The organism is Promicromonospora noduliphila (genome assembly GCF_056951025.1).
On the sequence record NZ_CM167806.1, the window covers coordinates 3,253,787 to 4,171,428 of the forward strand.

Sequence of the window (917,642 nt, forward strand, 5' to 3'; positions counted from 1 at the left end):
GTGGCGTGGATGGCGCGGGCGACGGTGGCGACGGCGCCGTGGGTTCGGACGGGGAGTCCGACAGCGACAGCACAGACGGCGCGCCTGCCGGCGACGACCCTGCCGACGCGGACGGTGGGGCCGGTGACGGCGCGACCGGAGCAGACTCCGACGGGAGCGCGAGCGGCAACGGTGATCGGTCCGACGGTGCGGGCGACGACGGCGATCGGTCCGACGGTGCGGGCGACGACGGCGATCGGTCCGACGGCGTGAGCGGCGACGGCGGCGTGAGCGGCGACGGCGGCGTGAGCGGCGACGGCGAGCAAGGCGACGGCGAGCAAGGCGACGGCGAACAAGGTGGAGCTGATGGCGCCGACGGCCAGGGCGGCCCGAGCGAGGGCGATCAGGGTTCGGGCGACGGCGCCGCCGGCGACGGCACCACCAGCGACGGCGCCGTCGGCGACGGCGGCTCGGACGGCGCACGCTCCACCGACGGCGGCACCGATCCCGGGGACGGATCGCCGGACGACGGGGGCGAGGGCAGCGGTGCCGGCGAGGGCGGATCCGACAACGCGGATGACAACACGGATGCGGCAAACAGCATCGCCGAGACCGTGGAGAAGTGGCTCGCCGACCTCGGCCTCGCGGGAGAAACGTCCGGCGACGACGCCGCATCGGGCACGTCCGGCGAGGACGGCGGATCGGACGCCCCCGGGGACCCCGGATCGGATCCGGCCTCCGGAGGTGACCGGTCCGGCGAAGACACTGCGGGAGATCCGCCCGGTGGCAACGGAGCCGGCACGAGCGGCGGGACGAGCGGCAACGACGTCGGCGATGGAACCGACGGAACAGGCGGCGACAACGGAACCGACGGCAACGGCGACGGAACCGGCGGCGAAGGCCGGACCGCAGAAGGCGAAGGCACCACCGCCGCCGACGGCGCGCGGCCGGGCCTGGGCGCCGAGCTGATGAACTGGTTCGCCCGGCTCGGGATCGCCGGCATCCCCGCCTTCCTGCTGATCGTCTTCATCCTGTGGTTGTGGGAACGCTGGTCCCGCACGGAGGACGGCTGACCGCTGCCCCGGCCGAGGCAGAACTCGGGGCGGGAAACGGTCCCGGCCTACGGTGGGCCGGGACCGCGCCTACGGTGGGCCGGGACCACCGTTTCCGCTCGTACGAGAAAGACAGTGAGGCGACATATGCGCATCGACCTGACCGGCAGGACGGCACTGGTGACCGGTTCGACCCAGGGCATCGGCCGAGCGATCGCCGCGAAGCTCGCGGACGCGGGCGCCCGCGTCGCGATCAACGGGCGACGCGCCGACGGCGTGGCCGCGACGATCGAGGAGCTCCGGGCCCAGTCCGCGGACCGCGACCTGGTCCCTGCCACGGGCGATGTCAGCACCGCAGCGGGCGCCGCCGAGGTGCTCACGGCGACCGGCGACGTCGACGTGCTGGTCAACAGCCTGGGCATCTTCGGCAGCGTGCCGCCGCTCGAGATCGACGACGACGAGTGGCGCCGGTACTTCGAGGTCAATGTGCTCGCCGCCGTCCGCCTGATCCGGTCCACCCTGCCGGGCATGACGGCGCGCGGGTGGGGCCGCGTGCTCAACATCGCCAGCGACTCCGCGGTCGTCATCCCCGCCGAGATGATCCACTACGGCGTCTCGAAGACGGCGCTGCTCGGCGTCTCGCGGGGTTTCGCGAAGGAGACGGCGGGCACCGGCGTCACGGTGAACTCCGTGATCGCAGGCCCCACGCACACCGGCGGCGTCGAGAAGTTCGTCTACGAGCTGGTCGACCCGGCCCTGCCCTGGGACGAGGCGCAGCGCGAGTTCATGCTGCGGCACCGCCCGCAGTCGCTGCTCCAGCGGCTCATCGAGCCGGAGGAGATCGCGAACCTGGTCGCCTACCTCAGCTCGCCGCTCGCCTCGGCGACGACGGGCGCGGCCGTCCGGGTCGACGGCGGCTATGTGGACTCGATAGTCCCCTGACGTCGGCGAACGCCGGGCCGGCTCGTGGGGTCCGGCGCTGGTCCGGGCGGCGCTGGTCCGGCGGGATCCTGGCCTCGATCGGTCGCCAACCCGCCCGGCCAGGGCGCGCTCCGCGTCCAGATAGGCGTCGGGGCGCTCGTAGTGCACCAGGTGGCCCGAGGCAACCTGGACCAGCTCGGCACCGTCCGCGCCCCCGGAACCGAGCAGGCCGAGGGCGCGGTCGACGTCGTCCGAGTCCATGGCGGCCATCAGGATCCCGTCCTGGTAGGCGCTGCCCTGGACCTGCTCGAAGTAGTTGGTGTGGATCAGGGTGACCGGGACGTCGACGGCTTCCAGGCTCGCCTCGACGTCGAACCCCTCGTACCAGGTGTCCTCGACCCAGGCGGCGCCGATCGCCGGGTCGTAGTTCACGAGCCCCTCGAAGTAGACGCTGACCAGCGGGGGCAGGAAGAAGACGCGCAGCGGCTCGCCGGGGTGGTCGTCGATCCAGCGCAGCGAGTAGTCGACGATCGGCTGCTCCGCCGGGCCGAAGAAGGCGAAGTAGTCGCTGTGCTCGACGAAGTAGCGCTGGAACTCCGCCGGGGCGTTCGGGTCGCCGGAGTCGCCCGCGAGGTAGTCCTCGGCGATGGTCGGCAGGCCGCCGCCCGTGGTCTCCAGCAGGCGGGGCAGCTCCGACGAGAACAGCGGCGGGTCCTCCAGCAGCAGGCCCTCGACCAGCTCCGGCCGCGCCGCCGCGATCCACAGGGCCAGCAGCCCGCCCGAGGAGTGCCCCGAGACGATGGCCGGCTCGTCCAGCTCCTGCTCGACGAAGTCCGCCAGCAGGGTGCCGACCGCCACGTTGCTGTAGTCCGCGGCGGGCAGTCGGCCGGAGTCGCCGTGGCCCGGCACGTCGACGGCGAACACGTGGTGCCGTTCGGCCAGCTCGGGCAGCACCAGCGCGTGGTCCTCCCACTGCGAGCCCTGCCCGTGGATCAGCAGCAGCGGCGGGCCGTTGTCCGGGCCCTCGGCGTAGTTGAGCTCGTGGCCGTCCACCGTCGTCCGCTGCTCGGTGAACCCGGCCTCGTCGACCGCCGCGCGCTCGCGGTCCCGCGCCGTCGCGTTGTTCCAGAGGTAGGCCGCCACGGCCAGCACGGCCAGCGCCACCACCACACCGAGCACGATCAGCACGATTCGCAGCACCAGGCGCCGTCTGCGGCGGGGTGGCCGCTCCCCCGGGCCGCCCTCCGGCGCCGCCGTCGCCCGCTCCCCCTGCTCGGCCATGCTCGCCCCTGACGTCGCACCCTGGTCCATGGGTTCATCCTGGCCTGGACGACGGCACCTGGCCACGGAAACAGCCGCGCGCGTAACCTGGACCGATCGGTACAAACACCTCGACCCGTCCGAAGACCGCGGGCGAGACGCTGGCGCTCGCGGTCGGGGATCTCGCGCGCCGGATCGAGGAAGGCGTCCCCGCCGCGCTCGCCGACGAGCCCGACGCCGTGCACAGCCTGCGCACCTCGGTACGCCGCCTGCGCAACGTCCTGGCCGCCTTCCGCAGGCACCTCGACAAGGAGGCGACCGTCGAGCTGCGGACCCGGCTCAAGGAGTGGGGCGACGTGCTGGGGCAGGCCCGCGACCTGGGGGTCCGCGCCGAGCAGGCCGCGGCCAACGCAGAGACCGCCGGGCTGGACGACGAGGCCCGCTCCGCCCTGGTGGACCCCCTACGAGCCGCCCATGCGGACGCGCACGCCGAGGCGGTCCGCTGGACCAGGTCCAACCGGGGCCGGGCCGTCACCCGGCTGCTCGCGGCGTGGGCCGCCGATCCCCGGCTCGGCGACCGGGCCGCGCAGCCGGCGAAGAAGGCGGCGCGCCGGGCCGTGCGCCGTCAGGCCCGCCGCACCCTCGACGCCGTTCGCGACCTCGACGGCCTGGAGACGGCTCACGAGCTGCGGAAGGCTGCCCGGCGGCTGCGCCACACCTGCGACGCGGTCACGCGCGAGCCCGTCGGACTGCTGGGCCGGCGGACGAAGAAGCTCGGCTCGGCGGGTCACCGGATCCAGTCACTGCTCGGCGACCACCGCGACGCCATGCTGCTGGCCGACCACATCCGCGCGAACGCGCACGGTGCGCCGGAGTACGACGCCGTCGTCGCGCTCTGCCACGAACAGGCCCTCGCCGCCCTGGGGGACCTACCGGCCGCACTCGCGAAGCTGGAGTACCGGGCGCGGTCATAGATGCCTGGATGCCCCTGGTCGCGAGTTCGGTCCCCTGCTGCGCGCCGTCGTCTGCGAGCTCGGTCCCCTGCTGCGAGGCGTCGTCCAGTTCGGTCACCTGCGGTGCGCCGCCGTCCGCGAGTTCGGTCACCTGCTGCGAGGCGTCATCCAGTTCGGTCGGTTGCCTTGAGATCGGTCCATTAATGGACCGATCTCAAGGCAACCGACCGAACTCAAGGAAAATGACGGAGGCCTCAGCGCAAGTGACGGAACCCATGAGGTTCTCCCGCCGGGGCACCCGGCGTCAGGGCTGGCCCACCGCTGCGGCCAGCCGTTTCGCGAGTACCCCGACCGCCTCCCGGAGCTCCGGCCCGCCCTCAACGTGGAACGGGAACGGCACGCTCGCCAGCCACTCCTGCGCGTACATCGCCGGGTTCCGCGTGCTGCCCACCAGCACACACGCGGCGCCCGAGGACTCCGGCACCGACGCTTCGAGACCCGACGCTTCGAGACCCGACGCTTCGAGACCCGGCGCTTCGAGACCCGGCGCTTCGAGACCCGGCGTTTCGAGATCCACCGCTACAACACCTGCCGCCTCGCGCCCAGACGCCCCCGGACCCACCGCTTCGGGCCCCACCACCTCAGGCCCCACCGCCTCCAGCCGCCCCATTTCCGGCCGGATCCACGGCGCGACGTCGGCGAGCGGGGCGTGGAACACGACCCGCGTGGTGAACCGCCACCCCGTCCCCAGGTGCTCCTCCAGTGCCGCCACCGGGTCGAGGTCCGCGGGCGGCTCGAATCCGACGTCGGTGTGCTCGACGGCGAGGACCCGGTCCACCCGGTAGGTGCGGACGGCGTCGGCGCGGTGGGAGTGGCACAGCAGGTACCACCGCCCGTAGCGGACGACGACGGCCCACGGGTCCACCTCGGCGACCCACTCGCTGCCGGACTCGCCGCGGTAGGTGACCGCGACGCGCCGTCGGGCCGCGACGGCGGCGACGAGTTCGCTCGTGACCGCGGTGTCCGGGCGCGCGGCGTACCGGTCGGGGGCGGCGGACGCGTGCTCGCGGAGCGTGGCCGCCTGCCGGCCGACGTCCTCCGGCAGCGCCCGGATGACCTTGCCGAGGGCGGTGCTCACGAGGCCGTCGGCGTCAGGACGGCTGTCGAGCACGGCCATGACCAGGCCGAGCGCCTCGGTCTGGGTGAAGGTGACCGGCGGGAGGCGCGTCCCGCGGCCGAGGCGGTAGCCGCCGTGCGGGCCCCTGGTCGACGAGACGGGGATGTCCGCCTCGCGCAGGATCTCGACGTACCGCCGGGCCGCCCGTTCGGTGACCCCGAGCCGTGCGGCGAGCTCGTCCGCCGTCGTGCCCGGACGGGTCTGCAGGATCTCCAGGGTGCGCAGCGCGCGGGCGGTGGGGCTGATGTCGGAAGGCACGCCAGCAGGCTAGGCCGCGCGCGACGGTTCCGGAAGCGGAACGTCCGGAACGGGCGGCGCCAGCCCCCCGAACCGCCGCCCGACAGGCGAGTGGGCCGCCCTCCGCCCACGGTGGAAGGACCCGACGGAAGGAGAGGCTCGTGGCCAGCATCACGAAGTCGATCGACGTGGACGTCCCCGTGCGCACCGCCTACAACCAGTGGACGCAGTTCGAGCAGTTCCCCCAGTTCATGGAGGGCGTCGAGGAGATCCGCCAGCTCGACCCGACCCACACGCACTGGAAGACCCGGGTGGGCGGGGTCCAGCGGGAGTTCGACGCCGAGATCACCGAGCAGCACCCCGACGAGCGGGTCGCCTGGACCAGCCGTACCGGGCCCGACCAGGCCGGGGTCGTCACGTTCCACCGGCTCCAGGAGGACCGGACGCGCGTGACGGTGCAGCTCGAGTGGGCGCCGGGTGACGCGACCGAGAAGGTGGGCAGCGCCCTGAACTTCGACGACCGCCAGGTGCAGGGCGACCTCGACCGGTTCAAGGACTTCATCGAGTCCCGCGGCACCGAGACGGGCGCCTGGCGCGGCGCCGTCGGCTGACCCGCACCATGGGAAGGGCGTCGCCGTCGGTATCGCACGCCGACGGCGGCGTCCGCCCAGTCAACGCAGCACCCCTCGGTACAACGCCGACGGCGGTGTCCGCCCGCTCAGCGCAGCACCTCTCGCTACAACACGCCGACGGCGGCGTCCACGTCAGCCCGCGTCAGCGCACCACCTCGAAGATCTGCTTCTGGACGCCGTTGCGGTACGCCTCGTGCTCCACCAGCCGGAGCCGCTGGGCCGGCTTGTCGGCATCGCTGAACAGCGGCTTGCCCTGGCCCAGGATGACCGGGAAGACGAGCAGGTGGTAGGCATCGACGAGCCCGGCGTCCGCGAGCGCCCGGGTGAGGCTCACGCTGCCGTGCACCTGGATCTCGCCGCCGTCGCTCTCCTTGAGCTTCGCGACGTCGTCCAGCGAGCGCAGGATGGTGGTCTCGCCCCAGTTGTCGCTCAGGTCGTCGTCGGTGAGCGTGGTGGAGACGACGTACTTGGGCAGGGTGTTGTAGCGGGTGAACTCGTCCATGTCCGGCCAGACGGGGGCGAACATCTGGTAGCTCGCGCGGCCGAGCAGCAGCGCGCCGGCCTCCTCCTGCTCGCGGCCCTTGAGGTCGTACATCTCCGGCACGGCGGTGACCGTCTTGAAGGTCCACTCGGTGTTGTGCAGCTCGGGGTCGCCGCCGGTCGGGTCGACCTTGCCGTCGAGCGAGACGAAGTGGGTGGCGACGATGGTGCGCATGGGAGTTCTCCTTGTCGTGGTGGCCGCGTGGTGCGGCGTGCTACCGGGACAGACGAGGCGGCCGCGAAAAACTCATCGGGCCTCCGGAACCTGATCCGGAAGCAGAACGTCCGGAACCGGTCATAGCGTGGGGTGCAACGGCACTGGGCCGCACCTCACCACGGGAGAAGAGAATCATGGACATCCTGCTCATCGGCGGCCTCTGGCTCGACACCTCCGCCTGGGACGACGTCGTACCGGAGCTCGAGGCGCTCGACCACCGCGCCGTGCCCGTCGCCCTTCCGGGCCAGGGCGACGGGTCGACGTCGGCCACGCTGGACGACCAGGTGGCCGCTGTGGTCGCGGCCGTGGACGCCGCGCCAGAGAAGCCTCTGGTCGTGGGCCACTCCGCCGCCTGCACCCTGGCCTGGCTGGCCGCCGACGCGCGGCCCGAGCGCATCGCGGGGGTCGTCCTCGTCGGCGGTTTCCCCTGGGACGACGGCAAGCCTTACGCCGACCTGTTCCCGGTCACGGACGGCGTCATGCCGTTCCCGGGCTGGGACCCGTTCGAGGGCCCGGACTCGGCCGACCTTTCCGCGGCGGCCAAGGACGCGTTCGCGGCTGCCGCCGCGCCCGTGCCGGAGGGGGTCGCCAAGGCCGTGGTGCGGCTGACCGACGAGCGCCGGTTCGACGTCCCCGTCACGGTCGTGTGCCCCGAGTTCACGGCGGCCCAGGCGCGGGAGTGGATCGACGGCGGCGACGTGCCGGAGCTCGCCCGGGCCAAGCACGTCGACCTGGTCGACCTCGACTCGGGCCACTGGCCCATGTTCAGCAGGCCCGCCGAGCTCGCCCGGGCGCTGGCCGGGGCGAGCTCGGCGGGGTGACGGATCGCTGCGGGCAGTCCTAGCCGACCGTGAACCGGGCCGTGGCGATGCTCCCGTACCCGTCGTTCACCAGCAGGTGCACGTCGTACTCGCCGGCCGGCAGCGGCCAGGTGCTGCCCTCGGCCGACCCGTCGATCACCGACGTGCCGCTCGTCTGGCCCGAGACGTACCGCCAGCGGTAGGACGGCACGCTGCCCGGCGCGGTCCCGGCCGGGTAGACGCCGATCCAGTCGAGGTCGCCGCCCGGACCGCCGTCGAACGTCACCCGGATCGGGTCACCCGGGGCGTACGACGCGCGGTCCGTGGCGATGGTCGCCGGCTCGGGCTCCTCGATGTCGGGCAGCGGCGCCGCCTCGACCTGGAGCGTCGAGGCGACGGCGCGGTGGTCGGACGGCCAGGGGCTCACCTCGACGTCGGAGTGCGGCCCGCCGAAGTCGCCCGCCAGCGGGGACGACGGCGCCGGCTCACCGACCACGACGCTCGCCTCGGTCTCGGTGGCGCCCGCGGCGTAGACGAAGTCGATGCGGTCGTGCACCTCGTCGTCGGTCACGGTGCCAGCGGGGTAGCCGGGGGTCCAGGTGTAGCCGGGCACCGCGACGGGGTCGGGGTGGGTCTCGCGGTAGGTGTCGCGGAACCCGAGCTCGTCCAGGCGCTGCGAGACCGGCCAGCGCAGGGCCAGGTCGAACGGGCGCGGCGTGGCCGCCGCCGTCGCCGCGGTCCAGTCCAGGTGGGACGGCACGTTGAAGTCGCCGGTGAGGAGCACCGGGAAGCCGTCGCCCGCGAGGGCGCCGAGCGAGTCGAACCGGCTCGCCATCTGCGCCATGTGGATGCTGTTCTCGTTGGCCAGCACCCGGGCCGGCGTCGCGCCGTCGCGCAGGTCGTAGGGGCCGTACGGGTAGGCCTGCAGGTGGACGTTGCTCATCGCGAAGCCGCGGCCGGGGCTGGTCTCGACGTACACGTGGTCGGCCCCGGGCTCCGGCAGCAGCAGCGGGTACCGGCTGATGATCTGGAGCTGCTCGTTGACGTGGTCCCAGCCGAGCAGGTCGGCGATGCGCCGCAGGTTGCCGCCGGACTCCTGCACGCCGACGACGTCGGCCCCCGCCGCCTCGATCGCCGCGGGCACCTGGTTCAGGTCCACCTGGGTGCCGCCCACCCAGATGTTGAACGTCATGACCGTGACCTCGGTGGCCGCGACCGGGTCGGCCTCGCGCTCGGTGAGGAACGCGTCCAGGCCCGCCAGGTCGTCGGTGTTGATGTGGTCCACGCCGGCGTCGGCGAGCTCGGTCCACACGGCCTCGCGGGTCGCGCCCGGCTGGTCGGGCGTGGCCCAGAACCGGACGCGGTAGCCGGCGTCGTGCGCCTGGGCCACGAAGGCGTGCAGGCGGTCCCGCTCTGCGGCGGGCATCTCGCCGTCGCCCTGCCAGGTGAACAGCCTGGTCCAGTTGTCGCTGACCAGCGGCATCAGGTTCGCGGGGAGCCCGGAACCCAGGTCGCCGGAGCGACCGTCGTAGAACGCGTACCGCACCTTCTGCGCCCGCATGGTCTCCAGCGGGCGGTTGCCGCTGATGACGGCGGTCACGGCGCCGGGGCGCACGTGGCCGTAGGCGGCGCGCGCCATGATCCGCTGGTACTCCGCGAGCGCGCGGTGCACCGCGGCGTAGGTGGGCTCGCCGTCGGACTTGATGTCGATGAGGAGCTGCAGGCTGCCGTCCCAGCCGGGGTAGACGCTGCCGTCGTTGTGGCGCACCAGGCGGCGCAGCGGCTCCAGGTATAGGCTCTCCAGCGTGCGGTCCGGGTCGACGTCGGCCAGGTCGTGCGCCACGAGCAGCTCGCCGTCCACCAGCCACACGTCCGCCTCGACGCTGGTGAAGCCGTGGGACAGCGCGTCGCGGAGCGGACGCTCGTGCTCGTAGTCGTTGTGGGCGTGCGCGACGGCGTGCGGCTCGCCGAGGGCGGCACCGCCCCCGGGCGGTGTGGCCGACGACGGCGCAACCACCCCCGCGAACAGCGTCGCGACCGCGAGGGCCGCACCGACGATGGTTCTTGCGCGCATGACGTCTCCTTGAACCGGCGAACGAGTCAGCTCATGCAAGCGTCGGGCGCTGACGGGCGGGTGAACACGGGACGACGGCGGCCCGACGACGAGCCGAACCGCCGGGCCGAGCCGACGCGCGGAGCCCGCCCGAGGCCGTACCCAGCCCGGCCTGAACCGCCGTGCCGAACCCGGCCTGAACCGCCGTGCCGAACCCGGCGGAGGTCAGCGTGTACCGAACCCGGCCTGGACCGCTCGGTCAGGAACCGCCGGTCACGGCAGCGCCCGGTACACGCTGACCTCCGCCGCCTTCACCACGAACCGAGCCGTCACACCGGGCACCAGCCCGAGCTCGGCGACCGCCGCCGGGGTGATGTCGGCGTTGAGGCCGTCGGCCCGGACCCGGACCAGGTCGCCGTGGGGTTCGAGGGCCGAGATCCGCACCTCGAACGTGTTCCGCGGCGAACCCGGGACCGCGTCGAGGTACACCGCCACCGCGGACGGGCGGAAGATCGCCACCATGGCGGTCCCCTGCGCCGGCGCGGGATCGGGGTGGTGGCCGTGCACCACGAGACCGGCCGGCGTGCGGACGCCGTCGTCGGCCCAGGTGCCGGTGACCAGGTTGAGGCCCGCAATGCGGGCGGCGAACGGGCTGCGGGGGCGGGTCAGCACGTCGCGGGTCGGGCCGTGCTCGACGATGCGGCCGGCGTCGATCACGGCCACCTTGTCCGCGAGGAGGACGGCGTCGAGCAGGTCGTGGGTGGCGATGATCGCCGTGCGGTCCGCGAGGACGCCGCGCAGCGTCTCCCGCAGCGCGGGGGTGACGTGGACGTCGAGGGCGGCGAGCGGCTCGTCGAGCAGCACGAGCGCCGGGTCGGCCGCGAGCGCGCGGGCGACGGCGACGCGCTGCGCCTGCCCGCCGGACAGCTTGGCGGGCCGCCGGTCGGCGTAGGCGTCGAGGCCGACGCGGGCGAGCCAGGCGGTGGCGGTCTCGCGCGCGCGCCGTCGGGCGACGCCGCGGCTGCGCGGGCCGAACGCGACGTTCTCCAGCGCGCTGAGGTGCGGAAAGAGCCGCGGTTCCTGGGCGAGCAGCCCGACGTTGCGGCTGTGCGGCGGCACCCAGACGTGCGCCCGCCCCGCCGTCGTCTCGGTCAGGGTGCGGCCGTCGAGCGTGATCCGCGCGTCCGGCGGGCGGATCAGGCCGGCCGTGGTGGCCAGGAGCGTGGACTTGCCCGCGCCGTTGGGGCCGAGCAGGGCCAGCGTCTCGCCGTCGGCGACGTCGAGCTCGACCGAGAAGCCGCGCTCGGGCAGGTCGGCAAAGAAGGACAGGCTCACAGCGCGCCCCGCCCGCGCCGCGCGAACCCGATGACGACGACGGCCACGAGGACCAGGACGAGCGAGAGGGCGACCGCGGCGTCGGGGTCCGTCTCGCGCTGCAGGTAGATCTCCAGCGGCAGGGTCCTGGTGACCCCCTGGAGGCTGCCGGCGAAGGTGATGGTGGCGCCGAACTCGCCCAGCGCGCGGGCGAACGCGAGCACGGTCCCCGACCCGAGCGCCGGCAGGATCAGCGGGAGGGTGATCCGGAACAGCACCCGCGTCGGGTGGGCGCCCAGCGTGGCGGCCACCACCTCGTAGCGGTCGCCGGCCGTGCGCAGCGCACCCTCCAGGCTGATCACCAGGAACGGCAAGGCCACGAACGTCTGGGCCAGCACGACGGCGGTGGTGGAGAACGCGATCTGGAGGCCGGCCACCTCAAGGGTCTCGCCCAGCAGACCGCGCCGTCCGAACGTGTACAGCAGCGCGATACCGCCGACGACGGGCGGCAGCACCAGCGGCAGCAGCACGAGGGACCGGACCAGGCCCTGCCCGGGGAACCGCGTGCGGGCCAGCACCAGCGCCATGGGCACCCCGAGCACCAGGCAGAGCGCGGTGCTGGCGGCGGAGGTTCGCAGGCTCAGCGCGAACGCGGCGACCGAGGACTCGCTGGTGACCAGCGACCAGAAGTCGCCCCACTGGATCCGCGAGACCATCGCCGCCAGCGGGAGCAGCACCAGGACGGCTCCCGCCGTCGCGGGTACGTAGGCCCAGGCGGGGACGCCGCGCGCCTCGGTGCGTGCCTCTGTGCGTGCCATCAGCGGCCGGTCACGGCTCGGCGAAGCCCGCCTCGGCGAGCACCGACCGGCCCGCGGGGCTGAGCACCAGCTCGACGAACTCGCGCGCGAGGTCCGGCTCGGCGCCGTCCTGGAGCGTCGCGATCGGGTACGTGTTCACCGCGCTGCCCGACTCGGGGAACTCGATGCCCTCGACCTGCTCCCCCGCACCGATCACGTCGGTGACGTACACCAGGCCCGCGTCGGCCTCCCCGGTGACGACCTTGTTGAGCACGTCCGTGACGCTCTGCTCCTCGCTGACCGGTTCGAGGTCCAGCCCGGCGGCCTCCTCGACGCGCGCGGCCGCGGCACCGCAGGGCACCTCCGGGGCACAGGTCACCAGGTTGACGCCGTCGCCGGCCAGGTCGGCCAGCGTCGCGATGCCGGCGGGGTTGCCGGCCGGGACCGCTATCTCCAGGGTGTTGGCGGCGAAGTTCTGCGGGTCGCCCGACACCAGGCCGTCGGCCACCAGCTTGTCCATGTTCGCCGTGTCCGCCGAGGCGAACACGTCGGCGTCGGCACCCTGCTGGAGCTGGGCCACGAGGTCGGACGAGCCGGCGAAGCTGAACCGGACGTCGACGCCGTCGTGGTCGGCCTCGAACGTCTCGCCGAGCTCCTCGAAGGTCGACCGCAGCGACGCGGCCGCGAACACCGTGAGGGTGGTGGTGCCCTGCGCGACGCTGCCGCTGCTGCCGCAGGCCGCGAGGCCGGGCAGCAGGACCAGGCCGACGGCGGCGAGGGCCAGGGTGTGCTTCCTCATGCGCTCAGTCCCTCTCGTCGTTCTCGGTCTCGACCACCACGTGGGTCGACTTGATCGTCGCGACGGCGGCCGACCCGCGCTCCAGCCCGAGCTCGCGCACCGCCTCGCTGCTCATCAGCGAGACCACCCGGAACGGCCCGCACTGCAGCTCGACCTGCGCCATCACGGTGTCCATCCGGATGTCGGTGACCAGCCCCACGAGCCGGTTGCGGGCCGAGCTCATCAGGCCCTTGGGCGGGCTCGGCGGCGTCGCGTGCTCCCTGGCCACGAGGGCCACCTCGTAGCCGTCCACGACCTTGCGCCCGGCCTCGTCGGACGTCGCCCCGAGGAGCCCCCGGTCGATCCACCGCCGGACCGTGTCGTCGCTGACGCCCAGGTACCCCGCGGCGTCCCGGATCCTCATGTGCGGCATGTGAGCGAGCATAGCTCCGCAAACTCGGCGTGAACAGACGGGGGGACGCCGCAGACGCCGGTCACCCGCTCCCGCGAGTTGCCCGCGCAGACACGGCCGAACCAGCTCCAGGAGCGGGCGGTCAGCCGGTCGGAAACTGGACCACTCGCTGTTGTACGGCCTCGGTCCCCGGAACCGCGGGGTGGTCGAGCAGCTCGGCCAGGGTCGTGGTCGGGGCACTCGACCACGGGCCACGGAAGTCCGCATAGGGCGCCGTGAGTTGATGGGCGGCCGCCTCGGGCAGACCGAAGGTCGTGGTCAGGTGGGCGACGTACTCGTCATCGGGAACGGCGCGGAAGGGCACCCCCGCCAGTGCCGCGAGGTCGTCCCATCCGACCGCGCTCGCCTTCACTCTCCGTTCCAGGCGACGACGCCGGTATGGTGTGGAGGCCGATTTCGGAGGGGGCCGATGGCCGAAGTAGTCGGGCAATGGACCGGTCGGGAGATGAAGGCGCTGCGCCTCGCTCGCCGTCTGAGTCAACGCCAGTACGCCGCGCATCTGGGCTTGAGCGACGTCGCTCTGTCCAGCGCTGAGCGTAAGGGCGAGGCCATGGTGCTCCGAATGGAGACGCAGCAGATCCTGGACACCGACCTCGAGCAGGCGTCCGAGAGCGTCCGGGAGCGGTTCTGGCTGCTGCGCGATGGAAAGAAGGAAGCCGACCTGGCCGCCGCGTCAGCCATGCGCACCGCGTCGGCCCTTGCGGTCCCCAGCTGGCTCCTTCCCGATGAGTCAGGGACGGCGTATCTGAAGGAGTTTGTCGAGTCGGACTCTCGTGTCTTCGTGCTGTGCGGGCCTGCTGGCACAGGCAAGTCGACGCTGATCCGTGCAGCCGTCGATGCCTTGTCCGAGAACGCCGCCGTCCAGATCCACCCCGCAACGACGGCGGAGCCGACGTCCTTGGCGGCTGACATCCTGAGGTATGGCTCGGTCCCGGTCGGCACAGACCCGCTGCTCACGATCGAGAGTGCCGCGGAATCCCTGACGCGTCCCCTGGTTGTCGTGATCGACGGCATCAACACCGAGGACACGGTGCGAAGCGTCGGGCGGGCCGTGGATGCGATCCTCCGTCAAGCTGTGACGGCCGCCCTGCGATTCGTGCTGGTTGTCCGCACACCGCCAACGCCTGATCTCTCGGAGTTCCCGCTGCTGTCGGCGTCTGTGTTCCGGCCGATCTCCGGTGCCTCACACACCACGTCTGCCTGGAACCCCATCGACACCGCTCGCGCATGGGAGCAGGAACGCCCGGACGGGCTGCCGGCGTTCGCGGATCTGCCGTCGCAGCTCCGAGATCTGGTCCAGCTCCCGATGTTCATGAGCATGGTGCGCGACGGCGCGGTGGGCACGGCGGTCCAGGAGACCAGCCCCTACCTGCTGGTCGACCGGTGTGTTCGGGCGATCGTGACGCGGTCAGGGCTCGACGTCGATGAGACGTTGCGCGTCTTGGGTGACGCGGCCGTGGCCGACCTGAGTCGATACCTCCCCCTGCTCGCATCGTGGCATTCTCCAGCGACTGCGCCAGCGGACTTCGCCGTCCCTGCGGGGCTCGCCCAGCGCACCACCGGAGGGCGCGTCGAGTTCTCGCATGACCTGGTCCGTGAGTACTTCGCCGCAGCCCGGCTGGTGCAGGTGACCGCCAACCAAGGGCGTTCTCGCCTGATCGAGGTGATCAGCGGGCTGTCGCTGGCGGCTGATACGAGTGCAATCGCCGTCGGTCTGCACCGGTTCTTCGTCATGGCCGTGGACGAAGCGGACCCAGGCGCTCTGTCCGCTGTGGCGCTCGCACCCAGCCTGGTGGGTACGTCGGTGCTTGCTCGGTTGCTCGACGTCGCCGCAGACGGGATGCGGTTCACGACACTCGACGTGCTGCGTTCGTGTGCCAGGTCGTGTGATGGGAGCCCGGACTCCCTCCAGGTAGTACGGGCACTGCTGCGCCAGGCATCGCTTTCCGATGCGCTGGGCGTTGGCTGGTATCCATGGCTGTTCACGGTGCTGCACGACCATGGCTCACCCGTCTGGGACGATGTCGCTCAGCACGTCGAATCACTGCTCGACGGAAGCGGTGCTGCGCGGTTGGTTGAGGCTGCTGACTTGGCCACTCCCGAGGTGGCGGCGTTCCTGGCGCGTCATGTGAACCTCTTCATCACGCCAGCCGATCGCGCTGGGCTGGTCGATGCACTGCTGGAGCATCAGGACTGGCGTGTGCGTGCTGCCGTCGCGGCCGGACTTTCGCAGGTCTCTGCCACGTCTTCGGCAGTAGCACATGGTCTCCAGCTCCTGGTCGACGATCGCGACTACAAGGTCCGGGCGGCCGGGACGATTCTCCTCCGGACAGCACCGGAGGGCGCCGTGACCGGCGTCCTGCCAGTCCTTCTGGACGATGACGTCTGGTACGTGCGTGCCCGTGCCCTCGAACAGCTCGCACGGCGCGAGGTCGCAGCAAGCTTGGTTACCTCCGCGCTGGCGCGCTGCCGCTCCCAGGACGCGTGGAGCCATGCGCCTCGGTACGTGCGCGACCTGATGGACCGTCTGACTCTGCTGTGCGACGACCCCGCGCGGCTGGAGCTGACCACAGTGCCCCGTGCGGTCGTCCCCCTGCTGCGCGAGGTCCGCACGGGAGCGCTCGTCGTCGAGCCGGAGCGGGCCGGCCTACTGGCGGACCTCGCCGCTCGTTCAGGGACATGGCTGGCTTCTCGCGAAGGACAGGCCGTCGCCGCACAGGTCGAGTCCGGGGAGAGGCGGTCCGGGCTGACCACCAGCGAGACGTACCGTCGACTGCGCGGTAGCAGGCACCTTCAAGTCGCCCTTGACGTCGCTGACCTCGACCTTGCGGTCGCCGTCGCGCAGGCTGCGGCTGGTGCGGGAGCCGGGTTCATCGAGGTGGGCGACCCGCTCATCAAGGCGAATGGTGTCTTCGCTATCGAGACGATCAAGCGCGCCGTGCCTGACGCGCTGGTGGTCGCCGAGATGATGTCGTCCGACTGGGGGCGTGATCAGGTGGAGAACGCCGTCGAGTACGGTGCGGACGTGGTCCTCCTGATCGGACCGGCTACCCACGCGAGCGTGGCTGCGGCATGTGCGGCCGCCCGTCGCCTGGGTACATCCATTCTTCTGGACGCCCCTGCGGAGCGGCACTCGGCCGAGTGGGTACGTGACATGGCCAGGGCAGGTGTCGACGGACTCGTCGTTACTACGAACATCGATCTCGGGCCAGGTGGGCGTGAGCCGCTCCTGCGCGCGAAGCAGATCCGAACGTGGACACAGCTCCCCGTGGCCGTCTCCGGCGGGTTCACCGCCGCGGACCCGTCGGTGGTATCCAGCCGTGACTGGGATGTCCTGATCGCAGGCCGTGCGGTGACCGAGTCCGCCGATCCGCGCCGTGCCACCGCTGCCCTGACCAGCCTCATCTCTCAGACGACAGAAAGGAACCCATGAACATCGCCGTCTCCCCGCTGGCGGTTCCGATGATCGACGACGTGATCCACCTGATGGGCCTGGGCGAACCGTTCATCAGGGCGCGGACGGCCTCGGACTACTGGGCGTACGCCACGCTGTTCTCGTCGACCTGCCCGGTGGTGCATATCGAAGGGGAACTTGCCGGAGCCGTGATGGCTTTCCGCAGCCAGGACGACACCAGCCAGGTATATGTCCAGGACGTGATGGTCCACCCCGACCATCGGCGCCAAGGGGTCACGACGGCGCTGCTCGACTCGGTGGTGGCACAGGCACGCACGTGGGGCTGTGCGCGCTTGTGGCTCACTTCAGAACCGGACAACCGGGCGGCCGACGCCGCTTGGCGGTCACTCGGATGGACGAACGTACCGGGAGACCGTGTAGTCGACGGCGTCCAGGTGATCTCGGACTTCAAAGGTCCGGGCAAGGACCGAGCCGTCTACGAGCTGCTGCTGTCCTGAAACCCTGGCCGTCCCATCGTCACCGGAGTGTGTCAGCGTAGTCGTGCAGCATCGGAAGGAGCGGGTCGTCCGGCGTGCCCTGACGACGCCAAAGCTGTTCGACGGCGACAACCTGCTGGGCGTACCGTCCGCTTTCACCGCCGAGGACGTCGGCGAACCGCTCGCGGACCTCGGCAGCCAGGTCCGGCTGGAGCAGGCTGTGCACGAGAAGGGACGCGGCGTCGTAGCCGCCCGGGCCGCCACCCCAGCCTTCCCAGTCGAACATCACGAGGTCCGGACCCGCGAGGTTTGCCCAGTGCAGATCACCGTGGCACGTGATCCACGGGGAGGGAGCGGCCTGGTCGGGTCCGAAGTAGTCGGCCAGGAGTTGCTCGGCCCAGACCGGATCGATCGTGAAGCGCCTGGTGTTCACGCCTCCGACAACGTCGAGCATCCTGCGCAGCTCGGACCACCAAGACTCTGGAAGAGGACCGACGGCCAGGGGCCAGGGCGGCGCAGGCGTCGCACTGAGGGGCCTCGCGATGGTGTGCTCGAACATCTCGGCCGCGTAGCGCCAAGGGCCGTCCTCCCATTCATCTCGATGTAGCAGGCGGGGTCTGGGTACGTCGTTGGGGATCTGCTGTTCGGCTGCGACGTTTCCACGCCAGAACGTTCGCGAGATCTCGCCGGCACGCCCGCTGGCCAGCCGCAGCCAGGTGACGGTGGAGCCGAGGACGATCGGTCCGGAGAGAGTGCGTCCGCGCCATCCCCACAGCTGGTCGGTGGGCGACCCTGGACGTCCGCCGAGGCGGCGGGCGGCGAGGCCGAACGCTCTGAGCATCCGGTGCCGGGCGCGCGTGTCGGGCAGATTGAGGTCGGTCGAGGTGGTGCTCTGCGTCATGACGGTCATCCCAGAATGGCTCGACGAGCAACCATGGCCCACACGGCCTGCTGCTCGGTGGTGAATCCGGCGCGGTTCCAGCAGAAGACGATGGTGCGCGCCAGGATGGTCCGTAGACCCGTCTGGAGCGTGCCGCCGTCCACGAGACCGGCCAGGTGGCTTCCGGCGGCGTGCAGTCCTGCCGCCCAGACTTTCAAAGACGCGAAGCGGGCGTCGCTGCCCATAAGGGCTTCGAGATCGGTCGACAGCACGCGGTGGGCTTTCCCCACGAGTTCCGAGGCGTCCCGATCCATGAGCGTCGCTTCGGGACGTTGCGCCTGGACCCGGGTCCACACGTCGCCCTGCTCGTTCCATTCGAGCCCAGTAGCCCGCATCAGGTGGGCCAGCAGCATGAGAGAGGCAACTGGCCTACTGGGTACTTCCGTGTCGTGGGCGTCGAGGCTGGAGAACAACCCAGCCGAGTCAGCGGCATGGATGGCGTTGGCCGCGGTCAGTCCGGCGTGGCCACCGAACGCGGCGGTCTCCGGCTCGTAGATCGCTTCCCGCCATCGCCGGAGCGCTCCGTTGGCGGCCATCGTGTTCAGCACGTCTCGCAGGTTGGCGGGCATCTCGGGGGCGCTGGGCTGTAGGTACCGCAGGCGCCAATGCGGGTTCTTGCGGACGAACCACCACTGCTGCTGACGAAGTGCGGGCCACAGGTCCTGGTGGAACGTGCGCTCGGCATCGATGTAGTCGCTGAACTCCACGTCGATCTGCGCCCAGCCGTATGAATCGGGTTCGAGAGTGCTGAGGCCGGCGGCACGATAGCGGTCCGCGACCTTGATGAGACGCGCGGCGCTCATACCGGCGGTACGCGCGGCTGCGGCGACGTCTCCGTCGGCCAGGTAAGTCAGTACGGCCGTCTCGATGGTCTCGTTCTTTGTGTGGTTCATCCGGGTGCTCCCGTCAGGCCAACCCGAGGCAGGCGTCCCAGTCAGGGACGTCCGGGCGAGGCGGATGCTCCAGAACGAGCTGGACTCCAGGCTGGCCCTCCAGCAGCCCGGGCTGCCGCGAGGCGGGAGCACGGCGAAGACGGCTCGTCAGGTCCGCGAGGTACGGTTCGAACGAGTGCGCGTCGGTGGCATCAGCGGCGACGCGACGCACGACCTGGAGAATTCCCGCTGGCCCGTGACAGATCCCCGACCCTGTCAGCGCCTCGACCTGTGCGGCATTTCCGAGGCAAGCGGCCAGTGTCTGCTCGACACGGCTTTTGCGCTGTGCGTCTCCGGTCACGATTGCGGCGAGCTGTTGTGCGCGCACGATGCCGGGGGTGCCGTAGCACCAGGACGCTGCTCGCGGTCCCCGGTCCCGATCGCCCGACCATCGCGCCCATCCACCGTCGGGATGGCGATTGTCGTCCAGCCAGTCGAGGATTCGACCGATTGCGTCCAGATCTCCAGGTACACGGACGCCGCGTCGTATCGCGAGGGCGAGTACCGCCAGAGGGCCGGTGATGCCGTGGGTGAGGCCGGCATTTGCGTGCGGTCCCGGCTCCTGGGGCGCCGAGTGCTGGTGCCACACCCACCACCCGGGTCGCCTCACACCGTCATGGCCGCGGACGGGTTCGGTGAGCCGAACAAGGTAGGCCAGTAGCTCCTTGGCGGTGTCGAGGTCGGTTCGGCGGGCCAGGAGTAGAGCACCGATGCCCGACAACCCGTGCATCAGGTCGTACTCGGCGAACGCGGCGGGCTCTCGTGCGTCGATGCGTTGGTGTGCCACGGCGAGTCTGGACCGCACGTGTGCTGTCACGACGGCGTCCAGGTGAGTCATGGCGGGGCCCTTCCAGCCCGCGACGTGCAGGACGAAGGTCAGGGCTGGCGCCCCGAAGAAGATCCCCGCTCGTGGGCCGTCGACCAGTGGCATGGCTCCTCTTGCTGCTCGGCCCAAGGCTTCTGTTCGGTCGCTGGAGTCAGCGCGCACCGCCCACAGCAGCGCGCTGCCCAGGTCGCCGCGGGATAAGGACTGGCGGGCGAGGGATGGCGGGCCGGCCACGGCCGGAACGGGATCGCTGGTGGTCATGCGAATGCCGCCTCACGGTCGCCGGTCTGCTTGTGCCGAGATGTGTGTGACAGCGCGACGGTGCGCGCGGTTCGCAGGATCAGTGCTTCGCCGTCGGGATCGATGCCCAGTACGCGGTTGTGGTGCATATGCAGCAGCGCCCCCAGAACACCTGCCGGGTCCGTCTCGGCAGCAGCCAGGCGCGCGGCGTAGCGGTGCAAGGTGTCTCGTCGGTGCGCCCAGGCGGCGAGGACGCGCTGACCGGACGGTGTCTGGTTGAGGACGGCCTGTCCGGCTGGCTCGGCGAGGCGAACGGCCAGAGACTGCATGGCGCGCTCGGGATGGGCGCCTGTGTCGCGGCGAAGGTGTCGGACCAGCCAGTCCAGTCCCTGGCGTTCGCCGAGGAATGCACGAGCCAGGTCCACCATGCTCGCCACCGCCACGGCCACACGCCAGGCACTCGGGTCGATGCCGTCCACCTCGTCGTGACCGTGCGGGACCGATGCCGATTGCGCCAGGGCGGCCCGGGAATCAGCGGCGAAGAATGCCTCAGCGGCGTCCAGTGCCCTACCGGTGCCGTATCGCCCCAGCTCAGGCGTGTCGTCGTCCCAACGGATGCGGTTGATCAGGCCGTCGCGCCGAGCGCGAGCAGCCCACGATGCGACGTGCCGGGCGACGGCGCCGAAGTCGTCCGCGTTGCGTAGTCGCAGCCGGAGTCGCAGATGATCGGCTGGGTCCGTGTATCGGGTGAACCACCAGTCGTCGACTCCAGTGTCGCGTGCGAGCTCCGAGCGGAGTTCGTCGTCCAGGATCGCGGTGGCGAGCTCGCGGGGCGCGTAGATCTTGAGCAGACAGGTGCACGAAGCGCCCGGGTGGCGGACGCTCTCACGTCGAGTCACGACGGGGCCAGCGAACGGTTCCGGGGCAGTAGCCGGTAGTTGGGTAGAGGCGAACTCGACGGTGAGCTGGTGGGCATGCCCGATCCATCCGATGTCGTCGGTGCCGGGCGCCTCGGTAAGCGTCACGCGCCCATGTCGAGTGACCTCGTGTAGGAGCAGCGCACGGTGGCCGGGCTCGGTCAGGTCCAGACGAACGCGTTGGTCATACGCACCGAGGAAGACGCTGTCCGGGACATCCCAGAGGTCGAGCCACACGTCCAGGGCGTATTCCGGGGAGACGCCCCGGACCTCAAGGTCTGCGCGATCCAGACGCCACAGGGCCTCAGACAGGATCGCCCGACCAACGCGTACGGCGGGCAGGAACGGCAGGCTCGCGGCGCCGCCCCAGGAGAACGGCGTCATGACGGCCGTGTGCGCCCGGGGAAGCTCGCACACGAACCGCGCCATCGGGTGGGTGGCCGACACCGGTTCGAGGGCGTTCAGCACAAACGGCTCGACGCGCCGTCCGGTGGGAAGGTGGACGAGGAACATGCGGCTGGTAGTGGCTCCCACGGCCAGGTCGGCAAGACGGATCGTCGCCGCCGGGTTGTACTCGCCGACGGCTATGACGTCGGGCACGGCCTGGACGGAGCGCGCGACGTTCTGCGTACGCGAGCGCAGCGCCGGGCTGGAGACCTGAACCCGCACCCCTTGCTCGTCCAGCGTGGGCAGATCGGCCAGAGCCGCGATCCGCTGGGCACGCTCCGTGGGATCCAGCAGCGACAGAAAGCGACCCAGCGTGACCCCAGAGGCGACGGACAGCCCACCGCACACCACGCGGAAGTCGCCGTGGTCGACCGCCGCCGTCGACCGGGCATGGATCGAAACGTTCATCGCCACGCTCGACGGGACCTGTACCGGGTCCGCGACACTGAGGCGCTCAATGTCGGCACTGGTCAGGACGACCTCCCGCTGACGGGCTGCTGTGGCGCGCTGGACCAGCGCCAACAGGTACTCGTCCCGGCCAGTCAGGCTCCCCTCGGTCACCAGCGCCTCGAAACCGCGGTATCCGGCCGGCAGTCCAATTCCCGCGGCCGGGTCGGTGAGATCGGTGACCGGGACCAGTGTGCCGAGGCTGTAGGTCTCAAGGAAGCGCGTACGGTACTCGCGCCATGCAGAGGTGCCGTGCGGGTGCGGGGAGATTCGGGCCATGACCGCGAGCGCCTGCTCCAGCTCCCGACCGACCTTCGCCGAGACCGTGACCTGGGTGCCGGTCACCAGATCGGTCATCACGGCATCGCCCGGTCCGGCAGCGGCGACGGTGCGGACGTCTGTGTGGTGGTGTGCTACGAGGTGCCCGAGAGGGTCGCCGCCCGTTGTCGGTGGGCGCACGTCGGTGTGCAGGAAGCCTTCGCGAACCAGACCGACCACGGTGGTCAGGACGACGTCACGAGTCACGTCCGGGTACAGGTCTATGACGGCATCGAGGAGTGCGGCCGTTGCGGTGGGGATCCGAGATAGATCCAGGATCGCGGTCAAGGCGCCGGTGACGCGCAGCCGGACCTCTGCAGGGCCGTCACGACCCGGACGATGCGGCAGGACCAGCTCGTCACCATGTCGACGGATCGTCTCGTCGGCGACCACTACCGAGTGCAGGACCACCTCCGGATCGCTCTCCAGGTGTGTTGTCTGGCGGTCCAGCCAGAGCGCGTCTGCCCGGGTGCGGATCGCGGCAGCGGTCCGTGTGGCGGAGGTCGCATCGGCGAAACGTGCCGGGCCGATTCCGGCGAGCGTGCCGAAGGGCGTCGATCGCGTCATGGCCCGTAGGTGGTATCGGGCGACCGAGAGCGCAGTGCGCCGTACAGCGCGCGGGTCTGGCTCCCGACCTGGTTCCAAGAGCGTGGCCACCGCGTTTGCGAGGTCGGGGCTGGCGTTCCGAACTCCCTGGCGCAACCGCTCGCTTTCCCACGCTGACGCGAGCCAAGCCAGAGCTCTTGGCACGCCGGCATCTGGACCGGGAAACACGGGAGTGTCGTCGGAGACAGGCAGGACGGCCGTACGGATCAGGGCGTGGGGAAGATGGCGGTACACAGGTGGCTCCTTTCCGCGCCGGTGGAGGCCCGGTGCCGTGACGGTCTGATCGACGGCGTCACGGCACCGGGAGTCGGGTTCGGTCAGTTGCAGGTCGAGTTCGAGCAGGCGGACTCGCACGTGGACGTGCAGCCGTCGGTGGTGCCGCGCAGCAGGTTGCCGACGACGGAGGCCGACTTCACGGTGGTCACGTCGAGGTCGAACTCGCCGAAGCCCTGACGGGCGGTGCTGTTTCCGGGCATGGGTGTACCTCCGGTTGAGTGAATCGTGGTGGTTGTTCCTTGCTCCCTGGCCGTTCAGGGCCAGGTGATCGTGAGGCGGTTGTGTCGCCGTTCGACTGTCCGCGACGTCGATGAGCTCGTAGGGGCCGATGTGCTTGTCGGGGTGATGATCAGCCGGGGGCGATCGCTGCGGTGCGCGGTGTCCCATGCAGTGATCTGCTCGGCGTACCGGGCGGCGACCCGCTCGGCGTGGGGACCGTGCGCGACCACGCCGATCTCGAAGCGGTCCGGGAGGTCGGTCGGCCGTGTCTTGCGGTAGGCGAAGGAGTCGCCGTCGACCAAGGCCGGGATCCCCAGCGGGGACGCGGCCGCGACCAGGCCGGCGGCCTTCGCGCCCGGCTCGGCTGCCAGCAGGGGCATCGGGTCCAGTGCGGTGGTCAGCCACAGATCGAGGTACTCCATCGATTCCGAGCCACCGATCGTCACACCGGTCCATTGCTCGGCCCGCCAGTCGTGCAGCGCCTCGCGGAGCGCCTGGTTGTCGAACGCCTCGGGCCCGTCGACGCGGAGCCCGACTCCTTCGCCGGCATCATCGTGCAGCACGACGACATCGACCGCGCTGGCGCCCTCTCCCCGCATGGGTACGAACCCGCACACGTCCATCGAGCGACTTACCAATGACTCTCCGTCACGGACGAGCGCGACCGTACGAGTAAGCCCGCGTACTCGTACGGGCGCCACGATCACGCCGTCCGGCGTCAACTGCTCGCGCCAAGCCGGAGGGATGTCAGGCGTCTCGACGGTCACGACGATCCGGTCGTAGGGAGCGTGCTGGGCTACTCCGTGCTCGGCGTCACCGGTCACGACGACGACCTTGTCGTAACCCGCCGCGAGCAGGAACTGGTGCGCACGCTCGGTCACGTCCGGATCGATGTCGATGGTGACAACCGTCCCGTCCGCACCCACCAGCTCGGCAAGGTAGGCGGCGTTCACCCCGCCGCTGCCGATTTCTAGCACCCGCATCCCGGGGAGGATGTCCGCCTGCTCCAGTTGCATCGCCTGGACACGAGCCGCAGAGACCGAGCTGAGCCCGACCCCTTCTGCCGAACGCTTCGTGACGAGTGCCTTCTCCGGCGAGTACGCCCGCTCGGCGTCAGCGCCGGCCACCAGGTGGCGAGGCACGGTCCGAAGCGCGGCGATGACCGACGGCGTGCGCATGTCGCCGTGCTCGACCAGGTACTGCACCATCTGCTCGCGCAGACCAGCGGCCTTTTCCTCGGTGGTCACGCTGGATTGCTCTGTCATGGTGGCTCCCTATGGATCGGCGTCCTGCTTGATGCTGACGATCCTGCCTGGGGTGAGCACGATCGGGGAGATGACGGTGCCCAAGCGGTGCCCAAGTCATGCGAACCCCGACTTCCCGACGGCGCATCGCTCGGATCCACGGGGCGAGCAAACCTGCGTCCCGTCAGGCCGAAACCGGGGTGATGCTCATACGTTGAAAGTGGTGAGGAGAGGACTCTCTCCTCGCCTTCGTCGTACCCATCCCCCGTGAGAGCTACCCGCAGGTGTCCACCGTGCGGTGACGACTGCGCGCCGTCGGATCCATAGCGTTCGAGGTAGCCCGCGGCCCTCCGGCCGCGGCCTCTCACGAAGGAGTCATCGTGCGTCTGGTGTGGCAGCTCTTGGCAGTTCTGGCGGTCGCCTTTCTCGGCGGCCAGGGTCTCGCGGCGGTGCGGGACAACCCCTGGCTGGCGCTCGCCGTCGGCGTGGTGACGGCCGTGCTCGCCGGGTTCGTCTACCGGTGGGTGGTGCGGCGGACCGAGCGCCGCGCTCCGGTGGAGCTGGGCGCGCCGGGCGCCGGCGCCGGCCTCGGCTGGGGCACCCTGATCGGTGTCGCCCTGTTCGGCCTCGTCATCGTCATCCTCGCCTTTCTCGGCAGCTACACGGTGAGCGGCCTCGGCACGGTGACCGGCGCGGTGGGGCTGCTCGGCTTCATGGCAGCGGTCGCCGTCACCGAGGAGCTCATGTTCCGGGGCGTCCTGTTCCGGATCATCGAGGGATGGACCGGCACGTGGATCGCGCTGGCCGTGACCGGCATCCTGTTCGGCCTGGTGCACCTCCTGAACCCGCACGCGACCCTGTGGGGCGCCCTGGCGATCGCGATCGAGGCCGGCGGCCTGCTCACCGCCGCGTACGTCGCCACCCGCAAGCTGTGGGTACCGATCGGCCTGCACTTCGGCTGGAACATCGCGGGCAGCGCGATCTTCAGCACCGAAGTCTCGGGCAACGACACCCCGCAGGGCCTGCTGGACGCCAGCACGTCGGGTCCGACGCTGCTCACCGGCGGCGACTTCGGCCCGGAGGGCAGCCTGTACTCCATCGTGTTCTGCGCGGCGGCCGCCGGGGTGTACCTGTGGCTGGCCCACCGGCGCGGCCAGATCGTCCCGGCCCGGCGCTCCGCCCGGGCCGGCGCGCCCGCTAGGCTCCCCCGGTGACCGACCTGCGGCAGGTTCCGGACCGGTGGCGGCGCCGGGTTCCAGACTGGTGGCGGCGCCGGGTTCCGGACCGCTGGCGACGGCTCGACGTCGTGGTCCGGGACCTGCCCCTGGCGCTCGGGCTGGCCGGAGCGGCGTTCCTGCCGGTGCTGCGGGACTACGGCACGCAGCTCGGCGAGCTGCCCGCCCGCCCCTCCGACGGGTGGGCGGTGCTGGTGGTCGCCCTGCTGTGCCTCCCGCTCGCCGTCCGACGGCGGTGGCCCGCCGTGTGCATCGCCCTCGTGTCGCTCGGCTTCGCCGTCGGCCAGCTCCAAGCCTACCAGTCGTTCGCCGGCAACGCGCTGGGCATCGCGCTGGTGAGCACCGGCCTCCACCTGGACCGCCGACGGCGCGCCGTCGCCGTCGGCCTCACCGTGGCGTACGTGGCGCTGGCGCTCGCGCTCGACCGGCTCGGCTCGACCGAGGGGCCGGACGGGTTCGTGACGTTCTACCTGGCCCTGGTCCTCGCCTGGGGCATCGGTGCCTGGCTGCGCGCCGGCCGGGCCGCCGAGGCCGAGCAGCGCCGCCTCGTCGCCCAGGAGACCCGCACCGCCGAGCGCACCCGCATCGCCCGCGAGCTGCACGACGTCGTCACGCACCACGTCACGGCGATGGTCGTCCAGACGGAGGCGGCGAAGTATCTGACGGCGGCGCCCGACCGGCTCGGCCGGACCCTCGACGCGGTCACCGACACGGGACGGCGGGCCATCGCCGACCTGCGGCGCCTGCTCGACCTGCTCGACCCGGGTCACGACGGGGCCGCGCGGACGCCGTCCGCGGGTGGGCTGGGCGGTGGCGAGTTGGGCGAGTCTGAGGGCGGGTTGGGCGAGTCCGAGGGCGAGCTGCACGAATCCGGCGGCGGGCCGCACGAATCCGACGGTGGGCTGCGCGAGCTCGTCGAGCGGACCCGGCAGGCCGGGCAGCCGGTGGAGCTCACCGAGGACGGGACGGCGCCGGCACCGGCGAGCAGTGCCGAGCTCGTCGCGTACCGCGTGGTGCAGGAGGCCCTGACCAACGCGCTCAAGCACGCCTACGGCAGCCGTACGGTGGTGCGCGTCCGCCGTACCGAGAGGGAGACGATCGTGGAGGTCAGCACAACGGGAGCCGAGGCGGCCGACGCGAGTGTGGCCAAGGCGAACGCAGCAGGGACCGGTACGGCCGCGCCCGCCCCGGCCGTAACGGGCGCGGCCAGAACGGACGCCGCTAGAACTGGCGCGGACGACCCCACGCCGCGCTCCGCCGCGCCCGGCGGGAGCGGCCGCGGTCTGGCCGGGCTGCGCCAACGGGTCGACGCCCTGGGCGGCGAGTTCACCGCGGACCGGCGGGACGACGGCGGCTTCGTCGTCCGGGCGCGGATCCCGCAGGTACCCGCCCTTCCGGCGGGCCGGCCGTGAATGTACCCGTCCGGGTGCTGGTCTGCGACGACCAGGCGCTGATCCGCACCGGGTTCGCGACGATCATCGACGCCCAGCCCGACCTCGAGGTGGTGGGCGAGTGCGGGGACGGGCGCGCCGCCGTCGACCTCGCCCGCCGGCTGGAGCCGGACATCGTGCTGGTGGACGTGCGGATGCCGGTGCTCGACGGCATCGAGGCGACCCGCCTGCTGGCGGGGGCCGGAGTGACGCACCCCGTCAAGGTGCTCGTGGTGACGACGTTCAACCTGGACGAGTACGTCTACGAGGCGCTGCGCGCGGGGGCGAGCGGGTTCCTGCTCAAGGACGCCCCCGCCGCGCAGCTCCTCCAGGGCATCCGCACCGTCGCGAGCGGCGCCGCGCTCCTGGCCCCCGAGGTGACGCGGCAGCTCGTCGGCAGGTACGCCGCGCGCATCCGGCCTGCCCAGAGCGCGCCGGACGACGTGCTGACCCCGCGCGAGCTGGAGGTGCTGCGCCTCATCGCCGACGGGCTGTCCAACGGTGAGATCGCGGCAGCGCTGGTGATCAGCCAGGAGACCGTCAAGACCTACGTGTCGCGCATCCTGGCCAAGCTCGGCCTGCGCGACCGCGTGCAGGCGGTGGTCCACGCCTACCGCACGGGCCTGGTGACCTGACCGGGCGGCAGCTCCCTGCCGATCAGCCGGACGATCGCCGTCTCGGTCGCCGCCGCCATGTCCACCGAGCCGGGCTCCAGCAGCCACTGGAGCTGCAGCCCGTCCATCGTCGCGATGATCACCCGGGCGGCCGTCTCGGTGTCGACGTCGGCCGCCACCTCCCCCCGGCCCTGCGCCTCGTCGAGCGCCTCGACCACGAGGCCGCGCAGCCCCTGGTACCGCCCGCGGAACCAGGCCTGCGCGGGGTGCTTCGCCGTCACGCTCTCGGCCGCGAGCACCGTGTAGAGCCGCACGATCCCCTCGCGCTCGGCGTTGCGCCGCGTGGTCTCGACGAGGTGGCGCAGGAACGCCAGGCCGCGCGGACGCTCGCTGCCGAGCTCCTCGATGTCCGTCGAGTCGCGCAGGTCGAGCACACCGGTGAGCAGGCCGGCCTTCGACGAGAAGTAGTGCAGCACGCCGGCCTGAGTCAGCCCCACCCGGTCGGCGATCTCGGCCAGCGACGCGCTCTGGTAGCCGCGCTCCGCGAACGTCTCCATGGCGATCCGCAGGATCTCCGCCCGGCGCTCCGCGGGAGGGCGCCGCACCCTGGCCCCGCCGGCTTCTGGTGTCATCCGGCGATTCTACGGTCTCTCTACCTACCGAGTACTTGGTAAGTAGGAGTACGCTCCCTCCAAAACCCACCCACCAAGGGAGTCGCAATGACGCGCACCACCCGCACCGGGTCCGTCCGGACGGCGCTCGCCACGCTGAGCGTCCTGGCCGTCGGCGCCGCAGGGATCGGCCCGGCCGCCAGCTCGGCGGCCGCCGCCCCGACCAGCGCCCACGTCTGGGTCACCACCGCCGACGGCAGCCGCAAGCTCGCCGACGGCGGCGACCTGGCCTTCGACACCGGACCCCAGCCCGTCGACATCCGCGTGGACCCTGGCCAGGTGGCCCAGCGGTTCACCGGCGCCGGCGCATCGGTCACCGAGGCGTCGGCCTCGCTGATCAACGACCTGCCCGCCGCGACCCGGGACAGCCTGCTGCGGTCGCTGTTCTCGCGGTCCGGCGACGGCATCGGCCTCAACTACCTGCGCCAGCCGCTCGGCAGCACCGACTTCAACTCCGGCGGCTTCTACACCTACGAGGACACGCAGGGGCAGTTCAGCATCGCCCGCGACCAGCAGGAGATCCTGCCCGTCCTGCGGCAGGCCCTCGCCGTCAACCCGAACATCCGGTTCATGGGCAGCCCGTGGTCCCCGCCGGCCTGGATGAAGACCGGCGGCTCGCTGAACGGCGGCAGCCTGCGCACCGAGAACTACGACGAGTACGCCGACTACCTGGTGCGGGCCATCCAGGCCTACGCGCAGCAGGGCGTGACGCTCAGCGACCTCACGGTCCAGAACGAGCCGCTGTTCGCCACGAGCTACCCGTCCATGAGCATGTCGTCCGCCGAGCAGGCGGAGTTCTTCCGGGTGCTCGACGCGCGGCTGACCAGCGCCAGCCTGGGCACGCAGCTCTTCGCCTACGACCACAACTGGGACCGGCCCGACTACCCGCTCGACGTGTTCGCCCGCACGGCGGGCATCTCGCGCGTCGTCGGCGCAGCGTTCCACTGCTACGGCGGCTCCCCCGAGGCGCAGGCCCAGGTCGTGTCGGCGGGCAAGCGCGTCTACTTCACCGAGTGCTCGGGCACGGACAGCGACAACGCCGCATCAACCTTCGGCGACACGCTGGTCTGGCACGCCGAGAACCTCGTGGTGCGGAACATGCGCAACGGCGGCGAGACGGTCATCAACTGGAACCTCGCGCTCAACCAGAGCGGCGGGCCGCACCAGGGCCACTGCGGCACCCGCTGCAACGGCGTCGTCGAGATCGCGGGCGGCACGGTGACCCGCAACGCCGAGTACTACGTGCTGGGCCACGTCAGCAAGTTCGTCGACGCCGGAGCGCGCCGCATCGGCTCGACCAGCGAGGCCTCGGGCGGGCTGCAGAACGTCGTCTTCCAGAACCCGGACGGCACCCGCGTCGCGTTCGTCGTGAACGCGACGTCCGCCAGCCGCACGTTCTCGATCACCGACGAGGGCCGCTCACTGACCCACACGCTGCCCGGCCGCGCCGTCGCCACGTACCGGTGGGACCCGCAGTCCAGCACCACGCCGGCCGTGCCGGACCCGGCGGCCTGGTACCAGGTGGCGCCGTCGGCGAGCGGCAAGTGCCTCGACGCCGCCGACTGGGGCACGGCGGACGGCACCGCCCTGCAGCAGTGGACCTGCGGCGACGCCGCCCAGGCCAACCAGCGCTGGCGCTTCACGCCCACCACCGGCGGCTACTACCAGGTGGTCAACCAGCACGCCGGCAAGGTGTGGGACGTCGACGGCGGCGCGGGCGCCGTGGCCAACGGCACCCAGGTGCATCTCTGGACCTACGTGGGCGGCACCAACCAGCAGTGGCGGCCGACGGCGACGTCCGGCGGCTTCACCTTCACGGCCCGGCACAGCGGCTCGTGCCTGACCCTCGGCTCGGCCACCGGGTCGAACGGGACCCGGTTCACCCAGCAGCCGTGCACGGGTGGGGCCACCCAGGTCTTCCGGCTGACCCGCGTGGGCTGAGGCCGACTCACCCGAGTGGACTGAGGCCGGCTCACCCGAGTGGGTTGAGGCCGACTCACCCGAGTGGGTTGAGGCCGACTCACCCGAGTCGGCTGAGGTCGACTCACCCGCGTGAGCTGAGGCCACCGGTGCCTTGCGGTTCGCCCACCGAACCGCAAGGCACCCGTCGGTCCACCGACGCCGAACCGCAAGTTGCTCGCAGCCGCGGGCGCCGAACCGCAAGTTGCTCACGATGGCGGGCGCCGAACCGAAACGACACGCCGAATCCGAGGTCAGATTCGGCGTGTCGTTTCGGTTCGGCGCCCTGCTGTCAGTCAGGGGCACGGGCAACTTTCGGTTCGACCAGCCGACGAGCAGACAGTCGACGAGTCGACAAGTCGGCAGCCGACCAGTAGACAGTCGACCCAGCCCTCGACACGCCATGACTTCGCAGGTCCAAGAACTTGTTTTCGGGTGCCCGAACTTTTAGGGTCGTGAGTATGCCGAGCTCTCCGGGACCCGCCGCCGTCGCCCGTCTCACGCTCCCCGTCGCGCTGGTCGTCGGCATCCTCGCCGGGTGCTCGTCGTCCGGCATCGGCAGGGCGGACGACGACGGCCGGCCGGTCGTGCTGACGACGTTCACGGTGCTGGCCGACATCGCGCAGAACGTCGCGGGCGACCACCTGCGCGTCGAGTCGATCACCAAGGTCGGGGCGGAGATCCACGGCTACGAGCCGACGCCGGGCGACATCGCGAAGGCCTCGGAGGCGGACCTGATCCTCGACAACGGGCTGAACCTCGAGCTGTGGTTCCAGCAGTTCGTCGAGTCGGTGGACGTGCCGCACGTCGTCGTCTCGGACGGCGTCGAGCCGCTGGACATCGTGGAGGACGCGTACGCGGGCACGCCGAACCCGCACGCGTGGATGAGCCCGCTCAACGTGCAGGTCTACGTGGACAACATGGTCGCCGCGTTCAGCGACCTCGACCCGGAGCACGCCGCCGACTACCGGGCGAACGGCAAGGAGTACAAGGCGGAGCTGCAGGACGTCCAGGACGAGCTCGTCGAAGAGCTGTCCACGCTGCCCGAGAACCAGCGCGCGCTGGTGACCTGCGAGGGCGCCTTCTCCTACCTCGCGCGCGACGCCGGCCTCACCGAGCAGTACATCTGGGCGGTGAACGCGGAGCAGCAGGCGACCCCGCAGCAGATCGCTGCGACCATCGAGTTCGTCGAGGCCGACGACGTGCCGGCGGTGTTCTGCGAGTCGACGGTCTCGGACGACCCGATGCAGCAGGTCGTGGACGCCACCGGCGCCGAGTTCGGCGGCACCCTGTACGTCGACTCGCTGTCCGAGGCGGACGGGCCCGTGCCGACCTACCTCGACCTGATCCGGTACGACACCGGCACCATCATCGACGCGCTCACCGGGCAGGAGTCGTGACCACCATGCACCACACCACCATGAACCCGGCCGCCACCATCCAGGTCGACGACGTCCGGGTCCGCTACGGCGAGGTGCTCGCCCTCGACGGGGTGTCCCTGAGGGTGGCGCCCGGGCAGGTGACGGGCCTGATCGGCATGAACGGCTCGGGCAAGTCCACCCTGTTCAAGACGATCATGGGCATGGTCCGCCCCGACCGCGGCCGCGTCCTGCTCGACGGCGCCGAGCCGGCCCTCGCCCGCCGGCGCGGCGTGGTCGGGTACGTGCCGCAGAGCGAGGACGTCGACTGGGCCTTCCCCGTGTCGGTCCGCGATGTCGTCATGATGGGCCGCTACGGCCACCAGGGCCTGACCCGGCGCGCCCGACCCGCCGACCACGCCGCCGTCGACCAGGCGTTGGAACGTGTGGAGCTGACCGAGTATGCCGACCGGCAGATCGGGCAGCTCTCCGGCGGGCAGAAGAAGCGGGCCTTCGTGGCCCGCGGCATCGCCCAGGACGCGCGGATCCTCCTGCTGGACGAGCCGTTCGCCGGCGTCGACAAGCGCTCCGAGGCGACCATCGTCCGGCTGCTGCGCGAGCTCGCCGACGACGGTCGCACCGTGCTGGTCTCCACGCACGACCTGCACGCCCTCCCCCACCTCGCCGACGACGCCGTGCTGCTGCTGCGCCGGGTCCTGTTCCACGGCTCGGTGGCCGAGGCCCTCGACCCCCGCAACCTCGCCCTGGCCTTCGGCCTGGACGTGCTCGACGACGAGAAGATCGCATGAGCCCCCTCGACCTGGTCCTGGAGCCGCTGCAGTACGACTTCATGGTCCGCGCGCTGGCCACGACCGTCATCGCGGCGGTCGTGTGCGCGCTGCTGTCGTGCTGGCTCGTCCTGATCGGCTGGTCCCTCATGGGCGACGCCGTCTCCCACGCCGTGCTGCCGGGCGTGGTGCTCGCCTACGTGCTCGGCGCCCCGTTCGCACTCGGCGCGCTCGTGTTCGGGCTGCTCGCCGTCGCGCTGATCGGTGCGATCCGCGGCACCAGCCGCGTCAAGGAGGACGCCGCCATCGGCATCGTGTTCACCACGCTGTTCGCCCTCGGCCTGGTCCTCATCTCGGTCACGCCCAGCCAGACCGACCTCAACCACATCATCTTCGGCAACATCCTCGGCGTCTCCACCGCCGACCTGGTCCAGATCGGCATCCTCGCCCTCGTCGCGCTCGTCGTCCTGATCGTCAAGCGGCGCGACCTGACCCTCTACGCGTTCGACCCCACCCACGCCCACGCCATCGGCCTCAACCCGCGACTGCTCGGCACGCTGCTGCTCGGGCTGCTCGCCCTCACGGCGGTGGTCGCGCTGCAGGTGGTCGGCGTCGTGCTCGTGGTGGCGATGCTCATCATCCCCGGCGCCACGGCCCACCTGCTCACCGACCGGTTCGGGCGCATGCTGGTCATCGCCCCGCTCCTGTCCGCCACGAGCTCCGTGGTCGGCATCTACCTCAGCTACTGGATCGACGCGTCCTCCGGCGGGCTCGTCGTGGTGGTCCAGGGTGTCGTGTTCGCCCTGGTCTACCTGCTCAGCCCGCACCACGGCCTGCTCGGCAGGCGCCTGACGGCGCGCCGCCACCGGTCCGCCGCCGTCGACCTGCCGGACGGCGCCCGAACAGCAGGTTGAGCGTGTGTCACCACCGGCGTCGACGTGCCGGACGGCGCCGAACAGCAAGTTGAGCGTGTCACCACCGGCGTCGAACCGAACGTTACGCGTGCCGACCCCCGCCGAACCGAAGGTTAAGTCTCGGCCCAACCGTCGAACCGAAGGTCACGGGTCCATCCGAGGCCTGATCGACACGTAACTTGCGGCTCGGCAACGTCCGGCACACGTAACGTTCGGTTCGGCGCCGTCCGGCACACGTAACGTTCGGTTCGGCGCCGTCCGGCACACGTAACGTTCGGTTCGACACGTGGCTCATGGCTCACCCTGCGGCGCCCGGTCGGCCGGCCCGACCACGGTCCCGCGGGCGCGAACCTGCGCCGCGTCGGTGAAGACTGTGTCGGTGAAGACTGTGTCGGTGAAGACTGTGTAGACCACCGGTCGCTGACGTTTTCCCGTGCGAAAGGAGTCCGGCGTGGCGTGGACGCAGCTCGTCGTCGACCTCCTGGGCGTCTTCTTCTTCGCCGTCTCGGGCTCGCTGCTCGCCGTCCGACGGCGGTTCGACATCGTGGGCTCGCTCATGCTGGGCACCTGCGTGGGGCTGGGCGGCGGGATCCTGCGGGACGTGATCCTCGACGACGGCGTGCCGCACGCCTTCGGCTCGCCGGTTTACCTCGTCCCGCCCGTTGTCGCCGCAGTCGTCGTGTACTTCTTCGCGCACGTCGTGCAGCGCTTCCACGACGTGCTGCTCACGTTCGACGCCGCGGGGATGGCGCTGTTCTCGGTCACGGGCACGCTCATCTCGCTCGACGCCGGGATGAACCCGGCGGCGGCCGCGATCCTCGGCCTGATCACCGCGGTGGGCGGGGGCGTGATCCGCGACGTCGTCGCGAACGACGTGCCGCAGGTGTTCCGCGCGCGGGGCCTGTACGCCATCCCCGCGCTGCTCGGCGCCGCGCTGACCAGCCTTGCCGTCTGGGGAGACTGGCACAACCTCGCCACCGGCTCGGCGATCGCGGCGCTCGTCTTCGGCCTGCGGATGGTCTCCCTGCGCTACCGCTGGGACGCGCCACCCGCCGGCGGCCGCCGAGTGGACGAGTTCCGTGCTCCCGGACCGTCACAGCAGCCATGACCACGCGTCCCGACGGCGAACGATCGGCCGGCACGACCCGAACCGCAAGATGATGGTCGTTCCGCCGCTCGAACCGAGACTTGCGCGTGCATCGGGCGGCTTGACGACGTGCAGCCTTCGGTTCGGCGACCGGTCTGACGAGGAACTTGCGGTTCGGTCCGTCAGCGTGGTTTGCGGTGTCAGTGTGGTTTGCGGTGTCGGCCCGGCGAGCCCGCATCGGTGTGGTGCGGCGTCCGCTCCGTCCAGGTCCGCTCCGTCCAGGCGGGCCAGACGCGTTGGGCGTCGGTGATCCGGAGCCGGCCGCCCAGGTGCATCGCCCGCCACACGCCGCGGTAGCCGGGCAGGATCCCGGCGGCGATGATCACGTGGCCCACGATCACGGGGGTCACCGCGTAGGTGGACCACCGGTGCACCCAGGAGAACCAGACGAACGCGGGCCCTCCGCTGACCAGCACAAGGCCGACGCCGGAGACGACGAGGGCGAGGAGCGTGCCGACGAGCACCAGGTTCGCGATGCGCTGCCCCGGGTCGAACCGGCCCTCGTGCCGCCCGAACCGGCCCGTGAGCACCGCCGCCGGCCAGCGCCGGAACCACGCGCCGTCGCCCCGGTGGAACCGGACGGACTCGCGCCAGAAGGTGCGCCACCGCCGCCCGCCGACGACGACGGCCAGCACCGTCAGCCCGGCCAGGGCCCAGCCGGTGATGGTGTGCAGGTCGGTGTCCGACACGCCGAGGGCCCGCGCGACGACGCTGGGGCTGCCCTCGCGGCCCAGCAGGAGCCACCAACCGGTGGCCAGAAGCACGATGACAGTCGTGTAGACACCGGCGTGGAACCAGCGGACGGGGCGCCGGTTGCGCTCGACGGTCGCCGGTGCGGGCACCCGCCGCGGACGCGACGAGCCGCCGGGTACCGGTCTTCGACGCGGCTGGGACAGCCCGGCCGGCGCCGACGACGGCCCTGGTCGCGAGCCATCCGGGCCGGCGGCCGACGGATCCGCGGAGGGATCCGCAGAGGACGGATCGGCGGCCGACGGGTCACTGGGATCAGTAGGAGAACTCACCGTCGTCCTCGGTGTCGCCGCCCGTGCCGCCGGCGCCCACCGTCACCGTGACCTCGGTCTCCACGCCCGCCGGGGAGTGGTCGGCGTTGCGCAGCGACGCGTTGACCACGTGCTCGCCCTCCGGCAGGTCGGTGACCTCGACGCTCTCGCCCTCGACCACGAGGTACTCCGTGTCGTCGCCATCGAAGAACACGTGGACGTGGTGCGCGCCCGACTCGGTGGGCCCGAGCTCCTCGCTGGAGGACAGCTCCACGGTGAACGGCGTCTCGACCGTCCCGCCGTCCTCGGGCGCCGTGATCTCCAGCGTCATGCCGTCCGGCCCCGTGCCGCCCTCGCCGCCGCCTGCACCGCACCCCGCCGTCAGCAGGACGGCGAGCGCCGCCCCCGCGGCGAGCCTCGCTCCTCGTAGTCTGGACATGGTTCCTCCTCGTCCTGGCGGACGTCGACCGTCATCCTCGGCGGTCCGGCGGCCGTCCGCGTGGGTGGTTCGTCACAGGGCCTTACGTGGCGGGCGCCCGGACGGATCTCTCGGTTCCGCCCACGAACCTGGCTCGACGGCGAGATCCACGAGCGGCCCCCGCACGTAGGGAAGGACATGACGGCATCGGACGAAGCGCTCCTCGCCGGGATGGCCGCTGACGACCCGGACGCGGCGGCCGTGTTCGTGCGCCGTCATCAGGCGCGGGTCTACGGGCTCGCGCTCCTCGTGGTCGGCATCCCCGCCGTCGCAGAGGAGGTGGCGCAGGAGGCCTTCGTGCGCGCCTGGCGGCACGCCGCGAGCTTCGACCCGCGGCGCGGCCGGGCGGTGACGTGGCTCCTCGCGATCGCCCGGCACGCCGCCATCGACGTGCTCCGGGTGCGCCGCGACGTCCCCGTGGACCCGGTGGTCATGGTGGAGACCATCGTGGACCCCGACCGGCTCGCCGACCGGGTGGCGACGGGCACCACGGTGAACGCAGCGCTCGCGCACGTGCCTCGGGAGCAGGCGACGGCGGTCGTGCTCGCGGCGGTCTTCGGGCTCAGCGGCGCCGAGATCGCCGAGCGGACCGGCGTGCCCCTCGGCACGGCCAAGACGCGCATCCGGCTGGGCCTGCGGCACCTGCGCGACGAGCTGACCAGCAGGCGGGAGGTGGACACGCCATGACCGACGCCGACCGGTGCGCCGAGCTGCGCGACGCACTCACCGAGGTGGCGCTGGAGGTCGCCGACGGCACCACCCGCGGCGCCGTGATGGCACACCTCGCCACCTGCGACCGCTGCCGGGCGGAGCTGTCGGAGCTGTCCGCGGCGGCCGACGAGCTGCTGCTGCTCGTCCCGGAACGGGAGCCGTCCGCGGACTTCGAGGGGCGGGTGCTCGCGCGGCTCGGGCCGCCGCAGGGGGAACTAGCTCAGGAAGGATCCGCTGAGGAGGAGCTTGCTCGGGAGCGATCGACTCAGGCGGGACCCGCTCGGAAGGGACGGGCCCAGGAGGAACCGGCCCAGGAAGGACCCGCGCAAGACGGACCGCCCCAGGAAGCACCGCCGTCCGAGGCGCGCCGAGGGCGCCCCGCGGCGCTCCGCCGGCACCGGGTCAGGCGTGCCGTGCTCGCCGGCGTCGTCGGCGCGGGCCTGCTCGTCGCCGGGGCCGCCGTCGTCTGGACGGCCACGGCGCCCGACCGCGAGCTTGCCGCCTCCTACCGCACCACGCTCGGCATCGCGAACGGCAGCTACCTCGCCGCCATGGACCTCACCACGGGCACCGGCACGGGCGGCCCGGCGGGTGCCGGGCGGTCGGTCGGCACCGTCTTCGTCTACGAGGGCGACCCCACCTGGGGATACGTCGTGGTCCGCGACGCCGGCGCGGCCGCGCGCTACGACGTCGTGGTCACCGTCCAGGTCGACGGCGGTGACGACGACGCTGTCGACGCCGGGGCCTACACCGGCCCTGGCAGCAATCCCGGGGGCGATCCGGCGGGCGACCCCGCGACCGGCTCCACCGAGATCGCGCTGGGGTCGTGCGTCGTGTCGGCGGGCACGTGCACGGCGGGCGGCGTCCTCGACGTCGCGGCGCACGACGTCGTCTCCGTGCGATTGACCGCCCCGGACGGCGAGACATGGGCGACCGCCGTCCGCCAGCCGCCCGACCCGTAGCCCTCCGCCCTCACCCATCCAAACCGAACCGCAAGCTGGTCGTCACCCGATCCGCTCGAACCGAGACTTGCGTGCGCATCGGGCGGCCGGACGACGTGCAGCCTTCGGTTCGGCGGATCGGGTGACGACCAGCTTGCGGTTCGGCCGCTCTGCTGTCCGCGAACACAGGGCACAACCCGCGCCCCCGGAACGCTCCACTGACGTGGCCCTCGACACCTCACCGGACGACGGCACCGAACCGCTGCGTCCCGACGACACCGAAGCACTCGACGCCTACTCACGCGCCGTCGTGGCCGTGGCCGACGCGGTGCTGCCCAGCGTCGCGAGCGTGACCATCACGACCCGCAGGGGCCAGGGTTCCGGCAGCGCGAGCGTCATCACGGGCGACGGGTTCCTGCTCACCTCTGCGCACGTCGTGGCGGGCGCCGAGTTCGCAGACGCCGCGTTCACCGACGGCACGCGCGTACGCGCCGACGTCGTGGGCCGGGACCCGCTGTCCGACCTCGCCGTGCTGCACGCCCGGGCCGACGTGCCGGCGCCCGTGCCGCTCGGGGACGCCGCGCGGCTGCGGGTCGGCCAGCTCGTCGTGGCGCTGGGCAACCCGCTCGGGCTCGCCGGGAGCGTCACGGCGGGCATCGTCTCGGCGCTGGGGCGCTCGCTGCCCATGGGCAACGGCCGCGTGGTCGACGAGGTGGTGCAGACCGACGCGGCCCTCAACCCGGGCAACAGCGGCGGCGTCCTCGCCGACAGCACGGGGCGGATGGTCGGCGTGAACACCGCGGTGGCCGGCATCGGCGTCGGCCTCGCCGTGCCGATCAACTCCACCACGCGCGAGATCGTGACGACCCTCATGACCACGGGCCGCGTCCGCCGGGCGTGGCTCGGCATCGCCGGGGCGCAGGTGCCGCTGCCGCCCCGCCTCGCCGCCCGCCTCGGCACCCCCACCGGCCTGCAGATCGCGGACGTGACACCCGGCAGCCCCGCGGCCGAGGCCGGCCTGCTCGCGGGCGACATCGTGGTCGAGCTCGACGGCGAGCCCGTGGTCACCGTGACAGCGGTGCAGAAGGCCATGGTCGAGGGCGCGATCGGCCGCCGCATCGAGGTCACCGTGTGGCGGCACGGCGCGCTCGTCGACGCCGTCGCGTACCCGCGCGAGCTCGCCTAGTGTGAGGAGGGACGGCAGCGCCGTCCGGGCGTTGCCCCGAACCCAGGGAGTCCGCCATGTACGTACGCACCACAGAGGTCCGAGGAGATCCCGCCAGGATCGACGACGGGCTACGGATCGTTCGTGAGGAGATCTTCCCCGCGGTCACGGCGATGGACGGCTGTGCGGGGATGTCGATGCTGGTCGACCGGCAGACCGGCCGTTGCGTGGCCACGACATCGTGGCAGTCCGAGGACGCGATGCGAGCGAGCGGCGGTGCGGTGCGACCGCTGCGCGCCCGCGCGGAGGGCGCCCTGGGCAGCGGCAACGAGAGCGTCGTCCACGAGTGGGAGGTCGCCGTCGTCCACCGCGACCACGCGGCGCCCGACGGCGCGTTCGCCCGCCTCACCTGGCTGGGGGGCGACCGGAGCATGGTCGACCACGCGATAGACCTCTTCCGGATGGTGGTCCTGCCGCAGCTCCAGGAGCTGAGCGGGTTCTGCAGCGCGAGCCTGATGGTCGACAGGGACGCCGGCCGCGTCGTCGGCACGGCGGCCTTCGACAGCCGCGAGGCCGTCGAGGCGAGCCGCGAGATGGTGGCCGGCATGCGCGACCGGGTCGTCCGCGAGCTGGGCGCCACGGTCGACGACGTCGAGGAGATGGAGATCGCGTTCGCCCACCTCCACGTCCCCGAGATGGCCTGACGCCGACGTCACGCCGCCTGCCGACCGCGCCGTCGTGCGCCGGCTGGCCGGCCGCACGCCGCGGACCGTCACCGCCGCAGGCCGAGGTCCCGTAGCTCGAGGTCGGCCAGCCTGCGCACGACGGCGGGGTCGCCGTCCCGCCACGCACCCACCGGGTCGTCCGAGACCCTGGCCAGGGTCCGGAGCGGCTGGTTCGCGAGGGCGCGCAGAGCCAGCAGCTCCGGGGCCGACCCGGTGAGGTGCCGTGCGGCGCCCGCGCGCCGCACGAACCGGACGCGCGCCGGCACGTACAGCACGGCGAGCAGCAGCACCGGGATGAGGAACACGGCGATCCCGGCCGCCAGCGCGATGTCCTCGACCGTCTGGACCTGGGAGCGGCCCGCGGCGGCCAGACTCTCCGCCGCCTCCGCCGCGCCGCTGAAGGGCGCCGCGAGGTCGTCGCCGACGCCCGGGATCCCGCCGATCCTGCCCTCGACGTCGTGGAACCGGCCCGCCAGGTCGTCGCCGGCGTTCGCCGTCGCCCGCCCCGGGCCCGCCAGCTCCATGGTCGAGGCGTGGACCTGGCGGCCCACCGAGGCCCAGCCCGCGACCCAGCAGAGCAGCACCAGGTCGCCGAGCACCTGGCGCGCGCACCGGGCCGGTGCCGCCGCGTACAGCCTCATGGTCTGCCCCTCCGCTGGCCGTCGTCGACGCGTTGCACGCCGCACCGTATCGGACGTTGGCCCCTATCCGAGCCGATTAGACCGATATGTGGTTGCATACTCCCGACCTGTTCCTGGCACTGCGGAGGGATCCCCCATGACTGCCGACGACGAGCTGACCCGCACCTTCGTCGAGTTCGACTCCGACGGCGACGGCCGCATCACCGCCGAAGAGTTCCGCCTGGCCATGGGCACCCGCGGCGAGGAGGTCACCGACCTCGACCTGGAGCAGATCTTCGGCAAGGCGGACCACGACCAGGACGGCAAGATCGACCTGGCCGAGTTCACCGAGGCCTGGGACGCCTGAGCACCACCGACGCTTGAGCGCCGCCAGCGCCGAGCACCACCAACGCCGTCAGGCATCGCCGATGTGCGGGAGCTGATCGAGCCGCCGGAGGATCACGCCCTCCCGCAGCGCCCACGGGCAGACGTCAAGCTCGGTGAGGTCGAAGACGTCCAGGCAGGCCTCGGCGACGAGCGCGCCGGGGACGATCTGGTGGGCCCGGCTCGACGAGACGCCGGGCAGCCGCGCCAGGTCGTCGGGGGTCGTGCCGATCAGCTCGCCGATGCGCTCGCGCAGCGTGTCGAGCCGCAGCACCCTGCGCACCAGCGGTCCCTCGGACGACGGCGCGGCGCCGCAGATCCGCGCGAGCGACCGGAAGGTCTTCGACGTGGCGGCGGCACGGTCGGGCCGGCCGGTGCGCAGCAGGCTCCCGGCGTTCCGCGCGATCTCGGTGCGCAGGTCGCGGCGCAGGGCGCGCAGCGCCCCGGCGTCGGGCACGGTGCTGAAGTGCGCGCGGGCCAGGCGCGCGGCCCCGAGCGGGAGCGACCACGCGGCGTCGGGCGCCTCGTCGGCGCCGCCCGCGATCTCCAGGGAGCCGCCGCCGATGTCGAACACGGCCAGCCGGCCGGCCGACCAGCCGAACCACCGGCGCACCGCGAGGAACGTGAGCCGGGCCTCGTCCTCGCCGCTGAGCACCTCGAGCCGCACTCCCGTGCGCTCGTGCACGGCCCCGAGCACCGCCTCGGAGTTCACGGCGTCGCGCACGGCGGACGTCGCGAACCCCAGCATCTCCGCGCAGCCCCGGTCCTCGGCGATGTCCACGGCCTCCGCCGTGAACTTCACGAGCGCGTCCACACCGGCCTGGCTGACGGCGCCGTCGTCGTCCAGGTGCTCGGCGAGCCGCAGCGGCTGCTTGTGCGACGACGCGGGCAGCGGCGGCGCGCCGCCGTGGGCGTCGACCACCAGGAGGTGGCCCGTGTTGGAACCGATGTCGAGTACGCCCAGACGCATGGACCTGACGCTACCGGGGCCGGGCACCCTCGTGCGACGAACGCGCTGGTCGGTGACATCCCGGTGCGCACGTACGACCTGGGTATGACGGGCCGACGGCGCAGAACCAGCCCGGGGCAGGACGCGGGGCGACGGCGCCGGTCCGTAGCGTCTGCGGCATGGACAACACCGTGTATGCGCCCGGGTCGTCACCCGCTGTGCGCGCCCGTTCTCTGACGAAGGTTTATGGCAAGGGTGAGGCGGTGGTGCGGGCGTTGGACGGGGTGGATGTGGACTTCGAGCAGGGCCGGTTCACCGCGATCATGGGCCCGTCGGGCTCCGGGAAGTCGACGCTGATGCACCTGCTGGCCGGTCTCGACTCGGCCACGAGTGGGCAGGCGTTCCTGGGGGACACGCAGATCACCGGCCTGAACGACAAGGCCCTGACGTTGCTGCGCAGGGACCGGGTGGGGTTCGTGTTCCAGCAGTTCAACCTGCTGCCCATGTTCACCGCCGAGCAGAACATCACCCTGCCCGTCGAACTCGCCGGCGGCACCGTGGACCGGGCCTGGTTGGGCACCCTGGTCGACACCCTGGGCCTTTCCGGCCGGCTGACCCACCGTCCGGGGGAGCTGTCCGGGGGGCAGCAGCAGCGCGTCGCCATCGCGCGGGCGTTGATCGCACAACCGGATGTGGTGTTCGCGGACGAGCCGACCGGGAACCTGGACTCCCGCTCCGGCGCCGAAGTCCTGTCCTTCTTGCGCCGTTCGGTGCGGGAGCTGGGCCGCACCATCATCATGGTCACCCACGACCCGTCCGCGGCGGCGTATGCGGACCGGGTGGTGCTGATCGCCGACGGGCGCATCGCCGGCGACATCAGCGACCCCACCCCCGAGTCCGCCATGGCCGGCCTGGACGCCCTACGCACCCTCGAACCCGCCATCACCACCGGCCCCACCACCCGGACGGGTGCGTGATGGCCACCACCTTCCCCACCACCCGCCTCACCCTCGGCCAGATGCGCCGCAGTGTCGGGCGACTCACCGCCGCCGGCGTGGCGATCCTGATCAGCACCGCCTTCGTCACCGTGACGCTGCTCGCCGGCGGCGTCATCCAGGGCACCACCCACGACATGGTCGCCGCCCAGTACGCGCGCGCCGACGTCGTCGTGTCCACCGCCGACACGGCCGCCTCGTTCACGGCCGACGACATCGCGGCGGTCGGCGACGTCGCCGGCGTGAAGGCCGTCCAGCCCCTCACGAACTGGTTCGGCGACCTGCGCAACGGCGGCAAGGGCGGCTACCAGGCGTTCGCCCCGGTCCCGGAGGACCCGCGCCTCTCCCCGCTCGAGCTGACCGACGGCGCCTGGCCCACCGCGAGCGACGAGGTAGCGCTGACGTCGGAGGTCGCCGAGCGCCTCGGCGTCGGCCTCGACGACACCGTGACGCTCGCGCGCACCATCTACCCGGAGGGCTGGGCCGAGAGCCAGGCACCGGACCCGGCCGCGGAGCTCGGCGAGCCGCGAGAGGTCACCGAGCGGCTGACCGTGACCGGCCTCGCCGACGACCCGTACGGCGCCTACGCGTCCTACGGCGGCGCGGCCGCCGTGCCCGCCGCCACGCTCGACGAGTGGAACGCCGCCGAGCCCTTCACGAACCCGGTCTCCCAGCTGCTCGTCGCGCTCGACACCCCGCTGGACGGCGGCAGCGTCCCGTCCGCCTTCGCCGGAGCGCTCCAGACCGCTGCCGACGGGGTCGTCAGCGGCGTCTCCGTCCAGACCACCGACGAGGTGGCGGCACAGCAGACCGCCCAGCAGACCGGCGGCCAGGACCTCGTCTTCCTCGTGTTCGTCATGACGTTCGCCGCCATCGCGCTGCTCATCGCGGCCATGGTCATCACCAACACGTTCCAGGTGCTGGTGGCCCAGCGGACCCGAACCCTCGCCCTCCTGCGCTGCATCGGGGCGGGCACCGGACAGCTCTACCGCAGCGTGCTGCTGGAGGCGGCGATCCTCGGCGCCATCGCCTCGGTGGTCGGCATCGTCGCGGGTGCGCTGCTCGGCCAGGCCGCGCTGCTGGTGGCCCCGGCGTTCGACCTCGGCGTGCCGCTGCCGACCACGATCACGCCGACCTGGCAGTCCGTGGTGCTGCCGTTCGCCGTCGGCGTGGGCGTGACGGTCCTCGCCGCGCTCGCCCCCGCCCGCGCGGCGACCCGGGTGGCACCGCTCGCCGCGCTGCGCCCGGCCGACGCCCCCACGCTGCGCGCCCGCGCGGGCCGCGCCCGCCTCGTGATCTCGATCCTGTGCATCGTCGGCGGCTTCGCCGTGCTCGGCGTCGGCGTCGCCCTCGGGATGGCCGGCGCCCCGCAGTTCGGCCTCATCGCGGCCGTCGGCGGCGGCGCCCTCGCGTTCTTCGGCGTCGTGCTGAGCGCGGTGCTCTGGCTGCCGCGCGTCGCGGCGGCCCTGGGCGCCCTCGTGTCCCGCACGGGCCCGGCGGCCCGGCTCGCGGTGGCCAACACGCTGCGCAACCCGCGCCGGACGTCGGCCACCTCCACGGCGCTGCTCATCGGGGTCACCCTCGTCACCATGATGTCCACCGGCGCCGCGAGCGCCCGCATGTCGGCGGACAGCCGGCTCGACGAGACCTTCCCCTACGACGTGAGCGTCGCCGCGTCGTCGCCCGAGTACGTCGAGGGCCTGCGCGACGCCGTCGCCGACACCCCCGGCGTCGCGGCCACCGCCGTCGTGAACACCACCATGGTGACGCTCGGTGGCGTGGAAGGCATGGACATCAAGGCCGCCGACCCGCGCGCCCTCGTCACCGCGGCGAACGTGCCCGAGGAGGCGGAACGCCTCACCGAGGGCTCGATCCTGATGACCCAGGAGGCCGCCGAGTCGCTGTCCCTCGGCGCGGGCGACCGGACCACCGTCTCGGGTCCGGACGGCGAGGTCGACCTGACCGTCGTCATCACCACCGCCACCCCGCTCAACCGCACCATCACCTCGGCGGACCTGGCGCGCGTCAACGCCGGCGACACCGCCACCGAGATCTGGGCCCACATCTCGGGCGCGGAGGCCACGGACGTGCTCGCGGACGTCCAGGACACCGCAGCGGAGGTCGACGGCGACGCCTTCGTCACCGGCCCGGCCGCCCAGGCGGCGCAGTTCCGGCAGGTCGTGGACGTCATCCTCGGCATCGTGGTGGGCCTGCTGGCCGTCGCCGTCGTGATCGCCCTGATCGGCGTCACCAACACGCTGTCCCTCTCGGTCATCGAGCGGACCAGGGAGTCCGCGACCCTGCGGGCCATCGGCCTGAGCAAGGAGCAGCTCCGCGGCATGCTCGCCGTCGAGGGCATGCTCATCGCCGGCGTCGGCGCGATCCTCGGCATGCTGCTCGGGCTCGTGTTCGGCTGGGCCGGCGCGGCCACCGCCCTGTCCGTCATGGGCGACGTGCGGTACGCCGTCCCGTGGTCCGACCTGGCGGCGGTCCTCGTCGTCGCCCTGGTCGCGGGCCTCCTCGCGTCGGTGGTGCCGGCGCGGGCGGCCGTGCGGACGTCGCCGGTGGCGGCGCTCGGGGTGGAGTGACGGGGTTGGTCTGACGGCGGTCTGTCTGACGGCGGTCTGTCTGACGGCGGTCTGTCTGACGGCGGTCTGTCTGACGGCGGTTCGCCCGACGGCGGTTCGCCCGACGGCGGTCTGTCTGGCGGCGGTTCGTCGCTGACGACGGCGCCCGCGTGCGGCCTTGGCCGTGCGCGGGCGTTGTCGTTGTTGTTGTTGTGGTGTGGGGTGCTGTGCGGTGCGTGGTCCTGTGTCGGTGCGGCGTCGTCCTCGGTGCCGTGTCGTCGGCGCTGCGCCGGGTGGACCTCAGTCGTCGGGCATCGAGCGGCGCTCGCCGACGGCGCCGTCGGCGAGCGGGAAGGCGAGCGAGCCGGCGGCGACCCACCACTCCATCACGTCGTAGGCGAGCCGGCCCGCCACGACGGACGGGTCGCCGTCCGAGAGCCGTGCGGCCTCGTCGGGGTCGCAGGCGAAGATCGACATCCCGCGGTACGACGGGTCGCTCCGCGCGTCGAACGGCCCGTTCACGACGATCTTGCCCTGCCGCCTCAGGTCGGCGCGGTAGGCGAGGTGACGCGCCTGGAGCGCGTCGAGCTCGTCGTCGGTCAGCTCCGGCGCACCGGGCGGACGGCGCAGGACCACCACCGTGTAGACGTCGAACGCGTCGGGGACGTCGGGGTCCTGTGACATGCGATCCAGGCTACGCGCCGGGCGACGTCAGCGGGATCGTCTCGGCTCGTTGCAGTAAGGCCGCAATTCAAGACGCCACCGCGCCGGGGTACGACCGCAGGATGAGTCGCGCGCCTTCCGGCTGCGACCCCGGTCGGATGCGACGACGACGCAGGGCTGATGTGGCAGGACGTGCGGTGCGCCGAGGATTGTCGGGTGGACGACATCATCGTGCTGTACCTGTCTCCCCTGGAGCTCCTTGCCCTGCTGAGTGGTGTCGCGCTGGTGCTGGCACGCTGGCTTCCTCCCACGGTCCGCCCATCAGTCACGGTCCTGGCCGGGCTGGGCCTCGTGGTGGCCGTGATCGTGCTGAGCATGGTGGGGATCCGCTGGCAGATGCTGCCGGTGCTGGCGGGTGCCGCCGTCGCGCTGCCGTTCGCCGTCTCTCCCCTGGTCCGTCCTCTGGTTCGACGACGTGCCGGTCGGCCGGCGTGGCGAGCCCCATGGTGGCTGGCGTTGCCAGGGTCGGTCGCCTGCATCGGCCTGATCGCCACGGGCCCGGTGGCCGCGTGGGCCTTTCCGGTACCTGAGTTCCCCGAACCGACAGGCCACTTCGCGGTCGGCACCCGGGTGCTGCAGTGGACCGATCCGCACCGTCCCGAGACCGCTACCACCAGCTCGCGCGACCGGCGCACGGTCGTCGTCCAGCTCTGGTACCCCGCGCGCACGAGTCCGGCGGGCGCGCAGCATGCCCAGTATCTCGGACGCACCGAGCGCGAGGCGCGCATCGTCTCCGAAGCTCTCGCGCGCTACACGGGCCTGCCCGGCTTCCTGCTCGACGGCGTCCCGCGTGCCCACACCCACTCGGTCCTCAACGCTCCGGTGGCCGGCGACGGCGCTCGGTTCCCGGTCGTGCTGTTCTCTCCCGGGCTGGGCGGGGTCCGCACACAGAACACCGCGTGGGCGGAGGAGCTGGCCAGCAACGGCTACGTGGTCGCCGCCCTGGACCACCCGTACGATTCCGCCGCCGTCGTCCTCGCCGACGGCCGGACGATCACCACGAAGATCGCACCCACCGGCGACGACGAGGAGGACAACGAACGTGCTGCCGAGACGACGAGTGTTCGTGCCGCCGACCTCAGCTTCGCCCTCACTCAACTGGGCCGCCTTGACCGAGGTGAGATCACGGGCCCGCTGACCGGACGTCTGGATACCAGCCGGGCCGGGGTGACCGGCCACTCCCTGGGTGGTGCCGCCGCCCTGCAAGCGGCCCGCGAGGACCGCCGGTTCACGGCCGTCGTCAACCTGGACGGCTACCCTCGCGGCGAGCTGGGCCCCTTTCACCAGCCGGTACTCGCACTCACCCAAGCCATCAGCCCGGCAACCGACCCCCGCTACATACCTCGCCTCACCGAGGCCCTCGAGCTCAGTACCGCGACGAGCTACCGGCTCACCATCCCCGGCGCAGCACATCTCACGTTCATGGACTCACCCCTGTACCTGCCGCCCGTGGCTTCCCTGGTCGGCTCGCTGGGACGCGCGGAGAGCCCGCACGTCGTCGCAGCGGCCACGCTCGTCTTCCTGGACTCCACCCTGCGGCACCACCCCGGCGACCCGACCGACGTCCTGTCAGCCTACGGAGACCTCAGCGTCTACCGTCCAGGCGACGGCTACTGATCAGCGCCGCGCGCACGCCCGACCGAACGTCGGCTCTTCGGCAGCATGACACCAGCCTTGTGGAGATCCCACCTGTGTCGCGCGCAGGCGGGATCGCGGCGCCGGTGAGAAATGGCGCCAGCAGTCGTCTGAGCTGAGTACGGTCCGGTGAACGCGGGGCGCGCATCAAGGGAGAGCGACTAGATGAGACCACTTCGATACTCGATCAACGTGACGCTCGACGGCTGCTGCCATCACGAGGCAGGGCCTCCCCCGGACGAGGAGTCGATGCGCTACTGGGCCGCCGAGATGGAGCGAGCCGATGCCCTGCTGTTCGGCCGGGTGACCTACGAGATGATGGAGTCGGCATGGCGGCGGCCGGCCACGGGCCCGTGGCCCGACTGGATGAGTGAGTGGGAGATCCCATTCGCCGAGGCCATCGACCGGGCGAAGAAGTACGTCGTGTCGAGCACACTGAGCGGTGTCGACTGGAATGCCGAGCTGGTGCGAGACGACTTGGGACAAGCGGTTCAGCGGCTCAAGGAGGAGTCAGGCGAAGGCCTGTGGGTCGGTGGCGTGACGCTCCCCCTGGCGTTGGCAGATCTGGGCCTGATCGACGAGTACGAGTTCCTGGTGCAGCCGGTTATTGCCGGACACGGGCCGACGTTGCTCGCCGGTCTGCGCGAGCGCATCCGGCTCGAGCTCGTGGACCGCCGGGAGTTCCGGTCGGGGGCAGTCGCCCTGCGATACCGGCCCACGTGAGCTCCAGCTTGACGTGATTTGACCGGCGGGTGCTGCGGGCGATGGCCTGCACGTATATTGCCGCCTATTCCACCGAACTCTATCGGGCTGGTCTTCAGCGGCGGCAACAGCCCCACGACGGTGGCACGCTTCCCCCGAGGAGAAGCCGTCCACTACGGCGAGCACGCCCTGGACTTGGGCGTCCCAGGCGACGCGATCCCGCTGGAGCCGAACGCAGGCAACACCAGCAAGAACATCGCCCTCTCTCGCGACGTCCTAGCAGCAGGCATCGTCCCATCCTCGATCCTGCTCATCTCAAAGCCCTACATGGAGCGCCGGTCCTACGCCACAACCGTCCACGACCTGCACGTGGTGACCGAGCCGATCCCCGAGGCCACGCACGACTTCCACGTGGACCTGATCGTCACGCCCACCCAGACCATCCAATGCACCGAACCGAAACGACCCAGTGGAGGACCGTTGACCGATCCCATCTGGTGATCGCTCCCCCTGATCCTATAGTTATGGCCCGTCGGAGCCATGGGATAGAGCCGAGGAGCGGTGTGCTTCACCGCCCAGGCGTCGGCGCAAAACATCACCCGCTCCTTTAAGGGCGCCTGTCTGATTTGCCCGTTAGGTTAGCCGCAATTGTCGGCGCCCCGGGCGACGCCGTCGTAGAGCAACGGGAGGAAGTCATGGTGACAGGCAGACCCCCCGCCCTTTCGGTGGAGTCAAGAGGAAAACTCAGGATCGTACTGGCACTCCTCACCTCAGCAACGCTTGCGCTCGGAGCCTTGATAGGTGGGCCGTTGGCATCGGCCACGGAAGAAGGGCGCGCTGCCGAGCAGCCGGTAGCTTTCACGGTGAACCTGCCGGAGGGCTCTTTTGCCCCGGCGACCACAGAAGTCCTGGTGCACGCATGGCCGTCGTCTGAGTTCGACCAGCAGCTCGTCGACGGCGACAAGTTCGAGCTGCATGCCGTGGACGCAGTGACCTCGGTCAACGGAGGGGTGATCTCGGTACGTACATCGGTCGACACGATTCCCTCGGACTACGTGAGCACGACCGGCGCCGTCGACTTCGAGATCCAGGTCATCAATCGACCTGAGGGCCTGACGAGGATGACCGCACTCACCGCGCGCTCTGTGGCGACCGACCTCGGCGAGACCTGGATCGATGCAAGCTATACCGCCAAAGACCTGGCAGAGCTGGGTCCCTCTGTCGTGTCCACGCCCTCTGTCGATCTGGTCGAGGCTATCGAACCCTCTGACGAGTGTGAGGGCGTTGAGACCCCCACGGACGATTGCGTACCCGAGAGCTCTCTCGATGATGGTGACGCCGGCCAACTCGCCACGAGCTGCATCGTGTGGGGCAGGGAGGGCACGCTCGTCGGCTCAAGGAACTTCTGGGCGAGGGTTGCAGCGACCTACACTATAAAAGACGATCCCTACAACTCCACGGCTCGCATGGTCTATGAGAATTCGAGCGAGCATCACACAACTGGCGGTATCGCCACAACGGTTGGAGGTGTCAGTTATTCACGAACTGGCACCAAGACAATGACATCGCAATGGGCAAAAGAATTCCTGTGGAACAATGACTATCGATCCTACCGGATCGAGGTCAGGTACGGTCGATATGAAGTGCCGTACGTCCGACACGAAAGAGACCCCGATGGGCATTGCGGGCCGTGGGTCGAAGAGTACGGCACGGGCACGAGGGTGCGGCCACGATTTGAGACAGGCGGAACCAATTCTGTCAGCATCGACCGACCTAAGGCTTACACGATTTGCGCGGACCAAGATCCGGGACCTTGGCAGCGGACAACTTCGAGTGGAAACGCTTATGAGAATTACGGCGGAGTGATCATTAAGGACATGATTGGGATCAACCTCCAGTCAAAGAGCCAGTACGCGACCTTTAAGCGCCTGGACTATGACATCGGCGGAAATGGCAAGGCGCTGTGCGGGAGGGACGATTTTCCCGCACGCGCAGGAAAATTGATGCTGCGATACCAGGATTAGTTGGGCAAGTGTCCGGTAGAGGCGCAACTGGCGCCTCTACCGGACTGCGATGGTGTCCATTCTGTCTGAACGGCGGACCGTTGAAAAAATTGATTGCGACGTGGGTTTCTGGTTCGCTGTGCATCGCGTTGGGCCTCACGGGTTGTACGCCAGTGGTCCAGGAGATCGACGCGCACCCTGATGACTTGCAGCATCCGCTCTCGGTGTACCCGGGCTCTGGACTGAGCGGGCTGGCACGCCCGGACGGCGTTAGGGACGGCGAAGCATGGAGCGGCATGTTCGGCAGTTTTATGCCGTGCGTCGCCGAAGGTGACGGTCCGATCGAGATTACCGGCATTGACTGGTCGAGCACTCCGGATCTGGAGCCGTTGTCGGTCGACGTGTACGTCAGAACTTTCGTCGTCGGGGACGAGAACGCGATTGGCCAACTCTATGGAACACCGGAGCATCCGTCCCGCCGCAGGACTACCCCATTCGACGAAAAGTTCGTGAGCTTGTCGGTCGACAGGCCGTGCATCGAAGAAGGAAGCCCACTACCTAACGAGTCCATTGACGAGATCGTCTTCAGCGTGAAGGGAAAGTCCTCCGGAGCGCATATCGGAGACATCCAGTTCACATACGACACCCCGGACGGGAACGAGCACATCGTCCAGAACGACTGGGATTTCTATTTGTGCGGCCCAGCGGTACCAGAGGAGATCGGTTGCGGATGAGTCGCTGGTGATGCGGGTAGGGCTGTCCGCGGCGCTCCTATCGGCGGCGACCGGGCACCGCACCCGGTCGCCCCGCGGTGCGGGACCACCACACTCGGGCAGGTACGCACGGCCGCCGCGATCAGCGTCGCGGCGGTCTACCGATATCCGCACGAGACGTGTACCTGTTTCCTCATCGGCCACCGCGCCGGAGCGCACGGAGATACCGACGGCGGTAGACCCGCTGGGCAATCAGGATCAACGGAAACAGTCCACGCCATCGGCCCCGGCCCGCGTGTGTGAGAGAGCGCAGCGTCAGGCTCACATTCCCGTCGTCGTCCCGGTGGACGATGAACGCCTCCTCTCCTGAGACCGGGTGGCCCTCCAGAGTGCCGTAAGTAAGCGCGGCCCGGTGACGCGTTGCGATCGTCGCGACGATCTTGACCGGCTCCCGCACGTGGATGGGGCCTATTCGCGCGACGAGCCAGTAGCGCTCCCCTTGGCGTGCGGTACGTCCTGCTTCGAGCGGAGGGTCGACCGTGAACCCGCTGCGGGTCTTGATGCCCCAGGAGAGAACCGCCGACGACGCCGCGTTCCAGAGCTCGGTTCCAGAGCCCAGCCGGACGGTGTGCTCGTACGCGCGCCATCCGTCAGGAGGTGCCCACAGCTCAGCAGCGGGCGCCGTGCCTCCCACGACGCTGTAGCTCAGGGCCCGTCGTCCGAGGCGATCCATGCCGCACATCCTGCCGCACCGTGCGGAGATCACCGCGGTGGGAGAAGCCTTGGGTGAGGACAAGGAAGACCACAGTCAGGTGGTCATCGCGAGCTCTTCGGCCAGTTGCATGCAGCGCAGGCGGGCCGGAGAGAGGTCGAAGGGCATCTTTCCGATGGCTTCGAGTACGCCCGTGGACCTTTGCCCCCTGTCAGAGCTTTGACCGGCCTCGTCTTCATCAGCGGTAGCGGGGTGCTCGGCATCCCAGGAGTCGAAGAGCGCATCCTCGCTCTGCGCCAGGCCGGAATCCTCGATCACGGCGTCCAACGCCCTTTCGAAGGCGTGCCGCTCCGCGGCCACCCGAGCCACGCGGGGGTCATCGACGGCGACCGTGTCGTCGAGCTCCTCCTCGGCGGCGTCAACACGGTCGGATTCCTCCCGCAGACCCGGGTGGGTGGCCAGGGCGATGAACCGGGTGGCCCGGACGGCCGCGCCCAGCGGGCCGACGATCCGCTCCATGACCAGCAAGTCGTCCAGGTCCGCCTGGCGCAGGGAACCCTCCGGCAGGCTCCGGAGGCGGCCGGTGACGAAGTCGGAGAGCAGGCCCATCCTGCTGCCCTCGGTGCGCATGCGCTGCACGGCGGTCCGCTGCCGCCGCAGCTCCGCTTCCTGGGCGACGAGGGTTTCCTCCAGCCGTTCCAGCGTGCCCGCGATGCCGCGGTCGTCGTCGGCCTCGGCAGAAGCAGTGTTGGCGAAGGCGTCACGAATGTCGTCCAGGGCGATCCCGGCATCGGCCATCTTGCGGATCCACAGCAGCCGGATCATGTCGTCGTAGCCGTAGCGGCGGCGGTCGTCGCTGCCCCGCTCGGGCTCGGGGAGCAGGCCGATCTCGTGGTAGTGACGGATCGCCCGCGGTGTGGTGCCGACGAAGGCCGCCGCGTCACCGATCTTGACCTGACGCGGCGGGATGAAGGACGAATACATGGGGCAGAGCCTTCCTCGATGGGGCGGGATGTGAGTCCACCGCACCACATACCGCTACGGAAGATGCAACTCCGGGCCTACGCAATCGTGCTGGCGCAGCCCATCACCGTGTCCAGCGCGGTCTCGCCCTCGGTACGCCTCAGGTGAGCCTCGCCCCAGACCCTCCGCGCACCGACGACGATTCTCCCCACTCATCATGGAGCAGGAGAGGGACCCTCGTCGGTGCGCGGGCCCGCTGTTCAGAGTGACCTGGTCGCTGATGAACTCGTCCATCCGGTCGAACTGGTGGGCGTTGAGGGCCGCGATGTAGTTCTCGTAGAACTCGCGCAGATCGATGTCGGACATGGGCGTCCCGCCTCTCTGCTACCCGGGTGGGCAGCGTTCGGTTCTCGTGCGTGCGGCCTCGGTCGTATCGCCGTGGCCGTCACCTGCTCGCCAACGCCGGCCATCCGATTTCTGTTTCGGTCGGTACAGAATGCGGCAAGCCTCCCGCCTGACCGAGCGCGGGCTGCCCACCGAATTTTGTACCGTACGGAATAGAAATCTCCGGGCCCCAGTTCGGATGCACTGCAAGAGCCGCCACGGCACGTCGATTCAAGCCGGGTGCGGCGTGACACGCTCCAGTGCTTAGCCCCGGAACGGGGAGAGAGTAGGAACCACCATGTCCGAGTTCGAGGTGCGCGAGGTCTTCGAGCGCTACATCGAGGTGCTCAACGCTCACGACTTCGACCGCGTGGCCGAGTTCGTCCACGACGAGCTGGTCGAGAACGGCAAGCCGGTCAGCCGGGACCACATCATCGCCGAGCTCGAGGCACACGGGCAGTCGGTGCCGGACTTCACCTGGCGCGTCCAGGACGTCGCGATCGACGGGGACCGCGTTGCGGCCCGTCTGTACAACAAGGGCACCCACACCAAGGAATGGCTCGGCGTGGCACCGACCGGCGCCACGCTGGAGTTCGCCGAGTTCTCCTTCCACAAGATCCGCGACGGGCGCTTCTACGAGATGAACTACCTCATCGACGCCCAGGCGGTCCAGCGTCAGCTGGAGGGCTGACCTCCGAAGGCGCGGGGGCTTGCGCGGGCCACGCACAAGCCCCCGCCATCAGCTCGGACATCACTCGAAGGACCGAGACACCGCCAGAGCCAGCCCCTTCAGCAGCGCCGCACAAGCCTTTCGCGCTAAGGTCGGGTCGCCATGATGCCCGCCACCGCACTCGGCCACCGGCTGGAGCTCGCCCGGCAGCGTGCGTTCGTGGGCCGCGACGAGCAGCTCGCCGCCTTCCGCACGGCCATCACCAGCGACTCCGCCTCCACCGTGCTGTTCGTGCACGGTGCGGGCGGCACCGGCAAGACCACCCTCCTGCGCCGCTTCGCCGGCGAGGCCAAGAGCGCCGGACGCCGGGTGGTGCGCACGGGCCGCTTCGACCAGGCCACGTCCGCCGACCTGCTCGCGACGGACCTCTCAGACACCAAGACCCCACCCCCCTTGGTCCTGTTCATCGACGACTTCGACGACTGGTCCCCCGCCGAACCCTGGCTCCGCGAGGAGCTCCTCCCCACCCTCCCGCTCGGGACGGTGGTAGTCCTGGCCGGCCGCACCCCGCCCGCCCTGGAGTGGACCACCGACCCGGGCTGGCAGGAGCTCCTGAGCGTGCACGAGCTGCGCGACCTCTCCCCCGCCGAGGCCGGCCTGCTGCTCGACGACCGCTCCGTGCCCAGGGACCAGCACGCCCGGCTCCTCGCCATCACCGACGGCAACCCGCTCGCGCTGCGCGTCGCGATCGACACGCGGTGCGCCGGCGGTTCCGACGACGACGTGCGGCTCGCCGTCGCCCACGTCGTCCTGCAGCGGGTGGTCGGTGCGGTGCCCACGCCCGCGCACCGCAGGGCGCTCGAGCTGTGTGCAGCGACGGAGCTGACGACGGAGGGCACGCTGGCCGCCGTCGGCGATGCCACCGAGCTGTTCCGGTGGCTGGGGTCCCTGCCGTTCGTGGACGCGGGACCGCGCGGGCTGCGCCTGCGGTCCTTCGTGCGCCAGGCGGTCACGTTCGAGCAGCGGTGGCGCAACCCTGCCCCGGCCGAGGGCCATGCCCCGGAACCGCTGTCGGACGACGGTGCGGACGCACTCGCACGCGAGACCTTCGAGACGGCGGTCCGGGACGCCCTGCGCACCTGGCGGCGCCCCGACCTCCTGGCCACGAACCCGCTCACGCGCAGCCGGCTGGTGGCCGCGAGCGCCGGGCCCGACCCCGTCACCGCGCTGCGCGCCGTGGTGCAGGGCGCCCTCGACGAGCTGGGCGAGAACCCTCGCGAGGGCAAGGGGCACCGCGCCCTGGTGGCCACCTATCTTGGCGGCGCCCCCACGCAGGAGGCCGCCGCCGAGCGGCTGGGGCTACCGTTCAGTACCTACCGCCGGCACCTGGCACGGGGGCTGGCGGTGCTGGTGAGCCTGCTGTGGTGGCGGGAGGTCCGGGGCGCTCGGCCGGACTGACGTTCCGCTCGGCCGAGCCGAAGTGCGGCAGGTCGAACAGCCACGTGGCCCCCAGGTTGCGCAGCCAGGTGCTGAGCGTGAGGCACACGGTGACCAGCAGGGGCACCACCACGAACGGCAGCAGGACCGCGACCAGGAGCTGCGGGATGCTGCCGAGCTGGGAGAGCGGGCCCACCAGGACCGCCGTCAGCAGGGCGAGCAGCGGCATGTGCATGACGTAGATCGGGAGCGTCTGCTGGCCGAGCCGGGCCATCAGGGCGGCGCCCGAGCGCCAGCGTTCGAGCTGGACGGCGCCCGCGACGCCGACGGCGACGGCGAAGACGCAGACCGCCGGCCACACGCCGAACAGGTCCTGCGCGTCGAGCAGCCGCATCGCGACCATGAGCCCGAGGTAGGCCACCGCGCCGATCAGGAAGTACCGCATGGTGGCGGCCTTGGCCCAGCGCTCGATCAGCGGCCGGAGCCGCAGGCCGGCCAGGAAGAAGAACAGGTTCTGGTAGACCTGTCCGCGGTTGCCCGGCGCGTCCAGCAGGTCGGCCGACGCGATCGCCGAGAGCGCGAAGGCGGGCACGAGCACCGCCCAGGCCGGCAGGCGCCTGGTCAGCTTGGCCACGATGAAGTACAGGGCCAGCGCCATCAGGTACCACAGGTTGGTGGGCGTGATGGTGACCTGCTCCAGCACGTCCGGCGCGTTGCGAGCCGCCAGGGTGTCGAAGTCGGGGACCAGCGAGAGCACCAGGGTGTGCACCGTGAACCACACCAGGTACAGGTAGTAGAACTTCGCGATCCGGCTCCGCGCCGTGACCGACCAGGGGCGGCCGACGGCGGACAGCGCGAACATGCCGGAGATGGTGAAGAAGACCGGCATCCGCAGCGGCAGCAGGAAGTCGCCGAACAGGCCCCAGAGGCCGGGGATCGGCAGCGGCAGGTCCCAGTCGATCTTCAGGTGCAGCTTCATGATCACGTGCCACAGCACGACCAGCACGATCGACACACCCTTGGCGATGTCCGCCCACGCCGCGCGCGGCTTCGCCGGCTCGGCGGGCGCCTCCACCGGGTTGGCCACGGGCGGGCCCGCCGTCAGCACCGGGCCGGACCCCGCCGGTCCCGCCGTCGGACCGGAGCTGACTGCCGTACCCACCGCGGAGGCCGCCGCCGGCGGCCGCACCACCGGGATCGGGACGGTGTCCGCCTGGCTCCGGTCGCTCACGGCAGGGCCGCCGACACCGGGCCGCGCGCCCGCGCCGTCTCGATGAAGATGTCCAGCAGCTCCGGGTAGGACGTGCCCGCCGCCTGCCACATGCGCGGGAACTGCGACATGGACGTGAGGCCGGGGATCGTGTTGACCTCGTTGACGGTGGGGACCACCTTGCCCTCCACCTCGGGCAGGAAGAAGTCGACCCGGAGCAGCCCGGAGCAGCCCAGCTCCAGGAAGACGTCGAGCGCGATGACCGAGAGCTGCTCGGCGATCTGCGGGTCGAGCTCCGCCGGCACGACGAAGTTGGTGATGCCCGCCTCGTACTTGGCGTCGTAGTCGAACCAGCCGTGGTCCTCGCCGACCTTGATCTCCATGGGCGGGCTGGTCAGCAGGCGGCCGTCGGGGAACTCCAGCACGGCGATGTCGACCTCGCGGCCGGGGACCCCTGCCTCGACCAGCGTCTTGGTGTCGGCGGCGCGCGCGGTCTCCAGCGCGGCGGGAAGCTGCGCCCAGTCGTCCACGCGCGAGACCCCGACGCTCGACCCGCCCCGCGACGGCTTGACGAAGACGGGCAGGCCGAGCTGGTCCCTGTCGTGCTCGGAGAGCTCGTCGGCCGGCGTCCGCAGGACCACGCCGGGCGCGACCGGGATGCCCTTCGCGCCAAGGACCCGCTTGGTGAAGTCCTTGTCCATGCTGGTCGCGGAGGCCAGCGGGCCGCTGCCCATGTACGGGACGCCCGCGAGCTCGAGCAGGCTCTGGATCGTGCCGTCCTCGCCGTACGGCCCGTGCAGGATCGGCAGCACCACGTCGGCCCCGCGGATCGCCCCGAGACCGCTCGCAAGGCTCTCCAGCACGCTGTCGGCGGTCTCCGGCTCGGACGGCTCCGGCGTCAGCCCCCGCAGGACCGCGTCGTCCACGACGGGCGGCACGACGCCGGTGCCCACCACCCAGTGCCCGGTTCTCGTGATGCGGATCGGCAGCACGTCGTAGCGGTCACGGTCGAGGTGCTGCACCACGCTCGCCGCGGAACGGCAGGACACGTCGTGCTCGGTGTTGCGCCCGCCGAAGAGCACGACAACCCGGGATCTGGTGGGCATAGCTACACATCACTCCAAGTTCGGTCGCGACGACTCCCCGACACCGGTCGCACGCAACAGAGCGCGCCCGCACTCCGGGACCGGATCCTGGTGCAAGAAGCCGCTCGGTCTGAAGGCCGTCCGGTGCCCGGTTCTCCGTTCACCGGTCCGGCGCGTGGCCCCGTGCCGACGGCCACTCCTGTCCGGACGCACCGTAGACTACCGCCCGATGCAGCGTAGACGAGAGACCCTGGCGAGCGACATGAGCACCGAACGGCCTGGAGAGTGAGCAAGCGCCTCCGGAATCGTTCCCCCGTGCCCGTTACCACGTCCCGCCCGATGGCCACGATGGCGGAGGCGGTCGTCGACCTGGACGCCATCGCCCGCAACACCCGCGTCTTCGTCGACCGTGCGGGCACCGGGGTGATGGCGGTCGTGAAGGCGAACGGCTTCGGCCACGGCGCGGCCCCGGCCGCCCGCGCGGCGCTGGCAGGCGGCGCGAGCTGGCTGGGCGTGTCCAGCCCGGCCGAGGCGCTCGCCCTGCGCGCCGACGGCATCACGGCGCCGATCCTGATCTGGCTCTACCCGCCCACGGAGACCTTCGAGAAGGTGCTGCTGGAGGGCATCGACGTGTCGGTGAGCTCCGTCGAGGCGCTGGACACCCTCGCGGAGGCCGCGCGCAGCACCCTGCACGTGGCGAACGTGCACCTCAAGCTCGACACGGGCATGTCGAGGGGCGGCGCGCCGGCCGCGGAGTGGACGCAGCTCTTCGAGCACGCGAGCCGGCTGCACCACGCGGGCGCCCTGCGGGTGCGCGGCATCTGGTCCCACCTGGCGAACGCGGAGGAGCCGCAGACCCCGGGCGTCCAGGACCAGGTGGACGCCTTCGGCGAGGCCCGCCGCCAGGCCGCCGACGCCGGGCTCGACCCGGAGATCGTGCACCTCGCGAACTCGGCCGCCGCGCTGGAGATGCCGCAGACCCGGTTCGGCCTGCAGCGCGTGGGCATCGGCCTGTACGGCATCGACCCGCTGCCGGGCACCGACCACGGCCTGCGGCCCGCGATGACGGTGCGGGCCCAGGTGCTCCTCACCAAGCGCGTGCCTCCGGGCACCGGCGTCAACTACGGCCACGAGTACGTCACCGACCGCGAGACCACCCTCGCGCTGGTCCCCCTCGGCTTCGCCGACGGCGTCCCGCGCCAGGCGACCGGCCAGGCCGCCTTCCAGGTGCACGGCGTCCGCTGTCCCGTGGCGGGCCGCGTCGCGATGGACCAGCTCGTGCTCGACGTCGGCGACCTGCCGGTCCAGCCGGGCGACGTCGCCGTGATGTTCGGCCCCGGCGACGACGGCGAGCCGACGGCGCACGACTGGGCGCGGTGGGCCAATACCAATGCCAACGACATCCTGACCGGGATCGGGACCAGGGTGCAGCGCTGCTACGAGCCCGTCCGATGAGGGCGGCAGGCTTCGCGGCGGCCGGTGTGGTCGCCGCCGTCACCGCCTACGTGGTCGAGCGCCACTACCTCCAGGTCGCGTGGGTCATCGACGCGCCGCTGCCGGTCGTGTGGTGGGTGCTCGGCGCGGTCCTCGGCGTGCTCGGGCTGCCGCTGCTGCTCACCGCCCTGGGGCGCGAGGTCTGGCAGTGGGCCGCGGCCCTGCTCGACGGGCCCTGGTGGCGGCTGGTGGTGCGCTGGGTGCTGCCCCTGCTCGCCGCGCACGTGGTGTGGCTGGGCGTGACGCTCGTCGGGCTGCGCCGGTTCAACCCGGGGTTCACCGGGATCCCGGCCCGCGACGTCGCCGAGATCGTGCCCCTCGTGGTGCTGCCTCCGCCCGAGCTGTCGCTGCTCTGGTCGCTCGCGCTGCTGCCCGTGCTGGCCCGGCTCACCTGGCGGCTGCCCGCCGGCGTCGTCGTGGTGGTCCTGGCGGGGCTGACCCTGCTCAGCCCCGCGCCGACGTTCCTGGTCTTCCTGCTGGTCGGCCTGCGGCTGGGCCCGGCGGTCGACCGCCTGGCGCAGGAGTCCACCTGGCGCGACCTGCTGCCGCAGGGCGCCGTGGCCGTGGTGGGCGCCTCGGTGCTGGGCGTCCCGCGCTTCCCCGACGACCTGGCCACCGTGGTCGCGGGCCTCGCGGCGCTGCCGTTCGCCCTGACTCTGGTCGCGCGGCTCGGCGCCGGCCGGAGGAGGGCCCGCTGGGTGGACCTGGTGGGCACGGCGGCGATCGCCACGTACCTGCTGCAGATCCCGGTCACCGCGCTCGTGGACCGGGTGGTGCTGGCCCGGCTCGGGCACCTGGGGTCCGGCCCGCAGTACGCGGCTGCACTGGTCGAGCCGCTGGTGATCACGGCGGGCGTGGTCGCCTGCGGTGTGGTGGTCACGACGCTCGTGCTCCTGGTGGCCCGCCGCGGCCGGCCAGCTCCCCCGGCGCACGAGCGCACCGTGGAACCATCCCCCCTGCTCGCCGAGGTGGACCGATGAGCCGACAACCGACCGTCCCGAACGCGGCAGCGTTCCCGGCGTCCCGCACCCGGTTCCACGCGTCCCGCGCCCGGCGGGCGGCCGCCGCGCTGGTCGCGGCGGCCGGGCTCCTGGCCACCGCCGGGTGCGCCACGACACAGCCGAACGCGGAGGCTGCCACCCCGCCGCCCAAGATCACCCTGACGTTCGCCGGCGACGTGCACTTCGAGGACCGCGTGGCCGAGCTCCTGGACGACCCGGCCACCACGTTCGGCCCGGTCGCCGACGAGCTCGCCGACGGCGACCTCACGCTGGTCAACCTCGAGACGCCGATCACCTCGCGCGGCACGCCGGAGGTCAAGAACTACCTCTTCCGGGCGCCCGACGCCGCGGTACCCGCCCTGACGGCGGCCGGCATCGACGTCGTCAGCCTGGCGAACAACCACACCATGGACTACGGCCGGGTGGGGCTGGCCGACACCATCGCCGCGGCGGAGCGCGGCGGGCTCGGCACGGTGGGCGCCGGCGCCAACATCGACGCCGCGTTCACGCCGCTGCACCGCACCGTGAACGGCGTCGACGTCGCGATCCTCGCGTTCAGCCAGGTGGACGACCTGGCCGAGGAGTGGGCGGCGACCCCCGACGAGTCGGGTATGGCCATGGCCTTCGACACCGAGCGCGCTTACGCCGCCGTGCGGGCCGCCCGCGCCGACAGCGACCTCGTCGTGGTCCTGCCCCACTGGGGGGCGGAGAGCGACAGCTGCCCGACCGACCGCCAGGAGGAGTTCGCCGCCGGGCTGATCGACGCAGGGGCGGACATCATCGTGGGCGCGCACGCCCACGTGCTGCAGGGGGCCGGCACCATGGACGGCGCCTACGTGGCGTACGGCCTGGGGAACTTCCTCTGGTACAGCGAGGGGCTGCACGAGCCGTTCACCGCCCGGGCCGGCGTCCTGCGGCTCACGGTCCAGGGCCGGGAGGTGGTCGACTCCGAGCTCGTACCCACGGTGATGACCGACACAGGCCAGCCCGAGGTGCTCACCGGCTGGCAGGCGAGCCTGGCCCGGCACAACTTCGACGAGCTCCGCGCGTGCACCGACCTGGACCCCGTCCTGGGAGACGGGTAGCGCGCGCCCGCGCTTCCACCTCACCGACAATCCCTGTCACACAACCTCTGGTCAGGAGACCCATGACGTCCAGCCCGCGCACCGTCCCGTCGGAGCTGTCCTCGGGAGCCGCTGTGCCGCGCCTCGCGACGATGCCCCGCCCGGGCCACGACGACGGCGAGATCATCCTCCTCGCCGATCCCCGGGTCTCGGACATCCCGGTCGTGGACAGCGGCGAGCCGCTGGTCGAGCTCGACGAGACGTTCGGGCCGGCCCGCGCGCCGGTCCGTGCGGGGGTCGCGCAGCGGCTGCGCAGGGCGCAGGGTCTGCTGCCGGAGGGGCTGCGGCTGGACGTCGTCGAGGGCCACAGGGACCCGGTGGACCAGCAGCGCATCATCGACCGGTACTCCGCGGAGGTGTCCGCCGAGCGCCCCGGCATCGATCTGCACGAGCTCGAGGTGCTGACCAGCCGCTTCGTCGCCCCGGTCGCCGTCGCCCCGCACGTGGCGGGCGCGGCCGTCGACCTCACGCTGGCCGACGCCGACGGCCCCCTCGACATGGGTACCGCCATCGACGCCACGCCGGAGATGTCGGGCGGCCGCTGCTACTTCGACGCGCCGGACATCCCGCCCCGCGCCCGTGCGCTGCGCGACATCCTCTCCCACGCCCTCGGCTCGGCCGGCCTGGTCAACTACCCGACCGAGTGGTGGCACTGGTCCTACGGGGACCGCTACTGGGCGCTGGTGACGGGCGCGCCGGCGGCGGTCTACGGCCCGGCGGCGGGGGACGCCGCCGCGGCCGCTGCGTCCTGGAGCTAGCTGCGTCCTGAAGCCCGCCGTTGGCCGGAGGCCCGCCGTCAGCCGGGAGCCCGCCGTCAGCCGGGAGCCCGCCGTCAGCGGGGGTCTGCCGTCGGCCTGAGTCGGCCGGCCCGGCCCAGGAGGGTTCCGGAATGCCGCGACACGCGGCAGACTCGGGGGCAGTAGGCCCGACGGCGGGAGGCTCGACGATGGCGCTCGACGCGTCCACCGGTGCTGTGTCGGCGGCGCCCGAGCACGGTGCGGCGCCCGAGCGTGGCGCGCCCCCGGCCGACGGCGTCCAGCACGCCCCACGCTCGAAGGAGCTGCTCGCGCTCGTGCGCCGGCGGGGCCGCATCGAGGTCAGCGAGTCCGCGCGGATGCTGTCCGTCTCGCAGGAGACCGTGCGCCGTGAGCTGCGCAAGCTGGAGGCGCAGGGTCTGGTGCGGCGCAGCTACGGCGTCGCGTTCCCGGTCGAGACGAGCTCGTTCGAGACCGCGCTGGCGCAGCGGCTGCAGAGCTCCCCGGAGGAGAAGGCGCGGATCGCCGCCGAGGCCGCGCGGCGGCTGGGCGAGGCGCAGACGATCTTCGTCGACGAGGGCTTCCAGCCGCTGCTCGCCGCGCGTGCCCTGCCCGTGGACCGGGAGCTGACGATCGTCACGTCCTCGCTCCCCGTGGCGACCGAGCTGTCGGCCCGGCCGAACGTGCAGGTCATCGTGATCGGCGGGCGCGTGCGCGGCAAGACGCTCGGCGTGGTCGACGGCACGGCCGTGGACATGCTGCGCACCTACCGGCTCGACCTCGGGCTGATCGGCGCGAACGGCGTCACCGTCGAGGACGGCCTGACCACGCCCGACCCGGCGGTCGCGAGCGTGAAGGCCGCCGCCATCGAGGTGAGCCGGCGGCGGATCTTCATCGGGGCGCACCACAAGTTCGGCGTCACCAGCTTCGTGCGGTTCGCCGGGCTGGACGACTTCGAGGCCATGATCACCGGCACCCAGCTCGGCTCGGCCCGGGCCCGCGCCTTCCACGCGGCCGGGGCGGAGATCGTCCAGGTCTGACCGGCCGCCGTCCGACGGGCGACGTCGGGCGGGCGACGTCCGGCAGGCGACGTCCGGCAGGCGACGTCCGGCAGGCGACGTCGGCTGCCCTACGGCCGCCGAACCGCAACTCACGAGTGACCACGGCGGCCCAACCGAAGGTTACGGGTCATCGGGCGGCTCGGAGGACTCGTAACCTTCGGTTCGGGGTCGTCGGTGACACGTGACTTGCGGTTCGGCGTCGTCGGTGACAGGTGACTTGCGGTTCGGCCACGTCGACTGCCCTGCGGCTGCCGAACCGCAACTCACGAGTGACCACGGCGGCCCAACCGAAGGTTACGGGTCATCGGGCGGCTCGGAGGACTCGTAACCTTCGGTTCGGGGTCGTCGGTGACACGTGACTTGCGGTTCGGCGTCGTCGGTGACAGGTGACTTGCGGTTCGGCCACGTCGACTGCCCTGCGGCTGCCCAACCGCAACTCACGAGTGACCACGGCGGCCCAACCGAAGGTTACGGGTCATCGGGCGGCTCGGAGGACTCGTAACCTTCGGTTCGGGGTCGTCGGTGACACGTGACTTGCGGTTCGGCGTCGTCGGCGACACGTGACTTGCGGTTCGGCGACGTCGATGACACGCGGCTTGCGGTTCGGCACCGCCAACTGGAGTCGTGGGCGTCGGCCTTGCGTGACCGATCAGCCCGCCAGGCCGAGCAGTTCGTGCCCGGTTGAGGACCGGTCCGGGCGCCGTCGGCGGCGGCCGGGCGCAGCGCAAACCGGGCAGACCGGCCCCTGCTGCCAGCGGTGACGGTCCGCGGGCGGGGCGGCCGCGCCGGCCGCTCGACGTCCGACCGCGCCCGGCCTGTGGCATTCCACAGTCCCGGTGACCGTTTCGATGCGCGGTCATTGACCCCGTTTCCGGTCCGGCCCACCATGTGCGGATCCGTGTCCCACGACACGACGACGCCTCACGATGACGTGACGAGAAGGGTCGAAGCAATGATGCTGACGAGGACTGCACGCCGGCCGGCCGCGCCCGCCGCGCTGGCGCCCGCCGCGCTCGCGGCCGCGGCGCTGGCACTGGCGCTCACCGCCTGCGCAGGGGCGGGCGGCGGGGACGGCGACGCCGCCGCGGAGGACGGCGGGACGGTCGAGCTCACGCTCGCGACCGTCAACAACCCGCAGATGAAGGACATGGAGGAGCTGAAGTCCGCCTTCGAGGAGGAGCACCCGGACATCAGGGTCAACTTCGTCCAGATGGAGGAGAACGACCTGCGCGACGCCGTCACCAAGGACGTCGCCACCGACGGCGGCCAGTACGACATCGTCACGGTCGGCTCCTACGAGGTGCCGATCTGGGCGCAGAACGGCTGGCTCACCGACCTGACGGGCGGCCTGGAGGCCGACGCCGACTACGACGTCGACGACCTGTTCGAGCCGGTCAAGGACGCCCTCACGGTGGACGGCTCCCTCTACGCGGTCCCGTTCTACGGCGAGTCGTCCATGCTCATGTACAACAAGGAGCTGCTCGACGAGGCAGGGCTCACGGTGCCGGAGCACCCGACGTGGCAGGAGGTCGCCGACATTGCGCGGCAGGTCGACTCCGACGCCGTCGACGGCATCTGCCTGCGCGGCAAGCCCGGCTGGGGCGAGGTCCTGGCACCGCTGACCACCGTGGTGCAGACCTTCGGCGGGAGCTGGTACGACGACGAGTGGAACGCCCAGGTCGACTCCCCCGAGTTCGCCGAGGCCGTCCAGTTCTACGTTGACCTGGTCGAGGACGCCGGCGAGGCCGACCCGGTGTCCACCGGGTTCACCGAGTGCCTGAACAACGTGAGCCAGGGCCGGTCCGCGATGTGGGTGGACGCGACGGTCGCGGCGGGCCTGCTGGAGGACCCCGAGTCGTCGCAGGTCGCGGGCAAGATGGGCTACGCGCACGCGCCCGTCGTCGAGACCGAGGAGTCCGGCTGGCTGTGGTCCTGGAACCTCGCCATCCCCGAGACGACGCAGAACCGGGACGCGGCCGTCGAGTTCGTGAAGTGGGCGACGAGCAAGGAGTACCACCAGCTCGTCGGCACGGAGCTCGGCTGGAGCCGGGTACCCCCCGGCGCGCGGAACTCGACCTACGAGCTCCCCGAGTACCAGGAGGCCGGCGCGGCGTTCGCGCCGATCACGCGGGACATCATGCTCGCCGTGAACCCCGAGCAGCCCGGCGTCGCGCCGCAGCCGTGGACCGGCATCCAGTACGTCACCATCCCGGAGTTCCAGGACCTCGGGAACCGGGTCTCGCAGGACCTGGCCGACGTCTTCGCGGGACGCAGCGAGCTCGCCCCCGTGCTCGCTCGCGCCCAGGAGCTGGCCCAGGAAGCCGGCGACGCCCAGAAGTAGCCCGACCCGGGCGCGGGGAGCACGTTCCCCGCGCCCGGCCCGCCGTCGTGCGGGGACCCGCTAGCCCGTGCGGGAACCCCGCGAGCCCTGGAGGGCCAGATGACCGTTCTCATGACCGCCCCGACGCGGCGGGCCCGGCGGGCGGCGCCCGCGGGGCGATCGGCCCGCCGCCACCGGCTGGCGATCTCGCGCGCCCTGCTGTGGCCGGCCTTGACCGTCTCGATAGTCCTGACCCAGATCCCCTTCGTGGTGACGGTCTACTACTCCCTGCAGCGCTGGAACATGCTGCGCCCGGGCGACCGGGGGTTCACCGGCCTGGACAACTACGCCCACGTGCTGCGTGACGGGTCGTTCCTGACGTCGCTCGGGGCGACCGTCGCGGTCACGGGCACCTCGGTGGTCCTGTCCACGCTGCTCGGCCTGCTGTTCGCGGTGCTGCTCGACCGCAGGTTCCCCGGGCGCGGCGTGGCCAGGACGCTGATGATCACGCCGTTCCTCGTCATGCCCGCCGCCGCGGCCCTGGTGTGGAAGTGGTCGATCCTCGACGCGGCCACCGGCATGGCCAACTGGGGGCTCGGCCTGGTCGGCCTGCCGCCCGTCGCGTGGAACACCGAGGTGCCGATCGTCACGATCATCCTCGTGCTCACCTGGCAGTACACGCCGTTCGCCATGCTGATCCTGCTGGCCGGGCTGCAGGCGCAGGACCGGGACGTGCTGGAGGCCGCCGCCGTCGACGGCGCGGGCACGTTCCGCACGTTCAGTGCCATCACGCTGCCCCACCTGCGGCAGTACATCGAGATCGCGGTGCTGCTGGCCTCGATCATGCTGCTCCAGGTCTTCGACCCGATCGCCATCATGACCCGGGGCACCGGCGGCACCAAGACGCTCTCCTACCTGCTCTACGAGCGGGCGTTCATCGGCCTGGAGGTCGGCGAGGCCGCCGCGTACGGCGTGATGACGGTGCTCGTCACGATTGTCGTGGCCTCCGTGGCCCTGCGCACGCTCTTCAAGATCTTCTCGGCGGAAGGAATCGGACGATGACGTCCTCACGGCTTCGCGCCACCCTGGTGACCGCCGCCACCTGGGTGCTTGTGCTCGCCTTCTTCTTCCCCGTGGCGTGGATGGTGTTCACGGCCTTCAAGCCGGAGGGCCAGGCGGCCACGGTGCCGCCGACCTTCGCCCCCGACCTCACGCTCGACCGGTTCGACGCCGTCTTCGCCCGGGACATGCTGCCGTACCTGGTCAACTCGCTCAGCGCGAGCGTCGGGTCGACGCTCCTGGTGCTCGTGCTGGCGGTGCCCGCGGCCTACGCGCTGAGCATCCGGCCGGTGGTCAACGTGCGCGACGCGCTGTTCTTCTTCATCTCCACCCGGTTCATGCCGGTCGCCGCCTCGATCATCCCGGTCTACCTGCTGCTGCAGGCCGTGGGCGGGCTCGACAACGTCACGTGGCTGACCATCCTCTACGTGGGCCTGAACCTGCCGATCGCGGTGTGGATGATGCGGTCCTTCTTCGCCGACGTGCCGCGAGAGATCATCGAGGCGGCGCAGCTTGACGGGGCGCGGCTGGGCACGGAGATCTTCCGGGTGGTGCTGCCCATCGTCATGCCCGGCGTCGCGGCGGCCGGCCTCATCTGCTTCATCTTCGCGTGGAACGAGTTCTTCCTCGCGAACCTCCTGACCGCGCAGGTGGCGCGCACGACCCCGCCGTTCCTCACGAGCTTCGTGGACGGCCGCGGCCAGTTCCTCGCAGTGCTGTCCGCCGCGTCGACCATCGCCATCGTGCCGGTGGTGCTGGCCGGGTGGATCGCGCAGCGGCAGCTCGTCCGCGGCCTCGCGATGGGGGCGATCAGGTAGCCGGCCGTGGCGGGCGTCCGGAACGCCGGACGCGCCCCGGGCGCCCGCCCGCGCTCAGCACCTCAGGCACCCGCACGCGCTCAGAACACCGGCCGTCCGCCCGTCACGCCCAGCACCGTCCCGGACACGTACGACGCCGTGACCGGCGATGCCAGGAACACGAACGCCGGCGCGACCTCGGCGGGCTGGCCGGCGCGGCCGAGCGGCGTGCCCTTGCCGAACGACATGATCTTGTCCTCGGGCTGGGTGGCCGGCTGCAGCGGCGTCCACACCGGGCCGGGCGCCACGGCGTTCACGCGGATGCCGCGCGGTCCCAGCTCGGCGGCGAGGTTCACCGTGATGTTGTTGATCGCCGCCTTCGTGGCCGCGTAGTCGAGCAGGGCGCCCGACGGCTGATAGGCCTGGATCGACGAGTTGTTGATGATCGACCCGCCCTCGCCGAGGTGCGCAAGCGCGGACTGCGTCACCCAGAACAGGGCGTACAGGTTGGTCTTGAGCACCCGGTCGAGCTCCTCGGTCGTCACGTCCGCCACGGACTCGCGCCGCGCCATCTGGTAGCCGGCGTTGTTCACCAGCACGTCCAGGCCGCCCAGCTCGGCCGCCGCCCGGTGCGCGACCCCGCGTGCGGTCGCCTCGTCCCGCAGGTCCCCCGGGAGCAGCGCGCACTGACGTCCGGCGGCGTGCACCCACTCCGCCGTCGTCTTGGCGTCCTGTTCCTCCTCCGGCAGGTAGGACAGGGCGACGTCGGCGCCCTCGCGCGCGAACGCGATGGCCACCGCCCGCCCGATGCCGGAGTCGCCGCCGGTCACGAGGGTCTTGTAGCCGACGAGCTTCTCGCTGCCGACGTAGCTGGCCTCGCCGTGGTCGGGGGTCGGGACCATCCGGTCGGTGATCCCGGGCGGGTTCTGCTGCTGCGGTGGGAACGTCTCGTCCTGGCTCATGACGTCCTCCGGGCCCGCCGCGGACGACGGGTCAGCAGCGGGTCGTGACCGCGCGGCCGCTCCACCGGGTGCAGGTCCTCCAGGGCCTGGGTGAGAGCGCGCGCCGTGGTCTTCCCGCCGTCGGCCTGGAGCGAGCTCATCACCTGGTCGGCCGCCAGGCGCAGCGAGATGCCCGCCCGGCGTGCGGCGTCGACCAGGATGGTGGTGGCCGTCGCCTCGTCGGTGCCGCGCACCGCGATGATGATGCCCTTGACCTGCTCGATGGTGGCCTGGCTGACGAACGCGCGGTGCACGGCGCCGTCCGCCCGGCGGTCGAGGGCCTCCTTCTGGACCGGCGTGACGTCCACGACGTAGCCGACCAGCTCGGGCGTCTGGCTGCGGGGGCTCAGGGAACCCTGGCCCGTGACGACCACGGACCGGGTCCGGCCGGTCCGGTCGACGATCCGGTGCGCGCAGGCGAACGGCCGCCCGAGCCGCAGGGCCTCGCCGGCCGCGCGGACCACGCGGCTGCGGTCGTCGGGGTGCTTGCGGGAGCGGAGCGCCTCGAGCCCTGGCTCGACCTCGTTCTTCTTCCACCCGTGCATCGCGTACACCTCGTCCGACCACCACCAGGTCCCCGAGGTGAGCTCGACGCTGTATCTGCCGACGAGGAGGTTGGTCCCGAGGCCGAGGGTGCGGGCGAGGTCTCCCGCCGTGAACCCCAGCAGCGGTGCGGAGGCATCGTCTCCGGCGCCGTCGGTGAGCGTCGTCTTGGGCTGATCAAGAACTGACATGCGGACCTCCCAGATCCAACATGGACTGGGAGCCGATTCTTGACTCCGGACTACGAACTACATGGCGTAGGACTGCCCAGTATAAAGGAGTTCGGACGATTCGGACACCCCCGAGCGCAGAACGCACCGAGAACGGCCCACGCCGTCGCGCGGAGCGACGGCATGGGCCGCCTCTGCCCGGCCGGCGACGGCCGCCGGGCTCGCCCTCAGGTGTTGGGCTCGGCCGCGGAGATGTCCGCGAGCGCCGAGTCCGGGTCCAGGCTGACGGCCAGGTCGCCGATCGAGACGATGCCGACCACGACGTCGCCGTCGACGACGGGGACGCGGCGGACGGCGGCGTCCCGCATCACCTGTACCGCGGTGGCGACGGGGTCGCTCGGGCCGACGGCGACCAGGTGCTCGCTGGTGACCTCGCGTACCGGGGTGTCGGGGCCGTGCCCTGCGGCCAGGCCGCGGACGGCGAGGTCGCGGTCGGTGACCAGGCCGACCAGGGTCGAGCCTGCCTGGACGAGCACCGTCCCGACGTCCTGCGTGGACATCGCCTGGGCCGCTGTCTGGATGGAGTCACCCGCGTCGATCGCCGTCGGTGCGGGCGTCATGAACTCGGAGACGGTGTGGGAAGCCATACCGTCCTCCTCCCTCTCCTGACGTAGACGGCGGACTGCTTCACCGCATCTTCCAGCGTGCCGTGGCCGTGGCGCGCTCGCACCTGGGCCGGGCGCCTCATTCGGCCTGGATGCTGGTGGCGTGGTGCGGCATGCCGACCGGCTTGGACTCGCTGGACCCGCGCTGGCGCAGGAAGATCGAGAAGGTCACCATCGCGGCGACGGCGAGGAACTCGGACTGCCAGTTCTGCAGGGTGCGGTTCCAGAACTCGGGCGACCCCAGGTACTCCAGCCACGACTGCGGGGGCAGGTCGTGGCTGGCCCGCTCCTCGTTGGCCACGACGTTCCCGGCGAGGGACTGGGCGAGCCACGACAGGACGAAGCAGGCGCCCATCACCAGCAGGAGCGAGTTGGCGTAGACCCAGAGCCGGAAACCGCGGGCGCGCGCCCAGGACGGCGAGTCGGGCAGCGCGTGCTCGCCCACGAACTGCTCCTCGTCGGAGCCGACGCCCTCGTCGCCCGGCTTCTTGGACTCGGGCGAGCCGCGCTGGATGAGCCAGATCGTGGCGAAGATGAACATGAAGAACTGGAGGAACTCCGACTGCCAGTTCTCGGCGACGTCGACGACGAAGCTCGACGAGCTGATGTAGTCGAGGTACCCGATCGGCGCGTCGCCGTGCTGTACGAGCTGCTCGTTGTTGTCGGCGTGCCCGGCGAACGACTGCGCGACGAGCGTGAGGAGGAAGATGGCGAGGAAGACGAGGCTGAGCGCGTTGTCGCGAACCACCCTGCGCATGCTCACCGCCCCACCAGCGGTACGAGGATCATCAGGGCCAGGCCCGCGCCGATGAGCGAGACCAGCATCCAGAACACGGTCCCCGTGCCGCGCGGACCTCGGTCAGCCTTCGAGCCCATGCCCATCCCCCAGCGCCGTCGTCTCAGGATCCCGTCAGCACATGATGCCGCGTCGGTCACGGTCCCGCGCAGCGGCGCGCGGTCGGCGGTGACGGCGGCTTCCAGATGGGCAGTAGTGGTGACGGCGGACGGCGGGCGGCGGCGACCGACAGCGGAGGCGCCGGACAGCCGGCGACCGGGGAACTCCCAGGTACGCCGGATACCGTCGGTGCGACCCGGTCGGCCTCGGATGCGGGGTTGCACCGGACGCCGCCTCCCTCGACTTCTCTCCACCCCTTCCCCCGACCCCGGAGACGCGATATCACCGTGACCGCAAGAACCCTGGTCGCCGCCCTCGCGACCGTGCTGCTCCTGGCGGGCTGCGGCGCGGGCGCGGGGACGTGGTCGCCGCTGGGGCGCGACTACCCGCCCGCGCCCCGCCAGCACGTGCCCGAGTCCGCCGCTGACGACGCCGGCGCCGTGCCCATCGCCGAGCTGGCCCGCCCGGACTGGCTCCAGGACGCCGCCGAGCGCACCGAGATACCGGTGCGCGCGCTGGCGGCGTATGCCGGCGCGTCGCTCCGGGTGGCCCAGACCGAGCCCGGGTGCGGCCTCGGCTGGAACACGCTGGCGGGCATCGGCGCCGTCGAGTCGGTGCACGGCAGCTACAGCGGCGCGCGCACGGAGGCCGACGGCGTGGTGCGCCCGCCGATCATCGGCATCCCGCTGGACGGCAGCGAGGGTGTCATGGAGATCCTCGACACCGACGACGGCGAGCTCGACGGCGACGACCGGTGGGACCGCGCCGTCGGCCCGATGCAGTTCATCCCGGCCACCTGGGCGAACTACGCCCAGGACGGCAACCTCGACGGCCGGGCGGACCCGCACCAGATCGACGACGCGGCCCTGACCGCAGCCCTCTACCTGTGCCGGACCGGCGGCGACGTCACCACCGATGATGGCTGGACGGCCGCGCTGTCCGCCTACAACCGCTCCGTGTCCTACGCGTACCGGGTCGCCGACCTCGCCGAGTCGTACGCCGGGTAGCTCCGCGCCGCGGGCCGGCGCCCGCGATCATGGCGTACCTCCCCCGGACGGCGTGCCGCCGTCGAACTGCGCTCGGCCGTCCAACTCCGCGCCGTCGTCGAACTGCGCGTCGTCGTCGAACTGCGATCCGCCACCGAACTGCCCGCCTTCGCCGAACGGCCCGCCTCCGCCGAGCGAGCGGAGGACCGTGACGACGCCGTGCTCGTCGAGCGTCCCGGTGATCTCGTCCGCGACGTCGCAGACGGCCGCCGGCGCATGCCCCATCGCGACGCCGCGCGCGGCCCACGCGATCATCTCCAGGTCGTTGATCCCGTCGCCCACGGCGACGGTCCGGGTCGGGTCGGCGCCGAGCCGGCCGCGGATGCGCTCGAGCGCCGTCGCCTTGCTCAGGTGCCGCGGCGTGACGTCTATCCAGTCGGGCCCGGCGGGCGTCGGTGAGACGCCCAGCGCCCGCAACCGCCGCACGAGGGTCAGCACGCCGTCGCCCCGCAGGATGACGCGTGCGGCGGTGCCCTTCCGGAGGTCGTCGTCGGAGACCTGGCGCTGCTCGCCGTTCACCAGCCCGGGCTCGAAGGGCCGGTTGACCCGGTAGCCCCAGCCGATCTCCTCGACCCCCACCTGCACCGTGGGGATCGAGGCGCGGGCGAGGCGGACCACCGGCTCGACGTCGAACGCGTGCACCTCCTTGAGCCGGTACCCGGCGGGCTGGCCGCGGCCGACGTACGCCACGACCGCGCCGTTGGAGGCGACCACCCAGCCCTGGTCGATGCCGAGCTGCCGCGCGACCGGCAGGACGCCCACGAGGGACCGGCCGGACGCGAGCACCACGTGGTGCCCCGACCGCCGCACCTCCTGGACCGCCTCGACAGTCACGGCCGGTATCGTCGTCCGGTCGGTGCCCAGCAGCGTGCCATCGATGTCGAGCGCGACCAGAACCCTGGTCCTGGCGCTCGTTCCGGGAGAAGAAGCCGCCCCTCGCACGTCGGCGGTGGGCAGCGGTGCCGAACCTGTCGTGTCTGTCATGCCCCTCAGACGCGCGCCGGGCCGGGATGTCACGTCACTTCCGGATCGATTTTCGCCCGCTCGCCGACGGGCCACGTACCGGTAGCGGCGCCGGCCGACGGCCTCCCCGGTTGTCATTCGGCGAGCAGGTGTCTCAGGTAGGACTTGGGGTGGTTGAGGTACTGCCGCCAGTGCCCGACCAGTTCGAGGTCGTCCCAGGTGGTGTGCCGGATTCCGGCGTCGGACAGCTCCAGGATGTCCGCGCCCGGTGTGGAGGCCACGATCGGTGAGTGCGTGGCGCAGATGACCTGCGCACCCGTGTCCAGTGACGAGTGCAGGGCGGCGACGAGCTGCAGGCTCGCGGTGAACGACAGCGCCGCCTCGGGCTCGTCCAGCAGGTACAGGCCCGGCCTGCTGAACACCTCGCGGAACACCGCGAGATAGCCCTCGCCGTGGGACAGCGTGCGCAGATCCTCCTGCGGGTATCCCGGCACGATGATGTTGAACGACGAGACGAACTCCAGCAGGTCCAGCGCGGCCTCCGCACGCAGGAAGTAGGACTCCCGGCGGTTCCGGCTGGAGTGGAACCGTTGGCCCTGCACGGTCAGGTCGAACGTAATCTTGCTGGCCAGGGTGCCGGGTTCAGGGCGCCGGTCGGGCTTCCCGCGCCCGCCGCGCGGGTTGATACCCCACGCTTCGGCGACCGCTTCGACCAGGGTGGACTTGCCCGACCCGTTCTCCCCCACCAGGAACGTGAGCGGTTTCTTGAGCACCAGTCCGGCGTCGGCGACCTGGCGGACGGCGGGCACGGTGAAGGGCCACTCGTCCGCCTCATGGGGGTCGGTAGTGATGTTGATGCGTTCGATCAGCACCAGGTCAGCGTCCCAGGACCTGGTCGGCGAGGCGATGCAGTGGGCCAACCATGTCCGTGTAGTCGTCCTGTCGAGTGCGCGACAGCATCCTCGCCTCGGGTGGTTTGGCGCGTAGATGAGCGGCGTCAGGGATTGATGACGCCGTCGAGAACGTCGGTGTACTCAACCGGCCTTCCAGTCTGGTGTGCGTAGCTGATCTCCCGTCGTGTGGACTCCCCGATGTATCCACCTGGGTTCACCACCACGACGCGGTCGGCAAGGTCGATCTTCGCGAAGTGCAGGGCACCGAGCGCAGCCTTCTGCTTGTCGGTGATTTGCTCGCCAGTCTGCTCGAACACACCGGGCGCGACGACGATTGCCCCGGCGAGAGTCAGGTCACGATTCACCGCGCGGAACTCCTCAGCGAACCGAGTGGAGCCGCACAGGCACACAATCTGCGGGCGGGCTTCCATCACGGCTGCAGGATTGATCCGCTGACCATGGTGACAGCCACTTGATGCTTGGCGGCCAGCGGCTGGAACGCAAGAACGTCGTAACTCATGGGCGCACCGTAGCTTGTCACATACATTCGTTGGTCAGCTCGTGTCGTTCGCGGGTGGTTCCCCAAGGCTGGCGGAGGCTTGGGGCGCCCCGCGTGATGGCGGGGCACCCCCGGACTCGGCCCGGCTTGAACGGGCTGCCACCCTCTCGAATCGGGCGCGCTCATCCGGAGCCAGCGCGCCTTGGGCGAGGACCGGGTAAGTCTACTGGTGAGGTAGGCAACGGCGTCGGCCGTGAGTGAGCGGTACACATTGGGTACACATGACCACCGTCTGAGCCCATCTCCCGCAAGCCCTCGCCAACGCACTGCGACCCCCGGTAGAACCGCGAAGTTCCAACGTTCTCGCGGTGCCCCACCAATTCGGCGGACATCGCGAGACATAGCGGGACAGCCCTCGGGAGAACCGCCGCCTTCAGTACCACCGCCGTCCTCAGTGCCGCGGTGCGAGCTGGGCTCGGTCCCGGGGCCAGCCGTTCCCCGTGCTGCCGTTGGCTGCCCCCGCGTCCCAGGCGCGCGTGACGCCGAGCCGGCGCACCTCGGTGTCGGTCAGGGTCACCCCGTCGGGTCCGATCCACCGCTCGGGCCCGAAGTGGTCGTCGGTGGCGGCCTCCCAGCGGCGCATGAACGGGGTGCCGCTCTGGGTGATGACCACCGACCCGTACGTCGTGGGCAGCGGCTCGGCCGGCAGGTGGATGAGGGTGAAGGTACCGACGAGGTCGGACGCGCCGACGGTGGCGACGCTGTACCAGTTGCCGTCGACGTCCCGCTGGATGGCGTACCCACTGGCGTCGAGCACGATGGCGAGGTGCGGCAGGTCGGCGTCGCGCAGATCCTGGCTGGTCCGGTAGACGGTGCCGACCTGTGCTTCCTGGGTCATCGAGGGAGCTCCTTGACGTCGAGTCGGTGGCATCCACCCATCAAAGCGGATTTGTCAGGATTCGGCTGGCTTAGCGGTCCCCATTGCCCTCGCGGACGGTTCATTTGCCTCGCGGACGGTTCAGCGGACGGCCGCCATGGCGCGGTCCAGGATCGCGGGGAGCGCCTTCGGGTCGTCGCTCGCGGTCCATGCGGTGAGCGCCGCCTCCACGCAGCCGAGCGCCGCGCCGATCACCGCGTCGGCCCGCGGGTCGACGGCGTCCGCCGGGTCGGCGCCGAGGCGGCGGGCGATCTCGGGCCGGAGCAGCTCGTGCCAGCGGCCGTTCTTCTCCCGGTGCCGGGCGAGCAGCGTGGGCGTGGTCACCATCAGGCGGGTCAGGCGCCTGGTGCGCTCGTCGTCGGCCGCGTACTTCTCGATCAGCGGGTCGAGCGCCCTGCGCATGGCGGTCCAGGGCGTCTCGCCGTCCGGCCGGGCGGCTAGCGCCTCGCGCAGGACCTCGCCGGAGCCTGCCGTGTCGCCGAACAGCGCGTCCTCCTTCGAGGGGAAGTAGCGGAAGAAGGTGCTCCGGGAGATCTCGGCGGCCGCGCAGATGTCGTCCACCGTCGTCTGCTCGTAGCCCCGCTCCAGCATCAGGTCGCCGGCGATCGTGGCCACCTCGACACGCATCGCCTGGCGAGCGCGCGCCCGCGCACCCGTCACGTTGTTCGGACTCACCCTCGCACGGTACTACACACCACTCCTGGTACTGTGTCCCACGTTCGGCACCGAGTTCCCAGATGGGGCGAGCCAGGAGGAACAGATGAGCGAGAAGAAGACCGTCGTCGTCACCGGAGCGAGCGACGGCATCGGCGCGGCGGCGGCGCGGCGCCTGCACGCGAGCGGCCACACCGTCGTCGTGGTGGGCCGGTCGCCCGAGAAGACGAGCGCGGTCGCCGACGAGCTCGGCGTCACGGGCCACGTCGCCGACTTCACCCGGCTCGACGACGTCGAACGGCTGGCCGGCGAGCTCCGTACCGCCTACCCGCGCATCGACGTCCTGGCGAACAACGCCGGCGGGGTGTTCGGCGAGCGGACCACCACGGCGGACGGGTTCGAGAAGACCTTCCAGGTCAACCACCTCGCGCCGTTCCTTCTGACGCGCCTGCTCCTGGACGTCCTCGTCGCCTCGCGCGCGTCCGTGCTGCAGACCTCCAGCACCGTCCGGTTCGCCGGCACGATCGACCTGGACGACCTCGACCACGAGCGCAACTACGAGCCGGCGCGCGTCTACAGCGCCGCGAAGCTGGAGAACATCCTGTTCACCACCGAGCTCCACCGGCGCTACCACGCGGCGGGCCTCTCCACGGCGTCGTTCTACCCCGGCAACGTCCTGACGAACTTCGCCTCGGAGACCACCAACCCGGTCATGCGCGCCGTCCGCTTCCTCGGTACCCGGACGCCGCTCGGCCCCGTCCTGCTCTCCACCCCCGACCAGGGCGCCGACCAGATCGTGTGGCTCGCCGAAGGGGTCCCGGGGACCGACTGGCAGTCCGGCACCTACTACTACCGGCGCAAGGCCACCACGCCGCGCAACGCGCAGGCGCTCGACGCGGACCTCGCCCGCCGGTTCTGGGACCGCTCCGAACAGCTCCTCGCGGGCCGGCTGCCTGACCGCTCCGCCCGGTCCTAGGTCGCCTCCCGAGTTGCGCCGGACCGCTCCGGTGCCGACGGGGTCTTCATGCTTTCCTTCCGGTGGGTTGTCCCCTCACTGTTCACCGGCCCGCACGGGCCGCACAACGGCGATCCGGCCACGTTGAGCCTGGATCTGGCCAGCGGCCCGGCGGCCTATTCTTGGCCCGTGATGACGGCGGTCGTGCTGGCGCTCCCTGACGTGAACCCGTTCGATCTGGCCACGCCGCTGGAGGCCCTCGGCCGGGTGCGCCTGCCGGACGACCGCCCGGGATACCGGATGGTCGTCGCCGGCTCCGAGCCGTCGGTGCAGGCGGGCCAGGTGCGGCTTGCGGTCGACAGCGGGCTGGACGAGGTCGAGCGGGCCGACCTCGTCCTGGTACCCGGCCGAAACGACCCCTTCCGGCCGTCGCCGCCCGAGGTGCTGGCCGCCCTCCGGGCCGCAGCCGAGCGCGGGACCCAGGTCGCGTCGCTGTGCGTCGGGGCGTTCACGCTGGCCGAGACGGGGCTCCTCGACGGCAGGGACGCCACGACGCACTGGCGTGCGACGGACGAGCTCGCCCGCCGGTATCCCGCCGTCCGCGTGGACCCCGACGTGCTCTACACGGACAACGGGAGCGTCCTGACGTCGGCGGGCGCCGCGTCGGGCCTCGACCTGTGCCTGCACATCGTCCAGCGGGACTACGGCACGGCCGTCGCGGCGGACGCCGCCCGGCTCGCCGTCGCCCCGCTGCACCGGTCGGGCGGTCAGGCGCAGTACATCCTGCGCAACCGGCCCACCCTCCAGACCTCGACCCTGGAGCGTGTGCTCGCGTGGATCGAGGTCAACGCGCACGAGCACCTGACGCTGGCGGACATCGCCGCGGCCGCGCGGATGAGCGTGCGCACCCTGAGCCGCCGGTTCAACGACGAGACCGGGCAGAGCCCGATGCAGTGGGTGGCCGGGGTGCGCATCCGCCACGCGCAGGAGCTGCTCGAGACGACCGACCACACGGTGGAGCGGATCGCGAGCCGGGTCGGGTTCTCCACGGTGAGCAACTTCCGGTCCCAGTTCGGCCAGGTGCTCGGCGTCACCCCTGGCGCCTACCGGAGGGTGTTCCGCCGGCGCGGCGCGGAGAAGTGAGGACGCCCAGGTTCAGGGCTGCACGGCGCCGTCGCCGGTCAGCGACCAGCTCGCCAGCAGGCTCAGCGCCCGTGCCGACGGCGAGCCCGCCTCGGTCGAGTAGACGTACAGCGTCGTGTCGGCGTCGCCCGGGAGGGTCAGCGTCTCGTACTCGACGGTGAGGTCCCCGACGATCGGGTGGCGCAGCCGCTTGGAGCCGTACGTGCGCTGGTTGACCCGGTGCTCGTCCCACCACCTGCCGAACTCGGGGCTGGACTCCCGCAGCTCGGCGATCAGCTCGGCCGTCGCGCGGTCGGCCGGGTCGTTGCCCGCCTCCAGGCGCAGGTTCTCCACGGCGGTGCGAGCCTGCTCCTCCCAGTCGACGAACAGCTCCCGCGCGCTCTCGTCGAGGAGCATCCAGCGCGCGTAGTTGCGCTGCGCGGCGGGGAACCGCTCGAAGTCGGTGAAGAGCGCTTTGCCCAGGCGGTTCTGCGCGAGCACGTCGGTGCGGCGCCCGAGCACCAGCGCCGGCATGCCGTCGAGCGCGTCGAGCATCTGGTACAGGCCGGGCCGGACGCGCTGCACCGGCCGCGTACGCGGCAGCGGGGTCGTGGTGCCCAGCCCGATCAGGTCGGCGAGATGGGCGCGCCCCGCCTCGTCCAGGCCGAGCGCGCGTCCGACGGCGTCCACCACCGACGGGGACGGCACGATGCGCCGGCCCTGTTCGAGGCGTGCGTAGTAGTCGGTCGACACGCCGGCCAGGAACGCGACCTCCTCGCGGCGCAGGCCGGGTACCCGGCGCACCCGGCCGTCCGCCGGCAGGCCGGCTCGCGACGCGTCGCACTGGCTGCGGGCCCGGCGCAGGAAGTCCGCCAGCTCGGTGTTCTTCTTGTCCACCATGCCTCCATTGTGGCCACCCCCGTCCGGGCCCGCCGGGCGCAACCAGGACCTCCGAGTCCTAGTCAGTGCCGACCCAGGACGGAGGAGGCAAGCTATGGCGCCCCACGGCCGTCCTCCGGGCGGGAACGTTGAGGTACCGGCACGCCGTGTCGGCTCGACACTCCCAAGGAGACCATCATGACGTACCCCACCGACCGTCCCGCCACCTGGTTCGTCACCGGCGCTTCGCGCGGCCTCGGGCTCGAGCTCGTCCAGCAGCTCCTCGAGCGCGGCGACAACGTCGCTGCCACCACCCGCTCCGTCGAGCGGCTGACCGACGCCCTTGCCGGCACCGACACGACCCGCCTGCTCCCCCTGTCGGTCGACCTCGCCGACCAGGACCAGGTGACGCAGGCCGTCACGAGCACCAAGGAGCGCTTCGGCAGCCTCGACGTGGTCGTGAACAACGCCGGCTACGGCTACCTCGCCGCCGTCGAGGAGGTCTCGGACGCCGACGCACGCGCGATGTTCGACGTCCAGGTCTTCGGCGTCTGGAACGTGCTGCGCGCGGTGCTGCCGGGCTTCCGCGAGAACGGCAGCGGCCACATCATCAACGTGTCCTCCATCGTCGGGCTGCTCCCCTTCCCGGGCTGGAGCCTGTACGGCGCCGGCAAGTTCGCCCTCGAGGCGATCTCGGAGTCGCTGGCCGCCGAGGTCGCGGGCCACGGCATCAAGGTGAACACCATCGAGCCCGGCTACATGCGCACCGACTTCCTGCGCCCGGTCTCGCTCGGCCTTCCGACGTCGACCAGCGACGCCTACCCGGCCATCCGCGAGATGGTCGAGCAGCACCTGAACATGCCGGGCACCCAGCTCGGCGACCCGGCCAAGGCTGCCACGGCGATCATCACCGTCGCGACCACCGGTGACGCTCCGCTGCACCAGCTCCTCGGCTCGGACTCCCTGTCGCTGGGCGCCGCACGCGTCCAGGCGCTGACGGCGGACTTCGAGGCCGCGCGCGGCCTCGCCGTCACCACCGACATCCCCGCGGACGAGCCCGCCACGGTCTGAGCGGGTCCCGGCGGTCCGTTCCGTACGTCATCGGGTTCCGGCCTGGTCGGCAGACCAGGCCGGAACTCTGGCGTGCCAGTACGGAGCAGCGCCGTCGGGACAAACCGGACAGAAGAAATTCACCCACAGGTGGGCGCGCCGTCGGGTCGAAGTCGGCTGGGCGGGCAAGAATTCCCCTCGGTATTCCCAACCGAGAGGTAGGTCAGCGTGTCCGAGAAGAAAAGCATCGTGTCCGGCCTGGTCAGCATGCTCGTCATCCTGGCGACCATGGTCGGCTTCAGCGTCGCCAGCGTCTCCGTCGCCCCCGCGGCCGAGGCGACCGTCTACAGCTCGTGCACGCACAGCGGCTGCGCGGAGGCGTACTCCTCGAACTCCATCTGGAGGTCCATGGGCTACCCGAGCACGCGCGGCTGGTACGACTGGCCGAACGGCCAGTGCAACTTCGCGGGCGGCGTGCACCGCAACGCCGAGGGCCAGCTCCCCGCCGGCCACTCCTACCTCGAGTTCGACGTGACGCCGCGCGCCTGCGGTGCCGCACGCCAGTCCTACCGGCTCGTCCTGGACCGCACCACCGGCGTGGTCTACTTCTCGCCCAACCACTACGGCGACTTCTACCGGATGTGACCCGGTCCCGTGCGCCGCGTCCGGCCCTGGCAAAGGCCGGGTGCGGCGCACGGGTCCGGCCCGGAGCAGGACGGATAGCCTCGAACCATGACTCGTGACCTCCCCGTGCTCATCGTCGACGGGACGCGGTTCAGCGACCTCGACGGCTTCGCCCGCGAGTTCTCCCGGCTGCTGACCGGGTACACCTGGCGTGGAAACCTCGACGCCCTCGACGACGTGCTCCGCGGCGGGTACGGGACGCCGGCGGACGGCTGGGTGCTGCGGTGGGTCGACTCCGAGACGTCCCGGGCGGCCCTCGGCCACCCCGAGACGGCCCGGCGGCTGGAGCGGCTCCTGCCCACCGTCGACCCGTCCAACCGCGCGGCCTTCGCGGCGCGGCTCGACGACGCGCGCCGCGGCGAGGGCCCGACGCTGTTCGACGAGATCGTCGCCATCATCCGCGACCACGGCCCCGGCGGCCAGCAGTCGGCGGACGGCGTCCTCCTCGAGCTGAGCTGAGGCCGGACGGCGAGAGGACCAGGCGGCACGCCGTCAGCTCTCGCTGGAGGCCATCTCCTGGATCCCGATGGCGGCCAGGAGCTCAAGCTTGCTCCTGGCCTCCGCGTCGCGGGGCGTGTCCACCACGATGCGGAGGTCCGTGCCCTGCGTGGTGAGCACGTTGGACTCGACGGCGATGTCCCCCACGTCCGGGTGCACGACGATCTTCCGTGCGCCCTGATGGTCGCCCACCGACCGCAGCTCCCACAGCTCGCGGAACCTCGGGAGGCGGCCGAGCCGTGCGACCAGCGCCCGGACGTCGGAATCGTTCGGGTACCGGCTCGTGGTGGCGCGCAGGTCGGCCACCAGCGAAGCCTCGAACGCGTCCCGCTCGGCGGGGGTCTGCCGCAGACGGTTCTCGTGGTTCTCGAACTGGAAGAGCAGGGCGTTGCGCCCGTCGTCGCTCAGCCGGGACGGATCGCCGAAGGTCGCCGCGAACAGCGGGTTCCAGTGCAGAAGCTGCCAGCTCGCGTCGCACACCGCCACCGGGCTGCCGGTGAGCTGCTCGACGATCCGGTGCACGCTGGCGGGCACCAGCCGCGGGACCCGGTCCGGGTCGGCGGCGTGGCCTGCCAGGCGCAGCAGGTGGGCCTGCTCGTCGTCGGAGAGCTGCAGCGCGCGGGCGAGCGCCGAGCACACCTGCGCCGACGGCGTCGTCGCCCGGCCCTGCTCCAGCCGCACCACGTACTCGACGGAGATGCCGGCGAGCTGCGCCAGCTCGCTGCGCCGCAGGCCGGCGACCCGGCGCGGGGAATGGTGCGGCAGGCCCACGGCGCCCGGGGACAGCCGGTCGCGCCAGGCCCGCAGTGCGACGCCGAGCTCTTCCATGGGCACCATCCTCCTGCACCACGGTCACTGCGTCGTGGTACCGGCTGTACCAGGAAGAACCGTGGCTCCCCGGGGCACGGCGCCCGGCTCACGATCGAGCCATGGACATCTTCCTCACCGGCGGCAGCGGATTCGTCGGACAGCACATCATCAGCCGTTTGGTCGAGGGCGGGCACACGGTGCGGGCGCTGGCCCGTAGTGCGGAGTCGGCGCGGCGCGTGGAGCAGGCCGGGGCGAGCGCCGTCCTCGGCGACCTGGCCGACCTGCGCCGTCCGGACGACGGCGGACCCGCGGCGCGGACCGCGGACTGGCTGACCGCCCTGGACGGGTGCGACGGCGTGATCCACGCGGCGGCCCGCATGGCGTTCTGGGGGTCGGACGCCGGCTTCGAGCGCGACAACCACTGGCCCACCGTCGCCCTGTTCAGAGCCGCGGCCTCCGCCGGCGTCAAGCGGTTCGTGCTGATCAGCGCCGCCGCCGTGTCGACGGACCGGCGCGGCGAGCCGGCTCACGTCTCCGAGACGACACCGACAGGGCGCCCGATCATCGCCTACGGCAGGGTCAAGCTCGCGACCGAACGGGCCCTGGCCGACCTCGCGACGCCCGGCATGTCGCTGGTCATCCTGCGCCCGCCACTCGTCTGGGGCCCGGGGATGACCACGCTGACCGAGGCGGCCAAGGCGGCCGCCGCCGGGCGGTTCGCCTGGATCGACGGCGGGCGGCACGTCATCGACTTCGTCCACGTGGACAACCTGACCGCCGCCACGACCGCCGCACTGACCCGCGGCACCGACCGGGGCGTCTACTACGTGACCGACGGCTCCCCGATGCCGATCCGGGACCTCTTCACGCCGGTGCTCAGGATCGCGGGCGCCGACGTCAGCGGTGCGCGCAGCGTGCCGTCCGCCGTCGCCGCGCCGGTCGCCGCGACCCTGGAGGCGGTGTGGCGGCTGCTGCGCCGTCCCACCGCACCACCGCTCGACCGGTGGCTGGTCGCGTTCATGGGGCGCGACCGCAGCTATGACATCACCCGGGCGCGCGTCGACCTGGGCTACCGGCCCGGCGTGACGGTCGCCGCCGGCCTGGACGAGCTGCGGGCGGGCGCCCGGTAGGCGGCGCCGCGCCGGCCGCAGGTCATCCGGCGTCCGGCCTGGTCAGCAGGCCAGGCCGGACGCCGCCTGACCGTCAGACGTTGAACCCCAGCATCCGCAGCTGCTCCCTGCCGTCGTCCGTGATCTTCTCCGGACCCCACGGCGGCATCCAGACCCAGTTCACCCGGAACCCGTCCACGATGCCCTCGAGCGCTGTCGCGCTCTGGTCCTCGATCACGTCCGTCAGCGGGCAGGCCGCCGACGTGAGCGTCATGTCGATCGTCGCGTGGTTGTTCTGGTCCACCTGGATGCCGTAGATCAGGCCCAGGTCCACGACGTTGATGCCCAGCTCGGGGTCGATCACGTCGCGCATGGCCTCCTCGACGTCCACCACTGTGGTGGGCGACGGGCCGGCTCCCTGCGCGGAAGCAGCCTGGGCCTCGTCCTGGCCGACGTCGGTGCTCGCCTCGGTCATCGCTCTCTCCTCAGCTCGTGGCCAGCGCGCCGCTGCGCGCCAGCGAGTCCTTGAGCGCCGCCCAGCCGAGCAGCGCGCACTTGATCCGGGCGGGGTACTGCGACACGCCCGTGAAGGCGGTCGCGTCGCCGAGGGCGTCCTCCGCCTCGTCGTCGTCCAGGCCCTTGCCGCGGGACGACATCAGGTCGTGGAACAGGGCGTCGAGCCGGGCCACCTCGGCGAGGGACACGCCCTCGACCAGCGACGCCATGACGGACACGGACGCCTGCGAGATCGAGCACCCCTGCCCCTCCCAGGAGACGCCGCCCACCGCGCCGTCCGGCGTGACGTCGACCCGGAGGGTCACCTCGTCGCCGCACGTCGGGTTGACCTGGTGCGACTCGCCGGCGACGTGTCCGTCGGCCGCCGCGAAGTCGACGAGCCCCCGGCCCACCGGGTGCTTCGCGTGGTCCAGGATCACCTGCTGGTACATCTGCTCGAGCGTGCTCACGACGCTGCCTCTCTAGATCTTCCGAACAGTCTCGCCGAAGCTACGACCGAGAGATGATGAGTCTCTTGTTTCATGACTCACTCTGCTCCGAAGAACGCGCGGACCCCCGTCAACGCTTCCCGGAACGCGGCGACCTCTTCGACGGTGGTGTAGACCGACGCCGACGCGCGCGCCGTCGCCGCCACGCCGAACCGGCGGTGCAGCGGCTGCGCGCAGTGGTGGCCTACCCGCACGGCGATGCCCTTGTCGTCGAGCACCTGGCCGACGTCGTGCGCGTGTACGCCCTCGACCACGAACGAGACCACGGCGAGCCGGTCGGCGGTGTCGAGCGGGCCGATCACCCGGACGCCCGGGATGTCGGCGATCTTCAGCAGCTCGGCGGCGAGCTCGGACTCGTGCCGGGCGACGCCGGCCATGCCGAGCTCGCCGAGGTACTGCGCGGCACAGCCCATGCCCACGGCCTGGGCCACCATCTGGGTGCCGGCCTCGAAGCGCTGCGGCGGCGGCGCGTAGGTGGTCGCCTCCATGGTCACGACCTCGACCATGGACCCGCCGGTCACCGTCGGCGGCATGGCCTCCAGCAGCTCGCGCCGCCCGTACAGGGCGCCGACGCCGGTGGGGCCGAGCATCTTGTGCCCGCTGAACGCCGCGAAGTCGACGCCGAGCTCATGGAAGTTCACGGGCATGTTCGGGACGGACTGGCAGGCGTCGAGCACGGTGAGCGCCCCGACCCGGCGGGCCGCCGCCACGAGAGTGGCCACGGGCGCGATCGCGCCGGTCACGTTCGACACGTGCCCGAAGGCCAGCACCTTGGTGCGCTCGGTGACGATGGCGTCGAGGTCCGACAGGTCGAGCCTGCCGTCGTCGGCCACGGGGATCCAGCGCAGGACGGCGCCGGTGCGGGCGCACAGCTCCTGCCACGGGACGAGGTTGGCGTGGTGCTCCGCCTCGGTGACCACTATCTCGTCGCCCGGCGCGAGCCGGAACGGCGCGGCGGCCTCGCCCCCGCGGCCTAGGGTCGCGTTGGAGAAGGCGTAGGCCACCACGTTGATCGCGGCCGTGGCGCCGGGCTGCCAGACGATCTCGCCGTCGTCCGCGCCGACGAACGCGGCGACGGCCGCGCGCGCCTGCTCGAACGCCTCGGTGGCCTGCTCGGCGAGGTAGTGCGCACCGCGGTGGACGGCGGCGTTGCGCTGCTCGTAGAAGTCCACCTCGGTGTCCAGCACCACCTGGGGTTTCTGGGACGTCGCGGCCGAGTCCAGGTACACGAGGGGTTGACCGCCCCGCACCGTACGTTCGAGCAGCGGGAAGTCCGCGCGGACGGCGGCCAGCTCGGTCACCGAGAGCGAGCCGGTCTGCGCGGACGACGGCGCCGGAGCGCCCGGTCGCACGGTTGCGGTGGTGGTCATCATGTCCCCTCGAGGTGCCTCAGCGGTCGGTCAGGCCGTGGCCGTCGCGCTCGCGCCGATGTACTTGTCGTAACCCTCTTCCTCGAGGCGGTCGGCCAGCTCGGAGCCGCCCTCCTCCGCGATCTTGCCGTCCACGAAGACGTGCACGAAGTCGGGCTTGATGTAGCGCAGGATGCGCGTGTAGTGGGTGATGAGCAGGATGCCGACGTCGGTGTTCTGCTTGGCCCGGTTCACGCCCTCCGACACGATGCGCAGCGCGTCGACGTCGAGGCCGGAGTCGGTCTCGTCGAGGATCGCGAAGCGGGGCTTGAAGAGCTCCATCTGCAGGATCTCGTGGCGCTTCTTCTCGCCGCCGGAGAAGCCCTCGTTCACGGAGCGCTCGGCGAAGGCCGGGTCCATGCGCAGGTTCTCCATCGCGCCCTTGACCTCCTTGCCCCAGGTCCGCAGGGCGGGGGCCGTGCCGTCGATGGCGGTCTTGGCGGTGCGCAGGAAGTTCGCGACCGACACGCCGGAGACCTCGACGGGGTACTGCATGGCGAGGAACAGGCCGGCGCGGGCGCGCTGGTCGACGGTCATCTCCAGCAGGTCCTCGCCGTCGAGCGTGACGGTGCCGGAGGTGACGGTGTACTTGGGGTGGCCGGCGAGCGCCGAGGCCAGGGTGGACTTGCCCGAGCCGTTGGGGCCCATGATCGCGTGGGTCTCACCGCTGGCGATGGTCAGGTCGACACCGCGCAGGATCGGCTTGGGGCCTTCCTTGGTCTCGACGCTGACGTGCAGGTCGCGGATCTCGAGGGTGGGCATATCGGTTTACTCCAGGGTTGCGGAAAGTCAGGGGTTCAGGAGACGGGGACGGTCACGTCGATGTCGACGAGCACCTTGTCGCCGTCGATCGTCACGGGGTAGACGGGCACCGGGCGGATGGCCGGGAGCTGGACGGGCTGGCCGGTGCGCAGGTCGAACTGCGAGCCGTGCAGCCAGCACTCCACCAGGCAGCCCTCGATCTCGCCCTCGGACAGTGAGACCGCGCCGTGCGAGCAGACGTCGGAGATGGCGTGGAAGGTGCCGTCGGCGTCGCGCGCGACCGCTACCGGGACCGGGGCGCCGTCGGCGCCGTCGAGCTCCACGAGCATCGCCTCCTCCGGTGCCAGGTCGTCGGTCATGCAGGCAAGCTGTGCGGTCATGCGGCCGGTGCCCCGGTGATCACGCTCATGGACTTCTCCAGCTCGGCCTCGATGGAGGCCAGCAGGCGCTCCTCGACCGACGGGACGCCGATCTCGTGGATGAGCTCGGCGAAGAAGCCGCGCACGACCAGGCGCCGGGCCTCGATCTCGGGGATGCCGCGGGCCTGGAGGTAGAAGAGCTGCTCGTCGTCGAACCGGCCGGTGGCGCTGGCGTGGCCCGCGCCGGCGATCTCGCCGGTCTCGATCTCCAGGTTCGGCACCGAGTCGGCGCGCGCGCCGTCGGTGAGGACCAGGTTGCGGTTGAGCTCGTAGGTGTCGGTGTTCTCGGCGTTCGCGCGGATCAGCACGTCGCCCACCCAGACGGTGTGCGCGCCGGAGCCCTGGAGGGCGCCCTTGTAGGTCACGCGGGACTTGCAGTCCGGCACCGCGTGGTCCACGAAGAGGCGGTGCTCCTGGTGCTGGTCGGTGTCCGCGAAGTAGAGGCCCACCATCTCGACCTCACCGCCCTCTGCGGTGAACTCGGCGTCCGGCGTGATGCGCACGACGTCGCCGCCGAAGGTCACCACGACGTGCTTGAGCTTGGCGTCGCGGCCCAGGCGGGCGCGGTGTGATGAGGCGTGCACGGCGCCGTCGGCCCAGTCCTGGACGCTGACGACGGTGAGGTGCGCGCCGTCCTCGACCACGATCTCGACGGTCTCGGCCAGGGAGCCGACGCCGTTGTGGTCGATGACCACGACGGCCTCGGCGTGCCGCTCGGCGCGGACCAGCACGTGGGCGGCGGTCGCGTCGGTGGACACGCCCTCCAGCCGCACGGAGGTGACGTCGGAGGCCACGAGCTCCGCCGGGATGGTCACGATCGTGGCCTGCTCGAAGGCGTTCCACGCGGTGACGGCCGTCCGGTCGCCGGGCTTGCCCGCGGTGCCGAGGCGGGCGTCGTCGCGCCCGACGGTCTCGACGGTCACGCCGGGGGCCGCGGTCGCCTGGACCGTGACGCCCGAGGCGCCAAGGTCCGCCTGGAACAGCGGCTGGAGGCGGTCGGCCGGGGAGAAGCGCCACTCCTCCTCGCGGCCGTGCGGCACGGGGATGTCGTCAAGGGAGAAGGACGTGCGGCGCTCGGCTCGCGAGCCTTCCGGCTTGACGGCGCCGTGGGAGTGGGCATGGTCGGTGACGGCGCGCGAGTGGTCGGTCGTCATCTCAGTGGTAGCAGCGGTCATGTCAGCCGACGGACCCTTCCATCTGCAGCTCGATGAGGCGGTTGAGCTCGAGTGCGTACTCCATGGGCAGCTCGCGCGCGATGGGCTCGACGAACCCGCGCACGATCATGGCCATGGCCTCGGTCTCCTCCATGCCTCGGGACATGAGGTAGAACAGCTGGTCCTCGCTCACCCGCGAGACCGTGGCCTCGTGCCCCATGGACACGTCGTCCTCGCGGACGTCCACGTACGGGTAGGTGTCGCTGCGGGAGATCTGGTCCACCAGCAGCGCGTCGCAGAGGACGTTGGACGCGGAGTGGGAGGCGCCTTCCAGCACCTGCACCAGGCCGCGGTAGGACGTGCGGCCGCCGCCGCGCGCCACGGACTTGCTGACGATCGACGACGATGTGTTGGGCGCCGCGTGCACCATCTTGGCACCGGCGTCCTGGTGCTGGCCCTCGCCCGCGAAGGCGATGGACAGCGTCTCGCCGCGGGCGTGCTCGCCCAGCAGGTAGATCGCCGGGTACTTCATGGTGACCTTGGAGCCGATGTTGCCGTCGACCCACTCCATGGTGGCGCCCTCGGCCGCGGTGGCCCGCTTGGTGACCAGGTTGTACACGTTGTTCGACCAGTTCTGGATCGTCGTGTAGCGCACGCGGGCGTTCTTCTTGACGACGATCTCGACCACCGCGGAGTGCAGCGAGTCCGAGCTGTAGATCGGCGCCGTGCAGCCCTCGACGTAGTGCACGTACGAGCCCTCGTCGGCGATGATCAGCGTGCGCTCGAACTGGCCCATGTTCTCGGTGTTGATCCGGAAGTAGGCCTGCAGCGGGATCTCCACGTGCACGCCCGGCGGCACGTAGACGAACGAGCCGCCCGACCACACGGCCGAGTTCAGCGCGGCGAACTTGTTGTCGCCGGCCGGGATGACCGTGCCGAAGTACTCCTGGAACAGCTCCGGGTAGTCGCGCAGGCCCGTATCGGTGTCGACGAAGATGACGCCCTGCTCCTCCAGGTCCTCGCGGATCTGGTGGTAGACGACCTCGGACTCGTACTGGGCAGCGACACCCGCGACGAGGCGCTGCTTCTCGGCCTCCGGGATGCCGAGCTTGTCGTACGTGGCCTTGATGTCCTCGGGCAGCTCCTCCCACGAGGAGGCCTGCTTCTCCGTGGAGCGCACGAAGTACTTGATCTTGTCGAAGTCGATGCCCGACAGGTCGGAGCCCCAGCTCGGCATGGGCTTCTTGCCGAACAGGCGCAGCGCCTTGAGGCGCTGCTTGGTCATCCACTCGGGTTCGTTCTTCAGCGCCGAGATGTTGCGGACCACGTCCTCGTTCAGGCCACGCTGCGCGGCGGCGCCGGCCACGTCGCTGTCGTGCCATCCGTACTCGTACGCGCCGATGCTGGCGATGATCTCGTCGTCGGAGCGCTGCTCTGGCGCTTGCGTTTCTGCGCTCATCACTTTCCTTCGGTGGGGGTCGTCGCGGGGAAGGGTCTCGGGGCGCCGACGCCCGGCTGGGCGGTGGCGCTCACAGGGATGTTCGTGGTGCAGGCGTGTGCGCCGCCCGCGATGGTCGCGAGGCGCTGCACGTGGGAGCCCAGCAGCTCGCTGAACGCGCGGGCCTCCTGCTCGCACAGCTCGGGGAACTCCTCGGCCACGTGCTGGACCGGGCAGTGCCCCTGGCAGAGCTGGACGGCGGGGGCCACGACACCGGCCCCCGGCCCGGTCAGGGGCGTCGGCACGGGTCGCACGGAGGCGGCGTACCCGTCGGCCGACAGAAGCTGGACGAGCTGGGCGGCCCGGCCCTCGGCGTCGGCGGCGGTGAGGTGCGGCGCGTAGCTGCGGGCGACGGCGTCGAACCGGTCCTTGGCGAAGCCCGCCACGGCCTCGCTGCCGCCCGTCTGCTTGAGGAAGCGCAGCACCTGCCTGGCGATCTCCTGATAGCCGCCCGCCAGCTCGGACTGGCCGCCGCTCGTGACGACGTACCGCCGCGCGGGGCGCCCGCGCCGGGGGGTGCCCGACGGCGTGGCCTCGTGGACGGTGATCTTGCCGTCCTCCTCCAGGAGGGTCAGATGGCGGCGCACCGCCGGGGCGGTCAGCTCCAGGACGTCCGCGAGCGCGCCCGCCGTGACCGGGCCGCGGGAGGCGACGAGCTCGAGCACGCGCCGTCGCGTGGTGCCGTCGGTCTCGTGGCTCGCCGCGTGTCCCGCCGACGCCTGTACCGGTGCGCTCATCCCGTCACCTCCCTCGTGTCGTCCCAAGGCTCGTTCCGGGGCAGACTTTCACCCCGGTGTGCACGCCCTCACGGGCGCCGATGCTTTTGAGAACATCCTTGTTCCCTAATTCGAGATGCGCAAGGAAGGCGACCCTCAGTTTCGGTCGATCGCGACACATCTCACACGTGCGGTCCGCATCCTGGTCACCCCGTACGACGTCGGCCGCGCGCGCCGCCGCCTACGATTGTGCGGTGCCCTTGTCCGACGCGCCCGCCGTCGACGCCGCTCCGGCGGCCGCCGCGAGCGCCACCGCTGCTCACTCTGCCGGTGCCGGCTCTGCTGATGCCGGCCCTGCCGGTGCACGGTCCGCCGGTGCCGGCTCTGCGGGTGCCGGTCCTGCGAGTTCCGGCTCTGCCGGCGCCCAGTTTGCCGGTGCCCACTCTGCGGGTGCCGGCTCGGCCGGTGCCGCCGGCCCTGGGGTCGCCGTCGAGGTGCGCGGCCTCGTCAAACGCTACGACGGCCGCGCCGTCGTGGACGGCCTCGACCTGGTCGCCCGCCCGGGCGCCGTCACCGCCGTCCTCGGGCCCAACGGCGCGGGCAAGACGACCACCGTCGAGTGCTGCGAGGGCCTGCGCTCCCCCGACGGCGGCACCGTGCGCGTGCTGGGCCTCGACCCCGTCGCCGACGCCCGCGCCCTGCGCCCCCGCGTCGGCGTCATGCTGCAGGACGGCGGCCTGCCCACCGGGGTGCGCGCGCTGGAGCTGCTGCGCCACGTCGCCGCCATGTACGCGGCGCCGCGCCCCGTGGACGAGCTCGCCGAACGCCTCGGCCTGCACGGCTTCGCCCGCACCACCGTGCGCCGACTGTCAGGCGGGCAGCGGCAGCGCGTGGCGCTCGCCGCGGCGGTGGTCGGGCGGCCCGACGTCGTGTTCCTCGACGAGCCGAGCGCCGGCCTGGACCCGCAGAGCCGGCGCGCCGTCTGGGACCTGGTGCGCGAGCTACGCGCCGACGGTGTCGCCATCGTGCTGACCACCCACCTCATGGACGAGGCGGCCGACCTCGCCGACCACGTGCACATCGTGGACCACGGCCGGGTGATCGCATCCGGCAGCGTGCGCGAGCTGACGGACGGCGAGACGGGGCCGGGGACGGTGCGCATCGAGGCCGCGCCGGGGCTGGACCTGGCGGGGCTCCGTGAGGTGCTGCCGGGTGCCGGGTTGGGCGGCGGGGTCAAGGCCGGCGGTGCCGCGGGTGTCGCTTCGTCCTCCGGCAGCGGCATCGGGGCCGACGGCGGCGCGGCCGACGGCTCCCCCTGGACCGCCGCGGAGCCCGAGCCCGGTGTCTACACCCTCACCGGTCCGATCGACCCGGCCGCGATAGCCACCGTGACGGCGTGGCTCGCCGACCGCGGCGTGCTGGCCCGGTCGGTCACGACCGGCTGCCGCACCCTCGAGGACGTGTTCCTCGACCTCACGGGGAGGAACCTGCGATGAGCGCCGGCACCGCACGGAGCTCCGCCGGAACACGCAGCACCACGCCGGCCGGCCCGTCCGACCCGTCCGCCACGGCGCCGTCGGCCGAGACGATGCCGACCAAGACGGTGCGGGCCGCCGGTACAGGTGCCGCGCCCGTCGTCCGCCGGATCGTGGCCCAGGCCGTGTTCGAGACGCGGGCCATCCTGCGCAACGGCGAGCAGCTCCTCGTGACGATCGTGCTGCCGGTGCTGGTCCTGGTGGGTCTGGTGCGCACGTCGTTCATCGACCTCGACACGCAGGGCTACTCGCGGGTCGACTTCGTGACGCCGGGCGTGCTGGCCCTCGCCGTGATGTCGACGGCGTTCACGTCGCAGGCGATCGCCACCGCGTTCGACCGGCGCAACGGCGTGCTGCGGCTCATGGCCACCACGCCGCTGGGCCGCAGCGGACTGCTGGCGGGCAAGGTGCTCGGCGTGCTCGCCGTCGAGGTGGTGCAGGTGGTCGTCATCGCGGGCGTCGCGGTGGCCCTCGGGTGGCGGCCGGAGCTGGGCGCGCTGCCCGCCGCCGTCGGCGCCGGACTGCTGGGCACCGCCACGTTCACCGCGCTGGCGCTGCTCCTGGCCGGGACCCTGCGCGCGGAGGGTGTGCTCGCCGTGGCCAACCTGGTGCTCGTGCTGCTCACCGTAGGCGGCGGTGTGCTGCTGCCGGCCCAGCAGCTCGCGGGCCCGCTGGCGCATGCCGCGGTGCTGCTGCCGTCCGGCGCCTTGGGCGAGGCGATGCGCGGAGCCCTGCTGCACGGCGCCGTCCCGCCGTTCTCCGTGGTGATACTGCTGGGCTGGACGGCGGCACTCGGCGCAGGCGCGGCCCGCCTCTTCCGCTGGCACTGACCCCCTTCTTCCGCTGGCACTGCCCCCGGGCGAGCCATGCCCCTGAGACCCGCCCGGAACCGCCGAACCGCAAGCTGATCGCCCCGCCCATCCGCGCCGAACCGCAAGATAGTCGTCGCCACCGGCGCCGAACCGCAAGATGATCGTCGATCTGGCCGCTGATGGACTCGCGACCTTCGGTTCGGCAGCGGTGGTGACGATCAGCTTGCGGTTCGGCGGGGCGCCCGCTTCGTGACCGGCCCGTACGCGTTCGGGGAAACACCTACCTCGAATCCATAGTCGAACGGTATGACCAATTCGTAGGGTTGGCGGGTGAAATTTGCCCATTTAGGGTTCACTTCACCTACATTCCCCAGGGAGGCAGCGTGACTTCCACTCACAGCAACCGTCGCCGGCTGATCGTCGGCGCCGGTATCGCGATCGCCCTCGCGGCGGCTCCGGCCGCGGCCGCGGTGACGTCGTCGACGCCGGACGAGGCCCCGGCGCCCGTCGCCGGAGCGGTGATCGAGGACTCGTACATCGTGGTCCTCAAGGACACCGACGTCGCCAAGGCAGAGGTCAAGAGCACGGCAAGCAGCCTGGCGCAGAAGTACGGCGGCGAGGTGCGCCACTCGTACACCAACGCGGTGCGCGGGTTCTCGGCGTCCATGTCGGCGGGCGAGGCCAAGAAGCTCGCGGCCGACCCGTCGGTCGCGTACGTCGAGCAGAACCGCGTGATGACGGCGACGGACACGCAGTCGCCGGTCCCCTCCTGGGGCCTGGACCGCATCGACCAGGAGGGCCTGCCGCTCGACGACTCGTACACCTACGGGAACTCGGGCAGCGGCGTGACGGCGTACATCGTCGACACGGGCATCCTGACCACGCACGAGGACTTCGGCGGCCGCGCGGTCAGCGGCACCGACACCGTGGACGGCGACGACGACGCCACCGACTGCGCGGGCCACGGCACGCACGTCGCCGGCACCGTCGGCGGCGCGGCCCACGGCGTCGCCAAGGACGTCTCCCTCGTCGCGGTCCGCGTGCTGGACTGCGGCGGCTCGGGCAGCTACGACGGCGTGATCGCCGGCATCGACTGGGTGACCGCCGACCACCAGGCCGGCGAGCCTGCCGTGGCCAACATGTCGCTCGGCGGCGGCTTCTCGCAGGCCGTGAACGACGCCGTGTCCGCGGCGGTGGCCGACGGCGTGACCTTCGCCCTGGCCGCCGGCAACGACTACGCCGCCGACGCCTGCGACGGCTCGCCGGGCTCGACCCCGGAGGCGCTGACGGTCGGTGCCACCGAGGACGACGACGCCCGCGCCGCCTACTCGAACATCGGGAGCTGCGTGGACATCTTCGCGCCGGGCAGCGACATCACGTCGGCCTGGTACACCGGCGACACCGCCACCAACACCATCAGCGGTACCTCGATGGCCACGCCGCACGTCGCGGGCGCCGCGGCGCTCGTGCTCGGCGGCAACCCCGCCGCCACGCCGGCCGAGGTCGGCGACGCCCTGACGGGCGCCGCCGTGCCGGACGTCGTGACCGACCCGGGTGCCGGTTCGCCCAACCTGCTGCTGAACGTGAGCGGCCTCTGACGGTTCCCTCCCGCACCACGCAGGGGCCCCGGCATCGCGCCGGGGCCCCTGTGGCGTTCCTGACAGCTAGTCGGCAAAGAATCACAGGCGGTCCGGGCCCTGCGCGGGAGGCGGCGCCGCCGTCGGGCACTAGCGTGGACCCGTGACCGCAACCGCCGCCCCCACCTCCTGGTTCACCGCGCTCGCCGGCCGGGTCGACCGCTTCCGGCACTGGACCCGCGCCGTCCTGATCGCGAACCTGGTCGGCCAGATCGGCATCATCGGGACCGGCGGGGCCGTGCGCCTGACCGAGTCGGGCCTGGGCTGCTCCACCTGGCCGGAGTGCGAGCCGGGGCACTTCACCCCGCAGTTCCACGAGGCCACCACCCTGCACCCGTACATAGAGTTCGGGAACCGCACGCTCACGGGCGTGCTGTCGGTCATCGCCGTGCTGCTCGCGGTGGCGGTGTGCACCGACCTGAACCGGTCGCGGTCCTACCGCGCGCTCGGCCTGGTGCCGATCCTCGGCGTGCTGGCGCAGGCCGTGATCGGCGGCGTCGTCGTGCTGCTCGACCTGCACCCGGGCTGGGTGTCCCTGCACTTCGGCGTCTCGGGCGCCCTGGTGGCCGCGTCGCTGTACGTGCTGCACCGGCACGGCGAGGGCGACCAGCCGCCCACCCCCGTCGTCGGGCCGCGGGCGCGGAGCCTGGCCTGGACCCTGGCCGCGCTGACCGCCGTGGTGGTGGTGCTCGGCGTGCTCACCACGGGCGCCGGCCCGCACAGCGGCGACGCCGAGGTGGGCTACCGGTTCGCCATCGACCCGGCGCTGCTGACCAAGTGGCACGCCGCAGCGGTGTGGGTGTTCGTGGCTGCCCTGGTCGCGTACCTCTTCGTGGTGCGCGGCGGGCCGGGCCAGGCGCGACGGGCCGCACTGATCCTGCTCGGCATCACGCTGGCGCAGGGCGCCATCGGGTACGTGCAGTACTTCACCGACCTGCCGGAGCTGCTGGTGGGGCTGCACATGATCGGCGCGGCCCTGCTGATCGCGGGTACGACGCGGGTGGTGCTGACGACGCGCGTCCGCTGAGCGCGACGCACGTGCGGTGGGCGCGACGCGCCGACACCGGCACTCTCACCCTGGGGTCGGCGCGGCACGCGGCGTCGGCGCACCTGGGATCGGCGCGGCCCGTGAGGTCGGCAGTTGGCATCGAGATCGGTCCAGTGCTGGACCGATCTCGATGCCAACTGCCGACGTCAAGGCCAAAGTGCCGACGCCGTCGCGCCAAAGTGCCGACGCCGACGCGGCGAAGCGCCGACGAGGCCTCAGACCTCAGGCGTCCAGAGGTCCTCGCCGTTCGCCGGCGTCACGGCGCCTGCGCCCACGGGCACGGGCTCCGGCAGGTCGCCCAGCGCACGCTGCGCCACGGCACCCGACGAGAAGTTCGCGTAGCACTCGGGGCAGTACCAGTCCGGCGTCGGGACCGGGGTGTCGAAGCCGCCGTACACGACGTCCGGCTCGAACTTCATGGTGTCCGCCGCCTGGCCCCACACGATGCGCTTGGTGGCGCCCCGCTGACCGCACGAGGGGCACGCCGGGCGCATCTGCGCGCGCTGCGACAGCACCGAGTGCCCGTGCAGCAGTGCGTGGCACGGGCCGCACACCAGGAAGGTCTGCTGGATGAGCTCCGTGATGGGGCGCTCGCCGGTCTGGCCGGTGTGCGCGCCGTCGTCGTGCGGCCGCAGCTGCATGACGTCGACGAACCGCTCGCACGAGGCGCAGCGCTCCTCGCGGCGCAGGTCGGCGCCCGAGACCTGCTTGTGCCCCAGCAGGCGCAGCACATGCAGGTTGGGCGACAGCTCGTCGGTCTCGCAGTGGCCGGCGTCGAGCGTGCCGGTGGCGCCGTGCTTGTACTGGTGGGCGATGCCGTCGAGCACCAGGCGCGCGTGCTCCTGGGGCAGCCAGCCGGACGACCGCGCGTAGGCGGCGGCGCCGTTGAAGAGGTCGTCCCAGACCACTGGCTTGTCCGGGCCGAACACCTCGTCGCTGACCCAGTCCTCGCCCTGGGTGGTGCCCATGAGCTCGACCGCGGCGACGATGCCGGGCTCTGAGCCCACGACGGTGACGACGACGTCGCCGCGCTGCGGGCCGTCGGCGCCGCCGGGCAGACGGTGCTCGTGGCTCCGGCTCGCGATCGCTACCGCCTCGCCCAGCCAGTCCTCGGACCAGTTCAGGTAGACGGACGGGACGAGCCACGCCGGGAGGGACGAAACATTGGGAAGCATGTCGGGTTCGCTGGTCACGCGGGGAGGATAGCGCAGCCCGATGACGTCGTTATGACACCCGCGATCCGCGGACTTCCGGGCTTACCGGAACTCGACCACCACCTGGTCGTACCCCAACGGCGACAACATCGCCTCAAGGGTCTTCACCGTGTTCGCGCGGGCCCGTTCGGCCAGGTCCGAGTCCGCCGCTGCGTCCGAGATCTGCTCCTGGGCCACGGCCAGCGCCTCCTGGCGGGAGTCGGTGTCGGTGTCGAAGAAGTCGCCGACCCGGTCCACCAGGCCGCGGTCCTCCGTCAGCGCGCGGCTGGCGTCGAGGTCGATGCGCGGCTCGGCGAGCTCGGGCTCGGGCAGCGTCACCGCGACCGTCGTGCCGTCCGCCGAGATCTCGACAGCGTCCCCGTCCAGGCCGGTGAAGTCCACGTAGGCCTCGACCGAGCCGTTCACGACGAGCACCGTGCGCTCCCCCGCCAGCCAGCCCGGCACGTACTCGACGTCCCGCTCCAGGTCGACCAGCACCTCGTACTGCGCCTCGCCGGCCACGAACCGCGCCAGGTCCCGCATGCTGACCAGCACGGGCGTCTCGGACCGGTCGACCTCGCTCGTGGTGAACGGGTTCAGGCCCTCCAGGAACACCCGCCAGAAGGCGTCACGGAAGTCGTCGCGCAGCGCCGACAGCACCCCGGCCACCGCCCCGGCGGTCAGCGCCACACCGACGAGAAACCCGAGCACCCCCGCCAGCCAGGCAGGCATCCGCCGTCGTCGCGCGCCCGACGGCGAACCGGCGCGCCCACCCGCCGAACCCACCTGCTGGGTCTCCGCCCCGATCCCGGCCATGCCGCTCCCGTCCTGAAGACATATCCGACATGTCTCCCCAACCCCAAACGCTAGCGCCCTCACTGACACTCGCCCCCGCGCGTGGCCCGGCCCACGATCCGGATGGTCGGCAGAACGTCAGGTGATCGGTAGTCCGAGGTGCCGATCACCTGACAGTTTGCCGAACACAAACTGACCCACACCACACCCAGCGCGCTCAGCTCCTGCGGTACTCCCACGGGGAGTCCACCGGGCGCAACGTCTCCCAGTCCGACGCCCGGCCGATCGCCGCCGCGAGCACACCCGCGATCGTCGCCGCGTTGTGCAGCCGGCCCGCGAGCGCCAGCGCCGCGGCCTCCTCCAGCGGCACCGGCACCACGACCATGTCGGCCTCCTCGGCCTCACGGGTGTGCCGCTCGCCGTCGGGCACCGGGGCGAGGTCGCGGGCCAGGTAGACGCGCACCGCCTCGTTGCTGCCGCCCGGGGTGGGCAGCAGGTCGAGCAGCACGGCCCAGGAGCCGGCGGTCATGTCCGCCTCCTCCGCGAGCTCGCGGGCCGCGGCGACGTGCGGGTCCTCGCCGTCGAGGTCGAGCAGGCCGGCGGGCGCCTCCCAGAGGAACGCGCCGACCGGGTGCCGGTACTGGCGCAGGAGCAGCACGTCGCCGTCGTCGGTCAGCGCCACCACGACCACGGCGCCCGGGTGGTCGACGTACTCGCGGCGGACGATGCCGCCGGCCTCGCCGAGGTCGACCTCGTCGGAGACCATGTCGACGATGAAACCCTGGAACGGGACGTCCAGACGCCGCGCGGGGCGGGGGTCGATGACGTCCGTGATCTCAGTGCTCATCCCGCTTGCTTCTCGAGCGCCGCGGCGATCAGGCCGGCGAACAGCGGGTGCGCGCGGGTGGGGCGCGACTTGAACTCGGGGTGGGCCTGCGTGGCCACGAAGTACGGGTGGGTCTCGGCGGGCAGCTCGACGAACTCCACGAGCGACGAGTCGGGCGACGTGCCGGAGATCACCAGGCCGGCCTCCTCCAGCTCGCCGCGGTAGGAGTTGTTCACCTCGTACCGGTGCCGGTGCCGCTCGGAGACCTTCTCGCTGCCGTACGCCTTGGCCACCACCGAGCCGGCGGTGAGCAGCGCCTCGTACGCGCCGAGGCGCATCGTGCCGCCCAGGTCGCCCTCGCCCTCCACGATGGCCTTCTGCTCGGCCATCGTCGCCACCACGGGGTGGCTGCTGGCCGGGTGGAACTCGGTGGACGACGCGTCCGCCCAGCCCAGCACGTTGCGCGCGTACTCGATGACCATGGACTGCAGGCCGAGGCAGATGCCGAGGGTGGGCACCAGGTTCTCGCGCGACCAGCGCAGCGCCCCGACCTTGCCGTCGATGCCGCGCACGCCGAAGCCGCCGGGCACCAGCACCGCGTCGACGCCTTCGAGGGACGCCCGCGCGCCCTCCGGCGTCTTGCAGTCGTCGGCGGCGACCCAGCGGATCGCCACCTTCGCGTCGTTGGCGAAGCCGCCGGCGCGCAGCGCCTCGGTCACGGAGAGGTACGCGTCGGGCAGGTCGATGTACTTGCCGACCAGCGCGACCTCGACGTTGTGCTCGGGCTCGTGCACACGCTCCAGGAGCCGGCTCCAGCCCACCCAGTCGACGTCGTGGAAGGGCATGCCGAGGCGGCGCACCACGTACGCGTCGAGGCCCTCGGTGTGGATGACGCGCGGGATGTCGTAGATCGACGGCGCGTCGGCGCAGTTGATCACTGCCTCGTTGTCGACGTCGCACATGAGCGCGATCTTGCGCTTGATGCTCTCCGGCACCACGCGGTCCGAGCGCAGCACGATGGCGTCCGGCTGGATGCCGATCGAGCGCAGCGCGGCCACGGAGTGCTGCGTCGGCTTGGTCTTCAGCTCACCCGACGGGCCGATGTACGGCACGAGCGAGACGTGCAGGAAGAACACGTTGTCGCGGCCCAGCTCGTGCCGCACCTGGCGCGCGGACTCCAGGAACGGCTGCGACTCGATGTCGCCGACGGTGCCGCCGATCTCGGTGATGATCACGTCGACGTCGTCCGAGGCCTGCTCGCGCATCCGGAGCTTGATCTCGTCGGTGATGTGCGGGATGACCTGCACGGTGTCGCCCAGGTACTCGCCGCGGCGCTCCTTCGCGATGACCCGGGAGTACACCTGGCCGGTGGTCACGTTGGACGAGGCGGGCAGCTCGACGTCGAGGAACCGCTCGTAGTGGCCGATGTCCAGGTCGGTCTCCGCGCCGTCCTCGGTGACGAAGACCTCGCCGTGCTGGAACGGGTTCATGGTGCCGGGATCCACGTTGAGGTAGGGATCCAGCTTCTGCATGGTCACACTGAGGCCGCGCGAGCGAAGCAGGCGGCCGAGCGACGACGCCGTCAGCCCCTTGCCGAGCGAGGACGCCACGCCACCGGTGACGAAGATGTGCTTGGTCGGCGTGGTGGCGCCGGACCGCTGACGGGACTGGAGACTGCTTCGGTGTTCGACCACGGAACTCCATCCTATCCGAGGTACAGCGTGCCGGTGGTGTAACACCCGGCACACGCGCTCGCCATGTGGGGATTGTCGATCGGTTCCGATCGAGTGTGCCCCTGCTGCGGCCAACTCGCTCGGTAAGTCACCCGTCCCTGGAGAACTTCCTCCGCAGCGCGCCCAGCCGCGGCCCGACGGCGGCGCGCAGGTCGCGGTCGAGCAGCACCGCCACCCCGAGCGTGCCGAGCGCGGCCAGCAGGCCGAAGGCCAGCCCGAGGCCCAGGTCGGCGGCGAACGCGCCGCCGTCGAACGGCACCTCGTTCGACGCCGGGTCCGAGAACGAGAGGAACGAGGTCTCGATGAGGCCGAGCCGCCAGGGCACCCACAGCCCGGCGGCGGCGCCGACGGCGGCCGCCGCCACGAGCACGAGCAGCGCGCGCCAGACGCCGCCGAGCGCGGGCGGGCCGAGGTGCCTGCGCACGGCCAGGAGCAGCCCGAGCCCTGCCACGACCATCCCGGCCGTGCCCACGGCGCCGAGGGCCGCCATGACGTTCGTCCGCAGCGTGAGGTCCACGCAGGACGTCGCGGCGCAGCCTGGCCCCTGCGCCTGCCCGGCGAACAGCAGCGGCACCAGCGCCGCACCGAGCGCCGACACGCCCCAGCCGCTCGCGGTCGCGATGACGGCGGCCCGCCCGTGGTCGACGGCGTACAGCGCGCGCGACAGGTGCAGGATCAGCGCGAACCCGATGAGCCCCGGCGCCATCGCCATGAGCCCCGCGGCCAGGCCGGGGGCGTCGCCCAGCACGATGAGGTCGAAGACCCGCTCGACGAACGGGGCCGCCGCGACCAGCGCTGCCACGCCCAGCGCCGTCACGAGCAGCAGCGTGCGTGTGGTGCGGGCGACCAGGGCGCGCAGCTCGCCCAGCCGGCCGGCCGAGGCGTGCTCGGCGAAGTGCGGGAACGCGCTGGTCGCGATCGGGAACGCGAGCACCGCGTAGGGCAGCAGGTAGACCTGCTGGGCGTACAGGTAGACCGAGAGCGTGCCGTCCCCGCCGGCGGCGTTGGCCGCGCGCAGCGTGAGGAACACCGAGAGCTGCTGGGCCACCAGCGCGCCGACGCCCGCGAACGCCAGGCGCGCGGCCCGGGGCCCCTCCCCGGACGGGAACCGGAGCGTGGGCCGCAGCCGCAGGCCCGTGCGCCACACGGGCACCACGAGCGGCAGCGCCAGGAACAGGACGCCGACGGTGGTCCCCCACGCCAGCCACTGCAGCGCCTGGGCCGACAGGGCCGCGACGTCCCGCTGGTCGCCGTCGGCCAGGAGGGCGAAGACGCCGTAGACCACGATGACGACGAGGCTGGAGACCAGCGGCGCGAACGCGGGCCAGAAGAACCGCTTGTGCGCCTGCAGGATGCCGCCCAGCACGACGGCGAGCCCGTACAGCGGCACCTGGACGGCGAACACCCGCAGGAACGCCGTGGCGACGTCGACCTGTGCCGGGTCGTCGAGCCCGGTCAGGCCGATGATCGGGCGCGCGAGGAGGGCCGTCAGGCCGGCCAGCGGCACCAGGACCAGCATCGTCCAGCCCAGCAGGGCGGACGCGATGCGGGAGGCCTGCTCCTTCGAGGCGGTGGTGCCGTCGGCGGTGAAGGCGGCCCGGCTCAGCGGTCCGGCCAGCAGCGGCACGACGGCGCCCGCGAGCGCGCCGCCCGCCGCGACCTCGAACAGCAGGTTGGGGAGCTGGTTGGCGGAGTTGAAGACCGTGCCGACGCCGTCCGACCCGAGCCAGGCGCCCTGCGCGAGCCAGCGGCCGAAGCCGACCACCCGGCTGGCGAGCGTGACGACGGTGACGAGCAGCGCGGCGCTCGCCAGGCTTCCGAAGCGGCTCACGCGCCCGGGGAGGCCATGGGGTCGGAGGCGGGGGTCGAGCGCACTCCGCCTGCCGGGCCGGGGGTGGCCGGGCCTTCGTCGGTCGAGGCCGGGCCGGCCGAATCCGGGCCGGCCGAATCCGTGCCGGCCGAATCCGTGCCGGCCGCGGCCGCCGGGGACTCGGCCGGCCGCCGGCCGAGCATGTCGATCCTGTTGAGCCACTCGTTCTCGGCGATCACCTTGGAGAAGCTGACCTTCTCGGAGGCCAGCGTCAGCCCGACGACCCCGGCGAGGGCCGCGAGCCGCACCGCACGCGGCGCGCCGAACGCGATCTGGCTGCCCACGAGCGCGCCCAGCGCGTTGGCGCCGCCGTCGCCCAGCATGTCCTTCTCCCCCAGGTCGCCGGGCGCGGCAGCGGCGGCGGCACCGAGAACGGCGCCCGTGGCGCCGGCACTGCCGAGCGCGAACGGGAGGCTGGCCGCGGCGCCGGCCTTGAGCGCCCGGCCGGGGCGCAGGTCGAACAGGTTGAGCAGGTTCGCGGTGCCCGCGATGAGGGCGCCGTTGACGCCGACGTCGACCAGGCGCCCGAACGCGCTGCCGGTGCGCGGGGTGCCCGCCGCCGCGGCCACGAGCGCGGCACCGGAGATGCCGAGCACCTTGAGGCCGCCCGTCGTCAGGCGGCCCTCCTTGAGCGCGCCGAGGTGGCCGGCCAGGCCCTTGGTGCGCACGGAGGTGTCCTCGGCGAGGTCGTCGACCAGGCCGAAGCCGCCCGCCGCTGCGGTGGCGAACGCCGTGGCGCCGGGCGCCCTGCCGCCGCCGACCGCCGCACCGGCCACCAGGCCCGCGGCGACCGCCGGACCCTCCAGGAGGCTGATCGGCTCGCCGCGGTGGTTGGTCCGCGTCCATGTGCTGGCGCCGCCGAGGGCGCCGTGGGCGATCTCCTCGTCGAGCTTGCGGCGGGCGAACGCCGTCGCGACTCCGGCGACGATGCCCGCGACGATGAACCTGCCTGCACCCATGAGCTGCTACCCCTCGGTCTGTGTCGGTTCTTCGGGTCTGTGCTTCGAGTTCGTGCGTTTCGAGTTCGTGCGTTCGAGCTCTGCCTTCAGGGCCGGGCCTCGGTCAGGCGTCCCGGCCTCAGCCGACGGGCGGCAGCACCGTGGCGTCGTCCTCCAAGCCGTACTGCCCGACCGTGCCGGCCAGCCGCGCGGCCACCGCGAGCGGCACGTTGATGCGGCCCGTGAGCCGTTCGATGCCGCTCACCGTGGTGACCTCCGCGGCGATCTCGTCGTCGTCCCGGACCACCTGCACGGCGTCGCCGCGCTCCTCGGCCGGACCGGCGAGCACTGCGGCGCCGGAGACCTGCTGCGCCGCCTGCGCGACGACGGCCCACGCGTCGGTGGCCGGCTCCTCCGCCGGCTCCTCGGTGGCGCCGTCGACCGTCTCCTGTGCCTGCTCGGCCGGGCCGACCAGCAGCACGAGCGCCTGCGCCGCCTGCGTCTGCTCCTCGCCGGGCTCCACGAAGCCGAACCGTTCGAGCTGGTTCTCGAGGTCCATGGCCTGCGTGCTGCGGTCGGTGCCGCCGTCGTTCCCCGTGAGCGCGAGGGCCAGGGCCGCGCCGAGCACCCCGTTCGGGTCGTCGGCCTCGGGCGCTGCGGCGCCGAGGTTGGCGCGCAGCCCCTCGGCGACGGTCTCGCGCGAGGACTCCTCCTCCGGGTCGGTCCACGCCTCGGTGAGCACCGGCTCGGCCACGATCGTCGCGCCGGCGGTGTCGAGCTGGTTCAGCACGCCGTCGGTCACGTCCGCGTCCACCTCGCCGAGCTGGACGACGGCCACGCGGTTGCCCTGGAGCGAGCCGGGGACCAGCTCCATGCCGACCGCCGCGATGTAGCGTTCGTCGCCGTCCAGCGCGGTCTGCGTGGCGTCCAGCTCGGTGCGCAGGTCGCTGCGCTCGGCGCGCAGCGCGTCCACCTGCTCGGTCAGTGTCTCCCCGATCGCGCCCTGCAAGGGGCCCGCGCCGAGGATGATGCCGACGGCGAGGGCGAGGAACACGGAGATGAGCGAGACGAGGTGGTATCGGAAGTCGATCACGGTACGGAGAAGTCCTTAAAGCAGGTTCCGGGCGGTGAGCCCGGCATTGATGGGGGCGGCATGCGGTGCGCGGAGCGTGGTCCGCGCCGGTCAGCCGCCGAACAAGTTGCCGATCCAGGACACGACGTCGTCGAAGCGTGCCCCGAGCAGCCCGAAGAAGGTCTGGCCCGCCGACGTGGAGGCCAGCGCCGCCAGCACCGCCGCGACACCCGCGCCCGACAGCACCGTGAGCTGGGTGTTGGAGATCCGCGTACGGTACAGCCTGGACACGCCCTTGGCATCCACGAGCTTGCCGCCGACGCGCAGCCGCGTGAGGAACGTCGAGGCCATGCCCGCGCGGCCCTTGTCCAGGAACTCCACGAGCGTGGCGTGCGTGCCGACGGCGACGATGAGCTCCGCGCCCTTGTCGTCGGCCAGCAGCATCGTGATGTCCTCGCTGGTGCCGGTGGCGGGGAAGACGACAGGGTCGACGCCGAGCGCCTTCACGCGCTCCAGCCCCGGCGCCTTGCCGTCGCGGTAGGCGTGCACCACGATCTCGGCGCCGCAGGCCAGCGCGTGGTCGGACACGGAGTCCATGTCGCCGACGATCATGTCCGGCTGCCAGCCCGCGTCGATGATCGCGTCGGCGCCGCCGTCCACGCCGATCAGCACGGGCGAGTTCTCCCGGATGTAGGACCGCAGCAGCGCCAGGTCCTCGCGGTAGTGGTAGCCGCGCACGACGATCAGCACGTGGCGGCCCGCGATCGGCGTCCGGATGTCCGGCACGCCCACGCCGTCGAGCAGGAGGTCCCGCTCGCGCCGCAGGTACGTCATGGTGTTCTCGGCGAACCGCTCGATCTCCGCCGACAGCCCCTCTCGGGCCGCGACCATGCTCCTGGCCACGGTCTGCGGCGTCTGGAGCGTGCCCTTGGCCACGACGGCGCCGTCGACGACGACCTCGCCGCCCACGATCTCGACGTCGGCGTGCTCGTCGATCGCCATGACGGCGGGCCCCAGGTCGTCCACCAGGACGATCCCCGCGTCGACCAGGATGCTCGGCCCCGTGTTGGGGTACCGGCCCGACGTGGACCGGGCGGCGTTCAGCACCGCGACGGGCGCGGCCGAGACCAGGGCGTCGGCGGCGACGCGGTCGATGTCCACGTGGTCGATCACGGCGACGTCGCCGGGGTTGAGCACGGACGTGAGCTCCTTGGTGCGCGTCCCGATCTGGGCGGGGCCGTGCACCACGGTCTGCACGAGGGCCAGGTCGTGGTCGGCGGCACTGGTCGCCGCGCCCTTCTCGGCGCGTTTCTCGGGTCGGGAGATCAGCTTCATCCGGCCTATCGTCCCACGACCGAGGACTCCAGGAGCTCCAGGGCGTGGATACGGGCCGTCTCCGAGTCGTCCTGGCCCGACAGCATGCGCGCCAGCTCGCGGACCCGGGCGTCCGCGGTGACCTCGCGCACGCCCGTCACCGTGATCATCCCGTCGCCGCCGTCGCCCGAACCGGCCTCGCCGTCCGAGCTCTTGGTGACCACCAGGTGCGTGTCCGCGAACGCGGCCACCTGGGCCAGGTGCGTCACCACCACGACCTGCGTGCTGCGGCCGAGCTGCGCGAGCCTGCGGCCCACCTCGACGGCGGCCCGGCCGCCCACGCCCGCGTCGACCTCGTCGAAGACGAACGTGCTGCGCGGGGTGTCCGCCGCGCGCGCGGCCGCCGCACCGCCCGCGGTGGCCAGGGCGACCTCGAGCGCGAGCATCACGCGCGAGAGCTCACCGCCGGACGCACCCTTGCCGAGCGGCCGCTCGGGCGCACCCGGGTGCGGCACCAGCAGGAACGTGACCTGGTCGGCGCCGAACGGCCCCGGCTCGTCGAGCTGCTCGACGGTGACCACGAGGTGGGCGCCGCCCATCGCAAGGCCGTGCAGCTCGTTGGTCACCGCCTCGGCCAGCTCGGACGCGCCGCGGGTGCGCTCGGCAGTGAGCATGTCCGCCAGCCGCTCCAGCTCGCCGTCGAGCTCCGCCACGCGTTCGCGCATCGAGGTGAGGCGCTCGCCGCCGTCGTCCAGGTCGAGCAGGCGCAGGCCGGCGTCGCTGGCCCACTGCAGCACGTCGTCGATGGTCTCGCCGTAGGAGCGGGTCAGGGCGTTGAGCTCCGCCATGCGGTTGTGCGCGGTCTCCAGCCCCGCCGGGTCCGCCTGCAGGTCGTCCACGTAGGCGGCGACGTCGGTCGCGACGTCGGACAGCAGGTAGCCCACCTCGGCGAACCGCGTGGCGAGCGCGCCGAGCGCGGGATCGGAGTTGGCGGCGGAGTCCAGGGCGCGACGCGCCCGCTCCACCAGGGCCACCGCGTTCTCGCGCGCGCCGTCGGCGTCCTCGCCGGCCACCGCCTCGTGCGCCTCGGTGGCCGCAGCGCGCAGGGCCTCGGCGTTCGACAGCCGCTCGATCAGGGCCGCCAGCTCGACGTCCTCGCCCAACTGCGGGTCCACCCGCTCGATCTCCTCCAGGCCGATGCGCAGCAGCTCCACCTCGCGCGCCCGCTCGGCGCCGCGCGCCTCCAGGTCTGCGATCTCGGTCAGCAGCCCGCCGCGCTCGGCCCAGGCCGCGCGGTAGACGCCCAGCACCCGCTGGTGGGCTGGACCCACGAACGTGTCGAGGGCGTCGCGCTGCTTGGCCGCCGTGCGCAGCCGGAGCTGGTCGGCCTGGCCGTGCACAGTGAAGAGCTCCTCGGCGATCTCCGCGAGCACACCCTGCGGCACGGCCCGGCCGCCCAGGTGGGCGCGCGAGCGGCCGTCGGCGATGGTGCGCAGGATCACGACGGTGCCGTCGTCCTCCACCTCGCCGCCCGCGTCGGAGACCCGGCCCAGCACGGCGTCCCGGCCCGAGACGCGCACCCGGCCCTCCACCGCCGCCGACGCCGCCCCCGGGCGCACCGACTGCGGGTCCGCCTTGGCGCCCATGAGCAGGTTGAGGCCCGTGAGCACCATCGTCTTGCCCGCGCCGGTCTCGCCCGTGATGACGGTCAGGCCGTCGGACAGGGGCACCCGGGCCGAGCGGATGACGCCCAGGTTCTCGATAGCAATCTCCTCGAGCACCTGACTCCTCAATTCTCTGGTGTGGTCTCGGCCGTGTTCTCGACCGCGGCCTCCGGCCCGTGGCGGGCCGGTTCCGACACTGGGTCAGAAGGTACATCCTGCCCGGCCGGATATCCCGTCCCGACACGGTCCCGCCAGCCCGACACCGGAAGGTTGAACTTCGAGACGAGGCGGTCCGCGAACGGCGCGTTCGACAGGCGCGCGAGCCGCACGGTACCGCCCTGCCGCACGACGACGCGAGAGCCGCGGGGCAGCCGGATCTCCCGCCGCCCGTCGCAGGTCAGCACGCCCTCGACCGTCGACTGCGGCAGCACGTCGACCGTGTACCGCGAGCGCGGGCCGATCACCAGCGGCCGGGCGAACAGCGCGTGCGCCGACAGCGGCACCATCAGCACGGCGTCGACGTCGGGCCAGATCACCGGGCCGCCGCCCGAGAAGGCGTGCGCCGTCGATCCGGTGGCCGTCGACATCACCACGCCGTCGCAGCCGAACGACAGCAGCGGGCGGCCGTCCACGCCGATCGCCACCTCCAGCATGCGGTCGCGCGTGGCCTTCTCGACGGTGGCCTCGTTGAGCGCCCAGCCCACCACCGGCTCGGCGGTGCCGGGCAGGTGCACGGCCACGTCGACCGTCGCACGCTCCTCGACGTCGTAGTCGCGGGCCGCGAGCCGACGCACGGCGGCCCGCAGGTCCTCCCGCTCCGACTCCGCGAGGAAGCCCACGTGCCCCAGGTTCACGCCGAGCAGGGGCACGTCGGTACCGCGGGTCAGCTCCGCGGCGCGCAGGATGGTGCCGTCGCCGCCGAGCACCATGACGGCCTCGGCGTTGTGCACGCCCTCCGCGACGCGCTTGGCCGCCATGTGGTCGCCGAACTCCTCGGCCAGCGCGTCGTCGTGCAGCGTGTACTCGAAGCCCGCGGTCTTCAGCTCGCGCAGCGCCTCGGCGAGCGCCGCGACCGCCTGGGGGCGTCCGCCGTGGGTCACGATGAGCACGCGGCGGGTCATGGTTCCAGCTCCCCAGGCTCGCCGTCCTGCCGTCCACGTACGACGACGGCCGGCGGCTCGGGCGGGTGGCCGGGCCGGGCGGCGGCCTCGCCCTGGGCCGGGTCCCAGGCCACCGCGGTGGCGACGGCGTGGGCCAGCGCGGCGTCATGGACCTGGTCGCGGCGTTCGTCGCCGGTCCGGTCGCCGCGTTCGTCGCCGGTCCGGTCACGACGTTCGTCACGGATCCGGTCGCCGCGTCCGTCACGAATCCGGTCGCCGCGTCCGTCACGAATCCGGTCGCCGCGTTCGTCACGGGTCCAGTCGACGGCCGCCCCGGCCGGCGGGGAATCGCCGTCCGGCACGAGCCAGACGAAGAACTCCCGGTTCCCGCTCGGCCCCGGCAGTGGGCTCGGCACCACCGCCAGCACCCGCAGGCCCAGGCGTTCGGCCGCGCGCGCGACCGTCGTGACCGCCTCGGCGTGCAGCGCGGGATCGCGCACGACGCCGCCGCTGCCCAGGCGCTCGCGCCCGACCTCGAACTGCGGCTTGACCAGGAGCAGCGCCTGCGCCCCCGCACGCAGCACGCCCGCGACGGCGGGCAGCACCACGGTCAGGGAGATGAACGAGAGGTCGGCGACCACGAGGTCAGGGGACCGCGGGAGGTCACGCGGGGTCAGGTCGCGGACGTTGAAGCCCTCGACGACGGTCACCCGGTCGTCGGCGCGCAGCGCGGGGACGAGCTGGTCGTGCCCCACGTCGACGGCGACCACGTGGGCGGCGCCCCTGCGCAGCAGCACGTCCGTGAACCCGCCCGTCGACGCGCCCAGATCCGCGCAGAACGCACCCTCGACCGCCGGCCCGCCCGGCACGCGGGACAGCGCGTCCAGGGCGCCGGCCAGCTTCAGGGCGGCACGCGACGCGAACTCGTGCTCCGGGTCGTGGCCGGGAGCCACCGACACCTCCGCGCCGTCCGACACCGCCGACGACGGCTTGGCCACCGCCCGCCCGGCCACCGTGACCCGGCCGGACGCGACGAGCTCGGCGGCATGCCGCCGCGAACGGGCCAGCCCGCGGCGGACCAGCTCCGCGTCCACGCGCGTGCTCGCTGTCATGGTCACCACCGTCAGGCGTCACCGCTCAGGTGCGCCCGCAGAGCGTCGTGGACCGCCTCGAACCGGGCGACGTGCTCGGCGGGCGGCAGGTCGTCGAGCCCGTCGAGCGCATCGAGCGCGCGCCGGACACCCGCCTCCGGGTCTGCCGGGAGTCCCGTGGTCTCCTCGGTCTCGTAGAACTCGTCCATCGTGCGTCAACGCTCCACTGTGCTCGTCGTGCTCGTCTGCTACCCACCGCCCACGGTTCGCGGGCCGCCGGCCCGCTGCCACACACGGTACCCGCCGCCACCGACAGAACCCCGGAGAACCGGCGTGGTCCCTGCGCACCGGGCGGTGCCGGTGCGGGCCGTGCTCGGAATCTCGACGCCCCGGGCCCGCCCGGCGCCGGAAAGCCGCGGCTGCCGGAAGACATCCACGTCCACCACGTTGGTTGCTCCGCGTGAACAACGTCCACACGGAGCAACACGTGCCCGCGGCGTGCATGCTGCCCGGCCCTGGCAGTCCGGCTCCGGGCACACGGGGCGCCCAGCCCCGGCCGTCCGGCTCCCAGCACGCAGAGCGCCGAGAGATCAGACAGAGAGCTCCGGCACCGCGGCCGGATCCAGGGTCTCCCCCGCGTCCACCGCGGCCCAGGCGGCAGCGCACGCCGCGCGGACCAGGTCGATCCCCGCGCCGTCGAGCCGCAGCTCGCCGTCGGCCACCTGGGCCGCCGCGCCGCCGCACACGTACCAGCCGTCCGCGAGCACCGGCGCCGCGTGCGGCTCCAGCAGGGCACGCAGGTCCGCGCCGAGGAACGACGGGCGCTCCCCCGGCACGGCGAGCACGACGTCGCGCGCCGTCGAGACGCCCGTCAGCACGTGCAGGCCCGGGTACCCGCCGCCGCGCGCGCCGGCGAGGTCCGTGTCGAGCCGGTCCCCGATCACCAGCGGCCGGCTCGCCCGGGCTCGCTCGACCGCGAGCCGGTACATCGTGGGCGAGGGCTTGCCCGCGCTGTCGGGCACAACCCCCGTCGCCGACACGACGGCGCCCACCAGCGCGCCGTTCCCCGGCGCGAACCCGCGCGCCGTCGGGAGCGACAGGTCCAGGTTGCTCGCCACGTGCCACGCCCCCCGGCCGACGGCGTACGCGGCCTCCGCGAGCTGCGCCCAGCCCAGCTCGGGCGCGTAACCCTGGGCGACGGCGTCCGGCTCGTCGTCCGCCGACTCCACCACCGTGAAGCCTGCCGACCGCACCGCCGTCACCAGGCCCTTGCCGCCTACCACGAGCACCTTCGCGCCCGGGTCCAGCCGGGTCGTGAGCAGCGCGGCGCACGCCTGTGCGGCGGTCATCACCTCGTCCGCGTCCGTCGGGATGTCCAGGCCCGTGAGCTGGGCAGCGACCTCCTCCGGCTCGCGCGACGCGTTGTTGGTCACGAACAGCAGCCGCATCCCGCCCGACCGCGCCGCGGCCAGGCTCGCCGACGCATGCTCGATCGGCAGGTGCCCCTTGTACGCCACGCCGTCCAGGTCGACGAGCGCGAGATCGTGGGCCGCGGCGAGCGGGACGTCGCTCGCCAGCAGGCCGGCGCTCGCCGTCACGCCTTCTCCTGCCCGACGTCGGACCGGCCGGCCTCCGCGGTCACCTCGTCGGAGTCCGGGGCGCTCGGCTCGTCGACGGCGTCCGCCTCGGGCTCGTCGGGTGAGTCAGCAGAATCGGCGGAGTCCGCAGAGTCGGACGAGTCCGGCGAGTCGGCGGAGTCCGCTGAATCGCCGTCGTCCGCCTCGTCCGTTTCGTCGTCGGCATCCTCGGTGTCGTCCGCATACTCCACGTCGTCCGCGAACTCCTCCGGATGGTCGGCGGCGTACTCCGCCTCGGCCAGCGCGGCGTCCTCCTCAACGTCGAACACCGTGATGTCCTCGTCCGGAACGCCTCCGCCGATGGCGCGCTCGAGCGCCTCGCTGTCAACCGTCGCCAGGAGGGCGGCGGCCTCGTCGGCCCGGCCGGCGGCCTCGAGCGCCACGGCGCGCGCCTGCACCACCCGGAGCCCGAGGTCACCCTTGGCGTCCTCGGCGGCGATCTTGTCGAGCACGGCCAGGGCGGCGTCGTGCTCCCCCAGGTCCGAGCGGGCGCCGCTCGCCACGATGGCGAGCTCGATCCGCCCGGTCGCGTCGAGCGTCGCCGCCTCCTCCGACGCCGCGAGCGCCAGGGCGCGCTCGGGACGGCCGAGGCCGCGCTCGGCGTCGGCCATGATCGGCAGGTGCTCCGACGAGCCGTTCAGCCGGCGGACGGTGCGCAGTTCCCGCAGCGCCTCCGCGAAGCGGTTGGTGTGGTACGCGGCCAGGCCGGCGGCCTCGCGCACGATGTCGATGCGGCCGGCACCGCGCACCGCCGCCTGGGCGTGCTCGTAGGCGCGCTCCGGGTCGACGTCGAGCAGCCGGCCCGCCATCACCAGGTGCAGCCCGACGTACTCGGCGTGCTCCTTGCTCAGCCCCCGCAGGCGCGACCGCGCATCGCGGTCGAGCTGGCTGAACGTGACACCCTCGGCGATCTCCGGGTCCGGGCTCCGGGGGGCGCGGTCCTCATGCTCCTCGTGCCTGTCCTGACGCGGCCGGTCATCCCGGCCACCGAGCGGACGGCGGGACCGGTCACCCCGGTCCCCGAACGAACGGCGGGGACGATCTCCGCCGCGCTCGTCCCGGCGCGGACCGTCGTCCCGGCGAGCACCGTCATCGTGGCGCGGCCGGTCGTACTGGCGCGGCTGATCCTCCCGGCGCGACCGGTCGTCACGGTCACCGTACGGACGGCGGGGCCGGTCGCCGTCACGCCGGAACGGCCTGTCGCCGTCGTTGCGCCGAGGACGGTCGCTGCCACGGCCGTCTCGACGGGGACGGTCGGCGCCACGGTCGTCGAACGAACGGCGGGGCCGGTCATCCCGGTCGCCGAACGAACGGCGAGGCCGGTCGTCATCGCGCCGCGCGGGACGGTTCCCACCCCGGTCATCGAAGTCACGGTGCGAACGGTCGTCGCGGTCACCGAACGAGCGGCGGGGCCGGTCGTCGCGGTCACCGAACGAGCGACGCCGGTCGTCATCACGGCGGCGGAACGGCCGGTCACCCACCCGGTCGTCCCGGCGCTGCCGGTCCCCACCGCGATCGTCGTAGGACCGGCGGGGCCGGTCGTCATCACTGCGGGCCGGGCGGTTCCCACCGCGGTCGTCGAAGCTGCGCCGCGGACGGTCGTCACGGTCGCCGAAGGAGCGACGCGGACGGTCGCCCCGGTCATCGAACGAACGGCGCGCCTGATCGTCACGGTCGCCAAAAGAGCGGCCGGCCCGATCATCACGGTCACCGAACGAACGGCGGGGACCGTCGTCGTCACGACGCCCGGGGCGAACGCCCCGCTCCTCGTACGGCCGACGCGAGCGATCGCCCTCGTACGGCCGACCACCGCGCGCACCCCGGTCGTCCCGGCGCCCCCAGTCGTCGCGGCCGCCCCGGTCGTCCCGCTCCCCGTACGACCCGCGGGCCCGGTCGTCGTACCGACGTGAGCGATCGCCACCCCGGTCGTCGGAGAACCGACGCGGCCGGTCGTCCTCGCGCCGCGGTCCACCGCTACGGGCGCCGTCGTACCGACGACCCCGGTCACCACCGCGCTCGCCGCCTCGGTCGTCGCGACGCGGCCCGCGGCCCTCGCCGCGGCTGCCGCCCTTGCGCTCGCCGCTGCGGTCGCCCTCGCGGTCGTTCCCCTGGTCACGGGGCGTTTCGTTCACGGTGTTCCCTTCGATGACAGATGCCCGCACATTCTCCCACGCGAGCAGCCATCCCCAGGGATCGAGGACCTGTGACGTGCGCATCCACCACCACCGCCGCCCGCGACGCGGCGCCAACGAGTTCGGTCCCTTGCACACAACGAGCGACGAGTTCGGTCGCTTGCCTCGAGATCGGTCCATCGATGGACCGATCTCAACCCAACCGACCGAACTCAGCGATCTGCCGCCAGCAAGGGACCGAGCTCGCGACCCGCCGGCCCAGCCCCACCCCAGCAAGCCTCAACCCAAGAGAACCAACCCCACTACCCCAACAGCTCCCCCACCCCCACCCCCCGCAGCGACGCGTCCAGCACGAGCACCATGTGCGCCGTCGGCATCCGCCGCCCCTGCCGCTCCAGCGCGTCCGTGATCTGCAGCAGGCACCCCGGGTTGGACGTGACCAGCAGCTCCGCCCCGGTCGCCGCGACGTTCGCGGCCTTCCGGTCCCCCAGCTCCCGCGCGGGCTCGGGGTTGGTGAGGTTGTAGATGCCGGCCGACCCGCAGCACAGGTCGCCCTCGGCGATCTCCCTGACCACGAGCCCCGGGATCGTCGCGAGCACCGCGCGCGGCTGCACCCGCACCCCCTGCGCGTGCCGCAGGTGGCAGGCGTCGTGATAGGCGACCGTCAGCGGCAGCGGATGCCGCGGCGCGACGGGCTCCAGCTCCGCCAGCACCTCCGCGATGTCCCGCGTCCGGGCCGCAAAGGAGGCGGCCCGCTCCGCGTACTCCGGGTCGTCGGCCAGCAGGTCGGCGTAGTCCTTCATCGTGGACCCGCACCCCGCGGAGTTGGCCGCGATCCGCTCCACCCCGGCGTCGGAGAACGCGTCGATCAGCGCCCGCGCGTAGTCCAGCCCCTCGGCCTCGCGCCCCGCGTGGACGGAGAGCGCACCGCAGCACCCCTGGTCGGGCGGCACCACGACCTCGCAGCCCTCCGCCGCCAGCACCCGCGCCGTCGCGGCGTTGACCCCCGGGTAGAACTCCCGCTGCACGCAGCCGAGCAGCATCCCGACGGTCATCCGCTTCTCCCCGACGGCGGGCACGAGCGCCGGCACGGGCTCCCGGGCGGCCACCGGCGGCGCGATGGCCTCCATCGTCGCCAGCGTCGGCGAGAGCCGGGCCAGCACCGGCCGCACCAGCCTCGACAGCCCCGTGCGCTGGTAGAACGCGAGCAGCGGCCGCACCAGCCGCAGCCGCTCGGGCCGCGGGAACAGCGCGAAGATCGCCGACCGCAGCAGCCGCTGCCCGCGCGTCCGGTGCTGGGCGCCGCGCCGCTCGACCTGCTGCCGCGTCGCCTCCACGAGCTTGTCGTACTGCACGCCCGACGGGCACGCCGTCACGCACGCCATGCACCCGAGGCACGCGTCCACGTGCTGCACCAGCGACGGCGACATGGGCTCACCCTCGAGCCCCTCCTTCATGAGGTAGATCCGGCCCCGCGGGGAGTCCATCTCCTCGCCCCACAGCGAGTACGTCGGACACGCCGGCAGGCAGAACCCGCAGTGCACGCAGTCGTCCACCAGCTCGCGGGCGGGCGGGTGATGCCCGTCGAAGGCCCCCGCGCCGTCGAACGAGCCCAGCAGGTCCGGCTTCGCCTCCGTCATCAGATGCCTCCCACGAATCGGCCCGGCGCAAGATTGCGCCCGGGATCGAGCTGCCGCTTGATCGCGCGCATCAGGTCGAGCCCGCCCACGGGCCCCCACGCGTCCAGGGCCGCACGCACCTCGCGCGAGGCGCGCAGCACGGTCACGGTCCCGTCCCGCGGGCTGGGCGCAACACGCCGCAGGTGTCCGACGGCGGCCGCGGTCGCCTCGGGCGGCCCCGTCACCACGGCGTGCAGCACCCCGGCGGCGGTCCCCCGCAGCGCCACGCCGACGCCGTACCGCTGCTCGGCATCCCGCGCCCCCGCCAGCAGTCCGGCGACGCCGGTGAGCGTCGCCGTCGCCTTGGCAAGCGTCCCGGCCGACGACGTGCCGACTCCGCCGGCTCTGTCTGCCGCGTCATCAGCACTGCCCGCGCCGGCTGGACCCCGTCCGCGCACCGCGCCCGCCGAGGCCCCAGCCGGCGGCAGTCCGACGCTCGGCAGCGCCGCCCACCAGGCGGGTGCCTCGGCCTGCACCCGCCCGCCCACCAGCTCGGCCGCCGCGGCCGCCCGCTGCCCGACGGCGCCCGCCGAGCCCTCCAGCAGCACCGCCACCTCGGCGACGTCGCTGCCCGGCGGCCGGTCGAGCTCGACGGCGGCGGGCGCGAGCTGCGAGCCGACGACGTCCCGGGCGCGCGCCGCGACGTCGGCCAGCGGGCCGGTGGCGACGACGAACGCGCGGTCCGGCCGTACCGGGTGCAGCCGGAACGCGGCCCGCACCACCACGCCGAGCGTGCCGTAGGCACCGGTCAGCAGCTTGGCCAGGTCGTAACCGGCCACGTTCTTGACCACCTTGCCGCCCGAGGAGGCCACGGTGCCGTCGGCGAGCACCACGGTCGCGCCGAGCACGAGGTCGCGGATCCCGCCGCGCTGCAGCCGCCGCGGCCCGGACGATCCCGTCGACAGCGCGCCGCCCACGGTCGACCCGGCCCCGAGCCGGTCGGGCGGCAGGTCCACGACCAGCTCCTGCGCGGCGCCCCGCACCGCGCCCAGCAGGTCGGCCACGGGCAGCCCGGCCTCCGCCACGACCACCAGGTCGCCCGCGCCGTGCTCCACGAGCCGGTCCAGCCCGGTGGTGTCCAGGACCAGGTCCACGCGCTCGGGCGGCGCGCCCCAGTCCAGGGCCGTGCCGCCCCCGCGGGCCACGGTCACGAGCTCCTGGGCGGTGGCCTCGCGCAGCACGGCGGCCACGCCGTCCGCGGAGGCCGGCCGCGCGACGGCCGTCGCCGGCACCCCGTCGACGGCGTCCCCTGGTCCCGCCTCCCTGACCTCGCCGCCGTCCTGCTTCAGCGCGTCCGCGAGCCGTTGCAGGTCCGCCATCAGAAGATCTCCGCCACGCCGGACTCCGCCAGCGGGTGCGCGCCCTTGTGCCGCCCCGGCCGCTCCCCGCACAGCCGGGGCGTCGGGAACACCTTGCCCGGGTTGGCGATGCCCTCTGGGTCGAAGGCGCAGCGCACGGCCTGCATGGTGTCCAGGTCGTCGGGCGTGAACATGCGCGGCATGTGCTTGGCCTTGTCGGCGCCCACGCCGTGCTCACCCGTGATGGACCCGCCGTGCTCCAGGCACAGGTCCAGGATCCCGCCCGCCACCTCCTCCGCGCGGTCCACGGCACCCTCGACCGACCCGTCGAACAGCACGAGCGGGTGCAGGTTGCCGTCGCCGGCGTGGAACACGTTCGCCACCCGCACGCCCGCGCTGTCGCCGAGCTCGGCGATCCGCCGCAGCACGAGGGGCAGCGCCGTCCGCGGGATCACGCCGTCCTGCACGATGTAGTCCGGGCTGATCCGGCCCACCGCCGCGAACGCCGACTTGCGGCCCTTCCAGATCAGCGCCCGCTCGTCGTCGTCGGCCGCCACCCGCACCTCGAACGCGCCCGCCTGCTCGCACAGCCGCACGACGTCGTCGAACTCCCCGGCGACGTCCGGCGCCGGGCCGTCCAGCTCGACCACGAGCACCGCGCCCGCGCCGGCCGGGTAGTCGCAGTGCACGGCGGCCTCCGCCGCCTCGATCGACAGCGCGTCCATCATCTCGATCGCCGCGGGGATCACCCCTGCCGCGATGATCGCCGAGGTGGCGGCGCCGGCGTCGTCCATGGACCGGAAGGCGGCCAGGAGCGTGCGCACCTCCTGCGGCAGCCGGGTCAGGCGCACGGTGGCCGCGGTGACGACGCCGAGCGTGCCCTCGCTGCCCACGAGCGTGCCGAGCAGGTCGTACCCGGGCGCGTCCGGCGCCTTGCCGCCGATCTCGACCTGCTCACCGCCCGGCGTCACCAGGTCGAGGCCCGTGACGTGGTTGGTGGTGAAGCCGTACTTGAGGCAGTGCGCGCCGCCGGAGTTCTCGGCCACGTTCCCGCCGATCGAGCACACCGACTGGCTGGAGGGGTCCGGCGCGAAGTAGTACCCGTGGGGGCTGGTCGCGGCGGTGAGCTGCAGGTTGATCACCCCCGGGTCGACGACGGCGCGCTGGTTGGCGACGTCCGCCTCCCGGATGGCGCGCATCTGCGACATGACCACGAGCACACCTTCGGCGTGCGGCAGCGCGCCGCCCGACAGGCCGGTGCCCGACCCGCGCGCGACGAACGGCACTCCGTGCCGCGCGCAGGCGCGCACGGTCGCGGCGACGTCGCCCGCGTCCTGCGCCAGCACCACCACACCCGGGATCACGCGGTAGGCCGCCAGCCCGTCGCACTCGTAGGTACGACGGCGCTGGCGGTCGGTGATCACCCGGTCACCCCCGAGCTCCGCGACGAGCTCGGCGGTCACGGCCGCCAACGGCGCCCCGGCGTCCGGCAGCACGCCGTCCGACGGCGCGTCCGACGCGCTCCGCGTGCTCACGGGCATGGCAACCTCCTCGTTGCGGCCGGTCCTGTCGAGTGCTGGTCAGGCCATGCGTTCGTACGCCGGCAGGGTGAGGAAGTCCGCGTAGTCGTCCGCCACCGCCACCTCGAGGAACGTCTGCCTCGCCTCTGCGTAGTCTGCCGCGTCACCCGGCAGCTTGGCGATCTCCTCCTCGACGATCCGGTCGACCAGCTCGCGCGTGACCCGGTGGCCGGTGTCGGCGAGCGTGACGTCGTTGTGCAGCCACTGCCACACCTGCGACCGGGAGATCTCGGCGGTCGCGGCGTCCTCCATGAGGTTGAAGATCGCGACGGCGCCGAGCCCGCCGAGCCACGCCTTGAGATACTGGATGCCCACCGAGACGTTGTTCCGCAGGCCCGCCTCGGTGACGTCGCCTGGCGTGGCCGCGACGTCGAGGAGCTGCGCCGCGGTGACCCGCACCTCCTCGCGGGTGCGGTCGATCTGGTTGGGCTTGTCGCCCAGCACCGAGGTGAACACCTCCGTGCACAGCTCGACCATCCCGGGGTGCGCCACCCACGACCCGTCGAACCCGTCGTTCGCCTCGCGGGTCTTGTCGTCGCGGACCTTCGCGAACGCCGCAGCGTTGACCTCCTCGTCGCGGCTCGGGATGAATGCCGCCATGCCCCCGATCGCGTGCGCGCCCCTGGTGTGGCACGTCTTGACCAGCAGCTCGGTGTAGGCGCGCATGAACGGCACGGTCATGGTGACGGCGTTGCGGTCCGGCAGCATGAACTCCGTCCCGCGCGTCCGGAACGACTTGATCACCGAGAACATGAAGTCCCAGCGGCCCGCGTTCAGGCCCGAGCTGTGCTCCCGCAGCTCGTAGAGGATCTCCTCCATCTCGAACGCCGCCGGGTAGGTCTCGATGAGCACGGTGGCGCGGATGGTGCCCCGCGGGATGTCGAGAAACTCCTGGGCCAGCAGGAACGCGTCGTTCCAGAGCCGCGCCTCCAGGTGCGACTCCATCTTGGGCAGGTAGAAGTACGGCCCCTGGCCCTTCTCGATCTGCCGCAGCCCGGCGGTGGCGAGGTAGAGCGCGAAGTCCACCAGGCTGCCCGACGTCGGCCGGCCGTCCACCAGCACGTGCTTCTCCGGCAGGTGCCAGCCGCGCGGGCGCACGATGATCGTGGCCAGCTCCTCGTCCGGCTTGAGCGCGTAGTGCTTGCCGTTGTCGCCCGTGAAGTCGATGTTCCGGTTGATCGCGTCGAGCAGGTTGAGCTGTCCGCCCACCACGGCGCTCCACTGCGGCGTGTTCGCGTCCTCGTGGTCCGCGAGCCAGGCCTTCGCGCCCGAGTTCAGCGCGTTGATCGTCATCTTGCGGTCCGTTGGACCGGTGATCTCGCAGCGGCGGTCCTCGAGGCCGGGCGCCCAGGGGGCCACGCGCCACGTCGGGTCGTCGCGGATGTGCTGGGTCTCGGGCAGGAAGTCCAGCGTGCCGCCTGCCGCGAGGTCCTCGACCCGGCGCTGCCGGGCGTCGAGGAGCTCGAGCCGGCGGTCGTCCAGCTCGCGGTGGAGCGCGACGATCAGCTCGAGCGCCTGCGGGGTGAGCACCTCTTCCGCGCGCGGCGCGAGGTCGCCGGTGATGATGAGGCCGTCCGGAGTGTCCACGTGTCTTCCTTCGATCGAGCGGCTGGCGCCGTGGATAATTCCACGATACGGAAACCAAATACTTCTTAGCGAAAACACTAGGTCGCCAGCCGTGCCGGGTCAACGTGGCTGCCCGTGAGGGAGCGACGTCGCTCCCCCATGCGGGGTCAACGTCACTGCTCTGTGCGATGTCAACGCCGCTGCCCCGCACGAGGTCACGCAGCTACTCTGCGCTGGGCCCGCCGCGGTCCTCAGCCCTGGCCGCGCCGCGACGCTCAGCCTCCGGACAGCTCGGCGGCGATCTCCCGCGCCACCTCGTGCAGCACGGGCACGGCTCGCTCCCCGAACTCGAACGACACTCGCGCCGCCGGCCCCGACACGGACAGCGCCGTCGGCACGGGCGTCCCCGGCACCACGACGGCGAAGCACCGCACGCCGATCTCCTGCTCGCCGTCGTCGACGGCGTACCCGCGCTCGCGGATCTCGGCCAGCGCCGTCAGGAGTGCATCGAGGTCGGTGATCGTCCGGTCGGTCGCAGGGGCCAGGCCGGCCCGCGTCGCGACGTCGCGCACGGCCACGTCCGGCAGCTCGCCCAGGAGCGCCTTGCCCACCCCCGTGCTGTGCAGGTGCACGCGCCGCCCCACCTCGGTGAACATCCGCATCGAGTGCGACGACGACGCCTGCGCCACGTACACGGCCATCTCGCCGTCGAGCATCGCCAGGTTCGCCGTCTCCCCCAGCTCGCGTGCCACGCGCGCGAGGTGACGTCGGGCGCCGGCCCCGAGCTGGCGGCCGGCCGACTCGCCCAGGCGGATCATCCGGGCGCCGAGCGCGTAACGCCGCGAGGGCAGCCGCCGGGCGTAACCACGGGCGACCAGGGTGCGCATCAGCCGGTGGATCGTCGGCAGCGGCAGACCCGACTGCTCCGAGAGCTCGCTGAGGCCGGCATCACCGCCGATCTCGGCCAAGATCTCGAGCAGGTCGAGCGCCCGCTCGACAGACTGCACGCCAGGCTCTGCCATGTCGCTCTCCCCATCGGACCGCCGGAACTACCGGTTGACGGAAACACCATTCCACAGGGCGAAAAGGGCGTCGACAAGTCAGTTCGGTCGTGGCGTCAGTTCGGTCGTGGCGGCCCAGCGTTACCTGGCGGCCCGGCGTCAACTGTCGAACACCGACCAGCAGAGGTCGTTGCGCAGCCTCTGGTCGTCGAGGACGAGCTCGCGGATCGCCTCGGGAAGCTGATCGCGCTGCCACTGGCACTCGAGCCGCCGCGCGGTCTCACCCAGTTCCTCCGGCGCCGCCGCACGCGCCGCCTTGATGGCGTAGGCGGCCGCGCCGAGCTCGTGCGCGGCAACATGGGCGACGACCCCGGCCTGGCCGGCGGCGTACGCCGCATACCGCGCAGCCCCGCGAAGGTCTCTGGCCGCGGCCATCGCGCGGCCGCCGGCCGCGCGCGCCCGCATCATCGCCACCTCGCCGCGCACCCAAGCCCTGGCGTGCTCAATGGCCTCGCGCGGCCGAGAGTCCTCCGGCCGGACCGCCTCGAAGAGGCCGAGAACGTGCTCGGCACACGAGGCCGCCCACAGGGCGAGGAGATGATGATCGGCATCGGTAAGGGTCCCACCGCGGCGAATCGTCACGAGGCGCGGGTCCCGGACCTTCGAGAGGATCATGCCGGGCGCCCTTCCGCGATGCGCGCGGTCGTACTTCCGCGCGCATCGGCAGGCTTGTGCGGGTCGGCATCCTCGCGGACGTCGACACTCGTGCGCCGGTCGGCACGCTCGCGTCTGCCGGCGCCCTGACGCGTTTCGGCGCTCTCGTGCATGAAGGAACTCTTGCCCGTATCGACGTCGTCGCGTGCATCGGCGCGGCTCTCTGCGTCGTGCGCAGGCGGCCCGCCCGCATCTCGCAGCGAGCGGTCCAGGATGCTCATGAGCCGCGCGACCCGTGCCGTGCCGCCTGTCGCGGGCGGGTAGCGGCGGAGCACGTCGGTGAGCACCGGCGTCGCACGCTGCCGCGACCGCTCCAGCAGGGCGTCGGCGGACGCCGGGTCGCCGCCCGCCTGGAGCTCCCCGATGCGTGCGGCGCTCGCGGCAGCTCGCAGGATGTGACCTACCTGGCTGGCCTGGGCGATGGGATGCAGGTAGGCGGCGGACGCCGCGTCACCCGCGGACCGGGCAGCAAGTCGCGCGGCCTCGGGCGGCGCGGACCGGGCGGCGCGGTGCGCGTCGAGGGAAGCGATGCGCTGCCGTCTCGTCCGGTCGGCGCCGTTGATGAACGTCCACGCCGCGTCGATCGCCGCGCGAGGCCGCGGATCGTCGGGAACCGCCTGCTCGAAGACCGGCAGGACGTCCTCCGCGTGTCGAACCACGTATCGCGCCACGATGCGCAGCTCGTCCATCGTCAGGTCGAAGTCTCCGGACACGGTGCGCACGCTCTGGGCCATACCCCTGAATCGTATCCTTGAACGAACGATGGAGACTTCACGACTGATTCTCCGTCACTTGTGTCAGCAACCCTCAATCGGAGATCACGTGCGACCCGTCGACCTCGCCCGCCGGCACGGTCTCTCCACCCAGGCGGTCCGCAACTACGAGGACGCCGGCATCATCCCGCCCGCGCAGCGCAGCCGAACGGGGTACCGGGACTACACCGCCGCTCATGCCGCCGGCCTCGCGGCCTACCTGGCGCTCGTCACCGCCTTCGGCCACCCGACGAGCCGGCGCATCATGCGTGCCGTCACCAGCGGCGAGCTCGACGAGGCGCTGGAGCACATCGACGACGGGCATGCCCTCCTGGCCCGCGACCGCACCACGCTCCACACCGTCGAGGCGGCGCTCCCCCAGCTCGGGACCGCGAGCCCAGATGCGGCGCCCGACCCTCGGGTGTCGTACAGCGTCGGCGAGCTCGCGCGTCACCTCGGGCTCAACCCGGCCACGCTGCGCGCCTGGGAGCGCGCCGGCGTTCTCGTCCCGCGGCGGGATCCGCGCACGGGGCACCGTCAGTACCGCGCGCTTGACCTTCGTGACGCCGAACTGGCGCACCTGCTCCGGCGAGGAGGTCAGCCTCTTGCCACGATCGCGACCGTCCTCACGGAGCTCCGCGGCGCCGGCAACTTTGAGGCGCTGGCCAAGGCCTTGGACGAGTGGCGGCGCGACCTGAGGTCCCGCGGAATGGCCTACCTGCACGCCGCCGGCCGACTCTCCGCGTACATGGACGCCCTCGGCCAATCCCCGACGGCCTGGTAAGGGTGATGGTCTTTCGGGTGTATCACAAAAGCCGAAACACACGGGGTGGTCGGGGAGGGCTCTTCGTGGTGTGTGGGCAAAAGCCAAGGGAGCCTTCCCCGCCCCGGCCAGCGGCTGGGGTGGGGAAGGCTCCCTGTGGTGCGTGGGCATAAAAAAGGGGGGACGGGCCCCGGTGTGGGGCCCGTCCCTGGAATAGTGTTCGGCGGCGTCCTACTCTCCCACCCCGTCTCCAGGGCAGTACCATCGGCGCTGTGGGGCTGAGCTTCCGGGTTCGGAAAGGGACCGGGCGTTTCCCCCACGCTATGACCACCGTAACCTTGTCAAACCACCAGGCAACCCCCCGTCACAGTCGCACCTGGCACCGGTCGTGCTGGTGCTGGTGTGCACCCCCGGTGACCCTTGGAGGGGGTGTGGGGGTGGGGGTTGGTGCCCGTGGCCCGGGAACCGCATAGTGGACGCGACACACACTCGTCATGTTCTAAAAGAACACTCATCGTGCTCAGTGCTCAAGTGCTGTGTTGGGGTGTTGAAGTTGTTGGCAGGTTAGTACCGGTCAGCTCCACAAGTCGTTGGTCCTTGCTTCCACATCCGGCCTATCAACCCAGTCATCTCCTGGGCGCCTCCCACCCCCGAGGGGGTGTGGAAACCTCATCTTGAAGCAGGCTTCCCGCTTAGATGCTTTCAGCGGTTATCCCTTCCGAACGTAGCCAACCAGCCATGCTCCTGGCGGAACAACTGGCACACCAGAGGTTCGTCCGTCCCGGTCCTCTCGTACTAGGGACAGCCCTTCTCAAGTTTCCTGCGCGCGCAGCGGATAGGGACCGAACTGTCTCACGACGTTCTAAACCCAGCTCGCGTACCGCTTTAATGGGCGAACAGCCCAACCCTTGGGACCTACTCCAGCCCCAGGATGCGACGAGCCGACATCGAGGTGCCAAACCATGCCGTCGATATGGACTCTTGGGCAAGATCAGCCTGTTATCCCCGGGGTACCTTTTATCCGTTGAGCGACCACGCTTCCACAAGCCATGGCCGGATCACTAGTTCCGACTTTCGTCCCTGCTCGACCTGTCGGTCTCACAGTCAAGCTCCCTTGTGCACTTGCACTCGATACCTGATTGCCAACCAGGCTGAGGGAACCTTTGAGCGCCTCCGTTACATTTTAGGAGGCAACCGCCCCAGTTAAACTACCCACCAGGCACTGTCCCTGAACCAGATCATGGTCCGAGGTTAGACATCCGAAGCGATCAGAGTGGTATTTCAACAACGACTCCACCCGTGCTGGCGCCCGAGCTTCATAGTCTCCCACCTATCCTACACAAACCGCACCGAACACCAATACCAAGCTATAGTAAAGGTCCCGGGGTCTTTCCGTCCTGCTGCGCGTAACGAGCATCTTTACTCGTAGTGCAATTTCGCCGAGTTCGCGGTTGAGACAGCGGAGAAGTCGTTACGCCATTCGTGCAGGTCGGAACTTACCCGACAAGGAATTTCGCTACCTTAGGATGGTTATAGTTACCACCGCCGTTTACTGGGGCTTAAATTCTGAGCTTCACCCAAGGGTTGACTCGTCCTCTTAACCTTCCAGCACCGGGCAGGCGTCAGTCCGTATACATCGTCTTGCGACTTCGCACGGACCTGTGTTTTTAGTAAACAGTCGCTTCTCCCTGGTCTCTGCGGCCCACCCCGCCTTCACCCGCAAAAGGGGTTGGACGGTTCAGGCCCCCCTTCTCCCGAAGTTACGGGGGCATTTTGCCGAGTTCCTTAACCACGATTCGCTCGATCGCCTTAGTATTCTCTACCTGACCACCTGAGTCGGTTTAGGGTACGGGCGGCTAGTCCCTCGCGTCGAGGCTTTTCTAGGCAGCATAGGATCACCAGATTCCCGCTACTGCGGTCACTATCAGCTCTCACCCTGTATGACACCCGGATTTGCCTAGGTGTCGGGCTACGACCTTGGACGTGGACAACCATCGCCACGCCTGGCTACCTTCCTGCGTCACCCCTGTTAACACGCTTACCTACTACCGGATCAGGTCCCACGCCTCCCCAACGGTCCGGTCCGAAGACCAGTGTGCTGGTTTGGGGTGGTTAGTATCACCGGGCTCGGTATGGGCGGTACTTCGCCGGTAGGAGAATATCAACTCCTTGTCCATCGACTACGCCTGTCGGCCTCGCCTTAGGTCCCGACTTACCCAGGGCGGATGAACCTGGCCCTGGAACCCTTGGTCATTCGGCGGACGGGATTCACACCCGTCATTCGCTACTCATGCCTGCATTCTCACTCGCGTAGCCTCCACCACTAGGTCACCCTGCAGCTTCCCTGGCCACGCGACGCTCCCCTACCCACCCACACACCTGAACACACACCACAAGGGCGCATGCTGGGCTTGCGATCTAACGCAATGTGAGTGCCACGGCTTCGGCGGTGTGCTTGAGCCCCGCTACATTGTCGGCGCGGAATCACTTGACCAGTGAGCTATTACGCACTCTTTCAAGGGTGGCTGCTTCTAAGCCAACCTCCTGGTTGTCTGTGCAACTCCACATCCTTTCCCACTGAGCACACGCTTAGGGGCCTTAGCCGGTGATCTGGGCTGTTTCCCTCTCGACCACGGAGCTTATCCCCCGCAGTCTCACTGCCACGCTTACGACTTACCGGCATTCGGAGTTTGGCTGACGTCAGTAACCTGGTGAGGCCCATTAGCCATCCAGTAGCTCTACCTCCGGCAAGAAACACGCGACGCTGCACCTAAATGCATTTCGGGGAGAACCAGCTATCACGAAGTTTGATTGGCCTTTCACCCCTAACCACAGGTCATCCCCCAGGTTTTCAACCCTGGTGGGTTCGGTCCTCCACGCCGTCTTACCGGCGCTTCAACCTGCCCATGGCTAGATCACTTCGCTTCGGGTCTAGACCCGGCGACTATAGGCGCCCTGTTCGGACTCGCTTTCGCTACGGATACCCCACACGGGTTAACCTCGCCACCGAGCACTAACTCGCAGGCTCATTCTTCAAAAGGCACGCCATCACCCCCACACCCCAAAGGGCCGAGGCTCTGACGGATTGTAGGCACACGGTTTCAGGTACTATTTCACTCCCCTCCCGGGGTACTTTTCACCTTTCCCTCACGGTACTTGTCCGCTATCGGTCACTAGGTAGTATTTAGGCTTAGCAAGTGGTCTTGCCAGATTCACACGAGATTCCACGGGCCCCGTGCTACTTGGGATCCCCTCCACCAGGCCATGCCATTTCGTCTACGGGACTCCCACCCACTACGGTCCGGTATTCAACCCGGTTCGACTATGACACGACTTTCTCACTGGTCCCAGGACTGTCAGATCCTGGAAGAAGGTCCCACAACCCCGCACACGCAACCCCTGACAGGTATCACACGCGCACGGTTTGGCCTCATCCGCTTTCGCTCGCCACTACTCACGGAATATCTCTTCCTGCCGGTACTGAGATGTTTCACTTCCCGGCGTTCCCCCCACACGCCCTATACATTCAAGCGCGGGTAACCGAACATGACTTCGGCTGGGTTCCCCCATTCGGAGACCCTCGGATCACAGCTCGTCTGCCAACTCCCCGAGGATTATCGCAGGCTACAACGTCCTTCTTCGGCTCCTAGTGCCAAGGCATCCACCCTGTGCCCTCAAAAACTTCAACAACAACAAAACAATCACAGAAACCAAGACAACACACTCACCCGACAACCACACCCACAAGCCACCCCACACAAAAGCAGGACAACCCAAAAACAGGATGCAGTCACACCGGCGAGCGGTCTTGGAAACATTCAAAGATGCTCGCGTCCACTATACAGTTCTCAAGCAACGGACAAACCCACCAGGCATCCCGCACACACCAATCACCGGTCCAGCCGGCTGGTCTGCGTACGACCCAGTGACCCGTATCCTCCAGAAACACTCGACCACTCACACCCCCACCCACCCGTCCGAAGACCATGCGATCCGAAGACCAGGGAGAGCGGGACGCGAGGCGGCCGGTTGCCTCAGGACCCAACAGTGTGCTCAGCAAGCCCCGCCGGCGTCGACCCCCGTGTTCCAACCAGTGACAAGCACCGGCGTACTAGCGTGGGTCACCACCGAAGGTGACTCTTCGTCAATGTTCCACCCATGAGCAACCACCCCAGACACGCACGGCCTGGGCGCGGCCTCTGCCACCACCAGCCCATAAGGCTCGGTAGTGGAGACATGCTCCTTAGAAAGGAGGTGATCCAGCCGCACCTTCCGGTACGGCTACCTTGTTACGACTTAGTCCCAATCGCCAGTCCCACCTTCGACCACTCCCTCCCAAACGGGTTGGGCCGTGAGCTTCGGGTGTTACCAACTTTCGTGACTTGACGGGCGGTGTGTACAAGGCCCGGGAACGTATTCACCGCAGCGTTGCTGATCTGCGATTACTAGCGACTCCGACTTCACGGGGTCGAGTTGCAGACCCCGATCCGAACTGAGACCGGCTTTTTGGGATTCGCTCCACCTCACGGTATCGCAGCCCTCTGTACCGGCCATTGTAGCATGCGTGAAGCCCAAGACATAAGGGGCATGATGATTTGACGTCATCCCCACCTTCCTCCGAGTTGACCCCGGCAGTCTCCCATGAGTCCCCACCATCACGTGCTGGCAACATGAGACAAGGGTTGCGCTCGTTGCGGGACTTAACCCAACATCTCACGACACGAGCTGACGACAACCATGCACCACCTGTGTACGAGTGTCCAAAGAGAACCCCATCTCTGGGGCGTTCCCGTACATGTCAAGCCTTGGTAAGGTTCTTCGCGTTGCATCGAATTAATCCGCATGCTCCGCCGCTTGTGCGGGCCCCCGTCAATTCCTTTGAGTTTTAGCCTTGCGGCCGTACTCCCCAGGCGGGGCACTTAATGCGTTAGCTACGGCACAGAACCAGTGGAACTGGCCCCACACCTAGTGCCCAACGTTTACGGCATGGACTACCAGGGTATCTAATCCTGTTCGCTCCCCATGCTTTCGCTCCTCAGCGTCAGTAACTGCCCAGAGACCTGCCTTCGCCATCGGTGTTCCTCCTGATATCTGCGCATTCCACCGCTACACCAGGAATTCCAGTCTCCCCTACAGCACTCCAGTCTGCCCGTACCCGATGCAAGCCCACAGTTGAGCCATGAGATTTCACACCAGACGCGACAGACCGCCTACGAGCTCTTTACGCCCAATAATTCCGGACAACGCTTGCGCCCTACGTATTACCGCGGCTGCTGGCACGTAGTTAGCCGGCGCTTCTTCTGCAAGTACCCTCAACCCCAAAAAGAGGCCTTGTTCCCTGCTGAAAGAGGTTTACAACCCGAAGGCCGTCATCCCTCACGCGGCGTCGCTGCATCAGGCTTGCGCCCATTGTGCAATATTCCCCACTGCTGCCTCCCGTAGGAGTCTGGGCCGTGTCTCAGTCCCAGTGTGGCCGGTCGCCCTCTCAGGCCGGCTACCCGTCGACGCCTTGGTAGGCCATTACCCCACCAACAAGCTGATAGGCCGCGAGCCCATCCCCCACCGAAAAACTTTCCAATAACCCACCATGCGGCAGATACTGAATATCCGGTATTAGACCCCGTTTCCAAGGCTTATCCCGAAGTAGGGGGCAGGTTGCTCACGTGTTACTCACCCGTTCGCCACTAATCCACGGTGCAAGCACCGCTTCATCGTTCGACTTGCATGTGTTAAGCACGCCGCCAGCGTTCGTCCTGAGCCAGGATCAAACTCTCCGTAAAAGAGAAAAACACCCACACCCCACCCACAACAGGCAAAGGCACGAGCATTCAATGATACCGGCCAGACCAAACCAAAAACTAGCTGGTCCAAACCAAACAATCACGACCCCCACCAACACAACCCGCCAACCCCACCAAGGGCCAGCAGACCACGCTCGCAGAAGCCAACAAACAATTTGGCATTGACTATCAAGCACACTGTTGAGTTCTCAAACAACCGACACACACCGCCAGGACCACCATCCACCAGACGATGACCCCACCCGGGGTGGTTCCACCAATTTATCAGACCCTCTCGGACTTTTCCAAATCCCCGCCGGCCAGTAGGCCGGGCGAATTCTTCACGAATCCGAATGAATTCTGATGCCCATTTTCGCGAGCGTCAGAAGCATGAACTTCGACGATCTACGGAGGTGGGAACGCCTCCCGCTCGACGGCGACATCAGCCGCTTGATCCAGCTCGGAGAAAACCTCTGCAATTTACCTTACCATGCCTCCCAGCGCAACCATCCTGGTCAGGAGTGCTGCAGCGGGGTGCCGACTCGGCAAGCCCTCCCCGGTTCCAGAGCGCACGAGGCTACTGCTGGATCCAAGTTGGTTTCCGCCCCGGGCCGGCCAGTCGCGCTTCTCGCGCTTCCTGTCCGTGCTCCCTGCCGGGCGAACAGCAGGAACAGTACACAGCCACCGCGCACACGCCAAATCGGCCGGCCGACGGGCCCGTGAGCGGCGCGGGGACCGCGGCAGCGCTCCGCGGTGGCACGCTCGCCCGCGCGACGTTCCACGACGTCCGCACCGCTCACGAGAGGCGCCTCACGAGCGGCGCCGCGCGCCCTCACTCCACGGTGACCGACTTCGCGAGGTTCCGCGGCTTGTCCACGTCGTGCCCGAGCGTCAGTGCCGCGTGGTAGGCGAGCAACTGCAGCGGAACGGTGAGGAGCAGCGGGTCGAGCTCCCGCTCGTTGCGGGGCACGTCGATCCGCTCCGCCCGCAGCTCGCCCAGGTCCACGCCGGCGTGCGTGACGACCACGAGAGGGCCGCCGCGGGCGGCGATCTCGTGCAGGGCAGCCACGTTCCGGTCGGTCAGCTCGTCGTCGGGCACGATAGCGACCGTCGGCACCTCGGGCGAGATGAGCGCCAGCGGTCCGTGCTTCAGCTCCGACATCTGGTAGGCCTCGGCGTGCCGGTAGCTGATCTCCTTGAACTTCTGCGCACCCTCGCGCGCCACCGGGTAACCCCGGACGCGGCCGACGAAGAACAGGCTCTCGGCCGCCGCGAGCTTCTTCGCCGCCTGCGCGATCCGCTCCTCGCCGTCGAGCACCTCCTCGATCTGGGAGGGCAGCCGCTGCAGCCCGTCCACCAGCCGGCGCCCGTCGGCGACGGACAGGTCGCGCACGCGGCCTAGCTGGAGCGCCAGCAGTGCGAAGCACGCGTTCATCGTGGTGAGCGCCTTGGTGGAGGCGACGGCGATCTCCGGCCCCGCGTGCAGGTAGATCCCCCCGTCGCAGGCCCGGGCGATCGCGGAGCCGACGACGTTGACCAGCCCGATGACCCGGCCGCCCTTGCGCCGGACCTCCTCCACCGCCAGCAGCGTGTCGATCGTCTCGCCGGACTGGCTCACCGCGACGTACAGCGTGTCCGGCTCGATGACCGGGCTGCGGTAGCGGAACTCGCTCGCCGCCTCGGCGTCGGCGGGGATGCGGGCGAGCTCCTCGATGAGCGAGGCGCCCATCTGGCCAACGTAGTACGCGGAACCACAGCCGAGGATCTTGACCCGTCGGACGGCGCGCAGCTCGCGCGCGTCCATCTCCAGCCCGCCCAGGTGTGCCGTGGCGAACCGCTCGTCCAGCCGGCCGCGCAGCGCTCGCTCGACGCTGGCCGGCTGCTCGAGCATCTCGGTGTACATGCGGGGGCGGCCGTCGACCGCACCGTGCTCGTAGGCGCTCGGGTCGACGTCGACCTGGCGTGCGGCGGTCTGCGTACGCGTCAGGTCCCGGCGGAAGGTCGTGAAGCCCGATGCCGTGACGGTCGCCAGCTCGCCGTCGGCCAGGTGCGCGACCGTCGTCGTGTGGCGCACGAGCGCCGCCAGGTCGGAGGCGACGAACATCTCCTTCTCGCCGACGCCGACCAGCAGCGGGCTGCCGTTGCGCGCCACCACCACCCGGTCCGGGAAGTCGGCGTGCACGACGGCCAGCCCGTAGGTCCCCTCGACGGCGTCGAGGGCGTCGACGACCTTGCCCTCCAGCGTGTCGGCGTCGGACAGGGCGACCAGGTGGGCGAAGACCTCCGTGTCGGTGTCGCTCGTGAGCGGCACGCCCTGGTCGACGAGCCGGGCGCGCAGCGCGGCGGCGTTGTCGATGATGCCGTTGTGCACCACGGCCACCGCGCCGCTCGCGTCGGTGTGCGGGTGGGCGTTGACGTCGGTCGCCGGGCCGTGCGTGGCCCACCGGGTGTGGCCGATGCCCACGCGTCCGGGCATCCGCTTGGGCAGGACGTCGGCGAGGTCGCGGACCCGTCCGGCCCGTTTGGTCACCCGCACCTGCGAGCCGACGACGGCGACGCCCGCCGAGTCGTAGCCACGGTGCTCCAGCCGGCCGAGCGCCTCCACGAGCAGTGGGGCCGCATTCTGGCCGCCGACGTAACCGACGATTCCGCACATGATGTCGCTCCTTCGAAGTGGTGTAGGGACAGACGGATCCGCCCGCTCCATCAGCCGGCTCGGGCTCAGCCGTAGATCATCCGGCGGAGCTGCCGCTCGCTGAGCTGCGGCGCCGCGACGACCCGGTGCTCCAGCTCGGCGGCGATGCGCGCGAAGATCTCGGGGTTCTTCGCCCCGTGGGTCTTCAGCTCGGCGTGCCGCCGTCGGACGACGTCCTCCACCGGTGTGGCGTAGTAGGCGACGACGTCGCCGATCACGCGCGCCGCCTCGGCGGGCGTGAGCCCGGTGGTCGCTGCCACGTAGGCGACGAGATCGGAAGACGTCCTCATGACCGCGAGACTGGTCCATGACGATCACAAAGGGCAAATTCTTGCCCGGGATCGGGCAGGAATGCGCGCCGGGGCGCGGGACCGGCGCATCGGGCATGTCCGAGCATGCAAAGAAGGCGGCCGCCCGCTGGTCAGCGAGCGGCCGCCGTCACGCACCGGCGCGAGTGGTCAGCGGGAGGTCACTCCGACGTCGCGACCGCCAGCGTCTTCTTGCCGCGGCGCAGCACCGCGTGCTTCCCGTGGAGCAGGTCCTCGGGAGCGAGCGCCGCGTCGTCGGACGTGACCTTGACGTTGTTCACGTAGGCGCCGCCCTCCGCGATCGCGCGGCGCGCGGCGCCCTTCGACGCCACCAGCCCCGAACCGACCAGGAGGTCCGCGATCAGGTCGCCGGCCTTGGCCGTCACGCGCGGCAGCTCGGCGACGGCGCCCGCGAGCGTCCGCGCGTCGAGCTCGTCGAGCGAGCCGCGGCCGAACAGCGCCTGGCTCGCCGCGATGACCGCCTCGGTGGCGCTCGCGCCGTGCACCAGGGTGGTGACGTCACCCGCGAGCGCCTTCTGGCCCTCGCGGGCGAAGGGCCGCTCGGCCACCTCCCGCTCCAGCTCGGCGATCTCGTCGCGGGAGCGGAACGTGAACACCTTGAGGTAGTTCACGACGTCGGCGTCGGCCTGGTTGAGCCAGAACTGGTAGAAGGCGTACGGGCTGGTCATCTCCGGGTCGAGCCAGATGGACCCGCCCTCGGACTTGCCGAACTTGGTGCCGTCCGCCTTGGTGATCAGCGGTGTCGTGAGCGCGTGCGCGCTGACCCCCTCCGCCTTGCGGATCAGCTCGACGCCGGCCAGCAGGTTGCCCCACTGGTCGTTGCCGCCGAGCTGCAGGGTGATGCCGTGGCGCCGGTACAGCTCGCGGTAGTCCATGCCCTGCAGCACCTGGTAGCTGAACTCGGTGAAGCTGATGCCCTCCTCCGAGCTGAGCCGCCGGGCCACGATCTCCTTGGACAGCATGGTGCCCAGGCGGAAGTGCTTGCCGATGTCGCGCAGGAACTCGATGGCCGACATCGGGCCGGTCCAGTCCAGGTTGTTCACCATGCGCGCGGCGTTGTCGCCGTCGAAGGACAGGTGCGGCTCGATCTGCGCGCGGATGCGCTCCACCCAGCCGGCGACGATCTCGGGCGAGTTGAGTGTGCGCTCGCCCGAGTCGCGGGGGTCGCCGATGAGGCCCGTCGCGCCGCCGACCAGCAGGTACGGCCGGTGTCCGGCGTCCTGCAGCCGGCGCGCGGTGAGGATCTGGACCAGGTTGCCGATGTGCAGCGACGGCGCGGTGGGGTCGAATCCCACGTAATAGTCCACGGTTCCCTCGGACAGCGCAGAACGCAGCGCGGCCTCGTCGGTGGACTGTGCCACCAGGCCTCGCCATTGCAGCTCGTCGAGGATGTCGGTCACCGTGGTTGCTCCTTGATCGCATGCGGAAGCGGCCCGGATTGGCCGCGGGTCGGCCCACGTGGGCCACACGTCATAGTCTGCCCGAACCCAGGACCTCGGCTCGCCCGATGAGTTCCGGCGCGCCTCGTCGTCGGACACACCATGACCACCCTCACGACAGACCGGGCAGCGGCGGCCCGCGACCACCGTCACCCGGAATTCGCTACGCGCTCGCGGGCAGTGTCAGGCAGGATCGAACAGTGAACGACATCGACATGCCCCGCTGGAAGCGGAACGTCGCCCTCTTCCTGGCCGGGCAGACCATCTCCCTGTTCGGGTCGATGGTCGTCATGTACGCCGTCATGTGGCACCTGACCATCGAGACGCGGTCCGGTTCGGTGCTCATGCTGAGCATCGTGTTCGGCATGCTGCCGCAGGCGTTCGTGTCGATCTTCGGCGGCGTGTGGGCCGACCGGCATCACCGCAAGTTCCTGATCATGGGTTCCGACACCGTGATCGCCGTGGCCACGCTCGGGCTGGCGCTGCTCATGCTCAGCGGCGTCGACTCGCTCTGGGTCATCTACGCCGCGCTGGCCGTGCGGTCGGTGTTCGCGGGCATCCAGACCCCTGCGGTGAGCGCGATGATCCCGCAGATCGCCCCGACCGACCAGCTCATGCGCGTCAACGGGATGTTCCAGTCCATCCAGTCCGGGATGATGCTGCTGGCCCCCGCCCTGGCCGCGGTGATCTATGCGTCCTTCGACATCGTCACCGTGTTCTTCCTCGACGTGGTGACGGCCCTGATCGGCGTGGGGATGCTCGCGCTGGTCGCCGTGCCGCGGCTGGTCCGGTCGGACGACGGTCCGGTCAGCTACTTCGGCGACCTCGCGGCGGGGGTGCGGTACATCGGCTCGCACGCGCCGATCAAGTGGCTGATCGCGCTCTTCGCCCTGGTCATGTTCCTGGTCGGGGCGCCGAGCTATCTCACGCCGCTCATGGTCACCCGCACGTTCGGCGACGAGGTGTGGAAGCTGACCGCGAACGAGCTGTTCTGGGGTGCCGGCATGCTGCTGGGCGGCATCATCATGGCCTCCGTCGGACCGCGGATCACGCGCCGGGTGCGGCTCATGGTGGGGTCCGTGATCGTGACGGGTGTGCTGGTCGCGGGCCTTGGCGTGTCCACGAACATGTGGGTGTTCTTCACGCTGGGCCTGCTGATCGGCATCACGTTCGCCGCCCTCAACACCCCTGCGGTGACGATCATCCAGGAGCGCGTGGAGCCCGAGATGCAGGGCCGGGTGTTCGGCTTCGTCGGCATCGTCATGACGGTGGCGATGCCGCTGTCCATGGTCGTGTTCGGCCCGCTGGCCGACCAGTTCTCCGTGGAGTCGCTCCTGATCCTCGCGGGGGTGCTGCTGGTCGCGACGCTCGCCGTGATCCTCGCGGTCCCGGCGGCGCGGCGATCGCTCGCGCAGGTGGACGAGGCGCCGGCGACGGCGGACGACGCCGCTTCGGCGGAGACGGTCGGGGTCGGGGAGGCGTCGGAGGCGGCCGCACCATCCGAGGCGACGTCGTCGGAGCCGGCCGGTGAACCGGCCGAACCCGGACCGGCCTCGGAACCCGTACCGGCGGACTCCGAGCGGCGGTAGACCGCGAACCCCGCCCCGTCCCTTCCTTTCGAGACCGAGGTTTCTTGGCTTTCGGGGGGTCGAAAGCCAAGAAACCTCGGTCTCGAAGAGACGGGGCCGCATCCGGGCTCAGAACGGCACTAGGCGAAGCCGAACACCGGCCCGAACGCCACCACCACGATGGCCGCCCAGACCGCGTAGACCGGCAGGTACTGGGTCTGCCACCGCTCGATCGCGCCGAACGTGCGCTGTCCGCGGACGAAGCCGGTCGCGAGCCAGGCCGCCCAGCCGAGGTGCACCAGCAGCAGGAGGTTGAGCCCGAGCGCCGCGACCTTGTTGGCCGTGAACCCGAACTCGGCGATGCGGCTGAGCATCGCCGTCAGCGCCACCGCGTCCACCGCGAGCGCCGCGCCGAGCAGCACGAGCTGGAGCCAGTCGAAGATCCCGGGCGGGGCGAGCGGGTCGCGCGCCGAGATCGAGTACAGCAGCAGGAACAGGACCAGCACGAGGACCGCGTCCATGAGGATGAGCAGGTCGCGGTCCACCGAGGTGAGCGGCCCGTTCACGACCAGGACCACGAACATGGCCACGAGCATCACGATCGTCAGGGGCGTGAACACGCGGGTGAGCACCGGGGCGATGTTCTCGACGACGTTCTTCTTCGCCTCCACGAGCCAGGCGCCGACCATCAGCGCCCCCGGTATCGCGAACGGCAGGAGCCAGTCGGCCAGGAACGGCTCGAAGTCGACGCCGACCAGGCCGAGCACGCCGAACGTGAGGCCGATCAGCAGCCCGCCGCCGAGCTGGATCAGCGCGAGGTAGATGAGGAGCTCGCCGGTGAACCGGACGAAGTCCATGCGCCGCGCGCCGGACCGCCACGCGCCGCCCGCGTACACCACGCCGAGGAGCAGCCACAGCACCACTGGCGTGTGGGTCATCGCCAGGAGCAGGGTCATGCCCGGTTCGTCGTTGGGCCCCGACTCGAACGGGTAGAGGTTCACGACCAGCGCGAGCGCCGCGGTCACGGCGAGCAGGACCGCCGCGATACGCCAGGGCACGCGCCTCTTCCAGGCGAAGTACCCCGCGAGGAACGGCAGGACGGCGAAGACGCCGTTGCGCGCGAGCAGCAGCTCGTCGTCGCCCGCGGTGTCGAGCAGGATCTTGACCCAGATGCCCGCGGTGACGGCCAGCGCGAGCACGACGACCAGCTCGCGCCACCGGCCGCCCTCGCCCGGCTCCTCCGGGACCAGCACGAGCTGCTTCCACAGCCGCTCCGAGTGCTCCCGCGCGAACTCGCGGGACACCTCGTCGAGGTTGCCCATGCGCTTGACCGCGACGAGGAACGCCTCGTCGTCGTCGAGCCCGCTCGCGGTCAGGTCGCTGACCTGGCCGCGCAGGTGGTCCTCCATCTCGTCGACGTCGGCGGCCGAGATGGCCCGGCGGCGCTGGACGTAGCCGCGCCACTGGTCGAACTGCTCCTCCAGCGCGGCGTGCCCGGTCGCGGGGCCCGCCCCGCCGTCGGCGGTGTGCTCGCTCATCAGGCCCACCCTTCGGCGACGGCGGGGCCCGGCTGCACGTCCTGCCAGACCTGCTTCAGCGCCTCCGACACGACCGCCCACTGCTGCCGCCGCTCGGCGAGCGCCTCGCGGCCCGCACCGGTGATCGCGTAGTGCTTGCGGCGGCGTCCGACCTCGGACGTGCCCCACGTCGCCCCGACGTACCCGAGCCGTTCGAGCCGGTGGAGCAGGGGGTAGAGCATCCCGTCGGTCCACTGCATGCGGCCGCCGGAGAGCTCGTTGACGCGTTTGAGGATCGCGTAACCGTACGACTCGCCGTCGGCCAGGATGCCGAGGACGAGCGGCGTGGCCGACGCCGCGACCAGATCCTTGTCGATGTGCACCTGCACTCCTATGCCTAGTGCTGCTAGGGATCTTAACCCTAGCAGCACTAGGTATAGGTGCCCTAGGGCATCTGTGCAGGACCGGCGCAGGAACCCGGTCCGGGGGGAAGGAGTTATCGCGCTCTCGGCCGGACCGTCGCGGGGCGGTAGACCGACACGGTCGGCTCGTCGTCGAGCCAGAAGCGCCACGGGTACAGGTCGGCGCGGCCGCCGTCGCCGCTCACGCCCACGCGCGGCCCGGACAGCACGGTGCCCGACGGCGTCGTGGGCACCTCCAGCACCACCTCGCCCCGGGGATCGGTGACGTCGGCGCCGTCGTCGGACAGGTCCAGGCCGAGCGCCACCGTCAGGCGTGCCGGACCGCGGGCCAGGTCGCGGTCGGTGCGCACCACGCCGGAGGCGAGGCGCCGGGTCCGGGCGAGCGTCACGCCGTCCGGACCCGGTCCCGTCACCTCGCCGGCCCGCAGCAGGACCGCCGACGCCGTCCCCTGGGGCCCGCAGACCACGTTGGCGCAGTAGTGCAGCCCCAGGTGCCGGTAGACGTACAGGCGCCCCGGCTCGCCGAACATCGTCGCGTTGCGCCGGTTCAGGCCGCGGAACGCGTGGGAGCCGGGGTCGGTCGGCCCGTCGTACGCCTCGACCTCGGTGAGGCGCAGCGCCACGGCCCCCTCGGGCGTCCGCCGGGTCAGGACGGCGCCCAGCAGGTCGCGCGCGACGTCGACGACGGAGCGGTCGAAGAACTCGCGGTCCGGGACGATCATGGCCACCTCACTCGCCTCGCTCGTCGGATGTCCGCCGCGGGAACGCGATCCGGCATGGTTCTGGCGGCTTGAGCATGCCAGATCGCGTTCTCGCGGCGGACCTTCAGATGGGGGTGCCGACGCCGTTCAGGCGGAGGTCGGCGCGGGCGCGGGTGTCCTCCCGCGCGAAGTGTTCCGCCTCGTCGGCCATCCAGCGCAGCCAGTGGTCGCGCGCGTCCTCGCCGTCACGCGCCAGGCCGCGGCGCAGCCGCTCGGCGTCGTCCGCCTCCACCCAGATCCGGAACGCGCCCAGCGCGTCCACCTGGCGCGCGGCCGCGCCGCAGCCCTCCACCACCAGGTGGGCCGACGGCGGGACGTCGTGCCACTCGGCCCACGCGCCGTCGACCCAGTCGTAGCGCCGGTAGCGGACCGGCTCCCCCGCGGCCAGCGGGTCAAGGACCCAGCGGCGGAGGTTGACGGCGCCGCCGTCCGGGCCGCCCGCCCAGCCCTCGTAGAGGTCGTCCATGTGGATCACGGGGGCTTCCAGCGCGTCGCCGAGCTGGGCGGCCAGCGTCGTCTTGCCGGACCCCGCCGGCCCGTCGACGACGACGAGCCGCGCGTCGGCGACCCGAACCAGCTCGAGCACGTCCCCGAGCACCGCAGGCGATACGGTCATCCACCCTCCTGACATCGGTCTACCCAGCGATTGTGCCCGGAACCCGCTCCGGATCCGGGCACAATCGCTGGGTAGCGCGGAGCACTGGTGCGGCCCGGACACTCGCCCCGGACACCGACGACGCGAACGGTCGGCAGGGACGCGAACGGTCGGCGGGTCGGCTACTTCGGGTCCGCCCAGAAGCGGAACTCCGTCGAGCGTTCCTTGGCCGCCTCGATCTGTTCCGCCACGCGCGCCGGGGCGGTGCCGCCCACCGCGTCGCGCGAGGCCAGGGAGCCCTCGACCGAGAGCACGCCCCGCACCTCTGGCGTGAGGTGCTCCGAGATCTTGGCGAGGTCGTCGTCGGACAGGTCCCACAGCTCGATGCCGCGCGCCTCGCACTCCTGCACGCACGCGCCGGCCACCTCGTGCGCCACCCGGAACGGCACGCCCTGGCGCACGAGCCACTCCGCGATGTCGGTCGCCAGGGAGAAGCCCTGCGGGGCGAGCTCGGCCATCCGGTCGGTGTCGAAGACCATGGTGCGCACCATGCCGGTGAACGCGGGCAGCACCGTGGTGAGCGTCGCCACCTGGTCGAACACCGGCTCCTTGTCCTCCTGGAGGTCGCGGTTGTACGCGAGCGGGAGGCCCTTGAGGGTGGTGAGCAGGCCCGTGAGGTCGCCGATCACGCGCCCGGCCTTACCGCGGGCCAGCTCGGCGATGTCCGGGTTCTTCTTCTGCGGCATGATCGACGAGCCCGTGGACCACGCGTCGTCCAGGCGGACGAACCCGAACTCCTTGGTGTTCCAGAGGATGACCTCCTCCGCGATCCGCGACAGGTCCACCGCGATCATCGCGGCGACGAACGCGAACTCCGCGGCCACGTCGCGCGAGGCGGTGCCGTCTATCGAGTTCTCGACCGGGCCGCCCTCCAGGCCCAGGTCGGCGGCGACGGCCGCCGGGTCCAGGCCGAGCGACGAGCCCGCGAGCGCCCCCGAGCCGTAGGGCGACTTCGAGGCGCGCACGTCCCAGTCGAGGAACCGGTCGACGTCGCGCAGCAGCGGCCAGGCGTGGGCCAGCAGGTGGTGCGCCAGCAGGACGGGCTGGGCGTGCTGGAGGTGTGTACGCCCGGGCATGGGGGCGTTCCCTGCGGCGACGGCCTGGGTGATCAGCTCGTCCACGAGGTCGAGCACCTGCGTGCCGATCGTGCGCGCCTGGTCGCGCAGGTACAGCCGCACCAGCGTGGCGATCTGGTCGTTGCGGGACCGGCCCGCGCGCAGCTTGCCGCCCAGCTCGTCCCCGGCGCGCTCCAGCAGGCCGCGTTCGAGGGCGGTGTGCACGTCCTCGTCGTCGAGCACCGGGAGGAAGGCGCCCGAGGCGACGTCCTGCTCCAGCATGTCCAGCGCATCGATCATCCGGGCCAGCTCGGGCTCGGTGAGCAGGCCGGCAGCCGCCAGCACGCGGGCGTGCGCCTTCGAGCCTGCGATGTCGTAGGGCGCGAGGCGCCAGTCGAAGTGCGTCGACTGGGACAGCGCGGCGAGCTCGGGCGCTGGGCCGCCGGCGAAGCGGCCGCCCCAGAGAGCCACCTTCTCGCCCGACGGCGCCCCGACGGCGCCCGGCGTCCGGCCCGCGACGGCGTCCGACGTTGGTTTGCCGGACGGCGAACCGCCCGACGCCGAACCACCGGACGCCGGCCCGCCGGATGCCGGGCCGTTCGCGGGCAGGCCGCCGTCCGACGGCAAGCTCTCCCCCGGGCCCGGCCCGGCCCCCGCCGCGGAACCGTCCGGTGCCGACCCGTCCGGGGCCCCGCCGTCCTGCTCGCTCACAGCGCCCCCGCCTTCAGCTCCGCCGGGGCCCCGAGGTCCACGCCGTTGCCGAACCGCTCGTCGCGCGCGGCGGCGAGCTTGGCCGTGAGGCCGTAGATCTCGATGAAACCGCGGGCCTGCGACTGGTCGAACGCGTCGCCCTCGTCGTAGGTGGCGAGGTTGAAGTCGTACAGCGACTGCTCCGAGCGGCGCCCCGTCACGGTGGCCCGGCCGCCGTGCAGCACCATGCGGATGTCGCCGGACACGTACTTCTGGGTGTCGTCGACGAACACGTCCAGGGACTTCTTCAGGGGCGAGAACCACATGCCGTCGTAGACGAGCTCGCTCCAGCGCTGCTCCACCTGGCGCTTGAACCGGGCCTGCTCACGCTCCAGCGTCACGTTCTCCAGCTCCTGGTGCGCCGTGATGAGGGCTATCGCGCCGGGGGCCTCGTAGATCTCGCGGGACTTGATGCCTACCAGGCGGTCCTCGACGATGTCGATGCGGCCAACGCCCTGCGCGCCGGCGCGGCGGTTCATCTCCTGGATCGCCTGCAGCGGCGTGACGGCCACGCCGTCGATCGCCACGGGCACGCCCTGGTCGAAGGTGATGATCACCTCGTCGGCGACCGGCGGGAACGTCGGGTCGTCCGTGTAGGAGTAGACGTCCTTGGTGGGCTCGTTCCAGATGTCCTCGAGGAAGCCCGTCTCCACGGCGCGGCCCCACACGTTCTGGTCGATCGAGAACGGGTTGCTCTTGGTGGTCGCGATGGGGAGCTTGTTGCGCTCCGCGTACTCGATGGCCTTCTCGCGGGTCAGGGCCAGGTCGCGCACCGGGGCGATCGACTTCAGGTCGGGCGCGAGCGACGTGGTGGCCACCTCGAACCGCACTTGGTCGTTGCCCTTGCCCGTGCAGCCGTGCGCCACGGTGGAGGCGCCGAACTGGCGCGCCGCGCGCACCAGGTGCTTCACGATGACGGGTCGCGAGATGGCGGAGACCAGCGGGTAGCGGTCGAGGTACAGGCCGTTGGCCCGCAGCGCGGGCATGCAGTACTCGGCGGCGAACTCGTCGCGCGCGTCGGCGATGTACGCCTCGACGGCGCCGCAGTCCAGCGCGCGCTGGCGGATGACGTTCATGTCCTCGCCGCCCTGGCCGACGTCGACGGCCACGGCGACCACCTCGGCCCCGGTGGCCTCGGCGATCCAGCCGATGGCGACGGAGGTGTCCAGGCCGCCCGAGTAGGCGAGCACGACGCGTTCAGTCATGATTGACGATCTCTTTCCGGTGGTGGTGACAGGTGCGATTCTTGTGTGTTCTCAGGCGGTCAGCGCGAGGAAGCGGCCGGCCAGCGCCGCGCCGTCGGCGTCACGGGCGATGACCAGGATCGTGTCGTCCCCCGCGATGGTGCCGAGCATCCCCGGGAACACCGAGTGGTCGATCGCCGAGGCGAGCAGGTTGGCCGCGCCCGGCGGGGTGCGCAGCACCACGAGGTTGCCCGACGACTCCGCCGACACCAGCAGCTCCCTGGCCAGCCGGGCCAGCCGCGCGGACAGGTACTCCTCGCTCGCGTCCGACTGCGCGCTGCGGTCCCCGCCCTCGCCGGGCACCGCATAGACGAGCGTGCCGTCCGAGCCGCGCACCTTCTCGGCCTGCAGCTCGATCAGGTCGCGCGAGAGCGTGCCCTGCGTGACGCTCACACCGCCGGCCGCCAGGGCGTCGGCCAGCTCGGCCTGCGAGTGGATGGCGTTCCGGGCCACGATCTCGGTGATCCGGGCGTGCCGGGCCGCCTTCGTCGTCGCCGTCTGCTTGGTGACCATCAGCTCTGCTCCAACAGCCAGGCCAGCAGCGCCTTCTGCGCGTGCAGGCGGTTCTCGGCCTCGTCCCAGACCACGGACTGCGGCCCGTCGATGACCTCTGCGGTGATCTCCTTGCCGCGGTAGGCCGGCAGGCAGTGCAGCACCAGCGCGTCCTGGGCGGCCTTCGCGAGCAGGTCGGCGGAGAGCTGGAAGTCCTGGAACCGGCCGGCCCGCTCGTCTGCCTCTGCCTCGTCGCCCATCGACACCCACGTGTCGGTGGCCACGACGTCGGCACCCGACACGGCATCGGCGGCCGACGTCGTCACGGTCACCGAGCCGCCCGTCGCCGCGGCGCGCTCGCGCGCCCGGGCGACCACGGCGCCGTCGGGCAGAAAGCCCTCCGGGCCCGCGACGCGCACGTGCAGGCCAGCCGTGGCGCCGCCCAGCAGGTACGAGCTCGCCATGTTGTTCGCGGCGTCGCCCACGTAGGCGAACGTGGTGCCGGGCAGGGCGTCCAGGCCGCGGTGCTGCGCCACCGTGAGCAGGTCGGCGAGGATCTGGCACGGGTGGAACCGGTCGGTGAGCGCGTTGATCACGGGCACGCGCGAGACGGCGGCCATCTCCTCGATGCGCTCCTGGCCGAAGGTGCGCCACACGATCGAGGCAACCTGCCGGTCGAGCACGCGCGTGGTGTCCGCGATGGACTCGCGCACGCCGATCTTGGCGAGGTTGCCGTCCACGATCAGCGGGAAGCCGCCGAGCTCCGCGATGCCCGTGGCGAACGACACCTGCGTGCGCAGCGTGGGCTTGTCCGTGATGAAGGCGACGGCGCGCGGGCCGTCCAGCGGGCGCCGGGCGAAGCGGTCGGCACGCAGGGCCAGGCCGAGCTCCAGGACGGCCTTCTGCTCGGCCGGCGTCAGGTCGTCGTCGCGCAGGAAGTGGCGGGTCATGCGAGATCCTCCGTGGTCTCGACGGGCTCCAGCGAAGCGAAGAAGCGGGCGGCCTCCGTGGCCTGCTCCGCGGTCAGGATCAGGGGCGGGGCGAGCCGGATCGCGTCGGGCGCCACGGCGTTCACGATGAGCCCCGCGTCCAGCGCCGCCCTGGCCACCTGCGGCGCGACGGGCTCGTTCAGCACGACGGCGAGCAGCAGCCCGCGCCCGCGGACCTCCTTGACCAGCCGGCTGCCGCACAGCTCGATCTCCTGGCGCAGCAGCGCCCCGACCTCCCGCACGCTCGCCAGCAGGCCGTCGCGCTCGATCACGCCGATCGTCGCGAGCGCCGCCGCCGCGGCGACGGGGTTGCCGCCGAAGGTGCTGCCGTGCTGGCCGCGGCCCAGCAGGTGCGCGGCCTCGCCGTACGCGATCACCGCACCGACGGGGAAGCCGCCGCCGAGGCCCTTGGCGACTGCGACGACATCGGGCACGATGCCGCCGCCGATCTCAGGCTGCTGGTAGGCGAACCAGGAGCCGCACCGGCCCATGCCGGTCTGGACCTCGTCCAGGACGAGCAGCGCGCCGTGTGTCTTGGTCAGCCGGCGGGCGGCCGCGAGGTAGCCCGGCGGCAGCGGCCGCACGCCCGCCTCGCCCTGCACCGGCTCGACCACCAGCGCCGCGACCTCGCCGCGCTCGGCGACGGCCTGGGGCGTGAACGCGGCGTCCAGGGCCGCGAGGTCGCCGAACGGGAGGTGCTCGACGCCGCCCGGCAGCGGCTCGAACGGCTCCCGGTAGGCGGCCTTGGCGGTCAGCGCGAGCGCCCCCATGGACCGGCCGTGGAAGCCGCCCTCCAGGGCGAGCACCCGCGTGCGCGTCCCCACACCGGACGACGTCGCGACGCGGCGCGTCATCTTGAACGCCGCCTCGACCGCCTCCGTGCCGGAGTTGGTCAGGAACACGCGCGACCCGTCGGGCGCCTCGGCGGCCCGCAGCAGCGTCTCGGCCAGCGCGATCTGCGCCGGCGTGCCGAAGAAGTTCGAGACGTGCCCCAGCGTGCCGAGCTGGGCGCTGATCGCCGCCGTGAGCGTGGGGTGGGCGTGGCCCAGCGCGTTCACGGCGATGCCGGCGAGCAGGTCGAGGTAGCGCTTGCCGTCGGCGTCCCACACGTACGCGCCCTCGCCGCGCACCAGCACGCGCTGCGGCGGGCCGAACGTGTCCATGACAGCGCCCGTGTACCGCTCGGTCCAGGCGGCGACCGAGCCGCTCGTGGACAGGGCGGTGCCCTCTGCGGGAATCACCGTGCTCATGCCGTGACACCTTCCCTCGTGGTCGCGGCCGCCGCCGGGACCACCATCGTCCCGTTGCCCCGCGTGGTGAAGACCTCCAGCAGCACGCTGTGCGGCTGGCGGCCGTCGATGACCGTCGCGGCGGCCACCCCGCCCTCGACGGCGCGCAGGCACGCCTCCATCTTCGGCACCATCCCCGACTCCAGGCCAGGCAGGAGCTCCGACAGCTCGGGCGCCGTGATCCGCTCCACCAGCGAGCCGCGGTCCGGCCAGGCCGTGTAGAGCCCCTCGACGTCGGTCAGCACGATGAGCTTCTTGGCGCCCAGGGCCACCGCGAGCGCCGAGGCGGCGGTGTCCGCGTTCACGTTCAGCACCTGGGTCGGGTCGTCCTTGTCGGGCGCGATCGTGGAGACCACGGGGATGCGCCCGGCCTCCAGCAGGTCCTCGACGGCGCGCGGGTCCACCTGCACGACGTCGCCCACCAGGCCGACGTCCACGGGCTCGCCCTGGACGACCGCGTGCCGGCGCTCGGCGCCGAGCAGGCCGCCGTCCTCCCCGGACAGGCCGACGGCGACCGGGCCGTGCGCGTTGATCAGGCCCACCAGCTCGCGGCTGACCTGGCCGGTCAGGACCATCCGGACGACCTCCATCGCCTCGGGCGTGGTGACGCGCAGGCCACCCTTGAACTCCGAGGCGATGCCGAGCCGGTCGAGCATGGCGTTGATCTGCGGCCCCCCGCCGTGCACGACGACGGGGCGCAGCCCCACCTGCCGCAGGAACACCATGTCCTGGGCGAACGCGGCCTTGAGCGTGTCGTCGACCATGGCGTTGCCGCCGTACTTGACCACCACGAGCGCGCCGGAGAACTCCTGCAGCCAGGGCAGGGCCTCGATCAGCACCTCCGCCTTCTGGTCGGGGCGCAGCCCGTTGACGATGTCGCTGCTCATGAGCTGTACGCGCTGTTCTCGTGGAGGTAGGCGTGCGTCAGGTCGTTGGTCCAGAGCGTGACCTCGGCGTCGCCGGCATGCAGGTCGACGGTGATGGTCACGTCCCGTGCCGCCGCCATGTCGACCTTCTCGCGGGGCTCGTGGGCGCCGCCCGCCTGGCACACCATGACGCCGTTGACGCTCACGTCGAGCTCGGCCGGGTCGTAGGGCGCCACGTCCTCCGGCACCGTGCCGACCTGGGAGAGGATGCGGCCCCAGTTGGGGTCGTTGCCGAAGATCGCGGCCTTGACCAGGTTGGACCGGCTCACCGCACGAGCCACGGCGAGCGCCGCGTCCTCGGTGGTGGCGTTCGTGACGGTGATGGCGATGTCGTGGGAGGCACCCTCGGCGTCGGCCACGAGCTGGCGGGCCAGGTCGGCGCAGACCGCTGTGACGGCCTCGGTGAGCGCGTCCAGGCCCGGCGTGACGCCGGAGGCCCCCGAGGCCATGAGCACAACGGTGTCCGAGGTGGACATGGCGCCGTCGGAGTCGACACGGTCGAAGGTGACGCGCGTCGCGGCCCGCAGGGCGGCGTCGGCGTCCCCGGCCGGGACGACGGCGTCCGTGGTCACCACGCACAGCATGGTCGCCAGGGCGGGGGCCAGCATGCCTGCACCCTTGGCCATCCCGCCGACGGTGAAGGTGCCCGACGGCGTCTCGACGGTGCGCACAGCGGTCTTGGCGACGGTGTCGGTGGTCATGATGGCGGTGGCGGCGGCCTGGCCTCCGGCCTCGTCCGCCGTGAGGGCGCCGACCGCGACGGGGATGCCCGCCAGCAGCTTGTCGGCGGCGAGCCGCACGCCGATCAGGCCGGTCGAGCCCACCAGCACGTCGATGGCGCCGATCCCGAGCTCGCTCGCCACCTTCTCCGCCGTCGCGTGCGCGTCCTGGAACCCGCCCGGCCCGGTGCACACGTTGGCGCCGCCCGAGTTGAGCACGACGGCGCGCGCCACGCCGTCCTTCACGGCCTGCCGGGACCACATCACGGGCGCGCCGACCACGCGGTTGCTCGTGAACACCGCGGCGGCGGTGTACTCGGGGCCGTCGTTGACCACGAGGGCCAGGTCCGGGTTGCCGGACTCCTTGAGGCCGGCGGTGACGCCCGCGGCGCGGAACCCGCGCGCCGCGGTGACTCCCCCAGCCGGCGTCGCCGCCGTCGTTGCTCCATCGGTCACGGCGCGACTCCTTCGGTGATGAGGCCGGCGGTCTCCCGCAGGCCGAGGGCGAGGTTCATGGACTGGACGGCGGCGCCGGCGGTCCCCTTGACCAGGTTGTCGATGGCGGTAACCGTGACGACCCGGCGGGCGGCCTCGTCGACCGCGACCTGCACGCAGGCCGTGTTGGCGCCGAGCGTCATCGCGGTGCTGGGCCACTGGCCCTCCGGCAGCAGGTGCACGAACGGCTCGTCGGCGTAGGCGGCCTCCCACGCGGCACGGACCTGCTCTGGGTCGGCGCCCGCGGCCAGCGGCGCCGTCGCCGTGGCGAGGATGCCGCGCGCCATGGGCACAAGGGTGGGCGTGAAGCTGATGGTCACCTCGGGCGCGCCGGCGGCCCGCAGGTTCTGCCGGATCTCGGGGATGTGCCGGTGCGTGCCGCCCACGGCGTACGGCTGCGCGGAGCCGAGCGCCTCGCTCGCCAGGAGGTGCGGCTTGAGCGCCTTGCCCGCGCCGGAGTAGCCGTTGGCCAGCACGGCCACGATGTCGGTGGGCTCGACCATCCCGGCCGCGACGCCCGGCTGCAGGCCCAGCGTCACGGCGGTGACGTTGCAGCCCGGCACGGCGATGCGGCGCGTGCCGGCGAGCTTGTCGCGCTGGCGGGCGGCGGTCGCGACGTCGGCGCCGGGCGTCTCGGCGCAGATGAGCTCGGGCAGCCCGTACGGCCAGGTCCCGGCGTGCGTCGAACCGTAGAACTGCTCCCAGTCGCCCGCCGACTCCAGCCGGTGGTCGGCACCCAGGTCGACGACGAGGACGTCGTCCGGGAGCTGGGCCGCCACCTGGCCCGACGCGCCGTGCGGCAGGCCGAGCACGACGACGTCGTGCCCCCGCAGCGCATCCGGCGTGGTGGGCTCGAGGATGCGGTGGGCGAGGCCGCGCAGGTGCGGCTGGACCTCACCGAGGCTCGACCCCGCGCTCGCGTGCGCGGTGAGCGTGCCGATCTCGACGAACGGGTGCGCCGCGAGGAGACGCAGGACCTCCCCGCCCGCGTACCCGGACGCACCCGCGACGGCGACTCGGACGAGCTGGCTGCTGGACATATTCGGAACTATACATAGTTATGCAGCGGGGGCGAAACCCGCGTCCGTCAGTCCTGGTGCAGCGGCAGGTACATCACGTGCAGCCCCGTGTACCCGTGCGACGGCGAGCGGAACGCGCCAGGCACCGTGCCGACGATCTCGAACCCGAGCGCCTGCCACAGGTGCACGGCCGCCGCGTTGGACTCGACCACGGCGTTGAACTGGATGCCGCGGAACCCCTGCTCCCGGTGCCAGGCGATCACGTGCTCGCCCAGGGCGCGGCCCACCCCGCGCCCGCGGGCGGCGTCCGACACCATGAACGACGCCGTGCCCACGTGGGCGCCGTTCCCCGGGCGGTTGGGGCCCATCTTGGCGGTGCCGAGCACCTCGCCGTCCTCCTCGAGCACCACGGTGGCGCCCGGCGGCCGCTCGATCCAGTACGCGCGGGCGGTCGGCTCGTCGATGTCGACGGGGTACGTGTAGGTCTCGCCCGCGCGGCACACGGCCTCGATGATGGGCCAGACGGCGGGCCAGTCGGACTCGGCGAAGGGGCGGATGTCTCGGCTCACGCCGCACAAGCTACCCGCGACCGGGCGCGTGGTTAGGCTCGACCCATGCACGCAGTCGTAGCCCGTGAGGCGGGCGGTCCAGAGGTCCTGTCGTACACCGAGCTCCCCGACCCGACGCCGGGCCCGGGCCAGCTCCTGGTCCGCGTCGCGGCGGCGGGCGTGAACTTCGTCGACACCTACCGCCGCGGCGGCGTGTACCCGATGGAGTACCCGCACGTGGTGGGCGTCGAGGGCGCCGGAACGGTCGAGGCCCTCGGCGACGGCGTCGCCGGCTTCGCCGTCGGCGACCGTGTGGCCTGGCACGACGGACCCGGCTCGTACGCAGAGCTCGTGGCCGTTGACGCCACGGGGGCGGTGCACGTGCCCGACGGGCTCGACCTGACCGACGCCGCGGCGCTGCCCCTGCAGGGCATCACCGCGCACTACCTCGTGCGCTCCACCTTCGAGGTGCAGCCGGGCCACGACGTGCTGCTCCACGCCGGCGCCGGCGGCGTGGGCCTGCTGGCCACCCAGCTCGCCGTCGCGCGCGGCGGGCGGGTCCTGACCACGGTCTCGACGCCGGAGAAGGCCGCACTGTCCGCGGCGGCCGGCGCCGCGCACACCATCGACTACGCGGCCATGGCCGACCTCACCACCGAGCTGCCCGCGCTCGTCCGCGAGCTCACCGACGGCCACGGCGTGCACGTCGTGTACGACGGCGTCGGCCGGACCACCTTCGAGGCGTCCCTCGCCTCGCTGCGCCCCCGGGGGATGCTGGTCCTGTTCGGCGCTGCCTCCGGTCCGGTGCCGCCGTTCGACCCGCAGCGCCTCAACCGTGCCGGCTCCCTCTACCTCACGCGGCCGACGAGCGCGCACTACACGCTCACGCGCAGCGAGGTGGAGTGGCGCACGTCCGAGGTGTTCGGGTCCGCCCTGTCGGGGGACCTGGAGGTCCGCGTCGGCGCCACCTACACGCTGTCCGACGCCGAGGCGGCGCACCGGGCGCTGGAGGGGCGGGCGACCACCGGGAAGGTGCTGCTGGTGCCTTGAGGCGCAGGCGGGCGCGTCGAGTGTGGACGCCATGCACCACCTCCGGGCGGCACCTCCGGGCGGGTGCACTAGGGCGGTTGCACCAGGTCGGTCCGCTGCGCCGAGATCGGTCTATTGCCCTCAGGTCGGTCGGTTGCATCGAGATCGGTCCAGTGATGGACCGATCTCGATGCAACCGACCGAACTCACCGTGCGAACGAGGCAACCGACCGAGCTCGGCGAGTCCTCTCCGGCCCCAGGATCGGTCCAACGTTGGACCGGATACCCCGCCCGCCCATCACCGCTACCAACTGCCTCTTTACAGGGCGCGGCCGGATCGCGACAATTCACCCGTCGGGTCGGCTCTCGCTCGGAGGTTCAACGTGGTACTTCCCCGGTTCTCCCCGTTCAAGCTCGTCGCAGGGGCGGCAGCCGCCGCGGTCGCCGTCGGCGTCCTGACGACGATCCCCACAGCGGCGTCGGCGGACGACGCGGCCAAGGCCGCGGGCGGCGAGCTCTCCGCCCAGACGACCGTGCGCCCGAGCCTCGTGCTCGACCGCGACTTCCCCGACCCGGACGTGTCGAAGTTCGGGAACACCTACTACGCGTACGCCACGAACGAGGGCAAGAACCTGCCCTGGGCCACAGCGCCCGATCCGGACGGACCGTGGACCTACCAGTCCACGGACGCCCTGCCGAACCTCGGGGCCTGGGCCCAGGAGGGGCGCACCTGGGCGCCCGACGTGTCCCGGCGCGCCGACGGCCGCTACCTGCTCTACTACACGGCGTGGCACGCCGCGTCGGGGCGGCAGTGCATCGGCGCGGCCCTGGCCGACTCCCCCGGCGGCCCGTTCGCCCCCGTCGGCACGCAGCCGCTCGTGTGCCCGCTGGAGGCGGGCGGCGCCATCGACGCGTCGAGCTTCACCGACACGGACGGCACCCGTTACCTGGTCTGGAAGAACGACGGCAACGCCATCGGCGCCACCACCTGGATCCACGTGCAGCGCGTGGCGGCGGACGGCATCACGTTCCAGGGCGGCGCCACCCAGGTGCTGCGCAACGACCGCGAGGACGAGGCCGGCATCATCGAGGCGCCCGTCATCACCAAGGTCGGCAGCCAGTACGTGCTGTTCTACTCGGCCGGGCCCTACACGACCGACCGCTACGGCACCAGCTACGCGGTGTCGAACTCGATCACCGGCCCGTACACCAAGGCCTTCCGCTTCCTCATGACCACCGCCTCGCTCGACGGCGCGGTGAGCGGGCCCGGCGGCGCCGACGTGCTGCGTGACACGGGCGGCGACAAGATCGTCTTCCACGGTCACCGCCCCGCGGGCGGCCGCGGCATGTACGTGGCCGACCTCGGCTGGGCCAACGGCTACCCTGTGGTGCGCGGCAGCCGCGTCCGCTACGAGGCCGAGCGCGGCACCCTGAACAACTGCGTGGTGCGCGAGAACGCGGCGGGCGCGTCGGACGGCAAGGTCGCCGCCTACATCGACCACGCCGACAGCTGGGTCGACATCGGCGCGATCTACGTGCCCACGGGCGGGAACTACACGCTGCACGTCGGCTACGCGAACGGCTCGGTGGAGACGGCGACGCACACGGTCACGGTGAACGGGGCCGCCGCCGGCTCTATCAGCTACCCGATCACCGGCTGGGACAACTGGCGGCAGTCCAGCAAGGACATCACCCTCCAGGCCGGGTGGAACACCATCCGGCTGGGCAAGGGGACGGCGTTCGCGGAGCTCGACTACATCGAGGTGGCGTAGCGGGGGCGACCGAGGTGGCAGGGCCCGGCCCGGCGCGACCGGGCACGGCGCGACCGGGCGCGACACGGCCGGGCGCGACACGGCCGGGCGACAGCGGCCGCCCAGGTTGACGGTGCTCACGCCCCGGATAGGTTCGGGGCGTGAGCACCAGAGACCTGATCATCGACGCCGCCACCGACCTGCTCGACGAGGGCGGCGTCGCGGCCGTCACGCTGCGCGCCGTCGGCGACCGGGTCGGCCTGTCCCGTGCCGCGCCCTACAAGCACTTCATCGACAAGTCCGACCTCCTGGCGTCGGTGGCCGCCGTCGAGCTGGACCGGCTCGCCGGCGCGATGCGGACGGCGGCGGACCAGGCCGCCGACTCCGGGTACGCGGGCCGGGTCGAGGCCGCCGCCGTCGCCTACGTGCGGTGGGCGCGCAGCCGCCCTACGCGGTTCCGGCTGGTCTTCGGCGCCTGGGGCGCCGAGCCGCACGCGCAGCTCGGCGCTGCCGCCGACGCCACGTCGGAGTTCCTGTACGGCCTGGTCCGCGACGCGGTGGCCGACGGCGCGCTGTCCGGCGACGCCGACCGCATCGCCCCGCTGATCTGGTCGCTGGGCCACGGCGCCGTCGACCTGGACCTGGCCGGGCACCTGAGCAAGAAGCCGGGCGCGCCGTCGGCCGAGCAGCTCGTGGCCGACCTGGTGGACCTCGTGCGCGCGTAATGTATCTTGACGTCAAGATACTTGGCGGCAAGGAGTGGTGATGGCAGACTGGGATCCCGGCGCATACCTGCGGTACACCGACGAGCGGTCGCGTCCGTTCACCGAGCTGGTCGCGCGCGTGCCCGGGTCGCCCGCCACGATCGTCGACCTGGGCTGCGGGCCCGGGCACCTCACGGCCGTGCTCCGTGCCCGCTGGCCGGCGGCCCGCGTGACCGGGGTGGACGCCTCCCCCGCGATGATCGAGCAGGCGCGCGCCGCCGACCCGGCCACCGAGTACGTGCTCGCCGACCTCAGCACCGACGACCGCACGGCGGACCTGGTCATCAGCAACGCCGCGCTCCAGTGGGTGCCGGGGCACCGCGAGCTGCTGACCACGCTCGCCGACCGGGCGGCGCAGACGTTCGCCTTCCAGGTGCCGGGCAACCACGACGCACCCAGCCACGTCCTGCTGCGGGAGGTCGCCGCCCGGGAGCCGTACGCCGACGTCGTGGGGCCGGTCGAGCGGCGGGCCACCGCCGACCCTGCCGAGTACCTGGACCTGCTGGCCCGACCGGGCTGGACGGTGGACGCCTGGGAGACCACCTACACGCACCTGCTGCACGGCCCGGACCCGGTGCTGCGCTGGATCGCGGCCACGGGTGCCCAGCCCACGCTCCAGGCGCTGGAGGCCAAGGATCCCGCGCTGCGCGCGCGGTTCGAGGAGGAGCTCGGGGCGGCGCTGCGCGCGGCCTACCCCGAGCGCCCGTACGGCACGCCGCTGGCGTTCCGCCGGGTGTTCGCGGTGGCGACGCGGGCCTGAGCCCGCCTGCGTGCCCGGCCCGCCTGCACGCCCGGCCCGCCTGCACGCCCGGCCCGCCTGCACGCCCGGCCCGCCCAAGCCCGGCCCGCCTTGGCCGACGACGGCGTGGTCCCGGCCGGCCGGACTACGGACGCCGGAACCGTCGCCGCCTCAGCCCCGCTGTGTCACGCGAGCCCTCAACCCGGCGAGCTCGGTGTCGACGTACCGCCGCGTGCGGCCCATCAGCAGCCGGCCCAGCAGCCACGCCAGGCCGCCGGTCTGCGTGATCGCGAGCGTGACCCGGCTGCGGCCGTCCGGCAGCGGCTCGACGAGGTGCTCCGCCTGCGTGGTGATGCCGGGCGTCTCGCTGATCCAGGCGAAGTGCCGCGGCGGGTCCCACTCGTCGACCAGCCAGACCGCCAGCGGCAGCCTCGGCTGCTCGATCCGCACCTGCGTGCCGACGTCCGGCGGGTTGGGCCCGTCAATGATCTCCACCGACGTCATGGACGACGTCCAGTCGGGCATGTGCTCGACGTCGGACAGGACCGCCCATACCGCTTCGGGCGCGGCGTCGATCTCGGCGGAGGTGCTGTAGTTCGGCATCGGTGCTCCTGTCCTCGGGGTCGCCGCCGTCGGCCGGCGTCACCCATAGTCTCGACCCTGGGGCGCCCGTGGGAACCCGACCGACACGCGTCAGGCGCGCGGCGGCGTCGGCCAGGCCGGGCGGGTGAGGCCCTGCTCGAAGAAGAGGTACTCGTGCACCGACGAGATCTCGAACGCGCGCAGCATCCGCGCCCGCTCCTCTGGCGAGACCCAGCGCGCCGCGTCGTCGGCCAGGAGCTTGGCCTGGCGGGTCGACTCCTGGAAGCCCGCGTCGCCGTACGTGCCGATCCACGCGGCGTACGGATGGTCCGCCAGGCCGCCGGGCCGGCGTCCGGCCAGGTCCACGAGCACGTTCCCGATGTGCGCGTACAGCCAGAAGCAGGGCAGCAGCGCCGCGACCGTCTCCGCGTAGCTGCCCGACGCCGCGGCGTGCAGGTGGCCCGTGTACGCCGCCGTGACCGGCGACGGCTCGACGGCGGCGACGTCGTGCGGGTCGAGCCCGGCGTGCGCGCCCAGCCAGTCGCGGTGCAGCGCCGTCTCCACCTCCAGCGCCGTGACGGACGAGCGCGCGAGAAAACCCTGCGTGGCCGCGTCGGGCGCGGCCTGTGCCGCGCGGGCCAGGACCCGGGAGTACTCGCGCAGGTAGGCGGCGTCCTGGCCGAGGTAGAACGCGAAGGACTCGGCGGGCAGCGAGCCGTCGGCGAGCGCCCGGACGAACGGCATGCGCTCCACCGCCTCGCGCCAGGGGGCGATGTGTTCCCATGCCTCGGTTGTGAAGGGGCGGGGTGGGGCGCCGTCGGCGGGCGGGGCGCCGTCGGCGGGCGCGGTGGAGGTGGAAATGGGGACAGCAGAAGTCACGGTGGACATCCCTTCGCCAGCATGATCTGGATCAGGTTCGACGGGTGTGGTCTCAGCCCGGACAGGGCACCCCGTGTCACGTGCCGCCGAGGCTACCAGGCCGGGCCGCGGCGTCGGGCCGCCGTGTGTCGCGCCGTACGTCGTGTGTCGCGCCGTACGTCGTGTGCGTGACGACGTCGTGCGCGTGGCGACGTCGGTGCGCGTGGCGACGTCGGGACGTCGTGGCCCAGCGCCGTGGCACGACGGCGTGGAGCGCGGGCGTGGGTCGTAGGCTGCAAATATGACAGAGCGCCCGATTCGCATCGGTATCCAGATCCAGCCCGAGCACGCCGAGTACCGCGCCATCCGGGACGCGGTGCTCCGCGCCGAGGATGCCGGCGCGGACATCGTCTTCAACTGGGACCACTTCTTCCCGCTGCACGGCGATCTCGACGGCAAGCACTTCGAGTCCTGGACCATGCTCGGCGCCTGGGCCGAGCAGACCGAGCGTGTCGAGATCGGCACGCTGGTGACGGGCATCGGGTACCGCAACCCCGACCTGCTGGCCGACATGGCGCGAACCGTCGACCACATGTCCGGCGGGCGCCTCATCCTCGGCCTGGGCGCCGGCTGGTTCCGGCGCGACTACGACCGGTTCGGCTACGAGTTCGGCACCGCGGGGTCGCGCATCGCGAGCCTGGCCGACGCCGTGCCGCGCATCAAGGCCCGTCTCGCGGCGGGCAACCCGGCGCCCACACGCGAGATCCCGCTCTTGATCGGTGGCGGCGGGGTGCGCAAGACCCTGCGGATCGTGGCGGAGCACGCCGACATCTGGCACTCGTTCGGCGGCGCGTCGACCCTCACCAGGAAGTCCGCGATCCTCGACGAGCACGGCGCCGCCGTCGGCCGGGACACCGCCGCGCTGGTGGAGCGTTCGGCCGAGGCGAGCGGACCGCCCGCCGCGACGGGCGACGCCCTCGTGGCCGCCGGCGCCACGCTGTTCACGGTGGAGGTGAGCGGACCGGACTACGACCTGTCCACCGCGAAGGACTGGATCGCCTGGCGGGACGCCCGGGGCTGAGGCACCGACGGCCCGGCCCGCGGCCCGACGTCTGGTGTCCCGGGCCCGGCTTGTTCCGGGCCGGGCCTGTCCTCAGAGCTCCAGGACGGTCCTGATCCCGCCGGAGTCGCTCGCGAACGCCTCCACGGCGTCGTCGAGCGGCACCCGGCGGGTCACCAGGCGACCCAGCCAGCCGACGTCGGCCCGGGCCAGGATCTCCGCGGCGGAGCGGTAGTGCGCCAGGTTGGCGTTCACCGAGCCGATCACGGCGTCGTTCTCCAGCACGATCTCGCGGTTCAGCGCCCCGGCGTCGAACGAGATCCGGCGTCCGGCCGACGTGACGCCGGTCAGGCACGTGACGCCGTAGCTCCCGGTCGCGGACAGCGCGTCGAGCACGACCTGGCTCGCGCCGGTCGCCTCGATCACCACGTCCGGCTCGACGGCGCGGGCGACGTCGACGACGGGCCGCGTGTGGTACTCGGCCCCGAGCTCCGCGACGAGCTCGGGCTTCGGCCCGTCGGCGACCCGGTCCAGGACGTGCACCTGAAGGCCGCGCTGCACGCCGATCAGCGCGGCCAGCAGGCCGATCGGACCGGCCCCGGTCACCAGCGCCGTCCGCGGCTCGAACCAGGCCCGCCGTCCGACCAGCTCGACCTGCTCCCAGGCCTTGGCGACGACGGTGGCCGGCTCGAGCAGCACGCCCACCTCGGCGAGGGCCAGGTCGAGGCGGACGGCGTACTCGGTCTCGACGGTCCACCGCTCGGCGGCGAACCCGTCGATCGCCTTGATCCCGCGCTCCGTGTAGCGACCGTTGCGGCACATGTCGAACTGCCCGCGCGCGCAGGCCCCGCACGGTTCGGGGTCGGGGCGGCGCACGACGCCGACCACGAGGTCCCCCGGCACGAAGCCCGCGTCCTCCGGCGCCGAGCGCACGCGCCCGAGCGACTCGTGCCCCAGGACCAGCCGCTCGCGCCCCGGCGGGGCCCAGCCGTACTCACCGGCGGCGATCTCCCGGTCGGTGCCGCAGACGCCGACGGCCAGGCCGTCCACCAGGAGCTCGCCCGCCCCGGCAACGGGTTCCTCGACGTCGGTGACGGCGAGGGTGCCCGGGCTCCGCGGGACCACCGTGAGCGCGCGCATCAGGCGACCTCCTCCGTGGTGGACCGCACGGCGACCTGCTCGGCCACGTCCGTCTCCCCGTCGTGGGTGATCCCCTGCCCGAGGCGCAGCGCGCTGTTGACCAGGCCCAGGTGGCTGAACGCCTGCGGCGTGTTGCCGAGCTGGCGTCCCGTGTGCACGTCGTACTCCTCGCTCAGCAGCCCCAGGTCGCTGCGCAGCGCGAGCAGCCGCTCGAACAGCGCGACGGCCTCGTCCCTGCGCCCGACCCCGTGCAGCGCGTCGACCAGCCAGAAGCTGCAGACCAGGAACGTCGCCTGCCCGCCGGGCAGGCCGTCCACCCGGTCGTCCGCGTCGGTGTTGTAGCGCAGCAGCAGCCCGTCGCGGCCCAGCTCACGCTGCACGGCCTCCACGGTGCCCACCACGCGGGGGTCGTCCCAGGGCAGGAACCCGACCTGGCCGATCAGCAGCAGCGCGGCGTCGAGTCCCTCGGACCCGTAGAACTGGGTGAAGGTGTTCCGCTTCGCGTCGAAGCCGTGCTCGCACACGTCGGCGTGGATGCGGTCCCGCACCGCGCGCCACCGCTCGACGGGCTCGTCCTCCAGGCCGTGCTCCTCGACGGCGCGCACCGCCCGGTCGAACCCGACCCAGGCCATCACGCGCGAGTGCACGAAGGCGCGCCGGGGACCGCGGATCTCCCAGAGGCCGTTGTCGAGGTCGTCCCAGTGCTCTTCGAGGTGGTCCAGGAGGGCCTTCTGGAGCCGCCACGCGTCCGGGTCGGTCTCCAGGCCGGCCTCGCGCCCGAGGTGCAGCGCATCCAGCGTCTCGCCCCAGACGTCGAGCTGGAGCTGGTTGACCGCGCCGTTGCCGATCCGGACCGGTGCCGAGCCCTCGAACCCCGGCAGCCAGTCGATCGTGTACTCGGGCAGGCGGCGGCGCCCGTCGAGCCCGTACATGATCTGCAGGTCGGCGGGATCGCCCGCCACGGCGCGCAGGAGCCACGCCCGCCACGCGCGCGCCTCGTCGACGAACCCCGTGCCGACCATGGCCTGCAGCGTGAACCCCGCATCGCGCAGCCAGCAGTACCGGTAGTCCCAGTTGCGCGAGCCGCCGAGCTCCTCGGGGAGCGACGTCGTCGCGGCCGCCACGATGGCGCCGGTCGGGGCGTAGGTCAGCGCCTTGAGCGTGATCAGGGACCGGTGCACGGCGTCGGCCCACGGGCCGTCGTAGCTGGACCCGGCGAGCCACGACTGCCAGAACTCCTCGGTCTCGCGCAGCGCCGCCTCCGCCTCGACCGGGTCCTGCGTGGACAGGTGCGACGCGTGGTGGGCCAGGACGAAGGGCACGCGGTCCCCCGGACCCACGGTGAACTCAGCCCGCAGCACCGAGTCGTCAGGCCCGCCGTCGTCCGGCACGCCGCCGCGCGTCATCTCGAACGGCGCGTCGAAGCGTACGGAGTCCGGGCCGGCCACGGCCCGCAGGGCGTGCCCCTCGGGAGTGATCCAGGGCGTGATGTGCCCGTAGTCGAACCGGAGCCGCACCTCGGTGACCATCGGGACGTGCCCGCTGATGCCCTCGACGATCCGGACGACGTCGGCCTGGTCGCCCCGGGGCGGCATCAGGTCGGTCACCCGGACCTGGCCCTCTGGCAGGTCCCACTCGGTCTCCAGGATCAGGGTGCCCTCCCGGTAGCGACGCCGGGTGCACTCGCCGCCGGCCGCCGGTCCGAGGCGCCAGGACCCGTGCCGGTCGTCGCCCAGGAGGGCCGCGAAGCACGCCGGGGAGTCGAACCGGGGCAGGCACATCCAGTCGATCGCACCGTCGCGACCGATCAGGGCAGCAGTCTGGAGATCTCCGACAATTCCGTAATCTTCGATTCGGCGGGTCATCACCTCCACGGTAAGTTCGGTGCGCCCACCTCACCAGGCGACGGCGCTCAGCGCTTCGTGAAGGCGTCCGCCAGCGGGTCGCCGCTGCCGGCGGGCAGGATCCGCAGCCGGCGGGCGGTCGCACCGGCGCCCTGCTCCGCGACGGCGGCCGCCAGCGCCTTCAACGACTCGGGGGTGTCGTGGGTGACGCGCAGGAACCAGCCCGAGCAGGCGTCGAGCTCGCCGGCCGCTATCGCGTTCACGACGTCGGTCACCCGCTCGGCCGGGGTCCACTCCGTGCGGCCCTTGTGCAGCGTCATGCCCGTCGACATGTCGGTCTTCACGACCCCCGGTGCCAGCTCGAACACGCGGATCCCGTGCGCGAAGCCGTCGTCGTGCAGGTTGGCGCCCATCCGTACCAGGGCGGTCTTGCTCGCGTTGTAGGCCGAGCTGCCGCCGCGCATCTCGTGCGAGCTGGCTCCCGAGGCCAGGTCGACGACCCGGCCCCCGCCGCGGGCGATCATGCCCGGCAGCGCGTAGCGCAGGAACAGGAACGGCGCGCGGACGTTGGTCTCGAACACCGACCACCACTCGTCGGGATCGGCCTCCCACAGCGGATGCTCCGACTCCAGGGCACCCGCGTTGTTGACCAGCAGGTCGATCGACCCGAGCGTCTCCTCCGCCTGCCCGACGGCGGCGCGCACCGCCGCCGGGTCGGACACGTCGGCGGTGAGCACCACCGCCGTCGCCCCGGCCGCCCGGACCTCCGCGGCCACGGCCTCGAGCCGCGCCGTGTCCCGCGCGAGCAGGGCGACGTCCAGCCCCACCCGCGCGAGACCCAGCGCGATCTCCCGGCCGATGCCACGCGAGGCACCCGTCACGAGGGCCGTGCGGGCGGGCGCCACCTGGGCGGACGGATCAGCCACGCAGCACCGCGCCGACCTTGGTCGCCGCCGACTCCACCACGGCGTCGCGCACCGAACGGACCTCGTTCGCGGACAGGGTCCGGTCCGCGGCACGCAGGCGCAGCGAGTAGGCGAGCGACTTCTTGCCCGCACCCACCTGCTCCCCCGTGAAGATGTCGAACAGGGCGACGTCCTCCAGCAGCTCGCCGGCGCCCGCGACGATCGCGGAGCGGACCGCCTCGGCCGGCACGGCGTCGTCGACCACGAAGGCGAAGTCCTCCTTGGCCGCGGGGAACGCCGACACGGGCGTGGCTGCGGCGGGCTCGCCCGGCGCGGCGGCGACCAGGGCGCTCAGGTCCACCTCGAACGCCGCCGCCCGGGCCGGCAGTCCCAGGGACTCGACGACCTTCGGGTGCAGCTCGCCGGCGTGGCCCACGAGCGTCCCGTCCGTGAGCTCCAGGCGCGCGCAGCGGCCCGGGTGCCACGGCATGTGGTCGGGGTCGGCCGAGACGACGACATCGACCCCCGCCCGCTCGGCCACCAGGCGGGCCGCCGCGACCGCGTCCGCCCAGCCGGCGGCGCGGCCGGCGCCCCACCAGCCGGCGAGCTCGCGCTTGCCGGTCAGGACCCCGGCCACCCGGCGCGGCTGGTCGGGGACCGCCGCCTCGAGCGCGGCGAGCTGCTCGGCGGTGGGCCGCACGCCGCCAGGGAGGGCGGGCGCCGCCAGGGCGTCCGCCCCCGGCCGGGTGACGAGGCCGATCTCGTACACCGCGAGGTCGCTCAGCCCGCGCGACACGTTGCGCCGCACGGTGTCGAGCAGTGTGACCAGCAGGTTCGACCGCATCAGCGGCTTGTCGTCGGCCAGCGGGTTCACGAGCCGGAGCGAGCGGCGGCGCACGTCGTCGGCGGGCAGGCCGAGCGTGTCGTACTCGGCGGCCCCGACGAACGGGTAGCTGAGCGTCTCGACGAAGCCCGCCTCGGCGAGCGCGCGCGCGACGGAGCGGCGCGTGCGCTGCTCGGCCGTGAGCCCGCGGCCGCCCGGCGCGGCCGGGAGCACCGACGGCACCTGGTCGTAGCCCTGGATGCGCACGACCTCCTCGACCAGGTCGGCCGGCTCGGTCAGGTCGGGACGCCACGTCGGCGGGGTGACCGCGAGAACCCCCTCGCCGGCCGATGCGACGACGGCACCGATCTCCTCCAGCGTGCTGCGCACCTGCTCCGGGGTGTACTCGACGCCCGCGAGCCGGGTTGGCTCGGTGACCTTGAGCGCGATCGGCGCGGGCGCCGTCGGCTGGTAGAGGTCGCTCACCGCCGGGTCGGCGGTGCCGCCGCCGAGCTCGACCAGCAGGTCGACGACGCGCTGTGCCGCGACCGGGGGCAGGAGCGGGTCGACGCCGCGCTCGAACCGCTTGGCGGCCTCGCTCGGCAGCTTGTGCCGCCGCGCCGTCCGGGCCACGGTGATCTGGTCGAAGTGCGCCGCCTCGACGAGCACGTCCGTCGTGGTGTCGCTGACCTCCGACGAGGCTCCGCCCATCACGCCTGCCAGGCCCAGCACGCGGCTGCCCGCGCCGTCGGGCGAGTCGGTGATCAGGAGGTCCTCGGTGTCCAGCGCACGGTCGGCGTCGTCCAGTGTGGTGAGGCGCTCGCCGGCAGCGGCCCGCCGGACCACTATCGGGGCCGAGACCTTCGCGAGGTCGTAGGCGTGCAGCGGCTGCCCGAGGTCGAGCATCACGTAGTTCGTGACGTCGACCGCCAGGGAGATGGACCGCATCCCCGAACCCTCGAGGCGGTGCTTCATCCAAGCGGGGGTGGGGGCGGACGGGTCGACGCCCCGCACGATGCGCGTCACGAACCGGTCGCAGCCCACGACGCCGTTGATCGGCGCCTCGTCCCGCACCCGCACCTCGAACCCGTCGGCCGTCGGGGCGGGCTCGGTGCCCGTCGGCAGGCCGCGGTCGGTGAACTTGGCGCCGGTGGAGTGGGCGTACTCGCGCGCCACGCCGCGGTAGCTGAAGGCGTACCCGCGGTCGGGGGTCACGTTGATCTCCAGGACCTCCTCGCCCAGCCCCAGGAGCGCGATGGCGTCCTGGCCGGGCGTGAGGTCCTCCTCGGCGAACCCGTGGCGGGTCAGCACAAGGATGCCGTCGTGGTCCTCGCCGATCCCGAGCTCCCGGACCGAGCAGATCATGCCGTCGGACACGTGCCCGTAGGTCTTGCGGGCGGCGATGACGAACGGTCCCGGCAGCACGGTGCCGGGCAGCGAGACCACCACGTAGTCGCCCACGCCGAAGTTGTGCGCGCCGCAGACGATGCCGCGCGCGCCGTCGGCGTCGTTGTGCTCAGGGCCCACGTCGACGCGGCACCAGTTGATGGTCTTGCCGTTCTTCTGCGGCTCCGGTGTCTGCTCGAGCACGCAGCCCACCACGAGGGGGCCGGTGACGGCAGCCCCGTGGATCGCCTCCTCCTCCAGGCCCACCTTCACCAGGTCGGCCGCGAGCTGCTCGGCCGTGAGGTCGTCGGGCAGCTCGACGTGGTCCGCGAGCCAGTCCTTCACGATGAGGGGCACTTCAGATCTCCGTCCCGAACTGGGTGGAGAAGCGCACGTCGCCCTCCACGATGTCGTGCATGTCCGCGATCGAGTGGCGCAGCATGAGCGTGCGCTCGATGCCCATGCCGAACGCGAATCCCGTGTACTCGTCCGGGTCGACTCCCGCCGCACGCAGCACGTTCGGGTTGACCATGCCGCAGCCGCCCCACTCGATCCAGCCGGCGCCGCCCTTCTTCTGAGGGAACCACAGGTCCATCTCGGCGGACGGCTCGGTGAACGGGAAGAACGCCGGGCGCAGCCGGGTCCTGGCCTCCGGCCCGAACATCGCCCGCGCGAACGCGTCCAGCGTGCCCACCAGGTTCGCCATGGTCAGGCCCTTGTCCACCGCGATGCCCTCGACCTGGTGGAACACCGGGGTGTGGGTCTGGTCCAGCGCGTCGGTGCGGAACGTCTTGCCGGGGACCGCGACGTACAGGGGTACACCGCGCTCCAGCAGCGAGCGCGCCTGGACCGGCGACGTGTGCGTGCGCAGCACGAGGTTCGACTCGCCGCCGCCGTCACCGGCGACGTAGAAGGTGTCCTGCATCTGGCGCGCCGGGTGGTCGGGGCCGAAGTTCAGCGCGTCGAAGTTGAACCACTCGGCCTCGACCTCCGGGCCCTCGGCGATCTCCCAGCCGAGGCCGACGAAGAAGTCGGCGATGCGCTCCTGGATCAGCTCGACGGGGTGGCGGGCGCCCGTCGTCGTGCGGCGGACCGGAAGGGTGACGTCGACCGTCTCCTCCACCAGCACTCGCGCGTCGCGCTCTGCCTCCAGCTCGGCCTGGCGGGCGGCGATCGCCTGGTTGATCCGACCGCGCCGCGGGCCGACGAGCTTGCCTGCCCTCGCCTTGTCGGGGCCGGGCAGCGCGCCGATCCCCCGGTTGGCGAGGGCCAGGGTGCTGCGGTCCCCCGTGTGCTGGGTGCGGACGGCCTTCAGCGCGTCGAGGGTGCCGGCCTTCGCGATGTCGTCGAGGGCGGTCTTGACCGCGGCGTCGAGCGCCGCCTCGTCGAGCGGATCGATGGGTGCCTTCTCATCGGGCGTGGACATGCTTGCCTTCCTGGCGGATTCGGGAGCCGGCACGGTCCCCTGCCTGGGAACCCGGGTCGGCATCTGAAGTCTAGGTGCCCGCCAGGGCTCAGGACGCGTTGTCCACAGGGCAGCTCAGTGCCCGTGCGCAGCGCTCGCCGCACGGCCTGTGGCGGGCCGCATAAATCGACGGGTCAACGGCTGCATGGCGCCATCATTCCATGCGGCCGCGCGCCCCGGCAACGTGGTTCCCGGTCCGAGCGCCACGCGCTTGGCACACTTTTTATGGGTGTCAGTGAGCTGCGCTAGCGTGGCACACATGTTCGAAGCGAGCGTGGAGACGAACGAACGCGTTGGCCGGTACCCCCGGCCTCTTCCCTGGCGCGTCCGCGTGGCCCCGCGCTCGGAGCTTCGGGCAGCCATGTCTCCACGGTCGGGGCGGCCCTGGTCCCGGCCGTGGAGACGGCATCCCCGCGGGGAGCCGGCCGGCGCTCCGCCAGGCCGGGAAGGCGGGACCCTCGCCGCGGGCCGATCAGCCCTGCAAGGCCGATCAGCCCTCGGGGGCCGGTCAGCCCTCCAGGTCCCAGGTCTCCACGATCTCGTAGCGCGAACCGCCCTGCGGACCCTCTCCCGGATGCGACTCGACGAGCGCGAACGAGCTGGCGGTCCAGCTCGGCCCCGCGTACACGGACAGCGCCTGGGCGGCGGGCTCCAGCGCCGACCGCGGCTCGCCTCCGGCACGCTTGCCCCAGCGGTCCCGCCCGCGTGGCGGCTTCACCTGCCCGGCGCGCGCGTAGGCCACCGTCAGGTGCGCGCGGTGCGGCTTCACGTCGTCGGGCACCTCGCGCGGCGACGCCGCCAGGCAGTCGGTCGCCAGGCCCTTCAGCGCGTCCGTCCCGCCGTCGACGCCGATCCACAGCACGCGGGCGCCGAACGATCCGGCGCCCCGCAGCCGCAGGTCGATCGGCCCGTGCTTGCGGGCGACGTCCGACAGGTCGTCGCGCAGCTCGGGGATCGTTCCCTCGGGAAGGTCCGCGTAGAACGCGAGGGTGATGTGCAGGCTCTCGCGGGGAACCCACCGCGGAGAGGCCGGCACCCCGTCGATCGCAAGCCCGAGATGGTCAAGGACACGCTGGGGCGGCATGACTGCCGTGAACAACCGCACGTTCCGATGGTAGGCGGTCGGCCACGAGGGCCCCCAGCGTTTTCAACCCGTGAACGCGAACGCACTGACGCACGGTCGTACGGACCGGTGGTGGGGACAACCCCCTTGCGCACTCGTGGGGCAGCCCGCTGGAAGGCCTCCTGGCGCCGGCACCAGGCTGGTACCGAACCCAGGCGCGTCCCAGACCCGCCCACGTCAGGAGCAGCCATGACCCCCCAGGAACCGCATGCCCTCGGCCGCCGGACCTTTCTCCAGGCGACCGCCACCGCCGGAGCGGCCACGCTCGCCGGGATGACGGCGCCCGGCGCCGCGCACGCCACGGCCGCGCCGGCCGGACGGGGACACCGTCCCATCGACCAGCGCTCGATCGACGCGGTGACCGGCTCGATCGAACCCGACCTCGTCGCGCTGCGGCGCAGCATCCACGAGCACCCGGAGGTCGCGGGCGAGGAACGCCGCACCGCTGCCCTCGTGGCGGACCGGCTGCGCGACGCCGGCCTCGCGGTGGCGACCGGCGTCGGCGGGCACGGCGTGATCGGCGTGCTCCGTGGTGCACGCCCCGGCCGCACGGTCGCCTACCGCGCCGACCTGGACGCGGTGCCCGAGGGCGGCACGATCGGCGGATCCACCGGCGTCGGCCACCTGTGCGGGCACGACCTGCACACCACGGTCGGGGTGGGCGTCGCCGAGGTGCTGGCCACACTGCGGTCGCGGCTCAGCGGAACCGTCGCGTTCGTCTTCCAGCCGGCGGAGGAGAACCTCACCGGCGCGCAGGCCATGCTGGACGACGGCGTGCTACGCCGCACCGGCGCCCGGGAGATGCACGCTCTGCACTGCTCACCGGTGCCCGTCGGGACGCTCGCCGTCACGCCAGGGTTCGGCATGCCGGGCCTCGACCGCGGTACGGTCACGGTCACCGGCCCCGGTGCCGTCACCCGCGCGGAAGCACTCGCAGCGGACATCCTGCGGCTGGCCACGGTGGCACGGCGCAGACCCTGGAGGCCATGGAGCAGCTCATGGTGGATCTCGCGACGCCCGACGGGCCGCTGGCGCGGTTCGTCAACATCCAGCACGCGACGCCGCGGGTAGGCGAGGACGGCTCGGTCACCGTGGCGACGTCCTACCGGTGCTGGCCGGAGGAGCGTTATCACGAGGTCCGCGACAGCATCCGGACGATCGCGCTCCGGCACGGTGGCAGCACGGAGTTCCCCGGCGCTCCGTTCCCCGCCCTGGTCTGCCCGGAGCGCGACGGCGCCCGGCTCGAGCGCCACCTGCGGCGAGAGCTGGGGCACGAGCGGGTGATGCTGATGCACGCCGTGCCACCGTTCAACGGCGAGGACTACGCGCTGTTCGCCCAGCGGATTCCCGTCACGTACACGTTCCTTGGCGTCCGCACGCCCGGCGCGGCCATCACCACGGGCTTCCCGCACCACGTGGACTTCGACCCGGACGAACGTGCCATCAGCACCGGTGTGCGAGCGATGGCGGGCTGGCTCGCCGAGCGCGCGGGACACCGGTGAGACGGGAGCGCCAAGACGGTGAGACGCGTCAGGCCTTCCGGCGTCGGCAGCGGGTGAGGGCCCAGGCGACAACAGCGGCGATGCCGAGCAGGGCGAGCTGCCCGCCGATCACGTACCGCGTGACGTCGAGGGCAGGGACCCTGCGCACGCCGTCGGCGTCGATCACGAAGGCGCCGATCGGTCCGCCGCGGCGGCCGACCGGTCACCGCCACGCGTGGGTCACCGCTGCGCGCGCGAGCTCGCGTACAGGCAGACGGTCGCCGCCGTCGCCAGGTTGAGCGACTCGGCCTTGCCGCGGATCGGCACCCGTACGACGGCGTCCGCCAGGGCGCGGTCCTCCTCCGGCAGGCCCCAGGCCTCGTTGCCGAACACCCAGGCGGTCGGCCCGGCGAGGTCCGGCGAGGCGCCGCTCCCCGCTGCGTCGAGGAGGTCGTCCAGGTCGAGCGGTCCCGCGCCGTCCGCGGCGAGGACGTGACATCCCGCGGCGCGCAGCTCCGCCAGCGCGGCCTCGAGCGTGAGTCCGGTGACGACGGGCAGGTGGAACAGCGACCCGGCGGTCGAGCGCACGACCTTGGGGTTGTGCACGTCGACACTCTCCCCCGCCAGGACCACGAGGTCGGCACCGGCGGCGTCGGCGGCCCGGATCACCGTGCCCGCGTTCCCCGGGTCGCGGACCGCGGCGAGCACGGCGGCGAGCAGCGGCCGCCCGGCCCGCCGCGGGTCCCGCGCGGCGAGGGCCTCCGGCACCGAGGGCGCGGTGGACCGGACGACGGCGAGCACGCCCTGCGCGTCACCGCTCATCGCGTCGAGCACCTCTGGCGTGCCGAGGTGCAGGAACAGGCCGGCGGCGCGCGCGTCATCGACGATCTCGGCGTAGCGCGCGGCGGCCACCTGCGTCAGGTACACGTCACGGACCGACGACGCCGCGTGGCGCACCGCCTCCCGCACCCCCTGCGGCCCTTCCACCAGGTACAGCCCGTGCCGGGAGCGCGCCGAACGCCCGGCCAGTGCCCGCACCTGCTTGACACGGTCGGCTCGCGGGTTCGCGAGCGTCACGTCCAGCGGCGCGTGGGCCTCCGAGGAGGACACTGTCCGGGCGTCCGGTGAACTGCCCAAACCTCAGGCAGCGGCCGGGGCGTTGACGTCCGCCGGCAGCGCGTCCTTGGCGACCTGGACGAGGGCGTTGAACGCAGCCACGTCGTTGACCGCGAGCTCGGCGAGCATCCGGCGGTCGACCTCGATGCCAGCGGCCTTGAGGCCCTGGATCAGGCGGTTGTAGGTCAGACCCTGCGCGCGGGACGCAGCGTTGATGCGCTGGATCCACAGCTTGCGGAAGTCACCCTTCTTCGCCTTCCGGTCCCGGTATGCGTAGACGAGCGAGTGGGTGACCTGCTCCTTCGCCTTCCGGTAGAGGCGAGAGCGCTGGCCGCGGTAACCGGCGGCGCGCTCGAGGGTTGTACGGCGCTTCTTCTGGGCGTTGACCGCCCGCTTCACGCGTGCCACGTGAGACTCCTTGTACTTCGGGGCTGGAAGGGTTCCCGGCGGCGCCGGTCAGGCGCGCGCCGCAAGATCACTTACCGAGCAGCTTCTTGATCTTCTTGACGTCGGCCGGTGCGACGGCCTGGTCCATGGCCAGACGGCGCGTGCGGCGGCTCGACTTGTGCTCGAGGTAGTGGCGGGCGTTGGTCTGCTCGCGCATGACCTTGCCGCTACCCGTGACCCGGAACCGCTTCTTGGAGCCGGAGTGCGTCTTGTTCTTCGGCATGACTGCCGTCTCTCCTCATGTCGGTCGACCGCTGCTGGAGCGGCGACGTTTACCTGGGCCGGTACGCCGGCCCGGTGTCGTGGTGGTCTTGGGGACCGATGGCCTCAGCCGGCCTTGCGCGGCGCACGCGGCTTGGGCGCCGCGGGCTTCGGCGTCGGCTTGGGGGCCGGCGACGGCTTGGGCGCCGCCTTGGCGGCAGGCTTCGCAGCGGGCTTTGCCGCAGGCTTCGGCGCCGCCTTGGCAGCCGGCTTCGGCGCCGCCGCCTCAGCGGGGGCCTCTGGCTCGGGCGCCGTCTCCGCGACGGGCTCGGGGGCCGGCGTGGCCACGGGCGCCTCGACCTGCTCCTCGGCCGGCTCCGACTGCTCGGGCGCGTCCGCGGCACGGGCCTGGGCCTTGGCCTCCGACTTGGTCATCCGACCCGCGTTGACCTCGGCCGCGCGCTTGCGCTGCTCGACCTTGGCGTCCGCCTTCTTCTTGACCGGCCCGAGGACCATGGTCATGTTGCGGCCGTCCTGCTTCGGCATCGACTCGACGAAACCGAGGTCGACGACGTCCTCGGCCAGGCGCTCCAGCAGACGACGACCCATCTCCGGGCGCGACTGCTCGCGGCCACGGAACATGATCATGACCTTGACCTTGTCGCCTGCGGAGAGGAACCGCTCGACGTGGCCCTTCTTGGTGCCGTAGTCGTGCGGGTCGATCTTGAGACGGAAACGGATCTCCTTGAGGACCGTGTTCGCCTGGTTGCGCCGGGCCTCTCGCGCCTTCATGTCGGACTCGTACTTGAACTTGCCGAAGTCCATCAGCTTGGCGACGGGCGGACGGGCGTCCGGTGCGACCTCGACCAGGTCGAGGTCGGCGTCCTGGGCGAGCTTCAGGGCGACCGCCGTGGCAACCACGCCGACCTGCTCCCCGCCAGGGCCGATGAGTCGGACCTCGGGAACACGGATCCGGTCGTTGATGCGAGGCTCGGTGATGGTGATGCTCCTAGAAAGTCGTTGGTGGACCACCAGGAACGAGAAATGGCTCCCGCCCTGAACACAGGTGGAAGCCATCGCACGGAAGGGACGACAACAGATGCCGTGCCGTCCGACCGGGACCCGGACACTGTCGGTGCCTCTCCTACGATCAGCGGAGCGGCGCTCTGTCGTGACTCGGGTGGGATGGGATCCACTTGGTGTACCTGGCTTCGCAGTGTCAACTTCGAAGTGTCAACCACGGTGCCAGGTCGGTCGCAGACAAGATTAGCACGGCGCGGCCCCCGCCCCCAGCCCGGCGGGCTGTGACGTGCGACCACGACGTCGGCACCGCCCCGCCGCCCGACAGGCCCCGCCGTCCGGCCGCGGTGGCTCCGCCGTCAGACCACGCCGGAAACCACAACTGGAATGATTCCAGTTTAGGGTCTAGGGTCGTGGACATGACGCCGACCGCCCCCGCGGCCGCGACGCCGGAGGAACTGCTCCGTGGCGCCGGCCTGCGCGTGACCGCCCCTCGTGTGGCGGCGCTGCACGCGGTGGGCGAGAACCAGCACGCAACGGCCGACGCCGTCCTGAGCTCGGTCCGCGCGGAGCTCGGCACCGTGTCCGTGCAGGCGGTCTACGACGTGCTGCACGCGCTGACCGACGCGGGCCTCCTGCGCCGCATCGAGCCCGCCGGCCACCCGGCCCGCTACGAGCGCCGCACCGGCGACAACCACCACCACGTCGTCTGCCGCGTCTGCGGCGCCATCGGCGACGTGGACTGCACCGTCGGCCACGCGCCCTGCCTCACCCCGAGCGACGACCACGGGTTCGTGGTCGAGACCGCAGAGGTCACCTACTGGGGCCTGTGCCCGGACTGCCGTGCCCGCGACGTTGCGGCGGAGGCGTGACCGCCGTCGGACCGCCCCGCCACCATGCCGCCCACCGAGACCGCCCACCGAGATCGAAGAGACTTCCGGCCCCGCTGGAACCCGCAAGAACCCCCGCAAGCAGCAGAGGAAGGCAAGCCACGAGATGACTACTCCCTTCACCACCACGCAGACCGGCACGCCGGTCGTCAGCGACGCGCACTCGCTGACCGTCGGCGCCGACGGCGCAACGGTCCTCCACGACCGCTACCTGGTCGAGAAGCTCGCGCAGTTCAACCGCGAGCGCATCCCGGAGCGGATCGTGCACGCCAAGGGCGGTGGCGCCTTCGGTGAGTGGGAGATCACGGGCGACGTGTCGCAGTACACGCGCGCCGCGGCCTTCCAGCCGGGCGCGAAGGGCGAGGTGGCGCTGCGCTTCTCGTCCGTCGCGGGCGAGCTGGGCTCCCCCGACACCTGGCGCGACGTGCGCGGGTTCGCGCTGCGCTTCTACACGACCGAGGGCAACCTCGACATCGTCGGCAACAACACGCCGGTGTTCTTCATCCGCGACGCGATCAAGTTCCCCGACTTCATCCACTCGCAGAAGCGCCTGCCCTGGTCGGGTCTGCGCGACGCCGACATGCAGTGGGACTTCTGGACCCTGTCGCCGGAGTCGGCCCACCAGGTCACCTACCTCATGGGCGACCGGGGCCTGCCCGCCTCGTGGCGCGAGCTGAACGGCTACGGCTCGCACACCTACCTGTGGACCAACGCCGCCGGCGAGAAGTTCTGGGTCAAGTACCACTTCATCTCCCGCCAGGGCGTGAAGTACCTCAGCAACGACGAGGCCGCCAAGATCGCCGGTGCCGACGCCGACTACTACCGCCGCGACCTGTACGAGGCGATCGAGCGCGGCGACAACCCGGTCTGGGACATCAAGGTCCAGGTCATGCCGTACGACGACGCCAAGACCTACCGGTTCAACCCGTTCGACCTGACCAAGGTCTGGCCGCACGCGGACTACCCGCTGATCCACTTCGGCCACTTCACGCTGAACCGCAACCCGAAGAACCACTTCGCGGAGATCGAGCAGATCGCGCTCTCCCCGGCGAACCAGGTGCCCGGCACTGACATCTCGCCCGACAAGATGCTGATGGCCCGCGTGTTCTCCTACCCGGACGCGCACCGCTACCGCGTGGGCACCAACTACCAGTCGATCCCGGTGAACCAGCCGCACGCCGCGCCGGTGCACAACTACTCGCAGGACGGCGCGCAGCGCCACCACTTCAACGAGGTGGGCGTGCCGAACTACGCGCCCAACTCGTTCGGCGGCCCCGTGGCCGACCCGGCCCGTGGCCAGGACGGCGCCTGGGAGTCGGACGGCGAGCTCGTGCGCACGGCCGCCACGCTGCACAGCGAGGACAGCGACTTCGGCCAGCCCGGCACCCTCTACCGCGAGGTCTTCGACGACGGCGCCAAGGCCCGTCTGCTGGAGACCCTGACCGGTCAGGGGCAGGCCATCACCGTCGACGACATCCGCGAGCGCTTCTTCCAGTACTGGACGAACGTCGACGAGGAGCTGGGCGCCAAGCTGCGCGCGGCCGTCTCCGCCTGACGTCTCCGGACGCGACCGAGGCCGGGTTCCCGTGGCGGGAACCCGGCCTCGGCTGCGTCCGGGAACTGCATCAGGGATCTCCGCAGTTTCCGGGCGAGCTTCTTGCCCGACGGCGTCGGCGGCCGCTAGCGTCCTGGATGCGCTCTAAAGCGCTTTAGCGTGGACGGCGCCCACGAACCGCACAGAACAAGGGAGTCAACGATGTCTCGCTCGCTCAGACGACTCGGGGCCGCTCTCACGGCGGGCCTGCTGGCACTGACGGCAGCGGCCGGCCCGGCGACCTCGGCACCGAAGCACGACCCGGAGGCGGCACCGACCGAGGCCTCGCACCGCGTCATCGCCTTCTACCAGACGATCTACGAGACCGGCTCCGACGGCGTGCGCCGGTACGTCGACCCCAAGCCCCTGCTCGGTTCGGTCACCGACGTGAACGTCGGCGCGATCCACCTGAACGCCGACGCCTCCCTCACGGTCAACGACATCCCCGCCAGCCACCCCGAGCTCGGCGTGATGTGGGACGACCTTGCGACGATGCAGGACCAGGGCGTGACGGTCAGCGCGTTCGTCGGCGGCGCGGCGCCGGGCACCTACCGCTACCTGCGCGAGGACTTCGACCGGTTCTACCCGGTGCTGCGGGACTTCCTGCGCACCTACGGCCTGGACGGCGTGGACCTCGACATCGAGGAGACGTTCTCGCTCACGGACACGATCCATCTGGTCGACCGGCTGCGCGCCGACTTCGGTCCCGACTTCGTCATCACCCTCACGCCCGTCGCCACCGACATGGCCGGCCGGTCGAGCTTCTCCGGCGGCTTCTCCTACGCGGAGCTCGAGCGCCGGGCAGGCGACCGGATCAACTGGTACAACACCCAGTTCTACTGCGGCTGGGGCGACCTGCGGTCCACCACCGTCTACAACCAGATCCTCGCCAACGGGTTCACGCCCGGCCGCGTGGTGGCGGGCACGGTGACCAACCCGGCCAACTGCAGCGGGTACGTGGACTGGCCCACCTTCGACGCGACGGTCGGCTCGCTGGTGGACGCTCACCCGGACTTCGGCGGCGTCTTCGGCTGGGAGTACTTCAACTCCGTCGGGTACAACGGCGGCGGGCGCGCGAGCTGGTTCGCACATGCGGCCGACGTCGTCGGCTCCTGAGTCGCCAGGAGCCTGATCGCCGGCGCTTGTCGAGGTAGTTTGGTGGCCGCCCGGGAACAGTTGCTCCCGGGGGTGGGTAACGCTGTGTAGACAATGTCTACTGCAGCGTTACCCACCCCCGCGAGGACCTCTTCCCGGCGCCTTCCGGAGCGCTCGCGCACCGGGCAGCACACTGGCTCGGCGCCTAGCTCGCGAGCAGCTCGACCTGGGCGAGGACGCCCCCGTCGGCGAGCTCCAGCCGCAGCCCCGCCGACCCGGCCAGCGGCACCGGCTCGTCCAGGACGAACGGCCTCAGTTGGCCGGGCCACCGCCACTCCTGCCCTGAACGCTCGTCCAGCACCTTCCCCTCGTCCGTCACCAGGCGCCATGCCGACGGCGGCCGGACGTCCGACGGCGGCGGGACGTCGCCCCGATCCGCCGAGGAGGTCGACGTGGAGAACGAGGAGGTGAGCGTGTAGGCACGCAGCACGGCATCCTGCGCGCCCTCCCCCGCGAGCTGCCACCGCAGCGTCCCTGCGACCATGACCGATGTCGTCAGGTCGCCGTCCGTCAGGAGCGGCATCGGCTCGCCGGCACCGCCGTACCAGCGGCCACCCACTCGCCGCCACGGCCGGCCGGATGCGGCCACCGAGCCGGCACTACCGGTATCAGCGCCGCGGCCAGCAGTATCCGCAGCAGCGCCAGCACTAGCACCAGTGCTGGCGTTGCTCCGACCGTCCGGTGTCGGCACGCCCCAGCGTGTAGGTGTTCCGGACAGGGTGAACCGCAGGGTTGCTCCCCCGACGAGATCCTCGTGGTTCACGGACGGTGACGTGACCGCCCGTGCGGTGCCGTCGCCGTCGGACACGGAAAGACCCGCCACGTACGGGCGGCCGGCGGCGCCGGGGGCCTCGACCACGAGGTCGCCGTCGGGGCGATGTACCACGGCGCGCTCGAAGAGCGGCGCGGTGACGGCCCAGCGCGGAGAGCCGATCTCCAGCGGGTACAGGCCCAGCGCCGAGAGCACGTACCACGCCGACATCTCGCCGTTGTCCTCGTCGCCGTGGTAGCCCTGCCCGATCTCGCTGCCCGTCCACAGCCGCGTGAGGATCTCGCGGACGGTCTCCTGCATGCGGTCGGGCCGGCCCGCGAACAGCCACGCGTACGGGATGTGGTGCGACACCTGGTTGGACTGCCCGAGCTGGCCCATGCGCACGTCGCGCGCCTCGATCATCTCGTGGATCACGGACCCGTAGGTCCCCGGCTTGTCCGCCCGCTCCGGGGTGGCGAAGAACCGGTCCAGCAGGCGCGCCAGTCCCTCGGTACCGCCGTGCAGGGCGGCCAGGCCCGCGCCGTCGTGCACCGGGTGGAAGAGGAAGTTCCAGGCGTCGGACTCGGTGTAGTCACCGCCCCACTCGCCGGGGTCGAACGAGCCGGAACCGAATACCCTGTCCCGGCCCCGTCCCCGGAAGAACCGCGTCTGCGGGTCGAAGAGGTGCACGTAGCCGAGCGCGCTCTGCCGGAGGTAGGCGGCCTCGTCGCGCAGGGCGCGGCGACGCTCGTCCGGGGTCGCCGGCGCCTCCGCGAGCGCCTGCGCCATCCGCGCCAGCCCGGCGTCGTTGATGTAGCCCTCCAGGCTCCAGGACACCGACTCCTCGACGTCGCGCGGCACCCAGCCGTGGGTCAGCGCGAAGTCCTGGCCCTTGCGGCCCACGCCGGACCGGGTGGGCAGCGCCGTCGCGTTGCGCAGCCCGGCGTCGTAGGTGGCGAGCGGGTCGGGCAGCGGCACGCCGCGCAGGTAGAGATCGGCGAAGGCGACGTCGGACGACGTGCCGGTCATCAGGTCCGCGTAGCCCGGCGACGACCACCGGGCTACCCAGCCGCCCTCGCGGTACTGCTGCACGAACCCGTCCGCCAGCCGCGCGGCCTCCCGCGGGTACAGCAGCGCATAGGCCGGCCAGCACGTGCGGTAGGTGTCCCAGAAGCCGTGGTTCACGAACAGCTCGCCGGGCACGGCGGGCGCACCGTCGAGCACGGGCGAGGCGTGCACCGCCTCGCCGTCGGCCCCCACCTCGGTGTACGAGGACGGGTACAGGTTCAGCCGGTACAGGTTGGAGTACAGCGTGACCTGCTGCTCCTCGGTGGCACCCTCGACGTCGAGCACGCCGAGACGGTCCTCCCACTGCGCCCGGGCGGCGTCGGCCACCTCCTCGAACGACCCCGACACCTCCCGCTCCAGCGCGAGCCAGGCGAGGTCGTGGCTCAGGTACGACGTCGCCACGCGCACCTCGACCGTGCGGCCCGCCACGTCGTCGGGTACGGCCGCCGCGCCGGGTTCGGCGCCAGTTCGGGTCGCCGCGCCGGGTTCGACGGCGGCCGAGTCCAGCGCCACCGTCGCGTAGGTGGCATGGTCCCGCCCGCTGGCCCGGCCCGTGCGCAGCACCGGCCGCGAGATGCGGCCCACCACGTACATGCGGCTGCGGCCAACGGACAGCGCGCTGCCGTGGTCGCTCCAGCCGGTGAACGTCCCGTCGTCGTGCACCGTCACCTCGACCGGGGCGCCGTCCGCGCCCGCGTCGCTCACGGCGTCGATCAGCAGGTGGCCCGTCGTAGCGCCGGGCGGGAAGGTGAACCGGAGCACGCCGCCGTGGTCGGAGGCCGCGACGGCCACGCTCGCGCCGCCGTCCAGGTCGACCGAGTACAGGTGCGGCCGGGCCGTCTCGTCGTCGTGCGAGAACGCGATCGCGCGGGCCGCGAGGGCGGCGTCGGGGATCTCGTCGCCGCGCCCGTCAGGCCCGCCAGACACAGACCCAGCAGATCCGTCAGGCCCGCCAGACACAGACCCAGCAGATCCGTCAGGCCCGCCAGACACAGACCCAGCAGATCCGTCAGGCCCGCCAGACACAGACCCAGCAGATCCGTCAGGCCCGCCAAGCGCGGGCCCGCCAGACTCGTCGGACCCGCCAAGCCCAGGCCCGCCCGACCCAGACCCGGCGGGCCCGGCCGGGACCAGGTGGAACGCGAGCTGGTCGCGGTCCCCCATCCACGGGCTCGGCTCGTGCGAGATGCCGATGCCCTGCAGCCGCGGCCGGTTGTCCGGGCCGTTGTGCGCGGCCCACGAGTAGAGCCAGCGGTCCGACGACGCGTCGGTCAGCGGCACCCACATCGTGAAGCCGTTCGGCACGGCCGCGGCCGGCACCGTGTTTCCCCGGGAGTACGCGCCCGACGAGTGGGTGCCCCGCCGGGTGTCCACCAGATCGGTCCGCCAGGCACCACCATGCCCGGCGTCGTCGCGACCAGCCCCGCGGCCGACAACACCACGATCAGCGCCACCGCGACCGGCACCACCGCCGACGACACCCCGCACCGCACGCGGCCCCACGACCACCTCGTCGAGCCACACCTCGCAGCTCCCGCCGTCCGGCGGCGCGGTCACCAGGGCGGCCGCGCGCACGCGCCGCCCGGCCGCGGCCACGCCGGACAGGTCCACCCGGACCAGGTTCCAGTGGTCGGCCAGCAGGATCCGCGCGTCCCCCTGTCCGACGGCGGTGGCGGGCATGCCGTACTGGTCCCTGAGGCCCGGCGCGCTCTGCGACAGCCACGTGCCGTCGTCGAGCAGCAGGTCGACGGCCACGTAGGTGGAGCGGTAGGTGAGGTCGCCGTCGAGCACCGGCAGGAGGGCGTAGCGCAGCTCGATGCCCGCCTCGACCGGCACGTCCAGGCCGTCGAGGACCACCGTGCGCGCCGCGCCGTCGTGCCGCACCTGCCGCGCGTGCGCGCTGGTCAGCCCGACGCCGGGGCGCCCGGCCGGGGCGTACGCCGGGCCCGTCATGCCCGCGTCCGCCGGGACGTGCCCCGTCACGCCGCACCCGCCGGGACCGGGCCCGTGCTGCCGCGCACGGTCAGCTCGGGGGTCGGCGCGCCCACGACGTCGGGCACGGGCTCGCCGCGGACCAGCGAGAGCACGGTCGCCGCCACGAGCTCGCCGAGCTCGAACGTGTCGCGGGTCATCGCCGTGAGCGGCGGGTGCGCGAGGCGCACGAGCTCGGAGTCGTCGAAGGAGGCGACGGAGATGTCGCCGGGCACGCTGAGCCCGGCCCCGGCCAGTACGGTGACGCCGGCGAGCGCGGCGACGTCGGAGTCGTAGACGATGGCGGTGGGCCTTTCGTCGCGGGCGAGGAGCGCCCTGGTGGCTGCCGCGGCCTCGTCCTGCGAGAAGTCCGTCGGCACGGTGGTGATGCGCAGGCCGAGCCGGGGCCCGGCGTCGTGCAGGGCGGCGACCCGGCGCGCGGAGTGCACGTACGCGGGGATGCCGCCCACGTGCCCCACGTGCACGTGCCCCAGCGCGGCGAGGTGCTCGGCGAGCGCGGTCATGGCGGCGTGGTCGTCCGGGAACACCGCCGGCACGGGTCCTGGCACGCCGTCACCGCCGACCAGCACCGCGGGCAGGCCCATCCGCACCAGCTCGTCGGGGCGCGGGTCGTCCCGCTCCAGGTCGAGCACGACCACCCCGTCGGTGCGCCGCTCGGCCGCCCAGCGCCGGTAGACGTCGAGCTCGGCCGCCATGTCCTCGACGACGAGGAGCTGGAGGGCCACGAGGTCGGTCGACAGCCGGGCCTGCAGCCCCGAGACGAGCTGGGCGAAGAACGGCTCGACGCCCAGCGTCCGCGCCGGGCGCGCGACGACCAGGCCCACCGTGTCCGCCCGCCGTCCGCTGAGGGCGCGCGCGGCGACGTTGGGCCGCCACCCGAGCTCGGCGACGGCGGCCAGGATGCGGTCCCTGGTCTGCTCGCTGATGCCGGGGCGGTCGTTCAGCGCGAACGACACCGCCGTCGGCGAGACACCGGCGTGCGCCGCGATGTCGGCGATGGTGGGCCGTCGGCCCTGGCTCTGCGTCACCCCTTGATCGCTCCCTCGGAGACGCCGCGGAAGAAGTACCGCTGCAGCACCGCGAAGAACACGACGATGGGGATGAACGCGATCATGGTGCCCGCCGCCACGACCCGCGGGTTGTTCGTGAACGTGCCCGACAGGTACTCCAGGCCCACCGTGAGCGTGAAATGGTCCGGCGTGGTCAGGACGATGAGGGGCCACAGGAAGTCGTCCCATGCGCCGATGAACGAGAAGATCGCGATGACGGCGAGCATGCCCAGCACGTTGGGCAGGCCCACGTGCAGCAGGCGCTGCCACGCGTTCGCGCCGTCGACGATCGCCGCCTCGTCCAGCTCCTTGGGGATCGCCGCGAACGCCGTGCGCATCAGCAGCACGTTCAGCATGCCGATGGCGCCAGGCAGGGCGACGCCCACCAGGGTGTCGGCGAGCCCGAGCTGCCGGATCGTCAGGTACTGGGCCACGATCGTCGCCTCGCCCGGCAGGAGCAGGGTCAGCACGATCGCGCCGAGCACCAGCCGGACGCCGCGGAACCGCAGCCGGGCCAGGGCGTACCCGGCCATGGTGGCGCCAACGATGTTGCCGACCACCACGATCCCGGCCACCACGAGCGAGTTCCCGGCGAACCCGAGGATCGGGACGGCCTCGAACGCCCGCACGTAGTTGTCGAGCGTCGGCTCGCTCGGCAGGAAGCTCGGGCTGGCCGTATAGATCTCCTCGCCAGCGCCCTTCAGCGACGTGGAGAGCTGCCACAGGAACGGGCCGATCGTGATGAGCAGCACCAGGACCAGCAGCACGTAGCGCAGCACCACCTCGCGCGGCGACGGCGTCGCGAACCCGCGCGCCCCCGTGCGTGACGTGACCTCGCGTGAGGTGACCTCCCGTGACGTGACCTCCATCAGTCCCTCCCCCGGTTGATCCGCGCGATGACCAGCAGCGGGCCGAGCGTGATGACGAACAGCAGCAGGGACAGCGCGGAGGCGTACCCCAGGTTGCCGCTGAACCCGCGCGCGTACATCTGGATGAGCATGACCACGGAGACGTCGGCCCCTCCGATACCGCCCGTGCCGTTGGTCAGGATGTAGAGCTCAGCGAACACCCGCAGCGCCGACACCGTGATCATCACCGACACCAGCAGCATGGTGTTGCGCACGCCGGGGACGGTGACGGACCAGAACCGGCGCAGCGCGCCGGCCCCGTCGACGGCGGCGGCCTCGTGCAGCTCGCGCGGCACGCCGCCCAGCGCCGACAGGTAGATCACCATGTAGTAGCCCAGGCCCTTCCAGATGGTCAGGCTGATGGCGCTGAACAGGACCAGCCAGCGGTCGGTGAGGAACGGGACGGCCTCCGTGATGAACCCGAGCTGCAGCGCCATCGCGTTGATGATGCCGCGGTCGTCGAGCAGCCAGCCCCAGATGAGGGCGACCACGACGGCGGAGGCCACCACGGGCGTGTAGAAGGCAGTGCGGAAGAACGCGATGCCGGGCAGCTTCTTCTCGACCAGCACCGCGAGCCCCAGCGGCACGATCAGCAGGAACGGCACGCACACGAGCATGTAGACGATCGAGTTGACCAGCGCGGTGGCGAGCTGGGCGTCGCTCAGCATGCGCTCGAAGTTGGCGAACCCCACGAGCTCACCACCGGAGAGCACCCGCACGTTCGTGAAGGCGAGGAAGAACGCGTTCGCCGTCGGCCAGAGGTTGAACGCGAGCAGGAACACCACGGCCGGGGCCACGAGCAGCCACGGCGTGAACCAGGCGTGGGTCCGGACGGCGTGCGTGCGGGGCACGGGCTGCGGGGCGCCGGGCCGCAGGGCCCGGACCGCTCGGGTCCGGGCCCCACGGGCCGCCGTCACTGGTCGGCGAGCAGCTTGTTGCACTCTTCGACCGCTGCGTCGAGGGCTTCCTGCGAGGTCTTGTCACCGGCGATCGCCGCGGCGAACTGCTGGTTGATGATGGTGGTCATCGCCTCGTTGACCTCCACCGGCTGCAGCACCTGCGCGGTGGTCAGGTTGCTGAACGCTATCGCCTTGGCGTCGCCCTGCGGCGAGCCGTCGCTCTCGGCGAGCTCCGGGTTCTCCTGCGACGCCGAGGTGGACGGGAAGACGCCGGGCACCTCGGCGGCGAACGCCTCCTGGTTGGCGGCGTTCGTCACGAACTGGGCCAGCGCTATCGCCGTCGGCAGGTTCGCGGACTGGCTGGAGACCGACAGGCCCTGCACGTACAGCGGGGTGGCGCCCATGTACGGCGACGGCGTGATCTTGCCGTCCAGCGAGGGGTTGTTCTCCAGCACGCTGTCGATGAAGTTGCCGCCGCCCGTGGACCAGGCCACCTTGCCCTCGGTGAAGAGCTGGCTGTTGCCGAGGTAGGCGTCGGTGAGCACGTCGTCGGGCATGAGGCCGTCGGCGTACGCGTCGCGGTAGACGTCGAGCAGCGCGGCCGCCTCCGGCGTGTTGAACGTGAACTCGGTGCCGTCGTCGGACAGCACGGGCAGGCCCTCCGCAGCGAAGTCGCCGAGGCCGGGCTTGCGGCTCATCAGGTACTCGCCGGTCGCGTCCATCATCGTGCGCGCCTGCTCGACGAGCTCGTCGAGGCTGGTGGGCGGCGCCGCCGGGTCGAGGCCCGCGTCCTCGAACATCTCGGTGTTCCAGTAGTTCAGGTCCGTGGTGAGGTACCACGGGTAGCCGAACGTGCCCTCGACGCCCGCGTACCGGTACGCCTCCAGCGCGCCGGCCACGTAGGTGTCCGCCAGCGTGTCGTCCACCGTCGTGAGGTCGGTGACCATGCCCTCGCGCGCGAGCGAGAGCGCGAAGTCGGGCGGCAGGTTCGTGACGTCGGGCAGCTCACCCGCCGCCGCCTGGGAGAGCACCTTCTCGGAGTAGCCGTCACCCGGCTGGTCGAGCCAGGTCACCTCGGTGCCCGGGTACTCGCTCTCGAAGTCGTCGATGACGCCCTCGACGTACTCGGTGAAGTTGGGCTTGAGCGCCCACGTCTGGAGCGTGACCTCGCCGGTCACCTCGCCCGATGCGTCAGCACCGGTGTCGGTACCCGCGCCGCCCGCACCGTTGAGGGCGCAGCCGCCGAGGGCGGCCAGCACGGTCAGGGCGACCCCCGCAGCCCTGATCCTCCTGATCTTCATGACAGTTCCTTCCAGCAGATGCATCGTCGCGTCCTGGGGTACATGCCGTCGCTCCGCGCCGACTAAAGCGCTTTAGCACCGACAGCGTCCCGGCTGTACCCGGGTGCTGTCAAGAGCTGGCGCCGCGCGATCGGCAAAACGTCAGGTGGTCGGCAGAATGTCAGGTGATCGGCATTCCGAGCTGCCGATCACCTGACATTCTGCCGACCACACGGGAGGGCGCGGGGCCCGCCTCAGCGGCGCAGCGTGAAGCGGAGGGTGCGGACCTCGAACGGGGACAGCGTCACCTCGACGGTTCCGGCGCCGTCCTCGACGGTGAGCGGGGCTTCGGCCAGGTCGTCCTCGATGAGGCTCGCCTCGCGGGCCGCCGCGACCGGCGCCGCGACCGTGACGGTGCCCGACGCGCGGCGCCCGAGCGCCTCGTAGACCCGCACCACGAGGTCGCCCGACCGGTCGTCGGCGAGCTTGACGGCCGACAGCGTCACGCCGCCGGACACGCTGACCAGCGGCTCGACGCCGGCCGCGCCGCGCAGCTCGCGCGGGCGGGCGCCGAACGTCGCGCCTGCCCGGGTCGCCGCCGCCGTGTCCGCGCCCACGACCAGGCCGTACCGGTGCGTCTGGAGCCCCTGGTCGGTCTCGGGGTCGGGGAACCGCGGGGCCCGCAGCAGCGACAGCCGCACCGTGGTCGTCACCGCCGGCGACCCGGCCGCCGGCGCCACACCGGCGGCGGACACCTCGCGCGTCACGTCGTAGGCGTAGGACGAGTCGTTGACCAGGCCGACGCCGAAGCCCGGCTCCTCGGCCAGCACCCACCTGTGCATGGAGGTCTCGAACTTGGCGGCCTCCCAGCTCGTGTTGGTGTGCGTGACCCGCTTCTGGAAGCCGAACTGCGTCTCGGCGGCCACGTGCTCGGCCCGCACGTCGAGCGGGAAGGCGACCTTGAGGAACTTCTCGGCCTCGTGCCAGTCGGTCTCCAGCGCGACCTCGAGGGTCCGGCTGCCCGGCGCCAGGCTGAGCACCTGGTCGAGGCTGGAGGACGAGAACGTCCGGTGCACGCGCACCACTGCCACGCCGTCCTCCACGCCGGCCGTGACCTTCTCGGCCTCGCGCAGGTCGGTCACCGAGTTGCGGTAGAACCGGTCGACGTCCCAGGCGTCCCACTTGTTCGGGAAGTCCTGGTGGAGCTGCAGCACGTTCGCCTCGCGCCCCGGCGCCACCGCGTCCCGGCCGGTGGCCAGGTCGACCGCGGACGTCACGTGGCCCGCGCCGTCCAGCGTGATCCGGACCAGGTCGTTGGCCAGCACGTAGCCGCCGTCGGGCAGCTCGGTCAGGGTGCTGGGGGCCGCGGCCGGAGCGGACGCCGCGGCCACGCCCAGCGCGGGCACCCCGGCCTGGGCGAACACGGCGGGGTTCGCCCGGAGCGCCACGTCGCCCTCGCCCACCAGGGCCCGCAGCGAACGCTCGATGAGCACCTGCGCGCCCGCGGTGACCGCCGCATGCTGCGCGACGGCCTCGCGGTGCACCCAGGCGATCGACGTGCCGGGCAGGATGTCGTGGAACTGCAGCAGCAGCACCTGCTGCCACAGGGCGTCCAGCTCGTCGTACGGGTAGTCCGCCCCGGTCCGGGCCGACGCCGTCGCGGCCCACGCCTCGGCCTCGACCAGGAGCTGCTCGTTGCGGCGGTTGCCCTGCTTGGTCCGGTGCTGCGAGGTCAGGGTGGCGCGGTGCAGCTCCAGGTAGAGCTCGCCCACCCAGACAGCGCTGTCACCGTGCCGGGAGGCGAGCAGCTCCGCGCGGGCGCGCTCGAAGAACGCGTCCGGGTGCTCCCAGCGGACCTTCGCGCTGCCCTCCAGGTCGGCCAGGCGGCGGGCCTTGCCCGTCATCTCGCGCGTGGTGCCGCCACCGCCATCGCCCCAGCCCACCGGCGCGATCGAGCCGGTGGCGTGCCGCGCCTCGCGGAACTGGCGCGTCGCGCGGGCGAGCTCCTCGCCCGAGAGCTGCGAGTTGTAGGTGTCCATGGGCGGGAAGTGCGTCAGCACGCGCGAGCCGTCGATGCCCTCCCACCAGAACGTGTGGTGCGGGAACACGTTGACCTGGTTCCAGGAGATCTTCTGCGTGAAGAACCAGTCGAACCCCGCGCGGCGCACGAGCTGCGGCAGGGCCGGCGAGTAGCCGAACGAGTCCGGCAGCCAGACGCCGTGCGTGCGCAGGCCGAACTCGCGCTCGAAGAAGCGCTGCCCCTGGGAGAACTGGCGCACCAGCGCCTCGCCCGAGGGCATCACGGTGTCCGACTCGACCCACATGCCGCCCAGCGGCAGGAACCGGCCCTTGGCGACCGCCTCCTTGATCCGCACCCACACCTCGGGCCGGTGCTCCTTGACCCAGGCGTACTGCTGCGCCGACGACATGCCGTACACGAAGTCGTCGGTACGGTCGATCAGGTCCGCCATGGACGACGTCGTACGCGCCACCTTGCGGATCGTCTCCCGCACGGGCCACAGCCAGGCGGAGTCGATGTGCGCGTGCCCGACGGCGGAGATCTCGTGGGCGCTGGCCTCGGCGGGGCTGGCGAGCACGTCCGCGAGCGCCGCCCGCGCGGCCGCCGCCGTCTCGGGGATGCGCTGCAGGTCGAGCACGTCGAGGGCGTCGTCGAGGGCCTGCAGCACGCGCAGGCGGCGCGGCCCGGTGGGCAGCTCGGCCTGCAGCTCCAGGAGCACCTCCAGGTCGAGGGCGAGGTCGTGCACCTCGGCCTCGAAGATCGCCAGGTCCATGCGCCGGGTCGTGTACAGGGGGCGCGGGGACGCCGTCCTGGTGTCGCCCTCCTGGGTCACCAGGAAGGGGTGGTAGTCGAGCAGCACGGGGTTGGACGCCGCCTCCAGGAACAGCTCGACCCGTTCGCCGCCGGCCGCGGCGTCGGCCACGGGGACGTGCTGGTTGCGGGGGTTGAGGGACTTCACGGTGCTGCCGTCCGGCCGGTAGACCAGCGCCTCGCACTGGAAGCCGGCCATGTTGACGTCGAAGCCGAGGTCCACCACGGCCTCGACGGTCCGGCCCGCCCAGTCGGCCGGTACGGTGCCCGTCAGGCGGAACCAGGTGGTGCCCCAGGCGGGGCCCCAGGGCGTGCCCACCTCGTAGGGCTCCATCGCGAGGGCCAGGCCCTCCGCAGGGGGAACCGGCTCCCCCGGCAGGGCGTGCCACTCGACGTCGAGCGGCACCGACGTCCCGTGCACCGCCGGCCAGATCCGCTCGGTCAGCACCCGCCTCGCACGGCCGGTGGTGAGTGTGATGTCGTCGTGCATCGAAAGGGCCCTCCCCTGTGTCGCCGTTGAACGCACGCAGGCTACAGGGGGAGGTTGATGGACGCTCGCACCCCCGTGGGGATGAAATGATGTCCCCCATGAGCACCACCGACGAGACTCCCGCGGGCATCGATGCTCCAACAGGCGCTGACCAGGCAACACGCGATATCGCCGAGGTCGCGGCCGTCGAGGTCATCACCACCGCCGCCGTCCACCTGATGAGCGCCGCCGCCGTGAAGTGCGGCCTGGCCGAGGGGCCCGACGCCGAGGAGCTCACGGACCTCGACGAGGCCCGCAAGCTGATCACGGCGCTGGCCGCGCTCGTGGTCGCGAGCTCTCCCGACATCGGCAACGAGCACGCCCGCTCGCTGCGCGACGGCCTGCGCAGCCTGCAGCTCGCGTTCCGGGAGGCGTCGGTGATCCCCGACGCGCCGGGCGAGGGTCCGGGCGAGAAGTACACGGGTTCCGTCGTCTGATGACCGAGGCTCCTGTCGTGGCGGCCCCCGAGCCCGCGCGGGCCCCCGAGCCGCGTCGCGCGTCCCGCTGGCTGGCCATCCTCCTGGTCGCGACCATCGTGGTCGGCGCGTACCTGTGGCTCACCACCGTCCGCTGGCAGCAGAACGCCGCCGAGTGGGAGGCCAAGGCGCACGGCTACGCCGAGGAGGTGGCCTCGCTGCGGCTACAGCTCGACGGCGCCAACTCGGAGCTGCAGGCCGCCAGGGACCAGCTCTCCACGGCGACCGCGCGGATCACCGACCTCGCGAACGAGAAGGCGCAGCTCGGTGACGAGAACGTCGCCTCGCAGCAGTACCTCGACTACCAGACGCAGGTCAGCGCGGCGGCGGCCACGGTGGCCTCGGCGCTCGGGCAGTGCGTGTCGGGCCAGGAGCAGCTCGTGGGCTACCTGAAGGACGCCGACCAGTACGAGGCATCGGACCTGCGCCGGTACGAGCAGCAGGTCAACTCGCTGTGCGCGGACGCGGAGGACGCCAACGAGGCGCTGCAGAGGGAGCTGCGCCGGTGAGGCGTGGCCTGGGCGGCGCCCTGGCGGCTCTTGTGCTGACCGGGTCGCTGGGCGGCTGCGGGGTGCTCCCGCCACTGCCGGAGCCGGTACCGAGCGACATCGTGCCGTCGACGCCGGTCGACCTGTCGCCTGCCGCGGGCGGCGACTCGCTGAGCCCCGACGGGTTCGACGCCGTGGAGCGGATGGCGGTCCGCATCCGCAACGTGGGCTGCGAGGAGCTGTCGACGGGCTCGGGCTTCGCGATCGACGAGCACACGCTGATCACGAACAAGCACGTCGTCGCGGAGTCGCGGGAGCTGGAGGTCAGCACCTACGACGGGCGCGACATCACCGTCGGTGCCACGTCGACGGCGGGCCTCGCGGACCTCGCCGTCGTCCGGACCACCGACCCCCTGCCGTCGTACCCCGAGCTGGCGCAGGCCGACCCCGAGCCGGGCGACCCCGTCACCGTGGTGGGCTACCCGGAGGGCGGCGAGCTCACCGTGACGCAGGGCGAGGTCATCAACACCACGCGGGACCCGCTGAACGCGAACCTGGGCGAGGTGCTGCTCACCGACGCGCCCGTCGAGCCCGGCTCGTCCGGGTCGGCGGCGCTGGACGCCAAGGGGCGGGTGATCGGCGTCGTCTACGCCAAGACCGCCGAGGACAACAGCCTGCTCGTGCCGCTCTCCACGCTCCAGGACGTGCTGGCGGACGACACGGCGTTCACGCCGGCGAAGGGCTGCTGAGCGCGGTCCGGTTGCGCGGACTCGGTTGGGCCCGGCCCGGTCCCGCCGGCTCGACCGTCCGCTTCCAGCACGATGTTGCGCATGCTTTCCGGCCGAGACGCATGCACAACAGCGTGCTGGAAGCGGACCTCGCGGAGAGTTGGGCGGACCCGCGGAGAGGTGGCACACGCGAGCTCGTGGAGTGCTGGCTCGCGCGAGCTCAGCGCGCCGCGCCGATCCGCAGCTCCAGCGAGTCCACGCGCGCCGAGATCACCTCTGACGCCGCCAGCCGCGCGTTGACCTGGCCCAGCACGGTGTCGAGCCCGGCGCGGTCCAGGCCGGGGTCCAGCGCGAGCACCACCGCAACCTCCGCCGTGCGGCCCGGCTCGGCGTGCGCGCGGACCACGTGCTGCACCGGGGCGGCGGCGAGCGTGACCTCCGAGGCGACCTCCGGGTCCACGGCCAGCCCGTCCTCGTGCGGTACCAGCGCGGGCCGCCAGGGCTGCCCCTGCGCCAGCGCCCACACGGCGGGCCGCGGGACGAGCGCTGTCGCGGGCCCGGCCGGGTCCACCACGATCAGCGCCCAGTTCTCGTTCACGGCGGACAGGGCGGCGCGCGTCGCCTCGACCGGCACCGGCCGCGCGTCGGCCCGCCACTCCCGCATCGTCGCCACGGAGGTGAAGACCGGCAGGGCCCGGCGGCCGTCCGGCGCCTCCAGCGCCACGACGCCGGAGGACGCCTCCTTGTCCACGGCCAGCCCGTCCGGGTTCTGCTCGACGACGCCGGCCTCGGCCAGGACCGGCACGAGCACCCGGGTCTCGGCGAGCCGCGCGACGACGTCCCGCAGCGCGGTCGTGCCGGTCGTGTAACCCTCCAGCAGGCGCGTCAGCTCGGCGTCCGCCGAGCCGTCGTCGCCCGCGAACTGGCTGGTCGGCTGGATGGACTTCACTCGGCGGCCCCGTCACCCGCGCCGGCCCGGTCGCCCTCGCCCGCGGCGGCCGCGCCGCCCTCGCCCACGGCGGCCGCGCCGCCCTCGCCCACGGCGGCCGCGCCGCCCGGACGCCCCGCGACGTCGAGGGCGTCGGGGAGCGTGAACGCGCCCGCGTACAGCGCCTTGCCGACCACCGCGCCCTCGATGGTGCCGAGCGCGCGCAGGGCGCGCAGGTCGTCGAGCGAGGAGATGCCGCCGGAGGCGACGACGCGCGCGGGGGTGCGCGCGGCGACGTCGGACAGCAGGTCGAGGTTGGGGCCGCGCAGCGTGCCGTCCTTGGTCACGTCGGTGACCACATAGCGGGCGCAGCCGGCCTCGTCGAGGCGGCCGAGCACCTCCCAGAGGTCGCCGCCCTCCTTGGTCCAGCCGCGCGCGGCGAGCGTGGTGCCGCGCACGTCGAGGCCGACGGCGACGCGGTCGCCGTGCTCGCCGATGACCTTGGCGGTCCAGGCCGGGTCCTCCAGGGCGGCCGTGCCCAGGTTGACGCGCCGCGCGCCGGTGGCCAGGGCGCGCTCAAGGGACTCGTCGTCGCGGATGCCGCCCGACAGCTCGACCTGCACGTCCAGCTCGTTCACCACGCGCGCGAGCAGCTCGGCGTTGGAGCCGCGCCCGAAGGCCGCGTCCAGGTCCACGAGGTGGACCCACTCGGCGCCCCCGGACTGCCAGTCGAGGGCGGCCGTGAGCGGGTCGCCGTACGAGGTCTCCGAGCCGGCCTCGCCCTGGACGAGGCGGACGGCCTGGCCGTCGGCCACGTCGACGGCGGGCAGGAGCACGAGGCGGTCGGTCATGTCTCTCCAAGTTCTCTGTGTGTCTCTGGGGGCGGCGTTCGCCGCGCCGGTCCCGGTCGGGCGGACGCCCGGTGCCGGGCGGTGTCGCTAGCCGAGCGAGCGCACCCAGTTCTCCAGGAGCTGTGCGCCGGCGTCGCCCGACTTCTCGGGGTGGAACTGCGTGGCGGCCAGCGGCCCGTCCTCCACGGCCGCGACGAAGCGGCCGCCGTGGTCGGCCCAGGTGACCTTCGGGGGCCGGAACGCGCTGACGGCGTGCTCGTCGTGGCCCTTGGTGAAGGTCTGGACGGCGTAGGAGTGCACGAAGTAGAAGCGCTCGTCGGCGATCCCGTCGAAGAGCATCGAGCCGTCCGGCACCTCGACCGGTGACCAGCCCATGTGCGGCACGACGTCGGCCTGCAGCCGCTCGACGACGCCGGGCCACTCGCCGATGCCGTCGGTGCGCTGACCGTGCTCCACACCGGCGTCGAACATGACCTGCATGCCCACGCAGATGCCGAGGACCGGCCGGTTGCCGGCCAGCCGCCGGCCCACGACCTCGTGCCCGCGGACGGCCGTGAGCCCGGCCATGCACGCGGCGAACGCGCCGACGCCCGGCACGACGAGGCCGTCCGCGTCCTGCGCGGTGGCCCGGTCGGCGGTCAGCGTCACCTCTGCACCCACCCGCTCCAGGGACCGGACGGCGGAGCGGACGTTGCCGAAGCCGTAGTCGAGGACGACGACGCGCGCGCCCACGGTCAGGCCCCGCCCTTGCTGTCCGGCTCGCCCTTGCCCAGGCTCTTGCGGGCCTTGCGCGCGGCCGAGGTGAGCATGCGGACCGCCTTGAACCTGCTGATCGACGTCGAGCCGACCACACCCTCGGCGTCGGCCACCGTCGTGGCGCCGGTCAGCAGGTCGACCACGCTCTCGGGTGCGCCGCCCAGCACGAGGCCCGGCGCGAGCTCGTCGCCGCGCGCGCCGTCGGCGAACCGGACCGCCGTCATCTGCTCGCCCGTGCGCGTGACCAGGACGAGCGGGACGCCCCGCACGAGCTGGGAGATCGCGGCCGCCGCCCGCTCCGGCGCGTCGCCCGAGCGGTCCCGCAGCACACCGACGGCGCCGATCGGGGTGGGCACGGCGTCCAGGTCGAGCTGCGCGAGCGAGCTGGCCGCCGCGAGCGGCTCGGCGCCGGCGATCTGCGTGATGAGCGCCGCGAACTCGGGCTCCCCCGCGCCGGTGAGCGAGGACAGGTCGTCCGGGATCTCGAGGTCGCCGAGGTCGAAGTCGGGCAGGTCGTCGCCGGCCGGCGTGTTGTCGGGCCCGCTGTTCTCGGGCCCGCTGTTCTCGGGCCCGCTGTTCTCGGGCCCGCTGTTCTCAGGCCTGGTGCTGTCGGACATGGCTGCTAGAGCGCACCCTTCGTGGACGGGATGCCCTCGACGCGCGGGTCGAGGGCGACGGCGGCGCGCAGCGCACGCGCCAGCGCCTTGAACTGAGCTTCGACGATGTGGTGCGGGTCGCGCCCGGCGAGCACGCGCACGTGCAGGCAGATGCCCGCGTGGTGGGCGACCGACTCCAGCACGTGCCGGGTCAGCGACCCCGTGAAGTGGCCGCCGATGAGGTGGTACTCCTGGCCCGCCGGCTCGCCCTCGTGGACCAGGTAGGGCCGACCCGACACGTCGACGACCGCCTGGGCGAGCGCCTCGTCGAGCGGTACGAGCGCGTCGCCGAACCGGGAGATGCCCGCCTTGTCGCCGAGCGCCTGCCGCAGCGCCTCGCCGAGGCTGATGGCCACGTCCTCCACCGTGTGGTGGACGTCGATGTGCGTGTCGCCGGTGGCCTGCACCGTGAGGTCGATCAGCGAGTGCTTGCCGAGCGCGGTGAGCATGTGGTCGTAGAACGGCACGCTCGTGCTGATCTCGGTGCGCCCGGTGCCGTCGAGGTCGAGCTCGACCAGCACCTTCGACTCGGAGGTGGCGCGCTCCACGCGTGCTGTCCTGCTCATGCTCGTTCCTCTCCCGGCTCCCGCGCGGCCGCGGTTCCCGGCTCCCGCGCGGCCTCGGTTCCCGGCTCCTGTGCGACGCCGGTTCCCCGCTCCTGCAGCACCTCGGTGAGCGCCGCGCGGAACGCGGCCATCTCGGCGGACGTGCCGATCGACACCCGCAGCCAGCCGTCGGGCCCGGTCTCGCGGATCAGGACCCCGCGGTCGAGCAGCCCCTGCCAGACGGCGTGCCGGTCGCCGAACGTGCCGAACAGCACGAAGTTGGCGTCGGTGTCCGCGACGTCGAACGGGAGGCCGTCCGGGAGCCGCTGCTCGCGCAGCCACGCGACCGTCGCGTCCCGCTCGGCGCGCAGCGTGGCGACCTGCGCCATCAGCGACTCGCGGTGCCGCAGCGCGGCGCCGGCGGCGGCCTGCGTGATGGCGCTCAGGTGGTACGGCAGGCGCACGATCCGCAGCGCGTCCACGAAGGCGGTCGACGCGACCAGGTAGCCGAGCCGCGCGCCGGCCGCCGCGAACGCCTTGGACATGGTGCGCGTGACGGCCAGGTTCGGGTACCGCTCCAGCAGCGCCACCGCCGACGGCGTGCCGGGGCGCCGGAACTCCGCGTACGCCTCGTCGACCACGACGACCGGCCGCGCGCCGTCGATGTCGACGGTCAGCGCGGTCTCGCAGACCGCCTCGATGGTGGCCGTCGGCAGCGCCGTGCCGGTCGGGTTGTTGGGGCTGGCCAGCAAGATCACCGAGGGGCGCACCTCGCGGATCAGCCCGGCGGCGTGGGCCGGGTCGAGCGTGAAGTCGTCCTCCCGGCGGCCGACCACCCAGCCCGTGTGCGTGTCCCGCGCGTACTCCGGGTACATCGAGTAGGTGGGCGCGAACGACAGGGCCCTGCGGCCGGGGCCGCCGAACGCCTGCAGCACGTGCAGCATGACCTCGTTGGACCCGTTCGCCGCCCAGACGTCGAGGTGGTCGAGGCGGACGCCGGTCTCGAGCTGGAGGTAGTCGGCCAGATCCTGGCGCAGCACGGTGGCGTCGCGGTCCGGGTAGCGGTTCATCCCACGGGCGGCCCGCGCCACCTCCTGGGCGATCGTCGCGACCACGTCCTCGCCGGGCGGGTACGGGTTCTCGTTGACGTTCAGCAGCACCGGGACGTCGAGCTGCGGCGCACCGTAGGGCTCCTCGTCCGCCAGCTCGGGGCGCAGCGGCAGGCACACCGCGTGCGCCGGGGCGCTGCCCGGCGACCTGTGCTGCGTGCTGTGCTCGTCGACGGCGTGGGTCATCACCGGACCAGTCTACGAACCGCGCGGCGCCGGCCACGCGCGAGTCCGCCCACCGGGCGGGTGGGCCTGGTCACCCAGCGGGTGGGCTTGGCCACCGAGCGGGTGGGCCCGGTCACCGTACGCCCAGCACGAACGGGTAGACCGCCGCCGCACCGGCCTGGCGCAGCAGCCGGGCCGCGACCGTGAGGGTCCAGCCGGAGTCGGTGTAGTCGTCCACCAGCAGGACCGCCCGGCCGGGCAGCCCGCGCAGCGCGCCGTCCCCGAGCTGGAGCTGCAGGCGCCTGGCCACGCCCGCGAGCCGCATCGCCGAGTTCAGGTCGTGCCTGCCGGGCTGCTCCTGCCCCGCGGCCGGGCCGACGGCGCCGATCATCGGTACGCCAAGATACTTCGCCAGCCCGGTCGCCAGGTGGAACGACAGCTTGGGCCGGGTGACCGACCGGACCGCCACGACGGCCTCGACCACGAGCGGGCCGGGCTCGGCGGTGTGGGCGTCCCCGGCGCCCTCGAAGCCCTCGACGTCACCGGCCATGCCTTCGCCGGCCGCGCCCTCGCCGGAGGCGCCGGCCGCCACCGGCGGGCGCAGTGCGCCCCACTCGTCCAGCACCCGCGCGGCGGCCCGGCGCAGCGGCACCGGCAGCTCGCCGTCGGGCGCGCCGGGCGCCAGCAGGTCGCGCAGCGGACCCGACCAGCCGAGCCCGTCGAGGCGTGCGACGGCGCGCCCCGGCTCGGCCAACTCGTCCGCCGGGATCTTGCCCTTGAGGTCCAGGCCGATGGCGGCGAGCCCCGTCGGCCACATCTTGCGGGCCTCCACCTCGACGCCCGGGCGGTCCATCTCGGCCCGCGCTGCGGCCACCGCCTCGGCGTCGGGCGGCTCCGGCAGGTCCATGGCGCCGCACCGGTCGCAGCGCCCGCACGCCCAGCCCGGCGTCAGGTCCGGGTCGTCGAGCTGCGCCCGCAGGTACGCCATGCGGCAGCCCTGGGTGCCCACGTAGTCGACCATCGCCTGCTGCTCGGCGGCCCGCGTCGCGGCGACCCGCGCGTACCGCTCGGCGTCGTAGGTCCACGGCTGCCCCGTGGCCTCCCAGCCGCCGCGCACCCGCCGGACGGCGCCGTCCACGTCGAGCACCTTGAGCATGGTCTCCAGCCGCGACCGGCGCAGGTCCACCTGCGTCTCCAGGGCGGCGGTCGACATGGTGCCGCCGCCGGACAGCGCGTCGAGCGTGACCCGCACCTGCCCCTCGGCGGGGAACGCCTGCTCGCCGAACCAGTCCCAGATCGCCTTGTCCTCCACGCCGGGCAGCAGCACCACGAGCGCCTGGTCGACGCCGCGACCCGCGCGACCGACCTGCTGGTAGTACGCGATGGGCGAGGACGGCGCCCCGAGGTGCACCACGAACGCGAGGTCGGGCTTGTCGAAGCCCATCCCCAGCGCCGAGGTCGCGACCAGCGCCTTGACGTCGTTGTTCTTGAGGTCGGCCTCGAGCTGCTCGCGCTGCGCCGGCTCGGTCCGGCCGGTGTAGGCGGCGACCGCGAGGCCGTAGCCGCGAAGCTGCTCGGCGACCTGCTCGGCCGCCGACACGGTGAGGCAGTAGACGATGCCGGAGCCCTCGATGTCCTGCAGCGCCTCGGCCAGCCAGGCGACCCGGGTGGGCTGGTCGCCGAGCTCCAGCACCGCCAGGTGCAGCGACTCGCGGTCGAGCCCGCCGCGCAGCACGAGCACGTCCTCGCCGCCCGCGCCGTGGCCGTGCACGGCGAGCTGCTCGGCCACGTCCTGCGTGACGCGCTCGTTCGCCGTCGCCGTCGTGGCGAGCACGGGGATGCCGGCGGGCAGATCGGCCAGGAGGGTGCGGATGCGCCGGTAGTCGGGGCGGAAGTCGTGGCCCCAGTCGGAGATGCAGTGCGCCTCGTCGATGACCACCAGGCCGGCGTCGGCCGCCAGCCGCGGCAGCACCTCGTCCCGGAAGCCCGGGTTGTTCAGGCGTTCGGGCGAGCACAGCAGCACGTCCACCTCGCCTCGTGCGATCGCTGCGTGCACCTCGTCCCACTCGGTCATGTTGGCCGAGTTGATGGTCACCGCCCGGATGCCCGCGCGGGCCGCGGCCGCTATCTGGTCGCGCATGAGCGCCAGCAGCGGCGACACGATCACGGTCGGGCCGGCGCCCCTGGCCCGCAGCAGCTTCGTCGCCACGAAGTACACGGCCGACTTGCCCCAGCCGGTGCGCTGCACCACGAGCGCCCGGCGGTGGAAGGCCGCGAGCGCCTCGATGGCGGTCCACTGGTCGTCGCGCAGCGCCGCGTCGTCGCGACCCACCAGCTCGCGCAGCGCGGTCTCGGCCTCCGCGCGCAGGGAGGCGCCGGGCGAGGCGGCGGGGACCGGTCTGGCCGCCCGCTCGGGCACCGCGGCCGCCTCGCCGGCCGTGCCCCCCGCCCCTTCGTCCTGCCCGGCCGGAGGCGCCGCCACCGCCGTGGCCCCCTCGTCCAGCAGGCCGCGCAGCATCCGCAGCTTCGCCGCCTGCGCCTCGGGCGTGTTCCGCGCCGACGGCGGCAGCGCCGGCTCACCGACCTCGGTCAGGAACGCTGCGTCATCGGGCGGCTCCTCCATGGCGAAGGGAAGGTCTGCGAAGGGGTCCTTGGTCACGCCATCGATCCTAGGAGCACCCACCGACACCGCGAGCGGTTATCCACAGGCTCGCGCCGCGCACCGCCCTATGTCGCCTCCGGCTGTGTCGCCTCGGCACGCTCCGCCGCGACGCCGCCGTCGTCGGCCCCCGTGCCCGGAAGGACGGCCGGCGACGCCGCCAGCGACGCGAGGAGCCCGAGCCGCTCCCCGCTGGGCGACGCGGGGTCGGCGTGCAGCAGCACGAGCGTCTGCCGGTCGGTCCCCGAGATGACGAGCTTCTCCATGTCGAGCACCAGCTCACCGACCTGTGGGTGCAGCCACCGGGAGACGTGCGGTGCCCCCGCCCGCACGTCGTGCCGCGCCCACAGCGTGCGGAACCGCTCGGAGGAGAGCGACAGCTCGCCGACGAGCTGCTGCACGCGCTCGTCGTCGGCCTGGGTGCCGACGGCCTCGCGGAACCGGGCCACGAACGTCGCCGTCGCGCTCGTCCAGTCGGGGTGCAGCGCCCGCTCCGCCGGGTCGGTGAACACGTCGCGCAGCCGGTTGTGGCCCGCCTGCAGGTTCGGCGAGACGGCCCTGGCCAGGTCGTTCGCCGCGAGGATGTCGAAGTAGCGCCCCTCGACGAACGCCGGGGTGCCCACCCGCTCCAGCAGCCGCAGCGTCCCGGCGGGCACCGTCTCGCGCCGCGGGCGCCGACGGCGGCGCGGCGTGGGACCGGCGAGGCCGAGCAGGTAGCGCGTCGCCTCGTCGTCCAGGAGCAGCACGCGGGCGAGCGACTCCAGGACCTGCGTCGACGGGTTGTGGTCGCGGCCCTGCTCGAGCCGCAGGTAGTAGTCGGCGCTGATGCCGGCGAGCAGCGCGACCTCCTCGCGGCGCAGGCCGGCCACCCGGCGCACGCCGCCCTCGGGCAGGCCGACGTCCGCGGGCCGCACGAGCTCGCGGCGCGCGCGGAGGTAGTCGCCCAGCAGGGTCTCCCGGCTCACAACCACCACCGTAGGCCGCCGCGTGCGGCGGTGCCTGGCCCTGTCAGTCCCAGGGAGCGCGGGGTACTCCCAGGCTCCGGCCGCCCGGCGCAGGCTCGGAGCCATGACCACACAGACACTGCCCGGCGGGACCTACTCACTCGCCGGCGACCTCACCGTCACCCGGGTCGGCTACGGCGCCATGCAGCTCGCCGGCCCCCACGTCTTCGGCCCGCCCGCCGACCGCGAGGCGGCCGTCGCCGTCCTGCGCGAGGCCGTCGCGCTCGGCGTCACGCACATCGACACCGCCGACACCTACGGACCCCACGTCACCAACGAGATCATCCGCGAGGCCCTGCACCCGTACCCGGCCGGCCTGCACATCGCCACCAAGGTGGGCGCCGTGCGCGACGCCGACGGCGGCTGGCCGACCGCACGCGAGCCCGACCAGCTCCGCCGGCAGGTCGAGCAGAACCTCGAACGCCTCAGCCTCGACCGGCTCGACGTGGTGAACCTGCGCGTGGGCGGGTACGACTCCCCCGTGCCTGGCTCGCTCGCGCGGCCCTTCACCGCCCTCGCCGAGCTGCAGGCCGAGGGCCTGATCCGGCACCTCGGCGTCAGCACCGTCACGGCCGAGCAGGTGGCGGAGGCGCAGTCCATAGCGCCGGTCGTGTGCGTGCAGAACTTCTACAACATCGCGCACCGGCAGGACGACGCGCTGGTCGCCTCGCTCGCCGAGCAGGGCATCGCCTACGTGCCCTACTTCCCGCTCGGCGGCTTCTCGCCGCTGCAGTCCGCCGAGCTGACCGCGGTGGCAGACCGACTGGGGACCACCCCGGCGGCCGTGGCCCAGGCCTGGCTGCTGCAGCGCTCGCCGAACATCCTGCTGATCCCCGGCACGTCGTCGGTGGCGCACCTGCGCGAGAACGTGGCGGCCGCCGCCCTCCGGCTGCCCGACGACGAGGTCGCCGTGCTCGACGCGATCGGCGCCTGACGGCCCTGACCGGTGGTCACCCCGCAGGCCCCAGCCCGAGGGGTGACCACCGGCGCGGCTACCGGCCCTGCAGCGCCTTCACGTTGTCGCCGAAGGTCCAGCCGCGCGACCCGTCCCAGTTGATCGACCAGGTCATGAGCCCCTTGAGTGCCCCGTTGTACGAGCCGTACGCCTGGCTCACCAGCGACGGCGCCATGTAGCCGCCGCCGGCACCCTGCTGGGCGGGCAGGCCGGGCACCTGCTTCTCGTAGGGCACCCGGATGGTGGTGCCCTGGATGACGAGCCCGTCGTCGAGGCAGTCCGTCTGCGCCTGGAAGCCGGCCACGGTCCCGGCCGCGTACGAGTTGCCCGAGCAGTCGTACATCGACCCGTTGTAGTACTGCATGTTCAGCCACCACAAGCGCCCGTTGTCGGCGTACTTCTTGATGATCGGCAGGTAGGAGCCCCAGATCGAGCCGTAGGTGACGCTGCCGCCGGTCACGTAGGCGGTCTCGGGCGCCATCGTCAAGCCGAACCCGGCCGGCATCCCGGCGAGCACCCCGTCGATGATCCGGATCAGGTTGGCCTGCGACGTCGAGAGCTGCGTGATCGAGCCGCTGCCCGTCAGGCCGGTCTCGATGTCGATGTCGATCCCGTCGAAGTTGTACTCCCGCAGGATCGGCACGATCGTCGCGACGAACCGGTCCGCGACGGCCTGCGAGGACAGGTCGATCCCCGCGGTGGCGCCGCCGATCGACATCAGGATCGTCAGGCCGGCCTCCTTGGCGGCGCACATCTCCTCCGGCGTCGGCACCCGGACGCCGGAGTCCATGCCGTCCTCCCAGAGCACCGTGCCGTCCGACCGGATCACCGGGAACGCGAGCGTCGCCACGTTGTACCCGTGCTGGGTGATGCGCGAGTCCGTGATCGGGATCCAGCCCATCCCGGGGTGCACGCCGTTGCTCGCGCCGTCCCAGTTCTCCCAGTAGCCCTGCAGCACCTTGCCCGACGGGCGCGGCCGCTGGCCGCAGTCGGGCGGCGTCGGCTCAGGGTCGGGGGTCGGGTCCGTCGGGTCGGGCGTCGGGTCGGTGGGGTCCGGGTCCGGGTCGGTGGCGCACGCGCCGTCGTCGGACCAGAGGCTCGGGGTCGTGTCGGGCGTCCAGCCCGCGCCGACGTGCGCGGTGTGCCCCACGAGGGCGGTGTACCCGCGGCCGGCGTGCGTCACGTGGTCGCCCGCTGCGTACGTGCGGCCCTCGGCCCACGCGGAAGCCGTGCAGTCGGCGGCAGCGGCCTGCGCCGCCAGCCCGGTCTGCGCGGCGACGACCGGTACCGCCAGTCCGGTGACAAGCAGGGCGGCGACACCGGCCGCCAGGAACGAGGTACGCCGTCTCATGGCACTCCTTAGGGCCTTGGCATTTGTCAGGAACGCTAGCCAAATGCGCCGTCGCAGGGAATACGGGGAACCCACAACCCGGCGGCGGAACGCTGCCGGGCGCTGGCCCGGCCCCGACCTAGACTCGCCGGGTGATCCGACTCAACCCCGAGCAGCTCGTCTTCGTCACCGAGCGCCACCTCGCGACCCTCACCACCCTGCGCCCGGACGGCACGCCGCACGTGGTCCCGGTGGCCTTCACCTGGGACGCCGACGCCGGGGTCGCGCGGATCACCACCAACCGTGCGTCGTACAAGGCCCGCCACGCCGCCCCCGCCCCCGACGGCGCCGCCCCGCGCGCGGCCCTCTGCCAGGTCGCGGGCGGGCGGTGGATCACGCTGGAGGGCACCATCGCCGTCAGCGAGGACGACGCCGAGATCGCGGACGCCGTCGAGCGGTACGCGCGCCGCTACCGCCCGCTGGAGCCCAACCCGGCGCGCGTCGTGCTGCGGGTGACCGTCGACCGGGTCATGGCCTCGACCTATATGGCGTCCTGAGCCGGCCTGCTCGGGCGCGGCCTCGCGACGACGCGCCCACCACCCGATCCGGTCAGCCGACCTTGGCCGACTCCTCACCCGTCGGCACGGACACGCTCACCACGTCGCCGCGCACGAGCTGCCGGCCGCGACGGGTCTCGACCTCGCCGTTGACCCGCACCTCGCCGTCGGCGATGAGGTCGCGGGCCTGCGCGCCGTCCTCGGCGAGGTCGGCGAGCTTGAGGAACTGGCCCAGCCGGATGACGTCGTCGCGGATCGGGACCTCGGGCACGGCGGGCCCGGAATCGGATGCGGAGTTGGACACGACAGCATTGTCCCCCGGCCGCCGCCATAGACTGGCCGCGTGATCCAGCGCATCGACCTGCGCGGCCGGTCCCTCGGCCGCCGGGCACTCCTCGACGTCCTGCCCCGTGCCGAGGTCGGAGTGGACGAGGCGCTGCATGCGGTCGAGCCGCTGCTGCGCCAGGTCCGGGAGGGCGGCGCGGCCGCGCTGCGCGAGATCGCGCTGCGGTTCGACGGCGTGTCCCCCGAGCATCTGCGCGTGCCCGCCGAGGCCCTGACCACCGCCCTCGACAGCCTGACGCCGCTGGTGCGTGAGGGGCTGGAGGAGGCGATCCGCCGGGTCCGCCGGGTGCACGCCGACCAGGTCCCCACCGGCCACGTGACCGAGCTCGCGCCGGGCGCCGTCGTCCGCCAGCGGTGGATCCCCGTGCAGCGGGTCGGCCTGTACGCGCCGGGCGGGCTGGCGGTGTACCCGTCGTCGGTGGTGATGAACGTGGTCGCGGCGCAGGAGGCGGGCGTGCCCGGCCTCGCGGTGGCCTCCCCGCCGCAGAAGGACAACGGCGGCCTGCCGCACCCGACCATCCTGGCGGCGTGCGCCCTGCTCGGGGTGGACGAGGTGTACGCGGTGGGCGGCGCGCAGGCCGTCGCGATGTTCGCGTACGGCGCCGCGGGCAGCGAGCCCCAGGACGGCGAGACGCTGTGCGAGCCCGTCGACGTCATCACGGGTCCTGGCAACGTGTACGTCGCCGCCGCCAAGCGGCTGGTCCGGGGCGTCGTCGGGATCGATGCGGAGGCTGGGCCCACCGAGATCGCCGTCCTGGCCGACGGCACCGCCGACCCGGGCCACGTGGCCCTCGACCTCATCAGCCAGGCCGAGCACGACCCGATGGCGGCGTCCGTGCTGGTCACCGACTCGGTGGAGCTGGCGGCGGCCGTCGAGGCCCGGGTCCAGGACCTCGCCTCCGCCACCAAGCACGCGGTCCGCGTGGCGCGCGCTCTGGACGGCCCGCAGTCCGCGGTCGTCCTGGTGGACGACGTCGACGCCGGGCTCGCCGTGGTCAACGCCTACGGCGCGGAGCACCTGGAGATCCAGACGGCCGACGCCGAGGCGGTGGCCGCGCGCGTGCACAGCGCGGGTGCGATCTTCGTGGGGCCGTGGTCGCCGGTGTCGCTGGGCGACTACATGGCCGGCTCCAACCACGTGCTGCCCACGGGCGGGACCGCGCACTTCGCGAGCGGCCTGGGCGTGCACAGCTTTCTCAAGTCGGTGCAGCAGGTCGAGTACACGCGCGACGCCCTGGGCGAGCTTGCCGACCGCATCGTCGCGGTAGCGAACGACGAGGACCTCCCGGCCCACGGCGAGGCGGTCCGGGGCCGCTTCCATTGAGCCCCACACCCCCTTCGAGACCGAGGTTTCTTCGCTTTGAGGTCGTTCACAGCGAAGAAACCTCGGTCCCGAAGAGGATCTGCGGGCCCGGTCTCCGACGGGAGCCGCATCGCCGGTCACGGCCCACTGCCCCGGGTGAATCGCTCGCCGAACCATTGACACCGCTCGCGCCGTACGCGAGGAATGACGGACACGCACGCGCTCGTCCCATTGCTCGTCGCACCGAGGGAGCCGTAGATGTCACACCGGTCCAGAACGCCCCTGCTCGTCACGGCGGCCGTCACGGCACTAGCAGCGGCGTTCGCGCCGGCCGCCGTCGCGGTGACCCCCCTGGCCCCGGCCGCCGCGGACAAGGCCGACCCCCGAGACCTCATCGCCGAGGACCTCGTGCCGGCCGAGACCACCCCGCAGCCCGGCGTCGACCGCACGCCGGCCATGGAGAAGCTCGCCCTCGGCCGCGGCACGGCGGAGCGCACCTATCTGATCCGGCTGACCGACGCCGCCGTACCCACCTACGACGGCGGCGTCGCCGGACTGGACGCCACGACGCCGCGGGCCGGCCGGACGCTCGACCCGTCAGCTCCCCGGGTGCGCGAGTACACCGAGTTCCTGGAAGAAGAGCAGGACGACTTCGTCGCCCGCATGGAGCGCACGGTCGGGCACGACGTCGAGGTGCCGTTCACGTACCAGTTCGCCGTCAACGGCGTCACCGCCGTCCTGACGCCCGAGGAGGCCGTCCAGATCGCGCGGGACCCCGCCGTCGCGCACATCGCGCTCGACAAGGAGCACGAACTGCACACCGACGCGGGTCCGGTCTGGTCCAACGCGGACGCTCTGTGGAACGCCGTCGAGGACCTCGGCCTGCCTGAGGACTACCAGGGTGAGGGCGTGGTCATCGGCACCATCGACACCGGCATCCACCCGTCCAGCCCGTCGTTCGCCGAGACGGGCGACGACGGCTACACGCACACCAACCCGCTCGGCGCCGGCAACTACCTGGGCGCCTGCGACCCCGCGAACACCGACCAGTACGACCCGGACTTCCCGTGCAACGGCAAGCTCATCGGCGCGTACGGGTTCCTGAGCGCGACCGACCGGAGCGCCCTGGACGAGGACGGGCACGGCTCGCACACGGCCTCGACGTCGGGCGGCAACGTGGTCGACGACGTGACGCCCGCCGCCCCAGAGGGCACCAACCCGCCGACGTTCGACATCTCGGGCGTCGCCCCGCACGCGAACGTCATCAGCTACCGGGGCTGCTGCACCACCGCCGGCCTGACCGCCTCGATCGACCAGGCCATCGCCGACGGCGTCGACGTCATCAACTACTCGATCGGCTCGCCGTCGCCGTCGGACCTGTGGAACGACTTCGACTCGATCGGGTTCCTCAACGCGCGCGCCGCGGGCATCTTCGTGGCGACGTCGAACGGCAACGAGGGTCCCGGGTTCGCCACCACCGGTTCCCCGGCCGACGCCCCGTGGCTGACGTCGGTGGGCGCCTCGACGCACAACCGGCACGCTTTCAACACTCTCACGGGCCTGAGCAGCAGCGCGGGCGAGCTGCCCGACCTGACGGGCAAGGCCCTGACCGGACCGCTGCCCGCCACCGAGATCGTCTACGCGGGCGCGTTCGGCGACCCCATGTGCACCACGACGACGGGCCACGAGGCCGACTTCGGCGGCAAGATCGTGGTCTGCGACCGCGGGGTCAACGGCCGCGTCGAGAAGTCGGATAACGTCGCGGCGCAGGGCGCCGTCGGCTACGTGCTCGCGAACGACGAGGTCAACGGCAACTCCGTGCTCGGCGACGCGTTCGCCGTCCCCGGCGTGTTCCTCGGGTACGACGACGCGACGACCCTGAAGAACTGGCTCGCGGAGGGCACCGGCCACACCGCTGCCGTCACGGGCACCACGTTCACCGTGGACGACGCGCTCGGCGACACGCTGGCCAGCTTCTCCTCGCGCGGCCCGAACCGGGCGGTCGACACGATCGTGCCGTCCCTGACCGCGCCGGGCGTCGACATCCTCGCCGCGAACGGCGTGGCCGACGGCGCGTACGACCTCGTCCAGTACGGCATCATCTCGGGCACCTCGATGGCCAGCCCACACGTGGCCGGCGCCGGCGCCCTGCTCACGCAGGCCCGGCCGAGCTGGACCCCGGCCCAGCAGCAGTCGGCGCTCATGACCACCGCGCGCACCACCGTGCTCGACCACGACGGCACGCCCGCCACCCCGTACGAGCAGGGCAGCGGGCACATCGACGTCGGCGCCGCGGCGCAGGCGGGCCTGCTGTTCGACGAGTCCGCCGCGAACTACCTGGCCGCCGACCCGGAGGCGGGCGGCGACCCGACCACCCTCAACCTGCCGTCCTTCGCCGACGGCCAGTGCCTCGCCACGTGCTCGTGGGAGCGCACGGCGGTCGCCCCGGCGTCGGCCCCTGCCGAGGTGACGTGGACGGCGTCCGCGGTCGCGGACGACGGGCTCGCGCTGGACGTGGCGCTGTCGGCCGACACCGTGTCCCCGGGCGACTCGCTCGGCATCTCGGTGACCGCCGACGTGGCGGGCGCGCCCGAGGGCGAGACGCTGTTCGGGCGCATCACGCTCACCCCGAGCAACCCCGACGTGCCAGCGGTGACGCTGCCGGTCGCCGTCGTCCCGGCCGTGGCGGAACTGCCCGCCGAGGTCGACATCACGACCCGCCGGAACACCGGCTCGCAGGCCGTGACCGACATCAGGTCGATCGCCGTGGCCGACTTCACCGGCTCGGTGCGCGGCCTGGTCGAGGCGGACCTCCACGAGGGCTCCCTCAACCAGGACCCGACCAACACCGCGCCGTACGACGACCTGAGCCAGGTCGAGGTCACCACCATCGAGGTGGCCGACGGCGCGACGCGGCTCGTCGCCGAGATCACGCAGGCCGAGGCGTCGGACCTCGACCTGTACGTGGGCACCGGCGACACGCCGAGCGCGGCCACCGAGGTGTGCGCGTCGGCGACGGGATCCGCTGCCGAGTCCTGCGACATCCCCGACCCCGAGGCCGGCACCTGGTGGGTGCTGATCCAGAACTGGGGCGGGACCGCCGACCAGCCGGACGCGCACACGCTGGCGACCGCCGTCGTCCCGTCCGAGGACCTCGGCAACGCGGGCGTCGCCGGGCCGGACGGCGCCGTGCCCGTGGGCGAGCCGTACGACGTGCGCGTGCACTGGAACCTGCCCGACGCCGCCGAGGGCGACCTCTTCTTCGGCACCGCGGTGCTCGGCACCTCGCCGGATAACCCCCGCGACATCGGCGAGATCCCGGTCCGCCTGTCCCGCGTGGCCGACGACGTGACCAAGACGGCGTCGGTGGATACGGCCGCCATCGGCGACACCATCGGGTACGACCTCACCGTCCAGCCCAACGTGACGCCGGAGGACCTCACCTACACCGTCACCGACACGGTGCCCGACGGGCTCACCGTCGACCCCGAGTCGGTGACCGGCGGCGGTGTGGTCGACGGGCAGACCATCACGTGGGAGGTCGACCTGCCCACGCAGGTGGGTGCCGTGGGCTCCTACGAGGCCTCGACGCCCGCTGATGACCCGCAGTGCGCTGCGTGGGCCGGGTTCCTCGACCTGGGCTCGGTCGGCATCGGGTTCAGCCCGCTCGACGGCGACAGCGCGGCCGTCAACGCGTTCGCGAACATCGGGCCGTTCCCGCACTACGCGGACCAGTCGCCGAACCTCACCGTGTCCGACGACGGCCTGATCACCATCGCGGGCGGGTACGACGGCGAGCCGTGGACCCCGCAGACGCTGCCCGACGCCGCCGCGCCGAACGGCGTGATCGCGCCGCTCTGGTCCGACCTGCAGCTCTCGCTCGCGAACGACCGCGGCGTGCGGCTGGCCACCTCCGGCGGCCAGGTCGCCGTGGTCCAGTGGGACGACCCGTTCCCCTTCGGCGGTGACCCGGCCGACCTGTCCAACTCCGTGGGCACGTTCCAGGCCTGGATCTACAACACGGTGGCGGACGACCGGCCGGAGATCACGTTCGAGTACGGCGACCTGGGGGCGCTGCCGGAGGTCGCCACGATCGGGATCGAGAACCTGGCGGGCGCCGTCGGCACCACCGTGGTGAATGCGGGCGACCCGGCCACTGCGCTGACCGAGGGCGGCAGCATCTGCCTCGACTACGTGGCGCCGGACGTCGACCCGGTCACCCTGTCGTACGAGGTCACGGTCGATCCCGACGCGATCACCGGCACGTACACCAACTCCGCGGAGCACATCACGTCGAACGAGTTCGACGAGCCGGCCGTGGCGTCGGACGACGTGGCGGTGACGGGCCTGGCGCCGTGCGACGAGGTGCTCACGGGCCGGCAGAACGGCCGCATCTCGGTCACGGACGGCACGACCTGCCTGGACGGCGCCACCGTGGTGGGCCAGGTCACCGTGTCCGACGACGCGGGGCTGCGCGTGACCGACTCGCGGATCCTCGCGCTGGTGCGGGCCACGGGGGCGTCCGAGGTGCGCATCTGCGGCACGAGCATCACGGGCACGCTGACCGTGGCCCGGAGCTCGGGGGTCACGATCGGCGACCCGGCCGCGGACTGCGCGGGCAACCGCGTGACCGGCCCGGTCACCGTGACCGGGTCGGAGGGCCCGGTGATCGGCGGGAACCGGATCACCGGGGCGCTCACGTGCCTCCGCAACGACCCGCCGCCGGTGAACAACGGCTCGCCCAACACGGTCCGGGGGGCGCAGCTCGGCCAGTGCAGGGACCTGTGATGCACTGACCTCCCCGCACGTGTCAGGCCCTCAGGTCACTCGGGTGACATGAGGGCCTGACACGTAGAGGACCCCTGCTGGGCCGGGAACGGTTCGCGGACGGTTCAGAACCCGAACGTCAAGACGCGCGGCATCTCCGTGCCGTGCCGCCCCGCGTCGTGCACAGCGCGCAGCACCGCGAGCTCGTGCGGCACCACGGGCTCAGGCAGCGCGACGAACGGGAACCAGGCCAGGTCGGCGGCCTTCTCGGGCTCCTGGATCGACGGGGTGCCCGTCCAGCGGGTCGCCTCGAACATGAAGTCGACGCGCTGCTCGATCGCAGGCCCGCCCGGCTCACCGCGGTGCAGGACGGTCAACGGCCGGACGTCGGCGGACGCCACCGTGACGCCCAGCTCCTCGCGAGCCTCGCGGACCGCCGCGTCGACCACCGACTCGCCCTCCTCGACGTGCCCGGCCGCCGCACACGCCCAGAACCCGTCGCGATAGCCGGTCCCCTGGCGGAGCTGGAGCAGGACCTGGCCCTCCCGCCGGAGGAACAGGTACGCGGCGGGCACGAGCGAGAACCGTTCGTGGTCGCCCTCCCGGTACCGGTCGGTTCCGGCTGCTGCGGCCTCTCCCGCCGGTGCGGCGTCGGTCACGACAGGCAGCCCTGCCCGAGCAGCGCCTTGAGGTCCCCGAACAGAGCGGGTGACTTCTCGACTCGTAGCGTGTCAGCAGCCCGCACGATGGTCTTCTTGCCCGGCTCGGCCACGGCGATGTGCACCTCGGCCGATCCGGGGTGCGTCGCCAGCACCTCGCGCAGCCGGATCATGACCGGCTCGACGGCCCGGCTGTGGGGCACGGTCACGGCCAGCGGCGAGTCGGACCCGACCGTGATGTCCGGCAGGGCCACCTCCATGGCCTGCAGCGACATCGACTCGTCCCGTCGGCGTACCTTGCCACGCAGCACCACAACCTGGTCCTCGGCGAGCATCGTCGAGTACGCGAGGTAGGTCTCGCCGAAGAACATGACCTCGACGGCACCCTCCAGGTCCTCGACGGTCACGGCGGCCCAGGGGTTGCCGTTCTTGCTCATCTTGCGCTGCACCGAGGTGAGGAGGCCGGCCACGGTCACCACCGAGTTCTCCGGCCGGTGCTCGTCGGCGAGCAGCGAGGCGATCGAGGTGTCCGCCGCCCGCTGCAGCACGTGCTCCAGCCCGGACAGCGGGTGGTCGCTCACGTACAGGCCGAGCATCTCGCGCTCGAACTGCAGCTTCTGCTTCTTCTCCCAGTCCGGCAGGTCCGGTACCTCCACGGAGAAGCCCATGCCCACGCCGTCGTCGGCCGCGCCGCCGAAGTCGGCGAACAGGTCGAACTGGCCCTCGGCCTCCTTGCGCTTCACGCTGATCACGGAGTCGACGGCCTGCTCGTGGACCACGAGCAGCGACCGCCTCGTGTGGCCGAGCGAGTCGAAGGCGCCGGACTTGATGAGCGACTCGATGGTGCGCTTGTTGCAGACCGGCGCGGGAACCTTGTCGAGGAAGTCCTGGAACGACGTGAAGGCACCCTTGGTCTCGCGGGCCTCGACGATCGCGTCCACGACGTTGCGGCCGACGTTCCGCACGCCGGTCAGCCCGAAGCGGATGTCGCCCTTGACGGCCGTGAACTTGACGGCGGAGTCGTTGACGTCCGGCGGGAGCACCGTGATGCCCATGCGGCGGCACTCGTTGAGGTAGAGCGCCATCTTGTCCTTGTTGTCACCGACCGACTGGAGCAGCGCGGCCATGTACTCGGCCGGGTAGTTGGCCTTGAGGTACGCGGTCCAGTACGCGACGAGGCCGTAGCCGGCCGAGTGCGCCTTGTTGAAGGCGTACCCGGCGAACGGGACCAGGGTGTCCCAGACCGCCTTGATCGCGGCGGCGCTGTACCCCTTCTCCTTGGCGCCCTTCTCGAAGTTGACGTACTCCTTGGCCAGCACCTCCGGCTTCTTCTTGCCCATGGCGCGGCGCAGCAGGTCGGCCTGGCCGAGCGAGTAGCCGGCCATGATCTGGGCGGCGCGCTGCACCTGCTCCTGGTAGACGATCAGGCCGTAGGTCTCGTCCAGGATCTCCGCGAAGTCCTTGACGACCTCCGGGTGGATCGCGTCGATCTGCTGCTGACCGTTCTTGCGCAGCGCGTAGTTCGTGTGCGAGTTCATGCCCATCGGCCCCGGCCGGTACAGGGCGATGACGGCGGAGACGTCCTCGAAGTTGTCGGGCCGCATCTGCCTCAGCAGCGCACGCATGGCCCCGCCGTCGAGCTGGAACACGCCGAGCGTGTTGCCGCTGGCGAGCAGGTCGTAGGTGGCCTTGTCGTCGAGCGCGACCTTCTCGATGTCGACCGCGTCCTTGCCGTTCATCTCGATGTTCTCGAGCGCGTCGTCGAGGATCGTGAGGTTGCGCAGGCCCAGGAAGTCCATCTTGATCAGGCCGAGGCCCTCGGACGTCGGGTAGTCGAACTGCGTGATGATCGCGCCGTCCTGCGGGCGCTTCATGATCGGGATGATGTCGATCAGCGGGTCGCTCGACATGATGACGCCGGCCGCGTGCACACCCCACTGCCGCTTCAGGCCCTCGATACCGCGCGCCAGCTCGACGACGCGCTGCGCCTCGGGGTCGGCCTCGTGCACCTGGCGGAACTCCGCCGCCTCCGAGTACCGCTTGTCCTTCGGGTCGAAGATGCCGCCGAGGGAGATGTCCTTGCCCATGACGGCGGGCGGCATCGCCTTGGTGAGCTTCTCCCCCATCGCGTACGGCATGCCGAGCAGCCGCGCGGAGTCCTTCAGGGCCTGCTTGGCCTTGATGGTGCCGTAGGTGACGATCTGGGCCACGCGGTCGTCGCCGTACTTCTCCGTGACGTACCTGATGGCCTCACCGCGCCGGCGCTCGTCGAAGTCCACGTCGACGTCGGGCATGGAGACGCGCTCCGGGTTGAGGAAGCGCTCGAAGATGAGGCCGTGCTCCAGCGGGTCGAGCTCGGTGATGCCCATCAGGTAGGCCACCATCGACCCGGCGGCCGAACCGCGACCCGGCCCCACGCGGATGCCCTGGTCCTTCGACCAGTTGATGAAGTCCGCGACCACGAGGAAGTACCCCGGGAAGCCCATCTGGATGATGATCTCGACTTCCTTGTCGGCCCGCTCGCGCACCGCGTCCGAGTACCCGTTCGGGTACCGCCGCAGCAGGCCGGCCTCGACCTCCTTGACGAACCACGAGATCTCGTCCTCCCCCTCCGGGACGGGGAAGCGCGGCATGTAGTTGGCCGAGGTGTCGAACGAGACCTCGCACTGCTCGGCGATGAGCAGGGTGTTGTCGCAGGCCTCCGGCAGCTCCTTGAAGACCTTGCGCATCTCGGCGGCGGACTTCACGTAGTAGCCGGTGCCGTCGAACTTGAACCGGTTCGGGTCGTCCAGCGTTGAGCCCGAGTTGATGGCGAGCAGCGCCTCCTGGCTGGTCGCGTCCTCCTCGCGCACGTAGTGCAGGTCGTTGGTGGCCACCAGCTTCGCGCCGATCACCTTGGCCAGCTCCAGGAGCTCCTTGGTCACCCGGGTCTCGATGTCGAGCCCGTGGTCCATGAGCTCGACGTAGTAGTTCTCCTTGCCGAAGATCTCCTGCAGCTCGCCCGCCTGCCGGACCGCCTCGTCCCACTGGCCCAGCCGCAGCCGCGTCTGGATCTCGCCCGACGGGCAGCCGGTCGTCGCGATGAGGCCGTCGGAGTACCGCTCCAGCAGCTCCCGGTCCATGCGGGGCCACTTGCCCATCTGCCCCTCCAGGGAGGCCAGGGACGAGGCCCGGAACAGGTTGTGCATGCCGGTGTTGTTCTTGCTCAGCAGCGTCATGTGCGTGTACGCACCGCGCGCCGAGACGTCGTCGGCCTCCTGGCCCGCCTCGCCGTAGCGCACGCGCGTCTGGTCGAACCGGCTGGTACCCGGTGTGATGTAAGCCTCGACGCCGATGATCGGCTTGATCCCCGCCTTCTGCGCCTGCGCCCAGAACTCGTGCGCGCCGAACAGGTACCCGTGGTCGGTCGTGGCGATGGCGTGCTGCCCCTGCCTGCTGACCTCCTCCATGAGGTCGCCGATCCTGGCCGCGCCGTCCAGCATCGAGAACTCGGTGTGGACGTGGAGGTGGACGAAGTCGTCGCTCTTCGGAGCGGTGGCGGTGGGCATGGCGTGATCCTATGCCGCACCACTGACACTGCCCGGCAGATCCGACGGCGTTCCGCGTACCGCCGCACAGAGGCGGCCCGAGGCACGGAAGACCCCTACGTGTACGCGCCCCGCACCACGTCCAGCGCACCCGCCAGATCGGCCGGGTACTCCGACTCCACCTCGACCCAGCGGCCCGTGACCGGGTGCTCGAAACCCAGCCGGCGCGCGTGCAGCCACTGCCGCGTCAGCCCCACCTTCGAGGCCAGCACGGGGTCCGCGCCGTACGTGAGGTCCCCCACGAGCGGATGGCGCAGCGCCGCGAAGTGCACCCGGATCTGGTGGGTGCGCCCGGTCTCCAGGTGCACCTGGAGCAGCGACGCGGCAGGCAGCATCTCGAGCGTCTCGTAGTGCGTCACCGACGGCTTGCCGTCCGCCGTCACCGCGAACTTCCAGTCCGAGCTGGGGTGCCGGCCGATCGGCGCGTCGATGGTGCCCGTGGTCGGGTCCGGGTGGCCCTGGGCGAGCGCGTGGTAGACCTTGTCGACGGTGCGCTCCTTGAAGGCCCGCTTGAGGCCCGTGTAGGCACGCTCCGACTTCGCCACGACCATCAGGCCGGACGTGCCGACGTCGAGCCGGTGCACGATTCCCTGCCGCTCCGCCGCCCCCGACGTCGACACGCGGTAGCCCGCCGCGATCAGCGCTCCCACCACGGTCGGCCCGGTCCAGCCCGGCGACGGGTGCGCCGCCACGCCGACCGGCTTGTCGATCACGACCAGGTCGTCGTCGTCGTACACGATGCCCATGCCGGGCACCGGCTCCGCCACCACCTCGACGGCGGGCCGTTCCTCCGGCAGGTCCACCTCGAGCCAGCCGCCGGGTACCACCCGGTCCGACTTGCCCACCTCGCGCCCGTCGAGGCGCACCGCGCCCGCCTCGGCCAGCTCGGCCGCGCGCGTGCGCGACAGGCCGAGCATGCGTGCCAGCGCCGCGTCGACGCGGTCGCCCGCGAGCCCGTCCGGGACGGGCAGCGTCCGCAGCGCCATCAGGCGGAGTCGCCCTTGTCGCCGTCCGGCGCCGCGCCGTCCGCCGGACGCTCCTGGTCGGCGTGACGCCTGCCGTCCAGGCCGATCCCCCGCAGGGACAGCAGCCCGATCAGCACAGCGGCCCCGACGACGGCGATGTCCGCCACGTTGCCGACGAAGAAGCCCGCATAGTCGATGAAGTCCACGACATGCCCGCGCGCGAACCCGGGCTCCCGCAGCAGGCGGTCCACGAGGTTCCCGACGGCGCCGCCGAGCAGCAGGCCGAGCGCGACGGCCCAGCCGCGCGACCCGAGCCGCCCGATCGCCCGGATGATGAACACGACGACCACCGTGACGACGATGGTCAGGAGCCAGGTCATGCCGGACGCGATGGACAGCGCGGCGCCAGGGTTGTAGATGAGGCGAAGCTGCAGCAGTTCGCCCACGAGCGGAATCGGCTCACCGCCCACCGTCAGGGCGGACTCGGCCCACCACTTGGTGAGCTGGTCGGCGGCCAGGACGAGGGCAGCGAGCACGCCGGTCCAGACCACGAGCACGCGGCTGCCCGGGCGGGGCTCGGCCGCGGGACTCGTCTCGTCGTCGGCCACGGCGGAGGGTTCGGCAGGAGTAGACATCAGGCAAAGTCTCCCACGCCGCGGGCGGTGCGGGTGATCGTCAAGCAGCGAGGCCCTTTCCCGGAATTCGGGAAAGGGCCTCGCCCGTGCCTGTTCACCGCCGAATGTTCACCGCCGAATGCTCAGAGCGGCCGGCGGAATACGTCGGCCAGCGATGCCCGGACACATTTCCACCACTGTCACACACCGACGCCGCCGCCGAGCCCACCGAGAACGCCCAGGACGGCACTGAGGAGGCCCTGGACCAGGTCCGTCACCGTGGTGATCAGACCGTCGACCGGGAGACCCGGTACCGGAAGCTCAGGGACCGGAAGCTCGGGCACGGGCAGGTCCGGCACATCCACCGGAACGTCCGGGACATCCACCGGGACGTTCGGTGCGTCCACAGGAACGTCCGGCACGTCGACCGGGACGTCCGGCACGGCTCCGTCGACCGCGCCGTCGGTGGCGGGTGCGCTGATCGTCTCGGGAGCGTCGCCCTCGGACATCGCCATCGCACTTGCGCCGGATGCCCCGGCGACGACCAGACCGACAGACATGGCCACGGCCACCGCAGCGCGGCTCATGACACGGAATCCTCGGATCATTGTGTTTCCCCTCGAATAGCTCCGTTGAAACAATGGTGGAACACACATGTGTGATTCACCACGACGAGCATCAGATGGGATATTCACCCTGTCAATCGGAACATGACATCGCATACACGGAATGAAACAAGACATTCCAGGATCGATCTATGTGCCATCGCGCCAGGAACTCCCGTAACTCAGACATCACAGCGGTGATATACAGCGGGCGTTCAACCGGCGGGCGACCGACGGAAAGCAGACAGTACGGGCGACAAAAGCAACGAGGCCCTTTCCCGGGGATCCGGGAAAGGGCCTCGACCGGTGCGAAGCTATCGCCGTGTCACCGCACGGCGACAGCCGATGACGCAAGCGTCAGTTGCACGCCGCGTAGCGGGTCACGTTGGCCGTGTTGAACAGGTTCAGCGGGCCGTCCCAGTGCCACGGAGCGACACACCAGTTGTTGAGGATGTTGACCGAACCGTCGCCGCCGAGCTGCGTCTCGCCGTCGTTGCAGGCCTGGTAGTCGGTCAGGTTGCCGGTGCTACCGACGTTGCCCGGGCCCTCCCAGTACCAGGGAGCGATGCAGACGTCGTTCAGCGCGTTGAAGCTGCCGTCGCTCTCGATCTCGACGACGTCGCCAGCGGTCGCGATCTCCTCGGGGACCATCGCGCCGTCGACGCCCACCGGCACCTCGGAGGTGCCGTAGCCCTCGAGGACGTCCAGGACGCCGTCGGCGCCAACGACGCCCAGCGGGTTCGTGGTGCCGAGCACGTCGGCAGCGTCGGCAGCGCCCTTGGCGCCGTCGACCAGGTCCGTCGCACCCTCGGCAGAGGGTGCGCTGATCAGCTCGGGGGCGTCGCCCGCCGACATCACCATCGCGCTCGCACCCGTAGCCGCGCCGACGACCAGACCGGCCGACATGACCACGGCCGCCCCTGCACGGCAGGTTGCACGGAATCCTCGGATCATTGTGTTTCCCCCTCGAATAGCTCCGACTAAATAGCGATGAACCACACATGTGTGGTTCATCGCTACGAGCATCCGGTGAGAAATTCACCCTGTCAATCGGAACGTGACGGGGCACAACACGCGATGGCGGAATGAAATAAGACATTCCGGGATCGAACTGGCCGGCAATGCACCAGGAACACCCGCAACTAGGACATCACAGCGTTAATATCTCGGCGCGAGGTCCGCATGGCGTCGCTGCCGTGCCCTCTTGCTCAGGCTCCGCGACGCTCCTCGCGCGCCTTTGCCTCGACCGACAGCGTGGCCCGCGGGAAGGCCTGCAGCCGCGCCTTGCCGATCGGCAGGTCCGTGAGCTCGCACGTGGCGTAGGTGCCCTTGCGGATACGGTCAAGCGCGTGGTTCGTCTGGTCCAAGAGGTCGCGCATGTTGTTGACGAGCGTGAGCTCCTGCTCCCGCTCCAGGGCGCTCGACCCGTAGTCGGCCTGGTCGTCGCCCGCGCCGTCGCCCGAGTTCCGCAACAGGTCGGACAGCTCCCGGTCGGCCACGTGCAGCTCGCGCTCGAGCCGCTCCTTGTCCTCGAGGAGCAGTGCGGCCAGCTCCTCGGCCTCTCGCAGGGTCCAGGGTTCTTCACCGTCGCGGACGGGAAACTTCTTCACGTCACGTGTCAGGTTCGGGAACTCCTGCTTGATCGCGGCTCGCGTCGCAGTCGAGATCTTGGTCATGGGTTCCCCTTCGCGGTCGCCCCCGGTGGTCAAGTGCACGAAGCGTAAGCACAAGCGGCCGAACGCACAACGGGGCACGCCGGTGTGGCGTGCCCCAATCACGTACGTGTGGCGTGTCGCACACGGCGGCCGGCCGGTGAGGTGGGGACGTCCGGCCGCCGCGCTCGACTGGTGCGTGGCGTCAGATGCCCTGCGCCATCTCGGCCTGGCGGCCGGCCTGCTGGTTGTTGCGGGGCGGCAGCGCCGAACCACGCGCGTCCAGGTCACCCAGCAGGTTCTGCAGGAAGCTCTTCAGCCGCGTGCGGTAGTCGCGCTCGAACAGGCGCAGCTCGTCGATCTTGCGCTCCAGCAGCGAACGCTCCTGTTCGAGCTGGGAGAGCGTGCGGTGCGACGTCTCCTCGGCGTCGCGCACGATGCGCGCACCCTCGGTCTTGGCCTCCGAGATGAGCCGGTCGCCCTCCTCCTGCCCGGAGCGCACGTAGTCGTCGTGCAGCTTCTGGGCGAGCTGGAGCATCCCGGTCGCCGACTCGGGCTCAGGGCCGCCCTTGGGGCCGGCGGGGCCCGCCTGCATGACCGGCGCCGCGACCGGCGCGGCCTGCGCGCGAGCAGGAGCCGCTGCGTCGTTGCGCGACAGCTCGGCGATCCGCCGCTCGGCGGCCGCGACCTTCTGCCGGAGACCCTCGTTCTCCTCCTGGACGTTGGTCAGCGTCCGCACGACCTCGTCGAGGAAGTCGTCGACCTCCTCGACGTCGTAGCCCTCGCGGAACTTCGTCGCGGAGAACTTCTTGTTGAGGATGTCCTCTGCAGTAAGCAGTGCCATCGTGTCACCTCGAAAGTTAGAACGTTGGAAACGCAGGACTCGGACGTCGGCGGTGCCTGGCCGCGCGGCCTCGTCGAAGCCCACGGTAGCGGACGACATCGGCGCTGGACACCGGGAGCGCCCCCGGGCACGATTTCCTCACAGAGTGTGCCGCGTCACCTCAGGCCATATCCATGCCCAGGTCAATGATTCCGCGCGCCCGGCCGACCGACGTCGGACGGGCCCGCCGGGAACCGGCACAGATTCACCACGCGACTTCACCATGCGACCGGTGGCCCTAGAGCGCGCCGACCAGCGACGAGAGCAGCGAGACGCCGAAGAACAGGATGATGAACGCCAGGTCGAGCTGAACCTGACCGAGCCGCAGCGGCGGGATCAGGCGGCGCAGAAATCTCAGCGGCGGGTCGGTGACGGTGTAGATCGCCTCCGCGATCACGAGCAGCACGCCACGTGGTCGCCAGTCCCGCGCAAAGAACTGCACCCAGTCGAAGACGAGCCGTCCGATGAGGAACAGCAGGAAGAGCCACAGCAGGAAGCCGATGAAGTCCCAGATCACAAGGGACAACCTAACCTGTCCGGCCAAGGAATCACGTGAACTGCCAGTAACGGATCCGCACGGAGATGGACAGGGGTGAGGGGCAGCCGCCTCGGCGACCGCCCCTCACCCTTGCTCGTTCGGAGTGCTGTGCTCAGCTCTGGTTGTAGAAGCCACCACGTCCGTTGGGCTTCTCGGTGGACGCCTGCTCCTCTGCCGCGATCTCCACGTGCTCGGGAGAGAGCAGGAACACCTTGTTGGTGACCCGCTCGATCGAGCCGTGCAGGCCGAAGATCAGGCCCGCGGAGAAGTCGACCAGGCGCTTGGCGTCGGCGTCGTCCATGTCGGAGAGGTTCATGATGACGGGGGTCCCGGCGCGGAAGGCCTCGCCGATACTCCGTGCGTCGTTGTACGACCGCGGGTGCACCGTGGTGATGCGGCGCAGTTCCGAGGAGGACAGGGCCTCACGAGGCACACCGTCGCGGTGCAGCGGCGTGACCTGTGCGTGCCGGTGATCCTCCACGTTCTCCTCCAGGCCCTCGTCGTACTCGTCGAGGTACTCCTGCTCGCCCTGATCGTCGGCGAGGCCCAGATACAGCATGGTCTTGCGAAGCGCTCCGGCCATCGCTCACTCTCCGTTCGTCGCCTGCTGTGCGTCCTTCTGTCGGTGTCCAGCGGGCCCGTGCAACAGGTCCGACCTTGACCCCTGATCGAGGTCGCCTTGGTAAAACTAGCCCGGCGCCATCCGACCCGGAAGGGCGACACGCCGTGCCACGAACAACTTTGCCAAAGTTGTTCAGCGAACGCTCGCTAAAAACGACATCCGTGTGATTTTGCAGGTCAGCGGCGAATTATCGGCGTGTCGCAGGTTCCGCGAGCACCGGTGGAGACGCTCAGACGAGCGCGACGATGCCGGCCTGACGCCCGGTCGTGGTACCGGCGGCGCTCGCGCGACGGTGCGAGAAGAGGGCCGGATCCTCGAACGTGCAGCGGTCGACGCGCGTCGCCGCGACGCCGCGCGCGGCGAGCTGCGCGGCCACCCCCGCCGGCAGGTCGAGGCCCGGCGTGCCCGCACGGGTCGTCGTGAACGTCTCGGGGACGGCGGCGGCCACCTCCTCCCGCATCGCGGCGGGCACCTCGTAGCACCGCCCGCACACCGCCGGCCCGACGGCGGCGCGCACCCGCGCCGGGTCGGCACCGCGGGCGACCAGGGCGTCGAGGGCGCGGTGCACCACGCCGGCCACAACACCCTTGCGCCCGGCGTGCGCCACCCCGACCACCCGCGCCTCCGGGTCGGCCAGCAGCACCGGCACGCAGTCGGCGACCAGGACGCCGAGGCCCAGCCCGCGTTCGGCGGTGACGAGCGCGTCGCCCTCCCCCGCCGACGCCGGCGGCTCGTGCGCCGCCCACCGCGCACGCTCCGCCGGGCCGAGCACGAGCACGGTCGAGCCGTGCACCTGGGTGGCGAACGCCACGGGCGCGCCGAGCCGCTCGGCGGCGCGGGACCGGTTGACCGCCACCCGCGCGGCGGAGTCGGACACGTTCAGGCCCAGGTTCAGGCCGCCGCCGTCCGCGGTTGCCCAAGGGGCCGGCGAGACGCCGCCCGCGCCGGTCGTGAAGAAGGCGTGCACCCCGTCGCCGAGGTCGACGGGGTGCACGCCTTCGAGAGCCCGGGTGTCGCTCACGAGGGCGAGCGTACCGGGCGGAGAACTCCGGCGCGGATGGTTTCCGGGCCCGGGCCGGTCACTTCAGGAAGTCGGGGACGTCCAGGTCCTCCGGCGTCCGGCGCGGGTTCTCGTCGTACAGCGGCGGGACCTCCACGCGGTCGCCCTGCTCGCGCGGGACGTCCTGGCGGTTGAACGAGCCCTGCACCACGACGGCCGGCTCGTCCAGCGTGCGCGGCACGTCGTCCGAGCCCTCGTCGTCGATCACGCGGGGCAGCGTCGAGACCGGAGCGGGGTGCGGCGCCGGCGGGACCGACGGCGGCATCCCGTTCGTGCTGTGCGGCTCGGGTGCACGGCGAGCGGCGTCCGACATGTCGGGCAGCGGGACCGGCGCCGTCGCGGGGCTGCGCGTGGCGCCGGCGACCTGGCCGAGCGCGCGGTGGTCCTTGCGCTCCTTGGGCAGTCCGCCGTCGAAGCCCGCCGCGATGACGGTGACCCGCACCTCGTCGCCCAGCGCGTCGTCGATGACCGTACCGAAGATGATGTTCGCCTCCGGGTGTGCGGCCTCCTGCACCAGGCGCGCGGCCTCGTGCACCTCGAAGAGGCCGAGGTCGGAACCGCCCTGGATGGAGAGCAGCACACCGTGGGCGCCGTCGATCGACGCCTCCAGCAGCGGCGACGAGATCGCCAGCTCGGCGGCCTGCACCGCGCGGTCCTCGCCGCGCGCCGAGCCGATGCCCATGAGCGCGGAGCCCGCGCCCTGCATGACCGACTTCACGTCCGCGAAGTCCAGGTTGATCAGGCCGGGCGTGGTGATCAGGTCGGTGATGCCCTGGACGCCGGAGTGCAGCACCTGGTCGGCCGAGTGGAATGCCGCGATCGCGGACACGTTCCGGTCGGACATCGACAGCAGCCGGTCGTTCGGGATGACGATCAGCGTGTCGACCTCGTCGCGCAGGTTCTCGATGCCGCTCTCGGCCTGCACCGCGCGGCGGCGGCCCTCGAACGTGAACGGGCGCGTCACCACGCCGACGGTCAGCGCGCCGAGCGAGCGAGCGATCCGCGCCACGACCGGAGCGCCGCCCGTGCCGGTGCCGCCGCCCTCGCCCGCGGTGACGAAGACCATGTCGGCGCCGCGCAGGACGTCCTCGATCTCCTCCGCGTGGTCCTCCGCGGCCTTCTTGCCCACCTCGGGGTCCGCGCCGGCGCCGAGGCCGCGGGTGAGCTCGCGCCCGACGTCGAGCTTGACGTCGGCGTCCGACATGAGGAGCGCCTGCGCGTCCGTGTTGATCGCGATGAACTCGACGCCCTTGAGGCCGACCTCGATCATGCGGTTGACGGCGTTCACACCACCGCCGCCGATACCGACCACCTTGATCACTGCCAGGTAGTTCTGCGGAGTTGCCACGTCGTCGCCTTTCGATTCGGGTCCCGAGTCCCGACTCTCGGCCCCTTCAAACTCTCAGGTTGAGGTAGAGGGTTAGAGTTATGTCAGGTTGCTGCTGAGTTCGACGGTAGGTGTGCCGCCGAGGTGTGTCGACGACATCGTCGCGCGTGTCGCGCAACGATGCACGCGAGAAATCACACCGATGTTATTCCCTTTCGGTGGGTTACCGGCAGCGTCAGTGGGTCACCGGCAGCGCGGGCGACGACACGTCGATGGTCGTCGCCGAGGGCTCCGCGCGCAGCAGCGTCTGCGCGACCTTGGTCTTGAGCTGCACCTGCGCGCCGCTCCCCCACCGGATGACCCGCCCGTCGGACAGCGTGGTGCGCACGTCGTCCTGCGTCGCCGCGCTCACCGTCCGGATGTCGGCCGCCAGCCTCGGCGGCAGGGCGCCCAGCACCGCGAGGGCCGCGTCCATGGCGCGGTGGCCGGCGTCGGCGTCGGAGAGCGAGACCACGATCTCCGGCAGGCCGTCCGGCACCTCGTCCACCGTGCCGACGCGTACCCCGTCGGCATCCATCAGCGCGTGCACGCCGCCCGGCTGCGGCACCGCCGCCACCGGCTCGCGCGAGGTGAGGACCACCTCGAGCCCGTCCGGCCACACCCGCGTGATCCGCACGTCCTTGACGGCGTTCATCGCGAGGATCTCCCCGCGCAGGCCCACCGTGTCGAGGCGCGGCAGCGGTACGCCCGCCTGGTCCGTCACGGCCTCGCGCACCTGTCCGACGTCGATGGTGGTGCCCTGCCCCGTCACGCGCACCTGCCGCGGGTCGAGCCCGAACAGCGGCGAGAAGAACGCCACCCACACGAGCCCCGCGACGACCAGTGCCACCGCCACCGACCAGCCGATCCGGCGCCACAGGCGGTAGCGGGCCATCGCGGTGCGCTCGGCGAGACGGTCGGCGAGCTGGTCGGAGACCACGCCGTCACGAAGGCCCGGCGTCGCCCGGTCGGGCTCGGGGCCGCGCGCCGGGAGCTGCGTCGCCGCCGGCCGGGGCGGCGCGGCCGGCACCTCCGCCGGATGCCGCCGGGCCGCCGGCCGGCCGGCCGGCGTCTGCCGGCCGGCCTCGGGCTCCCGAACCGCTCTCTCGTCCTGAACCGAACCCTGCTGAACCGAACCGTCCGGTGCCGAGCCGTGCGGGGCCGAACCCTGGTCCGCCGGGCGCGGCCGTGCCGTGCCCGCTGCGCGAGGGCGCGCGGGCGGGCGCATCAGTCCTCGCCCAGCCCCGGGGCAGCGGAGCCCGTCGCCACGCGGCCCGCCAGGCGCGCCAGGACGGCGGGCCCGAGCTGGGTCACGTCACCGGCGCCCACCGTGAGCACCACGTCGCCCGGCCGGGCGAGGTCGGCGATCGCGTGGGCCGCGTCCAGGCGATCCGGCACCGCGTAGGCGGCGCCGTGCCCGGTCATGAGGTCCACGATCGTGTGGGGCGTGACCGACGGGTCCAGCTCCTCGCGCGCCCCGTAGATGTCCGTGACCACCACCTCGTCCGCCGCGGACAGCTCCTGGGCGAACCGGTCGGCGAAGATCCGCGTGCGCGAGTACAGGTGCGGCTGGAACAGCACGAGCACCCGTCCGCCGTCGGCGATCTCGCGGGCCGCCGTCACGACGGCCCGGATCTCGGTGGGGTGGTGCGCGTAGTCGTCGACCACGCGCACGCCGTCGGCGATGCCCTTCTCCTCGAAGCGGCGGCCCGTGCCGACGAACGCCTCGACACCGGCGACCGCCTGCTCGGGCGGCACGCCCAGCAGCACCGACACGATCACGGCGGCGGTCGCGTTGAGCACGTTGTGCTTGCCGGGGACCGACAGGCGCATCGGGATGCCCGGCACGTTGCCCGAGACGCCCGCGCCGTCGGCCACCTGCTCGTTGGTGCCGAGGATGTCGCCGCGCAGCACCGCCGTCGTGCCCTCCGCCGTGGTGGAGATGTCCGTGACGCGCACGCGCGCGGTGTCGTTGGTGCCGTAGGTGATGACGTGGCCGCCCGTGGCGCAGATCGTGGCGCCGACGGACAGCGAGCCCTCGTCGTCGGCGCACGCGACGAGCCAGCCCTCGGGCACCAGGCGGCGGGCGAAGCGGATGAACGCCCCGTTGAACGCCTCGGGCGTGCCGTAGTGGTCCAGGTGGTCCGCCTCGACGTTGGTCACCACCGCGATGGTGGGCGTGTAGTTGAGGAACGAGCCGTCGGACTCGTCGGCCTCCGCCACGAGCACGTCGGACGTGCCGAGGTGGCCGCCCGGCATCGAACCGTTCGCTGTGCGCACGGTGCTGCCGATCGCGTACGACGGGTCCAGGCCCGCCTCGCGGAGCACGGTGGCGACCATCGCCGACGTCGTCGTCTTGCCGTGCGCGCCCGCGACGGCGACGCCGCGCGAGCCGTCCATCAGGGCGGCCAGCGCCTGCGAGCGGTGCAGCACGGTGAGGCGGCGCGCCCGGGCGGCGGCGAGCTCGGGGTTGTCCTCGTGCACGGCACTGGAGATCACCACCGTGTCCACACCCGTCAGGTGGGCCGGGTCGTGGCCGACCCACACCCGGACGCCCTCGGCCCGGAGCGCCTCGAGGGCCTCCGACTCCGCCGCGTCGGAGCCCTGCACCGACACGCCACGCCCGGCGAGCAGGCGGGCGACGACGGACATGCCCGCCCCGCCGATGCCGATCATGTGGACGCGGCCGAGCCTCGCGACCTGGTCCGCCATCTGATCCGTGACCGTGGTGCTCATGAGCTGACCTCCGTGGTGTCGGTACCTGCTGACCGTACGGCTTCCTCGACGAGATCGACGACACGTGCCGCGCCGTCACCGGTGCCGGCGGACCGCGCCGCCTTCGCCATGACACCTAGCCGCTCGCGGTCCGCGAGCAGCGTGGGAACGTTGGTGGACACCCAGGCGGGCGTCAGGTCCGCGTCGTCCACCAGGAGGCCGCCACCGGCCTCCACCAGCGGGGTCGCGTTGAGCCGCTGCTCGCCGTTGCCGATGGGCAGCGGCACGTAGACGGCAGGGATGCCGAGGGCGGCGTGCTCGGCCACCGAGCCCGCGCCGGACCGGCAGACGACGAGGTCGGCAACGGCGTAGGCGAGCTCCATCTGCTCCAGGTACTCGCGGACCTGGTAGCGGCTCTGGTCGAGGGCCGCCACCGCCTCGCGGACCTCGTCGCCCTTGCCCTTGCCGGTCAGGTGCAGCACCTGCGCGCCGGCCGCGAGCACCTGCGCGGCGGCGCCCGACACGGCGCGGTTCAGGCTCAGCGCGCCCGAGGAGCCGCCGGTGACCACGAGGGTCGGCAGCGCGGGGTCGAGGCCCAGCTCGGCGGCGGCCCTGGCGCGCACGCCCGCTGCGTCGGCCTCGCGCGCCTGCACGAGGCCGGCGATGGCCTGGCGCAGGGGAAGGCCGGTGAGGACGCCGCCGCGCAGCGGCGTCCCGGGGAAGGTGAGGCCCACGCGGGCCGCCCACCGCGCGCCCAGCCGGTTGGCCAGGCCGGGACGGGCGTTCTGCTCGTGGATCACGATCGGCACGCCCCTGCGCCGGGCCGCGAGATAGGCGGGGGTCGCGACGTAGCCGCCGAACCCGATCACCGCCTGCGCGCCGATCTCGTCGATCGCGTCCTCCGCTGCCTTCACCGCCGAGGCCAGCCTGCCCGGCAGCCGCAGCAGCTCGGGGCTGGGGCGGCGTGGCATCGGCACCCGGGGGATCGGGCGCAGCTCGTAACCGCGGGCCGGCACCAGCTCGGCCTCCAGGCCGGTCGTGGTGCCGAGCGCGAGCACGCGCGCGCCGGGCTGGCGGCGCCGCACCTCGTCAGCCACCGCGAGCAGGGGGTTCACGTGGCCGGCGGTGCCGCCCCCGGCGAGCACCACCGACACAACTGCTGAGCTCATCATCACCTTCTCGTCGTCGCCCGGACTGTCCAGGCGAATCGATCCCGGGCGGCCCGCTGTGCAGGATCTCGTCACAGAGGGAACCACCGTGCACATTTCTACCGTCTCCGGACCGCACCGCCCAGCACAGCCAGTGACTTGCGCACGACGCTACCGCGTGCAGCGAGGGCCTTGGCAGCCCCGGGCTCGGTCCGGGCGAACGAGATGACCATGCCGAGCGCGGCCATCGTGGTGATCAGCGCTGAGCCGCCGGCCGAGACCAGCGGCAGCGGCACGCCGATCACCGGCAGCACCCCGATCACCACGCCGATGTTCACGAACGCCTGGCCCACGATCCAGCAGCCGACGGCGGCGGTGGTCACCTTGACGAACGGGTCGTCGTGCCGCTGGATCACCCGGCTCATCGCGAGCCCCAGCACGGCGAACAGCGCCAGCACCAGCACCGTGCCGAGCAGGCCGAGCTCCTCGCCGATGACGGCGAAGATGAAGTCGTTGTGCGCCTCGGGCAGGTAGTTCCACTTCTCGCGGCTCCCGCCCAGGCCAACGCCCCACAGCCCGCCGGTGCCCAGCCCGAACAGGCCGTGCAGGGACTGGTAGCACTCCGAGGCCTCGTCGCACTCGGCGCCGTAGGTCGCGATGATGCGCCGCAGCCGGTCCCCGGAGGACTGCTGCACGATGAACACGTACCCCACGACGAACGCGGCGAGCGCGCCGCCCAGGCTCATCAGGGACAGCGGCACGCCCGCCACGAAGAACGCGCCGGCCACCAGCAGGCCCATCACGAGCGCCGTGCCGAGGTCGCCCCCGCCGAGCACCAGGCCGAGGATCACCACCGCGCCGGGGACCGCGGGCACGATCGCGTGCGACCAGCTCCCCAGCAGTGCCTGCTTGCGGCCCAGCACGGTGCCGAGCCAGACGGCGAGCGCGAGCTTTGCCAGCTCCGACGGCTGGAACGTGAACGGGCCCAGCACGAGCCAGTTCTGCTGGCCGTTCCTGACCTCGCCCAGGAAGATCACCGCGATGAGCAGCAGGATCACGACGCCGAGCGCCGGCAGCGCGAGCCGTTTGTACCAGCGGACCGGCAGGTGCGCCGCGACGACGAGCACGGGCAGGCCCATGAGCGCGTACTGCGCCTGGACCAGGAACGCCGCGTACGGCGACTGCCCCTCGGCGATCGACGTCACCGTCGAGCTGGACAGCACCATGATCAGGCCGATCACGGTGAGCAGGCCGGTGGTGCCCACCAGGAGGTAGTAGCTGGTCACCGTCGAGTTCCACTGGCCGAGCCACGGGCGCTCCGGGGCACGACGGCGGCTCGTGCTCGTGGTGGCCATCCCTCCTCCTCCCGCGGCCGGCGGACGGTGCCGGGCCGCTGCTGCGCCGGGCCGGTACCGCTCGGTGGTGCTATCGCTCGGTGAGCTCGCGCACCACGTGCACGAACTCGTCGCCGCGGTGGGCGTACGAGACGAACTGGTCCTGCGACGCGCCCGCCGGTGCCAGCAGCACGGTGTCCCCCGGCTGAGCCAGGTCCCGTGCCGCCTCGACCGCCCGGCGCATCACCGTCCCAGTGTCGCCGGGATCGATCACCACAACCGGGATCTGCGGCGCGTGTCGGGCGAGCGTGTCGGCCAGCGGCTTCGGATCGGCCCCGATCACGACCGCGGCACGCATACGGTCCGCGCGGGACGACACGAGCTCGTCGAACGTGGCGCCCTTGGGCAGGCCGCCCGCTATCCACACCACGGTGCCGTGGGCGAAGCCGGCCAGCGAGGCAGCGGCGGAGTGGGCGTTCGTCGCCTTGGAGTCGTTGACGTACGTGACGCCGTCGGCCTCCGCGATGCGCTGGATGCGGTGGTCGCTGGGGCCGAAGGACCGCAGGCCGTCGCGGACGGCGGCCGCGGGCACGCCGTGCGCGCGGGCGAGGGCGGCGGCGGCGAGGGCGTCCGCCACGATGTGCGTCGGCACGACGCCGGCGTGGTCGCCGAGCTGCTTCAGGTCGGCCAGGGTGCCGAGCTCCGCCGCGCTCTTGCGGCGGTCGGGGTCGTCGGGGGCCGCGTGGAAGGCGCGGTCCACCAGGACGTCGTCGACCAGGCCCAGGTCGCCGGGGCTCGGGGTGCCGACCACGAAGCCGACGGCGCGTGCGCCCTCGACGACGTCGGCCTCGCGCACCAGCTCCTCGGTCCTCGGGTCCGCGACGTTGTAGACGCACGCCACCTGGACCCGCTCGTAGATCCGGCCCTTGTCGCGCGCGTACGCCTCGATCGAGCCGTGCCAGTCGAGGTGGTCGGCCGAGACGTTGAGGACCGCGCCCGCCTGCAGCGACATCGTGTGGGTGAAGTGGAGCTGGAAGCTGGACAGCTCCACCGCCACGACGTCGAGCGCCGGGTCGAGGGCCGCCTCGACCAGGGACCGGCCGACGTTCCCGACGGCCGCGGTGCGCAGGCCCGCCGCGCGCAGGATCGCCACCAGCATCTCGACGGTGGTCGTCTTGCCGTTGGACCCGGTGATGCCGAGCCACGGGGCGGGTCCGTCGGCGCCGAGGCGGTCGACCCGCAGGCGCCACGCGAGCTCGACCTCACTCCACACGGGCACGCCCGCCGCGAGCGCCGCCGCGACGAGGGGGTGGTGCGGCGCGAAGCCCGGCGAGGCCACGAGCAGGTCGGCCCGGGCCAGCACGGCGGCGGCGCCGTCGGCGTCGAGCCCGCCGTGGTCGGCGTCGTCGGCCTTGTCGTCGACCGTGACCAGGGACGCGACGCGCGGCGCCAGCACGCGCTGGAGCGACCGTCCGGTCACGCCGAGGCCGGCGAGGACGACGCGGGCCTCGGCCAGGGGAACGCCCGGCTCGACCACGCCGTGCGCGTCGCCGAGCGGGCCGGGGCCGGGCGCCTCGGTCACGAGACCACCCATTCGGCGTAGAAGATGCCCATGCCGATGCCGGCGAACAGGCCGGCGATGAGCCAGAACCGGATCACGATGGTGACCTCGCCCCAGCCCGAGAGCTCGAAGTGGTGGTGCAGCGGCGCCATCTTGAACACGCGCCTGCGGGTCATCTTGAAGAAGCCGATCTGGATCACGTCGGACAGCACGATGATGACGAACAGGCCGCCGATGATCGCGGCGAGGATCTCGGTGCGGGACAGGATGGACAGGCCGGCCAGCGCGCCGCCGAGGGCGAGCGAGCCCGTGTCGCCCATGAAGATCTTGGCGGGGTTGGCGTTCCACCACAGGAAGCCGACGCAGGCGCCGGTGACGGCGGCGGCGACGATGGCGAGGTCCTGCGGGTCGCGTACCTCGTAGCAGCGTGGTCCGGCCGTGGCGAGGAACTGGCACGACTGGTTGAGCTGCCAGATGCTGACCAGCACGTACGCACCGAACGTGATGATGGAGACGCCGGTGGCCAGGCCGTCCAGGCCGTCGGTCAGGTTGACCGCGTTGGACCAGGCGGCCACCAGCAGGTTGGCCCAGATCACGAAGAGGATCAGGCCCACGGTGGCGCCGAAGAACGCCAGGTCGAGGTCGGTGTCGCGCAGGAACGAGATCTTGGTCGACGCCGGGGTGCGGGAGTTCCCGTTCGGGAACTGCAGCGCGAGCACCGCGAACGAGATGCCGACGAAGCCCTGGCCGATCAGCTTGGCGCGCGGGGTCAGGCCGAGCGAGCGCTGCTTGCGGATCTTGGTGAAGTCGTCGAGGAAGCCGACCAGGCCGAGGCCCGCCATGAGGTAGAGCGCGAGCAGCGCCGACACGCTCGGCAGCCGCTGCGACACGAGCATGGAGGCCGCGACGCCGACCATGGTCGCTCCGATGATGACGACGCCGCCCATCTGGGGCGTACCGCGCTTGGTGAAGTGCCCGGTGGGGCCGTCCTGGCGGACGAACTGTCCGTAGTTCTTGTGGACAAGGAACCGGATGAAGACCGGTGTGCCCAGGAGGGCCACTAGCAGCGCCACGGCGGCGCTGACCAGGATCGCGATCACTTGTTGTTGTCCTTAGCGGTATCGACCAGCGACAGGTGGTCCCCGAGCTCCCACAGCCCGGAGAGGAGCGACGACTTCACGAGCACGACGTCGCCGGGCTCCAGCGACTCGTCGAGCAGGGCCTTGGCGGCGTCCAGGTCGGGCACGAAGACCGACTCCGACCCCCAGGACCCCTCCTGCATGGCGCCCTCGTGAATGTGGTAGGCGCCCTGGCCCACCACGACGAGCTGCTTGATGTTGAGCCGTACCGCGAGGCGGCCGATCTCGTCGTGCGCGGCCCGCGCGCGGTCGCCGAGCTCGCGCATCTCGCCGAGCACGGCGACCGACCGGCGGGTCCGGCCGGCCAGCACCGCGAGCGTGCGCAGGGCTGCCTTCATCGAGTCAGGGTTCGCGTTGTACGCGTCGTCGACGACGGTGACGCCGTCGGGCCGCTCGGTGACGGCCATCCGGTGCGGGCTGCGGGGCGTGGCGGCCGAGAGCCGCGCCGCGACGTCGGGCAGGGACACCCCGAGGCGCAGCGCCGCCGTCGCGGCCGCCAGGGCGTTGCTCACGTGGTGCGGCCCGACGAGCTGGAGGGCGACCTGCGCGCGCTCCTCGCCGCTGGCGCCGGTCGGACCCGCCGCGTCGGCGCCGGCCCGACGGTCCGCGCCGTCGTCGGCTGCGGTGGTGCCCGCGACGCGGAGCGTGAAGCTCGCCCGGCCGGCGCCGTCGACGGAGACGTCCTCGGCGCGGACGTCGGCGGACGGGATGGTGCCGAAGGTCCGCACCGTGGTGCCGGGAGCCGCCTGGCCCGCCATGGCCGCCACGCGCGGGTCGTCGGCGTTGAGCACCACCGAGCCGCCGTCCACGACGCCGGAGACCATCTCGGCCTTGGTCTTGGCGATCGCCTCGACGCTGCCGAAGAACTCGACGTGCGCGACGCCGACCGCGAGCACGATGCCGACGTCGGGCGGCGCGATGCGGGTGAGGTAGGCGATGTTGCCCACCCGGTCCGCGCCCATCTCCAGCACCAGGTAGCGCGTCGCGGCGGTGACCCGCAGGACTGTGAGCGGCAGGCCGATCTCGTTGTTGAACGAGCCCTTCGGGACGATGATCGCGTGGTCGCCGCCCGCGCCTGAGGAGTGAGCTTGCGAGCCCCGCAAAGCCGCGGAACCAGCTCGGGTCTCGGGGGTGAGGAGCTGGCCGAGCAGGTCCTTCGTGGTGGTCTTGCCGACCGAGCCGGTCACGGCGACGATCTGCAGGTCGCCGGACGCGCCGCCGCCCGCAGCGCCGGCCCCGCCGGAGCCGGCCCCGCCGCGGACCGTCGCCAGGACGTGCCGCGCGAGCTCGCCCAGGGCCGCCTGGGTGTCGTCCACCACGACGGTGGGCAGGCCGTCGAGCTCACGGGTCGCCAGCACCAGCGCGGCGCCCGCCCGGACGGCGGCGGCCGCGAAGTCGTGCCCGTCCACCCGCTCGCCCGGCAGCGCCACGAACAGCGCGCCAGGACCCGCCTGCCGCGAGTCGACGATCACCGCCCCCGTGACCCGCGCATCCGGGTCGGCGTGCAGCCGCCCGCCGGTGGCTGCGGCGACCTGCGCCGCAGTCAGCTCGATCATGCCTGTGTCGTCCTCTCCTGGGTGGAGTCGTGCGTGGGGTCCTGCGTCGTGCTCTGCCCGGCGTGCCGGTCCGCGAGGGCGGCGCGCGCCTCGACGCGGTCGTCGAGCACGTGGTCCACCCCGGCGATCTCCTGGATCGTCTCGTGCCCGCGACCCGCCACCAGCACGGTGTCGTCCGGGCCGGCCGCGAGGATCGCCGCGCGGATGGCGTCCGCGCGCGGGGCCACCTCGTGGACCCCCACCGTACGCGAGCCGCCGCCGTCGGCCGCCTCTGCGCCGCCCGGCGCGCCGCCAGAGCTGGCGCCACCGGGGCCAGGGGTGCCGACAAGGCCGGTGCCCGCGAGCACCTCCGCGCGTACCTTCGCCGGGTCCTCGTCGTGGGGGTCGTCGTCGGTCACGTAGACGACGTCGGCGCCGCGCACGGCGGCGGCGCCCATGAACGGCCGCTTGCCGGGGTCGCGGTCGCCCGTCGCGCCGAACACCACGGCGAGGCGGCCGGCCGTCGTCGGGCGCAGAGCAGCCATGGCCAGCTCCAGCGCCTCCGTGTTGTGCGCGAAGTCCACCACCACGCGCGGGGCGGTGGCGAGCACCTCCATGCGGCCGGGGACGACGGCGCTCAGGCCGTCGGCCGCCGCGAGCGCCTCGGTCACGTCGCGGATGTCCGAGCCGCCCTCCAGCACCATGGCCACGGCGAGCGCCGCGTTGGCCACGTTGTAGCCGCCCGGCAGGGACGTCGTGGTCCGCAGCGTGCGCCCGTCGCGGTGGGTCAGGGTGAAGGCGGAGCCGGTGCCGGACGGCGCGACGTCGGTCACCGTCCAGTCCGCGTCCCTGCCCGCGAGCGTGGTGAGGGTCGCGACCGGGATCTGGGCCTCGGCCGCCATGCGCTCGCCCCAGGCGTCGTCGACCGTGACGACGCCGCGGCGCGCGCGGGCGGGCGTGAACAGGTCGGCCTTGGTGGCGAAGTAGGACTCGAAGTCGCCGTGGAAGTCGAGGTGGTCCTGGGTCAGGTTGGTGAACCCGGCCACGCCGAACACGATGCCGTCCACGCGGTGCTGCGCCAGGGCGTGCGAGGAGACCTCCATGGCGAGGGTGCGCACGTCGTCCTCGCGCATGGCGGCGAGCAGCGCCTGGAGGTCGGCGGCCTCCGGCGTGGTCAGGACGCTCGGGAGCACGCGGTCGCCCGAGCGCGTCTCGACGGTGCCGACCAGGCCGCCCTTCCAGCCCAGCGCCCGCAGCAGGTGGTCGAGCTGGTAGGTGGTGGTGGTCTTCCCGTTGGTGCCGGTGACACCGAAGGTCATCAGGTCGTCGGCTGGGTTGCCCAGCACCCAGGCGGCGACCTGGCCGAGGATCGCGCGGGGATCGTCGGCCACGAGGACGGGCACCGCGGTGTCGCCCGCCACCTCGGCCCCGCGCGCGTCGGTGAGGATCGCGGACGCCCCGCGCGCGACGGCGTCGGCGGCGAACTGCGCGCCGTGCGCGCGGGCGCCGGGCAGGGCCACGAACAGGTCCCCCTCCCGCGCCACCCGGTTGTCCGAGGCCACGCAGGTGACCGCAGCCTCCGCGGGATGACCTGGGGCGATGGTGAGGCCGAACGCGACGGCGAGGTCCGAGACCTGGCGCGCTGCGGTGGCCGCCGGACGGATCCGGTCGAACGGGGATGTCACGGAGAAGAACCTACCGTCTCGCAGGGGTGGGTCCGGCCTCGTCTGTGGGTCTGGCGTGGTGGGTTTGGGAGAGACTCCGGACGCGAGTGTGTTGCGGTGCGGAGCGAGGGCGCTTTGCCTCGCGAGTGTGTGTTGCGGTGAGTAGACGTTGTCTACTCACCGCAACAGGCGCCCGAGAGGATTGTTCACCCGCCAGTCCGCCCGACCCCGGCGGCCCGCCCCGGAGCTCGCTCTACCGCCCCACCAGGTCCGGCAGCTTCGCGCCGGCCGCCGCCGCGGAGGTGTGCAGGTGGCACGCCACGAGCCGCCCCTCCTCGGCCTGCGCCGTCCGCCCCAGCACCGGCAGCTCGGTGCGGCAGACATCCATGACGTGCGGGCACCGCGGCGCGAACGGACACCCCGGGGCACGCTGAGACAGGTCCGGCGGCGCGCCGGGGATCCCGGTGAGCTCCCGCCGCGGGCCGTGCAGCGGGGGGAACGACCCGAGCAGCCCCGCCGAGTACGGGTGCCGCGGGTGGGTGTACACGTCCCGGGCCGACGCCGTCTCCACGATCTCCCCGGCGTACATGACGGCTATCCGGTCGGCGACCTCGACCAGCAGGGACACGTCGTGCGTGATGAGCACCACGGAGAAGCCCAGCCGCTCGCGCAGCTCCATCACCTGCTCCAGGATCTGGCGCTGCATCACGACGTCGAGCGCCGTGGTCGGCTCGTCCATGATGAGCACCTGCGGCTCCAGGGCGAGCGCCATGGCGATCATGACGCGCTGCCGCATGCCCCCGGAGAGCTGGTGCGGGTAGGACCGCAGCCGGTCGGCCGAGATGCCGACCAGCCGCAGCAGCTCCGCGGCCCGCTCACGGGCCTCCGCGCGCCGCATCCCCGGCCGGTGCGCCAGGATGCCGTCAACGAGCTGCCGCTCGACCCGGTACACCGGGTTGAGCGAGCTCATGGCGCCCTGGAACACGATGGCGATGTCGCGCCAGCGGGTCGCGCGCAGGTCGGCGTCGGACAGGGCCAGCAGGTCCGCCCGCTGCCCGTCGCGGCCCGTGAGCCACACCTCGCCGCCCGTGATGAGGCCGGGCGGCGCGAGCAGCCGCGTCGCCGCGTAGGCCAGCGTCGACTTGCCGCAGCCCGACTCCCCGGCCAGGCCCAGCACCTCACCGCGGCGCAGCGTGAGCGAGACCTCGCGCAGCACGTGCGTCGGGTCGTCGCCGAACCCGTAGTCGACGCTCAGGTTCCGGATGTCGAGGACCGGGTCGGCCGGTGTCCGGGGCGCGGCCGCCGACGTCGCCGTGCCGGTCTGGGTGCTCATGTCCGTGCCTCCCGTACCACCGGGGTGAACCCGACGCGCGGCCGGATGCCCCGGCGGCGCAGCGACCGCGCGTGCAGGCCGGTGGACCGCAGGCGGGGGTTGACTATCTCGTCGATACCGAAGTTGACCAGGGTCAGCGCCATGCCGAGCAGCGCGATGCACGCCCCGGCCGGCACGAACCACCACCACGCGCCGCGCTGCAGCGCGAGGTTGTTCTGCGCCCAGAACAGGATGGTGCCCCAGTTCCACTCGCTGACCGGCGTGATGCCGATGAACGACAGGGTGACCTGGGACAGCACCGCGAACGTCACGGTGCCCACGAACCCGGAGGCGATGACCGCCGTCAGGTTGGGCAGCACCTCCGCGAGCACGAGCCGCCACGTGCGCTCCCCGTTGGCCCGGGCCGCCTCCACGAAGTCGCGCTTGCGCAGCGACAGCGTCTGGGCGCGCATCACGCGCGCGCCCCAGGCCCAGCCGGTGGCGCCGATGACCAGCGCGACGGTGAGCCCGCCCGCGGACGGGAGCTGCGTGGCGATCAGGATGATCAGCGGGAGCTGCGGGATGACCAGGAACATGTTCGACAGCGCGGACAGCGACTCGTCGCCCACGCCGCCGACGAATCCGGCCGTCACGCCGATCAGCACGCCGACGACGGTGGCGCTCACGCCCGCGACCAGGCCGACCACGAGCACGCCGCGCGTGCCCACCACGAGCTGGGACAGGATGTCGCGCCCCGTGTGGTCGGTGCCCAGCCAGTGCGCGGCGGACGGCGGGCTGAGCAGCGCGTCGCTCACCTGGTTGGGGTCGTACGGCGAGATCCACGGGCCGAGCAGCGCGAGCAGCGTGAAGAAGCCGAGGATGGCCAGGCCCGTGAGCACCTTGCCGTTGCGCAGGAACAGCAGCCGGTTGTTCATCGGTCCTCCGTCCGGGTGCGGGGGTCGAGCAGGGCGTAGGCGAGGTCGGCCACCATGTTCGCCACCAGGACGGACAGGGTGATGACCAGGAAGCAGCCCTGCATCAGCGGGTAGTCGTGGGTCGAGACCGCCTGGTAGAGCGTGTACCCGATGCCCTGGTAGGAGAAGACCATCTCCATGATCAGCGTGCCGCCCACCACGAACCCGAGGGACAGGGCGAAGCTGGAGACCTGGGGTAGCACGGCGTTCCGGGCCGCGTACCCGAGCATGACGTCGCGCTCCGGCAGGCCCTTGGCGTGCGCGACGGTGACGTAGTCCTCCGAGGAGACCGTCACCATCATGTTGCGCATCCCGAGCACCCAGCCCGCCACGGACGACAGCACCACCGTGAGGGCGGGCAGGAACCCGTAGTAGACCACCGAGCCGATGAACTCGCCGGTGAACGCGGGCACCAGGCCGCGGTCGTAGCTGCCGCTGGACGGGAACCAGCCCAGGCCCACCGACAGCACCGCGATGGTGATCAGGCCGAGCCAGAAGTAGGGCACGGCCTGGAAGAACGTCGCCACGGGCAGCAGCCCGTCCGCCCACGTCCCGCGGCGCCAGCCGAGGAACGTGCCGATGAGCGAGCCGATCACGAACGCGATGACCGTGGCGACGCCGACCAGCCCCACCGTCCACGGCAGCGACTGGTTCACGATCTCGGACACGGGCGTCGGGAAGTGCGTGAACGACAGGCCCAGGTCGCCCCGGAAGAGCAGGCCCCAGTAGTCGACGTACTGCTGCCACAGGCTCGTGTCCTGGTCCAGCCCGAACAGCACCCGCAGCGAGTGCTCGGCGTTGCTGTCGATGCGGCCCTGCATCCGGCCCAGCAGGGCCGTCACGGGGTCGCCGGGCAGCATGCGCGGGATGAAGAAGTTGATGGTGATGGCGGCCCACGCCGTCAGCGCGTAGAACGCGACCCTGCGCAGCAGGAACCTCATGCGGCCACCTCCCCGTCCGGCGCACCCGGTCCGACGCCGGACGACGTGCCCCCGGCCGGGACCGACGGCCGGTCGGCACGCTCGCTGTACCCCCAGCACGCCGCCGACCGCCCGGGCGCCACCTCGAACAGCTCCGGCGTCTCGCGCCGGCACAGGTCGCTGGCGTACGGGCAGCGCGGGGCGAACCGGCACCCGGGCGGCGGGTCCACGAGGCTCGGCGGCTCGCCGCCGGTCCCCTGCTCCCGCGCGGCCGCGGCGCCGGCGCCCGCGAGGTCGTCCGGGTCGGGCGCCGAGGCCACGAGCAGGCGCGTGTACGGGTGCAGCGGCTCCTGCGTCACGGACTCGCTGTCGCCGGTCTCCATGACCTGCCCCGCGTACAGCACCGTGGTCCGGTCGGCGAAGTACCGCGCCGAGGCGATGTCGTGCGTGATGTACAGGACGGCGATGCCGAGCCGGTCGCGCAGGTCCGCCAGGAGGTTGAGGATGCCGAGCCGGATCGACACGTCGAGCATCGAGACGGGCTCGTCCGCGAGCAGCACCTCGGGCTGCGCGGCGAGCGCCCGCGCGATGGCGATGCGCTGCCGCTGCCCGCCGGACAGCTCGTGCGGGTACTTGTCGACGTACCGCGCGGCGGGCGTGAGGTGCACGCGCTCCAGCAGCTCGGTCAGGGCCGCCTCCAGCTCCGCGCCCCGCAGCCTGCCGCCCGTGGACTGCTTCCGGTGCAGCCGCAGCGCCCTGGTCAGCGTGTACCGCACAGGGTACACGGGGTTCAGCGACGCGAACGGGTCCTGGAAGATCATCTGCACGCGGCGCACGTACGCACGGAACGCGCGCCGGCCGTGCACGATGCTGTCGTGTCCGTCCAGCAGCACCTGCCCGCCCGTGAGCGGGATGAGCCGGGCCAGCAGCCGGGCGACGGTGGACTTGCCGGACCCCGACTCCCCCACCACGGCCAGCACCTGGCCGCGGTGGAGCTCGAGGTCCACGCCGTCCACCGCGTGGATCGCCCGGGCGGGCGGGCGGCCGCTGAGACGACGCCCGCCCGCTCGGAAGTGCTTGGTGAGGCCGCGCGCGGCCAGCACCGGTGTGCTCGTGCTCATCAGCCGTCCGCTGGCTCGAGGTTCATCAGGATCTGCGCGGCCTGCACGCCCGTGGGCTGCGGCTGGTTGTACGGGTCCTCCTCGGACGGCCAGCCCACGTAGTTCAGCGTGGAGTACTGCGCGGTGGCCGGGCGGGTCCAGATGGCGATGCCCGGCACCTCCTCGACGAACACCCGCTGGATCGTCTCCATCGCCGCGGTGCGGGTGGCGTCGTCGGGCGCGGCGGCGTAGTCGGCGAGCGCCTGCGTGGCGTCGTCGTTCTGGAACCGGCCGAAGTTCCAGGTGGCCGGCTCGCCGAGCTCCTTGTACTGGGCGCCGTCCATGATGTCGGCGTACATGTCCCAGGGGGTCGCGCCGCCGTCGGTCCAGTGCAGGGTGGCCTGGAAGTCGCCGCCGGGGATGATGTCGGCGAACCAGCCGTCCTGGTTGACGGGGTTGACGGTGGCGGTGGCGCCGAGCTCGGCGGCCGCGTTCTTGATGAGGTCGAGCGCGGTCAGGTAGTCGTTCCAGCCGGCCGGGTTGACCAGCTCGAAGGTGACCTCCTCGCCGTCGGGGTCCATGAGGGTCTCGCCCTCCCAGGTGTACCCGGCGTCCTCCAGCAGGGCGCGAGCGCCCTCGACGTCGACCTCGAACTCCTGGCCCGCGTACTGGTCCGAGAGGAACTCCTCGCCGGCGGGCAGCGGCAGGCCGGTGACGCTGGTCAGCGGCGGGTTGACGCCGGAGGTGGCGACGTCGACGAGCTCCTGGCGGTCGATCACCATGTTGAGCGCCTGCCGGAACGCCCGGTCGTCGAACGGCTTGGTCTCGTTGTTCAGGTAGAGCACGTCGATGCCGAGGCCGCCCGCCGCGTACTGGTGGTAGTGCTCGGGGTCCTGGGCGATGTAGACGTTCTCGAAGTCGGCGATGAAGGTCCAGCCCCACTGCGCCTCACCCGTGGTCAGGGCGGTGGTCAGGGCGTTGTTGTCGTTGTACGACGAGTACCGGATCTCGGGCACGGCCGGCTCGCCGCCCCAGTAGTCGTCGCGGGCCACGACCGTGGCGGCCTGCGGCGTCCACGACTCCAGCGTGTACGGGCCGGTGCCCACCGGGTTCAGGTTCGTGTCGGTGGTCGGGTCCTCGACGTCGGCCCAGATGTGCTCCGGCACCATGACCAGGTCGTACAGCTTGGACTGGTTCACGAACTGCCCGGCGGTGAACGTCACGGTGACGGTGCTGCCGTCGGTCTCGATGGTGTCGTAGGGCAGGGCCGCGGCGTTGAGGGCGTCGAAGTCCTTGCGGAGCTGGATCGAGAACGCGACGTCGTCGGCCGTGAACTCCTCGCCGTCCGACCAGGTGACGCCCTCGCGTGGCGTGATGACCGCCTCCGTGAAGTCCTCGTTCCACTCGACGCTCTCGGCGAGCCAGGGCTCCGGCTCCTCCGAGGGCCGGGCCTGGTTGCGCATCATCAGCGGCTCGTAGATCGTGAACGCGTAGCCGAGCGAGAGCGCGGACGAGCCGGTGGCGAACGGGCTGTGGTTCTCGGTCTGGACGCCGTTCGGCATGCCGACGGTCAGGGTCTCCCCGCCGCCCGCCTCGGTAGTGGTCGTGCCACCACCACCGCCGCTGCAGGCCGTGGCCAGCAGCGCGATCGTCGCAGCGGCCGCGGCAGCGGCGACGTGCTTGTGAATCCTCACGTTGTGCCTCCTTGCACTCCTCCCGCTGGCGCGGGACGGATGGATGTGATCACTCGGTTCCGGCACCCAGGTCGTCCCCTGGCCGGACTGTCAGCTCGTTGGTCAGTCGCAGGTCCGCCACGGACCTGCCGGTACGCAGCCGGTAGGTGCCCGGCGGCGTGGTCCACCCCTTGGCCTGCGGGTCCCAGACCTGCAGCGCCCGGGTGGAGACGGGGACGCGGACCGTCGCGCTGCCCATGGCGGGCACGTCCGCCACCGCGAAGCCGCCCAGCCAGCGCACGGGCCGGCTCGGGCCGCCGTCCGGCGCCTCGACGTAGACCTGGACCACCTCGCGCCCCGCGCGGGGGCCGGTGTTCCGGACGGTCGCGTACACGGTGAGGGTCGACGGCGCGTCGTGCGCCTCGCCCCTGGCGAGGACGGCGTCCTCGTACTCCCAGGTGGTCCAGCCCAGGCCGTGCCCGAAGGGTGCGGCGGGCACGGGGGCGACGGGCGCCGAAGCGTCCGGCGCGGCGGCATCCGGGGCAACGCCGTCAGGGGCGGCGTCAGGGGCGGCGGCGTCAGGGGCGGCGGCGTCAGGGGCGGCGGCGTCCGCGGCGACGGCCAGCCGCCGCTCCCAGGCCCGGTAGCCGACGTCGGTCCCCTCCGCGTAGTCGACGACGCCGTCCACCGGCCGCGCGTGCGGCACCGGCACGTCTTCGAGACGGGCGGGCAGGGTCCAGGGCAGGCGCCCGGACGGCTCGGTGACGCCGGTCAGCACGTCGGCGAGCGCCGTGCCCGCCTCCTGGCCGGGCAGCCAGCCCCACAGCACGGTGGGCACGTCCTGCAGCCAGGGCAGCAGCACGGGCGCCCCCGCGTTGACGACGACGACGGTACGCGGGTTGGCCGCCGCGACACGGCGCACGAGCTCGTCCTGGTTGCCGGGCAGGTCCAGGTCGGGCCGGTCGTACCCCTCGGACTCGACCTCCGCCGTCGTGCCGACCAGCACCACGGCGACGTCGGCGGCCGCAGCGGCCTCGACCGCGCGGGTCAGCTCGTCCTGCGCCGACGGGCCGGGCAGCCGGTGCACCAGGGCCCCGCGCACGAAGTGCCCGTAGCCCACGGCATGCACCACCTGGAGCGTCGCGTCGACGACGGCGGTGCCGCTCGCCGGGGCGAGCGCAGCGATCGGGTGGTTGTGCCCGGAGGACAGCACGATGTCCTCGTGCACGCGCGTGCTGCCCTTGGCGACCTCCGCGCCGTCGATGCTCACCCGGTGGATGCCGACGGTGCCGACGCCCAGCTCGTGCGTGCCGGGCTCCTCCAGCCGCACGCGCGCCCGCAGGCGGACGGCGTCGGCGTCGGGCCGCACGTCCTGCAGCCAGCCGGTCCACTCCCGGGCCGTGTACTCGTCCAGCGTGGAGCCGTCGGCGGCCAGGTAGGTGACCCGCAGGCCGGGCTCGCCGGTGACGGGGTCGGTGCACCGGTCGACGTCCAGCTCGGGCGGGTTGTGCAGGGCGCGGGCGCCGGCGAGCAGCGTGACCCGCGACCCCTCCGGCAGCGCGGCGCGCAGCTCGTCCGCGGGGTAGGTGAGGCGGTCGGGGTGCACGAACGACGAGCCCCCGCCCTGGAAGAACGGCTCGACCGCGGCGGGCCCGAGCAGCGCGACGTGCAGCGGCGGCGCCGCATCGGGCACGAGCGGCACCAGGCCGGCGTCGTCCTTCAGCACGACGACGGAGCGGGCGGCGAGCTCGCGCAGGAACCGGGCCGAGGCCTCGGGCGTGGTCGCCGGGTCCCGTTCCGTCGTGGGCGCGACCGTCGCGGGCGCGCCGTTCGGGCCTGCGGCGCCGTTGGTGCGTCCCGCGCCACTGGTGACGCCGGCGCGGTTGGTCCCGGTGCGGTTGGTGGCGCCGACGCCGTTGGTGACGCCAGCGCCGTTGGTGACGCCAGCGCCGTTGGTGACCCCGGCGCCGCCCGTGGCCCCGGTTCCGCCCGCGGCGAGGCCCTGCGCCCCGTCGTCGCCGGGCGGCGTGAGCCGGCCCGTGCGGCGGGCGAGCCGCAGCAGGCGCAGCACCTTGTCGTCCAGCTCCTCCTCCGCGACCTCGCCCGAGCGGACGGCGTCGAGCAGGCCGTCGCCCCACGCGCCGTCGGGTCCGGGCATCTGCAGGTCGAGGCCGCCGCGGACGGCGGGTGCCACCGACTGCGTGGCCACCCAGTCGCTGACGAACAGGCCGTCGTAGCCCCACTCCCCCTTGAGCAGGTCGACCACCAGCGGCCGGTGCTCCAGGAGCGGGGCGGACACGCCGCCGACGTCGGCGCCGTTGTAGGCGCCCATGACCGACCAGGGGCCGACCTCGCGCACCAGGCGCTCGAACGGCGCCAGGTAGGCCTCGCGCAGCGTGCGCTCGTCGAGGCGGGCGCGGTACCGCGTGCGCTCGGTCTCGGAGTCGTTGGCGACGTAGTGCTTGACGCACATCCCGACGCCCCGCTCCTGGGCGGCGCCCACGAGCGCCACCGCGATCTCTGCGGTCAGGTGCGGGTCCTCGGAGTAGCACTCGAAGTGCCGGCCGCCCACCGGCGTGCGCTGCAGGTTCACCTGCGGGGCCAGCACGACGTCGACGCCGTGCCGCCGGGCCTCCGCCGCGAACAGCGCCCCCGAACGCGCCGCCAGGTCCAGGTCCCACGTGGCGGCCAGCGCGGACGGCGCGGGGAACATCGCCGACGTCCCGCCGTCCGGGCCGCGCACGCCCACGGGGCCGTCGGACATCACCACCGGCTCGAGCCCGAGGCGCGGCACGGCCGTGGTCGCCCACATGGAGGCGCCCACGACGAGCGACACCTTCTCCTCGGCGGTGAGCTCGTCGAGGAGGCGGAGCAGCTCCGGCTCCGTCGTGATGGTCTGCGATGACAAGTGGTTCTCCGTTCAGCGTCGGACGGCTGCCCGCATTCAACCACACTTACTTACTGGTAAGTAAGCCCGTTCACCCGTATCGTAAGGGCATGTCAGATACGACCGAGCAGGTAGCCCCGAAGGCCAAGCGCCCCACCCGCGCCCAGCGGCGGGAGGAGATCCTCGCGGCGGCCACGCGCGTGTTCGGGTCGAAGGGCTACCACCAGGGCTCGCTCGTGGACGTCGCGGCCCAGGTGGGCATCACGCACGCCGGGGTGCTGCACCACTTCGGCAGCAAGGACAAGCTGCTGTGGGAGGTGCTGGAGTACCGCGACCGCGTGGACGTGCAGCACCTCGAGGGCAAGCACATCCCCGGCGGCATCGACCTGTTCCGCCACCTGGTCACCACCGCGCGCCTGAACGCCCAGCGGCGCGGCATCGTGCAGGCCTACGCGGTGCTCACCGGCGAGTCGGTGACCGACGGCCACCCGGCCTCCACCTGGGTGGCGGAGCGGTTCACGGTGCTGCGCGGCGAGATCTCGCAGGCGGTGCGCGAGCTGGCCGCCGAGCGCGCCGTCACCCTGCCGGAGGGCGAGCCGGAGCGGGCCGCGGCCGCGGTGATCGCCGTCATGGACGGCCTGCAGCTCCAGTGGCTGCTCGACCCGAAGGCGGTCGACCTCGCCTCGGCCACCGGGTTCGCCATCGAGTCCATCCTGACGGCCACGCTGGGCAGCACCGTGCGGATCACGGACCACTGACCGGCGCGGGCCTCACCACTCGGTCGCCAGGCGGCGGCCGGCGCTCTCGCTCGGCGGCACGTCCATCTTCTGCAGCGTGAACCCCATGACGTCGCTGAACACCGGGGCGGCGACGTCGCCGCCGAAGATCGAGCTGCTCGGGCTCTTGAGGAAGATCGCGACGGTGTACCGGGGGTCGTCGGCCGGCGCGACGCCGATGAACGACGCCATGTACGTCCACCCGTTGCCCGCGGGCATCTGCGCGGTACCGGTCTTGCCCGCCACCCGGTAGCCCGGCACCGTGGCGTTGACGCCCGTACCGCCCTCCTCCGTGACGGTCTCCATCATCTCCACGAGCGTGTCGGCGGTCCGCGCCGAGATCACCCGCTCGCCGGACTGGCGCTCGGCCGGAGTGGTGGTGCCGTCCGGGCTGGTCGAGCCCTCGAAGAGCGTGGGGGTCATCCGCACGCCGCCGTTCGCCACCGTCGAGAACACGCTGGTGGCCTGCATGGCGTTGACCGAGAGGCCCTGGCCGAACAGCACCGTGTACTGCGTGCGGCCGTCCCAGTCCGCCACGTCGTCCGGCGGCATGATGCCCACCGACTCGCCCGGCAGGCCGAGGCCCGTCGGCTGCCCGAACCCGAACTTCTGCAGGTACTCCTGGCGGGTCTGCACCGGGATCTTCTCCCCGACCTGCACCGTGCCCGTGTTCGACGAGTGCGCCAGCACGCCGGTCAGCGTGAGGTGCTGCACCGGGTGGTCGTGCGAGTCGTGGAACGTCTGCCCGTTCGGCGTCGTGAAGGTGTCCGGCACGACGAACCGGCTGTTCGGGGTCCAGTACCCGCCCTCGAGCGCCGCGGCCATGGTGATCACCTTGCCCGTGGAGCCCGGGTCGAAGACGGTCTTCACCGCGCGCGACCCGCCGGCGACGGCCGCCGTCGACCGGTCGTTGGGGTCGACGGCGCCCGAGTCGGCGAGCGCGACGATCTCGCCCGTGCGCACGTCCTGCACGATCGCCATGCCGTACTCCGCACCCGACGTGCGCACCGCCTCGTCGATCGCGTCCTGCGACTTCCACTGGACGTCGTGCACCAGGGTGAGCTGGACGTCGTCGCCCGGGACCGCCGGCACCGACTCCTGGCCCGCGGCCGGGATGCGCAGGCCGTCGAGGCTGCGCTCGTAGGTGTCCGAGCCCGCTGTGCCCGCCAGCAGGTCGTCGTACGCCGCCTCGATGCCGCCCTGCCCGGTCTGCTGGTCGTCCACGAACCCCACGAGCGAGCCCGCTACCGTGCCCGACGGGTAGGTGCGCCGCGAGGTGAGGTCGGTCCGGATGTACGCCCGGATCTCCAGGTCGGCGATGGCGCGCTGCACCTGCGGCACCACATTCTTGGCGAGCACCCGGTAGCGCGACTCGCCCACGAGCTTGGCCGCGAGCTCGTTCTTGGGCACGTCGAGGATCGGCGCGAGGAGCTGGGCGATGCCCAGCGCGCCGTCCTCCACCCGCCTGCCGTCGGCGTCCACGCGCCCCGTGCCGCGGAAGTCCTCGATCGCCACCGGGTCGGCCACCACCGTGTACCGGTCCACCGAGGTGGCGAGCACCACCCCGTTGGTGTCCGTGATGTCGCCCCGGTGCGCCGGTGTCACGGCGGTGGCCGTGCGCGCCGCCTCGGCCTTCGCCGCGAGGCTCGGCCCCTCGATGAGCTGCACGTGGACCAGCCGCACCAGGAACACGAGCACGACGACGGCCGCGAGGCCGACCAGCCAGCGCTGGCGCACCTCCGGGCGGCCCGGCCGCGGCGGCAGCGGCCGGGCCACCCTGGACCGGGCCGGACGCGGCTGCGCGGCGGCCTTCCGGACGCCGTCGGGTGCCTGAAGGCCCAGCCGCGTGCTGGTCGCGCGGGGCTGGGCCTTCTTCGGTTGTGTCTTGTTCGGCTGGGCCTTGTTCGCCTGAGTCTTGTTCGCCTGAGCCTTCGTCTGCCGGCCGTTCCTCGACGGGCTCCCGCCCGACCGAGGCTGCGCCAGGGGCGGGGTGCCGCCCTGCTTGCGCTGCGACGTCCCCGCCCTCTCGGGCCTGCCCTGGCCCCGCGCGGGCTGGGACCTGCCCCGGCCCTGCGCGGGCTGAGCCTTTCCCCGGTCCCGCGTGGGCTCGGTCTTTCCCCGACCCCGCGCAGGCTGGGCCCGCGTGGGCTGGGCGTCACGCGGTTGCGCGGACGCTTGCGCGGAACGGGAGCCGGCAGCGCGCCCCGACGGGGTGCGCTGCCGGCCCGAATCCGACGTCGGCCGGGTCACTGGTCCGTCCCCTTCACCACCTTGCCGGTGCGGATGCTCACCATGGTCGGGTTCTCCGCCGGCACCATGCCGAGGCTGCGGGCCTTGTCCGGCAGCTCGGTCTGGGCAGCGCTCAGGTCCTCCTGGAGACCCTGCACGTCCTGGGCGGTCTGGGCGACCTCCCCCTGGAGCTGCGACATCTCGTAGGAACCCCGGGCGAGCGTGGTGTTCAGCACCAGCACCGCCACGAGGGAGCCGATCATCAGGGTGGCGCACAGCACGAGGAAGGGCACGCGGCTCTTGGCGTGCAGCGGCGCGCGGACGACGTCCAGGCGGCGGCCGCGCTGGGCGGCACCCCCCGGGATGGCGGTCAGCGGTGCCCTGCGGGGGCGGGGCTGCTCGACCGGACGGACGGCGCGGGCCGTCGCGGCGGTGGTGGCACTCATCGGCGGTCCTCCTTCGCTGTGTGGTGCGGGGTGGTGCGGTTCAACAGGTGCTCGGGCGTTGGACGCAGGCGCCGTGCGGCACGCAGCCGCACCGACGCCGAGCGCGGGTTGCGCTCCAGCTCGGCGGCGTCGGCCTCCTCGGCGCCCCGGGTGAGCGCCTCGAGGTAGGGCCGGTGGGTCTCCGGCTCGACGGGCAGGCCCGGCGGCGCGGACGACGTCGTGCCCTGCGCTATCGCGCGCTTGACGATCCGGTCCTCCAGCGACTGGTACGACTCCACGACGATCCGGCCGCCCACCGCGAGCGCCTCGATCGCGGCGGGCACGGCGCGCTCCAGCACCTCGAGCTCGCCGTTCACCTCGATCCGGAGCGCCTGGAACGTGCGCTTGGCCGGGTGGCCGCCCGTCTTGCGGGTCGCGGCGGGGATGGTCGCGCGCAGCAGGTCGACCAGCTCGCCGCTGCGGTCCCACGCCCGCTCGGCCCGACGCCGGACGACGGCACGCGCGATCTTGGCCGCGAACCGCTCCTCGCCGTACTCCCGCAGGATCCGCGCGAGGTCGCGCTCGTCGTACGTGTTGAGCACGGCGGCCGCCGTCAGCCCCTGCGTGGAGTCCATGCGCATGTCGAGCGGCGCGTCCTGCGCGTAGGCGAAGCCGCGCTCGGCCTCGTCGAGCTGCAGCGAGGACACCCCGAGGTCCATGAGCACGCCCTGCACGGCGCCGCCGGCGTGCGCGTCGACCACCTCGGTGATCTCGTCGTACACCGCGTGCACCGGCGTGAACCGGTCGCCGAACCGGGTCAGGCGGGCGCCCGCGAGGGCGAGCGCCTGCGGGTCCCTGTCGATGCCGATCACCCGGGCCGTCGGCACCTGCTCCAGGACGGCCTCGGTGTGGCCGCCCATGCCGAGCGTGCAGTCCACCAGGACCGAGCCGGGCTCGGCGAGCGCGGGGGCGAGCAGGTCGACGCAGCGCTGGAGCAGCACCGGCAGGTGGCGGTCGGCGGCGTCGCTGCTGGTGTCAGGACGGTTGTCGGTCGCGTTCATCGGTGCCTCCCTTCCTGCGTCGTGCCCTGCTGGTCCTGCCTGGTACCGGGTGCACCACCCGGTACTGCGCGGCCCGCCGGGGCCAGCCTGCTCCGCCGGGCGGGGTCGTCCGGCCAGGTCTCCCTCCGCATGGTTCCGGCGGCGGGGAAGTCCGTCGGATCCTGCGGGAGGAGGCCTGGCCGTACGGCCACCTGCTCGCCGGTCCTGCTCGTCTGTCTAGAAGCTCGTCGGTCTAGAAGCTCAGACCCGGGATGATCTCCTCGGCCTGGTCGATGTAGTCGGGCTCCGTCTGTTCCTGGTAGGTGGCCCAGGCCTGCGCGTCCCACACCTCCACGCGGGTGCCGACCCCGATCACGACCACCTCGCGGTCCAGGCCGGCGTACTCGCGCAGGTGTGTCGGGATGGAGACCCGGCCCTGCTTGTCCGGTACTTCGTCGCTCGCTCCCGCCAGGAAGTTTCGCGTGTAGTCCCGTGCTGCCTTGCTCGTCACCGGCGCCTGCCGGATCTGCGTGTAGATCTGCTGAAACTCGTCCATCGGGAGAAGGAAGAGGCACCGCTCCTGGCCTTTGGTCATCACCAGACCGCTGGCCAGCCGGCCCCGGAACTTGGCGGGAAGGATCAGGCGTCCCTTCTCGTCGAGCTTCGGGGTGTACGTGCCGAGAAGCAGGCCCAGACCCGCGAAACCTTCCGCCATCGCAGTCATGGGCCGGCACCTCCTCTCGCTCCCGCACACTCCACGCTACTCCACTTTCCACCACCACACTCGGAAAAACCACGGGGAGAACTACCCAGCGGGCATCAATGCGCAGGTCAAAGAGGTAAAGACGAGGTGGAGGGAATTCGTGTCCGGCGTGGCGTGGAATGTCGGAGTAGTCCGCAGCGTGCGCCTACATGCCACGCCCTCCCCCGGCCCGGCAGCACACCGATCCGGTGGGGCGAAAGAAGTTCTCGGATCTGTGAAGACCACGTGATGCACACAACAGGGTGCTTTACATCTCTACTACGCTGGACCAACCGGGCGAGCGTCAGCCGCCCCGGCTTACGATCGACGCGTCCACGCGACAGAACTCGGCCTGGTCACCCGGCCCTGATGGAGGTCTCCCCCTGTGCACACGGAACCCGCCACGCCCGGCCTCGCGGAACCTCGTCTCGGCGGCGGGGCGGCCCCGCAGGCGGCGCCAGGACCAGGCGCACTCGACGAGCTGGTGGAGACCATGGCGCGCGTCCGCGGAGCCGTCGAGTCCGTCGTGACGGGCCGGCCGGGGCTGGCCGACATCACGCTCGCCGTCCTGCTGGCCGAGGGTCACCTGCTCGTCGAGGACGTCCCCGGGGTCGGCAAGACGACGCTGGCCAAGGCGGTCGCCCGCAGCATCGACTGTCACGTGGGCCGTATCCAGTTCACGCCCGACCTCCTGCCGAGCGACCTCACCGGCGTCAACATCTTCCGCACCGGCAGCCACGAGTTCGAGTTCCGGCCAGGTCCGGTGTTCAGCAACATCGTGATCGGCGACGAGATCAACCGCGCCTCCCCCAAGACGCAGTCCGCCCTGCTGGAGTGCATGGAGGAGGGCCAGGCGACCGTCGACGGCACCACCCACCAGCTTCCCCGGCCGTTCCTCGTGGTCGCCACGCAGAACCCGGTGGAGATGGAGGGCACCTACCCGCTGCCCGAGGCGCAGCGGGACCGGTTCATGGCCCGCATCACCGTCGGCTACCCCGACACAGAGGCCGAGATGCTCATGCTCGACCGGCAGGAGGCCAGCACGCCGCTGGCGCACCTGCAGGCCGTCACCGACGGGCACTCGATGGTGCGGTTCGCGCAGCTCGTGCGGTCGCTGTACGCGTCGCCGTCGGTCAAGCGGTACGTGGTGGGGCTGGTCGCCGCCACGCGCGAGCACCCGGGCCTGCGGCTCGGCGCCTCGCCCCGCGCGTCGCTCCAGCTCCTGCGGGCCGCCAAGGCGATGGCGGCCATGGCGGGCCGCGACCACGTGCTGCCCGACGACATCCAGCGGCTCGCGCGCCCCGTGCTGGCCCACCGCCTCATCCTGACCACAGAGGCCCGGCTGAGCGGCGTCACGCCGGAGACGCTCGTGGACGAGATCGTGCAGCGCACGCCGGTGCCGGCCCTCGAGCCCGCCGACCGGCGTCCGTTCTGAGCGACCGGAGCGGCAGGCGCATGAGGTGGCGTGACACGCTCGCACGGATCAGCCGGGTCCGGCTGACCCCTCGTGGCATCGGGGCCGCCTGCGTGGGCGGCGTGCTGATCCCCCTCGGGCTGGTGCTGGCCCTGCCCGACCTCGTCGGGCTCGGCGCGGCCGCCCTAATCGCCGTGGCGGTGGCCTGGGTGGTCATCGGCACCCAGCGGCTCGAGTCCGGGCGCGGCGCCCTGCACGTGACCCGTGCCGTCGCCCCCAACCCCGTGGTACGCGACCGGACGGCGGACGTGAGCCTCCTGGTCGCCGCGCACCAGGCCACGGGCGCGGCCTACGAGCGGCTGTCCCGGCTGCGCCTGTCCGAGCAGGCGGCGCACGAGCTCGCTGGGCACCAGGGGATCCGGGCCCGGGTCTCGGCCCGCGCGGACCGGATCTCCGTGCACTACTCGCTCACCCCGACGCGCCGCGGCCGGTGGTCGCTCGGCCCGCTGCTGACCACCCGGACCGACGTGTTCGGCCTGGTCCGCGCCACCCAGCCCCTCGGCAGCGCGACCCACGTGCCCGTGTGGCCGCGCACGGTAGAGCTCGCCGTGCGCAACCGCTCAGTGGGCGACGTCGACCACTCCGCCACAGGTGCGCGCCTCCAGTCCACCGACGACTCCGTGCTGCGCGAGTACGTCGCGGGCGACGACCCGCGCCGCGTGCACTGGGCGAGCGCTGCCCGGCGGGGCCAGCTCATGGTCCGGGCCGACGAGAGCGCCGGCGTGCGCCCCGTGACCGTCGTGCTCGACCGCTCGCTGCTGCCCCACTGGCAGGAGTCCGGCAGCCCGCGCCGCCCCGCTGCGGTCGACGACGGCGAGTGGGCGGTCGAGCTCGCGGCCTCCATCGCCACCTCGTTCCTCGACGCGGGCCACCCGGCGCGGCTGGTGCCCACGAGCGTCGCCCCGAGCGTCGAGAGCGTGCGGTTCGCGATCACGCGGGCCAGCCGCCCCGCCCTGCTCGACGCCTGCGTGGACATCCGCGGGCACCGCGGCGCCACGGAGGGGCAGCACGCGACGAGCACCACCGCGCGTGCGCTCCGGCTCGCCAGGACCCCTGGTGAGGTCGTCGTGGCGGTGCTGGGCCCGCAGGGGCCCGAGGCGCGCCACGACCTCGCCGCGCTGAGCACCGAGGGCACGTGCTGGGCGCTCCTGGTCGCCCCGCGGGGCGCCGGGTTCCAGCACGAGCTGGACCAGACGGCCGCCGAGCTGCGCGAGTCCGGCTGGCACGTCAGCGTGTCCGAGGCCCGCACCGACCCGGAGCGCGCCTGGTCCCTGCTCGCGGAGCGTGCGCCGTGATCCCCGCCCACCGCGGACCGCTGGTCCGCACCGTCGCGTCGAGCGTCCTCGTCGCCATCGCCGTCATCGCGTCCATGTACGCGCTCACCCAGGTCATCGACCCGGGGCCCTGGCTGGCGACCGGCACGTGGGGCGTCCTCCTGGTGTCGGCCACCTCGTGCGTCGTGCGGTACCTGCTGCTGCGCAGCGCGGTCGACCGCGCGGCCACCCGCCGCGCCGCGGGTCAGGGCGCGAGCGCCGACCGGGCCGCCGACCGTGCGGCGGGCACCGCCTCGTTCGTCGCGACGGCCGCCGGCCTCCTTGTCGCCTTCTGGTTCGTCCTGGCCCAGTACGGCGGGCCCGGCCAGCGGTTCGAGCCGTTCGTGGGGCCGGACTCCCTCGAACAGGTCCTCGAACGGTTCCGCCAGGCCACCGAGACCATGAGCACGCAGGTCGCGCCCGTGGGTCCCGGGGCGGCCATCAGCATGGTCGCCGTGGGCGGCACGCTGCTGGTGCTGCTCGTCGTGGACTCGCTCGCGGGCGCCCGGATGCCCGGCTTCGCCGGTGTACCGCTGCTGCTCCTGTGGACACCGCCGCTCACGCTCGTGGGCGAGGTGCAGTGGCCGGTCTTCGTCATCAGCGTCACGGCGATGCTCCTGCTGCTCACCGTCGACCCCGTGGGCGTGACGCCGGGCCGGCACAGCGAGTCCGACTCCGCGGCGGTCCGCCGCGCCCAGCGGTTCCGGTCCGGGATCACGGCTCTGACGTCCGTCGCCGTGGCCACCGCGTCGCTCGGCGTCGCGACCGGCATGGCCGCGCTGCCCGCGCTGGCCGGGTCCTGGAGCCAGCTCATCTCCACGCCGTCCGACACCGTCGAGCTGTCCTCCGAGCTCGACATGCGCCAGCCCCTGAGCGCGCGCTCCGCCAGCACCGTCCTCACGTACACCATGGCCGACGGCGACCCGAGCGGCCCCCTGCGCGTCATGACCCTCACCGCGTTCGACGGCGTCCAGACCCACCGGGCGGTGCCGGACGGCGGACTGGCGGAGTTCGACGCGACCACGATCCTTGCGCCCCCCGGCGAGGGGGCGGTCGGCGAGGGCCGCCGGATGGACCTGCGGATCGGACAGCTCAACGGTGCCGAGCTGCCGCTGCCGCTCGAGCCCCGCTCCGTCGACGTCTACGGCGACGGCGAGTGGGCCTACGACGCGCTCCGCGACGAGGTGCGCAGCAGCGCGGGCACCCAGACCGGGGCGCCGTACTCCGTCGAGATCATCGACCGCCGGCTCACCCCCGAGCTGCTGCGCGCCGCCCCCACGTCCGGGGACCCGCGGTCGGCCGGCTACACCGAGGTGCCGGAGACCGAGCACCGGGACGAGATCGCCGCCTACGCCCAGGAGGTGGCCGGCGACGCGCCCACCCGGTTCGACGCCGCCGTCGCCCTGCAGAACCACCTGCGGTCGGGCGACGGGTTCGTGTACAACCCGGACGCCGACTACCGGGGCTCGTCCGACACCGTCTGGGACTTCCTGCAGAACAAGGAGGGGTACTGCACGCAGTACGCCCTCTCGATGATGGTCATGGCCCGCAGCCTCGACATCCCCGCCCGGATCGGCGTGGGCTGGCTGCCCGGCCGGCCCGACGGCAACGGCGGCTTCCGGGTCACCGGCCAGGACTCGCACGCCTGGCCCGAGATCTACTTCCCGTCCGTCGGGTGGGTCCGGTTCGAGCCGACGCCGCAGGTCCAGACCGGCCCGCTGCCCTCGTACGCGAACCCGGGCACCGCCAGCGCGCCCACCGCGTCGCCCACGCCGACCCGGGCCCCCGAGGTGCCGACGCAGCAGCCGACCCGGGCCGAGCAGACCGATCCGGCCGAGACCGCCGAGGCGTCGTCCGCCGGCGAGGTGTCCGACCGGACCCTGCCCGGCTGGGCCTGGGTGGTCGCGGTGGTCGTCGCCCTCGCCGTGCTCGGCGGAGCCGCCTGGCTGCTGCTGCGCCGCCGCGCCGAGGCCGAGGTGCTCGACCCCGAACGCGCGTGGACCCGTGTCCTCGCGCTGCTCGCCGAGCAGGACGTGCAGCTCGCCCCGTCCGTGACCCTGCGCCGCGCCCCGGCGGTCATCGCGGACGAGGTGCGCAGCCGCACCGGCACACCCCTGTCCGACGATCTCGCCGAGCGCCTCACCGCCCTGGCCGACGCCGCGGAGGACGAACGGTACGCCCGCGTGTCGACGCCGCCGACGGTCGCCGAGCTGGAGGAGCTCACCACCACGGTGACCGCCGAGCTGACCGCGGTGCTGTCGCGCAAGGCCTGACCGTTCCGTCGGGAGCGCAAGGCGGCTTCGGCGGGCGCGAAGGGCCCGATCGCTGCGGCGCGTACACACGGCGCACTTCGGCAGGTGCGCGGCCTGACCGCCTCGGTGTCGGGGCTGGCGCGAAGACGGGAGCCGGGCCCCTGCTGGGGCCCGGCTCCCGTCATGTCGCTGTGTCAGTCACTCACCTGTGTGTGCCTGTCACGCACGTGTTCCGGTGGTCCGCGGACGGACCACCGGGGATCGGACGGCCGCTAACGGCCGTCCTGGTTGCGCCGGTTCTCCCAGCGCTCCTCGAGACGGGCGAGGAAGCCGCCGGAGCGGCCGCCGCCCTGCCGCTTGCGGGGCTTGCGTGCTCCCCCGTGCGGCGCCTGGACCGTGCCGTCCTCCCCGACGACGCCGACCGGACCATCCTGCTGCTTCTTGCGTGGCCCGAGGAACGCGAAGACCACCCCCGCGAACATCAATACGAAACCGATGACCCCGAGCCAGGTACGCGACGTTGCCGCACCGACGACAAGAAGAAGCAGACCGACGACGACGCCGGCTCCGGACAGAACGTAACGGAGCGCGTTACCACGGCCAGTGGACTGAAGCGTGTTTGCCAGCCGCGGGTCGTCTGACGTCAGAGCACGCTCCATCTGCTCCAGCACCCGCTGCTCGTACTCGGACAGAGGCATCGAGACCCCCGGATCTCGCAAAGGAACAGTGTCCCTTCCAGGATAGGACGACCCGGCCGTCGTTGGTAGTCGACATCCCGGGCATACAGCGACTATAGGGGCAGATCAGTAGTGATGCGTGCCGTTCTTGTGGTGCATGCCCAGGTCGATCGCCGTTTTTCCGAACTTCTCCCGCACCGCGTCGAGCGCCAGCTCCGCCTCCCGCTGTGCTCCGTGGCGCGGATCGACCGCTTCTTCGAGCGTCGGCTGCCGCACCGACCCGTCCCGGCGCTGGAGATTTTCACCCCGCACCCCGACCAGGCGCACCGGGAGGCCGCCCAGGTCGACGGCCGCAACCAGCTCGCGCGCAACGAGGTAGATCTCCCGCGCGGTATCCGTCGGCCCGTCGAGCGTGCGCGACCGGGTGAAGGTCGCGAAGTCGCTGGACCGCACCTTCACCGACACCGTCCGCGCCAGCACTCCCTGGTGCCGCAGCCGGGCCGCCACCCGGTCGGACAGCTCCAGCACCCGCCGGCTGACCGCCGCCGTGTCGTCCTGGTCGGTGTCGAAGGTGGTCTCGGCGCCGATGCTGTGCTCGCGGCGCTCCGGCACCACGGGACGCGGGTCACGCCCCCAGGCGAGGTCGTGCAGGTGTGCGCCGCTGACCCGGCCGACCGCCGCCTGCAGGCTGGGCAGGTCGGTGTGCGCCAGCTCGGCGACGGTGGTGATCCCCCACGCGGCGAGGGCCTTCTCCGTCTTCTCCCCCACGCCCCACAGGGCGCCGACGGGCAGCGTGTGCAGGAAGTCCACGGTGGACGCGGCGGGCACGAGCATCAGCCCGTCCGGCTTGGCATGGGTGGAGGCCAGCTTGGCCACGAACTTGTTCCGCGCGATGCCGACCGACGCCGTCACGCCGTGCTCGGCCTCGATCCGGCGGCGCAGCTCGGCCCCGATCGCGCTGGGCGGGCCCAGCCGGCGCCGGGCGCCGCTCACGTCCAGGAACGCCTCGTCCACGCTGATCTGCTCCACGAGCGGCGTGACCTCATGGAGCAGGCCCATCACCGCACGCGACACGTCGCGGTACAGGTTGTGGTCGGGCCGCACCACGGTGGCCTGCGGGCACAGCAGCCGAGCCCGCGTCATCGGCATGGCGGACCGGACGCCGAAGGCGCGGGCCTCGTAGGTGGCCGCCAGCACCACACCGCGCTCCTGGCCGCCCACGATGACCGGCAGGCCCCGTAGCTCCGGCCGCCGGGCCAGCTCACAGGACGCGAAGAACGCGTCCATGTCCAGGTGCAGCACCGAGCAGCCGGACTCCTCCGAGCCCCAGTCACGTCTTGCCGCCGCTGACCGCGGCCCCTTGCTCACGAACGTGCTCCAGTTCTTGCCGCTCTTGTCACGACGCCTCGGGTACCAGGGTCAGGCGCTGGGTCGAGAACCCCGCCTGCGGGTCGACGAGCATGGCCACCTCGTCCCGGAAGTCCTCGGCGCAGGCCAGCAGCTCGTCCGCCCGCGCGGGCTCGACCTGCTCCGGGCGACCGGCGTCGACGGCCGCCCGCAGGGGCGCGCCGGACGCGAAGTAGCCGGACCAGGCCGCGAGGTCGGGCTCGGCGTGCGCGAGCATGTCCCACACCGTCCGCGCGCCGGAACGCGCCGACGGACGCCCGCGCAGCGCCACGACCGCCGCGGCCGAGCGGATCGCGGCGAGGTGCGCGTGCACGAACCGGTCCCCCGGGTCGGCCGAACGCGCCGCCTCCGCCAGCTCGGCGTCCGCCTTGCGGAGCAGGGCGCTGACGCCCGGCGGGACGACGCGCGGCGCGAGCATGCGTGCCGAGACCACGTCCCGCCCGCCCTGAGACTGCATGGTGCCCATCTCGAACCTCCGATCGAACCCCTTGTGCGACACTATCGAACATACGTTCTATCCTGTCAAGCGCTCCGTCGGCCCGGGAGACACTGTCCTCATGGCCCGCCGTTCCGCCCGACGCCGCCCATCATCCTCCGCACCACTGACACTCCCCGCCGAGCTGCCCGTCGGCCCCGTGCCGATCAGCACGGGCACGGCGGAGGTGGTCCGGGACCCCGACTTCCCCCAGAGGGTGACGCTGCACGTCAACGGCGTGCCGAGCTCGAGCCTCGACCTCGCGGACCCCGGTTTCCTCGACTTCGAGTACATGCAGCAGATGGCCGCCTTCGTGGCCCTCCTGCCGCCCGGGCCGCTGCGCGTGCTGCACCTCGGCGCGGCCGGCAGTGCGTTCGCCCGGCACGTGGAGCACGAGCGGCCCGGCTCACGCCAGCTCGGCGTCGACCTCGACCCCCGCCTCCTCGAGCTCGTCCGCGAGTGGTTCGCGCTGCCGCGCGCACCCCTGCTGCGCCTGCGCGCCGACGACGCGGGGCGGGCCCTCGCCGGGGCGCGGGACGGCTCCTACGACGTGGTGGTCCGGGACGTCTTCGCGGGCGACCGCACGCCGGCGCACCTGGTCGGCACCGGGTTCGCCGCCGAGGCGCACCGCGTGCTCCGCCCCGGCGGGATGCTCCTGGTCAACTGTGCCGACCGGCCGCCGCTGACCACCGCGCGCCGGGAGATGGCGAGCCTCGCCGAGGTCTTCGGCCCCGACGCCGCGGCGCAGGGCCGGCTCGCCGCCGTCGCCGAGCCCGCGATCCTCAAGGGGCGGCGCTACGGCAACCTGGTCCTCGCCGCCGTCCGCGAGGTGCCGGACGACCCACCACAGGACGACCACCGGGACGACATCTCGGAGGGCGCCCACGAGGAGGCTCAGGAGGCCGCCCGGGGCACCGCACAGGCCGCCCAGGGCGCCGCACAGGGCGTCCGGAGCGCCGCACAGGCCGCCGTCCGGACGCGCACCGACGTCGAGCCGCTGGACCTGCGTGACCCCCGCCTGGGGCGCGCCCTGCGGACCCTCGCGGTACCCGCCACCCTCCTCGCGGGCGAGGACGCCGCGTCGTTCGCGGGCACGGCCGCACCCTTGGCGACCGCTCCGCGGCCATAGGCTCCATCGGTGCCCCGCTGACCGATCGGTGCCCCGCTGACCCGCGTCGACCCGCAGGCTGCCTGTGATCAGGCAGCACGAGTCGCCGTCGAACCGCAAGTTGGTCACGAACGACGACGCCGAGCCGAAGGAAACACGTCACCAGGCGCCAGTATCGACACACCGCTTGCGGTTCGGCGCCCTATCCGGCGAGCAACCTGCGGTTCGGCGCCGGGTCAGACCGGCAACCTGCGGTTCGGGCGTCGAGGCACAGGGACAGCAAGGCCCAGGGACGAAGAAGGGCCGCCCTCCCGAAGGAGGGCGGCCCTTCTCACGAGCTACCTCAGAGCGGGACTACAGCTTCCGCCTGCGGGCCCTTGGGACCCTGCGTGATCTCGAACTCGACCCGCTGGGCCTCCTCGAGCGACCGGTACCCGTTGGACTGGATCGCGGAGTAGTGCACGAAGACGTCGGCGCCGCCGCCGTCCTGGGCGATGAACCCGTACCCCTTCTCCGCGTTGAACCACTTCACAGAACCCTGCGCCATGCTGTCCTTCGACCTTCCGTCCGGGATCCGGCGGCGAGCCCGTTGCCCGCCCCCGTGCCGCAATGCTTTCCCCGCTTGCTCACGACACGGCGGACGTGGCCTTGGTACGTCACTGCAACGTGCGCCAGTGTGGCACGGACCACTCAGATGTGCCACGGAACACGCACATTTCTGCCGCAGGTATGACACACCGGGCCGCAGGGGCGCTGATCAGGCCCTCCGCGTCTCCGGCTCAGGCGCTGACCTCGGGCGACAAGCCTGTGCTCCGGGCGCACCACCCCATTCCTCGGGCCCGCACCCTGCGCCGCACCTCCGGCTCAGTCGCCGTTCTTCAGTCGCCGTTCTGCTGGGCGAGGAACCGCTCGAACTCCGCCCCGAGCTCGTCCGCGCTCGGGATCGGGGTCGTCTCGGCGAGCAGGCTCGGGCGGCCGATCGAGCGCGCGAAGGCGTCGTACTGCTCCTCCAGCGCCTTCACCACGGCCGCGATCTCCGCCGACTCCGCCACCTGCTTCTCCACCTCGATCTTGGCGTCGGTGGCGGCCTCCTCGAGGGCGGGGATCGCCAGGTCGAGGCCCGTGGCCCGCTCCGTGTGCTGCAGCGCGACGACCGTGGCCGGCGGGTACTGCGACTGCGCCAGGTAGTGCGGCACGTGGACGGTGAAGCCGAGCGCGTCGTGGCCCGCCTCGCCCAGCCGGTACTCGAAGAGCGCCGACAGGGAGCCAGGGACCTTCACGCTGCCGAACCACGACGTGTAGTCGTCGACGAGGCCCGGCCGCGTCGCGTGCGCCGTCAGCGACAGCGGGCGGGTGTGCGGCAGCCCCATCGGGATGCCCTGGAGGCCCACCACGAGGCTCACGCCGAACCGTTCGACCAGCTCGATCAGCCCGGCCACGACACGCTCCCACTGCAGGTCGGGCTCGGCACCGTGCAGCAGCAGGAAGCCGGTGCCCTCCGCGTCGGTCAGGTGGTCGATCGCGAGGTAGGGCGCCTGGTAGTCGGCCCAGCGGTCGGAGTCGAAGATCATGGTCGCTCGCTTGGAGCGGTAGTCGAGGAGCTGGTCGACGTCGAACGTCACCAGGCGCTCGACGCGGAACTCGTCGACGAGGTGCTCGACGGCCAGCTCGCCCGCGCTGCCCGCGTCCACGAACCCGCGGACGGCGTGCAGCAGGACGGGGCCGTCTGCGCTGCCGGGCACGCTGCGACCCAGCGTGCGCGCGACCGCTGCCTCGTCGACGTCGTAGATGCCCTGGGGGTCAAGCACGTGCGCTCCCTCACTCGTCGGAGTACTTCGGACCACCCCGTACGACAGGGTGTCTGCTCAGGTCCAACGCCTCAGCGGGCGGGTGTCTTCCCATTACGCTCTCAGCGTCACGAGCGCCGTCGGCGGGCGACCACGGGCGCCGACGGCGGAGGTCGACAGCCACCCAGTCACCGGCCCGGCAAGCGCACCACCGAGACGAAGAACTCGTCGATCTGCCGGACCACGTCGATGAACTGGTCGAAGTCCACCGGTTTGGTGACGTACGCGTTCGCGTGCAGCGAGTAGGAGCCCACGACATCCTCCTGGGCGTCCGACGTCGTGAGGACCACCACCGGGATGTGCCGCAGCATGGGGTCGCCCTTCGCGACCGCGAGCACCTCCATACCGTCCATCTTGGGCAGGTTGAGGTCGAGCAGCACCAGGTCCGGCGTCGGCACCTTCGCGTACTGGCCCTGCTTGCGCAGGAACTCGAGCGCGCTCACGCCGTCGCCGACCACCGACACGTTGTTCGGGACGCGGTGGTCCTCGAACGCCTCGCGCGTCATCAGGACGTCGCCAGGGTCGTCCTCCACCAGGAGGATCTCCATCACCTTCTGACCGCTCACGTTGACCACCCGGCCCGTACCTGTCCCCTTGAGTCGGCAGCGGAGAGCCCCGTCGTCGCGGCCCGCCGTCGGCCCTGGTCAGGCCGCCTCATACGAGCGTAGTCGACTGCGCGCGTTCGGTCGAAAGCCGCCCCCCGCCCGGCTGCCCCTGGCGGCGGGCCAGGGTGAACCGGACGATGGTGCCGCCGGTCGCCGACGGCTCGATCCAGATGCGGCCCTTGTGGTACTCGACGATCCGTTTCACCAGCGAGAGGCCGATGCCGGTCCCCGCGTACTGCTCGCGCGAGTGCAGCCGCTGGAAGATGACGAACACCCGCTCGGCGTACTGCGGGTCGATGCCGATCCCGTTGTCCACCACCGAGATCTCCCAGTGCGCCCGCATGCTGCGCACCTCGATCTGCACGACGGGTGCGCGGTCAGGGTCGCGGAACTTCAGCGAGTTGCCGACCAGGTTCACGAAGAGCTGCTGCAGCAGGGCGCGCTCGCCGTGCACGATCGGCATCGGGTCGTGCATGATCTCCGCGCCCGTCTCCCGTATCCGCTCGGACAGCTCGGACAGCGCGGCCGTCAGCACGCTCTCCAGCTCCACGTCCTCGCGCGGCACGCCCGTTCGGCCCACCCGGGAGAAGCTCAGCAGGTCCTGGATGAGCCGCTGCATGCGCTTGGCCCCGTCCACGGCGAACTCGATGTACTGGTCGGCGCGGTCGTCGAGCGACCCGCCGTACCGTTTCTGCAGGAGCTGGGTGAAGCTCGCGACCTTGCGCAGGGGCTCCTGCAGGTCGTGCGACGCCACGTAGGCGAACTGCTCCAGGTCGCGGTTGGACCGCTCCAGCTCGCGGGTCTTCTCGCTGAGCAGACCGTGCGCGTTCTCGACCTCCTGGTGCGAGAGCCGGATCTCCTCCACCTGGTGCACGAGCTCGCGGCGCATGGTCTCCACGTGCATCGCGAGCAGCGCGACCTCGCCCGTGCCGGCGGGCCGGATCTCGCGCCCGAGCACGCCGCTGCTCACCACCCGCACGGCGGCCGTCAGCTCGGTCAGCGGCCGGATCACCCAGGACTCCAGGGCGAGCCACATCATCGCCCCCATGAGCACCACGACCAGCACGAGCGTCGCCACCGCTCCCAGCAGGAGCTGCTCCCAGACCGCCCGGGTGTCCACTATCTCGTCGCGCTGCGCGCTCAGCTCGGCCAGGTAGGTCAGGACGGCGGTGTGCGCACGCTCGTACAGCAGGTCGCCCTCCGCGGACGGCGGGGCCGTCCCGAGCAGCTCCATGCGGCAGGCGATCTGCCCGGCGGGCGCCGCCTCGACCGCGGCCACGACCGGCTCGGCGTACTCGACGAACCACGCCTCGGTCAGCCGCGCCGCCTCCTCGTAGGCCAGCGCCACCTCGCCGTCGGCGGCGAGCTCGCGCCGTTCGACGTCGGCCAGCAGCGTGATGCGGCCGCTCGATCCGACGGCCCGCGTCCAGGGTTCCAGCGCTGCGTCGTCGCACGTCGCGCGGTACGCGCGCAGCGAGGCCTCGGCGTCGGCGAGCGCGAGCGACGCCCGCTCCCCGTCGATCAGCGCCCGGTAGTACGGGCCGTCGGCGCGCGCGTCGAGGCTGCGGGACTGGACGAGGGCAAGCACCGCGACGACCAGCGCGATCAGGAGCATGGCCGCCACGGCGCCGAGCAGCCGGGCGAGCCGGCGACGCATCGAGACGCCGGTGAACCGGTGCTCGTCACGCGCGAGCGTCATGCCCGCGACCATTCGACCGAGTCGGCGAGCGTCGAGCTCCGTTCCGCCGGACCCGTGGCGCCTGCCCCGGCCCAGCCGACGAAGAGCAGCGCCGCGTCGTCGACCAGCGGACCGCCGTGCAGCTCGCGGACCCGGCGCAGCACCCGGGTCACCACCTCGTCGGTGCCCCGGTCCATCTCGCGCTCCACGACGCTGCGCAGGCCGTGCGCGCCGAGCCGCGGCATGCGCCCGTGCGCGCTGGGCGGGAGCACCGGCGTGCCGTCCTCGGGGTCGGCGCCGACGGCCGCCTCGACGAGCCCGTCCGTGTAGAGCACCGCCGTCCACACCTCGGGCAGCGGCACGCGGTGGGCGATCCAGCTTCCCTCGACGGGGATGCCGAGCGCGCGGCCCCGGTGCTTCGACGGCAGCTCCTCGCAGCGGTGAGTGACCAGCACCGCCGCGTCCGCAGCGGCCTGCGGCACCACGAGCAGCGGCGGGAGGTGCCCGGCGAGGTACACGTCCATCCGCCGGCGGTCGGGCGAGATCACCGCCTGGCAGATCGTGACGAACACCTCCGGGCGGCCGCGCTCCGCCAGGAGCACCCGCTCCAGCAGCGGCAGCACGTCGTCGGCCGGGGTGTCGGCCAGCACGAGGGTGCGCCACGCCGTCCGCATCGCGGCGCCCAGCGCCGCCTCGTCGGGGCCGTGCCCCGCGACGTCGCCGATCACCGTGACGAGGGTGCCGTCCGGCCGCTCGACCGTGTCGAAGAAGTCGCCCCCGAGCAGGCCGTTGCCGCCCGGCAGGTAGCCCACCCGCACGGACACACGCTCGTCGGTGACCAGCTCCTTGGGCAGCAGCGCGCGCTCCAGCCGCGTGGTCTCGGCCGCGCGCACCTCGCTGCGGAACAGGGCGATCTGCTGGGCGGCCGACCGCCGCCGTAGCGTGGCGTACCGCAGGCAGCGGGCCAGCCCGTCGCCGTCGACGGAGCCCTTGACCAGGTAGTCGTCGGCCCCGTTGGCGACGGCGGCCGCGCCGAGGTCGTGCGCCGTGTTCCCTGTCAGCACGACGACGGCCGGCTGCACCGGCAGCACGTCGATGCCGTCGATCACGCGCCGCAGGGCGTCCAGCCCTTCGGCGTCGGGCAGGCCCAGGTCGAGCAGCAGGCAGTCCACGGCGACCATCGACAGCACGCCGAGGGCCTCGTCGACGGACCGGGCGCGGTGCAGGTCGGCGCGCAGGTCGGCCTCCACGTCGGCGTCGGCGAGCAGCTCGCTCACGAGGAAGGCGTCGGCGTCGTCGTCCTCGACGAGGAGCACCGAGATGGGGCCGTCGATCCAGGACGGGCGCACACCGGGTTCGGACCCTCTTCCGGGCCCCGCAGTACCTGCCCCGCCCAGTGCCATGGCGGCGATCCTATCCAGCGAGATGACACCGTGTCAGCGGACAGGCCGACGGGTGCGCGATAATGGTCGGCCGGTTGTTGGCACACCGGTTCTTTCTCGCTCGTGGAACACGGAGGTAGGGCGTGACGGGAATCGCGGGCGAGCTCGCCCACGAGCAGGCAGTCGTCGACACGATGTACGTCCGCTTGGACACCCTGCGCGGCACCACCGCGAACCGGCTGCGGGACGTCCGCCTGGCGGGCGCGACGGGCACGCCGCAGAACCGCAGCGAGCGCGACGCCTTCGCCACGCTCTACGAGGACCGCGCGGCCCAGCTCGACGCCGTGGAGGACCGGCTGGTCTTCGGCCGCCTCGACCTCTCGGACGGGTCCGCCGACGGCACCGTCACCCGTTACGTCGGGCGCATCGGCCTGACCGACGCCGAGCACCGCTCGATGCTGACCGACTGGCGCGCCCCGGCCGCAGAGGCGTTCTACCGGGCCACCGCGCTGCACCCCGGCGAGGTGCGGCGCCGGCGCCACCTGGTGACCAAGGGCCGCTCGGTCACGGGTCTGGAGGACGAGGTCCTGGACCTCGACGCAGAGATCGACGCGGACGCGCTGTCGGGCGAGGGCGCACTGCTGGCGGCGATGGCCCAGGGCCGCACCGGCCGGATGACCGACATCGTCGCGACCATCCAGGCCGAGCAGGACCGGATCATCCGCTCGGACCTGACCGGCGCGCTCGTGGTCCAGGGCGGCCCCGGCACCGGCAAGACGGCGGTCGCGCTGCACCGCGCCGCCTATCTCCTGTACGCGCACCGGCGCCTGCTGGAGCGCTCCGGCGTGCTCGTCGTGGGCCCGTCCAGCGCGTTCCTGCGGTACATCGACCAGGTGCTCCCGTCGCTCGGCGAGACCGGCGTCGTCTCGACGACCATCGGCGACCTCATCCCGGGAGTGCGGGCGACCGCCGTCGACGAGGGGCAGGTGGCCCGGCTCAAGGGCCTGCTCCTGTGGCGCAAGATCGTGCGGCGGGCCGTGCGCGCGCGGGAGCGCGTGCCGCAGCAGGAGGTCCCGGTGCGGGTCGAGGGGCACGACTTCGTGATCCGGCCCCGCGACGTCGGCTCGGCCATCGCCCGCGCGCGCCGCACGCACAAGCCGCACAACCTGGCGCGCGCCGGGTTCGTGCGCGACATGCTCGACCGCCTGACGGACCAGTACCGCGACTTCACGGGCGCACCCTTGTCGGCGGAGGACCGCGCGGCGGTGTTCGAGGACCTGCGCTCCGACCGCGACGTGCGCGTGGCGCTCAACCTCGCGTGGCTGCCGATCACGCCGGAGAAGCTGGTCTCCGACCTGTTCACCAAGCCGCACCGGCTGGCGGAGGCCGCGCCGGAGCTGAGCGAGCGCGAGCGGCGCCTGCTGCTCCGCGAGCCGGGCGCGCCGTGGACGGAGTCCGACGTACCGATCCTCGACGAGGCGTACGAGCTGCTCGGCGAGGACGACTCCGTGGCGCGGGCCGAGGCGCGCAGCCGCGAGGCCGAGCGCGCCCGCGAGGTGGAGTACGCGCGCGGCGTCCTGTCCGCGACGGGCGCGGGCGGCGGCCTGGTCGACGCCGAGACGCTCGCCTCCCGGTTCGCCGCGACCGGCCCGTCCCTGACGACGGCGGAGCGCGCAGCGGGCGACCGCACCTGGACCTACGGCCACGTGGTCGTCGACGAGGCGCAGGAGCTCTCCCCGATGGCCTGGCGGGCCCTGGTGCGCCGGGTCCCCACCCGGTCGATGACGATCGTCGGCGACGTCGCCCAGACGTCGTCGGCCGGCGGCGCGCGGAGCTGGGACCGCATGCTCACGCCGCTCCTGCGCGACGGGTGGCGGCTCGCCGAGCTCACCGTCTCCTACCGCACGCCGGCCACCGTCGCCGACACCGCCCAGCGGGTCGCGCGCGCGGCCGGGCTGCCCGTCTCGGACCTGCGGGCGGCGCGCGACGCCGAGGGCTCCCTCGGCGTCGTCGGCGCCCCGGCGGGCCCGGACGGCCTGCCCGAGGACGGCGCGGTGGTCGCCGAGGCGCTCGGCCTCGTCAAGGAGTTCGTGGGGCCCGACGCCGGGCGTGTGGCCGTCGTCGCGCCGTCGGACGGCGTGGGGCGGCTGGCCGACGCCGTGGCCGGGGCGCTGGCCTCCGCCGTCGGCGTGGAGGAGGCCGCCCGCCTGGCGGCCCAGCGCCCGGAGGACGCGCAGGTGACCGTGCTCGCGCCGCGCGAGACCAAGGGTCTGGAGTTCGACGCCGTGGTGCTGGTCGAGCCGGCCGCGATCGCCGAGGGGCCGGGCGGGACGAGCGACCTGTACGTCGCGATGACGCGGCCAACGCAGCGGCTGGTCGTGCTGCACGCCCGGGACCTGCCCGCAGGGTTCTGACGCCCGGCCGGCCGCGGCCCGCCGTCGTCCTTGCCCCGCGTGGCGCCGCCGTCGCGCCTGCCCGCGCCACGCCGCCGTCCCGCGCGCCCCGCCGTCGTCCCAGCAGGCGGGACGGCGCCCCGGTGCGTTTGTTGCTTCCGGTTCGCCTGGCGCACCATGGGTCCGTGCAGCGAGCCCTCCTCCTCGAGAACGTCCACCCCACCTCCGTCCCGATCCTCGAGTCGGCCGGGTACGAGGTCGACTACCGCAAGGGAGCGCTCGACGAGGACGAGCTGATCGCCGCGCTGGACGGCGTCCACCTGCTGGGCATCCGGTCCAAGACCGAGGTGACGTCCCGCGTGCTGCACGCCTCGCCCGACCTGGTCGGCGTGGGCGCCTTCAGCATCGGCACCAACCAGATCAACCTGACGGCCGCCGCGGCGCGTGGCGTGGCCGTGTTCAACGCGCCGTTCTCGAACACGCGCTCGGTGGTCGAGCTGGCCCTGGCGGAGATCATCTCGCTGACGCGCCGCATGACGGAGCGCGACCGGTCCCTGCACGCCGGCGTGTGGGACAAGTCGGCGGAGGGCTCGCACGAGGTGCGCGGCCGCACCCTCGGCATCGTCGGCTACGGCAACATCGGCTCGCAGCTCTCCGTGCTCGCCGAGAACCTCGGCATGTCCGTCGTCTTCTACGACACCGCCGAGAAGCTCGCGCTCGGCAACGCGCGCCGCGCCGACACGCTCGACGAGGTGCTGGAGACCGCCGACATCGTGACGCTGCACGTGGACGGGCGCTCGGGGAACGCCGGCCTGTTCGGGGAGAAGCAGTTCGGCCGCATGAAGCAGGGCGCCATCTTCCTCAACCTGTGCCGCGGCTTCGTGGTCGACGTCGACTCGCTGGCCGAGCACATCCGGTCCGGCCACCTCTCGGGCGCCGCCGTCGACGTCTTCCCGCAGGAGCCCAAGAAGCGCGGCGACGCCTTCGAGTCGGTGCTGCGCGGCCTGCCCAACGTGATCCTCACGCCGCACGTGGGCGGCTCCACCGAGGAGGCACAGGAGGCGATCGGCCGGTTCGTGGCCAAGAAGCTGAGCGACTACGTGACGACCGGCTCGACGATGCTCAGCGTCAACCTGCCCAACCTCCAGCTCGAGCACACGGGTGTGGGGCGTATCGCGCTGCTGCACCGCAACGTGCCGGGCGTGCTGGCAACGGTGAACCAGATCTTCGCCGACCACGGCGCCAACATCGAGGGCCAGATGCTCGCCACGCGCGGCGACATCGGCTACGTGGTCACCGACATCTCGGACGTGACCGAACGGGGCGCGTCCAAGAAGCTCCAGGCCCTGGACAGCACCATCCGGCTGCGGATCCGCGACGCGTTCGACCGGCCGGAGTTCCCGCCGGGACCCGCCGCGCGCTGAGCCGGGACCCGCCGCGCGGCAAGCCGCCGCGGGTCCCGGCCGGATCAGCTCAGGACCGACGCAGGGATCTTGTAGGCCGCGAAGGCGTCGGCCACCCGCGACTCGTCCAGGCCGTAGCGTTCGAGCGAGTACACGTGCGGCGTGTGGCCTCTCCGGTCGACGGCGGCCGCGAGGTTCGCGTCGTCGGCCTCGCCCCAGACCAGGTCGAGGCGCTCGAACAGGCCGCGCATCACCGTCTCGGGGTCCGCGAGCAGGTCGTCGTAGACGACGTCGAGCACGGCGTCGTCGTCGAGCTGCTCGCGCAGCGCCGTAGCACGCTCGACGCCGGAGGCGGAGATCCCGAGCCACTCCCGGCCGATCCGCTCCAGGTCGATGCGGCCCGGCTTGATGTTCATCGTGTGCGTCGCCTCGGCCATGGAGCAGCCGGACGCGACGGCGGCCGCGGGGTCGCGGTGCGTCCAGACGAACCGCGCGCCCGGGAAGGCGCGTAGGATCTCCGGCGTCCGCCACAGGTCCATCGGGTGCTTGAGGACCCAGCGCTCCGGCGCCTCGCCGGCCGCCATGATCTGCAGGGCGTCGCGCAGGAACCGGAAGTCGTCGGTGAGGTCGGCGTCCGCCACGTACTCCAGGTAGCGCGGCGCGGGACCCCACGTCGCGTACATCTCGGTGTGGGCACGCAGCATGAAGTCCTCCTCCTCGCTGTCGGCGACCAGCGGGTGCAGGTGCGCCCACGCGGGGCTGAGCTTCGCCACCGTCGCGAACCGCTTGCGGGCCTGCGCGATGAGCCGCTCGCGCTCGGCCGCCGGACGCGGGAGGCCCAGGTTGGTCATCTCCCACAGCTTGGGGCCGCGGTTGCCGGGGTGCCGGGCGATCAGGTTGTACGTCAGCGTGGTCCCGGTACGCGGCAGCCCGACGACGAAGACCGGCGCGTGCACGGGCTCGTCGCGCACCTCGGGGTGGCTCGCCTGGATGTCGCGCACGATCACGCGGTTGCGCAGCCGCTCGCGGATCTGGTCCTGGGTGCTCATCCAGCCGAAGGCGCTCAGGTCGGGGTTGGCCGCGTGGTCGCCGAGGAGCAGGCGGAGGCCGTCGAGCGCGGCGAGGTCGTCGGCGCCGAGCTGGACGCGCCCACGCTGCGCCTCCCGGAGCAGGCGGTCGAAGACGGCGTCGGGATCCTTACGGGTGCGCAGGCCGGGGGCCAGCAGCACGTTGAGAAGTCGGAGCAGGGGTGTGGCCTGGGCCATACGGCACATCCTGCCGATCCCGCCGGACGGCGACAAGGCACGGGACGCGCCGGCCCGGATCGTGACCTGACCGTTGGCGGATCCGGAGCCCTCGTCCGTTAACATGCCGAGCGGGGCCTACTTGTCACCCGGGCGGGCACAGGTTGCCGACGAGAGGGGAATCGTGACCACACCGCTGTCGTCGGACCCGCTGGTGAAGCTCCGTGACGTGACCGAACGCACCCTGCTCGTGGAGACGACGGCGGCCGCCGACGCGAACGCGGTCTACGAGCGGCTGCGGGACCGGTGGGGCTCGGTCGCACCGGTGGACCTGGAGCCGGGGGTGCCGGCCTGGCTGGTGCTCGGGCACTCGGAGGCCGTCGGCGTGCTGCGCGACGACCGCACCTTCATCAAGGACCCGTCGATCTGGCGCGGGCACTCCGAGAACCTGCTCGGCCCGCAGTCGGCGCTCCACCTCGTGCTCCCGCGCGCGCCCAAGCCCACCCTCGCCGACGCCGACGGCGCCAAGCACGCGCGCCTGCGGCCACCCGTCGACGACGCCCTCGACCAGATCGACGAGGCGCGCGCCGGGGCGATCACCCGCCGGCTGTGCGGGATGCTCATCGACCGGTTCGAGGACCGCGGGCGCGCCGACCTGGTCGCCGAGTACGCCGCCGTCGTCCCGTTCCTCGTGCTGTCGGAGCTCGACGGGCTGGAACCGGGGCAGGCACAGCGGCTGCAGGAGATCACGCGCGCCGTCTTCGAGGCGGGCGCGGACGCGCGCGCCCTGGCCGCCGAGCTGTTCGAGATCGTGAGCGGGCACATCGCCCACAGCAGGGAGCACGGCACCCGGGACATCGCGGGCGTGCTGGCGCGGCACGAGAACTTCCACGACGACCGCGAGCGCGCGCAGACGCTCACCGCCATCACCCTGGCGGCGAACGAGTCCCTGCTCGCCTGGGTGGCCCAGACCCTCGTGCTGATCCTGAGCGACCAGCGGTTCTCCGGGCGCGTCTCCGGCGGCCGGCTGCACATCGACGACGCACTCGACGAGGTGCTGTGGCGCTCCACGACCAACCCCAACCTCATGCCGAGGTTCGCCGTGCGCGACGTCGCGATGGGCGACAAGCTGATCGAGCGCGGGGAGGCCGTCGTGGTCGCGGTGCACGCCGCCAACCACGACCCGCTGGTCCAGTCCACCGACCCGTGGGAGACCGTGGGCAACCGCGCCTACCTGTCCTTCGGCGCGGGGGCGCACCGGTGCCCTGCGCCGCGGCTCGGGCGCGTCATCGCGCGCATCGCCGTGGCGGAGCTGCTGCAGCGCCTGCAGGTGACGCTCGTCGGCGACCCGGACGAGGTCGAGTGGGCCACCAGCCCGTGGATGCGGTTCCCGGCCCGGCTGCCGGTCACGTTCCCCTCCCCACGGGAGGCGCCCCGGCCGGTCGCGTGGCCGCCCGAGGCGGCGCCGTTCACCTAGCCGGGCCGACGGCGGACGGGCGGCTCGCTCACCGACCCGCGGCGGGTCGACGGGACCACAAAGGCCGCCGACCTGGTCGTGCACCAGGTCGGCGGCCTCCTGTGCGTCGGCGTCAGCCGGACTTGCGGCGGAACATCTTCTGAGCCGCGGGAAGTCGCTGAGACCGCTCGCGAGGCGCGTGTCCGAGTCCGTACCACCCACCCTGGTCGGCGGTCAGAACGGCTTGATTCTGCCGTTCCTGGACTGTGTGACCCAGCGTCCCATGAGGTGGCGATGGTGGGCAACCGTGGGCGTCAGTGGGTGCTGCGACCGTGTCACGTTGCGTGTCAGGCTGCCCGGAGGCGGGCAACTGTGTCACGAAGTGTGTCAGCCAGGTGTCCGCGCGGACATATCAAGCCCCCGGGTTTGATGGTCTTGCCTGCGGCGCCCTGTTCCCCTCCTTCGACGGATGTGACGTCGATGTGTCAGGAAGTGATGTCCTCGTCATCTGTGTCGTGAACCGTTCGATGATCGTGGGGTGAGCAGGCCGCCGACCAGTTCGTGGAGTGTGGCAGTCAGCCGGTCGGTATCGCCGCGCCGGACTAGATGGACCACGAGGTCGCTGTGCAGGGCGCCGAGGAGAATGTGGGCGAGGAGTTCGACGTCCAACTCGGGACGAGACTGCGCGATCAGGCTGCTGACATGGCGGTGCCAGTATTGGTAGACGTCACCTGCCTGGCGTTCCTCGTCAGCAGCCTCTTCGTATGCCGCGATCAGCGCGACATTGCGTGTGGCGAGGTCGATGACGGCGTCAAGGAACGCGAGTAGCCGGTCCGTGGCGGGCGCCCCGGGCCCGAGCGGGGGTGGCCCGTCCTCGATCGCCTCGGTGAGCTTGCGCACCCGGTCTTCCATCAGCGCGCGCATCAGGCCGGAGCGGCTGCCGAACCGGTGGAAGACGGTGGCCTTGCCGACGCCTGCGGCCTGGGCGACCTGTTCCAGTGAGACGCGGTCGGGTCCGCTCTCGACGAGCAGTCGTTCGGCCGCGCGCAGGATGGCCACCCGGTTGCGGGCGGCGTCAGCGCGTTCCCGCCTCGGCTCCGGCATGCATCCCTCCCTGGACAACTGAACCGTCGGTCCATACAGTAGCTTCCGGTTAACTGAACTGGTGGTTCACTTAGGAGGTCGGTTGTGACAACCATGCGCGCTGTCGTGATGCACGGGACCGGCGGGCCCGAAGTCCTCGTGCCGGACCGCATTCCTGTGCCGGTTCCTGGGCCGGGGCAGGCGCTGCTGCGGATCGAGGCTGCCGCCGTCAGCGCCGGCGAGACGATGATGCGGTCCGGCGCCATCCCGATGCCGTTCCCGTTCCCGCTGGTGCTCGGCGCCGAGGCAGCCGGCGTGATCGAGGAGGTCGGCGAGGGGGTCGACCCAGCGCTCAAGGACAGCCGCGTCGTGGCCATCACCGGTGGCCGGGGCTCGTACGCCGAGTACGCCGCCGTGGACGCCGGGATGGTGACAGCCGTGCCCGACGGGCTGCCCGCCACCGACGCTGTCGCGATGGCCGCATCAGGCGCGATGGCCTTCGGCCTGACACGGAAGGCTGGCCTGCGTGGCGGAGAGACCGTGTTGGTCGAGGGCGGCTCGGGCAAGATCGGCGGCTACCTCGTGCCGCGCGCCGGCGAGCTTGGCGCTGGACGGGTCATCGCCACGGCCGGCACGGCGGCCGGTCGGGATCGGGTGCGCACCCTCGGCGCGCAGCTGGTCGTCGACCACTCCGACCCGGACTGGCCGGACCGGCTGGCCGAAGAGTTGGCCGGGGCCACCGTCGATGTCGTGTTCGACATGGTCGGTGGCGCAGTCGCCGGACGGCTGCTCGATGTTCTGACGCCGAGCACGGGACGCATGCTGCTGTACGGCACGCTCGGCGGTGAGCCGGCCGTGATCGACTCGACGAAGATCCGCGAACGCGGCCTGCTGGTCGTCGGCTGTGGTGGTCCGGGCTGGGCTGCGGACATCTTCGGCGTCGACTATCCGCAGTTCCTCGCGGCAGCCGGACGCGGCGACGTGGGACGCCCGGTGATCGACGCCGTCCTCCCGCTCGTCGATGCCGCCGAGGCTCACCGCCGCCTGGAGGCGGGGCGGACGTCCGGCCGGATACTTCTCGTTCCGTGAGGTGAACGATCCTGCGAGATCCGCACGTACGCCGCCGCCAAGCGGCACGCGGTGGAATGCATGTTCAACCGGCTCGAACGCTGGCAGGCCGTGGCCACCCGGTTCGACAAGCTCCAGGTCCGCTACGAGGCCACCGTGACCGTCGCGGTGATCGACGACTGGGCCCGGGCGCTCGTGAGGGCCGCCTGAGGGCTGGCATCCTGGGGCGCGTGACGTTCTACGTCGACGCCGAGGGCGGCGCCTACCTCCACGACCCCACGCGCGGCGACCTGATCGGCCTGGTCCAAGGCCCTGGGCCGCGGCGGCAACACGTTCATCGTCGTTCACCCGACATCGACGACGCCGACTGGTTCTTCTCAATCTCCAAGAACGTCGGCACGTTCGGCGGCCACGAGCTGCACCGCTACTACCCCAAGACCGCTAAAGACACCAAGACCACCCAGCAGCCCCGAACGCCATAGCTGACGAGGTCCTCGACTGGATCGGCCGACGCTGACCCCAATCTCAAACACGCCCTAGGGACGCCTGCGGTCAGAATAGTCTTCGCGTCGTCTGCGACAGACCTGCGACATCCGCGCAGCGTCCGGACTGGGCCCCGGGAGCGTGGGGTCCATGGAACTCGTGCGCGGTGGACGGACAGGGCAGGTCGGTGGGTTTTCCCCGGTTCGTCATCGCTGCCGCGGTGCCAGTGGCAGCCCGGTTGCAGGTCGGCCATGGTCGGGCGCGAGGCGGCCGATCAGCAGCGCCAGCCGCTGGTCGTGGGCCTGCGCGGGCAGACGAGCGCTGCGTTCGAGCACGGTCAGGCCGTGCAGGCTCGCCCAGAAGGTCTCGGCGAGGAGGCCGGGGTCGTCGGTCCCAGCCAGCGGTTGGACGGCCTGGAGCAGCTCGCCGAACCCGTCGCGCAGAGCGGCCGGCGCGTCGGGGCTGGCGAACGGCAGGTCGACGGCGTGGGTGAACATGGCATCGTAGAGCGCCGGGCGCCGCTGGGCGAATTCCGTGTAGGCCGCCGCGACCGCGGCCAGAGCCTCGACCGCGCCCCGGGCCGCGGTCCGTGCGGTGCACAGCTCGTTCGCCAGCTCCTCGAAGCCCTGGGCCGCGACGGCGGTCATGATGGCGCTCTTGCCCTTGAAGTGGCTGTACAGGACGGGCTGGCTGTACTCGATCTCGGCCGCGAGCCGCCGGGTCGTGACCGCCTCCCAGCCCTCCGCCTCCGCCAGCTCCCGCGCGGCCCTGACGATCAGCTCCTCGCGCTGCGCCCGCTCGCGCTCACGGCGCGCCCCCGTCGTCATACCCGGATCCTAGCGCCGCTAGGGAATCTGCTCCCGCTCTGCTAGCGTTGCTAAATCATCTATCAGTGCTAGCAAGGAGGTGCGGGATGACTGTCGTCGCGTACGCCCTGGCCGTGGTCCTCAACCTGTTCATCCTCTTCATCGGGGTGCGGTTCCTGCTCCGGCCGTATCCCGCAGCCGCCGGCTACGGCGTCCCCGCGACCCAGGACCGGGCCTACCTCGAGATCAAGGGCCTGCGAGACGCCACCTTCGGCATCGTGGGATTGGTGCTGCTCGTGTTCGCTGGCGCCCGCGCCGAGGCCTGGTTCATGCTTGCCGTCGCACTTGCGCCGCTGGGTGACACCCTGATCGTCCTGCGCCACGGCGGAAGCAAGGCCGTCGCGTTCGGGATCCACCTCGCCACGGCCGTCGTCGTCCTGATCAGCGCGGGCCTGCTGTTCGCCGTCTGAACGGGCCAGGGGCTCGGGTGGATGGCCGCCTGACGGGCGCATCCTGAGCCTGTTGAGCAATTCAGGTGCTCACTCCGTCACGACGGGCTCGTGGCGGGCGGCGGCTCACGTGTTGCCACGGGCTGCTTCCGCCTCGGCCGCTGTGGCGAGGCGTTCGATCCAGTCCTGGTGGTAGTCGTACACCGCGCCCGGGCGTTTGCGGCCGATCTCCTCCAGGAAGAACTCGCCCTGCTGTGTTTCCTCGGTCAGCACGTGGCTTCCGGTGCTGGTCGGGGTGATGACCCACCCGTGGTAGGCCGTCGAGCCGGTCTCGTCGCCATCGACCGATGTGCGCCAGGAGAGCCGGTGAAACGGTTCGAACTCGGTCACCACGCAGCGCATGGTGAATCCGACGGTGAACCGGCTGTACTCGCTGCCGAGCTCGAGCCAGGGTGTGCCGGTGGTGATCTTGATCTGGTTCTCCGGCGGGAAGTAGGTGAACCAGTTCTCGGCGTCGACCAGCAGCTTCCAGACGGTCTCTGGTGGCGCGTTGACGTCGATGTCGTTCAGGCCGTAGATGGCCGAGATCCGCGGGTGGAACTCGTCGGGCCAGTTGACCTTGTCATACATGGGCGACTCCCTATTCATGAGCTGGCGGATTTCATGGGCTAGCGGATGGTGTGGGTGGTCGCGGGTGCCCCGCCCTGACCGAAGGCGGGGCACCCGCGCGACCAGGGGTCACCGCAGGAAGGTGCGCAGCATCTGGGTCAGCTCGTGGGGCCGCTCCTCGGTCACCCAGTGGCCGGCACCGTGCAGCACCCTCGTGTCGACGTCGGTCGCGTACTGCTTGAGCTGCGTGCCGATGTACGTGCCCAGCGACTTCTCCCCGCCGATCGCCAGGATCGGCATGGGCAGCGGCCCGCGGGCCTGCAGCTCCGCGTTCTGCTGGACGTCGACGTGCAGCGTCCGGTACATCTTCAGCCACGCGTCCCAGCGCCCGGGCTCCCGGAGGTACCGCGCGTAGAACTCGTAGTCGGCCGGGGTGAAGGCCGATTCGTCCCCCAGGAACTGGCCGATGAAGCCTTCGACGAGCTCACGCTCGCTCCCTTCCACGAGGCTCTCGGAGATCTCCTGCTGGAAGAACCCGTAGTGCCAGATCGACGGGCCGCCGTCGGCGTTCAGGGCCGGGTAGCCGTAGATGGACTCGTCGGGGATCGGGCCCTCCATGAGGGCCATGCGCTCCACCTCGGACGGCCACAGGGCGGCGTACGGGTAGGCGACCCAGGCCCCGATGTCGTGCGCGACGATCTGGATCCCGTCGTTCAGGCCGAGCTGGGTGAGCAGCGCGTGCACGTCCTTGGCCATCTGGATGGTGTCGTAGCCGTCCTTCGGGACGCCGGAGTCCCCGGTTCCCCGCAGGTCGACCGCGATCACCGTGTGGTCCTCGGCCAGCGGGCCGAGCTGGTCCCTCCACTCGGCCCAGGTCTGCGGGAAGCCGTGCAGCAGCACGATCGGTGACCCGCTCCCACCGCGCAGGTAGTGCATCCGGAACCCGTTGACCCGCGCGTGGTGGGAGCTGTAGCCGGCCGGCGGCCGAGCCTCGCGATCCTGCTGCGGCCGAGCCTCGCCCTGCGAAGCGACCGACGCCGCGACGGTCTGGGCGGACGCCGGCGGCGAGCCCTGTTCCGGCCCGGCACCGGGCAGCGTGCCGGCCAGCGCGCCGGGTAGTAGCAGCGCCGTCGTCGCAACGATCGCCGCCACGGCTCCACCGACGCCGAGTGCTCGCATCCTCATAATGTCTCCGTCCTCACTGTTCCTGGACCGATCAACTTATGGATCGATCGAGCCATAAGTGCAACACAGGTCGGCCGGGCGTGACAAGTGCTTGTGAGAAATTTCTGGACCACTTAGCCTAGAAGTCCGGAGAGGAGGCCAGATGCCACGCACGGGACGGCCGAGGGCGTTCGACCGGGAGGCCGCGCTGCAGACAGCGCTACGGCTGTTCTGGGAGCACGGCTACGACGCGACGGGACTCGCCCTGCTGCGCGCCGAGCTGGGCATCTCCTCAGCCAGCTTCTACGCCGCCTTCGGTTCCAAAGAAGCCCTGTTCGACGAGGTCGTCCAGACCTACGCGGGATCCTTCGGCCGCGTCACCGACGCCGTGGGCGAGGAGTCACTGCCCCCGAGGGAGGCGGTCGAGCGCGTGCTACGCGCCTCCGCGCGCATGCAGACCGAGCCCAGCCACCCCTCGGGTTGCCTGATGGTGCTGGCCGCGGCCGTCGGCTCCACCGACCACGCGGCCGTCCGCGCGCTGCTGGCCGACCACCGCGCCGTGGTGCGGCGCAACGTCACAGCCTGCGTGCGGCGCGCCGTCGCGGCCGGCGAGCTCTCCCCCACGACCGACCCGGACGCCATGTCCGCCGTGTTCACGGGATTCCTGTGGGGGCTCTCGCACGAGAGCCGCGACGGCACCGCCCTAGAGATCCTGGAAGCGGCTATCACCGAGCTGATGCGGGTCTGGGACACCGCCCGCGTACCCGACACCGCTGGTGTTCGGGTGGCCGCATCGGTCTCGTAGGAGACAGCTCCGCCCAACCCCGGTCGTCGTCGGCGTGGTCGGATCCGTCCGACGTGCTCTGTCACTAGGCCAGCCTTTCGATCACCATCGCCATGCCCATGCCGCCGCCGACGCACATCGACTCGACGCCGAACTGCTTGTCGTGCTGCTGGAGCGCGTTGATCAGGCTGCTGGTGATACGGGCGCCGGTCATACCGAACGGGTGGCCCAGTGCGATGGCACCACCGTTGACGTTCAGGCGGTCGATGTCGATACCGAGCTGTTGGGCCGAGCCCAGCGCCTGCACGGCGAAGGCCTCGTTGATCTCGAAGAGGTCGATGTCGCCCAGTGCGAGCCCGGCGTTCGTGAGCGCGGCGGGGATCGCCTCGACAGGGCCCAGGCCCATGATCTCGGGCGAGAGGCCGGTGACCGACGTCGACACGATGCGGGCCAGCGGGGTAATGCCGAGCTCCTTGGCCTTGACATCGCTCATCACGACGAGCGCGGCGGCGCCGTCGTTGAGCGGGCAGGCGTTCGCGGCGGTCACGGTGCCGTCGGGGCGGAAGACCGGCTGGAGCTGGCTCACCGCCTCGTACGTCACGCCGGGCCGTGGGCTGTCGTCCGCCGCGACGATGGTGCCGTCCGGCAGTGTCAGCGGGGTGATGTCGCGCTGCCAGAAGCCGTCCGCTATCGCCTTCTCGGCGAGGTTCTGGCTGCGGACGGCGAACTCGTCTTGCTCGCGCCGGCTCATGCCGAGGACCTGCTGGACGTTCTCGGCCGTCTGCCCCATCGCGATGTAGACATCCGGCAGCTCGCCGCGCTCGCGTGGGTCTTGCCACGCGCCTCCGCCCCCTGCGGCCCGATCCGCGGTGCGTTCGATCGCGTCGCCGAAGCGCGGGTTGGCCAGGTCCTGCCCCTCGATCTGGTCGGACGTGCCCTTGTCGAACCGGCTGATGGCCTCGACGCCGGCGGAGATGTAGGCGTCGCCCTCGCCGGCCTTGATCGCGTGGAACGCCATCCGCGTGGTCTGCAGCGACGACGAGCAGTACCTCGTGATCGTGGTCCCGGGCAGGTGGTCGTAACCGAGGAGGACGGCGACGTTCCGGCCCATGTTCTGCCCCTGCTCCCCACCAGGGAGCCCGCAGCCGAGCATGAGGTCGGTGATCTGCGCGGGGTCGAGCTGCGGGACCTTCGCCAGCGCGGCGCGGACCATCTGGACGGTCATCTCGTCGGCGCGCATCTGGCGGAGCGAGCCTTTGCCGGCGCGCCCGATCGGGGAGCGGGCTGTGGAGACGATGACGGCTTCGGGCATGGGTTGTTCCTTCCCTGGACTGCACTGTCGGGATGAGGTGGTGCTCAGGATCCGCTCGACCGGTGCTCGCGCTCAGAACGCGAGGACGACGTCGATGTCTCCCCTGGTCATGGCTCCAGGACTCCCGCTTCGAGCAGGTCGTCCGTCGTCCGGCGGATGTGTCGTTCGAGGGCTTCGACGGCGCGCGGGTCACGAGCCGTCGCGAGCTCCATGAGCTCACGGTGCTCCCCCGCGATGTCGCGCTGGGTGAGTTTCGCGCTGGGTCCCGACAGCTGCCGGTACAGCTCTGCGCCGTCGCGCAGCGAGTTCGTCAGCGCCAGCATCCGGTGATTCGTGCATGCCGACACCAGGGCGATGTGGAACCCGGCGTGCGCGTCACTCCAGTCCTGCGTGGTTCCCGGTTCGCCGTCCTGCGAGAACGGGGCGCGCTCGAGCACGTGGTGCGTGGACACGACGGCGGCCTCCCACTGCACGTCCCCGTGCTCGATCGAGCGGCGCAGCGCCTCCCCTTCGAGCATGACGCGAAGATCCGTGATCGCCACGAGGTCGGAGCGGGAGATGTCCACGACGCGGAATCCCTGGTTCGGGGTGAGCTCGGCCAGGTTGTGCTCCGCGAGCCGCCCGAGCGCCTCGCGGATGACCGACTGGCTCGCGTCGTACCTCGCCGCCAGCGCGGCGAGCCGCAGCGGCTCCCCCGGAGCGAGCTCACCGCGCAGGATCGCCGACCTCAGGACGTTGTGCATCTGCGCGGCCCGCGTCACCGGCTTCGTCTGTGTCACGGTGGCAACATATCACGACATTCACGCGAGAGCGATGGATTTTCGAGAATCCATCGGATAATCGCTAATCCTTGGTCGTGCCTGGTCGGCTCAGGCTCCGTTCAGCCATCGCAGCTCGCGTTCGTAGAAGGCGGCGACCTCGTCCGGGCGGTCGTCGCCCAGCAGGTCGTCCAGGACGGTGTACCCGCGGCCGGCCAGGAACCATGCCAGCAGCCGGTACGGCGTCCGGTACGGCGCCAATGCGGCGGGGTCGACGTGCACGGACTGACCCGGCGTCGCGGCGACGAGCTGGTCGCGCTCGTAGATCGAGTCGAGGCGGAGCAGCCGCCACTCGCCGTCGCGCCGCTCGGCCCGGTACTGGAGGCGGAGGTAGGAGCTGAGGACGGCTTCGACGCCGTCGACCGTCATCGGCGCCTCGATCACCGTCGGCAGCTCGGCGATCGCCCGGTCCTGAACGGCGTGCACGATCACGGGCGAGAGCCGGTGTGTGGACACGCTGCCGTGCTCGTTCATCACCTGCGACGCGTCCACGTTGTCGTAGGCGCTGCCGTCGAACCAGCTCAGGTGCATCTCGGCGTCGGGCCAGTACTGGGCGCGCATCTGGTCCCACCACCTGCGGTCGCGGCCCTGGCGTTCGTGCAGCACCAGTTGGGTGACCGCCTCGACCTCGCTCGTCGTCATGACTCAGCCCTCCCGTGATCAGCCTCATCGGTGTCCATAGCAGGCACAACGTATCAGAGAACGTCCATGATTTTCGAAAATCTATTGCATCATCGCTAATCGTCTGCCAGGCTCGGACTACTCGACGACGAGGACCCCAAGGAGGTGGCCCCGTGACCACGGACCACAGTCAGTACTTCCGGACTCCCCGGCCGCGCCCGATCCGGCCGCCCCGGCTGCATCACGCGACGTTCATGACGATGGACGTGGACGCGATGGTGTCGTTCTACGAGCTCGTCGCGGGCCTTCAGCCGGTCTACTACGCCGAGCACGCCGCATGGCTCACGAACGACGAGGCGAACCACCGGATCGCCCTGCTGCGCCTGCCGGGTGTGCACCCGCCGGTCGACAAGCCGAACAGCGCGGGGCTGCACCACACCGCGTTCGAGTACGACACGTTCGAGGCGTGGATCGACAACTACGTGCGCCTGCGGGACGCCGGCCTCATGCCGACGGTCTGCCTGGACCACGGGATGACGATGTCGATGTACTACCAGGACCCGGACGGGAACGGCGTGGAGATCCAGGTCGACATGTTCGGCGACTGGGCCGTGTCGAAGGAGTGGATGTGGGCCTCACAGGAGTTCAGCGAGGACCAGATCGGACCGCAGTTCGACCCCGAGCTCGTGGTCGAGGCGTACCGGTCGGGTGCGACCAGCGCCGAGGTGCACGCCCGCGCCCGCAACGGTGAGCTCGCCCCCGAACGGCCCCGGCCGGTGCTGACGTTCGACGACCCCTGGCCCGCCCGGATCCAGTCGGACCCGTCGCTCGCCGACGGCGTCCCCGTGCCAACCGGATCGGAGGCCTGAACCGCCATGCGCATCGCGAACCTCGCCCGGCGAGCCACGCTGATCACGGACGGCCCCGACGGCACGACCGCCGTCGACATCGCCATCGCGAGCGGCGGACGCTTCGGCCCCTCGCCGCGGGAGGTGTTCGAGCAGTGGGATGCCTTCATGGCCTGGGCCGAGGACGCCGACCTGAGCGGCGGCACGACCTTCGACCCCGCGGACCTCGGCGCACCCGTCCCAGACCCCCGGCAGATCTTCGCGATCGGGCTCAACTACCGCGACCACGCCGACGAGGCGAACCTCGCCCACCCCGAGAACCTCGTCGTGTTCACGAAGTTCGCCTCCGCCCTGGCCGGCCCGAACGTAACCGTCGAGCTGCCCAGCGACAGCGTGGACTACGAGACCGAGCTCGTCGTCGTCATCGGCCGCGAGACGCACCGGGCCGACGTCGAGACGGCGGCAGCGGCGGTCGCGGGCTACGCCGTCGGGCAGGACTACAGCGAGCGGGCCGTCCAACTCCGCGGCCCCGTGCCGCAGTTCAGCCTCGGCAAGTCCTTCCCCAACTTCGCGCCGTTCGGCCCCGCCGTGGTGACGGGCGACGAGCTGGGCGACCCCGGCGCCCTACGGATCACGGCCGTCCTGGAAGGGCCGGGCGCGGGAGTGGCGAAGAGCCTCACGCTCCAGGACGGCACTACTGCCGACCTCATCTTCCCGGTCGACCGCATCGTCTCCGACCTCTCGCAGGTCGTGACGCTGCACCCGGGCGACGTGATCTTCACGGGCACGCCGGCGGGCGTGGGCCAGCCCCGCGGCATCTTCCTGCGGCCCGGCGACGCACTCACCAGCGCGATCGACGGGATCGGCACGATGACGAACAGGTTCGTCGCCCGATGAGCGGCATCGCGGTCCACGGCGAGACGGTCCTGTGGGAGCCGGGAGCCGACGCGGCGGACGGCCCCATGGGCCGGTTCCTGGCCGCGTCGGCGCGGGCGCGCGGCATCGAACTGCCAGACTACCGGTCGGCGCTGGCGTGGTCGACCGACGACCTCGCCGGGTTCTGGGACACGGTTCGCCGCTGGTTCGACCTGGTCGGCGACTGGAGCGGACCAGTGCTGGCCGACAAGTGGATGCCTGGGGCGAGGTGGTACCCGCAGGCGCGGGTCAACTACGCCGAGAACATCCTGCGCCACGCGCTCGGCGAGGGCGCCTCGCGCACGGCCGTCGTCGACCTCGACGAGCGCGGCCACCGGCGCGAGCTGTCGTGGCACGAGCTCGACGAGCAGGTCGCCGCCGCGGCGGGGTACCTCCGCCGGCTCGGCGTCGGCCGCGGCGACCGCGTCGCGGCGGTGCTGCCGAACGCGCCCGAGGCGATCGTCTCGCTCCTGGCGACCGCGAGCGTCGGCGCGACCTGGAGCGTCTGCTCGCCCGACCTGTCGGCGCCGGCCGCCCTCGCGCGGCTCGGCCAGCTCGACCCGAAGGTGCTCATCGGGTCCCTCGGCTACTGGTACGGCGGTAGGTGGTTCGACCGTCGCGACCACCTGGACGAGCTCGTCGCCCGCCTGCCCTCGCTGGAGCACGTCGTCGAGGTCGGCGAGGACCCGACGCGTACACCGTTCGCGGACCTCGTCGCCGAACCCGCGCCGGCCCACTTCGAGCGCCTGCCGTTCGACCACCCGCTGTGGGTACTGTTCACCTCGGGGACCACCGGCTCCCCCAAGGGCATCGTGCATGGGCACGGCGGCATGGCGCTGGAGGCCGTCAAGGCGTGGGGCCTGCACTTCGAGCTGACGCCCGACGACCGCTACTACGTCGCGGCCAGCACCTCGTGGATGGTGTGGAACACGCTCCTGGCCGGCCTCATGACCGGGGCATCCGTCGTGACGTACACGGGCTCGCCCACCTTCCCCCGGGTCGACCAGCAGTTCGAGCTCGTCGCCGACGCTGGGGCGACGATGTTCGGCACGAGCGCCGCGTATCTCCGCAAGGTCCAGGAGTCCGGCCGCCGCCCGGGCGAGGAGCACGACCTGTCCACGCTGCGGGTCGTGATGTCCACGGGCTCGACGCTGGCCGACGCCACGTCCCTGTGGCTGCACGACCAGGTCGGCCCCCAGGTACGGCTGGCCGACACCAGCGGCGGCACCGACGTCTGCTCGGCGTTCGTCGGCGGCAACCCCCTGGAGCCGGTCTACCTGGGCCGCATGCAGGGCGCGTTCCTCGGCGTCGCGCTGGACGTGTTCGACCAGAGCGGGAGTCCCGTACGCGACGCGGTCGGCGAGCTCGTCATCACCCGCCCGATGCCGGCGATGCCGGTGTCCTTCTGGAACGATCCGGACGGAGACCGCTACCGCGCCGCGTACTTCGAGGCCTACCCCGGCGTCTGGACGCACGGGGACTGGATCACGCTGGGCACCGACGGCACCTGCGAGATCCTGGGGCGCTCCGACGCGACCCTCAACCGGCACGGCGTGCGGCTCGGCTCCTCGGAGATCTACGACGCCGTGCAGCGCGTGCCCGGCGTGCGCGACAGTCTCGTGATCGGCGTAGACCTGCCCGACGGCGGGTACTGGCTGCCCCTGTTCGTCGAGCTCGACGACGAGCACGTGCTCGACGACGCGCTGCGCGCGCGGATCACGACGGCCATCCGCACGCACGCCTCACCGCGCCACGTGCCGGACGAGATCGTCGCCGCGCCCGCCATTCCGGTGACCCACACGGGCAAGAAGGTGGAGGTGCCGGTCAAACGCCTCTTCGCCGGTGGAGACCCGGCCACCCTCGACCGCGGCGCCCTGGCCGACCCGGAGGCCGTCGACTGGTACGTGGACCGCGCACGCGCGTTCCGGACGGCACACGAGAAGGCGAGGACGTCATGAGCACGACCGAGGCGAAGGTGTTCGTCGTGACCGGCGGGCTCGGCGGGATCGGCAGCGCGACCGCGCGCCTGCTGGCCGAGGCGGGGGCGCACGTGGTCGTGACGGACGTAGTCGAGACGGGCGGGAACGCGTTCGCCGCCGAGCTGTCGGCCGGCGGGCGCGAGGCGCTCTTCGTCCCGGCCGACCTCACCGACGAGGCAGCGGTCCGTGCACTCGTCGAGGGGACCGTCGAGCACTTCGGACGGCTGGACGGCGCGTTCAACAACGCGGGTGTGTCGCAGCACGGTGCGGCGCTGGTCGACCTGACCTCGGACGAGTTCGTCCGGGTGATGCGCATCAACGTGCTGGGAACCTTCCACTGCCTGAAGCACCAGCTCCGCGTGATGACGGCCGGGGGCTCCATCGTCAACACCTCGTCCGCGCTCGGCGTGATGGCGCTGCCGAACAGGGCCGAGTACATCGCCTCGAAGCACGCCGTGTGCGGGCTGACCCGCGCCGCGGCGGTCGAGGGCGGGCCCGCCGGCATCCGGGTCAACGCCCTGCTTCCCGGATCGATCCGTACGCCGATGGCCGAGGCCGTCTTCGGGTCGACGGAGTCGGCCGCCTACCTCGAGCGGGCGGCCGGCCTCCACCTGCTGGGCCGTCCGGGCGAGCCGGTGGAGATCGCGCAGGCGGCTCGATGGCTGCTGTCCGACGAGTCGTCGTTCCTTACCGGCGCGCTCATCCCGGTGGAGGGCGGCCTGACCGCGGGACGAAACGTGAACTGAAGCACCTGGGAGCTCTCCCCCGCCGTCCGCGGCGCCCGGGTGCTCCCGACGAACCACATGAACGATCCGGCGACCCGCCGGAAGAACTGAGCAAAGGAGCTTGGTGGGATGGTTGACCACACCAGCGGCCCGCCCCGGCGGCCGGCCGCGACCAGACGCAGGACACCGCCGAGACCGGCCCTGGCCCGGTCCGCGGCCGGCGTGGCGGCGGTCGCCCTGGCGGCGGCGATGCTGACCGGGTGCGGCCCACAGGCCGCGACCGACCCGTCCCCGGACGGCGCGCTGTCGCTGAGTGTCGGCGTCCGCAACCTCCAGGCGTCCGCGGCACCGCTGTACTGGGCCGAGGCCGAGGGCTACTTCGACGACGCGGGCCTGGAGCTCGACCTGGTCGTGGGCGAGGCCGCCCACACCTCCCAGCTCGTCGCCGGACAGACCGACCTCTACTGGGGCGGGGCGCAGGGCGGCCTGTTCGGGATCATCAACTCCGGCAAACCCGTGCACACCATCTACGGCATCGACGCGGGCGCGAGCGGCTACGTCGTGGCCTCGAACGAGGCGGTTCAGACACCGGCCGACTGCACCACCGTCACCACCGCACCGGCTGGCACGGTGATGCACGCCTACACGAGACAGTTGGAGCGGGTCTACGGCGTCCGGTGGGAGCTCACACAGCTCACCACCGTGCCCGCCGTCCTGGCCAACGTCGTGGCGGGCCGTACCGACTGCGCGGTCGGGAACATCGCCTACTACCAGAAGGCGGTTGACGACGGCACGCTGCGGGTCGTCCTGGACCCGGGCGACGAGTCGACGCTGCCGCCCGCGTGGCCCAGCCCCGGGGTGGAGGACGTCGTCGGCGGCCTCCCGGAGACGCTCGAACGCAACCGGCCCGCCGTGGAGCGTCTCCTGCGGGCCTACGACGCCGCGCTCGAGGACTTCATGGCCGCGGACACGCGCGAGATCGCCCAGACTCTCGTCGACTCCGACCCCGGCTGGGCCGCCGCCGGCTCGGTCGAGGTGATCTCGACGTCGCTGGAACAGTTCCGGCAGTTCCTCAGCCCGGACGACGGCTTCGTCTCCGAGGACACCTGGTCGAGCACCGTCGGGTTCTTCCAGGACGGCGGCCTGGACTTCCTCGGCACCGATCCGAGCCGGTTCGACTACTCGAACACGGTCGACATGTCCTACCTCAAGTCGGCGATCGGACGACCATGACCCACATCTCGCAGTCAGCGGCAACACTCCACCAGGACGACGCCGCCGACACACACGACACACCACGCGCCGCGGGCGCCGCGATCGAGTTCCGGGGCGTCGGCTACCGGTACCCCGGAGGCGTCGAGGCCATCAAAGACCTCGATCTCAGCGTCCGCCCCGGAGAGAGCATCGGCATCGTCGGGCCCAGCGGGTGCGGCAAGAGCACCGTGCTGAGCCTCATCGCGGGGCTCCGCCAGGCACAGACCGGCGACGTGCGCGTGGTCCCGGACGACTCCGGCCGGCACCTGCTGAGCATGGTCTTCCAGAAGGACACCGTGCTGCCCTGGCTGACCGTGGAGCAGAACGTGCGACTGCACTACTCCCTCAGCCGGAAGCAGTCGCGACGGCGCGGCCGAGCGCTGTCCCGGGCAGCGGTCGACCAGCGGATCCGCGAGCTGATCGCGATGGTCCATCTCGACGGCTTCGAACGCGCCTACCCCTACCAGCTCTCGGGCGGGATGCGCCGCCGCGTGGCCGTGCTCACCAGTGTCGCGGCCTTCCCGCAGGTCCTCCTCCTGGACGAGCCGTTCTCGGCGATCGACGAGCCGAGCAGGGTCGCGATCCACCAGGACGTGTTCAAGATCGTCCGGGAATTCGGGATCACCACGGTCCTGGTGACCCACGACCTCGCCGAGGCCGCCAGCATGTGCAACCGCGTCTACATCATGGGGCCCCGGCCCACCACGGTGTTCAGCGCGCACGACGTGCCGTTCGGCCGCGAGCGGGACATGACCACGCTCCGGGAGAGCAACGAGTTCCTCACCCTGTACAGCCGGCTGTGGCGCGACCTGCGCCTGCAGATCAGTGCTCAGGCGAACACGAACCCCGCGGGCGCCCGAAGCGAAGGAGCGGTGTGATGGCGGCGAACGTGTCGACGGAACCGGCCTCGCGCCGAACACGGCGCGGCACCGGCCAAGGGCGCGGCACGGAGACGACAGGGCCGCGGGTGAACACGAGGTCGCGAGCGGTCGTCGTCGGGGCCCAGGTCCTGGTGGCCCTCGTGGCGCTGCTCGCATGGCAGTACATCCCGCAGATCGGCGGGCTGTCGAGGTGGAGGTTCCTGGACCCCTACTTCATCGGCTCACCGGAACAGGTCTTCGGCGACCTGGTCGACCTGCTGACCGGTCGCGACGGGGTGCCGTCGGTCTGGCAGTTCCTCGGGCCGACGTTCCTGGCCTCGATCCTCGGACTGGCCGCGGCCATGGTGTGCGGAGGACTGCTGGGCCTCGTGCTGGGCAGCTTCCAGTTCGTGGGCGCCGTGTTCCGGCCCTTCGTCGTCGCGCTGAACGCCGTGCCCAGGGTCGCCCTGATCCCGATCGTCGTCGTGCTCTTCGGCACCGGAATGGTCAGCTCGATAGCCATCGCGTTCATGGTCGTGTTCTTCGTGGCCCTGTTCAACGCCTACGAGGGCGCCCGGACCGTCGAGACCCACGTCCGGCAGAACGCCCAGCTCCTCGGCGCGTCCGGCTGGGACATCATGTGGCGCGTCCGCTTCCCCTACGCGCTGGCCTGGACCCTGTCCAGCCTGCCCGTCGGCGTCAGCTTCGCCATCGTCTCGGTCGTCACCGGAGAGATCCTGACCGGCTCGACCGGCATGGGGCTGCTGATCACCACGGCAACCAACGCCGCCGACAGCAACATGACGTTCGCCGTGATCATCGTCCTGTCCATCTGCGCACTGCTGCTGCTGTGGGTGGCCGAGGAGTTCAAGCGCCGGATCCTGCACTGGTGGATCCAGACCGACTGACTACGGCCCGCGCGGCACGCGGCAATGCCGCGCGGGTCGCGAACGACCGATCGACCCGACGACAGGCGGACCCAGAATGGCTGGCATTGCCCAGATCGCGATGTGCACGACCGACCTACCACGCACCATCCGGACCTATGCCGAGGTGCTGGGCTTCGAGAACGGCGGCGGCCGGCCCCGCTGGGGACAGCACGCTGCGCGAGTGCAGGGCCTGCCGACCGGCGACGACACCTACTGCATGATGTGGTGGCTCGTCGGGCGGCAGGGCTTCGTCCAGATCGAGCTCTTCCACCACACAAGCCCGCACCAGCGGCCGCGGCCCACCGACTGGAGTCCGGCCGACCTCGGCTGGACCCGGCTCGGCGTCACCGTCCCCGATCTGGACCTCACCCTGCGCCGCCTGCGACGCGCCGGTCTGCCCACCCTCACCGACCCGGTCGTGGTGAACGGGCTGCGCCGCGTCTGCTTCCGCGAACCGGGGGCCGACGTCGTCGTCGAGCTCATGGAGGAGGCGCCCTCACCCGACGTCGACCCGGTCCGCGCGCCCCGTCCGGCGGTGGCGTACGTCACCGTGTCCGTCACCGACCTCCAGGCCGCACGCACGTACCTGACGGACGCCTTCGGCTGGCGCGAGACGGCACCGATCCACCTGCCCGAACACGAGGCCCTGTGGGGGCTGGCCGGGGCACGCCGGACCTCCGCCGTGCTCCAAGCCGGCGACGTCCTCCTCGAGGTGGTCCAGTACGAGACGCCCGTTCCGCGGCCGGCACCCGCCGGCTCGCTACTCAGTGACCAGGGGATCATGAACGTCGCCCTCGGGTACCGGGATCGTGGGGCGCTGCTGCGAGACCTCGCTACCGCACGGTCCTGGGGAGCCACCGCGACGACGGATCCGCCCGACGTCGCAGGCGGCCTCTACCTGCGCATCGTGGACCAGCTCTCCCTCGAGCTGCTGCTCGTGCCATCGGCGCTCGACGGCGCCTACGGCTTCGAACCGCAGGAGCTCGTCCCGGGGTCCGCCTATGCCGTGGTCCGAACGAGCGAGTACGACGACGTGCCGGACGGCGGGCGCGCGAGGTGACGCACGGGCGATGCGGGTCACCCGCAGGCACCCGGCGCACGTGACCATGGACCGCGCGCGCTCGCACCGGGTTGTGCCGGTCGTCCTGACAGCCGTCTTCGTGGTGCCCGTCGGCGCCACCGGATCCGCGCTCGCGCTGCCACGCATCGCCGACGACCTCGGCGCCGACCCGGTGGGCCTGCAGTGGGTGATCAACGCCTTCAACGTCGCGCTCGCCATCTTCATGCTGCTCGCGGGCCTGTCCGCCGATCGACTCGGTTATCGCCTGACGTTCACCGTCGGTCTGGTGGTCACGCTCGTGTCGTGCGCGCTGGGCAGCCTCGCGCCGACCCTGCTGGTCCTGAATGCCGCGCGGTTCCTGGCCGGCGCCGGCGGCGCGGCCGTCATCGCCGGCGGGGCGGTGATGCTGTCGGCGGTCTTTCCGAGCGGGCCGGGACGCACGCGTGTCTTCGCGCTGCTGGGCTCGACGGTCGGCCTCGGCTTCGCCCTCGGCCCGAGCGTGGCGGGGATTCTCGTCCTCGGCACGGGGTGGCGTGGCGTGTACGCCGTCCTCGCCCTCGTCGCGCTCGGCGCCGTCGCTGCGATTCCGCTGTTCCCCAAAGCTGACCTGACGCGACGCGAACAGCCGCGCCTGCCGCGCCGCGAACACCGGGGACCCGCCTTCTCCGTGGTTGGTAACCGCCGGTTCCTCGCGCTCTCGCTCGCGCCGCTGGCACCGGCCGTGGGCTACGTCACGCTGCTGAGCTACCTGCCGGTGGCGTTGTCCGCCATGTTCGGCATGACCGCCGCCGAGGCGGCTCTCCTCATGTTGCCGATGACGATTCCGGTGCTCGTCGCACCGATGATCGCGGGCCGTCTGGTGCTTCGGGCGCGCCGGATCACCCCGATGGCGCTCATCTACTGCTCCTTCGCGGCGCTTGCCCTCGGCGACCTTGGACTGCTGCTCCTGTATCCCGGGAACGCGCTCGGCTGGGTGATCGGGCCCATGATCCTCGCCGGCATCGGCTACGGGCTCCCGATCGGGCTCGTCGACGCGGAAGCGATCGCGTCGGTGCCCGAGGGCATGAGCGGCGCGGCGGTCGGCCTGCTCAACTTCATCCGCTCGGGAGGCGCTGCGGTCGCCGTCGGCCTCTACGGGGTCGGTATCACCGCACTGCTGCAGCTCTCCCTGCCCGCCGAGACCGCGGCCCAGGTCGCCGCGGGCACACCCGGGCACGCCGCGGCCTACACCGCGGCCCTGCACTCGATGCTGATCGCCGCGGCCAGCGTCACCGCCGTGCTCGGTCTTCTCGTCGCCCGGCTTCACCGAACCCCCGGCAACGGGAGTGTCTGACCGCGCAGCGCGGCCGGTCGGCGGCCGCTAGCCAGCCTCCTGATCGGCGAGGCTCGCCCAGACGCCGGCCAGAGCTCTGAGCTGTTCGTCGTCCAGCCTGCCGAGAAAGAGGCGCTGGATGTCGGCGTGCTGCCGCTTCCACGCCGCGCGCAGCAGCGAGCGCCCCGCTCGCGTGAGCGCTATCTCGTACCCGCGACCGTCGGTGGGCACACGGCGGCGCTCGACCAGACCGCGGCGCTCCAGCCGGTCCGCGAGCCGGGAGAACCCCCCGGTCGACATCATCCGCAGCTCGGCCAGCTCGGTCAGCCGCATCCCGCCCCGTCCGGCCTCCCCCAGCAGCCCGAGCACGCTGTACTCGGCCATGCTGACGCCGAGCGGCGCCAGGTCGGCCTCGATCTCGCGCCAGATGCGCTCGTGGGCGATCAGGAAGCCACGCCACGCCTCGTCCTCAAGCTCGGTGAGCCGTTCGGTTGCCATGGACAAAACCTAGTCCACGCAGGGCTCGCCGGACGGAATAGTTGCTTGCGCAGGAAGGTTGTTGCGAGTGCGGCCACAGTTCGTGGCACCACCGAGAGGACGTAGCGATGGCATTCGAGATCGGCATCATGACCTTCGGCGAGGTCACCCAGGACCCGGTCAGCGGCACCACCCGCACCCCGCATCAGCGCGTCCGGGAGACGATCGAGCTGGCGCGGGTCGCCGACGAGGTCGGCCTGGACGTCTTCGGCATGGGCGAGCACCACCGCACGGACTTCGTCGGCTCCGCGCCGACCATCCTGCTGGCGGCAGCGGCCGAGGCGACGCAGCAGATCAGGCTCGCCAGCGCCGTCACCGTGCTGGGCTCGGAGGATCCGGTGCGCGTCTGGGAGCAGTTCGCCACCATCGACCTCCTCTCCGCGGGGCGTGCGGAGATCATCGCGGGCCGGGGTTCCTACACCGAGTCGTTCCCGCTGTTCGGGTACGACCTCGCGGACTACTCCGAGCTCTTCCGCGAGAAGCTCGACCTGCTGCTCCGCATCCGGGAGAGGAACCCGATCACCTGGACCGGAAGACTCCGCCCTCCCCTCGTGAACGCGGACGTCGCTCCTCGGGCGTACGGGGACACCATCCCGATCTGGGTCGGCGTCGGCGGCTCGCCCGCGTCGGCGGTGAGCACGGGCGCGCTCGGCCTGCCGCTCGCGCTCGCCATCCTGTTCGGCCCGATGGACCTGCACCGCGAGTCGATCGAGCTCTACCGCGCGGCAGCCGAGCAGGCCGGGCACGACCCGTCGGCCCTGCCCGTGAGCATCAGCGTCGGCGGTCACGTGGGCAGCAGCGCGCAACAGGCGCGCGACACCATGTACCCCTACTTCGCCAGGTTCATGATGGAGCACAACCACCAGCGCGGCCGCGGGATGCTGCTGCCACGCGACGCCTTCGAGGCCGGATCCTCCCCCGCCGGCAGCTACATCGTCGGCGACCCGGAGGAGGTCACCGACAAGATCCTCCGCTTCCGCGAGCTGTACGGCCTGACCCGCATCATCATCCAGATGGGCGCGGGCAGCATGCCGCAGCGCGAGCTCCTGGCCGCCGTCGAACGCCTCGGCACCGAGGTCGCCCCAGCCGTCCACAAGGAACTTGGCGACCTGGCATCCGACGACGAGGAGCTCGGCGATGTCTGAGCCCGCGCCGCTCCGTGTGGTCGTCGTCAACGGAAGCCCCAGCGAGCGGTCCAAGACCATGGCCCTGGCCGACGTCGCCGTCCGCACGCTGGAGCGGATGATGCTCCTCGAGGCGCGCCGCGTCGATGTCTACCGCCTCGGCGCCGGCTTCACCGGCGCCGTCGACCGCGAGAGCGTCACCCCCGAGGTCGACGACGAGCTCCGCGCCGCCGAGGAGGCCGACCTGCTCATCGCCGCGACCCCGGTCTTCCGCGGCTCCTACACCGGGCTGTTCAAGCACTTCTTCGACCTGGTCGAGCAGTACGCCCTCGCCAACAAGCCGGTGCTCCTGCTCGCGACCGGCGGCGGCGACCACCACGCGCTCGCCCTCGACCACGCGCTACGGCCGCTCTTCGCGTTCTTCCAGGCCCTGACTCTGCCCGTCGCCATCTACGCCTCCTCCGGCGACTTCGACGGCACCACCCTCCTCAACCCACGCGTCTACAGCCGCATCCAGACCGCCCTCGACGACGCAGCACCTTTGTTACGGCATCGGACGACCGCTGCTTGATCCCGCACGCCGCCGCAGAAACGACGATGCGGAGAACCACGCACGCTACGTACCCAGTACCGGGCGGAACCGACCCATCCGGCAGCCGGTAGCGATCGGCGGTGACTCCAGAGTCCGCGCGACGGAGATGTTGGTTTCCCCTAGCCCCGCACCGACAACCCGTTCTTCGCCGACCTGGAACGGGCCGTGGCCCGCTGCCAATCCCGATCCGGCCGACATCACAACCGCCGTGGCGGCGGCCCTGGTGGACAACACTCACCTCTGGCGGTACGACACACGCAACAGCCCCGAATCTTCCACCCCTACGCGCACAGGCCACGGCCATCGCGACAGCGCTCGGCGGGGACGCCCGATTCGTCGAGCAGACCCACGAACAGGCCCGTCGACGCCTTCCGGGTCGACGCCTTCTGGTGGGCATCGGCGCCGTGGCCCGTGGCACGGCAGTGAACCCTGTTATCTCGTGTGCGTCAGGTGGTGCGGCGGGCTATCGCCTCGAACACGTGCCAGTGTTTCGTGCCGCGCGTGGTCCGGTCCTCGCGGTCCTTCTCCGCCAGGTCGACGACGTCGAGCCCCTCCAGCAGGCGCTCGACGTCGGCGCGGCTGTGGAACGTGAGGCGTCCCGGGGCGATCGACGGGTCGGCGGCCCACGCATCGTTCGGGCCGAACAGTGTGACAGCGAGGTAGCCGCCAGGGACGAGCGCGTCGCGCACTGCCGTCCAGACCCGGTCGAAGTCCGCCGCGGGGACGAACGGCAGGGTGTACGAGGCATGAATCAGTTCCGCGTCCGGTAGCGGCAAGGCATCCTGCACAAAGGAGGGACGGTGGACCAGGGCGGGTCGATCGGCGTCGGGCACGGCGGTCAGGGCGGAGTCGGCGGCGGGCTCGATCGCCGTGACGTGCCAGCCCGCCGTCAGCATCGCCGCGACCTCGATGCCGGCCCCGGCACCGAGGTCGACGGCGGTCCGGCCGTCTCCTGGCCCGGCCAGCGCCAGGGCGCGTCGGCACAGCGGTCGCACGGGCCGGGTGCCCTGGATGGCGTTGTACGCGTTCCAGTGCGCGAGATCAAAGCGCAGTGGGTGGTCGTTCATCAATCCGCCCGCCTCAAGGAACCTGTGCTGCTACTGGATCCGAGCGCTGAGGCTCACGAGCACGTCGTCCGCCGAGGGCATGCTCGCGATCTCCTTCTCTATGGCCTGTGCGTTCTGCCGGTAGCTGGGGTCAGCGAGCACCTCCGCGATGCCGGCGCCGACGTCCGCGAACGATGTGAGCACCATCGCCGCGCCGGCGCGCCCGGCCCGTTCGGCGTTGCTCGGCTGGTCTGCGCCTTGGGGCACCAGGACCATGGGGATGCCGCGGGCGAGGGCAGCCAGTACTGTTCCGGCGCCGCCGACGGAGAGGACGACATCTGTGTCCCGGAGCAGTGATCCCAAGGGCTCGAACCCTACGTACCGCACCCCGTCGTCATCGGGGACCGCAGCGCCTCCCCCGACCGTCGCGACGACGTCAAGCGCCTCCCTGTCGAGCTGAGCGAGGGCACCACGCAGCAGGTCCGGGTGGTTGAAGACCGTGCCGAAGGTCACCAGGACGCGCGGGCGCCCGTCGCGTGGTCGCGCGGGCGACTCGACGCCGGGACGCGTGTGCGGCTCGGGGCGTAGCGCCAGGCGCGAGGCACGCACGGCAGGGTCCGGGCCTTGCAGCGTTTCGGGGCATCGGTCGAGGTAGACCAGTGCGGGCTCCCGGACGAGTCCGCGGTCGGCATAGTGTCGGGCGGTGGCGGACTCCATGGCCGCCGCCTGCTGCGGGAGCAGCCCCACGCTGACGCCGTGCTGGCACCACGGGACCCCGATCGCGGTCGCGACCAGTGGTCCGACGCCGTCGAAGTCGTCCGCGATAATGACGTCCGGGCCCCAGGCCCGGGCAGTGTCGAGAGACTCCTCGATGGCAAGCTCGACGCGCACGTCACCGAACATGTATGCCTCCAGATCGACCGATATCTCGCCGGCCAGAGGGTTGCGACCGGTGCGGCGTTCGACGTCGGCGACGAACTCCGGCCCGCTGGGTCCTGCGGGAAGGTGGTGGACGCCTGGCAGCTCCTGGGCGATCGGGTCGGCCAGGCCGCCGTTCGTCAGCAGCGCGACCTCGTGGCCCTGGGCACGTGCGGCGCGGGCCAGGGCGGCGAACGGTAGGACGTGCCCGAGGGCGGGCACGGCGGAGAACAGGATTCTCACGGGTCTGTTTCCTTTCGATGTTTCCGCGGCCAGGTCGGCCGGTGGTCTTCCAGGCAGGTCAGTCAGCGGACGTCGGCCACTGTTCGGTTCGCGGCGACAGCCCGTGCCATGAGCTGGGAGTCGGCCAGCGTCGAGGGGTGGCGCAGCATGTACGAGACGTCGTTGAACGCCCGCGTGACGGTCCCGTCCACGAGGGTGGCCGCCGTGAGCTGTTCCATGGCCCACCTCTGCTGTCGTACGTCCTGGCCCGGGTCCGTACCGTTCTGCGCGTCGAGGCGAGCGGCGTCGCCCCCGGCCGATACGGTCCAGGCCGCGTCCACGACCACGTCCTGCAGGCGGAAGAACTCCTGGGCGGCCGCGTCGAGATCCGGGCGACCGCCCAGGTAGGCGGCCAGACACGAGGCGTGGAGTGCTGCGGAGGTCATGCCCTGGCCGTAGATCGGGTTGAACGAGGCCACCGCGTCCCCCACGCTGACCAGACGCGCGGGGAAGCGACCGGCTTCGGCGAAGTGGCGCCGTCGGCTGTCGGCCTGGTGGTAGGACTCGACCTCGCCGAGGGCGGCGCCGGTGGTGGCCCTGGCGAAGACCGGGGGCAGCACGGCGCAGGCCGCGCGGAACTCGGCGATCGTCCGGCCGGGACGGCTGTCGCCGTATCCCATCAGCAGGACGATCCACCGCATCCCCTCGATCGGCTGCGCCGCCGCGACAGACACCCCGCCCGACGGATACCCCGGCGTGAAGAGCGCCAGCCCTCCGTGAGACGTCAGATCGTCGAGCGCGACCGGGCGCTCGAAGAGAGCTGTCGCGTAGTTGATGGACGTTTCCAGCCGCTCGAGCTTCGGCTGGTCGTAGCCGCTCTCCTTGAGCCAGCTCGACAACCTGCTCGAGCGGCCCATGGCATCGACGACGAAGTCCGCGTCCAGCTCGCGTGCGCCGCCTGCAGCCTGGTCCGCGACGTAGCGGACGCCGCTGACGGCATCGCCGTGATATCGCAGGCCGGTCGCCCGCCCGCGAAGGACGGTCACGTTGGACCGGGACGTGACCCGGTCCCGGATCAGGGACTCCAGCAGCGGGCGCCCGATGGCGAGTAGGCGGCGGCCCTCGCCGTCCGGCGCCTGCGGCACACCGTTGATGGTGGTGGCTCCCTCGTCGGGCACGAACGACGCGCCCCGATCCTGCGCTTCCTTCGTCACCCCAGGAATCCACCGCTCCACCCACTGCTGGCCCGCAGGGAGCAGCGTGTGCACCTGCCGGCCCTGGGGCACGCCCGGACGTGATCCGGCCTCCGCGAAGAGGTCGTCCGGCTCGATGAGGATGACCTGGCGCGCATACTCGGAGAGCACCCGAGCCGCCAGAAGCCCCGCGACTCCACCACCGATCACGCACGCGGTGTCGAGCAGCGCGGGCGTCCTGCCGGGCGGGGAAGCCTGGACGAGACGTTCGAACAGCGAGGTCGTGGGGTCGGGCATCAGGCTTCTCCGTAGTGGTAGAGGTGACCACCGGCGATCGTGCGCACGGCGTCGAGGATGGATACGAGCGCATCGCGGCAGTCGGTGCTCATCCGTTCGGCGTACCGCCGTTCCCGGGCCAACCCGGTGTCGGCGTCGACCACGACCAGAGCTGAAGCGCAGGTACAAAGGGCTAGGCCGTCGCCACCTCGGCCGGGGCGAAAACGGGTGTGGTGTCGATGACGATCCGCCAGTCGGCGACCACATCGCCCTTCCAGCGCAGGATGTCCACGCACGGAACCGTCACGATGGTTCCGTCGAGCCGCGTGTAGTCGACCTCGATATACGCGACAGTCACGTCGGGTTCCGGGTTCCACAGGTCCTGCACGCGGTGCCGGACACCACCGATCGTCGACCAGAGCTGCGTGCAGGCTGCGCGAACCGCGTCGTACCCCGTAGCTGCCGGTGCGTTGCCGAAGGTGAGGACGATGTCGTTGCTAAGCCCGGCGAGGACGCCCTCGGCATCCTGCGCGTCGAACGCGGCGAAGGTGTCGTCAAGGGTGCGTGCCATGATGTTTCTCCTTGTCAGGTGGGTGGGCTGGGCCGTTGCCGCTATGGCTCGTGGGCCCGGTGATCAGGCCAGTGCCTCGTCCAGCAGCCGGATCGACTTGGCCAGCTCTTCGGCAGACCGGACCGGCAGATGGGACATGGCCGGAGGGTGCGTGACCGCCGACCAGTCGTACGTCTGGGTGACCTCGGTGCGGTCGGCATCGACGGGTGTGAGGCGCCAGACGAAGCGCTGACCGAGCGGCCCCTCGCCTGGAGCACCGGGAGCCCACCCGATGGCCCGGTCCGCCTCGAACACCACCACGCGGTTCTCGGTGACGTAGTTGCCGAACATGTCGTTGTGCATGGCCATCGTGAACCGGTCGCCGACCGCCTTCAGAGGCCCGGTGGTCGTCGCATGCTGGATCGTCCCGCTCGCGTCGATCTCGTGGTGCCTAGGGGGCTCTGCGAGCAGCGCGAACACCCGCGCAGCCGGCGCGGCGACGATCCCGGACACGGTGATCATGGTCTCGCCGTCGTGGCTCACGGGGTCCAGGTAGAACCGCGCCCAGTCGATCCGGTCACCGGCCGTGGTTACGATGACCGGACCACGAAGCAGCGCCGTTCGCCCATCCGGCCGGGTGCCGCGCATCTCCCACTCCGACCAGATCTCCACGCCGTCCTCAGCACGGCGCAGGACCTGGGCCTGCAGGTCGGGCAGCCTCGCGAAGATCTGGGCCCAGTTCTCCTGGACCTGGGAGCTTCCGACAAAGCCCTCGTGCGGTCGCAACGGTCGCTCCGAGACGAAACCCGTCGTGAAGCACCCGGCAACCCGCCCGGGATCGTGTGAGTTGATGGCAGAACACAGGGCGTCCAGGACGCTCTCCGACATAGTGCTTGTCCTCTCCTGACCTGCGCCGCGCGGTCTCTGTTGGGCCGCGAGCCAGGTCGCGCACGGCCACCACCACTTTGGACATTCCGGGCTGCGCAGACCAGGCACGGCGGACCCACAGCGCACCCACAACGAGCTCCGCGCGAGAGTTCCGGGTAACCGTCCGGCCCTCGTCGGATCAGACCCCGGCGCGGCGGCGCAGCTCTCCGGCCCAGCCGACGACGTCCGCCAGTGCCGCGGCCCGGCCGAGCTGGCACGCACGCTCGAAGTCCGCGGCGCCGAGCCCGGTGCGGACGGCCGCCGCGGCGGCACGCACATCAGAGCTCGTCGCTATCTCCACGGCGGCCCGCTCCGCGGCATAGGAGGTCGCGGCGCCGATCAACCGCGCGGCGAGCGCGTGCTCCCCCAGCCCGGCGGCAGTGGTGGCGAGAGGAACCAGGACATACGTCACGGACCAGGCGTTGCCGGAGCAGGCCGCGAGTTCGGTCGCCTCCTGGAGCAGTGCAATCGCCCTGGTCGAAGGGCCGTGCCGGCTTGCTCTGATTCCACAGATCGTGAGCACGGTCGCGAGCTCCAGAGCGTTGCCGTTCTGTCGGGCCACCATCTCGGCCTCGCGATGCAATCTGTCGGCCGCGGCGGTGTCGTTCGAGCGCTCCGCGAGCTGGCCCCGCACCGCGAGCCGGTAGCTGCTCCACCACGAGGTGCCCGCCGCGGTGTTCTCCGCCTCGGCCACGTCCAGCAGCTCCTCGGACAGACCGCGGTCAGACGCGAGGAAATAGGCATGTGTCATGGCGAGCGTGGCCGCCTCCGCCGCTAGGTCGCGGGCGCCGGCACGCCGCGCACAGGCCATAGCCTCGCACGCCAGATCGCGGGCCACCCGGCGATCGACCCCGTGCTGCAACGCGGAACAGGCGATCAGCAGTCGGGCGCGGCCAAGGTCGTCCATCGGCCGGGACCTGAGCTGCGCCGTCCACTCCCGCCCCAGTTGCGCGTAGCCCCGGACGACGAGGAACTGCCAAACCAGCCAGACCAGCTCCACGGCGTCCTCATAGCGTTCGCCGTCGAGCAGCACGGAGAAGGCGAGCCGAAGGTTCCCGACGTCCGCCTCGAGCTGGCGTAGCGCCGACACGTGGCCCGGGCCGCGCAGCTGACCGACCAGCTCACGGCCCTGTTCGAGCATAGCCAGCGCCAGGCCCGACTGCGCGCGGGAGCGGTCCGCGGGGGTCAGCCGGGCAGCCGCGTCCCGGCGGATCGGCTCCAGGATGCGGAACCGCGGGACCCCCTCGACCTCTGGTGCCCGGGCCACCATGGAGTGCTCCAGCAGCTCGCCCAGCGCGGGCAGCACGACGTCGGGATCGTCTGCCCCGACCTGCTGCGCGGCGCTCAGTGAGAAGGTGCCGGTACACACCGACAGACGGGCCAGCACCGTTCGTGTCGGGGCGGTGAGCAGGTCGTGGCTCCACGCGATCGTCGCCGACATGCTCAGCTGGCGGGACGGCAGGTCTCGCGCGGCCGGGACGGGCAGCGAATCCAGGCGCGCGAGCAGGGCGGCCGGGCCGTACAGCGCCGCGGCCGACGCGGCGAGCTCCACTGCGAGCGGCAGACCGTCGGCGTGCTCCACGAGGGCGGCCAGCAACCCGGTACTCGCCTCGTCGTCGAGCACCAGCCCGTCGGCACCAGCCCGGTCCACGAACAGGTCCTTCGCCGCGGACGGCGTCAGCGGGGCGACACGCACCTCCTGCTCGATCCGCAGCCGCAGCCGCGCCCGGCTGGTACCGAGCACGACAAGCTCTGGACAGGACCCGACCAGGACGGCGAGCTGGGCGGCGCTGGACAGCACATGCTCGAGGTTGTCCAGGACCAGCAGCATGCGGCGACCGGCGATGGCCGCGGCCAGCGACTCGGCAGTCTCCTCGACGTTCGACTCGGGCAGGCCGAGTACGTTCGCGATGGTCGGCAGGACGTCCTTCGGCTCGGTGATGTCGGCCAGCTCAACGACCACGACGCCGCCCGGAAACCGGTCGCGGACCCGGTCCGCGACCGCGCGCGCAAGCGTCGTCTTGCCGACGCCGCCCGGCCCGGTCAACGTCACGATCCGCCGATGCGGCGCCTCCAGCGCGGCGGCGACGGCCGCCTCTTCCTCATCCCGGCCGATAAGCGGGAGGCCTGGAACCGCGACGGTCCGACCGCGCGGCACGGACGCGGCCGAGCCGACGTCCTGTGTGCTGCGGATCAGCTCGTCGCGTTGTGCGTCATCCAGACCGAGCGCCTCGGCGAGCGCGCGCACGGTATGCGGGTGCGGCCGCCGCCGTTCACCGCGTTCCAGGAGACCCACCGCCTTCGCCGTCAGCCCAGCCCGGTCGGCGAGCTCAGCCTGCGTCAGGCTCCGAGCAGTTCGGAACTGCCGTAACACGGCTCCGAAATGCATCCAGGGACTCCTCCCGTGGTCGCACCGCTCCTTCAGCGGAACCGGCGATCGTCCCCAGGAACACTAACCTGAGGAACACAACCCGTCCGTCAAACCCTGATCCGGCCGGCAACACCAGACCAGCAGGGTTCAGTGCCGTTGCCGTGGGCCGGCCCGAGCCCGCCTCAGGTGGTGATGTCGAGGCCGTAGCCGATCGCCGCGAGCAGCCGGTCGCGAGAGTCGAGAACGTCCTGGCGCAACCGTGTGAAGTCGTCCATGACGAGCTTTCCCGCCCACTTGCGTGGCCTGCCGGCGACGAACACCGCAACCACGCTGCGCGTGTCGGCACCCAGGACCACGGTCGCCACCGCGTTGTTGAGCGGAAGGTTGTTGGGCTCGCCCGCATCGATGAGGACCAGGTCGGCCTCCTTGCCCGGGGAGATCGACCCCGCCCGATCCCATACGCCGTTCGCCTTCGCCCCCGACGCCGTCGCGAACTCGAGCACGTCACGCACTGCAATCGGGGCCGGGGCGTTCTCGTCACCGTGGAAGCGCCGGTTGCCGGCCTGCATCCGCTGGACGTTCAGCGCCACCCGCATCTGCGTGAACATGTCCGACGACAGCGAGCACTCGACATCGATACTGAAGGCCGGGCGTAACCCGGCGTCCAGCGCCTTCTGAATGGGCGAGATCGACTCAAAGATCCCGAGCTGCTGATCCGAGGTGACGGCCAGCGCAACCTGGCCTCCGGTGTCGGCGATGACCTTCCACGCAGCGTCACCGAGCGTGCCGCCGTGGATCCACGTCAGGTCCGGGCCGAGCACGCCCTCCTCCCCCAACCGTTGGATGTGCGCGGCCGCGCCGGGCCCCTGCGCACCGTCCACAGAGATCCCGAGGCCGAGGTCGCGCGCCTGGCGGATCCTCTCGCCCGACAGCAGGCCATCGCCTTCGAGTGTCGGCAGGGCCTGGGGCATCAGACCGATCCGCATGGTCACCAGCGCGTCGTCCGAGGGGAAGTGCTCGCCCCGCACCCGCGCCAGATCCGTCAGCCAGCTCCCGTCCCAGTCTCCGCCCAGCGGCGGCGCGGAGGCGAACACGCCGCGCGCACCGGACTCCTTCCACGCCGCCACAGCGGCATCGGAGTACTCGGGGGACCGAATGTTGTGGCTGAAGTCGAGCACGCTGGTCACGCCGGTATCGATCGCGCCGACAGCGGCAAGCTTCGTGCCCAGGTAGATGTCCTCGGGTCGATACGCGGGACCGAGGCGCCGGTGCGCCAGCGCGAAGTACTCCATGATTTCCACATCGGCCCAGAGCCGGCGCACCTGGGTCTGCCAGCTGTGCCGGTGAGCGTCGACCATCCCCGGGATCACCACGTGGTCCGATGCGTCGACGACGATGGCCCGATATCGGGCTGCGGTCTCGCTCAGGTCCACCCCCACCGCCTCGATCTTCGGCCCGCGAATCAGGATGTCCCCGGCGGCGAGATCCCCCACCGCCGGATCCATGCTGATGATCGCAGCACCATGAATGAGCACCGGTCGTTCAGGGTCGGAAAGCAGCTCGTCGAGCTTCGGAGTCCCCCGGGACACGACGTATGAACTTGCGATAGCGCTCGTCCTTTCCTGATCCGCACGCCGCGTGGCGTCGATGGTGCCGCGGGGCCGGGTCACGCGCCCACGGCCACCATTTTGGACATTCCGAGCTGGGCGCACCAGGAACGACGAACCCACACTCAGGGAACAATCACCCGAGGACCAGACCGGTGGCTCCTACGCGATCGGCTGCTTCTTACGACACGACGTGTCGACGGGTCCGACGGAACGCCCCGACTGCCTGGACTGCCCACCATGTCGCGACGTACAGCAGCAGCACGACGATCAGCGCGGCTCCGGCACCGGTCGCGCTGGTGGAGAGCGCGCCCTCGATCACGTACCGGACCGCCAGCCCGTCGGCGTCCCAGGACGGAACGGTGTTGGCGACCGCGCCGACGACGGCCACGCCGACCACGACCCCAAGCAGCCGTCGCGCGCGGCCCCGGCCTGCGATACCACGCCCAGGATCGTCGGGCAGGAGGCGGGAACGACGCCGCCACAGGTACACCGCGATGAGCACCAGCCCTCCGACCGTGCTCACGTGCTGCAGCGCCCTGGCCCAGGTGAGGTCGCCGATCAGTACGGAGCTCAGGAAGGGGACGCGCAGCACGGCCCAGCCATCGCCATGCGTGAAGGAGTCCCAGACCAGGTGGGTGGCGATGCCGATCACCACGGACAGCAGCAGCCAGCCTGCACGGCCGATGCGGGCGCTCGCGCTGCTCGGCGATGTCGTCCGAGGCGGGACGGCGTCGGACAGGAGGGACGCCACCGGAGGACGGGCGACCCAGTAGAGCCCGCAAAGCGCCAGCGCGTACGGCAGGCTCACGGTGAACGCTCCGACCAGGCCGTGGGACGTCGTGGCGTTCATGAACGGCTCGTACCAGGACTGCGCGGTCACAGGGATCGGCGTGCTGCGCGCGTAGTACGGCAGGTCCGGCGCGACGGCCCCGGCGACCAGCGCGACGGCGCTGAACGGGTGCCGCAGCAGCGGCAGCACCGCGGCGGGGTGCGAGAGAGTAAACGGCATGCATCGCCCTTCAAGGCTCGTACGGATCTACTCGTACGGATCTACTGGCCAGACCTCAGCCGACGTCGTGCGGGGCCGTTCCTGGGCGGCTGCCCTACACATCGTCGTACCCCATCGTCACGGACAGCCGGGGAGCCACCGGGGCCCTCTGAGCGTTTCCCATCGTCCCGCTCTGGGCTGCGCGTGCCAGCCACAACGGAACCACATCTGGGGAACACCCTCGGCGAGCAGGTGGCGGACGGCGCCAGGCGTGCGGTGCGGCGGTGAAGTGATCTCGACCATCGCCAGAGGGCTGCGGGTAGAGGACTGTCACGCGGTGGCGATCGCGATCATCCGATCGAGGATGCGGGACCCGAGCGAGCGACCCGGTTCGGCCTGGCTCAGGACCGGGTCGAAGGCGCCGCTGGCGAGGCCGGCCAGGGCACTGGCCATCAGGGCGAGGCGGAGCCGTAGTTCTGCCCTGTCCGCGTGGGGCATCGCTCGCGCCAGCCCGTCGATCATGCGGGCGCTCGGCTCGCTCGCGGCTCTCCGGATCTGCACGTCGACGGTGGTGGACGGCGCGGCGAACGTCCGCCCCAGGATCCGGCCGAGGTACTGGTCCTCGTCGGCGCGTGCGATCGCCACCTCGATGAGAGGGCGGCTCCACGCCTCCACCCATTCGGCCGCCGTCGGCGGGTCATTCCGCTGCTCGAGCAGGCCGAGGGCCGCCAGCTGGGCATCCGCGACGCGCCGGGTCGCGGCGTCGACCACGTCGACGACCAGGGCCTCGCGGGAGCCGAAGTGGTACTTCACGGCCGCCACGTTCGCCCCTGCGGCATCACTCACCGCGCGCAGGGTGAGTCCGGACTCGCCGTGCTCGGCCAGCAGCCTCGTCGCCGCCCCGAGGAGGCTGGCGCGGGTCTGCGCGCCCGCCCTGCGGCGGCCGTCGGTCGTGTCTGCTTGCGGCGCCATGACCTCCATCCAAGCACGCGGAATGCGCCGCGTCGGGATGCCACGCCGAGAAGTTCAAACACTTGCTTGATATTTCGCCACACCCGCCGTACGTTTATCAAACAAGCGATTGAATAGTCCTGCGAAGGGTGCATCCATGAGCAACATCGTCGAGGCGTCGGCGAACACGGGCGACTGGCCTCCGAACGGGTTCCGCGCCATGCGCACGAAGGTCAACGGCGTCTCGCTCGCCGCGGCCGTCGGCGGCGCCGGACCGACCATTGTGCTCCTGCACGGGTGGCCGCAGACCGGCCGTGCGTGGCGACACGTGATGCCGGCTCTCGCGCGGCGTCACACCGTCGTGGTGCCCGACCTGCGCGGCACCGGCGCGAGCGAGCTCGCCGTCGGCGGCTACCGCAAGACGAACCAGGCGGAGGATCTCCGCCAGCTCCTGACACACCTGGGACTGAGTGGCCCGTCCACCGTCGTAGGCCACGACATCGGCGCGATGGTTGCGTTCGCCTGGGCGGCCAAGCATCCGGACGACGTCGGCGAGCTGGTCATTCTGGACGCGATCCTGCCGGGCTTCGGTCTCGAGGAAGCCATGGACGTCGCCCGCGGTGGGATGTGGCACTTCGGCTTCTTCGGTGCACCGTTCCCCACGCCCGAGATGCTGCTCGACGGGCACGAGCTCGAGTTCGTGCGCAGCACCTTCCAGATGATGAGCTCGCCCGGCACCTTCACCGAGGACGACCTGACGTACTACGCGCACGCCTACTCGGGACGCGACCGGCTCCGCGGAGGCTTCGAGCACTACCGCACGCTCCTGGACGACGGGCGGGAGAACCGTGAGCTGCTGCGCTCCCCGCTGCCGATGCCTGTCCTCGTCGTCGCCGCAGGTGCCGGGCGACCCGAGGCAGACCCGAGCGGACCGCTCCGCGAGGTGGCGAGCGATCTGCGCGGGGCACGGGCCCCGAGCGGCCACTTCATCGCCGAAGAAGCACCCGACTGGCTCGTCAGCCAGCTGGACCACGAGGCCTAGGCCATGCTCACCATCAGCGCTCACACGAGAGGAACCACCATGTCCGCCTACGTCGTCTTCACCCTCGAAGAGATGATCGACCCCGACGCGATGCAGGAATACGCGACCAACATCGACCCCATCGTGAAGTCGTTCGGCGGCACGTACCTCGTCGCCCGCGGTACCACGACGACTCTCGAGGGAAGCTGGGACCCTGGGGTCATGGCTCTGATCGAGTTCCCGTCCACACAGCGCATGCTGGACTTCTATGAGTCCGAGATGTACCGGCCGTGGCGCGACCTGCGCCATCGCTCCGCGAAGACGTCGATCGTCATTGCGGAGGGCTGAGCGGCAGACCAGCCGCGGCACCGTCTCCATGGCACTGCAAGTCCACCGGGCTCGCGCACGCTCCGGACCTCGATCTGGGCCGCGTCACGAATCCCGAGAACGACTTGGCGTACTCCTCGGGCTGCCCTGACCCACCCGCCAGGTCATGCATCAGAACGAGTACCTCTCCCCCCGGCCGTAGGCCGGGGGAAGTCGAGCTCCCGCCACTCGTCGTCGCTGGGTGCGTAGAAACGCAGACGCTGCTCCCAGGGATCCGAACGACTGTGGCACGTCTCCGCCCGGATCACGAGCAGCGCAGCCAGGGCCAGCGTGGCCAAATCGGCCCCGAACCGGAACCGCTCACACCGCACCCACTCAGACTGTCCTTCGCCGTCCGGCCGATCCGCTGACACCCCTCCAAGGCGCGAACCCAACCGGCCCCGAACCCGTCCCGGCCAGGTCCGGGCCGACAAGGCCTACTCCTCCCGCGCGATCCGCGCCATCTGCGCAACCGCGGGATCGTCGCGGACATCCCCGAACCAGCCGACCAGGCCAGGCATCGCAAACGATGAGGCTCCCACGGTGGCCCCCTGCCCCTGGACACCGTCGACCACCACGGCCGTCCTTCTTCGCCCTGCTGCAGAAGAACGTCCTGGACCGGCGCCGCTGGACCACCCGCGAACAGCTGCGCATCGCGATCGTGACCTGGATCGAACGGACCTACCACCAACACCGACACCAGGCACGCCTGGGACGTTTGACCCGATCGAGTACGAAGCCACCCTGACCACTCAGGTCGCACTCGCCGCCTGACAAATCCCTGTCACCTATCCGTACAGCAGTCCCGCTGACGCGAGCCGCCAGCTAAAGGGTGTCCGCGCCTTGGTCAAATGCAGCCCTGTGTCGTTCGACTTCGGGGAGGTGGTCGGCGGTCCAAGCGCGCAGGATCGAGAAGGGCTCCTCAAGCGTGCGACCCAGCGGCGTGATCCGGTACTCCACCGCAATAGGGCTTTGCGTCAGTACCCGGCGCTCGACGAGCCCGTTACGTTCCAACCGTCGCAGTGCCTGCGTCAGCGATTTCTGAGTGACCCCATCGAGCTCTCTCTTGAGCTCGTTGAAGCGTCGCGGCTGCTGGCACAACGCGACCAGCAGCAGTTGACCCCACTTGTCCAGCAACTGATCCAGGAGCTCGCGCTGCGTGCCGACGATGGTCTCGTGACCGGCCCGGTCTTCGCGGATACCAGGTTTCGTTGAAGTGCCTGACATGTACCCGGTATACCAGAGATACCTTCAGCTCAAAGGAGTCTCATGACCGAACAGTCCCTGCCCAGCCTCAATGTCAAGCGCCAGGACGGAGTGCTATGGGTCTCGATTGATGTTCCGCCCGTCAACCTGATGACGGCGCAGCTCATGCTTGACCTGGACGCCGTCGCTGCATCGGCCGAGAATGATCCCGATCTGCACGTCATCGTAGTCCAGAGCGCCAATCCGGAGTTCTTCCTGGCACACGGCGACCTGTCATTCGTGGAGGACCCCGCGACCTACGGCGCCCTCCCGATCGCGCAGGAGACGCTTGTCGGGACGGGCCCGATGATGCGGCTTCATGAACGCTGGCGACGTCTGCCTCAGACCACCATCGCCAAGGTCGCGGGACTCACCCGCGGCGGTGGATCCGAGCTGGTCTCAAGCCTGGATCTGCGATTCGCGGCCCTCGAGACTGCGGCGTTCGGCCAGTTCGAGACACTGACCGGCATCGTCCCTGGAGCCGGTGCAACTGCCCACCTACCCCGCCTCGTGGGTCGCGCTCGCGCTCTCGAGATCGTGCTGACAGGCGGGCTCGTCGACGCGGCGACCGCCGAGCGGTGGGGATGGGTGAACCGAGCTCTGCCCGCCGCAGAACTCGACGAATATGTGGAGTGGGTCGCACTGACGATCGCGACTCTGCCCGACGGTGTCCGCGCCGCGGCTACGGAAGCAATCGACGCGGCCGACGGCACGCTCGAGGACGCACTGCGCGCGGAAGACCGCCTGCTCGGCGAAACGTTCACCTCCGCGTCTGGAGAGCTTGCCCGGGCAGCACTCGCGGCCGGGGTTCACACGCGCGAGGTGGAGTTGAAGATCGAAGAGGTGCTGCGCGCGAACCTCGTCCGACATTCGTAACGAGTCGCCCTGCACGAGTGGGGTGCAGAAGTTGTTCATACGGTCCGTCTGGTAGTACGGGTCGAATGACCGTACGGGCCGCCTCGAAGCCGCCCGCAGCTGACGGCCCGGCATCCTCGACGCCCAGTCGGCACGACCACCTTCGATAGTCCGCTCAAACTGCGGCCGAAAGACCTTGGGCCGGGAAACCACTGGGGACGCACCATTTCGGGTGTGTTCCCAGTGGCTTTGTACTCACAGAAGGACGGGTTGATCGAACTCGGTCAGACGCCGCTGGTGCCCCTGCGAACGCACGTCGGATCGCGAGGCCCACGACTGGTGCACCGTGGACGCCGGCCGCCACGCGCGGCTCGACGACCCGGCGATGCGTGCCGCCTGCTGGACACCGGCCGGTAGCCCTGTGGCCAGCGGCCCGTCAGGATCCGGCGTGTCGAAAGGAATGTGCGTCAGGAGGATCGCTGGGGTCGTACCCAGCACGTACGCGATCGCAACGAGGTCGTCGTCGGCGATTGGGCGGTCCCGGTTCTCCATGTCCGCGATGGCATCGGCAGACAGCAGATGGCCGGACATCTGGAGCACGTAGGCCAGCTCTTCCCGGGTGAGCTCCCGCAACTGCCGTTAGTGGGGCCGGGTCGGTCTGCTGCACGGCGATGGTGTGCTCACCCTGGCCCAGTGACGTGGCGGGTGTGAACGTCCAGTTGCCGTTCTCGTCCACGACAGCGGTACCAGCGGGCTCACCGTCGATGATGGTGACGGTCGAACCAGGCTCGCCGGTTCCGCTGATCGTGGGTGTGTTGTCGGTGGTCGTGGAGCCGGGCGTGGGTGAGGTGACCACGGGCGTGGCCGGTGGTGTGGTGTCGACGGTGATCACGATCGGCGGATCGACGGGATCCGACACGGTTCCGTCGGCGTCGGTCTGGGTGGCGGTGATCTCGCGGTCGCCGTCAGGCAGCGGTGTAGTCGGCGTGAACGACCACGTGCCGTCGTCGCCCACCACCGCCTCCCCCACGGGTTCGCCGTCGACGATGATCGTGACCGTCGCTCCGGGCTCGCCGGTGCCCTCGATCGTCGGGGTGCTGTCGTTGGTCAGGTCGCCGTCGGTCGGTGATGTGATGGCCGACGTCGCGTTGTCCGTGTTCTCCGACGGCGAGCAGCCCAGACCGATCGAGGTAGCGCGCGGTGGGTGAATCCGCCCGGGGCCGCCCCACCTCTGGCGCGATGGCTGGCGACGTCTCACCGCGCTGAGCCGGCCTGTCCTCCACGCTCGGCTCCTGACAGAGGCAGCACGGCCCCTCTTCGGCAGGGCCTGACCGGACCGACGACCAACGGAGCGCTCGGTGGTGCGGCCGGGGTCTACACCACACCACCGATCAGGATCTTTCTACGCCTTCAGGGCGAGGCCGCTGATCACTTCGACCTTGTCGGCCGGTGTCTCGGGGTTCTGCGTGCCGAGCTGTCCTTCTTCGACGGTGATCCGTGCCCGCAGCAGGCCGTTGTCGTCGCGCCACTGCTCGTAGGTTCCCCAGCCGGCGCCGTGCGACCAGAAGGACGTGAAGCGCTCGCTACGTGGGTTGAAGCGAACACGACCGTTGGGCAGGTCAGCGTTGAAGCCGCTGTAGGCCGGCAGCAGCGCCCAGCTGGCGAGCGACCGGGTGTAGTGGTGACCAGCCTCGTTCTCGCTCCAGGGGTTGCGCCTGGTGCCGTCGTGACGCGCGCGCACGTCTTCGACGATGGGCCGTGCGAGGTCCTCCAGCCCTTCGTAGACGAGGCTGGCGGCGACCTGGTAGGCGACACCGGTCCAGACCTCGTCGCTGTAGGCGAAGGGGAAGCGTGGACGGCCGCCGTTCGGCCAGCTGCACAGGACCAGACCGGGTTCATCGTTCAGCGCATAGACCCGCTGGACGGTGGGCACCGAGCGCAGCTGGTCACGCTGGTTGTGGCGGACGATCGCCTCGAGCGCGGACCGCACCCGGTCGGCTGGCAGGATGTGCCCGAGACCGGCGGCGTGCGCCATGAACTGGCCGAGCAGCTGGTCTGAATGGCATCCCTGGCCGAACTGGTAGCGGTGAGCATCCACGTCAGCCAGGTCTTGCACGTAGTACTCGCCGTTCCAGAGGCGTTCGTCCAGGTTGGTCGCTGCCTGCTGGGCGAGGGCCGTGTACCGCTGGGCGGTGTGCTCGTCGCCGACGTCGTGTGCCATCTGAGCGGTGGCTCGGAGTGCGGCGACCATGAGGGTGCCCATCATGCCGTTGGGCCCGTAGAACTCGATGTCGTAGGTGTTGCTCTGCTGCGCGTCCGGGATCAGGTCGCCGTCGGTGTCCCATGCGACCAGTGCGTACTCCATGGCTCGCCGCACACCGGGCCAGATCCGGTGGAGGTACTGGGTGTCACCGGTGAGGCGCCATTCTCTGTTCGCGCGGATGATGGCGCCCAGCTGTCCGTCGGCGGCCGGCACCATCTGCCACCGTTCCTCCCCCAGACTCTGCCTCGATCGGAACGGGAGGGCACCGGTCTCGTCGACCTCGAGGACGAACTCGAGTTCTCGCATGGTCTGTTCCAGGCGGGGGAACAGGTAGGCCAGACCCTGGGCGTAGTTCCACACGTGGTTGACGTTGCCCAGCCCGCATCCGACGTGGTCACGGATCCCCTCCCAGCCGTAGAAATTGCCGTCCTCGAGCCAGAAGCAGGTGTGGCTGCGGATGACGGTGATGTTGCTGGCCACGGCTTCCAGCACGGCGTCCGGGATGGTCGAGGAGTACAGCGCGCGGGTGAAGGTGCTGGTTCGCTGTTCCAGCTCGCTGCGACGGGTGAGCAGGTCGGTCAGTGCTGCCCATGCGTCCTCGTACACCGTGGCGTAGTGGTTGCGGATCAGGGGATACTCACCGGCTGCGTAGCGTTCGAGGTCGGCGTCGACCTCGACCCATCCCTTGGGCCGGTTGGGGACGTGCCATGCGAACGCGAACTCGAACGTGTGCGTGGTCCCCGGGGCGCTGGTGGCAGGGACGGCGATCGATCCGATCTTCTCGCGAAGGCGCAAGTAGCTGAAGTCGTAGAAGTTGTCGAGCTCGGACCCGGTCGCCTCGACCGAGTGGAACAGGTCCAAGGCACCGTCGTCGACGAAGTCGTCCCAGAGGTCTTGTGCGTTGTCGGTCCATTGTCCCTGCAGCCATTCGGGACGGTAGGTGGCGTTGGGCGAGGTCGTTGCGAACGCCATCGTGCCGTACTGCTCTGAGCCGGGGTCGTCGTCTGACGTGAAGTACAGCCCGGTCAGATGGTCGTCGTCGCGCAAAGCGTTGTGCGGGTTGCCGGTGAGCTTGAGGTTGCCGAACACGTCGTAACCGGCGAAGCCGAGGGCGTTGGTGAGCGAGCCGACCACTGAGATCGACAGTTCCTCGTCGGTCAGGTTGGTGACGTGGTAGCGGACGATGGCACCGGGGATTCCTGAGGCCAGCTCGTCACCGGGCACGAACGGGGTGAACGCCTCCATCACCACGCTCACCGGCATGTCGTCGGAGGTGAGTTCCACATAGACGTATGGGTACAGGGACCACATGCGCGAGGTGCGGAAGCGCGGCAGGCCGGCCAGCTCGCCGTTGAAGTATCCGTGCGACTTGGAGTGGGCTCCGGTGATCTCCGCTTCGAGGACTGCGGTGTGGACTTCTCCGACGGGGTTCTGGGTGCGGACGGCGAAGAACGTGAAGGGCATGTAGTTGCCCTTGCCAGGCCAGTTGAAGATCTCCCAGTCGCGGAACTCACCCCGCGCGCCGACGGAGACGTTGCCGGTTCCGATTCCTCCGAGCAGGAATGCCGCTTCGGTCGCTGACTCGTCGTACGTGCGCACCCGTGAGGCGAGGCCGCCCCAGGTCTGGTCGAAATCCGTCATGGTTGCTCCTTTGCTGGTGGTCAGATTGCTGGTGGTCAGTTGTTGATGCCCCGGCGCGTGTCCGGGCGCGGCGGGGTAGGCCGACGGGCCATCGGCCGGTGGCTGAGTGGGCAGTTGGAGTTACTCGTTGAGGCCTGAGCGGACGAAGCCCTGGACGATCCAGCGCTGTCCTGCCAGGAAAGCGATCAGAACGGGGACGATCGCCACGGTGACGGCCGCCATGACCAGGGTGCTGCCCTGGCCGAAGGGCGGGCGTAGGGCTTGGATCCCGACCGGCAGGGTCATGGTGTCGACAGAGTTGAGGAACACGAGCGGTGAGAAGTAGTCGTTCCAGGAGAGGATGAACACGATCAGCGTCAGCGAGGCGATCGCGGGCTTGGCCAGTGGCAGCGCGATCGTGAAGAACGACCTGATCGGCCCAGAACCATCGATGGCCGCCGCCTCCAGCAGTGCGGTCGGCGTGCCGCGGAAGAACTGGCGCATCATGAAGATGCCGAAGGCGCCTTGGATGCCTGGGGCAAATGCCCCGACCAGTGCCGGCACGACGAGCGCCCACAGGGAGTTCATCAGGCCGAGCTGCTGCATGATCCAGTACAGGGGCACGATCATGACCTGTACCGGCACCATCAGCGAGATCAGCAACAGCGCGAACAACGGTTCCCGGAAGCGGAACTCGAACTTCGCGAACGCGTAGCCGGCCAGGCAACTGGTGGCGACGATGCCGAGCGTCGACAGGCTTGAGACCACCAGAGAGTTCTGCAGGAACGAGAACACCGGGTATTGCCGGGAGGCCAGGGCTGTGTAGTTCGTCCAGTCGAACGTAGTCGGCAGCCACTGGGGCGGCACGGTCACCGACTCGCTGATCGGCCGCAGCGAGGTCGACACCATGAACAGGAACGGCAGCAGCATCAGCACGCCACCGATCGCGAGTGCGAGGGTGGGGAGGTGCCTGGTGAGTCGTCGTGTCGGAGCGGTGGTCGGCCTATTCATAGTGGACCCACCTGCGGGATGCGCGGAACTGGATCAGGGTGACTAGCCCGACGATGACCAGGAGGCTGACGGAGATCGCGGACGCGTAGCCGAAGTCGAAGGACTTGAAGGCTGTCTCGTAGATGTACATGACGACGCTGCGACTGGCGTCGCCGGGTCCGCCGCCGGTGAGGACGATGATGGATTCGAAGACCTTCAGTGCCCCGATGAGGTAGAGCGTGGTGACGAAGAACAGTTGGGGTGACAGCAGCGGGATGGTGATGGAGAAGAACTGTCTGACAGGGCCGGCGCCGTCGAGGTTGGCGGCCTCGTAGTAGACCTCGGGGATGGCTTGGAGGCCTGCCAGGAGGATGAGCATCGCCAGGCCGACGTTCTTCCAGACGTCAAGGATCACGATGGAAGGGATGGCCCACTGAGGGCTGGACAGCCAGGGCACGGGTTCCAGGCCGACCTGGCCGAGGTAGTAGTTGAAGACGCCATAGTCGGTCTGGAAGAAGAACTGCCACACGATGGCCATGAAAACCAGGCCGACCAGGGCGGGGAAGAAGTAAGCCGACCGGATCAGGGTGCGCAGTGTGGAGTTCATCGTGCGGTTCAGCGCTACCGCGAGCAGCAGGGCCAGGCCGACGTTCATCGGGACGGCGAGCAGGGTGAAGATTGCCGTGTTGGTGTAGACCTGGATGAGCCGGCCGTCGGTGAGCAGCCGTCCGTAGTTGTCCAGGCCGTTCAGGGTCGGGGTGTTGAACAGGCTGTAGGTGGTGAAGCTGTAGTAGACAGTCATCAGCAGCGGGGCAAGGACGAAGACCGTGAACCCGGTGACCGCAGGGGAAACAAAGAGTATGGCGGGCCATCGGTGGGATCGCTGGACGGGTGATCGGGGCCCTGGTCGTCGTGACCGCAGCGATACGGAGGTGCTCATCGGATCGCGGCCTCGATCTCTTCTTGCGCCGCCTTCAAGCCCTCGGTGGGCTCTACGTGGCCTGTGATGATCTGCTGCAGGTGTCGCATCGAGGTCGACTCGAGCGTGTCGAAGTAGGGCGGGGCCGGTACGGGCCGCGCTTGGCCGATCTGCTGCTCCAGGAACGCCAAGGCGTCGTCGGCCGCGGAGTCGCCGGTCGGGGTCGCGGAACCCGGGTAAACGGGAATCTGCTGTCCGATGTCGGAGATCGCGGTCACGGTCTGGATGTCGGTGAGGGTCTGGATCGCGTCCCAGGCCAGTTCCTTGTCTGGGGCGGACTGGCTGATCGCCCACCCGGAGGTGCCGATCACTGTGGTGTGCGATTCGTTCTTGGGCCACGGCAGCGGCACGTAGGAGTCGAAGCCAGCATCGCTCCACGTCGGGATGGGCCAGCGTCCTGCGCCGACCATCGCGAACTTGCCGGCCGCGAACTGGGAGTACACGTCCACACTGGTGGGGTCCGGTGCGGCTCCGTCAGCGACCAGGTCCCGCACGAACGTGACCGCCTCTACGACCGCTGGGTCGGTGAGGTTCGGTTGACCGTCGTCGGTAACGACGGAGGTGTCGTTGCTGAAAAACCATGGCTGCAGCTGGAAGAAGCCCCACGGCAGCCCGAAGCCAGTCACGCCGTCGCCAGTCAGGGCGAGGGCCGCGGCGCGAAACTCCTGCCACGTCCAATCCTCGTCCGGCAGGGGGACGCCCTTGGCCTCGAAGATCTCCGGGTTGATGTAGATGACCATGGTCTGCCAGCCGTTAGGGATCTCGTAGAGCTCGCCGTCGACGGTGAACGCGTCGAGGAGCTCCGGCGGCACCTTGGCGGTCTGCTCGTCGAGTTTCTCCTGGCCGACAACCTCGTTGAGTGGTGCCAGCAGCCCCTGCTCGTGGGACAGCCGGGTGCCCTCGATCGCCATGTTCAGCAGGTCGGGCGAGTTGCCCGACGCTACCTGTGTCGCGAGCTTGGAGACGTAGTCGCCCCATGACGTGACCGGCACCACGCTGTTGTTGACAGTAACCTCGGGGTTGGCCTCGCGCAGACGGTCGAACGCCGCGTCGTAGACCGCTGCCTCCTCGGCGCTGCCCCAGTTGTAGACGTTCAGCTCGTGAGGGTCGGATCCCCCGTTCGCGGCACATGCCGACAGGGCTGCCGCCATCGCCACCGCGGCCGTGATCGCGGCGTAGCGACGGCTTGGTGGGACCGGCTTTCGGTTCTGCGTCATTGCATTCTCCTAGCGCCTCGATGAGGGATGTGTGGATTCACTGCTCCGCGGAGTGGGCCCCGCAGGAGCGACGGATTCGGACGTCCGGCGCGACGCGGACCACGGTCACCGGTCGTTCTGGCTCCTCGATCCGAGAAAACAGCAGCGATGCCGCCGTCTGGCCGATCTCCTGGGTCGGTTGCGCAGCAACCGTGACCGGTGTCGCGAACAATGCGAACCCGGGCATGTCGTCAAAGCCGACGACGGCAACGTCATCAGGGACCACAGTCCCGGCCTCTTGCAGGGCGGTCATGACGCTGGTGAGCATGATCGCGTTCGCACACAGGAAGGCCGTCGGGCGTGACCCGTCAGGCATCCGGAGCGACAGTGCGTGCTGACCGACCGTCTCGAGCGTGTGGTCCACGCCGACCGTGTCCTGCAACCCGCCCTCGTCCACCACGAGCACCGCACCGGGAACCTCGGCGACCCGCCGCCGCAGGGCCTCGACACGCTCACGGCTGGAGGTGGCCGTGGTGGTGCCCATGATCGCGGCAATGTGTCGATGGCCGTGCGCGAGAAGGTCCTCGAGCAGCGCGGTTGCCGCCGCCTCGTTGTCCAGGAGTACGCCGTCGCAGGTCTCCTCGTGCACTACCCGGTCGAGGGTCACCACCGGGATCGCCGCGTCGACGAGGGCCCGCAAGTTGGTCGGATCCTCGATGGACGGGGAGACGATGACACCAGCAACCCTCTCCTCGATCATCAGGTCGAAGTAGAACCTCTCCCGGTCCAGATCCTCGTCCGTGTTGCAGATCAGCACTGCGTAGCCGCGCTCGGCGGCAGCCTTCTCGATCACCCGCGCCACCGCCGCGAAGAACGGGTATTCCACGTCGGACACGATCAGACCGATCGCATCGGCCCGCTGCCGCCGCAGGGTCCTGGCCGCCCGGTTACCGCGGTAACCAAGCTCCTTGACCGCCGCAAGGACCCTCTTGCGACGCACCTCGCTGACCGCAGGCCCACCAGAGAGCACACGCGACACCGTCGCAGTGGAGACCTGCGCGATACGTGCGATCTCTTCGTAAGTCATCATCGACCCATCCTGTAATGGATTACATCTGTCCCTGATGTAATGGATTGCATCGATCCTGACCGTTCATGTGACGCAGAGTCAATAGATCGAGAGAATGTAACGAGATTACATTTTCGGGGTCCGGCCAATCACCCGCACATTGACCGTTTCTCACTCTTTATCCGCAGGTCGGCGAGGACCTTGAGCACGGGCTCTTCGTGGCCAGCGACGCCAGACCGGACGCACTGCCCGGACCCGTCGTGACACACGAGCCAAGCTCGTCCGGCATGCGCGAGTGCGCGTGTCGGCCTAGATGCCCCCGCACGGGCCGGCGCGCAGGCGGGGGCGGTGCGGCCCGCGCGGGCGATGCTGTGGCACCCTCCGGTGAGGCTTGGGCCGGGTGATCGGCGCTCATCCTGAGCCGGTCACCCGACCGGAGCCGTGTCCCCTGCGATGCGAGCAGTCGTCTCGTCGTCTCGGGTGAGGAGCCGACTGGTTCTACGGCACCCGCGACGGCGCTCCCTCACGCCGATGTCTCGATCAGGATCGGAGCAAGGCCTCACCACCCCAGGGGCGCAATGTCACGTTCTCGAAGGATGCTTCCGTGCCGTCGGCGAACAGCCCGTAGTGACCTCGCGGCCGGTGGTACATGCGTGCGCTCAGGGCGATCTTGTCGTCGAGGTAGACCACCACCGCCGATCGGTCCACGAGGATCCGGAACTGTACCGGTCGTCCTATCTGCACCGGCAGTGGCCGGTCCAGCTCGGGGAAGTGGTCCACGTACCAGCTGCGGTGACCGCCCACCTTGCCGAACTGCGCGAGCCGGAGGTCGGGGTTAATGCGCAGGAAGTACCCGCCGTTCGCGTCGCTGTCGATGTCAAGGAGCACGCCGGCGGTACCTCCTGGGCGGTGGAAGGTCAGCCAACCTTCGATCAGTGCGCTGTCGGGCAGCCGGCCGGCGAGGGCTGTCGTGCGCGAGTACGGGCTGCTGGCCCCGATCATGGCGTCGGTGGTGGTCCAGTGGCGATCAGCCCGATCCAGAGTCGCCGGCTGCGGGGGATCGTAGGCGTCCAGCAGGGACTGGGGCGCGCGCACGGCCAGGGTACCGTCGGGACGCTGGTGGATCTCGTGGACGGTCAGGGCGCCGCCCCACTGCCACTCGCCGTCGTCGCGATCGTCGACCTTGGTGGGGTTCCATCCGAACAGCAGGCGCGGAGCGCTGCCGTCGGTAGGCCCGGCGGACTTGGCGGCGTAGAAGGCGCGGTTGTCGAACTGGTTGTCGCTCGGGGTCTGCCACGGCCCGTCCGGGTTCCGGCTCATCACGTACCGGGTGACGGTGTGCGTGGTGTACTCGGAGAAGGCCAGGTAGTACCAGTCCCCGATCTGGAAGAAGTCGGGGCATTCATGGCCGTGGTAGCGGCCGGGTGCGTAGTCGCGCACGTGGGTCCAGGTCGACAGGTCGTCGCTCTCCAGTACCGCTGTGCAGCCGCGGGTGGTGGGTTCGCCGACGCGGGTGCGGGCGGCGACGAGCATGGTCGCCTTGCCGGTCACCGGGTGGCGGTAGACGAAGGGGTCGCGCCAGTCGTGTCGCTCGTGCAGTGTCTCGTCTGCGTACCACACGTCCTCAGGATGCTTGGTCCAGTGGTCGAGGTCTGTGCTGGTCGCGTGCAGGAGGGCTTGCTCGCGTTGCCTGTCGTTGCGGAAGTAGGGGTTGATGCCGGTGTAGAAGATGTGGTGCAGCCCGTTGTCGTCGGTGAAGACCGATCCGGTGGCGGGCCCGAGGTCCTGTTCGTGGTCGCCGCCCTTGGACAGCGCCTCCCCGTGGTCCTCGAAGGTCACGCCGTCGGTGGTGGAGATGTGGTGCCAGGGTGCGCCGGCGCCGTAGGTGTCCTCGTCGCGGTAGTTGCGCAGGAAGTACACGTGGTAGCGGCCCTCGTAGTAGTAGGGGATGCAGTCGCCGATCACGCCGGGGGCAGGCTTGTAGAAGGTCTTCATGGGTCGGTGCTCGTTTCGCGTCAGGCCGATGGACGGCTCGGTCAGGGCTTGGCGGGAGGGCTTAGCGTGAGTAGGGATCGGCGGCGTCGCGCAGACCGTCGCCGACGAGGTTGAAGAGCACGACGGCCAGCACCAGCGCGACAGCGGGGGTCAGCAGCCACGGGTAGTTGGCCACGACGGTCACGTCCTGGGCCTGCTGGAGCAGGGTTCCCCAGCTCACGTCCGGTGGGGAGATACCCAGGCCGAGGAAGCTCAGGGTGGTCTCGCCCAGGATCATCCCGGGGATCGCGAGGGTCACGTGCACGATCAGGAAGCTGGTCACACCGGGCAGCAGGTGGCGTCGGATGATCGAGGCGTGGCCAGCCGAGGAGATCCGGGCGGCGGTCACGTAGTCCTCCTCCCGCAGGGAGATGAGTTTTCCGCGGACCACGCGGGCCAGGTTGGTCCAGCCGACCAGGGACAGGATGACGGTGATGGCCAGGTAGGTCTGGATCCCGCCCCAGTCGCGTGGGATGGCTGCGGACAATGCCATCCAGAGGGGGATGAGCGGGATGCTGATGATGAAGTCGATGGTGCGTTGCACGATCGCGTCGATGCGTCCGCCGAAGTAGCCGGAGATGCCGCCCAGGGTGACCCCGAGCACGAAGCTGATGGCGACGCCGGCCAGCCCGACCAGCAGTGAGACCCGCGAGGCGTGCACGAGCCGGGAGAAGACGTCGCGTCCGAGCTGGTCGGTGCCGAGCAGTACGACGGGTTCCCCGCTCTCGGTCCCGAAGAGCCGGTGGTGCACCGGAATGACGCCGGCGAGCCGGTACTCGTCGACGGGTGCGAAGAGTCGCACGGGGTGTCGCTCGGCGTTGTCGGGAATCGAGGTTTCGTACTCGAACGTCACGGGATCGAGCACTGTCTGTGACTCGTACACGAACGGCAGGTGCCAGGCGCCGTCCCGGTCGACGACACGTACGAGGGACGGGGCGGCGAACTGCTTGTCGGGCAGCTGCTCGAGCTTGCCGTAGGGGGCGACGAACTCGGCCGCCCCGGCCACGAGGTACAGCCCGATCAGCAGGACGACTGCGATCGGGGCCAGGCGGTGCTGACGGAAGCGGTGCCAGACCAGACGGCCCTGGGAGGCGTCGCGCAACTGCTCCTGCTGTCGCCGGCGACGGGCCGAACGGGACAGTTCGCGGCGCAGCAGCTGTCTGCCCCGGTCATGGACGTAGTGCTGGCCGTCGGGCCGGTTCTGCGGGTCAGCGTGGTGCGTGGTGGCTGTACCCATGGGGTCACCTTCCGTGCTACTCATAGCGGATCCGGGGGTCGAGAGCGGCGAGCAGAACGTCGGAGGCGAGGGTCCCGATCACCGTCAGCGCGCTCAGGATCATCACGAGCGCCCCGGTCAGGTACATGTCCTGCGACAGGATCGACTCCAGCAGGACGGGTCCCACGGTCGGGATGTTCAGCACCTTGGAGACCACGACCTCTCCCCCGACCACCGCGGGCAGCATCCAGCCCAGGGTGCTGATGAGGGGGTTGAGCGCGATGCGGACCGGGTACTTCAGGATCAGCCGCCACTCGGGCATGCCCTTGGCGCGAGCGGTGGTGACGTAGTGCTTCTTGAGCTCGTCCAGCAGCGACGAACGCAGCACGCGCACTACCCCGGCGGCGTTGGTCACCGCCAGCACCACCAGCGGCAGCCAGATGTTCTTCATCAGGTCGGCGAACTTCGCCAGGGACCACGGCTCGCCCCGGAACTCAGGTGAGTACAAGCCGGTGATGAGGAATCCGGTGTGGTCGAACACGAGGTACATCGACACCAGGGCGAGCAGGAAGGCCGGTACCGCGACACCGACAAAGCTGAGAAAGGTGAACAGGTGGTCCCAGAACGAGTACTTGCGCAGCGCCGAGTAGATGCCGACGGGCAGGGCGATCATCCATGTCAGCATGATCGAGGCCAGCGCCAGGGCGATCGTGCGCGGGACGCGTTCGGCCAGGATCTGCGCGACCGGCCGGTCGTACAGGAACGAGTTGCCGAAGTCGCCGGTCAGCAGGTTGCGCATCCACAGCCAGTACTGGCCCAGCCACGACCGGTCCAGGCCGTATCGTGCCCGCAGCGCCTCCTCCTGGGCGGCGTTGACGGTGCCGCCCTGGTTCTGCAGGTTGCGGACGTAGGTGTCTACGAAGTCGCCCGGCGGCAGCTGGATGATGACGAACGCGACCACGGAGATGATCAGGAGGAACGGGCCGAGCAGGAGCAGTCGTCGGATGACGAACTGGGTCATCGCTCAGGGCCTCCTTTCTGCTGCCGGTTTCCTGCTGTCGGCCGGGCGCTGGTGTGGGCGGGTGCTCATTGGTCGAACCACATGCCTTCGGCGTTGATGTAGACGTCCAGCTCGACCGGTGACCCCTCGTTCGGGACGTTGCGCAGGTCCTGGTCGACGACGGTCGGTGTCACCTTGCTGCCGGCGGTGGGGATGAAGGCGTAGTTGTCCCGCAGCCAGTCCTGCAGCTGGCCGTAGAGCCGCTGTCCGTCCTCGGACTCTGGTGGGAAGGCCTTGCGGGCGGTGTACAGGTCGTAGAAGCGCTGCATCGTCTGGTCGGGCTTGCGGCCTTCCCGCCCGTCGGTGGAGAAGTACTGCCAGGTGGCCGGCGACCACGGGCCTTTGCTGGCCGGGGTGAAGTCCTCCGAGATGCCCGAGGCCCAGCCCTGCCCGTCGTTCCAGGTGAGGCTGGCCTGGATCTCGTTTGCCGCCTTGCGCTGGTCGAACAGGGTGCCTTCGACCGGCTCCAGGTCGGCGTTGAGCCCGACCTCGGCCAGCTGCTCCTTGAGCAGCTCCGCCACCGGGACGAAGTCGGCCGCACCGGAGGCGTAGGTGATGCGTAGGGTGAACGGGCTGCCGTCCGGGAAGGTGCGAAGCCCGTCGGCTCCCGCCTGCATGCCCAGCTCGTCCAGGAGCTCGGCCGCCAGCTCGGGGTCGTGCTGCTGGTAGGCCGGGTCCAGGTCGTCGAAGAGCCCGTAGTACACCGACTCGTTGATCGCGTCGGTGTCGAGCGCCGCGGCGACCGCCTGGGAGAACCGGTAGTCAGGGTCAGACATCAGGGCCTGCCACTGGCTGCCCTGGTCGGTCCACTGGAAGTCTCTGTTCAGGAAGAGCTGGATCGGGTTGTTGAACGAGCCTGTGGTGAAGACGCGCAGGTCGGAGCGCTCGGCGTTCTGGGTGTAGACCGACATCTTGTTCAGCGAAGCCTCGCTGCCCGAGGCGATGGAGACCTGACCGGCGAGGATCGCGTTGGTCTGGGCGTCGGTGTCGACGACGATGTTGTTGACGATCCGGTCGATGTAGGGCAGCTGATGGCCGGAGGCGTCGACGTGCCAGAAGTACGGGTTGCGTTCGAAGACGCGGCGGCTCTCGGTGCTCTCGGTCAGGACCCAGGCGTTCAGCACCGGCATCCCTAACGCCCGGTCCTCCCCTACGTCCCAGTGCGTGACGTCCATGTAGTTGATCAGGTCGACCCAGTCCGAGCGGCCGTTGTCGGAGACCAGCTGGTCGAGCTCGTCCGCGTCCGCGTACTTGGCGTGGAACTGCTTGAGGTAGTGGGCCGGCTTGAACAGGTCGTTGTAGTACGGGATCCAGGAGTTGAGGTCCGCGACGAACTGGCCGTACGGCCGGGAGAACGTCAGCTCGAACGTCAAGTCGTCGACCACCGTCAGCTGTGCCGGGCCGAGGTTGGCGTCACCGTTGGTGTACAGCGCAGTGGGCCATGGCCGCTGGACGTCGGGGTCCTGGTAGAGGTCCTCGAACGTGAAGCGCACGTCCTCGGTCGTGACCGGTTCGCCGTCCGACCAACGCAGACCCTCGCGGATCGTGAAGGTGTAGGTGGTGTAGTTGTCATTGTGCTCGAACGAGGACACGATGTTCGGGGCGCTGGCATCGGTCGACTGACCGGGCGAGCGCAGGATGGTGGCACCGCCGGCGATGTTGACGAAACCGGTCGCCCCCAGGGCGGCGAACTGCATCTCGCCGCCGTAGCGTCCGTCCTGCCAATCCATGTGCTCGGCCTCCAGCAGGGTTCCCTCCCCGACCTCGAACGGCTCCCGGGGAAGGCGCTCGTCGATCGGCGGCAGTGCACCTGAGGCGACGTCCTCAGCCAGTGCGGGCGGCTCCAGGTAGCCGCGTGCGGACAACTTCCCCTCATGCGCCCCGCCCGCACCTGCCGGATCCGGCTGCCCGCCCGTGAGCGCGAGCCCGATCCCACCTGCTACCACCACCGCCGTCACCGCGGCCGCGCCGATCACCAAGCGCCTCTTCGTACGTCTGCGCATCACCATCGCCGGAGCTCCTTTGCCTGCCAGATGGGTGTCATCGCGGCACCGGACGACCTCGTCCCGGTGCAGCCTCCCGACGCCCAGCGCGCCGGTTAGACGATTTAACGAGATGAAGTCCTACCCGTACCGCCGAGGACGTGTCAAGTGAGACCCAGGTCACATTTCTCGCGAGCGAGCATGAACACTGCCTGCCGAAGAAGCCGCTGACCTGCGTCAACGTGGTATTAACCGTCCCGCTCATGAGGCGGATGAAGATCGCCCGCCATGCTTGACTCGACTGCACGGCGACTGTTAAACCATTTAACGACCAAGGGAGGTAGCGTGCGGCAACAGGAGCCCACGAAGCGAGTGACGATGGCGCAGGTCGCCCGACTGGCCGGTGTCTCGCCGGCCACGGTGTCGTTCGTGGTCAACGACGACCCCAAGGCGCAGAAGATCACCCCAGCCACCCGCGAACGAGTGCGCGAGGCGGTACGGGTACTGGGGTACCGGCCCAACCATGCCGCGCGCGGCCTGCGTACGCGCCGGACACACACCCTGGCGTTCATCACCGACCAGGTCTCCACGACACCATTCGTGAACTCCACCGCGCGTGGCGCGATGGAGCACGCCTGGAAGCACGACCAGCTCGTCACCATCATGGCCACCGGAAGCGACCCCGAACGAGAAGCCGCCTCGGTGGAGATGGTCCTGAGCCGGCAGTTCGACGGCGTCATCTACACCGTCGACTACACCCGCGAGGTCACGGTCCCACCGGACTTGCGCGACGTACCCACCGTTCTGCTGAACTGCTACTCCGACGATGGGCTCACCACGGTGCTTCCGGCCGAACGCGAGGGCGCCCGCACCGCCGTCGACGTCCTGATCGACGCCGGCCACCGACGCATCGCGTTCATCAACGGACTGGCCAGCACCTACGCCGCCAAGGAACGGCGCCTCGGATACCGGCAGGCCCTGCGCGAGGCCGGCATCGCCTACGACCGCACCCTGGTACGCAACGGCGACTACCAGACCGACAGCGGTTTCCGGCACGCGCGCGACCTGCTCCAGCTGCCCGAGCCGCCCACGGCGATCTTCTGTGGCAGCGACCGCATGGCAGTCGGGGCGTACTACGCCGCGTTCCAGCTGGGCCTGTCCATCCCGCAGGACGTCTCGGTCATGGGGTTCGACAACCAGATCGAGTTGGTCCAGTACGCCCCGCCGCCCATGACCACCGTGCAGCTGCCCCACTACGAGATGGGCGCCCGCGCCGCCCAGCTGCTGCTCGAGGCACACGAGGAGGACCGCGGTCGCGTGCACGAGGTCGCCGCCCCACCCGTGCTGCGTGACTCGGTGGGCCCGCCGCGGCCCTGAGACCCCGGCCCCCGTTCGTACTCAGACAAGGAAGCCTGATGAACCTGCTCGACGTGAAGGACCTGCGAACGTACTTCTTCGTGGATGACGGAGTGGTCAAGGCTGTCGACGGAGTCGACCTGACGATCGGCGAGAACGAGACCGTCGGCGTCATCGGGGAGTCCGGCTGCGGGAAGTCGACCATGGCCCACTCACTTCTGCGCCTCGTGGTCCAGCCCGGCGAGCTCGTGGACGGCACCGCGTTGCTCCGCCGCAAGGACGGCACCCAGGTCGACATCCTGTCGCTGGAGCCGCGCTCACAGCAGCTGCGCGAGATCCGCGGCGGCGAGGTGGCCATGGTGTTCCAGGAACCGATGTCCAGCTTCTCGCCCGTGCACACCATCGGATCGCAGATCGCCGAGATGATCGAAGAACACGCCACCACCGAGCTGGACGAGGACGAGGTCCGCGACCGTGTCGTCGGCCTGATGCGGCGGGTCGGGATCTCCAACCCCGAGCAGCGCTACGACCAGTACCCGTACGAGTTCTCCGGTGGGATGCGTCAGCGCGCCATGATCGCGATGGCGCTGGCCTGCGGTCCCAGCCTCCTGCTCGCCGACGAGCCCACCACAGCCCTGGACGTCACGATCCAGGCCCAGATCCTGCAGCTGCTGCATGACCTGCAGACCGACGAACAGATGTCGATCCTGTACATCACGCACAACCTGGGCGTGGTCGCCGAGCACGTCGACCGCGTCTACGTCATGTACCTGGGCCGTGTCGTGGAGACCGCACCCACCGCTGAGCTGTTCGCCAACCCGCGCCACCCTTACACCCGCAAGCTGCTGCGCTCCGTGCCCCGTCCCGGGCACCCGGTCGAGCGCCTGGAGGTCATCGATGGATCGGTCCCGGTCCCGATCGGCATGTCTCCGCAGTGCGGCTTCGCCAGCCGGTGCCCCAGCTTCATACCCGGTACGTGCGACGCCGCAGCACCGGCCCTGACCGCCATCGACACGGAGCACCAGGTGCGGTGCTTCCTGTACTCCGACCAGACCGACCGCGAGAACGAGTGGGCCCATGTCTGAGCACATCGACCACCCCGACGACGACCGCACCGTCCTGACGGTCGACGCGGTGAGCAAAGACTTCCCCGTCCGGCAGGGCATGTGGGGCAGGTCGCGCGAGTCCGTGCACGCCGTCGACACGGTGAGCCTGCAGGTCCAGCGCGCAGAGACCCTCGCGGTGGTCGGCGAGTCCGGATCGGGCAAGACCACCCTCGGACGGGTGATCGTTCGGGCCATCGAACCCAGCAGCGGCTCGGTGCACATCCGCGACGAGCACGACCGCATGGTCGACATCACCGCAGCAACCCCCCAGCAGCTCAAGGCAGTACGACGCAACTTCCACATGATCTTCCAAGACCCCTACTCGTCGCTGAACCCGCGGATGACGGTCGAGGAGATCGTCAGCGAGCCGCTGGTCAACAACTTCGGCATGCAGCGCGCACAGGCGCGCGAACGAGTAGTCGAGACGCTCGAGCTGGTCGGTCTCGGCGCCCCGCACCTGCACCGGTACTCCAACGCCTTCAGCGGAGGCCAGCGTCAGCGCATCGGGATCGCCCGGTCGCTGGTGAGCCAGCCCCGGCTGGTGGTCTGCGACGAGGCCGTCTCGGCACTGGACGTCTCCATCCAGGCACAGATCCTCAACCTGCTCAAAGACCTGCAACGCGACCTCGACCTGTCCTACGTGTTCATCTCGCACGACCTGGCCGTGGTCGAGCACCTCGCCCACCGCGTCGCCGTGATGTACGTCGGACAAGTGGTCGAGGTCGGCAACACCACCGACCTGTTCAGCAGGCCCTGCCACCCCTACACCGAAGCGCTCCTGTCCTCGGCCCCGATCCCGGCCGCCGAGCGCACCCGGCCCAAGATCGTGCTCCGCGGAGAGGTCGCGAACCCCGCCGACCCGCCCACCGGCTGCTACTTCCATCCCCGCTGCCCCTACGCAACCGACCGCTGCGCCGTGGAGAAGCCGATCCTGCGCCCGATACCAGGCACCGGGCAGATGGCCGCATGCCACTACGCCGAGCAGCTCGACCTGGCCGCCCCGACTGCCACGCCCGGACTCGCGTCGTAAACCGTCAGCCTCACCCGACCCGCGCAATCACAGGCCCGGACCCCGGGGCCGCGCGTTCGGCACGTATCCGCAACCTTCCCCCGACCCGTGCTCGCCTGCACCTCCTCACGGCCCGTTGCGCCGTCTCCACAACCGGGCGCTGGACGGGCCGATGAGGCACCGCAACCGCACGAGCCCGGCCTTCCATGGCACCTACCCGCCCCCGACCAGCACACAACGGTAGGCGCCCCCGAAGAGCCCGTCGGCTCCGCCAGACCAACGCCCAAGGAGACAAGTGACCGCCACGCACCTGCCGCGCACCACCGACCATGCCGGAGCAGATCACCTACGTCCCGTTGCGCACTTCACGGCGCACGACACATGGCTCAACGACCCCAACGGCCTGCTGTACCACGAGGGCACCTGGCACCTGTTCTTCCAGAACAACCCCTACGGCAGCACGTGGGGCAACATGTCCTGGGGCCACGCCACCTCCACAGACCTGATTACGTGGCAGCACCACCCCGTGGCGATCCCCGCCACGGCAACAGAACAGGCCTACTCCGGCAGCGCAGTCCTCGACGCCGCGAACACCACCGGCTTCGCAGACCCTGGCCAGGCTCCGCTGGTCGCCATCTACACCAGCCTCTACACCGGCGACCATCCCCGTGCCGGCATCCAAGCACAGTCCCTGGCCTACAGCCTCGACGACGGACAGACCTGGCAACACTACGAGCACAACCCCGTGCTCGACATCGGGTCGACAGAGTTCCGTGACCCCAAGGTCTTCTGGTACGGCGGAGCAGAGGGCCACTGGGTCATGGTGGCCGTCGAGGCCACCAAGCATCAGGTCGCGATCTACACCTCGCCCAACCTCGTCGACTGGACCTTCGCCTCCCGCTTCGGCCCGGCCGGATCCACCGGCGGCGTCTGGGAGTGTCCCGACCTGTTCGAACTGCCAGTCCGCGACACCGGCGAACGCCGCTGGGTCATGATCGTCAGCCTCAACCCGGGCGGCATCGCCGGCGGCTCCGGCACCCAGTATTTCGTCGGGCACTTCGACGGACGAACCTTCACCACCGCGACCACGATGGCCCGGGCGCCTCGGACGGACGCCTGCCAGAACCATCGCGACGACGCGGCCAAGGACAGGTCCACGGTGGGTGACCGGGTTGACTGGCTCGACTTCGGCCGCGACTACTACGCCGCCGTCTCCTTCACCAACGCACCCGATGACCGGCGCATCATGATCGGCTGGGCGTCCAACTGGGACTACGCAAACACAACACCGACGGCGCCATGGCGCTCGGCGATGTCCCTGGCCCGCGAGGTCGACCTAGTCCGATGGCCCGACGGCCGACTCCGCATCAGCCAGCGCCCCATCCTTCCAGAACACGATGTCCCAGGGCTGGTGGTCCACGACATCGTCGTACCCACGGGCCGTGGACAGCGCACCCAGGTCGAGCTGTCGACGCAGGACCGCAGCGACACCGTCCGGCTAGTGCTCGACGGTGACGCCCAGACCCTCGCCTGCGATCGAACGGACTCTGGCGATGTCATGTTCCACCCCGAGTTCCCCTCCGTGGATACCGCGCCCCTGCCTGATCAAGCGCACACACGACTGCAGATCGTGATCGATGCGTGCGTCCTCGAGGTCTACGCAGCCGACGGGCGCGTCACCCTCACCCAACTAGTCTTCCCCGGGTCACCGCTCAGCCAACTGACCCAGAAGGCCCTGTAGCGATGAAACCTCGGGGAGTGGGCGCGGGGTTCAGTCCGGCTTCCGCCTCAGCCCCGGCGAGTCCGTAGCGTCGGTGCCTAGGACGTGGGTCTGCTGGTGCCGTCGAGCGCGGGCAGGCCCGGACGCTGCCCGTTTCCGCCCATGGTGCCTGGCACGCCGTGCGGCGGTCCGCTCCGGGACATGGTCGACCCGCCACGCCCCTGACCAGCAAAGGCCTGCACGCCCTTTGACCGACGGCGCTAGCCGCCGGACCAAAGGGAGTGCTCGGCGGACCACGTCCTGGCAGTGCAGATGGGCCAGCGCGGTGCGGCCGATCAGGTGGCGGGCGTGCCTGCGTCGCGCGCTGTGATGTCCGCCAAGCGTGGCGGGTTGGCGCCCGCACGGCTGACAGTGATCGCGGCAGCCGTGGTCGCGAAGTCGACGATCTCGGCGACCTGCGCCTCGGTCACCGTGTGCAGATCAGCACGCTGTTCGGCTCCCAGCAGGTCGTGACGGTGCAGAGCGGTCAGCAGGCCGCTCATGTAGGAGTCCCCAGCCCCCACGGTGTCGACGACGTTGACCTGCGGGGCCTGAACCTCGACGCGGCGGCCGCCCGGTCGGACCGCGGTCGACCCTCGTCCGCCGTGGGTCACGACGACCAGGGCGCATCCATGGTGACGGACCCATCCGGACGCGACGTCGAGCGGATCAGTGCCGGGGTGGAGCCAGCTGAGGTCTTCCTCGCTGACCTTGACCACGTCCGCGAGCGCGACAAGTACTTCCACCTGGGACCGGACCGCGGCCGGCTGGCCCATGATCGATGGGCGCAGGTTGGGATCATAGGTGATCGTCGCCCTCTGGCGCGCCTCGTGCAGCAGGGCAGGCAGGGCGTCCGCCGGCCGCGTGTCCGCGACCGCGGCGATCGATCCCGTGTGGACGGCCTGCACGTCGTGCGGGAGGGTTGTGGCCGCCAGCTGCCATTCGAGGTCGAACTCGTAGGTCGCCGAGCCGGTCGTGTCCAGGCGTGCCAGGGCGGTCGGAGTCCGTACGGCGCCCAGCGACTCGGGCAGCACGCTCACGCCGGAGGCCGCCAGGTGGTCCAGGACGGTTCTGCCGCGCGGGTCGTCGGCCAGCCAGGTCAGCAGGTCTGCCGTGATGCCCAGCCGTGCCAGGCCCAGGGCGACGTTCGCGGGACTGCCTCCGGGCACCTCGGTGCGCCTGCCGTCGCTGTCTTGGACGATGTCGACCAGCGCCTCGCCCACCACCAGGAACGTGCTCATCAGTTCTCACCCTTCGGTCGTGTCCCGGGCAGGGCGACCGGGACGTTGATGTCGTCGACGCTCAGGTGGCCGAACCCGCCGGTCGCCTCGTCCACGATCTCGATGTAGAACTCCTCACCGGTGTCCGGTAGGACGCGCCAACGGCGGGGCCGTGCGGAAGCTGACGTTCTCATCGCGTCTCCTTCGATGCCTGGAGCTGCCAGACGTCGACCTGGGAAAAGCGCGTCTGGCCGCCTTCCGAGTACAGCCGCAGGCCGGTGCTCGCCGCCGCGCCGCCGCTGCCGCGGCTCGTCGGGTAGATCCGGTTCGAGAACGCCGCGGAGTCGTTGATGAACACGTCGATCACCGAGTGGTCGATGAAGACGTGGAACTTCTCGGGCTTGCCGAAGGCGGCCTCGTCGTAGGCGCCGCGCAGCAGCACGGCCTCCTCGTTCTGGAAGTTGCGGCTGGAGCGGGTCTTGTCGATGACGATGTCACCGCCGTCGTAGTAGATCCGTGTGATCTCCGCGCCGTCGGGCGAAGCGCCGAGGCACAGGCCGTACCGCGTGCCGGTCGCGGCCGGGTCGATCTGGGCGATGATCTCCACCTGGTTGCCGGACGCGGCGAGGCTGCGCTCCCCGGTGACGACAACGTTCGTCTCGGTCTGCGGTGCGCCCGCGCGTAGCGTCGTGAGCTGGGCGAGGGCGCGCTGGCCGAGGGTCTGGCCGTCGGCGAGCAGGCGCCACTCGCGCGGGACGCTGAACGTGTGCGCCCAGCCGAGGTCGAGCTGCATCTGCGAGCTGGAGCGCTCGTCCACGATGCCGATCGCCACGGGGTTGCCGTCCGGGCCGCGTGCCACGGTCGGCGAGAGGTGGCCGTGGATCACGTCCAGGGGCCTGGGTCGCGCGTAGTCCGGGGTGAACTGGCTACCGTTCCACGTTCCCGTCCAGTAGACCGACCGCGTGTACGGCTCGGCGAGCTTGGACACGGACCTGCCGATCGGGCTGACGACCAGCACGTACTTGTCCCGCCCGGCGTGGACGCCGATCTTCTCGAAGACCGGCATCTCCCAGATCGCCGAGTCGATGTCCATCGACGCGAACGGGATGGTGGAGAACGGGCTCCCCCCTCGCGTCCACTGCCCCTGGATGTCCTGCGCCGTGTAGTGCTCCAGGGCCCCACCGGCATCGGTCGCGGCGCCGATGATCATGTGCCAGGTCCCGCCCTCCTGCCAGAGGTACGGGTCACGGAAGTCGGCGACGTGCGCGGGAGCGTTCTTGTCGATGAGGCCGGCGTTCGCCTTGGTCCAGCTCACGAGGTCGGGGTCGGTGCTGGAGGCGCGCGCGATGCCCGGGTCGAAGGGGCCGCCGAAGTTCACCGTGGTGAAGAACGCGTGGGCCGTGCCGTTCACCGACACGACGTCACCGGACCAGATCCCCTTGGATCCCTGGGCCGTCAGGCCGTCCCCGGCGATCGCTCCCAGGCTCGCCTCGCGGTCGTTCGGCTCCGGGTGCAGGGCGTCGGGCAGGTCGGTCCAGTGCACCAGGTCCATGCTGGTCATGTGGCCCCAGTGCATCTGCCACTTGAACGGGCCGTTGGGCGTGCGCTGATAGAACATGTGGTACTTGCAGTCGTGCTTGACCAGGCCGTGCGGCTCGTTGGTCCAGTTGGCGGGCGGCATCGCGTGGTACCGCGGCCGCAAGATGTCGTCCGCGAACCGCAGGTCCGTGACCTGGAGGGCGACGTCGTGGGCTGGGCTGGCGCCGGCGATCCCGGCGGTGTACTCGGCCGTGAACGTCTCGGCGCCGCGCGCGACGTCGTAGATCCGGGTGTCGTCGTAGGCCGCGTTGAGCGCGTTGATGAGGAACACACCGGTCGTGACATCCTCGCTGGCCTTGCCGACCACCAGCGGCGCGCCGGCGGCCTGCTCGAACCGGGTCCCGGCCGGGATGGCGACCCGGGCCACCTTCGGCCCGGTGACGTCGTCCAGGTGCAGCCGCAGCTCTCCGGCGGCGCCGTCGACGACGGCGGCGATGTGCACCCACTCGTACAGCGGGAACAGCCACGGCGCCTTGACCGTGCGCCACTGCCCGCCGACGTGCGCCGTGAACCACCACTCGCCGTAGGTGTTGATGGCGATGTCGAAGCCCGCGTCGGCGGAGCGCTGGTGGATGATCGACGACGGGGTCAGGCCGTCGTACGGCTGCTCGCTGTCCGACGGGTAGCTCTCGAGCGCGATCCACGTCTGGACCGTCATCTGCGAGGTGAGCGGCGTGGTGAACTTTCCCGTCGCCCACGTCGAGAAGCCGTCGGTGCGGAACGCGTTGCCGTGTACGCCCGGGACGCGCTCGGCCGGGTTGTTGGTGACGTGGACGTCGAACGTGCCCCGGCTGACCTCGTCGAGGATCGTGGTCGAGCCGTTCGGCTGGTCGTAGGACAGGCGCAGGACCGGGTCGCCGGTCGCGGCCGCCGCGCGCCGGAAGAGCGCGCCCGTCGCGATCACCGCCGCGGAGACCGCGGCGCCCTGCAGGAAGGTCCGCCGGCCGAGCTGCGGGCGCGCGGATGAGAGGATTCTCATTGCATCTCCTTTGATGTCCGTCATGAGAGGGATGTAGATGGAGGGCCCGGCGGCCGGCCCGGCATGGCCGGCCGCCGGTATGTCACGCGAGGTGGTCGAAACGACCGTCGCTCACGTGAAGTCGCCCGTCGTGTGCCCACCCGACAGGAAGCGGGTCCCACAGCGAACCGACGAAGGTGCCGGTGTCGTCGACGTGGTGGAACGCGAACAGCCACCAGGCCCCGTCGCGGTCCTGGACGAGCCGGCCGGCGTAGAGGCTCTCGTCGGTGAGGCGGTATGCCTTCTCGATGTCGTAGGGGCCCGTCGCCGAGTCGGCCGGGACCGCCCACACCCCGCCACGCTCACCGGCGCGCCGCCGGTCCTCGCTCAGCTCGCCGTGCAGGCAGCTGAAGACGAGCACGCCGCGCCCGTCGATCGTGGCGATCTGCGGTACCTCGAGCTGTCCGAACCCGGCGCCCGGGTTGGACAGGGGTGGGCGCACCGTCCAGTCCCGCAGGTCCGGCGACGTGGCGTGCCCGATGACGCCGCGACCGTCCGCATCGCCCTGGTTGGCGCGCGCGGTGAGCAGCATGTGCCAGCCGTCGCCCTCGGGGTCGGCGAAGACCCACGGGTCGCGCCATGCCTCGTCGAACCAGGCCACGCCGTCGTACTTCTCGTACCAGGTCGCGTCCGCCTCGACCAACGCCTCGGTGGAGGCCTTCTCCCACGTGTACAGGTCGTCGGACGCCGCGACGCCCACGCGCTGCACCAGCCCGCCGTCGGCGCGCGAGGTCCCGGTGTAGAACATGCGCCAGGTGCCGTCCGGTGTGCGCACGACCGACCCGGTCCACGTCGTGTAGTCGTCGAAGGCCGGGGACTCGGAGGCGATCAGGGCGTCGGAGACCTCCCGCCAGTCGCGCAGGTCGTCGGAGACCGCGTGGCCGACGGCGACGTTGAAGTGCCGGCGGTTCGGGTCGCCCAGCGCGCGCGAGGCCTTGAGGTAGAAGACGTGGTACTCGCGGCCGTCGTCGACGAACCACATGTCCCAGGTCCAGACGTCAGAAAGAATGTAAGGCATCAGCCTTTTACCCCCGAAGATGCAATGGAATTGATGAAAGACCGCTGGAACGCCAGGAACAGCGCGACCACCGGAATCGTGATCAGCGACGAATAGGCCATCACCTGGCCCCACGAGATATTCATCTGGAAGAAGTACTGCAGGCCGATCATCACCGGCCGCAGCTCCTCGCTCTGGACCACCATGAGTGGCCACAGGTAGGAGTTCCACGCGGGAAGGAAGGTGAGGATCGCGACGGTCGCAACCGCCGGCCCGGACAGCGGCATGACGACCTTGCGGTAGATCGCGAACCAGCCCGCGCCGTCCATGCGCGCGGCCTCGTCCAGCTCGCGCGGGATCGAGTCGAAGTACTGGTAGAAGAGGTAGACGGAGAACGCGTTAGCGATGAACGGGATGATCTGCACCTGGTAGGTGTCCAGCCAGCCCTGCTTGAACGCCAGGGAGAATCCGTCGGCCTCCAGCGAGGGCAGCTTGTTGACCCACCACAGCAGCGGCAGGGCGAGCGTCTCGAACGGGACGATCAGGGTGGCCAGGATCAGGCTCAGGACGACGCCCCGCCCACGCCACCGCAGCCGCGCCAGGGCGAACGCGGCCATGCTGTTGACCAGAATGCCGAGCGCGACGGTCACGCCCGAGATGACGACCGAGTTCAGGATGAACTGGCCGAACGGGACGCGGTCGAACACGCCGACGTAGTTGTCCAGGGACACGTCGCCGAGGGGCAGGAACGCACGCCACGAGCCGAGGTCGGCGAAGATCTGCAGGTCGGGTTTGAGCGAGGAGACCAGCATGAAGAGGATCGGGAACGCGAAGAACACGACCAGTACCGACCTCAGCACGGTGACGAGCACCGAGCGCCGTCGTGTTCCGTTCGCCTTTCGTCCCGACGCACGGGTGGTGGTGGCCGGTGTGGTGGACAGGGCGGACATGGTGGTCATCCCCTCTCGCGGGTCAGGAACCGCTGGATCAGAGACACGGCCAGGACCATCGCGAAGAACACGAGCGAGATCGCGGAGGCGTACCCGGTCTGCAGCTGCTGGTAGCCGCTGCGCACGGCGTGGTAGACGACGGTCGTGGTGCTGTCCAGGGGCCCGCCCTGGGTCATGACGTTGATCTGCGTGAACAACGAGAACGCGGCGATCGTGATGGTCACGAGGATGAACGTCCGTGTCTGCAGCAGGCCGGGCCAGGTGACGTAGCGGAACTGGTGCCAGGTCCCAGCGCCGTCCAGCTCCGAGGCCTCGTACAGCTCGGCGGGGATCGTCTGCAGGCCCGAGAGCCAGATGATCATCGTGAAGCCGACCCCCTGCCACACGGACATGAGCATGATCGCCGGCATGGCCCAGGTCGGGTCGTTCAGCCAGTCGATGCCGGTGAACCGGCCGAACGTGACCGTCTCCAGGAACCTGTTGATCAGGCCGTCCGGCTGGTACATGAACCGCCAGAGCAGGGAGACGACGACCATCGACGTGACCACGGGCAGGAAGTAGACGGTCCGGAAGAACTGGGTGCCCCGGACCTTCGCGTTCACCAGGACCGCCAGGACCAGGGCGAGCCCGGCCTGGACCGGGACCACCACGACGGCGAAGTAGAACGTGTTGCGTACCGATGCCCAGAAGACGGGGTCGGTCAGCAGCAGTGCGAAGTTGTCCAGTCCGATGAGCTCCGGCGGGCGCGGTGAGATCAGCCGCGCGTTGGTGAACGCCAGGGCGAACGCCAGGACGATCGGCACGATCAGGAACAGCAGGAACAGGGCGAGTGCCGGGCTGATCATCCAGGCAGCGGTCCTCGCCTCGCCCTGCCGGCCGCGCGACCGCTGTCGGCTACGAGTACGGCGGGACGTGGTGACCGAGGCGGCCGATGGAGCGGCCGTCGGCGGGCTCTGGTGGGAGATGGCCATGAGGTGACTTCCTTCATGCGGGGCGCGCGGCTGCGGGTACGACGAGGCGGACCCGCAGCCGCTTGCCTTGGGGATGGTCCTGACGGGTCAGGTCAGGACGTGTACCCGCCGTTCTGCTTGATGTCGCGGTCGATGTCGGCAACCGCCTTGTCGAGGATCGACTGAGGGTCTCCACCCGCGAGGATGTCGCTGGTCGCCTTCTGGAAGACCGAGGAGATGAACGGGTAGGCAGGCGTCTCGGGGCGGACGACGGCGAACTGGTCGGCCATCTCGAGGTAGATCCGGTTCTCCCCGCCCTCGGCGTAGGCCGGGATCTCCGCGGCGGCGTCGAGGGTGGCAGGGATCAGACCGACGGCGTTGCCGTACTCCACGAAGTACTTCGTCTCGTGGGCGAACTCCAGGTACTCCCTGGCCCCGTCGGCCTCCTCGCAGCCCTCGGCCAGTGCCCACTGCCACGAACCGGCACCGATCTTCGGGCCGGTGCCCAGGTCCGGCGGCGGCAGGACCACGGCGTCGTCGAACGCTTCCTTGACCGTGCTGTCGGCCCAGTTACCGGTGTACAGCAGGCCGCTCTTGCCGTTGACGAAGTCGGCGGTCGAGTCCTCACCGGAGGTCTGGGCCATGTAGCCGTCCTCGACCAGGCCGCGGAACCATTGCGCCCACTCGAGGGCCTTGGGCCCGTTGAGCGCACCCTCGGCGCTCTGGAAGTCCGACCGGTCGATCAGGTCGCCCCCGAAGCTCTGCAGCTGCGGGGAGTAGCCGTAGGGGATCCACTCCCCCGTGCCCCCGGTGCCCATGTCCAGGGCGTAGTCGTACTTCTTGAGGCCGTCGATCTTGGCCAGCGCGTCCATGAACTCGTCCTTGGTCCATGGCTCCTCGAGGGTCGGCACGCGCACGCCGGCGTCGTCGAGGATCGACTGGCGGCTGTACATCGCCAGGGCCACGTCGAAGTACCCGTAGGCGTACACCTCGCCGTCGACCCTGCCCAGGGTGCCCTCGAGCTGGCCCTCGAACGTGTCCTCGGGCAGGCCCATCGGCTGGATGTAGCCGGCCCAGGCCCAGTTGGCGACGTTGGGACCGTCGACGTCGACGATGCACGGCAGGTTGTCCGACGAGGCGGCGGCTACGACGGCGTCGTTGTACGCGTCCTGCGGGAAGTCCTGGACCTCGACGACGTACTCGTCCTGGCTGGCGTTGAAGTCCTCGACGATCGAGTTGACGACGTCCAGCTCGGCGTCGTTGCCACCGGCGTGGGTCCACAGGCTGATCGTTGCGGGTCCGCCGGAGGCGTTCCCGCCGGTCCCCGAGCTGCACGCGGCTAGGCCCGCGACAGCCAGTACGGATAGGCTTACCGCGACGATGCGGCGGTTTCTGCGAGACAAGGTGCCCTCCAGGTCACTTGTTCATGTGGATCGTTGATGCTGCACCGTCGGATCCGGCGTTGGCCCGCCGGTCCGAAGGTTCGCGCCGCCCCCCTGGGTCCTGGACCCAGAGGGGTGGCGCAACCGAGTCCCGGTGGATCACCGGGCCTCGAAGTCGTGCGGTCGGGGCAGGCTTCGTCACGTGCGACTCCGCTTCGATACGGTCGAAGAGCTGCTCGGCCGCCCAGACGCCCATGTCGTAGTGCGGCAGCTCGATCGTGGTCAGTCCCGGGAAGATGCCGTCCGCGACGAACTCCTGGTTGTCGAAGCCCACGATGGACAGGTCCTGCGGTATGAGCAGGCCCAGCTCCGTCGCCGCACGGTAGACGCCCATGGCCAGGCGGTCGTTGAAGCAGAAGATGCCGGTCGGCCGTCGTGCCTCGTCGCGCAGGAGCTGCCTGGCCGCGGCGTAGCCGCCGGCCGGGTCGGTCTCCGCGGTGACGACCTGCAGGTCGTCAGGGCCGAGCCCCGCCTGCGCCGCACGCCGCCGGAAACCCTCCTCGCGGCCGAAGGTCGCGGGGATCTCGTCGACGTCGTTGATGAACGCCAGCCGGCGGTGCCCCGCGGCGAGCAGCACCTCCGCCGCGTCCTGCCCGCCGGCGATCTCGTCGGGCACGACCCACGGCACTCCCGGTGCGGTGCACGAGGCGTTGATCAGGACGGTCGGCACGGAGGAGAGCTGCGGCGGCAGCTCGACCTCGCGGTGGTACATCGCGGCGTAGAGGATCCCGTCGACCTGACGGCGCAGCAGCTCCTCGATCTCCCGGTTCTCGACCTCGCGCTGGTAGCCGGTCGAGACCACGAAGACGACGGCGTCCCTGGACAGCGCGACGTCCTGGGCGCCCAGGATCATCTTGCCCGCGAACGGGGTCGTCGCGATCTCGTCGCCGACCAGGCCGATCGTGTTCGACCTCTGGGTGCGCAGGCTCCGTGCCAGCACGTTGGGCGCGTAGCCCAGTCGTGCGGCCGCGTCCTTGACACGCGCCCGGGTGTCGGGATGAACCCGCTTGCCCGGCACGTCGTTCAGGACGTGGGACACGGTGGTGATCGACACGCCTGCCTCGGCGGCGACCTGCTTGATCGTGACTCGTCGTTGCGCCATCGGTTGCCCAATCGTTTTGCGGCTTCCAACAGTGCCCGCCCGGAGTGGGTTCGTCAAGTCGTCCTAACGAGCGGAACGGATCGTTACTGCGCCGTGACGAGACCGCCCCGACGGACTGGACCCGATCGGCTCACCGCCGTGCGAAGTCAGCCGCTGACGCCGCTCGGGACATCGTGCACGGGAGGCTCTGGTCCGTCCGTCACCGACGTGCGGTGGACCAGCGGGCAGTCCAGGCGGTGGGCGACGTACTCACTGGTTCCTGAGATCTGACGAACGAGCTGTTCCACCGCCCAGGCGCCCATCTCGTAGTGGGGCAGCGACACGGTCGTCAGCCCTGGGTGGAGTCCGCTGGCGATGGGCTCCTGGTTGTCGAAGCCGATCACGGAGACGTCCTCCGGCACGCGCAGCCCGCGGTCGGCGATGGCCCGGTAGACCCCCATCGCCATCCGGTCGTTGTAGCAGAAGACCGCAGTGGGCAGCTCACGGCGGTCGAGCAGGCGAGAGGCGGCTCGGAACCCGCCACCGGCCTCGCCCTCCCCCTCCGCGATCAGCCGCTCGTCCACGACCAGACCGTGCGCCTGGAGCGCTGCTCGATACCCTTCCTGCCGCCCCCGGTTCGCAGGCACGTCCTCGGCGCTGGCGACATGCGCGATCCTGCGGTGGCCGGCTGCGATGAGCGCCTCGACGGCTGCGTAGGCGCCCCCGCGTTCGTCCGGCTCGACGGAGGAGACGCGGTGGGCTCGGTCACGGGCGCCGATGAGAACGGACGGCACCGTGCGGAGCTCCTCCGGCGGCGTGACGAGGTCGTGGAAGACGGTGGCGTAGATGATGCCATCGACCTGACGGTCGAGCAGTGCGACGACATCATCGCGCCGTTCGTCGGCGTCCGCCTGCAGGGCGGAGTTGATGATGGCGAGCGTCAGATGGTGCTTGCTCGCCATCTCCTGTGCGCCGAGGATGATGCGCCCGGCGTGCGGGGTCGTGGCGATCTCCTCGGTCAGCAGGCCGATCATGCCCGAGCGCTGTGTCCGCAGGCTGCGCGCGATCCGGTTGGGCCGGTAGCCCATCCTGGCCACCACGTCGAGGATGCGCTGCCGGGTCTGCGCGTTGACGCGGGTGTGCGGCGTCTGGTTGAGCACGTGCGAGACGGTCGTGACCGACACGCCCGCCTCGGCCGCGACGTCCTTGAGCCGCACTCTCTTGCTCACCGCGTCTGCTCCTCGCCTCTGGTGTTGCTCGCCGTCGCTCGTGGTGTCTGGTGAATCTACGGCACGACGCCGGCCCATCGCTCCGAGGCCGGCAGGCGGCCGGTGGCAGGCCGGCACCTCGTCTGCTACGCCCCCACTGTCGGTGTGGCGCGGAACGCGTTGGAGGCCTTGTCCATGATGACCTGGGAGTCGCTGCCTGAGTCCAGGATCGTGTTCCCCGTCGACCGGGCGTCGACCTGGACGGTCGTGACGTCGAGCCGGTCGGCGGCCTTCGTCAGCAGGGCATCGACCTGGGCCGTGAAGGACGAGTCGCTCGAGCTCGGCCGGATGTCCGTCGCGACCGTGTGGTTGCTGGAGACGTAGTTTCCGCCTCCCTCCACGAGCCGGATGATGACCGGCGCGGCGCCGGGCGGCCGGACGCTCCGTGCATCGACGTTCGCGGAGAAGTGGTTGGCGATGACCGAGTTGTTGCTTCCGCTGATCCGCAGGAGCCCGTGGAGGTCGTCGAGCCCGTTGTCGATCCCCAGGAACGGCGTCCACGGCTCGTGGTCGCGCAGGAGATGGTTCGACGCCACGAGGTTCTCCGCGCAGCTCTCCGCCAGGACGACCATCCCGGGGTAGAAGGAGTGCAGGCGGTTGTTGGTGACGCTCGAACGTGTGACGCCCTCCAGATGGATGCTGCTCGCGCCCCGCGGAAAGACGTTGTTCGCGGTGATCAGCAGGCCGCCGTGGTTCTCCGCCATGATCGAGTGGCCCTTGTAGCCTGCCCCTACCAGGTTGTCGGTGACCTTCGACGCCTGCCCCCAGCCGCGCAGCTCGATACAGCTCCCGCACTCGGCGATGAAGTTGTCGTGAACCGAGAGCGCGTCGGCATTGTAGATCGTCAGGCCGTGCTCGAGGTAGACAAGGCCCATCCCGGTGATGCGGAACGAGTCGTTCGCGCTGGCGACATAGATTCCGGTCTTGCCGTTGACGTAGCCGTTCTCCGGGTTCCCTCCGGCATCATCGGCGGTGAAGTGCAGGCCGTCGATGCAGAAGTTGGCGAACTCGACCGAGCTGATCCGAGGGTCTCCGGCGCGCGCGACGTAGAACGCGGCGCCCGCCGGCTCCTCGGCGCCGGCGTCGGCGGGTATGTCGACCAGCACACGGCTTCCTCCCGGCCACAGCTCGTGCAGGTCCGCCCACTCTGCCTCGGGCACGTTGAACCGGATGCTGGACGACGTGAACCCGTGTCCGGAGCCCTCGATCCTGAGGTAGCTGATGTCGATGACGACCTGTGTGCGCAGGTGGTAGTCCCCTGGTGGGATGTAGATCACCGCGCCGGGCTTTCCGCCCGAGCCCTCGTCAGTACTCTTCTGCCTGCTCTTGATGTCGGCGATGATGGCATTGATCACCGCGCCGACGTCCTCGTACGGATCCCCCGCGGGCCACTGTGTGACGTCGTAGTAGTTGCTCACTATGTTTGACCTCGTGTTTCTGCTGTCTGCTGTCGTTGCTCAGCCCTTGACGGCGCCGAGCGTGAGCCCTGCGACGATGTGCCGCTGGAGGATGAGGGTCAGCACGATGACCGGGACCGAGTACAGGGCCGCCAGCGCCGTCATCGGGCCCCAGTCCAGGCCGAACTGTGTCTGGAAGTTCGCGATGACGATGGGTGTGGTCTGGGCCCTGACGGATGTCAGGAGGATCGCGAAGAGGAACTCGTTCCAGGAGGCCAGGAACGCAAAGATCGCGGTGACCGCGACTCCGCCCGAGACGATCGGTAGGACGACGCTCCACAGCGCCCGCAGACGTCCGGCGCCGTCCACCTTGGCGGCTTCTTCGAGCTCGAAGGGAACGGCCTCGAAGAAGCTGGCCATGAGCAGGATGCACAGCGGCAGGGAGATCGTCGTGTGCGCGATCGCCAGGCCGGTGGGGGTGTCGGTCAGGTGCAGGCCGGCGAGCATCGACATCAGGGGCACGCCGACCGCCACGGGCGGCACCATGCGGGTCACCAGCGCGGCCACGCTGACCAGGCGTCCGGCCCGGGTGCGGAACCTGGTGATCCCGTACGCGGCGGGCACCGCGAGGACGAGGGACAGCAGTGTGCTGATCGCGGCGGTCGAGATGCTGTTGATGAACGACGCCACGACACCGGTGCGGTCCAGGGCGGAAACGTAGTTCTCGATCGTCCACTGCGACGGCAGGATGCGCGGTGGGACCGCCAGCGTCTCGAACGGGGTCTTGAACGACGTCAGCAGCAGGTAGACGAACGGGAAGCCGTAGAGCACCACGGTGCCGGCGAGCAGGACCCACAGCAGGCGGCGGGTGGCGGGACGGCGTGCGGTCAGGCCGGTCATGACTGAGCTCCAGGTCGCCAGATGAACCAGACCGCGATGCCGGCGACCAGCAGCATGGCGAGCAGGTACAGGGTGCCCATCGCGCTGGCCTGACCCGGTTCGCCGAAGCGCACCATGGTCTGGTAGACGAGCAGGCTGAGGGTCTGCGAGGCGTTCTGGGGACCGCCACCGGTCTGGATCAGGATGATGTCGAACGCCTTGGCGGCGTCTATACCCCGCACGATCAGCGCCACGGCGATGACCGGCCGCAGCAGGGGCACGATGATCCGCGTCAGGAGCGTCCCGAATCGTGCGCCGTCGAGCCGGGCCGCCTCCAGCAGGTCACCCGGCACGTTCTGCAGGCCGGCGAAGAGGACCAGCGTCATGAACGAGGTGGTCAGCCAGATGTCGGGGATGGCGACCGCCCACAGCACGATGCCGGGGTCGGACAGCCATCCGATGTCGGAGGGCGAGTCCAGGAGCCCTGCCCGGAAGAGCAGCTGGTTGACGATGCCGGAGTTGTCGATGAGCAGGAAGCGCCACAGCAGACCGGCCACGACCGGGGCGATCATCAACGGGTACAGGAAGATCGTGCGGAAGACCGACGAGCGTTGGCCCAGTGCGGTGAAGAGCAGCGCGACGGCGAACCCTAGGACGAACTCGAAGGTGACGACGATCGCGGTGTAGGCCAGCGTGCGCCACGCAGCGCCGCGGAACGTCGCGCTCGACAGGATCTCGGCGTAGTTGTCGAGCCCGATGAAGTGCCGTGTCGCTCCGGCGATCGGCGAGATGTCGTAGAAGCTGTCGAAGACCAGCCGCACCAGCGGCCAGGCTACGAAGACGGCGAGGAAGAGCGCAGCGGGCGCCATGAGCAGTGCTGCGTAGCGGCGATCTGTGAGTCGCACGGCGAGACCTTTCGTGAACAGGGGTCGGACGGTGAGAGCCGCTGGCTCGGCGGCGCGCGGCAGCGCCGCCGAGCCGGCCGGGTCTCAGCCGACGATGTCCTCGATCTGGGACTTGGCCTGGTCGAGCAGAGCCTGGGTGTCCGCGCCGTCCGTCGTGGCCTCCTGCAGCATCGGGACCAGGACGCTGTCGACGATCTCCTGCCATTGCTCGGTTGCCGGTCGCGGAGCCGTGCCCGGCGCGTCGAGTGCCTCGATCAGTGCGGTGAGGTGTTCCTTGCCGTCCTGCTGCGCGCCCGATTTTAGTGCCGGGACCGTGGCCGCGAGCCCCAACGAGGTGTCGATCCCCAGCTCGTTGTGGTCGAAGGCGAACTGGACGAACTCCTTGGCCAGGTCCTGCTTGTCGGTCGCGGTGGGCACGGACAGGTACCAGGCGCCGGGGACGGCTGCCGCTCCTCCGGGGCCCGCAGGCATCGTCGTGACGCCCACGTTTCCTGCGACCGGGGAGTCCTCGGGCACCTGGGCGTAGGCGTGGGCCCAGAACCGGGTCATCGCGGTTCGCCCCTGGTAGAACAGGTTCTGCGCCTCGGCCCAGTCGACCTGCGAGGCACCTTCCGGGGCGGAGCCGGCCTTCAGGGGCGCGACGTAGGCGTCCAGGGCACGCTTGTGGTCGGCGTCGTCGATGATGACGTTGCCTTCGTCGTCGAGCACCACGTTCTGGGCACCTGCCTGCAGCACGAGCGCCAGCCACTCGGTCTCGACCGCGCCCTTGACGTCGGTCCCGTACAGGTCGGCGGCGCCGTCGTCGTCGGTGTCCTGGGTGAAGAAGGCGGCGATGTCCAGGTACTCGTCCCAGGTCGTGGGCGGAGCCAGCTCGTAGCCGTGCTCCTCCTGGAAGGCCTCCTGCTGCGCCGGGTCGGAGAACAGGTCCTGGCGGTAGAGCAGCACCTCGGCGTTGGTCCACGCCGGCATCCCGACGAACCGGTCCTCGACCTGCGCCTCCTGCACCAGGGAGGGGAACAGGTCGTCCTGCACCTGAGGGGTGAACAGGTCGTCCAGCGGTGACAGGCCGGGGGCGAACGCGTCCAGCCAGATCGAGTCCAGCGCCGCCACGTCGAAGCTCACGTTCCCCGACGACATCTCGCTGGAGACGCGGTCGTACAGGCCCTCATAGGGCAGCTCGACGAACGTCACCTTCGTCCCGGTCTCTTCCTCGAAGGCCTGGGCGACCGGTTCGAGCTCGGCCTTCCCTCCCCCCTCGGCCAGGATGGTGAGGCCATCACCCCCGGCCGACGGTTCCTGGCTCGTTCCTCCGGCGCCGCACGCACTCAGTCCGAGGACGAGGCCGAGCGCCAGGCCCGGGATCGTCCTGCGGGCCACCCTGTGCGTGTGCCGCTGCATCTTGTTCTGTGGCGTCATCATTGCCTGACTCCTTCGTCATGGTCGTCGGGCTTGCCAAATCGTTCTGCCCAACCGATTTGGCTGAAAGTACTGGCTCAGTTTCGGTGCTGTCAAGGGTTGTCTGCCCGTGCTGGAGGCGTCGACCGGCGCAGTGGTCTTCATGCGGGCACGTCGGCGCAGGGTGCGCCGACGGCGGTTCGGACGCCGTCCTAGAGCGGTCGCCGGTCCTGCACGGCCGGCAGCTCGGGGTACGGCGCGTGCGGTGTGTTCTGGTACCAGTAGGCCGTGGTGCAGATGTCGTCGGCGCGTTCGAACAGGTCGGTGCCGTCGTGACCGATCTGCTGCAGGGTGACGCGAAGGTCCTGGGCGAAGCGGATCGGGTCGGGCAGGTGCCACCGGTACAGGCCGTGGGTGGTGGGCATCGAGGTGGCGTAGGGCGCGCGCCGGGTCGTGTCGTGGGTGCCGCGGTGCGGGTAGCCGAAGTAGGGGGCGCTGAAGGTGTGCACCTCGGGTTCGCGCTCGTTGGTGAGCTCGTCCTGGAAGGCCCAGGCGCCGCCGGCGTAGTCCTCCAGGCCGGTGCCGCAAATGGTGGGCAGGTCGTGGTCGCCGTCGACGTAGAACTTCACCTCGCCCTCGCCCCACCAGAACCTGCCCAGTGCGGTGAGGGCGACGTAGGTCCCGATGTAGGTGCCGGCGCCTTGGATGCCGTCCACGATGACGTGGTCGGTGCCCTTGTGCGGCGGGAGGGTGCGTCGCCATTGCGCGTGCAGGTAGCCGACGTCCGGGGCGAGGTCGTCGCCCTCGGTGTAGTCGATCTGGAAGAAGACGGCTTCGATGTCGCCGGGGTGCTGGCTCTCCAGGGTCAGGCGCGCGCCGCGTCGGAACGGCATGACCAGGTAGCTGTTCATGCCGCCGGTGGGTGCCACGACGATCGGCAGTGACTGCAGGGTCGTGCGGGTGGCGAACCCGTTGAGGAAGAAGTCGCCGAGCGGGACCTCGATCGACGGCCTCGTCTCGCCGTCCCAGTAGGCGCGCAGCACGAGGTCGCGCAGTACGAACGGCCCGGCCGGGGTCGTGTCGGGCACGGTGATCCAGATGTGTCGGATGACGCCTGGCCCCGTGATGTCGGCCAAGGTCAGGATCTCGCCGGCAGGCAGGGGCAGGTAGGCGCGTCCCTTGCGTCCGGGGCCCAGGACCGAGGCCGCCGCGCCTCCGGAGCCTTTGGCTCCGGTGGGGTTCTCGGCGGTGATGGCGCGGCTGCGTACCGTGGAGGCGCGCAGATAGGCGGGTAGTTCTGACATGACTGGCCTTTCCGAAAGAGTGTTGTCGCCACCTCAGGCGGAGGCGCGCATGACGGCGGGGCATTCAACCGTCTCGAGATGCCCGGGAGCATCGGCCTCGATCTTCGCCAGCAGGGCCCGCACGCCCCGGACGCCGATCTCGTAGTGCGGCAGGGCGATGGTGGTGAGCTTGGGGCGCAGGTGGGCGGCGATGACCTCTTGGTCGTCGAAGCCGACCACGGCCAGGTCGCCGGGGATGGAGAGCCCGAGCTCCTTGGCGGCGTCGTACAGGCCCATGGCGGCACGGTCGTTGTAGCAGAACACGGCGCTGGGCCTGTCTTCGCCGTCCAGGAGCTTGCGCCCGGCGAGGTACCCGGCCTCCTGGAAGCCACCGACGTCGTCCGGGTAGATCGGGATGACGAGACCGTCGTCGAAGGGAACGCCGTGCGCCGTGAGCGCGGCCTGGTAGCCGGTGAGCCGGCCCGTGGTGGACGGGGCCTCCTCGGTGGAGTTGATGAAGGCGATCCGCCGGTGCCCCCTGTCCAGAAGGAGCTCGGTCGCCAGCCGGCCGCCCTGCACCTCGTCGGGCACGATCGAGGTCGCCCCGGGGGCGGGTGAGTAGCAGTTCACGAAGACGCTCGGCAGCGCGGCCAGCAGCGGCGGCGCCTGGACCTGACGGTGGTACCAGGTCGAGAACAGGACGCCGACCGCCTGGTGGTCGATCATCATTCGGATCGCGTCCTCGGTCGCCCCCGGCACCAGGTCGGTGTCGGCGACCAGCAGGACGTAACCGCGGCGCCAGGCCTCCTCCTGGGCGCCACGCAGGATCTGGCCGGCGAACGGGCGGGTGGCGATGGCGTCGGCGACCATGCCGATGAACCGGGACTGCCCGCTGACCAGGCTCTTGGCGGCCGCGTTGGGCCGGTACCCCAGCTCGGCGACCGCATCGAGCACACGCACGCGGGTCTGCTCACCGATCCGGTCGCGCTTCTTGTTGTTGATGACCAGCGAGACGGTGGCGACGGACACCCCGGCGCGTTCGGCGACGTCCCGCATGGTCACGACAGCGGGCTTGGCCGGGCTCGGCCGGGGGGACGTGTCGCTCGGTTCGGTCATCGCTTGTCCGTCGCTCCGCTCGGAAGAACTGTCCTCGGAAGAAGTCTCGCTGTGCCGCCCTGTCATCCCTTGTTCGCCCCGGCCTCGATGCCGTAGATCATGGCGCGGTTCAGGACGAGGAACACCAGCAGCAGCGGCGTGATCGTGACACACACCGCGGCGAACGTCGCGGTCCAGTCGACGTTACCCATCGCGCCGATGTAGTTCTGCAGGCCGAGCGGGATGGTCTTCAGTCCGTCGCTGAGGACGAACGTGTTGCCGAAGATGAAGTCGTTCCAGATGAAGATGCTGTTGACCAGCACGACCGTGACGATCGTGTTCGTAGACAGCGGCAGCGTGATGGTCCAGAAGATCCGGTACGGCCCGGCGCCGTCCAGGCTGGCGGCCTCGTAGGTCTCGCGGGGGATGTACTCGAAGAACGAGCTGAACAGGTAGACCGACAGCGGGAACGCGAACCCGGCCAGCGGGATGATCATCGACAGGTGGGTGTCCAGCAGCCCGATGGAGGCGTAGTCGATGAACAGCGGCACCAGCGCGATCTGCACGGGCACGATGATGCCCAGCATGAAGATGCCCCGCACGACCCTGCTGCCCCGGAACCCGAGCACCTGCAGGGCGTAGGCCGCCATCATCCCGAACACGACGATGACGGCGCTGGCGCCGAGGGTCACGATCAGGCTGTTGACGATGTTCAGTCCGAGGTTGCCGACGCCGAATGCGCGCTCGTAGTTGTCGAAGGTGATGGTGCTGGGCAGCGCGAACGGGTTGCCGGTGACGAAGTCGTTCTCGGTGCGCAGGCTGGTCAGGAACAGCCACACCAGGGGGTAGACCTGCACGATCACGACGGCCGTGACGATCACGGCCGTCGCGATGCGGTACGGGTGGACCTTCTTGTGTCGACGCACCAGGGTGCGGGGCGGCGTGGTGGGCGGGGCGGCGAGCGCGGTCATGCGTCTGCCTTCCTTCGGGACAGGCCGTAGATCAGGGCGACGGCCACGAGGCACTCCACGACGATGAACACGGCGATCGCGCTGGCGTAGCCGTAGTCGGTGCCGGTGAACGCGGTCTTGTACATGTAGGTGGTCAGCAGCTCGGACGACTGGCCCGGGCCGCCGTTGGTCAGCAGGAACGGGATGTCGAACCCGCGCAGCGTGTAGGTCGCCGCCATGACGACGGTCGTGATCCAGACCGGCCGGATGAACGGAAACCGGATCTTCGTGAAGATCGTCCACCGGGAGGCGCCGTCCAGCTTCGCGGCCTCCTCCAGCTCCTGCGGGACGGCGATGAGGGCGGCGTACAGGATGACCATGTACAGACCCATGAACCGCCAGCCCTCCGGCACCGACACCGCGGCCAGGGCCGTGTTGACGTCCGAGAGCCAGGGCCGAGACAGGTCGTGCAGGCCCAGACCGTCCAGGATCTGGTTGAGCAGTCCTTCCGGGTTCTCGGAGTAGATCCGCTGGAACAGGAACGAGATCGCGACGGTCGAGATAACCGCCGGCAGCAGGTAGAGGGTCTTGACCAGCTCGCGGCCGCGGTTCAGTGCGGTGAGCAGGTTGGCGACCAGGAGCGCGCCGCCGAGCTGGAGCACCAGGCAGATGACGAGGTAGACGAGGCTGTTGCGGAACACCGTCCAGAAGACGTCGTCGCCGGCGAACATGCGCGTGTAGTTGTCCAGGCCGGCGAACTGCATGTCGCTGATCCCGTCCCAGTGGAAGAAGCTCAGGAAAAGTGACTGCAGGATCGGGAACAGGACCGCGACCCCGTAGACGAGCAGCGGTGGCACGAGGAAGACCAGCACGGCGATGCGTGATCGGTGGGGAAGCATGCTGTGGCTTTCCGGGGCGGGATCCTTCTTCGGGTCCCGCCCCTTGGGATCGAGAGGTCAGCCGTCGGAGGCCGGGGCGTTCTGCTTGACGGTCGAGTCGACCGTCTCGGTGAACTCCTGCGGCGTGGTGTTGCCCTGCAGCAGCAGGACCAGCTCCTGCTGCAGGCGGCTGTTCGAGGTCGGGTCGAGCTGGGTGTCCCAGGGCATCGCCAGGTTCGTCCCAAGATCGTCGGCGGCGTCCAGCGCCTTCTGGTACAGCGGGGTGGCGTCGTCCGGGATCGTCGTGGAGACGTCGGTCGTGGGTGACAGTGCGCCAGTGGCGGCGTACCGGGCCGGGTACTCGGTCAGCGTGAACTTCAGGAAGTCGCGCACCAGCGGGTCGTACGTCCTGGCATTGACGGCCATGCCGATACCCGAGCTGACGACGTACTCGTTGTCCGCGGTCACGGCGTCGTCCACCGTCGGGAGCGTGAAGAAGTCGACGTCGTCACGCACCGACGCGTCGAGCTTGTCGGTGGCGAGGTTGGCCAGCTCCCACGTGCCGATGTTGTACATCGCCGCCTGCCCGGAGGTGAACAGCGCCTGCGCGTCCGCGTAACCGGTCGAGGAGAAGCCGTCGTCGAAGCAGCCGGCGTCCGCCAGCGCGGTGAGCCAGTCGACGGTCCTCTGGCCGATGTCGTCGCCGAGCGAGGCCTTCGCCGTCTTGAGGTCCTGGATGTACTCGGGCCCTGCCAGGCGGAACGGGTAGTAGGCGATGTACCGCTCCAGCGGCCACTGGTCCTGGCCGTCCAGCGCGATCGGCGTGATGCCCGCCTCACGGAGGTCGGTGCACATGCGCGGGATGTCGTCCAGCGTCGCGGGGACCTTCACCCCCGCCTCGTCGAACAGGGCCTTGTTGTACCAGAAGAACTCGAGCTGGAACTCGAACGGGATCATGTGGAGCGACCCGTCGTCGAACCGCTGGTAGTTCAGCGCGTTCTCGCGGTAGCTGTCGTACAGGCCGAGGTCCTTCAGGAGGGCCTCGGCGTCGATCATCTGACCGCGGTCGGCGAGCTTCTGCGCGAACGGGGTGGCGTCCGTGTCGAACAGCTCGGGCAGCTTGTTGGCCGCGGCGAGGGTCTCGTACTTCTGGATGTAGGAGGGCCGGTCGGGTGTGGTGATGAGCTCCAGGGAGAACCCGGGGTGGTCCTGAGCGTACTCGTCCGCGAGCTCCTTGATGATGGAGATGGTCGCCCCGTCCGCGGGTCGTGACAGCAGCCACGAGATCGGTCGAGGGGTGATCTCGCCGTCCGGGTCGACGTCGCCGGGGTCGGTGCCGGTCGGCGCGGAGGAGCACGCGCTGAGCAGGCTCGCTAGCACGGCGGCCGCGGCGAGCACGGTATGGAATCGCTTCATCGGTCTTCCACTTCTGTGTGATGGTGACTTGCTGGGCTCAGGTGGTGATGGTCAGGTTCGAGAACGTCGCCGCCCCCTCCCCCGCGAACAGTCCGAAGCCGCCCTCGCTCCGGTCGTAGATGCGTGCGCTGAGTGCGACCTCGCGGTCGACGTTCGCGACGAGGACGGATCCGTCCACGACGAGGTCGATCACGTGCCGTCCCGGTCGCAGGTCGCAGGGGCGTTCCAGCTCCAGGGCGAACGGAACGTCGCCGGAGATCTGCCACTGCATGTCGCCGGTGGTCCTGCGTGGCCACCGGTCGAGCACGAGGCGTGAGCGCTGCGGCTCCAGCCGCAGGACGTAGGCCTCGTCCCCGTCGGCGCTCGCACGGATGAGCAGCCCGCACTCACGCGTGCCCTCCGTGATGTCCACGGTGACCGTGGCCGCGAAGGAGCCGGGAAGCGGCGTGCCGTCGACCGCGGCGGCGTACCCGTCCGGGAGTGCGTCCAGGCGCAGACCCTCACGGGTCCCCGCAGCCGCCAACGGGTTGGGCCGACCGACGTCCGTCGCGGAGACCTGTTCGGTGAAACGGTCGAGCACCTCGGCGGGGATCGCGAAGCCGAGGGTGCCGTCGGGGTTCTGGCGGCACTCCAGGACCGACATGCTGCCGGCCCACTGGTACGCGCCGTCGTCGGCGGACCCGTCCTTGGTCGCGATCCACCCGCAGAAGAAGCGGCGCCCGTCGCGCTCGACGCTCTTGGCGGCGTAGAACGCGCGCCCGTCGACGGTGTCCTTGTCGGGCACCAGCCAGGGCCCGTCCGGCGAGGTGGACATCCGGTAGCGGGTGACGAAGCCTTCGGAGAACTCGGAGTACACCAGGTACCACCAGTCGCCGATCTGGAACACGTCCGGGCACTCGTGAGTGACGTACCGGCGCGGGTCCCAGAAGGGTTCGGTCGCCCGCCAGGTCACCAGGTCGTCCGAGAGCAACTGCGCGACCACGCCACGGCGCCGCGCAGGACCGTCGGTGTGCCGGGCGGCCAGGAGCATGCGCCAGGGCTGGTCCTCGGACACCCGGAACACGAACGGGTCACGCCAGTCCCCCGGCTCGTACCCGTCAGGTGCGCCGAAGGTCCACTGCGGGTGCTTGGTCCAGGTCGTCATCTCGTCGTCACTGGTGGCGTGCATGACCACCTGGAGCGGTGTCACCCCGTCCGGACCGAGCCGGCGCGGGTTGTGCCCCGTGTAGAACAGGTGGAACCGCTCGCCGTCCTGGACGACCGACCCGGTGTACGCGTTGAAATCGGCCTCGTCCGGACCGCCATGCGGCAGCGCCACGCCCCGGTCGTCGAACTCGACGAAGTCCTTCGTGGTGACCAGGCTCCACGCGGTCCCCGGCTTCGGGTCGCCGCGCTGTTCGCGCAGGTAGAACAACCAGAACTGACCGTCGTGATGGAACGGGATCACGTCACCGACCCACCCGTCCGACGGCTGGAAGAACACGGAAGACGACACTGGCCACTCCGGCTACTCGCTGTTTAAACGCTTGAACACCCCGACCATACGTCAACAGCGACCAGTGTTCAAGCGTTTGATCAGCAGGGCTCCGGAGTATCGCCCGGGCGCCTTCCACGAGCCATGACCGGATGACATCGGTGCACACCGCTTCGCTTAGCACGTGCAAGACTGGCGCCATGGCGACGAAGGCGAGCAGCAGCGCCCAGGATGTGACCGGGGAGAAGGCGCCCGGCCGGCTGCCGACCATGAAGGACATCGCCGACCACGTGGGCGTGTCCCGTCAGCTCGTGTCGCTGGTGATGCGAGGCGTCCCGGGGCCTAGTGAGGAGTCGCGGGAACGGATCCTCGAGGCCGCGCGCCAGCTCGGGTACCGGCCGAACGCGTCGGCGCGGCTGCTGCGCCAGAACCGCACCCGGCTGATCGGAGCGACGTTCGAGATGCGCCACCCGTTCCAGGTGCGGTTCATGGAGCGGCTGTTCGTCCGGGCCGCGGAGAAGGGGTTCGGGCTGGCACTGGAGCCGACCACCGTCGAGCGGCCGACGGACGCTGTGGTCGCCCAGCTCATGGAGGAACGCGTGGAGGCGCTGGTCGCCTTCAACCCCGACCCGAGGTCGAGCAACCTGGCGGACGTGAGCGAGCTCCTGCCCGTCGTCTGGCTCGGCGAATGGGTACAGGATCCTTGCGTGGACAACGTGCACGTCGACGAGATCGCGGGCCTGCGCCTGGCGGTCGAGCACCTCGTGGAGCTGGGGCACCGCGACATCGTGTACGTCGGTGAGCTCGACGCCACGCTGAGCCGGGACCGCGCGGCCGCCTACCGCGCCGCGATGACCGGGGCCGGCCTGGAGAGCCGGATCGACGTGCTCGCCAGCGGGTTCTCCGAGGAGGACGGAGCCGCCGCCGCCCGACAGCTCGTGGCCCGCGACCGGCGTCCGACAGCGGTGGTGTGTTGCGGCGACCAGTGCGCCGTTGGCGTGCTGGCGGTGTTCGCCAGGTCCGGTGTCCGGGTGCCCGAGGACGTCTCCGTCGTCGGCTTCGATGACAGCTACGTGGCGTCGCTGTCCTACCACCGGCTGACGACGGTCCATCAGGACGTCGAGGCGACCGTCGAGGCGACGCTCGACGCGGTGCTCGCCCGCCTCGAGGGCGACGACGGGCCCCGGCGCGTCGTCGCGACGCCGACGCGGCTCGTCGTCCGCGATTCGACGGGACCGGCGCGCACCGAGCCGTGAGGACCGATCGGTCGCCACGGCCCGGCCCGCGAGGTCCCCGGCCCCTCAGCGCACCCCGCGGATGGGGATGACGACCACGGCGCCGACGGCAGCCACGATCCCTGCGCCCCACAGCAGGGCCGGATAGTTGTCGGCGCCGCCGCCCAGCCCGAGCAGCATCAGCCCCAGCGCGGGGGCGAGGGACTGCGGCAGGGAGTTGGCGGTGTTGATGACGCCGAGGTCCTTGCCGGGCTTGTCCGGGTCGGGCAGGACGTCGACCACGAGCGCTGTGTCGACGGCGGTGTAGATGCCGAATGCCAGGCCCATGACCACCTCGGCGAGGTAGAAGCCTCCGATGGTGTCGGCGAAGGCGAGCATCACCAGGCCCACACCGAACACGAGGGTCGAGCCGCCGACGAAGACCTTGCGGCGGTGCAGCCGGTCCGAGAGCCAGCCAGAGACGGCGGTGCCGACCATGAGCGCGATCGTGTAGAAGAGCACGCCGTTGGCGACTGCGGGGACGGCATCCTCCGCCGGCAGGCCGAGGTGGTCTTGCATGTAGAGCAGCCGGTAGGTCGTGAACAGCATCGAGGCGAGGATGATCAGGAAGCGTGACCACCACGCGAGGCCGAAGTCGCGGTGCCGGACCGGGTTGGTCCAGAAGGTTCCGATGATCCCCGCAAGGGAGAACCGCCGCGGCGGGATGTCCGGGACCTGGTCCGGGGCGACGAGCACGTAGACGACGATGCTGACCACGCCGACGAGGCCAGGGATGACGAACAGGGCCGGCAGGTTCTCCACGAGCAGCACCGCGCCGTAGGTGCCGGCGAGGATCGACACGTTCTGCGCGAGCGCGAAGATGCTCGACGCGCGTCCCCGCTGGGCCTCGGGTACGTTGTCGGCGAAGCTCGCGATCAGCGAGGCCGAGACGGCGTTGGACGCGAGCTGGCAGACCAGCCAGGCGATGGTCAGCATCGGCACGTCCGGGCTCGCCGCCACCCAGGCCAGGCCGCCCAGGAGCGCCACGATGCCGCCGAGGAGCCAGGGCTTGCGCCGTCCCCAGCGGCTCCGTGTGGCGTCGCTGAGCGCCCCGAAGACCGGGTTGCCGACGAGCGCGCCGATAGCCCCGATGGGCAGCACGGTGCCGATCACCGATGCGGGGTCGTCCGGGCTCAGCTCCTGCGCCTTGAGCTGCATGCTGACGAACACCGGCGACAGGATCGCGACGAAGACGCCGAACTGGGCGAGCCCCAGCGCGGCGAGGTAGCCGTTGCGGACCGGGCGGGTCGGCACGGGGCCGTGGGACGGGGGTGCAGGCAGTCTCGTCGACATCGACGCCTCCTTGAGTCGTTGTACGCGGCGCGCAGGAACCGGGTCAACGGTGACTCGATTTGTCTCGTGCTAACCTGTGCGTCGAGCTCACCTTAGCTCGTGCTAACTGGTTTCCACAACGACGTCGATCTGGAGTGCCACATGCTTCCCTCGCACCTCCCCGAGCCCGAGCTCTACCTCCCCAGCACCGGGGAGCCCGCGCTGCGGTGGGGCGTCGTCGGCCCCGGCTGGATCGCCGGCGAGTTCGCGAAGGCCGTCCACGCCCACACCGAGCAGCGGATCGTCGCGGTCTCCTCGCGCTCGGCGGAGCGGGCAGCGGCGTTCGCCGCCGAGCACGGCATCGAGCTCGCGCTCGACTCCGTCGAACAGCTCGTAGCTCACCCGCGGGTCGAGGTCGTCTACGTCGCGACCCCGCAGAGCGAGCACCTCTCGGTCGGGCTGGCGGCGATCGCGGCGGGCAAGCACGTGCTGATCGAGAAGCCGATCGCCCTGAACGCCACTGAGGCGCTGAAGCTGGCCGACGCGGCGCGGTCGGCCGGCGTGCTCCTGATGGAGGCGATGTGGAGCCGCTACCTGCCGCAGGCGTCGGTGATCCGCAGGCTGCTCGCCGACGGCGTGCTCGGCGAGATCCGGACGGTGCTCGCCGACCACGGGCAGGCGATCACCCCCGATCCGGAGCACCGTCTGTACCGGCCCGAGCTCGGTGGCGGGGCCCTGCTGGACCTGGGCGTCTACCCGGTACAGCTCGCCTCGATGGTGCTCGGCGCCCCGGAGCGCGTGACCGCCGTCGGCGGCATGACCGAGACGGGCGTGGACGCGTACTCGACCCTCGTGCTCAGCCACTACGGGGGCGCCCAGGCGACGCTGCACTCCTCGATCTTGGCCCGCACGCCGACGACGGCCGCGATCGCCGGCTCCGAGGCGACGATCGCCATCGCCGGCAGCTTCTACATACCGACGTCGTTCACGCTGTCGGGCACCGATCACTTCGGACCCACCCTCACCTGGGACGACCCGACCGACCTGAAGCTGTTCGACGGGCTCTCGTGGGAGGCCACCGCCCTGGCGCGGTTCGTCGAGGAGGGCCGCACCGAGTCCCCCGTGCACCCGCTGGACGAGACGGTGTCGATCCTCGCCACCATCGACCGGGCACGCGCCCAGATCGCCGCGTCATGACGACCGCCACCCAGGCCGCCGACCGCGCCGCCCCCGACACCGCCACCGCCGCCGAAGAGAGGACCGCCATGACCGACGTCATCACCGAGCTGGAGCGCCAGGAGCGGGACCTCGTCCTCGACTCGTTCGACCACGCGGACGCATGGCGCCTCGGCTCGCGCATCACAGCGATCGCGCAGGACGCCGGCCACGCCGTGGGCATCGACATCCGGCGCCCCGGATTGGTCCTGTTCCGCGCCGCCCTGCCCGGCATCACCCCCGACCAGGACACGTGGATCGCCCGCAAGGCCGCGGTCGTGCTGCGGATGGAGAACAGCAGCGCCCTTGTCGACGCCAGGCTGACGGCGGCCGGCGTCGACCCCGCCGCCGTCGGGTGGCTCGGCCCGGACTACGCCGTGACCGGCGGCTCGTTCCCGATCCGGGTTCGCGGCGTCGGCGTCGTGGCCGCCGCCACCGCCTCGGGCCTGTCCTCCCAGGAGGACCACGACCTCATCGTCGAAGGGCTACGCGCCCACCTCGCCGAACGCCGTGCCGAAGGAGCGACCCGATGACCAAGGAGATCCCGGCTCGTACGCTGCGGAGCGGGCAACGTGCGCGTATCCGGGTCTGGGATCGCGCCACGGGAACCGTCCGTGACGTGCACGAGTCCCGCGAATGGCTCTACGAGGCGCCGAACTGGACCGCGGACGGCCGCCTGGTCGTCAACGCCGACGGGCTCCTGTGGACCCTGCCCGCCGACGGGTCTGCGGCGCCGACGGCCATCGCGGCCGACGGGCTGCCCGACGTCAACAACGACCACGTCCTGTCCCCCGACGGCCGCACGGTCTTCGCGTCCGCCAACGACTGGCACATCTGGGCGGTCCCACTGGCCGGCGGCGCGGCACACCGGGTGACCGAGGACGACGGCGGGATGCACTTCCTGCACGGCGTCAGCCCCGGCGGCACGCTGCTCGGTTACATCCGGCTGGAGCCGGAGGGCGACAACTGGTGGGCGTCGGCCACGATCCACACCGTCCGCATCGACGGCTCCGACGACATCGCGGTCACGACCGACCCTGGCCCCGCCGACGGGTGTGAGTGGACGCCTGACGGCGAGTGGATCGTCTTCAACACCGAGCAGTTCTCCGACAAGCCCGGCCACGCGCAGCTCGCCCGCGTCCGGCCTGACGGGTCCCGGCTGGAGCAGCTCACCTTCGACGAGCGGGTCAACTGGTTCCCGCACGTGGCACCGACCGGCGACGTCGTCGTTTATCTCAGCTACCCGCCCGGCACGACCGGGCACCCTGCGGACCGGCCCGTGGAGCTCCGCCTCGTCTCCGTCGACGACTGGCAGCGCCCGACGACGCTCGTCGCCCTCGACGGCGGGCAGGGCACCATCAACGTGCCGAGCTGGTCGCCGGACGGATCGGCGTTCGCGTTCGTCGACTACCCCGTCGACGCGGCCCAGGGCGGGGCAGCAGCGGCCGACGAAGGAGCGGAGGCCGATGCCTGACCTCGACACCTTCGACGACGCCGGCTACGTCCCGCTGTTCGACGGCTCCACGCTCGACGGCTGGCACCCCGCGCCGCGCGTCTACGGGACCCTCTACCCTGGCGGCCCGCACGTCCACGACGTGCTCGCGGAACGCGGGATGACGCCTCCCGTCGAGCCGGAGCGGCACCCCGCCGTCTGGACGGTCGAGGACGGCGCCGTCGTCGGGCGCCAGGGGACCCCCGGCTACGGCGGCTACCTGGTGAGCGACCGCGCATTCGGCGACTTCGAGCTCGCCCTGGAGGCCAGGCCCGACTGGCCCGCCGACACCGGGATCATGGTGCGCCGCCGCCGCGAGAGCTGGGAGGGCTTCCAGGTGCTGCTCGACCATCGCGAGTCCGGCGGCATCGGCGGGTTCTTCGGCAACGGGCTGGCCAGCTTCTCCGCCGTACCGTTCGCCGTGCGGTCCCTCCGTGACGCGGACGGCACCGTCGTCGGCCTCCAGGCCGACGACGCCACCACCAGCGCCGAACCCGTCACCCCGGAGAAAATCGGGCGCCTCAGCCACGCGGCCGACATCGCCGACTTCCTCCAGGTCTGGCGCTGGGCCGACTGGAACGAGATCCGGGTCCGGGTCGTCGGCGCCCTCCCCGTGATCACCACCTGGGTCAACGGCCTCAAGATCGCCGAGCTCGACACGGCGACCCTCGACTCCCCCGACTACGACCCCGACGCAGTTCTAGGACTCCTCGGGACGCGCGGGCACATCGCACTCGAGGTGCACGACAACGACGCGATGTTCGGCGAGGCCCGCTGGGGCAACGGTGCCGCGTGCCGGTGGCGGAACATCCGCATCAAGGAGACAGCTAGGCCGATGCGTAAGTGGAGGTGAGCACGAGCCCGGCGAGCTCCGCGAGGCGCTGGGAGGTCGGTGAGCTCCAGGTAAGGTGCTGGGCTAGTTGTACCGTGGGTCGGGACGACCAGGTCACGTTCTCATGCCCGCCGTCCGACGAGATCGATGGCGAGATCGAGGTGCCCGACGAGCTCCGAGCCCCGTGCCGGCTGAGTGAACACGAGCAGACCCCTGCCCTTGGCGATCTTGGGAGCGGGATGTCCCGGGCTCGGGGAAGGGCTCGGGACGGACCGTCTCCGGGATCAGGCGCGCTCCGTGCACCGGCCGCACCCTTGGTGCCGATCGTGTGGAAGGTCGCGTGATGGGTGATCCGTAGCTGACGTGTGAGCCGTCGGTCAGGCGTTATCGGTCTCGCGCTCCTGGTATTCGCGTGGTGAGAGTCCGTGGAAGCGGGTGAAGGCGGCGCTGAACGTCGAAAGGTGGGCGTACCCGACCCGGCGGGCGACGGTGGTGGGTCTCGCGCCGCCGGCGAGCAGATCGCGGGCGATGCCCATACGGGCAGCGTAGCGCCAGCGAGCGAACGTCATGTCCGTCTCGTCGCGGAAGGTCCGGTGGACCTCGGCGGGGACGTCGAACACACGCGATCCGCCGGACGCGCCGATGCGGTGCAGATAAGCCACCGCGGCCACACGCGCACGCGGGTCGGTGGGCATCGGCACCGGTAAAGCTCGCTGCGCGGCGACCTGTTCGGAAAACAGATCGAGAATGTGCCGGGGATCATAGGCATCCGGACGCAGGATGGAGCGGGCACTGAGGGAGCAGAACATGAGGTAGTCGTCCCACGCGGGCGAGAACCGCACCTGCAGCGGCTCGGTCAGCCGAGGGTCACCGGTGCCGGCATTGCCGAGTGGCAGCGAGATGGAGTTCTCACGGAGACCGGTGACGTGCTCCACACCGGCCGGAATCCATGTCGCGACACCACGTTCCCGCTCGTAACGGTGATCGCCGATGTCCAGGTAGCCGCTGCCGCGATACATCCAGCTGAGCACATGCATATCGTTGGTGTGCGGTGGCGTGCGGGCAGCGGGCAGCATGTCCGGCGCGGTGGGGTCGTCGCCGCTCCGCACCATGCGCGCCAGGTCGGCGGCCTGACGCGCCGCGGTGACTCTCCCCGTTAGGTCACCAGTGCCGGAGCCACCCGTGCCGGGGCGGATGGACAGCTCCCGACCGAACTCGTACGGAGTCAGCCCGAACTGCTGCCTAAACGCGCGGGTGAAGCCGTTGCGGCTGGCGAAGCCCACCCGCGCGGCGACGTGGTCGACGTCATACCCCGCCGCCAAGAACTCGACGGCCGCGGTCAGTCGACAGTGCAGCCGCCATTGCTCGAACGTGAGCCCGGTGTCGGAACGGAAGCCGCGGCGCAGCGTGCGTGGACTGGAAAGCACCCGGGTCGCCCATTGCTGGACGGTGAGGTCCAGCGCAGGGTCACGGATCAACTCCTCGGCCACCACTCTGGCTCCATGGGCTTTCGGCAGCGTGGGCGGCGTGAGCAACGCCGAGGGCGCAGCGTTCCCGCTTCGCGCGGGTGCCGACGGGCGCGAGCCGGGACGGCACAAAAGGTCGGTGATCGCATCCTGGGAGTATCCGCGGCCGCTCAGCGGCGTGACCTGAAGGTTGAAGTGCTGGATCAGCCAGTCCTGCCAGCCGTCGGGGACCTCGAACCGCGTCGGTTCCGACAACGACACGGCACCGCGATGGGGCCACAGCGGGAAGGCGACAGTGCCCGGCTCGGTGACGATCGCGCGGTGCTTCCACCCGTCCTCGGGAATCCAGACACCTTCCCCGGCGGTGAGGTGGAAAGCCACAGCGTCATCGATGTGCACGTGCGCTGTGCCAGTGCGGACCCAGATCAGCAGCGGGCGACGAGGATGTCCTGTCGAATCGGCCCGTGCTGCCGGAATCGGCGGCGGGTCGCTCGGGCCGGCGGAGAACGAGGACAACTGCACCACATCCTAACCAGGCGGCAGTTTGCGCACACCAATCGAAGTGAGGGTTGCCTAACCTTAGCAGTGGCCCTCTTGCCGAAGGTGGCGCGTGGCTCTACACCCTCGAACGAGCAGAAAGGGGCTGCCCTCAGCATGCCCAAGACCTCCCGCCAGTTCACCGTGCACCCACTGACCCTGCGGGATGTCGAGGTCGTTCGGGTGGTAGACCTGACGCCAGGAATGCGGCGCGTGACCCTGTCCGGTGCGCAACTGCGCGCGTTCACCTCGACGAACGGCCTACCACAGCCGGCGTTCGACTCCCCCGGATTCGACGACAGCATCCGTCTGGTGTTCCGCTACCCCGGCCAAGCCGAGCCGGTGCTTCCGGTGCAGAAGGAGAGGGGCGTGGACCTGCCGAAGGATCCGAGGCCCCTCTCGAAGGTCTATACCGTGCGCCGCTGGGACCCCGCGACAGGCGAGCTGGACGTCGATTTCGTCAGGCACGGCATCGGCGTCGGCACCACCTGGGCATACCGTGCCCAGCCCGGCGATCGCATCCACCTCTACGGCCCGGGCGCATCGCGCGCGCTCCCGCACGACGCGGACTGGCTTCTGGTCGCCGGTGACGACACCGCCGTCCCGGCCATCGCCCGCCTGCTCGACGAACTGCCCGACGATGCACGGGCAAAGGTATTCGTCGAAGTCGCCGAGGAATCCCACCGGCTGAAACTACGGTCGCTGCCACATGTCGAGGTCACCTGGGTGGTGCGCGACGGCGACGAGGCGGGCACGACCACCCTCCTCCGGGACGCGGTCAGGAACGGCCCTTGGTGGGACGGTCGACCGTTCGCATGGCTCGCCGGCGAGCACACCGCCGTGCGAGACCTGCGCCGCCATCTGGTCGAGGACCGGGGAGTGCCGAAGGAGGACATCGAGTTCACCGGGTACTGGCGGCGAGGCGAGGTTGTCACCCTGGCAACCGACGAAGCGGTGCCCGACCCCGAGAAGTCGGTCACCCCGTTCGAGAAGCTCCATGACCTGACGGAGCTGATCCGTCCGATCGCGATCCGCACCGCCGTCGGGCTGGGCGTCCCCGACCTGATCTCTCGTGGCGTCACCGGGGTCACGGACCTGGCCGGCAGGACCGAGAGCGACGAGCGGGCGCTGGGCAAGCTGCTGCGCTACCTGCACACCGTTGACATCTTGACCGAGACGAAACCGGGCCACTACGGCCTGACGCCGGTGGGCGAGGTGCTGACCGTCGAGTTCGTCGCGGACGCTCTGCACCCGGCCGGGGTGGCGGGCCGCGAGATGCTCGGCATCTACGGGCTCACCGAGTCGATCCGCACCGGCCGGCCCTCCTACTCCTCGGTCACGGGGCAGACCTTTGCCGACGTGCGCGCCGAACAGGACTACGAGGACCGCTACCTGGAGCGCCTGGCAAGGTTCCAGCCCGCGCTGGCGGAGCCGATCGCCAAGTCCGATCTGCTCGCCGGAACCCAGCACCTGGTGATCCACTCCGGTGGCGCCGGCGCCCAGGCCCGCGAGTTCGTCGCCGCCCATCCCGACCTGCGGATCACGATCTGCGCGCTACCGGCACAAGCGGACTGGCTGCGTCGCGACCTGCCCGCCACCATCCCCGACGACCAGCAGCGAGCCCGGGTCACGGTGGTCGAGCAGTCGATCTTCGAGCCCAGCCCCGCGGCGGACACGGTGTTTATCAGCCGCGCGCTCAAGGCCCTGCCCGACGCCGACGCCGTCCACGCCCTTCGCCGAGCGTCAGAGAACTTGCTCCCCGACGGCCGGGTGCTCCTGATCGAGCAGCTCTTCGACGTCGACGACCTGGACGAGCACGACGGCGAAGCGGACCTGATCGCCCTGACCGGTCACGGCTCCGGCCTGCGCACTGCTGCCGAGCTAGACGCCGTCATCACCCGAGCCGGACTCGTTCGCAACGCGACGCACACCGTCGGCTGGGACACCACCGTCTACGAACTAGCACGCCTCGATTCCCATTGACACCCTCCCCCGAACCAAGAAGAAGAGAACGCCCATGACCATGACCCCTCCGAGACGACGCGCTGCCGCCCTGACCGCCGCCGTGGTGAGTACTGCACTCGTCCTCACCGCTTGCGGCAACGAGAACGACAGCGACAACACCGGCGACAAGACTGCCGAGACCCGCAGCGTCAAGGCCGACAACGGCACGATCGAGATTCCCGCCGACCCGCAGCGAATCGTCACGATCGGCAACACAACTCTTCCGCTCATCGATATGGGTGGCGATCCAGTGGGCGTCACCGAGGTGAGTGCCTCCGAACTTGGCCTCATTCCCCAAGAACAGAAAACAACCTACGAGGCAGCCACGAACCTCGGCTCCAGCGGTGACCGGGTCGACATGGAGAAGCTCGCCAGCCTGGAGCCGGACCTTATTCTGGCCCAGCTCCCCGACAGCGAGTTCGAGCAGATCGAGAAGCAGCTGGAATCGATCGCTCCGACGGCCTTCTGGGGGCTCGACACCGAGTGGAAAGCCCTCGCCGACGGACTCGCCGAGGCCGGCAACGTGACAGACGCTCTGAGCCAGCAGAAGGCGGAGTTCGAGGAGCACCTTGCCGAGATCCAAGAGAAGTACCGCGAGACCATCGACAACACATCGTTCGTCAACGTCGACCGCTGGCCGAACTCCGACCCCGGGACGTTCTCCATCGCGGACTTCGGTTGCGTCGAGATCGCCCAGGACGACATCGGCATGGACTTCCCCAAGGCGGCCGACGGCGAAGACCCCTTGGGCTGGACGTCCTTGCCGTTCGAGCAGATCGCGGAGCTGTCCAAGTACGACGTGATCACCTACCCCGTCGACGCCGAGGGCCACCCGACCGAGCCCTTCGCGCCCGTGGTCGAAACCAACACCTGGAAGGCGCTACCTGCCGTGAGGACGGGCCGCGCGCTCGGACTCTTCTGCCCCGGCAACAACGCCTACAGGCCTGTCCTGCAGTACTTGGACTCGCTCGACAGCGCACTGGCGACCCTCCCCACCAAGGAGTGACAGCCCTCGACCTGCGGCAAGGTCCGGGCACCGTGACGGTGCCCGGACCGCGTCGTCGTCTGCTCGGCCTCGTCGTCGCGCTGGTGGTGCTGCTGGGCCTGCTGGTGCTGAGCGTGATGATCGGGTCGACGGTCATCGCCCCCGCCGTGGTGTGGGATGCCCTGGTCCACTCTTCGGCCGACATCGACGAGTTCGCCATCCGCGACTACCGGCTGCCGCGCACGATAGTGGGTCTGGTCGTCGGCGTCGCCCTCGGCCTGTCGGGCGCGTTGATCCAGGCACTCACCCGCAACCCCTTGGCCGATCCGGGCGTTCTCGGCGTCCACGCCGGTGCGTCCTTCGCGGTGACGGTCGCCGTGGGCCTGCTCGGAGTCCGCGACGTCCAGGGCTACATGTGGTTCGCGTTCGCGGGTGCGCTGGTCGTCACGCTCATGGTGCTCGCCCTCGGGTCGACGCGGCAAGGCTCCTCCCCGGTGGTCATGGTGCTCGCCGGGGTCTGCGTCGGCGCGGTCCTCGGGGGCGCCAGGGAGGCGCTCCAACTGACCAACCCGGACGCCTTCGACGCGATGCGATCCTGGAACGCCGGCTCGATCGCGGGCCGCCCGCTCGACGTGGTGTGGCCGATCCTGCCGTTCCTCGCGGTAGCACTCGTTCTGGCGTTCGTGGTGGCCAGCCCGCTCAATGCGATGGCTTTGGGTGACGAGCTGGCGGTTGCCCAGGGTGTCCGCCTGGTACCCACTCGCGTCCTGGCGATCATCGCGCTCACCCTGCTCGCCGGGGGTGCGACGGGCATCGCCGGACCGATCGTGTTCGTCGGTCTCATGGTTCCGCACGTGGCCCGCTGGATCGTCGGTCCGCACCAGAGGTGGATCTTCGCCTACAGCATCCTTCTCGCCCCGAGCCTGGTGCTGCTCTCCGACGTCATCGGGCGGGTCGTGCTGCGGCCCAGTGAGATCCCCGTAGGTGTCGTCACTTCCTTCGTCGGTGCCCCCGTTCTCATCGCGCTGGCGCGGCGCAAGAAGGCGAGCGGACTGTGAGCGCGCACAGTGGACTCGATACGCACACCAGTGCCGCACGGATCGCTCGGCCGACGCGCACCGGCCGGGTGGACTTCGGGCGGCAGGTGCTGGTGCTGCGGCGCTGGAGGATCGCGGTACGGCTCGAGCGGCGCTCGGTCGTCGTCTGTGCGGTGCTCGCGGTCGCGGTCGTCGGCCTGGCGGTGCTCGCGCTGATGACCGGCTCGTACCAGCTCAGCCCCGGACAGGTGGTCTCCGCACTGACCGGCGGGGAGATCGGGCTGGTGCACGACATCGTGGTCGAGTGGCGACTGCCCCGGGCGGCCGCAGCGCTGGTGTTCGGTGCCGCGCTGGGGGTCAGCGGGGCGGTCTTCCAGTCACTGTTGCGCAACCCGCTGGCAGACCCCGGAATCATCGGGTTCTCCCAGGGCTCGTACACCGGCGCACTGATCGTCATCCTGCTCGTCAACGGCACCTACGTGCAACTGGTCGGCGGGGCCCTGGTCGGCGGCATGGCCACTGCGATCGCCGTGTACCTGCTCGCCTACCGGCGAGGCGTGCAGGGTTTCCGGCTGGTCACCGTCGGCATCGGCATCTCGGCGATGCTCGGCTCACTCAACACCTGGCTGATCCTCAAAGCCGATCTCGATCAAGCCCTGTCCGCCGCGACGTGGGGCGCCGGCTCACTCAACGGCGTGTCCTGGAACCAGGTCATGATGGGCGGCATCTGCATCGCTGTGCTCCTGCTGCTGGCCGCGATGCTGAGCCGGCCCATGCGGCAGATGGAACTGGGGGACGACGCGGCCGCCGCGCAAGGGGTGCGGATCTCACCGGTTCGGCTGGGCCTGATCGTGGTGGGGGTGGCGCTGACGGCGGCGGTCACCGCCGCGTCGGGGCCGATCGTGTTCATCTCCCTGGTCGCACCGCAGATCGGACGCCGGCTCGCCCGCACCGCCGGGATCACCCTCGCACCCGCCGCCTTCGTCGGCGCACTGCTGTGCCTGGCGGCGGATTACATCGCCCAGCACATCGCGCCGACCCCCCTGCCGGTCGGCATCATCACCGTCGTGCTCGGCGGCGGCTACCTCGGCTGGCTGCTGTTCACCGAAGCCAGGAGACGCCTATGAACACTCACACCAGCACCACCAACGATCTGGCGGCACGCATGTCCACGCCGTCCCCCAGCGGCTCACGACTCCACGTGGAGTCGGCGACGATCGGCTACGACAAACGGATCATCTCCGAACAGCTCTCGGTGGCTATCCCCGACGAGTCGTTCACCGTGATCGTGGGTCCGAACGCGTGCGGCAAGTCCACCCTGCTGCGCGGCCTGTCCCGACTGCTCAAACCGTCGGGCGGGCAGGTCGTCCTCGATGGCGCCGACATCAGCTCTTTCAAGACCAAGGAGGTGGCGCGGCGGGTCGGGCTCTTGCCGCAGGCCTCGATCGCCCCCGACGGCATCACCGTGGCTGACCTCGTGGCGCGAGGTCGATACCCGCATCAGGGGTTCATCCGGCAGTGGACCGGGGCCGACGAGCAGGCCGTACTCAGGGCGATGGACCAGACTGCGGTCACCGACCTGTCCGGCCGCTTGGTGGACGAGCTGTCGGGGGGTCAGCGACAGCGGGTGTGGGTGGCGATGGCGCTCGCGCAGCACGCCAGCATCATGCTGCTGGACGAGCCGACCACCTTCCTTGACATTGCCCACCAGATCGAGCTGATGGAGCTGTTCACCGACCTGCACCACGTCGGCCACACCCTGGTCGCCGTGCTGCACGACCTGAACCATGCCGCCCGCTACGGCACCCATCTGATCGCGATGAAAGACGGTCAGGTCGTCGCCGAAGGCGCCCCCGATCAGATCGTCACGGCCGAGTTGGTCGAGGAGGTATTCGGTCTGCGCTGTCTGGTGGTGCCCGATCCCGTGGCCGGCACGCCGCAGGTCGTACCGCTGGGCCGTGACCGCGGTGACGGACGCGTACGGGAGGGCTGTTGAGACGCGCCGATGGTGGGGACAAAATGGGCCAGGACCGGCCGCTCTGAGCGACTCGAGTCAGGCCGGCAACGTACGAGTGCGATCTATCCGAGCGCAAGCGTCAATGGGCACAACGCGCGTGTCACCAACCGTGTCATGCGGTAGTCGGACAAGAACACAACATCGTGTGGTGGCTTCTCAGATCTGGTTCGTTCCGCCGCCGACGTACAGCGACGCTCAGCCCCTCTGTGCGATCGCACCGACTCTGGCGATGTCGTGTTCCACCCGGAGATCCCCTCCCTAGGTTCCGCGTCGTTTCCTGATGAGCCGCTTACACGACTTCAGGTCGTCGTCGACGGATGCGTCCTCGAGGTCTGCGCAACGCGCGGGCGCGTCGCTCGGCAGCTCGTCTTCCCGGTTCGCTGCTCGGCCAGCTGGGCCAGAAGGCCTGCAACGATAATCCGTGCGTGGGGCCGTGACGTTCGGCCTGCAACTGTCGTTACGAGCCGCTAAACGGCGTCGACACGTCCGGGATGCGGCGAGCGCGGCTCGCGGCGTCAGCGTGCACACGCACTGGGCGTTGTATACGTTTATTCGCACCATGGCGTTTATTCGCACCATGGACGGGAGACCGAACCAGGCAGGCGTCGAACGTCCACCACCGCATGCTCTGCTCCACGTCTCTTGTCGAGGCTACCTACGTCGCGGTGGTTGAGGATGGACAGTCTGTCGTGGCAGGGCACCCAGATATAGGGCGATACATCATTGCTGAGAGTATCCGGCTCGTCCGCGGCCATCGCTGGCCGCCTTGGTTCTACGGCAGCACGTCCTAAGCGAAAGGAAGCTGACATGGATGTCACGAAGATGCCCCGACTGGCGATCGGCAGCGCGAAGCACCTGCCGGAGGCGACACATGAATACCCGTTCGCGCCCGAGTGTCAGATCTTCAAAGCCGAGGCCAAGATCCTCACTGCTCTCGCGACCGAGGTTCCCAGCGAGCCGGTCGCGATGATGAGGTGTGACCTCGCCGACAGCAACTCTGCGGCAGAGCGAGGCCATCGCCCCGGGTTTCCACACCAACAAGCAGCGCTGAACCACCATTCACAGCAGCCCGTGGTTAACCTCAGCCAGGTGGTCGGTCCGGAAACTCACGGACAGCTCGCACGATCTCTCCGTCTACGGCCTTCCGGAGTGTCGTCGGTCGGTGGATCCCGACCCGAGGCAGCGGGAGTTCTGACATGCCGCTGACCGGCCCGGCACTGCAGCGTATCGCCGCGGAGGTGGCGAACCGGCTACCGGGCGTAACCAGAGGGAGGCCGTTTAGCCCGACGCTCGATGTCTACAAGGCGCAGGGCAAGGTGTTCCTGATCGTGACGGACGAGGAGGCACACCGGGCTGTGACGGTCAAGGCCGAGCCCGTCCGCGGTGATGCGCTGCGCCGCGAGCACCGCACCATCACGCCGGGGCACTACCTGGACAAGCGCCACTGGATCACCATCGAGGCTGGCGCGGGCATCACGGCGGCGCTTGTCCGTGACCTCGTCGAGGACTCCTACGACCTGGTCACGCCCCATTCGTGAACGGCGGTCGAAAGCGTAAGTACGGCGACCGTGGAACCCGTCACGGCCAGGCCGTACCACCTTTCACTACCCGATCCTGGTCACCGAAGGCGAACTGCACCATGCTGCCGAATACGCCAGGCTGCTCGGTACGCGCCCTCAGCCGCGCGACACAAGACGGCACCGGAAAGGGTGCGTGCAAGGCCATCCACGATGACCTGACCCCGGCCGCTTTCCCGGCCCACGACTAGGCCTCGGTCGGTGCGGCCCAGGTCGGTACGAGCTGAGCCGCCGCCCACCAAACGCTGCACCTCACCAGCTCTCACGCGGTGAGCACCTCCCGCAGGTACCGACCGGTCACGCTGTCCGAACTGTCAGCGACCTGCTCGGGGGTGCCGGTAGCGATGATGCGTCCACCGTGCGCGCCGCCACCCGGGCCGAGGTCGAGCACGAAGTCGGCGTTTGCAATCATGTCGAGGTCGTGCTCGATGAAGACAACCGTGGCCCCGCGGTCAATCAGCCGCTGCAGCACACCGAGCAGGACGCGGACGTCGAGGGGGTGCAGGCCGACGCTGGGCTCGTCCAGGACGAACAGCGCGTCGTGCTGGTCGCGGTCGAGCTCCGTGGCGAGTTTGAGTCGCTGTGCCTCACCGCCGGACAGCGCAGGGGTGGCCTCGCCCAGGGTGAGGTATCCCAGGCCCAGGTCGATGAGGGTCTGCAGCCGGGACCGGACCTTTTTCAGGTCGCCGACGTGCTCGATCGCCTCGATGACCGTGCGGGCGAGCAGCTCGGGCAGCGCTAGCCCGTCTTCCTGCCTGCCTGCGCGCGGGATCCTGCGGATCGCTCCCGCCTCCGGGGCGTACCGGGAGCCTTCGCAGACGGGGCAGAGGATGTCGACGTCGGGCAGGAACTGCACGTCGAGCTCGATCTGCCCGGTGCCGTCGCAGGTGGGGCACCGCAGGCTGCCGGTGTTGTACGAGAAGTCGCCCGCTCTCAGGCCGCGTTCCTTGGCCGTGGGTGTCGCGGCGTAGGCCCGGCGCAGGTCGTCGAGAACGCCGCTGTAGGTAGCCACCGTAGACCGCACGTTGATGCCGATCGGTGAGGAATCGACGACGTTGACGCGTTCGATTCCGTGCGTGTCGATCGCCCGGACATGTTCCGGCTGCGGCTGCCCGGAGGCGTGTGCCCTCACCCCTGGGACCAGGCTTTCCAGGACGACTGTGGTCTTGCCGGAGCCGGAGGCGCCGGTGACCGGGGTGAGACGTCCGCGGGGGATGCTCAGATCCAGCGCGTGAACGGTGTGCAGCGGCGCGGTCTTCAGGTGGATACGCCCCACCTTGAACACGTCCTCTGCTTTTGACCTCGGGCGAACCAAGACCTCCTCGTCACCGGTGAGAAACCCTGCGATCAGTGACCCAGCGTTGCTTCCCAGGCTGTGCGGTGCGCCTTCGGCGATGATCCGGCCGCCCGCCCGACCAGAGCCGGGCCCGATCTCGATGAGCCAGTCGGCCTGTCGCAGGACCTGGACGTCGTGGTCGACGACGACCACGGAGTTACCATCGGCCAGCAAACTACGGATAACGCCGAGGAGGCCGTCGACGTTTGTCGGGTGCAGCCCGATCGACGGCTCGTCCAAGACGTACAGCACGCCGGTGGTCCGGTTGCGCACCGCCCTGGACAGCGCGACCCGCTGGCGTTCCCCGGTGGACAGTGTGGACGACGTTCGGTCCAGGGTGAGGTATCCGAGACCGAGCTCGATGAGCCGCTGAGCGGTCGCGACCATCTGGGACACGATGCTCTGCGCCATGGGCACCATCGGCTTCGGGACGGTCCCGGGGACCGACTGCACCCACGTGGTGACCTCATCGAGGGTCTTAGCGGTGGCCTCGGCCAGGTCGATGCCGTCAACGAGGCTTGAGCGGGCCTGCTCGTTCAGGCGGGTGCCGCCGCAGTCCGGGCAGGTGTGCACCGTGAAGAACCGGTCGACACGATCGAGTCCGCTCTTCGTCTTGGCGTTCTTCAACGCCTCTTCGACCGCCTGGCGAGCATTGCGGTAGCTCGCGTTGAGCTCGAAGAGCTTGCCGTTCTTTGCGGGATACAGGATGACGCGCTTGACGGGTGCCCCCTCGAAGACGATTCGTCGTTCTTCCTCCGTCAACTCGGAGAACGGCACGTCGATGCGCACACCCAGCTCGGCAACCACCTTCGGTACCGCCGCCAGACCGAATATTGACCACGGCGCGACCGCACCGTCGTCGATGCTCCGTGAGGGATCGGGCACCAGGGCAGCCTCGTCGATCTCGCGCACCGATCCTGTGCCAGCACAGCGAGGGCACGCGCCCTCGCTGTTGAACGCGTACGACTCCGCGCTCGGTGGCCCGAACATCACCCCACACTCGGGGCAGGTCAGGAGGAGGTCCAGAGCGACGTCCATGGTCGGCTCTAGGCGGTGTCCATTTGGGCACCTGTGATGCCCAAGCCGTGAGAAGAGCAGGCGGAGGCTGTTGAGGAGCTCGGTCGACGTTCCGAACGTACTGCGTATCCCGGGAACCGCAGGCCGCTGCCGCAGCGCGAGCGCCGCCGGCACATGTTCGACACTCTCCACGGCCGCGTGCGTTGCCTGATCAAGGCGGCGCCGGGTGTACGTGGACAGCGCCTCAAGGTACCGCCGCGACCCTTCGGCATACAGCACACCGAGTGCGAGCGAGGACTTGCCGGACCCGGAGACGCCGGCGATGGCCACGAGCCTGCCCAGGGGGATCGCGACATCGACGTCCTTGAGATTGTGCACACGCGCCCCACGCACCGTGATGGCGTCCGGTTCGTCAGCCCGAGCGGATCTCTTGGTTCCGTTCGTTGGTCCAGTCACCAACTTGTCCTTCCCGCACTCGGCCGACCGTGCGCACGGTGAGTGGCCGCGCCACGCGCCTCCATCTTCAGCCGGTATCCAGCCCTTGGCACCCGGAACCGCGGACACGTCCTAGTCAGTTCGGGACAACCTGGCGCCGCCCACCGGCGCAGGAGGCGCGCACGGCGATCACGACGCTTCCCCCGACACGAAGATCACTTCCTGCGGCTGACCGACGAAGCCAGCAGTAATCTCGTAGGTCCTGTCGTGGAAGTTCGCACGAAGGGACGTGCGCTCGTCGGCACGCTGCCACGTCAGCAGCAGCTCACCTTCTACGTCAGTATCGGCAACCGTCAGGTCCCCGTCGAACGCTCCGCACCCGTTTCGGAAGCGCAGCACGTCGAGAAACCGCGCGACATGCGGGTCAGCCACCCGCTGGCGGACCTCGTCCATGGTGAAGTCATGGCGGTTGATGCTCCGCGGATCGCCCGACGCCTTCAGGGCCTCGACATCGTTCTCACCGAAGAGCGCGCCGACGTAGTACACCTGAGGGATGCCGGGGGCATAGAGCTGGACCAGACGAGCGAGCAGGTAGGCGTCGTCGTCCTCGTCCAACGCCGAGTAGTAGCTCGACATCAGCTGGTACTGCCTAACCTTCTCGGTTCCCCTGTGGATCACCCCCGCGGGCGCCCGCACGTACTGCCGGCTATCCGCGATCTTCGCGTTGACTCGCTCGGACACCAGATCGATCTCAGCATCGCTCAGCAGGCCGACCACGTCGACGACCCCGATGCCGTCATGAGTGTCGAGCGTGGTGAACTGTTTGCGAGGGCATGTCTCCATCCAGTGCGCGAGCCGGTCGGTCCGGCCTGTGAAAAGGGCGTGCAGCGTCAGCATCGGCAACGCGAAGTCATAGACCCAGTGCCCGCGCTCGGCCATCTTGAGCTGGACCTGGTAGTTCTCATGAATCTCCGGCAGCGTCTGGACACCACGCTCCAACAGCGGCCTCATCCCGATTTCCAGCACGTCCCATACCTCCGGCTCGACGAAGAAGCAGCTAGTACCGGGCCGCTTGGACGCGTACGCGAAGGCGTCGAAGCGCACGAGCGGAACCACGTCCGCGATGCGGCCGAGGTTACGGGCGAAGTATTCCTGCGTCGCAGTGGCCCATGGGTCAACGTCGACTTGCTCCTCAAAGAAGGTGTTCCAGAGCTTGACGACTGTGCCGTCCGCGCGGGTGAACTCGAGAAAGGGCCCGTTCGACTTGCGCCGGTAGAGAGCGCTCATTTCGGCTTCGGTCGGCTCTCCGCCGGGCCAGAACTCGTCCCAGTGGATGAACATGTCGCGGTACGGCGACGCGTCGCCATTCTGCATGTAGTCAAGGAACTCTCGCGATCGGATGGACACGTGGTTGATCATGAAGTCGGCCATCAGGTAATACTTCTCGCTCAGGCGCCGCACGTCGTCCCAGGTGCCGAACCGTGGATCGACAGTGTCGTAGTTGATCACGGCGAACCCTCGGTCTCCAGAGGACGGGTAGAACGGGAGAATGTGCAATCCCCCGAACGCTCCGGCCAGATCAGTGTCGAGGACGGTCTCGAGCGCCGTGAGGTTACCGCCGAGGCTGTCGGCATAGGTGATGAGCATTGCCTCGTTCGAGATCTTCTTCATGATGCGAGAGTCCCTTGCTGTCTGTTCCGCTTGGGCAGCGTGAATGTAAGGAAGACGGCTAGGCCCGCGGCGACCGGGATGATCATGAGGAGGAACATGATCGAGTACCCGTCGCTGCCGTCCGAGCCTGCCGTATGGAATGACGACGCGATCGCCCCGGCCACGACGGGCATGATCAGGTACGCGAGATCGACGCCCATGTAGTTCGTGCTCCCCGCGACTCCACGACGTTCCTTCGTGACGGCCATGAGGGACAGGCTCTGGACGGCGGGCTGGCAAACTCCGTACCCAAGGGCCGAGACCACTCCCGCCACGATGAACGCGGGCAGTGACCGGGCGTGGGCGATCAGGAGGAACGCCACCCCGAACAGCACGATCGCGGGGGTGATGACGCTGGCCAGCCCATGCCGGTCCGCGATCTTCCCTGCGATAGGTCGCGCTACCAGCATCGTGACCGCGTATGCGGTGAAGAACAGTCCGATGTCTGCGACACCCCGCGACTCCCCGAACAGAACCACAAACGAGTTCACCGCGGAGAACGCGCCCGCGAGGAAGAAGATGACTACTGCCGGCACAAGCGCTTCGGGAGCCACGACACGCCGCCAGGAGAACCGCATGCGGCCTGTCTCCTGAGGCGGAGGGCTCGAGACCGTGAACGCCAGCCCGAGCGCCAGGAGCATCGTCCCGGCACTGGTGAAGAACGTCGCGCGATAGCCAACGGCGTCGACCAGGGCGAGACCGACCGACGGCCCGAGCGCCATCGCGATCGCCTGCCCGAGTGAGAAGACACCAATGCCTGATGCCATCTTGCTCTCGGGGAGGCTTTCACTCGCCAGTGCCAGCGCGACTGGCGCGAGTAGCCCCATCCCGACTCCGTGCAGGAGCCGGCCGACGATGACCACCTCGATACTGTCGGCGACCCCGTAGCAGACGAACGCCAGCAAGATGACAGCGGTCGTCACCACCAGCAGGCTGCTGTTGCGGAACTTGAACGTCGCAGGTCCCACCACGGGCCGCGCAGCCAGCGCGGTCACGGCGAAGGCACCGGTGACGAGCCCGACTACAACAGCCGTGGCGCCGAGGGCCTCTGCGAACTTCGGTACGACGGCGATCATCATGTACTGCCCCATGTTGATCACCAAGTTGACGAGCAGCACGAAGACGAAGCCACGCGACCAGATGCTCGGACCGGAACGTGCCCGCGGGCGGCGTGCCTGCTTGTCCGTCGACCTGCGCTTTGGCACTGACTCGGCGATCTCTTCCTTCTGACCGTCCGCCGGCGCGGTCACTGCTGGTTCTCCGTCCTGAGCAGGTCTTCGATGAGGTGCGCCATGTTCTTGGAGAGGATTGCGTGGTGGTCGGTGACATAGAGGACACCCTCACATCTCGAAGCGCGCAGGCCCATGACGAAGACGCAGAACCACTCCAAAGAGATGGACAAGTGCCCGTCTCGCGTGACCGCCTCACTCTCCATCGAACGCACTCGGCCGTCGATGACGCATGCCACCAGGCCACGAGCAAACTCAAGCGTCCTGCCGTCGGCCAGAGTCAGCAGGGCCCACGTGTGGTTCTCGTCGGTCTCGAACGTGGCATCGAACGTGCGGGCGAGGAACTCGAGCGGCACGTAGACGTACTCGGCCCGGACCTCCGCGTCCCCGCCCAGTCCGTGGTACTTCAGCGTGCGCCAGGTGAACACCGTCGCCCCAACCTCGACCACGGTGTTGCGAACCCAAGCCCGATCGCATCCATCAGCGACGGCGACCGCGAATGTGTCGCCCTCGCGCGGGGCCAGAGGATCGGTCGTCTCGATCCGGCCGTCCGGTCCGCGACGCACCCCGGAGAACAGGTGCTCCCAGACCAGCTCGGCGTCGTCAAGCGTCTGCCCGTGGTCGCGGCCCTGTACATCACGTACCACGACGTCGGCGTGTTCACCGTCGTAGAAGGCGAAGTTGTCGTGCCCGCGCACAGCGATGCGAGGCGGCGCGCTGACACCGTTGATTGCCAACCAGTAGTCACGGTTACCGCGCACGACCTCGCGGTCGGTACCCCCGGTAAACGGCGGCACCGTGTCCAGCTCCAGCGTGCCGAGCCAGACGGGCACCGGGCCGCCATCGTTCACCGGCGCGCCGTGATTGTCATACAGCACGCCCAGAGCGGTCGGGCCGCCTGAACCAGCGACACCGGCAAGCAGATGGCCGAAGTGCCGGGCGAACTGGTCGGACATCACGTTGCCCATCGACATGCCCTGGATGTAGATGCGCGCCGCATCGACGGCATAGTCCTCACGGACCTTGTCGATCAACGCGCGGAGCAGTCGGATGTCCCGGTACTTCTCGATCGTCTCCGGCGGAGGGAGCAAGTAGATGCCGCTGGGGTTCGGAGTAGTGGCTGCCTCGACGAACTCGTCCGCGACCTCGAGCGTCCACAGCCGGCGGCTGCTGGCATCCGGGAAGAGCACGATGAAGCCCTCACGCTCCGCGATCAGGGTCCAGGAACTGTAGACGGCCTGTCCCCACCCGGTCATGAGTCCGCCATGCATGGACACGACGAGCGGCGCAGGGTGCGAGGAGTCGTACGACTCGGGCACGTAGAGGTACCACGTGTCGTCCTGCTCGTCGACGATCGAGCCGCGGTGCTCCTGCAGACGCGTCGGATACGGCTGGGAGTTGTTGCCGTTCTCGTTGACCACCCAGTCCGAGTTCTTCAGGGTCTCCGGCAGATAGTCGCGGTTCTCGTCATCCGGCAAACCGGCGCGAAGCATTCGTGTGTGAGTCATCGTCCTGCGCTTCCTCGTTGAGATCGGTCGGTCACTCGGCGCACGAGCTAGGAGGGGCTGGTCTCTTGCGCCGGGAGCCCGAAGAATTCGAGCGCGTGCTGGATCGCCAGGTCCCAGAACCGCCACTCGTGCCGAAACCCCTCGCCGGTCCAGAACTGGGCCTCGAGGCCGATCTCCTCGGCATGCGCCCGGAACGTCGTGAACCACTGGTAGCCCGGGTCGTCGCTTGTCCCGCAGGCGAACAGCAGTCGCGGGAGTCGTCCGGTTCCCGCGAGCTGGTCCAGGATGTCCCACGTGTTCTCCTCGGAGGCGAGGAACGCCTCGAGCCCTCCGGCGTTGGCCACCATGCCGCGCAAACGCGACATCATCAGGTCGGTGCCGGTGCGGATCTGTTCCTCGGTGAGCGCCTTGACGTCCATCGGGGCAGCGGACAGCACGGCCGCTGCGGCGAACTTCTCAGGATGGTTTACGGCGAACTTCAGCGCTCCGCGCCCACCCATGGACAACCCCGCGATGAAGTTGTCCTGACGCGCGCCCGAGACGGGGAGCCAGTTGTGCACCAGGGGCATGAGCTCTTCGGTGAGAAAGTCGTAGGCGTCGTACCCCAGCGAGAAGCTGGGCCAGTTCGAGTAATTGCTGTTCAGTGCGCTGGGCATCACGACAGCCAGGCCTTTCTCCGCTGCGTACAGCTCGATGTTGGTCTTGCGGACCCAGTCTGTGTGGTCTCCGAAGGTGCCGTGCAGCAACCACAGCACCGGGAAGCGACTCTCGCTGGAGTAGAACTCGCGAGGGGTGCGGTCTCCGCTCCTGTCCGGGAGGACCACGGTCACTGTCTGATTGGATCGCAGGTAACGGCTCTCGAACGTCATGGTCATGAGCGACATAGGCCAACATCTCCTCGACTGGCACGGCTTCGTGTGGTTGTGGGCACCCTGCACCGCTCATCGCGGCGGACCCGCTCGGCTATGGCTACCCCTTGCTGCTCTCGCGATGCTAGCAATGCTAAAGTTCAGCCAGGGTCTGATGCAGACAGGGAAGGCAGGAGCGCATGGAACGACGTAAGCAGGTACGCCTCAAGGACGTTGCGGATCGCGCACGGGTCTCGGCGACAACCGCATCCGTAGTCCTCAGCGGCCGGGCTGAGGAGTTCCGCATCGCCCCCGATACACGAGACCACGTCCTGGCCACGGCTTCCGATCTGGGGTATGTGCCGTCAGGTTCACGGCGCCGGTCGGCACGCGCTTCCACGCCGGCGCTGTGGTCAATCTTCGCTCCGAGCGACTTCGAGTCCGGACCGATCAGCCAGTTCCTTCGTGGGACGCAGGCGTACGTGGACGAGAGGAAACTGCAGGTCGACTGCGTCGTCTTCCCGTTCGAGCGAGGCCGGCTGGAGGAGAAGCAGCAATGGATCTCCCCGGCGTTCACGCGCGGTGCGCTCATGCTCGGTCTGACCGACGACGACGTCGCCTTCATTAACAGCACGAGCTTCGACGTTCCGGTTGTCCTATACAACAGGGTCGCGAAGGGATGCGCCTCGGTGCTGGTCGAGGATTATAGCGCCGGCCAGCAGGTGATGCGACAATTCCGCAGCCGGGGCCTAGAGCACTTCGCTGTCGTCGCCCCTGCACACGCCGGCCGGTCGACGAGCATGCGGTCAATCGGGTTCATGGATGAGTTGCGGCGGCATCTTGGCGACGATGCAGCAGCACAGCAGGTTCTCGCCGATCCAGGCGACCTGGACCAGTTCGCGCTCGCACTGGACAGCCTCCAGCTGGCTGGTCAACGAACCGGGATTTTCGTGCTCAATGACCAGTTGATCGGCGCGGTCCTGAACTGGGTGCGCGGAAGGGGCCTGACGGCACCGGATGACGTCGAGCTGGTCTCGTATGGTGACAGCCCGATCAACTCGCTCCTGCGGCCGACCGTCTCCAGCGTCTTCGTTCCCGCGGACAAGATGAGTCTCGAGTGCGCCAAGACCCTGCACCAAGCCATCACCCATCCCGAGGCGATGACGGACGTAAGCAGGACCTTTGAGGCTCACCTGGTCTTCCGCGAGACTTCGCCGGAGCCTGCCGGCTGACCGGATCTCGAACCGCTGCAGCCGGTGCGCCCGTGCGCGGGTACGCACCGGCTGCGGCGTCCGTAAGACGCCAGCTCGGAAACTGTCGATGCGCCTCAGCGCACGCCCTTGATCCGATACACGAGCAGTCCGCCTACGAAGGCAACGATGGCCGCGACCGCGAACCACGTGGCATAGCCCGCTCCGAACAGCGAGTTGCCGAGCGGGATCACGACCACGCCGGCGAAGAAGGGCGAGAGCGACACAGGCAGCAGGTTCGCGATGTTCAGGACCCCGAGGTCCTTGGCGACGTCCTCAGGGTTGGGCAGCACCTCGATGCACAACGCCATGTCGACTGCGAGGAACAGTCCACCACCCATACCGATGAGCGCTTCACCGACGAGCAGAGCGATCAGTCCACCCGAGATGCCAAGAGCCGGCGCGACAGCGAAGAGCATCACACCGGCCGAGGTGATCACAGCACCGGTCGTGACAAACACTCGGCGCTTACCGACGCGGTCGCTCAGCGCCCCGCCGATGAAGGCGAACGACACGTTGAAGACCGTCATTATGATCGTGGCCCATAGGTTGAACTCCAGCTGATCCGCGGTATCGGTCATGCCAAACTCGGTCGCCAGGTACAGCGGCATGTACGTGACGATCGAGGCGTATCCGAAAACGAACATCGCCTTTGTAAGCCAGGCCCAACCGAGGTCCCGGTACTTGACCGGGTTGAAGACAAAGGCCGCGAAGAACTGCTTGACGCTGAACGGCCCGGGAGCGAGCTTGAGGATGCGGTCCTTGAGCGTGATGGCAAAGACGAGTCCGGCGACCAGGCCCACCACCGCAGGAATGCCCATGCGCATCAGGTCGTTGGGCAGCGCCGCCAGCCCGAAGGCACCTAGGACGATGCCGATCGGCCCGGTCGCTCCTACAAGACCAGATACACGGCCGCGGCGGCCCTCGGGCACCTGGTCCGCGATCGTCGCGGTGAGTCCCGCCTGGAACACGTTGGTGAACAGCTGTGCGCCCGACCACCCGATGATGATGACGAGGATCGAGGGCGCGAGCGGAATGAGCAGCAGCGACAGGAACGTCCCGATCGCTCCGGTGATGATCCACGGCTTACGCATCCCGAACCGCGATGTCGTACGGTCGGACAGCCGCCCGACGAGCGGCTGGGTGATGATCGCGAAGACTCCACCGATTCCGGTGACGATACCGAGCTGGGTGCCCGCCTGCTCGAGCGGCACGAGCGACTGGATCTTCACGGCCATCCCGCCCAGCCCAGGCGCGAACGTCGCCAGGAACATGCCGATCGAGGCGAGGAAGTACTTGGTGCGGTAGCCGCGCGGCTCACGTACCGGACCGAGGAGCGCAGGCTGCTCCGCGGAGTCGGTCGACGACGCCGCGCGCCCGACTACCGGCGCATCAGGGGTTGGAACACTCATCAGTGGACTCCTTTGTCTACAGCACGCTCGTGCGATGAAGGCCCGGAAGCGCTGCGCCCGACCTGATTCGAGACGCTAACACGGCTAAAGATCAGCACCGGAAGTCTGCTGGCAGCTGGGTTTCATTTCGCCCACGCAACGCGGACAGGGGTGCAACTCGTCCGGGTGGGAGTGCGAGCGTGCCACCACAGGGACCTCTTCCCCGCCGAGCTCGACCCACCCGCCGACGGACGCCCCGGGAGAGATCCTCGCGGTGGTGAGCGATCTCCGCTAAAAGACACAGGAGCGACGACCGACACAGCACCGCCGCGCCGGTGGCCGGAAGAGCTCGCGCAGTCGGGCCGTTTCGGCGTGATCGTCACCCCTCGTTCTGAGCACGGGGGAGCCCCAAGGCCCGGACCACATGGGCCAGGCCTTGGGAGGTTGCGGTACCAGTGCGCGGCTCTCTGCGCCCGGACTCGGTCAGACCACCGCCTTGAGAGCGGACGCATTCTCAACCGCCCAGGTGCGGAAGCTCTTCAGGGCCGGGTTGAGGTCGCGGATCTGGTCCAGGTCGCGCGCTGCGGTGAACTGCTGGTCGAAGTCGCCGTAGTACTGGAACATGTTGGCGATCTCCTCGGCGGCGGGGATCTCGAGCCCGCGGAAGACGTCGTATGGCACTGCCTGGTACCTGACAGGCTCACCGATCACCTCGCCGAGGATCTCGGCATACTGGGAGCCGGTGAGGTGGTCCCCGGCCAGCCCGATCGTGTGGCCGACGTGCTGCTCACCCTCGTTGAGGATCGCGTGGGCGGTTCGGCCGATGTCGTCGACGTCGACACCCGCCAGGAGCTTGCCGTCCTCAAACGGGAGGGTCAGTGTGAGTGTGCCGTCCTCGGCCCGCTTCGGGCCCATGGACTGCACGAAGCCCTGGTAGAAGAACGTCGTGTTCAGGAACGTCGTGGGCACGCCCGCATCGCCGAACAGCTTGTTGCCCTCACCCTTGGCGTCGAAGTGCGGCACGTTGTACTTTCCCTGGAGCACCGGCATGCGCTCGTCCTCCAGGGGCAGGAGTGAGCGGGTGTCCTCGAGTGTGGACCAGACCACATGCTGCAGTCCGGCAGCCTGGGCGGCAGCAGCGAGGTTCGCGATCTCCTGCGTCTCCTGCTCTGCGGACCCGTGCGCCCAGAAGTTCGTGACGAGGAACGCTCCATAGGCGCCGTCGAACGCAGCCTCGACGGTGCTCCTGTCGTTGAAGTCTGCCTTGACGACTTGCGCTCCCTGGTCAGCCAGTGTCTGTGCGGCGGCGGAGTCGGGCCGACGGGTCAGCGCACGCACGGCGAAAGGGCTGTCCGGGTCGGAGAGGATCGCCTTTACCGCGCCCCCGCCCTGCGCTCCGGTTGCACCCGCAATGGCGATGATCTTCTTGTCATTCATCTGGATCTCCTTCGTGTGACGAGCGGAGCGACATTCGCACCTGCTCTGGACAGTGCTTCTATCGATGGATCGGCCGCGTCTCCCCCGCTCGTGGCAGGACCCGCCGGCGTGCAGCCCAGCTCACGGCGGTCAAGACCGCAGCAGCGTTTGACTGATCGTTCGGTGGGGATGCTCGCGCGATGAGGAGCTGGTTCAGCGGCCGCCTGCGGCGAGGCGCATCAGGTCGGTGTCGAAGTCGACGTCGTCGGCCGTGCGGTCGGCTCTGGTGGCGTTGCCGTCGAACTGGTGCTGGTAGCCGCGCCAGGCGGCGTCCGTGATCGTGTTGCTCACGCCGGCGCGCACAAGCTGGGCCAGTTCGATCGCAGCCCGGTCGATTCGTTTCCCGAGGGCCGGGTCAGCCCAGTCCTCGGGTGCCGCGAAGAGCGACGTCGGGACCGGGATCGCGCGCAGGAACGCGAACAAGGGGCGCAGATGGTCGTCGACCACCATCGCGTGTCGCGCGGTGCCGGCGGTGGCGGCAAGGATGACGGGCTTGGCGACGATGAGGTCGTTGTCGAGTACGTCGACAAATGACTTGAACAGTCCACTGACGCCCGCTTTGTAGACCGGTGTGGAGACGATCAGGGCGTCCGCGGCCGCGACCTGCCGCATCGCGCCCTGCACGGTGTCGACGTCCGCGGCGGAGATGAGCTTGCGGGCGATGTCCTGTGCGATCGGAGCGAGGTCGATGATCGAAGCGTCGATCTCCTGCCCCGTCTCGCGGATCCGGTCGAGCGATGCCTGCGCGGCCCGCTCTGCGAGCATCCGAGTCGTGGACGGGTCGCTTACCCCCGCGTTGACCACGACCAACTGTGCCGGCGCAGTGGTCCTATCAGCGTGCTGCTGGGTCATCGTCATACCCCGAGCGGGAACCGCGCCGCAACGCTCGGGTCGCTGTCCTGATAAGGGGACGTGCCCGACAGGTTGTCCCCGCGGTTCGGGTTCGGGCGCGGCTGGCGCGGCTCCGCGTCGCCGTACTTCGCTGCGACCAGCGTGGCGTGCGTGGGCGCGTCCGGCACTCCGGGCGCCTTGCGTGACTCCAGCTCGCGCCGGAGCACCGGCACAACCTCGGTCGCGAGCAGCTCCACCTGCTCCAACGCCATCTCCAGCGGGATCGACAGTCCGTCGACGGCCCACATCTGGCGTTGGTAATCACCAAATCCCTCGCGGAAGGTGAGGGTCTTGTCGATGACCTCTTGGGGGCTGCCTACGCTCAGCGGTGTGGACTCCGCGAAGTCCTCCAGGCGAGAGCCTCGGAACACCGGGTAGTTCTCGAAGTAGGGGCGGAACCGGTCGTAGGCGTCCTGGGAACGCCTGGCGATGAAAGCTTGGCCACCGAGCCCGACGACGGCGTGCTCTGCCTTGCCGTGACCGTAGTGCTCGAACCGCTGCCGGTAGAAGTCGACAAGCGGCTTGAAGTGGAAGTTGGGCGCGAGGATGTGGTTGGCGAAGTATCCATTGCCGTAGTAGGCGGCCTGCTCCGCGATCTCCGGTGTGCGGATCGCGCCGTGCCACACGAACGGTGGTACATCGTCCAGTGGCCGCGGAGTCGCGGTGAAGCCCTGCAGCGCCGTACGGAACTTCCCCTCCCAGTTCACGACGTCCTCGCGCCAGAGGCGGTGCAGCAGGTTGTAGTTCTCCAGCGCCAGCTCGACGCCGTCCCGGATGTCCTTGCCGAACCACGGATACACCGGGACCGTGTTCCCGCGGCCCAGCATGAGGTCCAGCCGGCCCCGAGCGAGGTGCTGCACGAAGGCGTAGTCCTCGGCGATCTTCACCGGGTCATTGGTGGTGATCAGTGTGACCGCGGTGGACAGGATGATGTTCTCCGTCAGCGCTGCGACGTGGGCGAGCATCGCCGGCGGCGAGGAGGCCGCGAATGGCGGGTTGTGATGCTCGCCGAACGCGAACACGTCCAGGCCGAGTTCATCGGCACGCTGCGCGATCTTCACGATGTTGGTGATGCGCTCGTGTTCTGACTGGGTATGACCGGTCATCGGGTCAGGGGCGATGTCCCCGACGGTGAAGATGCCGAACTGCATAGCAACGATCCTTTCGCGGAGGTCTGTGCGAAGGTCGGCCGTGCGGGTGCATGTCATGCCGGGGCGCGCGGTGTCCCTTGTACGAACCCGGGTCTAGGGCACCGGGTCGAGTTCGAGATGTCGGCGCAGCGTGGCAGTCAGGTCGTCGACCTGCGCCAGCTGTGCCGGGGAGAGCGCATCGATGAAGAGCTCGTGCACGGCGCGCAGATGGTGCACCGAGCCGTGTCTGAACGACTCCGCACCTGCGTCGGTCAGGTGCACCTCGACGCCGTGGATGTCGTCGGCGCAGGTGGCTCGGCGGACTAGCCCACGCTTCTCCATTCGTCCCAGGTGATGCGAGAGTCGGCTGCGCTGCCAGCCGATCAGCTCCGCGAGCTCCGACGAGCGCAAGGTCTTCTCGGTCGCCTCGCTGAGCGCGAGCAGCACCTGATAGTCGCCGGACGACAGGGACGACTCGCTCTGAAGCCGCGTCGCCAGGCGGGTGCGCAGCACTTCGCCGGTCTCGATGTAGTCGCGCCAGATACGAAGTTCCTCCCGCGTGGGCATTGCGCGGGGCTTGTCCTGTGTCATGGCACCTCCTGGGGATTGACACGTCAACTCTAACGGCACAGGATTGACACGTCAATTCCAATCGGCCGACAGTCAGTCAGCAGGCCTTACAGAAGGGTCGTGACCACGATGGAGATCCACGCGCGGAGCATCGAGCTGGGACTAGATTCCTTCGGTGAGGTCGCTTCCGACGGCGATCGCGTGTTGAGCGATGCCGAGACGCTGCGTCTGATCGTCGAGGAGGCACAGTTGGCTGAGTCGGTCGGGCTGGACGTGTTCAGCGTCGGTGAGCACTACCGGGAGGGGCAGGTTGACTCGGCGACCCCGGTGCTGCTGGCCGCCGCGGCCCAGGCAACCTCGACGATCCGTCTCGGGACTTCCGTCACCGTGCTGTCCACGCAGGACCCGGTGCGGCTGTACCAGGAGTTCGCAACTGTCGACGGGATCTCCGCGGGGCGCGCCCAGCTCGTGCTGGGGCGTGCGTCCGCCGTCGACTCGTTTCCTCTGTTCGGCTACGACCTCACCGAGTACGAGGAGCTGTTCGAGGAGAAGCCCGACCTGTTCGTCCGCCTGATGCGCGAGGACCGCGTCACCTGGTCGGGCAAGTACCGATCGGCGCTTGATGATGTGCGTCTGCACCCGCGGATGCCAGACGGCGGCATCCCGGCGTGGGTCGGCATCGGCGGTAGCCCCGGCTCCGTCATCCGTGCTGCCCGCTACGGGCTGCCGCTCATGATGGCCGTCATCGGCGGCCGGCCCGAGCGATTCGCCGGCCACGCCGAGCTCTATCTACGCGCGCTGTCCCAGTTCGGTCACGCCGAGCTGCCCATCGCCCAGCACTCGCTCGGACTCATCGCCGACACCGACGAGGAAGCCAGGGAGCTCTACTGGCGCTACTGGGAGCCAGTGGTAACCCAGCTCAGCAAGGAGCGCGGCTTCTACCCGCCCACCATCGCGCGGTACAGCGCAGAGGTCGGCACCGGGGCGCTCTATATCGGATCAGCCGAGACCGTCGCGCAAAAGATCGCGTTCATCGCTCGTGCCAACCACCTGTCCCGCTTCGACCTGAAGTACGACCTGCTGCACCTACCCGTCCAGGCGCGCGAACGCAGTATCCGGCTCTTCGGGCAGCAGGTCGCACCACGCGTCCGTGAGCTGCTCGCTGCGCACACCGACGACTGGCAGCTCACCGGCCGGACCCCGGCCCAGATCACGAAGGACGGCAAGGCCGTCCACGCGTGAGCAAGGCACGCAAGGCCCGCCCGACGACGAACTGCTTGGAGCGGAGGTCGCGCTCAGGTGTCAACAGACGGGGGCGTGCTCGACGTCGACCCAAGCAGGAGCCTGGACCATTCCGGGCACCGGGCTGCCGCGTACCACGCGCCGACAACAACGGCCGGACAGTGGCTGCTCGGCCGCGGCCTTGCGGGCCTCGGAACCCACCTGTGTCCGCGCACCATGCGCGGTCCTCGCGGTCGCCCATCGGTCCTCACGCCACGCGCGGACGATGCCCGCGTGTGGCGCGCACCAGAGACCCGGCAGGGTACACACCCACTCCACGCCCCTACGAGCGCTGGAGATCATCGCGCAAGGTGTAGCCCTTGGTCGAAGAGTCCGTCAGGGTCGACCTGGCCGGCGATGTGTCGCAGCCGCTCGCCGGTCTTTGCGGGCCAGGCGAGTTCCGCCGCGGCGGGGCGGATGTCTGACGAGTATGCCCCGTATGCGCCGGTGCCGAGTCGACGGATCGGCGCAAAGGACTCGTCCTCCGCGGCTGTTCCATGCTGATGCACCCATGTTGCGACGAGCGCCTCCTGGTGCCGGCCGGCCCACGCCGTCGCGTCCGAGGGAACATCCGCGGCAGCGCCGCCGAACGAGCGCAGTTCGGCCAGCGCTGTGGTGCGATGCGCCAGGGACTCGGCGACCGCTCGCCCGAGCTCGGCATCGGCGCGGTCTACCAGGACATCGCGCAAGCGGATCTGCTGCTGCCCGGTGTGCGGGTGGCGCGTGGTGGGCAGCACCTGCGGGTAGGAGGCCACGAAGGCGTTGTGCCCCCGCAGCGGGGCTAGTTCGGTAGCGCCTTGAATCACCGATTCAGCTTTGGACCTGTTGGCGCCCTCCCACATGTTCATGGCTTGCACCGAGACATGATCGCCCCCCTCAGACTGCAGGAAGAGGAAGCTGGTCATCTCCCGGGGGGCGTCGCGGATCCAGTCCCCCCAAGCTTCGACGAATCCAGGAAGGTCGCTCGTCGAGTACTGCGCCATCTGGTGGATGACTGACGCGTCCCCCGCAGGTGAACCGATCTTCACCGCTTGGAAGAGGAACTCCGTCGCGATGCCCACCTGCGAACCACCACCGCGCACGGCCCAGAACAGGTCAGGCTCGTTGTCCGCGTCCACCCAGCGGGCCGTGCCGTCCGCGGTGATCAGCCGCGCACCGCGCATCCGGTCAATCGTCAGGCCGCGGGAGCGCACGAAGTACCCGAAACCACCTGATGTCGCCAGGCCTCCGACACCGGTGTCTCCGACATTGCCGCTGGTGAGCACCAAGTCATGCGGCGCCAGTACCCTCGCGACGTCGCCCCAGTTCGCACCGGCCTGTACGCGCACCATGCCCTCGACCGGGTCGATCAGCTCGATGCGGCTCATACGAGAGACATCCAGGACGATACCGCCGTCGTTGACGGAAGAGGCAGTCATCCCATGCCCGCCACTGCGGAATGAGAACGGAACGCCCAAGCCCGTCGCTGCGCGGACGGAGGCGGCGTACCGGACGGTACTCGAGACATCGTCATCCGATCCCGCCATCACGACGAGATGCGGGCTTCCCACTCGCAGATAGTTTGATCGGACGCGGTTGTATGCCGGGTCGCCGGCGAAGACTGCCCGGGCGGTGAGGGCGTCGGGAAGCCCCGGCCACCTCACACCTATGTCGTCGCGGCTCGCCGCCGCCCCTGCGCTCAACGCCCGCCCCTTTCGGCGCGGGCATCAGCCACGACCTCGCGTACACGGGCGGCGATCTTGCCGAACCGGCGCAGATCGTCCGGGTCGTCGCTGGGGAGGATGAACACGCTCATCCCGTGCTCCAGCGCGATCGAGGCGAGCTGCTCGACCCATTCCTCTGTTGTGCTGGGCCGGAAGCCAGGACCTGGTGCCAGGTTGTACATGCGGCGGATGTCGGCGGGCTGACGGCCCGCCATGATCGCCGCTTGATCGAGCACAGCGTTGGGCTCGGCTAGCTGCGCCGGCGGGTAGTACGGGCTCGAGATTGACCAGCCGTCGCCGAGCCGGCCTGTCAGGCGAAGCATGCGCGGCTTGATGGCCCCGACCCAGATGCCGATGTCGTGCGCCGGCGCCGGGCCAGGCCGTGCCCCAGCTATGTGATAGTGCTTGCCGTCAAACTGGATTCCGCGGCGAGGGGCATCCCAGACCTGGCGGATGATGCCGATCCCCTCTTCGAGCGCCTCCACGCTCTCTCCGGCCGTGAGCGACGGGCCACCCGCTGCGACGACGGGCTCCATGAACCCGCCCGCCCCGATCCCCAGCTCAACCCGACCATGAGTCAAGATGTCGAGCGACGCGACGAGCTTCGCGAGCACGAATGGCGGACGCAAAGGCAGGTTGGCCACGTTCGTCGTCACCTTGATGCGCTGCGTGCGTGCAGCGATCACCGACAACAGCGTCCACGCATCGAGGAACGCCGGCTGATACGGATGATCCTGCACGGTCACCATGTCGAGCCCGACCTCCTCGGCCAGCCGCGACAAGGCGATCAGGTTGTCCGCCTGGGTCGCCGTCGGCATGAAGAACGTACCGAACTCCAGCTCATGCCCGTAATCAGTCATGTTCCCTCTTCCATCAGTCGACCGCACAGCGCTACTACTTGCCGCCGACTATACGCGCCACGAACTATCCGTGGCACGTAATACAGGTAGCATGGGATCAGCGGACCAGTAGGTGAGACGGGAGAGATGACTTGAGCGAAGCAGGACTTCTCGTGCGTCTGTCCTTCATGGTCCAGCGAATCTACGGTGAGGCCAGCAGGGAGTGCGGCCTCACCGCGACGCAGAGCCAACTGCTCTGCGTCCTCGCGGCAGGCCCGGCAGGCATGGCGGAGCTGTCAGCCGTGCTCGGGCTCGAGCGCTCCAGCCTCACCGGCCTGGTGGACCGGGCCGAACGCCGAGGGCTTGCGGCTCGCCGCCCCGACCCGACCGATCGACGGGCAATCCAGGTCTCGCTCACGCCCCATGGCGAGGAAGCAATCGCACGCTTCTATCGCGAAGCTACCGCGCGACTCGACGCGCTCCTCGCAGAACTGCCCAGCCTGCAGCGCAAGAGCATGAAGGAGGCGTTGGCCGCCCTCACTGCGGACGCGCCGGCTGTATTCGCCGACTGAGGAGTCGATCCCAGGCAGCCTGGTGCCCACCTCTGGACTGCCATCCCGACATGCGCCAGGAATGGGCCGTCCCCCGTTGATCAGTGCCGAGGTGGTGGAGCACTGATCACACTCCATCACCTCGACGGGAGCCATGTCATTCGCTGCGCGAGCCGGTCCATGAACGAGAGCGTGAGATCGTTCCCTGTCGCGCGACCACCAGCGTGTGGAACGTCGGCGCTGCTCTCGGCGACGCCAAGCGGGCCCGCTTCGCGGTCACCACGGTGTCTTGTCGTACAAGATCTCTCCCGTCAGTTCCGTCGGGATCGGCACGCCATTACGGGACACCGCGTGCGCGCCGCGCGCGTTGTGCCTTCGGATCAGGGATCGGCGACGCCTCGATCAGCCGGTGTGTGTACTCGTGCGTCGGGGACGAGATGACCTGCTCGGCGTCGCCTCGTTCGACGATGGCTCCGCTGCGCACCACCACGATCTCGTCGCTGACGTGCCGTACGACGTCCAGGTCATGGGTGATGAACAGGTAGGACACTCCCGTCTGCTCCTGGATGTCGAGCAAGAGGTCGAGAACGCGTGCCTGTGTCGAGAGGTCAAGGGCGCTTACGGCCTCGTCGCACACCACGAGCTTCGGCCGGCGGGCCACGGCTCGGGCGATGGCGATGCGCTGCCTCTGACCACCCGAGAACTCGCGAGGCAGGCGATGGATGCTGTCGCTCGGCAGCCCCACGGTGTCGAGCAGCCCCACGATCCGGCGACGCGCATCGGCGGTCGACATCCCCTCGATCAGGAGCGGTTCCATCAGGATCGACTCGATCGTCAGCGAAGGGTTGAGCGACGAGAAGGGGTCCTGGAACACGACCTGCAGGTCGGCGCTCAACGCGCGCCGATCGCGTGCGCGAGGGTCGGTCACGTCAACTCCGTCGAACATGATTCGCCCAGAGGCGATCGGCGCGAGCCCAAGTACGGCGCGCCCGAGGGTCGACTTGCCCGAGCCGGACTCGCCGACGACACCGAGGGTCGTGCCGGCCTTGATAGTGATCGACATCTCGGAGACAGCCACGAAGGGGGGCTTGCGCCAGCCCTTCGCCGGGTACTCGACGCGTACTCGGTCGACTTCAAGGAGCGGCGGCTGACTTGCGCCGGTGGTCGTCGACGGGGAGGGGGTCGCTGCGATCATGACATGCTCCTCTGATTCGGGATGCCGGTCGTGGCGGCGCCGGCGTCAATGGAGCGTGGGCGCCGGGCACGTGGAGCGACCCCGGTGAGGGTCGAGCCGAGCAGTTCGCGGGTGTAGGGATGTTGCGGCGCGTCGAAGAGAGTGAAGACGTCGGCGGTCTCGACGACCGATCCGTCCTTCATGACCGCGACCCGGTCGCAGATGTCCGCCACGACACCCAGGTTGTGGGTGACGAGCACGAGGGCGAAGTCGCGTTCGCGCTGCAAGGTGCGCAACAGCTCGAGCACTTCCGCCTGGACAGTCACGTCGAGGGCCGTGGTCGGCTCGTCGGCGATGATGAACTCCGGGTCGCAGGAGATGGCGATTGCGATCAGGACGCGTTGAGCCATCCCGCCGGAGATCTCGTGCGGGTACGACGCGAGAGTGCGCGCCGGATCTGTGATCTGCACCTGACGCAGCAGTTCCGTGGCGCGCGTCAGAGCTGCGCGGCGCGATACCCCGGTATGTACCCGTATCGTCTCGACTATCTGCGACCCGACCGTGAAGGCGGGATCGAGGTTGCTCATGGGATCCTGCGGCACGTACGCGATGCGGTTGGCACGGATCGCGTCGAGTTGCCGCTCCGAGAGCGAGAGCAGGTCGACCTCACCGAGGGTGAGCCGGCCGGCGTGACGCAGCGCCTCCGGGGGGAGCAGACCGAGCACGGCGAAAGCCGTCTGCGACTTGCCCGACCCGGACTCGCCCACGATGCCCAGGCACTCGCCACGGTCGACGGTGAATGACACACCCTTGACCACCTCGCGGTAGCCGTGGGACCCCACCGGATACTCGACCCGCAGACCGTCGACGGTGAGGCGGCCGGCTTCGATGGTCACAGGTGTGGCGTCATGCTCAACACTCGCCGCATGCGCCATCCTTCTGGCGCGAGCGGCGAGGCGTGACGCGCGTCCAGGCCTCCGCCGGTCCGTGGAGCGGTTCAGCACGTCGGATGTGGCGGAGCCCAGCAGCGCGAGCGCGGCGACGGTGATGCCGATGGCCAGTCCGGGCCACAGCGTCAGCTGGGGAGCGGCGACGTTGTTCCGGTATGCGTCGTTGACCATCGATCCCCAGCTCGGGATCAATGGGTTGCCGAGGCCGAGGAACTCCAGCCCGGACTGCACGATGATCGCAACGCCCGCGGTGAGCGCAGCCTGGATGAGGATAGGGGTCGCGACGACGGCGAGTACATGGCGGAACACGATGCGTGTCGAACCGAGTCCCGAGACGACGGCGGCGTCGATGTAGAGCTCGGACCGCACGGCGACGACGGTCGATCGTGCGAGGCGGAAGAAGGACGGAGCGAGAAGCACACCCAGCGCGACCATGGTCGGAGGCATCGCCGTCCCAAAGACGGAGACCACCACGAGAAGCGCGACGATTCCGGGAACCGCGAGCAGCAGGTCGGCGATCCAACTGGCCACGTCATCGACACCGCCGCGACGGTAGCCGGCTATCAGTCCTGCCGGCACACCGAGCATGATCGCAGTAACGCTCGCGATCAGTCCGGCCAGGAGGCTGACCTGCGCTCCCCAGAGCAGGCGCGACAGGACGTCACGTCCCGCGCCGTCGCCGCCCAACGGGTACTCGGCGCTCGGGGGTGCCAGCACGAGCGACAGATCGGCTGTGGTGGGATCGTGCGGGGCGATGACCGGAGCGAGCACAGCGAACCCCACGATCAGCAGCAGCACGCTGCTTGAGACGATGGCGATCGAGTTGCGCCCGAGCGCACGGAGAATGTTGTGGTCGGCCTGTGTGACGGCCGGGTCGACTATCGTGCTCATTTCTGGCGCACCTTCGGGTTGAGCAGGCCTTGGAGGAGATCTATCAGTAGGTTCACGACGACGACGATGACGACCGTGACGAGCACGACACCCATCACGACGGGAACGTCGCCTACATTCGTCGCGGCCACGGCCAGAGCGCCGATACCCGGAAGAGCGAAGATGCTCTCGACGATCACGGCCCCGCCCAACATGCCGATGAACTGCAGGGAGAGCACAGTAAGAGCGGCGGGGGCCGCGTTGCGCAGCGTGTGCTTGAGCACGATTCGCCCACGACCGAGTCCGCGGCTGCGCAGCGCGCGGACGAAGTCGCGACGCTCGACGTCGATGACGGAGTTGCGCACCTGCTGCGCGATACTCGCCGTGACGCCAGCCGCCAGCGCGATCACGGGTAGCGTGATCGAGGAGACCCATGCGGCGAGGGAGACCGAGGGGGCGGTATAGCCGATCGCGGGGAACCAGCCGAGCTGTACCGCGAAGGTTGTCGACAGGAGAACCGCGAACCAGAACGCTGGCAGGGCGAAGCCGATGATGACGATCATCTGCAGAACGCTGTCGACCCATCCGCGCCAGCGTGCAGCGAGGGTGCCCATGACTGTTCCCACGGCGGCGGCGATCAGCGTGGCGACCAGGGTGATGCTCAGCGTCACCGGCACACGGGTGAGCAGCGCCGACGAGACGGACTGGCGATTCGTCCAGGAGGTGCCGAGATCACCTCGGAGCGCTCCGAACGCCCAGTCGAAGAACTGCACCACCACGGGCCGGTCGAGCCCCAGCTCGACGCGCCGGGCGGCGATCTGCTCGGACGTCGCCGACGAACCCAGCAAGTTGGCGACGGGGTCGCTGCCTGTGCCGTAGAGCATCAGGAATGTGATCGTCGCGACGACAGAGACAAGGACGATCGCGGAGACAAGCTTCCGCGTGGTGTACCAGATCATCGTGTTCTCCAGGGTGCGGTGCGCGGCGGCGATCGCCGTGCACCACACCTTTCGGTAGGTCAGGCCGCGGGCGCGTACAGGCTCAGCGGCGGCACGATGTTTCCTGGCAGCTGCGTCACTTCGATTGACGGAGCATGGATGTAGATGCGGTCGGTCACGAACCACGGTGCGAACCACGCCTGGTCGACGAGGTACGTGTTGAGCTCCTGGTACAAGGGTCCGGCCTCTTCGGGCGTCGCCACGCGGATCCGCGCGACCAGGTCGTCGACCACCGGATCGGTCGAGTTCTGCCAGTTGCCCGCACCGTTGGGAGCCACCTCGTCGCGGATGTTGCTCCACGGGTCGAGGAACATCGACCAGCTGAACTGGTGTGCGCCAAAGTCGGGAATACGGGCGAGCATGTTGGTGGTGGGGATGCTCTCATACTCCACCGTGATGCCCACGTCGGCGAGTTGCTGCTGGACGACGGCGTCGAACGCGGCCGACCAGTCGGAGGACGGCATGGGCAGAGTGAATCCCTCGGGGTAGCCCGCCTCGGCGAGCAGCGCACGCGCCTTCTCGGGATCGTAGGGGTACGCGTCGTCCAGATCGGCCGAGTAGGCGACCGTGGCCGGATTGAAGATCTGCGTCGTCACCTGCCCATAGCCGAGCTGAATACTGTCGAGGATCGCCTGGCGGTCGAACGCGAAGTTGATCGCTTGACGCACGCGCACGTCGGCGAGCTCGGGTACCACAGCACCAGTGCGGTCGGTAAGGAACAGTCCGGTCCAGTCGACCGGGTTCTCCTGCACGACGAGGCCCTCGGACTCGGCTTCTTCCACCCACCCGGGAATGCCCGTCGCGGCGTCGACGGCACCTGACTGCAGTGCGGCCAGACGAGCGCGGTCGTCGGTGAGCGGCTTGATGGAAAGCGCGTCGAACGGATAGGCATCGGCCTGCCAGTAGTCGGCGTTGCGTACGAACTCGTACGAGCTCCCGGTGGTGGACGCGGTGAGGTCGAGCGTGTACGGCCCCGAGCCGACCGGCTCGGTCGCCAACGTGCCGGCCTCGATCGCAGCTGGGCTGGCCATGAAGCCGCCGTTCTCGGCGAGACTTCCCTCGAGGCCGGGATCCGGCTGCGCAAGCTTGAGATCCACCGAGAACTCGTCGACGGCGACGACCTCGTCGACCGATGCAAGCTGCCCCGAGGCGAACCCGCTGCCGGCTTTCATCGACTCGACGTTGGCAACGACCGCTTCGGCGTTGAAAGGCGTGCCGTCGGTAAAGGTCACGTCATCGCGCAAGTCCAGGCTCAGGACGGTTCGGCCCTCGTTCCAGCTCCAGTCGGTGGCGAGGTCGGCGACGATCTCACCGTCCGCATCGAGCTGCAGGAGGCTGTCGTAAAGGGGCTGAAGGTACTGCAGGTAGTGCCCCGCGCCAACATCGGCGGGGTTCCATGACGTCACGTCGACCTGAGCACCGATCGACAGTCGGCTGGTGTCGGCGCCGCCGCTGGAGTCATCGGCGGCACAGCCGACGAGTGCGACGCCGGTGGCCGCGATCAGCGACATGGTGAGAAAGATCTTGGCTCGCATGGTGCCTCTTGCTTGTCGAAGGATCGGGATGGTCGAGCGAATCGGTGCCAGGGCGGCACACTGTGTGGCTCGACCAAACTACCTACAAGTCGGTCGGTTTAAGAAGAGGCACTGCGAGAAGTTACGGTCACGAAACGTGCCGGAAATGCCGTAGCAAGGAGGGCCGTGGCCCGGGACGCGGTATGTCAGACGACGAGCGAGCGCTTGAACTGGTCGACCCATGCCGCGAACAGGGCGGGATAGTCGAAGTCCTCGGGCGCGTGCAGCCACTGGTTCTGCAATCCCTCGACCATCGCGACGACGTGATACGCAGTGACGGTGGGATCGAGGTCGGCAGGCACCTCGCCCACCAGGATGCTGCGGCGGAAGCCGTCCTCGACCAGCTGGCGAGCCGTGCGGTAGTGGGCGGCAGAGAGCGCCTGGCCGGGATGGTTCCCAGGCGCGGACTCTGCGGCGATCAGGTGGGTGAACTGGACGAAGTCGTACCGGCCGACGTTGATGCGCGCCATGGCGAGGAACGCATCCATGACCTCGAACCCGGTCGCGTTCTCGGGAATGAGCCTCTCGAACAGGGCGAGATCTTCGCGCTCACGCTCCTCTATCACAGCGACGAACAGATCGTCCTTGCTCGCGAAGTGGTGCAGGAGACCCGGCATCGACAACCCGGACGCCTTGGCGATCTCGTTCAGCGACGCACCGCGGTAGCCGCGCTCCGAGAAAGCGGCCTGGGCCACCGCGAGGATGCGCGATCTCGCCGCGCGCCCCCGAGGAGAAGAGCGTCGGCGCAACGGGCCGTCGATGCTGGCTACACCCGTCGATCGGTCGTTCGGCATGATCTCTTCTCAGTACAGGTCGTCGCGGACATGGTTATAGTACGGATCACACGTGTGGCGCGTGACGGCTTCGGCCGCGAGCGAATCGATCCCCCATGCATCACTTGGAGAGATCGTGTCCCACCGTACCCCTTCCGCTCCCCCACGCCTCGGCAGCGAGACGACACGCACGCACCCGGTGCCCCCCACCCGCGGCGAGTTCCTCTGGGGTGCTGCTACTTCCGGCCACCAGGTCGAGGGCAACAACGTCTCCAGCGACTGGTGGCAGCTCGAACACTCGGGAAGCACTGTGCTCGTCGAGCCCAGCATCGACGCTTCCGATCATCTCAGTCGTTGGCCCCACGACCTCGATCTGCTGAGCGGTCTCGGTCTGAACGCGTATCGATTCAGCCTGGAGTGGAGCCGAATCGAACCTGAACGGGGTCACACGTCCCACGCTGCCGTCGACCACTACCGCCGCGTGGTCGAGGGATGCCTCGAGCGCGGGCTGTCGCCCGTCGTCACCCTCCAGCACGTGACGCTGCCGGCGTGGTTCCGACGCGATGGCGGCTGGGACCAGCGCGACGGCGTCGAGCTCTTCGCGCGGTTCACCGAGACGGCGCTGCCGATCCTCGAGGGCGTCGACTGGGTATGCACGATCAACGAGCCCAACCTCCAGCCACTCATGACGAGGCTGCACGCAGGCGACCAGCGCGCCCTCAATGCGTGGCACGGCGGACCAGTGCCCGACGCTACCGACAACGAGATCGAACGACTCATCGACGCTCACCGCGCTGCCCGCGATGTCGTGCGCTCGGGCACGGGAGCTCTCGCAGGATGGTCTGTGGCCGTATCGCCCCTGCACACCGACGAGGCCGGCCGCGAGGCGGCCGAGCACTGGGCGGAAGCGCACGAAGGGGTCTTCCTGCGCGCTGCTCGCGAGGACGACTTCATCGGGCTGCAGACTTACACCCGCGCCCGGTTCGACGCGTCCGGCGCAGTCACGCCTGGCGGCGGCGACCGGATGACGCAGATCTGGGAGTTCTACCCCGAGGCGCTCGGCGAGGCTGTGCGGGCGGTCGCCGATGTCGTGGGCTCGGTGCCCATCCTCGTGACCGAGAACGGGGTGCCGACGGCCGACGACGCGGAGCGAATCGAGTACCTGCAGCGCGCCCTCGCCTCACTCGACGAGGTGCGGACCGCAGGGTACGACGTGCGCGGCTACCTGCACTGGTCGGCTTTCGACAACTACGAGTGGGCGTTGGGCTACGCGCCGACCTTCGGTCTCATCGCCGTCGATCCCGTCACGTTCGAACGTCATGTCAAGCCGAGCGCCGAGTGGCTCGGCGCGTACGCGTGCGAGCGCATGGCTGCGGCGAGGACGTCGTGAGCACGCGGCTCGGCGTCGGAATCGTCGGGTGTGGTCAGGTCACTCAAACGGTGCACCTGCCCGCACTGGCGGCGCTGTCCGACCTGTACGACGTCGTCGGAGTGTGGGATGTCGACGCCGCCACGGCCGAAGCCGTCGCAGCCCGCTCGGGCGCGCGGGTGCTCGAGACATTCGAGGCCCTGCTCACATCGCCCGAGATAGACATCATCGTCATCGCGAGCCCTGACCGATTTCACGCCGACCAGGTGATCGCCGCGTGCGTGGCTGGCAAGCGTGGCGTGCTCTGCGAGAAACCGCTGGCGACCTCGCCAGCCGAAGCTGAGGCCATCTCGACGGTCGCAGAGCGCACGGGCGTGCCGATCCTGGTGGGCGCGATGCACGCGTTCGATCCAGGGTGGACCGCGATGCGCAACGAGATGGCAGAAATCCCCGGGTTCGCGCACACCGTGCGCGTCTCGGCGATGCTGCCGCCGAACTCCCGCTTCACCGACATCACCACCGAGGCGCTGCCGACATCACCCGCTACCCCCGCGCCCGCCGGCGACGTCGACGCTGAGACGCTCCTGCGCTGGGGGATCCTCGGTCTCGCCGTGCACGACATCCCTCTCGTGCGCACGTTCGTGCCTGACTGGCGCGACGCCCGCGTGGTCTTCGCCCGCGCACTTGCTCCGTTCGGCTACGAGATCGTCCTTGTGGCCGGTGAACGACGGGTCGAGCTGCACGCCTCCGCGACCGAGAACTGGCATCCGGACTGGACGTTGACGGCGATCGGCGACGACGCGGCTGTCGAGATCTCGTTCGCACCGTCATTTGTCAGTTCGGGTTCGGCAGTCGGCACGCACATGACGCCCGGATCGTCGGTCTCGTTCGGTCCCTACCCCGAGAACGGCTACCTGGCGGAGTGGCTGCACCTTCACCGCGTCGTCGAGGCGGGAGCGAGGATCGCGGTCGACCAGCCACTCGACGATGCCCGGTTCACGGCACTCGTCGCCGAGCAGGCGACCGACTGGCTGCGAGCCGAGGAAGGACTCTCATGAACCAACGACTGATCGTCGCGACGCCGCAGGCGGCGGCGGACGCAAGGCTGCGGGAAGCGGTCGCCTCGCTGCCGGAGACGCTCACCGTCGGCCCGGCGGCGCTCGCCGAGGTCGCGGCCGTCGATGGTTCCGCCGGATGGCCGACGCGTATCAAGGATGCCGCCGCCCGATCCCGTGGCGCAATGCTCTTCGAACCCGTGCCGGCCGACGCGGAGCCTCTCCTCGATTCCGAAAGCACGGTGGCGGTGCGGTGGCGGTACGGTTCGGATGCGGTACTCGCTCGTCTCGCCGACGAGATCGCCGCGCTCGGTCGCGGCCGCCCAGTCGAGTGCCGGGTCGAGGCAGAGCCGGACAGCGATCCGGAGAGTGTGTTCGTGAGCCAGATCGCGCTGGTGTCCCGCGTTCTGCGCGAGCAGCCGCTCGCCGTGCGCGTGCTGCACCGATCGCGTCGTGGCTACCACGCGGTGGTGACCTTTCCCGGGACATCCGCCCACCTGGACACAGCAATCACGGCCGCGTCCGCTCCGCAGGCACGCCTACGTCTGATCGACGACGGCTCCTCGGTCAACGCCGTCCTGCCCAGCGGATCCCACCCTCGTCCCGATGTGATCACAGTTCTCACGACCGACGGCGCGAAACGCCTACCCACGTCGTGGGAGAGCCGCGATCGCGCTGCGTGGCGACGACTGGCCGGCGCCCTCGGTTCGGGTGAGCGCCTCGACGACCTGTCCCTGCTGTGTGCGATCTCCCGCGTGATCCGCACCGACGAGAGGAGCGGAGTCCTATGACCGGTACCGGGCCCGTAGGAGTCGGCGTCATCGGCGCGGGCATGATCAGCGAGCAGTACCTGCACAACCTCTCTCGCTACCCCGACGTCGCTCTACGGTTCGTCGCCGACCGCAACCCCGATCGTGCGCGCTCGCAGGCGGACCGCCACGGTGTCACCCGCTCGGGGAGCGTCCACGATCTGCTCGCCGACCCGCACGTCGAGATCGTCGTCAACCTGACGCGGCCGGCGAGTCATGCGGAGGTGAGCGGCGCGGCCCTCGCCGCAGGCAAGCATGTGTGGAGCGAGAAACCGATCGGCGTGAGCCGCTCCGAGGCGACCTCGCTCGCCGCCTCCGCTCGCGAGGCGGGCCTGCTGCTCGGCGTCGCACCCGACACGCTCCTCGGGCCTGGCCTGCAGCACGCCGTACACGATGCACGGTCCGGTCGGCTCGGCTCGCTGCTGTATGCCGTTGCGGCCATACAACATCCCGGCACGGAGTTCTGGCATCCCAACCCCGACTTCCTCTACGCCGCCGGCGGCGGACCCGTGCTCGATTCAGGCCCGTACTACCTTTCAGCCCTGTGCTACGTGTTCGGCACGGTGGCGCGAGTGACCGCCGTGGGCGGACGAGCGTTCGACTCGCGCTCTGTGCGGCTGGGCGGTCGTCGTGGCGAGGTCTTCCCCGTCGAGACCACGACGAACGTGGGTGCGCTGATCCAGTTCACCTCCGGTGCCTATGCGATGTGCCATTTCAGCTTCGACTCGCCGCTGATCCGCCTCGGCAAGCTCGAGGTGACCGGTACCAGTGGCGTGCTGCAGCTGACCGATCCCAATGAGTTCGGAGGCCGACTGCGGCTGATCGGCGCCGAAGATCAGCACGGCGTGGTGAGCGAGGCCGATCCCGAGCCGTTCGGCCGCGGCGTAGGCGTGGTCGACATGGCCCGCACGATCCGCTCCGGTGGGCACATCGTTGCCGGCACCGGCCTCGCGCTCCACACGCTGGACGTGCTCCTCGCCATGGACGCCGCGGTCGCTTCGGCGCAGCCGGTTCCGGTGACTTCGACGCTCGACGAGGTCCCGCTGCTGCCCGCAGGCTGGGACCCCCTCGAACGGACGATCGCATAATGACGGATCTCACCACCGAGACGCTCCAGGCACGCCGGCTTGCACCAGGTCAGCGGTGTCGCGTGATGGTCGCTTTCATCGACGGTCGACCGCCCGAGCTCGTCCACGAGACCAGGGAAACGCTCCTCGAAGCGCCGAACTGGACAGACGACGACTCGCTGCTCCTCAACGGAGACGGCGTCATGTGGCGGCTCGACCTTGAGACCGCAGAACTCACGCGGGTGCCTTTCCACAGCATCCCACCGGTCAACAACGATCACGTCCTCGCCCCATCGGGTGACACCGTCTTCATGTCGGCGATGGACGGGCACATCTACGCCGGCCCCATCGCCGGCGGCACGGTGCGTCGTGTGACGACCGACGAGGTGCCAGGTCGATGGCACTTCCTCCACGGCGTGAGTCCCGACGGCGGGCAGTTGGCCTACGTCGCGTTCGAAGGAGCCTTTCACGGTGCTCACACTGCGAACATCCATCTCCTGGATCTCGCCGATGGGAGGGATCGGCCGATCACCATTGGCGACCGGCACGCCGACGGCTGCGAGTACTCGCTCGACGGTGGGTGGATCCTCTTCAATACCGAGGCATTCTCCGAGCGACCCGGCCACGCACAGCTCGCACGGGTGCGCACGGACGGCACGGGCCTCGAGCAGCTGACGTTCGATGAGCGGGTGAACTGGTTTCCCCATGTCGGCCCCGACGGGCGGCACCTGGTGTACCTGAGCTACCCGCCGGGGACAGAAGGGCACCCGCCCGACCTGACGGTCGAGCTGCGGCTGGTGCGGGACGGTGCGTTCAACGACCCCGCGACCGTCGCCACCCTCTCCGGCGGCCAGGGCACCATCAACGTGCCCAGCTGGTCGCCCGATGGCACCCGGTTCGCCTATGTGGAGTATCCCCATGCGCGCTGAGGCCGACGTCGACGAACGATACCCCGACATTCTGACGGACGACGGTTTCCGTCCCCTCTTCGACGGTTCATCGCTCGCGGGATGGCAGGCCATTCCCCGTGTCTACGGCGACGTGTACCCCGGGGGCCCGTCGCTGGCGGCTGCGCTCGCGGCCGAGGGCTTCGCACCTCCGCCCCACCCCGAACGCCACCCCGCCCGGTGGAGCGTCGAGAACGGGGTGCTCGTGGGCCAGCAGGGCACGCCGGGGTATGGCGGATACCTCGTCACGGACCAGGCCTTCGGCGACTTCGACCTGGCACTCGAGATCAAGCCCGACTGGCCCGCCGACACGGGCGTGGTCCTGCGCCAGCACCATTCGGGTTGGGCCGGGTTTCAGGTGCTGGTCGATCATCGTCCCTCCGGGGGCATCGGCGGCTTCTTCGGCAACGGCCTGGCCAGCTTCGCAGCCCTCGCGTTCGCGGTCGACGCGAAGCGCGACGCCGGCGGTCGGGCGGTCGGACTCGTACTGGACGACCCGCGCACGAGCGTCGAGCCCGTGACCGCGGCGAAAAGGCGGCTACTGCGCCGCGCCGCGACCGGCGAGGAGTTCCTGCGTCGGTGGCGATGGGCCGACTGGAACGAGCTGCGGGTGCGCTGCGTCGGCGGCGCGTTGCCGGTGCTGTCCACCTGGATCAACGGACTACTCGTCGCCGAGCTGGAGACCGCGACGATCGACGTGCCGGGGTACCGGCCCGCTGATGTGGCCGCCCACCTCGGAGTCGCAGGCCGGATCGCTCTCGAGGTGCATGACAACGACGCGAAGTTCGGGGAGGCGCGGTGGGGTGCCCACGCGCAATGCCGTTGGCGCGGCATTCGCATTCGCGAACACGACCTAGGAGAAAACCACCGATGACGTCTCGGATCGCAGTGTCGAGCTTCAGCTTCTACCGCCTACTGGGCCCGCTGCGCCTCGAGCGCCGCAACGCGGCCGGGGAGGTCGAACCGATGGTGGTACCCATGCCCCAAGAGATGACTCTCGTGGAGCTGTTCGAAGGTGTGCGTACACGTCTGGGCATTGACTCCGTCGAAGTCTGCCAGGTGCAGATCGGGGATCGCTCTGCCGAGGCGATCGGCGCTCTACGCGCTCAGCTCGACAGGCTCGACATGACCGTGCGCACCGTGCCGATCGACATCGGTGAGCTCTCCTGCGCCGACCCGGTACGCGTGCGCGACGACGTCGAGCGCATCACCGGATGGTTCGACGTAGCGAAGCAGCTGGGCGCGCGCTTCGTGCGCGTCAAACCCGGATCACCCGACGACGACGCACAGGATGGTCTCCTGACCGCGCTCGACGTACTCGCCGACCGTGCCGACGAGCGTGGGCTGCGGCTGCTCGTCGAGAACCACGGGGACCGCAGTTCCGACCCCGACTTCCTCCTGGGGCTTCGCGACGAGGTCGGCGCCGACCGCCTCGGCATCCTGCTCGACCTGGGCAACTTCGAGCCGCTCATCGAGATCGCCCTCGCGCGCTTTCTCGGTCACGAGATCGACGACGTCGAAGTGGATACGTCCACGCTCTACGACCGCATCGCGCGTCTGGCGCCCGCCGCGACGCTCGTCCACGCCAAAGCGCTCGACCCTGCGCGCGACGGGACCGCGCTGATCGACATGGACCGCTCGCTGCAGCTCGTGGCCCGGTCAGGCTTCGACGGTCCCGTCTCCATCGAGTGGGAAGGATCGCACGGCGATCCCTGGGCCCACATCGGCGAGATGGCGACATCTATACACCGCGCTTTCCCCGCTTCCACGTCCCTCTGACCATCTGTCTGCCATCACCCCGAAAGGACACACCGCAATGTATACGATCGCCTTCTTCACTCGACGAGTGCCCGGCATGTCGCACGAACAGTTCCTGGAGCACTACCGCACCACCCACTTCGCGCTGGCGTCCAAGATGCCGGGGCTGGTCTCCTACATGCAGTCCGAGCTCCTGCACGGCGACGAGGCCTGGTCCGGCGGCGACAGCTTCGAGGAGTACGACGCCTTCTCTCTGTACGTCTACGAGAGCAAGGAGGCGGCAGACGCCGCCTATGCCTCTGCCGAGGGCGTGCTGGTCGACGAGGACACCCCGAAGTTCATGGAGTGGGCCAGCATCCGGGCCGGGTCCGCTCAGGTCATCCAGCGCTTCGACGCTACTGAGCCGATCAGGCCAGTAGTCCGATGAGCAACCTCGAGCGACACACGACGCTGCGTCTCATCTGGCCCCAGTGGCAGGGCGCAGGCGTCGGGAGCGTTGCCCCGCTTGCTTCGGAGTTCCCGCTTCCCGTCGCGCGCCGCGGCTACGCCGTCGGTGCAGCTGTGCTCGGGGCCGTCCTCCCGCCCAGCAGCGGTCCGGTCGCCCATGTTCCGGTCGCGATGGACGACACCGGTCTCGAACTACGCGACGGCATCGAGGCGAAGAACATCGTGGCGCAGCAGCTCGGCGCGGCCCTCGACGTGATCGATGAGCACACTCCTGAGCGACTGCTCACACTTGGTGGCGAGTGCTCCGTGAGCGTCGCGCCCTTCTCCTATCTGGCGTCGCGTTACCAGGACGATCTCGCGATCATCTGGATCGACTCGCATCCCGATGTCGGCACACCGCAGAGTGCGTATCCCGGCTATCACGCAATGGCCGTCTCGACACTCACGGGCGCCGGCGACGGCGAGATCGTCTCGCAACTGCCCGGCACCGTACCGCCGTCGCGGGTCGCGCTCGTCGGTCTCCATGCCTGGGAGGACGACGACTATCCACGGATCGCCGAGTGGGGCATCGCCTCGTTCGCCCCCGACGACCTGCGGCGATCGTCGACCGCGCTGCTCGAGTGGCTACGGTCCACAGGGTGCTCGCGTGTCGCCATCCACTTCGACGTCGACGCCATCGACAGCGAGGAGATCGTCCTCGGGCTTGGCAAGGAGCCCCACGGGCTCACCAGCTCGCAGGTGCGGCGCATCGTCGCGGACCTGGATGAAGCCGCGGATGTAGTGGGCCTCACCATCGCGGAGTTCTTTCCGCGTCAGGTGATGCACTTCCAGAGCACGGTGGCCGGGTTCCCGCTCATCTGAGGCCTCCGAGGCGGCGGCGAGATCCCTCCCGCCGCCTCGGTGCGTAGAGGATCCGCCAGCAAGCGCCTCATCGAAGGCGCGTGCCGCGGTAGGTGGACCCGATCGCCCGCGCCGCAACGAAGCATCCACGGGTCGCGGTAGATCGGCAGAGTTTGGGGCTGTGACGTGGGCATGGACCGACGAGTATCCAATGTCCGTGCCTAGACACGTTGCAGGAGGGCATCCGAAGCGGTGAGGAGGCGGTTGATGTGGGCCTGGTCGAGTCCACGGGACGGCAGGATCGGCTGAGCTCGGTTGTTGAACATGAGCCCGGTGCGCCCCTCCAGCTCCGGGGCGAACAGGACCGGTAGGATTCTTTCGGCGTAGGACTGTGGAGACTGTGTCAGGGCTCCGACGAGTGCTTCGACCAGCCGGTAGAGGATGCTGCGCCGGTTGAGGTAGTTGGCTCGGATGTCGGTCTGGATGAGGCCGGGGTTCAGGCCGAAGTACGCCGGGCCGGGTAGCCGATCGGCCCCGGCAAGAACGAGCGCCTCGTTGCCGGCGACGGTGTTCATGTGCGCGTGACCGGATCGGTAGGACGCCTCGGAGTTGAGGTCGTCGGGATTGCCGCGAGCGCCCGTACCGGGAGCGCCCATGACGAACACGCGGGGCTGCGGCGCGCCCTTGGGGTGAGCTGTCCCGAGCCTCGGGCTGAGACCTCGGAGGACGGCGTATCGACTCAGGTAGCTGACCGCCAGGTCGCGCTCGATGCCTTCGCCGGTTTCTTCCCTGGTCCTGGCCGCGGTGATTCCCAGCGTGAGCACGACGACGTCGTAGCTCTCGGCGGGTAGCTCGCGGCCGAGGCGGTCGGCCTGGCGCATCGACGACAGGTCCGCCTTGACGAACGTCAGCCGGGGTTGGGGATCGTCGCGGAAGGTTCGCCCGACGACGGTGACCTCGGCGCCACGTGCCAGTGCCTGCTGCGCGATGGTCCGTCCGAGGCCGTTCGTCCCGCCGATCACGGCCAGCCGCTTGCCGAACAGGTCGAGTCGCCCAACGGGCGTCGGGTGCAGGACCACGCTTCGGTCCGGTGTTCCGTTCAGCCCCATGGCCACCGTTACCTCCCATGTGACGTTGATGACTGACCAATATGACCAGCTCGGTCAGTTAGACTAGCACGCAGGGCGAGTGGATCACCGACGTGAAGGAGTGCTCATGACGACGAACGCAGGCCAGCGAGGTCGTGCTCTGGTGGTCGGGCTCGGGGTCGCGGGCATTGCCACCGCGCTGCGACTACGGCAGGTGGGTTGGGAGCCCGTGCTAGTGGAGCGGGCGCCCGCGCGCCGCTCGAACGGGTACTTCATCCTGCTGTTCGGTGCCGGCGTCGCCTCGACGCGACGGCTGGGCGTGCTGGATGCGATCGGCGACCGCGGTCATCCGCGGCTGGTCACCCATGAGGTGAACCGGGCCGGGCGCCGCCACCCTGGCATGAGCCCGGTCAACATCCCCAACCTGGTCACCAAGCCCCGGCACCTGCTGCGCGGCGACGTGGAACAGGGACTGTTCGCGGCGCTGCCTGCCGATGTGGAGATCCGCTACTCCACCGTGCCCACCCACGTGACCCAGGACGAGGGCACCGACTCACCTGTCGAGGTCACGCTGCAGGACACCGCCTCGGGCGCCGTCGTCACCGAGCGCTTCGACCTGGTCGTGGGTGCCGACGGGCTACGTTCGACGGTGCGCGAGCTCGTCTTCGGACCGCACGAGAAGTACCTGCATTCACTGAACTACATGATCGGCGCCACCGCGCTCGACGCTCCGGTCGAGGGCTTCGGCCTGCACGAGGGCCTGGTGCTGGCCGAGCCCGGGCGCTCGGCCTGGACGTTCCCGTTCGCCGACCACGCACCGAGCCTGCTGTTCTCCTACCGCACCCGCGACATCGACGCCGAGTTCACCCGCCCGGCGATCGAGTCCATCCGAGCCGCCTTCGGCCCCAAGCCGCCCGGCCAACTGCTGGAGAACCTGTTCACCCGGTTCGAGCAGGCACCGGAGTACCTGTTCGACTCCGTACATCAGGTCAAGATGCCAAGCTGGCACCGCGGCCGGGTCGTCCTGGTCGGCGACGCCGCCTGGTGCGTGACCCTGTACGCCGGCATGGGCGCCTCCAGTGCCATCGCCGGTGGCGAGTTGCTCGGCACCATGCTGCGGCACCACCCCGACGACCTGCAGGGAGCGCTGCGGGCGTGGGAAGCCCAGCTGCGCCCGTTCATCCACACCGAACAGAGCAGTGCCATGATCATGCGTAGGCTTTTCACGCCGGGCGACCGCAGGGAGCGGCTCACGCGCACCGCTATGATCCGCCTCATGCGCACACCGGTCCTCGGCCCGGCCATGGGCCGGATCATGCCCGGCCCGGACACGCGGAACAAGGACCTCGACATCGCCGCGGCATGAGCACCACAACACGTACGGAAGAGGACGACTTCGGTGAGCCAGCTGATCGAGCACCGCTCGCGTAAAGCCGCCCGCATCCTGGACAGCGCCCACGAACTGGTGCTCGACCACGGTGTGCACAAGGTCACTGTCAGCGAGATCGCCCAAGCAGCCGGGGTAGCCAAGGGCACCGTCTACCTGTACTGGCCGGCCAAGGAAGACCTCATCCTCGGGCTGTACGCCCGCGAACTGCTGGCCTTCCTGGACGAGATCATCGACCGCGTCACCGCCGACCCCACCGCTGTGCTGCCGCGCCACTTGGCCCCACTGCTGGTCCGCACGGGGCAGCATTTTCCACTGACCCGCCGCCTCAACAGCGGCGCCGCCGACGCACTGCGGCTGATCTCCCAGCATGCCAGCGACCGTGACCTGTTCGCCCGCACCACACCCACCGCCCTGGGCGAGACCGTCCTGCCGATCTTCCACCACCACGGCCTGATCCGCCAAGACCGGCCGCTGTCCGCCCAGACCTATACCGTGCACGCCGTGCTGACCGGATTCGGCATCGCCGCCTCCGACCCGGCCACCCAGGCATTTGGTGTCGACGACCCACAAACCCTCCTCGCCGACACCATGACCCTGCTGCTAGAGCCGCCCGACGCACCCGGGCCGCAAGCCGTCGCCGCAGCCGCTGAACAGTTCACCGCCATACTCCGCCAAACCCGCGACGCCGTGCTCGACCTCATCAGCCGCAGCCAAACCACCCACAGGTAACCGCACACTCCGCCCAGGACTGCTGCACGGAGAGCCAGGAGCTCTTCGGTGTCACGGACATGAGGTTGACGGCGTAGTAGGTGCGACAGCATTGCCAGGCACGCCTTGGCGTTCTACGGCATGCGGCTCGACGGAGCGGCAAGCCGCTGCCGGACGACGGCAAGGTGACGCTACTGGAGAAGCAGGCCGGGGTGATCGTTAGCTGACTGGACCACACGTTGAACGAGAACGAGCAGTCCGGTCAGTACTTCACCGGCGCGTGCGGGCTCTGCGACGTGCCCGGGGTTGAGCGTGGAGACCAAGAACGACCTCTGATGACAGGTGGGTGAGGCAAGCGCCCGCGCTGCCTCACCACGCACGGGCAACCACAGCCGTGGACCGTGCGCTTCCGCCTACGGCTGCCAGCCGAGCAGCACTTCCTGGGCGGCAAGCGCCCCCGCTCCCACGACTGCGGCGCGGCTCCCCAGCACGCCAGCCCGCGCCTTCACCCTGGGGATCATATCGAGCGGGATGCTCCGCTCGATGCCCTCCCGTATGCCGGTGACCACCGGGACGACGGCAGCCCCCAAGGAGCCGTCGACCACGATGACGTCCGGCTCCAGCAGCACGACGACGTCCGCGAGGCGCCGGCCCAGCACGCGACCGAACTGCTCCAAGGCGTGCACGACGACCGCCTCCCCTGCCTTGGCCGCATCAAGGAGCTGCTCCTGGGTGTAGTCACGCACCAGCGCCCGCGAGACGTCGCGGCGCACGAGCTCGAGGCTGGCCACCTGCCACAGACAGCCCCGACCGCCGCAGTAGCAAAGATCGGAACTCTCGCTGACTCGCAGGTGCCCGATCTCGCCTACCCGCCCCGACCTTCCCCGTCTAAGCGCGCCGTTGAGCACGAGCCCGGCCCCCGTGCCATACGTCAGGCTGAGGTGCATGACCACCTGCTCGCCCGCCCCAGCCCCGAAGACAGCCTCCCCCAGCGCCGCGAGATTGGCGTCGTTCTCGGCGATCGTGCGGACGCCCAGGTGCTCCGAGACGTGCTCCCAGAGGTAGGCCTCACCCCAACGCAATAACCGGTCAGGCAGCTCCTCACCTGCTCGACCGGCTGTCACGGCGTACGGCGACGGGCCCGGTAGCCCGGCGACCGCGTACGAGAGCTCTGCGCGGTCGACGCGGGCCTCGGCAAGCGCACGGTCAAGCAGCGCGAGCGCGCGCTCCGAAGGGTTCCAGCTGGGCACACGGGGGTCTCCGTCCCAGGGCTCAGCGTCTCGGACGTAGGACAGGACGGAGCCGGAGAGGTCCACCACCCCCGCCACCAGGCCATGTGCCCATGGCAGCAGGACGGTGACAGGACCATGCGGTGTCACGAGCCCTACTTGACGAGCTGGGCGCCCCCGCCCGAGCTGGGGCGCTGCGCTCTCATCGAGGACTCCAGCCCGGAGCAACCTGGACACGACTCCCACGACCGTGGTGCGCGGCAGGGCAGCGGCGGCGGCCAGCCCGGTCAGGGTCAGCCGCTTGCCGCCCACCAGCTGTGCCAGTACCCGGCCCTCAGCCTCGGTCTGCGTCCCTGTCTCCACGACTTCTCCTTCTCTCCCTCGACTAATTCTACGATACCGTCAAATATGGGCGCAGTTACATTACCTGCCATTTGGTCAGCTTCGGGACCGCAGCCTCCTGCTTAATGACGCACTTGTCGTAAACAAATCGAAACCGCAATGCGTCTCGGCACTATTGACGAGGCCCAGGGAGGCCCGTACGTTGCAGCCGCAGGCAGTGATGGTGCCTCGTTCGGGTGACCGAGGTGCGAGCGATGTGGCTCGCACCGCACGTCACCGTGTCTGGTCTCGACTCGTCTGCTCCTGACCGGAGGAGCAGCGCCATTCGGCATACGAGCCGTGCCTCGATCAACGACGCGGCCACCTACTGACGACCTGTGGGCGGCGCGGTGCTGTCGCGCTGCGTCCGTCGACGTGCCCAATGAAGGGAAGGACGGCATGAACCGACACAAGAGATGGCGAGGAACGGCTGCGATCGTGGGCCTCGCCGCAAGCGTGCTCGTTGCCGGGGGCTCGTTCGCCCCGGTCAGCGCCGCACCAGAGGTAGCGGCACAGGCGCCTGCTGGTGTTGACGTATCCGCCAAGATCGACATGAGTGCTGGCTTCGCCACGGACGGCGCCTCCGTCGTCACCCCGAACGCCCGCTTCCAGGTGCTCAGCGACGACCTCGTGCGCCTGGAGTACTCCCCCGAGGGTGCGTTCCTGGACCAGCCCACGTTCAACGTGCTGAACCGCAAGTTCGAGGTGCCCGAGTACACAGTGCAGCGCCAGGGCAGCTGGGTCAGCATCCGAACCAGCAAGGTCGAACTCCGGTACCGGCTCGGGTCCGGGCCGTTCTCCACCGACAACACGCGCCTGACACTGCTCACCTCCACCTCAGGCAAACCCAAGGAGATCGCGCCTGCGTGGATGGGCGTGTGCACCTTCGGGCAGGTCTGCCAGTCCGGTTCAGCGACGCTGAGCGGCGGCGCGGAGCTGCGCGGGAACTACAAGGAATATGAGAGCCCCTCCGGAGTCATCGCCGGCTTCACGACACCCGGGGCAGAGGCCACTTGGCAGGTCCTCGGCAGCCCCGCCGTCGCGAAGTCGAAGCTCCGGGTCCGCTACGCCAACGACGGGACGTCAGCCCGCACCGTGACCCTGCTCGTCAACGGCGAACCGCACGAGCTGAAGCTGGCCTCGACCGGCGGCCTCAACCAGTGGAAGTCCGACCTGACCCGCGCCCGGCTGAAGGCCGGCACCAACGAGATTAGCGTGCGCTGCGCCGACGGGGACGACTGCAACGTCAGCATCGACCACATCGCCGTCTCCGAGCCCGGCAAGCAGGCGCTCCCGGTCGAGTCCGAGGACCCGCTCGGTGGCTACATCCGGTCCTTCGACTCAGCCAACGGTACGTTCAGCGGAACTGCCGAGTGCCCTCCCGAGGAGCCCCTCGGGGTCAACTGCGACGCCAACCAGCCGCGCAAGCAGCAGGGCGTGCTGAACCGCGACGGCTGGTACCTGCTCGACGACAGCCGCTCCGACGTGTGGACCCAGGACGGGTGGATCGAGCCGCGGCCCGCCGGTGACATCCAGGACGGGTACCTCTTCGGCTATGGCACCGACTACAAGTCCGCACTGGGCGACCTCGCCGGGCTGATTGGTCCCGCACCACTGCTGCCGACCTACGCCTTCGGCAACTGGTACTCCCGCCTGAACCAGTACACCGCCGAACAGTACAAGAACGAGCTCTTGCCCGCCTTCAAGGAGAACGGCGTCTCCCTCGATGCCCTCGTGATCGACACCCTGTTCAAGAGCCCGAACGGCTGGAACGGCTGGAACTGGAACAACCGGTACTTCCCGGACCCCGGAGCATTCATGACGTGGGCCAAGGAAAGCGGCCTCAAGGTCACCGGCAACATCCACCCCAGCATCGCCCGCAACGACCCCAAGTACCCCGAGACCGAGGCCATCGCCGACGGGCCGCTCGAGCAGTCCCTCTGCATCGGTCAGGCCATCGAGCCCTCGACGCCCTGTGGCGTCTTCGACTGGAGCGACCGGGCGCAGGCCGAGGCGTACATGAACCTGCACCAGGACTTCGAGGACGACGGCTTCGACTTCTGGTGGCTCGACTGGTGCTGTGACGCCAGCTACTCCTCGTCCACGGGCGCGACCCCGGACGGGCTGGTCAACCACGTCTACGCCCAGTCCGAGCGCAACGACGGGGAGCGCGGCTTCGTGCTGTCCCGCATCGGCGGCTCCTACGAGCGCACCCAGCCCATCGGCCAGACAGGCTGGGCCGGCCGTTACATCACCGGACCCTGGGCGGACCGCCGGTCTGCGGTCCACTTCACCGGCGACACCGTCGCCACTTGGGACACCCTGGCCTACCAGGCGCACCTCACCCAGGACGAAGCCGCCATCGGCATGCCCTACGTCAGCCACGACATCGGCAGCTTCGGCGGTTCGCCCGGCGCCGGCGGCGTGGTCCCCAACGACCTGTACCTGCGGTGGATGCAGCTCGGGGCCTTCCAGCCGATCTTGCGCCTGCACAGCACAAGCGGCGCCCGCCTGCCCTGGCAGTACGACCAGCCGACCCGCAAGGTGGGCAACACCTTCATGCGTCTGCGCGAGCAGCTCGTGCCCTACCTCTACACCCTGGCCGAGGACGCCACCAAGAGCGGCCTGCCCATGACCCGACCGCTGTACCTCGAGTACCCTGGCCAGGCCAAGGCCTACAAGTTCCAGGACCAGTACCTGCTGGGCACCGACGTTCTCGTGGCGCCTATCACCACTCCCGGCGAGGCCGCCAAGCGCGACGTCTGGTTCCCGCCGGGTACCTGGACCGACTGGTTCACCGGCACGACCTACCATGGCCCCAAGACCGTGAGCATCGAGACCCCGCTGGACCGCATGCCGGTCTTCGTCAAGGCCGGCGGCGTCGTGCCGCTTCAACCCAACGACGGTCACGCGGGCGACGCCAACACCGCACCGCTCACCCTGCGGGTCTTCCCTGGCGACTCCGGAGAGTTCAGCCTCTACCAGGACGCCGGCGACGGCCTCGGCTACCAGAAGGGCGAGTTCGCACGCACGTCGATCTCCACCAAGGGCGCCGCCAGCGCCAACCGCTCGCGGGTGACGATCGGTGCCGCTGTCGGCAACTTCAGCGGGCAGCAGCAGACGCGCCAGTTCACCGTCCAGATGGAGAACCTCACGCGACCAACAGAGCTGCAGGTCAACGGCCAGACACTGCCGAGCACAGGCTGGAGCTACGACGAGGCAAAGCGCAGCGTCACGGTCACACTGTCGGTGCGGCATGACAGCGGCGCCGTAATCACCCAGATCGGCGGCAAGGTCCTCCGACCGCGCGCATGATGCTGTGCTGCTGCAATGCCAGCACACGCAACGTATAGCACCAACCCGGGCTCCCGGTCACCGACGTCAACCGGACGCCGGCGACCGGGAGTCCGGCTCTATGCCGGCGCGCCCACGCCTGCAACGGTCAGCAGGTGGTAGAGGAGAACCCGCAGCAGTGGCGGCGTCGAGATCCGACACGAGGTCACGGTGCATCAGCTCCTGTGGAGCCTGAGCTCAAGAGCCACGTCGGCAAGAAGAACCCCAGACCGCGCGCTCGACGGCGAGAGGTCGAAGCAGCGATCACGGCGTATGAAGCCGCGATGAGCAAGGACTGATCGAGCCTCCCGTCGCGCACATGGTGCGCGAGGAGGTAGTGGTCAGGGCAAGCGTCGGAAGGTGGTTCAGATTTACACCCTCGTAATGGCGCGCCCATCTCGATGAAACCGGCGGGAGCGATCTTGTACTACAAGACGCCGTGAAGGACGCATCTCAATGCGCCAGATCGGCCATCAGGTGTACAAGATGGAGATCCCGTGGTTCTGGACTGGATCACCCGCGCCGGCGAACGCCCTCGCGACTTCGTTGGCTACGCTGACGCGCCGCCCGAATTTCAGTGGCCAGGTGACGCTCGGGTAGCGGTCAACTTCGCGATCAACTTCGAAGAGGGCACGGAGCGCAGTCCGCTCTTGGGTGATGGCGCGCGCGACTCGCGCACATGGGTGCGCTCCCCGTTGCCCGAGAGCGAGCGCGACCTCATGCAGGAGGGCGAGTATGAGTACGGCACGCGTGCCGGGATCTGGCGCCTGCTGCGTACATTCGGTGAGCACGACGCGCCGTTCAGCGTGTTCGTGTCGTCCGAGTCGCTGGCCGTCCACCCGCACATCGCCCGAGCGTTCGCGGCAGCCGACTGTGACATGGTTTCGCACGGGTCGCGCTCGATCAGTGTCCTCGGGCGTGATGAGGCCGGTGAGCGCGCGGACTTGCGTCACAGTGTCGACCAGACCTTCGCGCTGACTGGCAAGCGCATTCTTGGCGCATTTCCCCGCCCTCCGATCACGGAGCGCACCCGGCGAGTGCTGGCGGAAGAAGGGTTCCTCTACGACTCCGCTACCGCGAACGACGACATCCCGCACTACGCGGACGTCGCGGGGCGCCCAATGCTCGTGCTTCCTTACGCAGTCGACACCAACGACGCCCGTTTCTGGGGCGGCCAGACCGGCCCTGGTTTCACCGGGAGTACCGACTTCTTCGACTATCTCCGGGATGCCTTCGACGTCCTGTACGCCGAAAGCGCGCATACGGGTCGCATGATGTCGGTCGGCCTGCACGCTCGGATCATGCGCCCGGGTAGGGCCGCTTCACTGACGCGCTTCCTGGAGTACCTCCGGGGCTTCGACGACGTGTGGATCGCGCCGCGCAACGACATCGCGATCGCCTTCGCGGAACGGTTCGCTCCGCCGAACGCATGGAACTGGCCGCTCAGCTCCTCCTGACCTATCCGTTCCCACGCGACCCGAACCATGCAACCCGATATCAGAAAGGCTTGATATGACTTCCTTCACCACTCGTGGCCGCTCTGCCGCGCTCGGCGCGACGGCTGCCACGGCCATGCTCCTAGCCGGCTGCGGCGCAACTGGCGCCGCCTCGGACTCGTCCACCGACGGGGAGGTCACCCTCGTGGTTGCCAACTCCCAATGGGTCGACGCCTTGCGCGGCGAGAACCTCTGGAACGCCGTGAAAACGTTCGAGGAGTCCCACCCCGACATCACCCTTGAGCAGGAAGCGATCCCGTCGGCCGAGATCGACGCGCGGCTCACGACCGAGTTCGGCGCAGGGCAGGGCCCTGACGTCGCGATCATGCAGGAGGGCCTGTTCTACACCCTGCAGGACGCCGGGTTCCTGGCACCGATCGACGATGCCCTGGAGGGTGTGGAGGGCCTGAACGCGACCAATGACGCCGGTGTCGTCGACGGCGACCGGTACGGGCTGGCCTGGCAGCGCGCGGTCTACGCGCTCATCTACAACACCGATCTCGTCGGGGCGGACGCCGTTCCCACGACCCCCGAAGAACTGATCGCCGACGCACAGACCGTCGCGGACACAGGTGCGATCGGGTTTACCGGCCGCACGAGCATCACCGACTTCGGTGGCTGGTTCATGGACTTCCAGAACTGGGTGTACGGGTCGGGCGGCTCGTGGTCGGACGGCAAGAACCTCACGATCGACACCCCGGAGAACCTGGCCGCCATCGAAGCGTTCAAGGCGCTGTACGACGCGTCTCTCATCCCGGCAGGAGAGGACATGCCGACTCAGCGCACCCGCTTCAAGGAGGGGACGGTGGGCTACTCGATCGACAACTCCGGCGGCACGCTCAACATTGCGAGCGGCGGAACGATCCCGTCTACCTCTGTCGGCGCCGCGCCGCTTCCGTTCGAGAACCCTGGCGCGTACCAGCAGCTCTTCGTGGGAGTAAGCGCGACGACCGAGCAGGCGGAGGCTGCTCAAGAGTTCGTCACCTGGCTCGCGGGGGAAGAAGGCCAGTCGGCGCTGCGCGAGGCGTCCGGACCCGACACGCTTGCCACCGATGTGCCCCTGCTCGACGAGTTCGTCGAGGAGAACCCGTGGGCGCCGATCTTCGCCGAGCTCGCGCCCGAGGCCCGCAGCACGCTCATCGACGGGTACGAGGTCCAGACCCCGCAGATCATGCGCGTCGTCATGGAGGCGGTCGAGCGCGTGCTGACCGGCGGGGCAAACCCTGCCGAGGAGCTCGCCGCGGCCCAGGACACGATCGACCAGCAGTTCGGCTCGTAGCTAGAGGGCCGGACGATGACCACGATGGCGAACCTCCCCGCGGGGCGATCGTCCCGCGGCCGGGCGAAGCCCTATCTGATCCTGCTGCTTCCGATGCTGTACCTGGGAGCCGTTGTGTTCTACCCGCTGGGACGCGAAATCTGGATCAGCTTCACCAACGCCAACATCGCCAGTCCCAACGGCGGTGAGTTCATCGGGATCCAGAACTACCTCGAGGTCTTCTCCTCACCGCAGCTTCTGAGCTCCGTACGGGTCACCGCTGTCTACACGGTGGCGACGGTCGCAACCGCCATCATGCTCGGGGTCGTCTCTGCGCTCGCGGTGGACCGGCCGTTTCCGGGCCGGGCGTTCGCCCGGGCCGTCCTCCTGTTCGGCTGGGCCGTGCCCAACGTTGCGGCCGCGCTGGTCTGGTCGTGGATGTACAACCAGAACTCCGGGGTGCTCAACGGGATGCTCACCGGCATGGGCGCACCGGGCGTGGCGTGGCTCACCAGCACCGACCTCGCACTCTGGTCGGTCACTCTGACGACCGTGTGGCAGGTCGCCCCGTTCGTCATGCTCATCACCCTGGCGGCTTTGCAGGGTGTCCCGCCCGAGCTGCGCGAAGCGGCCCGGATCGACGGTGCCGACTCGCTGAACGTGTTCCGCACCGCGACGTTCCCGCACATCCGGCCCGCGATCGCCCTGGCCGCTCTCCTGGCTACGGTCTGGACCATCCGCCGGTTCGAGATCATCTACCTGCTCACCGGCGGCGGTCCGCTGGGTTCCACCAGCACGCTGGTTATCCAGCTTCGACGCGAGGCGTTCGAGAACTACGACCTGGGCGCCGCGGCGACCTACGGCGTGGTCGGTCTCGTGCTGTCCCTGTTCGTCACGGCCGTCTACTACCTCGTCGAGGGACGCGGAAAGGACCGGACCACGTCATGAGAGCCACCGTCATCGTCACCGGGGCGTTTCGCGCCTTCGTGATCCTCATCCTGGTCGCCTGCGCTGGATTCCCCGTGTACTGGATGCTGAACACGGCGCTGAGCACCGATAGGCAGCTGTACAGCACCGGCCAGGTTTTCTGGCTGCAGCTGCAGAACCTGCCCGCGCTCTTTGCCCGGATTACCGAGGTGCCCCTGCTGGCGTGGGCGGGAAACTCCCTGTTCGTCGCCGTCGGCACGACCGTGATCAGTCTCCTGCTCGGGTGCCTGGCCGGCTACGCGCTGAGTCGGTTCCAGTTCCGTGGCAAAAGCGTGGTCGCCTTCGGACTGTTCGTCACACAGGTACTGCCAGAAGCCCTCATCCTGGTGCCGCTCTACTCCTTGTTCATCTCGCTCGGCCTGCTCAACAACCTCTGGGGCCTCGTGCTCGCGAACGCCGGCTTTGCGCTCCCAGTGGCCACCTTCGTCCTGAAGGGCGCGATGGACGCCATTCCACGCGACATCGAGGAGTCCGCAGCGATCGACGGAGCACCGCGAATGAGCACCCTGACGATGATCATCCTGCCCCTGGTGATGCCGAGCATCGCGGCCGCTGCTGTCGTCTCGTTCTTTTCGGGATGGAACGAGTTCCTCTTCGCGAACACCTTCCTGCTGGACCGGACCTTGTGGCCCGCCTCGGTGGGCCTGGCGTCGTTCGTCGGGCAGTACGACACCCCGTTGCCGGCCGTGATGGCGTCGGCGCTGCTGTTCAGCGTGCCGGCCATCGTCTTTTTCCTCATCGTCCAACGCAAGATGGTCTCCGGCCTGACGGCCGGGGCCGTGAAGGGATAGCTATGCCCGACCTCGCATTCCGGTCCGTCTCCAAGGTCTACGGCGACAACCGTGTCGTGACAGCGGTCGACGCCGATGTGCCCGACGGCGAGTTTCTCGTGCTGTTGGGCCCGTCGGGCTGCGGCAAGTCGACCCTGCTGCGGATGATCGCCGGCCTGAGCGACATCACCGAGGGCTCGCTGCTCATCGACGGGCAGCGGGCAAACGACTGGGACGTACGCCGCCGGGGCGTGGCCTTCGTCTTTCAGTCCTACGCCCTGTACCCGCACATGACCGTGCGCGACAACATCGCCTTTCCGCTCGTGATGGATCACTTCAAGAAGTACCACCACCTCCCGATCCTGAACGCGATCATGCGACGGGTCCTCAGCCGTAGTCCCGAGGTTGTCGAGAAGGTGTCGACCATTGCCGAGCAGCTGGAGCTCACCGCGCTGCTGAACCGCAAGCCCGCCCAGCTGTCCGGGGGGCAGCGCCAGCGCGTCGCACTTGGCCGTGCACTGGTGCGAGACCCCTCGCTGTACTTGCTCGACGAGCCCCTCTCCAACCTCGATGCGAAGCTGCGCACGCAGATGCGCTCGGAGATCACGGCACTGCACCGCGCGGTCAGGAAGACCTTCGTCTACGTCACACACGACCAGGTAGAGGCCATGACCATGGCCACCAGAATCATCGTGCTCCGTGACGGCGTCGTGCAGCAGGCCGGCACACCGGACGAGGTGTATGCACACCCGACCAACACGTTCGTGGCCGGGTTTGTCGGCTCACCGCCGATGAACCTGATCCCGGTCACCGTCGACGGCCCGGGCACGGTGACTGCAGAGGGGGCGAGTTGGATGCTCGAGCGGCCGTACACGGAAGGGCCGGTCATGCTTGGCATCCGGCCTGAGCGCATCTCGCTCGCGACCAACGACTCCCTCGACATCCCGGCAACGGTCGTGACGGTCGAGAGGCTCGGCGGCGAGACGCTCTTCGGTTGCCACCTCGGACACAGCCCGCGCGAAGGGACATCGCTCGTTCCGCACGACCTGGTGCGGGTCCGGGTCCCCGAGAACCTCGCGCTCGAGCCCGGCACACGCTGCACGCTCGGGTTCGGTGCCGCCGACATCTCTTGGTTCGACCACGAGACGGGCAAGCGACTCGCCAATGCCCCCGCAGCCGTCTGATCCCTTCCCCTCGAATCTGGAGCAGCACACATGCAGAACTTCCACGTCGCCGCCACCGGGCACAGCCTCAACTACCTCCCTGAATACGTCGCGCACCGCCGAGGCTTCTTCGAGGCACAGGGGCTGGACGTCACCGTGTCCGTGCCCAAGCCATGGGACCTCGTCCTCGCCGAACTGCGCGACGGCACGGCCGCGGCCGCTCTGGGCGGGGTATGGGTACCGAGCATGTACCGCGACCGGGTCCGTCAGTACACAGTCTTCGCACAAGTTGCCAACCGCGCCCCGCTCGCCCTGATCGGCCGCGCCAGCTCACCCGAACCCTTCTCGTTCGGGCAACTGAAGGGGTCCACCGTCCTGATGAAGGGCAGCAACGGCGCGAGCGTCGGCCTGTTCCTGAAGACCCTCCTACGCGAGAGCGGCATCGACCCACGTGACGTCGACTACGTTCAGGACCTCGATGGCCTCATGCTCGGCGAGCTGTTCGTGGGCGGAATGGGGGACTACCTGCTGGTCGACAACCTCAGCGCGCGAGCCTTGTCGACCCGGCACGAACAGGTGCGCGTGGTGTTCGAGAGTGTCCGCGAAGGCGGTGACATCCCGTGGAGCGTGTATTACCGCGAGACCGCGACCATCACACCCGAGGCGCTCGACGCACAGGAGAGGTTCTGCTTCGCGCTGCACCAGGGCATGAACTGGATCCAGGAACGCGACGCCGAAGAGTTCCGCGACGACCTCGCCGAGCTCTTCCCGAGCGTTCCCACCGATGTAGCCGTCGACCTCGCCAACGTCTTCCGGAACCATCGGATGTGGACGGACCCGACGGTCGATCGCGCCGGCTACGAACGCTGGCAGGCCGGCATCACCGCAGGATTTCTCATCCCCGAACCATTGCCGTACGAAAGTCTTGTCGATGACGGACCCGCGTCCGCCGCGGCGGTGCGTCTGGGCACCGCGTGATGCGCATTCTCGTCGTTAACTGCAACACGAACCGGGCGATGACCGCTGCGATTGGCCAGGTTGCGCGCCTCGCTGCGCGTCCGGGCACCGAGATCATGCCCGTGACACCCGACTTCGGACCCGAATCGGCCGAGGGATACTACGAGAGCTTCATCTCGGCGGCTTCGATGCTCGCCGCTGTCGAAGACGTCGGGGAGGCGTTCGATGCCATCATCGTTGCAGGATTCGGCGAGCACGGCCGGGAGGGCATGCGTCAACGCTGGGACGTCCCCGTGGTCGACATCACCGAAGCCGGCCCTATGCTGGCCAACCTCGTCTCGCACCGGTACGGCATCGTGACCACCCTGCGCAGCACGGTTCCCGGAATCTGGGACAGCCTCACCACCGCTGGGCTGCACACCCGATGCGTCGATGTCCGCGCGTCAGACGTCCCCGTTTCGTCCATCCACGACGACCCGGGCCACGTCGCTGACACCCTCGAGAAGGAAGCACGGCTCCTTCTCAGCCAGGGCGCCGACGCGGTGGTTCTCGGATGCGCAGGCTTCGCGGGGCTGGCCACAGAGTTGTCGACCCGGCTCGGTGCTCCTGTCATCGACGGCGTTGACGCCGCGGTGCGTCTGTCCGAGACGCTCGTTCATGCACGGCTGACGACCAGCAAGGTCGGCGCCTACCGCTCACCGAATAGTGCGAAACAATGGCGTGGATGGCCAGTCCACGCGACCACGTCCGCGCCAACGGCCGGGGAAGGCGCAACATGAGTGCTCTCGAGCAAGGTTTCGACGGCTCCGCCCGCGTCAATGTGCTGTCTGAGGATGATGCGAACGTACCGCGGGGCGCGCTCCCGCAGTGGATCTACTCCCGCATCCGCCACAACATCATCACCGGCGTGTACCCCGCTTGCATGCGACTCAACGAACAGCGCCTTGCCGAGGCGCTGAAGGTTTCGCGCGTTCCGCTGCGCGAGTCCTTCCATCGGCTCGAACGCGACGGCTTCATCGAGCAACAACCTCGCCGCAGCGCTGTCGTGACAGGTTGGGACGCGAAGCGGGTGAACGATCTCTTCGACACTCGGATCGGGATCGAGGTCGAGGCCGTGCAGGCTGCTACACGGCGCATTTCACGAGACGGTTCGACGCGGGAGCTGGAACTGATGATCGCGCATTCCCGTGATGCGCTGCAGAGAGGAGATCCGCTTGGCGTCGCCGAGAGCAGCGCCGAGTTCCACAAGTTGGTGGTCGCTGCGACCGGGAACGATCTCATGGTCTCGTTCATGGACCAGCTCGCGCAGCGAATGATATGGCTCTTCTACCTGACGTCTGCTCGTGACTCTGAGCAGGCGTGCGCCGAGCACCGCGAGCTCATCGAGGTCATGGCCTCAGGAAACGTCGGGCTGGCGCGTTCGATCGCTCATGCGCACATCGAGAGAGGCCGGGCACCGAGCTTGGCCGCACTCGACCTCCCGGTGCGCGAGCGCTGACGTCAACCGATCCAGCGACCACCCTCGCCTGGGCTGTGTACCGGTGGGGCATGGCACCTCGCATGTACATCAGCTATCCGGGCCGGCGACGCTCTGCTCGCTGATGCCAGTCGAGGTGATGGGGTGTGTCCCGCAGACTTTCGACGAACTGCTCGCGGCTGGGTCGAATCCAGGCCGCGGACGCACTCCGTCGCCGTGGTCGCCGACGACGTGAATCGCCCCGGCGTGTCCGGAGACTGGATTCCTTGGAAGGATGACAGTCATGGCACGTCCCTCGAAGTATCCGCCGGAGCTGCGTGAGCGAGCGGTGCGGATGGTTGCGGAGGTAGCTCCGCAGTACGGCACGGAGTACGAGGCGATCCGGCAGGTCGCGGCCAAGCTCGGGATCGGTTCGCCCGAGACGTTGCGGTTGTGGGTGCGGCGCACGCAGGTCGATGCGGGTGACCGGCCCGGCGTGACCAGTGAGGAGCACGCCGAGATCAAGCGCCTCAAGCGGGAGAACGCCGAGCTGCGGCGGGCGAACGAGATCCTGAAGTCGGCTTCGGCTTTCTTCGCGGCGGAGCTCGACCGCCCCTCGGGCAGGTAGTGGAGTTCGTCGAGGCGAACAAGGACCGCACCGATGGTGGTCTGCGGTGGGGGATCGAGCCGATCTTGGCCGTGCTGGGTGAGCACGGGATCAAGGTCGCCCCGTCCACGTATTACGAGGCCCGCGGCCGGGCGCCGTCCAAACGGCAGGCGGCCGACCAGGAGTGGAAGCGGGTCATCGCCGCGGAGTGGGGCAAACGCAAGGTCCTGGGAGCCAGGAAGCTGTGGTTGCGGCTGCGTCGGGCCGGGCATGACATCGCTCGGTGCACCGTGGAACGGCTGATGCGGGAGCTGGGCATCGCCGGCGTGGTGCGCGGCCGCCCGGTGCGCACCACCACGCCGGGTGCCAGGGCGGTCCGGGCTGAGGATCTGGTCGATCGGCGGTTCTTCTCGACCGGTCCGGACGAGCTGTGGGTCGCGGACTTCACCTATGTCCCGACCTGGTCGGGCATGGTCTACGTCGCGTTCGTCTTTGACGTCTACTCCCGCCGGATTCTGGGCTGGCGGGCCGCTACCTCGATGCGGACCGACCTGGTTCTGGACTGCCTCGAGATGGCGTTGTGGACCCGCCGCACCGAGGGCGTCACCGACCTGACCGGGCTGGTGCACCACACCGACGCGGGTTCCCAGTACACCTCGATCGCGTTCACCGACCGGCTCATGGACCAGGGCATCGATCCCTCGGTCGGGTCGGTCGGCGACGCGTACGACAACGCGTTGGCCGAGTCTCAGATCGGTTTGTACAAGACCGAGCTGATCCACCCAGGTGGCCCGTGGCGCGGTCGCGATGATGTTGAGATCGCGACCCTGGAATGGGTGCACTGGTTCAACCACGAACGCACCCACGGCTCGATCGACGACCTCACCCCGGTCGAGGTCGAACAGTTCTACTACAGTCACCAACAGCGGCTCACCGAAGCCGCCTGACCCACAAAACAGAGTCTCCGGACTCGCCGGGGCGATTCATCTGGCGCACGCAGCCCTGCCCCTTGATGGGAACCATCGTGGCCTCGATGGTGACCGTGGGAGCGCCGTCCTTGGGGTCAAGGTCGACTTTGCCCCACTGCAGTGCGAGGGCCTCGCCGATCCTGGCACCGGTGCCGAGCAGGAGGTCGACCACGACAGCCAGGTTTCTGCTGGGGTCCGGTCCGGGGCGGTCCTTACCGGCCTTGACCCACTCGCGGACCGCCACGCGCAGGCGGTGCACGTCGGTCGCGGTCATGGCTCGAGGCACTGGGGCCTTCAGCTCCGGGGCGATCGTCCTGCGCATCGGGTTGTCGCGAATCGCGTCGTGGATAACTGCCCGGTCCAGCACCATGTTGAGGATGCTTCGAATCCGGACAGCGGTGGTTGCCATGTCGTTCTCGCCCGGCTTGCCGCGAGCGACCACGGAGTCGATGAGGCGCTGGCACAGGGCTGGTGTCAACTCGTTGAGGCGTCGGTCGCCCAGAACCGGCACCGCGTACCGGTCGAGCTGATATTCATACTTGTCGATCGTCTGCGTCCTCATAGGAGGCCGTGGCCACGTGGAGCGCACGCGCATCTCCGTGATCCACTGACGGCACGCGAGTCCGACCTTGGAGTCCGGCTTGAGCTCGTCCGAGCCACGTCCGGCCTTGAGGAGCTCGGCGACGGCAGCCTGCACCTTGAGGCGCGCCTTGTCCTCTTTGGTTGCGTTTCGAGAGACAGGCACAATCTCTCCGGTCAAGAGCTTGAGCCTGGTTCTTGCCCGCCACGTCTTGGGGCCGGTCTGCTTGACAGAGATGCTGCCGTGCTCGCCGGGCTTGAGTTCAGTCCTGCCCATGGCTCACCACCCCGATCCGGTGGTGCGGTGCTCTGGCGGGACCCCGTCGTCGCCGCGCTCGGGGTCTGCGACGCGCGTCTTGAGCCAGGCGCGCACGTCCGCGTCAGCGAACAGCAGGTGGCGCCCAATCTTGTAGGCACGGGGTCCGTGGCCGTGCTTCCGCCACGTATAGACCGTTGCGGGCGTCGTGCGGAGAAACGCGCACAGTTCGTCGAGGGTCCACATCGGCGTGCGGTCCTCGGGCTTGCTGTACGGGTCGGTCATGTATCTGAGGTGTGTTGTCGGGGCCGACAACATCGCGTGTCCGTAGGCGCTGACGGTCGCCCCTGGGCGCTCGAACTGTGTCATGAACCGTGTCATCACGGGTCGCCTCTTCCTTCTCTAGGCGCCTCGCGAGAACGGCAAAGGCCGCCGACCAGGTCGGATACCTGGTCGACGGCCTCGGTCGAGGAGTCTCAGCCGCTCTTGCGGCGGAACATCTTCTGCACAGGGCCGGTCGTCTCCGAGCCGTGCACCGCACCGGTGTTCACACCACCCGCGGCGGTCCGGCGCCGCGCGGCGTTCTTGCGGTCCAGGGCCTCCTTGAACCGGGCCTTCGCGTCCATGCTCGGCGCGGTCGGGGCCGTGGGCTCCTCAGCGCCCTGAGCCTCGGACTCCTGTGCACTGGGCTTCTCGTCCGTCACACCGATCACCTCCTCCTGTTCGGGGGTCCCTCGATCGGGTCCGCAGTCCGCCCCAGCCTGCACTACGGCACGCCTGGGTGCCAACGCATTTCGCAGCTCCGCCGTGGCAGCGGTCAGGCCTGCGCGGCGGCCCGCTCTGCGCGCTCCGCACGCAGGGAGGTGATGGCGCTCTCGAAGTCCTCGAGCGAGTCGAAGGACTGGTAGACGCTCGCGAACCGGAGGTAGGCCACCTCGTCGAGCTCGCGCAGCGGGCCGAGGATCGCCAGGCCCACCTCGTACGCGTCGATCTCCGCGCTGCCGTTGCTCCGCAGGGTCTCCTCGACGCGCTGGGCCAGGAGCGCCAGGTCGTCCTCGCTCACGGGGCGGCCCTGGCAGGCCTTGCGCACGCCCGCGGCGACCTTGTCGCGGCTGAAGGGCTCGGTCGCGCCGGAGCGCTTGACCACCGAGAGGCTCGCCGTCTCCACGGTCGTGAACCGCCGGTTGCAGTTCGGGCACTGCCGTCGACGCCGGATCGACAGACCGTCGTCGGCGGTTCGCGAGTCCACTACGCGCGAGTCGGGGTGACGACAGAACGGGCAGTGCATGCTCACTCCTGCGTGGTCGACCACCGACCGGAGGCATCCGGTCGCGCCCCGACCGTAAGCGGGCAAACCACCCCCATGCAACATCGCCGCAACATTTGACGGCGATTCGTGGTCCCTGGTCACTCCTCGGGGAGCAGGAGGAGCTCTCCGACCCGGAGCGTGCCCGACGACATCTCGTTCAGCTCCTGCAGCCGCTCGACCGCGTGCCGCACGTCCTCGCCCGGCTTCGCCACCTGCTGCGCGAAGCCCCAGAGGGTCTCCCCCGGCTGCACGGCGTGCACCCGGACCTCCGTCGGTTCGCCAGGGGAGCTCGCGACCGCGGTGGCCCCCCACGTCGCCATCGGCGCGACCAGGAGCATCGCCAGCAGCACCAGCACCACGCGGCCACGCCGGGTGAGCCGCAGGCCCGCCAGGCCGAGCCGGTCGGCGAGCGTCCGCTGTCCGCCGTGCGGGTAGACAGGGGCGACGGCCCGCCGGGGCGCCAGGCGCGGGTACAACGGGATCGCGGGCGGTCCGGACGCCGGAGCGACGGCCGGTCCGGACGCCGACGCGTAGGCCTGTCTGTGGGTCGGGGTGTACTGCCGCAGCGGGATCACGTCCCCCATGGCCCCTCCTCCGAGAGTGTCTGGAACTCATACACGCGTTCGTCGAACGCCCGTACCATTGTGTAGCACGGGACACCGACGATGTCGAGACTCGCTCGAACATTCGTTTGAGCGGAGCGGGTTTGTGACCTAGAGTGGGTTACGCACAGGAGAACATTTGTCGGAATGGGAGGGGCACGGGCATGACGGGACGGGACGGGACCAGCGACACGAGAGCCGTCGACACGGCACTCTCCGGGGTCGCCACGCTGGACGCGCCGGACGACGGGGCGGTCGCCGACGTACACACGATCTCGCCGGCAGACCGCCTCACCGAGCGGCAGCGCCTTGTGCTGGACACGATCCGGCAGTCGTTCGAGACGCGGGGCTACCCGCCGTCGATGCGGGAGATCGGCGAGGCCGTCGGGCTGGCCAGCCCGTCGAGCGTCAAGCACCAGCTCCAGATGCTGGAGAAGAAGGGCTTCCTGCGCCGCGACCCGAACCGGCCGCGCGCCATGGAGCTCGTGGAGCCGCTGGCCGACCAGGTCGACAAGCCGACGCGCGGCGAGATCCACTGGCCCGAGCCGCGGCGCAGCGGCCAGGTCCACTGGGGTAGCTCCGTGCCCGACGACGCCGGCACCCCGCCGCCGTCGTACGTGCCGCTGGTGGGCCGGATCGCGGCCGGTGGGCCCATCCTGGCCGAGCAGGTCGTCGAGGACGTCTTCCCGCTCCCCCGCCAGCTCGTCGGCGACGGCGAGCTGTTCCTGCTCAAGGTCGCCGGTGACTCGATGGTCGACGCCGCGATCTGCGACGGCGACTGGGTGGTCGTGCGGCGCCAGAACGTGGCCGAGCAGGGCGAGATCGTCGCGGCCATGATCGAGGGCGAGGCGACGGTCAAGACCTTCAAGCAGACCGACGGGCACACCTGGCTGCTGCCGCAGAACGCCGCCTACGAGCCCATCCCGGGCGACGAGGCGCAGGTGCTCGGCCGCGTCGTCGCGGTGCTGCGGTCGCTGTAGGTTCTGCTGCCCGGGCGGTTCCTCCGCAGGTCAGGTCTCCGCAAGTCAGGTGTGGAAGACTGCGGGCGAGGAGCTGCCCGGGACGGGGCGGTCAGCACAGGAGGTCTTGGAACGTGACTGAGGTCTGGAGCGAGATCCTGGCCGCCGTGGGCGGTGCGGTCGTGGCAGCGGTGGCGATCGCCATCCTGAACCGGCTGTCGCCCTTCCAGGCGGTGGTCGCGAGCACCGTCATCGGGTTCGGGCTCGTGGCGCTCGGCTGGGTGCTCGATGTCAACGAGCTGGTGATCGCCGCCGTGGCGGTGGTGGCCACCGGCCTCCTCGGCGCGCTGTACATCGCCCTGCGGCCCCGCGGCGGGGCGGGCACCGGCGCGGGCGGCTCGCCGGACCCTGCCGGTAGCTGAGCCGGTAGCTGACCGGCCCCACCACTGCCCGACCAGCCCGTCACTGCCTGACCGGCCCGCCACCGGCGTCCGGCCGCGTCACTGGTACCCGCGGATCTCCTTGAACGCGGCGCTCATCGACGTACGGTCCGCGTCGAAGACGCGGCCGCCGGTGAGCTCGGCGATGCCGTCCACCGCCTCCTGGGCGGCACGCTCGTCGCCGAGCATCACCACGAACGTCGGGATGCCCGTGGTGCCGTAGCCCGCCGACCGGAACTCGGTGCTGAAGTCCTTCAGCGACGCGGGCGGCTCGTTGTTCTCGCCGTCGGTGAGCAGCACTATCGACTGGTAGTAGCCCTCCTCGCCGGCCTGCTGCGCCACCTCGTACGCCCGCAGCAGGCTCTGGTACACGGCGGTACTCCGGCCGTCGGCCGGGAGCGAGCTCACGTACTCGCTGAGCGACCCGAGCTCGGCCGGGTCCGCGTCCGGGTCGTGCAGGTCGAAGGTCTCCGGATCCCCGGGCTCGGAAGCGTACGGGATGACCGTGATCCGCTCACCCTCGCGGAACCGCGTGAAGTCGTCGGCCATGGTGCCGCCGCTGCTCGTCAGGTCGCCGAACGACTGCTTGAGCTGCGCGATCCGCTCGCCCTCCATCGACCGCGAGGTGTCGAGCACGTACACCGTGTGGGCCGGCTGGCGGTAGTCGCGCAGGTAGTTGTCGATCAGGCCCTCAGCGGTGTTCAGGTCACCCGGCAGGGGCACGGCCAGGGGGTCCAGCGCCGACACGGCCTCGTTCGCGAGGACCGTGCTGTCGGAGAACGGGCGCCGGTACGTGGCCGCCGTCAGCTCCTCCTGCGTCTCGTCCTCCCGGAGCCATGCGACCACGCGGTCGTACGCCGCGCGGTCCTGGGCGTTCAGGAGGGTCAGCGGGTAGTCCGCGTAGACGGTCTGCTCGGGGTAGACCGGCACCAGGTCCGGGATCCGGTCCGACTCCCGCAGCGCCACGACCTCGGACTCGTAGTTGACGATGGCGTCGGCCTCGTCCTGGCTGTCCGCGAACTCGGCGCTCAGCCAGCCGGAGCTGCCCGCGGTCTTCACCAGGCCCGAGAACAGGTCGGATACCCGCGCGTCGTCGACGTCCTCGAGGTTGAGCTCGTCGCCGTTGGCGTCGAACGCCGCAGCTACCCCGACGAGCGCGGAGAAGCCCGAGTTCGAGGCCGCCGGGTTGGTCATGAAGAACGACAGCGAGCCGTCGGCGGCCCGGTCGGCGATCTCGCTCCACGGCACGGTCTCGGTGCTCGTCCAGCCGAGCTCCTGGGCAGTGGCTGCCTTCACCCCGAGGACGACGGGCGAGCGCATGGTCTCGCCGCTGGTCGCCACCCACGCGCTCTCCGCACCCTGGTCCAGCGCGGTCTTCTCGTCCCAGAGCAGCTCCATGTAGTGGTTGGACGAGAACCAGGCCAGGTCGCAGCTCGCCGTCGCGGCGTCCTCCGCGCTGCTCGTGGCGCAGAGCGGCGCTCCGTTCACTATCGCCTCGGCGCCCTCGAGCGTGCCCACCGGGGTCGGGATGAGCGTCACTCCGGTCTCGTCGCGCAGCTCGTCCATCAGGGTGTCGTTCCCGAGCACGTCCATGAGCTCGGAGCCGGCCAGGACCGTGAGCGTCACGGGCGGCTGCTCGTTGATCGCCTGCGCGGCGGTGATCGCGAACCCGCCGAAGGCGAGCACCAGCACCGTACCTATGGCTACCTTGATCGTCCGCTGTCGCCGCTGCTCACGCGGTTGCTGCTGCTGTTGCGCCACTCCACGGATGCTCGCACGGAGGCGATGTTCGCCGCTGCACCGTCGGTGATATTCCAGGACATTTCATGAAACGTTCATCCTGGCCGCCGTCAGAACCCGAGCCGCCGCTGCACCGCCCGCACGCTCTCGGCGGAGGCGCGCAGCCCGGCCAGCTCGTCGGCGGACAGCGGGACGCGCACGTTCACGGTGACGCCGCGGCGGTCCACCAGCGAGGGCACGGACAGGCACACGTCGCTGATGCCGTGGTAGTCGTCCAGCAGCGACGACACCGGCATGATCCGGCGCTCGTCCTTGAGCACCGCCTCGATGATCCGGGTGGCGGCCAGGCCCACGGCGTAGTTGGTGGCGCCCTTGCCCTCGATGATCCGGTAGGCCGAGTCGACCACCTCACGGTGCACCTCGGCGCGCACCTCGGCGTCGAGCGGCCGCGCGTCGCCCACCGGCTCCCAGTCGAGCAGCGGCACGCCGCCGATCGACGCGGAGCTCCACAGCGCGATCTCCGAGTCGCCGTGCTCGCCGGCGATGTACGCGTGCACGTTCCCGACGGCCACTCCGCAGCGCTCGCCGAGCACGACGCGCAGCCTCGACGAGTCCAGCACCGTGCCGCTGCCGAAGACCCGCTCGCGCGGCAGGCCCGAGATCTTGAGCGCCGCGTAGGTCACCACGTCCACCGGGTTGGTCACCATCACGTACGTCGCGTCCGGCGCGGCGTCGACCAGGCCGGGCAGGATCGTCCGCATCAGCCCGACCGTCGCCTCGGCCAGGTCGGTCCTGGTCTGGCCCGGCCGCTGCTTGGCGCCCGCCGTCACCACCACGACGTCGGCGTCCGCGCAGACCGCCACGTCGTCCGAGCCCACGACCTCCGCCTGGGGCGTGAACATCAGGCCGTGCCGCAGGTCGAGCACCTCGGCCTCGACCTTGGCCCGGTTCACGTCCAGGAGCGCGATCGTGCGGGCCGAGCCGCGCGCGAGCGCGGCGTAGGCGAGCGTCGACCCGACGGCGCCAGCGCCCACCACTGCCACCTTCGAGGTGCGGGCCACTGACGACGATCCGGCGGGCGCTGTCACGAGCCCAGGCTATGTGTCGAGCCTGGCGAGCGCAGCACGCACCAGCGCGGGATCCGTGGTGGGCCAGAACCCGGGCATCGAGCGCGTGAGGAACGACGCGTAGCGCGCGGTCGCGAGGCGAGGGTCCAGCACCGCGACCACGCCGCGGTCCTCCGTGCTCCGTACGAGACGTCCGGCGCCCTGCGCGAGCAGCAGCGCCGCGTGCTGCGCCGACACCGCCATGAACCCGTTGCCGCCCGCCTGCTCGACGGCGCGGGCGCGCGCCGCCTTGACCGGGTCGTCCGGTCGCGGGAACGGGATCCGGTCGATGAGCACGAGCTGGCACGACGGCCCCGGCACGTCGACGCCCTGCCACAGCGACAAGGTGCCGAACAGGCAGGTGGCCGGGTCCTCGGCGAACTCGCGGACCAGCGTGGGGAGCTGGTCGTCGCCCTGCGCCAGGATCGGGAGGTCCAGCCGCTCCCGCATCGCCTCGGCCGCCGCGTTCGCCGCGCGCCGGGAGGAGAACAGCCCGAGCGTGCGGCCGCCCGCCGCGGTGATCAGCTCGGCGATCTCGTCGAGCTGCGCCTCCGTCGTCGGCTCGCGGCCGGGGGCCGGCAGGTGCCGGGCGACGTACAGGATGCCCTGGCGCGGGTAGTCGAACGGGCTGCCCGCGTCGAGGCCCGCCCACGGCGGGGCGTCCTCACCTTTCAGGCCGAGCGTGCCGGCGACAGCGTCGAACGTGCCGCCGAGCGCCAGCGTGGCCGACGTGAACACGCCGGTCGCCTCGCCGAGCAGGTGGGTGCGGATCAGGCCCGCCACGTGCAGCGGCGCGGCGTGCAGGCGCGTGACGTTGTCACCGAACCCACCCCAGCCGTTGTCCGGGCGCGAGCACCACAGCACGTCGGCGGTCGTGTCCTGCGACGCCATCCGCTCGGCCGTCTCGAAGAGCTGGAGCATGGCACCCTGCGCCATCTTCAGGCCCGGGTCGGGCTGGCCGGCGTCCTTGCCCTTGGCGCCGTTCGCGTCCGGCTTGAGCGTGCTCAGCACCTCGCGCGCGGCGTCCCGCACCGCGCCGACCGCCGTCCGCAGCCCGTCCGGCAGGCCGTCGGGGAACCGCTCGGCGGGCGCGGTGACCAGCAGCGTCCCGAGATCCTGCGCCGCCTTGTCGAGCGCATCGGTGTTCGTGCCGGCGTGCCGGCGGGCCAGCCGCGCGGCGTTCTCCACCGACGCCATGGACAGGTCCACCGTGGCCGACGACGTCACGCGGTCGGTGAGCTCGTGCGCCTCGTCCACCACGACGACGTCGTGCTCGGGCAGGACGCCCGGGCTGCCGGTGGCCGCGATGCCGAGCATCGCGTGGTTGGTGACCACGACGTCGGCGTCGCGCGCGGCGGCGCGTGCCTTGTCCGGGAAGCACTCGGCGAGCATGGGGCACTTGCCACCCAGGCACTCCAGCGCCGTCACCGACACCTGCCGCCACGCCCGCTCCGGGACGCCGGGTACCAGGTCGTCCCGGTCGCCCGAGTCCGTCTCGCTCGCCCACTCGTGCAGGCGCCGGACGTGGTCGGCGAGCGAGGCGCCGTCCTCCCTGCGCCGGCTGCGGGCGCCGCCGCCCGTGCCTCCGGCGCCGCCCGTGTCCTCCGCCCGGGGGTGGTCCTCGCCGCCGGGCAGGTCGAAGAGCGTCGGCTCGTCCGCGGGGTAGCCGCCGCCGATCTTGTGCACGCACAGGTAGTTGTGCCAGCCCTTGAGCAGCGCGATGCGCGGCTCGCGCGGCAGCAGCGGCGCCACGGCCTTGGCCACGAGCGGCAGGTCACGGGTGATGACCTGCCGCTGCAGCGCGAGCGTCGCCGTCGAGACGATGACCTTGTTCCCCGCCGCCACGGCGTGCCGGACCGCCGGCACCAGGTAGCCGAGCGACTTGCCCGTGCCCGTGCCCGCCTGGACCAGCAGGTGCTCGCCCTTCTCGATCGCCTCTCCCACCGCCACCGCCATGCGGTGCTGGCCCGCTCTGCGCCCGCCGCCGAGCTCCCCCACCGCCAGGTCGAGGAGCTTCTCGACCTCGGGGATCTCGGTGTCGGCGGTGCTGTCGGTGGGTGCGTCGGGAAGGCTGGTCACGCACTCGATCCTAGGCCGGACCCCCGACATCCACCCCGGTCTCGTCCACAGGTCCGGCCGCCCGCCGAACCGCAACCTGCGCGTGCTCCCGAACAGCTCTCGGCGCCGAACCGCAACCTGAAAGTCAGTTCGAACGCCGAACCGAGAGCTACGAGTCAACATCCGGCCTGATGGACTCCTAGCTTTCGGTTCGGCGCCTCCCTCCTCACTACCCCTTCACCGCACCACCGAGCCCGGCTCCCCGCAGGAACAGGCGCTGGAACGCGAGGAACAGCGCGATGGGCAGCACCGTCGAGATCGCGAGCGCCGCGAGGAACACGTCGAGCTCCAGGTAGGGCGCGATGGCGGGCAGGCGGACGGACAGCGGCTGGTGCACCGGGTCCGGCAGCACGAGCAGCGGCCAGAGGTAGTCCTTCCACGCGGCGATGACGGCGAACACGGAGACGACGCCCAGGATGGGCTTGGACATCGGCAGCACGATGCTCCACAGCAGCCGGAAGGGTCCGGCGCCGTCGACCCGGGCGGCCTCGAAGACCTCGCGCGGGAGGCCGTCGAAGAACCGTTTGACCAGCAGCACGTTGAACGCGCTCGCGCCCATCGGCAGCCAGACCGCCCAGAAGGTGTTGAGCAGGCTGAGGTGCAGGACCGGCACGTCGAGGATGGTCAGGTACAGCGGCACGAGCAGCACGACGGACGGCACGAAGAGCGTGGCCAGGACGAGGCCGAGGATCACGTTCCCGTACCGCGGCCGGAGCACGGACAGCACGTAGCCGCCCGTGGTGGCGACCAGGAGCTGGAAGAACCAGGCGCCCGCCGCGACGATCACGGTGTTGACGAAGTAGTGGTCGATCTCGGCGCGGGTCCAGGCGGTGGCGAGGTTGGCCCAGTCGACCCCGCTGGGGAACAGGCCCAGCGGCTCGCGCAGCGTGTCCTGCGTGGGGGTGACGGCGGCCTTGGCGAGCCAGAGGATCGGCCCGAGCCCGACGACGACCAGGGCGACCAGCAGGCCGCCCTGCAGCACGGCGAGGGTGCCCCGGACGGCGGGCCGGCGCCGGTCGTGGGACGAGACGATGCCGCGTTCGGTGGTGGAGGAGGCCATCAGGTACTCCAGGGTCTGGTCACGCGGAAGTAGATCGCCGACAGCACGGCCAGCACTCCCGCGAGCATGAGGCTCAGGGCGGTGGCGGCGCCGTAGTTGCCGCCGAGGCTGCTGCCGAACGCGTAGTCGTAGATCAGCATGAGGATCGTGAGGGTCGCGTTGTTGGGGCCGCCGCCGGTGAACAGGAACGGCTCCAGGAACACCTGCGACGTGCCGATGACCTGCAGGATCAGGGTGATGAAGAGGACGCCGCGCAGCTGCGGCAGCGTGACGTGCCAGATCTTGCGCCACACGCCGGCGCCGTCCACCTCCGCCGCCTCGTACAGCTCGGTCTGCACCCCGACGAGCGCGGCGAGGTAGATGATGACCGTCCCGCCCGCGGCCGCCCAGGTCGCCTCCAGCACGAGGGACGGCATGGCGGTGGTGGCGTCCTGGAGCCACGGGTAGGGCCCGAGGCCCACCCAGCCGGCGATGGTGTTGAACACACCGGTGTCCGAGGCGTCGTAGAAGAACTTCCAGAGCAGCACGGCCACGACGGGCGGCACGACGACGGGCAGGTAGGCCAGCGCGGAGAACAGGCCGCGCATCCGCCGCACCTCGCTCATCAGGACGGCGGCCGCCAGCGGCACCGGGTAGCCGAAGACGAGCGCCAGCAGCGCGAACCAGAGCGTGTTGGCGACGGCGGTGCCCAGCAGCGGGTCCTGCAGTACGTAGACGAAGTTGTCGAGCCCCACGAACTCGGGCACGGAGACCAGGTTGGTCTCCTGGACGCTCATGACGAGCGCGCGTCCGATGGGGAACCAGGAGAACACCCCGAACACCACGATCATCGGCAGGGCGATGACCAGGGTGCTCAGGCCGCCGTCCCGCAGCCAGTCCCGGGGCGTGCGGCGGACACGCCGGCGGGGACCGGACGACGACGGCCGCTGGGCCGCCGCCGTCCGGAGCGGGCTGGACAGGGTGGTCATCGGTTGCGGTCGAGGATGGCCTGGACCTGGGTCTGCGCGTCGGCCAGGAGGGCGTCGATGTCGGCGTTCTCGTCGGTCAGCACGGCCTGGACCACCGGGTCGAGCGCCGCGTAGACGTCCTGGGTGGCGATGGCGGGCTCCGGGACGACGGGCTGATCGAACATCTGGTCGGTCATCGGCGCGAAGTTCTCCAGCGGCACGTTGACCAGGTCCTTGATCCAGCTCTGCTGCTCCTCGTACGTCGCGCGGTCGAAGATCGGCAGGGCGGGCGCCCCGACGGGCTGGTCGGTCTCGGCGGCGACCTCTGCCTCCGCCACGGCGGCCTCCTGGTCGGTCAGCTTGGAGATGTAGTAGAAGTCGATCCACTTCACCGCCGCGGCCTGCTCGGCCTCCGACGCCGTCGAGCTCACCGCGGCGAGCGTGCCGCCGCCGAGCGTGCCGGCGTCGTCGCCCTCCAGCGGCAGCACCGTGACCCCGTACTCGTCGGGGTTCATCTGGTTCTGGGTGAACAGGTTGGGGTAGTTGGCGCCGCCCGAGACGTACATGCCGATCTTGCCCGCCGCGAAGTCCTGGTTGATGGTGCTCCAGTCGTACAGGAAGGACGACCCCATGGAGTTGTCCGCCCAGCGCATCTCGCGCAGCATCTCCAGGGCCGCGACCGTGGCCTCGTTGTCGACGGTGGCCGTGGCCCCGTCGCCCTCGCCCTCGATCATCCGGCCGCCGAGCGCGTAGGTCTCGGTGGTCAGGATCCAGCCGCCGGTGTTGCTCTGCGTCATGTGGGCATAGCCGGCCTGGCCGGTCTCGTCGGCGATGGTCTTGGCCGCCGCGCGCACCTCGTCCCAGGTCGTGGGCGGGTTGTCGGGGTCGAGGCCCGCCTCCTCGAAGAGCCGGCGGTTGTAGTGGAGGCCCTGGTTGTAGGCGGCGATCGGGACGGCCCACATGGCGCCGTCGGCGGCCTGGCCCGCGGCCGCGATGGTGGGGTTGAACTGGTCCGCGTAGGGCAGCTCGGCCACCAGGTCGCTGACGTCGGCGATCTGCTCCTGCTCGATGAGGGCGCGGCCGTCGGTGAACGGGATGGGGAAGACGTCGGGCAGCGTGCCGCCCGCCAGCTCCGCCGCGAACGTCGTGCCGGACCAGGTGAACTCCTTGGTCTCCACCTGGATGTCCGGGTTGGCCTCCTCGAACTGCGCGATGCGCTCGTCGAAGGCGTCGACGGCGGCCTGTTCGAGGCCCGCGTCGATGGAGACCTCGATGGTCACGGGCCCGGTGGGCTCGTCGGACGCCTCCGACGACGAGCCGCAGGCCGTCACCGTTCCGGCGAGCGACAGGGCGCCCACCAGGGCGAACGCCGCGCGCTTCTGTGCTGACTTCATTGTCACTCCTTGGTCGTGTACCGCCGGCGCGGCACGTCTGGGGCAAAGCTGGGCAGGCAGTGGGATCAGGACGGCCACGCGAGCCAGACGGCGACGTCCGGCCCGACGGCGCCGTCGGCGGGGCCGCTCGCCAGGAGCACCGTGGCCCCGGCGGGCAGGGGGACGGGGGCCGTCCCGAGGTTGACGACGCAGGCGAAGCCCGCGCCGCGGGTGAAGGCGAGGACGTCGTCCGGGGCGGCCTCGCCCGGTCCGGTGACGCCGTCGGCGCCCACGCCGAGGTCGAGCCACCTGAGCTCTTCCGTGTGCAGCGCGGGCAGGTCGCGGCGCAGGTGCAGCGCCCGGCGGTAGAGGCTCAGCATCGAGCCGGGGTCGCCGTCCTGCGCCTCGACCGAGTAGCCGGGCCAGGAGGCGGGCTGGGGCAGCCAGGGCTCGGCTCCGCCGTCGGGCCCGAAGCCGAGGCTGGTGCCCGTGCGCGTCCACGGGAGGGGCACCCGGCAGCCGTCGCGGCCCGGGTCGACGCCCTCGGACCGGAAGTGCATCGGGTCCTGGATCAGCTCGCGCGGCACGTCCGCCTCGGGCAGGCCGAGCTCGTCGCCCTGGTAGACGTACAGGGCGCCCGGCAGCGCGGCGACCAGCAGCGCGGCGGCCCGCGCCCGGCGCGTCCCGAGCTCCAGGTCGGACGGCGTGCCGAACCGCTTGGCGGCGAAGTCGAACGACGAGTCCTCGCGGCCGTACCGGGTCACCGGCCGGGTGACGTCGTGGTTGGAGAGCACCCACGTGGCCGGCGCGCCGACGGGGGCGTGCGCCTCTAGCGTGGTCCGGATCGACTCGCGCAGCTCCTTGGCGTCCCACGGGCGGGCCATGAAGTCGAAGTTGAAGGCCGTGTGCATCTCGTCCGGGCGCAGGTACCGGGCGAACCGCTCGTGGTCTGCGAGCCACACCTCGCCCACCAGCACGCGCGGCTCGGCGTAGGAGTCGGCGACCCGGCGCCAGCCGCGGTAGATGTCGTGGATCTCGTCGCGGTCCAGGTGCGGGTGCTCCCCCGCGCCCGCGGCGGCCGGGACCTCCGGCAGCTCGGGGTCCTTGACGATGAGCGCCGCCGAGTCGATCCGGATGCCGGCGGCCCCGCGGTCGAACCAGAACCGCAGCACGTCCTCGTGCTCTTGCCGGACGTCGGGGTGGTTCCAGTTGAGGTCGGGCTGCTCGGGGGTGAACAGGTGCAGGTACCACTGGCCGGGCGCGCCGTCCGGAGTGGTGGTGCGGGTCCAGGTGTCGCCCTGGAAGCTCGACACCCAGCGCGTGGGCATCTGCGCCCCGCCAGGACCCTTGCCGTCGTGGAACCAGAACCGCTCGCGCTCCGGCGAGCCGGGGCCGGCCGCGAGCGCGGCGCGGAACCACTCGTGCTCCGAGGAGATGTGGTTGGGCACGACGTCGACGATCGTCCGGATGCCCAGCCCGCCCGCCTCGGCGATCAGCGCCTCGGCGTCGGCCAGCGTGCCGAACGCCGGGTCGATCTGGCGGTAGTCCCGCACGTCGTAGCCGCCGTCCGCCAGGGGCGAGGCGTACCAGGGCGTGTACCAGATCGCGTCGACGCCGAGGTCGCGCAGGTAGCCCAGCCGCGAGCGGACGCCGGCGAGGTCACCCGTGCCGTCGCCGTTCCCGTCCGCGAAGCTGCGCGGGTAGATCTGGTAGATCACGGCGCTGCGCCACCAGTCGGGCGCGGCGGGGTGCAGTCCCTGTGCCATCTCGGACGTCGTCGTCATGTCGTGAACCGTAAGTCACTCGACAACAAGACTGCAAGAACTCGACAAGAAGTTTATCGATTCGCGACAACCTTGGTTGCCGCGGTCGAGCCGCGGACCACCAGCTCGGGCTCGAAGAGCAACTCGTCGCGCGGCACGTCGCTCCCGGCGATGAGCGCGGCGAGCAGGTCGACGGCGGCGCGCCCCATCGGCTCGATCGGCTGCCGCACCGTGGTCAGGGCCGGGTCGGTGGAGTTCATCAGCGCCGAGTCGTCGAAGCCGACCACCGACACGTCCGCCGGGCACGACAGCCCGGCCCGGCGCACCGCCCGGATCGCGCCGAGGGCGAGCGGGTCGCTGGCGCAGACGATCGCCGTAGCGCCGCCGTCGATGAGCCGGTTGGCCGCCGCCTGGCCGCTCTCCAGGGAGTACTGCGAGTGCACCACGAGCTCGGCGCGGAGCGGCAGGTCGTGCCGCTTCGCGAACCGCCGAGCCGCGGCGAGCTTGCGCTCGGACGGCACGTGGTCGGCGGGGCCGAGCAGCAGGCCGATCCGCTCGTGGCCCAGGGACGTGACGTGGCCCATGGCCTGCTCGACCGCCACGAGGTCGTCGCAGGCGACGCTCGGGAAGCCGAGGTCCTCGATGGCGGCGTTCATGAGCACGACGGGCAGCCCGAGGTCCTCCAGCCGCCGGTAGTGCGCGTGGTCGGCGTCCCGCTCGGCGTAGAAGCCGCCCGCGAAGATCACGCCGGAGACCTGCTGCTGCAGCAGCAGGTCGATGTACTCGGCCTCGGTGACGCCGCCGGCCGTGCGCGTGCACAGGACGGGGGTGAACCCCTGCTGCGCCAGCGCGCCGCCGATCACCTCGGCGAACGCGGGAAAGATCGGGTTGACGAGCTCCGGCAGCACCAGGCCGACCAGCTTGCCGCGGCTGCCGCGCAGCTTGGTGGGCCGCTCGTAGCCCAGCACGTCGAGGGCCGTGAGCACGGCGTCCCTCGTGCCCTGGGACACCCCGGGCTTGCCGTTGAGCACGCGACTGACCGTCGCCTCGCTCACCCCTACCTTCTTGGCCACGTCCGCCAGTCGTCTCGACATGACGACGATCCTAGTCGCGGACAGCGCAAACCGCTTGCAGGACTTGCAGGGTCCCGCAAGCGGCTTGCGTATCGGCGCCAGGCCACACGACGCGTCTGACGCTCAGGTGGCCTGAGCACCAGACGGGTGGGTACGGGTCCGGTCAGGACGCGACGGCGACCTGCCGCAGCTCGGTCGCGAGCTGCTCGTCCACGCGGCCGCGCAGGTGCGTGCCCGCCGCGACGTGCTCGGTGAGCTCGATGTCGCCGTGCTCGTGCACGCGGTGTACCAGGTCGCCCCGGTCGTAGGGGACCACGAGGTCGATCTGGATGCCCGGCCGCGGCAGGTCCGCCGCGATCCGGGCGCGGAGCTCGGCGATGCCCTCGCCGGAGTGCGCCGAAACGACGGCGGTGTGCCGCTCGCGCCGCTGGATCCGGCCCACGACCGTCGGGTCGGCGACGTCGGCCTTGTTCAGCACCACGATCTCGTGCACGTCCTCGAACGCCGGGATCTCGGACAGCACCTCGCGCACCGCGGCGATCTGCCCCTCCGGGTCCGGGTGGGACGCATCGACCACGTGCAGCAGGATGTCGGCGTCGCCGACCTCCTCCAGGGTGGACCGGAACGCCTCGACGAGCTGGTGCGGCAGGTGCCGCACAAAGCCGACGGTGTCGGTCAGCGTGTAGACGCGGCCATCGTCGGTCCTGGTGCGCCGCACCGTCGGGTCGAGCGTCGCGAACAGCGCGTTCTCGACGAGCACACCCGCGCCGGTCAGCGCGTTCAGCAGCGACGACTTGCCCGCGTTGGTGTAGCCCGCGATCGCGACCGCCGGGACCGCGTTCCGCTTGCGGCTCAGCCGCTTGGTCTCGCGGGCCGGCTTCATCGCGGCGATCTCACGCCGCAGCTTGGCCATCCGGTTGCGGATGCGGCGCCGGTCCAGCTCGATCTTCGTCTCACCGGGACCGCGCGAGCCCATGCCGGCGCCCGCGCCGCCCACCTGGCCACCGGCCTGGCGGGACATCGACTCGCCCCAGCCGCGCAGGCGCGGCAGCAGGTACTCGAGCTGCGCGAGCTCGACCTGCGCCTTGCCCTCACGGGACTTGGCGTGCTGCGCGAAGATGTCGAGGATCAGGGCCGTCCGGTCGATGACCTTGACCTTCACCACGTCCTCCAGCGCGCGGCGCTGGGACGGGGCGAGCTCGCCGTCGACGATCACGGTGTCGGCGCCTGACGCGAGGACCACCTGCGCGAGCTCCTGGGCCTTGCCGGACCCCAGGTAGGTGCCCGGGTCCGGCTTCTGCCGACGCTGCAGCAGGCCGTCCAGCACCTGGGAGCCGGCTGTCTCGGCCAGCGCGGCCAGCTCGCGCAGCGAGATCTCCGCGTCACGGGCCGCCTGCTCACCACCCGAGTACAGGCCGACGAGCACCACCTTCTCCAGCCGGAGCTGCCGGTACTCGACCTCCGTGACGTCCTCGAGCTCCGTCGAGAGGCCGGCCACGCGGCGCAGCGCGGTGCGCTCCTCAAGGTCGAACTGGTCGCCGTCGGCTTCCGTGTGCACGGTGCCGCCGTCGGCACGCGCTGTCCCCGCCCGAGCGAGAACCCGTGCCACGACATCGTTCGCGATCGCCTGGGCGTCTGCCTGGGCCGCGCGGAGTTCGGGCGTCTCCTCTGCGGGGAGCTCGGGCTCTGTCGGGGTGTGGGTCATGTACTACCTAACTCTCGGTTGTTCTTGCCTTGGTACAACAAGGATCCCACGGCCGAAAGTCCCACGGCTATGTGTTTCCCGCAGCGCGTAGCGCGTCTTGCCCAGCGCGAGGCGCGACTGCCCGCAAGCGCGAGACGTGTCTGCCGCAGGCCGGCAGCGTGCCTGCTGTAAGCGCGAAGCGTGCCTGCCGTAACGCGGAGCACGCCCGCCCCGAACGCGAGGCTGTCAGAAGTCCAGCCGCATGACGCGGCGCCGCTTCGTCGGCCGGCTGACCTCCGTGAGCCCCGCCGCCGCGAACGGGCCTGGCGTGCCGACGTTGACCTCACCCCAGGTGATCTGCTGCCCGGGGTCCGGCACGATCGGGTACCCCTCGACCGCCTCGGCACCCCGCTCCCGCGCATGCTCGACGGCGGCCGCCGCCAGCTCGTACATCAGGCCCCGCTTGCGCATCCCCGCGCGGACGGCGAAGCACGTGATCGCCCAGACGCCGGCGTCGTCCTTGTCCTCGTGCCGGCCAGCCCACGGGACCTGGCTGCCGCGGTAGCGGACGAACTCGGTGCGGGGTGCCACCGCCACCCAGCCGGCCGGCTCGGCGTCGACGTAGCCGATCAGCGCGCCCGACGTCGGCGCGCCACCCCCGCCACCTACCGCGCCGCCCTCGCCGTCACTGCCTGTCGCGGCGTCACCGCCCGTCGGGGCATCGCCGCCCGGCCCTGCCTCGCCGTCCGGTCCCGCGTCGAGCTGCTCCCGCAGGTGGTGGGCGCGCTCCTCGACGGGCATGTACCACCAGGCCCGGTCCCCGAGCCGGATGCGCTGGCACTGGCAGTGGTGGGCGCCGCCGCGTGTGCCGAACACGGCCTGCACGTCGTCCCACCGGTCCGCCGTGGCCGGTACGATCTCCATCCCCGCAGGCTGGCACCGGTCACGACGGCGGGCAAGCGCCTACGATCGTGCGGTGCCCACCGACCACTACTTCACCGCGCAGCCCGCCTCGGACGACGAGCGCCGCACCCGCACGGTCCGGCTCGCCGGCCGGGAGCTGGAGGTCGAGGTCGCCGCGGGCGTCTTCTCCCCCGGCGGCGTGGACAAGGGCACGGCGGTGCTGCTGAACGAGGTGCCCGCACCGCCGCCGTCGGGCGACCTGCTCGACCTGGGGTGCGGCTGGGGGCCCATCGCGCTGAGCCTGGCGCTGGAGGCGCCGCACGCGACGGTGTGGGCTGTCGACGTCAACGAGCGGGCCCTCGACCTGGTGCGACGCAACGCCGAGCGGCTGGGCCTCGAGAACGTCCGCGCGGCCCTGCCCGACGAGGTGCCCGGCGACCTCAGGTTCGACGTGTGCTGGTCCAACCCACCGATCCGGGTGGGCAAGCAGGCGCTGCACGAGCTCCTGACCCGCTGGCTGCCCCGCCTGGCCGACGGCGCACAGGCGTGGCTGGTGGTGCAGAAGAACCTGGGCTCCGACTCACTCGCGCGCTGGATCACCGACGAGCTCGGGCTGGCTGTCGCGCGGGAGGCATCGTCCAAGGGGTTCCGGGTCCTACGGGTCGCGGGCTGACGCCGGGCGCCGCGCGCCGGCACTGAGGGCTCGCCTGCTGGAGCGCCTGCCGGTCGCGGGGACTGGAGTGCCCGCCTGCCTCGGGGAGAATTCCCTCGCGGGGGCGTGTTGCTGTGAGTAGACGATGACTACGCACGGCAACGGATCTGCTCGGGGGAACTTTCCCCGGAGCGCGTCACGGTCCACTCAGCGGACCCTCGCTCACTGCTGGAGTGCCCGCCTGTCTCGGGGAAAGGTCTCTCGCGGGAGCGTGTTGCCGTGAGTAGACGATGACTACGCACAGCAACGGACCTGCTCGGGAGAACTTTCCCCGGAGCGCGTCACGGCCCGCTCAGCGGACCGTTCGTTCGTTCAGCGGACCGCTCGCTCAGCGGACCGCGCCGGTGGGCAACCCGACCTGCCCGGAGTAGACCAGCTCGGCCGGCCCCGCGAGCTCGACGTTGCCGCCCGGCAGCACGCGGACCCGCACCTCGCCGCCCGGCACCTCGACGATCCAGGTGTCGGGGGCGCCGTCGCCGGACGCCCCGCCCTGCCAGGTCCGCACCGCGAGCGCCGCGGCGCAGGCGCCCGTGCCGCACGACGGCGTCTCGCCCACCCCGCGCTCGTGCACGCGCATGCGCAGGCGGCCCACGACGGCGCCGTCCGGCCCCTCCTCCTCGCCGAGCGGCACGACGAGCTCGACGTTGGTGCCGTGCGGCGGCAGGGGTGCCACCTCGGGGGCGTGGAACAGCTCGAGCGACGCCAGCTCGTCGAGGCTCGCGAGGGCGACGACGGTGTGCGGGTTGCCGAGGTCGACGCTCAGGGCCGGGCGGGGCGCCGACCAGCCGCGGACGGCGACGGCGGCGTCGTACCCGTCGGCGGCGGCGGTCTCGCCGCCGGGCAGGAACCAGGGCCCCACGTCGACGGCGTACCAGCCGCCGGGCTCCTTGGTCACGCGCTTGACGCCGGCCCGGGTGCCGAGGCTGAGCGGGCCGGCGGACAGGTCGGCCAACCCCTCGCGCTCGGCGAACGCGGCGAAGACGCGCACGCCGTTGCCGCACATCTCGGCGACGGAGCCGTCGGCGTTGCGGTAGTCCATGAACCACTCGGCGGTCGGGTCGGTGGCCAGGGCGTCCTGGGCGGTCGGCTCGCCCGCGCGGGCGAGCGCGGCGGTCGGCGCGAGCCGGATCACGCCGTCGCCCCCGATCCCGGCCCGGCGGTCGGCGAGCCGGCGCACGTCGTCCGGACCGAGGTCGAGGACGCCCTCCGGGTCCGCGATCAGCACGAAGTCGTTCTGCGTGCCGTGTCCCTTCGTGAAGGCGAGGGTGCCGGGCGTCGGGGCCGACGGCGTTGGGCTGGTCGCGGGCTGCGTCATGACCCCAGGCTACGGCGCACGGGCTCCGGCCCCGCAACGGGCAGGGTCCCGGTGTCGGCGGCCGCGACGACCGCGAGGGCCTCGTCGAGCAGGTGGGGCGATGCGGCGTCGAGCCAGTGCACGCGCGGGTCGCGTCCGAACCAGCCCATCTGCTTTCGGGCCAGGCGCCGGGTGTTCGCCGTGACGGCCTCCCGGGCCTCGGCCTCCGTGAGCTCACCGCGCCACCAGGCGAGCACCTCCGCATAGCCGACGGCGCGGGCCGCCGTGACGCCGAGACCCGGCCCCGTGCCGCCCTGCTCCGGGCCGGCCAGCGCACGCACCTCGTCCACGAGACCCGCCGCCCACATCCGGTCCACCCGCCCGGCGACCCGCGCGTCCAGCACCTCGCGCGAGCAGTCCAGCCCGATCTGCACCGCCGGGCGCACGTACTCCTGACGCGGCAGGTTGGCCGTGTACGGGCGGCCGGTGAGCTCGATGACCTCCAGCGCGCGCACGATGCGGCGCGTGTTGTGCGGGCCGATGCTCGCGGCGGCCTGCGGGTCCAGCCGCTCCAGCTCGGCGTGCAGCGCGCGCCGCCCCTCGGCCTCCGCCCGCGCCTCCAGCCGGGCGCGGACCTCCGCGTCCGTGCCCGGGAAGTCCATGTCGTCGAGCAGCGCCCGCACGTACAGCCCGGACCCGCCCACGACGACGGCGCGTGCGCCGCGCCCGGCGATCGCGTCCAGGTCGGCGCGGGCCGACTCCTGGTAGCGCGCCACGGAGGCGTCCTCCATCGGGTCCAGCACGTCGAGCTGGTGGTGCGCGATCCCGCGCCGCTCGGCCGGCGGCACCTTGGCCGTGCCGACGTCCATGCCGCGGTAGAGCTGGTAGGCGTCGGCGTTGACGATCTCCGCCGCGGGCCGGCCTGCGTCCGAGGTCGTGCGGGCGTCCGCGGTCGTGCGGGCGGCGCCAGGGAGACTGCGGGGCGGAGCGCCGGCGCCCCCGGCCGCGGAACCGGCGCCGAGCACCTCGGCCAGGTCGAGCGCGAGGTCCGACTTCCCGGTGGCGGTGGGCCCCACGACGGCGACGACGATCACCCGGCCACTGTACGGGCCGGCGTCGCCGACAACCGTGTACGGGCCGCCGCCGTCGGCAACCGGCTAGCAACAGGACCTCACGACAGGACGGTCACCCGATACTCCGGCGGCAGATGGTCCTGCGACTGTCCGAAGACCCGCACGTCCGCGGCCCAGGCCCCCGCACCCGCCGCGTCCAGCGCCGCCCTGACCCCCGGCGTCAGCGCGTCCGGGCCGCTGTCCAGCCCGCCGGGCGCTCCCCCGCCCGCCACGACCAGGCCCTCGGCGCGCCGCAGCAGGTCCACCGACTCGCCGTCCGGCACGGCCGGGTCGAGCGGCACCTCCAGCGTCTCGACGTCGGCGGCCCGCGCACCCAGCACGTCCGCGAGCGCCAGCAGCGCCACCGAGGCGCCGGTACCGGCGGCCGGGAGGTCGCCGTCCGCTCGTCCGGCGCGACTGCCTGGGCCTACCGGAAGACGGCGCGCCGGGTCTGCCGGGGCTGGTTGCGCCGAACCTGCCCAGATGTCGGGCAGCCACCGGTCGCCGATGCCCGAGCCCGACAGCGACGGGCGCATCAGGCCCCGCCGCAGCGCCGGGCCGTGCGCAAGGACCAGCGGCAGGCGCCCGCCGGCCGTGAGCTCGGCCAGCGCGGCCGCCACGGCGCGGCGCACGTCGGCGAGCGGATCGGCCCGCAGGCCGGGGGTAAGCCCCGCGATGAGCAGCGGTGTAGCGGGCAGGATCACGGCGCGCACGGTCCACGAAACTAACACCAGGCGCCGCCGCACGCCGTTCCGAGCCCAATCCACTCCTTTCACCCGAAGGGCACAGCGCTGGAAGGGGTCTGGCGGGTACTGTGGGCTGGTGAGGTTCTTCGGGTCACGACGCCGGAACACGGCGGGCGACGGCGACCGTGCGGCCACCAGCCCGCAGCAGCCCGAGCCCAGAGAACTCAACAAGGAGCTCGACGACGACGAGCTGCGGGCACAGGTCGAGGGCGTGCTGCTCCGCGAGCTGACGGGCGGCCTCGACGACCCCTCCTCCGTACCCGAGCCCCTCACCCGTGACCGGGTGGTCGAATGGCTGGGCGAGAACGGGTTCAGCTACTTCGTGGACTCCGAGGGCGACGTCGGCGGGCTGTGGCACGGCTGGCTGTTCTACTTCCTCATGGTCGGCGAGAGCTCCGAGGTGCTCCAGGTGCGCGGGCAGTGGCACCGGGACCTCACGATCGAGCGGCTCGAGCAGATCCTCGAGATCTGCAACGAGTGGAACGCCGAGCGCATCTGGCCCAAGACGTACGTCCGCGTGCGCGACAACGGAGCGGTGCTCGTTTACACCGAGGTCACGGTCGACCTCGAGCACGGTGTCACGGAGGACCAGCTCGACCAGCTCCTGCAGTGCGGGCTGACCACCGGGTCGATGTTCTTCGAGCACCTCGACGAGACGTTCCCCGACCCGTTACGGTCCGCCCCATGAGCCCGGCCCGCAGCGGAGGCGGCGCGGGCCGCTGGCTCGCGCGACTGCTCAACCCGCGGCCACCGGCGGCGCGGCGCACCTCCGGCGCCCAGAACCGCACGACGCTGACGAACGTGGAGGTCGACAAGCCCCGTCCGCTGAGCACGCAGCGCGTCGGTGACGACCTGTCCCGCCGCGGCTACCGGTTCCGCATCGACGACGACGGCGACGTCACCGGCACCTGGGACGGCAACCGGTTCTGGTTCCTGCTGCTCGGCGAGCACGACGAGATCCTGCAGGTGCGCGGCCGCTGGGCCGGTGCGCTGCCGGTCGGCGCGCGCCTGGCCGTGCTGCAGGCCGCGAACGACTGGAACCGCGAGCGCATCTGGCCCAAGGTCTACACCCGCGAGGAGGGTGCGGGGCTCGCCCTGTACGCCGAGGTGTCGGTGGACTTCGAGCACGGCGCCACCGAGGAGCAGCTCGCCCAGACCGTGTCGTGCGGTCTGGTCACCGCGAGCCAGTTCTTCTCGACGGTCGCCTCGCTGGCGCCGCCGCCGGAGATCGGCCCGGCCGACCCGGACGACGCCGCCAGGTAGGACCAGGCCCGGCGGTCCGCTTCGAGCACGGCGTTGCGCATGCTCCTGGGCCCGGAAGCATGCGCAAAACCGTGCTGGAGGCGGACCTCCCGACGGAGGCGATCCGCCGTCGGTGGTCTTAGCTCGTGCGCAGGGTCGGCAGGCCCAGCGAGACCGGGCCCGACGGCGCCGGCGTGCCGTGCGCGTGCTCGTCCTCTCCCCTGCTGAGCCGCGCCTTCTCCCGCGCGGCCCAGGCGTCGCCCGAGCGGGTGCGGCGCACCGCCAGGGGCGTACCGTCCGCGTGGTCCGCGATCAGGTGGTGCGGCGCGGCCTTCGTCACGGTCACGGTCACCATGTCGCCCGGCCGCGGCAGTCCTTCCGGTACGACGTCGGACAGGCGCGGGTCGGCCAGGCTCGTCGGCGCCTGCGTGAGGTCGACGTCGGTGAGGTGCGCGCCCGAGCCGGCCGGGGCGCCGTCGGCCGGGCTGCCGGAGCCGGCGCCGGCGGGCAGGCCGAAGTGGACCAGGCGGTTGTCCGCGGCGCGGCCGGACAGGCGGTGCCGCGCGCCGTCCTTGCGGCCGGAGCCCTCGGCGACGAGCACCTCGATCGTGCGCCCGACCTGCTTGTCGGCCTCCTGCGCGCCGATCCGCTCCTGCAGGGCGAGCAGGCGCTCGAACCGCTCCTGCACGACCTCCTTGGGAAGCTGGTCGGCCATGGTCGCGGCGGGCGTGCCCGGGCGGGGCGAGTACTGGAAGACGAACGCCGAGCTGAACCGGGACGCCTCGACCACGCGCATGGTCTCGGCGAAGTCCTCCTCGGTCTCGCCAGGGAAGCCGACGATGATGTCGGTGGTGATCGCGGCGTCGGGCATCGCGGCGCGGACCCGGTCCAGGATGCCGAGGAACTTCTCCGAGCGGTACGAGCGGCGCATGGCGCGCAGGATCCGGTCGGAACCGGACTGCAGCGGCATGTGGAGCTGCGGCATCACGTTGGGGGTCTCGGCCATGGCGGCGATGACGTCGTCGGTGAACGCGGCCGGGTGCGGGGACGTGAACCGCACGCGCTCCAGACCCTCGATCCGCCCGCACGCGCGCAGCAGCTTGGCGAACGCGCCGCGGTCGCCGAACTCGACGCCGTAGCTGTTCACGTTCTGCCCCAGCAGCGTCACCTCGATGGCGCCGGCGGCCACGAGCGCCTCGACCTCGGCCAGGATCTCGCCCGGACGGCGGTCGCGCTCCTTGCCGCGCAGGTGCGGCACTATGCAGAAGGTGCAGGTGTTGTTGCAGCCCACCGAGATGCTCACCCAGCCGGCGTAGACGGACTCGCGCTTTGTCGGCAGCGTGGACGGGAAGACCTGCAAGGACTCGGCGATCTCCACCTGCGCCGCCTCGTTGTGCCGAGCGCGCTCCAGCAGCACCGGCAGGGCGTCCAGGTTGTGCGTGCCGAACACGACGTCGACCCACGGCGCCTTCGCGACGATGTCGCCACGGTCCTTCTGCGCCAGGCACCCGCCGACCGCGATCTGCATGCCCGGCCGCGCCGCCTTGATGCTCGCGAGCTGGCCCAGGTTGCCGTACAGCCTCGTCGCCGCGTTCTCGCGCACGGCGCACGTGTTGATGACCACGACGTCGGCGGCGTTGGCTGCCTCGTCCTGGCTGGACGCGCGCGTGTAGCCGGCCTGTTCGAGCATGCCGGCCATGTGCTCGGAGTCGTGCACGTTCATCTGGCAGCCGAGGGTGCGCACCACGTACGTGCGCTGCCGCGGCTCGGGAACGTCGTCGACGGCGGACGCTGCGCCGTCGGGCAGGGCTGGGGGGAGGGCGGTCGTGGACATCGCGTCGATCTTACGACCCCGGTCGCGCCGCGCCGAACCGCCGGTCCCGGGGGCATAGCGGGCATCTGTTACCGAAACGTTGTGCTCGGATGACCCGTCGACTTGGTCCTCGAAACATCCGATCGTTAGGTTCAAGGGATGGACCAGAGCACCTCGACCACCGGCCAACCGGCGGCCGACGACATCGCGGACGCTCCGACGTCGGACCGCGCCCTCGGGGCGCCCCTCGTCGAGCTGAAGCGGGTGAACAAGCACTTCGGCGCGCTGCACGTGCTGCAGAACATCGACCTCACCGTCCGCAAGGGCGAGGTGCTGGTCGTGATCGGCCCGTCCGGTTCCGGCAAGTCGACGCTGTGCCGGGCGATCAACCGCCTGGAGACCATCGACGACGGCACCATCACCGTGGACGGCAAGGAGCTGCCCGAGGAGGGCAAGGCCCTGGCGAAGCTGCGCGCCGAGGTCGGCATGGTCTTCCAGTCGTTCAACCTGTTCGCGCACAAGACCGTGCTCGACAACGTGACCCTCGGTCCGCGCAAGGTCCGCGGCATGAGCAAGAAGGCGGCGGAGGAGCAGGCGCGTGCCCTGCTCGACCGCGTGGGGGTCGGCAACCAGGCGGGCAAGATGCCCGCCCAGCTCTCGGGCGGTCAGCAGCAGCGCGTGGCGATCGCCCGCGCGCTGGCGATGCAGCCCAAGGTGATGCTCTTCGACGAGCCGACGTCGGCCCTCGACCCGGAGATGGTCAACGAGGTGCTGGACGCCATGGTCGCGCTCGCCCAGGAGGGCATGACGATGATCGTCGTCACCCACGAGATGGGCTTCGCCCGCAAGGCCGCGGACCGCGTGGTCTTCATGGCGGACGGGCAGATCGTCGAGGAGGCTCATCCCGAGGAGTTCTTCACCGCGCCCAAGAGCGAGCGGGCCCGGGACTTCCTGTCCAAGATCCTGACCCACTGACCTTTCACCGACCGATCCCCTACCCCCGGGGTCCGACCGGGCCCCACTACCGAAGGGCAATCATGCGCAAGCACACCATGGGCCTCCTGGCGATGGCGGCGGCCTCCACTCTCGCGCTCTCGGCCTGTGCCGGCGGCGAGGTCGGCGAGCCGACCGGCGAGGACACCGCCACCGGTGGTGGCGAGACCATCCGCATCGGCATCAAGTACGACCAGCCAGGCCTGGGCCTCCAGGAGGGCGACACGTTCACGGGCTTCGACACCGACGTCGCCCGCTACGTGGCCGACAAGCTCGGCTACTCCGAGGACCAGATCGAGTTCGTCGAGACCATCTCGGCCAACCGTGAGACGGCGCTGCAGAACGGCGACGTGGACATGATCTTCGCGACGTACTCGATCACCGACGAGCGCAAGCAGCTCATCAGCTTCGCCGGCCCGTACTTCGTCGCCGGCCAGGACCTGCTGGTCTCGGTCGACAACACCGACATCACCGGCCCGGAGGACCTGGAGGGCAAGAACCTCTGCTCGGTCACCGGGTCCACGTCGGCGGAGAACATCAAGACGGAGTACGCCGAGGGCGTGCAGCTCGTCGAGCGCCCCGGCTACGCCGAGTGCGCCACCGCCCTCGCCTCCGGCGCGGTCGACGCCGTCACGACGGACGACATCATCCTCGCCGGCCTGGCCGCGACCGAGGAGAACGCCGGCAAGTTCAAGGTCGTCGGTGCGCCCTTCTCCGAGGAGCGCTACGGCGTCGGCCTGCCGCAGGACTCCGACCTGTGCGAGGACATCAACGCCGCGATCACCGAGATGATCGAGGACGGCACCTGGGAGGAGCTGGTGACCTCCAACACCGAGGGCACCGGCTACACCCCCAACGCCGACCTCAACCCGCCGACGCCGGACGCCTGCGCGTGACCTGCTGACCGCCCTCTGATCCAGCGTGCCCGACGCCGGACCGCCCGCCCCGTGCGGGCGCCGATCCGGCGTCGGGCACTCGGGCGTCGTCGGCCCGTGCCGCGACGCCCCCGACCATCCCTCCTGAAAGGTGACCGTGGACGACTTCCTCGCCGGGTTCGCCGAGCTCTTCGAGCAGTACGACGTCCTTGGCGCGTTCTGGGTCAACATCCAGCTCACGTTCTGGGCCGCGCTGCTCTCCCTGCTTCTCGGCACCGTGCTCGCGCTGATGCGCATCTCACCGATCGCATCGCTCCAGTGGGCCGGCACCGCCTACGTGACCATCTTCCGGAACACGCCGCTGACGATCATCCTCACGTTCATGTACCTGGTCGTGTTCTCGCAGCTCGGACTCTCGCTGTCCAGCGAGCTGGCGACCACGTTCTTCTGGTTCGCGGTCATCGGCCTGGCCGTCTACCACGCGGCGTTCGTCTGCGAGGCCATCCGCTCCGGCGTGAACACCGTGCCGGTGGGGCAGGCGGAGGCCGCGCGCGCGATCGGGCTGTCGTTCCTGCCCGCCGCGCGCATGGTGATCTTCCCGCAGGCGTTCCGCGGGGCCATCGCGCCGCTCGGCAACACGCTCATCGCGCTGCTGAAGAACTCGACGGTCGCCGCGGCCGCCTCCGTCGCGACCGAGACGTCGTCGCTGATGCGGACCATGATCGAGTTCCGGCCGGACCTCATGGTGGCGATCTTCCTGGTGTTCGCGATCGGCTACGTGATCCTGGTGATCCCGATCGGCCTGACCACCACCTGGCTGTCCGAGCGACTGGCGGTGAAGCGATGAGCGCGTCCGTGCTGTTCGACACGCCGGGGCCCCGCGCCCGGGCCTTCTCGACCGTCGGCAACATCATCGCGGCCCTTGCGCTGCTCGCCGGCCTCGCCTGGGTGGTCGCCGTCCTGGCCGAGAAGGGCCAGTTCGCGGCGTCGCTCTGGGAGAACGCCGTGTCCGCTGAGGCGTGGCAGTTCTACTACCTGCCCGGCCTGCAGAACACGCTGCGCTCGGCGCTGTTCGCCACGGTGGGCGCCGTCGTGTTCGGCATCGTGTTCGGTGTCGGACGGCTGTCGCGCAACCGCGTGGTCCGGTGGCTCTCGGGCGTGATCGTGGAGTTCTTCCGCGCGGTGCCCGTGCTGCTGATGATGATCTTCTTCTACATGTTCTTCTCGGCGCAGGCCCAGTGGATCACCGACCGGCCGTTCACCGCGGTGGTGGTGGCGCTGATCCTGTACAACGGCTCCGTCATCGCCGAGCTGGTCCGGGCCGGGGTCGGGAACCTGCCGAAGGGACAGGGCGAGGCCGGGCTGGCGGTCGGGCTGACTCCGGGACAGACGCTCCGCTCGATCCAGCTCCCGCAGGCCCTGGTCGCCATGCTGCCCGCGATGGTGTCGCAGCTCGTGGTGGTGCTGAAGGACTCGGCGCTCGGCCAGTTCATCCTGTACCCAGAGCTCCTGCGGTCGGCCCAGATCCTCTCGTCGCGAGAGCAGAACCCGCTGCAGGCGCTCGTGATCGTGGCGATCGTGTTCATCCTGATCAACTGGCTGCTCACGGTCGTGGCGCACCGGCTGGCGAGGCTGCTGTCCAGCCGGACCGCTGGGGCGACCGTCGAGGGTGTCGGCATCGGCAACCCGGCCGTCGCCGGGGCGGCTGCGGGGGGACCGGGTGCTGGCGCTGCTGCCGGTGCCGGCGATGCCGGCGGGGATGGTCCCGGCTGACGTACTCGGCTCTTAGAGGACAGGTGAGGGGTGCCCAAGCACGTGTGCTTGGGCACCCCTCGTGGTTGCCTGGTACGGACGCGATCGCCTCGGGTGTTTTTACCGCCCAGACGACGGCCCGCCTCGGTGGCGCGACGACCTAGCCCGCTGGAAGGTGCGTGGCCGACAGCGTGTCCGCCTGAGGGCCGACAACCCGTCCCGCTGGATGCTGAGCGCCGGATGGAGGGCCGGTACGTCCGCAGGCCGGCTCAGTCGATACCGACGCCCAACAGGTCGTCGGTCTCCTCACCCTCCGCGGCGAGCGCATCGCGGACCAGCTCGAACGCCAGGCCGGGCGCGTAGCCCTTCCGCGCGAGCGAGCCGACGGCGCGGCGCACGCGCACCTGCCGGTCGAGGCCGCGCGTGCGGGTGACGAGCTTGGCGGCCACCCTCGCGCCGGCGGCCCGCTCGTCGTCGGGGTCGAGCTGGTCCAGCGCGCCGGTGGCCGTGTCCTCGTCGATGCCCCGCCGGCGCAGCTCGGCGGCGATGCCGCGGCGGGCCAGCCCGCGCTCGGCGTGCCGGGTGCGGACGATGGTCTCCGCGTAGGTCGCGTCGTCCACCAGCCCCACCTCGTCGAACCGGTCGAGCACCTGCCGGACGACGTCCTCGGGGTACCCCTTGCGGGCCAGCGACTGCTCCAGCTCGCGGCGGGACCGCTGCGCGGCCGTCAGGATCCGCAGGACCACCTCGCGGGCCTTCTCGACGGCCTCGTCCCGGCTGATCTCGCCGGCCTCCAGGCGCTCCGCGACGGTCCGCCGGGGTGCCCGGCCCGCGTCGGCGCGGCCTCCACGACCGGTCGCTCGGCCGCCCGATCGACCTCCTGTCCGAGCGGTCGGATGGCCCCGACGCTTCCCCACGCCGGGACCACCCGCTGGATCACCGTACTGCACGTCAGAACGGTGCCTTCTCGGCGGCCGCCTCCGCCTTGGCAGCGGTCTTGGCCGCTGTCGACTTGGTGGTCCGCGAACGCGTGGCGGCCGACTTGGTGGCCTTCGCCGTGGTCGTCGTCCGAGCGGACGAGCTCGCCGCCGCGACGGTGCCGGCGGCCGGTGCCGTCTCGGTGACCGCGGCGGGCGCCGGCGCCGGGGTGACCACGGCCTCGTCCGCCGGGGCGTCGACCTTCGGTCCGACGCCCAGCTTCTCCTTGACGCGCTTCTCGATGTCGTTGGCGAGGTCGGGGTTGTCGCGCAGGAAGGCCCGCGCGTTCTCCTTGCCCTGACCGAGCTGGTCGCCCTCGTAGGTGAACCACGAGCCGGACTTGCGCACCAGGCCGTGCTCGACGCCCATGTCGATGAGGCCGCCCTCGCGGGAGATGCCGACGCCGTACAGGATGTCGAACTCCGCCTGCTTGAACGGCGGGGCCATCTTGTTCTTGACGACCTTCACCCGGGTACGGTTGCCGACCGCGTCCGTGCCCTCCTTGAGGGTCTCGATGCGGCGGATGTCGAGGCGGACCGACGCGTAGAACTTCAGCGCCTTGCCGCCCGTCGTGGTCTCGGGCGAGCCGAAGAAGACGCCGATCTTCTCGCGAAGCTGGTTGATGAAGATCGCGGTGGTCCCGGACGCGCTGAGCGCACCCGTGATCTTGCGCAGGGCCTGCGACATGAGCCGGGCCTGCAGACCCACGTGGCTGTCGCCCATCTCGCCCTCGATCTCGGCCTTGGGCGTCAGCGCGGCGACCGAGTCGACCACGATGATGTCGAGCGCGCCGGAGCGGATCAGCATGTCCGTGATCTCCAGCGCCTGCTCGCCGGTGTCCGGCTGCGAGACCAGGAGGGCGTCGGTGTCGACGCCGAGCTTCTTGGCGTACTCGGGGTCCAGCGCGTGCTCCGCGTCGATGAACGCCGCGATGCCGCCCTGGCGCTGGGCGTTGGCCACCGCGTGCAGCGCGATGGTCGTCTTGCCGGAGGACTCCGGGCCGTACACCTCGACGATGCGCCCACGGGGCAGGCCGCCGATACCGAGGGCCACGTCGAGAGCGATCGAGCCGGTGGGGACCACCTCGATGGGGGCACGGGTCTCGTCGCCGAGGCGCATGACCGAACCCTTGCCAAAGTTACGGTCGATCTGGGCGAGGGCCGCTTCGAGGGCCTTCTCGCGATCTGCTGGTGCGGGCATGTGCAACAACCTTCGTCTTCGGGGCGCTCTGTGCGCCGGCGTGGATGGCTCTGTACGTCGTTGCCGACGGTACGCGGAGCCACTGACACGGACGCCTTCTCCGGCCGCCGCCTGTGGACGACGTTCCGAAATCCGTGCCTGTGGTCGAAGTCTAGCCGAACGCCTGTTCGAGGCAAGAAGGACACACCGGCGTGTCGCGGGACATCTCGCCGGGCTCAGCGGCGCGGCGGAGCCTGCCGGTACTTGTCCTTGCCCCAGCGCTCGGCGTCGGGCACGTCCAGCGCGTCGCACAGCGCGTGCCACACGTCGCGCGGCTCGTCGCCCTCGTCCAGGGCCACCGCCGGGGTACGCCCGTCGAGCGCGGGCAGCACCTGCTCGCGCGCCAGGGTGCGCCCGTAGGCCGGACCGAACACCTCGTCGACCAGCTGCCAGAAGTCCCGTTCGCGCACCGCTCAAGCCTACGTCTCCCGCGGCGGGCCCCTGACGTCCCCCGGCCCGTGTCAGTGGTCGGGGACAGAATGGGGGGCATGCCAGAGCCCGACGACCCGCTCTCCCGGTTCGGACCCGCCACCCGCACGTGGTTCACCGGGGCGTTCGCCCAGCCCACCGCCGCACAGGCCGGCGCATGGGACGCCGTCGCGCGCGACCAGCACGCCCTCGTGGTCGCGCCGACCGGTTCGGGCAAGACGCTCGCGGCGTTCCTCTGGTCGATCGACCGGATCATGTCGGCTCCCCCGCCGCAGGAGCGGGCCGAGCGCTGCCGCGTGCTGTACGTGTCGCCCCTCAAGGCCCTCGCCGCCGACGTCCAGCGCAACCTGCGCTCCCCGCTGACGGGGATCCGGCAAGCGGCGGCCAGGGACGGCATCGAGGTCCCCGACGTCACCGTCGGCATGCGCACGGGTGACACGCCCGCCAGTGAGCGGCGCTCGTTCGCCACCCGCCCGCCCGACATCCTGGTCACCACGCCGGAGTCGCTCTTCCTCATCCTCACGTCGTCGGCCCGCGCCGGGCTCGCCGGCGTCGAGACCGTCGTGCTCGACGAGATCCACGCCGTCGCGGGCACCAAGCGCGGCGCTCACCTGGCCCTCAGCCTGGAGCGGCTCGACGCCCTGCTCGACCGGCGGGCGCAGCGCATCGGCCTGTCCGCCACGGTGCGCCCGGTCGAGGCGGTCGCCCGGTTCCTGGGTGGCGGGCACGACGGCCCGGCGGCGCGCGAGGTCGTCGTCGTCCAGCCGCCGTCGCACAAGGAGTGGGCCATCGACGTCGTCGTGCCCGTGCCCGACCTCGCCGACCTCGGCAGCGCGCCGACCCCCGACCTGCCCGAGTCCGACCGGCAGGCAGGCGCCGCTTCCGGCGGCATCGACGGCGGTACCGGCGACGACGAGATCGACCTCTCGGGCGAGGCGACCCGGCCGCTGCGCAAGGCCTCGGTCTGGCCGCACGTCGAGGAGCGGGTGGTCGACCTGGTGGCCGACCACACCTCGACCATCGTGTTCACCAACAACCGGCGGGGCGCCGAGCGGCTGACCGCCCGGATGAACGAGGTATGGGCGCAGCGGCAGGGGCTCGACGTCGCCGACCCCGCCAGCACCTGGGCCGCGCTCGTACCCGGCCAGTCGGGCACCGCTGCGGGCTTCCCCCGGCCGGCGCCCGGGGAACGGGGGCTGCCAGAGGCCGTGCCTGGCCAGGGCGAGACCGTCCTGGCGCGCGCCCACCACGGGTCGATGAGCCGCGCGGAACGCACCCGCACCGAGACGGAGCTCAAGGAGGGCCGGCTGCCCGCCGTGGTGGCCACGTCGTCCCTCGAGCTGGGCATCGACATGGGCGCGGTGGACCTCGTGGTGCAGGTCGGGGCGCCGCCGTCGGTCGCGAGCGGCCTGCAGCGCATCGGCCGCGCCGGGCACCAGGTGGGCGCGGTGTCCAAGGGCGTGGTCTTCCCGATGTTCCGCGGCGACCTCGTGCCGGCGACCGTCATCGCCCAGCGCATGCGCGCCGGCGCCATCGAGCACCTGCACGTGCCGGCGAACCCGCTCGACGTCCTGGCGCAGCAGGTGGTCGCGATGCTCGCCGTGGACGACTGGGACGAGGCAGACCTGCTCGCCCTCGTCCGCCGTGCCGCGCCGTTCACGCACCTCGGCGACGCCACGTGGCGCGCGGTGCTCGACATGCTGGCCGGCCGTTACCCCAGCGAGGACTTCGCGGAGCTGCGCGCCCGCATCACCTGGGACCGCGCCACGGGCATGCTGCGCGGCCGGCCCGGCGCGCTGCGCCTCGCCGCCACGAGCGGCGGCACCATCCCGGACAAGGGCGCCTACGGCGTCTTCCTCGCCACCGAGGCGCCCGACGGGAACGCGCTGGCCGACAGCCCGTCCGGCGGTGGGGGCCGTGCCCGGGGCGGCAAGCGCGTCGGCGAGCTGGACGAGGAGATGGTCTACGAGTCCAGGGTGGGCGACACGTTCACGCTGGGGTCGAGCACGTGGCGCATCGAGGAGATCACGACCGACCGGGTGCTGGTCACCCCCGCGCCCGGCCTGCCGGGACGCCTGCCCTTCTGGAAGGGCGACGCCCCCGGCCGGCCGGCCGAGCTCGGCCGCGCAGTGGGTGCGTTCGTCCGGGAGGCCGACGCCGCCCTCGCCGCCGACCCCGACACGGGACGCAAGCACCTGCATGCCGCCGGGCTCGACGACTGGGCCGCCGACAACCTCGCCGCCTACCTCACCGAGCAGCGGCTGGGCACCGGACGCGTGCCCGACGACCGGACGGTGGTGGTGGAACGGTTCCGGGACGAGCTCGGCGACTGGCGCGTGGTGATCCACTCGCCGCTCGGCGCACGCGTGCACGCGCCGTGGGCCCTGGTGATCTCGGCCCGGCTGCGGGCACGCTTCGGCCTGGACGTGGCCGCCATGCACTCGGACGACGGGATCGTGCTGCGGCTGCCCGACTCCGGCGGCGGCTGGGACGGCGACCCGTGGGACGTGGGCGCCGCCCTGGCCGAGGACGGCGACGGCGAGCCGCACACCCCGCACGTGCCCGGCCGGGTCACGCTCGAGGACCTGCTCCTGGACCCGGACGAGGTGCTCGGCGCGGTCCGCGACGAGCTCGGGTCGTCGGTGATGTTCGCCGCGCGGTTCCGCGAGGCGGCGGCCCGTGCCCTCCTGCTGCCCCGGCGCCGGCCCGACCGGCGGCAGCCGCTGTGGCAGCAGCGACAGCGCTCCGCCCAGCTCCTCGAGGTGGCCAGCCAGTTCCCGGACTTCCCGATCGTCCTGGAGGCGGCCCGCGAGTGCCTGCAGGACGACTTCGACGTCGCGGCGCTGGCCGACCTCATGCGCGAGATCGCCGCCGGCGGCGTCCGGGTCGTCGAGGTCACCACACCGACACCCTCGCCGTTCGCACAGTCGCTCCTGTTCGGCTACACGGCCCAGTTCCTGTACGACGGCGACGCGCCGCTGGCCGAGCGCCGCGCGGCCGCCCTGTCGCTCGACCCCGAGCTGCTCGCTGAGCTCCTCGGGGAGCAGGGTTCCGCCGACCTGGCGGACCTGCTCGACCCGGGCGCCGTCGAGCGCACGGAGGCGGAGCTGGCCGGGCTTGCACCCGACCGGCAGGCGCGCGACGCCGAGGGCCTGTGGGACCTGCTCCGGCGGACGGGGCCGCACCCGCTCGACGCCCTGGAGGTGCGCACCCGCGAGGAGGCCCGCCACGCCGTCGCCCACTGGCTCGACGACCTGGAGTCGAGCCGCCGGGTCATCCGCGTCCGGTTCGCCGGCGAGGAGCAGTGGGCCGTCGCCGAGGACGCGGGCCGGCTGCGCGACGCGCTCGGCGTGGCGCTGCCCGTCGGCATCCCCGAGACGTTCACCGAGCCGGTCCCGGACCCGCTCGGCGACCTGCTGCGCCGGCACGCCCGCACGCATGGGCCGTTCGGCGCGGCGACGGCTGCCCAGCGGTTCGGCCTCGGCGTGGCCGTCGTCGCGCACGGCCTGTCCCGGCTGGAGGCGGACGGCGCGCTCGCCCGCGGGCGGCTGCGACCGGGCGCGCTCGGCGGCACCGGCGACGAGTGGTGCGACCCGGGCGTGCTGCGCCTGCTGCGACGGCGTTCGCTGGCGGTCCTGCGGGCCGAGGTGGAGCCCGTGGAGCAGGAGGCGCTCGGCGCCTTCCTCCCGCGCTGGCAGAACGTCTCCACCGGGCTGCTGCGCGGTGCCGACGGGCTGGTGCAGGCCATCGAGCAGCTCGCGGGCGCTGCGGTCCCGGCGTCGGCCCTGGAGACCCTCGTGCTGCCCGCGCGAGTGGCCGACTACTCGCCCGCACTGCTCGACGAGCTGACCGTCGCCGGCGAGGTGCTGTGGGCCGGGCACTCCCGCCTGCCCGGGTCGGGCGGCGGGGACGGGCTGGTCTCGCTCCACCTGGCCGACGGCGCCCCGCTCACCCTGCCCACGCTCGAACCGGTCGAGGAGGAGGGTCCGCTCGACTCGGACCTGCACCGCGCCGTGCTGGACCTGCTCACCGGGTCGGGCGGCTTCTTCCTGCCCCGGGTCGCCGAGCTCACGGCCGCCGAGCCGGAGGCGGTGCTCGAAGTGCTCTGGGACCTCGTCTGGGCCGGGCAGGTGACCAACGACGGGCTGGGTGCCCTGCGCGAACGGGTCAGCGGGGCGGGCGCCCACCGTGCGCCCCGCACCGCCGCGCGGGCCCGGCCGGTCCGGCGGTCACGGTTCGCCGTGTCCCCGGGGCGGCCCGCCTCCGCCCTCCGGGCGGGCCCCTCCGTCCTGGGCGGCGGCGGTCGCTGGGCGGCCCTGCCGATGCGCGAGGCCGATCCCACGCTGCGTGCCCACGCCCTGACCCAGGTGCTCCTCGAACGGCACGGCGTGCTCACCCGGTCCGCCGCAGCGGCCGAGGGCGTCGGGGCCGGCTACCGCGACGTGTACCGCGTCCTGTCCGGCCTGGAGGAACGAGGCGCGGCGCGGCGCGGGTACTTCGTGGAGCACCTGGGCGGTTCGCAGTTCGCGCTGCCCGGCGCCGTGGACCGGCTCCGGGTGGACGCCCAGGACCGCACGCGGATCGTCGAGGCGGAGCTGGAGGCCGCGGAGCGGACCGCCGCGGCGGCCACCACGGCCGGTGGCACCGGCGTCGTCGTGCTCGCCGCGATGGATCCCGCCAACCCGTACGGCGCTGCCCTCGCCTGGCCGGCGGGTCCCGCCTCGGACGGCGGGCCGGGCGGCACACCGAGTCGCGTATCCGACGGCGTGTCCGGCGCTGTACCGGGCATGAGATCCGACACCGCACCGGCCGGCACAGCCGGTGCCGCGCCCGGCAAGACGTCCAGCACCGCACCCGGCGGCCCACCGGGCGGCGCACTGGGGCTCGGCACGGTGAGCGAGCGACCCACCGCTGGGCCGACGTCGGACAACCCGCCTGACGGCAGGCACGTGACACCACACCGCCCAGGCCGCAAGGCCGGAGCCGTCGTGGTGCTCACCCACGGCGACCTGGCCCTGTTCGTCGAGCGGGGCGGGCGCACCGTCCTGTCGTTCACGCAGAGTCCCGCGCGGCTCTCGGCGGCGGCCGCCGCGCTGGCCCGGACCGTCCGCGAGGGCAGGCTCGGGCGGCTCGTGGTCCAGCGGATAGACGGCCTGCCCGCCCTGGAGGCGGCACGCCACCATCCGGTGGCGCGCGCGCTCGTGGAGGCGGGCTTCGCGGTCACCCCGCGGGGTCTGCGGATCTCGATCCGCTGAGCACCGGCGCCGGCCCTCCGGCACCGACGACAACGACAGCGTCAGCCTCGCCATCGGCACCGACGGCCCCAACGACATCAATAGCGTCGGCGCCACCACCGGCGCCACCACCGGTGTCGACAACACCGACAGCACCGACATCACCACCGCCACGGGCCACCCCGGCCCGCACAATGGGCCCCTCATGATCGATGGTCGCCGCCAGCAGGAACAGGTACCCGATCATCATCACGAACCCCACCCGCTCGATGAGGCCGAAGGCGACCACCCCCGAGCCGGCGGCGACCAGCGACAGGTGCACCACGAGGAACACCGCCACCACGACGCCGAGCGCGCGGGCCGCCGTCCGCAGGGCCCGCGGGAACGCGGACCGCTGGCGAGGGATCGACCGTTCGAGGCTCAGGCCCACCACCGGCAGCACGCAGAACGCCGCGGCGGCGCTGACCCGGTGGACGACCGCCGACAGCGTCGCGGCCGTGCCCGGCGGAACCGTCGGGAACGCGCCGACCAGGACCATCGCCACCGCGAAGACGATCATGGCGAGCGCGGGCACCGGCCCGACCGCCAGGCCGGTGCGGTACATCCGGACCATGAGGATCAGGCCGAGCACGGCGAGCGTCACGCCGCCCGCGACGATGAGCTCGCCGCCGCCGGGCACGAACGCGTACCAGCTGATCGGGTCGAGCAGCGGGTCCACGGCGGACGCGCCCACCACGTGCGCCGCGATCATGGGCACCAGGGCCACGGCACCGAGCCTGGCTACGGTCCTGGTACTGCGCGGGTCGGCGGGGGCGGTCGGCGAGTCAGGGTCTCTCCCCAGGTCAGCGGCTACGACGGTCATTGGACAAGGGTCGTCGAGCGGCCGCCCGAAAGCCATCGGGTCTACCCCCGGGCGCACCCCCGAATCTGACTGGGGGCAACCCCTGAGCCGTTGCCGCGTGCCGCGAGGGCCGGCCGGCACCCGCACCACTTCCCCTGGGTGATATGCCCGTTGCGCACGGTTCCCGGATCGACGCTCCCACTACGCTGAACTCCACGACGAGGGGAGCATTCGTGCCAGAGGGCGATGTACTGCGCCTCACCGCCGAGCGCCTCACGGCAGCGCTGCGCGGCCTGCCGCTCGTCCGCGCGGAGCTGCGCTGGCCCAGCGCCGGGGCGGCGAACCTGATCGGCGCCACCGCGCTCGAGACCCGCGCGTACGGCAAGCACCTGTTCACCCGCCTCGACGACGGCCGCACCCTGCACACGCACCTGCGCATGGAAGGCCTCTGGAAGGTCCACCGCACGGGCTCCCGCGACGCGTCGGCCCGGCACCCCGCCATCCGCGCCGTGCTCGCGACGGACGCCTGGACCGCCACCGGCTGGCACCTCGGGATGCTCGACCTGCTGCGCACGCACGACGAGCACCGTGTGCTCAGCGGCCTGGGCCCCGACGTGCTCGGTGCCGACTTCCCCACCACCGGCCTGCCCGACGGCGCCGCGCGCCTCGTCAGGGAGCCGGGGCGCCCGCTGTGCGCGGCGCTGCTGGACCAGCGCACGGTCGCGGGCCTCGGCACCATCTGGATGGCCGAGTCGCTGTTCGCCCGACGCCTGTGGCCGTGGACGCCGGCCGGCTCGCTGTCCCTTCGCGAGCGCGACGACCTGCTCCGCACGGCCCGCCGGCTGATGGAGCGCAGCGTCGCCGTCGGCCGTGCCCGCGGCATGGGCGCCGTCGAGCTGCACGTGCACGGGCGGGCCGGGCGGCCGTGCCACCGGTGCGGCACTCCGATCAGCGTCGGCTCGGCGAACGAGAAGCCCTACGAGCGCCCCGTGTTCTGGTGCACGTCGTGCCAGGCCCCCGAGCCGGGCTAGGACTGCGGCAAAGACAGGCCGAGGGCGGGACAGCCGCTGCTGTCCCGCCCTCGCTCCGTCAGGCCGCTGCCCCTTCGGGCTGCGGGTCTACCTCAGGCCAAGCACTCAGCCGACCGGCGCCAGGTCCGACTGATCGACCTCCCGCCGCGCCGCGGTCCGGTCGCCTCCCCTGGCCAGCAGCCCGGCGACGAAGTCCGCCGGGATCGTGTCGGGGATCTGGAATCCTTCGGCGACCGCCACGCGGTCGCTCACTTCACGCAGCACCAAGGACAGCGGCACGTCGAGCGCCTCGCAGATGGAGCCGAGCAGCTCGGACGACGCCTCCTTCTGACCGCGCTCCACCTCACTGAGGTAACCCAGCGACACTCGTGCCGCCGACGACACCTCGCGCAGGGTGCGCCCCTGACGCTGCCGCGTATCGCGCAGCACGTCTCCGATTTCTCGCCGTAGTACGACCATCTCGCGCCCCCTCTCAGTGCCTGTCCCTGACCTCACGCCCTGCCCCACCTGGACCGGACGCACCTTGCGTGTCGTGCGTCCTCCGTGAACGGGGTTCGTTCTACCGTACCCCGCCCCCGAAGGGTTCTTACGCCGGCCCCGGGTGGTCGGCCTGTTCGTGATCACACCGGGACCAACGCTGCTGATATGAGCCTTGTTCCCGAAGTGCGTTCGCGTCAAGCCCTGTGCAAGATTAAGCCAAGAAGTTTCACTTGTCTGTAACTTCAGGAAACATCGTAGGGTCAGCGTCGTCTTTTTCACCCAACGGCTCGCTGACGAGCAGCAACGCCAGCTCCAGCACCCCACGGGCGGCTTCGCCCCTCACCTGGGACCGATCGCCGTCGAGGTCCAGCCGGTGCACCTCGGACGCTACCGGGGTGCTCACTGCGACGAATACCACACCCGGCTCTTGACCATCCTGCGGTTCCGGCCCGGCGACACCAGTCGTGGCGAGGCCCACAGCGGCACCCGTCGCCGCGCGCACGCCGGCCGCCATCTGCGCGGCCACCGCCTCGTCGACGGCGCCGCGTTCGGCGAGCAGCTCGGCGTCCACGCCGAGCAGGCCCGCCTTCAGGTCGGTCGCGTACGCGACGATGCCGCCGCGCAGCACCTTGGACGCGCCGGGGACCGACACGAGCGCGGCCGTGACGAGCCCGCCGGTGAGCGACTCGGCCACCCCGATGGTCCACCCCCGCGCCGCCGCAGCGGCCAGCAGGCGGGACGCCGTCATGCGCTCGACGCCTCGGCCCGCGCGTCCCGGCGGATCTTCCAGCCCTGGTACACGTACTCGATCCCCGTCACGACCGTCAGGACGAACGCCGCCATCAGCACGACCCAGGCGATCACCGTGAGCCACTCGAGGCCCTCGCGCGGCAGGAGGAACAGCGGGATCGCCACGGTCTGCAGCACGGTCTTGAGCTTGCCGCCCCGCGACGCCGGCATCACCTCGTACTTGAGCATGCCCATGCGCATGAACGTGATGCCGAGCTCACGCACCAGGATCACCACCGGGATCCACCACGGCAGCTCGCCGAGCGGGACCCAGAGCAGGATCAGCGCGGTGCCGACGAGCAGCTTGTCCGCTATCGGGTCCAGCAGCTTGCCCAGGTCGGTGATGAGGCCGCGCGACCGGGCGAGGTAGCCGTCCACACGGTCGGACACGGCGGCGGCCACGAAGATCGCCGTGGCCACGAGACGCCACATGGTGTCGTCACCGCCCTCGGCGAGGAGCGCCCAGGCGAAGAAGGGGACCATCACGATGCGGATCATCGTCACGACGTTCGCGATGTTCCACGGTGACGGTGCATCGTTGGCCATGGCTCAAGCCTAACGGCGGTTCACCCGCACCCGGACCGCCCGGCACGGCATGCCGGTTCGCCGCCACGGCCGACCGGCCATACGATCCCGACGTGACCACTGCCCGCGCCCTGCGGCTCCTCGCGTCCGCGGCGCTGTCCTGCGCTCTCGTCACCGCCACGGCGGGCTGCACGCTCAACCCCTCCCCGGCCCCTGCGGCAACCCCCAGCAGCTCCGGCGCGGCGAGCCCGACCGCGGCGCCGCCCGGCGACGCCGCCCCCGACCCGCTGGAGCAGGACGCCGAGTTCACGCTGCTGGCCGGCGGCGACGTCCTGCCCCATGAACCGCTCAACGACTCGGCGACCGGACCCGACGGTATCGACTACTCGCCGCTGCTGGCGGGCATCGATCCCTGGGTCGCCGGCGCGGATCTCGCCCTGTGCCACCTCGAGGTCCCGATCGCGCCGCCGGGTGTGCCGCCGTCGGGCTACCCGGTGTTCCGCGCGCCCCGAGAGGTCGTCCGCGACCTGGACGAACAGGGCTGGGACGGCTGCTCGACGGCGTCCAACCACGCGGCCGACGCCGGCTACGACGGCCTCGCGGCGGCCCTGGACGCGCTCGACCGGGCCGGGATGGGCCATGTCGGGACCGCGCGCGACCGACGCGAGTCGCTCAGGCCCCAGTACTACGAGCTGCGCCGGAGCGGCCGGACCGTCACGGTCGCCCACCTGGCGGCGACCTACGGGCTGAACGGGTACACCCCGCCCCGTGGCGACTGGTCGATCGACCTCATCGACACCGAGCGGATCGTGCGGCAGGCCAGGGCGGCCAGGGCGGCAGGCGCGGACCTCGTGGTGGTGAGCCTGCACGACGGCTACGAGTACGTCACGGAGCCCACCCCGCACCAGCGGGACACGACCGAGGCCCTGGCCCGCTCCCGGCAGGTCGACCTCGTGATCGGCCACCACGCCCACGTCCCGCAGCCGCTCGCCCGCCTGCGCGGCGGCCCGGCGGGCAGCGGGATGTGGGTGGCCTACGGCCTGGGCAACCTCATCTCCAACCAGGGCCCGGACTGCTGCGTCCTGCCGACCACCGTCGGGCTCATGCTGGTCGCGGACATCAAGCAGGCGCCCGGCGGCCCCACCCGGGTCACGGGCGTCCGCTGGGCGGCGACCACCGTCGACCTGGCGGCCGGGCACCGGCTGCGCAGCACGCGCCACGCGCTCGCCCACCCGGGGGACGGGCAGCTCAGCGTCGCCGAGCTGCAGGAGCGCCTCCGGATCGCACAGGACAGCGCCGGGAACGCCGCGCGCGAGCAGGGCATGCCGCCCCGGCCCACGGGCGAGCCGCCCCGCGTGGTCCCGCGGAGCTGAGCGCAGCGCGACCGGAGAGCCCGGCGGAGGCACCGGCCGGGCGTCGACGGCGCCACCCCGCGCGCCACGAGTCGACGGCGGCGCCGCACCGCCGTCGGCACATCGCCGCCGTCACGCATCCGGCGTCGGTCAGCGCACCGCCTCGGCGTCGTCGTGGTAGTCCGTGGCGACCGGCGGCAGGTGGCCGTCCGTTCCCTCGCCGTACCGGTCGTCGGCCGGGTACGCCGCGCCTGACCCGCCGTCGTCGGACGCGTCGTCATCCGCCGCCTGGTCGAAGACGCGGGCGGGCTGCTCGCCGCGGATGAGCGCGAGCGCCGAGGGCAGGTCGTCGGCGGACACGAGCACGTCGCGCGCCTTGGAGCCCTCCGACGGCCCCACGATCTCGCGGGACTCCAGGAGGTCCATGAGCCGCCCCGCCTTGGCGAAGCCCACGCGCAGCTTACGCTGCAGCATCGACGTGGACCCGAACTGCGTGGTGACCACGAGCTCCGTGGCCTGCAGCAGCAGGTCGAGGTCGTCGCCGATGTCCTCGTCCACCTGCTTCTTGGCCGCAGCGGGCGCCGCGACGTCCTCCCGGTACACCGGCTTGAGCTGAGCCTTCACGTGCTCGACGACCTGGTGCACCTCGGACTCGGTGACCCACGCGCCCTGGACGCGCATCGGCTTGGCCGCGCCCATCGGCAGGAACAGGGCGTCGCCCTGGCCGATGAGCTTCTCCGCACCGGGCTGGTCCAGGACCACGCGCGAGTCGGCGAGAGAGGACGTCGCGAACGCGAGCCGCGAGGGCACGTTCGCCTTGATCAGGCCGGTCACGACGTCGACGGACGGGCGCTGCGTGGCCAGCACGAGGTGGATGCCCGCGGCGCGCGCGAGCTGCGTGATGCGCTGGATCGAGGCCTCGACGTCGCGCGGGGCGACCATCATGAGGTCGGCGAGCTCGTCGACCACCACGAGCAGGTACGGGTACGGCGCGATCTTGCGCTCCGAACCTTGCAGCGGCTTGACCTTGCCGGCCCGCACGGCGCTGTTGAAGTCGTCGATGTGCTTGTAGCCGAACGTCGCCAGGTCGTCGTACCGCGCGTCCATCTCGCGCACCACCCAGTCGAGGGCCTCTGCGGCCTTCTTCGGGCTGGTGATGATCGGCGTGATGAGGTGCGGGATGCCCTCGTAGATCGTAAGCTCCACGCGCTTGGGGTCCACCAGGATGAGACGCACCTGCTCGGGCGTCGAGCGCATCAGGATCGAGGTGATCATCGAGTTGATGAAGCTCGACTTACCGGCGCCCGTGGCACCCGCCACCAGGATGTGCGGCATCTTGGCGAGGTTGGCCACCACGTAACCGCCCTCGACGTCCTTGCCAACGCCCATCACCATCGGGTGCTCGGTGCGGCGCGCGGCGCCCGAGCGCAGCACATCGCCCAGCACTACGGTCTCGCGGTCGGTGTTGGGGATCTCGATACCGATCGCGGACTTGCCCGGGATGGGCGACAGGATGCGCACGTCGGCGCTGGCCACCGCGTAGGCGATGTTGTTGGACAGCGACGTGATGCGCTCGACCTTCGTCTTGGCGCCCACCTCGACCTCGTAGCGGGTCACCGTCGGGCCGCGGCTGAAGCCCGTGACCTTCGCGTCGACGCCGAACTGCTCGAACACGCCGGTCAGCGACTCGACCACCCGGTCGTTGGCGGCGGACCGCGCCTTGTGCGGCGGGCCCTGCACGAGCAGCTCCTCGTCGGGCAGCAGGTAGACCGTGTCGCCCTCCAGCATGGGCTGCACGCCCCGCGGCATCGGCTCGCCCGGCCGCGGCGGCTTGGGCCCGTCCTCCTTGGCCGACGCCGGCTCGCCGTCCGGCCCGAGGACGCCCGGGCCGATGGCGGGTGCCCCGGTGACCTTGCCCGCGGACTCACTGGTGGGGATGCGCTGGGTGGTGAGCTTGCCGGCCTTGGCGGCGCGCGCGGCAGCCTCCACCTCCGCCGCCTTCTCGAAGGCCTCGTCGCCCACGAACCCGCCCAGGCGCTCCTTCTCTGCGGCGATCTCCTGCTTGGTCCGGCGCCTGCGGCGCTTGGTGGCGACCGGCGAGCCGTCGTGCGCGGAGACCCCCTCGGCCAGCGCGAGGCCGTCCTCGGTCGTGGCGTCCGGCTCGCGGTGGTTGCCGGTGAGCCGGTCGTACACCCCGCGCAGGCGCGCGGGGATCCGGTGCACGGGCGTCGCCGTGACGATGAGGACGCCGAAGAACCCGGCCAGCACGTACAGCGGGATCGCGAACCACTGGGTCAGGCCGGTGACGACGGGGGTGGCGAAGAGGAAGCCGATCACGCCTCCGGCGTCCTGCACGGGGGTGAAGCCGTCGGCGGGCGAGGGCAGGTCGGCGCTGATGTGCACGAGGGAGCAGGTGGCGACCACCAGGAAGCTGAGCCCGATCGCCACCCGGCCGTTCTGCTGGGCCCGCTCGGGATGGCGCATGATGCGGAACGCGAGCCAGATCAACAGCACCGGCAGCGCCACGCCCGCGATGCCGAACGTGCCGGCGACCACCGCGTGCACGCCGTCGCCGAACGGGCCGTCGATGCCCCACCACTCGCGCGCGGCGACGATCACCGCAGCGGCGAGGAGTGCGAAGCCGACGCCGTCGCGCCGGTGGTCCGGTTCCAGTTCCTGCCCTCCCTGCTGCTCCGCGCTCTGCGCGCCCCCTTCGGACGTGTCCGGCGCCGCCCGCGTCCCGGCCCGGGCCGCGCCGCCGACGGCGTGCGCCATGCCCATCCACAGCCCGCGGACCGCGCGGACCGGCCACGGCGGGCGGGACGGTGCCGACGCAGCCGTCGGCGCCGGGCGAGCGTTCCCCCGGCGCTGAGTCGATCGCTTCGACGCTGCGGCCTTGGGCCTGGCGCTCTTCGCGCCCTGCCCGGAGCCCTTCCCGGAACCTCGCCGGGCCGACGTGCGGGTCGCCATGATGTCGCCACCGTATCCGGCGACGACGGCCCGGCCCAAGACCTCTCGCGGTGTGTCCTGGACCGGGCCGTCGTCCGGTTTGCCGAATTCCTGGCCGGGGCGGGGCGCCCGATTGCCGACTTCACGGCCGTAGCCGGCGGCCGGCCGGGCGGAACGCATGCTCCGGCCGGAGCGGAACGCATGCTCCGGCCGGATCAGGCCGTGAGCAGCCCGATCGCCAGCATCACCACGCCGGCACCAAGGGCCACGGCGCCGGCCGGGATCAGCACGACCGCGCGGTTCGGGGTGGTGCGCCCCTCCCCCATCGCGGAGAAGAAGAACCCTGCGGGCATGAGGATCGCCGCCCACAGCACCCCGGTGGCGGCGAGCCAGTGTGCGAACCCGGTCAGGTTCGTCGTCTCCGTCAGCAGCACGCTGAGCAGGCCGAGGATCACCAGCACGCCCGCGTGGGCATGGCCCGCCCGGAAGAAGCTCTTCTGCAGGTCGGTCGTCACCAGCCGGCCGCCGAAGACCCGGAGCAGGAAGAACCCGCCCGACTCGATCCCGACGACGGTCAGCAGCACTATGCCCGCTGTGATGCGGGCCGGGTCCGAGAGTTCGAGCACGACGTCCTCCTGTGCGGCTTGGTCACCCGTTGTTTCATAACAGTGTTATCAAACAACGTTCGCAAACTCCCGTCAAGCCTCTTAGACTCACCGCATGGCACGACCGAGACTGCACGACGACGCTCTGCGCACCCGGCTCTTCGAGGTCACCTCCCGCGTGATCTCGTCCGACGGCGACGGCGCCGTCACGGTGCGGAAGGTCGCCGCGGCGGCGGGGACCAGCGCGTCGGCGGTCTACGCGCTCTTCGGCTCGCGGGAGGCACTGATCGAGGCGGTCAGCAGCGAGGGGTTCCGGCGGTTCGCCGAGCACCTCGCCGCGGCCGGCCGCAGCGCCGACCCGATGGCGGACCTGCGCGCCCTCGGCGTCGCCTACCGGGCGTTCGCCCTGGCGGACCCGCACTTCTACCGCGTCATGTTCTACCGCGGCGTGACACCGGCGGACGGCGACCCGGCGTCGTCGGTCGACAGCCCGACCTTCCGCGTGCTGCACGACGCCGTGGCCCGGGTGCTCGACGGCGCGCCGCCCGAGCACGTGCTGAGCGCCGCGATCGGGCTGTGGGGGCTGGTGCACGGGCTGGTGTCGCTCGAGCTCGCCGGGCTGCTGCCGGGCGACGAGAGCGCGCGCGAGGCCGCGTTCGCCCAGGCCGGGCGGACGGTCGCGGCGGCGCTGCTCAGCCGCTGACGGCGGCCCGCCGTCGTCAGGCGCGCCAGGCCTCGACCTCGGCCAGGTAGCCGGAAACCCGCTCCGGAGGCAGGAACGACCCCGTGAACGACGCCGCCGCGAGCGCCGCCCGCTGGTCCCTGGTGAGGCCGAAGGCCGCCGTGACGGCGTCGTCGACGTCGTCGACGTACGCGCCGAAGTACGGCGGGTCGTCGGAGTTGATGCTCACGAGCATGCCCGCCTCGACCATCGTGGGCAGCGGGTGCTCCGCGAGGGTCGGGACCGCGCGCAGCCGCGCGTTCGAGACGGGGCAGACGGTGAACGGGACCCGCTCGGCCACGACGCGCGCGACGAGATCGGCGTCCTGGACCACGGCGATGCCGTGGTCGATCCGCTCGGCGTGCAGCAGGTCGAGCGCCTCGCGCACGTTCGAGGCGGGGCCTTCCTCGCCCGCGTGCGCGGTGCGGCGCAGCCCCGCCGCCTCGGCTCGCGCGAACACGCCGGCGAACGGGCCGGCGGGGTAGCCGATCTCCGCCGAGTCCAGTCCCACGCCCACGATCGGTGCCCGCATGGCGAGGAGCCGCTCCAGGACGTCGAGCGCGTCCGCGCTGTCCCTGTCGCGGTGGAAGGCCGCGATGAGGAGGGTCGAGATGCCGAGCTCGGTCTCGCTGCGCTCCAGGACGCCGGCGATGCCGCCCACCACGGCGTCGAGCGGCACGTCGCGCGCGAGGTGCGCCTGCGGGTCGAAGCTGATCTCCGCGTGCCGCACGCCCGCCCGGGCCGCCCGCGCCAGGTAGGCGCGGGTCAGGTCGGCGAAGTCGGCCTCGGTGCGCAGCACCGCCATGTTCGCGGTGTACAGGTCGAGGAACGACTGGAGGTCCTCGAACTCGTAGGCGGCCCGCAGGCTCGCGGGGTCGGGGTACGGCAGCCGGACGCCGTTGCGGGCCGCCAGCTCGAACGCGAGGTCCGGTTCCAGCGTGCCCTCGATGTGCACGTGCAGCTCGGCCCGGGGCGGGCGCTCCGTCCGGGGGCGCTCGGTCCGGGGGTCTTCGGTCCGGGACGGGGGCGACGACGGCGGGAGAGCGGTCATGGGTGCAGGCTACTTTGCTGGGGAGTGTCGGACAGCGCCGCTAGCATCGCGCCCACGATGACGACGCAAGAGACCTCGGCGGTTTCGCCGCACACGTTCCAGGTCGACCTCCGCGGGCTGGTCGACCTGTTGTCCCAGCACCTGTACGCCAGCCCGCGCGTCTACGTGCGCGAGCTGCTCCAGAACGGTGTCGACGCGATCACCGCGCGGCGCGCTATCGACCCGGCGGCCCCCGGCACGGTGCGCCTGCACGCCACGGGCACTGCGCTGCGGATCACCGACTCCGGCATCGGCCTGAGCGAGCCAGAGGTGCACCAGCTCCTGGCCACGATCGGGCGCAGCTCCAAGCGGGACGGCCTCCAGGAGGCGCGCAAGGAGTTCCTCGGGCAGTTCGGTATCGGCCTGCTGGCCTGCTTCGTCGTGGCGGAGACCATCCGGGTGGTGAGCCGGTCGGCGCGCACGCCCGACGCGCTGCCCGTCGAGTGGGTCGCCCGCGGCGACGGTTCCTACACGGTCCGCACCCTGGAGCTGTCCGAGCACCCGGAGCCGGGGACGACCGTCCACCTCGCGGCCCGCCGCGGCAGCGAGCAGTGGTTCGAGGCGTCCACCGTGGCCGACCTGGCCGCCGACTTCGGGGCGCTCCTGCCCTACGACGTCCGCGTGGGCGACGAGCGGGTCACCGGGCAGCGGCCGCCGTGGGAGGCCGAGCACACGAGCCCGACCGCGCGGACCACCGCCCTGTCCGCATACTGCCAGGACGCGTTCGGCTTCGCACCGCTCGACTCGATCGAGCTCGACCTGCCGCTGGTCGGCATCCGCGGCGTCGCCTACGTGCTGCCCGGCGTCGTCAGCCCGGCGCAGCGCGGCGGGCACCGCGTGCACCTCAAGGGCATGCTGCTCACCGACCGGGCCGAGACCCTGCTGCCCGACTGGGCGTTCTTCGTGCGGTGCGTGCTGGACACCGACTCCCTGCGGCCGACGGCGAGCCGCGAGCAGCTCTACGAGGACGAGACGCTCGCGGCGGTCCGCGAGGCGCTCGGCGACCGCGTCCGGGGCTGGCTCGCACAGCTCGCGGCCACCTCGCCGGAGCGCCTGCGGCGCTTCCTGGCCGTCCACCACCTGGGCGTCAAGGCCCTCGCCCTGCACGACGACGAGGTGCTGCGCACCATGCTGCCCTGGTTGCCGTTCGAGACGTCCGAGGGTGAGCTCACGCTGGACGACCTCGCCCGGCGGCACCGGATCGTGCACTTCACGCGCACGGTCGACGAGTTCCGGCAGGTCTCGGCCATCGCCGCGGCGCAGGGCCTGGCCGTGGTCAACGGCGGGTACACGTACGACGCGGCGCTGGTCGAGGCGCTGCCGCAGGTCCGGCCGGAGGTGACCGTCGAGGAGCTCGACGCGTCCGTCGTGACCGCGCACCTCGACCACGTAGACCCGGCGGCCGAGCTCGCGCTCGCGCCGCTCCTTGCCACCGCCCGGGCCCGGCTCGACCCGCTGGACTGCGACGTCGCCGTGCGCGCGTTCCATCCGGCGTCGCTGGCCGCACTCCACCTGGACGACCGGTCCGCCCGGCACGAGCGCGCCCGGGCCGATGCCGAGAGCCAGGCCGACGACCTCTGGGCCGGCATCCTCGGCTCCCTGCGCGACGAGGCGCCCCGCGCCCGGCTCGTGCTGAACCACCTCAACCCGCTGGTCCGGCGCATCGCCGGGCTGCCGGACGCCGACCTGGTGGGGGTCGCCGTCGAGGCCCTGTACGGGCAGTCGCTGCTCCAGGCCCGGCGGCCGCTGCGGCCGGTGGACCAGGCCCTCGTGAACCGCGCGTTCGGCGAGCTGCTGGAATGGGCGGCGCCCACCCTGCCCGCCGCCCCCGACCAGCACGACGACCTCCGGGAGACCGACCGATGACCGAGATCACGGACCTCGCAACGCTCCGGGGTGCCATCTGGGAGAACAGCCAGCGTCCCTACGGCACGTCGAAGGCTGCGGTAGCGGAGAACATCCTCGACCGGGCGGCGCAGCTCGGGCCGGAGGCCGAGATCCCTGCGCTCTTCCACCTGATCAGCGCCTACGAGTTCAGCGCGGACCGGCACAAGCTGCTCGTCCCGTTCGCCCGGGCGCTGCGGCTGTGGGACGAGGACCCGAGCGTCTTCGACCCGGCGAGCACCCGCTCGCTGTTCTGGGACTTCAAGTGGGTGACGACGGGCATGCTCGACCTGCCCCAGGTGCCCCTGACGGCCATCGAGAACTGGCTCGGCGAGATGGACCGCCGCTACCGGCTGGCCGGACACACCGAGCGGGCCGTGCGGATGTCGGAGTTCTACATCGCCGACCACCTGGGCGACACCGAGCGGGCGCACCGGGCGTTCGAGGGCTGGCTGGCCGCCGAACGCGGCGAGCTGGCGGACTGCCACGCCTGCGAGACCGCAGGCCAGAGCGGGTTCTACGCCGACAGCGGCGACGACGCGAAGGCCGTCGAGCACTGGGCACCGGTCCTCGATGGCAGGCTGCGGTGCACGGAGGAGCCGCACCGTGCGCTGGCGCGGTCCCTCCTCCCCCTGGTCCGGCTGGGCCGGCTGGACGAGGCACGGGCGAACCACCTGCGCGGCTACCCCATGGTCAAGGGCTCGGAGAGCATGATGGCCTCGGTGGCCAAGCACATCGAGTTCTGCGCGCTGACGGGCAACGAGGCGCGCGGGCTCGAGCTCCTCGCCGACACTCCCGCCTACTTCCAGGCCGACGGCGAGCCAGAGCCCCACATGGGCTTCTACGCGGTGACCGCGCTCCTCATGGACCGGCTGGTCGCCCGCGGCCGCGGCGATCTCCGGGTCACCGGCCCCGCCGGGCGCGCGTGGACCGCCGCCGACCTCGCGGGACACGCCCGGGCCGAGGCCCTCGCTCTGGCCGGGCGATTCGACGCGCGCAACGGCACGACGGCGGTGAGCCAGCGGGTGCTGGCACGCCTGGACGCCGAGCCGCTGCTGGACCGCCTCCCGCTGGGGCTGCGCGCGGTGCTGCCGGGTGCTGTGCCTGACAGCGCGGTGCTGCCGGGTACCGCGCCCGCCGCCGAGCCTGGCGAGACCGTGTTGCCCGCCGACGTCCGGGAGGCCGTCGACAGGTACCACCGCGCCAAGGAGGCCGAGGACCCGGCTGGCATGCGGTCGGCGATGGCGGAGGCGATCGACCGAGCCGGCGACGCGGCGCCCTCCGGCTGGCGCGCGGCCGCCCACCTCCGGCTCGCCGAGCTGCTGGCCGCCGCCGACGACGCGCCCGGAGCCGTGCACCACGCGCTCGAGGCCGTGGCGTGGTCCGACCTGGTGGACCGGGCCTCCGCCGTCGTGCCGCGGATCCGGCTGGGCGGGTACCTCATGGCGGGCGACCGGCTGGCCGAGGCGGCGCCGGTGCTGGAGCAGGCCCTTGCCGATGTCGACCCGGCGCCAGAGGCCCACGGCGAGGGTGCTCTGGTGCAGGTGCGCTGGTGGCTCGGCGACTGCGCGATGGCACGCCAGGAGCCCGCAGAGGCGGCACGGCACTGGCTGGCCGCCGCGCAGGTCGCGCAGCACTGGTCCGAGCAGGCCGACCACGCGATGCTCGCCAACCTCGCGGCGGAGGCGCTGGACCGCGCGGGCGAGAGCTTGTCGGCGGAGCTGGCGTACGAGCGGGCGGCGGACCTGTGGGCCGAGATTGGCCAGGCGGCACGCCAGATCCGCGCTACCAGGGCGTGGGCGTGGGCCGTCCGGGACCGCGACGTCGCCGAGGCGGGCCGCATCATGACCGGCGCCACCCGCGCGTGCGAGGCGGCGCTGGCCGACACGACCGACCCCGACGAGCTCGCGGAGCTGCGGCCGGAGCTGCCCGAGACGCTCGCCCAGCACGCCAGGATCATCACCGACGAGGACGCGGAGACCTCACGCTTCCGCGGCCGCTACGACGGAGCCCTGGAGGAGGCCGGCGCCCTGGCGGACCGCGCCGAGTCCCTCCTGCGGGAGTCCGACGACGTCGCACGCTGGTGCAACACCGCCCTCCTGGCCGCCGAGCTGGCGATCGAGGCGGGCGGCACGGCCCGCGGGCTGGAGCTGGTCGCGGCCGTGGAGGCGAGGATCGACGGCGACGACGAGCTGGGCCGCTTCCGCGGTCACGCCGGCTGGATCCGCGACCAGGTCACCGCCTGACAGGTCACGGGCCGGGCTGGTCACGGCCCGACGGGTCACGGCCCGACCGGTCGCCGCTCGGCCGCTCAGCGCCGCGCCACGTCCGGGTGCGGTACCACGCGGTACAGCCGGAGCGACGCGAGGAGCAGCCAGACGAAGCCGACCACCACGGTCAGCCACAGCCCGGCCATGCCGGCGGGGCCCAGGGCGACACCGCCGAGGAAGCCCACGAGGATCACCGCGCCCGCCACCCGCGACCAGACCGCGTGGCTCCGTTCGCCCTGCCGGGCGAGCCACCCGCCGAGCAGGAACGCCGCGACCGCCACCGAGACGAACCCGACACCGCCGAACGCGAGGTGCAGGATGCCCGAGAGCCCCGGCGTCGTCGCGCCGTCCTGGCCGGGCGGGAAGCCGGGCATCGGGTCGGGCGGGAAGATCGCGCTCGCGATCATCGCCAGGCCGTAGATGCCGACCGACATCCCCGTGCCGCGCGCGCCCGCGCGGGTCAGGCCGACGCCCGCGACCACGACCATCAGGCCGCTCACGCCGAGGTTGGTCGTCTGCATCCAGCCGCCCTCGCCCAGCATGAGCGCGCTGAGCGGATGCTGCGTGAAGTCGAACCCCTCGCGGGTCAGCGCCAGGATCAGCCCGACCACCAGGTAGAACGGTCCGGCGACCACACCCCAGCCCAGCATCGACCGCGTCACCGCCGCAGCCGTGTCGAACTCCGTCTCCTGCGACATCCCATCCTCCAGAGCCGTCCGCCGGCCCGGTGCCGGCGCCCTACCCGGTAGACGACCAGCGCCCGAGAACTCAGCGCCCGGAAACCAGCCGACGAGCCCGGGTCTGCCGTGGTCAGTATGTCGCGGACGCGGCGGCGGCGATACGTCCTCAGGCCTCGACCACCACCGGCACGATCATCGGCTTGCGCCGCAGCCGGGTGGCCACGTACCGACCGATCGTGCGCCGCATGATCTGCTGGAGCTGGTGCGTGTCGGTGGCCCCGCCGGCGATCGCGTTCTCCAGCGCCGCGGTGACCTCCGGCATCACGGTGTCGAACACCGAGGCGTCCTCGGCCATGCCGCGCGCCAGGATCTGCGGGGGCGCGAGCACCTTGCCCGTCGCGGTGTCGATCACCGCGAAGACGGACACGAAGCCCTCCTCGCCCAGGATCACGCGGTCCTTGAGCTCTGCGTCGGTGATCTCGCCGACCGACGAGCCGTCGACGTAGACGTACCCACAGGGCACGGCGCCGACCACCGAGGCCTTGCCGTCCACGAGGTCCACCACGACGCCGTCCTCGGCGAGCACCACGCGGTCGGCCGGCACGCCGGTGCGGACCGCGAGCGCCCCGTTGGCCACGAGGTGGCGCACCTCGCCGTGCACGGGCATGACGTTCTTGGGCTTGAGGATGTTGTAGCAGTACATGAGCTCGCCGGCCGAGGCGTGCCCCGACACGTGCACCTTGGCGTTGCCGCCGTGCACCACGCGCGCGCCGAGGCGGGTGAGCCCGTTGATGATGCGGAACACGGCGTTCTCGTTGCCCGGGATGAGCGACGACGCCAGGATCACGGTGTCGCCGTACTCGACCTGCACCTTGTGGTCGCCGTTGGCCATGCGTGAGAGCGCCGCCATCGGCTCGCCCTGCGAACCGGTGGACATGTAGACGATCTGGTCGTCGGGCACGTCGTCGGCCTTCTTCAGGTCGATCAGCACGCCGGGCGGCACGTCGAGGTAGCCGAGGTCGGCGGCGATGCCCATGTTGCGCACCATGGAGCGCCCCACGAGGGCGACGCGCCGCCCGTGCGCGTGCGCGGCGTTCAGCACCTGCTGCACGCGGTGCACGTGCGAGGAGAACGACGCGACGATGATCCGCTTGTCCGCGTGCGCGAACACGTTGTCCAGCACGGGGCCGATCTCGGCCTCCGGCGTCACGAACCCGGGGACCTCGGCGTTGGTGGAGTCCACCATGAAGAGGTCGACGCCCTTCTCACCGAGGCGCGCGAAGGCGCGCAGGTCGGTGATGCGGCCGTCCAGCGGGAGCTGGTCCATCTTGAAGTCGCCGGTGTGCAGCACGGTGCCCGCTGCGGTGGTCACGGCGACGGCGAGCGCGTCCGGGATGGAGTGGTTGACCGCGACGAACTCGCAGTCGAACACGCCGAGCTGCTCGCGCTGCCCCTCGCGCACCTCGAGGGTGTAGGGCTTGATGCGGTGCTCCTTGAGCTTCGCCTCGATGAACGCCAGCGTCAGGCGCGACCCGACCAGCGGGATGTCCGCCCGCAGGCGCAGCAGGTACGGCACGGCGCCGATGTGGTCCTCGTGGCCGTGCGTCAGCACGATCGCCTCGACGTCGTCGAGGCGGTCCTTGATGTAGTCGAAGTCCGGCAGGATCAGGTCCACGCCGGGCTGGTTGTCCTCGGGGAACAGCACGCCGCAGTCGATGACCAGCAGCTTTCCGGCATGTTCCAGGACCGCCATGTTGCGTCCCACCTCGCCGAGGCCGCCGAGGGCGACCACCCGCAGGCCGCCTTCGGGCAGCGCGGGGGGCAGGGACAGTTCAGGGTGAGGATGACTCACGTGGCCTCCAAGGCCTCGTTCCAACAGAAAAGTCTCAGTGCCCGACGGCGGAGCTCGCCTTCGCGAGCTCGCTCACCTCGGGCAGGTGTGCGGTGTCGTCGTCGCGCAGCAGGCCGGCCTCAGCCAGCGTCGCGCGCAGGGCGGCGACCTCGTCGTCCGTGGCGGCGACGTTCGGCAGGCGCAGGAAGCGGTTGTCCGTGACGCCGAGGAGCTCAAGCGCCGCCTTGACCATGACGGCCTGGGCGCCCGCGCCGTTCATCGCGTCGATGACGCCCGTCGTGGTGCGGAAGACCTCGATGGCTCCGGCGAGGTCGCCGGCGTCGAACCGGCGGACCGTCTCGGCGAAGTGCGCGCCGACGAGGTGAGCCGACACCGACACGATACCCGCACCGCCGACGCTCAGGAACGGCAGCAGCAGGCCGTCGTCGCCGGAGTACCAGGCCAGGCCCGTGCTCGCGGCGAGCTTGCCGCCGCTGTAGACGTCGCCGGTCGCGTCCTTGTTGGCGACGATCCGGTCGTGCTGCGCGAGGCGTGCGAACGTCTCGGGGGCGATGCGCACCCCGGCGCGCCCCGGGATGTCGTACAGCATCACGGGCAGGTCCGTCGCGTCCGCGACGGCCGTGAAGTGCTGGTACAGGCCCTCCTGGGTGGGCCGCGAGTAGTACGGGGAGACGACGAGCAGGCCGTCCGCGCCGGCTCCCGCGGCCTGTTCGGCCATGCGGATCGCGTGCACGGTGTCGTTCGAGCCGGCTCCGGCCACGACGGCGGCGCGGTCACCGACGGCCTCGACGACCGCCGCGACAAGCTCTTCCTTCTCCGGGGTGTGCGTGACCGGCGACTCGCCGGTGGTGCCGGACAGGACGAGGCCGTCGTTGCCGTCGTCGACCAGCTTCTTCGCCAGCTTCACCGCTGCCTTCAGGTCCACGACGCCGTCGGGCGTCATCGGGGTGACCATCGCGGTCAGGACCGCGCCGAACGGGCGCGCGGAGTCAGCGGGGAGAACCATAGGCATACCGTACCGTTTACGACCCGATCACCGGACGTGAGCCCGGCGACCCGCCGCGCGCCCCGACGCGCCGTCCGCAGCCGTCCGCCGGCCCCCGCCCCAGGTCAGCGCTCGACCAGGACGCCGTCCTCGTCCGCGTACACCAGCGCGCCCGGCCGGAACACGACGCCGCCGATCTCGACGGCCTCGTCCACCACGCCCGCACCCGCCTTGGACGACTTGCGCGGGTTGGTGCCCAGCGCCTTCACGCCGAGCCGCAGCCCGCCGATCGCCACCGAGTCGCGGATCGCGCCGTGGATGATCGCGCCCGCCCAGCCGTTCTCGACCGCCGCGGCGGCGATCAGGTCGCCCATCAGGGCGCTGCGCAGCGAGCCGCCGCCGTCGACCACCAGGACCGCGCCGTCGCCAGGGGTCTGCGTCACCGCCTTGACCAGACCGTTGTCCTCGTGGCACCGCACCGTGCGCACCGGCCCCGAGAAGGCGCGGACCCCGCCGAAGTCGCGGAGCTGCACGGGGAGCGAGGCCAGCGCCTCGCCGTGCTCGTCGTACAGGTCGGCCGTCGCGGTCATAGTGATCCCCCGTCTCGTTGGCGTGCGCCAGACGATACTCGGTCCCCGTACCGGGCCGCCGCGCGCCTGAGGACGCTTTCGCGCCTGTGGACAAGGCCCATCCGGTTGCGTGGGGATGGATACTCGGACTATGACGGCGACGATGCTCTCCCCCGCCCTCGTGGCACACCTTCCCACCGGCATCCTCGTCGGCGGGCACTGGGGCCCCGCCGCGGGCGGCGCCACGTTCGAGGTGACTGACCCGGCCACCGCCGAGGCGATCTTCGACGTCTCCGACGCCACCCCCGCCGACGCCGTGCGCGCGCTCGACGCGGCGCACGCCGCCGCCCCCGCCTGGCGCGCCGTGCCGCCCCGCGAGCGCTCCGAGCTGCTGCGCGCCGTCTTCGAGCGCATCGTCGCCCGCGCCGACGACGTGGCGGCCCTCATCACCGCCGAGGCCGGCAAGCCGCTGGCCGAGGCGCGCGCCGAGGTGGTCTACGGCGCCGAGTTCCTGCGCTGGTTCGCCGAGCAGACGGTGCGCGCCGACGGCCTGGTGCGCACGGCGCCGTCGGGCGGCAACAAGCAGTACGTGAGCCGCCGGCCCGTGGGACCGTCCCTGCTGATCACGCCGTGGAACTTTCCCATCGCGATGGCGACCCGCAAGATCGCCCCCGCGCTCGGCGCGGGGTGCACGGTGGTGATCAAGCCGTCGGAGCTCACGCCGATGACCACCCTGCTGGTCGCCGAGATCATCCGCTCGGAGGCCGAGTCCCGCGGCCTGCCGACGGGCATCGTCAACGTGGTCCCCACCACGCAGGCGGGCCCGGTCACCGGGCCGCTGTTCGACGACCCCCGGCTGCGCAAGGTCTCGTTCACCGGCTCCACCCGGGTGGGCCAGGTCCTGCTCACGCAGGCCTCGAAGAACGTGCTGCGCAGCTCGATGGAGCTGGGCGGCAACGCGCCGTTCGTCGTCTTCGAGGACGCCGACCTCGACGCCGCCGTCCAGGGCGCGCTCATCGCGAAGCTGCGCAACTCCGGCCAGTCGTGCGTGGCCGCCAACCGCTTCCTGGTGCACGACGCCGTCGCGCGCACCTTCGCGGAGAAGTTCGCCGCCGCGGTGGGCGAGCTGGTGACGGCGCCCGGCACGCAGCCGGGTGCCCAGGTGGGCCCGCTCATCAACGAGGCGGCGGTCGAGAAGGTGTCCGGCCTCGTGGACGACGCCGTCGCACACGGCGCGCAGGTGCTCACCGGCGGCTCGCGCCTGGACGGGCCCGGCCACTTCTTCGAGCCGACCGTGCTCACCGGGGTCGACGGCGACGCGCGGGTCGTCACGGAGGAGATCTTCGGCCCGGTCGCGCCCATCGTCGCCTTCGGCTCCGACGACGAGGCGTACGAGCTGGCCAACGGCACCCCGTTCGGCCTGGCCGCCTACGCGTACACGACGTCGCTCGCCCGGGCCCAGCGCGCCATGGACGAGATCGAGGCCGGGATGATCGGCATCAACCGCGGTCTGGTCTCCGATGCGAGCGCGCCGTTCGGCGGCGTCAAGGCCTCTGGCCTGGGGCGCGAGGGCGCCGAGGCCGGCATGGAGGAGTACCAGGAGACGGTGTACGTGGCGCTGTAGCTGGGCGGCGGACGCGGGGTCTGATGCACGCTGGGGACGCCGGTCCCGTGCGTTGCGGGCCCGGTTCGGGCGCCGTGTCCGGTCCGCGGGCGGGCGCCCGGTCGGTGGCCGCGACCCCGTAGCCTCGGACCGTGAAGGTCCTCCCCACCGATCCGGCGGCGCGGGCCGCCGTCCGCCAGGGTGTGAGCGTGTCCGTGGCGACCGGGCTGTACGGCGTCTCGTTCGGGGCGCTCTCGGTGGCCGCAGGCGTCGGTCTGGGCCCGACGATGGCGCTGAGCCTGCTCATGTTCTCGGGCGGCTCGCAGTTCGCCCTCGTCGGGGTGGTCGGCGCCGCCGGCACCCCGCTCGCCGCCATCGCCACAGCCACCCTGCTCGGCCTGCGCAACACCCTGTACGGCGCGGTGGTCTCGCCGCTGCTCCAGGTCCGCGGGTGGCGCCGGCTCGCCGCGGCGCAGGTCACCATCGACGAGTCGACGGCGGTCGCCGTCGCCCAGCCCGATCCCGCCGCGTCCCGTGTCGGGTTCTGGGTCACGGGGATCGGCGTCTTCGTGCTGTGGAACACGTTCGTGCTGCTGGGCGCGCTCGCGGGCGACGCGCTCGGCGACCCGCGCGCCTGGGGCCTGGACGCCGCGGCGGCCGCTGCGTTCCTCGCCCTCGTCTGGCCCCGGCTCGCACCCCGCCGCGCCCAGCTCGTGGCGGGGCTCGCCGTCGCGGCGACGGCCGCGCTGATCCCGTTCGTGCCGCCGGGCATCCCGGTGCTCGCGGCGGCGGCCGTCGCGATCGTCGTCGGCCTGGTCGCGCCGACGTCGTCCGGTGCCGCGGAGGACGAGGCCGCGCCCCCGGACCGGGACGATGCCGCGCCAAGGTCGTCCGGTCCCGCGGACGGGGACGACGCCCCGAAAGACGATGACGGCGGCGTGGACGACGGGGACGACGCCCCGGAAGGGTCCGGGCACGAGGCCGAGAGGGAATCCGTCCGATGACCACCGCCGCGCTCTGGACCACCGTGCTGGTCGCCTCGCTGGCCTGCTACGCGCTCAAGCTCGCCGGCCACCTCATCCCACGGTCGTGGCTCGCGTCCGAGCGCGTCTCGCGCGTCACCGCGCTCGTCACCGTGGCGCTGCTCGTCTCGCTCGTGGTGGTGCAGGGCTTCGCCGACGGCCGCACGCTGACCGTCGACGCGCGGGTGCCCGCCCTCGCCGTCGCCGCGCTCGCGCTCGCGCTGCGCGCCCCGTTCATCCTCGTCGTGGTGCTGGCGGCCGGCACGGCCGCGGGCCTGCGCGCGCTCGGCTGGGGCTGACGGCAGACCACTGCGCTCGACTTGGCCCTCGGCCCGCTGCGGTTAGGGTGGCGGTGTGGCTTTGTTTCGCGAGACCGCCGACGTGTCCGTCCGCCCCGCCGTCCCCGGTGACGAGTCGGCGGTGACCGACGTCCAGGTCGCCGCGTGGCGCGCGACCGGGGTGCTGGGCGAGGGCGTCATCGACGCGCTCGACGTCCCCACCATGCGGGAGCGCTGGTCGTCGGCGATCAGCTCGCCGCCGGGGCCGGGCTTCGGCGTGCTGGTCGCGCTCGACGGGCCGCGCATCGTCGGGTTCGCCGCCGTCGCCCCCGGGCAGGTGCTGTCGCTCGAGGTCCTGCCCGGCTCGCAACGCGGCGGGCACGGGTCGCGCCTCCTGGCGGCCGCCGTCGACCGCCTGCGCGCCGACGGTTCCGACACCGTCACCACCTGGGCCCTCGTGGACGACACGGCCCGAGCCGCGTTCCTCGAGGCCAGCGGGCTCGGCAAGGACGGCCGCACCCGCACGCTCGCGACGGGGGTACGCGAGATCGTCGAGCACCGCTGGTCGGCCCAGATCTGAGCCTGGCACGGCCAGGTCCGCCGCCTCCGACACGCAGGCGCTGTCAGGACCAGCGCGGCGCCGGCCGGACGCCGGGTTCAGCCGGTGAAACTCCAGGTTTCACGCCCGTGTGACAGTCCCGTGACACGGCCTTGCGACCATCGGCGTCATGGGGATCCGCACGGAGTACTTCGCCGCACCCACCGACGAGGTGGCAGCGACGGCGCTCCACACGCCTGGCGGGCCGTCCGCGCCCGACCAGAGCACCGACCTGCCGCGCTTCGACGCCGTGGCGGTGCCGTCCGTCGACCCGTTCGTCATGCTCGGCGGGCTCGCGGGCGTGCTCTCCGGCCGGCCGTACGGTGAGGTCACCGCGCACCCGCGGCACGGGACGCTCGTGTGCAGCGGGGGCGACGAGGGACCGTGGGTCGTGACGGTCTCGCAGACCCTCGCCGACGACCTCGCCTCGGCCGGCCCCACCCGGCTGGCGCGGGCGGCGCGCGAGTGGTCCGGCACCGCGACGCCGTCGGCTCCCCCGCAGAACCTCGCGGCGGCCCTGCTGCCGCTCGCGGCCCTCGCCGCCCGCGCGGCCGACGCCGGGCACGGGCTGTACTGCTGGACCAGCCTCACCGACTGAGCCGGAGGGTGCCGCGGGTTCAGCGGGCCGGCGAGCACCGGCTGGCCCTCAGGCACCGCGTCGGCGCCGAGGGTCGGAGGAAAGAGTTCCTCCCCAGGGTGGGTTGCTGTCCGTAGACACGGTCTACGGACAGCAACCCACCCTGGGGAGGAACTTGTCTTCCGGGACCCGCCGCCCGTCGACCCCGACCCCACCGCGGAGATGGTTCACTTGCCCGGTGACACGCGCCCGTAACCCGCTCTGGCGGACCCTTGTCGAGCTCCGCGGCAACCCTCGCGCCTGCGTGTGGACCGAGCCGCTGTGGGGCCTGTCCATGGCCCTGGTCCTGCCCTACGCCTCGGTGTTCATGCTGGCGCTGGGCCTGCACGACGCGCAGATCGGGTTCCTCGCGACCGTCGGGATGGTCTCCCAGGTCGCCTTCGGGCTGGCCGGCGGGATCATCACCGACCGGCTCGGGCGGCGCGCGACGACTGCATGGTTCGACGTGATCGCCTGGGTGATCCCGTGCCTGCTGTGGGCGTTCGCGGAGAACTTCTGGTTCTTCCTCGCCGCGTCGCTGGTGAACGGCGCCCTGCAGGTCACGCAGAACTCGTGGGACTGCCTCATGGTCGAGGACGCCGAGCGCGGCCAGATCACCCGGATCTACTCGCTGGTCAAGGTCGCGGCCGACTGCTCGGCGCTGTTCGCGCCGCTGGCCGCCGTCCTGGTGGCCCAGCTCGGCCTGGAGCCAGCGGTCCGCATCCTCTACATCAATGCGGCGGTCGTCATGACGGCGAAGATCGTCTGGCTCTACCTGTGGTCGAGGGAGACCCGGCAGGGCCGAGTCCGCATGGCCGCCACCCGCGGGCAGAGCGTGTGGCGCCTCCTGGCCGGGTACCGCGGGGCGCTCGGGCTGCTGCTGCGCTCGCGCGGGTCGCTCCTCGCGCTGGCCGTGGCAGCGCTGACCGCGGCGGTCACGCTCGTCAACGGCACGTTCTGGCAGGTGGTGGCCAGCCAGCACCTGCACGTACCGGATGCGCTGCTGCCCTTCTTCCCGATGGTCCGCTCGGTGCTGTCGGTGGTCTTCTTCTTCACGCTCATCCCGCTCCTGACCACCGCCGTCGACCTGAGGCGCGCCACGCTGTGGGGGTTCGGGATCCACCTCGCCGGCCAGGTCACGCTGGTCGCCATCCCCGCGTCCGACGGCGCCGCGACGCCGTCCACGTACGCGTTCCTGGGCCTGTGCCTGCTGCTGGACAGCTTCGGCGCGGGCATGCTGTTCATGCTCTCGGAGTCGCTCGTCGCGCTGCACGTGGACGAGGCCGAGCGCTCGCGCGTGATGGCGATCCAGCGCACGTGCATCATGCTCGCCGCCGCGCCGTTCGGCTGGATCTCCGGCTGGCTGTCCGGGATCGACCGCACCTACCCGTTCATGCTCACCTCTGTGCTGCTCGTCGTCGGCTTCGTGCTGGCGACGGTGCGCTGGGTGCCGACGCACCCGGACGTGGACGCCATGCTGACGTCCGACCCGGCCTGACCCGATGCCCCCCGGTGCGGGCGCCGGTCAGTCCAGGAACGTCACCTCGACCAGCCGGGTCCGGCGCACCCAGTCCTCCAGGTCCACCGGCTGGGCCAGCTGGCCGGGGTTGGCGGGCTGGTTCAGGTCGGCGACGATCTCGGACAGCACCGCGCGCCGCTCCGGCTCCTCGGTGACCGGCCGCGCCGTGGCACGCAGGTCCGCCCGCACGCCGTGCTTGACGTGGAAGGTGAAGGCCGGCTCGGCCACCAGGTTGACGTACCAGCTCGGCCGGTCGACCGTACCGCTGCACAGGTAGGTGCGCCCGGCCACGTGGTAGAAGAAGATCTCGATCCGGCGGGGCAGGCCGGTGCGCCGGCCCGTCGTGGTGATGTCGACGGTCCGCTGCCGGCTCGAGGCGGCCGGGGTGATCTCGATGGCCCGTCGCACGGCGTCGTCCATCACGCGGCCTCGCTCTCGTTCCTGACGCCGGTGACGACGACCGTCTTGTTCTCGAATCGCTGCACAGGTGAGGCCTTTCGCTAGTTGTGAGTCCCTTGACTCACCTCTCGCTCAGAGTATGCGCGGCGTAGAGGTGAGTCAAGCGACTCACCTCACAGCCTGAGGCATGATGGGCCCATGGCGACCGGCACCGGCACGTACCACCAGCAGCTCGCGGAGCAGAAGCGCGCGGCGATCATCGCCGCCGCCACCAGCCTGTTCCTGGCGGGCGGCTACGCCGGCACGTCGCTGGCCCGGGTGGCCGAGGCCGCGGAGGTGTCCAAGGCCACGCTGTTCAAGCAGTTCCCCACCAAGGCGAGCCTGTTCGAGGCGATGGTCAAGGAGCACTGGAACCCGGACGACGACGAGCTCCCCGAGCCGGCGTCCGGCGACCTCGCCGCCGGGCTGGCCGAGTACGGGCGCCGGTACGCCGCCCTGATGTCCCGGCCGGAGATGGTGGGCCTGTACCGCATCGTCATCGCCGAGATGCCGCGCTTCCCTGGGCTCGCCGAGACCCACTTCGACGTCGGCAAGATGCCGTTCTTCGACGCGGTGCGGCGGTATCTCGCCGCCGAGCACGACGCCGGGTCCGCACGCGTCGAGGACCCGGTGGTCGCCACCACCCAGTTCATGGGGATGATCTCGAGCTTCACGTTCTGGCCCCGCCTCACCGTGGTCGGCTGGAACCCCACCGACGCCGAGACGGCCCGCGCCGTCGACGACGCCGTCGCCACGATGGTCGCGCGCTACGGCGTCCGCTAGCCCCCGCGAGAGAGCCAGGCGGCGCCCATAGCCGCGGGGGGCGATCAGCCGGACCGGACGGTGAGACGCCGAGCCTGACGCGTCGGACGCCGGCCGCCGAGGTGCCGGCGCACCTCCCGGTGAGCCGCCCGCCGCGGCGGCACAGGGTGCTCCTGCAGTGGGTGCCGGGTAAGCCGAACCGGGTTCGGCCGGGGCGGGAACCCGCGAACCGGACGACGCCGAACAACGGAACCCGGTGCCGCCGCGGAACGGTACGCCGCCCGGACCGCGCCGGCGGCGATCGTGACCAGGACGACCGCCCCGCCCGCGACCAGGGCGCCGCGCACGCCCATCAGCTCCATCAGGAGGCCGAGCAGCGGCGGGCCCGCCAGGCCCCACGCCGTGCTCGCGCTGCGCCAGACCCCCAGCACCCGGCCGCGCATGGCGGCCGGCGGGTCGGTCTGGAGCACCGTCGCGCCCGCGGTGTCCGAGAGCGACTCCACCACGGCCAGGGGCGCGACGACGACCAGCAGCAGGGCGAACGTCGGCGACAGCCCGGCGAACACCTGGAGCAGCGCCCCTGTCGCGGCGAGCAGGGCCACCAGCCGCACGGTCGGACGGCGGAGCCGGTCGGCGAGGAACGCGCCGACGATGCCGCCGACGGCCAGCACCGCGGCCACGGCGGCGAAGTCCTGCGTCGTGCCGGCGAGGGCACCCGTGACGAGCACGGCGAGGGTCAGCGAGTAGTTGCGCCCGAAGAGCGTGCTCACCGCGGTGACGGCCAGGAGCGTGACGAGGCGGGGGCGGCTGCAGAAGTACCGGACGCCGTCGAGCGAACCCGCTCGCGGCCCGGCCGGCTCCGTGGGCTCGGGCGGGATCGCCGCCGGGACGGGTTCCACCGCCTCCAACGGCCGGCCGTCGCCCGCGTGCCGCGGGTACGGCCGGAGGAACGGCACGAGCGCGGCGACCGCCACGAACGAGAGACCGTTGGCCAGGTAGGCGGCGGCAGGCCCGGTGAGCGCGACGACGCCGCCCGCGGCGCCGACGCCCGCCAGCCGGCCCACGCTGTGGGTCACGGAGCCGAGGCCGATCGCGGAGGGCACGTCGCCGGGCGCGACGAGGTCGTTGCCCAGCAGCGAGGTTGCCGGACCGTCCACGGCCGCCACGAGACCGGTGACCGCAGAGAGCGCCAGCAGGAGCGGCAGGCTGAGGGCGTCGAGCCCGACGAGCAGCGCGGTCGCCAGCGCGATGGCGCCGAGCGCCGCCTGGCTCGCTGCGACCACCGCCTTGCGGGGCCACCGGTCCACGACGGCGCCGCCGGCGACGCCGAAGAGCAGGCCCGGGGCGGCCTGGACGGCCAGCGAGAGCCCTGTCGCGGCCGGGGAGTCGGTGACCTCCAGGACCAGCAAGTTCTGGACGGTCATCTGCATCCAGGTCCCGGCGCTGGAGACCAGGTTGGCGCCGGTCCACCAGCGCATAGCGGGGTGGCGCAGGGCCCGCCACGGCGAACGTCCGGAGTCGTTCCTGGCGGCGCGCGCGGCGGGTGTCTCGGCGGGCAGGGAGTCGGCGGGTACGGAGTCAATGCTCGACGCACGCGGGCGCGCGCGGAGAAAGGCAGGGGGAAGCACGGGAACTCTCGGTCAGGGGGACACCGCTCAGCCGGCATCGCTGACCGCGGCGGCGACAATTCAAACAACCGGCTCGGGGTGCGCTCCACCCCGTTGGCCCGATCGTGAGCAAGGTCGCAGGTGCCTTCCGATCCGGCGACGCCAAGCCCGCACGTCTTGCCCGACGCCGCAGCTCGCGTACGACGCCGCAGGCCCCGCTCGATGCTGCAAGCGCCACGCAAGGCCGCAAGGCGCAGGACTCAGACCGCAGGACTCAGACCGCAGGACTCACGCCGCAGGACTCAGGCCGCCGACGCCCGCCTGGCGCGGTAGAGGCCCGCCGCCTTGCGCAGCGCCTCGCGCGCCCGGCGGCGGTCGCCCGCCGCGTCGTACGCGAACGCGAGGTGGTACCAGGCGCGCCAGTCCTCGGGAGCGGCCTCGACCGCCGCCCGGCGCGGTTCGAACGCCTCGTCCGCCGCTGCCCGGTCGATGCGCCCGCCCGGCGACCGCGGCAGGTCGTCCACCGGGAGGTTCCCCTCGGCGAACAGCGTGTCCGCCATCCGCTGCACGGTCGCCGCCAGCCAGTACTCGCGCGCGATCAGCCCGATGACCAGCAGCGGGATGACCAGCACGCCGATGCCGATCGCGATCAGCACCGGCTCGCCGGTGCCCACCATCGAGACGCCGCGGCCCGCGATCTGCACCACGTACAGCACGAGCAGCACGGTCACGGCGACGGCTCCCGCCAGTCCCCTGGGCAGCTTCCAGCGCGACGACGGCCGCCCGCCCGCGCGACCGAGCTCCGGCCCGCTCACGACAGGTCCAGCACGTGCTCGAGGCCCACGGTCAGCCCGGGACGGGACACCACGGAGCGGATCGCGAGCAGCACGCCCGGCATGAACGAGGCCCGGTCGAACGAGTCCTGCCGGATCACGAGCTGCTCCCCCTCGTTGCCGAACAGGATCTCCTCGTGCGCCACCAGCCCGCGCAGCCGCACGGCATGCACACGCACGCCGTCGACGTCGGCCCCGCGCGCCTCCCAGCCCGCCTCAGTCGCGTCGGGCGACGGCCCGAGCCCCGCCTCGGCGCGCGCCCTGGCGATCGCCGCCGCGGTGTGCCGGGCGGTGCCCGACGGCGCGTCCACCTTCTTCGGGTGGTGCAGCTCGACGACCTCCGCGGACTCGAAGTAGCGGGCGGCCTTCGCCGCGAACGTCATGGCCAGCACCGCCGACAGCCCGAAGTTGGGGGCGATGAGCACACCGAGCGAGCCGGTACTGCCCGTGCCGCGGGGCGAGAGCTCGGCGAGATGCGCCGAGACGCGGCCGCGCGCGGCGTCGTCCCAGCCCGTTGTACCGACCACGGCGTGCACGCCGGCGTCGAGCACCGCGTGCACGTTGGCCTCGGTGACGGCGGGGACCGTGAAGTCCACGGCGACGTCGGCGCCCGCGAGCGTCTCGGCGTCGACGGTGTCGGCCCGGCCGAGCCGGGCGACCAGCCGCAGGCCGTCGGCAGCCTCGACCGCCGCGCAGGCCTGCGTGCCCATCCGCCCGCTCGCGCCGAGCACGGCCACCTTGATGTCACTCACGATCTCCACCCCAGTTCCCCGCGGAGTGCCGGGCAGTCGCCCTTCCGGAAGGGCGGCTGCCCGGCACTCCGCGGTGCGGTTCAGTTGTCGAACGGGCCCACACGGACCACGGACCGCGGGCGGGCGGCCAGGTCGCGGGCCAGGTCCTGCACGTCGGCGGCCGTGACCGCCTGGATGCGCTCCAGCGACTCGGCCAGCGACAGCAGCTCGCCGTACACGAGCTCGGCCTTGCCCAGCCGGCTCATCCGCGACCCGGAGTCCTCCAGCCCGAGCACCGTACCGCCGCAGAGCTGGCCGACGGACCGCTTCAGCTCGGCCTCGGTGATGCCGTCGTTCGCGAGCTTCTCGAGCTCCTCGACCAGCAGGTCGGTGACCTGGTCTGCCTTGGCGGCCGCGCAGCCCGCGTACAGGCCGAACGTGCCGAGCCCGCCGTGCGCGGACGCGAACGAGTACGTCGAGTACGCCAGGCCCCGCTTCTCGCGGATCTCCTGGAACAGCCGGGACGACATGCCGCCGCCCAGCACCGCGTTCAGCACGGACAGCGCGAAGCGCCGGTCGTCCGTGGCCGAGATGCCGGTCGAGCCCACGATGATGTTGGCCTGCTCGACCGCGCGCGTCACGGTCCGCTCGGCGCCCGCCTCGGGCACCCCCGCCCGGTCCTCGACATCGGCCCTGCGGTCGCGCGGCGCGGTCGCGGCGTCGAGGTCCCATCCGCCGTCGGCCAGGGCCTGGGAGACCTGCTGCACGAGCCGGTCGTGGTCGATGCCGCCCGCCGCCGTGACGACGAGCGTCTCCGGCTGGTAGTTCCAGCGGTAGTGGTCCCAGACGGCGTCGCGCGGTACGGCCCTGATCGTCTCGGGCGTGCCGCCGATGGGGCGGCCCAGCGCATGGTCCCCGAGCACGACGGCGGAGAACTGCTCGTGCACGACGTCGGTCGGGTCGTCGTCGTTCATGGCGAGCTCTTCGAGGATGACGCCGCGCTCGGTCTCCAGCTCGTCGGTGTCCAGGCGCGCGGAGGTGACCATGTCGGCGATGACGTCGACCGCCATGGGCAGGTCGGAGTCCAGCACGCGCGCGTAGTAGCAGGTGTGCTCCTTGCCGGTGGCCGCGTTCGCCTCACCGCCGACGGCGTCGAACGCCTCGGCGATGTCCATCGCCGTCCGCCGGGTGGTGCCCTTGAAGAGCAGGTGCTCCAGGAAGTGCGTCGAGCCGAAGTGGCCGTCGGTCTCGTCCCGCGAGCCGACGCCGATCCACGCGCCCACCGTCGCCGAACGCTGGCCCGGCATGTGCTCGGTGAGCACGCGGACGCCGCCGGGCAGGACGGAGCGACGGATCGTCGCCCCGTCCTGCCCGGCGGTCAGCTCGGCACCGGGCTCGCCCGCGGGGACGAGCGGCAGGTGCCACGTCATGTCACGCGTCCGCGGGTGCGGGGGTCTCGGTCTCGGCGGCCGGCTCGGCGTCGCCGGCGCCGGCCGACTCCTCCTCGTCGGTGACGGCGACCAGCGACAGCTTGCCGCGCGGGTCGATCTCGCCGATCTCGACCTGGACCTTCTGGCCGATCGACAGGACGTCGTCGACGTTCTCGACGCGCTTGCCGCCCACGAGCTTGCGGATCTGGCTGATGTGCAGCAGACCGTCCTTGCCCGGGGACAGCGAGATGAACGCGCCGAACGACGTCGTCTTGACGACGGTGCCGACGAACCGCTCGCCCACCTCGGGGACGTGCGGGTTGGCGATCGCGTTGATCGCCGCGCGGGCGGCCTCGGCCGAGGGGCCGTCGGTGGCGCCGATGTACACGGTGCCGTCGTCCTCGATGGAGATGTCCGCGCCCGTCTCCTCCTGGATCTGGTTGATCATCTTGCCCTTGGGCCCGATGACCTCGCCGATCTTGTCGACCGGGACCTTCACCGTGATGACGCGCGGGGCGTTCGGGGACATCTCGTCCGGCACGTCGATCGCCTCGGCGAGCACCTCGAGGATCGTCAGGCGCGCGTCGCGCGCCTGGCCCAGGGCGGCCGCGAGGACCGACGCCGGGATGCCGTCGAGCTTGGTGTCGAGCTGGATGGCGGTGACGAACTCCTTGGTGCCTGCGACCTTGAAGTCCATGTCGCCGAACGCGTCCTCGGCGCCCAGGATGTCCGTCATCGCGGCGTAGCGGGTCTCGCCGTCCACCGTGTCGGACACGAGGCCCATCGCGATGCCGGCGACCGGCGCGCGCAGCGGCACACCGGCGTTGAGCAGCGACAGCGTGCTCGCGCACACCGAGCCCATCGAGGTCGAGCCGTTGGAGCCGAGGGCCTCGGACACCTGGCGGATCGCGTACGGGAACTCCTCGCGGCTCGGCAGCACCGGCACCAGGGCGCGCTCGGCGAGCGCGCCGTGGCCGATCTCGCGGCGCTTCGGGCTGCCCACGCGGCCCGTCTCACCGGTCGAGTACGGCGGGAAGTTGTAGTTGTGCATGTAGCGCTTGCGCGTCTCCGGACCGAGCGAGTCGATCTGCTGCTCCATGCGGAGCATGTTCAGCGTGGTGACGCCCAGGATCTGGGTCTCGCCGCGCTCGAAGATCGCCGAGCCGTGCACGCGGGGCAGCACCTCGACCTCGGCCGAGAGGGTGCGGATGTCCGCGAGCCCACGGCCGTCGATGCGGATGCCCTCGGTCAGCACACGCTGGCGCACGAGCTTCTTCTGCAGCGAGCGGAAGGCCGCCGACAGCTCCTTCTCGCGGCCCTCGAACTGTGCGTCGAGCTGCGCGTGCAGGCTGTCCTTGATCTCGTCGAGCGTGTTCTCGCGCTGCTGCTTGTCCGCGATGGTCAGCGCGTCGCGCGTCGCGGCGGTGCCAGCGGCCTCGACGGCGGCGTAGGCGTCGTCCTCGTAGTCCGGGAAGAGCGGGAACTCCTGCGTCTCCTTGGCGGACTGGGCGGCGAGCTGTGCCTGCGCGTCGCACAGGGCCTTGATGAACGGCTTGGCCGCCTCGATGCCCTCGGCGACGACCTCCTCGGTCGGCGCCGCGACGCCGTCGTTCTTGATGAGCGTCCACGCGTCGTCGGTGGCCTCGGCCTCGATCATGGCGATCGCGACGTCGTTGCCCACGACGCGGCCGGCCACGACCATGTCGAAGACCGCGCGCTCCTTGTCGGAGTACTTCGGGAACGCGACCCACTGGCCGTCGACCAGCGCGATGCGCACCGCGCCGACCGGGCCGTCGAACGGCAGGCCGGAGATCTGGGTCGACGCCGACGCGGCGTTGATCGCCAGCGTGTCGTACGCGTCGTCCGGGTGGATCGCCATGACGGTGATGACCACCTGGACCTCGTTGCGCAGGCCCTTGACGAACAGCGGGCGCAGCGGGCGGTCGATCAGGCGGCAGGCCAGGATCGCCTCGGTCGACGGGCGGCCCTCACGGCGGAAGAACGAGCCGGGAATACGGCCCGCTGCGTACATCCGCTCCTCGACGTCCACCGTCAGCGGGAAGAAGTCGAACTGGTCCTTGGGGTGCTTGCCGGCTGCCGTGGTCGACAGCAGCATGGTCTCGCCGTCGAGGTACGCGGCGACGGAGCCGGCTGCCTGCTTGGCGAGGCGCCCGGTCTCGAACCGGACGGTACGGGTGCCGAAGCGGCCGTTGTCGATGACGGCCTCGGCGAACTGGATCTCGGGACCCTCCACGGGTGCCCTCCTTGTTCTCTCGGTGTGTTCTCTTGGAACGCCCCCGCACCCGACGGTCATCGATCGAGGCCCACCGAGCCGCCGCCCGTGAGAGCGGGGGCTCGGGAAGCCACTACCGAGGACCGGACGAGGTCGCGGCGGCGTTGTTCGAGCTGACGCTGTTGAGTTGTTGTACTACAGCATCTCACCAGACCAGCCCGGCCCCCGCGACGGGGGCCGGGCTGGTCTTGGTGTCATGGTCAGCGGCGCAGGCCGAGCTTGTCGACGAGCGCGCGGTAGCGCTCGATGTCGATCCCCTTGAGGTAGCCCTGGAGACGACGGCGCTGGCCCACGAGGAGCAGCAGACCACGACGGCTGTGGTGGTCGTGCTTGTGCTCCTTGAGGTGCTCGGTGAGGTCCTTGATGCGCTGCGTGAGGAGCGCGATCTGCACCTCCGGCGAACCCGTGTCGCCCGGCTTGGTCCCGTACTCGGAAATGATCTGCTGCTTGGTGGCAGTGTCGAGCGGCATGGCTCTCCTTCGGTGTTGTTGCGCGGTGCTCCGGGACTGATTCACCGGGCGCTCTGGGTCCGCGGCCGTTCTAACGGCGATCCAACATTACCAGTGCTGGACGCCGCTGCCCGACGGCGCAGGTGAGACCTCCCGCACTCGGCGGGTGACGGGCGCGGGCTCGCCCTCGACGTTGGCCCGGCCTGATGCGGGTCCAGATCGGCTCCGGAGAAAGATGCCTCGCGGGGAGGGGTTGCGGAGAGTGAACATTGTGCACTCTCCGTAACCCCTCCCCGCGAGGCGCTTCTCCCCGAACCTCTATGCCCCGTCGTGACCCGCGTATCCCGTGCCGACGCGGCGGAAGACCGGCGCACCGGTGGCGTCCCGGTCGATCGGGGATACCCCCGCGAACGCCAGGAGGTCCGAGATCGTGGTGATGAGGCGCCGGTCCTCGAAGCGCACCCCGTACGCCGGCGTCCAGTCACGGCCCGGCCGACGCAGGTACGACTCGTCGTCCAGGCGCAGCAGGTAGACGAACGTCTCCACCAGGATGCGGCTGCCCACCTCGCCGAGGAAGTTGCCGTTGCCCTGGACCTCCGCCTCCTTGAGCACGTAGTACCACAGCGGCGTGCCGTCCAGGTCGTCGAGTGCCGCCACCACCTCGGGCGCCGCGTTCTGCCGGAGCTGCTCCGGGGTGAGCGGGCGGACCCGCAGCTCCTCGGCCACGGCCTCGCCCGTCGGGATCGCCAGCATGTAGCCCCGCAGCAGGTTGCGCTGCGCGAGCTGCTTGAGCAGCGCCTTGACGGGCTCAGGGGCCGAGTTGCCCTCGTTGAGCAGGTCGCCGAGACCGTCCGCCAGGAACGGGTCGATCTTGCGGGCCATGCGGAACGTCAGGGGGTCGCCCTTGTCGGTCAGCCGTGGCCACTCGACGGGCCAGTTCGACGGCAGGGCCGGGAACGGGCTGGCGGGGTCGGGCGACAGGCCGCCGTTGCCCGTGAACTGGAAGAGCTGGCGCAGCGTCGCCACGCCGCCCGGACCGTTGCCCGTGAAGTTGACGTTGAAGTCGTACGCGCCGCGCACCATCGAGTGCCCGAACCGGAACGCCGCCACCGCGAACTCCAGCGGCATCGCCACGCGGCGGGCGGGCCGGAACAGCGACGGCCCGGTGGCCAGCACCGAGTCGAGCACGCCTGGCTTGGTGAGGGTGCGCAGGTAGTCGTTCACCACGAGCCACTGGTAGTGGAACCGGACGAGCTGCTGCGCGCGGTCGAACAGCTCCCGCTCGGTCGTCGCGGCCCACGGCTCGTGGTCCGCCACCCAGTCCACGACGGCGTTGTGGAACCGGATCATCGCCACGTGGAACTGCGCCACCACGAGGTTCTCGTCGTTGCGGCTGTCCGGGATCAGCGGCACGCGCTCGCTACCCGGCTCGGCGCTGCGCGGCAGGTCGCGCTGCGGGTCGTCGCCGGGCGCCACGAGCTGGAACCCGGGGATCGGCTCGGTCGAGACCCGGCCGAGCCGCAGCTTCGCCGAGCCGGGCACGTAGGCGGCCTCGCTCCGGGTGGTCCCGCGGTCCTTCTCGCCCTCGAACCGCGGGCCCGAGCCGTACAGGCTGTCGAGGTCGAGCAGCGGGACCCGCCCGTTGTGCAGGCTGCGCCGGACGACTCCCGGCGCGAAGGTGCGGAACGGGTCGCTGACGACGTCGCCGAGGGCCTGGTCGCCGCCCGGCCCGGTGCCGTCGTCGGGGCCGTTGGTGTTGAGCGTGATGTCGTGGTCGATGAACTGACCCCAGTAGGTGTAGATCGACGGGACCGTCGAGTCGCGCGACGGCACCGGCGGCGCGCCCGGCGCCGGCGGCCCGGCGGGCGGCTCGATCATCCCGGCGCCGAGCCGCAGGAGGGCGTCCCTGGTCGCGTCGAGGTGCTCACCGTCGGGCAGGTGGGACTGCGGGTAGCGCGCGGCCAGGCCGCGCAGCAGGTAGTCGAACGACGTCGTCGCGTCGAACCGGTGCTCGCGCAGGTCGCGGCGCACAGCCGCCTCCGTGCGCGGCATGAGCGTCGCGGTGCTCTCGCGGGGGTCGGCCAGGTCGTCGGCGTCAGCGGGGACGAAGACGCCGCCGTGCCCGATCCGCCGGACCGTGCGGCCGGCCGGCGTCTGCGCCAGGTCGACGGCCTCGTGCGGGGTGCGGTTGGGGTCGCCCTGTGCGGGCGCCTGGGTGGTCTGGACCATGGGTGTGTCTCCTTCGCTGGGGTGAAGGCCCTCCACCAGTGAAGGACGGCCGGCCCCGGGAACCGTGACCCGTTCGGCCCGGCCGGTTCACCTCCGGCCGACAATTCACCCAGCCGCTCGCCGGCCCACCGGTCCCGCCCCGCCGCGCCCGCCGGCTCAGCGGCCCAGCGACCTGCCTCCCGACCCGCTGGCCCGCTCGCTCGCGCGCCCGCCGGACCGCCCCACCGCGCCCCGCTACGGCCGCAAGATCTTCCGGGTGCGCGCCACGTCGTCGTTCATCTGGGTGATGAGCGGCTCCATGCCGTCGAACCGGAGCGTCGGCCGCAGGTGGGCCACGAACTCCAGCGCCACCGTCTGGTCGTACAGGTCGAGGTCGGTGCGGTCGAGCACGTACGCCTCGACGCGGCGCTCCACGCCGTCGAACGTGGGGTTGGTGCCCACGGAGATGGCGGCGGGCAGGATCTCCTCCTGCCCCAGCCCGGCGCCGGACACCGCCGCGCGGTCGCGCTCGGGGCCGGCGAGGCTGGCGCACGTCGCCGCCGTGCCGCGGCGCAGCCAGCCCGCGTAGACGCCGTCGGCCGGGACGAGCCCGGTGATGTCGCCCAGGTTGGCGGTGGGGAAGCCCAGCTCGCGGCCCCGCGCATCGCCGTGCACGACGGTGCCGCGCACGAGGTGCGGGCGGCCGAGCACGTCGGCGGCCTGGCCGACGTCACCCTCGGCGAGCAGCGCGCGCACCACCGTCGACGACCACCGCTGGTGCCCCTCGCCCTCTGGCGGCGCGGAGTCCCCCACGTCCTCGATGGCGACGACCTCGAACCCGTGCTGCCCGCCGAGCTCGACCATGGTGGCCAGCGTGCCGGCGTTCTGCTTGCCGAACCGCACGTCGTGGCCCACGACCACGGTGCGCGCGCCCAGGCCGTCCACGAGGTAGCGGGCGACGAACTCCTCCGGCGTCTGGGCCGCGAAGTCGAGCGTGTAGCGCACCAGCAGGATCGCGTCGAGGCCGGTGCGCTCCATGAGCGCCAGCCGGTCCTCCAGCCCCGTGATCAGCTCGGGGGCCGACTCGGGCCGGTGGACCGCCGACGGGTGCGGATGGAACGTCACGGCGACGGCGCTGGCCGCGTCGCTCCGGGCGAGCCGGAGGATGCGGTCGAGCACCGCCTGGTGGCCGCGGTGTACGCCGTCGAAGTTGCCGATCGTCACCACTGATGGCCCGAATCCCGGGGGAACCTGTTCCAGGTCCGTCCACAGCTGCACGCGGGTCGCTCCTCATGAATCGGGTGGCGCAGGTGCGACGGCCGCTCACGACCGTCCCGCACCGATCGTCAAGCCTAGCCGGAGCCCGGGGGTGCCTCGTGGACTGTGCGGCAGGAGTCGCCCGGGCGTCTGCACGCAGGAGCCGCCAGGCGGCGGCACGGCAGAAGCCGCCGGGCGTCAGTGCGGCAGGAGCTGCCGGGCGGCGTCCAGGTAGGCCCGCGGATCGAAGCCGTCCAGCATGGCCGACTGGACGATGAACCCCTGGCCCAGGCCCAGGAGCACGGGCAGCACCCGCGCCACCGCCACGTCGACACCGTCGGGCGCACGGTCCGGATCCGCTTCGTACCAGCGTCGCACGGTGTCCTGGAAGGTCTCCCTGAGCGCGCCGACGGCGGTGTTCACGACTTTCCGCACCTCCGGGTCCACCGTGGACTCACCCCAGAGCTGGACCAGGAGCCGGAGGTCGAACCCCTCGTGCATCAGGCCGGTGAGCATGATGTCCAGCACCTGGCCAGGGGACGGCGGGTCCCCGACGGCCGCTGCCGCGACCAGGTCAGCGGTGCGGCGGGCCATCATGTACCGGGCCGCCGCCTTGAACAGCTCGCTCTTGCCCTCGAAGTGCCCGTAGATCGCCCCGGCCGACAGTCCCGTCTCGGCGATGATGTCCGCCATCGAGGTGTGCTGGTAACCCTTGGTGGCGAACGCCCGCTGGGCCGCCTCGAGGATCTCCGTGCGGCGGGCGACGCGACGCGCCTCGCTGATCTTCGGCACCGGCCACCCTCCCGTCGTCGGGCCCAGGGTCGATGCCCGGGGCGATTGACAAGCATACGGTCGCGGGACCATCGTGGGCCATAAAGAACGAGCGTTCGTTTTTTTATCGAGAGAGAGCATCCCATGTCCCAGGACGCGCCAGCGCCGCACACCCCGGCGGGCCGCGTGATCGGCACCGCCGTCGCACTCACCCTCGTCCTCACCGTCATCGTGCTCGCGTTCTCGTGGCCGTCGGTCACGTCCGAGCCCAAGGACCTGCCCGTCGCCGTCGTCGGGTCCGACGACGCCGTCGCCACCCTCCGCGACACGCTCGCCGAGCAGCAGCCCGGCGCGGTCGACCTGGTCGAGCTGGACGACCGGGAGGCCGCCGTCACGGCGATCGAGACCCGCGAGGTCTACGGCGGTGTGGTGCTGGGCGACGTCGCGGCGGGCGAGGCACCGGAGATCCTCACGGCCTCGGCGGCGAGCGGGGTCACCCACCAGCTCATGACGCAGCTCGGCACGCAGATGCAGCAGGGCATCCAGGAGCAGGCCAACGCAGCGACGGCGGAGGCGCTCGCCGCCGCGCAGGCCCGGGCCGTCGAGGCGGTCGAGACCGCGGTCCGCGAGGCGCTCGAGGCGGCGGCCCGGGGCGAGCAACCCCAGGCGCCGCCGTCGGGCGAGGCCGAGGCCCCGGAGATCCCCGAGGTCCCGCGGGTGACGGTCACCGACGTGGTCCCGCTGTCCGCCGACGACCCGCGCGGGACCGGCTTCACCGCAGCCCTCTTCCCGATCCTGCTGGGCGGCATGATCGGCGGCATCGGCATCTCGCTCGCCGTGTCCGGCGCGCTGCGGCGGGTGCTCGCCGTGATCGTCTACTCGGTGGTCGGCGGCGCGATTCTCGAGGGGATCCTGCACTTCTGGTTCGGCTCGATCCAGGGCGACTGGCTCCTGGAGTCGGCGGCCCTGACCCTGGCGATCGCCGCGATCGCCGCCCCCATCACCGGGTTCGTCGCGGTGCTGGGCCGGCCGGGCATCGCGCTCGGGCCGGTGCTCATGATGCTGGTCGGCAACCCGATCTCCGGCGCTGCGATGCCGAGCGAGTTCCTGCCGTGGTACTGGGGCGAGATCGGCCAGTGGCTGCCGCCGGGCGCGAGCGCGACCCTGCTGCGCGACGTCTCCTACTTCCCCGACGCCGACGCGTCCCAGGCGTGGCTGACGCTGGGCATCTGGGCCGCCGCTGGGGTGCTGCTGTCGCTCGTGGGCCACGCCCGGGCGACGGGGGCGGCGCGGCCCGCTGCACAGCCGACCTCCGTGCAGACTGTCTCGGCCTGAGGGCCCCTGACGCGAGCACGCCGGCTCAGGTAGCCGGCGCGAGCACCAGCACCGGCCGGGCGAGGTTCTCGCCCCGCCGCCGGGTGTCCTCCAGCAGCGCCACCAGCGCGCCCGACGGCGACAGGGCCGCCACGACGTCGGAGCGCCCCGACGGCTCGACCCACTGGCCGTAGCCCAGCGCGCGCACCTCCACCTCGTCGAGCTCGCGGACCGGGAAGGTGCCGCGGGCGGCGTCGGCCAGCGGGAGCGTCGCGAGCGTGCCGTCGGCGTCCGCCTGCGCCTCCAGCTCCTCCAGCGTGCGGGCACCGGCCAGGTCGTAGCCGCCCACACGGGTGCGGCGCAACGCCGTCAGGTGGCCGCCCGTGCCGAGCGCGGCGCCGAGGTCGCGCGCCAGGGCGCGCACGTAGGTCCCGGACGACACGGTGACGCGCACGTCGACGTCGACCACCGGCACGTCGCGCGTGGGCCCGTCGCCCGGCTCCGCGGCGCTCGGCGCCAGGCCGGGCACGGCGGCGGAATCGTCGTCGACGGGATTTCGGCGAGCGGAACCGCCGTCCGCGGGAACCAGGCCGGCCGCGTGAGCCTCACCACGGTTCTCGGGAGCCTCGACGTAGACGTCAGCAAGATCGCCGTCAGGCACCGCCGTCGTCCCCGGGCGGACGTCCAGGACGTCGAACCGGGACACCGTGACCGGCCGCGCCTGGAGCGCGACCTCCTCCCCCGCGCGGACGCGCGCGTAGGCGCGCCTGCCGTCCACCTTGATCGCGGACACCGACGTCGGCACCTGCAGGATCTCGCCCGTGAGCCCGGCGATCGCGGCGTCGAGCGCCGCCCGGTCCACCCGGCCGACGGCGTCCGCCTCGGCCACCGCGACGACCCCGCCCTCTGCGTCGTCCGTGGTGGTGGCCACGCCCAGCCGGATGGTGGCGTCGTAGTCCTTGTCGGCGCCCACCACGTAGGTGAGCAGGCGGGTCGCCTTCCCGATCCCGAGCACCAGCACGCCGGTCGCCATCGGGTCCAGCGTCCCGGCGTGGCCCACCTTGCGCGTCCCCGCCAGCCTGCGCATCCGCCCGACGACGTCGTGGCTGGTCCAGCCCTGCGGCTTGTCGACGACGACGAACCCGTCGGCGGCCGTCGGGCGGCGTACGGGTACGTCAGGGCTGGGGGAAATCATGGGTACCAGTATCTCGCGGCTCCGGCGTCCTGCGCGGTGCACGACGGCGTCACGGGTGTGCGGCAGCGTCACGGCACCGTTGTCCGGCGCGCGAACGGCGCCGGAACGCACGCCGCGCGAACGGTGGCGGAACGCACGCCGCGCGGACGCCGACGCACCGCCGTGCCGACGCGGTGCCCGGAGGTCACTCCGCCTCGTCGTCCTCGCGCGGCTTCTTGTACGGGTCCTCATCGCCCGCGTACCGGGCCCCGGCGCGCAGCGCCTCCAGCTCGGCGTCCCGCCTGCGGGCCTCGACCAGCGCGGCGTCGAGGTGGGCGGCCGCCTCGGGCACGGAGTCGAGGTGGAACTCGATGGTGGGGGTCAGGCGGACACCGGTCTGCTTGCCCACCTCCGAGCGGATCATGCCGGTGGCGCTCTTCAGCGCCGCCGCGGTGCCCGTCCGGTCCTCGTCCGAGCCGTAGACCGTGTAGAACACCGAGGCGTTCTGCAGGTCACCGGTCACCCGGACGTCCGTGACCGTCACGAAGCCGAGCCGCGGGTCCTTGATCCGCGTGTCGATCATCTGCGCGACGATCACCTTGATGCGGTCGGCGAGCTTGCGGGCCCGCGGGTTGTCGACCATCTTTCTTCCTTTCCGAGGTCACCGAGCCGGAGCCCGGTGCACCCGTCAGCGGCTCGCGTACGAGCCGGACGGACGGGTCACTCGGGGTGACCTGTCCGTCCGACCCGCCTCAGCGGGCCTGACACGTGCACCGGGCTCCGGCACGGCGAGAAACGTCAGTCGCGCGGCTTCTCGCGCATCTCGAACGTCTCGATGACGTCGCCCTCGGTGACGTCGTTGAACGACCCGAGACCGATACCGCACTCGAAGCCCTCGCGGACCTCGGTGACGTCGTCCTTCTCGCGACGCAGCGACTCGATGGTGAGGTTGTCGCCGATGACCGTGCCGTTGCGCAGCACGCGCGCCTTCGTGTTGCGGCGGATACTGCCCGAACGGACCACCGAACCGGCGATGTTGCCGAACTTCGAGGAGCGGAAGACCTGGCGGATCTCCGCGGTCCCGAGCTGGACCTCCTCGTACTCCGGCTTGAGCATGCCCTTGAGGGCCGCCTCGACGTCCTCGATCGCCTGGTAGATGACCGAGTAGAACTTGACGTCGACGCCCTCGCGCTCCGCCAGCTCCTCGACGCGCTCGCCGTACTTCACGTTGAAGCCGATGATCACGGCGCTGTCGACGGTCGCGAGGTTGACGTCGTTCTGCGTGATGGCACCCACACCGCGGTGGATGACACGCAGCTGCACCTCCTCGCCCACGTCGATCTTGAGCAGCGCGTCCTCCAGCGCCTCGACGGCACCGGACACGTCGCCCTTGAGGATGAGGTTGAGGCTCTCGACCTTGCCCTTCTTGAGCTCGGAGTCGAAGTCCTCGAGGCTGATCCGCTTGCGGCGCTTGGCCAGCGTCGCGGCGCGCTCCGCCGCCTCACGCTTCTCGGCGATCTGGCGGGCGGTGCGGTCGTCCGGCGCCACGAGGAACGTGTCGCCGGCGCTCGGGACGCTCGTCAGGCCCAGCACCTGGACGGGGCGGGCGGGCAGCGCCGCCTCGACCGAGTTGCCGTGCTCGTCGAACATCGCGCGGACGCGGCCGTGGGCCGTGCCCGCGACGATCGCGTCGCCGACGTGCAGCGTGCCGGACTGGACCAGCACCGTGGCCACGGAACCGCGGCCCTTGTCGAGGTTGGCCTCGATGGCCACGCCGCGCGCGTCCTTGGACGGGTTCGCGCGCAGGTCCAGAGCCGCGTCGGCGGTCAGCAGGACGGCCTCGATGAGGTCGTCGATTCCGATGCCCGGCTTCGCCGCGACGTCGACGAACATCGTGTCGCCGCCGTACTCCTCCGCCACCAGGTTGTACTCGGTGAGCTGCTGACGCACCTTCGCCGGGTTGGCACCCTCGACGTCGATCTTGTTGACGGCGACCACGATCGGCACACCCGCGGCCTGCGCGTGGTTCACGGCCTCGACCGTCTGCGGCATCACGCCGTCGTCGGCCGCGACCACGAGGATCGCGATGTCCGTGACCTGCGCACCACGGGCACGCATGGCGGTGAACGCCTCGTGACCCGGGGTGTCGATGAACGTGATGGCACGCTCGACGCCCTCGTGCTCGTGCGTGATCTGGTAGGCACCGATGTGCTGGGTGATGCCGCCGTGCTCGCCGGCCACCACGTCCGACTTGCGGATGGCGTCCAGGAGCTTGGTCTTACCGTGGTCGACGTGACCCATGACGGTCACGACCGGCGGACGGGCGACCAGGTCGTCGTCGGACTCCCCTGCCTCCTCGGCCTCCAGGTCGATGTCGAACGACCCGAGCAGCTCGCGGTCCTCCTCCTCGGCCGAGACCATCTCGATCACGTAGCCGAGCTCCGCGGCCAGCGTGCCGAACGTGTCCTCGTCGAGGGACTGCGTGGCCGTGGCCATCTCGCCCAGGTGGAACAGCACGGTGACGAGCGACGCGGGGTTCGCGTCGATCTTGTCCGCGAAGTCGTTCAGCGACGCGCCGTGGCGCAGCCGGACGACGGTGCTGCCGTTGCCGCGGGGAACCTGCACGCCGCCGAGCGACGGGGCCTGCATGGCCTCGAACTCCTGGCGCTTCGCCCGGCGCGACTTGCGGCCGCGGACCGGCTTGCCGCCGGCGCGCCCGAAGGCGCCCTGCGTGGCGCCACGACCGCCGGCACCGCGACGCGGGCCGCCGCCGAAGCCGCCGCCACCGCCGCCGGGACCGGGACGGCCCGGAGCACCGGCACCGGCGCCGCCCGGACCGGGGCGGCCACCGCCGCCGGGGCGACCACGGCCGCCACCCGGGGCCGGGCGGTCGCCCGGACGCGGCATGGAGGTCTTGCCCGGCATCATGCCGGGGTTCGGGCGCGGGCCACCGCCACCGCTGCCGCCGGGACGGGGCGCGGAGGGACGGGGACCACCCGGGCGAGGACCGCCCGAGCGCTCGGCGGTGGGCTCGCCACGGTCGGGGCGCTGCCCCGGTCGGGGCATGCCCTGGCTCGTCGCGAACGGGTTGTTGCCCGGGCGCGGGTTGCCGCCACCCGGACGATCGCTGCCGCCAGGGGCCGGGCGACCGCGCCCACCACCGGGACGGGGCATGCCCTGGCTCGTCGCGAACGGGTTGTTGCCCGGGCGCGGGTTACCGCCGCCGGGTCGGGCGCCACGGCCGGCGTCGCGCCCGGGGCGCGCGCCCGACGGCGTCGCGCTCGGCCGCGGTGCGCCTGGCTTGGGCGCGGCGGCCGGCTTCGGCGCGCCGGGCTTGGGCGCGGTGCTCGGCTTAGCCGACGCCGCGGGCGCGGCGGATGCCGCGGGGGTCTCCTCCGGCGCGGGGGCCGGTGCCGCCGGGGCAGGGCTCGGCGCCGGGGCGGGCGCGGCCTCTGCCTCGGTCCTGCTGGGTGCCGGTGCCGGGGCCGGCGTGGGAGCCGGGGCGGCCGGCTTCCTGGCCGCGGGCTTCGCGGCCGGCTTAGGTGCGCTCTTCGCGGGGGACTTCGCCGCTGCGCCCTTGTCGGACGGGCCGGCAGCGCCACCGACCGGGAACTTGTCGCGCATACGCCGCACGACGGGCGGCTCGAGCGTCGACGACGCCGAGCGAACGTACTCGCCTGCCGACTTCAGCTCGGCCAGCAGGGTCTTGCTCTCCACTCCGAGCTCCTTGGCGAGCTCGTAGACGCGGACCTTTGCCACAACTCTCCTGTCTTGGTCCGTCCCAAGACAGGGAGGACCACCATTAGTACTGAGTACTCATCGCTGGGGACTCATCGGGTGCCCATCGGCTTCTGACCCGCTTCCTTGTCGACGAATCGCTGAGTTCGGCCGGGCGCTCGGTCGCGCCCGGTCGGGACGGTCTTGCGGTCACCACTCTCACCGGCCGAGGTGTGCTCGTACCTCACCGAGGTCGAGAGGCCCGTCCGCACGCAGTGCGCGTGGGACGGCCCTGCGACGCTCGGCGAGCTCCAGGCACCGCGGCTCCGGGTGAACCCAGGCGCCGCGACCCGGCAGACTGGCACGGACATCGACGATGACCCGCCGTGGCTCGGCCACGCCGTCGTCATGCACCGGGTCCAGCACCAGACGCAGGAGTGCAGACCGCTGGTCGCGCTCCCGGCATCCGACGCACGTGCGCACGGGACCCAAGACGGGCTGTGCCGGATCGGGTACGAGGCAGGTCGAAAGACGGGCGCGTGGCCCAGACTCGGACAGTCTACCGCGCCGACCCACCGGGCGTTACCGGCCGCCGGGCGCGTCGGCAGCCGCGCCACCTGCACCGGCGTCCGCCGCCTCGTCCGACCGGATGTCGATGCGCCACCCCGTCAGCTTCGCGGCGAGACGGGCGTTCTGCCCCTCCTTGCCGATCGCGAGCGAGAGCTGGTAGTCGGGTACGACCGCCCGCGCGGCCCGCGCGTCGGCGTCGACCACTGTGACTGACGACACACGGGCGGGCGACAGGGCGCTCGCCACGAAGGCGGCCGGGTCGTCGCTGTGGTCGACGATGTCGATCTTCTCGCCGTGCAGCTCGGCCATCACGGCGCGCACCCGGGCGCCCATCGGGCCGATGCACGCGCCCTTGGCATTGAGCCCGGCCACGCGGGACCGGACGGCCATCTTGGTGCGGTGCCCCGCCTCGCGGGCGATGGCGGTGATCTCCACCGAGCCGTCAGCGATCTCCGGGACCTCGAGCTCGAAGAGCTTGCGCACCAGGTTCGGGTGCGTACGGCTCAACGTGATCTGGGGGCCCTTCATTCCGCGGCTCACCTCGACCACGTACGCGCGCAGCCGCTCGCCGTGCACGTACTCCTCCGTCGGCACCTGCTCGTGCGGCGGGAGCACGGCCTCTGTGCCGCCCACGTCCACCAGCACGACGCGCGGGTCGCGGCCCTGCTGGATGACGCCGGCCAGCACCTCGCCCTCCTTGCCGCGGAAGGTGCCGAGCACCTGGTCGTCCTCGGCGTCGCGCAGCCGCTGCACGATCACCTGGCGGGCCGTCGCGGTGGCGATCCGGCCGAAGTCCTGCGGCGTGTGGTCGAACTCAGGCCCCAGCTCGACGACGGGACGCGCCTCCGGGTCGTCCGGGTCCGCCGGTACGGGCAGCTCCTCGCGTGCCCAGACCGTGACGTGGCCCGTCGACCGGTCCACCTCGACGCGCGCCCGGTGATAGGCGTCGGGGGTGCGGTGGTAGGCCGAGAGGAGAGCCTGCTCGATGGCCGCGACGAGGACGTCCAGGCTGAGATCTCTCTCGCGCTCCAGCATCCGCAGGGTGGTCATGTCGATGTCCATGTCAGCCTTCCTCGTTGCGGCCGCGGTGACCCTCGGTCGCGTCGTCCGAACCAGCACCGTCCGAGTCGTCGTCGGTGTCTTCACCTGCACTCTCGCCCAGTTCCGCGCCCTCGGCATCCTGGACGTCCTCCAGTCGTCTGAGCTCGACCTCGATCTTGCCCTTGACGATGTCACCCAGCGGGATCCGCCGGTCGCCGCCGAGCACGACGACGTCGCCGTCGGCGTCGGGCAGGACGTCGGTGACCCGGCCCTCCGCGCGGCTGCCGTCGGTCAGCTTCAGCGTGACGAGGCGGGTCCGGGCGCGCTTGAAGTGCCGCAGCTCGGTCAGCGGCCGCGCGGTGCCAGGCGTCGAGATCTCCAGCGTGTACGCACCGGGCACGACGTCGTCCTTGTCGAGCGCTGCGGAGATGGCGCGCGACGCGTCGCCGAGGGCGTCGGAGTCCAGGCTGCCGACCGCGTCGTCCGGCAGGTCGATGGTGATCCGTACCACCGACTTGCTGCCTGCGCGGGTGGTGGTCACGTCCTCCAGGTAGAGCCCTGCGGCCTCGACCACCGGACCCACCACCCCGCGGACCGCGTCCGCCTGCTGTGTCATCGACTGCCTCCCGTCGGCTCCCCCACGTGCGGGGCACGGTTCGAGCCGGAACGGTTCGACCGATGTGCTGTTGTTGTCCTGGTCAAGCCTAACGAAGCGCCGGACCTCGGCATTTCGCGATGTGCGTGGTGTCGTGCGTGGGGCCCGTGACCCGACCGCAACCGGCCGGGCGCGAGCCGGGCACGAGCAGGGCCGAGGAACATGGCATCATCGGCCACGATGAACCACTTCGGCCGCGAGGCCAGCACCCGCCGCCGGTCAGGACTGACCGCGCTCGCTCTGGCCTGCGCGGTCATTCTCTCAGGCTGCGGCGTGCGGCTCGAGACGCCGCCGCCCACCGAGCCGATCCCGGACGCGGCGGAGGTCGTGCGGCGCACCGCCGTCGCCGATGCGCTGCTCGTGGCCGAGCAGGCGGAGGCGGCCGCGGGAGCCGACGGAGTCCGGGCCGACGTCGTCGCGGAGCTCACCACGATCGCCAACGTCGCGACCGTGCAGGTGCAGCAGCTCGGCGGCGAGTACGACTCCGGCCTGGACGACCTCGTGTCGGAGCCGCCGGACGCCTCGCCCTCGGCGAGCACTCCCGAGCACACGCCCCGCGCCGTCGTCACGTCGCTGCGCGACGCAGCCACGCGCACCAGGGCGGCCGCCGACCAGGCCGAGTCCGGGCCGCTGGGCCGGCTGCTCGCCTCGATCTCGGCGTCGCAGACGCAGCACGCCAGGAGCCTCGCGCAGCTCACCGGCGCCCAGGGTCCGGCGCTCCCCTCGACCCGGATCCCCGAGCCCAGCGAGCCCGGCGAGGAGCCGAGCGACGGCGAGGAGTCCTCGGCCACCCCTGCCTCCACCGGGACGGAGCAGGCCGCCGTGCCCACCGGCCTGTCGGCCGAGGACCTGAACGCCCTGATCCTGGCCGAGGACACAGCGGGCTACGCGCTCGAGGTACGCGCGGCACAGGCCGACGGCGACGTCCGCGCCCGGGCGTACGAGCGCGCGCTGGTGCACCGGCAGCGGGCCCAGGCCTGGGCGCTCGTGGCCGGGATCGACGGCACCGGCCAGGACCCACGCCGCGTCGCGTACGCGGTGCCCGGGCCGGAGCTGACGACGACCGCTCTCGCCCGCGACCTCGAGACCGACCTGGCGCAGAACTACGCGACGCTGGTGGGCGTCGCCGAGGCGGGCACCCGCGCCATCCTGGTCGCGCTCCTGACCGAGACCACCCTGGCCGCCGCGCAGTGGGGCGCTCCGGCGGTGCCCTTCCCGGGGCTGCCGGAGCAGGCCTGACCGGTCCTGACCGGCCTGTCCGGCCCGGCGCTCCGCTGCTCGACGCGGTCGGACTCCGCTACCCGGCGAGCAGGGCCTCGACCCGCCCGGCCACCACGCCCGCGATGTCGGCGACGGGGAACTGCTCCGCCTCGCCCGCGCGCGGCCGCACCTCGACCACGCCGTCGGCCAGGCCCTTGCCCACCACGACGACGAGCGGCGCGCCGAGCAGCTCGGCGTCCTTGAACTTCACGCCCGGCGAGACCTTGGGCCGGTCGTCGTAGAGCACCTCGACGCCGCGGGCGGCGAGGTCGTCGGCGATGGTGGCGGCGGCGTCGAACACCTCCGCCTCCTTGCCGGTGGCGACCAGGTGCACGTGCACGGGGGCGATCGTGGCGGGCCAGGCCAGGCCGCGCTCGTCGTGGTTGGCCTCGGCGAGCGCTGCGAGCGCCCGCGTGACGCCGACGCCGTAGGAGCCCATGGTGACGACGGCCTGCTTGCCGTTCTCGTCGAGCACCGACAGGCCCAGCGCCTCTGCGTACTTGCGGCCGAGCTGGAAGATGTGGCCCATCTCGATGCCGCGGGCGAGCTCCAGCGGGCCGGAGCCGTCGGGCGCGGGGTCGCCGGGCCGTACCTCTGCGGCCTCGACGGTGCCGTCCGCGGTGAAGTCGCGGCCGGCCACGAGGTCGAACACGTGCTTGCCCGGCTCGTTGGCGCCGGTGATCCACCGGGTGCCGGACACCACGCGGGGGTCCAGCAGGTAGCGGATCGCGGGGACCTTCTCGCCGTCGGCGCCCTCGACCTGCTCGCCCTGGGGGCCGAGGGCCTGCGGGCCGATGTAGCCCTTGACGAGCTGGGGGAACTTCTTGAAGTCCTCCTCGGTCGCGGCCTCGGGCTCGGCGGGGCTGAGCGCCGCCTCGATGCGCTTGAGGTCGACCTCGCGGTCGCCGGGCACGCCGACGACGAGCAGCTCGCGGGTCCCGTCGGGCTGCACGAGGGCGAGCACCACGTTCTTCAGGGTGTCGGCGGCCGTCCAGGGCCGGTCGGGGCGGGGGAACTTCTCGTTCGCGACGGCCACGAGGGTGTCGATGGTCGGGGTGTCCGGCGTGTCCTCGACGTGGGCCGCGGGGGCGTCGTCGTACGGGATCGCCTCGGGGACGGGCGTGACCACCGCCTCGACGTTGGCGGCGTAGCCGCCGGGCGAGCGGACGAACGTGTCCTCGCCGATCAGGGACGGGCTCAGGAATTCCTCCGAGCGGGAGCCGCCCATGGCGCCCGACATGGCGGACACGATCACGTAGTCCAGGCCGAGGCGCGTGAAGATCTTCTCGTACGCCTCGCGGTGCTTCTGGTAGCTGACCTCAAGATCCTCGTCCTTGACGTCGAACGAGTACGCGTCCTTCATGATGAACTCGCGCCCGCGGATCAGGCCGGCGCGGGGGCGCGCCTCGTCGCGGTACTTGGTCTGGATCTGGAAGAGGATCAGCGGCAGGTCCTTGTACGACGAGTACAGGTCCTTGACCAGGAGCGCGAACATCTCCTCGTGCGTGGGCGCGAGGAGGTAGTCGGCCTCCTTGCGGTCCTTGAGCCGGAAGATGTTGGGGCCGTACTCCTCCCACCGCCCGGTGGCCTCGTAGGGCTCCCGCGGCAGCAGCGCCGGGAAGTGCACCTCCTGACCGCCGATGGCGACCATCTCCTCGCGGACGATCGCCTCGATCTTGGCCAGCACCCGCAGGCCCAGCGGCAGCCACGAGTAGATGCCCGGTGCGGCGCGGCGGATGTACCCGGCCCGCACGAGGAGCTTGTGGCTGGCGACCTCGGCCTCGGCCGGGTCCTCGCGCAGGGTACGGACGAAGAGGGACGACATGCGCAGCACGTCGCCCTGAGTGAGGCGTGCGGAAGACATGGGGCACAGCCTATCCGCGCGGGCGGCAGCGGTTCGCCCGGAATTCGTGATGCCCGGCGGCGGATCGCGGGCTCCGTCTCCCTGGCGACGCCGAACCGCAGGTGACGTGTCCCTGGCGACGCCGAACCGCAAGGTAGGTGTCCCTGGCGGCGCCGAACCGCACGTTACGTGTACCCCACGGCGCCGAACCGCGAGGTAGGTGTCCATCCCGGCACGGATGCACAGGCAACCTGCGGCTCGGCGGACGGACGGACGAGGAAGTTTCGGTTCGGCGCCGCCCGGCACCGCTCCGTCGACCAGCAGGTCGACCAGCAGTCGACCAGCAGGTTGCGGGCGGGCCACGCCCGGCAGGTCTTGCCCGGCCCCGCGAAGTCTCGGAGGATGAGGCCATGCCAGAGCTGCCCGAGGTCGCCGCGCTCGCCGACTTCCTGCGCGCGCGGACCGTCGGTCATGCGGTCGCCGGGGTGGAGGTCGGCTCGATCGCCGCGCTCAAGACGTTCGACCCGCCGGTCGAGGCGCTCGCCGGCGGCACCGTGACGGGCGTGGCCCGCCACGGCAAGTGGCTGGACCTCGCGGTCGCCCCCGCCGCCGCCACGTCCGGCACCGCCACGTCCGGCACCGCCACGTCCGGCGGCGCGGCCTCCCGCAAGGCACCGGCCGACGGCGCCCCGCTGCACCTGGTCTTCCACCTCTCGCGGGGCGGCTGGGTGCGCTGGTCGGACGCGCTGTCCACCAAACCGGTCCGGCCGTCGCTCGGCGGTTCCAGCAGGGGCGCGATCCTCGCGCTGCGCGTGCGGCTCGACGACGGCTCGGGGTTCGACCTGACCGAGGCGGGCACCCGCAAGCGGCTCGCCGTGCACGTGGTGCGCGACCCGGCCGAGGTGGAGATGATCGCGTCCCTCGGCGTGGAGCCGCTCGCCCCCGAGTTCACCACCGAGGTGCTGGCCGGCCTGCTGTCCGCGAAGAACCAGCAGGTCAAGGGCCTGCTGCGGGACCAGCGCGCCATCGCGGGCATCGGCAACGCCTACAGCGACGAGATCCTGCTCGTGGGCCGGTTCAGCCCGTACAAGCTGACCGGGTCGTTCACGCCGGAGGAGACCGCCCGGCTGCACACGGCCATCGGTGCCGTGCTCGCGGAGGCGATCACGGCGGCGTCGGGCAAGCCGGCCAAGGAGCTCAAGGACGCCAAGCGGGCCGGGATGCGGGTGCACGGCCGCACGGGCCTGCCGTGCCCGGGGTGGAACGGGACGCCGTGCGGCGACACGGTGCACGAGGTGTCCTTCGCCGACCGGTCCCTGCAGTACTGCCCCACGTGCCAGACCGGCGGCAAGCCCCTGGCGGACCGCCGGATGTCCAAGCTCCTGCGATGAGCAGCCTGCGATGAGCAGCCCGCGATGAGCACCGTCCTCTTCTGGCGCCGGACCGACGTAGAGGGCCTGGAACGCCTGGAGCTGACGACCGGACCCGACGGGGTGACGGCGTCCGGGACCGTGGTCTGCGCCGAGGACGGCGGCTTCCGGCTCGACCACAGGTGGTCGCTCGACGCGGACTGGCGCGCGCTGCGGGTCGACGTCGAGGTGTGGGGACCGCATTCCCACGGTGTCCTGTGCCTGGACCGTTCCGGGGACGGCTGGCTGGTCGACGGCGAGCAGCGCCCCGACCTGGACGGCGCACAGGAACCCGACCTGTCGGTCACGCCCTTCTGCAACAGCCTGCCGATCCGGCGGATGCGCTCAGGGACGAGCCTGACCCTGGACACGGCGTTCATCGACGGGCCGGCGCTCACGGTCGCCCGGTCGAGCCAGCGCTACGACCCGGTCGAGCCCGGGCGGGTGCGCTACGTGGACCTGGGGCTGTCCCGAGGTTTCGAGGCGGACCTGACGGTCGACGACGCGGGCCTGGTCGTGCGCTACGAGCATCTGTTCGAGCGGGTGGAGCCGTCGCCCTGACGCCGGGAGCCCAGCCCGGTCCCGGGACAGAGTCCCGGTCCCAGAACAACAGCACGGCCCCAGAACAACAGCACGGTCCTAGAACAGCACCGTCGCGAACGTGCCCACCTGCTCGAAGCCCACCCGCCGGTAGGCGGCGACGGCCCGCTCGTTGTAGGCGTTGACGTACAGCGACACCGTCGGGGCTATCGCCGCGCGTGTCGCGGCGACCACCGCGGCCATGCCGGACTCCGACCAGCCGCGGCCGCGGAACGCCGGCTCGACCCAGACGCCCTGCACCTGGGCGACCCCGCCGGCCACCGCGCCGAGCTCGGCCTTGAAGGCCACGGCGGGCCGGCCGCCGCCGTCGGGCACGAGGCGCACGAACGAGCGGCCCTCCGCGATGAGGGACCGCACGCGCTCCGCGTAGGCGGAGCCGCCCGAGGCGACCGGCGAGTAGCCGACCTCCTCGGTGAACATGCGCACGCAGGCCGGGAGCACGAGGTCGAACTCGGCGAGCACCGAGCGCCGGACGGCGGGCTCCGCCGGCACCAGGGGCGCCGTGCCGATGGCCATGGACGGCTGGTCGGCCCGCACCTCGCGGGCCGGGGGCCAGAACGGCGAGAGCTGCTCCCAGAGGGCGAGCGCCGCCCACTGCTCCCCCACGATCGACGACGACCGCCGCCCGTGCACCCGGGCCACGGCCGCGAAGGCGGTGATCGCCTCGGCGCGCCGGTCGGGATCGGTGAGCGGGATGACCGGGACCACGTTGGCGCCCGACCAGCACACCGCCTCGAGCGGCCCGACGGCGGGGAAGCCCCACGCCTGGCCCGATGCGGCGCCGAAACCCGAGCGGGCGGCGATCTCCAGCCGCGCGGTGGCGAGCACCGAGGCCACCGGGTCGACGGCGCAGACGGCGAGCGCCTGGGCCAGGTCCGCCCGCGTCAGCACGCGGGCGCCGCTCTCATCGCGGCGGCGGCGCGCCAGTATGTCCCGTTCGCCCGGTTCTAGCGGCCCGCTGGAGCGCGCTCCGGCCGGAACCGGGGTGCGCCAACGAGCCATGCCTTGCTCCGTTCGGGTCAGACACTTCAGTATCGCCCGAGCCTACGACTCCACCCCGGGCGAGCGCCGCACGTCGCGGCGGCCCTCCCCCGGTGCCTTACCTCAGGCTCAGCCGACCGAGACGACCGGCGAACCGGCCTGTGCTTCATTCTCCGGCGAAGGCATCTCATCCGCGATCCGCATCGCTTCCTCGATGAGCGTCTCGACGATCATTGCCTCGGGGACGGTCTTGATGACCTCGCCCTTGACGAAGATCTGGCCCTTGCCGTTGCCGGACGCTACACCCAGATCGGCCTCGCGCGCCTCGCCGGGGCCGTTCACGACGCAGCCCATGACGGCGACGCGCAGCGGGACGGTCATGCCCTCCAGCCCGGCGGTGACCTTCTCGGCCAGCGTGTACACGTCCACCTGGGCGCGGCCGCAGGACGGGCAGGAGACGATCTCCAGCTTGCGGGGCCGCAGGTTGAGGGCCTGCAGGATCTGGTTGCCGACCTTGACCTCCTCCACCGGCGGGGCCGACAGGGAGACGCGGATCGTGTCGCCGATGCCCTTGCTCAGCAGGGCGCCGAACGCGGTGGCCGACTTGATGGTGCCCTGGAACGCGGGGCCCGCCTCGGTGACGCCGAGGTGCAGCGGCCAGTCGCCGCGCTCGGAGAGCAGCTCGTAGGCGCGCACCATGACGACCGGGTCGTTGTGCTTGACCGAGATCTTGAAGTCGTGGAAGTCGTGCTCCTCGAAGAGGCTCGCCTCCCACACCGCGGACTCCACCAGGGCCTCCGGAGTGGGCTTGCCGTACTTCTCCAGCAGGCGCTTGTCGAGCGAGCCCGCGTTGACGCCGATCCGGAGCGAGACGCCGGCGTCCTTCGCGGCCTGGGCGATCTGCTTGACCTGGTCGTCGAACTTGCGGATGTTGCCGGGGTTGACGCGGACGGCGGCGCAGCCGGCGTCGATCGCGGCGAAGACGTACTTCGGCTGGAAGTGGATGTCCGCGATCACGGGGATCTGGGACTTCTTGGCGATGATCGGCAGCGCCTCGGCGTCGTCGGCGCTCGGGACGGCGACGCGGACGATGTCGCAGCCGGCCGTCGTGAGCTCCGCGATCTGCTGGAGGGTCGCGTTGATGTCGGTGGTGGGCGTTGTGGTCATGGACTGCACGCTGATGGGTGCGTCACCGCCGACCTCCACCTTGCCGACCCGGATCTTGCGGGTCTTGCGACGGGGGGCCAGAACCGGAGGAGGTGCTGCGGGCATGCCGAGGCTGATTGCGCTCACGGGTTCAGTATCCACTCTTCGGAAGGGGCAAACCGCACATCGTGTGCGGCGTCACGTGATCCGCACCGGATCCACCAGGTCCGCCACGATGAGGATGCCGCCCACACCGAGCAGGATCAGGAAGACCACGTAGGCCACCGGCGTCATGCGCGCGACGTCGGCCGGGCCGGGCAGCACCGCCGCCCCGCGGATCCGGGCGAGCGTGCGCTTGCCGCCCTCGTAGAGGGCGTTGACCATGTGCCCGCCGTCGAGCGGCAGGAGCGGGATCATGTTGAAGACGAACAGGGCGATGTTGAGGCTCGCGAGCAGGCTCAGGTAGATCATCACCCGGTCGAGGATCGCCTCGTCCAGCGCCATGATCTCGCCGCTGATCCGGGCGACGCCCACCACGGACTGCACGGAGTCCTGCGAGCGCTCTTCCGCGGTGAAGGCCTGGGTGGCGGCGTCGGCCACGCGGACGGGGAGCGTCGCGACCATGGTCGCCGTCTGCCACGTCATGTTGGCCACCTCGGGCAGGACGCGGGACAGCGGCTGCTGCTCGCGGACCTGGAGCGGCGAGAAGCCGACGAAACCGCCCTGCTCGACGAGCGGCTCGCCGTCGGCCCCGAGGATCGCGGCGCCCTGCTCGTCCACGACCGGACGCTCGGTGACGGCGGGCGTGACCTCGAGCGTGACGCGTTCGCCGTCGCGCAGCACCACCACCTCGGACTCGCGCCCGGCGGACTCGTTGATCAGGCCGACGAGCTGCTGCCAGCCGGTCACCTCGGTACCGCCGAAGGCGACGACCTCGTCGCCCGGCTCCAGGCCGGCCGCCGCGGCGGGGGCAGGCGGCTGCCCCTCGCAGTCGGCCCCGGTCGCCGTGGAGGTGACCGAGGCGGGCACGCACTCGGAGAGCTGGGCGACGGTGGTGGAGACGGCGGGCAGGCCGTAGCCGACCAGGATGATGCCCATGAGGACCGTGGCGATCACGAGGTTCATGAACGGCCCGCCGAACATCACGATGAGCTTCTTGGGCGCCGACAGGTTGTAGAAGGCGCGGTGCTCCTCGCCCGGGCGCACCTCGGCGACGGAGGCATCGCGCGCGTCGGCGACGAGCTCGTTCCAGAAGCCGGTGCCGCGCCGGGTGCCCGGCGGGGCCGGCGGCATCATGCCGACGAGGCGCACGAACCCGCCCAGCGGGATCGCCTTGATGCCGTACTCGGTCTCACCCCTGGTCCGCGACCAGACGGTCGGGCCGAAGCCCACCATGTACTGGCTCACGCGCACCCCGAACCGCTTGGCGGGGACCATGTGCCCGAGCTCGTGCAGACCGACGGAGACGAGGACGCCCACCAGGAGGACGAGCACACCAACGATGTGCGGAACGATGCTCACGGACCGAGACTACGGCACCCCTCCGACACCCCGGAAGGCGACGCGGGCCCTCCCGCGCCCCCGCACCCGACCTTCACGCGGGAGCTGGGTCGTTGGTGATTCGTTGAAACATCGGTTACTGATCATTAACCTGGCGACATGTCTGTTTCGTCCGTCCCGGCGTTCCGGGAGCTGCACGCGCACGGCCCCGCGTTCCTCGCGGAGAGCCTCACCTCGCTGTTCCAGACCGAGGCCTGGCCCGGCGTGGACGGCAACTCCGGAGTCGCCAGGCAGCTCCGCGAGATCGGCGTGGACGTCAACGCGATCTGGGCGGCCTCCCGCTGGAACATGGGCGACGACGGCGAGGCGCCCAACCGCCGCCACCCCGTACCCGGCGACCCGCGCGGCCCGCAGACCGCCGCCGCGCTTAAGGCCGTCGCCGGACAGCCGCGCGCGGCCGCCCTGCTCGGCGTGTACCTGTGGTCGCAGGCCGGCGACGCGCTGCAGTACACGTTCCGGCACGGCCGCATCATCGTGCCGCTGCGCGCCTTCGTCGAGGCCTGGGCCACGTGCCGCGACAGCGCCCCCGACGACGTCTGCCGGGCCGAGGGCGACGCCGTCGCCGTGCTGCTGCGCACGCTCATCACCCAGATGCACACCTCGGCCGCCCGCAGCGCGGGCGACCTGTCCCGCCTCGCCGACGCCGCGCGCCTGGCCGGCGAGCGGTGCGCCGAGCTGCTCCAGGCCGCGCGCGCCATCCCCGACCCGACCTCCCCGTTCCGCCGCGTGCTTGTGCCGCAGGCCGTGACCCGCATCCGGTACTTCCGCGCGCTGGCCGAGGCCGCGCTGGCCGCCTCCGATGCAATGGCCGGCGACCCGGCGCGGCTCGAGCCGGCGCTCGAAGGCCTGCGCGCGGCGGAGACGGACCGGCACCTCAACTACATCCTGGCCAGCGAGCTGCGCTCCTACCGGATGCACCTGGCCGAGCTGCACCGCAACCTCGACGCGACCTGGCTCACGCTCGACCGGGTCAGGACGATCTACGTCTACCCGTTCGGGCTGCGCGACGTCAGCCCGGCCGCGGCGGTGGCTGCCATCCGGCGCCTCGCCCACCGCGACGAGCGCCCGGAGCTGCTCGGCGTCGAGGCCTTCGCGGTGCGCGGGCGCCTCAAGATGGACGACGTCTGGGCCAGCGTCGACCGGGCGGCGCGCCCGTACGGCGGGGTGTCGCTGTCCATGCCGAACGTGCGCCTGGAGCAGCCCGACGGGACGTTCATCGAGGAGCTGTCCTGCGACGTGCGGCTCACCGAGTTCGGCAACCACTACGTGCGGTTCCGCTACTCGGCGCGGGACCAGTCGCCCCAGCAGGTGCGCGACGCCCGGTTCCGCCTGTCCAACCTGCACGCCGACATCCGGGTGCGGTGGATAGCGCCCGACGGCACGCCCGTCGACGTCGACCCGGGTGGCGCGCTGCCGCCCGAGCGGCTCTTCGACCTCGCCGACCTGCTCCAGCGCGCGACGGCCGACCTGGTCCGGCAGGGCACGGAGATCGCCCAGGGCCGCGCCCACGTGGTCACCACGGTCTACGAGGCGAGCAGGGGGCGCGGGCCCGCCGCGCCCGCGGAGCGGCGCACGCCGGTCACCATGGGGGACGAGCTGCTGGCCGCGTTCGGCTCCCAGGTGCTGCTGCACCCGGTCTCGTACGGCACGGCGACGCTGTGCGACTGGACCCTGCGCCAGCGCAACCCGGTGCTGCTGGAGGGCGTGCGGCACCTGGGCGACGTCGTGGCGGTGGCCACCAACTCCACCACCGTCGCGCTGGTCGGCACCGCGCACTTCAAGATCTCCCAGTACGGCTCGCTCGCCGAGTTCGTGGCCAGCCTCAACGGCATGTTCAGCGCCTGGAACGCCACCCTCGCCGACCACCTGCGGATCGTCGCGACGCTGCTCGCCGACCACGACGTGAGCAACGGCGACGACCTCGCCGACCGCAAGGAGCGGCTCACGCGCGAGCAGCTCCGCCTGCACGAGTTCGCCTCGGAGGTCCGCACCACGCTGACCACCATCACCTCGCCCACGTTCCTCGCCTCGGCGCTGGAGTCGCGGATGCTGAACCAGCTCCTGCAGGCCTCGCACTTCGAGCAGCAGGCCGCCGTGGTCACTGAGCGGCTGCGCGAGCTGCTCCAGGAGCCCATCGCCGCCCGGCTCGCCGCCCTCGAACGCCTGCACGGCGACCGGGAGCGCGCGGCCGAGGTGAAACGCGAGCGCTCCCGGCGCCGGCTGATGGACGGCACGCTGTCGGCCATCACGGTGTTCGCCGGCGTCTACGCCCTGATCGGCACCGTCCAGGTGGCCATGGACGCCACGCTGATCAACGGCGTCCAGGCGGTCGCCGCCACGGCTCTGGTCACCGTGGGTGCCCTGGTGACGGGGTGGACCGTCTTCAACTGGACCCGTAGGCACTGACCCCACGGGTCGGGGCGTGCGGGTCACCCGGGCAACCCGCACGCCCCGACCCGCCGCCCCCTACGCCTGGAGCAGCCGCTCGCTCAGCTCCCACAGCCGCTGCGCCGACTCCGGGTCGATCGAGTGCGACACCACGTCCCCCGGGACCGAGTCCGCGGTGAGGGGCACGTCGTCGTCGTTGAGCTGCGAGATGTCGCTGTTGTGCAGGTAGACGCCGCCGAGGCCGTCGAGCAGCGGGCTGGTGGCGCCGAACACGATGGTGGCGGCCCCCTGCGCCTCGGTCTTCTTCCCGTTCTCCGGGTCGATGATCGGCAGGCCCGCCTCGTCGATCAGCCCCTGGGCGCGCTGCGACTCCACGCCCACCGAGCTGTTGAACGACGTGGTGGCGATGACGCCGGGGTGGGCGGCGAACGCGCGGATCTTCTCGTCGGCCCACCGCCGGTCCAGCTCGACCGCGAACAGCACGTTCGCCGTCTTCGACTGGGCGTAGGCGAGGCCGGGGTCGTAGCCGCCGTGGGTGAAGTTCGGGTCGTCCCACAGGATGTCCGACATCCGCTGGGCCCCCGACGTCGTGCACACCACCCGGGCGCCGCCGGCCGCCCGCAGCGCGGGGTGCAGGCCGAGGGTGAGCTGGAAGTGGCCGAGGTGGTTGGTCGAGAACTGGGCCTCGTAGCCGCGCGCGTCGCGCACGATCTCGGCGGGCGCCGGGTAGCCGGCGTTGTTGATCAGGATGTGCAGCGGACGGCCGGTCGCGAGGTAGCTCGCGACGAAGGCGTCGATCGACGCCGGGTCCATGAGGTCGAGCTGGGCGACCTCCACCCGCTCGATCCCGGCGACCGCCGCCGCCGCTCGCTCGGTGTCCCGCGAGCCGACGGTCACCGACGCGCCGGCCCGGCTCAGCGCACGCGTCGCCACGAGGCCGAGCCCGGAGTGGCCGGCGGTGATGACGACGTTCTTGCCGGTCAGGTCGATGCCCGCGAGCACGTCGTCGACCGTGGAGGCCGCGGTGAACCCGGTTCCGATGGGCTGCTGCTTGTGTGTCATGACAGGTCCTTGTCCGTCTGGGTGGTGCGAGGCGGCGCCGTCAGGGCGCCTGGTGCGAGGCGGCGCCGTCAGGGCGCCTGGTGCGACGCGGCGCGGTCGGCGCGCCTGGTGTGGGGCAGCGCGGTCACGCCGCCGCGCGCTCGTCCGCGGGCCGACGGCGCAGCGCCGCCTGGTAGATCGCGGGCGGGTCGTAGGCCATGTCGAGGCGGCCGACGTCGGTGCCGGGCGGCACGATGGCGTCGATCCGGTCGAGGACGTCGTCGGTCAGGGTCACCTCGGCGCCGGCGAGCGCGCTGTCGAGGTGCTCCATGGTGCGCGGGCCGATGATCGCGGAGGTGACGCCCGGGTGGGCGATGGCGAACGCCATGGCGAGGTGGTTCAGCGGCATCCCCGCGTCCTGGGCGACGGGGATGAGCTGCTCGACCACGTCGAGGCGGCGCTCGTCGCGCAGGTGCTCGAAGCCGTACCGCGCCCGGTGGGTGTCGGCGTCCTGGCCCTTGCGGTACCGGCCCGTGAGCAGCCCGCCGGCCAGCGGGCTCCACACCAGGGCGCCCATGCCGTACTGCTGGACGGCCGGCAGCACGTCGCGCTCGATCCCGCGGTTCAGGATCGAGTACGGGGGCTGCTCGGTACGGAAGCGCTCCAGACCGCGCCGCTCGGCGACCCACTGCGCCTGGACGATGTCGACGGCGGGCGTCGAGGACGATCCGATGGCCCGCACCTTGCCCGAGTTGATCAGGTAGGTCAGGGCGGCGAGCGTGTCCTCGACGTCCGTGTCCGGGTCGGGCCGGTGGACCTGGTACAGGTCGATGTAGTCGGTGCCCAGGCGGCGCAGCGAGTTCTCGACCTCCGCGATGATCCAGCGGCGGGAGTTCCCGCGCCGGTTGGGGTCGTCGCCCATGGGCAGGTTGACCTTGGTGGCCAGCACGACATCGTCGCGCCGCCCCTTGAGCGCCTTGCCCACGATCTCCTCGGACTCACCGTGCGAGTAGGCGTCGGCCGTGTCGATGAAGTTGATGCCCGCGTCGAGGGCCTTGTGGATGATCTTGATCGATTCCTCGTGGTCGGGGTTGCCGATCGCGCCGAACATCATCGCGCCCAGCGCGTAGGGGCTGACCCTGATCCCGGTCCTACCGAGTGTGCGGTACTGCATGGCTCCTCCTGGGGTCGAGGTCTGGTCGGCGCCCGCGCTATGCCGTACTCTGGAACTAAGCGGAACGCTCTTCCAGAACTATATGGAAAGCCGTTCCGGATAGCAAGGGATGGAGTGACGTGACCCAGAACACAGCGCAGCGCCCGCTGCGCGCCGACGCGCAGCGCAACATCGACGCGCTGCTCGACGCCGCGAAGGCCACCTTCGGCACGTCGGGCGTCGACGCTCCCGCGAAGGAGATCGCCGACCTGGCCGGCGTCGGCGTCGGCACCCTGTACCGGCACTTCCCCAAGCGCTCCGACCTGGTCAAGGCCGTGTTCCAGAACGAGGTGGACGCCTGCGCCGACGCAGCCCCCGTCCTGGCGGGGAAGCACGAGCCGGTGGTGGCCCTGGAGAAGTGGCTGCAGCGGTACACCGAGTTCCTCGTCACCAAGCGCGGGCTCGCCTCGGCCCTGCACTCGGGCGACCCGGCGTTCGACGCCCTGCCGGGCTACTTCATCGGGCGGCTCGGCCCCGCCGTCGGTGCGCTGCTCGACGCGGCGGTCGACGCCGGTGAGATCCGCGCCGTCGCCAGCCCCAAGGACCTCCTGTACGCCGTGTCCAAGCTGTCCCTGCCCATGGACGACGAGGAGCCGGAGCACGGCCGGCGCATGGTCGACCTGCTCGTGGACGGGCTGCAGTGCGGGGCGGAGCCGGCCCAGCCCGGCCCACGAGGAGCCTGACGGCCGCCCGGAGACGGTTTCGAACACCGCCGCCGTCGGCCTATGGTGGTGCCCATTGGCGCGGGGCGCCGGGCGATGGCCCGGCTGAGACGTACCCGTGGAACCTGATCTAGGTAGTGCTAGCGAAGGGAACGCCTCATGGGTTCAGCCTTGCCCGACGCCGTCGCGTCGGTCGTCACAGCGGTGCGCAGCACCTCACCCCTTGTGCACTGCGTGACCAACGTCGTGGTCACCAACTTCACCGCGAACCTGCTGCTCGCGGCGGGTGCGGCGCCCGCCATGGTCGCCGACCCCGAGGAGGCGCCCGTCATGGCGGGCGCAGCGGGCGGCCTCCTGATCAACCTCGGCACGGTCGAGGGCGGCCAGGCCGACGGCATGCGGGCCGCCGTCGACGGCGCCACCGCGGCGGGCGTGCCGTGGGTGCTCGACCCGGTAGCCATCGGCGCGCTACCGCTGCGCACCCGGCTCGCCGCCGAGCTCCTGGCGCGCGGCCCCGCCGTCGTGCGCGGCAACGCCTCCGAGATCCAGGCCCTCGCCGGCGGCGCCGGCGGCCGCGGCGTGGACTCCCTCGACACGCCGGACGGCGTACGGGGCGTCGCGCTCGGCCTCGCCCGGTCGTCCGGCGCGGTGATCGCCGTCAGCGGCGCGACCGACCTGGTGACCGACGGCGAACGGGTGGTCCGCGTCCAGGCGGGCACGTCGCTGATGACGCGGGTCACCGGGGTCGGCTGCGCGCTCGGCGCCCTGGTGGCGGCCTGTGCGGCCGTGACCGAGGACCGCCTGCTCGCCGCCACCGCCGCGACGGCGTGGCTCTGCGTCGCCGCCGACCTCACGAACTCGCCCGCGCCGGGCAGCTTCGCCGTGGAGCTGATCGACCGGGTCTTCGACGTCGACCCGGACGCGGTGGGGTACGGCGGTGGTGTCACCGTCGAGTCGGCCGCTGGCGAGGGCGCCGGGACTGCCGGGCTTGCCGCTGGCGAGGTCTCGGACAGGGCCGCTGCCGAGGTGGCCGGCGACGGCGCGCACGAGTCCGCGCGGGCCGACGCATGAACGCCCGGCCCCGCCTCGACCCGTCCGTCTACCTCGTCACCGACACCGCGCAGTGCGGCGGCCCGGCGGGCGTCGTCGCGACCGTCGACGCCGCGGTCGCCGGCGGCGTGACCGCCGTCCAGCTCCGCGACCCGGGGGCGACCACACGCGAGCTGGTGGACCTCGGGCACGCCCTGGTCACCCTGCTGCGCCCGCTCGGGGTGCCGCTCGTCGTCAACGACCGGGTGGACGTGGCGCTCGTCATCGACGCCGACGGCGCCCACGTGGGCCAGAACGACCTGGACCCCGTCTCCGCGCGGCGGCTGCTCGGCCCGGGACGGCACCTCGGGCTCAGCGTGAGCACGCCCGAGGAGGCGCGCGCGACGGCCGACCTCCCGCCGGGCACGGTCGACCTGCTCGGCGTCGGGCCGGTGCGGCCCACCCTGTCCAAGACCGACGCGCGCCCGGCGATCGGCTTCGCGCGGCTCGCCGTCGTCGCGGCTGCGACGCCCCTGCCGTGCGTGGCGATCGGCGGGCTGCGCGCCGCCGACGTCCCGGCCGTGCACGACGCCGGCGCGGTCGGCAGCGCCGTCGTCTCCGCGGTGTGCGGCAGGCCGGACCCGGCGGCGTCCGCGCGGGAGATCGCACGTGCCTGGGACGCGGTACGGGCGGGCGGCCGCACGCGTGGTGACCACGCCGGTATGCGGTCCGGCGTGACGGCAGGACCGGCCTCGTGAGCGGTGTCCGCCCGAGCGGCCACCCGGTAGTCGCGCTGACGATCGCCGGCTCGGACCCGTCCGGCGGTGCGGGCATCCAGGCCGACCTGAAGACCTTCGCCGCGCTCGGCGGCTACGGGTGCGCGGTGCTCACCGGCCTGACCGCGCAGTCGACGACCGGCGTGACGCGCGTGCTGCCGGTGCCCGCCGACATGGTGACCGCGCAGCTCGAGACGCTGTTCGCCGACGTCGCGGTGGACGCCGTGAAGATCGGCATGACGACGGACGCCGAGATCGCCCGCGCGATAGCGGCCGCCCTGCGCGAGCTGCGGTCCGCCGGGCGCGCGCCGTTCGTGGTGCTGGACCCGGTGATGGTCGCGACCTCGGGCGACCGTCTCCTCGCGCCCGACGCCGAGGCGGTGCTGCGCGACGAGCTGGTGCCGCTGGCCGACCTCGTCACGCCGAACCTGCCCGAGGCCGCCGTCCTGCTCGGCACGGAGCTTGCACGGGACGACGGCGAGGCGGCCGACCAGGCCCGCGCGCTGCGGTCCCTCGGTGCGCGGTTCGTGCTGGTCAAGGGCGGGCACCTGGGGTCGGCCGAGTCGGTCGACCACCTCGCGGGCCCGGGCCTCGGGCCGGAACCCGGCGCGGTCACCGGTGCGCGAGCCGGGACGGCCACCGGTACGACTGCCGGGCCGGAACTCCGGTCGGTCACGGGCACGGCCATGGTGCCGGACGGCGTCGTCGCCCTGGCCGCCCCTCGGATTCCCACCCGGAACACCCACGGCACCGGCTGCACGCTCAGCTCGGCGTGCGCCGTCCTGCGGCCCCTGCACGACGGGTGGGAACCCGCCGTCCGCGCCGCCAAGGACTACCTGACCGAGACGCTCCGCGCGGCGGACGCCCTGGTGATCGGCGGCACCGGCACAGCAGGCGGCCCGTGGCACGGCCACGGGCCCGTCGACCACGGCTTCGCCGCCCGCTCGGTACGCCGCTGAGGCACCCCGCGCTGAGCGACTCCCTTTCGAGACCGAGGATCAAGCCGGTCAGGCGGTCTTGAGGATCTCCGCTGCCCGGGCGCGGGCCCAGGCGTCGGCCTCCAGCACACCCTCGACCGACGCCGCGTCGCCTGCCTCCCCGTCGGCGTGCGCCTCCACGACGGCCGACACGGTGTCGACGATGTCGAGGAACCCGATGCTGCCGTCGTGGAACGCGTCCACGCACACCTCGTTCGCCGCGTTGTAGACCGCCGGGTACGTGCCGCCGGCCTCGCCCACCTGACGGGCCAGGCGGACGGCGGGGAAGGCGTCGTCGTCGAGGGGTGCGAACTCCCAGGTGGCGGCCTGCGTCCAGTCGATGCCGACGTCGACGTCCGGCAAGCGGTCCGGCCAGGACAGGCCGAGCGCGATCGGCACGAGCATCCGCGGCGGGCCGGCCTGCGCGATGGTGGAGCCGTCGGCGAACTCGACCATCGAGTGGATCATCTGCTGGGGGTGCACCACGACGTCGATGGCGCTGAACGGCACGTCGAAGAGCAGGTGCGCTTCGATGACCTCCAGCCCCTTGTTCACCAGGGTCGCGGAGTTCGTGGTGATCACGCGCCCCATCGAGAAGTTGGGGTGCCGCAGCGCCTGGGCCGGTGTCACGTCGCGGAGCTCGTCCCGGGTACGCCCCCGGAACGGCCCGCCGCTCGCGGTCACCACCAGCTTGCGGACCTCGGACGGCGCGCCGGAGCGCAGCGCCTGCGCGATGGCCGAGTGCTCGGAGTCCACGGGGACGATCTGGCCCTCGCGCCGCACGGCCGCCTTGACCAGGGCGCCGCCCACCACCAGCGACTCCTTGTTGGCGAGCGCCAGCGTGGAGCCCGCCTCCAGCGCCGCGAGGGTGGGGCGCAGGCCCACCGATCCGGTGATGCCGTTGAGCACCACCTCGCTCCCCCGGCCGGCCAGCTCGGTCGCGGCGTCGGGTCCGGCGAGCACCTCGACGCCGTCGGCCCCCGCCTCGCGGAGCAGGGTGGTCAGCGCGGGCCGCGCCGCGCCGTCGGCCACGGCGACGGCGCGGACGCCGAGCGTGGTCGCCTGCCGGGCGAGCAGCGGCAGGTCCGCCCCGCCTGCGGACAGCGCGTCCACGCGGAAGCGGTCGGGGTTGCGCCCGATGACGTCGATGGCCTGCGTGCCGATGGAACCGGTGGAGCCCAGAAGGGTGACGCTTCGCATGGGCCCATCCTGTCAGCCCGCGCCGCCCTGTCCGGTCGCGGTCCGGTCGCGGTCCGGTCGCACTGTCGAGCCCGCCCGCCCTCGGCAGGCGGACGGGCTCAGGAGCTCACGCCTCCAGGCGCTTGGCCTCGTTCTCGGCCTCGTCGGCCTCGTCGTCGCGGCCCTCCTTGCGCAGCACGCCCGTGAGCGAGCGCAGCGACGCGGCGGCGTCGGACTTGGCGAGGTCGGACGACGTCCCGCGCAGCTTGGCCCACAGGCTCATCGCCTCCTCGGCGACCTCGAGCACCTGACCGCGCTCCTTGCCGCCGATCGCCGACGTCGTGAACGTCTCCAGCGCGTGCTCCAGGGCGGCCCGCTGCTTGCCCGGGTCGTCGTCGTCGAGGCTGTGGAAGAGGCCGACGGCCTCGCCCACGAGCGTGGAGGTCGACTTGTCCTGGCCCTTGGCGGAGGCCTGGCTGCCGAACGACAGCAGCGCGACGGCCAGCCGCGACACCGTGCTGCCCGCCTCGCCGGGCAGCTTGTCCGCACCTGACACCACCAGCTCGTGCAGCCGGGCCGCCGTGCGCGTCTCAAGGTTCTCCGCGCGCTCCGGCTCCTCGTCCTGCGCCGGCTTCTCGTCCTGTACCGGGCTCACGACCTGCTCCGGGCTCGCGTCGCGCTCGACGACGGCCGCCGCCTGCGGCGTCGCCCCGGGCGCCGCCTCCCCTGTCGCGGTGCCCTGCGCCGCCTGTGCCTGCTCCGGCAGTCCGTCCGTGCTCACTGGTGCCTCCTGTTCATGGTGCGACGAAACTACCAGAACGGGTGTTCCGTCCGGTATGTATAGGTCTCCCCATGGCGGCGCTTTGCTCGCGGCCGCAGGCCCGACCTGCTGAGATGTACCCATGCCGACCACAGCCCTCACCAGGGGACCCGTCCAGGCCGCCGAGCGCTCACCGGCGCCCGACCTCGCCCGCGGCTTCATGCTCCTGCTGATCGCGATCGCGAACACGCCCTTCTACCTGTGGGGTCGCGAGATAAGCCCCAGCTCCTCGCACCCGGTCGACGGGACGACGGTCGACAAGGTGGCCGACTTCCTGATCATCGTCCTTGTGGACCTGCGGACCTACCCCATGTTCGCGTTCCTGTTCGGCTACGGGATGATGCAGCTCTACAACCGCCAGGTGTCCTCGGGAACCGCGGAGGCCGCCGCCCGGCGGCTCCTGCAGAAGCGCAACGTCCTGCTGCTCGTGTTCGGGTTCGTGCACGCGGCGCTGCTCTGGATGGGCGACGTGCTCGGCGCGTACGGCCTGGCCGGCCTGCTCATGGTGTGGCTCTTCTTCGAGGCCAAGGACCGCACGCTCATCGTGTGGACCTGGGTGCTCGGCGGCGCGCTGACGGTCGCCACGGTGTTCGCCGTGATCGGCGCGGTCTTCACCGCGCAGCTCCCGGCGGACTCGCCAGAGGCCCAGGCGATCGCCGCCGGCTTCGCCCCGTCGGACGCCGCGATGTCGACGACGTCGTACCTCGCCTCCATCGGCGAGCGGCTGGCGTTCTGGACGCTCGGCACGGTCGCGCAGGGCGTGCTCATGCTCGTGGTCCCGATGATGCTCCTGCTGGCGTTCTGGGCCGGGCGCCGCCGCATCCTGGAGAACCCGGGCGAGCACCTGCCGCTGCTGCGCCGGGTGGCGGTGGTCGGCATCACGATCGGCTGGCTGGGCCCGCTGCCGTCCGCGCTCGACCACGTCGGCGCCATCGCCGTGCCCGACCACGCCGCCTGGGTGTTCTACCCCGTGCAGATCCTGACCGGCTTCTTCGGCGGCCTCGGCTACGTCGCACTGTTCGCCCTGCTGGGCCACCGGGTAGCGCTGCGCCGCACCGGCGCCCCGTCGACCAACCTGTTCACCACGGACGGGCCGTTCGCCGGCGCGGTGCAGGCGGTCGGCAAGCGGTCGCTGACCTCCTACCTGCTGCAGTCGGTGCTGTGCGCGCCGGTCCTGGCCGCCTGGGGGCTCGGGCTCGGCCAGCACCTCAGCTCGTGGAGCATGCTGCTGTACGCCGTCGCCGTCTGGGCGGCCACCGTGGCGTTCGCCGTCTGGCAGGAGCGCACGGGCCGCCGCGGGCCGGCCGAGGTGGCGCTGCGCCGGCTGGTCTACGGCCCGCGGGTGCCGAAGCCGGCGCGGGCATAGGGCTCGGGCGCGGGCCGGCCCGGCTCAGGGGAACGAGGGCCGGCCCGGCTCAGGCGGGGAACGAGTCGACGGCGTCGTCCTCGCCGTCGCCGTCCGTGTCCACGGAGATCGTCCGCGTCCCGCCGGCGGTCTCCACGACGACGTCGGGCCGCCCGTCGCCGTCGGTGTCGTGCAGCTCGACGTCGGCCACGCCGTCGGCGTCGTAGTCCTCGAACTGGGCGTCCACCGCGCCGTCGCCGTCGGTGTCGAGGAGCTCGACGTCCGTGATGCCGTCGCCGTCGAGGTCGTACTTGCCGGGCTGGTCGGCCAGGAACTCGGACACGTGGTTCTCCTTGCTCGTCGCTGCGCGGCACCGCCGCCGGATGCCTTCCCCGATCATGCACCATGCCGCGCCGCGGGCGGCCGCGTTCCGCCGAACGGGGCGTCCTTCGCCGGCCGGAGGCACGCCGGGCGCCACGGCGGAGCTGTCCGGCGTGCGGGGTAGTTCTCACCATGGCGGTGAAGGTGACATGACCGTAGGTTCACGACATGTTGACTCACGGACGCAAGACACGACACCGTGCCGCGCTCCTGGCGGCTACCACCACCGCACTCCTCACCTCCGGGTTCGCGGCGAACGCCGCGGTCGCGAACGCACCCCGACCGGAGGTCGCACCGGCGTCGGCCGCCGGCGCGTGGTCGCTCGACCTCGACACCCTCACCAGCGACGACGTCGGCGTGCGCCACGCAGCGGGCACCCTCCGGCTCGACGGCGGCGCGGCGGGCGGCCTCGGCTCGTCCACCCGCGCCGACCGCGGTGGCCCCTCCACCAGCGCCGACGGCGGTGTCCCCTCCCCCGCACCCGAGGAGGCGTCCGGTCAGCTCGTGGCCGAGCCGGTGGTCCTCGACGCGGCCGCGGGCGTCGTCCGCGCCGACGTCGATGCGGTGACCCCCGCCGGTACGTCCGTGCTCGTCGACGTCCGCGGGCGGCTCGCCGGCCAGGGCCCAGACTCCTGGACCGAGTGGGTCCCGGCCGGCTCGCCGCTCCCGGCGTCGGCCACGACGGTCCAGGCGCGCGTGACGCTGCTCGGCGACAGCGCCGCCGGCCCGGCCGTGCGGGAGGTGACGCTCACGCCGCAGGCGCCCCGGTCCCGGTCGCTCCAGGAGGCGGAGGCCCAGCCGCTCGCGGGTGAGCGGACCTACCGCATCTACGCGACCCGCGAGGGCCTGGTGGGCGGGACCACGGCGAACGGGCACGTCATCACGACGCGCGACCACTTCGTCGCCCTGCCGTCGCGGCGCGGGCTGTCGGCGAACAACTCGGGCAGCTACTCGGTGCGGGTCTGCGCCCCGAGCACCGGCCGCTGCGCGTACGCGCCCGTGTGGGACGTCGGCCCGTGGAACACCACCGACGACTACTGGAACCCCGCGGGGACCCGCCAGTCCTGGACCGACCTGCCGCAGGGCAAGCCGGAGGCGCAGGCCGCCTACCAGGACGGCTACAACGGCGGGCTGGACGGGTTCGGCCGCCGGGTGCTCAACCCGGCGGGGATCGACCTCGCGGACGGCACGTTCTGGGACGGCGTCGGGCTGACCGACAACGCCTGGACCGACGTCACCTACCTGTGGACGGGGACCGGCCCCCGGGGCATCGTCCGGACGAGCGGCGGGCCGCTCACGGTCCGCTCGGGGCCCGGGACCAACACCGCCGCCGTGGGGCTCGCGGGCAACTACGCGAACGTCGTGATCGAGTGCACGGCCACGGGTACCACCGTGACCGGGACCTACGGCACCAGCAACATCTGGGACCGGATCGGGCGGAACAACTGGGTGGCGGACGCCTACGTCAACACGGGTTCGGACGAGCCGGTGGCGCCGGCCTGCTGACCGCTCTTTCCCCGTGTCGGGCGTGCGGGCCGCCTTGGCGGTCTGCACGCCCGACACGTCGGGTCGCTGCGTCTTTTACGCCGGGTCTGGCGCGCAGGGTCACGTACGCCCGGTCCCGCGCGCTCGTCACGCGCGCTCGTCACGCCCGCTCGTCGAGCCTGCTCGGTCACGCGCCCGGTCACGCCCGCCCGGTCACCCGCGCCGGAGCGTCAGGGCCAGGCCTGCCGCCGCCGCGCCGACGACCACGGCCGCCAGCAGCGGCAGAGCGGAGACCCCCGACCGTGCCACGACGGCGGACGCCAGCGCGGCCCCGACGGCGATACCGCCGTTGAACAGCACGGGGATCAGCGCGCCGGCGAACGAGCGCCGCGCGGGTCCGGCCAGCCGCAGGATCAGGGTCTGCGCGAAGGGTGGCATGCCGCCCGACACGACGCCCCAGGCCGCGACCACGGCGATCCCGACCGCCGGAGCGACGTCGACGACGCCGAGGCCCAGGACGGTGAGTGCCGTCGCGGCCACGCTCACCACGAGGGCGGGGCCGCTGCGGTCGCCGAGCCGGCCGGCCAGCGCTACCCCGACGGCCGAGGCCAGCCCGAACACGAGCAGCAGGGTGCTCATCCCGCCCGGCAGGGCCTGCGCGGGCGCCTCCACCAGGCGCGTGATGTACGTGTAGGCGCCGTAGTGGCCGACGAGGACCAGGGCGACGAGCGCGGTCACCGCGAGCAGGCGTGGCATGCTCCGCCCGGCGGCGGCGCCTCCGGTACCGGGCACGGCGGCGGCCGCCGCCGCTCCATCACGGCCCGCCGCTTCCGCGGGCGCGCTGTCGGACCCGGCCGCGCGGGCGACGACCAGCCGGACCGCGGCCGCGCTCAGCAGCGCCAGGGCGGCGAGGGCCCAGAAGGCGGCCCGCCAGCCGGCGGCGTCGGCCACGAGGCGGGCCAGCGGTGTGCCGACCACCATCCCGAGGGTGGCCCCGCCCAGCACCACGGCGATCGCACGGCCGAGCAGGCGGTCGGGGACCAGGTCGGCGACGTGCGCGTTCGTCGTCGCCCACAGCAGGCCGACGGCGGCGGCGCCGAGGACCCGGGCGCCGACGGCGACCTGGAACGTCGGGGCGAGGGCCGTGAGCGCCGACGAGACCGCGAGGACGGCGAGCCCGCCGGCGATGACGGCGCGCCGGTCCCACCGCCGCGTCAGGCGGACGAGCGGGAAGCTCAGCACCACCACGACGCCCGCCCACATCGAGACGAGCAGGCCGGTGCTCGACTCGGCGACGCCGAGGCCGGTGCTCATCGGTTCGAGCACCGCGGTGGGCAGCATCTCCGCGGTGACCATGAAGAGCGTCCCGGCGCCGAGCACGAGCAGCGAGGGCCAGGGCAGGACGGCGGCGGGGTGGGCGATGGGAAGGTCGGCCGAGGGCGGGTCGGGGACCACTCGGGCGGCTGGTTCAGTGGCTGTTGTCTCCATGCCGACCACGCTAAAGTTTGACACTGATGTCAATGTCAAGGTCCCGCCCGGGACCCGGTTCGGAGGTGTGCCATGCGGATCGGTGAGCTCGCCGAGCGCACGGGTGTGAACACCCGGCTCATCCGGTACTACGAGCAGCAGGACCTGCTCGAGGCGGACCGCGCGCCCAACGGCTACCGCACGTACACCGAGGCGCACGTCGAGCGGGTGTCGCGCGTGGCGGGCCTGGTCCAGGCGGGCATCCCGACCCGGCTGGTCAAGATCCTCCTCGACACCGAGGACGCCGCCGCACGCGCCGAGCCCACCTGCCCGCGCGAGGTCGCGGAACAGCTCGCGACGGAGCTGGTGGGCGTGCAGGCACGCATCGACTGCCTCACCAAGAGCCGGGACGCGATCCGCAGCTTTCTGACGGCGACCCGGCACGAGGTGCTGCTGCGCGAGGAACGGGAGCCCGCTGCCGCCGTCTGACCCTGCGGCCGCCGGCTGACCTGCCGAATCCTTGCCGAGGGGTCACTCCACCCCGAGCAGGACCTCCACCGCACGGCTCAGGAACGCGTCCACCGAGGCCTCGTCGTACGCCTCGGGGCCGCGGGCCCGGCCGAACGTGGCCGAGCGGATGTCGCCGGCAGTCAGCGGCTCCTGACGGTCGAAGTAGCCGATGAGCCGGTCGCACAGGTCGTCGACGTCGTCCTTGTCGTAGCCCTGCGAGCCGCGGTCGGCGGGGGCGAACTTCTCGCCGTCGGGCCGGCCGAGACGGGGGTAGAGCGAGCGGGCGCGCTCGGCGAGCGCGTTCATCCACGCCTGCTGCCCGTGCGCCGCCGCGTACTCCGCACGCTGCCGGGCGATGAACGCCGCCTCGAGCCGGTCGAGCGCCGCGTCGACCTCGTGGGTGTTGTACCCGCCGCGGGTCAGGTCGAAGGTCGACGCCTGGATGTCGGCGCTCGTCAGGCGCTCAGCAGTGCGTCCTTCGTAGGCCTGCCTCGCATGCTCGAAGAACTCGTCGACCTCGTCCTTGTCGTACCCGGTGCGCATCCTGGGAACGCTGTTGAACATCCCACTCACTCGTCGTCCTCCTCCGCCGCAAGCTGTCCGCAGGCCCCGTCGATGTCGCTCCCGCGGGTGTCCCGGATCGTGGTCGGGATTCCGTGACCGCGCAATCGTGCCACAAACTCGTCCTCCACCTCACGGTCGCTCGCGGTCCAGATGGAGCCGGGCGTCGGGTTGAGGGGGATCGGGTTCACGTGCACCCAGCCGCGGCCCCGCGCGTTGAGCTTCTCGCCCAGGAGGTCGGCGCGCCACGCGTGGTCGTTCATGTCCTTGATCAGGGCGTACTCGATGGAGACGCGGCGGCCGGTCACCTCGAAGTAGTTCCGTGCGGCGTCCAGCGCCTCGTCCACGCTCCAGCGCGTGTTGATCGGCACCAGCTCGGAGCGCAGGTCGTCGTCGGGCGCGTGCAGCGACAGGGCGAGCGTCACCGGGATGCCCTCCTTGGTGAGCTTCTGCATGGCCGGGACCAGACCCACGGTAGAGACGGTGATGTTGCGGGCCGACATGCCGAAGCCCTCCGGCTGCGGTGCCACCAGCGTCCGCACCGTCTCGATCACGGCCTTGTAGTTGGCCAGCGGCTCGCCCATGCCCATGAACACCAGGTTGTTCAGCCGGGTCGGCCCGCCGGGGATCTCGCCGTCGGCCAGCGAGCGGAACGCGGCGCGGACCTGCTCCAGGATCTCCGCCGTGGACAGGTTGCGGGTCAGGCCGAGCTGGCCCGTGGCGCAGAACGGGCAGGCCATGCCGCAGCCGGCCTGGCTGGAGACGCACAGCGTGGTGCGCTGCGGGTAGCGCATGAGCACCGACTCGACCTTGGCGTCGTCGAACAGGTGCCAGAGCGTCTTGACCGTCGTGCCGCCGTCGGCCTCCAGCCTGCGCGTGGGCCGGATCAGCTCGGGGAACATCGTGGCAGCGAGGGCCTCGCGCGACTTCGCGGGAAGGTCCGTCATCTGCGCGGCGTCGCTCGTGTAGTGCGTGAAGTAGTGCGTGGCGAGCTGCTTGGCCCGGAACGCCGGCTCCCCGGCCTCGGCCACCGACGCCACCCGCTCCTGCGGCGTGAGGTCGGCGAAGTGCTTGGGCGCCTTGCCGCGGCGCCGCGGCGCCATCTGCAGCGGGATGGCGGGGGTCTCGTCCGACGGCCGGACGATCGGCTGGGCGAGGGGAGTTTTCATCAGGCAACCACCGAGAGCACGAGATAGACGAAGGGCGCCGTGATCAGCAAGGAGTCGAGCCGGTCCAGCACGCCCCCGTGCCCCGGGAGCAATGAGCCCATGTCCTTCAATTCTAGGTCACGCTTGAGGAGCGACTCGGCGAGATCGCCGATCGTCGCCGTGATGGCGGTCATGACGCCGAGCGCCACGCCGAGCAGTGGGCTCTCGCCCAGCCCGTACACCGCTCCGAGCACGCCGATGACCGTGGCCAGCACTATCGACCCGGCCAGGCCCTCCCACGACTTCTTGGGGCTCACGGTCGGCGCCAGCGGGTGGCGGCCCAGCATGACCCCAGCGATGTAGCCGCCGGTGTCGTTGGCGACCGCCAGGAGGATGAACAGCACCACGCGGATCTCGCCGTCGGGCTGCGACAGCATGAGGACCACGAAGCCGGCCAGGAACGGCAGGTACGCGGCCGCGAAGACGGCGGCGGCCGAGTCGCGCACGGCGCCGAGGCCGGAGCCGTCGAGCGCCCGCCACACCACCGTGGCGGCCACCGTCAGCACGAACGCGACGAACAGCGCCTCCGGACCGCCCCGGTACGCGGAGACGAGCATGCCGGCGGTCCCCACGAACAGCGGGAACATCGGCAACCGCAGCGCGCGGCGGGCGAACGCCTGCCGCAGCTCCCAGAGCCCCGCCCACATCAGGACGGTCGCGAACAGGACGAACGGCTCCGGCCGCCAGTACAGCGACGCGCCGACGAGACCGAGCAGACCCACGCCGACGAGGATCGCGGCGGGCAGGTTGCGGCCCGCGCGCGACTCTTTCGGGACCGGGGCGGACTCGGGGCTCACGGCGATGTGCGCATTGTCTCGCTCTGTTCTGTCTCGGGGCGGTGCGGACATCAGACCTCGAGCAGCTCGCTCTCCTTGCTGGAGAGCAGCTGGTCGATGATGTCGACGTGGCTCTTGGTGAGCTTGTCCAGCTCCTTCTCGGCGCGGGAGACCTCGTCCTCGCCGGCCTCACCGTCCTTGACGATGCGGTCCAGCTCCTCCTTGGCCTTGCGCCGGACGTTGCGCACCGAGACGCGCGACTCCTCGGCCTTCGACTTGGCGAGCTTCACGTAGTCGCGACGGCGCTCCTCGGTGAGGGCGGGCAGCACGACGCGCACGACGTTGCCGTCGGTGGCCGGGTTCACGCCCAGGTCCGAGTCGCGCAGCGCCTTCTCGACGGCGGGCAGCGAGCTCTTGTCGAACGGGGCGACCAGCACCGTGCGCGCGTCCGGGATGTTGAACGACGCGAGCTGCTGCAGCGGCGTGGGCGCGCCGTAGTAGTCGACGGTGATCTTGCTGAACATCCCCGCGTTGGCACGACCGGTGCGGATACCCGCGAAGTCCTCCTTGGCGACCTCGATCGCCTTCTCCATCTTGTCCTCGGCTTCGAGGAGGGTCTCGTCGATCACCACTGCTCCTTCATTCGTCTACGGGTGGTGCCGGGGCCACTCTACGGACACTTCGCCCGGCTATCGAAAGGATCGCGCGTTTCCCCGGCGAGCCGGGCGGCGCTGGTCGGTGCTTGCTGGTCCAGGCTGGTCAGTGCTGGTCAGTGCTGGTCGGCGCGGAGCCGCGCGGACCGCGCGCGTCAGCGTGCGGTGATCAGCGTGCCGATGGGCTCGCCGGCCAGCGCGCGGGTGACATTGCCCTCGCCCTCCATACCGAAGACTCGCATCTGGACGTCGTTGTCGCGGCACATGGCCAGCGCCGTGTCGTCCATGACGCCAAGCCGGTTGACGAGGGCGTCGGTGTAGGTCAGGTGGTCGAGCTTCTTGGCGTCGGGGTTGCGGCGGGGGTCGGAGTCGTACACGCCGTCGACCCCGTTCTTGCCCATGACCACCTGCTCGCAGTGCGTCTCCAGCGCGCGCTGCACGGAGACGGTGTCGGTGGAGAAGTACGGCATGCCGGCGCCCGCGCCGAAGATGACGACGCGGCCCTTCTCCATGTGCCGGATCGCGCGCAGCGGGATGTACGGCTCGGCGACCTGGCCCATCGTGATGGCGGTCTGCACGCGGGTCTTCACGCCGGCCTGCTCCAGGAAGTCCTGCAGGGCCAGGCAGTTCATCACCGTGCCGAGCATGCCCATGTAGTCGGCACGCGCGCGGTCCATCCCGGCGACGCTCAGCTCGGCGCCGCGGAAGAAGTTCCCGCCGCCGACCACGATCGCGACCTGGATGCCGTCGCGGACGGCGACGCCGATCTCCTTCGCGATGCGCCGGACCACGTCGGCGTCGAGCCCCACGCTGCCGCCGCCGAACGCCTCGCCCGACAGCTTGAGGAGAACACGCCGGGCCGGCTTGCCCTCGATGTCCACCGCGTACTCCTGGGTCGCCTCGTCACTCACTGATCCGTCACCCTTCGATCGTCGCTGCCGGGACACTGGCCCTCCCGGAATACTGCCCGACTCGCGGGCAACCCACCTCTGCGCCGCGAGCAGGGCGTCCGGGCCGACCTCGAGACCCCTGGTGCGAGGTGGAGCCCGCCGGGCTCTACACCGCACCGAAAGTATCGAAGTCTCACCGCGCCCCGGGCGGAGCGCGGCGTGTGCGGACCGTCCCGTCGGACGGGGCCGGCCCACGTACGCGTCGGCCCGGCCCGCGCCGAAGCGCGGACCGGGCCGACCGAGCTGCGTCAGGAACCGACGCGGAACCGCACGAACGCGGTCAGGGAGCCGTTCGCGGCGGCGACGTGCTTGCCCACCGTGACCTTCGGGTCCTTGGCCAGCGGCTGGTCGATCAGGACGACCTCCTTGAAGAAGCCGTTCAGGCGGCCCTCGACGATCTTGGGCAGCGCGGCCTCCGGCTTGCCCTCGTTCTTCGAGGTCTCCAGAGCGATCTCGCGCTCCTTCTCGACGACGTCCGCCGGGACGTCCTCACGCGTGAGGTACTTCGGGGCCATCGCCGCGACGTGCTGCGCGACGTCCTTGGCGACCGCCGCACCGGCCTCGTCGGTGACGACGAGCACGCCGATCGACGGCGGCAGGTCCTTGGCCGTCTTGTGCAGGTAGGTCGTGACCTTGGGGCCCTCGACGCGCGCGACGCGGCGCAGGGCCAGCTTCTCGCCCAGGGTGGCGCCCTGCGCGGCGATGAGGTCGGCGACGGTGCCCTCGGCGGCGGGAGCCGCGGCGGCCGCGACCTCGTCGGTGGCGCCGGCAGCGGCGGTGGCCTCGAGGACGGCGTCGGCCAGCGCGATGAACTTCTCGTTCTTAACGACGAAGTCCGTCTCCGCGTTGAGCTCGATCATGGTCGCGACCTGGCCGGCCGCGGTGTCCTCGACCTTGACGGCGACGAGGCCCTCCGACGTGGCGTTGCCCTCGCGCTTGGCGGCGCGGGCCAGGCCCTTGGTGCGGATGATCTCGATGGCCTTCTCGGCGTTGCCGTCGGCCTCGTCCAGGGCCTTCTTGACGTCGAGCATGCCGGCGCCGGTCCGCTCGCGCAGCGCCTTGATGTCAGCGGCGGTGTAGTTCGCCATTGTTCTGGTCCTCCGTGCAGTCGTGTTGTTCGGGGGAGGTCATGCGACCTGAGGAGCGGTGCGCCGGCCGGGCCCGGTTCCGCGAGCCCGGCCGGCGCGGCGGGTCACTTCTCGGTCTCGCCCTCGGCGGTCTCGGCGGCCTCAGCAGCCTCCGCGGCCTCGACGACGTCGGCGGGGGTCGCCGGAGCGGCGGCGTCGGCCGCGTCAGCGGCAGCCTCCGCGACGGTGCCCTCGGCGGCCGGGGCGTCGACGGTGCCCTCGGCGGTCTCGCCGGCCAGGAGCTCGCGCTCCCACTCGGCCAGCGGCTCGGCCTCCGTGGTCGCCTCGGCACCGGTCTTGCCGCCCGAGTGGCGCTGCATGAGGCCCTCGGCGGCGGCGTCCGCGATCACGCGGGTGAGCAGCGTGACGGAGCGGATCGCGTCGTCGTTGCCCGGGATCGCGTAGTCGACCATGTCGGGGTCGCAGTTGGTGTCGAGGATCGCGACGACGGGGATGCCCAGCTTGCGGGCCTCGTCCACCGCGAGGTGCTCCTTGTTCGTGTCGACGATCCACACGGCCGAGGGGACCTTGGCCATGTCACGGATGCCGCCGAGCGTGCGCGCGAGCTTGTCCTTCTCGCGGCGCAGGACCAGGAGCTCCTTCTTCGTGAGGCCCGAGGAGGCCACGTCGTCGAAGTCGATCTCCTCGAGCTCCTTGAGGCGCTGGAGGCGCTTGTGCACCGTGGTGAAGTTGGTGAGCATGCCGCCCAGCCAGCGGTGGTTCACGTACGGCATCCCGACGCGGGCGGCCTGCTCGGCCACCGGCTCCTGGGCCTGCTTCTTGGTGCCGACGAACAGGATCGAGCCGCCGTGGGCGACCGTCTCCTTGACGAAGTCGTAGGCGCTGTCGATGAAGTGCAGCGACTGCTGGAGGTCGACGATGTAGATGCCGTTGCGCTCCGTGAAGATGAAGCGCTTCATCTTCGGGTTCCAACGGCGGGTCTGGTGTCCGAAGTGGACACCGCTCTCGAGGAGCTGGCGCATGGACACGACGGCCATGACACGTCCTTTCGGTGCGGTCCGAGATCCACTCGGTGGTCCGCACGCATTTCTGGGCGGCCCAGGTAGCACCTCGGGCCGCGGTCGGGTTGGGCTGGCACCCTCGTTGTGGTGCCCCTGGCGCCACGCCGTGCCCGACGCCGACCCTGGGGCCGGACCGCTGCCGGACGCGACATGTTGTGACGCGCGATGTCGACCGAGCGTTCTCCCTGCCAGCCACGCTGTCGGTGAACCGTGGGTCCGCCGCGCGCCTGTCCGGCGGGAGCGCATGCCGGTCGCGGGTCGAAGTCTACCCGACCGGTCCCGCGGCGAGGACCTCCGGGGCGGGGGTGGGTTGTGACGTCGCGCTCCTTGTGCGGGGCAGGTCTGTGCTGGGTCGTGGGGGTGGACGACGGCGTCGTGGAGGGTGGCCGCAACGCGTCGCGGGCGGGCATCGTGGGGTGGTCGTGCGCGTGATGGAGTGGGGCGCGCCCTGTCCGGGGGACGGCGACCGCCGTCGGAGTCGGCGTGCCTGTCGCGGGGTGGTCGCGCACCCTGTCGTGGGGCTCGTCACTGCGCGGGAACGACCCTCCCGGCGGGAGCAGTAGGCGCCGAACGCGACCACAGGGAGGGCTTTCGCCCACTTGTGCACAGGCGGGTGGCCGACGCCGGACGGCGCCGCGTGCGCAGGGTGATGCTCGTGGCATGAAGACGCTTCCGTCCCGCTCCCCTGCTGGAGCCGTCAGTCCTGGGCCTGGTCGAGCCGTCCCCTGGATCTCCGGTCAGGCCGTCCCCCGGATCCCCGGTCGGGGCGCCCGACGGATCCGCACGGTGGTCCTGACCGCGCTGCTCACCGTCACGCTCGTCGCTCTGGCGGCGGCCGTTCCTCCGCTGTCCGCGACCGCGCTGCGTTCGGGGCCGGACGTCGCCGTCCAGGTAGGAGGCGACGGCCGGGCAGGGGACGGTAACCGCCTGAGAGCTGGCGACCGTTTGGGGGCGGAAGATCGGTTGGGGATGGACGACCGGCAGGCCTCCGGCGACGCCGCCGTCCGACCCATCTCGGACATCGCTGCCAGGTCCGCCCGGACGGGAGCACCTTGGGCTGATCCCCCGGCGACGGGTTACGTGCCGCCGGTCGCCGGGGTGGACCCACCGTCGGGCGTGGAACGCCGGTTCGACCCGCCCGAGGAGGAGTGGGGCGCGGGACATCGCGGCGTGGACCTGACAGCACCGGTGGGCACACCGGTGCTGTCACCCGGTCCGGGTGTCGTGACCTTCGTCGGACAGATCGCCCGGCGCGGCGTCGTGGTGGTCACCCACCTGGACGGCCTGCGCACGAGCCTGGAGCCGGTAGCGGCGTCGGTCCCGGTCGGAGCAGCGGTCGCGGCGGGCACGGCGATCGGCGTCGTCGAGGGCCCGGGCGGGGGTCACGGCCAGCATGGAGGCGACGGCCAGCATGGAGGCGACGGCGCGACGCCGAACCACTGCGCGCCCCGGTCCTGCGTGCACTGGGGCGTGCGACGGGGCGAGCGCTACCTCGACCCGCTGTCCCTGCTGGACCGCCCCCGGATCGTCCTGCTACCCGACCACTGAACCGGCACCACCGGCGCGACGCCATCAACGACCGCGAGCGCTTCAACGACCGTCTGCCGCACGGCGTCGAACCGAAAGTTACTCGTCCAGGAGGCGCCGATCCGCAAGATGTGTGTCGATCAGACCCTCGATCGACGAGCGACCTTCGGTTCGGCGACCTTCTGGACACGCAACTCTCGGTTCGGCGACCCTCCGGACACGCAACTCTCGGTTCGGCGTCGCTATGGCTTAGCTACCTTCGATTCGGCAGTCTCGGCCGCCCCGTGACCTGCGGTTCGGCGACCAACAGCTCGTCCGGCCGGGCTCAGGCGCGCGGGAACGCCTGGGCGTAGACGGTGCGCAGCCGCTCGGCGTCCACGTGGGTGTAGCGCTGGGTGGTCGCGAGGTTCGCGTGGCCCAGCACCTCCTGCACGGCACGCAGGTCGGAGCCGCCCTGCAGCAGATGCGTCGCGGCGGAGTGCCGTAGTGCGTGGGGCGCGACGTCGTCGACGCCCGCCTGGGCCGCGAGACGGTGCACGGCCTCGCGTACCTGGCGCTGGCCCCAGCGTCCGCCGCGCTCGCCCACGAGCAGGGCGTCGCCGGTCGTGGCCGTCGCGAGCGCGGGGCGGCCATGGGCCAGCCACGCCTCCACGGCGCGCGCCGCCGGGATGCCGAACGGCACCACCCGCTCCTTGCCGCCCTTGCCGAGCACCCGGACGAGCCGGTCTCGCGCGTCCACGTGCCCGACGTCGACCGACACCAGCTCGCCCACGCGGATCCCTGCGCCGTACAGCAGCTCGGCGGCGACCCAGGACCGCAGGGCCGCCGGCCGCGTCTCCTCGTCGGCGGCCTCGGCCGCTGCCCGGGCGCCGTCGAGCAGGCGGCCGGCCGCGTCGACGTCGAGCACGGTCGGCAGGGTGCGCGGCACCTTGGGGCTCGCGAGGCGGGCCGACGGATCGACGGGCACGAGCCCCGACCGGTGCGCCCAGCGCAGGAACGCGCGTGCGGAGGCGCCCCTGCGGGCGAGTGTGGACCGCGCGAGCCCCCGCTCCGACTGGGACGCGAGCCACCCGCGCAGCAGCGTCAGGTCGATCGCGTCGAGACTCGTGCTGCCGTGGCGCATCGCGTAGCGGAGGAGGTCGGTCACGTCCGCGACGTAGGCGCGTCGAGTGTGGGCGGAGTGCCCGCGCTGCGCGTGGAGGTAGCCGGCGAACCGGGACACGGAGTCGGACATCTGCTCGGGCAGCCGAGGCAAGCCGGACAGGTCGGTAAGGTCCACGTTTGCCAGTGTGCCGCTCGCCCGCCGCGGGGTGAAGAAGGCGCGCCGCTCAGCGCCTGCGCCATCCCCCGTCCTTCTGCTCAGCCAGGCCCATCAGCTCCAGCAGCCCGAGCGCACCCGTCACGTCGGCGAGCGCGAGCCCCGCCGCGCGCGCGATCGAGCGTTCGTGCGCCGGGCTGCGCACGGGCAGGGCGTCGAGGACGGCCCGGCCGGCGTCGTCGAGGTCGTCGCCCGCTCGAGTCTCGCCGCGGCGTTCCGGCACCGTCTCGCCCACTACCCCCACCAGCTCGGCCGCCTCCGCGGCGTCGGTGACGCACACCGCGGCGCCGCGACGCAGCAGCTCGTGGCAGCCGGCGGAGGCCATCGACGTGACCGGCCCCGGCACCGCGCCCAGCGGGCGCAGCAGCGAGACCGCGTGGTTGGCCGTGGACAACGCGCCGGAACGCAGCGCGGCCTCCACCACGATTGTCCCCGCCGACAGCGCGGCGATGAGCCGGTTGCGCTTGAGGAACCGCTGCTTGCCCGGCACCGACCCGGGCGGCACCTCGCTCACCACCGCGCCACTCTCGATGGTCCGCCGCAGCAGGTCGATGTTGCTGGCGGGGTACAGCCGGTCGACACCGCCCGCCAGGAAGGCCAGGGTCGGCGATCCCGACGCCAGTGCGCCCCGGTGCGCCTCCGCGTCGACGCCGTTGGCGCCGCCGGAGACGACCGTGAACCCTCGGTCGGCCAAGCCACAGGCGAGGGTCCGCGTCACCCGGATGCCGTAGTCGGTGCAGGCGCGCGAACCCACGAGTGACACCGAGCGTGTCGCCAGCCGGGCCAGGTCGGGGTCGCCGCGCACCCACAGCGACAGGGGCGCCGTGGCACCGAGGTCCGCGAGCGCCGTCGGCCATCGGGGATCGTCCGGTGTCAGGAACGTGCCGCCGTACCGGGCGAGCACCGCGAGCTCACCTTCCGGGTCGAGGCGGTCGAGCCGGGGCGCCCAGCGCCGCACGGCGGCGACGACCAGCTCGGCCGCGCGGGCCCCGGGCGGCGCTGGTCCTTCTGCGGCGGGCCCGAGCACGCGGCCCGGCGCGTCAGTCCGGCCCGACCGGTCCCGTGCCACGTCCGCGGCGGCACTCCTCACGACGTCCGTAGCGGACCCCGGCACGTCGGCAACGGACCCCCGGACCGCGCCGGCATCCGAGCCCGCCTCCACGGCCCCACCCCCGCCGATCCGCCGAAGCCCCTCGCCAGCCCGCTCAGGCTCCCGAGCAGCGTCCACCAGCCAGTCCAGCGCCCCGCACGGCCCGAGGTGCTCCACCAGCGCACCGGCCACCGGGTCACCGGGTTCGGCGATCCGGCTCCACGCGGCCCGCGCCAGCACCGGGTCCTGCACGTCGAACCTCAGGCCGGCGCGCGGCGGCTCGAAGAGTCGTTCAGCCATGCCTGCCTCCCGTGCGCAGCAGCAGTGCGTTCCCGACGTCGGACACGGTGGGTGCGTCGCGGCCCGCGAGGTCGGCGACGGTCCAGGCGATCCGCAGCACTCGGTCCACGCCGCGCAGGCTGAGCGTTCCCTCGGTCATCGCCCGCTCGATCGGGGAGAGCAGGCCGGGGTGGGGCTTGAGCAGGTCGCGTAGGAACCACCCCGGCATCTCCGCATTGGTGGACCAGGGCGTGTCGGCCAGCCGGGCCCGCGCCGCCTCGCGCGCGGCGAGCACGCGGGCCGCCACCGCCGCCGTCGGCTCCGATGCGCCCTCCATCCGCTCGACGCGGTCGACCGGATGCACCTCGACCTGCACGTCGACCCGGTCCAGCAGCGGCCCGGACAGCCGCGCGAAGTACCGGCGGCGCACCGTGGGCGAGCACGTGCAGTCCAGCCCCTTGCCGATCGCGAGCCCGCACGGGCACGGGTTGGCGGCCAGCACGAGCTGGAACCGGGCTGGATAGCGCGCCGCACCGCCCGACCGGTGCAGCACCAGCTCGCCCTGCTCCAGCGGCTGGCGCAGCGTGTCCAGCACGTCGGCCCGGAACTCCGGGGCTTCATCCAAGAACAGGATTCCGCGATGTGCCCGCGACACCGCGCCCGGGCGCGGGATGCCGGACCCACCGCCGACCACCGCGGCCTGGGTCGCGGTGTGGTGCGGGTCCTCGAACGGGGGCCTGCGGATCAGTCCCCCACCCGGGTCGAACGTGCCCGCCACCGAGTGCACGGCGGTGACCTCGACGGCCTCCCGGTCGGTGAGGTCGGGCAGGATGCCCGGCAGGCGGGAGGCCAGCATGGTCTTGCCCGCACCCGGCGGGCCGACGAGCAGCAGGTGGTGGCCACCGGCGGCCGCCACCTCCAGCGCCGTGCGCGGACGGTCCTGCCCCAGGACGTCGGCCAGGTCGCCCGGGAGACGGGCGGGCAGCGCCGAGCGCGTCGGCCGCACGGCCACCACCTCGCGCACCAGCTCGGAAGGCCCGCCGTGCAGCGCGACCACCTCGGCCAGGCTCGCCGCGCCCACGACCCGGGCGCCCGGCACCAGCCGTGCCTCGTCGAGATCCCCCGCCGCCACCACGACGTCGGGAAACCCCGCGTCCACGGCCGCTGCGACAGCCGGCAGCACCCCGCGCACGGGCTGGACGCGCCCGTCCAGCCCGAGCTCACCCAGGTGCACCACCCGGTCCAGGCCCTCCCGGCGCAGCCCGGGCGACGTCGGCCCCTCGGCCCCCGCGAGGATCGCCACGGCGATCGCCAGGTCGTAGGCGCTGCCGTGCTTGCGCAGCGAGGCGGGCGACAGGTTCACGGTGATCTTCCGCACGGGCCACGGGAGCCCGGTGGAGGTCACGGCCGCGCGCACCCGGTCGCGTGACTCGCTCAGCGCGGTGTCCGGCAGCCCCACGAGGCTGAACCCCGGGACCGACGCCGCCAGGTGCGCCTGCACCTCCACCACGTGCCCCTGCATACCGACGAGCGACACCGCCCGTGTGGTCGCTATCCCCATCAGGCCACCGCCTCGATGTGCTCGACGACGGCGCTCCCCCGCGGCTGGAGCGTCACCGCCACCACGTCGATGCGGATCGCACCGAAGTGCGTGCGCAGGTCGGACAGCACCGCCACCGGGCTCCCCGGCGCCATCTCCTCGGCCAGCCGCGCCGCGGCGAGGCGGTCCCGCAGCACGGTGAGCCACTGCCCAGTCAGCCGCTTGATCCGGGCCACCTTGCGCGGCGTGACCGCCTCCGCCGGATGCCCGTACCCCTGGCCCGACCGGGTCTTGACCTCGACCACCACGAGCACGTCGCCATCCAGCGCGACGATGTCGAGCTCGCCGTCCTTGCCGCGCCAGTTGGTGTCGAGCACCTGCCAGCCGCGCGCCTCCACGTGCCGCAGCGCCACCCGTTCGCCGTACCGGCCCACGCCGTCCTTCTTCGCCATCGCGTCCACCTCCGTGACCAGCCTTGGTCATGGAAGGGCCGTCCGACGGCGGCGCGGACTCACCTGTGCACAGAACGACGATCCACAAGCACGAGGTCGCGCGAGAACCCTTGGGATCTCGTCAAGAGGGTCTGTCCGACCTGAAAACCGGTTTTCACCGGACAGCGGCGCGCACGGGTGCCGAGCGCCCCCGCGGCGTCAGAGTGCCAGCTCGGCCTTCGCCAGCTCCTCGACGTTCACGTCCTTGAACGTCACCACGCGCACCGACTTCACGAAGCGCGCCGACCGGTAGACGTCCCACACCCACGCGTCGCCGAGCCGCAGCTCGAAGTACACCTCGCCCGCGGCGGACCGCACCTGGAGGTCCACCTGGTTGGCCAGGTAGAACCGGCGTTCGGTCTCCACCACATAGGAGAACAGGCCCACCACGTCGCGGTACTCGCGATAGAGCGCGAGCTCCATCTCCGTCTCGTAGTTCTCGAGGTCTTCGGCGCTCACGACCCCATCATCCCACCGACGCGGCAGTTCCGGGCAGGTTCCAGGACCGGCGGTGATGCGGCGTCGGCCCGTGCAGGCCGAGGGCGTCCATGTGCGCCTTCGCGCTGTAGCCCTTGTTCTGGTCCCACGCGTACTCGGGGTGCCGCTGCGCCAGCTCAACCAGGATCGCGTCACGCTCCACCTTGGCCAGCACACTGGCCGCGGCGACCGACGTGCAGGTCATGTCGGCCTTGATCAGGGTGCGCACCGCCGGAGCGGGCACGCCGTCGTCCAGCGCGGCGTCCGCCGCCGCGAACAGGTCGAGGGCGGGGGTGGAGAGCCAGTCGTGCTTGCCGTCCAGCACGACGACGTCGACGTCGCCGCACACCAGCCGCACCTGCGCGAGCGCGCGCCGTCCGGCCAGCCGCAGGGCCGCGATGATCCCGTGCTCGTCGATCTCGGCCGGCCCCGCGTGCCCGACGCCCCAGGCCACCGCCCAGCGCCGCACGGCGGGCGCGATGGCCTCACGCGCGTTCGGCGTCAGCAGCTTCGAGTCGGCGACGCCCTTCGGCCCCGTGCGCGTGGTGGCGTCGACCACCACGACACCCACGCTGACCGGACCCGCGAGGGCCCCACGCCCCACCTCGTCCATGCCCGCCACGAGCCGGGCCCCGGACGCGAGGAGCGCTCGTTCCTGTCGCAGCGTGGGCACCTTGCGCACCGCCTACTGCCCCGCGGGTGCCACGTCGGGAACCGCGGAGAAGACGTCGTCCGGGCGGTTGTGCCACTCCAGCCGGTCCAGCGGCCACACGGTGACGAACGCGGTGCCCACGACGTTCTCGATGGGCACGAACCCGCCGCCCGGCTTGCCCCGGTTGTAGCGCGAGTCCTGCGAGTTCTGGCGGTTGTCGCCCATGACCCAGAGCATGTCCTCCGGCACGGTGACCTCGAACGGGTCCTGGCTCGGGATCGACCCGGGCTTGATGTACGTCTCGTCGATCGGCGTGCCGTTCACCGACACGCGCCCCTCGGCGTCGCAGCACACGACCTTGTCGCCGGGCAGCCCGATCAGCCGCTTGATGAGGTGGTCGCCGGTGTCCTGGGGCAGCAGGCCCACCGTGGTCAGGAACGTCACCATCGCGTCGCCCACGGGACCGCGCTCCGGCGGCACGTACGGCGGCAGCCAGTCGCCCGGGTCCACGAAGACGACGATGTCCCCGCGCTCCAGGTCGAACGGGCCGGGTGTCAGGCGCGACGCCATGACGCGGTCACCCTCGGTCAGCGTGTCCTCCATGGACGCGCTCGGGATGTAGAACGGCTGGACCAGGAACGTCTTGATGAGCCACGACAGCACCAGCGCGCTCACCACGATGATCGCGATCTCCTTGAACATCGCGAGCAGCCCCGACTGCTGCTTTCGCGGCTCCCGACCGTGCGCGGCCCCGCCCCGACGATGCGCCCCGCTGCTTCCCCACGGATCCACTGCGCTCAACGGCGTCCCATCGATAGGGGTGGGCGGCGCCACCCGGTCGAAACTCGTCACGAGGGTAACTCTGTCACCTCTGCGGGCCCGCTGCGAAATGGTCCGGCGGGCGAGCACGCACCCCGCCGAATATCCGCACAGACCTGCGCAGGTACGACGTCGGCCGCCGCCCTCCCCTGGGAGGGCGGCGGCCGACGTCAACGCGCTTTGGGCGCCTCAGCTCTCGCGCTTCTCGCGGATCTTCGCCTTCTTGCCGCGCAGCTCACGCAGGTAGTACAGCTTGGCGCGCCGCACGTCACCGCGGGTGACGAGCTCGATCGACTCGATGGTCGGCGCGTGCAGCGGGAACTTGCGCTCCACGCCCACACCGAAGCTGACCTTGCGGACCGCGAACGTCTCGCCGATCCCGCCACCGTGGCGGGAGATCACGACACCCTGGAACGCCTGGACACGCGAGCGGTTGCCCTCGACGACCTTGACGTTGACCTTGACGGTGTCACCGGCACGGAACTCCGGGATGTCGGACCGCAGCGAGGCTGCGTCGACCATGTCGAGCTTCTGCATCGTTCTCTCCGGGCCTGCCACAGGTCAGGCGCGAATCTCGTGGGCCCTGCCCCGGCCTGCTGGCCGTCAGGGTCCCGGAAGGGTGAGGATGGCGGTGCGGCTTGACCCGGTCGGGGGCGGTTGCCCGCCCCGGTCGTCCCCTGTGGCAGAGACCTGACCGGCGATGCACCGAGGAGTAATTCTGCCACAGAAACGTGGTGTGGCTCCACGAACGTGGTGTAGATCCACGAACGTGGTGTCAAACACATACATGTAGATCGGGGCTCCGACGGGTGCGATGTCGGCGCGCAGCCTCAGACCTGCGTCAACCCGCCCGCGTCCGGGCCGGGCACCCACCCGAGCTCAGCGAGCACCGCGAGGTCGTGCTTGTCCAGCCCCGCGACGGGGAGCGCGGCGATCATGTCCGGCCGCCGGCGCGCCGTCCGCTCGAGCGCGCGGTCCCTGCGCCAGCGCTCGATCTTCGCGTGGTGCCCCGACAGCAGCACCTCCGGGATCTCCAGTCCCGCCCACGACGGCGGCTTGGTGTACACCGGGTACTCCAGCAGGCCGGCCGCCCCGTGCGACTCCTCGACCAGCGAGTCCGGGTTGCCGACCATGCCGGGGATCAGCCGCGCGACGGCCTCGATCATGACCAGCGAGGCGACCTCCCCGCCGTTGAGCACGTAGTCGCCGATCGACAGCTCGTGCACCGCGACGCCGGCGGACCGGTAGTGCTCGGCCACGCGCGCGTCGATGCCCTCGTAGCGCCCGCACGCGAACACGAGCTGCTCGGCCGACGCCAGCAGCTCGGCATGCCGCTGCGTGAACACCTCGCCCGACGGCGTCGGGACGATCAGGTGCACGTCCGCCGCGCCGGCACGCGGCGCCGTACCCGCGTCCGGCGTCGGGCCTGCGTCCGGCGCCATGCCCGCATCCGACGCCGTACCCGCGTCCGACGCCGTACTCGCATCCGGCGCCGCGCCGATCCCCAGCACCTCGTCGAGCGCAAGACCCCAGATGTCCGGCCGCATGACCATGCCGGCTCCCCCGCCGAACGGGGTGTCGTCCACCGTGCGGTGCCGGTCGGCGGTCCAGTCGCGCAGGTCGTGCACGTGCAGGTCGAGCAGCCCGCGCTGCCGCGCCTTGCCCACGAGCGACAGGTCGAGCACGGACAGGTAGTCCGGGAAGATCGAGACGACGTCGACGCGCACGTCAGCCCTCTTCCCGGTCGACGACGGCGGCGTCGGCGTCGCGGGCGAGCAGGCCGCCGGGCGGGGTCAGCACCACGCGGCCGCCCGCTACGTCGACCACCGGGACGATCGCCAGGACGAACGGGACCAGCGTGCGCGCCGTCCCGCCGTCGGGCAGCGTCTCCTCGATCAGCAGCGACTCGTGCGCGGGCTGGTACTCGAGGGTGACGACCTTGCCGACCACCGTGCCGTCGGCGAGCTCGACCCGCAGGCCCTCCAGCTCGTGCGGGTACCAGGCGTCCTCCTCATCGGAGGCGTCCACCTCGACGACGAGCTCGGCCCCGCGCAGCTCCTCGGCCGCGTTCCGGTCCGGCACCTCGGCGAACGTGACCAGCCACCGACCCTGGTGCTCGCGCGCGTGCGTCACCGTCAGCGGCCCGAGCCCGGCCGGCACGGTCTCGACCTGCGCACCGATCGCGAGCCGCGTCTCCGGGTCGTCCGTGCGCAGGTCGAGGGCCACCTCGCCCCTGAGCCCGTGCGCCTTGGTGACCCGGGCCACGGTGAGCTGCATGTCTCTCCCTCAAAGATGAAGCAATGGGCGAGGCCCGGTCCGCGCCGGACCGGGCCTCGTCGTCGTGCTGGGTGGGCGAGCGCTCAGCGCCGGTCGACGTCCACGACGTCGACTCGCACCGGGCCCTCGGTGGCCAGCGCACCGATCACGGTGCGCAGGGCGCGCGCCGTGCGACCGCCGCGGCCGATGACCCGGCCGAGGTCGTCGGGGTGCACGCGGACCTCGAGCAGGTCACCGCGGCGCAGCGTCTTCGCGGAGACCCGGACGTCGTCCGGGTTGTCCACGATGCCGCGCACCAGGTGCTCGAGGGCCTCCGAGAGCATCAGGCCTCGTCGCCCTCGGCCGACTCGGCCGGAGCCTCGGCGGCGGCAGCGGCGGCCTTCTCGGCGGCCTTGGCCTTGGCCTTCTCGGCGTCGGCGTTCACGGCCTCGATGGCGGCAGCCGTGTCGGCCTTCTCGCCCTTGACCTTCAGGGTGCCCTCGGCACCCGGCAGGCCCTTGAACTTCTGCCAGTCACCGGTCACCTTGAGCAGAGCGGCGACCTGCTCGGTCGGCTGCGCGCCGACGCCGAGCCAGTACTGCGCGCGCTCCGACTTGATCTCGATGAGCGACGGCTCCTCGGTCGGGTGGTACTTGCCGATCTCCTCGATCACGCGACCGTCGCGCTTGGTGCGCGAGTCGGCGACGACGACACGGTAGTACGGGGCCCGGATCTTGCCGAGGCGCTTGAGACGAATCTTGACGGCCACGAAGTGGTCTCTCCTGGTTCTGAATGGGATGGTCCGAGCACCGCGACGTGGGGTGAAGCGGTGGGTGGGACCGGGACACGGCCTGACCGGCTGAGAGGGGTCCGGGCGCGCCGAGTACCTGCACATTGTGCCAGACGGCGAGAGGGCCCACCAACCGCGCGTAGGTCACACGCACCCGGGCGTCAGGCGCACGTCGGAGAAGGCACGCAGGCCGCAGATCGGGTCAGCGCGCCGTCGGGTAGATCACGCCGCGCAGGATGACGGCGGTGGGGTGCCGCAGCACCTCGATGTCCTCGCGCGGGTCCGCCGGGTAGACCACGAGGTCGGCGCTGGACCCCTCGACGACCGCCCCGAAGCCCAGGTAGTCGCGGGCCCGCCAGGACGCCATCGCCACCACCTCCGACGCCGGGAGGCCCGCGGCGACCAGCTCCGCGCACTCGTCGGCGATGCGGCCGTGCGAGATGGTCCCGCCGGCGTCCGTGCCGACCAGGAGCCGCACGCCCGCCTCGTGCAGGTCGCGGACCTGCTGGTACCGGCGCGCGTACATGGCGCGCATCCGCTCGGCGTACACGGGGTACTTGCCGTCGGCCTGGGCCGCGATGGCGTCGAACTGCCCCACCTGCAGCAGCGTGGGCGTGACGGCGATGCCGCGCTCGGCGGCCGCCTCCATGTGGGCCGCCGTCATGCCGGTGCCGTGCTCGATGCAGTCCACTCCTGCTGCGAGCAGCCCGTCGATGGTCTCGGTGGCGAAGGCGTGCACCGTCACGCGCGCCGCCTCGGCATGCGCCACGGCGACCGCCTCGGCGAGCAGGTCGTCGGGCCACAGGGGGCGCAGGTCGCCGTCGGCGCCGAGCGTGCGGTCGATCCAGTCGCCCACGAGCTTGACCCAGCCGTCGCCGCGCCGCGCCTGCGTGCGCACGGCCTCCGGCAGCAGCTCGGGCGACTCCAGCTCCAGCCCGTAGTTGCGCAGGTAGCGCTTGGGGCGCGCCAGGTGCGAGCCCGACCGCAGCAGGTGCGGCAGGTCGCCGCGCTGGTGCACCCACGCGGTGTCCAGCGGTGAGCCGGCGTCGCGGATCAGCAGCACGCCGGCGTCCCGGTCCGCGACCGCCTGCTTCTCGGCCTCGTCGACGGGCACGGCGCCGTCGGCGGCGAGCCCGATGTGACAGTGCACGTCGACCAGGCCCGGCACCGCCCAGCCCTCCAGCACCTGCATGTTGGAACCCTGCGCCGACGGCCGGGTCAGGCTCACCCGGCCACCGCGGACCCAGATCTCGTCGGCCTCGCGGTCGTCACCCAGCAGGATGCGCCCGCGGATCGCCGCGGTCGGACCTTCCAGCGCAGACATCCGGCTCCTTTGCTCTCCCCGACTCACACTGTGGACTCACCCGGCCCCGGCACCCACACCGGCCCCGTCACCCGAACCACCACTGGCGGGCCTCACCGGCCCAGGAACTTCTCCAGGCCCGGCGGCAGCTCGATGCTGCTCAGGTCGGGTGCCTCGTCCTTCTTCTGGGGAGCGACGCCGAAGGACGATCCGGCGGGCGCGGCGGGCCGGGCGGCGGGGCCGCCGCCGAGGGCGCGCTGCATCGCTTCCTTCTCCTGCTGCGCGCGCTTGGCCGGGTTCCCGGACTTGCCCTTCTTGCCCTTCTTGGGCGGCTGCGTCTTGCCGCGCGACTTCTTGCCCATGCCCATCCCGGGGCCGCCGGGCATCGCGGGCATCCCGCCGGGGCCCAGGCCGCCGCCCTTGGACATCTGCCGCATCATCTTCTGCGCGTTCTCGAACCGCTCCAGGAGCTGGTTGATGGCCGTCGTCGTGGTGCCGGAACCCTTGGCGATGCGGGCGCGCCGCGAGCCGTTGATGATCTTCGGGTTGTCGCGCTCGGCCGGCGTCATCGAGTGGATGATCGCCTCGATGCGGCCCACCTCGCGCTCGTCGAACTGGTCGAGCTGGTCGCGCATCTGGGCCATGCCCGGCAGCATGCCGAGCATCTTCTTCATCGAGCCCATGTTCTTGAGCTGCTGCATCTGCACCAGGAAGTCCGCGAGCGTGAAGTCCTGCCCGCTGGCGAGCTTGCCCGCCATCTTCTCGGCCTGCTCGGCGTCGAACGCCTTCTCGGCCTGCTCGATCAGGGTGAGCACGTCACCCATGTCGAGGATGCGGCTGGCCATGCGGTCGGGGTGGAAGACCTCGAAGTCAGTCAGCTTCTCGCCCGTGGACGCGAACATGATGGGCCGGCCGGTCACCTTGGCGACCGAGAGAGCGGCACCACCGCGGGCGTCACCGTCCAGCTTGGAGAGCACCACGCCGGTGAAGTCGACGCCGTCGGCGAACGCCTTGGCGGTGTTCACCGCGTCCTGGCCGATCATCGCGTCGATGACGAACAGGACCTCGTCCGGGCTGACGGCGGCGCGGATGTCCGCGGCCTGCTTCATCAGCACCTCGTCGATGCCGAGGCGGCCGGCGGTGTCCACGATCACGACGTCGTGCTGGCGCTCCCTGGCGAACGCGACGCCGTCGCGGGCGACGCCCACCGGGTCGCCGATGAGGGGCGCGTCGGCCGCGGGGTCGTCCGCCTCCGAGGTGTTGCCCGGGTGCGGCGCGAACACCGGCACGCCGGCGCGCTCGGCGACCACGGAGAGCTGGGTCACAGCGTTGGGCCGCTGGAGGTCGGCGGCGACCAGCACCGGTGTGTGGCCCTGGCCCTTCAGCGCGAGCGCGAGCTTCCCGGCCAGCGTGGTCTTACCTGCACCCTGCAGACCCGCGAGCATGATCACGGTGGGCGGCGTCTTGGCCAGCGTGAGCGGGCGCGTGGCCCCGCCGAGGATGTCGACGAGCTCCTCGTTGACGATCTTGACGACCTGCTGGGCCGGGTTCAGCGCGCCGGAGACCTCCGACGACAGCGCGCGCTCGCGCACCGCCGCGGTGAACTCGCGCACCACGGGCACCGCGACGTCGGCATCGAGGAGGGCGCGGCGGATCTCCCGCACGGTCGCGTCGATGTCCGCCTCGGAGAGACGGCCCCGCGTGCGCAGGTTCTTGAACGTCGAGGTAAGCCGGTCGGACAGGGAATTGAACACGGACACAGCCTAATCGACGGCGTGCCACACAATCGGACCGGACCGCGGGGCACCGCCCTTCTCGGGCGCCCAGCTGTCAGGCCGCGGGTGCGGTCCGGGAAGAGCCGACCATTCACCGCCGGCCCGGACCACTTCCGAAGCGCGCCCGGGTCATCCGGCCAGCACGACGCGCGCCCGCTCCGTGAGCCCGTCCACGAGCCGAGCCCGCCATTCCGTCCAGTGCTTCGGCCCCAGCGACGTGGTGTCCGCCTCGGTCAGGGCGCGCAGTACGTCGAGCAGGTCGCGGCGGTGGTCCACGGCCTCCAGCAGGGTCGTCACCGTTTCCGGGTCGTCGGGATCGGCCCGTGTGGCCAGGTCCGCGAGCGTCAGGTGGTGCCGCACGAGCCGCGTGACGTCGTCGACCACCTGGGGCGCGAAGCCCGCGCGGGTCAGGATGCCCGGCACCAGCCGGGCGCCCTCCACCGAGTGGTCGGCCGCGCCACGCACCTTGCCGATGTCGTGCAGGAGCGCCGCGAGCAGCAGGAGGTCGCCGGGCGCCACTCCCGCACGCTGTCCGGCGCTGGGCGCGAGCTCCGGCAGCCGACGCCGCAGCCGAGCGGCCACCGCCGCCGTCTCGACGAGGTGCCGGTCCACGGTGTGCCGGTGGATGGCCGCGCGCTGCGGCCGGTTGCGCACGTCCGCCCACTCCGGGAACCAGGAGGTGACCACCCCGGCGAGGTCCAGCGCCTCCCAGACCGGGATCTGCGCCGGACCCGCGGCGAGCAGCGCGAGCAGGTGCTCGCGCGCGGCCGGCGGCCAGGGTTCGGGCAGGGGCGGGCTCTGCGCGAGGCTCCGGATGGTCACGGGCGACAGCACCAGCCCGGTCCGCGCGGCGGTCGCGGCCGCCCGCAGGGGCAGCAGCGGGTCCGACGCCGGCCGCGTCCCGACGCCGAGCACCAGCTCGCCGTCGTGCTCGACCAGGCCGTCGCCCACCGACCGCAGGCGCGGCGGCGTCCGCCGTCCGCGCACGAGGAGGGGCTTGCCCACACCCACCGGGCGGGACAGCGCCTGCCGGGCGCGGCGGATCGTCATGTCGAGCGCGTAGGAGATCTCCCGGCCCGCCTCGGCGAGGCTCGCCAGCAGCTCGTCGCCGTCGTCGTACCCGGTCCGCTCGGCGACATCCTCGAGGTCGGCCAGCAGCAGGCGGCTGGTGCGCCGCCGGGTGACCACCTGCAGCGTGTCGCGCACGTCGAGCAGGTGCGTGTAGGCGGTGTCGACGGCGCCGTGCGGGCGGTCGGTGAGCCAGGTGGCGGCCAGCGCGGAGAGCAGGACGGCGTCCCGCATGCCGCCGCGCGCCTCCTTGAGGTCGGGCTCGATGAGATAGGCGAGCTCGCCGGCGCGCTGCGCGCGGTCGCGCGTGGACGAGATGAGCTCCGGCAGGCGCCGTCGCGCCGCGGCGCGCCAGTCCGTCAGCACGGCCGACGCCGCCCGGTGCACGACGACGGCGTCGCCGGCCACCGCCCGTACGGCGAGCCAGCCGATCACCGCGGGGAGGTCGCTGGCCGCCACCTGTCGCGACTGGCTCAGGGACCGCACCGCGTGGTCGATGTCCACGCCCGAGTCCCACAGCGGGTACCAGAGGCGCTCGGCCACCTGCCGCAGCTCGTCGGCCGAGTGGGTGCGGCCGTCGTGCACGAGCACGAGGTCGAGGTCGCTCAGCGGGCCGAGCTCGCCCCGGCCGAGGCTGCCGACGGCCGCGAGCGCGATGCCCGACGGGTCGACGTCCTTCGTGGCCTCGGCGAACAGGTCGCCGAGGCGTTCGGTGACCCGCTGCCCGACGGCGGACCGCCGGGCGAGGCCCGAGCGGCCGGGGCCGGTGAGATCGGTGGCGATGGTGAGGAGCTCGTCGCGGAGGCCCCGCACCCCGGCGGCGGGGTACGGGGCCTCCGTCTGCTCCCTGGTGCCGTCGGGCACCGGGTCACGTGTCATGCGTCGTCGAGTACTCCGGGATCAGAGCGCGGCGTCGCCGTGCTCGCCGGTGCGCACGCGGGCCACGTCGTCGACCGACACGACCCACACCTTGCCGTCACCGATCTTGCCGGTCTGGGCGGCGCCGATGATCGCGTCGGTCACCGCCGTGACGTCCTCGTCCGTGACGAGCACCTCGACGCGGACCTTCGGCACCAGGTCGACGGTGTACTCGGCACCGCGGTAGACCTCGGTGTGTCCCTTCTGCCGGCCGTAGCCGCTGGCCTCGCTCACGGTCATCCCGCGAACCCCGGCACCCTCCAACGCCGTCTTCACGTCATCGAGCCGGTGCGGCTGGATGACACCCGTGACGAGCTTCATGCGCGTATCTCCTTAGCGTTCGGTTGCTGCACCGTGGTCACGGTCAGCGCACCTCGGTGATGGTAGAGCCCGAGTTCTCGTAGGCGGTCTCTCCGTGGACGGCCAGGTCGATACCGCTGACCTCCGCCTCCTCCGAGATGCGCCAGCCCAGGGTGGCCTTGAGGGCGTACGCGATGACCGAGGTGACGACGAAGCTGAACACGACGGCGATGAGCGCGGCGACGATCTGGGTGCCGAGCTGCGTGAAGCCGCCGCCGTAGAACAGGCCGTCGAGGGCGCCCTCCGGGTACCAGGTGCCGTAGGACGCGACGGCGTCCTCGCCGCCAGTCGCGAAGAAGCCGAGCAGCACCGTGCCGACGAGGCCACCGACCAGGTGCACGCCGACCACGTCGAGCGAGTCGTCGTAGCCGAACCGGTACTTCAGGCCGACCGCCAGGGCGCAGAGGATGCCGGCGACCAGGCCGATCGCGATCGAGCCGTACGTGTCGACGGCGGCGGCCGCCGGGGTGATGGCGACCAGGCCGGCCACGACACCGGACGCCGCACCGAGCGTGGTGGGCGCACCGTCGCGGATCTTCTCCGTGGCCATCCAGGCGAGCATCGCGACGCCGGTCGCGACAAGGGTGTTCAGCCAGGCGCGGCCCGCGGTGCCGTCGGCGGCGAACTCGGAGCCGGCGTTGAAGCCGAACCAGCCGAACCACAGGAGCGCGGCGCCGAGCATGACGAACGGCAGGTTGTGCGGACGCATGGCCTCGGTGCCGAAGCCCTTGCGCTTGCCGATGATCAGCGCGAGCGCCAGGCCCGCCGCACCGGCGTTGATGTGCACCACGGTGCCGCCGGCGAAGTCGATCGGGGTGGACAGGGCCGTGGCGATCGGGCCTTCGAGGCCGAGCAGGCCGCCGCCCCACACCATGTGCGCGACGGGGCTGTAGACCAGCGTCACCCACAGGGCGGCGAAGACGAGCCAGGTGCCGAACTTCACGCGGTCCGCGATGGCCCCGGAGATGAGGGCGACCGTGATGATCGCGAACGTGGCCTGGAAGGCCGCTGCGACCGTCGCCGGGACGCCCACGGAGGCCATGAGCGAGTCGGCGTCGGCGATCGCGAGGCCGAAGTAGTCGGCCGGGTTGCCGATGATGCCACCGAGGTCGGTGCCGAAGGTCAGCGAGTAGCCGTAGAGCACCCAGATCAGACCGGCGACGCCGATCGAGCTGAAGCTCATCATCATCATGTTGAGAACGCTCTTCCCACGCACCATGCCGCCGTAGAAGAACGCCAGGCCCGGCGTCATCAGCAGCACGAGCGAGGAGGCGGTGATCATCCAGGCAGTGTTTCCACTGTCCAGTTCGAATTCCATCGGTTGCCTCTCTCCCCGGACCGGTCCTTGGTGACTCGGCCCACGGCGACAACCGTTCCGGCAAGCCGTTACACCTGACCTGCACCGAGGTTACGGATACGTGACGCAGGCGAGGAGCATGTAAACGTCCTATTTCACGACCAGAATGTTCTCACATATTGGACGAGCGGCCTCATTCATCGCTGAAATGCGCCCGCGCCTTTCACCCGAGAATTCCGTCCACAAAATCGCCGACGTCGAACGGCGCCAGGTCGTCCGGGCCCTCGCCCAGGCCGACGAGCTTGACCGGCACGCCGAGCTCGCGCTGCACCTGCACCACGATCCCGCCCTTGGCGGTCCCGTCGAGCTTGGTCAGCACGATGCCCGTGACGCCGGCCACCTCCGCGAAGACCCGGGCCTGCGAGAGCCCGTTCTGGCCGGTGGTGGCGTCCAGCACCAGCAGCACCTCGCTCGGCGCGGCGACCTTGCTGGACACGCGCACGATCTTGCCGAGCTCGTCCATGAGGCCCGCCTTGTTCTGCAGGCGCCCGGCGGTGTCCACGAGCACGACGTCGGTCTTGTCGTCCCGTCCGCGCGCCACCGCCTCGAAAGCCACCGACGCCGGGTCGGCGCCCTCGCGGTCCGAGCGCACCGTCGGCACGCCCACGCGGTTGCCCCAGGTGGTGAGCTGGTCCGCCGCGGCGGCCCGGAAGGTGTCGGCGGCGCCGAGCACCACACTGCGGCCGTCCGCCACCAGGACCCGGGCGAGCTTGCCGACCGTCGTCGTCTTGCCCGTGCCGTTCACGCCGACCACGAGCACCACTGCGGGCAGGTGCGTGCCGTCCTCCGCGGCGGTCGGCGCGGTCCTCAGCGTCCGGTCCAGCTCCGGCTGCAGGAGCGTCACGAGCTCGGAGCGCAGCAGGTCGCGCACCGCGGCGGGCTCGCGCACGCCCAGCACGCGGACCCTGGTGCGCAGGGCGTCCAGGAGCTCCGTGGTGGGGCCCGCCCCGACGTCCGCGAGGAGCAGCTCCTCCTCGATCTCGTCCCAGTCGTCCTCCGTGAGCGCGTCCCGCGACAGGACGGACAGCAGCCGGGCGCCCAGGGGCGAGCCGGACCGGGCGAGGCGGTCGCGCAGCCGCACCAGGCGGCCGGCGGTGGGGGCCGGCTGTTCGACGGCGGGGCGGGCGGGGGCTTCGGCCTCTGCCGGGGCCTGAGCTTCTGCCGGTCCCGGGCGAGCGGTCTCGACGGTCCCGGTTGCCGAGCCGGGCTCGGTAATTGTGCCGGGCTCCGTCGTCGTACCGGGCTCGGCCGTCGTGCCGGGTTCGACGGTCGTCGTCGCGCCGCCCTGACCCCCGGTACGCCTCCGGCGTCGGGCGGCGAGGACGCCTACAACGCCGCCACCTCCCGCGAGGACGGCGACGGCGGAGATGATGATCTCGATCCAGGGAAGCTCGTTCACGCCCCAGATTCTTTCATCTCACGGAGAGCCCATGCTCCGTCGGCCGGGCGCCCCTCCCCCGCCGTCGGCCGAACCGCAGGACACCGATCCTCCACCGGCGCCGAACCGCAAGATACGGCCCGACGCGGCTCCCGAACCGAAGGTTCCTGGTCCCCGCCGGCGCCGATGAGTAACCTGCGGTTCGACGGCCACCCTGACGAGTAACCTGCGGCTCGGCGGCAGGGCCGGTGCGTAACTTGCGGTTCGGCGCCCGGCCTCACGACTAACTTGCGGTTCGGCACCGGGTAGACGTCGGTCAGCTCGCGGCCTGGGCCGGGCCTTCCTCCGCGGCGGGCGGCTCCGGCGCGATGTTCTGCACGGGGCGCACCGGCCGCACCGCCCGGAGCTGGCCCGGAACACGGTTGGCCGGCCGCAGCGGCACCGTGCCGAGCGGCACGTGCAGCCGCTTCTGCGCCTGGTCACGGGCCCGGTTCAGCACGTCGGTCAGCTCCTCGGCGTCGACGTAGCCGGGCTTGGACTCGATGGTCGCCGCGAAGAACTCGGACATCCCCATGTCCACGGGCGAGGTGTCCGGCTTGGCCACGCGCGGCTTGCCGACCCACACGGACGGGGCACCTACGGCGTGGGTGGCGACGGCGGACGCGCCGTGCCGGCGGCCCTCCGCACGCCGCTTGGCGGCGCCGCGGCGACGCGAGAGGCCGGACCGGAGCCACTCGAGGAACGAGAAGTCCTCGCCCTCCTTGCTCGACGGCGCGTCCATCTGGCTGGCGACGACAAAGACACCGACCGCCAGGACCAGACACACCACGAGCAAGATGACCGACCACCACATAGGGCTATTGTGTCGCGTCTTGTCCGCTCACGCCGCGCAAGAGCGCACGACACGCCGCACGACACGCGCGTGTTCAGCGGGAGAAATCGCTCACACCTGGCGGTTCCCGGCTCGGTCCGGGAAATTTCACCCGCTCGGCCTTCGCCAGCCGGGCCTCCTGCTCCTCGCGCACGTACGGGACCGTCCGTCCTGCCGATCGTCGACGAGCCGGCCGCAGACTGCTCCTCGCGCACGTACGGGCACGTACGGGACCATCCGAGTCTGCGATTCCGCTCCAGTCCCGTAACCTCGGCCTTGGCCCGCACCCGGCGCCGCGCCCCCGGCCCCGCCCGAGCCAGCGCCCCCGGCCCATCCCGCCCGAGCCCGCGGTTCCGCCCAGGCCGCACGCCTCGGCCCGCACCCCGCACCGCTCCCCCGGCTCAGGCGGTCACCGCCTCCCGGTCGCCCATGCGCTGGCTGATCAGCGTCGTGACGCCGTCGCCCCGCATCGTCACGCCGTACAGGGCGTCCGCCACCTCCATCGTGCGCTTCTGGTGCGTGATGACGATGAGCTGGCTGTCCTTCTGCAGCTCCTTGAAGATCTCGATGAGGCGCCCGAGGTTCACGTCGTCGAGCGCCGCCTCGACCTCGTCCATGATGTAGAACGGGCTGGGCCGCGCCTTGAAGATCGACACGAGGAACGCCACGGCCGCCAGCGAGCGCTCGCCGCCCGACAGCAGCGACAGACGCTTGACCTTCTTGCCCGCCGGACGCGCCTCGACCTCGATACCGGTCGTGAGCAGGTCCTCCGGGTCCGTGAGCGTCAGCTTGCCCTCGCCGCCCGGGAACAGCCGGGGGAAGATCTCCAGGAACTTCGCGGCCGTGTCCTGGAACGCCTCCGCGAACACCTGCTGCACGCGCTCGTCGATGTCGTCGACGATCTGCAGCAGGTCCTCGCGCGACTTCTTCAGGTCCGCGAGCTGGTCGGTGAGGAACTGGTGCCGCTCCTCCAGGGCCGCGAACTCCTCCAGCGCGAGCGGGTTCACGGCGCCGATCCGCGACAGGGCCCGCTCGGCCTTCGCCAGCCGGGCCTCCTGCTCCTCGCGCACGTACGGGACCATCCGGTCCGGCTTCGGCACTGCCGGGGCGGCGTCCTCCTCGGGGACGGCCTCCTCCTCGGCAGGGACGTCGCCCGGCTCGGCCCCGGCGGCCGCGACGATGACGGCGGTGGCCGCGGGGTCGTCGGGCCGAAGCCCCGCCTCGTGCAGGGCGCGCGTCCGCGCGATCAACGCGTCCTCGCGCGCCGCAGCGCCGCGCGGCAACGCCGGATCACCCTCGTAGCGGATCGGGTTGCCCTCGTCGTCGCGCTCCACCACCGCGCGCCGCTTACGCCCGCGCACCGCCACGTCGCCCTCGTACACCGGGACCATCTGGTGCGGGCCGAACTCCTCCATGAGCACGTCCGGGTCGGTACCCAGCTCCTCGACGGCCCGCGTCTGGAGCTGCTCCAGGCGCAGCGCCTGCTGCGCGCGGGCCACCTCGTCGCGGTGCGCGACGTCGGTGAGCTCGCGCAGCTCGGCCGTGAGCCGCTCGACGCTCCCCCGCACGGCGAGGAGCTGCTCCGAGCCGGCGGCGCGGGCCTCCTCCGCCGCCGCCTTGTCGGCCACCGCCCGGTCCACGGACCGCCCGATCGCCTCCAGCGCCACCGCGACGGCCTGCTGCACGAGCACCGCACGCTCCGAGTCCCGGCGCCGCGCCTCCTCGCGCTCCGCGGCCCTGGCCCGGGCCTCGCGCTCCTGCTCGGCCGCGGCGGCCAGCGCCTGCGCCCGGCCCGACACCGCGCGCGCCCGCTCCTCGGCCGTCCGCAGCGCCAGCCGGGCCTCGGTCTCGCGCGCCCGGGCGGCGGTCGCGGCCTCGGCGGCCGCGTCGCGCTCCGCCTGCACCTCGTCGATCGAGCCCTCGCCGTCGTCGGGCTCCTCCTCGGCGATCGCCATGCGCTCGACCAGCGCCTCGAGCTCGAGCTCGTCCTCCGCACGGCGCGTCTGCGCCTGCTCCAGCGCCGCGCGGTGCCGGTCGGCCTCGGCCCGGGCCGCCCGTGCGGCCGCGCCCAGCGAGCCGAGCTGTTCCGCCGCCGCCGCACGTGCGGCGTCCGCCTCCCCGAGCCGGGCGAGCGTCTCGTCGTACCGCTCCTGCGCCGCGGCGCGCTCGGCCCGCGCGCGCTCCAGGTGCGCCGACCCGTCGGCCTCCCGGGCCGCCGCCTCGTCGCGGGCGGCCTTCGCCTCGTCGAGTGCCGACTGCAGGTGCAGCACGCTCGGCGCGGCCGCCGAGCCGCCCCAGGCCCGCGTGGCGCCCAGCAGGTCGCCGGCCCGCGTCACGGCGACCACCGGCTGCGTGCGCACCAGGGCGCGGGCTCGCGCCAGGTCGTCCACGACGACGACGTCGCGCAGGATGGTCAGCAGCGCCGCCGACGCGGGCCCCGCCACCTGGACGACGTCGGTGGCCCAGCGCGCACCCGCCGGGAGGTCGACCGGGGGGCGGGCCGCCGTCGCGCCCGAGCCGTCCGCCGCCGTCGGACCGGAGCCGACGACCAGGCTGGCGCGGCCGGCGTCCTCGTCGCGGAGCAGCCGCAGCGCGTCGACGGCCTCGTCGACGCCGGCCACGGCCACGGCGTCCGCCACGGGGCCGAGCGCCGCCGCCACCGCGTCCTCGAAACCCGCCTCGATGCCCAGCAGCGCCGCCACCGAACCGAGGACACCCGACTGGTCGGCGGCCAGGAGCGCGCCCGCGCCGTCCTTGCGGTCGAGGCTCAGCTCCAGCGCCTCGACCTTCGCCGCTGCGGCGCTGCGGTCCCGCTCCGCGGTGGTCACCTGCTCCTGGAGGTGCCGCACCTCGGCCTTCGCCAGCTCGAGCACCTCGGACGCCGCCTCGTGCGCGACGTCGAGCCCCTCCTCGCCGCCGTCGACCCCGCCGATCTCCGCCTCGAGCGCCGTGAGCTCGCGCGAGGACTCCTCGACGCGCTGCTCGGCCTCCAGGAGGGCGTCGCGCAGGCGGTCCAGCTCCGACTGCGCGGCCTCGACGCGGCTGCGGCGCGCGGCGACCTGGCCGGCCAGCCGGGCGAGGCCCTCGCGGCGGTCCGCGGCGGCGCGCAGCAGCGCGGCGTGGGAACGCTCGGCGGCCTGCGCGGCCGCCTCCGCCTCGGTCCGGACGTCGACGGCGGACTCGACCGTCTCGCGCGCGATGGCCACCTCGGCGGCCAGCTCCTCCTCGCTCGCGCGGGCGCGGGCGGCCTGGGCCTCCAGGTCGTCGGGGTCCTGGCCCTGGTGGGCCGGCTCGGCGGTGCCCAGCAGGCGGGCCCGCTCCCCCGCGAGCGACTGCAGGCTGCGCAGGCGCTCCCGCGTCTGCGACAGCGCGAACACGGTGTCGCTCGCCTGGCTGACCTGCTGCGACTCCGCCGACATCGCGGCCTCCAGCCGGGCCAGCGTCCCGCGCGCCTCGGCCAGCGCCTCCTCGGTCTCGGCCTGCCGCTGCCGCAGGGACCGCTCGTCCGCGCGCTCCTGCTCGAGCTGGGCGGTGAGCTGGGCCAGGTCGTCGGCGAGCAGGCGCGACTTCGCGTCGCGCAGGTCGCGCTGCACCGTCTGTGCCTTGCGGGCCGCCTCGGCCTGCCGGCCCAGCGGGCCGAGCTGGCGCCGCAGCTCGGCGGTCAGGTCGCCCAGGCGCGCGAGGTTGCCCTGCATCGCGTCGAGCTTGCGCAGCGCCTTCTCCTTGCGCTTGCGGTGCTTGAGGACGCCGGCGGCCTCCTCGATGAAGCCGCGCCGCTCCTCGGGCGTCGCGCGCAGGACGGCGTCGAGCTGCCCCTGCCCCACCACGACGTGCATCTCGCGGCCGATGCCGGAGTCGCTCAGGAGCTCCTGGATGTCCAGCAGGCGGCAGGCGTTGCCGTTGATCGCGTACTCGGAACCGCCGCTGCGGAACAGCGTGCGGGAGATCGTGACCTCTGTGTAGTCGATCGGCAGTGCGCCGTCGGTGTTGTCGATGGTCAGGGACACCTCGGCGCGGCCGAGCGGGGCGCGGCCGGCCGTGCCCGCGAAGATGACGTCGTCCATCTTGCCGCCGCGCAGCGACTTGGCACCTTGCTCGCCCATGACCCAGGCCAGGGCGTCGACCACGTTGGACTTGCCGGAGCCGTTGGGGCCCACCACGCAGGTGATGCCCGGCTCCAGCTCGAGGGTGGTCGCCGACGCGAAGGACTTGAAGCCCCGGAGCGTGAGCGTCTTGAGGTGCACTCGGTGAGCCTAACTGTGGATACGGGTTGAACGTCGGACATACGGCGGGTGTACGCCGAAGCAGAGCGTCCGTCCGGGACGCGCGGGATTACCCCGGGCGTTCTGGACGGACGCTCTGTTTCGGCGGTCTGGCAGGTCGAAGGCGGTGCCTACCTGCGGGTTTCGCTCAGCCCAGCTCGGGGAACCAGAGCGCGATCTCGCGCGCGGCGGACTCGGTCGAGTCGGAGCCGTGCACCAGGTTCTGCTGCACCTTCGTGCCCCAGTCGCGGCCCAGGTCGCCACGGATCGTGCCGGGGGCCGCGTCGGTCGGGTTGGTGGCGCCCGCCAGGGAGCGGAAGCCGGGGATGACGCCCTCGCCCTCGGCCACGACGGCCAGGACCGGGCCCGACATCATGAACTCGACGAGCGGCGCGTAGAACGGCTTGCCCTGGTGCTCGGCGTAGTGCGCGGCGAGCAGCTCCGGGGTGGCGTTCGTGAGCTGCACGGCGCGCAGCGTGTAGCCCTTGGCCTCGATGCGGCGCAGGATCTCGCCGGACAGGCCGCGGCGGACGCCGTCCGGCTTGACCAGGACGAGGGTGCGCTCGGCCACCGGCTGCGTCGAGGCCTCCGTGGGCAGGGTCTTCTCTGCGACGTCGGTCATGGCACAACCTTATCCGGGCCGGAAGCACCAGGAGGACGCGGCGCCTGCCCACACCCCGAAACGTGTCGGACGCTCAGGTCACTCCGACCTGAGCGTCCGACGTACGAGGAGAGTCAGCCGACGTTCGGGGCCGTCTCCGGGTGGGCGGCGTCGTACTCCGCCCGTTCGCGGTCCACGCGCGCGCCGAGGCGCAGCGCGTAGAACCACAGCACCACGAAGATCCCGCCGACCAGGTACATCATCGGCACGAGCAGGCCCATGGCGAGCACGGGCACCTGGGCCACCGTGCCCGCCGCGCGGCCGGCGGCGGAGCTCTGGACCCGGGACAGGACCACGAGCACCAGGACGAGCACACCGCCGAGCACCCAGATCGCCGTCCCCGACTCGATGCGCAGCGGGCCGCGCCCGAAGTCGGAGTCGCGCAGGGCCCACACCGCCATGGTCGCGAACAGCACCACGAACACCTCCAGGAGCAGCGTGGTGGAGGTGAACTGCACCAGCGCGGACTTCCTGGGCCTGATGCGGTCGCCGGGGGTGGGTCGGTCCTTGCTCACCGGCTCAGGATATCCGTCTCCTTGGGGTCGACGGCGTCCTCCACCGTGTCGGGCACGGCGTCCTCCACCGCGTCCGGCACGACGTCGGCCGCGGGCTGCTCGCCGTCCGCCATGACCGCCTCGCCGCGGGCCACCATCCCTGCCTCGTTGGAGAGCTTGACCTCCTTGAGGAACAGGGCCAGCACCAGGCCGACGACGACCAGCGGCACGAGGTACCAGAACGCCGGCGCGAGGGCGTCGGCGAACGCGTCGACCACGCCGGAGCGCAGGGGCTCGGGGAGCTGCTCCACGAGCGCCGGCGTGAGCCCGGAGCCGCCGTCCGCCGGGGCGGCCCCCTGCGGGAGGCCGGCGAAGACGCCCTCAAGGTTGTCCGTGAGGCGCGAGGTGAACACCGTGGTGAACGCGGCGGTGCCCACGGCAGCGCCGATCTCGCGGAAGAAGTTGTTCGACGACGTGGCGGTGCCCAGCTCGTGCGGGTCAACGGAGTTCTGCACCGCGAGCACGATGGTCTGCATGACCAGGCCCATGCCGGCGCCGAGCACGAAGATCATCGCGCCGAACAGCCACAGGGACATGTCGCCCTCGAGGCGCGTCAGCCAGATCATGCCCGCGATCGTGATCGCGAGGCCCGCCACGGGGAACATCTTGTAGCGGCCGGTCCGGGAGATCGCGAAGCCGGACAGGATCGAGGTCAGCATGAGGCCGGCCATCAGCGGGAGCATGAGCAGGCCGGACTCGGTGACGCCCGCGCCGGTCGACATCTGCAGGAACGTCGGCAGCATCGCCATGGCGGAGAACATGCCCATGCCGAGCACCAGGCCGATGAGGGTGGTGATGGTGAACGTCGGGTTCTTGAACAGCCGCAGCGGGATGAGCGGCTCCGACACCCGGTTCTCGATGAGCACGAACAGGCCGACCATGACCACGGTGCCCAGCAGCAGGCCGAGCAGCGTCGGGTCGGACCAGTCGTAGCCGTCGTTGCCGAGCGACTCCCAGCTCGTCAGCAGCACGATGCCGGTGGTGCCCAGCGCCATGGTGAGGATGCCGCCCCAGTCGGTGGGCCGGCCCGAGCGGTGCGAGGGCAGCTTGAGGGCGAAGTAGGCGATGAACCACGCGGCGATGCCGATGGGCACGTTGATCCAGAACGTCCAGCGCCAGCCGGGGCCGTCGGTGAGCCACCCGCCCAGCAGCGGCCCGGCGACGGCGGAGATGCCGAACAGGGCGCCCATGGGGCCCATGTACTTACCGCGGTCGGACGCCGGGATGATGTCGGCGATGATCGCCTGCGCCAGGATCATCAGACCGCCGCCGCCGAGGCCCTGCACGGCGCGCCACGCCACGAGGGACTCGAACGACTGCGCCATGCCGCCCCCGAACGACGCGACGACGAACAGGCCGACCGCAACGAGGAACGGCCAGCGCCGCCCGTAGAGGTCGCCGAACTTGCCGTACAGGGGCATCGCTATCGCGATCGCGAGGATGTAGCCGGTGATGACCCAGCCCTGGTGCTCCACGCCGTTCAGCTCGCCCACGATGGTGGGCATCGCGGTGCCGACGATGGTCTGGTCGAGGGAGGACAGGAACATCGAGGCCATCAGGGCCCCGAAGATCAGCCAGATCGTGCGCTGGTTGAGGACTACCAGCGGCTTGTCCGGCGCCGTGGTGACGGCGTGGCTCATGAAGGTGCCTTTCTGGGGATCAGGTGCGTGCGGTCGTGCGGGTCGTGCGGCAGGGCGGAGCTCAGGACTCAAGGTCGCGGGAGACGACGTCGATGAGCTGCGCGACGGCGCCGGGCAGGTGGTCGGCCGGGTTGCCGGTGTAGCCGGCGTGCTCCCAGGCGACCGTCGCGGTGCGGATGAGGAGCATGACGAGCATCATCAGCAGCTCGGTGTCGGTGGTGAACGGTGTGGTCTCGCGGCGGGCCTCGAGGAGCTCGAGGAGCCGGCTCTTGTGCCGGTCCATCCAGACCATGTGGCGCTGCAGCAGGCGCGGCTCGTGCCTGGCGAGGTCCATCGCCCGCATCACGCGGTCGTGCCCCTCGCCGTGCAGCGTGAGGAGCGACGCGACCAGGGCCTGGAGGTCGGTCAGCAGCCGGCCCGTCGGGCCGCCGCCGACGAACGTCCGCACGACGTCCTCCGGAAGACCGGTGTCCTCCGCGCCGATGACCGCGTCGTCCTTGGACTGGAAGTAGTTGAAGAAGGTGCGCGCGGAGACGCCGGCCTCCGCGCTGATCATCTCGACCGTCACCGCGTCGAGGCCGTGCTCGGCGACCAGCGCCTGGGCCGCGTCGATCAGCGCCCCGCGGCGCGCGCGCTTCTTGCGCTCGCGCAGTCCCTGCTCGGCGGCCGTTCCCTCCAGCGCGGCCGCGAGCTCGCTCAGGTCCGGGCGCGCCCCGGCGTCCTGGCGCGGCTCAGCGCCGGGACGCGGTTCGGCGTCCGCGGGCGCGAGGGTGCCGCGCGGGGTGGTGGGGGCCATGCGTCAATTCTTGCACCCCGCGCAAAATTTCATCAACTGCAAAAAATGAGACCGCGGTCACACCTCGCCGAAGCCCGAGTCGATCATCTCCACGACGGTCGCCACCGCCTCCACCGCGCCGTCCCCCGTGGCCGCCACGCGCAGCTCGCGCCCCTGCGTGGCGCCGAGCGCCATGAGCTGCAGCACGCTGGAGGCGTCGACGCCGTCGATCGTCACGGACGCCCCCAGCTCGGCCACCTTGCGCGACACCAGGGCCGCCGGCCGCGCGTGCAGGCCGAGCGGGTTGCGGACGGTCACGGTGCGCGAGCTCTCGGAATCCGCCACGGAGTCCGCCGCCGACGTCGTCCCGCTCGCCTCGGGCGACTGCGCCGCCTCGATCGCGGCGAACATCCGCACCGACGCGTTGGCCGACTCCAGGACGGCGGCCAGGTCCGCCCCGCCGTGCGCCGTCACGGCCGCGGCGACGGCGCCCTCGACGAACGGCGCGCGGGCCAGCACCACCCGGCCGGCGAGGGAGTCGTCGAGCTCCAGCGCCGCCTCGACGGTGAGCACCGAGGAGCCGAGGTCCCCGAGGACGACTATGCCGCCGCCTGGGGTGATGCCCGCGGGGGTAGCGCTCGCGGGTGCGGCGCTGCCGTCCGCGGCCGCGTCGTCCAGAGCCGCCAGGACCTCGGCGAGGTTCTTCTGGATCGCGTCGAGCGAGGTGCCCAGCCCGCCGTCCGGCCCGCCGCCGACGCCGCGGACCAGGACGTCCGGCGCCATCTGGCTCGCGAGCTGCGCCGCCCCGCTGGCCAGCTCGGCGGAGTGCGAGACCAGGACGAGCGCCACCCGCGCCGTCATGCCGCGCCGCGCGGGTCGGCGGGCGTGGGTCCGGACAGGGCTGCGGCCATGGCCGCGCCGAGGACCAGCGCAGTGGACCGCGCGCCCGGGTCCTCGTGTCCCGCGCTCCGTTCGCCGAGATACGAGGCCCGGCCCTTGGTCGCGACCATCGGGATCGTGGCGGTCGACGCCTTGTCCGCCGCGTCGGCCGCCGCCCGCAGGACGTCCACCTCGGAGCCGCCGTCGCCCGCAGCGGCCTCGGCCGCGTCGACCGCCGCCTGCCAGGCGTCGACCATGGTCTTCTCCCCCACCGTCGCCTTGCCGCGCGAGGCCACGCCTTCGAGCGCGGCCTCCAGCACGGCGACGACGGCGGGCGGGTCGATCCTCGGGCGGCCGGACACCTTGGCCGCCCGCAGGTACGCCGTGCCGTACAGCGGGCCGGAGGCGCCGCCCACCGTGGACATCAGCGTCGTGGCCACGAGCTTGAGCACGTCGCCGATGGTGCGCTCGTTGGCGGGCTCGGCCGCCGCGTCGTCGAGCCGGGCGACCACCGCCTGGAAGCCGCGGTGCAGGTTCTCGCCGTGGTCGCCGTCGCCGATCTGCCGGTCGAGCTCGGTGAGCTCGTCCTTCGCGTCCGCGACCGCGTCCGCCGTGCGGCGGACCCATCGCTCCGCCCAGTCCGCGTCCAGCGCCATGTCTTGAACCTTTCCTGTCTCACCACCGGAGTGCCGCAGTGCTCACCGGCGCGTCCCAGAGGGCCTCCAGCTCGTCGTCCAGCCGCAGGACGGTGACCGATGCCCCCTGCATCTCGAGGGACGTCACGTAGTTGCCCACCAGCGACCGGGAGACCGTCACGCCGCGCTCCTCGAGAAGGCGCCGCGCTCGACCATAGACCACGTAGAGCTCGGACAGCGGGGTCCCGCCCATACCGTTGACGAACAGCAACACTCGCTCGCCGCCGGCCAGGCCGAGGTCCTCGGCGACGGGCGTCAGGAGCAGCTCGGTGACCTCGTCGGCCCCGGCGGCGGGCACGCGGTGGCGGCCGGGCTCGCCGTGGATCCCGATCCCCACCTCGATCTCGGTCTCGGCCAGGTCGAAGCTGGGCCGGCCCACGTGCGGCACCACCGGCGCCGCCAGCGCCACGCCCATGGACCGCACGTTCGCGACGACGCGCTCCGCGACGGCGGTCACCCCGGCGAGATCGGCACCGCGGGCGGCGGCGGCCCCGGCGATCTTCTCGACGGCGAGCGTCCCGGCCACCCCGCGCCGGCCCGCCGTGTAGAGCGAGTCCTCGACGGCGACGTCGTCGTTCACGAGTACCGAGGCGACCTCGATGTCCTCGGCCTCGGCGAGCTCCACCGCGGTCTCGAAGTTGAGCACGTCGCCCGTGTAGTTCTTGACGATCGTGAGCACGCCCGCTCCGCCGTCGGCGGCCTGGATGGCGGGCAGGATCTGGTCGGGCGTCGGGGACGTGAACACGGCACCGGGGACGGCGGCGTCGAGCATGCCGTCGCCAACGAAGCCGGCGTGCAGCGGCTCGTGCCCCGACCCGCCGCCGCTGACCAGCCCCACCTTGCCGGTGACCGCACCCCCGATCCGGCTGACGAAGACGGGCGCCGGACTGACCTGGATCAGGTCGGCGTGCGCGAGCGCGAAGCCGGCCAGGGAGTCGGTGACGGCATCGGCGGGATCGTTCAGCAGCTTCTTCACTTCCGGCCTCCTCGCGGGGCTGTGCGGCCCGGCGACGGCGCCGGGCCCGCACACGAGTCCCATGGGGTTCATGTAACACCACGGGATCGACGGGAGTACAGCGCTGGGCCCGGCGGGTGTCGGACCTGTGGGTTGCTCGGGTGGCCTGGGCGTCTGACGGTGCTCAGGCGCGGCCGACCAGGATGCGGGTGTCGGCCACCGTGACCACGGAGCCGGTGACCAGGACTGCGGTACCGATCCCGCTGCCGACCGTGTCGTCGGCCTCGGCGAGGTCGGTGGCCACCTGCAGGGCCTCGTCCAGGCGGTCGGCGACGTACACGCGGTCCTCCCCGAAGATCTCCCGCGCCACCTCCGCCAGATCCTCCGGGTCCGCCGAACGCTCGCTGCTGCTGCGGGTCAGCACCACCTCCGCCACCGCCGGCTCGAGAACCGCCAGCAGGCCTTCGGCGTCCTTGTCCGCCATGAGACCGACCACGGCCACGACGTGGCGCAGGTTGAACGACTCCTCCAGCGCATCCACGAGCGCCTCAGCGCCCGCCGGGTTGTGCGCGGCATCGACGAGCACGGTGGGACTAGACCGGACCAGCTCCAGGCGGCCCGGCACCTCGACGTCGGCGAACGCCGCCTCCACGATCTCCGCGCCGAGCGCGCGGCCGCCACTGATCAGGGCTTCTGTGGCCGCGAGCGCCAGCAGCGCGTTGTGCGCCTGGTGCGCCCCGTGCAGGGGCAGGAAGATCTCGGTGTAAACGCCTGCGGGCGTCCGCAGGTCGATGAGCTGCCCGCCGACGGCGATGCGCCGGTCGGCGACTGCGAGGTCGACGCCCTCGCGGATGAGGTGGGCGCCGGTCTCCGCGACGCGTTCCAGGATCGGCTCGAGGGCGGACTCGGTCTGCTCCGCGATGACGACGCTTGCGCCGTCCTTGATGATGCCCGCCTTCTCGGTCGCGATCTCCGTGATGGTGGAACCGAGCCACCGCTCGTGGTCGATGGCGACCGGCGTGATGACGGCGACGTCGCCGTGGACCACGTTCGTGGAGTCCCACCGGCCTCCCATGCCGACCTCGACGACCGCGACGTCGACGGGCGCGTCCGCGAACGCGGCGTAGGCCATGACGGTGAGCACCTCGAAGAAGCTGAGGCGAGGGCCGCCCTGCTCCTGGGACTCGCGGTCCGCGACGCCGATGTACGGGGCGACGTCCTCGAACACCTCGACGAAGCGTTCGGGGGTGATCGGTTCACCGTCGATGGCGATGCGCTCGGTCACGCTCGTCAGGTGCGGAGAGGTGAAGCGGCCCGTGCGCAGCCCGTGCTCGCGCACGAGGCGCTCGATCATGCGGGACGTCGACGACTTGCCGTTGGTGCCGGTGATGTGGATCGTGCGGAACGCCTTGTGCGGGTCACCGAGAAGCTCGAGAACCCGCTCGACGCGGGCCATGGTGGGGTCGATGTCGTGCTCGGGCGCGCGGGACAGGATCTCCTTGTAGACCGTGTCGAGCGCTGCCTGGATCTGCGGGTCCACGGTCTCGGCGCCGCGACTCGTGCCGCGCCGGTTCTTCCGCATGTTCTTCTGGGAGTCGTCCACCCTCAGAGGATAGGTTCCGCCCGGGCTCGGGGCCGCAACAGGTGCCCTATCCTGCGAGGACGCCCGACGGACCGCGCGCGAGGAGAAGCTGTGCCCGACCCTGGTTCTTCCGATCAGCGCCGGCGCATCGACGGCGCTGCCGCACTCTCCCGGCTCCCGTCGTCGATCCCCGTCGTGGTCGTGCCGGACCACATCCTGACCGCCACGAGCGGCCCCGTCCCGGTCGAGGTCCGGCACGACGAGCGCGGGACGACGGCGTGGGCCTGGGCCGAGCGGGCATGGGGTGACGTGCCTGTCGCCTCACGGCGCGTCGAGCCGGAGGGGCCGCCGACCTTCTGGCTGAGCCGACTCGCTGTCGAACGCCTCGGTATGAGCACAGGGACCAGCGAGGAGATGGGCACAGTCTCGCTCGCGATTCCCGACTCGGAAACGCTCACGCCGGTCCTCCCGCTCGTCCACGACATTCCCGGAAATGGCGAGGTCCAGGTCCCCCATAATGCTGCAGCAGGTCCTGGCCCTCAGATCATGGTGCGCAACGGGGTGGCCGCATGGGTCACGCTCGTACCGCGCGGCCATGTGCGTCCTGGAACCTTCCGCATCTCCAACCACTTGCGAGCGGTCACTGGGCCGGTGCCCGATGCACCCGCCGACCCGGATGCCGTGTTCTTCCGCACGGTCTCCAGCGAACCTGACCGTGCCCGGAGTCGGCGCACGGTCGCTGTGGTCCGCGCGCGCCTCCGATCCGCTGCCGAACGCCTCTTGCGCTGGTTCTTCCTCGCTCCCGAACAGTCGATGCGTGTTGCACCCGCTCATCCCGACGACGAGCACCAGCACGTCGTGGCCCTGCATGACGTCGCGCTGTCGCGGTTGGGCGTCCGCTCGGGTGACAACGTCATCCTCCGCTGGGGCACGACCGAGGTCGAGGTGGCCGCCGTGACTGACCACGACCCCGGTGGATCCGAGCCGGTGGACGGCAGGCCCGACCCGACGAAGCCCCTGCTGGCGCATGGCATGCCCGCGCACCTGGCGGTACGGGCCCCCACAGCCCTGCGGCACATGATGGACCTACCGGCCGCCTCCGTCATCACCGTCCGCCGCAGCACGCGGTCGGTGCTGGCCCGGAACCTCAACAGCCTGGTCATTCCCGTCGCCTCGCTCGCGCTCGCGGGCGCTGCCCTCAACGATCCGAACTGGGCCCTGCTCACCTGCGGAGCGATCGCGACCGCCGTCCTCGGGCTGAGCCGGCTCCGGATGAGCAACAGCCGAGCGGTGCGGCTCAAGGACTGAGTGGCCAGCTTTCCCGACACGAAGGACGTCGAGGCGTGCTTCGCCGAGCTCCGAGGCTTCGAGCGAGTCATCGCCTCGGGAGCTGACGACTACCTGGGATTCACCAGGGCCGAGGCATTGCGGGCACGGTACTGGACGCGCGCGCCGCACTAGCTCAGGGTGTGGCGACCGCGCGGGCGGAGGGCGGTGGGTGCCTGATGATCCGGACCCAGTCGTACGTGGGGATCGCGCTGGATGTCCTGGGCGCGGAGACCGAGAGGGCGTTCACGCCGCCGTCGGCCTGACTTTCATGACCACACCGCGACGAGGTTGACCGCTGGGCGACCGGGCGCAGGCCGACTTCAGAACGACGTCGGCCAGTAACCCGCGACGACGTCGTCGCGGCACTCAAGGAGGTGAGGAACGCGCGAATACCGCTCTACCCAGTGCCGTGCAGAAGGACCGACGCCTTCAAGAATGTCGAGCATCAGAGCATGGTCAACCGCGAGATCTCGCGCAAATACCGGCTCATGGTGAGCGACTCGATTCCGCAGCATGCGCAGTCGTTCCAGCGTTGCGTGCACATCGCGCCGAGTAGTTGACACACCTGGGAGCGCGTTCTTCAAGCCTGCCTCCCACAGTCGCTGGTGGTACCTGTTCGCGAGAAGCCCGACCCAGAATCCGAACGTCAACTCCGCGACGACATGTCCAGGAGTCGCGGCCGAGCCCTGGGCCCGAGCGACGGACCTTCGTGCGGCCTCAATCTTGCGCTGCTCAAGCGTGTGCAGCACGATCACGGACCACCAGTCTTCGCGTCCAGCGATCTTTGCCAACTGAGCATGCAGAGCGTTGCGAAGCGCGACCTCGAGGACATGGAAACCACCCCAGAACGCGGCCGACACCGCGATGTTCCACATATACAGACGCGTCGCGTCGGCATGCTCGCCACCAACGCGCATCAGATAGGGGCGATGCCGTTCCGCGCCGAGCAGGTCCCGGAGTGCTGAGTCCGTCAATAGCGTCACGAGTCGCGTCCTCTTCCGAGACCTTGGTAGGCTGATGGGGTACGCCCCGGACGACACCATTCATGGTGGCCGCGCCGGGGCAATTCCATTCTCACCTAGAGCACCGACGTATGCAGGGCGAGCCTCATCGTCCGACCACATACCCGTGTTGCGGCATTTCACCCGGTGAAGAACGATGACAGCGCGGCGTCAGACGTGATGCGCGCGGTCCGTCGAGGGGGAACGAGAGCATGGGACGAAAGAGCACTGTGCAGCGCGCGATCGTCGTCGGTGCCACGGCACTGACCGCGGCGCTCTGCGTACCGGCAGCGGCGAACGACGCGTCCGTCGGCCAGCGGGAGGCATCGGCGGCCACGCAGTCCGCCGTCGACCATGCGGCAGGAGCGGCGACGGCGCTCGCCGGAGCGCCCGGCTACGCCGGCGTCGCCGTCGACTACGACGCCGCACAGGTGACCGTCTCCTGGAAGGGCGACGCGCCGGCGTCGGTCAGCGCGCTGGAAGGGAAGGTTCCGGACGGCGTGACCGTCGACGTCGAACGGACGGCGCTGAGCGAGGCCGACCTGCACGCCGCGAGCACCCGGCTCCTGGACAGCCAGCGCGCGACGCACGGCGCGGACGCCGTCGTCGCCGCGTTCCCGACCGAGGACTACGCGGGGCTGGTGGTCGAGGTCAGCCGGAGCTCGGCGCTGGCCCACGAGGCAGGCGCGACCGCCCACACCTCCGCGCTGGCCCAGCGCCTGGAACAGGCCGCCGGCGTCCCGGTGCAGATCGAGCTGGTCGACGACGGCGTCCAGCCCACCGCCGTCAGCCGCCGCGACGACGACGCGCCCTGGCACGCCGGCGGGGCGATGGCCACGAGCAGCGGCTCGGACTACTGCACAACCGGCTTCTCGATCGTCACGGCCGCCGGGAACCACAAGCTCGTCAGCGCCGCGCACTGCAACGCGGGAGTCGGCTCGCTGGTCCGCGACGGCGTCGGCCAGCGGCTGGGCACGGTCACCAACCGCGCGCTGGGCATCGACGCGGAGCTCATCGACCCGGCCGGCAGCCCGGAGACGGCGAGCGCGGTCTTCGGCGGACCGTGGAACGCGTCCAGCGTCAACTCGCGCTACCGGTTCCCCGTCGCGGCGGTGCAGCAGCCCGCCGTCGGACAGAACATCTGCTCCTCCGGGGCGGTCACGGGCGAGCACTGCGGGGCCAAGATCCGCGCCACCGACGTCGCGTGGAGCTGCGGCAACAGGACCTGCCACGGGTTCAGGGCAAGCCGGGACGACGGCGGCGTCGTGGTGGGCGGCGGCGACAGCGGCGGCCCGATGTACATCGTCATCGACGGCCAGGCGTACGCCCGCGGGATGATCGACGGCGGCTCGAACCGCCGTAGCTGCGGGAGCACCTCGGTGACCACCCAGTGCTTCTCGTACGTCTACGGCATCCCGATGGTGGACATCCTGAACCAGTGGAACGCCCGCATCGACAGCTGAGCCCCGACATCGACAGCCGAACCCCGGCCGGCTGCCCACCCGGCTGCGCTCTCTGCCAGCCCGGCTCTTGCTCACCCGGCTCGGATCTCTCCTCCTCTGCCCGCCTGGCTCGGCCCCCTCCTCTTTGAGACCGAGGTTTCTTCGCTTTGAGGCCCGTCAAAGCGAAGAAACCTCGGTCTCAAAAGGGAGGAAGGGGCGACGGGCCAACCCGGCAATCCGGACCAGCCGAACCGGCGTCAGGCCTTGGCCACCGACACCGCCCGCTCGGCCCCGTCTGCCCCGGCAGTCACGGTCAGCGACGTCGCCAGCGTCTCGCGCGTCACCAGCTCGCGGTGTTCCTCGACGGCGGCGACCCACTCGGCTGGGACCGTCAGGTCGAGCGCGATCCGGTCGGCCACCTGCAGGCCGGCGGCCTTGCGCGCGTCCTGCACGTCGCGGACGACGTCGCGGGCGTAGCCCTCGGCGCGCAGGGCGTCGTCGAGCTGCAGGTCAAGCACCACGAAGCCGCCGCCGACCAGCACACTCGCCGCGGTCGCCGGGCCCGCCTCGGCACCGACAGCGCCAGCAGCACCAGATCCAGCGGCATCAGCGGCACCACCAGCACCAGCACCACCGCCAGCTCCAGCAGCGCCACCAGCCCCGGCCTCCACCACCGTAGTCAGCTCGTACTCGCTCTCCAGCAGCTCGACGTCGCCGCCGTCCGTCGCGACCACCACCGCACCGGACGGGCTCTTGGACCAGGCGCCCGACTTCGCCGCCTTGATCACGGCCTGCACGCCACGCCCCAGCCGCGGCCCGGCGGCCCGCGCGTTCACCGCGAGCCGCTCCGTCACGCCGTACGACGCCGCCACCTCGGGCGAGAACGCCACCAGCTCGACCGACTTCACGTTCAGCTCCGTCTCCAGCAGCCCGGTGAACGGCGCGACGCCGTCCGGATCCGCGACCGCCACGACGAGCGAGCGCAGCGGCTGCCGCACGCGCAGCTTGTTCGCCTTGCGCAGCGCCAGCGTCTGCGACACCACGGCCCGCGCGGACTCGACGGCGGCGACCAGCGCGTCGTCGGCCAAGAGCACGTCGGCCTCCGCACCGCGCACAGCCGCACCCTCGGACGCTGCGGCGCCCTCGCGCGCTGCCGAACCCTCGGAGACGCTGACCGACGGCCAGTCCGCGAGGTGCACCGAACGGCCCCCCGTCAGACCGCGCCAGACCTCCTCCGTGAGCAGCGGGGCCAGCGGCGCCATCACGCGCGTGAGCGTCTCCAGCGCGGTGTGCAAGGTGTCGAAAGCGGAGGCGTCCTCCGCCCAGAACCGGTCGCGCTGCGTGCGCACGTACCAGTTGGTCAGGGCGTCCAGGTACTGGCGCACCGACTCGCACGCGCCCGCGATGTCGTACCCGTCGAGCTGCTCGGTCACCTCGGCGACCAGCCCGCGCGTGCGCGCCAGCAGGTAGCGGTCCATCACGGGCAGCCCGGCCACGCGCTCCGCCGTCAACGGCTGCGCCGCGTAGCCCGCGCCGTCCGAGGCCGCGTTGGCGTACAGGGTGAAGAAGTAGTACGTGCTCCACAGCGGCAGCAGCACCTGGCGGACGGCGTCGCGGATGCCCTCCTCGGTGACCACGAGGTTGCCGCCGCGCAGGATCGGCGAGGCCATGAGGAACCAGCGCATGGCGTCGGACCCGTCGCGGTCGAAAACCTCGTTGACGTCCGGGTAGTTCTTCAGCGACTTGCTCATCTTGCGGCCGTCGGAGCCCAGCACGATGCCGTGCGACACGGCCGTCTCGAACGCCGGCCGGTCGAACAGGGCTGTGGCCAGCACGTGCAGCGTGTAGAACCAGCCGCGCGTCTGCCCGATGTACTCGACGATGAAGTCGCCCGGGTAGTGGTGCTCGAACCAGTCGGCGTTCTCGAACGGGTAGTGCACCTGCGCGTAGGGCATGGAGCCGGAGTCGAACCAGACGTCCAGCACGTCCTCGACCCTGCGCATGGTGGAGGCGCCGGACGGGTCGTCCGGGTTCGGCCGGGTCAGCTCGTCGACGAACGGCCGGTGCAGGTCCGGGTTGCCGTCCTTGTCGCGCGGCAGGCGCCCGAAGTCGCGCTCCAGCTCCGCGAACGACCCGTACACGTCCACGCGCGGGTAGGCCGGGTTGTCGCTCTTCCACACCGGCACGGGCGAGCCCCAGAACCGGTTGCGCGTGATCGACCAGTCGCGCGCGTTCTCCAGCCACTTGCCGAACTGGCCCTGCTTGATGTGGTCCGGCACCCACGTGATCTGCTCGTTCAGCTCGACCATGCGGTCCTTGAACTTCGTCACCTCGACGAACCACGAGGACACGCCCATGTAGATCAGCGGCTGCCGGCAGCGCCAGCAGTGCGGGTAGGAGTGCGCGTACTGCTCACGCCGCAGCAGCACGGTGCCCGACGTCGTCCGCCCCGCCTCGTCGTCCGACGCACCGCGGGTGCGGGCCTTGAGGTGGTCGATGATCGACGCGTTCGCGTCGAAGACCTGCAGCCCCGCGTACTCCTCGACGGGGTAGGTGAAGCGCCCGTCGGCGCCGACCGGGATGACCGGCTCGACGCCCTCGCGGTCGCTGACCTGCTTGTCCTCCTCACCGAAGGCGCCGGCGTTGTGCACGAGGCCGGTGCCGTCGGTAGTGGTGACGAAGTCGGCCTCGACCACGCGGTGCGCACCGGTGTGGCCCGCGAAGTAGCCGAACGGCGGCTCGTAGGCCGCGCCCACCAGGTCGCTCCCCGTGAGCCGCCCGACGACGTTCGGCGCCTCGGCGCCCTCGTCCGTCAGCTCGCGCGCGTACGCGTCCAGTCGCGCCTCCGCCAGCACGTACCTTTGCGGCGTGCCGGTGAACGACGACTCGACGACCACGTAGTCGACGTCCGGCCCGACCATGACCAGCAGGTTGGACGGCAGGGTCCAGGGCGTGGTGGTCCAGATGAGCAGGTGGTCGCCCGCGCGGAGCACCTCGGCGCCGTCCGGCACCCGGGTCACGGCGAAGCCGACCGTGACCGCCGGGTCCTGCCGCTGCTGGTACACGTCGTCGTCCATGCGCAGCTCGTGGTTGCTCAGCGGCGTCTGGTCGTTCCAGCAGTAGGGCAGCACGCGGAAGCCCTCGTAGATGAGGCCCTTGTCGTACAGCGACTTGAAGGCCCAGCTCACGCTCTCCATGAACGTCGGGTTCAGGGTCTTGTAGTCGTTGTCGAAGTCCACCCAGCGGGCCTGGCGCGTCACGTAGGTGCGCCACTCGTCGGTGTACTTGAGCACGCTGGAGCGGCACGCCTCGTTGAACTTGTCGATGCCGATCTCGACGATCTCGTCCTTGGTCTTGATGCCGAGCTGGCTCATCGCCTCCAGCTCCGCCGGCAGGCCGTGCGTGTCCCAGCCGAACCTTCTCTCGACCCGGCGACCGCGCATCGTCTGGTAGCGCGGCACGACGTCCTTCGCGTACCCGGTCAGCAGGTGGCCGTAGTGCGGCAGGCCGTTGGCGAACGGCGGGCCGTCGTAGAAGACGAACTCGTTGCTGCCGTTCTCGCCGGCCGGGCGGGCCTCGACCGAGGCGCGGAAGGTGTCGTCCTTCTCCCAGTAGTCGAGGATGTCCCGCTCGACGGCGGGCAGGCTGGGCGACGCGGGTACGGGGTTGGCGGCGTCGCTGGGGCGGTGCAGCGGATAGGCCATGTCGGGTGGCTCCTGGCGGTTCAGCGGTTCGGCAGCAGGTGGACGTCTGTGGTGCTTCTGCTGCGAGGACGCCGCACCTGGGTGCGCCGCGGTACCACCCCGCTTGACGCCCGCCTGCGGCGAGCGCCCGCTCGTTGACGGCTGTGACGGGCCTACCCGTCCGGTTCTACTGAGGCTCCCGCTGCCCGACGGCGGTGGGGGTACCTGTTCTTCCGGAGGCTCACCGGTGATGGCCGGGTCGATGCCTGTGGGGCAATCGTACCGGGCGCGGGCAACCGGAAAGATCCGCCGGGCGCTGTGCCGTGTGCGATGTGCACTCCCGCGTGCAACCTCGGCGCACCCCTGTGCGTCCTGGGGACATGAACGCAATCAGCCAAGCGATCGGCCCGCCCGCCGGGACCTCCGCCGGCGCCTCCTGGCAGGCTGGGCCCGTGCCGGACACCGACCGCGGAACCCTGGCGGAGCCCGAGTTCTCCGTGGTCCGCACCGGCCTGTCCGCCGAGGAGCAGTTCCGGCTCTTCGCCGTCGAGAGCACCGCAGCACTGCACCGGATCGCCTACCTGCTGTGCGGCGACGACCACCGCGCGCACGACCTGACCCAGATCGCGCTGGAGCGCACCTACCGGCACTGGTCCCGGGTCAAGGACCGCAACCCGTTCGCGTACGCCCGGCGCGTGCTGGCCACCGCCCGCATCGACGGGTGGCGGCGCACCCGCCGCGAGGTGCTGCAGCCGCCGGAGGACGTCGTCGTCGCGCACGAGGCGGCGAGCGCCGGCGCGGACAGCCAGGCCCAGGTTGCTGAACGCGAGCGGCTGGTGCGCGCGCTGCGGCGGCTCGGGCCGAGCCAGCGCCGCGTGGTCGTGCTGCGCCACCTGCTCGACCGGTCGGAGGCCGACGTCGCCGCGGAGCTCGGCGTCAGCGTCGGCAACGTGAAGTCCCAAGGCGCACGCGGCCTCGCCCGCCTGCGCGAGCTGCTCTCGGAAGGACAGGACGCATGACCAGCAAGCACACCCCCACCGAGCCGGTCGACGAGACCTGGCTGGCGCACCTGCGCGAGGTCACCACCGGCGTCACGCCGCCGACGCCGGCCGATCCGCACTCCATGTCCCGCGCGGCGATCCGGCGCACACGGACGCGCCGCGCGGTGCTCGTGACCGGTGGCGGCGTGACGGCGGCGGCCGCAGTGGCGGTGACGGCGTTCGCCCTCGGCGGCCCGATGACGGCCGGTGGGCTGCTGCCCGGCGGGTCGACGTCGGCACCGGTGACGGCGTCGGCGTCGGCGAACCCGGCGCAGGAGGAGATGCGGGCCACCGCGGAGGAGCTGCGGGCCAAGGCGCTGGAGGAGGCGGCGGCCGAGGCGCCCGCTGGGTGGCACGTGCACGAGCTGGAGGGCCTCGTCTACGCGCTGCCACCCGAGATCGTGACGAGCGGCCCGGTCCAGGACGAGCCCGGCGAGACCTCCGACATGTGGCACGGCGCGGAGGACCCGGACGCCCCGCCGTTCATCCGGATCGCCTACGTCACGCCCGACTACGAGTTCTACGACACGAAGGCCGGCGGCCTGACCCAGACGCCGGGCCGCGAGGCGACGCCGTTCGAGCTGTCCGGGGCGACCGTGGCGACCGTCGAGGACGGGAGCAGCGAGAAGCTGCGCGAGATCATGGCCATGCCCGCCGGCGACGGGGCGCCCGAGCCGGTCCGGATCCTCGTCCACCGCGCCGACGGTCCGGGCAGGTACATCGTCACGATGACCCTGCCCGAGGGGAACGCCGAGCTCGTCGAGAAGTTCCTGGACTCGCTGACCCTCAGCTGACGCCCGCCGTCGACCAAGCCCGTGACGGATGACCATGCACTTGCTGCCAGAACCGACCCCGATCTGGCAGCAAGTGCATGGTCATTTTCGCGCCTGTGGATGAGAAAGATGGTCAAACAGCATCATCGCTTCTAATTGATGGCGTGCCGAAGAAGATGTCCGTCCCGCCGAGACTGCTACGCCGGGCTCGCGACCAGGGTGGCCTCGTATCGGCCGAGCAGTGCGACGCCGTCGGCGTCGGTGCGTCAAAGCGACGCAACCTCGTCGCGCGTGGCACGTGGCGACGCGTCACGCGGGGCGTCTTCGACACAGGGGTCGTCCAGGAAGGGCTGCACCCGTACGACGCGAACCGGCTGCGGTCCGCCTGGACGGCGCTGCTGGCCAACCGGCACGCGATCGCGGTCGGCGCATGCGCCCTGGTACTGCACGGAGTCAGGGGTCTACCACGTCAGATCGTCCCCGAGGCGACCTTCCCGAGGGGCATCGCGCGCAAGTCACGGGACGGGATCATCTTCCGGCAGTACGCGACCGGGCTGGAGACCGTCGAGATCCGCGGCCGCAAGGTAGTGGTGGTGGAACGAGCACTGATCCAGGCGCTGCCGACGCTGACCCGCGACCAGGCGGTCGCCTGCCTGGACAGCGCATTGAACCAGGGCCTGATCCGAGCCGACGACCTGGCGAGGATCGGAGGTCAGCTCATGAACCGTAAGGGATCGCTGAAGGTGATCTCGTGGCTGCCGCTGGCCGACGGACGAGCAGAGTCGCCACCCGAGAGCCACGCACGGCTGCGCTGCCACGACGCCGGCATCGCACCTGACGACCTTCAGCGCGACTTCTTCGACGCACGAGGGCGGTTCCTCGGCCGGGCCGACCTGGCCTGGTACCTGGGCGACAATCGCTGGCTGATCGTCGAGATCGACTCGCAGCAGTTCCACGGGTCGGAACGCCAGGTCCGACAGGATGCGACCCGACAGAACGACCTGGCCGGCGAGGGGCAGAACATCATCATGCGGTTCTTCCCCGGCCATGTCACCGGCGGCCACTTCACCGGCGAGGTCGCCCAGATCCTGCGCCGGGAAGGCTGGCTGCCAGGTTGGGAGCTCCCACCACGGCAGTCTCGCCGCCGTCGGCCAAGCCGGTGATGGATGACCATGCACTTGCTGCCAGACCGGGGTCGGTTCTGGCAGCAAGTGCATGGTCATCCGCCGTGCAGGCCGTGGTCAGACGGCGCCCGGGCGGGCCGGCTCGACGGACGTGTCCGGCTCGGCGGACGGCGTCGCGCCCTCGGGGCCGGCCGGACCGGTCTCCGGCGCCTCGCGGTAGCGGCGGCTCAGCAGCCGGTAGTACTTGCTCGACAGCGCGTACCCCGTCAGCAGCACGCCGAGCACCGCGATGAGGACGAAGACGAGCGCGATCCCCCGCGCGTCGCCCGTGCCGAACCAGTCGCCGATCCAGCGGGCGCCCGTGCCGCCGTCGCGCATGAACGGGATGAAGAAGAACTGGGTGAGCGGGCTGATCAGGAACGCCGTCAGCGGGGAGGCCGCCTGCTCGACCGACTGCGCGAACCCGAAGACGCGGCCCTGCCGCTCGTACGGGACCACCTTCTGCAGCACGGTCTGCTCAGAGGCCTCGACGTAGGGCATGGCCAGCATGTACGCCGCCAGCCCCGTCACGAGCCAGACCACCGAGTCCCGCATCGGGAAGAGGATGGTGACCACCCACAGGCCGAGGTTCACCAGCAGGATGGTGCGCACCGGGTTGGAGCCGAGGCCCGTGCGGGCGATGAGCAGGCCGGCCACGATCATCAGGGCGCTCAGCGCGCCCCAGACGAAGCCCCAGGCCTGCACCGACATCATCGACAGCCCGTAGGCGTCCATCAGCGCCATGAACGCGCCGCCCAGCAGGTTGTTCATCGCGGTGAACGCGATGAGCGCCCACATCCCCGGGATGCTGCCGACCACCTTCATGGTCCCCCGGAGGTCCACCTTGCGCGGCTCCCCCTCGGCCGCTGCGTGGGACAGGGACTCGGGGACCCGGACGAACTGCAGGTGCACGAGGGCCGCCACCAGGACCGCGATGGCGAGGACCAGGCAGGTGCGCATCCCGTCGAAGGCCACGAGCAGGCCGCTGATCACCGACGTCACGAGGAACGAGATGCCGAGCACCGTGCCCACCAGGCCGTTCGCGCGGTCGCGAAGGGTGTCGTCGAAGAGCGCCGTGACCACCGTGGGGAGCGCGATCGACCGCAGGTTGCCCGCGATCACGCCGCACATCAGCAGCACGATGAGCACCCAGAGCTGGACGCTGGCCGGGTCCGTCCACGTCTCGGCCGGCGTGACGAGGTACATGACCAGGCTGGTCGCGTAGAAGACGAGCGATGCGACGGCCGAGAGCTGCATCACCGCCTTCTTGCGGTGGTGGTCCACGAGGCTGCCGAACCACACGCCCGTGCTGACCATCGCGACCAGGAACAGGCCGGCGATCACGCCGGTGGCGAAGACCGACCGGGTCTCCAGGAACACGAAGAACGTGATGGCGAACCACACCGTGAAGTTGATGACGCCCACGAACAGGACGTTCACCAGCAACTGGGCGAACGTCCGCACGTTCGGGTCGGAGAGGCGCAACCGCGGCGCCGCGTCGGTCTGCTGTTCGTCGTTGCTCATGGGGACAACTCCAGTACCTCAACAATGGTTGAGGTCAAGGGCGGGACTCTACTTCATCGTTCTCCTGTTCGACGACGAGAGCCACCCGAAGTCATCGGTCCCGCGAGATCAGCCGACGCTCACGGTGATGGTGTGCCAGCCCGTTGCACCGTCGGGGGCCGGTGGGGCCTCCTCCTCGGTCTGGACCAGGCCGTCGGCGTCCGTCGCCCGCACCGCCAGCGTGTGCTCGCCCGCCTCCAGGTCGATCGACGCCCGCCACTGCCGCCAGGTGTCCGGGCCCACCGTCTCGGCGAGCTCGGCGGCGACCCAGTCGCCGTCGTCGGCGCGGACCTCCACGGCACCGATGCCGGTGTGCTGCGCCCAGGCCACGCCGGCCACCGTCACGGCGCCCGGCGCCACCGAGCCGCGCGGGACGTCGATGCGCGACTGGACCTTGACGGGCCCCAGCGCCGACCAGCCGCGCGGGGTCCAGTAGCCCTGGTCGGCTTCGAACGTGGTGACCTCGAGCGACGTCACCCACTTGGTGGCCGACACGTACCCGTACAGGCCGGGCACCACGAGCCGCGCGGGGAAGCCGTGCTCCACGGGGAGCGGCTCGCCGTTCATCCCGATCGCGAGCAGGCTGTCCCGGTCCGGGTCCTGCAGCACCTCCAGCGGGGTGCCCGCTGTGAAGCCGTCGTCGCTCCGCGAGAGCACCATGTCCGCGCCCGCCTGCGGCCTGGCGCGCTCGAGCAGGGCGCGGATCGGGTAGCCCAGCCACAGGGCGTTGCCGATGAGGTCGCCGCCCACGGTGTTGCTCACGCAGGCCAGCGTCACGTGGTGTTCCTCGAGCGGCAGCGCGAGCAGCTCGTCCCATGTGAGGGTGAACGGCTCGTCCACCAGGCCGTGCACCTCCAGCGACCAGTCCTGCGGGTCGAGCTGGGGCACGCGGAGCGCGGTGTCGATGCGGTAGAACTCCGGGTTCGGTGTGATGTACGGGGTCAGGCCGTCGAGCTGCAGGTCGGCCGACTCCGGCACCGGCGGCGCCGCGGTGCGTGGGGTAGGCAGGCGGAGCGTCTCGCGCACCGCGCTCACCGCCGCCGATCCCGCCGAGATCACCCGCGATCCCGCGAGCGCCAGCACCGCCACGCCCGCCGCGATCCCGCTGACTACGAGGAACCCGCGCCGGTCCACCGTGCCGCCGTCGCCCCGAGCCCCAGCCCGCAGGTCCGGCACCGGCCGCAGCCGCGCCACTGCCGCGCGCAGCAGGATCATCGCGCCGGCGATGCCGACGATGCTCGGCAGCGCCCACAGCGGCGTAGCGTCCGGACGCAGGGCCGCGACGATCGCCCCGACCACGCCCACCGCCGCGATGAGCAGCGCGCCCGACGGCGGGCGGCGCAGCTCGAGCCAGCCCGCCAGCGCGGCCCCTGCCGCCAGCACCACGCCCATCGACCCGAGCAGCACCGCCTTGTCGTTGGTGCCGAACCACTGCACGGCGAAGTCCTTGAGCCACGGCGGCACGACGTCGATGACGGCGGCGCCGCCCGCGAAAAGGGTGCTCGCGCCGGGCGCGACGACGGCGGCGACGAGCTCGGCGACGGCGAGCCCCGCGGCACCGGCGAGGACGCCGGCCAGGATGGCCCGGCCGGTGTCGTGGGGGGCGCGGTCGGCCCGCGGGCTCGCCGGACTCTCTGTTGCCTGGGTCATACGCCCAGCCTGGCACGCGTATCGGGGCAGGCGGTGCCCTGGCGACGGGCTGTCACCACCTCGTAAGAAGCCTCGGGCCGGGACCGCCCCCGGGTCGGTCTGCCCCGCCGGCACCCCGGTTCATGGCGCCGTCGCGAGGCGGCGCGTCACGGCCCCGCCGTCAGGACGACGAGGCCGACGCCGCGCTCCTCCGGCGCGAGGACCGCGTCGGAGCCGAGCAGTACCCGGTACTCCCCGTCGAACACGTCGGCCCTGGTGCCGATCAGGCTCACGACCTCGCCGTCCCTGCGGAGCACGATCAGGTTGGCGGACGAGACGTAGCGTTCGCCCTTCAGCCCGGTCTCACCGACGACGTCCTCGATCGCCTGTACCGGCTCGCCCTCGGCGAAGAGCGCCGCCTCGTCCCACGGGATGTCGACCACCTCGCTCACCGGCACGGTCGTGCCGTCCTGGGCGACGCGCAGGACCGCCTCGTTCACGGTGTCGTCGAACGTCAGATCAGGCATGTCTCCTCCGAGGATCGAACAGCTCGTCAGGGCGCCGGCCAGCACGGTAGCGAGCACGGCGGCGGCAGTCCGCGAGGGCCTCATGACTCCGCGTCCGCATCGTTGAAGTGGGGGTCCTTGCCGTCGGCCGGCTCGTCGTTGGCCGCGTTGCCGGTGTCTCCCGGCGCGATCTGGTCGGAGTACACGAGCGACTCGCCGTCCGGCCCCACAACGACCATCTCCCCGTTCCGTACCGCCTGCTCCACAAGACCGGCGAGTTCCTCGGGGCTCGCGTCCGGGTTCTCGGCGGCGATCCGCCGGCCCACCTCGTTGTTGTACAGGTCCATGGCCTCGCGCGTCGCCGGGTTTCCCGGGAGCTGTTCGTGCGCGGTGCCGTAGTCCTCCGCCCACTCCCCGCCGAAGCGAGAGGCCATCAGGGCGTTCCAGTAGGCGTGCCGGAACGCGTCGTTCTGGTCGTCGTTGCGGTCGTCCGACGGGAACCGTTCGTCGGCCGCCGCGAACGCCTCGTCGTGGATGTCGTTGAAGGCGCTCTTCTCGCCCAGCGACAGGTCGTCCAGCATCTGGCCTTCGCGTTCGGTGATGTCTTTCGGGTCGGTGGCCATGCTCAACGGCCACCCCGGCTCCCACTGGATCATCTTCGCATCGGAGACCTGGTACTCCTCCAGGATCTCGCCGGTCGGCCTCCGGTCCTCGAGCGGCACCGGACCCGGCTCCGGGGTGTCCCCGTCGGGCTCGCCGTCCGACCCGGACCCCGAACCCGACCCGGAGCCGTCATCCCCGGTGAGGAACGCAAGGGGGCCTCCGGTCGAGTCGGAACCCGTGCTGCCCGAACCATTCCCGTAGGCCAAGCCCGCGCTGCCGAGCTCAGAGCTGGTCCCCTCCTGCGCGTCCGCGTTGCGCAGGGCGGCCCGGCCGGCGGTCCGCAGCCCCTGTGCCGCGGCCTGCATCCCGGGGAGATGGAGGGTGGTCCACTCCTCCTCGAACATCCCGCCCGACGGTCCGAACCAGGGGACGCCGACGACCAGCTTTCCGATGACGCCGATCTGGCCCTCCAGCGTCTCCGCGTTCTGCTCCAGCGTCTCGCCGAGCCTCCGGAGCGCCTCGATGTCCGACCCGTACATCATGTCAGCGCCCCCTCCGCCGGGTTTCTCCTCCCTCGAAGATACGGTGCGGAACAGGCCCTGACCATGGGTAATACTCCCCATCGTCAAGGAGCCGTCCCAGGGACGGAGCCTGCCCGGCGGCGCCCGACGTCAGACCCCGGTGCCCCGCACGATCTTCGAGTTGTGCGCCTGCGCGCGCGGCCGGACCGTCACCAGGTCGATGTTCACGTGGTCCGGGCGGGACAGGGTCCAGGCGATGGTGTCGGCGATGTCGTCGGCCACCAGGGGCGTGTAGCCCGCGTAGACCGCGGCCGCCTTCTCGGCGTCGCCGCCGAACCGGACCAGCGAGAACTCCTCGGTCGCCACGGCGCCCGGAGCCACCTCGATGACCCGCACCGGCTCGCCCGCGATCTCCCAGCGCAGCGTCTGGGACAGCATGTGCTCGGCATGCTTGGCGCCCGTGTACCCGGCGCCGCCCTCGTAGGCGCCCTGTGCGGCGGTCGAGGTCACGTTCACGACGTCGGCAACGCCCTTGGCGGCCCCCGCCGCCCGCAGCAGGGGCAGCACGGCCTTGGTCACGCGCAGCGTGCCGAGCACGTTGATCTCGTACATCCGGCGCCAGCCGTCGACGTCGGCGTCCTCCACGCGGTCCAGGCCGAGCGCGCCGCCCGCGTTGTTCACGACGGTGTCGAGCCCGCCGGTCGCGGCCAGGTGGTCGGCGAGGGCCGCGACGGCGAGGTCGTCGGTCAGGTCCACGGCGTAGACCTCGCAGCCGGTCTCCGCCGCGAGCGCCTCCAGCCGGTCCGCGCGGCGTGCGGCGGCCACGACGTCCCAGCCGTCGGCTCGCAGCCGGCGCACGGTCGCCGCACCGATGCCCGACGACGCCCCGGTCACCAGGGCGCGGCGGGCCGGCCTGGTCGTGGGGCCGGTTCCGGCGGCGGGAGCGGCCTCGGGCACCGGCCCGCTCGCCGGGCCGGTGGTGGTCTCAGGGGCGGTGCTGTCGCTCATGGCGGCACTGTAACCGCTCACCCGCCGCCCGCCGTCGGCTCGATGGGGCGGGGCTCGAAGCCCAGCCCGATGACGTCGACGCCCTCCTCCGCGAGGTTGGCCCGCGCCGCGCGGGCGTACTCGTCCGTGACGGACGAGGCAGGCGGCGCCTGCGTCAGGAGCGTCTCCCCCGCCGGGTTCCGGGTGGTCAGCGCGGCCTCCACCGTGCGGTCCCACGCGCGGTGGTCGACGGCGCCGATGCCGCGGCTGGACGGCCAGATCAGCCGGTTCACCTCGTTGGTCTGCCAGTACTGGTGCGAGGTGCCCAGCACGGAACCGGAGGCGGACGCCGCTGCCGTGACGATCGCCGTGGCGTGCTCCGGGTGGTCGCGCACGTAGGTCCAGCCCTTGAGCGATGCCGTGAGGAACGCGACGGTGGTGTCCGCGTAGGCGGGGTCGCTCTCGAGGCGGGCGGTGTCGGCCCAGACCGCGTCCTGCAGCAGGGCCGTGCCGGTGCGGTTCCAGTCGATGGTCTCCAGCTCGTCCCGCTGGTACAGGTCGCCCGTCTCGGGGTTGACGGTCTCGAGGAGCTGGGCCATCCCGTCGTAGGTGGTCGCCTGCGCGGCGTCGACGTCGCCGGCCACGAAGGCGCCCAGGTCGGAGGCCTGCCGGACCAGCTCGACGTCGCGCGCGACGTCGACCCCCGCCGCCTGCAACCCCGCGAACAGCTCCCACTCGTTGCCGTCGCCCCAGACGCCGACCTTCTTGCCGGCCAGGTCGGCGGGCGCGTCGATGCCCTGGCCCATGGCCGAGACCTGCACGGTGCCCGACCGCTCGAACACCTGCGCCACGTTCGTCACGCGGGCGCCCTGCTCGATCGAACCGAGGGCGCGCGGCACCGGAAAGACGGCGTAGTCGGCCCCGCCCCGGGCCAGGACCTCGACCGGCACGGTGGTGCTGCCCGCCTCCTGGAGCGTGACGTCGAGGCCCTGGTCGGCGTAGTAGCCGAGCTCCTCGGCCACAAGGTAGCCGGCGAACTGCGCCTGCTTGACCCAGGAGAGCTGCAACGTCACGGGGGTCAGGTCCTCGCCGTCGGCTCCGGTGCCGGACGCCGGGCCGATCCCGGCGCAGCCGGCCACGGCCAGGGCGACGGCGGCGCCGAGCGCCACCCGGCGGGTGGCGCTCCTTCCGGCGCGCACCGGCCTGACGCCACCCGCTTCGGTGCGTCGCGCTGCACCATGCGCTGCTCCAGCGCGCGCGGCCCCAACGCTCCCTGCCCTGGCACGCCCCGCTGCACCATCAACGGCTCCGGCGCGCGCCGCCCCGCCACGCCCTGCCCCGGCGCGCCCTGCCCCGCGCACTATGCCGCCGCCGCGGAGTCGGGCGCCGCCGCCGCCTGCGGCCGGGCCGTGACGAACGGGAGGTCGAGCACGCTGTCGGCCTCCCGGGCCGCGGGCTGCTCGGCGAACGCCGCCCGGAACAGGAGCCGAGTCTCCGGCAGCTTCTCGAGCTGGTCGACCAGCAAATGGAACGCGAGGCCCACGACCATGGCGCCCAGCACGTACGCCCAGGCGAGGCCGTGGTGGCTCGACGCGGCGGCCGAGGTGATGGCGGTGCCGAGCCCGGTCGCCGGACCGCCGAAGCACTCGGCGACCAGCGCCGACACCACGGCGAGCGGCGCGGCGACCCGCAGCCCGACGAAGAAGAACGGCAGCGCCCCCGGCAGGAGCACGGTGCGCGTGGCCTGCCACGGTGTCGCCGCGTAGGACCGCAGGAGGTCGCGGTGCACGGGCTCCACGGTCCGCAGCCCGCGCAGCGTGTTCAGGTAGACGGGCACCAGGACGGCGACCGCGGCGACCGCCACGCGCGCCACCTCGGAGTCCGTGCCGTACATCGCGTAGGCGACGGGCGCGAGGCTCACGACGGGTATCGCCGCCGCGGCGGTGACCACCGGCGACGACAGGTCGTCGATCAGGTGGCTGGCCGTGGTGAGGGCGGCGCCGAGCAGCGCGACGGTGACGCCCACCAGCAGGCCCAGCAGCGCGTTGCGGGCCGTGGACAGGGCCGCCGGCACCACGGCGTCCGCGTTGGCGAAGAGCTCGGCCACGATCTCCGTCGGCCGCGGCACCACGTACGGGTCGACACCGCCGAGCGTCGTCGCCGTCTGCCAGATGAGGACGACGACCAGCCACACCGCTATCGGTCCGCCGACCAGGACCGTGCGGTCCGGCAGCTCCTCGAGCCAGCGGCGCAGGTCCCGCACCAGGTCCAGCGCACCGGACACGAGTCCTTCCGGCCGCCGCTCCCGCCAGACCGCCGCCCGCCAGCCGACGTCGCGGCTGACGTCCCACCGCTCGTCGCGGATCACGTGCTGCCGACCCCGGTACCGCCAGGGCGTGACGGTGGCGTCCCACCGCTCGTTCGGCACCACGCGCTGCCCGCCCCGGTACCGCCAGGGCGTCACGGCGATGTCCCACCGCTGGTCGCCCACCACGCGCTGCGCGCCCCGATAGCGCCAGGGGGTTACGGCGGCGTCCCACCGCGCGTTCGGCGCCAGGTTCAGCGGACCCCGGTACCGCCACGGAGTCGCAGCCGCATCCCAGCGCTCGTTCGGCACCAGGTTCAGCGGGCCCCGGTACCGCCAGGGTGTCGCAGCGGCGTCCCAGCGCTCGTTCCGCAGCAGGTCCAGCCGGCCGCGGTAGCGCCACGGCGTTACCGCGGCATCCCACCGCTCATCCCGGACCACGTCCACCGGGCGCCGGTAGCGCCACGGGGTCACAGCAGCGTCCCACCGCTGGTCCCGCACCACATCGAGCCGGCCCCGGTACCGCCACGGCGTCGCCGCAACGTCCCACCGCTGATCGCGCGCCACGTCCACCAGGCGCCGGTAGCGCCACGGCGTCGCGGCAGCGTCCCACCGCTCGTTCCGCACCAGGTTCAGCCGGCCCACAGAGCGCCACGGCGTCATGGCACCACCCCCTTGCTCGCTCGGTCCTCAGGTCGTCGGTCGTCGGTCCTCAGGTCGGTGCGGCCGCTCGGCCGGAGGAGTTCAGCGCCTCCCGGACCGCGGACGTCAGCTCGACGAACGCCGCGTCCGCCCGCAGCGCGTCGCCGCTCTGGGCGCGGTCCGCCGGATCACCGAGGCCCACCTCGACCGTGTCGACCACGCGGCCCGGCCGCGCCGAGAGCACCACCACCCGGTCCGAGAGGTACACGGCCTCCTGGATGGAGTGCGTCACGAACACCACCGCCACCCCCGTCGCCGCGCGGAGGTTCAGCAGCTCCGTCTGCATGCGCTCGCGCGTCAGCTCGTCGAGCGCGCCGAAGGGCTCGTCCATCAGCAGCAGCCGCGGGCTGCGGGCCAGCGCCCGGGCGATCGCCACCCGCTGCTGCATCCCGCCCGAGAGCTGGTGCGGGCGGTGCCCCGCGAAGTCGGCCAGACCCACGAACGCCAGCAGGCTCTGCGCCCGCGCCCGCCGGATGGCGGCCGGCTCGCCGTGGAGCTGCAGGGGCAGCTCGACGTTCGCCCGCACCGAGCGCCACGGCAGCAGGCCCGCCTCCTGGAACACGATCCCGTAGTCCTGGTCGGCCCGGGCCTGGGCGGGCGTCTTGCCGAACACGGTCACGCTGCCGGACGTCGGGGTGTCCAGGTCCGCGATCAGCCGCAGCAGCGTCGACTTGCCGCAGCCCGACGGCCCGATGAGGGACACCAGCTCGCCCTCACCGGCCGTCAGGTCGACGCCGGCCAGCGCGGACGTCGATCCGGCGTCGGCCGGGAACTCGCGGGTGGCGCCCCGTACCTCGACCGCTGGGGTCCGCGGGGCCGGACCCGCACCCGGGGCCACGCCGGCACCCGCGCCCGGCGTCACGTCCGAACCCGCACCCGGCACCACATCCGGACCGGAACCCGGCACCACATCCGGCCCCGCACCCAACGCCGCGTCCAGCCCAGCACCCGACCCCGCGTCCGGGCTCACCGCGCCTCCCCCGGCCGGTAGCGCCGCAGCCCGATCCCGGCCACCGCGAGGACCAGCGTCGCCGCGAGCCCCGCGAGCGCCGCGCCGAGCAGCGGCGACCACTGGCGGGCGGGGTCGGCGGCGGCCGACGCCCCGAAGTCCACGATCAGCCGCCCCAGGCCGCCCGCCAGGCCCGTGTAGACCTCGGCGACCACGGTCCCCGCGACGGCGTTCGCCGCCGCCAGGCGCAGCGCGGGCAGCAGGTACGGGACCGACGCCGGGAGCCGCAGCCGCCAGAACCCGGACCACCAGCCGACGCCGAACGACCGGAAGAGGTCCACGTACAGGCCACCCCGGTCGTGGTCGGGTGCGGTGAACCCGCGCAGCGCGCCGATCGACACGGGGAAGAACGCGAGGTAGGCCGCGACGGCCACCACCGGCACCCAGGGCTGCCCGCCGGCCGAGTCCGGCCGCGCGACCAGCGGCACGACGGCGACCAGCGGCACCACCTGGCTCAGCACCACCCACGGCAGCAGCACCGCGCGCGCCCGGGCCAGGCGCGTCATGACCAGGGCCAGCAGCAGCCCGAACAGCACGCCGCACACCCAGCCCGCCGTCGCCACCCCGAGGGAGAACCCGGCGCCGCGCAGCGTCACGAGCCACAGCGGCGGCGCGCCGGCCGCGGTGCTGACCGGTTCGGCCGCACGGGCCGCCAGGTCCCACAGGTGCGGCATCGCGGCGTCGGTGGTGCGCGGCAGGATCCGCACGCCGCCCACGACGAGCCCGTCGTCGGGCGCGACCGCCTTGTAGCCCTCCCAGCCGAAGCCGAGCAGCAGCACGCCGGCGGCGCCCGCCATCGCGCGCCCTAGCACCGAGACACCTCACGCATGGATCGCCCCCCAGATTTCACCCGCCCGATTCATACCAGTTGTGGCGAAGTGAGCACAGTGGGTCGCGGTGCTTCGTGGCCCAGTTGTGATCTGCGGGCGGACGACGCGGCCGCCGTCGGCCGTGGACGACCGCCGGTGTATCGTGGCGGCGGGTCCGGGGCCCTGCTTGGCCCCTGGACGCGGCTCTCGCTGTGAGCCGCTTCCCGCTCGGACGCGAGATGGCGCGTCGCTGGTCAGCCCACGGCCGCCAGGCCGTGGAACGTTCGTCGACCCCGGAGCCATCCCGTGAATCCCCGCCGTGTCCGTCCTGCCCCTGCCCTCGCGGTGTCCGCCGTCGCGGCGCTCACCCTCGCCGCCTGCTCAGCCCCCGCCACCGGTGAGCCGGACGCCGACGGCGCGACGCCGCCGTCGGGCAGCTTTCCCGTCACGCTCGACAACTGCGGCTTCGAGACGACGGTCGAGGCGCCGCCCGAGCGGGTGGTGACGATCAAGTCGTCCACCACCGAGATGCTGCTCGCGCTCGGCCTGGGCGACCGCATCGTCGGGTCGGCGTTCCTCGACGGCCCGGTGCCCGACTCCCTGGAGACCGTGCCCGCCGTCGAGGAGCCGTTCGCCGCAGAGGCGCCCGGTGCCGAGGCGACCCTCGAGCTGGAGCCCGACCTGGTCTACGCCGGATGGGAGTCCAACCTGACGGCGGAGACCGCGGGCGACCGCGAGACCCTCGCCGGCCTCGGCGTCGCGACGTACGTCTCCCCCGCCGCCTGCAAGGCGGAGGGCTACATGCCCGACCCGCTCACCTTCGACGGCGTGTTCGCCGAGATCGAGGAGGTGGGCACGCTGTTCGACGCCGAGGAGGCCGCGTCGGCACTCGTCGCGGAGCAGCGCGCGGCGCTCGACGCCATCGAGCCCGACGAGCGCGGCCTGACGGCGCTGTGGTGGTCCTCTGGCGAGGGCACCCCGTACGTGGGCGCCGGCATCGGCGCGCCCCAGATGATCATGGCGGCGGCCGGGCTGACCAACGTCGCCGCCGACGTCCACGACACCTGGACCTCGCTGGGCTGGGAGAGCATCGTCGAGGCGGACCCCGACGTCATCGTGCTCGTCGACGCCGCGTGGAACACCGCGGACTCGAAGATCGCGACCCTGGAGCAGACGCCGGCCACCCGCGAGCTGACGGCGGTCAAGGAGGAGCGTTACGTCGTGGTGCCGTTCCCGGCGACCGAGGCGGGCGTGCGGAACGTCGATGCCGTGGCCTCGGTGGTGGACCAGCTCGCCGACCTCGACCTGTGAGCCGGTCCGTGCGCGGGGCGGGCTCGTCCCGGGCCTGGCTCACCCTGGCCGCCGCGGCGCTCGTGCTGGTGGCGAGCGTCGGCGTGGCGGTGACGATCGGGCCCGCGGACCTCGCCCTGACCGAGGTGGGCCGGTCCGTGGCGACGCATCTCGGGCTCGGCGGGCCGCTCGGCCTCGAACCGCTGTCCGCGCTGCGCGACGGCATGGTGTGGCAGCTCCGGATGCCCCGCATCCTCACGGCTGCCGCCGTCGGCGCGGGCCTCGCGGTGTGCGGTGCGGTGATGCAGTCGCTCACGCGCAACCCGCTCGCCGACCCGTACCTGCTGGGGCTGTCGTCGGGCGCCTCGCTCGGCGCTGTGCTGGTGCTGCTGGTCGGCGTCCCGCTGCTGCTGCCGGTCGCGGCGTTCGCCGGCGCGGTCGGGGCCCTCGCCCTGGCGCTCACCCTCGCGGGCGCGCTCGGCGCGGTCACGCCCACCCGCACGGTGCTGGCGGGGCTCGCGATCAGCCAGCTCTGCGCGGCGGCCGTGTCGTTCGTGATCTTCTGGTCGGCCACGGGCGACGCGTTCCGCGAGGTGCTGTCGTGGCTCATGGGCTCGGTCGCGTCGGCGACGTGGACGTCGGTGGCGATCACCGGCGGTGCCGTCCTGGTGCTGGGCACGCTGCTCGCGCTGACCGGCTCCGTGCTCGACGCGTTCACGTTCGGGGACACGGCCGCCGCGGCCCTCGGCGTCCCCGTGGCCAGGGCCCGGTGGGTCCTCCTGATCGGCGTCGCTCTGCTGACCGGCGCGCTCGTGTCGCAGAGCGGGTCCATCGGGTTCGTCGGGCTGATCCTGCCGCACGCCGTGCGGCTGCTCACCGGGGCGCGGCACCGGCTCCTGCTGCCGTTGTCGGCGCTGGCCGGGGCATCGTTCCTGATCTGGGCCGACACCCTGGCCCGCACCGTGTTCGAGCCGCGCGAGCTGCCGGTGGGGATCGTCACGGCCGCGATCGGCGCGCCCGTGTTCGCGGTCCTGCTGTGGCGCGGGAGGGGGCGGGCATGAGCGACGACGTGGGCGTGGACGGCGTGGGCCCGGATGGCGTGGGCCCGGATGGCGTGGGCCCGGACAACCTGGGCTTGGCCGCGCACGGCATCTCCTGGAGCATCGACGGCAGGCTCATCCTGGACGACGTCGGAGTGCTCGCCCCCGCCGACGCCGTCACCGGCCTGCTCGGCCCGAACGGCTCGGGCAAGTCCACGCTGCTGCGCGTCCTGGCCGGGGCGCAGGCGGCGGGGCGCCCCGTCTCGCCGTCGGCTCCCGGGCCGGACGCGCCCGCCGTACCGACGGGGCCCACCGGATCGGCCGGGCCTAGCGAACCGACCGGGCTGGCCGCGCCACCCGGACCCGCCGCGCCCTCCGGACAACCGAGCACAACGTTCGCCGGCGCCGACCTGGCCGCGATGTCCCGTCGCGGTCGCGCCCGCGTGCTCGCCCTCGTGGAGCAGGACGCCACGACCGACCTGCCGCTGTCGGTGCTGGACGCCGTCCTGCTGGGCCGCATCCCGCACCGTTCGCTGCTGGCGGGCGACTCGCAGGCGGACCGGGCCACCGCGCTCGCCGCCCTGGACACCGCCGGCGCCAAGGACCTCGCCGACCGCGAGGTCGGCACCCTCTCGGGCGGCGAGCGGCAGCGCGTCCACCTGGCCCGCGCGCTGGCGCAGCAGCCCCGCCTGCTCCTGCTCGACGAGCCGACCAACCACCTGGACATCGCCGCCCAGCTCCACGCCATGCGGGTGCTGCGCGACCTGGCGGCCGACGGGGTGACCGTCGTCGCCGCCCTGCACGACCTCAACCTCGCCGCCGCGACCTGCGACCACCTGGTCCTGCTCGACCACGGCCGGATCGTCGCGGCGGGACCGGTCGCCGACGTCCTGGTCCCGGCCGTGCTGGAGCCGGTCTACGGGGTGCGCGTCGACGTACTGCGGCACCCGCGCACAGGGCGTCCGGTGCTCTCCTTCGAGCGCGGCTGACCCCCTGGACGACGGCGCCGTCCGGCCCCGGGCTGACGGATGCGCGCGCCTGGACGATGATGGGAGCCATGGCCGCTCCAGAGTTCGTCGTCCAGGCAGGCAAGCTCGTCAACCCGTGGGTGCTCCGCGTCGCAGGGCGCGTCCCACCGTTCGTGGTGCTGCACCACGTGGGACGCAGGTCCGGCACGGAGTACCGCACCCCGGTGGTCGCGTTCGCGGCCCGGCCCGAGCAGGAGATCGTGGCCGTGCTGCCGCTGCCGTGGGGCTCGGGCACGGACTGGGCCCGCAACACCATGAGCGCGGGAACCGTGCGGCTGACCCGTGGCGGCACCGACTTCGTGGTGAAGGACGTGCGGGTCGTCCCGGCGCACGAGGCCCGCGAGTGGCTCGGGTCGGTGCCCTCGACGGCGCTGGCGGGTGCCGGCATCGAGGAGTGCCTGGTCGGCACCCTGCACCCGGCCTGACGGTCGCCGGACGGCGCAGGTGTTCCCCGCCGTCGCCGTCCTCCCCGGACGCCGAGCCGCCGTCCCGCCGGGCGTCGTCCGCCCTCCGGACGCGGGAGTATGTTTCGCGTCGTGATCTTGCGCACAGCCACGCTGTCCGACGCCGCCGCGGTCGCCCGGGTGCACCACACCACCTGGGTGACCACCTACGGGGCGATCCTCCCGCCCGAGTTCTGGGCCACGGCAACGCTCGAACGCCGCACCGCCACGTGGGAGCGCTGGCTGTCCAACGGCGCCGAGCCCACGGTCGCCGAGGTGGACGGCGAGGTGATCGGCATCGCGATGGCGGGCGACGCCGTCGAGCAGGACGACGTGCTGCCGGTCCGCGACCGGCAGCTCTACCTCCTCTACGTCCTGGCGGCGTACCACGGGACGGGCGTCGGGCAGGCGCTGCTGGACGCCGTCGTGCCGCCGGGGACCGCCGCCCAGCTCTGGGTCGCCGAGGACAACCCGCGGGCCCGCCGCTTCTACGAGCGCAACGGGTTCGTCATGGAGGGCGCCCGGGTGGTCGACACGAGCACCGCTGACCTCGCAGAGGTCCGGATGGTCAGGTAGTCGGGTTACCGTTCCCCTCATGTCTGACTTCCATATCCGCGCCTCGACCCCGGACGACGCCGTGGGCATCGCCGCGGTGCACTGGACCACCCGGCGCGCGGTGTACGGCGAGCTCCTTCCGCCTGACCACTGGGACACCGAGACGCTCGGCACCCGCACGGAGGGCTGGATGCGGATCCTCGCCGCCGGCAACAAGGCCCTGGTGGCCGAGGTGGGCGACAAGATCGTCGGCTTCGCGATGAAGAACCCGTCGGGCCCGCACCTGGGCCAGCCGCCGGCCCGGCCCGTCGAGCTGCACGAGCTGTACGTCGACCCGGGCTACCACGGCACCAACGTGGGCCACGCCCTGCTGGAGAACGCCCTCCCGCCGGGCACGCCCGCCCAGCTCTGGACGTTCGCGTCCAACCCGCGGGCGCGCAAGTTCTTCCAGCGCGCCGGCTTCCTCCCCGACGGCGTGACGGCGACCGACCCCGACACGGACGTCCTGGAGGTTCGACTGGTCCGCTGAGCCGCCGAACCGCAAGCTAACCGTCACCACCGCCGCCGAACCGCAAGGCACATGTCCATCGGTGCCTGGATCGACCAGGATCTTTCGATTCGACAGCGGGAGGGCAGCTAACTTTCGGTTCGACCGCCGGCGGGAGGGGCGACCAACTTGCGGTTCGGCGCCGAACCGCAGTGAACGTGTCGATCGGATGCCCAACCGCAAGTTGGCCGTCAGGTCGGGCGCCGAACCGCAAGTTGCTCGTCAATGGGGTCGCCGAACCGAAGGCTGCCCGTCGTCAAGCCGTCCGATCCGTACACAACCTTCGGTTCGGGCGCCACGTAGGGCCGTAGCTTGCGGTTCGGCGCCGGTGGAGGATCGGTGTCCTGCGGATGGGCGCCAAAGCGCTCGATCGGCCGGGTCCGGGCGTGCCACGATTCCGGCATGACGGGACACAGCGTCGAGCTTTTCGACGATCCGAGCGCCTTCCTCGCCGTCGCCGGCGACCTGCTGGCCGCCGAGCCAGTGGTCTCGAGCGTCGTCGCGTCGGTGACGCACCAGGCCGTGCGGACGTTCGCGCGGGGCGGGGCGCGTCCGGAGCACCCGATGTGGTGGGCGGCCGTGCGGGACGCCGACGGCGCCGTCGTCGCGGCGGGGATGCGCACGATGCCGAGCCCGCCGCACACGGTGTGGGTCCCTGCGATGCCGGAGGACGCGGCGCGGCTGTTCGCCCGAGCGGCCCTCGACCGCACCGCTCGGACGAACGAGGCGCCCCTGACCTCGGCCAACGGCTCGGGGCCCGCCGTCAGGGCCTTCACGGACGAGGTGCTGCGGACCACCGGCGGCACGGTGCACGAGGGCCGGCCGGACCGCCTCTGGGAGGCGACGCGCATCGCGCGACCGGACCCGGCGCCGTCGGGCCGCGCCCGCCTCGCGACGCTCGACGACCTCGACCTGGTCACCGCGTGGTTCGACGTGTTCCACACGGACGCCGACGCCCAGGCGGGCCGCACCACCGACACGAACGCGGACACGGACACGATCGCCGAGCCGCAGCGGGTCGCCGGCGCCGAGCGCTGGATCGAGGAGGGCGGCGTCTGGCTGTGGGACGTCGACGGCGAGGCGGTGCACCTGACCGCCCACCGGCCGCCGTCGTTCGGCGTGGTTCGGATCGGCCCCGTGTACACGCCGGCCGAGCACCGCGGGCGCGGGTACGCGCGGGCGCTGGTCGCCGAGGTGGCCCAGCGCGTGCTCGACGCCGGCCACCGGGTCTGCCTCTACACCGACCGGGACAACCCGGTGTCCAACCACGTGTACGCGGCGATCGGCTTCGAGCCGGTCCTCGACCAGGTGCACCTCGTCGTCGACCGCGCCGCGGCGCGCGTGCCGGCGGCCACGACCGAGGAGAGCTGATGGGACGCAGGGCGATCATCTTCCACGGCACCAACGCCGAGCCCGAGTGGATCTGGTACCCGTGGCTCGCCGCCCGGCTCCGGGCACGCGGGTACGACGTCGAGACGCCGCACCACCCGGGGACCAACGTCGAGCCGATCGCGACGTTCCTGCCCACGGTGCTCGCGGCGCACACGTTCACCGAGGACACGGTGCTGGTGGGGCACTCGGGCGGGGCCGCGCTGCTGCTGGCGCTCCTGGAGCACCTCGACGTCACGGTGGCGCAGGTGGTGCTCGTCGCGGGCTACTCGACGCTGCCGAACGACGGCCCCGAACCCGTGCTGCAGGACACCTACGACTGGGACGCGATCCGGTCGCACGCCAGGGAGCTGGTCTTTCTGAACTCCGTGACCGACGAGTTCGGCTGCGACGCCGACCAGGGCCGGGCCATGTTCGACCGCCTCGGCGGGACACTCGTGGTGCGCGACGACGGGCACTTCACCTCGGACACCCTCGAGCTGGTGGACCGGCTGATCCCCTGAGCGGCTGCCCGGACACGGATCACGCTGCCCACGGCGTGACAGACGGTTTCGCCTGCGCGAAGTCGTCCGGCAATCGCACCGTCCGGCCGATTGCGGCACCGCCGCCCCGGCGGATATGCTGACCGAACGTTTGGTCAGTAATAACGAGACGGGGCATCATGGGCGATGCGTTTCCGACCGGCCGCGCCGGGCTGGGCCAGGCGATGACCGCGGGGCGCGCATGAGCGAGCTCCGCGTCGACCGGCGCGCCGACCGCATCGAGGCGGTGCTCGACCACCCGTCGACCCGCAACGCGATCACGCGCGCCATGGTCGACGAGCTGCACGCCCTCTGCGCGGAGCTCGAGGCCGAGCCGCGGATCCTCGTGCTCGCCGGCTCCCCCGACGCCTTCGCCTCGGGCGCCGACATCGCCGAGCTGCGCGAACGGACGGCGGCGGACGCCCTCGCCGGCATCAACTCCCGGCTCTTCGACCGGATCGCGCGGCTCCCGATGCCCGTCATCGCGGCGGTCGACGGCTGGACGCTCGGCGGCGGCGCCGAGCTCGCCTACGCCGCCGACCTCCGGATCGCCGGCGAGGGCCTACGGATCGGCAACCCCGAGACCGGCCTCGGCATCATCGCCGCCGCCGGGGCGACCTGGCGGCTGCCCGCGATCGTCGGGGACGCCCTGGCCCGCGAGCTGCTGCTCACGGGCCGGGTCCTGGACGCCCAGGAGGCGCTGGCGGCCGGCCTCGTCTCCCGGGTCGTGCCGTCGGCCGAACTGCTCACCACCGCGCACGATCTGGCGGACCGGATCGCGCGCAACGACCCCCTGGCCACACGGCTCACCAAGGCGGTGCTCGCCGCGCCGCCGTCCGCGCACCCGGCGATCGACGACCAGACGCAGGCCCTGCTGTTCGAGTCCCCGGAGAAGCGGCGGCGCATGACCGAGTTCCTGACCCGGAAGCAGAAGTCATGACCGGCGCTCCCGAACGGGTCGGCGTACTGGGCGGCGGCCGCATGGGCACCGGGATCGCCCACGCCTTCCTCCTGGCCGGCGCCGACGTCGTCGTCGTCGACCAGCCCGACGCGCTCGCGCAGGCCGCGGCGGGAATCCGGGCCGCGATCGCCCGCAGCGTCGCCAAGGGCACGACGTCGATGGCCGACGACGAGCTCGCCGCCGCGCTCACGGTCACCGCCGACCGCGGGCTCCTCGCGGACCGCGAGCTGGTCGTCGAGGCCGTGCCCGAGAGCCCGGAGCTCAAGCGCACGGTGCTCGCCGCGGTCGAGGCGGTCGTCGCCGACGGCGCGGTCCTCGCGAGCAACACCTCGTCGCTCTCGATCGACGGGCTCGCCGCGAGCCTCGTCCGGCCCGCGGACTTCCTCGGCCTGCACTTCTTCAACCCCGTTCCCACCTCGGCCCTCGTCGAGGTGGTGACAGGCGCGGCGACGGCCGACGCCGTCGTCGAGCGGGCCCAGGGCTGGGTGAGCGCGCTCGGCAAGACCGCCGTGACCGTACGCGACTCCCCCGGCTTCGCGTCGTCGCGCCTCGGCGTCGCGCTCGCCCTGGAGGCGATCCGCATGCTGGAGGACGGCGTCGCGAGCGCGCAGGACATCGACGCGGCGATGGTGCTGGGCTACCGGCACGCAACCGGACCGCTGCGCACCACCGACGTCGTCGGCCTCGACGTGCGCCTGGGGATCGCCGAGTACCTCCACGAGAAGCTGGGCGACCGCTTCGCCCCGCCCGCGCTGTTGCGCGAGATGGTGGCGGAGGGACGGCTCGGGCCAAGTCCGGCGCGGGCTTCTTCGACTGGACCGAGCAGTGAACCGTCAACCCCAAGGAGCAGTTCGATGGCGATGATCCTGCCCAGTTTCCTCCGCGACGAGTGGTGGTCCCCGGCGGACGACGCCGGTGCGACCCTCGTGCGCGACGCGTCGACCGGCGAGGCGGTCGCCCACGTGAGCACCGCGGGGATCGACCTCGCGGGCGCGCTGGAGCACGCGCGCACGGTGGGACAGCGGTCGCTCGGCGCGCTGACGTTCCACCAGCGAGCTCTCCTCCTCAAGCAGCTCGCCCTCACCCTGACCGAGCGCAAGGACGAGCTCTACGCCCTGTCGGCGCGGACGGGCGCGACCAAGGCCGACTCCTGGATCGACATCGACGGCGGCATCGGCGTGCTGTTCAGCTACGGGTCGAAGGGCCGCAGGGAGCTGCCCAACGCGACCGTGTACGTGGACGGGCCCACGGAGATCCTGTCCAAGGACGGCAGCTTCCTCGGCCGCCACGTCTACACCCGCCTGCCCGGCGTCGCGGTGCAGATCAACGCGTTCAACTTCCCGGTGTGGGGGTGGCTGGAGAAGTTCGCGCCCGCCTTCCTGGCCGGCCTGCCCACCGTGGTCAAGCCCGCGACCCCGACCGGCTACCTCACCGAGGCGGCCGTGCGCATCCTCGTCGAGTCGGGCCTGCTCCCTGCCGGGTCGCTCTCGCTCGTCTCCGGGAGCGTCCCCAGCCTCATGGACGAGCTCCGCCTCGGGGACCTGGTCGCCTTCACCGGGTCGGCGTCCACCGCCGACCGGCTGCGGTCGCACGCCGTCGTGCAGACCGGCGGCGTGCGGTTCACGAGCGAGACCGACTCCGTCAACGCCTCCGTCCTCGGACCCGACGCGACCGCCGATACCCCCGAGTTCCAGGCCTTCGTGCGCCAGCTCGTCACCGAGATGACGGCCAAGGCCGGGCAGAAGTGCACGGCGATCCGGCGTGCGGTCGTGCCGGCGGCGCTCGCCGCCGACGTCGTCGCCGCCGTCGAGGCGCGGATCGCGGACAAGACGGTGCTGGGCGACCCGCGCGCGGACGGCGTCACCATGGGGCCGCTCGCCTCGCTCGACCAGCGCGACGAGGTGCTGCGCCAGGTTGCAAAGCTGAAGGCGGCCGGCGGTGAGATCGTGTGCGGGTCCACGGACGCCCCGGCCGTGCTGCGCGCCGACGGGTCGCAGGGGGTCGCCGCCGACGGCGCCTTCGTGGCGCCGATCCTGCTGCGCTTCCCGGCGGACGCGCCCGAGGCGGTGCACGAGATCGAGGCGTTCGGCCCCGTCTCCTCGCTCATCACGTACGACACCGTGCAGGAGGCCGCCGACCTGGTGGCACGCGGCGGGGGCTCGCTCGTCACGAGCGTCGCCACGCACGACCCGCGGTTCGCCGTCGCGCTCGTGGAGCGGGCCGCCGCGTACAACGGCCGGATCCTCCTGCTCGACCGCGACGACGCCCGCAGCTCGACGGGCCACGGCTCGCCCCTGCCCGGGCTCGTGCACGGCGGACCGGGCCGCGCGGGCGGCGGCGAGGAACTCGGCGGGATCCGCGCGGTGCTGCACCACATGCAGCGCACGGCGGTGCAGGGCTCGCCCGACATGCTCACCGCGCTCACGGGCGTCTGGCACCCGGGCGCACGCACCGTGGCGGACGGCGTGCACCCGTTCCGCAAGAGCCTCGCCGAGCTGCGGGTCGGTGACCAGGTGGTGTCCGACAGCCGCGAGGTGACGCTCGACGACATCGAGACGTTCGCGCGGTTCACCGGGGACACGTTCTACGCCCACATGGACGAGGCCGCCGCCGCGGCCAACCCGTTCTTCCCCGGCCGGGTGGCCCACGGCTACCTGCTCGTCTCGTGGGCCGCCGGGCTGTTCGTGGACCCCGACCCCGGACCCGTGCTGGCGAACTACGGGCTGGAGAACCTCCGCTTCCTCACGCCGGTCTCGCCGGGCGACCGGATCCGCGTCGAGCTCACCGCCAAGCAGATCACGCCGCGCGAGACCGACGACTACGGCGAGGTGCGCTGGGATGCGGTGCTCAAGAACCAGGACGACGAGACGACCGCCACCTACGACGTGCTCACGCTGGTCGCGAAGGAACGCGCGGCCTGAGCGTGGGTCGTCTTGGCGCGGGTCGCCCGAGCGCGTGGCCGGTCGAGCGGGAGCCAGCGTCGAGCGGGAGGGCCGCCCAGCGCACGGCCGGTCGAGCAAGAGGCCGTCCGAGCGCGGAGCAGGCCCAGGCTCAGCGCGCCGTGCGGAGGCCGTCGAACGCGACGGCGAGCAGATCGGCCGCGAGCCGGTCGGCGGCCTCGGCGCCCTCCGGCCGGTACCACTCGGCGATGGAGTTCACCATCCCGAAGAGCAGCCGCTCGGCCACGCCCGCGGCGATGTCGCTGCGGATCGACCCGTCGCGCTGCGCCTCGACGACCAGCTCAGTCACGGCCTTGTCGAACTTCCGGCGGCGCGCCAGCGCGGCGCGCTCGACCTCGGAGTTCCCCCGCAGCCGCAGGAGCAGGGTCACCGAGGGCAGCTCCCGCACGAGCACGTGCACGGCTCCCCTGAGCAGGAAGGAGAGGCGTGCGGCGGCGTCGCCCTGGCCGCGCGACTCGTCGAGGACGCCCTCCAGGCCGTCGAGCGCCCGGCCCAGCGCGAGCTCCAGGAGCTGCTCCTTCGACGAGACGTGGTGGTAGATCGCGGCCTTGGACAGCCCCAGGCGCTCGGCGAGCATGCCCATCGACGTCGCCTCGTAGCCATGCTCGTTGAAGACCGCCACCGCGACCTCGAGAATCGCCTGCTGGTCGTAGCCGGGCCGACCCCGCCGGGTCTCGGTCTTGTCCGCCATCGGGCTCAGTCTGGCACGGCGGCCGCCCGCCGGACGCAGGGGTACCGCGCTCTGGTCCACCGGGATATACTAACCGAACGATCGGTAAGTCAGCCGAGGAGGACGCTGATGACCGCCCTTGCCGAGCCGGGCCCCACCGAGCGCTCGCCCGACGACGTCGCGGGCCAGGACCGCTTCGACGAGCTGATCGCCGCCGACTCGCGGATCGAGCCACGGGACTGGATGCCGGAGCGGTACCGCAAGACCCTCGTGCGGCAGATCTCGCAGCACGCGCACTCCGAGATCATCGGCATGCAGCCGGAGGCGAACTGGATCACGCGGGCGCCCAGCCTCAAGCGCAAGGCGATCCTCATGGCGAAGGTCCAGGACGAGGCGGGGCACGGGCTTTACCTCTACTCGGCGGCGCAGACCCTCGGCACGCCCCGCGACGAGATGTTCCAGGCGCTCGTCGACGGCACGGCGAAGTACTCCTCCATCTTCAACTACCCGGCCCTCACCTGGGCCGACATGGGGGCCATCGGCTGGCTGGTCGACGGCGCCGCCATCTGCAACCAGGTCCCGCTGTGCCGCGCGTCGTACGGCCCCTACGGGCGCGCGATGGTACGGATCTGCAAGGAGGAGTCGTTCCACCAGCGCCAGGGCTTCGAGGTCCTGCTCGAGCTCATGAACGGCACGCCGCGGCAGCGGGCCATGGCGCAGGACGCGGTGGACCGCTGGTACGCGCCGAGCCTCATGATGTTCGGCCCGCCGGACGCCGAGAGCACCAACTCTCAGCAGTCGATGGCCTGGAACATCAAGCGGTTCAGCAACGACGAGCTGCGCCAGCGCTTCGTCGACATGCTCGTGCCGCAGGCCGAGTTCCTCGGCGTGTCCCTGCCCGACCCCGACCTGCGGTGGAACGAGGAGCGCGGGCACTACGACTACGGGCAGCTCGACTGGGACGAGTTCCGCGAGGTGCTCGCGGGCCGCGGCCCCTGCAACACCCAGCGCATGGCCCACCGCCGTCGGGCGCACGAGGAGGGCGCGTGGGTACGGGAGGCCGCAGCGGCCTACGCGCACCGGCAGGCCCGGCAGGACGGCGCCGCATGAGCGCGCCCGGCGCCGCCGACGACCGCGAGACCTGGCCCCTCTGGGAGGTGTTCGTCCGGTCGAAGCGCGGCCTGTCCCACGTGCACGCGGGGTCGCTGCACGCACCCGACGCGACGATGGCGCTCCAGAACGCGCGCGACCTGTACACCCGCCGCAACGAGGGCGAGTCCATCTGGGTGGTGCCTGCCGAGCTCATCACGACGTCGGACCCGGACGCCAAGGGCAGGTACTTCGAGTCACCGGCGGGCAAGAACTACCGCCACGCCGTCTACTACACGAGGTCCGAGGGGGTGAAGCACCTGTGAGCGGGCCGGCGGACGCGCTCGGGGGCGACGCCGACGGCGTCACCCTCGGCCTCGGCGAGGACGACCCGCACGGCGACGTCGTCGTGGACCGGGTGACGCTGGCCGGCGAGATCGTGGCGCGCCGCGGGGCGGTGGCGACCGACGACATCGCCGAGTACGCCCTGTGGCTGGGCGACGACGCCCTGATCCTCGCCCAGCAGCTCGGCTGGTGGATCTCGCGCGCGCCCGAGCTCGAGGAGGACGTGGCGCTGGCCAACATCGCACTCGACCTCCTGGGCCACGCGCGGTCCCTCCTGGCCTACGCGGGGACGGCGACCGGCCGCACCGAGGACGACCTCGCCTACTGGCGGGGCGAGCGCGAGTTCCGCTCCAGCCAGCTCGCCGAGCAGCCCAACGGCGACTACGCCCACACGCTCGTGCGGCAGCTCGCAGCGGCGGTCTACATGGCAGAGCTCTACGCGCGGCTCCAGGACTCCCGCGACGAGACCCTCGCGGCGATAGCGGCCAAGGCGGTCAAGGAGGTCGAGTACCACCGCGAGCACACGATCGAGTGGTTCCGGCGCCTGGCGCTCGGCACGCAGGAGTCGCGCCGCCGGCTCGACGCAGCGCTCGGGCACGTGTGGCCGTACGCCGGCGACCTGTTCCGTGACGAGCCGCTCGTCGACCGGCTCGACGGCGTCGCCGTCCGGCCGTCGGAGCTGCGGCCCGCGTTCGACCAGACCATGGATGCGCTGGCCGCGGAGACCGGCGTGCACCTCCCGCCGTCCGACACCGCACGCGGCGGAGGACGGCGCGGCTGGCACACCGAGCACCTCGGGTATCTCCTGGCCGAGATGCAGGTGCTCGCCCGCGAGCACCCAGGGGCCACCTGGTGACGCCCATGGCCGACGCCGTCCGCAGGAGCGCCCGGGAGATCGCCGCCACGGTGGTCGACCCGGAGATCCCCGTGCTGACCATCGAGGACCTCGGCATCCTGCGCGGGGTCGCCGAGCGCGGCGACCGGGTCGAGGTGACGATCACGCCGACGTACTCGGGCTGCCCCGCCGTGGACGCCATCCGCGCCGACCTGGTCCGGGAGCTGCGGCAGGCGGGCTACGCCGACGTCGACGTGCGGACCGTGCTCTCCCCCGCCTGGACCACGGACTGGCTGACCGAGGCCGGCCGGCAAAAGCTCGCACGGTACGGCATCGCGCCGCCGACGGGCCGGCGCGCGGCCGGGCCCGTCCGGCTCATCCTCGCGCCGCGCTGCCCGCGGTGCGGCTCCGCCGACACCCGCGAGGTCTCGCGCTTCGGCTCGACCTCGTGCAAGGCACTCTACGAGTGCCGTGCGTGCGCCGAGCCGTTCGACTACTTCAAGGTCCTGTGATGACGACGACGGCGGCCCGCAAGCGCGCACGTTTCCACACGCTGGAGGTGAGCGGGGTCAGACGGCTGACCGCCGACAGCATCGAGGTCACCCTCGCGGTGCCGGACGACCTGCGCGACGACTACGACTACGCCCCCGGCCAGCACGTGGCGCTCCGGACCGACCGCGCGACGCCCGGCTCCGAGCTGCGCCGCAGCTACTCGATCTGCCAGGAGCCGCGTCCGGGCGAGCTGCGGGTCGCGATCAAGCGCGACGTCGGTGGCGTGTTCTCGGCCTGGGCCAACGACCACCTCGCGCCGGGGATGCGGCTGGACGTGATGAGCCCGCAGGGCACGTTCACGACGGACCTCGCGACGGCGGAGGGCAAGCACTTCGCCGCGATCGCGGCGGGCTCGGGCATCACCCCGCTGATGGCGCTCGTGCGGACGATCCTCGGCGGGACCGACCACGCGCGGTTCAGCCTCGTCTACGCCAACCGCACGTCGCTCGACGTGATGTTCCTCGACGAGCTCGCCGACCTGAAGGACCGGTACCCGCACCGGCTGGCGCTCCACCACGTGCTCTCGCGCGAGGAACGCGTCTCGAGGCTGCTCTCGGGCCGGATCGACGCCGACAGGCTGGAGGGCATCCTCGCCGACCTCGTGCCGCCGTCGACCGTCGACGAGTGGTTCCTCTGCGGCCCGCTCGACCTGGTGGAAACCTGCCGCCGGCGGCTCGATGCCGCCGGCGTGGACTCGCGGCACGTGCGCTTCGAGCTGTTCACGACCGGGCGCCCGGCGCCCTCCCCCGCCGCCCGCCCGCCGCGGGCCGACGCCGTCCCGAGCGCCGACGCCGCGACCGTCGCGTTCACACTGGACGGCCGGACCTCGACCGTGGTGATACCGGAGCCCGCCGTCGAGAGCATCCTCAACGCGGCGCTCCGAGTGCGGCCCGACGTCCCGTACGCCTGCACCGGCGGGGTGTGCGGCACCTGCCGGGCCAAGCTCACGACCGGCTCGGTGCGGATGACGGAGAACTACGCCCTGGAGGCCGACGAGATCGAGGCGGGCTACGTGCTGACCTGCCAGTCGCACCCGACCAGCGCCGACGTGACCGTCGACTACGACACCTGACCATCCCGCCCAGCCGGCACCACCGCCCGCCGCACCGCCCGACGAAGGAGTCCCGATGCCACGTCTCGAGATCGACGGCGACCTCGCCGTCGTCACGCTCAACCGCCCGGACAAGCTCAACGCGCTCGACGAGGAGGCGATCGCGCAACTCGACAAGGCCTACCGCGAGGCGGAGGCGGCCGGCGTCCGCGCGCTCGTGCTGCGCGGCGAGGGGCGCGCGTTCTGCGCCGGCCGCGACATCTCGCGCGTCGATCCCGCACAGGACGACGTGCTCGGATACCTCGACGGCCTGGTGCAGCCGCTCCTGGAGCGCATGAGCCGCTTCCCCGCGCCCACCTTCGCAGCGGCCCAGGGCGCGGCCCTCGGCGTCGGCCTGGGCCTGCTCATCGCCTCCGACGTCGTCTACGTCGCCGACACGGCGAAGGTCGGCTCACCCTTCGCCAACCTGGGCGCGACGCTCGACTCGGGCGGTCACGCGCTGTTCGTCGAGCGGCTCGGCGCGCACCGCACCCTCGACCTGATCTTCACGGGACGGCTGATGTCCGGCACCGAGGCCGTGACGGCGGGGCTGTTCAGCCGCGTCTTCCCGGCGGACGAGCTGGAGGCGGCCACGATGGAGGCGGCCCGGCGTGCGTCGTCGGGCGCGACCCTGGCCTTCCGGGCGAGCAAGGAGCTCGTGGCGAACCTGCGCGACAAGCGCCTCGGGCTCTGGGCGAGCATGGCCGAGGAGAACCGGGCCCAGGCGGAGCTGTGCGCGACGTCCGACTACCGGGAGGGGTTCGCCGCGTTCCAGGGCAAGCGGCCGCCGGAGTTCACGGGGCGGGCCTGACGGCGGCGCTACGATCGCGCTGGCACCTGTCGGCGGGCCGGTGCGGGCCTGCCCGCGTGTCAGAGCGACGGCGGCGGGACCGCGAGTAGTGTCGCCGTCGTGGACGACACCGGACTGGTCGGCGCGCAGCAGACCCTCAGCCCTGTCCTCAAGGCCAAAGCGCTGGACAACCGGCTGCCGGAGCCGATCCTCGGCGACCGGTACGCCGAGCAGGTGATGCGCCGCCTCGACCCGGACTACGACAGCGGGCGGTTCGGCACCAGCCAGCTCGGCCTGGTCGCCGTCGTGCGGACCAAGGCGCACGACGACTGGGCCCGCGCCTATCTCGCCGAGCACCCCGACGCGGTGGTGCTGCACCTGGGCTGCGGCCTCGACGCCCGGGTGTACCGCATCGACCCGCCCGCCACCGTCGGCTGGTACGACCTGGACTATCCCTCGGTCATCGAGCTGCGCCGGCAGCTCCTGCCGCCGCGCGAGCACTGCACGCTGATCGGCTCCAGCGTCACCGACCTGACCTGGCTGGACCGCATTCCCCGCGGCCGGCCGGTGCTGATGGTCGCGGAGGGGCTGGTGCCGTACCTGACCGAGACCGACGTCCGGCGGCTGCTGACGGGTGTGGTCGACGCCTTTCCGAGCGGCCAGCTCCAGCTCGACACGGTGTCGGTCTTCGCGTGGCGCACCTCCAGGTGGGACCCCACGCTGCGCAGGTACGACGCCGAGTTCCACTGCGGCTTCGACGACCCGGCGGCGCTGGCCGACTGGCACCCGCGGCTGGAGTACGTCGACGAGGCGCCGATGTACGACTCGCCGGTGCTCATGGCCAAGGCACCCGCGAACGTGCGGCGGACGATGCGCCTCCTGAACCTGCTCCCGGGCATGAAACGGTCCACCCGGATCGTGCGGTTCCGGTTCTGAGCTCCTCGGCCGCGCGGCGGACGCCGTCGGCGATGCGACCGGTGACGCGATCGTTGGTGCGACCGCTCATGCGTCGACCGGGTCGCGGCCGGCGAGCCAACAGGCTCCTTTGGTCAGAACCCCCAAGGTGCGTTCCGGAGTACAGCGAACACCTCATCGGGCAAGATGGAGGCATGGCTACCGAGCTCTGGATCACCGGCGACCCCGAGACCGACCGGCTGCTGAGCGACGATCCGTTCGCGCTGCTGGTCGGCATGCTGCTCGACCAGAACATCCGCTAACCATGAACAGGCCGTAGGAAGGTGGAGAGCATGTCGTTCCAGGTCACAGGCCTGCCAGAGGCCGACAAGGTACTCGACGAGCACCCGTTCGCGGTCCTGTCCGCGATGATGCTCGACCAGCAGTACGCAATGGAACACGCCTTCCGCGGACCCTGGAAGGTGCTGACCCGGTTCGGCACCCTTGACCCCGCAGCGATCGCCGAGGCCGATCCGGACGAGTTCGTGGCGATGGCGACCACTCCCCCGGCGATCCACCGGTACGGCCGCGCCATGGCGGCCCGGTTCCAGGAGCTGGCCCGAGTCGTGGTCGACGAGTACGACGGCGACGCCTCCCGGATCTGGACCGAGGTCACCAGCGGGGCTGACCTGCTCAAGCGGGTCAAAGCACTGCCCGGGTTCGGCGAGCAGAAGGCGAAGATCTTCGTCGCCCTCCTGGCGAAGCAACTCGACGTGCGACCCGACGGCTGGGAGAAAGCCGCCGGCGACTACGCCCTGGACGGCTACCGGTCCGTCGCCGACGTCACCAGCCCCGAAACGCTCCAGAAAGTCCGCGACTTCAAGAAGGCCAAGAAGGCAGCCGCCAAGGCTGCCGGCTAGAACATCTCCACGATCTTGATCGCGTCCCGTGAGGTCTGTGACGAGGCTCGTACCTGGCCGACGACGGGTCAGGTCCTCTCGTGTCGGGCGATGCGTCAGACCTTGATGCCGAACAGCGTCTCGGCATTGCGGAACGCGATCTTCTCCTTGTCCGCACGCGGGAGATCGACTGCCCGGAACCAGTCGGTCCCTTCCTTGATGCTCGCGAAGGGGTAGTCGGTCGCGAACATCACTCGGTCCACACTGATGTACTTCAGCAGGAGATGCAGCAGGTCATCCTGGAAGAACGCGCTCGTCGTGAACCAGAAGTTGTCCTGGAAGTACTGCTCGAAGGGCTTCTCGAGCGAGTTCTCGGTCGGCTCGCCCATGTCGTTGGCGATCCGCTCGTAGTAGAACGGAAGACCTTCGCCCATGTGGCCGATGATGATCTTCAGCCGGGGGAACCTGTCGAAGACTCCGTACGCGATCATCCGGATGCACTGGGTCAGCACCTCCTGGTGCCAGCCGTATCCAGACCCGCTGAAGATGTAGTCCTGGAACTCTTGCGTGTACTCCGAGCGTGTCGTGCTGTAGTAGATCTTGAAGACCTCGTCGGCCGGGTACCCGGGATGCAGGTAGATCGGCACGTCGAGAGCTTCGGCACGCGCCAGCACGGGCTCGAAGTCGGGATGATCGAGGTACTTCTTCGTGATGTGCCCGTTGGTCAGCGCGCCCAGGAAGCCGTCTTCCCGCACCGAGCGTTCCAGCTCGTCCGCCGCCGCCTCCGGGCTCTGCAACGGCAAGGTGGCGAAAGCCTGGAAGCGGCCCGGATAGCTGGCCATCGGCCCGTCGACAAGCTGCCGGTTGAGCCGATAGGCAAGGTCGACCCCCTGCTGCCCAGGGACATTTTGTGCGGACGGCGTGTGCGCCGAGAGGATCTGAACGTCGAGTCCCCCCTCGTCCATGTCGCCGATGCGGCGCCCGCCCAGATCCGAGAGACCGATCTCCTCGAGGAAGTCGATGTGATCCTGGTTGATGGAGTTCAGCTTCAGCAGCGCAGGAGTCGAAAAGGTCTCCTCCGTGCCGATGAACTTCAGGTCCTGGTCGCGAAGCGAGATGTCTTCCTTGGTGAGCGAGACTCCCCGCTCCTCCGTGCCGTCGCCACGTCCCGTGAGTGCCGCCGCGGACAATCCGGCGCCGGCGACAAGCCCGGCCGCGCCGGCGAGAAAACCGCGGCGCCCGAGCAGCGTCCGCCGTCGATCGTGTTCGATCGGTCCCATATCGGTATGTGCTCCTTGGTTGCGTTGCGCGGAACAGGCTGGGGAATCCGTCCTCAAGGTGCCGGCGGCTCCGTGCGGATCACGTTCCCAGGTCCGCCCGCCCCGGTCGTCGGCCCACGGAAGACACCTCGCCGTACTCCGCGCGGAGTACGGGGAGGTGGTTCAAGCTCGCCGGGCGGGTCAACGCGTTGCGTTGCGTCAGGGGAGTCCGGCTTCGTAGGCGGCGATGACGAGATGGACGCGGTCGCGGGCGCCCAGCTTCGCGAGGATGCGGGCCACGTGCGTCTTGGCGGTCAGGGGGCTGACGACCAGCTCGTCCGCGATCTCCTGGTTGCTCCGGCCGCCGGCGACCAGCCTGAGCACCTCCCGTTCGCGCGCTGTCAGGCTGGCCAGCCGCTCGGGTGCCGGCGCCTCCGGGCGACTCAGCGCACGGGTGATGACCGCCTTGGTCGCGCCGGGTGACAGCAGCGACTCGCCCGCGGCGACGGTGCGGATGGCGCTCAGCAGGGCGTCGGGGCGGGTGTCCTTGGGCAGGAACCCGCATGCCCCCGCGCGAAGGCCGCGCAGTACGTTCGTATCTGTCTCGAACGTGGTCAGGATGAGAACCCTGCTGCCGCTCGATGCGTCGTCGGCGAAGATCTGCCGGGTCGCTTCGATACCGTCGGTGCTCGGCATCCTGATGTCCATCAGCACGACGTCAGGTCGCAGGTCCTTGGCCAGCGTCACCGCCTCCTCGCCGGTGCCCGCCTCCCCGACGACCTCCATGTCGTCGGCCGAGTTCACCAGCAGTGCGAAGGCAGCACGCACCAGGGCCTGGTCCTCCGCGAGCAGGACCCGGATCACGTCGGAACCCGCCAGACCTCCGGCAAGGGCAGGCTGGCCCGGACCTCGAAACCTCCGGACTCGCCCGGGCCGGCGGACAGCTCGCCACCGACGGCCTGTGCTCGCCCTGTCATCCCGGCGATCCCGAAGCCGCCCGGGGTCACGATCGAGCTCGGTCGTGCGGGCCCGTGATCGACGACCGTGATCCGCAGCCGGTGGCCGTCCTGGTCGAGCCGGACGGTCGCCTGCTTGGCCATGGAATGTCGGACGACATTGGTGAGCGCCTCCTGGATGATCCGATAGGCCACGACCGACACCGTCGAAGGCAGCTCGTCCGGCAGCCCGGCAGCCTCCAGGTCGACCCGGACACCGGCGGCCTCCGCCATCTCCACCAGGCGCTGCAGCTCGCCCAGGTGGGGCGCCGGCTCGGTCGGCTCGGTCCCGCCGCCATGGAGTACGTCCAGCACGGCGCGCAGCTCACGGAGCGTGGCCCCACTGGTGTCCGACAGGTCGTGCAGCGTGCCGGACAGCTCCCGCAGGGACGAATCCCCACGGTCCGGCAGCTGGTCGATCAGGTGCGCGGCGACGGACGCCTGGACGTTCGCGACGGCGAGACCGTGCGCCAGGACGTCGTGCAGCTCAGCAGCGATCAGGACCCGCTCCTCGGCGACCCGCCGTTCCACCTCGTTGGCACGCTCCCGCTCCAGCCGCGCGGCGACGACGGCTCTCCAGCTCTCCCGGAAGCGGACCGCCAACCCGGCGAAGAAGGCCATGAACAGCCAGCCGACGCCGAGGAGAACATCGCCGAGCGCCCCCGACGTCTCGTCCGCAAGGACAGGCACGGTCACCGCGGCCACCGCCACCAGGGCGGCGACGGGCCGCCGCCGCGGGTCGCTGTAGCGAGCCGCCGCGAACGCAGCGACAAGGGAGGCCGGCATCGTGGCCTCATGGGGATAGTCGAGGAGGTGGTACGGCACCGAGACCGCGACGACGGCGAGGACGACGAGGATCGGCCGGCGCCGACGGGCCAGCAACGGCACCGACGTAGCGCCCAGGAGCACGATCGCCCACAGATCCACGCTGCGCTCGCCGTCGAAGTCCACCACCTGGAGCGTGAGCGCGGCGACGACGCCGAGCACGAACGACCCTGCCGCCAGCAGGAGATCGGCTGCTGGCGGACGGAGCACCGTCATCGTTCACCCAGGGACATCGACCCGGTCCTGGAACACGAACGCCACCTGCTCACGGCGCAGACGCGAACGCGCCCGGTCGCCGAGGCCCGCCACGTCACGGCCGACCAGCACCACGCTGCTCTCATCGGGCTCATCCAGCCCCGCTGCGCAGTGCATCAGCGTGGTCTTGCCCGACCCGGACGGGCCCATGATCGCGGTGAACGCCGCCGGCGCGAAGTCCACCGAGACCTCCCGCAGCCCCAGGACACGAGCAGCCCCAGCACCGTAGTGCTTCGTCACCGCACGGACCTGGACCGGGGCATCGACGTCGCTCATGCCAGCGACCGTAGGCCGCTGGACGCCCGACCCGGATCCGGCGATCTCCCGAGTTCCACCCGGAACCGACCCCGGACCAGGTCAGGGTCGTGCCCTCCGAGAGCCGGGGGGGAACACCGGCCGGTCAGGAGACCTCGGTGGCCCTCGGCCCGGCCCCCGCACCACGTCTGCCGGCCCCACGACGACCTCGGGATCCGTGCCCGGCAGGTGCAGGGTGCGCCATTGCTGGACTCACCTGCACCGGCAAGGCACTACCGGATCACCCTCGCCCGTCGTCTACGCCCCCGGCAGCTCGCGCCGGACCACCTTCCCCGTCGGGTTGCGGGGCAGCGCGTCGAGAAAGTGCACGTCGCGCGGCAGCGAGAAGCGCGGGAGCTGGTCCCTGAGCCGGTCGACGAGGGCGTCGGCGCCCAGGGCGGCGCCGTCGTGCAGCACGACGTACGCGGCGAAGCGGTGGCCGAACGCCTCGTCGGGCACGCCGACCACCGCGGCGTCCGCGACCTCCGGCATAGCGGTGATGGCCTCCTCGACGGGGCGGGGGAAGACGTTCTCGCCGCCCGAGACGATCATGTCGTCGGCCCGGCCCACGACGTAGAGGCGGCCCTCGGCGTCCAGGCGGCCGCGGTCGCCGGTGGCCATCAGGTCGCCGAACATCGGCTGGCCCGCGCCGTTGGTGTATCCCTCGAAGTGCATGCCGTTGCCGACGCAGATCTGGCCGACCTCGCCCTGCGGCACCGGACGGCCGGCGTCGTCCAGGATGCCGATGCGGGTGCCGAGCGGCGGGCGGCCCGCCGTCGTCGGCTCGGCGGCGAGGTCCGCCGGGGTGGAGATGGAGGCCCACGAGGCCTCGGTGGAGCCGTACAGGCCGTAGAGGACAGGGCCGAACTCGGCCAGGAACTGCGTGATCCGGTCGGCCAGCATGGCCGAGCCGGAGTAGGCGACGACGCGCAGGGAGGACGTGTCGTACCTGGCCTTCACCTCGTCCGGCAGGTCGAGGATGCGCTGCAGCATGACCGGCACCGCGATCAGGGCGGTCACCTTCTGCTCCGCGATGGTCCGCAGGGTCTGCTCCGGGTCGAAGCGGCGCTGGAGCGCCAGCTCGGCATGCAGGGCCATGCCGAGCTGCAGGGCGGCCAGCCCCCAGGTGTGAAAGATCGGCGTGGTGATCAGCATCCGGTCGCCCGTGCGCAGCGGGATGACCGACAGCAAGGACGCCGCCTCGCTGAGGCCGTGCGGCTGCGGGCGGCGGGCGCCCTTGGGGGTGCTCGTGGTGCCCGACGTCATGACGACGGTCCGGCCGGGCTTCTCGGGGATCGGCGCCGGCGCCGGGTCGCCGTCGGCCACGAGGGCGGCGAGGCCGGTGGCGCCGTCCTCCGCCCAGGTCGAGAAGACGCGCAGGTCCGCGGGCAGGTCGAGGCCCTGGTCCAGGAACTCCTGGTCGGCGAGGAAGAGCGCCGGACGCTGCTCGGCGACGATCGCCGACACCTGGGCGGGCGACAGGCCGGAGTTGAGCAGCAGCGTGGTCGCGCCGAGCTTGGCCAGCGCCACCATGGCCTCGATCAGGCCGCCGTGGTTGCGGCACATCACGGCGACGGGGGTTCCGACGCCGACGCCGAGGCCCGCGAGGGCGTTGGCCAGGCGGTTGGTCCGGTCGTCGAGCTCGCGGAAGGTCGAGCCGCGCTGCTCGTCGAGAAAGGCCGTCTGCTGCGGGGCGCGGACGGCGCTGGCCCGGTAGCCGCCCGCGATCGACGGGCCCCACCGCAGGAGCTGCCAGATCGCCCCGAGGTCCCGGTCCACGCGCAGGCCCGGCGCCAGCACACCCGACCTGACGAGGTGGAAGCCCTGGTTGAACAGGTTCTCCTTGCGGTCGACCTGCACGAGGCCGCCAGGTCGCACCTCCGCCGCACCGGTAGTCGTCAGCACGCTGCCCCCCTTGGCTCGGCTCGCTATTGCAGTCGCATTCAACTAGGGATCGCGTGGGTGAGGCAAGCCCTGGTGGTCGGCCCGACGTCGGACGTTCCGACGTCGGGCCCACCACCCGGACGGTCAGGGGCCGGCTCAGCCTGCGGCTGCAAACCTGTGCCGGCCCAGCCTGCGCCGACACAACCCGCGCCGGCTCAGCCCGTGCTGATTCAGGCCGTGCTGATTCAGGCCTGGAACAGGTCAGCCGGTGACCGCGAGCCCCGACGACGAGTCGGTCGGCACGGGCCCCGGCTTACCGGGCACGGTCGGCACGGGGGACGGCTCGGCGGGCGCGTCCGAGGGCTCGTCGGGAGCCGGAGCCGGCGCCGGCTTCCCGGAGTCCGTCGGTTCGGGCGCGGGCTCGCCAGGGACGGTCGGCACGGGCGACGGGTCCTTGGTGGCGTCGGGCGCAGGCGCGGTGTCACGGGGCGCCTCGCTGGGCGCCTTCGGCCCGGGCGACACCTCCGCGGGAACCGGCGGCACGGCCGACGACTCCTCGGGGACCGCCGCGCTGGCCTGCGTGCACGCCGTGGCGACCAGCGCGACGACGAGAGCGCTCCCGGCCGCGGCGACGCCGCGTCCGGCCGCGCCCCACCGGGGACGACGACGGGACGGGCTGGTGCTCGAAGGGACTGGAGTGTTCGATGGGTTGAGAGTCACATCGCGGTCAGTGTGCGCGGCGGAGCGCGTGATGACAGCCCTCGGGATGTGACGTGCTCCACACCGGCCGGGTGTCATGCCGAGGCCGCTGCCGGACACCGAACGTCTCGCAGGCCCACACCCAGCCCACCACCTCCCCCTGGAGACCGCCCTGTCAGCCCACACCGAGTCACGTGACCTCGCCCCGGGCCCGCTCACGCCGGACCAGACCGAGTCGCTGTTCGCCGACCACGCGCGCGCCGTGCACCGGTACGCCCGCACCCGGCTGGGCCCGTCGTCGGCGGAGGACGTCGTGGCGGAGGTGTTCGCGATCGCCTGGCGCAAGGGTGAGGTCCCCGACGACCCGCGCGCCTGGCTGCTGGCTATCGCCCGCCGGGTGCTGGCCAACCAGGTCCGGGCCGACCGGCGGCGCACGGCCCTCGCGGAGCGCGCGCTGAACCACCCGACCACACCCGGCGCCGACGACGTGCGCCTCGTCGACGAGCTCGACCTGCTGCACCGGGCGCTCGCGCTGCTGCGGCCCGCCGACCGCGAGGTGGTCGAGCTGCTCGCCGCGGCAGAGCTGAGCACGGCGGAGGTCGCCCGCGTGCTCGGCTGCAGCACCGCGTCGGCCGCCACGCGCGTCTACCGCGCCCGACGTCGGCTGCGCGCCGCCTACCGCACCGTGACCGAAGGTCAGGAGACCTGAGATGAGAAAGACCACAGACGCCCTGACCCGCGCACGGCAGGCCCTGAGCCAGGTCGACGGCGAGCTCGACCTGGCCCGCACACGTTCGGAGGCGCTGGCCCGAGCCCGGTCGGTTCCGGTCACGTTCGACGCCGACGACACCGACGACACCGCGGTGCCCGGGGTCGAGATCCTCCGGCACGGGCAGCGGCCCGAGCTCCCCCGCCGTCGGACCAGGATCTGGGCGCTGGCCGCGGCGCTGGCGCTGCTCGGCGGCGCCGGGGCGGGGGCCGCCGCCCTGTGGCCCGAGCCGGGTCAGACCATGCCGGGCGCGCCCGCGTCGCGCTTTCCCGAGCCCGACGAGCCCACCACCGCCCCGGAGACCACGCCGACGTCCGAGCCGCGCGAGTGCGTGTCGGCGAAGCCGGTCCCCACGCCGAAGAGCCCGGGCTCGCCGAGCCCGGGCTCCGCGCAGACGGACGGCTGCGACACGGTCCCCTCGCCGTCCCTGGCACCCGACGTCCCGGGACGTCCCACGGACTCAGCTACCCGCTGACTTCGACGGCTCGGCTCGGTGCGGCTCCGGCCCAGGCGGGGCGCTGAGGCGGGCAGCGTTATCGCTTGCCGACTTTCTCGACCTTCACCTGGGTGCCGGCCAAGAGGAGGTCCAGATCGGCGTCGTCGGCCGTGAGCACGACCACCGGTCCGCGAAGGGTCAGCGCCGTGGCAGCCACCACAGCGTCAACGGTCATGTCGCGAGCCTTGCGACGCGATGATGCCGCGCCCGCTCGCAGCCGACCAGCGTCGTAGCCGATCTCCTCGGTGACCTCCTCCACCCGAACGGCCTTGGCGACACGCCGTACCCGCGCATCGCGTGCGGTGCCATCAGTGACCTCGGTGAGAGTGAGCGCCGATGCGTGCAGTGTCGAGTCCGTGCGCCGGGCCACTGTCGCCCAGGCTTGCATCTGCCGCCCGTCGCCCGCCAGGGCGGAGAGAGCTTCGGAGTCCAGCAGGATCGAGTGGGGGCCGACGATCACCGCGCGAGCCTGGCCATGATCGCCGCAACTTCGTCCTCGTCGACCGCGCCATGCTCCGCCTCCATGCTCTGCAGCACGTCGTCGAGGGCGTCCCGCTCGAGCTGGCGTGCAACCGCTCCGGCGACGTACGCCGAGAAGCCGCGCGACCCGGCCCGGGCACGAACGCCATCGGAGGTGGACACGGGCATGGAGACGGAGTGCTTCTCGACACCGGCGGCAGCAGACATGCGCCAATCTTACTTGAAGTAGGAATGGCGTGCCACCCGACTTGGGTGCCGATCACCGCCGCAGGTACGCCGTGGCCAGCACCGACACGGTGACCTGCGCGGGCAGGTCACCGTCGTCGGACAGCTCGGCCTCCGTGACGTGGCGGGCGCTCGGCGTCATCAGCACCAGGTCGAGCGCCTCCCGCCGGGTCAGCGACATCGCGTACTCGACGCGCTCGGTGCGCACGGCCACGAAGTACGGGTCCAGCGCGTCGTGCAGGCGCCGCTCCTTGTCCGGGTCGACGGCGACCATCTGCGGCACCTGACGGCGCAGCTCCGCCAGGTGTCCGCCGAAGGGTCGGACCACCACCAGCACACCGCCCGGCCGCAGCACCCGGTGGAACTCGGCCGGGTTGCGCGGGGCGAACACGTCCAGCACCACGTCGACCCGTTCGGACTGGATCGGGAACGGCCGGAACACGTCCCAGGTCGCTGCGGCGGCCCGCTCGTGCGCCTTGGCCGCGGTGCGCAGCGCATGCGCCGAGGTGTCCAGGCCCAGGCCGACGGCGCCAGGCAGCGCGTCGAGCACCCCGGCCAGGTAGTAGCCGGTACCGCAGCCGACGTCGACCACGGTCGCCGGCCGCTCCCCCGCGCCGGAGCGCTCGGCGCCAGCACCGGAGGGCTCGGCCTCCGTGCCGGAGGGCTCGGCCTCCGTGCCGGAAAGCTTGGCCTCCGAGGCGAGGTCGGCGACGGCCGCACGGATCGGCGCGTACCGCCCGGCCGCGAGGAAGTCCCGCCGCGCCCGCGCCATCGGGCCGTCGTCCCCGCTGGTCGCCCGCGTCCCGGTCAGCAGGCTGACGTACCCGTGGCGGGCGACGTCGAAGCTGTGGCGGCGCGGGCAGCGCAGCGACCCGGCAGCGGGCGCCAGCCCCGCGCCGCACGACGGGCAGCGCAGCAGCGGGAGGATCGGGTCGAGAGCGGCGGGCGGCAGTCCGGTGGCGGGCACGTGGTCGATTGTCCCCGACCGCCTCGGCCGGCGAAGCCGCCCGCCGTCGTCATGCCGTCGTCATGCCGTCGGGGCGAGCTCGGGCAGCGTCAGGGCCGAGTGCGCCGCCCGCGGTTCCGACTCCGGCATGGCCACGAGGCCGCGCAGCATGGCGTTGCGCCGCTCCAGGGCCTCGGCCGTGGTGGGGAAGAGGGTGGCCCCGCCGTCGTCGACCAGTGCCTGGTTCAGAGTGACGAACTCGCGGGTGTCCCGCTCGTAGGCGGCGAAGGCCTTGATGTGGTCGCCGTGCGTGGCCAGGGAGTGGGCGAGCATGTAGGAGCCGACCAGCGCGAGGCTGGATCCCTGACCGGTCAGGAACGACGGCGCGTACGCGGCGTCGCCCGCGAGCGCCACCCGGCCGTTCGACCAGCTCGGCATGCGGATCTGGCTGACGACGTCGAAGAACAGGTCGTCGGCGTCGCGCATGGCGTCGACGAGGCGCGGGACCTCCCAGCCGGCACCGGCGAACGTCCGGGCGACCAGGTCGCCCCAGGCCGCGGGGTCCCGCAGCACGGCGAGCGGCGGCCGTTCCGGCTGGTGGAAGTTCAGGAACGCGTACAGGTCCCGGCCGTCGCCGGCGGCGTAGAGCGCCGCCGCCCTGCCCGGGGTGTTCCACATCGTCAGCTCGCGGGCGAGCCCGGCCGGGTTGGCCACGGTGAAGACGGCGACGCAGTAGCCCAGGTAGCGGTCGAACTGCTCCTCGGGCCCGAACGCGAGCTGCCGGGTGCGCGAATGGATCCCGTCGGCGCCGAGCACCAGGTCGAACGTCCGCTGCGTGCCGCTGCGGAAGGTCACGTCCACGCCGTGGGCGGACTGGTCGAGGGTGTCGATCCAGTCCTCGAACAGGACCTCCACGTCGTCCCGGACCGCCGCGTAGAGGATCGCGGTCAGGTCCCCGCGACGCACCTCCAGGTCCCGGCCCTCGACACTCCCGGCGACCGCACCGGCATCGAGCGACGCGACCTCGCCGCCGTCGGCCTCCAGGAACGTGAAGCGGGGCGAGGCGAGGTGTGCGTCCTGCAGCCGCGGCAGGATCCCCATCCGCCGGGCCACCTCGATCGCGGTGCCGCGCAGGTCGATCGGGTACCCCCCGCCCCGCGGGCCGCTCGCCCGCTCCACGACGGTGACCGCGAAACCGTGCCGGTGCAGCCAGTACGCCAGGGTGGGGCCGGCGATGCTGGCTCCGGAGATCAGCACGGTGCGCGACGGTCGGACGCTCGTGCCTGTCGAAAGATCGATGGATGTCATGCCCGGATTCCCTTCTTCATGTACCGCACGACGAGGAGTGACAGCGCCGCGACCAGGCCCGCGACGACGAAGCCCGTGACGAAGGCCGACTCGGCCGGCAGGCCGGACGCCGGGGAGACGCCGGCGGCGAGGATCGAGCCGGCGACCTGGGCGCCCACGGCGGCGCCGATCACCCGGGTCACCACGAGCAGGCTGGTGGCGATGCCCGTGTCCTTGGCGTCGACGGCGGTGGCGGTGCTGGCCAGCAGGGCCGTGGTGGCGAGGCCGCCGGCAAAGGCGGTCAGCACCTTTGCGAGGGCGACCTGCCAGGCCTCCGTGTGCGCCACCGCGAGTGCGATCAGGGTGAGCGCCGTGACGACGGCGCCGCCGATGACCACCGGACGGGCGCCGTAGCGCCGCACCGCGAACCCGCCGACGGCCCCTGCCACCACCCCGGCGATGGTGCCGGGCAGGATGAGCAGCCCGATGTCGGTGGTGCCGGCCCCGAAGCCGTAGCCGTCGCCCGCCACGTCGAACAGCTTGGGGATGAGGACGAGCAGCATCCCGGTGGTGGCGGCGATGGCGACGGTGAGCACGCTCGCGCTCCACATGGCGGGTGCGGCCAGCATGCGCAGGTCGACCATCGGCGAGACGGCCCGGCGTTCGACCGCCACCCAGGCCGCGGCGAGCGCGGCCACGACGAGGACGGCGCCGGCGACTGCCAGCGGACCCATGCCGCCACCGGTCACCACCACGAGCCCGAGCATGAGCGCGAGCAGCGTGGCGCTCAGGAGCAGCACGCCGAGCCAGTCGATCCTGGTCTCGGTCCGCTCGGGCGGGTCGTCCGGCATCAGCCGGAACACCATCAGCGTCGCCGCGATGATCACGGTCGTCGGCACCGCGAAGATCCAGTGCCAGGACAGCCCTTCGGCCAGTGGCCCTGCGACGAGTGTCCCGACGATGCCTCCCGCCGTGAACAGCGCGCTCACGACGCCGATCGCCACCTGGGTCTGCCCCTGCGGGAGGTGCTTGCGCACCAGGATGAACGAGAGCGGCAGCGCGCCGATCATCGCGCCCTGCAGCACCTGGCCGACCAGCAGCACGGGCAGGACCGGCGCAAGGCTCGAGAAGAGCCCGCCGGCCGATACCAGGGCCATCAGCGCCAGCAGGACCCGCTTGCCGCCGTAGCGGTCGCCGAGCTTGCCCGCGATCGGGGCGACGACGGCCCCGGTGACGAACACCGTGTTGGTGATCAGCGCACCTTCGGCCGGGCCGATGCCCAGCTCGCGCTCCAGCAGCGGGCGCGCGGGGTCGACCACCGTCTGCAGGGTGCCGAGGGCGAGGGCGAGGGTGCCGAGTGCGGCGATCGCCGGCCGCCCGAGGCGTGCCGGAGGAACCAGGACTTCGGACATAGATGTCTCTCCACGGTTGAGGTTTTGGCGTGAGCGCGCACCCGGTCGGGGGTGCCGTACGTACGTCGAGCGACCTCTTCGGAGACTACACTACACCGTGCAGTGTTGCTCGGATAGGATCTGTCTATGCCGACGACGAAGACGCTCCGCGAAGGGTCCGCGACCAAGCGGACCGCCATCCTTTCCGCGGCCCGTGAGCTGTTCCTCACCGACGGCTTCGACCGGACGAGCGTCGACGCGGTCGCCGCACGGGCGGGGGTGTCCAAGCGGACGGTCTACGACTACTTCGGCGACAAGCAGACGCTGCTGCGGGCGGCGATCGACGCCGTCGACCAGACGCTGCTCGCGACCATCCGGCGCACCCTCGACGACACGCTCACCGGCCTCACCGAACCCGCCGAGCTGGAGCCCGCGTTGGTCGGGTTCGCCATGCAGATCGCGACGGAGATGCTCGACTCGACGGAATACACCACCTTGCGGCGGCTGGTCGGAACCGGGTCGGACCATGTGCAGCACCCCGACGAGCGCGCCCTGACCAACGCGCCGGAGGAGTCGATCGGCGAACGGCTCGCGGCCCTCGCGGGCGCCGGGCTGCTCGACGTCCCGGACCCCCGGCTCGCCGCCGACCACCTCATCGCGCTGACGTTCGGCGTCGCGCTGAGCAGGATCGGCTCGGCGAACGCGGTGGAGGACCCCCGCGTCGAGCCCCTCGTCGTCGAGGGGGTCCGGGCGTTCCTCAGGGCCTACCGCGCGGGGTGACGGCGCGGCGGCATCCGGCCCGGTTCGGAATCTGGCTCGGGCCGGAGCCCGGCCCGGGTCTGGCTCCCGCCCGGGTCAGACGGTCGGGCTCCGGCAGACCGGGTTCAGAGCAGCGCGACCGCAGCGAGCGCCGTCGCGACCGCGCTCGCGAGCGTGCGCACGTGGTTCCACGCGGTCCAGGGGCGCCAGTAGGCGCGCCACTCGGCGGCCTTGTCGTGGGCCGCCAGCAGGCGGTTGTTGAGGGGCACGTTCAGGGCCATCGTCACGCCGAAGGTGCCAACGAGGTAGACCGCGGCGGCGGCGAGGATCCAGGCGCCGCCCGCGCGCCCGTCGACGAGGCCCCAGATGCCCGTACCGGCCGGGACGAGGAGCGCGCCGAAGAAGACGCTCATGAACGCGGGGAGCAGGGCGGTCTCGTTGATGCCGGTCATCGCGGCGCCGGCGGCGTCGTCGGTAGCGCGTGCGAGGCCGCTCATGATGAACGACGAGAACGCGAAGAACACGCCCGCCGCGAGGCCGAGCAGCACGACCGATGCCACGGCGAAGATCGTCCAGACCATCCGAGCCTCCAGGTCAGCGCACCAGTGCGGTGGACTCCAGCCACTCTTGCACGAACTGGTCGCGATGCAAGAGGCATCGGATAACGGATCGGGCACACCGGACAGGTTCGAGCCCCGGAGTGTCGGTGTGCCGTGGAACACTTCGAGACATGCTCGAACTTGCCACCGGAAGCGGGCTCGCCTTGTCGGCGGGTCTCAACGCATGGATCCCGCTCATCTTTCTCGGCGTGCTCTCACGCTTCACGGACCTCGTGACGCTGCCGAGCGGCTGGGCGTGGCTGGAGAACGGCTGGGTCCTGGCGATCCTGACCGTGCTCCTGGTGCTCGAGTTCGTCGCGGACAAGATCCCGGTGCTCGACTCCGTCAACGACGTGGTGCAGACCGTCATCCGCCCGACGGCGGGCGGTATCGCGTTCGGCGCCGGCTCCATGTCGGAGACGACGACGGTCACCGACCCGAGCGCTTTCGTGCAGTCCGGCCAGTGGATCCCGATCGTGTCCGGCGTCATCCTCGCCCTGGCGACCCATGCCGCGAAGGCCGGCGGGCGCGTGGTGGCCAACAGCGTGTCCGGCGGCACGGCGGCGCCGGTGGTGAGCGTCGCGGAGGACGCGACGAGCATCGGCGTCTCGTTCCTGTCCGTGCTGGCCCCGCTCGCGATCATCCCGGTGCTGATCCTGTTCGTGATCGGTGTGGTCCTGCTGATCCGAAGCCTGGTGAAGCATCGCCGCGCCCGCGCGGCGGGGCACGGTGGCGAGGATGCCTACTACGTCTGAGCTGCGCGACGTCCAGCGCGCCCGGCTCACCTCGGTGGGCCTGGGCAGCTTGCGCACGCCCGGCGCCGACGGCGGTCCTGGGGCCGACGGCGGCAGCGGGCTCGGCGCGGACGGCGGCGGCGGGCTCGGCGCGGACGGCGGCGGCGGGCTCGGCGCGGACGGCGGCGGTGTGCTCGGGGCTGGCAGCGATGTGCCAGGGGTTGTCGCCCGGCTGGGTGCCGTCCAGGCGCAGGAGCTGCACTCCTCCGCCTGGGGCGTGGCGCAGCGCCTGAGCACGCCGCCGACGCTCGCCGAGGTGCAGGCGGCGCTCGCCGACGGGACGGTGCTTCGCACGCACATCCTGCGTCCGACCTGGCACTACGTGGTACCGGACGACCTGGCGCCGCTCATGACGGCCACGGCACCGCGCGTCCGCCGGCTGATGCTCTCGACGGAGCGGTCCCAGGGCTTCGACCACTCGCTGCTCCCCCGCCGGCACGCGGTGCTCGCCGAGGCGCTGGCGGACGGCCCGCTCACCCGCAAGGAGATCGGGGCCGCGCTGGCGGAGGCCGAGGGCGCGCCGCTGGACACCTGGCACCTGGGCCAGGTCATGATGCACGCGGAGCTCGACCTGCTCGTGGCGAGCGGTCGGATGGCGGGCAAGCAGGCCACCTACCGGCTCCTGCCGGAGCAGAAGTCCTGGGCCGAGGACGAGGCCCGCCTCCACCTGGCCCGCGCCTACGTGCGCGGGCACGGCCCGTGCCGTGCGGAGGACGTCGCCTGGTGGGGCTCGCTCACCAAGGCCGCCGCCCGCTCCGCGGTGGCCGACGCCGGGCTCACCCGCCACGAGCTCGCCGGCCTGACCCTCTGGACCGACGGCGACCTGCCCGAGGCCGCGCCGGAGGGCACCGCCCGCCTGCTCTCGGTCTACGACGAGTTCTTCTGCCACGACTTCAAGAGCTGGCCCCCGCTCACCCGGGACGGGACGCCCAGCCGCTGGCTTTTCACCGGCCTCGTGACCGTGGACGGGATGATCGCGGGCGGCTGGTCGCGGGTCCTCAAGACCCAGAGCGTGGAGATCACCGTCGAGCTCGCCGAGGAGCCGAACCGCAAGGTGTGGGCAGCCATCGAGGCCGAGGCCGCGCGCTACGGGGTGTTCTGCGGGCTTGAGCCCGTCCTGACCCGCGGCCCCGTGGGCAAGGGCACGATCGGCTGACGCTCAGGTCAGGGGTGGCGCGGGGCCAGGAGCAGTCGGCAGACTCCGCATATGACTCGCATCGCCGTCGAAGGCCAGGCCAAGCGCACGCATCCCGCGGAGCGCGGCACCGTCAACCTGCACGTCGCGTTCTCCGGCACCCTGCGCAACGACGTCGTCGAGCAGGTGGCCAGGACCCACTCGATCCTCGTGGACCAGGCCAAGGCGCACGTCGCGTCGGGTGCCGCGGAGCGGTGGGACTCGGCGTCCGTGCACTCGTACGTCTACGACGACCGGGTGAAGAGCTCCGAGAAGGGCGGCAAGCAGCGGATCCGGCGGTTCCGCGCCTCGGCGCGGCTGTCGGTCACGTTCAGCGACTTCGAGGCGCTGTCGACCTGGCTGGCGGACATCATGGACGTGGACGGCGTGGAGATCGACTGGGTCTCCTGGACCCTGACCGACGAGACGCGCAAGTCGCTCCAGGCCGCGGCCCGGGTCGAGGCCGCGGAGGAGACCGCGGTGCGCGCGCAGTCGTACGCGGACGCCCTGGGCCTCGGCCCGGTGGCACCGGTCGCGATCTACGAGGCCGGCCTGCGCGGCGGGGGCAACGGCGGCGGCAACACCCCGATGTACGCCATGCGCGCCGGCGCCATGGCCGAGTCCGGCGGTGGCCCGCACGTCGAGCTGCAGCCGCGGGACATCGACGTCGAGATCACCCTGTCCGCCGACTACGAGACGGGCCCCACCGCCGAGGGCTGAGGGCGCCCAGCTTTCGACGCATCTCGGCGAGGCGCCAGCCCCGCGACTCGTCGAGAAGCCTGCGCACACCCTCATCGAAGGTCGTCTCACCACCGGCAGTCTCGACCGCAAGATCGCGATGCCGCGTGTCCCGCCAACGCTTAACGCCGTCCATCCGCATCCTCCTTTTAGACCCAAAGAGCATCCCAGGGATCGTGCGGCTCCGCTGTCTTTGTAGTCCTTTGTTGCGTATACGCAACAGCTTCTGCCGAAGTTGCCCAGCGTCACCGACCATCCCGCCGGGCAGAATGGCAGGGTGCGCCTCGATGTCGATGCCTGCCGGGTTCGGTTTGCCGCCGCCAGGCATGCCTACCTCGGCACCGCCGACGCCGACGGCGTGCCGCACCTCGTGCCCGTGACGTTCGCCCTGGTCAGTGCGGCAGAGGGCAGCCGGGCCGAGGGCGGGGCCGGGCAAGAGGGCCGGGACGAGATCGTCGTCGCCGTCGACCACAAGCCGAAGACCACACGCGACCTCAAGCGCCTGCGCAACATCGCGGAGAACCCACGCGTCGCCCTGCTCGTGGACCGGTACGACGACGACTGGACGCACCTCTGGTGGGTGCGGGCCGACGGCGTCGCCGCGGTGGAAGTCGCCGCCCTGGAGCAGGATCGCGGCAATCAGGACGGTGACATGCAGAACCGCGAGAAGCAGGACGGTGACGCACAAGACGGCAGCGAGCAGGACCGTGAGGCCCGCGCGGCGGCGCTCGATGCGCTTGCCGCGCGGTACCCGCAGTACCGCCAGCGCCGGCCGGACGGCCCGCTGATCAGGGTGCACGTGACCCGGTGGTCGGGCTGGGCGCACGGGTAGCCCCTGGGCACGGGTAGTCCCCGGTCAGACGCGCCGCCGCTCCTCTTCAAGACCGAGGTTTCTCACCTTTGAGCGGCGCCAAGGCGAAGAAACCTCGGTCTCGAAGAGGAGGAGCTCGACAGGGAGGACCCGGTGGCCGGCTCCTCGAAGCGCACGAGGTCACCCTGCGCCGCGCGCGTAAGGAGCCGGTAAGCAGGCCGTAAGGGTTGTTCACCCGGGCGCGCGCCTAGCGTCGTCGGCATGAGAACACTGCGCCGCGGCGCCTCCGCCGCTATTGCCCTGACCTGCGCCCTTACCCTCGCTGCGTGCGGCTCGGCGGAGCCGACCGGCGGCGACGAGACGATGTCCGAGGACACCATGTCGGAGAGCCCCATGGACGAGGAGTCGCCCATGGACGAGGAGTCCCCGATGGACGACGACATGGCCGAGGACGACATGATGTCCGACGCCCTCGACTTCACCGCCACCACCGCGAGCGGCGACACCTTCGAGGGCGCCGACCTCGCGGGCAGCCCCGCCGTCATCCTCTTCTGGTCCGACATGTGCGACACCTGCGCCGACACGGCCGCCGCCCTCGCCGACGTCGAGGGTGACGTCACGCTGCTCTCGGTCGCCGGCGAGGACAGCGACCCCATGGACGACCCGCTCGCCTCCGTCGAGGGCGTCACCCAGCTCGAGGACGGCATGGGCGACCTCGCCTCCCACTTCGGCGTGATGGCCGACGGCGACGTCGTGCTGATCGACGACCACGGTGAGGTCACGCACCACGGCCCGATGGACCCGATGGAGCTCCCGGACGAGGTTGCCTCGCTCACGATGTGACTCCCGACGACGTGACTCCCCGCTCGGGGTGTCGGAGGTGCGGGCCTGCAGCTCCGACACGCCGAGCCGAGGCTCACCTGGGCCGCTTCGGCGTCGGGACTAGGCCGCGTCGGCGTCCGGACCCTCCGAGCGCAGCCGCGGCTCGGTCCGGTTCTTCGGCCTGACCCCGGACTTGTCGCGGTAGAAGGCGCGGATCATGTCCATGTCGGCGCCGACGTCGCCGGTGAGCTCGATGCTCGGCCCCAGGCCGGCGACCCGGGTGACACTGTCGACGTAGCCGAGCGTCACGGGCAGGCCGGCCTTCAGCGCGATGCGGTAGAACCCCGACTTCCAGTAGCCGGACCCGGTGCCCCGCGTGCCCTCCGGCGTCACGACCAGGTGGAACTCCTCGCCCCGCCCGACGGCCGCCAGGATCTCGTCCACGACGCCGGCCGGGTCCTTCCGGTCGACCGGGATGCCGCCGAGGGACCGCATGATGCCGGCCATCGGTCCGGTGAACCACGAGTCCTTGATGAGGAACCGGATCTTGAGGTCCAGGTCGAACGCGATGGCCAGCATGAGGAAGAAGTCCGTGTTGGACGTGTGCGGCGCGCCGACGAACACGGTGGGCCGGGTCGGGGCGGGCTCCGAACGAAGTCGGTAGCCGGTGGCGGCCCAGATCAGTCGTGCGGCGGCCCGGCGGATGGTGCGTGACATCGTCGACCTCGAGTCGAAGGCGGAGCGGGTGGGGTTTCGGCGAAGGATCGCAGAAGCTCAATTCTGGCAGACCCTCCGGACGTCTAACGCCCGGCCCGGCCGCCCGGTGCCCGCCGGAGCAGCGGGCGCACGCTGTTCGCCGCCAGGCGCAGCACGCCGCGCGACCCCGCCGACTGCTCGTCGAACAGCATCAGCGCCACGTGCGCCATCGCGCGCTCGTCGGCCGCGACGGCGCGCGTGGCGACGCCCGCCCAGGCCTTGGAGCGCATGAGCTGCTGGGCCAGGTAGCACTCCCGGTAGTGCCGCCCGAACCGGCGCCGGTGCGCCTGCTCGAAACCGGCGAGCGCGTCCGGGAGCCCAGCGCCCCACCAGGTCTCCCCCGCCCGGCCCAGCGCGCCGAGGTGCTCCGCGAGCTGCACCCCCGCCGCCATGCCGTAGAAGATGCCCTCGCCGCTCAGCGGGTTGATCGTCGCCGCGGCGTCGCCGAGCAGCACGGCGGCGTGCCCCTCCGCCGTCATGGGCGTGCGGGCCGCTGCGTGCGGGAGCTGGTGCGTGGCGATGCGGTCAAGGCCCGACACCGAGAAGCCGCGCCGCTTCAGATCCTCGACGTACAGGTCGAACAGGTCGCGCAGCGTGCGGCCGTGCCGCGCCGTCTGCCGCTTGAGATGGGTCACCGGAAGGCCGACGCCGAGGTTCGCGCCGTCGTCCGGCAGGGGGAAGACCCAGCCGTAGACCGGGAGGAGCTGTTCCAGGAAGTCGAACCGCAGCGTGTCGCTGACGGGCTTGTCGGGGTGGGTGACCGTGCCGTACGCGCGCATCGCGATATAGGTCTGCCGCATCGACGGGCGCTCGACGCCCATGGCGCGCCGCACGGTCGAGTACGCGCCGTCCGCGCCGACGACGAGATCGAACGTGGCCTCGCCGTCGGACAGGGTGACCCGGGCGCCGCCGCTCCCCCGGCCGCCGCCGTCCGCGCCGTCCTCCCCGCCGCCGACGCCGTCGTCCCCGCTGCCGCCGGTCCCACGACCGACGGCCGGCGTCATGCCCTCGAACGACACGCCTTCGCGGACCTCGACCCCGGCGTCGCGCGCGGCGCCCAGCAGCAGGTCGTCCAGCACGAGCCGCGGCGCGACGTACCCGGCGAGGTCACGACCCTCCATGATCGGGCCGCGCGCGAACGCCTCGACCCCGCCCGGGCCGCTGATCGCCACCGACATCGGCATGTGGAACGGCTCCAGCAGCCCCGACAGTCCGAGCCCGTCCAGCACCCTGCGCGCGCCGGGGCCCAGGCCGTCGCCGCAGGTCTTGTCGCGAGGGAACGTCGCCTTGTCGACCAGGGTCACGTGGGCGTCCGGCACCTCGCGCCGCAGCGCGATCGCCGTGGCGGCACCCGTGGGGCCGCCGCCCACGACGAGGATCCGGGGTGCGTTGTCGCTGGTCACGCCGTCGACACTAGACCGGCTGCCCTGCGCCCGCCAAAGCGGGCGACGCCATCAGCGCCGGGGCCTGCGGTCGGGCGTCACGTCCTCGGCGGTGCCGGGGATCGTCTTGCCGTGCGGCGCGTCCCCCGGCCTGCTGCTGCCCGACGCCGGGTCTCCCGCCGCACCGCCGGGTGCGTCCCCTGCCGTGCCGGGCGCGGCGCGGTGCTTCCGGAACCGCTGGACCGCGCGGTACAGGGTGACGCCAGCGACGATGATCGCTATCGCGTCGTCGCCGAGGCCGAGCGGCCCCAGCACGCCTTCCGACAGGAGGTCGATCGGGCTGGCCACGTACCCGGCGCCCGCGACGAACGTGAGGATCTCCTGCCAGGTGAACTTCCTGGGATCCTTGCCCCGCTTGTTTTCCTCGCGCATGCCCGGAACGTAACGGAGAACCGCGCGACTCGCCAGGGTTGTCCCGGAAGCCCGGTTCGCCAGTTTCACACGTCGATCGGACGGCGGTCCTCCACGAGCCGCGACGTGTACCCGGCCGCCACGAGCCGGTCGAAGGCGTCGACGACGTCCTCGGGCACGTCCTCCTCGTGGGAGATGAAGCCGAGCTCCGCGTACAGCGTGAGGCGCTGCGTCTCGCCGACGAGCATGTCGACCACCCGGTCGGCGTCGCCGATGGACCGCAGGTATGCGTCGAGCTCCAGCGGGCGCGAGACGCACAGCACGTCGACGTCCGGCCAGACCACCTGGCACGTCGCGAACGCGCGTCGCTGCTGGTAGGGGTGCGAGACGAGCATCAGGGAGGACGGCTCGATCTGGTGCTCGGCCAGCACCTTGCGGCTGTACTCGAGGTTCTCGCTCGTGTTGGTGGCGGCGGGCTCGACGAGCACGGCGTCGGCCGGGACGCCCCGCGCGATCGCGTGGTCGCGGTATCCGAACGCCTCACCCTCCGGGAACGCGTCGACGGTGGTGGGCGCGTTCGCCCCGGTGAAGACGATCTGCCGGAACAGCCCTTCGAGGTAGAGGTCGGCGGTGTAGTCGGCGACGCCAAGGTCGTGACCGCCCAGGCCGATGCAGACGTCGACCGGTCGCGGCTCGTGCTGCAGGTCGTGGAACGCCCACAGTGTCTCTACGTCCTCCCGCACTGCCGCGGGGATCATGACGTTCGGCATATGACGACCATATTGCTCGGAGGAATGAGGGGCACAACCTGAGTGTGGGGCACTGCCCGAATTCCATGGGAATTGGGTGCAATGTCACAGACATCGGGACGGCGCCACGAACGCCGTCCCGCAGTGCTCTCGCGCCCCCCACGCTGACATCCCATGCGCAGACAAGGTAGCGGACGCCGATGAACCGCCCTAGCGCTCGCGATCCTCGTCGTCCTCTCCCTCGGTGGTGGCCACCTGGACCACGTCGTCCTCGAGCTTGCCCGAGAACAGGTCGTAGTACTGCAGGTGGAGGTGGTAGCCCGCGCCCAGCGCGATGCGCCGGATCATCCCGAGCGTCGGCTCGATCTGTCCGGACTCGATGCGGCTGATCGTCGACGTGGGCACGCCCGCGAGCACTGCCAGCGAGCTCATGCTGAGCTGACGCTCGGCTCTGATCCTGACAATGATCTGGGCTGCGGTCGTGAGCAAGGTGCCCTCCCGTCGACGCTCGGCCATCACGACGTGCCATGACGCACGACAGGGCTCGCCGGAAGATGGAGATCTGTTTTCCGGCAAGCCCTGTGAGACCTGACTCTATACGTCTATGGCCGTCGCGGCTCAGTGACAAGAGCATGTGTCGCCATGTTTTCCCCGGGGGTGCCGTACCGACACGTTGGCCTACTACTCTCAGCCCCCATGGGTACCGCAAGCTCACCGGGTGACGCTGCCGTGCCGCGGCAGGCCACCGGCAACGGCTCTGGTCGCCGGGGCCAGGCGGCGCGGGCCGTGCGCGCCCTCCTCCAGGAGCACCCGGCGTGGGTGCTGCTGCGGTCGAGGAACGCGGCGGCCGCCGTCGTGCTGCTCGACCGCAACTTCGGGACGTCGCGCCGCCGGCTGCCCGTCGAGCAGCTCGCGATGCGGATCGACGACGACGTGCCCGAGCTGCGCCGCGTCGGGTTCGAGCTGCCCTACTCCGGCTACTTCTACGTCTCCGAGTGGATCGACGAGGGCGTGCTCGTGCGCCGCCGCGCCCCGCAGGCGGCCGGCGAGCCCGGCGCGGAGACCGTCGAGCTGTCCGACGGCGCCCTGGTCGCCATCCGCTTCGTCTCCCGGCTGAGCAGGCCGCACCCGGCGGTGACGCCGTCGCGCCTCGGCGCGGTGCTCGACGGCCTGCACCGGCTCGCCGACGAGGCAGACCCCGACCCGGAGGCCCGCCTCGCGGCCCTGCTGGAGCAGCGCGCGGCCCTCGACGCCCGGATCGAGCGCGCGCGCCGCGGCGACGACGCGCCCCTGCCGCCGGACGTCGCCGTCGAGCGCGCCCGCGAGGTGCTGGCCCTCGCCGGCGACATCCCGGCCGACCTGGCCCGGGTGCGCACCGAGCTGGAACGGACCGACCGCGAGCTGCGGCGCCGGCTCCTGGAGTCCGACGGCTCGCGCGACACGTTCCTCGACGACATCTACCGCGGCGTCGACCACCTGGCCGAGTCCGAGGCGGGGCGGGGCCTCGTCGCGTTCCGCGAGCTGCTGCGGCAGGCGGAGCACCTGGCGCAGGACGACGTCGGCCGGGTGCTCGACACCGTCCACCTGGCCCCCGGCGAGGCCTCGGCGCTGCGCCGCCTCCTGCCCACGCTGCAGGACGCCGCCGACGAGCTCACCGACACCATGGCCGTCCTGCGCCGCGCGCTGCAACGTATGGTGCGGTCGGGCGAGCTCCCCGCCGAGCGCGCGCTGCGGCGCCTGATCGGCGAGGCGCAGGACGCAGCCCTCGCCGCGGCGCCCGACGTCGCACCGGGGACCGAGATGCGCCTGACCCTGCCGCTCGGCACGGTGGCGCCTCGGTCCGTGGGCGGCCTGGCGCCGCACAACCCGGGCGGGGAGGACGCCGAGGCGCCGGCCGCCGCGCCCGCCCTGCCCCCGCGGGCCGTCTCGCTCAAGGCGCTGCGCGCCATGGCCCGCGACTCCGAGATCGACGTGGACGAGCTGCGCGGGCACGTGAACGACGTCGTCGACCGTGCCGGCCGCGCGACCGTCGGCTCGGTGCTCGCCGCACATCCGGCCACCCAGGGCGCCGCGAGCGTCGTCGGTCTGCTCACGCTCGCCGAGCAGCACGGCACGCCCACCGGCGACCGCGAGGACGTGAGCTGGCGTTCCTCGCGCGGCGTCACGCGGCGGGCCGTACTTCCCCAGCACCAGTTCGAGGAGCGTGTCCCGTGACAGAACCCGACGCGACAGGGCCCAGCCGCGCAGACCTCAGCACCGCCCGCCCCGGGCGGCCGGCCGGCAGCGGTGCGCCGTCCGCCGGGAGTGCGCCGTCCGCGCCGTCGGGCCAGGGGAGCACGGCGGGCGGCGGGGCCGGCGGCGACGTCGGCACCCACCTCTGGCCGGGCGACCACGGCACGGTGCCTGCCCCCGCGCGCCTCGCGCTGGCCCGGCTCGTACGCGGCCCGTATCTCGCGGCCGAGGCGGACCCGGACACCTGGCGCGCGCTCCTGGCCCACGAGGACGTGGTTCGCGAGCGCCTCGCCGACCTGTACCTGGACCTGGTGGTCGACGCCGACGCGCAGGTCGCCTTCGTGCGCGACGTGCCGGCACCCGACGCGCCGCAGGTGGTGCGCGAGGTGGCCCTGACCTTCCTGGACACGGCCCTGCTGCTGCACCTGCGCGGCCTGCTGCTCGACTCGACGGACGGGCGGGTGGCGGTCAGCCGCGACGAGGCGGCGGACCACCTGGCCGTGTACCGGCGGCGCGGCGGTGGTTCGCCCATGGACTTCTCCCGGCAGCTGGACGCGACGTGGGCGCGCCTGATCGAGTCGGGCATGCTGGAACCGCTCAGCGGGGACCGGTGCACGGTCTCCCCCGTGCTGCGGACGGTGTTCGGGGCGGACCAGGTCGCGGCGCTGAGCGCCGAGTACGCCCGACTGGCGAAGGAGAGCGCATGATGTCACCCCACTCGATCGACCGCTGCGCTCACGACCGCGCGGAGGCCCCGAGATGACGGCCCCCCACCCCGGGCAGTGGCGCCTCGCGCGCGTCGAGCTGGTCAACTGGGGCACGTTCTCCGGGCACCACGTGGTGCCGGTGCCGCGCGAGGGGTTCCTCCTCACCGGCCACTCCGGCTCGGGCAAGTCGTCGCTGGTCGACGCCGTCGCCGCGGTCCTGACACCGCCGGAGCACCTGCGGTTCAACGTCGCGGCGGCCGGGACGGGCGCCACCGAGCGGGAGGCGGGCGACCGCGACGTCGTCTCGTACGTGCGCGGCGCGTGGCGGCACCGCACCGACGAGAGCACGGGCGAGGTCGTGGCCGACCACCTGCGCCAGGGCGCCACCTGGTCGGGCGTGCTGCTGCAGTACTCGAACGGCACCGAGGCCGACGACGGCACCGTGACCCTGGTGCGGCTGTTCCACCTCACGCGGGGCTCGTCGGCGCCGGCGACGCTGCACGTCGTGGTGCCGGGCGAGGTGGGCCTGCTGGACTTCGAGCGGTACGTGCGGTCGGGGCCCGACGCCGCCGGCGTGACCGCGGCCTGGCCCGACGCGACGGTCAGCGAGCGGCACGGGCCGTTCGCCGCCGCGTTCACCCAGGCCCTCGGCATCAGCTCCGAGCAGGCGCTGGTGCTGCTGCACCGCACCCAGTCGGCGAAGAACCTGGGCAGCCTGGACGACTTGTTCCGCGGGCACATGCTGGACGAGCCGGGCACGTTCGAGCTGGCGGCGCAGGCGGTCGAGCAGTTCGCGGACGTCGCGCGCGCCTACGCCGACATCGAGGCGTCCCGCCGGCAGATCGAGCACCTGAGCCGGCTCTCCGCCCTGACCAAGTCCTACGACGAGGGGTCGGCGGCCGGTGTGCGCGCGGCGACGCTGCGCGGGTCGCTGGAGACGTTCAAGGACGCGTGGAAGCTCGACCTCGCCCACGGGGCGCTGGCCGAGGCGCGCGCGGCCGAGGAGCGGGCGCAGCACCACCGCAAGGCCGCCGACACCGAGGTCGACGTCGCGGCGAACACGCACCAGCAGGCCGTGAACGTACTGGGCGCGCGCGGCGGGCAGGCGCTGGCCACACAGGCCGACCGCCTGCAGCGGGCCGGCGAGATCGCCGCCCTCGTCCGCACGCGGCGCGGTGAGCTCGCCACCGACCTCCAGTCCGTCGGCATGAACATGCCCGAGACGTTCGGGGAGTTCGCGGCGCTCAAGGAGAAGGCCCGGTGGGAGCTCGGCGGCGGCAAGGCGCCGGCCACGGGCGCGGTGCCGACGCTGACCGGTGCCCTGCCCGCCGTCTCGACCGGGCAGACGGCCGCCGTCGCGACCGGGCAGGTCCCCTCTGTCGCCACGGGCGCGCTGCCCTCGGTCGCCACGGGTTCGGTGGCCACGGGTTCGGTGGCCACGGTCGGCAGGTCGCGTGCGCCCGAGTCGCTCGACGGGAACATCCGGGAGGCGCTGGCGGCGCGCTCCGCCGTCGGGCAGCGGCACGAGGCCGTCGCCGGGCGGATCCAGGCCGTGCGCCAGACCCGGACGAACGTGCCCGCCGCGCTGGCCACCGCCCGCAAGGCGGTGGCGGAGGCCGCCGGGCTCGACGTGTCCATGCTGCCGTTCGCGGCCGAGCTGCTGCGCGTCCGGGAGGAGGACGCCGAGTGGCGCCCCGCGATCGAGGAGATCCTGCGCCCGCTGGCCACGCTCGTGCTGGTGTCGCCGGCGCACCGGGCCGCCGTCGCCGGGGCCGTCGAGGCCGGGCCTGGCCTGCGCTACCGCGTGGTCGGCGTGCGCAACGACGCGCCACGGTCCACGGACTCCGCCTCGCTCGTGCACAAGGTCGAGGTCAAGGACGGCCCGATGTCGGGCTGGCTGCACCGCCGGTTGTCCGAGCGGTACGACTACCTGTGCGTCGACGAGCCGGCCGGGCTCGACCGGCACGAGCGCGCCGTCACGCGCGAGGGCCTGGTCAAGCACGGGCCGGAGGAGATCGAGCAGCCGGTGCTGCCCGGCGTCGAGGACTGGATGCTCGGCTGGGACGCCGACGACCGCCTCGACCAGCTCCTGGAGATCGCGCGCGAGACGCAGGGCCGCCTCGCCGCCGCCGACGAGGCGGTGGCCGACGCCGTCGCCGAGCAGCGCGAGGCCGTGCGCCGCCAGCTCACGCTGCGGCACGTGGCCCGGCGCGAGTGGCGCGAGGTCGACATCGACACCGCGGAGGCCGACCTGACCGACGCGCAGGCGTCGTTCGACCGGCTGCTGGACGGCACGATGGACCTGCTGCAGGCATCTCAGGACGTCGCGGCGGCCGAGACCCGCCTCGACCAGGCCCGCGCGGCCGCCGCCGAGGCGGCCGACACGCTCGCCGAGGCCCGCGCGCACCGCCGTTCCCTGGAGCGCGTGGTCGCGGAGCTCGGGGACGCCCCCACCACCGCGATCCCGCTCGCGCACCGCCAGGAGCTGGAGAAGCGGTACGCCGCCGTCCGCAGCACGGTGACGCACGAGGTGATCGACGACGTCTCCCTGGCCGTGTCCCGCACGCTGGACGCCGAGCGCGAGGCCGGGCTGCGCACGTCGGCCGCCGCAGAGCGGGAGATCGTCGGGCTGCTGTCCGAGTTCCGGCGCCGCTGGCCCGCCATCACGCGCGACCTCACGGCCCAGGTCGGCGACCGGTCGCGGTACCTGGAGGTGCTGGAGCGCATCCGCACGTCCCGCCTCCCGGAGCAGGAGGCGCGGTTCTCCGACCTGCTCACCGACCAGGCGCGGCGCGCCCTGCGCAAGCTCGCGGCCGAGATCCGGCAGGCGCCAGCGGCCATCCGCGAGCGGATCGTCGGGGTCAACACGTCGCTGCGCCGCTCCCCGTTCGACACCGACCGGTTCCTGGAGATCCGCGTCAAGGAGCGCCGGCCCGCCGCCGTCGAGGAGTTCCTCGAGACGCTCGACGCGCTCACCGGCGACACCGAGCCGGAGTACGAGGTGCTGGAACGGCTGGTGCGCCGGCTCGGGTCCACCGACCCAGCCGACCGGGCCTGGCGCGCCCTGTGCCTGGACACCCGGCGGCACGTGCACTTCACCGGTGTGGAGGTCACCGCGGGCGGCATCGCGCTGGCCGTGCACGACTCCTCCGCCGGCCTGTCGGGCGGTCAGCGCCAGAAGCTCGTCGTGTTCTGCCTGGCCGCAGCCCTGCGGTACCAGCTTGCCGGGGCGTCCGACTCGGCGACGCCCGCCTACGGCTCGATCCTCCTGGACGAGGCCTTCGACAAGGCCGACACCGCCTTCACCCGCACCGCCATGGACACGTTCGCGGCGTTCGGGTTCCACATGATCCTGGCGACGCCGCTCAAGCTCCTGCAGACCCTCGAGGACTACGTGGGCGGCATCGGCCTGGCGACCTGCCGGGAGATGCGGGAGTCGCGCGTGGACGTGGTGCTCCTGGAGTCGCCGCTGCCTGATGTTGTTCCGGTGCCTTCTGCTACGCGTGGTGGGGGTGCGGGCGGCGCGGGTGCAAGCAGCGCGGGTACGGGCGGCGCGGGTACGGGCGGCGGTGCGGGCAACGGTGGCGCGAGCGGCGGTGGCGCGAGCGGCGGTGGCGCGAGCGGCGGTGGCGCGGGCGGCGGTGGTGCTGCGCCGGAACCCGCCGCGCGGACGGCGGCGCCCGCCGGTGGACGGCCGGCCGGTTCTGGTTCTGCGGCGGCATCAGCCCCCACACCGCAGGCCTCCCCGACGCCGGCTCCTGTGACGCCGGCCTCCTCGACGCCGACCTCCGCCACGCCGACCTCCGCGACGTCAGGCCCGGCGCCGTCGACCCCCGCATCGTCAGTGCCAGCGACGCCGACCTCCGCGTCGTCAGTCGCCGCGCCGTCGGTTCCTGCGACGCCGGCTCCGGCCTCCTCCGTCCCGACGCCCCCGGTTCCCACGCCTCCGGCGTCGGCGCCGACGGCCCCCGCGTCGAAGCCCTCCGCCGCTCCCGCGGCTCAGGGCGACTCCAGCGCCGCCACCCCGCCCCGCGGGATCCCGGCGACACCGCCTCCCCCGCCACCCGCACCCGAGCAGGACCAGTCGTCAGGCGACGACGAGGGCAGCACCCCCGAACCGGACTGGACCGTGACCGTGACGCCCAAGCAGACGGCCGGTCCGGCGTCGGACGGCGCGCCAGGCGACGGCGCCACGGGGAACGATGCTGCGAGGAACGGCGCCGCGCAGGACGGCGCGACGGCGCAGGACGGCGCCAACCCTGTCGCACGCATGACGTCGCGCCGGCCGACGCTGTAATCAACGCCAGCGCGACAGCAAACGGTGGCGCCAACTGCCGCATCGTGTTCGACGCGCTGACGGCACAGCCACGCCGGGAAAGACCTTCTCCCGGGCTCGTGTTGCTGAGGGTCGACAACGTCTACTCCCAGCAACACGAGCCCGCGAGGCAGTTGTTCTCCGGACCGGCAAGCCGACCGTCGGCAACGTCGCCTCAGGAACGGTCGTCGACGGGCCGTCGCTGTTCCGCCCGGCCGTCCGCCAGTCCGCGGGCGTAGGCCTCGGCCGACCCCTCGCGGAACAGGTCGTCGGCGCTGCCGCGCACGAGGACACGGGCGCCCGGACCGTCGTCGTCGGTCACGTGCCTGCCCATGCCGCGCACGACTGCGACGGCTCGCCCGCTCGCCTTGCCGCGCACCAGCTCCGAGGCGGCGGCGATCTCGTCGACGACGGCGGTCACCGTCACGTTGAGCGGGCGCCCGTGGGTGTCCGTCGCGCCGCGCAGGTCGTCGGTCGGGGTGATCCCCGCGCAGCCGATCGCGATGTCGACCAGGGCGTCGCGCCAGGGCCGGCCGGCCGTGTCGGTGACGACGACGCCGATCCGCCGCACGCCCAGCCGCTGGCTGAGCGCGGCGCGGATCGTGCGGGCCGAGACGTCCGGGTCCACGGGGAGCAGCAGGACGGTGCCCTCGGGGGTATTGCTCGCGTCGACGCCCGCCGCTGCCATCACCAGGCCGAGCTTGTTCTCCACGATGCGCAGCGGCGGCAGTCCCGGCCGTTCCCGCCGGGCGACCACCCGGACCGTCTCGTCGGTGATGGCCTGCTCCCGGTCGTCGGCGGCCACCACGCGCCCCTCCGCCTTGGACACGATCTTCGAGGTCACGACCACGACGTCGCCGTCGCGCGGCCGGTCCTGCTCCTCCTGGCCGGCCAGGAGGTCGGCGATCAGCTCGCCGAGGTCGTCGCCGGGGGTGATCTCGGGCAGCCCGTCGGGGGCCCAGACGCTCAGTCGTTCCACCGCACCATCCTCACACCGCCGTTCACCGCACGAGCTTCGGGAGCACCTCGCGGCCGAACGTCTCGATCCACTCGCGCTGGTTGCGCCCCACGTTGTGCAGGTAGATCCGGTCGAAGCCCAGGTCAACGTACCGCTGGATCGACGCCCGGTGCTCGTCCGGGTCGGCGGAGATCAGCATGCGGCCCTCGAAGTCCTCCGGCCGCACCATCCGGGCGAGCTGCGCGAAGTCGTGCGGCGAGCGGATGTCGGACCGCGGGAACCGCATCCCGCCCACCGGCCACTCAGTCAGGGCGTTGGCGACCGCCTCGTCGTGCGTGGGTGCCCACGAGAGATGGAGCTGCAGCGCCTTCGGCATCTTCCCCGGGTCACGGCCGGACTCGCGGGCGCCGTCGGCGAACCTGGTCAGCAGGGCCGACATCCGGTCCAGCGGCGCGGCCTGCGTGATCAGCCCGTCCGCCGTCCGCCCGGCGCGGCGGGCGGTGACCGGACCCGCCGTCGCGACCAGGATCTCGGGCGCCGCCTCCGGCATGGTCCAGAGCCGCGTCGACTCGAGCCGGAAGTAGGTGCCTGCGTGCTTCACGTCGCGCCCGGCCAGGGAGGCGGCGAAGAGCTTCCTGATGATCTCGACCGCCTCGAACATGCGGTTGATCCGCTCGGGCGCCTCCGGCCAGTAGCCGCCCACCACGTGCTCGTTGAGCGCCTCGCCCGAGCCGACGCCGAGCCAGTGCCTACCGGGGTTCATCGCCGCGAGGGTCGCCGACGCCTGGGCCACCACCGCCGGGTGCCACCGGAACGTCGGCGCCGTCACGGGCCCCAGGTCGCCCGTGGTGTGCTCGGCCGCGGCCGCGAGCACGTTCCACACGAAGCCCGCCTGGCCCTGCTGGGGGGTCCACGGCTGGTAGTGGTCGGCGGCCATGACGCCGGAGAAGCCGTGCGCCTCCGCGTGCGCCGCCAGCTCCACCGCCGCGCGGGGCGCGAACTGTTCGAGCATCGCGGCATAGCCGATCGTCACCACGCGGAACAGCCTAAGGCCCTGACAGGTGGCGAGGGTCAGAGCCGCCCGTGGTCCCGGAGCATGACCAGCGCGCCGAGGGTGACGATGCCGCGCCACTCCACGGCCTGCCCCGGCGACCAGTGCAGGAAGTCGAAGTCCCAGCCGCCGTCGTCGAGCTGCTCCTGTTCGAGCCGGTCCAGCTCCGCCGAGATCTGCGCCTCGGTGAACAGCGCCCGGCTCGGCACCCCCGGCCGGGTGGACAGATGCAGGGGCGTGAGCTTCTCGTCGTCCTGCCCGCCCTCGATGGGGATGGTTCCGTCCTCGCGCAGAGCCGGCCGCAGCCGCTCGATGGCGGCCGCCGCACGGTCCGGCTCGGGCACGGCGTCGAGGAAGTGAACGGCGAACTCGAGCGCGTACCCGCTCAGTGGGTCTTCCCCCTCGACCTGCCGCCAGCACCACGCCGTCGCCGCGTCGAGCCAGGGATGGTTCAGCCCCAGCTCCCACAGGTGGCCGGCGATCCCGTAGGTGAGCAGCCCGCTGTCGCTCGGCTCCGCCATCCACGGCGCGGCCGGGTAGCCGGCCCCCGAGGGCAGCACGTGCGGCACCCGCCCGTCGGGCAGCGCGACGGAGGCCAACCAGTCCGCGGTCTCGGTGGCCAGCACCGCGACCGACGGGTCGGCCGCCGTGCCCAGCTCGGCCAGCACCTCGAGCGCGGACATCGCGCTCGAGACCTGGCTGTCGGGCCCGCGCAGGTCGGGTTCCAGCGCGTGACCCCACCCGCCGTCGTCGTTCCGGTAAGGACGCAGGGCGTCCAGGACACGTCCGCTCGATCCGCCGTCGAACAGCGCCGCGAGGCGGTGCCGCTCCAGCAGGCGGGCGTCGTCGTAGATGAACCGCCGGGCGGCTCCGATGTCGATGCTTCTGGTGTCTGTGCTCTGTGTTGTGTTCATGGCTTCGACGCTATGCGGCCGTCAGGGCGGCGTCTTCCAGGAATCGGACGGGTGTGAGCCCGGTCAGGCGACGCACCTCGTCGGACATGTGAGCCTGGCTCGCGTACCCGGCCGCCACGGCACGCTCGGCGAGCGACACGAACGGCACGGCCCCGCCCGCGGACAGGCCGATCAGCCGCCGCAGCCGGGCGACGCGCCCCAGCATCTTCGGCCCGTAGCCGACGGCGTCCACGGTGCGACGGTGCAGGTGCCGCTCGCTCACGCCCAGGTCCTCGGCGACGCCGGAGATCCGCGCCCCGGGCACGCCGAGCCGTCGCGCGGCCGCGGCGACGAGCCCGTCGCGCTCCGCCTTGCGGTGCAGCACGGTGCGTGCGAGGAGATCCAGCCGCCCCGCCGGGTCCGCCGCGCTGAGCGCGTCGGCGAGCGCCGGGCCGACGTCGGGCCACACCTCGGCGAGAGGTACTCGCTGGTCCCGCACCTCCGACGCCGGTATGCCCAGGACGGCGCCCGCCGCACCGGGTCGCAGGCGGATGCCGCTGGTGCGCGACGCCTCCGGTGCGCTGCTTGCCCCGGCGACGACCGGGCCGGTGTCCGCGCCGACGATCACCAGCTCACCGTCGAGCCGGACCAGGTCGACGCAGCCGTCCGGGATGATCCGCTGCTCGTGGCCCGGCAACACCTCGTGCTCCCACAGGCACGCCACCACCGGCAGCAGGCCGGTCGGCGGCGCGAGCTCGCGGTAGGTGGTCACGAGGACCACGCTACGCGGCCCCTCTGACACACGCGGGCCGTCGCCCAAGAGGCCACGAAGGCATCGGTGCCCGTGCCGGTCGAGTGTCAGAGGTCGGTGGCAGAGTCGAGCCATGCCCCACGTCCCGGCTCGACCGAGCCGCAGAAGCCGCTCGCTCGGCACGCAGCGCCACGTCTCGTGGCGCCGCCGTGCCCTGCGGGTCGCCGCGGTCGCGGTCCCTGCCGCCCTCCTCGCCGCTGCCGCCTCGTCGTACGCGGCAGTGGTGACCGGCCGGATGGCCGCCGACCCGGCGCAGGACACGCTGGTACTGCTCGCCACGGTGAGCGGCGCCGTCGTCGTGCTGGACGCCGTGACGTGGCTCGTGGTGCAGCGCGCAACGGCCCGCGCGGAGGCCACGCTCCGGGCCGATCTCGCCGCCGCTGCCCTCGGCCAGCCCTTGCCCGCGCTCGAGGAGCAGGCGGTGGGCGAGCTCCTGGACCGTGTCGACGGCGACCCCGCCCGGCTCACCCGCGCGATCAGCGGTATCGGCATCACGCTGGGTCAGGCGGCGATCAGCCTGGTGGTCGGCTGGGTGGCCGCCGGCCTGGTGTGGTGGCCGGCCTGGGTGGCGTTCCCGCTGGTGGCGGCCGCGGTGCTCGTGTTCGCACGCCGGTCGGCGCGGCCCCTGCGTGACCTGAGCCGGCGTAGTGCCGAGGCGGGCTCCGACCACATGGCGCAGTTCGAGGAGGCGGTGGCGGCCCGGGACGACCTGCGCACCGCCCAGGGTCAGCGGTACGCACTGCGCCGGTACGCCGAGCTGGCGGCGCGACAGATCCGGCTCAGGGAGGAGTGGTCGGCTGCGTTCTCCCGCGTGCGGCTCCGCACGGAGCTGCCGCTGGACGCCCTGGTGGGCGCCGTTCTCGTCGGCGGGGTGTGGGCCGTGACGGGCGGCGCGCTGGACGTCGCACGGCTGGTCACGCTGTGGCTGCTCGTCACGGGGTTCGTCGGACGGGTGGACGTCCTGGGCCGCCTCCTGCCGCGCGTGGAGGAGGCGATCGGCACGTTCCAGCGGGTCCGCGACCTGCTCGCGGCACCCCAGGAGCCCAGTGGTGGCACGCCGTTCCCCGACCGGTCCGCCGGGGTCGACGTCGAGCTGCGCGACCTGACGTTCACCTACGACGGCGGCTTCACGCTAGGCCCGCTGTCGCTGACCATCCCCGCCGGCAGCACGTGTGCCCTGGTGGGGCGGACGGGATCGGGCAAGACGACGCTCACCAAGATGCTGTCGCGAGCGGTCGAGCCGCCCGCGGGAAGCGTCTTCGTGGCGGGCCGGGACATCACAGGGCTGGACGTGCACGAGCTCCGCCTGCGGGTGGGGGTCGTCGGGCAGCGCACCGAGATCCTCGCCGCGACGCTCGCCGACAACATCACGCTCTGGGCGCCGGTCCCGGCGGAACGAGTCGAGCGCGCGGTGGAGGCGCTGGGCCTGCGGGCCTGGGTAGCGTCCCTGCCGGACGGCCTGGACACCCGTCTGGGTCCCGACGGCGTGGCTCTGTCGGCCGGCGAGGAGCAGCTCGTCGCCTTCGCGCGGCTGCTGGTGCGCGACGTCGAGGTGGTGGTCCTCGACGAGGCGACGGCCCGCATGGATCCGGCGACGGCGGAGCGGGTCACGCTGGCCGCACGGGCCCTCCTGGCCGGGCGGACGGCGATCGTCGTGGCGCACCGGCTGCCGACCGCGCGGCATGCCGACACCGTGGCCGTGCTCGACGGCGGCCGCCTCGTCGAGCACGGGCCCTGGGACCGTCTGGCGGCGTCGGACGGTCACTTCGCGCGGCTCGTCGCCGCGGCGGGGCTCGTCGCCGACGTGGGCCCGGGAACTGCGGACGCTGTGCCGGTGGGAGGGGTGGCCGGTGGCACGCAGACACCTGGTCCGGCCGGTCTCGGCGGGCCGAACTTGACCGATGCCGCTGGGCCGGGCCTGGCCGCGCGGACCGCCCGCACGGGCGCCAGGCGGCCGGCAACGAACGCCGACGCCCCGCGCCGTCGTTCGATGGTGCGTGCCGTGTGGAGCACGCTGCGCGCCCGACCGGCCGGCCTGCTGCTGCCGGCCGTCGTGTGGGAGGTCACGGACTACCTGACCTCGACCGGTCTGGTGGTCGGGTGGCTCTGGGCGCTGCTCGTGGTGAACCTGCAGAGCGGTGCGCAGCCCTGGCTGCTGGCGTGCGCCATCCTGGCGGCCGTGGTGGCGAACACGCTGCTGCCGCTCACGGTCCGGCTGGCCAGCACGCGCTGGTGGGCCGACTCGCGCCTGCGGCTGCACCTCAGCGTCCTGCGCGGGCAGACGGCGCAGCGCCGCACGGTGCGCGACGCTCCGGGCGAGATCGCCGCACGGGCGCAGGAGGACTACCGGCTCACCGGCCACACCCAGGCCTGGCGCGAGCTGGTCACGGCGCCGATCACGCTCGCACTCCTCGTGCTGCTGAGCGAGAGCCTGCTGGCCGGCGCGGTCGGTCTGGGCATGGCCGCCGTGATGTTCGCCGTCCAGGTCCTGGGCAGCCGCTCGGTCGCGGCGGCCGCCCGGCAGGCGGGCGACGCCGCCGCGGACCTGGGCCGCCTGCTCGGGTCGGCCCTCGACGCCGTGCGTACCGTCAAGCTCGCCGCAGCGACCGGCGGCGTCCTCGCCCAGGTCGCCCGCGTGGACGGACGCCGGGTCCAGGCCTCGCTGCGTGAGGAGCAGACGAACTTCCTGGTAGGTCTCACGCCCTCCGTGCTGAGCCGGGCCGCGACGGTCCTCGCCTGGACGCTGCACCTGAACGGCACGTGGTCACTGGCCACGACGCTCCTGGTCAGCACGTCGATCGGCACGTTCAGCTGGATCGGGTACGGGCTGGGCGACCTCGTCACGAGCGCGGTGTCCGCGCGGCGCTGGGTCGACGTCGCCTCCCGGTACGCGGGCACCGATCGCCTCGCCGACGTGCCCGACGACGTCGACCTCTTCGCCGGCACCGCGATCCCATCTGCAACGGCCAACGCCGACGAGCGAGCCACGTCGAACGGGCCGACTACGCCGCACGGGCGGACCACCTCAAACGGCCGAGCCACGCCCGACACCCGGACCGCGTCGGATAACCCGACCACGCCCGACAGCCAGACCACCCTGGGCACAGAAGCCTCGCCGGACACCCGTAGCGGCGCCGCCGCGCAGGCGCGCACCGACCTCCCAGGCGGCCTGCGCGAGCTGCGGCTGGAGGGCGTCAGCGCGACGCACGACGACGGCACCGTCGGTGTCGCCGGCGTGGACCTCACGGTGCGGCGCGGCGAGCTGGTGCTGGTGGTCGGGCGGGTGGGCTCGGGCAAGTCGTCCCTGCTCGCCGCCCTCTCGGGCCTCGTCGACCTCGACGGGCGGCTCACCTGGAACGGCACCGACGTCACCGACCCGGAGACGTTCCTGCGCCCACCCCGCGTCGCCCACGTCGCCCAGGTGCCGCACGTCGTGTCCGGAACCGTCGCGGACAACGTCCGCCTCGACCACGAGCGACCCGTCACCGGCCCGCTCGGGTCGGCGGGCCTGGAGCGCGACGTCGCCGAGGCGGGCGGGGCCGGCACGCTCGTGGGCCACAGGGGCCTGCGGCTCTCGGGTGGCCAGGTGCAGCGGCTCGGCCTGGCCCGGGCGCTGGCCACCGGCTCCGACCTGCTCCTCGTCGACGACGTCTCCTCGGCCCTCGACGCCGTGACGGAGGCGGAGGTGTGGACGGGCCTGCGGGCCGCCGGCACCACGGTGCTCGGCACGACGTCGCGCGCGGCCACCCTCGCGGCGGCCGACCGGGTGGTGGTGCTCGACGGCGGGCGGGTGGCCGCCGTCGGACACTGGCAGGACCTGGAGCCGCACTGGTCCCACCTCGCCGGGTGACCCGGCCGGCGTCGTCCGCGGGCGGGCGAAGCGCGAGACCTACCGCCCGGAGCGGGCGGCCACCATGGGCAGTCCTCCCCCTCCCCGGGCCGAGACAGCGCGCGAGGCCGCTGATAGCGTCGGCGCCCGACAGCGGGCAGTGGCCCGCCACCCGCCAAGGAGTCCTCGTGCGTGCATCCCGGACCGTCCCCGCCGCCCTGACCGCCGCGTTCGTCGCGGCGGCCCTGTCCGCCTGCACGCCGGACGGCCCCACGGAACCGGCCCCGCCGCTCGGCGAGGCCCTCGCCGCGTACACGGACCTGCGCGACGACGCCATGACCGCGCTCGAGCAGGCGGACGGGCCGGACCTCACGTGGGCGGAGTCGGTCGCCCCCTACCCGTCGATCGCCGAGCAGGACGACGGCGGCTGCGTCCTGTTCGTCACGAACGCCGACGGGACCGGCACCATCGACGACGCCGAGGCCGTGCTCACCTCGCTCGCTGCATCGCTCGACCCGGTGCTCGAGGAGCACGGCATGGGGCCGATGTCCGGGGTGCAGCACACCGAGCACGGCGGCCAGATCTGGACCGAGGCCGTCGCCGCCACGGGCTGGTCCGTCGCGCTGAGGGGCGGCGGGCAGTCGTCGGCGGAGCAGCCGGACGCCCTCGTGGAGCTGTCCATCAACGGCCCGGTCGCCACGGACACGTGCGACGACGCCGCTCTGCAGGAAGCGCTCGCCGAGGTCGGCTGATCCGCACCCGCACGACCCGGCGTCCTGTGGATAACGTGCACTTCGGCTTGCTCGGATCTGGAACACTGGTGGGCATGAGCATTCCCGCCTCCTCCGGGCCGACGGACCCGGCCGCGACCACACCCGCCCATGACTCCCCAGCCGCCACGGTAGGCGGCGCCGACGTCATACGCGCGGTGGTCAAGGAGGTACCGGACAAGGTCAGCACGGACGGTCTCGAGGCCAAGTTCGACGAGCGGTGGACGGCGGAGCGGACCTTCGCGTTCGACCGCACCAAGACCCGCGACGAGATCTACTCGATCGACACGCCTCCGCCGACCGCCTCGGGCTCCCTGCACGTGGGGCACGTGTTCAGCTACACGCACACCGACATCCTGGCCCGGTTCAAGCGCATGCGCGGCCTCGAGGTCTTCTACCCCATGGGCTGGGACGACAACGGCCTGCCGACCGAGCGCCGTGTCCAGAACTACTACGGCGTGCGCGTCGACCTGTCGCTGCCCTACGACCCGGACTTCACGCCGCCGTTCGAGGGCACGGGCAAGAGCGTCAAGGCCGCCGACCAGGTCCCGGTCAGCCGCCGCAACTTCGTCGAGCTGTGCGAGCGTCTGACGGCCGAGGACGAGAAGCAGTTCGAGGAGCTCTGGCGCCGGCTCGGAATCTCCGTGGACTGGGCGCAGACGTACCAGACCATCGGGGACAGCTCGCGCGCCACGGCGCAGCGTGCGTTCGTGCGCAACCTGCAGCGCGGCGAGGCCTACCAGGCCGAGGCGCCGGGTCTGTGGGACGTCACGTTCCAGACCGCCGTGGCCCAGGCCGAGCTGGAGGCCCGCGACTACCCCGGCCACTTCCACAAGGTCGCCTTCCACCAGGCCGACGGCGAGCCCGTCTACATCGAGACCACGCGGCCGGAGCTCATCCCGGCGGTCGTCGCGCTGATCGCCCACCCGGACGACGAGCGCTACCAGCACCTGTTCGGCACGACGGTGACCTCGCCCCTGTTCGGCGTCGAGGTCCCCGTGCTCGCCCATCACCTGGCCGAGCCGGACAAGGGTGCGGGCATCGCGATGTGCTGCACCTTCGGTGACCTCACCGACGTGCAGTGGTGGCGCGAGCTGCAGCTCCCGACGCGCTCGATCATCAACCGCGACGGGCGCATCACGCGCGAGGTGCCGGAGTGGCTCGCGGGCGGCCCCGGCGTCGAGCTGTTCGAGGCTGAGGTCGCGGGCAAGACGACCTTCACCGCCCGCAAGGCGATCGTCGACGCCCTGGCCGCGTCGGGCGACATGCCGACCGAGCCGGTGCCCACCCAGCGCAAGGCCAACTTCTTCGAGAAGGGCGACAAGCCGCTCGAGATCGTGACCTCGCGCCAGTGGTACATCCGCAACGGCGGGCGCGACCAGGACCTCCGTGAGGAGCTGCTGGCCCGCGGCAAGGAGCTGGACTTCCACCCCGACTTCATGCGGGTGCGGTACCAGAACTGGGTCAACGGCCTCAACGGCGACTGGCTGGTGAGCCGCCAGCGGTTCTTCGGCGTCGCGATCCCGCTGTGGTACCCGGTCAGCGCGAACGGCGAGGTCGACTACGACCACCCGATCGTGCCGGCAGAGGACTCGCTCCCGGTTGACCCGACGTCGCAGGCGCCCGCCGGCTACACCGAGGACCAGCGCGGCCAGGCCGGCGGGTTCGTCGGCGACGCCGACGTCATGGACACCTGGGCCACCTCGTCCCTGACCCCGCAGATCGTCAGCGGCTGGGAGACCGACCAGGACCTCTTCGACCGCGTGTACCCGATGGACCTGCGCCCGCAGGGTCAGGACATCATCCGTACCTGGCTGTTCTCCACCGTGGTGCGCTCGCACCTGGAGAACAAGGTGCTGCCCTGGAAGAACGCGACCATCAGCGGCTGGATCCTCGACCCGGACCGCAAGAAGATGTCGAAGTCCAAGGGCAACGTCGTCACGCCGATGGACCTGCTCGTGGAGCACGGTTCCGACGCGGTGCGGTACTGGGCGGCCTCGGCCCGCCTGGGCACGGACGCGGCGTTCGAGGTGGGCCAGATGAAGATCGGGCGCCGCCTGGCGATCAAGGTGCTCAACGCCTCGAAGTTCGCGCTGTCGTTCGGTGGCGGCGCGGGCAGCGAGATCGCCCTCGACCCGGCGGCCGTCACGGTGTCGCTGGACAAGTCGATGCTCGCGGGCCTGGGGGACGTCGTCGAGCAGGCGACCACCGCGCTCGACGCCTACGACCACACCCGTGCGCTGGAGGTCACCGAGACGTTCTTCTGGACGTTCTGCGACGACTACCTCGAGCTCGTCAAGGACCGCGCCTACGGCGCGGGTGCCGACTCGGCGGACATCTCCCCGGAGACGACGTCGGCCCGCACCGCCCTGGCGATCGCGCTCGACACCATGCTGCGCCTCCTGGCTCCCTACCTGCCGTTCGCCACGGAGGAGGTCTGGTCCTGGTGGCGCGAGGGTTCCGTGCACCGCGCGCCCTGGCCCGTCGCGGGGCCGCTGCGGGTGGCCGGCGGCAGCGCCGACCCGGCCGACCTCACGGCGGCCGGGCACGCCCTCGCCGCGCTGCGCAAGGTGAAGTCCGAGGCCAAGGCATCGATGCGCACGCCGATCCTCGCCGCGGCACTGGCCGTGCCCGCCGGTTCGCTGGCCGCGGTCGAGTCCGCCGTCGAGGACGTCAAGGCCGCCGGCCGCGTCACCGGCCCGCTCGATCTCGTGACCGCTGCCGGCGGCCAGGGCGACCCGGCCGTCCAGGGCGGCATGGTCGTGACGTCGAGCGAGCTGGGCGAGGCTCCGGCACGCAACAAGGGCTGACCCACCCGGGCGCGCTGTCCAGCGGGGCGGTTCGCGAGCAGGGCGGTTTGCGAGCAGGGCGGTTTGCGAGCGGAGCGGTTCGCGAGCGGAGCGGTTCGCGAGCAGAGCGGTTTGGCGGGGCAGGACCGAACTGCTCGCGAGTGAGCGAGGCAGAACTTTTTCCGAGAAGGTGAGACAGAAGCGGGGGCCGGAGCGCTGATCAGCGCTCCGGCCCCCGCTTCTGTCTCACCACAGTTCCGCTCGGTCCGGACAGTTCCGCTCGGTCCGGTTGCCCGTGCCGTCGAGCCCGACCGGCCGAGCCTGACCGGCCGAGCCTGACCGGTCGAGTCGAGTCGGTCGAGTCCGTCGGTCGAGTCCCGACCGAGCCTCACCGAACGATCCGCTCGGTCGAGACGGCCAGGTCAGTTGAGCATCAGCACCACGGCATCGCCGGCCTCGGCTGCCGCACCGTAGAACGCGGTGAGCTCCCCATAAGCCTCCGCCAGACGCTCGGGATCGGTCTCCGCCGCGTGCTCGGCCGGGTCCGGGCAGACCTCCTCGTCGCACACGTGGACGGTGAGCGGCGCCAGGGCGTCGAACGACGTGCCCACCAGGAAGGCCGCCGCCTTCTCCACCTCCTCCGGGCCCAGGTAGCGCACCGGCTTGATCCCGTCGGTCGAGGTCAGCTCCGCGCCACCCTGCACAGGGTCGACGGGCATCCCCCCGTGCACCAGCAGGGCCGTGTGGAGCGGGCCCCAGACCGTGCCGATGCTGAAGTACCTCGCCTCCCGCGGCGGGAGGTCCATCTGCACCCACTCGCCCGCGAGCTCGTCGATGTGCTCCAGCGCCCAGGTCAGATCTGTACGTGCTCTGTCGAAGTCGTCGGCCGTAATCCGCGCGTACTCACAATGAATCATCCCCATGGCCCGAGACCGTACCGATAATGCGTTTCCGTGGGTATGGGCAAACCGGACACATTCGAGCGCAACAATTTCTCATACGCGGTAAAACGGAAATTCCAGCCCAAGAGAAGCCCGTTCTGGGCGCCTTTAGACCCCTACAGTCGGCCGAGAATTCACACCGAATTCACGTGGGCAGATCAATGCAGCCGTCGGTCGTCGCCGGACATGCTCGCGAGGGCCTCGGTGGGTGTGCCGTCGTCGCGCCAGCGCAGGGTTGCGGCCACGCCGTCCATGAGCTCGACCGAGCCCTCGGGCGCGAACGTCAGGCCGGCGTCCTGCCCCACCGCGGCGCGCACGAGCGCGACCGTCGCGGGCAGCTCCTCCAGGCGGTCGGTCACGCCGATCGCCTCGAGGTCGGACCGGCTCGCCGCGATGTGCATCGGGTCCGGACCGATCCAGAGCGTGCGCCCGTTCACCGGGCCGGCGCTCGCGCCGTACTCCTCTGCCAGCACGAGCTCCTTGACCTGCCCGCGCGCGAGCACGGCCACGACGTCGTCCACCGACGTGACGGCGTTGGACTCACGGCCGAGCTCCTGCCGCAGCTCCGCGAGCACCCGCTCGCGCCGTCGCTCACGGTAGGAGTCGAGCGCCTCCGCGACGCGCTCGGCGAACGCGCCCTCGTGCACGCCCGCTCCGCGTCCGCCGCCGGGCACCTCGACCACCTTCTCCGCGACCGTCGCCGTCAGCGCGGCCCGCACGAGCGACACCGCCCGTTTGTCCCCGGTGAGCAGGACCAGCTCTGCCCTGGTCTCGATCGCCTGGCGCTCGATCTCGGCCGCCACGGCGGCGGCGTTGCGTTCCCACGAGTCCTCGGCGCGCGACTCGATGCGCGCCCGCTTGACCCCCGTGGACCCCGTCTTCGCGATCTCGTCGTGCGGCGCCTCGAACGTGCTGTGCGTCTTGCCGCCCGGCCCCGCGCGGAGGAAGTCCGCGCCCTGCCGGTCCACGGCCACCTTGAGCAGCTCCACCGACTCGTCGGCGGCCAGCGCGGCCTGCAGCAGCGCGGGCACCCGTGCCCAGGAGCTCACCGTCGTGGTGGGCGGGTTGTTCACCACCCGGTCCACCAGCACACCCGTGCCGTCGGCGATGACGACCCGGCCGTGCGGCCCCGGGACCCTCGTGGGCCGTAGCACCGCCTCTTCGATCGCGTCCAGCACGGCCGCCGGGGCCTTCTGCTGCGCCAGCTCCCTGCGCGCCGCGTTCCAGCGGCCGCCGACGTCACGGTCGGCTGCCTGCTCGGACGGCGTCGCGTCCAGGTAGAGGGTGGCAAAGGGGCCGGGGTGGCCGAGGAGGGGTTTGAGCCAGTCGATCTTCATGCGCACCTCCACGTCTCCCGCCGAGGTCGAGGTGACGCCCTGCCGCATGACCTCGCCCCGGCGTTCCCTCCAGGAAACGACGAATCTCGGGCAGACGCCACCCCTGTGCCGGAATTACCCGTGACCTGTACCGGACACACTTTCCGGCCGCCTCTACGACTCGTCCCGGGCGGGCAAATCTGCACCATGCATCGGTCACCTTCAAGCGTAGGTGTCGACCTCCGGCAGGTTCTCGCCCTTGTGCTGCGCGGCGATCAGCTCGTGGTGGCGGATCACCTCGCTGACGATGAACTGGCGGAACTGCACGGCGAACTCCGGGTCGAGACCGGCCTCCTCCGCGATGCTCGTGAGCCGGGCGATCTGCTCCTGGTCGCGCGCCGGGTCCGCGGGCGGCAGGCCGCCGACGGCCTTGAGCTCCCCGACCCTGCGCGTCATCTTGAACCGCTCGGCCAGCAGGTGCACCAGGGCCGCGTCGATGTTGTCGATGCTCCCGCGGAGCCGGAGGATCTCGGAGGGCACCGGAGCGCCGGTCGGTTCGTTGTCAGACACAGGTAGAGGCTAACCGTCCGACGCCGCCGCCCGCGAAGCCGTTCGGACCCTCGACGCCGATCGGCTACAGTCTGCCGAGCAGGCACGCAACTTGGTGAAGGCCCGGAACAGGGGCTTCGCCTCTTCAGCTTCAAAGGGGGAGCAGCACATGACACTCGCCACGTCGCCGGCCTTGGTGGAGGTGCCTGAGGGCACCAGCATCAACACGATCCTCACGGATCGCGTGGCCCGCTCCGGGGACGAGGCGCTCATCGAGCGGCGTGACACCCCCGACGGCCCGTGGATCACGGTGTCGGCGCGCCAGTTCGAGGACGAGGCCCTCGCCGTCGCCCGCGGCCTCGTGGCTCGCGGCATCGGCGTGGGCGACCGGGTCGCCATCATGTCGCGCACCCGGTACGAGTGGACGCTGCTCGACTTCGCGATCTGGGCCGCCGGCGCCGTCGCCGTGCCGGTCTACGAGACCTCGTCGCCCGAGCAGGTCCAGTGGATCCTGTCCGACGCCGACGTCCGGCTCGTCGTCGCCGAGTCCGCCGCGCACGCCGAGACGATCACGCAGGTACGCCCGAGTCTGCCCACGCTGGAGGACATCCTCCTCATCGACGACGGCGCCATCCTGGAGCTGCGCAAGGCCGGCACCAACCTGTCCGCAGGCGTCGTGGTCGGACGGCGCGACGCCGTCCGGCGCGACGACCTGGCGACCATCATCTACACCTCGGGCTCCACCGGCCGGCCCAAGGGTGTCGAGCTCACGCACGGCAACTTCGTGCACCTGGCGATGAACTCCGCCGTCGGCATCCCGGAGCTGCTGCACGCCGAGAACGCGCGCACGCTCCTGTTCCTGCCGCTGGCGCACGTGTTCGCGCGATTCGTCGAGGTCGCGACGATCGCGGGCCAGGCCGTGCTGGGCCACGCCCCGGACATCAAGAACCTCGTCGCCGACCTCGGCTCGTTCCGCCCGACCTATCTCCTGGCGGTCCCCCGCGTGTTCGAGAAGGTGTACAACAGCGCGGAGCAGCGGGCGGCGTCCGGCCTCAAGGCGAGGATCTTCGCCTGGGCGGCCCAGGTCGCCGAGGACTACTCGCGGGCCCTGGACACGCCGTCCGGCCCGGGGAGCGCGCTCCGGGCGCGGCACGCGGTCGCCGACCGGCTGGTCTTCAGCAAGCTCAAGGCCACCATGGGCGGCCAGCTCAAGTGGGCCGTCTCCGGCGGCGCGCCGCTGGGCGAGCGGCTCGGCCACTTCTTCCGCGGCGCGTGCGTGACCATCCTCGAGGGCTACGGCCTCACCGAGACCACCGCGCCGACGTCGGTCAACCGGCCCGGCCAGATCGTGATGGGCTCGGTGGGCCCCGCCTTCTTCGGCACGGACATCGCCATCGCCGACGACGGCGAGGTGCTGCTGCGCGGCCCGCACATCTTCCGGGGCTACCGCAACCAGCCCGAGCTGACCGCCGAGGCGTTCGTCGACGGCTGGTTCCGGACCGGTGACCTCGGCCGGCTCGACGAGCACGACCACCTGCACATCACGGGCCGCAAGAAGGAGATCATCGTGACCGCCGGCGGCAAGAACGTCGCCCCGGCCGTGCTCGAGGACCGCATGCGCGCCCACCCGATCGTGAGCCAGGTCGTCGTGGTCGGCGACCAGCGCCCGTTCATCGGCGCCCTGGTCACGCTCGACGCCGAGATGCTGCCGGGCTGGTGTGCCGCGAACGGCCTGCCCGCCCTGTCGGTGGCCGAGGCCCGCGTGCACCCGAAGGTGCTGGCCGAGCTCGACAAGGTGGTAGCACAGGCGAACGAGGCGGTCTCCAAGGCCGAGTCGATCCGCAAGATCACGGTGCTCGACCTCGACTTCACCGAGGCGAACGGCTACCTCACGCCGTCCATCAAGGTGAAGCGGTCCAAGGTGCTCGCCGACTTCGCGGGCACCATCGACGCGCTGTACAACGCGCCGGTGCAGCACACCCACCCGGCCGCCCACACCCACTGACACCCTCGCCCGCCCCCGCCGCGGTGGTGGCGGGGCACCGAATGTGCGCTTCTACCCAGTGATCTGGCCCAGAACTCGCGTGAGTTCTGGGCCAGATCACTGGGTAGAAGCGCACTCCCTGACCCGCGCACTCCGCGGGGTCGGGTTTTCAGGCGCTCTTCTCGCGCGGCTGGCGGCCCCGGACCGGGCTCTTGCGCGGCACCACCGTCGGGTTCACGTTGTCCAGCACGACGGAGCGGGTGATGACCACGCGCTCGACGTCGTCCCGGCTCGGCACGTCGAACATGACCTGCTGGAGCACCTCTTCGAGGATCGCCCGCAGGCCGCGCGCGCCGGTGCCCCGCAGCAGGGCCTGCTCGGCGATGGCCTCGACGGCCGCGTCGTCGAACTCGAGCTCCACGCCGTCGATCTCGAACATCCGCTTGTACTGCTTCACCAGGGCGTTCTTCGGCTCGGTGAGGATCCGCACGAGCGCGTCGCGGTCGAGCGACGAGACGGAGGCGATGACGGGCAGGCGGCCGATGAACTCGGGGATAAGGCCGTACTTCTGCAGGTCCTCGGGCCGCACCTCGGCGAACAGGTCCTCGTCCCCGATCGACTCCATCGGGGCGCTGAAGCCGATGCCCCGCTTGCGGGCCCGGGCGGCGACGATGTCATCCAGCCCTGCGAACGCGCCGGCCACGATGAACAGCACGTTCGTCGTGTCGATCTGGATGAACTCCTGGTGCGGGTGCTTGCGCCCGCCCTGCGGCGGCACGGACGCCGTCGTGCCCTCGATGATCTTCAGGAGCGCCTGCTGCACGCCCTCACCCGACACGTCGCGCGTGATCGACGGGTTCTCGGCCTTGCGGGCCACCTTGTCGACCTCGTCGATGTAGATGATGCCGGTCTCGGCCTTCTTGACGTCGTAGTCGGCGGCCTGGATGAGCTTGAGCAGGATGTTCTCGACGTCCTCGCCCACGTAGCCCGCCTCGGTGAGGGCTGTCGCGTCGGCGATGGCGAACGGCACGTTGAGCATCTTGGCGAGCGTCTGCGCCAGGTAGGTCTTCCCGGTGCCCGTCGGGCCGATGAGCAGGATGTTCGACTTGGCGATCTCGACAGCGTCCTGGTCGTCGGGACTGATCGACCGTCCCGCCTCGCCCGCCTGGATCCGCTTGTAGTGGTTGTAGACGGCGACGGCCAGGGCGCGCTTGGCGGGGTCCTGGCCGATGATGTACTGCTCGAGGAAGTCGAAGATCTCGCGCGGCTTGGGCAGCTCCGTCAGGCCGAGCTCCGCAGCCTCACCGAGCTCTTCCTCGATGATCTCGTTGCACAGCTCGATGCACTCGTCGCAGATGTACACGCCTGGCCCGGCGATCAGCTTCTTCACCTGCTTCTGCGACTTGCCGCAGAAGTTGCACTTCAGCAGTTCCGCGCCGTCACCGATTCGCGCCACTACCTGTCTCCTCGCCTTGTGCACCCTCGCGGAGTCCCGTCCGGGCCGACCGGCCCAGCGGATCCGCGACGTCGAGCGGTCTCAGATCCATTCCACACCACCAGTGGCCGGTTGTCAGCCGGGCGACCCGGCGGGTCGCCTGACCGATTTTCACCACATCATGACAATTTTGTCAGGTTCTGTGCAGCGCGTCTCACAATGCCCGACGCCGGGGCTGGTCGTCCACCGGTATTGGTGGCACGCCCCGGCGTCGGGAACCTGCGGCCTCGACGGACTCGACCGAAGTGGTCAGTTCGTGACGACCGCCACGGGCTTGCGCGACTCGAGCACCTCGTCGACCAGGCCGTAGTCCTTGGCCTGGGCGGCGGTGAGGATCTTGTCGCGCTCGATGTCCTCCCGGACCTCCTCGATCGTCTTGCCGCTGTGCGTCGAGAGCGTCAGCTCGAGCCACTCGCGCATGCGGATGAGCTCGTTGGCGTGGATCTCGATGTCGGAGGCCTGCGCGTAGCCGCCGCCCTCCATCGCGGGCTGGTGGATCAGCACGCGGGAGTTCGGCAGCGCGAGGCGCTTGCCCGGCTGGCCCGCCGCCAGCAGGACGGCCGCGGCCGACGCCGCCTGGCCCAGGCACACGGTCTGGATCTGCGGCTTGATGAACTGCATGGTGTCGTACAGCGCAGTCATGGCGGTGAACGAGCCACCCGGCGAGTTGATGTACATCATCACGTCGCGGTCCGGGTCCTGGGTCTCCAGGACCAGGAGCTGGGCCATGACGTCGTCCGCGGACGCGTCGTCGACCTGGACGCCCAGGAAGATGATGCGGTCCTCGAACAGCTTGGTGTACGGATCCTGGCGCTTGAAGCCGTACGCGGTGCGCTCCTCGAACTGCGGGAGCACGTAGCGGGCGGACGGCATGGCGCCGGCGGTGGCAAAGGGCATCCCCGCACCCGAACGGACGCCGGCGAGGCGCTCCGCGGCTGCGACGAACTGGGCTTCAGGACTCACGGTGGTCTCCTCTGAAAAAGATCTGGATGCTTTCGGGGCGGTCAGCTCGTCATGCCGCCGCCGCCGGAGACCGACGCGGCGCTCTCCACGACGTGGTCGATGAAGCCGTACTCCAGCGCCTCAGGGGCCGTGAACCAGTTGTCGCGGTCGTTGTCCTTGATGATCGTCTCGAGCGGCTGCCCGGTCTGCTCTGCCGTGAGCTCGGCGAGCACCTTCTTCATGTGCATGATGAGCTGCGCGTTGATGCGCACGTCGGTGGCCGTGCCGCCGATGCCGCCCGACGGCTGGTGCATCATCACGCGGGCGTGGGGCGTGGCGTACCGCTTGCCCTTGGCGCCCGACGACAGCAGGAACTGGCCCATCGAGGCCGCCATGCCCATCGCGACGGTGGCGACGTCCGGCTTGACCCACTGCATGGTGTCGTAGATCGCCATGCCCGCCGTGATGGAACCACCCGGCGAGTTGATGTACAGCCAGATGTCCTTGTCGGGGTCCTCGGCCGCGAGAAGCATCATCTGCGCGCTGATCGCGTTGGCGTTCTCGTCGCGCACCTCCGACCCCAGCCAGATGATGCGCTCCTTGAGCAGCCGGTTGTAGATGGAGTCGTTGAGCCCGAAGCCAGCACCCTCCGTCCGCGCTACCGGCCCAGCATCCATCCGCAGCAGATCGTTCACGTCCATCTCCTCGGTTCTGACTCTCGCTGTTGGACCAGCCTCTGGCCCACGTCCATCGACGTCGTGTCGCTTGACCCTAACGTGCCTCTGCCCGCCGGAACTCCTGATTCGGCGGCCGTTTCGCCTACAGCGCACCGGTGCTGCCCACGGCGAAGTCAGGGCCAACGCGGACGGCGGTCCGCACCCTCGTGCGCGAGGTGCGGACCGCCGTCGGACGTCGTGCCTCGGCCTGCTCGGGCCGGTGGATCAGGCCTTGGCGGGCTCCGACGCCTCGGCCTCCGCGCCGGCGGCGGCCTGGGCCTGCGCCATGGCGTCGTTGAGCGCGGCCTGGGCCTCGTCGGCCTCCTCCGAGCCGATGAACTCGCTCAGGTCGACGACGTTGCCGTCGGAGTCCTTGACCTCGATCTGGCGCAGCGCGACAGCGAGGGCCTTCGACCGGGCGACCTCGCCGACCATGGCGGGGATCTGGCCGCCCTGCTCCAGCGTCTTGATGAACTCGCTCGGCTCCATGCCGTACTGCTGGGAGGCGCTCACCAGGTACTCGACGAGCTCGCTCTGGCTCACCTGCACGTTGAGCTTCTCGGCGAGGGTGTCGAGCAGGATCTGGTTCTTGATGGCCTTGGTCGCATCCTCCGTGACCTCGGCGCGGTGCTCGTCATCCTCCAGGCGGCTCTCGGACTCGAGGTGGCGGTGCACCTCGGCCTCCACGACGCCGTTCGGCACGGGGACCTCGACGGTCTCCAGGAGCTTCTCCATGAGCGCGTCCCTGGCGGTGACGGCCTGGTTGGAGGTCTTGATGCCGGCGACCTGGGTCCGCAGGTCGTCCTTGAGCTCCTCGATGGTGTCGAACTCGGAGGCGAGCTGGGCGAAGTCGTCGTCCACCTCAGGCAGGTCGCGCTGCTTGACCGAGGTGGCGGTCACGGTGACCGTCGCCTCCTCGCCCTCGTGGTCGCCGCCGGCGAGCGGCGCCTTGAACGTGGTGGTCTCGTCGGCGGACAGGCCGGTCAGGGCCTCGTCGAGGCCCTCCAGCATGTTGCCGGAGCCGATCTGGTACGAGACGCCCGACACGGAGTCGACCTCCTCGTCGCCGATGACGGCCTTGAGGTCGATGACCACGTAGTCGCCCTCGACGGCCGGGCGGTCGACGCCCACGAGGGTGCCGAAGCGCTCGCGCAGGGCCTCCATCCGCTCCGCGACGTCCTCGTCGGTGACGGTAGTGGACTCGACGGTGAGGTCGACCTCGGAGAGCTCAGGGAGCTCGATCTCGGGACGGACCTCGACCTCGGCCGTGAACTTGAGCTGGCCCTCGCCCGCCTTGGCCGGGACCTCGGTCACGTCGACCTCCGGCTGCGCGAGCGGGCGCAGGTCGGTCTCGCCGAGCGCGTCACGGTAGAACCCGGAGAGCCCGTCGTTCACGGCGTGCTCGATCACGGCACCCCAGCCGACCCGCTGGTCGATGATGCGCGGCGGGACCTTGCCCTTGCGGAAGCCCGGGATGTTCACCTGCTCCGCGATGTGCTCGTAGGCGTGATCGATGCTCGGCTTGAGCTCGTCGTAGTCCACCTCGACGGTCAGCTTGACCTTGGTGGGCTCCAAGGTCTCGACGGCGCTCTTCACTTCGATGGTCTCCAGAATGTCGGGGGTGCGCACACGCCGGCGTACTGCGTCCCGGGGTGGCGCGGGGATGCTCAACTCAGTTGCGGCTGCTCGCTGACAGCGACGTGCGGCAGGCGCACGGGCAACCCGTCCATGGTACGCCCCGCGACCTCAGGCGCCGAATGCAAGGGACCGGCCCGCCGCGCCGTCCGCCGACTGCCCGCCGCACCGCCCGCCGACTGCCCGCCGCGCCGTCCGCCGACTGCCCGCCGCACCGCCCGCCGACTGGCCGCCGCGCCGTCCGCCGGCGGCCCCCGGCGCTGCCCGCCCCACCGCCCGCCGGCGGCCGTCAGCGGCCCATGCCCGCCGTGAGGCCCGCGACGATCTGCCGTGTCGCGAGGAGGAACAGCACCACCAGGGGCAGCGTCGCGATGACCAGCCCGGCGAACAGCGTGGACCACGACGTCTGGTACTCCCCGAAGAAGGTGGTCAGGCCCACCGGCAGCGTGTACTGGGCCCGGTCGCGCACGAGGATGAGCGGGTAGAAGAAGTCGTTCCAGATCGGCACGAAGCGGAACACCACCACGGTGGCGACGGCGGGCCGCACGAGCGGCAGCATGACGGACCAGAACGTGCGCAGCGGGCCGGCGCCGTCGATCCGGGCGGCGTCCTCCAGCTCCACCGGGAGCTGGCGCAGGAACGTGGCCAGCACGAACACCGAGAACGGGATCGAGACCGCCGCGTAGACCAGGATCAGGCCGGTCCGGGTCGAGGCCAGCCCGATCATGTCGAGCAGGTAGAAGATCGGCACGATCATCAGGAACACGGGCATCATCAGGCCCGAGACGAAGACCTGCTCGATCACGGCCATGAGCCGGGAGCGCGAGCGGGCCAGCGCGTAGGCCGCGAGCAGCGACACCGCCGTCGACAGGGCGACCGACGCCACGGTGACCAGCACCGAGTTGAGGAAGTAGGTCGAGAACGACGCCTCGACCCAGGCCTCGCGGTAGGCGTCGAACGACGGGCTCTGCGGCAGGCCGAGCGGGTCGGCCACGAGCTCCTGGTCGGACCGGAACGAGTTCCACACCATGATCAGCAGGGGCAGCAGCGCGACGGCCGCGTACCCCCACAGCACGGTGTTCACCAGGGCCCGCCGCGCCCCGCGCCGCCCGCCCGCGCCCGGCCGCCGTCCCGCCGCCGTCCGCTCACCCGCCGGCCGGGCGCCCGCCGGCCGGACGACGTCGGTGCGCCTCACGTCAGTCTCCGCTCCACGCGCCGGAACCACTGCGTGAACAGCACCGACACGCCGACGATCACGACGAACAGCACGATCGCCACCGCCGACGAGACGCCTATCGCGTTGGAGGCACCCGAGTGGAAGGCGGTCCGGTAGAAGAGGAGCGACATGACGTCGGTGGCGCCCGCCGGGCTGCCGGTGGAGCCGCCCAGGGCGTACGGGATCGGGAACGCCTCCATGGAGAAGATGAACGTCAGCACGCTCACGGTGCCGATCACCGGCAGCAGCATGGGCAGGGTGACGTGCCAGAACCGCTGGCGGGCGCTCGCGCCGTCGAGCATGGCGGCCTCCTCCATCGCCGGGTCGAGCGATCCGAGGGCCGCGCCGTAGATCAGGAGCGGGAACCCGACCCACTGCCAGGCCGTCACCAGCACGACGACCCACAGGGCGGTGTCCGGGTCGCCCAGCCAGGGCTGGGCCACCGCCTCCAGGCCGACGGCGCGCAGCGCGGCGTTCACCGGGCCGAACAGCGGCGAGAGCAGCAGCGACCACAGGTAGCCGACCACCAGCGGCGACACCAGGTACGGCATGGTGTACAGCACCTGGAACAGGCGGCGCAGCCGGTCGCGCCGGTGCAGCGCGTACGCCAGCAGCAGGCCCACCGAGTTCTGCACCACCATCGCCCCGGCGAACAGGAGCGCGTTGTGCCCGAACGCGCGCGGGAGCTGGCTGCGGTACGGCTCGGTGGAGAAGAGCGCGACGAAGTTGTCCAGCCCCACGAACGCCTCCTGCGCGGTGCCGCGCCACGAGAAGAGCGAGTAGGTCAGCGCCGTCGCCATCGGGTAGAGCACGAAGACGGCGAACAGCGCCGCGGCGGGCAGCAGGAAGAGCAGTGCGACGGGCGTGGGCAGCGCCGCTGTCCGACGGCGGCTCACTCGCCCGGCGTCCACCAGGCCGACAGGCCGTCCTGGATGTGCTGCGCGGCGCCCTCGGCGTCGGTGTCGCCGAGGAAGAGCTGCTGGCCCGCCTCGCCCATCAGGTCGGTGCCGACCGGGTCGCCGTAGCGGTAGTCCACCAGCAGCAGGTACGGCGACGGGTTCTCCTGGTACAGGTCCCACATCTCCTGCTGGAGCGGGTCGGAGTACTCGACGCCGGGAATCGGCGAGAACTGCTTGAGCTCGTCGGCCACGAGCTGCCCGAACTCGGGCGTGGCCAGCCAGTTCAGCAGGGTCTCCGCCTCCTGCGGGTGCTCGGTCGCCGCGGACAGGCCCCAGCTCCCGTCGGCGTACCCGGCGCTGACCGGGTGGTCGAGGGCCGAGCCGGGCGGCGGGGGCACCTGGAACACGCCCAGGTCGAGGTCCGGGTTGGCGTCCTGGAAGAACGCCTGCTCGTAGGAGCCGCCCGCGAACATCGCGGCCTGCTCGGACGTGAACAGCACCTGCGCGTCGGTGTACGGCACGCCGGTCACGTCGTCCGGCATGTACTTCTGCAGGTCCTTGAGCGTCTGGATCGAGTCGACGTACGCCGGGTCGGTGAAGTCGGTGTCGCCGTCGCGCAGGGCCTGCTGGAAGTCGGCGCCGCCGTACTGGGCGGAGGTCAGGGCGTCGTGCACCGTCGGCACGAACCACACGTCGCGCGCGCCGACGGCGAGCGGCGTCACGTCGTTCTCCAGGAGCGTCTCGTTGATCGCGAGGAAGTCGTCCCAGGTCTCCGGCTCCTCCAGGCCGTTCTCCTCGAAGATCGCCGTGTTGTAGTAGACCTGGATGGTCTGGGTGGCCAGCGGCACGCCGTAGACGGCGCCGTCCTCCCGGCCGCGCGAGCCGTCGAGAATGGCTTCGTCGAAGTCGGCGAGGGCCGGGACCAGGTCGTCCAGCGGCTCCAGGTTGCCGCCCTCGACGAGCGGCTGGAGCAGGCCGTAGGAGCGCACCTGCGCGATGTCCGGCCCGTCGGAGCCGGTCAGGCCGGTGCGCAGGATCTGGTCGTACTCGGTGTTGAGGTGGGCCTGGAAGTTCACCGTGATGCACGGGTTGGCCTCTTCGAAGACGTCGAAGATCCGCTCGTAGGTCTTCACGTCCTCGGTGCGCCAGGACCACACGTCGAGTGCGACGGCCTCGCCGTCACACCCCTCCCCCGCGGCAGCCCCCGGCTCCGGGCTGTCCGACGACGGCGCGCAGGCCCCGAGCGTCAGTGCCACGAGGGCGGTGGTCGCTACGGCGAGGGTCGTTCGGCGGCTCATGCGCCGGACGCTTCCGTCCCGAGGTCGAGGTGTCAAGCATTTCGGCCGAATCGATACGTCGTGTCCTGGTACGGAGACGGCGACCGGCTGCCGTCAGCGGCCTCGGGCCACGCTCCGGGCGATCCGGCGGGCGTCGGCCGCCATCTCCAGGAACATGCCGCTGATCGGGTTGGTGTAGCCCGTGAAGTAGAGGCCGGGCGTGGCCGGGCGGCCACGCGTCGCCAGGGGCTTGCCGCGCTCACCGAGCACGCCCAGGTGGCCGACCAGCGGCTCCAGCGCGCGGCGGTACCCGGTCGCGGCGAGCACGACGTCGGGGGCGAGGCGGGCGCCGTCGGCCAGGACCACCTCGCCGCCGTCGAACCGCTCGATCCCTGCGACCACCTCGACGGTGCCGGCCTGGACGGCGGCCACCAGGCCGACGTCCTGCACGGGAATGGCGCCCTGGGTGACCCGGGTGGCCAGGCCCACCTCGGGGACCGGCAGCCCGAGGCGGGCCAGGTCCGGGAAGCTGGCCCTGCGGACGGGGACGGAGAGGGCGTCGACCAGGGCGGTCGGCAGGTGGCGCACCAGCACGCCCGTGTACTGCGCTGCCCACGGCCCCTGGTTGCGCCGCACGATGTGCGGCGGCGTGCGGACGGCGAGGCGCACGCTCGCGGCGCTGCCCTCGGCGAGGTCCTGCGCGATCTCCGCTCCGGTGTTGCCGACGCCCACCACGAGCACGTGCTTGCCCGCATACGGGGTGGGGTTGCGGTACCGGCTCGCGTGCACGATCTCGCCTGGGAACTCGTCGTGGCCGGGCCAGTCCGGCAAGTGCGGGGTGTGGTTGTAGCCCGTGGCGACGACGACGGCGTGGGCGGTGCGGGGGTCGGGCGAGCTGGTGCCGTTGGCGGTGGTGAGGGTCCAGACGCCGTCCGACCGGTCGAGGCGCGTGACCTCCACGCCGTGCTCGATCCGCAGCTCGTGGTGCGCGGCGTACGCCTCGAGGTAGCGGACGACGTCGTCGCGCGCGACCCAGCGCCCGTACTCGCGCGGGATGGGGAGGCCGGGCAGCTTGGAGAGGCCGCGGGTGGTGTGCAGGTGCAAGCGGTCGTAGTGGTTGCGCCAGGCGTTGCCGACGTGCTCGGACTTCTCCAGCACGGTGACGTCGAGCCCCTTGCCCTGGAGGGTGGCGGCGACGGCGAGCCCGGCGGGCCCGGCCCCGACGACATACACGGTGAACACCATGGCGGGAGCGTAGACCCGAGGTCCGCCTCGACCATGGGATCAGGCCTGGTTTTCGCCCGCTTGCCATGCCGGATGCCGTTCTCGCGGCGGACCTTTCGTGGCCCCGGGGCGCTCACGGCAGCGGGGGGCCGAACAGGAGAGCGTGGTCGCGGTACGTGAGCTCGGCGGTGGTGGTCTCGACGATCGTCGCGAGCAGGTCGGTGGTCGCCGTCGTCTCGTGGATCTCGCCCGGCTCCCAGACGGCGGCCTGGCCGGGCTGGATCGGCCAGCGCTCGTCGGCCGCGCCGTCCACGCCCTTCGAGGTGACCACGCCCTCGCCCGCGAGGACGGCGAAGACCTGGAGCAGCGTCGCCGGGTGCTCGCCCAGGACGCCGCCCGCGACGATCCGGGCGATGTGCACGGTGGTGCGCTCGGCGCCCGGCACCTGGGGCAGGAAGTCCATGTCGACGCCGGCGCTGCCGAACCGCGAGATCTCCCGAGCCGGGAGCTGGATGATGCGCATCGGGCCATGCTCTCGCAACCGCCGCGGGTGGCATCAGCGGCGGGCGCCGGGCTGCGCGGGCACGGGACCAGGCCCGTGCCCGCGCGGCACGGTGCTAGAACGCGTCCGGGGTGCGGATCCGGTCGCGGATCCAGGCGCCCGCCTCCTTGAGGCGGCCGGTCCCGAAGTCGCCGCCGGAGCACGTGCCCTCGGTGAAGACGGCGCCCGAGCGGTGGTCGTCGGAGTAGTTCCAGTTGACCCAGCTGATCTTCTTCGACGCCGCCAGGTCCAGGTACCGCTGCGCCATGGCGAAGTCGTTGGCGTCCTCGCCCGCGTAGTTCTGCGTGCCGAACTCCGTGATGAACATGGGGATCCGGTCCGCGGCGCGGGACAGCGCGTCCAGGTACTCCTGCCCGTGCGACGCGGCGTAGAAGTGGAACGTGTACATCACGTTCGAGGCGTTGACCGGGTTGTTCACCACCTCGGACTCGTTCGCGCCGTCCGAGACGCCCAGCGAGGACCAGGCGCGGGTGCCCAGCAGTACGACGGCGTCCGGGTCCTGCGCGCGGATCACCGGCACGATCTGCTCGTGGTAGCCCTTGATGGTCTGCCACGACACCCCGTTCGGCTCGTTCGCAACCTCGTAGATGATGTTGTTCTTGTCGCTGTTCCGCTGGGCGATCGCGGTGAAGAACGTCCTGGCGCGGTCCAGGTTCACGTTCGGGTCGCCCGGGTCGAGCATGTGCCAGTCGACGATCGCGTAGAGGCCGCGCGCCGTGAGCATGTCGATGTACTGGTTGACCAGCGCGGTGAACCGCTGCGGGTCGGTCTCGTAGCCGCCCTCCTGCACGTACGTCGAGATGCGCATGACGTCGGCGTTCCAGTCGTACGCGAGGGTGTCGAGCGAGGCGTTCGTGACGCACTGCGAATACCACTGGGTGCCGTGCGTACTCATGCCGCGGAGCTGGATCTGCGTGCCCTGCTCGTTGCACAGCCGGACGCCGCACACGCGCAGCTGACCGTTGGCCTCGACGGGGGTGACGGCGTCCGGCTCGGACTCGGACCTCGGCGTCGTCGCGCTCTGCTCCGGTGCGGACCCGGACTGCGGCGCGGTCGCGGTCCGCGCCGGTGCGGAGCCGGTGACGACGGCCGTGGCCGGCAGCAGGGGAACGAGGGCCGTTCCGAGTGCCAACATCGCAGCCGTGGCAGCTGCGACGACGATCGGTGCGCGGCGGGAGACCATATGAGACCACCTCGGTTGTGGACGGAGCCGTAGCCGGCCGGCTGCTCTGCCGACCCGCCGGTTGCAAGGAAGCTAGCAAGATCCGCAGCCGGGTGAAATGGGGGATTCCCACACGTCGTGGAGCCGGCCCGGGCTCTGGTTCCCTTCTCTTTGAGACCGAGGTTTGTTGGCTTTGATGGGGTTTAAAGCCAACAAACCTCGGTCTCAAAGAGAAGCGGTGCACGGCGTCGGTCGGGTTCGGGAAACATCCGGGGCCCGGGCAGGGGGCTGTTCGGGCTATGCCGGGTCGGCGAGGCCGTTCTGGTAGGCCCAGACCACCGTCTGCAGCCGGTCGCGGGTGCCCACCTTGGCCATGGCGCGGCCGAGGTGCGACTTCACGGTGCTCGTCTCCACGACGAGCTCCCGCGCGATCTCGGCGTTCGACAGCCCCCTGGCGAGGTGCCGCACGATCTCGGCCTCCCGGGCGGTGAGCTGCGCCACGGCGTCCGACGCGTGCTGCGGCGGCGCCTTGCGGCGGGCGAACTCGGTGATCACCCGGCGGGTCACCGCCTGGTCGATGAGGCCCTGCCCGTCGGCGAGCCGGCGGACGGCGTCGATCAGCTCCTCGGGCTCGCAGTCCTTGAGGATGAACCCGCTCGCGCCGGCCTCCAGCGCCCCGAACACGTACTCGTCGAGGTCGAACGTGGTCACGACCAGCACCGCCGGCGTCGTGCTCGAAGAACCCGGCGGGCCGCCGGCAGACACGATCTCCCGGGTCGCGGCGAGGCCGTCGCCGCCCGGCATGCGCACGTCCATGCAGACGACGTCGGGGTGGTGCTGGCGGGCGAGCTCCACCGCCGTCGGACCGTCGGCGGCCTCCGCGACCACCTCGATGTCCTCGGCCTGTTCGAGGAGGAACCGGAACCCCGCCCGGACCACCGCCTGGTCGTCGACGAGCATGACCCTGATCATCACTGTCCCCCTTCGCTCGGCACGCCCGCCGTGCCGGGTCGCCCGCCAGGCCCCGCCGAAGCCGGCGTCCCGCCGGCCTCATGGTGCAGCGGGAGCGTGAGCAGCACGCGCCACCCGCCGGACGGCGTGGCGCCCGCCGTGAGCGTCGCCCCGACCAGGTGCGCCCGCTCCCGCATGCCGATCAGACCCATCCCCTGCCGCCCCGAGTCCGCACGCCCCGAGTCCCGACGCGCCGAGTCCGCGGCGGCGCCACCCACGGCGCGCTCGTTGACCACGTCGAGGGACACCTCCCGCTCCCCGAACCGGACGGCGATCCGCACGGGCGCACCCGGCGCGTGCTGGCGGGCGTTCGAGAGCGACTCCTGGGCCACCCGGTAGAAGGCCGCGTCGGCGATAGGGGCGAGCTCGCGCGGCGTGCCCTCGCGGACCAGGTCGACGCCGTCGCCGAGGCCGCGCGCCGTCCGGACGAGCCCGTCCAGCGCGCCGAGCCCCGGCGGCGGGGCGTCGTGCCCGTCGTCGTCCACGCTCGGGCGTTCCCGCAGCACGCCGACGATGAGGCGGAGGCTGTCGAGCGTCTCCTTGCCCTGCGCCCTGATCCAGGCCGTGCCGGCCTTGGCGGCCTGCGGGTCGCTGTCGATCTGCCGCTCGACGGCGGCGGCCTGCACCACCAGGCCGGACAGGTGGTGCGCCGCGACGTCGTGCAGCTCGCGCGCCATGCGCGACCGCTCGGCGAAGATCGCGGCCTGGGTGGTCGCCGCCTGCGTCCGCACGAGCTCGGCCGCCCGCAGGCGGAGCAGCTCGAGGTAGCGCCGCCGGGTCGCCACGGCGCCGCCCACCAGCACGCTGGCCACGTAGGTCACGAGACCCGCCAGCAGGTGGAGGCCGGCCGGGACCAGGGGGTTGACGCCGGCGACGAGGCTCACGACCACCGCCGTGGCCGGTGCGGCCGGCACCGCCGCTGCCGTGATCGCGAGGGCGCGACGGGCCGGCAGCAGCGTGCCGACCGTGTAGGCGGCGACGAACTGGGGTATCCCACCGACCGACAGCTCGGGCGGAGAGACCGCGACGACGACCACCTGGCACGCGACGACCAGGCCGAGGCAGAGGACCGGGCGGACCCGGCGCAGGACGAGCGGCAGCGCCGCGACGCACGAGGCGACCACCAGCACCACACCCTGCGCCGGGCCGACCACCAGGCCCTCCCTCTCCAGCACGGCGCCGAAGAGCGCGACCATCAGGCCGGCCGTCACGAGCAGGACGAGCCCCGCCAGCAGGCCGTCCCGCGCCAGCGGCGTGGTCAGGCCGAGCCGGTCGAGCAGCGCGTCGAGCCGGCCGGCGCGCTGCGGGACGGGGACGTCGCCGAGCGCCGCGGAGCCGTCCGTCGGCCCGCCCTGCGTGGGGCCGCCCGTGGTCGGCCCGTCCGTCGTCGGCATGGCTCAGTACGATACCGACGGCGCCAGCAGGCGGAGCGCGAAGGCGAGCCACGCGACCCCGGCGAGGGCGAGCACCACGAGCACCGTGCCCGCTATGCGAGCCCAGCCGTGCCGGTGCCGGACGGCGCCGACCACCTGCACCACCGCCGGGACCAGGCCGAGCACGCCGATCCCCTGGACCACCTGGAGCTGTCGCAGGGAGGCCACCGGGACGTCCTGCAGGTTCATCACCGTCAGCACGGTGATGGTCCAGCCGGCCAGGGCGAACACGGTGGCGACCACCGCGATCTTCGTGAGGATGCGGGACACGCGTCCGGTGCCCTCGGGCAGGGCGAGCCTCCGGACCCGGCGGCGGATCGCGCCGACCGGCCAGGCGACGGCGGTCACCAGCAGGATCAGGGCGGAGACCCCGAGCACCGGGAGCACGACCGCCGGGGCGCGCTCCGGCTGGACCGGCAGCATCGCGAAGGCCCCCTCGAACGAGATTGCCTCGACCCGGTTGTCCGCGACCCGCATCGCGATGGTCCGCTGGCCGCCGACCTCACGCCAGACCCAGGGCGCGATCTCCTCGTACAGGGCCGGTGAGACCGAGAGCGGGCCGGGGGTGATCAGCAGGCGGCCGTCCGCGCGGGCCGTGAGCTGGGTGGTGCTGAAGGTGTCGAGCGCGGCGAGGAACGTGCTCTGCATGCCGCGCGACGACACGTAGGTGCCCTCGGCGATCGCCGCGTGCTCCTTGGCGGTCGCCTCGGTGGTGGCCGGCGCCGCGCCGCCGTCCGTGGTGCCCGCCGCGCCGCCGCCGTCCGTGGTGGCCGCCGGGGTGCCCGTCCCGGCGGCGCCGGCGACGTCGGCCGTGCCGGCCGGGAAGTACCGGTCGCTGAAGCCGTGCAGCACGGAGTCGCGCAGCGCGAGGCTGACGTAGCCGTTCGCGCCGGTGCTGTTGAGCGAGACGAAGATCCCGGTGCGCTCCTCCGGGTAGAGCTGCAGGTGCGAGTGGAAGTACTGGGTGTCGCCGCCGTGGCCGACGATCCGGTGGCCGTTGCGGCTCTCGTCGAAGAAGCCGAGCGTCATCCGGGGGCTCGCGGCGAGGTTGCCCAGCGAGCTCTCGTCCAGCGCTGGGGCCTGCATGAGGTCGAGCGTCTCGGGTTCGAGGATCGAGCCGGTGCCCGGCTCGCCGAGCTGGGCCAGCATGAAGCGCGCCATGTCGGGCGCCGACGCGGTGAGGGCCCCGGCGGGCGGCGTCCCGACGATCTCGAACTGCCCGGGGGCCGCTGCGGACGACGGGTACCCCTGCGACATCCGGTCGCGCAGCTCGGCCGGCAGCGGCTGCTCGAAGGTCGACGACGTCATCCCGGCGGGCGCGAGGATGTTCCGCTGGACGTACCCCTCGAACGGCACACCGCTGACCCGCTCGACGATGTAGCCGGCGAGCGCGTTGCCGTAGTTCGAGTACGCGGGCACGGTGCCGGGCTCGTAGACCTGCTCCGGCGGGTCCTCGGCCAGGGCGTCGCGGAGGACCACCGGCTGGTCGCCGAACCCGATGAGGCCGGCGATCCGCTCCTCGAACCCGGCGGTGTGGGTGAGCAGGTGCCGGAGCGTGATCGGCCCGTCGAACCTGCGTGGGACGTCGAAGTCGAGGTACTCCGCGATGTCCGTGTCCAGGTCGACGTCGCCGCGCTCGACGAGCTGCATGACGGCGGTGGCCGTGAACAGCTTGGACACCGAGCCCGGGCGGAACAGCGTGCGCTCGGGGTCGACCGGCACGGCCTCGCCGCCCGTCGTGCCCGTGTCGGCGTAGCCGTAGCCGCGGGTGGTGACGATCTCGCCGTCGTCCACCACGGTGACGACGGCGCCCGCGATGCCAGCGCTCTCCAGCGCGGCCGGCAGCAGGCCGTCGAGCCAGGCGTCGACGTCCTGCGCGGTCAGGGGGTGCTCGCCGGCCGGGGCGGAGATCCGCGGGGGCGGGGCGGGGTCCTCGGCGGTCGACGCCGGAGTGGTCGCGGTGCCGGATGCGGCGGCGGTCGCCCCGGTCGATGTGGGGGCGGCGGCGGTCGGCGTCGCAGGTGCCGCCGTCGCCGTCCGCGCCGTGGCGGAGGCCGCGGTCGCCGTCGTCCGCACCGTGGCGGACGCCGGTGCGCCGGCCGCGACGGTGACGGCAAGGATCCCCAGTGCGGCGAGGCCGGCGGCGACTCGTCGGGCACGGTGCGCCGGGCGGCCGTGCAGCGGGTGGTCGCGCAGCGGGCGGCCGCTCAGCGGGTCGCCGCCGGGCCGCTCGGTGGGCGTGTGGTCAGTGGACGGGAACATCGTCGCGCTCCTCGCGCTCGGCAGGTGTTCGGGCTGCTCCGGAGCCTTTTCTCCGGACGGGACCAGCCTGTCGGGATCCCCTTTTCACCACATCGCCCGCAGGCAGGCACTTGGCTTACGACCTTTGGCGGAGCCGCCTACGACCGAGGTGGACCATGCGCTCGCTGCGGGAACGCGGGCCGCATCTCGCAGCAGGCGCATGGTCAACCGCGGAGGATCGCTAGGCTCCTGCCCGTGACGACGTCGGAGATCGTGTCGATCGTGTCCGTGGCGCTCCCGACGATGGGCGCCGTCCTGTCCGCGATCGCCTCGTTCGTGGGCGTGCTGCCCGGCGGCGAGCGCCGGCTGCAGCGCCTGGTGGCCATCCACAAGGACATGCCGGACGGCGAGGGCAGGGCGGCCCTCGAGGACGCGATGAACCGCCTGGCCGTCGATGCCGCGCGCCGGGCCGTCCCGCCCGGCGGCAAGCGGCGGCGGGCGCGCCGCAAGCTGGACGCGGGAAAGCTGATCGGGGTCATCTTCGTGGTCCTGGTCGGTGGCGGCGTGGCCGGGGGCCTGTTCCAGCTCGGGGCGCTGGCTCAGGCGCTGCCCTTCCTGCAGTGGCTGCTGTGGATCGTCGCCGCCGCGGTGACGCTGTTCACGACGCTCCTGGTGACGGTCGGCGGTATGACCGACGTCTTCCAGGACGAGGACAAGGGCGACGGCGCGGACAACGGCGGGAAGGCGAAGGCCGGGCCCGCGGACGAGGGCGGGCAGGCCACGGCCGACTCCTCGGACGCGGGCGCCGATTCCAGGGACGCGGACAAGGTCGAGCCCGCCTGACCACGCGAACCGTCGGCGCCGCCGGCCGGCGCTGATCCGCCACGGCCAGGGTGTGGCCTGGATCACACACTGCCCTGTCACATCGGCGGCGGCTGAGGAGTCATGCCTTCGTCCGCTGCGGCACGCAGCGCCACTCCCCCTGTGGAGCGCCACTCCCCCTGTGGAAGGAACGTCATGACCTCAGCAGTCGACACCCTGCGCCGCGACTTCGGCGGCGACATCATCGAACCGGGCGGGGCCGAGTACGAGTCGGCCGGCCGCTCGCTCCTGGTCGCGGGCAGCCCGGCCTACGTCCTGCGCCCCACGACCGTCGGCGACGTGCGCGCCGCCGTCAGCTTCGCCGCCGCCTCCGGGCTCGCGCTGTCCGTACGCGGCGGCGGCCACAGCTTCCCGGGCTTCGGCACCAACGACGGCGGCGTCGTGATCGACCTGAGCAAGCTCGCCGACGTCGAGGTGGTCGACGGCGACCGCCACCTCGTCCGGATCGGCGGCGGCGCCACCTGGGGCAAGGTGGCGAACGCGCTGGCCCCGCACGGCCTGGCGATCTCCTCCGGTGACACGAAGAGCGTCGGCGTCGGCGGGCTGACGCTGAGCGGCGGCATCGGCTGGAAGGTGCGCAAGTACGGCCTGGCCCTGGACAGCCTGGTCGCGGCGGAGGTCGTCACCGCCGACGGCGGGGTGGTCACCGCGAGCGCGGACGAGCACCCGGAGCTGTTCTGGGCGGTCCGCGGTGGCGGCGGCAACCTGGGCGTCGTGACAGCCTTCGAGTTCGTCGCGCACCCCACGACGGAGGTCTTCTTCGGCAAGGTGACCTTCCCGGCGTCGGAGGCGGTGACCGTCCTCCAGGGCTGGGCCGACCACCTCCGCACCGCCCCGGAGGAGCTCACCTCGGTCGCCACCCTGGCCAACCCGCTCGCGGGCGGCCCGGACGCGCCCGTGGAGATCCACGTCGCGTTCGACGGCGACGACGCCGGCCTCGCGGCGCGGGCGATCGACCCGATCCGCCGGCTCGGCACCGTCGTCGCCGACGACGTCGCGCTGAAACCCTACGCGGACGTCCTCGTCGAGGGCGCCGCCCCGCCGCCCGGCATCGAGCTGCTCGCCCACAGCGGCTTCGTGCGCCGCGAGTCGGTGCCGGAGGCGCTGAAGACCCTCGCCGAGGTCGGGACGGCGCAGGGGTCGCCGCTGATCTCCGTCCGCGCCGTCGGCGGGGCGGTGTCCCGGGTGGCCGGCGACGCCACCGCCTACGCGCACCGCGCGGCGGAGCTGATGGTCGCGACCGTCACCGGCGGGCCGAAGCCCGTCGTCGAGGCCGCCCGCCCCCGGCTGGCAGCGATCTGGGCGAAGCTCGCCCCGCACGTCGACGGCGCCTACGCGAACTTCCTCGCATCCGCCACCGAGGAGGACGTCGCCGCCGTCTATCCGTCCCCGACGTACGAGCGGCTGGCCGCGGTCAAGCGGCAGTACGACCCGGACAACCTGTTCCGCCTCAACCACAACGTCCGGCCCGCCTAGACCCGGTCCGGTGCGCCCTGGGCGGGCCCGAGCCGGGCGCCTGGGCGGGCCCGAGCCGGGCGCCGAACCGCAGGTTGCGCGTGCTCCCGGTCGCCGAACCGCAACGACATGCCGGCACACGACGAGCCGGCCGGCGTGTCGTTGCGGTTCGGCGACCGCGACGCTGCGGCGGGCCCTTATATCAGACCGGATAATTCGGTCAATAGCCGCGCCCCTCCACAGCACGCTCCGTAACGGGATTGTGACTTTCTGGCCCTTCCGGGTTACGGTCGGTCCCGCTCGCGGGAAAGTCCGTGGGTACTCGAGGCGGACGCCGAGCCCTGCCACCGCCCGAGATCTGCACTGACCAGATGGCAGGGACGGGGGAACCAGGTAAGTGGGCACCATCGGTGTCCTTGGGGTGAAGCCGCACAGGTTAGGACCGCGGCCGGGTCATTCTCCGATCCGAATCCGACAGCTCACCTCGTAGGCGTCGGGAGAAAGCCGAACGTGACTACTCGCACGCCCGGGCGCCATCGTGCTGCCCGTAGACCCATCACGCCCCTGACCCCGTTCACCCGCGCCGCCGCGCGCGGCATCTCCACGACGGCCCGCCGGAGCGCGGTCGTCGCGGCCGGCTCGGGACTGATCGTCTCCCTGCTCGCGGGGCCCGCCAGCGCCGCTCCGGCGGCCGCGGCCCCGGCGACCGAGCCGGACACCACGACGGCGGAGCTCGACGCCGTGACGCTCGACGCGGTGAAGGACGCCGCACGGGAGGTGACCACCGCGAAGCTGACCACGGCGAAGGCGGACACGGCGCCGGCCGTGAAGGTCACCGCCAAGAGCAAGTTCACCCTGGAGACCGGGACGATCAAGGTGACGCCGGCACCCGAGCCGGAGCCCGAGCCCGAGCCGGTCGTCGAGGAGGTCGTCGAGCCCGCCGAGGAGGAGGTCACGGCCACCGCCGTCGCCGAGGAGCCCGCGGTGGAGGAGGCCGCCCCTGCGGCTACCTCCGGCTCGGCGATCGTCGACATCGCCATGCAGTACCTCGGCGTGCCGTACCTCTGGGCCGGCTCGACCCCCGCCGGGTTCGACTGCTCCGGGTTCACCTCGTACGTGTACGCCCAGGTCGGCATCAGCCTGCCGCACAGCTCCGCGGAGCAGCGCTACGCGGGCACCGTCGTCTCCGCGGCCGAGGCACAGCCCGGCGACCTCATCTGGACGCCCGGCCACGTCGCCATCTACGCGGGCGACGGCATGCAGGTCGAGGCCCCGGTCCCCGGCGAGACCGTCCGCTACACCTCGATCTGGCAGTCCAGCCCGACGTTCATCCGCGTCGGCTGAGTCCGCCGGCCCCGCTGAGACCGAAGGGCCCGCACCATCCGGTGCGGGCCCTTTGCCGTCCCCCCGGACCTGACTGTGGTCAGGGACGAACGTGGCGCACCTCTCATCCCCGTGTCAGTGGCGAGTGGCAGGATCACCCGTATGAGCTCAGCCACGAGCATCGAGACCAATGCCCTGAACACCATCGACGAGAGCGAGCGCCGCGGGTCGCCGCGCGAGCTGTTCTGGCCGTGGTTCGCGGCCAACGTCTCGGTGCTCGGGCTGGGCTACGGCTCCTACCTGCTCGGGTTCGGGGTGTCGTTCTGGCAGGCCGTGGTGGTCGGGATCGTCGGCATCGTGGTGTCGTTCCTGTTCTGCGGGTTCATCTCGCTGGCGGGCAGGCGCGGCTCGGCGCCCACCATGGTGCTGTCCAGGGCCGCCTTCGGCGTCCAGGGCAACCGGCTGCCGTCGCTGCTGTCGTGGGTCCTCACCGTGGGCTGGGAGACGGTGCTCGTGGCGCTGGCCACGCTCGCGACCTCCACGGTGCTCGGCGCCCTCGGCTGGGGCGGCGGCACGGCGACCAAGGTCGTCGCCCTCGTGGTCGTGGCGGGCATCGTCGTGGCGGCGGGCGTCTTCGGGTTCGGCCTGGTGATGCGGCTGCAGGTGGTGATAACGGTGCTGACGGCGGTGCTCACCCTCGTCTACATCGTCCTGGTGGCCGACCACGTCGACTGGGGGACGGTCGCCGCGATCCCTGCGGGCGGCGGGCCGCAGGTGATCGGCGGGCTCGTGTTCATGATGACCGGGTTCGGCCTGGGCTGGGTCAACATGGCCGCCGACTACTCGCGCTACCTCCCCCGGACCGCCTCGGGCCCGCGGATCGTCGGCTGGACCACCTTCGGCGCCTCGCTGGCCCCCGTGGTCCTGCTCGTGTTCGGTCTGCTGCTCGCTGGCTCCGATCCCGTGCTGAACGAGGCGATCGGCGCCGACCCGATCGGCGCCCTGTCCACCATCCTGCCCACCTGGTTCCTCATCCCGTTCGTGGTGGTGGCCCTGGCGGGGCTGATCGGCGGCGCCGCCCTCGACATCTACTCCTCGGGGCTCGCCCTGCTGTCCCTCGGGCTGCCCGCGCCGCGCTGGCTCGCCGCCGCCATCGACGGCGCGCTCATGATCCTCGGCGCGGTCTACGTGGTGTTCGTCGCCGACTCGTTCATCGGCCCCTTCCAGGGCTTCCTCATCACGCTGGGCGTGCCGGTCGCCGCGTGGTGCGGCGTCCTGCTGGCCGACATCCTGCTGCGCCGCCGCGACTACACCGACGCCGACCTGTACTCCGCCTCCGGCCGGTACGGGTCCGTGAGCTGGAGCGCCGTGCTGCTGGTCCTGGCCGGCACCGCCGTCGGCTGGGGGCTGGTGACCAACACCTACGCGCCGTGGCTGCAGTGGCAGGGCTACCTCCTTGGCCCGCTCGGCGGAGCCGACGGCGACTGGGCGGGCGCCAACCTCGGCGTGCTCGTCTCCCTGGTCATCGGGTTCGCCGGCACGCTCCTGCTGAGCGCCGGCGCCGTACGCCGCCAGGAGGCGCGATGACCGGCGGCGGAGCAGGGACGGGCCAGGCGGCGGAGACCAGCGGCCGAGCGGAGGCCGGCGGCTCGGCGGAGACCAGCGACGGAGCGGAGACCGGCGACGCGGCGGAGACCAGCGACGGAGCGGAGACCGGCGACGCGGCGAAGACCAGCGACGGAGCGGAGACCGCCGTCGTGCCGCCGGGGCCGGACGCCGCCCTGGTGGTGATCGACATGCAGAACGTCTTCGCGCATCCGCCCAGCCCGTGGGCGTCGCCCGACTACCCGGCCGCGCTCGCCGGGACCCGGCGCCTGCTCCCCGCTTTTGCCGGCCGCACCGTGCTCACCCGCTACATCGCCCCCACCGTGCCCGACGGCGCCTGGCGCGCCTACTTCGACCAGTGGCCGTTCGCGCTCGTGGCGCAGGACGACCCGCTGTACGAGCTCGCCGGCCTGGCCGACGTCGCGCAGGCCGGGGCGCCCGTGGTGACGCGCACGACGTTCGGCAAGTGGGGTCCGGAGCTGGAGGCCGCGACGCGCGAGGCCGGCGAGCTGGTGCTCGCGGGCGTGGCCACCGACTGCTGCGTGATCTCGACGGCGCTCGCCGCGGCCGACGCAGGCCGCCGGGTGCTGGTGGTCGCCGACGCCTGCGCGGGCTCGACCGCCGAGAACCACGAGCGCGCCCTGGAGATCATGCGGCTCTACGCGCCGCTGATCGAGGTGACGACCGTGGACGACCTCCTCGCCCCGCCAGCACCCCTCGACTCGGAGGAGACCAGCCCAGGGAACATCAGCCCCGAGGGCTGACGCCCAGCGCGTGCCGGTGGAGCCGGCGGAGCTGCCGCGGGTCGACGCCCGCCTGCTCCGCCACGGACGCGACGGTCGCGCCGTCGTGCGCGAGCAGGCGGCGCACCCGCTCGGCCCGGACCGCCGTCACGTACTGGTGCGGGGTCACGCCGACGGCACGCGCGAAGGCCCGCAGAAAGTGGTACGGACTGAGGTGCACGAGGGCCGCCAGCTCAGCGAGCGGGTGCGGGTCGAAGGGCGCGCCGTGCACCCGGTCCGTCACCGCGAGCACCCGGGCGCGCTCCAGCACGCCGGGCACCTCGCGGCGCCCGGCGCCGTGGGCCGACGTCGCGAGGTGCGCCAGCACCAGGCTCACCAGCTCCTCGGCGGCCTCGGCCGTCACGCCGTCGGTCAGCAGCGACCGGCGCACCCTCGCGGACGCGGCCCACACGACCGGGTCGTGCCCCACGGTGCGGTAGGACTCGTGGGCCTCCCACGAGATCTCGTGCTCGGCCGCCGCACTCGCGAGCGCGGCGGCGCTCGGGACGATCTCCACGCTCTCGGTCGGCTCGCGGGTACGGAGCCAGGCCAGCGGCCGGGCGCCGTTGACGCCGACCGTCCCGGGCCGCAGGTCCAGCAGCCGGGCCGGCTCGTCGCCGTGCCGCACCACGGCGTCGGCATGCCCGGTGAACGTGACGCCGACGGCGAACGGGGCGCTCGCGCTGGTAAATCCATCCGCCTCGTGCGCGGGCAGGACGGCGTGCACGAGCCGCCCGGCGGGGTGCTCCGCCGTCCGGACCCGCGCTTGCCCGGTCACGGCCGCGCAACCGGGTCCAGGTCCGTCGACCGCGAGACCTCTGCCCACTCCGCGAGCTCGGCGCCCAGCCGCTCCAGCCGCGCCGCGATCCCGTCGTGCGCGTCGGCACCGAGCACCAGCCGCGTCGGCGCCGCGTCGCCGGTGACGACGGCGTGGATCGCCGCTGCCGCCTTCACCGGGTCGCCCGGCTGGGTGCCACCACCGGTGGCGACATACTGCCTGGTGGGGCCCACCGTCTCGGCGTACTCCGGCAGCTCGGCGGACACGAGCGCCGCCGACCGGTCGAAGAGTCCGGTCCGGAACGCGCCCGGCTCCACCACGACGAAGCGCACGCCGGGCACCTCGTCGACCAGCGTCTCGGTGAGGCCCTCCAGCGCGAACTTGGTCGCGCAGTAGACCCCGAACCCCGGCATCGTCACCTGGCCGCCCACCGACGACATCTGCACCACCGTGCCACCACCCTGGCGGCGGAAGTACGGCAGGACGGCGCGGGTCAGCGCGGCCGGGCCGAAGAAGTGGAGCTCGAAGAGCTGCCGCAGCTCGTCCTCCGTGGTCTCCTCCAGGGCGCCGACCTGCGTCCGGCCGGCGTTGTTCACGAGCACGTCGATCCGCCCGTTGGCGGCGACCACGTCCCGCACCAGCGCGTCGGCCGCGTCGAAGGACGCCGACCGCGACACGTCGAGGGTGAGCGGGACGAAGCGGTCCCCGTAGGCGTCGGCGAGCGCGCGCAGCCGGTCGGCCGACCGCGACGTGCCGACCACGGTGTCACCGCCGTCGAGGGCGGCGCGGGCGATCGCCTCGCCGAACCCCGAGCTGGCACCCGTCACGACCCACACGCGCGACATCGGCATGGTTGCTCCTCCCTGGTACGACCCGTGCTCTACGAGTACCCCTGGAGCCTAGGCATCCGGAAAGCCCGTGGACGAGGACGGAAGTTGCGGTTCCGTCGCCCCCGCAGCCGCCCTGGTCCGGCCGCGCACCCGCACGGGCCAAGACGCGCGATGATGTCCTCGCCCAGCCGACGGACAACCGACCCGCCACCGGCCAACCAGACCGAAGGAGCCAGACGTGACAGTGACCAGGATCCGCGCGCGCTGGGAGCACCACGACGAGCGGTTCGCCCCGGTGCGCGGGGACACCTTCGCCGAGGTGCTCTTCGACGAGGGGAGCTGGCTCGAAGGACCCGCCTACTCGCCGGCCTGGCGCACCCTGTTGTTCAGCGACATCCCGAACGACCGGGTCCTCGCCTGGGACGAGGCGACCGGCGGCGTCGGCGTCTGGCGCAGCCCCGGCGGCCACGCCAACGGCCGCACCGTCGACCGCGCCGGCCGCATGCTCCAGTGCGAGCACGGCACGCGGTCAGTGACCCGCACGGAGCCGGACGGCACCGTCACCGTGCTCGCCGACCGCTGGCAGGGCAGACGCTTCAACAGCCCCAACGACCTGGTCGAGCGCAGCGACGGCAGCGTGTGGTTCACCGACCCGAGCTACGGCATCCAGAGCGACTACGAGGGCTACCACGCCGTCCCCGAGACCGACGGCTGCCACGTCTACCGCTGGGACCCCGACGGTTCGGTCACCCGCGTCGCCGACGACTTCGCCGCCCCCAACGGCCTGGCCTTCTCCGCCGACGAGCGCACGCTCTACATCACCGACAGCGAGCGCGGCCACCTCCGCCGCTTCGACGTCGGCCCGGACGCGACCCTCACCGGCGGCGAGGTGCTCGCCACCTGCGACGCCGGCGCCTTCGACGGCGTGCGGGTCGACGACGCCGGCCGCCTCTGGGCCGCCGCCCACGACGGCCTGCACTGCCTGGACCCCGACGGGACGCTGCTCGGCAAGCTCCTGCTGCCCGAGGTGTGCTCGAACCTGACGTTCGGCGGGCCGAAGCGGAACACCCTGTTCGTCACGGCCACGAACCTGCTGCTCTCGATCCGGCTCAGCGCGACCGGACTCCGCTAGGAGCTGGGGCCGATGGGACGTGGCGCCGAGCTTCTGGTGCGGCGTCCTGGTGGCGCCGGTGTTCGCGCTGGGAGCCGTCGCGCTCGGCGGCTGACCCACCGGCGCTCGGCGGCCGACCCACCGAGAACAGCTCAGCCCTCCGGCGCCACCGCCGTCGGCGTCCCGCCCGTGATCCGGACCAGCTCGTCGAACGTGGTCGGGAACACGGTCTTGGCGTGGCCTGCTGCAGCCCAGACCTCGGCGTGCGCGGCGAGCGCCGTATCGACGTAGGTGGGCACCGGCGCCGGGTGTCCTACGGGCGCGACGCCCCCGATGACCTGGCCCGTCGCCTCCTTGACCTGCTCCTTCGACGCCCGGGTGATGGACGCTCCCACCCGCTCCCCCAGCCAGGCGGTGTCCACGCGGTGGGCACCGGAGGTCAGGACGAGCGTGGGCTCGCCGTCGAACAGGAAGACGAGCGAGTTCGCGATCTGGCCCACGGCGATGCCGAGATGCTCGGCGGCCAGCGCGGCCGTCGTCGCGGCGTCGTCCAGCCAGCGGACCTGGGCGGCGACGCCGGCCTCGGCGAGTGCGGCGGTGACCTTCTCGACGGCGGGATGGGTCGGTGCGGGGACGTGGTTCGACATCCGACGATCCTAGGCAACGGCTGACGTTCGTCGGAACGTATTAGTCCGCTTCCACCACGCGATGAGGCCTGGAGAACGCGCGAGAAACAGGCCCAATCGCGTGCTGGAAGCGGACTTCGAGGAACCGACCGGGTACGGGCGCCGGGGACGTTGGTCCTGAGCACGCCCGACAACAGCACGCTCGACAACACCACGCCCGACAACAGCGCGGTCCACGGCACCCGGTCTACAACGCCGCCGCAGCCGACCGCGCCACCGTCACCGCCGCCTCGCACAGCGTGTCCTGGTCGCTCTCCCCCGTGAGGTGCACCCGCAGCAGCTCGCTCACGGGCCCGTCGCCCTCGGGGCTGGCCCCCTCCCGGGCGACGACGTCGACCAGGCACCCGTCTCCCCAGGCGTCGCCGCGCTCGTAGGCCGGGTACCCGGACAGCGAGAGCTCCGTGCTCTCCCCCGGCGCGTACCCCTCGTCCCGCTGGAACAGGATCCGCAGGTAGCGGCCCTCGTCGCCGTCCCAGTTGCAGTCCCACTCGGCGAACTCGCGCTGCGGGCTCACCAGGTCGTCGATGTCGAGGGCCGTGCGCAGGGCGTCGTCCGAGGGCAGGTCGCACGTGCCGGCCGCGATGACCGAGCCCGGCAGTGGGAGCGCCGTCCGCACCGGGAGGTCGTCCGCCCTGACCAGGGCGACCGCCCGGTCCGCCACGGACCCGGCCATCCCGCACAGGTCGGCGCCGGAGCCCTCCACCGAGCTCGCCTCGAACGACAGCGTGTACCGGTCGCCCGCGCCGAAGACGACATCACGGGAGCACTCCCCGTCGCCGTCGGACGAGTAGAGCGTCACGCCGCCACCCCGGTCCGCGCCGCTGCCGTCCGGGTCCTCGTCGGTGAACATCGTGAGCTCCACCTCGCTGAGCCGCGAACCGTCCGAGACCGTCACGGTGCACATCTGGAAGACGTCGCGGTCGCTGTCGGTCCGCGGGGTGCCGAACCGGTCGAGCGCCCCGCCGCCCAGCAGCTTGCAGGGGTCCCAGGACGCCTCGCGGGCGGCGTCGGGCGACTTGTCCGGGAACCGGATCGGCGCCGCGGCCACGGCCGGCTCCCGCCCGCCACCGCCGTACGACCCGCCGCCGTCCGACCCGCCGCCGTCCGACCCGCCGGCGCTCCCAGCGGGCGTCGGCGTCGGCGTGGGCTCGGGCCGGGTCTCCTCCGGAGCCGCGACCACCGGCTTGCTCTGCGGCCTCGCCTTCGGCCCCGCCTCGGTGCCGGCCCGGCTGGGGCCGGTCGCGCCGGCCTCGGCGCCAGCCGCCTGCTCCGGTCCGCCCGCACCGGGCCCGAACGCGTTCCACGAGTACAGCGCCCCGGCGACGACGAGCACGGCCACGCAGGCCGCGGTGACCAGCGCCCGCGCCCGCCGTCGGCCCGGCCCACGTGGGGGACGGAACGGCCCGTTCCCCGCCGCGATGCTCCGCAGCTCGTCGCGCACGGCCTCGAGCTCCGGCCGCTGGCGCGGGTTCTTGTCGAGCATGCGCAGCAGCACGCCCGCCATCGCGCCCGCGCGGCGTGGCGGGCGGACGTCGTCGCGCTCGGTCCGGGCGAAGAGCTGCGCATCGCTGCCCTCCCCGAACGGCGTGGTGCCCTCCAGTGCCCGGTACAACGTGGCACCGAGCCCGAACACGTCCGCGGGACGGCGGTACTGGGTGTCCGGGACGAGCATCTCGGGCGCCAGGTACCCGGGCGTGCCGGTGACCCGGGCCCCGCTGGTCATCGTGGCCGCGTCCGCCACGCTGTGTGCGATACCGAAGTCGATCAGCGTGGCCACGCCGTCCGCCACCAGCACGTTCGACGGCGTGACGTCGCGGTGCAGCAGGTCCTGCGCGTGGACGGCGGCCAGCCCGTCGGCGACCTGCGCACCGTAGGTGGCGGCCTCCTCGACGGTGATCCGCCCGAGCCGGCCCAGCGGCTCGCCCGCCACGTACCCCATGACGATCCAGTGATCGTCACCGTCGGCGACGACGTCGTGCACCGCCACCACGTGCGTGTGCCGCACCCGCGCGAGCTTCTCCGCCTCCTCCAGGGCGCGCCGCGCGCCGTCGTCCTCGTGGCGCACCCGCTTGAGCGCGACCCGCAGGGTGCTCACGGTGAGGCTCGTGGCCTCCCAGACCTCGCCCTGACCGCCGGAGCCGAGCTGCTGCACCAGCCGGTAGCGGCCGGCGATCTCGTCGCCTGCGCTGACCCTGCCCACCAGTCGCTCGCCCCTCGCACCATCCGGTCCCGGCTCGTCCGCGAGCGATGGTATTGCACCTTTTGTCCTGACGCAGCGTCAGTGGGCGAGGCCCGCGGACGGGTCAGCGCCGCGGGTCGAGCGTGGTCGCCCAGAGCGACCGGCCGGCCTGGTCACGCAGGTCGACGCGGAGCTGTCCGGTCGCGCCGTCGATGTTGACCTCGCCGAAGTGCTGGAAGCCCTCCAGCGGCGAGGTGTTGGCGCGCGGCGGGGAGCTGACGAACGCCTGCTGCGGCCCGAACGTCGGGTCGAGCGCGTTCGGGCCGAACGCGCCGGCGTGCAGCGGTCCGGAGACGAACTCCCAGAACGGGTCGAAGCCCTCGAACGCGGCCCGCTCGGGCGAGTAGTGGATCGCCGCGGAGTAGTGCACGTCGGCGGTGAGCCAGACCGTGTTGCGCACCCGGCGCCGCTTGAGCTCCTGCAGCACCCACGCGAGCTCCGCCTCGCGGCCGTTCGGCACGCCGGGCAGACCGTTGGCGACGGCCTCGATCCTGTCGCCGTCCGGCACCACGATGCCGACGGGCATGTCCGAGGCGACGACCTTCCACGTCGCGCGGGAACGGTCCAGCGACTCGACCAGCCAGCGCGCCTGGCGCGCGCCGAGGATCCGCTCCGGCGTGGTGCCGGTCGAGTTCGGGTCGCGGTAGCTGCGCATGTCGATCACGAAGACGTCGAGCAGCGGGCCATGGGACACCTTGCGGTACACGCGGCCGTCGACGGCGTCCTGCCGGCGCACCGGCTGCCACTCGTGGAACGCCCGGAACCCCCGCGCGGCCAGGACGTCGGCGCGCTGCTCTGTGTAGCGGTCGTCGTCCAGGATCTCGCCCGGGTACCAGTTGTTCGTGACCTCGTGGTCGTCCCACTGCACGAGCTGAGGGACCTGCGCGGCGAACCGCCGGACGTTCTCGTCGAGCAGGTTGTAGGCGAACTGCCCGCGGTACTCGGCCAGCGTCTCGGCCACCTTGGACTTCTCCGGGGTGACGAGGTTGCGCCACACCCGGCCGTCGGGCAGCGTCACCGACTCCTGGAGGGGGCCGTCCGCGTACACGGTGTCGCCGCTGTGCAGAAAGAAGTCGGGGTTGCGCGCGGCCATCGCGTCGTAGATCGTCATGCCACCGATGTCGGGGTTGATGCCCCAGCCCTGACCGACGACGTCGCCCGACCAGACGAACCGCACGTCGTCGCGGTCCCGCGGCACGGTGCGGAAGCGCCCGGTCAGCGCCGCGCTGTCGGCCCGGCCCTCCAGGTCCTGCGCGACGACGCGGTAGTGCACCTCCTGGCCCGCGGGCAGGCCGGTCAGGCGCAGCTCGCCGGTGCCGTCCGTCTCCGGCGTCAGCAGCGGGCCAGGGATCCGCACCGCGTGCCGGAAGCCGGGGTCGCGGGAGATCTCGACGAACATCCGCGACGGCCGGTCGGCGCGCGTCCATACCACGGCGCCGTCGGCGCGCGGGTCGCCGAGCTGTACGCCGTGGGTCAGCACGGGGCGGGCTGCCTTGACAAAGGCAGGCGCGGCGGAGGCCCGCGCGGCGAAGGACGGCGCGGCCGGCAGCAGCAGTCCGGCGGCGACCACTCCGGTGGCGCCCAGCAGGGTACGGCGGTCGAGCTCGGGCTCAGGGGTCATATGTCCGTTTCTAGTCCGGCCAGGAGACAGCCGGGTGGCCGCGCTCCGAAGCGCGGGTGAAGTGGCGGTGGCGAGGGCCGCCGCGCTCCCGGCCGGGTGTGTGCACCGGGTAGACAGGAATCTGGTGCAACGTTTACCCTCCGGTGCAGGCCTCCGCACCGACCCGCTCCGGCCCAGACCCACTCAGGCAAGGCCCCACCCCAAGGAGGGCGCAATGACGCGTCACGTTCCACCGCGCACCCTGTTCGCCGCCGCGCTCGCGCTGGCGCTCGCCGCCCCGATCGTGCCCGGCGCGGCGGCGCTCGCGGACCCCGCGACGTCCCGCGGCACCACGAGCGTTTCGTCGGACGACGGCGGAGCTGCCAGCACTGCGTCGGACGACGACGGCGCGGCCGGCACTGTGCCGGACCACGACGGCACGGCGAGCGCCTCGCGGGACGAGAGCGGCGCCGCGGCCGCACCGCCGTCCGGCACCACGTACCGCAACCCGATCACCGAACCGTTCGCCGACACCTACGCCGACCCCGCGGTGATCCGCGGCAAGGACGGCTGGTGGTACCTGTACGCCACGAGTGACCCGCTCGTCGAGGGCGGGCCGTTCGGGAACATGCACGTGGCCCGGTCGCGCGACCTCGCGTCGTGGGAGTACGTGGACACCATCTTCGACGACGAGAACCGGCCGGCCTGGGCCGCGAGCGCCTCGTTCTTCTGGGCGCCCGACATCCGCTACGTCGACGGCCGGTACGTCATGTACTACACGGTCACCGACACCGCGGCGAACCCGGACCCGTGGGACTACACGATCGGCGTGGCCACGGCGCCCACGCCCACCGGGCCGTGGACCGACTCGGGCGGGCCGGTCCTCGACCCGCGCCCCGCGCCCGGCGGCGGGTACCTCAACACCATCGACCCGGCGCTGTTCACCGACGACGACGGCTCGCGCTACCTCTACTTCGGCGGCTTCAACGGCGGCATCTGGGTCACGCGGCTGGACGAGACCGGCACGCGCGCGGTGGGTGAGCCCACGCGGGTGACCGTGGGCGACCGGTACGAGGGCGCGTTCGTGGTCAAGCGCGACGGCTGGTACTACTTCATGGGCTCGTCGGCCAACTGCTGCGCCGGCCCCGTGACCGGGTACAGCGTGTACGCGGGGCGGTCGCGGTCGCCGCTGGGCCCGTTCACCGACCACGAGGGCGTCGGCCTGAACGAGTCGCGCGTGGGCGGCACGCAGGTGGTGGCGCAGAACGGCAACCGGTGGAATGGGGGTGGGGCACCACGCGGTGCTCACGGACGCCTCCGGGCAGGACTGGATGCTCTACCACGGCATCGACCGGGACGACGCGTGGCTCAGCGAGCCGGGCGGCGTGAACCGGCGGCCCACCCTGATGGACCGGCTGGACTGGATCGACGGGTGGCCCGTGGTCAACGCGGGCGCGGGCCCGAGCGAGGGAGCGCAGCCCGCGCCGGCGGCGGCGAGCGAGCTGGGCATCGTGAGCGGCGACCCGGCCTCGGGGTCCGGGCTGCGGCGCGTGACCGGCACGCTCGCCCGGGGCTCCGACGGCTCGGGCGATGCGGGGGCGGTCGCGCGGCTGGTCCCGGACCGGCGCGGCGCCGCCGTCGTACGGACCGCGCCCGCGCCGCGCGACGTGCGTCTCGAGGCGGACGTGCGGCTGCCCGACGACGACGGGTCGTTCACGGCGACGGTGGGCGGCACCGGCCCGGCCGCGGTGTCGGTGCGGCTGGATGCCGAGGCGCGCGAGCTCGTCGTCGAGCAGGGGCGTAGGCAGCGGCGGGCGGTGCTGCCTGCGAACGCCGACCTGACCTCGTGGCACGTGCTGACCGTCGAGGCGGCCGGCGGTGTGCTGACCGCCCGGCTGTCGTCGAGCGGCCTGGGCGACGTGGACGCCGAGGTGCGGTTCGAGCCGCGCGGCCCGCTGCCCCGCCGGGCTCCCGTGTACCTCGCGGCCGACGGCGCGGAGGCGCAGCTCGACAACCTGACCGTCGTGACGGCGCACGACCCGGTGACCCGGCGCGTGGCCGAGCCGCAGGCGGGCGGCGTCACGTTCGCCGAGGAGTTCGACGGCGCACTGGACCCGGGCTGGCGCTGGCTGCACTCGCCCGCGGAGGTCCGGGTGGCCGACGGCGCGCTGTCGTGGCCGCTGACCGGCCACGACCTGGTGGGCGGCGCCAACGACGCGCCGGCGCTGCTGCGCGACGCACCGGAGGGTGACTACGTGCTGGAGACCACCCTCACGCTGCCCCTCGGCCAGGACACCGTGCGCAACTACCAGCAGGCAGGCCTGCTGGTGCACGCGGGCGACGACGACTTCCTGCGGCTCGGGACGGTCTCGATCTGGCAGACCCGCCAGGTGGAGTTCGGCAAGGAGCTCACGGCCGACGGCCGCACCTGGTTCGGCGGCCACGTCTCCGGGCCGGTCGCCGACACGATGCACCTGCGCCTGTTCCACACGCTCGACCCGGCCACGGGTGAGCACCGGTACCAGGCGGCCAGCTCGCGCGACGGCCGCACGTGGCGGTTCGGCGCCACCTGGACGCTCCCTGCCGACACGGACCCGGCGGTCGGCATCTACGCGGGCGGCGGCGCGTCCCCCGCGGTGACGGCGCTGTTCGACGACGTGGTGCTGCGCGAGCTGGGCTAGACCCCTCTGCCGGGCGCTTGAGGTCGGCCGGCTGCTGTGATGGGCGGCGGCCAGTTCGGTCGTTTGCTCGGTAGGCGCGGCCAATTCGGTCGGTTGCCCCGAGATCGGTCCATCGATGGACCGATCTCGGGGCAACCGACCGACCTCAGCGATCTGGCGGGGCAAGGGACCGAACTCGAGCCCTTGGTCAGGTCACCACGAGGCGGGTGTTACGCGGGGCCGCACAGGGCCCGGCCGCCCGTCAGAGGGCTATCGGGATCCGCGTCGTCAGGAGGCCGACGTCGGTCAGGAACCGCTCCAGCGCGATCGTCGCCACGCCCGTCGCCACCGAGTTGCTGCGGACCGTCGACACCTCGACGCGCACGTCGTCGGCGGACCGGCCGGGTACCTGGTCGACCAGCCGGGCGCGGGTCGCCGGCAGCAGGTGCTCGCCGAGCGCCCACGTGGTCCAGCCGGTGAGCGTGACCAGCTCGGGGTTGACGACCGCCACGAGGTCCGCGAGCGCCGACCCGAGGTAGTAGGCGGTGCGCTCGATGGTCCGCTGGACGGCGGGGTCGGCGTCGGACCGTTCGGCGGCCTCGGCGAGCGCGCTGATGAAGTCGCGCTGCATGGTGAGGTCGGCCAGCGGGTGGCCGGGCTCGATCTCGCGGAGGGTCTGCTGGATGCCGGGCGCGCCGACGTAGGCCTCGACGCAGCCGCGGCGCCCGCAGCGGCACTCCCGGCCGTCGAGGACGAGGAGCGAGTGGCCCCACTCCCCCGCGGAGTTGGTGGCGCCGCGCAGTACCCGGCCTTCGAGCACGATCCCCGCGCCGACGCCGGTGCCGAGGTTGATGGTGACCATGCTGGAGCAGTACCGGCCGCGGCCGAGCCACAGCTCGGCGGTCGCGATGACCTTGAGCGGGTTGTCGACGATGAGCGGCAGGCCCACGCGCTCGCGCAGGTGCTCCAGCTCGACCTTGTGCCAGTTCCAGTGCGGCACGACCACCGAGACGCCCGACGCCCCCTGGACCAGCCCGGGCAGGGCGACGCCGACGCCGAGCACGTCGGCGCGCGTGCCGCCGCCCTGCTCGACGACCTTGTCGAGGGCCCGGCCGATCGCCTCGACGACGCTCGCCGGGTCGAGCACGTGCTCGTCCCGCGTCTCCTCGACGGACGCGACCTGGTTGAGCGCGGTGTCGAACAGGACGGCGCGCACGTAGGTCTCTGCCACGTCGACGCCGACCACCCGCCCGCGGGCGGCGTTCATCGTGAGCGTGGCGGTGGGCCTGCCGACCCGGCCGGCGGTCAGCTTGGTCTCGGCGACAATGCCCTCGGTGAGGAGCTCACCCACGACGGTGGCCACCGTCGCCGCGCTGAGTCCCGTCGACCCGGCGATCTCGTTCCGCGTGGTCTCCCCGGCGGCGAGCACGGCGTGCAGGACGTCCAGCCGGGACTCGCTGCGGATGTCGCGCGACGTCCTCCTGGGGACAGCCATGTTCACTCCCGACCGTTCATTCCTGGACCGTGGCGGCTCGCACGTGGCCCAGCAGCGGGGACTGACCACCTCGCGTCGCACGGACCAGGAACCGGACGGTCCCAGTATTCCACCCGGCCGGCAGCCAGAGCCGGCCGCCGTCACCACCGGTGAACCGCGGACGGGCCGGGTCGTCGAGCCAGACGCGGCCGAGCAGCTCGCCGCCCGCGAAGGCGCTGACGCGCACCTGCCGCCCCTCGAACCGCAGGGAGAGCCCGCCCGCTGGAACCTCGGCGTCGAACCAGTGCTCGTCGCCGGGGGCCAGGTCCAGCGGAAGGTTCACCCGCTCGCCCGGCGCGGCGGTGGCCGCGAGCGCCAGGAGGGCCTCGTCGGGCTGCGGCTCGACGTCCCAGCCGCGCACCGGCTCCAGCCGGAGCAGCTCGGCGCGCAGCCGGGCCCCGGGGCGGTGGGGCACGGTGACGGCGACGTCAGCGCCCTGGCCGGGCGCAAGGTGCACCCACGGCTCCTCCTGCGTGACGACGTGCGCGACGCCGTCGACGACCACGCTCACCGGGCCCGCCACCCCGTCGAGGCGCAGCGCGTGGTGCGACCGACCGTCCACGGGCAGGGCGCGCCGGTAGGTGACGAGGCTGCCGGCCCGCGTGCTGCTCCAGCCCGCCAGCATGCGCAGGGGCGCGGCGCCGCCGGACCAGGTGCCCTCGCCCGTCACCTCCCACAGCGCCGACACCTCGGTCCGCCCGACGACGGACCACACCCGCCCGAGCCCACGTAGTGATCCCATCCGCAGAGCCGGCAGCCGCACGTCGTCGAAGTTGGAGTGGCCCCAGGTCTCGACGGTGGCCTCGAGCCGGCGGGCTCCCGCGACCGGCACCAGGGCCGTAGCGCCGAACCACGCGAGGGTGGGCCGGACGTCGTCGTCGAGGGTCAGGTCCACGATGTCCGCGGCGCCTTCCAGCAGCAGCTCGGTCAGCCCTTCGACGTCGGCACGGTAGTGCGTGCGGCCGCGGTAGACGCCGCACTCCTCCGACGACGGCGGCAGCTCGTGCCTGGTCGTGGCGCCCGTCCGGGTGCCGAGGTCGAGACGAACCGCCGTCTCGACCACAACGGGTTGGGCACTGTCCGACGGCGCGGTGGGTGGGGCACCGACGTCGTCGGGGTGCAGCACGAGGACGTCCCACACCGCGTCCCCCGCCGCGAGCGTCGCCCGGACCGGGGAGCCGGGGGCGGGTGCGGCGAGCTCGGCGGCGGCGACGGCGGCGGCCGACGGCGGGGCGGGGCGTGCTCCGGCGGGCTCCCCTGCACGGCTTGATCCGCCGTACTCCGCCGCCGGGTGCCCGGAACCGGACGCTTCGAGGACGAGCGCGCTGGCGGCCCGGGCCGACAGCACGAGGCCGTCCGGCCCGGCGCCGACCAGGTCGGCCGTGGCGAGGCGGAGCGTGCCGGGCAGCCCGTAGGACCGCAGGGGCAGGTCGCGCAGGACGAGGAGGCACGACGCCGGGGGCACCGGGAGCGTCACCTGGGCAGAAGGGTCTCCGTCCCCGGCCGCGGGTCCGCCGCTGTCCACAGGCGCGACCCCGGCGGCGTCCCCAAGCGCGGCCCAGTCGCCGTCGCCGTCCCCGGCCACAGACATCGGAGCAGGCGCAGGCAAGGTGACCCTCCCCGGCTCCCCGCTGAGGTTCGGGACCGCGAGCAGCGAGCCGCCGCCGTCGAGCAGGAGCCGCGAGGGCGACGCGCTCGTGGCGACGTCCGCGACGTACGCACCGGGCGCCGGCTCGGTAGAGGCGCGGGCGAGCGCCGGGCCGAGCGTCCGCAGGACCGCGGACAGGACGCGCGCCTCCGCGTGCTCGGGGCGGGCCGCGCCGACCGGGTCGAGGTAGCCGCCGAAGTCGTAGTCGTGCGCCATGAAGCCGCCGGGGTCGCCCCAGTTGCCGACCGACGGCGTCCAGCCGAAGTCGTACCCGGAGGCCTGGAGGTACGGCGCGGCGACCTTGGCCCCGCTCGCGACCAGCCGCCGGAGCGTGGCGTGCGACCGGTTCGTCTCGGTGACGAGCAGCGGCAGGCCGCGCTCGGCGACGAGGTCGGTGTACCGGCGCACCTCCGGCTCGACGAAGGCCGAGCGGTCGTCCGGGTAGAAGTTGGCGGCGGGCGCCACGCCGTCGACGTCGCCCGTTGCGCCGGTCAGGTCGCCCTGCCCCGCGCACGCCACGAGCGGCACGCTCACCCCGTGCGCCAGGGCGAGGTCGCGGAGCCGGCCGACGTACCCGGCGCGGTCGGCGCAGTCGAAGAAGTCGAGCTCGTTCTCTAGCTGCACGGCGACGACGGCGCCGCCGCGGCCGTGCTCGCGCGCGGCGAGCAGCGGCATGATCCGGTCGAACCAGGCCTGCACATGGGCGAGGTAGCGGGGCTCGTTCTGCCGGAGCCGCAGCCCTTCTTCGAGGGTGAGCCAGGCGGGCAGGGCGCCGCCGTCCCACTCCGAGCAGATGTACGGGCCCGGGCGGGCGATCACCCCGAGACCCGCGGCGTGCGCGAGGTCGAGGAACGCCGCGACGTCGCGCCTTCCGGCGAAGTCCCACCGGCCGGGGGCGATCTCGTGGAAGTTCCACGGGACGTAGACGTCGACGAGGTCGTAGCCCGACGCCCGCACGGCCTCAAGGCGGGCGGCCCACGACTCGCGCGGGATGCGGAAGTAGAACAGGGAGGCGCACAGGCGCACCTGCTCGCCGCCGTCGAGCACGAGCCCCGAGGGGCCGAGGGTGACGGCGGTCGTGGTGGTCCCGGTCAAGGTGTACCTGCGCTTTCTACGGGAGCGTTCGTCTGGGGTGCGATGTACCTGCCGAAGACGCCGGTGAACACGAACGCGTTCACGAACGCCGTCCCCGCGAAGCCGATGAGGAGCCAGAGCAGGCCGTACGCCGTCGCCGCCGGGTAGAAGACCGTGACGACCACGGGCAGCCCCGTGACCGCGAGCACGGTCAGCGATGCGAACAGGTGCCGGAGCGACATCAGGCGCGCGTTGCGCAGCACCTGCTGCAGGGTGCCCTCGAACTTCGCCAGGTAGGGGAACGCGTACAGCGCGGCCAGCACCACCCGGAAGCCGACCAGGTAGCAGACCGCCTGCAGCAGCAGCTCGACGACGGCGGGGACGTCCAGGATCTCCAGGGCGACGTACCAGGCCACGAGCACCGCCGCCAGGGACGCCACGGCCAGCCCCAGCAGGGTGCCCTGCCGGAAGTTCGCGCGGAACGACCGGAGGTAGTCGCCCGTGACCGACTCGGAGTCGTTCGTCACGAGCTTCATCGCCACGTAGCTGAGGGCGGTCAGCGATGCCCCCAGCGTGACCACCGGGAGCGACGTCACCACGAACACGAGGTTGAGGATCATCAGGTCCGCGACCTTGGTCAGGAACCGCTGGAGCGGTGAGTCCGCGTCGAAGATGCTGCTCACGGGTCGCCTTGTCTCTCGGGTTGTCTCGCTCAGGCGGGCCGTGCGGGCCCGGCGTTGCGCACGGGCCCGCACGGCACCACAAGCCGAACTGGAACTAGTTCAGGCCGCGCTCGGCCGCCCAGGCGTCGAGGTCGGACTGGATCGAGGCCCTGGCGTCCTCGTACCCCGCGTCCGCCAGCTTCTGCCGCATCTCGTCGATGGCGGCGGCCGGGTCGTCGAACTTGCCGTACTGGAGCTGCGGGATGTACTCGGAGAGCACACCGCCCATGGCCGCCAGCGTCGGGTCGATGGTGTCCTTGTTCACCACGAGCGTCGAGTACTCGTAGTCCTTGGCCACCGCGTCGAGCTCGTCGTAGATCTCCTGCTTGTTCGGCGCGTCCGTGACCCGGTCCGGCTCGAACTCGTCCATGCGGCCGGCCCAGAAGTTCGCGCCGAGGGCGTCGGTGGACGAGTCGTACCCGTCGGGGTAGCCGAGCTCGCCGTCGTCCGTCATGACGTAGTCGGTGCCCTCGATGCCGAAGTTGAGCAGCTTGTAGGCCTCCTCGTCGTTCCGCACGATGTCGTAGACCTCGAGCGCCTTCTCGGGGTTCTGCGAGGTGGCGCTCACGGCCATGGCACCGTGCGTGAGGATGTCCCGGAAGAAGTTCCCGTTCTCCTGGCCCCAGTAGAAGAACCTCGGGTCGGACCCGGGCTGCTTCTTGGTCATGTTGTCGACGATCGTGCCGACGAACGTCTGCGTGTGGTGCTGGTCCGCTCCGGACAGGCCCGCGTAGAACTGCTCGCGCGTGTCGCCGTCGTAGTTCAGCGCGTCCTCGCGCCAGACGCCGATCTCGTTCCACTCCTTCGCCAGCTCCGCCGCCTCCAGGAGCTCGTCGCCCTCCATGTACCAGGAGGTCACCGTGTAGGGGTCCGACTCGGTGGTCTGGAACGGGAAGTAGATGCCCGCCGAGATCTGCTGGAGGGTCTGGCCGTCGGTGTGCCCCTGGAGGTACCCGGTCAGCGCGGCGTCGTTGGCGCCGGCGATATCCCACGGGTAGGCGTCCGGCTTGTTCTCCTTGACCCACTCGAAGTAGGTGGTGAAGTCCTCGAACCGCGTGATCGTGCCGTCCTCGAAGCCCGCCTCCGTGGCCCAGTCGCCGCGGTAGAAGAACCCGTGGTTGGTCCACTGCGTGAAGTTGTCCTCCGGGATGAAGTAGATCTGCCCGTCGTCCAGCTTCGTCAGGTCCCAGTGCCCGTCGGCGTCGACCTGCTCCCAGGTCCTTGGCGCGTGCTCCTGGAGCATCTCCTCCGACAGCGGCAGGAAGGCGCCCTTCTCGGCGTTCTCCCAGGCGAAGAGCCAGTCCGTCGCGGTGGTGATGAGGTCGACGTTGTCGTCGCCGGAGAGGAGCTGGACGTTGTACTGGGTCTGCCAGTCGGCCCACTCCACGTAGAACAGGTCAAGGGTGGCGTTCGCCTCCGCCGCCAGCTTCTCGTTGAGCTGCTCCAGCATCGCCTCGAGGCGGCCGTTGGTGGGCTTGTCGCCGAGCACGAGCATCGTGATCTCGGTCGGCTCCCCCGACTCCTCACCGCCCTGGCCGCAGCCCACCAGGGCCGTCATGCTCATGGCCAGTGCGAGGGCCGCGGCCCCGGTCCTGGCGAGAGATCTTCTCATCGTTGAGACTCCCTTGTTTCGTGTGGTTCTTTGTTCCGTTGGTGCGTGGAGGCGGGTTCTTCCGCCCGGGGCCGGGCGACCGTCAGCCCTTCACCGCCCCCACCGTGATGCCGCTGACGAAGTACTTCTGGACGAACGGGTAGACCAGCACGATCGGCCCCGTCGCCACGACGGCGCTGGCCATCTTGAGGGTGTTGCTCGGGAGGTCGGTGATGCTCACGTTCGACCCGGCCACCGAGTTCCGCAGCGCGTTGGCGGTGTTGATGATGTTGTACAGGTGGTACTGGAGCGGTTTGAACTCCACGGTGCTGCCCAGGTACAGAGAGGACAGGTACCACTCGTTCCAGTAGCCCAGCGCCAGGAAAAGACCGATCGTGGCGAGCGCGGGCTTCATCATCGGCAGCACGAGCTGGAGAAAGATCCGGAAGTCGCCGGCGCCGTCCACCTTTCCGGACTCGACGATCTCGTACGGCACCGACCGCACGAAGTTCTTCATCAGGATGATGAGCCACGGGGTCATCAGGAGCTGGAGAAAGACCGCCAGATAGCTCCCGCGCAGCTCGAGATAGCGCGAGACCCAGATGAAGGTGGGCGCGAGACCCGCCGAGAAGAGCGTGGTGAAGTAGATGAAGAACGAGATGCCGTTCCGGAACGGGAAGTCCTTGCGCTGCAGCGCATATCCGGTCATGGCGATGATGAACAGCCCGAGCGCCGTGCCCGTGACCGTCATGGTGATCGTCACGACGTAGGAGCCGATGATCTGCTGGGGCGCCTGGAAGATGTACTCGTAGGCGGCGAACGTGAACTCCTTGGGCAGCAGCCCGAACCCGTCCCGCATGATCGCTGACTCGCTGGACAGCGACGCGGAGACGATGAAGACGAAGGGCAGCGCGCAGAAGGCGGCGAACAGCGTGACGCCGAGGTAGGAGATCCCGCGCAGCACGAGGTCGTCCCTGCCGACCTTCACCTTGCGCGCCTTGGGCGCCTTGGGCGGTCGCTTCGTCGCGACGACGGCGGTCATCTCGTACCCTCCCGGTCAGAACAGCGCATAGTCCTCGTTGATCCTTCGCACGACGTAGTTGCACGTCATGACCAGGGCGAAGCCGAAGAGGGACTGGTACAGCCCCACCGCCGTGGACGACGTGAAGTTGTTCTGGGAGATGATCATCCGGTAGACCGACGTCTCGATGATGTCGGTCGTCTCGAAGAGCGCCGCATTGTTCCCGACCAGGTTCCAGAACAGGCCGAAGTTGCCCGCCATGATCCCGCCCAGCGCGAACAGGAAGAGGATGATGAAGGTCGGCTTGAGGCTCGGCAGAATGATGTAGCGGATGCGCTGCCAGGCCGATGCCCCGTCGATGGCGGCCGCCTCGAACAGCGAGTTGTCGATGCCCATGATCGCGGCGAAGTAGACGATGGACCCGTAGCCGGTGCTCTGCCAGAGATGGAAGAGAATGATGATGATCGGCCAGAGGCCGGCCATGCTGTAGATCTTGATCGGGTCCCCGCCGGTCTGCTCGATCAGCGAGTTGACCACGCCGGTGTCGTAGTTCAGCAGGTTGAACGCGATGACGCCCACCAGGACCACCGAGATGAAGTACGGCAGGAACATCGCGGCCTGGCTGATCTTCTTGAAGTACTTGGACCTGATCTCGTTCAGCATGACGGCGAGCGCCACCTGAAGGATGTTTCCCAGGACGATGAACGCCACGTTGTAGAGGATGGTGTTCTTGGTGAGCAGCCAGAGCTGCCCGGACTGGATGAGGAACTCGAAGTTCCGCAGGCCCACGAAGGGACTGCCGAAGATCCCGTCCCGGTAGTTGAAGTTCGTGAACGCGATCCAGACCCCTGGCAGCGGCGCGTAGCTGAAGACGAGGAAGAACACGATCGCCGGAAGGCACATGAGGAGCAGGGTCCTGTTGCGGCTGATCCTTCTCAGCAGCGAGTTCCGACGCTCGGTGGGCACGGACGGCACGACCTCGTGCCGCTCGACGCTCGCCTGCACGACCACGGCAAGCCACCGCCTCTCTGCGGTCAGGCGCCGAGCCTCGTTGCTGGCGCCCAGGTTGTCTCGCGGCTAAATCTAACCATCGATGAAATCCGCGCAAGGGGCCTGGAGTCACGAAACGGTCACGATGTTAGCGTTAACGCCGCCCGCCGGAGCTCCGGGCTAGACGTCGCCGGAGCCCGGGCTAGACGTCCAGGAGGTGCGAGTGAACCGGAGTGGAAGGAATGTCGGAATAGCGGCGACACACACCGTGTCGCCCCGACCAAGGAGGTTGGAGATGCCGACCTGGCTCATCCTCATCATCGTCGGTGTGGCCCTGGTGATCCTGGGAGTGGCGACCGAGATCGGTCAGTTCCTCATCTGGATCGGCGTGGCCGTGCTGGTGGTCAGCCTCATCCTCGGGCTCGCCCGCCGTAGCCGGGTGTAGCTTCCACGGGCTCCAGGAGCGGTGCCGGCCGTCCGGGCGGAGACGGTCGGCACCGCACACCGCCACCGACGGCCCGTGCCGGTTCCGTCAGTCCCCCGACGAGGACCGGCGCGGGTCGTCAGCGACAGGTCCCGCTTCGTACCCGCCGGACCAGCCGCGCACGTGGTGGACGACGGCGGCCTTCGGGTACGCGCCGCCGGGCGGGCCGATCTCGAACAGGTCGACCATGAGGAACAAGGGGTAGCGCGGGCTCTGCGGGATCCGGCGCAGAACCCTGCCCTGGCAGCCGATGACGGTCTGCCCCTCGCCCCAGACCGCGGTCCAGGTGTGCGGCGTCGCCGCGTCGAACGGCAGCTCGACCTCGCGCATGTCCGTCGTCAGCCGTGGGTCGTGGTGCGCCTTGATGCCCGCTCGCGCCGTGGTGGTGGGGCCGATCGCCGACGCGTCGATCTCGAAGACGCAGACCTCGCCGGAGGCCTGCTCGTCCTGGTGCTCGGTGCCGACCAGCCAGGCGGCGAGCATGCATCCCGGGTCCCTGGTCGCGCTCACGGTGAGGTCGACGCGGCCGGAGCTGGGCGCCCAGAGCAGGCGCAGCGGCATCGGGGTGCGGACCAGCAGCCCGTCGGTCCGGTGCCGGTGGGTGCCGCGATGCGACTCGGCCGCGCCCGAGAAGGTGCCGGTCTGCAGGTTGGACACGCGCAGCGGTGCGTCCTCGGGGCGCCAGTCCGGCTGGTCGGCCTCGATGAGCAGCTCCAGCCCGCGCGCCGTCGTCCGGTAGCGCGCCGCGGACCGCTCGGGCGTGGTCCAGTGCGGCAGGTAGTGCGGCACCCAGAGCGCGGGGTCCGGGCCCGTGGCGAAGTCGTCCTCGACGTCGGGCGCACGGTCGGGCGCGGTCGGAAGCTCCTCGGCCATCGGGTCCACGCGCCCATTCTTCCGCGTTTTCTTCGCCGACGACGGCGTGCTGCGCGGGCCGGTCCCGACGGGCGCCGCACCGGCGGCGCCTCAGAAGGTGGTGGTCAGGCCGCCGTCGACCGCGAGGGTCTGACCCGTGATGAACTCGGCCGCCGGCCCCGCCAGGAACACGACCGCGCCGACGATCTCGTGCGGCCTGCCCCACCGGCCCAGGCTCGTGCGGCGGCCGAGCCACTGGCTCCACTCGGGATCCTTGGCGAGCGCGGCGTTCGTCTCGGTGGCGAACGTGCCGGGCGCGACGGCGTTCACGGTGATCCCGTGCGCGCCCAGCTCGACGGACAGCGCGCGGGTCAGACCCTCGACCGCCGCCTTGGCCACGGGATAGCCCACGTCGCCACGACGGCCCAGCTGGCCGATCACCGAGGAGACGTTGACGATCGAGCCTTGTGCCCCGCGCTCGATGAGCCCCGCCGCGACTCGCCGGCTCAGCGCGTAGGCCGACACGACGTGCACCTGCAGCAGGCGGTCGAGGGCGTCCGGCGTGATCTCGCCCAGGCCGCGACGGTCCCGGTGCCCGACGTTGTTGACCAGCAGGTCCACGGGCGGGTGCTCCGCAAGGGCGGAGTCCACCTGGTCCTGGTCCGTGACGTCGAAGCAGGCGGCGTGCACGTCCAGGCCCTCCGCGCGCAGCCCGGCCACGGCGGCGTCCAGGGCGTGGGGTTCGCGGCCGTTCATCACCACCCGCGCACCGGCGAGCGCCAGGCCCCGCGCGATCTCGTAGCCCAGCCCCCGGACCGAACCGGTCACGAGCGCCGACCGGCCGCCCAGCCCGTACATCGCCGTCAGCCCGCTGGTCTCCTGCTGCGACACGTCCTGCGACACGTCAACCTCCACTGAAACACTCGGTTCAGTCGTTGTGAGAAGGGTAGCTCATTCGGCAGGCACAACCGGTAGCGCGCGCTCGCGAGGGGGGCCGACGCCGCGGTGGAAAATCGAACGACAGGGCTCGTCACCCCGGCATACGTTGCCTCGTGCCGCGCTGATGTCACGCATGAGCGCGGCGGAGGCGTTCGGCCGCCTGCGCCCGCAGCGCATCGCCACCCGCAGAGGCGCCACCGCACAGTGCCATCTCCCGGGCGTTGTACGCAGCCATCCACAGGCTGGCCGCCCATGCGACCTGGACCTCCACGGCTGTGAACGAGCGCCCTCTGATGTCTTGATAGGCCACCAGGAACGCCTCCGAGCTTTCCATCGGCGCGAGCGTTGGCGGCCCGGAGCTGGCGAACGACCCGCTCGCCGCCCCCACGAGCGCCGCCTCCGGCTGCCACGCCAGGCTGTCCCAGTCGTGCACCGCCCACACCTGCCGTCCCTGCCACCGCAGGTTCTGCGCCTCGAAGTCGGCGTGGCCGAGTACACACGGCAAGTCGGCGGCCAGCAGCCGTTGTCGGGCCCGGCTGGCCGTCTCGACGATGTGCTCGGACACGACACCTTGGTCTCGACTGTCGAGGAAGTCGATCGCCGGCCACGGCTCAGAATCGGTGTGGTCCCAACGCACCCACGGCGGATTCGGCAGCGGCGGCGCGACGCGCAGGTTGGAGAGCTCGGCCATCAGCCGGGCGAACACCGCCGCGCTGCGCACGGCTATGTCCGGCGAGTCGCCGTGCAGCACGTCGCCGCCGGGCCGGAACTCCTCGGCGTGCACCGCCAGTGCGCCGACACCGGCCACCGGCGTGAGCGGCCGGGCACACGGAAACGCGCGCTCAGCCAGCCAGCCCTGCGCCGCGACACACGACGCCGCCCGGCCGTCGTCGGCACGCGCTTTGACGACGACGTCCCTGCCACCGGCCAACCGCAGGCCGAACACCGTCGAGACCTGCTGCGACCGGAACAGCACGCCGGTGGGTTCAGCGCCGAGTTGGTCAAGACACCAAGCCGACAACCAGTCGGGCAGCTCGTCCAGCGGCACACCGTGGACTATGCCACAGGCACCGAACGCACCGGAGGCGCGTTCGTCCGCCGCCGCGAGCTCCCGGTGGGCGGCGGCCCCTGGCGCCGACGATCAGAGCACCGGCACGCCGACGGTCAGAACGGCCAGAACACCGGCACGACCACAACAGTCACGGCCAGGCTCCACAGCAGCACGACCAGCCCGAGTCGCCAGAAGTCCCCGAACCGGTAGCCGCCCGGGCCGTAGACCATCAGGCTGACTCCGTTGGCGAACGGCGTCATGAAGGACGCGCTCGCCCCCATGGCCACGGCCATCACCATCGGCAGCGCCCCCACACCGAGCTCGGCGGCGGTCGCCAGGCCGATCGGCGTCATCACAAGGGCCGTCGAGGTGTTGGAGATGAACTGGCTCACCAGGGCACTCACCAGGAACACGCCCGCCAGCACGGCGTAGGGCCCGCCCGCGCCGAGCGCGCCGACGACCCACTCACCGATCAGCGCGGCCGCTCCGGACTGCCCCATGGCGATGGCCGGCGGGATCATCGCTCCGATCAGGACGGCGGTGTTCCAGTCCACGCCCCGGTAGAGCTGCGGCAGGGACACCACCCCGGCGACCACCATGAGCGTCACGCAGATCACCGCGGCGACCGCGGCGGGGACCACGTCGAACGCGAGCAGGACGATCAGCAGGCCGAGGATCGCCAAGGCCGCCGGGGCACCCTGGCCGAGCGGCACCGTCTGCCGCTTGACGACCTCCGGTGAGTCGACCACGAGCACCTGGGGGTCGGCGAGGTAGCTGTCGAGCGCCTGCCACGTGCCACGCAGCAGCAGGTGGTCGCCCGGCCGGAGGGCGACGGGCTCGGCGAGCAGGTCGTTGCCGCCGCGCTGCACCGCCAGCACCAGGAGGCCGCCGTCGTCGGTGGTCATGCCGGGGAAGACCTCCCGGCCGACCATCGCGGACCGCTGCGGGATCACCACCTCGGCGAGACCGGAGCTCCGGCCGAGCAGCACGTCGGCCACGGGGCCGACGTCATCGCCCTCGCGGATCGCGAGGTGCAGGTCCCGAGCGGCGCGACCGACCTCCGGGGCATCGCCCCGGACCAGGACGAGGTCGCCTTCCCGCAGGGCACGCCGGACCGGGGTGGCGCCGTCCGCATCAACGACGGCGATGACCGCCAGCCCCGGGTAGTGCCCGAGGTCCACAGTGCTCGGTGGGGCGCCCACCAGCGGGGACGACTCACGCACCCGCAAGTGGTGCACACCCTCCTGGAGCCCGTACTCCTCGACGAGCGTCTGTGCGTGCGCGCTGAGGTCCGCGGGGATGGTCGCGCTGCGGCGCTCGGGCAGCAGGCGCCGGCCCAGCAGCACGACGATCGCGACGGCGCCGACGAGCTGCGGCAGGCCCACCAGCGACCACTCGAAGAACCCGATCTCGCCAGCGCCCGACTCGCTCGCCTGCTCGGCGGCGATCACGTTGACCGGGGTGCCCAGCAAGGTGAGCTTCGCGCCGCCGAGGCACGCGAGGGCCAGCGGGAACATCAGCAGGGACGGCGCGGTGCCGGTCCGCAGGGCCACGATCACGACGACCGGCAGCATCGCGGCCACCGCGCCGTTCATCCCGATGAGGCCGCTGAACACCGCCGCCACGGCCATGATCGCGACCAGCCGTCCGGCCTCGCTCGCACCGGTGCGACGCATGAGGAGCTGCCCGGCCCACGCGCCGACGCCGGCGTTCTCCAGCGCCACCGCGATCCCGAGCAGCGCCGCGATGAGGATCACCACGGGGTCGCCGAACCCGCCAAGCATCTCGGGCGCGGTGATCACCCCCGTGGCGAACAGGACGAGGGACGTCAGCACCGCGACGGCCGCGGCCGGGATGCGGTTCCAGACGAAGAGCACCATCGCCAGGACGATGGCGCCCAGCGTCACGGCGATGTCCGCGGTCACGTCAGTACCCCAGGGCCGCGCCGTCGCCCCGCGGGTCCGCCCCTCCCTCGTAGCACCCCCGGTCCCGGTCGACGCGGATGGCCTGGGCGTGACCCATGTTGTCGTTCCAGTCGGTGACCATCTGCACGGGCTGCCCGCGGCGCTTGAGCTCGCGCGCCGTCTCGTCGGAGATGCGCCCCTCCAGCGACAGGTTGCGCGACGGCGTGCCCCACGTGCGGCCCATCAGCCAGCGCGGCGCCTCGACGGCCTGCTGCACGTCGTACCCGAAGTCGAGCATGCGCGTGACGAGCGCCGCCTGGGACTGCGGCTGTCCCTCGCCGCCCATCGAGCCGACGGCGAGGTAGGGCTCGCCGTTGCGCATCAGGAGGGCGGGCGCCAGCGTGTGGAACGTGCGCTTGCCGGGCTGCAGGTGGTTGGGGTGGTCCTCGTCCAGCGTGAAGAAGGCCCCCCGGTTCTGCAGGATGATCCCCGTCCCGGGGGCGACGACGGCGCTGCCGAAATCGTGGTAGATCGACTGGATGAGCGAGACCACGAGGCCGTCGGCGTCTGCTGCGGTGAAGTAGCACGTGTCGCCGTCGGGCACGAGCCGCTCGTGGTGGCGCGGGTACGGGATGCCCGCTGGCACGGCGGAGATGTCGAGCGCCCGCACGGGGTCGATGAGGACCCGTCGCTCGTCGGCGTACGCCCGGCTGATCATCCGGTCCAAGGGGATGTCGACGAACCGGGAGTCGGTCAGCCACTCGTCGCGGTCGGCGAAGGCGACCTTCACCACCTCGGCCAGGTGGTGGTAGTAGTCGGCGGTCCCCTCCCCCCAGGCCGCGACGTCGTAGCCGTCGAGCAGGTTGAAGATCTGCAGCGCCGTGAAGCCCTGGGTGCTCGGTGGCATCTCGTACACGTCGTAGCCGCGGTAGGTCGTCGAGATCGGCTCCACCCACTCGGCGTGGTAGGCGCGGAGGTCGTCCGGCGTCAGCGGCGAGCCCTGCGGCCCGAGCGAGGCGAGCCGGTCGGCGAGACTGCCCTCGTAGAAGCCGGCGCGCGCCCCGTCCCGAGCGAGCTCCTCGAACGAGCCGGCGAGGTCGCGCTGCACCAGCCTGTCACCCTCGCGCGGCACACGCCCGCCGGGCAGGTAGACGGCGGCGGTCTCGGGCGCCCGGGCGAGGACCTGCTCGTCCTGCGCCGTCCAGTCGGCGAGCGACCGGCCGACCGGCGCACCGTCGCGGGCGTAGCCGATGGCGGCCTCGAACAGCAGATCCCACGGCAGCCGGCCGTACCGCTCGTGGGCGAGCCACCAGCCGTCGACCGCGCCGGGCACGGTCAGCGCGCCGAGCGCGCCCCGAGTGGGGATCGCGTCGTGGAGGTCGCGCGACCGGTAGAAGTCGAGGGTCGCGCCCTGGGCCGCGGGCCCGCACGCGTCGATGGCCTCGACGCGCCCCGTGGCCGGGCCGGCGATCAGCCAGAAGCCGTCGCCGCCCAGCCCTGCCATGTGCGGGTACACCACGCAGAGCACGGCGTTGGCCGCGACGGCGGCGTCGACGGCGCTGCCGCCCCGCCGCAGCGCGTCGAGCCCGGCGGCGCTGGCCAGGTAGTGCGGTGTAGAGACGACGCCGCTCGGGGCACGGCATGGCGGCCGGCCGGTCCTCGGTCCGTCGGGGTGGCTCATGAGCGGCTCCTTCGGTGGCGTTACGAGGTGCGGTCGTCGAACTCCATGCCGGCGTCGCGCGGCGCGTCCGCCGAGTGGTCGAGGTAGCGCGTCCAGACCGGGAGGAGCCCGGCGACGACGAACGTCCCGAAGCCGGCCCACCAGACGGACGCGACCCCTCGGGTCGCGCCCACGCTGATGGTCACGCAGGCGGCGACGAAGAGGACCATCGCCACGGTCTCGATCGTGAGCTTCTTGTCCACGGGGAGCTCCCTCGGGTCGGCGGGGTTCGGTCAGGTGAGGAGCACGAGGGCGATCGTGCCGAGGCCCGTGAGAACCGCGACGACGAGCGTCCACCAGACCGTCAGGCGCAGCACGGCGCCCTCCTGGCCCTTGATGCCCGCGATGCTCGTGCCGAGCACGATGTTGGCGGGGGCGACCGCGTTGCCGTACGCGCTGCCCGCCGCCTGCGCCGCGATGACCGGCTCGGTGCTCAGGCCGTGCAGCCGCGCGACGTCGCTCTGCACGCCGCCGAACAGCACGTTGGAGGCGGTGCTGCTGGACGTCATGAACGCGCCCAGCGCACCGATGAGGCTGGAGACGAACGCGTACACGAGCGGCGGGGAGACCGCCGCGAGGCCGAAGGCGATCGTCAGGGACTGGCCGCTGTGGTCGAGCACGCGGCTGGTCACCAGGAACGCGATCACGGGCACGGAGGCCGGGACGGCGTCGACGAGCAGCGCCGTCCCGATGTGCTCGGGTGCCTGCCGCTGCGCCCAGGCCTGGTAGTAGCCGCGCGCCCGGTACAGGATCCAGACGACGAGCGCCGTGACCAGCAGCATCGTGCCGGGGTGCGTGAGCACGGTGACGGGGGCATAGCTGTCCGTCGCGGCGTTCGCCACCCCGAGCCCCGTGCTCACCTCCGGGAACGGCAGGCCCACCTGCCACGACCGCAGCAGGTCGTTGAGCGGCGGGATCAGCAACGCGCTCAGGGTGACGACGGGTAGCACGACGTACGGCACCGCCGACCAGAGCAGGCCCATGACCGGCCGCTCACGGTCCTCGTGCGCGTGCTCGGACCGCTCGGCCATGGCGGGCCGCACCGCGATGCCCGTGATCGGCTCGCCGTACCGGCGCCAGCGCGACAGCGGGTACAGGGCCACCAGGGCGACCGCCGCGGCGAGGAACGTGGACAGCTCGGGGCTGAACAGCGTCGCCATCATCTGGCCCACCCCGAGGATCGTCCCGAGGATCAGCACGACCGGCCACGCGTGGCGGACGGCGGCCCAGCGACCGTAGAGCCACACGACGAAGAACCCGCCGCCGTAGGCAGAGATCAGGATCAGCAGCCCGGACTGGAACGCCGCCCGCACCACGTCGTCGAGGTCGGCCACCTGGACGGTGGCGAGCCAGCCGACGCCGAGCGTGCCGAAGAACCGGGCCCACGCGTGCGCGAGCACGCCCATGGCCACGGCGTACACCGGCTTGACCCCCACGGCCATGAGCAGCGGCACCACGACGGCGACCGGCGCGCCGAACCCCGCGATGCCCTGCAGGAAGGACGAGAACACCCACGACAGGGCCAGGATGATGAACAGCTCGTTGCGGCTGAACCGGGAGATCCCGCGCCGCAGCGCGTCGTAGGCACCGGCCTGCTTGGTGACCTGGTAGAGCAGCAACGCCGGCCAGATCACGTACAGGATGAAGATCGCGTCCCACACACCCTTGGCCGAGGCGACGGCCAGGGTGCTCCAGGGCGTCTCGAACGCGAGCAGGGCCACGAGGACGGCGATGAACATCGCAACCGGCGCCGCCTCGGGAGCGCGCCAGCGCAGGGGGACCAGGAGCACCAGCAGCGCGACGATCGGCAGCACGGCCAGCGCCCAGTGCAGCAGGTCGACCGGTAGCTGCGCGTCCATGGGCTCCCCTGCGGTCTCGGCGGCGAGGCACGACCAGACCGAAGTTAACCCGGCGCCTCACCACCGTCATTCGCGCGCGGCGGGCATTTCACAGCACGAAAGAATGCGGCTCGACCCCGCCTGGCTCATCACCTGATTCCGGATAAGTTCGGGAGCGGAGTCTCCGACCTCCGTCCGTGCTCGTCAGTGGCCTGTGCGTCGCCGGGCCACGCGGATGAGGACGGCTCCCACCGTGGTGGCGAGCAGGGCGGCGAGGAGGATCCACCCGAGCTGGGGCCCGGTCACGGCCAGCCCGGGGACCGGTCCGGGCAGGTCGTCGCCCGCCTGGTCGCCCGGCGGGGCCGGCGGGCCCGGCGGCGCGGGGCTCGGCGTGGGGCCCGGCGACGGCGGCTCGGGGGCCGGCGGCACGCCGGTCAGCTCGATCAGCGCGGCATCGGGGTCGTTCGACGGCTCGGTGTCATCCACGTCCTGGGTGACCACGCCCGGCACCTCGATGAGGTCGCCCGGTGCTCCCTCGACCGTCCCGGAGAGCGTGTAGCGCACCTCCTCACCCACGGCGAGGGTCCCGACCCGGCAGGTCAGTTCGCCGTCCGCAAGGCCGCAGACCGGGTCGGCGGCCAGCAGCCGGACGCCGGACGGCGACGGCACCACCAGGCGGGTCTCCTGGGTCTCCAGGACGCCGCCGACCTCGGTGTAGGCGGCCGGGACCTCGAAGGTCGCGACCACACCACTCGCGGGGGCCGGGCCGTTGTTGCGCACCGTCGCCGCCAGGCCGACGGTGTCGCCGGAGCGGGCCTCCTGGCGCGGCGGCGTGAGCTCGAGGGCGACGTCGGTGCTCCGGTCGGCCGGCACCGTGGCCGTCGACGGCGGCGAGGTCACCGTCTCACCCTCCAGCGGACCCTCCGGACCGTCCGGGTCTGGGGAGACCGCCGATGCCGTGGCCTGGTTCACCACCGTTCCCGCCTCGACGTCCTCGTGCGTGACCGTGTACGTCGCGGTGCACTCGACCGTGTCCCCGGCGGCGAGCTCCTGGTCCGGGCAGTCCACCGCGACGCCGGCGGCGGCCAGCCTCGGGTCGTCCACCGTGACCTGCTCCAGCACGGACGACCCGGTGTTCGTGACGGCAAAGGTGTAGACGACGTTCTCGCCCGCATCGGCGACGTCGTCCCCGTCGGCGTCGTCCAGGCGCGCCGTCTTGTCCAGGGCGAGGCCCGGTGGCGCGGCGGCCGGGTCGCACGCCTCGGCCTCGTTGTCGGCCGCCTCCGGGTCGAGCGAGCCCGACCCGACCAGCGCCGCGTTGCACACCTCGGTGCCCTCCGCGTCGGCCGGGACCCCGAACGTGACGAGCGCGGAGGCGGAGTCACCCACGTCGAGCGAGCCCACCGGGCACTTCACGACCACCACGTCGTCCGTGACCTCGGGGGCCGGGCAGTCGTCACCGTCCTCGTCGGTGGCGGAGACGAACGTCATGCCGTCGGGCACGGTGTCGGAGATGACCACGTTGTCGGCGACCGAGGGCCCGTCGTTGGTCGCCGTGATCACCCAGGTCGCCGGGCGGCCCGCCTGCAGCGGGTCCGGTGCCACGAGCTCCTTGGTGATGCGGGTGTCCGACACATGCTGAACGACGACGGACTGGCTCGTCTCGTTGTCCTCGAGCGTGGTCTCGGGGGTGTCGGACCGGATCACGGAGGTGCCGGTGTACGTCCCCGTCGGGGTGTCGCCGGGCACGTGCATGACCACGACGTTGGTTGCTGCGCCGCCGGGCTCCCACTGGGCGCCGGGTGTCACGGGTTCACAGTGCAGCACGTACCGGAAGTCCTCCCACGGCGTCGCGGCCGGGTCGGCCGGCGGGGTGCGGTTCCAGGTGCAGTCGTTGAACGGCACGTCCACGCTGACCGGGACGAAGCCCGGCGGGAACGTCGTGTCGCCGTTCGTGCCCACGGCCGTCGACGGGCCGTTGTTGACCGCGAACCCGGTGAACGTGACCTCCTGCCCCGCCGCCGGCGTGGTGGTGCTCACCGACGACGAGACCGCCAGGTTGGTCAGGCGCCCGAGGGTCACGTCCGCCGTCGCCGTGTTGTTGCTGTCGTCGCCCTCGTTGGCCAGAGAGCCGATGGTCGCGGTGTTGGTGAAGGTGCCCGGGTCCTGGGTGGCGTCGGTCGTGGCCACGACGTGGATGGACGCGGTCGCACCCGCCGCCAGCACGCCGATCCGGCAGGCGATCTCATCGCCGGGACCATCGGGCACCCGCGGTACCGCCTGGGTCTCGTCCACGGGCGTGGTCTGCGGCGGCTCGCACTGCGACCGAGCCTGGTCGAGCGTGAAGCCGACGGGCAGGGAGTCGGTGACCACCGCGTGCTCGACGCCGGACGGGCCAGCATTGATCACCGTCAGCGTGTAACCGGCCGCGCCGCCGGCGATGACGTCGGGTGTGTCGGGCGTCTTGACGATCTGCAGGTCGGCGATCTCCACGACGTCGACGGCGGCCGTGGCGCTGACCGAGTCGGCGCCGTCCGCCAGGGGGGTGTCCGTGGTGACGACTGCGGTGTTCTCGACCTGCTCGGCGAACTCGTCGCCGCCGTTCAGGTCGTTCGCGTCGGGGTCGAGCACGCCGTGCACCGTGATGACCGCCGGCCGGGGCGGCACGCCGCCGGCGAAACCCGCCACGGTGCCCAGGTCGCACGTGACCACGCTGCGCCCGTCGGCGGCGGACAGGTCGCAGGTGCCGTGCCCGGTGTCGGCCTGCTGGGCGGTGAAGCCGAGCGGCAGGGTGTCGGTGACCACCACGCCGCGGGCGTCCGCCAGGCCCGTGCCCGGGGTGTCGGCGTCGGTCACCTCAACGGAGACCTGGTAGGTGAACTCGCCGCCGGCCACGAAGGACGGGTGCGGGTCGGCCGGCTCGTCCGGGTTCGGCACCGTGCGGAGGGCCGACTTGGTGACCGTCAGGTCGGTGACGGCGTCGGTGACCTCGAACTCTGCGGCGGTCCGGTTGTTCTCACGAGCCTCGGTGGTGTCGGGCTCAGGCGTCGTCGTGGAGACCTGCACCGCGCCCTCGTAGGTGCCCGGCTCGGCGTAGCCCGTCACGGTGAACTCGCACGTGTAGGTCGCCTCGGCCCCTGGTGCCAGGTCGCCCAGCGGGCAGACCAGCTCCGTGTCGACCACCGAGCACCCGCCCGGCAGGTCGCCTGGCTGGAGCGGGTCGGCCAGCCAGGCGTCGAGCACGTCGATGTTCATGCGCAGCTCGGTCTGCCGCGCGGTGGACGGCCCGTTGTTCCCGACGTCGAACGTGAACGTCCACGTCGAGCCCGGGCCGGTCGTGCCGGGGTCCGCCGGGGCGATCGCGAGCGCCGCGACGAACGGGTCGGCCAGGGCCACGACGGTGCTGCTCGCGCGAGCGGTGTTGTTCGCGAGGTTGGTGTCCGGGTTGCTCTCCATGTTCGCGGTCTCGACGGACGCGGTGTTGGTGAGCGTGGTCCCGGCCGGGACGTCTGCGTCGACGCCGAAAGTGATCTCGACGGTCGCGGCGGTTCCGGCGGCGAGGTCCTGCGTGAGCTGGCAGGTGAGGTCCTGGCCCGAGACGGTGCAGGCGACGTCCTGGCCGCCGCCGGAGGTGACGCGCGCGCTGTCGAACGTCACACCGTCCGGGAGCGTGTCACGGATGACCGGGCGCAGCGCGGCGATGTTCTCGGTGACGTCGTCGGGGTCGTTCGTGTTGGTGACCTGGAGCGTGTAGACGGGGCGCTCTGCTGCGGGCACGGTGCCGGCGGTGACCGTCGCGGGGGCCGCCTTGGTCAGGGCGAGGTCCACGAAGGGGTCGCCGGCCAGGGTCCAGGTCGCCGAGTCGTTGTCGGGGTTGGTGTCGCCCTCCGCGGTAACCGTCGCGGTCTGCGTGACCGGGTCACCGATCTCGGCCAGGTTGACCACGGCGAGCATGTCGACCTCGATGGTCTGGCGCTCCCCCGGGGCGATCGGTGTGCTGAGGGTGCAGGTGAGCTCATCGTGCTCCGGATCGCCGGTGGGCTCCGGACCGGTGCAGCCTCCACCGCCGGTGGGAGTGGCGGAGAGGAACTCCAGGGCCGTGGGAACCAGGTCGGTGACGACCACGCCTGTCGCGGTGGAGGGACCGCTGTTGGTCACGGTGATCACGTAGTCCACCGGCCGTGTGTCGGGCGGATCCATCCCGGGCAGCGTCGTCCGGTTGGCGGTCTTGGCGACCGCCAGGTCGTACTCCGTCGTGACGGCGGTATCCGCCGCTGCGGTGTTGTTGCCGGTGTCTGGGTCCTCGGTGTCAGCGGTCGCCGCCGCCTCGTTGTGCAGGGTTCCTGTGGCCGCCGGGTCCACCGTGCCGGTGATCGTCACCGTGACGGTGCCGCCTGCCTCGCCCGCGCCGTTCGCCAGGAGGGTGCCCGCATCGCAGGCCACGTCGCGCCCGGTCACGGTGCAGGTGCCACGCGACGGCTGGGCGGCCAGCGGCGTCACTCCTGCGGGCACCGCGTCGGTGAGGACCACGCCGGCGGCGTCGGAGGGGCCGAAGTTTGTGGCCGTGACGGTCCAGGCGATCTGCCGCCCGGCCACGACGTCGGCCGGGCCGGTCTTGGTCACCCGCACGTCGGCCTGCGGCTCGGCCGCCGTGACGACGGCGGTGTCCTGGTTGTCCGACGGGTCGGGGTCGGGCGTGTCGGAGGAGACCCGCGTCGTGTTCACCACGTCCGTGCCCGCGGCGAGCCCGCCCGCGAGCACGCCGGTCACGGTCACGATGGCGCTCTCCCCGGCGGGCAGCAGCGCCATGGCGCACCGCACGCTGCGCCCGACGGGACGCAGGCAGGTGGGGTTCTGTCCCCCGGTCACCGTGATCGTGGCGTTCGTGATCTGGGCCAGGCCGGCGACAGCGAAGGCGTCGTCGATGCGGGTGTTCACGGCGTCGGAGGCGCCGTTGTTGGTGACGGTGATGGTCCACGTCACCTCGTCGCCGGGCACGCCGGTCTGCTGTGCGGGCGTCTTGGCGATCGAGAGGTCGGCCCGGCGCACCAGCGTGACGGTGTCGCCCGCGACGTTGTTGGACGGCACCGGGTCGGACGTCGTGGTGCTCACCGACGCGACGTTGGTCAGCGTCGTGGCCGTCGAGCCCGATGATGTGGTCCCGCGCAGCGTGACCGGTACCGTCGCGCCGTCGGGCAGGTCGCCGAGTGTGCACGTCACGGTGCCGCCGCTCACGTCGCACGAGCCCTGGGGCGTCGTGGCCGTGACTCCGGCCCAGCCGTCGGGGACGGAGTCGGTCACGGTCACGTCCGACGCCGTGCTCGGACCGTCGTTGCGCACGGTCAGCGTCGCCGACACGGCCGACCCGACCGCCGCCGGGTCCGGGGTCAGCTCCTTGGTGATCGCGACGTCGGCCAGGTCCTGGACCGTCACGACGGCGGGGTTGGTCGTGTACTCCGCCGCCGTGCCCGTGGTCTGGGTCCGGTAGTCCAGCGTCGCCAGGTTGGTCACGGTGGTGCCCGCGGCCGCGTCGTCGAGCGTGACCTGGAACGAGTAGCCCGCCCGGGAGGTGCCGTCGTCGGTGCAGCCGGTACCCGAGCACGCCATACGTCCGCCGGTGGTGGCGGTCGCTCCACCGCCGAGCCGCATCCGAACCGTGCGACCGTCGACCTCGCCCACGTCGTCACCCGCGGCGTCGGTCACGGGTGTGGACGTGCCTGTCGGCCCGACCAGCCGCAGCGACCCCGGCACGTAGGTCGTGTCCGGCGGCAGCACGTCCTCCGAGACGACCCCGACGGCGGGGTCCTGTCCCGTGTTGGCATAGTTCAGCGTGTACTGCAGGGTGTCGCCCGGCCGTGCCGGGTCGTTCCCGCTGAGGTTGGTGACCGACTTGGACGACGCGGTGAAGTCCGGCGCGTACAGGTTGATCGCCATCCCCAGCACGCCCGGGTAGTACTGGTCGCCGTTGCTGCTGAACCGGAAGGCCGCGCTCGTCGCGCCGTTCGGGATCGCGCCGGAGGCGCCCAGGTTCTTGATGTCGAACCCGAGCATGTTGCGGTCCGCGGGGGTGCGTGTGGTCACTATCGCGTTGTTCCGCGTGTTCACGCTGGCGAAGAAGTTCGAGCCGGGCGAGACAGCGGTGGCGAGCTGCGTGTTGTTCAGCCGGGTGTAGTCACCGGTCTGCGCGAGGTCGCCCTCGTAGGCGACCATCGAGAGCTGTGCGTCGACAGTGCCGAACGGCGGCGCCTGAAAGCCGGACACCGAGATGGTCTGCGGGCTCTGCAGCGTCACGAGGTCGAAGCCGTCGAAGACCGTCAGGTTGCGCAGCGGCAGCCCAGGGGCCGTGTAGACCACCGTCATCGCCCACCCCGCGTACCGGTCCTGGCCGGTCGCCGCGACCACGTCCGCGCCCCAGTAGTCACCGTTGCCCGCCGCGCGCACGGTGCCGGTGACGTCCGCGAACCGCTGGTAGGCGCGGTAGGAGCCCGTGTTCGGCCCGAACTGGTCCCGCGCGGCCGTGCTCGCCGTCACCGTGCGGTAGGCGCCGTCGCCGGGCGCCCGGAACGAGATCTCGTCGTAGTCACCCGACCCGGACTGGCCGCCCGAGCCCGCGTCCAGCCGGGCACCCCAGTAGAGCCCCGCCCACAGCACCGTGGCGCCGTCCGGCAGGCTCAGGCGGGACGCGCTGGAGCGGCGGGTGGCCGGGTCGGAATCGGCATCCAGGTTCGTCATGACGAACCCGTTGTTGTCGTACGTGCCGCCGTTCCTCGCGTCCGCGCAGTTTCGCGCGCTCGCCTGGCAGGTCAGCAGGTTGTTGCCCAGCGAGACGATCGCACCGTTCCCGTTCGCCGAGAACTTCGGGGTGAACGGAACCCTGTTCGCGGCATATCCGGGCTCCGCGGGAACCGCGACGAACAGCGACACGAGCAGCGCTGTCAGCATCCCGACCACGAGAGCCCGCACCTGCACGAGCTTCGGCGACCCTGGCGCTGCCATTCCACTGACCTTTCTCGGGTGAAATCGTCGCAAGCGCGATCAATGTAACGCCGGGATGACGACGCTCGCGTGACCGCACCGGACCTTATGGGACCAAGCGGGCGACCATTGTTTTCGCACCATGAAAAGAGAGACGCCATGAAATAAGAGAAAGGGCACCGGCGGCAGACGAGACATACGCTCGTGGTGGCCATGTCGTCGATGGAAAAGGGAATCCGGGTTGCGCGCCCGGGATCACCATGGACCTTCAGCTTCTTCGATCGCTGTACGACGCCGGTGCCCTCGTCGCGTCGGTGTACCTCGACACGACCCGGACGGACCCTCAGGCAGACAAGCGGATCGAGCTGGGCTGGAAAGCGGCCCGCCGGACCCTGGCCGAACAGGGCATGGACGAGGAGACCCTCGCGGCGCTGGACGGCGTGGTCGGAGGGGCACGGGAGATTCCGGGGCCACAGGGCGAGGCCGTGTTCGCCTCCGGCGGGCAGGTACTCGGTGTCCACACCATGTCGCAGCCGCCGCGCGCCGAGGGGGCGGTCGTCCTGCCCGTCCCGGATCCGCTGCAGCTCGCGATCGACCGTGACCACCAGCTCCCGTACGTGGTCGTGGCGGTCGACCGCACCGGCGCGGACGTCGACGCGTACCCGGCGGCAGCGCACGAGCCGTCGTTCCAGCGGAGCTTCAGCGGCAGCACGTTGCACATCACTCGGGTCCGGGCCGGCGGCCCGGCACACGCCAAGTATCACCAGCGGAGCGTGAACCTGTGGAGCGAGAACACCGCACAGGCCGCCGACGACGTCAGGAACGCGGCCGACGAGGTCGGCGCGGCGGTGGTGCTCGTCGCAGGGGACCCCAAGGCCGTCGGCCTGCTGCGGGAGCACCTGACCAGCCGCCCACCGACCGGGCGGCTGATCTCCGTCGAGGGCGGCAGGGCCGACGACTCCGCCCTCGCGGGGCTGCGGGCGAGCGTGGACGCCGCCATGCACGACGCGATGGAGGCCAGCCACCACGAGGTGCTGGAGCGGCTGGACGCGGAACTGGCCGGCGGGCAGGCTCTTGAGGGGCTCCCTGCCGTCCTGGACGCCCTGTCCGAGGGCCGGGTGGAGACCCTGCTGCTCGCGGCTGACCGCACCGGAGACCCACAGCTGTACGCATCGATGACCGACCCCATGGCACTGGCCACTGACACCGCTGCGTTCAAGGACGACCACACCGTCTTCGCTGCGCCTGCCGGTCCGCTCCTGCTCCGGTCGGCGACCTTCGGCAATGCCGCGTTCACCGAGATCCTTTCCCCTGACCACTGCGTGGACGGTGTGGGGGCCCTGCTCCGGTTCTGACCGGCGACGGCGGACGGACGACACGTCCCCGCGAGGCGGGGCTACCCAGTCCGACTTCCTAGCTCGTTACCTGCGGGCTCGCGGCCTGGTGGTGACCTGTGCGCAGAACATCACCGATATCGACGACAAGATCATCCGCCGAGCCACTGAATCACGCCGCTAGCCGCGGGACCTCGCGGCCGAGTTCGAGGACGCCCACCGCAAGGACATGGCCGTGCTCGGGAACACGAGCGCGGACATCCACGCCCGGGCTCACGGTCGCGGTGATCACAATGGCCTGAACCTACGATCCGTAGGTTCAGGCCATTCCGATGTCCTGCGACATCACACGGTCGGGCTGACTGGATTCGAACCAGCGACCCTCTGCTCCCAAAGCAGATGCGCTACCAAGCTGCGCCACAGCCCGCTGACGGCGCGAAAACCGAGGACTACCTCGGAGTTCTTCGGGGTACCCCGGCCGACGGTTCATCATATCCGGTCGGCACGGAGCGCACGCCAGTCGATTCCGGACGGCACGGACCGCTCACCCGCCGCGCACGAGCGCCCGCTCAGCCCGCAATAGCGCCCGCTCACCCCGCCGCACGCATGAGCGCCCGCACCTCGGTCGCGTCCGCCGCCGGCGTCGTGTCGTAGGCGGCCCGGTAGTCGCGCGAGAAGTGCGAGGGGCTCACATAGCCGACGGCGCGGGCGGCCTGCGCCGCCGACTCCCCGAGCAGGACCATCCGCCGTCGTGCCTCACCGAGCCGCAGGCGCTTGAGGTAGTGCAGCGGGGACATGCCCGTGATCTGCTTGAAGCGTCGCGTCAGCGTCGACGGGCTCGACCCGACGGCCGCCGCGAGGCGGGCGAGCGTCCACGGCCTCGGCAGCGACTCGTTGAGCAGCTCGATCGCGCGGACGACGACCCCGCTGTGCGCCGGCTCCAGCGCGGCCAGCAGCCGGGGCGCCTGGTCGGTCTGGAGCAGCCGGAGCACCACCTCGCGGGTCACGAGCAGGCCGAGCACGGGGATGTCCTCCGGCGTGTCGAGGAGGCCGATCAGCCGCGCGACGGCGTCGGCGAGCTGCGGGGTCCAGCTTCCGAGCCGGGCGGGTTCGGCGTCCGACGTCGTGGCCGGGCGGGCCATCGCCTCGGCAACCTCGGCCACGATGACCGGATCCAGCCGCCAGATCGCGGACAGGAAGTCGCCGCGCGCATCGAGCTCGGTCACGCCCGCCATGACCGGCAGGTCCACCGGGGTGATCAGGAAGTGCTCGCGCCCCCAGTGCTGGTCGTACTCACCGATGACCGACCGCTTGCGCCCGCTCAGCACCATCGACAGTGACGGCTGGTAGCTCTGGTAGTTGAGCCCGGTCGTCCGGTCGACGTGGCCGAGCCGGAGGCCGAGCACCTCGGCCCGCGCGCTGTTGTCCGCGTGCCGGCGCACGCTCTCGGCGGCTCGGTCCAGGCTCACGTTCACGACGTCGACCACGTCTGGATTCAACGCCATCTGACCGCCGGGTGTCGACCGGCGGGTGTCCGAAGGCGGCAAGGATCCGCCGCGATCAGGCAACCGGGCGCGCCGCGCCGCCACCAGGCTGGAGGCATGGAATCCAACGAGAACGTCCTGTCAGCGCTCCCCTCCGACGACCGGCTCGCGGGCCGGACCGCCGTCGTCACCGGATCCACCAGCGGGATCGGTGAGGCGATCGCCCGCGTGCTCGCGGCGTCGGGCGCGCACGTGGTGGTCAGCGGCCGCGACGCCAAGAAGGCGGAGCAGGTGGTCAAGGCGATCGCCGCCCAAGGCGGGCGGGCGACCGCGGTGACCGCCGACCTCTCCGCCGGCCCGGACCAGGTACGTGACTTCGCGCGGCGCGCGGCCGACGAGCTCGGCGGCCAGGTCGACATCCTGGTGAACAACGCGGCCATCTACCCGTCGGGGCCGACCGATCAGGTGTCCGACGACACGCTCGACGCCGTGCTGGCGACGAACGTCCGGGCGCCGCACGTGCTCGTCGCGCAGCTTGCACCCGGCATGGTCGAGCGCGGGGGCGGCGTGATCGTCAACATCGGCTCGTGGATGGCGCGGGTGGGCGTGCCGTTCATGGCCCTCTACCCCGCGACCAAGGCCGCGATCGAGCAGCTCACCCGGGCATGGGCGGCCGAGTACGGGCCCAAGGGCGTCCGCGTGGCCGGCGTCGCGCCGGGCGCGACCGCCACGCCGGGGAACAGCGCGTCGGCCGAGCTGCTCGCCGCGGCGACGGCGGGCACGCCCGCCGGCGTGCCGGTGCGCCCCGTCGACATCGCGTGGGCCGTGCGCCACATCGCCTCCGCCGAGGGCGCCTTCGTGCACGGCACCGTCCTCGACGTCGACGGCGGCATCACCGCGACCCGGCTCCGCTGATCCAGCTCGGCCGGTCCGGGGGCGCCCCGGCTCCGCCGATCCCGGAGCTGATCCTCCGGCTCCACTGGCCCCAGGCCTGGTCCCCAAAGTGCGCTTCTACCCTGCGATTCGGCCCAAGAACCCAACGAGGTTTGGGCAAAATCGCAGGGTAGAAGCGCACTTCGTCGTTCCCCGGAACGCCAGGACCCCGGACCGGTCACGGCCGCCGGACGATGATGTCGCCCCAACCCGTGCTGGCGTGGATCTCGGCGGTGGCCTCGTCGGCGACCGGGCCCTCGGTGGGCGTGAGCTGGTTGCGCACGGTCCCGTGCTCGGAGGCGACGTCGAGCCAGGCCGCGGTGCCCTCCGGCACGTCCACCTCGATCGAGCCGTACGAGCTGGTGAGCGTGACGCTGCCGGACTCCATGCGGTCGACGCGGATGTCGGCGTGGGCCGACCTCGCGGTGAGGGTGCCTGCCACGCGGCCCACCGCGATGTCGGCGTGCGCCCCGGCGACGTCCAGCGTCCCGGTGAGGGACCCGATGGTGGTGGTCCCGTTGCTGGCGCGAACTCGGCCCTCGCCGTCGAAGTCGGTGATCCGGACGGAGCCGGCGCTCGCCTTGACCGCCGTAGGGCCGGCGGCCCGTCCGACGACGATGCTGCCCGCCGAGACCTTGAGGTCGAGGCGGGCGGCCTCGTCGACCCGGGCGTCGCCGCCGTTCAGAGTGAGGTCGACGACGCCGAGCCGGCCCTCCGCGTACAGCGAGCCGGCCTTGCCGCTCAGGTCCGAGCCGGCGGGCAGCTCGATGGTGACGATCGCGCCACCGGCCGAGAAGGGCAGGACGTACTGCCGCCAGGCGGCCGGGTAGATGATCGTGACGGCGTCGCCGTCCCGGGCGACGCGCGTCTCCTCGGCGGCGCGCACGGCGCCCGACTTGTTCGGGTCGGCGGGCAGGACGGTGACGACGACGTCGTCCCGCTCCCCCGCGATCACGCGCAGGTTGCCGAAGGGCACGTCGATGACGACCGGGACGGGGGTGGGTGCGGCGAAAGTAGGCATGGGAGTCTCCTGGTAATGGCGAAAAGGTGCGCGGTGGCGGCGGGCGCGGTCAGCGCACCCAGCCGGTGAGGCGGTTGATGGGCCCCTGCACGGGGCCGGTCTGCGGGGAAGCCCCGCCGGCGGGCTGGTCGAGCGCTGCCGCGACCGCGCGCACGAGCCAGGTGTTGACCGAGACGCCTTCGCGGGCGGCGGCGGCCTCGGCCTGCGTCTTGAGGTGGTCGGGCAGGCGCAGGGTGGTCCGGGTGGTGGCCCCCGCATCGGCGTCGGCCACCGGCGGCACGGGCTGCGGCGCGGACGACGGCGAGAGCGCGGTGGTCGCCGTCGGCTCGACGGCGGCGGGCGCGGCGACGACGAACTCCGGGTCGCCGCCGCGCAGGCGCACGTCGACCGAACCGGGCGCGAGCTCTGCGGAGATCTCGCCGGCCGCCGCCGAGAGCGCGTCGAGCAGGACGAGGCGCACGGCGGCGTCGAGCGGCGCGGTCAGGCGCTGGGCGAGCTGCCGCGCGTCCTCGCCCGCGGCGTCGGCCACGGTGGCCAGGCGGTTCTGGAGGTCGTCGACGTAGTGCGTGAGGTCCATGACGCCATTCTGACACCATTGTGGTGTCAACGCAATGATGGGCAGGTGTCAGCGTGTCGTGCCTGGTCAGGGCACGCGCGCCCCGCTGGGTCAGGACCGGGCGCGGGGCGGGCCGACCGATCCACGCTCGACGAGGCGCACGTCGAGCGCGACCGGCTCGCGCGGACCCTGGCCGTGCTCGATCTCGTCGAGGATGATGCGTGACGCCTCGGCGACCTTGGCGGGCATGTTCTGCGCGACGGTGGTCAGGCCGGGGGTCGTGTACGCGGCGAAGTCGAGGCCGTCGAACCCGATGACCGACACGTCGCCGGGCACCGACCCGCCCGACTCGACGACCCCCGCCATGATGCCGACGGCGAGGTGGTCGGCGGTCGCGAACACCGCCGTCACCTCGGGGTGGTCGCGGCGCAGGCGCAGGCCCAGCCTGCGGCCGTCCTCGAACGTCGTGAGCACCTCCTCGGCCACGACGTCGTGCGGGTCGATCCCCCCGTCCGCGCACGCCGCGCGGAAGCCGGCCCAGCGCTGCCCGACCACGCCCATGCCCTGGTAGGGCGGGCCCGCGAACAGGACCCGGCGGTGCCCCGCCTCGGCCAGGTGCGTGCCGGCGAGCCAGCCGCCCTTGCGGTCGTCGCTGCGCACGCCGATGGCCAGCGGGTTGGCGGAGTAGCTGTCGATCGCGACGAGCGGCACGGGGCCGAGCTGCAGCCGGTCGACCTGCGCGTCGGGGAACTCGACGAGGACCACGCCGTCGAGCGACCAGCCGCGGACCGTCTGCGCCACCTGGTCCTCGTGCTCGATGCCGCGCAGCAGCACGTGGTAGCCGCGGTGGCGCAGGTGCGTCTCCATGCCGCCGACGACGGCGACCGTGTGCGGGCTGACCAGCAGGCTGTTGTTCTCCCCCACCGGCACGAGCGCCGCGACGATGTGCGAGCTGTGCGCGGCGAGGCTGCGGGCGGGGATGTTGGGCACGTAGCCGAGCCGGGCCGCTATCGCGAGCACACGCTCGATCGTCGCGGGCGAGACCCTGGCACGCTTGCCGTTCATCACGTTGGAGACCGTCATCACGCTCACGCCGGCCTCGTCCGCGATGTCGCTGAGTCGTGTGGTCACGCGAACCTCCCCGTCGGCGCCCGTCTCCCGCCGCATCCTAAGGTCGCCCGCGACGGCGGGTCTTGACCGGGCGGTCGGCGGCCCCGTACGGTCTTCCAAGTTTACCGCTAAACCTTCCTGGTCCCGGCCCGTCCGGCCCGCGGTGAACGGTGCGCATCCCGGTCAAAGGAGATCTCATGCCGCGCAGAACATCGTCCGACACCCGTACGTCCTCAGGCGGGCGCAGACGCCTCGCCCTGCTGGCGGCCCTCGCCGTCGTCGGCACCACCCTCGTCGCCGGCGCGCTGCCCGCCGACGCCGCGACCACCCGCTACCAGGCCGAGCAGGCCGCCCTCTCAGGCGGTGCCGTGGTGGACGCCGAGCACGCCGGCTACACGGGCTCCGGCTTCGTCGCCGGGTACACCGACGGCAACAAGGGCACCGCCACCACCACGTTCACGGTCACCGCGGCGGCGTCCGGCCCGCACACGCTGGCCCTGCGCTACGCCAACGGCACGGGTTCGGCCAAGACCCTCACCCTCCTGGTGGACGGCGCGGCCCAGCAGGTCACCCTCCCGCCGACGGCGGGCTGGAGCACCTGGGCGACCCAGACCAGCACGGTCACGCTCGGCGCCGGCGGCCACTCGATCGCCTACCGGTTCGGCAGCGCCGACTCCGGCAACGTCAACCTCGACAGCCTGGACCTCGCCGACGCCGGCGGGTCGGGCGGCGCCGACTACGGCCCCGGCCCGGCGTTCGAGGCGGAGGCCGCCACGCTCACCGGCGGGGCGGTGGTCGCCACGGACCACACGGGGTACTCCGGCGCCGGGTTCGTGGGCGGGTTCACCGACGGCAACGCCGGCTCGGCGTCGGTCACGTTCAAGGTGCGGGTCACCGCCGCGGGCGCGAAGGACCTGACCCTCCGGTACGCGAACGGCACGGGCACGCCGCGCACGCTCTCGCTGTACGACGGCGGCACCCGGCTGACGCAGCTCTCCCTGCCCGCGACCGCGGGCTGGGACACGTGGGCCACCGTGACGCACACGGCGACCCTGGCCGCGGGTGACCACGACCTGCGGGTCGCCTACGCCGCCGGCGACAACGGCAACGCCAACCTCGACCGGCTCGACGTCACCGCGAACGTCCCGCCGCAGCCCGCCGGGCCGGGCGAGGCGGAGAACGCCTACCACTCCGGCGGCGCGGCTGTCGCGAGCGCCACCGGCGGGTTCACGGGAACGGGCTACGTCGGGGGTCTCACGGCCGCCGGGGCACGGGTGCTGCGCACGGTCCGGGCGGCGTCGGCCAGCACGGCGACCACGACGGTCCGGTTCGCGACGCCGGGCGGCGCCCGCACGCTCGACCTGCTGGTCAACGGCCGGGTCACCGGTCAGGTGGCCTTCGCGGCGGGCAGCGGCTGGCGCGCGGTGACGGCGAGCGTCCCGGTCCGCGCCGGCATCAACACCGTGGGCCTGCGGGCCGCGAGCGCGGGCGCCGACGTGCTCGTGGACAGCGTGGCGGTGTCCGGCGAGACGGATCTGGCGGCGCGAGGCGCGTCGACGTCGTACACCCAGTACGAGGCCGAGGCGGGAGCGACGACCGGGACGAGGCTGGCGCCGTCGCGCACGTACGGGACGGTCCAGGCGGAGTCCAGCGGCCGCAGCGCGGTCCGGCTGGACGCCGTGGGCGAGCGCGTGGACGTCACGCTGACCGCCCCGGCGAGCGGGATCGTGGTGCGGTACTCGATCCCGGACGATGCGACCGGGGCCGGGCAGAGCACGCCGCTGGCGGTCTACGCGAACGGGACCAAGCTCAGGGACGTCACGCTGAGCTCGGCCCACGCCTGGCAGTACGGCGACTACCCGTTCCACAACGACCCGGCGCTCGGCGGCGCCCACCGGTTCTACGACGAGGTGCGGTTCGAGATCCCGGAGCAGCCGGCCGGGACGGTCCTGCGGCTCCAGAAGGACTCCGGCGCGGTGTCGCACGTCGACGTCGACCTGGTGGAGGCCGAGCGGGTCGCGGCGCCGCTCACGGCGCCCGCCGGCGCGGTGTCGATCACGGCGCACGGCGCCACCGCGGGTGGCGGCGACGACACGGCCGCCGTCACCGCGGCGGTGGCGGCGGCCAAGGCCGCGGGGGTCCCCGTCTGGATCCCGGCCGGGACCTTCCACGTGTCCGACGCGATCCGGGTGTCCGGCGTGTCCGTGCTCGGCGCGGGCCCCTGGCACTCGGTGCTCGTGGGCACGGGCCGGGTCGGCGGCTTCTACGGGACCGGCGGCGGCGTGACCATCGCCGACGTCGCGATCTTCGGCTCGGCCACCGTACGCGACGACGCCAACGGGCAGGCCGCGATCGAGGGCGACTTCACGGGCGAGACGCTGCTGCAGAACGTCTGGATGCAGCACACCAAGGTGGGGCTCTGGGTGCGCCCAGGCTCCCGCGACGTGCTCGCCGTCGGCCTGCGCGTCCGCGACACCTATGCCGACGGCGTGAACTTCCGCTCGGGCGTGACCAACTCCCAGGTGACACAGTCGACGTTCCGCAACACCGGCGACGACTCGCTGGCGATGTGGTCGGACGGCGCGGCCGTGAGCGGCTGCGTGTTCTCGTTCAACACGGTCCAGGCCCCGGCGCTGGCCAACGGCCTGGCGGTCTACGGCGGCGGGGGCGGCAACCGGGTCGAGGACAACCTCGTGGCCGACACCGTCAACGCGGCAGCGGGCATCGCGGTCAGCACCCGCTTCGGGGTGCCGTTCACCGGCACCACCACCGTGGCCCGCAACACCCTGACGCGGACCGGCAGCCGGGAGCCCAACTGGCCCGCCGAGCTGGGCGCGCTGTGGATCTACGCCGACGTGCACGCCATCGACGCCCCGATCGTGGTGCGGGACCTGACCATCCAGGACAGCACCTACGCGGGCGTGCTCATGTCGTGGCAGAAGTCGATCCAGCAGGTGAGCTTCGACCGGGTCTCCGTCACGGGTTCGGGCACCTACGGCATCGAGCTCCACGCGACGGGGAGCGCGACGTTCGCGAACACGACGGTGTCGGGCTCGGGGACGGCGGGACTGCTCAACGACATGGGCTTCGTGCTCAACCGGTTGGGCGGGAACTCGGGCTTCTGACGGAACGCCGGCTCCTCGGTGCCGGGGAAAAGTGCCTCGCGAGGCTGTGTTGCTGAGAGTTGACGTTGTCGACTGAGCGCAACGCAGGTCCGCGAGGCACTTTCCCCGTGGAGGCGACGTAGGCTTCGTGCTCAACCGGTTGGGCGGCAACCCGGGCTTCTGACAGAGCGGCGGTTCCCCGGTGCCGGGAAAAGTGCCTCGCGAGGCTGTGTTGCTGAGAGTTGACGTTGTCGACTGAGCGCAACGCAGCCCCGCGAGGCACCTTTCCCCGTCGAGCCCGAACCCCAGGCCCGGCGCGTCAGGCATCGCCGAGCGTCGAGGCTCGGACGACGAGCCGGGGCGCGAGGCGCTCGACGCCGTGGGCCGGGTTGCCCTCGATGGCCGCGATCAGGAGCTCGGCGGCGCGCTGGCCGAGGCGCTCGAGCCGCATGTCGACGGTGGTCAGCGGCGGACGGCTCGCCAGGGACATGACCTCCCAGTCGTCGTAGCCGGTCACGGCGACGTCGTCGGGCACCCGCAGCCCAAGCTCCCGAAGCCGGTCACACCCGCCGCGCGCCAACTGATCGGACGCAAACACAATCGCATCAACCCCCAACCGGCCGGCCCTATCACCGACCGCCGTCGAGATCTGGTGCTCGCTGTCGAGATCTGGTGACGCATCACCAGATCTCGGCGCAGACACCAGATCTCGACGGGCCCCCGCGACCGCGGCACCAGAGAGGATCAGGTCGACGGCGCGCCGTCCCCACTGTTCCGACCAGTCCCCGAACCGCGCGGGGCCGACCAGCTCCAGGCCGCGGGCGGCCAGCTCCGCGACGAGCGCGTCGTGCCGCACCTGGGACGCCGCCTGTTCGGCGCGCCCGCCCACGTAGGCGATCCGACGTCGGCCGAGGCCGACGAGATGCTCGACGAGGAGCCCGATGCCGGCGGCGTCGTCGGGCACCACCGAAGCGTCCTCGGCGTCGGCGGACGGCGCGAACGCGTACACCACCGGCACCGGCACCCGAATCGGCTCGCGGGGCTCGGTGGTGCGGCCGGTGACGATGATCCCGTCCACCCGCCGGGCCACGAGGGCGCGCACGTGGTGCTGCTCGCGCACGGGGTCGTGGCGTGCGGTGGCGAGCAGCGCCGACAGCCGGCCGCCGACCAGCGCGTTCTCCGCGCCGAGCACCACGGGTAGCGAGAACCGGCCGGCGGAGTCCGTGCTCAGCAGGCCCACCGTGAAGCTGCGCCGCGCCGACAGGGACCGCGCCGTGGCGTCGGGCACGAAGCCGAGCCGGTCCGCCGCCTCCCGCACCCGCGCGCGGGTGCTCTCCCGCAGGGAGCCGGTGTTGTTGAGCGCCTTGGACACCGTGCTCGGCGCGACACCCGCCAGGGCGGCCACGTCCGTGATCCGCACCACCTGTCCCCGCTCCATCGCGCACCGACCTTCCCGTTCCTTGTCCGCCGCACCGTCCGCCGCACCGCTTTCCTGCCACACGATCACCGCACCGCTCCCGCACGGCCTCCGTGCCACCCCGCCTCGCACGGCTGCCGCACTGTCGCTTGCGCGCCGCGCCGCTCCCGGCCCGGCGCAACTTCCTCGACCTGCTTCCGCCAAAGCCGCCCACCGCACAACTTCCGCGGCCCGTAGTTTCCTCGGCACACTTTCCGCCCAGGCCGCCCGAGCACACCTCCGCACCCGCCGAGCGAAGCGTCATCGTACCTCTTCGCACGACCCACAGCGCAGTTCACACCCCAGTTTCCGGCAGATTCGCCCCAGACCTTTGACGTCGCCGTCGCCGACTCCCTACGATCAGGAAATCGGATTCCTTGTTTCCGTCCCGAGGGAGAGATCGATGACGACTCCGACGCCCACCGGCGCGACGCGCGGCCCGGCCGAACCCACCGACGACGCCCGGGTGCTCCTGCGCCCGCTCGCCCCCGGACGGGTGACGGTGGACGGGGGCCTGTGGCGCCGCACCGCCGACGTCAACCGGTCGGCAGCGATCCCCGAGGGCCTCGAACAGCTCGAGAAGGCCGGGAACCTGCGCAACCTGGAGATCGCGGCGGGCATGGCGGACGGCGAGGCGATCGGCCCGATCTTCGCGGACTCCGACGTGCACAAGTGGCTGGAGGCCGCCGCCTGGGAGTACGCCCGCGAGCCGGACGAGCAGCTCCTCGCCGACCAGCTCCGCGTCACCGCCCTGCTCGCCGCCGCGCAGGCCGACGACGGCTACCTCGACTCGGTGCCGATGCTCCGGAACGTGCCCCGCTACAGCGACCTGCCCTGGAGCCACGAGCTGTACTGCGCGGGGCACCTGTTCCAGGCGGCGGTCGCCCAGGCGCGCGGGACCGGCCACCGGGAGCTCCTGGAGGTCGCCGTCCGCCTGGCCGACCACCTCGTCGCCACCTTCGGCGACGGCGAGGGTCAGCTCCGCGAGGTCGACGGCCACCCCGTGGTCGAGATGGGCCTCGTCGAGCTGTACCGGGAGACGGGCACGCGGGCCTACCTGGACCTGGCGAGCTGGTTCGTCGAGGCGCGCGGCACCGGGATCATCGAGGGCCACGGCAAGGCGCCGACCTACTTCTCCGACCGCGTGCCGGTGCGCAGCGCCACCACGGTCGAGGGCCACGCCGTCCGGGCCGTGTACCTGGGCGCGGGCGCGGCCGACGTCGCCGTCGAGACCGGCGACGCCGAGCTGCTCGCCGCGCTGGAGACGCAGTACCGCTCGATGGAGCGCGAGAAGCAGTACCTGACCGGCGGGCTCGGGGCACGCTGGGAGGGCGAGTCGTTCGGCGACCCGTTCGAGCTGCCGACCGACCGCGGGTACGCCGAGACGTGCGCGGCGATCGGCGGCGTACAGTGGGCGTGGCGCCTGCTGCTGGCCACGGGCGAGGCCCGGTACGCCGACCAGATCGAGCGCATGCTGCTGAACGGGTTCCTGGCCGGGGTGTCGCTCGGCGGCACCGAGTACTTCTACGTGAACCCGCTGCAGCTCCGCAGCGGCGCGCGTCCGGAGGAGAACCGCAGCCCCGCGCACGGCCGCCGGAGCTGGTTCGACTGCGCGTGCTGCCCGCCGAACATCATGCGCACGGTCTCTAGCCTCACCGGCTACCTGGCCACCACCGACGCCTTCGGCCTGCAGCTCCACCAGTACGCGCCGGGCACGGTCACCGCCCCGCTGGCCGACGGCGTGCTGCGGCTGCGCGTCGACACCCGCTACCCGGACGAGGGCCGCGTGGCGCTGCACGTCCAGGAGACCCCCGACGGCGAGGTGACGCTCGCCCTGCGCGTCCCCGCCTGGGCCGACGGCGCCACGCTCGACGGCGAGCCCGTGGCCGCCGGCACCTATGCGCGGGTGACCCGCCGGTTCGCCGTCGGCGACACGGTGGTGCTCGACCTGCCCCTCACGCCGCGCCTCACCGTGGCCGACCCGCGCGTCGACGCCGTCCGCGGCAGCGTCGCGATCGAGCGCGGCCCCCTCGTCTACGCCCTCGAACAGCCCGACCAGGCGGACGGCGCCGTCGTCGACGACCTGCGGATCGACGTCGCGGCGCCGATGTCCGCCGAGTTCCGCCCGGGCCTGCTGGGCGGCGTGACCGTGGTGCAGGCGGGCGGCGCCGTCGGCCCCGCGCCCGACCCCGACGCGACGACGCCGTACGCGACGACCGCCGCGCCGGACCACACGCCGTCGGACAAGGAGCCGGTGCGCGAGGTGACGCTGACCGCCATCCCCTACTACGCCTGGGCCAACCGCGGCCCGCAGCCGATGCGGGTCTGGGTGCCTACCCGCTGACCCACACCGCCGGACCGGCCGGGACTCCCGGCCGGTCCGGCCACCGGGCTCCGGCCCACCCCACGCGACGATGCGTAAGGAAGGAGAGCGATGGAGCTCACCAGACGCCAGCTCCTCACGCTGGCCGGTGCGGCGACGGCGTCGGCCGTGCTGGCCGGCTGCGGCGGCACACTCCGGCCGGCGAACGTCGAGGCCCCGGGCTTCGGCGAGAACGCGAGCGGCACGCTGAACCTGTGGTGCCGGTCGGACACGGTGAACGGCACGCAGGCTGTGGTGGACGCGTTCCACCAGGCCCAGAACCGGATCCGGGTGCAGCTCACCCCCATCCAGAACGGGCAGTACGTGACCAAGCTCGCCACCGCGATCCGCGGCGGGCGGGTGCCCGACGTCGTCGACATCGACGACATCTACTCGACCCTGTTCGCCTACCGCGACGCGTTCACCGACCTCACGCCGCTCATCGAGGAGCTCGGGATCGGGGACGCGCTGAGCCCGGGCCACGTCGCGCTGAGCACCAAGGACGGTCGGCACTACGGCCTGCCGTTCATCGGGGACTTCTCCGTCCTGTTCTGCAACACCGAGCTGTTCGAGCGCGCGGGGCTGTCCGTCGAGGAGCACACGGCGGACTTCGACGGGATCCTCGAGGCGGCCCGGGCGATCACCGCGCTGGGCGACGACGTCTACGGCTGGTCGTTCCCCGGCAACGCCTCCGGCGCGCTCGGCTTCACCGTCCAGCCCCACGTGTGGGCGGCCGACCGCGACCTCATCGCCGGCGAGGTCGGCGGCCAGCGGGGCGACGTCGTCGGCAACGAGCCGCTGCGCCGCACGCTGGAGCTGGAGCGCACGCTGTGGGCGGAGGGCCTGGTGCCGCCGGGCAGCTTCGCCGACGACGCCTCCCGCTGGTCGGCCGACTACACGGCCGGACGCCTCGGCATGTTCCCCGCCGGGTACGGCGTCGTGGTGCCGAACGCCGATCCGGAGCTCCTGGCCCGTTCGCAGGTAGTCCTGCTGCCCGGGCCGGACGGCGGGCGGGCCTTCTTCGACGGCGGGGACAACCTGTGCCTGCTCAACGGCGCGCCCAACCCCTCGGCCGCCTGGGAGTTCATGCGGTTCGCCGTCTCCGTGGAGCAGCAGACGCGGATGCCGGAGGGCTTCTACTCCCCCGTCCGGTCCGACGTCGTCACGCCGGAGTTCGCGGCGGACCACCCGTTCGTGGTGCCGCCGCTCGAGTCGCTCGACGTCGGGTACGCGCCGACCACTCTCGCCTACAACCTGATCTACAACCAGCAGGACGGACCGTGGCTGCGCATGTTCCGCTCTGCCGTCTTCGACGGGGAGGTCGAGGCAGCGATGGACGAGGCCCAGACCACGTACGACCGCATCCTGAGGCAGGCCCAGGCATGAGCGCGGCGACCGTTCAGGACCGGCCGGGCGCCGCTCCTGCGCCGCACCGCGGACGCGGCACCCTCACGCATCCCGAACGCACCGGGCTGGCGCTCGTCATGCCGGCCGTCGCGCTCGTCGTCGTCTTCGTGTTCGTGCCGCTCGTGGTGGCGGTCTACATCTCGCTGACGAACTTCCCGCTCATCGGCTCCTACCGGTTCATCGGGCTCGCCAACTACGCCTCGGTGCTGACCGACCCGACGTTCTGGGCCGCCATCGGCTACACCCTGCTGTACACGGCGATCGTCACGCTGCCGATCCTGCTGCTCGGGTACGGGCTCGCGGTGGTGGTGCGGTCCAACCGGCGGGGCGCCACGCTGCTGCGCACCATCTTCTTCGTCCCGTTCGTCATCGGCCTGACGACGCTGAGCTTCCTCATGCTGCTGGAGGCGCAGCCGAACAGCGGCCTGGTCAACGTGGTGCTGCGCTTTCTCGGCATCACCGACGGGACGACGGCGTGGCTCGTGGAGGGCCCGCTCGCCACGGGGCTGCTGTGCGTCATGGTCATCTGGGGCGTGTCGGGGCTGACCATGGTGCTGCTGATGTCCGGGATGCAGGGCATCCCGCGCGAGGTCTACGAGTCGGCGGAGATCGACGGCGCCTCGTGGTGGCAGCGCGAGCTCTCGATCACCGTGCCGATGCTGCGCCGGACCATCGCCATGACGGTGATCCTGTCGGTGATCGGCTCGTTCCTCGCGTTCACGCAGTTCTACATCCTGACCCAGGGCGGACCGGGCTCCGAGACGACGACGATCGTCATGGCCATCTACCGCCGGGCGTTCGTCCAGCTACAGCTCGGGGCCGCGACGGCGATGTCGCTGGTCCTGGTCGTCATCACCGGTCTGGTCACCGCCGCGCAGTTCTGGCTGCTGCGGGAGAGGAGCTGAGATGGCCACCGTCACCGAGTCCTCGGTGCCCCGACGGGGTGCCGCCGTCCGCCGTCCGGCCAGGGCTGCCGCCCCCGGGCCCGGGCCACGCTCGTCCGGACCCGAGCGGGACACGCGGGTCAAACGGACGCTCTACGTGGTGGGTGGCACCCTCGCCGCCCTGGTGTTCCTGGTGCCGCTGGCGGTCGCCTTCGTGCGGGCCGGGCAGCCGGGCGACGTGATCGTCGCCGCCCCGGACGACCGGTTCTTCGACCTGTCCTGGGTCAACTTCCAGGCGGTGGTCGACCAGCCGGAGGTGTGGCGCGGCATCCTGAACTCGGCGATCGTCTCGGTCTCCACCGCCGTGCTCACCGCGGTGCTCGCGACGCTGGCCGGGTACGGGTTCGCCAAGTTCCCGTTCCGGGGTCGCGGGCTGCTGTTCGGGCTCGTGCTGGTCACGCTCATGGTCCCGTTCCAGGCGATCCTCACGCCGCTCTACCTGCAGATGAACGTCATGGGGCTCACGGACAGCCTGCTCGGCCTCGTGCTCTTCTACACCACGGTGAACCTGCCGTTCGGCATCTTCCTCATGCGCAACACCTTCGCGGCGGTGCCGGCCGAGCTGGAGGACTCCGCACACGTGGACGGGGCCGGGACGCTCCGGATCCTCGTGTCGGTGCTACGGCCGCTCGTGGTCCCGGGGACGGCGACCGCGGCGCTGTACGCGTTCCTGGCGTCCTGGACGGAGTTCCTCGGGGCGCTGACGTTCCTGACCGACTCGAGCCTGTACACGCTGCCCGTGTCGCTGGTGAACCTGCAGCAGGGGGCCTACGGGCAGGTGAACTTCGGGCTGCTCGCGGCCGGGTCCGTGATCGCGATGATCCCGTGCGTGGTGCTGTACGTGGCGCTGCAGCGGTACTACGTTGCGGGGCTGGCTTCGGGGTCGGTGAAGGGGTGAGGGTGCTGCCCTTCCGACAGCGCTTCTAGGAGCCCTTCCGGCCACCCTTTGGCTGCTCGACGGCGGCGCGCGTCACGCCGTCGGAAGCCTTCGTGAGGCTCGAGGTTTGCTAAGGTATGGCCCGCACCGTGTTGCGAAGCATGGGCGCGCGGGCGTAGCTCAATGGTAGAGCCTTAGTCTTCCAAACTAATTACGCGGGTTCGATTCCCGTCGCCCGCTCCGAGTGCGGAAGCCCAGGTCAGAGAGTTCTCTGACCTGGGCTTCGTGCGTTCGGAGGGCTGGATGCAGCGCTGCGTGGGCCCGGCCCTAGTACTACAGCCGTAGATTGGGTCGTTGACTTGGGGTGGTGCCTGGACGTGGGGCGGCCACTGGCCACGACTCTCCGCACCGGCTGCAGCACCTGCTCGGGCGGGCGGTCTGGGACGCCGACGGGGCGCGTGACGACGTGCGTTCCTACGCACTCGGGCACCTGGCCGATCCGGGTGCGGTGCTCGTGGTCGACGAGACCGGCGATCTGAAGAAGGGCATCAGGTCGGTCGGGGTGCAGCGGCAGTACACCGGCACCGCGGGCAGGATCGAGAACGCTCAGGTCGCGGTATTCCTGACCTACGCTGCCGAGCCTGGGCACACGTTCTGATGTGCGGCCCGTCCAGGCAAGTCACGGGGCGCACACCGACTCGCGCGCTCAGGACGTCATTCCTCCTCACGCCAGCGACGTCTATCGCGGGCTTGTCAAACACCCACGGGCGTCCACCAACCGCGGTCGCGGTGCGCGTTGGGCGTTACTTGCGCGCGCTCACGGGGAGCCGTATCGTCGGGTAGCGCGCGCTAGTGGTTGGAAAGACGAAGGAGTCGCAATGAGTCTTGCGGAAGACCCAGACCTGCCCGCCGGTCGTGACGACACGCTCGCCACCCTCACGCACGACCTCCCCTCCTCCCCTAACAGAACCCCGACATCGCGGAAGGCGCGCCCATGACCGACATCTCCTCCCTCTCCCTCGAGCAGAAGGCTTCTCTCACGACCGGGGCGTCGTTCTCGCAGAGTCGCCAGGTCGCGGACGTCCCGGCCGTCACTCTGGCCGACGGTCCGCACGGGGTGCGGTTCCAAGCCGGTTCCGCCGACAACCTCGGTGTCGCCGGCAGTGAGCCCGCGACGTGCTTTCCCCCGGCCGCCGGGCTGTCGCAAGCATGGGACCGCGAGCTCACCACCGCCGTCGGGGCAGCACTCGGGCGCGAAGCGCGCGCCTACGGCGTCGGCGTCCTCCTCGGCCCCGGGGTGAACATCAAGCGCGACCCCCGCGGCGGCCGCAACTTCGAGTACTTCTCCGAGGACCCCTACCTCACCGGCGAGCTGGGCCTGTCGTGGGTGCAGGGCCTTCAGGGTGAGGGCGTCGGGGCGTCGGTGAAGCACTTCGTGGCCAACGACTCCGAGGACGACCGGATGCGCTCCAGCTCCGACGTCGCCGACCGACCACTGCGCGAGATCCACCTGCGGGGCTTCCAGCGCGTCATCACGGCGGGACGGCCGTGGACGGTCATGTGCTCCTACAACCGCATCAACGGCATCCACGCCGCGGTCAACCGCTGGCTGCTCACCGACCTGCTGCGCGGCGAATGGGGCTTCGACGGGTTGGTCGTCTCCGACTGGGGGGCCGTCCTCGATCCGGTCGGATCGGTGCGTGCCGGTGTGGACCTGGCCATGCCCGGAGAGCGGCCGGAAGCCGTGGCCGCGGTCGCCGAGGCGGTCCGCGACGGCGCGCTCGACCCGCAGCACCTGGACTCAGCCGCCGCCAACGTGGCTCGCCTCGCGGAGCGCGCCGTGGCGACCCCGCCCGGCGAGCCGATCGACTTCGACGCGCATCACCGGCTCGCCCGTGAAGCCGCCGCTCGCAGCATCGTCCTGGCCAAGAACGACGACGCCGTCCTTCCATTGCGCAGCGGACAGCGCGTCGCCGTCATCGGCAGCTTCGCCGTCGAGCCCCGCTTCCAGGGTGGCGGAAGCTCGCACGTCAACGCCGCGCGCGTCGATGTGCCCCTCGACGAGATCCGTCACCTGGCGACCGATGGCACGGTGACCTTCGCCGCCGGGTTCTCGGAGGACGCGAAGGATGCCGACCGGCTGCGCGCCGAAGCGGTCGAGACCGCGCGCGAGGCCGAGGTCGCCGTGCTGTTCCTCGGGCTCGGCGAGCGGGAGGAGTCGGAGGGCTTCGACCGGGCCGACATCGACATCCCGGAGTCGCAGCTCGAGCTGCTCGAGGCCGTCGCCGCCGTGCAACCGCGCACCGCCGTCGTCCTCAGCAACGGGGGCGTCGTCCTGCTCGAGCGCGTTGCACGCTCGGCATCCGCGATCCTCGCCGGCGGACTGCTCGGCCAGGCGGGCGGGGGCGGGATCGCCGACGTCCTGTACGGCGTCGTCAACCCCTCGGGCCGGTTGTCCGAGACGGTTCCTCAACGGCTGCAGGACACGCCCACGTTCCTGAACTTCCGCGGAGAGAACTCGCGAGTCGTCTACGGCGAGGGCATCTTCGTCGGCTACCGGTGGTACGACGCGCGCGAGATGGACGTCACGTTCCCGTTCGGTCACGGGCTCTCCTACACCTCGTTCGCGTATTCCGATCTCGAGGTGTCGACCAGTCCGGACGGCGTGACGGCGGCCGTCCGGATCACCAACACCGGGGCGCACGCCGGGCGCGAGGTCGCACAGTTCTACGTCGGTCTTCCCACGTCGAGCGTGCAGCGCGCGCCTCGCGAGCTCAAGGCCTTCGACTCGCTGGAGCTGGAGCCGGGCGAGTCGGGACACATCAGCGTCGTCATCCCCCGTGCGGACCTGGCCTACTGGGACACGGCCGCGGCTCGATGGGCGCTCGAGTCGGGCACCTACGAGTTCCACGTCGGCGCGTCGAGCCGCGACCTCCGCCTCACGGCATCCGTGACCCTGACGGGAGACGACCAGGTGGCTCCCCTCACCGAGCGCTCCACCGTAGGCGAGATGCTGAACCACCCCGTGGCCGGCCCACTCGTCGCGCAGATGTTCTCCGCCCCGCAGGATGCCAGCGACGTGGTCGAGGGTCTCGGCACCGACACTATGCGCATGGCGGCGTCGATTCCGCTCGGGCAGGCCGTCGTCATGAGCGGCGGGGCATTCACCCGCGACCAGATGGAGCAGCTCCTCGCGCTCGCCAACGGTGAGCACGAGTCGGCGTCGAGGCGGTCCTGACAGAAACGCCGTCAGACCTCGATCGATTCGCCGACCGCGAGGGCGGCGTACGTGCCACCGCCCGCACCCACCACCCTTGCCATGATGTCGTTGGCCATCTGTTGCCCAGCCTCCGACAGCGTCTCGTCGTGGAGGTTGAAGGCCCTGGCCGGCCGGAGTCGGGAGATCCAGTCGATGGACTCCGCGATCTTGTGCCAGGGCCCGCCGATCGGGACGGCGACCGTCGCGCACGGCTGGTCGGGCACGGTGTAGGAGTCGCCGGGGTGGTAGAGATCGCCGTTCACGACGACTCCCACGTTTGTCGACGCGGGGAACGTCGGATGGATGGCGGCGTGCTCACCGCCGACGAACCGAAGATCGAAGGGCCCAGTGTCGGCGGAGTCGCCGGCCGCTATGACCACGACGGGAAGGTCGGGTGCCGCCTCGGCGAGGGCGCGCGTGCCGAAGATCTTCACGTCGGGATTCCGCGCCCTGATCGCGGTCAGGTGCTCGTGCGTCCAGTGATCGGCGTGCTCGTGCGTGACGACGACGGCCTCGATCTCACCCTCGGCCGCAGTCGAGGAGAACATGCCGGGGTCGATGACCAGTCTGCGGCCGTCGATGTCGACCGTGAGATGGGCGTGATGGCGCTTGGTGATCCTCACGCCACGATACGGTACCACGCAGCGGTAACCCTTTGGTTACTCCCGACCTTCTCGCCGCGGACCGCGTCGCTGTCCGCCGGGAGCGAGGCCGGCGAGGTGGACGTAACCAAACGGTTGACACTCGCCGCACCCTCATGGTTGTCTCTGCTGAGTCCTCCCGCGATCCGTCGTGCGTCGGCGCGGCGGTCGGCTGGGACCGTCCAATCAGAGAGGTCAGGCAATGGCGCCTGAAGTGTGGTCGATCGTCGTGCTGGTCGCCTTCTTTGCGCTCGGCACGATCGTGCGCATCAACCTGGGCGCGCTCGCGCTCATCTCCACGTTCCTGGTCGGCACGCTTCTCGCCGGTCTGGAGGTCGAGGAGCTGCTCGCGTTCTTCCCCACCGATCTGTTCGTGATCATCGTGGGAACGACGCTCCTGCTCGGTGTGGCGCAGATGAACGGCACGGTGGACTGGATCATGCGAGTCTGCATCCAGGCAGTGCGCGGCCGGGTGGCGTTCCTGCCATGGGTCCTGTTCCTGATCAGCGCTCTCATGTCGACGCTAGGCCCGGGCGCCGTCCCGTTGCTGGCGGGCATCGGTGCGAAGTTCATCGTCCGGTACGAGCTGAGGCCGGTCCTGATCGGACTCATGGTCGTCCACGGCGCCCAGGCGGGGGCGTTCTCGCCGGTCACGCCCTACGGCGTCATCGTGAACGGCCTCATGGAGCGGTTCGGGCTCCAACAGCAGCCGTGGCTGCTGTACGCCCTTGTGCTCGTGTTCAACACGTTGGTGTCGTTGGTGGGGTTCCGGGTGTTCGGCGGAGCAGACATCCTGCGACGCCGGGACGAGCTCGACGAGGAGTCCGACGAAGCCGCCGTGGCCAGCACGTCTCCGGCCGAGGGCTCGGCGGGGATGAGGACCGACGCCAAGGGAGACCTCGCCGGCGGCGGCACGAGTGTTCACCAGGGCGGGAGCAGCATCTCGATGCGTACGGACGCAGGCACCGTCACGTCGGAACGGTCGCCGATCCCCCGACCGACGTTGCCGCAGATCGCCACGATGGCCGCGTTGGTCCTGTTCATCATCGTGGTGACCGCACTGCAGACCGACCTCGGGTTCACCGCGCTCATCATCGCGATCGTCCTGCTCCTGCTGTCGTCGGGGGACGTACGTAGCCAGGCGATCAACTTCGTCGCGTGGCCTACGCTCCTGCTGGTGTGCGGCGTGCTCACGTACGTCGGGCTGCTGCAGGCCAACGGGACGATCGAGTTCGTCGCGGACACGGTGGCGCGGGTCGGGAGCCCGTTGCTGGCCGTCCTGCTGACGTGTTACATCGCGGCGGCCGTGTCCTCGGTGGCGTCGTCGCTGGGGATCATCGGGATCCTCGTCCCGCTGGTCCTCCCCTTCCTGCAGAGCGGCGACGTCAGCGTCATCGGCACCGTTGCCGCGGTCGCGATCTGCGCCACGATCGTCGACGTCAGCCCGTTCTCGACCTACGGCGCGATGGTCCTCGCGAACTCGCACGGTGTGGACGTGAAGGTCTACGAACGTAAGCTCCTCGGCTACACCGGCGTCCTCATCCTCGTGGCGCCGGTCGCGAGCTGGGCGCTGCTGGTGCTGCCGGACTGGCTGCCATGAGAGCGTGCTGGCGCCGCTGAGACCGGTCCGCGCCACCTACATGTGTAGGGTGTGGGATCGACATGACAACGCAGCGCGCGACGCCACGAAAAGACGCCACACCGGATGATCGGGTTCATCGTGAACGTGGCCGACTCCGCCGCGAAGAGATCCTCCTTGAGGCCGTGAACCAGTTCAGCACGCGGGGTCTCGATACGGTACGCGTCGAGGACATCGCGACGGCGGTCGGCTGCAACAAGTCGCTCGTCTACTACTACTTCGGCAGCAAGGACGGCTTGCGGGACGCCGTCATGCGGAAGCTGATGGACATCATCCAGGAGATCTGGACCGAACTCCGTTCCCAGACCTTTGCGGACTGGGCGCGCTATATCACCGAATGGCCCCGGAACAACCCCAACATTTCGTGGCTGCGCCTCATAGCACGGGAAGGACTCTCGGACACCGGGCGTGTGTTGCTCGAGGAAGAGCGCACACGCGCGCTCGGCGAAGGCACCCGGGTCGTCGTGCGTGCTCAGGGCGCCGGTGAAGTTGACTCGGAGCTTGATCCCGAGCTCGTTGCGCTCCTCATCCTGTTCCTCACCACAGGCCCCGTCACCGCCCCCCAGATGGTGCGCATGCTCACCGGCGACACCCCGGACAGCGATCGCTTCCACGAGCGATACAGCGCGTTCATCGACACTCTCGTACAGCGACTGGCTCCGGGTTCGGCGAACTGACGATCAGGCCTCGCGCGCTACTCCGACGAGCCTCGCGCTCGCGTCCCAGAACGAGTCGACGAGGGCGTGGTCGTACTGCTGCGGGTTGACCCGCCGTGGCAGCTTGCGGTTCTCGTAGTACTGGCCGGACCGCCACGTCGTCCCCGGGGTGCCGTCGATCGCCCAGACAAGGTTCTCGCCACCCTTACCGGCGCTGACGAGAGCGAGCCGCCGCAACGGGCTGCGATACACGAATCGCATGAAGCTCGTGGTGTCGGCGGCGAAGTTCGTCGCGACGTTGCCGGGGTGCAGCGCGACCGAGCTGATGCCTTCGGAGTGGTAGCGGGCGTGCAGGCCCTTGGTGAAGAGAATGTTCGCGAGCTTCGCGTCGCCGTAGGCCTTGTTCGGGGTGTAGTCACGGGCGTTGTCGAGGTCGTCGAGGTCGATGCGCCCGAAGATGTGGGAGCCCACGCTCGAGGTGTTGACGACGACCCCGTCGCTCGCGTGCAACCGGTCCAGCAGCAGGTGCGTGAGCAGGAATGGCGCAAGGTGGTTGACCTGGAAGGTCAGCTCGTGGCCGTCTTCGGTGAGGGTGCGGTCGCCGAAGATGCCGCCGGCGTTGTTCGCGAGCACGTCGATACGCGCGGTGCGCTTCCGCAGCTCGTCGGCGAGGCGGCGCACCTCGTCGAGGCGCGCGAAGTCGGCGACGAGATGGTCGGCGCCGATCCGGCCGGCCACGGCCGCGGTCTTCTCCGGCGAGCGGCCGACGACGATGACGGTGTCACCGCCCTCGACGAGGAGCTCAGCTGCTGCCGCGCCGATGCCGTCCGAGGCACCGGTGACGACGATCGTGCGGTCAGTCATGGTGTCCTTGTGCCTCGGCGGACACCGGCCCCCACTCGTTCCAGGTCGCGAGCCGCTGCTGGTACAGGTCGCTGACCAGCGGCAGTGGGGCGGTGCCGAAGAAGACGCGCAGGGGCGGCTGCTCGGCGTCGACGACCTTCAGGAGCGCGGGGCCGGCGGCGACCGGGTCGCCGATGTACGACGCCGGGATGTGCTGCTGCTGCTCGGCGAGGGCCTGGCGGAGTCCGTCGTACTGGGGCTGGGGTGTGGTGTGGACGGCGCTGCTGCCGCTCCAGTCGGTGGCATAGCCGCCCGGCTCGACGAGGGTGACCTTGATGCCGAAGGGGGCGACCTCCTGCGCCAGCGACTCCGTAAGGCCTTCGAGAGCCCACTTCGAGGCGTGGTAGCCGCCGAGGTTCGGGAAGGCGGCGATGCCGCCGATCGTGGAGATCTGGACGATGTGTCCGGCGCCCTGCTCGCGCAGGATCGGGAGGACGGCCTGGGTCACGTGCAGCACGCCGAAGAGGTTGACCTCGAACTGGTCGCGCAGCTGCTCGACGGTGAGCTCCTCGATCGGGCCGAAGAGGCCGTAGCCGGCGTTGTTCACGACGACGTCGAGTGCGCCGAGCTTGGCCTTGGCGTCAGCCACCGCCTGGAACACGGCGTCCCGATCGGTCACGTCGAGCTGCAGCGGCAGCACCGCGTCGCCGTACTGCTCGCGGAGGTCGGCGAGGGCGTCGGTGTTCCGGGCGGTCGCCGCGACGCGGTCGCCGCGATCGAGCGCTGCCTTGGTGAACTCCCGGCCGAATCCTCGGCCCGCTCCTGTGATGAACCATGCCTTCGGCATTTCGTCTCCTTTCGACTACGGACAGCATATGTCGGTAGTGACATGCCATGTCAACCGCGCGGTTGAGATAATGTGGGACGATGACATCAGCCGTGCCGATCGAGACGTTCCGGGAGCGCAAGCGCCGCGCAGTGCAGGCCGAACTCGTCGCCGTCGCTCAGGAACTGTTCGTCCGGAACGGGTATGAGGCCACGACGGTCGAGCAGATCGCTGCTGGTGTCGGCATGTCGGTACGGACGTTCTTCCGCTATTTCCCGAGCAAGGAGGCACTCGTCCTCGGCAAGTACGAGCAGCTCGGCGATGAGCTGGCCGGACGTTTCGGCTCACGTCCGACGCGCGAACCCGTCTGGGTCTCGCTGCGGCGGATGTTCGACTACGTCATCGAGTACGCGGCGCAGGATGGCTCCCCCGAGCGTATGCGGGAGATCGACCGCATCGTCAACAGCACGGAGAGCCTCCGCGCCGCGTACCTCGAGCGGATGGAGCGCGTCCAGGCCCGGATCGCGGAGCTGGTCGCCGCGCGGCTCCCGGAGGACGCCGTGAGCGGACAGGACCGGGATGCGGCCGCCGCGGCAGTCGTCGCTGCCGCCTTCGCCTGTATGACTGCGGCGAGCACGCGAGCCACGGCGACCGACATTCCACTGGACACGGCACTCGACGAGGCGATGCGCGCCGTCAGCTCAGCGTCCGCCGGCATCGCACCTACGTCTCCGTAGTACAGCCTGGAAGCGGAAGACTCATGCTCGCGTGACCGGCAGCTCGGTGAGCTGGTTGATGAAGTTCGACCAGCCACGCTTCGGAGCGCCGTTCGAGCGGAGGCGGATGCCGGCGGCGCGCAGCTCCTCGAAGAGGATCTGAACCTCGAGCTTCGCGAGATATGAGCCGATGCACCGATGAATCCCACTGCCGAAGGCGAGGGTTGCCGTCTCCGTCCGCCACGGATTGAAGGTGTCGGGCTCGGCGAAGACCGACGGGTCCCGATTGGCCGCGACGAAGTAGAGAACGACTGCGTCGCCCTGAAGCACCTGCGTGCCCGCCACCTCCACGTCGCGAGTGGCCAGGCGAGCCATCTGCATTGCAGGGGTGATGAGGCGGATGAACTCGTCCGCCAGCTTCCCGCTGAGCCCCTCGTCAACCGCTCGGTCGGTAGCAGCTCGGATGTCCTCGTTCTCGAGAATCATCCGCATCGACTGGCCGATCGCCGTGTGCGTCGTCTCGAAACCCGCTGTCAGGATCAAGAGCGTCCACTGAAGGAACTCCGGCTGTGTGATGCCGCCAGCATCCGCGATTCTGCCGAGCGCGGTGAACATGTCATCCGCGGGTTCCTTCCGCTTGCGCTCCTGCATGTCGGCGCAGTACGCCTCGATCTCCTCCTGGACGCGCTGGACCGCCGCGATCTGGGCGGCCATGCCGTCCTCGGTCTGCTGGCCGGCCGCGAAAAGCCTGTTCGTCCAGTCGACAATGCGCTGTCGATCTTGGCGGGGACAGCCGAGCACTCTGCCGATCACATAGGCCGGAATGGTCCGAGCGAACTTCTCGACGTAGTCGAACTCCGTCAGCGACTCGACGTCGGCGATGACTTCGCGGACGATCTCCCGGATCCACGGGTCAAAGTTCGCGACGACGCGCGGCCCGAATCCCGCCGCGGCCGAGCGGCGAAGGCCAGTGTGACGCGGGGGGTCGTTGAACATGAGGTTGTCGCTCATCGGCGCCGGGGCCGGGAACGGGAAGATCAGGGGGTAGGAGACGCCGTGCGTTGACGTGAAGGCGCTGTGGTTCCTCTCGATGGCGACGATGTCCTCGAAGCGCGTCACGGCCCAGTATCCGCCGCGCGCCGGCGACGTCTCGGTTGGCTGCCAGTACAGGCCATCGCGCTCCCGAAGCAGACGGAACCCGTCATAGGGGACCGCGTCGACGAACGTCCGCGGGTCGCTCAGGTCAGGAATGACATCTTCGATGACTGTCGATCCGGCCATTTCTTCCTCCTTGAATGAGTGACTCGGATGAAGCAGGGCATCCCCAATCGGAAGCCCACTCTGCTTCGCTGCAGATGAACGTGTGCCCCAGGCGAGCCGTGTTAGACGCTACAAGAGCACCCGGGTCAGGGTCAACCATTTGGTTGACCGGTCGTAGGCGTCGGACGAGAGCGCGGTCGCGACCACCTGGTACTGCAACGGCACTTGCGGTAGTGGACCATGGTGCGTGCTGATGGATCTGGTGGCGGTGGAGCTTGATCGTTTGCATGGTCGGGTCGCGTGCCGGTTCGGGCGGGCCCTCGGACTCCTACCGCGCCGGCCGTGACGGGTGAGCGAGCACAAAATCGCGGAGCAGCCGGGCGGTCTCTTGTGCGAACTCCACCGTGATTCCGTGGCGCGCCCGCGGAATCACCTCCAGCCTCGCTCCAGGGATCATGTCGGCGATCTTCTGTCCGGTCTCGGGGCGGGCCGCGGGATCGTCCTCGCCGTAGATGAGCAGGGTCGGCGCCGCGATCTCGGGCAGGCGTTCGGTGACGTCGAAGCCTGGGATCGCGGCCAGCCGCCGCGCATCTGCCTCGGGCGAGCGCTGGACCAGTATCGACCGGAGCTCGGCCACCATGCTGTCGTCCTCCTGCCCGCGTTCGGACAGGGCGAAGGCGAGCATCTGCGCGTCGCGCTGCGACGGTGACAGCTCGACGATCTCGGAGGCCACGGGTGCTTGCAGGGCCGAGGCGTCGGAGAAGGTGGCGCCGACGGTCAGCGACTGCACGACGTCGGGCACCGATACCGCGACCTGCAGGGCGATGAAGCCGCCGAACGAGGACCCGAAGATGTGGGCTCGTTCGTACCCGAGTCCCCTGATGAGAGCAGCGCAGTCCTCGGCCAGGTCAGGGATGCCGTACGGGTCGGGCGGATTGACCGACGCCCCGGAGTCGCGCTGGTCGTAGGCGATCGCACGGATGCCGTCGCCGAGCAAGGGCCGGAACCTGTCGTACTGGATGTGGGTGCTTTCGCCGCCGTGCAGCAGGATGACCGGCTCACCGTCGCCGGACTCCGCGTAGGCGATCTCGATCTCGCCGATCCTTACCGTCTTCAGCGCAGTGGGCACAGGACTCTCCTTCTTAAAGCGGCTTGTTGTTGCTTTAAAACTAGCCTCGATCCGACCTCTCGTCCAGGGTTAAAGCAACGAACTGTTGCTATAGTAGCGATGCCGGTGCCGACTTGGCCCGGCGCAGACCAACGAGGAGACGTGATGAAGGTTCTGATCAGTGGTGCAGGAGCGGCTGGGCTGTGTGCGGGCATCGACCTCGCGCAGGCAGGGCACACGGTGGAGATCGTGGAGCGGGCGAACCATCTGCGCGTGAACGGCTCGCCGATCGATGTGCGCGGCGACGCGCTCGACACCGCGCGCGACATGGGAATCCTGGACGCGGTGCACGAACAGCGGATCCCGATGACCGAGCAGACGATGTTCGTCGACCGGTCCGGCACGCCCGTCGCGCCCTTGGTGACGCAGGAGATCAACGACACCCCGGAGGACGTCGAGCTCCCCCGCGAGGACCTCATGACCATCCTGCGGCAGGCCCTGCCCGAGCAGGTCGACCTGCGCTTCGAGGAGTCCGTCGTGACGCTGGACGACGACGGGGACCGGGTGGCGGTCACCTTCGCCTCCGGCCGCGAGGCCGCCTACGACATCGTCGTCGGCGCCGACGGGGTGCACTCGGCGGTGCGCCGGCTGGTGTTCGGCCCCGAGAAGGAGTTCAGCGAGCCCCTCGGGGTGTACGTCGCGATCGCGGATGCACCCGGCCAAGTGACACCCGGTGACGTCCGCGTGACGGAGATCCTCAACCTGCCGGGGCGCTTCGCCGGCGTGGCGCGCTACCGCGACAAGGCGCTGGCTCTCTTCGAGTTCCGGTCCGACCCGATCGACTACGACCACCACGACCTGGCCGCGCAGAAGCGCATCCTCACCGAGGCCTTCGCGGGAGTCGAGGACTGGAAGGTACCCGAGCTGATCGAGGCGGCCCAGCGGGACCCCGAGCTCTACTTCGACACGATCGCCCAGATCCACATGCCGACCTGGCACCAGGGGCGGGTCGTGCTGATCGGGGACGCCGCGCACTGCGCGACCCCGATGGCCGGCCGCGGCACCTCGCTGGCACTGCTCGGGGCGTGGGCGCTGGCCGAGGAGCTCGGTCGCCACGGCGACAACCTCGAGGCGGCCTTCAGCGCCTACGAGCGGCGCCAGCGCCCCCACGCGGCGGCGGCCCAGGAGTTCGCTCGCGGCGGGGTCGACCTCGTGGTCCCGGCCACCTGGGAGGCCATCGAGGCGCGCAACACCCGGCTGCGCGCGGCGCAGCCGCTGTAGGCTGCCGTCCGTGGCTGAGGACGGACCCGAACGAGAGCCGGCCCGCCGTCCGGGCGGGCGCACCGCACGGGTTCGGCGCAAGATTCTCCAGGCCGCCGCCGAGCTGATCGCCCGCGACGGGATCGGCGGCCTGCGCTACGACCAGGTCGCCGAGCTCGCCGGGGTCAACAAGACCAGCGTCTACCGCAACTGGCCCGACCGCACGACGCTGGTCGCCGACGCGCTCGCCGCCTTCGGTGCCGACGCCGCGCCATTGCACGACTCGGGCGACATCGACACCGACCTCGTCGACTTCCTCGAGGCCCTCGCCACCGTGACGGCGAGCCCGGAAGGCCGGGCGCTGCTGACCGTGGTGGCCTCGGCGCGGGAGGACCCCGAGCTTCGGGCCATCGTCGACGAGGTGTTCGACCGGCGGCTGGCAAGCCTGCGGGCCCGTCTGCAGACCGCCGTCGAGCGCGGAGAGCTGCCCGCGGTAGACCTCTCCTTTCTCGGCACGATGCTCGCCGGGCCCGTCCAGCTCTTCGTCGGCCGCGGTGCCCGCACGTTCACCCGCGCCGACGCGCAGCGGGTGAGCGCGATCGTGCTCGCCGGCGTGCGAGCCACCGCCGCCGACGGCGCCCCGGCCGCCGGCGACGACCCACCGTGGAGCGCGTTCGACGCGGAATGAGGGGCGGTGGTGCGGTGGTCCTGGATATCGGCCGTGGGGCGACGGATCTCCCCGCCGAACGCGGAACTGTTGCTCGGGCTTCCGGTAGCAGAGCCAGACCAGCTCTGTGAGTCTCCGCGCCGGGTCCGCCGCTCCCGCGGCAGGGCCGGAGGCGGCCGACCGCTCTAGCTGTTCCAGACGGGGGCAGCGGCCCCAGGCCGGTCGGGGGTCTTGTCCCAGAACAGAGGAGCGCGCTCGATCCCGATCGGGAACACCATCCGCTTCACGGGGCCGAGCGGGCTGCCATAGACGCGGTCCTCCCAAGGCCCGTCGAGCGGGAGCCGGATGTCGGGTCCGCCCGCGGGGTTCGGCCCGGCCTTGATGAGCAGAGACGCGGTGCGCGCGAGCGAATACTTGGTCGTCGACCCCGCACCGGTCCGCAAACGCTTGGTCAGGCCGCGGATCGCGGCCGCCGCGATCTGATACCCGGTGGCGAGATCCAGGCCCTCCACGGGGGTGTGGCGTGGCCGCGAGGCGTCGACGTCGTGCCCGTTGACCTGGAGCGGCACACGACGCGACGGGTCGGCGAGCGCCCATTCCTGCGTCGCGTTGGCCAGGCCGACACTGAACTGCACCACGGTGTCGAAGCCACGGCGCATGCTCCAGGGCCCCTCCCAGCCGTACGCACGGAGGGCGACCTCGACGAGGTCCGGGTTGAGTCGGCGGCGCTCCTCCTCCGGAACGAAACCGTCGATCGCGCCCGGACGATAGCCGTGCACGAGCACGTCCGCCTCGGCGAGTAGGCGCCTGAACTGCTCGACACCCTCCGGCGTCTTCAGGTCGAGGAAGGCCCACCGTTTGCCCAGCAGCAAGTCGTAGCCGAGCGGGATGTGGCGCGACTCCTCGGAACCGGGTGCATCGATCCGGAGCACCTCGGCCCCGAGAGCGGCGAGAAACCGGGTGCCGGTCGGGCCGGCGACGACGCGCGTCAGATCGAGCACCTTGATGCCCGAGAGCGGGCGGCCCGGCGTGGGTCGCCAACCACTTCCCTCCGCGGCGAACTCGGTCACCGCGGCCAGGGGTTCGGCATCCACTGCCGCTCCGGCAGGATGCGCGAACCACTCGTCAGGGGTGCGGCTCGCCGCGACGACGCACCCGACGTCCACGAGCTCCTGCTCGATCTCGTCGACGGCGCGCTCGCGCACGACGGCTGCGACGGCGTCGATGTCGTCCTCCACGCCGAGTGCCTTGACGACGCGCTCACGGTTGGCCGGGAAGCCGTGCAGCCGCAGCCAGCGCCCATCCGCGGTCGCGATCTCCGTGTGGAACGGAGGGATGTGAAACGGGTGCGGCGGCGGTGGGTTCAGCAGGCGCGACGGTCCGGGGGGCAGCAGGAACCATCCGCTGCTGAGCACGCGGTCGACCTCTACCGCGGATGCGGGCGCTCCGCCGGCCTCGAGCAGCTCGCTCACGGCGGCGCCGGCAACGCCGAACGCGGCGGCGGCGAGATCGGTCTGCGCGAAGGCACCGGGCATCGAGCCCTCACCGGTGAAGGTGACCCGCTCGGCGACGGAGGCGTCACCTCCGAGCGCCGCCCACATCTCGGACAGGAAGGTGTGAGCGAGGGGCTGAGTCGTCACTGACATGGCTGTTACCTCTTCATTCGATGGTCGGACGGCCGGGATCGCCCGACCGGTCACGGGTGCTGCCCTGCATCGACCACCAGCCGTCGAGGAGCGCGCGGAGCACTCCGACGAAGGCCAGCGGCTGCTCGAGCATGGGATTGTGGCCGGCCTCCGGCACGGTGGTCACAACGGCACGGGCCGGGGTGAGCTGCCGCATCTCCGCCGCGGCCTCGGGCGTGACCAGCCCGTGGTCGGTGCGCACGATCGCGAGCGGCACGCGCAGGTCCGGCAGGAGGCGGCGCAACGGGATACGACGGATGCCGTAGCTGTCCGCACGCTTCCAGCGCCAGGCGTCGCCGTCCCACCTGAGTGAGGCTTCGGCGACATGCCGCTGGAGAGCCGGGTCCACCTCGAGGCCCCCGCGGGAGGCCACGGGGGCGAACTGCGCGATCCCGTCCTCGAGGGTCGCGAACCGCTCACTGGGCTTCTCCCGTCCCGGCCACTCCCCGTCGTTGAACCGGACGTCGACGGTCGCGACACCCGAAAGGGCGTCGCCGAGCTCGACGGCGGCAGTCACCGCGGGCAGGCCACCCATGCTGTGCCCGATGACGATCGGACGCTCGATCCCGTCGTCACGGATCACCGTCGCGAGTTCCCTCGCCCATTGCTCGGTGTCGTACTCGGGGCGCCAGGCGCTGTCACCGTGCCCTGTGAGGTCGGGGGCGAGCACGCGATAGCCGCCCAGGAGCGGGGCGATGTGGTCCCACCACCGGGCATGGGCCAGACCTCCGTGCACGAGCACCACGCCAGGAGCGCCCACAGGGCCCCACGCGCGGTACCTCACCGCCGCACCCTCGACGTCGACGGTCCGCTCGTCGGGTCGAACGGCGAGCGCACGGCGCAGCCACTCAGGCCCGGTCGACTCGGTCATCGACGCCTCACGCGGCGGCGAACCGCACGAGGGTGACCTCGTCGCTGGCGTCGTCCCAGGTCGCGGTGACGCGCATGTCCACCTTCGCGTCCTCCGGCGCGATGTCGAGCCGCACCGTGAACACGGGACCGTCGTCGGTCTTCACGCGTCCCACGACGTAGGGGATCTCGTCCTTCTTGCTCGGATCGAGCGCACGGTGGTACACGATGTAGCTCCACAGCACGCCGTTGGGTGAGATCTCGGTCCAGGCCTGGTTGGTCGACCAGCACCGGGGGCAGATCTCCAAGGCCGGGTAGCGCAGGTAACCGCAGTCCAGGCACTTCTGAGCGGTCAGGACGTGACGCTTCGACGCCTCCCAGAATCCGGCCGTCAGCGGCAGGTCGGTGGCGGGCAGATTCGGGTTGTCACTCACGGGTTCACTCCGATGATCGATGCGGCGCTCTTGAGGAAGGTCATCGTCGAGCAGTACAGGGCCAGCTCCGCTCCGGGCACCTGGCGGTCGGGCTCGACCGTGCCGCGGAGCTGACGCACGGCCTCGACCATGTGCAGCCAGCCCCACATGTAGCTCTCCGACAGCTGACCGCCGTTCGTGTTCAACGGCAGGTCGCCGCCGGGACGGATGTGCCCCTCGGCCGCCCAGGCCGCGCCCTCCCCTTCCGGTGCGAAGCCGTAGGCCTCGACCATCTGGAGGTTCCAGACGGCCGTGGGGTTCTGGATGTACAGCACGTCGATGTCGGACGGCGTGAACCCGGTGTTCTTCCAGATCTCCGCCGCGGTGCCCTTGATGTTCGGGCGCATGAGGAAGTCGTCGAAGGTATCGCCGGCGACCTCGGTGTTCTCGGCGATGCCGAGCACGTAGACCGGATTGTTCGGGTAGTCCTTCGCCCGCTCCGCGGAGGTCACGATCAGCGCGACCGCGCCGTCCGAGATCATCGTGACGTCCTCGCGACGCAGTGGCTCGACCAGGTACGGCTTGGCCAGGTAGTCGTCGATCGTCATCGGCTCCTGGAAGATCGCGAGCGGATTGCGCTGCGCCCATTCCCGCTCGGAGACGGCGAACCAGCCGAAGTCCTCCTCCTTGGTCCCGTACAACGCCTTGTGGCGCTGCAGCGCGAGGGCCGCTGGACCGGCGACATGCACGAAGCCGGACGCGCTCTCCAGCGACGGGGCCGCCGCCGAGAAGTTGAACTTGCCCGATCGGGCGTTGGCGCCATAGACGAGCACGACCGTCTCGGCGAGTCCGGAGAGAATCGCCTGGGTCGCCAGGTGCAGCGAGTAGTTGCAGGTGCCGTAGTCGAGCGTCTGCGCGTACTTCGGGCTCAGCCCGAACAGCGGGCCCACCTGGATGTCGACGTTGTTGCCCTGAACCGACTTGCAGGTGATCAGCCCGTCGAGCTGATCCTTGGTGAGCTGTGCGTCGGTCAAGGCCGCCTGGATGGCCTCGATCGAGAGTTGCTCGGCTGTCTTGCCGGGGAACGTGCCCTGGTCGGAATGACCGACACCGACGATCGCGACCTTGCCGCGGATGTCCGCTGTCATTTCTCTCCCTGTTCTGAGTCTTCTGAAGTCCGTGGTTTCGGCTGCGTCAGCCCTGTGTCCGCTGGGTGCGACACGACCGCCCGCTCGACGAGCGACGCGATCTCGTCCGTGTCGTAGCCGAGTTCGCCGAGCACCTCGAGCGTGTCCTCGCCGATCCGCGGACCGTTGCGACGGATGCGGTCCGGACCGCCCTCGTCGAAGGCGACCGCCCAGCCACGCTGGCGTTCGGTGCCGCCGCCCGGGGCGGGCACCTCCTGCCACCACCCGCGCGAGCGCAGATACGGATCATCGAGCAGCTGCTCGCCGCTGCGCACCGGCACCGCCATGACGCCCGCCGCCCGCAGTCTCGCGGAGGCATCCGCGTCGGAGCGGGATGCCGACCACCGCTCGGCCGTCGCTTTCACCAGCGCGGCGCGTGCCGCGTCGTCGCCGGCACCGGAGAGGTCGGCACCGACGACGGATGCGACCAGCTCGAGCTCCTCCGGAGAACGCAGCGAGATCGCGACCCACGCGTCGTCCCCCGAGCTGGGCGTCAGCCACTCGATGCTGTCGGGGGTGCCGTTGCCGGTGGGCACCGGATTCTGGCCGGTCAGGGAGGTGCGCAGCACCTGGTCACCGATCAAGGTGGTGACGGTCTCACGCTGGGACAGGTCGAGCCAGCGCGCCTGACCGTCACGACGAGACGCCAGCACGGCCGCGATGATGAGGGCCGGTCCGAGCGAGTTCGCCGTCTGGTCCGGGTAGTTGATGCGCGCGCTCGACCAGATCGGGCTGTCGCCGTCGTACCCGGAGTACGACATGACGCCGCCGAGAGCGTCCAGGGTCAGGCCGAACGAGGTGAAGTCGCTGCTCGGACCGGTCACGCCCTGGCTCGAGATCGAGGCCAGCACGATATCGGGTCGGACCGCGACCAGGTCGCGGAACCCGAGGCCGAGGCGCTCGACCACGCCCCGGCGGAAGTTCTCGGCGACGACGTCGCTCGTGGCGACGATCCGCCGCACGACCTCCAGCCCGTCAGGGGTCTTGAGGTCGACGGCGATGGCGCGCTTGTTGCGGTTGGCAGTGCGGAACGGCGGAAAGGCGACGTCGTCGCCGATGTCGCCGCCCATGCCGCCGCGGTAGAGGTCGGGGCGGGTGACGCCCTCGATCTTGATCACCTCGGCGCCGAAGTCGGCCAGCACCTGGGTGGCTCCGGCCCCGGCCGTCACGATGGTGAGGTCCGCGATGCGCAGACCGTCCAGCATCCCGCTCATGCGACGGCGTCCTCGAGACGGAAGACCTGCCACGATGCGTCCGGGAGCAGTCCGGCGCCCACACCCGGCACCTCGACCGGCTCGAAGAAGCCCCGCGAGACGTACTGCGGCGATTCGAGGAGGTCGGTGACGGTGGCCACGTACCCAGCGGGGATCCCGTGGGCCTGAGTGGCGTGGTAGAGGTCCTTCTTCGACATGGTTCTGGTCGTCTCCTCGATCAGGGCGACGAGCCGCGCCTGGTTCTGGATCCGGCCCTGAGGGGTGTCGAACGCCTCGTCGTCGAGCCGGCTGTCGCCGATGATCTTTTTCATGACGCCCCAGTCCCGGGGGACGTAGAAGGCGGCGAAGTGCCCGTCCCGGCAGCGCAGAACCAGTGCACCGTTGTCTTCACCGCGGAGCTCCCGGCGGAGCCCTGCCTGCGAGAACGTGGCGATCTTCCACTCGGCGTGCGCCGCGGCCTCGAACTCGGAGGTCGTGAACCGTGCGCCCTGACCCGTCCGTTCGCGAGCGAAGAGACCGATCATCACGCCGTCGAGTGTGAGCAGCGCCGCGATCGACTGCAGCGGGTGGCCGCCGAGCCGCACCGGCTCGTGGTCCAGGTCGCCGATGAGCCGCATGAAGCCGCTCGCCGCCTGAAGTGCCAGCTCGCTGGAGGGGAGGCCCGCGGACTCGTCGTTCTCGCCCCAGGGACTGATGCGGCCGATGATCGCTGTGGGCGCCAGCTCCTCGAGGCGATCGGCGGAGAAGCCGCGTGCGCTCCACTCGGCAGCGGTGCCGGCCACGAGGATCACATCGGCGGAGCGCAAACGCTCATGAAGGTCCCCGCGCGCGGTCGCGTCGTCCAGGTCGACGTCGACGCGTGTCTTGCCGTCGCGAAGCCAGAGGCCCAGCGTAGAGGTGCGCTGCGCACCATCGCCGACGAAGGGTCCGCTCTCGTCGAGGACGTGCGCTTCCCCGGCAACCGCTACCTGCGTGACCTGCGCTCCCAGCTTGAGCAGGAGGCGTCCGCAGATCGCGGTCGACACGGACTCGCCGAGCTCGACCACCCGGAGCGTTCCGGGCAACAGCGCCGAATTTCGGGGGACGCTCGCGTCCCCGTGTGCACGATTGGTCATAGACGTGTCCCTCGGCCTCAGCGGCCCTGGCCGGGGCCGCGCTCGCCCGCGAGGAACCTGGTCACGCCCTGCGCCGCCTCAGGGGCCTGCGCTCGGATGCTGCCGACGATCAGGCTGCTGTAGTCCTGGGCCTCGTCCCACGTCATCGACTGCACACGGTGGTACGCGCGCTTGGAGATGTCGAGGCTGAAGGCGTTGAAGGCGGCGATGTGCTCGGCGAGCGCGATTGCCTCGTCGAGCAGCTCGGCATCCGGCACGACCTGGTTGACCAGGGCCATCCGGAAGGCAGTCTGCGCATCGGCACGCCGTGAGGTGAAGATGAGCTCCGCGGCGTGCTTGGGAGCTATCCGCTTGATCGAGGCCGGCCCCGCCTGCATCGGCCAGCTGCCGAACCCCTGCTCCGGCATGGCGATCTGCGCGGACTCGGCGGCGATGGCGAGCTCGCACGTGTTGATGAGCGTCGACCCGCCACCGAGAGCGTATCCGTTGACCGCGGCGATGAAGACGGCGCGGTGCGCTCGGATGTCGGCCTGCACCTGGGTCCAGGGGTGCAGAACCTGGGTGCCGTTGGACTTGGTGTACTCGTCCATGCGGCCCGTGTTCTCCGCCGAGAGGTCAACGCCGGCGCAGAACGACGGACCGGTGCCGGTGAGCACGACGACCTTCTTGTCGGCGACTTCCACGAGTGCCTCGCGCAACCGCTTCATCGAGTCCACGCTCATCGCGTTGCGTTTCTCGGGACGGTTGATCGTGAGGACGGCGTAGTCGCCGCGGTCGTCGACGAGCACGAGCTGGTCGTACGGCGTCACGGCGCTGTCGGTGGAGTGCGACATGGGAATCCCTCTCGGGTCGGACGGCGACTGGACGCGACCCTGCCTCTGACGAGGCCATGCCGTCGCGTCGTTGGAGTCGGCGTGGGTGGTGACATGAACGGTAGGCACGACAACGCTCAGTGTCAACCGTTTGGTTGATACAGGGCCTTCCCTCGCACAAAGTGGGCTACCGTTGGCCGATGACCGACCCAGCCACCACGCGACTTGCCCTCACAACCAGGGAGCGGATCCTCCGCGCGGCCATGGAGGAGTTCGCCGAGCACGGCTTCTCCGGCGCCCGGATCAACCGCATTGCTGAGGCCGCGAACGTGAACAAGCAGCTGATCTACCACTACTTCGACAGCAAGGACGGCATCTACGCCGCAGTGCTGGGCGAGATGCTGACGTACATGCACGACTCGGTCGACGCCACATCGGACATCCGAGAGCTGATGCGGCGGCAGATCGGTGACCCGGCGGCGCGGCGCGCGTGGTCACGCATGGTCGCCTGGGAGGGCCTCGCCGGCGATCGGCCGGTGATCTCTGCCCCCGAACGCCAGGAATCGATCCACCGACAGGTGCAGGCGATCATGCGCCTGCAGCGCGAAGGTCAGCTCGCGACGGACATCGACCCCCGATTCGCCCTCGCCACCATCTACGCAGTAAGCACCGCGCCGTACGTGATCCCGCAGCTCATCGACTTCTGCCTCGGGCCGGAAGCCTCGGATTCCGAGGACACGATGGCAGCCTGGGCCGACATGATCACGCGGCTGTTCACGCGGCGCGCCCCCGCCGTTCCTGAACGGGGAGAACCAACCGCGGAGTAACCAAACGGTTGACGACCGTTCCGTCGCGGGAGTACGTTGCTCATCACACCGGGCGACGACGCTCGTGGTGAAGACAAGGGCGGTCCCATGACGATTGCAGACCCGCGGGTTGCCACCCGCTTTCCCGAGTTCGACCCCGAGCAGCGCTACGGGATGATCATCGACGGCGAGCACGTCCAGGCCGCAGACGGTCAGACCTACCGCTGCGTCGACCCGTTCGAAGACGCCGAGTGGGGCTACGTCCCCGTCGCCCGGGCCGCCGACGTCGACCGCGCCGTGCGCGCCGCGCGCGCGGCCTTCCCCGCGTGGTCCGCGACGTCGCCCTTCGCACGACTCGAGCTGTTCCGACGCTGGGCACAGCTCATCCGCGAGCACTCGTCGGAGCTGGCGCGGCTGCAGGTGCATGAGAACGGCAAGACGATCTCCGAGATGAACATGGTAGGTGGGGCGCTTGCGCAGGGCGCCGAGTTCTGCGCCAACTACGCGCTCGCACTGCACGGCGAGACGGTCACACCGATCATGCCGGGGCACACCGCGTGGACGGAGCGCGTCCCGATCGGCGTCGTCGCCGCGATCGCCCCGTGGAACAACCCGCTCGGCCTGCTCCAGTGGAAGCTGTTCGGTGCGCTGGCGTCCGGCAACACGATCGTCGTCAAGCCGTCCGAGGTGACGCCGGTGTCCACCATCCGGTTGATCGAGCTCGCGCTGGAGGCCGGATTCCCGCCCGGCGTCGTCAACGTGGTGACCGGGGCCGGGGCCACCGGTGCAGCCCTGGTCGAGCATCCCGGCATCGACAAGGTGGCGTTCACCGGGTCGACCGCGACGGGCCGGTCCATTGCACAGGCGATCGCACCCCGTCTCATCCGGGCGACCCTCGAGCTCGGCGGCAAGGGCGCCAACATCGTCTTCGAGGACGCCGATCTCGACCGCGCCGCCGAGGGCGTGCTCACCGGAATCATCGCCGGGACCGGCCAGGCCTGCAACGCCGGCTCGCGCATCCTGATCCAGAGCAGCGTCCGCGACGAGGTGCTTGCCCGGCTCGAGAAGCTCCTCTCGCGCGTCGTGATCGGCGACCCGCTGGAGCCCACCACCCAGGTCGGACCCCTCGCCTCACGTCCCCAGTACAAGAAGGTGACCGGCTACTTCGACATCGCCGACGGCGAGGACGACACCTCGCTCATCGTGGGCGGCCGCTGCGGCACCGATGTTCCCGGCGTCACCGGCGGCTTGTTCGTCGAGCCGTCCTTGTACGCGACTCCGGACCGCGCGTCGCGGCTGCGACGCGAGGAGATCTTCGGGCCGGTTGGTTCCGTCATCGTGTTCGACACCGAGGACGAGGCCGTCGAGATCGCCAACGACACCGAGTTCGGTCTGGTCGGCGGCCTCTGGACTCGAGACCTGGACCGGGCGCGGCGCGTCTCGCGGCAGATCGACACCGGCGTGGTCTGGGTCAACACCTGGCGCGCCTTCAGCCCCAACGTCCCCTTCGGCGGCCGCAAGGTCAGCGGGCTCGGGCACGAGATGGGGCTCGACGTCTTCGAGGAGTACACGGAGCCGAAGGCCTACTGGCACGGCCCTGACAACTCCTGACCGCTTCCATACACCCCATCCGCCAGTATCTCCATCACCCCATTGAGACAAGGGAGTCTCTCATGTCCGAATCCAGCACCCCCGATGTCCGCGGTCCCTGGGATGCGGTGGTCGTCGGCCACGGTTTCGCCGGCCTGACCGCCGCAAAGGCGCATCTTGAGGCCGCCGCGAAGGAGGGGCGCACCGCACGCGTCGCCGTCTTCGAGGGCGCCCCGTTCGAGCAGCGTGGCGGTTCGACCCGATGGACCACGGCGGTCCTCTCCCTGACGCCGGAGCAGGAGCTCATCCCGTTCTGGGGCGAGCGTGTGCGGGAGACCGCCGGTCAGCTGGCGAATGACGCATACATCGACGCGTTCTACCGTCTCGTTCCCGAGACGCTCGAATGGCTTCGCGGCAACGGCATCTCGTTCGACAACTACCACGGCATGTGGAGTGTCCACGGTGGTGGTGCGTCCGTCGTGGAGGCCTTCCCGGACCAGATCCGCGCGGCGGGTGGAGAGATCTTCTACGACACCACCGCGCTCGGCCTCGTGCGCGGCGCGGACGGACGAATCGTCGGCATCGACGTGCGCGACGCCTCAGGCGCCACCGTGCGTGTCGACACCCAGGCGGTGATCCTGGCCAGCGGCGGCTTCGAGGGCAACCCCGAGTGGCTGACCCGCTACATCCCCGAGGCCTACAAGCTGCGAACGGTGTCGCCCGGCACGCGCAACAACCGCGGCGACGGGATTCGCATCGCGGTGGACGCCGGTGCCGACACCGCCGGACAGTTCGACGGCGCACACGTCGAGCCGTGCGACCCGCGTTCGGACGACATCGAGCCGCTGGTCGGCGCCTACTGGTGGGGCATCCTGGTCGACCAGCATGGCGACCGGTTCATGGACGAGGCCGCCGATGTGCAGATGATCCATTTCGACACCGTCGGCAACACGATCCTCCGCACGCAGGGCAACCTCGCGTACGCGATCGTCAGCGACCCGCAGTCGAAGTTCCTCGTCCCCATCCCGAGCGTGCGCCAGACCGACATCGACCCGGTGGTGGCCGATTCGATCGAGGAGCTCGCCGAGAAGCTCGGCATCGACCCCGCTCGCCTCCGCCGCACCGTCGACGAGTTCAACGCCGCGACGCCAGACCAGGCCGGCTTCGACCCCACGGCCCTGCTCGACGGCCTGGGTACGACCGGCATCGTCCCGCCGAAGTCCAACTTCGCCACACCGCTGACGCAGGGTCCCTTCCGCGCCTGGCCGGTGTCCGGCCAGATCTGCTTCACGTACGGCGGCCTTCGCGTCGACGGCGACACGCACGTGCTGGACGTCTTCGGCCGTCCGATCCCGGGCCTGTACGCCGCGGGCGAGATCGCTGGGATCTTCTACGAGCAGTACCCAGCGGGAACCTCCGGCCTCCGGTCGATGACCTTCGGCCGGTGGGCGGGTCTCACGAGCTCCCGTGAGACGGCCTCTACGGTCGTCACCGCATAACCCCGAAAGGCATCGAAATGACCGAGCAGCGCATCACGACCGTTACCGATACGTCGCGATTCCCGGAGATCCCGGACGACCAACACTATGACCTCCTCATCAACGGGGAGCGTGTTCCGGCCGCAGACGGAGCGAGGTTTGCGGTGATCGATCCGTTCGAGAATCGTGAGTGGGGGTACGTGGCTGCCGCTGGTGAGGCCGACGTCGACCAGGCGGTCCGGAGCGCCCGCGAGGCGTTCGAGACCTGGCGGTGGGTGCCGCAGGGACAGCGCACCCAGGTACTGCTCCGGTGGGCAGCGCTCATCACAGAGCACGCTGAGGAGCTCGGCCGCATCCAGGTGCACGAGAACGGCAAGACGATCACCGAGATGCGGATGGCGGCACACGGCACCGGAGCCACCGCGTCATTCTTCGCCAACCTCGCCGCGAACCTCCACGGCGAGACCTTTGACTCGCCGCTCCCCGGCCACACCGCCTGGACGAAGCGGCAGCCGATCGGTGTCGTCGGTGCCATAACGCCCTGGAACAACCCGCTCGTCCTCCTGTCGTGGAAGCTGTTCCCCGCGATCGCCGTCGGCAACACGATCGTTGTGAAGCCGAGCGAGGTGACCCCCATCTCGACACTGCGCCTGGCCGAGCTCGGCCTCGAAGCAGGCCTCCCCGCGGGGGTGTTCAACGTCGTCACCGGAGAACGCCCGGCCGGCAAGGCGCTCGCCGAACACCCCGGCGTCGACAAGCTTGCCTTCACCGGCTCGTCCGCCACGGGTCGAAGCATCGCGCTCGCCGGTGCGGAGCGGTTCGCCCGCGTCACGCTCGAGCTCGGCGGGAAGGGACCGCAGATCGTGTTCCCCGATGCGGACATCGACCGCGCGGTCGAAGGTCTGGTCACCGGAGTCACGTCGGCTACGGGCCAGGCCTGCAATGCAGGGAGCCGGCTGCTCATCCACGCGGACGTCCACGACGAAGTGATCGAGAAGCTCGGTCGCCGCTTCGGCGAGCTCCGCATCGGCGACCCGCTCGACCCTACGACGGAGATCGGTCCGCTGGCCTCCCGGCCGCAGCTCGCGAAGGTGCTCGGCTACTTCGACATCTCGCACGACGAGGGACACCGCCTCGTCACCGGCGGTCGCCGGGTCACCGGCACTCGCGCACTCGAGACGGGTCTGTTCGTCGAGCCCACGCTCTACGACGACGTAGACAACCGCTCTCGCCTCGCACAGGAGGAGGTCTTCGGCCCCGTCGGCGCAGCCATGCGGTTCGTCGACGACGCCGACGCCGTGCGCCTGGCCAACGACATCCCCTATGGCCTCACCGCGGGATTCTGGACGAAGGATGTCAATCGAGTGCACCGCGTGTCCTCGCAGTTGAACGCGGGCGTCATCTGGATCAACACGTGGCGCGTCGGCGCACTTCAGCTGCCCTTCGGCGGCATGAAGTCGAGCGGTATCGGCCGTGAGACCGGCATACACGCGCTCGACGCCTACACCGAGGAGAAGGCCGTCTGGCTCGGGCTGTCGAGCTGAGGAACGGGATGAGCGACGACCGGGGTGACCTCCGCGGGCCGTGGGACCTCGTGGTCGTCGGGCAGGGGTTTGCCGGCCTCTCAGCCGCCCTTGCTTTTCTGGAGTCGTGGTCCGGAGAGGCCCCGCGGGTGGCGGTGATCGACCGTGCGCAGGTCGACGAGCGGGGTGGTTCGACACGCTGGACGACCGAGAGCTTCCGGCTCACGGACACCGGAAGCCTCCCGGACGACGTCGCGCAGCTGGTCCGGGCAACCGCGGGGCCAGCGGCGAACGAGGGCTATCTCCGAAACTTCGCCGTACATCTGCCGGCGACCCTCGCATGGCTCGAGTCCAACGGGGTCGACATCCGCCCCAGCGACGACGTCGTCGTGTGTGGATCGGTTGGTCGCTGGCACTCGCTGGCCCGCGGCGGCCGAGGCTTCGTCGACACCTTCGCCGAGCGGGCGACGAACCTCGGCGCCCGGCTCTATTACCAGGTCGAGCTGCTCGGGTTCGAACGCGAGCCGGGCGGTCGTGTCACCGGGGTCCGCGTGCGTAGCGGTGACCGCGAGATGGTGATGGAGGCGACCGCAGTCGTGCTCGCCTCCGGGGGGTTCGAGGGCGACCGCGATGAGCTCGCGCGGCGCATCCCCGGGGGCGAGCTGCTCGAACCCACCTCTGCGGGCGCCCGCATGAACACCGGAGCAGGCATCGCAGCCGCGACCGCCATCGGGGCGGCCCGGTCCGGCCAGCCGGACGGGGCGCACCTCGTGCCGATTGACCCGCGCAGCGACCTGGTCGCGCCGGTCGTCGGCACCTGGCTGCGGGGAATCCTCGTTGGCCTGGACGGTCGGCGCTTCCTCGACGAAGCCGAGCACAGCTTCGAGTATCAGGCTGGTTCGGTCGCAAGGGCGGTGCTCGCGAGAGGTGGGCTCGCGTTCGCCATCACGGATGCGACCGTACGGGCCGCCACGCCGATGCTCGAGACATTGCAGCAGACGGACCAGCCCGTGATCATCGCCGACTCGATCGCGGAGCTGGCCGACCGACTCGGTATGGATAGCGCCGTGCTGGGACGAACCGTGGCGGAGTACAACGCCGCGGCTGTTGACGCGTCCCCTGACGGCAGCCGACTCGACGGCACGCGGACGGCCGGTATCTCTCCAGCGAAGTCAAACTGGGCGCAGCCGCTGACCGAGCCGCCGTTCGAGGCGCTCCCGGTCGGCGCTCAGATCGCTTTCACCTTCGAGGGGCTGAGGGTCGATGACACGACGCACGTCTTGGACGACGAGGGGGAGGCCATCCCGGGGCTGTATGCCGCGGGCGAGATCGTGGGGCTCTACTATGGCGACACGTACCCGGCGGGAACGTCCAGTCTGCGTGCGCTGGTGTTCGGACGCCTCGCAGGTCAGGAGGCTGCGGTCGAGACGAGTCCTTGACGGGGATCGTCACGTCGCCGGCCCCGGAGCCAGTCGCTGTACGAGAGTGTCGATGAACGCGCTGTATCGCTCGTGGAAGCGATCGCTGTCCGGGGTGTCGCCGGTGAGCATGCGCACCATCTGGGGGGCGGTGACGGGGCCTGTGGTGAGGAACAGGATGAGGAGCGCAACGAGCTCGGGATCAAGCTCCGAGTCGACGTCACCGCTGCCCTGAGCACGCACGACGATCCGGGTGCTCACACCGAGGGCGCGTGCGCGCTCCTCCTCGAGCAACGCACGCCCGGTGTCCGAGAGTCCTTCCCGCGCTGTAAGGCGCAGCCAGGGGATGTTGGGGTGATTCCTCGGCCATTCGGTGATGTCGCGCACCCAGGCAGCGAAGTTCTCGGAGCGAACTTCGTTCCAGATCTCCTGGTTGACATCGATCAGCTTCTTCATGACGGCTTCCCGCAAGCCGTCCTTGCTGCCGAAGTAGTAGTAGACGAGCGACTTGTTGCAGCCGACCGCCGTCGCGATGTCCTCGACGGTCACCGCGTCCAGACCCCGCGTGCTGAACTGGTTCGCGGCCTCAAGGAGGATCTCTTCGCGGCGGCGTCGGCCACGTTCGCGACGAACCCGGCCGTCGGGCGTGGCGTGATTCTGTCGTGGCTTCTCGCGCTGGTCGGAAGCTGCTCTCGGCGACGTCCCTTCGACCCTCAATCCGACGCACGCCTGACGGCCGTCTGCGCACGGGCCCCGATCATGCTCGTGCGACAGGCAGTTCGATGAGCTGGTTGATGAAATTCGACCACCCACGCTTTGGCTCGCCGTTGAGGCGGAGCTTGAGGCCGGACGCTGCGAGCTCCTCCCAGAGAACCTGCACTTCGAGCTTCGCCAGGTACTGCCCGATGCAACGGTGGGCGCCGCTGCCGAACGCGAGCGTGTCCTTCTCGGGGCGCCACGGGTCGAAGCGGTCCGGGTTGCTGAAGACGGCCTCGTCCCGGTTCGCGGACACGAAGTACATGACCAGCACGTCATCCTTGCGGATCTGCGTGCCGGCGAACTCGGTGTCTCGTGTGGCCGCCCGGGCCATCTGCATCGGCGGGCTGCTCAGCCGGATGAACTCGTCGACCGCACGGTCGGTCTTGTCCTCCTGCAAGGCGCGGTCCATCGCCTCATGCGCCTCGGGGTCCTCGAGGTACAGCCGCATGGACTGGCCGATGGCCGTGTGGGTCGTTTCGAATCCTGCCGCCATCATGAGGAACATCCACTGGGTGAACTCGCTCTGCGTGAGTTCGCCGCTTTCGACGAGCGCTCCCAGTGCAGTGAACATGTCGTCGGCGGGCTCCGCCCGCTTGATCTTCTGGATCTCCGCCGCGTAGGCGACCATCTCCATCACCGCCGGCAACATGACGTCGGAGGACGACCCGCCCTCGTCGAGGCCTTCGGTCTGCTGGTTCGCGGCGAAGACCGCGATCGCGAAGTCCACGAGCTTCTGGCGGTCCGAGAGCGGTGCCCCCAGCACCGTCGCGATCACCCGGGCCGGGATGGTCTTGGCGAACGCCTCGACGTAGTCGAACTCGTCCTTGCCGTCGACGTCCGCGATGGCCTCACGGACGATCTCCCGGACCCAGGGCTCGAAATTCCTGACGATGCGGGGACCGAATCCCGCTGCGGCGGCACGTCGCAGCGTACTGTGGCGCGGCGGATCGGTCATCATCAGGTTGTCCCTGAGAGGGTTGTTCTCGTCCGGGAACATCCCGGGGTAGGCGGCGCCCTGGGCGGAGGAGAAGAGCTGGGGGTCCTTCTCGATCGCGACGATGTCGGCGAATCTGGTGACTGCCCAGAATCCGCCGTGCCGTGTCGAGATGGGCGTCGGCTGCCAGTACAGGCCCGGTCGACGACGGATCTCCGCGAACGCTTCGAGCGGAAGCGCGGGCGCGAACGTGGCTGGATCCGACAGATCGGGAATCGACGTGGTCTCGGGGGTGAGCAAAGACATTGGGGAACCTCTCCATTGAAGTCGCTTGCGGTTTCGAACTGTAGAAGGTGAGTGGCGACGAGCGATGGCCGGTGCTACGAGAGGCCGAGGGTGGGGGCTACCGGGCACTTGCTGATGTCGCCGGTGCCATCGTGCGCCCACCCCTCCGCCGCCTCTTCCCGGTGCTCGGCCCAGCTCAGGTCGCCGAGGATGCGGTGCGCCCGGTCCTTCGCGAACGGCACCGACTTCGGGTTGGTGACGATCAGCTCCCTGCCCGCAAGCAGACCGTCGAAGGCGATGCTCGCGACCTCGCTGGTCTCCTGCGCATACGGCGTAACCGCCGCCGCGAACTCCTCAGAAGCGGAGATCATGCCGCTGACCTGCTCGGTGAGCACCCAGCCGGGGGCAACGAGCGACACCCCGATGCCTGTCCCCGCCAAGTCCCGGCGAACGACCTCGGTCACGGCGAGCCCAGCCTGCTTGGTGACGGTGTAGGCGCTCAGCGGCATCACGTGCGGCGGCACGCCGAGCGAGTGCTCGGAGCCGACGTTCAGGATGTAGGCCGGCGCACCCGTGGCGGCGTTCGACCGCAGGTCCTCCGCGAAGACCTGGATCGTCCACACATAGCCGAGCACGTTGATGTTCAACGCCGCCTGGATCCCCTCGGGGTCGTTGTCGATGATCGAACCGGCACTGTCGCCGCCGGCAGCGTTGTTGATGAGGACGTTGACCGGACCGTACTTCTCGCGAGTGAACGCGGCCAGCTCCTGCACGCGTTCGCGATTCGAAACGTCGACCTGGAACCAGTCGGCCTCTGCGCCGGCGGCACGGAGCTGCTCGACGGCGTCACTGGCGTCCGAGATCGAGGCGATCACGACGCGTGAGCCGCGCCTCGCGGCCTCGAGCGCCAGGCCAAGACCGACGCCCTTGCCTCCACCGGTCACGACGGTCAGTGCCTTGCGAAGATCGGTCATCTCTGCCTCCCAGCAGATCCCTGCGCCCTCACTCCGATGTGCGGGCGACCTGCAGAGAACCTACGCCTGGTTCCCGCCTAATGCAACGCCTCGGTCAATAAACTCATCGGCGGCATGGTTGTAATCCTCATGGACTTGGGGTACACATTGACCGGTGAGTCAAACTTCGACGCGGCAGGGTGGGCGCTGCGTCCGACGGACGAGGAGGTCCGAGTACACATGTCGAAGGTCGAGTACGTACTGCCCGACGGAGAGCATCGAGCAGTCGAGGCCGAGGACGGCGCTTCAGTGATGCAGACCTCGCTCAACAATCTGGTGCCCGGCATCATCGGTGAGTGCGGGGGTGAGCTGTCGTGCGCTACCTGCCACGTCTTCGTCGCGCCCGAGTGGTTTGATCGCCTCGGCGAGCGGAGCCCCGAGGAAGAGGACATGCTGCAGGTCACCGCCGCGGAGCCGACCGAGTTCAGCCGCCTGTCCTGCCAGATCCGCTGCACAGCGGACACCGATGGGCTCGTCGTCCACGTGCCCGAAGTGGAGTGATCTGCGATGTCGACGCGCTCCGACCGCATTGTCGTCGTTGGCGCCGGACAGGCCGGGGTCGAGGCGGCTGCTGCGCTGCGAATGGCCGGGAGCGGCGTGCCGATCACGATTCTCGGCGACGAATCCCAGGCGCCGTATGCGCGCCCCCCGCTCTCGAAGGGCATCCTCACTGGCACGGCCCAGCTCCCCGAGATCGCTCTGCGGACCGACGACTTCTACGTCCGCGAGGGCATCGATCTCCGGCTCGGCCGTGCGGTCGCTGATATCGATGCAGCGGGCCGAACCGTTCACCTGGACGACGGCGACGCGATTCCCTACGGGTCGCTCATCATCGCCACCGGCGCCAAGGCCCGGACGCTGCCGAATCCGGAGCTCCGCGGGGCGGCGAACGTGCTGACGCTGCGCACGATCGATGACACGCTCCGGCTGCAGGAGTTCTTCCGGCCCGGCGCACGTGCGGCCATCATCGGCGGCGGCTACATCGGGCTCGAGATAGCTTCGGCCGCGCATCGCGCCGGCGTGGAGACGACCATCCTGGAGGCCGCCGATCGTGTGCTGGCGCGCGTGACGTCCGCACCCGTCTCCGAGTTCTTCCAGCGCGTCCATCGTGAAGAGGGCGTCGATGTACGGACTGGGGCACGCATTGCCGGGTTCCGCACCGATGCCCAAGGCAACGTAGCGGCCGTCCTGCTCGACGGTGCACCGGCACTCGAAGTCGATTTCGTGCTCGTGGGCATCGGCGTCACTCCGCGCACCGAGCTCGCGGAACGTGCCGGAGCGCTCGTCGACAACGGAATCGTCGTGGATACGCACCTTCGTAGTTCTGTCCCGGGCGTGTATGCCATCGGGGATGCTTCGCGGCACCCCTGCCCGCAGCACGGCGGCCAACGGCGCCTCGAGTCGGCGCCCAACGCATCGGAGCAGGCCCGACACGTCGCGCGGAGCATCCTGGGAGATGAGGCCCCGTACTCGGCGCTTCCTTGGTTCTGGTCCGACCAGTACGACCTCAAGCTGCAGTCGGTTGGCCTCAGCGCCACGGCCGACACGGTCGTAGTGCGCCGCCCCAACCCGGGTCAAGATCGCAAGCTCGAAGTCTTCTATCTTGAGGCGAGCAAGCTCATCGCCGCCGATATCGTCGGCGCATCCGGTGACTTCGCATTCTCGCGGAAACTCATCGAATCGAAGGCCGTCCTGGACCCGGAGGCGCTCGCCGACCCGGACGTCCCGCTGCGCAGTTTCCTGGCCGTCGCCAACGCCGCCTGAGAGCAGGCGGTGACCGTGAAACCGATCTCACCGCTGCGACCGACGCCCCGACGTCGCAGATTGCCCACCAGAAAGTCGCCCATGACGCAACCCGGCTCTCCCGCGTCGTGCTCCCCGTGATCCCGGCTCCGAAGAGCCAGGTGTGAACGGCACCTCCGACGTGTCCGGCAGGATGCAACCAGAAAGAAGGACGACATGAAGGCATGGCAGTTCACCGGGACCGGCAACCCCCTGCAGTTGGCCAACTTGGAAATCCCGCGACCCGGCCCCGGTCAGGTGCTCCTGAAGGTCGGCGCGGCGGGTCTCTGCCACTCCGACGTCAGCAGCTTGGACGACCCTCTCATCGCCGCCGCCCTGGCCAAGACTCCGATCACTCTGGGTCACGAGATCGCCGGCACCATCGATGCCGTCGGCGACGGCGTCACCGGTTGGAAGACCGGTGACCGCGTCGGCGTCTGTCCCACGGCGAGCGCCGCCGCGCCGGGCTCCGACGGCCCCGCCGCGGGCGAGGTCGCCCCGGGCTACGGGCACGACGGCGGTTTCGCCGACTACTACCTGGGCTCCGCGAACGACCTGGTGCGCGTGCCGGACGAGCTCGACATCGTCTACGGTGCCATGGCCACCGACGCGGGCATGACCGCCTACCACGCCCTCGTCGTCCGCGGTGGCGTCAAGGCCGGCATGAAGGTCGGCATCATCGGCCTCGGCGGCCTGGGCCAGATCGCCGCCCGCGTCGGTGTCCTGCTCGGAGCCGAAGTGCACGTCGCAGAACCCAAGCAGAGCGCCTGGGACAGAGCCCGCTCTCTCGGTGTCACGGACGTCGTCGCCGATGCCGCCGAGTGGGCCGGTGCGGGCTTCGATCTCATCGTCGACTACGCCGGCTTCGGCACCACCACGGCGGCGGCGCTCAAAGCCGTCCGCTTCGACGGCACCGTCGTCCAGGTCGGACTCGCCCGGACCCAAGCCACCATCGACACCTTGACGATGGTCACCAGTCACGTCAACTACCGCGGCTCGATCGGCGGCACCAAGGACGACATCGCCGCCCTCTACGAACTCATGAAGAACGGAGACCTGGCCCCCCAGACCACGGAGATCTCCTTCGAAGACATCCCAGCGGGCATCGCGGACCTGCGCGCCGGAAAGGTCGCCGGGCGCCTCGTCGCCCGCCTCTGATGCCTGCGCTGGTGGCGGCCCGCCTTCTCCGGCTGCCCTATGGCCCTCCGGGAGCGGGTCGGCCTCCGCGGTCAGGCCTACACCGAGATGACGTCCAGTGCGTCCAGTTCGGCGAGCGGCTCGAAGTCGGCGTCCTGGGTCACCACGGGGAGGTCGTTGGACAGCGCGATCGAGGCGATCCACAGGTCGTTGACGTTCACGCGACGCTTGTTCTCCGCCAGTTTGACGCGAAGTCGTGCCCAGTGTGATGCCGTGGTCGCGTCGACCGGAAGCAGTTCGAGCGAACCGATCGCGTCGAGGGTGGCGAGGCGTCTGGCGCGTGTCTCGGAGTCCTTGGCGGCGAGTACGCCCGCCTGAAGCTCCGCGCGAGTAATGACCGAGACGAAGGACTCTTCCGGTAGTGCGGAGCCGTCGAGGGGCCGGCCTGACTCCAGGCCGATGAAGACGCTGGTGTCGAGCAGGCCTCGTGCTGCGGGTGCGCTCACAGGATCGGCCCGAGGTCGTCGGTGGTCTCGCCGGCGAGCTCTGCCAGGTCGTCACGCAGACCGGGATCGGCCTGGACCGTACCGAGGATCTTCAGGAGTTCGGCACGACGGAGCGACCGGGGCCGCGTCGATGTCACCGGGCCGATCTCCGCGACGGGAGTGCCGTGTTGCGTCACGGTGACGTGGTCGCCGTCGGCCACGCGGCGCAGGACCTCGGCTGTGTGGTTGCGAAGCTCGCGAGCAGCGATCGTAGTCATGTGCGCAAGCGTAGCACTCCGCGCACATCGGTGATTGTCGCCTGCTTGTGAATCCCGTCTTTGGTGCGCACTTCCCCCTGGATGCTCACCAGAAGTTCACCGCACCTTAGGTTCCAGGTACGGCGGTCTCGTAATTCGCGGTCACCTTTCCGGAGTGTGATTCCGATATCGCCAGTCGCGATATCCCGGCCGGGTTCCTGCCCGGCGCCCCGCTGAAAGGACCACCATGCGCGCCAGCGCCCTCCCCGCTATCGGCCTCCTCGCGCTGGGGGCCGTCGCGCTCGCCGGCTGCACGGCCACGGTGTCCGGCGAGACCGCCGCCTCCGATCCGGACGCCCCGATCACCTTCGCCACAACCCCGCTCGGCGACGACCCGGCGGCCGAGAACCCGATCGAGGCGTTCGCCGACCTCGTCTCCGAGGAGACCGGCCGCGAGGTCGAGATCGTCGACGTCCCCGACTACACGGCCGTCGTCGAGGCCCTGCGCAACCACCATGTCGACATCGGCTTCATGAGTGGGTTCCCGTCCGCGCTCGCCGTCAACACGGGCGAGGTCGACTCGCTCGTCGCATGGCCGGGCAACGACGACCCCGTCTCGACGTGCCTCGTGCTGGACGACTCGCCGCTGCGATCGCTCGACGACATCACTCCCGAGACCGTCGTCGCCTTCGCGGACCCGGCGTCGAGCTCTGGCTACTTCATGCCGGTCGCGATGCTGCACGACGCGGGCCTGGAGAAGGACGTCGACTACACGTCCATGTTCTCCGGCGGCCACGACCTGAGCTTCGTCGCCCTCAAGGAGGGCCAGGCCGACGTGGCCTGCACCTCGACGATCTTCCCGTCGATGGCAGGCGCCGGCGACCCGATGTTCCCGTTCGAGAAGGGCGAGACACGCTCCATCGGCGAAAGCGACTCGATGCCCGTCGCCGTGACCGTGCTGGCTGACCAGGAGATCGCGCCGGACAAGCGCGACCTGCTCGCCGAGGCGCTGCCGAACGTGTTCGTCGAGGAGAACGCCGACGCGCTCGGCGCCATGTTCGAGGCGATGCAGGGCACCGACCCGATCGTCGACCCCGACCCGTCGGTCTTCCAGCCGTTCGTCGACGTCGCGGCGATCGCCGACGTCGACATCTCCGACCTCGGCTGAGCGGCGAGCCCCTCGTGACCTCTCCAACGATCCAGCGGCCACAGCCGCCGCAGGGCTCGCCGGTCGTGTCCGTACGCGGCCTCACGGTCGCCTACGGCAACGGCCCGCTCGTGCTCGACGGCGTCGACCTGGACCTGTTCCCCGGCGAGCTGGTGGCACTGCTGGGCGCGTCGGGCTCGGGCAAGTCGACGCTGATGCGGAGCCTCACCGGCTTCGCGCCCGTCACCGGCGGATCGGTGCACGTCGTCGGCGCCGACATGACGAAGCTGCGGCGCGGGCGGCTGCGCGCCGTACGGGCGTCCGTGGGCCAGATCTTCCAGCAGTTCAACCTCGTCGGCCGGCTCAGCGTGCTCACGAATGTGCTGACCGGCGCCCTGCACGACGCCGGTGCCATCAACGTGGTCGGCGGCTTCTCCGCCGCGCACCGCAAGCGCGCGATGGAGCTGCTCGATCGCGTGGGGATCGCGCACAAGGCGACCGATCCGGCACGCTCTCTGTCCGGCGGGCAGCAGCAGCGCGTGGCCATCGCGCGGGCGCTCATGCAGCAGCCAGAGCTCATCCTCGCCGACGAGCCCGTCGCGTCGCTCGACCCGACGATGTCGCAGGCGGTGCTCGATCTGCTGCACGAGATCGCGCGGGAGGACGGCATCCCCGTGCTCGTGAGCCTGCACGTGCTGCCGCTCGCGCTCGCTCACTCCGACCGGATCGTCGGCCTGCGGCACGGGAAGGTGTTCGTATCAGCTCCGACCGCGCAGCTCGACGCAACGGCGCTCGGCGTGCTCTACACCCAAACGCAGGTGGCCGACGACGCACCCGGCCGCGCCCGCGACCGCGAGGAAGGCGGCGACGATGTCGACCACCATGCCTGACCGGACCTCTCGCGAGCCGGAGGGTCGCGGCGGGCCCGAGCTGCGGCCGCTGCTCGACCCGAGCGAGCGCGCCCGGCTGGAGCGCGCGATCAACGTCCCGCGCGCGCGGTTCCTGCTCGGCATCCCGGTCGTGGTCGCACTGCTGGTGTGGTCGTTCGTCGGCGCCGAGTTCGACTTCGCCAAGCTCGGCGAGGGCGCGACGAACATGGGCGACTTCCTCCTGCGCTTGTTCCCGCCCACCTGGGACAAGCTCGGCACGATCGTCGAGCTGCTCGTCGAGACGCTGCAGATGGCGATCGTCGGCACGATGCTCGGGGCAGTGCTGTCGCTGGTGGTCGCCTTCGGCGCGGCGTCGAACATCGCCCCACGCTGGCTGTACTACCCCACCCGGTGGGTCATGAACATCATCCGGTCGCTGCCCGACCTGGTGTTCGCGCTCATGTTCGTCTCGGCCGTGGGCCTGGGACCGTTCGCCGGCATCCTCGCGATGACCGTCGGCTCGATCGGCTCCATCGGCAAGATCTTCGCCGAGGCCATGGAGGCCGTCGACGCCGGACCTGTCACCGCGATGCAGGCCGTCGGTGCCTCCCGGCGTCAGGTCATCCAGTACGGCGTGCTGCCGCAGGCCGGACCCCTGCTCGTGTCGTACACACTCCTGCTGTTCGAGGGCAACGTGCGCGGCGCGACCATCCTGGGCATGGTCGGTGCCGGCGGCATCGGCCTCGAGCTCACCACTGCCATGAAGATGTACGACTACGGGCACCTCAGCGCCATCGTCCTGTGCATCATCGTGCTGGTCACGGTCATCGACCAGGCCAGCGCCGTCATCCGGAGGAAGATCACATGACCAGCACCCCCATCACGCTCAGTGCCCCCGTCAACCTCCGCGACCTGGGCGGCATCCCCGTCGACGGCGGCGTCCTGCGCCATGGCTTCGCCCTACGCGCCGACGACCTTGCCATCGTGACCGACGAGTTCGCTGGGGTCCTCGTCGAGGACGGTCTGCGGGCGGTCATCGACCTGCGCTCGGCTGACGAGCTCGGCGTCACCGGCCGCGGTCCGCTCGGCGCGCAGCCAGCAGTGACCTACCACCACGTCCCGCTCCTCGCGGACATCAGCCAGGCCGCCGACGGCGGCGACCCGATGGATCAGACAGCGTTCGGGCGGATGTACGTGCGGATGTACGAGGGTGCCGCTGCGCAGATCGTCACGGCCCTCGCGATCATCGCCTACGCCCCCGGGACTGTCGCGTTCCACTGCGCGGCGGGCCAGGACCGTACGGGCGTGCTCGCCGCGTCGCTGCTGCTCGCCCTCGGAGCAGACGGCGACCAGATCGTCGCCGACTACGCCCGCACCGGACAGAGCTCGGCGGCGATCCAGGAGCGCATCCTGCCGGTGGTTGGACCGCTCATGAGCCGCCTTGGACTCGACCTGAACGACGCCGCGCGCGCCGGCCTCGCACACGAGTTCTCGCCGGCGCCGATGCGCGAGCTGCTGGACGCTCTCGCCGAACGGCACGCCGACCCGCTGGCGCCGTTGCGCGCGGCGGGACTGAGCGACGGCCTCGTCGCCCAGCTGCGCGAGCGGGCCCTCACGTCTCCCGACGCGGCCTAGGCCCCGTGGAGAGCGTGACACCCACCCCGCCCGGGGCCGCGGCCGGCCGCCGCGGTCCCGGGCGCCCCCGGGCCGAAGGCCACGACGAGCTCATCATCGACGCCGCCATTGCGCTCCTGGAGCGCGGGGAGGAGATCACCGTCAGCCGCGTCGTGAAGCTGAGCGGCGTCAGCCGCGCGGCCATCTACCGGCGCTGGCCCAGCATGACCGACCTCGTCGCCGCCGCCCTCGACCGCGGGCGCGAACCATATGCCATACCGCTCGACGGCGACCTGCTCCAGAACGTGCTCGACGTCTTCACCGCAGCGCCCGCCACGACCCGCAGGACGTACTCCGACGAGCGCTTCCGGCTCCGCATACGGCTGGCGATGACCGACCGCAAGCTCGCACAGGCGTACTGGAGGTCACACGTTGCCCGCCGGCGCGCCGGGATGATCGCGGTCCTGCGAGCAGGGATCGATCGGGGCATCCTGCGCCCAGACACCGACATCGACGCATGCATCGACCTCATCAACGGCGTCTTCTACTACCAGGTCGTCGTGCGGGGCCTGGCCCTCGACGAGCCGGAGGCCGTCGCCCGCTGCCGGGAGGCCATCCAGGTCGCCTGGCGCGGCATGAGCGTCGAGCCCGGCCCTACGGACGGATGACTTGGCGCAGCCGCCACCGCTGCACCGAGGCTGACTCTCAAGCTGAGGCGCCCGCGCCGAGCAGTCGCTCGAACGCTGTCCCGAGCACCGACTCCAGCGACGGCTCGGACTGGAGCCGTGGTTCGCGCAGCAGGACGAACAGCCCGGCGAGGGCGAACCGGGCGATCTCGAGCGCTGTCGGGTCGTCGCTGCCCGCGAGCACCCCCAGGAGCTGGCGACCCAGCACGTTCAGCTCCCCGAGCTCGGCGAGCTCGATCGAGGACGCGGTGAACTCCGGTAGGACCGCCACGATGCCGCGGAACTCGAGGCACAGCGCGATGAAGCGCGGCGCGGCCACCGACTGAGCCCGAGCCTGGGGAAGGTCGGCGACGTCACCCAGCAGGTCCCGCAGCGCCGCGACCCCCGGGGCGATGACCTCGCCGAACAGCGCACGCTTGCCGGAGAAATGGTAGGAGACCACACCCTTGGAGCAGCCCACGGCGGTGGCGATGTCCTGCAACGACGTCGCCTCGAAGCCCTTGGTGGCGAACAGGTGCATCGCGCGCTCGACGATCTCCCGCCGTGTGCGCTCACGCACGGGGACCGGGGCCAGGTCAGAGGTCGACACGTCCCGACCATAACCCGCGACGCATAGATTGGCCGAGCGGCTTGTCACTGGCCGATCGGTCAGTGAAGATACAAGGGCCGGTCCCGCCGGCGAGCACGAGCCATCACCTCTCGACCGTCCTGGAGGACGAATGACCGTGACCGCACAAGGTCGCTGCCCGGTGGAACCCCTGCCGCAGAACCGGTGCCCGTTCGACCCCGACCCCCGATTCGCGACCCTGCGTGACGAGCGCCCGGTGACCCGGGTGAGCACCCCCGTGGGCCTGGACGTCTGGCTCGTCAGCCGCTACGAGGACGCCCGCACGGTCCTGCTGGACGGCGAGTCGTTCAGCAACGTCGACTCGAGCTCGTCGCACCTCATCGGAAACCCGGCGGAGCTCGGCAAGCCGGCAGCCCCGGGCATCCTGCTCCGCCTGGACGGCGAGGCGCACTCCTCGCTGCGGCTGCGCCTGGCGCGGGAGTTCTCGCCCAAGGCCATTGCCCGTCTCGAGCCGTTCGTCCGCGGCCTCGTCGAAGCGCGCCTCGACGCGCTCACCGAGCAGCAAGGTCCGATCGACCTCTACCGCGACTTCGCGCTGCCGATCCCCTCGCTGATCATCAGCGAGATCATCGGCGTCCCCGAGGAGGACCGCGACGCCTTCGCGGCCATCACCGCGCGACTGATCGACTTCAGCCTGGCCACCGAGCAGCGTGACGCCGCCGGGCTGGAGATCCAGGCGTTCCTGGCCCGGCTGGTCCAGACGAAGTACGACGCACCCGGTGAGGACCTGCTCAGCAGGCTCATCCAGGACCCCCGGCAGCACCCCGTGACGTTCGAGGAGCTGGTCGGGTTGTCGCTCCTGCTGCTCACGGCCGGGCACGACACCACCGCGAACATGATCGCCCTGGGCACCCTGCGCCTGCTCCAGGAGCCCGAGCTGGCCGCCCGGGTACGGGACGACAGGGCGGTGCTGGGCACCGGCGTCGACGAGCTCATCCGTTACCTGACCATCGTCCACCTCGGCGTGCTCCGCCTCGCCGTCCGGGACGTCGAGATCGGCGGACGGCTGGTCAAGGCCGGAGAGTACGTGGCCGTCGCCCTGGAGTCGGCCAACCGGGACCCGCGGTTCATCGACGAGCCGGACCGGCTCGACCTGGACCGCAACGCGGCCCATGTGGGCTTCGGGTACGGCGTGCACCAGTGCCTCGGCCAGCACCTCGCCCGCCTCGAACTCAGGCTCACGCTGCCCGCACTGCTACGCCGACTGCCCGGGCTACGGGCGGTCACGCCCCTGGGCCAGATCCCCTACAAGAACGAGATGGTGGTGTACGGAGTGAAGGAGCTGCTCGTGACCTGGGACGGGAGCCGCTGATGCGCATCACGACCGAGACCGACCGATGCGTCGCGGCAGGTGTATGCGTACTGGCCGCACCCGACGTCTTCGACCAGGACGACGACGAGGGCCTGGTCGTTCTGCTCGACGAGGCGCCCGACGAGTCCCGTCGCGCGGCTGTCGAGGACGCGGCGACCCGATGCCCCGCAAGGGCCATCACGGTGACGCCTGGTGGCTAGCGCACGCCGGGTCACCTGCCTCGGAAGCGGCCAATGACGCCGAGGCCGGGCCGTCAGGCGCGTGGTGTAGTGGTCGTCGGCGCGGCGGCCGCCGGTGTCGCCACGGTCGAGGCACTCCGGCGTAAGGGCTACGCCGGTGCGATCCATCTCGTAGGGGCGGAGCGGCACCTGCCGTACGACCGCCCGCCCCTGTCGAAATCGCTGCTCGACGAACACTCCGGGCTCGAGCATCTGCGGCTGCGCACCGCCGGCGAGCTCAGCGACCTCGACGTCGCGATGCACCTGGGCGTCCGGGCGACCGCCATCGACATCCATGATCGCCAGGTCAGGCTCGACGACGGGCAGTCCCTCCCCTACGAGCACCTCGTCGTGGCCACCGGGGTGGAACCACGGCGCCTGCCCGCGGCGGCCGGCGTCGCGGGCGTGCACCACCTTCGCACGCTCGACGACGCCCGGGACCTGAGGGGCGAGCTCGTGCCCGGTCGCCGGCTGGTGGTGGTCGGCGGAGGTCTGATCGGCACGGAGATCGCGTCCGTGGCGGCCGCAGCCGGGCTACGAGTTCACCTGCTGCACCGTGGACCGCACCTGCTGGATCGTACGGGGATCGGCGGTACGGTCGCCGGCTGGCTGCACCGCTCACACACCGACCGCGGCGTCGAGGTGCGCACCGGCCCCTCCGCACAGGTCACCACCGTCGAACAGAGCGACGGCCGACTCACCGGCGTCCGGCTTGCCGACGGCATCAGGATCGCGGCCGATGCCCTCCTGGTCGCGATCGGCGGCGAACCCGCCGTCGGCTGGCTGCGGGGGGCCGGCGGCCTCGACCTGACCGACGGCGTCCGGTGCGACGCCTATCTGAACGCCGCACCAGGGATCAGCGCGGTCGGAGACGTGTGCCGGTGGCCCGACGCCCGCACGGGCCGGGCCGTGCGCGTCGAGCACCGGACCAACGCGACCGAACAGGGCCTCTACGTGGCCCGCACGATCGTCGACGGACCGACCACACCGTTCACCACGGTCCCCTACTTCTGGACCGAGCAGTGCGGCACGGCCCTGCACGCCTACGGATGGCTCCGAGACCACGACGAGGCACGGCTCGTCCACGGCACGTTCGAGGCGGGTCGCTTCGTGGTCGCGTACCTGCGCGACCACGCTCTGGTCGGTGTCGTCGGCGTACGCAGCGCCAAGGTACTACGTCAATGGCGGGCATCACTGGAGGCCGGGACCACCTCAGCGCCCGACCCCGCACCGAGTACGCCCGTCAGCAGATAGGTCTCGCTCCAGCCCGTCACGTCTCGGTGTGAGCCACCGGGACGGGCAGCGCCCGTGGAACCGCGCTCAGACCAGGAGCGCGGTGGTGTCGCAGGTGAGCTCGTGGGTGCCGCTGCTGAGCGTGTGCGAGGTCCCGTCGGGCAGCTCGGCCGTGCAAGTGGTCGACACGGGGACCTCGACCCGCAGCGTGAAGACCCCGTCCGTGATGGCCCAGTCGGAAACCACTCGGCCGTACGGCGTGCCGACGGTGCCGCGTGCGGCGGTCAGCCCGCCGCCGGGCACCGGCGCGACACGGAACGACCGGTATCCGCCCTCGACCGGTTCGATGCCGGCCACGCGGCGGTAGAGCCAGTCGCCGACGGCGCCCGCGGCGTAGTGGTTGAACGAGACCATCCCGCCACCCGACTGGTCGTCGGACTTGCCGCCGGAGAGGTCGGAGATGTTCACCGTGCCGTCGGGGCGCAGCGCGTCCCACCGCTCCCAGATCGTGGTGCCGCCGGCCTTCACGGTGTACAGCCAGGAGGGGCAGGTCTCCTGCAGCAGCAGGTCGTAGGCCTCCTTGACGCGGCCGTTGTCGGACAGCGCGAACAGGATGTAGGGCGTGCCGGTGAAGCCGGTCGCCAGGTGGCCGTCCGCTTCGTCGATCAGGCGGACCAGGTTGGCCACCATCGCCTCGGTCTCGGCACCCTGCGTCATCCCGAAGTGCAGCGGCAGGACGTACGCCGTCTGGAACTCGTTGGCCAGGCGGCCCTTGCCGTCCGTGAAGACCTTCCGGTAGGCGTCCACCGACCGCTCGCGCAGGCGCCGGTAGTGGGCGGCGTCCTCGGTCTCGCCCAGCAGGTCGGCGATGCGCGCCACGATCTCGCAGGAGTTGGCGAAGTAGGCGGTGGCCACCCACTTGCCCTTGGCGATCCAGTCACGGGCACCGCCGGTGGGCGCGGCCCAGTCGCCGAAGTGGAACGGGTAGCGCCAGATCGCCCGGCGGCTCGGCCGCACGGAGAACAGCCCCGACCACCAGACGGCGGCCTTGAGGAACCGGCGCATCGTCGGGAACTGGCGGCGCAGCAGGCCGACGTCGCCGCGCGCGAGGTATTCGGCCCACGGCACGAGGATGCAGGCATCGCCCCAGCACGAGGTGGCCATGGCGGGCCAGTTGCTGCCCGCCTTGGGCACGACCATCGGGATCCCTCCCCCGCGGCTCTGCTCCGCGCTGACGTCGCGCAGCCACTTGTCCAGGAACCGGCTGGTGTCGAAGTTGTAGGCGGCCGTGGAGGCGAACACGGCGATGTCGCCGGTCCAGCCCTCGCGCTCGTCGCGCTGGGGGCAGTCGGTCGGGATGTCGACGAAGTTGGACCGGGCACCCCAGCGGATGTTCTCGTTGAGCTTGTTCAGCAGCGGGTCGGAGCACTCGAAGGTGCCGTTCTCGGGCAGGTCGGAGTGCAGCACCAGGGCGGTCAGCTCCAGGTCCTCCGCCGCGATGCCGCGCACGCCGACGTAGCGAAAGCCCATGAACGTGAACCGGGGCGAGTAGGTCTGGTCGCCGTCGACGCAGGTGTAGGTCGCGGTCGCCTTGGCGGTGCGCAGCGACTTCACGAACAGCTCGTCGTCGACCAGCACCTCCGCGTGCCGGAAAGTGACGGTCTGGCCACGACGGCCGCGCAGCCGGGCTTGGACGACGCCGGCGAAGTTCTGCCCGAAGTCGTAGACCAGCTCGCCGCTGGGCGCCGTGGTGACGGACACCGGGCGCATCGTCTGCTGTGCCCGCACCGGGGCGCCGTACTGCGCGACCAGGGCGGGGTTGCCGCGCGGCGGCTCCACCACGTCCGCGCCGCGCCAGACCACGGTGGCCTCGTCGACGGTGGCGTCGTACGTCTCGCCGTCGTACCACTCGGCCATCCGCACCGGGCCGTCCTGAGTCACCTGCCAGGAGGGGTCGGTCGCGATCACCTCGCAGGTGCCGTCGTCGTACTCGACGTGCAGCTCGCACAGGAAGGACTGCCGTTCGCCGTAGATCTTGCTCTTGCGGTGGTAGGTGAAGGAACCGACCGCCCATCCCCCGCCGACGGTCGCGCTCAGCACGTCCCCGTCGGTGGCGCCGAGCAGGTCGGTGACGTCGTAGGTCTGGTACTGGATCTGGTGCGAGTAGGACGTGAACCCTGGCGCGAAGTAGTCCTGGCCGACCTTGACGCCGTTGAGCTCGAGCTCGTAGATCCCCAGTGCGGTGGCCTCGACCCAGGCGCGGCGCACGCCGGACCTGGGCACGAACTGACGCCGGAACCGCAGGGGCACGGGCGAGGCCTTGTCCGGGAACGTGTACGACGCGTCGGTGATCCACCGGGCCGTCCACGGGGTGTCCAGGCGCCCAGTCCGGAACGTGGTGCTCGCCTCGGCGACGGCGCCGCTCGTCCCCGTCGCCACGACCGTGACCGGGTACTCGGTGAACGGCCGCAGGTCCCCGCCGTAGACGGCGCCGACCTGGTCAGTGGTCGTCACGTTCCAGTCGCCCGCGGCGATCCGGGCGGAGGCGAGCGCCTCGCCGGGCACGTCGGACTCCAGAGCGAAGGCGATGCGGGGGGCCTGGTCGGTGACGCAGCCGTGCTCGAGTCCCTCGACTGTCAGGGCACTGATCCTCATGGCTTCTCCTTACGGGCGACGGTGTGCTTCACCGCTCGGTTGCCGATTCGGCTACACGCGCCTCGACGGGCGCGGCTTCCGTGGGCCGCTGCTTCATCGCGCTCCAGATGGTGCGCAGTCCCCGCAGCGGATGGCCGGCGGCGATCTGCTCGAGCCCGGCCCCGGTCTCGTACCGGAACCGGCCGCCCGACGACATCGCCATGGAGCGCAACGAGTTGAACGGCATCATCCGGACCACGAAGTGGGTGTTCTTGACCCGGGTGTCGCGTTCGAGCGAGTCCGGCAGGGCCAGGGCGGCGGTGTACTCCTTGCGCACGACCGACATCACCGAGGAGTACATGATCAAGCCCAGCAGGGAGCCGCGGGTGTCGACCAGGCGCGCCTCGAGGGTGAGCCGCCTGGAGGGACGTTCCTCCGGAACCGGGCGGCCGACCAAGGCGGGGAAGCAGGCAGGGACGGTCCGAGGTGGTGTGGCGTAGGCGTGGTCCACGCCGGGCGGGTACGGCGAGCGGGACCGGGCGTGCCCGGTGACCTCCAGCGGCGCGGTCAGCCGGACGTCGGCGGCCGATGCGGCCAGGCACACCTCGTACGTCCCGTCCTCCAGCACCCAGCCGTGACGCTCGACGTCCCAGTAGGCAAGGTCGGCCAGGTCGAAGGCGAGCGTGACGTCCGCGCCCTGGCCTGCGGCCAGGAGCACCTTCGTGAAGGCACGCAGTTCCTTGTCCGCCTTGAACACGTGGCCGGTGTTGTTGCGCACATAGAGCTGAACCACCTCGGACCCGTCACGGTCGCCGGTGTTGGTGACCCGCGCCGTGACCGTGACCCGCTCCCCCGTCGTGTCCACGACCAGGTCGTCGTAGGCGAACGTGGTGTACGAGAGCCCATGGCCGAACGGGTACCGCAGCGGGGTGCCCGCCTTGTCGTAGAACCGGTAGCCCACGTAGATCGACTCGTAGTAGCGCGCGGTCGCGCCCCGGTCGAAGTCGTCGTGCGGGCTGGAGTCCGCCGCGGTCAGCGGCCAGCTCTCGGTGAGCTTGCCCGACGGGTTGGCCTCGCCGAACAGCAGGGCCGCGGTCGCCTCCCCGCCGTGCATCCCCGGCAGGTACATGTCCAGCACCGCCGCGAGGCGGTCGGCGAACGGGAGCTCAACAGGCGCACCCGCGAACAACACCAGCACGACCTTCGCGCCCGTGCCCAGCAGAGCCTCCAGCAGCTCGCGCTGGTTGTCCCCGAGCGCCATCGAGGTGCGGTCGAAGCCTTCGCTCTCCTCCAGGTCGGTCAGCCCGCCGAAGAACAGGACCGTGTCCGCCTCCCGCGCCGCGTGCACGGCCGCCGTCTCCAGCGCGGTGTCGCGCTCGGTGTACAGGCTGCGGTAGCCCTGGGCGTAGGCGTAGCGCACGCCGCGCCGCTCGAACGCGTCCTGAGGCGTGATCACCTCGGGCGGGTTGATCAGCGAGGAGCCGGCGCCCTGGAACCGCATCTTGGCGAACATCTCACCGACCACCAGGAGACGGCCCCCCTCAGACGCCAGCGGCAGCGTGCCGTCGTTGGCGAGCAGCACGGCACTGTCGGTGGCGATCTCGCAGGACAGCCGTGCGTGTGCGGCCGGATCGTGCGGCCCGCGATCCGGCCTCGGCACCGACGACCGCTCGACCAGCGTCAGCACGCGGTCGACCGCGGCGTCGAGGGCGGACTGCGCGAGCCGGCCGTCCCGCACCGCCGCGACGATGCTCGCCCGGTTGTGCTCGACCTGCCCCGGCATGTCCAGGTCGCACCCCGCCGCCACGCCGGCGACCCGGTCATGGGTCGCACCCCAGTCGGTCATGACCAGGCCGTCGAAACCCCACTCCTGTCGCAGGATGCCCGTCAGCAGCTCACGGTTCTCCGAGGCGAAGGTCCCGTTCACGCGGTTGTAGGAGCACATGACGGTGTACGGGTCCGCCTCGGTCACGACCCGCTCGAAGGCCCGCAGGTAGATCTCGCGCAGCGCACGCTCGTCCACCACACTGTCGCCCACGAACCGGTAGTCCTCGTTCGAGTTCGCAGCGAAGTGCTTCAGCGACGTCCCCACGCCCTGGCTCTGCACGCCGCGGACGAACGCGCTGCCGAAGACCCCCGAGACCAGCGGGTCCTCGGAGTAGTACTCGAAGTTGCGGCCGCACAGGGGGCTGCGCTTGATGTTCACGCCCGGAGCGAGCAGCACGTCCACGTCCCCGTCGACACACTCGCGCCCGATGGCCACGCCCATCCGGTAGGCGTTGTCCGGGTTCCACGACGACGCCACGGTCGCCGAGGTCGGGAACGCCGTCGAGTGCGCGTTGTCCGACACCCCGAAGCCGCCCGTGGCTTCGCGGACCTTGCGCAGCCCGTGCGGCCCGTCCGTCAGGAACAGCGACCGGACCCCCAGGCGCGGGACACCGTTGGTCCGCCAGGAGTCCACCCCTTCGACCAGCAGGGCCTTCTCCTCCAGGGTGAGCTGCTCGCGCACGGCGCTGACAGATCCGCTCATGCTGTGTCTCCTTCGACAGACGACGCGGGGCGAGGCCCATCAAGCACCCGGACAGGAAGAGGGCCGCTGCGCGAGGTCTGCCCCATCAGCGACTATCGCGCGCTAGTATCACTGTAGCAGCCACCCGAGGCGGCACCGGCACACGAGGAACACCCCGGCTCGGCGACGAGAGGACCACCATCGTGAGCACCACCCCACCCACTGGCCCGCAGGCCACGGACACCACCGTCGACCTGCTGGTCGTCGGCTCCGGCACCGGCATGGCCGCCGCGCTCGCCACCCACGAGCTCGGCCTGAGCGCCCTGGTCGTGGAGAAGACCAGGTTCGTCGGGGGCTCCACCGCCCGCTCCGGCGGGGCGTTCTGGGTCCCGGCCAACCCCGCCCTGCTGGCCGACGGCGCCCGCGACAGCGTCGAGCGCGGCGAGACCTACCTCGCCGCCGTCGTCGGCAAGGACGCACCCCAGGAGCGGTGGACGGCGTTCGCCGAGCACGGGCCCGAGGCGGTCGCGATGCTCGCGCGCACCACCCCGATGAGGTTCTTCTGGGCCCGTGGCTACTCCGACTACCACCCGGAGAACCCCGGTGGCAGCGCGACCGGCCGCACCTGCGAGTGCCGCCCGTTCGACCTGGCGACGCTCGGCGCCGACCGCGCACGCCTGCGGCCGGCCGTCCTGGAGGCGCCCGTCCCGATGCCCGTGACGGGTGCGGACTACAAGTGGATGAACCTCATGACGCGTACGCCGCTGCGCGCCGTGCCGCGCATCGTCAAGCGTGCGGCACAGGGCATCGGCGGCAAGCTGATCGGCCGCAAGTACGCGGCCGGCGGCCAGGCCATCGCCGCCGGGTTGTTCGCGGGGCTACGGCGCGCCGGAATCCCGGTGTGGACCGGCACCGCCTTGCGCGAGCTGGTGCTCGACGGCGAGCGAGTGGTCGGCGCCGAGCTCGAGCAGCACGGCCGGACGGTCACGGTCACCGCACGCCGTGGCGTCGTGCTCGCCGCGGGCGGCTTCGACCACGACCTGGGCATGCGCCAGCGCTACCAGTCCCCCAGCCTGGTCGACGACGTAAGCCTGGGCGCCGACGGGAACACCGGCGACGCGATCCGCGCCGGGCACGATCTCGGCGCCGGCGTCGCGCTCATGGACCAGTCGTGGTGGTTCCCGGCGGTGGCCCCGGTCCCCGGCGGCACGCCGCAGGTTCTGCTGGCCGAGCGGTCGCTGCCCGGCTCGCTCATGGTCGACTCCTCTGGCCGCCGCTTCGTCAACGAGGCCGGCGACTACATGTCCTTCGGCCAGCACGTCCTGCAACGGGAGCGGGCCGGCGACCCCGTGGGGAAGATGTGGCTGGTCTTCGACCAGCGCTACCGCAACGACTACGTCTTCGCTGGCACCGTCTTCCCGCGCATGCCGCTGCCGAGGTCCTGGTACGACGCCGGCGTCGCGCACCGGGCCGCCGACGTCCGATCGCTGGCCCGGGCCGCAGGGTTGCCCGAGGACGCGCTCGCCGAGTCCCTCGAACGGTTCAACGTGCTCGCGGCGGCCGGCATCGACAGCGACTACCAGCGCGGGCGCAGCGCCTACGACCGGTACTACGGGGACCCCACGGTCGCCCCAAACCCGAACCTGCGCCCGCTCGACGGGCCGCTGTACGCGGTCGAGGTGGTGCTCTCTCCGACCTGGGCACCTGCGGCGGCCTGACCGCCGACGAGAACGCCCGCGTGCTGCGCCCGGACGGCTCCGCGATCGACGGGCTGTACGCGGTGGGCAACACCGCCGCCAACGCGTTCGGCAAGCACTACCCCGGAGCGGGCGCGACGATCGGCCAGGGCCTCGTCTTCGGCTACCTCGCGGCACGGCACGCAGCGAGAACCCTGTGACCACCTCCAGACCAGCCCGCGTACTCGATCGCTGGGACTGCGTCAGCTGGCCTCTTGACTCCCTCCTCCTACCGCCGAGCGGCGATCGGGTGAGCGGCCCGGGCCGTGCCGCCGTTGCAGGTCCGGAATGGTTGCGGGGAGCGAGTGTCCCGCTGATCGGCTCGATCAGGTAGTTCGCACGTAGGTGGTCGTACGGGGCCTTGCTACGGCTGAGAACTGGGCGTGAAGGCCGACAAGGCGGGCTTGGCGGTCGCGACGCCGGTGGCGGGGTCGTAGTCGAACAACGACATGGGACCCCATTCACCGAGGTAGTCAGGTGCCCAGGGCCGAACCCCGCTGACACCGTTCTCGGCGCCCCACTGCACCAGGTCCCGCGCGAGCGCGGCCTGCCCTGCCTCGCTGAGCCGATACCCGGGCACCGCCCGGGACCACGAGCTGAACTCGGCGTCGGACGCCAGCCGTGAGGACGGGTAGGCGTACTCGGACAGGAACACCGGGATGCCGCAGGTCTCACGCACCCTGGTGACCAGGCGTTGGAACCGCCGCAGCTGGTTGCGGAACGGTCCTGGGGCGCTTGGGTAGAAGCTCACGCCGGCCTCCGCGGGTGTGAATCCGTGCCTGGCGAGCGTCGCGAAGTACCGCGCCGCGTAGCTGGCGCCGGCCGTCACGGTCGAGATGTGACAGGAGAACACCGCGCCCGGGTCTGCCCGGCGGATCCCGGCCGCGACGGCCGCGAACATCTCTGCGTTGAACCGCCAGACGTTCTTCTCCAGCCAAGTCGCACCGAAGCCGGGGCGCACCATGACGCTCATCGTGCGGGTCCTGGCCAGCCCCGGATTCACCGCGGTGTCAAGGCCGATGTTGACACCCGCGAAACCGAAGTTGGTCTCGTTGCCTAGGTCCCACACGTTGACCCGGCATCCGGTCGCGAGGATGTGTCGTGCCACAGCTTGCCCGTACGCCTCCAGGGCGGAGCACATCTCGTCGAGGCTGTAGACCGACCATGGCTTGTCCGGCAGATCGAGTTCCGGCCACTCGGCGAAGTTCGGGGCGTCCTGGCGCATGAAGTCCATGTAGTCCCCCACGCACATCAGCTCGGGATTCACCGGCAGATCGCGTTCGACGGCCAGGCGCAGGAAGTCCATCGCGTCCTCGAGGGCGACGCCGCCGACGCGCTTGGTGGAGGTCTTCTGCGTGTTCAGCCGGAAGTAGACCTCGTTGCCGCCGTTCGCGACGAACAAGTCCTCGAGCTCCGGCCAGGTGTGTGCTTCCCGCTCGCCGTCGGTGTATACGGTGCCGGTGTCGGCGAAGTCCCGAGCGAAGGAGCTGACGCCCAGCGACGTGCGGAAGGGTGTCTTGTGCGATCCCACGAGGTCAGTGCCCTTCCGCTGCGTCGGGCGTAACGTCCGGGCTGCCATCGGTGGGAACGAGCGAGCGCGTCCGGTTCACGTCTCGGTACCACTCCGCGGATGCCTTGAGCGTGCGGTCGAACCGGGGTGGAGTCGCACGCACGATCCCGTAGCGCATGGAGTAGCCGGCACCCCACTCGTAGTTGTCCACGAGGCTCCACACGTAGAACCCGTGCACGTTGAGCCCCTCGTCGTGCGCCTCGATCGCCTGCTCCAAGAAGGCATTCAGGTACTGGATCCGTTCGGAGTCCTGAACCCGGCCCTGGCGATCGAGCGGACCATCGACGGAGGTCCCGTTCTCGGTGATGTAGATCGGCAGGTCGATGCCGTAGTCGTCACGGATCACTGCAACGGCATCGCGGAGCACCTGCGGATACAGCTCGGTGCCGTTGGAGAGGTAGTTTCCTCCGGGTGCCTGCCCTGAGTCCCACCACTGTGCCCGGTAGTCGGTGGAGTCGACGACGACGCGCGAGTAGACGTTGAGCCCGATGTAGTCGATCGGCTCGGTCGTCAACGCGGCGTCGCCCGGCGCGACATGCGGCAGGGTTCCGTCCGCGGTCATCCGGGAGACGGTTTCGTCGGCGGGCCCACCCCGGAAGATCTCGTCGAAGAAGAAGCGGAAGGAGTCGCCTTCGTCCCGCCGGGCCAGTTCGACGTCCTGCGGCGAGTCAGTCAACGGGTATCGCTTCCAGACGTCGATGACGATGCCGATCCGGCCCGGGGAACCTGCCGCCCGGAACTCTTGCACGGCGCGGCCATGGGCGAGCATGGCGTTGTGCATCGCCTGCTTCCCGAGCCTTGGGTCGGCGATACCGGGGGCGAACATGCCCAGTCCGTAGCCGACCCAGATCGCGATCGGCTCGTTCAGCGTGGACCACATCTTCACGCGATCGCCGAACAGCCCGAAGGCCAGCGCGGCGTACTCGGCGAACCAGTCGGCCACCTCGCGGTTCCCCCACCCGCCACGGTCCTGCAACGCCTGCGGGAGGTCCCAGTGGTAGAGCGTGATATTCGGTTCGATGCCGGCGTCGACGAGCGCATCGATCAGAGCGTCATAGAAGTCGACGCCCGACTGGTTCACCGCGCCGACGCCCTGAGGCAGCAACCGTGCCCAGCTCAGGGAGAACCGGTAGGAGCCGACCCCGAGGTCCTTCAGCAGGGCGACGTCTTCCCGCCACCGGCGGTAGTGGTCCGCGCCGCAGTCGCCTGGCACGTCCTGGTGGACACGACCAGGAGTCTGGGAGAACGTGTCCCAGATCGAGGGGCCTCTGCCGTCCTCGTCCCAGGCACCTTCGATCTGGTAGGCGCTGGTCGCGACGCCGAGGAGGAACCCGTCAGGAATTGCCTTGCGCGTCATACGGTCTGCTCCTTGGCCGCGCGTCGTTCCTGGATCTCGGCTTGTTTCTCGGGCAGTCCCTTCTCGACGTCGAAGAACATCAGGATGAGCAGGAGCGCGGCGCCGATCACGACGTCGAGCCCGACGAACGCGAACGTGATCACCCCCTGCACGCTGCTGGTCTGGGCAGCCACGAGTGTGCCGGTGGCGTCGAGGTGCGGTGCGACATAGCCCGCGCCGGAGATCATCCCGTTGAAGATGCCGGCGCTGACACCGACCACCGCCACGGTGATCGTGCTGTAGACGGCCATGGCCGCGCCGTCGACGCGGAGACCCGTCTTCCACTCCAGGTTGTCCAGGGTGTCGGCGAACAATGCCGCGAACACGTACGCGGCCGGCAGCCCGCCGATGTTCTTGATGAACTGGCCGACCAGGACGGCGGTGAGGTCGGTCGGAAGTACCCAGCACACGGCGCTGCCGAGCATGTAGAGCACCAGGCCGAGCATGATCAGGTTCCGCTTCCCGAACCTGCGGGCCAGCGGCCACACCACGAAGATCCCGATCCCCATGGGTATGCCACCGATCGCGGAGACCAGCGTCATCGTCACGCCGTCGTTGTAGGTGCCCAGCACGTAGTTGGCGAAGTACACGAGACTGAGGTTCTTGATGCCGGTCGACACCGCGTAGAGCAGGAGGAACACGAACAGCAGCAGCAGGGAGCGGTCGGTGAGGATCGCCCCCATCTGCCTCCGGTAAGGCAGATCGACCGTGGCGTCTTCTTCGAATTCCTCGGTGATGCGCTCGCGCGTGTAGTAGTACTCGAGCAGCGTCAGCGGGAAGGCGATGATCGTGATCACGCTCATCACCGTGATCCACAGGCCCTTGTCGATGCCCATCATCGGCAACAGCAGCGCAGGAAAGACCAGCGCGACGATGATGCCCGTGCTCATGATGGTCGCGACCTGCGTGAACACCGACAGCTTGCCACGCGCCGCCATGTCCCGCGTCGACAAGGGAACCATCAGCCCGTGACCCATGCTGTAGACCGTGTAGGCCAGAGAGAAGAACAGGTTGTACGACACCATGATCCACACGACCTTCAGCAGGTCGCTGCCCTCGGGCACCGTGAACAGCAAGACGCCGGTGATCGTCAACAGCGGAGCGCTCAGGATGATGTAGGGCCGGGCCTTACCCTGCGCCGTCCTGGTGCGGTCGATCACGTAACCCATCAGGAAGTTCGTCGCGGCGTGGATGATCTGGGCAAGGATCGGGAAGACGATCAGAAACGCGCCACCCCACAAGCCAGAGACGCCCAGCACGTCGGTGTAGTAGACGTTCAGGTAGCTGCCGAGTACCGCGTTGAGGAGGAGCGCGCCCGCCGGGCCTATCAGGTACCCCAGCCAGCGTTCCCGCCCGGAGACGCCCGCCGACCGGGCTCGGGATGCGAGGAGGGGAAGCTCGAGCGCTCGCGATCGCGCTCCGGCCGCCGTGGTCGTCATCAGCTCTTCCTCGTGGCGGTCGGCCGGCTGTCCTTGCGCTTACCGATGCCCGACGTCGGCGGGTGGGCCGCGCACTCCCCGACGCGCACGGTCGCCGCGTGGCGGGGGTGGGAGTCGTCGACGATCAGCGGCGCGTCATGGCCGGCCGCGCACTCCCACGCCTGGTCGAAGCTGGCGCAACGGGAGAACGGGCGCGCGCTGAGTACGACCCGGATGCCGGGGTGGCGGGCGGCGACGTCGGCGTGGTGCCAGCCCATACCGGCGGGCGCGGGAGCGGGTGCGGAGCAGACGACGGTCACACCATGGTCGGTCGAGAGCCTTGCATAGGTGCCACCAGCGCGGATCGCGTTGTCCGTGCGCCCGTCGAGGGAGCCACGGGTGGCACACCAGTACCGCAGCGGGTCGCTCAGGCGGCACGGAGCCCGCTTGACGGCCATTGCGATGAACTCGTTGTGCGGGCGCCGGTGGAGGTAGGTGCCCTCGAAGCTGTGGTTGGCTACCTGGTTGGCGTTGAGGCCGCCATCGAGGAACCGGTTCGGGTCCTCGTAGAAGAGACTTACGGGGGTGGGACTGGCACGCTTCGTCGCCGCAGCCGGGTCCGCCCGCAGGCGGACCCTGGGCTCGGTGCCGTCGCGTTCGGTCGTCATCGGACCGACCTGATTCGCTGCACGACCAGTCCGCCAAACAGCGTGCAGACCGCGGCGACGACGAACAGGAGGGTGTAGTTACGGTCGTCGCCGGTGACGCCGATCAGCAGGATCGCCGAGGCAAGCAGTGGTCCGACCGACTGCGGGATGGAGGTGGCGAATCCGACGATGCCCATGAACCTGCCGGCCTCGGTCGCCTTCTCGGGCAGGACGTCCAGCAGCAGCGCCTGGTCGACTGCGGCGAACATGCCCAGGCCCAGCGAGCTGAGCAGCGACCCGGCGACCAGCAGCGGCATGCCCGTGCTGAAGGCCATGACGATCATGCCCGCGGCCATGATCGATCCGCCCAGGAGTACGAACGCGCGGCGGCGTCGGAGGCGGTCGGAGAGGAAGCCGCCGCCAAGCGCCCCGGCCGTCACGGCGAGGATGCCGACGAGCGCGAGCGTCGCGATGAGTCCGGCGACCTCGTCGACGCTCACGCCGAGCCGGTCGGCGAAGAAGAACGCCGTGTAAGTCGTGTTCAGCGTGATGCCGAAGTAGAAGAGGAAGCGGCCGAGCCAGTTCAGCGAGAAGTCCGGGTAGGCGGCCGGGTTGTAGAGGTACTTCTTCAGGAGTTGCACCACCGTGAGCTCGTCGCGGGGCAGGTCGCGACTGTCGTCCTCGTGGACGAGTGCCACGAACAGCATGACGAACAGCACGCCGGCGATCCCTGGGATCAGGAACAGCAGCAGTGGGTCACCCGTGACGAACTGGGCGAGGACCACGCCGAACACCGGTGCGACCTGCGTGGCGAAGCTGGTCAGCCCGGCAACCTTGCCGCGCTGCGACCCCGGTAACCGGTCCGCGGTCGAGATCTGCAGGTTGCTGAGCGTCGTGCCCCAGCCCCACTGCGCGAGAATCCACCCCACCCCCAGGACGAGCACGCTGGGAGCGAGCCCCATCACGAGCAGGGAGACCACGCCCACCAGCATGCCGCCGACCATGAACGGGCGGCGGCGACCGACGCGGGTTCGGGTCCGATCGCTCCAGATCCCCATGAAGGGCGAGGTGAGCATCACGAACAGCGACCCCGCACCCGTGACGTAGCCGAGGTACTCGGGATGCCCGGGCTCCAGCGCCTCGACCCGGATCGACAGAGAGATCGCCAGGGGCGTGATGAAGGCCATGAAGACGCCGAACTGCGCCAGCACCATGAACCAGATGTAGCGACTGCCGACCTTCGGCAGGTCATCCGGCGCCGTGGCACTGTCGGCGATCATGCCTTCGGTCTCCGCCGGGTCGACGGTCGTGGCGGGCCCAACGGGTGACGTCGGCATCGCCGCCACGCCGTTGTCGGTGCTGTCACTCATGAGGACTCCATCGTCTCGGTGCCGCGCCCGCAGTTCCTAGCGCGTGCTAGTTACTGATGCTAGCGGCGCGCTACTAGCGCGGGCAAGTTTCTGGTTTCCCTACTGCGGATGCGGTATGCGGCACCGCAGGACAGCCCACGTTGGCGGGATGTGCGCAGGCCCGTCGTCGCGAAGGCTGGTCCTGGCCCGTTCCGGCGCCCACTCCCACCTTCGACAGTCTGGATCCGCATGGCTCGCCTCCTGTCCCGGCTCGGGCGGTTCTCCGCCCGGCACCGCATCGCCGTCCTGGCCACCTGGGGCCTGCTCCTGGCCGCGTTCGCCGCCCTCGCACTGGGCGGGATGAAGTTCAACGACGGCGGCTTCGACGTCCCCGGGACGCAGTCGAGCGAGGCACTGACGATTCTGGACGAGGAGTTCCCCTCCGACGAGACCCGCTCGCTGCAGCTGGTCACCCAGGCCCCTGACGGCGCCGAGGTGACCGACCCGAACGTCGCCACGGACATCGCCGACGCCCTGGCCGAGCTCCGCGGCCTTGACGGTGTCGAGAAGGTCTCCGACCCCCTGGACCCGGCCCTGCCCTACCTCTCGCAGGACCTGACCACCGCGGTCGCCACGATCACGGTCGCCGGCGAGACGGACGACGACGAGCGCCTGGTCGAGCAGCTCACCGAGATCGCCGAGAGCCTGCGCGCCGAGGGCTTCACCGCCGAGGTCGGCGGCACCCTCGAGAGCGGTGCACCCGAGATCCTCGGGCCGAGCGAGATCATCGGCGCGGTGCTCGCCTTCGTGGTCCTGCTGATCACCTTCGGCTCGCTGGTGGCGGCCGGCGCCAACATGCTCGGTGCGCTCGTCGGTGTCGGTGTGGGCATCCTCGGTGTCCTCGGGTTCTCCGCCCTGGCCCCGATCGGCACCGTCACCCCCATCCTGGCGGTCATGCTGGGGCTGGCCGTCGGCATCGACTACTGCCTGTTCATCCTGGCCCGGTTCCGGTCGGAGCTGCGCGACGGTCACGGGACCGAGAACGCGATCGGCCGCGCCGTCGGCACCGCCGGTTCCTCGGTGGTCTTCGCCGGAGCGACGGTCATCATCGCGCTGGCCGGGCTGACGGTCGTCGGCATCCCGTTCATCGGCGAGATGGGCCTGGCCGCAGCGTTCGCCGTCGCCGTGGCCGTGCTCATGTCGCTGACGCTCCTGCCGGCCATGCTTCGCGGGATGGGGCGGCGTGCCCTGCCGCGCCGCGACCGCGACCCGGCCGCCCCACAGGGTGCTGCACCGGCCCGGGAGGGCCGATTCCTCGCCGGCTGGGCACGGACGGTGACCCGGCGGCCGGCGGTGAGCCTGGTCGCGGGCATCGCGCTGCTGGCCGGGATCGCGGTCCCGGTCGCGTCGATGCAGACCAGCCTGAACATCCCCGGCGGCGAGGACCCCGCCTCCACCCAGCGCGCGGCCTACGAGCTCGTCGCGGACAAGTTCGGTGACGGCGCCCAGGACCCGTTGGTCGTCCTCGTCCGCGCGGACGACGTGGACGGTGTGCTCCCCGACGCCCAGGAGGCGATCGAAGGGCTGGACGACGTCGCCCTGGTCGTGCCCGCAGGCGTCTCGGACGACGGCGAGACCGCGATGCTGACGGTGTTCTCCGACCATGGTCCGCTGGACGAGCGGACCAAGGACCTGGTCCACGCGCTGCGCGCCGAGGCGACGACGTTCGACGACGCCCAGTTGCTCGTCACCGGTGGCACCGCGCTCGGTATCGACTCGGACGCGCAGCTGCGCTCGGCGCTGGTGACCTACGTCGCGCTCATCGTCGGCCTGTCGCTCGTGCTGCTGATCATCCTGTTCCGGTCGCTGCTCGTGCCCGTGATCGCGACGGCCGGGTTCCTGCTCTCGCTCGGCGCCGGCCTGGGAGCGACCACGGCGGTGTTCCAGTGGGGCTGGCTGGGCGATCTCATGCCCTCGCCCGTCGGCAACCCGTTGCTGAGCCTGCTGCCGATCATGGTCACCGGCATCCTGTTCGGCCTGGCGATGGACTACCAGGTGTTCCTCGTCTCCCGCATCCACGAGGCCTACCTCCACGGAGCGAGCCCTCGTGCGGCGATCCGCGACGGTTTCCGCCGCTCGGCCGTCGTCGTGGTGGCAGCCGCAGCGATCATGGCCGCCGTCTTCGGCGGCTTCGCGATGAGCCCGTCATCACTGGTGGGCTCCATCGCGCTGGCGCTGACCGTCGGGGTGGTCGCGGACGCGTTCGTCGTGCGGATGGTCCTCGTCCCCGCCGCACTGGCCCTGCTCGGGCGCGCCGCGTGGTGGATGCCCCGGTGGCTGGACCGCCTGCTGCCGCACGTCGACGTCGAGGGCGCGGGCCTGGACCTCGTACCGGACCACGCCAGCGTCCAGCACGAGGGTGGCCAGTCGTGGCAGGGTGGTGAGCCGGAGACGCCCACCGCCGTGGGTGCCGCCAGGACCGGCGGACTCGACGACCCCGCACGAGAGGACCGCGGATGACTGGTACGCCGGGGCGCGGTTCCCGGGTGGAGCTGATCCTGGACGCCGCCGCGGTCATCGCCGCCGGGGTCGAGCTCTACCGAGAGCTGACGGCCGGCTCGCCCGGAATCCTGCCGGTCGTACTGCTCGCCGCCGCAACCGTCGCCGCCAGGCGCAGGGTGCCCACTGCCGCCGCGGCGACAGCACTCGTCGTGAGCGGGCTCGCGCTGTTCGAGCCCGCTGCGGCGGTGCCCGTGTGGGTGTTGGCGGAGGTGGTGCTGTTCTCCCTCGCCTTGCGCCGCGGCCGCACCGAGACCGTGGTGTTCGGTGCGGCGCACGCCGTGCTGCTATACGTCGGCGGGCTCATGGTTTTCGACGGTGCTCCGCTCGACCCGGTGACGCTCCTGCTTCCGGTGTGGACGTTCGCGGTGGTCGCGGCCGGTCTGGCGCTGCGCGCCAACCAGGACTACGTGCGTGCGTTGCAGGTCCAGGCGCGCCAGGCCGCCGCGGTGCGCGAGAGCGAGGTGCTGCGGCGGGTCGGCGCCGAGCGGCTGCGCATCGCCCGGGACCTGCACGACTCGGTGGCGCACACCGTCGCCGTCGTCTCCGTGCACGCGGGCGCGGCCGAGAAGGCCCTGGACGACGCCCCCGACCGCGCCCGCGAGTCGCTGCGCCAGGTGCGAGCGTCGGCACGGGGCGTCCTGGAGGAGCTCCAGGACATCCTGTCGGTGCTTCGCGCCGACAGTGACCCCGACGACGCCCGGACCCTTCCCGGGGCCGCCGCGCTCGGCCCGCTCCTGGACACCGTCCGCCGTGCCGGGGCCACGGTGCTCTCCTCGATCGACCCGCTCGACGACGTCGATCCCGCGGTCGGGGTCGCGCTCTACCGCATCGTGCAGGAGTCGCTGACGAACGCGCAGCGGCACGGACGCGGCGCCACGCACGTCGAGATCCGGACTGGCGAGCAACGGGTCGAGCTCACCGTCTCCAACGGCCTGGCTGCCGCACCGCCCGCCCCGGAAGACTCGGGAACAGGCGGGTTCGGCCTGGTCGGAATGCGGGAACGCGCCACCAGCGTCCACGGGACACTGACAGCAGGGCCTGACCGCGACACGTTCGTGGTCCGCGCCTCTCTCCCCGTCACCCAGCACCCCACGGCGACGCACCCCGAGGAACAGCGATGATCCAGGTTCTCCTCGCCGACGATCAGGCCATGATCCGGGCAGGCCTGCGCAGTGTCCTGGAGTCCTCGGGCATCCAGGTGGTAGGAGAGGCACCGGACGGCGCAGCCGCCGTCCGGGCGGCGGCCGCCCTGCGCCCGGACGTGGTGCTGATGGACCTGCGGATGCCCGGGACCGACGGCATCGAGGCGACCCGGCTCCTGCGACGGGACCCCGCTCTGGCTCAGGTGCGGATCCTCGTGCTGACCACCTTCGACGGCGACCGCGACGTCGTCGAGGCACTTGCCGCTGGGGCCGACGGGTTCCTCGGCAAGTCGGCCGAGCCGGACGACCTGGTCGACGCGGTCCGCCGTACCGCCGCCGGCGAGGCGGCTCTCTCACCGCGCGCGTCCCGCGCCGTCGTGACGCACCTTGCAGCCACACCCACCGCACCCGCAAGAACCAGTAGCGTCGACCCCGAGCTGATGCGCCGTGTCGCGACCCTCACCGCGCGGGAACGGGACATGGTGGCGGCCGCGGCGCGAGGGTTCGACAACGTAACGATCGCACGTGACCTGACACTTTCGCCGCACACCGTCAAGACGCACATCAACCGGGCGATGACCAAGCTCGGTGCGCGCGACCGTGGGCAGCTCGTCGCGATCGCCTACCGCACGGGCATCGCACCGGGCCACGACGAGCGCGCCTGAGCCCGGAACCCTACGTCGTCTCGCGGCGGACGAGCACGGCCGTGCCCTCCGGGCCGGCCTGGGGCAGGGCCGCGCCGGCGATCGTGTGGAGCGCGAGCTCCGCGAGATACCGGCCGAGCCCCGCACTGTCGACACGGACGCTCGACAGCGCCGGGTAGAACAGCGCGGCCAGCGGCGTGTCGTCATGGCCCACGACGGCCAGCCGCCCAGGGATGTCGATACCTGCCCGCAGTGCGGCACCCGTGACCATCGCGGCGACGTCGTCGTTGTACGCCACGATGCCGTCCACACCGCGCCGCACCCACTCCTGCACCACTGCGCCGGCGGACGAGGCGTCGATGTCGGCGTCGGCCACCAAGTCATCTCCGGTCGCCGAGCGGACGGTCTGCCGGGCAAGTGCTCTACGCTGATCGACGAGGTCGGCGACGCGCGGTTCGGTCGACCCCGCGAACGCGATACGGCGGCTGCCACGCTCGAGGAGGTGCTCGACCTGCAGCCGTGGGCCGTCCGCGAAGCCGAGGTTCCCGTAGGCGCCGCCCTGCGCCTCCGAACCGTCAGGGACGACGTACGGGGCACCACTGCGCCGGATCCCCTCCAGGTCCTCGGTGCTGAACGGCATCATCCCCATGACGACGTCAGGGGTCAGCGTCTCCCACAAGGGCCGCGCCCGGCCGCCCGGGTGGATGGTCGTGGTGACCAGGGTGTAGCCGGCGTCGTCCAGCACATGCGTCGCCTCGTCGAGGTGGACGCGCATGCTGTAGTCGATGGGCCAGTCCGGCAGGACCAGCAGGACGATGCGGCTCTGCCCGCTCGCCAGCGCCCGAGCGGCCTGGTGCGGCCGGTAACCCAGGCGGCTCGCCTCGTCGATCACCCGGCGGCGCGTTGCCTCGGAGATGGTCTGACCCGGGGTGTTGTTCAGCACGAACCCGACGGTGGCCCGGGAGATACCCAACGAACGAGCCACGTCGGCCGCGGTGACCCGCTTGGTCACCCGAGCCTCCGTGGGCATCACGGCCTCCAGTTCCTTGTCGGCTGCACCGTGGCGGTACCTCCTAGCGCGCGCTATGCCGATCAACGTACCACGGGCGCGGTATCTCCTTCCGGGCTGCTTGCGCGCGCTAGTGGTGACACCTAGACTCTTCCCCCGGGGGCCACGACCTGACGGGGATGCCACCAACCCTGCTCGTGGACGCCGACCGCGACACGCTGCGCTCCTCCGGCGAAGGGTTCGCCGCCGAGCTCGCCACCGCCCACGTACCGGTCGCGCGCCACGTCGTACCAGGTTCCCGACACGGGTTCCTGGACCGGCCCGGCACCACGCACTTCGACGAAGGCATCCGGTTGCTCGCCGACCGGCTCACCACGCACCGCGAGAAGGAAGTTCGATGACCAGCACCACTCGCCGTACCGTGCTCCTGACCGGCGCCACGGGCAACTGGGGCCGCGCCGCGCTGCGCGAGCTGCGCACCAGGGACCGGGTCCAGGTCCGCGCGTTCGCGCTGCCCACCGAGACCGACCGCGCCGCGCTCGCCGAGTTCGCGGACATGGACAACCTCGACGTCTTCTGGGGCGACCTGACCAGCTACGCCGACGTGGCCCGCGCGATCGAGGACGTCGACATCGTGCTCCACGTCGGAGCGGTCGTGTCCCCGCTCGCCGACCAGCAGCCCCGACTCGCGCACCGCGTCAACATCGGCAGCATGCAGAACATCATCCGGGCCGTGAAGGCGCTGCCCGACCCCGCCGCGACCGCGGTGGTCGGCGTCGGCTCGGTCGCCGAGACCGGCGACCGCACGCCACCACACCACTGGGGACGGGTCGGGGACCCGGTCCGAGTCTCCCAGTTCGACGAGTACGGGCAGACCAAGGTCATCGCCGAGAAGCTCCTGGTGGAGTCGGGGTTGCCGAAGTGGGCGTGGCTGCGGCAGACCGGCATCTTCCACCCTGGGATGCTGGAGATCCGCGACCCGATCATGACCCACTCGACACTCGGCGGCGTCATGGAGTGGGCCTCCGCCGAGGACTCCGCCCGCCTGCTCGCCGGCATCGCCGAGGCCGACGTCCCCGACGAGCTCTGGGGCGGTATCTACAACATCGGCGGCGGCGAGGGATGGCGCCTGACGAACTGGCAGCTGCAGACCGCGATCAGCGGAGCACTCGGCGTCACGGACGTGCGCGCCTGGTACGACCGCAACTGGTTCGCCACCGGTAACTTCCACGGCCAGTGGTACACCGACAGCGACCGGCTGCACGAGCTCGTGCCGTTCCGCCAGGACACGTTCGAGGCAGCGATGGACCGCGCCGTCGCGACCCTCCCGCCCGCCGTGCGCTCGGCGGGCAAGGTACCCGCATGGATCGTGAAGAACCTGGTCATGAAGCCCATCACCCGGAGGCCGCGCGGAACGATGGCAGCGGTCCGCCGAGGCAACCGCGAGGAGATCGCTGCGCACTTCGGGTCACTCGAACAGTGGCGGGCGATCGGCGACTGGTCCACGTTCACCGTTCCAGAACCGTCGCGCGCCCCCGTCCTGCTCGACCACGGGTACGACGAGTCCAAGCCCCACGCCCAGTGGAACGCCGGGGACTACCAGGAGGCCGCCACGTTCCGCGGCGGCGAGCTCCTCTCCACCGACGTCACCATCGGAGCCACCGCGATGCCACTGGTGTGGCGCTGCGCCCTCGGACACGTCTTCGCCGCCAGCCCGCGCCTCGTCCTCACTGCCGGCCACTGGTGCCCCGACTGCGTCCGGGACAGTGCCGGATACGCCGGCCAGGCCGAGCACAGTGCGTTCCTCGCCCAGCTCTACACCGCAGGCACACAGGTACCAGCCGCGGCGGCGGCGCGAACGGTCTGAGCATCCGCAGCACCACCGCTACGGCCCACGGCAACGGATCTCGGGTTCCACGGGCAAGCGGACAACAACGGCAACGGCACGGCACCGAGACCGAGGTACGAGCCGGGTCCTGGAGCCAGCGAATCCGACTGTGCCCCGGGCAGTCCGTGACGGTCCGTCCCTGACCCCGGACGCCACTCCGATCAGGCCGGGCCCGCCGTGGGCCGTCCCGCTCGGAGCGAGCTAGCCGGCGAGCAGGCTCAGGGCCAGCCTGACGGAGAGCGCGACCACGGCGACCAGGCCGATGACGCCGAACAGGTTCTGCCACCAGCGGTTGCGCATGTCCCCCATCAGTCCGCCGCGGTTCGCCATGACGATGATCAGGGTCGCCAGGACGGGCGCGACGAACACGGTGAGGGCCTGGGCGGTGACGATGAGCTGTACCGGTGCCGCCTGGAAGATCAGGGTGACGCCGACGCCGAACGCGAGGATGACCGCGCTGACGGTCCTCGCCGCTCCGGAGCTCGACGAGGCGCCCCGGCCCAGACCGTCCGAGAGCATCGTGCCGCCGGCGGTCGCGTTGGCGATCATGGAGGAGAACGCCGCTCCGAAGAAACCGAGCGCGAAGATGGTGGAGCCGACGGGGCCGGCGAGCGGTTCGAAGACGCCGGCCAGGTCGACCATCGTCGCGGCCGACTCGCCGGTCTTGCCCAGGACCGCCGCGGCCACGACGATGACGAGGGCGGTCATGATGCCCGGGGCGACGATCCCGGGGATCGTGTCGACGAGAGTCGCGTCGCGGTAGTCGCCCTCGCTCCGTCCGCGCTCCTTGGCACCGTAGGCCGTGTAGAACGCGGCGTTGATGCTGAAGTTCGTTCCGACGAGAGCGACGATCAGCAGCCACGCGTCGTCCGGCACCGCTGGCACGAGACCGGTGGCGGCCTGGGTCCAGTCCGGGTGGGCGACGATGGCGCTCACGACGAAGGCGACGGCCATGAGCGCGACGATCGCGACGAGCACCTTCTCGATGGCGCGGTAGACGTTGCGCAGCAGCAGGAGCGCGCCCACCGCGATCGTGCAGACGACGGTCCACAGCACCGGGCTGCCACCGAACAGCATGGACAGCCCCAGTCCCGAGCCGACGGCGTTGCCGACCGAGAAGCAGAGCGAGATCAGGAACACGCCGACGCCGGCGATCACGCCGACGGGCCCGCCGAGGTGGTCCTTGATGGAGGCGATCAGCGAGACCGGCGTCTTGATGCCCAGGCGGACGCTCATGTCGGTCAGGAAGATCATCAGTACCGTCGAGACGACGATCACCCAGATCAGGGTGTACTGGTAGGCGCCACCGGCCTGTACGGCCGTGGTGAGGTTGCCCGGACCGAACTGCCAGGCGCCCGCGACGAAGGCGGGGCCGATCAGGAGCAGCTGCTGCCAGAAGCCACGGCGCGTCCTGCGCGACTCGGCGACCGACCGGACGACACTCGGCGACACGCCGCCGAGCCCGGCTCCAGGGGTTGATGCGTGAGGGGTGGTGCTGCGCTCGCCCATGGCGGGCCTCCTTCGTTGGAGTGCGTACTCCGGCGCGCGTCTTCGTTGACCATATGCCTCGCGTCGTTCTCGCATATGTCGCGCCGGGTCCGGTGAGGCGCGTTCCGCGGTGAACGCACCTCACCGGCGAGTGGACCTACGCGGCTACGACCGCTCGGCCGATCTCGGCCGCGTCGAACGCCGCGGCGATCTCCGCGTCGGCGCCGTCCGGCAGCGGCAGCAGCGGGGTCCGCACCGTGGCGTGGTCCAGGATGCCGCGGTGCACCAGACCCCACTTGAGGGCGACGGTCCCCTCCATGTGCGAGCCGCGGTGGTAGACGTTCTTCGTGACCGGCAGGAGACGCTCGTGGATCGCGTGGGCGCGCGGGTAGTCCTGCGCCTTGCCCGCCTCGATGAGCTCGACGAGCAGCTCGGGCGCGATGTTGCCGTACCCGACGAGCAGGCCGTCGACGTCGAACATGGTCGGCAGCAGGTACTCGTCGTGGCAGGACAGGATCTGCAGGTCCGGGTGCGCGGCACGGAGCGCGGGGATCTCGGTGTACCACCGGCGCATGTTCCGCACACCGTTCTTGGTCGCGAACACGCCCTCCTGCCCGGCGATCTCGAGCTGGGTGTCGAGATCGTAGGTCGCCTTGGTGTTGTCCGGGTACTGGAAGAGGATCAACGGGAGCCCGCTCTCCTCATGGATCGCCCGGTACCGGGTCTGCGGGGCACCCTTCTGGTACCCGAACCTCAGCCAGCCGTGCGAGGGGTAGACCAGGCCCGCGACCGCACCGGCCTCGACCGCACGCCTGGCCTCCAGCGCCGCGACTTTGTTGCCCTCGCCGGTGATCCCCGCGACGACCGGAACCCGGCCGTCGGTCGACTCCACGAACGCGCGGATGACGGCGAGCTGCTCGTCGACCGTCAGGAACGTGCCCTCCCCCGCGTGTCCGAGCACCACGAGGCTCTTGACGCCGTCGATCGAACCGAGCCAGCCGCCGAGCCGGTGGATCGCGTCGAAGTCCACGTCACCGTCGGGCGTGAACGGAGTGACAGGGGCGGGGCTCAGCCCACGGAGGTCAAGCGTCATCGCGGTACTCCTCTGCATCAGGTTGCCGCTGGCCCACGACAACATGGGAACGTTCTCGGGAACGTTTGCAACAACGATTGCAAGTATGCTGACAGTCCTGGACCGAGTCAACCCCCGCGCACCGACCGGACGCCGGCCGCGCGGGCCGCCGCACGAGAAGAGGTTCGATGGGCGCTCGAACGGACCGACAGGCAGTGACCCTCCGCGATGTCGCGGAGGCAGCCGGGGTCAGCGTGTCCACCGCTTCCCGGGTCCTCGACGACCGCACGCCACCCTCACGATCGGCGACCGCCGAGCGGGTACGCAGCGCCGCCGAAGAGCTCGGGTACCGCAGGAACGCCGTCGCGGCCAACCTGCGGCGCGGCGCGACCGGCACTATCGGGGTCCTGGTCCCGCGGCTCACGGACGCCGTCATGGCCCAGATGTTCGAGGCCATCGAGCGGGCCGCGCGACAGCGCGGGCACTTCGCCGTCGTCGCCACCTGCGGCGACGACCCAGACGAGGAGCGCCGCGCCACCGAGACCCTCCTGGACCGCAACGTGGACGGCGTCCTGCTGGCCACTGCCCGGATCGACGACTCCCTGCCCGCGTCGCTGCGCGAACGCGCCGTCCCGCACGTGCTCGTCCTGCGCACCGACCGCGTCAGCCCGTCGTCCCTCGGGGACGACGAGACCGGCGGCTACCTCGCCGTCCGGCACCTGGTCGACCTGGGACACCGGGAGATCGCCGTCGTCACCGGACCGTGGTTCACCTCCAGCGGCCAGGACCGGCGAGCCGGCGCCGAACGCGCGCTCGCCGAGGCCGGGCTCACCGTCAGCGACGAACGCGTCCTGTCCGTCGGGTACGGGATCGACGACGGCATCAGCAGCGGACGCACGCTCCTGGACAGCGCCGACCGACCCACAGCGATCTTCGCCGCGAACGACAACCTCGCCGTCGGCGTGCTCAGCGCCGCGCACGCCCTCGGGCTCGAACCCGGCCGCGACGTCTCGATCGTCGGCTACAACGACATACCGCTCGCATCCCGCCTGCCGGTCCCCCTCACCTCGGTCCACACCCCGTTCGAGCAGATCGCCACCACCGCCCTCGAGATGCTCCTGAGCGGCACAACACCCGACACACCGCTGCGGCGCGCACTACCCACGCTCATCCCACGCGCCTCCACCGCTCGAGCCTGACACCGTCGACCGGCTGGCTTTCGGCAACAGTGCCGGGCTACGAGTGCTCACGAGACGGCGAGACCCGACCACGCGCGCTTGGTCACCGTCGCAGCGCGAGCGCCGAGCCCATCTGCGCGACGGCTCGTTCGAGCAGCGGGCGCGGGAGGGCGAAGTTCAGGCGGACGAAACCGGGTTCGCCGCAGGCGACGCCGTCCACCAGCGCCACGCCCGCCCGCTCGCGGAAGAACTCGCCCGGCTCATCGCCGAGGCCGAGCTCGCGGCAGTCGAGCCAGGCGAGATACGTGCCCTCGGGCGGGGTGTACCCGACGCCGGACAGGTGCTCGGTGACCAGGTCCGCCAGCAGCCTGCGGTTACCGTCCAGGTAGGTGACGATCTCCTCGAGCCACTGGTGCCCCGAGCTGAACGCCGCGGTGTTCGCGATGACGCCGAGGTTGGCGGCCCCGTGCTCGGCCATGAACCCGACCTTCTCCCAGAGTGCCGCGTCGGCGTCGTTGGAAAGCAGGAGCTGCGCGCACTTCAGGCCGGGCAGGTTCCAGGCCTTCGACGCCGAGGCCGCCGTCACCGTGTGCCCGGCGGCGGCCTCCGACACGGAGGCGTACGGCACGTGCCGCGCCCCGGGGTAGACCAGCGGCGCGTGGATCTCGTCGGAGAACACCCGCCCCCCGTGCCGCTCCACGACCTCGGCGAGGGGTTCGAGCTCCTCGCGGGTGAACACCCGCCCCAGCGGGTTGTACGGGTTGCACAGCACGAGCAGGCCACCGCCGTCGGCGAACGCGCGGTCGATCCCGTCCAGGTCGAGGCGCCACACGCCGTCGTCGTGCAGCATCGGAACCTGGATGGTCTCTCGGCCGAACAGCTCGGGGATCCGCAGGAACGGCATGTAGGCCGGCGTGGTCACGATGACCTTCCGGCCCGCTCCGCAGAAGTGCTCCATGGCGACCTCGAGGCCCTTGACGACGTCGGGCAGTGGACGGATCCGGTCGGGCGAGAGCTCCCAGCCGTAGAACCGGGCGTACCACTGCGCCACGGCTTCGGACATCGCGGTGACCAGGCTGGGCGGCAGATAGCCGAACTGCGCGTCGTCGACGGCGGTGTGCAGGGCGCGCGCGATCCCTGGTGCGACCCCGAAGTCCATCTCGGCGACGAACGCGCCGATGCTGTCGGGATAGGTGGACCACTTGATGCCCCCGCGGGCGCGCAGGTCGTCGACGGAGATGGCGTCGAGGTCGTCTGGGCTCATGTCTGGCGCGTTCCTCTCGTGGTACGTGCGGACGCCGAACGCCGGGGCGAGCCCTCGGCCTCGGTGTCACCGATCTCGTTCAGGTAGTTGTAGATCGTGAAGCGGCTGACCTGGAGGGACTCGGCGATCATCTCGACGGCGTCCCGGAGCAGGAACATCCCGCGGGCCTTGAGCTTCTGGACGATCTCGATCTTGTGCTCCTTCTTCATGCGCTCCACCGGGACGTCGCAGTCGGCGATCGCCTGGTGGATGAGGTGCGCGGCGAGCTCGTCGACGTCGCGCACGAACACCTCGGGGGTCTGCGCGGGCCCGTCCGAGACCGACGGCTCGGCGGGAACCACCGAGCCAAGCATGCTCTCGGCGATCTTCCGGACGGCGACCCACGAGGAGACGTCCGTGTTGATGCACAGCGCGGCGACCGGCACGCCGGCCACGTCACGGATGATCATCGTCGAGGACGTCAGCCGCCGGCCGTCGGGCAGGACGGTCTCGTAGCCGAGGTGCTGGTTGGCGAAACCGGTCATGGCCTCCTCGAGCAGCAGGTCGGTAGCGGGGTCGCCCTTGCGCCGACCGGTGACATCACCGTGCACCGCGACGATCGAGTCCGGCAGACGCGACAGGTCGTGCAGCACCACCTCGCTCGACACCGGCAACGCCTGGCCGATGAGCTGGACGACGTCCGAGAAGACGGCGATGAGCCGCTCGCCGTCGATCGACGGCGCGGGCGGTTCGAACGAGGCAGGAAGCGACACAGGCCGGTCGCTCGATGTCCTCTGGGTCACGGATCCTCCACACATGCTCTCGGCGCGCGGGCAGCACGGCCGACGCGCCAGCGGTCAGCCTGCCACCGGGTTGTGACAGGCATGTCAACTGATCGTTGCACCTTCTTACATCACTTGTTGAGTCGGGGACTCGGCTCCCGCGGCCGCACCCCGGGCCGCACAACCTGCAGAAACCTGAGGAAAAGCCCGAACGACGCCCGCCTTCACGCCCGTTTCGGACGTAAATACTACGTTACGGAGCCGCCACTGACCATTGACCCTCCGCGCGCGCCGCTCCTAGGCTCCCCTGCATTCGTCAACGGCCTGTTGAAGTCTGGACCTCTCCCGGGCTTCATCCGTACCCGGAGGAGAGCCATGAGAAGCACCGCACGCCCGAGACCCGCACCGCGGCGACCTGCAGATGGCGCAGTCCCTGGCGCCGCGGCGCTCGCGGTCACGGCCGTGCTCGCCGCCTGTTCCGGCGGTGGCGGCAGCGCCGGTGAGGCCGGCGCACCGCAGGAGCCGGTCGCCGGCGGTGCGGCGACGTTCGCCGTCGACTCACCGTTCTTCGGCTTCGACCCCAACGTCACGCCGGCGGCTCAGGACGCGCGCGTGATGCGTCAGGTCTTCGACTCGCTGCTCTACCTCGACGGCGACGGCGAGATCCAGCCGTGGCTGGCGACCGACTGGGAGGTGAGCGACGACGGGCTCACGTACACGTTCACCGTCCGCGACGACGTGACGTTCCACGACGGGACCGCGTTCGACGCCGACGCCGTGTGCTTCAACCTCGACCGGATCAAGGACCCGGACACGGGCTCGATCTATGCCATCGGGCTCATCGGGCCGTACGACTCGTGCGCGGCGCCCGACCCGACGACCGCCGTCGTCACTCTGACGACGCCCTACGCGCCGTTCCTGAACCAGCTCACCTCGCCGTTCCTCGGGATCAACTCCCCCACCGCCGCGGCCGCCGCCGACCCGGCCGACTACACGCTGGCGCCGGTCGGGTCGGGGCCCTTCACGTTCGAGTCCTACACACCCAACGACCGCGTGGTGCTCCAGCGGAACGACGACTACGACTGGGCGCCCGGTAATGCCGGCCACTCGGGCCCGGCGTACCTGGAGACCCTGACCTTCCAGATCGTGCCGGACGCGACCGTGCGCATGGGATCGGTGCGCAGCGCCGGTGTCCAGGGCGCGAGCGGCGTGCCTGCCGAGGAGGCCGCCGCCGTCGAGGCCGACCCGTCCCTGGAGATGATCACCCAGCAGCAGTCGGGCGCGCCCTACCAGCTCCACCTCAACACCGCGCGGCCGCCGTTCGACGATCCGGCGGTCCGCGCGGCGGCCCGCTCGGCCCTCGACATCGACGCGGCCGTCCAGGCGCTCTACCTCGGGGTCGTCGACCGGGCCTGGGGTCCGCTCGCCCCGACGACCATCGGGTACGACGCAGGGCTCGAAGGCTCGTTCGCGTTCGACCCACAGGCCGCTGCCACGGCGCTCGACGAGGCCGGCTGGGTCGAAGGGCCGGACGGGGTGCGCGAACGCGACGGCGAGCGCCTGACGGTGACGTACCTCGAGGGCACGCCGAACCGCGAGAAGCGGCAGGACTTCGCCACGCTCTTCGAGGAGAACCTCGAGGACGTCGGCTTCGACGTCGAGACGGTCTTCGAGCAGGTCGGACCGCTGCAGAGCCGGCAGCAGTCCGGGGACTACGACATCATGGGCCTCAGTCTCGTGGCCGTGGACCCGAACGTGATGTACCAGATGTACGACCCGGCGTTCATCCCGGAGCCCGGCCGGACCGGGTTCAACCTCAGCCACACCGACGAGCCGGACCTCACCGACCTGCTGGCGCGGGGGCAGAGCACGCTCGACGACGCGGGCCGGGTCGACGTCTACACGCAGGCCCAGGACGCCGTCGTCGAGCAGGTCCGCTCGATCCCGGTCTACGTACCCACCTACACGGTGGTCCTGAACGGCCTGACCGGGCTGCGGTTCGACGCCGAGGGCTACCCCGTCTTCTACGACGCCTCCCTGACTCAGGACTAGTCATGGGTTTCGTCATCGGAAAGCGGGTCGTCGCGGCCGTCCCGACGATGCTCGGGGTGACGGTCATCCTGTTCGTCGCGCTCCGGCTGCTGCCGGGTGACCCCGTCGCCGCGATCCTCGCGGGGTCACCCGCCACCCCGGAGCTGGTCGCCGGCCTGCGCGAGCAGTTCGGTCTCGACCAGCCCGTGTGGCAGCAGTACTGGACGTTCCTCACGAGTGCCCTGGCGGGCGACCTCGGCACGTCGTACGCGACACGCCAGCCCGTGTCGGCGATGATCGCGCAGCAGATCGCGCCGACCCTGCAGCTCGCCGTGGCCGCCGCCCTGGTCTCGGCGGTCACGGGGATCCTGCTCGGCTCGTTCGCGGCCCTGCGGCGCGACGGCGCGGCCGACAGCGCGATCCGGGTGCTCAGCCTGGTCAGCACCTCGATGCCGTCGTTCTGGGTCGGGCTGCTGCTCATCATGCTGTTCTCGTTCCAGCTCGGCTGGTTCCCCGCGACCGGCAACGCCGGGCTCACGTCCCTCGTGCTGCCCGCGCTCACGCTCGGGCTGTCCGCGGCCGGCACCGTCACGCGCCTGGTGCGCAACAGCGTGATCGAGGTGGTGGGCGACCCGTTCGTGAGCGCACTGCACGCCAAGGGCCTGCGGCCGCGCGTGGTCGTCATGAAGCACGTGCTGCGCAACGCGGTGATCCCCACCGTGACCGTCATCGGCCTGCAGCTCGGGGCGCTCGTCGCGGGCGCGGTGATCGTGGAGGCCGTGTTCAGCAGGCAGGGGCTCGGCCAGATGCTCGTGCAGGCCATCGGCGGCAACGACTACCCGGTGATCCAGGGCGTGGTGCTCGTGATCGCCGTGATCTACATCGTCATCAACATCGCGGTCGACATCTCCTACGCGTTCATCGACCCGCGCGTGCGGTCGTCGCTGAGCCGCGCCTGAAAGGCAGGTCATCATGCGAATCCTCAGTGCGGACCGAGTCCTGGCCGGGCCGGACCTCACCCCGGTCGAGCACGGCGCCGTCGTCATCGACGGCGAGCGCATCGTTTGGGTCGGTCCCGAGCACCAGCTCGCCGAGCAGGGCTTCCCCACGGACGGCGCCGTCGTCGAACGGTACGGCGACGCCACCGTCCTGCCCGGTCTCATCGACGCCCATGTCCACCTCGCCTTCGACGGCGGCCCGGACCCGGTCGCGCGGATGCGGGCCGAGAACGACGCCCTGCAGGTGGCGCTCATGCTCGCGAACGCCCGCGGGCTGCTCAGCGTCGGTGTCACGACGGCGCGCGACCTGGGCTCGCGCGACTACCTCAACGTCGACGTGCGGGACGCGGTGGCGGCCGGCACGGTCCGCGGGCCACGGATCGTCGCGGCCGGCCCGCCGATCACCGTCACGGGCGGGCACTGCTGGTTCATGGGTGCGGAGGTCGACTCGGTGGAGGAGATGCGGCGCATGGTGCGGCGCCATCACAAGGCCGGGGTCGACGTCATCAAGCTCATGTCCACCGGAGGGAACATGACCGCCGGGTCGGCGCCGTGGCATGCGCAGTTCACCACCGAGGAGCTGCGGGTCGCCGTCGACGAGGCACACCGGCTGGGCAAGAAGGTCGCCGCGCACGCGCACGGCACCGAGGGCATCCGGCGGGCCCTCGACGCGGGGGTCGACTCCCTGGAGCACTGCTCGTTCCAGACCGAGCAGGGGTTCGGCCCGCCCGACCCGGAGCTGGTCGCGCGGATCGCTGCCTCGGACGTCGTCGTCTCACCGACCTGCAACTTCCGGATGCCGATCTTCCGTGAGCTCATGCCCGACAGGGAGCCGGCGCTCGGTGAGCTGTACCGCGCCGGCGCGACGGTCGTCGCGAGCACGGACGCGGGGATAGACAACACGCCGCACCACGGGTACGTGGGCGGTCTGGAGGCCATGACGACGTTCGGGATGCCCCCGCGCGACGTGCTCGCCGCCGCGACCACCGTCGCCGCCCGCACGCTGGGCGTCGACGGCGTCACCGGCGCGCTGGTACCCGGCCTGGAGGCGGACGTCGTGGTGGTCGGCGGAGACCCGACACAGGACATCGCCGCGCTGAACGACCTGCGCCGCGTGATCACGCGCGGCACGCCCTTCGAGCCGGACGCCCTCCCGGCCATCCCGCCGCTCGATCCCGCCTCCCTGCCCCCGTTCCTGCGGTCCCTGCTGGAGGCGCGGGCCTCGCAGGTGCCGGCCTCCGGGTCGACGGAGGCACAGCCGGCCGCCACGGCTGAGCTGTCCGGGACCGGATCGGCGGGGCCGGCATGAGCGCCGTCGAGCCGGTCACCGGGGTGACGAACGGGGATGCTCCGGGGACGACGGCCCAGTCCGGTCCCGCCCCGGAGTCGGTTGACGCCGTCCGCCGGCGGCTGCGGCGGCCCGCCGTACCGGGCGGCCTGTCGGTCAACACCGTCGTGCTGAGCGCCTCGGTCCTGTGGCTCGCCCTGGTTCTCGTCGCCGCGCTCGCGCCCACCCTCCTGACCGGGGACGACCCCACCCGGCTCGCGCCCGGGCGCGCCCTCACGCCCCCGGGGGACCTGACGTTCGCGGGAACCGACCACTACGGCCGTTCGGTGTTCACCCTGCTGGTGCACGGGGCGCGGCCCGCGATGCTGATCGGCATCAGCGCCGCCGCCCTCGGGGCCGTGTGCGGAGGTCTGATCGGCCTGGTCGCCGGGTACCTCGGCGGCTGGACCGACATGCTGGTCGGCCGGGTCATGGACGTACTCATGTGCTTCCCCGGCGTGCTCCTTGCGCTGGTGATCGCCGCGGCGCTCGGCGCGACGACCGGCAACCTCGTCCTGGCCGTCGGGATCGCGAGCGTGCCCGGCTTCTACCGGGTGATGCGAGGCCAGGTGATGTCGGTCCGCAACCGGCTGTACGTCGAGGCCGCGCGGTCGGCCGGGTTCTCCTCGATGCGCATCCTGCTGCGGCACGTGCTCCCGAACGCCCTCGCGCCCACGGTCGTCCTGGCCACGGTCACCGTCGGCGTCTCGGTGGTCGCCGCGGCGTCCCTGAGCTTTCTCGGCCTCGGACCACGCAGCGACATTCCCGACTGGGGGCAGCTCCTCGCGCAGGGACAGCCGTACCTCGCCACCGCGTGGTGGGTCTCCACCCTGCCGGGCCTCACCCTCACCCTCACCGTCATCGCGGTCAGCCTCGCCGGCGACTGGCTGCGCGACCGGCTCGACGCCGACTAGGAGGCACCATGCCGTCCGAGATCCTGCTCGACCTCGACCACGTGCGCGTCGACCTCGCCCTGGCCGGCCGCACCGTCCCGCTCGTCCGGGACGCCACCTTCCGGGTGCGGCGCGGCGAGATCCTCTGCCTCGTCGGCGAGTCCGGCAGCGGCAAGTCTGTCACCGCCCGCACCGTCATGGGCCTCACCCAGCTCGACCGCCGGATGCGGGTGGGCGGCGCCGCGCGGTTCGGCGACACCGACCTGTTCGGGCTCGACCCCGAGGCCATGCGGCGCCTGCGCGGCCGTGACCTGTCGATGGTGTTCCAGGAGCCGCTCAGCTCGCTGGACCCCGTCTACACCGTGCGCTCGCAGCTCACCGAAGGGCTGCGCCGCAGGGAACGGCTCAGCCCGAAGGCCGAGACCGCGCGGATGCTGGAGGCACTGGCCGAGGTCGGTATCGTCGACGGCGCGCGGGTCCTGCGGTCCTACCCGCACCAGCTCTCCGGCGGCATGTGCCAGCGAGTGATGATCGCGATGGCCCTGCTGGCGCGGCCCGCACTGCTCATCGCCGACGAGCCGACCACGGCGCTGGACGTCACGATCCAGGCCCAGATCCTGGAGCTGATCGACCGGCTTCGGCGTGAGTCGGACATGTCCGTGCTGCTGGTCACCCACGACATGGGAGTCGCCGCCGACCTCGCCGACCGGGTCGCCGTCATGTACGCCGGCCGTGTGGTCGAGGAGGCGGAGCCGGTGCGCGTCTTCGCCCGCCCCGGCCACCCGTACACGGCCGGGCTGCTCGGGTCCATCCCGCCGATGGCGGGCCGCCGGCCCGCACGCCTGCCGATGATCGGCGGGTCGGTGCCCGACCCGTCAGCGCTTCCGGCCGGATGCGCGTTCCACCCGCGCTGCGCCAGGGCCGACGAACGCTGCGCCCACGAGGACCCTGCCCTCGAGGTGCGCGACGGCGGCGCCATCGCGTGCTGGAACCCGGCGGAGCCGACCGAGACACCCGCCACGACCGAAGGAGCCCTGCGATGACCGCCGTCACCGTCCGCACCGCAACGGGGCCCGAGGTCCTCGTGCGCGACCCGATCCTCCAGCTTCGGTCGGTGTCGAAGCACTACGAGGTCCGCACCGACAGCAACCCGTTCGCGCGCCCCAGGGTCCTGCGGGCGGTCGACGACGTCAGCCTTGACGTGGCCCGCGGCGAGACGTTCGGCCTGGTGGGCGAGTCCGGCTCCGGCAAATCGACACTGGGCAGGCTCGCCGTCCGGCTCACCGAGCCGACGTCGGGCTCGATCCTGTTCAACGGCCGCGACATCACCACGGCCGCGGGCCCGGAGCTGCGCCGAACCCGACGGCACATGCAGGTCGTCTTCCAGGACCCGCTCGGCTCGCTCAACCCGCGCATGCGCGTCGGCGACATCATCGGCGAGCCGCTGCGCGTCTTCGAAGGACTGCGCGGCGCAGCCCTGACCGAGCGGGTCGCCGAGCTGCTCACCGCCGTCGGGCTCGACCCCTTGCGCGCCGGGGCACGCCCGAAAGCGCTCAGCGGCGGCCAGCGGCAGCGCGTGGGCATCGCCCGCGCGATCGCCCTCGACCCGAGCCTCGTGCTGGCCGACGAGGCCGTCTCGGCACTCGACGTGTCCGTCCAGGCACAGATCACGAACCTGCTCCTGGAGCTGCGCGAGCGGCTCGGGCTCACCTACCTGTTCATCGCGCACGGCCTGCCGATCGTGCGACAGGTGGCCCAGCGGGTCGGCGTCATGTACCTGGGCCGCATCGTCGAGACCGCGCCCGTCGACGAGCTGTTCGACGACCCCCGCCACCCCTACACCCGGGCACTGCTCGCCGCCTCGCCCGTCCCGGACCCCGCACAGCGCCGCGAACGCGTCGTCCTGCGCGGCGAGCCGCCGACGCCACTCGCCCTGCCCAGCGGATGCCGGTTCCGCACCCGGTGTCCCATGGCCCAGGACGTGTGCGCCCACGAGGCGCCGCCCGTCGTCGCCATCGCACCGGGTCACACGGCCGAGTGCCACTTCGCCGACACGGGAGCATGACAGCTTGGCCGCCGACGTGTGGTGGTTCGTGACATTGGTGGCGCGACAACGAGCGAATGAGCGTTATGGCACCCGTTTCAGCGTTCCGGTCAACGGCGCACCTGATAGCGCAGGTGAAGCACCCGGTTGCCCTGGATCACGACGTCAGGATCCTCCAGCAGGTGCTCTGCGTGGACCGACCCGAAGTAGCGCTTGCCGGACCCGAGCACGACGGGTGCGACGTCCATGCGCACCTCGTCGACCAGGCCCGCGGCAAGCGCTTGGCCGCCGACGTCGCCGGCGGCGACCTCGACCACGCGGTCACCCGCGAGCTCCTGTGCCTTGGCGACAGCTGCCTTGATGCCGTCGACGAAGTGGAACGGCGCCTTGAGGTCCCAGCCCTCGGGCGCCGGCCGGTGGGTCACGACGACGACGTGGTCGACCCCGGACGGAGGCGTCCCGTCCCAGCCGTCCGTGATGTCGAAGACGTGGCGGCCGGCGATCGTCGCCCCGATCTGGTCCCAGTAGGGCCGGATGTGGTCGTAGGACGCCTGTGACACCTTCAGGACGCCGCTGTCGTCCAGTGGCACGTCACCGCTGACCAACCAGTCGAACAGCGGACCGGGATCGTCGTTCTCAGCCGCGATGAAGCCGTCCACCGAGACCGCCGCATTCATGACCACCTTGCTCATGGGTTCCTCCTCTGTCTGGAGTCCCGAGTCTTGTGTGTCGTGAGTGGTCGCTCTTGTAAGAAATCAATCGGCCGGCAGCGGCCAGCCGTCCAGCGCGTGGTCGGGATACTCGCGCAGGAACCGCCGCCGGGCTTCGATGTACCGGGTCGGCGTGAGCCCGGTGAACTCGCGGAACTCATGCACGAAGTGGGCCTGGTCGAAGTAGCCCGCGCGGGCGGCGACGTCGGCCCAGTCGATCGGTACGGCGACGTCGAGTGCCAGCACGGTGTAGGTGAAGCGGTAGCTGCGAGCCAGCCGCTTCGGCGTGACACCGACAACCGCCTTGAACCGCCTCGCCACGTAGGTGCTGCTGGCACCGGCCGCGACGCCGAGGTCGCTGATCGGCACCGCTCCGCCGGTCGCCGCGATGGCGCTGCTCATCTGGCGCACGAGGTCCAGGCCGTCGATCTCGCGCAGCCGTCGCATCAGCTCGTCCTCGAGCAGCGTCAGCATCTCGTGCGGTGCGTCCGCCGTGGTCAGCCGGTCTCGCAGCTCAGCGGTCGACGCGTGGCCCCAGATCTGCGCGACCGTCGTCGGCCGGTCGCACAGCTCGGCCGCGGGCATCGGCAGGAACGGGGCCAGCCCCCACGGCTTGAAGTGCACGCCGACGGACCGGGTCCGGGGTGGGTAGCTGAACTCCCACGCACGGGTGGGCGTGGCGACCACGCAGCCGTCGACGTACTCCGCCGCCTCGACAGCCGTGCCGGCGCGGATGAGGAACGGCATCCCGAGGTTGACTATGAGCAACGGCGCCGGCGCAGCCGGCAGCATCAGTCGGGAGTACGGCGCTGGACCCTCCAGGTAGTAGAGGTCATCGATCAGCCCGTCCAGCGGCGGCCGCAGCACTCTCGACACGTATTCCACGCGTTCAGTATCGCCGGGGGCTTCATGCTGCTACAGCCAGCGCACGGGCCCTCAGCGAAGGACAGGACTTCGAAACAAACAGGTGCGGCGACTGGATCAAGTGCCCCTACCCGTTCATGGTCGTGGCCATCGCCTTCAGCTGGCGGGCGGCTATTCGCGGCGTCAGGCAGACGGCCACCGGACGGTAACGACTACAGCGTCTTCCTCGGCCTGCCAGGAGTGGTCGATATCGGGGCCCCAGACGACGTAGTCGCCCTGCCGCTCAAGGATCGTGCTGCCGACCGTCAGGTCGAGTCGGAACCGACCACTGACCAGCAGGAGCATCGTCGTGCGCCGGTCGTCAGCGGTCCACTCGGAACGCCGCTGGCCCGCCGGATGGATGCCCCACTTCACCTCCAGCGCGCCGGAGTTGCGGACGACCGCACCAGGGGTCTCCGGGGCAATGAAGTGGCCCAGGAGCCAGCCGCGGTGCTGGTCCGCGTCATCGGTCGCATTGCCGCTGTACCAGGTGTCTGACATCAAGTTCCCCATTCGACGGCGGGCAGGTCGACGCGTCCTTGCCCAAGCTCGCTGAGACGTCGGAAGCCCTGGGGCAGAGCGAACAGCCCGTCTGTGCTCCAGGCAGGATCGTGCGCGAGTGCATCCAGCAGGATGCGGTCCCGACTGGAGTACCGCCGGAGGTTGTTGGACTCCCAGTCGGCTTCGATCTGACCGCCGAACCGGGTCCACCACTCCACCTCCATGGTGCCCCTTGTAGGGTCGCGAACGGATCGAGGCGCTGGGCACCGGCTTCAGACGCGTATGGCGCTCCGGATCTCCTCGGCAAGGGCCTGGTTGCCTGCGGCGATGAACTTTCGCCGCCGACTCATGGTCGCGTTGATCTCGGCCAGGGTGTTGAGCCCGTAGTCGAGCGTCATGGGGTTGCCTTCGAGGTCGATGGTGACTCCGCCGGCGGCGTGCAGGATGTAGTGCCCCGGGGACAGGTCCCACACGGCGAAGCCCTTGGCGATCTCCATCGTGGCGTCGGTGAACCCGGCCGCGACATGGCACAAGCTGATCGACCCGAAGTCGACACCGATCCGCCCCTTCGCCCTCCCGTCCTCACCGGGCGCGCTGAGCAAATCGAAGAACCGTTCCTGCCGCGCCAAGGGCCGGAACCGTTCGGCCGGCCGCATCAGGTAGTTCGTCACCAGGGCCCGGGACAGGTGAGCATTCGACGGCGACTCCAGGACGTGCCGGTCCCCGTCCGCCGTGATCAGGAAAGCCCGGTCCGTGCCGTCGTCCTCCCGGACGGCGAGGTAGAGCCGGACGTGGTGGAAGATATCGCCCACGACCGCAATGACCGGCCGCCGCAACGACCGCGAGTAGATCATCAGGTGCGTGTACCCGTGCAGGGCCCGCACCGCGAGCTCGCTGGTGTCCAGCGGGTCGACCAGGACACACAGGTCCGGTCGGTGTCCTCGCCGATGACCTGCGGGTCGTCCTCCTCGGAGGCGTAGATGAACGACGGGATCACACCGGCCAGGAGTTCCTTGTACCGCTGGTGCATCCACAGGTCGTAGTCGGACAGGAAGTTGTCCTCGTGGCGCAGGTTCTCGTTCTCCGCACGACGACCGGTGAGTGCCGCCTGGACCAGGCGCGGTCGGATCTCCGCCATCGTGGCCGTGACCAGGTCGGTCCTGGGCGTGCTCGAGGCGGCGATCCTGCACTGGATCGCCGCGGCCTTCCTTCCGTGGCAGGCGGCGCTCGTCGTCGACGTGGTCGTCGGCGGGCTCACGCTCGCACTGCTCGTGGCGTTCGCCTCCCCGCTGTGGTCGCGCCACCGCCTCACGAAGGACGTACTCCGGCTGCGGCTCGGATGGGTCGCTGCTGTCAGCATCCCGCTCGACGCCGTGGAGTCGGCCGGCGAGTACCTGCCGACCGCGACCCGGCCGGCCGAGCTGGGCGCCGGTCTCGACGCCGCCACCGGGCGGGTGTCCCTGGTGCGCTCAGCGGCCTCCCCCCTGGTGCTGCTCAACCTGTCGCGTCCGGTCCCCGCACGGGTCCAGCTGTTCAAGCGAGCGGAGGCCACGTCGGTGCTCGTCGGGGAGGACGACGCCGGGGCGATGGTCGCCGCCCTACCGAGCCGCGCCGAGGGCGGCCCCGGCACCTGAGCTACAAGGGCTGCGAACGCCCGACTCTCGTACCCGAAGTGTTCGTCTCGCGATCACCCGCCCGTGCGGTGGTGGCCCTACCCTGAGGCAGCGCCTGCGACTGGAGAGGTGATGAGCGCCAGCAGATACGGGTACTGGGAGTCGGATCGTCCTGCGATCGAGGTCGGGGCGACGCGCGCCGGTCTGGGCGCGTACCGGCGCGAGTTCGGGCTCCGCCGGCGCGTGGGTACCGCGATCGCGTACTGGTTCACGATCACGTGCGTCTCGGTTCTGCTCGGCACCGGCGTGCAGGTCCTGGAGCTGCAGGTCGCGGGCAACGTGCTCGGCGGCGAGGTGCTCACCGTCGGCCTGGTCGCCGCGGTCGCGGCCGGGGTGGCCGTGCTCGCGCGAACCAGCTGGCGGCGTCTGCCCGCCGAGATGGCCGAGGCCCTGGCGAGCGCACCGTGGCAGGCGTGGCCGTGCTGGCCCTACCCGCACCCGCACCCGGAGCAGGACGACCGGGCCGAGACCTCGACCAGGATCGATCTGGTCGACCCTGACCGGAACCGGGTGCGCGCCTTCGCCCACCAGTTCCCGGACGGTGCCCGGTCGGTCCGCCGGGACCGGCCGTTCACGGTCTGGGTCTGCGAGGGCACCAACGGCGTCGTCGTCCTCGGCCTCGATCGCGGCGCCGTCCTCTGGCGCGCGCAGGCCGCACCCGACTGGCCGCACGGATCATGGACCCAGTCCGGCTACGACGCCGACCCCGCCGGCAAGCGCGCCTTCGAGCAGGCCTGGCCCAAGGCCTTCGCCGCAGCGAGACCCGAGGCGAACGAGAGCTGAGGCTGGAAGCGGCGCTGACCCGCGACTGAGCTGATCACGGTCGGCCCGGTGTCCGCTGCGGCGGGCTTCACGCCGTAGGGCCTTGCACGGATACCTACTGTCGAGTGTCCTGTCGAAGGTTGGTCGTGGCGGGGCCGGTTGGGACGGCGGGGGTTCGAGGCCAGGTCCAGGCGGAGCGCAGGATGAAGGCCAGGAGCAGCACTTCGATTCCGATGGAGAGGCCGTAGAAGGAGGCCCACTCCCAGGACTCCCCTACGGCGTTGAACACTGTGACGGGGAGGTACAGCGATGCCACGACGAGGTTCGTGGTGCGGTTCACCCGGGCGGGTAGCGTCATGGAGAGGACCACCATCAGGGCCGGGATCGTGATCAGGCCGAGGAACGCGGTCATCAGCGCCGGGCTGATGTCGAACTCGAAGACGACGCCGGCCAGGATGTCGTCGACAGTGCCGGGCTTGTAGAGGTGGTAGTAGTCGACGTAGATGTAGAGGAGCATGAAGGTGGTCCATGCGGCGGCGACCTTGGCCTGCACGGGGATCGGCGGGGTGTCGAGCAGGTTCGGGGTGGTCGTTCGGATGGTGGTCATCGGTTCTTCTTTCGAGAGGAGGTCCCTGCGCCGCAGTGGCGGCAAGTCGAGAGTGTACTTAGTACACTACGGGTAGGCTGTCGGCATGACAAGGCCCGCCCGCGCCCCTCGCAACTCTTTGTCGCGCGAGCGTGTGGTCCAGGCTGCCTTCGAGCTCGCTGACGCCGAAGGGCTCGATGCGCTCACCATCCGGCGACCCTGATCGCGGCGGGATGCTCCGCGCGCCTGGCATCGCGCGCGTTCGTCGTCCTCGACAGCTACGTCTACGGCTTCGCGGTGCAGCAGATCACCATGCCCACCACCGAGCCCGGCGACGTCGACCCCGACCAGGAGGCCGCGATGCGGCAGTACCCCAGCATGCTCGCAGCGATGGACGCCGTGACGGCAGACCCCGAGTACGACTTCATCGCCGAGTTCGACGCCGGGCTCGACCTGGTCCTCGACGGCATCGACCGCTGGCGCCAGCGGCCATCGGCGTCGTCGTGACCAGCGCTATCCCTTGAGCCCGCCCGACACAAGATCGAGGCGCCAGTAGCGCTGCAGGAACAGCACGAGCGCGAGCAGCGGGATGATCGAGACCGCGGCGCCGGTGATCGCAACGGAGTAGAGCGCCGGCGAGCCCGACCCCTTCGCGAGCAGGGTGAACAGGCCCACGGTGAGCGGGTACAGGTCCTGGTCCGAGAGCATGATGTACGGCAGCAGGAAGTTGTTCCAGGTACCGATGAACTGCAGGAGGAACACGGTCACCATTCCGGGCACCATCAGGGGCAGCACGATGTTCTGGAAGATGCGCCACTCCCCCGCGCCGTCGATGCGCGCGGCCTCGAGGGTCTCCTGCGGCACTGCCGACATCGCATACACCCGCGAGAGGTAGATGCCGAACGGGCTGATGATGCTGGGCAGCAGCACCGACCAGTGGGTGCCGACGAGCCCGAGCTGCGACAGCAGCAGGTACTGCGGCACCGCGAGCACGATGCCCGGGATGAGCACGCCGCCGAGGATCGACAGGAACAGGAACGCGCGCCCGGGGAACGCGTACTTCGCGAGCGCGTACCCGGCCATCGTCGAGACGAGCACCGAGAGCAGCGATCCGGCGCCGGAGTAGATCAGCGAGTTGAGGCACCACAGGAGGTACTGCCCGTTCTCGTACGCGAACAGCGCCACCAGGTTCTCCCACAGCCCGGTGCCGGGAGCGAAGGTGAAGGTGGTGAACAGCTCGCCGCGGGTCTTGCTCGCGGCCACGTACACCCAGATCACCGGGATGAGGCAGTAGACGGCACCGACCAGCAGCACGATCGTGGGCAGCGCACCCCAGCCACCCTGGCGGGCGTGCTGGCGTGCACGGTCGGACGGGCTCCGGCGGGCGGTCGCCGGCGCCGGGTGCGCGGTGGTGGCGGTCATCGTTCGACCCCCATGCGCCTGCGGTTGACGATCCGCAGGATGACCACCGAGACGAGCACGGTCCCGACGGCGAGCACGGTGGACGCAGCCGCTGCCCGCGGCAGGTCGTCGGTGCCGAAGGCGTCGCGGTAGATGGTCATCAGGGGCACCCAGGTGTTCGAGATGGCGCTCGTCATCGGCTGCAGGGTCGCGGGCTCGCTGTAGAGCTGGAGCGTTCCGATCAGCGAGAAGACCCCGGTGAGCACGAGCGCCGGCACCACGAGCGGCACCTTGATGCGGAGCGCGATCTGGGTCTCGCTGGCGCCGTCGAGCCGGGCGGACTCGTAGATCTCGTTCGGGATCCCCCGCAGCGACGTGTAGATGATGATCATGTTGAAGCCGACGCCACCCCAGACCGCGATGTTCGCCAGCGAGCCGAACAGCCCCGGCTCCTCCAGGAAGGGCACGGTGCCGAGGCCGAGCGCCCGCGTGAGGTAGGAGAACGGGCTCGTGCTCGGCAGGTACATGAATCCCCACAGCAGCGCGGCGACCACGCCCGGCACCGCATAGGGGATGAAGATCGCCGTGCGCCCGAACCGCTTGAGCCGCGCGGCCGGGGTGTCGAGCACGAGCGCGAACAGGAGCGCGAGGCCGAGCGTGAGGGGCACCGCGAGCACGCCGTAGAGCGTGAGCCGGCCGAACCCGGCGACGAACTCGGGGTCGGCCAGCACGGCGGCGTAGTTCTCGAGGCCCACGAACACGTCCGTCTTGCGGCCCAGGAGGGCGCCCTCGATGCGGTAGGCCCGGAGGCTCAGCCACACGGCGTAGCCGACCGGGATGAGCATGAAGGCGACGTAGAGGATCACCGCCGGGGCGGTGAACAGGTACGGCGCGACCTGCACCCGCCGGGGGCGACGCGACGGGCGCGTCGCGCGGGTGGACGAGGGCACGCCTGGCGGCGGTTCCGCGGAGTGCTGTCTCTGCACGGTGATCGACATCTGTGGCGTCCTCTCGATGCAGGTTGTAATGGAAGAGAGCGGGGCCGGCGCCCCCGGCCAGAGCGGGTTCGGCGCCCCGCCTGGGCCGGGCCGGCGCCTGGCCGTCAGCCGTTGCTCACGGCGAACCCGGTCTCCTTCATGTCGGCGACCACCGCCTCCTGCGTGGCGACGAAGGCGTCACGCCAGGGCGTGCCGTTGCGGATGGCCTTGCCCAGCTCGTCCTCGAAGACCGACTTGGCGAGGTTCACGTTCGGGCCCCAGGTCACCGGGACGGTCTCGGAGGAGATGTCCGCGGCGATCGAGTAGAAGTCGTCCTGCTGGGGCATGAGGCTGGGCGGGTCGTTGCTCGCGGCCATCTCCTGGCCCAGGTTGGAAGCCGGGTAGAGGCTCTGCTCGTCCAGCAGCAGGGCGTTGCCCTCCTCGCTGGCGTTGAGCCACGTCGCGAACTTGGCCGCCTCCTCGGGGTGCTCGCTGTCCTTCGTCACGACGAGGGCCGAGCCGCCCTGGTAGGCGACCGCCTTGTCGCCAGGGGTCCACTGCGGCAGCGGTGCCATCGCCCAGTCGCCGGCGGTCTCGGGCGCGACGGACTCGATGACGCTCGGCGCCCACACGGCCGACGGCCAGGAGAGCATCGTGCCGGCGTTGACCATGGCGTTGTACTCCGGCGTCAGCAGCGGCTCGGTCTGGATCAGCCCCCCGGTGGCCAGTTCCTCGAAGAAGTCGGCCACCTCGAGCGATGCCTCGTCGGCGATCCCGACGGTCCACTCGTCGCCGTCCACGGACCACCACTGGCCGCCCGCCTGCGTGGCGACGCCGGCGAAGAACCCGAACTCGGTGGGCGGCAGGCTCGTGATGACGGCGTCCGGGTCGGCCTTCTGCACGGCGGCGGCCGCCGTGCGGAACTCCTCCCAGGTGGTGGGCACGGGGACGTCGAGCTCCTCGAAGCGGTCCTGCCGGTACACGAACGCCATCGGACCGACGTCCTGCGGCACGCCGAACACGGCGCCGTCGAAGGTGGTCTGCGCCCAGGTGCCCTCGGTGAAGACGTCCTGCACGTCGCTCACGTAGTCCGTGATCTCCTGCGGGACGTCGGCGACGATCAGCGAGGGCAGGGTCGTGTACTCGACGAGCGCGAGGTCGGGGGCGTTCCCGGCGCGCGACGCGGTGAGCAGCTTCTGGGACGACTCGTCCCCGCCGCCGGCGTCGGTCAGCTTCACCTGGATGTCCGGGTTCTCGCTGTTCCACTGGTCGACGACGCTCTGGCCCTCGGTGGTCCATGCCCAGAGCTCCAGGGTGACGGGGCCTTCGGTACTGCCGCCGGCGGAAGCGCAGCCGCTCAGGGCGGCAGCACTGACGACGGCGGTGGCGGACGCCATGAGGGGTCTCATTCGCATCGTGATCTCCTTTGACTGGTGCGAGCCGGCGGCATGCGCCGACTGGACCAAAGTGTGGCGACGGGGGCATGCTTTGTCAACTAGCGAAACAAAGATGCCCGTGCCGACCGGGTGGCGCGGCCCGTCCCGGCGAGGCCGGACGGATAGGATCCGAGGCGAGGAGACGAGGTGCGCGATGCCACAAGCTCAGGCCGCCACCGCTCCGTCGGGAACGACGGGGTGGCCGGTGCTGACTGACGCCGAGGGCGGTGTGCTGCGCGAGCTGCTCGTCCACGGGCCGCTCCCCCGGGCCGAGATCGCCCGCCGGCTCGGCGTGTCGCGCGCGAGCCTGACCCGGGTCACCCGGGCCCTCATGGACCACGGGCTCGTCGCAGAGGGCGACGTCGAGCTGCGCGGCTCGACCGGCCGGCCGAGCGAGCTGCTCGTGGTGCGGTACGACGCGCGGCACTTCCTCGGGGTGAAGCTCACCGGCGACACGGTGTACGCCGTCGTCACCGACCTCGGCGCGCGCATCGTGGCCGCCCACGAGGTGCCCATCGCCTCGCGAGAGCCGGACGCGGTGATCGACCAGATCGCCGCCGTCCACGCCCGGTTCGCCGCCACGTACGGCACGATCGTCGCCGCCGGCGTCGCCCTCGCCGGCGACCTCGCCGTGGTGGACGGCCGCCAGATCGTCGCCGAGTCGGGGTTCCTGGGCTGGCGGAACGTCTACCTCGCCGAACGCCTCACCGAACGGCTCGGCATCCCCACGAGCGCGGAGAACGACGTGCGCGCGCTCACCGCGACCGAGCACTGGTTCGGCGCCGGAGCCGGCTGCAGCTCGCTGGCGCTCATCACCGTCGGCGTGGGCGTCGGCTTCGGTTTTGTCGTCGACAACCGCGTGGTCACGGGCCATCACGGGCGCGCGGGCAAGCTCGACCACCTGCCCGTCGACTCCGCTGGACCCATCTGCGGCTCGGGACACCGCGGCTGCGTGAGCGCGCTGCTGCCCAACCAGGCGATCGTCGACGCCCTCCGGATCCCCGGTCTGGACTTCGCCGGGGTGGTGGCACTCGCCCGCGACGGTCACGGCGGCGCCCGGCGAGCCTTCGTCGACGCGGGGCACGCGCTCGGCGTGCTCATCGGCACCGTGGCCAACGCCCTCGACCCGGAGAAGATCGTGCTCGCCGGCGACGGGCTCGTCGTCATGGAGCTCGCCGGCCGCGAGGTGCACGCCATGATCGAGCAGTCGCTCGCCCCCGGCGTTCCCGCGCCGACGGTCGACATCCAGCCGTTCGAGTTCGACGAGTGGGCTCGCGGCGGCGCCGTGCTGGGCATCCGCACGATGCTCCGCTTCTAGAGTCCGCTTCTAGGCTCCGCTTCCAGCGGGACCGCACTCTTTGTTTCGCGCGTTGACAAACATGGCCGTGCTCGGCAAGGCTGAGCAGCCGGGGCACGACCGCCCCGCACCGACGTCGAAGGAGATGCCCGTGGCCCGCCGCGCAGCCGAACGACCCGCTACCCGACGCACTCCGACCGCCTGGCCGACCGACGGCCTGAGCTACGGAGGCGACTACAACCCCGAGCAGTGGGCGCCGGAGACGTGGCGCGAGGACGTACGCCTCATGCGTGAGGCGGGCGTCAACATCGTCACCCTCGGGGTGTTCTCGTGGGGTCTGCTCGAACCGCGCCAGGGCGAGTACGACTGGGGCTGGTTCGACGAGGTGATCGGCCTGCTGCACGACGCGGGCATCGCCGTCGACCTCGCCACCCCGACCGCGGCACCGCCGAGCTGGTTGCTGCACGCGCACCCGGAGATCCTGCCGGTCGACGCCCACGGCGAGCGCGAGCAGCCAGGCGGCCGGCTCGGCTGGTGCGCCAGCTCACCGGTGTTCCGTGAGCACGCGCTGCGGATCACCACGGCCCTGGCCGAGCGCTACGGCGATCACCCCGCCGTGCGGCTGTGGCACGTGAGCAACGAGCTCGGTGGCGGCAACGGACGCTGCTACTGCGAGGTGACGGCGGCCCGGTTCCGCGAGTGGCTGCGTGCGGAGTACGGCACCGTCGAGGCGATCAACGCCGCGTGGGGCACGGCGTTCTGGGGGCACACCTTCACCGATATCGACCACATCGAGCCGCCTCGGAGCGAGCAGCACAAGGTGAACCCGGGGCTGTTCCTCGCCTTCGAGCGCTTCTCGTCCGACGAGCTGCTCGAGCACTACCTCGCCGAGGCGGCGGTGCTCCGCGCGCACAGCGACGCGCCCGTCACGACCAACTTCATGGTGGGCGCCGGCTGGCACGTCGTCGACTACTCCGACTGGGCCGGGCACGTCGACGTCGTGGCGAACGACCACTACACGATCGTCGACGACCCGGTGCGTCAGCAGGATCTCGCCTTCGCCGCCGACCGGATGCGCGGCCTGGCCGCCGGCCGCACCCCGTGGCTCCTGATGGAGCACTCGACCGGCGGGCCGAGCTGGCAGGAGCGCAACCGCGCGAAGGCGCCCGGCGAGATCCTCCGCAACGCGCTCGCCCACGTGGCACGCGGGTCCGACGGCGCGATGTTCTTCCAGTGGCGTGCTTCCACCGCGGGGACCGAGCAGTTCCACTCGGCGATGCTGCCCCACGCCGGTACCGAGAGCCGCGTGTGGCGCGAGATCGTGCGGCTCGGTGACGCGCTGCGGCGGCTGCGAGGTATCGCGGGATCCCCGGTGGAGCCGGCGAAGGTCGCGCTGCTCGTCGACGAGGAGTCGGCGTGGGCGCTGCAGCAGGGCCTCAAGCCGCACCGTGCGCTGCGGTACTCCCGTGAGACGCGGCTGTGGCACCGGGTGTTCTGGCAGCGTCAGGTGCTCGTCGACGTGCTCCCGGTCGACTCCGACCTGGACGGCTACGACCTCGTCGTCCTGCCCACCCTGTTCGTCGTCTCCGACGCGCAGGCGGCGCGCCTCGGCGCGTTCGTGCGCGCCGGCGGTACCGCACTGGTCACCTACCTCACCGGTGTCGTGGACGAGACCAGCCGCGTGCGTGGCGGCGGCTACCCCGGCGCGTTCCGCGACCTGCTCGGGGTCACCAGCGAGGAGTTCCGCCCGCTGCAGGTGGACGAGACCGTGCGCCTCTCCGACGGCGGCACGGTCACCGACTGGAGCGAGGACACCAACCTGCACGGCGCCGAGGCTGTCGTCACCTATGCCGACGGGGACTCCGCCGGTCGCGCTGCGGTCACCCGCCACGCCGTCGGCGAGGGAACCGCCTGGTACGTGTCGGCGATGCTCCCGCTCGACTCGGCCGAACGCATCGCCGACCGGCTCATCGACGAGCTCGCCCTGCCGCGCGCGGTCGAGGCGAGCACCGGCATCGAGGCGGTCCGACGGCGCACGCCGGACGGCGACGTGCTGTTCCTCATCAACCACTCCGACACCGACGAGAAGGTCGGCGTGTCGGGGCAGTCGGTGCTCGACGACACCTCGTTCGACCACGAGGCGGTCGTGCCGGCCGGCGGCGTCGTCGTGCTTCGCGAGAGCCCGACCGCATGACCCTCGAAGCCACCGAGCCGACCGAGACCACCAAGCCGACCGAGATCACCGAGCCGGCCGAGACCACCAAGCCGACCGAGACCACCTCCGCATCCGCCGATCCGCCCGTCCGCGTGCTGCGCGCGGCCGGCGTCGGCGTGGTCGTGGCACTCCCGGAGCACGGCCTGCCCGAGGTGGTGCACTGGGGCCGCGACATCGGCCCGCTCGACGAGGCCGGCGGCGAGCACCTGCTGCACACGGTCGCTCGGCCGCCGTCGCCCAGCGCGCTCGACGCACCGTGGCCGCTGACGCTGCTGCCGGGCGAGCACGACGGCTGGGAGGGGCGCCCCGGCCTCGCCGGCCATGCCGGACGGCGGGCGCTGTTGCCGCGCTGGCGCCGCACTGCCGCCGACGGTGACGAGCGGTACCTGCGCGTCGCGGCCGAGGCGGACGGGCTGGGTGTCGTCATCGAGCTCACCCTCGATCCGTCGGGGGTGCTGAAGGTCGTGCACGAGCTGCACAACACGGGCACGGAGCCGGTCGACCTCGCGATCCTCGAGGCGACGATGCCGGTCGGCGACCTCGCCACCGAGGTGCTCGACTTCTCCGGCCGCTGGACGCGCGAGCGCGCCCCGCAGCGGCGTCCGCTCGTGCAGGGCAGCCACGCGCGCGAGTCGCGCCGCGGCCGCACCGGGCACGACTCGCCTCTGGTGCTGGCGCTCGGGACCGAGGGGTTCGGCGATACGCACGGCGAGCTGTGGGCGGTCCATCTGGCGTGGAGCGGCGACTCCGTCCACCGCATCGACGCGCTGCCCGAGAGCCGCACGGTGTTCGGCGCGGGCGCGCTCCTGCGTCCGGGCGAGATCACCGTCGAGCCGGGAGACTCCTTCCGGACGCCCGCTGCGATGTTCGTGTGGAGCGACGAAGGGCTCGACGGTATCGCGCGCCGGTTCCACCGGTTCGTGCGCAACCGGCCCCAGCACCCGCGGCGGCCGCGGCCGGTCACGCTCAACACCTGGGAGGCCGTCTACTTCGACCATGATCTCGGCAAGCTCGAGCAGCTCGCCCTCCTCGCGGCCGGGATCGGCGTCGAACGGTTCGTGCTCGACGACGGCTGGTTTCTCGGCCGCCGCGACGACTCGGCCGGCCTCGGGGACTGGCAGGTGGACCCGGAGCCGTGGCCGGACGGCCTGCATCCGCTGGTCGAGCTCGTGCGCGAGCAGGGTATGGAGTTCGGGCTCTGGCTCGAGCCCGAGATGGTCAACCTCGACTCACGGCTCGCGCGCGAGCATCCCGACTGGCTGCTGCAGCCGATCGAGAACCAGGTCCGCACCTGGCGCAACCAGTACGTGCTCGACGTGTCGCGGCCGGAGGTGTTCGACCACCTCCTCAAGACGATCTCGGCGCTCGTGCTCGAGTACCGGCTCGACTACATCAAGTGGGACCAGAACCGCGACCTCATCGAGGCCGTGCACGCCGGCCGCGCGAACGTGCACCGCCACACGGAGGCGGTCTACCGGCTGCTCGCGGCGCTCAAGGAACGGCACCCGGGCCTGGAGATCGAGTCGTGCGCCTCGGGCGGGGCCCGCGTGGACCTCGGCATCCTCGAGCACACGGACCGGGTGTGGGCCTCCGACACGAACGACCCGGTCGAGCGGCTCGCCATCCAGCGCTGGACCCAGTTGCTGCTTCCCCCGGAACTGATCGGCGCCCACGTCGGCCCGCCCGTCGCGCACACCACCAGGCGGGCGACCGGGCTCGACTTCCGGATCGCCGTGGCGCTGTTCTGCCACTTCGGCATCGAGTGGGACATCACGACGTGCACGCCGGACGAGCTGGAGGAGCTACGCGAGGCCATCGCCGCCTACCGGCGGCTCAGGCCGTTGCTGCACACCGGCGACGTGCACCACCCGCCGACCGGGGACGCCGGCACGAGCGCGACGGCCATCGTCGCGCCCGACGGCGGTCAGGCGGTGGTGAGCCTGGCCCGGTCGGCCAGCGGCGTGCGAGCCCTGCCGCCGCTGCTGCGCGTCCCCGCGCTGCCGGCCGAGCGCCGGTACCGGGTGCTGACGCCCTTCCCCGCGACCCTCCCGCGCGAGGTCCCGCCGCTGCTCGCCGCCGGGGACGGTCCGGCGGAGACAACGGGTTCCGCGCTCGGTGCGGTCGGGCTGCGCCTTCCGCTCCTCCATCCGGCGCACAGCGTCATCGTGGAGCTCGATGCGCGCGCCGTCCGGCGCGGAGCACCTCCCGGGTCAGCGGGCTGAACGCGATCGGCTCGCCGTCGGTCACGATCGCGGTGCCGCCGACGTGGGCGAGGTGGCCGCCGAAGGCGTACTGCGGCTCCAGGACGAAGCACATCCCTGGCTGCAGCACGAGGTCGGCCATGAAGGTGGGGTGGCCGTGCGCGGCCGGGTAAGCCTGCGCACCGGGGAGCAGGCTGATGTCCCCGCGCCCCTTGCCCATCGCGAGGCCGGGGTTGAGCGAGTGGACGGCGATGAGGTACATCTGCCCGTCGTGCGCGTCGAGCGGTGCGTGCATCGCCTCCACGACGTCGCCGAAGGTCCGCCCTGGCCGTAGCGTCGCCAGACCGGCGTCGTAGGCCTGCCGTGCGACGTCGCCCGCGCGCCAGTAGTCCTCGTGGACGTCGCCGACGGCGATCGTGACCTGGTGCTGCGTGTGCCGCCCGCCGAACTGGGAGAACACCTCGGCATAGACGACGTCGCCGTCGGCCAGCACGCGCGGCGCCTCCGCGCGGTACCCCCATGCGGGGATCCCTGAGGCGACCGGGTCGGGGCCGGACCAGAGATGCATGGCCGAAGGGAGCGTCCCACGCCGATAACCCTCGGCCATGCCGGCGGCGTAGACCTCGGCCTCGGACACGCCCGGGCCCGCGGCGTCGACCATGGCCTGCACCATGGCGTCGCCGATCTCGGCGGAGCGCCGCACGAGGAGGATCTCTTCGTCGCTGAGCCGCATCGTCATCAGGCCGACGACGGCATCCGTCGGCCGGAACTCGATGTTTGGGAGCTTCTCCCGGACCCGGCCCCACAGCACATGAGGCAGAACGCCCTCCGGGTGCCACGGGAGATGCGGCCCGAGGCCGACGACGCCGACGGTACCCCTGGTCAGGCCCAGCTCGGTGAGCGTCTCCGCGATCCCGCCGGAGGTGCGGGAGCCGCGCAGGTTCCGCGGCGCGATCCAGGATGCGTGACCCCGCCGGCCGGCCTCCAGGTGGTCCAGCACGAACATGGCTCCGGGCAGGTGCACGATCGGCTCGCCGTCGCGGGGGAAGACGACGGTCGTCCCGGGGCGCTCGTTGGTGAACCACGTGTCGTAGGCGACCTGGGCCGGCCCTGCGTCCTCGTGCTCGCCGAACACGACCAGGGCGTCCAGGCCCTCATGTGCCATGAGCGCCCGGGTCAGACCCCAACGGCGGTCGCGCTCTGCCTCTGAGAGGGTCGGCACAGCGGTGTCGGTGTCGTTCATCTCGTTCCCTTCGTGTGGTCGTGGAGCGTCGCTCGCGGGTGAGCGCGGGACGCTGGAGTCCAGCCTGACGACCGCGAGTGACACTATGAATACTTGCTGATGTCAATTTCTTGTGCGAGAGTCCCATCCATGGGAGACCAGTTGTCCGAGGTGCTCGACCTCGTGGAGATCCGCAACGCGGTGTCCGGCGGGTTCGCGGCCAGCAGCCCGTGGGCGGGACGCTCACCGTGCTACGACGCGATGAAGCTGATCGCCATGGTGTCCGGCCGCTGCCGGCTGCTGACCGATGGCCTCGACGAGCCGATCGAGCTCTCCAGCGGTGATGTCGCCATCCTCAACAACCGCACGTGGCTCGAGGTCGAGGGCGGCCCTCCGGGACCGGGTCCACGTCGCCGGGTCACACCCGAGGAGAACTTCACGGGCCTCGCCGACGCGGATCGCACCACCGACGACGTCGTCCTCGGCACCGCCGTCGACATCAACCCGGCCGGCCGGGAGCTGCTGCTGCGGGCGCTACCGCCGGTGGGGGTCGTCAGGGCCCCTGCGGCGACTCCGCTGCGGGCGCTCCTGGACCAGGTCTTCGACGAGGTCGCGGGCCGCCGCACCGGTTCCGACTTCGCCGTCCGGCAGTACGGCCAGCTTCTCTTCCTCGCGGTCCTGCGCGCCCACCTCGACCAGACGGTTGCCCCGCCGGGCTGGCTGCGGGTGCTCACCGACGAACGGCTGCGCCCTGCCGTTGCCCTCATGCACGCCGAACCAGCCACGTCCTGGGGCCTGGAAGAGCTGGCGCACGCCGCGGCGATGTCCCGGTCGGCCTTCGCCCGTCACTTCCGTGCCGCTGCGGGCGTGCCCCCGGTCACCTACCTCAGCCGCTACCGCATGCTCCTGGCCCAACGCGCCCTGCAGCACAGCGACACCCGCGTCGGCGCCCTCGCGGCCGAGCTCGGGTACGCCTCAGAAGCGGCCTTCAGCAACGCCTTCAAACGCGAGATCGGCGAATCACCGCTGCACTACCGCCACCGAGTCCGCAAGGAGCCGGACGGACACCTCCAGCCGACCACGGCGTGAGCGGCCAGCGGCCCTACGGGCGCTGATGACACGAGGCTCCCTGGCGAACCGCGCCGCGCTCACGACGTGCTCCGGATGATCCGCACGGCGGGCAGCAGCACGTCGAGCGCCTCCACGATCGCCGGGACGGCGGCGATGTCGGGGGTTCGGCAGAGCAGCAGGGTGTCCACCACCGCATCGGGGTGCTCTGTGCGCCTGCCGACGGAGATGCTCACCCACGCGCCACCGGTCGCCCGGTCGACGTCCGTCCGAGTGACTCGGATGCCGTCGCCGTCGAGCAGGTCGAGATAGTCGATCTTCGGGGGTGCGACCGGCGTGCCGCCCGTCGCACCCAGCGTCGCCATGAGCTCGTCGTCCGAGTGGTCCGGGTCGCTGCGGGCAACAACGACGAGCACCGGTATGGGGCTGCGGTCCAGCACACCGACGGCGGCAGCGACCCGCCCGCCCTCCGGCGGCACACCATCGGCGTACGCACGCAGTTCCGCCACCGCTTCGGTGATCGCCTGGCGCAGCTCCGCGCGACGTTCGTCGGACAGGGCCGGGACCTCGGCCCCGGCCGCCTCCAGCTCCATCGCCTCGATCAGCCCGAACACGAGCTCGACGGTCTCCGCCTCCCACACGCTGACCGCCTCGGGCGCCTCGGTCGCCGTGGACGGCACGACCAGCCAGCCGGCGGTCGGCTCGATGGTCCATGACCAGACCTCTCGGCCGGCGGGCGCCGCCACACCCCGCATGTTCGTGGCGCTCATGCGATCGGTTTCCCGGTGTTGCTCGTCAGGTGGTTGTACTCGTAGTCGCTCAGGTGCGTCCAGTCGCCGCGGCGGTCGTTCTCGTCGGCGCCCGGAAAGTCGGACGGCGGCACGGCACCCCAGAAGCCGGTGGTCAGGCCCGCGATGACGCTCGAAGGACCGGCCGTGTAGACCCAGGGCGCGACTCTCACCGTGGATCCCATGAGCGCGAGGGAGTTGACCTGGCTGAGCCCATGGAGGCCGAACGCTTGAATCGCCCCGGCGTGTCCGGAGACTGGATTCCTTGGAAGGATGACAGTCATGGCACGTCCCTCGAAGTATCCGCCGGAGCTGCGTGAGCGAGCGGTGCGGATGGTTGCGGAGGTAGCTCCGCAGTACGGCACGGAGTACGAGGCGATCCGGCAGGTCGCGGCCAAGCTCGGGATCGGTTCGCCCGAGACGTTGCGGTTGTGGGTGCGGCGCACGCAGGTCGATGCGGGTGACCGGCCCGGCGTGACCAGTGAGGAGCACGCCGAGATCAAGCGCCTCAAGCGGGAGAACGCCGAGCTGCGGCGGGCGAACGAGATCCTGAAGTCGGCTTCGGCTTTCTTCGCGGCGGAGCTCGACCGCCCCTCGGGCAGGTAGTGGAGTTCGTCGAGGCGAACAAGGACCGCACCGATGGTGGTCTGCGGTGGGGGATCGAGCCGATCTTGGCCGTGCTGGGTGAGCACGGGATCAAGGTCGCCCCGTCCACGTATTACGAGGCCCGCGGCCGGGCGCCGTCCAAACGGCAGGCGGCCGACCAGGAGTGGAAGCGGGTCATCGCCGCGGAGTGGGGCAAACGCAAGGTCCTGGGAGCCAGGAAGCTGTGGTTGCGGCTGCGTCGGGCCGGGCATGACATCGCTCGGTGCACCGTGGAACGGCTGATGCGGGAGCTGGGCATCGCCGGCGTGGTGCGCGGCCGCCCGGTGCGCACCACCACGCCGGGTGCCAGGGCGGTCCGGGCTGAGGATCTGGTCGATCGGCGGTTCTTCTCGACCGGTCCGGACGAGCTGTGGGTCGCGGACTTCACCTATGTCCCGACCTGGTCGGGCATGGTCTACGTCGCGTTCGTCTTTGACGTCTACTCCCGCCGGATTCTGGGCTGGCGGGCCGCTACCTCGATGCGGACCGACCTGGTTCTGGACTGCCTCGAGATGGCGTTGTGGACCCGCCGCACCGAGGGCGTCACCGACCTGACCGGGCTGGTGCACCACACCGACGCGGGTTCCCAGTACACCTCGATCGCGTTCACCGACCGGCTCATGGACCAGGGCATCGATCCCTCGGTCGGGTCGGTCGGCGACGCGTACGACAACGCGTTGGCCGAGTCTCAGATCGGTTTGTACAAGACCGAGCTGATCCACCCAGGTGGCCCGTGGCGCGGTCGCGATGATGTTGAGATCGCGACCCTGGAATGGGTGCACTGGTTCAACCACGAACGCACCCACGGCTCGATCGACGACCTCACCCCGGTCGAGGTCGAACAGTTCTACTACAGTCACCAACAGCGGCTCACCGAAGCCGCCTGACCCACAAAACAGAGTCTCCGGACTCGCCGGGGCGATTCAGCTCCCCCGACCGTCCATGGCGCCGGCGGAACGGGAGCGGGCTTGGGAGGCACCGTGACCGCGGGAGGGTTCGGTGCCGGAGCACCAGTGGGGGGAGCCTTGGTCGTGACGGGCGGGTTCGCTGGCGCGTTGGTCGGTGTCGGCGGCCTCGCCGGTACGTTGGTGGGCGTCGGCGGGGAGTTGGTTGGTGTCGGCGGCCTCGCCGGTGCGGTGACCGGCGTAGGAGGTGTGTTGGTCGATGTCGGAGGTGTGTTGGTCGGCGTCGGCGGCCTCGCCGGCACGTTGGTGGGCGTCGGCGAGGGGTTGGTATTCGTGGGCGGCTTCGGGAGGGGCCTCGGGGGCGTGAGCGAGTTGAGCCGTGCCGCCCGCAGCGATGCCGCGATCGATCTCCCCACGAGCAGACCGACGCCGGCGGCGAAGAGCCCGATGGCACCGAGGATGACGTTCATCCAGCTCGCCTTGCCCTGGGCGGCGAGGGCGATGCTGCCGATCAGGGCCACCGCGCCCACACCGATCGCGATCCACGCGAGCGCCCCAGCTCCCGGGAAGATCATGGCCAGCACCGCGAGGGCCATCCCGATATAGCCAAGGATCTCGACGAGCCCCTTCAGGAACTTGTCGAAGTTGTAGGCCACCCGTTCCTGCCAGGTGTGGTTGAGGCCGTCCTCACCCCAGTGCCGCCGGACCGTCTGCGACGCCCGCTCCGCGGCGAGACCGAGATCCCGCACCGCCCCCTCGGCGCGGAGCTTCGCGGCCGCCAGGTCGTCCCTCGCGGCGTCGAGCCTGCCCGGCCGCTCCTCGGAGTCCTCGGACAGGCCCTCGGCCGCGCGCCGCGCGCTCTCGGCCTGCACGGCGTCGTCCAGGGCCTTCCGGGTCTCCGAGCGCGCGGTCTCCAGGTCCGGCTGATACGCGACGAGCGCGGCGCGCACGTCGTCGTACCGGACACCGGACTTGCGGAGCGCTTCCGCGCTCTCCTGGGCCCGCTTGCGCAGCGCGTTCGCGGCCTCGCCCTTGAACTGAGACTCGTCGCCCTCACCGATCCTCGTGAGAAGCGCCGCCTGCCGGATCATCGCATCGGAGAGCTTCTTGTAGTGCGCGATCACCTCGTCCAGACCGGAAACCTCGGCAGGCACCGGGTCGGTGTCGTAACCCAGCAGATGCCACTCACCTGTGCGGGCGGCGCTCATCAAACCTCCTTCATGTTGTTCTAGCCTTTTGTTCTAGCCTTCGCCCGTGTTGTTCTGGCCTTCGCCCTGGAGCGACTGCGCCAGCTCGCTGTCGACGTCGTCCCAGGTCTCCGCCGTCTTCTGCAGGCCTTCCTGAAGAGACTTGAGCTTGGCCTTCAGCTTCTCGCGCTTGACCCACCAGCCGTGGATGAAGTCGTGCATGGCGTCGTCCAGCGTCGCGTGGCCGAAAAGGCCCCGGTCCTGCCAGAGCGCGTCGATGTCGTCGAAGTCTCGGACGATCATCTCGAGTTCGGTGGCTGCTTCGTTGACCGCAGCCTCGGTGACGACGACGTCAGGCACGACCACTACCCCCGCTCGGCCTGCACGTTGTCGCGTGCGGCGACCTTCACGAGGGTGAGGCGCTCCGTACCCTCGTACAGCAGGGCTCCCACGTAGTCGTCACCCGGCGGAAGGCCGGACCACGACACGGTCACCGTGGACGTTCCGCCCTCGCTGACCGGGACCGGGTTGGGTGCCGCCGTCAGGTCACCGAGGCCGGCGCCCCCGGGCTCGAGGAAGGTCTCGGTGTAGTCGAACGGGACGTCGGTGCCGGCGTAGACGTCGACCTGCACCACGTAGACACCGGGCTCCGGGGCCGTGAGATCCACCCGTTCGTCCGCTGCCTCGGTGCCCGAGACCCATCGGTCCGTGGCGACGAGCTCGCCGTCCTGGTAGGCCGCGTCGTCGAGCTTGTACACGAACAGGTCCAGGTCGGCGTCCGGCTCGTCCACGAGCGAGTCGACGTCGAACCGCGCGAACTCGGTGCGGTCCCCCACCTCGGCGATCCACTGGTACTCGGGCGTACCCGTGCCGTCGTTCGTCCCGATCCCGGAGTGCTCGGTCGTGTCGCCGTACGGGTCCGCGCGCAGCTCGCCGGACGCGAGGCCCAGCACGGTCACGGGAACCTCGGTGTCGGCAGCGGAGCTGACGTCGAAGGAGACGGAGCCGTCGGTGCCGGCGCCCGTCGCCTCCGACGGCGGCGTCACCAGGGCCGGCAGCACCGCGATGGGGCTGCGTGCCTCGGTGCGGTGGTGCCGCTGGGTGGAGGTCCAGGTCAGGAACCCGTCGGCCCAGGTCTCGGGTGCGGCGTCGGTCCGGTCGAACGTGACGGTGAAGGTCCGCGTCTGGCCGGGCCGGCTGAACGACAGCCTGCTCGGCGAGACGGTGACGTCGATGCCGTCGAGGCCCTCCACCTCCGCCCGGAACGTGCCCCGCTCTGTGGAGGTCACCGTGCGCGTGACGGTCTCCGGCCCGGTGAGGTCGCCGACGGCGATCGAGGGGAGGTTGAGGTTGCTCGGTGTGATCGGCTCGACGCCGAAGTCCCCCGCACCAAGGCCCTGCGCGTAGGCGGCCCAGTCGTCGGCGTCGTTCAGGTAGAGCAGTCCCGGCTCGAAGAACCTGGTGGGGTCGGCGTGCCCTGCGCCCTGCGCCATCGGGTCGGCGGCCGTCGCCCCCGTCTCGTCGACCGTGTCGTAGGCCGTCGTCATCATCGCCGACTTGATCTCGGCCGGCGTGGCACGCGGCCGCTCACCGAGGTAGAGCGCGGCGAGGCCGGCGATGTGCGGGGCGGCCATCGAGGTGCCGGACATGAAGCCGTACTCCCCCGCGGCACCGGGGGCGTTGTTGTAGGCCGCGAGGATGTCCACACCGGGTGCGGCGATATCGGGCTTGAGGATGTCGCTGCCCTCGACGGCCAGCGGGCCACGGGAGGAGAACCCGGCGATCTGGGGTGTGGGCGTCGCGGTACCCGTGACGTTGTCGGGCGTGAAGGTGACCGTGGCTCCCGGGGTACCCGCGTACCGGTACAGCTCGTCCCACCGTGTGTGCGAGACGTGGACCGTCGGGTTGGCGTGCAGGTCTCCGCTCAGTCCGTCGTCGCCGCGGTTGACCAGGAGCGTGCCCACCGCACCGGCCCGCGCGGTCTCGGCGGACTTGTCCACCCGGGCGTGCACGCCGCGCTCGCACAGGACGACCTTCCCGGCGACCTGATCGGCGTCGAGGGAGCCGGGCGCACACAGCAGCGCGGCCTCGGCGGGCCCGAGGTCGTTCACCGGGTCGCCCTCGTAGCCGGCGGCCATGACCTGGTCGCCACGCACCAGGTCCGCGGAGAGCTGGGCCCAGACCGTCGTCGAGGCGCCAAGGGCCTGGGTGCCGTCGCCGAGCGTCGCCGTGGCCTCGTAGGTCGGCACCGTCGACGCCGCGACCGTCGTGATCCAGGGTGCCGCGTTGTCGAAGGTCGAGGCCTCGGGGCCGGAGTTGCCGGCCGACGCCGCGACGAACACGCCGGCGGCAGCGGCATTGAAGAACGCCACGTCGGTGGGCTCGAAGGTGCCCTGGGCCGCGCCGCCGCCGATCGAGAAGTTGATGACGTCGACGCCGTCGGTCACCGCGGCCTCGATAGCGGCCAGCAGATCCACGGTCGAGCAGCCGTCGTCCGTGTCGGTCGCCGGGTTGGGTCCGTCCCAGCAGGCCTTGTAGGCCGCGATCTTCGCCCCGGGAGCCACCCCGGAGAACTCCGGGTAGTCGTGCCCGCCCAGTGCCACCGGAACCGCGTGCTCACCCGCGGCGGTCGAGGCGGTGTGCGACCCGTGGGCGGTCCCCCGCGGGGACAGGTACTCGCCGACGTCGTGGCCGCCGATGAACCGCGCGCCGAAGCCGTCCACGAAGTAGCGGGCGGTGATGAGCTTCGTGGTGCAGTCGTCCGCCTCGAAGCCGTCGCCTTCCACGCAGGCACCGGTGAAGGTGCCACCGTCGGACTTGTCGAAGACGATCGCGCCGTCGTCCAGGTACGGGACGGCCGGGTTCCGGTCACCGCCACCGTGGTGCCGACTCGTCCCGGCCGTGCGGTCCCTCGGCCTCAGCTCGGCGCCGGCGAAGGACGGGTTCTCCGGCGAGATCCCGGTGTCGATCACACCCACGACGACGCCTCGGCCCGCGCGCTCGGCGCCGCCGACGGCGGCCCAGACGCCCCTGCGTCCGCTCAGTCCCAGGAAGTCGGTGGACGGCTCTGCCTCCGCCGGCTTGTGCAGCTCGTCCGGCGCCAGGCCCGTCACCTGAGGGTGCTTCGTGAGCTGGGCCGCCTGGTCGGCGGTGAGCTCCGCCGCGAAGCCGTTCAGGGTGAGCGTGTACGACGCGTCGATCTCGACGTCCACCGCCTCGGCGACGCGCTCCTGGCGCTCCTCCAGGTGGCGCGAGTACTCCCGCACGTCGCTGTCGCGCGCGTCGAGCTGGTCGCCCTCGGCGACACGTGTGCCCGCCAGCCCCGGCCTACCGCCGTCGTACGTCGCGACGGCGGGCTCGGCGAGCTGCACGATGTAGCGTCCCGGCTCGAGCTCGGCGACGTCGCCCGGCGGCTGCTCCTGCGGGGCCGCCGCGGCGGTGGTCGCGAGTGCCGAGACGCCCAGGACGAGCGCGACGGCTCCCGCCACCGGTCCGGTCCAGCTCTGTCTGCGCAGGTGCATGCGGGTGCCTTTCGGTGAGTTGTCTTTCGGTGAGTTGTCGGAACTTCTTCGCCAGGAGCTCATCGGACGGACGCTCCGGGCACACGGACCCGCACGAGCTCGAAGTCGGTGGTGACGGTCGTGCCGCGCCTGGTCGCGACAGTCCGGTGCTCGGTGATGTGGCCGGTGGCCGTCGCCGTGAGATCGACCCGTCGCGCGGAGGGCTCGATCCAGTGCTCGTAGGTGCCGTCGGCCGCGGTGTCGAGGATCAGCCGGCGCGGGAGCCCGTCGCCCTGCAGCCGGACCTGCGCACCGTCGATCGGGGCGCCGTCGTCGTCGGTCACCTCACCCCGGAGCCTGACCCAGTCCCGGGGTGGGGCGACGGTCAGCCGGGCCTCGACGGGTTCGACCTCGTACGGGGTGTCGGTGCGCACGCCGATCTCGGCGGTGTACGTGCCCGGACGGTCCGGGCCCTGGTCGCCGTCCAGCTCCGCCTCGACCCGGACCGACTCGCCCGGGTCGAGCGAGACCGTGCGCGGCCCGACGTCGAGCCACGACGGACCGGAGGCCACCGACCCGGTGACGTTCATGACGAATCCGCCGATGACGTCCAGGTCCGCGAAGTCGACCGGCTCGGTGACGCCGCAGCCGGGAGAGGCGAAGTAGGTGGGCGCCGTCTGCCCGGCCGTGTTGAAGCCCGGGTACAGCCAGCTGGCGTTCGGCAGGACCACCTCGACGACCAGCGTCGCTCCGGCCGGCACCGTGCCGGTGACCGGCAGGCGCACGACGCTCTGCGGCGTGCCGTCGTACCACACCTGCCCGGACCCGACCGGGTCCAGGTTCGCGTACGTCAGCGTGTCTCCGCGCAGGGAGTACAGGTTGACGTAGAGGTACAGGCGCGGCCCGGTCTCGACGCCGAACGACACCTCGTCGACCGTGAAGCTGTCGTCGACGGCGAAGTCCTCGAGCTCGAACGTGCGCAGCAGCGAGGTCTCCATGATGCCGAAGGGCCGCGGACACGCGCTGCCCAGCCCGGGCACGATCTCCTGGGACGCCGAGTGCGTGAGGCCGACGCCGACGGCGGCAGGCTGCGCCGGAGGCGGTGCCACGCCGTCGCCCGTGCTGCCCAGCGGCTCGAACCCCGCCGCGCGTGGCCGCAGGGTGACGGTCGCCGGCGCCGTGCCCTCGTTCGTCACCCGGAAGTCGGCGGTGGCGGACCCGCCCGGACCGACGGAGGCGTCGATCCGGTCCTTCGACACGGTGACCATCCCTGCGGGCAGGGAGACGTCCCGCCGGACCACGTCGTGCGGCACGACCGAGACCGGGATCTCCTGGGTGACGAAGCCCTCGGCCGCGAACTCGACCGTCTGCTCGCCCGTCGCGGGTGAGAACAGCCGGTAGGACCCCGCGCCGGAGCGCTCGCTGGTGCGGGTCTCGGTGGTGGCGTCCGGCGCGTCGCGCACCGTCACGGTCGCCCCGTCGAACGGGTCGGACGTGTTCCGGTCCGTGACGGTGCCGACGACCAGACCGCCGTCGCGCGGCGCACAGCCCCCGATCTCGACGTCGTCGAGCTGCCACAGGTTGGCCCTGACGGGCGTGCGGTAGGCGAACCGCACGCGGACCTCTGCCTGTCCGGCGGCGTCCGGCAGGCGCAGCCGTTCCACGGCCCCGGTGCTGCCCATCCCGGCCTGGTGGAGCACGCGTGTCCAGGTGTCGCCACCGTCGGTGCTGAGCTCAACGGAGGCGGTGTCGCCCTGACGGACCGGCCAGAAGGTCTGGCGGAACCGGAGCACGGGGTCGGCCACAGCGGACAGGTCGACGACCGGGCTGACCAGGCTCGTGTCCACGACGCCGTCGGCGCCACCGCCGTCGGCCTGCGCGGCCCCACCGCCGCCCCCGGTGGTGTTCCCGAGACCACCGGGTTCCCCGAACTCCCAGACGACGCCGCTGCCGGCATCGTCGGTGACGGTCCAGCCGTCGGGCGCCGCGTCGCCGTCGAACGGTTCGAGGGGCGTACCACCTGTGAAGGCGTACCCGTCCGCGGCGCAGACCGGGGCGTCCACCGGGACGGCGACGTCGTGCTCGACGGCGGTCTCGCCCACGGTGACCGTGTCGACCGTGCTGCGGTAACCGTCCTGGAAAGGTCTGACGTTCAGCGTGTACTCGGTGCCCGCGGGCAGCGAGAGGGCGAACTCGCCGGTGAGGGGATCGGTGGTCGTCCGAACCGGCGTGCCGGCCACGGAGACCCGCGCATCGAGCGGCCAGCCGTGCCCGGAACCGTCGACCACCCGTCCGCTGACCTCTACCGGTGGCGCCGGCACGAGCACGGCGTCGGCGACGGCGGACCTGCCCTCGTGCACCTCGACCACGGCGGGACCCGACGGGTAGTACCCGAACCCGCTGACCGTCACGTGGTGCTCGCCGGGCAGCCGGTGGGTGGAGTAGGTGCCGTCGCGGCCGGTCACGACGTGCACCACGCTGTCGCCACCCACGCTGTCCCCACCCACGCTGCCGCCACCGGCGACCGTGACCTGCGCGCCGGCGACCGGTGCGCCGTCGGCGTCCGTGACCGTCCCCACCACGGTGCCCGACCCGACGGTGGGTGCCGACTCGACCAGGGCGAGGACGTCGAGCTTCCCCTCCCCCCAGACGTTGTTGTCCTGCGGGGTTCCCTGGCAGGACAGGTCCTCCGTGTCGACGGCGGTCGCGTCGAGCAGGCGCCTGGTCGCCTCGACGTCGCCGATCAGGCTCGGTGCCGCGTCCCAGAGCAGGGCGACGGCGCCGGCCACGTGCGGGGCCGCCATGGACGTGCCGGACCACCAGTCGAAGTCGCGGTGCTGGTCCGCGAGGAGCTCAGCGGGGACCGCCGAGAGGATGCCGTCGCCCGGTGCGGCGATGTTCGGCTTGACCTCGTCGTCGTCCCCGGCGCCGCGCGCTGACGCGTACCAGATGGTGCCGTCCTGCGAGTACGCGCCGACGGCGTAGGTGGCCGGGTGCCGCGCGGGTACGCGCAGCGACTGGCAGTCGAACTGGCCCTCGTTGCCCGCGGCCCAGACGCCGAAGATGCCCGCCGCCTCCCACGCGTCGACCTCCTCCGACAGGTAGTCCGGAGGCACCTCGTGCTGCGCGCCCGCCGGGATGCCCCAGGAGTTGTTGATGATGTGCGGCCGCCTGGCGGGGTCGGGGTCACTGCCGTCGGCGCGGGTGGGTGCGAGCAGCCACTGCGCGTTGGCCAGGTACGCCGCCCAGTCGGCGACGCAGCGGTCCGTGCGCGGATCGCATCCGGGTTCGGTGTAGGCCATGTCGACCGCGTTCGTGGCGATCCACTCGGCGTCCGGCGCGACGCCGATCCGGGTCCCGTTGACCTCGCCGCCCACCATCGTGCCGGTCGTGTGGGTGCCGTGGCCGTGGTCCGGGTCGCACGGGCCGCTCTCGCACGCGCCCGGCAGGTCCGACCAGTTGTAGTCGTCCTCCTGCTCGCCGGTCGCCGGGTCGTAGCCGCGGTACTTCTCCCGCAGAGCCGGGTGGGTGGCGTCGACTCCCGTGTCGAAGCTCGCGACCGTGATGCCCTCGCCCGTGTACCCCAGCTCCCAGACCTCCGGGGCCTTGACCTCCTGGAGGTTCCAGGCGATCCCCGGGGCCGCCGGCTCGGCGGCTTCGGGCTCGGCACTGGGCTCGACACTGGGCTCGGCACCGGGCTCGGCGGACGCCGTCGTGGACCGCTCGGGCGAGGCCACGAGCTCGACGGGAAGGTTCTGGTGGACGAGACCGACGTCGTCGCGCCGGGCAAGGCGGCTCGCCAGGCCTGCGCTGCCGTCCCTGACCAGGATCGAGTTGCTGATCCAGTACGCCGTGTAGTCCACGCCGTCGGCCTCGAGCTGGTCGATCACGCCCGCCTGAGCAGCCCTGGCGTTCTCCCGCAGCGTGTCGTAGACGTACCGGCCACGCTCGGCCCAGCCGGTGACGTCCTTCGCCGCCCCCAGGTCGGGGCGGTCGGAGAGCCGGACCCAGAAGTCCGACCGCTCCTTCTGCTCGAAGGTGCGCTCGAGCGTCGAGGTGACCTTCTCCGCCGGGGCCGGCTCCGGGGCCGGCACCTGAGCCGGCTCCTGGGCCGGCGCGTCGGCGTCCGCCGTCACCACGGGGCGGAGCCCCGGGGACGTCGGCGTCGGGTCGACCGGCCGGGCGCCCGCAGGCACGGCACAGGCGAGCAGGAACAGGGTCCCCGTCAAGGCCGCCGCGACACGTCGCGCCGGGGCGTGCGGGATGAACATAGGTTGCCTCTCGTTCTCGCCTGGTGGCACAGGGCGGGTCGTCCGCTGCCCGGAGTCACCGGGCGGAGCCTGGCCGGCCGGTGCACGCCGCCACGCTCTGTGCGTGCAGACAGCTCTGTGCGTGGAGACAACTGTCAGGAAGCCGGAGCCGCGTCACAAGGTGCCCGACGGCTCTCACGTGGGCAGTTGCGCACTCCGGAAGCGGCGCGCGACCCGCGCGCCCGCCCGCGGCCACGGCGCGGCACGGCCTGTGCGACCGGCCGTGCGAGCGGCCGTGCGACCGGCCGTGCGAGCCGCGGTGCGACCGGCGGTCAGCTCGGTATGCGGCCCGGCACGTGGCTCCGGCCGCGCGCGGTCACCAGGCCCTGTTCGGAGGCCAGCAGGGCGATCTGGAACCTGGTGCGGGCACCGAGCAGCTCGGCGAGGTGGGAGACCTCCGACTGCACCGTCCGCCTGCTGATGTCGAGCGCCCGGCCGATCGCCTCATCGGTCAGGCCGCCGGCCATCAGATCCAGGATCGACCGGGCCCGCGGTGTGAGGGTCGCGCGCTCCACGGGCGCCGGACCGCCCTCGTGCGTCTGCCTGCCGTCGAGCATGTCGGCGTCGCCGCCCGCGCCGTCCACCAGGAGCGGCAGGTCGTGCGACCGCCACAGCTCCTGGGGCACGGCGCTGTCCCACACCCGCTCGAACAGCTCCGCGAGGGCTCCGACCAGCGCGGGTGCGTAGACCACGAGCGACGCGTCCCCCGCATCGGGACCGCCGACCGGGAGCATGGCGACCCTCCGGTCCACCACCACGAGCTTGAACGGCACCCGTGACGACAGGCGCAGGCGGGCCGTCCCTCGCCCCTGCAGAGCGGTCTCCAGCGACACCGGATCGGTGAACGTCTCGCTCTCGTACACGCTGCGCACCTCGACCTCCGGACCGCCGGGATCGGCGATCTCCGCCACCGGGTTCGCCACCTCCGGGTCGACGGCGAGGAACGGCGGCTTGACCAGGTGCAGCAGTTCGCTCGTCGCCGACTCCAGGATCTGTCGGTACGTCGCCTCGACGTCGCGTGACCCGCTGACCACCTCGGTCCGCACGTCGGCGTCGCGGCCCGCCGATGCCCGGTAGGCGGTGGCGAGCTCGTCGAGATGGCGTTCCCACTCCGCCAGCTCCTGGCGGCGCTGGGCCAGCAGCGCGGTCAGCGCCGACCGCGGCGGAAGCGCGGCCCACCGCCCGCCGTCGTGCGGCCGGCCGCCCTCGTCGACCCGGACGAGCAGCCCGTCTCCCTCCAGTGCGTGCAGTGCGGCGTGTGCCGCGTCGGAGTCCAGGCCGAGCTCGGCCATGACCTGCGCCTGGTCGACGGTGCCCTTGCCCACCACGTAGCCGAGGACTCGTATCGCCTGGGAGACCGTATGGCCGGGCTCACGTGTATCGATGGTCATCGTGTACTTCCCTCTCATGGCAGAGCTGGCGCCGTCTGCGGTTCGCCGTTCGCGGTTCGCACAGGATGGCGACGCCGGCGCCCGGCAGCAAGGCCCGGCCTGTCCCAGGACGGAGGCTACGTTCACCGGTCCCTCGTGCCGAGGACGGCGTGTGAAACCTGCGTTACATCGGCCCCTGGGCGCGCTCCGACAGCTCGGCCCAGGCCGCCCACTCGGCGAGCCGGCGCTCGTAGGTGTCCCGGGCGATCGCGGTGGTCGGCCTGCCGAACAAGGTGCCGAACAGCACGCGCAACGGGGGCTTCTCGGCGTCGACGATCTCCAGCAGCGCCTGCGCGGCCGCCGAGGGGTCGCCGGGGACGCTCGCACTGCGCCGGGCGGCCATCTCGGAGCGCATCGGGTCGTACGCACCGAGCGGCTCGCTGCGTCGTGCGGACGATCCCGCCCAGTCGGTGCCGTACCCGCCCGGCTCGACGAGCGTGACGGTGATGCCGAACCGCGCGACCTCGGCGGCCAGCGACTCGCTCAGGGCCTCGACTGCCCATTTGGACGCGCAGTAGGCGCCCATGTTCGGGGCAGCGAAGACGCCGCCGATCGACGACACCTGCACGATGTGGCCGCGGCCCCGCTCGCGCATCGTCGGCAGGACGGCGCGGGTGACGTGGTGCACGCCCAGGACGTTGGTCTCGAGCTGGGCGCGCAGCTCGTCGTCGGTCGTCTCCTCGACGGCACCGAAGTGCCCGTACCCCGCGTTGTTGACAACGACGTCGAGCCCGCCGAGGGCCTGCTCCGCCTCGGCGACCCGGGCGCGAACGGCCTCGGCGTCGGTCACGTCGAGCGTGAGTGGTACGAGCGCGTCGGGGTGCTCGCCGCGCAGGTCGTCGAGCGTGGTGAGGTCGCGGGCGGTCGCCGCCACGCGGTCGCCGCGTGCGAGGGCCGCGCTGGTGAACGCACGGCCGAAGCCCCGTGAGGCGCCGGTGATGAACCAGGTCTTGGTGGTGTCGTCGGTCATGATCTCTTTCCTTCGCTGATCCATGGCATGCCGGTTCGGGAGAACCCGGCCGTTCCGATCGCACGCCACGGCGCCCGCCCGGGGAAGTTCCTGCTTGTCCCGGCACTGCTCTGCCAGGCACTCGCAGTACCTCCCTGGACCGCTCCCGGGCGCCTACGCTGGATCCATGGACGAGAAGGCAGAGGTCCGCGAGTTCCTCACCTCCCGCCGGTCGCGGATCAGCCCGGCGGCCGCGGGCCTTCCCGCCTACGGCAGCAACCGCCGCGTCGCCGGCCTGCGCCGCGAGGAGGTCGCCATGCTCGCGGGGGTGAGCGTCGACTACTACACCCGCCTCGAACGGGGCAACCTCGCGGGTGCCTCGGAGAGCGTGCTGACGCACCTGTCGCGCGCACTCCAGCTCGACGACGCCGAGCACGAGCACCTGTTCGACCTCGCCCGCCGCGCCGCCTCCGGCACCGCGCCGCGCCGCCGCGCCGCCCGGTCAGGGGTGACGTCGTCGATCCAGCAGGTGCTTGACGCGATGGACAACGCCCCGGCCTGGGTGCGCAACGCCCGGCACGACGTGCTCGCCACCAACCGGCTGGGGCGCGCCCTGCTCGCGCCGTTGTTCGCCCCGTCAGGGTCCGGCTCCGAACAGGGCGGCGGCCTGGCCGGCGACGGTCGCCGACCCGCGAACAGCGCGCGATTCATCTACCTGGACCCGGCGTCCAGGGAGTTCTGGGGCAACTGGGAGCGGGCCGCTGACGACACAGCGGCCTACCTGCGTTCCGAGATCGCGCGCAACCCGCACGACACGGAGCTCGTCGAGCTCATCGACGAGCTGTCCACCCACAGCGCGGAGTTCCGCCGTCGCTGGGCCAAGCACGACGTGTGGTTCCACCGCACTGGAACCAAGACCATCAACCACCCGGTCGTCGGATCCCTGGAGCTGAGCTTCCAGGCGATGGCGTTCCCGGCCGACCCGGGGCTGGTCATGGTCGTCTACACCGCCGCCCCGGGGAGCCCGGCGGCGGACGGCCTGAAGGTCCTGGCCTCCTGGGCCGCGGCGCAGGACACGCCCGCCGCGGCCCAGGACACGCACGGAGCCGGTGCGCTCGTCCCGTGAACACGGGTTGAACACGGGTGGAGCCAGTCAGAGGCGCGGGTCCTCCTTGACCGTGAGCGAGCTCAGGACGGGATCGCGTTCGCCGAGCTCGCCGATCAGCTCGACCGTCAGGTCACCACCCGGGTGCTGCACGGCGGAAGTGTGCGTGTCGGCGGTCAGCCGGCCCACCGCGGCCTGCACGTCGTGGTCGTAGAGCACCACCTCGCCGTCGACCAGCACGTCGAACAGGCGCTGCCCGTTCCTGACGTGCTCGATCTCGGCGAACCCGAGCCCCACCTGGTACGTGCCGGCCGGCACGTCCTTGAACACGTAGGAGAAGGTCTGCCCCGTCCGCTGGGTGCGGAACAGCCTGTCGTCCTGGGTGCCCGCGATGTCCGAGCGGGTGTCCCGCACGGTCCCACCCACGTACCCCCACGAGCCGGCGCGCGGCCGGTGGCCGAGCGCCCGGTCCGCGGACCATCGGAAACCGTCGGCGCCCGTGAGCCCGGACCCGCCGACGTCGACGCCCAGCCAGTACGCCGACGCCCCCAGGGTGACCGGCAGCACCTGGTTCGGCCTGCGCCCGGCGTCCGAGGAGATCAGCACGTCGCCCGTGAGCAGGCCCGGATCCACCTCGGTCGTGTCGACGGTGACGGTCACCGTCGTCGAGCGGCCCACGGCGAGCCGGGTCCCGCCCTGCGCGGCGGCGCCCGCCAGCGAGAGCCACGGCAGGTCGCCGTCGGCCCCGCCGGCCTGCCCCGAGACCTGCTCCGAGACCTGCTCCGAGACCTGCTCCGAAGCCGACACCAGCACGGGGGCCGAGCCCGTGTTGGTCACGGTCACCCGGGCGGTGGCCGTCTGGTCCGGCCCGAGGAGCCACTCCAGGTCGTCCCCCGAGACCGTCGCGATGCCGGTGGCCAGGACCGTGTCGAGGGTCGCGGCCTGCCCCCGCTCGGTGAGGTTCACCGTGCCGGTGCTGGTCACGTAGCCGGGCGCCGAGACGCCGACCGTGTAGTCGCCGACGATCGAGTGCGCCTTCCACAGCCCCTGCTTGGTGGTGGTGACGGTGCGGACGCCGCCGTCGGGCGAGGTCAGGGTGACCGTCGCGCCGGGGACCGGCTTGCCGTCGTTCTTGTCGGTGACCACACCTTCCAGCGTGCCCAGCGCCGGTAGCGCCAGCTCCAGGCCCATGCCGGGGGACAGCGCCGGCTGGTTGTAGGAGTAGGTCTGGCTGGAGCCGGCCAGGTTCTCGATGCCGACCGTCGCCGAGTCGCCCTTGCTGCGGGAGCTCTCCCCGCCGACGCCGTCGCCGTAGCCGATCTGGATGCGCCCGTCCTCGATCAGGGTGACCGAGAAGCTGAGCCGGTCGCCGGGCGCGTCGTCGTACGTGACGTCGCGCCACTCGACGACCTGCGCCCGCAGGCCGTCCACCTCGGTCTCGTCGATGTAGATGCCCGACGACTCGTCGACCACCAGGTCGTCCCAGAACGGGTAGATCGCGTCGGCCCCGTCGTTCGACGGCAGCTCGGAGTTGATCCACCGCGACCGGCTGCGGTCAAAGGTCAGCATGCCGGTCGGCGCCACGCACACCCCGTCCCAGGTCGTGTCGTAGAACGGGAAGTCGAACGTGAACCAGAGCACACCGCAGAAGCTGTTGCCGCTCCACGGCGTCAGCGTGGTGCCCTGGCGGAACAGGCCCTCCTTCATCGAGATCGGATACCCCACGCCGGACGGCGCCGCGACGACCTCCTCCGGATCCTCCTCGGGCACCTCCGGCTCGGGCTCGACCTGGCCCGCACGAGGATCCCGGGTCACCCGCAGGGTCGCGACGCTCGGGGCGCGCAGCCCGTTCGAGCCCTTCAGCTCGACCTTCAGGTCACCCCCGCCGTGCTCGACGACGGCGGTGCGTACGTCGGCCGTCCGCGATCCGACGGCGGACACCGGGTCGTAGGCGTACTGCGTGAGCTTCCCGTCCACGACCACGTCGAAGACGCGCCTGCCCTGCTTCGCCTGCTCGATCTCGGCGAACCCGAGGTCGACCGCGTAGGTTCCAGCGGGGGCGTCGTCGAACACGTACGTCAGGTCCTTGCCGGATGGCGTGCTGCCCGACGGGGTGCGCTGGGTCTGGAACAGCGCGTCGTCCGCGGTCCCGGCCACCGGGGACCGGGTGGTGACGACCCGGGACCTGCCGGTGTGGCCCCACGGCCCTCTGCGTAGCTCCCGGTCCGCGGACCAGGTGAAGCCGATGCTGTCGGTGAGCTCCGGGCCGCCCGCGTTCACCGCCACCTGGTAGTCGGTGACGGTGAGGGTGACCGGCACGTACTCCTTGGACTGCCGTCCGGCGTCGCTGCGCACCAGGATGTTCGCCCCCAGGGTGTGCGAGGCCGGCGTGCTCGGGTCGAGGCCGTCCGTGCTGACGTCGACCGCGACGGTCGTGGTCTCGCCCGGCGCGAGCGTGCCGCCGGTCTCCGACAGCGACAGCCACGGCAGGTCCGTCACCAGGTCGTCCTCCACGTCGACCAGCAGCACCTCGTCCGCGATCTGGTCCACGGCCCACAGCGCGCCGGAGACGTCGGTGTCGAGGCCGCCGCCCTGGTTGGCCCGCGTGCCGGGGAACCACCAGGCGTTGACCAGCGAGCAGTCGGCCGGGTCGACCTGCAGCAGGCGGGTCCTCGAGTTGCGGTCGGAGTACCAGATGGTGTCCGACGCCGCGTTGTACGCGAGGCCCATCACCTGGGGCAGGGGCGGCGCGCAGTAGGACAGCATCTCGCCGGCGTTCTCGTGCGAGGTGCCCGCCACCGTGCCGATCATGCCGTTGGACCGGCCGCCCACGTAGAACACGTCGCGGCCCGCGTCGTAGGCGAGGCCGGTCAGCGTCACCGTGGACCACGCGCCCTTGACCTCGCGGGTCTTCTCGCCCGTCTCCCGGTCGAAGCAGTGGATGTAGCTGCGCGGGCTGTCCTCCATCTGGCACATGTCGCCGTTGAGCGAGTCGAACGCCAGGTCGAACGCCTTGTAGTCGGCGCTCCAGTCCGCCGAGAACACCGTGCCGGTCTTCCTGCCCGTCACGGTGAACTCGGTGTTGGTCTCCGCGTGGTAGTCGTGGATCCACACGTTGCCGTCGTAGCCGACGCCGGTGGGCTCGTCCTCACCCTTCGCCGACGTCTTGAAGCGGGTGATCACGTCGCCGCCGGCGAGCGTGTCCGCCTCGGCCGCGTCCGCGGCGTCCGGCACGCCCGCCGCCTTTGGGTCGGCCGTCGTGCCGAACCGGCTGGCGTCCGACGACGACACCTTGCCCGACGACGTGCCGGGCGCACCCTCCGCCCAGGCCGTGAGGTCGAGCGAGGCCTGCTCGCCCGTGGCCGTCGCGGTCACCGTGGTGTCCGCGTCGAGCTCTGGGTGGCGGGCCACCTCGTCCAGGTCGTAGGTGACGGGCGCCGAGCCGGTGTTGGTCAGGGTCAGGGTGCCCCGGCCGTTCTGGTCGGTGCCGAGCACGGTGTCCAGGCCTGCGCCGGTCAGGGCGGCGACGCCGGTGGTGAGCCGCGCGTCGACCTCGGCCTGCGCGTAGAGCTCGCCGAGCGAGAACTCGTGCGTCTGCGTGCCGTAGTTCGGCGCGGAGATCGTCATCGTGTAGTCGCCCAGTGGAAGCTGGCGGCGGAAGGGCTCCTTGGCCAGGTTGGTGGTGACGGTCTCGACCGGGCCCTCGGCGTCGCTGATCGCGACCTCGGCGCCCGCGACGGGCAGCCCGTCGTTCGCGTCGACCACCGTCGTGTCCACGAACCCGAAGTCGGGCAGGTCGTAGGTCACGACCAGGCCGTCGTACAGTACCGGGGAGCCCTCAGAGAAGCGGATGCCGTCGACGCCCGCCCAGCCCTGGATACCCGTCGTGGCGGTGGAGCCCGCGCTGAGCGGCTGGTTCTCGCCCTCGCCCTCCCCCACGCCGTCGCCGTAGGCGACGGTCACCGTGCCGGAGCGGGTGATCGTCACCGAGAAGCTGATCCGTGCCGTGTGGATGTTGTCCTCGGCCTCCGCGACGACGTCGCGGTACTCGACCACGAACGCGTCCTCGCCGTCCACGGTGGCCGGTGCCGTGTAGACGCCGCCGGCGTCGACGTCCAGCGGACGCTGGATGAAGAACGGGAAGATCCCGGCCCCGCCGGTACCCGGGCCGGCGTACGAGTCGTCCACCGAGATGAACCCCCGCTTGCCGATGTTCAGGGTGCTGTGGCTCCCGTTGTAGAGCGCGACCGGGAACGGCAGGTCCACCTGGCTCATCACCCCGCTGAAGACCGCCTTGTCCGTACCCTCGCGGTACTCGGCGCCGGCGTCGTCGGACACGGCGCAGCTGTAGCCGCCGCCGTCCACGAAGAGCTGGACCGGGACGCTCAGCGACTCGTCGCCGTCCACGGTCAGCGGCAGCACGACCGGCGAGAAGCAGTTGCTCGGCGTGATGTCGAGCGCGTAGTCGCCCACCGGGACGTCGTCGAACGCGAACGTGCCGTCGGCCGCGGTGCGCACGCTCTCCAGCGGTGTGTCGTCGACGGAGACGTGCGCGTTCGGGACGGGCTCGCCGTCGGCGGTGACCACGGTGCCGGTGACGCGGTGCCGCTCAGCGGCCGCGAGGGCCGCGTCGACCCTCGCCTCCCCGTCGACGGCGACGGTGGTCGACGTCGTCGCGGACACGTAGCCGAAGGCCGACGCCGTCACCTCGTAGTCGCCCGCGATCAGGTTCATCGCGTAGGTGCCGTCGCGGCCGGTGACCGTCCTGGGCGAGTGCACACCCTCGGCGACGACGGTGGCGCCCGCGATCGGCTCGCCGTCGGCGTCGGTCACCGTACCGGTCAGGTGCCCCGCGCCGCCCGCCGCGACAGCGGCCTGGACCAGCGCGAGCGCGTCGATCTTGCCCTCGCCCCAGACGTTGTTGTCCTCCGGTACCCCACCGCACTCGTCGTCGGGGGTGTCGACGGCGGTGCCGTCCAGCAGGGTCGTGGTGCCCTCGATGTCGCCGACCAGGCCGGGCACGGCGCTCCACAGCAGCGCGACGACGCCCGCCACGTGCGGCGCGGCCATCGACGTACCGTTCGCGGTGCCGTACTCCCCGCCGGGGAGCGACGACTCGATCGCGACGCCCGGCGCCGCGATGTTCGGGTTGGTCTTGCCGTCGTCGCCCGGGCCGCGCGCCGAGAAGGCGGCGATGTCGCCGTCCTCGTCGTAGGCGCCCACCGAGTAGGTGTGCGGGTACCGCGCGGGGAGCCTGCCGCTCTGGCAGCCCTGCTCGCCCTCGTTGCCCGCGGCCCAGACGCCGAAGATCCCGGCGGCCTCCCACGCACGGGTCTCGTCCCCCATCCAGTCGGCCGTCGGCAGTGACGGCTCGACGGACCGCGGGATGCCCCAGGAGTTGTTGATGACATGGGGGCGCATGGCCGGGTCGGGGTCGGTGCCGTCGGCCCTGGTGGGAGCGAGCAGCCACTGCGCGCTGTTCAGGTACTGGTCGCGGCTGATCTCGCTGGAGCAGCGGTCGACGCAGTTCGTCGCGATCCACGTGGCTCCCGGCGCGACGCCGATCTGGTGCTCCGCGCCGTCGTCGCCCACCATCGTGCCGACGGTGTGCGTGCCGTGCCCGCCCACCTGGCCGATGATCGGGTCGCACGGCGAGCCGTTGCACAGGCCCGGCTGGTCGAACCAGTTGTAGTCGTTGTCGACCGAGCCGTCCGGCCGCGTGCCGCGGTACTTGGACCGCAGCGCCGGGTGGTCCAGGTCGACGCCGGTGTCGAAGCTGGCCACGGTGATGCCGTCACCCGTGAAGCCGAGGTCCCAGACGTCGTCGGCATTGATCGCGTCGATGCCCCACGTGACGGACCGGTCGGCTCGCGTCGCGGAGGCACCCTCGTCCGGGTCTTCGGCCTGGGGCTGGGGCTCGGGCTCTGCCGGCGGCTCGATGAGCTCCATCGGGATCTCCTCGTGCACCAGCGCGACCTCACTGCTGCGTGCGATGCGGGTGGCCAGCGCCTCGGTCCCGTCCTCGACCAGGATCGTGTTGCTGATCCAGAACGTCTCGTAGTCGGCGCCGGCGGCCTCCAGCTGACCGACGACCTCGGCCTGGGACGCCCGCGCGGTGGCCCGCAGAGCGTCGTACACGTACCGCCCCCGCTCGCCCCAGTCCGCGATGGACCTGGCCGCGTCCAGGTCCGGGCGGTCCGCGAACCGGACCCAGAAGTCCGCACGCACTTCCTCGGCCAGCGCCTCTGCTACCTCGTCGGTGAGCTTCTCGGCGGCGGTCCCAGGGGATCCGCCCGGCGTAGGGCCGGGGTCGGGTGCGGCGGTCGCGAGTGGCACGACGGACAGGGCTCCCGTGAGGACGGCGACGAGCGACATGGTCGCCGCGACCGCCCTCCGGGCGTGCAGGTGGGGAACAGGCACGATCACTCCCTTGGCTTGGGGTGTTTCTTGACCGCGTCATTGCGCTTGGGCGCCAACTGTGGACGCCCGGTACAAGGCCCGACAAGGACAACGAGGCCGCTGGACAGCGCAACTGCGCAGATGAGAAAGCCCCTGTTGGCCGAGCACCTGTCGCCGAGCACACGCCTTCCAAACCATCTGCGCGGGTTGGATTTCCTCCACCGAGCGTCGATCCCGGTAGCGTGGCGCCATGACCGTGAGGATGGACAACGTCGGCATCGTCGTCGAGGACCTGGCCGGCGCAGTCGAGTTCTTCCGCGAGCTCGGGCTCGAGCTCGAAGGGCAGACCGTCGTCGAGGGCGAGTGGGCCGGGCGCGTCACCGGGCTGGGGAACCAGCGCGTCGAGATCGCGATGATGCGCACCCCGGACGGCCACGGCCGGTTCGAGCTCTCGCGGTTCCTCGAGCCGCCCGTCGTCGCCGACCACCGGAACGCCCCGGTGAACGCCCTGGGCTACCTGCGCGTCATGTTCGAGGTCGACGACATCGACGAGACCCTCGGCCGGCTGCGCGAGGACGGCGTAGAACTCGTCAGCAGCGAGGTGGTCCGGTACGAGGACGTGTACCGACTCTGCTACGTACGCGGACCCGAAGGCATCCTTCTCGGACTCGCCGAGAAGCTCGACTGAGACCCGGTCGGCGCCCAGGGCTGCCGGGCAACGGGCTTCCGTTGACGCGCAGCCAGCCGTGATCGATCAGGAGCCCCCGGCATGCACGACGGCGGCGCTACGACGCCTCGGCGGCGCTGTCGGGGACTGTCCCAGCCGCCACACCATGCCGATCCTCTCCGAGTTCTTGGCGCGGGCCGCGCCTTGAGGCAACGCTTCTGGCGTGGTCCCTGAGGCGTCCCGGGTGGCGTCATGAAAGGTTATCCACAGATTCCAGATGGTGCGTGCAAGTCATACAAACGTGCGAGAGAATGGGACCAGCAAACAACAATGGGCTAGCAGACGACGGGCAAGGGGGTGGGACCTATGGCAGAGCCGATGGACGGTATGGCACCGGGTGGTCTGCCTCCGGCGGGTTCGGTTGAGGAGGCGGTGGCCCGGATCGAGGCCGCGGTCGATGACCTGGCAACCCTGGTCGGTCCGGAGGTGCTGGACGGGTGGGACGCGCCGAGTGTGGCCCGGTTGGTGGAGGCGCACACCCGGGTCCGTCGGGTGACGGGCCGCCTGGATGGGGTGCGGTACACGTTGTTGCCGCGGATCGAGGCCGAGGGGTCGTGGCGGTCGGGTGGGATGGCCAGGACGTTCACGACCTGGCTGCGGCTGCACGAGGGTGTGTCGGCTGCGACGGCGAGCAAGGACATGACGATCGCGCGCCGCCTGGCCACCGTGCTGCCGGCCACCCGGGAACGGCTCGTGTCGGGTGAGCTGGGTGTGGATCATGCGCGGGTGATGACGCAGGAGGCGCCGACCAGCCCGACCCGGCAGGACGCGTTGGCCTGGCTGATCGACACCCGCACCGGCCAGCCGACCACGCCGGAGCTGTTCGTGCAGACCGTGCCGGTGGACGTCCCCGACCCCGCGGATGACCCGGACGGGACGGCAACGCGTGAGTTGATCACCGAGGTCCTCCAGGACGCGGTCGCTGAGGGCACGCTGGTGACGGGGGAGGGTGCGGTCCTACGTGAGGCGGGCGTGTTGAACGCGGACCAGTTCCGGATCGTGGCGCGCCGGTTCGCGTCGGTGACCGACCCGGACACCGATGAGGTCGAGGATGACAAGGCCGCTGCGGGTGAGTTCCTGGACTTGTCCAAGACGCTGGGCGGGTATCACGTGGCCGGGTTCTTGACCGATGAGCACGGCCTGCTGGTCACCACCGCGATCACCGCGGTCACCGGCGCACCGGCCGCGGAGGACACCCGCACGCCTACCCAGCGTCGGGCGCAGGGCCTGGCGGACGTGGCCCGGGTCGTGCTGGATGCCAATCAGGCCTCGCCGGGGGCGGCGATCGCGCCGCACTTGAACGTGACGGTGTCCTGGACCGAGCTGGTCACCCAGATCACCCGCACCCGGCAGGGCCTCTGCGTCACCTGCGGACAGACCGCACCCAGCCGCACGACCCAGGCGGGCACCACAAGCGCAGGCACGACGGGCACCACGAGCACGACAGGCGCGACAGGCACGACAGGCCCGACAGGCACGACAGGCCCGACAGGCACGACAGGCCCGACGATCACGACGATCACGGCGGGCATCGCGGGCGGAAGTACCACGGCAGGCGCCACGGGCATCGCGGGCGGAACTGCCACGGCGGGCGCAGGGACCGCGGGCGCAGGGGCGGCGGGCGTCACGGGCTCGGCCGGCGGTGGCGGGGCGGGCCTGGCGGGAACGAGCGGCCCCCGCACCACACGGCTGCAAGTCGCGGGCTGGAACGCAGCGGGCTGGAACGCAGCGGGCTGGAACGCAGCGGGCTGGAACGCAGCGGGCTGGAACGCAGCGGGCTGGGACATGGCGGGCTGGGACATGGCGGGCTGGGGCACGGCCGGCACACCGCCGCCGGTGTCCGGGCTCCTGGCCTCGGGTGGTGCGGTGTTCACCGAGACCGGCGGCCGGGTCCCACGCGCCCTGCTGCGCCGCCTGGCGTGTGACAGTGCCGTCACGAGGATCGTGTTCGGCCCCGACGGCGCCGTCCTGGACGTCGGACGCGCCCAGCGGACCGTGACCGGGCAGATGCGCCGCGCGGTCATTGCTCGGGACCAGCACTGCGTCTACCCCGGATGCGACCAACCACCATCCAGGTGCGAGGTCCACCATGCGGTCAAGCACTGGGCCGACGGCGGAGACACGTCCGTGGCGAACAGTGCCCTGCTGTGCTGGCACCACCATGCCCTGGTAGACACGCGGGGCATCACCATGCACTGGACCGGCAAACCCACCACCAATACCAGTGCCGTCGGGGCCCTGGTAGAGACCGGATGGGCCTTCACCGACGCCCACGGACACCACATCCACCTACCCGACGCCATCGACACCCCACCACCAGCCGACACCAACCCCGCCAACCGTGCGGACTCACCACCCGCCGACCCACCCGCGGACCCACCGGCCGCCGAAGCCGCCTGACCGGAAGACCTGCCTGACGACAGGCCCGGCGAGCCCGACGGACTGGCAAGCCCGACGGACCGGCAGGCCGGCGGACCGGCAAGCCCGGCGGCTTCAGCGGCCCACCGACCCGACCAGAACAGATGCTCAACATCTAACTCCCATCCGCCGTCGAACCAGGGAGCGCGTCTCAGTGGTCGGCGCGACGCCGTCGACCGGGACTGGCTGCCGTGCCCCGGGAACTCTCTCGCAGGTCAGGGAGCCACGACTTCGTCGCCATGCCGAAAGGTGGCACGTCGGCTAGGCCGAGATTAGTCCCAGATCTGGGACTACCAAGCTCGGGACTACCAAGCTTGGGCACCGTCACCGGCGAACAGCTCACCGAGCTCGTGGAGAACCGGCGCCTGGCCTACCAGGGCACCTTCAACCCCGCCCTGCGGGACTACCGCGCCGTGATCGAGCTGGAGCCGACCGCCACGGGCGGGACCATCATCACCTGGCGGGGCACCTGGCGCGCACGACCCGGCGTCGGCTGGCTGATGCCCTTCGTCCTGCCGGGGGTCAAGCAGCGCATGGCCGACGATCTGGCCACCTATGCCGCGGACGCTGGGCAATGCCCGCACAGCCCGGTCGTGGCGCCGTCCTCGCCGTGGCGCCGTCCTCGCCGTGGCGCCGTCCTCGCCGTGGCGCCGTCCTCGCGGAGCGGCGCGACCTGCGGAACCCTGGTTCCGCGCCCCAACGGCCCCGGCCGGCGCTCGGCCAGGGCAGCCGGGACGGTCAGGCCGCCTTCAGCAGATCCGGCCAGGATGCCTGGAGCAGCTCGATGACGGCTCCCGACCCGAAGGTGCAGTTGCTCAGCACGGTCGCCGTCGTACCGGTCGCGGGATCGTGCGTCGAGCGGAAGGCGACGCCCGCGTCGAAGCCGCCCATCACGACCGCGGGGTCGGCCGGGTGCAGCCAGAATCCGAGGCCGTACCGCAGCTCCTCCTCCGGCACGTCCGAACGCGGGCGGGTCATCTCGGTGACCACGTCCAGCGGCACGATGGCGCCGTCGTACAGCGCCCGCCAGAATCGGTGCAGGTCAGCGGCACTCGTGTAGGCGCCGCCGTCGCCGTTGCCACGCACCGGCAGGTGCAGCACGTTGTTGCGATCGCCCTCAGAGGCTAGGTAGCCCAGAGCCGCGTCGCCGGGTAGCTCGTCCGAGCGGAGGTACGCCGTGCCGGTCAGTCCGGCGGGCCGGATCACGTCCGTCTCCACGACGTCCTGGAACTGTCGCCCGGTGACCCGCTCCAGCACGATCGCCAGCACGATGTAGCCGCCGTTGCAGTAGGCGAACCGGACACCGGGCGCATGCTTGTGGGGAAAACCGTCCAGGATCCGAAGGAACGACTCCGCCGTCTCGAGCGTGTGCACCGGGACGGGCAGGACGTAGTCGGCGGGGTCCCAGTCGTCGTCCTCGTCGAGGTAGTCGCCGATCCCCGAGGTGTGCGTGAGCAGCTGCTCGATCGTGACGTCGTCGTCGATCAGCGGGAGGTCGTCGCCGAGGAACCGGCGCACCGGGTCCTGCAGGCGCAGCGTCCCCGACACGACCTGCTGCATGATCGCCAGCGCGGTGAAGCTCTTGCTGCCGCTCGCGATCCCGAACCGCGTGGCCGCGGTGTTCGGCACCCGCAGCGCGCGATGGGCCAGCCCGTAGCAGCGCTCCAGCACCCTGCGGTCACCGACGTCGACCGTCACGACGCCGGAGAACGACCGCTGCGACGCCGCGGCGTCCAGCTTGTCCAGATCGATCACGACAAAACCCTCCCGTTGCGGTAGCCGGAGCATAACGACGACGGGCTTCGGCGCCATCCGGTTTCCTGAGCCGGGTGCTCGACACGCTGGCGCGCGACGCGGAACCGCGCGACGCGGAACCGCGCGACGTCCTGGGGCCGCTACCGGGTCCGGGCCGCGGGCTCCGGCCGCTCCCGACGTCGCGCCCCGGCACGGCTCAGCACGCCGTGCCGGGGCGCGAACAGCCAGGCCAGCAGGAACACGCCGGTGGCGACGAGCACGATCGTGCCGCCGACGGGCAGGTCCAGGCTCCAGGACAGGTACAGGCCCACCACCGCCGACCCACCCCCGATGACCGGGCCGAGCAGCATCATCGGGCCGAGCCGGTCGGTCAGGAGCCGTGCGGCGGCCGCCGGCGTGACCAGCAGGGCCAGGACGAGCACGTTGCCGATGGTCTGCACCGAGATCACGATCGCGGCCGCCACCACGACGTAGAGCAGCAGGTCGAGCCGCAGGACCGGCAGCCCCAGCGCCCGCGCCGTCTCCCGGTCCAGGCTCACGGCGACGAGCTCCTTGTGGACGGCGAACAGCACGGCCATCAGCACCAGCCCGACCACGACGGCGATCGTCACGTTCTGGTCCGGGATGCCCACGATGGAGCCGAACAGGAAGTCCTGCAGCGAGCCCGCATAACCAGGCGCGGCCGAGATGATCACGATCCCGAGCGCGAACGCGGCGACGAAGAAGACGCCGATCACCGAGTCCTCCCGCAGCCGCCGGTGCTGCGCGAACACCGCGACCAGCAGTGCCGTGGCCACTCCCGCGACCGCCCCGCCGAGCACCAGCGAGCCCTGCAGCACGAACGCGACCGCGAGCCCGGGAAAGACGGCGTGCGCCACGGCGTCGCCGATGAACGCCATGCCGCGCAGCACCACGTGCGTGCCGACCACGCCGCACACCACGCTGGAGAGCACGGCCATGAGCACCGCCTTGGGCAGGAACGCGAGGTCGGGGTTGAGCAGGTCCTGGACGAAGTCGACGGGCGAGATCATGCGTCGCCCCCGTCTCTCGGCTCCGTGGCCCGACCTGCGGCCCGGCCCTCCCCCGCGGCCCGACCTGCGGCCCGGCCCTCGGCCACCCGCTCGATCGCCGCGAGCAGCGGCGACCCGGCCGAGACGCCGAACGCCGTCATCCAGGGTTCGGGTCCGGCCAGCTCGGCCGGCGTGCCGGACGCGACGACGGTGCGGTTCAGCAGGCACAACCGGTCGCACGCGTGCACGGCGCCCACCAGATCGTGGTTGGTCATGAGCACGGCCCGCCCGTCGTCCGCGAGCTCGCGGAACAGCCCGGTGAGGTGCTCCTGGGTGGGCACGTCCAGGCCGGTGAACGGCTCGTCCAGCAGCAGGATCCGCGGGTCGAGCGCCAGCGCGCGGGCCACGAGCACCCGCTGCCGCTGACCGCCCGACAGCTCGCCGACGGGCCGCCGCCGCAGGTGCCTCAGCTCCACCCGGTCCAGGGCGCGCCGCACCGCCCGGTAGTCGTCGGCGCCGGCGGAGCGCAGCCAGCCGATCCGCGTGACCCGCCCGGTCAGCACCGCCTCCTCGACCGTGACGGGAAAGTCCCACGCGAACTCGTGGCGCTGGGGCACGTAGCCGACCGAGCCCGTCGCGCGCGCCGACCGGACGCGCGACCGGCCCGCGCGCACGTCCCGCCCCGCGACGGTGATCCGGCCCGACGACGGCACCAGCCCGAGCACGGCGCGCAGCAGCGTCGTCTTGCCGGCGCCGTTCGGGCCGACCAGCCCCAGCAGCTCGCCGTCGGACACGTCCAGCCGGACGCCGTCCAGCACGGGCCGCCCGCCGAGCACGACGGCGAGGTCGCGCACCCGCAGCGCAGCGGCCGCCTCGGGCCGCGCCGCCGCGCTGGTCGTGCCCGCCACGGTTGCCGTCATGAGCGGTCCTCCGCGTCCCGGTCCGCGGCCGCCCGCGCGCGGCGTGCCCGCACCACCCGAAGGAGCAGGACCAGGAGCAGCGCCAGGCCGGCAACAGCCGCCGCCCAGACCAGACCTCCCGGCGCGCCGCCGTCGGACGACGGCACGCTCGCCTCCGGCCCGGCGGGCGCCACGGTGTCCCCGCTCGCCGAGGGTGAGGCGGTCGGCGACTCCTCGCCGCCGACCGCCGGTTCACCCGAAGCGGTGGGCTCGGCGGCACCGGCCGCCGGTTCACCCGAAGCGGCAGGCCCGGCGTCACCGCTCGCCGCCGCGAGCGCGTCGGCAGGGTCGGCATCCTGCCCGACGGCGAACAGGAGCGCGCTGTCGTCCTCGACCGTGGTCCCGTCGGTCAGGTCGGCCAGCATCGTGACGTCGAGCCGGTAGACGCCCGGCTCCGTGAACACCCAGTTGGCGTGGACGTGCGTGTTCACCTCCATCCACAGCTCCTGCGGCAGCGGCTGCCCGGAGTCCCACAGCACGTTCGGCGGCCCGGTCACCCCTTCCTGCAGGAACACGAACACCTCGCCCGGCCCGTCCACCGCGTCGAGGCGCAGCGTCGCCCCCTGCTCGACGGCGTCCACGACCTGCGGGTCCTGCGTGTTCCAGCCCAGCCAGACCACGTCGGGCGCCTGCGTCTGCGGCACCACGTGCAGCGGGGTGCCGGGCGCGACGCCGAGGAACTCGAAGTCGGGGCTGTCCGGCGCGGGCAGCACCGCCGCGTCGCCCAGGTGCAGCACGGTCCGTTCGGGGTCGCGCCAGACGGACGGGACCTCGCGGTCGTCGCGCGCGAGCATGGTCCATCCGTCGTCGAGGAACCGCGGTCCGACGTCGACGTGGCCGTCGGTCACCACCGCGTCCCCGTCGACGACCGCCTCGTCCGGCTCCACGGTCTGCGCCAGCCCGGGATCGTCCGCGGCGGGCATGGCGGGCATGGCGGGCATGGCGGCCACGGCCACCGATGCGGTGCCCGCGACCAGGACGGCGACCAGCACAGCCGCACAGGCGACCGCCGCCCGCGTGGTTCGGGATGTCATGAAGTACTCCTTCTGCTGGCCGGTGCGCCCGCGCCTGCGGGTCCGGCGCGTCGGTGCCGGGTGGCCGGTCACGCCAGGCACCGGCGCAGGCTGTCGGCGTTGGCACGCATCAGGTCGACGTAGGTGGTGACGCGGTCGTCGAACGCGTCGGAGTAGATGTCGCAGACCCGCAGGCCGTTCTCGTGCGCCACCTCGGTGAGCACGGTGGACCGCGCCGCGAGATTGGGTTCCAGGAAGACGGCGGGCACGTCAAGGGCCTGCACCGTCCGCGTGAGCTTGATCCGGTCGGCGACGCTGGGTTCGGAGGCAGGGTCGGGCGTCACGAAGCCGGCGATGTCGACGTCGTACGCCCGGCCGAGGTAGGCAAATGCGTCGTGCGTGGTCACCAGGTGTCTGCGGGGGCGCGGGATCTGCGCGATGGTGCGCTCGACGTACGCGTCGGTGGCGCGCAGCTCGGCCAGGTACGCCCGGGCGTTCGCCCGGAACCGCGCGGCCTGCCCGGGGTCGGCGGCGACCAGCGTGTCGCGGATGACCTCCACGTAGGCCTGCGCGTTGCGCACGTCCTGCCACAGGTGCGGGTCGATCTCGCCGTGCACGTGCTTGCCCAGCACCGCCTGGGGCAGCAGGTAGACCTGGTCGCCGGGGCGGCCGAGGAACCCGAACCCCGGCTGAGCGGGCACGGAGGCGAGCGCCTTGTTCGGCACGGAGACCACGGTCCGCGCCGGGTCCAACACCCGGGTGTGGGTGTGCCCGGCGCCGCCCCGTCCGGCGGGTCCGGCGGGTCCGGCGGGTGCGGCGCCCGAGGCAGGAGCGTGGTCACTCCCGTCCGCCTCCGCCCCTTCGCCCTCCCCTGTCGGCGGGTCGGCCCGCAGCACGATCGCACCCTCGTCGAGGTCGACGGTGACGTCCGCGTGCCCGCCGTCGAGCACCTCGGCGTCGGCCAGGCCGGGCACGGAGTACGGGTCGACGCCGACGGCGAAGGTCACCGTCGTGCCGCCCAGCGCCAGCGGCTCCCCACCGGGCTCGACCACCAGGTCGGACTCCAGCGCCACCCTGTACACACCGGGCTCGGTGAACGCCCAGCTCATGTGCGTGTGCGCGTCCGTGGGCAGGGTCGCGGTGTCCCGGGCGTACCCGTCGGCGGCATCGAACCCGTCGCCCGAGTCGAAGTACACGCGCGGCTGGCCGAACGTCTCGGTCAGGTAGCCCGCCAGCCGACCCGGCCCGTCCACACCGGTCACCCGCAGCCGCACCTCGGACGCCCGGGTCGCTCCGAGGTCCTCGCCCGTCCCGTGGACGCGGAGCCCGAGCCAGATGGTGTCCAGGTTGACGTTCTCGACCAGCGGGATCACCTCCGCCGCGTACTTGGTGGCCGACTCCGCCAGCGAGATGTTGGGGGCGTCCTGCGGCAGGTTGGCGTCCAGGGTGGTGACCACCGCGTGGTCCTCCAGCAGCAGGTAGTTGCTGAAGGCCACGTCCGCGTAGACCACGTCCCGCACGTCACGCAGGGTGGGGTCGTAGGAGTGCGGGTCGCCGGTGGGCGGCACGATCGAGGTGACCTGCGCGCCGTCACCGGCCACGTTGCGCACCAGGTCGGCCAGGATCCCGGTGGTGGTCACCACGCGGAGCTCGCCGTCCTGCTCGCCGTCCTGCTCGGCGGTGACGCTCCAGCCCCCGCACCCGGCCAGCAGCAGGGAACCCGCCACCATCCCGCTGACGGCGGCGCCGTGTCGTCGGGATCGACGTCGGCCCTGCGTCATGCCGAGGCCCGGCGGCGGCGTGCGACGACGACGAGCGTGGCGCCGGCCAGCACGAGCAGGCCGGCCGCGATGAGCGGCTGGAACACGTTCGCGCCGGTGCTCGCCAGCGCGGCGCGCTGCTCGGCGGTCAGGTCGCACTCCTGGCCCGAGGCGGTCCGGCCCACGTAGGTGGTCCGCGTCGTGGTGCCGGAGGTGTCGCCGACGGAGAACCGCAGCGTGGCCGAGTCCGATGCGGTGCCGCCGCCCTTCAGCCGGACCGACTGCGTCATCGTCACCGCGTAGACGCCCGGTTCGGTAAAGGCCCAGTTGGCGTGCACGTGCTGGTTCAGCGGCACGGTCATGGACCGCGGGAACCCGGGCAGGGTGCCGAAGTTCTTGGTGCCAACTCCCCCGAACGTGCCGGTGGCGTACACGCCGAGCTCACCGGGGCCGTCGACCTCGTCGAGCGCGAACGTGACCGGACCGTCCGCCGCCTCGACCAGGCTGGGGTGCTGGGTGTTCCAGCCGATCCACGGGACGCCCGCCTCCTGGACCTGGCCGACCGACCAGACCGTCGAGCCGGCCGCGCCGAGAAAGGCGAACTCGCTGCCCGACGGCACCTCGTCCGCGGCCGCCTCGCCCAGCCGGAAGGTCAGCGACGCCGGATCGACCCAGGACGACGGCTGCTCGCGGTCGTCCTTCACCCGCGCGACGAGCTCGCCGTCGCGCACCATGGACCCGAAGTCGAAGTGACCGGAGGTGATACCGCCGACGGCGGGGGTGGTCACCTCCTCGGTGACCGGCTGCGGCAGGCACTGCTCGGGCTGGTCGCCCGGGGCGCCTGTGCCGTCGCCCGGGTCGTTGCTCGGATCATCATTCGGGTCCTTGCCGAGGTCGTCATCCGGATCCCCGCTCGGGTCGTCGCCGCGGTCGCCGCCCGGACCGTCGCCCGGGCCGCTCCCGCCAGGCCCGTCCCCCGGCTGCGCGCCCGCACGGAAGTGGTAGTCGACGGCGGGACCGGTGATGGTGCGCCCGTCGGTGGTCCGCAGGCGCGGAGTCACCGTGAGGTGGTAGTCGCCCGCGGCGGTGAAGACCCAGTTGGTGTGCACGTGCGCGTTCGCGGCGACGGGGATGGTGCCGCCGTCGGACGTCGTGGTGTCGAGGTACCGGTTGACCGGCTGCCCGAACGAGTCGTTCTGGAACGTGAACACGTCACCCGGACCGTCCACCCGCACCACGAGCGACACCGGTGTACCGGACGCGGGCGTGATCCCCGTCCCGGCCAGCGACGGCAGCAGGCGCTCGGTGCTCCAGCCGGCCCACGGCAGGTAGTCCTGGTCACCGCCGGTCTGCGAGCCGAGCCAGGCGGTCCGCCCGCCGTGCTCGCCGAGGAACGCCCAGGCACCGGTCGCCTCGGGCAGCTCGACCCGACCGCGGGGGTCCGCATAGGCGAACGTCACGTCCCGCGGCGAGCGGTAGACCGTGCGGTCCGCGTGGATACGGGTGTCGTCCTTGACCGACAGCACCAGGCGGCCGGAATCGTCGTCGTACGTGGTCTCGAAGGCATCGGCGTGCCCGTGGTCGAGCACGTACGCGCGGTCCTGGCCGGGGTCCGGGTCCGCCCCGGGGTCGGGCGGGGTCGGCGTGGGCCTGGGGTCCGGCGTCGGCGTGGGGGTGGGGGTGGGGGTGGGTGTCGGCGTGGGGGTCGGGGTCGGCGTCGGATCCGGCGCTTCCGCGACCGACAGGGTCACGGGCTCGGAGGTTCCGGCGACGCGGTCGCCGTCGAGCAGGACGGCGCGCACGCGGGCACCGTCGTCCGCCCGCACCAGCTCGCGCCGGTAGACCGCGGACGTCTGACCCTCGACCGTGGCGAACTGGTCGGAGCCCGCCGGCGCGACCTCCCAGCGGTAGACCGCCAGGTCGGTCGCCGGGTCCTGCGCCGCCGTCAGCACCGCCGTGTCGCCCTCGGTGTACCCGGCCCGGTCGGCCGAGATGGTGACCGACGTGGTGACCGGCCGCTCGCCCACCCGGACGTGGTAGGTCGCCGCGTCGCCCGTCACCGTGCCGCCGTCGGACGTGGCCAGGGAAGGCGTCACGCTCAGGGTGTAGTCGCCCTCGGCGGTGAAGATCCAGTTGGTGTGCACGTGGGCGTTGGCCGCCACGGGGATGGTGCCGCCGTCGGACGTCGTGGTGTCGAGGTACCGGTTGACCGGCTGCCCGAAGGCGTCGTTCTGGAACGTGAACACGTCACCCGGACCGTCGACCACGACCTCGAGCGACACCGGCCGGCCCGCCGCCGGCGTGATGCCGGTCCCGGCCAGCGAGTCCAGGAGCCGCTCGGTGCTCCAGCCGACCCAGGGCGCGTACTGCTGGTCGGTGCCCGACTGGGAGCCGAGCCAGACCGTGGCCTCGCCGTACTCGCCGAGGAACGCCCAAGCACCGGTCGCCGGAGGCAGCGTGACCTGGCTCTGCGGGTCCTCGTAGGCGAACGTGGTCGACCCGGGTGTCCGGAACACCGGCTCGTCGTCGTAGATCCGGGTGTCGTCCCGGACCGACAGGACCAGCTCGCCGGCCTCGGCGTCGTAGGTGGTCTCGAAGCCGTCGACGTGCCCATGCGTGAGCACGTACTCGCGGTCCGGCACCGCGGCGGACATCGGCTCGGCGACGGCGCCCGCCGGGCTCGCGGCGAGCGCCGTCGAGCCCAGGGCCGGGACGACGAACGCGCTGAGCAGCGCGGCGACCGCCGTCAGCGCGAGGGTTTGGTGAGAACGATTCTCAGTCACGCGTGGAAGTGAACCAGGATTGAGAATCGTTATCAAGAACGAGGGCGGCATTTCACCCGCTGCTACGGCGTGCACACAGGTCGGTTGCGGCGCTCAGCGCCGAGATCGGTCGGTTGCCCAGTTCCAGCGCGCGAGACCGGTCCATTGCCCCCGCCGAGCGCCTGAGATCGGTCGGTTGCTTTGAGATCGGTCAATCGAGTGACCGATCTCAAAGCAACCGACCGAATCCGGCTCAGCCCGACGAGCAAGGGACCGAACTCGACGCTGTCACGCCGAGGCCGACCGACCTCGCGCCCAGCGTCGGAGCTCCATCAGCACGATGCCCGCCCCGACGAGCACGACGGCGAGCAGTGTCACCGCGCCGGCCTCGAACCCGGTGGACGCGAGCTGCCCGTGGTCCGTCGCGCCCCCCGCCGACGGCGGTCCGTCGCCCACGGGCGAGGTTCCTGGGGTGGTCGGTGCGGGGTGCGGGTCGTCGTCGTCCGCACCCGAGTCGCCGCCGGGCGCGCCAGGACGAGGATCCTGGTCTTCGTCCGGGTCCTGATCGTTTCCCGGATCGTCGGGGTCAGCACCCGGGTCGTCCGGATCGGGATCCGGGTCGCTGGGCCCCGGCCCCTGCGGCCCCGCGGCGAACTCCGCGGCCGTGAGCCCGCAGTGCTCCTCGGTCACGCGGCGCGCGTCCACGCCCACGCCGAAGAGCAGGGTCGCGCGGTCCGTCGCGGCGGTAGGGGCGCCGTCGTCGAGAGCTGTCTGCGAGACGTCCAGGCAGTACACCCCGGCTGCGGTGAACGCCCAGGATCCGTGCGCGTGCTGCGCGTAGTCGAGCTCGTCCGCGCCGGCGCCGAGCAGAAGGCGCGGAGCGCCCCAGTCGCCGCCGCCGGAGTCGAAGAGCATGAACTCACCCGGGCCTTCCACACCGAGCAGCGCCCAGCGGACGGCGTCCGCGGCAGCGCCGTCCGCCACCTCCAGGTTCCAGCCCGGCCAGACCAGGTCCGGGGTCGGGCTCTCGGGCAGGATCCACACGGGGTCGCCGGTCTCGCCCAGGAAGGCGTACCGGTCGTCGTCGGGGACCGCCGCCCGGGCGGCGTCGGGCACGGCGAACGCGACGTCGGCGGGGTCGTGCTCCTGCGCGGGGACCGCTGCGTCGTCGCGCACCACCGTCGTCAGGCTGCCGGGCTCGATACGGGCCAGGACATCGACGTGGCCGCTGCGCAGCACCGTGCGGTCGGTGACGGGCCACTCCGGCGCGCCGCCGGGATCGCCCGGCTGCCCCGGACCGGGGTCGCCGGGGCCCGGGTCGCCCGGGTCCCCCGGGTCTCCGCCGGGCGGGCAGGGCTCCACCCGGGCCGGGTCGACGCCGGCCGCGACGGTCAGGGTGGTCGCGGCCGACGTCGCCGTCCCGTCGGCGCGCGTGCCCGCGAGGGTGGTGGTCACGCAGTACCGGCCGGCCGCCGTGAACACCCAGCGCAGCAGGTTCGCCCCGCCCGGCCGGACCTGCGCCGCGGACGCCGGGTACCCCGGGACGGTGGAGAGCAGCGCGCCCTTGTGCCCGGGCACCAGGGCCTGCTGGTCGTCGACCACGAGGAACCCGCCGGGCCCCGTCGCGCCGTCGAGCGTCCAGGTCAGGTCACCGCGCCAGCCGGCCCGGTCCAGGTGGGCCAGGTCCAGGTCGACCGCGTTGAGCAGGCCCGACCCCGGCCCGAGCTGGTACCCCTCGACGTACTCCTGCTCGGCGTCGCGCCAGTCCTCGCGCAGCCGCTCGACGTGCAGGCCGTGCGAGGTCGTGCCCGTCGCGAGCACCACGTCCGCCGGGTCGTGGCGCACGCCGTGCCCGCGCAGGTCCCCGGTCACCAGGCCGGCCCGCAGCTCGCCGTCGACCAGGCGCGGGGTCAGTGCCGCGAAGGCCGCCCTGCCCCGCTCCTCCGGCGCGGGCACCCGCCCGACCTCGCCCGGCGCCGCCTCCCGCGGCGCATCCTCGTGGCTGCGCGCCCGGTCGGCCTCCCGCTGCATGCAGGTGCGCGCCGACGTCGGGTCATAGCCGGTGCCGCCGACGACGAAGGTGAGCACCACGTCGTCGTCCCGCGCGGCGCCGTCGACCGTGGTTGCCGTGGAGGTGAGCCGCACGCAGTACGTGCCAGGCGCGGTGAAGTCCCAGCTCAGGTGCTGGTGCGCCAGCGCGGGCGCGAGCGCGGGGTGCGCCTGGGGCAGGCCCTGACGGGTGGAGAACCACGGGGCCGCACCCGACCGGACGTGGTCCTCGTCGGCGCCGAGGAAGAACTCGCCCGGCGGCGGGCCGCCGGCCGCGCCGGTCACGCTCTCCAGGCGCAGCGTCGGCAGCCGGTCGTAGTCCTGCGCGTCGAACGTCTCCGAGGAGACGCCGAGCCAGGGCAGGCCGTCCTTCGGCACCTTGGGCAGCCGGTGGATCACCGCGCCCGCCGGGGCGAGGAACGTCGAGTCGGCCGACGCCGTCGGCTCGGGCACGGTGACCCGTGCGGCGTCGGGCACATGGATCACGAGCGTGGCCGGGTCGTACCAGGTGAGCGCGCTGCCGTGGGACTCGCGCACCATGAGGCGCAGCTCGTCGTCGCCGGGCCGCAGGGACAGGTCGGAGTGCGCGGCGGGCAGCAGCACGTTGTTCCGCGGGTCGGTCGGGTCGGTCGGGTCCGGTGAGCCGGGGTCGGGGTCGCCGGGGCCACCCGGGTCGTCGGGCGGGAGTACCGGGAGATCCGGGTCGACCGGAGCGCCGCACTCCGCGGTCGCCACGTCCGGCACGTTCCCGACGGCGATACGCACGGTGACCACCGGCGACGTCCGGACCTGCCCGTCGGTCCCGGTGACCGAGACGCGCAGGTCAAGGCAGTGCAGACCGAGGTCTGAGAAGAGCCAGCCCTGGCTCGCCGGCGGCGAGATGCTCGTCGTGCTCGGCGTCCAGGTGACCTCCGAGCGCAGCCCGTACCCGGCGTACCAGACCCGGTTCATCGGCTGGTCGGGCATCGGGACCGGGCCGCCGACCGCGACCAGCCCGCCCCCGCGCACCCCCGTGATCTCCCAGGACACGCCGTTGCGCGCGACCTGGTCGCGCGGCAGACCATAGTTGTTCAGGCGCGGCACGACGTCGGTGCCCGTGAAGCCGAGCGTCGGGAAGTCCTGGCTCGTGGCCCACAGCGCGGTGCCGGGCGGGCCGAGCGGCGCCAGCGCGGCGTCGTCCGGCGTCGTCAGAGCGAGGGGCCGCGGCACGGAGATGACGACGTCGTCCGGGGCGTACCGGTCCGTGATCGTGGCGGGACCGGCCTGCGCGGACCAGCCGACGTCGATCGCCGGCTCACCGTCCACGAGCAGCGCATCGACGAACGCGTTGCCGTCGTCGAGCACCGTGCGGGCGGGCGGTTCGGCCCCGGTGACGGCCGCGTCGGACGCCGGCGCCATGTCGGACGGCGACGCCGGCGCCATGTCGGACGGCGACGCCGGCGCCGTCGAAGCGGACGTGACCGCGGGCGCGGTACGGCCGGTCGCCGATGCCGCGGCGGGGACGCCGACCGCGACGAGCCCGACGGTGAGGGCGATGGCCGCCGCACGGCGGCGCGGTACGGACGTTCTGAGCACGAGGCTTCCTTTCGGTGCAGGACGGCGGGCAGTGCAGGACGGCGAGCGCTACGGGGGCTGCGGGCGGTGCGGGACTGCGGGCGGTACGGGACGCACACATGCCGCCGCGGACAGTGCGGGGAGGACGGCGCGGGCCGCCCTCCCCGCCCGGTCAGGAACGCTTGAGCGGCACGGTCTCGGAGAGGACCGGCGCACCGCCGTTCACGGCCACGTCGAACGACAGCAGGTAGGTGCCGGTGCCGCTGAAGGACCAGGTGAGGTCCTCGTGCCCGGACCCGTCCAGCACCAGACCGCCGGAGGCGCTGGTCTTGCTGGCCGAGAAGCTGCCCGCGGCACCCGTGCCCGAGACCGTCCCGCCCGTGCTGGCCGAGCCGAGGACGTTCGGCTCGAACTCCACGTCGAGGACGCCGCACGACGCCCCCGGCTCGACCGTGAAGCCGACCTCCGGCCCGCTCGTGCCCGTGAAGGTCAGCCAGTCACCCGCGGGCAGCTCCACCTCCTCGCCGCCGACGTGCTCGTGCACGTGCACCGCGACGTCCGACACCTCGCCGAACGCGTCGCACTCGACCTCCGCCGCCACGTCGAAGTGACCCGACGTGCGATCCGCCGCGGCAGCGGGCGCCGCGAGCGCGCCGGCCATCCCGGCGGCCGCACCCATCGCGACCAGCGCCGTCGCGATCCGACGCCCGGTCTTTCGCTCGATCATCATCTGGTTCTCCTCCATCTCTCCGGCCGCCACCCTGACGACCGGAACTCTTGTTCCTCAGGTGGTCGGTACCTGGCGGCGCACGGGGCGCGACGCGACGGAGCCGAGCAGCCGCGTCGCTGCAGCTCCCGGTACAGGGCGTGGCGGACCGTTCGGCGCGCGCCCAATCCCGGACAAATGAGAACGATTCTCACGCATGGGAGGAGTGAAACAGGAGTGAGAATCATTATCAATAGACGATCGGCAAGTTCACCCTCGCGGCCACGGATCGCCCGCCGCCCGGTGCTCAACCGCGCGCCGGCGAGATTGCGCGCTGCATCGACGACTGTCAACATAGAAGAATGTCGATACACCGAGGGTCTCGGCGATGACCGCCGAGGTGCCCGCGCGTACCGCACGGCCCGTCCCGTGTGATCCCACGACGCCGCGCGCCGTCGCCCGGCCGGCGCTGTGGCGGCGCGCGGTCGCCGAGGGACTGGGGACCGGGCTTCTGGTAACGGCCGTGGTCGGGTCCGGGATCGCGGCTCAGCGGCTCTCGCCGGACGACGTCGGACTGCAGCTGCTGCAGAACAGCCTGGCCACGACACTGGGGCTTGCGGTGCTAATCGCCGTGCTGGGCCCGGTCAGCGGCGCGCACCTCAACCCGGTGGTGACGGTCGTGGACTGGTTCACCGGCCGACGGACCGGCTCCGGGGTGTCGGCCGGCCAGGGTGGCGCCTACGTCGTCGCGCAGGTCGCCGGTGGGATCGGCGGTGCCCTGCTGGCCAACGCGATGTTCGACGTCCCGGCGGGCCTGTCCACCACCGAGCGGGCGACCGGCCCGCACCTGCTGGCCGAGACGGTCGCGACCGCCGGGCTGGTCCTGGTGATCCTTGGGCTGGCCCGTTCCGGGCGCACCACGTGGATCCCCGCATCGGTCAGCGCGTACATCGGTGCGGCCTACTGGTTCACCAGCTCGACGTCGTTCGCCAACCCCGCCGTGACCGTCGGGCGCCTGTTCAGCGACACGTTCGCCGGGATCGCGCCCGGCTCCGTGCTGCCGTTCCTGGCGGCCCAGGTGGTCGGCGGAGCCGTGGGCGTGCTGGTCACCGCCGCCGTGTACCCGCAGGCGCCGACCCGGCCCACCGACCGTCGCGTACCCAAAAACCGCTGATCGACCGGAGGAAGACACCCCATGAGCACCTCGCCGTCCTTGAAGATCGTCGTCGTCGGGTCGGTGGCGGCGGGCACGTCGGCGGCCGCCAAGGCGCGTCGCAACACCGAGACCGCGCGGATCACCGTGTACGAGCGCGACCACGACATCTCCTACTCCGGGTGCGGCCTGCCCTACTACGTGGGCGGTGAGGTGCCGGACATCGACGAGCTGACCCCGCGCGATGCGGCCTGGTTCAAGGCCCGGTACGACGTCGACGTCCGCACCGGGCACGAGGTCACCGCCCTCGCCCCGGCAACCCGGACGATCACAGTGCGCGACCTGGCCACGGGGACCACGTTCGAGGACACCTACGACGAGCTCGTCCTGGCCACCGGCGTGCGCAGCGTCGTCCCGCCTCTCCCCGGCGTGGACCTGCCCGGTGTGTTCACCGTCCGCACCCCGTCCGACGCGCGCGCGATCCGCGACTGGATCGAGACCCGCCAGGTGCGCCGCGCTGTCGTCGTGGGCGCCGGGTACATCGGCCTGGAGATGACCGAGCAGCTCACCAGGCGCGGCATCCAGGTGACGGTGATCGAGGCCCTGGAGCACGCCATGCCCCGGATGGACGGCGACATGTCCGCCCGCGTCGACGCGGAGCTGCGCCGCAACGGCGTCGAGCTGCTGCTGAGCGAGCGGGTGGCCGCCATCGAGGGAAACATTGAGGGAGACCTTGAGGGAAACATGGCCGACGGCGGGGTGACGGGCGTGCGCATCGGCTCACCGGACGGCGACGTCGTGGCGGCCGACCTCGTGATCGTCTCGGTGGGCGTGCGGCCCAACCTGGAGCTCGCCCTGCAGGCCGGGGTGCGGATCGGCCCCACGCACGCGATCGCCGTCGACAAGCAGGGCCGTACCAGCGTGCCGCACGTCTGGGCCGTCGGGGACGTCGCCGAGTCGTTCGACCTCGTCACCGGCAGGCCGACCTGGGTTCCCCTGGGCTCGACCGCGAACAAGACGGGACGCATCACCGGCGACGCGATCACCGGCGGCGCCCTGGAGCACCGGGGCATCCTCGGCACCTCGATCGTCCGGGTCTTCGACCTCGGCGTCGCCCAGACCGGGCTCACCGAGGCCCAGGCCCGCGCGGCCGGGTACGACGTCGAGGTGCTGCACAACATCAAGCCCGACCGGCCCGAGTACCTGGGCGGCACGCCGCTGCTGATCAAGGCCGTCGCCGACCGCGCCACCGGACGGCTCCTGGGCGCCCAGGCGATCGGCGCCTCCGGAGCGGACAAGCGCATCGACGTCCTGGCCACCGCCATCACCTACGGCGCCGACGTCGCCGACCTGTTCCACCTCGACCTGGCCTACTCCCCCACCTACGCCACCACCAAGGACCCGGTCCACTACACCGGCATGGCCCTAGACAACGCGATCCGCGGTCGCGCGCCCCTGATCACCCCCGCACAACTGGAACGGCACCGGACCGACGGCGAGAAGGTCCAGATCGTGGACGTGCGCTCGGCGAAGGACCGCGCCAAGGGGTACGTGGACGGCTCCGTCCACATCCCGCTCAAAGAGCTGCGCACCCGCGCCGACGAGCTCGACCCGGCCGTGCTGACCGTGACCTACTGCAACAAGGGCGTCACCGGTAACGCCGGGCAGAACGTGCTGCGCAACCTCGGGTTCGCCCACGTCTACAACCTGTCCGGCGGCCACCAGAACTACCAGGCCTGGGCCGCGGCCCACTGAGGATCGCCGTCGCGCGACTCCGGTCAGTCCCACTTGTTTGTTCGGAACGTCCCGAACAGACGGTACACTCGGCCCATGAGCGCGATCGAGGACTTCACCGAGGAGGCGGGGCTGTTCTACGAGCGGCTCGGCCTGAGCCGCACCGCGGGCCGCGTCGTCGGGCACCTGCTCGCGGCGGAGGACGACGGCGCGGACGCCCCCGGCCTGTGCGAACGGCTCGCCGTGGCCAAGAGCAGCATGAGCGTGGCGCTGCGCCAGCTCGAGCAGTCCGGAATGGTCGAGCGGTTCCGGCGGCGCGGCGAGCGGCGGGACCGGTACCGCCTGACCGAGGACGTCTTCGGCCGGGCGTTCCGCGCCAAGATGGCCGAGTTCGACGCGTTCCAGCAGCTCGCGGCCCGTGGCCTGGCCGCGGTGGGCGACAACCCGCGCCGGCGCAAGCGGCTGGAGAACATGCGCGACATGTACGCCTTCATGGCGGACCGCTTCCCGGCGCTCCTGGACGAGTGGGAGGCGTCGCGATGAGGATTCTCCTGGTGACCACGGGCAGCCGCGGCGACGTCGAGCCGTTCGCCGCGCTCGCCGCCGGGCTGGCCCAGGCGGGCCACGAGCCGCTGCTGGCCGCGCCACGGCGCCTGACCGCCGATGCCACCGCGCGCGGCCTCCCGGTCGCGCCGCTCGACGACAGCATCTTCGAGCTCCAGGAGGAGGTGGCGGGCAAGGGGGCACGCGCTGCGGTGACGGCAGCCAGGTCGGCGCTCCCGCTGCTGCGGCGCTGGCTCGACGACCTGGCCACCCTGACCGACAGCGGCGCCGACGCCGTCGTCTACGCCCCCAAGTCGCTCGGCGCCCCGCACCTGGCCGACCGGCTCAGGGTCCCCTCGATCGCCGCGCTGCTCATCCCGGTGTACAGCCCGACAGCGCGGTTCCCGTCGCCGCTGGCCCCGGTCCGGCCGCCACGGTTCCTCAACCGGGCGAGCTGGCGCCTGGCAGGGCTCACCGAGGCGCCGTACCGGCGCATGGTCCGCACCTGGCGGTCCGAGGCGCTCGGCCTGACCGGCCCGGCACCGAGCCTCACCGAACGCATCGCGCACGACGGCGTCCTGCACGCCTGGAGCCCGCACCTGCTGCCGGCGCCGGACGACTGGCCGGCAGGCCTGGCCCCGACGGGCTTCTGGACGATCCCGCCGGGCGACGACTGGACACCACCGGCGGCGCTGACCCGGTTCCTGGAGGCCGGCGAGCCGCCCGTGTACGTCGGGTTCGGCAGCGCACTGGCCCGCGACCCCGACGCCTTCACGCGCACGGTGCTCGACGGACTGCACCGCTCCGGACGGCGCGCCGTGCTGGCGACCGGCTGGGGCGCGCTCCGGCCGTCGCGCGTGCCCCCGTCGGTCCACGTTCTCGACCAGGCGCCGCACGACTGGCTGCTGCCCCGCACGGCGGTCGCGGTGCACCACGGCGGCGTCGGCACGGTCGCCGCAGCGATGCGGGCCGGGATCCCGCAGGTGATCCGGCCGTTCCAGGGTGACCAGCCGTTCTGGGCGCGGCAGGCGCACCACGCAGGGATCGCGGCGCCGCCGCTGACCGGTACGTTCACCGCGTACCGGCTCGCCGCCGCCGTCGACGACGCGGCATCGAGGATCGGCACTGCGCGGGAGATCGCCGGGAAGGTAGGCCAGGAGGACGGCGTCGCCGCGGCCATCGCCAGGATCGAACGGCGCCTGGACGGCAGCACGCCGTCCATCCATACCAGCGGGGTATAGGCGTGGACCGAGATGGTCTTTCCGCGCGGGCAGCCTGCGATGCTGCACTGGCCGCATGGACGAGCACCCCACGGCAGAGATCGCACCCCGGCCGTTCGCCCTGCTCGGCGCGGCTGTGCTCGCGGCGCTCCTGCTGCTCACGACGACCGCGTGCACCGGCAGCAGCACCGTCACCGGCACCGAAGCCGAAGACAGCTCCACGCCGCCGCCGTCGGGCGAGGGCGAGGCCCTGCTGCCACGACTGCAGGACGGTGGCTTCACCATCGTCATCCGGCATGCGCAGACCGACCACTCCCAGCCGGACGAACCCACCGTGGACCTGGACGACTGCGCGACGCAACGCAACCTGTCGGACGCCGGCCGGGCGGACGCGCGGTCGATCGGCACCGCCGTCGAGCGGCTGGGCATCCCGATCGGCGAGATCTGGGCCAGTCCCTACTGCCGCAGCAGGGATACCGCTGAGCTGGCGTTCGGCCGGTTCGACGTCGTGGACGGCCTGGAGCGGCTCTACCCCGAGCGGGACGAGGAGGCCGACGGGCGGCTGAACCGGCTCATCCAGCAGGAGGCGCCGCGCCCCGGCGAACCCAATCTGATCATCGCCAGCCACGGTGTGTACCCGAGCGTTCTGGCGCCGCCGGTCGCGATCGGCGAGGGCGAGGCGGCCCTCTACGCCCGGGCCGGGGACGGGTTCACGCTGGTGGACCGGCTCGAACCAGACCAGTGGGCACAGCTCGGCACGGACACGGGCGGCACGGACACGGGCGGCGCGGACGCTGGCGGCTCGGACGCGCTGAGCGGGGGCGCGGCCCGGGTTCCCGACAGCGTGGTCGCCCTGGCGGGACCACGCGGCGGCTCCGCGTTCCGCGTCGCCGTACCCGGCATCCTCGTGACCAGCGCCCGGCAGGTGGCGGCAACCAGCGAGGTCACCCTGATCCACCCGGACGGCGGCAGGCTCACCGCCCAGGTGCTGGGACGCGACGACGACGTCGACATCGCCGCGCTCCGGGTCCACGACGACTCCCGCCTGCCGCCGCTGCACTCCCGTTCCGGACTGGCCGAGGCGAGCATCGGGGACCGGGTGTTCGCCGTCGGAGCCGAGGGCGAGGTGACCGCCGGCTCGCTCCGCACGCTGGACGAGCCCGTGACCCTGGCCGGCGGCGGCCGGCTGGAGGCGGTCGGCATCGACATGGACGTGCCGACGGCGAGCCTGGGCGGACCGCTCGTCGACGAGGCCGGCTCCGTGCTCGGCGTACTCACCGGAGCGGCCGGGACGACGGCGGGCGGCGTGGCGATCCCGGTCGACGTCGCCCGCAGCGCGGCGCTGGACATCGTCAGCGGTTCCTGACTTCATATTGCTGCGGTCGGCCGGGTGGTGAGAAGACTGCGGGCGGCGCTTACGGTCTTCTTACGGGGGCCCGTAGGCCAGCCGTGGTCTCTGTACGGATCGGTCCTGGTGGGTGATGGTTGCCAGGAGCGGGCACCATGCGCGTGCCGGCCCGTCGCCCTGGATGGAGTGGGATCGCCGTGATGCGTGGTCGAGGAACGCTGGCCGCCCTGGTGACGACGGGTGTGCTGCTGCTGGCAGGTTGCGCGGGCGGCGCGAGCACGCCGCCGGCGGACGACGCGGTCACGGCCGATGCCGGGAAGGCGGAGTCGGGCGCTGGCGCGGTGGAGCCGACGGGGTCGGTGCTCACGTTCACCGCCATGACCATCGACGGTGACGACTTCGCTGCGGCCGACCTGGCCGGCCGGCCGGCGGTGTTCTGGTTCTGGGCGCCGTGGTGCCCCATCTGCGTGTCCCAGGCCCCGGACGTGCTCGACCTGGCCGAGGAGTACGGCGATGACGTGAGCATCGTCGGGGTCGCCGGCCTGGATCAGCTCGCCGCGATGGACAACTTCGTCGAGATGACCGGCACCGGGGGCATCACTCATCTGAACGACGAGGACGGCGCGGTGTGGCGGCACTTCGGGATCACCGCGCAGAGCACGTTCGCCGTCGTCGACCAGAACGGCGTCGTGACGGACTCCGGCCATCTGAAGCCGGACGAGCTGACCGCCCAGGTCGCCGAGCTGGCCGGTTGAGGGCCGGGTCAGAAGGTGGACGGGCTGCCGGTCGGTCTGGCGCTGGTGGCCGGGATGGTCGCCGTGGTCAACCCCTGCGGGTTCGCGATGCTCCCGGCCTACGCGTCGATGCTGGTGATGGGGCACGACCAGCCGGACCGGTCCGTGGCTGTCCGGCGGGCGCTCGCCTTCGCCGGGGCGATGACGGCCGGGTTCGCCGCGGTGTTCGGACTGTTCGGGCTGCTGCTCACTCTGGTCTCCAACGTCGCAGCGGTCCAGCGGTACCTGCCCTGGTTCACCCTCGTGCTGGGCGTGCTGCTGGTGGGGCTGGGAGTCTGGCTGGTGGCCGGGCGAGACCTGCCGGGGCTGCGGATCGGCGGAATCCGTAGGCCGAAGCTGACCCGGTCGGCGTCGTCGATGGTGCTGTTCGGCGTCGCCTACGCGACCGCCTCGCTGAGCTGCACCATCGCGCCGTTCCTCGCCACGGTGGTGGCGAGCTTCAGGGCCGGTTCGGTAACAGGCGGCCTGGCCGTGTTCGGTGCCTACGTGCTGGGCATGGGCCTGGTGATCGTGGCGGTCTCGCTGGCGGTGGCGCTGACCCGGACGGCGATGGTGACCTGGCTGCGGCAGGCCGGCCGGATCGTGCCGCGGCTGGGCGGTGGCCTCATGGTCGTCGCCGGCGCCTACGTCGCCTACTACGGGTGGTATGAGATCCGGGTACTGCGCGACGGCGCGGTGGACGACCCGGTCATCGGGGCGGGGCAGGGCATCCAGCGTTGGCTGGTCGACGGCGTCGGCCTTCTCGGCGTCGGCGGGATGACGGCCCTGGTGGCCGTGCTGTTCGTGCTCAGCGGGCTACTTGCCCGGCGGCTGCACCGCAGGAGCCGCAGGACCGACGGCGCACCGTCAGGCTCGCGACGCGATGCCCGGGGTGCCTGACGGCGTCGTCACCCCTTGGGGGTGGTCCCGCCGGTGTCACGGGTCCCGAACCCAGGCGGGTCAGCGTGGGTGGCTGGTCTCGAGGCTGCGGGTGAGGTCGGTGAGGTAGCCGTCGAGCGCGACCACGACACCGTCGTCGTCCCGCTTGCCGACGATCAGGACGACACGTTCGAGACCGCCTGCGTCGACGATGCGGTAGGTGGAGGCGAACGGCCGGTCGGTCAGCCGGGCGTCTTCCAGGACTGACCGCAGGTGCTCTCTGTCGTCAGGATGGCTGTGGGCAAAGAACGTCGCCGAGGTCGGGGTCACCTCGAGCGGTTCGTAGCCGTGGATGCGATAGGTCTGGTCCGACCACCACCATCGCTCGGTGACCACGTCCATCCTGAACCGGCCGGCCGGAACGCGACCTCGGGACGACAGGACAAGGTCCGGCGGGTCGTCCTCCATGGGCTGGTTCATCGGACCTCCGTCGGCAGTTCGGCACCGTCGGCAATCCGGCGCCGCGCATGGCCTGTGCGCGACCACACTCTCAACATAGACGCAACCGGGCGGGGGAAGCGACAAGCCACCTCCCGCCCCCGATGCCCGGCTCGCGTGGTGCCCCTGCCCAGCTTGTCAGCCCGGCCCGCCAAGTCCTAGAGTCTGCGTATGCGTGAAGATACGAAGAGATGCACATTCGACGCCGAGAGCCAGTACGTGGATCTGGCGGCCGAGGTGTTCTCCCTGCTGTCGGACGCGACCCGGATCCGGATCATCCTCGCGCTGCGGGCGGGCGAGCTCGCCGTCGGCGAGCTCGCCGAGCGGGTGGGCAAGTCCCCCACGGCGGTGTCGCAGCACCTGGCGAAGCTGCGCTGGGGCAAGATCGTGCAGGCACGCCAGGAGGGCACGCGCGTGTTCTACAGCCTGATCGACGAGCACGCCCGGCAGCTCGTGACGCACGCGGTGTTCCAGGCCGAGCACGTCGTCGGCGGCGTGCCGGAGCACCACCTGGGCGACGGCCTGGGCTCTACCGCAAGCCCGGACGGCGAGACCGGGGCGGCTTCGTGAGCGCGCCGTCCGTGCCCGCCGTGGAGGCGGAGGCGACGGCGGCCGAGCCCGGCCTGTGGGCCCGGATCGATCGTGCCGACCTGACCCGCACCGGGTTCGTCGCCCTCTGCGCGGTCGCGGTGGCCCTTGGCGTGACCGGGCCCTGGCCGGCGGTGCCGGTCGTCGCGGTGGTCGGGCTCGTTGTCGGGTGCTGGCCGATCATGGCCGAGGCGTGGCACGACGTCCGGCACCGGCGCATGAGCATGGAGCTGTCGATGCTCATCGCGATCGTCGCGGCCGCGGCGATCGGTGAGTGGGTGACGGCGCTGGTGATCACCGCCTTCGTGCTGGCCGCCGAGATCCTCGAAGACCTCTCGATGGACCGCGGCCGCGATGCGCTGACCGACCTGATGTCGTTCCTGCCCGACACCGTCCAGCTCCGGGACGGCGACGGCACCAGCACCGTCCCGCTGGACGCGGTCCGTCCCGGTCAGGTCGTCGTGGTCGGCCCGGGCGGGCGCATCCCGGTGGACGGCGTCGTGGTCACCGGCCGGTCGACCGCGGACCAGTCCCGCATCACCGGGGAGTCGCTTCCGGTCGACGTCACCGTGGGCGACGAGGTGTTCGCCGGGTCCATCAACCAGGTCGGCGCCCTCGAGGTGCGCGCAGAGCGGGTCGGCGCGGACTCGTCCTACGGACGCATCGTCGAGGCCGTGCGGCAGGCGCAGGCCTCCGAGGCGCCCGTGCAGCGCCTGGCCGACCGCCTGGCCGCCTACCTCGTCTACCTCGCGCTGGCCGGCGCGGCCCTCACGTTCGTGATCACGCGGGACTGGACCGCGACGATCTCGGTGGTCGTCGTGGCGGGCGCGTGCGGAGTGGCCGCCGGCACCCCGCTGGCCGTCCTGGCCGCGATCGCCCGCATCGCCCGGGCCGGCGCGTTCGTCAAGGACGGCGCCCACCTGGAGGTGCTGTCGTCGGTCGACACGATCGTGTTCGACAAGACCGGCACCCTCACCACCGGGGCTCCCGCCGTCGTGGCCGTTCGGCCCGCGCCCGGGATCAGCGGCAACGAGCTGCTCGCGGTGACCGCGACCGCCGAGTCCTACTCGGAGCACCCGCTCGGCCAGGCGATCGTCGCTCACGCCCGCGCGGGCGCGGTCGAGGTCACCTCCCCGGACGAGTTCAGCTACCAGCCCGGCCGTGGGGTGACGGCGACCGTCGCCGACCGCCCGGTGGCGGCGGGCAACCGCGCCCTGGTGCCGGACGCTCCCGCCGCGATCGAGGGCCAGGACACTGCCACACCCGTGCACGTGAGCATCGAGGGCAGGTACGCAGGGACCATCCTCCTGGCGGACACGATCCGCGACACCGCCCGGGCCGCCGTGGCCGAGCTGCACCGGCGCGGTCTACGGACCCTGATGATCACCGGGGACCAGGAAGCCACGGCGCGCGCCGTCGCTGCGGAGCTCGGCATCGACGACGTCCGCGCCGGCCTGCTGCCCCAGGACAAGCTCACGGTCATCGACGCCGAACGCGCCGCGGGCCACCGGCTGGCGATGGTCGGCGACGGCGTCAACGACGCACCCGCCCTGGCCCGCGCCGACGTCGGCATCGCGATGGGCACCGGCACCCACATCGCCCAGGAGAGCGCTGACGTCGTGCTGATCAGCTCGGATCTGGAGGACCTGGTCCGCACCGTCCAGGTGGCCCGCCGCGCCCGCCGGATCGTCATGGTCAACTTCGCCGGCACCATCGCGATCGACCTGCTCGGCATGGCCCTCGCGGCGTTCGGCCTGCTCAGCCCGGTCGCGGCGGCGTTCATCCACGTGGGGAGCGAGACCGCCTTCATCCTCAACTCCGCCCGCCTCGTTCCCACCGGCCGCGCGCACACGCCACGGCGGTAACGTCCGCCGCGCGACCAGGCGTGATCCGGCCGGCTCACGCCCTCGCGCGGCGGCGGTCCGAAGCCGTCACGGCGGCGATCCCTGCCTCCAGCTCTGCGCGCAGCGCGGCCCGCTCGGCGCGGGGGAGAAATGCGGCGTCGACGGCGGTCCGTTCGGCCTGGGCGAACTCCGGCAGGTCCCAGCCGAACAGGTCGTGCAGGTGGCGCATCTCGGAGGAGATCGACGTGCGCGACATCATGCGGTTGTCCGGGTTGATCGTCACGGCGAAGCCCAGCTCCCGCAGCAGCTCCACGGGGTGGTTGGCGCGGCCGTCGACGACGTGCCGCGCGTTCGACGTCAGGCACACCTCGAGCGGGATGCCCCGGTCGATCACCCAGCGGGCCACGGGGCCCACCGTGAGCTCGGCGCGCCCGGCGGCGCGCGCCGCCGCGACGTCGGCCACGCACGTGCGCACGTCGAGCGGGACGCCGTTCAGCGACACGTCCTCGATGATGCGCACGCCGTGGCCCAGGCGGAGCGCGTGGGCGCGGTGCACGGTGTCGAAGACGCTGCGCAGGCCGTCGCTCTCGCCGGCGTGGATCGTGTAGGGCACGCCCGCCCGCTCCAGCTTCACGCACGCGTCCAGGTGGTCGACGACCGGCCACCCGCCCTCGGGTCCCGCGATGTCGAAGCCGACGACGCCGTCGCCGTACTTCTCGATCGCCACGTCGGCGACCTTCGAGCTGAGCCGGGTCTCGCGCATGCCGCACAGGAGCTGGCGGGCGGTGATCCGGCCACCGGCGGCGGCGATCTCGGCCTCGCCGTGGCGCAGCCCCTCCGCCACGGCGTCGACCGCGTCGGCCATGCTGAGGCCGCCCGCCAGGTGCTTCTCGGGGGCCCAGCGCACCTCGCCGTAGCGGACGCCGTCCGCCGCCGCCTCCCGGACCCACTCGCGCGCCACGCGGACGATGCTGTCGGCGTCCTGCATCAGCGACGTCGTGACGGCGAACCGGTAGTGCGGGTACGGCTCGGGCGGCTCCGTGATGACGCGGGCCATCCAGTCGCCGAGCACCGTGGCGTCGTCGTAGGGCAGGGTGACGCCCTGCGCGTCGGCGAGCTCGAGCATCGTGTCCAGGCGCAGCGAGCCGTCGAGATGGTCGTGCAGCGTGACCTTCGGGAACGAGAGGTAGGGCTCGTCCGGCTCCGACCAGGCCGGGCGGTCGAGGGGCATCACATGGTCCTTTCGTTCGAGCGCCGGGCGTTCACTTGCCGGCGCCCGCGCCGATGCCGGCCTGCACGTAGCGCAGGGAGAAGACGAGCAGCGCGATGGCGGGCAGGCTCGTCAGGAAGGACGACGCCATCACGGTGGACCAGTCGATGGTGGGCTGGTCGAGCAGGCGGTAGACCGAGAGCACCACGGGCTGCATGCCGCTCTCGGTGGTGAGGATCAGGCCGAACAGCAGGTCGCCCCAGGTGAAGATGAAGGCGAAGACCGAGGCCGTGATGACGGCGTTCCGGCTGAGCGGCAGCACGATCCGGGTGAGGCGCTGCCACAGCGTGGCGCCGTCGATGGTCGCGGCCTCCAGGACCTCGGAGTCGAGCGACACCATGAACGACCGCAGGACGATGATCGCCAGCGGGATGGCCGAGGTCGAGTTGGCGAGCACCATCGCAAGGTAGGTGTTGAGGATGCCGAGCGCCGAGAACATCGCGTAGAGCGCGTTCAGTAGGGTGATGCTCGGGACCATCTGTGCCACCAGGATCGCAAGCAGGGTCAGGTTGACGATCCGCCCGTCGAGCCGGCTGAGCGCGAACGCCGCCGGCACCGAGACGAGCAGCGTGACCAGCACGGTCAGCAGGCTGACGACGACCGAGTTGCGGATGCCGGGGAGCGTCGTGCGCAGGGCGAGCTCGTAGCTGCCGAGGTCGACGGAGGTGGGGATCCAGGACACGCTCACCGAGTTGACGTCCGGCTGCAGGGAGGCCGAGACCATCCAGTACACGGGGAACAGGAAGACGGCGAGGACGGCGACCCCGCCCAGCGTCCACAGCCACGCGCGGCGCGGGTTCGTGGCGTTCAGCGTGCTCATCCCCTGTCCTCCCCCCGGGTGGCGCGCGTGTACACGACGGCGAAGACGACGGTGATCACGAGCAGGATGTTCCCGAGCGCCGCGCCCGCGCCGAAGTCGAACTCCCGGAACGACCGGATGTAGCTGAGCATCGCGAAGGTCTGCGTGGAGTTGGCCGGCCCGCCGCCCGTGAGGATCAGCACGAGGTCGAGCAGCTTGAGCGAGCCGACGATGCCGAGCACCACGAGGACCGAGATCACGGGCCGGAGCTGCGGCAGGGTGATCGACCACACCCGGCGCCAGTAGCCCGCCCCGTCGAGCACCGCCGCCTCGTGCAGCTCGGCCGGCACACCCCGCAGGCTGGAGGACAGGATGGTCGCCGTGAACGGCAGCCCCGCCCAGATGTTCACCCCGATCACCGCCCAGATCGCGAGCGACGGCTCCGAGAGCCAGGCGGGCCCCTCGATCCCGAACAGACCCAGCACCTGGTTGAACGCGCCGTCCTCCTGGAGGATCCACCGCCACGTCGTCGCGGTGACCACCAGGGGGATGAGCCAGGACACCAGGATCACCGACGGCATCCACCGGTGGCCCGGGAAGCGGCGCTCGAAGTAGAGGGCGAGGGCCATCCCGCCCGCGAGCTGCCCGGCGAGCGAGAACACCGTGACGAGCACGGTGTTCCGCAGCGCCACCGAGAACAGCGGCGACGACAGCACGCCCGCGAAGTTGTCGAACCCGACGAACGGTGCGCTGCCGCTGATGAACGTGGCGGCGGTGAAGTCCGACATGCTCATGACCACGCCGTACCCGAGCGGGTAGGCGAAGAACACCGCCATGAAGACGAACGCGGGGGCCAGCAGCCACAGGTACCCGCGCCGCACCCGCCGGCCGAGGCCGGCGCGCCGACGGCGTCCGGCCGGCGCGACGGTGGGGGTGCGCTGCGCCGCCACCGCCGTGTCCGCGGTCATGACGTGCCCGGCCGTGAGATCTCGTACGCCATCCGGCTACTCCGACGCCGCACGCCGCAGGGCTTCCTCGGCCGACAGGTCACCGACGACGGCGTACTGGATGGCGTTGGCCAGCCGGGTGCTCGTCGTCTGCCACTCGCCACCGAGCTCGCCGCCCTGGTTGTACGCGTCCTCGACCGCCGACGTGAACGCCTCGACCGCGGGGACGTCGGCCTCCCACTGGGTGCCCACCGCGAGCCGGGCCGGGATGTAGTACTGGACCTCCGCCACCTCGAGCTGGTTCTCCGCGGCGAGGCGGCACTCGAGGATCTCGGCGGCCGCGGCCTGGCGCACCGGGTCTGTGACGGGGATCGTCCACTCGGAGGCGGTGATCGCCTGCCGGGACTCGCCGCCGTCGGCCGTGGGGTACGGAGCGAAGCCGGGCACCGCCTGCCCGTCCTCCGGCATGGCGGCCCACGGGCCGTTGACCGACATCGCCGCGGCGCCCGAGTCGTACTGGTCCTGGAAGTCCCAGCCCCAGTTGACCATCTCGGGCGACATGCTGCCGTCCGCGACGAGGTCCTTGTAGAGCTGGACGGCCGCGATCGTGCCGGGCGACTCGAAGTCGCCGGGGTCGCCGCCCGCGCTCAGGATGAAGCCGAGCAGGAAGAACGACGCGGCGCCGTCGGAGTTGCCGGGCAGGGCGATGCCGTACCGGTCGTCGGTGGTGAGCTCTGCGGCCTGGGCGCGGAGCTCGTCGAACGTGGTGGGTGGCGTGTCCACGAGCGAGGTGTCGTACTGCAGCGCGCCCACCTCGACGTGCGAGGCGAGCCCGTACAGCGTGCCGTCGTACCTGCCCATCTCCGCCGTCGAGTCCGCGAGGTCCTCCGGCGCGAGCCCGTACGACGCGAGATCGGTGAGGATGCCACCCTCGGCGTACTGCGGCAGGTCGCTGGAGGGCACCATGAGCAGGTCCGGCAGGCCGCCGGAGGCGCCGGCCTGCAGCACGAGCGTGCCGAACTCGGCGCTGGGGTAGGCCTCGGCCTTGATCGTCGCACCGATCTCCTCGGCGCAGGCGCTGAGCTGGTCCTGGTTCACCGTCATGAACGGTTCGTACGGGACGCCGGACCACATCGTGAGCTCGAGCCCCTCGAAGTCGGCGGGATCGACGTCGGCGTCCGGCGAGGCGGAGCCGCCGGTGACGCACGACGTCAGGGCGAGGGCGGCGAGGACGGCAGCGCCGGTGGCGCTGATCCGGGCGAGGGACCGGCGGGATGAAGCCATCTTGCTCTCCTTGCAGGGCGTGAATTTCCGCCATCCTGAAGGCGTCGCGTTTCGTTGCGCCTCGCGCGGGGTAACGGGAGAGTTACTACACGATGCGTGCTAGCACTCTTGGGTCGAGAGTGCTAAAACTGGTGGTGTAGCCGGACGGCGGTCCCGGCCGCCGTCGAGCGCCGCGGTCCTGGAGGGACCAGGGCCGCATCGTCGTAGGAGGTGATGCGCGATGGCTACCTACTGGGACCCGTTCCAGGAGATGGACCGGCTGTTCAGCTCGTTCGTCGGCAACGCACGACAGTCCGGCCTGCCGATGGACCTGTTCCGCACGGGCGACCACTACGTCCTGTCCATGGACCTTCCCGGCGTCGACCCGGGCACCATCGACGTCTCGGTCGAGGACCGGACGCTCACCGTGCGCGCCGAACGCACGCAGCGTTCGGGCGACGACGCGCAGTGGCTGGTCCGCGAGCGTCCCACGGGCACGTTCGCCCGGCAGCTCACCGTCGGCCGCGGGCTCGCGCTCGACAGCATCTCCGCCTCGTACGCCGACGGCGTACTCTCGCTGACGATCCCGGTCAGCGAGGATGCCAAGCCCCGCAGGATCGAGGTCGCGCACACCGCCGGCTCGACCGCCATCGGCCAGGGCTCGGCCGAGAGCCGGCAGACCATCGAGTCCTGACCACCGCTCGCTGCTACTGGCGGCTCCCCAAGGACACGACAGGCCCGGGGCGTCACGGCCATCTGGCCGTGATGCCCCGGTGCTCTGTCCGGCCACGCGTTCACTACCGCCGTCCCCCTGACAGCTCCCCCACACAACGCGCAGCACAAAGCCTCGACGTGCCCCAGCTCGGCGGACGCCGCTGACAGCACCCACCCGCGGAGCGGCATGAGCCTTGCCAAGCGACTGAGCGCCTGCTTAGTATGTTGAGCATGCGCTCAGTCACTCCCGACGACCCGGACGACATCTCCGCGGAGGACCTGTCGACCCGGGCCAGGATCCGCAACGTCGCCGTCGCGCACTTCGTCCGCGACGGCTTCGCGAAGGCGAGCACGCGGGCGATCGCCGCCGACGCCGGGGTGAGCATCGGCCTGGTCTTTCACCACTTCGGGAACAAGGCCGGGCTGCGCGCCGCGTGCGACGAGTACGTCCTGCGGACGACGACGAGGCGGGCCGGTGCGGCGGGCCGCCCCGAGATGATGCAGGGCCTGCTCGGCGAGTACCTGGCCAGCCCGGGCGACTACCAGCTCTTGGTGCAGTACCTGGGCCGCGCGATCCAGGAGGACTCCCCCCTGGCCACGACGGTGGTGGACGCCCTGGTGGCCGAGTCCGAGGCGGCGTTCCGGGCCGGATTCGCCGACGGCACCATGCGTCCGTCGTCGGACCCCCGCGCCCAAGCCGTCCTGGGGATCCTCCTGAGCCTGGCCGTGCTGACCATGCCGCCGGCCCTGGCGCGCGCCCTCGGTCACGAGGCCTTCGGACCGGAGGTCCTGCGCCGCCTGTCCGTGCCGACGATGGAGCTGTTCACCCACGGGCTCTACACCGACGACGCGCTGCTCAAGAACGCCGAAAAAGCATGGGCGCAAGCCGAAGAACGAGCGGAAGAACGAGCAGAAGAAGGCGGAGACGCATGAGCATCACCCTTCCGGAACTGACCCCCACCCAAGAGAGTCTGTTTATTACCCTCGGCATCGCGGCGCTCGACAGCCGCCTGCCGCAGCCGTTCCTCGGCGACCCGATGGCCCAGGAGATCCTGACGGCCACCGGGTACGAGCCGAAGTTCGCCCTGTTCAAGGGCGACCGGGGCGACCCGGAGGTCCAGACCTTCTCCGGCGCCATGCGGGCCAAGAGCGAGGACCGGGTGGTGGAGCGCTTCATCGCCGCCCACCCGGACGCGGTGGTGCTGGACCTGGGCACCGGGCTGGACACGCGGGCGTTCCGGGTCGACCCTCCGCCCACGGTGGACTGGTACGACATCGACTTCCCCGTGGTCATCGACCTGCGCCGGCAGCTCGTACCGGCGCGGGAAGGGGTGCACCTCGTGTCGGCGGACCTGGCCGAGCCCGGCTGGCTGGACGGCATCCCGGCCGACCGGCCCGCCATGATCGTCCACAACGGCCTGGTGCCGTTCCTCTCCCAGGCCGACCACGCGGCGCTGCTGCGCCGGCTGGTCGCCCACTTCCCCAGCGGGGAGATAGCCCACAACAGCTACACCCGACTCGCCGTCTGGACGTTCAAGCGCTTCTACGCTCCCGTGCCCGGTATCGGGTTCGACAACCCGCGCGCGCCCGAGCGCTGGGTGCCGGGCCTGAAGCTGGTCGAGGAGATCTTCAACGTCCGCCAGCCCGAGGTGGCCCAGCTCGCGAAGAAGTCACCGGCCTGGCGGTGGATGCTGCGCACGATCGCACGCAGCGACGTCCTGTCCCGCCACCTCGAGGCAGCGGTACTCCGCTACCGCTTCTGACCCCCGCTGAACGCCTGGGTTCGCGAGCCGTAGGTCATGCGGCGCAACAGCCACTCTGCCGGACCCTGCCGGAAGCCCGCACGACGCTGCAGCTCGGCCAGCAGGACCGTGACGAGCCAGACACCGAGGCCGAGACCGACCGCCTGGGCATCGGTCAGGCTCGACCCCAGGCCGAGGGCGTACGGCGGAACGATGATCGCCCAGGCCACCGACTGCAGCAGGTACGACGTCATGGAGCGCTGTCCGGTGGCCGCCAACGCCGTCACCACCGGTCCGGCCGAGCCACCGGGCCGTTCGCCGATCCGTCGGCTGACCAGGGTGATCGCCGCCGCGTACCCGAATCCGCCGGCGTACCCGGTCAGCAGGTGCAGCCACGAGACCCACAGGTCCCCGGCCTGGCCCGGCTGCCAGGCCTCGACGTCGACCAGTGCGGACGGAACGCCGCCGAGCACACCCAGCCCGATGCCGCCGTAGGCCACCTTGCGCAGCAGGGCGACGTGGTCGCCCGGGTTCTCCAGCAGCCGGCGGCGCGCCGCCCAGATGCCGACCAGGAACGGGAAGACCGAGATCATGATGAGCAGCGGTACGAACGCCGGGAGGATCGCGATCCGCACGATCGCGTCCGTCAGCGGATCGGTGATCGGCTCGCCGCTGCTCGCCGACGCGAACAGCGCCTCGCTGAGCACGGTGTAGGCCGCGCTGCCCAGGACCATCCAGACCAGGGCGTGCGTGAGCAGCTTCCGGTCGCCGAACCGGACCGCCACGACGTAGACGACGGCGATCACCCCGTACACCGCGATCACGTCGCCGAAGAACAGCAGCGCCGTGTGGGCGACGCCGATCGCGACCAGGCACCATCCGCGACGGCGCAGCAGGCTCCGGATCGCGGGCCACTGGATCCCGGCTGCCTCGCGGCGGTGGTACATCCGCGCCAGGCCGTAGCCGAACAGCGCCGCGAACATGGGGTAGCCGCGGTTCTCGGCGACCAGTGCCATCACCGCGGTCACCGCGACGTCCAGCGGCCCGCTCAGCGCATAGCCCTCGCTGGTGGTCGCGGTCCGGAACATATGGGCGTGCACCGTCGCGATGATCAGCAGCATGAACCCGCGCGCGAGGTCGGGCGCAAGAGACCGCTGGGTCGCGGGCAGCGCGCCGGTCATGGTGGGGCTGTCGGTGGGCATGCCTCGCTCCTCCAGCGATAAGATACGGATGCGTCTTCTCAGCGAATAAGATACGCGACCGTATCTCAGAAGGGAACCCTGTGCCGAAAGAGGGCCGAACTACCCGCCGGCGCGGTGACGACCTGGTCCACGCCATCTACGAGGCGGCGCTCACCGAGACAGCCGAAGGCGGGGTGGGGCGGCTGACGATGGAGGGCATCGCCCGGCGCGCCGGGACCGCCAAGACCTCGCTCTACCGCCGGTGGTCGACGCCGGAGGACATCGTGATCGAGGCGCTGTACCGGGTCTACCCGCGCGAGGAGCCGTCACCCGCGGCCGACGACCTGCGCGGAGACCTGATCGGTGCCCTGAAGCTGATGCGCGACAGCGTGATGAACTCGCAGTACGGCGCGGTGCTCGGCGCCCTGCTGGAAGAGTCGCGCCGCCGTCCCGACCTGCACGACCGCCTCTACCGAGAGGTCTTCGACCCGCGCGGCGGCCGCTTCACCCGGTCCGTCCTCGAGCACTACGCGCAGCACGGCCACGTGGACCCGGCGCGCCTGACACCCGTCGTCGTCGACATCGGCGAGGCGCTCCTGATCAAATACGCGATCGACAGCTTCGAACCACCGGACGACGACTACATCGCCGCGGTCGTGGACCAGGTGATACTTCCGGCCGTCGGGGCCACGAGCCGCTGACGCAATCTCCGCGAAGCGCCACGCACCTCGCGGAGAGAGGAACGGGGCACAAGCTCGCGACGGGCGCCGGAGCGTTATCCGGCCCAGCGCCACGCGGAACATCGCCGGCGTGTGGATCGCCGGGGAGCGCATCCGCCGACCGATGTCCGCCCGCACCGACGGGGCGCATGGTCAGAACTACACCGGTAGCCCCTCGCAACAACCTTGTCCGCAGCAGACACCCAGGGAGAGACCACCGACCGTTTGGTCAGATGGCCTCTCCGTGGGGGGTGCGGTTCCTCGGGGATCGCGGGCGGGTCAGGCGGCTCCCGCCCGCCGAGCCACGACGGCGCCTCGGCGCAGGCCGCGCACGCGGATCAGGCCCACACCGAGCAGGAGGCACAGCAGGCCGAGCACACTCGTGGCGACGAGGTCCGGCCCCGGACCGGTCGCCGCCAGCGAACCCGAGCCTCCGGCGCCGGCCCCGTCACCACCGGCCTCACCGCCGAGGTCGGCGCCGACCTCGAACGCCACGGGCACCGAGCGGTCCGAGATGTTGCCTGCCGGGTCGGTCTGCACCACGGCGATGGTGTGCGGACCCTCGCCCAGCGACGTGGCGGGCGTGAACGACCAGTTCCCGTTCTCGTCCACCACGGCGGTCCCGGCGGGTACGCCGTCGATGATGATCGTGACGGTCGCCCCGGGCTCGCCGGTTCCGGTGATCGTGGGCGTGTTGTCCGTGGTCGTGGAGCCGGGCGTGGGTGAAGTGACCACCGGCGTGGCCGGTGGCGTGGTGTCCACGGTGATCGCCACAGGCGGGTCGACCGGCCCGGAGACCGTCCCGTCGGCGTCGGTCTGGGTGGCGGTGATCTCGTGGTCGCCGTCGGACAGCGGGGTGGTCGGCGTGAACGTCCAGGTGCCGTCGTCACCCACCACGACCTCCCCCACGGGCTCGCCGTCGACGACGATCGTGACCGTCGCTCCCGGCTCGCCGGTGCCCTCGATCGTCGGCGTGCTGTCGTTCGTCAGGGTCCCGTCGGTGGGTGACGTGATCACCGGCGGCACGGGCGGTACCGCGTCGACGGTGACGGCGACGGGTTCGGAGGGGTCGGAGACGTTGCCGGCCGGGTCCGTCTGGGTAGCGGTGATCTCGTGGTCCCCCTCAGCCAGCGGGGTGGTGGGCGTGAACGTCCAGGTGCCGTCGTCGCCCACGACGACCGTCCCGGCCTCCTCGCCGTCGATCACCACCGTCACCGTGGCCCCGGGCTCCCCCGTACCCTCGATCGTCGGCGTGCTGTCATCGGTCCGGTCGCCGTCGGCGGGCGACGTGATCACCGGCGAGGCGGGCGCGGTGGTGTCGACGGTGACGGTCACCGGCTCGGAAGGGCCGGAGACGTTGCCGGCCCGGTCCGTCTGGGTGGCCGTGATCTCATGGTCACCATCGCCCAGTGGTGCCTCAGGCGTGAACGTCCACGTGCCGTCGTCACCTACGACAACGGTTCCCGCCTCCTCGCCGTCGATCACCACCGTCACCGTGGCTCCCGGCTCGCCCGTGCCCTCGACGGTGGGCGTGCCGTCGTTCGTCAGGTCCCCGTCGGCGGGCGACGTGATCACCGGCGGAGCCGGCGCCGTGGCGTCGATCGTCACCGTGACGGGCTCGGACGGCTCGGACGTCGCACCGCCGGCATCCGTCTGGGTGGCGGTGATCTCGTGGTCACCCTCGCCCAGTGGTGCCTCAGGCGTGAACGTCCAGGTGCCGTCGTCGCCCACGACGACCGTCCCGGCCTCCTCGCCGTCGATCACCACCGTCACCGTGGCCCCGGGTTCGCCCGTGCCCTCGATCGTCGGGGTGCTGTCGTCGGTCACGTCGCCGTCGGCGGGCGAGGTGATGACCGGCGGCTCGGGCGGTACGGTGTCGACGACGATCGTGACCGGGTCGCTCGGGCCGGACGTCGCGTCGCCGAGCTCCTGCGTCGCCGTGAGCGTGTTCTCGCCCTCGGCGAGCGGCGTGGTCGGCGTGAAGGTCCACGTGCCGTCGTCGGACACGACGGTCGTGCCGATCGGCGTGCCGTCGTCGAGCACCGTCACGGTCGCACCGGGCACCCCGGTACCGGTGACGGTGGGCGTCGCGTCGGCCACCAGATCGCCGTCCGCCGGGCTGGTGATGGCGGGCGGGACGAGCGCATCGCACTCGACGCCGCCCGTTGGCGCCGTGGCCGTGGCCGCGAGCGGCAGCAGGCCGAGGTCCAGGCTGGCGACCTCGATGCCGAACGGCCCGGTGATCGCCCCGGCCAGGTTCAGGAAGCTCAGCTCGCCGGATCCGGTCGCACCTGACGACGTATCCGTCAACTGTCCGACGGACAGGGTCAGATCGACGGCCAGGACGCCGAGGTCGAGGGAGATCGGGATGGACGCGCCGGCGGTCAGCACGATGGTCTCGCCGGCGATCGTCACCTCGACGGAGTAGTCGTTGGCGCTCACCGACCCGGTGGTGCCGTCCGACTGGGCGGTGATCTGCGGGGCGTCCAGCACATTGACCTGGACCAGGCCGTTGATCAGCGACAGCCCGGCGAGCGAGCCGGTCGCGGTGGACACCACGGAGCCGTCCTGCAGTTCGGTGGTGCCGCCGGTGCTCGCGGTGCCGAGGTCGAGCACGCTCAGGCCGATCCCGAGGAGCTGGAGGCCCACGTCCGCCCCGGCCACGGTGGTCTCCGACGTCGCGAGCGCAGTCCCGTCCGGCACGCAGGCGTAGTCACCGGCCCAGGCCGTGGCGCCCGTCGCCTGCAGCGCGTCGACCGTGAGCACGCCCGGGACACCGATACTGCCCAGACCGGCGTCGTAGCTGTCCTCGCCGGCGGCCGGGCCGGACTGCGCCTCGTCGCTCACCACGGGAACGTCGAGGCCGACGGCGCCCACCGAGACGTTCGCCGACTCGGCGTGCGAACGAGGCTCGGCGGCGCTGTCGACGTCGGTGGCCGAGTGGGCGACGGCCGCCTCGACCTCGATCGCGTCGACGATCGAGAGGCCGAGCGACAGGATGTCGCCGGAGGTGCTCCCGCTGTACGTGGCGGGCAACGGCGCGGCGTGCGCCGTCGTCGGCACTGTCACGAACAACGGGGCGGCGAGCAAGACGACCGCAGCGGCCGACAGCCTACGCAGGGACATGCGAATTCCTTCCGCCAAAAAATACACCGGTAGAACTTCGGGCCATACCCTGGCACCGCGATGACCGGGCGGCGACTGCGAACAGGACGATTCGGACCGCGCTTTCCTCTCGCGACGGGCCCCGCGCGACAAACGGCCAGGAAACGCGGCCATCTCCCGACTTTTCGTATGGCGAATTCCGTACCGCACAGGTCCGGAGAAACGGATCCGCGACGGCCAAACCGCCACGGGCGGGCCGCCGCCCCAGGCCCATGGACAAGGTCATCGCCACATGTCAATGCATCAAATGAAGAGTGATTGACTTTCTCTCGTTCCACCCCCGTGCACATTCATCAATAGTCATGAACTTCCGTGTGCCCGGGCCGTCGCACCGCCTCACGAAACAGGCCCGGAAAGGCGATCTATTTGGCTTCACATTGCGGCACCTCCACGTTTCTGTTCTCATTCTGCGCAAGGGGGCATTTGGCCGAAACACACTCCTCGGGGGTTGTCTTGCGTACTTCCGTAAAAGTGACCCTGGGCGCCTTGGCCGCCCTGGTACTCATCGTGGTCGTCGGGGTCGGGAGCTGGTCGCTGGCCGTCTCCCAGGCTGACGACACCGGGCCCGCCGCGAGCTCGGCCGGAGATATCAGGGTGGGCGTTCCCACCATCGTCTCGACCGAGACGCTCGAAGAATTCGCCATGACGCACTACCCGCTCTACTGGCGGGGAGAAGTGCCGAACACCCAGATCGAGCTCACGCTGACGGCCAACAGCGGCACCTTCGTGCGGTACCTGCCCGAGGGATCCGCAGCGGGCGACCTCGACAAGCACCTCACGGTCGCCACCTACCGCGCGCTCAGCGGGTACGAGGGGCTCGAGGCCGCCGACACGGACATGGCCACGGTCGAGCACACCAGGAGCGGCGCGGTGGTCGTCGTGTTCGACGACCGGCCGCTGTCGACCTACTTCTCCTTCGAGAACGCCGCGTTCCAGGTCGAGGTCTACTCGCCGGAGAAGGACGAGTCGAAGCGGCTGACCGACAACGGTTCGATCACCCTGGTCGGCGAGGAGACGCCGTGACGTGGTACAGGAGGGCCAGATCCGCCGGTCTGACCGTCGGCGCGACCGCCGTGCTGTTCCTGGGTGCCACGCGCGCCGGAGCAGACGTCGCAAACGAGCTGGACAACCCGTGGCAGGAGCCGCAACCCCCAGGCATCCGCGGTCCGGTCTTCGGCTACCCGGACGACGACGAGGCCGGCGAACCTGGCGACACCGGTCCCACGGGACCCGCGGGGCCACAGGGCGCGACAGGTCCAGAGGGACAGCCCGGGCCTCAGGGGCAGGACGGAGCGTCGGGCCCGCCCGGGCCCCAGGGGGCGGACGGCGCGCAGGGCTCGTCCGGCGCGGACGGCGTCGACGGTGCACCGGGCGCCGATGGTGACGACGGTGCACGCGGGCCGGCCGGCCCCCAGGGCAGGGTCGGGCCACAAGGCGCCCCGGGCGCCGACGGTACCGACGGTGCCCAGGGCGCACGGGGGCCACAGGGGGCCGAAGGAGCACAAGGAGCGACGGGGCCGCAGGGAGCCGACGGGGCGGACGGCCAGCAGGGACCACAGGGCGCCGCGGGGCCCCAGGGCGTCGCGGGCCCACAGGGCGCGGACGGCGCCCAGGGTGCCACGGGTGCCCAGGGACCGAGCGGGCCGCAAGGCGCGCAGGGTGCCGACGGTGTTGCCGGCGCTCAAGGTCCTCCAGGGCCCCAGGGAGCCGCCGGACCGCAGGGAGCCGCCGGACCGCAGGGAGCGGACGGCGCCGACGGCGCGCAGGGGCCGCAGGGTGCAGATGGAGCCGAGGGCCCGCAGGGTGCCGACGGGGCACAGGGGCCGGTCGGGCCCCAGGGAGTACAAGGCACCGACGGAACGGACGGCGCCCAGGGGCCGCAAGGCGTCCAAGGCCCCGCCGGGCCGCAGGGGCCTGCCGGTACTCCCGGCGACCCCGGCGCCCAGGGACCACAGGGCGCACAAGGCCCGCAGGGTGCGCAAGGCGACACTGGAGCGCAGGGACCACAGGGCGCCAACGGAGTCGACGGTGCACAGGGGCCCCAAGGAGCCGGCGGCGCACAAGGGCCAGCCGGGCCACAAGGCGCCGACGGAACCGATGGCGCCCAGGGGCCGCAAGGCGTCCAGGGTCCCGCCGGACCACAGGGCGCTCAGGGCGACACCGGTGCGCAAGGACCGCAGGGCGCGCAGGGGACCGACGGGGCACAGGGTGCCGCTGGACCTCAGGGCGCGGACGGAGCCCAAGGACCGGTCGGATCCCAGGGAGCGCAGGGGGCCGCAGGTTCGGACGGCGCGCAAGGACCTGCGGGTCCACAGGGCGCCGACGGAACCGACGGTGCACAGGGTCCCCAAGGCGTCCAGGGCCCCACCGGACCACAGGGCGCTCAGGGCGACACCGGTGCGCAAGGACCGCAAGGACCGCAGGGCGCGCAGGGGACCGACGGGGCACAGGGTGCCGCTGGACCTCAGGGCGCGGACGGAGCCCAAGGACCGGTCGGACCACAGGGAGCACAAGGCGATGCCGGTGCCCAGGGTCCACAGGGGGCCGACGGCGCACAGGGTCCACAGGGAGCAGACGGCGCACAGGGTCCACAGGGAGCAGACGGCGCACAGGGTGCCGACGGAGCCCAAGGACCAGCCGGACCGCAGGGCACGGACGGCGCGCAAGGTCCTCAAGGGGTGCAGGGGCCGGCCGGTGCACAAGGTCCGCAGGGCGCCGACGGAGCACAGGGCCCGCAGGGCGAGATCGGACAGACAGGTGCACAAGGTGCCGACGGAGCACAGGGCGCCGCTGGACCCCAGGGCGCGACCGGAGCGCAGGGCCCCGCAGGTTCGGACGGCGCGCAAGGACCCGCGGGGCCACAGGGTGCAAACGGAGCCCAGGGCCCCGTCGGACCGCAGGGCGCGACAGGTCCACAGGGGCCGCAGGGTCCGGCCGGCCCACAGGGCCCGCAGGGTCTGCAGGGGGAGACGGGTGCCCAGGGTGCGACAGGCGCACAGGGCACCGCCGGCGCGACCGGGGCCCAGGGAGCTACCGGCGCCCAGGGTGCAGCCGGCGCGCAAGGAGCAACCGGGCCGCAGGGTCCGGCCGGCCCGCAGGGCGCCGTCGGCCCGCAGGGCGCCGTCGGCCCGCAAGGCCCTCAGGGTGCGCAGGGTGCGCCCGCCCCGGCGAACGGTGGCTACTTCTATACCTCGGCGACGGCGGGGCAGAACGCCAACACCGTTGTACCGATGACGACGACCGGCGCGACCTACGGCACCGGCGTCACGCTCAGCGGCGGCGGCGTCAACCTGCCGGCCGGGACGTACGTCATCGACTACACCTGGTCGGCCGACGCCTCCGGAGACGGCGCCAACGCGAACACCGAGGTGGTCTCGGCCTACCTCGTTCTCGGTGGCACCGAAGTGGCCGGGTCCCGGATCAGGTCCACGACCCCGACCCAGGCGGGCGTGGACAACCAGGTGAGCAACACGATCACCATCACGACGACCGGCGGGCTGCTCCAGCTCTTCAACGGCAACAGGGCGGTCACCCACGGCACCACCAACCTGACCGGGTTCACCGGCAGCATCAATGTCCACCAGGTGGCCCCCTGACCGCCTCGTGCGACCCAGAGCAGGGTGGTCCGCTGCTCAGCAGAGCAGTGGACCACCCTGCCGCGGACCGTCCTTGACGGCGATCAGGTTCGCCCCCACGTAGGAGATGTCGTTGACCCGGTCGAACTCGGTCGGGAAGTAGGTGCGCAGACCACTGACCTGGAAGCGCATCCGGGGATGCTCCGGGAAGGCGTGGTCGCGGAGCTTGGTCTGGGTCAGATACCAGAAACTGTTCTGGTTCCAGTAGGACACGTGGGTGGGATCCTGGAAGGCACCCCGCCCGTCGGTGCTGGGAGTGACCGTCAGCACCAGGCCGCCGTGGGCCAGGACCCGGTGGCACTCGGCGAAGAATGCGGCCCGGTCCGGGATCCGCTGCAGGAGCTCGGTCGCCACGACCACCCCCACCTCGTCGTCACCGTAGGGCAGCAGGGGAGCATCGACGTCGATCTCGAGCTCCGTCGCCCCGGGTACCAGGGCCCGGCCGGGCCACCGCTTGGTGCCGACGTCGATCGACGCCAGCCCGCTGCGCCTGGCCCATGCCACGGCAAGACCCGCGATGCCCCGGTGGTAGCGCTCGACCGTGCCGTCCTGGATGAGCGTGTTGATCCGGCCGTCGCGCTGGGTGTTCCGGTCGTGCATCCGCTGCAGGTACAGGCAGGCGTCGATGTGGTGGAAGTCGCCCGCCTCGTACAGGCGCATCATCAGGTCCTGGTCGTCGAGCACCTCCAGCGAGCCGTCGTAGCCACCCACCCGGTCATAGGCGGACCGGCGGAAGGCGCGGACATGGTTCGGGGCGTACCAGACGTACCCGACGTTGTGCGGGGTCGGGGCCAGCGCACGGCAGCGGTTCACCAGCATGCCGTTGACGTTCGCAGGGGCGTACTCCCAGCCCATCGCCGGGTTGAACGTGTCGAAGTTCGGCGAGCCGTCGGCATCGATCTGGGCGAAGTCGGAATAGACCAGCACCGCGCCGGGATGCTCCTCGAACGCGGCGACGACCGCCTTCAGGCACTGCGGGGCCAGCACGTCGTCGTGGTCGAGCTCCACGAGGATCTCGCCGTCGGCCAGCGCGCAGGCCTCGCGCTTGATGGCGCCCACGAAGCCGGTCGCCTGCCCGGAAACCACCCGGACCCGTGGGTCGGGGGCCGGCGGAGCCCACCGAGCGCCCCCGTTGAGCAGGACGACCCACTCCCAGTCCGGATACGTCTGCGCGACGACGCTGCGGTAGCACTGGTCGAGGAAGGCCGGCGCGTGGCTCGGCGTGAAGACGGACACCTTCACGGTCTGTGGCACTCCCCCAGCTCGGCGACTGGACCCGACTCCATCTAACCCGGGACCGGCCCATCCGGCAGCCGGTAGCGGTCGGCCGTCGGTGCCGCGAGCCCCTGACCCAGCTCTGCGCCACGCACTTCGCGGAGAGAGGAACGGGGCACAAGCTCGCGACGGGCGCTGGAGCGTTATCCGGCCCAGCCCGGGTCTCGGTGAACGGGAGCATCCTCGTCCAGGTCGACGAGGATGCGATGCAGGATCCGCTCGGCGTCCCGCAGCACCGAGGCGTCGACAACGCCCAGCACCTGACCGATCGCCTGGCCGGCATCCGATCCGGCGTCCCTCGCCACCCTCCTGCCCTCTGCGGTCAGCCGGACGGTGTGGCTGCGGGCGTCGGCGGGATCAGGTTCGCGCTCGATCAGCCGGTCGTCCTGCAGTCTGCGCAGCACGTTGCTCAGGCCGCCGGTGGTGATCAGCAGCCGGGACGAAAGCTCACGCGGGCGGGCCCCCGCGCCTCCGCGCTCGGCGAGCGCCCCGAGCACGTCGAGCTCGGCTCGCGAGAGCCCGTGCGCGGCGAGCACGCCGACGACACGGCGATCGAGCAGCACCTGCAGCCGGAGCGCGTGCTGGCCGAGCGAGACGGCGGATCGGGTGTGCCCATCGTCCGGCGCAGAGACCATGCGCCCATCCTACCCAGCTCGTCGTCGTTATAGCTTTATAGAAAGCTATCACGACAACCACATGGGGAAGGCGGAGGCATCGTGGTCACCACAGCGATCGAGAACGTCCGGGTCTTCACGGGAACGGGGGTGAGTGCACCGCAGCGGGTGCTCTTCGACGGCTCCGTCCTCGACGAGGAAACTGCGCCGGCCGACGTCGTCGACGGCATGGGGCACACGCTCCTGCCCGGACTCATCGACGCGCACATGCACACCGTGCAAGGGCGCGTCGATCTGGAGAACCTCGCCCGCTGGGGCGTGACGACGGGCCTGGACATGGCGGCGTGGCCGGTGGAGTTCGTGCACGAGATGCGTCGGCAGCGGGGGGTGGCGCAGATCCTCAGCGCCACGATCCCCGCCGTCGGCCCGGGTGGGAACCATGCGAAGCTGCCCGGCTTCCCGGCCGAGGGGGTCGTGACGACGCCGGAGGAGGCCGTGGCGTTCGTCGAGCGGCGGGTCGTCGACGGCGCCGACTACATCAAGATCGCCACCGAGGTCAGCCCGCCGGAAGGGATGGACCAGGCCACGGCGAACGCGATCGTCGCCACCGCCCACGAGCACGGCCTGATCGTCGTGGCACACGCGGTGACCACCGGCGCGTTCCGGACGGCGGTCGCGGCCGGGGTGGACGTGAGCACCCACGCCCCGTTGGACGCAGTACTCGACGACGACACCGTGGACCAGATGCGAGAGATGGGGATGACGTCGATTCCGACCCTGACGATGATGGAGGGCGTCGCCCGGGCACGCGCGGCCGCCGGGCTGCGCTACGAGCACGCCCGAGACACCGTGACGAAGCTCCACGAGGCCGGCGTCCGACTACTGGTCGGCACGGACGCGAACTCCACACCCGGCGTCCCCTTCTCCCCGAGGCACGGGGAATCCGAGCACCGCGAGCTCGAGCTCATGGTCGCCGCGGGCCTGACCCCGACCGAGGCCCTGGTCGGCGCCACGGTCGGCGCCGCGGACTCCTTCGGGCTCGACGACCGAGGCCGCATCCAGCCCGGCGCCAGGGCCGACCTGCTCCTCGTCGACGGCGACCCCACGACCGACATCGGCGCCACACGGAACATCGCCGGGGTGTGGATCGCCGGGGAGCGCATCCGCTGACCGGCCGGCGGCACCCGCCGCGGCTCAGGCCAGCCTCCGGCAGTAGAGCGCGTCAGGAGTGCCGGATGAGCCCACGCGCCGGGTGAAGGCGATGCCCGCGGCGTACTCGTCGTCGGCGCACTGTCCCTTGTAGTGGCCGTGGGCGAAGTCGCCGCCGCCCGAGCTCCGGTTGTCGCCGCGGTCGAACCAGACGGTACGGCCCGCGGTGCCGAGCGTCTCGGACGCGTCGGCGCAGAGGGCCGACGACACCGCGGCGCCGCGGACGCTGTAGCCGATGAGGAAGTGGCCGGGCGCGCACTGGAGCTTCGTGTAGCCGGAGGCCCAGTCGGAGGTGACGTGGCGCTCGTCCTTCACCACCTCGTGCGGGCCGGCCCACGTGGCTCCGCCCGACCGGCACAGTCCGCGGTTGCCCGTGTGGCTGAGGCCCAGCAGCCGCGTGCCGTCCGGGCAGGCCGCCTTGCGGGCGCCGGAGTCCCAGTCCCCCGCGGCGCGCATCCGCAGCGACTGCACGAAGTCCCCGTGATCCGGGCTGAGCATCTCCCAGCTCGCCGACGCCGCGACCGGTCCCGTCTTGCTCGGCGCGTTCATCAGCCGCGTCCATGCGGGCTCGCGCCAGTCGTCGCCGTCGTACAGGCCCATGCGCCCGCCCTGGGCGTCCCAGTGCAGGAGCGCCCAGCCGTTGCCGGTCCGGTCGGTGTGCCAGCCGACCAGCGGCCAGTAGGCGAAGTCGGCGTCCGTCCGGATCAGGTGGTCGACGAAGTTCTCCCACCAGGCGCGCTGTTTCTGACCGGTCTCCGCGCGTCCGCCGACGCCGAACTCGCTGATCCACAGCGGCGCGGTGAAGTGGCCCTCCTCCGCGGTGACGAAGAACGCCTGCCGGTTGAGCTCGCTGATCAGCTCGGCGGGCGACAGGTCCCGGTACCGAGGGTCGCTGGTCTCGCCCGTTCCCGTGGCGCCGCTGTGCCGCGGGCCGGTGTAGTCGTAGAAGTGGGCCGAGTAGACGAGCTTGTTCGAGGCGACCAGCGTGTGGGAGAGGCGCCGGGCCGGCTCCAGGGTCGGGCGCTCGTGCGGCAGGCCGTCGACCGGGATGCCGGTCCAGTTGATGCCTTCGACGACGATCAGCAGGTCAGGGTTGGCCTCGGTCAGGATGCGGTCGCCGAGCCGCTGCGAGGCGGCGAACCAGTCGTGGTTGTCGCCGAGCCCTCAGTTGGGGTCGTCGAGGATGTCCCGCCGCACCTCGTTGTACAGGTCGGCGCCGACGACGCGCGGGTTGGTCCGGTAGCGGTCGACCATGAAGAGCCAGTCGGCCTCCCAGGCCTGTGCCGACTGGCTCTTGTTCCACCGCTCGTTGCCGTCCACGCCGCAGCACCAGCGCGTGGTGGTTCCCTTCCGCTGCGGCGGTTGCCGACGACGCCGGCTGAAGGCGTGGCGTCAGGGGCCAGCCACCTGGTCCCATGGGCTGAGCACACGAACACCAAGTGGTTCGAAGTGGCGGACGTTGCGGGTGACGACCGTCATGCCGTGCGCCTCGGCGACCGCGGCGATCTGCGCGTCGTCGTACGGCGCGCGCTCCGGGACCGGGTAGTGGGCAAGGATCCTGGCGGCAGCGAGGTCGAACGGCAGCACACGTCCGGCGAATCCGGGCAGGACGTGCTCGGCCAGCCATCGCCGCAGGACGGCGCCCTGGGCAGGATCGGTATGTTCCCTGCGGACGACGCCGCGCTCGATCTCCGCGATGGTCAGCGCGGTGACGTACTGGTCGACCAGTGGCACGCCCCTGGCCCAGGTGGCAACGGCCGGTTCCCGGGCCGGGCGGCGCAGCGCGGAGACGACGTTGGTGTCCAGGACGAACATCAGAGCTCGGGCGTGCGCGCGGTCAGTCCCAGCCGCTCGGGCTCGAAGTCGATGTCGTCGGCGTCCGGCATGGCAAGGAGGTCGACGATGTTCGCCGGCTCGCCGACCAGGGCTCCCTCCACGATCACGCGGGCCTCTGCCTCCATCGACCGGTGGTGCCGGGCAGCACGCTCGCTCAGCGCGGCCTTGGTCCCCGGCGGTAGGTTGCGGATAAGGATCTGCTCCATGACAGCCACCTCCCAGACGATATCATCGTAATGATATCGCGCACGTCAAGGGGCCGGCACGCCGGTCACGTGCGCCTCGCAGGGCTGGGTCGAACCTGCTGTCCGCGAGACACACCTCCGTGGCGTGCCGCCGGGTCCGTGGCTTAGGTTCTCCCTATGGCCGATCCGGACAGCGGACAGCGGGCCGACGAGCTCCGGTCCGTCCCCACGATCAGCGACGTCGCGCGCCACGCGGGGGTCAGCCCGATGACGGTCTCGCGCGTTCTCTCGGGCGGTCAGCACGTGAGCGCCCCGATGCGCCGCAAGGTCGAGGCCGCCGTCCGCGCCCTGGGCTACCGCCGCAACGAGAACGCGCGGAGCCTGCGCCCCGGGCACCGCAGCGGGCTGGTCGGCGTGGTGGTGACCAACCTCGCCAACCCGTACTACGCCGAGGTCCTCGAAGGGATCGGCGAGATCCTGAGCGAGGCGAGCCGGCGGGTCGTCTTCGGGACCTCGCACGAGGACCCCGAGGAGGAGGCCCGGCTCATCGCCGACTTCGTCGGCCGCCAGACCGAGGGGCTCATCGTCGTGCCGGCGGGCGGCGGCCCGTCGGAGCACCTCCAGCCCGAGCACCGGCACGGCGTCCCGCTGGTCTTCGCCTCGCGCCGGCAGGACGGCGTGGACGTCGACGCGGTCATCGTCGACGACGTGCGCGGTGCCGAGCGGGTCACCACGCTCCTGCTGGAGGAGGGGCACCGGCGGATCGCCTTCGTGGGCAACGCGGTCTCTGTCTTCACCGGCCAGCGGCGCTTCGAGGGCTTCGAGCGGGCGCACCGGGCGGCGGGCGTGCCCGTGCTGCCGGAGCTCGTCCGCCGCGGCCAGCAGGACATCCACTCGGCCGAGAACGCCGCCCGGGAGCTGCTCGCCCTCGACGACCCGCCCACGGCGATCTTCGGCGCCAACAACCGGAACATGGTGGGCGCCATCAAGGCGCTGCACGCCGCCTCGGCCGGGCGCGGGACCGACCTGTTCGCCCGGGTCCGGCTCGCGAGCTTCGACACCTTCGACCTGGAGGAGCTCGTCCCGGGCGACCTCTCCGTCGTCACGCACGATGCGCGCGAGCTGGGCCGGACGGCAGCGGAGCTGCTGCTCGTCCGGCTGCAGGGCAAGCGCTCGAACCGACCGACGAGGACGATCGAGCTGCCGACCTCGATCAGGACCCGGCGCCGGGCCGACGAACGCCTGCCCGGCGCCGAGCCCGCTCAGGCGGCGACGCCGTAGTCCCCCGCGCGCCAGGCCAGCAGCGCGAACACCTGGGTCGCCCCCGACTGGTGCAGCGTCTGCGGCCGCGCGTCCGGCGCGGGAGCGCCGCCGCCACCGGCCTGGAACCGGAACAGGCCCGTCGCCGCGTCCCGGTTCTCGGTCCAGACCCGCTCGGCGTACCGGCTCATCCCGGCGACGACGTCGGCCCCCCGCCCGGGCGAGACCGACTCGAGGAGCAGCAGGTTGGCGAACAGGATGGCGTTGAACACCGCCGGCTGGTCGTAGAGGCGGTCGCCGTCCAGCCAATGCTCGACGGCGCCGGCCGCGTCGGCAGCGGCCAGGTCGAGGTACCGCCGCTCCCCCGTGGCACGGTGGAGCAGGGCCGCTGCCCCCACCATCGACCCGGAGTTGTAGGTCCAGAGCGTCTCCTCGACGGTCCCGTCCAGCAGGATGCCGTTCGCGTACAGCCCGTCCCCGCGGCGCAGGGCAGCCCGGACCCACTCGTAGGTCCGCCGCGCCCAGTCGAGGTAGCGCGTCTCGCCGGTCTCCTCGTAGAGGTGGGCGGCGAGCTCCGACGTCAGGCTGGTGACGTTCGCGGCGCCCCGGTAAGGGTTCCAGTCGGCGTCGACCCAGTGCATGCCGCCCGGCTGCGGGACATTCGGGTTCGTGTCCCACGCCTGCGGCAGGAACTCGAAGACGCGCGCCGCCAGCCGCAGCAGGTTCCCGTCGCCCGACATGCGGTACCTGCGCACCAGCTCGAGCCCGATCACCGCGTTGTCGTCGAAGAACGGGTCCCCGCCTCCGCCGAGCGGTGGCGGCGGGTAGGACGCGTACGCCCCGCGCGCCGGCTCCCAGTAGCGTTCGAGGGCGGCGAAGCGGGCGGCGATGTCGGCCGCGAAGCGCCCAGCGGGCGGGACCCGGTCGACGTCGACGGTGGCGGCCGTCGCCTCCCGCAACGGCCAGACGTAGGAGTAGGGGTTCTCGCCTGGACCCGGGTCCAGGCCCTCGGTGTAGAGGCCGCTGTCCGGCAGGTACAGGTACCGCTGCAGGGCCGCGTAGCTGTCGAGCGCGCGACGGCGCCACCGGGCGTCGGCCGGGCTCGCGGCCGCGGGCGGCGCTGGCAGCGGGGCCGCGAGCGCGGCGATCCCGACACCGGCGAGGCCGGCGGCGAAGGCGCGCCGGGACAGGCTCGGACCTGGCGGGTTCGAGCCTGACGGGTTCGACCGGAACGGATCCAGCCGGGTTGGGTCCAGGCGAGGCGGGTCCAGGCGGGGCGGGCGGGGCTCTGGCATCGTGCTCTCCTTCGTGGTTGCCCGGACCGCCCGGGACCGGGCGGTCCGTGTCCAGCGGTGGGGAACGGTCAGCGGCCGGTCAGGAGCACGGCCGCCGTCCCCAGCGGGGCGATCGGCACGCCGACGCCGTCGGCGGTCACCTCGAGCTCGTCGAGCCGGTCGCCGACATAGGTCGCCGTCGCCGCCGCGGTGAGCTCGAACCCCGGGTGCAGCCGGACGACGACCGGCTCCTCGGCATAGGACTGGAGCTTCACCAGGCTCTCCCCGCTCGTGCCGGCGGCCGTGACCGAGACGAGCCGGACGCGGTCGTCGCCGATCCGGAGCAGCGACCGTTCGGCGTGCTCGGCCGCGCCGTCCGCGTCGTGCCCGGCGGTGGCGAGCACGCCGACCACGGGGTGGGTCAGCTCGGCGGCCGTCCGCATCGCGAGCGCGGCGGGGGTGATCGTCTCGCCGGCCCGCCGCAGCCCGACGCCGTACCGGAACGAGGTCTCGAAGGCCTGCTCGGACGGGAAGTTGGTGTCCCACACGTTGTTGTGCACCCACGAGTAGACGGTCGCCGGCTGGCGCGGCGAGAGGCTCTCGGGGAACGGGGCGTAGGGCAGCGGGATCACCTCCGGGTGCACCAGCGGGGCGTCCGCCGTCACCCAGGCGACGGCGACGTCGTCGTTGTCGAAGGACACCCAGTCGCGGACGGCGCGCAGGTGCTGCGGCGCGCCCGCTACGTGCGCCAGGTCCGGGCCGGTGACCCCTCCGGTGATCTCGTAGCGCACCCGCGGCTGCGGCACCGCGAAGGGGAAGGCGAGGTAGGCACTCTCCTTCGTCATCGTCGCGGACTTGGCCAGGCGGTTCTCCACCTCCAGGCGGGCGGCGCCGCGGGGCAGCACGAGCGTCACCCGGGCCCAGCGGACGCCGTCGGCCGCGAACTGGTACGTCAGGCGCTCCTCGACGGGGGTGCTGACCCGCTCCACGAGATGGCTGGGCCCGGCCAGCGAGCGGCTGCCCAGCAGCTCGAGCTCGTCGGAGACGGAGGTCTTGTTGGACTGGTGGTTGTACCCGCCCGCCGTCGTGTACGTGTCGTAGACGTAGCCGTTCATGCCGACGACGGCGTCCTGGTCCACGATCTCGCGACCGGTGGCCTTGTCCACGATCGAGGCCACGCAGCTCCGCCCCAGGTCCACGCGCACCCGGAGGTGCTCGTTCTCCAGCGTCAGCGGATCCGGCGCGACGGCGGGCTCCTGGCCGCCCGCCGTCGCGGCGTCGGCCGTGTCCGCCGACCCGTCGGCCGCGCCCGGCGATCCGTCGGCCGCTCCCGCCGACCGGTGGACCGTGAGCCGCACCGACCCCAGCGCCGGGACGTCCGGGACGTGGGTGCGCAGGAAGCGGCCCGCCGCGCGGTTGTCCGGGTTGGTCTGCGGAACGGTCTCGCTCGGCAGCACCTCCCCGGTCCGGCCGTCGCGGACGACGACGGGCGCGTCGAGCGGGATCCTGCTCTCCCTGAGGAAGAGGTCCACCGTGCTGGTACGGGGGAACCCGGCTGTGTTGACCGCGTGGAAGGTGCTGTCGGCGTCCGGGACCTCGCGCAGCCCGAAGCCCAGGTGGGCGGCGGCCCGGTCGAGGAACAGGTCGGCGTCGTCGCGCGCCGCGAGCGCCCTGGCGTACTTCCAGTGCCACTGCTCCTCGCCCGAGGAGTTCCCCCAGTCGTTGTCGCCCCACGGGTTGGCGGCTCCCCACGTGTGCTCGTTGAACAGGGAGATCGAGGAGTACGTGTCCCGGGAGTGCTCGTGCTCGGCCGGGACGCCCGTCCCGCCGAGCAGACGCCCGATGCTGCTGACCGTCTCGGCGTCGGTGATGGTGGCCTGCGCGTGCCGCGTCATCGCCTGGGGGCGCGCGGCGCTCCCGACGCCCTCCACCCACCAGTCGCCCCAGTCGCCGGTCAGGGTGGGGATGGCGTCGCCCAGACGTTCCTCGGCGGCGCGGAAGAAGTCGGCGTTGGTGGACAGGCGAAGCTGCGGGTAGGCCCAGGTCTCGTTCCACCGGCGGACGATGTCGGAGTGCAGGATGCTCGCGGGCCCGTTGTCGCTGTACCGCCCGAGCACGCGCAGGTGCAGCACGTCCCACGGGTAGGGCTCCCGGTCCGTGACGGCAGGCCCGTGCCAGCCGAAGATGCCCGGCGGGTAGGGGTAGGAGTGGGTGGCCAGCGCGGTCAGGTAGGCGGGCAGGAGGTCGTCGACCATGTCGTAGGACGTGGTGAACCCGACGGCGGCGCCCTCCATGTAGGCCAGGCCGTGCGGGCTGTCGGTCATCCACACCAGGACGCTCCGCCCGGAGGGGGCCCGCCACCGGAACAGGCGGGGCAGGTGCCGCCCGTCGCCGGTCAGGTGCGGTACCGAGCGGCCCGCCCAGTTGTGCGCGACGGACAGGTACTCGACGCCCTGCTGCGCGAGCGCGTCCGGCAGCCCGACGGGCTGGCCGGGGACGTCGGTCTGCATCGCCACGGGCATGGTGATGCCGTGCCGGCGGCGGACGTCGCGGGAGAGGCGGAGCAGCTCGTGCAGCTCGTCGGTGGAGCAGGTGTCCAGGTGCAGGTTGTACGGCAGCGCCGTCAGCTCGAGGTGCCCGCTGCGCACCCGGTCGAGGAACTCCTCCACCTGCCCGGCGGGGCGGGCCTTCGCCCACTGCTCGAACGGCCACAGCGCCTCGAGGGACCACCGGAACTGGGCGGCGTCGGGCCGGTCCTGCGTGGCACGGGTCAGGTCGAGGCAGGAGTCGAGGAAGGCGAGCTGGTTGCGCACCACCGTCCCCTGCGGGTCGGTGTACCCGATGTCGAAGTGGGAGTGCTGCACGAGGTGGATCGACCACTCCCGCACCGGGAGCTGCTCGAACGTGATCGCGCCGTCCTGGCTCAGCGCGGGCAGCTCCAGGGTGATCTCGGTCGGTTCGGTCACCGCGGGCAGCAGCAGCCGGAGCGCACCGTGCGGTCCCGGCAGTGTCGGCACGGGGACGGCCGCGCCGCCGCGCGTCCGCACGAGCACCTCCCCCGCGCCCGCTTCCCCGTCGACGACGAGGCGCACGCACTGCAGCAGGCGCGCGCCGCCGTCGTCGGCACGGCGGAGCAGCGGTTCCGGGAGCACCCGGACCCGCCGTCCGCCGACGACCGACTCGGCGGCGACGGCGCGGGCGGCCATCTCGGAGCGGGCTCGGTCGAGCGACCACGGGCGGTTCTTGACGAGGGCACGGTCGGTCATCGGGAGAACACCAATCTCACGGGAGCGAGGGAACAGCAGGACGGGCGGTAGGGCCGCTACGGAGCCAGCCGGAGCGCGTTGACGAAGAACCGCTGGAAGGACAGGAACAGCACGACCGTGGGCACCGAGGCCACCAGCCCGGCGGCGAGGACGACGGGCGGGCCGAGGCCGGCGTACTGGCCGTTGAGCTCGGCCAGGGCCGCCATCAGCGGGCGGACGTTCGGGCTCGTCGACAGGGTGATGCCGAAGAGCAGGTCGTTCCAGGTCGCGAGGAACTGGAACAGGAAGGCCGCGACCATGGCGCCCCGGGCCAGGGGGAGGTGGATCCGCAGGAACATCGTGAACCAGCCCGCGCCGTCGAGCTGGGCGGCCTCCCGCATCTCGCGCGGCGCCGTCGTCAGGTAGTTGCGCATGACGAAGAAGGCGAACGGGACCGCCAGGGCTGCGTAGACCAGGACCATGCCGTACTGCGTGTCGTACATGGACGTGGCCGCGTAGGCGTTGAACAGCGGGGACAGGAACACCTGCAGCGGCAGGAGCGTGCCGGAGTAGATGACCCAGAACCACACCGCCGGTCGCCTGACCGGCATGACGACCACCGCGAAGGAGGCCAGCGCGGCCACGCCGACGGCGATGGTCGCCGACCCCGCCGAGTAGAGCAGGCTGTTCCACATCGACTGCCCGATGTCGGCCGTGCGGAACGCCGTGGCGATGTTCTCGAACAGGCCGAACGAGCTGAACCACCACCGGGGCCCCGTGTACTCGTCGGCGGCCGTGAAGGCGTTGACCACCACGAGGTAGGTGGGCAGCAGCCAGAGCAGGGCCACTGCGACCAGGAGCACGTTGCGCAGACGTCGTGCCATCACTCAGCCTCCTTCAGTCGTCGGCGCGGAGCTGGCGCCGCAGGTAGATCCACGAGGCGGCGAGCACGATCACGGTGAGGACGACGGCGACGGCGGCACCGTAGCCGTAGCGGCTCAGCGTGAAGGTCTGCCGGTACATCGTCAGGGCGAGCGTCTCGGACGCGGTGCCCGGCCCGCCGCGGGTGAGCAGCCAGACGATGTCGAACGTCTTGAGGCTCGCCACCAGCGAGATGCCCACCACGACGATGGTGATCGGCCGGAGCTGGGGCAGCACGACGCTGCGCAGCAGGCGGAACCCGCCGGCGCCGTCCAGCCGGCCCGCCTCGATGGTGTCGGTGGGGATCGCCTGCAGGCCGACGAGGAAGAGGATCATGTTGGCGCCGGTCGCCTGCCAGGTCGTGGCGAGGATCATCACGATCGTGTTGGTCGGCCACTCGAGCAGCCACGGCTGCGCCAGCGCCGACAGGCCGAGCAGGTCGAGGATCGCGTTCACACCGCCGTCGGTCTGGAGCATGAAGTTCCACAGGATCGCGGTGACGGCCCCGGAGAGCGCGTAGGGCAGCACGACGGCGAACCGGGCGAACCGCCCCCAGCCCGTGCCGTTCGTCGCGACGGCGATGAGCAGCCCGAGCAGCACGGGCAGCAGGAGGGTGCCGACGGTCCAGATCCCCGTGTTGACCAGCGACTGGAGGAACGTCTCGTCGGTGACGAGCGCCGCGTAGTTGTCGAGCCCGACCCAGCTCCGGGACAGGCCGTCGTCGCTGAAGAAGCTCCGGTACACCGTGAAGAGGAAGGGCACGATGAGCAGGGCACCGACGAGGACGACGGCGGGAGCGACGAAGAGCAGCGGGTAGCCGCGCGCCGCCCCTGAGGTGTCCCGCGTGGCCTTCCTGGCGGGCGTGGCCTTGCTGGCGAGGACCGTCACAGCGACCACATCTCCCACTCGACCTCGGCGCGCTCCTGCATGCGCCGCAGCGTCGTCCGCGCCGCCGAGTCCGACGGGCCGGCCATGAACGCGCCGAGGTCCTGGACGTTCCCCTCGATGAGCGCGGGCGGGGACGCCTCCCAGTAGCGGGTGGCCAGGACCGGCGAGACCTGCTCCACCTGCCGCGCCAGTTCCCGGACCGGCTGGACCGGCGGCAGCGCGGCGGGGTTCGCCGACAGGTCGTTGAGGAAGTCGACCCATTCCTGCTGGGCCGCTGTGCTGAGCCAGGCGCCGGCCACCGTCAGCGCCTCGGACCTCTTGTGGGCGTTGGCGGCCACGGCGAGCGCGCCGCTCTCGGTGACGACCGCCGCCGGCGCGGAGGGATTCACGGCGGGCAGGAGGAACAGGCCGAAGACGTCCTCGGCGAGACCCGCCTGCACGTAGGCGTTCGCCTGCCAGGTCCCGTAGAGGTTCATCCCCAGCGACCCGTCGGCGAGTCGTCCGGGGGCTTCCGTGACCGTGAAGTCCGGCGGCGTGAACAGCTCCCTGGCGTACAGGTCCGCCCAGATCGCCATGGCCTCCTGCGCGGTGTCGTCGGTGTAGGAGGCCTCGCCCTCGGTCAGCGCCACGTAGAAGTCGGGGTCCAGCCCGTTCAGGAGCTGCTGGAACCAGATCAGCGACTCCCAGGTGGTGGCGCCGCCGCTCCCGATCGGCACCACCCCGTCGTCGCGCAGCGCTTCGGCGGCCGCGATGAAGTCGTCCCAGGTCTGCGGCACGGTCAGGCCGAGACGCCGGAAGGCCGGCTTGCTGTAGAAGACCGCGTAGTAGGACTGGTACAGCGGGATGGCGTACAGGCGGCCGTCGTGGCTGAAGCTGTCCCGGGCCGACGGCGAGACCCACCCCCTGCGCTCCGCGTCGTCCCAGACCGTCGACAGGTCGGCGAAGATGCCGGCGCGCGCCACGTCCTTGAGGCGGTAGCCGTTCCACCACTTGACCAGGTCGGTCGTCGAGTCCGTGCGCGCGGACATGCGCACGAGCTGCTGGTAGCCGCTCACGTCGGGCACCGCGCGCACTGAGACCCCGTGGCCGGTCCGGGACCGGAGCACCTCGCCGATGCTCTCGAACCCCGGCGCCCACGTGGGGTTGTCGTTGACGAGCGTCACGTCCGCGCCGGACGCCGCGCGGGTCAGGGTGCCGCGCGCGCACGACGACAGGACGGCGGCGGCGCCGAGCCCCGCCCCCAGGCGCAGGACCGTTCGCCGGTCGACCGTCGCGCGGGACAGCGTCTTCGCTGACATACGGACCTCCTGGTCTCGTCGCTGGCTCCTGCGCCAGCAAGCACGTTGTTCGGCATGGTATCGATACCAGCATCGCGGGCGCAAGGCCGCTCTGCATGCGGTGCCTTATCTGTGGCGTTTCCAGCGCCGATCGGCCGCTGTTCCGGGCCTCCGAGGGCCCAGATCACGCCGCGACCTGTTATCGCTACCGCAGATCGCCGTCCGGACGCCCTGCCGAGGCCGCCGCATCCGAGCCGACCACCGCGCCCAGCAGGCTCGCCACCTCCCGCGGCAACGCTCCCGCGAACAGGGCCGGCGGCGTCGCCGTCGCCGCGGCGAGCGCCTCGCGCAGCGGCGGGAAGAGCAGATCCGCGGACGCGACCATGGAGCCGCCGACGACGAGCCGCTCCGCGGCGAAGGCGTCGAGCCAGGGCGCCAGGGCACCGGCCAGGGCGCGCATGCCGCGGTCCAGCGTCCGTGCCGCGACCGCCTCGCCCGACCGGGCCCGCTCCGCGATGTCGGCGACGTCCGCGTCCCGCCCGGTCGCGGCCCGGTAGGCCAGCCGCAGGGCGCGCCGCGAGACGACGTCCTCCAGCGGCAGCCCGCCGACGCGGAGCAGGTGGACGTTCCCGTCCGTGGGCACGCGGGGGCCCGTCGTGACGCAGCGGCCGCCGTCGACGAACGCCGAGCCGACCCCGGTGCCGAGCGTGACCGCCGCGATCCGGCCGGCGCCTGCCCCGGCGCCGGCCACCCATTCGCCCAGGCCGAAGGCCTCGGCGTCGTTGACGAAGCGCACCGCGCCGGGCGGCAGGCCGCAGCGCGCGGCGAGCTCGCCGCGCACGTCGAGGTCCCGGAGCGCGCGGAACTTGTCGACGCCGCGGAAGTCTCCGATGCCGCGCCGGTAGTCGAAGGGGCCGGGGATGGCGACGGCCACCCCGCCGCCCGCCGTCGTCCCGGACGCGCGAACCAGACCGACGCAGCGGGCGACGGTGTCGAGGATCTCCCCCGCCGGCGCGCCCGAGTCGAGCGGCACGCGGTGCTCGTCGCGCACGTGCCAGGCCGCGTCCACGACCGCTGCCGTCACGTGCGTCCCGCCGACGTCGACGGCGGTACGGAGCCCTCGTGACGTCATCGTCTCCCCTTCCCGGCGGCCGACGTCGCCCGCCCGTCACCGACCTGGACGACCCACCATCGATGATGACATAGTCTTGGTATCGATACCAAGATCGGGCGAGAGCCCTGGTTCGTCTGACCCGCAGAGAGGGCCACATGCGCATTCCTCCATCGGCCGCACCGCACCGCTACGACAAGGCGCCCACGATCCGTGTGCCCGGGACGCACCGGGCCTGGCGCGGCGGCGCGGTGTGGGCGGCGCTGGCCGACCACGCCGGGGGCGGGACCATAGTGATCGACACCTACCCCGCGAGCGACGTCGATGCGTACGTCAAGGAGATCGAGCAGGCCCTGCCGGCCGCGATGGTGGTCGACGTCGAGCGCGAGGCCGCGCGCAGCCCCGAGGACATCGAGGCCCTGATCGGCGACAACCTGACCGACGACCGCGTGTTCGGCATCCTGTCGCACCGCACCCTCGACGAGCTCTACGACCCGGACCGCCTGCGCCAGGTCGCCCGCCGGGTCGCCGAGGCGGACGAGCAGGTGGTCCTCGTCGGGTGGGGCGCGTCGCTCGTCCCCATGCCCGCCGCCACGCTCGTGCTCGCCGACCTCGCGCGCTGGGAGATCCAGCAGCGCTACCGGGCGGGCCTGGCGAACTGGCGCGCCGCCAACGAGTCGGACGACCCGCTGCGCAAGTTCAAGCGCGGGTACTTCGTCGAGTGGCGGCTCGCCGACCAGCACAAGCGGCGGCTCTTCGACCGGATCGACTTCCTGCTGGACGCCAACGGCTCGGTGGGCGACGCCAAGCTCGTCACCGGCGACGCGTTCCGCGCCGGGCTCGCCGCGACGACCGCGCGCCCGTTCCGCGTCGTGCCGTTCTTCGACCCCGGCGTCTGGGGCGGTCAGTGGATGAAGGACGTGTGCGACCTGGACCCCGCGCAGGAGAACTACGCCTGGTGCTTCGACTGCGTACCGGAGGAGAACAGCCTGCTGCTCGCCGTCGGCGAGGAGGTCGTGGAGATCCCCGCCCTGGACGCGGTGCTGGCCCGGCCGGCGGAACTCCTAGGCGAGCGGACGTTCGCGCGGTTCGGCGCCGAGTTCCCGATCCGGTTCGACTTCCTCGACACCATGGAGGGCGGCAACCTCTCCCTCCAGGTGCACCCCCTGACGGACTACATCCAGCGCACCTTCGGCATGCACTACACCCAGGACGAGAGCTACTACCTGCTCGACGCCGACGACGACGCCGTCGTCTACCTGGGGCTCAGGACCGGGGCCGACCGCGACGCGATGGCCGCCGACCTGCGGCGCGCGCAGTCGGGTGAGGCGCCCTTCCCCGCTGAGCGGTACGTCAACGCGTTCCCCGCGAAGAAGCACGACCACTTCCTCATCCCCGCCGGGACGGTGCACTGCTCCGGCGCGAACGCCATGGTGCTGGAGATCTCGGCCACCCCCTACATCTTCACGTTCAAGATGTGGGACTGGGGCCGCGTCGGGCTCGACGGCGTGCCGCGGCCGATCCACCTGGACCATGCCCTCGCCAACGTCCAGTGGGACCGGGACACCGAGTGGACCGCCGAGCACCTCGTGGACCGCGTCGAGGTCGTGGCGGAGGGCGACGGCTGGCGCGAGGAACGCACCGGGCTGCACGAGCTCGAGTTCATCGAGGTGCGCCGGCACTGGTTCACCGGCCCCGTGGACCACCACACCAGGGGCACGGTCAACGTGCTCAACCTGGTCGAGGGATCCGAGGCCGTCGTCGAGAGCCCGGACGGCGCGTTCGAGCCGTTCGTCGTCCACTACGCCGAGACGTTCATCGTCCCGGCGGCCGTGGGCGCCTACCGCATCCGCCCGCTGGGCGAAGAGCCGCGGCACGCCACGGTCAAGGCCTACGTCCGCGGCACCGAGGCGGGCTAGCGGTGCTCCTGCCGATCACCAACACCCCGCGCGACTACCCGTGGGGATCGCGGACGGCGATCGCCGAGCTCACCGGACGCGCGCCCAGCGGCCGCCCCGAGGCCGAGCTCTGGCTCGGGGCCCACCCCCTCGGCCCGAGCGTCGTCGTCGACCCGTCGACGGCCGACGGCCACGCGACGCTCGACGCGTGGATCACCACCCGTCCCGAGCGTGCGCTCGGGACGGCCCGCACGTCGGACGAGCTGCCCTTCCTGATGAAGATCGTGGCGGCCGAGACGCCGCTGTCGATCCAGACGCACCCGGACGCCGCACAGGCCCGCCGGGGATTCGACGAGGAGAACCGGCGCCACATCCCCCTGACGAGCCCCGCCCGCGTGTACAAGGACCGCCGGCACAAGCCCGAGCTGGCGTTCGCCCTGAGCGACACGTTCGAGGCGCTCATCGGGTTCCGCGCGGTCGGGCCGACCAGACGCCTGGTCGCGGAGCTCGCGCGGAACTCCCGGCGGCCGGATCTGCCTGGGCGCGATCGGCTCGGCGACCTCGTGCGCCCGCTGGACGCCGCCGTCGAGCCGGAGCCGGTGCTCCGCCACCTGGTCGGCCAGTTCCTCCTCGGTGGCCAGGCCGCGCGCGAGCTGGCCGCGTTCGTGGCGGCCGCCGCCGGGAACGCGCCCCGCGGGGGCGCCTTCGACCCGGAGCTGGACACCCTCGTCGAGCTCGCGGCCCACCGGCCAGGCGACCCGGGCCTCCTCGTCGCGCTGCTCCTGAACCGCGTGACGCTCCGCGCCGGGCAGGCGGTCTACGTCCCGCCCGGCACCCTGCACGCCTATCTGCGGGGGACGGCGATCGAGGTCATGGCCGCGTCGGACAACGTGGTGCGGGGCGGGCTGACCGACAAGCACGTCGACGTGCACGAGCTGCAGCGCCTGACGACGTTCCGGGCGGCTCCTGCGCGGATCCTCGCCCCGGAGCGTCCCTCGCCGGGGACGGAGTTCTTCGCGCCCGACCTGCCGGACTTCACCCTGACCGTCATCACGGTGCCGGCTTTGTCCACGGCCGACGACGCGGCCGGCCCGCGAGGCATCGGCCTTACCGGACCTGCCATCGCGTTCGCACTGGAGGGGGAGGTGGCCGTCGCCGGGGAGCACCAGTCCACCGTGCTGTCCGCGGGCGAGTCGCTGTTCATCACGCCCGACGAGCGCACGCTGACGTTCACCGGCGCGGGCAGGATCGCACTGGCCGGCACCCGCCTCCGCCGCTCGTCGGCCTCACCGGGAGCCGCTCGGTCGACGGCGTCCGCCACCTCGCCGCTCACCACGTGAGCCCTTCCCGCGCTAGGTGCGACACGGCAGCACCAGACCGAGGTCGGTACACCAGCGCTCTACGGCGTCTGGGTGCGAGCGCTTCCGGGGCGCCGTAGCGTCGAGGGGACAGCCGCACGCGGCGTGCGGCCGCCGTCGTCACCGGAGGGAGCAGCATGAGCGAGAGCGAGGCCGACCGGAACGACGCCGGTCCGGACGACGAGACCCGGCACCGGCCGAAGGTCATACCGGCGCCGGACGACGAGGCCCCGGACGAGCTGGCGAAGCACCCGGCGGACGAGAGGGCGATCCCCGGCGAGCACCCCGAGGACAACCCCGACAAGGAGGGCGAGGAGCGGTTCGACGCGGGCTGAGCCGAGTAGCGGTCAGCGCCAGTCGTCGGCGATCGGGAGCAGGGACGAGATGTCGTCCCCCGGCTCCCGCCGGACGCGCGGGGCGTCCGCCAGCCAGTCCAGCACCGCGGCTCGCGCCGTCAGCTCGTCGGCGGAGAACTCGGTCTCCCCGATCCGCCCGTCGGCCCACGGTGTCCACGCCCACACCGGCGTCGTGGGGCCGGCGAGCAGGTCTTCCATCATGAGGCGGCGGCTGCCGCCGGCAACGAGCATGGCACCGACGAACCGGTCGTAGTTGCGCACCGTGACGAGGTCCACGGCGCCCGCGTCGAGCTGCTCAGCCGCGGTAGTGCTCAGGATTTCCTTGGCGGAAGGCATGTGACACTCCTTGGGGTTCGAGGTGGTAGGCATGACCGGATGTCAGTGGTGCTCAGCTCGTGTCCCGGACGACGAGGCGGTGCGACAGCGCCACGGAGCGGGCCACCTCGGTGACCTCTCCGGCGAGCCGTTCCACCAGAAGCCGCGCGCACGCCCGCCCGATCTCGCGCGCAGGGTTCTCGACGGTCGTCAGTGGCGGGTCGACCAGGGACGCCGCGTCGATGTCGTCGTAACCGGTCACCGCCACGTCGTCCGGCACCCGCAGCGCACGCGCCCGGGTCACGTCCAGGACGCCGATCGCTATCAGGTCGTTGGCCGCGGCGATGGCGTCCGGCGGATCCGCACGATCGAGCAGCAGCGCGGCGGCGCTGCGGCCGCCCTCGCGCGTGAAGTCGGCGAAGAGCACGTCGTCGTCCCGCACCGGGATGCCGGACGCCGCCAGCGCGGCCCGGTACCCCTCCAGGCGCTGGCGGGTGGGGATCGCGGACTCCGCGCCGCCTATGAATGCGATCCGCCGACGGCCCCGCTCGACCAGGTGCGACACCACCTCACGAAAGCCGCCGACGTCGTCGGTGTGCACGAAGTCCCCGCCGCCGGGCGGCATTTGCCCGAGGCCGACGAACGGGACACCCGCCGCGCGCAGGGCGCCAAGGCTGGGCTCGTCGAGCCCGAACTGCGCGACGACCATCGCGTCCACCCGGCGGGACAACAACCGGTAGATGGTGACGGCTGAGCGGTCCGGCGCGTTGGAGTCGGTGACGGTCAGCATGATGTCGCGGGGCACGAGCACGTCCTGCATGCCGTCCGCGACCAGGGGGTAGAACGGGTTCGCGAGGTTCGGCACGACCAGGGCGATCACCCCCGTCCGCCCGCTGCGCATCTGCACGGCGCCGGGGTGGGACCGGTAGCCGAGGTCCGCGATGGCCGCCCGGACGCGGGCCTGGGTCGCCGCCGCGACAGGCCGGTTGCCCGTGACCACCTGCGAGACGGTGGACACGCTCACGCCGGCCGCCTGGGCCACGTCGCGGATTCCGACCATCACACATCCCCCGGTAGATCCTTGTGCGCACCCCCGACGCGCAAAAGGTTTTGCAGTATCCTCCTCCATCAGGCGCTGTGATGCAAGACACAAGCGCGATTACCTGCGTAAACATCTGAGCTTCGCGGGCACTCCTGTGCCCATCGGTGCAAAACGTTGAGTTCCGGAAGCGGCGCCGGCGACAAGGTGACGGTCGCGCCGCTGGTGGTCGGCGCGCCGAGCACCGTCCGGACCAGGTGAGCCGGTAGCACCCCGCCGTCGGGCCGGCGTCCGCTGGGGGACGCCGGCCCGACGCTTGCGTCTCGCCAATCCGTCGCTTGCCCCGCGCTAATGTTAGTGACTAACATTAGCGCGTGGTCACCCCAAGAGCCCTGCGCACCCGGGCCCGCATCCTCGACGCGGCGCTCGACCTCTTCGAGCGCCAGGGCTACGCCGCCACCACGGTGAACCAGATCGCGGACGCCGCAGGGGTCACCCCGATGACCTTCTTCCGGCACTTCCCCACCAAGGACGCGGTGCTGGTCACCGACCCCTACGACCCGCTCATCGCCGAGGCGGTCGGCGCGCAGTCGGCCCACCTCCCGCCGCTGGAACGCACCCGGCTCGGCCTGCTGGCCGCGCTCGGCCAGATCACGCCCACCGAGGACGCGACGGCCCGGCGCCGGGTGGCCCTGGTCGCGGGCACGCCCGCGCTGCGCGCCGCCGTCGTCATGGGCACCGAGGCCACGCAGGAGGCGATCGTCGAACGGCTCGTGGCCGACGGCGCCGAGCGGCTGGACGCCGCCATCGCGGCCTCCGCCTGCCTGGCCGCCACGACGGCCGCCCTGCTGGCCTGGGCCACCGAGCCGGACGACGTCACGCTCGCCCAGCTCGTGCGCCGCGCGCTGGCGCAGCTCGCCCCGGGCGGAGCCGCACCATGACCCGGCCCGCCCTCGTGCTCGACGCCGTCTCCCACACGTTCGGCGGCCGGGTCGCCCTCGACCGGCTCACGCTGATGGTCCAGCCCGGTCACGTTACCGCGCTGGTCGGGCTCAACGGCGCGGGCAAGACGACGGCGCTGCGCGCCCTGGTCGGGCGGCTGCGCCCGGCCCACGGCACGGCGCACGTCCTGGGCCACGACCCGGCCGTGCTGCCCGGCCACGCCGCGGCGCGGTTCGGCCACGTCGTGGACGCACCGCTCGTCTACCCGGAGCTGACCGTCACCGAGAACCTGTACTGCGCCGCCCGGCTGCACGGGCAGCCCCGGCGCACCGCCACCCGGACGGCGCACGCGGCGACCGCCCGGCTGGGGCTCGAGCCGTGGCGGCACGCACGCGCCCGGACGCTCTCGGCGGGCAACCGCCAGCGCCTGGGCATCGCGTGCGCGACGCTGCACGGGCCGGCCGCCCTCGTGCTCGACGAACCCACCAGCGCCCTGGACCCGCAGGGCATCGTCCTGGTGCGCGGCCTGATCCACGACCTGGCCCACGACGGCGCGGCGGTGCTCGTCTCGAGCCACCACCTGGACGAGGTGTCCCGCATCGCCGACGAGATCGTCGTGCTCCACGCCGGCCGCGACGTCGGCCACCTGGAGCCCGGCGGCACCGACCTGGAGCAGCGGTTCTTCGCCATGGTGCTCGACGCCGACACCGGCACGGCGCACGGCTCCAGGACCGGGAGCCCGACATGACGCCGTCCGCCGCGCTGGCCGCGGCCCTGGCCGTCGAGACCCGCAAGCTCCGCCGCTCGGTGGTCGCACGGCTGGCCACCACGCTGCTGGCGGTGCTCGTGCCGCTGGCCGGCGTGGGCATGGTGGCGCTGGCCCGGTCCCCCCAAGCAGCCGGGCCGACGGCGGCCAAGCTCGCCGACTACGCCACCGGCGACCCGGCCACCACGCACCTCGTGGTCTGCGCCCAGGTCCTGTCGGTCGCCGCGCTGGCAGCGGGCGGGTTCTTCGTCGCGTGGTCCTTCGGCCGGGAGCTGGAGAACGGGACCGCCGGCGCGCTCTTCGGGCTCGCCGTCCCGCGCGGCACGGTCGCCCTGGCCAAGTCCCTGGTCGCCCTGGCCTGGATCGCGGCGTGCGTCGTGCTGACCGTGGCCCTGACGGTCACGGCCTCCGCGGCAGTGGTCGCGGGCTCCGGCACGCCGTTCGGCGCCTGGCGCGAGGCGGGGGCCGCGGTGCTGGCCGGGCTGCTGGGCGGCGGTCTGGCGCTGCCCTTCGCCTGGGTCGCGACCGTGACCCGCAGTCAGCTCGGCACCATCGGGGCCCTGGTCGGCGTCGTCGCGCTCACCCAGATCGTCGTGCTCCTCGGCGGCGGCCCCTGGTTCCCCTACGCCGCACCATCCCTGTGGACGGGTATGGGAGGCGCCGACGCCGCTGCCGCCGTCGGCCCCACGCACCTGCTGCTCGCGGCCGCCGTCGCCCCGCTCGCCGTCGTCGCCGTCGTGCGCGCGTGGCAGCGCCTGACCGACGTCTGAGACACACCGCCGCTCCGCGGGCGCGACCCGCTGGACGTCGCCCGGTACGAGGCCTGAGGCCCACCCGGGCCCGCCACGGCGAAGCCCGCCCGAAGGACGTACCTGGACACATCGACACATCTCCGGCAGAGTTCGACCGGAATCATACCGAGCCTGTACCCGACCCAGACGGGGACATGATGAGCAGTTCGACCACTACCGGAGACATCACCAGCACTGGCGACGCCGTCGGCAGCGATCCTGCCTCTCAGCCGTTGCGGCTCGACGCCCCGGCGACCGTCCCGACCGTCACCGACCTGACCACGGCGTCCGACACGGGCGCCGTCCACGCGCGCCTGCGCGAGGAGTGGGGCGACATCGCCCCCGTCGAGCTGGCGCCCGGCGCCCGGGCGTGGCTCGTGATGGACTACCGGACCATCGCCTCGATGGCCCGCGGCCAGTTCCCGCTCACGGCGACGACCGGAGCCTGGAGCGGGCACGAGCGCAAGGCGTGGTCCGCGGACTCGCCCCTGCTCGGGCCGCTGGCGTCGTCCCGCAGGCCGACGGTCGAGCAGGCGGACGGGAAGGCGCACGAACGGCTCCGCACTCCCCTCGACGAGGTGCTCGGCGTCACCGACGAGGTCGAGGTCGCCAGGACCACGCGCGCCCGGTGCGAGGAGCTGATCGACGGGTTCGCCGGAACCGGGGTGGCCGACCTGGTGCGCGAGTACGTGGCACCCATGCCGCACCTGACGCTCGGCACGTTCCTCGGGTTCGACGCCGGGACCGCGGAGCAGGTCTTCGAGATCGCCGCGCGCGGCACGGCCGGACGCGAGGCCGCCGCGGCCGTGCACGAGGTGAGCTTCCTGCTCACCGCGCAGACGGCGGCGCGCAGGCCGGACGGCGAGCCTACTCCCGCCGGCCGGCTCGCGCGGCACACCGCCTACGAGAGCACCGCGGAGGCGGCCCTCGGCCTGCTGTCCCTGACGTCCACCGCGGCGCTCGGCCTGCAGGCGTGGCTGACGCAGACGCTCTACCTCTCCCTGACCGACGACCGGTTCGCCAGGCGGCTCGCGGGCGGCCGCCTCGGGACCGACGAGGCGCTCGACGAGGTGCTGTGGACCGCGCCGCCGGTGAGCTCGCTGGCGCCGCGGATCGCCGTCGAGGACTTCCTGCTCGGCGACCGGCTCGTGCAGCGCGGGGACGCGGTGCTGCTCGCGGTCGGCGCGATCGGCTCGGACCCGGGCATCCGCGGCGAGGACCCGTGGGACGGGTCGGGCGGCAGTGCGCACCTCGCGTTCGGCGTCGGCGCCCACGCGTGCCCGGCGCCGCACCTGGCCCGGCTGATCGTCCGGACCGCCACCGAGACGCTGCACCGCCGGCTCGCGCCCACGATCGCCGTCCGGCCTGAGACGCTCCAGTGGGCCCCCGACGTGCGGTTCCGCCTGCTGCAGAAGCTGCCGGTCACCTTCCGGCCGGAGCAGGACTCCTCGCCGGAGACCGACTTCGTCCCGTGAACCCCACGGGCACCGCGCGACCCACCACGCCGATCATGAGAAGGGACATCGTGAGCACCACGACCCGAACCTCCAGGGTTCTCAACACCGTCTTCGCTCCCGCCATCCGAGGGCGCGACGATTCCGCGAGCGCCTGGGCCAAGGCCGTCGCGGAGGTCGAGAAGGACGCCGGCATCCAGGACCGCGAGCTCGCCGACGGCCTCGGCCGCGTGTTCGCGAGCATCACCGAGGAGCCCCGGCTGACGCCCCTGGGCTGGTTCTTCGCGCTCAACGTTGTCAAGGGCCGCTACGTCAACCGGCTGCGGATCAAGAAGCTGCTCGCCGAGCGCCCGGAGATCGCCGCGGAGCAGATCACCGACCCGGTGTTCGTGCTCGGGCTGCCGCGGACGGCGACCACCCTGACCCACAAGGTGCTCGCTGCGTCGCCCGACCACCGCGGGCCGCTCGCCTGGGAGATGTCCTACACGGGACTCGAGGACCCGGCCGTCGCCAAGCGGGAGATCCGGCGGTTCGACCAGAGCATCAGCATGGTCACGGGCCTGTTCGCGCCGGGGCTGAAGCACATCCACCCGATCCGTGCCGAGGATCCGGAGGAGTCGCTGGTGCTCATGCCGCACGGGACGTTCTGGCCGCTGTTCCACGGCAGCATGCACTCCTACCGCGACTGGTACGCGCAGCGCAGCGCGGCGGAGCTGGCCGGTGACTACGAGTGCCTGAAGCAGGGCCTGCAGGTGCTGCAGCACGGGCGGGAGCCCAAGCGGTGGATCCTCAAGTACCCCGCGCACCTGAACGACATGACGGTGATCAAGGAGGTGTTCCCGGACGCCACGTTCGTGTGGACGCACCGCGACCCGGCCACCGTCGTCGGCTCGGCGTGCAGCCTCGTGGAGACGCTGTGGGCGCCGTACCAGACGGACCCGGACCCGCTGGAGGTCGGGCGGCTCATCATGGACTCGATGGTGACGTGGGTGGACAACGCGCTGGAGGCGCGGCTCAGCCTGCCGCCGTCGTCCATCGTGGACGTGCCGTACCACGCGCTGAGCCACGACCCGCACACCGAGGTGCCGCGCCTGTACTCGGCGATCGGGGCGAGGTGGACGGAGAGCGACCAGGCGAAGCTCGACCAGGTGACCGCCCGGCCCGCTGGCACGCGCCCGCACCAGTACGACATGGCGCGCTACGGCCTGGAGCGGGCCGAGGTCGAGGAGGCCTTCGCGCCATACCTCCGGCTCCTGAACACCTTCGACGTCCTGGACGCGGAGCCAACAGCAGACCTGTGAGGCTGCCCTACTGGGTAGTGCCGTCGAGGTCGTGACTTGGCTGGCTAGTGACGTCGAGGTCGTGACTTGGCATCGAGATCGGTCCAGGCCTGTGCCGATCTCGATGCCAAGTCACGATCTCGCGCCCCTAGGACCGGCCCGCTCGACCGGTCGCCCGCCTCGGCGCGCTCGAACGGGCCGGAATCTTGGCGGAAAGCGACACCTGGCTTATAGCGCGGCCGCGGGCACATCATCCAGGTGTCCTCGATCGGCGGCGTCGTGGCGGTGCCCAACATGGGCGCCTACCACGCCTCGAAGTGGGCCACGGAAGCGCTCGGCGAGTCGCTCGCGGCCGAGGTCGCCCGGTTCGGCGTGCACGTCACGCTCGTCGAGCCCGGCGGGTACGGCACCGACTGGGCCGGGTCGTCGGCCCGCCGCAGCACCCCGCTGCCCGCGTACGACACGATGCGCGAGGAGATGGCGGCCCGGCGTGGCGCCTCCGTGCCGGGCGACCCGGCGGCCGCGGCGCAGGCGCTGCTGGAGATCGTCGACGCCGAGCAGCCGCCGCTGCGGGTTTTGTTCGGCTCGCTGTTCGGCATCCCCACCCAACAGCTCGCGCGCGGGGCCTACGAGCGCCGGCTGGCCGAGTGGACGGCGTGGGAGGACCTGTCCACCCGCGCCCAGGGCCAGACGGTCTAGCACCCCGGTCCCACTTCCGCCCCTCACGCGCCGCGGCACGGCGACGGCGCCGACGACGGCGGGCCGCTCCCCCGCGGCCCGCCGTCGTCGTCTGCCCGCGGCTCAGGCCGGCGGGTGGAGCAGGTTGGTGCGGACCGACTCGAGGTGGGCGATCATCGCGGCGCGGGCGGCTGTCGGGTCCCGGTCGGCGATCGCCGCCACTATCGCGTCGTGCTGCACCTCGTACGCCGCGCGGCGCTCGGGCGTCGCGTGGCGTCGCTTGCTGCTCCCCCAGACGGGGAGGTCGCGCGCGGCATTCATCGCGTCGAACATGTGGAGCAGCAGCCCGTTGTGCACGGACGCCGCGATGGCGCGGTGGAACGCGGCGTCCCAGCGCTCGAAGTCGTCGTAGGTCTCGGCCGCGTTGCCCCGGCGCATGCACATGATGATGTGCTCGAGGTCGGACGGCGTCGCGTTCTGCGCCGCGTGCACCACGACCTGCGGCTCGATCATGAGCCGGGTGTCCATGATCTCGGCGGGGCTGGTCATCAGCTCCCCGCTGCCGGCCGGCACATGGCCGTCCGCCAGAAAGGTGCCGCGGCCGACGTGCCGGACGACGCGCCCGTCACGTTCGAGCTTCGCGAGGGAACGCCGGACGGCGCTGCGGGGCACCTGGAGCGAGTCCGCGAGCGACCGTTCCGTCGGTAGCTGATCCCCCGGCGAGATGTCGCCGGCCGCGAGGGCACGCTCGACGTAGGCGATCACCGCATCACTCATGCTGCCACCCCTCACGTTGACCAATCTGAACCAATCATAGCCCACTTTGCCCCTTGACAGGGCTCAGACCGCGATAGACACTCAACCAATCGAGATCAATCCTGATCTTGGTTGCGATTGGTTCCGATGGGTACAGCAGTCTCGCCCCATGACTTCAAAGGAGAATCATGTCGACAACAACTCCGCAGCCCGGGGCGGCCGCCGTCGCCTCCGGCCGTGCGACCGCCCCGTCCGCCGCTGTGCGACGGCGGGTCGCCGTGGCGAGCACCGTGGGAACCGTCGTCGAGTTCTACGACTTCTTCATCTTCAGCACCGCGGCGGTGCTCGTGTTCAACGCGGTGTTCTTCGCGGGACTGGGCGGCGCGGCGGCGTTCCTGTCGTCGCTGGCCACCATCGGCGTCGCCTTCGCCGCGCGACCCTTCGGCTCGATCCTGTTCGGCCACTTCGGGGACCGCGTCGGCCGGAAGAAGACGCTGGTCACCTCGATGCTGCTGATGGGCTGCGCGACCGTCGCCGTAGGCCTCCTGCCCACGCCCGACGTGATCGGCATCGCCGCACCCGTGCTGCTCGTGGTGCTCCGCGTGCTCCAGGGGCTCGCGGTCGGCGGGGAATGGGCGGGGGCCCTTCTGCTGGCGACCGAGTACGCGCCCCAGGGACAGCGCGGGCGCTACGCGATGTTCCCCCAGCTCGGCCCGTCGCTCGGGCTCGCGCTCTCCACGACGACGTTCCTGCTGACCGGCCTGCTCATGACCGAGGAGCAGTTCGCGGTGTGGGGCTGGCGCCTCCCCTTCCTGCTCAGCGCGGTGCTTGTCGCGGTAGGGCTGTGGGTGCGGCTCTCGCTGGAGGAGACCCCCGCGTTCCGGAAGGTAGGGGTCAAGAGCCGCGTGCCGATCTTCGAGGTCGTCACCCGGCAGCCGCGCGAGCTCCTGCTCGCCGCAGGGGCGACGGTCGGCCTGCTGGCCTTCTTCGGGCTCAGCGCCACGATGCTCCTCAACTACGGGAGCGAGGTGCTCGGCCTGCCGCGCCCGTGGGTGCTCACCTCCAGCATCCTCGGCGGTGTCGTGTTCGCCCTGACGACGATCGCCGGCGGGCTGCTGTCCGACCGGGTGGGCCGGCGCCCGATCCTGCTGTGGAGCAACGTCCTGGCGGTCGGGGTGGCCCTTGCGCTGTTCCCGATCCTCGACGTCGCGACGGTGCCGATGTTCGCCCTGGGTCTCGCGCTCGCCTTCGCCGTCACCGGCCTGGCGTACGCGCCGCTGGGCGCCCAGCTCGCCGAGGTCTTCGCGACCCGCTACCGGTACACCGGCGCGGGCGTCGCCTACAACATCGGCGGCGTCGTCGGCGCGGCCCTCGCGCCCCTCGTCGGCGCCATGCTGCTCGACACCTGGGGCAGCTACCTCGTCGGCGTCCTGCTCGCCGCCTACTCGGCGACCTCCGTCGCCTGCATCGTCGCGCTCGGCGAGACCGGCCGGCTCCGGCTCGACCGGAAGGCCGACGCCGCGCACTGACGCCCACCTCGTCCACACGGCCGACGGCGACGCCGTCGACGCGCCGACCGACAACGGACAGCCAGCCACCAGCCACAGGAAGCACAGTCCCGAAAGGAAGCGGTCCACATGACCACGGAAACGCAGCACACGGAACCAGAGACCGGCTCGGAGAACCTGGAGAGGTTCGGCCTGTTCATCGACGGGCGCGTCGTCGACTCGTCGTCCGGCGAGACCTTCGAGTCCCTCAACCCCTACACCGGCCGGCCATGGGCCCAGGTGGCGGACGGCGGCCCCGCGGACATCGACCGCGCCGTCGCCTCCGCACGCCGGGCCTTCGACGACGGGTGGGGGCGGATGCCCGGGCACGAGCGCGCCGCCGTCCTGCGCAAGGTGGCCGACGGCCTCGCCGACAACATCGACTACCTGGCCCGGCTCGAGGTGCGCGACAACGGGAAGCTGCTGCGCGAGATGCGCGCCCAGATGGAGACGCTGCCCGAGTACTACCACTACTTCGCGGGTCTGGCGGACAAGATCGAGGGCCGTACCGTCCCGCAGCTCAAGCCGGGCAAGTACTTCGGCTTCACGGTGCGCGAGCCGCTGGGCGTCGTCGGCGCGATCACCCCGTGGAACTCGCCGCTCCTGCTCCTGACCTTCAAGCTGGCGCCGCTCCTCGCGGCGGGCAACACCTGCGTGGTCAAGCCGTCGGAGCACGCGCCGGCGTCCACCCTGGCGTTCGCGCGGGTGCTGTTCGAGGCCGGGCTGCCCGCCGGCGTGCTCAACGCCGTCGCCGGATGGAGCCGGAGCACGGGCGAGGCGCTCGCCGGCCACGCCGGCATCGACAAGGTCGCCTTCACGGGCTCGACCGCCACCGGCATCAAGGTCGCGCAGGCCGCCCTGCGGAACGTGAACCGGGCGACCCTCGAGCTCGGCGGAAAGAGCGCCCAGGTCGTCTTCCCCGACGCCGACCTCGACGCCGCGGCGAACGGCGTCGTCTCGGGCGTCTTCGCGGCGACCGGGCAGACCTGCATGGCCGGCTCCCGGCTGATCGTGCACGAGTCCGTGCACGACGAGCTCGTGACGCGCATCGCCAAGCGGGCCCGGTCCATCAAGCTCGGCGACCCGATGGACCCGGAGACGGAGATGGGACCGCTGGCAAACGCGCCGCAGTACGAGAAGGTGCTCGGCTACCTCCAGCAGGCCGAGGTGGAAGGCGGCCAGTTCGCCTGCGGCGGCGCGCCCGCCAGCGACCTCGGCTCCTACTTCGTGCAGCCCACGGTGATCACCGGCGTCACGCCGGAGGCGACGGTGGTGCAGGAGGAGATCTTCGGGCCCGTCCTGTCCGTCTATGCCTTCTCCGACGAGGACGAGGCGGTCCGGCTCGCCAACGACACCCGGTACGGGCTCGGCGGGTCGGTCTGGACCAAGGACGTCCACCGCGCGCACCGCGTGGCCGCGCAGGTCCGCGCGGGGTCGGTCTGGATCAACGACTACCGCGTGGTCGGCCCGGGCATGCCGTTCGGCGGGTTCAAGCAGAGCGGTGTGGGGCGCGAGAACGGCATGGAGGCGATCAACGACTACACCGAGTCGAAGTCGGTGTTCGTGGAGCTGACCGGCCAGACGCGCGACCCGTTCCGGATGGGCTGACCTGGTCTCTCGGAGCCCGAGGCGCACGTCTCGGGTTTCACCAGATTTCTATCGCAATGCACCGACCGGGGCGATCGGACCGGGTGGCCTCACCTAGCGTCCGGCTCAGGCCTCGGCCGTGCACACCACCACCGGCACCCGGGGGACCACTACCGACGTGGACGTGCCGGCCGCAAGCAGCCGACGCCCTGCCAACACGTGGAGGCACCATGGTCACCGACGATGTGCCCGATGCGCGCGACGCATCCGGCGCCACCCCGTCGCGCTGCCCTGGCCCGGCCCAGGACGCCGAGACGTCCCGGGTCGGGCTGCCCCTGGAGGAACGCCAGACGGGCAGCGACCTGGTCGCCGAGATCCTCGCGCGGACGCCGGACGAGGGACCGAACGCCACCGAGTGGCCCGGGCTCACCGCCTACCGCTTCGACAACCCGCAACGGTCCCAGTGGTCGGAGGTCGGGTCGCTGGCGCTGTGCTGCGTGGTCCAGGGCCGCAAACGGTTCAGCGTGTGCGGGGAGGAGTACGTCTGCGACCCGTTCCACTATCTGCTGTTCACCCGCGGGATGCGGTTCGAGACCGAGATCCTCGAGGCCACGCCGGACACGCCCTACCTGTCCTTCGTGCTCCAGATCGACCCGTCGGTGGTTCGTCTGGTCGCCGCGGACATCCCCGACCGCCGGCCTCCCGCGGGCGGCAGGGTGTCGTCACCCGCCGCGCCGGTCGCCTACGTCTCGCCGTTCCACGAGTACTTCGTGGGCTCCGTCGTCCGCTTCCTGCGCTCCCTCGCCACGGTCCCGGACCGGCGCGTGCTCGCGCCGATGTACCTCCACGAGATCACGTACCGCCTCCTGCGGGCGGAGCAGGTCTCCCGCCTGCTGCAGGCCGCAGCGCACGAGCGCAGGAACGACCCGCTCTCCGAGGTCGTCCAGTACCTCCGGGAGAACCTCGCCGACCCGCTGACCGTCGCGGACCTGGCGGAGCACGTCCGGATGAGCCCGTCGGCGCTCACGGCACTGTTCGCCGAGACGACGGGCACGGGGCCGTACCAGTTCCTCAAGCGGATGCGGCTGGACCGGGCCGCGACCCTCCTGCTCCAGGAGCAGCTCAACGTCACGGAGGTCGCGCGCCGTGTGGGCTACTCGAGCCCGTCCCACTTCATCAACGAGTTCCGGCGCTTCTTCGGGGTGACGCCCCGCCGCTACGCGGAGGCCCAGCGGGACGTCGTCGCGATGCGGGTCGACGAGGCGACCACCCAGGACGTCCTCGTGCGGGAGCTCCCCGAGCGGTAGGGCGGCCCTCCCTCGAACGGTGGGACGGCCGGTCCCGCCCTCGGGCGGTCCCGGCCGTCCCGCCTCCCGGCGGGGCTACGCCCCCGCGGGTCCCTCAGCCCGCGCAGGCCCCTCAGCGCGCGACCGTCAGTACGTGACGACCGTCAGTACGTGACGACCGCCTTGAAGCGGAGGTCGCCCGACACCAGCCGGTCGTAGGCCTCGGCGATCTGCTCCTTGGGGAACACCTCGACCATCGGCGTCACCCTGCCGCTGGCCACGATGTCGAGCGCCTCGGCGAGGTACTCCATGCCGTTGTGGGCCGAGCCGATGATGCGGTGGCTGTGGAACGTCAGCGGCCCGGCGGGGATGGTCAGCTCGTCGGTGGCGATCCCCATCAGGACGACGGTGCCCCACGGCCGCAGCCCCTCCATCGCGCGGGCGACCGAGCTGTGCGAGCTGCTCGTGTGCAGCAGCACGTCCGCGCCGCCCGCCTCCTTGAGGCCGACGCCGTCGGACACGACGTCGTCGGCGCCCAGTTCGCGGGCGAGGCCCGCCTTGGCGGGCGTGTGGGTGACCGCCGTGACGTGGTAGCCGGCCGCCTTCGCGAACTGGATCGCGAAGTGGCCCAGACCGCCGATGCCCACCACGGCGACCCGGGCGCCCGGCTTGGGGTCGGCACGGCGGATGCCTGCCCACACCGTGAACCCCGCGCAGACCGTGGGCGCGGCGGCCTCGTACGAGATCCCCTCGGGCAGCAGGACCGTGCCGCCCACGTCGGTGACCATGTACTCGGCGTGGGCGCCGTCGACGTTGACGCCCGTGAGCGTCGGGGCGGCGCAGTTCGACGCCGTGACGAAGCTGTTCGGGTGCTCCTCCCGGCAGAAGTCGCAGGAGCCACAACGCTTCTGCATCATCGGGATCCCGACCCGGTCGCCCACCTTGCGTCCGGTGACGCCGTCGCCGACGGCGACCACCTCACCGACTCCTTCGTGTCCGAGCACCTGGGGGAAATCCCGGAACGAGATCACACCCTGCGCTATCCACGCGTCGGTGCCGCAGAGCGCGCACGCACGCACCCGCACCAGCACCTGGTTGGGGCCCGGCTCGGGCCGGTCCCGGTCCTCCAGCTCCCACTTGGCGTTCACTCCCTGCACAACCGCGGCCTTCATCTGGGTAGCCATCTCACAGCTCCTGCCTGACGAACCGATGTGGTGATCCTCTGGCGCCTTTGCCAGGTGGCCCTGTGCCGGGTCACCAACCCACGATAAGTTCGAGATTCCGGTTCGCCGCTGCCGATTCGAGCAGAACTCTTGCGGATTCCAACGGTCCGGGAATCATTCTCAGAAATACCTCGCTGGGCCGTACGATGGCTACCGATCCCGCACGGCCCCGGCCTGTTCGTGCTGGCTCACTCCCGCGCATCGCCGAGCCGGTCGAGGAGCTCGCCGAGCAGCGCGCGCTCTCCGCCGCTCAGGAGTCCGTCCACCTGGCCCAGGGCGGCCTTGAGCGCCGTCGCGTGCTGCGTGTAGCCGGATACCTCGGGCGGGGCGTCCCCGGTGATGGCGTTCAGCACCGCCTCGCGCAGACGACGGGACAGCGCGGGGTCGCGGTCGTCGGGGTGCACCCGGATGAGGTGGAGCGTGAGGCCCGTCCCGGCGGAGTGGACCATCTCCTCAGCGGTCTTCGCGGTGACGGTCAGCCGGCCCGCCTCGGCGATCCGCTCGATCAGCATGCGCAGCCGGTCGATCGAGCGCTGGACCGCCGGCGACGGCTCGCCGAGGGTCGGCCGGCCGAACATGAGCAGGTAGTGGGCGGGGTGGGCCAGCCCGAACTCGACGTGGAGGTCCCAGCCGGAGCGCAGGTCCTGCACCGGGTCGCTGGTGAGGGCGATGGCGCGCTTCCCGGCGAGGTACGTGTCGAAACCGTCGGCGGCGACCGCCTCGAGCAGGCCGTTCATGTCGGTGAACTGCCGGTAGATGGTCGGCGCCTGGACCCCGGCGGCCTGGCTGACGGCGCGCGTGGTGACGCCCTCGCGCCCGTGCTCCTCCAGGAGCTGCGCCGCGGCGTCGAGGATCTTTCGTCTGGTGCTCGTGGGTTCGCTCATTTATCAACGATAACGCCGATCCGGTATCAGCGCTTGCATAGTGGCGGTAACGCGCATAGTGTTATCAGCGATAACAGACCGACGAAAGGAGCCGCAGTGCTCAACGCGACCCGCACCACCCTGGTGACCAGGGCCGCCGCCGTGTCCGCGGCAGTGCTCATGGCCGCCGGGTGCACCGCACCGGCGTCCGACCCGGACAGTGCTGGCCGGACGACCGAGTCGGCGGCCACCGAGTCGGCCACCGAGTCGGCGCCCACGGAGGCAACGACGTCGGGCCCAGGCGAGCTGACCGAGCTCACCACAGGGCTGGAGGCCCCGTGGGGGCTGACGTTCCTGCCGGACGGCTCGGCGCTGGTCGCCGAGCGGCTGTCGGCCCAGGTGCTGCACATCCCCGCCGACGGCGGCACGCCGGAGGTGGTCGGCGTGGTCCCGGACGTGGAGACCAGCTCGGAGGGCGGGCTGCTCGGCCTGGCCGCCTCGCCGGACTTCGCCACGGACCGCACCGTGTACGCCTACGCCTCCGGCTCGCCGACCAACCGCGTGGTCGCCCTGGAGATCGCGGACGACTTCGGCTCGCTCGACGTCGCCCGGGTACTGCTCGACGGCATCCAGACCGCCGACCGGCACCACGGCGGGCGCCTGCGGATCGGCCCCGACGGCAACCTGTGGATCGGCACGGGCGACGCGTTCCTCCCGGAGAACGCGGCCGACGACGACTCGTTGAACGGCAAGATCCTGCGGATCGCGCTCGACGGCTCGATCCCGGCGGACAACCCCGACGACGACTCGCCGATCTACTCCAGCGGCCACCGCAACGTCCAGGGCATCACGTTCGGCCCGGACGGGACGATGTACGCCTCCGAGCTCGGCCACCGGACCTGGGACGAGGTCAACGTGCTGCGTCCGGGCCTCGACTACGGCTGGCCGGAGACCGAGGGCATCGCAGGGGACACCGGCGAGCCGCCCATCTTCACCATCCACCCGGACGACGCCTCGCCGTCGGGCATCGCCTACGCGCAGGGCTCGCTGTGGATGGGCGCGCTGGGCGGGCAGCGCCTCTGGCAGCTACCCGTCGACGGCCCCGAAGCAGCCGGGGACCCGATAGCGCACTACACCGGCGAGCTCGGCCGCATCCGCACCGTCGAGGTGGCCCCGGACGGCGCGCTGTGGCTCATCACCTCCAACACGGACGGCGCGACCTGGGGCGGCACCGAGCCGCGCCCAGGCGACGACCGGATCCTCCGGCTGGAGCTCGACGCCCGGCCGTGACCGCACCGACCCGGACCATCCCCAAACCTGACCGCAACGCCACGGTCGAAACCCCGAAGGAAGAGATCAGCATGAACATCAGCGGCAACACCATCCTCATGGCCGGCGGCACCTCCGGCATAGGCCTCGCTCTCGCGACGCGCCTGCACGAGGCCGGCAACAAGGTCATCGTCGCCGGACGACGCCGGGACCAGCTCGACCGGATCGCCGAGGAGCACCCGGGGATCGAGGGCGAGGTGGTCGACATCACCGACCCCGAGTCGATCCGCGCGCTCTACGAGACCGTGACCGGCAAGCACCCCGAGCTCAACGTCGTGGTGGCCATGGCGGGGATCATGGTCGCAGAGCGGGTGCTCGACCCGGCGTCGCTCGACGTGGCCGAGCGGACGATCGCCACGAACGTGCTCGGCCCGATCCGGCTCGTGCACCGGTTCGCCCCGTTCCTGACGGGTCAGCCGGACGCGGCGATCCTCACCGTGACCTCCGGCCTGGCCTACGTCCCGCTGGCGGCCACGCCGTCCTACGGCGCCTCCAAGGCGGCCATCCACTCCTACACGGAGAGCCTGCGCGAGCAGCTGAGCGACACCTCGGTCCAGGTGATCGAGGTCGTGCCGCCGCTGACCCGGACCTCGCTCTGGCCGGGCAGCGAGAACAACGAACGCGCCATGCCGCTCGACGAGTTCGCAGACGAGGTCATGGGCCTGCTCACCTTCCGGCCCGACGCGAACCAGGTTCTCGTCGAGCGGGTCAAGCGGCAGCGCTTCGCCGAGGCCGACGGCACCTACGGCGACGTCTTCGCGATGCAGAACAGCCTCGTCCGGTGACGTCGCGCCTGCCGCGCAAGGACAACTAGGAAACCCCTCCACAGCGTGGTCCACGTCGCAGACGCGGCGTGGGCCACGCGCTCTGCTCGGGCTCGGGCTCGGGCCGAGGTCGACGACGAGGAGAGCAAGTACGAGGTCGAGGTCACCCTCGACGACGGCACCCAGGCCGGCCAGCGAGAAGCCCTGGTGCTGTTCCGTCGAGGGGTCAGGCGCTGGGTGTCACGCCGGCGAGCGCGGCCGTCACGAGTCGCTCGACCGCGTCCGCCGACGGCGGGCCGGGGTCGCGGTCCGCCGAGAGCAGGTGGCCGCCGCCGACGAGGGAGAGGGTGACCGACCCCAGGTCGGCGTCGGCGGCGATGCGGCCGAGGTCGCGCTCGTCGGCCAGGTAGGCGGAGATCGCCGTGGTGACGTGGCCGAGGATCGCCACGCCGCCCCCTGGCGTGGCCTGCCGCAGGCGGGCGCGCAGCTCGTCGCGGAACGTGATCAGCGGGATGATCGCCACCGGCACCGGCCCGAACAAGGTGGTCAGGGCCGCGGTCAGGTTCCCGGTGACCGTGCCCTGACCGGCCGACTCGCGCAGCGTGGCCGCCTGCTCCTCGAGCCGCGCGGCGCTGTCGAGCACCAGGTCGGCGAGAAAGGCGTCGAAGTCCGCGAAGTGCCGGTGGAGCACGCCCTTGGCGCAGCCGGCCTCGTCGGTGACGGCGCGGCTGGTGAGCGCGACCGGGCCGTCCCTGAGCAGGAGGCGCTCGGCGGCGTCGAACAACTGCCTGCGCGGATCACGCAGGTGGACTCCGGTGGGCATGCACTGATCCTCTCGCGTTTCTCTGGCGCGCCCTTGGCGAGTGGGCACACGCCCACTAAGGTGACCGCATGCCCACTTTACCGCCCGATACTCCCAACCGACCGACCCCCGAGATCCACACGGCGCGACAGATGGCCGAGTCGTTCGGCACCGACGCCGCAGGCTACGACCGGTCCCGGCCGCGCTATCCCGACGCGCTGCTGACGCGGATCGTCGCGGGGAGCCCCGGGCGGGACGTGCTCGACGTCGGCTGCGGGACGGGCATCGCCGCCCGGCAGCTCCAGGCCGCGGGCTGCACGGTGCTCGGCGTCGAGCCCGATGCGCGGATGGCCGACTACGCCCGGGCGCACGGCGTGCCCACGGAGGTGGCGACCTTCGAGGACTGGGCCGCCCGCGGTCGTACCTATGACGCCGTGGTCGCCGCCCAGTCGTGGCACTGGGTGGACCCGGTGGCCGGACCGGTCAAGGCCGCCGACGTGCTGCGGCCGGCGGGGCGGCTCGCGATCTTCGGGCATGTGTTCGAGCCGCCCGCCCCGGTCGCGGAGACGTTCACCGCCGCGTTCCGGCGGGCGGTACCGGACTCGCCCTTCGGCGACCAGCCGGCCCGCCGCCCGGTCGAGGTCTACCAGGCGGGATACGCCAGGATCGCTGACAGCCTCCGGGCGTCCGGGCGGTTCGACGAGCCCGAGCAGTGGCAGCACGAGTGGGAACGGCCCTATACCCGCGAGGAGTGGCTGGCGCTGCTGCCGACGACGGGTGGGCTCACCCGGGTCGGGCCCGAGCCGCTCGCGGGGATCCTGAACGCCGTTGGGGCGGCCATCGACCGGCTCGGCGGGAGCTTCACGATGCAGTTCGTCACGCTGGCCACGAGCGCGGTGCGGCGGTAGTAGCCGGTCGGAGTTGGGGCTGTCCCTGTTCTTCTTCTCAGCCCATCAGTCGGGCGAGATGGGCGTCGGCGTTTGACGAGAACAGGCGCGTGAAGATCTGACGCGCCAGCGCTTCGGACGGTGAGCGCGACCGACAGGCCATAGAGACCTTGTAGAAGGGCTGGTGTCGCGTGAACAGGCCACAACGGATCTGGTTTTAGGCACTCCGTCTCCGCAGGCGTCTGGCACCGGACTGGTTCACGCGTCGGCGAGCCATCTGGATACTGCAGCCGTATTGCGCGGCGATCTGGTCGTCCGTCAGCCCGCGTTGCGCAGCTCCACGGGCCGCCTTGCCCGGGATGATGATGGTGCTCGCCAGGTAGTCGGCTTCGCCTTCAATCTGGTCGTCCCAGTCGCGACAGCCCCGGCCGTCGAGGGCGGGTCGTGGCGTATGCAGGAGTAGGCCGTGGGCGATCTCGTGGCAGAGGTTGGAGACCTGCCGGCCAGGGCTGTGGGAGTCGTTGTGGACGATTACCCGGCGGCTCTGGAGGAACACTGTCGCCGCAGAGAACTGGCCTCCGCCGCCCCCAAGCAACAGGTCGATGCTCGCTTCCAGTCGATGGTCTCCGCGCATTCGCTCGCGTAGGTTGCTCAGAGCCATCACGGGGATCTCGAGCAGCTCCGCCAGCGCGTGAGGGTCCATCCTGACGAAGAGACCGATGCCAAGTTCGCGGCGGATTCGCTCTGCCTCAGCTTCTGCAAATGTAGTAAATCCACGCGGAAGGGCCATCTATGTGTCCTTGAGCACCTTGTACGTAGCCTGGAGTACATCCTCAAGGGCCTCAGCCACCTTCGGAGACAGCGACTTGTCCGCACGCAAGTAGGTGGAGATCATCGCCAAGGGCTCGTCTTGCGCTTCGCCATGGACCCGAACGACGAAGTCGTCCGCGCTCAACCCTGCCCAGTCTACGAGCGCCGCAAGGCTGTCGACGTCAGGGCGCTTGCCCTGCGCTAGGCGGGTCAACGTTGACGGGCTCACAGCCGCTCCTTGGGCCACTTGCTTCCAATTGAGGTTGCGGGCCTCCCGCACACCGTCGAGCGCCGCGAAGAAGGCCACCCCATCGAACGAACCACGCTCTGCCATCCCGACCACCCCTAGTTCGATGTCTGCATTCAGTTGCACATGTCGAATCGTTGTCGTATCTTCGATTCGACAGTAGACGTCCGGTTGCACGGACGCAAGGACTCGTGACCCTACACCAGTTGCGAGTGCGTGGTGACCGTGCAGCCGCCTAGTGGCAGAGGGGGTGATTACAGATGGCCAAGAACACGGGTAGGGGATACCGCGTGGGAGCGGTCAGGGGCCGCAGCGAGTTCAAGCGCGGAGCGACCTGGTACAAGCGCGACACCGCGACCGGTCGGATCCTCAACGGCAGCCCGCGCCAACACAAGGGCGTAAGGAACGAGAAGTGATCGAAGCCGGTGGCGCAACCGCGCCACCGGTCACTAAGCCCAGTTAGGAGCAACAATGAAACGCCGTCGACTCGGCTACACCGTCACGTGCCCCCACTGCCGCACCAAGTTCGTGATCGGTGGCTACACCCCCGGCCTCATCCGGTGCGGCAGGTGCCGCAAGGTATTCAACCTCCGGTAAGCAGGGTATCCACGATCAGCCTTGCGTCGGCAGTGGCGGTGGCGCCGCGGACGCAAGGCTGATCGTGGTCACCACCACGTACAGCACACCCCGGCTCATGGCCTGAGGCTATCCGGCCAGGTCAGGCGACCACCCCGAACCGAGCAGCTCAGCCGTCGAGCAGAAACGCTCCCCCGGCGTCAACGGCAAGCTCCGCCCCGAACACCCCCGCCGGGGTGTAGGCACCCGGCTTGCCCTCGCCCCGGGCGAGGCGCTCCGCCGCGCCGGCGGCGACACCCGCCGTGAAGTCCATGGCCTCGTCGGCGCGGAGCCAGCCCTCCCGCTCGGTGCCGTCCGGCCAGGTGACAACCGCGTGCCCCCACGTGTGCTCGCGAGGGCGGGGCGCAGCCTTGAAACGCACGCGCGCGAGCCGGCCGACGGCGAGGCGTCGCACGGCGGCAACGGACAGCAGCGCCCCGAGCACGGGCAGCACGGCGCGGACGGCGGGCGAGGCGGGGATGAGCAGCGACGTCGCGGTCACCGACGGCGCACCGCTCGCGAGGTGTGCGGCGTAGAGCTCTCCCGAGGGCACCTCGGCGCTCCGCGCGGTCTCGCCGTCGGGCAGCGTGAGGTGGCGTGGGCCAGCGCCGAGCCTGCTGCGGACCAGGCCGCCGCCGTCGTACCGGCGTCCGCCCGTGGTGAGGACGTCGACCATGCTGGCGGCCAGGGCCGTCCCGAGCGTGCCGGCCTCGATCGCCACGGAGGCCAGGGCGTCGACCCGGACGCGGCTCGGTGTCGGGCGGCCCTCGCACAGCTTGGCCACGACCGCCTCGGTGCCCAGCACGCCGAACCCGGCGCCGGTGACCAGGGTGCTGCCGGCGTCCACCGCCTCCTGGTGGAGGGCCACGAGCTGGGACATGGCGCCGAGGTCCGCGGCCAGGTCCACGTAGTGCCCTCCCGGCAGGCAGGCGCGCGCGATCGACAGCCCCGTGGCGGCGAAGTCGCCGATCGTGTTGACGACGACGGCGGGCCGCCGCCGCGCGATCTCGGCGGCTATCGCCTCCGCCGTGTCGGCGACGACCACCTTCACGTCCGCGCCCGCCCCGAGCTCCCGGCCCACCCGGCGCAGCCGCTCGCCGTCCCGGCCCACCAGCACCGGCGGCACGCCGTCCGCCAGGAGGCGCGCGGCCACCGCGCGGCCCGTGCGTCCGGTGGCGCCGAGGATCCACACCTCGTCCGATCGACCGTTCCGTTCCATGAGAATCTCCCCGCTCGTCCGGCCCGGCCGCAGCCGGGCAACCCTGTGATGACACTGTGAGTCATCACAGAGGCTAGCACTGATGACACGGTGAGACATCACGCTTGGTATGATCGGGCGGTGGCGAGATGGGATCCGGGGGCGCAGGAACGCCTGACGAAGGCCGCGCTCGAGCTGTACCTGGAGCGCGGTTACGACAATGTGACCGTCACCGACATCGCCGAGCGCGCGGGGCTCACGCGCCGCACCTACTTCCGCTACTTCCCGGACAAGCGCGAGGTGCTGTTCGCCGGCTCGGAGCGGCTACCCGCGGCCGCCGCGCAGGCCGTGCTCGCCGCGGACCCGGCCGCATCCCCGCTCGCGGCGGTGCTGGAGGCCCTGTACGACGTCGGCGCCGAGGTCGCGGCCGGCATCGACCGCGCCAACGCCGCCCGGCGGCGGGTCGTGATCGACGCCAGCGCCGAGCTCCAGGAGCGCGAACGCACCAAGTCAGCCGCGGTCACCGCCGCGCTCGACGACGCCCTGCGGCAGCGCGGCGTCGACCCGGGCACGGCCACCCTCGTGGCACAGGTCGGGTCGATCGCCGTCCAGCACGCCTTCGAGCGCTGGATCCGGGCGGACGGCGAGACCTTCGCCGCCTGCCTGAACGCCGTCGTCGACACGCTCCGGTCGTCACTGGCCCCGGAGAGGGCGCGCGACTAGTCGCTGCTCGCCCCCGGCGTCGGCGGAACCGCCGGACACCGCGCCGCGGACGGCGTCCTGGCCGACGTCTCCCAGCCGGCCTCGTCGTCCAGCAGGGCTCGTCGTCCAGCAGGGCTCGTCGTCCAGCAGGGCGAGTGAGGGGGCCTGCCCGGGCCTCCCACCCCGGGGTCGCGGAAGCGTTCCATGGGGTCCGAGAGGAAGCATCCTGACCACCGTCGCCCTCGTCGGTGCCGCCCGGTCCGGCGGCGGGCGCTAAGGTCCGAGCGTGCGCATCGAGACCGACGGCCGCCCGGCGGCGGCGACCGAGCTGTTCAGCACCTACGGCCACTTCACGGCCATGCAGGTGCGCGACGGCGGCGTCCAGGGCCTCGGCAACCACCTCGACCGGCTCGACGCGGCGCACCGCGAGCTGTTCGGGCGGCCGCTGCCCGGCGAGCGGGTCCGTGACCTGGTGCGGCACGCCCTGGCCGGCACGCCCGACGCCTCCGTGCGGGTGATCCTCCGGGACGCCGAGCACGTCGTCGTCTCCGTGGACGAGCCGCACCACCCGCCCGCCGCACCGCAGCGGCTGCGCTCGGTCCCCTACCTGCGCCCGTTCGCCCACCTCAAGCACCTGGGCAGCTTCGCGCAGCTCGAGTGGGCGCGGCGGGTCCGGCTCGACGGGTACGACGACGCGCTGCTCACCACGCCGGACGGCGCCGTCGCCGAGTCCTCGACCGCCAACATCGGCTTCTTCGCGGCCGACGGCGCCGTCGTCTGGCCGGACGCTCCCCACCTGCACGGCACCGTCATGCGCCTGGTCGAGGCCACGACGCCGTCGGCCAGCAGACCGGTCGCGCTGGCGGACGTCGCGGGGTTCGCGGGGGCGTTCCTCGTCAACTCGTTGGGCGTGGTCGCGGTCGCGTCGATCGACGACGTCGTGCTGCCCGACGCCGGGCCGTTCCTGGCCGGCGTCGCCGACCGCCTGGCCGCGATCCCGTGGGAGCAGATCTGACCCGCACGTCCTGGGGCGGCCCCGCCGGCAAAGCCGCCCCAGGACGCCCGGCCGGAGCCGCTGAACTTCGTTCAGCCCCGCCTCGTCTAGTTCGGCTGGGCTGAACGATCCGGCACAGCCAGCAAACCCAGTCCCCAGCCGAACGAAGTTCAGCCTGGCTGGCGCCCCCCGAATGAGCGATGGACGCCTCACCAAGGCCCCACCGCCTCAGATCCCGCTGTTCGCCGCCTCGAACGCCTCGCGAGCCTCGGCGATCTGGTCCTGGTGCTCCTCGGTCCAGCTCACCAGGGCCTGCGTCGTCGCCAGCAAGGTGCGGCCCAGCGTGGTGAGCTCGTACTCCACGCGCGGCGGGACCTCGGCGTAGACGGTGCGCAGCACCAGGCCGTCGCGCTCGAGGTTGCGCAGCGTCACGGTCAGCATCCGCTTGCTGATCCCGTCGATCTCCCGGCTCAGCTCGCCGAACCGGAGCTTCCGCTCGTCCAGCAGCGCGATCACCAGCAGCGACCACTTGTCGGCGATGCGGTCCAGGATCTGCCGCACCTGGCAGTCCTCGCGGACGTCCCACTGAAAGGGGTCGCGGTCCACCCGGCAGCCGGCCAGCTCCGCGATGGTTCCCTCCAGGGAACCGGGTGACGACAAAGTGCCTTCTTGTGCCATCCGTCGATCGTGCCCAACGATCGTCATGGTTACAAGTGGTAACCATGCGAGATTCTGAGCGAGGAGACCGTTGTGACGGACACCAGAGCGGTCGCACCACCGGCGGCCACCACGACGCGCACGGGCTGGGGAGTGCTGGCCGTCGTCTGCGGCGCGCTCTTCCTGGAGGGCATCGACATCGCGATGCTCAACGTCGCGGTGCCGGCCATCGCCGACGACATCGGCCTGGCGACCGCCGACGCGCACTGGGTGATCAGCGCCTACGTACTCGCCTACGGCGGGTTCATGATCCTCGGCGGCCGCACGGCCGACCTCGCGGGTCGCCGCAGGACCTTCCTGGTGGCCCTCGCGGTGTTCGTCGTGTTCTCCGGCCTGGGCGGCCTCGCCGACGACGCCTGGGTGCTGGTCGTGGCCCGGTTCGTCACGGGCGCGACGGCGGGATTCATGACGCCGGCGGGCTTCAGCCTCCTGACCACCAGCTTCCCCGAGGGCCCGCTGCGCGACCGGGCGCTGGCGATCTACGGGGCGATCGGAGCCGGCGGGTTCACGCTCGGCGTGGTGGCCGGCGGCTTCCTCACCGACGCCGGCTGGCGCTGGGTGTTCTTCGCTCCCGTGATCGTGGGCACCGTGCTCTGGGTCGCCGGGCGGCTGCTCATCCGGCCGGACCGGCGCGAGGAGCTCACCGGCGGCGGGTTCGACGTCGGCGGCGCGATCACGCTGACGTCGGCGATGGTCGCCCTCATCTACGGCGTGGTGGCGCTCGGCGAGGGCGGGGACGTCGTCGGCGGGGCGGCCTCGTTCGTCACCGCCGCGGTGCTGGTCGGCGCGTTCGTCCTGATCGAGCGCCGGGCCGCCGACCCGCTGCTGCGCCTCGCGGTGCTGCGCGAAGGGCTCCTGCTGCGCGCCAGCCTCGCGGGGCTGCTAGTCATCGGCGCGTTCTTCGCGTTCCAGTTCCTGATCACGCTCTACCTGCAGGAGTTCCGCGGGTGGTCGCCCGTCGCGACGGGGCTGGCGTTCGCCGTCATGGGCGCCGACATGATCCTCGCGCCGCTGTTCACCCACCGGCTCGTCAAGCGGTTCGGGAACGTCCCCGTGGTGGTGGGCGGGGTGCTGGCCGGCGTGCTGGCGTTCGCCCTGGCGCTGCGCCTCGACGGGACCTGGGGGTACCTCGACCTTCTGCCGTCGCTGCTGCTCATCGCGGTGATGTTCGCCCTGGTGTACGGGCCGTTGGCGGGCGCGGCCACGGCGGGTCTCGCCGAGTCCGAGCACGGCGTGGCCGGCGGCGTCGTCTACACCGCGTTCCAGTTCGGCGCGGCGCTGGGCGTCACGGCCGCGACGATAGCGCTCGTCAACGGGCACGACGCGGCGGCCGGCGCAGCCGACTACCAGCGCGCGCTGCTCGTCCCGGCCGTCGGCGCCACCCTGGCGCTGGCCCTCGGCATCGCCACGTGGCTCGGCAGCCGGCGGGCCGCCGTCGCGCCCTGACGGTACGGCGAGGAGTGACAGGTCCGCTTCCAGAATGCGATCAGGCTTGGGTTTCGCGCGGTGGATTCATACGGTCAGTGCAACAACGCTGATCGGAGGGATTGTTGATGGTGTCGAGGGGTGTGCGGTGGCCGGTCGAGGTTCGGCGGCGGGTGGTGGAGTGGATCGCTGCGGGCGGGTCGCGGGAGAGCGCTGCGAATGCTGTGGGCGTGTCGTCTCTGACGGCGGCCCGGTGGTGGTCTCAGGCTGGCGGGATGCAGGTAGTACGAGGACCTCGTGGTGGTCTGCCGCGGCCGGCCCGTGCGGGACGTCCGCGCGGGCCGGGTCACCGGCTGATGCTGGAGGACCGTAACGAGATCCAGCGGGGTCTGGATACCGGCCTGTCCCAGGCGCAGATCGCGGAGCGGATCGGGCGGGCCCGGTCCACGGTCAGCCGGGAGCTGGCCCGTCACCGGGCCGTGTCGGGGGACTACAACGCGCTGGTCGCGGACAGCCGCGCGATGGGCCGGGCAGCGCGGCCCAAACGGTTCAAGCTCGCCGATCCGGTGCTGGGCGCCCGGGTGACGGAGTGGATGGACCAGGGCTGGTCCCCGGGGTTGATCGCGTCAATACTGCGCAGGGACAACCCCGAGGACCGGAGCCAGTGGGTGAGCCACGAGACGATCTACCAGTCGCTGTATGTCCAGGCCCGCGGGGCCCTGCGCGCGAACCTGCACCAGCAGCTGTCCACGAAGCGCTCGGCACGTAAGCCCCGTGACCGGGTGGAGCGGCGCGGGAAGTTCAACGACGTCCTGCGTATCTCCCAGCGGCCGCCCGAGGTCGCTGACCGGGCCGTGCCCGGGCACTGGGAGGGCGACCTGATCCTCGGCACCGGTGGCACGTCCGCGATCGGGACCCTGGTCGAGCGCACCACCCGGTACACGATCCTTTTGCACCTACCCGGTGACCACACCGCGACCACCGTCGCGACCGCGATGATCGCCGCGATGAGTGATCTGCCGGCGCATCTGCGTCGGTCGCTGACCTGGGACCGCGGCAGCGAGCTGGCCCGGTATGACGACATCCAGCTCGACCTGCGCATGCCTGTCTACTTCGCCGACCCGCACTCGCCCTGGCAGCGCGGCTCGAACGAGAACACCAACCGGCTGCTGCGGCACTGGTTCGCCAAGGGCACCGACCTGTCCGGCTGGAGCCCCGAGGAACTGAAGCGGGTCGCGGCCATGCTCAACGCACGACCACGACCCACTCTCGACCTCGACACCCCCGCACAGCGACTCAAGCAACTCTTCGAACAAGCCGCATGACGTTGCACTAACCGATTGACAACGCCCGCCAGATTCATGCCTGATCGCGTTCTCGAAGCGGACAAGCCGCGCGGCCCCGCCGTCAGGCCGCGCGGCCCGGCCGTCAGGACGGCGTTCCGGCCGTCAACGTGGCCAGGGCGCGGGCCATCTCGGCGTCGCGCTCCGCCGGGGTCAGGGCGAGGCGGGCCTTGACGTCGCGGCTCCACTGGTCGGCCAGCACCTCGGTGGCGCCGGCCTCCACGCCGTCGAGCGCGGCGTCGGCCAGGGCGGACGGCGCGATCTTCTCGACCGGCCAGCCCGCGGACATGTCGGTGTCGGCCAGGCCCAGGTGCACCGCCGTCACGAGGGTGCCCTGCCCGGCCAGCTCCAGGCGCACGCCGTTGGTCATGGCCCACGCGGCGCCCTTGGCCAGGTGGTAGGAGTTCGCCCCGTTGACCCCGAACCACGACATGGCCGACAGGACGTTGACGATCGCTCCCCCGCCGTTGGCCGCGAGCGCCGGAGCGAGCTCCCGGATCGTCGCGAGGCTGCCGAACAGGTTGGTCTCCAGCTCCAGCCGCACGGTGTCGAGCGAGCCGGTCACCAGGTCGGTGCCCGTCGTGATGCCCGCGTTGTTGACCAGCAGGGTGACGTCGGGCGCGGCCTGGGCGGCAGCGCGCACGGACGCGGCGTCGGCGACGTCGAGCCGCAGCACCTCGACGCCGGGCAGGTCCACGACCTCGGGCCGGCGGGCGGTGGCGTAGACCTTGCGTGCGCCCCGGTCGAGGAGGCGCTGGGCGAAGGCGCGGCCGAGCCCGCGGTTGGCTCCGGTGACGAGGGCTACTGAGTTCTTGATGTCCATGCCGGGTACGCTAAAACCTGACGCTGACGTCAGAGGCAAGCCTGGATCCAGTGCCGAGCACCACACCCCCGGAGGAGAGATGACCACGACGGACACGACCACCCAGCCGCTGATCCGCATCGGCGAGGTCGCGCGCGGCGCGGGCGTGTCGGTGCGCGCGGTGCGCTACTACGAGCAGCAGGGGCTGCTCAGCGCGCAGCGCAGCCCGTCCGGCCAGCGCCTCTACCCGCCCAGCAGCGTGACCTACGTGCGGTTCTTCCAGCAGATGTACGCCGCCGGCCTCACCAGCCGGAACATCGCGGAGCTGCTGCCATGCATGGAGTCCGGCCACACCGACGCCGAGCAGCGCGCCATGCTGCACGCCGAACGCGACCGCATCCGGAGCAAGATCGGCGACCTGCAGACGGCCCTGGACCGCCTCGACGAGATCATCGACGTGACGGCGAGCCACCCGTAGGGCGCGCCGTCCCCGGCTCCGTCGTCCCCAGCTCCGCTCCGTCGTCCCCAGCTCCGCCCACTCCGGGCCCACCGACGGGACCGGGTGATTCCCGGATAAGTTCATCGATCTGCCCAAACCCGTTCATCCGCACGTGGCCGAGCGGATCGATCGTGTGCGTGCACCGCCGTCCGACGGCGGCGCGACGGCGCGCGAACCGCGCCCGCCTCTCCCTCCGCACACGAGGAAACCCATGCGTACTACGACCCCGAATCGCCGGTGGTCCAGCTCCCTGGCCGCGGCGGTCGCCGCGGCGACCCTCCTGACAGCGCTGCCTTCGGTCGCCCACGCGGACGAGTCCGCCACCGACACGCTCGCCACCGAGGCAGCCGACGCCGGCGCGCTCGCCGCCGGCGCAACCGCCACGGACACGCCCGCCGCCCAGGCAACCAGCGCCGACGAGCTCACCCTGACCGACACGACCGAGGACCTCGGCCCCGGCATCAGCCTGCGACACCTCAAGGCGGTGGACCAGAAGGGCTGGTACGACGCCCGCTTCCTCACCGTCGACCTCGCCCAGGACGCCGTCAGCACCGACCTGCTGACCGCCGGCCCGGTCGCGTCGGGCGGCCCGCTGAGCGCCGCCGCGAACCGCGCGGACGCCGTCGCGGGCGTGAACGGCGAGTTCTTCGACATCGGCAACAGCAACGCCGCGCTCGGCGGCGAGGTGCAGGACGGCGTCCTGCGCAAGACCTCGGACATCAGCGCCCGCCCGCACGTCGGCGTGAGCCACGACGGGATCGCGCAGCTCGTGGACCTCGCGGTCGACGCGAGCGCCGACCTGGCGGGCGTCCCGCACAAGGTCCTGTCGGTGAACGCGGCGAACGGCGGCGGCGTGCCGGCGAACGGGATGGTCGCTTACACCCGGGTGTGGGGCGAGTACAGCCGCAACCGCGGGTTCACGGGCGTCGCGAACGACCGGATCGCCGAGGTCGTCGTGGACGACGGCGCCGTCGTCTCGGTCACCCGTACGGGTCCCGCGGGCTCCGGGACGCTCCCCGAGGGTGCGTTCTCCCTGGTCGGCCTGGACGCGGCGGCGGACGCCCTGCGGGCGCTGCAGCCGGGCGACCCCGTGTCGCTCAGCTACGAGCTGGCCGACGCCGCCGCGCGCGACCTGGAGTTCGCGCTCGGCCACGGCGGCACGATCGTGCGCGACGGCGCCGTGGTGGACGGCCTGCAGACGTCGATCGCGCCCCGGACGGCGCTCGGCTTCCGCGACGGCGGCCGCACGCTCGTCCTGGCGACCTGGGACGGCCCGGGCGGCACGGGCAAGGGCGGCGTGGGCATCGACAAGGCCGCCCGCGACCTGGTCCGGCTCGGCGTCGAGACCGCCGTCAACCTGGACGGCGGCGGGTCCACCACCATGGTCGCCGCTGCGCTCGGCGACCAGGACGTGACCGTGCGCAACGTGCCCTCGGACGGGCACGAGCGCAGCAACCCGAACGGCGTCGGCGTGTTCGTCGCTCCGGGTGACGGCCGCCTGCACGACCTGCTGGTCTCCGCCGCCCCCGGCGGCGCGTCCGCCGACGGCGACGTCAACGTCTTCCCCGGCCTGCACCGCACCCTGGTGGCCAAGGGCGTGGACGACCACGAGACGCCGGTCCAGGTGGACCCGGACGACGTGCGCTGGGACGCCCGCGGCGCGTCGGTGACCGACGGGCGCCTGGCGGCCCCGGCGAAGGCCCGCGGCGAGATCACGGTCAGCGCGCGGTCCGGCCGCGAGCGCGACACGCTCGGCGTCCGGGTGCTCGGGCCCGTTGACGACGTCGAGCTGTCGACCGAGCGGCTGTCGATCGCCGAGGCCGCGCCGTCGTCGGCCGTCACCGTGGCCGTGACCGGACGTGACGGCCAGGGCTTCACGGCGCCCATCGAGGCCGACGACCTGGAGCTCGACTACGACCACGACGTCGTGCGCGTCGAGCCGGCCGCTGCCGGCGGCCTGCGGATCACCCCGCTCGCGAACGCCGCCACGATCCTGACCGTCTCCGTGGCGGGCCAGTCGGCGCAGCTCCCGATCACGATCGGCGTGGAGAACGTCACCGTCTACGACTTCGACGACGACGTACTGGCCCGCTGGCGCAACAACAGCACGCGCGCGACGAGGTTCTCCGCCGACCCGGACGGCCTGCGGGTCGACTTCGAGGGCATGCGCAACGTGGGCATCACGACGACGTCGGCGGCCGGGCGGGTCGCCGTCCCCGGGCAGCCACTACGCCTGCGGATGCGGCTCAAGTCCAGCATCTCCGTGCCCAGCGGGCTCACGTACATCGCCTACGTCGACGCCACGGGCAAGAGCGGCGGCGTCTACGGGACCGGCCTGACGCCGTCGGACGAGTGGCAGAACGCGACCTTCACGCTGCCCGCGACCACCGCCTACCCGATCTCGATCACCGGCTGGCAGGGGATCAACACCAACGCGGCCCAGCAGAAGCCGGGCACGTTCGTGCTGGACCGCATCGAGGCCGACGTGCCGACGTCGATCGAGCTGCCCCCGCGCCCCGACCTGGAGCCGGACCCGCTCATCTCCGCCGACGGCGAGGGGCTCGACGGACGCGACACGTGGAGCTTCGCCACGCTGTCGGACGTCCAGTTCACCGCGGACAACACCGACCTCACCCAGGTCGCCACCACGGCGCTGCGCACCATCCGCGCCACGAGGCCGGACCTCGTGGTCCTCAACGGCGACATCACCGACCGTGGTCTGCCGGAGGACATCGCCCTGGCCCGCCAGGTGCTCCAGGACGCGGGCTGCGACCTGATCCCGGTGGGCGAGGAGCCGCCGTCGGACAGCACGCCCGACCCGAGCGCGGGCACCGTGCCGTGCTACTACGTGCCGGGCAACCACGAGTCGTACGGGCTGAACAACACGCAGGCCACGCTCGACCCGTTCGTGGCCGAGTTCGGGCAGCCGTACCGGACGTTCGACCACACGGGCACGCGGTTCGTGCTGCTGGCCAGCTCGTACGGCACGCTGCGCGGCACGGCCTGGGACCAGCTCCCGATGCTCCGGCAGGCCCTGGCGGACGCCGAGCGAGACCGGTCGGTGGACAACGTCGTGGTCTTCGCGCACCACCCCGTCCAGGACCCGGGCGACACCGCCGCCAGCCAGCTCGGCGACGGCAACGAGGTGGCGCTCGTCCAGAGCATGCTCACCGGGTTCCGGGAGCGCACGGACAAGGGCGCCGTCATGGTCGGGTCGCACGCCCAGATCGTGGACGTGCGCCGCGAGGAGGGCGTGCCCTACGTGGTGCTGCCGTCGTCGGGCAAGAGCCCGTACGGCACCCCGGACCGGGGCGGCTTCACCGGCTGGGTGAACTGGTCGGTGGACCCGCGCGAGGACGCCGACGGGCAGTGGGTCGAGGCGGACGTCCGCGCGTTCGCGCAGTCGGTCACGCTGACGGCGCCCGAGACGCTGGAGGCGGGTACGACGGCGCAGCTCAGCGGCAGCATCGTGCAGCCCAACGGCGTGGCGCCGGGCACGCGGGTGGTGCCGCTGCGCTACCCGATGTCGGTGCACTGGAGCGGGTCGCGGAGCCTCGCGATCGGCACCGGCGAGCGGTTCGCCGAGGCGGCGCGGCGGGCCGGCAAGGTCGCGGTGCTCGACCCGGAGACCCGCACCCTGACGGCGCTGCGCCGCGGTTCGGTGACGGTGTCCGTCACCAACGACGCGATGCGGCCGTACGACGGTCCTGCTTCGCTGGAACCGGTCACGACGTCCGAGACCATCGAGGTGGTCCCGCCCGCGAACGCCGGACCGCGCATCACGGCCGAGGCGCCCGTGTTCACCGAGCAGCCCGCGGGCACGCGCGGCCAGGTGCAGAAGGTGACGGTCACCAGCACCGGGACCGGGCCCGTGCGGATCCGCTCTGTGGACGTCGCGGACGACGAGCGGCACGGCCCGTTCAGCGTGGCCCACGACCGCTGCGCGGACCGGACCCTCGCCCCGGGCCGCACCTGCGAGGTGTGGGTGCGGTTCGACCCGGTGCGCCCGGACGTCACGTCCGACGCCGAGCTCGTGCTGACGACGAACGGCGTCGAGCGCGCCGTGAAGGTGCCCCTGACGGGCACCAGCACCGGCCTCACCTGGACCTGGAACGACGACGGCGCGGCACACCACTGACGGCGGCACGCCACTGACGGCAGCGGGCGGAGCGGGCGCGACAGCATCCGCTCCGCCTGTGGGCCGACCGTCCGTCGTCCGGTCACGGTCGACCCGCCACGTGACGTGGTCTCGGGGAGCACCTGCCAGGTCCGCTGAATTTCGTTCGCTCAGGCCTCGCCTAGTTCACCCATGCTGGACAGTTCAGCGCAGCCCGCAATCCCGGGGCTCAGCCGAACACAGTTCGGCTCACCCGGCACCCATCGAAACAGCACATCGTGCCCCGCCGCGGCGAACACATGCCTCGCCGCGCAGGCACAGCCCCCGCCCCGTGAACCACCCCAACAAGTGGTCCGCTTCGAGAACAACTCTTGGGCATGGTTTCGGTGTCGGGACCATGCCCAACCACGTTCTCGAAGCGGACCTTCGTGCCTGGCCCCGGCCCCGATCAGGCGGGGATCGGGGCCGGGCCGGGTGGAGCTAGTCGCAGTACTCGTTCAGCTCGAAGTCGTGCACCACCGTCTGGCCCTTGATGATGCGCGCGGACTTCATCTCCGGCGGATACCCGTTCGCCGAGCTGAGCAGCGTCAGCCGGTTGTTGGACACCCCCATCCAGCGGGCGTACCCGCCGTCGGCCCCGGTCACGAGCGTGACGTCGTGCTCGGACCCGTCGATCACCACGAACGCACCCTCCAGCGGGACCGTCTCGTCGTCACAGGTCACACCCGTGACCGTGCCGGCGATCTTGCCCCAGCTCGCGGGCGGCGTGACCGACAGCGACACCCGCACCCGCGGCTCCGCGTACGGCGTACCGCCGTCGGCCACGACCTGCGAGGTGTAGGTGCCCGGCTGGTCCACCCGGCTGCTGTCCATCGCCACCTGCACCGTCGCCGACTGGCCCGGGGCCAGCGTGAAGGCCGGCGGCTGGACGTCCAGCCACGGCACGTCGACGCTGGTCTCGCCGGTCACGTTCATGACCGTGTGCATGTCCGGGAAGCCAACCTCCGCTGTGGTGGCGGGCTCGGGGTTACCGCACGCCTCGGAGGCGATGTACGACGGCGCGGTCTCCGGCTCGGCGTTCGACCCGATGAAGAAGACGCCGCCCGCGTGCCCGACGACCTCGGCCACGAGGGTGCCGCCCACTGGCACGGTCCCCGTCACCGGGACGTCGACCATCGTGAGCTCCTGCGGCTGCAGGGTCACGTCGGACGAACCGAGCAGGGTCATGTTCTCGTAGACGAGGTCCCCGTCGAGCGCGTACAGGTTGACCGTCACGTCGGTCGTCGTCTCGACCAGCTCGACGCCGAACGACACGTTCGTCACGGCGAACTCGCCCTCGATGTCGAAGTCCTCCAGCGTGAAGGTCCGCAGCCACTGCGTCTGCTCGCCGATGCAGGCCGCCGAGTTGGCCGGCGCGACGTCCTGCGACGTGGAGTGGGTGATGGTGGTCGCCTCCGCGAGCAGCGACGGCGGAGCCGCCGGCGTCACCGCAGGACCTGGGCGCTGCCCGCTCCTGGCCAGCCGGTCGCCGCCCTGCCGCCCGGCGGCCCTGGCGGCCTGGGTGCCGGACGACGGCGCCGTGCTCACCTCGGTCACGTCGCCCGTCGCACCCTTGATGACGCCGGTGGACGACGCCGACCCGAGGATCTCGAAGTCGGACGACGCCGGGGCCACCTCGACCTCGGCGGGCGCCGTGCCCTCGTTGGTCACCGTGAAGGAGCCCGACCTGGTGCCGCCCAGCCGCACCTGCCGGGACAGCTCGCCCGGCGAGACCGTCAGGAGCGGAGCCGCGAGCTCCACGTCCTGGCGGGCGATGGCGTCGGCGACGACCGTGACCGCCACCTGGGTGCCCACGTAGTCCTTGGCCGCGTAGCCGACCTGCTGCTCGCCGGCCTGCGGGGAGAACAGCGAGTAGTACCCGGCGCCGACCGTCGGGTTCTCGGGGTCGGCGCTGCGCGTGCTCAGCTCACCCGCCGTCACCGTGGCGCCGTCGACGCCGTCGCCGGTGTTGAGGTCCTGGACGAACCCGGCCACGAGGCCGCCGTCGACCGGCTCGCACGAGCCGACCGCGACGTTGTCGACCTGCCACCATCCGGCCCACTCGGCATCGCCGTAGTGGAACCGGACCCGCACGTCGGACTCGCCCGCCGCGCCCGGCAGGGCGACGACCGTGTGCCCGAGCGCGTCGGAGGTCTGGTGCAGCGCGGTCTCCCACGTCTCGCCGCCGTCGACGCTGAGGCTGACGTCGGCGAAGTCCTCCAGCGCGAAGTAGCTCTGGTCGAACGTCAGCAGCGGCGCGTCGAGCCCGCTCAGGTCGTACGACGGCGACGTGAGGGTCGTGTTCTGCTGCCCCTCCTCGCCGTAGCCGTCGCTGTTCACCTCGGCGAACAGGCCCTCGCCGCCGGTCTGGTTGCTCGCGTCGAACCGGTCGTCGAACGTCCAGACCTGCTCGGTGCCGGCCAGGTCCTCGACGGTCCACCCCGCCGGGACGTCGCCGGACTCGAACTCCTCGACGCCGGTACCCGCCCCGGTCATGGCGTAGCCGGGCGCCGTGCACTCGGCGAGCACGGGGATCGCGGCGTCGGCGGTGGCGGGCTCGGTCCCGACCTCGACCGGCTGGGTGAAGGCCCCGTAGCCGGTCACGGACGGCTGGACCACCAGCGTGTGCGTGGCCGACTGCGGCAGCTCGATCGAGTACTCCCCGGTGAACGGGTCGGTCCACGCCACGACGCTGCTCGGCGCGCCCTGCACGGTGAGCTTCGCGTCGAGCGGCCAGCCGTGCCCGGAGCCGTCGGTGACGGTGCCGCTCACGGTGGTGGTCGGCGCGAGCTCCAGCGCGAAGTCCCGCGTGGTGGTCTCGCCCTCGACGACGTCGGCCGAGGCCGTCGCGTCCACGAACCCGAACGCCGAGACGGTCAGGTCGTACGAGCCCTCCGCCAGGCCCAGGCGGTAGGCACCCTCCGCGTCGGTGGTGTCGGAGCGCTCACCGGTGGTGACCCGCGCGCCGGCGACCGGCTCGCCGTCGGGCCCCGTGACGGTGCCGGCGAGGAAGCCGTAGCCGTCGATCGGCGCGCTGTTGACCAGCTCCTGGACGTCGAGCTTGCCCTCGCCCCAGACGTTGTTGTCGGCGGGGGTGCCGCCGCAGGAGTCGTCCGCCACGTCGACGGAGGTCTCGTCCAGGAGCTGCTGGGTGGCCTCGATGTCGCCGACGAGCACCGGCGCAGCGCTCCACAGGAGCGCCACCGCGCCGGCCAGGTGCGGGGACGCCATGGACGTGCCGCTGAACTCGGCGTAGTCGCCGCCGGGAACGGACGAGCGCACGTTGTCGCCGGGGGCGGCCAGGTTCGGCTTGGTCACGCCGTCCTCGCCCGGACCGCGGGACGAGAACTCGGCGATGTCGCCGGACTCCCCGAACGCGCCCGCCGCGTAGGTGGCCACGTTGGCCCCGGGGGACGACGTCGACTGGCAGCCCGCCTCACCCGCGTTGCCCGCGGCCCACGCGCCGAAGATGCCCGCCGCCTCCCAGGCGGCGATCTCCTCGGACATGAAGTCGTCGATGGCGCCGGGCGCCTGCTGGCCCCACGAGTTGTTCACGATGTGCGGGCGCAGGGCCGGGTCGGGGTCGGAGCCGTCGATCCGGGTCGGCGCGAGGATCCACTGGCCGGAGGCGAGCAGGTCGGCGTCGGAGCAGGTGGCGCAGCCGTTGGCCGCGATCCAGTCCGCGCCGGGGGCGACGCCGATCTGGTTGCCCGCGCCGTCGTCGCCCACCATGGTGCCCATGACGTGCGTGCCGTGGGCGTCGATGTCGCACGGCGCGCCCTCGCAGGAGTTGCTGGCGTCGAACCAGTTGTAGTCGTTGCTGAGCCCCTCATCGCCCAGGTAGCCGCGGTAGTGCTCCAGGAGGGCCGGGTGCTCGACGTCGACGCCGGAGTCGATGTTGGCCACGGTGATCCCGTCGCCCGTGTACCCCATCTCCCACACGTCGGGGGCGCCGATGGCGTCGAGGCCCCACTCGGTGGCCAGCGGCGCACGCTCGGTCGGGGCCTTGCGCTCGACCGGCTCGACGGGCTGGGCGGCGAACCGCTCGTGGACCTGCCGCACCTCACGGCTGGCGGCGACCTGCTTCGCCAGCTCGGCCGTGCCGTCCTCGACGAGGATCGCGTTGCTGATCCAGTACGACTCGTACTCGACGCCCGCGGCGTCCAGGTCCGCGACGACGTCGGCCTGCGCGGCCTGCGCCGTACTGGTCAGGGCGTCGTAGACGTACCGGCCGCGCTCGCCCCAGTCCGCGATGTCCTTGGCGGGCTCCAGGTCCGCGCGGTCGGCGAACCGGATCCAGAAGTCGGCGGTCTCCTTGGCCTCGAACCGGGTCCGCACGGCCGGCGTGATCTTGTCGGCCGCGCGCTCGGGGACGTCGGCCGTCTCGGCGGCGACGGCGGGCCGTGCCCCGGTCGGTGTGGGCGTGCTCGCGAGCGCTGGCGCCACGCTCACCGTGGTAGCAAAAAGCGCGCCGACCGCTGCGAGAGCGATCGGCGCGCGTCGGGCTGGTTTGCGACTGTGCATACTTGCCTCCGGGGTGCAAGCGCCCCCACCCGGGGGCGCAGCCACTGGCCCACGAGCGTGTGCCTGTGGTCACTCTGGAGAGGGTGGGCGAAAAGAGCAACGAAAGTCGGCTACCGCGGCGCGTCCGAGAGCGGCACCGCCTCCGGCCGGTCGCACCGGCTGCCGACCTCCACCGCCGTACCCCGGGAAGCGGCCGTGAGCAGCGACGTCATGATGTCGAGCACGTGGTACGCCAGCTCGCCGCTCGCCCGCGCCGGCACGCCGTCGGGCGTGGCCGCGAGGTCCGCGATGCCGTACCCGCGCGCGGCGTCGCGGTACCCGGCGCTCGGCGGCAGGGTGTGCCAGGCGCCGCCGAGCTCGTGGAGCTGCACCGCGCCGTCGAACCCGTTCGGGTCGGGTACCACGAGCGAGCCCGCCTGGCCGTGCACCTCGATGTTCGAGGCGCGGGTCGCCACCGCGTCGAAGCTCATCACCAGCGTCGACAGCGCGCCCGACTCGTGCCGGAGCACCCCGGTCACGTGCGTGTCGACGTCGACGTCGACGATCTCGCCGGCCCGCGGACCCGAGCCGATCGTGCGCGTCGCCCGGGTGTGGCTCGCGGCCCCGACGACCGACACGACCGGGCCGAGCAGCGTGACCAGGGCGGTCACGTAGTACGGCCCCATGTCCAGGAGCGGCCCGCCGCCCGGCTGGTAGTAGAAGTCGGGGTTGGGGTGCCAGCGCTCGTGGCCCGGCGTGACCATGGTCGCCGTCGCCGCGACCGGCGCCCCGATCAGCCCGTCGTCGATGGCCTTCCGCGCCGTCTGCACGCCCGTGCCGAGCACGGTGTCCGGCGCGCACCCGACCCGCACGCCCGCGGCCGAGGCGGCGTCGAGCACGGCCCGGGCGTCCGCAAGGGTCGCCGCGAGCGGCTTCTCGCCGTACACGGCCTTGCCGCCGGCGATGGCCTTGAGCGCGATCTCGGCGTGGGCGGCCGGGATGGTGAGGTTGAGCACCAGGTCGACCTCGGGGTCGGTCGTGAGCTGGTCGACGGTGAGCGCACGCACGCCCCGCTCCGCCGCGACGGACGCCGCGCGCGCCGCGTCGACGTCGGCGACCGACGAGCCGCACGGTCTCGAGCCGCTCGAACGTGGACAGGTACGCGCCGGAGATCGCCCCGACCCCGACGATCCCGACTCTCAGCGGCTGGCCCACAGGATGCCCCTCTCGATGATGGTGCGCACGTTCGGCTCCTCGACGACGTCGAGGCTGTGCCCCGGCGTCGCCACGAAGATACGGCCGGCGCCCCACCGGCGGGTCCAGACGGCCGGGGACGTGACCGGCCGGTGCCACGGGTCGAAGTCGCGCGCGGCGATCGTCGTCGTCGCGAGCACGTCGTTGTAGTCGTCCGACAGCACCCAGTACTGCTCGGTGGTGAGCTCGAAGCCGGAGATCCCGGCGACGACGGGGTGGTCCGCCCGCTCGGGCACGATGTCGATCGTGTGCCGCACGAAGTTGTCGGCGGCCTCCCCCGCCAGCTCCGCGCGCGGCGCCTTGGGCGGGTGGGCGGCGAACTGCCCGCCGATGAACTGCAGGTAGTCGGAGCTGTTCCGGTAGGAGTCGGCGATGCCGCCGTGCCACCCGGCGAGGCCCGCGCCGTTCTCGACGGCGGCGATGAGCCCGCCCAGCTCGTCACCCGCGATCGTGTTCATCGTGTTGGTCTGCACGACGACGTCGACGCCGGCCATGTAGTCGGCGTCCGTGTAGACGGTGGTCTCGTCCTCGACGCGCACGTCGTACCCGTGCCCGGTCAGGAAGGGGATGAACGAGTCGGTGGTCTCGACGGGCTGGTGCCCGTCCCATCCCCCGCGCACGATCAGCGCGCGCTTCGTCGGTGGTGCTGTCATGTCGTGATCTGCTCTCCATGGGTTGCTGGGCCGGTATGGGTTGCTCTGCCGGTCGAACCACGTACGACCAGCTCGGTGGCGAGAAGGGAAACCTCTGGTCCTGCCGTCGCCCCGTCGGGCAGGTCCTCGCCGAGCTCGGTGAGCACCTTCCGGGCGGCGAGCTCGCCGACGAGGCCCAGCGGGGTACGGACCGTCGTCAGCGGCGGCGACGTGAAGTCGGAGCCGAAGATGTCGTCGAACCCCACGATGCTCAGGCGCCCGGGGACGTCGATACCGCGGTCCTGCGCGGCCTGCAGCAGCCCGATCGCCATGAGGTCGTTGTAGGCGACGACGGCGGTCGCCCCCGACGCGACGACGTCGTCCAGCGCCGCCCGGCCGCCCGCCAGGGTGGGCGCTCCGGGGCCGAGCTCGACGAGGCCGAGGCCGCGCCCGGGCGCCTCCGCCGTCAGCACCTCCCGGCGCGCGGCGCTCATCCACGACGTGCCGGGGCCGCTCAGGTAGACGACGGAGGTGTGCCCGAGACCCGCCAGGTGCGTCAGCGACTGCCCGATCCCCGGCCGCAGCTCGGGCACTATCGTCTCGATCCGCCCGGCCGCCCCGACCCGGCGGTTGATCACCACGAGCGGCTTGGTCTCGGCGCGCGCGGCGATCTGCGCGTCGGTGAGCCGCGTGGTGACCAGGATCAGGCCGTCGACGGACGGCGCCACCCGGTCCACCGCCTCCGCCTCGCGCTCGGCCGACTCCTGCGACTCGGCGATGACGAGCGTGTAGCCGCTCACCGCCGCGGCCCGCTCGGCGCCGCGCAGCACGTCGAAGTACATCGGGTTGGTAATGTCGGCGATGATCAGGCCCAGCGTGTGGCTGCGCCCGGTGTGCAGCGCACGCGCCATCGGGTTGACGCGGTAGCCGAGCTGCCGCGCGGCGTCCTGGATCCGCTGCTCGGTCTTGGCGCTGATCCGGCCCGGCCTGCTCAGCGCGCGCGAGACGGTCGACGGGCTGACACCGGCGAGCGCGGCGACGTCGTAGATGGTCGACGCCGTCCGGCCCGCTCGCGTGCGTTCCTGACCCGGGGACACGGTCAGCCCCGTTCGGGGTAGCGCGCCTCGGCGCGGATGCGGTCGTTGAGCAGGGCGAGGAACTCGTCCTCGTCGAAGTCCAGCGGGACCTCCCTGCCGAGCCAGCTCGACAGGTGGACGGCGTTCGCCAGCCGGACGCCGGCCATGCCCTCCGTGCCCGGCGAGGCGAGCGGAGCGCCGTGCAGGACGTGGTCGGTGAAGTTCCGCAGCACGGCGACGTGCTGGTTGCCCCACGCCGAGTCGGTCTCGATGACCTCTTGGG

General features: G+C 71.5%; 789 protein-coding genes, 2 tRNA genes, 3 rRNA genes, 8 pseudogenes and 3 riboswitches (2 of these 805 running past the window's edge). Of the genes and pseudogenes, 317 read left to right on the forward strand and 485 right to left on the reverse strand.

Annotated features, from left to right (window positions below):
• Both AC0QU1_RS14280 and AC0QU1_RS14285 read left to right on the forward strand, forming a co-directional pair.
• A protein-coding gene (locus tag AC0QU1_RS14280; protein WP_483570138.1) for a zf-HC2 domain-containing protein crosses the window boundary here: on the forward strand, positions 1-1,052 show its end. The gene continues 1,312 nt to the left of window position 1, outside the view; only the last 1,052 of its 2,364 coding nucleotides appear in the window; its start codon lies off the left edge, out of view; it ends in the stop codon at positions 1,050-1,052.
• 126 nt (positions 1,053-1,178) lie between these two features.
• A complete protein-coding gene (locus AC0QU1_RS14285; protein WP_483576691.1) occupies positions 1,179-1,973 on the forward strand; it encodes an SDR family NAD(P)-dependent oxidoreductase in 795 nt (264 codons plus the stop codon).
• Between the two features lie 171 nt (positions 1,974-2,144).
• On the opposite strand, the pseudogene AC0QU1_RS14290 reads toward AC0QU1_RS14285, so the two are convergent.
• A pseudogene (locus AC0QU1_RS14290) lies at positions 2,145-3,263 on the reverse strand (alpha/beta fold hydrolase); the annotation flags it as partial.
• A gap of 188 nt (positions 3,264-3,451) precedes the next feature.
• Here AC0QU1_RS14290 and AC0QU1_RS14295 point away from each other — a divergent pair.
• Complete coding sequence (locus AC0QU1_RS14295; RefSeq protein WP_483616220.1) at positions 3,452-4,186, forward strand: CHAD domain-containing protein; 735 nt, start codon at positions 3,452-3,454, stop codon at positions 4,184-4,186.
• Between the two features lie 283 nt (positions 4,187-4,469).
• On the opposite strand, the gene AC0QU1_RS14300 is transcribed toward AC0QU1_RS14295, so the two are convergent.
• Positions 4,470-5,600: a helix-turn-helix transcriptional regulator gene (locus AC0QU1_RS14300; RefSeq protein WP_483570140.1), complete on the reverse strand. Its 1,131-nt coding sequence runs from the start codon at positions 5,598-5,600 to the stop codon at positions 4,470-4,472.
• A 140-nt stretch (positions 5,601-5,740) separates the two neighbouring features.
• On the opposite strand from AC0QU1_RS14300, the gene AC0QU1_RS14305 reads away from it, so the two are divergent.
• A complete protein-coding gene (locus AC0QU1_RS14305; RefSeq protein ID WP_483570142.1) occupies positions 5,741-6,190 on the forward strand; it encodes an SRPBCC family protein in 450 nt (149 codons plus the stop codon).
• Between the two features lie 163 nt (positions 6,191-6,353).
• On the opposite strand, the gene AC0QU1_RS14310 is transcribed toward AC0QU1_RS14305, so the two are convergent.
• On the reverse strand, positions 6,354-6,926 hold the full coding sequence (locus AC0QU1_RS14310) for a dihydrofolate reductase family protein (RefSeq protein ID WP_483570144.1): 573 nt from the start codon (positions 6,924-6,926) through the stop codon (positions 6,354-6,356).
• A 176-nt stretch (positions 6,927-7,102) separates the two neighbouring features.
• Between AC0QU1_RS14310 and AC0QU1_RS14315 the strand changes: the two genes are divergently transcribed.
• Positions 7,103-7,789 carry an alpha/beta fold hydrolase gene (locus AC0QU1_RS14315; protein ID WP_483570146.1) on the forward strand — a complete coding sequence of 229 codons (687 nt, stop codon included), beginning with the start codon at positions 7,103-7,105 and terminating at the stop codon, positions 7,787-7,789.
• Positions 7,790-7,808: 19 nt separating this feature from the next.
• Here the strand turns inward: AC0QU1_RS14315 and AC0QU1_RS14320 are convergent, their stop codons facing one another.
• The 6 genes from AC0QU1_RS14320 to AC0QU1_RS14345 form a co-directional block, all read right to left on the reverse strand.
• Entirely contained in the window at positions 7,809-9,842 is a 2,034-nt protein-coding gene (locus tag AC0QU1_RS14320) for an endonuclease/exonuclease/phosphatase family protein (RefSeq protein ID WP_483570148.1), read from the reverse strand.
• A gap of 252 nt (positions 9,843-10,094) precedes the next feature.
• A complete protein-coding gene (locus AC0QU1_RS14325) occupies positions 10,095-11,156 on the reverse strand; it encodes a sulfate/molybdate ABC transporter ATP-binding protein (protein ID WP_483570150.1) in 1,062 nt (353 codons plus the stop codon).
• The gene (locus tag AC0QU1_RS14330) at positions 11,153-11,953 is read right to left on the reverse strand and encodes an ABC transporter permease (RefSeq protein WP_483570152.1); all 801 of its coding nucleotides are present in this window, start codon (positions 11,951-11,953) and stop codon (positions 11,153-11,155) included. Before AC0QU1_RS14330 ends, AC0QU1_RS14325 begins: the two co-directional genes overlap by 4 nt.
• Before the next feature lie 10 nt (positions 11,954-11,963).
• Positions 11,964-12,731, reverse strand: a complete 768-nt coding sequence (gene modA / locus AC0QU1_RS14335; RefSeq protein ID WP_483570154.1) for a molybdate ABC transporter substrate-binding protein — start codon at positions 12,729-12,731, stop codon at positions 11,964-11,966.
• Positions 12,732-12,735: 4 nt separating this feature from the next.
• Complete coding sequence (locus AC0QU1_RS14340) at positions 12,736-13,143, reverse strand: TOBE domain-containing protein (protein ID WP_483570156.1); 408 nt, start codon at positions 13,141-13,143, stop codon at positions 12,736-12,738.
• A 121-nt stretch (positions 13,144-13,264) separates the two neighbouring features.
• Positions 13,265-13,534, reverse strand: coding sequence for a hypothetical protein (locus tag AC0QU1_RS14345; protein ID WP_483570158.1), 270 nt, complete (start codon positions 13,532-13,534; stop codon positions 13,265-13,267).
• 57 nt (positions 13,535-13,591) lie between these two features.
• On the opposite strand from AC0QU1_RS14345, the gene AC0QU1_RS14350 reads away from it, so the two are divergent.
• Together AC0QU1_RS14350 and AC0QU1_RS14355 are read left to right on the forward strand one after the other, a co-directional pair.
• Positions 13,592-16,615 carry an orotidine 5'-phosphate decarboxylase / HUMPS family protein gene (locus AC0QU1_RS14350; RefSeq protein ID WP_483570160.1) on the forward strand — a complete coding sequence of 1,008 codons (3,024 nt, stop codon included), beginning with the start codon at positions 13,592-13,594 and terminating at the stop codon, positions 16,613-16,615.
• The gene (locus AC0QU1_RS14355; RefSeq protein ID WP_483570162.1) at positions 16,612-17,094 is read left to right on the forward strand and encodes a GNAT family N-acetyltransferase; all 483 of its coding nucleotides are present in this window, start codon (positions 16,612-16,614) and stop codon (positions 17,092-17,094) included. The genes AC0QU1_RS14350 and AC0QU1_RS14355 overlap by 4 nt, the downstream gene beginning before the upstream one ends.
• Before the next feature lie 19 nt (positions 17,095-17,113).
• Here the strand turns inward: AC0QU1_RS14355 and AC0QU1_RS14360 are convergent, their stop codons facing one another.
• From AC0QU1_RS14360 to fxlM, 6 genes are read right to left on the reverse strand one after another with little or no spacing between them, the layout of a single operon-like run.
• Positions 17,114-17,974, reverse strand: coding sequence for a hypothetical protein (locus AC0QU1_RS14360; protein ID WP_483570164.1), 861 nt, complete (start codon positions 17,972-17,974; stop codon positions 17,114-17,116).
• 5 nt (positions 17,975-17,979) lie between these two features.
• On the reverse strand, positions 17,980-18,906 hold the full coding sequence (locus tag AC0QU1_RS14365; protein ID WP_483570166.1) for a thiopeptide-type bacteriocin biosynthesis protein: 927 nt from the start codon (positions 18,904-18,906) through the stop codon (positions 17,980-17,982).
• Positions 18,907-18,919: 13 nt separating this feature from the next.
• Positions 18,920-20,032 carry a lanthionine synthetase C family protein gene (locus AC0QU1_RS14370; RefSeq protein ID WP_483570168.1) on the reverse strand — a complete coding sequence of 371 codons (1,113 nt, stop codon included), beginning with the start codon at positions 20,030-20,032 and terminating at the stop codon, positions 18,920-18,922.
• The gene (locus AC0QU1_RS14375; protein WP_483570170.1) at positions 20,029-23,100 is read right to left on the reverse strand and encodes a lantibiotic dehydratase; all 3,072 of its coding nucleotides are present in this window, start codon (positions 23,098-23,100) and stop codon (positions 20,029-20,031) included. Before AC0QU1_RS14375 ends, AC0QU1_RS14370 begins: the two co-directional genes overlap by 4 nt.
• Positions 23,064-23,222, reverse strand: coding sequence for an FxLD family lanthipeptide (locus AC0QU1_RS14380; protein ID WP_483570172.1), 159 nt, complete (start codon positions 23,220-23,222; stop codon positions 23,064-23,066). The genes AC0QU1_RS14375 and AC0QU1_RS14380 overlap by 37 nt, the downstream gene beginning before the upstream one ends.
• Positions 23,223-23,276: 54 nt before the next feature.
• Entirely contained in the window at positions 23,277-24,506 is a 1,230-nt protein-coding gene (gene fxlM / locus AC0QU1_RS14385) for a methyltransferase, FxLD system (RefSeq protein ID WP_483570174.1), read from the reverse strand.
• Positions 24,507-24,865: 359 nt separating this feature from the next.
• On the opposite strand from fxlM, the gene AC0QU1_RS14390 reads away from it, so the two are divergent.
• The 3 genes from AC0QU1_RS14390 to AC0QU1_RS14400 are packed head-to-tail and all read left to right on the forward strand — an operon-like array spanning position 24,866 to position 27,785.
• A complete protein-coding gene (locus tag AC0QU1_RS14390) occupies positions 24,866-25,699 on the forward strand; it encodes a CPBP family intramembrane glutamic endopeptidase (protein WP_483570176.1) in 834 nt (277 codons plus the stop codon).
• Positions 25,696-27,132, forward strand: coding sequence for a sensor histidine kinase (locus AC0QU1_RS14395; protein WP_483570178.1), 1,437 nt, complete (start codon positions 25,696-25,698; stop codon positions 27,130-27,132). The genes AC0QU1_RS14390 and AC0QU1_RS14395 overlap by 4 nt, the downstream gene beginning before the upstream one ends.
• Positions 27,129-27,785, forward strand: coding sequence for a response regulator (locus AC0QU1_RS14400; protein WP_483570180.1), 657 nt, complete (start codon positions 27,129-27,131; stop codon positions 27,783-27,785). Before AC0QU1_RS14395 ends, AC0QU1_RS14400 begins: the two co-directional genes overlap by 4 nt.
• On the opposite strand, the gene AC0QU1_RS14405 is transcribed toward AC0QU1_RS14400, so the two are convergent.
• Positions 27,761-28,396: a TetR family transcriptional regulator gene (locus tag AC0QU1_RS14405; RefSeq protein ID WP_483570182.1), complete on the reverse strand. Its 636-nt coding sequence runs from the start codon at positions 28,394-28,396 to the stop codon at positions 27,761-27,763. The genes AC0QU1_RS14400 and AC0QU1_RS14405 overlap by 25 nt on opposite strands.
• 87 nt (positions 28,397-28,483) lie before the next feature.
• Here AC0QU1_RS14405 and AC0QU1_RS14410 point away from each other — a divergent pair, with 87 nt between their 5' ends.
• From AC0QU1_RS14410 to AC0QU1_RS14430, 5 genes are all read left to right on the forward strand, one after another.
• Positions 28,484-30,376, forward strand: a complete 1,893-nt coding sequence (locus AC0QU1_RS14410) for an RICIN domain-containing protein (RefSeq protein WP_483570184.1) — start codon at positions 28,484-28,486, stop codon at positions 30,374-30,376.
• 479 nt (positions 30,377-30,855) lie between these two features.
• Positions 30,856-31,794, forward strand: a complete 939-nt coding sequence (locus tag AC0QU1_RS14415) for a metal ABC transporter substrate-binding protein (protein ID WP_483570186.1) — start codon at positions 30,856-30,858, stop codon at positions 31,792-31,794.
• Positions 31,795-31,799: 5 nt separating this feature from the next.
• Complete coding sequence (locus AC0QU1_RS14420) at positions 31,800-32,561, forward strand: metal ABC transporter ATP-binding protein (protein WP_483576693.1); 762 nt, start codon at positions 31,800-31,802, stop codon at positions 32,559-32,561.
• Positions 32,558-33,454 (forward strand): metal ABC transporter permease, encoded by an 897-nt coding sequence (locus AC0QU1_RS14425; protein ID WP_483570188.1) that lies wholly within the window; start codon positions 32,558-32,560, stop codon positions 33,452-33,454. The genes AC0QU1_RS14420 and AC0QU1_RS14425 overlap by 4 nt, the downstream gene beginning before the upstream one ends.
• Before the next feature lie 451 nt (positions 33,455-33,905).
• Positions 33,906-34,562, forward strand: a complete 657-nt coding sequence (locus tag AC0QU1_RS14430) for a trimeric intracellular cation channel family protein (protein ID WP_483570190.1) — start codon at positions 33,906-33,908, stop codon at positions 34,560-34,562.
• A gap of 179 nt (positions 34,563-34,741) precedes the next feature.
• Here the strand turns inward: AC0QU1_RS14430 and AC0QU1_RS14435 are convergent, their stop codons facing one another.
• The gene (locus tag AC0QU1_RS14435; RefSeq protein WP_483570192.1) at positions 34,742-35,443 is read right to left on the reverse strand and encodes a cytochrome b/b6 domain-containing protein; all 702 of its coding nucleotides are present in this window, start codon (positions 35,441-35,443) and stop codon (positions 34,742-34,744) included.
• 163 nt (positions 35,444-35,606) lie between these two features.
• Complete coding sequence (locus AC0QU1_RS14440; RefSeq protein ID WP_483570194.1) at positions 35,607-36,041, reverse strand: hypothetical protein; 435 nt, start codon at positions 36,039-36,041, stop codon at positions 35,607-35,609.
• A 177-nt stretch (positions 36,042-36,218) separates the two neighbouring features.
• Between AC0QU1_RS14440 and AC0QU1_RS14445 the strand changes: the two genes are divergently transcribed.
• The 4 genes from AC0QU1_RS14445 (at position 36,219) to AC0QU1_RS14460 (ending at position 39,601) form a co-directional block, all read left to right on the forward strand.
• Positions 36,219-36,767 (forward strand): RNA polymerase sigma factor, encoded by a 549-nt coding sequence (locus AC0QU1_RS14445; protein WP_483570196.1) that lies wholly within the window; start codon positions 36,219-36,221, stop codon positions 36,765-36,767.
• Complete coding sequence (locus tag AC0QU1_RS14450; RefSeq protein WP_483570198.1) at positions 36,764-37,753, forward strand: hypothetical protein; 990 nt, start codon at positions 36,764-36,766, stop codon at positions 37,751-37,753. Before AC0QU1_RS14445 ends, AC0QU1_RS14450 begins: the two co-directional genes overlap by 4 nt.
• A 202-nt stretch (positions 37,754-37,955) precedes the next feature.
• Positions 37,956-38,918, forward strand: a complete 963-nt coding sequence (locus tag AC0QU1_RS14455; RefSeq protein WP_483570200.1) for a S1C family serine protease — start codon at positions 37,956-37,958, stop codon at positions 38,916-38,918.
• 56 nt (positions 38,919-38,974) lie between these two features.
• Positions 38,975-39,601: a hypothetical protein gene (locus AC0QU1_RS14460; RefSeq protein WP_483570202.1), complete on the forward strand. Its 627-nt coding sequence runs from the start codon at positions 38,975-38,977 to the stop codon at positions 39,599-39,601.
• 68 nt (positions 39,602-39,669) lie between these two features.
• Here the strand turns inward: AC0QU1_RS14460 and AC0QU1_RS14465 are convergent, their stop codons facing one another.
• Positions 39,670-40,263: a hypothetical protein gene (locus AC0QU1_RS14465; protein WP_483570204.1), complete on the reverse strand. Its 594-nt coding sequence runs from the start codon at positions 40,261-40,263 to the stop codon at positions 39,670-39,672.
• Positions 40,264-40,399: 136 nt separating this feature from the next.
• On the opposite strand from AC0QU1_RS14465, the gene AC0QU1_RS14470 reads away from it, so the two are divergent.
• Positions 40,400-40,609 (forward strand): EF-hand domain-containing protein, encoded by a 210-nt coding sequence (locus AC0QU1_RS14470; RefSeq protein ID WP_483570206.1) that lies wholly within the window; start codon positions 40,400-40,402, stop codon positions 40,607-40,609.
• Between the two features lie 48 nt (positions 40,610-40,657).
• Here the strand turns inward: AC0QU1_RS14470 and AC0QU1_RS14475 are convergent, their stop codons facing one another.
• The gene (locus tag AC0QU1_RS14475; RefSeq protein WP_483570208.1) at positions 40,658-41,596 is read right to left on the reverse strand and encodes a Ppx/GppA family phosphatase; all 939 of its coding nucleotides are present in this window, start codon (positions 41,594-41,596) and stop codon (positions 40,658-40,660) included.
• A gap of 158 nt (positions 41,597-41,754) precedes the next feature.
• Between AC0QU1_RS14475 and AC0QU1_RS14480 the strand changes: the two genes are divergently transcribed.
• Together AC0QU1_RS14480 and AC0QU1_RS14485 are read left to right on the forward strand one after the other, a co-directional pair.
• Positions 41,755-42,552: an ABC transporter ATP-binding protein gene (locus AC0QU1_RS14480; protein WP_483570210.1), complete on the forward strand. Its 798-nt coding sequence runs from the start codon at positions 41,755-41,757 to the stop codon at positions 42,550-42,552.
• On the forward strand, positions 42,552-45,158 hold the full coding sequence (locus tag AC0QU1_RS14485; protein ID WP_483570212.1) for an FtsX-like permease family protein: 2,607 nt from the start codon (positions 42,552-42,554) through the stop codon (positions 45,156-45,158). Before AC0QU1_RS14480 ends, AC0QU1_RS14485 begins: the two co-directional genes overlap by 1 nt.
• Positions 45,159-45,437: 279 nt before the next feature.
• On the opposite strand, the gene AC0QU1_RS14490 is transcribed toward AC0QU1_RS14485, so the two are convergent.
• Entirely contained in the window at positions 45,438-45,821 is a 384-nt protein-coding gene (locus AC0QU1_RS14490) for a YciI family protein (protein ID WP_483570214.1), read from the reverse strand.
• Between the two features lie 195 nt (positions 45,822-46,016).
• Between AC0QU1_RS14490 and AC0QU1_RS14495 the strand changes: the two genes are divergently transcribed.
• The 5 genes from AC0QU1_RS14495 (at position 46,017) to AC0QU1_RS14515 (ending at position 50,934) form a co-directional block, all read left to right on the forward strand.
• The gene (locus AC0QU1_RS14495) at positions 46,017-47,477 is read left to right on the forward strand and encodes an alpha/beta hydrolase family protein (protein WP_483570216.1); all 1,461 of its coding nucleotides are present in this window, start codon (positions 46,017-46,019) and stop codon (positions 47,475-47,477) included.
• A gap of 183 nt (positions 47,478-47,660) precedes the next feature.
• Positions 47,661-48,218, forward strand: a complete 558-nt coding sequence (locus AC0QU1_RS14500; RefSeq protein WP_483570218.1) for a dihydrofolate reductase family protein — start codon at positions 47,661-47,663, stop codon at positions 48,216-48,218.
• A gap of 57 nt (positions 48,219-48,275) precedes the next feature.
• A complete protein-coding gene (locus AC0QU1_RS14505; RefSeq protein ID WP_483576694.1) occupies positions 48,276-48,698 on the forward strand; it encodes a YdcF family protein in 423 nt (140 codons plus the stop codon).
• 308 nt (positions 48,699-49,006) lie between these two features.
• Positions 49,007-50,221, forward strand: a complete 1,215-nt coding sequence (locus AC0QU1_RS14510; protein WP_483570220.1) for a hypothetical protein — start codon at positions 49,007-49,009, stop codon at positions 50,219-50,221.
• Between the two features lie 152 nt (positions 50,222-50,373).
• Entirely contained in the window at positions 50,374-50,934 is a 561-nt protein-coding gene (locus AC0QU1_RS14515) for a hypothetical protein (protein ID WP_483570222.1), read from the forward strand.
• Positions 50,935-51,106: 172 nt separating this feature from the next.
• Here the strand turns inward: AC0QU1_RS14515 and AC0QU1_RS14520 are convergent, their stop codons facing one another.
• Together AC0QU1_RS14520 and AC0QU1_RS14525 are read right to left on the reverse strand one after the other, a co-directional pair.
• The gene (locus AC0QU1_RS14520; RefSeq protein ID WP_483570224.1) at positions 51,107-51,646 is read right to left on the reverse strand and encodes a DUF1990 domain-containing protein; all 540 of its coding nucleotides are present in this window, start codon (positions 51,644-51,646) and stop codon (positions 51,107-51,109) included.
• A 75-nt stretch (positions 51,647-51,721) separates the two neighbouring features.
• Positions 51,722-52,609: a MerR family transcriptional regulator gene (locus AC0QU1_RS14525; protein WP_483570226.1), complete on the reverse strand. Its 888-nt coding sequence runs from the start codon at positions 52,607-52,609 to the stop codon at positions 51,722-51,724.
• A gap of 661 nt (positions 52,610-53,270) precedes the next feature.
• On the opposite strand from AC0QU1_RS14525, the gene AC0QU1_RS14530 reads away from it, so the two are divergent.
• Complete coding sequence (locus AC0QU1_RS14530) at positions 53,271-53,663, forward strand: ester cyclase (RefSeq protein WP_483570228.1); 393 nt, start codon at positions 53,271-53,273, stop codon at positions 53,661-53,663.
• A gap of 144 nt (positions 53,664-53,807) precedes the next feature.
• On the forward strand, positions 53,808-55,100 hold the full coding sequence (locus tag AC0QU1_RS14535; protein WP_483570230.1) for an ATP-binding protein: 1,293 nt from the start codon (positions 53,808-53,810) through the stop codon (positions 55,098-55,100).
• On the opposite strand, the gene AC0QU1_RS14540 is transcribed toward AC0QU1_RS14535, so the two are convergent.
• On the reverse strand, positions 55,009-56,310 hold the full coding sequence (locus AC0QU1_RS14540; RefSeq protein ID WP_483570232.1) for an acyltransferase family protein: 1,302 nt from the start codon (positions 56,308-56,310) through the stop codon (positions 55,009-55,011). The genes AC0QU1_RS14535 and AC0QU1_RS14540 overlap by 92 nt on opposite strands.
• Positions 56,307-57,395 (reverse strand): D-alanine--D-alanine ligase family protein, encoded by a 1,089-nt coding sequence (locus tag AC0QU1_RS14545; RefSeq protein ID WP_483570234.1) that lies wholly within the window; start codon positions 57,393-57,395, stop codon positions 56,307-56,309. Before AC0QU1_RS14545 ends, AC0QU1_RS14540 begins: the two co-directional genes overlap by 4 nt.
• A gap of 294 nt (positions 57,396-57,689) precedes the next feature.
• Between AC0QU1_RS14545 and alr the strand changes: the two genes are divergently transcribed.
• The 8 genes from alr to AC0QU1_RS14585 all read left to right on the forward strand — a co-directional run bounded on the left by alr (position 57,690) and on the right by AC0QU1_RS14585 (position 67,006).
• Positions 57,690-58,829: an alanine racemase gene (gene alr, locus AC0QU1_RS14550; protein ID WP_483570236.1), complete on the forward strand. Its 1,140-nt coding sequence runs from the start codon at positions 57,690-57,692 to the stop codon at positions 58,827-58,829.
• The gene (locus tag AC0QU1_RS14555) at positions 58,826-59,848 is read left to right on the forward strand and encodes a hypothetical protein (protein WP_483570238.1); all 1,023 of its coding nucleotides are present in this window, start codon (positions 58,826-58,828) and stop codon (positions 59,846-59,848) included. Before alr ends, AC0QU1_RS14555 begins: the two co-directional genes overlap by 4 nt.
• Positions 59,845-60,954, forward strand: coding sequence for a CapA family protein (locus AC0QU1_RS14560; RefSeq protein WP_483570240.1), 1,110 nt, complete (start codon positions 59,845-59,847; stop codon positions 60,952-60,954). Before AC0QU1_RS14555 ends, AC0QU1_RS14560 begins: the two co-directional genes overlap by 4 nt.
• A gap of 62 nt (positions 60,955-61,016) precedes the next feature.
• A complete protein-coding gene (locus tag AC0QU1_RS14565; protein WP_483570242.1) occupies positions 61,017-61,751 on the forward strand; it encodes a M15 family metallopeptidase in 735 nt (244 codons plus the stop codon).
• Between the two features lie 188 nt (positions 61,752-61,939).
• Positions 61,940-62,788 (forward strand): DeoR/GlpR family DNA-binding transcription regulator, encoded by an 849-nt coding sequence (locus AC0QU1_RS14570; RefSeq protein WP_483570244.1) that lies wholly within the window; start codon positions 61,940-61,942, stop codon positions 62,786-62,788.
• Positions 62,789-63,761: 973 nt separating this feature from the next.
• Complete coding sequence (locus tag AC0QU1_RS14575; RefSeq protein WP_483570246.1) at positions 63,762-65,150, forward strand: ABC transporter substrate-binding protein; 1,389 nt, start codon at positions 63,762-63,764, stop codon at positions 65,148-65,150.
• 99 nt (positions 65,151-65,249) lie between these two features.
• Complete coding sequence (locus AC0QU1_RS14580) at positions 65,250-66,191, forward strand: carbohydrate ABC transporter permease (protein ID WP_483570248.1); 942 nt, start codon at positions 65,250-65,252, stop codon at positions 66,189-66,191.
• Positions 66,188-67,006, forward strand: a complete 819-nt coding sequence (locus AC0QU1_RS14585) for a carbohydrate ABC transporter permease (protein WP_483570250.1) — start codon at positions 66,188-66,190, stop codon at positions 67,004-67,006. The genes AC0QU1_RS14580 and AC0QU1_RS14585 overlap by 4 nt, the downstream gene beginning before the upstream one ends.
• 80 nt (positions 67,007-67,086) lie before the next feature.
• On the opposite strand, the gene AC0QU1_RS14590 is transcribed toward AC0QU1_RS14585, so the two are convergent.
• From AC0QU1_RS14590 to AC0QU1_RS14605, 4 genes are all read right to left on the reverse strand, one after another.
• On the reverse strand, positions 67,087-67,947 hold the full coding sequence (locus AC0QU1_RS14590) for an SDR family oxidoreductase (RefSeq protein ID WP_483570252.1): 861 nt from the start codon (positions 67,945-67,947) through the stop codon (positions 67,087-67,089).
• Complete coding sequence (locus AC0QU1_RS14595) at positions 67,944-68,720, reverse strand: PAS and ANTAR domain-containing protein (protein WP_483570254.1); 777 nt, start codon at positions 68,718-68,720, stop codon at positions 67,944-67,946. Before AC0QU1_RS14595 ends, AC0QU1_RS14590 begins: the two co-directional genes overlap by 4 nt.
• A gap of 206 nt (positions 68,721-68,926) precedes the next feature.
• Positions 68,927-69,346, reverse strand: coding sequence for a CBS domain-containing protein (locus tag AC0QU1_RS14600; protein ID WP_483570256.1), 420 nt, complete (start codon positions 69,344-69,346; stop codon positions 68,927-68,929).
• A 97-nt stretch (positions 69,347-69,443) separates the two neighbouring features.
• Complete coding sequence (locus AC0QU1_RS14605) at positions 69,444-70,121, reverse strand: DUF6766 family protein (RefSeq protein WP_483576695.1); 678 nt, start codon at positions 70,119-70,121, stop codon at positions 69,444-69,446.
• A gap of 425 nt (positions 70,122-70,546) precedes the next feature.
• On the opposite strand from AC0QU1_RS14605, the gene AC0QU1_RS14610 reads away from it, so the two are divergent.
• Positions 70,547-71,266 carry a lytic transglycosylase domain-containing protein gene (locus AC0QU1_RS14610; protein ID WP_483570258.1) on the forward strand — a complete coding sequence of 240 codons (720 nt, stop codon included), beginning with the start codon at positions 70,547-70,549 and terminating at the stop codon, positions 71,264-71,266.
• Positions 71,267-71,293: 27 nt separating this feature from the next.
• On the opposite strand, the gene AC0QU1_RS14615 is transcribed toward AC0QU1_RS14610, so the two are convergent.
• The 5 genes from AC0QU1_RS14615 to AC0QU1_RS14635 form a co-directional block, all read right to left on the reverse strand.
• Positions 71,294-72,289, reverse strand: a complete 996-nt coding sequence (locus AC0QU1_RS14615) for an HAD family hydrolase (protein WP_483570260.1) — start codon at positions 72,287-72,289, stop codon at positions 71,294-71,296.
• Positions 72,290-72,402: 113 nt separating this feature from the next.
• Positions 72,403-73,140, reverse strand: a complete 738-nt coding sequence (locus AC0QU1_RS14620; protein WP_483570262.1) for an AAA family ATPase — start codon at positions 73,138-73,140, stop codon at positions 72,403-72,405.
• A gap of 125 nt (positions 73,141-73,265) precedes the next feature.
• Complete coding sequence (locus tag AC0QU1_RS14625; RefSeq protein WP_483576696.1) at positions 73,266-73,592, reverse strand: hypothetical protein; 327 nt, start codon at positions 73,590-73,592, stop codon at positions 73,266-73,268.
• Positions 73,593-74,111: 519 nt separating this feature from the next.
• A complete protein-coding gene (locus tag AC0QU1_RS14630; protein ID WP_483570264.1) occupies positions 74,112-74,558 on the reverse strand; it encodes a hypothetical protein in 447 nt (148 codons plus the stop codon).
• Between the two features lie 120 nt (positions 74,559-74,678).
• Entirely contained in the window at positions 74,679-75,272 is a 594-nt protein-coding gene (locus AC0QU1_RS14635) for a TetR family transcriptional regulator (RefSeq protein WP_483570266.1), read from the reverse strand.
• An 85-nt stretch (positions 75,273-75,357) separates the two neighbouring features.
• Between AC0QU1_RS14635 and AC0QU1_RS14640 the strand changes: the two genes are divergently transcribed.
• Together AC0QU1_RS14640 and AC0QU1_RS14645 are read left to right on the forward strand one after the other, a co-directional pair.
• On the forward strand, positions 75,358-76,227 hold the full coding sequence (locus tag AC0QU1_RS14640) for an SDR family NAD(P)-dependent oxidoreductase (protein ID WP_483570268.1): 870 nt from the start codon (positions 75,358-75,360) through the stop codon (positions 76,225-76,227).
• Between the two features lie 171 nt (positions 76,228-76,398).
• Positions 76,399-77,349: a GlxA family transcriptional regulator gene (locus tag AC0QU1_RS14645; protein ID WP_483576697.1), complete on the forward strand. Its 951-nt coding sequence runs from the start codon at positions 76,399-76,401 to the stop codon at positions 77,347-77,349.
• A gap of 12 nt (positions 77,350-77,361) precedes the next feature.
• On the opposite strand, the gene AC0QU1_RS14650 is transcribed toward AC0QU1_RS14645, so the two are convergent.
• Positions 77,362-78,228, reverse strand: coding sequence for a helix-turn-helix transcriptional regulator (locus AC0QU1_RS14650; protein ID WP_483570270.1), 867 nt, complete (start codon positions 78,226-78,228; stop codon positions 77,362-77,364).
• A 177-nt stretch (positions 78,229-78,405) separates the two neighbouring features.
• Here AC0QU1_RS14650 and AC0QU1_RS14655 point away from each other — a divergent pair, with 177 nt between their 5' ends.
• From AC0QU1_RS14655 to AC0QU1_RS14665, 3 genes are all read left to right on the forward strand, one after another.
• A complete protein-coding gene (locus AC0QU1_RS14655; RefSeq protein ID WP_483570272.1) occupies positions 78,406-79,278 on the forward strand; it encodes an SDR family NAD(P)-dependent oxidoreductase in 873 nt (290 codons plus the stop codon).
• 207 nt (positions 79,279-79,485) lie between these two features.
• Positions 79,486-79,902 carry a ribonuclease domain-containing protein gene (locus AC0QU1_RS14660; protein WP_483570274.1) on the forward strand — a complete coding sequence of 139 codons (417 nt, stop codon included), beginning with the start codon at positions 79,486-79,488 and terminating at the stop codon, positions 79,900-79,902.
• An 87-nt stretch (positions 79,903-79,989) separates the two neighbouring features.
• Complete coding sequence (locus AC0QU1_RS14665; RefSeq protein WP_483570276.1) at positions 79,990-80,400, forward strand: barstar family protein; 411 nt, start codon at positions 79,990-79,992, stop codon at positions 80,398-80,400.
• Positions 80,401-80,433: 33 nt separating this feature from the next.
• Here AC0QU1_RS14665 and AC0QU1_RS14670 read toward each other — a convergent pair whose 3' ends face one another.
• Complete coding sequence (locus tag AC0QU1_RS14670; RefSeq protein ID WP_483570278.1) at positions 80,434-81,267, reverse strand: helix-turn-helix domain-containing protein; 834 nt, start codon at positions 81,265-81,267, stop codon at positions 80,434-80,436.
• Positions 81,268-81,368: 101 nt separating this feature from the next.
• On the opposite strand from AC0QU1_RS14670, the gene AC0QU1_RS14675 reads away from it, so the two are divergent.
• Positions 81,369-82,379: an NAD-dependent epimerase/dehydratase family protein gene (locus AC0QU1_RS14675; protein WP_483570280.1), complete on the forward strand. Its 1,011-nt coding sequence runs from the start codon at positions 81,369-81,371 to the stop codon at positions 82,377-82,379.
• 73 nt (positions 82,380-82,452) lie between these two features.
• Here the strand turns inward: AC0QU1_RS14675 and AC0QU1_RS14680 are convergent, their stop codons facing one another.
• The 8 genes from AC0QU1_RS14680 to AC0QU1_RS14715 all read right to left on the reverse strand — a co-directional run bounded on the left by AC0QU1_RS14680 (position 82,453) and on the right by AC0QU1_RS14715 (position 89,341).
• Complete coding sequence (locus tag AC0QU1_RS14680; RefSeq protein ID WP_483570282.1) at positions 82,453-82,833, reverse strand: metal-sulfur cluster assembly factor; 381 nt, start codon at positions 82,831-82,833, stop codon at positions 82,453-82,455.
• Positions 82,834-82,843: 10 nt separating this feature from the next.
• The gene (sufU, locus tag AC0QU1_RS14685) at positions 82,844-83,323 is read right to left on the reverse strand and encodes a Fe-S cluster assembly sulfur transfer protein SufU (protein ID WP_483570284.1); all 480 of its coding nucleotides are present in this window, start codon (positions 83,321-83,323) and stop codon (positions 82,844-82,846) included.
• A 77-nt stretch (positions 83,324-83,400) separates the two neighbouring features.
• A complete protein-coding gene (locus AC0QU1_RS14690; protein WP_483570286.1) occupies positions 83,401-84,732 on the reverse strand; it encodes a cysteine desulfurase in 1,332 nt (443 codons plus the stop codon).
• A gap of 30 nt (positions 84,733-84,762) precedes the next feature.
• Entirely contained in the window at positions 84,763-85,533 is a 771-nt protein-coding gene (gene sufC / locus AC0QU1_RS14695) for a Fe-S cluster assembly ATPase SufC (protein WP_483570288.1), read from the reverse strand.
• Between the two features lie 35 nt (positions 85,534-85,568).
• Positions 85,569-85,913 carry a non-heme iron oxygenase ferredoxin subunit gene (locus AC0QU1_RS14700; protein WP_483570290.1) on the reverse strand — a complete coding sequence of 115 codons (345 nt, stop codon included), beginning with the start codon at positions 85,911-85,913 and terminating at the stop codon, positions 85,569-85,571.
• The gene (gene sufD / locus AC0QU1_RS14705) at positions 85,910-87,127 is read right to left on the reverse strand and encodes a Fe-S cluster assembly protein SufD (RefSeq protein ID WP_483570292.1); all 1,218 of its coding nucleotides are present in this window, start codon (positions 87,125-87,127) and stop codon (positions 85,910-85,912) included. The genes AC0QU1_RS14700 and sufD overlap by 4 nt, the downstream gene beginning before the upstream one ends.
• A gap of 1 nt (position 87,128) precedes the next feature.
• On the reverse strand, positions 87,129-88,565 hold the full coding sequence (sufB, locus tag AC0QU1_RS14710) for a Fe-S cluster assembly protein SufB (protein ID WP_483570294.1): 1,437 nt from the start codon (positions 88,563-88,565) through the stop codon (positions 87,129-87,131).
• On the reverse strand, positions 88,565-89,341 hold the full coding sequence (locus tag AC0QU1_RS14715; RefSeq protein ID WP_483570296.1) for a helix-turn-helix transcriptional regulator: 777 nt from the start codon (positions 89,339-89,341) through the stop codon (positions 88,565-88,567). Before AC0QU1_RS14715 ends, sufB begins: the two co-directional genes overlap by 1 nt.
• A 473-nt stretch (positions 89,342-89,814) precedes the next feature.
• Here AC0QU1_RS14715 and AC0QU1_RS14720 point away from each other — a divergent pair, with 473 nt between their 5' ends.
• The 4 genes from AC0QU1_RS14720 (at position 89,815) to AC0QU1_RS14735 (ending at position 94,331) form a co-directional block, all read left to right on the forward strand.
• On the forward strand, positions 89,815-90,816 hold the full coding sequence (locus AC0QU1_RS14720) for an ABC transporter ATP-binding protein (RefSeq protein WP_483576698.1): 1,002 nt from the start codon (positions 89,815-89,817) through the stop codon (positions 90,814-90,816).
• Between the two features lie 92 nt (positions 90,817-90,908).
• Entirely contained in the window at positions 90,909-91,685 is a 777-nt protein-coding gene (locus tag AC0QU1_RS14725; RefSeq protein ID WP_483576699.1) for an ABC transporter permease, read from the forward strand.
• Positions 91,686-92,050: 365 nt separating this feature from the next.
• Positions 92,051-93,265: a S8 family peptidase gene (locus AC0QU1_RS14730; protein ID WP_483570298.1), complete on the forward strand. Its 1,215-nt coding sequence runs from the start codon at positions 92,051-92,053 to the stop codon at positions 93,263-93,265.
• Between the two features lie 142 nt (positions 93,266-93,407).
• Entirely contained in the window at positions 93,408-94,331 is a 924-nt protein-coding gene (locus AC0QU1_RS14735) for a COX15/CtaA family protein (protein ID WP_483570300.1), read from the forward strand.
• Between the two features lie 236 nt (positions 94,332-94,567).
• Here AC0QU1_RS14735 and AC0QU1_RS14740 read toward each other — a convergent pair whose 3' ends face one another.
• The 14 genes from AC0QU1_RS14740 to AC0QU1_RS14805 form a co-directional block, all read right to left on the reverse strand.
• Entirely contained in the window at positions 94,568-95,545 is a 978-nt protein-coding gene (locus AC0QU1_RS14740) for a hypothetical protein (protein WP_483570302.1), read from the reverse strand.
• Between the two features lie 63 nt (positions 95,546-95,608).
• Positions 95,609-96,361 carry a DUF4230 domain-containing protein gene (locus tag AC0QU1_RS14745; RefSeq protein WP_483570304.1) on the reverse strand — a complete coding sequence of 251 codons (753 nt, stop codon included), beginning with the start codon at positions 96,359-96,361 and terminating at the stop codon, positions 95,609-95,611.
• A 196-nt stretch (positions 96,362-96,557) separates the two neighbouring features.
• Positions 96,558-97,187, reverse strand: a complete 630-nt coding sequence (locus tag AC0QU1_RS14750) for an NUDIX domain-containing protein (RefSeq protein WP_483570306.1) — start codon at positions 97,185-97,187, stop codon at positions 96,558-96,560.
• Positions 97,184-98,860, reverse strand: a complete 1,677-nt coding sequence (pyrG, locus tag AC0QU1_RS14755) for a CTP synthase (RefSeq protein WP_483570308.1) — start codon at positions 98,858-98,860, stop codon at positions 97,184-97,186. Before pyrG ends, AC0QU1_RS14750 begins: the two co-directional genes overlap by 4 nt.
• Positions 98,861-98,987: 127 nt before the next feature.
• Positions 98,988-100,730, reverse strand: a complete 1,743-nt coding sequence (murJ, locus tag AC0QU1_RS14760; RefSeq protein ID WP_483570310.1) for a murein biosynthesis integral membrane protein MurJ — start codon at positions 100,728-100,730, stop codon at positions 98,988-98,990.
• Entirely contained in the window at positions 100,727-101,728 is a 1,002-nt protein-coding gene (locus tag AC0QU1_RS14765; RefSeq protein WP_483570312.1) for a hypothetical protein, read from the reverse strand. The genes murJ and AC0QU1_RS14765 overlap by 4 nt, the downstream gene beginning before the upstream one ends.
• Positions 101,729-101,846: 118 nt before the next feature.
• Positions 101,847-102,800: a copper transporter gene (locus tag AC0QU1_RS14770; RefSeq protein WP_483570314.1), complete on the reverse strand. Its 954-nt coding sequence runs from the start codon at positions 102,798-102,800 to the stop codon at positions 101,847-101,849.
• A 90-nt stretch (positions 102,801-102,890) separates the two neighbouring features.
• Positions 102,891-104,114, reverse strand: coding sequence for a putative cytokinetic ring protein SteA (steA, locus tag AC0QU1_RS14775; RefSeq protein ID WP_483570316.1), 1,224 nt, complete (start codon positions 104,112-104,114; stop codon positions 102,891-102,893).
• A gap of 5 nt (positions 104,115-104,119) precedes the next feature.
• Positions 104,120-105,874 (reverse strand): DNA repair protein RecN, encoded by a 1,755-nt coding sequence (gene recN / locus AC0QU1_RS14780; RefSeq protein ID WP_483570318.1) that lies wholly within the window; start codon positions 105,872-105,874, stop codon positions 104,120-104,122.
• Between the two features lie 8 nt (positions 105,875-105,882).
• A complete protein-coding gene (locus AC0QU1_RS14785; protein ID WP_483570320.1) occupies positions 105,883-106,878 on the reverse strand; it encodes an NAD kinase in 996 nt (331 codons plus the stop codon).
• Positions 106,875-107,969 (reverse strand): TlyA family RNA methyltransferase, encoded by a 1,095-nt coding sequence (locus AC0QU1_RS14790; protein WP_483570322.1) that lies wholly within the window; start codon positions 107,967-107,969, stop codon positions 106,875-106,877. The genes AC0QU1_RS14785 and AC0QU1_RS14790 overlap by 4 nt, the downstream gene beginning before the upstream one ends.
• A gap of 11 nt (positions 107,970-107,980) precedes the next feature.
• Positions 107,981-108,157, reverse strand: coding sequence for a hypothetical protein (locus AC0QU1_RS14795; protein WP_483570324.1), 177 nt, complete (start codon positions 108,155-108,157; stop codon positions 107,981-107,983).
• Between the two features lie 381 nt (positions 108,158-108,538).
• Entirely contained in the window at positions 108,539-109,546 is a 1,008-nt protein-coding gene (locus AC0QU1_RS14800) for an HAD hydrolase-like protein (protein WP_483570326.1), read from the reverse strand.
• A complete protein-coding gene (locus AC0QU1_RS14805) occupies positions 109,543-110,394 on the reverse strand; it encodes a hypothetical protein (RefSeq protein ID WP_483576700.1) in 852 nt (283 codons plus the stop codon). Before AC0QU1_RS14805 ends, AC0QU1_RS14800 begins: the two co-directional genes overlap by 4 nt.
• A 6-nt stretch (positions 110,395-110,400) precedes the next feature.
• On the opposite strand from AC0QU1_RS14805, the gene AC0QU1_RS14810 reads away from it, so the two are divergent.
• Positions 110,401-111,495 (forward strand): hypothetical protein, encoded by a 1,095-nt coding sequence (locus AC0QU1_RS14810; protein WP_483570327.1) that lies wholly within the window; start codon positions 110,401-110,403, stop codon positions 111,493-111,495.
• A 524-nt stretch (positions 111,496-112,019) separates the two neighbouring features.
• Here the strand turns inward: AC0QU1_RS14810 and glcF are convergent.
• From glcF to AC0QU1_RS14845, 7 genes are all read right to left on the reverse strand, one after another.
• On the reverse strand, positions 112,020-113,357 hold the full coding sequence (glcF, locus tag AC0QU1_RS14815) for a glycolate oxidase subunit GlcF (protein ID WP_483570328.1): 1,338 nt from the start codon (positions 113,355-113,357) through the stop codon (positions 112,020-112,022).
• On the reverse strand, positions 113,357-114,715 hold the full coding sequence (locus AC0QU1_RS14820) for an FAD-binding oxidoreductase (protein WP_483570329.1): 1,359 nt from the start codon (positions 114,713-114,715) through the stop codon (positions 113,357-113,359). Before AC0QU1_RS14820 ends, glcF begins: the two co-directional genes overlap by 1 nt.
• Complete coding sequence (locus AC0QU1_RS14825) at positions 114,715-116,235, reverse strand: FAD-linked oxidase C-terminal domain-containing protein (protein WP_483570330.1); 1,521 nt, start codon at positions 116,233-116,235, stop codon at positions 114,715-114,717. Before AC0QU1_RS14825 ends, AC0QU1_RS14820 begins: the two co-directional genes overlap by 1 nt.
• A 39-nt stretch (positions 116,236-116,274) precedes the next feature.
• Positions 116,275-117,861 (reverse strand): malate synthase A, encoded by a 1,587-nt coding sequence (gene aceB / locus AC0QU1_RS14830; RefSeq protein ID WP_483570331.1) that lies wholly within the window; start codon positions 117,859-117,861, stop codon positions 116,275-116,277.
• A 254-nt stretch (positions 117,862-118,115) separates the two neighbouring features.
• Positions 118,116-118,862 carry an IclR family transcriptional regulator gene (locus tag AC0QU1_RS14835; protein ID WP_483570333.1) on the reverse strand — a complete coding sequence of 249 codons (747 nt, stop codon included), beginning with the start codon at positions 118,860-118,862 and terminating at the stop codon, positions 118,116-118,118.
• 138 nt (positions 118,863-119,000) lie between these two features.
• A complete protein-coding gene (locus AC0QU1_RS14840) occupies positions 119,001-119,516 on the reverse strand; it encodes a putative immunity protein (RefSeq protein WP_483570335.1) in 516 nt (171 codons plus the stop codon).
• On the reverse strand, positions 119,513-120,289 hold the full coding sequence (locus AC0QU1_RS14845; RefSeq protein WP_483570337.1) for a putative immunity protein: 777 nt from the start codon (positions 120,287-120,289) through the stop codon (positions 119,513-119,515). The genes AC0QU1_RS14840 and AC0QU1_RS14845 overlap by 4 nt, the downstream gene beginning before the upstream one ends.
• An 88-nt stretch (positions 120,290-120,377) precedes the next feature.
• Here AC0QU1_RS14845 and AC0QU1_RS14850 point away from each other — a divergent pair, with 88 nt between their 5' ends.
• On the forward strand, positions 120,378-121,091 hold the full coding sequence (locus AC0QU1_RS14850; protein ID WP_483570339.1) for a MerR family transcriptional regulator: 714 nt from the start codon (positions 120,378-120,380) through the stop codon (positions 121,089-121,091).
• 197 nt (positions 121,092-121,288) lie between these two features.
• Here AC0QU1_RS14850 and rrf read toward each other — a convergent pair.
• From rrf to tyrS, 6 genes are all read right to left on the reverse strand, one after another.
• A 5S ribosomal RNA gene (gene rrf, locus AC0QU1_RS14855) occupies positions 121,289-121,405 on the reverse strand.
• A gap of 209 nt (positions 121,406-121,614) precedes the next feature.
• A 23S ribosomal RNA gene (locus tag AC0QU1_RS14860) occupies positions 121,615-124,758 on the reverse strand.
• Positions 124,759-125,317: 559 nt separating this feature from the next.
• Positions 125,318-126,850: ribosomal RNA gene (locus AC0QU1_RS14865) — 16S ribosomal RNA — on the reverse strand.
• Together the 16S, 23S and 5S rRNA genes form the textbook arrangement of a ribosomal RNA operon.
• An 832-nt stretch (positions 126,851-127,682) precedes the next feature.
• Positions 127,683-129,506 (reverse strand): glutamine--fructose-6-phosphate transaminase (isomerizing), encoded by a 1,824-nt coding sequence (gene glmS, locus AC0QU1_RS14870; protein ID WP_483570341.1) that lies wholly within the window; start codon positions 129,504-129,506, stop codon positions 127,683-127,685.
• A gap of 65 nt (positions 129,507-129,571) precedes the next feature.
• Complete coding sequence (locus AC0QU1_RS14875) at positions 129,572-129,835, reverse strand: hypothetical protein (RefSeq protein WP_483570342.1); 264 nt, start codon at positions 129,833-129,835, stop codon at positions 129,572-129,574.
• A gap of 179 nt (positions 129,836-130,014) precedes the next feature.
• Positions 130,015-131,274, reverse strand: coding sequence for a tyrosine--tRNA ligase (tyrS, locus tag AC0QU1_RS14880; RefSeq protein WP_483570344.1), 1,260 nt, complete (start codon positions 131,272-131,274; stop codon positions 130,015-130,017).
• Positions 131,275-131,513: 239 nt separating this feature from the next.
• On the opposite strand from tyrS, the gene AC0QU1_RS14885 reads away from it, so the two are divergent.
• Positions 131,514-132,902, forward strand: a complete 1,389-nt coding sequence (locus AC0QU1_RS14885) for an MFS transporter (RefSeq protein WP_483570346.1) — start codon at positions 131,514-131,516, stop codon at positions 132,900-132,902.
• Between the two features lie 119 nt (positions 132,903-133,021).
• Here AC0QU1_RS14885 and AC0QU1_RS14890 read toward each other — a convergent pair whose 3' ends face one another.
• The 13 genes from AC0QU1_RS14890 to AC0QU1_RS14950 form a co-directional block, all read right to left on the reverse strand.
• Positions 133,022-134,419: a permease prefix domain 1-containing protein gene (locus AC0QU1_RS14890; RefSeq protein WP_483570347.1), complete on the reverse strand. Its 1,398-nt coding sequence runs from the start codon at positions 134,417-134,419 to the stop codon at positions 133,022-133,024.
• Positions 134,419-134,781: a PadR family transcriptional regulator gene (locus AC0QU1_RS14895; protein ID WP_483570349.1), complete on the reverse strand. Its 363-nt coding sequence runs from the start codon at positions 134,779-134,781 to the stop codon at positions 134,419-134,421. The genes AC0QU1_RS14890 and AC0QU1_RS14895 overlap by 1 nt, the downstream gene beginning before the upstream one ends.
• 113 nt (positions 134,782-134,894) lie before the next feature.
• A complete protein-coding gene (locus AC0QU1_RS14900; protein ID WP_483576701.1) occupies positions 134,895-135,542 on the reverse strand; it encodes a DNA-3-methyladenine glycosylase in 648 nt (215 codons plus the stop codon).
• Between the two features lie 103 nt (positions 135,543-135,645).
• Entirely contained in the window at positions 135,646-136,197 is a 552-nt protein-coding gene (locus AC0QU1_RS14905) for a uridine kinase family protein (protein WP_483570351.1), read from the reverse strand.
• Between the two features lie 161 nt (positions 136,198-136,358).
• On the reverse strand, positions 136,359-137,762 hold the full coding sequence (gene argH / locus AC0QU1_RS14910; protein WP_483576702.1) for an argininosuccinate lyase: 1,404 nt from the start codon (positions 137,760-137,762) through the stop codon (positions 136,359-136,361).
• Positions 137,763-137,998: 236 nt separating this feature from the next.
• Positions 137,999-139,246 carry an argininosuccinate synthase gene (locus AC0QU1_RS14915; RefSeq protein ID WP_483570352.1) on the reverse strand — a complete coding sequence of 416 codons (1,248 nt, stop codon included), beginning with the start codon at positions 139,244-139,246 and terminating at the stop codon, positions 137,999-138,001.
• A gap of 51 nt (positions 139,247-139,297) precedes the next feature.
• Positions 139,298-139,798 carry an arginine repressor gene (locus AC0QU1_RS14920; RefSeq protein WP_483570353.1) on the reverse strand — a complete coding sequence of 167 codons (501 nt, stop codon included), beginning with the start codon at positions 139,796-139,798 and terminating at the stop codon, positions 139,298-139,300.
• Positions 139,798-140,727 (reverse strand): ornithine carbamoyltransferase, encoded by a 930-nt coding sequence (gene argF, locus AC0QU1_RS14925; protein ID WP_483570354.1) that lies wholly within the window; start codon positions 140,725-140,727, stop codon positions 139,798-139,800. Before argF ends, AC0QU1_RS14920 begins: the two co-directional genes overlap by 1 nt.
• On the reverse strand, positions 140,724-142,016 hold the full coding sequence (locus AC0QU1_RS14930) for an acetylornithine transaminase (protein WP_483570356.1): 1,293 nt from the start codon (positions 142,014-142,016) through the stop codon (positions 140,724-140,726). The genes argF and AC0QU1_RS14930 overlap by 4 nt, the downstream gene beginning before the upstream one ends.
• Complete coding sequence (gene argB / locus AC0QU1_RS14935) at positions 142,013-142,942, reverse strand: acetylglutamate kinase (RefSeq protein WP_483570357.1); 930 nt, start codon at positions 142,940-142,942, stop codon at positions 142,013-142,015. The genes AC0QU1_RS14930 and argB overlap by 4 nt, the downstream gene beginning before the upstream one ends.
• Positions 142,939-144,156: a bifunctional glutamate N-acetyltransferase/amino-acid acetyltransferase ArgJ gene (gene argJ / locus AC0QU1_RS14940; RefSeq protein ID WP_483570358.1), complete on the reverse strand. Its 1,218-nt coding sequence runs from the start codon at positions 144,154-144,156 to the stop codon at positions 142,939-142,941. The genes argB and argJ overlap by 4 nt, the downstream gene beginning before the upstream one ends.
• On the reverse strand, positions 144,153-145,235 hold the full coding sequence (argC, locus tag AC0QU1_RS14945; RefSeq protein WP_483570359.1) for an N-acetyl-gamma-glutamyl-phosphate reductase: 1,083 nt from the start codon (positions 145,233-145,235) through the stop codon (positions 144,153-144,155). The genes argJ and argC overlap by 4 nt, the downstream gene beginning before the upstream one ends.
• Before the next feature lie 47 nt (positions 145,236-145,282).
• Complete coding sequence (locus tag AC0QU1_RS14950; RefSeq protein WP_483570360.1) at positions 145,283-145,783, reverse strand: GNAT family N-acetyltransferase; 501 nt, start codon at positions 145,781-145,783, stop codon at positions 145,283-145,285.
• Positions 145,784-145,828: 45 nt separating this feature from the next.
• Here AC0QU1_RS14950 and AC0QU1_RS14955 point away from each other — a divergent pair, with 45 nt between their 5' ends.
• The 4 genes from AC0QU1_RS14955 (at position 145,829) to AC0QU1_RS14970 (ending at position 150,066) form a co-directional block, all read left to right on the forward strand.
• On the forward strand, positions 145,829-146,812 hold the full coding sequence (locus AC0QU1_RS14955) for a quinone oxidoreductase family protein (protein WP_483570361.1): 984 nt from the start codon (positions 145,829-145,831) through the stop codon (positions 146,810-146,812).
• 362 nt (positions 146,813-147,174) lie between these two features.
• Positions 147,175-148,563, forward strand: coding sequence for a family 43 glycosylhydrolase (locus AC0QU1_RS14960; RefSeq protein ID WP_483570363.1), 1,389 nt, complete (start codon positions 147,175-147,177; stop codon positions 148,561-148,563).
• 140 nt (positions 148,564-148,703) lie between these two features.
• A complete protein-coding gene (locus AC0QU1_RS14965) occupies positions 148,704-149,267 on the forward strand; it encodes a TetR/AcrR family transcriptional regulator (protein WP_483570364.1) in 564 nt (187 codons plus the stop codon).
• Positions 149,268-149,307: 40 nt separating this feature from the next.
• Positions 149,308-150,066, forward strand: a complete 759-nt coding sequence (locus AC0QU1_RS14970; protein ID WP_483570366.1) for a methyltransferase domain-containing protein — start codon at positions 149,308-149,310, stop codon at positions 150,064-150,066.
• A 150-nt stretch (positions 150,067-150,216) separates the two neighbouring features.
• Here AC0QU1_RS14970 and AC0QU1_RS14975 read toward each other — a convergent pair whose 3' ends face one another.
• Both AC0QU1_RS14975 and AC0QU1_RS14980 read right to left on the reverse strand, forming a co-directional pair.
• Positions 150,217-150,648, reverse strand: a complete 432-nt coding sequence (locus AC0QU1_RS14975) for an SRPBCC family protein (RefSeq protein WP_483570367.1) — start codon at positions 150,646-150,648, stop codon at positions 150,217-150,219.
• 90 nt (positions 150,649-150,738) lie between these two features.
• On the reverse strand, positions 150,739-151,506 hold the full coding sequence (locus AC0QU1_RS14980) for a TenA family protein (RefSeq protein ID WP_483570369.1): 768 nt from the start codon (positions 151,504-151,506) through the stop codon (positions 150,739-150,741).
• Positions 151,498-151,590: riboswitch (TPP riboswitch) on the reverse strand. It overlaps the preceding gene by 9 nt.
• A gap of 196 nt (positions 151,591-151,786) precedes the next feature.
• Here AC0QU1_RS14980 and AC0QU1_RS14985 point away from each other — a divergent pair.
• A complete protein-coding gene (locus tag AC0QU1_RS14985; RefSeq protein ID WP_483570370.1) occupies positions 151,787-152,566 on the forward strand; it encodes an LLM class F420-dependent oxidoreductase in 780 nt (259 codons plus the stop codon).
• Positions 152,567-152,638: 72 nt separating this feature from the next.
• Here the strand turns inward: AC0QU1_RS14985 and AC0QU1_RS14990 are convergent, their stop codons facing one another.
• The 6 genes from AC0QU1_RS14990 to thpR form a co-directional block, all read right to left on the reverse strand.
• Entirely contained in the window at positions 152,639-153,685 is a 1,047-nt protein-coding gene (locus tag AC0QU1_RS14990; RefSeq protein ID WP_483570372.1) for a glucose 1-dehydrogenase, read from the reverse strand.
• Entirely contained in the window at positions 153,685-155,550 is a 1,866-nt protein-coding gene (locus AC0QU1_RS14995) for a glycoside hydrolase family 15 protein (protein ID WP_483570374.1), read from the reverse strand. Before AC0QU1_RS14995 ends, AC0QU1_RS14990 begins: the two co-directional genes overlap by 1 nt.
• 47 nt (positions 155,551-155,597) lie before the next feature.
• Positions 155,598-156,455: an SDR family NAD(P)-dependent oxidoreductase gene (locus tag AC0QU1_RS15000; RefSeq protein ID WP_483570375.1), complete on the reverse strand. Its 858-nt coding sequence runs from the start codon at positions 156,453-156,455 to the stop codon at positions 155,598-155,600.
• Positions 156,448-159,000 (reverse strand): phenylalanine--tRNA ligase subunit beta, encoded by a 2,553-nt coding sequence (pheT, locus tag AC0QU1_RS15005; RefSeq protein WP_483570377.1) that lies wholly within the window; start codon positions 158,998-159,000, stop codon positions 156,448-156,450. Before pheT ends, AC0QU1_RS15000 begins: the two co-directional genes overlap by 8 nt.
• A gap of 1 nt (position 159,001) precedes the next feature.
• Positions 159,002-160,069, reverse strand: a complete 1,068-nt coding sequence (pheS, locus tag AC0QU1_RS15010; protein WP_483570379.1) for a phenylalanine--tRNA ligase subunit alpha — start codon at positions 160,067-160,069, stop codon at positions 159,002-159,004.
• 547 nt (positions 160,070-160,616) lie between these two features.
• A complete protein-coding gene (gene thpR / locus AC0QU1_RS15015) occupies positions 160,617-161,213 on the reverse strand; it encodes an RNA 2',3'-cyclic phosphodiesterase (RefSeq protein ID WP_483570381.1) in 597 nt (198 codons plus the stop codon).
• Positions 161,214-161,420: 207 nt separating this feature from the next.
• On the opposite strand from thpR, the gene AC0QU1_RS15020 reads away from it, so the two are divergent.
• Positions 161,421-162,302, forward strand: a complete 882-nt coding sequence (locus AC0QU1_RS15020; RefSeq protein ID WP_483570383.1) for a M20 metallopeptidase family protein — start codon at positions 161,421-161,423, stop codon at positions 162,300-162,302.
• On the forward strand, positions 162,230-162,733 hold the full coding sequence (locus AC0QU1_RS15025; protein WP_483570384.1) for a hypothetical protein: 504 nt from the start codon (positions 162,230-162,232) through the stop codon (positions 162,731-162,733). Before AC0QU1_RS15020 ends, AC0QU1_RS15025 begins: the two co-directional genes overlap by 73 nt.
• A gap of 28 nt (positions 162,734-162,761) precedes the next feature.
• On the opposite strand, the gene AC0QU1_RS15030 is transcribed toward AC0QU1_RS15025, so the two are convergent.
• The 5 genes from AC0QU1_RS15030 to infC all read right to left on the reverse strand — a co-directional run bounded on the left by AC0QU1_RS15030 (position 162,762) and on the right by infC (position 165,553).
• On the reverse strand, positions 162,762-162,899 hold the full coding sequence (locus AC0QU1_RS15030) for a hypothetical protein (RefSeq protein ID WP_483570385.1): 138 nt from the start codon (positions 162,897-162,899) through the stop codon (positions 162,762-162,764).
• Positions 162,900-162,952: 53 nt separating this feature from the next.
• Positions 162,953-163,822 (reverse strand): TrmH family RNA methyltransferase, encoded by an 870-nt coding sequence (locus tag AC0QU1_RS15035; protein ID WP_483570386.1) that lies wholly within the window; start codon positions 163,820-163,822, stop codon positions 162,953-162,955.
• A gap of 30 nt (positions 163,823-163,852) precedes the next feature.
• Complete coding sequence (gene rplT / locus AC0QU1_RS15040) at positions 163,853-164,236, reverse strand: 50S ribosomal protein L20 (RefSeq protein WP_483570387.1); 384 nt, start codon at positions 164,234-164,236, stop codon at positions 163,853-163,855.
• A 67-nt stretch (positions 164,237-164,303) separates the two neighbouring features.
• Complete coding sequence (gene rpmI, locus AC0QU1_RS15045) at positions 164,304-164,498, reverse strand: 50S ribosomal protein L35 (RefSeq protein WP_483570388.1); 195 nt, start codon at positions 164,496-164,498, stop codon at positions 164,304-164,306.
• 104 nt (positions 164,499-164,602) lie between these two features.
• Complete coding sequence (gene infC / locus AC0QU1_RS15050; protein ID WP_483570389.1) at positions 164,603-165,553, reverse strand: translation initiation factor IF-3; 951 nt, start codon at positions 165,551-165,553, stop codon at positions 164,603-164,605.
• 362 nt (positions 165,554-165,915) lie between these two features.
• Between infC and AC0QU1_RS15055 the strand changes: the two genes are divergently transcribed.
• The 3 genes from AC0QU1_RS15055 to AC0QU1_RS15065 all read left to right on the forward strand — a co-directional run bounded on the left by AC0QU1_RS15055 (position 165,916) and on the right by AC0QU1_RS15065 (position 169,096).
• Entirely contained in the window at positions 165,916-166,368 is a 453-nt protein-coding gene (locus AC0QU1_RS15055) for a Fur family transcriptional regulator (RefSeq protein ID WP_483570390.1), read from the forward strand.
• A gap of 124 nt (positions 166,369-166,492) precedes the next feature.
• Positions 166,493-167,941 (forward strand): catalase, encoded by a 1,449-nt coding sequence (locus AC0QU1_RS15060; RefSeq protein ID WP_483570392.1) that lies wholly within the window; start codon positions 166,493-166,495, stop codon positions 167,939-167,941.
• A gap of 201 nt (positions 167,942-168,142) precedes the next feature.
• On the forward strand, positions 168,143-169,096 hold the full coding sequence (locus AC0QU1_RS15065) for a glycosyl hydrolase family 18 protein (protein WP_483570393.1): 954 nt from the start codon (positions 168,143-168,145) through the stop codon (positions 169,094-169,096).
• Between the two features lie 184 nt (positions 169,097-169,280).
• Here the strand turns inward: AC0QU1_RS15065 and AC0QU1_RS15070 are convergent, their stop codons facing one another.
• The 6 genes from AC0QU1_RS15070 to AC0QU1_RS15095 form a co-directional block, all read right to left on the reverse strand.
• A complete protein-coding gene (locus tag AC0QU1_RS15070) occupies positions 169,281-172,937 on the reverse strand; it encodes a GH92 family glycosyl hydrolase (protein WP_483570394.1) in 3,657 nt (1,218 codons plus the stop codon).
• Complete coding sequence (locus AC0QU1_RS15075) at positions 172,934-173,974, reverse strand: LacI family DNA-binding transcriptional regulator (RefSeq protein ID WP_483570395.1); 1,041 nt, start codon at positions 173,972-173,974, stop codon at positions 172,934-172,936. The genes AC0QU1_RS15070 and AC0QU1_RS15075 overlap by 4 nt, the downstream gene beginning before the upstream one ends.
• On the reverse strand, positions 173,971-174,864 hold the full coding sequence (locus tag AC0QU1_RS15080; protein ID WP_483570396.1) for a carbohydrate ABC transporter permease: 894 nt from the start codon (positions 174,862-174,864) through the stop codon (positions 173,971-173,973). The genes AC0QU1_RS15075 and AC0QU1_RS15080 overlap by 4 nt, the downstream gene beginning before the upstream one ends.
• Positions 174,864-175,820: a carbohydrate ABC transporter permease gene (locus tag AC0QU1_RS15085; RefSeq protein WP_483570397.1), complete on the reverse strand. Its 957-nt coding sequence runs from the start codon at positions 175,818-175,820 to the stop codon at positions 174,864-174,866. Before AC0QU1_RS15085 ends, AC0QU1_RS15080 begins: the two co-directional genes overlap by 1 nt.
• Entirely contained in the window at positions 175,817-177,103 is a 1,287-nt protein-coding gene (locus AC0QU1_RS15090; protein ID WP_483570398.1) for an ABC transporter substrate-binding protein, read from the reverse strand. The genes AC0QU1_RS15085 and AC0QU1_RS15090 overlap by 4 nt, the downstream gene beginning before the upstream one ends.
• 233 nt (positions 177,104-177,336) lie before the next feature.
• Entirely contained in the window at positions 177,337-180,402 is a 3,066-nt protein-coding gene (locus tag AC0QU1_RS15095) for an alpha-mannosidase (protein WP_483570399.1), read from the reverse strand.
• 98 nt (positions 180,403-180,500) lie between these two features.
• Between AC0QU1_RS15095 and AC0QU1_RS15100 the strand changes: the two genes are divergently transcribed.
• Genes AC0QU1_RS15100 through AC0QU1_RS15110 form a run of 3 tightly spaced genes read left to right on the forward strand, consistent with a single transcriptional unit; the run spans position 180,501 to position 182,154 of the window.
• Positions 180,501-180,878, forward strand: a complete 378-nt coding sequence (locus tag AC0QU1_RS15100) for a DUF1844 domain-containing protein (protein WP_483570400.1) — start codon at positions 180,501-180,503, stop codon at positions 180,876-180,878.
• Positions 180,878-181,426: a hypothetical protein gene (locus tag AC0QU1_RS15105; protein ID WP_483570401.1), complete on the forward strand. Its 549-nt coding sequence runs from the start codon at positions 180,878-180,880 to the stop codon at positions 181,424-181,426. Before AC0QU1_RS15100 ends, AC0QU1_RS15105 begins: the two co-directional genes overlap by 1 nt.
• Positions 181,423-182,154: a S1C family serine protease gene (locus tag AC0QU1_RS15110; protein ID WP_483570403.1), complete on the forward strand. Its 732-nt coding sequence runs from the start codon at positions 181,423-181,425 to the stop codon at positions 182,152-182,154. Before AC0QU1_RS15105 ends, AC0QU1_RS15110 begins: the two co-directional genes overlap by 4 nt.
• A gap of 199 nt (positions 182,155-182,353) precedes the next feature.
• Here AC0QU1_RS15110 and AC0QU1_RS15115 read toward each other — a convergent pair whose 3' ends face one another.
• From AC0QU1_RS15115 to AC0QU1_RS15150, 8 genes are all read right to left on the reverse strand, one after another.
• Complete coding sequence (locus tag AC0QU1_RS15115) at positions 182,354-183,082, reverse strand: SseB family protein (protein WP_483570404.1); 729 nt, start codon at positions 183,080-183,082, stop codon at positions 182,354-182,356.
• Positions 183,079-183,912, reverse strand: a complete 834-nt coding sequence (gene priA, locus AC0QU1_RS15120) for a bifunctional 1-(5-phosphoribosyl)-5-((5-phosphoribosylamino)methylideneamino)imidazole-4-carboxamide isomerase/phosphoribosylanthranilate isomerase PriA (RefSeq protein WP_483570405.1) — start codon at positions 183,910-183,912, stop codon at positions 183,079-183,081. The genes AC0QU1_RS15115 and priA overlap by 4 nt, the downstream gene beginning before the upstream one ends.
• Before the next feature lie 87 nt (positions 183,913-183,999).
• Positions 184,000-184,644, reverse strand: a complete 645-nt coding sequence (gene hisH / locus AC0QU1_RS15125) for an imidazole glycerol phosphate synthase subunit HisH (protein ID WP_483570406.1) — start codon at positions 184,642-184,644, stop codon at positions 184,000-184,002.
• A gap of 2 nt (positions 184,645-184,646) precedes the next feature.
• Positions 184,647-185,285: a hypothetical protein gene (locus AC0QU1_RS15130; protein ID WP_483570408.1), complete on the reverse strand. Its 639-nt coding sequence runs from the start codon at positions 185,283-185,285 to the stop codon at positions 184,647-184,649.
• Positions 185,286-185,290: 5 nt separating this feature from the next.
• Positions 185,291-185,890, reverse strand: a complete 600-nt coding sequence (gene hisB, locus AC0QU1_RS15135; protein WP_483570409.1) for an imidazoleglycerol-phosphate dehydratase HisB — start codon at positions 185,888-185,890, stop codon at positions 185,291-185,293.
• A complete protein-coding gene (locus AC0QU1_RS15140) occupies positions 185,887-187,164 on the reverse strand; it encodes a histidinol-phosphate transaminase (protein ID WP_483576703.1) in 1,278 nt (425 codons plus the stop codon). Before AC0QU1_RS15140 ends, hisB begins: the two co-directional genes overlap by 4 nt.
• Before the next feature lie 112 nt (positions 187,165-187,276).
• Positions 187,277-189,802, reverse strand: coding sequence for a RecQ family ATP-dependent DNA helicase (locus AC0QU1_RS15145; protein WP_483570411.1), 2,526 nt, complete (start codon positions 189,800-189,802; stop codon positions 187,277-187,279).
• 68 nt (positions 189,803-189,870) lie between these two features.
• The gene (locus AC0QU1_RS15150; RefSeq protein ID WP_483570413.1) at positions 189,871-190,767 is read right to left on the reverse strand and encodes a helix-turn-helix transcriptional regulator; all 897 of its coding nucleotides are present in this window, start codon (positions 190,765-190,767) and stop codon (positions 189,871-189,873) included.
• Between the two features lie 103 nt (positions 190,768-190,870).
• On the opposite strand from AC0QU1_RS15150, the gene AC0QU1_RS15155 reads away from it, so the two are divergent.
• Positions 190,871-191,740: an oxidoreductase gene (locus AC0QU1_RS15155; RefSeq protein WP_483570414.1), complete on the forward strand. Its 870-nt coding sequence runs from the start codon at positions 190,871-190,873 to the stop codon at positions 191,738-191,740.
• Positions 191,741-191,798: 58 nt separating this feature from the next.
• On the opposite strand, the gene AC0QU1_RS15160 is transcribed toward AC0QU1_RS15155, so the two are convergent.
• Entirely contained in the window at positions 191,799-193,112 is a 1,314-nt protein-coding gene (locus AC0QU1_RS15160) for a carbohydrate-binding protein (RefSeq protein WP_483570416.1), read from the reverse strand.
• Between the two features lie 131 nt (positions 193,113-193,243).
• Here AC0QU1_RS15160 and AC0QU1_RS15165 point away from each other — a divergent pair, with 131 nt between their 5' ends.
• The gene (locus AC0QU1_RS15165; RefSeq protein WP_483570417.1) at positions 193,244-193,648 is read left to right on the forward strand and encodes a pyridoxamine 5'-phosphate oxidase family protein; all 405 of its coding nucleotides are present in this window, start codon (positions 193,244-193,246) and stop codon (positions 193,646-193,648) included.
• Positions 193,649-193,700: 52 nt separating this feature from the next.
• Here the strand turns inward: AC0QU1_RS15165 and AC0QU1_RS15170 are convergent, their stop codons facing one another.
• Complete coding sequence (locus AC0QU1_RS15170) at positions 193,701-193,952, reverse strand: RNA-binding S4 domain-containing protein (protein WP_483570419.1); 252 nt, start codon at positions 193,950-193,952, stop codon at positions 193,701-193,703.
• 39 nt (positions 193,953-193,991) lie between these two features.
• On the opposite strand from AC0QU1_RS15170, the gene hisD reads away from it, so the two are divergent.
• Positions 193,992-195,317, forward strand: a complete 1,326-nt coding sequence (hisD, locus tag AC0QU1_RS15175) for a histidinol dehydrogenase (RefSeq protein WP_483570421.1) — start codon at positions 193,992-193,994, stop codon at positions 195,315-195,317.
• 237 nt (positions 195,318-195,554) lie between these two features.
• Positions 195,555-200,084 (forward strand): S8 family serine peptidase, encoded by a 4,530-nt coding sequence (locus AC0QU1_RS15180; protein ID WP_483570422.1) that lies wholly within the window; start codon positions 195,555-195,557, stop codon positions 200,082-200,084.
• A gap of 104 nt (positions 200,085-200,188) precedes the next feature.
• On the opposite strand, the gene AC0QU1_RS15185 is transcribed toward AC0QU1_RS15180, so the two are convergent.
• The 26 genes from AC0QU1_RS15185 to AC0QU1_RS15310 form a co-directional block, all read right to left on the reverse strand.
• Positions 200,189-200,722 (reverse strand): NUDIX hydrolase, encoded by a 534-nt coding sequence (locus tag AC0QU1_RS15185; RefSeq protein ID WP_483570423.1) that lies wholly within the window; start codon positions 200,720-200,722, stop codon positions 200,189-200,191.
• Positions 200,719-204,270 carry a DNA polymerase III subunit alpha gene (gene dnaE / locus AC0QU1_RS15190; RefSeq protein ID WP_483570424.1) on the reverse strand — a complete coding sequence of 1,184 codons (3,552 nt, stop codon included), beginning with the start codon at positions 204,268-204,270 and terminating at the stop codon, positions 200,719-200,721. Before dnaE ends, AC0QU1_RS15185 begins: the two co-directional genes overlap by 4 nt.
• 95 nt (positions 204,271-204,365) lie before the next feature.
• Positions 204,366-205,295, reverse strand: a complete 930-nt coding sequence (locus AC0QU1_RS15195; protein WP_483570425.1) for an RluA family pseudouridine synthase — start codon at positions 205,293-205,295, stop codon at positions 204,366-204,368.
• Positions 205,295-205,909 carry a signal peptidase II gene (locus AC0QU1_RS15200; RefSeq protein ID WP_483570427.1) on the reverse strand — a complete coding sequence of 205 codons (615 nt, stop codon included), beginning with the start codon at positions 205,907-205,909 and terminating at the stop codon, positions 205,295-205,297. Before AC0QU1_RS15200 ends, AC0QU1_RS15195 begins: the two co-directional genes overlap by 1 nt.
• Before the next feature lie 179 nt (positions 205,910-206,088).
• Entirely contained in the window at positions 206,089-206,475 is a 387-nt protein-coding gene (locus AC0QU1_RS15205) for a hypothetical protein (protein WP_483570429.1), read from the reverse strand.
• Positions 206,476-206,850: 375 nt separating this feature from the next.
• Positions 206,851-207,405: a hypothetical protein gene (locus tag AC0QU1_RS15210; protein WP_483570430.1), complete on the reverse strand. Its 555-nt coding sequence runs from the start codon at positions 207,403-207,405 to the stop codon at positions 206,851-206,853.
• A 296-nt stretch (positions 207,406-207,701) separates the two neighbouring features.
• Complete coding sequence (locus AC0QU1_RS15215) at positions 207,702-208,169, reverse strand: TraR/DksA family transcriptional regulator (RefSeq protein ID WP_129783259.1); 468 nt, start codon at positions 208,167-208,169, stop codon at positions 207,702-207,704.
• A 181-nt stretch (positions 208,170-208,350) separates the two neighbouring features.
• The gene (locus AC0QU1_RS15220; RefSeq protein WP_483570431.1) at positions 208,351-208,989 is read right to left on the reverse strand and encodes a DivIVA domain-containing protein; all 639 of its coding nucleotides are present in this window, start codon (positions 208,987-208,989) and stop codon (positions 208,351-208,353) included.
• A 277-nt stretch (positions 208,990-209,266) separates the two neighbouring features.
• Entirely contained in the window at positions 209,267-209,545 is a 279-nt protein-coding gene (locus AC0QU1_RS15225) for a YggT family protein (protein ID WP_483570432.1), read from the reverse strand.
• Positions 209,546-209,678: 133 nt separating this feature from the next.
• Positions 209,679-210,149, reverse strand: coding sequence for a cell division protein SepF (locus AC0QU1_RS15230; protein ID WP_483570433.1), 471 nt, complete (start codon positions 210,147-210,149; stop codon positions 209,679-209,681).
• 268 nt (positions 210,150-210,417) lie between these two features.
• Positions 210,418-211,209, reverse strand: coding sequence for a peptidoglycan editing factor PgeF (pgeF, locus tag AC0QU1_RS15235; RefSeq protein WP_483570434.1), 792 nt, complete (start codon positions 211,207-211,209; stop codon positions 210,418-210,420).
• A gap of 58 nt (positions 211,210-211,267) precedes the next feature.
• A complete protein-coding gene (ftsZ, locus tag AC0QU1_RS15240; protein WP_483570435.1) occupies positions 211,268-212,596 on the reverse strand; it encodes a cell division protein FtsZ in 1,329 nt (442 codons plus the stop codon).
• 214 nt (positions 212,597-212,810) lie between these two features.
• Positions 212,811-213,644 (reverse strand): cell division protein FtsQ/DivIB, encoded by an 834-nt coding sequence (locus tag AC0QU1_RS15245; RefSeq protein ID WP_483570437.1) that lies wholly within the window; start codon positions 213,642-213,644, stop codon positions 212,811-212,813.
• 197 nt (positions 213,645-213,841) lie between these two features.
• Positions 213,842-215,350 (reverse strand): UDP-N-acetylmuramate--L-alanine ligase, encoded by a 1,509-nt coding sequence (gene murC / locus AC0QU1_RS15250; RefSeq protein WP_483570438.1) that lies wholly within the window; start codon positions 215,348-215,350, stop codon positions 213,842-213,844.
• Positions 215,347-216,501, reverse strand: coding sequence for an undecaprenyldiphospho-muramoylpentapeptide beta-N-acetylglucosaminyltransferase (murG, locus tag AC0QU1_RS15255; protein ID WP_483570440.1), 1,155 nt, complete (start codon positions 216,499-216,501; stop codon positions 215,347-215,349). Before murG ends, murC begins: the two co-directional genes overlap by 4 nt.
• Before the next feature lie 95 nt (positions 216,502-216,596).
• Positions 216,597-217,832 (reverse strand): putative lipid II flippase FtsW, encoded by a 1,236-nt coding sequence (gene ftsW, locus AC0QU1_RS15260; protein WP_483570441.1) that lies wholly within the window; start codon positions 217,830-217,832, stop codon positions 216,597-216,599.
• Positions 217,833-217,902: 70 nt separating this feature from the next.
• Positions 217,903-219,405 (reverse strand): UDP-N-acetylmuramoyl-L-alanine--D-glutamate ligase, encoded by a 1,503-nt coding sequence (gene murD / locus AC0QU1_RS15265; protein WP_483570442.1) that lies wholly within the window; start codon positions 219,403-219,405, stop codon positions 217,903-217,905.
• Positions 219,390-220,472, reverse strand: a complete 1,083-nt coding sequence (gene mraY / locus AC0QU1_RS15270; RefSeq protein WP_483570443.1) for a phospho-N-acetylmuramoyl-pentapeptide-transferase — start codon at positions 220,470-220,472, stop codon at positions 219,390-219,392. The genes murD and mraY overlap by 16 nt, the downstream gene beginning before the upstream one ends.
• Complete coding sequence (locus AC0QU1_RS15275) at positions 220,469-222,067, reverse strand: UDP-N-acetylmuramoyl-tripeptide--D-alanyl-D-alanine ligase (RefSeq protein WP_483570444.1); 1,599 nt, start codon at positions 222,065-222,067, stop codon at positions 220,469-220,471. The genes mraY and AC0QU1_RS15275 overlap by 4 nt, the downstream gene beginning before the upstream one ends.
• On the reverse strand, positions 222,064-223,731 hold the full coding sequence (locus AC0QU1_RS15280; protein ID WP_483570445.1) for a UDP-N-acetylmuramoyl-L-alanyl-D-glutamate--2,6-diaminopimelate ligase: 1,668 nt from the start codon (positions 223,729-223,731) through the stop codon (positions 222,064-222,066). Before AC0QU1_RS15280 ends, AC0QU1_RS15275 begins: the two co-directional genes overlap by 4 nt.
• A 232-nt stretch (positions 223,732-223,963) precedes the next feature.
• Positions 223,964-225,043, reverse strand: coding sequence for an ABC transporter ATP-binding protein (locus AC0QU1_RS15285; protein WP_483570446.1), 1,080 nt, complete (start codon positions 225,041-225,043; stop codon positions 223,964-223,966).
• On the reverse strand, positions 225,040-225,957 hold the full coding sequence (locus tag AC0QU1_RS15290) for an ABC transporter permease (protein WP_483570447.1): 918 nt from the start codon (positions 225,955-225,957) through the stop codon (positions 225,040-225,042). Before AC0QU1_RS15290 ends, AC0QU1_RS15285 begins: the two co-directional genes overlap by 4 nt.
• Positions 225,954-226,937 carry an ABC transporter permease gene (locus tag AC0QU1_RS15295; RefSeq protein ID WP_483570449.1) on the reverse strand — a complete coding sequence of 328 codons (984 nt, stop codon included), beginning with the start codon at positions 226,935-226,937 and terminating at the stop codon, positions 225,954-225,956. Before AC0QU1_RS15295 ends, AC0QU1_RS15290 begins: the two co-directional genes overlap by 4 nt.
• Positions 226,934-228,037, reverse strand: coding sequence for an ABC transporter ATP-binding protein (locus AC0QU1_RS15300; protein WP_483570450.1), 1,104 nt, complete (start codon positions 228,035-228,037; stop codon positions 226,934-226,936). The genes AC0QU1_RS15295 and AC0QU1_RS15300 overlap by 4 nt, the downstream gene beginning before the upstream one ends.
• Positions 228,037-229,710: an ABC transporter substrate-binding protein gene (locus tag AC0QU1_RS15305; protein ID WP_483570452.1), complete on the reverse strand. Its 1,674-nt coding sequence runs from the start codon at positions 229,708-229,710 to the stop codon at positions 228,037-228,039. Before AC0QU1_RS15305 ends, AC0QU1_RS15300 begins: the two co-directional genes overlap by 1 nt.
• 49 nt (positions 229,711-229,759) lie before the next feature.
• Entirely contained in the window at positions 229,760-232,597 is a 2,838-nt protein-coding gene (locus AC0QU1_RS15310) for a glycoside hydrolase family 3 C-terminal domain-containing protein (RefSeq protein WP_483570453.1), read from the reverse strand.
• Between the two features lie 89 nt (positions 232,598-232,686).
• Between AC0QU1_RS15310 and AC0QU1_RS15315 the strand changes: the two genes are divergently transcribed.
• Positions 232,687-233,334, forward strand: a complete 648-nt coding sequence (locus AC0QU1_RS15315) for a TetR/AcrR family transcriptional regulator (RefSeq protein WP_483570454.1) — start codon at positions 232,687-232,689, stop codon at positions 233,332-233,334.
• 12 nt (positions 233,335-233,346) lie between these two features.
• Here the strand turns inward: AC0QU1_RS15315 and AC0QU1_RS15320 are convergent, their stop codons facing one another.
• The 4 genes from AC0QU1_RS15320 to mraZ all read right to left on the reverse strand — a co-directional run bounded on the left by AC0QU1_RS15320 (position 233,347) and on the right by mraZ (position 237,770).
• Complete coding sequence (locus AC0QU1_RS15320; protein ID WP_483570455.1) at positions 233,347-235,128, reverse strand: peptidoglycan D,D-transpeptidase FtsI family protein; 1,782 nt, start codon at positions 235,126-235,128, stop codon at positions 233,347-233,349.
• 470 nt (positions 235,129-235,598) lie between these two features.
• Positions 235,599-236,027, reverse strand: coding sequence for a cell division protein FtsL (gene ftsL / locus AC0QU1_RS15325; protein WP_483570456.1), 429 nt, complete (start codon positions 236,025-236,027; stop codon positions 235,599-235,601).
• The gene (gene rsmH, locus AC0QU1_RS15330; RefSeq protein WP_483570457.1) at positions 236,024-237,067 is read right to left on the reverse strand and encodes a 16S rRNA (cytosine(1402)-N(4))-methyltransferase RsmH; all 1,044 of its coding nucleotides are present in this window, start codon (positions 237,065-237,067) and stop codon (positions 236,024-236,026) included. Before rsmH ends, ftsL begins: the two co-directional genes overlap by 4 nt.
• 232 nt (positions 237,068-237,299) lie before the next feature.
• Positions 237,300-237,770 carry a division/cell wall cluster transcriptional repressor MraZ gene (gene mraZ / locus AC0QU1_RS15335; RefSeq protein ID WP_483570459.1) on the reverse strand — a complete coding sequence of 157 codons (471 nt, stop codon included), beginning with the start codon at positions 237,768-237,770 and terminating at the stop codon, positions 237,300-237,302.
• Between the two features lie 403 nt (positions 237,771-238,173).
• Between mraZ and AC0QU1_RS15340 the strand changes: the two genes are divergently transcribed.
• From AC0QU1_RS15340 to AC0QU1_RS15350, 3 genes are read left to right on the forward strand one after another with little or no spacing between them, the layout of a single operon-like run.
• Positions 238,174-239,223, forward strand: a complete 1,050-nt coding sequence (locus tag AC0QU1_RS15340; RefSeq protein WP_483570461.1) for an AAA family ATPase — start codon at positions 238,174-238,176, stop codon at positions 239,221-239,223.
• Positions 239,224-239,243: 20 nt separating this feature from the next.
• A complete protein-coding gene (locus AC0QU1_RS15345) occupies positions 239,244-240,557 on the forward strand; it encodes a DUF58 domain-containing protein (protein WP_483570463.1) in 1,314 nt (437 codons plus the stop codon).
• Positions 240,554-242,848 carry a transglutaminase TgpA family protein gene (locus tag AC0QU1_RS15350; protein ID WP_483570465.1) on the forward strand — a complete coding sequence of 765 codons (2,295 nt, stop codon included), beginning with the start codon at positions 240,554-240,556 and terminating at the stop codon, positions 242,846-242,848. The genes AC0QU1_RS15345 and AC0QU1_RS15350 overlap by 4 nt, the downstream gene beginning before the upstream one ends.
• Positions 242,849-243,099: 251 nt before the next feature.
• Here AC0QU1_RS15350 and AC0QU1_RS15355 read toward each other — a convergent pair whose 3' ends face one another.
• The 3 genes from AC0QU1_RS15355 to AC0QU1_RS15365 form a co-directional block, all read right to left on the reverse strand.
• A complete protein-coding gene (locus tag AC0QU1_RS15355; protein WP_483570466.1) occupies positions 243,100-243,525 on the reverse strand; it encodes an SCO2097 family morphological protein in 426 nt (141 codons plus the stop codon).
• Positions 243,526-243,630: 105 nt separating this feature from the next.
• Entirely contained in the window at positions 243,631-244,872 is a 1,242-nt protein-coding gene (locus AC0QU1_RS15360) for a DNA polymerase IV (RefSeq protein ID WP_483570468.1), read from the reverse strand.
• A gap of 28 nt (positions 244,873-244,900) precedes the next feature.
• Positions 244,901-245,368, reverse strand: coding sequence for an SAV_6107 family HEPN domain-containing protein (locus AC0QU1_RS15365; protein ID WP_483616223.1), 468 nt, complete (start codon positions 245,366-245,368; stop codon positions 244,901-244,903).
• A gap of 100 nt (positions 245,369-245,468) precedes the next feature.
• On the opposite strand from AC0QU1_RS15365, the gene AC0QU1_RS15370 reads away from it, so the two are divergent.
• On the forward strand, positions 245,469-246,515 hold the full coding sequence (locus AC0QU1_RS15370) for a spermidine synthase (RefSeq protein ID WP_483570471.1): 1,047 nt from the start codon (positions 245,469-245,471) through the stop codon (positions 246,513-246,515).
• Between the two features lie 322 nt (positions 246,516-246,837).
• Here AC0QU1_RS15370 and AC0QU1_RS15375 read toward each other — a convergent pair whose 3' ends face one another.
• From AC0QU1_RS15375 to AC0QU1_RS15395, 5 genes are all read right to left on the reverse strand, one after another.
• Positions 246,838-247,041, reverse strand: a complete 204-nt coding sequence (locus AC0QU1_RS15375; RefSeq protein WP_020016705.1) for a cold-shock protein — start codon at positions 247,039-247,041, stop codon at positions 246,838-246,840.
• Positions 247,042-247,372: 331 nt separating this feature from the next.
• On the reverse strand, positions 247,373-248,302 hold the full coding sequence (locus AC0QU1_RS15380; RefSeq protein ID WP_483570472.1) for a proteasome assembly chaperone family protein: 930 nt from the start codon (positions 248,300-248,302) through the stop codon (positions 247,373-247,375).
• A 167-nt stretch (positions 248,303-248,469) separates the two neighbouring features.
• Positions 248,470-248,889 carry a response regulator gene (locus tag AC0QU1_RS15385; protein ID WP_483576704.1) on the reverse strand — a complete coding sequence of 140 codons (420 nt, stop codon included), beginning with the start codon at positions 248,887-248,889 and terminating at the stop codon, positions 248,470-248,472.
• A 106-nt stretch (positions 248,890-248,995) separates the two neighbouring features.
• On the reverse strand, positions 248,996-250,645 hold the full coding sequence (locus AC0QU1_RS15390) for a sensor histidine kinase (RefSeq protein ID WP_483570473.1): 1,650 nt from the start codon (positions 250,643-250,645) through the stop codon (positions 248,996-248,998).
• On the reverse strand, positions 250,642-251,973 hold the full coding sequence (locus AC0QU1_RS15395) for a PP2C family protein-serine/threonine phosphatase (protein WP_483570474.1): 1,332 nt from the start codon (positions 251,971-251,973) through the stop codon (positions 250,642-250,644). Before AC0QU1_RS15395 ends, AC0QU1_RS15390 begins: the two co-directional genes overlap by 4 nt.
• 176 nt (positions 251,974-252,149) lie before the next feature.
• Here AC0QU1_RS15395 and AC0QU1_RS15400 point away from each other — a divergent pair, with 176 nt between their 5' ends.
• Both AC0QU1_RS15400 and serA read left to right on the forward strand, forming a co-directional pair.
• On the forward strand, positions 252,150-254,420 hold the full coding sequence (locus AC0QU1_RS15400) for a HelD family protein (RefSeq protein ID WP_483570476.1): 2,271 nt from the start codon (positions 252,150-252,152) through the stop codon (positions 254,418-254,420).
• Positions 254,421-254,584: 164 nt separating this feature from the next.
• Positions 254,585-255,823, forward strand: a complete 1,239-nt coding sequence (gene serA, locus AC0QU1_RS15405) for a phosphoglycerate dehydrogenase (protein ID WP_483570477.1) — start codon at positions 254,585-254,587, stop codon at positions 255,821-255,823.
• A gap of 44 nt (positions 255,824-255,867) precedes the next feature.
• Here serA and AC0QU1_RS15410 read toward each other — a convergent pair whose 3' ends face one another.
• On the reverse strand, positions 255,868-257,067 hold the full coding sequence (locus AC0QU1_RS15410) for a sulfotransferase family protein (protein ID WP_483570479.1): 1,200 nt from the start codon (positions 257,065-257,067) through the stop codon (positions 255,868-255,870).
• Positions 257,068-257,230: 163 nt separating this feature from the next.
• On the opposite strand from AC0QU1_RS15410, the gene AC0QU1_RS15415 reads away from it, so the two are divergent.
• The gene (locus AC0QU1_RS15415; protein ID WP_483570480.1) at positions 257,231-258,523 is read left to right on the forward strand and encodes a cytochrome P450; all 1,293 of its coding nucleotides are present in this window, start codon (positions 257,231-257,233) and stop codon (positions 258,521-258,523) included.
• 483 nt (positions 258,524-259,006) lie between these two features.
• Here the strand turns inward: AC0QU1_RS15415 and AC0QU1_RS15420 are convergent, their stop codons facing one another.
• A complete protein-coding gene (locus AC0QU1_RS15420; protein ID WP_483570482.1) occupies positions 259,007-259,606 on the reverse strand; it encodes a TetR/AcrR family transcriptional regulator in 600 nt (199 codons plus the stop codon).
• A gap of 93 nt (positions 259,607-259,699) precedes the next feature.
• Between AC0QU1_RS15420 and AC0QU1_RS15425 the strand changes: the two genes are divergently transcribed.
• The 3 genes from AC0QU1_RS15425 to AC0QU1_RS15435 are packed head-to-tail and all read left to right on the forward strand — an operon-like array spanning position 259,700 to position 261,135.
• On the forward strand, positions 259,700-260,674 hold the full coding sequence (locus tag AC0QU1_RS15425) for a quinone oxidoreductase family protein (RefSeq protein WP_483576705.1): 975 nt from the start codon (positions 259,700-259,702) through the stop codon (positions 260,672-260,674).
• Positions 260,675-260,734: 60 nt separating this feature from the next.
• On the forward strand, positions 260,735-260,863 hold the full coding sequence (locus AC0QU1_RS15430; RefSeq protein ID WP_483570484.1) for a hypothetical protein: 129 nt from the start codon (positions 260,735-260,737) through the stop codon (positions 260,861-260,863).
• 20 nt (positions 260,864-260,883) lie between these two features.
• The gene (locus AC0QU1_RS15435; RefSeq protein WP_483570485.1) at positions 260,884-261,135 is read left to right on the forward strand and encodes a hypothetical protein; all 252 of its coding nucleotides are present in this window, start codon (positions 260,884-260,886) and stop codon (positions 261,133-261,135) included.
• Between the two features lie 207 nt (positions 261,136-261,342).
• Here the strand turns inward: AC0QU1_RS15435 and AC0QU1_RS15440 are convergent, their stop codons facing one another.
• On the reverse strand, positions 261,343-261,963 hold the full coding sequence (locus tag AC0QU1_RS15440) for a TetR/AcrR family transcriptional regulator (RefSeq protein ID WP_483570487.1): 621 nt from the start codon (positions 261,961-261,963) through the stop codon (positions 261,343-261,345).
• An 86-nt stretch (positions 261,964-262,049) separates the two neighbouring features.
• Between AC0QU1_RS15440 and AC0QU1_RS15445 the strand changes: the two genes are divergently transcribed.
• Positions 262,050-262,412, forward strand: a complete 363-nt coding sequence (locus tag AC0QU1_RS15445) for a DUF4267 domain-containing protein (protein WP_483570489.1) — start codon at positions 262,050-262,052, stop codon at positions 262,410-262,412.
• Positions 262,413-262,517: 105 nt separating this feature from the next.
• On the opposite strand, the gene AC0QU1_RS15450 is transcribed toward AC0QU1_RS15445, so the two are convergent.
• Entirely contained in the window at positions 262,518-263,021 is a 504-nt protein-coding gene (locus AC0QU1_RS15450) for an SRPBCC family protein (RefSeq protein ID WP_483570491.1), read from the reverse strand.
• 108 nt (positions 263,022-263,129) lie between these two features.
• Positions 263,130-264,185, reverse strand: a complete 1,056-nt coding sequence (locus tag AC0QU1_RS15455) for an alpha/beta fold hydrolase (RefSeq protein WP_483570493.1) — start codon at positions 264,183-264,185, stop codon at positions 263,130-263,132.
• 142 nt (positions 264,186-264,327) lie between these two features.
• Here AC0QU1_RS15455 and AC0QU1_RS15460 point away from each other — a divergent pair, with 142 nt between their 5' ends.
• On the forward strand, positions 264,328-264,969 hold the full coding sequence (locus AC0QU1_RS15460; RefSeq protein ID WP_483570494.1) for a TetR/AcrR family transcriptional regulator: 642 nt from the start codon (positions 264,328-264,330) through the stop codon (positions 264,967-264,969).
• Positions 264,970-265,033: 64 nt separating this feature from the next.
• On the opposite strand, the gene AC0QU1_RS15465 is transcribed toward AC0QU1_RS15460, so the two are convergent.
• The 3 genes from AC0QU1_RS15465 to AC0QU1_RS15475 all read right to left on the reverse strand — a co-directional run bounded on the left by AC0QU1_RS15465 (position 265,034) and on the right by AC0QU1_RS15475 (position 267,720).
• Positions 265,034-266,260 (reverse strand): acetyl-CoA C-acetyltransferase, encoded by a 1,227-nt coding sequence (locus AC0QU1_RS15465; protein WP_483570495.1) that lies wholly within the window; start codon positions 266,258-266,260, stop codon positions 265,034-265,036.
• Between the two features lie 107 nt (positions 266,261-266,367).
• Positions 266,368-267,039 carry a GntR family transcriptional regulator gene (locus AC0QU1_RS15470; RefSeq protein WP_483570496.1) on the reverse strand — a complete coding sequence of 224 codons (672 nt, stop codon included), beginning with the start codon at positions 267,037-267,039 and terminating at the stop codon, positions 266,368-266,370.
• Between the two features lie 90 nt (positions 267,040-267,129).
• A complete protein-coding gene (locus AC0QU1_RS15475) occupies positions 267,130-267,720 on the reverse strand; it encodes a nuclear transport factor 2 family protein (RefSeq protein WP_483570498.1) in 591 nt (196 codons plus the stop codon).
• A gap of 152 nt (positions 267,721-267,872) precedes the next feature.
• Between AC0QU1_RS15475 and AC0QU1_RS15480 the strand changes: the two genes are divergently transcribed.
• From AC0QU1_RS15480 to AC0QU1_RS15520, 9 genes are all read left to right on the forward strand, one after another.
• Positions 267,873-268,568, forward strand: a complete 696-nt coding sequence (locus AC0QU1_RS15480; protein ID WP_483570499.1) for a VOC family protein — start codon at positions 267,873-267,875, stop codon at positions 268,566-268,568.
• 6 nt (positions 268,569-268,574) lie between these two features.
• A complete protein-coding gene (locus AC0QU1_RS15485; RefSeq protein WP_483570500.1) occupies positions 268,575-269,444 on the forward strand; it encodes a fumarylacetoacetate hydrolase family protein in 870 nt (289 codons plus the stop codon).
• Complete coding sequence (locus tag AC0QU1_RS15490) at positions 269,441-271,420, forward strand: acetoacetate--CoA ligase (RefSeq protein WP_483570501.1); 1,980 nt, start codon at positions 269,441-269,443, stop codon at positions 271,418-271,420. Before AC0QU1_RS15485 ends, AC0QU1_RS15490 begins: the two co-directional genes overlap by 4 nt.
• A complete protein-coding gene (locus AC0QU1_RS15495) occupies positions 271,417-272,187 on the forward strand; it encodes an SDR family NAD(P)-dependent oxidoreductase (protein ID WP_483570503.1) in 771 nt (256 codons plus the stop codon). Before AC0QU1_RS15490 ends, AC0QU1_RS15495 begins: the two co-directional genes overlap by 4 nt.
• A 108-nt stretch (positions 272,188-272,295) precedes the next feature.
• Positions 272,296-273,399: an ABC transporter substrate-binding protein gene (locus tag AC0QU1_RS15500; protein ID WP_483570504.1), complete on the forward strand. Its 1,104-nt coding sequence runs from the start codon at positions 272,296-272,298 to the stop codon at positions 273,397-273,399.
• A complete protein-coding gene (locus AC0QU1_RS15505; RefSeq protein ID WP_483570506.1) occupies positions 273,396-274,298 on the forward strand; it encodes an ABC transporter ATP-binding protein in 903 nt (300 codons plus the stop codon). The genes AC0QU1_RS15500 and AC0QU1_RS15505 overlap by 4 nt, the downstream gene beginning before the upstream one ends.
• Positions 274,298-275,188, forward strand: coding sequence for an ABC transporter permease (locus AC0QU1_RS15510; RefSeq protein WP_483570508.1), 891 nt, complete (start codon positions 274,298-274,300; stop codon positions 275,186-275,188). Before AC0QU1_RS15505 ends, AC0QU1_RS15510 begins: the two co-directional genes overlap by 1 nt.
• A 76-nt stretch (positions 275,189-275,264) precedes the next feature.
• Positions 275,265-276,269 carry a VOC family protein gene (locus AC0QU1_RS15515; RefSeq protein WP_483570509.1) on the forward strand — a complete coding sequence of 335 codons (1,005 nt, stop codon included), beginning with the start codon at positions 275,265-275,267 and terminating at the stop codon, positions 276,267-276,269.
• A gap of 46 nt (positions 276,270-276,315) precedes the next feature.
• A complete protein-coding gene (locus AC0QU1_RS15520; RefSeq protein WP_483576706.1) occupies positions 276,316-277,602 on the forward strand; it encodes an MFS transporter in 1,287 nt (428 codons plus the stop codon).
• A gap of 27 nt (positions 277,603-277,629) precedes the next feature.
• On the opposite strand, the gene AC0QU1_RS15525 is transcribed toward AC0QU1_RS15520, so the two are convergent.
• A complete protein-coding gene (locus AC0QU1_RS15525) occupies positions 277,630-278,079 on the reverse strand; it encodes a MarR family winged helix-turn-helix transcriptional regulator (protein WP_483570510.1) in 450 nt (149 codons plus the stop codon).
• 107 nt (positions 278,080-278,186) lie between these two features.
• Between AC0QU1_RS15525 and AC0QU1_RS15530 the strand changes: the two genes are divergently transcribed.
• Positions 278,187-279,263 (forward strand): LLM class flavin-dependent oxidoreductase, encoded by a 1,077-nt coding sequence (locus tag AC0QU1_RS15530; protein ID WP_483570511.1) that lies wholly within the window; start codon positions 278,187-278,189, stop codon positions 279,261-279,263.
• Positions 279,256-279,813: an NAD(P)H-dependent oxidoreductase gene (locus AC0QU1_RS15535; protein WP_483570512.1), complete on the forward strand. Its 558-nt coding sequence runs from the start codon at positions 279,256-279,258 to the stop codon at positions 279,811-279,813. Before AC0QU1_RS15530 ends, AC0QU1_RS15535 begins: the two co-directional genes overlap by 8 nt.
• A 467-nt stretch (positions 279,814-280,280) precedes the next feature.
• Here the strand turns inward: AC0QU1_RS15535 and AC0QU1_RS15540 are convergent, their stop codons facing one another.
• From AC0QU1_RS15540 to AC0QU1_RS15585, 10 genes are all read right to left on the reverse strand, one after another.
• Positions 280,281-280,901 carry a class I SAM-dependent methyltransferase gene (locus AC0QU1_RS15540; RefSeq protein ID WP_483570513.1) on the reverse strand — a complete coding sequence of 207 codons (621 nt, stop codon included), beginning with the start codon at positions 280,899-280,901 and terminating at the stop codon, positions 280,281-280,283.
• Positions 280,902-280,931: 30 nt separating this feature from the next.
• Positions 280,932-282,041 (reverse strand): glycosyltransferase, encoded by a 1,110-nt coding sequence (locus AC0QU1_RS15545; protein WP_483570514.1) that lies wholly within the window; start codon positions 282,039-282,041, stop codon positions 280,932-280,934.
• A gap of 62 nt (positions 282,042-282,103) precedes the next feature.
• Positions 282,104-283,510 (reverse strand): FAD-dependent oxidoreductase, encoded by a 1,407-nt coding sequence (locus AC0QU1_RS15550; protein WP_483570515.1) that lies wholly within the window; start codon positions 283,508-283,510, stop codon positions 282,104-282,106.
• Entirely contained in the window at positions 283,510-283,653 is a 144-nt protein-coding gene (locus tag AC0QU1_RS15555; protein ID WP_483570516.1) for a hypothetical protein, read from the reverse strand. Before AC0QU1_RS15555 ends, AC0QU1_RS15550 begins: the two co-directional genes overlap by 1 nt.
• A 29-nt stretch (positions 283,654-283,682) precedes the next feature.
• Entirely contained in the window at positions 283,683-284,060 is a 378-nt protein-coding gene (locus AC0QU1_RS15560; RefSeq protein WP_483570517.1) for a nuclear transport factor 2 family protein, read from the reverse strand.
• A gap of 63 nt (positions 284,061-284,123) precedes the next feature.
• Positions 284,124-284,927, reverse strand: a complete 804-nt coding sequence (locus AC0QU1_RS15565) for a nuclear transport factor 2 family protein (protein WP_483570519.1) — start codon at positions 284,925-284,927, stop codon at positions 284,124-284,126.
• Positions 284,928-285,105: 178 nt separating this feature from the next.
• Positions 285,106-287,355: an ATP-binding protein gene (locus tag AC0QU1_RS15570; RefSeq protein WP_483570520.1), complete on the reverse strand. Its 2,250-nt coding sequence runs from the start codon at positions 287,353-287,355 to the stop codon at positions 285,106-285,108.
• 164 nt (positions 287,356-287,519) lie between these two features.
• On the reverse strand, positions 287,520-289,007 hold the full coding sequence (locus AC0QU1_RS15575) for an amidohydrolase family protein (protein WP_483570522.1): 1,488 nt from the start codon (positions 289,005-289,007) through the stop codon (positions 287,520-287,522).
• A 118-nt stretch (positions 289,008-289,125) separates the two neighbouring features.
• Positions 289,126-289,956 carry a DUF4184 family protein gene (locus AC0QU1_RS15580; RefSeq protein WP_483570524.1) on the reverse strand — a complete coding sequence of 277 codons (831 nt, stop codon included), beginning with the start codon at positions 289,954-289,956 and terminating at the stop codon, positions 289,126-289,128.
• A 309-nt stretch (positions 289,957-290,265) separates the two neighbouring features.
• Entirely contained in the window at positions 290,266-290,907 is a 642-nt protein-coding gene (locus AC0QU1_RS15585; protein WP_483570525.1) for a TetR family transcriptional regulator, read from the reverse strand.
• Positions 290,908-291,043: 136 nt separating this feature from the next.
• Here AC0QU1_RS15585 and AC0QU1_RS15590 point away from each other — a divergent pair, with 136 nt between their 5' ends.
• From AC0QU1_RS15590 to AC0QU1_RS15600, 3 genes and pseudogenes are all read left to right on the forward strand, one after another.
• The gene (locus AC0QU1_RS15590) at positions 291,044-291,928 is read left to right on the forward strand and encodes an alpha/beta hydrolase (RefSeq protein WP_483570526.1); all 885 of its coding nucleotides are present in this window, start codon (positions 291,044-291,046) and stop codon (positions 291,926-291,928) included.
• A gap of 39 nt (positions 291,929-291,967) precedes the next feature.
• Positions 291,968-292,255, forward strand: a complete 288-nt coding sequence (locus AC0QU1_RS15595) for a DUF1330 domain-containing protein (protein ID WP_483570527.1) — start codon at positions 291,968-291,970, stop codon at positions 292,253-292,255.
• Positions 292,256-292,856: 601 nt separating this feature from the next.
• Positions 292,857-293,047 (forward strand): annotated as a pseudogene (locus AC0QU1_RS15600) (IS3 family transposase); the annotation flags it as partial.
• A gap of 51 nt (positions 293,048-293,098) precedes the next feature.
• On the opposite strand, the gene AC0QU1_RS15605 reads toward AC0QU1_RS15600, so the two are convergent.
• Positions 293,099-293,500, reverse strand: coding sequence for a winged helix-turn-helix transcriptional regulator (locus tag AC0QU1_RS15605; protein WP_483570529.1), 402 nt, complete (start codon positions 293,498-293,500; stop codon positions 293,099-293,101).
• A 42-nt stretch (positions 293,501-293,542) separates the two neighbouring features.
• Here AC0QU1_RS15605 and AC0QU1_RS15610 point away from each other — a divergent pair, with 42 nt between their 5' ends.
• A complete protein-coding gene (locus tag AC0QU1_RS15610; protein ID WP_483570530.1) occupies positions 293,543-294,394 on the forward strand; it encodes an enoyl-CoA hydratase/isomerase family protein in 852 nt (283 codons plus the stop codon).
• 234 nt (positions 294,395-294,628) lie between these two features.
• On the opposite strand, the gene AC0QU1_RS15615 is transcribed toward AC0QU1_RS15610, so the two are convergent.
• The 11 genes and pseudogenes from AC0QU1_RS15615 to AC0QU1_RS15665 all read right to left on the reverse strand — a co-directional run bounded on the left by AC0QU1_RS15615 (position 294,629) and on the right by AC0QU1_RS15665 (position 308,776).
• Positions 294,629-295,006, reverse strand: coding sequence for a helix-turn-helix domain-containing protein (locus tag AC0QU1_RS15615; protein ID WP_483576810.1), 378 nt, complete (start codon positions 295,004-295,006; stop codon positions 294,629-294,631).
• 73 nt (positions 295,007-295,079) lie between these two features.
• Positions 295,080-295,631: pseudogene (locus AC0QU1_RS15620) on the reverse strand (Ig-like domain-containing protein); the annotation flags it as partial.
• A 144-nt stretch (positions 295,632-295,775) separates the two neighbouring features.
• Positions 295,776-298,277: a GH116 family glycosyl-hydrolase gene (locus AC0QU1_RS15625; RefSeq protein ID WP_483570532.1), complete on the reverse strand. Its 2,502-nt coding sequence runs from the start codon at positions 298,275-298,277 to the stop codon at positions 295,776-295,778.
• 120 nt (positions 298,278-298,397) lie between these two features.
• Complete coding sequence (locus AC0QU1_RS15630) at positions 298,398-299,186, reverse strand: carbohydrate ABC transporter permease (protein WP_483576707.1); 789 nt, start codon at positions 299,184-299,186, stop codon at positions 298,398-298,400.
• Positions 299,187-299,259: 73 nt separating this feature from the next.
• Positions 299,260-300,048: a carbohydrate ABC transporter permease gene (locus AC0QU1_RS15635; protein WP_483570534.1), complete on the reverse strand. Its 789-nt coding sequence runs from the start codon at positions 300,046-300,048 to the stop codon at positions 299,260-299,262.
• A 134-nt stretch (positions 300,049-300,182) separates the two neighbouring features.
• Complete coding sequence (locus tag AC0QU1_RS15640; protein ID WP_483570536.1) at positions 300,183-301,376, reverse strand: ABC transporter substrate-binding protein; 1,194 nt, start codon at positions 301,374-301,376, stop codon at positions 300,183-300,185.
• 103 nt (positions 301,377-301,479) lie between these two features.
• Positions 301,480-302,508: a LacI family DNA-binding transcriptional regulator gene (locus AC0QU1_RS15645; RefSeq protein ID WP_483616225.1), complete on the reverse strand. Its 1,029-nt coding sequence runs from the start codon at positions 302,506-302,508 to the stop codon at positions 301,480-301,482.
• Positions 302,509-303,030: 522 nt separating this feature from the next.
• Positions 303,031-304,485 (reverse strand): GH32 C-terminal domain-containing protein, encoded by a 1,455-nt coding sequence (locus AC0QU1_RS15650; protein WP_483616227.1) that lies wholly within the window; start codon positions 304,483-304,485, stop codon positions 303,031-303,033.
• A gap of 61 nt (positions 304,486-304,546) precedes the next feature.
• Positions 304,547-305,761: an ABC transporter permease gene (locus AC0QU1_RS15655; RefSeq protein ID WP_483570543.1), complete on the reverse strand. Its 1,215-nt coding sequence runs from the start codon at positions 305,759-305,761 to the stop codon at positions 304,547-304,549.
• 16 nt (positions 305,762-305,777) lie between these two features.
• Entirely contained in the window at positions 305,778-306,761 is a 984-nt protein-coding gene (locus AC0QU1_RS15660) for an ABC transporter permease (protein WP_483570544.1), read from the reverse strand.
• 65 nt (positions 306,762-306,826) lie between these two features.
• The gene (locus AC0QU1_RS15665) at positions 306,827-308,776 is read right to left on the reverse strand and encodes an ABC transporter substrate-binding protein (RefSeq protein WP_483616555.1); all 1,950 of its coding nucleotides are present in this window, start codon (positions 308,774-308,776) and stop codon (positions 306,827-306,829) included.
• A 351-nt stretch (positions 308,777-309,127) separates the two neighbouring features.
• Here AC0QU1_RS15665 and AC0QU1_RS15670 point away from each other — a divergent pair, with 351 nt between their 5' ends.
• The 4 genes from AC0QU1_RS15670 (at position 309,128) to AC0QU1_RS15685 (ending at position 313,994) form a co-directional block, all read left to right on the forward strand.
• Positions 309,128-310,159 (forward strand): LacI family DNA-binding transcriptional regulator, encoded by a 1,032-nt coding sequence (locus tag AC0QU1_RS15670; RefSeq protein WP_483570546.1) that lies wholly within the window; start codon positions 309,128-309,130, stop codon positions 310,157-310,159.
• 38 nt (positions 310,160-310,197) lie between these two features.
• Complete coding sequence (locus AC0QU1_RS15675) at positions 310,198-311,223, forward strand: ABC transporter ATP-binding protein (protein WP_483570547.1); 1,026 nt, start codon at positions 310,198-310,200, stop codon at positions 311,221-311,223.
• The gene (locus AC0QU1_RS15680; protein WP_483570549.1) at positions 311,216-312,274 is read left to right on the forward strand and encodes an ABC transporter ATP-binding protein; all 1,059 of its coding nucleotides are present in this window, start codon (positions 311,216-311,218) and stop codon (positions 312,272-312,274) included. The genes AC0QU1_RS15675 and AC0QU1_RS15680 overlap by 8 nt, the downstream gene beginning before the upstream one ends.
• A gap of 274 nt (positions 312,275-312,548) precedes the next feature.
• On the forward strand, positions 312,549-313,994 hold the full coding sequence (locus AC0QU1_RS15685) for a glycoside hydrolase family 32 protein (protein WP_483570551.1): 1,446 nt from the start codon (positions 312,549-312,551) through the stop codon (positions 313,992-313,994).
• Positions 313,995-314,308: 314 nt separating this feature from the next.
• Here the strand turns inward: AC0QU1_RS15685 and AC0QU1_RS15690 are convergent, their stop codons facing one another.
• The 19 genes from AC0QU1_RS15690 to AC0QU1_RS15780 form a co-directional block, all read right to left on the reverse strand.
• Positions 314,309-315,253 (reverse strand): carbohydrate kinase family protein, encoded by a 945-nt coding sequence (locus tag AC0QU1_RS15690; protein WP_483570553.1) that lies wholly within the window; start codon positions 315,251-315,253, stop codon positions 314,309-314,311.
• Entirely contained in the window at positions 315,253-315,426 is a 174-nt protein-coding gene (locus tag AC0QU1_RS15695; protein WP_483570554.1) for a hypothetical protein, read from the reverse strand. Before AC0QU1_RS15695 ends, AC0QU1_RS15690 begins: the two co-directional genes overlap by 1 nt.
• Positions 315,423-317,810, reverse strand: coding sequence for a glycoside hydrolase family 32 protein (locus AC0QU1_RS15700; RefSeq protein ID WP_483570555.1), 2,388 nt, complete (start codon positions 317,808-317,810; stop codon positions 315,423-315,425). The genes AC0QU1_RS15695 and AC0QU1_RS15700 overlap by 4 nt, the downstream gene beginning before the upstream one ends.
• 82 nt (positions 317,811-317,892) lie before the next feature.
• Complete coding sequence (locus AC0QU1_RS15705; RefSeq protein ID WP_483570556.1) at positions 317,893-318,867, reverse strand: glycoside hydrolase family protein; 975 nt, start codon at positions 318,865-318,867, stop codon at positions 317,893-317,895.
• Positions 318,867-319,658, reverse strand: a complete 792-nt coding sequence (locus AC0QU1_RS15710) for a carbohydrate ABC transporter permease (RefSeq protein ID WP_483576709.1) — start codon at positions 319,656-319,658, stop codon at positions 318,867-318,869. Before AC0QU1_RS15710 ends, AC0QU1_RS15705 begins: the two co-directional genes overlap by 1 nt.
• Positions 319,659-319,801: 143 nt before the next feature.
• Positions 319,802-320,767 (reverse strand): carbohydrate ABC transporter permease, encoded by a 966-nt coding sequence (locus tag AC0QU1_RS15715; protein ID WP_483570557.1) that lies wholly within the window; start codon positions 320,765-320,767, stop codon positions 319,802-319,804.
• Between the two features lie 92 nt (positions 320,768-320,859).
• Positions 320,860-322,149: an ABC transporter substrate-binding protein gene (locus tag AC0QU1_RS15720; protein ID WP_483570558.1), complete on the reverse strand. Its 1,290-nt coding sequence runs from the start codon at positions 322,147-322,149 to the stop codon at positions 320,860-320,862.
• 13 nt (positions 322,150-322,162) lie between these two features.
• Positions 322,163-323,290 carry a LacI family DNA-binding transcriptional regulator gene (locus tag AC0QU1_RS15725; protein WP_483570560.1) on the reverse strand — a complete coding sequence of 376 codons (1,128 nt, stop codon included), beginning with the start codon at positions 323,288-323,290 and terminating at the stop codon, positions 322,163-322,165.
• 146 nt (positions 323,291-323,436) lie between these two features.
• Positions 323,437-324,498, reverse strand: coding sequence for a LacI family DNA-binding transcriptional regulator (locus AC0QU1_RS15730; protein WP_483570562.1), 1,062 nt, complete (start codon positions 324,496-324,498; stop codon positions 323,437-323,439).
• 125 nt (positions 324,499-324,623) lie between these two features.
• Positions 324,624-325,955: a NosD domain-containing protein gene (locus AC0QU1_RS15735; RefSeq protein ID WP_483570563.1), complete on the reverse strand. Its 1,332-nt coding sequence runs from the start codon at positions 325,953-325,955 to the stop codon at positions 324,624-324,626.
• Positions 325,956-325,994: 39 nt separating this feature from the next.
• Complete coding sequence (locus AC0QU1_RS15740; protein ID WP_483570564.1) at positions 325,995-326,834, reverse strand: carbohydrate ABC transporter permease; 840 nt, start codon at positions 326,832-326,834, stop codon at positions 325,995-325,997.
• Positions 326,831-327,718, reverse strand: coding sequence for a carbohydrate ABC transporter permease (locus tag AC0QU1_RS15745; protein ID WP_483570565.1), 888 nt, complete (start codon positions 327,716-327,718; stop codon positions 326,831-326,833). Before AC0QU1_RS15745 ends, AC0QU1_RS15740 begins: the two co-directional genes overlap by 4 nt.
• Before the next feature lie 84 nt (positions 327,719-327,802).
• Positions 327,803-329,137 carry an ABC transporter substrate-binding protein gene (locus AC0QU1_RS15750; RefSeq protein WP_483570566.1) on the reverse strand — a complete coding sequence of 445 codons (1,335 nt, stop codon included), beginning with the start codon at positions 329,135-329,137 and terminating at the stop codon, positions 327,803-327,805.
• Positions 329,138-329,325: 188 nt separating this feature from the next.
• Entirely contained in the window at positions 329,326-330,417 is a 1,092-nt protein-coding gene (locus AC0QU1_RS15755) for a glycoside hydrolase family 172 protein (protein WP_483570567.1), read from the reverse strand.
• Positions 330,418-330,450: 33 nt separating this feature from the next.
• On the reverse strand, positions 330,451-331,512 hold the full coding sequence (locus AC0QU1_RS15760; RefSeq protein ID WP_483570568.1) for a LacI family DNA-binding transcriptional regulator: 1,062 nt from the start codon (positions 331,510-331,512) through the stop codon (positions 330,451-330,453).
• 62 nt (positions 331,513-331,574) lie between these two features.
• Positions 331,575-332,462 (reverse strand): carbohydrate ABC transporter permease, encoded by an 888-nt coding sequence (locus AC0QU1_RS15765; protein ID WP_483570570.1) that lies wholly within the window; start codon positions 332,460-332,462, stop codon positions 331,575-331,577.
• Positions 332,459-333,340, reverse strand: coding sequence for a carbohydrate ABC transporter permease (locus tag AC0QU1_RS15770; RefSeq protein WP_483570571.1), 882 nt, complete (start codon positions 333,338-333,340; stop codon positions 332,459-332,461). The genes AC0QU1_RS15765 and AC0QU1_RS15770 overlap by 4 nt, the downstream gene beginning before the upstream one ends.
• Positions 333,341-333,397: 57 nt before the next feature.
• On the reverse strand, positions 333,398-334,735 hold the full coding sequence (locus AC0QU1_RS15775) for an ABC transporter substrate-binding protein (RefSeq protein ID WP_483570573.1): 1,338 nt from the start codon (positions 334,733-334,735) through the stop codon (positions 333,398-333,400).
• 37 nt (positions 334,736-334,772) lie between these two features.
• Entirely contained in the window at positions 334,773-336,230 is a 1,458-nt protein-coding gene (locus AC0QU1_RS15780; RefSeq protein ID WP_483570574.1) for a GH32 C-terminal domain-containing protein, read from the reverse strand.
• 179 nt (positions 336,231-336,409) lie between these two features.
• Here AC0QU1_RS15780 and AC0QU1_RS15785 point away from each other — a divergent pair, with 179 nt between their 5' ends.
• Positions 336,410-337,465, forward strand: coding sequence for a LacI family DNA-binding transcriptional regulator (locus AC0QU1_RS15785; RefSeq protein ID WP_483570576.1), 1,056 nt, complete (start codon positions 336,410-336,412; stop codon positions 337,463-337,465).
• Between the two features lie 45 nt (positions 337,466-337,510).
• On the opposite strand, the gene AC0QU1_RS15790 is transcribed toward AC0QU1_RS15785, so the two are convergent.
• The gene (locus tag AC0QU1_RS15790; protein WP_483570577.1) at positions 337,511-338,776 is read right to left on the reverse strand and encodes an MFS transporter; all 1,266 of its coding nucleotides are present in this window, start codon (positions 338,774-338,776) and stop codon (positions 337,511-337,513) included.
• 141 nt (positions 338,777-338,917) lie between these two features.
• Between AC0QU1_RS15790 and AC0QU1_RS15795 the strand changes: the two genes are divergently transcribed.
• From AC0QU1_RS15795 to AC0QU1_RS15810, 4 genes are read left to right on the forward strand one after another with little or no spacing between them, the layout of a single operon-like run.
• Positions 338,918-339,952, forward strand: a complete 1,035-nt coding sequence (locus tag AC0QU1_RS15795; RefSeq protein ID WP_483570578.1) for a Gfo/Idh/MocA family protein — start codon at positions 338,918-338,920, stop codon at positions 339,950-339,952.
• The gene (locus AC0QU1_RS15800; RefSeq protein WP_483570580.1) at positions 339,949-340,503 is read left to right on the forward strand and encodes a heme-degrading domain-containing protein; all 555 of its coding nucleotides are present in this window, start codon (positions 339,949-339,951) and stop codon (positions 340,501-340,503) included. The genes AC0QU1_RS15795 and AC0QU1_RS15800 overlap by 4 nt, the downstream gene beginning before the upstream one ends.
• Positions 340,500-341,444 (forward strand): TolB family protein, encoded by a 945-nt coding sequence (locus tag AC0QU1_RS15805; protein ID WP_483570582.1) that lies wholly within the window; start codon positions 340,500-340,502, stop codon positions 341,442-341,444. The genes AC0QU1_RS15800 and AC0QU1_RS15805 overlap by 4 nt, the downstream gene beginning before the upstream one ends.
• Positions 341,437-342,315, forward strand: a complete 879-nt coding sequence (locus AC0QU1_RS15810; RefSeq protein ID WP_483570583.1) for a 3-keto-disaccharide hydrolase — start codon at positions 341,437-341,439, stop codon at positions 342,313-342,315. Before AC0QU1_RS15805 ends, AC0QU1_RS15810 begins: the two co-directional genes overlap by 8 nt.
• Before the next feature lie 356 nt (positions 342,316-342,671).
• On the opposite strand, the gene AC0QU1_RS15815 is transcribed toward AC0QU1_RS15810, so the two are convergent.
• Positions 342,672-344,159, reverse strand: a complete 1,488-nt coding sequence (locus AC0QU1_RS15815; protein WP_483616229.1) for a helix-turn-helix domain-containing protein — start codon at positions 344,157-344,159, stop codon at positions 342,672-342,674.
• A gap of 255 nt (positions 344,160-344,414) precedes the next feature.
• Between AC0QU1_RS15815 and AC0QU1_RS15820 the strand changes: the two genes are divergently transcribed.
• From AC0QU1_RS15820 to AC0QU1_RS15850, 7 genes are all read left to right on the forward strand, one after another.
• A complete protein-coding gene (locus AC0QU1_RS15820) occupies positions 344,415-346,280 on the forward strand; it encodes an SIP domain-containing protein (protein WP_483570586.1) in 1,866 nt (621 codons plus the stop codon).
• Positions 346,281-346,314: 34 nt separating this feature from the next.
• The gene (locus tag AC0QU1_RS15825) at positions 346,315-347,307 is read left to right on the forward strand and encodes an ABC transporter substrate-binding protein (RefSeq protein ID WP_483570587.1); all 993 of its coding nucleotides are present in this window, start codon (positions 346,315-346,317) and stop codon (positions 347,305-347,307) included.
• Between the two features lie 32 nt (positions 347,308-347,339).
• The gene (locus AC0QU1_RS15830; RefSeq protein WP_483570589.1) at positions 347,340-348,344 is read left to right on the forward strand and encodes a FecCD family ABC transporter permease; all 1,005 of its coding nucleotides are present in this window, start codon (positions 347,340-347,342) and stop codon (positions 348,342-348,344) included.
• A 68-nt stretch (positions 348,345-348,412) separates the two neighbouring features.
• Positions 348,413-349,450: a FecCD family ABC transporter permease gene (locus AC0QU1_RS15835; RefSeq protein ID WP_483570590.1), complete on the forward strand. Its 1,038-nt coding sequence runs from the start codon at positions 348,413-348,415 to the stop codon at positions 349,448-349,450.
• 38 nt (positions 349,451-349,488) lie between these two features.
• Complete coding sequence (locus tag AC0QU1_RS15840; RefSeq protein ID WP_483576710.1) at positions 349,489-350,319, forward strand: ABC transporter ATP-binding protein; 831 nt, start codon at positions 349,489-349,491, stop codon at positions 350,317-350,319.
• Between the two features lie 828 nt (positions 350,320-351,147).
• Positions 351,148-351,546: an MmcQ/YjbR family DNA-binding protein gene (locus AC0QU1_RS15845; protein WP_483570591.1), complete on the forward strand. Its 399-nt coding sequence runs from the start codon at positions 351,148-351,150 to the stop codon at positions 351,544-351,546.
• Positions 351,537-351,878 carry an MmcQ/YjbR family DNA-binding protein gene (locus tag AC0QU1_RS15850; protein WP_483570593.1) on the forward strand — a complete coding sequence of 114 codons (342 nt, stop codon included), beginning with the start codon at positions 351,537-351,539 and terminating at the stop codon, positions 351,876-351,878. Before AC0QU1_RS15845 ends, AC0QU1_RS15850 begins: the two co-directional genes overlap by 10 nt.
• A gap of 301 nt (positions 351,879-352,179) precedes the next feature.
• Here the strand turns inward: AC0QU1_RS15850 and AC0QU1_RS15855 are convergent, their stop codons facing one another.
• From AC0QU1_RS15855 to AC0QU1_RS15875, 5 genes are all read right to left on the reverse strand, one after another.
• The gene (locus tag AC0QU1_RS15855) at positions 352,180-354,648 is read right to left on the reverse strand and encodes an excinuclease ABC subunit UvrA (protein WP_483570594.1); all 2,469 of its coding nucleotides are present in this window, start codon (positions 354,646-354,648) and stop codon (positions 352,180-352,182) included.
• Positions 354,649-354,894: 246 nt separating this feature from the next.
• A complete protein-coding gene (gene gtfA / locus AC0QU1_RS15860) occupies positions 354,895-356,376 on the reverse strand; it encodes a sucrose phosphorylase (RefSeq protein WP_483570596.1) in 1,482 nt (493 codons plus the stop codon).
• Positions 356,373-357,665, reverse strand: a complete 1,293-nt coding sequence (locus tag AC0QU1_RS15865; protein ID WP_483570598.1) for an MFS transporter — start codon at positions 357,663-357,665, stop codon at positions 356,373-356,375. Before AC0QU1_RS15865 ends, gtfA begins: the two co-directional genes overlap by 4 nt.
• Positions 357,662-359,152, reverse strand: a complete 1,491-nt coding sequence (locus AC0QU1_RS15870; protein WP_483570600.1) for a CE1 family esterase — start codon at positions 359,150-359,152, stop codon at positions 357,662-357,664. Before AC0QU1_RS15870 ends, AC0QU1_RS15865 begins: the two co-directional genes overlap by 4 nt.
• 47 nt (positions 359,153-359,199) lie before the next feature.
• The gene (locus AC0QU1_RS15875; RefSeq protein WP_483570602.1) at positions 359,200-360,036 is read right to left on the reverse strand and encodes an alpha/beta hydrolase; all 837 of its coding nucleotides are present in this window, start codon (positions 360,034-360,036) and stop codon (positions 359,200-359,202) included.
• Between the two features lie 164 nt (positions 360,037-360,200).
• On the opposite strand from AC0QU1_RS15875, the gene AC0QU1_RS15880 reads away from it, so the two are divergent.
• Positions 360,201-361,232, forward strand: coding sequence for a LacI family DNA-binding transcriptional regulator (locus AC0QU1_RS15880; protein WP_483570604.1), 1,032 nt, complete (start codon positions 360,201-360,203; stop codon positions 361,230-361,232).
• Positions 361,233-361,327: 95 nt separating this feature from the next.
• Here the strand turns inward: AC0QU1_RS15880 and AC0QU1_RS15885 are convergent, their stop codons facing one another.
• From AC0QU1_RS15885 to AC0QU1_RS15905, 5 genes are all read right to left on the reverse strand, one after another.
• The gene (locus AC0QU1_RS15885; protein ID WP_483570606.1) at positions 361,328-362,662 is read right to left on the reverse strand and encodes an MFS transporter; all 1,335 of its coding nucleotides are present in this window, start codon (positions 362,660-362,662) and stop codon (positions 361,328-361,330) included.
• A 462-nt stretch (positions 362,663-363,124) separates the two neighbouring features.
• On the reverse strand, positions 363,125-364,078 hold the full coding sequence (locus tag AC0QU1_RS15890; protein ID WP_483570608.1) for an NmrA/HSCARG family protein: 954 nt from the start codon (positions 364,076-364,078) through the stop codon (positions 363,125-363,127).
• 192 nt (positions 364,079-364,270) lie between these two features.
• Positions 364,271-364,882 carry a CE1759 family FMN reductase gene (locus tag AC0QU1_RS15895; RefSeq protein WP_483616231.1) on the reverse strand — a complete coding sequence of 204 codons (612 nt, stop codon included), beginning with the start codon at positions 364,880-364,882 and terminating at the stop codon, positions 364,271-364,273.
• An 89-nt stretch (positions 364,883-364,971) separates the two neighbouring features.
• A complete protein-coding gene (locus tag AC0QU1_RS15900) occupies positions 364,972-366,159 on the reverse strand; it encodes a CE1758 family FMN-dependent luciferase-like monooxygenase (protein ID WP_483570610.1) in 1,188 nt (395 codons plus the stop codon).
• 93 nt (positions 366,160-366,252) lie between these two features.
• On the reverse strand, positions 366,253-366,729 hold the full coding sequence (locus AC0QU1_RS15905; RefSeq protein WP_483570611.1) for a MarR family winged helix-turn-helix transcriptional regulator: 477 nt from the start codon (positions 366,727-366,729) through the stop codon (positions 366,253-366,255).
• A 108-nt stretch (positions 366,730-366,837) separates the two neighbouring features.
• Between AC0QU1_RS15905 and AC0QU1_RS15910 the strand changes: the two genes are divergently transcribed.
• Complete coding sequence (locus AC0QU1_RS15910; protein ID WP_483576711.1) at positions 366,838-367,950, forward strand: LLM class flavin-dependent oxidoreductase; 1,113 nt, start codon at positions 366,838-366,840, stop codon at positions 367,948-367,950.
• Between the two features lie 338 nt (positions 367,951-368,288).
• On the opposite strand, the gene AC0QU1_RS15915 is transcribed toward AC0QU1_RS15910, so the two are convergent.
• Positions 368,289-369,515, reverse strand: coding sequence for an FAD-binding oxidoreductase (locus AC0QU1_RS15915; protein WP_483616557.1), 1,227 nt, complete (start codon positions 369,513-369,515; stop codon positions 368,289-368,291).
• 152 nt (positions 369,516-369,667) lie between these two features.
• Positions 369,668-370,552, reverse strand: a complete 885-nt coding sequence (locus AC0QU1_RS15920) for an LLM class flavin-dependent oxidoreductase (RefSeq protein ID WP_483570613.1) — start codon at positions 370,550-370,552, stop codon at positions 369,668-369,670.
• Between the two features lie 152 nt (positions 370,553-370,704).
• Between AC0QU1_RS15920 and AC0QU1_RS15925 the strand changes: the two genes are divergently transcribed.
• Complete coding sequence (locus tag AC0QU1_RS15925) at positions 370,705-371,103, forward strand: MarR family winged helix-turn-helix transcriptional regulator (protein WP_483616233.1); 399 nt, start codon at positions 370,705-370,707, stop codon at positions 371,101-371,103.
• 316 nt (positions 371,104-371,419) lie between these two features.
• On the opposite strand, the gene AC0QU1_RS15930 is transcribed toward AC0QU1_RS15925, so the two are convergent.
• The 5 genes from AC0QU1_RS15930 to AC0QU1_RS15950 form a co-directional block, all read right to left on the reverse strand.
• Entirely contained in the window at positions 371,420-372,277 is an 858-nt protein-coding gene (locus AC0QU1_RS15930) for an ATP-binding cassette domain-containing protein (protein ID WP_483570617.1), read from the reverse strand.
• On the reverse strand, positions 372,274-374,097 hold the full coding sequence (locus tag AC0QU1_RS15935) for a dipeptide/oligopeptide/nickel ABC transporter permease/ATP-binding protein (RefSeq protein WP_483570618.1): 1,824 nt from the start codon (positions 374,095-374,097) through the stop codon (positions 372,274-372,276). The genes AC0QU1_RS15930 and AC0QU1_RS15935 overlap by 4 nt, the downstream gene beginning before the upstream one ends.
• Positions 374,094-375,035: an ABC transporter permease gene (locus tag AC0QU1_RS15940; RefSeq protein ID WP_483570619.1), complete on the reverse strand. Its 942-nt coding sequence runs from the start codon at positions 375,033-375,035 to the stop codon at positions 374,094-374,096. Before AC0QU1_RS15940 ends, AC0QU1_RS15935 begins: the two co-directional genes overlap by 4 nt.
• 59 nt (positions 375,036-375,094) lie before the next feature.
• Entirely contained in the window at positions 375,095-376,609 is a 1,515-nt protein-coding gene (locus AC0QU1_RS15945; RefSeq protein ID WP_483570620.1) for an ABC transporter substrate-binding protein, read from the reverse strand.
• Positions 376,610-376,794: 185 nt separating this feature from the next.
• Positions 376,795-377,442, reverse strand: coding sequence for a TetR/AcrR family transcriptional regulator (locus tag AC0QU1_RS15950; RefSeq protein WP_483570621.1), 648 nt, complete (start codon positions 377,440-377,442; stop codon positions 376,795-376,797).
• A 52-nt stretch (positions 377,443-377,494) separates the two neighbouring features.
• On the opposite strand from AC0QU1_RS15950, the gene AC0QU1_RS15955 reads away from it, so the two are divergent.
• From AC0QU1_RS15955 to AC0QU1_RS15995, 9 genes are read left to right on the forward strand one after another with little or no spacing between them, the layout of a single operon-like run.
• The gene (locus tag AC0QU1_RS15955) at positions 377,495-378,811 is read left to right on the forward strand and encodes a family 1 glycosylhydrolase (protein ID WP_483570622.1); all 1,317 of its coding nucleotides are present in this window, start codon (positions 377,495-377,497) and stop codon (positions 378,809-378,811) included.
• Entirely contained in the window at positions 378,808-379,848 is a 1,041-nt protein-coding gene (locus AC0QU1_RS15960; protein ID WP_483570624.1) for a Gfo/Idh/MocA family protein, read from the forward strand. The genes AC0QU1_RS15955 and AC0QU1_RS15960 overlap by 4 nt, the downstream gene beginning before the upstream one ends.
• Positions 379,845-380,636: a hypothetical protein gene (locus AC0QU1_RS15965; RefSeq protein ID WP_483570626.1), complete on the forward strand. Its 792-nt coding sequence runs from the start codon at positions 379,845-379,847 to the stop codon at positions 380,634-380,636. Before AC0QU1_RS15960 ends, AC0QU1_RS15965 begins: the two co-directional genes overlap by 4 nt.
• Entirely contained in the window at positions 380,633-381,742 is a 1,110-nt protein-coding gene (locus tag AC0QU1_RS15970; RefSeq protein ID WP_483570627.1) for a Gfo/Idh/MocA family protein, read from the forward strand. The genes AC0QU1_RS15965 and AC0QU1_RS15970 overlap by 4 nt, the downstream gene beginning before the upstream one ends.
• Positions 381,742-382,650: a TolB family protein gene (locus AC0QU1_RS15975; protein WP_483570628.1), complete on the forward strand. Its 909-nt coding sequence runs from the start codon at positions 381,742-381,744 to the stop codon at positions 382,648-382,650. The genes AC0QU1_RS15970 and AC0QU1_RS15975 overlap by 1 nt, the downstream gene beginning before the upstream one ends.
• Positions 382,640-383,542 carry a 3-keto-disaccharide hydrolase gene (locus AC0QU1_RS15980; protein ID WP_483570629.1) on the forward strand — a complete coding sequence of 301 codons (903 nt, stop codon included), beginning with the start codon at positions 382,640-382,642 and terminating at the stop codon, positions 383,540-383,542. Before AC0QU1_RS15975 ends, AC0QU1_RS15980 begins: the two co-directional genes overlap by 11 nt.
• The gene (locus tag AC0QU1_RS15985; protein ID WP_483570631.1) at positions 383,539-384,447 is read left to right on the forward strand and encodes a sugar phosphate isomerase/epimerase family protein; all 909 of its coding nucleotides are present in this window, start codon (positions 383,539-383,541) and stop codon (positions 384,445-384,447) included. Before AC0QU1_RS15980 ends, AC0QU1_RS15985 begins: the two co-directional genes overlap by 4 nt.
• A 37-nt stretch (positions 384,448-384,484) precedes the next feature.
• Positions 384,485-384,853 (forward strand): EthD family reductase, encoded by a 369-nt coding sequence (locus AC0QU1_RS15990; RefSeq protein WP_483570632.1) that lies wholly within the window; start codon positions 384,485-384,487, stop codon positions 384,851-384,853.
• Positions 384,850-385,734, forward strand: a complete 885-nt coding sequence (locus AC0QU1_RS15995; protein ID WP_483570633.1) for an arginase family protein — start codon at positions 384,850-384,852, stop codon at positions 385,732-385,734. The genes AC0QU1_RS15990 and AC0QU1_RS15995 overlap by 4 nt, the downstream gene beginning before the upstream one ends.
• A gap of 200 nt (positions 385,735-385,934) precedes the next feature.
• Here AC0QU1_RS15995 and AC0QU1_RS16000 read toward each other — a convergent pair whose 3' ends face one another.
• Entirely contained in the window at positions 385,935-386,792 is an 858-nt protein-coding gene (locus tag AC0QU1_RS16000; protein ID WP_483570634.1) for a Rossmann-fold NAD(P)-binding domain-containing protein, read from the reverse strand.
• Positions 386,793-386,928: 136 nt separating this feature from the next.
• Here AC0QU1_RS16000 and AC0QU1_RS16005 point away from each other — a divergent pair, with 136 nt between their 5' ends.
• Both AC0QU1_RS16005 and AC0QU1_RS16010 read left to right on the forward strand, forming a co-directional pair.
• The gene (locus AC0QU1_RS16005; RefSeq protein WP_483570635.1) at positions 386,929-388,167 is read left to right on the forward strand and encodes an FAD-dependent monooxygenase; all 1,239 of its coding nucleotides are present in this window, start codon (positions 386,929-386,931) and stop codon (positions 388,165-388,167) included.
• A 33-nt stretch (positions 388,168-388,200) separates the two neighbouring features.
• Positions 388,201-388,920: a TetR/AcrR family transcriptional regulator gene (locus AC0QU1_RS16010; protein WP_483570637.1), complete on the forward strand. Its 720-nt coding sequence runs from the start codon at positions 388,201-388,203 to the stop codon at positions 388,918-388,920.
• A gap of 392 nt (positions 388,921-389,312) precedes the next feature.
• Here the strand turns inward: AC0QU1_RS16010 and AC0QU1_RS16015 are convergent, their stop codons facing one another.
• Positions 389,313-390,491, reverse strand: coding sequence for an ROK family protein (locus tag AC0QU1_RS16015; RefSeq protein WP_483570638.1), 1,179 nt, complete (start codon positions 390,489-390,491; stop codon positions 389,313-389,315).
• A gap of 456 nt (positions 390,492-390,947) precedes the next feature.
• On the opposite strand from AC0QU1_RS16015, the gene AC0QU1_RS16020 reads away from it, so the two are divergent.
• The 10 genes from AC0QU1_RS16020 to AC0QU1_RS16065 all read left to right on the forward strand — a co-directional run bounded on the left by AC0QU1_RS16020 (position 390,948) and on the right by AC0QU1_RS16065 (position 403,483).
• Complete coding sequence (locus AC0QU1_RS16020; protein ID WP_483570639.1) at positions 390,948-393,824, forward strand: TIM-barrel domain-containing protein; 2,877 nt, start codon at positions 390,948-390,950, stop codon at positions 393,822-393,824.
• 515 nt (positions 393,825-394,339) lie between these two features.
• On the forward strand, positions 394,340-395,299 hold the full coding sequence (locus tag AC0QU1_RS16025; RefSeq protein ID WP_483570640.1) for a polysaccharide deacetylase family protein: 960 nt from the start codon (positions 394,340-394,342) through the stop codon (positions 395,297-395,299).
• 55 nt (positions 395,300-395,354) lie between these two features.
• Positions 395,355-396,617, forward strand: coding sequence for a sugar ABC transporter substrate-binding protein (locus tag AC0QU1_RS16030; protein WP_483570641.1), 1,263 nt, complete (start codon positions 395,355-395,357; stop codon positions 396,615-396,617).
• A 24-nt stretch (positions 396,618-396,641) separates the two neighbouring features.
• Positions 396,642-397,544 carry a carbohydrate ABC transporter permease gene (locus AC0QU1_RS16035; RefSeq protein WP_483570642.1) on the forward strand — a complete coding sequence of 301 codons (903 nt, stop codon included), beginning with the start codon at positions 396,642-396,644 and terminating at the stop codon, positions 397,542-397,544.
• On the forward strand, positions 397,541-398,374 hold the full coding sequence (locus tag AC0QU1_RS16040) for a carbohydrate ABC transporter permease (protein ID WP_483570643.1): 834 nt from the start codon (positions 397,541-397,543) through the stop codon (positions 398,372-398,374). Before AC0QU1_RS16035 ends, AC0QU1_RS16040 begins: the two co-directional genes overlap by 4 nt.
• Before the next feature lie 2 nt (positions 398,375-398,376).
• Positions 398,377-399,537 carry an ABC transporter ATP-binding protein gene (locus AC0QU1_RS16045; RefSeq protein WP_483570645.1) on the forward strand — a complete coding sequence of 387 codons (1,161 nt, stop codon included), beginning with the start codon at positions 398,377-398,379 and terminating at the stop codon, positions 399,535-399,537.
• A gap of 30 nt (positions 399,538-399,567) precedes the next feature.
• Positions 399,568-400,494, forward strand: a complete 927-nt coding sequence (locus AC0QU1_RS16050) for an ABC transporter substrate-binding protein (protein WP_483570646.1) — start codon at positions 399,568-399,570, stop codon at positions 400,492-400,494.
• Positions 400,494-401,252 carry an aspartate/glutamate racemase family protein gene (locus AC0QU1_RS16055; protein WP_483570647.1) on the forward strand — a complete coding sequence of 253 codons (759 nt, stop codon included), beginning with the start codon at positions 400,494-400,496 and terminating at the stop codon, positions 401,250-401,252. Before AC0QU1_RS16050 ends, AC0QU1_RS16055 begins: the two co-directional genes overlap by 1 nt.
• Positions 401,249-401,971, forward strand: a complete 723-nt coding sequence (locus AC0QU1_RS16060) for a GntR family transcriptional regulator (RefSeq protein WP_483570649.1) — start codon at positions 401,249-401,251, stop codon at positions 401,969-401,971. The genes AC0QU1_RS16055 and AC0QU1_RS16060 overlap by 4 nt, the downstream gene beginning before the upstream one ends.
• 262 nt (positions 401,972-402,233) lie before the next feature.
• Positions 402,234-403,483, forward strand: a protein-coding gene (locus AC0QU1_RS16065) for an IS3 family transposase (RefSeq protein ID WP_483569607.1) whose coding sequence is annotated in 2 segments (ribosomal slippage) — positions 402,234-402,516 and positions 402,516-403,483 — 1,251 coding nt in all. Because the reading frame shifts where the segments join, the coding sequence is not laid out codon by codon here.
• Here the strand turns inward: AC0QU1_RS16065 and AC0QU1_RS16070 are convergent.
• The 5 genes from AC0QU1_RS16070 to AC0QU1_RS16090 form a co-directional block, all read right to left on the reverse strand.
• Positions 403,467-404,360, reverse strand: a complete 894-nt coding sequence (locus tag AC0QU1_RS16070) for a tyrosine-type recombinase/integrase (RefSeq protein ID WP_483570650.1) — start codon at positions 404,358-404,360, stop codon at positions 403,467-403,469. The genes AC0QU1_RS16065 and AC0QU1_RS16070 overlap by 17 nt on opposite strands.
• 3 nt (positions 404,361-404,363) lie before the next feature.
• Positions 404,364-404,624, reverse strand: a complete 261-nt coding sequence (locus tag AC0QU1_RS16075) for a helix-turn-helix transcriptional regulator (RefSeq protein WP_483570652.1) — start codon at positions 404,622-404,624, stop codon at positions 404,364-404,366.
• Positions 404,625-404,815: 191 nt separating this feature from the next.
• Positions 404,816-405,043, reverse strand: coding sequence for a DUF5302 domain-containing protein (locus tag AC0QU1_RS16080; protein ID WP_483570654.1), 228 nt, complete (start codon positions 405,041-405,043; stop codon positions 404,816-404,818).
• Between the two features lie 113 nt (positions 405,044-405,156).
• Positions 405,157-405,627 carry a transcriptional regulator NrdR gene (gene nrdR / locus AC0QU1_RS16085; protein ID WP_483570655.1) on the reverse strand — a complete coding sequence of 157 codons (471 nt, stop codon included), beginning with the start codon at positions 405,625-405,627 and terminating at the stop codon, positions 405,157-405,159.
• A gap of 119 nt (positions 405,628-405,746) precedes the next feature.
• A complete protein-coding gene (locus AC0QU1_RS16090) occupies positions 405,747-406,232 on the reverse strand; it encodes a LysM peptidoglycan-binding domain-containing protein (RefSeq protein WP_483570656.1) in 486 nt (161 codons plus the stop codon).
• 182 nt (positions 406,233-406,414) lie between these two features.
• Between AC0QU1_RS16090 and lexA the strand changes: the two genes are divergently transcribed.
• Complete coding sequence (gene lexA / locus AC0QU1_RS16095) at positions 406,415-407,230, forward strand: transcriptional repressor LexA (RefSeq protein ID WP_483570658.1); 816 nt, start codon at positions 406,415-406,417, stop codon at positions 407,228-407,230.
• A 113-nt stretch (positions 407,231-407,343) separates the two neighbouring features.
• Positions 407,344-407,631, forward strand: coding sequence for a hypothetical protein (locus AC0QU1_RS16100; protein ID WP_483570659.1), 288 nt, complete (start codon positions 407,344-407,346; stop codon positions 407,629-407,631).
• A gap of 78 nt (positions 407,632-407,709) precedes the next feature.
• Here AC0QU1_RS16100 and AC0QU1_RS16105 read toward each other — a convergent pair whose 3' ends face one another.
• The 10 genes from AC0QU1_RS16105 to AC0QU1_RS16150 all read right to left on the reverse strand — a co-directional run bounded on the left by AC0QU1_RS16105 (position 407,710) and on the right by AC0QU1_RS16150 (position 421,437).
• Positions 407,710-409,341 (reverse strand): vWA domain-containing protein, encoded by a 1,632-nt coding sequence (locus AC0QU1_RS16105; RefSeq protein ID WP_483616235.1) that lies wholly within the window; start codon positions 409,339-409,341, stop codon positions 407,710-407,712.
• A gap of 158 nt (positions 409,342-409,499) precedes the next feature.
• Positions 409,500-410,477, reverse strand: coding sequence for an L-lactate dehydrogenase (locus tag AC0QU1_RS16110; RefSeq protein WP_483570661.1), 978 nt, complete (start codon positions 410,475-410,477; stop codon positions 409,500-409,502).
• Between the two features lie 9 nt (positions 410,478-410,486).
• Positions 410,487-412,604 (reverse strand): ATP-dependent DNA helicase, encoded by a 2,118-nt coding sequence (locus AC0QU1_RS16115; protein WP_483570662.1) that lies wholly within the window; start codon positions 412,602-412,604, stop codon positions 410,487-410,489.
• 178 nt (positions 412,605-412,782) lie between these two features.
• Positions 412,783-413,673, reverse strand: coding sequence for a carbohydrate ABC transporter permease (locus AC0QU1_RS16120; RefSeq protein WP_483570664.1), 891 nt, complete (start codon positions 413,671-413,673; stop codon positions 412,783-412,785).
• Positions 413,673-414,641 carry a carbohydrate ABC transporter permease gene (locus AC0QU1_RS16125; protein ID WP_483570665.1) on the reverse strand — a complete coding sequence of 323 codons (969 nt, stop codon included), beginning with the start codon at positions 414,639-414,641 and terminating at the stop codon, positions 413,673-413,675. Before AC0QU1_RS16125 ends, AC0QU1_RS16120 begins: the two co-directional genes overlap by 1 nt.
• A complete protein-coding gene (locus tag AC0QU1_RS16130; protein WP_483570666.1) occupies positions 414,638-416,014 on the reverse strand; it encodes an ABC transporter substrate-binding protein in 1,377 nt (458 codons plus the stop codon). Before AC0QU1_RS16130 ends, AC0QU1_RS16125 begins: the two co-directional genes overlap by 4 nt.
• A gap of 65 nt (positions 416,015-416,079) precedes the next feature.
• A complete protein-coding gene (locus AC0QU1_RS16135) occupies positions 416,080-417,777 on the reverse strand; it encodes a glycoside hydrolase family 13 protein (protein WP_483570668.1) in 1,698 nt (565 codons plus the stop codon).
• A gap of 53 nt (positions 417,778-417,830) precedes the next feature.
• On the reverse strand, positions 417,831-418,850 hold the full coding sequence (locus tag AC0QU1_RS16140; RefSeq protein WP_483570669.1) for a LacI family DNA-binding transcriptional regulator: 1,020 nt from the start codon (positions 418,848-418,850) through the stop codon (positions 417,831-417,833).
• Positions 418,851-418,992: 142 nt separating this feature from the next.
• Positions 418,993-420,534, reverse strand: coding sequence for a GTPase HflX (hflX, locus tag AC0QU1_RS16145; protein WP_483570670.1), 1,542 nt, complete (start codon positions 420,532-420,534; stop codon positions 418,993-418,995).
• A gap of 225 nt (positions 420,535-420,759) precedes the next feature.
• On the reverse strand, positions 420,760-421,437 hold the full coding sequence (locus tag AC0QU1_RS16150; RefSeq protein ID WP_483570671.1) for a GNAT family N-acetyltransferase: 678 nt from the start codon (positions 421,435-421,437) through the stop codon (positions 420,760-420,762).
• Positions 421,438-421,489: 52 nt separating this feature from the next.
• Between AC0QU1_RS16150 and AC0QU1_RS16155 the strand changes: the two genes are divergently transcribed.
• Positions 421,490-422,089: a class I SAM-dependent methyltransferase gene (locus tag AC0QU1_RS16155; protein ID WP_483570672.1), complete on the forward strand. Its 600-nt coding sequence runs from the start codon at positions 421,490-421,492 to the stop codon at positions 422,087-422,089.
• 367 nt (positions 422,090-422,456) lie between these two features.
• On the opposite strand, the gene dapF is transcribed toward AC0QU1_RS16155, so the two are convergent.
• From dapF to AC0QU1_RS16170, 3 genes are all read right to left on the reverse strand, one after another.
• Complete coding sequence (dapF, locus tag AC0QU1_RS16160; protein WP_483570674.1) at positions 422,457-423,443, reverse strand: diaminopimelate epimerase; 987 nt, start codon at positions 423,441-423,443, stop codon at positions 422,457-422,459.
• Positions 423,440-424,516 (reverse strand): tRNA (adenosine(37)-N6)-dimethylallyltransferase MiaA, encoded by a 1,077-nt coding sequence (miaA, locus tag AC0QU1_RS16165; RefSeq protein ID WP_483570675.1) that lies wholly within the window; start codon positions 424,514-424,516, stop codon positions 423,440-423,442. The genes dapF and miaA overlap by 4 nt, the downstream gene beginning before the upstream one ends.
• A gap of 77 nt (positions 424,517-424,593) precedes the next feature.
• Positions 424,594-425,247, reverse strand: a complete 654-nt coding sequence (locus AC0QU1_RS16170) for a hypothetical protein (RefSeq protein ID WP_483570676.1) — start codon at positions 425,245-425,247, stop codon at positions 424,594-424,596.
• Between the two features lie 109 nt (positions 425,248-425,356).
• On the opposite strand from AC0QU1_RS16170, the gene AC0QU1_RS16175 reads away from it, so the two are divergent.
• Together AC0QU1_RS16175 and AC0QU1_RS16180 are read left to right on the forward strand one after the other, a co-directional pair.
• Positions 425,357-425,968 carry a type III secretion system chaperone family protein gene (locus AC0QU1_RS16175; RefSeq protein ID WP_483570677.1) on the forward strand — a complete coding sequence of 204 codons (612 nt, stop codon included), beginning with the start codon at positions 425,357-425,359 and terminating at the stop codon, positions 425,966-425,968.
• The gene (locus AC0QU1_RS16180; RefSeq protein WP_483570678.1) at positions 425,965-426,543 is read left to right on the forward strand and encodes a type III secretion system chaperone family protein; all 579 of its coding nucleotides are present in this window, start codon (positions 425,965-425,967) and stop codon (positions 426,541-426,543) included. The genes AC0QU1_RS16175 and AC0QU1_RS16180 overlap by 4 nt, the downstream gene beginning before the upstream one ends.
• A gap of 118 nt (positions 426,544-426,661) precedes the next feature.
• Here AC0QU1_RS16180 and miaB read toward each other — a convergent pair whose 3' ends face one another.
• Positions 426,662-428,356: a tRNA (N6-isopentenyl adenosine(37)-C2)-methylthiotransferase MiaB gene (gene miaB / locus AC0QU1_RS16185; RefSeq protein WP_483570679.1), complete on the reverse strand. Its 1,695-nt coding sequence runs from the start codon at positions 428,354-428,356 to the stop codon at positions 426,662-426,664.
• A gap of 138 nt (positions 428,357-428,494) precedes the next feature.
• Here miaB and AC0QU1_RS16190 point away from each other — a divergent pair, with 138 nt between their 5' ends.
• The 4 genes from AC0QU1_RS16190 (at position 428,495) to AC0QU1_RS16205 (ending at position 431,976) form a co-directional block, all read left to right on the forward strand.
• On the forward strand, positions 428,495-429,310 hold the full coding sequence (locus AC0QU1_RS16190) for an amino acid ABC transporter ATP-binding protein (RefSeq protein ID WP_483570680.1): 816 nt from the start codon (positions 428,495-428,497) through the stop codon (positions 429,308-429,310).
• 62 nt (positions 429,311-429,372) lie between these two features.
• Positions 429,373-430,224: a glutamate ABC transporter substrate-binding protein gene (locus AC0QU1_RS16195; RefSeq protein ID WP_483570681.1), complete on the forward strand. Its 852-nt coding sequence runs from the start codon at positions 429,373-429,375 to the stop codon at positions 430,222-430,224.
• 136 nt (positions 430,225-430,360) lie between these two features.
• Positions 430,361-431,050 carry an amino acid ABC transporter permease gene (locus AC0QU1_RS16200; protein ID WP_483570682.1) on the forward strand — a complete coding sequence of 230 codons (690 nt, stop codon included), beginning with the start codon at positions 430,361-430,363 and terminating at the stop codon, positions 431,048-431,050.
• Entirely contained in the window at positions 431,047-431,976 is a 930-nt protein-coding gene (locus AC0QU1_RS16205; protein WP_483570684.1) for an amino acid ABC transporter permease, read from the forward strand. Before AC0QU1_RS16200 ends, AC0QU1_RS16205 begins: the two co-directional genes overlap by 4 nt.
• A gap of 248 nt (positions 431,977-432,224) precedes the next feature.
• On the opposite strand, the gene AC0QU1_RS16210 is transcribed toward AC0QU1_RS16205, so the two are convergent.
• The 3 genes from AC0QU1_RS16210 to AC0QU1_RS16220 all read right to left on the reverse strand — a co-directional run bounded on the left by AC0QU1_RS16210 (position 432,225) and on the right by AC0QU1_RS16220 (position 434,582).
• A complete protein-coding gene (locus AC0QU1_RS16210; protein ID WP_483570686.1) occupies positions 432,225-432,872 on the reverse strand; it encodes a regulatory protein RecX in 648 nt (215 codons plus the stop codon).
• A 34-nt stretch (positions 432,873-432,906) separates the two neighbouring features.
• On the reverse strand, positions 432,907-434,133 hold the full coding sequence (gene recA, locus AC0QU1_RS16215) for a recombinase RecA (protein WP_483570687.1): 1,227 nt from the start codon (positions 434,131-434,133) through the stop codon (positions 432,907-432,909).
• Positions 434,134-434,348: 215 nt separating this feature from the next.
• Positions 434,349-434,582 (reverse strand): DUF3046 domain-containing protein, encoded by a 234-nt coding sequence (locus AC0QU1_RS16220; RefSeq protein ID WP_483570689.1) that lies wholly within the window; start codon positions 434,580-434,582, stop codon positions 434,349-434,351.
• A 78-nt stretch (positions 434,583-434,660) separates the two neighbouring features.
• On the opposite strand from AC0QU1_RS16220, the gene AC0QU1_RS16225 reads away from it, so the two are divergent.
• Positions 434,661-439,856: an Lhr family helicase gene (locus AC0QU1_RS16225; protein ID WP_483570691.1), complete on the forward strand. Its 5,196-nt coding sequence runs from the start codon at positions 434,661-434,663 to the stop codon at positions 439,854-439,856.
• Here AC0QU1_RS16225 and AC0QU1_RS16230 read toward each other — a convergent pair.
• The gene (locus tag AC0QU1_RS16230; RefSeq protein WP_483570693.1) at positions 439,822-440,601 is read right to left on the reverse strand and encodes a DUF998 domain-containing protein; all 780 of its coding nucleotides are present in this window, start codon (positions 440,599-440,601) and stop codon (positions 439,822-439,824) included. The genes AC0QU1_RS16225 and AC0QU1_RS16230 overlap by 35 nt on opposite strands.
• 308 nt (positions 440,602-440,909) lie before the next feature.
• On the opposite strand from AC0QU1_RS16230, the gene AC0QU1_RS16235 reads away from it, so the two are divergent.
• Positions 440,910-441,707 (forward strand): DNA-formamidopyrimidine glycosylase family protein, encoded by a 798-nt coding sequence (locus AC0QU1_RS16235; protein WP_483570694.1) that lies wholly within the window; start codon positions 440,910-440,912, stop codon positions 441,705-441,707.
• A gap of 105 nt (positions 441,708-441,812) precedes the next feature.
• Here the strand turns inward: AC0QU1_RS16235 and AC0QU1_RS16240 are convergent, their stop codons facing one another.
• The 3 genes from AC0QU1_RS16240 to pgsA form a co-directional block, all read right to left on the reverse strand.
• Complete coding sequence (locus tag AC0QU1_RS16240; RefSeq protein WP_483570696.1) at positions 441,813-442,166, reverse strand: helix-turn-helix domain-containing protein; 354 nt, start codon at positions 442,164-442,166, stop codon at positions 441,813-441,815.
• A 247-nt stretch (positions 442,167-442,413) separates the two neighbouring features.
• Positions 442,414-442,935 carry a CinA family protein gene (locus AC0QU1_RS16245; RefSeq protein ID WP_483570698.1) on the reverse strand — a complete coding sequence of 174 codons (522 nt, stop codon included), beginning with the start codon at positions 442,933-442,935 and terminating at the stop codon, positions 442,414-442,416.
• Positions 442,932-443,522, reverse strand: a complete 591-nt coding sequence (pgsA, locus tag AC0QU1_RS16250; protein ID WP_483570699.1) for a CDP-diacylglycerol--glycerol-3-phosphate 3-phosphatidyltransferase — start codon at positions 443,520-443,522, stop codon at positions 442,932-442,934. The genes AC0QU1_RS16245 and pgsA overlap by 4 nt, the downstream gene beginning before the upstream one ends.
• Before the next feature lie 92 nt (positions 443,523-443,614).
• On the opposite strand from pgsA, the gene AC0QU1_RS16255 reads away from it, so the two are divergent.
• On the forward strand, positions 443,615-444,874 hold the full coding sequence (locus AC0QU1_RS16255; RefSeq protein ID WP_483570701.1) for a CapA family protein: 1,260 nt from the start codon (positions 443,615-443,617) through the stop codon (positions 444,872-444,874).
• 129 nt (positions 444,875-445,003) lie between these two features.
• Here AC0QU1_RS16255 and AC0QU1_RS16260 read toward each other — a convergent pair whose 3' ends face one another.
• Both AC0QU1_RS16260 and AC0QU1_RS16265 read right to left on the reverse strand, forming a co-directional pair.
• Complete coding sequence (locus AC0QU1_RS16260; protein ID WP_483570702.1) at positions 445,004-447,628, reverse strand: FtsK/SpoIIIE family DNA translocase; 2,625 nt, start codon at positions 447,626-447,628, stop codon at positions 445,004-445,006.
• 389 nt (positions 447,629-448,017) lie between these two features.
• Positions 448,018-448,428, reverse strand: coding sequence for a hypothetical protein (locus tag AC0QU1_RS16265; RefSeq protein WP_483570704.1), 411 nt, complete (start codon positions 448,426-448,428; stop codon positions 448,018-448,020).
• Positions 448,429-448,522: 94 nt separating this feature from the next.
• Here AC0QU1_RS16265 and AC0QU1_RS16270 point away from each other — a divergent pair, with 94 nt between their 5' ends.
• A complete protein-coding gene (locus AC0QU1_RS16270; protein ID WP_483570706.1) occupies positions 448,523-449,110 on the forward strand; it encodes a TetR/AcrR family transcriptional regulator in 588 nt (195 codons plus the stop codon).
• Between the two features lie 16 nt (positions 449,111-449,126).
• Here AC0QU1_RS16270 and add read toward each other — a convergent pair whose 3' ends face one another.
• On the reverse strand, positions 449,127-450,179 hold the full coding sequence (add, locus tag AC0QU1_RS16275; protein ID WP_483570708.1) for an adenosine deaminase: 1,053 nt from the start codon (positions 450,177-450,179) through the stop codon (positions 449,127-449,129).
• Positions 450,180-450,236: 57 nt separating this feature from the next.
• On the opposite strand from add, the gene AC0QU1_RS16280 reads away from it, so the two are divergent.
• Both AC0QU1_RS16280 and AC0QU1_RS16285 read left to right on the forward strand, forming a co-directional pair.
• On the forward strand, positions 450,237-452,084 hold the full coding sequence (locus AC0QU1_RS16280) for an HSP90 family protein (RefSeq protein WP_483570709.1): 1,848 nt from the start codon (positions 450,237-450,239) through the stop codon (positions 452,082-452,084).
• The gene (locus tag AC0QU1_RS16285) at positions 452,081-454,348 is read left to right on the forward strand and encodes a hypothetical protein (protein ID WP_483570710.1); all 2,268 of its coding nucleotides are present in this window, start codon (positions 452,081-452,083) and stop codon (positions 454,346-454,348) included. Before AC0QU1_RS16280 ends, AC0QU1_RS16285 begins: the two co-directional genes overlap by 4 nt.
• Before the next feature lie 65 nt (positions 454,349-454,413).
• Here the strand turns inward: AC0QU1_RS16285 and AC0QU1_RS16290 are convergent, their stop codons facing one another.
• From AC0QU1_RS16290 to rraA, 4 genes are all read right to left on the reverse strand, one after another.
• A complete protein-coding gene (locus AC0QU1_RS16290; protein ID WP_483570712.1) occupies positions 454,414-455,070 on the reverse strand; it encodes a DUF998 domain-containing protein in 657 nt (218 codons plus the stop codon).
• Between the two features lie 148 nt (positions 455,071-455,218).
• Positions 455,219-456,904: a ribonuclease J gene (locus tag AC0QU1_RS16295; protein ID WP_483570713.1), complete on the reverse strand. Its 1,686-nt coding sequence runs from the start codon at positions 456,902-456,904 to the stop codon at positions 455,219-455,221.
• Between the two features lie 34 nt (positions 456,905-456,938).
• On the reverse strand, positions 456,939-457,916 hold the full coding sequence (dapA, locus tag AC0QU1_RS16300; RefSeq protein WP_483570714.1) for a 4-hydroxy-tetrahydrodipicolinate synthase: 978 nt from the start codon (positions 457,914-457,916) through the stop codon (positions 456,939-456,941).
• A 98-nt stretch (positions 457,917-458,014) separates the two neighbouring features.
• On the reverse strand, positions 458,015-458,479 hold the full coding sequence (gene rraA / locus AC0QU1_RS16305) for a ribonuclease E activity regulator RraA (protein ID WP_483570715.1): 465 nt from the start codon (positions 458,477-458,479) through the stop codon (positions 458,015-458,017).
• A 130-nt stretch (positions 458,480-458,609) separates the two neighbouring features.
• On the opposite strand from rraA, the gene AC0QU1_RS16310 reads away from it, so the two are divergent.
• The 6 genes from AC0QU1_RS16310 (at position 458,610) to AC0QU1_RS16335 (ending at position 464,073) form a co-directional block, all read left to right on the forward strand.
• Positions 458,610-460,082, forward strand: coding sequence for an NAD-dependent succinate-semialdehyde dehydrogenase (locus tag AC0QU1_RS16310; RefSeq protein WP_483570716.1), 1,473 nt, complete (start codon positions 458,610-458,612; stop codon positions 460,080-460,082).
• A gap of 131 nt (positions 460,083-460,213) precedes the next feature.
• Complete coding sequence (locus AC0QU1_RS16315; protein ID WP_483570717.1) at positions 460,214-461,065, forward strand: AzlC family ABC transporter permease; 852 nt, start codon at positions 460,214-460,216, stop codon at positions 461,063-461,065.
• Entirely contained in the window at positions 461,062-461,382 is a 321-nt protein-coding gene (locus tag AC0QU1_RS16320; protein ID WP_483570718.1) for an AzlD domain-containing protein, read from the forward strand. Before AC0QU1_RS16315 ends, AC0QU1_RS16320 begins: the two co-directional genes overlap by 4 nt.
• 55 nt (positions 461,383-461,437) lie before the next feature.
• Positions 461,438-461,941, forward strand: coding sequence for a GNAT family N-acetyltransferase (locus AC0QU1_RS16325; RefSeq protein ID WP_483570719.1), 504 nt, complete (start codon positions 461,438-461,440; stop codon positions 461,939-461,941).
• A gap of 148 nt (positions 461,942-462,089) precedes the next feature.
• Entirely contained in the window at positions 462,090-462,557 is a 468-nt protein-coding gene (locus tag AC0QU1_RS16330; RefSeq protein WP_483570720.1) for a hypothetical protein, read from the forward strand.
• A gap of 217 nt (positions 462,558-462,774) precedes the next feature.
• The gene (locus AC0QU1_RS16335; RefSeq protein ID WP_483570722.1) at positions 462,775-464,073 is read left to right on the forward strand and encodes an MFS transporter; all 1,299 of its coding nucleotides are present in this window, start codon (positions 462,775-462,777) and stop codon (positions 464,071-464,073) included.
• Between the two features lie 27 nt (positions 464,074-464,100).
• On the opposite strand, the gene AC0QU1_RS16340 is transcribed toward AC0QU1_RS16335, so the two are convergent.
• Positions 464,101-464,514, reverse strand: coding sequence for a nitroreductase/quinone reductase family protein (locus tag AC0QU1_RS16340; protein ID WP_483570724.1), 414 nt, complete (start codon positions 464,512-464,514; stop codon positions 464,101-464,103).
• Positions 464,515-464,691: 177 nt separating this feature from the next.
• On the opposite strand from AC0QU1_RS16340, the gene AC0QU1_RS16345 reads away from it, so the two are divergent.
• Positions 464,692-465,315: a TetR/AcrR family transcriptional regulator gene (locus AC0QU1_RS16345; RefSeq protein ID WP_483570726.1), complete on the forward strand. Its 624-nt coding sequence runs from the start codon at positions 464,692-464,694 to the stop codon at positions 465,313-465,315.
• A 44-nt stretch (positions 465,316-465,359) separates the two neighbouring features.
• Here AC0QU1_RS16345 and AC0QU1_RS16350 read toward each other — a convergent pair whose 3' ends face one another.
• From AC0QU1_RS16350 to AC0QU1_RS16390, 9 genes are all read right to left on the reverse strand, one after another.
• Positions 465,360-466,922 carry an MFS transporter gene (locus AC0QU1_RS16350; protein WP_483570728.1) on the reverse strand — a complete coding sequence of 521 codons (1,563 nt, stop codon included), beginning with the start codon at positions 466,920-466,922 and terminating at the stop codon, positions 465,360-465,362.
• Positions 466,923-467,203: 281 nt separating this feature from the next.
• A complete protein-coding gene (locus AC0QU1_RS16355; protein ID WP_483570730.1) occupies positions 467,204-467,716 on the reverse strand; it encodes a hypothetical protein in 513 nt (170 codons plus the stop codon).
• A complete protein-coding gene (gene dapB / locus AC0QU1_RS16360; RefSeq protein WP_483570732.1) occupies positions 467,713-468,486 on the reverse strand; it encodes a 4-hydroxy-tetrahydrodipicolinate reductase in 774 nt (257 codons plus the stop codon). The genes AC0QU1_RS16355 and dapB overlap by 4 nt, the downstream gene beginning before the upstream one ends.
• 80 nt (positions 468,487-468,566) lie before the next feature.
• Entirely contained in the window at positions 468,567-469,895 is a 1,329-nt protein-coding gene (locus tag AC0QU1_RS16365; RefSeq protein WP_483570734.1) for a M16 family metallopeptidase, read from the reverse strand.
• A gap of 1 nt (position 469,896) precedes the next feature.
• Positions 469,897-472,149: a polyribonucleotide nucleotidyltransferase gene (locus tag AC0QU1_RS16370; protein ID WP_483570736.1), complete on the reverse strand. Its 2,253-nt coding sequence runs from the start codon at positions 472,147-472,149 to the stop codon at positions 469,897-469,899.
• Positions 472,150-472,388: 239 nt separating this feature from the next.
• Positions 472,389-472,658, reverse strand: a complete 270-nt coding sequence (gene rpsO / locus AC0QU1_RS16375; protein ID WP_483570738.1) for a 30S ribosomal protein S15 — start codon at positions 472,656-472,658, stop codon at positions 472,389-472,391.
• 297 nt (positions 472,659-472,955) lie between these two features.
• Positions 472,956-474,866: a peroxidase family protein gene (locus tag AC0QU1_RS16380; RefSeq protein ID WP_483570740.1), complete on the reverse strand. Its 1,911-nt coding sequence runs from the start codon at positions 474,864-474,866 to the stop codon at positions 472,956-472,958.
• 234 nt (positions 474,867-475,100) lie between these two features.
• Positions 475,101-476,123, reverse strand: coding sequence for a bifunctional riboflavin kinase/FAD synthetase (locus AC0QU1_RS16385; protein ID WP_483570742.1), 1,023 nt, complete (start codon positions 476,121-476,123; stop codon positions 475,101-475,103).
• A gap of 177 nt (positions 476,124-476,300) precedes the next feature.
• Positions 476,301-476,894, reverse strand: coding sequence for a TetR/AcrR family transcriptional regulator (locus AC0QU1_RS16390; protein WP_483570744.1), 594 nt, complete (start codon positions 476,892-476,894; stop codon positions 476,301-476,303).
• Positions 476,895-477,017: 123 nt separating this feature from the next.
• Between AC0QU1_RS16390 and AC0QU1_RS16395 the strand changes: the two genes are divergently transcribed.
• Positions 477,018-478,208, forward strand: a complete 1,191-nt coding sequence (locus AC0QU1_RS16395) for a hypothetical protein (protein WP_483570746.1) — start codon at positions 477,018-477,020, stop codon at positions 478,206-478,208.
• A gap of 25 nt (positions 478,209-478,233) precedes the next feature.
• On the opposite strand, the gene truB is transcribed toward AC0QU1_RS16395, so the two are convergent.
• From truB to rimP, 6 genes are all read right to left on the reverse strand, one after another.
• A complete protein-coding gene (gene truB, locus AC0QU1_RS16400) occupies positions 478,234-479,382 on the reverse strand; it encodes a tRNA pseudouridine(55) synthase TruB (RefSeq protein WP_483570748.1) in 1,149 nt (382 codons plus the stop codon).
• A 184-nt stretch (positions 479,383-479,566) separates the two neighbouring features.
• Complete coding sequence (gene rbfA, locus AC0QU1_RS16405) at positions 479,567-480,004, reverse strand: 30S ribosome-binding factor RbfA (RefSeq protein ID WP_483570750.1); 438 nt, start codon at positions 480,002-480,004, stop codon at positions 479,567-479,569.
• Between the two features lie 155 nt (positions 480,005-480,159).
• Positions 480,160-483,120, reverse strand: a complete 2,961-nt coding sequence (infB, locus tag AC0QU1_RS16410) for a translation initiation factor IF-2 (protein WP_483570752.1) — start codon at positions 483,118-483,120, stop codon at positions 480,160-480,162.
• A 177-nt stretch (positions 483,121-483,297) separates the two neighbouring features.
• Complete coding sequence (locus AC0QU1_RS16415; protein ID WP_483570754.1) at positions 483,298-483,654, reverse strand: YlxR family protein; 357 nt, start codon at positions 483,652-483,654, stop codon at positions 483,298-483,300.
• 6 nt (positions 483,655-483,660) lie between these two features.
• A complete protein-coding gene (gene nusA, locus AC0QU1_RS16420; protein WP_483570756.1) occupies positions 483,661-484,710 on the reverse strand; it encodes a transcription termination factor NusA in 1,050 nt (349 codons plus the stop codon).
• Position 484,711: 1 nt separating this feature from the next.
• On the reverse strand, positions 484,712-485,305 hold the full coding sequence (gene rimP, locus AC0QU1_RS16425) for a ribosome maturation factor RimP (RefSeq protein WP_483570758.1): 594 nt from the start codon (positions 485,303-485,305) through the stop codon (positions 484,712-484,714).
• Positions 485,306-485,506: 201 nt separating this feature from the next.
• Here rimP and AC0QU1_RS16430 point away from each other — a divergent pair, with 201 nt between their 5' ends.
• Positions 485,507-486,583, forward strand: coding sequence for a DUF4439 domain-containing protein (locus AC0QU1_RS16430; RefSeq protein ID WP_483570760.1), 1,077 nt, complete (start codon positions 485,507-485,509; stop codon positions 486,581-486,583).
• A 58-nt stretch (positions 486,584-486,641) separates the two neighbouring features.
• On the opposite strand, the gene AC0QU1_RS16435 is transcribed toward AC0QU1_RS16430, so the two are convergent.
• Positions 486,642-488,468: a proline--tRNA ligase gene (locus AC0QU1_RS16435; RefSeq protein WP_483570762.1), complete on the reverse strand. Its 1,827-nt coding sequence runs from the start codon at positions 488,466-488,468 to the stop codon at positions 486,642-486,644.
• Between the two features lie 389 nt (positions 488,469-488,857).
• Between AC0QU1_RS16435 and AC0QU1_RS16440 the strand changes: the two genes are divergently transcribed.
• Together AC0QU1_RS16440 and AC0QU1_RS16445 are read left to right on the forward strand one after the other, a co-directional pair.
• Positions 488,858-489,838, forward strand: coding sequence for a DNA-formamidopyrimidine glycosylase family protein (locus AC0QU1_RS16440; protein WP_483570764.1), 981 nt, complete (start codon positions 488,858-488,860; stop codon positions 489,836-489,838).
• 24 nt (positions 489,839-489,862) lie between these two features.
• Positions 489,863-490,417: a putative glycolipid-binding domain-containing protein gene (locus AC0QU1_RS16445; RefSeq protein WP_483570766.1), complete on the forward strand. Its 555-nt coding sequence runs from the start codon at positions 489,863-489,865 to the stop codon at positions 490,415-490,417.
• A 78-nt stretch (positions 490,418-490,495) separates the two neighbouring features.
• Here the strand turns inward: AC0QU1_RS16445 and AC0QU1_RS16450 are convergent, their stop codons facing one another.
• The 3 genes from AC0QU1_RS16450 to AC0QU1_RS16460 form a co-directional block, all read right to left on the reverse strand.
• On the reverse strand, positions 490,496-491,458 hold the full coding sequence (locus tag AC0QU1_RS16450) for a GNAT family N-acetyltransferase (protein WP_483570768.1): 963 nt from the start codon (positions 491,456-491,458) through the stop codon (positions 490,496-490,498).
• Positions 491,459-491,566: 108 nt separating this feature from the next.
• Positions 491,567-492,709: a flavodoxin-dependent (E)-4-hydroxy-3-methylbut-2-enyl-diphosphate synthase gene (ispG, locus tag AC0QU1_RS16455; RefSeq protein ID WP_483576715.1), complete on the reverse strand. Its 1,143-nt coding sequence runs from the start codon at positions 492,707-492,709 to the stop codon at positions 491,567-491,569.
• 72 nt (positions 492,710-492,781) lie between these two features.
• Positions 492,782-494,104 (reverse strand): M50 family metallopeptidase, encoded by a 1,323-nt coding sequence (locus AC0QU1_RS16460; RefSeq protein ID WP_483570770.1) that lies wholly within the window; start codon positions 494,102-494,104, stop codon positions 492,782-492,784.
• Positions 494,105-494,242: 138 nt separating this feature from the next.
• On the opposite strand from AC0QU1_RS16460, the gene AC0QU1_RS16465 reads away from it, so the two are divergent.
• Positions 494,243-496,549 (forward strand): hypothetical protein, encoded by a 2,307-nt coding sequence (locus AC0QU1_RS16465; RefSeq protein ID WP_483570772.1) that lies wholly within the window; start codon positions 494,243-494,245, stop codon positions 496,547-496,549.
• 60 nt (positions 496,550-496,609) lie between these two features.
• Here the strand turns inward: AC0QU1_RS16465 and AC0QU1_RS16470 are convergent, their stop codons facing one another.
• On the reverse strand, positions 496,610-497,593 hold the full coding sequence (locus AC0QU1_RS16470) for an SDR family NAD(P)-dependent oxidoreductase (RefSeq protein WP_483570774.1): 984 nt from the start codon (positions 497,591-497,593) through the stop codon (positions 496,610-496,612).
• A gap of 124 nt (positions 497,594-497,717) precedes the next feature.
• A complete protein-coding gene (locus AC0QU1_RS16475) occupies positions 497,718-498,746 on the reverse strand; it encodes an aldo/keto reductase (RefSeq protein ID WP_483570776.1) in 1,029 nt (342 codons plus the stop codon).
• 119 nt (positions 498,747-498,865) lie between these two features.
• Here AC0QU1_RS16475 and AC0QU1_RS16480 point away from each other — a divergent pair, with 119 nt between their 5' ends.
• The 4 genes from AC0QU1_RS16480 (at position 498,866) to thiD (ending at position 502,211) form a co-directional block, all read left to right on the forward strand.
• Positions 498,866-499,468, forward strand: coding sequence for a TetR/AcrR family transcriptional regulator (locus AC0QU1_RS16480; RefSeq protein ID WP_483570778.1), 603 nt, complete (start codon positions 498,866-498,868; stop codon positions 499,466-499,468).
• Between the two features lie 51 nt (positions 499,469-499,519).
• A riboswitch (TPP riboswitch) is annotated at positions 499,520-499,617 on the forward strand.
• Entirely contained in the window at positions 499,607-500,518 is a 912-nt protein-coding gene (thiM, locus tag AC0QU1_RS16485; RefSeq protein ID WP_483570780.1) for a hydroxyethylthiazole kinase, read from the forward strand. Its footprint overlaps the riboswitch before it by 11 nt.
• Complete coding sequence (thiE, locus tag AC0QU1_RS16490; protein WP_483570782.1) at positions 500,515-501,234, forward strand: thiamine phosphate synthase; 720 nt, start codon at positions 500,515-500,517, stop codon at positions 501,232-501,234. The genes thiM and thiE overlap by 4 nt, the downstream gene beginning before the upstream one ends.
• A complete protein-coding gene (thiD, locus tag AC0QU1_RS16495) occupies positions 501,231-502,211 on the forward strand; it encodes a bifunctional hydroxymethylpyrimidine kinase/phosphomethylpyrimidine kinase (RefSeq protein ID WP_483570784.1) in 981 nt (326 codons plus the stop codon). Before thiE ends, thiD begins: the two co-directional genes overlap by 4 nt.
• Positions 502,212-502,259: 48 nt before the next feature.
• Here thiD and dxr read toward each other — a convergent pair whose 3' ends face one another.
• Together dxr and AC0QU1_RS16505 are read right to left on the reverse strand one after the other, a co-directional pair.
• Positions 502,260-503,429 (reverse strand): 1-deoxy-D-xylulose-5-phosphate reductoisomerase, encoded by a 1,170-nt coding sequence (gene dxr / locus AC0QU1_RS16500; protein ID WP_483570786.1) that lies wholly within the window; start codon positions 503,427-503,429, stop codon positions 502,260-502,262.
• A gap of 106 nt (positions 503,430-503,535) precedes the next feature.
• Complete coding sequence (locus AC0QU1_RS16505) at positions 503,536-504,189, reverse strand: hypothetical protein (RefSeq protein ID WP_483570788.1); 654 nt, start codon at positions 504,187-504,189, stop codon at positions 503,536-503,538.
• A gap of 121 nt (positions 504,190-504,310) precedes the next feature.
• Between AC0QU1_RS16505 and AC0QU1_RS16510 the strand changes: the two genes are divergently transcribed.
• Positions 504,311-505,594 carry a DUF418 domain-containing protein gene (locus AC0QU1_RS16510; protein ID WP_483570790.1) on the forward strand — a complete coding sequence of 428 codons (1,284 nt, stop codon included), beginning with the start codon at positions 504,311-504,313 and terminating at the stop codon, positions 505,592-505,594.
• Positions 505,595-505,643: 49 nt separating this feature from the next.
• Here the strand turns inward: AC0QU1_RS16510 and AC0QU1_RS16515 are convergent, their stop codons facing one another.
• A complete protein-coding gene (locus tag AC0QU1_RS16515; protein WP_483570792.1) occupies positions 505,644-505,916 on the reverse strand; it encodes a hypothetical protein in 273 nt (90 codons plus the stop codon).
• A gap of 206 nt (positions 505,917-506,122) precedes the next feature.
• Between AC0QU1_RS16515 and AC0QU1_RS16520 the strand changes: the two genes are divergently transcribed.
• Positions 506,123-507,460 carry a DUF8814 domain-containing protein gene (locus tag AC0QU1_RS16520; RefSeq protein ID WP_483570794.1) on the forward strand — a complete coding sequence of 446 codons (1,338 nt, stop codon included), beginning with the start codon at positions 506,123-506,125 and terminating at the stop codon, positions 507,458-507,460.
• A gap of 192 nt (positions 507,461-507,652) precedes the next feature.
• Here AC0QU1_RS16520 and AC0QU1_RS16525 read toward each other — a convergent pair whose 3' ends face one another.
• Positions 507,653-508,927 carry an MFS transporter gene (locus tag AC0QU1_RS16525; protein ID WP_483570796.1) on the reverse strand — a complete coding sequence of 425 codons (1,275 nt, stop codon included), beginning with the start codon at positions 508,925-508,927 and terminating at the stop codon, positions 507,653-507,655.
• Between the two features lie 72 nt (positions 508,928-508,999).
• Here AC0QU1_RS16525 and AC0QU1_RS16530 point away from each other — a divergent pair, with 72 nt between their 5' ends.
• Positions 509,000-509,395: a MerR family transcriptional regulator gene (locus AC0QU1_RS16530; RefSeq protein WP_483570798.1), complete on the forward strand. Its 396-nt coding sequence runs from the start codon at positions 509,000-509,002 to the stop codon at positions 509,393-509,395.
• Positions 509,396-509,437: 42 nt separating this feature from the next.
• Here AC0QU1_RS16530 and AC0QU1_RS16535 read toward each other — a convergent pair whose 3' ends face one another.
• From AC0QU1_RS16535 to rpsB, 7 genes are all read right to left on the reverse strand, one after another.
• Positions 509,438-509,959, reverse strand: a complete 522-nt coding sequence (locus AC0QU1_RS16535; RefSeq protein WP_483616237.1) for a DivIVA domain-containing protein — start codon at positions 509,957-509,959, stop codon at positions 509,438-509,440.
• A 26-nt stretch (positions 509,960-509,985) separates the two neighbouring features.
• A complete protein-coding gene (gene rlmN / locus AC0QU1_RS16540) occupies positions 509,986-511,146 on the reverse strand; it encodes a dual-specificity RNA methyltransferase RlmN (RefSeq protein WP_483570802.1) in 1,161 nt (386 codons plus the stop codon).
• Positions 511,146-511,982: a phosphatidate cytidylyltransferase gene (locus AC0QU1_RS16545; RefSeq protein WP_483570804.1), complete on the reverse strand. Its 837-nt coding sequence runs from the start codon at positions 511,980-511,982 to the stop codon at positions 511,146-511,148. Before AC0QU1_RS16545 ends, rlmN begins: the two co-directional genes overlap by 1 nt.
• Positions 511,983-512,032: 50 nt before the next feature.
• Positions 512,033-512,590 (reverse strand): ribosome recycling factor, encoded by a 558-nt coding sequence (gene frr, locus AC0QU1_RS16550; protein ID WP_483570806.1) that lies wholly within the window; start codon positions 512,588-512,590, stop codon positions 512,033-512,035.
• Positions 512,591-512,769: 179 nt separating this feature from the next.
• Complete coding sequence (gene pyrH / locus AC0QU1_RS16555; RefSeq protein WP_483570808.1) at positions 512,770-513,525, reverse strand: UMP kinase; 756 nt, start codon at positions 513,523-513,525, stop codon at positions 512,770-512,772.
• Positions 513,526-513,812: 287 nt separating this feature from the next.
• Complete coding sequence (gene tsf / locus AC0QU1_RS16560) at positions 513,813-514,652, reverse strand: translation elongation factor Ts (RefSeq protein WP_483570810.1); 840 nt, start codon at positions 514,650-514,652, stop codon at positions 513,813-513,815.
• A 104-nt stretch (positions 514,653-514,756) separates the two neighbouring features.
• Positions 514,757-515,689 (reverse strand): 30S ribosomal protein S2, encoded by a 933-nt coding sequence (gene rpsB / locus AC0QU1_RS16565; protein ID WP_483570811.1) that lies wholly within the window; start codon positions 515,687-515,689, stop codon positions 514,757-514,759.
• Between the two features lie 993 nt (positions 515,690-516,682).
• On the opposite strand from rpsB, the gene AC0QU1_RS16570 reads away from it, so the two are divergent.
• Complete coding sequence (locus AC0QU1_RS16570) at positions 516,683-517,261, forward strand: M23 family metallopeptidase (protein WP_483616239.1); 579 nt, start codon at positions 516,683-516,685, stop codon at positions 517,259-517,261.
• Positions 517,262-517,565: 304 nt separating this feature from the next.
• Here the strand turns inward: AC0QU1_RS16570 and AC0QU1_RS16575 are convergent, their stop codons facing one another.
• From AC0QU1_RS16575 to AC0QU1_RS16710, 28 genes are all read right to left on the reverse strand, one after another.
• Complete coding sequence (locus AC0QU1_RS16575; RefSeq protein ID WP_483576716.1) at positions 517,566-518,474, reverse strand: tyrosine recombinase XerC; 909 nt, start codon at positions 518,472-518,474, stop codon at positions 517,566-517,568.
• 94 nt (positions 518,475-518,568) lie between these two features.
• Positions 518,569-519,948, reverse strand: coding sequence for a DNA-processing protein DprA (gene dprA / locus AC0QU1_RS16580; protein WP_483570814.1), 1,380 nt, complete (start codon positions 519,946-519,948; stop codon positions 518,569-518,571).
• Positions 519,941-521,488 carry a YifB family Mg chelatase-like AAA ATPase gene (locus AC0QU1_RS16585; RefSeq protein WP_483570816.1) on the reverse strand — a complete coding sequence of 516 codons (1,548 nt, stop codon included), beginning with the start codon at positions 521,486-521,488 and terminating at the stop codon, positions 519,941-519,943. Before AC0QU1_RS16585 ends, dprA begins: the two co-directional genes overlap by 8 nt.
• Positions 521,488-521,919 carry a YraN family protein gene (locus AC0QU1_RS16590; protein WP_483570818.1) on the reverse strand — a complete coding sequence of 144 codons (432 nt, stop codon included), beginning with the start codon at positions 521,917-521,919 and terminating at the stop codon, positions 521,488-521,490. The genes AC0QU1_RS16585 and AC0QU1_RS16590 overlap by 1 nt, the downstream gene beginning before the upstream one ends.
• 198 nt (positions 521,920-522,117) lie before the next feature.
• A complete protein-coding gene (locus AC0QU1_RS16595; protein ID WP_119137991.1) occupies positions 522,118-522,417 on the reverse strand; it encodes a DUF2469 domain-containing protein in 300 nt (99 codons plus the stop codon).
• Positions 522,418-522,424: 7 nt separating this feature from the next.
• Positions 522,425-523,117, reverse strand: coding sequence for a ribonuclease HII (rnhB, locus tag AC0QU1_RS16600; protein ID WP_483570820.1), 693 nt, complete (start codon positions 523,115-523,117; stop codon positions 522,425-522,427).
• Positions 523,118-523,120: 3 nt separating this feature from the next.
• A complete protein-coding gene (gene lepB, locus AC0QU1_RS16605; protein WP_483570821.1) occupies positions 523,121-523,789 on the reverse strand; it encodes a signal peptidase I in 669 nt (222 codons plus the stop codon).
• 306 nt (positions 523,790-524,095) lie between these two features.
• Positions 524,096-524,443, reverse strand: a complete 348-nt coding sequence (gene rplS / locus AC0QU1_RS16610; protein WP_483570822.1) for a 50S ribosomal protein L19 — start codon at positions 524,441-524,443, stop codon at positions 524,096-524,098.
• A 293-nt stretch (positions 524,444-524,736) separates the two neighbouring features.
• Positions 524,737-525,633, reverse strand: a complete 897-nt coding sequence (gene trmD / locus AC0QU1_RS16615; protein WP_483570823.1) for a tRNA (guanosine(37)-N1)-methyltransferase TrmD — start codon at positions 525,631-525,633, stop codon at positions 524,737-524,739.
• 1 nt (position 525,634) lies between these two features.
• A complete protein-coding gene (gene rimM, locus AC0QU1_RS16620; protein WP_483570824.1) occupies positions 525,635-526,183 on the reverse strand; it encodes a ribosome maturation factor RimM in 549 nt (182 codons plus the stop codon).
• Between the two features lie 83 nt (positions 526,184-526,266).
• A complete protein-coding gene (locus AC0QU1_RS16625; RefSeq protein WP_020016864.1) occupies positions 526,267-526,506 on the reverse strand; it encodes an RNA-binding protein in 240 nt (79 codons plus the stop codon).
• Complete coding sequence (rpsP, locus tag AC0QU1_RS16630) at positions 526,506-526,931, reverse strand: 30S ribosomal protein S16 (RefSeq protein ID WP_483570825.1); 426 nt, start codon at positions 526,929-526,931, stop codon at positions 526,506-526,508. Before rpsP ends, AC0QU1_RS16625 begins: the two co-directional genes overlap by 1 nt.
• 223 nt (positions 526,932-527,154) lie before the next feature.
• A complete protein-coding gene (locus AC0QU1_RS16635) occupies positions 527,155-528,276 on the reverse strand; it encodes an amidohydrolase family protein (RefSeq protein ID WP_483570826.1) in 1,122 nt (373 codons plus the stop codon).
• A gap of 92 nt (positions 528,277-528,368) precedes the next feature.
• A complete protein-coding gene (gene ffh / locus AC0QU1_RS16640) occupies positions 528,369-530,009 on the reverse strand; it encodes a signal recognition particle protein (protein WP_483570828.1) in 1,641 nt (546 codons plus the stop codon).
• Between the two features lie 150 nt (positions 530,010-530,159).
• A complete protein-coding gene (locus AC0QU1_RS16645) occupies positions 530,160-531,977 on the reverse strand; it encodes a [protein-PII] uridylyltransferase family protein (RefSeq protein WP_483570830.1) in 1,818 nt (605 codons plus the stop codon).
• A gap of 21 nt (positions 531,978-531,998) precedes the next feature.
• Complete coding sequence (locus AC0QU1_RS16650; RefSeq protein WP_483570832.1) at positions 531,999-532,337, reverse strand: P-II family nitrogen regulator; 339 nt, start codon at positions 532,335-532,337, stop codon at positions 531,999-532,001.
• Positions 532,338-532,380: 43 nt separating this feature from the next.
• Complete coding sequence (locus AC0QU1_RS16655; protein ID WP_483570833.1) at positions 532,381-533,694, reverse strand: ammonium transporter; 1,314 nt, start codon at positions 533,692-533,694, stop codon at positions 532,381-532,383.
• 202 nt (positions 533,695-533,896) lie between these two features.
• On the reverse strand, positions 533,897-535,132 hold the full coding sequence (ftsY, locus tag AC0QU1_RS16660) for a signal recognition particle-docking protein FtsY (protein ID WP_483570834.1): 1,236 nt from the start codon (positions 535,130-535,132) through the stop codon (positions 533,897-533,899).
• Positions 535,133-535,427: 295 nt separating this feature from the next.
• Positions 535,428-535,964, reverse strand: a complete 537-nt coding sequence (locus AC0QU1_RS16665; RefSeq protein ID WP_483570835.1) for a hypothetical protein — start codon at positions 535,962-535,964, stop codon at positions 535,428-535,430.
• 419 nt (positions 535,965-536,383) lie between these two features.
• A complete protein-coding gene (smc, locus tag AC0QU1_RS16670) occupies positions 536,384-540,226 on the reverse strand; it encodes a chromosome segregation protein SMC (RefSeq protein WP_483570836.1) in 3,843 nt (1,280 codons plus the stop codon).
• A 166-nt stretch (positions 540,227-540,392) separates the two neighbouring features.
• On the reverse strand, positions 540,393-540,866 hold the full coding sequence (gene ndk, locus AC0QU1_RS16675; RefSeq protein ID WP_483570837.1) for a nucleoside-diphosphate kinase: 474 nt from the start codon (positions 540,864-540,866) through the stop codon (positions 540,393-540,395).
• 113 nt (positions 540,867-540,979) lie between these two features.
• A complete protein-coding gene (locus AC0QU1_RS16680) occupies positions 540,980-541,420 on the reverse strand; it encodes a DUF4233 domain-containing protein (protein WP_483570838.1) in 441 nt (146 codons plus the stop codon).
• On the reverse strand, positions 541,417-543,099 hold the full coding sequence (locus AC0QU1_RS16685) for an MDR family MFS transporter (protein WP_483570840.1): 1,683 nt from the start codon (positions 543,097-543,099) through the stop codon (positions 541,417-541,419). The genes AC0QU1_RS16680 and AC0QU1_RS16685 overlap by 4 nt, the downstream gene beginning before the upstream one ends.
• 61 nt (positions 543,100-543,160) lie before the next feature.
• Positions 543,161-543,895 carry a TetR/AcrR family transcriptional regulator gene (locus tag AC0QU1_RS16690; protein WP_483570841.1) on the reverse strand — a complete coding sequence of 245 codons (735 nt, stop codon included), beginning with the start codon at positions 543,893-543,895 and terminating at the stop codon, positions 543,161-543,163.
• 57 nt (positions 543,896-543,952) lie between these two features.
• Entirely contained in the window at positions 543,953-544,735 is a 783-nt protein-coding gene (locus AC0QU1_RS16695; protein ID WP_483570842.1) for an HPr family phosphocarrier protein, read from the reverse strand.
• Entirely contained in the window at positions 544,732-545,409 is a 678-nt protein-coding gene (dhaL, locus tag AC0QU1_RS16700; protein ID WP_483570843.1) for a dihydroxyacetone kinase subunit DhaL, read from the reverse strand. Before dhaL ends, AC0QU1_RS16695 begins: the two co-directional genes overlap by 4 nt.
• Positions 545,410-545,428: 19 nt before the next feature.
• Positions 545,429-546,424 (reverse strand): dihydroxyacetone kinase subunit DhaK, encoded by a 996-nt coding sequence (gene dhaK / locus AC0QU1_RS16705; protein ID WP_483570844.1) that lies wholly within the window; start codon positions 546,422-546,424, stop codon positions 545,429-545,431.
• Between the two features lie 163 nt (positions 546,425-546,587).
• Positions 546,588-547,985, reverse strand: coding sequence for a bifunctional folylpolyglutamate synthase/dihydrofolate synthase (locus AC0QU1_RS16710; RefSeq protein WP_483576718.1), 1,398 nt, complete (start codon positions 547,983-547,985; stop codon positions 546,588-546,590).
• A gap of 111 nt (positions 547,986-548,096) precedes the next feature.
• Here AC0QU1_RS16710 and AC0QU1_RS16715 point away from each other — a divergent pair, with 111 nt between their 5' ends.
• Positions 548,097-549,293: a hypothetical protein gene (locus AC0QU1_RS16715; protein ID WP_483570846.1), complete on the forward strand. Its 1,197-nt coding sequence runs from the start codon at positions 548,097-548,099 to the stop codon at positions 549,291-549,293.
• Positions 549,294-549,446: a hypothetical protein gene (locus AC0QU1_RS16720; RefSeq protein WP_483570847.1), complete on the forward strand. Its 153-nt coding sequence runs from the start codon at positions 549,294-549,296 to the stop codon at positions 549,444-549,446.
• Between the two features lie 188 nt (positions 549,447-549,634).
• Here AC0QU1_RS16720 and AC0QU1_RS16725 read toward each other — a convergent pair whose 3' ends face one another.
• A complete protein-coding gene (locus tag AC0QU1_RS16725) occupies positions 549,635-550,297 on the reverse strand; it encodes a hypothetical protein (RefSeq protein ID WP_483570848.1) in 663 nt (220 codons plus the stop codon).
• Between the two features lie 230 nt (positions 550,298-550,527).
• Here AC0QU1_RS16725 and AC0QU1_RS16730 point away from each other — a divergent pair, with 230 nt between their 5' ends.
• Complete coding sequence (locus AC0QU1_RS16730) at positions 550,528-551,778, forward strand: chymotrypsin family serine protease (RefSeq protein ID WP_483570849.1); 1,251 nt, start codon at positions 550,528-550,530, stop codon at positions 551,776-551,778.
• A gap of 236 nt (positions 551,779-552,014) precedes the next feature.
• Here AC0QU1_RS16730 and ileS read toward each other — a convergent pair whose 3' ends face one another.
• On the reverse strand, positions 552,015-555,461 hold the full coding sequence (gene ileS / locus AC0QU1_RS16735) for an isoleucine--tRNA ligase (RefSeq protein WP_483570850.1): 3,447 nt from the start codon (positions 555,459-555,461) through the stop codon (positions 552,015-552,017).
• Between the two features lie 359 nt (positions 555,462-555,820).
• Here ileS and AC0QU1_RS16740 point away from each other — a divergent pair, with 359 nt between their 5' ends.
• From AC0QU1_RS16740 to AC0QU1_RS16750, 3 genes are all read left to right on the forward strand, one after another.
• Entirely contained in the window at positions 555,821-556,459 is a 639-nt protein-coding gene (locus tag AC0QU1_RS16740) for a SigE family RNA polymerase sigma factor (protein ID WP_483570851.1), read from the forward strand.
• On the forward strand, positions 556,456-557,274 hold the full coding sequence (locus AC0QU1_RS16745) for a hypothetical protein (protein WP_483570852.1): 819 nt from the start codon (positions 556,456-556,458) through the stop codon (positions 557,272-557,274). Before AC0QU1_RS16740 ends, AC0QU1_RS16745 begins: the two co-directional genes overlap by 4 nt.
• A gap of 77 nt (positions 557,275-557,351) precedes the next feature.
• Positions 557,352-558,416: a type IV toxin-antitoxin system AbiEi family antitoxin domain-containing protein gene (locus tag AC0QU1_RS16750; protein WP_483570854.1), complete on the forward strand. Its 1,065-nt coding sequence runs from the start codon at positions 557,352-557,354 to the stop codon at positions 558,414-558,416.
• A gap of 78 nt (positions 558,417-558,494) precedes the next feature.
• On the opposite strand, the gene AC0QU1_RS16755 is transcribed toward AC0QU1_RS16750, so the two are convergent.
• The 9 genes from AC0QU1_RS16755 to AC0QU1_RS16795 all read right to left on the reverse strand — a co-directional run bounded on the left by AC0QU1_RS16755 (position 558,495) and on the right by AC0QU1_RS16795 (position 569,053).
• Positions 558,495-559,940 carry an MFS transporter gene (locus AC0QU1_RS16755; RefSeq protein WP_483570855.1) on the reverse strand — a complete coding sequence of 482 codons (1,446 nt, stop codon included), beginning with the start codon at positions 559,938-559,940 and terminating at the stop codon, positions 558,495-558,497.
• A gap of 108 nt (positions 559,941-560,048) precedes the next feature.
• The gene (locus tag AC0QU1_RS16760) at positions 560,049-561,629 is read right to left on the reverse strand and encodes a molybdopterin-dependent oxidoreductase (protein ID WP_483570857.1); all 1,581 of its coding nucleotides are present in this window, start codon (positions 561,627-561,629) and stop codon (positions 560,049-560,051) included.
• Positions 561,630-561,775: 146 nt separating this feature from the next.
• A complete protein-coding gene (locus AC0QU1_RS16765) occupies positions 561,776-562,135 on the reverse strand; it encodes a hypothetical protein (protein WP_483570858.1) in 360 nt (119 codons plus the stop codon).
• A gap of 80 nt (positions 562,136-562,215) precedes the next feature.
• Entirely contained in the window at positions 562,216-563,259 is a 1,044-nt protein-coding gene (locus tag AC0QU1_RS16770; protein WP_483570859.1) for a DUF6973 domain-containing protein, read from the reverse strand.
• A gap of 129 nt (positions 563,260-563,388) precedes the next feature.
• Positions 563,389-564,246: an SDR family oxidoreductase gene (locus tag AC0QU1_RS16775; RefSeq protein WP_483570860.1), complete on the reverse strand. Its 858-nt coding sequence runs from the start codon at positions 564,244-564,246 to the stop codon at positions 563,389-563,391.
• Between the two features lie 17 nt (positions 564,247-564,263).
• A complete protein-coding gene (locus tag AC0QU1_RS16780; RefSeq protein ID WP_483570861.1) occupies positions 564,264-565,424 on the reverse strand; it encodes an ABC transporter substrate-binding protein in 1,161 nt (386 codons plus the stop codon).
• Between the two features lie 161 nt (positions 565,425-565,585).
• Entirely contained in the window at positions 565,586-567,193 is a 1,608-nt protein-coding gene (locus AC0QU1_RS16785) for an ABC transporter permease (protein WP_483570862.1), read from the reverse strand.
• A 49-nt stretch (positions 567,194-567,242) separates the two neighbouring features.
• Complete coding sequence (locus AC0QU1_RS16790) at positions 567,243-568,094, reverse strand: ABC transporter ATP-binding protein (protein ID WP_483576720.1); 852 nt, start codon at positions 568,092-568,094, stop codon at positions 567,243-567,245.
• A 104-nt stretch (positions 568,095-568,198) separates the two neighbouring features.
• Entirely contained in the window at positions 568,199-569,053 is an 855-nt protein-coding gene (locus tag AC0QU1_RS16795; protein ID WP_483570863.1) for an ABC transporter permease subunit, read from the reverse strand.
• A gap of 303 nt (positions 569,054-569,356) precedes the next feature.
• Between AC0QU1_RS16795 and AC0QU1_RS16800 the strand changes: the two genes are divergently transcribed.
• The 11 genes and pseudogenes from AC0QU1_RS16800 to paaZ all read left to right on the forward strand — a co-directional run bounded on the left by AC0QU1_RS16800 (position 569,357) and on the right by paaZ (position 579,745).
• Complete coding sequence (locus tag AC0QU1_RS16800) at positions 569,357-570,361, forward strand: putative F420-0 ABC transporter substrate-binding protein (RefSeq protein WP_483570865.1); 1,005 nt, start codon at positions 569,357-569,359, stop codon at positions 570,359-570,361.
• Entirely contained in the window at positions 570,358-571,401 is a 1,044-nt protein-coding gene (locus AC0QU1_RS16805) for a putative F420-0 ABC transporter permease subunit (RefSeq protein WP_483570867.1), read from the forward strand. The genes AC0QU1_RS16800 and AC0QU1_RS16805 overlap by 4 nt, the downstream gene beginning before the upstream one ends.
• Positions 571,398-572,186 (forward strand): annotated as a pseudogene (locus tag AC0QU1_RS16810) (ABC transporter ATP-binding protein); the annotation flags it as partial. The gene AC0QU1_RS16805 and the pseudogene AC0QU1_RS16810, both read left to right, overlap by 4 nt.
• Positions 572,187-572,437: 251 nt before the next feature.
• A complete protein-coding gene (locus AC0QU1_RS16815) occupies positions 572,438-572,833 on the forward strand; it encodes a nitroreductase family deazaflavin-dependent oxidoreductase (protein ID WP_483570868.1) in 396 nt (131 codons plus the stop codon).
• 111 nt (positions 572,834-572,944) lie between these two features.
• Complete coding sequence (locus AC0QU1_RS16820) at positions 572,945-573,427, forward strand: GNAT family N-acetyltransferase (RefSeq protein ID WP_483570869.1); 483 nt, start codon at positions 572,945-572,947, stop codon at positions 573,425-573,427.
• A 19-nt stretch (positions 573,428-573,446) separates the two neighbouring features.
• Complete coding sequence (locus AC0QU1_RS16825) at positions 573,447-573,935, forward strand: GNAT family N-acetyltransferase (protein WP_483570871.1); 489 nt, start codon at positions 573,447-573,449, stop codon at positions 573,933-573,935.
• A gap of 420 nt (positions 573,936-574,355) precedes the next feature.
• On the forward strand, positions 574,356-575,324 hold the full coding sequence (locus tag AC0QU1_RS16830) for a GNAT family N-acetyltransferase (protein WP_483570872.1): 969 nt from the start codon (positions 574,356-574,358) through the stop codon (positions 575,322-575,324).
• Positions 575,324-575,845, forward strand: a complete 522-nt coding sequence (locus tag AC0QU1_RS16835; RefSeq protein WP_483570873.1) for an alpha/beta fold hydrolase — start codon at positions 575,324-575,326, stop codon at positions 575,843-575,845. Before AC0QU1_RS16830 ends, AC0QU1_RS16835 begins: the two co-directional genes overlap by 1 nt.
• A gap of 220 nt (positions 575,846-576,065) precedes the next feature.
• The gene (locus tag AC0QU1_RS16840) at positions 576,066-576,803 is read left to right on the forward strand and encodes an enoyl-CoA hydratase/isomerase family protein (protein ID WP_483570875.1); all 738 of its coding nucleotides are present in this window, start codon (positions 576,066-576,068) and stop codon (positions 576,801-576,803) included.
• Between the two features lie 41 nt (positions 576,804-576,844).
• Positions 576,845-577,552, forward strand: a pseudogene (locus AC0QU1_RS16845) (3-hydroxyacyl-CoA dehydrogenase family protein); the annotation flags it as partial.
• A gap of 126 nt (positions 577,553-577,678) precedes the next feature.
• Positions 577,679-579,745 (forward strand): phenylacetic acid degradation bifunctional protein PaaZ, encoded by a 2,067-nt coding sequence (gene paaZ, locus AC0QU1_RS16850; protein ID WP_483576722.1) that lies wholly within the window; start codon positions 577,679-577,681, stop codon positions 579,743-579,745.
• 130 nt (positions 579,746-579,875) lie between these two features.
• Here the strand turns inward: paaZ and AC0QU1_RS16855 are convergent, their stop codons facing one another.
• Positions 579,876-580,475 carry a TetR/AcrR family transcriptional regulator gene (locus AC0QU1_RS16855; protein ID WP_483570876.1) on the reverse strand — a complete coding sequence of 200 codons (600 nt, stop codon included), beginning with the start codon at positions 580,473-580,475 and terminating at the stop codon, positions 579,876-579,878.
• A 108-nt stretch (positions 580,476-580,583) separates the two neighbouring features.
• Between AC0QU1_RS16855 and paaA the strand changes: the two genes are divergently transcribed.
• The 8 genes from paaA to AC0QU1_RS16895 all read left to right on the forward strand — a co-directional run bounded on the left by paaA (position 580,584) and on the right by AC0QU1_RS16895 (position 586,969).
• The gene (gene paaA, locus AC0QU1_RS16860) at positions 580,584-581,564 is read left to right on the forward strand and encodes a 1,2-phenylacetyl-CoA epoxidase subunit PaaA (RefSeq protein WP_483570877.1); all 981 of its coding nucleotides are present in this window, start codon (positions 580,584-580,586) and stop codon (positions 581,562-581,564) included.
• Positions 581,561-581,869, forward strand: a complete 309-nt coding sequence (gene paaB / locus AC0QU1_RS16865; RefSeq protein ID WP_483570879.1) for a 1,2-phenylacetyl-CoA epoxidase subunit PaaB — start codon at positions 581,561-581,563, stop codon at positions 581,867-581,869. The genes paaA and paaB overlap by 4 nt, the downstream gene beginning before the upstream one ends.
• A complete protein-coding gene (gene paaC, locus AC0QU1_RS16870) occupies positions 581,866-582,744 on the forward strand; it encodes a 1,2-phenylacetyl-CoA epoxidase subunit PaaC (RefSeq protein WP_483570880.1) in 879 nt (292 codons plus the stop codon). The genes paaB and paaC overlap by 4 nt, the downstream gene beginning before the upstream one ends.
• A gap of 5 nt (positions 582,745-582,749) precedes the next feature.
• Positions 582,750-583,235, forward strand: coding sequence for a 1,2-phenylacetyl-CoA epoxidase subunit PaaD (gene paaD, locus AC0QU1_RS16875; RefSeq protein WP_483570881.1), 486 nt, complete (start codon positions 582,750-582,752; stop codon positions 583,233-583,235).
• Positions 583,235-584,347, forward strand: coding sequence for a 1,2-phenylacetyl-CoA epoxidase subunit PaaE (paaE, locus tag AC0QU1_RS16880; RefSeq protein WP_483570883.1), 1,113 nt, complete (start codon positions 583,235-583,237; stop codon positions 584,345-584,347). The genes paaD and paaE overlap by 1 nt, the downstream gene beginning before the upstream one ends.
• Positions 584,348-584,402: 55 nt before the next feature.
• Entirely contained in the window at positions 584,403-585,176 is a 774-nt protein-coding gene (locus AC0QU1_RS16885; RefSeq protein ID WP_483570885.1) for an enoyl-CoA hydratase/isomerase family protein, read from the forward strand.
• Positions 585,177-585,275: 99 nt separating this feature from the next.
• Complete coding sequence (locus AC0QU1_RS16890; protein ID WP_483570887.1) at positions 585,276-586,091, forward strand: class I SAM-dependent methyltransferase; 816 nt, start codon at positions 585,276-585,278, stop codon at positions 586,089-586,091.
• Positions 586,092-586,402: 311 nt separating this feature from the next.
• Positions 586,403-586,969 (forward strand): HhH-GPD-type base excision DNA repair protein, encoded by a 567-nt coding sequence (locus AC0QU1_RS16895; RefSeq protein WP_483570889.1) that lies wholly within the window; start codon positions 586,403-586,405, stop codon positions 586,967-586,969.
• Positions 586,970-587,064: 95 nt separating this feature from the next.
• Here AC0QU1_RS16895 and AC0QU1_RS16900 read toward each other — a convergent pair whose 3' ends face one another.
• From AC0QU1_RS16900 to AC0QU1_RS16925, 6 genes are all read right to left on the reverse strand, one after another.
• The gene (locus AC0QU1_RS16900) at positions 587,065-588,228 is read right to left on the reverse strand and encodes an amidohydrolase family protein (RefSeq protein WP_483570890.1); all 1,164 of its coding nucleotides are present in this window, start codon (positions 588,226-588,228) and stop codon (positions 587,065-587,067) included.
• 198 nt (positions 588,229-588,426) lie between these two features.
• Positions 588,427-589,071: a response regulator gene (locus tag AC0QU1_RS16905; RefSeq protein WP_483570891.1), complete on the reverse strand. Its 645-nt coding sequence runs from the start codon at positions 589,069-589,071 to the stop codon at positions 588,427-588,429.
• Positions 589,068-590,243, reverse strand: a complete 1,176-nt coding sequence (locus tag AC0QU1_RS16910; protein ID WP_483570893.1) for a sensor histidine kinase — start codon at positions 590,241-590,243, stop codon at positions 589,068-589,070. Before AC0QU1_RS16910 ends, AC0QU1_RS16905 begins: the two co-directional genes overlap by 4 nt.
• Before the next feature lie 3 nt (positions 590,244-590,246).
• Entirely contained in the window at positions 590,247-590,558 is a 312-nt protein-coding gene (locus tag AC0QU1_RS16915) for an ATP-binding cassette domain-containing protein (RefSeq protein WP_483570895.1), read from the reverse strand.
• 276 nt (positions 590,559-590,834) lie between these two features.
• Positions 590,835-592,481, reverse strand: coding sequence for an AMP-binding protein (locus AC0QU1_RS16920; RefSeq protein ID WP_483570896.1), 1,647 nt, complete (start codon positions 592,479-592,481; stop codon positions 590,835-590,837).
• Between the two features lie 240 nt (positions 592,482-592,721).
• A complete protein-coding gene (locus AC0QU1_RS16925; RefSeq protein WP_483570898.1) occupies positions 592,722-593,180 on the reverse strand; it encodes a hypothetical protein in 459 nt (152 codons plus the stop codon).
• A gap of 76 nt (positions 593,181-593,256) precedes the next feature.
• Between AC0QU1_RS16925 and AC0QU1_RS16930 the strand changes: the two genes are divergently transcribed.
• A complete protein-coding gene (locus AC0QU1_RS16930; RefSeq protein ID WP_483570900.1) occupies positions 593,257-593,868 on the forward strand; it encodes an RNA polymerase sigma factor in 612 nt (203 codons plus the stop codon).
• 1 nt (position 593,869) lies between these two features.
• Positions 593,870-594,403 (forward strand): hypothetical protein, encoded by a 534-nt coding sequence (locus AC0QU1_RS16935; protein WP_483570902.1) that lies wholly within the window; start codon positions 593,870-593,872, stop codon positions 594,401-594,403.
• Between the two features lie 58 nt (positions 594,404-594,461).
• Here the strand turns inward: AC0QU1_RS16935 and AC0QU1_RS16940 are convergent, their stop codons facing one another.
• Genes AC0QU1_RS16940 through AC0QU1_RS16960 form a run of 5 tightly spaced genes read right to left on the reverse strand, consistent with a single transcriptional unit; the run spans position 594,462 to position 598,774 of the window.
• On the reverse strand, positions 594,462-594,884 hold the full coding sequence (locus AC0QU1_RS16940) for a type II toxin-antitoxin system VapC family toxin (protein ID WP_483570903.1): 423 nt from the start codon (positions 594,882-594,884) through the stop codon (positions 594,462-594,464).
• A complete protein-coding gene (locus AC0QU1_RS16945; RefSeq protein ID WP_483570904.1) occupies positions 594,881-595,111 on the reverse strand; it encodes a CopG family transcriptional regulator in 231 nt (76 codons plus the stop codon). The genes AC0QU1_RS16940 and AC0QU1_RS16945 overlap by 4 nt, the downstream gene beginning before the upstream one ends.
• Positions 595,112-595,163: 52 nt before the next feature.
• Positions 595,164-596,096 carry a putative RNA methyltransferase gene (locus tag AC0QU1_RS16950; RefSeq protein ID WP_483570905.1) on the reverse strand — a complete coding sequence of 311 codons (933 nt, stop codon included), beginning with the start codon at positions 596,094-596,096 and terminating at the stop codon, positions 595,164-595,166.
• 60 nt (positions 596,097-596,156) lie between these two features.
• On the reverse strand, positions 596,157-597,383 hold the full coding sequence (locus AC0QU1_RS16955; protein WP_483570906.1) for an FAD-dependent monooxygenase: 1,227 nt from the start codon (positions 597,381-597,383) through the stop codon (positions 596,157-596,159).
• Positions 597,380-598,774 carry an MFS transporter gene (locus AC0QU1_RS16960; protein WP_483570907.1) on the reverse strand — a complete coding sequence of 465 codons (1,395 nt, stop codon included), beginning with the start codon at positions 598,772-598,774 and terminating at the stop codon, positions 597,380-597,382. Before AC0QU1_RS16960 ends, AC0QU1_RS16955 begins: the two co-directional genes overlap by 4 nt.
• 126 nt (positions 598,775-598,900) lie before the next feature.
• Between AC0QU1_RS16960 and AC0QU1_RS16965 the strand changes: the two genes are divergently transcribed.
• On the forward strand, positions 598,901-599,533 hold the full coding sequence (locus AC0QU1_RS16965) for a TetR/AcrR family transcriptional regulator (RefSeq protein ID WP_483570909.1): 633 nt from the start codon (positions 598,901-598,903) through the stop codon (positions 599,531-599,533).
• A 104-nt stretch (positions 599,534-599,637) separates the two neighbouring features.
• Here AC0QU1_RS16965 and AC0QU1_RS16970 read toward each other — a convergent pair whose 3' ends face one another.
• Positions 599,638-600,093 (reverse strand): anthrone oxygenase family protein, encoded by a 456-nt coding sequence (locus AC0QU1_RS16970; protein WP_483570910.1) that lies wholly within the window; start codon positions 600,091-600,093, stop codon positions 599,638-599,640.
• A 149-nt stretch (positions 600,094-600,242) separates the two neighbouring features.
• Between AC0QU1_RS16970 and AC0QU1_RS16975 the strand changes: the two genes are divergently transcribed.
• The 5 genes from AC0QU1_RS16975 to AC0QU1_RS16995 all read left to right on the forward strand — a co-directional run bounded on the left by AC0QU1_RS16975 (position 600,243) and on the right by AC0QU1_RS16995 (position 604,471).
• A complete protein-coding gene (locus AC0QU1_RS16975) occupies positions 600,243-600,866 on the forward strand; it encodes a DUF4126 domain-containing protein (protein WP_483570911.1) in 624 nt (207 codons plus the stop codon).
• A complete protein-coding gene (locus AC0QU1_RS16980) occupies positions 600,850-602,061 on the forward strand; it encodes a winged helix DNA-binding domain-containing protein (RefSeq protein WP_483570912.1) in 1,212 nt (403 codons plus the stop codon). Before AC0QU1_RS16975 ends, AC0QU1_RS16980 begins: the two co-directional genes overlap by 17 nt.
• Positions 602,062-602,112: 51 nt before the next feature.
• Entirely contained in the window at positions 602,113-602,799 is a 687-nt protein-coding gene (locus tag AC0QU1_RS16985; protein WP_483570913.1) for an SIMPL domain-containing protein, read from the forward strand.
• 295 nt (positions 602,800-603,094) lie between these two features.
• Positions 603,095-603,649, forward strand: coding sequence for a TIGR03668 family PPOX class F420-dependent oxidoreductase (locus AC0QU1_RS16990; protein ID WP_483570915.1), 555 nt, complete (start codon positions 603,095-603,097; stop codon positions 603,647-603,649).
• 240 nt (positions 603,650-603,889) lie between these two features.
• Positions 603,890-604,471, forward strand: coding sequence for a redoxin domain-containing protein (locus tag AC0QU1_RS16995; RefSeq protein ID WP_483570916.1), 582 nt, complete (start codon positions 603,890-603,892; stop codon positions 604,469-604,471).
• A gap of 99 nt (positions 604,472-604,570) precedes the next feature.
• Here the strand turns inward: AC0QU1_RS16995 and AC0QU1_RS17000 are convergent, their stop codons facing one another.
• From AC0QU1_RS17000 to AC0QU1_RS17020, 5 genes are all read right to left on the reverse strand, one after another.
• Positions 604,571-605,167 carry a 1-acyl-sn-glycerol-3-phosphate acyltransferase gene (locus AC0QU1_RS17000; protein ID WP_483570918.1) on the reverse strand — a complete coding sequence of 199 codons (597 nt, stop codon included), beginning with the start codon at positions 605,165-605,167 and terminating at the stop codon, positions 604,571-604,573.
• Positions 605,168-605,250: 83 nt separating this feature from the next.
• The gene (locus AC0QU1_RS17005; protein WP_483570919.1) at positions 605,251-606,609 is read right to left on the reverse strand and encodes an NAD(P)/FAD-dependent oxidoreductase; all 1,359 of its coding nucleotides are present in this window, start codon (positions 606,607-606,609) and stop codon (positions 605,251-605,253) included.
• Positions 606,610-606,660: 51 nt separating this feature from the next.
• A complete protein-coding gene (locus tag AC0QU1_RS17010; RefSeq protein WP_483570920.1) occupies positions 606,661-607,020 on the reverse strand; it encodes a DUF1232 domain-containing protein in 360 nt (119 codons plus the stop codon).
• 65 nt (positions 607,021-607,085) lie between these two features.
• Positions 607,086-607,769: a YdcF family protein gene (locus tag AC0QU1_RS17015; RefSeq protein ID WP_483570922.1), complete on the reverse strand. Its 684-nt coding sequence runs from the start codon at positions 607,767-607,769 to the stop codon at positions 607,086-607,088.
• 189 nt (positions 607,770-607,958) lie between these two features.
• Positions 607,959-608,180 (reverse strand): helix-turn-helix domain-containing protein, encoded by a 222-nt coding sequence (locus tag AC0QU1_RS17020; RefSeq protein ID WP_483616242.1) that lies wholly within the window; start codon positions 608,178-608,180, stop codon positions 607,959-607,961.
• Positions 608,181-608,444: 264 nt separating this feature from the next.
• Between AC0QU1_RS17020 and AC0QU1_RS17025 the strand changes: the two genes are divergently transcribed.
• From AC0QU1_RS17025 to AC0QU1_RS17035, 3 genes are read left to right on the forward strand one after another with little or no spacing between them, the layout of a single operon-like run.
• On the forward strand, positions 608,445-609,962 hold the full coding sequence (locus AC0QU1_RS17025; protein WP_483570925.1) for a DUF3375 domain-containing protein: 1,518 nt from the start codon (positions 608,445-608,447) through the stop codon (positions 609,960-609,962).
• Positions 609,959-610,687, forward strand: coding sequence for a DUF4194 domain-containing protein (locus AC0QU1_RS17030; RefSeq protein WP_483570926.1), 729 nt, complete (start codon positions 609,959-609,961; stop codon positions 610,685-610,687). Before AC0QU1_RS17025 ends, AC0QU1_RS17030 begins: the two co-directional genes overlap by 4 nt.
• A gap of 52 nt (positions 610,688-610,739) precedes the next feature.
• Positions 610,740-614,984, forward strand: a complete 4,245-nt coding sequence (locus AC0QU1_RS17035) for an ATP-binding protein (protein ID WP_483570927.1) — start codon at positions 610,740-610,742, stop codon at positions 614,982-614,984.
• 193 nt (positions 614,985-615,177) lie between these two features.
• On the opposite strand, the gene cofE is transcribed toward AC0QU1_RS17035, so the two are convergent.
• The 4 genes from cofE to AC0QU1_RS17055 are packed head-to-tail and all read right to left on the reverse strand — an operon-like array spanning position 615,178 to position 618,676.
• Positions 615,178-615,981 (reverse strand): coenzyme F420-0:L-glutamate ligase, encoded by an 804-nt coding sequence (gene cofE, locus AC0QU1_RS17040; protein WP_483570928.1) that lies wholly within the window; start codon positions 615,979-615,981, stop codon positions 615,178-615,180.
• Positions 615,982-616,003: 22 nt separating this feature from the next.
• Complete coding sequence (locus tag AC0QU1_RS17045; protein ID WP_483616559.1) at positions 616,004-616,972, reverse strand: TIGR03557 family F420-dependent LLM class oxidoreductase; 969 nt, start codon at positions 616,970-616,972, stop codon at positions 616,004-616,006.
• A 59-nt stretch (positions 616,973-617,031) separates the two neighbouring features.
• Complete coding sequence (locus AC0QU1_RS17050) at positions 617,032-617,925, reverse strand: hypothetical protein (RefSeq protein WP_483570930.1); 894 nt, start codon at positions 617,923-617,925, stop codon at positions 617,032-617,034.
• Positions 617,926-617,935: 10 nt separating this feature from the next.
• Positions 617,936-618,676, reverse strand: coding sequence for an AraC family transcriptional regulator (locus AC0QU1_RS17055; protein WP_483570931.1), 741 nt, complete (start codon positions 618,674-618,676; stop codon positions 617,936-617,938).
• Positions 618,677-618,788: 112 nt separating this feature from the next.
• Between AC0QU1_RS17055 and AC0QU1_RS17060 the strand changes: the two genes are divergently transcribed.
• The 3 genes from AC0QU1_RS17060 (at position 618,789) to valS (ending at position 626,124) form a co-directional block, all read left to right on the forward strand.
• Positions 618,789-622,565, forward strand: a complete 3,777-nt coding sequence (locus AC0QU1_RS17060; protein ID WP_483570932.1) for an ATP-binding cassette domain-containing protein — start codon at positions 618,789-618,791, stop codon at positions 622,563-622,565.
• Between the two features lie 167 nt (positions 622,566-622,732).
• Positions 622,733-623,296: a hypothetical protein gene (locus AC0QU1_RS17065; protein WP_483570934.1), complete on the forward strand. Its 564-nt coding sequence runs from the start codon at positions 622,733-622,735 to the stop codon at positions 623,294-623,296.
• Between the two features lie 74 nt (positions 623,297-623,370).
• Complete coding sequence (valS, locus tag AC0QU1_RS17070) at positions 623,371-626,124, forward strand: valine--tRNA ligase (RefSeq protein ID WP_483570936.1); 2,754 nt, start codon at positions 623,371-623,373, stop codon at positions 626,122-626,124.
• 401 nt (positions 626,125-626,525) lie between these two features.
• On the opposite strand, the gene AC0QU1_RS17075 is transcribed toward valS, so the two are convergent.
• From AC0QU1_RS17075 to AC0QU1_RS17085, 3 genes are all read right to left on the reverse strand, one after another.
• Entirely contained in the window at positions 626,526-627,026 is a 501-nt protein-coding gene (locus AC0QU1_RS17075) for a DUF1877 family protein (protein ID WP_483570938.1), read from the reverse strand.
• 176 nt (positions 627,027-627,202) lie between these two features.
• Entirely contained in the window at positions 627,203-628,381 is a 1,179-nt protein-coding gene (locus AC0QU1_RS17080; RefSeq protein WP_483616244.1) for a baeRF2 domain-containing protein, read from the reverse strand.
• A 201-nt stretch (positions 628,382-628,582) separates the two neighbouring features.
• The gene (locus AC0QU1_RS17085) at positions 628,583-628,930 is read right to left on the reverse strand and encodes a chorismate mutase (RefSeq protein ID WP_483570940.1); all 348 of its coding nucleotides are present in this window, start codon (positions 628,928-628,930) and stop codon (positions 628,583-628,585) included.
• Between the two features lie 148 nt (positions 628,931-629,078).
• On the opposite strand from AC0QU1_RS17085, the gene AC0QU1_RS17090 reads away from it, so the two are divergent.
• Complete coding sequence (locus AC0QU1_RS17090) at positions 629,079-630,914, forward strand: AMP-dependent synthetase/ligase (RefSeq protein WP_483570942.1); 1,836 nt, start codon at positions 629,079-629,081, stop codon at positions 630,912-630,914.
• 148 nt (positions 630,915-631,062) lie between these two features.
• On the opposite strand, the gene clpX is transcribed toward AC0QU1_RS17090, so the two are convergent.
• The 13 genes from clpX to AC0QU1_RS17155 all read right to left on the reverse strand — a co-directional run bounded on the left by clpX (position 631,063) and on the right by AC0QU1_RS17155 (position 646,727).
• Positions 631,063-632,349, reverse strand: coding sequence for an ATP-dependent Clp protease ATP-binding subunit ClpX (gene clpX / locus AC0QU1_RS17095; RefSeq protein WP_483570943.1), 1,287 nt, complete (start codon positions 632,347-632,349; stop codon positions 631,063-631,065).
• Positions 632,350-632,637: 288 nt separating this feature from the next.
• Positions 632,638-633,351 carry an ATP-dependent Clp protease proteolytic subunit gene (locus AC0QU1_RS17100; protein WP_483570945.1) on the reverse strand — a complete coding sequence of 238 codons (714 nt, stop codon included), beginning with the start codon at positions 633,349-633,351 and terminating at the stop codon, positions 632,638-632,640.
• Positions 633,352-633,392: 41 nt separating this feature from the next.
• Positions 633,393-634,031 carry an ATP-dependent Clp protease proteolytic subunit gene (locus tag AC0QU1_RS17105; protein WP_483570946.1) on the reverse strand — a complete coding sequence of 213 codons (639 nt, stop codon included), beginning with the start codon at positions 634,029-634,031 and terminating at the stop codon, positions 633,393-633,395.
• Between the two features lie 240 nt (positions 634,032-634,271).
• The gene (gene tig, locus AC0QU1_RS17110; RefSeq protein ID WP_483576723.1) at positions 634,272-635,642 is read right to left on the reverse strand and encodes a trigger factor; all 1,371 of its coding nucleotides are present in this window, start codon (positions 635,640-635,642) and stop codon (positions 634,272-634,274) included.
• Between the two features lie 328 nt (positions 635,643-635,970).
• A complete protein-coding gene (locus tag AC0QU1_RS17115; RefSeq protein WP_483570947.1) occupies positions 635,971-636,876 on the reverse strand; it encodes a carbohydrate ABC transporter permease in 906 nt (301 codons plus the stop codon).
• Positions 636,873-637,793: a carbohydrate ABC transporter permease gene (locus tag AC0QU1_RS17120; protein ID WP_483570948.1), complete on the reverse strand. Its 921-nt coding sequence runs from the start codon at positions 637,791-637,793 to the stop codon at positions 636,873-636,875. The genes AC0QU1_RS17115 and AC0QU1_RS17120 overlap by 4 nt, the downstream gene beginning before the upstream one ends.
• Positions 637,790-639,094, reverse strand: a complete 1,305-nt coding sequence (locus tag AC0QU1_RS17125) for an ABC transporter substrate-binding protein (protein WP_483570949.1) — start codon at positions 639,092-639,094, stop codon at positions 637,790-637,792. Before AC0QU1_RS17125 ends, AC0QU1_RS17120 begins: the two co-directional genes overlap by 4 nt.
• Before the next feature lie 93 nt (positions 639,095-639,187).
• The gene (locus AC0QU1_RS17130; RefSeq protein WP_483570950.1) at positions 639,188-640,318 is read right to left on the reverse strand and encodes a flavin-containing monooxygenase; all 1,131 of its coding nucleotides are present in this window, start codon (positions 640,316-640,318) and stop codon (positions 639,188-639,190) included.
• A gap of 112 nt (positions 640,319-640,430) precedes the next feature.
• On the reverse strand, positions 640,431-640,820 hold the full coding sequence (locus AC0QU1_RS17135) for a hypothetical protein (protein ID WP_483570951.1): 390 nt from the start codon (positions 640,818-640,820) through the stop codon (positions 640,431-640,433).
• Between the two features lie 94 nt (positions 640,821-640,914).
• Positions 640,915-641,994, reverse strand: coding sequence for a glycoside hydrolase family 5 protein (locus AC0QU1_RS17140; protein WP_483570953.1), 1,080 nt, complete (start codon positions 641,992-641,994; stop codon positions 640,915-640,917).
• Between the two features lie 324 nt (positions 641,995-642,318).
• Complete coding sequence (locus AC0QU1_RS17145) at positions 642,319-642,981, reverse strand: response regulator (protein WP_483616246.1); 663 nt, start codon at positions 642,979-642,981, stop codon at positions 642,319-642,321.
• 11 nt (positions 642,982-642,992) lie between these two features.
• Positions 642,993-644,426, reverse strand: a complete 1,434-nt coding sequence (locus tag AC0QU1_RS17150) for a sensor histidine kinase (protein ID WP_483570957.1) — start codon at positions 644,424-644,426, stop codon at positions 642,993-642,995.
• Positions 644,427-644,429: 3 nt separating this feature from the next.
• Positions 644,430-646,727 carry a serine hydrolase gene (locus AC0QU1_RS17155; RefSeq protein WP_483570959.1) on the reverse strand — a complete coding sequence of 766 codons (2,298 nt, stop codon included), beginning with the start codon at positions 646,725-646,727 and terminating at the stop codon, positions 644,430-644,432.
• Between the two features lie 234 nt (positions 646,728-646,961).
• On the opposite strand from AC0QU1_RS17155, the gene AC0QU1_RS17160 reads away from it, so the two are divergent.
• The 5 genes from AC0QU1_RS17160 to AC0QU1_RS17180 all read left to right on the forward strand — a co-directional run bounded on the left by AC0QU1_RS17160 (position 646,962) and on the right by AC0QU1_RS17180 (position 652,735).
• Complete coding sequence (locus AC0QU1_RS17160; RefSeq protein ID WP_483570960.1) at positions 646,962-647,549, forward strand: hypothetical protein; 588 nt, start codon at positions 646,962-646,964, stop codon at positions 647,547-647,549.
• 174 nt (positions 647,550-647,723) lie between these two features.
• The gene (locus tag AC0QU1_RS17165; RefSeq protein ID WP_483570962.1) at positions 647,724-649,064 is read left to right on the forward strand and encodes an FAD-binding oxidoreductase; all 1,341 of its coding nucleotides are present in this window, start codon (positions 647,724-647,726) and stop codon (positions 649,062-649,064) included.
• Positions 649,065-649,381: 317 nt separating this feature from the next.
• A riboswitch (cyclic di-AMP (ydaO/yuaA leader) is annotated at positions 649,382-649,552 on the forward strand.
• Position 649,553: 1 nt separating this feature from the next.
• Positions 649,554-650,387, forward strand: a complete 834-nt coding sequence (locus tag AC0QU1_RS17170; RefSeq protein WP_483570963.1) for a C40 family peptidase — start codon at positions 649,554-649,556, stop codon at positions 650,385-650,387.
• A gap of 141 nt (positions 650,388-650,528) precedes the next feature.
• On the forward strand, positions 650,529-651,953 hold the full coding sequence (locus AC0QU1_RS17175) for a purine-cytosine permease family protein (RefSeq protein WP_483570965.1): 1,425 nt from the start codon (positions 650,529-650,531) through the stop codon (positions 651,951-651,953).
• On the forward strand, positions 651,950-652,735 hold the full coding sequence (locus AC0QU1_RS17180) for a cysteine hydrolase family protein (RefSeq protein WP_483570966.1): 786 nt from the start codon (positions 651,950-651,952) through the stop codon (positions 652,733-652,735). Before AC0QU1_RS17175 ends, AC0QU1_RS17180 begins: the two co-directional genes overlap by 4 nt.
• Here AC0QU1_RS17180 and AC0QU1_RS17185 read toward each other — a convergent pair.
• Together AC0QU1_RS17185 and AC0QU1_RS17190 are read right to left on the reverse strand one after the other, a co-directional pair.
• Positions 652,719-653,531: a helix-turn-helix transcriptional regulator gene (locus AC0QU1_RS17185; RefSeq protein WP_483570968.1), complete on the reverse strand. Its 813-nt coding sequence runs from the start codon at positions 653,529-653,531 to the stop codon at positions 652,719-652,721. The two genes, AC0QU1_RS17180 and AC0QU1_RS17185, sit on opposite strands and share 17 nt — an antisense overlap.
• Entirely contained in the window at positions 653,528-654,382 is an 855-nt protein-coding gene (locus AC0QU1_RS17190; RefSeq protein WP_483570970.1) for an SDR family NAD(P)-dependent oxidoreductase, read from the reverse strand. Before AC0QU1_RS17190 ends, AC0QU1_RS17185 begins: the two co-directional genes overlap by 4 nt.
• Positions 654,383-654,599: 217 nt before the next feature.
• On the opposite strand from AC0QU1_RS17190, the gene AC0QU1_RS17195 reads away from it, so the two are divergent.
• Positions 654,600-655,493, forward strand: coding sequence for an SMP-30/gluconolactonase/LRE family protein (locus AC0QU1_RS17195; RefSeq protein ID WP_483570971.1), 894 nt, complete (start codon positions 654,600-654,602; stop codon positions 655,491-655,493).
• Between the two features lie 131 nt (positions 655,494-655,624).
• On the opposite strand, the gene AC0QU1_RS17200 is transcribed toward AC0QU1_RS17195, so the two are convergent.
• The 3 genes from AC0QU1_RS17200 to AC0QU1_RS17210 all read right to left on the reverse strand — a co-directional run bounded on the left by AC0QU1_RS17200 (position 655,625) and on the right by AC0QU1_RS17210 (position 660,018).
• Entirely contained in the window at positions 655,625-656,119 is a 495-nt protein-coding gene (locus AC0QU1_RS17200) for a YbaK/EbsC family protein (RefSeq protein ID WP_483570973.1), read from the reverse strand.
• A 226-nt stretch (positions 656,120-656,345) separates the two neighbouring features.
• Complete coding sequence (locus tag AC0QU1_RS17205) at positions 656,346-658,358, reverse strand: serine/threonine-protein kinase (RefSeq protein WP_483570975.1); 2,013 nt, start codon at positions 658,356-658,358, stop codon at positions 656,346-656,348.
• Between the two features lie 103 nt (positions 658,359-658,461).
• Complete coding sequence (locus AC0QU1_RS17210) at positions 658,462-660,018, reverse strand: alkaline phosphatase D family protein (protein ID WP_483570976.1); 1,557 nt, start codon at positions 660,016-660,018, stop codon at positions 658,462-658,464.
• Between the two features lie 214 nt (positions 660,019-660,232).
• Here AC0QU1_RS17210 and AC0QU1_RS17215 point away from each other — a divergent pair, with 214 nt between their 5' ends.
• Positions 660,233-661,801 carry a family 43 glycosylhydrolase gene (locus AC0QU1_RS17215; protein WP_483570977.1) on the forward strand — a complete coding sequence of 523 codons (1,569 nt, stop codon included), beginning with the start codon at positions 660,233-660,235 and terminating at the stop codon, positions 661,799-661,801.
• Complete coding sequence (locus AC0QU1_RS17220; protein ID WP_483570979.1) at positions 661,683-662,678, forward strand: DUF1349 domain-containing protein; 996 nt, start codon at positions 661,683-661,685, stop codon at positions 662,676-662,678. The genes AC0QU1_RS17215 and AC0QU1_RS17220 overlap by 119 nt, the downstream gene beginning before the upstream one ends.
• A gap of 241 nt (positions 662,679-662,919) precedes the next feature.
• On the opposite strand, the gene AC0QU1_RS17225 is transcribed toward AC0QU1_RS17220, so the two are convergent.
• The 6 genes from AC0QU1_RS17225 to AC0QU1_RS17250 all read right to left on the reverse strand — a co-directional run bounded on the left by AC0QU1_RS17225 (position 662,920) and on the right by AC0QU1_RS17250 (position 671,258).
• A complete protein-coding gene (locus tag AC0QU1_RS17225) occupies positions 662,920-664,152 on the reverse strand; it encodes an ROK family transcriptional regulator (RefSeq protein ID WP_483570981.1) in 1,233 nt (410 codons plus the stop codon).
• A 16-nt stretch (positions 664,153-664,168) separates the two neighbouring features.
• On the reverse strand, positions 664,169-666,934 hold the full coding sequence (locus AC0QU1_RS17230; protein WP_483570983.1) for a beta-galactosidase: 2,766 nt from the start codon (positions 666,932-666,934) through the stop codon (positions 664,169-664,171).
• Positions 666,931-667,596 (reverse strand): YesL family protein, encoded by a 666-nt coding sequence (locus tag AC0QU1_RS17235; RefSeq protein WP_483570984.1) that lies wholly within the window; start codon positions 667,594-667,596, stop codon positions 666,931-666,933. The genes AC0QU1_RS17230 and AC0QU1_RS17235 overlap by 4 nt, the downstream gene beginning before the upstream one ends.
• Before the next feature lie 94 nt (positions 667,597-667,690).
• Positions 667,691-669,247 carry a DUF3502 domain-containing protein gene (locus AC0QU1_RS17240; RefSeq protein WP_483570985.1) on the reverse strand — a complete coding sequence of 519 codons (1,557 nt, stop codon included), beginning with the start codon at positions 669,245-669,247 and terminating at the stop codon, positions 667,691-667,693.
• A gap of 82 nt (positions 669,248-669,329) precedes the next feature.
• Positions 669,330-670,268, reverse strand: a complete 939-nt coding sequence (locus AC0QU1_RS17245; protein WP_483570987.1) for a carbohydrate ABC transporter permease — start codon at positions 670,266-670,268, stop codon at positions 669,330-669,332.
• A 15-nt stretch (positions 670,269-670,283) separates the two neighbouring features.
• Positions 670,284-671,258, reverse strand: coding sequence for an ABC transporter permease (locus AC0QU1_RS17250; protein ID WP_483570989.1), 975 nt, complete (start codon positions 671,256-671,258; stop codon positions 670,284-670,286).
• Between the two features lie 274 nt (positions 671,259-671,532).
• Between AC0QU1_RS17250 and AC0QU1_RS17255 the strand changes: the two genes are divergently transcribed.
• Positions 671,533-671,682 carry a hypothetical protein gene (locus AC0QU1_RS17255; RefSeq protein ID WP_483570991.1) on the forward strand — a complete coding sequence of 50 codons (150 nt, stop codon included), beginning with the start codon at positions 671,533-671,535 and terminating at the stop codon, positions 671,680-671,682.
• 87 nt (positions 671,683-671,769) lie between these two features.
• Here AC0QU1_RS17255 and AC0QU1_RS17260 read toward each other — a convergent pair whose 3' ends face one another.
• From AC0QU1_RS17260 to AC0QU1_RS17295, 8 genes are all read right to left on the reverse strand, one after another.
• Positions 671,770-672,594 carry a hypothetical protein gene (locus tag AC0QU1_RS17260; RefSeq protein WP_483576724.1) on the reverse strand — a complete coding sequence of 275 codons (825 nt, stop codon included), beginning with the start codon at positions 672,592-672,594 and terminating at the stop codon, positions 671,770-671,772.
• A gap of 90 nt (positions 672,595-672,684) precedes the next feature.
• Positions 672,685-673,476, reverse strand: a complete 792-nt coding sequence (locus AC0QU1_RS17265; RefSeq protein WP_483570993.1) for an SDR family oxidoreductase — start codon at positions 673,474-673,476, stop codon at positions 672,685-672,687.
• 163 nt (positions 673,477-673,639) lie between these two features.
• On the reverse strand, positions 673,640-674,560 hold the full coding sequence (locus AC0QU1_RS17270) for a phosphotransferase (RefSeq protein WP_483570995.1): 921 nt from the start codon (positions 674,558-674,560) through the stop codon (positions 673,640-673,642).
• Positions 674,561-674,676: 116 nt separating this feature from the next.
• On the reverse strand, positions 674,677-676,488 hold the full coding sequence (locus AC0QU1_RS17275) for an SLC13 family permease (protein ID WP_483570996.1): 1,812 nt from the start codon (positions 676,486-676,488) through the stop codon (positions 674,677-674,679).
• Position 676,489: 1 nt separating this feature from the next.
• On the reverse strand, positions 676,490-678,148 hold the full coding sequence (gene ggt / locus AC0QU1_RS17280; RefSeq protein ID WP_483570997.1) for a gamma-glutamyltransferase: 1,659 nt from the start codon (positions 678,146-678,148) through the stop codon (positions 676,490-676,492).
• Between the two features lie 20 nt (positions 678,149-678,168).
• Entirely contained in the window at positions 678,169-678,390 is a 222-nt protein-coding gene (locus AC0QU1_RS17285) for a hypothetical protein (protein WP_483570998.1), read from the reverse strand.
• A 30-nt stretch (positions 678,391-678,420) separates the two neighbouring features.
• Positions 678,421-680,046: an L-lactate permease gene (locus AC0QU1_RS17290; RefSeq protein ID WP_483570999.1), complete on the reverse strand. Its 1,626-nt coding sequence runs from the start codon at positions 680,044-680,046 to the stop codon at positions 678,421-678,423.
• Between the two features lie 183 nt (positions 680,047-680,229).
• On the reverse strand, positions 680,230-687,021 hold the full coding sequence (locus tag AC0QU1_RS17295; RefSeq protein WP_483571000.1) for a DUF7507 domain-containing protein: 6,792 nt from the start codon (positions 687,019-687,021) through the stop codon (positions 680,230-680,232).
• Between the two features lie 239 nt (positions 687,022-687,260).
• Between AC0QU1_RS17295 and AC0QU1_RS17300 the strand changes: the two genes are divergently transcribed.
• Together AC0QU1_RS17300 and AC0QU1_RS17305 are read left to right on the forward strand one after the other, a co-directional pair.
• Positions 687,261-688,355 carry a baeRF2 domain-containing protein gene (locus AC0QU1_RS17300; protein ID WP_483571001.1) on the forward strand — a complete coding sequence of 365 codons (1,095 nt, stop codon included), beginning with the start codon at positions 687,261-687,263 and terminating at the stop codon, positions 688,353-688,355.
• Positions 688,285-688,518, forward strand: coding sequence for a hypothetical protein (locus AC0QU1_RS17305; protein ID WP_483571003.1), 234 nt, complete (start codon positions 688,285-688,287; stop codon positions 688,516-688,518). The genes AC0QU1_RS17300 and AC0QU1_RS17305 overlap by 71 nt, the downstream gene beginning before the upstream one ends.
• A 169-nt stretch (positions 688,519-688,687) precedes the next feature.
• On the opposite strand, the gene AC0QU1_RS17310 is transcribed toward AC0QU1_RS17305, so the two are convergent.
• Together AC0QU1_RS17310 and AC0QU1_RS17315 are read right to left on the reverse strand one after the other, a co-directional pair.
• Positions 688,688-688,761: transfer RNA gene (locus AC0QU1_RS17310), tRNA-Pro, on the reverse strand.
• Positions 688,762-688,924: 163 nt separating this feature from the next.
• The gene (locus AC0QU1_RS17315; protein WP_483571005.1) at positions 688,925-689,821 is read right to left on the reverse strand and encodes an AraC family transcriptional regulator; all 897 of its coding nucleotides are present in this window, start codon (positions 689,819-689,821) and stop codon (positions 688,925-688,927) included.
• 114 nt (positions 689,822-689,935) lie between these two features.
• Here AC0QU1_RS17315 and AC0QU1_RS17320 point away from each other — a divergent pair, with 114 nt between their 5' ends.
• A complete protein-coding gene (locus AC0QU1_RS17320) occupies positions 689,936-690,733 on the forward strand; it encodes an SDR family NAD(P)-dependent oxidoreductase (RefSeq protein WP_483571006.1) in 798 nt (265 codons plus the stop codon).
• Positions 690,734-690,929: 196 nt separating this feature from the next.
• Here the strand turns inward: AC0QU1_RS17320 and AC0QU1_RS17325 are convergent, their stop codons facing one another.
• The 3 genes from AC0QU1_RS17325 to AC0QU1_RS17335 form a co-directional block, all read right to left on the reverse strand.
• On the reverse strand, positions 690,930-691,772 hold the full coding sequence (locus AC0QU1_RS17325; protein WP_483571008.1) for a DUF4097 family beta strand repeat-containing protein: 843 nt from the start codon (positions 691,770-691,772) through the stop codon (positions 690,930-690,932).
• Between the two features lie 49 nt (positions 691,773-691,821).
• A complete protein-coding gene (locus AC0QU1_RS17330) occupies positions 691,822-692,349 on the reverse strand; it encodes a toxin-antitoxin system HicB family antitoxin (protein ID WP_483571010.1) in 528 nt (175 codons plus the stop codon).
• Between the two features lie 90 nt (positions 692,350-692,439).
• Entirely contained in the window at positions 692,440-693,459 is a 1,020-nt protein-coding gene (locus AC0QU1_RS17335) for a LacI family DNA-binding transcriptional regulator (RefSeq protein ID WP_483571011.1), read from the reverse strand.
• Between the two features lie 176 nt (positions 693,460-693,635).
• Between AC0QU1_RS17335 and AC0QU1_RS17340 the strand changes: the two genes are divergently transcribed.
• Complete coding sequence (locus tag AC0QU1_RS17340) at positions 693,636-696,563, forward strand: CBM35 domain-containing protein (protein WP_483571013.1); 2,928 nt, start codon at positions 693,636-693,638, stop codon at positions 696,561-696,563.
• A gap of 298 nt (positions 696,564-696,861) precedes the next feature.
• Here AC0QU1_RS17340 and AC0QU1_RS17345 read toward each other — a convergent pair whose 3' ends face one another.
• Positions 696,862-697,980, reverse strand: a complete 1,119-nt coding sequence (locus AC0QU1_RS17345) for a LacI family DNA-binding transcriptional regulator (RefSeq protein ID WP_483571014.1) — start codon at positions 697,978-697,980, stop codon at positions 696,862-696,864.
• A 421-nt stretch (positions 697,981-698,401) separates the two neighbouring features.
• Here AC0QU1_RS17345 and AC0QU1_RS17350 point away from each other — a divergent pair, with 421 nt between their 5' ends.
• The 7 genes and pseudogenes from AC0QU1_RS17350 (at position 698,402) to AC0QU1_RS17380 (ending at position 706,826) form a co-directional block, all read left to right on the forward strand.
• A complete protein-coding gene (locus tag AC0QU1_RS17350) occupies positions 698,402-700,342 on the forward strand; it encodes a glycoside hydrolase family 127 protein (RefSeq protein WP_483571015.1) in 1,941 nt (646 codons plus the stop codon).
• 90 nt (positions 700,343-700,432) lie between these two features.
• Entirely contained in the window at positions 700,433-701,746 is a 1,314-nt protein-coding gene (locus AC0QU1_RS17355) for an ABC transporter substrate-binding protein (RefSeq protein ID WP_483571017.1), read from the forward strand.
• Positions 701,743-702,672 carry a carbohydrate ABC transporter permease gene (locus tag AC0QU1_RS17360; protein ID WP_483571019.1) on the forward strand — a complete coding sequence of 310 codons (930 nt, stop codon included), beginning with the start codon at positions 701,743-701,745 and terminating at the stop codon, positions 702,670-702,672. Before AC0QU1_RS17355 ends, AC0QU1_RS17360 begins: the two co-directional genes overlap by 4 nt.
• A 1-nt stretch (position 702,673) precedes the next feature.
• Positions 702,674-703,609, forward strand: coding sequence for a carbohydrate ABC transporter permease (locus tag AC0QU1_RS17365; protein ID WP_483571020.1), 936 nt, complete (start codon positions 702,674-702,676; stop codon positions 703,607-703,609).
• Between the two features lie 148 nt (positions 703,610-703,757).
• Positions 703,758-703,828 (forward strand) — tRNA-Gly (locus AC0QU1_RS17370).
• 151 nt (positions 703,829-703,979) lie between these two features.
• Positions 703,980-704,237 (forward strand): annotated as a pseudogene (locus tag AC0QU1_RS17375) (transposase); the annotation flags it as partial.
• A 345-nt stretch (positions 704,238-704,582) separates the two neighbouring features.
• Positions 704,583-706,826 (forward strand): glycoside hydrolase family 3 C-terminal domain-containing protein, encoded by a 2,244-nt coding sequence (locus AC0QU1_RS17380; protein ID WP_483571021.1) that lies wholly within the window; start codon positions 704,583-704,585, stop codon positions 706,824-706,826.
• A gap of 11 nt (positions 706,827-706,837) precedes the next feature.
• Here AC0QU1_RS17380 and AC0QU1_RS17385 read toward each other — a convergent pair whose 3' ends face one another.
• Positions 706,838-707,470, reverse strand: a complete 633-nt coding sequence (locus AC0QU1_RS17385; RefSeq protein ID WP_483571022.1) for an MBL fold metallo-hydrolase — start codon at positions 707,468-707,470, stop codon at positions 706,838-706,840.
• Between the two features lie 220 nt (positions 707,471-707,690).
• Here AC0QU1_RS17385 and AC0QU1_RS17390 point away from each other — a divergent pair, with 220 nt between their 5' ends.
• Together AC0QU1_RS17390 and AC0QU1_RS17395 are read left to right on the forward strand one after the other, a co-directional pair.
• Entirely contained in the window at positions 707,691-709,088 is a 1,398-nt protein-coding gene (locus tag AC0QU1_RS17390; RefSeq protein WP_483571023.1) for an SLC13 family permease, read from the forward strand.
• Positions 709,089-709,150: 62 nt separating this feature from the next.
• Positions 709,151-709,804: a TetR/AcrR family transcriptional regulator gene (locus AC0QU1_RS17395; protein ID WP_483571025.1), complete on the forward strand. Its 654-nt coding sequence runs from the start codon at positions 709,151-709,153 to the stop codon at positions 709,802-709,804.
• Positions 709,805-709,807: 3 nt separating this feature from the next.
• Here the strand turns inward: AC0QU1_RS17395 and AC0QU1_RS17400 are convergent, their stop codons facing one another.
• Positions 709,808-710,647, reverse strand: a complete 840-nt coding sequence (locus tag AC0QU1_RS17400) for an SDR family NAD(P)-dependent oxidoreductase (RefSeq protein WP_483571027.1) — start codon at positions 710,645-710,647, stop codon at positions 709,808-709,810.
• Positions 710,640-711,473 carry an SDR family oxidoreductase gene (locus tag AC0QU1_RS17405; protein WP_483571028.1) on the reverse strand — a complete coding sequence of 278 codons (834 nt, stop codon included), beginning with the start codon at positions 711,471-711,473 and terminating at the stop codon, positions 710,640-710,642. The genes AC0QU1_RS17400 and AC0QU1_RS17405 overlap by 8 nt, the downstream gene beginning before the upstream one ends.
• Positions 711,474-711,553: 80 nt before the next feature.
• On the opposite strand from AC0QU1_RS17405, the gene AC0QU1_RS17410 reads away from it, so the two are divergent.
• Positions 711,554-712,189, forward strand: a complete 636-nt coding sequence (locus tag AC0QU1_RS17410; protein ID WP_483571029.1) for a TetR family transcriptional regulator — start codon at positions 711,554-711,556, stop codon at positions 712,187-712,189.
• A 21-nt stretch (positions 712,190-712,210) separates the two neighbouring features.
• Here the strand turns inward: AC0QU1_RS17410 and AC0QU1_RS17415 are convergent, their stop codons facing one another.
• Both AC0QU1_RS17415 and AC0QU1_RS17420 read right to left on the reverse strand, forming a co-directional pair.
• Entirely contained in the window at positions 712,211-713,449 is a 1,239-nt protein-coding gene (locus tag AC0QU1_RS17415) for a cytochrome P450 (RefSeq protein WP_483571031.1), read from the reverse strand.
• Positions 713,450-713,756: 307 nt separating this feature from the next.
• Positions 713,757-714,557, reverse strand: a complete 801-nt coding sequence (locus tag AC0QU1_RS17420) for an alpha/beta fold hydrolase (protein ID WP_483571032.1) — start codon at positions 714,555-714,557, stop codon at positions 713,757-713,759.
• A gap of 144 nt (positions 714,558-714,701) precedes the next feature.
• On the opposite strand from AC0QU1_RS17420, the gene AC0QU1_RS17425 reads away from it, so the two are divergent.
• On the forward strand, positions 714,702-715,817 hold the full coding sequence (locus tag AC0QU1_RS17425) for an FAD-dependent monooxygenase (RefSeq protein WP_483571033.1): 1,116 nt from the start codon (positions 714,702-714,704) through the stop codon (positions 715,815-715,817).
• Between the two features lie 10 nt (positions 715,818-715,827).
• A complete protein-coding gene (locus AC0QU1_RS17430; RefSeq protein WP_483571035.1) occupies positions 715,828-716,484 on the forward strand; it encodes a TetR-like C-terminal domain-containing protein in 657 nt (218 codons plus the stop codon).
• Positions 716,485-716,648: 164 nt separating this feature from the next.
• On the opposite strand, the gene AC0QU1_RS17435 is transcribed toward AC0QU1_RS17430, so the two are convergent.
• From AC0QU1_RS17435 to AC0QU1_RS17465, 7 genes are read right to left on the reverse strand one after another with little or no spacing between them, the layout of a single operon-like run.
• The gene (locus AC0QU1_RS17435; protein ID WP_483571036.1) at positions 716,649-718,109 is read right to left on the reverse strand and encodes a CoA transferase; all 1,461 of its coding nucleotides are present in this window, start codon (positions 718,107-718,109) and stop codon (positions 716,649-716,651) included.
• Between the two features lie 13 nt (positions 718,110-718,122).
• Entirely contained in the window at positions 718,123-719,019 is an 897-nt protein-coding gene (locus tag AC0QU1_RS17440; protein WP_483571037.1) for an alpha/beta fold hydrolase, read from the reverse strand.
• A gap of 7 nt (positions 719,020-719,026) precedes the next feature.
• Positions 719,027-719,431, reverse strand: coding sequence for a Zn-ribbon domain-containing OB-fold protein (locus AC0QU1_RS17445; RefSeq protein ID WP_483571038.1), 405 nt, complete (start codon positions 719,429-719,431; stop codon positions 719,027-719,029).
• Entirely contained in the window at positions 719,428-720,558 is a 1,131-nt protein-coding gene (locus AC0QU1_RS17450) for a thiolase family protein (protein ID WP_483571040.1), read from the reverse strand. The genes AC0QU1_RS17445 and AC0QU1_RS17450 overlap by 4 nt, the downstream gene beginning before the upstream one ends.
• Positions 720,555-721,811, reverse strand: a complete 1,257-nt coding sequence (locus tag AC0QU1_RS17455; RefSeq protein WP_483571041.1) for a CaiB/BaiF CoA transferase family protein — start codon at positions 721,809-721,811, stop codon at positions 720,555-720,557. Before AC0QU1_RS17455 ends, AC0QU1_RS17450 begins: the two co-directional genes overlap by 4 nt.
• Positions 721,808-722,926, reverse strand: coding sequence for a CoA transferase (locus AC0QU1_RS17460; RefSeq protein ID WP_483571042.1), 1,119 nt, complete (start codon positions 722,924-722,926; stop codon positions 721,808-721,810). The genes AC0QU1_RS17455 and AC0QU1_RS17460 overlap by 4 nt, the downstream gene beginning before the upstream one ends.
• Positions 722,927-722,943: 17 nt before the next feature.
• Positions 722,944-723,759, reverse strand: coding sequence for an enoyl-CoA hydratase/isomerase family protein (locus tag AC0QU1_RS17465; protein ID WP_483571043.1), 816 nt, complete (start codon positions 723,757-723,759; stop codon positions 722,944-722,946).
• A 179-nt stretch (positions 723,760-723,938) separates the two neighbouring features.
• Here AC0QU1_RS17465 and AC0QU1_RS17470 point away from each other — a divergent pair, with 179 nt between their 5' ends.
• The 5 genes from AC0QU1_RS17470 (at position 723,939) to AC0QU1_RS17490 (ending at position 730,574) form a co-directional block, all read left to right on the forward strand.
• Positions 723,939-724,565 (forward strand): TetR/AcrR family transcriptional regulator, encoded by a 627-nt coding sequence (locus tag AC0QU1_RS17470; RefSeq protein ID WP_483571045.1) that lies wholly within the window; start codon positions 723,939-723,941, stop codon positions 724,563-724,565.
• An 87-nt stretch (positions 724,566-724,652) separates the two neighbouring features.
• Positions 724,653-726,155, forward strand: coding sequence for an aldehyde dehydrogenase family protein (locus tag AC0QU1_RS17475; RefSeq protein WP_483571046.1), 1,503 nt, complete (start codon positions 724,653-724,655; stop codon positions 726,153-726,155).
• 62 nt (positions 726,156-726,217) lie between these two features.
• Complete coding sequence (locus AC0QU1_RS17480) at positions 726,218-727,633, forward strand: FAD-binding protein (protein ID WP_483571048.1); 1,416 nt, start codon at positions 726,218-726,220, stop codon at positions 727,631-727,633.
• Positions 727,634-727,650: 17 nt separating this feature from the next.
• Entirely contained in the window at positions 727,651-729,156 is a 1,506-nt protein-coding gene (locus AC0QU1_RS17485) for an aldehyde dehydrogenase family protein (RefSeq protein ID WP_483571049.1), read from the forward strand.
• Positions 729,157-729,164: 8 nt separating this feature from the next.
• Positions 729,165-730,574, forward strand: coding sequence for an FAD-binding protein (locus AC0QU1_RS17490; RefSeq protein ID WP_483571051.1), 1,410 nt, complete (start codon positions 729,165-729,167; stop codon positions 730,572-730,574).
• A 9-nt stretch (positions 730,575-730,583) separates the two neighbouring features.
• Here the strand turns inward: AC0QU1_RS17490 and AC0QU1_RS17495 are convergent, their stop codons facing one another.
• The 3 genes from AC0QU1_RS17495 to AC0QU1_RS17505 form a co-directional block, all read right to left on the reverse strand.
• Positions 730,584-731,102 carry a TetR/AcrR family transcriptional regulator gene (locus tag AC0QU1_RS17495; protein ID WP_483616249.1) on the reverse strand — a complete coding sequence of 173 codons (519 nt, stop codon included), beginning with the start codon at positions 731,100-731,102 and terminating at the stop codon, positions 730,584-730,586.
• Positions 731,103-731,310: 208 nt separating this feature from the next.
• Complete coding sequence (locus AC0QU1_RS17500; protein ID WP_483571054.1) at positions 731,311-732,552, reverse strand: cytochrome P450; 1,242 nt, start codon at positions 732,550-732,552, stop codon at positions 731,311-731,313.
• A 74-nt stretch (positions 732,553-732,626) separates the two neighbouring features.
• Positions 732,627-733,505, reverse strand: coding sequence for an SDR family NAD(P)-dependent oxidoreductase (locus tag AC0QU1_RS17505; RefSeq protein WP_483571055.1), 879 nt, complete (start codon positions 733,503-733,505; stop codon positions 732,627-732,629).
• A gap of 114 nt (positions 733,506-733,619) precedes the next feature.
• Here AC0QU1_RS17505 and AC0QU1_RS17510 point away from each other — a divergent pair, with 114 nt between their 5' ends.
• The 3 genes from AC0QU1_RS17510 to AC0QU1_RS17520 all read left to right on the forward strand — a co-directional run bounded on the left by AC0QU1_RS17510 (position 733,620) and on the right by AC0QU1_RS17520 (position 736,484).
• Entirely contained in the window at positions 733,620-734,045 is a 426-nt protein-coding gene (locus tag AC0QU1_RS17510; RefSeq protein WP_483616251.1) for a 2Fe-2S iron-sulfur cluster-binding protein, read from the forward strand.
• 6 nt (positions 734,046-734,051) lie between these two features.
• The gene (locus AC0QU1_RS17515; protein ID WP_483571058.1) at positions 734,052-735,308 is read left to right on the forward strand and encodes an NAD(P)/FAD-dependent oxidoreductase; all 1,257 of its coding nucleotides are present in this window, start codon (positions 734,052-734,054) and stop codon (positions 735,306-735,308) included.
• Positions 735,309-735,503: 195 nt separating this feature from the next.
• The gene (locus AC0QU1_RS17520) at positions 735,504-736,484 is read left to right on the forward strand and encodes a zinc-binding dehydrogenase (RefSeq protein ID WP_483571060.1); all 981 of its coding nucleotides are present in this window, start codon (positions 735,504-735,506) and stop codon (positions 736,482-736,484) included.
• Between the two features lie 77 nt (positions 736,485-736,561).
• On the opposite strand, the gene AC0QU1_RS17525 is transcribed toward AC0QU1_RS17520, so the two are convergent.
• Together AC0QU1_RS17525 and AC0QU1_RS17530 are read right to left on the reverse strand one after the other, a co-directional pair.
• Positions 736,562-736,969: a type II toxin-antitoxin system VapC family toxin gene (locus AC0QU1_RS17525; RefSeq protein WP_483571061.1), complete on the reverse strand. Its 408-nt coding sequence runs from the start codon at positions 736,967-736,969 to the stop codon at positions 736,562-736,564.
• Complete coding sequence (locus AC0QU1_RS17530; protein ID WP_483571063.1) at positions 736,966-737,226, reverse strand: type II toxin-antitoxin system Phd/YefM family antitoxin; 261 nt, start codon at positions 737,224-737,226, stop codon at positions 736,966-736,968. Before AC0QU1_RS17530 ends, AC0QU1_RS17525 begins: the two co-directional genes overlap by 4 nt.
• 226 nt (positions 737,227-737,452) lie before the next feature.
• Between AC0QU1_RS17530 and phnD the strand changes: the two genes are divergently transcribed.
• The 5 genes from phnD to AC0QU1_RS17555 are packed head-to-tail and all read left to right on the forward strand — an operon-like array spanning position 737,453 to position 741,503.
• Positions 737,453-738,373, forward strand: a complete 921-nt coding sequence (gene phnD / locus AC0QU1_RS17535; RefSeq protein WP_483571064.1) for a phosphate/phosphite/phosphonate ABC transporter substrate-binding protein — start codon at positions 737,453-737,455, stop codon at positions 738,371-738,373.
• A gap of 14 nt (positions 738,374-738,387) precedes the next feature.
• Positions 738,388-739,242: a phosphonate ABC transporter ATP-binding protein gene (phnC, locus tag AC0QU1_RS17540; protein ID WP_483571065.1), complete on the forward strand. Its 855-nt coding sequence runs from the start codon at positions 738,388-738,390 to the stop codon at positions 739,240-739,242.
• On the forward strand, positions 739,235-740,089 hold the full coding sequence (gene phnE / locus AC0QU1_RS17545) for a phosphonate ABC transporter, permease protein PhnE (protein ID WP_483616253.1): 855 nt from the start codon (positions 739,235-739,237) through the stop codon (positions 740,087-740,089). Before phnC ends, phnE begins: the two co-directional genes overlap by 8 nt.
• On the forward strand, positions 740,086-740,856 hold the full coding sequence (locus AC0QU1_RS17550) for a tyrosine-protein phosphatase (RefSeq protein WP_483571068.1): 771 nt from the start codon (positions 740,086-740,088) through the stop codon (positions 740,854-740,856). The genes phnE and AC0QU1_RS17550 overlap by 4 nt, the downstream gene beginning before the upstream one ends.
• A gap of 14 nt (positions 740,857-740,870) precedes the next feature.
• Positions 740,871-741,503 (forward strand): TetR/AcrR family transcriptional regulator, encoded by a 633-nt coding sequence (locus AC0QU1_RS17555; RefSeq protein WP_483571070.1) that lies wholly within the window; start codon positions 740,871-740,873, stop codon positions 741,501-741,503.
• A 37-nt stretch (positions 741,504-741,540) separates the two neighbouring features.
• Here AC0QU1_RS17555 and AC0QU1_RS17560 read toward each other — a convergent pair whose 3' ends face one another.
• A complete protein-coding gene (locus AC0QU1_RS17560) occupies positions 741,541-742,110 on the reverse strand; it encodes a TetR/AcrR family transcriptional regulator (RefSeq protein ID WP_483571071.1) in 570 nt (189 codons plus the stop codon).
• Between the two features lie 160 nt (positions 742,111-742,270).
• Here AC0QU1_RS17560 and AC0QU1_RS17565 point away from each other — a divergent pair, with 160 nt between their 5' ends.
• From AC0QU1_RS17565 to AC0QU1_RS17575, 3 genes are read left to right on the forward strand one after another with little or no spacing between them, the layout of a single operon-like run.
• A complete protein-coding gene (locus AC0QU1_RS17565) occupies positions 742,271-743,461 on the forward strand; it encodes a cytochrome P450 (protein ID WP_483616255.1) in 1,191 nt (396 codons plus the stop codon).
• Positions 743,461-743,661: a ferredoxin gene (locus AC0QU1_RS17570; protein ID WP_483571073.1), complete on the forward strand. Its 201-nt coding sequence runs from the start codon at positions 743,461-743,463 to the stop codon at positions 743,659-743,661. Before AC0QU1_RS17565 ends, AC0QU1_RS17570 begins: the two co-directional genes overlap by 1 nt.
• A gap of 33 nt (positions 743,662-743,694) precedes the next feature.
• Positions 743,695-744,933: an NAD(P)/FAD-dependent oxidoreductase gene (locus tag AC0QU1_RS17575; protein WP_483571074.1), complete on the forward strand. Its 1,239-nt coding sequence runs from the start codon at positions 743,695-743,697 to the stop codon at positions 744,931-744,933.
• A 66-nt stretch (positions 744,934-744,999) separates the two neighbouring features.
• Here the strand turns inward: AC0QU1_RS17575 and AC0QU1_RS17580 are convergent, their stop codons facing one another.
• Positions 745,000-747,567, reverse strand: coding sequence for a family 78 glycoside hydrolase catalytic domain (locus AC0QU1_RS17580; protein WP_483571076.1), 2,568 nt, complete (start codon positions 747,565-747,567; stop codon positions 745,000-745,002).
• Positions 747,568-747,595: 28 nt separating this feature from the next.
• Entirely contained in the window at positions 747,596-750,076 is a 2,481-nt protein-coding gene (locus AC0QU1_RS17585) for a glycoside hydrolase family 3 C-terminal domain-containing protein (protein WP_483571078.1), read from the reverse strand.
• 182 nt (positions 750,077-750,258) lie between these two features.
• On the opposite strand from AC0QU1_RS17585, the gene AC0QU1_RS17590 reads away from it, so the two are divergent.
• Both AC0QU1_RS17590 and AC0QU1_RS17595 read left to right on the forward strand, forming a co-directional pair.
• Positions 750,259-751,773 (forward strand): 3-ketosteroid-delta-1-dehydrogenase, encoded by a 1,515-nt coding sequence (locus tag AC0QU1_RS17590; protein ID WP_483571080.1) that lies wholly within the window; start codon positions 750,259-750,261, stop codon positions 751,771-751,773.
• Positions 751,774-751,793: 20 nt separating this feature from the next.
• A complete protein-coding gene (locus AC0QU1_RS17595) occupies positions 751,794-751,952 on the forward strand; it encodes an FAD-binding protein (RefSeq protein WP_483571082.1) in 159 nt (52 codons plus the stop codon).
• 203 nt (positions 751,953-752,155) lie between these two features.
• Here AC0QU1_RS17595 and AC0QU1_RS17600 read toward each other — a convergent pair whose 3' ends face one another.
• The 5 genes from AC0QU1_RS17600 to AC0QU1_RS17620 are packed head-to-tail and all read right to left on the reverse strand — an operon-like array spanning position 752,156 to position 758,192.
• Positions 752,156-753,322 carry a glycosyl hydrolase 53 family protein gene (locus tag AC0QU1_RS17600; RefSeq protein ID WP_483571084.1) on the reverse strand — a complete coding sequence of 389 codons (1,167 nt, stop codon included), beginning with the start codon at positions 753,320-753,322 and terminating at the stop codon, positions 752,156-752,158.
• 4 nt (positions 753,323-753,326) lie between these two features.
• Entirely contained in the window at positions 753,327-754,718 is a 1,392-nt protein-coding gene (locus tag AC0QU1_RS17605; RefSeq protein ID WP_483571086.1) for a GH1 family beta-glucosidase, read from the reverse strand.
• Positions 754,715-756,196: an MFS transporter gene (locus AC0QU1_RS17610; RefSeq protein WP_483571088.1), complete on the reverse strand. Its 1,482-nt coding sequence runs from the start codon at positions 756,194-756,196 to the stop codon at positions 754,715-754,717. The genes AC0QU1_RS17605 and AC0QU1_RS17610 overlap by 4 nt, the downstream gene beginning before the upstream one ends.
• Positions 756,196-756,843: a hypothetical protein gene (locus AC0QU1_RS17615; protein WP_483571090.1), complete on the reverse strand. Its 648-nt coding sequence runs from the start codon at positions 756,841-756,843 to the stop codon at positions 756,196-756,198. Before AC0QU1_RS17615 ends, AC0QU1_RS17610 begins: the two co-directional genes overlap by 1 nt.
• On the reverse strand, positions 756,840-758,192 hold the full coding sequence (locus AC0QU1_RS17620) for an MFS transporter (protein ID WP_483571092.1): 1,353 nt from the start codon (positions 758,190-758,192) through the stop codon (positions 756,840-756,842). Before AC0QU1_RS17620 ends, AC0QU1_RS17615 begins: the two co-directional genes overlap by 4 nt.
• A 228-nt stretch (positions 758,193-758,420) precedes the next feature.
• Between AC0QU1_RS17620 and AC0QU1_RS17625 the strand changes: the two genes are divergently transcribed.
• From AC0QU1_RS17625 to AC0QU1_RS17635, 3 genes are read left to right on the forward strand one after another with little or no spacing between them, the layout of a single operon-like run.
• Positions 758,421-760,691, forward strand: coding sequence for an MMPL family transporter (locus AC0QU1_RS17625; RefSeq protein ID WP_483571094.1), 2,271 nt, complete (start codon positions 758,421-758,423; stop codon positions 760,689-760,691).
• Complete coding sequence (locus tag AC0QU1_RS17630) at positions 760,688-761,854, forward strand: sensor histidine kinase (protein WP_483571096.1); 1,167 nt, start codon at positions 760,688-760,690, stop codon at positions 761,852-761,854. Before AC0QU1_RS17625 ends, AC0QU1_RS17630 begins: the two co-directional genes overlap by 4 nt.
• Positions 761,851-762,540, forward strand: coding sequence for a response regulator (locus AC0QU1_RS17635; RefSeq protein ID WP_483571098.1), 690 nt, complete (start codon positions 761,851-761,853; stop codon positions 762,538-762,540). Before AC0QU1_RS17630 ends, AC0QU1_RS17635 begins: the two co-directional genes overlap by 4 nt.
• 10 nt (positions 762,541-762,550) lie before the next feature.
• On the opposite strand, the gene AC0QU1_RS17640 is transcribed toward AC0QU1_RS17635, so the two are convergent.
• The gene (locus tag AC0QU1_RS17640) at positions 762,551-763,549 is read right to left on the reverse strand and encodes a LacI family DNA-binding transcriptional regulator (RefSeq protein WP_483571100.1); all 999 of its coding nucleotides are present in this window, start codon (positions 763,547-763,549) and stop codon (positions 762,551-762,553) included.
• 158 nt (positions 763,550-763,707) lie between these two features.
• Here AC0QU1_RS17640 and AC0QU1_RS17645 point away from each other — a divergent pair, with 158 nt between their 5' ends.
• Together AC0QU1_RS17645 and AC0QU1_RS17650 are read left to right on the forward strand one after the other, a co-directional pair.
• Positions 763,708-763,929 carry an alpha/beta hydrolase gene (locus AC0QU1_RS17645; protein ID WP_483616257.1) on the forward strand — a complete coding sequence of 74 codons (222 nt, stop codon included), beginning with the start codon at positions 763,708-763,710 and terminating at the stop codon, positions 763,927-763,929.
• Positions 763,926-765,395, forward strand: coding sequence for an NAD-dependent epimerase/dehydratase family protein (locus AC0QU1_RS17650; RefSeq protein WP_483571102.1), 1,470 nt, complete (start codon positions 763,926-763,928; stop codon positions 765,393-765,395). Before AC0QU1_RS17645 ends, AC0QU1_RS17650 begins: the two co-directional genes overlap by 4 nt.
• A gap of 222 nt (positions 765,396-765,617) precedes the next feature.
• Here the strand turns inward: AC0QU1_RS17650 and AC0QU1_RS17655 are convergent, their stop codons facing one another.
• Positions 765,618-766,925 (reverse strand): Nramp family divalent metal transporter, encoded by a 1,308-nt coding sequence (locus AC0QU1_RS17655; protein ID WP_483571104.1) that lies wholly within the window; start codon positions 766,923-766,925, stop codon positions 765,618-765,620.
• Positions 766,926-767,061: 136 nt separating this feature from the next.
• The gene (locus AC0QU1_RS17660; RefSeq protein WP_483571106.1) at positions 767,062-767,997 is read right to left on the reverse strand and encodes a dihydrodipicolinate synthase family protein; all 936 of its coding nucleotides are present in this window, start codon (positions 767,995-767,997) and stop codon (positions 767,062-767,064) included.
• Between the two features lie 167 nt (positions 767,998-768,164).
• On the opposite strand from AC0QU1_RS17660, the gene AC0QU1_RS17665 reads away from it, so the two are divergent.
• Positions 768,165-769,175, forward strand: a complete 1,011-nt coding sequence (locus tag AC0QU1_RS17665) for a LacI family DNA-binding transcriptional regulator (RefSeq protein WP_483571108.1) — start codon at positions 768,165-768,167, stop codon at positions 769,173-769,175.
• Between the two features lie 82 nt (positions 769,176-769,257).
• Here the strand turns inward: AC0QU1_RS17665 and AC0QU1_RS17670 are convergent, their stop codons facing one another.
• Together AC0QU1_RS17670 and AC0QU1_RS17675 are read right to left on the reverse strand one after the other, a co-directional pair.
• Complete coding sequence (locus tag AC0QU1_RS17670; protein ID WP_483571110.1) at positions 769,258-770,418, reverse strand: MalY/PatB family protein; 1,161 nt, start codon at positions 770,416-770,418, stop codon at positions 769,258-769,260.
• Positions 770,415-771,200 (reverse strand): helix-turn-helix transcriptional regulator, encoded by a 786-nt coding sequence (locus AC0QU1_RS17675; RefSeq protein WP_483571112.1) that lies wholly within the window; start codon positions 771,198-771,200, stop codon positions 770,415-770,417. The genes AC0QU1_RS17670 and AC0QU1_RS17675 overlap by 4 nt, the downstream gene beginning before the upstream one ends.
• Positions 771,201-771,641: 441 nt before the next feature.
• Between AC0QU1_RS17675 and AC0QU1_RS17680 the strand changes: the two genes are divergently transcribed.
• Genes AC0QU1_RS17680 through AC0QU1_RS17705 form a run of 6 tightly spaced genes read left to right on the forward strand, consistent with a single transcriptional unit; the run spans position 771,642 to position 778,493 of the window.
• Positions 771,642-773,231 (forward strand): ABC transporter substrate-binding protein, encoded by a 1,590-nt coding sequence (locus AC0QU1_RS17680; protein ID WP_483616259.1) that lies wholly within the window; start codon positions 771,642-771,644, stop codon positions 773,229-773,231.
• 2 nt (positions 773,232-773,233) lie between these two features.
• Positions 773,234-774,169: an ABC transporter permease gene (locus AC0QU1_RS17685; RefSeq protein WP_483571116.1), complete on the forward strand. Its 936-nt coding sequence runs from the start codon at positions 773,234-773,236 to the stop codon at positions 774,167-774,169.
• A 13-nt stretch (positions 774,170-774,182) separates the two neighbouring features.
• Positions 774,183-775,517 (forward strand): metal-dependent hydrolase family protein, encoded by a 1,335-nt coding sequence (locus AC0QU1_RS17690; protein ID WP_483571118.1) that lies wholly within the window; start codon positions 774,183-774,185, stop codon positions 775,515-775,517.
• Entirely contained in the window at positions 775,514-776,449 is a 936-nt protein-coding gene (locus AC0QU1_RS17695; protein WP_483571120.1) for an ABC transporter permease, read from the forward strand. Before AC0QU1_RS17690 ends, AC0QU1_RS17695 begins: the two co-directional genes overlap by 4 nt.
• Positions 776,450-776,457: 8 nt before the next feature.
• Positions 776,458-777,471, forward strand: a complete 1,014-nt coding sequence (locus tag AC0QU1_RS17700) for an ABC transporter ATP-binding protein (protein ID WP_483571122.1) — start codon at positions 776,458-776,460, stop codon at positions 777,469-777,471.
• Positions 777,468-778,493: an ABC transporter ATP-binding protein gene (locus AC0QU1_RS17705; RefSeq protein ID WP_483571124.1), complete on the forward strand. Its 1,026-nt coding sequence runs from the start codon at positions 777,468-777,470 to the stop codon at positions 778,491-778,493. The genes AC0QU1_RS17700 and AC0QU1_RS17705 overlap by 4 nt, the downstream gene beginning before the upstream one ends.
• Positions 778,494-778,582: 89 nt before the next feature.
• Here the strand turns inward: AC0QU1_RS17705 and AC0QU1_RS17710 are convergent, their stop codons facing one another.
• From AC0QU1_RS17710 to AC0QU1_RS17735, 6 genes are all read right to left on the reverse strand, one after another.
• Positions 778,583-779,164 (reverse strand): dihydrofolate reductase family protein, encoded by a 582-nt coding sequence (locus tag AC0QU1_RS17710; RefSeq protein ID WP_483571126.1) that lies wholly within the window; start codon positions 779,162-779,164, stop codon positions 778,583-778,585.
• A 63-nt stretch (positions 779,165-779,227) separates the two neighbouring features.
• Positions 779,228-780,067, reverse strand: a complete 840-nt coding sequence (locus AC0QU1_RS17715; protein ID WP_483571128.1) for a helix-turn-helix domain-containing protein — start codon at positions 780,065-780,067, stop codon at positions 779,228-779,230.
• A gap of 162 nt (positions 780,068-780,229) precedes the next feature.
• Complete coding sequence (locus tag AC0QU1_RS17720) at positions 780,230-780,586, reverse strand: signal peptidase I (protein WP_483571130.1); 357 nt, start codon at positions 780,584-780,586, stop codon at positions 780,230-780,232.
• Complete coding sequence (locus AC0QU1_RS17725; RefSeq protein ID WP_483571132.1) at positions 780,586-780,810, reverse strand: hypothetical protein; 225 nt, start codon at positions 780,808-780,810, stop codon at positions 780,586-780,588. Before AC0QU1_RS17725 ends, AC0QU1_RS17720 begins: the two co-directional genes overlap by 1 nt.
• A 48-nt stretch (positions 780,811-780,858) precedes the next feature.
• The gene (locus AC0QU1_RS17730; protein WP_483571134.1) at positions 780,859-781,470 is read right to left on the reverse strand and encodes an inositol monophosphatase family protein; all 612 of its coding nucleotides are present in this window, start codon (positions 781,468-781,470) and stop codon (positions 780,859-780,861) included.
• Positions 781,440-781,724, reverse strand: coding sequence for a hypothetical protein (locus AC0QU1_RS17735; RefSeq protein WP_483571136.1), 285 nt, complete (start codon positions 781,722-781,724; stop codon positions 781,440-781,442). Before AC0QU1_RS17735 ends, AC0QU1_RS17730 begins: the two co-directional genes overlap by 31 nt.
• Before the next feature lie 7 nt (positions 781,725-781,731).
• Between AC0QU1_RS17735 and AC0QU1_RS17740 the strand changes: the two genes are divergently transcribed.
• Complete coding sequence (locus tag AC0QU1_RS17740; protein ID WP_483571138.1) at positions 781,732-782,220, forward strand: hypothetical protein; 489 nt, start codon at positions 781,732-781,734, stop codon at positions 782,218-782,220.
• A gap of 111 nt (positions 782,221-782,331) precedes the next feature.
• A complete protein-coding gene (locus AC0QU1_RS17745; protein WP_483571140.1) occupies positions 782,332-783,042 on the forward strand; it encodes a hypothetical protein in 711 nt (236 codons plus the stop codon).
• A 94-nt stretch (positions 783,043-783,136) separates the two neighbouring features.
• Here the strand turns inward: AC0QU1_RS17745 and AC0QU1_RS17750 are convergent, their stop codons facing one another.
• Positions 783,137-783,628 (reverse strand): DUF6326 family protein, encoded by a 492-nt coding sequence (locus tag AC0QU1_RS17750; protein ID WP_483569737.1) that lies wholly within the window; start codon positions 783,626-783,628, stop codon positions 783,137-783,139.
• A 225-nt stretch (positions 783,629-783,853) separates the two neighbouring features.
• Here AC0QU1_RS17750 and AC0QU1_RS17755 point away from each other — a divergent pair, with 225 nt between their 5' ends.
• Positions 783,854-784,114, forward strand: a complete 261-nt coding sequence (locus AC0QU1_RS17755; RefSeq protein ID WP_483576726.1) for a TetR/AcrR family transcriptional regulator C-terminal domain-containing protein — start codon at positions 783,854-783,856, stop codon at positions 784,112-784,114.
• Positions 784,115-784,120: 6 nt separating this feature from the next.
• On the opposite strand, the gene AC0QU1_RS17760 is transcribed toward AC0QU1_RS17755, so the two are convergent.
• The 3 genes from AC0QU1_RS17760 to AC0QU1_RS17770 form a co-directional block, all read right to left on the reverse strand.
• Positions 784,121-785,029, reverse strand: coding sequence for a carbohydrate ABC transporter permease (locus AC0QU1_RS17760; RefSeq protein WP_483571142.1), 909 nt, complete (start codon positions 785,027-785,029; stop codon positions 784,121-784,123).
• Positions 785,026-786,006, reverse strand: coding sequence for a carbohydrate ABC transporter permease (locus AC0QU1_RS17765; RefSeq protein WP_483571144.1), 981 nt, complete (start codon positions 786,004-786,006; stop codon positions 785,026-785,028). Before AC0QU1_RS17765 ends, AC0QU1_RS17760 begins: the two co-directional genes overlap by 4 nt.
• Positions 786,007-786,110: 104 nt before the next feature.
• Positions 786,111-787,400, reverse strand: coding sequence for an ABC transporter substrate-binding protein (locus AC0QU1_RS17770; RefSeq protein ID WP_483571146.1), 1,290 nt, complete (start codon positions 787,398-787,400; stop codon positions 786,111-786,113).
• Positions 787,401-787,626: 226 nt separating this feature from the next.
• On the opposite strand from AC0QU1_RS17770, the gene AC0QU1_RS17775 reads away from it, so the two are divergent.
• The 3 genes from AC0QU1_RS17775 (at position 787,627) to AC0QU1_RS17785 (ending at position 793,155) form a co-directional block, all read left to right on the forward strand.
• A complete protein-coding gene (locus AC0QU1_RS17775) occupies positions 787,627-788,739 on the forward strand; it encodes an ROK family protein (RefSeq protein WP_483571148.1) in 1,113 nt (370 codons plus the stop codon).
• Positions 788,740-788,863: 124 nt separating this feature from the next.
• Positions 788,864-790,912 carry a beta-galactosidase gene (locus AC0QU1_RS17780; RefSeq protein ID WP_483576728.1) on the forward strand — a complete coding sequence of 683 codons (2,049 nt, stop codon included), beginning with the start codon at positions 788,864-788,866 and terminating at the stop codon, positions 790,910-790,912.
• Positions 790,909-793,155, forward strand: a complete 2,247-nt coding sequence (locus tag AC0QU1_RS17785; RefSeq protein WP_483571150.1) for an alpha-galactosidase — start codon at positions 790,909-790,911, stop codon at positions 793,153-793,155. Before AC0QU1_RS17780 ends, AC0QU1_RS17785 begins: the two co-directional genes overlap by 4 nt.
• Here the strand turns inward: AC0QU1_RS17785 and AC0QU1_RS17790 are convergent.
• Positions 793,094-794,377, reverse strand: a complete 1,284-nt coding sequence (locus AC0QU1_RS17790; RefSeq protein WP_483571152.1) for a M24 family metallopeptidase — start codon at positions 794,375-794,377, stop codon at positions 793,094-793,096. The genes AC0QU1_RS17785 and AC0QU1_RS17790 overlap by 62 nt on opposite strands.
• A gap of 129 nt (positions 794,378-794,506) precedes the next feature.
• On the opposite strand from AC0QU1_RS17790, the gene AC0QU1_RS17795 reads away from it, so the two are divergent.
• Positions 794,507-795,445, forward strand: a complete 939-nt coding sequence (locus tag AC0QU1_RS17795) for an AraC family transcriptional regulator (RefSeq protein WP_483571154.1) — start codon at positions 794,507-794,509, stop codon at positions 795,443-795,445.
• A 59-nt stretch (positions 795,446-795,504) separates the two neighbouring features.
• On the opposite strand, the gene AC0QU1_RS17800 is transcribed toward AC0QU1_RS17795, so the two are convergent.
• Entirely contained in the window at positions 795,505-796,194 is a 690-nt protein-coding gene (locus AC0QU1_RS17800; protein ID WP_483571156.1) for a hypothetical protein, read from the reverse strand.
• Positions 796,191-796,385: a hypothetical protein gene (locus tag AC0QU1_RS17805; protein ID WP_483571158.1), complete on the reverse strand. Its 195-nt coding sequence runs from the start codon at positions 796,383-796,385 to the stop codon at positions 796,191-796,193. The genes AC0QU1_RS17800 and AC0QU1_RS17805 overlap by 4 nt, the downstream gene beginning before the upstream one ends.
• Positions 796,386-796,494: 109 nt before the next feature.
• Here AC0QU1_RS17805 and AC0QU1_RS17810 point away from each other — a divergent pair.
• Positions 796,495-797,744 (forward strand): IS3 family transposase gene (locus AC0QU1_RS17810; protein ID WP_483569607.1). Its coding sequence is split into 2 segments (ribosomal slippage): positions 796,495-796,777 and positions 796,777-797,744, totalling 1,251 coding nucleotides; the frame shifts between segments, so codons are not numbered across the junction.
• Here the strand turns inward: AC0QU1_RS17810 and AC0QU1_RS17815 are convergent.
• The 6 genes from AC0QU1_RS17815 to AC0QU1_RS17840 all read right to left on the reverse strand — a co-directional run bounded on the left by AC0QU1_RS17815 (position 797,714) and on the right by AC0QU1_RS17840 (position 809,159).
• Positions 797,714-798,970: a DUF308 domain-containing protein gene (locus tag AC0QU1_RS17815; protein ID WP_483571160.1), complete on the reverse strand. Its 1,257-nt coding sequence runs from the start codon at positions 798,968-798,970 to the stop codon at positions 797,714-797,716. The genes AC0QU1_RS17810 and AC0QU1_RS17815 overlap by 31 nt on opposite strands.
• A 33-nt stretch (positions 798,971-799,003) precedes the next feature.
• Entirely contained in the window at positions 799,004-799,309 is a 306-nt protein-coding gene (locus tag AC0QU1_RS17820; protein WP_483571162.1) for a hypothetical protein, read from the reverse strand.
• A gap of 5 nt (positions 799,310-799,314) precedes the next feature.
• Positions 799,315-802,470, reverse strand: coding sequence for a S8 family serine peptidase (locus AC0QU1_RS17825; RefSeq protein ID WP_483571164.1), 3,156 nt, complete (start codon positions 802,468-802,470; stop codon positions 799,315-799,317).
• 59 nt (positions 802,471-802,529) lie between these two features.
• Positions 802,530-806,720, reverse strand: coding sequence for a S8 family serine peptidase (locus tag AC0QU1_RS17830; protein WP_483571166.1), 4,191 nt, complete (start codon positions 806,718-806,720; stop codon positions 802,530-802,532).
• 311 nt (positions 806,721-807,031) lie between these two features.
• Positions 807,032-808,150 (reverse strand): helix-turn-helix transcriptional regulator, encoded by a 1,119-nt coding sequence (locus AC0QU1_RS17835; RefSeq protein WP_483571168.1) that lies wholly within the window; start codon positions 808,148-808,150, stop codon positions 807,032-807,034.
• A gap of 163 nt (positions 808,151-808,313) precedes the next feature.
• Positions 808,314-809,159, reverse strand: coding sequence for an oxidoreductase (locus tag AC0QU1_RS17840; RefSeq protein ID WP_483571170.1), 846 nt, complete (start codon positions 809,157-809,159; stop codon positions 808,314-808,316).
• 166 nt (positions 809,160-809,325) lie between these two features.
• On the opposite strand from AC0QU1_RS17840, the gene AC0QU1_RS17845 reads away from it, so the two are divergent.
• A complete protein-coding gene (locus tag AC0QU1_RS17845; RefSeq protein WP_483571172.1) occupies positions 809,326-810,264 on the forward strand; it encodes a helix-turn-helix transcriptional regulator in 939 nt (312 codons plus the stop codon).
• A gap of 27 nt (positions 810,265-810,291) precedes the next feature.
• Here the strand turns inward: AC0QU1_RS17845 and AC0QU1_RS17850 are convergent, their stop codons facing one another.
• Positions 810,292-816,663: a carboxypeptidase regulatory-like domain-containing protein gene (locus AC0QU1_RS17850; RefSeq protein ID WP_483571174.1), complete on the reverse strand. Its 6,372-nt coding sequence runs from the start codon at positions 816,661-816,663 to the stop codon at positions 810,292-810,294.
• A 229-nt stretch (positions 816,664-816,892) separates the two neighbouring features.
• Here AC0QU1_RS17850 and AC0QU1_RS17855 point away from each other — a divergent pair, with 229 nt between their 5' ends.
• The 3 genes from AC0QU1_RS17855 to AC0QU1_RS17865 all read left to right on the forward strand — a co-directional run bounded on the left by AC0QU1_RS17855 (position 816,893) and on the right by AC0QU1_RS17865 (position 820,575).
• Positions 816,893-817,330 carry a VOC family protein gene (locus AC0QU1_RS17855; protein ID WP_483571176.1) on the forward strand — a complete coding sequence of 146 codons (438 nt, stop codon included), beginning with the start codon at positions 816,893-816,895 and terminating at the stop codon, positions 817,328-817,330.
• 345 nt (positions 817,331-817,675) lie between these two features.
• Positions 817,676-819,769 (forward strand): HNH endonuclease signature motif containing protein, encoded by a 2,094-nt coding sequence (locus tag AC0QU1_RS17860; protein ID WP_483571178.1) that lies wholly within the window; start codon positions 817,676-817,678, stop codon positions 819,767-819,769.
• Positions 819,770-820,101: 332 nt separating this feature from the next.
• Positions 820,102-820,575: an SRPBCC family protein gene (locus AC0QU1_RS17865; protein ID WP_483571180.1), complete on the forward strand. Its 474-nt coding sequence runs from the start codon at positions 820,102-820,104 to the stop codon at positions 820,573-820,575.
• Here AC0QU1_RS17865 and AC0QU1_RS17870 read toward each other — a convergent pair.
• The 8 genes from AC0QU1_RS17870 to AC0QU1_RS17905 form a co-directional block, all read right to left on the reverse strand.
• Positions 820,526-821,542, reverse strand: coding sequence for a serine hydrolase domain-containing protein (locus AC0QU1_RS17870; RefSeq protein WP_483571182.1), 1,017 nt, complete (start codon positions 821,540-821,542; stop codon positions 820,526-820,528). The genes AC0QU1_RS17865 and AC0QU1_RS17870 overlap by 50 nt on opposite strands.
• Positions 821,543-821,682: 140 nt before the next feature.
• A complete protein-coding gene (locus AC0QU1_RS17875; RefSeq protein ID WP_483571184.1) occupies positions 821,683-822,573 on the reverse strand; it encodes an anchored repeat-type ABC transporter permease subunit in 891 nt (296 codons plus the stop codon).
• Positions 822,570-823,472: an anchored repeat-type ABC transporter ATP-binding subunit gene (locus AC0QU1_RS17880; RefSeq protein WP_483571186.1), complete on the reverse strand. Its 903-nt coding sequence runs from the start codon at positions 823,470-823,472 to the stop codon at positions 822,570-822,572. Before AC0QU1_RS17880 ends, AC0QU1_RS17875 begins: the two co-directional genes overlap by 4 nt.
• Positions 823,469-824,545, reverse strand: coding sequence for a choice-of-anchor M domain-containing protein (locus tag AC0QU1_RS17885; RefSeq protein WP_483571188.1), 1,077 nt, complete (start codon positions 824,543-824,545; stop codon positions 823,469-823,471). Before AC0QU1_RS17885 ends, AC0QU1_RS17880 begins: the two co-directional genes overlap by 4 nt.
• Positions 824,546-824,613: 68 nt before the next feature.
• Positions 824,614-826,254, reverse strand: a complete 1,641-nt coding sequence (locus AC0QU1_RS17890) for an anchored repeat ABC transporter, substrate-binding protein (protein ID WP_483571190.1) — start codon at positions 826,252-826,254, stop codon at positions 824,614-824,616.
• A gap of 47 nt (positions 826,255-826,301) precedes the next feature.
• Positions 826,302-829,067 carry a TIGR03773 family transporter-associated surface protein gene (locus AC0QU1_RS17895; RefSeq protein ID WP_483571192.1) on the reverse strand — a complete coding sequence of 922 codons (2,766 nt, stop codon included), beginning with the start codon at positions 829,065-829,067 and terminating at the stop codon, positions 826,302-826,304.
• A gap of 267 nt (positions 829,068-829,334) precedes the next feature.
• On the reverse strand, positions 829,335-832,670 hold the full coding sequence (locus AC0QU1_RS17900; protein ID WP_483571193.1) for a choice-of-anchor M domain-containing protein: 3,336 nt from the start codon (positions 832,668-832,670) through the stop codon (positions 829,335-829,337).
• Between the two features lie 151 nt (positions 832,671-832,821).
• Entirely contained in the window at positions 832,822-833,379 is a 558-nt protein-coding gene (locus tag AC0QU1_RS17905) for a hypothetical protein (RefSeq protein ID WP_483571195.1), read from the reverse strand.
• A 364-nt stretch (positions 833,380-833,743) separates the two neighbouring features.
• On the opposite strand from AC0QU1_RS17905, the gene AC0QU1_RS17910 reads away from it, so the two are divergent.
• From AC0QU1_RS17910 to AC0QU1_RS17940, 7 genes are all read left to right on the forward strand, one after another.
• Positions 833,744-834,529: an aquaporin gene (locus AC0QU1_RS17910; protein WP_483571197.1), complete on the forward strand. Its 786-nt coding sequence runs from the start codon at positions 833,744-833,746 to the stop codon at positions 834,527-834,529.
• A gap of 21 nt (positions 834,530-834,550) precedes the next feature.
• Entirely contained in the window at positions 834,551-836,263 is a 1,713-nt protein-coding gene (locus tag AC0QU1_RS17915) for an FAD-dependent oxidoreductase (RefSeq protein WP_483571199.1), read from the forward strand.
• Positions 836,264-836,338: 75 nt separating this feature from the next.
• Entirely contained in the window at positions 836,339-836,785 is a 447-nt protein-coding gene (locus tag AC0QU1_RS17920) for a GbsR/MarR family transcriptional regulator (protein WP_483571201.1), read from the forward strand.
• Positions 836,782-838,026 (forward strand): glycosyltransferase, encoded by a 1,245-nt coding sequence (locus AC0QU1_RS17925; RefSeq protein ID WP_483571203.1) that lies wholly within the window; start codon positions 836,782-836,784, stop codon positions 838,024-838,026. The genes AC0QU1_RS17920 and AC0QU1_RS17925 overlap by 4 nt, the downstream gene beginning before the upstream one ends.
• A 55-nt stretch (positions 838,027-838,081) precedes the next feature.
• Positions 838,082-839,371, forward strand: a complete 1,290-nt coding sequence (locus AC0QU1_RS17930; protein ID WP_483571205.1) for a trypsin-like peptidase domain-containing protein — start codon at positions 838,082-838,084, stop codon at positions 839,369-839,371.
• A gap of 182 nt (positions 839,372-839,553) precedes the next feature.
• On the forward strand, positions 839,554-840,108 hold the full coding sequence (locus AC0QU1_RS17935) for a redoxin family protein (RefSeq protein WP_483571207.1): 555 nt from the start codon (positions 839,554-839,556) through the stop codon (positions 840,106-840,108).
• Positions 840,109-840,123: 15 nt separating this feature from the next.
• Positions 840,124-841,026, forward strand: a complete 903-nt coding sequence (locus tag AC0QU1_RS17940; protein ID WP_483571209.1) for a cytochrome c biogenesis CcdA family protein — start codon at positions 840,124-840,126, stop codon at positions 841,024-841,026.
• 60 nt (positions 841,027-841,086) lie between these two features.
• On the opposite strand, the gene AC0QU1_RS17945 is transcribed toward AC0QU1_RS17940, so the two are convergent.
• Positions 841,087-841,473 carry a PAS domain-containing protein gene (locus AC0QU1_RS17945; RefSeq protein WP_483571211.1) on the reverse strand — a complete coding sequence of 129 codons (387 nt, stop codon included), beginning with the start codon at positions 841,471-841,473 and terminating at the stop codon, positions 841,087-841,089.
• Positions 841,474-841,674: 201 nt separating this feature from the next.
• Between AC0QU1_RS17945 and AC0QU1_RS17950 the strand changes: the two genes are divergently transcribed.
• On the forward strand, positions 841,675-842,073 hold the full coding sequence (locus AC0QU1_RS17950; protein ID WP_483571213.1) for an ArsR/SmtB family transcription factor: 399 nt from the start codon (positions 841,675-841,677) through the stop codon (positions 842,071-842,073).
• Positions 842,070-843,956 carry a heavy metal translocating P-type ATPase gene (locus AC0QU1_RS17955; protein WP_483571215.1) on the forward strand — a complete coding sequence of 629 codons (1,887 nt, stop codon included), beginning with the start codon at positions 842,070-842,072 and terminating at the stop codon, positions 843,954-843,956. The genes AC0QU1_RS17950 and AC0QU1_RS17955 overlap by 4 nt, the downstream gene beginning before the upstream one ends.
• 34 nt (positions 843,957-843,990) lie before the next feature.
• On the opposite strand, the gene AC0QU1_RS17960 is transcribed toward AC0QU1_RS17955, so the two are convergent.
• Genes AC0QU1_RS17960 through AC0QU1_RS17975 form a run of 4 tightly spaced genes read right to left on the reverse strand, consistent with a single transcriptional unit; the run spans position 843,991 to position 848,235 of the window.
• Entirely contained in the window at positions 843,991-845,166 is a 1,176-nt protein-coding gene (locus AC0QU1_RS17960) for an adenosine deaminase family protein (protein WP_483571217.1), read from the reverse strand.
• Positions 845,167-845,197: 31 nt separating this feature from the next.
• Complete coding sequence (locus tag AC0QU1_RS17965; protein WP_483571219.1) at positions 845,198-846,025, reverse strand: carbohydrate ABC transporter permease; 828 nt, start codon at positions 846,023-846,025, stop codon at positions 845,198-845,200.
• The gene (locus tag AC0QU1_RS17970; protein ID WP_483571221.1) at positions 846,022-846,972 is read right to left on the reverse strand and encodes a carbohydrate ABC transporter permease; all 951 of its coding nucleotides are present in this window, start codon (positions 846,970-846,972) and stop codon (positions 846,022-846,024) included. The genes AC0QU1_RS17965 and AC0QU1_RS17970 overlap by 4 nt, the downstream gene beginning before the upstream one ends.
• 36 nt (positions 846,973-847,008) lie before the next feature.
• On the reverse strand, positions 847,009-848,235 hold the full coding sequence (locus AC0QU1_RS17975) for a sugar ABC transporter substrate-binding protein (RefSeq protein WP_483571223.1): 1,227 nt from the start codon (positions 848,233-848,235) through the stop codon (positions 847,009-847,011).
• 220 nt (positions 848,236-848,455) lie between these two features.
• On the opposite strand from AC0QU1_RS17975, the gene AC0QU1_RS17980 reads away from it, so the two are divergent.
• The 3 genes from AC0QU1_RS17980 (at position 848,456) to AC0QU1_RS17990 (ending at position 850,691) form a co-directional block, all read left to right on the forward strand.
• A complete protein-coding gene (locus tag AC0QU1_RS17980; RefSeq protein ID WP_483571225.1) occupies positions 848,456-848,908 on the forward strand; it encodes an Hsp20/alpha crystallin family protein in 453 nt (150 codons plus the stop codon).
• A 251-nt stretch (positions 848,909-849,159) separates the two neighbouring features.
• Complete coding sequence (locus AC0QU1_RS17985) at positions 849,160-849,861, forward strand: TetR/AcrR family transcriptional regulator (protein ID WP_483571227.1); 702 nt, start codon at positions 849,160-849,162, stop codon at positions 849,859-849,861.
• A complete protein-coding gene (locus AC0QU1_RS17990) occupies positions 849,858-850,691 on the forward strand; it encodes a class I SAM-dependent methyltransferase (RefSeq protein WP_483571229.1) in 834 nt (277 codons plus the stop codon). Before AC0QU1_RS17985 ends, AC0QU1_RS17990 begins: the two co-directional genes overlap by 4 nt.
• Here AC0QU1_RS17990 and AC0QU1_RS17995 read toward each other — a convergent pair.
• Positions 850,679-851,872: a DUF418 domain-containing protein gene (locus tag AC0QU1_RS17995; protein ID WP_483571231.1), complete on the reverse strand. Its 1,194-nt coding sequence runs from the start codon at positions 851,870-851,872 to the stop codon at positions 850,679-850,681. The two genes, AC0QU1_RS17990 and AC0QU1_RS17995, sit on opposite strands and share 13 nt — an antisense overlap.
• A gap of 80 nt (positions 851,873-851,952) precedes the next feature.
• Here AC0QU1_RS17995 and AC0QU1_RS18000 point away from each other — a divergent pair, with 80 nt between their 5' ends.
• Entirely contained in the window at positions 851,953-852,552 is a 600-nt protein-coding gene (locus AC0QU1_RS18000) for a TetR/AcrR family transcriptional regulator (protein WP_483571233.1), read from the forward strand.
• Between the two features lie 297 nt (positions 852,553-852,849).
• Here the strand turns inward: AC0QU1_RS18000 and AC0QU1_RS18005 are convergent, their stop codons facing one another.
• Complete coding sequence (locus AC0QU1_RS18005; RefSeq protein ID WP_483571235.1) at positions 852,850-855,696, reverse strand: Ig-like domain-containing protein; 2,847 nt, start codon at positions 855,694-855,696, stop codon at positions 852,850-852,852.
• Positions 855,697-856,221: 525 nt separating this feature from the next.
• On the opposite strand from AC0QU1_RS18005, the gene AC0QU1_RS18010 reads away from it, so the two are divergent.
• Positions 856,222-856,758: a hypothetical protein gene (locus AC0QU1_RS18010; RefSeq protein ID WP_483571237.1), complete on the forward strand. Its 537-nt coding sequence runs from the start codon at positions 856,222-856,224 to the stop codon at positions 856,756-856,758.
• On the opposite strand, the gene AC0QU1_RS18015 is transcribed toward AC0QU1_RS18010, so the two are convergent.
• A complete protein-coding gene (locus AC0QU1_RS18015; RefSeq protein WP_483571239.1) occupies positions 856,680-858,410 on the reverse strand; it encodes a hypothetical protein in 1,731 nt (576 codons plus the stop codon). The two genes, AC0QU1_RS18010 and AC0QU1_RS18015, sit on opposite strands and share 79 nt — an antisense overlap.
• A 555-nt stretch (positions 858,411-858,965) precedes the next feature.
• Between AC0QU1_RS18015 and AC0QU1_RS18020 the strand changes: the two genes are divergently transcribed.
• Positions 858,966-859,331, forward strand: a complete 366-nt coding sequence (locus AC0QU1_RS18020) for a hypothetical protein (RefSeq protein ID WP_483571241.1) — start codon at positions 858,966-858,968, stop codon at positions 859,329-859,331.
• Between the two features lie 36 nt (positions 859,332-859,367).
• Here the strand turns inward: AC0QU1_RS18020 and AC0QU1_RS18025 are convergent, their stop codons facing one another.
• Positions 859,368-860,624 carry a glycosyltransferase gene (locus AC0QU1_RS18025; RefSeq protein WP_483571243.1) on the reverse strand — a complete coding sequence of 419 codons (1,257 nt, stop codon included), beginning with the start codon at positions 860,622-860,624 and terminating at the stop codon, positions 859,368-859,370.
• A 164-nt stretch (positions 860,625-860,788) separates the two neighbouring features.
• Entirely contained in the window at positions 860,789-861,280 is a 492-nt protein-coding gene (locus AC0QU1_RS18030; RefSeq protein WP_483571245.1) for a MarR family winged helix-turn-helix transcriptional regulator, read from the reverse strand.
• 81 nt (positions 861,281-861,361) lie between these two features.
• On the opposite strand from AC0QU1_RS18030, the gene AC0QU1_RS18035 reads away from it, so the two are divergent.
• The gene (locus AC0QU1_RS18035; protein ID WP_483571247.1) at positions 861,362-862,429 is read left to right on the forward strand and encodes an amidohydrolase family protein; all 1,068 of its coding nucleotides are present in this window, start codon (positions 861,362-861,364) and stop codon (positions 862,427-862,429) included.
• 24 nt (positions 862,430-862,453) lie between these two features.
• On the opposite strand, the gene AC0QU1_RS18040 is transcribed toward AC0QU1_RS18035, so the two are convergent.
• The 5 genes and pseudogenes from AC0QU1_RS18040 to AC0QU1_RS18060 all read right to left on the reverse strand — a co-directional run bounded on the left by AC0QU1_RS18040 (position 862,454) and on the right by AC0QU1_RS18060 (position 864,510).
• Positions 862,454-863,068, reverse strand: a complete 615-nt coding sequence (locus AC0QU1_RS18040; RefSeq protein WP_483571249.1) for a hypothetical protein — start codon at positions 863,066-863,068, stop codon at positions 862,454-862,456.
• A gap of 135 nt (positions 863,069-863,203) precedes the next feature.
• Positions 863,204-863,578: pseudogene (locus AC0QU1_RS18045) on the reverse strand (hypothetical protein); the annotation flags it as partial.
• A 54-nt stretch (positions 863,579-863,632) separates the two neighbouring features.
• A complete protein-coding gene (locus AC0QU1_RS18050) occupies positions 863,633-863,788 on the reverse strand; it encodes a hypothetical protein (RefSeq protein ID WP_483571251.1) in 156 nt (51 codons plus the stop codon).
• A 72-nt stretch (positions 863,789-863,860) separates the two neighbouring features.
• Entirely contained in the window at positions 863,861-864,283 is a 423-nt protein-coding gene (locus AC0QU1_RS18055; protein WP_483571253.1) for a type II toxin-antitoxin system VapC family toxin, read from the reverse strand.
• Positions 864,283-864,510 (reverse strand): FitA-like ribbon-helix-helix domain-containing protein, encoded by a 228-nt coding sequence (locus AC0QU1_RS18060; RefSeq protein WP_483571255.1) that lies wholly within the window; start codon positions 864,508-864,510, stop codon positions 864,283-864,285. The genes AC0QU1_RS18055 and AC0QU1_RS18060 overlap by 1 nt, the downstream gene beginning before the upstream one ends.
• Before the next feature lie 156 nt (positions 864,511-864,666).
• Here AC0QU1_RS18060 and AC0QU1_RS18065 point away from each other — a divergent pair, with 156 nt between their 5' ends.
• Positions 864,667-865,770: a LacI family DNA-binding transcriptional regulator gene (locus AC0QU1_RS18065; RefSeq protein WP_483571257.1), complete on the forward strand. Its 1,104-nt coding sequence runs from the start codon at positions 864,667-864,669 to the stop codon at positions 865,768-865,770.
• On the opposite strand, the gene AC0QU1_RS18070 is transcribed toward AC0QU1_RS18065, so the two are convergent.
• From AC0QU1_RS18070 to AC0QU1_RS18095, 6 genes are all read right to left on the reverse strand, one after another.
• Positions 865,752-867,044, reverse strand: coding sequence for a glycoside hydrolase family 76 protein (locus AC0QU1_RS18070; RefSeq protein WP_483571259.1), 1,293 nt, complete (start codon positions 867,042-867,044; stop codon positions 865,752-865,754). The genes AC0QU1_RS18065 and AC0QU1_RS18070 overlap by 19 nt on opposite strands.
• Positions 867,045-867,112: 68 nt before the next feature.
• Complete coding sequence (locus tag AC0QU1_RS18075) at positions 867,113-870,289, reverse strand: glycoside hydrolase family 38 N-terminal domain-containing protein (protein ID WP_483571261.1); 3,177 nt, start codon at positions 870,287-870,289, stop codon at positions 867,113-867,115.
• Between the two features lie 56 nt (positions 870,290-870,345).
• Positions 870,346-871,152, reverse strand: coding sequence for a carbohydrate ABC transporter permease (locus AC0QU1_RS18080; RefSeq protein WP_483571263.1), 807 nt, complete (start codon positions 871,150-871,152; stop codon positions 870,346-870,348).
• 13 nt (positions 871,153-871,165) lie between these two features.
• On the reverse strand, positions 871,166-872,077 hold the full coding sequence (locus AC0QU1_RS18085; protein WP_483571265.1) for a carbohydrate ABC transporter permease: 912 nt from the start codon (positions 872,075-872,077) through the stop codon (positions 871,166-871,168).
• Positions 872,074-873,375 (reverse strand): ABC transporter substrate-binding protein, encoded by a 1,302-nt coding sequence (locus tag AC0QU1_RS18090; RefSeq protein ID WP_483571267.1) that lies wholly within the window; start codon positions 873,373-873,375, stop codon positions 872,074-872,076. The genes AC0QU1_RS18085 and AC0QU1_RS18090 overlap by 4 nt, the downstream gene beginning before the upstream one ends.
• A 184-nt stretch (positions 873,376-873,559) precedes the next feature.
• On the reverse strand, positions 873,560-874,486 hold the full coding sequence (locus AC0QU1_RS18095; RefSeq protein WP_483571269.1) for an ROK family protein: 927 nt from the start codon (positions 874,484-874,486) through the stop codon (positions 873,560-873,562).
• A 137-nt stretch (positions 874,487-874,623) separates the two neighbouring features.
• Between AC0QU1_RS18095 and AC0QU1_RS18100 the strand changes: the two genes are divergently transcribed.
• From AC0QU1_RS18100 to AC0QU1_RS18110, 3 genes are all read left to right on the forward strand, one after another.
• Positions 874,624-876,384: a class I mannose-6-phosphate isomerase gene (locus AC0QU1_RS18100; protein ID WP_483571271.1), complete on the forward strand. Its 1,761-nt coding sequence runs from the start codon at positions 874,624-874,626 to the stop codon at positions 876,382-876,384.
• A gap of 2 nt (positions 876,385-876,386) precedes the next feature.
• Positions 876,387-877,703 (forward strand): mannose-6-phosphate isomerase, class I, encoded by a 1,317-nt coding sequence (manA, locus tag AC0QU1_RS18105; protein WP_483571273.1) that lies wholly within the window; start codon positions 876,387-876,389, stop codon positions 877,701-877,703.
• 155 nt (positions 877,704-877,858) lie between these two features.
• The gene (locus AC0QU1_RS18110) at positions 877,859-878,056 is read left to right on the forward strand and encodes a hypothetical protein (protein WP_483571275.1); all 198 of its coding nucleotides are present in this window, start codon (positions 877,859-877,861) and stop codon (positions 878,054-878,056) included.
• A 12-nt stretch (positions 878,057-878,068) separates the two neighbouring features.
• On the opposite strand, the gene AC0QU1_RS18115 is transcribed toward AC0QU1_RS18110, so the two are convergent.
• Positions 878,069-878,413, reverse strand: a complete 345-nt coding sequence (locus tag AC0QU1_RS18115; protein WP_483571277.1) for a hypothetical protein — start codon at positions 878,411-878,413, stop codon at positions 878,069-878,071.
• Between the two features lie 52 nt (positions 878,414-878,465).
• Positions 878,466-879,452 (reverse strand): LacI family DNA-binding transcriptional regulator, encoded by a 987-nt coding sequence (locus AC0QU1_RS18120; RefSeq protein WP_483571279.1) that lies wholly within the window; start codon positions 879,450-879,452, stop codon positions 878,466-878,468.
• A 353-nt stretch (positions 879,453-879,805) separates the two neighbouring features.
• On the opposite strand from AC0QU1_RS18120, the gene AC0QU1_RS18125 reads away from it, so the two are divergent.
• The 6 genes from AC0QU1_RS18125 to AC0QU1_RS18150 all read left to right on the forward strand — a co-directional run bounded on the left by AC0QU1_RS18125 (position 879,806) and on the right by AC0QU1_RS18150 (position 885,363).
• Positions 879,806-880,372, forward strand: a complete 567-nt coding sequence (locus tag AC0QU1_RS18125; RefSeq protein ID WP_483571281.1) for a TetR/AcrR family transcriptional regulator — start codon at positions 879,806-879,808, stop codon at positions 880,370-880,372.
• Positions 880,369-881,121, forward strand: a complete 753-nt coding sequence (locus AC0QU1_RS18130; protein WP_483571283.1) for an ABC transporter ATP-binding protein — start codon at positions 880,369-880,371, stop codon at positions 881,119-881,121. The genes AC0QU1_RS18125 and AC0QU1_RS18130 overlap by 4 nt, the downstream gene beginning before the upstream one ends.
• Positions 881,118-881,909, forward strand: a complete 792-nt coding sequence (locus AC0QU1_RS18135) for an ABC transporter permease (protein ID WP_483571285.1) — start codon at positions 881,118-881,120, stop codon at positions 881,907-881,909. The genes AC0QU1_RS18130 and AC0QU1_RS18135 overlap by 4 nt, the downstream gene beginning before the upstream one ends.
• A gap of 179 nt (positions 881,910-882,088) precedes the next feature.
• Complete coding sequence (locus AC0QU1_RS18140) at positions 882,089-883,405, forward strand: cytochrome P450 family protein (RefSeq protein ID WP_483571287.1); 1,317 nt, start codon at positions 882,089-882,091, stop codon at positions 883,403-883,405.
• A gap of 50 nt (positions 883,406-883,455) precedes the next feature.
• Positions 883,456-884,685, forward strand: coding sequence for a sulfotransferase family protein (locus AC0QU1_RS18145; RefSeq protein ID WP_483571289.1), 1,230 nt, complete (start codon positions 883,456-883,458; stop codon positions 884,683-884,685).
• A 237-nt stretch (positions 884,686-884,922) separates the two neighbouring features.
• Positions 884,923-885,363 (forward strand): SDR family NAD(P)-dependent oxidoreductase, encoded by a 441-nt coding sequence (locus AC0QU1_RS18150; RefSeq protein WP_483616262.1) that lies wholly within the window; start codon positions 884,923-884,925, stop codon positions 885,361-885,363.
• A 102-nt stretch (positions 885,364-885,465) separates the two neighbouring features.
• Here AC0QU1_RS18150 and AC0QU1_RS18155 read toward each other — a convergent pair whose 3' ends face one another.
• Entirely contained in the window at positions 885,466-886,119 is a 654-nt protein-coding gene (locus AC0QU1_RS18155; protein ID WP_483571291.1) for a FadR/GntR family transcriptional regulator, read from the reverse strand.
• Positions 886,120-886,286: 167 nt separating this feature from the next.
• On the opposite strand from AC0QU1_RS18155, the gene AC0QU1_RS18160 reads away from it, so the two are divergent.
• The 3 genes from AC0QU1_RS18160 (at position 886,287) to AC0QU1_RS18170 (ending at position 890,539) form a co-directional block, all read left to right on the forward strand.
• Positions 886,287-887,627, forward strand: coding sequence for an MFS transporter (locus AC0QU1_RS18160; protein WP_483571293.1), 1,341 nt, complete (start codon positions 886,287-886,289; stop codon positions 887,625-887,627).
• A gap of 108 nt (positions 887,628-887,735) precedes the next feature.
• A complete protein-coding gene (locus tag AC0QU1_RS18165) occupies positions 887,736-889,253 on the forward strand; it encodes an aldehyde dehydrogenase (RefSeq protein ID WP_483571295.1) in 1,518 nt (505 codons plus the stop codon).
• A gap of 209 nt (positions 889,254-889,462) precedes the next feature.
• On the forward strand, positions 889,463-890,539 hold the full coding sequence (locus tag AC0QU1_RS18170) for an AraC family transcriptional regulator (protein WP_483571297.1): 1,077 nt from the start codon (positions 889,463-889,465) through the stop codon (positions 890,537-890,539).
• Positions 890,540-890,682: 143 nt separating this feature from the next.
• Here the strand turns inward: AC0QU1_RS18170 and AC0QU1_RS18175 are convergent, their stop codons facing one another.
• On the reverse strand, positions 890,683-891,702 hold the full coding sequence (locus AC0QU1_RS18175; protein WP_483571299.1) for an alcohol dehydrogenase catalytic domain-containing protein: 1,020 nt from the start codon (positions 891,700-891,702) through the stop codon (positions 890,683-890,685).
• A gap of 227 nt (positions 891,703-891,929) precedes the next feature.
• Positions 891,930-892,625, reverse strand: a complete 696-nt coding sequence (locus AC0QU1_RS18180; protein ID WP_483571301.1) for a TetR/AcrR family transcriptional regulator — start codon at positions 892,623-892,625, stop codon at positions 891,930-891,932.
• A 96-nt stretch (positions 892,626-892,721) separates the two neighbouring features.
• On the opposite strand from AC0QU1_RS18180, the gene AC0QU1_RS18185 reads away from it, so the two are divergent.
• A complete protein-coding gene (locus AC0QU1_RS18185) occupies positions 892,722-893,894 on the forward strand; it encodes a PQQ-dependent sugar dehydrogenase (protein WP_483571303.1) in 1,173 nt (390 codons plus the stop codon).
• A gap of 71 nt (positions 893,895-893,965) precedes the next feature.
• Positions 893,966-894,718: an SDR family oxidoreductase gene (locus AC0QU1_RS18190; protein WP_483571305.1), complete on the forward strand. Its 753-nt coding sequence runs from the start codon at positions 893,966-893,968 to the stop codon at positions 894,716-894,718.
• A gap of 205 nt (positions 894,719-894,923) precedes the next feature.
• Here the strand turns inward: AC0QU1_RS18190 and AC0QU1_RS18195 are convergent, their stop codons facing one another.
• Positions 894,924-895,520: a TetR/AcrR family transcriptional regulator gene (locus AC0QU1_RS18195; RefSeq protein ID WP_483571307.1), complete on the reverse strand. Its 597-nt coding sequence runs from the start codon at positions 895,518-895,520 to the stop codon at positions 894,924-894,926.
• A 68-nt stretch (positions 895,521-895,588) separates the two neighbouring features.
• On the opposite strand from AC0QU1_RS18195, the gene AC0QU1_RS18200 reads away from it, so the two are divergent.
• Complete coding sequence (locus AC0QU1_RS18200; protein ID WP_483571309.1) at positions 895,589-896,407, forward strand: class I SAM-dependent methyltransferase; 819 nt, start codon at positions 895,589-895,591, stop codon at positions 896,405-896,407.
• Between the two features lie 196 nt (positions 896,408-896,603).
• Here the strand turns inward: AC0QU1_RS18200 and AC0QU1_RS18205 are convergent, their stop codons facing one another.
• On the reverse strand, positions 896,604-897,176 hold the full coding sequence (locus tag AC0QU1_RS18205; protein ID WP_483571311.1) for an ImmA/IrrE family metallo-endopeptidase: 573 nt from the start codon (positions 897,174-897,176) through the stop codon (positions 896,604-896,606).
• Positions 897,177-897,569, reverse strand: a complete 393-nt coding sequence (locus AC0QU1_RS18210) for a helix-turn-helix domain-containing protein (RefSeq protein WP_483571313.1) — start codon at positions 897,567-897,569, stop codon at positions 897,177-897,179. It abuts the gene before it with no gap.
• 345 nt (positions 897,570-897,914) lie between these two features.
• Here AC0QU1_RS18210 and AC0QU1_RS18215 point away from each other — a divergent pair, with 345 nt between their 5' ends.
• A complete protein-coding gene (locus AC0QU1_RS18215) occupies positions 897,915-898,040 on the forward strand; it encodes an MJ0042-type zinc finger domain-containing protein (RefSeq protein WP_483571315.1) in 126 nt (41 codons plus the stop codon).
• 148 nt (positions 898,041-898,188) lie between these two features.
• On the opposite strand, the gene AC0QU1_RS18220 is transcribed toward AC0QU1_RS18215, so the two are convergent.
• On the reverse strand, positions 898,189-899,277 hold the full coding sequence (locus tag AC0QU1_RS18220) for a saccharopine dehydrogenase NADP-binding domain-containing protein (RefSeq protein WP_483571317.1): 1,089 nt from the start codon (positions 899,275-899,277) through the stop codon (positions 898,189-898,191).
• Positions 899,278-899,397: 120 nt separating this feature from the next.
• On the opposite strand from AC0QU1_RS18220, the gene AC0QU1_RS18225 reads away from it, so the two are divergent.
• Both AC0QU1_RS18225 and AC0QU1_RS18230 read left to right on the forward strand, forming a co-directional pair.
• Positions 899,398-899,979, forward strand: coding sequence for a TetR family transcriptional regulator (locus AC0QU1_RS18225; protein WP_483571319.1), 582 nt, complete (start codon positions 899,398-899,400; stop codon positions 899,977-899,979).
• A gap of 265 nt (positions 899,980-900,244) precedes the next feature.
• Positions 900,245-900,973, forward strand: a complete 729-nt coding sequence (locus AC0QU1_RS18230; protein ID WP_483571321.1) for an aminotransferase class IV — start codon at positions 900,245-900,247, stop codon at positions 900,971-900,973.
• 207 nt (positions 900,974-901,180) lie between these two features.
• On the opposite strand, the gene AC0QU1_RS18235 is transcribed toward AC0QU1_RS18230, so the two are convergent.
• Positions 901,181-901,612, reverse strand: coding sequence for a winged helix-turn-helix transcriptional regulator (locus tag AC0QU1_RS18235; RefSeq protein WP_483616264.1), 432 nt, complete (start codon positions 901,610-901,612; stop codon positions 901,181-901,183).
• Positions 901,613-901,702: 90 nt separating this feature from the next.
• On the opposite strand from AC0QU1_RS18235, the gene AC0QU1_RS18240 reads away from it, so the two are divergent.
• Entirely contained in the window at positions 901,703-903,115 is a 1,413-nt protein-coding gene (locus tag AC0QU1_RS18240) for an MFS transporter (protein WP_483571325.1), read from the forward strand.
• A gap of 107 nt (positions 903,116-903,222) precedes the next feature.
• A complete protein-coding gene (locus tag AC0QU1_RS18245; RefSeq protein ID WP_483571327.1) occupies positions 903,223-904,419 on the forward strand; it encodes an IS30 family transposase in 1,197 nt (398 codons plus the stop codon).
• A gap of 103 nt (positions 904,420-904,522) precedes the next feature.
• On the opposite strand, the gene AC0QU1_RS18250 is transcribed toward AC0QU1_RS18245, so the two are convergent.
• Positions 904,523-905,260, reverse strand: a complete 738-nt coding sequence (locus AC0QU1_RS18250; RefSeq protein WP_483571329.1) for an SDR family oxidoreductase — start codon at positions 905,258-905,260, stop codon at positions 904,523-904,525.
• A gap of 79 nt (positions 905,261-905,339) precedes the next feature.
• Here AC0QU1_RS18250 and AC0QU1_RS18255 point away from each other — a divergent pair, with 79 nt between their 5' ends.
• Positions 905,340-905,717 (forward strand): MerR family DNA-binding transcriptional regulator, encoded by a 378-nt coding sequence (locus AC0QU1_RS18255; protein ID WP_483571331.1) that lies wholly within the window; start codon positions 905,340-905,342, stop codon positions 905,715-905,717.
• Positions 905,718-905,949: 232 nt separating this feature from the next.
• Positions 905,950-909,876, forward strand: coding sequence for a phosphodiester glycosidase family protein (locus AC0QU1_RS18260; RefSeq protein ID WP_483571333.1), 3,927 nt, complete (start codon positions 905,950-905,952; stop codon positions 909,874-909,876).
• A gap of 459 nt (positions 909,877-910,335) precedes the next feature.
• Here AC0QU1_RS18260 and AC0QU1_RS18265 read toward each other — a convergent pair whose 3' ends face one another.
• The 5 genes and pseudogenes from AC0QU1_RS18265 to AC0QU1_RS18285 form a co-directional block, all read right to left on the reverse strand.
• Positions 910,336-914,340 (reverse strand): S8 family serine peptidase, encoded by a 4,005-nt coding sequence (locus AC0QU1_RS18265; RefSeq protein ID WP_483571335.1) that lies wholly within the window; start codon positions 914,338-914,340, stop codon positions 910,336-910,338.
• A gap of 188 nt (positions 914,341-914,528) precedes the next feature.
• Positions 914,529-915,612, reverse strand: a pseudogene (locus AC0QU1_RS18270) (Gfo/Idh/MocA family protein).
• The gene (locus tag AC0QU1_RS18275) at positions 915,597-916,304 is read right to left on the reverse strand and encodes a ThuA domain-containing protein (RefSeq protein ID WP_483571337.1); all 708 of its coding nucleotides are present in this window, start codon (positions 916,302-916,304) and stop codon (positions 915,597-915,599) included. The pseudogene AC0QU1_RS18270 and the gene AC0QU1_RS18275 overlap by 16 nt, the downstream one beginning before the upstream one ends.
• On the reverse strand, positions 916,301-917,380 hold the full coding sequence (locus AC0QU1_RS18280) for a LacI family DNA-binding transcriptional regulator (protein WP_483571339.1): 1,080 nt from the start codon (positions 917,378-917,380) through the stop codon (positions 916,301-916,303). Before AC0QU1_RS18280 ends, AC0QU1_RS18275 begins: the two co-directional genes overlap by 4 nt.
• 2 nt (positions 917,381-917,382) lie before the next feature.
• Positions 917,383-917,642, reverse strand: partial view of a Gfo/Idh/MocA family protein gene (locus AC0QU1_RS18285; RefSeq protein ID WP_483571341.1) — the final stretch only. The gene runs 907 nt beyond the window's last position; 260 of the gene's 1,167 nt are visible here — the last part of the coding sequence; the start codon falls outside the window, past its right edge; its stop codon occupies positions 917,383-917,385.

Excerpts from the sequence above, each read along its gene's own strand:
- AC0QU1_RS14285 (WP_483576691.1), top strand. The coding sequence starts at position 1,179 with ATGCGCATCGACCTGACCGGCAGGACGGCACTGGTGACCGGTTCGACC.
- AC0QU1_RS14310 (WP_483570144.1), bottom strand. The coding sequence starts at position 6,926 with ATGCGCACCATCGTCGCCACCCACTTCGTCTCGCTCGACGGCAAGGTC.
- AC0QU1_RS14315 (WP_483570146.1), top strand. The coding sequence starts at position 7,103 with ATGGACATCCTGCTCATCGGCGGCCTCTGGCTCGACACCTCCGCCTGG.
- AC0QU1_RS14320 (WP_483570148.1), bottom strand. The coding sequence starts at position 9,842 with ATGCGCGCAAGAACCATCGTCGGTGCGGCCCTCGCGGTCGCGACGCTG.
- AC0QU1_RS14330 (WP_483570152.1), bottom strand. The coding sequence starts at position 11,953 with ATGGCACGCACAGAGGCACGCACCGAGGCGCGCGGCGTCCCCGCCTGG.
- modA (WP_483570154.1), bottom strand. The coding sequence starts at position 12,731 with ATGAGGAAGCACACCCTGGCCCTCGCCGCCGTCGGCCTGGTCCTGCTG.
- AC0QU1_RS14340 (WP_483570156.1), bottom strand. The coding sequence starts at position 13,143 with ATGCCGCACATGAGGATCCGGGACGCCGCGGGGTACCTGGGCGTCAGC.
- AC0QU1_RS14350 (WP_483570160.1), top strand. The coding sequence starts at position 13,592 with ATGGCCGAAGTAGTCGGGCAATGGACCGGTCGGGAGATGAAGGCGCTG.
- AC0QU1_RS14355 (WP_483570162.1), top strand. The coding sequence starts at position 16,612 with ATGAACATCGCCGTCTCCCCGCTGGCGGTTCCGATGATCGACGACGTG.
- AC0QU1_RS14360 (WP_483570164.1), bottom strand. The coding sequence starts at position 17,974 with ATGACGCAGAGCACCACCTCGACCGACCTCAATCTGCCCGACACGCGC.
- AC0QU1_RS14365 (WP_483570166.1), bottom strand. The coding sequence starts at position 18,906 with ATGAACCACACAAAGAACGAGACCATCGAGACGGCCGTACTGACTTAC.
- AC0QU1_RS14370 (WP_483570168.1), bottom strand. The coding sequence starts at position 20,032 with ATGACCACCAGCGATCCCGTTCCGGCCGTGGCCGGCCCGCCATCCCTC.
- AC0QU1_RS14380 (WP_483570172.1), bottom strand. The coding sequence starts at position 23,222 with ATGCCCGGAAACAGCACCGCCCGTCAGGGCTTCGGCGAGTTCGACCTC.
- fxlM (WP_483570174.1), bottom strand. The coding sequence starts at position 24,506 with ATGACAGAGCAATCCAGCGTGACCACCGAGGAAAAGGCCGCTGGTCTG.
- AC0QU1_RS14405 (WP_483570182.1), bottom strand. The coding sequence starts at position 28,396 with ATGACACCAGAAGCCGGCGGGGCCAGGGTGCGGCGCCCTCCCGCGGAG.
- AC0QU1_RS14410 (WP_483570184.1), top strand. The coding sequence starts at position 28,484 with ATGACGCGCACCACCCGCACCGGGTCCGTCCGGACGGCGCTCGCCACG.
- AC0QU1_RS14415 (WP_483570186.1), top strand. The coding sequence starts at position 30,856 with ATGCCGAGCTCTCCGGGACCCGCCGCCGTCGCCCGTCTCACGCTCCCC.
- AC0QU1_RS14420 (WP_483576693.1), top strand. The coding sequence starts at position 31,800 with ATGCACCACACCACCATGAACCCGGCCGCCACCATCCAGGTCGACGAC.
- AC0QU1_RS14425 (WP_483570188.1), top strand. The coding sequence starts at position 32,558 with ATGAGCCCCCTCGACCTGGTCCTGGAGCCGCTGCAGTACGACTTCATG.
- AC0QU1_RS14440 (WP_483570194.1), bottom strand. The coding sequence starts at position 36,041 with ATGTCCAGACTACGAGGAGCGAGGCTCGCCGCGGGGGCGGCGCTCGCC.
- AC0QU1_RS14445 (WP_483570196.1), top strand. The coding sequence starts at position 36,219 with ATGACGGCATCGGACGAAGCGCTCCTCGCCGGGATGGCCGCTGACGAC.
- AC0QU1_RS14450 (WP_483570198.1), top strand. The coding sequence starts at position 36,764 with ATGACCGACGCCGACCGGTGCGCCGAGCTGCGCGACGCACTCACCGAG.
- AC0QU1_RS14460 (WP_483570202.1), top strand. The coding sequence starts at position 38,975 with ATGTACGTACGCACCACAGAGGTCCGAGGAGATCCCGCCAGGATCGAC.
- AC0QU1_RS14465 (WP_483570204.1), bottom strand. The coding sequence starts at position 40,263 with ATGAGGCTGTACGCGGCGGCACCGGCCCGGTGCGCGCGCCAGGTGCTC.
- AC0QU1_RS14470 (WP_483570206.1), top strand. The coding sequence starts at position 40,400 with ATGACTGCCGACGACGAGCTGACCCGCACCTTCGTCGAGTTCGACTCC.
- AC0QU1_RS14475 (WP_483570208.1), bottom strand. The coding sequence starts at position 41,596 with ATGCGTCTGGGCGTACTCGACATCGGTTCCAACACGGGCCACCTCCTG.
- AC0QU1_RS14480 (WP_483570210.1), top strand. The coding sequence starts at position 41,755 with ATGGACAACACCGTGTATGCGCCCGGGTCGTCACCCGCTGTGCGCGCC.
- AC0QU1_RS14485 (WP_483570212.1), top strand. The coding sequence starts at position 42,552 with ATGGCCACCACCTTCCCCACCACCCGCCTCACCCTCGGCCAGATGCGC.
- AC0QU1_RS14490 (WP_483570214.1), bottom strand. The coding sequence starts at position 45,821 with ATGTCACAGGACCCCGACGTCCCCGACGCGTTCGACGTCTACACGGTG.
- AC0QU1_RS14500 (WP_483570218.1), top strand. The coding sequence starts at position 47,661 with ATGAGACCACTTCGATACTCGATCAACGTGACGCTCGACGGCTGCTGC.
- AC0QU1_RS14520 (WP_483570224.1), bottom strand. The coding sequence starts at position 51,646 with ATGGATCGCCTCGGACGACGGGCCCTGAGCTACAGCGTCGTGGGAGGC.
- AC0QU1_RS14525 (WP_483570226.1), bottom strand. The coding sequence starts at position 52,609 with ATGTATTCGTCCTTCATCCCGCCGCGTCAGGTCAAGATCGGTGACGCG.
- AC0QU1_RS14530 (WP_483570228.1), top strand. The coding sequence starts at position 53,271 with ATGTCCGAGTTCGAGGTGCGCGAGGTCTTCGAGCGCTACATCGAGGTG.
- AC0QU1_RS14535 (WP_483570230.1), top strand. The coding sequence starts at position 53,808 with ATGCCCGCCACCGCACTCGGCCACCGGCTGGAGCTCGCCCGGCAGCGT.
- AC0QU1_RS14545 (WP_483570234.1), bottom strand. The coding sequence starts at position 57,395 with ATGCCCACCAGATCCCGGGTTGTCGTGCTCTTCGGCGGGCGCAACACC.
- AC0QU1_RS14555 (WP_483570238.1), top strand. The coding sequence starts at position 58,826 with ATGAGGGCGGCAGGCTTCGCGGCGGCCGGTGTGGTCGCCGCCGTCACC.
- AC0QU1_RS14560 (WP_483570240.1), top strand. The coding sequence starts at position 59,845 with ATGAGCCGACAACCGACCGTCCCGAACGCGGCAGCGTTCCCGGCGTCC.
- AC0QU1_RS14565 (WP_483570242.1), top strand. The coding sequence starts at position 61,017 with ATGACGTCCAGCCCGCGCACCGTCCCGTCGGAGCTGTCCTCGGGAGCC.
- AC0QU1_RS14570 (WP_483570244.1), top strand. The coding sequence starts at position 61,940 with ATGGCGCTCGACGCGTCCACCGGTGCTGTGTCGGCGGCGCCCGAGCAC.
- AC0QU1_RS14575 (WP_483570246.1), top strand. The coding sequence starts at position 63,762 with ATGATGCTGACGAGGACTGCACGCCGGCCGGCCGCGCCCGCCGCGCTG.
- AC0QU1_RS14580 (WP_483570248.1), top strand. The coding sequence starts at position 65,250 with ATGACCGTTCTCATGACCGCCCCGACGCGGCGGGCCCGGCGGGCGGCG.
- AC0QU1_RS14585 (WP_483570250.1), top strand. The coding sequence starts at position 66,188 with ATGACGTCCTCACGGCTTCGCGCCACCCTGGTGACCGCCGCCACCTGG.
- AC0QU1_RS14590 (WP_483570252.1), bottom strand. The coding sequence starts at position 67,947 with ATGAGCCAGGACGAGACGTTCCCACCGCAGCAGCAGAACCCGCCCGGG.
- AC0QU1_RS14595 (WP_483570254.1), bottom strand. The coding sequence starts at position 68,720 with ATGTCAGTTCTTGATCAGCCCAAGACGACGCTCACCGACGGCGCCGGA.
- AC0QU1_RS14600 (WP_483570256.1), bottom strand. The coding sequence starts at position 69,346 with ATGGCTTCCCACACCGTCTCCGAGTTCATGACGCCCGCACCGACGGCG.
- AC0QU1_RS14605 (WP_483576695.1), bottom strand. The coding sequence starts at position 70,121 with ATGCGCAGGGTGGTTCGCGACAACGCGCTCAGCCTCGTCTTCCTCGCC.
- AC0QU1_RS14615 (WP_483570260.1), bottom strand. The coding sequence starts at position 72,289 with ATGACAGACACGACAGGTTCGGCACCGCTGCCCACCGCCGACGTGCGA.
- AC0QU1_RS14625 (WP_483576696.1), bottom strand. The coding sequence starts at position 73,592 with ATGGAAGCCCGCCCGCAGATTGTGTGCCTGTGCGGCTCCACTCGGTTC.
- AC0QU1_RS14630 (WP_483570264.1), bottom strand. The coding sequence starts at position 74,558 with ATGACCCAGGAAGCACAGGTCGGCACCGTCTACCGGACCAGCCAGGAT.
- AC0QU1_RS14640 (WP_483570268.1), top strand. The coding sequence starts at position 75,358 with ATGAGCGAGAAGAAGACCGTCGTCGTCACCGGAGCGAGCGACGGCATC.
- AC0QU1_RS14645 (WP_483576697.1), top strand. The coding sequence starts at position 76,399 with ATGACGGCGGTCGTGCTGGCGCTCCCTGACGTGAACCCGTTCGATCTG.
- AC0QU1_RS14650 (WP_483570270.1), bottom strand. The coding sequence starts at position 78,228 with ATGGTGGACAAGAAGAACACCGAGCTGGCGGACTTCCTGCGCCGGGCC.
- AC0QU1_RS14655 (WP_483570272.1), top strand. The coding sequence starts at position 78,406 with ATGACGTACCCCACCGACCGTCCCGCCACCTGGTTCGTCACCGGCGCT.
- AC0QU1_RS14665 (WP_483570276.1), top strand. The coding sequence starts at position 79,990 with ATGACTCGTGACCTCCCCGTGCTCATCGTCGACGGGACGCGGTTCAGC.
- AC0QU1_RS14670 (WP_483570278.1), bottom strand. The coding sequence starts at position 81,267 with ATGGAAGAGCTCGGCGTCGCACTGCGGGCCTGGCGCGACCGGCTGTCC.
- AC0QU1_RS14675 (WP_483570280.1), top strand. The coding sequence starts at position 81,369 with ATGGACATCTTCCTCACCGGCGGCAGCGGATTCGTCGGACAGCACATC.
- AC0QU1_RS14680 (WP_483570282.1), bottom strand. The coding sequence starts at position 82,833 with ATGACCGAGGCGAGCACCGACGTCGGCCAGGACGAGGCCCAGGCTGCT.
- AC0QU1_RS14690 (WP_483570286.1), bottom strand. The coding sequence starts at position 84,732 with ATGACCACCACCGCAACCGTGCGACCGGGCGCTCCGGCGCCGTCGTCC.
- sufC (WP_483570288.1), bottom strand. The coding sequence starts at position 85,533 with ATGCCCACCCTCGAGATCCGCGACCTGCACGTCAGCGTCGAGACCAAG.
- AC0QU1_RS14700 (WP_483570290.1), bottom strand. The coding sequence starts at position 85,913 with ATGACCGCACAGCTTGCCTGCATGACCGACGACCTGGCACCGGAGGAG.
- sufD (WP_483570292.1), bottom strand. The coding sequence starts at position 87,127 with ATGACCGCTGCTACCACTGAGATGACGACCGACCACTCGCGCGCCGTC.
- sufB (WP_483570294.1), bottom strand. The coding sequence starts at position 88,565 with ATGAGCGCAGAAACGCAAGCGCCAGAGCAGCGCTCCGACGACGAGATC.
- AC0QU1_RS14715 (WP_483570296.1), bottom strand. The coding sequence starts at position 89,341 with ATGAGCGCACCGGTACAGGCGTCGGCGGGACACGCGGCGAGCCACGAG.
- AC0QU1_RS14725 (WP_483576699.1), top strand. The coding sequence starts at position 90,909 with ATGCCGACCAAGACGGTGCGGGCCGCCGGTACAGGTGCCGCGCCCGTC.
- AC0QU1_RS14745 (WP_483570304.1), bottom strand. The coding sequence starts at position 96,361 with ATGGCCGGGATCGGGGCGGAGACCCAGCAGGTGGGTTCGGCGGGTGGG.
- AC0QU1_RS14750 (WP_483570306.1), bottom strand. The coding sequence starts at position 97,187 with ATGAGCACTGAGATCACGGACGTCATCGACCCCCGCCCCGCGCGGCGT.
- AC0QU1_RS14765 (WP_483570312.1), bottom strand. The coding sequence starts at position 101,728 with ATGGGTGCAGGCAGGTTCATCGTCGCGGGCATCGTCGCCGGAGTCGCG.
- steA (WP_483570316.1), bottom strand. The coding sequence starts at position 104,114 with ATGAAGCTGATCTCCCGACCCGAGAAACGCGCCGAGAAGGGCGCGGCG.
- AC0QU1_RS14785 (WP_483570320.1), bottom strand. The coding sequence starts at position 106,878 with ATGACCCGCCGCGTGCTCATCGTGACCCACGGCGGACGCCCCCAGGCG.
- AC0QU1_RS14790 (WP_483570322.1), bottom strand. The coding sequence starts at position 107,969 with ATGACAGCGAGCACGCGCGTGGACGCGGAGCTGGTCCGCCGCGGGCTG.
- AC0QU1_RS14795 (WP_483570324.1), bottom strand. The coding sequence starts at position 108,157 with ATGGACGAGTTCTACGAGACCGAGGAGACCACGGGACTCCCGGCAGAC.
- AC0QU1_RS14805 (WP_483576700.1), bottom strand. The coding sequence starts at position 110,394 with ATGGCGGGCCGGCTGCTCGACGTCGACCCGGAGCGCGCCTACGAGCAC.
- glcF (WP_483570328.1), bottom strand. The coding sequence starts at position 113,357 with ATGACGGAGGCGAAGCCGGACCTGCTGGGCTCGTTCGACGGCGCGGGG.
- AC0QU1_RS14820 (WP_483570329.1), bottom strand. The coding sequence starts at position 114,715 with ATGGCGGACCTGCAACGGCTCGCGGACGCGCTGAAGCAGGACGGCGGC.
- AC0QU1_RS14825 (WP_483570330.1), bottom strand. The coding sequence starts at position 116,235 with ATGCCCGTGAGCACGCGGAGCGCGTCGGACGCGCCGTCGGACGGCGTG.
- AC0QU1_RS14835 (WP_483570333.1), bottom strand. The coding sequence starts at position 118,862 with ATGGCAGAGCCTGGCGTGCAGTCTGTCGAGCGGGCGCTCGACCTGCTC.
- AC0QU1_RS14840 (WP_483570335.1), bottom strand. The coding sequence starts at position 119,516 with ATGATCCTCTCGAAGGTCCGGGACCCGCGCCTCGTGACGATTCGCCGC.
- AC0QU1_RS14845 (WP_483570337.1), bottom strand. The coding sequence starts at position 120,289 with ATGGCCCAGAGCGTGCGCACCGTGTCCGGAGACTTCGACCTGACGATG.
- glmS (WP_483570341.1), bottom strand. The coding sequence starts at position 129,506 with ATGTGCGGAATCGTCGGTTACGTCGGCGGCCAGAATGCGGCCCCACTG.
- AC0QU1_RS14875 (WP_483570342.1), bottom strand. The coding sequence starts at position 129,835 with ATGAGGACGTCTTCCGATCTCGTCGCCTACGTGGCAGCGACCACCGGG.
- AC0QU1_RS14890 (WP_483570347.1), bottom strand. The coding sequence starts at position 134,419 with ATGAGCGAGCACACCGCCGACGGCGGGGCGGGCCCCGCGACCGGGCAC.
- AC0QU1_RS14900 (WP_483576701.1), bottom strand. The coding sequence starts at position 135,542 with ATGATCGTCCCGGACCGCGAGTTCTTCGACCGCTCCGTCGTCGACGTC.
- AC0QU1_RS14905 (WP_483570351.1), bottom strand. The coding sequence starts at position 136,197 with ATGACCGTATCGCCTGCGGTGCTCGGGGACGTGCTCGAGCTGGTTCGG.
- AC0QU1_RS14915 (WP_483570352.1), bottom strand. The coding sequence starts at position 139,246 with ATGACTGAACGCGTCGTGCTCGCCTACTCGGGCGGCCTGGACACCTCC.
- AC0QU1_RS14920 (WP_483570353.1), bottom strand. The coding sequence starts at position 139,798 with ATGGTCACCAAGCAGACGGCGACGACGAAGGCGGCCCGGCACGCCCGG.
- argF (WP_483570354.1), bottom strand. The coding sequence starts at position 140,727 with ATGACCCGCCACTTCCTGCGCGACGACGACCTGACGCCGGCCGAGCAG.
- AC0QU1_RS14930 (WP_483570356.1), bottom strand. The coding sequence starts at position 142,016 with ATGAGCACGGTGATTCCCGCAGAGGGCACCGCCCTGTCCACGAGCGGC.
- argB (WP_483570357.1), bottom strand. The coding sequence starts at position 142,942 with ATGAGCAGCGACATCGTCAACGGGCTGCGCCCCGACCAGAAGGCGGAG.
- argC (WP_483570359.1), bottom strand. The coding sequence starts at position 145,235 with ATGTCCAGCAGCCAGCTCGTCCGAGTCGCCGTCGCGGGTGCGTCCGGG.
- AC0QU1_RS14955 (WP_483570361.1), top strand. The coding sequence starts at position 145,829 with ATGCACGCAGTCGTAGCCCGTGAGGCGGGCGGTCCAGAGGTCCTGTCG.
- AC0QU1_RS14970 (WP_483570366.1), top strand. The coding sequence starts at position 149,308 with ATGGCAGACTGGGATCCCGGCGCATACCTGCGGTACACCGACGAGCGG.
- AC0QU1_RS14975 (WP_483570367.1), bottom strand. The coding sequence starts at position 150,648 with ATGCCGAACTACAGCACCTCCGCCGAGATCGACGCCGCGCCCGAAGCG.
- AC0QU1_RS14985 (WP_483570370.1), top strand. The coding sequence starts at position 151,787 with ATGACAGAGCGCCCGATTCGCATCGGTATCCAGATCCAGCCCGAGCAC.
- AC0QU1_RS14990 (WP_483570372.1), bottom strand. The coding sequence starts at position 153,685 with ATGCGCGCGCTCACGGTGGTCCCGCGGAGCCCGGGCACCCTCGCCGTC.
- AC0QU1_RS14995 (WP_483570374.1), bottom strand. The coding sequence starts at position 155,550 with ATGACCCGCCGAATCGAAGATTACGGAATTGTCGGAGATCTCCAGACT.
- pheS (WP_483570379.1), bottom strand. The coding sequence starts at position 160,069 with ATGTCCACGCCCGATGAGAAGGCACCCATCGATCCGCTCGACGAGGCG.
- AC0QU1_RS15020 (WP_483570383.1), top strand. The coding sequence starts at position 161,421 with ATGACCCCCCAGGAACCGCATGCCCTCGGCCGCCGGACCTTTCTCCAG.
- AC0QU1_RS15025 (WP_483570384.1), top strand. The coding sequence starts at position 162,230 with ATGGTGGATCTCGCGACGCCCGACGGGCCGCTGGCGCGGTTCGTCAAC.
- rpmI (WP_483570388.1), bottom strand. The coding sequence starts at position 164,498 with ATGCCGAAGAACAAGACGCACTCCGGCTCCAAGAAGCGGTTCCGGGTC.
- infC (WP_483570389.1), bottom strand. The coding sequence starts at position 165,553 with ATGGCTTCCACCTGTGTTCAGGGCGGGAGCCATTTCTCGTTCCTGGTG.
- AC0QU1_RS15055 (WP_483570390.1), top strand. The coding sequence starts at position 165,916 with ATGACGCCGACCGCCCCCGCGGCCGCGACGCCGGAGGAACTGCTCCGT.
- AC0QU1_RS15060 (WP_483570392.1), top strand. The coding sequence starts at position 166,493 with ATGACTACTCCCTTCACCACCACGCAGACCGGCACGCCGGTCGTCAGC.
- AC0QU1_RS15065 (WP_483570393.1), top strand. The coding sequence starts at position 168,143 with ATGTCTCGCTCGCTCAGACGACTCGGGGCCGCTCTCACGGCGGGCCTG.
- AC0QU1_RS15080 (WP_483570396.1), bottom strand. The coding sequence starts at position 174,864 with ATGGAGGTCACGTCACGGGAGGTCACCTCACGCGAGGTCACGTCACGC.
- AC0QU1_RS15090 (WP_483570398.1), bottom strand. The coding sequence starts at position 177,103 with ATGAAGATCAGGAGGATCAGGGCTGCGGGGGTCGCCCTGACCGTGCTG.
- AC0QU1_RS15095 (WP_483570399.1), bottom strand. The coding sequence starts at position 180,402 with ATGCACGACGACATCACACTCACCACCGGCCGTGCGAGGCGGGTGCTG.
- AC0QU1_RS15100 (WP_483570400.1), top strand. The coding sequence starts at position 180,501 with ATGAGCACCACCGACGAGACTCCCGCGGGCATCGATGCTCCAACAGGC.
- AC0QU1_RS15105 (WP_483570401.1), top strand. The coding sequence starts at position 180,878 with ATGACCGAGGCTCCTGTCGTGGCGGCCCCCGAGCCCGCGCGGGCCCCC.
- priA (WP_483570405.1), bottom strand. The coding sequence starts at position 183,912 with ATGACCGACCGCCTCGTGCTCCTGCCCGCCGTCGACGTGGCCGACGGC.
- AC0QU1_RS15130 (WP_483570408.1), bottom strand. The coding sequence starts at position 185,285 with ATGTCCGACAGCACCAGGCCTGAGAACAGCGGGCCCGAGAACAGCGGG.
- hisB (WP_483570409.1), bottom strand. The coding sequence starts at position 185,890 with ATGAGCAGGACAGCACGCGTGGAGCGCGCCACCTCCGAGTCGAAGGTG.
- AC0QU1_RS15140 (WP_483576703.1), bottom strand. The coding sequence starts at position 187,164 with ATGACCCACGCCGTCGACGAGCACAGCACGCAGCACAGGTCGCCGGGC.
- AC0QU1_RS15155 (WP_483570414.1), top strand. The coding sequence starts at position 190,871 with ATGACCACACAGACACTGCCCGGCGGGACCTACTCACTCGCCGGCGAC.
- AC0QU1_RS15160 (WP_483570416.1), bottom strand. The coding sequence starts at position 193,112 with ATGAGACGGCGTACCTCGTTCCTGGCGGCCGGTGTCGCCGCCCTGCTT.
- AC0QU1_RS15180 (WP_483570422.1), top strand. The coding sequence starts at position 195,555 with ATGTCACACCGGTCCAGAACGCCCCTGCTCGTCACGGCGGCCGTCACG.
- dnaE (WP_483570424.1), bottom strand. The coding sequence starts at position 204,270 with ATGCCCACCGCCACCGCTCCGAAGAGCGACGACTTCGTCCACCTCCAC.
- AC0QU1_RS15195 (WP_483570425.1), bottom strand. The coding sequence starts at position 205,295 with ATGGCGCTGCGGACGCTGCCCGTCCCGGACGGGCTCGCGGGCGACCGC.
- AC0QU1_RS15200 (WP_483570427.1), bottom strand. The coding sequence starts at position 205,909 with ATGTCTACTCCTGCCGAACCCTCCGCCGTGGCCGACGACGAGACGAGT.
- AC0QU1_RS15205 (WP_483570429.1), bottom strand. The coding sequence starts at position 206,475 with ATGAGCCGCGCTGCGGTGGCCGTGGCCATGTCTGTCGGTCTGGTCGTC.
- AC0QU1_RS15215 (WP_129783259.1), bottom strand. The coding sequence starts at position 208,169 with ATGACCAAGATCTCGACTGCGACGCGAGCCGCGATCAAGCAGGAGTTC.
- AC0QU1_RS15220 (WP_483570431.1), bottom strand. The coding sequence starts at position 208,989 with ATGGCACTGCTTACTGCAGAGGACATCCTCAACAAGAAGTTCTCCGCG.
- AC0QU1_RS15230 (WP_483570433.1), bottom strand. The coding sequence starts at position 210,149 with ATGGCCGGAGCGCTTCGCAAGACCATGCTGTATCTGGGCCTCGCCGAC.
- murC (WP_483570438.1), bottom strand. The coding sequence starts at position 215,350 with ATGAGCACCACGGTCACGGATCAGATGGCGGACCAGGTCGCGAGGCTC.
- murG (WP_483570440.1), bottom strand. The coding sequence starts at position 216,501 with ATGATGAGCTCAGCAGTTGTGTCGGTGGTGCTCGCCGGGGGCGGCACC.
- ftsW (WP_483570441.1), bottom strand. The coding sequence starts at position 217,832 with ATGGCCACCACGAGCACGAGCCGCCGTCGTGCCCCGGAGCGCCCGTGG.
- murD (WP_483570442.1), bottom strand. The coding sequence starts at position 219,405 with ATGGGTGGTCTCGTGACCGAGGCGCCCGGCCCCGGCCCGCTCGGCGAC.
- AC0QU1_RS15275 (WP_483570444.1), bottom strand. The coding sequence starts at position 222,067 with ATGATCGAGCTGACTGCGGCGCAGGTCGCCGCAGCCACCGGCGGGCGG.
- AC0QU1_RS15285 (WP_483570446.1), bottom strand. The coding sequence starts at position 225,043 with ATGAGCACCCAGACCGGCACGGCGACGTCGGCGGCCGCGCCCCGGACA.
- AC0QU1_RS15290 (WP_483570447.1), bottom strand. The coding sequence starts at position 225,957 with ATGAACAACCGGCTGCTGTTCCTGCGCAACGGCAAGGTGCTCACGGGC.
- AC0QU1_RS15295 (WP_483570449.1), bottom strand. The coding sequence starts at position 226,937 with ATGAGGTTCCTGCTGCGCAGGGTCGCGTTCTACGCGCTGACGGCGTGG.
- AC0QU1_RS15300 (WP_483570450.1), bottom strand. The coding sequence starts at position 228,037 with ATGAGCACGAGCACACCGGTGCTGGCCGCGCGCGGCCTCACCAAGCAC.
- AC0QU1_RS15315 (WP_483570454.1), top strand. The coding sequence starts at position 232,687 with ATGTCAGATACGACCGAGCAGGTAGCCCCGAAGGCCAAGCGCCCCACC.
- ftsL (WP_483570456.1), bottom strand. The coding sequence starts at position 236,027 with ATGAGTGCCACCACCGCCGCGACGGCCCGCGCCGTCCGTCCGGTCGAG.
- rsmH (WP_483570457.1), bottom strand. The coding sequence starts at position 237,067 with ATGAACGCGACCGACAACCGTCCTGACACCAGCAGCGACGCCGCCGAC.
- mraZ (WP_483570459.1), bottom strand. The coding sequence starts at position 237,770 with ATGACTGCGATGGCGGAAGGTTTCGCGGGTCTGGGCCTGCTTCTCGGC.
- AC0QU1_RS15345 (WP_483570463.1), top strand. The coding sequence starts at position 239,244 with ATGAGGTGGCGTGACACGCTCGCACGGATCAGCCGGGTCCGGCTGACC.
- AC0QU1_RS15355 (WP_483570466.1), bottom strand. The coding sequence starts at position 243,525 with ATGCCTCTGTCCGAGTACGAGCAGCGGGTGCTGGAGCAGATGGAGCGT.
- AC0QU1_RS15365 (WP_483616223.1), bottom strand. The coding sequence starts at position 245,368 with ATGCAGTCTCAGGGCGGGCGGGACGTGGTCTCGGCACGCATGCTCGCG.
- AC0QU1_RS15370 (WP_483570471.1), top strand. The coding sequence starts at position 245,469 with ATGGCCCGCCGTTCCGCCCGACGCCGCCCATCATCCTCCGCACCACTG.
- AC0QU1_RS15375 (WP_020016705.1), bottom strand. The coding sequence starts at position 247,041 with ATGGCGCAGGGTTCTGTGAAGTGGTTCAACGCGGAGAAGGGGTACGGG.
- AC0QU1_RS15385 (WP_483576704.1), bottom strand. The coding sequence starts at position 248,889 with ATGGAGATCCTCCTGGTGGAGGACGACCCTGGCGACGTCCTGATGACG.
- AC0QU1_RS15390 (WP_483570473.1), bottom strand. The coding sequence starts at position 250,645 with ATGACGCTCGCGCGTGACGAGCACCGGTTCACCGGCGTCTCGATGCGT.
- AC0QU1_RS15410 (WP_483570479.1), bottom strand. The coding sequence starts at position 257,067 with ATGGCCCAGGCCACACCCCTGCTCCGACTTCTCAACGTGCTGCTGGCC.
- AC0QU1_RS15420 (WP_483570482.1), bottom strand. The coding sequence starts at position 259,606 with ATGCCGGAGCCGAGGCGGGAACGCGCTGACGCCGCCCGCAACCGGGTG.
- AC0QU1_RS15425 (WP_483576705.1), top strand. The coding sequence starts at position 259,700 with ATGCGCGCTGTCGTGATGCACGGGACCGGCGGGCCCGAAGTCCTCGTG.
- AC0QU1_RS15430 (WP_483570484.1), top strand. The coding sequence starts at position 260,735 with ATGTTCAACCGGCTCGAACGCTGGCAGGCCGTGGCCACCCGGTTCGAC.
- AC0QU1_RS15440 (WP_483570487.1), bottom strand. The coding sequence starts at position 261,963 with ATGACGACGGGGGCGCGCCGTGAGCGCGAGCGGGCGCAGCGCGAGGAG.
- AC0QU1_RS15445 (WP_483570489.1), top strand. The coding sequence starts at position 262,050 with ATGACTGTCGTCGCGTACGCCCTGGCCGTGGTCCTCAACCTGTTCATC.
- AC0QU1_RS15450 (WP_483570491.1), bottom strand. The coding sequence starts at position 263,021 with ATGTATGACAAGGTCAACTGGCCCGACGAGTTCCACCCGCGGATCTCG.
- AC0QU1_RS15455 (WP_483570493.1), bottom strand. The coding sequence starts at position 264,185 with ATGAGGATGCGAGCACTCGGCGTCGGTGGAGCCGTGGCGGCGATCGTT.
- AC0QU1_RS15460 (WP_483570494.1), top strand. The coding sequence starts at position 264,328 with ATGCCACGCACGGGACGGCCGAGGGCGTTCGACCGGGAGGCCGCGCTG.
- AC0QU1_RS15465 (WP_483570495.1), bottom strand. The coding sequence starts at position 266,260 with ATGCCCGAAGCCGTCATCGTCTCCACAGCCCGCTCCCCGATCGGGCGC.
- AC0QU1_RS15475 (WP_483570498.1), bottom strand. The coding sequence starts at position 267,720 with ATGACGACGAGCGAGGTCGAGGCGGTCACCCAACTGGTGCTGCACGAA.
- AC0QU1_RS15485 (WP_483570500.1), top strand. The coding sequence starts at position 268,575 with ATGCGCATCGCGAACCTCGCCCGGCGAGCCACGCTGATCACGGACGGC.
- AC0QU1_RS15490 (WP_483570501.1), top strand. The coding sequence starts at position 269,441 with ATGAGCGGCATCGCGGTCCACGGCGAGACGGTCCTGTGGGAGCCGGGA.
- AC0QU1_RS15495 (WP_483570503.1), top strand. The coding sequence starts at position 271,417 with ATGAGCACGACCGAGGCGAAGGTGTTCGTCGTGACCGGCGGGCTCGGC.
- AC0QU1_RS15500 (WP_483570504.1), top strand. The coding sequence starts at position 272,296 with ATGGTTGACCACACCAGCGGCCCGCCCCGGCGGCCGGCCGCGACCAGA.
- AC0QU1_RS15505 (WP_483570506.1), top strand. The coding sequence starts at position 273,396 with ATGACCCACATCTCGCAGTCAGCGGCAACACTCCACCAGGACGACGCC.
- AC0QU1_RS15510 (WP_483570508.1), top strand. The coding sequence starts at position 274,298 with ATGGCGGCGAACGTGTCGACGGAACCGGCCTCGCGCCGAACACGGCGC.
- AC0QU1_RS15515 (WP_483570509.1), top strand. The coding sequence starts at position 275,265 with ATGGCTGGCATTGCCCAGATCGCGATGTGCACGACCGACCTACCACGC.
- AC0QU1_RS15520 (WP_483576706.1), top strand. The coding sequence starts at position 276,316 with ATGGACCGCGCGCGCTCGCACCGGGTTGTGCCGGTCGTCCTGACAGCC.
- AC0QU1_RS15525 (WP_483570510.1), bottom strand. The coding sequence starts at position 278,079 with ATGGCAACCGAACGGCTCACCGAGCTTGAGGACGAGGCGTGGCGTGGC.
- AC0QU1_RS15530 (WP_483570511.1), top strand. The coding sequence starts at position 278,187 with ATGGCATTCGAGATCGGCATCATGACCTTCGGCGAGGTCACCCAGGAC.
- AC0QU1_RS15535 (WP_483570512.1), top strand. The coding sequence starts at position 279,256 with ATGTCTGAGCCCGCGCCGCTCCGTGTGGTCGTCGTCAACGGAAGCCCC.
- AC0QU1_RS15540 (WP_483570513.1), bottom strand. The coding sequence starts at position 280,901 with ATGAACGACCACCCACTGCGCTTTGATCTCGCGCACTGGAACGCGTAC.
- AC0QU1_RS15550 (WP_483570515.1), bottom strand. The coding sequence starts at position 283,510 with ATGCCCGACCCCACGACCTCGCTGTTCGAACGTCTCGTCCAGGCTTCC.
- AC0QU1_RS15560 (WP_483570517.1), bottom strand. The coding sequence starts at position 284,060 with ATGGCACGCACCCTTGACGACACCTTCGCCGCGTTCGACGCGCAGGAT.
- AC0QU1_RS15565 (WP_483570519.1), bottom strand. The coding sequence starts at position 284,927 with ATGTCGGAGAGCGTCCTGGACGCCCTGTGTTCTGCCATCAACTCACAC.
- AC0QU1_RS15570 (WP_483570520.1), bottom strand. The coding sequence starts at position 287,355 with ATGCATTTCGGAGCCGTGTTACGGCAGTTCCGAACTGCTCGGAGCCTG.
- AC0QU1_RS15580 (WP_483570524.1), bottom strand. The coding sequence starts at position 289,956 with ATGCCGTTTACTCTCTCGCACCCCGCCGCGGTGCTGCCGCTGCTGCGG.
- AC0QU1_RS15585 (WP_483570525.1), bottom strand. The coding sequence starts at position 290,907 with ATGGCGCCGCAAGCAGACACGACCGACGGCCGCCGCAGGGCGGGCGCG.
- AC0QU1_RS15590 (WP_483570526.1), top strand. The coding sequence starts at position 291,044 with ATGAGCAACATCGTCGAGGCGTCGGCGAACACGGGCGACTGGCCTCCG.
- AC0QU1_RS15595 (WP_483570527.1), top strand. The coding sequence starts at position 291,968 with ATGTCCGCCTACGTCGTCTTCACCCTCGAAGAGATGATCGACCCCGAC.
- AC0QU1_RS15605 (WP_483570529.1), bottom strand. The coding sequence starts at position 293,500 with ATGTCAGGCACTTCAACGAAACCTGGTATCCGCGAAGACCGGGCCGGT.
- AC0QU1_RS15610 (WP_483570530.1), top strand. The coding sequence starts at position 293,543 with ATGACCGAACAGTCCCTGCCCAGCCTCAATGTCAAGCGCCAGGACGGA.
- AC0QU1_RS15625 (WP_483570532.1), bottom strand. The coding sequence starts at position 298,277 with ATGACGGATTTCGACCAGACCTGGGGCGGCCTCGCCTCACGGGTGCGC.
- AC0QU1_RS15630 (WP_483576707.1), bottom strand. The coding sequence starts at position 299,186 with ATGCTGCTGCCGTTCCTGTTCATGGTGTCGACCTCGCTGCGGCCGATC.
- AC0QU1_RS15635 (WP_483570534.1), bottom strand. The coding sequence starts at position 300,048 with ATGACTGTCTACTACAGCTTCACCACCTACAGCCTGTTCAACACCCCG.
- AC0QU1_RS15640 (WP_483570536.1), bottom strand. The coding sequence starts at position 301,376 with ATGGCGGCAGCCCTGTCGGCATGTGCCGCGAACGGGGGATCCGACCCT.
- AC0QU1_RS15645 (WP_483616225.1), bottom strand. The coding sequence starts at position 302,508 with ATGACTTACGAAGAGATCGCACGTATCGCGCAGGTCTCCACTGCGACG.
- AC0QU1_RS15650 (WP_483616227.1), bottom strand. The coding sequence starts at position 304,485 with ATGAAGACCTTCTACAAGCCTGCCCCCGGCGTGATCGGCGACTGCATC.
- AC0QU1_RS15655 (WP_483570543.1), bottom strand. The coding sequence starts at position 305,761 with ATGGGTACAGCCACCACGCACCACGCTGACCCGCAGAACCGGCCCGAC.
- AC0QU1_RS15660 (WP_483570544.1), bottom strand. The coding sequence starts at position 306,761 with ATGACCCAGTTCGTCATCCGACGACTGCTCCTGCTCGGCCCGTTCCTC.
- AC0QU1_RS15675 (WP_483570547.1), top strand. The coding sequence starts at position 310,198 with ATGAACCTGCTCGACGTGAAGGACCTGCGAACGTACTTCTTCGTGGAT.
- AC0QU1_RS15680 (WP_483570549.1), top strand. The coding sequence starts at position 311,216 with ATGTCTGAGCACATCGACCACCCCGACGACGACCGCACCGTCCTGACG.
- AC0QU1_RS15690 (WP_483570553.1), bottom strand. The coding sequence starts at position 315,253 with ATGAGCACGTTCCTGGTGGTGGGCGAGGCGCTGGTCGACATCGTCCAA.
- AC0QU1_RS15695 (WP_483570554.1), bottom strand. The coding sequence starts at position 315,426 with ATGAGAACGTCAGCTTCCGCACGGCCCCGCCGTTGGCGCGTCCTACCG.
- AC0QU1_RS15700 (WP_483570555.1), bottom strand. The coding sequence starts at position 317,810 with ATGAGAATCCTCTCATCCGCGCGCCCGCAGCTCGGCCGGCGGACCTTC.
- AC0QU1_RS15705 (WP_483570556.1), bottom strand. The coding sequence starts at position 318,867 with ATGCCTTACATTCTTTCTGACGTCTGGACCTGGGACATGTGGTTCGTC.
- AC0QU1_RS15710 (WP_483576709.1), bottom strand. The coding sequence starts at position 319,658 with ATGCTGGTCTCCTCGCTCAAACCCGACCTGCAGATCTTCGCCGACCTC.
- AC0QU1_RS15715 (WP_483570557.1), bottom strand. The coding sequence starts at position 320,767 with ATGGCCATCTCCCACCAGAGCCCGCCGACGGCCGCTCCATCGGCCGCC.
- AC0QU1_RS15725 (WP_483570560.1), bottom strand. The coding sequence starts at position 323,290 with ATGGCGCAACGACGAGTCACGATCAAGCAGGTCGCCGCCGAGGCAGGC.
- AC0QU1_RS15740 (WP_483570564.1), bottom strand. The coding sequence starts at position 326,834 with ATGACCGGCCTGACCGCACGCCGTCCCGCCACCCGCCGCCTGCTGTGG.
- AC0QU1_RS15750 (WP_483570566.1), bottom strand. The coding sequence starts at position 329,137 with ATGATGACGCCACAGAACAAGATGCAGCGGCACACGCACAGGGTGGCC.
- AC0QU1_RS15755 (WP_483570567.1), bottom strand. The coding sequence starts at position 330,417 with ATGTCAGAACTACCCGCCTATCTGCGCGCCTCCACGGTACGCAGCCGC.
- AC0QU1_RS15760 (WP_483570568.1), bottom strand. The coding sequence starts at position 331,512 with ATGACCGAACCGAGCGACACGTCCCCCCGGCCGAGCCCGGCCAAGCCC.
- AC0QU1_RS15765 (WP_483570570.1), bottom strand. The coding sequence starts at position 332,462 with ATGACCGCGCTCGCCGCCCCGCCCACCACGCCGCCCCGCACCCTGGTG.
- AC0QU1_RS15770 (WP_483570571.1), bottom strand. The coding sequence starts at position 333,340 with ATGCTTCCCCACCGATCACGCATCGCCGTGCTGGTCTTCCTCGTGCCA.
- AC0QU1_RS15775 (WP_483570573.1), bottom strand. The coding sequence starts at position 334,735 with ATGAAGCGATTCCATACCGTGCTCGCCGCGGCCGCCGTGCTAGCGAGC.
- AC0QU1_RS15785 (WP_483570576.1), top strand. The coding sequence starts at position 336,410 with ATGGCGACGAAGGCGAGCAGCAGCGCCCAGGATGTGACCGGGGAGAAG.
- AC0QU1_RS15790 (WP_483570577.1), bottom strand. The coding sequence starts at position 338,776 with ATGTCGACGAGACTGCCTGCACCCCCGTCCCACGGCCCCGTGCCGACC.
- AC0QU1_RS15795 (WP_483570578.1), top strand. The coding sequence starts at position 338,918 with ATGCTTCCCTCGCACCTCCCCGAGCCCGAGCTCTACCTCCCCAGCACC.
- AC0QU1_RS15800 (WP_483570580.1), top strand. The coding sequence starts at position 339,949 with ATGACGACCGCCACCCAGGCCGCCGACCGCGCCGCCCCCGACACCGCC.
- AC0QU1_RS15805 (WP_483570582.1), top strand. The coding sequence starts at position 340,500 with ATGACCAAGGAGATCCCGGCTCGTACGCTGCGGAGCGGGCAACGTGCG.
- AC0QU1_RS15810 (WP_483570583.1), top strand. The coding sequence starts at position 341,437 with ATGCCTGACCTCGACACCTTCGACGACGCCGGCTACGTCCCGCTGTTC.
- AC0QU1_RS15820 (WP_483570586.1), top strand. The coding sequence starts at position 344,415 with ATGCCCAAGACCTCCCGCCAGTTCACCGTGCACCCACTGACCCTGCGG.
- AC0QU1_RS15825 (WP_483570587.1), top strand. The coding sequence starts at position 346,315 with ATGACCATGACCCCTCCGAGACGACGCGCTGCCGCCCTGACCGCCGCC.
- AC0QU1_RS15840 (WP_483576710.1), top strand. The coding sequence starts at position 349,489 with ATGTCCACGCCGTCCCCCAGCGGCTCACGACTCCACGTGGAGTCGGCG.
- AC0QU1_RS15845 (WP_483570591.1), top strand. The coding sequence starts at position 351,148 with ATGGATGTCACGAAGATGCCCCGACTGGCGATCGGCAGCGCGAAGCAC.
- AC0QU1_RS15850 (WP_483570593.1), top strand. The coding sequence starts at position 351,537 with ATGCCGCTGACCGGCCCGGCACTGCAGCGTATCGCCGCGGAGGTGGCG.
- gtfA (WP_483570596.1), bottom strand. The coding sequence starts at position 356,376 with ATGAAGAAGATCTCGAACGAGGCAATGCTCATCACCTATGCCGACAGC.
- AC0QU1_RS15870 (WP_483570600.1), bottom strand. The coding sequence starts at position 359,152 with ATGACTCACACACGAATGCTTCGCGCCGGTTTGCCGGATGACGAGAAC.
- AC0QU1_RS15875 (WP_483570602.1), bottom strand. The coding sequence starts at position 360,036 with ATGTCGCTCATGACCATGACGTTCGAGAGCCGTTACCTGCGATCCAAT.
- AC0QU1_RS15880 (WP_483570604.1), top strand. The coding sequence starts at position 360,201 with ATGGAACGACGTAAGCAGGTACGCCTCAAGGACGTTGCGGATCGCGCA.
- AC0QU1_RS15885 (WP_483570606.1), bottom strand. The coding sequence starts at position 362,662 with ATGAGTGTTCCAACCCCTGATGCGCCGGTAGTCGGGCGCGCGGCGTCG.
- AC0QU1_RS15890 (WP_483570608.1), bottom strand. The coding sequence starts at position 364,078 with ATGAATGACAAGAAGATCATCGCCATTGCGGGTGCAACCGGAGCGCAG.
- AC0QU1_RS15895 (WP_483616231.1), bottom strand. The coding sequence starts at position 364,882 with ATGCTCGCAGAGCGGGCCGCGCAGGCATCGCTCGACCGGATCCGCGAG.
- AC0QU1_RS15900 (WP_483570610.1), bottom strand. The coding sequence starts at position 366,159 with ATGCAGTTCGGCATCTTCACCGTCGGGGACATCGCCCCTGACCCGATG.
- AC0QU1_RS15905 (WP_483570611.1), bottom strand. The coding sequence starts at position 366,729 with ATGACACAGGACAAGCCCCGCGCAATGCCCACGCGGGAGGAACTTCGT.
- AC0QU1_RS15910 (WP_483576711.1), top strand. The coding sequence starts at position 366,838 with ATGGAGATCCACGCGCGGAGCATCGAGCTGGGACTAGATTCCTTCGGT.
- AC0QU1_RS15915 (WP_483616557.1), bottom strand. The coding sequence starts at position 369,515 with ATGGCGGGATCGGATGACGATGTCTCGAGTACCGTCCGGTACGCCGCC.
- AC0QU1_RS15920 (WP_483570613.1), bottom strand. The coding sequence starts at position 370,552 with ATGACTGATTACGGGCATGAGCTGGAGTTCGGTACGTTCTTCATGCCG.
- AC0QU1_RS15930 (WP_483570617.1), bottom strand. The coding sequence starts at position 372,277 with ATGATCGCAGCGACCCCCTCCCCGTCGACGACCACCGGCGCAAGTCAG.
- AC0QU1_RS15935 (WP_483570618.1), bottom strand. The coding sequence starts at position 374,097 with ATGAGCACGATAGTCGACCCGGCCGTCACACAGGCCGACCACAACATT.
- AC0QU1_RS15940 (WP_483570619.1), bottom strand. The coding sequence starts at position 375,035 with ATGATCTGGTACACCACGCGGAAGCTTGTCTCCGCGATCGTCCTTGTC.
- AC0QU1_RS15945 (WP_483570620.1), bottom strand. The coding sequence starts at position 376,609 with ATGCGAGCCAAGATCTTTCTCACCATGTCGCTGATCGCGGCCACCGGC.
- AC0QU1_RS15950 (WP_483570621.1), bottom strand. The coding sequence starts at position 377,442 with ATGCCGAACGACCGATCGACGGGTGTAGCCAGCATCGACGGCCCGTTG.
- AC0QU1_RS15965 (WP_483570626.1), top strand. The coding sequence starts at position 379,845 with ATGAACCAACGACTGATCGTCGCGACGCCGCAGGCGGCGGCGGACGCA.
- AC0QU1_RS15970 (WP_483570627.1), top strand. The coding sequence starts at position 380,633 with ATGACCGGTACCGGGCCCGTAGGAGTCGGCGTCATCGGCGCGGGCATG.
- AC0QU1_RS15975 (WP_483570628.1), top strand. The coding sequence starts at position 381,742 with ATGACGGATCTCACCACCGAGACGCTCCAGGCACGCCGGCTTGCACCA.
- AC0QU1_RS15980 (WP_483570629.1), top strand. The coding sequence starts at position 382,640 with ATGCGCGCTGAGGCCGACGTCGACGAACGATACCCCGACATTCTGACG.
- AC0QU1_RS15985 (WP_483570631.1), top strand. The coding sequence starts at position 383,539 with ATGACGTCTCGGATCGCAGTGTCGAGCTTCAGCTTCTACCGCCTACTG.
- AC0QU1_RS15990 (WP_483570632.1), top strand. The coding sequence starts at position 384,485 with ATGTATACGATCGCCTTCTTCACTCGACGAGTGCCCGGCATGTCGCAC.
- AC0QU1_RS15995 (WP_483570633.1), top strand. The coding sequence starts at position 384,850 with ATGAGCAACCTCGAGCGACACACGACGCTGCGTCTCATCTGGCCCCAG.
- AC0QU1_RS16005 (WP_483570635.1), top strand. The coding sequence starts at position 386,929 with ATGACGACGAACGCAGGCCAGCGAGGTCGTGCTCTGGTGGTCGGGCTC.
- AC0QU1_RS16030 (WP_483570641.1), top strand. The coding sequence starts at position 395,355 with ATGACTTCCTTCACCACTCGTGGCCGCTCTGCCGCGCTCGGCGCGACG.
- AC0QU1_RS16035 (WP_483570642.1), top strand. The coding sequence starts at position 396,642 with ATGGCGAACCTCCCCGCGGGGCGATCGTCCCGCGGCCGGGCGAAGCCC.
- AC0QU1_RS16040 (WP_483570643.1), top strand. The coding sequence starts at position 397,541 with ATGAGAGCCACCGTCATCGTCACCGGGGCGTTTCGCGCCTTCGTGATC.
- AC0QU1_RS16045 (WP_483570645.1), top strand. The coding sequence starts at position 398,377 with ATGCCCGACCTCGCATTCCGGTCCGTCTCCAAGGTCTACGGCGACAAC.
- AC0QU1_RS16050 (WP_483570646.1), top strand. The coding sequence starts at position 399,568 with ATGCAGAACTTCCACGTCGCCGCCACCGGGCACAGCCTCAACTACCTC.
- AC0QU1_RS16055 (WP_483570647.1), top strand. The coding sequence starts at position 400,494 with ATGCGCATTCTCGTCGTTAACTGCAACACGAACCGGGCGATGACCGCT.
- AC0QU1_RS16060 (WP_483570649.1), top strand. The coding sequence starts at position 401,249 with ATGAGTGCTCTCGAGCAAGGTTTCGACGGCTCCGCCCGCGTCAATGTG.
- AC0QU1_RS16070 (WP_483570650.1), bottom strand. The coding sequence starts at position 404,360 with ATGGGCAGGACTGAACTCAAGCCCGGCGAGCACGGCAGCATCTCTGTC.
- AC0QU1_RS16075 (WP_483570652.1), bottom strand. The coding sequence starts at position 404,624 with ATGACCGACCCGTACAGCAAGCCCGAGGACCGCACGCCGATGTGGACC.
- nrdR (WP_483570655.1), bottom strand. The coding sequence starts at position 405,627 with ATGCACTGCCCGTTCTGTCGTCACCCCGACTCGCGCGTAGTGGACTCG.
- AC0QU1_RS16090 (WP_483570656.1), bottom strand. The coding sequence starts at position 406,232 with ATGGGGGACGTGATCCCGCTGCGGCAGTACACCCCGACCCACAGACAG.
- lexA (WP_483570658.1), top strand. The coding sequence starts at position 406,415 with ATGACGGGACGGGACGGGACCAGCGACACGAGAGCCGTCGACACGGCA.
- AC0QU1_RS16115 (WP_483570662.1), bottom strand. The coding sequence starts at position 412,604 with ATGTCGGGGGTCCGGCCTAGGATCGAGTGCGTGACCAGCCTTCCCGAC.
- AC0QU1_RS16120 (WP_483570664.1), bottom strand. The coding sequence starts at position 413,673 with ATGGCCTCCTCCACCACCGAACGCGGCATCGTCTCGTCCCACGACCGG.
- AC0QU1_RS16125 (WP_483570665.1), bottom strand. The coding sequence starts at position 414,641 with ATGACCACCCTGTCCAGCCCGCTCCGGACGGCGGCGGCCCAGCGGCCG.
- AC0QU1_RS16130 (WP_483570666.1), bottom strand. The coding sequence starts at position 416,014 with ATGAAGTCAGCACAGAAGCGCGCGGCGTTCGCCCTGGTGGGCGCCCTG.
- AC0QU1_RS16135 (WP_483570668.1), bottom strand. The coding sequence starts at position 417,777 with ATGACGACGACGTCCGAGATGGCACAGGGACTGCACCCCGCCGCGCCC.
- AC0QU1_RS16140 (WP_483570669.1), bottom strand. The coding sequence starts at position 418,850 with ATGTCGAGACGACTGGCGGACGTGGCCAAGAAGGTAGGGGTGAGCGAG.
- hflX (WP_483570670.1), bottom strand. The coding sequence starts at position 420,534 with ATGACCCACACCCCGACAGAGCCCGAGCTCCCCGCAGAGGAGACGCCC.
- AC0QU1_RS16150 (WP_483570671.1), bottom strand. The coding sequence starts at position 421,437 with ATGGAGATCGTACCGGCCACGGCGGACCGGTGGGACGACGTGCAGGCC.
- dapF (WP_483570674.1), bottom strand. The coding sequence starts at position 423,443 with ATGACGCAGCCCGCGACCAGCCCAACGCCGTCGGCCCCGACGCCCGGC.
- AC0QU1_RS16180 (WP_483570678.1), top strand. The coding sequence starts at position 425,965 with ATGAGCCCGGCCCGCAGCGGAGGCGGCGCGGGCCGCTGGCTCGCGCGA.
- miaB (WP_483570679.1), bottom strand. The coding sequence starts at position 428,356 with ATGTCCACGACCGCCCTCCCCCCAGCCCTGCCCGACGGCGCAGCGTCC.
- AC0QU1_RS16190 (WP_483570680.1), top strand. The coding sequence starts at position 428,495 with ATGGACCAGAGCACCTCGACCACCGGCCAACCGGCGGCCGACGACATC.
- AC0QU1_RS16195 (WP_483570681.1), top strand. The coding sequence starts at position 429,373 with ATGCGCAAGCACACCATGGGCCTCCTGGCGATGGCGGCGGCCTCCACT.
- AC0QU1_RS16205 (WP_483570684.1), top strand. The coding sequence starts at position 431,047 with ATGAGCGCGTCCGTGCTGTTCGACACGCCGGGGCCCCGCGCCCGGGCC.
- recA (WP_483570687.1), bottom strand. The coding sequence starts at position 434,133 with ATGCCCGCACCAGCAGATCGCGAGAAGGCCCTCGAAGCGGCCCTCGCC.
- AC0QU1_RS16225 (WP_483570691.1), top strand. The coding sequence starts at position 434,661 with ATGCCAGAGCCCGACGACCCGCTCTCCCGGTTCGGACCCGCCACCCGC.
- AC0QU1_RS16240 (WP_483570696.1), bottom strand. The coding sequence starts at position 442,166 with ATGGTCGTACTACGGCGAGAAATCGGAGACGTGCTGCGCGATACGCGG.
- AC0QU1_RS16245 (WP_483570698.1), bottom strand. The coding sequence starts at position 442,935 with ATGACGGCGTCCCGCCTGCTGGCCGCTGCGGCGGCGCGGGGGTGGACC.
- pgsA (WP_483570699.1), bottom strand. The coding sequence starts at position 443,522 with ATGGCCAACGATGCACCGTCACCGTGGAACATCGCGAACGTCGTGACG.
- AC0QU1_RS16260 (WP_483570702.1), bottom strand. The coding sequence starts at position 447,628 with ATGGCGCACGCCGTCGGCGGCGCGGCCCGGGCCGGGACGCGGGCGGCG.
- AC0QU1_RS16270 (WP_483570706.1), top strand. The coding sequence starts at position 448,523 with ATGGCACGACCGAGACTGCACGACGACGCTCTGCGCACCCGGCTCTTC.
- add (WP_483570708.1), bottom strand. The coding sequence starts at position 450,179 with ATGACCGCTCTCCCGCCGTCGTCGCCCCCGTCCCGGACCGAAGACCCC.
- AC0QU1_RS16280 (WP_483570709.1), top strand. The coding sequence starts at position 450,237 with ATGACGACGCAAGAGACCTCGGCGGTTTCGCCGCACACGTTCCAGGTC.
- AC0QU1_RS16285 (WP_483570710.1), top strand. The coding sequence starts at position 452,081 with ATGACCGAGATCACGGACCTCGCAACGCTCCGGGGTGCCATCTGGGAG.
- AC0QU1_RS16290 (WP_483570712.1), bottom strand. The coding sequence starts at position 455,070 with ATGTCGCAGGAGACGGAGTTCGACACGGCTGCGGCGGTGACGCGGTCG.
- dapA (WP_483570714.1), bottom strand. The coding sequence starts at position 457,916 with ATGCCTATGGTTCTCCCCGCTGACTCCGCGCGCCCGTTCGGCGCGGTC.
- rraA (WP_483570715.1), bottom strand. The coding sequence starts at position 458,479 with ATGACCGCGACGGCCGACCTGTACGACGAGCACGGCGAGGCGCTGGCC.
- AC0QU1_RS16310 (WP_483570716.1), top strand. The coding sequence starts at position 458,610 with ATGACGGCGACGATGCTCTCCCCCGCCCTCGTGGCACACCTTCCCACC.
- AC0QU1_RS16320 (WP_483570718.1), top strand. The coding sequence starts at position 461,062 with ATGACCACCGCCGCGCTCTGGACCACCGTGCTGGTCGCCTCGCTGGCC.
- AC0QU1_RS16330 (WP_483570720.1), top strand. The coding sequence starts at position 462,090 with ATGGGGATCCGCACGGAGTACTTCGCCGCACCCACCGACGAGGTGGCA.
- AC0QU1_RS16340 (WP_483570724.1), bottom strand. The coding sequence starts at position 464,514 with ATGGACGACGCCGTGCGACGGGCCATCGAGATCACCCCGGCCGCCTCG.
- AC0QU1_RS16345 (WP_483570726.1), top strand. The coding sequence starts at position 464,692 with ATGGCGACCGGCACCGGCACGTACCACCAGCAGCTCGCGGAGCAGAAG.
- AC0QU1_RS16365 (WP_483570734.1), bottom strand. The coding sequence starts at position 469,895 with ATGACGTGGCACCTGCCGCTCGTCCCCGCGGGCGAGCCCGGTGCCGAG.
- rpsO (WP_483570738.1), bottom strand. The coding sequence starts at position 472,658 with ATGCCGCTCGACACTGCCACCAAGCAGCAGATCATTTCCGAGTACGGG.
- AC0QU1_RS16380 (WP_483570740.1), bottom strand. The coding sequence starts at position 474,866 with ATGGTCCAGACCACCCAGGCGCCCGCACAGGGCGACCCCAACCGCACC.
- AC0QU1_RS16395 (WP_483570746.1), top strand. The coding sequence starts at position 477,018 with ATGTCCCAGGACGCGCCAGCGCCGCACACCCCGGCGGGCCGCGTGATC.
- truB (WP_483570748.1), bottom strand. The coding sequence starts at position 479,382 with ATGATTTCCCCCAGCCCTGACGTACCCGTACGCCGCCCGACGGCCGCC.
- rbfA (WP_483570750.1), bottom strand. The coding sequence starts at position 480,004 with ATGGTCGACAACCCGCGGGCCCGCAAGCTCGCCGACCGCATCAAGGTG.
- nusA (WP_483570756.1), bottom strand. The coding sequence starts at position 484,710 with ATGGACATCGACATGACCACCCTGCGGATGCTGGAGCGCGAGAGAGAT.
- rimP (WP_483570758.1), bottom strand. The coding sequence starts at position 485,305 with ATGACACAGCAGGCGGACGCGGTCCGCGGGGTGGTGGGTCCGGTGGTC.
- AC0QU1_RS16430 (WP_483570760.1), top strand. The coding sequence starts at position 485,507 with ATGGCATCATCGGCCACGATGAACCACTTCGGCCGCGAGGCCAGCACC.
- AC0QU1_RS16435 (WP_483570762.1), bottom strand. The coding sequence starts at position 488,468 with ATGTCTTCCGCACGCCTCACTCAGGGCGACGTGCTGCGCATGTCGTCC.
- AC0QU1_RS16440 (WP_483570764.1), top strand. The coding sequence starts at position 488,858 with ATGCCAGAGCTGCCCGAGGTCGCCGCGCTCGCCGACTTCCTGCGCGCG.
- AC0QU1_RS16445 (WP_483570766.1), top strand. The coding sequence starts at position 489,863 with ATGAGCACCGTCCTCTTCTGGCGCCGGACCGACGTAGAGGGCCTGGAA.
- AC0QU1_RS16450 (WP_483570768.1), bottom strand. The coding sequence starts at position 491,458 with ATGGCTCGTTGGCGCACCCCGGTTCCGGCCGGAGCGCGCTCCAGCGGG.
- ispG (WP_483576715.1), bottom strand. The coding sequence starts at position 492,709 with ATGCCCGCAGCACCTCCTCCGGTTCTGGCCCCCCGTCGCAAGACCCGC.
- AC0QU1_RS16465 (WP_483570772.1), top strand. The coding sequence starts at position 494,243 with ATGTCTGTTTCGTCCGTCCCGGCGTTCCGGGAGCTGCACGCGCACGGC.
- AC0QU1_RS16470 (WP_483570774.1), bottom strand. The coding sequence starts at position 497,593 with ATGACACACAAGCAGCAGCCCATCGGAACCGGGTTCACCGCGGCCTCC.
- AC0QU1_RS16475 (WP_483570776.1), bottom strand. The coding sequence starts at position 498,746 with ATGCAGTACCGCACACTCGGTAGGACCGGGATCAGGGTCAGCCCCTAC.
- thiM (WP_483570780.1), top strand. The coding sequence starts at position 499,607 with ATGGGTTCAGCCTTGCCCGACGCCGTCGCGTCGGTCGTCACAGCGGTG.
- thiE (WP_483570782.1), top strand. The coding sequence starts at position 500,515 with ATGAACGCCCGGCCCCGCCTCGACCCGTCCGTCTACCTCGTCACCGAC.
- dxr (WP_483570786.1), bottom strand. The coding sequence starts at position 503,429 with ATGCGAAGCGTCACCCTTCTGGGCTCCACCGGTTCCATCGGCACGCAG.
- AC0QU1_RS16510 (WP_483570790.1), top strand. The coding sequence starts at position 504,311 with ATGCCGACCACAGCCCTCACCAGGGGACCCGTCCAGGCCGCCGAGCGC.
- AC0QU1_RS16520 (WP_483570794.1), top strand. The coding sequence starts at position 506,123 with ATGTTGACTCACGGACGCAAGACACGACACCGTGCCGCGCTCCTGGCG.
- AC0QU1_RS16525 (WP_483570796.1), bottom strand. The coding sequence starts at position 508,927 with ATGGAGACAACAGCCACTGAACCAGCCGCCCGAGTGGTCCCCGACCCG.
- AC0QU1_RS16530 (WP_483570798.1), top strand. The coding sequence starts at position 509,000 with ATGCGGATCGGTGAGCTCGCCGAGCGCACGGGTGTGAACACCCGGCTC.
- AC0QU1_RS16535 (WP_483616237.1), bottom strand. The coding sequence starts at position 509,959 with ATGCGCACCGGGTACGACAAGGACGAGGTCGACGAGTTCTTCGAGCAT.
- rlmN (WP_483570802.1), bottom strand. The coding sequence starts at position 511,146 with ATGAAAACTCCCCTCGCCCAGCCGATCGTCCGGCCGTCGGACGAGACC.
- tsf (WP_483570810.1), bottom strand. The coding sequence starts at position 514,652 with ATGGCGAACTACACCGCCGCTGACATCAAGGCGCTGCGCGAGCGGACC.
- rpsB (WP_483570811.1), bottom strand. The coding sequence starts at position 515,689 with ATGGCCGTCGTGTCCATGCGCCAGCTCCTCGAGAGCGGTGTCCACTTC.
- AC0QU1_RS16570 (WP_483616239.1), top strand. The coding sequence starts at position 516,683 with ATGGACGACCGGCAGGCCTCCGGCGACGCCGCCGTCCGACCCATCTCG.
- AC0QU1_RS16575 (WP_483576716.1), bottom strand. The coding sequence starts at position 518,474 with ATGTCCGACTCCGTGTCCCGGTTCGCCGGCTACCTCCACGCGCAGCGC.
- dprA (WP_483570814.1), bottom strand. The coding sequence starts at position 519,948 with ATGGCTGAACGACTCTTCGAGCCGCCGCGCGCCGGCCTGAGGTTCGAC.
- AC0QU1_RS16585 (WP_483570816.1), bottom strand. The coding sequence starts at position 521,488 with ATGGGGATAGCGACCACACGGGCGGTGTCGCTCGTCGGTATGCAGGGG.
- AC0QU1_RS16590 (WP_483570818.1), bottom strand. The coding sequence starts at position 521,919 with ATGGCGAAGAAGGACGGCGTGGGCCGGTACGGCGAACGGGTGGCGCTG.
- lepB (WP_483570821.1), bottom strand. The coding sequence starts at position 523,789 with ATGTTCAAGGAGATCGCGATCATCGTGGTGAGCGCGCTGGTGCTGTCG.
- rplS (WP_483570822.1), bottom strand. The coding sequence starts at position 524,443 with ATGCAGAAGCTCGACATGGTCGACGCAGCCTCGCTGCGGTCCGACATC.
- rimM (WP_483570824.1), bottom strand. The coding sequence starts at position 526,183 with ATGCAGCTCACCGTGGCCCGGGTCACCAAGGCGCACGGGCTCAGGGGC.
- AC0QU1_RS16625 (WP_020016864.1), bottom strand. The coding sequence starts at position 526,506 with ATGCTCTCGGAGGCCCTCGAGCACCTGGTGCGCGGCATCGTGGACAAC.
- AC0QU1_RS16635 (WP_483570826.1), bottom strand. The coding sequence starts at position 528,276 with ATGTCTGCGCTGGAAGGTCCGACCGCGGCGATCCGCGGGCGCATCCTG.
- AC0QU1_RS16645 (WP_483570830.1), bottom strand. The coding sequence starts at position 531,977 with ATGACACGTGACCCGGTGCCCGACGGCACCAGGGAGCAGACGGAGGCC.
- AC0QU1_RS16650 (WP_483570832.1), bottom strand. The coding sequence starts at position 532,337 with ATGAAGCTCGTCACGGGTGTCATCCAGCCGCACCGGCTCGATGACGTG.
- AC0QU1_RS16655 (WP_483570833.1), bottom strand. The coding sequence starts at position 533,694 with ATGGAATTCGAACTGGACAGTGGAAACACTGCCTGGATGATCACCGCC.
- AC0QU1_RS16665 (WP_483570835.1), bottom strand. The coding sequence starts at position 535,964 with ATGTGGTGGTCGGTCATCTTGCTCGTGGTGTGTCTGGTCCTGGCGGTC.
- ndk (WP_483570837.1), bottom strand. The coding sequence starts at position 540,866 with ATGACCGACGTCGCAGAGAAGACCCTGCCCACGGAGGCCTCGACGCAG.
- AC0QU1_RS16685 (WP_483570840.1), bottom strand. The coding sequence starts at position 543,099 with ATGAGCCACGCCGTCACCACGGCGCCGGACAAGCCGCTGGTAGTCCTC.
- AC0QU1_RS16690 (WP_483570841.1), bottom strand. The coding sequence starts at position 543,895 with ATGGCCCCCACCACCCCGCGCGGCACCCTCGCGCCCGCGGACGCCGAA.
- AC0QU1_RS16695 (WP_483570842.1), bottom strand. The coding sequence starts at position 544,735 with ATGACGGCGCGGGTGGCGCTCGTCCTGGTCTCGCACTCCGCCGAGCTG.
- dhaL (WP_483570843.1), bottom strand. The coding sequence starts at position 545,409 with ATGGCGCTGGACGCGGACTGGGCGGAGCGATGGGTCCGCCGCACGGCG.
- AC0QU1_RS16710 (WP_483576718.1), bottom strand. The coding sequence starts at position 547,985 with ATGCGGAAGAACCGGCGCGGCACGAGTCGCGGCGCCGAGACCGTGGAC.
- AC0QU1_RS16730 (WP_483570849.1), top strand. The coding sequence starts at position 550,528 with ATGGGACGAAAGAGCACTGTGCAGCGCGCGATCGTCGTCGGTGCCACG.
- ileS (WP_483570850.1), bottom strand. The coding sequence starts at position 555,461 with ATGGCCTATCCGCTGCACCGCCCCAGCGACGCCGCCAACCCCGTACCC.
- AC0QU1_RS16740 (WP_483570851.1), top strand. The coding sequence starts at position 555,821 with ATGAACGCAATCAGCCAAGCGATCGGCCCGCCCGCCGGGACCTCCGCC.
- AC0QU1_RS16745 (WP_483570852.1), top strand. The coding sequence starts at position 556,456 with ATGACCAGCAAGCACACCCCCACCGAGCCGGTCGACGAGACCTGGCTG.
- AC0QU1_RS16750 (WP_483570854.1), top strand. The coding sequence starts at position 557,352 with ATGGTCATTTTCGCGCCTGTGGATGAGAAAGATGGTCAAACAGCATCA.
- AC0QU1_RS16755 (WP_483570855.1), bottom strand. The coding sequence starts at position 559,940 with ATGAGCAACGACGAACAGCAGACCGACGCGGCGCCGCGGTTGCGCCTC.
- AC0QU1_RS16760 (WP_483570857.1), bottom strand. The coding sequence starts at position 561,629 with ATGACCCAGGCAACAGAGAGTCCGGCGAGCCCGCGGGCCGACCGCGCC.
- AC0QU1_RS16765 (WP_483570858.1), bottom strand. The coding sequence starts at position 562,135 with ATGCCTGATCTGACGTTCGACGACACCGTGAACGAGGCGGTCCTGCGC.
- AC0QU1_RS16770 (WP_483570859.1), bottom strand. The coding sequence starts at position 563,259 with ATGATGTACGGGTCGGACATCGAGGCGCTCCGGAGGCTCGGCGAGACG.
- AC0QU1_RS16775 (WP_483570860.1), bottom strand. The coding sequence starts at position 564,246 with ATGAGCGACAGCACCGCCCCTGAGACCACCACCGGCCCGGCGAGCGGG.
- AC0QU1_RS16785 (WP_483570862.1), bottom strand. The coding sequence starts at position 567,193 with ATGACGCCGTGGCGCTCTGTGGGCCGGCTGAACCTGGTGCGGAACGAG.
- AC0QU1_RS16815 (WP_483570868.1), top strand. The coding sequence starts at position 572,438 with ATGGCCGCTCCAGAGTTCGTCGTCCAGGCAGGCAAGCTCGTCAACCCG.
- AC0QU1_RS16825 (WP_483570871.1), top strand. The coding sequence starts at position 573,447 with ATGTCTGACTTCCATATCCGCGCCTCGACCCCGGACGACGCCGTGGGC.
- AC0QU1_RS16830 (WP_483570872.1), top strand. The coding sequence starts at position 574,356 with ATGACGGGACACAGCGTCGAGCTTTTCGACGATCCGAGCGCCTTCCTC.
- AC0QU1_RS16835 (WP_483570873.1), top strand. The coding sequence starts at position 575,324 with ATGGGACGCAGGGCGATCATCTTCCACGGCACCAACGCCGAGCCCGAG.
- AC0QU1_RS16840 (WP_483570875.1), top strand. The coding sequence starts at position 576,066 with ATGAGCGAGCTCCGCGTCGACCGGCGCGCCGACCGCATCGAGGCGGTG.
- paaZ (WP_483576722.1), top strand. The coding sequence starts at position 577,679 with ATGGCGATGATCCTGCCCAGTTTCCTCCGCGACGAGTGGTGGTCCCCG.
- AC0QU1_RS16855 (WP_483570876.1), bottom strand. The coding sequence starts at position 580,475 with ATGGCGGACAAGACCGAGACCCGGCGGGGTCGGCCCGGCTACGACCAG.
- paaA (WP_483570877.1), top strand. The coding sequence starts at position 580,584 with ATGACCGCCCTTGCCGAGCCGGGCCCCACCGAGCGCTCGCCCGACGAC.
- paaB (WP_483570879.1), top strand. The coding sequence starts at position 581,561 with ATGAGCGCGCCCGGCGCCGCCGACGACCGCGAGACCTGGCCCCTCTGG.
- paaD (WP_483570881.1), top strand. The coding sequence starts at position 582,750 with ATGGCCGACGCCGTCCGCAGGAGCGCCCGGGAGATCGCCGCCACGGTG.
- paaE (WP_483570883.1), top strand. The coding sequence starts at position 583,235 with ATGACGACGACGGCGGCCCGCAAGCGCGCACGTTTCCACACGCTGGAG.
- AC0QU1_RS16885 (WP_483570885.1), top strand. The coding sequence starts at position 584,403 with ATGCCACGTCTCGAGATCGACGGCGACCTCGCCGTCGTCACGCTCAAC.
- AC0QU1_RS16895 (WP_483570889.1), top strand. The coding sequence starts at position 586,403 with ATGTCGTTCCAGGTCACAGGCCTGCCAGAGGCCGACAAGGTACTCGAC.
- AC0QU1_RS16900 (WP_483570890.1), bottom strand. The coding sequence starts at position 588,228 with ATGGGACCGATCGAACACGATCGACGGCGGACGCTGCTCGGGCGCCGC.
- AC0QU1_RS16910 (WP_483570893.1), bottom strand. The coding sequence starts at position 590,243 with ATGACGGTGCTCCGTCCGCCAGCAGCCGATCTCCTGCTGGCGGCAGGG.
- AC0QU1_RS16915 (WP_483570895.1), bottom strand. The coding sequence starts at position 590,558 with ATGAGCGACGTCGATGCCCCGGTCCAGGTCCGTGCGGTGACGAAGCAC.
- AC0QU1_RS16930 (WP_483570900.1), top strand. The coding sequence starts at position 593,257 with ATGCCGAGGCCGCTGCCGGACACCGAACGTCTCGCAGGCCCACACCCA.
- AC0QU1_RS16935 (WP_483570902.1), top strand. The coding sequence starts at position 593,870 with ATGAGAAAGACCACAGACGCCCTGACCCGCGCACGGCAGGCCCTGAGC.
- AC0QU1_RS16945 (WP_483570904.1), bottom strand. The coding sequence starts at position 595,111 with ATGTCTGCTGCCGCCGGTGTCGAGAAGCACTCCGTCTCCATGCCCGTG.
- AC0QU1_RS16955 (WP_483570906.1), bottom strand. The coding sequence starts at position 597,383 with ATGACATCCATCGATCTTTCGACAGGCACGAGCGTCCGACCGTCGCGC.
- AC0QU1_RS16960 (WP_483570907.1), bottom strand. The coding sequence starts at position 598,774 with ATGTCCGAAGTCCTGGTTCCTCCGGCACGCCTCGGGCGGCCGGCGATC.
- AC0QU1_RS16965 (WP_483570909.1), top strand. The coding sequence starts at position 598,901 with ATGCCGACGACGAAGACGCTCCGCGAAGGGTCCGCGACCAAGCGGACC.
- AC0QU1_RS16970 (WP_483570910.1), bottom strand. The coding sequence starts at position 600,093 with ATGGTCTGGACGATCTTCGCCGTGGCATCGGTCGTGCTGCTCGGCCTC.
- AC0QU1_RS16975 (WP_483570911.1), top strand. The coding sequence starts at position 600,243 with ATGCTCGAACTTGCCACCGGAAGCGGGCTCGCCTTGTCGGCGGGTCTC.
- AC0QU1_RS16980 (WP_483570912.1), top strand. The coding sequence starts at position 600,850 with ATGCCTACTACGTCTGAGCTGCGCGACGTCCAGCGCGCCCGGCTCACC.
- AC0QU1_RS16985 (WP_483570913.1), top strand. The coding sequence starts at position 602,113 with ATGACTCGCATCGCCGTCGAAGGCCAGGCCAAGCGCACGCATCCCGCG.
- AC0QU1_RS16995 (WP_483570916.1), top strand. The coding sequence starts at position 603,890 with ATGAGAACACTGCGCCGCGGCGCCTCCGCCGCTATTGCCCTGACCTGC.
- AC0QU1_RS17000 (WP_483570918.1), bottom strand. The coding sequence starts at position 605,167 with ATGTCACGCACCATCCGCCGGGCCGCCGCACGACTGATCTGGGCCGCC.
- AC0QU1_RS17010 (WP_483570920.1), bottom strand. The coding sequence starts at position 607,020 with ATGCGCGAGGAAAACAAGCGGGGCAAGGATCCCAGGAAGTTCACCTGG.
- AC0QU1_RS17015 (WP_483570922.1), bottom strand. The coding sequence starts at position 607,769 with ATGCCGAACGTCATGATCCCCGCGGCAGTGCGGGAGGACGTAGAGACA.
- AC0QU1_RS17020 (WP_483616242.1), bottom strand. The coding sequence starts at position 608,180 with ATGAGCTCGCTGGCAGTGCTCGCGGGCGTGCCCACGTCGACGATCAGC.
- AC0QU1_RS17025 (WP_483570925.1), top strand. The coding sequence starts at position 608,445 with ATGGGTACCGCAAGCTCACCGGGTGACGCTGCCGTGCCGCGGCAGGCC.
- AC0QU1_RS17035 (WP_483570927.1), top strand. The coding sequence starts at position 610,740 with ATGACGGCCCCCCACCCCGGGCAGTGGCGCCTCGCGCGCGTCGAGCTG.
- AC0QU1_RS17045 (WP_483616559.1), bottom strand. The coding sequence starts at position 616,972 with ATGCTCGAACAGTTCGCGCCCCGCGCGGCGGTGGAGCTGGCGGCGCAC.
- AC0QU1_RS17050 (WP_483570930.1), bottom strand. The coding sequence starts at position 617,925 with ATGAACACAACACAGAGCACAGACACCAGAAGCATCGACATCGGAGCC.
- AC0QU1_RS17060 (WP_483570932.1), top strand. The coding sequence starts at position 618,789 with ATGCCCCACGTCCCGGCTCGACCGAGCCGCAGAAGCCGCTCGCTCGGC.
- valS (WP_483570936.1), top strand. The coding sequence starts at position 623,371 with ATGAGCATTCCCGCCTCCTCCGGGCCGACGGACCCGGCCGCGACCACA.
- AC0QU1_RS17075 (WP_483570938.1), bottom strand. The coding sequence starts at position 627,026 with ATGGGGATGATTCATTGTGAGTACGCGCGGATTACGGCCGACGACTTC.
- AC0QU1_RS17080 (WP_483616244.1), bottom strand. The coding sequence starts at position 628,381 with ATGAAGATCGACTGGCTCAAACCCCTCCTCGGCCACCCCGGCCCCTTT.
- AC0QU1_RS17090 (WP_483570942.1), top strand. The coding sequence starts at position 629,079 with ATGACACTCGCCACGTCGCCGGCCTTGGTGGAGGTGCCTGAGGGCACC.
- AC0QU1_RS17105 (WP_483570946.1), bottom strand. The coding sequence starts at position 634,031 with ATGGACGTGAACGATCTGCTGCGGATGGATGCTGGGCCGGTAGCGCGG.
- AC0QU1_RS17125 (WP_483570949.1), bottom strand. The coding sequence starts at position 639,094 with ATGAGCCGCCGAACGACCCTCGCCGTAGCGACCACCGCCCTCGTGGCA.
- AC0QU1_RS17130 (WP_483570950.1), bottom strand. The coding sequence starts at position 640,318 with ATGGTGTTCACCGTGTATGTCGTCGGGGCCGGGCCCGCCGGGCTCGCC.
- AC0QU1_RS17135 (WP_483570951.1), bottom strand. The coding sequence starts at position 640,820 with ATGCGCATCATCCAGCTCCCGGCTCGGGAGATCTCGCGGTTCGGCAGC.
- AC0QU1_RS17140 (WP_483570953.1), bottom strand. The coding sequence starts at position 641,994 with ATGTTGGCACTCGGAACGGCCCTCGTTCCCCTGCTGCCGGCCACGGCC.
- AC0QU1_RS17145 (WP_483616246.1), bottom strand. The coding sequence starts at position 642,981 with ATGCTCGTCGACGACCAGGCGGTGGTCCGGGCGGGGTTCCGGTTCCTC.
- AC0QU1_RS17150 (WP_483570957.1), bottom strand. The coding sequence starts at position 644,426 with ATGCCGACGACGGACGGGCCGACCACGGGCGGCCCCACGCAGGGCGGG.
- AC0QU1_RS17155 (WP_483570959.1), bottom strand. The coding sequence starts at position 646,727 with ATGTTCCCGTCCACTGACCACACGCCCACCGAGCGGCCCGGCGGCGAC.
- AC0QU1_RS17165 (WP_483570962.1), top strand. The coding sequence starts at position 647,724 with ATGACCTCAGCAGTCGACACCCTGCGCCGCGACTTCGGCGGCGACATC.
- AC0QU1_RS17175 (WP_483570965.1), top strand. The coding sequence starts at position 650,529 with ATGAGCTCAGCCACGAGCATCGAGACCAATGCCCTGAACACCATCGAC.
- AC0QU1_RS17180 (WP_483570966.1), top strand. The coding sequence starts at position 651,950 with ATGACCGGCGGCGGAGCAGGGACGGGCCAGGCGGCGGAGACCAGCGGC.
- AC0QU1_RS17190 (WP_483570970.1), bottom strand. The coding sequence starts at position 654,382 with ATGCCGATGTCGCGCGTGTGGGTCGTGACGGGTGCCAGCTCGGGGTTC.
- AC0QU1_RS17200 (WP_483570973.1), bottom strand. The coding sequence starts at position 656,119 with ATGTCGAACCACGTCCCCGCACCGACCCATCCCGCCGTCGAGAAGGTC.
- AC0QU1_RS17210 (WP_483570976.1), bottom strand. The coding sequence starts at position 660,018 with ATGACCCCTGAGCCCGAGCTCGACCGCCGTACCCTGCTGGGCGCCACC.
- AC0QU1_RS17215 (WP_483570977.1), top strand. The coding sequence starts at position 660,233 with ATGACGCGTCACGTTCCACCGCGCACCCTGTTCGCCGCCGCGCTCGCG.
- AC0QU1_RS17225 (WP_483570981.1), bottom strand. The coding sequence starts at position 664,152 with ATGGCTGTCCCCAGGAGGACGTCGCGCGACATCCGCAGCGAGTCCCGG.
- AC0QU1_RS17240 (WP_483570985.1), bottom strand. The coding sequence starts at position 669,247 with ATGAGAAGATCTCTCGCCAGGACCGGGGCCGCGGCCCTCGCACTGGCC.
- AC0QU1_RS17245 (WP_483570987.1), bottom strand. The coding sequence starts at position 670,268 with ATGACCGCCGTCGTCGCGACGAAGCGACCGCCCAAGGCGCCCAAGGCG.
- AC0QU1_RS17255 (WP_483570991.1), top strand. The coding sequence starts at position 671,533 with ATGCCGACCTGGCTCATCCTCATCATCGTCGGTGTGGCCCTGGTGATC.
- AC0QU1_RS17260 (WP_483576724.1), bottom strand. The coding sequence starts at position 672,594 with ATGGCCGAGGAGCTTCCGACCGCGCCCGACCGTGCGCCCGACGTCGAG.
- ggt (WP_483570997.1), bottom strand. The coding sequence starts at position 678,148 with ATGAGCCACCCCGACGGACCGAGGACCGGCCGGCCGCCATGCCGTGCC.
- AC0QU1_RS17290 (WP_483570999.1), bottom strand. The coding sequence starts at position 680,046 with ATGGACGCGCAGCTACCGGTCGACCTGCTGCACTGGGCGCTGGCCGTG.
- AC0QU1_RS17295 (WP_483571000.1), bottom strand. The coding sequence starts at position 687,021 with ATGGCAGCGCCAGGGTCGCCGAAGCTCGTGCAGGTGCGGGCTCTCGTG.
- AC0QU1_RS17300 (WP_483571001.1), top strand. The coding sequence starts at position 687,261 with ATGGACCTTCAGCTTCTTCGATCGCTGTACGACGCCGGTGCCCTCGTC.
- AC0QU1_RS17305 (WP_483571003.1), top strand. The coding sequence starts at position 688,285 with ATGCCGCGTTCACCGAGATCCTTTCCCCTGACCACTGCGTGGACGGTG.
- AC0QU1_RS17320 (WP_483571006.1), top strand. The coding sequence starts at position 689,936 with ATGGAATCCAACGAGAACGTCCTGTCAGCGCTCCCCTCCGACGACCGG.
- AC0QU1_RS17325 (WP_483571008.1), bottom strand. The coding sequence starts at position 691,772 with ATGCCTACTTTCGCCGCACCCACCCCCGTCCCGGTCGTCATCGACGTG.
- AC0QU1_RS17330 (WP_483571010.1), bottom strand. The coding sequence starts at position 692,349 with ATGGACCTCACGCACTACGTCGACGACCTCCAGAACCGCCTGGCCACC.
- AC0QU1_RS17340 (WP_483571013.1), top strand. The coding sequence starts at position 693,636 with ATGCCGCGCAGAACATCGTCCGACACCCGTACGTCCTCAGGCGGGCGC.
- AC0QU1_RS17345 (WP_483571014.1), bottom strand. The coding sequence starts at position 697,980 with ATGGAGCGGGGACAGGTGGTGCGGATCACGGACGTGGCCGCCCTGGCG.
- AC0QU1_RS17350 (WP_483571015.1), top strand. The coding sequence starts at position 698,402 with ATGACGACTCCGACGCCCACCGGCGCGACGCGCGGCCCGGCCGAACCC.
- AC0QU1_RS17355 (WP_483571017.1), top strand. The coding sequence starts at position 700,433 with ATGGAGCTCACCAGACGCCAGCTCCTCACGCTGGCCGGTGCGGCGACG.
- AC0QU1_RS17360 (WP_483571019.1), top strand. The coding sequence starts at position 701,743 with ATGAGCGCGGCGACCGTTCAGGACCGGCCGGGCGCCGCTCCTGCGCCG.
- AC0QU1_RS17365 (WP_483571020.1), top strand. The coding sequence starts at position 702,674 with ATGGCCACCGTCACCGAGTCCTCGGTGCCCCGACGGGGTGCCGCCGTC.
- AC0QU1_RS17380 (WP_483571021.1), top strand. The coding sequence starts at position 704,583 with ATGACCGACATCTCCTCCCTCTCCCTCGAGCAGAAGGCTTCTCTCACG.
- AC0QU1_RS17390 (WP_483571023.1), top strand. The coding sequence starts at position 707,691 with ATGGCGCCTGAAGTGTGGTCGATCGTCGTGCTGGTCGCCTTCTTTGCG.
- AC0QU1_RS17395 (WP_483571025.1), top strand. The coding sequence starts at position 709,151 with ATGACAACGCAGCGCGCGACGCCACGAAAAGACGCCACACCGGATGAT.
- AC0QU1_RS17400 (WP_483571027.1), bottom strand. The coding sequence starts at position 710,647 with ATGACTGACCGCACGATCGTCGTCACCGGTGCCTCGGACGGCATCGGC.
- AC0QU1_RS17405 (WP_483571028.1), bottom strand. The coding sequence starts at position 711,473 with ATGCCGAAGGCATGGTTCATCACAGGAGCGGGCCGAGGATTCGGCCGG.
- AC0QU1_RS17410 (WP_483571029.1), top strand. The coding sequence starts at position 711,554 with ATGACATCAGCCGTGCCGATCGAGACGTTCCGGGAGCGCAAGCGCCGC.
- AC0QU1_RS17415 (WP_483571031.1), bottom strand. The coding sequence starts at position 713,449 with ATGGCCGGATCGACAGTCATCGAAGATGTCATTCCTGACCTGAGCGAC.
- AC0QU1_RS17425 (WP_483571033.1), top strand. The coding sequence starts at position 714,702 with ATGAAGGTTCTGATCAGTGGTGCAGGAGCGGCTGGGCTGTGTGCGGGC.
- AC0QU1_RS17435 (WP_483571036.1), bottom strand. The coding sequence starts at position 718,109 with ATGTCAGTGACGACTCAGCCCCTCGCTCACACCTTCCTGTCCGAGATG.
- AC0QU1_RS17440 (WP_483571037.1), bottom strand. The coding sequence starts at position 719,019 with ATGACCGAGTCGACCGGGCCTGAGTGGCTGCGCCGTGCGCTCGCCGTT.
- AC0QU1_RS17450 (WP_483571040.1), bottom strand. The coding sequence starts at position 720,558 with ATGACAGCGGACATCCGCGGCAAGGTCGCGATCGTCGGTGTCGGTCAT.
- AC0QU1_RS17455 (WP_483571041.1), bottom strand. The coding sequence starts at position 721,811 with ATGAGCGGGATGCTGGACGGTCTGCGCATCGCGGACCTCACCATCGTG.
- AC0QU1_RS17460 (WP_483571042.1), bottom strand. The coding sequence starts at position 722,926 with ATGACCAATCGTGCACACGGGGACGCGAGCGTCCCCCGAAATTCGGCG.
- AC0QU1_RS17465 (WP_483571043.1), bottom strand. The coding sequence starts at position 723,759 with ATGTCGCACTCCACCGACAGCGCCGTGACGCCGTACGACCAGCTCGTG.
- AC0QU1_RS17470 (WP_483571045.1), top strand. The coding sequence starts at position 723,939 with ATGACCGACCCAGCCACCACGCGACTTGCCCTCACAACCAGGGAGCGG.
- AC0QU1_RS17475 (WP_483571046.1), top strand. The coding sequence starts at position 724,653 with ATGACGATTGCAGACCCGCGGGTTGCCACCCGCTTTCCCGAGTTCGAC.
- AC0QU1_RS17480 (WP_483571048.1), top strand. The coding sequence starts at position 726,218 with ATGTCCGAATCCAGCACCCCCGATGTCCGCGGTCCCTGGGATGCGGTG.
- AC0QU1_RS17485 (WP_483571049.1), top strand. The coding sequence starts at position 727,651 with ATGACCGAGCAGCGCATCACGACCGTTACCGATACGTCGCGATTCCCG.
- AC0QU1_RS17490 (WP_483571051.1), top strand. The coding sequence starts at position 729,165 with ATGAGCGACGACCGGGGTGACCTCCGCGGGCCGTGGGACCTCGTGGTC.
- AC0QU1_RS17500 (WP_483571054.1), bottom strand. The coding sequence starts at position 732,552 with ATGTCTTTGCTCACCCCCGAGACCACGTCGATTCCCGATCTGTCGGAT.
- AC0QU1_RS17505 (WP_483571055.1), bottom strand. The coding sequence starts at position 733,505 with ATGACCGATCTTCGCAAGGCACTGACCGTCGTGACCGGTGGAGGCAAG.
- AC0QU1_RS17510 (WP_483616251.1), top strand. The coding sequence starts at position 733,620 with ATGGTTGTAATCCTCATGGACTTGGGGTACACATTGACCGGTGAGTCA.
- AC0QU1_RS17515 (WP_483571058.1), top strand. The coding sequence starts at position 734,052 with ATGTCGACGCGCTCCGACCGCATTGTCGTCGTTGGCGCCGGACAGGCC.
- AC0QU1_RS17520 (WP_483571060.1), top strand. The coding sequence starts at position 735,504 with ATGAAGGCATGGCAGTTCACCGGGACCGGCAACCCCCTGCAGTTGGCC.
- AC0QU1_RS17530 (WP_483571063.1), bottom strand. The coding sequence starts at position 737,226 with ATGACTACGATCGCTGCTCGCGAGCTTCGCAACCACACAGCCGAGGTC.
- phnD (WP_483571064.1), top strand. The coding sequence starts at position 737,453 with ATGCGCGCCAGCGCCCTCCCCGCTATCGGCCTCCTCGCGCTGGGGGCC.
- phnE (WP_483616253.1), top strand. The coding sequence starts at position 739,235 with ATGCCTGACCGGACCTCTCGCGAGCCGGAGGGTCGCGGCGGGCCCGAG.
- AC0QU1_RS17550 (WP_483571068.1), top strand. The coding sequence starts at position 740,086 with ATGACCAGCACCCCCATCACGCTCAGTGCCCCCGTCAACCTCCGCGAC.
- AC0QU1_RS17570 (WP_483571073.1), top strand. The coding sequence starts at position 743,461 with ATGCGCATCACGACCGAGACCGACCGATGCGTCGCGGCAGGTGTATGC.
- AC0QU1_RS17575 (WP_483571074.1), top strand. The coding sequence starts at position 743,695 with ATGACGCCGAGGCCGGGCCGTCAGGCGCGTGGTGTAGTGGTCGTCGGC.
- AC0QU1_RS17580 (WP_483571076.1), bottom strand. The coding sequence starts at position 747,567 with ATGAGGATCAGTGCCCTGACAGTCGAGGGACTCGAGCACGGCTGCGTC.
- AC0QU1_RS17585 (WP_483571078.1), bottom strand. The coding sequence starts at position 750,076 with ATGAGCGGATCTGTCAGCGCCGTGCGCGAGCAGCTCACCCTGGAGGAG.
- AC0QU1_RS17605 (WP_483571086.1), bottom strand. The coding sequence starts at position 754,718 with ATGACGCGCAAGGCAATTCCTGACGGGTTCCTCCTCGGCGTCGCGACC.
- AC0QU1_RS17610 (WP_483571088.1), bottom strand. The coding sequence starts at position 756,196 with ATGACGACCACGGCGGCCGGAGCGCGATCGCGAGCGCTCGAGCTTCCC.
- AC0QU1_RS17615 (WP_483571090.1), bottom strand. The coding sequence starts at position 756,843 with ATGACGACCGAACGCGACGGCACCGAGCCCAGGGTCCGCCTGCGGGCG.
- AC0QU1_RS17620 (WP_483571092.1), bottom strand. The coding sequence starts at position 758,192 with ATGAGTGACAGCACCGACAACGGCGTGGCGGCGATGCCGACGTCACCC.
- AC0QU1_RS17625 (WP_483571094.1), top strand. The coding sequence starts at position 758,421 with ATGGCTCGCCTCCTGTCCCGGCTCGGGCGGTTCTCCGCCCGGCACCGC.
- AC0QU1_RS17630 (WP_483571096.1), top strand. The coding sequence starts at position 760,688 with ATGACTGGTACGCCGGGGCGCGGTTCCCGGGTGGAGCTGATCCTGGAC.
- AC0QU1_RS17635 (WP_483571098.1), top strand. The coding sequence starts at position 761,851 with ATGATCCAGGTTCTCCTCGCCGACGATCAGGCCATGATCCGGGCAGGC.
- AC0QU1_RS17640 (WP_483571100.1), bottom strand. The coding sequence starts at position 763,549 with ATGCCCACGGAGGCTCGGGTGACCAAGCGGGTCACCGCGGCCGACGTG.
- AC0QU1_RS17645 (WP_483616257.1), top strand. The coding sequence starts at position 763,708 with ATGCCACCAACCCTGCTCGTGGACGCCGACCGCGACACGCTGCGCTCC.
- AC0QU1_RS17650 (WP_483571102.1), top strand. The coding sequence starts at position 763,926 with ATGACCAGCACCACTCGCCGTACCGTGCTCCTGACCGGCGCCACGGGC.
- AC0QU1_RS17655 (WP_483571104.1), bottom strand. The coding sequence starts at position 766,925 with ATGGGCGAGCGCAGCACCACCCCTCACGCATCAACCCCTGGAGCCGGG.
- AC0QU1_RS17660 (WP_483571106.1), bottom strand. The coding sequence starts at position 767,997 with ATGACGCTTGACCTCCGTGGGCTGAGCCCCGCCCCTGTCACTCCGTTC.
- AC0QU1_RS17665 (WP_483571108.1), top strand. The coding sequence starts at position 768,165 with ATGGGCGCTCGAACGGACCGACAGGCAGTGACCCTCCGCGATGTCGCG.
- AC0QU1_RS17670 (WP_483571110.1), bottom strand. The coding sequence starts at position 770,418 with ATGAGCCCAGACGACCTCGACGCCATCTCCGTCGACGACCTGCGCGCC.
- AC0QU1_RS17685 (WP_483571116.1), top strand. The coding sequence starts at position 773,234 with ATGGGTTTCGTCATCGGAAAGCGGGTCGTCGCGGCCGTCCCGACGATG.
- AC0QU1_RS17690 (WP_483571118.1), top strand. The coding sequence starts at position 774,183 with ATGCGAATCCTCAGTGCGGACCGAGTCCTGGCCGGGCCGGACCTCACC.
- AC0QU1_RS17695 (WP_483571120.1), top strand. The coding sequence starts at position 775,514 with ATGAGCGCCGTCGAGCCGGTCACCGGGGTGACGAACGGGGATGCTCCG.
- AC0QU1_RS17700 (WP_483571122.1), top strand. The coding sequence starts at position 776,458 with ATGCCGTCCGAGATCCTGCTCGACCTCGACCACGTGCGCGTCGACCTC.
- AC0QU1_RS17705 (WP_483571124.1), top strand. The coding sequence starts at position 777,468 with ATGACCGCCGTCACCGTCCGCACCGCAACGGGGCCCGAGGTCCTCGTG.
- AC0QU1_RS17710 (WP_483571126.1), bottom strand. The coding sequence starts at position 779,164 with ATGAGCAAGGTGGTCATGAATGCGGCGGTCTCGGTGGACGGCTTCATC.
- AC0QU1_RS17720 (WP_483571130.1), bottom strand. The coding sequence starts at position 780,586 with ATGTCAGACACCTGGTACAGCGGCAATGCGACCGATGACGCGGACCAG.
- AC0QU1_RS17725 (WP_483571132.1), bottom strand. The coding sequence starts at position 780,810 with ATGGAGGTGGAGTGGTGGACCCGGTTCGGCGGTCAGATCGAAGCCGAC.
- AC0QU1_RS17735 (WP_483571136.1), bottom strand. The coding sequence starts at position 781,724 with ATGGCGGAGATCCGACCGCGCCTGGTCCAGGCGGCACTCACCGGTCGT.
- AC0QU1_RS17745 (WP_483571140.1), top strand. The coding sequence starts at position 782,332 with ATGAGCGCCAGCAGATACGGGTACTGGGAGTCGGATCGTCCTGCGATC.
- AC0QU1_RS17750 (WP_483569737.1), bottom strand. The coding sequence starts at position 783,628 with ATGACCACCATCCGAACGACCACCCCGAACCTGCTCGACACCCCGCCG.
- AC0QU1_RS17760 (WP_483571142.1), bottom strand. The coding sequence starts at position 785,029 with ATGACCGCCACCACCGCGCACCCGGCGCCGGCGACCGCCCGCCGGAGC.
- AC0QU1_RS17765 (WP_483571144.1), bottom strand. The coding sequence starts at position 786,006 with ATGTCGATCACCGTGCAGAGACAGCACTCCGCGGAACCGCCGCCAGGC.
- AC0QU1_RS17770 (WP_483571146.1), bottom strand. The coding sequence starts at position 787,400 with ATGCGAATGAGACCCCTCATGGCGTCCGCCACCGCCGTCGTCAGTGCT.
- AC0QU1_RS17780 (WP_483576728.1), top strand. The coding sequence starts at position 788,864 with ATGCCCGTGGCCCGCCGCGCAGCCGAACGACCCGCTACCCGACGCACT.
- AC0QU1_RS17785 (WP_483571150.1), top strand. The coding sequence starts at position 790,909 with ATGACCCTCGAAGCCACCGAGCCGACCGAGACCACCAAGCCGACCGAG.
- AC0QU1_RS17790 (WP_483571152.1), bottom strand. The coding sequence starts at position 794,377 with ATGAACGACACCGACACCGCTGTGCCGACCCTCTCAGAGGCAGAGCGC.
- AC0QU1_RS17795 (WP_483571154.1), top strand. The coding sequence starts at position 794,507 with ATGGGAGACCAGTTGTCCGAGGTGCTCGACCTCGTGGAGATCCGCAAC.
- AC0QU1_RS17800 (WP_483571156.1), bottom strand. The coding sequence starts at position 796,194 with ATGAGCGCCACGAACATGCGGGGTGTGGCGGCGCCCGCCGGCCGAGAG.
- AC0QU1_RS17815 (WP_483571160.1), bottom strand. The coding sequence starts at position 798,970 with ATGAGCGCCGCCCGCACAGGTGAGTGGCATCTGCTGGGTTACGACACC.
- AC0QU1_RS17825 (WP_483571164.1), bottom strand. The coding sequence starts at position 802,470 with ATGCACCTGCGCAGACAGAGCTGGACCGGACCGGTGGCGGGAGCCGTC.
- AC0QU1_RS17830 (WP_483571166.1), bottom strand. The coding sequence starts at position 806,720 with ATGTTCATCCCGCACGCCCCGGCGCGACGTGTCGCGGCGGCCTTGACG.
- AC0QU1_RS17835 (WP_483571168.1), bottom strand. The coding sequence starts at position 808,150 with ATGACCATCGATACACGTGAGCCCGGCCATACGGTCTCCCAGGCGATA.
- AC0QU1_RS17840 (WP_483571170.1), bottom strand. The coding sequence starts at position 809,159 with ATGACCGACGACACCACCAAGACCTGGTTCATCACCGGCGCCTCACGG.
- AC0QU1_RS17845 (WP_483571172.1), top strand. The coding sequence starts at position 809,326 with ATGGACGAGAAGGCAGAGGTCCGCGAGTTCCTCACCTCCCGCCGGTCG.
- AC0QU1_RS17855 (WP_483571176.1), top strand. The coding sequence starts at position 816,893 with ATGACCGTGAGGATGGACAACGTCGGCATCGTCGTCGAGGACCTGGCC.
- AC0QU1_RS17860 (WP_483571178.1), top strand. The coding sequence starts at position 817,676 with ATGGCAGAGCCGATGGACGGTATGGCACCGGGTGGTCTGCCTCCGGCG.
- AC0QU1_RS17875 (WP_483571184.1), bottom strand. The coding sequence starts at position 822,573 with ATGATCTCGCCCGTCGACTTCGTCCAGGACCTGCTCAACCCCGACCTC.
- AC0QU1_RS17880 (WP_483571186.1), bottom strand. The coding sequence starts at position 823,472 with ATGACGGCAACCGTGGCGGGCACGACCAGCGCGGCGGCGCGGCCCGAG.
- AC0QU1_RS17885 (WP_483571188.1), bottom strand. The coding sequence starts at position 824,545 with ATGACATCCCGAACCACGCGGGCGGCGGTCGCCTGTGCGGCTGTGCTG.
- AC0QU1_RS17890 (WP_483571190.1), bottom strand. The coding sequence starts at position 826,254 with ATGGTGGCGGGTTCCCTGCTGCTGGCCGGGTGCGGGGGCTGGAGCGTC.
- AC0QU1_RS17905 (WP_483571195.1), bottom strand. The coding sequence starts at position 833,379 with ATGATGATCGAGCGAAAGACCGGGCGTCGGATCGCGACGGCGCTGGTC.
- AC0QU1_RS17910 (WP_483571197.1), top strand. The coding sequence starts at position 833,744 with ATGACCGCCGAGGTGCCCGCGCGTACCGCACGGCCCGTCCCGTGTGAT.
- AC0QU1_RS17915 (WP_483571199.1), top strand. The coding sequence starts at position 834,551 with ATGAGCACCTCGCCGTCCTTGAAGATCGTCGTCGTCGGGTCGGTGGCG.
- AC0QU1_RS17920 (WP_483571201.1), top strand. The coding sequence starts at position 836,339 with ATGAGCGCGATCGAGGACTTCACCGAGGAGGCGGGGCTGTTCTACGAG.
- AC0QU1_RS17925 (WP_483571203.1), top strand. The coding sequence starts at position 836,782 with ATGAGGATTCTCCTGGTGACCACGGGCAGCCGCGGCGACGTCGAGCCG.
- AC0QU1_RS17930 (WP_483571205.1), top strand. The coding sequence starts at position 838,082 with ATGGACGAGCACCCCACGGCAGAGATCGCACCCCGGCCGTTCGCCCTG.
- AC0QU1_RS17935 (WP_483571207.1), top strand. The coding sequence starts at position 839,554 with ATGCGTGGTCGAGGAACGCTGGCCGCCCTGGTGACGACGGGTGTGCTG.
- AC0QU1_RS17945 (WP_483571211.1), bottom strand. The coding sequence starts at position 841,473 with ATGGAGGACGACCCGCCGGACCTTGTCCTGTCGTCCCGAGGTCGCGTT.
- AC0QU1_RS17950 (WP_483571213.1), top strand. The coding sequence starts at position 841,675 with ATGCGTGAAGATACGAAGAGATGCACATTCGACGCCGAGAGCCAGTAC.
- AC0QU1_RS17960 (WP_483571217.1), bottom strand. The coding sequence starts at position 845,166 with ATGCCCCTCGACCGCCCGGCCTGGTCGGAGCCGGACGAGCCCTACCTC.
- AC0QU1_RS17965 (WP_483571219.1), bottom strand. The coding sequence starts at position 846,025 with ATGAGCACGCTGAACGCCACGAACCCGCGCCGCGCGTGGCTGTGGACG.
- AC0QU1_RS17970 (WP_483571221.1), bottom strand. The coding sequence starts at position 846,972 with ATGACCGCGGACACGGCGGTGGCGGCGCAGCGCACCCCCACCGTCGCG.
- AC0QU1_RS17975 (WP_483571223.1), bottom strand. The coding sequence starts at position 848,235 with ATGGCTTCATCCCGCCGGTCCCTCGCCCGGATCAGCGCCACCGGCGCT.
- AC0QU1_RS17980 (WP_483571225.1), top strand. The coding sequence starts at position 848,456 with ATGGCTACCTACTGGGACCCGTTCCAGGAGATGGACCGGCTGTTCAGC.
- AC0QU1_RS17985 (WP_483571227.1), top strand. The coding sequence starts at position 849,160 with ATGCGCTCAGTCACTCCCGACGACCCGGACGACATCTCCGCGGAGGAC.
- AC0QU1_RS17990 (WP_483571229.1), top strand. The coding sequence starts at position 849,858 with ATGAGCATCACCCTTCCGGAACTGACCCCCACCCAAGAGAGTCTGTTT.
- AC0QU1_RS17995 (WP_483571231.1), bottom strand. The coding sequence starts at position 851,872 with ATGCCCACCGACAGCCCCACCATGACCGGCGCGCTGCCCGCGACCCAG.
- AC0QU1_RS18005 (WP_483571235.1), bottom strand. The coding sequence starts at position 855,696 with ATGTCCCTGCGTAGGCTGTCGGCCGCTGCGGTCGTCTTGCTCGCCGCC.
- AC0QU1_RS18020 (WP_483571241.1), top strand. The coding sequence starts at position 858,966 with ATGACGACGACCGGCGCGACCTACGGCACCGGCGTCACGCTCAGCGGC.
- AC0QU1_RS18030 (WP_483571245.1), bottom strand. The coding sequence starts at position 861,280 with ATGGTCTCTGCGCCGGACGATGGGCACACCCGATCCGCCGTCTCGCTC.
- AC0QU1_RS18040 (WP_483571249.1), bottom strand. The coding sequence starts at position 863,068 with ATGGGCCTGTACGACGGCGACGACTGGCGCGAGCCCGCATGGACGCGG.
- AC0QU1_RS18055 (WP_483571253.1), bottom strand. The coding sequence starts at position 864,283 with ATGTTCGTCCTGGACACCAACGTCGTCTCCGCGCTGCGCCGCCCGGCC.
- AC0QU1_RS18060 (WP_483571255.1), bottom strand. The coding sequence starts at position 864,510 with ATGGAGCAGATCCTTATCCGCAACCTACCGCCGGGGACCAAGGCCGCG.
- AC0QU1_RS18065 (WP_483571257.1), top strand. The coding sequence starts at position 864,667 with ATGGCCGATCCGGACAGCGGACAGCGGGCCGACGAGCTCCGGTCCGTC.
- AC0QU1_RS18070 (WP_483571259.1), bottom strand. The coding sequence starts at position 867,044 with ATGCCAGAGCCCCGCCCGCCCCGCCTGGACCCGCCTCGCCTGGACCCA.
- AC0QU1_RS18075 (WP_483571261.1), bottom strand. The coding sequence starts at position 870,289 with ATGACCGACCGTGCCCTCGTCAAGAACCGCCCGTGGTCGCTCGACCGA.
- AC0QU1_RS18080 (WP_483571263.1), bottom strand. The coding sequence starts at position 871,152 with ATGGCACGACGTCTGCGCAACGTGCTCCTGGTCGCAGTGGCCCTGCTC.
- AC0QU1_RS18090 (WP_483571267.1), bottom strand. The coding sequence starts at position 873,375 with ATGTCAGCGAAGACGCTGTCCCGCGCGACGGTCGACCGGCGAACGGTC.
- AC0QU1_RS18095 (WP_483571269.1), bottom strand. The coding sequence starts at position 874,486 with ATGACGTCACGAGGGCTCCGTACCGCCGTCGACGTCGGCGGGACGCAC.
- AC0QU1_RS18100 (WP_483571271.1), top strand. The coding sequence starts at position 874,624 with ATGCGCATTCCTCCATCGGCCGCACCGCACCGCTACGACAAGGCGCCC.
- AC0QU1_RS18110 (WP_483571275.1), top strand. The coding sequence starts at position 877,859 with ATGAGCGAGAGCGAGGCCGACCGGAACGACGCCGGTCCGGACGACGAG.
- AC0QU1_RS18115 (WP_483571277.1), bottom strand. The coding sequence starts at position 878,413 with ATGCCTTCCGCCAAGGAAATCCTGAGCACTACCGCGGCTGAGCAGCTC.
- AC0QU1_RS18120 (WP_483571279.1), bottom strand. The coding sequence starts at position 879,452 with ATGGTCGGAATCCGCGACGTGGCCCAGGCGGCCGGCGTGAGCGTGTCC.
- AC0QU1_RS18130 (WP_483571283.1), top strand. The coding sequence starts at position 880,369 with ATGACCCGGCCCGCCCTCGTGCTCGACGCCGTCTCCCACACGTTCGGC.
- AC0QU1_RS18135 (WP_483571285.1), top strand. The coding sequence starts at position 881,118 with ATGACGCCGTCCGCCGCGCTGGCCGCGGCCCTGGCCGTCGAGACCCGC.
- AC0QU1_RS18140 (WP_483571287.1), top strand. The coding sequence starts at position 882,089 with ATGAGCAGTTCGACCACTACCGGAGACATCACCAGCACTGGCGACGCC.
- AC0QU1_RS18155 (WP_483571291.1), bottom strand. The coding sequence starts at position 886,119 with ATGAGTGATGCGGTGATCGCCTACGTCGAGCGTGCCCTCGCGGCCGGC.
- AC0QU1_RS18160 (WP_483571293.1), top strand. The coding sequence starts at position 886,287 with ATGTCGACAACAACTCCGCAGCCCGGGGCGGCCGCCGTCGCCTCCGGC.
- AC0QU1_RS18165 (WP_483571295.1), top strand. The coding sequence starts at position 887,736 with ATGACCACGGAAACGCAGCACACGGAACCAGAGACCGGCTCGGAGAAC.
- AC0QU1_RS18170 (WP_483571297.1), top strand. The coding sequence starts at position 889,463 with ATGGTCACCGACGATGTGCCCGATGCGCGCGACGCATCCGGCGCCACC.
- AC0QU1_RS18175 (WP_483571299.1), bottom strand. The coding sequence starts at position 891,702 with ATGGCTACCCAGATGAAGGCCGCGGTTGTGCAGGGAGTGAACGCCAAG.
- AC0QU1_RS18180 (WP_483571301.1), bottom strand. The coding sequence starts at position 892,625 with ATGAGCGAACCCACGAGCACCAGACGAAAGATCCTCGACGCCGCGGCG.
- AC0QU1_RS18190 (WP_483571305.1), top strand. The coding sequence starts at position 893,966 with ATGAACATCAGCGGCAACACCATCCTCATGGCCGGCGGCACCTCCGGC.
- AC0QU1_RS18195 (WP_483571307.1), bottom strand. The coding sequence starts at position 895,520 with ATGCCCACCGGAGTCCACCTGCGTGATCCGCGCAGGCAGTTGTTCGAC.
- AC0QU1_RS18200 (WP_483571309.1), top strand. The coding sequence starts at position 895,589 with ATGCCCACTTTACCGCCCGATACTCCCAACCGACCGACCCCCGAGATC.
- AC0QU1_RS18205 (WP_483571311.1), bottom strand. The coding sequence starts at position 897,176 with ATGGCCCTTCCGCGTGGATTTACTACATTTGCAGAAGCTGAGGCAGAG.
- AC0QU1_RS18215 (WP_483571315.1), top strand. The coding sequence starts at position 897,915 with ATGAAACGCCGTCGACTCGGCTACACCGTCACGTGCCCCCACTGCCGC.
- AC0QU1_RS18220 (WP_483571317.1), bottom strand. The coding sequence starts at position 899,277 with ATGGAACGGAACGGTCGATCGGACGAGGTGTGGATCCTCGGCGCCACC.
- AC0QU1_RS18245 (WP_483571327.1), top strand. The coding sequence starts at position 903,223 with ATGGTGTCGAGGGGTGTGCGGTGGCCGGTCGAGGTTCGGCGGCGGGTG.
- AC0QU1_RS18250 (WP_483571329.1), bottom strand. The coding sequence starts at position 905,260 with ATGGACATCAAGAACTCAGTAGCCCTCGTCACCGGAGCCAACCGCGGG.
- AC0QU1_RS18255 (WP_483571331.1), top strand. The coding sequence starts at position 905,340 with ATGACCACGACGGACACGACCACCCAGCCGCTGATCCGCATCGGCGAG.
- AC0QU1_RS18260 (WP_483571333.1), top strand. The coding sequence starts at position 905,950 with ATGCGTACTACGACCCCGAATCGCCGGTGGTCCAGCTCCCTGGCCGCG.
- AC0QU1_RS18275 (WP_483571337.1), bottom strand. The coding sequence starts at position 916,304 with ATGACAGCACCACCGACGAAGCGCGCGCTGATCGTGCGCGGGGGATGG.